This window comes from Acinetobacter corruptisaponis, assembly GCF_030053775.1.
GTDB lineage: Bacteria > Pseudomonadota > Gammaproteobacteria > Pseudomonadales > Moraxellaceae > Acinetobacter > Acinetobacter corruptisaponis.
In genome coordinates this window covers 57,672-980,417 of sequence record NZ_CP125669.1, presented here as the reverse complement: position 1 = coordinate 980,417, position 922,746 = coordinate 57,672, and the positions used below count along the sequence as shown (strand labels likewise).

Here is a 922,746-nt window from a genome sequence, read left to right as displayed (position 1 = left end):
GGTTTTGCGGCATTGTTAATGGCTGGTCTTGATGGTATCCAGAACAAGATTCACCCAGGTGAAGCTGCTGACAAGAACTTGTATGATCTTCCTCCTGAAGAAGAAGCAAAAATCCCAACAGTTGCTCACAACTTGGAAATGGCGATTGCTGCGCTTGAAGCGGATCATGAGTTCCTATTGAAAGGTGGCGTGTTCACTAAAGAAATGCTTGATGCATATATCGAACTTAAAACTGAAGATGTACGTCGTTTGAACACAACGACTCACCCAGTTGAATTTGATATGTACTACAGCCTGTAATACACCCCAAATTAGAAAAGTCCGCTTCGGCGGACTTTTTTTATGTTTCTGTTTCAATTTGAATTTCATACATTTTTAATAAAAAATTCAGGTAAACTAATCCCGATGTTTTTAGTGAGCCAAGCATGCGAAATTTACGACCAAACAGAATAAGGGAACAACAGCTTCCTGCTGAATTAAAAAAATGGTTGTATGCCTCAGGTTCACTCACTCAACAACTGACAGATTTGGCAGATGGCGAGTTTCATGTTGAACGCATTAATGAACAGTACCAACGTTTAACGTTTGCAGATAGTCGATGGATGAAGATGCCATACCATCACCTTGCATGGGTACGAGAAACCAATTTATATGGTTGTGAAGAACAACCATGGGTAAAAGCTAAAAGTATATTTCCAATTCTAAGTCTGCAAAAAAAAGCCCGTTTGTTTCAACATATTGGTAATAAGCCGATTGGCTGGTTTTTATTTCAGCGAACTAATCCAGCTTGCGAACGACGTGTGATTCGCTTGGAAGAGGGCTGGACACGACAAAGTTGCTATACTTGGCATGGCTGCAAATTTATTGTGCAAGAAACATTTCTGCCAGCATTTGAACAGTTTATTCGTCAGCATTGACTCTAAGGAATCAGCATGGAAACAGTGCAACACACCACATGGCGACAACGTCTGCAAGCCTATTATTATCTCTGTCGTTTTGATAAGCCGATTGGTACGGAATTGGTGTTCTGGCCCACCATGTGGGCGTTGTGGATTGCATCTAAAGGTATTCCTGATTTAAAAATCCTGCTGGTAATGACGCTGGGCGTGATTTTTATGCGTGCGGCAGGCTGTGCCATCAATGACTTTGCCGACCGTAAAGTGGATGCGCATGTAGAACGAACGAAAACCCGTCCTTTAGCAACAGGGATTATTCGTGCCCGTGAGGCAGTTTTTGTATTTTTGGGTTTGGTTGTGGCCAGTGCCTGTCTGTTGTTGTTCTTGCCTTTAGAGACTTTTTACTGGTCATTTGGCGCATTGTTTTTGGCGTTTATCTATCCTTTTATGAAGCGCTATACCCATTTACCTCAGGTATTTCTGGGTGCTGCATTCTCATGGTCAATTCCCATGGCCTATACCGCAGTGGGGCAAACACCTGATTTAACCTGCTGGTTGTTATATTTTGGCAATTTGGCGTGGACAGTAGCCTATGATACTCAATATGCGATTACTGATCGTGAATATGACTTGAAAATTGGGGTGAAATCGACTGCCATCCTGTTTGGCCGTTACGATATCCAGATTATTGCTTTGTTACAGGCAATCAGTCTTGGATTAATTGGGACGGCATTCTATCTGGAAAATATTCTGATTCCTTTTGGGCTGATTGCATTGCTTGTGGTTGCGGCAGATTTTATTTATCAGGCGTTCAAAACAAAAGGTCGGAACCCTCAAATCTGTTTTTGGGCATTCCGTCACAATCGTTGGGTTGGAATGATTATTTTTATCGGAATTTTTTTAGAATTCATAAGCTGAAATAATGAATTAATAGAAAAGTGTCCTATGCAGGGCACTTTTTTTATGTATTAATAGAATGGCATGTAGCGTCATGTATAAAAAAGACAAGGACTAAAAGGATATTTTATGAAACGGTCTAATATTACTTTAGCAATTTCTACGTTAACAGCTTCATTATTTTTAACTGCATGTAATAATGGCGGTGGTAGTGGCAGCGATAATAATTCACAACCCTCTACACCATCCTCTTATGTTTCAGAAACAGCGTATGTGAATGAAGCAGACACTTTGAAAGAAGTACCTCAAGCTGATTCAGTTAAAGTCATTAAATATAAAATGCCAAATGTCTTGGGTAAGACTGTTGAAACCTCAGCACTTGTCTATTTCCCAACGATTGCTCCACCTAAAGATGGTTATCGGGTGATTGTGTGGACGCATGGCACATTAGGCGGAGCTGACAAATGTGCACCAACTAATGCAGGATTGGGTGATCGATTCAATGACTATATTGCCAAGGATCTATTGGGGCAGGGTTATGTAATCGTGGCGCCTGACTATGAGGGATTGGGAGGAGAAGGTGAACATCCTTACCTGAACCTGCCGAGCGAGGCTAAATCTGCAATCTATGCAGTAAAAGCAGCTAAAGAGCATTATGGCACCAAGCTGAATGGTGCATGGATGTCTGTAGGTCAGTCACAAGGTGGACAGGCTTCACTGGGCGTTGCTGAATATGCCAATGCAGATGCAAGCTATAAAGGTGCGGTTGCTGGTGCGCCAGCATCAAGCTTAGGGAAAATTATTCTTGAGGTTGCACCTGATGCGATTAAAGGTTTACCAAAATCTGTTCAGATTGAAACCTATGCAACTTTATTAGCCTATACTGCTTTGGCTGGTGTGGGAATTACAGCCTATGAACCAAATTTCGATTACAAGAAGATGTTTGGTACTACCAAAGCTGGGGAGATTGCTGACTTAGCAAAAACTGAATGTCTGGATGAAATTCAGGATGAATACAGCAAGGAGATTCAGGCTTTTGTGGCCGCGAACCCAGACAAAAATGATCTGATGAAAGATTATCCAGGAATTAATCGGGAAGAATTCGAAACAGATGAGGTTGTGAAGAAGTTCCTCAGCGACTATAGCCAGCCAACAACGAAAAAATTGAATAAACCAATTCTAATCGTTCAAGGGGTTTATGACACCAATGTACCTTATACTGTGACTTATGATCTGTACGATAAAATGTCAAAAGCAGGTACAAATGTCAGTATGATTCCAGTGCCAATTGCACCAAGTGCGAGTGCTCCTGTGGTGAATGGTTCTCATACAGGTGCAATTCTTTATGCGACACAAACTGGTCAGTTAAGGGACTTTGTTAAACTTTATATGCCCGCTCAATGATCCAATAAACTATAGACAAAGAGTCTCTTTATAGAGGCTCTTTTTTGTTATATTGTTGCACTCCTTGAATCCTGCAACTTAAGTTGGAATAATCCATGAGTGAAAAAACTGTTGAAAAAAAGCCGATACCTTGGTTGTTGATGGGGTTGGGTTTGGCAATTCCAATTTTTATTGTAGGTATGGCATTTCTTGCTGCAAAGAGTGATGCGGAAACCAAGAAAAAATATGACCAGCAACATGCTGAAATCGCCAAGAAATTCGAAGAGCAGAAAAAGGCTGAGCAAGCTGCAAAAACTGAGCAGTAATTTTACGCATCATTAAATCAGCGAATATCCATCTGTAACTGTTTAATGGATGGAATTTGCGTATAGCGTTGTACCCGATAACCTGCCTCTTTCAGCATACGGTCACGTTTCTGGTCTTCAAGTTCCTTTCCAATATGGCTTGGATCATCAAGCTCAACCACCGCAATAACCCGCATTTCCTGATCTAAAATAACAAAGTCTGTGACCTTGCGATTGAATTTACTACGGATATTGTAATGCTCACTTGTGATCAGTGCACTAAAGGCAACCTGGGCCAATATATGGTAATGGGGAAATGCCTGTTTTAATCGCAGGAACATTTGTGATTCAAATGCGGTAATGACAGGGCGGGGAAAGAATTTTTGTTTGGGAAAGAAAGAGCGCAGGCAACTGAGTAAAAGTAAAACTGTGCTGATACAGCCAATCAGTACAAAAATGAATTGATTCGATGCAAACATATTCTGATTAAATTACCCGCAAGAAAAAACCCACTCAAAAAGAGTGGGTTTTTAGAATCTTGGCTCTCCCACCTGGGCTCGAACCAGGGACCTGCGGATTAACAGTCCGTCGCTCTACCGACTGAGCTATGGGAGAATCTGAGTGCCATTATAGGCGGCTTTTGAAATCGGTCAAGTTAAAAATGTCATGTTTCTTTCATTTTGATGTCGTATGCTTTTTATTTGCACAATTAAGGTGAAATAGCATAAATGTCTTGAACTTTAATCAGGTGATTGCTAGAGTCAAGACAGAAAGAACGTTTGGATATTGATCTAAACAGTGTGGATTTAACCCAACTTGCCAGCACTAAAATGGCTAAATCGGAGGTCAAAATGACGACTCTTTGTATTCAATCTATTTTCTCAAATCTTTTCTTTTATCAACAAAATTATCTCCAGATTATTCAGAATCCTGAACAATATTACACAGCAGTTGAAAATGCATTTGTTAACACTTTTCCTTTTAGGCAACAGCCTTTGTTTTTAGGAGACTTGTTGCAGCTATGGTTTGGACATAAATGGAAAATTCAGAACCCAAACAATTTGCTTGTTCAAAAAAATACATTGAACGTAAATGAGAGCTCTCCTCTATATGTATTTCAACTAGGTGGAGAGTTATTCTTGGGTGCAAACACCGCATTGGCCTGGTCCGTTGCAGAGAACAAAATCGTGTCCATACAGGTAAAAAGTATTTGGCAATATGCAGTATTTAGCCATTTATGCCATCGGCCAAAAGTGTTTAAACAGAATCAGGCAATTGCTTAATTGCCTGTTTTCACACATTTACCTAACACGGTCTAATCCTATAATATGACCAGGATTAAATGATGTTTGTTCAGTATTTTATGATTTTATAAGATGATGAACTTGCTAAATACACAGTTTGTTCTATTCTATCTAAAAATTCATTTATAACTATTTTGAACAAAAGGTAAATCTATAATGAAAGGGCAATGTGTTTGTGGTGAGACCACCTTTGAGGTTGAATTAAAGAATCATGATGTACATGCATGCCATTGTTCAATCTGTCGTAGACAGACCAGTGGGGTGATTATGACCATTGATGTGGAGCAGGGCAGTTTAAAATTTTTAAAGCAGGAACATCTTTCAATTTATAATTCATCTGCTTGGGGCGAGCGTGGTTTCTGTAATGCTTGCGGCACAACTTTGTTTTGGCGAACCAAAGACCAAAGCTATTGCAATATCAACGCATTTTCATTGAATGAGCCGCCAAAGGATTTGCATTTTGATATGGAAATCTATATCGACTCCAAACCTGAATTCTATGCGTTCCAGAACTCAACCAAGAAATTAACTGAAGCAGATGTGGTTGCCTTATTTAATGGTGAATCTTCAAGCCAGAACTAAGATTTGGTTATTAAAAGCAGGATAGATATAAAAAAGAAGCTTCATTAAGAAGCTTCTTTTTAATTTACAGTATGATTATTTCGCTGCTTTTTCAGCTTCAATTGATGCGATCGCTGCATCTACACCATCAATTGAGTCAGCTGCTTTCTTGATACGTGCTAAAGCATCGACTAATACTTCATCAGCAGTTGCGTAAGAAATACGCATAAAACCACCTAAACCAAATGCATCGCCAGGAACAACCGCAACGCCAGTTTCTTCAAGTAACCACTCAGAGAATTCTGTACAAGACTTCATGCCTTTGGCACGAATCAATGGGCGGATGTTAGCGTAGGCATAGAATGCGCCATCAGCAGGTAGGCAAGAGATACCGTTGATTTCATTTAAGCCATTTACCACCAAGTCATGACGGCGTTTAAACGCTTCAATCATTGGTTGAAGAACATCCTGTGGACCATTCAATGCCGCTTCTGCCGCAACCTGTGAAATTGAAGTTGGGTTGGAAGTAGACTGAGACTGGATGTTCTTCATTGCGCCAATCAATTTTGCAGGACCTGCCGCATAACCAATACGCCAGCCTGTCATTGCATACGCTTTTGACACACCGTTAAGCACGATGGTACGGTCATATAAGTCTGGAGCAATTGTTGCGATGTTGTAGAACTCATCTTCCCAACGGATTGGTTCGTACATGTCGTCAGAAGCAATCAATACTTGCGGATGGCGACGAAGCACATCGGCCAAAGCTTCTAGCTCAGCCTTGGTGTAGATCATGCCTGTTGGATTCGATGGGCTGTTGAGTACCAACAAACGTGTATTTGGTGTGATTGCAGCTTCCAATTGTTCAGGGGTGATTTTGAAGCGTTGTTCTTCACCACATTTCACGATTACTGGTGTACCCTCAGCAATGATCACCATGTCTGGATAGCTTACCCAGAATGGTGCAGGGATGATGACTTCATCACCTTTGTTTAACAAGGCCAGTGCCAGGTTAAAGAAGCTTTGCTTGCCGCCACAAGACACCAAAATCTGGTTTGCTTGATAATCTAAATTATTGTCACGTTTTAATTTTGCAATAATTGCTTTCTTTAAGCTTGGAGTACCGTCTACCGCTGTATATTTTGTAAAGCCTTTCTTAATCGCTTCAATTGCAGCATCTTTGATGTGTTGAGGGGTATCAAAGTCTGGTTCGCCTGCACCTAAACCAATCACGTTTTTACCAGCAGCTTTAAGCTCGGCGGCCTTGTTTGTTACTGCAAGTGTAGGGGACGGTTTGATGGCATTGACACGATCAGAGAGACGTACGTCCACGGCATTATTCCTTCTTATGGGATTGAAAAATAAAAAGCAGGTTATCTTAGCTTAAATCAAGGTTATTGTGGTCAAAACTTGCCTTAATCGAATAAAAAGTTACCAAAATATAAGTTGTATGAATGCTTTGGTTTTTTACATATTTTATTTTTATAAAATTGACAAAAATCCATTACAATAGCGACTAGAAATTTAGATTTCGAGAGAATTTCAATGAGTACGCAACAACCAAAAGCCAAAAAAGCTTTGGTGAAATTACCATTCCCGATGCCATCTGCTCAAGATGATTCTGAGGACGTGGCGCATAATCAGGTTCGCCCAAAACCTGAGCAGTATGCAGACCGAACCTGGATGCCACCACGTGGAACTCGTCGTTCGATGGGGAAACGTTAGAAAAAAGCCAATCAGTGAATGATTGGCTTTTTTATTTTAATGGCGGTTTCGGTTGAGTGGATGTTGTATTTCCAGTTCGCCACGCCAAAGTTTAATAAAATCATATTCGTCAATATCGTAGAGTTCCATTAAGGCAATAATCACGCTGACAAAAATCATTGCACCTTCGGAATTACTTTGGAAATTGAAAATCTTTCCATTCAGTTTGCCTAAAATATCAGTGATTTCATGTTCACGGCCACGCCCATAGCGATCACGTGGATAAAGCTCTTCATTAAGAACAACAAGGGCAATTGCTTTTTCCGCAGCAGATAAATGGGTCTTACTTAAAGCTTCTTCAAAAGATTCATAGCCATGATTGAAGTAAAAAATCACTTCGTCATTAATAAAGGCATGTACTGTTTCAGCAGTTAAATTGGGAAATTGGGAAACCGCATCTTCTTCAATATATGGACGAAATGATTCAGGAAAAATAACATTGGAATGAATCCCCTTAAATAAGGGGGCAATTTCAGAGACTTTATAACCTGCAATACCACAACCGAGTGCCGTTAAAAAGTATTTCATCTTTGGATGGTTTTTGGCATAGATTTTAAAATCATCTACATAATGCTCAATTTGTGACAGCGGCATTTGTTGCAAATGCTCATTTAGCGTTGGAATGGCGAAAGTCTGTCCAGCCCAGCCACGTCCCACACCTTTGACTGCGGCAAAGTGTTGGGCTGCGACCCGTGCAGCACCACTGTCGTGTATGCCAGCTAAGTTACTGCCAAATACAAAAACAGTATCTTCGGGCAGTTCGGTGACAATGCTTTCATCATGGTATTGGTAAGACATATTGTTATCATTGAAATAGAGTATACATTCATGTTGCAGTTGATTAGGCTGATGGTCAAGTAAAATATATGAAATTCAATAACACAAAAGATTTTAAGAAATTGTTGATCAGATACTTTAAATTGAATGTATCTCACCCCATAAATAAAGATTAAATTTAGTGTAGGAATGAGCCTGTGAGCGAAAACCAACCTTTTGAGTTAGTCACCAACTACCAGCCAGCAGGTGATCAACCTCAGGCGATTGAGAAGCTTGTAAGTGGGATTGAACAGGGTTTTCGTAATCAGTTGCTGCTTGGGGTAACGGGTTCAGGTAAAACCTACACCATGGCCAATGTGATTGCCCAAACCCAGCGTCCCACCATTGTGATGGCGCATAACAAAACGCTTGCGGCACAGCTTTATGGTGAGTTTAAGGCTTTCTTCCCAAACAATGCGGTGGAGTATTTCGTTAGTTACTACGATTACTATCAGCCAGAAGCCTATGTACCCTCATCCGATACGTTTATTGAAAAAGATTCCGCCATCAATGACCACATTGACCAGATGCGGCTCTCTGCAACTCGGGCATTATTAGAACGTCGAGATGCCATCATTGTGGCTTCGGTTTCTGCCATTTATGGTTTGGGTGATCCAAATGCCTACATGCAGATGCTGTTGCATATTGTGCAGGGTGATCGGGTCAGCCGTGATGACATCATTCGCCGTCTGGTGGAAATGCAATATACCCGTAACGAGCTTGAGTTCCTGCGTGGTACATATCGTATCCGTGGTGAAATCATTGATATTTTCCCTGCTGAATCAGATCAGGATGCGATTCGGGTGGAATTGTTCGACGATGAGGTGGATTCAATCCGCTGGTTTGATCCGCTGACTGGAAAATTGGTACGTAAAGTGCCGCGTGTGACCATTTATCCAAAGAGCCACTATGTTACACCGAAAGACCATTTAACCCGTGCCATTGATACCATCAAGGATGAGTTAAAAGACCAACTAAAATTCTTCAAGGATCATGACAAGTTACTGGAAGCACAACGTATTGAACAGCGTACCCGTTATGATCTGGAAATGATGCAGCAGTTGGGTTATACCAATGGGATTGAAAACTACTCACGTCATTTGTCAGGTCGTACGGCAGGCGAAGCGCCACCCACCTTGTTTGATTATATTCCCGAAGATGCGTTGCTGATCATTGATGAATCGCATGTCACTGTTCCTCAGATTGGTGCGATGTATAAGGGAGACCGTTCCCGTAAAGAAAATCTGGTGAATTATGGTTTCCGTTTGCCAAGTGCCTTGGATAACCGTCCAATGCGCTTTGAGGAATGGGAACGGATTGTGCCGACCACAGTTTTTGTCAGTGCAACGCCAGCACGTTATGAATTGGAAAAATCGGAACAGATCGTCGAGCAGGTGGTACGTCCAACGGGGTTGATTGATCCTGAGATCGAGGTTCGTCCTGTGTTGACGCAGGTAGATGATGTCTTGTCTGAAATCAACATTCGTAAACAGTTGAATGAGCGTGTGCTTGTTACCACATTAACCAAACGTATGGCAGAGGATTTAACCTCATATCTGAAAGAGTATGGCATCAAGGTGGCATATTTACATTCAGATATTGATACCGTTGAACGGGTTAAGATTATCCATGAATTGCGTACAGGTGTGCATGATGTACTGGTCGGCATTAACCTGTTGCGTGAAGGTCTGGATATGCCAGAAGTGTCTTTGGTGGCAATTCTGGATGCGGACAAAGAGGGCTTTCTACGTTCTGAGCGTTCCCTGATCCAGACCATTGGACGTGCTGCCCGTAATGTGAAAGGTAAAGCAATTTTATATGCGGACCGCATCACTGACTCCATGCGTAAGGCAATGGATGAAACAGAACGCCGTCGTAATAAACAGATCGAGTTTAATGAATTACATGGGATTACCCCACGTAGTGCTGTTCGTCAGGTGATCAAGGAAATTGATACAGGTGAAGTGTTAAGTGATGATCAGGTTGATGAAAAAATTGTTGATCAACACAAGGCAATCAGTGCTGATGAACAGCATCTTTTATCTGATCCAAAACTGTTTGCGAAACACATTGGCAAGCTGGAAAAGGAAATGTTGAAAGCATCCAAGGAGCTACAGTTCGAGCAGGCTGCAAGACTCCGTGATGAGATTGTTCGTTTAAAGGCACACATGCTGCAATCTTGATTTTTAAGAGAAATCCTCAAAGGCGATACATATCGCAACAGAATTTGTTTATAAATTGGGCTATGTTACAGGACGAATGACCATTTATAACAAATTTCTGTTTTGAGGATTTCTCATGCCATTTATTAAAAGTTTCCCAAAGGCAAGTTGGCGTTTAGCAAAGATAGCAGTGGGCGGTGTAGTTTTAACGGGGTTGGCTGTAGGAACAATTGCCTATGCCCAGGCAAAACCTTTACCCACTGTTGAAAAAGTAGAACTCGATAAGTATTTGGGTGTTTGGTATGAGGTGGCCCGAAAACCAATGTTTTTTGAGCGTAAATGCGCATTTAACGTCACAGCAACCTATACGCTGAATGAAAATGGCAACATCGTGATTGACAATAAATGCGCTGATCAGGATGGTAATTTACAACAGTCCCTAGGTGAAGCCTTTGTGGTGAATGCGCCATTTAACAGTAAATTAAAAGTCAGTTTTTTACCTGAGGGTGTACGCTGGATTCCTGTCGGTCGTGGAGATTACTGGATTTTAAAACTGGATGAGGATTATCAGACGGTATTGGTGGGTGAACCACACCGTAAGTATTTATGGGTGCTTTCCCGTATTCCAAATCCGAAAAAAGAAATTATCCATGAATATTTAAATTATGCGAAATCATTGGGCTATGATATTCATGATGTGATTTACCCTGAACATCGTTAAATTAAGATATACTGATTTTGTTTAAACCATGCTTGCATGGTTTTTTTATTTTTATATAGTGGATAAATCACGTATTTTTACAGATTTTTCCAGTCGTAGAGGTTCAAAATGCTTAAAGGAATTGCTTATTCAGTTTTGGCCTCGGTAACGTTTGGTGTCTTGTATTTTTATACGCAGTTATTGGGTGCATTTGACAGTGAGCAGACCTTTGGCTGGCGAATAATCTCCACTTTGCCATTTCTGACTTTATTTATGTGGCTGAGTGGTGACTTAAGTCATATTCAGGCAATTTTTAAAAGAATTATCGCAAAGCCTGCTTTATTGCTAGTGTTAATGACTACCTCAGTACTGACCTCTGCACAGTTGTGGCTGTTTTTATGGGGACCGATGCATGGCCGTGGTTTACAGGTTTCACTTGGCTATTTCCTTTTGCCATTGGTGCTGGTGCTTGCAGGACGTTTTTTATATGGCGAGAAACTGTCTCGGTTTCAGTTTGTCGCTGTATTGTTGGCGGTCTTTGGGGTAGGGCATGAGATATGGCGTTTAGGACATATTGCTTGGGAAACAGCTCTGGTTGCGATTGGTTATACCGCTTATTTCGTGATTCGTAGAAAAATAAAAACAGATAATTTGGGCGGTTTCTGGTGGGATTTATTATTAATACTCCCTATTGCGATTTTCTTTACCCAAACTGGCAATACACCTTATTTAAAATTTCTGGAGCAGCCAAGTCTGGTTCTGGTTGTCATGGGCTTGGGTGTTTTAAGTGCGATAGGCTTGGGAAGTTATATCTTGGCCAGTCGCTATTTACCTCTTATCATTTTTGGCCTGTTGGGCTATTTGGAACCTGTGCTTTTAGCGCTGGCATCATTGATGATGGGTGAGGAAATTGGTACAGAAGAGTGGCTGACCTATATTCCAATCTGGTTGGCAGTCTTGGTTTTGGTGCTTGAAGGTGTGGTGCATGTGTATCAGCAAAGACAGCGAAAAGAGCAACTGCAACTGAACTTAAAGCATTATCCAAAACGCCTGAATGTGGATGAAAAAGAATAAAATCGTGGTTTTATCTGCCTTATAAACCAAAACGATCAGGAAAACTGTTATGAGGCTGGATTAAATCATCGCTATTATGATGATTGAAAAAGAATTTTACCTAAAATCACAAAAATAATTATAGGTATTTTATGAATTTATAGTCAATTGGGACAAAATCTTAGCTCAAATAGCAGCTTTTGATTCAATATTGATGATAATTCTATTACAATTATGGCGTTTTAAAATTCACGCCCAGTATATATAAATTAGAGGACGTCACTGTGAGCAAAGACACTATCGTTGCCCTACACGCAGAACACCAAGGTCGTTGGAAAAACCGTGAAGAAATCGCGGAACGTATGATTACTTTAATTGGTCAATTATACCGTGAGAAAAATATTGTTGTTTCTGTTTACGGCCGTTCTTTAATTAACCGTTCAGTGATTCAGATTTTAAAAACACACCGCCGTACACGTATGGTTGATGTTGAGCTTTCAGTTGTAAACACGTTCCCAATTCTCGAAGCGTTGATGAAAGTTGAAAACATCGGTTCTGCTGAAGTTGATATCGGTAAACTTGCTGTTGAATACAAAAACCAGGGTGGTGATGTAGACGCTTTTGTTGCAAATGCTGTTGCACCAATCCAGGGTAATGCGACTTCTGAACAGCCTAAAGATGTTGTTCTTTACGGTTTTGGCCGTATTGGGCGTATTCTGGCACGTTTGATCATCAGTCAATCAGGCTTGGGTCGTGGTTTAAGCCTTAAGGCAATCGTTGTGCGTAAATCATCTGATGGTGACTTGGCGAAACGTGCTTCTTTGTTGCGTCGTGACTCTATTCACGGTACTTTTGATGGTACGATCTCTGTTGATGAAGAAAATGAAGCAATCATTGCAAATGGTAACTTCATTAAAGTTATTTATGCTTCAAGCCCAAGCGAAGTGGATTACACCGCTTATGGTATTGAAAATGCGCTTCTTATCGATAACACGGGTAAATGGCGCGATGCAGAAGGTCTGAGCCAACACTTGAAATGTGCAGGTATTGCGCGTGTAGTCTTGACTGCACCAAGTAAAGGTGAGATGAAGAACGTTGTATATGGCGTAAACAACACTGATATCCTGGATGAAGACAAAATCATCTCTGCTGCAAGCTGTACAACCAACGCAATTACACCTGTACTAAAAGTGTTGGATGACAAATACAAAGTATTAAATGGTCATGTTGAAACAGTTCACTCGTTCACAAACGACCAGAACCTGATTGATAACTACCACAAGGCTGACCGTCGTGGTCGTGCTGCAACATTGAACATGGTAATCACTGAAACTGGTGCTGCAAAAGCGGTTGCCAAGGCATTACCAGGCCTTAAAGGCAAGTTGACGGGTAACTCAGTACGTGTTCCTACACCAAACGTTTCACTTGCAATCTTGAACTTAAACCTAGAGAAAGAAGTTGATCGTGAAGAAGTGAACGAATACATTCGTCAAATCTCAATCAACTCTAGTCTACAAGGTCAAATCGGTTATACCAACTCAACTGAGGTTGTATCAAGCGACTTTATCGGTTCGCGTACTGCTGGTGTGTTTGACGCACAGGCAACAATCACTTCAGGTACACGTTTAACTGCTTATGTTTGGTACGATAACGAAGTGGGTTATAGCTGTCAGGTATTGCGTATTGCTGAACAAATGTGCGGCGTAAGCTATGCAAAAATTCCTGCTCAAACAAATGCATAATTTGTTTTAGCTTTAAAAATGGAAGCCATCGGGCTTCCATTTTTTTATGGATGCTCTAAAGTATAATGAATCATTCAAACCTAGAATAAATACAAAGATGTACATCATTCCACAGCTTTATCGTACCCATAACTTATGGGGAATTTTTTTTATCAGTTTTGTATTTATCTCTTTTGTTTGGTATATCTTTCAATATATTTATTTCCAGCATACAGGAGATTTTTATTGGATCACAAGAAATAATAGTGTGACTCGTTTAGTTAAAAGTGAGTATTTTATCTTTTTATTTGCATTGGATAGTCTTGTATTTATGATGCTATTTTTATGCAAAGCTCAATATTTTGTGAAAATAGGAAGATGGTTAGGAATTATGACATTTCCTATATTTCTGTATTATTTATGGCATATAGGTGGAATGCCGCTATATTTACTTAACATTATAATTGTGAGTTTTTGTATGGCTCGTGATTGAAATTTTTATGAAATTATCTTTCTACTTCTAATAGATTTAAATAATAGAAGATCTGAGCACATTGAAATCCTGACTGTACAGAACCTATGCTGATAAAAACATTAAAATAAAAGAAAATAGTAACAAGGGAAGATGGTTGGTTAGGAATACTTCATTGTTGCAGTTCAGACGTTTATTCACGGTATTTGCCTTAATTGTGGTGGCCAACTTGTGTGGCGTATATATTGCGATGTGGGTGTTTAAGCATTTTAATATTTATATTCCATTGAAGAATCAGGATGTTGCGATTGATTTACAAGAGCCTCTACAGGTAAGGGTAAAAGTTCAGGATGCCTTAAATGTAGATGTGAATGGGCGTGTGGATGCACAAATCCCCATCAATGAGCAACTCAATGTTCCCTTAACCCAGACACTGACTCCACGTGTTTATTTTGATAATTTAGTCCCGATTAGCACGACCATTCCTGTTAAGGAAACCATTAAGGTCAACCAGAACTTGCCGATTGATACCAAGGTTCAGGTGAAGATTTTGGGTAAGGATGTCACTTTGCCCTTAAAAGGTTCGATTCCTTTACAGCTTGATGTACCGATTGATATTCAGGTTCCTCTACAGCAAAAGGTACATTTAAAGTTTGATGCGCCTGTTCGTACCGTCCTGAAAGAAAATCTAAATATTCCATTAAAAGCCCAGCTCAATGCCAATATTCCCATTCAGGGAAAGTTGAATGTACCCATTACCTCTGAACTAAACGCTTCTGTTGATGTAAAAAATACCTTACCAGTCAAGATTGCTCAGGGTGAGTTGAAGATTCCTCTGTCAACGATGTATTTAAATCGTGTAAAAACTGAACCTGTAGATGAGCCAGCAACTCCACAAGACTTGAAAATAGGTGAGTAATGGACATCACCAAATCATTTAAAAGTTTGCTGATCAGTTTTGTTATTTTAACCACATTGGTTGCGATTCTATCCTGGTTCTACATCAATATTCAGGCATCGTTGATTGTTTCTGCACAGCAGGCGGATATTCGTTTGCCACAATCACTTTCGACCAAAATTCAGGTGGGTGACCATTTGCAGGTCAAGTCAGAGGGAAAACTCAATACAACCCTCGATATTAACCGTACTCTGCAACTGCCTTTAACGGGAAAATATCTGGCAGACCTGAGTTTTGAGGTTGAAACACCCATTACCGTGGATATTAATTATGAAACCTTGTTAAAAGTGGATGAGGTGATGCCGATTGAAACCAGCACTGACCTGATTTATCAAAATAAACTATTGCCCAAGTTTCCCCTAAAACTCAATGTTCCAGTCAAGCTGGATATTCCATTTCAGTTGAAGCGGAGCTATACCGTTCCTGTAAAAATTGTATTTGATGGTCCCGTTTATTTTGCTTTTGATGAGTCGGTCAATCTACCTGTAAAGCATCAGTTTAAACCCAGTTTTTATATGAATGATGCCATCAATATGAACAATATCTCCTCGTTTAATGCCACCATGTTTAACTCGATTCAGCAAACCAAAGCCAATCTGGATATGCAAATGGATTTGCCATTAAGGAATGTGCATCCATAACGCAATGAAATAACGCTTTTTTAAAGCCAGAAACGTATTTGCTGATTTTTATATTCGAGAAATTTATTAAAATGTGGCAAAATAGTCCGCTTTTAAGATTTTAGAGGATTGGCACATGCGCTTTGTTGATGAAGCAGTCATAACCGTAGAGGCTGGCGACGGTGGCAATGGCGTAGCCAGTTTTCGCCGTGAAAAATTTGTCCCTTTTGGTGGTCCCGATGGCGGTGATGGGGGACGTGGTGGAAGTATCTATATTCAGGCCGATGATGATACTGGTACGCTGGTTGATTACCGTTATACCCGTCGATTCCGTGCGGAACGTGGTAAGAATGGCGCTGGTGCGAACTGTTCAGGTCGTGGTGGTGAGGACGTTATCCTAAAAGTACCTGTGGGTACAACCATCGTGGATACTGAATCTGGCGACATTATTGGCGACTTGGTCAAGGATGGTCAGCGTGTAAAAGTGGCACATGGCGGTGATGGCGGTTTAGGTAACACACACTTTAAATCATCGACCAACCGTTCACCACGTAAATGCACGCATGGTATCAAGGGCGAATATCGTGAAGTACGTTTAGAGTTAAAAGTGCTTGCAGATGTTGGTCTACTGGGCATGCCAAATGCAGGTAAATCCACGTTTATTCGTGCAGTCAGTGCGGCCAAGCCAAAAGTGGCAGACTATCCATTTACCACCATGGTACCTAATCTGGGTGTGGTGGATGCGGATCGTCACCGTTCATTCGTGATGGCGGATATTCCAGGGTTGATCGAAGGAGCGGCAGAGGGCGCAGGTCTAGGGATTCGCTTCCTTAAACACTTGGCGCGTACCCGTATCCTGTTGCATATTGTGGATGTCCAGCCGATTGATGGTTCTGACCCTGCACACAATGCCAGAGCAATTCTAGGCGAGTTGAAAAAATTCTCTCCAACCTTGGCAAAACTTCCACTGGTTCTAGTGTTGAACAAGCTTGACCAGATTGCTGAAGAGTCAAGGGATGAATGGTGCCAGCACATTCTGGATGAATTGCAGTGGACAGGTCCAGTATTCAAGACATCTGGCCTTATGTCAGAAGGCACCAAAGAAGTTGTGTATTACCTTATGGATCAAATTGAGCAACAGCGTGAACGTGAAGTTGAAGATCCTGAGTATGCAGCAGAAGTTAAAGCATTCCGTGAGCAGCTTGAGGCTGAAACACGTGAACAAACCATCGCGGCAAAAGAAGCTTATCGTGCCATGCGTAAGGCCCAGCGTGAAGCGGGTCTGGAAGACGATGAAGATGATTTTGAGGATGATGAGGATGAAGGCGGCGTAGAAAGCATTTACGTACGCGACTAGTGAACCGAGGAAAAAATGATAGAAGTGGTCGATGGGCAACGTCAGCTCAATGCGTGTAAACGAATCGTTGTTAAAATCGGATCATCTTTACTCACTGCAAATGGGCAAGGTCTAGATTTAAATGCAATTTCGCACTGGGCGAAACAGATTGCAGATCTACACAATGCTGGACATGAAATCATACTCGTGTCCTCAGGTGCAGTGGCTGAAGGGATGGTGCGCATGAAGCTTGCGACTCGACCCACCGATCTACCCAGTTTGCAGGCCTGTGCCGCCATTGGTCAAATGGGCTTGATTCATACATGGTCAAGCGTACTGGATCAGCATGGTATTCAAACCGCACAGGTTCTACTCACGCATGATGATCTCGCTGATCGCCGCCGTTACCTCAATTCCTGTGATGCCTTGCAAAACCTGATTGACTGGCGCGTGATTCCTGTCATCAATGAAAATGACACGGTTTCAACTGATGAAATCCGTTTTGGTGACAATGATACCCTGGCTGCAATGGTGGCGGGACAGGTTCAGGCGGAACTATTGATTATCCTAACGGATCAGCAGGGCATGTTCGACTCTGACCCTCGCAGCAACCCAAATGCCAAACTGTTCTCTGCGGTTCGGGCACTGGATGATAGTCTGTTTGAAATGGCAGGCGGTGGCGGTGTGCTGGGTCGTGGTGGTATGGTGACCAAGGTGCGTGCCGCACGTCTTGCTGCAAGATCAGGTTGTCCAACCCTGATTGCCAGTGGTGAAAGTGAAAATGTGCTTGCTCGCCTGATGGCGGGCGAGATGCTGGGAACATTGTTTACCACAGACAATGACCGTGTTACGGCGCATCAGCAATGGTTGGCGGCGCATTTACAAACAGCAGGTCGTTTAGTGATTGATGATGGTGCGGTTGAAGCGATTAAACTTAAGCATCGTAGTTTGTTGCCAGTGGGCGTGAAAGCGATTGAAGGTCATTTTGATCGTGGTGACGTGGTTGAGTGTGTTGATAAACATGGTGGTCGTATTGCAGTGGGACGTGTGAATTTTAGCTCCCGTTCAGCCGAAATGATCAAGGGTTTATCTTCCGAAAAAGTCTATCAGGTTCTGGGTGAGGCGCGTTCTTTGGAAATGATTCACCGTGACCATATGGCGATTTACTAATTTAATGTATATAAAACAGCTCGCTTAAGGCGAGCTTTTTTATATCTGTTTTACATTTTGCCAAAGCATCACTTCTTTTTGCTTTAATTCAGGCAAGGGATTTTCTGTCCCCATCATATAGGCAAAATCGGCGAGTGAGAGCATATCCAAATCTTCCTCACTGTTTCCGTAAGCATAGACAAACCCATAATCAGCCAGATTATATTTTTGCAAAATACGGAGTTTCTTTTGCTCACAGCTACAGTCTTCGGAACTGTAATGACCTGTAAGCAGGCCATTCTTAATTTCTGTTGCTGTACAGATTAATTCAATATTCAGAAATTTACAGATTGGCACAAGATAAAGATCAACCGAAGCCGAAACCAGCACAATGTGATCACCCTGTTGTTGGTGCAGGCGAAGTTGTTGCAATAGGTTCTGATCTAAATTTTGAATAAGTTGTTGTGCATATTCCTGTGCCAGATTTTGTACAAAATCTGCTGCAATGCCCTTAAACATGCTTTGAAACAAGCGAGGTCGCATCGCATGGGCAGGGTATAGCTTTAAATAATAGGCTTGAATCCACGGTAGGATTTTCAAACCTTTTTTTACGATATGTCGTTTTGAAAGCGTATAAAAAATAAATCCAGTAAAACTGTCCTTGGGATAAAGTGTCCCATCAAAATCAAATAAGGCAAGATTTAAAGTTTTATGTGTTTCGCTCTTTGCATGCATGTTTCATATCGTCCATTTACACGGCTTGCGAACCAATTGGTGTTGTAGTCACGACTGAGTTTGGGACCTGAAATCACCACCTGCGGCATGACTGCATAAACTGGTTCTTTATGAGTTTTGTTCTGGTAAAGCTTTTGTACCGCTAAATAGGTTTGGGTATCCTCAAATTTTTTCTCTTTTTCTTTTTTTAAGTCAGTACGAATCTGGCGTGGTGTCACCAGAATGTTATTTTGTGCAAAAATTGCAATAAGCTCTTTCTCTGTCTGGCTTTGGGTTGCCCTGATATCACCATTCTTGGTATAGAGCAGCAAGTCGCCATCCAGACTGATTTCAGTTTTGGTCATTGCATTCAGCATACTCTGAAAAGCCGCATTTCGACTGGAATACATGCCTGAGTTATAGTCTGCGAAACGATAGATAGCCTTGTCATAATCGGCAGGGTATTCCATTAAACGGTGAATACCATAATATAGACCGCCGTATTGGGTATAAAGATCATTGCGTAGTTCAGCGATATTGCCGCTTTGGCGTTTATGTTCTTTGGCATAGTTGATATGAACCTGCATGGAACCCAATGTGGTAATTGGATTCATCTTTTCACCAATATCCTGACCCACCAGTTTTGCAGCACCTGTTAATGCACTGACATGGTAATGTTTGGACATATAGTCAAAAATTTCACGATAGAGTAAATCCAGCTCGCGTTCGGTTTTGACCTTACGCATTTGGCTCATGTAATTGTTTTCTGGTGAGGGCTGGTTTTTCAGCACATCTTCAAAATACTCCGCCACTGTTCCACCAATGGTTTCACCCAGTTTGGCCTCAAACTTTTCCTTTAAACGGCTGTTAATTTCCTGTACCGCTTTTTCACCCAGTCCAGGCACGGCAGGGTCGGCAACAAAGTTCGATTCCTGATCAACCACAGCGACCACACTACACACATTCTGCTTGGTTTTCGGAATACTGAGTTCCTGCATAATGTCGAAAATATCTTGTGCCCAGGACTGTCGGTCATTCACACGCGCTGGAATGACTTTCTTAATCTGCTCTGCTTCCATTTCAGGTTCTTTGCCATTCGACCACCATGCATTGTCACCGCAGGCACTGAGACTGATGCAGGCTGCAATGATGCTAAAGGTTTTAAATAAAGGACGAGCTGGGAACGATTTGTTCATAATCAGGACAACACCGCATAAAAAGATGAGTCAAATGGGCGAATGAAGTATACTATGTTGATCAGAATTTGTAAGAAAATATATGTATATTGGCTCATACCAGCTGTCAAATAATTTGATTGTTGCCCCTATGGCAGGTGGGATAGATATTTTAATAATAATTATATATAACAACTATTTAATGTTTATCGTGTGGTGCATGGTGCAAATATGGTGCAGCCACACGATATTTAATTCAATAACTTACAAATTTAGCCATGCATTGCCGCCCAATCCTTTTTAGCCTTTTCCTGTTCTGATTGCAACCATAAAACCACATCAGATAAGTTGACATAAAAAGGGGATTTTGACCCGTCGCTTTTAAATGCAGGGAAAGGTAAGTTGCATTTATTTGCCCGTTTATTTGCCTGCTCTAAAGTTAAGTGAGGCAAGTAGTCTGGTAGCAACTCTTCCAGTGAAACCACTGGCTTTTTGTACTTGAGCATCAATAAGAAACCAATATCGACTGGCTCATCAATTTTTTTTGCTGCACCCATCTTTTCACCCCTCCGCATCCGATTTTGCTTCATCAATAAACTGGATTGCTTCTTGTATGCTTATAAAGCTATCTAGCTTTTCACCACAGTTTTCATCGTTATAAACTGTATAAGCGAAAGTACTGCTTTCATCCATTTCGATATATAAGCCTTTGTACAAAACGCCAGTTGTATACTGTGAAACAAAGAGCTTTACATCAAAATATGCCATATCATAATCACTCATGATTTTCGCCCCTTGCTGCTTCAAAAACTTGCTCATTCTCTAAAATTATTGCCTCACACTCGCCTCTAGTTCCTACAAAAAAACGTGATCTAGACCTATCGATTGGGTTGCCATAATCCGCAGCCCAAGTACCATAAAGTTTCTCTGTTTTAATATTGGCTTGAATATGTTTGTTTATCTCCATGATATCGCCAAGATCAATACAATCACCCAAATTATCAAGATTATCGAGAGAATTGCAGAAATTCTCAGGTTCATTTGAGTCTTGCCAAAAGCAAGAAATTTGATCTTTCGGCACCACCATACACCCATTGAGCTTTGCTTCTGCGCATAGGGCAGAGGCTTGCCATACCTGCCATGCAACATTCATATCCCAAGACATATAACCACCACGATTGTTAAGGCACTGGCGTCTATCTATAAGGTTTTTGTATTTTTCAGCCATGCATGCTTCAAACGCTTCTCTTTCTTTTTGCAAATCCATCACGCCACCCCACTTACACGTTTAGGGCGTGCAAAAATTGCATATGCATCATCTTCGCTAAAGCCAATATCAATCAAGAAAAATCCATGAGGGGCAATTGGATCCCATTTAGAGATATCACAATCATCCATCATTGATTCCCAATCATCACTTGATACGCTAGATTCCATCCATAAAGTGACCGTTTCTACGTTGAAATGGTTTTTTAATTCGCACCATTCCTTATCTGAAATAAATTCTGCATCACCATCCAAACTGTTTAAATAATTTAAAAATTCAGGGTGAATCCAAGAGCCTGTCTCATCTCTTTTAATTTCCACAGGTGTTAATTGTTTAATATCCATCACGCCACCTCAATCTTTGCCAAGAAGCTATCAACCGTTTCATTCTCAAAAGATATAAAGCTATCTTCCAGAGTTGTTCCAAAAAATACATTCACGCCTTTGGATACACTCACATAATCATCAAAAGGCAGATCGTCACCTTGAGTTGGGATTCGCTCCCTTACAAAACGCTCAGTCACAGCGCAAATCAAATCAACATTCACAACTATGTTTTCAACTTTTATAAATCTAGCCATCACGCCACCTTCAAACTTTCTAAAAATTCTTTGCCACCGTTTAGATACTGCTTTAAGAAAATCTCGTATCGTTGCTTCATCGGCTTGTTCATTCGACCTGTGTAGTCCATTTCCAAGCGTTGTTTTGCATTGAAATACTGCACTGATATTTGTGTTCGCTTACCTTTAAATCCACCTTTAATCAGCCAATTTCAAAGCATGCGAGGATGTTTTTGCTCATGCTGCGACCCTCGCTTTGATACGCTCTTGATAAAGCTTTTCGTAATAAGCTTGAGCATGAGGAATCTTGTCTTTGATCTTCTGAATCATTGATTCATCACGCTCGATAACTACAGTCGTTTTGCGCTCTCGAATATCAATTGCTTCGACAAGATGAACCAACTGATCTATGTCATCCCAATCTTTTAAAAGCTCTGGTGGGCAAGGGAATAGCCAAAAATCAATGTTCGCCATCTCACAGTCATACAGCCACATATACGCTTGCATCTGCACGTCATAGCCTGCCTTTTTGACTTTCTCCATCGCTTCATCTTGGAAAAATGGATGTGTGCCAATATCCCAAGTGACCTTTGTGTCGATAATGAGTTTTCGCTCAAGATCAAGCACATCACACTCACCAGTGATTAACTCATTTTCAACACGTCCTACGTGTTTTTGGTAGTTGCGAAAGCGCATCTTGCCTGACATTTCAATCGCCAAATCTTCAAGCAAGTTACCTTTTTGCGTGTACTGGTTGCCAGTGAATGAGCGAAAGCCGTATAAGTCCTCTTTCACGATGTCACGGATAGCTGATTTTGCTGTGTCGCTGATGACAGCCGCTTTAGAGCGACCATCACCAATAAGTTTGTGTAGGGATGAACAGCGAAATAGTTTCATGACTCACCCCTTGTAAACACTAAAACGTAAAGATTCTTTGCAGTTTTCCGCTTGATCTTTTAAAGCATCAAAAATCTTTTGAGCCGTTTCAACATCACCACACACAATATTGAACGGAATATCAAAACAGTGCCATTTTCCTTTCTGAATATTGCTTGCTGTGGCTTGATGATTCTCCTGCATGAAGCTCACAATATCTTCTGGAAACTCAATACCAAGTCTTGCTTGAATCTCTGAAACACTTAAATTTCCAAGACTAATTTCCATCACTGAGCCTCCACCGCAACACGCTGAGCATCTGTCAAAGCGTACCCATCTAAGATATAAGCCTTATCAATTGCATTAGCGTTTAACTGCTCTAGTGCTGCATTAAACTCATCGTCATTCAGTGTTGGTTTTGGTGCTTCCAAGTCTGCAATTGATTCTTGATGGTCGATGTATTCAAACTCGTCTTTATCCACATCACGAATGATTGCCTGGTCTGCCATTTGTGCTTTTTGCATATCAATCGAAAGTGGCGCTTGTTTTGATAAAAGAAGTTTTAAAACAGTCTTTATTGCCATCAAATCAAAGTTTTCATGCCAAACACTTGATCCTTTCTTACCTTCATTAATTTGTCCTTGAGCGTATTTGAATGACTGGCTGTACTTGCCTGCATGTTTCAACACATCTGCTTTACTCATATAAAGTTCAGCTGTAAAACCATTTAGCAGTTTAAAGAATGCAACGTAGCCAATTGCTTCACCTTTGTTTTCAACTGTCCAGTCAAACTCATAGCCAAGTAGAGGATTAGCTGAAACTAATTGACCCTCATAAACAGGAGTAGCAGCAATACGTGAAAACTGTCCTGAACGCTGAGCTAATTGAATAAAGCCCTTGTAGCCCATTTGAAATTGAGCTTCATTACTTTCCTTCCACTGGTTTCCTTCTTTCCATTTGCGCTTGTAAGGCACAATGTATGCAAAACCTAAATTGCTATTGATTGGTAAATCCAAAGTCGCAGCCATCATTGCAGCATTTACAACAGTTGCAGGTACGGCATTTTTCAAGTGAGGTTGATTAGCAACTTGCATCACTGATGCCAAAAAGCCTTGCGCTTTCTTCCCTAAGATTTCTTCAAACTTTTGACGAATCTTTGAATCACTAACATATGCCTTGATTGACTTAAGATTATGTTCAGCAATTTGATTTTCTGATTTTACTGGTGCATTCATCTCTATTCTCCGAGCAAATATCTGCACAATTTTCTTACTTTTTGAATAAATTGCGCAGATTTGTTCTCATTAGTCTGCTATATTTAAAAGCTGTTCTGTTTTTTGTGCTTCAATCGCATTCACTTTTTCCATCCAGTAGCGATATTCTTCACGATTGATTTGATCGAATTGGTATGCGTACTCAACCGCACCCTCCAAAAGATCAGGGTGTTTGATTGAGATATGGGTAAAGAAGTCTTTAGGAGTCATCCCTTAATCCCCCTAAATGCTGCTACAACTTGTTTGACCTTTTCTTCTGAATCCCATGCTCCGAATTGATGTTCATTTTCATCTTCATCGAAATAAAATTCTGTATAGCCGCACGGGATAATAGGAGCCAATCTATACGCCTTTTCACCCTCTTTCGGCTCAAAAGGCGCTGGAATCTCTAGCTCAAGCTTTATGGTGCGGGGTTTTATGCGGAACTTCCAAGTTGTATCTTTATTCAAAAACACACCAAGGTTGTACTGATCCCAAAAATGGTCAGTGATCGTTGTCCATCGGTCTTTAACTGGGTCTTTAGCACATGAGTATTGAACTGTGCATGTGTGAACCATGGCTAACGCATCAGCCCCACTGATTAAGCCTTGTTCTTCCGATTTATTGATTGGTTTTAGGTTATTTACATCTACCTGTTTTTCAATCCACTCTGACCCATCAAAGAAGAAAACAGCATCATTTTCAGCTACGAAATATTCACTTCCGCTTCTTCCAACATGCGTCGCATCACTCACATCATTACGATGCAAAATGACTAGGTCTTGCAATTCAGCAATACATAGTTCTTTGTGATGATGAGTTACATCATAACGATCTAGGCATAGGTCGCCATCTTCAAAACATGAATACCAGCAGCTACATGTCCATTCCATTTGAGTTTGACACTTTGTGTCAGCCCAGACATAACCGAGGGCAAAAAAGTATTCCTGAGCTTCTTTGCTTTCCGATTCGTTGTTCACTTTGATTTTGTAGTTATTCATCTCAAACTCCCATCACAGCAGGGCAGATAAATCTATATAAAACAATCAGAAATGCCACAAATAAAACCATTACAAAAAACATAAAAACAGTGAAGTCGTTATGTGGGTTCATAGGGTTTCTCCCTTTGGTGGAGCAGGGAGTGGCATCCAGTGGGTGACTTCTTCATCAATAAAATAAGATAGGTATTCATCGGTTACTGGAGAGACATTTGCATACCACCCCTCAGGAAGAAACCAATCGTCCTTTTCTTCGCAGTAATCACCAAACTCACCATCAGCGCCATCTGTTTCAGTAAACTTTGGCACATATCGCGCAACAATTTGATTTGCATAATTCGAAGTCGTCTTTACCAAAACAAATTTATATGAATGTTTAGGCAGTTGGTCTTCAACACTAATCCAGTTCATTCTTCTTCTCCGAAGCGCTTAAATGCGCTCTCTTAGTTCTTGTTCAATTAAGTCCTTGATCTCTACGACATCAGGATGACCAATGTAGGCTTGGATTTCTCCATCCTCATCAAAGACGTGAATGTCTTTGATTTCTTTTACTTCAACATCACGCCAGTTGTGGCCTACACCGTTGCCGTCATTGAAGTAATCAGCATCGAATTGAACTTCAATTGCATATTCTTCGTTTGCAGTTAAAAGGATTGCTTGTTCTTTTTTAATGTTGATTTCATCAACAACAAAAGGAGCCATTACATAGACTGGTTCAGTCGGTTGCTTTGGCAATGATGCATAAACCGTTAATGCTGCACTTACCACACCCGCACCGATTGCCGATTTGACCAAATTGGTTTTTATGTTCATACTATTTTCCTCTTTGAGAGAAACCGCCTAGACTTCCAAACCTTGGGCGGTTTTTGTTTAAAGTTTGTGTAAAACATATTAAACAAAATGTTGAATATTGGTCAACTATTTTTTACACATTTTGTGTAAAATATTTTCAGTAGATGTAAAAAAACCGCCACTTAGGCGGTTTTGTTTAACTTCTATTTTAGTCGTATTTGGCTTCTTTAACTTCTAAGTGCGGGTAGTCATGTACATGTCTACTTGGTGGAACAATATCTGTAATAGCCACAATTGAGTCGACTTCATCCATTTCAAAAGTAGTTCTTTTTTCGCCATTGACCGCCAATAGATGAAGTATATCTCCAACAACACCAATAAACTCCTTGATCGTGCGTCTACCATCTTTTAATTGAACTTCCACAAATTCTGTGGGTGTTGGTATTGCATCAGGGTCACAGACTACATACCAGCCAGACCTAATGGCAGGGTACATTGAATCTCCTGTTCCTTTTACTGCATAAGCATTTGGCCCAGCAGTTAGAGATGGAACATAGCCATCACCACCATTTCCTCCATAACCCATTTCTGTGTAATAACCGTCATAGCCCATTTTTGAATAAGATTTTACTGGCACCCATCCGCCTATTTTTAGAACATTTTTTATTTTAGGTTCAAATATTTTGTCACTTGTTGGGTTTCCCTCTCCCTTTAGTACCCACTTCATTTCAAGACCAAGCTTCTCAAAGACAGTTAAAGCCCCTTGTTTTGATATTCCTCTATTTTCCCAATTATTGATTACCTGAGGAGATTCATTAATTGCATTTGCAAGGTCACCCTGTTTGAAATCCAAAAGATCATAGATTCTCTGAATTGTAGGGTGAATTTCTTTCTCTTTGGACTCAACTTTAGTCATTTCAAACAACACCAAATACTTATGAGTTAATTTTCTCAAAAATTACACAAAATGTGTTAAACAGAATGTTTGACATGTTTAAACAAAACGTTTAAATTTAATTAAACAAATCAACTAGAGTGTTTAGCATGAACCAATCAGACGATCGAAAAATCATTGAGCGTCTTGGTGGTGCCACAAAAGTAGCTGAACTATTGGGCTTTAAGGTTCAACGCGTTCAAAACTGGATGGATAGGGGAATACCACCAAAGATGAAACTCGAATACCCACACTTATTTTTAAACCCAAACATTCAAAGCAGAAAAACAACTGCTGCTTAGGAACAACCATGAGCAAAGTATTAAACGATTTACCTGCAAGCGCGAGAAATAGCATCTCAAGGGTTTTGAAAGTCCTTGCTGCTCGCAATAACTCCCAGATTGCAGATCAGTTGGGACTTGATCCTAGCTCATTCTCAAGAATGAAAAACGACAAGAAATCCAATGGCTTGAGTGATATTGAAAACGTTTGCGCCATGTTGGACTCGCTTGGACTAAAAATTGTACCGAAGCATTACCGCTTAATTCATGAAGAAAAATTATCAGCTTTGCTGGTGATGTCTAAAGCATGGATGCGTCGCTTGGGTTCAGTAGATGACTTGTTCCAGGACGATATTGATGATCATCGCATTGATATTGAACTTGGATATTCAGAAAAAGAAAAAGCCTGATCTCTTACATCAGGCTTCGGTATTCAATGAGGTGAATATGAACCATCAAATATTAGCAGAACAACCAGATATTAGGCAAGTTGAGTTGCTGCAAACAGAAGTCGCTCGTTTGAATCACAAGTGTGAGCGACAAGCTGCTGAGATTGTAGCGATGCAGGTAGAGATTGATTTGCTCAAGTCTGCAAAGGAAACGGAGCGGGCGATTGAGGAGGAGATTGATGCAGTGGTTTGTTTGCGTGAGGGGGTGGAGTATGAAAAATAAAATCACCGCCTTTCACCCAAATATGGCTAGAGATAACACCATGCTTCAGGAGTTCGTGGGAAAACGCCTGTTTGATCGCCACAAAAACAAGTTTAAACCTGAATTTAAGTACGCATTATGGCTGGCTAGTAATAAACAGTGTGCGTATTGCGGGAAGAAACTTCAAAACTCGGTGGAGTCAAGGGTTGATCATTTTGAGCCAAAAAGCCGTTTTGATAACGAGCATATAAACAATTATGTCTGCGCTTGTGTCTTATGCAACACAATTAAAGGGAATGCCGATATTGAGGAATTTAGATTTAGATTCGCATTTTACAACTCTGACTTTAGGGGAGTTGTTAGCCCATCACAGGCAATCAGTCTAATAAATATGGGTATTGAGTTTCCTGTTGAAACAGAACTTTTCCATTTTGAAAAGTTCATTATTACAGGAGCAAATCATGAATAAATTTAACTTTGTTAAAGCCATTCGTATGATGCGTATGCCTGCCACAACTAAACTGGTTGCTATGACTCTAGCCACCTATGCGGACTATAAAACTGGCGAGTGTTATCCCACTGTAGAGACGCTTATGGAAGACACAGGACTTTCCAATCGTGCAGTCTGCCAGCATATTCGACATATCGAAAGTTTGGGCATTTTAGCAGTTGATCGCTCAAATGGTCGTCGCTCTTACTATAAATTCATTGCTGAAAATTTAACCAAAGCAGTGACGGAGAGTCACCAGTTACTTAGCATCACCAGTGACTTTGACGACATACAACCAGTGACTTTCACGACAGAACCAGTGACTTTCGTGCAAAAAGCAGTGACGGAGAGTCACACTAACTACCATAAACAACCAATAGAACTACCAAAGGAACAACCAGATATATCTGCGCAGGAAAAAACAGAACCAAAACCTAAAAAACCAAAAAGCACAATGACGACTTTACCAGCTGATTTCAAAGTCAGTGATCAAGTCAAAGCATGGGCAAGTGAGAAAGGTTTTGATCGTCTTGATGAACATCTTGAAAACTTTGTTGGGTACGCAACGGCCAATGCAAAAAAATATGCTGATTGGGATCAGGCGTTCATGAATGCGATTCGTGGCAACTGGGCAAAGTTAAGACCTGTTCAGCAGTCACATGGATACCAAACATCTCAACAACAAACCGCCTCTGAACAAGCGAAGTGGAATGATTTCTTGAATGGTGGCAACCAGTTCAGGGATGTTACTCCAAAAAAGACAAATTGGATTGAGGGGGTGGGTCATGCGTGAGTTCACCCAGGATGATGCTATTCGTTTGATTGCAAAAATGCGCTCGTTCTACGGTAAGAAATTTGCAGACCAATGGTCAGGTGTTGACCCAAAAGACATTGCTGAATCAATGGTCGAGTGCTTTCAGGGCTTAACAGCAGATGATTTTAAACGCGGTGTAACCAAGATGATGAAATCTAGCTTTTGTCCGACAATTCCTGAATTTAGGGCTTGGTGTGAACCTAAAGCTGATGCTTGGCTTGATGCTCATGAAGCATGGGCTATTGCAAGAGATTCAATTGAGTTCGGTACAGGACGTGAATTGACTGTGGTCTGGACTGAGCAATCGGCTAAAGCGTTTGAACGTTGTGCTGATCTAGTTGCCACTGGCGATAAATACCAATTAGCCGAGGCTAAGAAAATCTTTGTTTCGATCTATGAGCGTCTTGTAACAGAAGCAAAAGACCAGGGCTTAAAGCCAGTCTACAACGTCAGTTTGGGTGTTGATCCAGACCAACGTATCAGCGCAATCAAACAAGCGGAGGTGGCAGGGTTCTTAACTGGCCCAGAAACTCAGCTACAGCTTGAGCATAAGCAAACTAAAGCGGAAATCAAAGCTGAAACCGAGCGTTATCAAACCACAGCGCAAAAGGCTATTGCAGAGTTACGCGAAAAACTAAAGCTCAAAGCACCAGTGAACAAAATGTCAGATGAAATCAAAGAGGTTCAGGCATGGGAATTAAAGCCCGATTCTGAATATTGGCCTGATCCTTTTGACCAACGTCAAGAATATATCGAAATGCACAAGGCAGATAATAAAAAAGTGCCGATGGCAGTGGGAGGTGGGGTGTGAACGAATCAATGACTCCAAGTATGTACATCAAGCAAGACTACAGTGCTGATATTGAAGCTTGGTTGGCACAGGGTAATCAGATCAATGTAATCAACAACGGTGCTAGCACTTACAACAAAACGTTCAATAACAAGCCTAAAAATGCTCAGTCAGCGATGAGTGAAGTGATGGCTAAGTCTGTAGCAGTGCAGCGAGAAAAGATTAGAGCGCGTCAAGAAGAAGATAAGGCGCACAAAGAGGATGTTTTGGCAATGGGCAAATGGCTTGATCAGAAGAAAGGTCGAGCAAAGCAACTTTCGAAACTAATGGGGCATGCACATGGCTATATCTCTCAGGTAAAGATGTTCACGCGCTCGTGTTCTAAAGAAAAGATGGAAGTGATTAAACAGAAAATGAAAGAGATAGAGCGTTTAGAGAACGTTACTAAGCATGACATGGAGCAAAGCCAATGAATGCGATCCAATTCATAAAAGACCACGGTGTTGAAAAGGCGAGGGAAGTTGTTGAGGGTGCGCCTGAGAATTCAGTTTATTACCGAGATATGGATAGTGTTTGTTCACCAAACGAAGTTCTGTATTACGCATGGTTTGGCGGTGCGCTTTTAGTCAAAGATGAAGAGAAAGGCTGGACTAAATCTATTTATCACACTGGTGAAGAATACATATTGGATCAGTTGGAGAAGATTGATGACCTCAAGCGCCTTGTTGAGAGCGTGGAACTAATCAAAAAGCATGGAGGGTTGTTTTCAGTTAAATTCGGTTGGTACGGTGAAAATGGCGAATATGGATTAACTGATTTGGAAGATTTGGAGCAAGCCATCACTGACTACGAATCCATTTATTCTGGAGCAGATCAATGAACATAGATAATTTGTTAGATGCCATGTCTGCTTTGTGTCCAGAAAATATTCCAGAGATTGAATCTTTGCCTGTGGTAGACCTAAAAGTTGGCGATGAGTGTGTGCTTGTATGGTCTAAAGACAAAGAAGTATGGAAAGTAAAAGCGTTTTGTTCAGATGGTGATGTAGACATTGTTGACGAGAAATACAAAGCACATATGAGTGTGCCATCACATGAGTTGAGATTGGCTAAGTTTGTTGGAGGTGAGCATGTTTAAGGTCGGGGATAAGGTTGTTGTAAATCAAGAATGGCGACCAGAAATGAAAGGGTTATACGAAATTGAAAGCATTGTTGGCACTTCAATTGAGGTCAGTCCATTTTTACCACAGTTGCCAAAATCTCATCAAAGAATGTTGGGTTTTTGCATTAGCTCTACACATATTCGCTCTGCAACAGAAGAAGAGTTCGCAGCAGGTCACCGCATAGACAACGACATGGGTGACGACTCACACATTGAGAATCATATTAGTCCGAATTGCAAAAAATACGATGAGAGGGTGAAGTGATGAGAGTTCAACTAAGTGAAAAGTCGAAAGCTGAATTTATTGAGCTTATTACTAAGGATTCAATTACTTGTTGGTTTGAAGGTGATGAATTTGTTATGCCAAGTGGGCAGGGTAAAACTGCAAAAGGAATTGTTTTAGCTAAGTTGTTAGTTTGGCAGCACCGTCAGAACGAGGTGGATGAATTAAAGCTTCAAGTCGCTGAAATGAAGTCGAGACTGAATGATGCGTACACAGATGGGCAAAGCGCAATGTATGCAGCTAGACAAACAAAAGTGGATGAGCTGCAAAAGCGGGTGGATGCGGTCAAGGGACTAATTGAAGATTTAAATAAGTGCTATCAACAAGATCATCAGAATAAATTTGAATATTGGCGTGGGTTTGCAGACAGCGCAGGAATTTTGGGAAAAAGATTAGAGCAAGCGCTCAAGGGTGGTTCAAATGATTAATTTAAATGGTGGTGAATTAGATACGTTGTACCAGTTGGCTCTCAATGGACCACTTGAGAGTGGTGATATGCCTAGTAAGTCAGGGTTCATTGAGTTGTGCAACAAAGGATTCGCGACACGTGATTTAAATACATGGCTTGGACATATCACACCTGAAGGCATGGCTTACTTCAAAGAATATGAATGGGCAAAAGGAAAAGGTGAACAAATCCTCTTGCTCAAACAATTCCATTCTATTGGAGGTGTTCAATGACCACATTCAAAGAAGCCCAAAGAATCAGATCAAAACCTTGTGAGCGCGTTTAGAACGCGCTCACAAGGTGCTTACAGAAGATCAAGAGCAAATCACCCTTATGTCATGGGCGCATCATGTGAAGTTTGGAAATGGTCGCCTTTCTGATTATCTGTTTCACATCCCTAATGGCGGTTCACGAAACATCATTGAAGCGTCAAAACTCAAAAAGATGGGAGTTAAGGCGGGAGTTCCAGATTTACAGTTGATCGTTCCTAATGGTTTGATTCATGGCTTATGGATTGAGCTCAAATCAAAGGCAGGCAAGTTACAGCCAAGCCAAAGATTGATGATTCAGCGTTTAGAAGAACAAGGATATATGTGCAAAGTCTGTTTTGGTGCAGATGAAGCGATAAATGAAATTAAAAAGTATTTGTGTTTGAACGGTTGAGAGGTGGGTGATGTTGGTAAAGGTTTGGGATAAAGAGATCAAAGGCAATCTTTACACAGTTGGAGATATTCACGGCTGTTACAACTTGCTCATGACTCGACTTAACGAAATTGGATTTGATTTTGATAATGACTTGTTGGTTGCTGTTGGTGACTTGGTAGATCGTGGAACTCAAAACCAAGAGTGCGTAAATCTAATTGATCAACCTTGGTTTACTTCTGTTAAGGGCAATCATGAAGATCTAACAATTATGGGGCTTGTCAATCCGTCTTATTACCAGTGCCACATTCAAAATGGTGGTGAATGGTTTTATGAGCTTGAATACACAACTCAACAGGACATTGTTAAAAAGCTTAAATCTCTCCCAATTGCATTAGAGGTTAGTCACAACGGTAAAAAGTTTGGTTTTGTTCATGGGCACATTGAGCAAAATGATTGGAATGATTTTAAGGCTGAGCTTAATAACTTTGACCAAGCTCAATACATCATTAATCGCAAACGCTTCCCCACTGAAATAGCAATGTGGGGACGTGAACGCCTTGATTTAGATAATAAGCAATACACTCATGTCACTGGTGTTGATGCCGTGATTATGGGCCATACAGTGACACAAAAGCCATGTAAGCGAGACAACTGTTACTACATCGACACAGGTGCTGTTCACTGGGGAACTTTAACAATACTAAATTTAGAAAACATTTAAGGTGACGGTATGAATGCAGCGGTAAACCACATTATGCAGAATGTAGACTGGACTCGTTTTAGTCTTGAAGAGTGGCTTTATCAGTTTGGTGCTTGGATGCATTCAAGCTCTGGGCCTTGTGGTAAGAGCATAAACCCGATTGCGGTTGCTATGGATCAGGCGGTAAAGAAGCGTAAGCAACAAGTTAAGGGTAAAGAACAGATTATTGCTGATTGGATGGTAAGTGATGAAGTCACAACGGTTAAGCGCAAATGTATTACTTGCGAAATCACAGACAATGAAGCAAGAGCAGTGCAGCGATTGATTTTAGATATGCAAGGGAAGTCGCATGTGCTTGATGAGTGGCTCGATGCGGTTATTGATCGTTATTTTTATGGCAGTCCAATCTCTGCATTGGTTAATGAATCAAGAACTCTGATGGATGCTAAGTTTGATATTAAGTGTGGCTTAGCCGCAATTCATTCAAAATATCCGTTTATTGATTTTAAATCAAAATCTTCACAGTGATTATTGACATGACGTCATCAATGTTGTAGATTCATGTTAGAGTGGCGTAAGTTGTATGTTGGTCACTTAAATTGTTTAGCATTTCCAAAAGTTCCTAAAATTCTGTGCCCTGTCAGGCGGATTTAAATTAAAGAGCTTCAACATTTGCATAGCAGTTTTAAGACATCGGTGTAAGTAACTGGTAATTACTCACACCACAAAAAGGGTTAAGAATTGGCGTTCTTAGCTCTTTTTTTATTGCCTGTAAAAAGACAATCTATCCTACTGGAGTGCCGACCAGTGGAACATGCCTTCGAGTAAAACTGCTTTGTGCAGCCTAAACTAGGGAGTGGCGTCCCGACCTAAAGAGGATTGAAAGCAAGTAAAGCAGACCGTGCATGTTAGGTATGTGTGATTGTGAGTAACGGTAGATCAGTTGCCGAGCTGATCAATATCGTAATCTAAGGCAAGGGTGTGGCAGTTTGCCATGCCCTTTTTAATTTAGAGAAGTGTGCAACAGTGATTTGACCTCTTGGCACAGGAGTGCACTCAAAGTTGATGAGATGCTCACTTCATCTAAGTTAATAACAAGAAAGGGCCGCTATGGACGAAGAAGAACTCAAGCAAATTGAAGAAGAATGCGAAAGATTTAAGAATATCGTCAAAACAGTATTTTACCTGGTTCCAATTTTAATTATGGCTTATCTGGTTTGGTGTAATTGGTGAAGTATGGACACAATCGAAGCGAAGAAGAATCTTGAAATCTACAAGAGGAATGTAGAACTGCTAGAGAATTACAATCACTTATTTAGCAGTTATTCATTCAAAACTGAGTGTGAACGACAATTAAAGTCGCTTAAAGAAAGAATCCAGGTGATTGAAGATGCGTTCGCAAAAGAGGCTAAACGAAATAAGAAAGCTGCCGTGTGTGGTATGTGGTAGATCGCCAGTAGATGCTGCCCATAGTAATCAATCAAAAGATGGCAAGGGTATGGGGTTAAAAGCCTGTGACTCTAAAACAATTCCACTTTGTAGAAATCATCATGTTGAATACGACCAATTTCAAAAGATGAATAGATCAGAATCGGTTGAATGGTTCGCAAAGATGCTAGAAAAGACTGAAAGGATGTTGAAAATAGATACAAATTCTGATAGTGTTTTTTAATTAAATCATGTGGTTATGGTATAATTTAACATTATAAATCATTGGTAAATTCTAATGAAAATTAGCCTAGAAATTGATGTTCCAGAATATAACTGGGTTGATGCGCCGACACTATATCGAACTCCAATTGGTGAATTCTCAGATTTATTGGAAGTGAACCAGATTAAGAATTTAATTGAATACTTACAACGCTTAGATGAGATTGAGTGGATTATCAACTCAGATCACCAGCATGTACGTCATCCATTTTGTCGTGAGTTAGTCCGTGATCAATTACGTTTCATCCCTGAGAATCTGATTTGGCATGTTGGCGAGAAGCTAAGCTACTTCTTGATGGATTTTACAAAGATGTCTGGGCAAAATTTCAAGGACTATAAGTTTAGTCATGATGTGCTTTCAAACGGAAAGAAGATTCAGTTCAAAACATTCTCAATGATGTTTGACACAGAAGAAGAAGCATTAAGGCATATTGCCAAAATATACACTTCCAAGAAAGATTTTAAGTTTGAAAGAGCTTAAGCCACCCTCGGGTGGTTTTTTATTGCTTGAAACTTGATCAATACTCATGTAAATTATAGTTTCTGATGTATATTAAGTTACTTTAAGAAACTATCAATAAACTTTGAGGATACGGCCATGAATACTCTAGCTAAATTTTAATTAAGACTTGCAGGTCAAATATAGAATTCAAAAAGGCGCTTAATAGCGTCTTTTTTATTGAGGTGGGTATGAATATTCCTGAACTTGTTGGAATGGGCTTAATTAGACAGCCACAGACACTCCAAGAATACGTGCGAAGAAAACAAATCAAAGAAGAAGCTGAAAGAGCAGCAAGTGAATCAGTAGAAAAGATAATGAGGGATTGTCAAAATGACAACAGCAGTGTTCACAATCCCAAATCACGCTGAAATAGCCAAAGTCATCAATTACCTAAACACCCATCATGCTAAAGCTGCGGTTGAGGGTAAGCCGCTTGTAGTTGAGATTAGGCCAGAAACTAAAGATAGATCAAAAGCTCAAAACCGTTTGTACTGGAAATGGCTTCATGAGATCCACAGAAAGACAGGTAATGACGAAGATCAATTACACTTTGAGTTTAAGAAGAAGTTTCTAATCAGCATATTGAAGCGTGACGACAAAGATTACGCTAACATGTGTTTGGCTATATCCGCATTAAAACAAAGCGAATCTGAGCAATTTGAAGCGATTGCAAACGGTGTTATTCGAGAGACCTCTACAACTCGAATGGATACAAAGCAATTCACTGAATATCTGAATTTAATTGAAGCGTATGCGCTAAAAGAATTTGGCTTGGTTTTGCCTGTGCCTGATGATTTGAAGTATGTGATGGAGTAAAGATATGGCGAGACTACAGCCTAAACAGGAGAAGTTTTGCCAACTTTACATTGAATTAGGCAATGCTTCGGAAGCGTACAGACAGGCGTATTCGTGCGGCAAGATGAAAGATGAAACAATCAACAATAAAGCCTATATTTTAAGAAAAAAGGGCGAGATTAGGGCGAGGATTTCAGAATTACAGGCAGAGCATAAAGAGCGTCATAATCTAACCGTGGATGACCTGATTGATGAACTGGAAGAAGCACGGCAGCTAGCTAAAGAATCTGAGAATGCGTCAGCTATGGTTTCAGCAACAATGGGTAAAGCAAAGATACTTGGTTTTGATAAACAGGTTGTAGAACTATCTGGTAAAGATGGCAAACCAATAGAGACTATAAATAAAAACATATCAACCGAGAATTATCTGGAGGCGCGGGAGAAAATCCTAAATGATTACTGATCCAGCGCGTGAACTTGCAATTCAGATCGAAGCGCAAGAAGATTTATATTTCTTCTCGCGCTATATGTTTAAAGAGCGTCGGAAATATAAATGGCTTCATAACTGGCATCATAGAGTTGTATGCGATGCTTTGATGAAAGTATTTCGTGGTGAGACTAAGCGTTTAATTATCAATATCCCGCCGCGCTACTCTAAAACTGAATTGGCTGTAATTAATTTCATGGCATGGTGTTTTGGCAAAGCGCCTGACAGTGAGTTTATTCATGTCAGCTACTCAGCCACACTTGCAGCAAACAATGCATTTCAGACACGTAACTTGGTGCAAGAAGAAGCATACAAGCGCGTATTCCCTGATTTTGAACTGCGGGATGACAGCAAGGCAAAGGATGATTGGCGTACCGCAAAGGGTGGAGTCTGCTACTCACAAGGTACGGGTGGTACCATCACAGGTTTTGGTGCAGGCAAATTCCGAGATTCATTTGGTGGAGCGATCATTATTGACGATCCACACAAGGCAAGTGAAGCAACATCAAGCACTATTCGTAAAAATGTAATCGACTGGTTTCAAGACACGCTTGAATCTCGAACCAATTCACCAAATACGCCAATTATTGTCATTATGCAGCGATTGCACGAAGAAGATTTGGCGGGGTGGTTGCTAGATGGTGGAAATGGTGAAGATTGGGAGAATTTATGTTTATCTGCTATTCAGCCTGATGGATCGGCATTGTGGCCAGAAAAGCACGACATTGAACGCTTAAGAGTTATGGAGGAAACATCCCCATATGTTTTCTCTGGACAGTATCTACAACGACCATCACCGCCAGCAGGCGGTTTTTTTAAACCTGACAGAATTGAAATTGTTGATGCTTTGCCAACAAATCTGATCAAGGAGTGTCGTGCATGGGATTTGGCTGCTACCGAGAATGAGGGTGATTACACAGCAGGACCTAAGCTTGCGAAAGCTCAAGATAATACGATCTATATCACTGATATGGTGCGTGGACGTTGGGGACCTGATGGTGTTGAGAATACGATTACTCAAACAGCGCAAATAGACGGCAAGGATGTATTCATTCGTTTACCGCAAGACCCTGGTCAAGCTGGTAAATCACAAGCGAAAAACTTTGTTGGGAAATTATCAGGATTCAAAGTTAAAGCTGAGCCAGTGTCAGGAGATAAGATCACTAGAGCACAACCATTTGCAGCTCAGGTCAATGTAGGCAATGTGAAAATGCTTCGGGGTGACTGGAACAAAGCACTGATTGAAGAATTACGAAATTTCCCTAATGCAAAACATGATGATCAGGTGGATGGGTGCAGTGATGCATTCAATGATCTCAATGAATCAAGACAATCTAAAAAACCTGCAACAGCAGGAAGTCGTACATTCTAAAACAAGTACGGATAGAGCCTAAAAAATAGGTTTTGTCGTATTTTTTCAAATCAAACATAGCTCGCAGAAATGCGGGCTTTTTTATGCTCGGAATAAACACATGGCAAAGTCTAAAAAAGAAGACAAAGCTTCTAAAAAGGCTTTGTCTAATGGGTCTTTATATTCTCAAGAAGCGGTCAGCCAATTTTATAAGTTAAGCAAACAACTTGATTTGGATGAGACTTTACGAAAAGCAGGGATTCAACGTCATCGCTTAGCCATTCTTCTTGATGATGATGAAATTGGACAAGCGGTTGAAACACGTATTGATGCATTGCTTGCAACTCCATTTCGCATTGAGCCAAGTGATACACCAGAAGCCATTTTATTAATGCAAGAGATTAAGAAATGGTTTGCTGAGATTGCAACGGGATCAGTTAATGCTTTGCTATTTGGCTATTCCGTTTTGGAAGCGGTCTATGATCAGACTGATGATGGACAAATAGGTTTGAACTGGATCGGTGAAAAGCCGATGGAGTGGTTCGAGCCTAAAAACGATGGTCGTTTAATCTATCGTCAAGATGAATCAGGTAGAGAGTCGGAAGTCGATCAGATATTTAAATTCTTTTTGACGCAGCGAAAAGCAACCTATAAGCAGCCTTATGGTAAAGCATTACTCACTGTAGTTTATTGGTTAGATTTCTTTCGTAAGAACGGCTTTAAGTTCTGGGCGAAGTTCTTAGAGCGTTTTGGCACGCCAATTTTAAAAGGTAAGTGCAAAAACTCTGAACCAGATGACATGAATCAAGCGTTACTCAATGCACATGCTCAGAGTGTTATTTCGATTGATGCAGAAGATGAAGTTGAGATTTTGGCAGTCACTTCAAGCGGCAGTGCAGGCGCATCATTCGAGACCTTTAACAATACGATTATTCGTCAGATTCAAAAGGTAATCTTAGGGCAAACCCTTACAAGTGGAACGGATGGTACAGGTAGCCGTGCATTGGGTGAAGTGCATGAGAATGTGCGTAAAGATAAACTGAATGCGGATATTCGATTAGTTACACCTACGTTTCAAGCCATTGTTAATGCGCTTTGCACCTTAAATGGTTGGGGCGAGCATGAAATTATCTTGGGCGAGAAGTCTAAACAGCTTAATAAAGATCAGGCTGAGCGTGACGTAAAGCTTAAAGATGCAGGTGCGGTATTTACCAATCAATATTTTATCCGTGAGTATGGATTGCAAGAGGGCGATTTGGCAGAGCCTTTACCAGGTCAAACAGCACAACCGCAATTTAAAGCAATTCCAAGCAAACCTTTCAGTTTTGCTGCAAGTGTTAATGGTCTTACACAAGAACAGCAAGAGCTTGATGAACTGGCGGATCAAAACTTCAAGTTGTTATCAGATAACGACCTGAAAGATTTGATTCTGAGTAGTGAAAGCATTGAAGAACTGCAAACGAGTCTATTTGCTATCGCTAAGACTGCTGACAAATCACAGTTTAATGAAGTGTTAGATCGGGCTTTGTTCGCTGCTGATATTTTGGGATATATGCATTCAAAAGAGGGTCGTTAAATGGACAATATGACGCTCTTACAAGCTATTGCATTTGCTCGATCAAGAGGTGTTTTACTGCCTGCCGACTACTATGCACTTGATTTAAATTCACGCCAATATGCTTCTACTGTGAGCTATTTGGCGGGTCTTGATCAGATTCAATCTGTACTGGATTCAGCTTATAAGGTTTTGGAGAGTGGCGGTACTTTTAGAGACTTTCAAAAACTGGTTGAGGAAAATGGCATTGAGTTGTCAGAGGCGCATTTAGATAATGTGTTTAGAACCAATATTCAGAATGCTTATGCTCATGGCAGGTGGTTACATCAGCAACAGAATAAAGATAAACGCCCTTATCTTGAATATTTTGCAATCAATGATAAAAGAACCCGTCCAAGCCATTTAGCACTAGATGGTGTTATTCGCCACATTGACGACCCATTTTGGCAGAAATGGTATGCACCAAATGGGTATCGGTGTCGCTGCACGATTAATGCAATCACTGAAAAGCAAGCCATCCGAAAAGGAATAACATCCAATGAGGATTTGCCAAACGTTGAGCCTGACGCTGGTTGGTCTTTTCAGCCATCTAACTATGATAAGCAGCCAGACGAGATACTTAAATCGAAAGAAGCAAGTAAAACGATTACGCCCGAAGCCAAAACAGAAGTTATTGATCTCCGTAAAAAAACAGTGGTTGATACTGAAACTAACCAGATTATCAAGACAAGTTTTTCAGATTTAACAGATGAGAAGCAAGTAATTATTGATGGAATGGTCGATAAAGCAGTTCGATTAGACCCAAATATCAGACCGAGTGACTTGCGTATCACTTTAGATTTAGCTGATGAAAAAGAAAATGCTTTGACGACAATTCTAAAGCAGGCTGAACTTCAAAAGGATCAGGATGGAACAGCGGGCAAAAGCATTTGGGACAAAGTTGTAGGTGCTTTTAATCGGCTGTTCACATTAGCAAAGAATACAGCAAACAAGCTCACTGGTAATTCAATTCGCGGCATTGATGACTTGAACATAACCGTGGGGAGTGTAATTGGTATTCAAACGCCAACATTGTTCAAACAAGCGCAAAAGGTTGGCAAACAGATCACCATTCTTGATGCAAAAGGCGTAGCACTAGATTTGAGCAAGATTAGTGGCATGAATGGCGCACTATTAGCTCCTGATTTGAATTTAGAGGTCGTTAGCAACACAGATGAGCAACTCGTACTGAAACGAACTAAAGAGCAAGCTACGCGCTATTTCGTGGCGAATCAGACCGCATTTAGTCTTTACTAAACCTTTCAACAAATACAGCGACCTTTAAGGTCGTTTTTTTTATGGGTGAAATATGCCAAAAACCGAAGAAAAGCAAAATCAATATTGCTTTCAACTTGGGCAGCTAAATGTAGACGCTCAGGAAGATGGCAAGAAAAAACGGACGTTCTCAGGTGTTGCATACAGTGGCGAAGTGATTACCGATCATTGGTACTGGAAGCAAGTCATCTTTGATCTTGATTCGATGCAGATCAAGGGTCGTATTCCTGCACTACTTGAACATTCGTCTTATCAGCGTGCAGGCGCAATCGAAAGTCATTCAATCAGCCATGAAACAGGTCTAACTGTCAACGGAATCCTACTTAGTAATGAGTTTGGTACCCAGGTGGCCACAGATTCAGATGATGGCTTTCCATGGCAAATGTCAGTGCGTATTGAACCATCAAGCATTGACGAGATTCAGGCAGGCAACACAGTCACAGTAAACGGCAAGTTATTACATGGACCAATCACCGTGTTTCGTGGTGGTCGTATCAGAGAAGTTTCGTTTTGTGCCTTGGGTGCAGATGAAAACACAATGGCAGTGGCAGCAAGTCACAATCCAAACAATCCACAAGAGGACACAGACGTGACCGAACTAGAACAAGCAAAAGCCGCTTTGCAACAGGCGGAAACCGAGCGTGACAATGCTTTAAATGAACTAAAGCAGTTCAAAGCCGAGAAGCGCAATGATGATATTTCAACACTAGAAAAAGAATTGAAAACACAATTCAGTGCTGAAGATAAAGCGGCATATACAGCAATGGATGATGCAAGTTTTTCATTCACAGCTAAACAATTGCGCCAGTTTTCAGGAAAAAGCAGTCCTGCAAATAATGGCCCAAGCAATCTATTCACTCATCAAGCGAAATCTGATGGAAATGAAAAACAAACCTTTGGCGCTGGTTCTCTCGTAGACCAAGCAAAACAACGCAAATAAGGGGAAGTAAAAATGGTTCAAACAGTAACAGATAGTCATTCGGCAGTAAGTGATGTGATTGCTTGGGAAGTGGAAGGTAATCATCGTCCAAGTCGTAAAAACGTGACAATTGCAGCTAGTCAAAGCCTAGTAAATGGTCAAGTGATTGCATTTGATGGAAGTGGGAACGTAATCAAGTTTAGCGTTCAGGCGACCAACGCTGCGGCAGGTATTTATATCGGTGATTCGGTAGTCACTGGTTCGGGACAAACAGCGCCAGGCGTTATTATTGCGCGTGATGCACGTTTTGCAGAGGGTAAGTTGGCTTATGCGTCTGGCGTAAGCGCTGGTGAGAAAACTAATGCTGTGACAGCGTTGGCAGCTCTAAATATTTTGCCAGTTCGTTCAGCTTAATAGGGGATTAAAATGAATTTAGACCAATCAGTTTTTAGCGTTGAAGAATTATCTTTAGCGATTACAAATTTACCGACTCGAATTGGTAATCCGTCGGACATCGAATTGTTCCGCCCGATTGCTGGCACGACAAACAGCTTTGCTGCTGAGTTCATGACAGAAAGCAATATTCTTGTACCAACAACCGCTTGGGGTGGTGTTGCACCTAAAAACAGCTCAGGCACTCGTATTGCAAAGTCTTGGACAATTCCACACATGCCACTCGAAGATGTTGTTTTAGCATCAGATGTGATGGGTGTGCGTGCGTTTGGTAGCACTGCTGCTGAAACCGTAAGCGGAAAAGTTCTTGACCGTTTACAAGCAATGAAAAACAAGATTGATACAACACTTGCTTTTCGCCGCTTAAAAGCCAAGCAAGGGATTATTGTTGATGCTGATGGCTCAACGATTATTAATTATTTCACCGACTTTGGCGTTACACAAACCGAGGTTGATTTTGATCTTGGTACAGCAACAACAAACGTTGCGGCAAAATGCCAAGACGTTATTGACAATATCGAAGATGCATTAGGTCAAGAGATTTACACATCAATCGAAGTTGAAGTGGATCGTGCTTTTTATGATGCTTTGGTAGCTCATAAAAACGTTCGTGAAGTGTTCTTGGGTTGGTCTGCTGCTGAACAAAAGCTAGGTCGTTCTAATACGTCTGGTTTTGAATTTGGCGGATTGAAGTTCATTGTGAATCGTCAATCGGTTGGTGGTACGCCGATTTATGCAACCAAAACAGGTTCAGCATATCCACGTGGTACTCAGGACGTGTTTATCACTGCATTAGCGCCTGCTGACTTCAACGAAACGGTGAATACTTTAGCATTGCCGTACTACGCTAAACAGCGCACTAAAGACTTTGACCGTGGTTTTGATTTGCATGTTCAAGCAAACCAATTGCCAACCGTGTTGAAGCCGAAAGCATTGGTAAAAGTTAAATCAACAACATAACGGTGGCTGCCATGTACGCAACACGTGATGACATGGTGAAGCGTTACAGCCTGACAGAAGTATCACAGTTAGAGCGTTATTTGACAGGGGGCGAGTCTGTTGACGCTGCAATAGCAGATGCAGGCTCAATTATTGATGGTTGGATTGGCGCTAAGTATGCCGTTCCTCTTGAATACCCACCTGACAATATAAAAATCTTTGTCTGTGATATTGCTCGTTATTTACTTTGGAAAAGCAAAGCATCTGAAGAAGTCCGTAGACGTTATGACGATGCGATGAGCTATCTAAAGGGCGTTTCAAAAGGCACAAACGTTTTACTTGTTAAAAATCCAACAACTCAAGAAGTCAAACCCGCCGCTAAATCACCTACCGCCATGCCAATGGGTACTACATATCGTGGCGGTGTTTTTAGCGATGATGTTTTAAACAAGATGCCAAGCGTCAAGTGAGGTGGTCATGTCAGATAGACAGGGGTTTTACTTTCAAGGTGAGGAAAAGCTTCGGGATTGGCTGCGTAAAGTAGAAGCGAAAGCAGGAGACCATAAAGCGCTTTATGACGAGTTGGGCGATATTCTACTTGAGGGTGTTCACGACCGCTTTAAGCGTGGTGTTGCACCTGACGGCAGACCGTGGCAAAAGTCATGGCGAGCAATCGCCCAAAATGGCCAAACATTAAGAGACACGGGGCGATTGTTGAACTCGATCCGTACTCGACTTAATAAAAATGGCGTTTCAATTCTCACTGACGTTCTATATGCAAAGCTGATGCACTATGGCGGAACCATTAGAGCGAAGAATAAGCCTTATCTTGTTTTTAAAACTCCCACGGGTGGCTGGGTAAAACGCAAATCAATCACGGTTCCTGCGCGTCCAATTTTCGGTGTATCGGAAGATGATGCACAAAACATGCTATTAGCAATCGAAGAATATCTGGAGGATTTACTGAGAGATGCCAAGTAATTATTTTGCGCTTGAGTCAATCATCAAAGCACATCTGCAAGACATTGATTCGATTCAAGCGGTCTACACGCCTTTTTCTGTTGATGACATGCTGCAAGCAACAGCAGTAGCGCCATCTATCAGCATTATTTACGTGGATGATCGAGTGGGTGATTCGGCAGGGAATGGGGCAGCAAGTGTTGTTTATCAGCAATGGCTTATTGTTTTGTGTGTTGAGGAAGCAGGCTCACAGCTTGAAGATACAACACTGGTTCGTAATGCAGCGAGTCCTTTTATCATCGAAATTTTAAAGCGGATGCAAGGGTTTAATCCTCAAGTTTCAGGGTTTAAACAATTCAAGCGAGCAAATGCAGGGGTTCAGCATATGTCAGCAGCAGGCAAGTTGTGGCTGCCGTATTTGTTTGAATGCCAAATGATTAACAGTTTTTGAGGTGCATATGACCAAGCGATATAAAGCATTAAAGCCAGTTGGCCCGTGGTCAAAGGGCGACACAATCGGGGATTTGCCGAAAGTGCAGATCGAAAAACTATTAAGCGATGGTTTGATTATTGAAGTCAAAACAGAACCAAAATTAACAAAAGAGGTAAAAGCCAATGGCTAAACAGTATATTTCGTTGCAAGGTAAATTGTATTTATCGCCGATTGTTGCAGGTGTTGCTGGGGCAGCTCGTCATGTGGGAAATGCGCCAGATTTCGAGATTGAGTTAGATGGTGATGTGATCGAACATCAAGAGTCCACAACGGGTCAACGCACTACTGATTTTATGATGACAAGAACTCGTAGTGTAAACTTTAAAGGCACTTTGGAAGAAGCAAGCAAAGAAAATATTGCTTATATTCTTAATGGTCAAGCAACATCGATTGCAGGCGGAACGGTAACAGCTAAGAATCTCGGTACGGTTGCTGTAGGTCAAGAAGTTGCTTTGGGCGGCTACAATGTGTCGAATGTAGTTATCAAAGATTCAACTGCAACGCCAGTTGTTGTTGATGCATCAAAATATAAAGTTGATGCAGCTTTCGGCACAGTAACTATAAGTGATGTAACTGGTTTAACCATGCCATTAACTGCTGACTTTACCGCAGGCACAGCTTCAGTTACTACAATCAATGACCAAGATAGCAAAGAGTACGAACTCACTTTCCGCGGCATTAACACAGTAGACAATAGCAAAGTCGAAGTGAAGTTGTGGCGTACTAAAAAAGATGCTTCTGCTACATTCCCATTGATTCATGAAGAACTTGGTTCTTATGAAATCAGCGGCATGGCGTTATCTGATGCAGAGAAAGGCAGCGATTCAAGTCTTGGCTTGTTTGGTCGTGTCGTGCAGATTGCAGCACCAGTTTAAGCAATACTTACAGGCACAGGGGCGCATCAGCGTCTTTTTTCGTGCCTGTATTTTTGGATTTTTTCTATGAATGACTTTTTTCTTTTAAACAATGAATCATTGCCACATGTATTTATTGGTCAGAATATTGAGATTAAGCAGATACAGATTAAGAATCTAAACCAGTTTGCTTACTTTGCTGATCCAATAAAGCAATTGGAAAGTTATTCAATAGAAACAATCAAGCCAATTATTCTTACAAGCATTATTCAGATCATGGGCCTTTGTTCTTTGGTCACTTCACTTGATCCAGAGACTTTCTCAAAACATATTGGGAACCAGGATGCTATTGCTGATCTGATTTTAAAAATCGTTCAGGTGAATGAAGCATATTTTAAGGAAGAAAAACCGAAAAAACAGCAAAGAGAAAATCAAAAAAAATATTCTTGGTTTGATTCGTTTCAGCGTCTTATTTCAAACGGACATAGGCAAGATGATATTTTAAATATGTCGTATGGTGCCTTTACTGAGTATTTAAAGGCGGCTCAAAGATGTGAGTTGCAAAGATTAAAAACGATTGCTATAGCAACACGTGCTGCCAATGCCAAAAATAATGATTTTGATAGGTTTGTAAGTGGTTTGGATGGGTGATATAAATACACCACTAAAAACAACAAGATGCTGATATGGCTGAATATTGCGCTCAATGCGCCAAAACTTACAACATGAAAAACGGCTTCATTAACGAATGTAAGCCGAATTTTCTTGCGTTAGTGATTTGTGAGGGATGTGGTCCAATCCAAGTTAATCATAAGGGTGAATGTGTGAGCCATGATTGCGACAATGGAAATCATGCTGTGGACTGGGAAGTGAAAAAGAAGTTGAGAATTTTTTAATGACTTAATTTCGGCCATTTGTTAAATTGCCTATAAATAATAAATGTTGAGCACAACATGATGGGGAAAATTATATTAATAGGCGGAGCATTGGTAATTATAAGCACATTTAGTTTTGCTGATGTGGGGCAAGCTAATGCTCTAGAGCAAATAACTCCATTAAATAAATGTAAAATTAATGGAGAGTGGGTTCTACAGAAAGAGCCTTGTAATGATCCGCAAACAAATTTTGAAGTTTATAAAAGAGAAAGTGGGACATTGGGTGTTGATCATTCCAAGCCTGATTTGAGTGGTCAAAATGATAAAGTTATACCATTAAATTCCAGCGTGATTGATAGGTCAATTTCTCAAGAAAAATGTGTTGGTTTTGGGCAGCGCACAGGATTTGCTAATAAGTGTAAAGAAGTAAATAAAATCTACGGCAAAAGCGATGGTTATGATGATGCTGGTCGTGACTTAGATTATTCATCTGGATATTATCAATTTGGACAGCCTAGTACTCAACGAGTTTCAGGCTATACGCGTTCAGATGGAACTTATGTTAAACCTTATCTTAGACGTAGATAATTATTTTGCTTAGTCTTATTAATGTTAGTAATTTATTTTTAAGGGGAAGATTATGAGCAATTGTCCAAGTTGTCAGTCAAAAAATACAAAAACCTTAGCTATGATTTGGGCAGGCGGAAGTAGAACTGGTCAAAGTGGCTTTGGCGGTGTAAGCGTATCCACAAGTGGCAGAATATCTGTCGGGGGCGGGCGTGGACGATCTTCATCGCAATCACACTTGGCTGCTGGGTGTGCGCCACCAAAAAATAGCTCAATGCCAAAGATTGTTGTTGCGGTATTATTTTTAATGTTCGCTATGCCATTACTAAAAGGGGTTTTAAGTGTTTTTTCAGAGCCTAAATTAATGGATGGTATTTTAAATTTTATTATCTGTGCTCCGCTGCTGGGTTTATTAATCTGGGGATTAGTTAAGCTTTATGCAAAAATGGAATCTCAAAACAAAACAGCACTGTCCAACTATTCAAAAACTTGGATGTGTTTGCGCTGTGGAACTCAATTCATACCAAATGACTAGACTAAGTTGATCTAAAAACCTGCATCAGCAGGTTTTTTATTGCCTAAATTACCCAAGCCGACCTAACAAGTCGGCTTTTTTAATGCCTGAAATTCAGGCGCACCACTGGCTAGGCTGATCCCCGAATCGAAGATGGTCGTTTTCGACTGTTCATACATCTTCTTGCCAGTGTTTTTTCTTAAATGAGTAGTCGGAGCATAGTAATGAATGCGATTGTAGACTTTGAATCAAACCCTTTTATTGAGATTGATCTCAATGGTGAGACACAACTGGGTGTAAATGCTCGTGATTTACACACCATGCTTGAAGTTAAGGCTGATTTTTCCCATTGGATCAAACGAAGAATCAATCAATGCAAGTTTGAAGAAAATTATGACTTTATTAAGGTCGTCAAAAAAGACGAGCTTTCAAAAACAGGTCAATGGATAACTGAATATATTATTTCCGTAGATATGACTAAGCATCTAGGAATGATGGAGCGCAATGGGAGAGGTCATGAAATACGCAAGTACTATATTGAGCAAGAAAAAATTGCTCGTGATGCCTTAAATGGAATCCAACTTGAGATAGGAAAACTATCAATACTTGCAGAACAATGGACAGAAACGCTATCAAATGCTGGTCGGATTTTAAGTGTTGGCGGAAAACAGGTTAAGCCTAAAATATTGAAAAAATTAGATGAACTCATCAAGAAAACTCAACACAAATTAGACTTTGATGACAACCAAGACTAAGCAAATCCACGCCACCTACGGGTGGCTTTTTCATATCTGTAGGAAAATAAGATGGCTTCAAACAGTTTAGATTTTTTACTTAATTTGCGAGCTAATACCACAGGTTTTGATCAAGGAATCAACGGTGCAAAGTTTGCAGTAAATGCGCTTGTAGGTGCTATGGCTGCGCTTGGTGTTGGTTTAGGCGTAAAGGAACTTGCAGAAGCAGCAGACAGCTATGCAACTCTATCAGCACGAATCCAACAGGCTACAAAAGATGGAGGTAACTTTGAGCAAGCGATGTCGGGTGTGCATCAAATCGCACTGCAAACAAACTCAACACTAGATAACACTGGGGCACTGTTCACTCGATTAAATACTGTTGCAAAGGATATGGGGAAATCCCAACAATTTGCACTTGATATGACCAGTACCGTCACTAAAGCGATCCAGTTGGGCGGTAGTAGCACGCAAGAAGCAGAAGCAGCAGTCACTCAGTTTATTCAAGCAATGCAAGGTGGTGTGCTTCGCGGTGAAGAATTTAACAGCATCATGGAGGGTGGTTACGGTTTAGCAGAAGCTTTAGCAAAGGGCTTGGGTAAAACCACTGGTGAACTTCGAAAAATGGCTGAAAATGGCGAGCTTTCAGCAGAACGTGTACTTGCAGCACTGGAAAAACAGAAAGCAGGTGTTGATGCTCAATATGCTGAAATGCCAACTACTATTAGCAATGCACTCCAAAAAATCTCAACGTCTTGGCAGATTCTCATTGGTGAGATGGATCAGGCCAATGGTGCAAGTGCAACAGTAGCTCAATGGTTGTCGGTACTTGCTGATAATATGGGACTTCTAAAACTAATTATTGATGATATAGGTAATGGTTTTACAAAGTTTGGCGCATATTTATCTGATATTTATGATCAGGGTGCAATTGATTCACTCAAAACTGCATTAGGTTCGATTTATGACACAATAAAAACTCTATTCAATACGGTTTTAGATGTAGGTCGAGCATTTAATGATGTGTTTGATGACGCTCTTTCAGGAGTATTTAGTTTCACCGATGGCTTACGTCCAGCAGGCGTAGAGGTAAGCGGACTCCAAAAAGCTTTTGATTCTTTAAATATTGCGATTAATTTGATTGGAGATGGATTTAAGGCGGTTGGCGTAGTAACTAATCTTTTTGCAGGTACTTTGTATAGACTTGCTGCGGTTTGGTACGAAGTTAAAGCGACATTTACATGGGGTGATGTTAAAGAACAAGCTATTGCTAATATTACAGCAATGCAAAATAAATCTGATGAATACTTCACTAAAGGTTTTGATGGTATCAAAAACTATGAATCTCAAACGATCAAATCAATTGAGAACATGGGTAAAACCGAAGATCAGAAAAACGCCGAACGTATTGCCAACAACCAAAAAGCACTCGCTGATTTAAAAGCGCAAGAAGCTCAACATGTAGCTGATTACAAAGCTATCAGCGATGAGCGTATCAAGCTACAACAGCAATTAGTTGATGCTCGAAAATCAGGTGATCAATCAGCGATTGATGCGGCAGTTGCAGGACTTGCTGAACTTGATAAGAAAGAAAAAGCTTATCAGGCTGAAAGTAAGAAAATCAGTGATGAAAAAATCAAGGCGGCACAAGATTGGGCTTCGGCACAAATCGAAGCAGCAACCAAAGGTGGTGTAGCTCTATCAAGTCAAACCAAAAAAACCATTGAAGCGCAAATTGCAGCTCAAGGTCTAGCAGTTGAGTTTGATAAAACTGGCAAAGCGATTGTCAAAGCGATTGAGCAAGAGGCAGGCGCTGCGGTTGTTAGTTTAGAGACACGACTAGGGCAAGGTCGTAAAGCTGCTGAGGCTTTAGGTCTTGATCTTGATGTCGCTCTTAATAAAGTATCTGACGAATTTAAAGTTAAAGCCACAGCTTTAGATACGTTCACCAAAAATTTAGAGTTGATGGGAGTAAAAGGCTCACAAGCTGCGGATGTGACTTATGAGGCATGGTCAAGGCTACTAGAAAAAGCTAAAAGCCAAGCCGAAATTGATGCAGCACAAGCCAAGTTTAAACAGTTTGAAGAACAGGGTGTATTCTCAACAAAACAAGTTGAGATGGGTATGCTTGCGATTCGACAGCAGACCCAAAAATTGCCCGATGATTTGGATGAAACTGGCAAGGCGTTTGAACGGCTTGGCATCAAAACCAAAGAGCAATTAAAGCTTGCTGCTGACGTGGCTATTGCTGACTTCAATCGTATTCAAGCAAGTGGTCAAGCGACAACAGAGGGATTAAAACAGGCTTATGAGCGTGTATTGCAAGCGGCTGTAGCATCAGGCGATCAATCTGCAATTGCAGCAACGAAAGCAAAAGCAGCGTCACTTGGATTGCAAGTTCAAATTGATGAATCAGGCAAAGCGTCTGTGAAGTCGATGAATGAGTTATCTAGTTCACTTGAAAATGTAGGCCGCACTGCAAGCGGATCAGCAGCACAAGGATTCCGCCAACTTGGACGTGTTGCCAAGCAAGAGGCAGAAGAAGTTGCCGAGACTTGGGAACAGGCGATGTCTCGGATTGATAAGCAACGAAAGGCACAGGCAGCAGAAACAGCCAAAGGTCTAGGTCAGATGGCTGATGGTCAAGCTCAAATGGCGCAAGACTTCTATAATCAGTTAATCGCTGGTGGTATGGAGCAAGGGCGAGCCGAGGCATTGAAAAAAGAAGCAATGACGCGGATGAACAATCAGTTACGGGATGCCATTAATGGCGGAACAGCTCAGGGTCGGATTGATGCCATGACGGGGCGTAATGCTTCTGTTGACTGGATGGACAATATCTTAAAAGGATTGGGGAAATCGGGTTCTGTGTCCACGGGTGTGCCTAAAACACCATCTACACCAAACATTCAGCCACCTGAGATTCCACAGATCAAGGTTCCAAATATTGATACAGGATCATCTAACACTGTCACCTACAAGTTCGAATTTGGTGGTAAACAGTTCGAATTACAAGGTGCTCAATCACAACAAAGCATGATCAATGAGTTCTTCAATGAATTGGAGCAGGCGAAGAAGAGGTATTAATGAGACTAGTACGCAAAGCAACAACCGAAGCCGTCCTAATAGAGGACGGTTTTTTATGGTCGGATGAATTTGACTGGAAGCCTGTCGAGCAGAATATTGAACGTGCGATCGATGGCACCTTGATTGTTCAAGAGGGCAAGAAGAAGTCAGGGCGGCCAATAACATTATCACCTAGTGACGGACAGGGTTGGATAAAACGTTCTGATCTATCAACCATTCAAGGCTGGTCGGCACTGCAAGATGAGCAATTCACACTCATTTTTGAGTATCCGCATGACAACCGCCAATTCAATGTGATTTTCAATCATGCTGATGGTGCGATTAATGCCAAGCCAGTGATGGGTTTTCCAACAGTATCAGACGGTGACTATTACGAAGTCACATTGAAATTTTTAGAGGTGCCAGGATGAAACACGAGTCGTTTGAACCGAAAGGCTCTTTTTTTATGCTTAATGAAAATGTGCAGTTGGGATTGGGTGATTGTTTGGAGTTGCTTAAATCTATTCCCGATAATTCTATTGATAGTATCGTCACAGACCCACCCTACGGCCTTAAATTTATGGGGAAAAAGTGGGATTACGATGTTCCAAGTGTTGAAATTTGGGTTGAGTGTTTACGTGTTCTTAAACCAGGTGGGCATCTACTTGCATTCGCTGGAACTCGTACACATCACAGAATGGCTTGCAATATTGAGGATGCTGGATTCGAAATTCGGGACATGATCGCATGGGCTTATGGTTCTGGTTTTCCAAAATCTCATAATTTGAAAAATGATTGGCAAGGCTGGGGTACAGCACTCAAGCCCGCGCTTGAGCCAATCACCGTTGCACGTAAACCATTTAAAGGCACAGTTACTCAAAATGTCTTATTGCACGGTACAGGTGCAATCAATATTGATGAGTGTCGTGTCAAACATGGCGATGATGTTGATATTACAGCAATACAAAGACAGCAAGATGGCACTGACAATGGGTTTCGTTTTGCAAAATCTAAAATAGGAAAAGATGTGTTGATGTATAAGCCGCAGGGCCGCTGGCCTGCAAACCTGATTCACGATGGTAGTGATGAGGTTTTAGCATGTTTTCCTGAAACTAAAAGTGGTGGCGGAAATAAGCACCCAAAAGCCAAATCAACATTTATGGCTTCCACAGAGCGGGATAATTACGCTGGAACAAGCGTAGGTGGTGATGCAGGCAGCGCAGCACGCTTCTTCTACTGTGCCAAGGCATCTAAAAAAGACCGTGGCGAAAACAATAAACATCCGACTGTGAAGCCGCACGAACTTATGAAATACCTTTGCCGACTCATCACCCCACCGAACGGAACTGTTTTAGACCCATTCATGGGGAGTGGTTCGACTGGTAAAGCCGCGATTGCTCATGGATTTAAATTCATCGGAATTGAGCGGGAACAAGAGTATTTCAATATTGCGAAAGGACGAATAACAAATGCCAATTCAAACGAATAACCTTGTTTTATACAAGTCTGAAAGACAGACTGACACGCCAGACGGTGGAGGTAAGTACTCTGGCCAGATCGTGGTGGACGGGGAGAGTAACAACCTTTTCCCTGATGTGTCTGAGCTGGATAGAACAATGGGCCGTGTGTCACTGCGTAAAATCTTTGCCGCCGTGAACAACAATGACACTGAGGCGCTGATGGGTTCAACTGTATTCATTTCAAAAAATCCAGATGATCCTAACGTTTCAGCATTGCTGTTCAGTACCCGTTCCCATACCGATACCCGAGATTCAGCACAGAACCGCCTGGAAAACTATCTGGCAAAAGGTGCCCAGGCAGTAGGTTCATTGCTTGATACCGCATATACGGGAATGAAGTCATTTCAGGTGGCGATGGGCAAGAGTGAGGCCGAGAACAGTATTGGCGACACTATTGTCCTGGTTGTAAGTGAGGGGGCAGTCAACGAGTTTGCACAGTACGTGCGTATCACCAGCGTTGAAACCCGTATAGCAACCATACGCGTGAACAACAATGATGTTGAGTACAAGATTGCCACCTATGGTTTTCAGGACCCGTTATCCCGCGACTTTGTAGGAGTGTCTGCGTTGCAGTGGTACAACAATGCCAAGCCAGCCACCACGTTACGCGATTCAATTGTTGCCGATGCGGGTGTCTACAACGCAAGTGTTGCGCTGGCGGATGATGTTGCGGTGGGGAGTTTCACGGTTCAGGCTGAGTCTATTTTTTCCCAATTGATTCCCTCGTCACAGACCGAAACGCCGTTGCTGGACCTGAATGCAGTCAGCGAAAACCCTGCACTGGTGGCGGGTAATTCTGGAACCATCACTGTGCAGTACACAACAAACGTGAATACATCACAGAGCCTCTATCTTGGTTCAAGTGTATTACCTGGCTCTTTGTCATTTACCCTGTTTGGGCAAGCAATCACTGATAACGGTGGAACTTTAAGAACAACAACAGGCACTCAGGTCGGCACCATTGACTACCAGACAGGCCGCATTGTGTGGACCAATGCCATTGGATCAGGCAACGCAATCCTGAGCATTACATTTACACCTGCATCAGCACCCGTACAGCCTTTTGAATCCTATGCCTTGCCTGTAACCCAGAACAATCAGGGCACAAACTGGACGGGCGTTTTAGTTCCGATTCCTGCACCTGGTGCATTGAGTGTGTCATTCATGGCACAGGGTAAATTCTATGTACTTAAAGATAACGGAACTGGTCGATTGGTTGGTGCAAATGAATCTATTGGTAGTGGTTCAATCAATTACAGCACAGGTACATGGCTGCTAACAACGGGCGCTTTACCTGATGTCGGAACGCCGATCTTGTTGCAATGGGGCAGTCCGATTACAACTTTTGCCCGTGCTGATTTGTCCGTGTCGCCTGCTGGGGTGGATTTCCAGCTATTTCATAACGGAATTGTCAGCTTAACTGCGACTTGGTTATTAGACGGTGAAACCAAAACCGCAACAGTGAATAGCGCGGGTCAGTTCACGGGTGATGCAACAGGCTTTATGACTTTTAACACGGGTAAAGGTCGATTGATACCGAACAAGCTGCCACAGAAAAATACTGTTTTCACACTTACTTATAATTATGGTGAAGGTAAATCGCAAACTAAGACTGCAACGCCTGATGAGAATCAAAAGCTAATTTTCACAATTGGCACAGGTTCAGCAATTCAGCCAAGTTCAGTGGGTCTTGAGATACCGCTATCAATGGAGGTTGGGGGTAACTCAGTCAGCACAGTAACATTGCATGATGTGCCAATAGATGGGACAACTGGCAATCTTGTAAATGATTTTGGGGTTGTGATGGGCACAATCATTTATGCCACAGGGCTTTGCGAAGTCACGCCAACAGCAATAAAAGTGGTATATCAAACAGTTTATACACCAGTCACTAGCTATATTTCGGGGTAATTATGGGTAATGTTATTCCAGCTCCAATTGAGTTTAAATTTCCACAGTCGTCAGAGGTGGTGCGTGCTGAGCACACACTAAAAGCCTTTAATGCCACAACCATACAAGTCAAATATCGCGATGAATCAGGATCAGGCAGCAGCTCAACAACAGTTACAGCCGATAAGCTTAAATTTGATTTAACACAGGGCTTTGATGAGCAAATCTTATCGAGTTCTGTACGTTTTAAATTGGGTGCAGATACCTTTGTTGACCGAGCTGGGCTTTTATATCGCAATGTGGATACCGCAACAGGATCAGGCACACAATCAGGCGTTATCCAATATGGCACAGGTGTTATTGAGTTGGAGAGTTGGACACCAGATGTTGATAATCAACTGACATTGCAGTCTTTGACCACAACGACAGATATGTTGCCGATTAATCACGTCAGCTTTAGAACGCCAACAATTCCAATTCGACCAGGCTCTTTAACGGTTGTTGTAGCATCATTAGAATTTGGTCAATTAACACTGACAGCAAATCAAGCTGGTGTGATTGAAACAGATGAAGCGCACGGTTCAATTAATTATGAGACGGGTTTTGTAGACATCTATTTCTACAAGAAAACCAAAAAATCCGATCATCCTGAGATTGTTGATGAGGATTGGTACGATCCATTGCTTGATTACACTGACACAGGAAATACGGTTTGGGTGAATGCGCCCGTGTGGATTGATGCAACATCGGTTCGTTATAACGCTGTGGCCTATACCTATATTCCGCTTGATTCTGAAATACTAGGGCTGTCTGCAACTCGTTTACCGCCTGATGGTCGAGTACCAATCTTTCGTGTTGGTGACATTGGTGTGATTGCTTCATCTAAGCTGCAACAGTTGCCAAGTCATGTGGCGGGTCAGACCTATGACTTAGCAGATCAGCGTATTTCGTGGTGTGAGCTTGAAGATAGTAATGGCGTAAAAGTTCCGTATGACATGTACACCGTGAACTATGATTACGGAAAAGTGACTTTAAGCGGTGACTTTGCTCTGAATAGTCTTGTTGCACCAATTTCGGCAGCATATCGTTATCAAGACATGGGATTGATTAACGATGTGCAGATCAGTGGTCAGATCACATTAACAAAGCCTGTTTCCCACAACTACGATGCTGACAACTCAATTGTCGGTTCTGCATTGGTCATTGGTGATATGTTCAGTCGCTACACATCCAGGTTTGTGCAGGGGACATGGAGTAATGTATGGGCGGATACACCAAGCGGGGCAACTATTTCGGCGAACTACAATGATGCCCTATACCCAATTGAAGTGACCAACAAGGGGGCAATACAGGAAAGATGGGCACTGGTATTCACAGACAATGACAATTTTAGGATCATCGGTGAAGTGTCTGGACAGATCGGAACTGGAAATAAAAGTGATGACTGTGCGCCAATCAACCCTATAACCAGTGCCCCATATTTTAAGGTTAAAAAAGAGGGTTGGGGTACAGGCTGGGTATCGGGCAATGTTCTACGCTTCAATACCATTGCCGCAATGTATCCAATCTGGTGTATTCGCACAGTGAAACAATCCGAACCAACAACCTTGAGTGACAATTTCCAGATTATGTATCGCGGTGACATTGACCGAGACGTTTAAACCCAAATAAGGGCTGCGATTGCAGCCTTTTTTATGCGAGAAATTTATGATTAAGCAAACACAGACAAAGATGTTTGATTTTTCCGACGTTGATCTTGATTTCTGTGCTGGATCAAAGAACAGGTTTCCAGCGGTATTTAAGAAAATGCTCTCAGCGGGCTACAACCCTCAAACAGCCAATGCTGTCACCATATTAGGAAGCCAGATCACCTTAACCTATGGTGTAAATCACGGCTATGTTGCTGATCGTGTACTACAGGTCATGGCAACAGGTGGTTTTAACAAAGAGGTTTATATAGACAGTGTCACTTCAAGTACAGTGACATGTACGGTGCCAGATGGAATCACAGCAGGTTTAACAGGGGTCATCAATACTAAAATTGCGTCGCTTGGTTGGGATATTGTTTATGAGGTTGGTAATATTCATGTTTATAAAATGAAGCATATTGATGACACAGATATGTATGTGCGTATGTGTTTTCAGGATGCAATAGATGCGGCACGAAATTGTATTGCTATAGGAATTGGCAGAACTGTAGATTTAACAACGGGGTTTATCACAGATAGCAATTGCATTGATGATCTTAAAAATTGTATGAATGTAGCATCTGCTACATCAAATATACGATGGGACTTTACACAAAGTACATCACGTTTATTCGACAACTTTACCTATTCTCAGGGTTACGCAACATTTGGAAAGGGTGTGATTGTTGGTAGTCCATATCATTTAATTCTTGGTTATCACAATAGTTCAGATAGTAAAAATTCAGTGGTTTCTGGAATATTTCCATTTCAATCGGTTTATGCAGTTTTAGACTATCCAATCTTATTTGCTCAAAATAATGGAGTTCCAGATGTTAGTGGTGATACTGGCCAACTTGGGCGAGCAATAGCATATATCGGTAAAACCGCAGTTGTTTTTCATAATTCTGATATACATCTATTGCAACGAAATTTCTCAAACAACAGTTTTTTGCCAGCAAGCATAGATGGTTTCAATACAACGACCTGCCTATCGCTGCCAGTGTATACATCAGTTGAAAAGCAATATGTCGGCCATTGTCAGGGTGGTGTATACCAGGCCTGTTATGACGCTACAAATTGTCCAGCACTGGGGTATCAGGCTTCACCTGCAATGACTACTGACGTGGATTTTACAGCAAATGTATTTACACACTATTTGCGTGATGGCGGTAATAACACAAGTACGGCTTGGTTGGTATTTGCAGTAGAGGAGATCAAGCATGGCCCTTAAAATTATTCGGTCAATACCAAAACACGGTATGCGAATTATAACTCCAATGAACACAAATCAAGGATTTGGCAAGATTTCTGGCACCATAAAGAAACTTGGGTCCAATTATTCACCAGTGCCTGTGTGCCTGTTTCGTCGTGATAACCGTCAATTGTTATGGGAAACCACATCAAAAGCTGATGGATCATATTTATTTAGAAACATTGCCGTGGGGCTTGAATGCTTTATCGTGGCATTCGATCCGAACAATCAATACAACGCAGTAATTCAAGACAGGGTGATTGTGAAATGATTACTTTTAGTAATGCGGTTATTAATGACAGATTACTAGCTTTGACACGTGCTTTAGATGCAAACTCGAATCCAGGCAAGTTGTTAATTTATGGTGGCACAGCACCAGTGGCAGGACAATCAACCTCAGAAACGCTGTTATGTGAACTTACATTTCCAAAACCCAGTGCTGGTAACTATAGCAATAAAACTTTGGCTATTAATAATCCTAATCCTGCTCTAGCTTTGGCAAGCGGTACTGTCACTTGGGCAAGGCTTGTTGATGGGTCTAATGCCTGGGTTGCAGATTGCAATGCTGGTGGGCAAGGCTCAAATGCCGTAGTACAAGTACAAAACGAAAATGGTGAGTTGTACGCAGGTGGCAATGTCACTGTGACTTTGGCACAAATAGCGGAGGTATAGGCATGGCGGGTATTCGGCTTGAGTTCGCGCAGTTTGGTGACTTTGATTCTTTTGATGTAATTCGCTCTCTGTCAAGTATGGTTGGAGTTGCTAATATTGACTTGCCAAGCCCCATCGTTACTGGCTTAACTACAATGTACTATGTAGACACTACTGTTTCAGAAGATACCACTTATTATTATAAAATAAGAGTTTGGCGTGGTGCTAATAGTGTTGTAAGCAATGAGATCAAGTGTTTTGCAGGTGCATATATTGCAAAAATACTTGCTGACCATCCGATTGCGTATTACCCAATGAATGAAGAATCTGGAGGGTTTGCTTTCGATATAACATCAAACCCAGTAAATGGAACAATATTCGATTGTGCTATGGGACAGGCTGCATTATCAAGAAGGCTTGGTAAATGTTATTACTTCGATGGATCAAGCAGAATAGAACTAGGTTCGCCATCTAAATTTAGCATTGCAAGCTCTGTGAGTCTTGAATGTTGGATGAAACCTACAGTGCTTGGTGGAAATACTGTGCAGATCGGCTTTAACTCTGGTTTGCGCATGCAAATCGGATCCGCTGCAAATATGATTTTCTCTGGTGCAAATAAATTATCATCTTCACCAATTCTCACGATAAACACGCTCTATCATATAGTTTTTACTTGTACAGCTTCTGAGTTGAAGATTTACATCAATGGTGTTCTTGCAGGATCAATTGCAGGTGGTGGTTGGTCGGGAATTGGTTCAGTGGCTAATAGTGCGATTGGTTATGCAGGTGCAGGCCATGGTGAATATTTTACAGGCTATATGTCTAATATCGCATTATATAATTATGCGTTAACAGCAGAGCAAGTGTCTGAGCATTACAATGTAGGAATTGCGGCATAAAATGAGCGATGAATATGAGCATAGTAAGCCTTATTTGCTTACAGCAGAATACTTTGATAACCCACAGCCAAGTGTATTAACAGCTCCATATGATTTACATGCAGTGTATGATGAGGCCGCAACCTCAAGCCAATCACTTGTATTTATTGTTAGTGTTTCTGCGCCACAACTAAGCATTACTACTAATTCTGAATATGTTCCTCAAATCAATGCAAAGATTAATGCTGTAGTAACTGCACCAATCTTAACAGTTGCATTAAATTCAACTGAGCCAGTAGAGCAGACAGATGTAATATTTAGTATTGCAGTCTCAGCCCCCGTCTTAAGTATTGGCACTATATTTGACTTTAATAATCAGCGTGGGCTTAGCTACTATGGTTGTCTTAACTATCAATCAGCACATCCTATTTTATTTAATTACTTAAGCAGATGGGCAAAACCATTTTTAAAGGCGCATAACAGCGCCTTTATTTTTGAGCGCGGGTTGACCATTTCAAATACTGTCACTGTTGGTTTTGACAAAGCCACATTTCTTCAGCATGCAGTTAAAACGGTATTTGAAGAGGCAACAGGGCTTTCCAGTGATTTACAAATCGTATGGCAGGAGAATGACAAACGTTTTATTGCCAGGACACTGGTATTTGAGGAATCTGAAAAGCTGCTGATCAATCGTCAGACTGACTGGCAGGAAATGATCAGGAAGCGCAGGAAATTTACCTTTAGTCATGAAGTCGCAGATGTGTTTGAAAAGCGGTTTACGTTCAAACATGACAAAGGCTTGGAGTTGATTACAACAGACTCAATCTCGTGGGATGTGGCAAAAGCAGTCTATTACCGCAAGTCATCTGTCGATCCAATTGAACCACAGCCAAAGCCTGAGTATGTCGGGTCCACTGACCTGAATTTTATCTGTCTGTGCAGTGGGCCTGATCCACATAACCTTGTTTTAAATTTCGGTGCCGATGACTGTATTCCTGGTCTGGCACCTGTTGACTGGTGGTATATCGTGAATGATTTAAAAGTAACCCGCCTGGATAACGGGCAGGAAATTCAGGTTAAAAGTGGTAATTATAGATGTGATCGGAATGGCTGGTGCTGGTCGTACAATCTTGTTATTCCATCCTATGAATTGCCAAAAACATTATCAATTAATGGGCAGCCAGTAATACTGAAGATTATGATCAATGGCAATGAACATAGAATGCTTGTTGAAAGCCGTCCACGGTCGCAGAGCTTTGCGAATGACACTAGAACACTGGTTGGGCGTAGCCCAAGCGCTTTACTTGATGCGCCATATTCGCCGACACGTTCTTTCACACAGGAGAATGAGCGAACATCAGTACAACTGGCACAGGCTGAGCTTGACCGTGTAAACAGTGACATTGTTCTAAACTGGCAATTGATTGATGCGCTTGGCTGGATCTTGCCAGCAAACAGTATGAGTTACTCAAACCTTACCCCAATTGCTGCAATAAAGTTGCTGGCTGATGCTGGTGGTGGATTTATCTATAGTGAACCTGCAAGCAATACACTGACGATCAAGTCAATGTATAAAAAGGTGTACTGGGATTCCGTGACCATTGATGATTATGACCGTTTAATCCCTGAAAGCATTGTGACCAATCTTGATATTTCCGATACACCTTATCCAGACTACAACGGTATCTTTTTAACCAATGACCGTTCTGGTGATACTGGACAGGTGAAGCGTATTGGAACGGCAGGTGATGTTCTTCAGGAGCCAGTAAATAGTCCACTTTTTACATCAGCACTAGTAATGCACAGCAAGGGGCGTTCAATACTGGCCAAGTCTGGCATGGTTGAAAACCACAGTTGGGAATTGCCAATTGCCAGTGAAATCGGGCTATGCACACCAGGTGAATTGATTGCCTATAACGGTGAATGGTTTGGGGTGGTTGATAGCGTAAGTGGGTCATTTACCAACAGCGTTGTTAAGCAGACCATTGAAGTGGAGAGGGTGAACCGTGAGTAACATATTCAACCGCTTTTTGGAGTTAATACCCAGGAATCCCGAATTTATAGCGACAGTGCAAAGTGCGGACCATCCTAACTACAAGGTTTTGGTTGTGGATGGCACGGGGCTTGTGCTGTGCACCAGTTCAACAGTTTTTAACGTGGGAGACCGAGTTTATATCAGTGGAAATGAAATAAAGAGAAGTGCGCCCACGGGCGTTGTGTACCAAATCGAAGTTTAATCTCAGATTGAATCGTAAATTAAACTAAACATGGGCGCTTAAAGCGTCTTTTTTATTATCTGGAGAAAAGTGGATGCATGAGCATTTATCGATTAAAGCGCTACCGTGGTTTTTAAAAATCATTGCGGCAGTTATTGGGGCGATATTCGCACTTACTTTAAGTGGAGATATTGATACTCAGGGGCGGATCAAGATCAACATCAGCGTGATCATGAAGTTTGTTTTTAGTGTGGCCATAAGTCTTTATGGTGGATCAGCATTCATTGAATACTATGATCTGGCAGGACATTACTCGCACATGGCACAGGGCTTTGTCATGCTGATGTTTGCTGTGTTTGGGATGCTGTGCATTGGTATCCTGTATCAGGCTGTACAGTTGATGAAAGGGAAATCACTTGCGGAAATCATTGTTGAGGTGAAAGAAACATTCGGTTCAATTTTTAAATAACACTAATTTATCAAATGCCGCCTTGTGCGGTTTTTTTACGTCTAAAGGAAAGTGAAATGAGTAAATTAACTTTTGATCAAGCTTTCGAGCGCTTGATTGGACATGAGGGAAACTTCACAAACGATAAGAATGATCGTGGTAACTGGACCACAGGCATTATCGGGAAAGGTCAGTTAAAAGGCACCAAGTACGGTATTTCAGCAATGACTTACCCACAGCTTGATATTAAAAACCTGACTTTGGCACAGGCCAAAAATATCTACAAACGGGATTGGTGGGATGCGCTTAACGCAAACAGCATTAATCCAGCAATTGTATTTCAAGTGTGGGACTTTGCTATTAACGCTGGCATGGCTACAGCTAAGCGTAAATTACAAAGCGCTGTAGGTGTTGCTGATGACGGAATTATTGGGCCAATCACGCTGCAAGTAATTAATAGCACTGATTTAAATGACGTGTTGATGAGGTTTAATGCGGAGCGCCTAACGTACTACACAAAATTATCGACATGGCCCAGTTATGGAAAAGGCTGGACAAATCGTGTTGCAGGGCAACTTAGATACGCAGCAGTCGATAATTAAAGTGCAATGCAAACGCTCACTACCAAGTATGATTGTGAGCGCTTTTGTTTTTCTACTATACAAATGATTTTGTCAAAACACATATAAATACTTTCGTATCATGTATAAAAATCATGTTTATTCTAAACTTTCACCATTGATGAAAGTTTAGAATAATTTTGGAATAAAAAACTATCAAAAAGTTTAAAGTTAAAGTGACATTACTCACTTTAACTTAGTCGGAATTTTCATACAAAAATTTTAACAGTGTACTTTCCTTTCATTTTTGTCGATTCACCAGATATCATTAGATAATTATCCTCCTCATTGTAAGCATACTTTTGATATTCTTCGGAAAAATCTAAATGATATAGATCGGATGTAAGAGTATCATCCTCTTCTAAGTGAATACTTCCACCATTGTAACCGATCATGCGGACTTGAATTTTTGCTGGATACTCCAAAGTCCCCAATTTGTAGCTATATTCAATTTTTGCATGAAAATCATAAATACCACTAGAGTCCTTTCTAAGATTATTTTTAATTAGAAAGTCTTGTAAATTCATAATATTTTGCATTTTATTTCCTTTTTTAAAATATGAGCACCCCTAATGCTAAAGGGGTCTTTCAACATGATAGTGGTCTTCAAAATAGTAGTCATTAGAAATATCCAACCACGCATTAAGCTCAGTATCAAATTCTAAAACCCTGTTCTTGAATAGTCTAATCACACGATTATTTTTAAACCCAAAATGCGAAGCTTCAGCTGGTAATTCAGACCAAACTACACGTCCATTTTCAGCAAACCAATCCTCCCAAGCTATCTGGATCTCTTTAATGTAAAACTCTTGCTTTTCTTTATTCCAAGCAAATGGATGCTCTGTATTTAGTTTGGTGACATGCTTGCGGATGAAATATTTATTTTTCTTATGCTCATCAATGAAAAGATTGAGCTGATTTTCCAAAAACATATAAGGCACAATGATTGTGTCATTTAACGCAATATCAAAGGCTTCAAACGTATCTATTTCTGAAATAACGCGCTGAGTTTTGTTCCATTCTTTAAAGTGATCATTATGAGTTGACTCCGCTACGCTCATAGCTTCAGCAAAATCTAAACGATGCTCACCACGCTTCTTTAAATTCACATATCGTTTCAATGTGTTCCATGATTCATGCAATGTAATTGTCTGCAACTGCGGAATAGTAAAACCCTCCTCGGCATATCGTGTGGCCGCCTCATGTCTCAAATCATGGAATCTGAGATCTTCAATATTGAGCTGATTACAAGCTCTTGTGAAGTAAGCTGAAACTGTTTTAGTGTTTACTGGCACCAATAAATTATCGCTGTATCCCATCTCCAAAACGCGTGTCCGAGTTTCCTTTTCCATGAACTTTCCAATCAGCATGGTAGTTTTTGGTTCAAGATGAAAATACTTATGATTTCCCTCAGATCCGTCAGGATGCTTTGCATCACGTACTAGCCACTGTGTATTGTGCCGATCGTAATCAGTTAGACGTAATGAACAAATCTCATCCTCACGCCGCCCAGAATAGATGGCGAACCACATTATTAAATGCATTGGCACTGAGCGCTTCTTTCGCATCCATTTTCTATAAAAATGAGTTGTGAGTGCTTGAAGCTCGTCAGATGTTGGTAACCGATCCCGAAGTTTGCTTTTAGTCACGATCCTAGCTTTACGGAGTCCGATAACCGATTTATCAAACTCATCAATGACTTTCTCAATATCTTTACCCCATACGAATTGAGCATGTACTAAGACAGCTTTAATATGACTCAATTCTTTTAATACTGTAGAGGGGGCAACGCCCTCTATCCCCAGTGCAGGGTCACCTTTACGCCGACCAATAGCAAAATCAGAAAAATCCTGACGAGCTAAGGAATAGATATTTTTCTCAGATAGATCTACACTAGCGATCCGTTTTAAAGCGCCAGTTTTTGTTCTGGCGAAGCTATCAGCTTCATCTAAGTATGCAGTGATAAATTCAGCCAATGTTGCTTGCTTTAATTCTTCAGCAGGATTCAACATTTTATCTGGATTTATTTCAATCTCGGCCTCAGTTCTTCTAATCCATTCTTCAGCTAATGATTTTTTACTGAAAGTCTTTGATGCATTGAAAACAGGATAGCCCTCGCGCTTCACACGGACCTGAGCACGGTAACGTGTTGTACCATCAGTTTGAGTACGTTTTGTGACTGTTCCCATTAATTTGCACCACAAATATTTTAAGGTGCAAATAGGGTGCAACTAAAGTACATGCAAAGTCAAGAATACGCGACTAAACGAGAGTAAAAGAGGTTTAAGAAATTGAGTCAAAACAACACTATTAAAGAATTGTTTGATAAATCAATAGATAAGAAACTTTGGGTCGCGCCTATGGCAGGTGTCACTGACAGGCCATTCCGTTCATTATGCAAGTACTTCGGGGCAGGGCATGCGGTCAGTGAAATGATGACGGCGGATAAAACCTTGCGCATGAGCAAAAAGAGTTTATATCGGGCCAATTTTGATGGTGAACTTGCACCCATCTCCGCACAAATTGCAGGTTCTGATCCGCTTGAATTAGCTGAGGCAGCACGCTATCAGGTTGCCAATGGTGCACAAATTGTTGATATCAATATGGGCTGCCCAGCCAAAAAAGTCTGTAACAAGCTCGCTGGTTCAGCCTTGCTTCAGGATGAAGATCTGGTCGCCCGTATTTTGGATGCTGTGGTTGCTGCGGTAGATGTTCCTGTCACCTTAAAAACACGTCTGGGTTTTCTGAATGGTCAGGAAAATATCTTGCGTGTGGCAAAACAAGCTGAACAGGCAGGCATTGCAGCCTTGGCCCTGCATGGGCGCACCCGTGAGGATATGTATTTAAATACAGCCCGTTATGAGTTGATTAAGCAAGTTAAGCAAATGATCAATATTCCCTTAATTGCCAATGGTGATATTGATAGTCCTGAAAAAGCCAAATATGTGCTGGACTATACAGGTGCGGATGCGATTATGATTGGACGGGCCGCACAGGGAAGACCGTGGATTTTTCGGGAAATCGCGCATTATCTAAAAACTGGCGAACATCTGGCTGCACCTGATATTGCCGAAGTAAAAGCGGTCCTACTTGGTCATCTGGCTGAACTTTATCAGTTCTATGGTGAGTATTCTGGTTGCCGTATTGCCCGTAAGCATATCGCCTGGTACACCAAGGGCTTACGTTCAAGTAATGAATTTCGTCAGAATATGTATAAGGTTGAAAATACCGCTGATCAGGCGAAAGTGGTGGAAGCCTATTTTGATCAGTTGCTTGATCAAGGACAGCGTATGAGTGATGTTCAGGTTGAGCAGGTAAATTTATTAGAGATCAAGTAGGGGCGAAGTGAATTCGCCCAAAGTATTGATTATTCCAAATGTGCAGTGATTTTCTGTAGGATTTGCAGAATCACATCAAACTCACTTTGCAGTGGTGTGCTCTTACGCGTCACCAAGGCAAGGATGCGGCTTGGAGCATCTTCAATTGATTTCACTTCAATATCTTCATTGAAATGAATCATGCTGTTCTTCAATGCAATTTCAGGCAATAAAGTAAAGCCTAGGTCTGAAGAGACCATTTCCACCAAGGTTGGTAGTGAACTTGCCTTTAAACGGTGGTCATTCTTGCGTTCACCCACAGGGCAGGCACTGAGGGCATGGTCACGCAAACAATGACCTTCTTCCAGCAGCATAAGGCGGGACAAATCCAGATCATCCAGGGAATTTGCATTGGCCGCATTTTTATCTTTCTTGTTGTAGACAAGGAATAAATGCTCTTTGGCAATTTCGACAACCTTTAAGCTACGCGTATCAAAAGGCAGCGCAAGTACAATCATGTCCAGATTGCCATGTTCCAGTTTCTCTACAATCTTCTCGCTTTGAGCCTCATGCAGGTGGAGTTGAATTTTTGGCAACTGCTGGTGCACTTCATCCAGAAGCTGGGTTAGGATAAAGGGGGCAATGGTTGGGATGATGCCAAGATGTAGGTCACCCGTTAAAGGTTCGCTCATTTCACGGCTTAAACGCATCAGGTCCTGCGCATCGGCCAATAATACACGGGCCCTTGCGACAACCTGCTCACCTAGAGGGGTCAAACGGACGTTTTGACGATCACGCTCAACTAAGACGCCACCTAATAAGCGCTCCAGTTCCATGATGCCACCCGACAGTGTTGACTGGGTAACAAATGAACGGCGTGCTGCTTCGGTAAAATGTAAAGTTTCTGACAACGTAACTAAATATGATAGCTGTCTTAATGAGGGTAATGCAGCCATAGTGTCCTAGTGTGATGATCTAAAATGATGAGCAAACAAACCGCTAAGTTGTGGAATGAAATGTGCTGGAATATCATGCCCCATTCCTTGAATTAATTCAAACTTAGCACCAGAAATCGCTTTTGCTACAGCTTTTCCGTGACTTGGGGGCAGCAAACGGTCTCTTGAGCCATGAACCACCAAGGTCGGTTGGGTAATGTTCCTGTTTAATGGCAACAGGGAACCCGTACATAATATTGCTAAAAACTGTTGAAGTACACCCGCTGGGTAAAAACTACGACGATATAGCTTGCGAATGGTTTGAATTGCCTCAACCTGGTTCACATAACCTGGCGAACCAATGATGTGAAATACTTTCAGGCTGTGATTGACGATGGTTTCCTCGTCATGTGCTGGTGGTTTGCCCAGTAGGCTTAAAATCTGTTTTGGATAAGGTGGCGGCAGAAAAGGCTGGTTGTTACTGGTAAACAGTAAACCCACTTTTTCAACTTTTTCTGGATATTTTGCCGCAACAATCTGTGAAATCATGCCACCCATGGATGCACCAAGAATATAGGTTTTCTCTATACCCAACTGGTCAATCAGCATGGCAACATCATCTGCCATGTCATAAAGGGTATAGGGCGCTCCCTCATTGCCAAGACCGACCATAAAACGACTCATCAGCTTCATGGTGTTGAGGCGTTGGCGTTCCTTGTTGCGGACCTTGGAAGATAGGCCAATATCACGGTTGTCAAAACGGATGACACGGAAGCCCTGATCAATCAGTGATTTACAAAAGAAGTCAGGCCAGAACAGCATTTGTGCACCCAAACCCATGATCAGTAGAATGGTTGGGTGTTCAGGATTGCCGCCCATCTCTACATGCAATTCAATGCCATTGCCCAAAGTAACTTTGGTTTCCTGCATAAAAGGTGCATAAGGCGACATATTAAATTGTAGAGCACTGTTCATGGCATTCGTTCCGTGTTGAATTTTTTTTATAAATACAGGGTCAGAGTTTGCTGGACATTCATTTCACAACAAACTCTGGTATTTAAACCCTAAACCTGTGCAGGAATCAAGTCTGGAACGAGTTTGGTTAGGGTTAAACGCTGTTTGCCTGCGGTTGCCCCCAACAGCACAAAACCTCTTAAGGTGCCTTGACTGTCCGCTGCTTTGGCAAGCATACCGTCATCAAACTCTTCAGTTTCCCAGTTCACCTCAACATCCAGTGGTGCAGGTAAAACAGTTAGCGGTGCGGCAGGTGTTTTTACCGCAACTGGCATTGCAGGATAATGGACATTGGTATTTTGTCCACTCAGTGTTTTTGCCAAGGCACGGGCCTGTTGCATGATTGGCATGACGAATGGCAGCAATGTTCCATTCACCTCAGCACAGTCACCCACCGCATAGATGTCAGGCTGGCTGGTTTCCAATAGGGTATTGGTAATGATGCCACGACTGGTCTGGATATTTGCTTCTTTTGCCAGTGCAATATTGGGCTGTAAACCAATTGCTGAAAGAACGATGTCAGCGACCAAGGTCTGACCATTGGCCAATGTGACCGCATAGTCTTCGCCATCATTGATCTTGGTCACTTTTTCAACAGTGGTTGAAAGGGCGAATTTAATGCCCGCCTGCTCTAAATTGGTTTTAAACGCTTCAGCAACATGGTTTGGTAATAAACGACCCAGTGGTTGTGGGGCAAGGTCAATCACGGTAACATCGTAGTCACTGTGAAGTAAGTCATTGGCAAATTCACAGCCAATCAAGCCCGCACCTAAAATAACCACACGCTTGTCTTTACGTTTTGACAGGTTTTCACGGAATGTACGGTAATCAGTCAGTGAGTTCACCACATGAATATCATCGCTACCATCACCTGCAATCGCTAAACGGATTGGATTGGCACCCACAGCCAAAACGAGTTTTGAATAGGGTTGAGTAATGGTTTCACCATTTTTTTCCAATGTGATTTCATGGCTTTCAGCATTGATTTCCTTGACCCAAGTTGCTGCCTCAATACGCATGTTCAACTGGGTTGCCATTTTTGCGGCATCGCCCAAAGCAATTTGTTCAGGTGCCTTATTGCCCGCAAAGGCATTGGATAATGTTGGTTTTGCATAATTCACCGCATCATCCGCACAGATCATAACCAGTTCCTGTTCAGGACTGAGTTTACGAAATTCTCGCGCAACGGTGTAACCCGCCATACCTGATCCAATGATGATGATAGGATGCATTATATTCTCCAATATTTTTTTCACTTAAAACACATTACAGGAAAAAAAAGACCATGCTCATGTCATGGTCTTTTTTAATTTATTTAGATTTCAACCATTTCAAAATCAGCTTTTGAAACGCCGCAATCTGGGCAAGTCCAGTCATCTGGGATGTCTTCCCATTTGGTACCTGCCGCAATGCCGTCTTGTGGCCAGCCTTCAGCTTCGTCGTAAATCCATCCACAGACGATACATTGATATTTTTTCATGTGACTCTCCAAACTGATAGGTATGCTCAAGTTGCCTTTCAGTAAAACTATTCCATAATGTCGCTACGATCGCTGCAATGAACTAACTTGTGTTGATCGGGAGTTAGATTTTTACGCAGAACGACATTTAAGTAAAGTAAATGCAAGAGTTTAATGATTTATACAAAAAGTGGAATGGCAAATTCATCTGAAAGTCTTGTTATTTGAGCAATTACTCTAATTTTTAGAAAAATATAATGACTTGCGTAATAAAAAAAGACCGAATTACATAAAAATAGTAGTATAAAAAATAAACATTCAGAATAAAGATATGATCATTGGCACAATGAGAATGGAGAATAACGCATGGAAACCCTATCCTATAACATCAGAATTTACGCCTCTCCCGAGGAGGTTTGGAAAACACTCTGGACACCTGAAAGTTACCAGACCTGGACAAAATTCTTTTCCTGTGACTCAACCATGCAAACCGACTGGAAAGTGGGTGGTAAAACTTATTTTGGTGATGGCAAGGGCAATGGTATGGTCTCCACCATTGAAAGTCTGGATGAGCCTAAAGAGGTGGTGTTTAGGCATCTTGGCATGATTCAGGATGGAAAAGAGGATTTGGAAAGTGAGGAGGTGAAAGCTTGGGCAGGCGCATTGGAAAAATATATGCTCTTTGACTTTGATGGTGAAACCCAACTGCATGTAGAAGTTGATGTACAGCCTGAACATATCGAGTTTATGAATAAAGGCTTTAATCAGGGACTTGCGATGGTTAAACACTTGGCGGAAAAATAACGAGAAAGCCACGCAATAGATAGGGGGTAATTGAAAGGCGATTTTATTTTAAATTGATAAATATTCATTTTTTTGAATTGTTCAGTTGAAATAATACGAAAACGTCTCATGATCTGCTATTCTATGCCACTTCATTTTTACTTAACCCGAGGCAGAGATGACGCAACAAAACGCTCAATCGACTTCTGAACAAACACTTTCTGAAAACGATTTAATCGCACAGCGTCATGCCAAATTAAAACAAATTCAGGATACTGCAAAGGAAACTGGCAAGAGTCCTTGGCCGAATACATTTAAGCGTGAGCATTATACTGCTGACCTGCAAGAACAGTTTAAGGAACAGGACAAGGCACAGATTGAAGGTGCTGAAAAAGTCTATGTAAAGGTTGCGGGTCGTGTCATGCTGAACCGTGGATCATTCATTGTGATTCAGGACATGACAGGTCGTATCCAGCTTTATGTTGACCGTAAAGGTTTGCCAGCTGAAACTTTGGAAACAATCAAAAGTCTGGATCTCGGCGATATTATTGCGGCTGAAGGTTATATAGGGCGTTCTGGTAAAGGTGATTTATATGTACACCTTGAACAGTTTGAATTGTTGACCAAGTCACTTCGTCCACTACCAGATAAATTTCACGGTTTAACCGATACCGAAGCGAAATATCGTAAACGTTATTTAGACCTGATCGTCAACGAAGAAACTCGTAAGACATTTGAAATCCGTGCCAAGGTTGTGGCGGGGATTCGTGCGTTCTTAAGCAATGAACGTTTCATGGAAGTTGAAACCCCAATGATGCATGTGATTCCTGGTGGTGCGTCAGCTCGCCCATTTGAAACGCATCATAATGCTTTGGATATGCCGTTGTTCCTACGTATCGCACCAGAGCTGTACTTAAAGCGTTTGGTGGTGGGTGGTTTCGAGCGTGTATTTGAAATTAACCGTAACTTCCGTAATGAGGGAGTTTCAACACGCCATAACCCTGAATTCACCATGATTGAGTTTTATCAGGCTTATGCTGACTATAAAGACCTGATGGCATTGACCGAAAATATGCTTGAAAAGCTTGCCCTTGATATTCTGGGTACGACTGATGTGCCATATCAAGGCGAAGTATTTAGCTTTAAAGGTCCATTCAAGAAAATCTCAATGTTTGATGCGATTCTTGAACATAATCCTGATTTCACACGAGAAAATGTCAATGACCGTGAGTTTTTGGCGAAGTTCACTCAGGAAGTGCTTAAAGAGCAAGTGAAACCTGGCTTTGGTTTAGGTAAATTACAGACCATCGTGTTTGAAGAGACTGTGGAAACCAAACTACGTCAGCCAACATTCATTACTGAATATCCAGCGGAAACGTCACCGCTTGCACGCCGTAATGATGATAATCCACACATTACTGATCGTTTTGAGTTCTTTATTGGTGGTCGTGAGTTGGCAAATGGTTTCTCAGAGCTAAACGACCCGATTGATCAGGCTGAACGTTTTCAGGCACAGGTGGCTGAAAAAGACGCGGGTGATGATGAAGCCATGCATTATGATGCCGAGTTTGTGGAAGCACTTGAATATGGTCTGCCTCCTACAGCAGGTGAGGGAATTGGTATTGACCGTTTGGTTATGCTTTTTGCTGATGCGCCGAGTATCCGTGATGTGATTTTATTCCCACATATGCGCCGTAAAGATTAATTTTTTAATCCTATAAATACTTGAAAAGGCCGCTTTTAAAAGTGGCCTTTTTGTTTGGATGTTAAAAAAATGTAATTGTTTCGTTTAATGATTGAAAAGTGCGGATAAAAAAACGATGATGTCCTGCATAAATATATCTGAGAATATTTCTGGCATGTTTTTGAAAAAATCACTGTCTATGGCGGTATTTTCCTGCTTTTCTTCTATTACCCTTGCTCAGGGTTTAGTGCTGAATGATGAAAATTTACGTACCGATTTAAACTGGTTAAACCAGCAGGGTGTCATTCAGATCAGTACCTCGACCTGGCCATTAAGTGGTGATGAAATTCAACGTGCCTTGGCACAGGCGAAAGTCAATAATAACACCCAGCAAAAAGTGGTTAATTCAGTCATTAATTCGCTAAAGGCAGATAATGCGCCAGCCAAGGTTGGTTTACATGCTGGTACTGACTTAAAAACAATTCCTCAAACATTTGCTGATAATCAAAAATCACAATATCAGGTTGCGGCTGAGTTTAATGTTGGCAGTGAGAACTGGGATGCAAAGCTTCGTATCAATGGCGAAAAAGATCCCTTGATTGATAATGGACATGATGCCAATGTCGAGGGTTCCTATCTTGCGGGCAAACTCTGGAATCAATGGATCATTGCTGGGCAAATCCCAACTTACTGGGGGCCAGGACATGATGGAAGCCTGATTCGTGGTGATGCCAGCCGTCCTGTTTACGGGTTAACCGCTCAGCGTGCGGTACAGAATGCCTTTGAAACGAAGTGGCTGTCATGGATTGGCCCTTGGCAATATCAGGCATTTGCAGGGCAACTGGACGATTACAAAGCTGTACCAAATACAAAACTGATCGGTTTACGTTTAACTGCTCAACCTTTACCCTATCTGGAGCTTGGTGCTTCACGTGCAATCCAGATTGCTGGGAAAGGTCAGCCTAATAGTTTTAAGGCATATTGGAATGCTGTTATTGGTAAAGATAACGGATGTGATGACAGTGGATGTGTAGGTGACGACAATGCATCAAACCAAATTGCTGGTTTCGATGGTCGTTTATTGCTACAGCCATTATTTAATCTCCCTATCAGTTTATATACTCAATTTGTTGGTGAAGATGAGGCTGGTGGTTTACCTGCAAAATATTTATATTTGGCAGGTGCCGATTTTTCTTCAAGCTATAAAAATCTACCTTACCAGCTTTATGTGGAATGGGCGGATACACGTACCAATGGTGAGGTGAGCGGTATTTCTTATAGTCATCACCAATATAAAGATGGCTATTATCAGCATGGTTTCCCATTAGGACATGCAATCGGTGGTGATGGGCAGATGTATTCTGTTGGTGGTGACATTCGCTTTGATGTGATGAACCGCCTAAGTGGGCGTGCCTTATATGCCAAAGTAAACCAGTCCAATTTAGCCATTAATGCGGCATTTCCAAAAGAAGATACCATTAAGGGGCTGGACCTCACCTGGACACACTATATAAAACCTACACTTCCACTGAAAGTGAATGGCTGGGTCAGCGACTCTGATTTAAATGGCCGTGATGGTGGTGTTTCAGTGGGAGTTGAAATTCCACTGGAACGCAATATGTTCGGTTTCTAAATCAATCAATTCAGAAAGAAGCCTGTATAGGCTTCTTTCTGTCATATAAATTCATGTGAAATTTATTGTATCTATATTCCTGAATATAATTTTCATATCATAATTTTGCATATTGATATGAAAAAACAAGCTAAAGAACTCGATCTAAATTATTATAATGGATAACCTTTGCTAGCAGGATCATTTATCCGCTAGGCAGAATATTGATATCACGAAAAATTGGAGTTGTTATGGCACTCGTTCCTCCACACGGTCTTCCAAGTGGTGGTTTAATACCACTTATAGATTTTATGGGTAACATGGATAAGGAGGGATGTGTTCATGACTGATAATAGACTTACTCACCTTAAGCAGCTTGAGGCTGAAAGTATTCACATTATTCGTGAAGTGGCTGCTGAATTTGAAAATCCAGTCATGCTGTATTCGATTGGTAAAGACTCGGCAGTGATGCTGCACTTGGCATTAAAGGCATTCTATCCAGCCAAGCTTCCATTTCCACTACTGCATGTAGATACGGGCTGGAAATTTAAGGACATGATTGCATTTCGTGACAACATGGCAAAAACACATGGTTTTGATCTGATTGTGCATCAAAATGCTGAAGGGCGTGATGCAGGGATCAACCCATTTGATCATGGTAGTTCGAAATATACCGACATCATGAAAACTCAGGGCCTAAAGCAAGCGCTGGATAAATACCAGTTTGATGCCGCTTTTGGTGGTGCACGTCGTGATGAGGAAAAATCACGTGCCAAAGAGCGTGTCTATTCATTCCGTGACACCAAGCACCGTTGGGACCCGAAAAACCAGCGTCCAGAACTTTGGAACCTTTACAACGGTAAAGTGAACAAAGGCGAAAGTATTCGTGTATTCCCGTTGTCCAACTGGACTGAGTTGGATATCTGGCAATATATCTATCTGGAAAATATTCAAATCGTTCCTCTTTATTTCTCTGCGGTTCGCCCAGTGGTTGAGCGCAGTGGCACGTTGATCATGGTGGATGATGAACGTATGCGTTTAAAAGAGGGTGAAGTTCCACAAATGAAATCGGTACGTTTCCGTACATTAGGCTGCTATCCATTAACGGGTGCGGTTGAGTCTGAAGCGGACACCTTGCCAGAAATTATCCAGGAAATGCTTTTAGCCACCAGTTCAGAGCGTCAGGGTCGTATGATTGACCATGATGAGGCTGGCTCGATGGAAAAGAAAAAGCAGGAAGGTTATTTCTAATTTCCTTAAACAAGTCCCTCTTTTTTAAAGAGGGACTTAGGGAGATTAAAACCGATTTCTAAAGAATATGTGGAGTTTGAGCGATGTCTCACCAATCAGATTTGATTAGCCAGGATATCTTGGCATATTTAAAACAGCACGAACAAAAAGACCTGTTGCGTTTCCTGACCTGCGGTAATGTGGATGATGGTAAAAGTACCTTAATTGGCCGTTTGCTTTACGATTCAAAATTGATTTATGAAGATCAATTGCAGGCAGTGACCCGTGACAGTAAAAAAGTGGGTACCACAGGCGATGCGCCTGACCTTGCCTTGCTTGTCGATGGCTTGCAGGCAGAACGTGAGCAGGGCATTACCATTGATGTCGCTTACCGTTATTTCTCTACAGAGAAACGTAAGTTTATTATCGCGGATACCCCAGGACATGAACAATATACCCGTAACATGGCAACAGGTGCTTCAACGGCTGATCTTGCCATCATTTTGATTGATGCGCGTTATGGTGTACAAACCCAAACTCGTCGTCATACCTTTATTGCAAGCTTGCTCGGTATTCGAAATATCGTGGTCGCGATCAACAAGATGGACTTGGTTGAGTTCTCTGAAGCACGTTTCAACGAAATTCAGGTTGAATATGATGCCTTTGTCAGCCAATTGGGCAACCGCCGTCCAGAGAATATCCTGTTTGTGCCAATCTCGGCATTGAATGGCGATAATGTGGTAAATCCATCAGCAAGCACACCGTGGTACAAGGGCCAAACCTTGATGAGCATCCTTGAGTCAGTGGAAATTAAACGTGATTCAAATAAAAAAGAATTCCGTTTCCCTGTTCAGTATGTAAACCGTCCAAACCTTGATTTCCGTGGCTTCGCAGGAACGATTGCGCTGGGTGAAATCAATGTGGGTGATGAAATTGTTGCCTTGCCATCAGGTAAAAAATCAACGGTCAAAGAGATTGTGACCTTTGATGGCAATATTGAGCAAGCCATCGCAGGTCAGGCGGTGACTTTAACGCTGAATGATGAAATTGATATTTCTCGTGGTAACGTTTTAGTTCGTGCTGGCGAGCAACCCTTGATTTCACGTTCTGTACGCGCATCAGTGGTATGGATGACTGAGCATCCTTTGGTCAAAGGCAAACTGTACAATGTGAAGATTGGTACACAGACTGTTCCTGCCAAAGTGACTGAAATTAATTTCCGTGTGAATGTTAATACACTTGAGCATACTCAGGTTGAAGAGCTTGAGCTGAATGCGATTGCTGATGTGGTAATTGAATTTGATGCGCCAGTGGTGTTTGACCAATATCAGGACAGTCGTTATACAGGTTCATTTATCTTTATTGACCGTTTAAGCAACGTCACTGTTGGCGCTGGTATGGTTGAAGCGGCAGTTGAATGGACAGCGCATAGCAATCCTGTGACTGCGGAAGATCGTGCGGCACGTTTGGGTCAAAAACCTGCGGTGATTGGTGTTTCAGCACAATTGATTGAACAGGCTCTGGCTTTGGAAAGTTTGTTGATTCAACAGGGTGTAGTTGCGATTGCCAAAGCGAATTTGACTGCTGAACAAATTAATTTGTTACGCGAAACGGGTGTGGTGGTGATCACGACAGCTGTAGAGGGTACAGATACCGATGTGACAGCGGATAGTGTTGAAGAGGCTGCTGAAAAAGTAGTGGAATTGGTTCGTCTTTAATGGACTGAATTGATTTAAAAATTAAACCCGCTTTATGGCGGGTTTTTTTATGGATTGAAAATGGAAGCTTTAGAATGCATAAGCTGATAATTTCAAGATATGTTGATAAATGTCTTTTGGATAATCCCGAATTAAATCTAAAAATACCTCTTTATTGCCTTGATATAAGGCACGGGTTGCTTCCTCATAATTCGGCATATTGCCTAACATGGCTGACATAAAACGATCTGTAGCCTGCTTTGCCAGCATCTTGTTGCTTTCTGAGTTCGGATCATTCAGTTCCTTGTCGATCAGCTTACGGATCACAGCCGATGCGCTTGAGCTTTGCTGATCAAGCCAATCCCAATGCCTCTGTTGCAAGGTAATTTCGCGTGAGATCACGCCCAGTTTAGGTCGTCCAACTTTCTTGACCGTTTCGGGATGCTCGGCATAACGTTGTTGAATATCCTGCTTCGAACCTGAAATATCAAGGTCAATTTGTTTACCCGTTTGATCATTAAAAATCAACACGGTGGCATTGGACTGGTTTGCATGTTGTTGGATGGCTGTTGCAACGTCTACTAGGGGGCCGCTTGCCAAACATTGCTCATCCAGAAAAGCGGTATAGGTCATTTGAGTGTTCATTTCTTTTACATAATTTTATACGGGTAAAATAATATTATCAGGGTAAAAATAATTTTGCAAATTGCTCATTTAATATTTTAGTGGATGCTCAATTCTGTTAAGGGAAGTACCAAAATTTTCCCAGCAGATGAATACTGAGGATGAATATCCATTTTTGATTTTTATTCTGTTTTGCTATGGCTTTTATGAGACAATACTTCTTTAAGTTTGTATATAAGGACTCCCATGATTGAGCAATCTCCTGAATCTTTAAGCGATATCGAAATTTTAGACATTTTACAGTCGATGAAAAAAGATGAGCTTGATGTAGAAGCAAAAGAGATGATCCGTAATGGGGGGAAAGCTGGACGTCAGGAAGCGCACAAACAGGCGTTGGTTGCACTAAACACCAGTTTTGAAGAAAAGTTTGTGGAAGCGGTGACATTGGCGTTGGGTTTGAATTCAGGTCAGGCCAAAAAAATCCGTTATAAAAAAGACCGTATCCGTATTTTAAAGGCGCGTGGGATTGATTATCTGGCGATTGATGGTGCAGAAACGGCTCAGGTTCTGGCTCAGGTCGCACAGGCAATTGGCCGTGAAGACGCGATTGTCACGCATGATTTGCACAATATTTTTCCATTCTGGAAAGAGGGCTGGCCGATGGTTCAGTTTGACAATGTCTACAAGATTCTGGCGGAAGATATTGCCATTCATTATCAGGCAATGCTCGATGAATTAATTTCACTGTATGGTGGAAACTAAAAAATATGGTTATATATTGCTTTACAGTAATTTAACCAGTCGATAAACAATAACAAGGATTGTTAATTTTATGAGTTTACCACCTATTATTCCACAAGAGGCTTTACAGGCACTTCGTGAGGGTAAATTGATTGATGCGATTAAGATTACTCGCGAAAGAACAGGCTTGGGGCTAAAAGAGTCCAAAGATTTAATTGATCAGTATCTAAAAGATCATCCACATGAGCAGGCACAGATTCAGCAACAGCTTGCCCAGCATAGCCGTGGTGGTATCAAATTCTTTGTACTGCTCTTTGCTATTATTGCTTTGCTATTTTGGTTTGTTGCAAAGTAAAAAAAGCCCATTTAGATGGGCTTTCTACTTTTTAGGATTAGCTTTCCTGTGTAGGTAATTCCGATTCTTGATTTGGCATGATCTGGGTCACAAGTAGCTGGTCAATTTTATAATGATCAATATCGACCACTTCAAACTTAAAACCCGCATATTCTACAGCATCGGCTGGACGCGGAATCTTCCGCAAGCGATACATGATAAAACCCGCAATGGTTTCGTAGTTTTCATTTTCTGGAAACTCTTCAATGGCCAGCGCATGTTTCACATCTTCTATTGGCGTGCTGCCGTCAATAAACCATGAATGGTTGTCCCGTTTGATGATCTGCTGTTCCTCTTCCATTGGCGTCACCCAGTCACCCATCACGGTAATCATGATGTCACTGAGGGTAATTACACCCACCACCAAAGCATATTCATTGATCACGACTGCAAATTTTTCTTTGGTTGAACGAAAACGGTCCAGTAGTTCAGACAGGGTGAGGGTGTCAGGAATAATCAGGACGGTACGGATGGTTGATTCATTTAGTTGTAGTAATGACTGGTTGTTTAGAATCCGAACCAGAATATCTTTGGCATCCACATAGCCAATCACCTGATCAATATGTTCATTACAGACAAGGAATTTTGAATAAGGATATTCCGCCAGTTTTTGCCGAATACTATTTTCATTTTCTTTCAGGGTAAAATACACCACATTTTCACGTGTGGTCATACTGGATGGAACCGTACGTTCCTCAAGCTCAAACACATTCTCAATAAAATGGTGTTCCTGTTTTTGTAGAACGCCTGCCTGTGCACCTGCATCCATAACTGCTGAAATATCATCAAAGGTGATATTGTCGTCACGAATGGTGTTTACCTTAAACAGGCGGAACAACAGGTTGGCACTTGCATTAATTCCCCAAGCCAGGGGTTTACAGATTTTGATGAAAATCTGAATTGGCTCAATCACACTAATCGAAATCTTTTCGGGTGCAATCATCGCCAGACGTTTTGGCATGAGGTCGGCAAACAGGATAAACAGCGAAGTGACCAAGGTAAAGGAGAGGGCGAAACCAATCGTTTCCAGCCAGGGTCCTGTATAGAACCGTGCAACAAACTCCACAAAATAGGGGCGAAACGCCCCTTCACCTAAAATACCGCCTAAAATGGCAATCGCATTTAAACCAATTTGTGAGGCGGCAAAGAAGTCGGCAGACTGTTCCTGCAAGTCCAGAACTTTCTGTGCACGGATTTCGCCTGATTCCGCTAATATCTTCAGTTTAACCTTTCGCGCGCCTGCAAGGGCAATTTCAGTAAGTGATAGAAAACCCGCCGCAGAAATAAGCAGAATAATGACAATAATATTTTGGAAGAGACTCACACATCACCTGTGGTGCATATTATTATGAATATGTTGTAACACAAAAAAGTAGTGAGGTAATCAGAACATTACCTCAGTGTAACAATAGCGTTCGGCAAGCATACTCGTAGAAAGCCAAGTATTATTGTAAAACAATATGTTAATATTGTGAAAACTGCGAATTATTTAAAAGAAATTCACGATTTTCTTCTTCAATCATTTGCCGTGCCACAAACAGAATCAACTGTCTTAACCAGCGATGCGCTGGATGATGATGCAATAAAGGACACCAGGCCATCTTTAATTCAAATTCAGGAATATAAAATGGAGGATCCTTTATAATCAGTTTTGGATTCTGTGCCTGTAGACGTGCCATACGTGTTGGGAGTGTGGCAATCAAATCAACATTCTGTGCCAGAAGAGCAGGCATTTGATAATGACGGGTAAATACCGAAATTTTACGGCGTTGACCAATCCGTTCCAAGGCCTGATCAATCCAGCCTAAACCAGCCTGTTTGTCTGGGTTGACGCCAAAGCCGACACCCATACCTGTCTTGGATACCCAGATATGCTGGGCGTCTAAATAACTTTTTAAATTAAGATGGGTTACGGCAGGGTGCTTGTCATTTAAAATACAGCTAAAGCTGTCGCGCCAAACCAACACTTGATGGAAGCTTTGTGGAATTTCATTAAAACGGTTAATTGCCAGATCAACCTTACCTTGTTCCATATCACGGTAGGACACGTCACTTGGAGTCAGGAAGTCCAAAACAACATTCGGCGCTTCAGAACGCAAGGCTTTTACAAGGCGGGGAACCAAAGTGGCTTCAGCATAATCGGAGGTCATAATGCGGAACACACGATTGCTGGTATAGGGTCTGAACTCGGTACGGGGTTCCAGAATCATGGAAAGGTCTGACAGTGCGTCACGAATACGGGGTTGCAGTTCCAGTGCCCGTTCAGTTGGTGTCATCCCTTCGGAAGATCGGATCAGGAGAGGGTCATTAAATAAGTTACGCAAACGGCGTAAAATATTACTCATTGCGGGTTGGGTAACACCTAATTGTTCCGCTGCGCGTGTGACATTTTTTTCACGAAGAAGTACATCAAGATAAATTAATAAATTGAGATCAACCCGCTCCAGATTCATAAAAAAAATACCGAAAATAAAATCCTTAAATTATGTTGAATTATGCCATATTTAAAGCTGTTTGTGTAACTTAATCCTACAAAAAGCCTTGGCTATCAGTCCAATCACGGAATCATTTCCCCATGAGAAAATTTCACTTTCATAAAGGGATAAAATTTATCTATAGACTGGGCTATAAATGGCAAAAAATGTCAGTTTTGGAGGAAGTGGCAAGTCTTAATATTGTATTTAAATAAGTCAAATGTAAGAAATAAGAGAATTTCATAAAAGTTTTTAATCATTAAAAGATTATGAATAACAATGGTTTGATCTGGTTTTTAATCCAAATAAAATGACCTTTATTCCTATATTTCATAAGAAAATACCGAAAATTACCCAATAATATTGGATAAATTGATTGCCACAGACTAAGCTGTGCAAAATATTGAAGAAGTGCTTGAAATCTCGCCTATAAAAAAGCATGATTTTCAGCGTCCATTCGATGCCAATCCCTCTAAAGGAATATATCATGTCTACATATTTAACAGCGATTGATGCAATCCGCGAATTAAAAGCAAAATTCGGCGACACTTGGCGCGATATTAGCCCAGAAGATGCTGCACGTATGCAAATGCAAAACCAATTCAAAACTGGTTTAGATATCGCTAAATACACAGCTGCTATCATGCGTAAAGATATGGCTGAATACGACGCTGACTCTAGCAAATACACTCAATCATTAGGTTGCTGGCACGGTTTTATCGCGCAACAAAAAATGATTGCGAACAAAAAATACTTCGGTACAACTTCTAAGCGTTACATCTACCTTTCTGGTTGGATGGTTGCTGCTCTTCGTTCAGAATTTGGTCCACTTCCTGACCAATCTATGCACGAAAAAACTTCAGTACCTGCTTTGATCGAAGAAATCTATACTTTCTTACGTCAAGCTGATGCGAAAGAATTAAACGATTTGTTCCGTGCATTGAAAAAAGCGCAAGAAGCTGGTGACACTGCTAAAGCTGCTGAAATCACTGCTCAAATCGATGGTTTCCAAACTCACGTTGTGCCAATTATTGCTGACATCGACGCTGGTTTTGGTAACGAAGAAGCGACTTACCTACTTGCTCGTAAAATGATCGAAGCTGGTGCTTGTGCGCTTCAAATTGAAAACCAGGTTTCTGATGCGAAACAATGTGGTCACCAAGCTGGTAAAGTAACTGTTCCACATGAAGACTTCATCGCTAAAATCCATGCATTGCGTTATGCATTCTTAGAAATGGGTCTTGATGACGGTATCATCGTTGCGCGTACTGACTCTGAAGGCGCTGACTTGACTCAAAAAATCCCAGTGGTTAAAGAGCCAGGCGACATCGCTTCTCAATACATCAGCTACTTAGACACAACTGAAATTGATATCTCTGAAGCTCAGGAAGATGAAATCCTGATCAAACGTAACGGTAAATTACACCGTCCTAAGCGTTTAGCTTCTGGTTTATATCAATTCCGTGAAGGCACTCAAATTGACCGCGTAGTACTTGACTGTGTGTCTAGCCTTCAAAACGGTGCTGATCTTCTTTGGATCGAAACTGCGACTCCAAACGTAGAAGAAATCGCGCACATGGTTAACCGTGTTAAAGAAACGATTCCAAATGCTAAGCTTGTTTATAACAACAGCCCATCATTTAACTGGACCTTAAACTTCCGTCAACAAGCTTACGACCGTTGGGTTGCTGAAGGTAAAGACGTTTCTGCTTACGACCGTGCTAAATTAATGAGCGCTGAGTACGATGAGACTGAATTAGCTGCTGATGCTGATGCTAAGATCCGTACATTCCAGGCAGATGCTTCTCGTGAAGCAGGTGTGTTCCATCACTTGATCACACTTCCGACTTACCACACTGCTGCTCTTTCTACACATGAGCTTGCACAAGGTTACTTCGGTACTGAAGGTATGTTGGCTTATGTTGCTGGCGTACAACGTAAAGAAATCCGTGGTGGTATCGCTTGTGTTAAACACCAAGCAATGGCGGGTTCTGACATCGGTGATGATCACAAAGAAATCTTCTCTGGTGACAACGCTCTTAAAGCGCACGATGATGCTAAAAACACAATGAACCAATTCGCTGCTCACTAAGCTTTGAATTGATTTAAAAAAACCCTGCGTAAGCAGGGTTTTTTATTGGTGAGATAATTGTTTTTAGAAGCTCACTGGATATTATTCAGCTTCTTTTTTTAGTTGATATTTGTCTGCCAAGGCACCTGTAATTTCATTGCCCTCAAGGTCCAGAGCTTTAAGATAGCCCTCGGCAACAAAGTATTTTCGGCTATCACCAGCCTTGTCTAACTCAATAACAGAGCCGTTCTTGCTGTCAAACTGGAAGCTACCTTTCGTTTCAAATGCTTTGCCATCACCTTTGCCAAGGTAGGTTTCTTTAAGTTCGTAAGTTTTATCCTGATTTAGCTCAAGCTTGGTTTCAATGCCCTCACAGTCAGCACAAGGAAGCACACCTTTATATGTGCCATCCCAGTCCAGTGAGTTTTCTGCTGTATGTTCACTATCCACTACAGGTTCAGTAATAGCTTCTGTTGTTGCAGGAGGGGTATGTTCTTCAGTTTTTGGTTTTTCTGCTTTGTTACACGCTACTAGAAAAATAGATGCAAGAGAAATGGCAATAATAGATTTCTTCATACCTGATACAACCTTATGAAAATGTTGTTATCCAAGTTATGAAATTTTATAAAGAAAGTGTAGTAGGGGAATGTAAGTGTTATTTAACCTTTGGTAAAGCAAGCAAGGATTAACCTTGTCTTGCCTTAAAGCGAGGATTTGATTTGCAGATCACGTACAGCTTGCCACGACGTTTAACAATTTGGCAATCGCTACTACGTTGTTTCGCACTTTTGAGGGATGAACAAACTTTCATTTTAAAACCTATTTATTTAATGTAATGTTATAATATTACATTTAAGTGGCCTTGTAAAGAAAGCATAAGAATATAGTTGAAGTGTGATGATAGAAGAAAACCTTTTAGATGTATTAAAATACTCATCGTAAATTGTAGTCTATAAAGTTAAATATCTGATTCAATTATTATTTTTTAGGTGGCATATTTTGAGGGAATACTGACACCCTAAATCTTGCAAATTATCCTTTTTCGTTCCATCACCATATTAAACAGTCATTGCAAAGATTTTAAATCATTCCCAATAATGCTTTAACACTGTTTGATCACTTATTCCTACAGAATATTGACACTTCAAACCTTGCGCACTATCCTTTCCCTGCTGGCCTACATTGCCAGGCGGTTTTGACAGACCGCTTACAAAGGAGCATTTAAAGAACACGTTTCTTTAAGTGTTTATATCCTCGCGCCCCCTCTGCGGTGGAACGGGAGGGGGACACCTTCGGGTGTGCTGGGTCCTTTGTACCAGTCTGTCAACCCTCTTTCGTTTCGCCACCATTATTTGACAGTAATGTGGTGAAACTTCTTTATGCACAAAGGAGTTCGTTATGCCTACTATTTCTGTTTTTTCATCGGCAATCATTTCCAAAGCCTGTATTCCCATACATTCCAACAAGCCCTTAATGCTGTTTGATCGCCTATAGGTTTTACAAACTTTAGATCAAACCGACTAAAAAATCATATCGACAATAAAGCATCTGAGATGAGCCAAGGCACAGTCGTGTGTGGCCGTGTCATGCCTATTTTTTGCTATTCCTAAAGAGGCAGTGGCATTCTGATCTCATGCATATACAACAAAAAAACTTATGTTCAGTGGTGTGTTTATGCCAAATTTACAAATTTCCTCGCGAGCCTTGTCCGTGCTTGATTACTCAAGAAATCTTTTTAACTTATATGGATTTCAGCAGGTAGGTGTGGATCGGATTATTCGTGAAACAAATGTAGCGAAAGCAACATTTTATCGTTATTTTCAGTCTAAAGAAAAACTTATAGAGCTGTGCCTTGTTTTTCAAAAAGATACGCTAAAAGAAAAAATCAGGAGAATCAGGGCATGTTGCCGTCATTCAAATGTGGTTGATAAGTTGAGGAAAATTTATCTGCTCCATGTCGATTTAAATGGCCCGTATCATTTGCTGTTTAAGGCTATTTTTGAGCTTGAAAAGTTATATCCCAAGGCCGAGTGTTGGATTAACTGACAGTGCTAAATTTTTCAAGCAACGTGTTCACCGCATGTATGCACCAATTCTTAAAGCCTTGGGTTGGAAGCCTACAAATAAGTCTTGTGAAGTACGTTTAATTGTCCAGCCGCCAAAGAAGATCCAGAGTTACAGCGCATCTAAATATCCACGCTACGACATCGACAATTATTCAAAAATTCTAATTGATTCATTGAAAGGCATAGACCTGCTTTTCAAAGACGACAATGTATTTATTCAGGAAAAAGTACAGCTAGCTGAGCCAATAACAGGAGGTTGTGTCTGGTTATCTTGCGTATTTATAGCTGAAACGAATTGGCTTGATAGGAAAGTCGATTTTGAATGGTTGGCAGGGAGACAGGCATGAAAATTAAAATCGGTATCGACTGCGGTGTGAATACAGGTTTTGCGGTTGCAATAGATGGGATTTTAACCCGTGTTGAGTCAATGACAATTACACAAGCTATGGAGGCAGTTAAGGAGCTGCACAAACAACATCCTAATTTGATTGTCCGTATAGAGGACGCACGGAAGCGTACTTGGTTCGGCAATGCTGATGCACGTCAAGCCAAATCGGGAGCTGGTGTACGTGAGGGTGTTGGTTCAGTTAAGCGTGACTGTTCGATATGGGAGCAATTCTGTGTCGAACAAGGTATTCAGTTTGATCTGGTACATCCAGCAGCCAACATAACTAAAACTAAAGATGCCTACTTTAAAAAAATAACAGGTTGGTCAGGTAGAACAAATGAGCATGGTCGGGATGCAGCCATGCTCGTACATCAATTTAAAGCATCTAGTGGACTGCTCCCAGTATCCTAGACATCGAAGTAGTCTCATTTTGAAACTGCCTCAAATGCTTCTGGGCTCATTCCGTCGAGATGCGAATGGCGCCTAATCCGATTGTAAAACATCTCGATGTAATCAAACACATCTGCACGCGCCATTTCTCGAGTTTTATAGATTCTCTTTTTAATTCTTTCTTTCTTTAAGCTGCTAAAAAAGGATTCTGCAACAGCATTGTCCCAACAGTTTCCTCTGCGACTCATACTGGGAATCAAGTTATGCTTTTGACAGAATTTATGCCAGTCTCCGCTGCTGTATTGTGAGCCTTGGTCTGAATGTATGATCACAGGTTCATTGGGTCTGCGTCGCCATACTGCCATAAGAAGTGCATCCAAAACGATATCCTTAGCAAGCGTAGGTTTCATTGACCAACCGATGACTTTCCTTGAATATAAATCGAGAACCACAGCCAGATATAACCAGCCTTGCCATGTGCGGATGTAAGTAATATCAGTCACCCAAGAGGTGTCTGGAGTATTTACGACAAACTGTCGATTTAAATGGTTGGGTGGCACAATCTGAGGACGGCCTCGACCATAGCTTTTATGTTTCTTATACCCTCGTACAGCTGTAATACCATTGTTTTTCATGATCTTCAGTACACGATTAGGACCACAGCCTTCACCTAATTCTTTAAGGTCTAAAGTAATTCGTCGGTAACCATAGATACCATAGCTAGCATCATAAGAAGAACGTATGAGCTGTAATAAACGCTTGTCTTCAAGGGTTCTACTTGATTCAGGTTCATGTAGCCAAGCGTAATAGCCAGCGCGAGCGATCTTTAATACCCGACACATCGTTTTAATCTTAAATTGATGGCTGTATTCAAGGATGAATTGATACTTCACTCGGGCAGGCTTGCAAAGTACCTTGCGGCCTTTTTTAAGATATCTCGTTCCTCTTCAGTCTGTTTAAGCTGACTTTTAAGGCGTAGGATTTCTTTCTTTGCTTCAAGCAGTTCATGTTCATCATGATTGTTGTGTAATGGATGTACAGCTTTAAGCCATTTATAAATACTGTGTTGTGATACACCTAAACGTTCTGCCACATCACTGACAGAATATCCACGTTCAGTAATCAATTTAACAGCTTCATCTTTAAATTCTGGGGTATAGCGTTGTCCACTCATAATGTTCTCTCCTATGCAAAAAGAATAGACGATATTTGTCTAGGAGAGTGGTGGCAGTCCAAGAATAGACGATATTTGTCTAGGAGAGTGGTGGCAGTCCACATTGATTGAAAATTTAAAACGTTGCTAAACTAAGAATTTTAAAATATATATAATTTTTTCTAGGAATTATATAAAAATGGACCAGCCTCATTTTTTACCGTCAATATCAGTTGGTTTATTTAATAGAGCTAAAGAAGCTGCAAGGATGGGCCAAAGTTGCATTGTTATTCAATTATGTTCAGCAAGCATGGAAGCTTTTGTAAATGAATATATAGAGATTGGAACAAAATTAATTCAGGCAAAAGAGAAACATGATAAAAGACAAGAGGAAAATCAAAAATCAATTTTGACTAGAGGGAGTGTTTCATACTTTGTAGGTTTACCTAAAGTAGAAAAAGATTTGATTAATACATTGCGTACTCAGGAATCTGAGAGAAAACAAATTTTTATAAAAATAAATACTATTATTGAAGTATGTACAGGTAAACAATGGAATAAAGGCGATAAAGTATATCAAGATTATTGTACTTTGATTAATTTAAGAAATGCTCTAACACATCCAAGATCTCAATTAGTGACCTTGGGTAGTTATAATTATCCAGATTGTCTGAAACCATTTTATAGACAGAAATCAAAGGATTATTTCAAACACGTTAATCAATATCAGTCATGGATTGATGCAATTGATACCTCTGTTTTCGCAAATTGGTGTTTGAATGCGTTTATCAATATTATGCGTACAATGCTAAACGCTATGAGTGCCTTACCTAAGAATTTAGAAATTACGCGCTCCGTTGGAGTAACTTATCTAAATGACTTCAATTTTCAATAAACATTTATATATTACCCCTATAAGGTTCGACTTCACTGATCTAACTCACTGATCATTATGCTATTGAAAGAGCATAGTGATCATGTCTGATAAAGTAACTCCCGACTGGAAAAAGATAGAGCTAGATTATCGTGCTGGTATTAAGAGTTTGCGCCAGATCGCGAGTGAACATGGCATTAAAAGCGATAACACGATTCGCAAGCGTGCAGCCAAGTATGGCTGGCAACGTGACCTCAACCAGACGATCAATGATGTAGCCGATGAAATCGTAAGAAAGGACACGGTGCGCAATCAGGTGCGCAGCAAATCAGTGCATTCGGAAGAATTGCGCACTATCTACGATGAACGCCAAGACTTTGATATATCAGAAGAAGAAACGATAGAGGAAAATGCGAGGGCAATTGCGCAGGTGCGCATTGCGCACCGTAGAGACATTTCTCGGTCACGGAATCTTTTCGCTAAATTAATTGAGGAAGTAGAAGAACTCACCAATAAAGATTTGCAGCAAAATTTACAACAGATGCTCAATCAGTTCCTTGATGAAGGATGTATTGAATTCTTTGATGCTGTAGCTATTCAGAAACCAAAATATCGTTTAGACGCATCAGCAATCATTATCTCTGCTGCTGACCATGAATATTTTGATGAGTTAGAGCAAAAAGTAAAAGATTCAATGGGTGTCTCTTGTCACATTGATCCTGATCAGCGTGCCTGGTATGTCGTAACCCGTGATAATGATCTTAAAGGAGATCAGGCAAAGACTTGGCAGGAATATCCATCATTCCCTGAAGAAGCGTTTCAGGTTGCCAAGGATGGTAACTATTATGCAAAGGATATGGTAGTTGTGTATTACTTCTATCCTGAAGTATCTTGACTCGACCTCATAAACAAGCAGATCAGAGTGCCTAATATCCTATCGGGCAAAAGGATTCTAACTAATTAATTTTAAAAAACAAGTTTGATGTGATTTTAATTACCCCCTGTAGGGCAAGGTTAATTCTCACAATTACCCAATACTAAGGCAGTCAAAACGACTGTCTTTTTTATTGAGGTTTTATCTAATGTCTAGCACTGAACAACAAATCGAGCAGGAAATTCAGGGCAAAGGTTTAAATGCACCGCGTTTAATGCCTGAACATATTGATGGTGTGATTCTTAGCGAGCATTATTTTACTGCTGCTGATGGTTATCGAGCGAATCCCTGTTATGACCCACATAGCACACCCGATACTGTCTTACCTGTACCACATCAACTTGAACTATTAACTTTCTGTGTTCTTGTCCTTAAAAACGGCTTTACCGTCACAGGCGAATCAGCATGTATAAGCCCCGAAAACTTTGATGCTGAGATTGGCCGCAAGGTTGCGTATGAAAATGCCCGTATCCCCCTGTAAGGTTCGCTAATTATTCACTATTCAATAAAACTCTACGTCAAGGCGTAGAGTTTTTTATTGGGTGCAATGTGGACAAAATTACAATTAAAGAAATCTTGGCAGGATTAATAACATACGGTTGGATCATTGCGTTATCTATGTTTGGCGGTCTGGTCGCATTTATTAGACGGCTTAATCAAGCAAAAGAGCCACAGCCGCTGAGCGTTGTTTTCTGGCGTTTGACAGGTGAATTAATTGTCAGTGCATTTGCTGGAATCATTACGGTTTTGCTTTGTATTTACTGGGAAATGCCACTGGTACTGATTGGAGTTCTGGCAGGCATAGCGGGGCATTTGGGCGGTAAGGCAATTGATACTTTCGTGTTGATCTGGAAGTCAGTTATTAGTGGAGGGAAGATTCAATGAGCAAATTAACTTTTGATCAGGCTTTTGAGCGCTTGATTGGGCATGAGGGAAACTTCACAAACGATAAAAATGATCGTGGTAACTGGACCACTGGCATTATCGGGAAAGGTCAATTAAAAGGCACGAAATACGGCATTTCAGCAATGACCTATCCGCAACTTGATATTAAAAACCTGACTTTGGCACAGGCCAAAAATATCTACAAACGGGATTGGTGGGATGCGCTTAACGCAAACAGCATTAATCCAGCAATTGTATTTCAAGTGTGGGACTTTGCTATTAACGCTGGCATGGCTACAGCTAAGCGTAAATTACAAAGTGCTGTAGGTGTTGCTGATGACGGAATTATTGGGCCAGTCACGCTGCAAGTAATTAACAGTACTGATTTAAATGACGTGTTGATGAGGTTTAATGCAGAGCGCCTAACGTACTACACAAAACTATCGACATGGCCCAGTTATGGCAAAGGCTGGACAAATCGTGTCGCAGGGCAACTTAGATACGCAGCAGTCGATAATTGAAGTGAATTGTCAGCGCTCACTCTCATCATTGATTGTGAGCACTTTTTATTTTAATTATATTCTGTTAGTTTACTTCATCATGCATACATACTTGTGAAAAATCAAATTGCGGAACAAGATGTATGTATTCATTTAAAAGTTTGTATGCTTTCTCGCCAATAACAATTTTTTTTCTATTTACATCCGTTTTATTCCATGCCTGTTTTGATATATCTAAATTTTGAGCTTTAGCATTATGTTTAAATAGCGGCTGTGTTAATGCTGTATGCGCTCTTTCCCAAACTACATCATGTTTAACAACTTTAGCAATCATTCCGACAATTAATGTATTGTTCGGGTAGTTACCTTTTGCTAGTGCTCTTGTTCCAATTATGGACCCCTCACCAATGGATGTGTTTGGTAAAATGCCCACTTCGTCAGCCAGCCACACATGCTCACCAATAATGATGTTTTTAGATGGATTAACTCTATCGCCAGATTCAACATCATAAATTGCATGCGAGTCTTCGCATCTGAAATACACTTTTGTTGCAATCATTACATCATCACCGATGATAGCGAAAGTTCTTTCAGCAGTGTAGATAACTGATGGATTTGTGCATGTGACACGGCTCCCTAAAAGGACAAAACAGTCGATACCCACCCGCACAGCCCCAACCCATTTGCAGTTATCACCAACAACACATACACCGTTATCAGCAACAAAAATTATTCTACTATTACTTATCTTGCTATTTTCTTTAATAATAACCCCAGTTACGGATAAGCCAAAGAATTAACCACATGAATTTGAGGCTTATTCTTCTGACAAAGCTGATAAGCACATAAAGAGGAAAATACACCTGATAAGAAACCCGCAATTGAACGATGTTTTCCTGTGACCAAATGGTATTTTTCTTTCAGTAAACCTATTAACGTTTCAATTCTTTTTCGTTGACGTAAGTGAAATTCATCAGAAAATGGTAATAGCATAACTTTCATATTCTTTCTAGGATAGGTAATTAAATCAATGCCTTGCTCTTTAAGAGTTTCTTTTAGTGCTTGGCTGATATATCCCCGATCACCATAGACTCTTGCTGATAATCCATCAACTAGTTTTTCTACCTTTCTAATATCAGCAATATGTCCATTCGAGATATCTGAATTTACAATCTCCCCTTGATGATTCATCAACAGGTGTAATTTACAACCATAAAACCACCCCATAGAACTTTTACCACGAGAAGCAATATCATCTAAAGCATGATGTTCTTTAGGAATTCTTTTATTTTTACATACAGGCAAAGGTGTCGAATCAATCCATAGATATGAATCTTCCTTATGCTGATTTAACGCATAATGCAAAGCATGAATCGCAAGCTGATGTTGATTGATAAGAGTAAGTATATTTTTATAACAAGGTAACTCTTTAAACAACCTGCTTTCATATTGACATAGAAGTTGGAAAAAAGCTTTAAAGTTATGCATTTGAGAAGCTTTATAGCAAATGGAGATCGTCACAATTTCAGACAAGGAGAGTGTGGCTTGTCGGATACGTTGACGTTTCTTCTCCTGTTTGAGGAATTGCCAATAGATAGGTTCAAACTTTTTGAAAAAATCATCAACACTACAAAAAATTTCTGTAAAATCGTACATGGTAGTTAGAGCTTTTAGGTTGTGTCGTAACTTTCTAAATTGTTCTAACTACTTTTTTTTCAAGTCAATTTCTTATCCGTAATTCAGGTTAATAATAAGCTTATTGTTTTTTCCCTTAAATTCTACGCGCACATTTTTTAAGTTTGTTGGTGCGTGTATTAAATTCCCATTTTCATCAGAATAATTACCCTCAACGTTGTGTAACATTTTTACTTTGCACTCTAACAAATATTGATTAATTGTACTCAATAGTAAAGTTAAGTGGAATGTTTTTATAGCCCCAACTAAGAGGGGCTTTTTATTTCAGGCTGCATCAAGCATTCGGGCTATTTCGGTTGCGGTCGGGTTGTAGTATGTGTTCACCAGAATGGAAATGGTTTCATGCCCAGTAATTTTCGACAATATTTCCAGTGGTAATTTATAATTATGCACGAATCTGGTAATCGCTTCGTGCCGTGTGTCATGGAAACGGATTTTTCCAACCAAACCCGTTTGGGTTAGATTGCGTTGCCAAATCAGCCTAAATGAATTCGTATTATGGGGAATCAATCTAGGGTCGTGCTCAGGAGTATCAAGCAAGGCTAATAATTCTTTGGCACGTTTGGTTAAAGGTACGTCACGTCTTTTACCGTTTTTAGTATCTGTCAAACGAATGAAATCATCATAAACATTCTTTTTTTCAATACCTATAATTTCACCGCGTCGCATTGCGGTCTCAAGTGCAAATAGAAAAGCCCAGGCAACGTAGTGCATTTGTTTTGTTGGGACTTGGCCGCGCTGATATTTCAAGCCAGCTATAATGGTTTCTTCATCCTCTCTGCTAACACGCTGGTTTCTAGGCTGTGCCTCAGGAGGCCTGTTGACTTCTTTAAAAGGATTTTCCTTGGTTAGGAACAGTTCTTTACGAGCATAGTTAAACGCAGCACTGTAGACTGCGAATTGTCTACTGACGGTTGCAGGTTTTACTGCTTTTAAACGTTTGTCGCGCCAGTCCTTAACGATTTGTGGGCTTAAATCATGGATAGACAGGTCAGCAGAAGTACCCCATTGCTTTCTCAACAATTTCAATTGCTGATCAATAAACTTTTGGCTTTTCTTATTTTTGCCAGATTCGTTGTAATAAAGTTCGAATAGGGCGTAGAAAGATATGTGAACCTTATCAGGTTTAGTCGTTTGATCAGGACTAGCTTGAAGTTCTAATAGTTTTTTGCAGCCCACTGTTCACATTCATGAGCAGTGTCTCTGGTGGCTGAATAACGTAATCCGTTGTGACGTACAACAATACGCCAAGCGTTGCCGCGTTTGACAGGTTTTTGCATTTTAACACTCCAAATTTCATGGTGTCGCAGCAGCACCAAAATTCAGAAAAAGGCAAAATACCCTAACTTTTTTGGTGTCGCTGCGGAAATATAAAGCGTTTTTTAATGCGAAATATAGTAAATATGATCCACTATAGCTGACCCATCGACAATAAAAAACAAGCCACAAGGCTTATTAATTCCTTGTAGCTTACTGATTTTATTAAATAAAATCTTGGAGCGGGAAACGAGACTCGAACTCGCGACCCCAACCTTGGCAAGGTTATGCTCTACCAACTGAGCTATTCCCGCAATAGGTCGCATTATAGAGAGTTTCATCAAACTGTCAACTCTCTATGTTGCTAAGTGTTGATTTAATCAGCACGTCGCCAAATCGTTCCCTGACGGGTATCCTCAAGCACAACACCCTGATCCAATAAAGACTGGCGAATGGCATCCGCCTGAGCAAAGTCTTTGGCTTTTTTAGCATCAACACGTTGTTGGATAAAGTTTTCAATTTCTGTGTCAGAAAGGGAAAGTGCTTCCTGACCAATATCCGATTTTAAAAACTCATCCACATCATGCTGAACCAAGCCAAGAATATTGGTTAAATAGCGTAAGGTTGAGTAGAGAATGGTGGCATGTTCAGCAATTTCTTCCTTAACAGCACGGTTTAACTCTTTATTTAGCTCAAATAAAACTGCCATTGTTTCCGCAGTATTAAAATCATCCCGCATTGCGGTATTAAAACGTTCAACAAAACGTTGCTCTAAAGTCTTAACTGTTTTTTGCCCATACATTTGCTGGTAGGCTTTAAATGAATGATAAAAACGGCTGAGTGCGGTTTTCGCCTCTTTCAAGGCAAAGTCAGAGAAGTTGACTGGACTACGGTAGTGTGATGACACAATAAAGTAACGGATCACTTCTGGATGGAATTTTTCCATTACATCACGAATGGTAAAGAAGTTGCCTAAGGACTTAGACATTTTCTCACCATCGACATTAATGAAACCCACATGCATCCAGTAATTCACATACTGTTCGCCTGTTGAGGCCTCACTTTGGGCAATTTCATTTTCATGGTGCGGGAACATCAAGTCTGAACCACCACCGTGAATGTCAAAATGATTGCCCAGGCAGCAGGTCGACATCGCAGAACATTCAATATGCCAGCCTGGACGACCATTGCCCCAAGGTGAAGCCCATGCAGGTTCATTTTCCTTGGCGTGTTTCCAAAGCACAAAGTCAAAAGGATGTTTCTTTTCAACTTCGACATCGACACGTTCAGAGGCGCCCGCCTGCATATCCTCAAGCTTACGGCCTGACAAGCGACCGTATTTGTCAAACTTGGTCACTTCAAAATAAACATCACCGTTAGCAGCAGGGTAGGCTGTACCGTTATCCACCAGCGTACCAATCATGCTTTGCATCTGGTCAATATATTCAGTTGCTTTTGGTGCTTCATCGGGTGGTACACAGCCGAGGTTGGCTGCATCCTCATTCATTGCATCAATAAAGCGTGCAGTGAGTTGCTGGATGGTTTCACCATTTTCATTGGCACGGGCAATGATCTTGTCATCAATATCAGTAATGTTGCGGATATAGCGAACTTTCCAGCCCTGACTACGCAAAAAGCGGATGATGTAGTCAAATGCAACCATAACCCGAGCGTGTCCAATATGACAGTAATCGTAAACCGTCATACCACAGACATACATATCGATTTGTCCCTCTTTGCGTGGCACAAATTCAACTTTTTTACGTTGCTCAGAATTATATAGAACAAAAGGTTGCATAAGGGTTTTCAAACACTCTACAAAAATCGTTATTCATCATAACGTATGCATTGTATTTCATAAAGTTATCGGGCAAAAAATAATGGGCCAGATCAATTTTAATGATTATGTTGTTTGGGATGGGATGTTATCCTTGTTCTTGAAACATGGGTTTTAGTGTAGAGCTATCAGCGTCTGGATTTTGCGGTTCATTGATCTTTATTTTTCTCCATTTTCCCAAGAATCTTACACATTTTAGAAACGTGCATAACTTATAGTTATGCTAGAATCTCGATCATTCTTTTGATTACAATCATCTATCTCCAATAGATCGCATATTATTTTGAGCTAAACCTGCATGTCACAAACGATAAATTTCCAAAAAAGTGCGCTAGAAACTTTGCGCATTGAACAACAAGCGATAGAAGTGCTTGCAACACAAATTGATGAACGCTTTGACCGTGCATGTGAAGTCATTTTGCAATGCAAGGGGCGTGTGGTTGTTACAGGAATGGGTAAATCTGGTCATATTGGCCGCAAAATGGCAGCAACCTTTGCCTCCACAGGTACACCCTCATTCTTTATGCATCCTGGCGAGGCGGGACATGGCGATCTGGGCATGCTGGTACGTGGTGATGTACTCATTGCAATTTCAAACTCAGGCAAGAGTGATGAAATTATGATGCTGATGCCATTGATTAAACACTTGGAAGTGCCTTTAATCACCATTAGCCGTGATGACAAGGGGCCGATGCCACAGAATGCCGATATTGCCCTGACGCTGGGCGCGGCAGATGAAGCATGCCCACTGGGTTTGGCGCCTACATCAAGTACCACCGCAACACTGGTTCTAGGGGATGCTTTAGCGGTTGCGTTGCTGGAAGCACGAGGCTTTACCGCAGACGATTTTGCCCGTTCCCATCCTGCTGGTGCTCTGGGTAAGCGTTTGCTTCTGCATGTGAAACATTTAATGCACACAGGTGCAGAGTTGCCAAAGGTAACTCCTGATACGCCGATGAATAAAACCCTGTTTGAGATTACCGAAAAGCGTCTGGGTTTAACTACGGTGGTGGATGAAAATGACATTCTGTTAGGTATTTTCACCGATGGTGACTTACGTCGTATGATTGACCATCAACAGGGTTTTGACATTAACCTGCCTGTTTCTGCGGTGATGACCAAAAACCCGATGACAATTTCGCAGGAAGTTCGTGCTGTCAAAGTGTTGGAAAAAATGCATGAGAAAAAGATTAACCAATTTGTTGTTGTTGATGATGCCCATAAAGTGATTGGGGTGATTAGCATGCATGATCTGATTGAAGCAGGAGTGAATTAAGCCATGGCATCGTATGCACTTTTAGAGCAAGCGCGTCATTTACAGGCATTGGTGCTGGATGTGGATGGCATTCTAAGTGATGGTTTTGTGACTTTGACCAACTCTGGTGATGAAATCAAGTCATTTGATATCCGTGATGGCTTGGGAATGAAGCTGGTGCAGCAGGCGGGCATGAAAGTGATTATTATCACTGGACGTAAAAGCCAGATTGTTGAAAAGCGAATGTCTGACTTGGGCGTGGATCTGGTGTTTCAGGGACGTGAGGATAAGGGTGTGGCATTGCGTGAGGCCTGTGCACAGCTCAATATCCTGCCTGAGGACTGTGTCTATATGGGTGATGACTGGCCTGACCTGTCTGCGTTTGCAATTGCAGGCATGAGCATTACCGTGCCCAATGGGCATGAGGAAGTGCGCCGCCGTGCAAATCTGGTCACCCAGGCGATGGGTGGACGTGGGGCGGTACGTGAGGCCTGTGATATGTTGCTGATGGCAAAAGGTGTTTACCAAGAGCTACTTGCAAAATACCTGGCTGTACCACATTAATATCAGTATTGAACTCCCCCAAGGTTAGGTAACCCTGTTTATGGATACCAAGGTTTTATATGTTGTTGCTGTAATTGTTGCTGCGATCAGTGGCGGCTATTACTATTACAGCGGCAAGGCAAAAAAGCTGGAAGTTGATTCAGCTAAAAATATCACATATTCAGCACAGGGCGTTCATCTTACACAAACAGATGAGCAGGGGAATTTATATATTCGTGCGGAAATAAAGCAATTACAGCAGGATATGCAACAGAAAACATCGCAGCTTGATCAGCTCAATGCGGTGATGTACAAACAGGGCAAGCCTGATGCGACCTTTTTTGCCAAACAGGCAAATGGTTACGATGACAATAGCAAAGTGGTCCTGACTGGAGATGTGGTTGCGACACAATTATCTGAACAGGGTAAAATGGAGTTTCATACTGATGAACTTACAGGCTATCCGAAAACCAGACAACTGGAAACGCAGCATCAGGTCATTGTGCAGTCACCAACGGCTGAGTTTGTGAGTCAGGGACTAAAAGCAGACCTAAATCAGGGTCAATATGAATTTTTCAAAGTTCGAGGAAAGTATGCGCCAAAACCTTAATCCCCAGTATCGTTCATCTTTCCTGAAACAGGTGGCTTGTGTTGCGGTGGTTGCACTCTCTTCTGCCTCAAGTTTTGCTTTACCGTCAGACCGTAACCAACAGCTTTCTCTGGCGGCTGAAAACGCGACTTATAATAGTAAAACGGGTATTACCACCTATACGGGCAATGTGGTGATCGAACAGGGCACCATGAAGCTTCAGGCGGACTCGCTGGTTGCCACACTGAGCAGTAAAAACGAGATTCAGACCATTACCGCTAAAGGTAAACCCGCCAAGTTTCAGCAGCAAATGGAAGCCAACAAGGGGTTGGCACGTGGTGAGGCGCAGAATATTGTCTACAACGCAGACACAGGGATTATCACCCTGACTGGCAATGCCTATCTCTATCAGGATGGCTCCAGTATTCGTGGTAACAGTTTGAAATATAGTATGAACAAGGGCGATGTTGAGGCGCAGGGCTCATCATCCAATCGTGTTCAGATTATCATTCCACCATCAAGTTCAAAAAGCTTTCCAGGGGCACGTGATTAATGGAACAGTCAGGTCAGCAACCACAGACATTGTGCATTAAGCATTTGGCGAAGAACTATAGCAAGCGCTGGGTTGTGAAAGATGTTTCTTTTACCATGCAAAGTGGTCAGATTGTCGGACTGCTTGGGCCGAATGGTGCGGGGAAAACCACCAGTTTCTATATGGTCGTTGGTCTGGTGCGTATGGACAAGGGCGAGATTCACCTCGATGATCTTGACCTGTCCGATCTGGCAATGCATGAGCGGGCACGTAAGGGAATTGGCTATTTACCTCAGGAAGCGTCTATCTTTAGAAAGTTGACCATTGCTGAAAACATTATGGCGATTCTGGAGACACGTAAAGACCTGAATAAGCAGCAGCGCCAGCAACGCCTGACTGAGCTTTTAAATGATTTCAAGATCAATCATATTAAGGATTCACTGGGTATGAGTGTGTCTGGTGGTGAACGCCGTCGGGCTGAAATTGCGCGTGCATTGGCTGCTGATCCGAAGTTTATGCTGCTGGATGAACCATTTGCAGGGGTTGACCCGATTTCCGTGGGTGATATTAAGGATATTATCCAAACCCTAAAAGAACGTGGTATTGGGGTGTTGATTACCGATCATAACGTGCGTGAGACTTTGGCCATTTGTGAAAAGGCTTATATCGTGAGTGAAGGATCGGTGATTGCTGAAGGCACTCCACTGGAAATTCTGGATAATGAACAGGTGCGTAAAGTGTATTTGGGCGACGATTTTGTGGTTTAAATTTGAACAGTTGTTTATATCCTAAAGAACCTGCGGGTTCTTTTTTTATAAGAAAAAATAAATAACAGATCAGGTGCCTGTTATTTTAATTAAACATAATTTATTGTATTATATGGATAATTATTATTAACTTTACTTTAAATATGCTGTATTCATTTAAATACTATTCTGAGAAAAGTGTGAACTACTTTACAAAAATAAACAGTTATCCAAGGGGGATTTATGACTTAAAACATGGTGCTTTCTGCAAGAAAATGATTAAAATGAATGTGCTTAAATGATAACAATACGAAAAGAATATGAAATTAAAGAACGATATAAAACTAAATCATGGAACGTGTAAAACAAGTATGGATTATAAGTGGTTACTTTGTGTAGCAACCCTAATCGTACCCGTCACACATGCAGCAACCCCCAGCGAACAATATCATTCCTTAAAAAATAATTTATCAAAGCTTTTTGTACCTCAAAGCAATGATGAATATAAAGTTGCCCAGATGCAAAAGCTGAGCAACTTTTCAGTCGATTCTTCATTGGGAGGTGATCTTCCTACGGTTGGATCAGGTCGCCCACAAGTTCCCAACCCATCAGCCTTTTGGCAGAATCAGCGAAAAGGCATTAAAGAGGCAGTGCAAATTGCGGTAGAGAGAAATCCAGATATTTCCCAGACACTTGCTACGTTAGCGGCGCAGAACGCCAATATTGATGTCGCCAAGGCAGGTTATTATCCACAACTTTCTGGGGGTGTCAGTACAGGCAACCTAGGCAAGAAAGGCAGCCGTGGTGAGCAGTTGCTGACACTTAGTGCGGCACAAATGTTGTATGACTTTGGCAAGGTCAGGTCAGGTGTGGATACCGAGAAAGCCAAGGTGTTTGTGGAGCAGGCCAATGTGTTGGTCAAGATTGACGACATTTCACTGGATGTGGCACAAACCATTATTAATATTCAACGCTATCAGAAGCTTATACAGATTGCCAATCAGCAGATCGCAGGTATTAAGCGTATTCAGGAAATGGCGAATCTCAGGGCAAGGGCTGGCATCAGCAGTCAGGCCGATCCTGTACAGGCCCAGTCCTATTTGCAGTCGGCCCAGTCGGCCTTGATTGCCCAGCAATCCCTACTGAGTCAATACCAGCAGCATTTATATACCCTGTTGGGTTTTGATACGAGAAACACACAGTGGGCCATTCCAGAGGATTTGGTGAGACAGTCTGACTTATATGCTGAACCCCAATTCAACACCATTCCTCAAATGATTGCGGCTCAGGCTGGCATTGAGGTTGCGCGTAATCAAAAATTACAGACAAAGGTCAGTAATTATCCGACACTGTCTGTAAAGGGCGAACTTAGTCAGGCATTGCATGGCCGCAATCCAAATAATGATAAAGATGGTGGCTTTGATAGTGCTATTATGTTGGAAGCGAGCAGCCAATTTTATCAGGGCGGGGCGACTGCCTCAAAAGTCAGGGCAGCGAGTTTTGCGGAAGAGGCCGCCAGAGCTCAGGTAAATGCGGTTTATTTAAAAGTGCTGGATCAGATCAGAACCAGTCGAGAACAAATTGAAAATAAGCAACGTCAGATGCAGGTGTTGGCTGGACAACAGGCAATTACGATCCGCACACGTGAGCTTTATCAGGAACAATATAAACTGGGAACACGTACACTGGTCGATTTGCTGAATGCTGAACAAGCCATCCATAGCGCAAATTCAGAAGCGGAAACGGCACGTTACGATATCTATAGTAGTATAGCCCAATATATTGCAGCCACAGGGCGTTCTCGCCAAGCCTATGACCTGAATAATATTAAAATTCAAGGGTTCGAGGTACGACAATGATTACAACAATAAATTATCAGCCGTGGTTGCAAGCGATCCTGGCCATTGCCAAACATTATCGGATAGAACCATCGGAAGAGCGGATTCGTCTACAACTGGACTGGAACCAAAACCAGAACCTTGATGAGGTGCTGGTTTTAATCAGCCGTCAGGTGGGGTTGACCTTAAGACGGGTCAAGTTTAGCGATGATGTGGTGAACCCCTGGCGTTTACCTGTCTTGGTGGAACTTGCAGATGGGCAGGTCGGTGTTATTGATAAGGCCGATGCTTCTGGGCATGTCAGTATCCAGTTAAGTGGAGATCACGGTTTATCACAAAAGTTTGCGGTGGGCGCGCTCAAGCATATTGTTAAAAATGTGTATGTATTGCGCCCTGAAAAATCTGTTCCTGATGCCCGTGTTGATGAATATATCAAGCCTTATAAGGCGAGCTGGTTCTGGTCAATTGTGCTTCAGGACTGGAAGCGCTACATTGACATTATGTTTGCTTCAATGATTGCAAATATTTTGGCATTGGCAACCATTATTTTCTCCATGCAGGTGTATGACCGAGTCGTTCCATCGCAATCCATTCCAACGCTCTGGGTACTTGCAGGCGGTGTGCTGATTGCCGCAATTTTTGAGTTTGTACTGCGTATTTCACGGGTTTACTTATCTGACATTATTGGTAAGCGTGCTGACTTGCGTATTTCAGATCAGGTCTTTGGCCATGCGCTCAGAATCAAGAACAGTGAACGTTCCAAGTCTACAGGTACTTTCATTTCCCAGATTCGTGAGTTGGAGGGTGTTCGTGAGCTGGTCACCTCAACCACCATGGGCGCTATCGCAGACCTGCCATTCTTCTTCCTGTTTCTGGTTATTTTTGCGCTGATTGGTGGCAACCTGTTCTGGGTGATGTTGCTGGTTGTACCTTTAATGATTGTACCTGGTTTATTGGTGCAGAAGAAACTGGCTAAACTTGCGCAGGAGGGAATGCGGGAATCTTCAATCCGTAATGCCATTCTGGTTGAGGCTGTACAGGGTATTGAGGATATTAAGTTACTACGTGCAGAATCCCGTTTTCAGAACCAGTGGAACCACATGAATGAGGTGTCTGCTGACATCAGTATGCAGCAACGCAAAATTGTGGGCGTATTGACGGCTTGGACACAGAAAATTCAGGGGCTGACCTATGCAATTGTGGTACTGGTCGGTTGTTTTGCCGTCATGGCTGGGGAAATGACAACGGGTGCCTTGGTGGCCTGTTCTATTCTCTCCTCACGTATGCTGGCTCCGATTTCACAGGTGACAGGCATATTGGGTCGTTTCCAGCAGGCAAAAGTGGCCAAGAAAAGCCTTGATGAGCTAATGAAGAAACCTGTTGATCAGGCTGATCATGCCCATTTGGTTCATAAGGAAGCCTTACATGGCGATTATGAACTCAAGAATGTAATGTTTCAGTATTCTGAAGATGACCCAAGACCAAGTCTGGCCATTCAGCAACTTAAAATACGGGCAGGTGAACGCATTGCAATTTTAGGCCGCAACGGTGCGGGTAAATCCACACTATTGCAGATTCTTTCCGCAATGCAGTTCCCTAATTCTGGTTCGGTTCATCTGGATGATCTGGATATTAGCCTGATTGATCCCGCCGATGTTCGCCGTGACATGGGGCTGTTAAATCAGAATGCACATCTGTTTTATGGAACAATCCGTGAAAACCTGACTTTGGGTGCGCCACTGGCTCGTGACGAAGATATCTTAAAGGCATTGAAAGTTACGGGAGCACTGGGGTTTGTACATGAAAAGAAAGAGGGGCTGGACCATCTGGTACTAGAGGGTGGTGTTGGTTTTTCTGGTGGTCAACGGCAGGCACTGTTATTGGCGCGTTTATTGATTCGCCAGCCGAATATCCTGTTACTGGATGAACCAACTGCCGCGATTGATGATGTGGCTGAAAAACAACTGATTGATCATTTAAGAAGTTGGTTGGGCTATCGTACCCTAATTGTGGCAACACACCGCCGCGCCGTACTGGAACTGGTTGACCGTATTATTGTTATGAATGATGGCAAGATTGTCATGGATGGACCTGTTGATCAAGTCTTGAAGCAAACAGCAATAAAACAAAAAATAATTTAATAAATAATAAAGAGGAAAATTCATGAGTGAGCAACAACAAACGAATAGTCGTCCCATGAATGTGACTTATAAGGAACCTAAGTTACCACGTTCAACTTTGGTGGTTTGGCTGGTTGGAATTGGTTTGGTGGCACTGTTCGTTTGGGCATGGTTATTTAATTTGGAAGAGGTTTCAACGGGTACGGGGAAAGTGATTCCATCTTCCAAGGAACAGATCATTCAATCTCTTGAGGGCGGTATTTTAACCAAGCTTGAGGTTAAGGAAGGAGATGTGGTTGAAAAGGGACAGGTACTTGCCCAGCTAGACCCAACACGTCTTGCCTCAAATGTGGGAGAGTCCCAATCCTTGCTGACCTCTGCACAAGCCACTGCTGCACGCCTACGTGCGGAAGTAAATGGAACCCCACTGGCTTTTCCTGAAGAAGTGTTAAAAGAACCCAAACTGGTACAGGAAGAAACAGCACTTTATCGTTCACGCCGTGCCAATCTTGAAGAGTCGATTGCAGGCAATCAACAGGCACTGAAACTGGTACAGCAGGAGCTGGCAATGACAGCGCCTCTAGTTGCCAAAGGTGCGGCGAGTGAAGTTGAAGTTTTGCGTTTAAAACGTGAGGCAAATGATTTACAAAATAAAATCAATGACACCCGCAATGAATATTATGTAAAGGCACGTGAGGAGCTTTCCAAGGCAAATACCGATATTCAAACCCAGCAACAGGTGGTGAAAGGCCGAAATGACAGTTTACAGCGGGCTGTTTTTAAAGCACCTGTAAGAGGTGTGGTAAAAGAGATTGATGTAACGACATTAGGTGGTGTCATTCCTCAAAATGGTAAGTTAATGACCATCGTGCCATTAGAGGACAAGCTGCTGATTGAGGCACGTATTTCACCAAGGGATATTGCCTTTATCCGTCCTGGACAGGAAGCACTGGTAAAGATCACCGCCTATGACTATGCAATTTATGGTGGTTTACATGGCAAGGTCACCGTGATTTCACCAGATACCATCCGTGATGAAGTGAAACAGGACCAGTTCTATTATCGGGTTTACATTCGTACGGAATCTGACCGCTTATATAACAAGGCTGGCACAGCCTTTAGCATCACCCCAGGTATGGTGGCAACCGTGGATATTCGCACTGGACAGAAAACAGTTCTGGATTACCTGCTTAAACCATTTAACAAGGCCAAGGAAGCATTGCGTGAGCGATAAGCGCTTCTAGTTTAAATCCTCGCACACCTGAACTGCACCCCGAAAGTTGGACACTCTTAGTCTAATTTGAAGGGTGCTTTTTAATGGCTAAATACAGCAAAGCGTTAAAACTGAAAGTTGTTCAGCATTACTTATCAGGTTATGGTTATCCAACAACCTCTAAGTTTTTTAATATTGACCAAAGTCTCGTTCGCCAATGGGTAGCTCAATATAATAAAAACGGTGAAGCAGCTTTTTCTGAAAAACAAAGACATCGGGTACTTTCTCTTGAAATTAAACTGGCAGTGATGGAATCGGTTCAAACAGATGGTTTATCCGCTCGGGAAGCAATGATTAAATTCGACCTTAAAAGCCCCTCACAGATATTTAATTGGTTGCGCCAATATCGAGAGCAAGGTATAGATGGCTTAAAACCGAAGCCTAAAGGGCGAACCAAACTTATGCCTAAACCGATCAAACTCTCTAAGGCAGACCAAGATAAAACCCAAAAAGAGTTACTCGAAGAATTAGCATATTTACGTGCAGAGAATGCCTTTTTAAAAAAGCTGAAAGCCTTAAGGCTGGAACAGGAAGCAAAAGAAGCTGCGGAGCAGCAGCGATTGCAGGACTTATATCAGGATTAAGGCAAACCTATCCATTAAAGCATTTATTACATGCAGCCAAGATGCCACGCAGTACTTACTATTACCATGTGCAAATATATAAACACGAAGATCAAGATTATGATTTGAAAAAGAAAATCAGGATAATCTATCATCAACATAAAGGAAGATATGGTTACCGCAGGATTACCCTTGCCTTGAGGAATTTAGGTTTGGTGATCAACCATAAGTGTGTTCAACGGCTGATGCAGTCTATGCAACTTAAATCACGTATCAGAGCCACGAAATATCGCTCTTACAAAGGACAAGTGGGCAAGATTGCAGACAATGTATTACAACGTCAATTTAAGGCAGAACAGCCCAACCAGAAATGGGTAACTGATGTGACTGGGTTCAACGTTCGGGGAGAGAAGCTTTATCTATCACCAGTCATGGATTTATTTAATGGCGAAATCATAGCCTTCCATATTCAACGCAGACCAGTATTTGGATTGGTGAAAGATATGCTCAAGAAAGCTATAAATAAACTAAAACCTGATGACAAACCGATAATCCATTCAGATCAGGGATGGCAATACCAAATGCATTATTATCAACAACAATTGAAACAGAATGGCTTAACACAAAGTATGTCACGTAAAGGAAATTGTTTAGATAATGCCTCTATGGAAAGCTTCTTTGGAATACTGAAATCAGAGTGTTTTTATGGAGAAGAATTTAAATCCATTGATGAACTGGAACAAGTCGTGAAAAAATACATCCACTATTACAACCATGATCGAATCAAGGTGAAACTAAAAGGACTGAGTCCTGTACAGTACAGAACTCAGTCCTTAAAAACCACTTAATCAAACTGTCCAACTTATTGGGGTCAGATCACACCGCGAGGATTTTTTATTTGGGCTGTAAAAAGCTATAATTTCTTTTTTGCTTTTATTTAGATTTTTATGCCATTCACCATTGCCCATACGGTTACTTTCGAGGAAGAAATTAAAAAAAGTCGTTTTCAGGCGATTGCTGCGGTTGTTGAAAATGAACAACAGGTCAAGGTCTTTTTAGAGCAGACCAAGGATAGCTCAACCACTCATCAATGCTGGGCGTGGAAGATTGGACACCATGTACGCTTTAATGATGATGGTGAACCCTCTGGAACAGCGGGGCGACCAATTCTAGCGACGATTGAGGGCAATGATTTAACCAATGTGATTGTCATGGTCAACCGATGGTATGGCGGAATTAAGCTTGGCACAGGTGGACTGGTACGGGCTTATGGTGGCTGTGCTGGACAATGCTTGCTGTTGGCTGAGAAAATTGAGCTAATTGAGAAAAAAACAATACAGTTTGCCTGCCTGTTTAATGAATGGGCCATTATCCAGTATGAGTTGATGCAGCAACAGATTGAATATCAGGAAAGTTATACTGAAAATGGTGTCATGATTGAGGCACGTCTACAAATTCATCAAATTGAACCACTCAGGCATAAACTTCAGGACGTGACTAGAGGGCGTGAGCAATTACGTGTATTGGATGAATAGTGTTTGCACGCCCTCTCTTGCGAGTCTGCGGAACAGTGTTCCTTATTCTCAGGACGTGAGCAGGTCAAGATTGTTGAGGAATCTGTAGATGACTGATCCATTATTGAAGTATCGGGAACAGCATAAACATCGTTTAAATTATATGCCCTGGCTATATTGGTCATTGAAACCCAAACATCGGGAATGGGCGGAACAATGGCAGGCGGAATATCAAGCCTACCTGATGGAAATGGAAACGGTGGAGATTGGAAAGAACTGTTTTATTTCTCCTTTAGCGCATATTTTTGCAGAGCGTGGGCGAAAGATTAGCATTGGTGACAACACCTTTATTGCGGCGGATTGCACTTTGCATGGGCCGTTGCAGATTGGCAGTGAAGTGGCAATCAATCACCACTGTATTTTAGAGGGTGGACGTGCTGGCATTAAATTGCATGATCAGGTGCGTATCGCGGCCTATAGCCATTTATATGCCTTTGATCATGGTATGGATTTAGAGCGTCCGATTTACCAACAGGCAGTGACTTCAAAAGGCATTGAGATTGGACAGGATGTTTGGCTGGGGGCAAATGTGGGGATTAAGGATGGTGTGACAATCGGCGATCATGCCGTCATTGGAATGAACAGTATGGTGACTAAAGACATTAAAAAGCATGCCATTGTTGCAGGTAATCCAGCTCGCTTTATTCGATATCGAAAATAAGAAATAGCATGAAAAAGTTCAGAAGATTCGATACATAAATTTAACCTATCCTGGTTTTATCTGTGTTAAGTTAAAAACAAGTACAAGACCTAAGGTGTTAAACCTAAAGAGAGGCGAACATGAACCGTGTCATTGCATGTATTGATTCTTCACCCTGTATTGAGGCTGTCGCTGAAGCAGCCGCATGGGTGGCGAAGCAAACGCAAAGAGAATTAGTACTGTTGCAAATCCTGGACTATTATCCAGCAAGCTATCATTTAGGTGAAATCAGCGGTGTCATTGGTTTTGAAAGTAATGCCATGCTGCTCAAGGAGCTGGCCGAACTTGAGCAAAAGCAAAGCGAACTCGCACTCGACTACAGTAATAACTTACTGAAACATATTTCTGAGCTGATCGAAAAACAATATGGTTTAACCAGTACCAAGATTCAGGAAAAAGGAGATTTTCTTGAACAGAGCTTTAATATTTTAAAAGAGAATGATGTTGTCATTATTGGGCGTGTGGGTGAACGGGCGGCCGAGAAGAATAAGCCGATTGGCAGTAACGTGGAAAACTTTATTCGTGGTGCAAACTGTACAGTAATTACGGTAGGCGAGCATTTTGAAGCACCAAGACGTTTTATCTTTGCCTATGAATATTCACCGACCTGTCAAAAAATGCTGCAACGCATTGCCCAAAGTGATTTATTGAAAACACTGCAATGTCACTTACTTTATGTTGGTGACCATCCTGAAATGCTGACCGAACCTGAAAAGTATTTAAAGGATGCTGGTATAGAGGTTGTATCTGTCTACCGTTATGGCGATGTGGCACAAAATATTCTGGAATATCAGGCAGAGCATAAGATTCAGTTGATTGTGCTGGGGGCTTTCAGCCACAGTAAAATCCATCAATTCTTTCTGGGTAGCATCACCACCACAATTTTCCGTAATGCCAATGTGCCTTTGCTCGTGGCTAAGTAATTCATTTTTCTCCATATAGTTATCCGCAAATACTGTGGATAACTATATGGAAAAGCATTGTGTATAAATATAAATTGTTGATATTAAATAATTAAATTTTTTAGGTTGTTTTTTAATCTCTATTTCACAATCGCAATTGCAAAACCATCATGGCCTTTTGAACCAACAGTTTGTAGTGCTGTACAGGATAAAAGCTTTGGGTGATCTTTTAATGCCGTAAAGGCATCACGGATACCTTCAATGCTTGGTTTCTTATTGTTTTCATCCAGAATTGCACCTGCACGAATGACATTATCCAGTACGATAATGGTACCTGAATGAGATAATTGTAAACTTAACTCCAGATATTCAGGATAACTTTGTTTGTCTGCATCAATAAAAATAAAATCAAAAGCTTCGCTGCCATCAGCAATCAGTTGTTTCATCACATCTGCACCACGACCTTTTTTCAGTTCGATCGTGGTGGGCATATTGGCATAATCAATGTTTTCCTGCGCCAGAATTACGTGGGTATCACGTCCCTCAACGGTCAGTAGATAACCATCTTCAGGTAAGGCCTTTGCCAGCCAAATGGTGCTATAAGCCGCAAAAGTTCCCAGTTCCAACACGCGCTTGCACTGATTCATCTGAATCAGCATTTGTAAAAACATACCTTGATTAGGTGCAACAGCCAAATGATTAGAAAAACCCTGCTGATCGGTATTGTCTAATGCATGTTGAAGTTTTGGATCAGTGGGAATTAAATGTGAATTGATATATTCATCAATGTCTGTCCACATCTGTTGCATAATCAGGTTTACCTATGAATCTGTTAGCTGCATTTTAAACATTTATATCCAGAGTGCAATTTGATTCGTTGTAAATGAAAAAAGTAAATTATTGGCTATCAATGATTGAACACATCAGTTGCCTTAAATGGCTTTGAATTTCTGGCGGGAGTTGAATAAATAACAAATCTATCGGCATATGTTGCCAGTTTGGTTGAACCTGCCCCTCATTTAAATATTCAGCCAGTAGGAAAATCTGTGATACGGAACAGTTAAATGCCTGTGCCAAATATTGGAGCAAGGCAGGACTATATCCTTGATTGCCATTCTCAAGATTGCAAATATTACTTTTTGAAGTGTTAGAGAAATCCGCAAGTTGTTGTTGTGACCAGCCCTTTTGTTTTCTCATATATCGTATTGCGTGACTTATATCCATAGGTTGATGTTATAAAAACCTATGGAATAGTAGGTGTTGTAATACAATACAAATTAAGGTTTTTGTATTGTTATACAATACTTTTGGCGTTTGAGATTTACTAAAATAATGAAATTACTATAACCCCAGTTACGGATAAGCCAAAGAATTAACCACATGAATTTGAGGCTTATTCTTCTGACAAAGCTGATAAGCACATAAAGAGGAAAATACACCTGATAAGAAACCCGCAATTGAACGATGTTTTCCTGTGACCAAATGGTATTTTTCTTTCAGTAAACCTATTAACGTTTCAATTCTTTTTCGTTGACGTAAGTGAAATTCATCAGAAAATGGTAATAGCATAACTTTCATATTCTTTCTAGGATAGGTAATTAAATCAATGCCTTGCTCTTTAAGAGTTTCTTTTAGTGCTTGGCTGATATATCCCCGATCACCATAGACTCTTGCTGATAATCCATCAACTAGTTTTTCTACCTTTCTAATATCAGCAATATGTCCATTCGAGATATCTGAATTTACAATCTCCCCTTGATGATTCATCAACAGGTGTAATTTACAACCATAAAACCACCCCATAGAACTTTTACCACGAGAAGCAATATCATCTAAAGCATGATGTTCTTTAGGAATTCTTTTATTTTTACATACAGGCAAAGGTGTCGAATCAATCCATAGATATGAATCTTCCTTATGCTGATTTAACGCATAATGCAAAGCATGAATCGCAAGCTGATGTTGATTGATAAGAGTAAGTATATTTTTATAACAAGGTAACTCTTTAAACAACCTGCTTTCATATTGACATAGAAGTTGGAAAAAAGCTTTAAAGTTATGCATTTGAGAAGCTTTATAGCAAATGGAGATCGTCACAATTTCAGACAAGGAGAGTGTGGCTTGTCGGATACGTTGACGTTTCTTCTCCTGTTTGAGGAATTGCCAATAGATAGGTTCAAACTTTTTGAAAAAATCATCAACACTATAAAAAATTTCTGTAAAATCGTACATGGTAGTTAGAGCTTTTAGGTTGTGTCGTAACTTTCTAAATTGTTCTAACTACTTTTTTTTCAAGTCAATTTCTTATCCGTAATTCAGGTTACTATAAATAGCTTACTTTAAGTAATACCGAATAAAGCCTATGCATTAAGGATAATAAAGGGGAATAGGATGGTTAACCAAAAAATGGATAAAGAAGAATCAAGAGTATTGTTTGATGCTTTAGAAAAAACTTATCTGCAAGATTTATACGATTTAAAGGTAGAGCAAGTCAAAACAGATGAGCTGGATTGTTTCTGCTATTCTGTGGTGGTGGCCTGTATTTTTAAATATCAGTCTGCTGAACAGGCAAAAAAGATAGTGGGGTATTTTACTGAAATTATGTGGGAAAAATATCATCCCAGTTTTACCCTTAAGTTAAAGCAGCGATATGCCGCTTATCAAGAATATTTAAGCCTGTATTTTTCCCATCAGAAAACAGCGGCAGGTTTGGACCCAGCCATGACCATGGGATTTATCCTGATGAGTTTTGCTGTCGAAAAGATGCAGCAGAATCATATCTATGTGGTGGAACTCACCACAATGATCCATAAAATGATCTTTGCATGTATCAATAAAATTAAAAGAAATAAAATGCTTGACCGAGGTAAGTTACAACTACAAACCGTCAATTAAATAAAAATGCTTCTTTAAAGGAAACATTTTTCTGGCTCTAAAAATTACACATTGAACTGTTGCGGGTTAGGTCAGGCCCCCAGGTACGATAACCCTGGGTATCAATATGGATTTGTCCAGAGCTGTATAATCCTACACCCAGATTTAAACTTTGACCATGCTGGGTCCAGAACTGGCATAGTTTAAATTTGGTTTGTTCAATAAATGCATAGTCTTGAGGTTGGGGAAATTCAGGGCCAATGCGGAAATCAATTGCCGAGTTGAATAAATGCTTGGAAGAGCTTGCTCCGCCAGCGCATTGATTCAGGGGAAGATCACGGTAAACCGAAGTCACTTCAAAATCTGTCAAAATTTTGGCTGCAATTAGGTACTTAAACACACGCAAGGTTGAAAGTGAGTTGTTCCATAACTCACGGTTAGGCACCATATATTCAGAGCGTCCACATTTTTGCCAGTCCCGTGCTGTACGCAGTAATTCAAAACTTGGAATAATATGCGCCACATTGTTGCGTGTTAAAAACTGTTCATATTCACGAACGCGTGCATAGTTCTCGCCCTGATTGAGCCAGATGCGGTAAGAGGCAGGTTCAACCTTATTGGGAATAGGGCGGGTAATGGTGACCTGTTCCTGGGGAATATAAATTCTTTTTCCGATGTTGTTATTCTGGGTCACTTTGGTGGTCGAGCTGACACAACCCACCATCATCACAGGGATGATAAAAAATGAAAAAAGGCCCTGTAATTTATTTTGCATCATAAAAAAGAAATTTCACAAACGATAGGTGTATCATTTTAATGCAAAATAGCGCATGAATAATGATGCAATTGCAAAGAAATGTGTGATTCAGGTATAAAAAAGACCAGTAGAAACTGGTCTTTTTGATTATTTTTCTAAATACTGAAGCTTGTCTGGCTTACCGTTCCATTCTTCACGGTCAGCAGGTTGTTCACCAATTTGAGTGATGTTGTTGCCTGCCCATTTTTCTGATAATTCAGCATTCAATTCAATAAATACTTCCTGACCTTCTGGCAGTTCATCTTCCGAGAAAATCGCATTTGCTGGACATTCAGGTTCACACAATGCACAGTCAATACATTCATCTGGATTGATTACAAGGAAGTTTGGGCCTTCATAGAAGCAGTCTACAGGACAAACTTCAACACAATCTTGATACTTACATTTAATACAATTTTCGGTGACAACAAATGTCATGGCGGCAGCTACCTAAAAAATATGGTTTTCATTTTGAATAGCGTATTTTAGGCAAAAAAGACCGATAGAAACAATTCCTTTTATTGATATTTATTATTCGTATCAATGAAATGGACTTATTTATATGACTTTTGTTGATAATAAGTCTCAACAACAGGGTCAATCGACTTATTTATGCTTTTTCTTTAGCCCACCGCCATCTTGTTTATTGACCGTTGCCCAGGCAATACGTTCAGCATCTTCCTGAGAGCGTCCTTGATCCAGTTCGCTTTCCTCAATATGCTTCGCCTGTCTTTTCTGTTTTGCTGTATAGGCAGATTTATCTCCACGTGACATAACGATTTCCTCTTTAACGGATAGTAACTAAAAGAAATAGCACTGTTCTAGGAAATGGTGGGTGAGCAATTGTTAGGTTTTAGCAGGGCTGTGTAAATAAGCTCCATCATTACAGATAGAGCTTATTTTTGATGGATTAGCTCTCAACAGTTTGAGCTGTCTTGGATAATGCCTTTAATTGATAAAGCTGTTCAAGTGCCTGACGTGGTGTTAATTCATCAACATCAATGTTTTGTAACAACTCCAGTGCAGGTGAATGGGCTTGCACTTCAATGATGTGCTCAACAACGTGGGTTTCGATTTCATTGTCAATTGCGCTGAATAAATCAGTCTGTATAGTATTTTGCAAATGTTGGTGCTGTTGCTTTTCCAGAATCTTTAAACGTTTTTGTGCCTCTTTAATCACATTGGCTGGAATACCCGCCAGTTTTGCCACCTGCAAACCGTGACTCTGACTTGCTGGGCCATGTTGAACCTTATGCAGCAAGATTAAATTGCCGTTTAATTCCTGCGCCGTAACATGATAGTTATCAATACCTGCTTCACTACCGAGTTCAGTCAATTCAAAATAATGGGTTGCAAACAGGCACAGGCATTTCACACGTTTGGTCAAGTCAAGCACACATGCCCAAGCCAGAGATAAACCATCGTAGGTACTGGTGCCACGACCAACCTCATCCATTAATACCAGAGATTGGCTGGTGGCATGGTGCAGAATTTGCGAGGTTTCCGTCATTTCCACCATAAAGGTGGATTTACCTGTAGAAAGGTCATCGGCTGAACCAATACGGGTAAAGATACGGTCAATCGAACCCAGCTTCGCAGATTTTGCAGGTACGAAACTGCCACAGTAGGCAAGTAGGCTAATCAGTGCTGTTTGACGCATGAACGTTGATTTACCGCCCATGTTTGGCCCTGTGATAATGGCCATACGATGCTGGGGATCAAGAAATGTATCATTTGGTGTAAAGGGTGCCTTATTTAAGGCTTCAACCACAGGATGGCGACCACCCTGAATCCTGATACTGGTTTCTGGGGTAAATTCAGGTCGAGCCCAGTTATTGAGACGTGCCTGATGGGCAAAATTGGCGAGAACATCAATATGGGCAATTGCCGCACTCATCATTTGTAGATGGGCAATGTTTTGGCGCAACTCATCCAGCAATGATTCAAATAGGAGTTTTTCACGCGCCAATGCACGAGATTCGCTCGAAAGTACCTTATCCTCAAAGCTCTTGAGCTCTGGTGTGATATAACGCTCGGCATTTTTTAAGGTTTGACGGCGAATATAGTCGGCAGGTGCCTGCTCAGCCTGGGCGCGTGTCAATTCAATATAATAACCACTGACACGGTTATAGCCAATTTTTAGGGTATTGATGCCTGTCCGTTGACGTTCCTTAATTTCCAGGTCAATCAGGAACTGCCCAGCATGATCACGAATTTTGCGTAACTCATCCAGCTCATCATCATAACCCTCAGCAATGACATTGCCATCACGCAACAGCACAGGTGGATTCTCAACAATCGCCGCCATTAAATGCTGGTGTAGGCTTTTAAAATCGCCAAGTTCCTGATCAAGTTGAGTCAATAATCTGGATTGCTGTGTTTTTAAAACAGGTGTTAAAGCGTGACGTAAAAAAGGAATTTGTGCACATGCCTGACGAAGCTGGACTAAATCACGCGGACGCGCACTGCCAAGCGCAACACGGCTTAACACACGCTCAATATCTCCAATTTCTTTCAATACTAACCGCACAGGTGATTCATGATAGCCTTTTAATAGTTGTTCAGTGGCATCAAGAAGGGCATCTAAAGCCGCTGTGTCACGAATTGGTTGCATCAGCGTTCGGCTCAGTAATCGTCCGCCCATTGCTGTTTGACAGTCATTAATCAGTTGAAACAGTGATGTTCCATGATCAAACAGGGGTTCAATGATTTCCAGATTTCGGCGTGTAATTGGGTCAAGCGCAATAAAGTCGGTACTTTGCTCAATCTGAATGGAGCGGATATGTGGCAAGGCTGTTTTTTGGGTTTCTTTGGCATAGTGAATCAATGCCGCCGCCGCTGCTTTTGCCAGTGGAATTGGGTCCAATCCAAAACCTGACAAGGTCGAAACCGCAAATTGGTCACATAGGGTCTTTTGTGCGTTATTTAAGTTAAAATCAACGTTTGGACGTTTGGTAATTGGACATTCCAGATTTTTCTTAATCTGTTCAATGATGTTTTGGTCAATCAGGTCTTCATCAATCAAGATTTCACTTGGCATCAAACGGGCAAGTTCAATAGGAAGCTGTTCAGGCTTGTAGTCTTGTTGTTGAACCTTAAAAATACCCGCACTTAAATCAAGTAGGGCAAAACCAATCTTATTTTGCTGAATACACAGCGCCACAAGGTTTGACGACTGGTAACTGGTGAGTAGGGCATCGTCAGTCAATGTGCCTGGAGTGAGAATACGAACAACCTTACGTTCCATTGGTGCTTTACCGCGAGAGCCTGCACTCTCGCCCTCGCCAACCTGCTCGCAAATGGCAACAGTACGACCAGCTTTAACCAAACGGGCAAGATATCCCTCTGCAGCATGATAAGGTACGCCCGCCATTGGGATTGGTTCGCCATTGGTTTTACCACGATGGGTCAGTGTAATGCCTAATAGTTTGGCAGCAAGATGGGCATCTTCAAAGAATAATTCGTAAAAGTCGCCCATACGGTAGAACAATAGCGCATGTGGATAATCCATTTTGACTGTGGTGTATTGTTGCATCATTGGAGTCAACGAAGATAGATCAACCATTTTTTCTGTGCTATTCACGTATATAAAATCCTTAAATTTAAACAATAAATAGGGGGAAAGATTTCAAAATCTGGCGACTTCGCCAAGACCCATAGTCTATATCTAAACGGGTTCTATTCCTGAAAAAAGTGTATCTTTTTTTGTACTAAAACTGAATAAGCCATATCACAGACAGAGCGCATTGATTTGGGCATAAAAATGTATTTTCTATATGCATAAAAAAGGGCATCTACTCATGATCTGCCCTTTACATTTTCGTATTGCTTAAACTGATAAATAGCTCAGATAAATCAAATTGGGTTGCTCTGCTTCGGATGTAGTATTGCAACTATAGAAGATTTCCCCATCAAACTTTTCACCCAAGTATTCAATAATGATTTCAGTTAAATCCTGAATTTTATCAAGTGAGAACGAAGCTTGATGCAGATTGAAATTGAGTATCACTGTATTATCTTTCTCAATAGGGCTAAATAACGGTCTTACATTTTCATTCATTAACTGTTGTTCTTGTAACGAATGAATATTGATACGATGTTGACCTTTTTCAAAAGCATCTGACTGGTAAAGATCGGCTGGTTCGAGAAACAACTCTGGTGAGAAATAGGTTTTGATTAACGCATGAAAAACCTTTTCCAATGCCTGTTGATGGTTTTCACTGGATGTTTGCTGATAAATTATGGCATCAGATAAATGTTCAGGTAAAGAGCTGAGATTATTTTTGGCTGTAATCACGATGCTGTGTTCACAGCCAATAGGAATTGTAGTTAATTCTGCCAAGTCATCTACAATGATAATGACAATCTTATCAGTCTGAGAGTAGGCTAAAGCAGATAGTGGCTTTTGCACCATGTTTAAAGGGCACAGATGCTCTACTGTTGGATTAAAGAAATTAAGATTAATCGTAGTATGGGTATAAATGATAAGGTTTTCATTTAAGCTTATTTCATTGTTTTGCATGGGATATGTATCCAATTTGAATGTAGGATTAATTAGAATTATTTTTGCTGTTTGATTGCCTGAGCCAGTTCAGGCAATTCGTGTGTTTCTAAAACGACAGCAAGTTGTGCTAATAAGTTTTTAGCTTCTTTCTCATCCAGGTTTAAAGCATCTCGATATATTTCATTCACTTTACCACTAAGATGATGGATAAGTTGTCCAAAAACAGAAGGCTGAATAACACCAAAATTTCCAGAAGGGGGATTTAAAATATCAATAATACTTTGCTCTTTGTTTTGCATGACTGTATCAGAAGTAATCAATCTGGCTTTTTCAAATAAAGGGCTGAGTTCTGTTAGCATATGTGTAGGCAAAACGTCCCGAAGCTCTTTATGAACTAGAAGCAGAATGACAGCTTGGGAGAGTGTTAAACCTTTAACTACTGTTTCGATTTTCTTCCATCGCCAGTTATGCGGCATACAGTTACGACGACATTCCAGAGGAAATATCTTTTCCAGTAAATTTAAATCACGCTGAATAGTACGCTGTGCTGTTTCTATCCCTTGTTGATATAAGTGGTTCTCAATATCAGCAGTGGTGACATAAGTCTCTTCTAATAGAAATTGAATAATTTTCCATTGACGAGTGAGTACTTTGGATGATGGCTGACTCATAACTAACTCAAATAACTTTTTACTGAGTGTAATTATTTTTTTAAATAAAATTAAGAGGATAAAATATTGAGTAGGTCGTAGTTTGACGTACTTGAGTGATGATTTTCTTTTATAATATCAAAGCATAAAAAATGAATCCTTTTTTAAAAAAGGGACACAACCTGTCCCAATGGTAGGATAGGATGATTAATCTTGAGTGGCTGAACCAGTAGATGAGGGTAGGTTTTTTAGTACAGCATCAAGGCCAGCATGAGGATCAACACCGAGGGCAGTACAGTACCAGATATATTCAATGACATCTAAACGGCGTTCACCTTGTTCAACTTTATATATAAATGAATGGGGTCGTGCCATACGTGTAGCAAGATTGTGCATGGTGAGATTTTGTGACTTACGCTGGCTTTTAAGCCAGTCCTGTAAGGCAAGCATTTCGTCTGTATAGATACTTCTTGTCATCACGCATATTTATGATATATTTCATTTTTGACCAAAATAGGAAAATGTATTTTGTTCAAATAAATATCGTTAAATGGACACAACCTGTCTCTTGAGAAATGAATAATTGATGTAACTTTAGAAATAAAAATCGCAGGTTGTTATGCAAAAGGATACCCAAAATAAGAATGAGACTTTAGCCAATCGTTTGATTGATATTCTTACAAGGCTAAACTCAGGGGAAAAATTAACCATCAATATGCTTTCAGAAAGCTATGATACCCACCCAAAAACTATTCGACGTGATTTAGTTCGACTGGAAAACTGCAATTTACCTATTCAAAAAGAGGGGAAATATTTTTATTTAGACCCAACCTATTTGGGTAAGTTGAAATTAAAAGATATTCAGTCTTTTGCCCGTATTTCTGGGATTCGGCATTTATATCCAAATCTTGATGTTTCCTTTATTCGAGAGCTTCTGGATAGTCGTGTTTATGATGCTAAGGGTTATTTCGTTGAAGATGCTTCACAGTTTAAAACCTTATTTGAAGTATGTGGTGAAGCGATTCGTAAGCATCAACAAATCGGTTTTCTTTATAAAGGTGAACCTCGTGTGGTTGAGCCTTATAAATTAGTTCATCATCATGGCTGTTGGTATTTGGCAGCAGCACGGAAAAATATACTTCGTGCCTATCGTTTAAGTCGGATTGAATTATCGCCACACCCTCATGAACTTTTAGGCTTTAAACCTGATGCGGCAATTTTGACTCAACTAGAGGATGAAGAAAGTATCTGGTTTGGTCAGGAGAAGCAGGAAATTATTTTAACTGTGCATGCTGATGTCGCTTTGCATTTTCAGCAAAGACCACTTTTGCCTGAGCAACAAGTCATTAAAAAACTGGATGATGGTGGCTTATTACTGTCTAGTCGAATTACGCATCATACCCAGATTTTACCGTTGATACGTTACTGGATTCCTCATCTAAAAATTGTCAGTCTGAATAGCCACCAAAATTCTAGACACATATAACCATCTTTTGATGGGTCTTTTCATAATCTAATGGAGAACGTTGACCATTAGAACCATGTCTTCGTTTTGAATTATAGAACATCTCAATATATTCAAAGATATCGGATCGTGCTTCAGCTCTAGATGAATAAATTTTCTTCTTGATCTTCTCTCGCTTTAGTAGTTGAAAGAAGCTCTCGGCAACAGCATTATCATGACAATTTCCTCGTCTGCTCATACTGCTTTCAAGATTATGATGTTCGAGAAATGTCCGCCATTCATAGCTAGTGTATTGGCTACCTTGATCAGAATGAATCAGCACTTTGTTCTCTGGTTTTCTTCGCCACAAAGCCATCAATAATGCATCTAAAACTAGTTCTGTAGTCATTCTTGATTTCATAGACCAGCCAACCACAAGGCGTGAGAATAAATCAATCACTACCGCAAGATATAACCATCCCTCATGAGTACGAATATAAGTAATATCAGTAACCCATAAACGGTTGGGATGAGCTGGGTTAAACTGCCGATCTAACGTATTTGCAGCAACGACAGATGGAATACCTGCATGAACTCTAGGTTTACGATAACCACGCTGTGATTTTAGGCCATTCGCTTTCATGAGTCGGTGTACTCGATTAATTCCGCAACTTTCACCAACATCTTTCAAATCACAGTAAATCTTACGATAACCATAAACTCCACCAGATTCCAACCAAAACTGTTTAATGAGACCTACAAGCTGTTCCTGTCTCTTAGAAGTCTTACTATAGGGACGCTTCAACCAAGCGTAATAGCCGCTGTGATGGACATCTAAAGTTGAACATAAGCGACGGATCGACCAGATACGCTGGTTGTCCTGAATAAAGGCGTACCTCATTTGGACTGGCTTGCGAAGTACACCGCGGCCTTTTTTAGAATGTCCCTTTCTTCGGTAACTCGTTGCAGTTCTTTTTTTAGCTTTGCTAGTTCTACACTTGGATCATTAGATTCTGTGATATTAGGCTGCTGCGGATCATAACGCTTAATCCAAGCATATAGGCTATGCGTGGTTGTACCTAAACGTGAGGCAACTTCAGCCACACTATGACCTTTCTCAGTCACTTGTTTTACTGCTTCAATTTTGAATTCTTCAGGGTATCGTTTGCTACTGCTCATAAGCACCTCGTTTATTAGCCATTTTATCTAACTAAAAGGTGTCTACAAAATTAGTGGCTATTCATAAAAATTATATTTTTGGCTTAGATCTAAAAGACTACTCAGTAGAAAGAACTAAAATTTTATTAAATCTTCTTGCTATAACTTATGGAGAAGATAGGCTTAATTTTGAATTTAATATTTTTGCTGGCAATGCACTAAACTTTAATTGGAATGAAGCATTGTATAATTTTAATGGTTTTGATGTGGTTGTGGGTAATCCTCCTTATGTTACATCACGAAATATAGAAAATGAATCATTAAAGTTATTAAAAAATTGGACAGTTTGTAACACTGGTCATCCTGATTTATATATTCCTTTTTTTGAAATAGGTCTTACTATTTTAAAGGATGAAGGAATACTTGGTTTTATTACGATGAATACTTTTTTTAAGTCCATAAATGGTAGAGCTTTAAGAAAATATTTGGGAGAGAAACAGTATAAATTATCTATAACTGATTTTGGTTCAATTCAAGTTTTTTTATCAAGAAATACATATACATGTATTTGCTTTATTGAGAAAGTGCATTCGGATAGTTTTTTTTATAGAAAACTTGATGATATTGTTGGGCTTAAAAATGCTAAATATTCTAAAAAATTATATAACTCAATGAATCATCTGGGTGGATGGAATTTGAACCATGATAATATAGTTAACAAAGTTGAGAAAGTAGGTACTCCACTTGAAAAAATATATAAGATAAATAATGGTATTGCTACTTTGAAAAATAATATTTATATTATAGATTATATTTCGGAGGATAAAGATAATTATATTCTCAGTTGTGGTTCACGAGTGGAAAAAGCTATATGTGTTGATATAATTAACCCTAATAAACTCATTGAAGTTACGGATCTTGGTGAATTGAAAAAAAAGATTATTTTCCCATATTATTACAGGAATAATAGTCCACAGATAATTTTAAATAAGGAGTTTAAAGAATATTATCCAAATGCATATCTATACTTATTGAAATATAAAGAAGAACTAGCAAATCGTGATAAAGGCAAAAGGGAGTATGAAGAATGGTATGCTTATGGTCGAAAGCAGGGAATGGTTAGATATAATTATAAGTTTTTTTTTCCTCATATAACTCCCAAAATTCCTAATTATATTATTTCTGATCAGGAAGATTTACTCTTTCATAATGGGTTGGCAATTCTTTCTGATGATAGAGAAACTTTAGAAATAATAAAAGTACTAATGTCTACAAGACTGTTTTGGTTTTATGTGGTTAATACTAGTAAACCATATGGTTCTGGTTACTTCTCCTTAAGTAAAAACTATATTAAATCATTTGGTATATATCATTTTAATGAAGAGCAAAAAGAGTTTTTATTGAGTGGAGCTGAACAAGAAAAGTTAAATGAATTTATAGAGAGCTTATATGGTATAAATCTAGATTTTTGGAGCTATAATAGATAAGATTGAATACCTACTAAATTGGTTACTGTCTTGGCAGTGGTCACTGTGAAAAAACTCAAGAAGCTTTCTTTGATTTTTTTATTTAACTTACATTTATTTATCTTCATAGAAGTAAATTAAAATTTTTTATATTCTAACAGATTTCTTGATATCGAGTATTTTTATAACAGTTTAACTTGATACCTCGTATTCCTCCCACCACCCTCAAGCTTCACAATGCAGCCTTTTTCTAATAGATCGGTAAGATGACGAGTGGCAGTTGCCCGACTTACTTTAGCCACTTTCTGATATTGTGAAGCACTAATTCCATGCTCAAAGCCATTCTCTCCACCATCAAGCAGTCGATTTAAAACCTTGCGCTGTCCCTCATGTAAATCCACTTCTGAAAAAATTTGCCAAAATGTACTTTTTAAAAGTGTCCTTTCAATGCGCTTTAATGTCTGCTCAAGACTTTCATTAAGTGCCTGTAAAAACCAAAGCAACCAATCCGTAATATCAGAACCACCTTTTTGGGTAGCTTCAAGAATTTCATAATAGCTCTTACGCTTATTCAGGATGACAGGTGACATTGCATATAGGCGGATACTCTGCTGATCCATCTGGGCTAAAGCCAAGTCAGTCAATGTACGGGTAATACGTCCATTACCGTCATCAAAAGGATGCAGTGTCACAAACCATAAATGAGTAATTCCAGCCCGAATCAGTGGGTCAAGCAGGGTATTGGTTCTGCTGGTATTAAACCACTGAATAAACTCATCCACGCGTTGCTCTAAACCATCTCGCGGTGGAGCCTCAAAATGCACAGTAGGGTAATCCATGCGCCCAGAGACAACCTGCATGGGTTCATGTCCACGTAATTGCCCAATTCGAATACGCTGCATCGTCCAGTCAGTTTCATTAAATAGCCATTGGTGCCACTGGAATAATCTTTCGACGGATAGGTCTTGTTCAAAGTTATTTAAAGCATCCAGCATGATATTGGCTAAACCATCTGAACGTTCAGAACTTGGATAGGGTTGCTCCAGCGAGACACCTAGACGTTTTGCCAGAGATGAACGCAGCGAATAAACATTTAGAGTTTCATTTTCAATCGCTGAGGATGAGACAAGATTGGCAATCAGGTTGTCTAATGTAAGGTATTCTTTTTCGGGGGTATGCTGGCTTTGTCCAAGCAGGATTCCAATTTTTTGATGAATGTGTCTGGTGAGTGGAAGAATATTTTCATCTTTCCATGTAAAGGTTGTCCAGTTAGGCTGTTTCCAAATCCAGTCATCATACATATTTGGTCATTTCCTGAAATAGTGAAGAATAGGAGTGAGCAGATTGTAGTGTATATTCGACTCATTAAATGAGTCAAATAAAATTGTGATTCAGCTCATCTAATTATTCAATCTGCTTGCTTATTTGGTTGGCATAAAAAACGATGGTATAGGTTGTTTTAATGATTTTGAAAAAGTGTAGGTTGTTGTGTAGGTTTTAAGGTTTTATTGAAAAATTATTTTATAAATCAATGTAAAGGTATTTCTGCATCATCGGCGTATGGGATGAAAGATCAGCCATAACTGTGTCACTATTCATGCGTGTTAAATCCTTGAACTTAAAATAAATATAGATAGTTAAAAGTTTTGAATTTTTGGCTAAACTAAAAAGTCGTGTAAACCTGATTCAATCTCTGAATAAGTATACCTTTCTTTAATAGTGAAATTGAACCAACAATGTATGAGAGGGTATAATGTTTTTAGGGTTGGTTTCTTCATAAATTGGTATCCATTTAGAAATAATAAAAAAAGAACCTGCATTATTTCCAAAATTAAATTTTGCATGCAGGTTCTGGGAGAATAAAGTCATGCCACTTATTTATATCATTAGGTAATGGGGTTGAGACCTTTGACAATATCGTTAAATTCAGAGCCATTCAGCCAAAAGGATTTTTTTAGAAATAGGGTGGTCATAATACTTTCTGCTGCCTCACTATTTGGGCTTTCACAAAACAGTCCATAACTATTGCCCAGCACTATATTGTTTTCAATCAGGCGAATAAAGTAAGCATGTTTTTCATCAGCATAGCCAAGAATAGCATCACGTTGATTGTTCATTTTTCATGTCTCCACATCAAAAATATTTGAATAAAACCCAACTGCTGAAGATCAGGTGTGATATTGAATTAGATCAATAACTTAATATTATTTAACAGGTTGGTTGATAATATAAGTTATTCATTTAAAACATAAATTCTAGTTTGTTGTACATCCTTGTCTAAGTGAAACAAGCTAAAATCTGATCTATGAAATTTATTGTTATGCAAAATTTTATGTACGTCAACTTGAATTTGTAACTTTTTCAAGTTAAATTAAATTATCGTTTAATTATCTGGGTTTGGGGGAGCTATGTCTAAAAAAACTGAATTTGAGCATGGTGGTGCGCGAACCAATGCTGGGCGTAAGGCACAGTTTAATGAACCCACCAAGGTGATCCGTGTTCCTGAGTCTCAGGTTGATTTTATCAAAAACTGGTTACTGAATAATGTCAAAACAGGTACACGTACAGATTTGACATCCTCATTAAAAATTCAGAATGTACAAGCCCAGAATGATCGAATCTATCACATTCCACTGGCAACAGAACGTGTCGCAGCAGGTTTTCCATCACCTGTGCAGGACCATGTGGAGCAATCTCTGGATTTAAATCAGTTTTTAGTTCGCAATGAAAATTCCACGTTTATCGTGAAAGCAAATTCCCTGTCTATGCTGGATGCTGGGATTGATATTGATGATCCCTTGGTGGTTGACCGAAGTATTCCAGCAAAGTCAGGCGATATTGTGATTGCATTGATTGATAATGATTTTACCGTTAAGCGCTTAATGATTGACCATCATTTTAGTCCACCCAAAGTATGGTTAAAGGCTGAGAATCCAGACTATCAAAATATCTATATTCACGAGGGGCAGGAACTGGTGATTTGGGGCGTGGTGACCTATAACCTGAAACCTATGCGATGAGGTTAAATCCAGCTTTATGCATCTTTATTTTGATTGATTTGGGCGAACACAGTTCGCCACTACCTGATTTATTATGATGTTTGATCATCTTTCAGCTCAATCAAATGGGTGAACTGGCCAAGAAATCAGTGTTATATCTAAAAATAAGAAATAAAAACAAAAAAATATGATGTTTTTGTATAAGCAGGGTGCTGATTTTTCAACACCCCATCAACACATAAATACACCGTTATATATTTTAAATATCATATAAAACAATGAACTAAAATTTGGCATAGCCCTTGCAAAGAACTCAGCATAGTATTTACACATACATTTTTTACAGGCTGAGGAGTCCATGATGTTTATTTTACGTTGTTGTATGCAAACTTAATTCTTTCTCTCTTTCTTCATTTGAAATTTTTAGCCGTGATTGTTTTTTCAATCATGTCAGGAACTTTTGTACTCAATTTTTAGCATTTAGTTTTAGGGGTTTATAGGTGAAAAAACATCATCTCTCTTTATCCGTTACGTTGGGTTTGGCAACACTGCTGGGAAGTGGGGTTGTTCAGGCCGCCGAAGATGTGGACACCACATTGGCACAGTTGCAGGCGCAACTCACTGCCTTGCAGCAACAGGTCAATGTGTTGAAGCAAAAGAAACAGGCTTCAGTGGGTGAAACTACCGAGCAGACTGCTGTTCAGCAGGAAAGTGGAGCTCAGCAAGAAGATACCGAAAATAGCTTTGCCACACAGAGCGAATTGGCAGGTTTCCGTACTGATCTGGAAAATTACAAATATGACCAGTCACGTCAATATGAGCGAACCACGGTAAAGTCTGCCCGCGATACCACATTATACGGTACGGTTCAGGTACGGGCCCAAGGCCAAAGTGTTGATACCGCATCGGGAAATCCCGCACCTGTTACACCACGTCGCAACACCTTTGATATTCCGACCGCATTGTTTGGGGTGCGCGGTAATCTGTACAGAGACTATAAGGAAGGCAAGAACCTGGATTATCAGCTTTCCTTTAGTTATGGCAAACGTACAGGCACAGCGGGCAGTGCCAGTGACCTGAACCTGGCCGATGCCTTTGTCCGTTACAACTTTACCTCAACCAATGGTGGCCCTGAAATCCCACGCTTAAATGCAACTTTGGGTCAACAGTTAATTCCATTTGGTCTCGATCCACAATCACCAGAGGACTTACGTCCAACTATTAATGTTGCGACAGGTCTGGCGCAGTTGGGGCTATTTAACCGTCAAACAGGCCTGATCGTTCGCGGCGATATCAAGCCTTTTGTGGATTATTCATCGAATTACCGTGCGCCGTTATTTGAATATGCCCTGGGTGTGGTCAATGGTAATGGCACCAACAAGGTCGATGACAATGACAAGAAAGATTATATCGGACGTGTCGCTTTTACCTTGCCTGTGGACTATGCCAGCTGGTTGCGTGAGTTGAAGTTTGGTGCCTCCTACCTAAAAGGCAGTAAAAACGTCATTTCTGGAGCAACCGTTGTTGATGGCAATGGCCGCAATGACCGTCTGGGCTTCGATATTTACTATAACCATGCGCCTTTTGGGATTACCTATGAATATGTCAAGGGCCTGAGTGACTTTGCAACTGCAACAGGCTCAAGTTCTGAGGTGAAAGCGGAAGGACATACTGCAACCCTGTTTTATACCATTGGCGACCAATTTTATAACAGTGTGAAATCCGCTGCGAAATTCGATGACTTCTGGCCAAAGTCGATTCAAACCTTTTATCGCTATGACACTTATAACCCGAACAAGGGGGCTGATGTAGTGGGTATTGCAGGGCATGGCCTGGGCAAGGTTGACATTCACACACTCGGATTAAATTTCTTTTTTGCACAAACCACAAAGTTCCAGCTTGGGCTAAATCGTTGGAGTTATGACCACGAAACGGCGACCCAAAAAGACTTTTCTGAAGTGCAGGCACAATTCCAATACACCTTTTAATTTTTCAATATGAGTAATAAGACCATGACATTTAAGAAACATTTATTGATCAGTGCAGCGGCGGGTTTACTGGTTGCAACCAGCTTCTCGGTTTTTGCTGAAACCAACCCGACTGAGATCCGACTGGGCGTTCCAGGTGCGGGTGTGGGGGGTAAGCCTAAAGTGGGTGCGAGTGCTTATGCAAGTGCACACTTACGGGGTGTACTGGAAAAAGAGTTTTCCAAGGATGGTATTAAAGTCAAATGGATTTTCTTCCCAGGCGCAGGGCCCGCATTGAATGAGGCACTTGCCAATGGCAAGGTGGATTTTGGTATTGGACATGGTGATCTACCCTCAATTGTGGGGCGTTCCACAGGTTTAAAATCAAAATTATTATTCGTGACTGGACGTTTTGGACCTGTTTATTTTGCCGTTCCTTCTGATTCAGGGGCAAAAAGTTTAGCTGATTTAAAGGGCAAAACCATTTCGGTATTTAAGGGCACTAACCAGCAACTGATCCTGGGGCGTCTGTTGCGTAAATACGGTTTTACCGAAAAAGATTTCCGCATTATTAGTCAGGATACATATTCAGCCCAAACCTCCTTATCAACGGGTGATATTGATGGAATGATCACCAGTCCCTGGACATTGGAATCGCGTGGGGTCGCAAAGCGGATTTTAGAGGTGCGTAAAGATTCAAATCTAAATGGACCACTTGTTGCGTGGGTAAGTGAGGATTTTGAGAAGAAGTATCCACAGACGGTGCAACGTGTTGTCACGACATTTATTAAAGATAACGTATGGAGTTCTGACGAAAAGAACCGTGATACGCAATATAAATTGTGGGCACAGAGTGGCACACCATATTTAGATTATAAAAAAGACTGGGATGACTATGCGCTGAAAGACCGTAACTCTCCATATTTTGATGAGTATGCGGTGACATCCTTAAAGAAATCTGTGCAGCAATCCATTGACTACAAGCTGATTCGCCGTCCTGTCGATATTGATTCATGGATTGAGCGGAAATATCTCAACAATGCGCTGCAAGAGCTGAAACTTGAAAACTTCTGGCCGCAATTTGATGCCAATGGTAATCGTAAAAAATAATCCAGAGCAGGGGTTGGCTAAAGCTAAAGTCTTTAGCTAGCCGATTGATGTGTGGCTTTCATTCATTTTTAAGGACGTGTACATGGCTGAGCAGTCAGTTGCCCAAGCAGGGCTAGGCCAGTTTCGCTTTGTGTTTGGCTTTATTGCCTTGGCGCTATGTGCAGGATTGGGAATCGGCATCGCTAAAATTGTCACCTCTTTATATGCGGTGCAGTTACAGGCAACCGAGTTTGAAATGGGGCTGGTGGCAGCGGTGCAGAGTCTGGGTATTTTATTTCTTGGACTGCCCATCGGGATTTTAGTACAGAAATATGGCCCGAAGAAAATGTTTGTGATTGGAAGCTTCCTGGCTGCATTGGTCTATCTCACCGTGCCATTTTATCCAACGGTCTGGTACCTGATTTTATGCACGTTTTTGGTTGGTCTGTGCATGCCGATGCGTTTTGTTTCCCTGAACACGGTCTATATGCAGCATTTAAAAAGTATTGGTGCGGCAAAGGCGGGTTGGTTTCGGGGAACGCACATGATGGGTTTCTTTCTGGTTGGTCCATTATTGGCGGTGAGTCTGGTTAATGGTTCAGGTTTTTCTGGTGCGTACTGGTGGATTGCGGGACTGTTTTTGCTTCCAGCCTTGTTTGCTCCCTTGGCATTTGCCTTGGGTGGATCAGCACAGGTGCAACCCCAGCAGCATGAAGTGTTTAGCCTAAGCGTAATTGCTAGGCAGTTGACCCTGCTAAAGCATGACCAGACCTTACGCCGTACTAGCTTAATTGAATTGGCCAGCAATGCGGTCATGGCGTACTACGGTTTCTTCATCATTGTGATTGCGATTAAGGATTTTGGTTTTAGTGAAACCATTGCGGCAAGCTTGGTGACATTACAGGGTGCGGTTTTTGTTGTTGCATTGTTCAGTACAGGAGTTTTGTTGGCACGCTGGGGGATCAAGCGTTTTTATCAGGTTGGTTTTGCCCTGATAGCAATTGCCTCGGTTGCCTTGGGAACGCCAAAAGTACCCGCTTTGCTCTGGGTCGGGTCGGTGGTTTTGGGTTTGGGTCTTGCCATGCTGCATATCGTAAATTTCACCATGTTTGCCAATGTCGGTGAGCGTCTGGGCATGGCGAAAGTGTCAGGCCTGAGCGCAATGGCGGGTCCAGCAGGTGGCTTGCTCGGCAGTATCGTTGGGGGCTGGTTGGGTCATTATTGGGGCCTACAGTCCATGTTCCTGATCTCGGCGGTCTTGTTTGCTGGATTGATTGGCTTTGCCCAGCAGCTTACCCAGATTTTTACCGCATCTGCATCAGAGATTGAAATGTATTCAGAAATAGAGGGTCAATAAAATGAGCACCATAGAAACTCAACTAGAAAATGAACCGACGTGGCAATGGACAAGTTTAAGCCCTTATCTCAGGCAAACGGGAGCCTGGATTGCACGTCTTGTGTTGGCGCTGGTTTTACCTGCGGTTGTCCTGGCTGTTTGGCAGCATGCGTTCCAGAAACAGTGGTTGCCTGAGCAGATTCTGCCTAGCCCAGCACTGGTTTGGCAAACCACACGGGAACTGATTGATACCCATGAGTTGCAGGATAACTTATTGATCAGTTTAAAGCGTGTCGGATGGAGTGTGTTGGTAGGTGGCAGCATTGGCCTGCTACTGGGTTTTGTCATTGGTCTGTCCCGTGTGGCGCATAAATTTATTTATCCCACCTTTAACCTCATTGCCCAGTTCCCTGTGATTGGCTGGATTCCATTGCTCATGATCTTTTTGGGCATTGATGAGGGTTTAAAGATTGCCGCAATCTCACTTGCCGTTTTTGTTCCTGTGTTGGTGGCAACCTACCGAAGCGTGCTGAGTGTGCCAGCACATTTACTTGAAGTCTCCCGTGTCTATGCCTTTAGTCCTTGGCAGACTTTTAGACGGGTGATTTTACCCTCAGCCTTGCCGAATATTGTCAGTGGGCTGCGTCAGGGCATTATGCAGGCGTGGCTATCACTGGTTTTTGCCGAACTTCTGGCAAGTAGCGAGGGCATTGGCTACCTGATTGTTTGGGGCCGTCAGTTGATTCAACCCGATATTATTTTCATGGCGGTGATTGTGATTGGCATCGTGGGTTTTGTGCTGGACCACATTCTAGGCTGGGTTGAGCGTTTCTTTAGCCAATGGCAACGCAGTGCATTCTAGGGGAGCAGAATATGTCTATTACTACAGATTTTAACAACCAAATTAAAAAATTTGAGCTGAGTCATGTGCAGTTTTATGGCTTGGTATTGCCGATTGGCTTCATTGTTTTATGGACGCTGGCCTCGAAATTTAACTGGGTCAATCCAAAGTTGATTCCAGCGCCGATTGAAGTGGTCAAAATAGCAATTCAACAATTTAAACAGCAAGAGTTCTGGCAAGGTCTAGGTGCAAGCCTATTCCGTGACCTGACTGGATTTGTGATTGGCAGTGTTCTTGCCATTATTTTCGGGATTGTGGTGGGCGTGTCACGCTGGGCGAATTATTTATTTTTGCCAAGCTTTAATGTGCTGCGTCAAATCTCCTTATTTGCATGGTTGCCGTTGATTACCACCTTTTTAGACTATGGCAACAGCGCAAAAATCCTGTTTATCGTGCTCTCGGTGTTTTACCCAGTGGCACTGCATACCATTGATGGGGTACGCCGTATTCCATTGAATCAATATGAAGTCGCAAAAGTCTATCAATTTAATGCCTGGCAAACCTTGAGCAAGTTGATTCTGCCTGCAGCAGCACCGCAAATCTTCTTAGGTTTACAACTTGGGCTGATTTTTGCCTGGGTTGCCACCATTGGTGCAGAGTTCCTATTAGCTAACTATGGCGTTGGATTAGGCAATATCGTGATTCGTGGCAGAGCAGCTTTAGATGTCGGGTTAATTGTATTTGGCTTAATCGTGATTGGTTTTATTGGTGTGACTTGGAATTATGTCGCTAACTTGGCTGAACGTCGCATTTTAGTTTGGCGACGTTGAGGATGATATAAAGATGAAAAAATTACAAAATTTCTGGCAGCCTTTTCGCCGTCATTTTAAACAGACAGCTCAGTTGGGTTTATTCGGTCTGATCACGGTTACCTTATTGGCATGTAGTAAAAACCCAGAAACTCAATCCAATGCAGTGCATGAATTACGTTATCAGTCATTAACAGGTGTGGTGTCTTTACCCGAACTTGCCGAGGATTTGGGTTATTTAGGCGACTTGAAACTTAAATATGTCGGTAGCGTTCAGGGTGGTCCACAGGATTTACAGGCGTTGAGCACAGGCGATGTCGATGTTGCCACCGCTTTTGATGGTGCCATCATTAAGCTGGCTGCCGCAGGTATTAAGATCAAGGCTGTTGTGGCCTCGTATGGCAGTGATGATAAAAGCTGGGTCGGATATTACGTTCAGGACAATAGCCCAATTCGTTCAGCGCGTGATCTGATTGGTAAAAAGGTTGCGGTGAATACCTTGGGCGCACATTACGAGTTTGTGCTCAAAGATTATCTGGCACGTCAGGGCCTGAGCGATGATGAAATCAAGCAGGTTGAGTTTGTTGTGTTGCCACCCGCCAATACCGAACAGGCGTTGCGTGCAGGCCAGATTGATGCCGCCGCTCTGGTGTCTATCTTTCAGGATAAGGCTTTGGAACGTGGCGGTTTAAGAAAATTGGTTTCAGATACAGATTTATATGGCAGCTTCACTGCTGGAAGCTATGTCTTTACTGAAAAATTTATTCAGCAGCATCCCGAAGTGGTGAAGCAGTATGTGACTGGTGTTGCCAAAGCCATCGAGTGGACCAAACAAACCCCACGTGACGAAATCGTGGCACGTTTTAAAAGCATTATTGAAAAAAGAAAACGTAATGAAAGTGATGCACTCATGCAGTACTGGCATAGCTATGGCGTCGTCAGTCAGGGTGGTTTATTAAGTGCAGCACAATATCAACGCTGGATCGATTTGTTTGTAAAGCAAGGTCAGTTCAAGCCAAACCAGATCAATGCTGACAGCTTATTTACCAATCAATTCAATCCTTATGCAAATGAAAATCATGCAGCAACAAATCAGCAAAACTGAAAGGAAGATTCGAATGACGACTAAATTAAAAATTGAAAATGTATATAAATCCTTTGCAGCAAAAAAAATCAAGGGTGCAAAAATTCAGGCTGAAGATTTCGTTGCAGTTGAAAATTTATCTCTGGATGTCAAAGCGGGTGAGTTTGTGGCAATCGTTGGGCCAAGTGGTTGCGGTAAATCGACCTTGCTGGATTTACTGGCAGGCTTGACCACACCGACTTCAGGACAAATTACCATTGATGGGCAGCCAATTAAAAAGCCAGGTTTGGATCGCGGTATTGTCTTTCAACAATACGCCTTATTTCCTTGGCTCACTGCACTGGAAAATATTGAGTTTGGTCTGGATGCCAAAGGTGTAGGCAAAGATGAACGCTATCAAACAGCTCGATATTTTCTAAATTTGGTCGGGTTGTCTGAATTTGAACATCATTATCCGAATGAACTTTCAGGTGGGATGAAGCAACGTGTGGCGATTGCCAGAAGTCTGGCTTATGACCCCGATATTCTACTGATGGATGAACCTTTTGCCGCTTTGGACGCACAGACCCGTGAAACGCTACAGGCTGAACTGGTCAAGATTTGGCAGCAGACACAGAAGACCATCATCTTTATTACCCACAGTATTGATGAGGCGATTTATCTGGGACAGCGCATTGCCATTATGACCTCACGCCCAGGCCGAATTAAGCAGGTGATTGAAGTTCCTGCCGAGTTAAGAAGCGACCAGGAGGATGTGCGTTCCAGCCCTGAGTTTAGCCAGCTACGCCACCAGATCTGGAGCCTGTTGCGTGAAGAAGTGCTGAAAGCGCAGGAGCAGGAAAAACAAAAGCAGTTGGTTGCTTAAACACACAATCATCAATATTAGAAAGAATCAGAGGTCATTATGTCGAGTTCAAAAGATACCCTAACATTTCCAAAAACAATCCAGCCCAGTGCTGTTCATTCCACGCAAAAGGTGAGTTCTTTTTGGACTGATCTCAATTTAAACTGGCTTTCCAGCAGCTTTAAACATTCGGCTGCCATTTTATTGTTTATCGCCATTTGGGAAATTGCGCCGCGTATTGGTTTGGTCGATCCAGCATTTTTGCCACCATTTTCCACGGTATTGGTGAGTGGCTGGAACCTGATTCAAAATGGTCAGTTGCTGACGCACCTACAAGCCAGTCTGGTTCGTTCTTTTAGTGGTTTTATTCTATCAATACTCATTGCAATTCCTCTGGGCTTGGCCATTGGCTGGTATAGCCGTTTTTCAGAATTTTTAAGTCCTTTATTGGAAGTGTTCCGCAACACTGCTGCCTTGGCTTTATTACCTGTATTTATTCTATTTTTGGGAATTGGTGAAAGTTCCAAAATTGCGTTGGTAACCTATGCCTGCACATGGCCAATCTTGCTGAATACCATCAGTGGTGTACGCAATGTCGATCCATTATTGATTAAATCGGCACGGACCATGGGACTCAGCCCAATTCAGTTATTCCGTAAAGTCATTTTACCCGCAGCGATTCCTACGATTTTTGTTGGGGTGCGTTTGGCTGGTTCATTTTCAGTGTTGATGCTGATTGCGGCTGAAATGGTCGGTGCAAAAGCAGGGCTGGGTTATCTGATCAACTATGCGCAGTATAACTTCCAGATTCCAGAAATGTTCTTTGGCATCATCAGCATTACGACAGTTGGTTTGCTGTTTAACTACAGTCTTTTGTTTATCGAAAAACGTTTAACTGCCTGGAAAACTGAACGATAGTCAGGAGTATATCTCGATGCAAAAGCCTTACTGGAACAAACATTTATTTCACTGGAGCAGCATCATTGCCATGTCGGTTGTTTTGCTGGGATGTACCAAGCCAGAGTCAAAACAGTTGACATCAGATGGACTGGAATCTTTGGAGTTTAAATATCTGGGTTCACCAGGGATCGTCACGCCGTTGGAGCTGGCGGAGGATTTGGGTTATCTCGCCCCAATCAAGCTGAATTATCAGGGCGTATCTACAGGTGGTCCGCAAGGTATCCAGTCCGCCCTGTCAGGTGATAGTGATATTAGCAGTCCAAGTTTTGCAGGATCAGCCGTCAAGATGGTGGCGAGTGGTGTGCCAGGAACAGTGGTCATCGCGGCCTATGGCACATTTGATGATCCATTTGCGGGTTACTATGTATTGGAAAATAGCCCGATTCATTCCGCCCGCGACTTAATTGGCAAGAAAGTGGGTACCAATATTTTAGGGGCACAGGTTGAATATATGCTGAAAACCTACCTGAAAAAAGGAGGACTGACACCCGAAGAAATCAATCAGGTCACACTGGTGGTATTGCCACCTGGTTCTTCAGAGCAGGCATTGCGCAATAAGCATGTTGATCTGGCTCCCTTGACAGGCCCGTCAATAGAACGTGGTGGGGTTCGTCGTCTTTATCGGGACTATGACTTGGTTGGAGACCTGACCACAGGAACTTATGTCATGGCCGATCGCTATATTGCAGAACATCCAAACACCACCCGCAAAGTAGTGACAGGCATTGCCAAAGCCATTGAATGGTCTAGACAAAGCAGTCGGGATGAAGTGATCGCACGCTTTGAACATATTTTGGAAAAACGTAAACGTCCAGAAAATAATGCCATGTTAAAATACTGGACCAATTGGGGAATACCAAGTGAAGGTGGGAAATTTGAACAGCATGACTTTAAAATATGGGTGGATAATCTGATTGCTGAGGGGCAGTTAAAACCAAACCAGATTGATTATAAAAAGATATATAGCAATCAACATAATGAATATAGCCTGAATTAAAACTGATTTTTAGTTTAATTAACTGCTGTTTGTTTCTATTTTAATAAATGGAAATAACAAAGGTGAATTATTGATTTCTATTTAAACCCATAGTCATGCAAGATAACTCCTCATTCAGCAAAATAGGGGAGTAAATGCATGTCATTCATTACTTATCCACAAAGTCATACCTTGACTCGTACTGAACGTGCCACAGCAATGGTTTTTGAAGATCAAAAATCAAGGGAATTGCTAGACCGCATTGGACAAATTGCGCCAAGTGAGGCGAGTGTCCTGATTATTGGAAACACGGGAACAGGCAAAGAACTGGTCGCGCGTCAGGTGCATATGATGAGTCAGCGTGCTCAAGGTCCTTTTGTGGCGGTAAATTGTGGCGCATTTACAGAATCACTGGCTGAAAGCGAACTGTTTGGACATGAAAAAGGGGCATTTACAGGTGCAATCAACAGTAAGGCGGGCTGGTTTGAAGCTGCCAATCATGGCACCTTGTTTCTGGATGAGGTTGGCGACCTGTCTCCAGCCATGCAGGTCAAGCTGTTACGGGTGTTACAGGAACGTGAAATTGTACGGGTCGGTTCGTTAAAACCCATTAAACTCAATGTCCGCGTGATCGCGGCGACCAATGTTCATCTGGATGAGGCGGTACAGGCAGGCAAGTTTAGGGAAGACCTATTTTACCGCTTAAATGTGGCATTGCTCAAGGTGGCACCTTTGGCGGAACGTCCAGGGGACATTTTACCTCTCGCCAATTTCTTCATTGCCCAATACTGCAAACGTCTGGGTTATCCATTGGCAAGCCTAAGCCCAAGTGCGGTACAGAAACTATTGACCTATGGCTATCCAGGCAATATCCGTGAGCTGGAAAATGCGATTCACCATGCCTTGCTGGTGTGCAAGAACCACCAGATTCAGCCCACCGACTTTTGTTTTGCTTCTCTATCCAGTAGCCTGAATTTACGGCAAATTTCAGATTTGGAGAAAAGCACCCAGACCATTCCACGGACAGATTTACTGCCCAAACAAATGTTGCAGCATGCTTTACTCAATCTCTTTGAATCGTCACATGCCTTGAAAAATGAAAATCTGGATCGCCTGATTGAGGAAGCCACCATTCGGATTGCCTATGAATACTGCCATCGTAATCAGGTGCAAACCGCAAAACTTTTGGGGATTAGCCGTAATATTGTACGGGCGAGACTGGTGAAATATGGATTGGTGGGAAATGATAAAGTCGTGAATATCATGCTGGAAGAGTTATTGAATTAATGCTTATAAATAGTGAGGTGACATACAGTCACCTTTTTATTTACCCCAATTTTTTTTGCTTAAAAATATATAATCATTGATAGAAAATAAATATAGTTTTTTAATCAAAAAATATCGAAAAATAATAGTTCAAAATATTTTCTCATTGCCTAATATGACAAGACTAGATTGAATAAACAAATGCTAAGTGGTGAAATATGAGTATTCCTCAAATTAATGTACGTAATCAGTTTCGTGGTGTGGTCAAGGAAATTATCGAGGGTAGTGTGGTTTCTGAAGTGGATGTGGAAACACCCGCAGGTGTTTTTACTTCGGTGATTACCACACGCTCAGTAAAAAACCTGAATCTTGAATTGGGTAGTGAAGTGATTGTATTAATCAAGTCAACAGAAGTTGCTTTGGCAAAACTATAGAAAATATAGGTACTAAATATAATAGGGAGATTCCTTGTTATATTTAGGCTTTCTGTATCTGGGGGCTAAAAATGACATCAATAAATGTCGGATCAGTAAAAATTAATCACCTCAATAAATCTTATGGTCATCATCAGGGACATGAGTTAAAGGTTCTGGATGATATCTCTTTGGATATCAAGGTGGGTGAATTTGTCAGTATTGTTGGGAGCAGTGGCTGTGGAAAATCCACCTTACTGCGCCTGCTGGTTGGATTGGACAGCCAGTTTGAAGGCAAGATTCTGGTGGATGGACAGCCGATTGAGGGGACCAGTCTGGAACGTGGTATTGTGTTTCAGGACCACCGATTATTTCCTTGGTTAAATGTTCAGGACAATATTCGCGTTGCTTTATTGAATAGTAAATTGTCTATAGAAGAACAGAATCAACTCATTGATGAACACATTGAGCTGGTGGGATTAAGCAAGTTCAAGGAGGCTTATCCAGAACAGCTTTCAGGGGGGATGAGCCAACGTGTCGCCATTGCCAGAAGCCTGATCAACCGACCGAAAATCCTGCTGCTGGATGAACCGTTTGGCGCGCTGGATGCACTAACGCGTGCCAACCTGCAAAAGGAGCTACAACGGATTTGGCAAACTGAAAAAATCACCATGATTATCGTGACCCATGATGTTGAGGAAGCAGTTTTCTTGGGTGATCGTGTGGTGGTGATGCAACCGAATCCAGGACGTATCAAGCGAATCGTGCCTGTCAGTTTGGCTCATCCGCGTGTACGTGAAGATGTTCGTCTTGCGGCCATTCGCAATGATATTCTGACTGATTTTAGTCATAATGTTGAAGATCATTTACTGGTTGCACCGACCAAAGATTTTAATCAATTTCAGTTTGCCTGGTAATACTAGGCAAACTTTTTATAATCATAAAAAAGACTAAATTAACCCGAATCTTGTTTAAGCCGATATTTCCATAATACGAATCATCGGCTTGTTTTGATGACATATTTGATAAGCACATAAAGATGCATAAATACCAGCTAAATAGCCTGCAACACTTCTCGCTCTAGTCGTCACTAGATTGTACGCCCCCTTCAGCAAACTGAATAAAGTTTCTATTTTATTGCGTTGTTTCAGATGGTATTCATCTGCTTTTGATAACTGTATAGATTTCATGTTCTTTCGGTGATAGGTAATTAAATCAATATCTTGTACTCTTAATTTACTCTTTAATTCATGACTAATATAGCCACGATCAGCATACAATTTAGCAGTCATTCCTTTGACTAACTGTTCAACCATTTTTATATCTGCTGTATGCCCATTTGATAAAGCTGTGCTGAGTATTTCACCTGACTGATTCATAAGTACATGCAACTTACAACCAAAGAACCAACCCATAGAACTTTTACCACGAGTTGCAATTGCTGCTAGCGATTTATGTCTTTTTATTCGCTGATTTTTACAGACAGCCAATGTCGTTGAATCGATCCATAAATAAGAACTTTGCTGATCTTTCATCAGGGCGAAATGTAAGGCATGTAAAGCCAGTTGATGAGTATTGATCAGGTAAATCATACGTTGGTAACAAGGCAGGCTTTTGAATAAATGAAGATAGTTATGTCTCAGTGCCGTAAAGAATGCTTTAAAGTTATTGAAATGTGAATGTTTATACCAAATTGCAATAAAGACAATTTCAGAAATACTGAGCTGTGCAGGGCGAATTCTTAGGCATTTAAGATTTTGCTTTAAGAATTTCCAGTAAACTGATTCAAATTTTAGAAAGAAATCATCAATTATACAGAATAATTGGGTACTATCGAACATAAGGACTAGAGTCGTAAGTTTTGTGTGGTAACTAACTGATGGCTCTAGTCCTTCTCTTTTTCAAGTCTATGGCTTATCCGTGATTCAGGTTAAATTAATAAAAAAATATTGGTTCTTAAATTGCATAAATTAAATATATTTTAAAGTATCACTTAAATGGTGGCCTAACCTTAATTAATTAAAATTAAGTTTTTTAATAAAATGAGTTGACTGGAAAATAAAATGACTGCACTTACACAACTTTCAGCGGCAATTGAAAATGCACCACGCTGGCATGAATATCACAAGCATACTTTAGATACTGTACAGATTACTCCCATCAATGGTGCCTTGGGTGCGATTGTGACAGGACTGGACGCAGGCAAGCCGCAGAGTGCCGAAGTCATTCTTAAGCTAAAAAAGGCGTTGCATGAGCATTTGATTTTGGTGTTTAAGGCACAGCAACTGGAGGACAATGACCTGCTTGCATTTGCCAGTTATTTTGGTGGGATTTTCCGTCCACCGATTGATGTACCTGTTTTGGCGACACGCAATGATACCAACGCACCGCCTGACATTGTGCCTGTCTCCAATGCGGTGGGTGAGGGCGATTATACAGGGCATGGCGAACTAACCCCGCATAGCGACCATCACTGGACCCCACAGCCATCCAGTGGCTCTTTGCTGTATGCTATTGAGTTACCCAAAGATGGTGGTGCAACCAGTTGGTACAACACGGTACAGGCCTATGAAGATCTGGATCAGGCAGCCAAGGATGAAATCGAGGGTCTGCAACTGATTACCTATAACCCATTCTTGCGTTTAAAGGACAAAAGTCCAATTCCGAAATACCGTTTTTCAGATCAACCGATTTTAGGTGCGGCGTTTCCACACCCATTGGTGCGTACCCATTCTGAAAGTGGTAGACGCGGTATTTATCTGGATGCGCAGACTGAAGTGGAGGTGGTTGGCTATGACGACCAGAAAGGTTCAGCCCTGATTGAACGTTTAAGGGCGCATATCGTGCAGCCAAAATATCGTTATGAACATCAGTGGGAAATTGGCGATATTGTCTATTGGGACAACCAGTTGACGTTACACTCCCGTACCGCCTTTCCTGCCGAACAACGCCGTTTGCTGAAACGTGTCAGTCTGGCAGGGTCAAGACCATTTTAAATGTGTTGAAGCCAGTGAAAGCTGGCTTCTAGCTTTCTGCCTTAGCCAATTCTGCATCAATGTAGCTGATAATCATGGTACTTAGCCCCCTGACCATCTCATCAAAGCTGATCTGTGGATTGGGTAGGATTAGGTGACGTGCCACATTAAAGATACTGCTGTTAATACTGATATAGGCGGTAACGCTGAGGTTGTTGACCTTTAAGTATTTTGGATGGCGCATCATATATTTCATCAGCACTTCCATCAGCGCCATTTCAATCTGTCCAATGTAGCGCTCGTACTTGAGCTCAGTGGCATATTGGAGACAGATCAGGTAACGGTCATTGTCACGGGTCAGCAAGTCACGGAACGTATAGAAAATCATTTCAAACAGAGGTTCCAACTCCATTTCCACAATGATCGGGGTCAGCTCTTTCACCATATCCAATACTTCCTTGACAAAGGACTTGGCCATGGCATCGTAGATTTCTTCTTTATTTTTAAAATATTCGTATAAGGAACCCACGCTCACACCTGCAATATCAGCAATATGGCGGGTGGTGGTGCCACTGGTGCCATTGCTGGCGACAGCAATAAAACCAGCTTCAATAATGGTGTCTACAGTAACTTTGGATCGGGTTTGACGGGGTTTACGGGTAGCCATGACAGGTTATTTAAAAAATCCGAACATAATGTCAGATTAACATGGGGCAGCATCCTATAAAAGTCTTATGCCTGTAATCCGAACAAATAAAATTACACTGTTTTTAATATCCAGTTTTAAACTGTAATAAATGTAACCAAAAAATCGTCTATCAGAATTACTCTATTTTAATTAATATTGTTTAAATTAAATTATATAATTGATTTTAATTATTTAATTTTATATTTATGAATAAGTGAAATTATTGTAAAGTAGAGTAAATACACTAATTTTTGGACTCAATATTTTCTTTAAATTGGCTGAATTTACCCGAATTGAATCCGAACATAAGATCGGTTTACATTGGTTGCAGTGGTAAATTAGGTTCAAAAATATCTCCCGAATATTTTTTCGTAACTTCAAAGATAGTTTTAGAGATACGAAAAGTGATGAACCTGATTCAGAGAAAGAATGTAAAAGGGCAAATGACGCTCAAGTGAAGTAGGTAGGTGTAGCCATGATTAGCAGCACATTAAAAAAAGGTTTAAGTCTGTTTAAATCTAACCCAATAACTGAGCAAATTGATTTTGCAAGTAAAAAAAGTATTCCAATCCGCCACTTGGCAATCGGGTTTGAAGGCAAGCAAGTTGATCTTTCATTTTATATGAACAATCAGTTCGCCACCATTTTCTTCGCCACACTTTCAGTATTCTTGACCTATGGTGAAGATCTGGTGATTGAAACTGCACGTCATCACCGTGACCTGCTCAAAGACCCAATCCTGAAACAGCGCGTGACTTCATTGATCGGTCAGGAAGCGATTCATTCAAAACTGCACAATGAATTTAACGATGCAATTATTGAACTTGGTTATCCTGTGAAATTGTACCGTTTTCTGGGTGAAACATTCTTTGAATTAATTTTCCTCAAGTTTCCACAACCATTAAAACTCTCATTAATGGCAGGGATCGAGCATTTTACCGCTGTGCTGGCGGAATACATGATGGAACATGAACAGAACTTCTATTTTTCTGAGGATGCCAAGACACGTGCGTTGTGGATGTGGCATATGCTGGAAGAATCTGAGCATAAAGATGTGGCTTATGACGTTTACCAAACATTGAATGGTAACTATGCATTGCGTATTGCTGGTTTCTTCCTTGCGTATTTTACCATTCTAGGTCTTATTCCAATGACCACAACATGGGTGCCTTTACTGCGTAAACCACAGGAAATGTTGACTCCTAAATTCTGGAAAGATGCGGCACGTGGCGTGAAACTGGTATTCAGTCCAAAAGATGGTGTGTTTGGTAGTACACAGGGACGAATCTTTGATTATCTACGTCCTGACTTCCACCCGAATGACCACGATGCTTCTTCTTATTTTGAATATTATGAGAAGAAACTCCTGTCAGAGGGCGGTGCGTTACATCCATTCTTTGTAAAAGAATTTACACCTAAGGTTCAGAAAGTTGCCTAGATTTTTAAGGCTTCTCTTCCTACCTGATTTTTATAGGATTTAAAGAATGGTCGCTCAAGTGATACGTAAGGTTTCAGATAAGCTGAGTACGAAATATAGAGGGCTTATTCAGGAGTTGGCAAATAAGCCATCTATACCGATTCGCCACTTCGATTTTAAGTTTAATCCGACAGAATTAGATGAAAGGTTCTTTTTGAATAAAGAGCTAGCAACGTCTTATTTTCATGCATTATCTATTTTCTTAACCTTTGGTGAGGATGTGGTGATTGAAACTGCACGTCATCACCGTGATTTTATTGATGATCCTATTTTAAAACAAAGACTGACTTCTTTGATTGGGCAGGAAGCGATTCACTCAAAAATTCACAACCAGTTTAATGATGAAGTTTTGAAGGAAAATGGCTACCCAGTGGAGTTGCTTCGTGCGATTGCAGATAAAGTCTTTGAATACGGTATTTATAAACTGCCGCAGTCATTGCAGTTGTCCCTAATGGCAGGAATTGAACACTACACTGCTGTGCTGGCTGAATTTATGATGCAGCATGAAGACTATCTGCTTGGTTCACAAGACGAAAGACAGCGGGCAATGTGGATGTGGCATATGCTGGAAGAGTCAGAGCATAAAGATATTGCTTATGACGTATTCCTGGAATTGTCAGGTAATTACTGGCTCAGAATTACAGGTTTCCTATTGGCAAGCCTGACCATTTTAGGTGGGGTATCACTCGGTGGTTATCTGATGCCATTTATTCGTAAACCAAGCAATCTGGTGAATCCCCGCTATATGAAAGATATTGTGGAAAGCACAGGGCTGCTATTCGGTAGTGAGCGTGGCGTGTTTGGTAGCAGTTTTATACATATTTTGGAATATCTGCGTCCAAGTTTCCATCCAAATGATCATGATACGACAGCATACATGCAATATTACAAAGAGCGGTTGCTTAATCCTGAAACGGGATTATTGACACCGTATTTCCTTAAAGAATTTATACCACCAGTACGTGCAGCATCTGCATAACTTGGTCAATCTAAACAATAGATTACTGGAAAACCAATATGAAATTATTTGGTAAAAAAACCAAACCAAGCCAAAAAGCATTTGCTGTGGTCACTGGTGCAGGAAGTGGCATTGGTCGTAGTTTTGCCCTTGAATTGGCAAAACGTGGTGGCACAGTGGTGTGTTCAGACATCAATCTGGATGCGGCAAAAGAAACAGTAGGTCTGGTTGAAGCACTGGGTGCCAAAGCCTTTGCAGTGCAATGCGATGTTGCCAAAGAGGAACAGGTCAATCAATTGGCTGAACAGGCTGAGCAATTGATGCAGAATCCTGTCACCTTGGTGATTAACAATGCAGGTATTGGTCTGGGCGGTAAGTTTGATGAAATGTCATCAGAAGACTGGAAATGGTGCATGGATATCAACCTATGGGGTGTGATCTATGGTTGCCGTGCCTTTGTACCAAAGTTTAAACAACTGGGTCATGGTGCAATCATCAATGTTGCTTCAGCAGCATCGTATACCGCAGCGCCAGAGATGACCGTTTATAACGTCTCTAAAGCGGGTGTACGTGCCTTGTCTGAGACTCTTTCGGCTGAATTGAGAAAATCGAACATCAAGGTCAATGTGCTTTGTCCGACATTGGTTCCAACCAACATCATTAAAAATGGCAAGGTACCCCACAAGGGTCTTTTGGACTATGCCTTGACTAATCTGGCATTTACCACCAGTGACAAGGTTGCGAAGCTGACATTGGACCGTTTGGATAAGGGTGAGCTTTATACCATTCCACAAATTGATGCCAAGTTGTTCTGGTTTATGAAACGTACTGCACCGAATTTATATGCAAAATTCCTGGGCACATCGTACCGATTAATGAAGTAAGCCCAGTCGGGTAAAAGATTTTGATGACTGAAATAAGGTGAACGATAGGCTTATTTCAGTGCAATAAATGAAAGGAAATTTTAATGACAGCTCAAGCAAAAAAATTAAATTCTGCTGACAAAAAAGCATTACCTCAACACATTTACGATACCTTTATCGTAGGTGCAGGCATTTCAGGGATTGCAACCGTAATTCGTCTTGATCAGGTGGGTTATAGCAACTACAAGATCATTGAAAAGGCAACCCGTGTGGGTGGCACATGGCGTGAAAACACCTATCCAGGTTGTGGCTGTGACGTACCATCAGCATTGTATTCATATTCATTTGCACCAAGTGCGAAATGGAGTCACCTGTTTGCTCGTCAGCCTGAAATTTTAAGCTATTTAGAAGAAGTCAGCGAAGATTTTGGTGTGAGTTCAAAAATCGAGTTTGGTACAGAACTGTTGGGTGCTAAATGGGACAATGAACGTAATTTATGGGTGATGGACACCAATAAAGGGCAGTTCCTGTCGCGTACTGCGATTTTTGCAACAGGTCCAATCACTGAAGCTCAGATTCCAAAACTGGATGGTTTAGACACCTTTAAGGGCGAAATGTTCCATTCAGCAAAATGGAATCATGACTATGATCTAACGGGTAAACGTATTGCGGTGATTGGTACAGGCGCATCAGCTATTCAGTTTGTCCCACAAATCCAGCCAAAAGCTAAAGAACTCTATGTATTCCAGCGTACTGCACCGTGGGTCGTACCAAAGCCTGATACTGATTTAGGTGATATCAGCAAAAAATTAATTGAAAAATACCCATTGATTCAAAAAACTTGGCGTCAAGCAGTTGCTCAATCATTGAATGCAATCAACTTTGGTTTACGTAACCCAGCCGTGTTAAAGCCAGTCGGTGAGTTGGCTAAACTGATTTTACGTTTCCAAATCGAAGATCCTGAATTGCGTAAAAATGTAACGCCAAACTTTACCATTGGTTGTAAGCGTTTATTGTTCGCTAACAATTATTATCCAGCCTTACAACAACCAAATACTAAACTCATTCCACATGGATTGGTCAAGGTTGAAGGCAATACTGTTGTTTCTGCCAATGGTGAACGTCATGAAGTGGATGTGATCATTTGGGGTACAGGGTTTGAGGTTTCTCATCCACCAATTGGTAAGCGTGTTGCCAATGAAAAAGGTGAGATTTTAAATGACCTGTGGAAAAGCAGCTCACCAGAAGCGTATTTGGGTACCAGCATTGAAAATGTACCAAACGCATTCCTGGTATTAGGTCCAAACGTACTGGTCTATGACTCATTCATTGGCTTGGCAGAAGCGCAACTGGATTATATTGTTGATGGTTTATTGAAAATCAGAGACCAAGACATTGCCAAGTTGAACATTAAGCCTGAAGTGATCAAGCATCATAATGAGCTGGTGCAAAAACATCTTAAAACCACAGTATTTAATGCGGGCGGATGTAAGAGTTACTATCTGGATGCCAATGGCCGTAACTTTGCTGCATGGCCGTGGTCATTGAAGAAGTTGAAGCAACGTTTAAAACGTATGGATTTGAATGATTATCAGGTGACATACCAGACTGAAAAAACCAACTAATTTTTAAATAAATCGTGAAAGGGCAGTAAATTTTATCTTAGGATGGAATTTGCTGCTTATTTTTTGCAAGATAGAAAATAAATTAGGAAAGAAAGATGAAAGAAGGACAATCGAGTCGAACGGCTGAAGCTGCCGCAGCATTACGTGCCAATCATTTTCAGAATGCTGAAAATCCAGTATTTTCTGATCCTTTTGCATTTGAGTTGACCAGTACAGGTTGGAAAAAATTACTAACGACACCACTGACAGTTAAAGTGATGAACTCATCCATATTTAACCGAACGTTGGGATTGTTGACAGGGCAGGTGGTTGGGCGTTCACGCTATGCTGAAGATTCCTTACAACAGGCGATTCAACAAGGCATTCAGCAATATGTATTGGTCGGTGCTGGGCTGGATTCATTTACCTTACGCCAGGCACAACAATATCCCAATCTCAAAATCTTTGAAGTGGATCATCCTGATACTCAGTCAGCAAAACAAAAAAAGCTAAAAGACTTTGGAGAAGTTCCAAAAAATGTTGAGTTTGTTGCGATAGATTTTGAAAAAGAGTCGATTGCTGATGCCTTGGCTCGAAGTGGCTTTCAACAAGATCAAGCTGCATTTTTTTCATGGTTGGGTACAACCCATTATTTAGAACCACAAACCACGCTATATACCTTGCAGAGTATTGCCAACATTGCGGCAGCCAATAGTGAGGTGGTTTTAGATTACTCCATCGATTATAGAGAATTGGAGGGTGTAGAGCGCTTTGGTAGCTTGTTTGTTTCGCAGTTTACCCGTTTCTTGAAAGAGCCATTAAAAGGGCAGTTTAGACCAAAGGTATTACACCAAGAGGTTGAAAAAATGGGCTATGTTGTTGCAGAAGATTTATCGGGTGATGGGTTGAGCGAGCGTTATTTTCATAATCGCCCTGATCATATCCGTCATACCATTGCGACACGGATGCTGCATTTGCGTTTGATGAAATAGGTTTCCTATGATCCTCTAGCTTCTATCTTTTGTGGCTAGAGGTATTCAAAGTCAAAGTAATGATTAAGATTTACCTTTTCCAATTTTAATTACCTCTTCAAGCTATAAAACTGATAAAAATCAGAGTTGTTAAACTGCCTGTTTCGCGTATATTGCTAAAGCGAGGACTTGTAAAAAAGAAAAGATGTGAGTGGAATGCAGTATGCAAATTGATTTAAACAGCGACTTGGGTGAAAGCTATGGCTCATGGAAAATGGGCAATGATGCACAAATTCTTCCTATTGTCAGTAGCGCCAATATTGCCTGTGGCTTTCATGCGGGTGATCCACTCAGTATTCTCAATACACTAAAACAGGCGGCTGAACTTAATGTAAGTGTCGGTGCGCACGTGTCCTACCCAGATTTGGTCGGTTTTGGTCGTCGCAATATGGATTTATCTTATGATGAGTTGTTTGCCGATGTACTCTATCAAATTTCCGCATTACAGGGCTTGGCACAAGTCGCAGGAACTCAGGTTGGCTATGTCAAACCCCATGGTGCGTTGTACAACACCATTGCCACAAATTTAAATCAAGCCAAGGCGGTGATTGATGCAATCAAACAATATGATGCCAATTTAGTTCTGGTGGCATTGGCAGGTTCACCGTTAATTGAGTTTGCACGTGAGCAAGGTTTAAGAGTTGTTTCAGAAGCGTTTGCTGATCGAGCCTATCACAGCAATGGGGCGCTGGTTTCGCGTCGTCAAGCCAATCCGGTGATTCATGACGCCGAGCTTGTTGCGCAACGTGTTTTAGACATGGTGTTAAAAGGTGGAGTTGAATCAATCGAGGGTGAATTTACAGCAATTCAGGCAGATAGCATTTGTGTGCATGGGGATACTTTGGGCGCAGTGCAGATGGCGCAGGTGATTCGTCAGGCACTTACAGCCCATCAAATTGAAGTACGCCCTTTTGTAAACTAAATACTGTAATGAATATGGAAAGAATGATGACATGCGGTTTTTATCGGTCAATCTAAATTGTTTTTTAGTTGAGTTTTCCAGTTTAGAGGAAACCGTCGCAGCACATCATTTTTTACAGCATGCCCAGCATCCCCATATTCAGGAAATGATTCCAGCCGCGAGAACCATACTGGTTTATTTTGATCATTTATTCACGGATGCAAAAGCACTGATTCAATGGATTTCAGCCCAGAAAATCGATCAGGATTTTTTTAACTCAGGTAAAGAGGTGGTGATCAATGTTCGTTATGACGGTATTGATTTAGCTCATGTTGCTGAATATCTGGGTATTGGTATAGATGAAGTCATTCAAAAACATACTGATAGTCGTTGGCAAGTTGCCTTTATCGGTTTCGCACCTGGTTTTGCCTATTTAATCAGTCCAGACCATCCTTTTGGCAGTATTCCACGTTTGGCTTCACCACGGAAAAAGATTTGTGCAGGCTCAGTTGGGCTGGCTGGTGAATATAGTGGTATTTATCCCAAAGATAGTCCAGGTGGGTGGCAGTTGATTGGTCAAACCCATGAGAAAATGTGGGATCTGCATCGACAACAGCCTGCTTTATTACTTCCGAGTGATCAGGTTGTTTTTAACAATATAACTCAGAATCCAGTGCAAATTACTGTTCCATCTACGCCATTCATTGCTAATCAATTAATAGAAAAAACAGCCATTTTAAAGGTTAAAAGTGTTGGCTTGCAGGTTTTGATACAAGATCAGGGGCGGCGAAATATGGCATCTCTTGGTGTGGGGCAGGCGGGTGCGATGGATATTACTGCCTATGCAAGCGCCAATCAAATTGTGGGAAATCCTCACCATGCCGCAGTTTTGGAAATCCTTAATGGCGGATTGCGGTTACAGGTTTTACAATCGACTGTGATTGCAGTGACAGGTGCGCAAGCAGAACTGTGGATTCACTATGCCAGTGCGCATCAAGTAAAGGAAAACTTATACCAACCCATTGCATTGGATCAGGGTGATGAAGTCTATATTTCATCGCCGCAGGCTGGCATTCGGAATTATTTGGCCATCCGTGGCGGTATTATGGTTGAACAGGTGCTAGGCAGTGCAAGTTATGATTCTTTGGCTGAGTTGGGTACACCGCCAATCAAGGTTGGGGATCAAATTTACTCAGCCCAGTTAAAAACACTGCCTGTCGATTTAAATCAATTGCCAGTATCGTTACCGAAAGTGGGTGCTCAAGTCATGGTTGATATTGTCTTGGGGCCACGAACCGATTGGTTTACTCAGGACAGTCTAGCGTTACTGTTGGAACAATGCTGGTTGGTAACGGCAGAAAGCAATCGTATTGGATTAAGGCTATTTGGTGATCAACCTCTACAACGGCAACTGCATCAGGAATTACCCAGTGAGGGCTGTTGCACAGGTGCATTACAAGTGCCTGCAAATGGTCAGCCTGTACTGTTTATGAATGATCATCCTTTGACTGGCGGTTACCCCGTCATTGCTACGGTCGCACTTTACCATCTTGATTTAATTGCACAGCTTCCAGCAGGTTGCTCGATCCAGTTCCGCCCAATTTCAGATTTTATGGACATCAATCACAATGAATCAGCCACATAAGCTTTTGATTGCCAATCGCGGAGAGATTGCAGTTCGTATTATTCAGGCATGTAAGGACTTGGACATTCACTCAGTCGCCATTTATGCAGATGATGATGTAGGCAGTATACATGTCAAATTCGCCGATGAAGCATGGGCATTGTCTGGCGTGACAGCGAAAGAAACCTATCTGGATATTGATAAGATTCTAAATATTGCCAGACAGTCACAAGCAACCATGATTCATCCAGGTTATGGCTTTTTATCTGAACGTGCTGACTTTGCCCAAGCAGTTATTGATGCGGGTTTGATCTGGATTGGACCATCACCTGAAAGCATTGAAAAACTGGGTGATAAAATACAGGCGCGTAAAATTGCCCAGTCTGTTGGTGCACCGTTGGTACAGGGTACGGAACAGCCACTTAACTCAGCCAGTCAAGCGGTCGCTTTTGCACAACAATATGGTTTGCCGATTGCAATTAAGGCAGCTTATGGCGGGGGTGGACGTGGCTTAAAAGTAGCTTGGCAACTGGATGAAGTTGCAGGCTTATATGAATCTGCGGTAAGGGAAGCACAGGCTGCCTTTGGGCGTGGTGAATGTTTTGTAGAGCAATATCTGGATAAGCCCAGACATCTGGAAGCACAAATCATTGCAGACCAACATGGTCATGTGCTTGTGGTGGGAACCCGTGATTGTTCACTACAACGCCGTAATCAAAAACTGGTTGAAGAAGCGCCAGCACCATTTATTAATGAACAGATTTATCAGCAATTAATACAGTCCTCTGTCGATATTTGTCGGGCAGCCAATTATGAGGGGGCTGGAACAGTTGAATACTTATTGAGTCAGGATGGCAAGCTTTCCTTTCTGGAAGTGAATACCCGATTACAGGTTGAACATCCAGTAACCGAGCAAACAACGGGTATTGATTTGGTCGTTGAGCAGATTCAGATTGCATTGGGGCAGCCACTTTCTATTCAGGAAACGCCAGAACCACAAGGGCATGCGATTGAATTTCGCATTAATGCGGAAGATCCTGCACGTGGATTTATTCCTGCATTTGGGCAGATTACTCAGTTTAATCCGCCAGCAGGAATTGGTATCCGTTTAGATACAGGTGTGATGCAGTCCAGTCTGGTATCGAGTCATTTTGATTCTTTAATGGCCAAATTGATTGTGACGGGTGCTACACGTGAAATCGCCATTCAGCGTGCTAAAAGGGCATTGGCACAATTTGAATTGGAGGGTGTGGCATCGGTATTGCCATTTCATCAGACCATCTTGTCTGAACCTGATTTTGTCGATGAGTTTAAGGTGCATACCCGCTGGATTGAGCAGGATTACCAGAATGAATCTGAAGCTTATCCCCGTAGCCAGAAACCTAATCACAGTAAATTGCAACGTTACCCGATAGAGATTGATGGAAAACTTCATCAAATTGGCTTACCAATCGGGCTGTTTAGTCTTATCGGGTCACCGAAAGAAAACACATCTACTGATCAAGGCATGCATATTTCACAGCATGAAAATGATGTGTTGGCCCCAATCAATGGTGTGATTACTGAGTGGAAAATTCAGGAAAATGATCATGTCGAGCAGGGAAATGTAATTGCAATTATGGAAGCAATGAAAATGGAAGTGCAGGTAGTTGCACATCGTACGGGACAAATAAAATCGTTGGCAGCTTTAAACCAAACGCTAAATGCAGATACTAAAATTGCGGAGATTGTTTAGTATTTACCTACGTTAAATTTTAATAAATGATATTTCTTTAAGGATTAAAAATAATGTGTCTAGAAGAAAATTTATATATTTTTATTGTGGAATATAATGGGGGAACCTATATACGTTAGATACAGGAAGATAATTTAAAACATGCTTGTGATGGCTGGTTAAAATCATTAAAAATTTCTAGAAAATAGAACAATTATAGTATCTTGAAATAGGCCTTTCTTGTAAGAAAGGCCATAATACTTATTAACGGCGTTTGTTATACACAGCCATCGCAGCTGGCAGGTTTTTACGCATATCGCCAATACGCTGTGTATTCGATGGGTGAGTTGACAGGAATGAAGCGCCACCCGCACCATCTAAACGATTCATTTTTTCCCAAAGGCTAATGGCCGCATTTGGGTTGTAGCCCGCTTTTGCCATCAGCATTAAACCGCCGTAATCGGCGCGGCTTTCCAGATTACGTGAATAAGGCAGACCAATACCAATTTGACTGCCTAAATTAATTGCGGCATTGCCTAGATCACCGATATTGGCGCCCGCATACGATGTGCCAATACCAATCGCCAGGTTGGTCAGTGCCTGTGCACCAATCTTACTCTTTGCATGTTCTTCAAGTGCATGGGTCATTTCATGGCCCATGACTGCCGCAATTTCATCATTGGTCAAATTCAGCTTGTTGACAATGCCTGTATAGAATACCACTTTACCGCCTGGTGCCACATAGGCATTGACGGTATCAGATTTTAATACCGCTAGTTGCCAGTCAAAACGTTGACCTGTTTGATTGAGTTGATCAGCATAAGGTTTCAGGCGCAGGAACACACTATTAATACGTTGATAGGTACTTGAACTTGTATCCAGCTGGTTCTTGGCACGTGCTTCCTGAGTCATCTGTGCAAAGCTTTGTGCTGATTGCGCATTCAGGGTTGCGCTGTCCGCACCCGCCATATCTGCAAATGAGGCACAGCCTGAAATGGTCATTACAGTGATCGCACAAAGGCTTAAAGCCAATTTTTTCATACTTATTCGCTCCAAATCAGTATCTTATGAATATCGTCATGATTAAGGAGGATTATAAAAAATGTTTATAACGCTTTACATTCCGAATGGCTCTATAATCATAGTAATTATGTAATCACTATTTTGTCATATTACATGGATTTTCACGTAAATTGATAAAATTAAAGCCAGTGTTTTGCACTGGCTTTGATAGTGAGACAGAAGCCTGATGAAATCAATCTTCGTCGTCAAACTCCTCTTCAGAAAAAGCATTTTCTTCTAAAGACGTATCAAAAATTAAAATGGCCTTACCATCAGTCTGGATCATGCCCTGGTCTTCAAGTGTTTTAAGCACACGGCCAACCATTTCACGGGAACAGCCCACAATACGGCCAATTTCCTGACGGGTAATACGAATCTGACGACCATTCGGTAAAATCATTGCCTCAGGTTGTGCAGATAAGTCGATTAGACAACGTGCAATACGACCAGACACATCAATAAACGCAAGGTCAGTCACTTTACGGGTGGTGTTCTTAAGACGACGCACCAACTGGGCAAATACCGCATAGCTTAGGTCAGGGTATTGCTTGCTTAACTCATGGAAATTGTCGTAGGAAATTTCAGCAATCTCACATACATCTCGGGTACGTACTTCTGCGGTACGTTGAGGATTCTTTTCAAAAAGACCCATTTCACCAAAGAAGTCGCCTGGGTTGAGGTAGGCCACAACAATTTCACGCTCATCATCTTCACGTAATATAATTGACACTGAACCTTTTAATATTAAATACAGTGATTTTGATTCAGTTCCAGCATCAATAATCGTGGTGCGTTTAGGGTATCTGTTAATATGAGCACGTTTTAGCAAAGCCTTTACTGACTCAGGCAGTTGGCCTGGAGATAAAGCATCAGTGCTAAGTTGTGAAAAATTTGAAGTCATGCTTAAAATTTCCGAATTTGGATAAAACCGATCGCACAGGCCTTGTTAGAGCCTTTTCTACACAGAAGAGATGAAATTCCTTATCAACTCATTTTATGTTAGTGTACAAGAACTAGGTAAATTTATAACGTTTTTTGGGTAGTTGCAATGCAAACAAGTGTACATTGGTTAGAGAATGTTGCTTTTGAAGCGAAATCGGAAAGTGGCCACAGTGTGGTGATGGATGGTTCCGCTGAATATGGGGGTGAAAACCGTGGTCCACGTCCTATGGAGTTGATTTTAATGGGACTTGGTGGTTGTGCTTCGTTTGATATTGTGACCATTTTAAAGAAATCCCGCCAAGATGTGACAGATGTTGTATGTCAGTTAAAAGCTGAAAGGGCAGATGCAATCCCAGCCGTGTTTACAAAAATCCATCTACACTTCATTGTGACAGGTAAAGCTGTAAAAGCCAAGCAGGTCGAAAAGGCGGTTGAGCTTTCAGCAGAAAAATACTGCTCAGCAAGTAAAATGCTTTCGGATGGTGGGGTAGAAATTAGCCATGACTTCGAAATTATTGAAGCGGAATAAAGTCTAATTGTTAAGTTTTACTAAAAAGTGACCTGTTGCGATAGATCACTTTTTATAAATTTATCTTTTTATTTTATGAACAATTGTGGATCTACCCGAGCATTATTCAGGCTCATTCCCCAATGTAGATGCGCACCAGTCACACGTCCAGTATTACCCACCAGTCCAAGTTGTTCGCCCTGACGAATATGCTGTCCTTTTTCGACATTAATTTTGCTGAGATGGCAGAACATACTGATCAGGCCCTGACCATGATCAACCAGCACAGTATTGCCATTAAAAAAGTAATTACCTGTTTGCACCACAATGCCATCCGCAGGGGCAATTACCTTTTGCCCAACGGGTGCTGGAATGTCCAGACCAGAGTGGGGTGCACGTTCTTCTCCATTAAAAAACCGCTTTCTTCCAAAGGAATTACTGAATTTGCCTGCTGTTGGGCGAATGAAATTTGGAAATGTTGTCCATGTGCTTGGGTTAAATGAACTGTAGATGTCATTTTGCTCCTTTGCCTCACGTGCATAACGATCCAACTGCTCCTGATTTGGGTTGACATAATCCTGATTTTTAACCGTTAGGCGTTGTTCAGCGTAGGCATAGGGTTTTATATCAATCTGTATGGGATTGGCATTGGTGGTTAAGGTGACTGTCCCTAATGGTGTAGAAAGGGGAATGCCAAACACGGCATAACGTTGTCCCTGTTCCTGCGTAATCAGTACGGGATTTTGTTCATAAAAAACCTGGGTTGTATTTGCTGTTAATGGAATGACGGCAATTCCACCTGCGCGTCGTGAATCTTGGGGGAGTTGGGCAAAGCTAGGAAAAGAGTAAAAAGTGCAAATAATAATAGGGACAAGTTTTTTTAGGAACATAGTTGCCGAATTTTATAAAACAATATAGCCAATATTATCTCAACTTATTGGGATTAAATGTTCTTTTTTATTGATCAAGCCATTTTAAGTGTTTGGAGCCTTATTCCTTGTATGGGAAAAATGACGAATTATGACTCTGTTTTAAGATAATGCTTTTATAAATTACTCAATGTAAAATTTGTTTAGAATGTATTTTTATTGTAATTAATTCAAAGTTGGAGGGGATAGGCATGATCAGTTTTAACATATTAGGAAAGACATGCTGCATTACGTTGATAGTTGCCACGTTTGCTCTGGTGGGCTGTGAAACTGAACAAACCAATTCAAAAAATAATGATGCGATGGTGGGGTATGCGCAGGAGCATGCCAAGGCACAGGCAGAATTTGCCAATCAGGAGCAGTTAAAGAAATCTTCTTTGGCTGAAGTTCAGGTTGTCACGGATGGAACACCACAACCATTGAATGCTCAACCTTAATTCCATTTCTTTATTCTTTCATATAATCAAACTTTTCTAAGCAGGAATTTTTTGTTCAAAAATAGACATAACTTTCTGTTTTTATTTCGATATTATGGATTCAAATCATGCGAAATTTAACTAAAACATATTGGCATGGCTTATTGCTGTGCCTATGGGGGCTGCTGAGTCTATTCAGTCAGCTTGTTTATGCTGCGCCAGATATTGTGGCGCAAAACTATGCCTCAGCCCGTTCACCTGGAATTCAGTCCTGTACCGTTGGCTATGATTTAATGTCTGGAGATGTGGGTTATGGACAGTCACTGATTAATGGTGCATTGCCTTATAGTCTTAACTATCGTGCACCATTACGCCAAAACCTTTCAGCGGCACAGGTGTTTGCGCAGCCAGAGGAAAGTTCTTTAGGCTGGACTGATAACTATCAGGCACATGTATTCGTGCAGAATATTACGTCAACGACAACTGAATATACACAGTCTACGATTCGGCAAGTTACTACAAATCCAGTTAAATATGAATTAACCACGAAAACACCTGTGACTCGGATAAATGTATCGGCTAAAGAAATTTGGATCAGATTGCCAGGTGAAAGCACGGATACAGTTTTTAAGGAAGAAAATGGAAATTTCACCCGACTTTATTCAGCTGATGCAGTTCGAGAACTAAATAATAATAGTATACAAAGTTTGCCATGGAATTCAGATCTAGGTGAATATCAATTAAGCCGTTCGGGAAATAATATTATTATTGTCAAAAATGGAGTGAAATATACGGTTTCGGATAGCTCATCTTTGATGTCTCCCGAACAAACCTATACTGATAAAATAAATGTTTATTTGGATAAAAATAAAAACTTGATAACAACAAGAGACTCATGGCATTTTTTTTCTTTTGGCATACCTGCTGATGCTATTTCCAACACGGCCCTATTGCTAAAGACAGATACTACTGTTTCATTACGGCTTTATCGTATTGCTAAGATAGAGAATCAGGGAAGTGTGCTAAATTTACAGTATGACAATAACATGAATTTAGCTCAGGTCAGTGACCGATATAATAATAAACTGGTTTTTGAACATAATTTCCATGACTCAAATACAGGTTCCAGCCAAACCATTGATGAATCACGTTTAGTCACTAAAGTGACCTATATAGCTGCCCAAGGTGGAAGTCAGGTTGCAACATTCAACTATCAGGCTTATGTAAATAAAGTAGCGGGTACAGGCACAAACACCACCGTTTTTGCGTTGATCAGCTCAGATTCCACCGTAGCAGGAACTAATAATTACGTTAATGAGATGACCGAGATTGGGGCAGTAAAAGCCTTTGTCGCCAGCAAAGGGCGTACTGCTGACAGTAGCTATTACTATCCAGTGTTACGACAGGTGAAAAATAGTTTAGGTCAGATCGTACGCCAGTGGGACATTACCCAAAACTATAGTGTTACGGGAAGTGGGGACAACGTAAGCTATAGTGCTGCACAAACCACATTGCGTGCCTATGTGCCTTTGGCATCTGGAACAGCCCAGGATTTCACCACAGTTTATGATGATATTGCCAAGAGCATTGTGCTGACGTTCCAGATTAACAGTAATATGACAACATCAACGGTAAAGACCACGGTCAACGCTGATAACAACATTACAGTTCAGTCAACAGGCCATCCATGTTTAAAGGTCAATGGTCGACCAGTGAACTCAGTGGAGTTTGAGACTGCCCGCAGTCGCCTAATCAAGGTCACTAATGGCAATAACGTTGTAAGCAGCTATGAATATGATAACCGAAACCGACTGACAGGCTTTACTGAGGCTGTCGGGACGGCACTTAGCCGTAAAACCAGTTATACTTATGGTGCATTAAACGACAACAGTGCAAACATTTACCCCACCCCAACCAGTGTCAGCATGGCCAATCTAAGCATTAGCAATGTGCTGAATCCACGGGGGCAAATCGTTACCCAGACACAGACATCAAGTCAGTCGGGAAGTATTGGCAAAACCACCAGCTATGGCTATGAGGAAAATGTAAACAGCCCTCACTTTGCCCGTATGCTGAGTGTAGATGGGCCACGTTCTGGCACAGCCGACAGGATAGATTATAGCTATGACAACTACGGCTATTTATCCAGTCAGTCCCAATACATCAATGGAGCAATTCGAACTACACAGTATCTGGGCTACGACGTTTTTGGACAGCCTGAACGAATTGTTTCCCCGAATGGCATGGTGGAGCAGTTTATTTACAATGCCGATGGAACCTTAGCCAGCCAGACCACAGGGGTGGGAGGAACATCTGGTGGGGTTGCAGGGCAAACCACAGGCTATACCTACAACACACTCAAACAAAGAACCAGTGAAACCAACCCTGATGGGGAAATGACACAGTTTGAATATGATTTGGCTGGACGTTTAAGTAAAAAAATCCTGCCAACCAATGCCTGGGTTGAATATATCTATTATCCAATTGGTGTACTTAAGAGAGAGGATCATGTTTCCTCAGCAGGTAAGGTTGTTGTTCGAAACTATCAGTTCCTGATGAACAAGGGATGGATTGGCACCCTGCAACGAGGTTCAGATGGTACCCAGCAAAGTGTTGTCTTTAGCTTTGATAACAATGGAAACATCAAGCAGAGTACGACCTCAGGCGGTATTGTTGAAAAATGGACCTATGATGCGCTGGATCGGGTAAAGACCCATACTGATGGAGAAGGCAATGTTGATACTAAAGACTATGATCTCAATGACAACCTTGTTCTTGAAAAAGATGCCTTAAATGCAGGCACCAATCCCTATAGTTACCGCAATGGCAACACCCTGACTCAGGAAGTAAACAGTGACTACGGAACAAAGACCTATAACTATAATGAGGCTGACCAGCTTACACAACGGAAACATGGCTTACGTCAATGTAACTACTTAAATATTGATGAGTCAGGACGGGTACAAAGACAGCAATGCCATCCAGAAGCCCCACGAGCCAGCCTGGCCTATGACGATACATTTGGTTATGACCAGACCCGATTTGGACGACTGGACCAGGTTGTTTCCAACACTAACTATGGAACCAATACGCTTTATAGTTTTGATGCCTATGACCGTGTTACCCAAAAAAGTCAGACCAATAAAGCCTTAAGTGCATGGGGAGGCACAGCCAGTCCACTCACGGTGAAGTACACCTATAGCAATGGCGGTAAGCTGACCCGAATGACCTTGCCATCAGGTCGCAAGATTATCTATAACTACAATGCGGCTGGGCAGCTTGTAAGTATTTATAAGGACAGTACAGTTGTACTGAATAAGATCAGTTATAACACGGCTGGCTTGATGACGGGCTGGAACTGGGGAAGCAGTCAGGCGACCTATAGCTGGACTTACAATGCATCGCATACGGGGACCATTAAAAAGATCACCAATACCAGGGCAAAGGCAAATACCAGTTACAGTCTGGACTACAGCTTTGACCTAGATGGTCAGATTACCCAGTTGACGCGAAACGAGGGAGAGAGTGTAGACAGCTTTGCTTATGACAGGGTTGGCAGGTTAACCAGTGAAAACCGCAGTGGTGCAGGTGCCTATACAATAGGCTACAGCTATGACAGCAATGGCAACCGAAGTACACTAAGGGCCTCGGGTTCACACCAGCAAATTGCAGCGAATGTGGACTATACCTATACAGGCAACACCCTGACAGCATGGTATAAAAATGGAGCGGCTCAACCATTGGGCTATACAGCGCAAAGTGACCTGATCCAGCCAGTCCTCGCCGATGCCACCTATGACGGATCTGGACGGAGAATCTGGCAACAGAGTTACAACAACGTAGGCTATGACACCCGCTATAACCATAAGAATGAGCGTACCATTACCTCAAACAACCTGAATGGTGGCTGGAAAGCAAGTAATGCCATACAGTATGTCTATGATGAAGAAAGCCATCTGATTGGGGAATATGACGATCAGGGTAATCAGATTGTTGAGTATGTCTGGCTGGGAGACAAGCCAGTAGCGGCCATACATGGCTATGGTTCCACAATCAAGATCTACTATATCGTGACTGATGCGCAGAACACACCAAGACGACTGGTTGACAGCAGCAATCAGGAGATCGTGTGGGCATGGGACAGTACAGCATTTGGCGTGGGACAGCCACAGGGTAACATTACCTTTAACCTACGCTTCCCAGGGCAGTATTACGATGCCAGCAGTAACCTGTTCTACAACCACAACCGCTACTACAACCCAGAGCTGGGGCGTTATATGGAGCCTGACCCGATAGGTTTGGAGGGTGGAAGTAATCCGTATGCGTATGCAGGAAGTAATCCTGTGATGAATACGGATGCTAGTGGATTGTGTCCAATGTGCTTAGTCGCCGCTCCAACAGTGTTAGAAACAATAGCTGCCTCTACTTTAAATATGTTTTTGAATACCGCAGGAATGGCGGGCGTTGGATATATGTTTAATGAAACATTTAATAAACCAGCAGCCACTCCTTTCCCTGATATATTGACTCAGCAGTACCAAAGAAATCAAAATTATGAGATGGTTTATCGGACGATGGAAAGGTTCGATGCACAATTTTTGCAGAGAACAAATACATTAAAAGCCTCTCATGAAACTTTTATATCTCCATCATTAGCATATGTAAGTCAGTATCAAGGTGTAACAATGGAGATAAAACTTCGAACAGGCACATTGGCAGGCTTATATGCGATGGGGGTGGCGGATCAAAGCTCAACTAAATATTTTCCAGGTCTACAATCTTCATCGTCAGTATCTGATTGGAAACAAACAAATGCTTTATTTAAGTTGGAGGGTGTAGGTAATCCATACTTTTTTAATAAAACTGGAGTTATTAATATTGGGTTAGGAAGCCAAAATGGAGCTGCTATGACATTTATTAATAGTGGTCGAATTATAGGTGCAAGACCTGTACCAAGAATACCAGAAATAAGGATGAATTCAAAATGATTAAAGAATCTAACTTGGTCAAAAATGACTATAAATTAGTTTATGATTTGAAATCATGGTTAAAAAATAATCCTACTGATGTAGAGCTTACTCATAAATTAACGTTGGATAGTAGTAGCACCAGTGGATTAAAAGGAAATTATGGATTGTATGCAACTAATGAGTGGTGGGAGAATATTGAGAATGGTAATATTGAAACATATGCCATTAGTGGAACTATAATTGGGTTGAATGAAGAAAATCCATTTATGGAAGCTAATAAAGTAACAACTATTAAGATCGATAATGAGGAAAGAGAAATATATGGTGGAGTTGACTTCACAAATGAAGAAACAGAGAGTAGATATAGAAATCTATATAAGGTGGGGAATAAGATAGTTACCTTTTATGTTTTGGATGAATTGAAAGAAGATGACACATGGAATGATATTGTTGAAAGTAAGTTAGGTATATTGCCTTTAATTAATAAGATATATATTAAAGAAAATTAATACTTAATTTATCTAAAAAAACCAATTATTCATTCGTGAGTAATTGGTTTTTTATCTTTACAACCCAGAGTTGGGGCGTTACATGGAGCCTGACCCTGAGCAAGTTTAAAGCACTGCTTTAAACGAAGCGCAAGACGAAGTGGGGCTGGAGGGTGGAAGTAATCCGTATGCGTATGCAGAAAGTAATCCTGTGATGAATGTGGACCCGAGTGGGTTGTCTTTTTCACCTATGGGAATGATGAATGATTTTGCTTTGTCAAATTCGTATGGTTCACCAAGTCTGAGTTTTGGCTCAAACTTAACCCCAGAACAATACGTTAGATTAACCCGAATCTTGTTTAAGCCGATATTTCCATAATACGAATCATCGGCTTGTTTTGATGACATATTTGATAAGCACATAAAGATGCATAAATACCAGCTAAATAGCCTGCAACACTTCTCGCTCTAGTCGTCACTAGATTGTACGCCCCCTTCAGCAAACTGAATAAAGTTTCTATTTTATTGCGTTGTTTCAGATGGTATTCATCTGCTTTTGATAACTGTATAGATTTCATGTTCTTTCGGTGATAGGTAATTAAATCAATATCTTGTACTCTTAATTTACTCTTTAATTCATGACTAATATAGCCACGATCAGCATACAATTTAGCAGTCATTCCTTTGACTAACTGTTCAACCATTTTTATATCTGCTGTATGCCCATTTGATAAAGCTGTGCTGAGTATTTCACCTGACTGATTCATAAGTACATGCAACTTACAACCAAAGAACCAACCCATAGAACTTTTACCACGAGTTGCAATTGCTGCTAGCGATTTATGTCTTTTTATTCGCTGATTTTTACAGACAGCCAATGTCGTTGAATCGATCCATAAATAAGAACTTTGCTGATCTTTCATCAGGGCGAAATGTAAGGCATGTAAAGCCAGTTGATGAGTATTGATCAGGTAAATCATACGTTGGTAACAAGGCAGGCTTTTGAATAAATGAAGATAGTTATGTCTCAGTGCCGTAAAGAATGCTTTAAAGTTATTGAAATGTGAATGTTTATACCAAATTGCAATAAAGACAATTTCAGAAATACTGAGCTGTGCAGGGCGAATTCTTAGGCATTTAAGATTTTGCTTTAAGAATTTCCAGTAAACTGATTCAAATTTTAGAAAGAAATCATCAATTATACAGAATAATTGGGTACTATCGAACATAAGGACTAGAGTCGTAAGTTTTGTGTGGTAACTAACTGATGGCTCTAGTCCTTCTCTTTTTCAAGTCTATGGCTTATCCGTGATTCAGGTTAGATTATGTTCTGGAATAAAGTGTTTAGATTAAGAGGTTTCTATGAGAAATTATAGTATTAAATTTCCAGATGATTTTAACGAGTATGAGTGGGAGATTGAATCAAAAGGGTGTTTGGAAATAGATATTGAAATCTATGGGAATATTTATAATTTTAACTTTTATGATCCTATTAGGTTAAATCAAACAATACAAGATGATTTATATTCTAATCCATATTCCTTTTATGAGAATTTAGTTGTTATATCTAGTGTTAATGTAGAAAATATTGAATACTTTATAGAAGATATAATTGATACGCCTTATTTAAGTTCTTTTAATATAAAAGGAAAATCAAGTAATTATTTATATTTTAAATAATCTTATGAAAGAAGTGTTTAATAGATAAAATTAGCTAATGAAAAACTAACCAATTATTCTTTCATGAGTAGTTGGTTTTTTATCTTTACAACCCTGAGTTGGGGCGTTACATGGAGCCTGACCCTGAGCAAGTTTAAAGCACTGCTTTAAACGACGTGCAAGATAAAGTGGATTTGGAGAGGGAAAATACCTCTAATAATCAATGCACTTTCAGGGTCTTTCTAAGAATTTCTTTATAAAATTTTATTAAAAATCAAAATTTTGTATAAGAAAACTAGTTTTCAAAGCATGAATTGATTTTTTATATTAAAAACAATACAAAACATACTTGAAATATATTATTTATAGACCCATATTATTACTGAGTTTTATCTATGTTTTATTTTATAAGATTTTGAAAAATATATAAATTTTATTTGAAATTCTAAAAAGTGTTCCCATCTTAGTGATAAGTTAAAAAATTGTTGTGAGGAATAACAAGAATGCGCTTTGAAAAATTTACAAACCGCTTACAGCAAGCACTCTCAGATGCACAGTCATTGGCAATGGGTAAGGACCATACTGCAATTGCAGGAATTCATATTCTGTCAACCTTACTTGAAGAACCAGCCAATTTGAGTTTGCTGCAACAGGCGGGTGCCCGTTTACCAGAGTTAAAACAGAAACTTGAGCAGGCATTGCAGAATGCCCCAACGCTGGCAAACCCGACAGGTGATATCAACCTCAATCCTGAAGCGGTAAAGGCCCTGAATTTGGCTGACCGCTATGCACAAAAAGCAGGGGATGAATTTTTATCCACCGATTGGGTACTTTTAGGTTTGGCAGAAACAGGTGAAACCAAGACCATTTTAAGCAGTGTTGGTGTAACGGCGGAAAGTTTACGTAAAGTCATTGAAAATATTAGAGGAAATGACAAAGTCATGAGTAATAATCACGAAGATCAACGTGACTCACTAAATAAATATACCATCGATTTAACCGAGCGTGCCCTGGTTGGCAAACTTGACCCTGTGATTGGGCGTGATGATGAAATCCGCCGTACCATTCAGGTGTTGTCACGCCGTACCAAAAACAACCCTGTACTGATTGGTGAACCTGGGGTCGGTAAAACCGCGATTGTAGAGGGCTTGGCTCAGCGTATCGTCAATGGTGAGGTGCCTGAAAGCTTAAAGAATAAACGTGTGCTTTCACTGGACTTGGGTTCGTTGCTGGCGGGTGCAAAATATCGTGGTGAGTTTGAGGAACGCTTAAAAGCAGTGCTGAAAGACCTTGCCAAACATGAAGGCGAGATCATCCTGTTTATTGATGAGTTGCATACGCTGGTAGGTGCAGGTAAGGGCGATGGTGCAATGGATGCAGGCAATATGTTGAAACCTGCCTTGGCACGTGGTGAACTGCGCTGTGTCGGTGCCACCACTTTGGATGAATATCGCCAGTATATTGAGAAAGATGCTGCGCTTGAGCGTCGTTTCCAGAAAGTGTTGGTGGATGAGCCAAGTGTGGAAGATACCATTGCAATTTTGCGTGGTCTCAAAGAGAAATATGCAACGCACCACGGCGTACAGATTTTAGATTCTGCGATTATTGCAGCGGCGAAGATGTCGCATCGTTACATCACTGACCGTCAGTTGCCAGATAAAGCGATTGACCTGATTGATGAGGCGGCTTCACGCATTAAAATGGAGATCGACTCTAAGCCAGAAGCACTGGATAAGCTTGACCGCCGTCTCATCCAGTTAAAAATGCAGTTGGAAGCGGTGAGAAAAGATGAAGATGCAGGCAGCAAGGCTGAAGTCAATCATCTTGAGCAGCAAATTGCTGAAAAGCAGAAAGAGTATAATGATCTGGAAGAAATCTGGAAAGCTGAAAAAACACTGGTTGAGGGTGATAAAAAAGCCCAGATCGAACTGGATCAGGCACGGGTTGCTTTGGAAAAAGCCAAACGTGAGGGAGATTTGGCGGAAGCGGCACGCTTGCAATATGGTGTAATTCCAGAGTTACAGAAACGTCTGGAACAGGCGGAAATTGCTGAGGAAAATGAGGAGCCTAAACTCATTCGTACCAAAGTGACCGAGAATGAGATTGCTGAGGTGGTCAGTGCGGCAACAGGTATTCCTGTAACGAAAATGTTGCAAGGCGAACGTGAAAAACTGCTCCAGATGGAAGAGTTCTTGCATAACCGTGTGGTTGGTCAGGATGAAGCGGTGGTGGCGGTTTCCAATGCGGTGCGTCGTTCACGTGCAGGCTTGTCCGATCCAAACCGTCCAAGCGGATCATTCCTGTTCCTTGGCCCAACAGGTGTGGGTAAAACCGAGCTGACCAAGGCATTGGCCAACTTCCTGTTTGATAGTGATGATGCCATGATTCGGATTGATATGTCTGAGTTTATGGAAAAACATTCTGTTAGCCGTTTGGTGGGCGCACCTCCAGGCTATGTGGGCTATGAAGAGGGTGGTGTTTTAACCGAAGCGGTACGTCGTAAACCATACAGTGTGGTGTTGTTTGACGAGGTGGAGAAAGCGCATCCAGATGTGTTCAATATCTTGCTACAGGTGTTGGATGATGGTCGCTTAACTGATTCACAAGGTCGCGTGGTGGACTTTAAAAATACGGTCATCGTGATGACATCCAACCTCGGTTCACAGGATGTACGTGAACTTGGTGAGGGTGCAACCGATGATGAGATTCGGACTGTGGTGATGAGTGCGGTTAGCCAGCATTTCCGTCCAGAGTTTATTAACCGTATTGATGAGTTGGTGATTTTCCATTCACTGCAAAAAGCCCAGATTCGTGGTATTGCGGATATTCAGCTAGATCGTTTACGGTCTCGCCTGAATGAGCGTGATATGGGCTTAACTGTGGATGATACGGCGTTTGATCTGTTGATTGATGCTGGTTTTGATCCTGTGTATGGTGCACGTCCATTAAAACGCGCAATTCAGCAACAGGTGGAGAACAGTCTGGCGCAGAAGATTTTATCTGGTGAGTTTCAGCCAGGAGATAATATCCTGATTCAAGGTGAGGATGGTCATCTGGTGTTTGATAAACTTAAATTGAGTTAGGCAAAGACTTTAGTAGCTGGATAAAAAGATGGTGATGAGAATCACCATCTTTTTTTATATGGGTGCAACTGGTCAGATTTTTTAGGGAAAATTACCAATAACATTGCGACTTGATGAAAAACTTGATAGTTTCAGAGCAAATAAGAAAAAAATTCAGGATGAATTGCAATGGAAAATAAGCAACATCATTACACGGACCTCTGTGTAATTTTGTTTATGATCGCTTTATCTTCAATGGGGCATGCTGCACAACCATTGAGTGAGGTAAATTTGGCACTACAAACAGGCGTGCTGAATAATGCATTGCCGAGCATCATTGTAAAAGCCCAGCAGGATGCATTAAAGCCAGAGGAAGAACGCTGGCGTGCTCAACGAATCCTGAGTGATTATTATCTGCGTGAAATCCGTATTAGCACGATCCTTGATGGCGTACTTTCTCCGCATGAGGAGCAGAAGAAAGTCATGGATGTAGATGCCAAGGAAAAGAAAGAGGCAACGATAAAGCCTCATGTACAGCCGCCAGATCGTTTAATGATTTATGATTTTGACTCGGATAATGTTCATGTGACTTATACGAGTGACGTAAAGGCAGAGCTCACTATTAAATAGCGAGATGCCTTATTTTCCAGGCACGATGAATTTTTTGATTACGTTTGAAATCCAGCCCAATGGTTTCAGAGGTAATTTCTTCAACATCATATAGGGCTTCAAGTTCCTCATCCAATTCGAAGCCTCTATAGTTATTCGAGAAATATAGCGTCCCTTCACTGTTTAGGCGGTTCATTGCCCGTTTGAGCAGTGAAACATGGTCACGCTGTACATCAAATGTTCCATAGAATTTCTTTGAGTTTGAGAATGTTGGTGGATCAATAAAGATCAGGTCATATTGCTCATGACCCTCTTTTAACCATTCAAAACAGTCACTGGCAAAGAACATATGCTGTTCATCTGCATGGTCTACCGTTAAACCATTCAGTACAAAGTTTTCTTTAGACCAACTCAGATAGGTGTTGGATAAGTCAACACTGGTGGTACTGGCTGCGCCACCCAATGCGGCATGTAAACTTGCTGTTGAGGTATAGCTATACAGGTTCAGGAAATGCTTGCCACGCGCTTCCTTGGCGATTCGAAGACGAATCTGGCGATGGTCTAAAAATAGACCTGTATCTAAATAATCTGTTAAGTTGACTAAAATTTTGGCATCACCTTCCTGAACGATAAAGCGTTTAGAGGCGGTGCTTTGTTTGGTGTATTGATTTGTACCTGTCTGTTTTGCACGGGTTTTAATAAATATGGCATCACGTTGTAAGCCAGTCACAGCACGGATTGCGGCAAGTGCAAGGTTAAAACGTTTTTTGGCTTTTTCAGGATCAATGGTTTTAGGTGGTGCATATTCCTGAACATGCAGTCTATCCCCATATAAATCAACGGCAACGTTAAAGTCAGGCAAGTCGGCATCATACAGACGCAGACAGTAGATATTTTCCTTAACCGCCCATTTCTTCAAGGCCTGCATGTTCTTTTGCAAACGGTTGGTAAAGTCCTCAGCACCCTCGATTTTTTCAAACTGTTGTGGTTGCCAGCTCGCCAGAAAGGGCTGGGTGACGGTTGCTGGCTTGATGGTGCCAAAACGCACGTATATTGGTAATTTACCATTCATTAAACGTAAGGTTTGTGGATCATTAAATGCCAGTACATCTGCCTGTTCAACCTGTGCGGCAATAATTGCGGCACGTTGGTTTGGAAAATTCTTTTGCAATAAAGCCGATAAACCCAGATATAAAGAACGGTTTGATGCTTTATCTCCCAAACGTTCCCCATAAGGAGGATTGGTCACAATAAAGGCTTTCTTGCCCTCGGCATGAAAGTCATCCCAGTCCGCTAAGGTACGTTCTTCAATTTGGATCTGGTCAAGCAGTTTTTCAAAACCTGCGGCAATGATATTTTGGCGGGTGGCCTTGACCGCTTCCCAATCCGCATCGTAAGCATAAAATTTAGGTAAAGCCTGTTCCAAAGCTTTTTCATGGCGTTCTGCTGCTTCAGCCTTAAGTGATAACCAAAGATCACGGTCATGCCCATGCCAGCCATTAAAACCAAAACGTCTGATTAAACCTGGCGCACGATCCGTTAAAATCATGAGGGCTTCAATAATGAAAGTTCCTGAACCACACATTGGGTCAAGAATAATATCGGGTTGATATTGTGCTAATTGGGCTTTTTGTAGAATTGCCGCTGCCAGATTTTCTTTAATTGGCGCATCGGTCATAAAACGGCGATAGCCACGCTTATGCAGAGAATCACCAGATAAATCCAGACAGTAGGTGTGTTCAGTTTTACCTGCCAACACATAAAGTGTAATTTCAGGCTGCTTGATATCAATACTTGGACGTTTGCCTACCGCCTCCATAAAGGAATCCACCACACCATCTTTAACTCGTAGGGTGGCAAATTGGCTATTGACCTTAATTTCACGTTCAACGTGCAGGCGAACTGCAAAGGTGCTTTGTGGTGCAAAAATTAAAGACCAGTCGAAACTGATCGCACCCTCATAGAGTTCTTCCGCCACATCACGGGCATCATGTGAATGTTCCAATTCATGTCTATGAATGGGCAAAACGACCCGTGAGGCAAGGCGTGACCACATACAGACCCGATATGCCTGTTCCAGTGTACCCTTAAAAATTAAACGTCCCGCAAAACGTTGAATGTCCTGAATACCAAAGCTTTCCAGTTCTTGTTGTAATAAGGTTTCCAGTCCATCCGCACAGGTCACCCAATATTCTGTTAGACGTGGTTTAGCGTTCATTCAATGTTCCAAAGCGGTTTTAGCAATCGGCTATTTTAACTGATTTTTAGCTGTTCTGTCGGCGCATATTTGTGTGATCGTCAGCTTTAATCATCTATTAAGAGGTTTTTTTAAAGTGATCTGATGTTTGTTTATAATTTCTGCACGTTGGGCAGGGCATTTTTTACTTTATTTTAATAATTGGTACAGCTTTTGCATTTCTTCAGATGAATTATCAGTAAATACTTCTCCCAACGATGTGAGGACGTTATGAAAGAAAGCATGAATAATGAAGTGATAGTCAATGCCGAGGCTTTTGCAATCGCAACCCAAATGTATGTACGTTTAAGACGCGTATCCAGTCGCGTGATTGACGTGATGTACCTGGTGCATAACAAGGAATATGCACAACATATTGTGGATATTGCCTTGGCAACACAGGATGCCGAGCTGGCCTATTATGTTGAGCGCTTGCGTCTGTTAATTGACCTATATCCTGAGCCCGCTCTCGCTTTGGTTGAAACTAAGGTGGAGGCTGAGAAAGAAAAGCCTGTTGAGGAAAATGACTACTATTCAATAGAGGTGACTGACGAGGAGATTTATCAGGCACAGGTTCACCATCACTATATTGGTGCGCTCCGCTAGCCGAATCTGTTGCAACTCTCTCATTTAATGCAACATAACGGTGAAAAGTTGTTCTGCGAAAATACAAGAATTGGGCTACACTATGCAGGTTTTGGTGATTCGACCCATAGGAATCCATTATGCATATTGCAGCCCTGCATCAACCGAGTCAGGTTCAACTGAATCAGCAAGGAAATTTAAAACACTTTTTAACCATTGAGGGCCTTTCAAGGGAAAGCCTGACCAAGATTTTAGATACAGCACAAAGCTTTTTAGATGACAATAATAACCTGATCAACCGTCCCTTATTAGAGGGTTTGACGGTGATGAACCTTTTCTTTGAAAACTCGACCCGTACCCGAACCACCTTTGAGGCTGCGGCGAAACGTTTATCTGCCAATGTCCTGAATATTGATATTGCACGCTCAAGTACTTCAAAAGGTGAAACGCTGCGGGATACGCTCTGGAATCTGGAGGCGATGGCGGCCGATATTTTTGTGGTACGTCATTCATCTTCAGGTGCCGCACATTTTATTGCCAAAGATATCTGCCCTAAGGTTGCCATTATTAATGCGGGTGATGGTCGCCATGCACATCCGACCCAAGCAATGCTGGATATGCTAACCATTCGCCGTGAAACCAAGAAACCATTTGAACAACTCAGTGTGGCCATTATCGGTGATATTAAACATTCACGGGTGGCACGTTCAGACGTTGCGGCATTACAAACGCTGGGCTGTAAGGATATTCGTGTGATTGCGCCCAATACCTTGCTGCCTGTGGGTTTTGATGAGTATGGTGATCATGTGCGTTTATTTAACCAGATGGATGCAGGCGTGACAGACTGTGATGTGATTATTGCCTTGCGTATCCAGAACGAGCGGATTGATTCACCTGCGTTAGCGTCACAGTCTGAATTTTATAAAATGTACGGACTTAACAAAGAGCGTCTGGCATTGGCAAAACCTGATTGTATCGTGATGCACCCAGGGCCGATGAACCGTGGTGTTGAAATTGATTCCAGCATTGCCGATGGTGACCAGTCCGTGATTCTCAAGCAGGTCACCAACGGGATCGCGGTTCGTATGGCTGTATTGGCACTTGCAATGCAAGGGCAATTACAGGAACAGGGTTTAATTGATGCGATTGCACTGTAAGGGATAGCTCACATGAGTATTGTAAAAATTGAAAATGTCCGTGTGCTCGATCCAATTCAAAAAACTGATCTGGTTAAAACAGTTTTTATTGAAAACGGAAAATTGGTTGAAGCCGTTGATCAGGTGGATGAAAGCATTGATGGGCAGGGTAAATGGTTGATGCCAACCATGGTGGACTTGTGTGCGCGTTTGCGTGAACCAGGTCAGCAGCAGCATGGCACCTTGAAGTCGGAAGGCAAGGCAGCCCGTGCCAATGGGATTCTGCATGTGATTACCCCACCAGATTCAAAGCCAATTGTGCAGGATAATGGTGCCTTGATTCATGGTCTTATTGAAAAGGCACAACTCGATGGCGGTATCTATTTGCAGATCATTGGCGCACAGACCCAAGGGCTAAATGGAAAACAACCAGCCAATATGGCGGGTTTAAAAAAAGGTGGTTGTACAGCCGTTTCCAATGCCAATGCTGCCTTTGAAAATGATGACGTGGTGATTCGTACCCTTGAGTATGCTGCTGGTTTGGGGCTGACGGTGGTGTTCTATGCGGAAGAACCGCAAATTGCCAAAGATGGTTGTGCGCATGAGGGCTTTATTGCCTCACGTCAGGGCCTGCCAATGATTCCTGCGATTGCAGAAACAGTGGCGATTGCCAAGTACCTACTGATGATTGAAGCGACAGGTGTTAAAGCCCATTTTGGCCTGTTGTCCTGCGGTGCGTCTGTGGAGTTGATCCGAGCTGCCAAGGCCAAAGGATTGCCTGTGACTGCCGATGTCGCCATGCATCAGTTACATTTAACTGAACAACTAACAGATGGTTTTAATGCATTGGCGCATGTGCGTCCACCACTGCGTTCCGAACAGGACAAGGCATTATTGCGTCAGGGTGTGAAAGAGGGCGTGATTGATGCGATCTGTACCCATCATGAACCATTAAGCAGTTCTGCGAAAATGGCACCTTTTGCCGAAACACAGTCTGGAATCACCGCTTTTGATACTTACGTTGCGCTGGGTGTGCAACTGGTAAACGAGGGTGTATTTGAGCCACTGGAATGGGTGGAAAAAGTCACTTCAATTCCTGCACAGGTGGCGAATATGTCACAGCGCTGGCAACAGGAGGCAGGCTGGGTGCTGGTTGATCCATCATTGCAATGGATAGTTTCCAAAGCGTCAATTCTTTCCCAAGGGAAAAACACCCCATTGATTGGACAGCAACTGACAGGTAAGGTGATTGGCATATTTGCCTGATAATTATCATAAAAGGCAGAATAAGTTGACTGCACCTTATTCTGCTTTGTAAAATGTGATGTAAGTATTGTATTGAAAGTTTATAGAACAGATTAAAACTAAGAAAAATTCATTAAAGTAATAACAAATAGCTAAGGCTCGGCTAATACGATAAAGCGGTTGAATGGAAATTGGAGTAAAGAATATGTCTATAAATCCAATGGAGTTACTTAAACAGAAAGTTTCATCGGTCATCGTCAATGACCAAACTTGTCTGGTCAATGAAAAAAATGCCATCTTATCAAGATTCTACCCAATTCTCTTAAGTCGTTTTTTAGCAAATCCAGAACTGATTGATCAACTTAAGGAAAAGCTAAGGCCTTGTCTGTCTGATTTACTGGAAAATAATAATCAGGTGATCAATTCATTGCTTATACATCTTGGCGCTGGAAAACTTTCAGTTACAGAAGTAGAGACTACCTTAAATCGGGCAATTCCTAAAAGCCTGGCTGTGCTTTCAGCTGAGGTTGGCAATGAGGCCATCTATATTATTCATTATCTTAGGGAGCATAATGTGTCGATTCAGGCACTGTTGCCTGTTTGGAGTGCTGAGGTACTTTTACCTTTGGATCAGCTTGAATTAAACGAGCCTGCACAGTCAGAAGAACCCTTGCCAGAAATGCCAGCTGAGCCTCATAGACATCATCGAATTTTCCCATTTTTTACCCTGTTTTTTGCCAGTTTTTCACTCATCTGGTTATACCAGTTAGGTAAATAAGTTATTGAATGGTGTTTGATTAAGTATATGTTTTATAATTAAAATTTCATAATAAGAAAATGGTTGATAAGATGCGTTATGTGTATTTTTTAACATTTTATTTGTAAATTGTGATGTAAGTCTTGTATTTAAATTATGTAAAAATGATCAAAAAAAATATAAATGCTTAGAATGAAAAGCATCAGTTTGTATGTAATAGAACAATTTCCCTAAGCAATCTGAACATTATAAATTTAATTTGTTGGAGTAAATAACAATGTCAATAAATCCAATCGAACTGTTAAAGCAAAAAGTCACCCCTGTATTCCTGAATGACCAAGACGGTTTGACCAGCCAGAAAAATGCACTTTTATCCAGGTTCTATCCAATTTTTCTTTCCATTTTGATGGCAAAACCTGAACTGATCCAGAAATTAAAAGACTCCATCTCACCCTCATTAGCCGTTTTATTTGGTCAGGATGAGCAGCTTAAAGATACATTTTTGTCCAAGCTTACGGATGGACAGCTTTCCAATATAGAGGCTGAGCAGACATTGACACAGGCGATTCCTAAAAGCATGGCTGCTTTGACCAGCGAGGCTGGCAATGATACACAGAGTATCCTGCATTATTTACAGCACCATGCTGATTCAATCCGTTCACTGTTGCCAGTCTGGGCCGTGGGGTTGCTTGCACCTTTAGGACTTATCTCCAGTAGTTCTGCCACAACATCGAATTTGGCAAATTCCCCTGTGAATGGTGCAGGCAAATCACGGGTTTGGTTGCCGATTGTGGCACTGATTATTCTGGCTTTATTGGTTGCGTGGCTATGGAAATCCTGCCAACAGCAACAGGTGGCTGTGCCTATAGACAATCGTTCTGATTCTTCAGCATCTGAAGTGGCTGCAAATGTAACTCCTGCAACATTCTCATTGCGTACTGATGATAAGGGTGATGTTTCTCAATGCCATACAGGAATTGGAGATCAAGGATTGTTTGCAGCCATGCAGGCAAAAGTGAAAGAGGTTTTCTCTTCGGCTCAAGATTGTACACTTGATACTGCTACAAACTATGCAGCGTCATTTACCGATCAGGCTGGGCTTGCTGGTGTGCTGGGTTTATTGAAAGGTGTACCCAATGTATCTCTGGATTGGGTTGGGAATAAACTGACATTAAAGGGTGGCGATTTCGCTAAACTCAATGAATTGGCTGGGAAGATAAAAGCTCTTGTACCCAATACCGAAGTTGTGGTGGAAACTGAGGATAATACCGCTCAAACCGTAACGAATAGCCTGAACGCGGCTCAGGACGCTTTGGCAAATATTGATAGCAATCAGGTTGATATCAACGCAGTCATTAAGGCCCTAAATCTACAGATTATTAACTTCGCAACAGCTTCCCATCAAATTCTAGAGGAAAATAAAGCCATTCTGGATAAGGCTGCCATATTAATGAAAAATGTCAAAGATAACAAACTTACAGTGGCTGGTTATACTGATTCAACTGGTAATGCTACTAGCAACAAGGCTTTATCGCTGAAACGTGCTCAGGCTGTGGTGGATTATCTGGTCAGTCAGGGTGTGGATGCTGCGCAACTTAGCGCCGTAGGTCATGGTGCTGATCATCCAGTGGCAGATAATGCAACAGAAGAGGGGCGTTTTAAAAACCGCCGTATTGAATTTTCAGTAACCCCCTAAGCTGTTATTTAAGCAATGCTTGAAAGGAGTTATGGCGACATAACTCCTTTTATTTTGACCATTTGCTTTAGCTATTTAATTATAAATAGGACTGTTTAAAGTAAAATAAAGAAAAAACTCGAAAATAGGCTTTTAAATTGAGTAGAATACGCCCGAAAAAAACAAGACAAGAGGGTGATTCAAAATGAACAGGTTTTTTATATTTACAACTTTGACAACGACAATGTTATTGGTGGGTTGTAATAAATTAAAGCCAACTGAGAAAGCCGAAGATGCCGCAACGGCTGCTTCCGAGTGGAGTTGTACCAATCAGGAAAATCTCAACCATATTCAGGCGGCGTTGAAAAAGGAATATTTAAAACAGATTGACCGTAGTTTAAGACAAAGTGACTACCAGTCTGACTATGACATTCTTGATAAAATCAACAAGGGACTCAAGTTTGAAATTACCAATGTGCGTACTTTAGAGGCTGAGAGTGGGGAAGCATCAAAAACCAAATTAAACTGCGAAAGCCAGTTGGTGATTTCTTTCCCGAAAGGCTTACAGAAACGTGCAGAAAATGCCTATCTTGAAGAACAAAAATATCAGGGTGATGGGGAGTGTGAAGAGAGTTGTAAGCCATATACCCTGAATGATCATTTTTCTGATAGCGAATATCCACTAAGTCTTGAAGATGACCAATTAAAAGGCGAGTTCTTGTATGACCTTACCAAAACAGATAAAGATGGGTTGGTCTTTAATATCCCAAGCCAGAACTCTGTGATTGAGGGTGTGGTCTTTATGGCAACAAGGGCGGTGCAGTATGTTGCTTATTTAAAGGAAAATCAGCGGATTGAAAAAGAAGGGGCAGCATATCAACAAGAGTATGATGCCAATGAGTCTGCTCAAACTGACTTGGCACAAAAAGCCATGAATGTGCGTCAAAAAGAGTTGGATGCTGAAAAAGCCAAACAGGTTGAGCGTTTAAATCAAGCCTGGGATCAATTTACGCCTGAGCAAAAAGCACAGTTGCAGCAGGACCAGTCCGACTGGTTTGAAAAACGTGATGTGGACTGTAAGGTGCTGTCACAAAAGAGTGTCTATGATATTGCTGAAAAAGACATGGAAACCTATCAAAAACAGTCACGATACTGGAATGATGCAATGCGCCAGCAGAATCAGGATATGCAATACACCCAATGTTTCACCAAGCGTACGGTTGAGCGTGTGGTTTACTTGAATAATGTGTTTAATTAACAGGTCGTTTTTAACTTTTAAACAGGTTGATTGAGATTTCTGCATAAAATCGAGCTATCCATAGCTCGATTTTATTTTTTGTATTTCATTTTGCTATGCTTGAGCAAATTTCCTGATAGAGAACTGCTATGAAAATCACCCTCATTGGTTCTGGGCGTGTGGCAACCCATTTGGCTTTGGCATTACAGAACCAACATCAGATTGTGCAGGTCTTTAGCCCTAAGCTGGTCCATGCGCAAAAGTTGGCGCAGCAGGTTGATGCACAGGCAATCGACAGTCCATGCCAGCTTGATCCACAGGTTGATCTAGTAATTGTTGCAGTGAGTGATCAGGCTATTTCCCAAGTCATTCATTCAATTACTGGATATTTACCACAAAATCTGATTGTTCATACCTCTGGCAGTACCAGTCTAGCAGTCATTGAGCACACACATCCGCGGGCAGGTGTATTTTATCCACTGCAAACCTTTAGCTTTGAGCGTGAAGTGAACTGGCTGGAAACGCCATTGTTTGTGGAAACAACTCAGCAGCAAGATTTGGAATTTTTAACACAATTGGCAAATAGCCTAAGTAACCGAGTTTATCAATACAGTTCCAAGCAGCGTCAGACCCTGCATCTGGCGGCAGTGTTTGCATGTAATTTCAGTAACTATTGTTATGACATGGCCCAGCAGATTGTTGAGGATGAACAGGTTGATTTTAGCCTGCTTTATCCCCTGATTCTGGAAACTGCGGACAAGGCCACAAGACATAACCCAAAAACCATGCAAACTGGGCCTGCCATGCGGGGTGACCAGAATATTCTACAGATGCATGGTCAGTTGCTGGCTGGAGCAGATCGTAAAGATTTGCAGGACATTTATGTATTGCTGAGTGAGGGGATTTTTAAACGTCACCAAATCAATGGATGAGTTGAGCTTTATGAATACGCCTGTCATCTAGGTTGAAGTGTTTGGATGTTCCAGAATGAATTAATGCAATCGAACATATTCAGCATAGTAAATGTTGCCTTTTCATGTTAAATCTAAACCGAACTTTAGATAAAAATAGCTCAGATGAGGACGGTCGCATGGACAATTCAGAGCAAACAAAGCATAAACAAGAGAATAATGGCTATGCCAGAATTGAACCTTATACCCAGCCTGCTGGGGGATGGGGGGCACTGTTAAGTGTTGCACGCAATCTTAAACGACAGGATATTCTCAAGAAAGGTTCAATCACCTTACTCAATATTAACCAGCCTACAGGTTTTGACTGTCCAGGTTGTGCATGGCCCGAAAAGAAAGACGCGCATGCCTTTAACTTTTGTGAGAATGGTGCAAAAGCAGTGGCTTTTGAGGCAACCAGCAAAACTGTTACACCTGAGTTTTTTGCACAGCATACGGTCAGTTGGTTATCTGAACAGAGCGACTTCTATCTTGAAGATTTGGGGCGTTTAACCGATCCGATGCGCTATGATCCCGTCTCGGATAAATATGTCCCGATTTCATGGGATGACGCATTTCAACTGATTGCCAAACATTTACAGGCTTTGGATCATCCAGATAAAGCCGCATTTTATACCTCTGGTCGTGCCAGTAATGAAGCGGCATTTTTATACCAGCTCTTTGTCCGTAGTTTTGGCACCAATAATTTTCCAGACTGTTCCAATATGTGCCACGAAACCACCAGCGTTGGGCTAACCGATTCGATTGGCTTGGGTAAAGGTACAGTCACGCTGGATGACTTTGATCTGGCGGATGCGATTTTTAGTTTTGGACATAATCCAGGCACCAACCATCCGCGTATGTTGGCAACTTTACGGGAAGTGTCAAAACGTGGTGGCAATATTATTGCCATTAATCCGATTAAGGAACGTGGACTGGAACGTTTTCAGGACCCACAAGCCCCTCTGGAAATGATGACCAACGGCAGTACCCCAATCAGCCGTTATTATTTCCAGCCTAAAATTGGCGGTGATTACGCCTTATTGTTTGGTGTGCTGAAACACTTGTCTGAATGGGATAAAAAGGCACTTGCCAAAGGCAAACCAAGCGTTTTTGACCGTAATTTTATTGCCATGAACACCATTGGCTTTGATGAAATGCTGGCTGAGGTGGATTGTACAACATGGTCTGAGATTCATAAACATACAGGACTTTCACCTGAACATTTAGAGTCCATTGCCAAAATGTTCCTTGATTCGAATAAAGCCATTTTCTGTTGGGGCATGGGGATTACCCAGCACCGTCATGGAACAGCCAATATTCATATGCTCGCCAACTTGATGTTGGCAAGAGGGCATATTGGTCGTCCAGGCGCAGGATTATGTCCAGTGCGTGGGCACAGTAATGTGCAGGGTGACCGTACTATGGGCATCAACGAAAATCCAAGTAAAAAACTGCTGGATAACATTGATCGGGTGTTTGGCATTCAATCACCCCGTAAACATGGTTATGGGGTGGTGGATACCATCAAGGCAATGTACGAGGGTGATGTCAAAGTCTTTATTGGCCTGGGGGGTAATTTTGCGGTTGCCACGCCTGACACATTATATACACAGGAGGCGTTACGCCGTTGTGACCTGACGGTGCATATCACCACCAAGCTGAATCGAAGTCATTTGGTCTGCGGACAGGATGCCCTGATGCTGCCTTGTTTGGGGCGTACCGAAGTGGATATGCAACTGCATGGTGCGCAGGCCATTTCAGTTGAAGACTCAGTGAGTAATGTGCATCTCTCCGCAGGACGCAATCCACCCATTTCAGACAATATTCTTTCTGAACCTGATATTGTCGCCCGAATGGCAGAAGCGACCTTGCCTGACAGTCAAATTAAATGGCGCTGGTACATTGAAAGCTATGACCGTATCCGTGATTCGATCGCAGAAGTGTTTGATGAATTTCATGATTTTAATCAACGGGTTTATCAGCCAGGTGGTTTTCATCTGGAGCATCCTGCCAATCAGCATGTCTGGAATACACCAAGTGGCAAAGCTCAATTTTTGATTACGCCATTGGCGGAGGTTTATGAGGACAAGGAAAATCAATACGCGGCGGCTTATAGTGAACAGCAAGTCTACACCTTGATGACCACACGCTCACATGATCAGTACAACACCACGCTGTATGGTTTGGATGACCGTTATCGGGGCGTATTTGGACAGCGTCGAGTCTTGTTTATGAATCAGGCTGATATTGATGAAGCGGGTTTTGAGGCGGATCAATGGGTTGATATTGAGAGTGTCTTTTCTGATGGTGTGAAACGGATTGTACATAGTTTCCGCATTGTGCCTTATAACATTCCACGCGGTAGTCTGGCGGCATATTATCCTGAAACCAATCCACTGGTGGCATTAAGCAGTCATGATAAATATGCCAAAATTCCAGCATCCAAGAGTGTTCCTGTCATCTTGCATGCGGGACAGGCACCTGAGCATTTTAATCTAGCCATTGCGGTTGATCCAGAACATGCCAATGACATTGTTCATCATACAAACTGATATTCAGGTAGAGGGCATACATGGCAGCAGTGCAGGGTGTGGGTTATGAAACGATGCAGGTGCATCGTTTTCATCGCAATGTGTCAGAAAATGAGCTGGATTATATCGTTCAGGAATATCCAGTTGCATTGATCTATAACGGAATTTCCCATGCAGTGATGATGGCAACTCCCGCAGATATTGAAGTGTTTGCCAAGGGCTTTAGCCTTTCTGAGGGTATTCTGCACAGTTTAACTGAGCTTTATTCACTGGAAGTTCATCAGGATGAGTTGGGTGTTCAGGTTGAGATGACCATTTCATCACGGGCATTTATGGCGTTAAAAGAACATCGTCGGATGATGGTGGGGCGAACGGGCTGTGGTCTATGTGGTATCGAAAGTCTTAAACAGCTTTATACGAACTTGCCTACCGTCAGTAGTGTTGTTTCCTCAACATGGCTGAACCAGATTCCCCATGCCATTGCCCAGTTAAAAGTCAGGCAAAAAATTACCGAATTGACGGGTGGCGCGCATGCCGCAGCCTGGGTGGTGAAAGGGCAGATCATTGCCCTGTTTGAAGATGTGGGACGGCATAATGCCCTGGATAAATTGCTGGGTTATCTGGCTGAGCAGAAACTCAATGTCGCGGACGGATTTGTGGTGATGACCAGCCGCGCCAGTTATGAACTGATCCGAAAATGTGCGCAATGCAATATTGCATTATTGGCAACGATTTCTGCACCAACCAGTATGGCAATTGAGATGGCAAAAAAGGTCAATCTCACTTTGGCAAGTTTCTGCCGTGGCGATGGTTTTGTTTTATATACTGAATAAATCTTAAACATTTGTTGTTGAGCTGATACCTAAAACAACATGATATGTGTAGGATAAGGTAACTGAACTCATCCATTCCGAAAAATTATGAATACATCTTTAAGACCACAACCTGTGATCAATAATCTTTCAGGTGAGAATGCCCTGTTTATTGTGCTGGGCATCAATACCAATCCTGATCACTCAGAAATTATTGACTTTCTGGCCAATTTCTCCGCTTTGGTACGTAGCCTGACCAACCGTTTTCCGCAGGGGAACTTCAGTGCTTCTGTGGGGATTGGTTCGCACGCCTGGGACCTTTTATTTCCAGAAATGAATAAGCCTAAGGAGCTTGTGCCGTTTCAGGAACTCAAGGGACCTCGACATACAGCGGTTGCAACCGCAGGGGACCTGTTTTTTCATATCCGCGCCAACCAAATGGCGATTTGCTATGAACTGGCTTCCATTCTGCATGAGCAGTTAAAGGAACATACCTATCCAATCAGCGAGACCAAGGGCTTTAGATACTTTGATGGCCGTGCGATTATTGGTTTTGTGGATGGTACGGAAAACCCTGAACATGAAATTGCCAAGGACATTGCCTATGTCGGGCAGGAAGATGCCGAGTTCCTTGGTGGTAGTTATGTCTTTATCCAGAAATATCTGCATAACATGGAGATGTGGAAAAGCCTGACCACTGAAGAGCAGGAAAAAGTGATTGGTCGAAAGAAATATGATGATGTTGAACTGGGTGATGATGTGAAGCCCCAAAATGCGCATAATGTAGTGAGTAAGGCGCATGATGCAGAGGGCAATGAGTTAAAAATTCTAAGGGCCAATATGCCATTCTCCAATCCAACCGAGGGGGAATATGGCACGTTCTTTATTGGTTATTCACGTTCATTTAACATTACCAAGACCATGCTGGAAAATATGTTTCTCGGCAAGGAAAATGGTCACATTGATCGTTTACTCGATTTTAGTACGGCCGTTTCAGGTAGCCTGTTCTTTGTACCTACCTTTGATTTTCTGGACGATTTGGCTGATTGAGTTCAGCCATTTTTACAATGCCAAGAGAATAAAAATATATCAATCATTTCATCCTATTATGGTGAAAAGATTTTTGTTAACGAAGCGTGTTCACTTCTTAATTCGCTTCAGTTTTATCTGGTTAAATCAAAATACACAGGTGCTTAATTCTATTAAGCACTCCTATTGTTTTCTAAAATTCAAAAAATTCATTTTTAACCCAATTTATTAGATTGGCATATTCATTGCTTTATTTATGTTATCTGGTCAGACCAGTCAGACAATGCAATAAATTGGAGCATGCATGGATATAAAGCAATTTAATCAATTGAACCTAGGTGAGGCAAATCTGGTTTTGCAGCCCTGTGTCCATATTCCCAGTTGGATTGCAAAACTTGTACAACAACGGCCTTATGCTGCAATCGATGAACTCTATCAAGCAGCTAACGCGCAGGCACAAACGTGGCAGTGGCATGAAATTGCAGAGGCTTTGGCGCAGCATCCCCGTATTGGTGAGAAAAAGGCGGCAGCGAATTTATCTCAAAAGGAACAGCAGTTTTCACAACAGGAACAAGGACAAGTTGAGCCAGACACAGTGCTGCAACAGGCGCTATATCAGGGCAATCTGGAGTATGAGCACAAATTTGGACATATTTTCCTGATTCGTGCAGCAGGGCGCACAGGTATGGAAATTCTGGCTGAATTGCAACGCCGTTTAAAAAATACCATCGAACAAGAGCAACAGGAAGTGAAACAGCAACTGGCTGAAATTGCCCTGATTCGCTTAAAACAGGAGATTCAATAATGGCGGGTATCAGCACTCATATTTTAAATGCCTCACTGGGTCAACCAGCCCCAAATGTACTGGTGAAGTTATTTCAAAATACAGCTCACGAATCTGTTTTGCTGGATCAGCAATTGACTGATGTTGATGGACGTATTCAGGCATTTAAAATTGAATCATTTATAGAGGGTAAATATCAGTTGGTTTTTGAGGTCTCTGATTATTTTGAGGCTTTAAATATCGAAAGCTTTTATTCAAGCGTGTGCATTGATTTTAAGGTGGCGGATGTTCAACAACATTATCACGTCCCTTTATTAATCAGTCCTTTTTCCTACTCAACTTATCGTGGCAGTTAAACAGAAATTAACCGATGTGGAAATGATGAATTTAATTTGAGGAATACACCGATGCATCAAGACAACATACACAGTGAAAGCGATACAAGTGTATCAGCAGAACATCAATATTTAGGTATGCGTAAAAATGCGGTTTATGGTTTACAGCATGTATTGACCATGTATGGTGGAATTATCGCACCGCCCTTGATCATTGGGGCTGCGGCAGGTCTGGAAGCATCAGAAATTGGTTTGCTGGTTGCTGCGGCATTATTTATAGGGGGAATTGCAACGGTATTGCAAACTATAGGCTTTAAGCATTTTGGTGCAAAACTACCTATTGTTCAGGGCGTATCATTTGCTGGTGTTGCAACGATTTTGGCGATTGTCAGCACGGGTGGTGGGCTTGCCTCTGCATTTGGTGCAGTGATGGTGGCCTCTTTCATTGGTTTATTGCTTACCCCTTTCTTTGCCAAGATTATCCGATTTTTCCCGCCAGTGGTAACAGGCTGTGTGATTACCATGATTGGCATTTCACTGACACCTGTGGCCATTCGCTGGATTATGGGGGGTAATCCCAAAGCTGAAAACTGGGGTGATCCCGCCAATGTTGGATTGGCTGTGATGACTTTGGCAATTGTCATCATCTTTAGCATGTTGCGTAGTCAGGTGTTACGCCGTCTTGCGATTCTGATTGCGATTGTACTGGGAACCATACTTGCTTATTTTGCAGGTTTTGCAGATTTTTCCAAAGTTGCCACAGGGCCTGTTTTTGCCATGCCAAGCTTTTTTCACTTTGGTGCTCCTGTATTTGAGTTTTCTGCCATTCTTTCAATGGTCATTGTAACTTTGGTGATCATGACTGAAACCACAGCCGATATTATTGCGATTGGTGAAATTGTGGGAACGAAAGTGGATTCAAAACGGATTGGCGATGGTCTGCGTGCTGACATGTTATCCAGTGCTGTTGCACCAGTTTTTGGATCATTTATGCAAACCGCTTTTGCCCAAAATGTTGGGTTGGTGGCGATTACAGGTATTAAAAGCCGCTTTGTAGTAGCAACCGCAGGGGGAATTCTGGTTGTTTTAGGTTTATTGCCAGTTGTTGGGCGTTTGGTGGCTTCCATTCCAATGCCAGTTCTGGGTGGGGCAGGCATCGTCCTGTTTGGCACAGTCGCGGCGAGTGGGATTCGTACCTTGGCCAAAGTGGATTATAACGACCATAAAAATCTGATTATTGTGGCGACTTCACTTGCAATTGGCATGATTCCAATCGTCAATCAGGAGTTTTATGCACAGTTTCCGACCTGGGTAAAAACCTTATTGCATTCAGGGATCAGCTCTGCCTGTATCACAGCAATTTTACTGAATATCATCTTTAACCATTTACCGTTTAGTAAAAGTTCAGCAGAGGTTGGCCCGCTTCCGTTAAATTCAGGGCATTAATCTCACAGATCAATGATTTGATCTTCTAACCGATTTACATTTTTTAAACATCACATTTGAAAGTCGCTTATTCATTTTTTGCATAGGCCTAGGAGAGTTTTTTGCCCTAAAAAAGCGAAAACAGAATTTCAAGGTCGTCAGCATTTGTTTGGCAATTGCCTAAGCTGATTTTTAAATGTCATCCAAGGGGAAATTTATGAAAAACTTTACACTGAAATCTGCAACTTTAATCATGGCGATGACCGCTGCAATGCAGGGGCAGGCAGCAGATACCAGTTTAAATGGACTATTTAATTTAGATCAGGATTGCCAAATTAAGGATAATTCTGTGCAGTCATTGGGGCAGGCCTTGAGCTGTGGCAGTGTGCATGGGGCGGTAAAGGCAACCTATTATTCCTTAAATAATGGTTATTTTGTTAATAACCTAAATCAGGATACGGTCACAGCAGGAGGTTATGTTAAATATGAGACAGCGCCTTTTTATGGGGTACAGGCTGGAGTAGGGTATGACTTACAGCGTCGTCTGGATGATAAAGACCAAAAACCAGAAGTCCCTGAATTACAGAATGATCGTGATGGTTTAGCGGAAGCTTATGTGACATGGAAAAATGATCTGGCAAGAATAACGATTGGTAATCAACGCCTGAATTTACCGTTTATGGGGGATTATGCTGATCGCCGTGTACTGATGTATTTGTACCAGGCAGCAGATGTTCAGATTGGAAATAATACCGATTTTCTGCGTCTGACCAAAGTGAATAAATATAAAAGCTATGGTGAAGATGAATTTACTAAAACCTCGCGTCAGAATGAGAAACTTGAAACAGATGGCGTGTGGTCTTTTGGAGCTGGGAAGAGTATAGCGCTGGCAGGTGACAGAAAATTAAAGGCGCAGCTTTGGTATCAGAATTATGATGACTATACGCGTCTCATTTACACTCAGGCTGATTTGGCATTTGCAAAACTCAATTATGGGCCTGAGCTTTCACTGCAATATATTTCGGGTAAAGATCAGGGCAAGGCATTGGCAGGTGAGGTCAATAGCCAGATTTTTGGGGCTCAGGCTGCATTGAAAGTGTTACCAACTGCAACGTTTAAAGTGGCATATAACTATATTAAACCTGATCATGGCAGTTATTTAAATGGTGCACTTTTAACGCCTTATGCCACTAAAACCTCATCAGGTGAAATCTTTGCTCAGCCATTTTTTACCAGTACGCAGGACTTGGGAGCTGGCAATGCCTTTATGGCTTCGTTAGAGGGCAAAGTATCTGATCAGGTGATTGCAGGCGCTCGATATTCATTTATGGATTTAAAGGAAGCGGAACATTTGGATAGTCGTAATCAGTCAGAATACATGATCTTTGGTATTTATAATTTTACAGGTGCATTCAAGGGGTTTAGCGTTAGTAATTTCTTTGGTATTCAAACATCTCCACGTTATGAAAAGGACTTCTTGCAGAACCGTCTTACATTAAGCTATAAGTTTTAATTCGCTTTTTAATGATGCATATTTTCAGGTGGAAATATGCATTTTTTAATTAATTTTAAAGATAAAATAATCAATATATTAACTTGCTTATTTAAAAAATCTACTTGAATAAATAGAGATAAAAAATCCCTCAAAATAAGAGGGAAAATGTTAAAAATCCAGAAAATTAATCCAGTGGATTGCCGACAATATTGCTGATGATACCTTGCATAATATGGTTGCCCTGTTCCTGATAGAGGGATTGATACCATTCTTCAGTGATTTTAGGGTCTTTCATATGGGTAATATCACAGCGTTTACGAGCACGTAAAACCATTTCTTTGGTGCGGTCATTGCGTTTATTTTGATAACGTTCCAGTGCATCTTCCAAACCAAAAGTATTGATTTGCAAGGCACGGGCAAGGTAAATCGCATCTTCCATTGCCTGACAACCACCTTGCCCAATATCAGGCGTGGTGCTATGCGCTGCATCGCCCAATAACACCACTCGACCTTTATAGAAATTCATAAACGGTTCAATGTCATGGATTTCAACACGATTGGTTTTTTGTTCATCCAGTGCATCAATCAGTTTTTGTACAGGCTCACACCAACCCTGAAAATATTGTTTTAATTTCGCTTTGTAATCATCACGTTGATTGGCTAGTCCTGCTTCTAATGGCACATCAAAGAAGAAATAAAAGCGGTTTTGTGCGACAGGCATCAGGGAAACCCGTTTTCCCTCACCGATATAGGTTGTCCATTGCTGTGCAGGGGCAATGTCTTCATCAATTTCAACCAGACCATTCCAGTTGACATAGCCTGCATAGCGACGCTCCACCTGATAACCGAGTACAAATTTACGGGTAATGGAGTGTGTACCATCAGCACCAATCAGCACATCGGCTGTGACCTGAGTACCATCTTCAAAATATAGGGTAACTTCCTCTTCTGTAGATTCGATTTCAACCATTTTCATGCCGAGTTTGATATTTTCCAAACCAAATTGCTGCATGAGTAGTTGTTGTAGATCAGCTCTGGCGACAGGGTAGGCACGTTGTCCCACTTCTTTATATAAAGGTGTCAGACTAAATTGGGTCATGGTTTGCTGACTGAGTCCATCAACATAGGCAAGGGATTCCATCTGTCCACCCAATGCCTGAATTTGATCAGTTAAGCCCAAATAGTTTAGGCATTTGACCCCATTTGACCACAGTGAAATGGCAGCGCCCACAGGCAGGATTTCAGCCGCCTGTTCATAGATCGTAACTTGATGACCAAATTTTTTTAAAGCGATACCAGCAGTTAACCCGCCCATACCTGCACCTACAATCGCAATATTCATCATTTAGACCCTAAATATTTTTCAACAAATAAAAATTTCTATAGAGTGTTAAGCGAGAATTGTGCCAATTTTTAGAAACTGGTTTTACTGGTCATACCAGTTATTTTGCTTTATTAAAAAGCAGAATGGGAAAAGGTGCTTTGATGTGGTTCATAGCGTGAGGTAAATTGGTGCGTGATTTATTTTTGCTCATGCCGAGAAAAATATACCCCTGCACGTTGCGCAGCCCCAATGATATGTGCCTGCATGGCTTTTTCCGCAGCGATACCATCTTGTTTAAATAAGGCATTTAAAATGGATTCATGTTCCTGAATGGTTTTAAAGGCAAGATTAGGTTGCATAAAAGGAAGTATCTGACTTTTTTTAATCCATTCAGTATGCATTTTAAGTGTTTGAATAATTGATTGATTATGGCTAAGATCAATGATGTGTTGATGAAAGGCATAATCAGCTTCAGAGGCTGTTTGCCAATTTTGTTCTTTAATCGCTGTGGAAAGGGCATCATAATATTGCTGTAAAGCCATTTTATCATTTTCAGTCAAATACTCACAGGCTAATAGCGCACAGAAACTTTCCAGTACATAACGCAGTTGATAAAAATCCTTTAAAGAAACCCGATGTTCTCCCTCCCATTGTTCGGCTGCCTGACTGTGCTGTGAAATCACATAGACACCTTTACCCGCCTTAATTTCCAGTAATCCTAAAGCTGCAAGGCGAGTCAGTGCTTCACGTAAAGACGCTCGACTGATGCCAAGCTGAATCGCCAGATCACGTTGTGAGGGCAAGGCTGAACCCACTGCATAACTGCCTTGTTGAATACGTTGATGAATCACTTCCACAGCTTGCTCAGTCACCTGAGATGATTTTCCATTGAGCATTGCCTGTGGGTTCATGAGCCACATATCCTGAATTAAATGAAGCTTGATTTTACACAAAATTGCTCTTTTGGGAGTGATTGAAATTAAAAATGAGCAGATTTTTTATAACAGGTCAGACCAGTTGGACTGGATTTTGCATAAACTATAGAAATGAAATATTCAGGATTGACCAATGACAGTGCATATTGCCAAAACCATCCCTTTACCGAATCATTTACAGGCATTGACCAATCTGGCAGATGCCCGAATTGGTGCAGCGATTGTGTCATGTTCAGATGAGTTTTTTGCCAAAGCGGAAAGAATGCTGCAAAGCGAGCCAGCAAAATTTATCGAGGGCAAATATGATGATCATGGCAAATGGATGGATGGCTGGGAAAGTCGCCGCAAACGTGAAGCTGGCTATGACTGGTGTATTGTACGTTTAGGTGTGACAGGCAATGTGACTAGTTTTGATATTGATACCTCATTTTTTACAGGCAATTATCCTGCTTCGGCATCCATTGAGGGCTGCTATGCACCTGATGAAAATTTGGAAAATGCAGAATGGATTCAATTATTAGAAAATTCAGTGCTTTCTCCAGACAATCATCATCTTTTTGATTGTACACCTCAGAAAATTACCCATATTCGCCTGAATATTTTTCCTGATGGCGGTATTGCACGGTTACGGGTCTATGGCAATGTCGTGTTGGAGCATGTCGATACCACACAGCAGCTTGACCTGATTGGTCTAAAAAATGGTGGTCGTATTGTGGCATTTAGTGATGCACATTTTGGACATCCCAATAACTTGCTCAATCCTGATCGTGGTTTAAATATGGGCGATGGCTGGGAAACCAAACGTCGTCGGGCACCTGGTTTTGACTGGTGTATTATTGCTTTGGGGCAAACAGGTCAGGTGGAAAAAATAGAAGTGGATACTGCTTATTTTAAGGGCAATTATCCTGCGTTTTGTTCGATTCAGGCGGCTTATGTGGAAAATGCTACCGATGCACAATTGATTCCGCAAAGTATGTTTTGGTCGTTTTTACTGGAACAGCAACCTTTGAGTATGGATAACGTGCATGAATATATCGCTGAAATTCTTGAGCATCAAAAAGTCAATTATATTCGGGTCAATATGATTCCTGATGGAGGAATTAGTCGGATTCGGTTATGGGGAAAAATTGCTGAATAGTCATTTTATAATTAAGCACAGCCTCAAAAGCTATCGAGATAAATATATGATTTGTGTATAGGCTTTTGCCTTACTTTTCATGGGTGAGGAGTGTACTCCGCAAGGTAACAAAAATCCTTTGTTTGGCTGATGGTACATCCTTGATACCACAGCCAAACGGGCGGCATCCATGCCGCCTTTCACGATAGTAAAAGGTTGTTTAGATTTAGATAGGTGAATGTTCGAAATCATTATTTATAATTTAAAATGTGAAAATAGATTATGTATGAAAAAAATATCCAGATTCAGCCATTAACGCAGGAAAGTTTTGCGCCTTTTGGTGATATCATCGAAAAAGAAAATCGGGATTTTTTTCCGATTAATAATGGATTGACTGAGCGTTATCATGCGCTGTCTTTGGCACAGGTGTCAGGGGAAGATGTGGCAGTGGGGATGAGTATTTTTCATAATCTTGCTGCAACTGAGCTGCCATTTCACATTGAAATGCTGGAGCGGCATCCATACGGTTCACAGTCATTTATTCCTTTGCAACAACAGAAATTTGTGATTGTGGTGGCATTGCCATTGGATCATACACAGCCTGATGAACAACAGATTTTTGCTTTTTTATCCAATGGTCAGCAAGGCGTCAATTATCATCAAGGGGTATGGCATCATTCATTAATTACTTTAGAACACAATAGTGATTTTTTGGTGGTTGATCGGATTGGTGGTGGACAGAATTGTGATATGTACCAATTGTCCAATCATTTTATGATTGTGAATGATAGATAGAAGTAGGTGAGAGTAATCGCACCGTTATGAGATTATCTGATCATGTTTTAATTTAATAAAAAGATTGTCTTTTAATGGGGTGGGACGATTGCCATCGTCCCCTACAAGCAAATTAATATTTCCCCTCAAAATTTGCACTAATCCGTTGTTTTAAATATTCCTTTGCGGTAATCGCAGGATATTTTTTATTCGGGCTTTCAATCAGCACATCTTCATTGGCTTGACAGAAAAATGCCAGACTATAACGTGCGCCTTGATATTCATGTGCTTCAGGATTTTTTACCCGATGGAAATTGGATGGCAATTGATCATCACTCCAGCGCATCAGCATATCACCAATATTGCAGGTAATGACATCATCACGAGGTTCAATACTGGTCCATTGCTGCTGTTCCATATCCTTGCCTGGGCATACCTGTAAACCGCCTTGACCTTTACGCTGAAACAGCAAAGTTAAACAGTCAAAATCAGTATGTGCGCCTGCACGCCATAAACCGAGTTGATCTTTGAGTGCAGGATCAACCGCATAGTAATGCAACATGCGCAAGGTACTTTGATAAGTTTCCTGATCTGGATCATGTGCCAGTGTGAAGAAATCATCAGTAAAACCCAGTTTATAGGCAAAACAGGAAAGAATTTTCATGCCGACTTGCCAGCAGGCACGTTCAAAATTCAGCATGGTATTTTTAAAATCAGGAAGTTCCTGTTCAGTTGGATACAGTTCAGCCATACGAGGGCGAGTAATTTGATAGGATTCTTTCTGGTCGGGCGTACTGGTTGATGGGCGAATCTGTGCCTTGCTTTCCCAGCCTGCATTGCGATTTAAAGGATATTGTGCTTTAACCTGTTCAGGTAGCTTAAAAAATTGTTGCGTCATATCAAAGGCATTTTGGATTTGACCTAAATCAATGCCATGATTTGAAACCTGAAAAAAACCAATATCGGTTGCAGCAGACCAGAGTTGATCGGCAATTTCATATTTACGTTGTTCAAAATCAGACAGGTCAATCACCCGAACTTCACGTTCAAAAGTTTCCTGACCGAAAGCACCCATACGGGATTCTTTTTGCAGTTCTTCCAAGCTGTAGTTATTTTCAGCGAGTTTGGTCATGTTTGCGCTATTCATATTTCAACCTCTATTTCTGGATAAACCATGACCCAATCAAATAGATTGAAAGAGACTGGGTCATTTTTTCAAAAAAGAGCCATACTCTCTAAATAAATAAAAAGTAAGCTGATTCCTGAGCAATGACCCACATCAAATAATAACGATTTAAACTCGGTATGATTACCATCATACCCTACAAAATTATCATAAAAATTTGCAAATTTATGGCTTGTAGGGGCAGCTGGCAATCTGCCCGATATTAATCTAAATTGTTTTGATGCTGAACGCTTCTACTCTGACAAAATAATATTAAGCATTTTTGATGCCAATTCCTGCAATATAAAGAATTGCTATTTAAATCATAGGGTTTTGGTCAATTAACCTATTATTCTCTCAACATAAAAGTCATTTGCAATCAGAATGAATCGTTTTAGTTCCATGGCTGATTTAAAATGGTGCAATATTAAGGTGAGTAAATTTTTATCATGTTCAAAATAAGAAAAATACTGTTTTTTATTGGCCTAATTATTTTTTAAGATAAATCTATATTTTTTAACTTAATGAAAAATATAATTAAATAAATGTTGGCACGTTGTTTGCTGAATTATTCCTGAGTATAAGCGGTTAGTGTGTATATCACATGGGACATTGCTCTACAGCGTTCGCTGTTCCTCTTTTGGGGACAAGGTCAATTTATTTGGTCTTGAGAGAAAATGTGTATGTGAAAACCTGTAGATATACATTTGCTTTATTGCCCCTAAAAGAATAGCGATATGAGTTCACACATATTTAGGGGTCTTATTTATGAAAATTCAATACTATGTAGGCAAAGCACGATTAACCGCCATTGCAGGCGCACTATTATTCAGTTCCTTTACCCATGCTGCCGATAAATTGGTATTACAAACCACATGGTATGCACAAGCCGAGCAGGGTGGATATTATCAGGCTTTGGCGCAGGGTATCTATAAAAAATATGGTCTGGATATCGATATTAAAATCGGTGGACCACAAGTCAATAATATGACGCTGTTACTTTCTAAACGTGCTGACATTATTATCAATTATGATTTACAGGTATTAAAGGGCATTGAAAGTAATTTCCCAATCAAAGCTGTGGCAGCACCGTTTCAGTTCGACCCACAAGGGATTTTAACGCATAGTGATGTTAAATCACTGGCTGATTTAAAAGGTAAAACCATTCTAGTGTCTACCAGTGGGCAGGCAAGTTGGTGGCCGTGGTTAAAAGGCAAATATAAGCTAGATGTAGCGCAAGCCCGTCCTTATACCTTTAATATGCAGCCGTTTTTAGCAGGCAAAAATGTTGCACAACAAGCTTATGCCACTTCAGAAGTATTTCAGGCTAAAAAAGCTGAACCATCGAGTAAATTCTTCCTCTTTGCCGATGCAGGCTATCCTGCCTACGGCGGCATTTTAGTGACACGTAATGATGTACTGCAAAGCAAGCCTGATGTGGTCAAGCGTTTTGTTCAAGCCTCAATGGAGGGCTGGAAAAATTATCTGGCTGATCCACGTTTAGGTAATGAAGTCATTAAAAAAGAAAATCCAAATATGAATGATGAGCTACTGGCTTTTGCGGTGGGTCAAATGAAAAAATTACAATTGATTGATGGTGGCGATGCCAAAACCAAAGGTATTGGCGTGATGACCGATGCACGTTGGAAAGCCACACGAGACTTTATGGTGAACTCAGGTTTGCTGGATGCCAAAACCAACTGGAAATCGGCTTATACCACACAGTTTAATCCTGTGAAGAAATAAGTCATTGCATCTTCTGGTTAGAAAATAAGGCATCTGTCTAAAGGGGAAACCGCATGAATTCAGCTTTATCAATCGAGACTCCAATTAAGGAATCCTCAAACTTTATTACACCGATGCTGATGGTCAGAGGTGTAGAAAAAACCTATCCCAATGGCACCAATGCCTTACAACGACTGGATTTAAATATTGCTCGTGGTGAGATTGTGTCATTACTTGGACCATCAGGTTGTGGCAAAAGTACCTTATTGAAAATGTTTGCTGATCTGGAACAGCCATCTGCGGGTCAGGTGCGTTGGAATGGAAAAGCTGACATTCAGTCGCAATGCAAAATGGCAATGGTGTTTCAAGAAGCAACCTTAATGCCGTGGGCAAATATTGAAGACAATGTGCGCCTGCCTTTGGATTTACAGGGGATTGCCAAATCGGTGAGTACCTCAAAAGTATTGGATGCTTTAAAAGCCGTCGGTCTGGATAAATTTAATAAAGCTTATCCACGTGAGCTATCTGGCGGAATGCAAATGCGAGCTTCACTGGCAAGGGCTTTGGTGACAGAACCTGATCTATTACTGATGGATGAACCGTTTGGCGCACTAGATGAATTTACGCGCCATAAACTGGATAGTGATATTCGCAAGCTTTGGTCTGAACGTGACTTAACAGTGGTGTTTGTCACGCACAGCATTTATGAAGCAGTGTATTTATCTTCTCGTGTGATTGTGATGGGCGCACGTCCAGGTCGTGTGGTGGCTGATATGGAAATTGATGGGCCTTATCAACGGGATGAAGCATTCCGCACCTCAGAAGTTTTTATTAAACAATGTTCACATCTTTCTCATGTATTGGCTGAAGCAAGCGGAGGGCATGCTCATGATTAAACCTTTAATTCAAAATCCTGCTGTACAACGCATTGCTGCACCTGTCACGCTTGGTCTGATCTTTTTATTGATCTGGCAATTGAGTTTTCAACAACTGCAAGTGCCTGTTTATGTGATTCCAAAGCCTAGTGATATTGTCATGGCATTAGTTAATCAATCTGGCATGTTGTTTGGTAGCTTGATGGTCACTTTGAAAATTACCTTATTGGCATTTGCTTGTGCAGTGGTCATTGGAACGCTAATCGCATTTTTATTTGTGCAAAGTCGTGTGGTGGAAGCCTGTTTTATGCCCTATGCGATTTTATTTCAGGTCACGCCCATTGTTGCAATTGCGCCGTTGGTGATTATCTGGATTCAAAACACAACTTTGGCCTTAGTCGTGTGTGCGATGTTGGTGGCGGTATTTCCGATTTTGACTAATACCACATTAGGACTGCGTAGTGTCAATAAAGGTTTGCTCAATCTATTTCAGATCAATAAGGCAAGTCGCTGGCAAATCCTGATGCGTTTACGTGTGCCTAATGCATTGCCGTATTTCTTTGGTGGTTTACGGATTTCCTGTGGTTTGGCATTGATTGGTGCAGTGGTGTCAGAATTTGTGGCTGGTGCAGGCGGAACAAGTGCAGGTTTGGCATATCAAATCTTGCAGGCAGGTTTCCAACTGGATTTACCGTTGATGTTTGCGGCATTGTTTCTAATTACCTGTACAGGCTTGGCATTGTTTGTATTGATGTCATTGTTAAGTCAGGTATTTTTAAGAAAATGGCACGAGAGTGAACAAGTATGATCAATCACCATTCTTATTTAATTAAAAATGCCGATGCTGTTTTGACAGGTTTATCAGGTGATGCGGCACGTAGTTCAGCAACCGATATTCGTATTCACGATGGCAAAATTAGCGAGTTAGGTCAGCTTACCGCACAAGCCAATGAACAAATTGTAGATGCTAAAGACTGTGTGATTTATCCAGCTTGGGTCAATACCCATCATCATTTGTTCCAGTCGTTGCTAAAAGGTGAGCCACAAGGCTTAAACCAGAGTTTGACTGCATGGCTGGCCAGTACACCTTATCGTTTTCGTGGTGCATTTGATGAGCGGACTTTTCGGATTGCAGTACGGATTGGTCTAATTGAATTGTTGCGTTCAGGCTGTGCCACTGTCGCAGATCACCACTATCTATATTGGCCACAGATGCTCTTTGATGGTTCGGCAATATTATTTGATGAAGCTGAAAAACTTGGTATGCGTTTTGTGCTGTGTCGGGGTGGCGCAACTTTGACTCGTGGATTGGAAAATGAATTGCCACAAGCCTTGCGTCCTGAAAAGTTTGAAGACTACATGACAGATGTTGAGCGTCTGGTGAGCAAATACCATCAGGCAGACTCGGCTGCATTCCGTAAAATTGTGATGGCTCCAACCTCAAGCCTGCATTCAACCACCGCACAACAGTTCCGTGAAAGTGCCAAAATTGCCCGACAACTCGGCATTGGCATGCATAGCCATTTATCTGAAACGGTGGATTATCTGGATGCTGCCAAAGCCAAATTTAATATGACGCCTGTGCAGTTTTGTGCTGAACATGACTGGGTCGGAAGTGATGTCTGGTTTGCGCATCTGGTAAAATTATTGCCAGAAGAAATCCAGCTTTTAGGACAAACCCGAACAGGTATTGCGCATTGCCCACAAAGCAATGCGCGTCTGGGTAGTGGTATTGCTGATCTGGTGACGCTGGAGCAGGCTGGCATGACCATTTCCATTGGTGTAGATGGTGCAGGCTCGAATGAGGCGGCAGATATGCTGTCAGAAACCCATGCAGCGTGGTTGTTGCAACGTGCCAGAAAAGGCATGTTGGCAACGCCGCAATATGAGGGTGGATTGTTTGAGGGTGGTGGAGATGCAGCCACAATTGAAGATGTGATTCGCTGGGGAACGGCTGGCGGTGCAAAGATTCTGGGGCTGGATCAGTTGGGTACGATTGAAGTAGGACAGCAGGCCGATTTAGTAATATACAAGCTAGACGACCCACGCTATTTTGGCTTGCATGATCTGGCGATTGGGCCGATTGCCAGTGCTGGACGAGCAAAAATCAAGGCAATGTTTATTGCAGGGAAAATGGTGATGGAAAATGACCAAATCCCTGATCTGGATATGCAGGAGTTGGCATGGCAAGCCAAACAATCAGTAAAGCTGTTACAACAGCGAAGTATGCAAATGAGTAAAATAGCCTAAGATTACTGAAAAATTAATTTTTATCAATTTCTATAGCTTTATTTATAAATTTTATAAGTTGGTATTACCTCTTAATTTATTTATAGACAAATTATTTTTGTAGAGGTTCTAGCCTTACTTTTGACTGGGCAAAAGTAACAAAACCCCTTTGTTGAGCTGATGGCACATCCTTGATGCCACAGCTCAACGGCGGCATCCATGCCGCCAACCAAGATAGTAAATAATGGTTAAAAATTTTATGTAAGTATACAAAATGGTTAGAAAAATTTATGTGAGTTATATAATTATATACCTTGATCAGGATGATATTTCATCCAATGCTCTGCAATTTGCTGACGAGTACAAATCCAGACCCGATCATGATTTTGCACATAATCCAGAAATTTTTGTAAGGCTTTAAAACGAGCAGGGCGACCCAAAATTCGACAGTGCATGCCAATCGACAACATTTTGGGTGAAGTTGCACCTTCGGCATACAGCACATCAAAAGCATCTTTGAGATACTCAAAAAAATCCTCACTCCGATTAAAGCCTGTCGGTGAAGCAAACTTCATATCATTGGTATCTAAAGTATAGGGAATAATCAGATGCGGGCGAGTTTCACCATTTTCCTTAATTAAAGTTGTCCAGAACGGCAAATCGTCACCATAATAATCACTGTCATATTGTACATGATCATAGTCAGCCAATAATTGACGAGTGTTGGGGCTATCACGCCCTGTATACCAACCTGTAGGATATTGTCCAAACAAATCCTTTAAAATCTGCATGGCTTCTGCCATATGTGCTTTTTCAGTTTCAATATCGACATTTTGATAATGAATCCAACGTAAACCATGTGACACCACATCATAATTGTGTTGCTTAATGGCTTCGACCACCAAAGGATTGCGCTGTAACGCCATCGCTACTGCAAAAATTGTTATCGGTAAATTACGTTTAGCAAACTCTTGTTGAATGCGCCAAAAGCCTACTCGTGAACCATATTCATACAACGAATCCATAGATAAATGGCGCGCTGCATAACTTTCTGCACCACTAATTTCCGATAAAAACTGTTCTGAACCTGCATCCCCATGCAGGATATGCTTTTCACCACCTTCCTCATAATTTAGCACGAATTGCACCGCAATTTTGGCTTGATTGGGCCATTGTGCATGTGGTGGATGATTGGCATAACCGACCATATCTCGAGGATAATTTGTGGTTAAATCGATCTCTTTATCTGAGCAACTCATAGCAGTATCTGAATCATTAAAATGTGAAACTTCACATCAAAATACTTGATTGCACTATTGGGTGTCAATTTATAAATATAATAAAATCAAATATTTAATTGTTTTGTTTTGGTGCGTTTATTCAATTCTTTAATAAATATTTTTAATCATGCACAATTTTAGTGCTTCCATTTCTTCAACGATTTGATTCATCATGATTTGAGAAATTCGGGAAAGTTGCCGTTTTGGTGCAACACATAACGCCAGCGTAATTGGATGCAGCCCTTGTTCATTGATTGCTCGAAACTCAAATTCACCACTTTCAATAAGAGGATAGACATCCAAATAACTCATAATACCAATTCCAAGATTCTGTCTCAGCAATGAAATCATCATCCGAATATCATTACATTTGATTTTATGCAGTGGATTAAAGTCATGCTTCTTATATAAAGCAGTGACATGATCATGAATAATTAAGGGGGCGGCTGGAATAATATGATTAAATTCAATTGTATCGGAAAAATAAATTTTATCTTTGTGAGCCAAAGGATTTTGTTTTGGAATCACGAAACCAAGCGGCATTTCCACAAAGGCATTGATATGCAGTTGATGCTGATGTTTCGGGTTTAAAATTAAGCCAAAGTCCAGTTCCGCATTGATGACCAGATCAGCAACGCTTTCACTGTCCAATACTCGAATATTAAAATTAATCCATGAATATTGTTGATGAATCGACTGAATTACAGCACTGACAAAACTTTCGCTCAGTGCTGAAATCATGCCGAAATCAATTGAACCACGTTGCAAGCCCTGAATTTCATTTAAACGTTTTTGTGTAAGTTGAAAATCTTTCTGCCAACCCAACAAATCTGCATACAGTAATTCACCTGCCAATGTGAGTTTTAAACCACTCGGCAAACGTTCAAACAAGGCTACGCCGAGTTGTTCTTCTGCCAGCACAATCTGACGATGCACTGCCGAAACAGAAATAAAAAGCTGATCGGCTGCTCTTCTCAGGCTGCCTGTTTTAGCTACCACTACAAAATATTCAGTAAAACGAGAAAAAGGCAGATTCATAATAAAGTTCTCAAACACAAAATTGTGTTGGTAGGAGCGTATTGTATGCGCCCATATCTAAAAGATTCTAACAAAAAATATTGATGCGTTCTAATTTTTAGAATGTTTCATATAAATCATTCTAATAGACGAAAGTAAAGATGTGCTCCACACTGCATATAGAAAAAGATCAATGATCTAGCATCGAAAATGTGAGTCTAATATGAATGCAATCCCATTAATTAATGTTCCAAATAAGCCATGTCATAGCCAATTTGATGATCAGGATTGGGAAATATTGGCACAACATTGGTATCCAGTGGCACGAATTGAAGATGTCAGCAGCAAGCCACACCAAGTCACTTTACTTGATCTCAATATGGCGATTTATCAAACCGAAAGCGGTGACATTCATTTAGTTCGTGATATTTGTCCGCATCGTGGTGTACCACTGAGTAAAGGTTGGGTTGAGGGTGAAACCATTATTTGTCCCTATCACGGTTTACATTTCAATGCAGAGGGGAAATGCACCAAAATTCCTGCACAACCTGAACTGACCAAAATTTCAGATCGTTTTTCGCTGACCAAATTTCCTGTGATTTTAAAATATGGTTTGGTCTGGACAAGTATTTTGGGACGAGATGAAAGTCTTGCCAATCTTCCTGGGTTGGACACATGGGAAAGTAATGAGCATCAGGCGATTTTACCGCCGTATGTAGATATTGCAGGGTCGAGTGGTCGTCAACTTGAGGGTTTTATTGATGTGGCGCATTTTGCCTGGGTACATCATCAGGCTTTTGCAGATCGTGACAATCCTATAGTTCCCAAATATAAAACTGAAAGAACAACTTATGGTTTAAATACTGAATATGTTAGCAATGTAAGTAACTATCCGCATGGGATGCAGCATTTAGCACCAGAGGGTTTTTTATGGAAACGGGTATTTGATATTTATCCACCATTTTCAGCCATTCTTACTGTGTATTTCCCCAATGAGGATATATTGAAAATCCTAAATGCCTGTTGTCCTGTATCGCATAACAAAACCCGTTTGTTCGTGCCGTTGACCCGTAATTTTGATACCACAGGAGACTTACAGGCGGTCTATGACTTTAATGCGCAAATTTTTGCCGAAGATCAGGAGATGGTGGAAGCGCAGAAACCAGAAGAATTGCCACTCGATATCAGTTTTGAAGCCCATTTTGAGGCAGATCGTTCCTCAACCCTGTATCGTCGTATTCTAGCAGAATGGGGATTAAGCAAACGTTATACTGTGTGATAGGATCTTTACAATCAACCCATACAAATCAATTTGATAGATGGGTAGGGGATTGTACATGCCCAATCATTTATGAGAACAGATATAAGATTTTAAGGGCGTTATTTAATGAATTTTCTTAAACAGGAAATCATTAATTTTATGACCCGACTCGATGCCACGGCGCTCGAACTTGGTGACTGGTCGCCAGTCAGGGCGAGGGTAGCTTTGACCTTTACCTGCCAAATTTTCCAGATTCGGGCGATTATCCAGCACATCCAGCATCCATTCCGCATAGGGTTCCCAATCGGTTGCCGCGTGGAAAGTACCACCCATCTCCAGCTTTTGTTCAACCAACTGCATGCGCTCATGAATCACAAAACGACGCTTGAAGTGACGTTTTTTCTGCCATGGGTCAGGGAAATAAAGTTGTACGCAGTTAATGCTATTGTCAGGCATTTCAAGAAGTACCTGAATTGCATCTGCATCCAGTACCCGTAAATTCTTTAATCCCGCCATACCTGCTTCATAAACACATTGTGCGATACCAGGAACGTGCACCTCAATACCGACAAAATTACGTTCAGGATTGGCCTTTGCCATAAGCACCAGTGAGCGACCCATTCCAAAACCAATTTCCACAGTGAGCGGACGCTCTGGCTGTTCAAAGTGATGACGGAGGTCGCCAACAGGATATTCCAGAATTAAGTCACGATAATCTTCGAGCGCAGTGCGTTGTGAGGTATTGAGTGGGGCTGAACGACGCATAAACGTCACAATCTCACGGTGCTCAGGTAAATTGTCGAGTTCCGTAATTTGCGTTTCTAACTGATCGTTTGACATGATTCTGGAGATATAAATATAGAAATGCCGTATTGTAAGTGTTCAGTTGATCAAGTCAAATTTTTAGTGAGATTTTGACATGGTATCGTCATCTTTAGCGCTTAACATCGAGATAGAATTTTTATAAACAGGACATCAATGGCAACTTAAAATGCTTGAAAAGTGCAAAAACATACTTTTTTGCAAATCAGTAACAAACAAAGCTTGAAAGTTTGGATGAAGCATTTTAAAACATTAATGTTAGATAACAAGGATCAAACATGAAGTTGTATTATTCACCAGGTGCCTGCTCATTGGCAGCCCATATTATTTTAAATGAAATAAATGTAGATTTTGATTTAGAACGGGTAGATTTAAAAACACATAAAACTTCAAAAGGTGCAGACTATTACGAAATCAATCCAAAAGGTTATGTTCCTGCATTGGAAATCAACCCAGGTTTGATCTTAACTGAAAATGTGGCCATTTTACCGTTTCTGGCACAGCACGATCCAAAACAGGACTTGATCCCTCCATCAGGCATGGGGCGTGCAAAGGTACTTGAATGGCTGGGTTACCTTAACTCAGAACTCCATGATGCCTATGCGGTGTTTTTCACTGGCAAATTGACCGATGATGAAAAAAACAAAGCCTATGCTGAAGTTGATCGTTTATTGAAATACATTGACAACTATTTGGCTGAATCAGAGTGTGATTATCTGGTGGATGATAATTTTGGCCCAGCAGATGCCTATTTGTTTGTAATTACAAACTGGTCAAATCATATCGAACATGACTTAACCCCATATCCAAATATTGTTGCCTTGCGCAACAAGGTCGCTGAGCGTCAGTCTGTACAAATTGCCATGCGTGATGAAGGCTTATTGGCTTAATTCCACTATACGCATAAAAAAAGCCTCTGTGACCAGAGGCTTTTTTACATCAACAAATCTTATTGTTGAGCTTTTTCTTTCACATCAGCAGCGCCTGACTCTACCGCACCAGCAACTTTTGCGGTTGCATCACGGGCAGCAGCCTCAGTTTTTGCAGCAGCTTCAGCAGTCGCACTCGCAGTATGATCAGCAGCAGCATCAATTTGATCACCCGCATTATCAACCGCAGTTGCAACATTGTCAGTCGCTGTTGCTGTTGCGTCTTTGATGTCAGCACCAGCCTGTTCAGCTGCATGCTCTAAATGTTCACCCGTAGTTGCACCTGTTTCAGGCGCTTTATCTTTATTACAGCCTACAAGTGCAACAGTAGCAGCGAGACCTAATGCAACAAGTAATTTATTCATTTTTCGTTCCTTTTCGTTGTGGCATCCAATACGATATGGATAGCAAAAATATAAACATAAAAACGTTGACGAATAAAGTTGAAAATTTGTTGATAACTTGTAAAAACACGCACTTACATATGAAAAATGTAAATGCGTGCACAAGTTTTTCAGAGGGGGTTACACACCAGAGCGAATCATGTAGTCAAAGGCGGACAGTGACGCCTTGGCTCCCTCACCCGTGGCAATGATGATTTGCTTGTACGGTACGGTGGTACAGTCACCCGCAGCAAATACACCCTTGACACTGGTTTCATTACGATCATTGATCACAACCTCACCACGGTTGCTCAACTCAACCGCACTGTTCTTCAGGAAATCGGTGTTTGGCAACAAACCAATCTGCACAAAGATCCCTGCAAGTTCCACCGTATGTTCAACCTCAGTGGCACGGTCCCTGTATTTCAATGCCGTTACCTGTGAACCATCACCAACCACTTCTGTGCTGAGTGCATTCAGGATCACGGTGGTGTTTGGCAGACTGTTTAGCTTGTCCTGCAATACCTGGTCGGCACGAAGCTTGGTGTCAAACTCGACCAAAGTTACGTGCTCCACAATCCCCGCAAGGTCAATTGCAGCCTCAACACCTGAGTTACCCCCACCAATCACCGCAACACGCTTGCCCTTGAACAGTGGGCCATCACAGTGCGGACAGTACGCAACACCACGGGTTCGGTATTCAGCCTCACCTGGCACATTCATTTCTCTCCAGCGCGCACCTGTTGAAAGGATGATGGTTTTCGATTCAAGCTTGGCACCATTTTCCAGCTCAACCTCAACCAGACCATTGGCGGTTTGATCCGCACCTGTGATCTTGCTGACCCGTTGCAGGTTCATGATGTCCACACCATATTCACGCACATGCGCTTCCATGTCCTGGGCAAACTTTGGACCTACAGTTTTTTGTACCGTGGTAAAGTTCTCAATATCCATGGTATCCATGACCTGACCACCAAAGCGTTCAGCCACGATGCCTGTTTTGATACCTTTACGTGCTGCATAGATTGCGGCTGTACCACCTGCAGGGCCACCACCAATCACCAGAACGTCAAACGCGTCTTTGGCATTGAGTTTGGCTGCATCTTTTTCGGCTGAGTTGGTGTCCAGTTTCGCTACGATTTCTTCCAAAGTCATACGGCCCTGACCGATATGTTCATTGTCCTGAAACACCATTGGTACCGCCAGGATTTTGCGTTCCTCCACTTCATGTTGAAAGAATGAACCATCAATCATGGTCGCGGTGGTGTTTGGATTGTTGATTGCAATCAGGTTCAATGCCTGCACCACATCTGGACAGTTATGGCAGCTTAAAGACACAAACACATCAAAGTTGGCGGTCAGGTTTAAACCCTTGATCTGGTTTAGCACTTCATCTGACACTTTCGGCGCATAGCCAGACACCTGCAACAATGCCAAGATCAGGGAAGTAAACTCATGTCCCATCGGCAGGCCAGCAAAGAACACACGCGGCTGTTCACCTGCCTTGGCAATACCGAAACTAGGACGGCGAGCGTTTGAACCGTCAAAACGCGCCGTAACCTGGTCAGAAAGTTCCGCAATTTCAGTCACAAGCTCTTTGATTTTTGCGGCTTTGTCAGAATCATCCAAGGCGGCAACCAACTCGATTGGACTTTCTAAACGTTCTAGGTAGGCTTTTAACTGGGTTTTAATATTTTGGTCTAACATGCAAATCTCCAAATTCTCAGCAGTTCAAGTCAGCTAAATTCATTTCATGGGGCTATAGTACGCAAAACCATTGAATAGGTAAAACAGTATGTTTTTATGAGTTCGATCGGATTTTTGAATTTAAGATGAAGTATAAACATTTTGAAGATTTTTCTATCTAAAAATTTGAATATATTAAAAATTGTTATATAACTGCAATCATTTCATAGCATAACCTAAAGGAAAATAGCGTGACATTACAGCGTGGTATCTATCAACACTACAAAGGACAGCTTTATCAGGTATTTCATGTAGCCTGCCATAGTGAAACTGAAGAAGAACTGGTGGTGTATCAATGCTTATATGGAGATTATTCCATGTGGGTACGTCCACTCGGCATGTTTAGCGAAACAGTTGAGCTTGAGGATGGACAGATCGTTCCACGTTTTAAATTAATCCAAGAGACTTAATCCGCCTATTGGGTTTTAGATCGGGACAGGCGATAGTGCTGTGGACTACATCCCATCACCTTATTAAATGCACGGGTGAAGTTAGCAGGATTGGAATAACCCAAGTCATATGCGATATGGGTGATGGTAAAACTTGAATTTTCTAACAGGTCGATAGCGCGTTCAATGCTAATCTGTTGTTTTAATGCCTGAAATTCGACACCCTGTTGCTGTAAATAGCGTTGCAGGGTTTTGGTTGAGATATTTAGAACTTTGGCGCATTCGGTTAAGGTTGGTACTTGATTGGCCTGTCGCAGCATCATGCTGACCCATTCAACAATTTCGCCCTGATGGTAAATTTTCTGGATTTGTTCCTGACAGCGTTGCTCAACCACCTTTAAGCTGTGTGCATCTGCCAAGGGCAAGGGCAGTGCCAATTGCTGCTGATCAATCACGACACGGATACCAGACATCCACGTATAGTTAAAATGAAAGTTGGCTTTGACTAAATGTAGATAACGTTCCTGATACACAGGTTCAGGAATGCTTAAATAAACCTGATAGCGTTGCAGTTGCTGTTCAGCCAGTTCCAGTAGGCTGTAGTAAAAGGCCACTGCGATGGCTTCAACATGAAAGGCAAGGCACTGTTTATTCATCTGCAAGATCGGTTCAAATAACAGTTCAACCTTTTGTGAATTGGCTGGAAACTGAATGGTGAGCTTAAAGCTGGGCATGATCAGCCTAAAATACTGTGCAATCAGTCTTAAGGCATGTTCCAGATTTGGGCTGGTCATTAAGGCATATCCCACCAGACTGTGTGAGCTGAGCTTTAAATTTTTACCCAGTTCAAAGGCAAGGTCCTGCGTATTGGGAAGACTTAAACCAACCGTGATGAATTGTTCAATTTGCTGGATGGATAAAAGTTCCGTTTTTGCGAGCTCATCCCTTAAGCTTGTCAGCAAATGAGGGTCGTATTGATGTGTACCGATTAAAATTTCAATCAGCCGTAAATAATAACGTGATGGAATGACAGGAATTTGCTGCTTCTGCACAATAAAAACCCAGTAAAGTCTTAAAATGATAATAGCAAGTCTTAAAATGATAATATAGACCCGCATCAAAAGAACACAATCAGTTCAAGCAAGAGATTTTGTGTTTGATTGAGGAACTTCTAATGAATATGCATACTCAACTCGATGTAGAACAGGCAGCAACATTCACGGATAAAAAACGTCATTTGTGGTTACTGGGCTTGGCTGTACCCGCAATTGCAATGAGTGGGCTGGCGGGTTATCAATTTGGCCCGAAGAAAACCAGGAAATTTTTTGCTGGACTGGGTCCATTATTTTTACATGGTGTGATTCCGACACTGGACAAATTCATTGGTGAAGATACTGAAAATCCACCGATTGATGCAATTGCCGATTTAGAAGCTGATCCATACTATGCACGTATTGTGAAACTGTATATCCCATTACAGTATGCAGCAAATATTTATGGAACCTATTTGGCAAGCCGTAAAAATACCTCTGTTGCCGATCAGGTTCTACTTGGAACGACTGTGGGGATGGTGAATGGTATTGGCATTAATACTGCACATGAGCTGAGCCATAAAACAGGAAAGCTTGAACAGTATCTGTCACATTTGGCATTGGCACCTTCAGGTTATAATCATTTCCGTATTGAACATCCCTATGGTCATCACCGTCGTGTGGCAACGCCAGAAGATCCAGCATCATCCCGATTAGGTGAAACATTCTGGAAATTCCTGCCACGTACAGTCATTGGCAGCTTTAAATCCGCTATTGAAATTGAAAAGAATCGTTTAGAGCGTAAAAAGCGACCATTCTTCTGTAAGGAAAATGAGCTGATTCATGGCTGGGCAATGTCAGCAATTTATCATGCCGCAATGTTTACGAAATTTGGCATGCGTTCAGTACCATTTCAAGTGACTCAAGCTGCTTATGCGATTACATTGTTTGAATCAGTGAACTATATTGAACACTATGGATTGAAACGTGAAAAGAAAGCCAATGGTCAATATGAGCGTACCTTGCCAGAACATAGCTGGAACAATAACAATGTGGTGACCAACTTGTTCCTGTATCAGTTACAACGCCATTCTGATCATCATGCCAACCCAACGCGTAGCTTCCAGACACTGCGCCATTTTGAAAATGCACCACAGTTGCCCGCAGGTTATGGTGCCTTGATTTTGCCAGCATTTATTCCATCTTGGTGGTCAAAAATCATGGATGATCGGGTGGTGGAACACTATAAAGGTGATTTAAATAAGATGAATATTCATCCAGAGGCGAAAGAAAAAATGTTTGAGAAATATGCTGGGCAGATTGAAGCCGCTTAAAATGACAAAAAATCAGCCCAATCGGGCTGATTTTTATTGGGAGGCTGTAATACAGAGTCGTTTAAAATGGAGATCAAACTCAAGATATTTATGTACAAAGGCGGTTTTATCGGTACACCGAAGCAAATTATCGTAGATAAATTCGGGAACGGGATGATAAAGCTCGCCTGAGCCGTTATTGTAAAATATTTTTAAATAACGTGAAGAAACATCGTATTTCCAAGAGGTTACAACAACAGTTTTTTCCATAGATTTGCCCTCATTGCTGGTTTGATCTTTGGGGCTGTTGACATTTCATCCATGTTTGCGACAGAGGAAATTTTTTAGACGATACAAGGCATGTTTTGCGAAACTTAGTCACTCTAAATAAGCAAGACATAACGCAGTAACGGCAAAAAATGTCCCTGTCCCGCAGGGTTATGGCTAAAACCGCCCCAAACTTCGTTATGAAACTTGACAAGGGGATTACCATTCCCTGCGTTTCATGCCTCGTTTGCGTTGTTTTAGCCTATAACGCAATGCATAGATGGAACGTCAACAGCCCCATGCCCATATAAGAAACTCTTTTGCCTCATGATTTGACAGTACTCCAACTTGGGCATGCTGACAATTCATAAATGATTTTGGCTATAAATTTATAAGTATAAGAATTGTAAAAATTTTGCTATCAAGCTGGGGAGAGGAGTGAGAAATTTATATAAAGGCAGATAAAAAGAAACCACCCTAAAAAGAGTGGCTTCTGACGAGGTTATTCAATCTAAAGAATTAGATTTTACCCACTAGGTCGATAGATGGAGCAAGTGTCGCTTCACCTTCTTTCCATTTCGCTGGGCAAACTTCGCCTGGGTGGCTTGCTACGAATTGAGCAGCCTTAAGCTTACGTAAAGTTTCTGATACATCACGAGCAATGGCATTGTCATGAATTTCAGCAGTTTTGATTACGCCTTCTGGGTTAATGATGAACGTACCACGTAAAGCTAAACCAGCTTCTTCAATATGCACATCAAAAGCACGTGTTAATTGGTGAGTAGGATCGCCAATTAATGGGAATTGAGCTTTGCCTACAGCAGGAGAAGTCTCGTGCCATACTTTATGAGAGAAGTGGGTGTCAGTTGTTACGATATAAACTTCTGCACCAGCTTTTTGGAATTCTGCATAGTTTTCAGCAGCATCTTCAACTTCTGTTGGACAGTTGAATGTAAATGCGGCAGGCATGAAAATAAGAACAGACCATTTTCCTTTAAGATCAGCGTCAGTGACTTGAATGAATTCACCGTTACGGAATGCATCAGCTTTAAATGGTTTAACTTCAGTATTAATTAAGCTCATCATTGTCTCCATGATTGAGGTTTTATTGAGAGGCTAATGCCTTACTTGTTTACGAGGTCTAGAATAAATAATTTTTAGTTATTGGGGAAATAGTATTTTTACATGACTAAAATCGGAAAATTGAATAACTCAATAAAGTTCGACTTTCACCCAAAGATATTTCTCCATTTGACAGCATGGATATGAAGCCAACATGACAAAATATCTAAAAAACTAATGTGCCTAACAACATGCAGTCTATGCTGTTAAAATTCAAGGGTAAAATTGAAAAAATCTAAAAATATATAAAAAACCAAGATATACACTTAGATTTTTACCTATGTTTTGCTTGGTTTAAAAATAAGAAAATGCAAAAGTACCCCTGTGTATCAATTGAATAGTGCATGTTTTTGAAAAGAACCAAATGTGGTTGCTTTGCATAGCAAGGCTTTAAGGCGTAAAATAACCAACTATTTTATTTTCAGGAAAGCTGTTCAGTGCAGAGTCATTTAAATGTAGATCAATGGGTTATGGCACGTGACCGCCACCGTTTAAATCGACTGCGCAAAGATAAAAAAACACAACCAGCAGAAATCGAAAAACTGTTTGAACAGTCTAACCACAAAGTCAAGCAACGTCTTGCACGTCTCCCCAAGATCAAGCTCAATCAGGATTTACCTGTTACCCAGTATGCAGATCGCTTGATCGAAGCGATTCAAAAGCATCAGGTTATTATTGTGGCAGGTGAAACAGGGTCGGGTAAAACGACTCAGCTACCGCAGATTGCCATGCTGGCAGGTCGTGGTCTTACGGGCATGATTGGGCATACTCAGCCACGTCGTCTGGCTGCGCGTAGTGTTTCGCAGCGTATTGCCGAAGAGGTCGGCGAGAAATTGGGTGAATCCATCGGCTTTAAAATCCGTTTTAATGAACAGGGTTCGCAGGATTCGATTGTTCGTTTAATGACTGATGGTATCTTGTTGGCTGAGCTGACCAATGACCGATTTCTTTCAAAATACGACACCATTATTATTGATGAGGCGCATGAGCGTTCACTCAATATTGACTTCATCATGGGCTATCTCAAGCAACTTTTACCCAAGCGCCCAGATTTAAAAGTCATCGTGACTTCCGCGACCTTGGATGTAAATCGTTTTAGTCAATACTTTAATGATGCTCCCATTTTCGAGGTCGAAGGACGAAGCTTTCCCGTTGAAGTGCGTTATCGTCCAATTTCCGAAATGAGCATTGTCGGTAGTGATGATGACGAGTTTGATGACTTTGAAGAAAACTTACCGCGTGCAGTTGTTCAGGCTGTAGAAGAGTGCTTTGCTGATGCCGAAGAAAAGGGTCATCCTGAACATGCGGATATTTTGATTTTTGCCAGTACCGAGCAGGAAATTCGCGAGTTACAGGAAACCTTACAAAAACACGGTCCACGTCATACCGAAGTATTGCCTTTATATGCACGTTTGGCACTGGCTGAACAGCAAAAGATTTTTAGTCCGAGTGGCAAAGGACGACGCATTATTATTGCGACCAATGTGGCGGAAACAGCACTGACAGTTCCGAATATTCGCTATGTCATTGATAGCGGTTTTTCCCGTATCTCCCGTTATAACTATCGTTCACGGGTACAACGTTTACCGATTGAAGCCATTTCACAGGCAGCAGCCAATCAACGTAAAGGGCGTTGTGGTCGTATTGCGGCAGGTGTATGTATTCGTTTATACAGTGAAGAGGACTTTTTAAGCCGTCCTGAGTTTACCGAACCAGAAATTAAACGAACCAACTTGGCATCAGTTATTTTGCAAATGCAAAGTCTTGGCCTGGGCAATCTGGAAGATTTTGATTTTATCGAGCCACCAGATTTTCGTTTGGTTAATGATGGTCGTAAACTCTTGGTTGAGTTGGGTGCACTCAGCGAGCGCAAGAATGAACTGACCAAAGTCGGTCAGATGATGGCACGTATGCCAATTGACCCACGCTTGGCACGTATGATTATTGGAGGGGCACATTTTGGCGTGCTCAAAGAAACCCTGATTATTGTCAGTGCCTTGGCGATTCAAGACCCACGTGAACGTCCTGCCGATAAACAAATGCAGGCCGATCAAAAGCATGCTTTATTCAAAGAAGCGGACTCAGACTTTTTATTCTATTTAAAGCTTTGGAATACACTGCAAACCAGTCCAGATACGCAGTCGGAGAACAAGCGCCGTCAATTTGCCCGTCAGCATTTCTTAAGCTGGTTGCGTTTGCGTGAGTGGAAGCAGACCCATCAGCAATTGGTGGAGTTGGCAGAAAATTTAAAACTTAGTTTTAATGAGAAAGGTGCCAATTATGAAAACTTGCATCGTGCATTATTAACAGGTTTACTTTCATTCATTGCCAATAAAACTGATGAACGTAACACCTTTATGGCAGTACGCCAGCAGAAAGCCAAAGTGTTCCCAGCCAGTACCTTACATAAGACCAATACTGCCTGGGTGATGGCTTTTGAGATGGTGGAAACCTCTCAAGTGTATTTGAGAACCTTAGCCAAAATTGATCCAGAATGGATTTTGCTGGCGGCACGTGATTTATTGAAATATCACTATTTTGAACCGCACTGGTCGAAAAAAGCGGGTATTGTGAATGCCTATGCCCAAATCTCACTATTTGGTTTGATCATTGAACCAAAACGTTTAGTGAACTTTGAAAAGGTGGATCAACCCGCGGCACATGAAATCTTTTTACGTGATGCACTGACTACAGGCAATTTAGGTGTTACGCCACCATTTTTAAAGCATAACTTACTGAAACTTGAAGAAGTCGAGCGCGTTGAGGATAAGTTGCGTCGCCGTGACTTGGTGGTCGATGAAGAAACCATTTACCAGTTTTATGCAGAGAAAGTGCCTGAGGAAATTGCCAGCCGCCGTAGTTTTGAGGATTGGCGAGCAACGGTAGAAACAGAAAATCCGCGTTATCTGTTTGTTGAAGATGATGCGTTGTGGATGAATGATCGTCCCACCACACAACAATTTCCCGATTATTTGCATAATGGGCAATTGCGTTTGGCTGCAAGTTATCGTTTTGATCCAAGCCATGATGAAGATGGAGCAACAGTTAAAATCCCAGTGCAGGCTTTACCACAGGTCGATGAGAAGCAATGGTCATGGGGTATTCCAGGTTGGCGTCAGGACTTGATTGAAGCTTTACTCAAGGCGTTGCCTAAAGATAAACGCCGTAATCTGGTGCCGATTCCTGATACTGCGAGAAAGCTGATGCAAGGCGTGGATGCAACGCATTTACGTGAACATTTGTTTAGTTATCTGGCTTTTGCTTTACGTGGTGAGCAGATCACGGAAAAAGATTTTTCTTTTGAACGTATTGACCAGTATCTGGTGCCTTTTATTAAAGTGCTGGATGAAAAAGGCAAGTCGATTGCGCAGGGGCGTGATCTGGATGAGTTAAAAGCACGTTGTCGGGTTGAAACCCATCGCCCTGTGAAACAGCAAAAGGGTGAATTCCAGACTTTTCCAGAAAGTTTTGTATTTGAGGCATCGCAGAAAGTCACGGGTGTTATTGTCAAGCAATATCAGGCGCTCGTTCCCACAAAAGTCTTTGCTGAGTTGGATGCCAAAGATGAGTCGGGTGTGGTGATTCAAACCTTTAATGATCAGGATGAGGCCATCAAGCAACATCGTGAAGGAATTATTCGCCTTGTGCATATGCAATTGGGCGATTTAATCCGCCAGTTGAAAAAACAGATTTCCAAACCACTGGCTTTGGCCTATTCACCTTTAGGCGAACGGGCGAGACTGGAGCAAATGCTGGTTTATGCAACTTTGCAGGTTTCGATTCAAGAATTGCCTAAAAATGCGGATGAATTCCAAAAATTATTAATGGACACCAAAAAGCATTTCTTGGGTAATGGCCAGCAGGTCTTAACTGATATCACGGAAATCTTTACCCAATGGCAGAAAATTCGCCGTGAGTTACTGGTATTGGACCAGAATATCTTTGGTCGAAGTGTGGATGACATTGAAGACCAACTTGATTTAATGTCATTGGCAGACTTTGTTTATAGCCGACCTGCCGAGATTTGGCAGGAATACCCGCGTTATTTGAAAGCGTTGCTATTGCGTTTAGACCGATTGCCCAATAATCTACAACGTGACCTTGCTGCAATTGATGATGTCGATCCATGGATGGACAAAGTATTTAAATTTAAAAATGATCCTAGAATCAAAGAATTGTATTTGATGTTGGAAGAACTCAGAATTTCCTTGTTTTCTCAGCCGATGAAAACAAAGCTGCCTATTTCACCAACTAGATTACAAAAACTATGGGATCGTTTAGCAATCGGTTAAACTGAGCGATGATGAAAGCTAGAACCATTCTTTACAGGAGTTTTACATGGGCATCCGTATAACAGGTACAGGTTTATTCCACCCGACCGAATCTATTTCCAATGAAGAGTTGGTTGAAAGTTTAAATGCTTATGTAGAACAATATAATCAAGATCATGCTGTTCAGATTGAAGCAGGCGAAATTGAAGCCTTACGTGGCTCAAGCCCTGAATTTATTGAAAAAGCATCGGGTATTCAACGCCGTTATGTGGTCGAAAAATCAGGGATACTTGATCCAGCACGTTTACGTCCACGCTTGCAAGAACGCAGCAATGATGAACTTTCGCTTCAAGCGGAGTGGGGCGTAATTGCTGCAAAACAGGCAATGGAAAATGCAGGCGTGACCGCAGAAGATATTGATGTGGTAATTTTAGCCTGTTCAAACATGCAACGCGCTTATCCAGCGGTTGCGATTGAAATCCAGTCAGCTTTGGGTATTAACGGTTATGCTTATGACATGAATGTGGCATGTTCCGCTGCAACTTTTGGTTTAAAGCAAGCCTATGACGCAGTGAAATGTGGTGCACGTCGTGTACTATTACTGAATGTGGAAATCACGTCAGGTCATTTAGACTATCGTACCCGTGATGCACACTTTATTTTTGGTGATGTGGCAACAGCTTCGATCATTGAAGAAACTGAAACCAAATCTGGTTATGAAATTCTGGATATTCATTTGTTTACCCAATTTTCAAATAATATCCGTAACAACTTTGGCTTCCTGAACCGCAGTGAAGATGCTGTTGTGGATGACAAATTGTTCCGCCAAGATGGGCGTAAGGTATTTAAAGAAGTTTGCCCATTGGTTGCGAAAATGATTACAGCGCAATTAGAAAAACTTCAGTTAACGCCAGAACAAATTAAGCGTTTCTGGTTGCACCAAGCTAATGCCAACATGAATGAACTGATTTTAAAACTGGTTGTAGGCAAAGATGCTGACTTGGAACGCGCACCAATCATTCTGGACGAGTTTGCCAATACCTCTTCCGCAGGAGTGATCATTGCAATGCATCGTACAGGCGATCAGGTTAATGATGGCGAATATGCCGTGATCTCTTCATTTGGCGCTGGCTATTCAGTCGGGTCAATTGTGGTGCAAAAGCATATTGTTTAAGCCTCTGGCTTAATCATAAAAAACACCACAGATTGTGGTGTTTTTTATTGCCTACTGCAATTTAAGCCTCAATTGCCTGAATCGCAATTTTCTTGGCAGGGTCAACTTTACGGCGTACTGCTGGAACAGGTTCACCATAATACTGGCGATCGGCGAAGTAACTTGACCGAACCATTGGTGCAGACCAGATATTTCTAAAACCAAGTTTGCGGCCATGCTCAGCATAACGCTCAAATTCTTCGGGTGTTACAAATCGGTCAATCGGCGCATGTTGTTTGGATGGCTGTAGATATTGACCAATAGTCACATAATCTACATCGTGTGCTCGTAAATCATCCAGTAGCGCAATCACTTCCTCTTCAGTCTCACCAATACCAACCATCAAGCCACATTTGGTTGGGATATCAGGGCAGTATTCCTTAAACATTTTCAATAGATTAAGAGAGTGCTGATAGTCAGAACCTGGGCGCATGGCTTTATATAAGCGTGGCACAGTTTCAATATTATGGTTGAACACATCAGGTGGACATTCGGTCATGATACGCAAGGCGATATCCATGCGTCCACGGAAGTCAGGAACCAGAATTTCCAATAAGGTTTTTGGACTCAAAGCGCGTGCTTCCTTAATGCAGTCAACAAAGTGTTGAGCGCCGCCATCCAACAAATCATCACGGTCAACTGAAGTGATCACGGCATATTTCAAGCCGAGATTGGAAATCGTCTCTGCCATGTGGCGTGGTTCATCAGGGTCAAGTGCGTTTGGACGACCATGTGCAACGTCACAGAATGGGCAGCGACGTGTACAGATGTCCCCCATTATCATAAAGGTTGCTGTACCACCACCAAAACATTCAGGCAGGTTAGGGCAGGCCGCCTCTTCACAAACAGTGTGCAGTTTTTGTGCGCGCAAGGTGGTTTTAATACGCTGAACCTCTTCTGGTGCGGCCATTTTGACACGAATCCAGTCTGGCTTACGAGGTACTTCAACCGTAGGAATCACTTTTACAGGAATTCTTGCGACTTTTTCTGCGCCACGAAGTTTTATACCCTGTTCAGGTTTACGGTGTTCAGACATATTTCACTTTTCCCTTAATTATTGAACCGATCAAGACTGCATTATTATAGTCAAGTTTGTAGTGGAAACAGGTATTCATTTTGAAAATGTCAATATTTAAAATATATGGTTGAGAAATACATTAATTCGCCGCATATTAGTTATCATATATTTAGAAGTAACAGCAAGAATGAAAGGAGCTTTGAATGCCACGTAAGAAAGAGGTCATTGGTGGGAATATTGTGAAGTTTGATGCAGTTGTTCTCGGTTCTGGCCCTGCGGGTGAAGGCGCGGCAATGAAGCTTGCAAAAGCAGGTAAACGTGTTGCAATTGTTGATGTTCGTGATCAACTCGGTGGTAACTGTGCACACGTGGGAACAATTCCAAGTAAAGCATTACGTCAAACAGTTTCCAGTATTATCCGTTATCAACGTGATCCAATGTTTCAGAAAGTAGGTGAATGGAAACAATTCACCATGAAACAGGTGCTGCGTAATGCGCATAAAGTGATTCAGCAGCAAGTCGATACACATACCCGTTTTTATGACCGCAACAAAATTGAGGTTTTTCATGGTCGTGCCTATATTCAGGATAAAAACACCGTCCTGATTTTTGGTCAGGATGGTATTAAAGATAGTATTATCTGTAAACAGATCGTGATCGCAACAGGCAGCCGTCCATATCAACCGAAAGAGTTAGACTTTAACCATCCCCGTGTGTTTGATTCAGATAAGATCCTTGATCTGGATTATGCGATCCATAAAATCATTATCTATGGTGCAGGGGTGATTGGCTGTGAATATGCCTCCATTTTCATTGGGCTGGACCATAAGGTTGACTTGATTAATACCCAGCATAAACTTTTAAGCTATCTGGATGATGAAATCGCCGATGCATTGTCTTACCACTTGCGTGAGCAAGGTGTCCTAATTCGCCATAATGAGCAAATTGATCGTTTAGAAACCTTTGATGACCATGTGGTAATGCATTTGCTCAGTGGCAAAAAAATTAAGGCGGATGCAATCCTGTGGTGTAACGGCCGTTCAGGTAATACCGATGGCCTTGGCTTGGAAAATGTAGGTCTTGTTCCAAATAGTCGCGGTCAACTGATGGTCAATGACCAGTACCAAACTGAAGTTGATAACATCTATGCTGCGGGTGATGTAATTGGCTGGCCATCGCTGGCATCGGCTGCATACGACCAGGGACGCTGTGCAGGTGCAAATATGGTCGGTGAGAAGAATGTCAAGCCGATCAAGGATGTTCCGACAGGAATTTATACCATTCCAGAAATTTCATCGATTGGTAAGACTGAACAACAGCTTACCGATGAGAAAGTCCCTTATGAAGTGGGGCAGGCATCTTTCCGTCACTTGGCCCGTGCACAGATTACGGGTGATACGGTAGGTGAGTTAAAAATTCTGTTCCACCGCGATACTTTGGAAGTCTTGGGTATTCACTGCTTTGGTAACAATGCAGCAGAGATTATTCATATTGGGCAGGTAGTCATGCACAGTCCAGACAATACCCTGAAGTATTTTGTTGAAACGACATTTAACTATCCAACCATGGCGGAAGCCTATCGTGTGGCTGCGTTAAATGGTATGAATCGTCTATTCTAAGCGACATAGACATTGTATGATCAAAATGCCAATCAATATGATTGGCATTTTGCTATGGTGTGTTTGATAAAAAGGTGGATATGAAAACTCAGAAGAATAATTTAATTATCATCGTGATCATTTTTCTTATTGCTGCTTATTTGGGATTGGATTTCAAGCAAAAACAAAATACAACCAATGGCTCAGCTCTGCCACGTTCCACCAATTTAGTCATAGATGATCAACAGAAGATCATGCAGGCGTATCAACAGCAACGAAGTAATATTCAGGTTCAAGCCCAGGGAACAATAAAAGCAATTTTGCCTGATGACAATCAGGGTTCAAGACATCAAAAAATGATTTTACAACTTGAGAACGGATTGACTGTGTTGATTGCCCACAACATTGATTTGGCGCCAAAAATTGAGGGGCTTAAAAAAGGCGATAAGGTTGAGTTTTATGGTGAATATGAGTACAACCAAAAAGGTGGGGTGATTCACTGGACCCACCATGATCCACAAGGAAAACATATTGATGGATGGCTAAAATATCAAGGAAGAATGTATCAATGACATCTTCCTTGAATCCTGATGAACCTAATATACCCTAAATCAGCTTGTAAGCGCCAATTTTTGACGAGATTTCCATTTAGGTAGGACTTTAGCCAGATAAGCATCCATGCACCATACTGGGCCAATCAGGAGGAATTGCAGGTCCTTGAAGAATGATGGCTTTTTGCCCTCAACTTTATGCCCATAAAACTGTCCAATCCAGGCAACCACAAAAACGCCAATATAAAAACCTACCCCTACAGGCAGAATCACAATCAGCCATGCCATGACTGCCAATAACGCGGCCATTGCCACTGCCAGCACAATATCCAGACGTGCATAAAAGACCAGAGTCAGTACAAGCAGCAGGGCGGTGAGTAGCGTGCTAAAGTGAGCAAGAATCCCAATGATTGAAAAAAGAATGGCTGGAACGCAGACCCAGTGAATTTTTTTATTGGTTTGGTCTTGATGGCTGTCACTATATTCATCAAACCATTCAGTAATTGATTTCACAGCGCTCTCCTTGCTATGGGACTATGTTTTTTTGAATATACCGAAGAAAAGCGAGAGGGTCAAAATGATTCTTGGGAATGGTAAGGAAATGATATCTCTAATTAAAGAAAATAAAAGTTTAGGAAGCCCTAAAACATAAAAAGCCACACAAGGTGGCTTTTTAACGAATTGATGAACCTGAATTAAGAATTAGGCCCATCAACACGTTCAATATTGACATTGGCAGTACCCGCATTGGCAAGACCAATCTGTTTCGCTGCACCGTAAGATAAATCGAGTACACGGTTACCATGGAAAGGACCGCGGTCATTTACCTTCACAACCACGCTCTTGCCATTGTCCTTATTCGTTACACGGATATAACAGTTCAAAGGGAGGCTACGGTGCGCAGCAGTCAAACCATTCATATCAAATGTTTCACCGCTTGCAGTCTTGCGACCATGAAATTGACGACCATACCATGATGCCACACCTGACTGGCTGAATTTACGCACAGTGTTTGAAGCAACAGTATTCAGTTTCTCAATCACTGAAGGCTCTTCTTCAGGGATATCAATTTTTGCAGCAATTGTTTGGCGACGGATCTGGTCACCTGAACGCTCAGTGATTGAAAGACTATTAACGTTGGAAAAACGAGAATTAAAATTTTGAGAATCTTTGCTGAGTACGCGGGCAGCCAAATTAGAACCCTCAACATCATTGGTTAATGATGAAGACTGTACCATTTCAGCATGTAACGGGCTTAAACTTAAGCCTGCCGTCAGCGCTAGAATATATTTTAGCGAAAACTGCATTGTATAAACTCCTAGAGAACATGCTTTTTTATTTCGTCAAAAACCCAAAATATAGTGCACATGTCTAATTATTCACTTTCTTGCATTGGGTGGATAATATTCATCCATTACAAAGAGTGTCTAGTCTTTAACGATAAATAGTTACAAAAAGGGCAAAAACTTACAGTTTTAGATTAAAAAATAATCAATATTGTAACAATATATTTATTTTGTCTGTTCTATGTACTTTTTTAATAATTTTTTTATTGACTTTTCATAATGTTGTAAAAAAGCTAGCCTATCGGCTAGCCACTTCAGTGCCTAATAACCATACCGCCGTCGCATACATTCGGCTTTTATTGTAGGTGGTGATGACCTGAAAATTAGGGTAGGTAATATAGTAAATTGGTCCAAACTGGTCTTGTAATTGAATGATATTCACAAGGTCAAGATCATCAATTTTTACCAAAGGGTCAATAGGCGCAATACCCAGTCTTTTCAGCTCTCCGTAAGGAGTTGGCTGGGTTAAGTCCTTGGCAATAATGCTGTCTGGATTGTTGCCAAGATAGCGGGCGGGGAAGCCGATTGGACGATCCCGTTGCCAGCCATGTTGTGCCAAATAGTTTGCAATTGAACCGATTGCATCAACGGCTGAATTCCTTAGATCAATATGGCCATTTCCATCATAGTCAACGCCTAACTTTTGAATGTTGCTTGGCATGAATTGTGGATAGCCGATTGCACCCGCATATGAACCGACAATGCTATTGGTTGGGTAGCTTTCCTTATATGTCCATGCAATCAGTGCCGCCAGTTCATCACCAAAATAGTCTGCCCGACGTGGGTAGCCAAAGGCCAGTGTTGCAAGCGCATCCCGTGTGATGAAAGAGCCTTTATTGGCACCATAACCCGTTTCTACGCCTAAGATTCCCAGAATGACCGACTTAGGCACACCAAACTGCTGTTCTGCGCGATTCAGGGCATCTTCATACTGGCTTTTAAAGCGAGCGCCACGTTGAATGGTGCCCTCGACCAGAAACATGGCGCGATATTCATACCAGGGCTTGCTTTCACCTGGACGGGTCATGATATTCAGGATGTTGGGCAGGTTGCGTGCCCCACTCATGGCAGCATCAACTTGCTCACTGCTTAAGCCATAAGTGGTCATGGTCTTTTGTTTAAACGCAAAATAATTGGGATGAGTGTAAAATTCATTTGCCTGCGCCCAGTTACTACTCAAAAACAGGCTGGCACTCAAGGTAACAAGTTTAAAAGTTTTATTTAAAGTTTGATGAAACATAATGTTTATATCGTTCCTCATTATCGATGTGTATGAATAGACATCACCAGTCCAAATGTTGACATAAGGGTAATAATTGCAGTGCCACCATAGCTCATAAACGGCAAAGGCACACCCACTACAGGTAAAATACCACTGACCATGCCAGCGTTTACAAATACATAAACAAAAAAGGACAAACCAAATGCGCCCGCGACCAGACGACCATAGTTATGGAAGCTTTGCAGACCAATCTGGAACGTCCTGAAAATAATGGCGCAATAGAGCAGAATCAGTAGGCTGACCCCAATCAGGCCAAACTCTTCGGAATAGGCCGCAATAATAAAGTCAGTATGTCCTTCTGGCAGAAAGTGCAGATGGGATTGTGTTCCCTCCAGAAATCCCTTGCCTGAGAAACCGCCTGATCCAATCGCTGTCTTGGATTGGATGATGTTCCAGCCTGTTCCCAAGGCGTCCGCTTCAGGGTCCAGCAGGGTAAGTACCCGCTGACGCTGATAGTCATGCAGTAAAAACTCCCATGCGATTGGGATAATTACGGCCACAGCACCCGCTGCTGCCGCAATCAGCCGCCATGACAGGCCACTTAGAAACAGGACGAAAATCCCGCTGGCAAGAACCAGTAATGAAGTCCCCAGGTCGGGCTGCTCAGCAATCAGCAAAAATGGAATGACAATCAAGACCAGGGAAAGAATCACTTGGGAAAAGCTGGGTGGCAATGCCTTGCGCGACAGAAACCATGCAATCATCATCGGCATGCCAATTTTCATAAATTCGCTGGGCTGGACGCTACCGAAACCAGGAATATCAATCCAGCGCTGTGCTCCCATACGTACCTCACCAAAAATCACCACTGCAAGCAGCGATAGCACACCAAAGACATAGAAGTAGGGTGAGAATGCCTGATAAACCTTGGGTGGAATCTGTGCCAGGCTGAACATGACCACAAAACCAATGCCAAAGCTCATGGCCTGCTTGCTGACCAAGCCGACATCCTGAGCAGAAGCACTATATAAAACGGTCAATCCAAGCAGGGCATTTAGCACAAGAAACAGGCAAAGCCAGGGATCGATATGCAGTTGTTGCCAACGGGATAACTGGGTTGCTGTGCTCAAGCCGTCACGAGGCGCTTGACGTAGAAATTTGTACTGGGAACTAGGTGCCATGCGAGTGTAGATCGGGAAATCAATGCTTGGCGAATGCTAACATAAATGCGGATTTAGAGCGTGCAAATTTAGAAAATGTGACATTTATAAGCATTCAATCTATAGAATGAAATGGCAATATATTTGTTCATAGGGTTTATACCATAAAATGCTATAAATCAATCTAATAGATGGGTAGGGATGTATTGCATACGCCCAATAAAAAGCGACGGTTTTTTGACCGTCGCTTTTTTATCATTTGATGAATTATTTTTGAACCAATAACTGATCAAAATGTTTTGCAAATACTTCCAGTTCTGCCTGGCTTAAGCTAGGGATGAGTTTCTTAATCACAATATGAACGGCTGTTTCCACACCACTGGTTGCAACGCTGGCAACACCACGTTTCACCATGCCTAGACCCAGGGTTTTGTTAAACTCAGTCATGAAGTGGTGAATTAATGCATCAGCAAAGGTTTTAAACTGCTGGGTTAAGGCATCACGTTGTGCCTGTCCATTTCCAGCAGCCACTTCTGCAAAGCTTTTCTTCATGTCGGTGACCAGCGTATCAGGTAGAACCGTACCAATACGTTGTTGACCGTCATTATCAGTAAACAGGCTTTTTTCCATAAATACCAATGATTCAAGGACCTGCTCGTTTGATGCTTTACCTAACAATTGCTTGAGTAAAGTTTCAACAATGCCACGAATCTTGATCGCAAGGTTTTCAGTGGTATCACGCTTATCACTTGGTGGAAATTTTTGAACCAACTTAATCAGCATGTTGTCTAATAATTCATCAGTCAACTGTAAAGAAATTTTGTCACGCAACGGATATTGTGGTTCTTTACTGTCACGATTGGCTTGTGCAAGTTTAATATCCTGACTCAAACCTGCTGATGGAAGAATACCGAAATAACTGGTCATTGAAGAACGTCCTCTATATCAAATTTATTCGTTTTATTGTCGTGCCAGACGAATTGGCTCGGGCATCCATGACAAATCCGATACACGGCATGGGTTAATATCCAGCCCCCCGCGGCGTGTATAGGTTGCATAAACCATCAGCTTTTCTGGTTGAAGCAGTTGCCAAATATCCGCAAATATTTGCTCAACACATTGCTCATGGAAACCATTATGCTGACGGTACGAGATAATATAGGCTAACATACTGCGATAACAAGGTCTTTTGCCTTGCAGACGAATAAAAACCGTACCCCAGTCAGGTTGGCCTGTCACAGGGCAGTTACTTCTTAAAAGATGTGAATACAGTTCAATTTCAACATTATCCTGAATGGTTGAGTCGAATTGCAGCAAGCTTGAGTCTGGATGTTCAGACAACCGTTCAGGAATCAGCTCATCAATACAAATCCCTGTCGGTTTGGAAATGGCTAAATCATCGACCTGAAACAGTTGTAGCTCAATCTTTGCACCAGCAGCCTGGGACAAGTCACGCTCCACTGTTTCAATAAATGTTTCTCTTGACTGAAACTGGGTAAAGTTCAGGCTGTTGAAATATAGCTTGAGCGATTTCGATTCAATCAGGTTGGGTGAGCTGGCAGGCAGGGTGATGCGGCCAATCGCCACCTGTGGCAAACCGAGCTGGTTTAACCATGAGATTTCAAAGACATGCCACCAGTCCTTACCTTGGGTAATGCCGTCAATATGTGCATATTGTTGACGGGAATCAGCACGGGCAATTGGAAATAAAACTTCTGGCTGATATTGAGTTGGGTATTGGGTATCTTTGCCCAACAAAGAAAGTTCAACACTCATTCACGCATTCCTGAACCACGAGCTAATAAATGATAGGCAATTGCATAGAGGGCAACGCAGCACAGCGTCACAATGCTCAATGAAAAGGATACATTGACATCACTGTGTCCTAAAATGCCGTAACGGAATGCATTGACCATATATACAATTGGATTGATTAAAGACAGGTTTTGCCAAAATGGGCTTAACGCGCTAATCGCATAGAACACACCACCCAGATAGGTGAGTGGGGTCAATACGAAAGTCGGGATAATCGAAATATCATCAAATGACTTGGCATAAACGGCATTGATAAAGCCACCAAGCGAAAACAACAACGAAGTAATGATGACGGTATAGACCGTCACAAATAAATTGTAAATTTCCAGATGGGTAAAGAACAGGCTCATTAAGGTCACAATCAAGCCAACCAGCACACCACGGCTGACACCCCCAATCACATAACCCCAAAGAATCAGGTGTAAGGGCACAGGGCTCATGATCAGTTCTTCAATACTCTTTTGAAATTTGGCACTAAAGAAACTTGATGAAACGTTGGCATAGCTATTGGTAATCACCGCCATCATGATCAGGCCAGGCACAATAAACTGCATGTAGCTAAAGCCACCCATTTCACCAATACGTGAGCCGACCAGGTTACCGAAAATCACAAAGTATAAACTCATGGTAATCGCGGGTGGCAGCAAGGTTTGTGGCCAAATCCGCATAAAACGACGAATTTCTTTAACAACTAAAGTCCAGAGTGCGGTTTTAAGCTGATTGAAGTTCATTGATTCGCTCCCGCAAGATTCTTCTCGACCATTTTCACGAACAATTCTTCCAGACGATTGGATTTATTCCGCATACTGTTGACCTGAATATTCTGTGATTGCAGGATTAGGAACAGGTCATTCATGTTATGCGCCTTGTCCATGGTCACTTCCAAAGTCACAGGATCAACCAGGTTAAACTTGAACCCGATAATATCGAGTTGTAAATGCTCAATCGGTTGCGCCAAGTCAAAAATAAAGGACTCTTCATTCAACTGATTGAGGAAACCTTTCATGCTGGTATCTTCCTTAATCACACCACGATCAATGATGGCAATGCGGCGGCACAGCATCTCGGCTTCTTCCAGATAATGTGTGGTCAGGATGATTGACGTGCCTTTCTCATTCATTTCAATGAGGAAATCCCACATGGAACGGCGCAGCTCAATGTCCACGCCCGCAGTCGGTTCGTCCAGAATCAAGAGTTTTGGTTCGTGCATCATGGCACGGGCGATCATCAGGCGGCGTTTCATCCCACCAGACAACATGCGTGACTGGATATTGCGTTTTTCCCATAGCCCCAGTTTTTCTAAATAATGTTCGGCTCGTTGTTCAGCCAGTTTTTTCGGAATACCGTAATAACCTGCCTGAGTCACCAGAATATCAAAGGTTTTTTCAAACTGACCAAAGTTAAACTCTTGTGGGACGACACCAAGACATTGTTTGGCATGTGAGGGGTGGGTATCAAGGTTATGCCCAAAGATTTCAACTGAACCCGATGTTTTTTTGGTTAAGGAACTGATGATACTGATTGTGGTCGATTTACCTGCACCATTCGGCCCCAGTAGTGCATAAAATTCACCCTCAGGCACAGTTAAATCAATGCCTTTTAACGCCTGAAAACCATTACGATAAGTTTTGGACAAATCGCTCAATACCAAAGCATCAGTCATGAACGTCTCACGTTATTTAATAGAATGCGTATTTTGAGCGATATAAAAGAATAAACCAAGTGGAAAAATAGGTTTATGGCGTGTTAAAAACAGAACGATTACAGAAAGGGAAGTATCTTAAGAAAATGGTACGCTCGGCGGGACTCGAACCCACGCCACAGGCTTCGGAGACCTGTACTCTATCCAGTTGAGCTACGAGCGTATATTGGAGCCACATCATAGGCAAAAAAAGCATATAGGTAAAGTATATAACTTTGCTTAACGTAGTTTATTGTTTATTAAAACAACGATTTCTGCTTTTATTCAGCCATTTTTACAAAATCAGCACGATAAATGCTGAACTGAATAATTAATCAGTTTTAGCGTTTGATTCAGTTGGGTTGGGGGAATACGGGATTCCTGTAATGAGGTAATCCATTGCATTTGACATGCTTTGAGTTGTTGTAGCGTTTTAATAGACTGAATTTTTTGTACCAGTGGACGTGCCATTAAGCCACAATAGGTGGTTAAGGTCTGAATCATCACTTGCTGAATTTCAACAAATGCGAGTTTTTCCAGTGAAATACTTTCTGGTTGAATCTGTTGGACAGGAGCAGTACTGGTTTCAGATACTTCTTTTATAGCGGATGTTTCTGACCTGCTCACTTCGTTGGTTTGAACACTTAAATCTTCTTTTATTTCATTTTTTACTGGGGGCTGTGTGGCTTGCTGTGCCAATAAACCCATATCAATCAGTTGTTGCACCAACTCTGTCGGTGCGATTCTTTGTTTATAGTCATGATTCAGGTCCTGAAAATCTTCGTGGTCAATCAGTAGCAACAAACGGCGTTGACGTGCGGTCAACTCAATATTGCGTAGTTGTAATGCACTCTGCCCAAGTTCTGTTTTAAAAAAGTATGACATTTCTGAATCTCCCCCAGCCAAGACCTAGATGGAGATTAAGATAAGGTTAATAAATGACAATAATGTTAACAATTTATTAAATATCATTGTCTTGTTTGGAGTAAGTGGAAAATAATCTAACAGTGCGACGCGTTATGAATTATTTAACTAACTGAGTTTCCAGTGCCTTGCGTAAATAAAGGTCAAGATCATCCTGACGCAGCAACCATTGAATATAGTCGGTAGGCAGGTCCTGAATGGCAGTACCCTTGTGTTTGCCGAAAGTGATGCTCTTTGGAATACGGGCTTCTTCTGAAGCAATATAAAGTTGTTCAATATCCTGAATATTGAGGCGGTGAATGATGTGCATCAGGATATTGGCGGTCAGGATAATATCGGCATCGGCTCGGTGGGCGCCCTTGAGCATTTCCCGCGCCTTGTCACTGCCTTTTGAAATTAAATAAATCAGGGCTGAAATATTATGTGCTTCCGCATCTTCCCAAACATGGCGGGCAAGGGCAAGGGTGCAGATTGGTTTCAGTTTGGATGTATCAACCCCACAGCGTGCGATTGCGGCAACATCATAATCCACATTATGCCCAATAATATAGCGTGTCTGTTCTGGTAGCTGGAATTCACGGTAATTGGGCTGATCAACCAAATCTGATTCCAGAATATGGTGTACCGCCATTGCCGCATAGGAAATGGGTTGATTGACCTGATAAAGCTGATCAAAGATTTGGCTCTTATCCAGACTTAATTTTCCACTTTCAATTTTAATCGGCGCATAGGCGATTTCGATTGGCAAACCATTCAGTGTATGGGTCTCAGTATCCAGAATAATGGCTTGCATGAAGTGGTCCTATATGAAGTCTAGAATTTTATTATCTTAACCTGAATCACGGATAAGCCATAGACTTGAAAAAGAGAAGGACTAGAGCCATCAGTTAGTTACCACACAAAACTTACGACTCTAGTCCTTATGTTCGATAGTACCCAATTATTCTGTATAATTGATGATTTCTTTCTAAAATTTGAATCAGTTTACTGGAACTTCTTAAAGCAAAATCTTAAATGCCTAAGAATTCGCCCTGCACAGCTCAGTATTTCTGAAATTGTCTTTATTGCAATTTGGTATAAACATTCACATTTCAATAACTTTAAAGCATTCTTTACGGCACTGAGACATAACTATTTTCATTTATTCAAAAGCCTGCCTTGTTACCAACGTATGATTTACCTGATCAACACTCATCAACTGGCTTTACATGCCTTACATTTCGCCCTGATGAAAGATCAGCAAAGTCCTTATTTATGGATCGATTCAACGACATTGGCTGTCTGTAAAAATCAGCGAATAAAAAGACATAAATCGCTAGCAGCAATTGCAACTCGTGGTAAAAGTTCTATGGGTTGGTTTTTTGGTTGTAAGTTGCATGTACTTATGAATCAGTCAGGTGAAATACTCAGCACAGCTTTATCAAATGGGCATACAGCAGATATAAAAATGGTTGAACAGTTAGTCAAGGGAATGACTGCTAAATTGTATGCTGATCGTGGCTATATTAGTCATGAATTAAAGAGTAAATTAAGAGTACAAGATATTGATTTAATTACCTATCATCGAAAGAACATGAAATCTATACAGTTATCAAAAGCAGATGAATACCATCTGAAACAACGCAATAAGATTGAAACTTTATTCAGTTTGCTGAAGGGGGCGTACAATCTAGTGACGACTAGAGCGAGAAGTGTTGCAGGCTATTTAGCTGGTATTTACGCATCTTTATGTGCTTATCAAATATGTCATCAAAACAAGCCGATGATTCGTATTATGGAAATATCGGCTTAAACAAGATTCGGGTTATCTTACAAGAAATTTATTTATTGTGCCGTCAAATAATCATTGTTTCTGTCCAGCTTAAAATGCTGGTTCAGTATTCATAAATGTTTGAATAGTCGTTTGAGATTTACCCAAAGACTTTGACTGATACATGAGCTGATCTGCAATCTTGGTTGCATCCTCAAGATTCTCAGGTAGTTCAGCCAGGATGGCCAAACCCATACTAAAGTCCACGCCGTATTTTTGTTTTAAACCACTTTCCTGAAATAATGCTCTAATACGCTGGTCACAGTGATGTGCCTGTGTTTCATCAATATCCAGTAAAATAATCGCAAACTCATCACCACCCAAACGGGCAATAATGTCAGAGGAGCGGCAGGCTTTTTTGAGAACCTGTGAAAACTGGAGCAGAACCTCATCACCACGATGATGTCCATAAGTGTCATTGACTGCCTTGAAGCCATCAAGGTCGATAATGCCAACTGCAAAACACGTTTGTTTGCGGAAATTCAACTTTCGCAGAATACGATATTCAATATCAAAGGCGCGACTATTGTCCAGAGAGGTGAGCTGATCTTTCATTGCCAGATTTTTCATTTCCTGCCAGTTTTTACGCACATTGATCAGCAAGAAAGCGACAATTGAAAAGAAGCCCAAACGGACTAGGGCATTCCAGAAAGGAATAATGCTATTTGAATAGGGATGGCCTGCATTGCTGTCTGCAATTAACCAGGTGATTGCTGAAAGTAGAATGGTGATGACAGTGGTTTTATATTGGTCATACCATGCGGCAATAGAAATCGGCAGTAGATAAAACACAGAGAACGAGTATTCATAACCTGTTGCAAGGTCAATGATGCCCAATACGACGAGTATGAGTAAAATCAATAAACGTCGTAGCTTGGTATTTCGTGCGAATAATCGTTCTAAGGTCTTTTCCATTACATCGTTATAAATGATTACACATTAAAACGGAAGTGCAATACGTCGCCATCCTGAACAATATAGGTTTTCCCTTCCAAACGCCATTTACCCGCTTCTTTCGCACCGTTCTCACCGTTGTATTGAATGAAGTCATCATAGGCAATACATTCAGCACGGATAAAGCCTTTTTCAAAGTCAGTGTGAATTACACCTGCCGCCTGTGGCGCTGTGGCACCCACTTTAACGGTCCAGGCACGAACTTCCTGTACACCCGCAGTGAAGTAGGTTTGTAGGCCAAGTAATTTATAACCCGCACGGATCACCACATTTAGGCCTGGCTCTTCCATTCCCATCGCTTCCAGAAATTCAGCGCGGTCTTCATCTTCCAGTAATGAAATTTCAGCTTCGATCTGGTTGCAAAGTGGAACAACAATCGCATTTTCCTCAGCAGCCAATTTTTGTACTGCTTCAAGATGTGGATTGTTTTCAAAACCATCTTCTGCCACATTGGCAATGTACATGGTTGGTTTGAGTGTCATTAAACCAAAGCCACGAACTGCCTTACGCTCATCATCAGAAAGGTCTGCCGCACGTGCTGGCTTACCTTCATCCAGTAAAGGCTGGATTTTTTCCAAAGCTGCCTTGGTTGCAAGTGCTTCCTTGTCACCACCTTTGGCTGCTTTGGTTAAGCGTAACAATGCTTTTGCAACGGTATCAAGGTCAGCCAGTGCAAGTTCAGTGTTGATGGTGGCAATGTCATCCAACGGGTCAATTTTACCATTCACATGAATCACGTTTTCATCTTCAAAGCAACGTACCACATGCGCAATTGCATCAGTTTCACGGATGTTGGCAAGGAACTGGTTACCCAGACCTTCACCCTTGGATGCGCCCGCAACCAGACCCGCAATATCAACAAATTCCATCGTGGTTGGCAGAATACGCTGTGGTTTTACAATCGCCGCAAGTTTGTCCAGACGCGCATCTGGTACAGGAACAATCCCTGTATTGGGTTCAATGGTACAGAACGGAAAGTTTTCAGCAGCAATGGCCGCCTTTGTTAATGCATTAAATAATGTAGATTTACCTACGTTTGGCAGACCAACAATACCGCAATTAAAACCCATGAAACCACTCACAAATGTGTTATTTAAAAAATTGCTGCTGATTTTACATGAAAGCCATGACAAAGTCAGGTCATGGCTGGAATGAAAAGTCGATCTCGCCCAAATTACAGGAGATAGGGAAAAAAGGACATTGTATTGATTCGCTTTTACTTCTAAAGTATGGCAAACCTTATGTTTGAACGAATAGAAAAATAAAGTTGGAGAGTCTATGCGGGTTTTATACCAATTTCCTTTATCTCACTATTGTGAAAAAGCTCGCTGGTTGTTGGATCATAAGGAATTGGACTATGTGGCACATAATTTAATTCCTGGTTTTCATCGTGCGTTTACCTACTTAAAATCTGGGCAATATCTATTGCCAATGCTGAAAGATGATAAACGCTGGATTGCCGATTCGACCCAAATTGCCTTATATCTGGATACAACCTATCCAGAACATGCACTGTTAAGACGTGATGAGCAATTGCGTGATCAGGCGCTGCAAATTGATAAGCTGGCAAATGAGCTGGGTATCCATGTGCGCCGCTGGTCACTGGCACAGGCACTTTTAGTCGGGGATCATCCACTTGAAATCATGATGGGCGAGCAAGGCTATTTACGCCAGTTTGAGAAGATTTCCAAACCGATACTCAAGAGCATGGTTTCCACCAACTATAAGCTCAATCCTGAAAAAGTCGCCCAATCCAAGATTCGTATGACAGAGTTGATTGCCGATTTAAATCAGTGTCTGGTTGATAATCAGGGGCGTTATTTGGTGGGGGATCGTCTTGGTCTGGCCGATATTTCGGTTTGTTCAATCCTTGCACCCTTGCTGGTGATCAAGGGAACACCGTGGGAACTGGAAAACGATGATATTGAGCAGTTCTCAGGTGAATTAAAGCAGTATCACGACTATTTACTGGATTTACCACTTGGACAATATGTGCAGCGTATTTATGCCACTGAACGTAATGCCCGTGTTGATTGGCGTGGTTTATAAGTATAATTTGGAAATGATCTTAAAAACCAATAAGATCATTTCCATTCAATCGTGCCTAACGAATGTCTAGATACTCAATATAGCCTGTTCCCGTAATGGCTTTGCCCTGAAAAGTCCCTGTATATTGATAGCTTCCCGCATAACCACCTGCCATACCATATTGAAAATCATGATTTGATGTACCATTAATGGTAATGAGTGGCTGACCTGAATGATTGTTCACCTGCCATGAAAACTGATGCGGTAAACGCATACTCAAGCCATTGGGTGTAATGGAACGTTCTGGATAAAACTCATGCACATTCAGTTCAAAACCATCTGAATAAATATCACCATAATCATCCAGCGAGCGAACATATACCCGTTGCTGCATCACTAGATTGAATGACCCAATAATCTCAACCAATAAAACCTGGGTACGTTCATCAATATTTATAATATGATAGGTAAAATAACGCATCGGGAGATTGATATTTACACCCCGTGCATATTCATAAGTACATAAACCCTGAATATCCGTTTTTTTACCTTGATATTCGAGATAGCCCTGATATTGGCAAAGTAATGACCAATGATCATATACCCCACCAAACAGTTCAGCAAAATTTGCAACTTTATCCGTTGCCTTGATATTTAGCTCAAAGTTAAAGTCATGGCCCTCACGTTTGGCATGAAAATTGGGATATTTCCCATCAAGCAATAGATCATTGCCAAAACGTAGTGATGAACCATCTGCGCTCAATTCACAGTCATTCTGGACACTATATCCATTAAAATGATCTGCCGTACCTACGGCTGTGCCAATGAGAACGTTGGCGGTATCAATATCTGTGGTTTTGATGAGATGATGGTTTCTAAAAAGTTTAATTTTTGGCTGACCAATGACGGTGAGTAAATTTAAAAAATTGAAAGGTGCAGGCAGGTTCGGAAACATCGAACCATAATGTACACAGGTATATTTTCCTTTTGGAATATGGACCTTTGTCTCTGGATTAAATGGATAGCTATGGTGTAGTCCTGAACGGTCAATTAAGTTATTGATGGCTGCTGGGGCATGGATTTTTTCTGGGAAAGGAAATTTCATTAAGTATAATCCTAAGTTTAGGCCTAAGCTTTACGACGGTGATTAAAAATATATTGAGGTATCTATTTATATTGAATGTCATTTTAGGAAAATGTCGTGTCATTTATAATGCTGGTTGAGAATATTTAAAATTTAACTTTCTAAATGGGGTTAAATTTCTATAATGGGTATAGTTTCGAATTGAAAGAGTTGAAGATGGAATTAGATCGTTTTGATAAACAGATTCTTGAAATTTTGACCCATGAGGATGTCAACCTGAATGAACTGTCAGAGCGTATCAACCTATCTGTTAGTTCAGTTCATCGTCGGATCAAGAACCTGATTGAGTCTCAGGTGATGGGACAGCTTAAAAGGGAAATCAATTTTAATAAACTCGGCTTTAGCCTGCATATCCTGTTACAGGTTTCATTGAGCAAGCATGACAGTGAAACGTTTGACAAGTTTTTACAGGAAATTGAAGATATTCCAGAAGTGACCAATGCCTTTTTGGTAACGGGGCAAAGCGCAGATTTTATTCTGGAACTGGTGGCTCGCAATATGGATGACTACAGTGAAATCCTGTTACGCCGTATTGGCAAGATCGACAGCGTGGTTGCGCTGCATTCAAGCTTTGTGATTAAGGAATATAACGTATTTAACTGCTATAAACTTTTAAACAAGCTATAAAAAATGCATCTAAAAAGATGCATTTTTTATTCATCTGAGTGGTTTACGCATCCAGTTGAGCTAGAACATCTTCAGAGAACTCAACGTTGGTATAGACGTTTTGAACATCATCCAGATCTTCAAACATATCAATCATTTTCATGATTTGCTTGGCTTGATCAATATCTGTGATTTCAGCTTTGGTGGATGGGCTCATGACCACTTCTGCATTGTCGGACTTTAAACCCGCGGCATTCAAGGCATCTTGTACATCACCGAAACTTTCTGGTGTGGTAATAACCAGAATTCCATCTTCAGAAACTTCAATGTCTTCTGCACCAGCTTCCAGTGCAACATCCATGATTTTGTCTTCTAAAGACACATCTTCAAAGCTAATTTCTCCGCGTTTGGTAAACAAATAAGCCACTGAACCCGATGTACCCAGGTTACCATTATTTTTTGAGAAGCAATGACGGACGTCTGGCACAGTACGGTTTAAGTTGTCTGTCATGGTTTCAACCAGAACGGCAACACCACCAACACCATAACCTTCATAAGTGACTTCGTTTAAATCTTCATTATCCTCACCACCTGCACCACGCTGAACAGCTCGGTTGATTGCATCACGCGTCATATTCACTGAAAGTGCTTTTTCAATCACCGCACGCAGACGGGGATTACTGGCTGGATCGCCGCCGCCTAGTTTCGCTGCTGTAACGATTTCACGAATATATTTAGTAAAGACTTTAGCACGGCTGGCATCTTGTTTTGCTTTACGATGCTTTGTGTTGGCCCATTTAGAATGACCTGCCATGGAAATAACTCCAAAAAATTAAAACTTAAAAAAGTGCAGGAATATTAGCATAGCGATGGTTTTGTTGAAAACAACCGTATTTGATATTCCAAATTTAAAATTTGCCTGATGATCTTAACGTGAACAGAACAAACGCTATCGAATTTTCACATCGATGCCATATTCGGCGTACAAGGTTTTGATTTTTTCTAAATCCTGCTGCAAGTTGGTTGGATAAATTTTACCCAAAATACCGCCTTGCCTGGTTTTGGCATTGGCGTACATCAGGATGATGGGTACATTTGCCGCCTTGGCAATATGCCAGAAACCAGTCCGAATTGGCTTGCGTTCTTCACCATCTTTGGCGCGTGTTGCCTCAGGTGCAATCACAAGGTTGAAACGATCATTTTGATTAAACAGCTCAACCATTTGCGTGACAATATCTTTGCTGGCCTTGCGGTCAACAGGGATGCCACCAAGCTTTTCCAGAATCGGTTTAAGAGGGCCTTTAAACAGTTCTTTTTTGATGAGGGTATGGATTTTAAGCTCTAAAATTTCAAATAGTGCAAGTGACAGGATGGTGTCCAGATTTGAGGTGTGCTCAAAGCCAATAATAACTTGTTTGTTTTCTAAAATGGCTGGATCGACGTTATATGTCCAACCTGTTGCTTTAAAAATGGATTTTCCTAAGAATTTTTTCATGGCAGAAATACATGACAAATGAATGGCAGCAGTGTAATACGAGTTTTTTAGAAAATACATATCCTAAAATTCCACACTAAAAAGAAATTTGGATGTTTCTTAATTGATCAAAATATGCAGATATTATCTTTACTCAAGACGCAGAGATCAGATAGAATCAGCAAAGTTTTAATTTAATCACCGTTTTAGTGATTTGATAAAATCATCTGCTTGTAATTTAAGTTAAATTTAGCTAACATCAAGCGGCTTTAATCATAAGAAATATGATTAAAACTTTATAAGGGCCTATAGCTCAGTTGGTTAGAGCAGTGGACTCATAATCCATTGGTCCCGTGTTCAAGTCACGGTGGGCCCACCATATAAAACAACCACTTAGGTGTACTAATCCTAAGTGGTTTTTTAATGCATATTTTTCATATAGATACTCGGTGTAAACAATTTAAAAAGCTTCATTCTCTATAATTTTTACGCGACAAATTATGTCTTTTATCTTACAAATGTAGCTGAAAAATAATTAATTTTCGGTAAACTATTCACGTTTCATTCTTTTTTTCGGACTTCAATAACAATGACCCAAGTACAACTGCAACAGCTACAAAAACAACTTTGGAATATTGCTAATACCTTACGTGGCAAAATGGGTGCAGATGAGTTTCGTGACTATATTCTAGGGTTTATCTTCTTTAAATATTTATCTGAAAAAGCGGTGAACTTTGCCAATGAGTTGCTCGATAGCGAAGATATTGGCTTTTTAGAGCTTGATGAGAATAACGCTGAGCATGTGCCATATATCGAAGAAATTAAAAAGAATGCCATTGAAGAAGTGGGCTATGCACTGACACCAAAACAACTATTTCATACGCTTGCAGAACGCGGTCGTAAAGGCGATTTCATTTTAGATGATTTGGCGGCAACGCTAAAAGCGATTGAACAAAGTACACTGGGTTCTGACTCTGCCGATGACTTTGCCAATCTATTTGAAGACCTCGACTTAAATTCGACCAAGCTGGGCAATACAGCAAGTGATCGTAATGAGCTAGTGGCAAAGGTTCTCAGTCATTTAGACGATATTGATTTTGATTTGTCCAATAGCGAAAGTGATGTATTGGGTGATGCTTATGAGTACCTGATTGGTGAGTTTGCATCAGGTGCTGGTAAAAAAGCAGGGGAATTCTATACGCCGCAAACGGTATCGACTTTACTTGCGAAGATCGTAACGCAAGGGAAAACCCGTTTGCGTTCTGTCTATGATCCGACCTGTGGTTCAGGCTCGTTGTTGCTGCGTGTTAAACGAGAAGTACAAGATGTGGATATGATTTACGGTCAGGAGATGAACCGTACCACCTACAACTTGGCACGTATGAACATGATTTTGCATGATGTGCATTTTGCCAAATTCGATATTAAGCAAGAAGATACCTTGATTCGTCCACAGCATTTGGACAAGCGTTTTGATGCGGTGGTTGCCAATCCACCATTTTCGGCAAAATGGTCTGCTGATCCGTTATTTTTACAAGATGAGCGTTTTGCAGCTTATGGCAAACTTGCGCCAAGTTCTAAAGCGGATATGGCATTTGTTCAGCACATGCTGCATCAACTGGATGAGCATGGCACGATGGCCGTTGTGCTGCCACACGGTGTTTTATTCCGTGGTTCGAGTGAGGGTGTGATTCGTCAATACCTCATTGAACAGCTCAATGTGATTGATACCATTATTGGTTTACCTGCCAATATTTTCTATGGCACAAGTATTCCAACCTGTATTTTGGTGCTGAAGAAAAACCGTGAGCATAAAGACAATATTTTGTTTATTGATGCCAGCAACGAGTTCGAGAAGCAGAAGAATCAAAACAAGTTATTGCCTGAGCATTTGGATAATATTATTGGGGCATTTGAAAACCGTCAGAATATTGATAAATACGCGCATGTGGCGACTTTAAAAGAAGTGAAAGAAAACGACTTTAACCTGAATATTCCACGTTATGTCGATACTTTTGAAGCTGAGGACGAGATTGACCTGGATGCCATTGCTCAAGCCTTGCAGGCTTTAGAAGTTGAGAGTCAAAAGACCGATGCCGTGATTAGTGAATTTTGCAAAGAGCTTGGGATTGCTTCGCCGTTTGCGGAGGTGAAGTGATGGATAATCAAGAAAATTTAATTATTTATAATACAGATGATGGCAAAGCAAAAGTTGCTTTATATGCTCGTGATGGCAATATTTTTATGAGTCAGGCACAGCTTGCGGAACTTTTTGATACCTCTGTTCAAAATATAAGCAATCATATCCTAAAAATATTGAATGAAAAGGAATTATTAGAAAATTCAGTTATCAAGGATTACTTGATAACTGCATATATTGGAGGAATTTACAATGAATACACAACATCAAACTTTTGAAGATATAAAGCAAATCAATGAAAATGGTCAGGAGTTTTGGTCAGCACGGGCTTTGGCAAAAGTGCTTGATTATGCTGAATATCGTAATTTTTTACCTGTCATAGAAAAGGCAAAAATTGCTTGTGATAGAAGTAATCAGTCAATAAATGATCATTTCGTGGAAATGCACGAGATGATCGAGTTGGGAAAAGGTGGTTTAAGAAGTTTTCCTTCATTTGCTTTATCTAGGTATGCTTGTTACTTGATTGTACAAAATGGTGATCCTTCTAAGCCTGTTATTGCAAATGGGCAGACTTATTTTGCAATTCAAGCACGTCGTCAAGAGCTTGCAGATGATGTAACCTTTAAGTCATTAAGGGAAGATGAAAAAAGGCTGTTATTGCGTAATGAGTTAAAAGAACATAATAAACAGTTGGTTGATGCTGCTTATGATGCTGGTGTTATTACTAATTTAGATTTTGCAATTTTTCAAAATCATGGCTATAAAGGTCTATATGGTGGATTAGATGCTAAAGCAATTCATGGAAAAAAGGGGTTAAAAAAATCTCAAAAGATTTTAGATCATATGGGGAGTACTGAATTAGCTGCAAATTTATTCCGTGCAACACAAACAGAAGAAAAATTAAAGCGAGATGGGGTAAGTAATAAACGTGAAGCTAACCAAACCCATTATGAGGTAGGTCATAAAGTCAGACAAACTATAGCTGATTTAGGTGGAACGATGCCTGAGGAATTACCTACACCAGAAAAAAGTATTTTGATCTTAGAAAAAGAGCAGAAGAAATTTTTAGATAAAAATAAGGATAATCAATAATGTCTGTACCTAAGTTGAGGTTTAGAGAATTTGATGGGGATTGGGAGAAGTCAAAATTAGGCAATCAAGCTCAATTTCTTCAGGGTGAACAGGTTTCATTAGATGATCAATATAATGAGTATGCTCATGGTTTAACTAAATTTTTAAGAATTGAGAATTTCACACAGAATTCGAAAGATTTTAGATATATCAAATATATTGGTTCAAAAGAAAAACTTCTTAATGAGCAAGATATTGCAATCGTTCGGTATGGTGCAACGGCTGGATTTATTTGTTCAGGCGAAACAGGTGTAATAGCTAATAATCTTTTTAAAGTTATTGTAGATAATAAAATAATTAATCAAAAATATTTAGAGTTGGTCTTGAAGTCAGAAAAAACTTTTAATTATTTCCAGTCAGAAATGTCTGGGGGAGCTATGCCAGCTCTAAATTTTAAAATTGTAAGTAATTTGGATATAACTTATTCTTCCTTAGAAGAACAAACCAAAATCGCCTCTTTTCTTTCCGCAGTTGATGAAAAAATTAGCCAACTGACTCAAAAACATAAGCTACTTAGCCAATATAAACAAGGCATGATGCAGAAGCTATTTAGTCAGCAGATTCGTTTTAAAGCGGATGATGGGAGTGAGTTTGGGGAGTGGGAGGAGGTTGCTTTAAGTAAGGTTTCTGATGTTCGGGATGGAACACATGATTCTCCGTCGTATGTTAAAGACGGTTATCCACTCATTACTTCAAAAAATCTTAAGAATGGGAAGCTTGATTTAACTGATATCAATTTAATTTCTGAAGATGATTATTTAAATATTAATAAACGTTCAGCAGTAAATATTGGTGATATTATTTTTGGGATGATTGGAACAATAGGTAATCCAGTACTTTTAAACTCAGATGGTTTTGCTATAAAAAATGTAGCACTCATAAAAGAGAAAGATGAACTTTTAAATATTTATCTAATCCATTATCTAAATAGTAGTTTTTTTGCTAAACAAGTAGCTTTGCTTAATGCAGGAAACACGCAAAAGTTTTTGGCTTTGGGACAAATTCGTTCATTATCAATTCATAAGCCACAATTAGCTGAACAAACCAAAATCGCTAATTTCTTATCCGCTATCGACCAAAAAATTGAGGTTGTGGCACAGCAAATTGAACAAGCCAAACAGTGGAAAAAAGGCTTGTTACAGCAGATGTTTGTTTGATTTACCCCCTCTAGCTCCCCCTAAAATAGGGGGAGAACCTCACGGAATTGATGACAGGATTAAATTTGTGGAAAAGTCTCCCCTTGATAAGGGGAGATTTAGAGGGGTTACAATAAAGTCCATTCTGATAATTGGAAATTTAGAGGGTTTTTATTGATGACACAAAAAATATTTAACAAAACAGAATATAAACAACGCCGCCAAACATTACGCAACAACATGACCGAACCTGAAAAACGCTTATGGGGAATTTTAAGAAATAATCAGCTTGGGGTGAAGTTTCGTAGACAGCATGGAGTTGGGCATTATATTGCCGATTTTTATTGTCCCCAATTAAAATTGATTATCGAGGTCGATGGTGAAAGCCATTTTTCCGAAGATGCCCAAGCTTATGATAAAATTAGAGATAAATTTATGCTAGAGTTGGGTTTAACGACCATTCGAATAACCAATACTGAAATCATGCAAAATATTGATGGTGTATGTGAGTATTTACAGCAGCATGTGCAGCAGTTTCATGCTAAGACTTTGCTTGTTTAGATTTACCCCCTCTTGCGAAGCTTTAGTCGCTTCTCAGGGCAGGACATCACGAATCCAATATTTAGTTATTTCTTAGCTAACTTTAGTTATTTTACAATATAAGTTATTGTTAATTAAATATTTAATTATGAGAGAAATATGACAGTACAAAGCGAATATCAACTTGAAAATGAACTGATTGCACAACTGCAAGGACTGGGCTATGCAACCGTTACCATCAAGGATGAACGCCAACTACTGTCAAATCTCAAAACACAAATTGAACATGCCAACGGACTTGCACCATTATCAGAAACTGAGTGGAAGCAGGTCATTAGCTTTCTAAATACAGGCACTGTATTTGAAAGAGCTAAAAATCTACGTGACCAGTTTCCTGTCAAATTTGATGATGGTTCAAGCAAGCACATCTTCTTTTTATCGGATGACCCAAGCAAAAACGTATACCAAGTCACCAATCAAATCACGGTAGATCATCGTGATTTTAATGGTCGAACCAGCCGTTTTGATGTCACGCTCTTGGTCAATGGTTTGCCTTTAGTTCAAATTGAATTGAAAAAACGAGGCATGGAAATTGCCGAAGCTTTCAATCAAACTCAACGCTATATTCGTGAAGCGTATTGGGCAGGGCAAGGGTTGTTTGGTTTTATCCAGCTTTTTATCATCAGTAATGGCGCAAATACTCGCTACTATTCAAATGGTACGACAGGGATAGAGTTTGCCTTTCCGTGGGCAGATGTTACCAATAAACATATCAATGAAATTGTCGATTTTGCGGATGCATTTTTAAATCATCAGCATCTTACAGACATGCTGACTCAATACATGGTGATGTTGGAAACCAGTAAAAGTTTGATGGTATTACGCCCATATCAAATTTACGCCGTGCAAAAGATTATTGTCCATGTACAGAATTCAGAGCAAAACGGCTATATTTGGCATACCACAGGATCAGGTAAAACACTGACATCATTTAAAGCCAGTCAGCTCATCATGAAGATGCCTGATGTGGAAAAGGTATTGTTTGTGGTGGATCGTAATGACCTTGATACGCAGACTTCACGAGAATTTAATGCTTTTAAAGCGGATAGTGTAGATAGCACAGACAGCACGCATACTTTAGTGAAGCAGCTCGATCAACGTCATGACAAATTGATCGTGACCACCATCCAAAAGCTAAATCGTGCGATTAGCACTGACCGATATTTAGAACATATCAATTACTTAAAAGACAAAAAAGTGGTGTTCATTTTTGATGAATGTCATCGTAGCCAATTTGGTGATACTCATCAAAATATTAAAAAGTTCTTTAGCAATGCACAGATGTTCGGATTTACGGGAACGCCGATCTTTGAGGAAAATAGTCAGTCCAAAGCAGGCTTAAAACTCACCACAGATTATTTATTCAATCAGTGTTTACATCAATATGTCATTGTGGATGCGATTCGAGACCGTAATGTATTGCAGTTCCAAATTGATTATCGAGGAAAATATACTGCTAAAGGTATGCAGAATAACCTTGATTATGACGAGGATGTTGAGGGAATAGATACCAAAGAGCTTTATGACAATCCACAACGCTTGGAAATGATTGCTCGTTATATTGTTGATACGCATGATACTAAAACTAAAAACCGTGAATTTACTGCAATGTTTTGTGTCAGTTCAGTGGATACCTTAACGCAGTATTATGAGCTATTTGAAAAAGTGCAAGCTGAGAAGCAACAACAAGATGAAGCACAAGGTCGATTATTTAAACCACTCACCATTGCAACGATATTTTCCTATGCTGCAAATGAAGCGGTTGAAAACAATGATCAAAATGGTTTGATTCAAGAAGAATCAATCGATGCACCCACTCAAATTAACTAATCGAATCGTGACAAACTGGATCGCTATATTGCCAATTATAATGTCCAGTTTGGAACCAATTACAATTCTGGCGATGGTTTCTATGCCTATTACCGTGATATTGCAGATCGGGTAAAGAAAAAGCAGATTGATATCTTACTGGTCGTGAATATGTTTCTTACGGGCTTTGACTCAAAGCCTTTAAATACCTTATATGTCGATAAAAATCTGAAATATCATGGTTTGATTCAGGCTTTTTCACGGACTAACCGTGTTTATAATGATAAAAAACCATTTGGGAATATTATTTGCTTCCGTAACCTAAAACGGGCTACAGATGAAGCACTGGCATTATTTTCCAATAAAGAAGCAAGAAAGACGGTTCTTGTGCCAAGCTTTGAGGAAATCAAACAAGACTATGAGCAAGCGGTCGAAAAGTTATTGAGGATCACACCTGATTATCAGGCTGTAGATGCTTTAATCACCGAAGATGAGCAACTGGAGTTTATTAAAGCTTTCCGAGAAGTGATGCGCTATAACGCCCAACTACAAACTTTTGTGGAATATGACCAAGATCAAACCGTGTTGGATAAACAGCACTTTGCGAATTTTGCATCTAAGTATGCTGATCTCTGTCGAGCGATTCGAAAAACCACCAAGAAAGAAAAAGTCTCGGTGCTGGATGATGTCGATTTCCAACTGGATTTGCTGCACAGTGATCGTATCAATGTAGGTTATATCCTGACACTGTTACAGATGGCAGTGAATGCTGAAACAGATGAGCAGCGTAAGAAATACGAAGCCCAAGTACATGATCTGATTGGCAGTGATATTAGCTTGCATGACAAGCAAGACTTGATACAAAAATTTATTGAAGAAAACATGCCAAAAATGATTAATGGGCAAAGTGTACAAGTGGCTTTTGCTCAGTTTTGGGATGCGGAAAAAGAGCAAGCCTATCAGCACTTTTGTGAACAAGAAAATCTCAAGCCTGAAGCAATGAAACAGGTTTTGGACAATTACGAGTTCAATAAACGTTTACCAAGAAAAGAAGAAATGAAAGAATTGCCAAACTACAAGGTTAAGCTTTTTGAGCGGGACACTGTATTAACTAATTTGTTAGTAAAAACACGACAGTTGATTGAGAAATTTTATGTGGGATTATAAAAATATAATTTGCAATGGTTTAGGAATAGAGTGGCACTACAGGCACTAGTTTAAGGGAAGTAGGCATAAATACGCTATATAAGCGTTGAAGAGTTACAAGTAAGAAACCCAAGCGCTTAACAAAAAGACCAAACTTCTTTTAAGAAATTTTTAAGATTGAATCCTTAGTTTTTAATCATGAGTTGATGAAAAAAACACCGAGAGGAGCTTTCAATGAATATGCTTTATACCCATAAACCGAATTACTATTTCTTTGCACATAAGCTGGTATTATTCTTGGAGAGTTACCTTAAAGATCATCCTACAGAACAGCAGACCAGTTTCAATCTGCAAACCATTTATGACCTGTTTAGCCATGACCGCGCCTCAAGCACCACCAACCTAGAGGGTATTTTAAATATCGCTGATGAATACGTGCTGGACACAGATGAGGGGCAGCAAGCCTTGATTCGCGCTTATCATGTCCACTTGGATAATCATGTACTGGCGCTTGAATTTAACCCTAAAGCGATTGCCAGCCTGAAAGCAGGTCAGAGTATTGTAAGCCCACAGGCGGCTTAAGGAAAATCCATCTCTCATATACACTTGGCTACGGCCAAGTGCCTTTTTATCAAGCTGATTTTGTATGATCTATCCGCTATGATGTTGGTTTCAGTTGAAATCATCAGAATGGCATTATGGATAAGGATTTTAAGTCGGAAACATATACTGTCGATGAAAGTGTCACGGATACCCTGATATGGTTGATGCATCATCAAGAAATTTTTGATTCGTTTCATTTTGATACCCATACTCAGGAGTTGTCTGTCACCCACGCAGCAGGTGTAGATATTATTCGGGTTGGGATGTTCCTTAATGCCAAATATGGGATTCTGGTGACATCTTAGTTCAGTTTTAAGTAGTCCTAAACATATCTGATCTTTAGGATGTATGATTTAGCTAAACTTAATAATAAGCCCAAACAGGATTTGGGCTTATTGGATTGGGTTAAGGTTTATATAAACCATGATCAACAAGGTGCTGGCGCAGGATTCGTCGTAATTCCAGAATTGCTTCTGGCGTTTCCTGAATCGAGTGACCGCCATGAATGATTTTTTCAGAAACAGCACCATCTAAATGGGCGCTTTTATAAGGCACAATCCCGTCAGTAATTACATTAGGGTCGTCACTCTTGGTGATGTTGCCCATAATTGAATGGAACACCAAACCTTTTTCTGGTGGAATATTGGCAGTCAATTCCATGAACTTGGACTTTTTACTCAAGTCACTTGGACCATTCTGAATCACGTCATTGGTCAGGGTTTTTACGAAATCTTTCAGGTCAACATCATCGCTGGTCAAGGTATCTGCCAGTGTGGTGAGAAATGTTGCAGGCAAACGAATAATCTTACGCGCAGCCAGGGTAAACCAGCGATCTGCATAGTCTGTTCCGCGATGTGGCGCAGCGAGGAAAATGGCACGGTCAAAGTTGGTGATTGGTTCCATTTTCAGCCGCTCACCAATTACGGGGTGCTTTCTTAAACGGGTCTGTTGGCGATTGTTCATCATTGCCAGGGCTTGTTTGGAAATGTCGGCATCACTGACCAGTAGACGGCTAATAATTCCGCCCATACTATGTCCAACCAAAACAGCATCTTTCGCAGCTGCATCTTTAGGATTGACGGTGGAAAAGGCTTGCTTGAGCAGGGCATAGATCTGGAAACGGCTTTCCAGAATCGGCATATTGGTTGAATAAAACACCTGCCACACCTGATAATGTTCACGTAGTACCGCATCCCCCATAATGTCGTTGGTCACGGCAATCCATGCTTCAGGGCTACTGGCCAGACCATGCACCAGTACAATGATCTTCTTGTTGGGATTGTAGGGTTCCAGCATGTAGAGATGCGGCATGGTTAAATGCTGGTCACGGTCAATTAGCGTTAGGTATGCCGCCGCACCCAGATTATTTTCGGCCAGCCATAAACCATAGGGTGCGGAAAAATTGGCAGCCAATGAATAAGGCTGGCCTGCGATATTGACTTTGTCAATGCTATACGGGTCATAGACCTTAATTTCAAATTCAGGGCTGGTTAAAACATCATTCACTGAAGCGGTTGGTTTTTTCGGCTGGGCAATAATGGTTGCCGCCAGATAACGTGCCTTGTGAATGTTTGGATTAGTGCCTTTCGGATAATGATAGGTTAAAGGGTCAAGAATATATTTATTGTCATGCTGTGACACATCACCAGAAGGAAATACCGCAACAAAGTCAGAACCGAAACCGTCACGTCGGTTAATGGCCTTTAAACCTGAGAAATTCATGTTATAGCTTGAAATGAACTTCTCAAGCTTCATGTCCTGTAACCGTTGATAGGACTGAATATCAAGGGTATAGGTGCTGTTACCAATCTTAATGGTTGGGGTGATATTGGTGGTGGGATTTCTTAGACTATGCACATTCACCAATTGGGTCAGCGCCTGATTGTAGAAATCCCGAATCTGAACCTGTCGGTTATCAAAAATCCGTTCCTGTGGCTTTCGGGAGGTTTTAAATAAATAGGCATAACTATAGCGGATACTTTTATCCAGATTTTCCAGTTGTTGGTCTAGGCAGTTCTCATAATTTTTCTGGATAATTTTTTGGTCATCTTCAGACTTATGTTTGGTCAGCTTACTTATTTTACATTCAGATGAATCTGAAAGTGCCATGGATTTGGCCAGATAAAGTTCACTTGCTGTTGAGAGCAATTGTTCATCCAGTATTTGCGGAATTTTATGCAGGTCGGCAATACATTCATTCGGTGTCTGTGAACAGACTTTAGCTTCCTTGCCCGACATGGACAGGACATTGAGGCTGGCTTCACTTAATTTTTTCTGGGTTAAAATGCTGTTACGTTCATTGGCAATGGTGACATCAATCGCCTGCTGTTTAAGGCTGACCACCTGACAACCGCTCATGACCATTGTGCTCAGCAGGGTAGTAACAAATAGGCGACAATTTGGAGTAAATGCTAGCATCGGAATTCAGCAAATTAAGTGCGAAGATTAGAGCTATAATACGAAAAACGGCTGCTTTTTCAATCGGTATAAAAAAATAGACTGCTTAGGGCAGTCTATTTTTACAAAAAATCTGGATCAGTTCAGCACTTGCCACACATTCCAGCGTTTACCAGATTCCACTTCGCTAATAAGGCGGTCAGCCACTTCCGCTTCATCTGGATATTTCACTTTATAGTTCTTTAGGGTCTGGATGGCATTTTTCTTTTGTTCTAGCCAAAGAAAGTTGTTTGCGGCAGAAAGATAGGCTTCCTGTACACCACCTTTAATGGCCTTGTCTAAATATGGAATTGCCTCACGTTGACCGCCACCCTCAGACAAGCCAAACCCAAACCAGAAATTGGTTTCAGGGTCATTTGGGCTGATTGCCAGGATACGCTGTGCGTAATTGAGTGATTTAGTCGTATACGCTGTTCCGAGATCCATATTACGTGCCATCACACTGGCTTTAAAGGCACGGGTTAATACATCCAGTGAAGCATTCGGTTGTTCAGCCAAGGCATCAAGTTTCTGTGTGATTTCCTTAAGTTTGGTTTCATAACCTTTACGTTCCTGACGCTCAGGGAAACGTGGTGGATAGTGACGTGCCTTACCTTCAACCAGTTGTAGGAAATCATCAATCTCAGTCACATCCACTTCATTATCGCCTGCAAGCACGGCATATTTCATGCTGCGCTGTTTGCTGTCGATGGTTGGAACGATCAGTTTATTCACTTCAAGTGTGGTTGATTTTGATGGGTCATTTTGCAGGCTTACCACCATTTTGGTCACAGGCTGTGTTGTTGCATCTTTAATTGCAAGCTCAAAGCTTGGTGGCGCATCATAATTAACTGGATTTAAAGCATAAAAAGGCGGTGTTGGATCTGGCTCTTTAAAAACAAAAGGCTGGGGTGCCGCTACTTCTTTTTTTACAAGGGGTGGGGTACCACATGCAGTTAAAACAGAAGTTGAAAGTACAAGTAATGCCAAAGGCTTAAAATTCATGCTTTACATCCATTAATTTTAGTGAATTAACTAGGTGGGTCGTTGGTTTTACCAGTCTAGGAAAAGCAAAACCAACTTGCAACGAGAAGCTTGTTACATTTCTTTATAGATAAGGTCTATTGATACCCATCTCTTGATTATGTGGCAGATGTTTTGGTTTGGGCTTCACATTCACGCCTAACTTCTTCAATGATTTTCAGTTCCTCTTTGCTAAATGGCTGTGTCTTCTGGTTTTGTCCCTTAAATGTTGGGTCCAGTAGAGAGAGGCGCTGGCAAAGGGTGTTCATGCGCTTTTCATTTTGCTGCATACGATCCAGTAAAACACGAATACCCTCTAAAATTGGGTCTGACTGATCCTGCGTGGTCGCATAAGGCTGGAAGCCGATGCTTTCCGCATAATCACGGCGGCGTGCCTCGTCCTGCTCAATCTGGGTTTTATCCTTGAAGATGTATCGTGCAGGGTTGCCAACGGCGGTTACGCCCTCAGGAACTTCCTTGGTCACAACCGCATTTGAACCGACTTTTGCCCCTTTATGAACGGTAAAGGGTCCAAGAATTTTGGCACCTGCACCAACCACCACGCCATCTTCAAGCGTAGGATGGCGCTTGCCTTTATTCCAAGTGGTGCCGCCAAGCGTAACACCATGATAAAGGGTGACATCATCACCAATTTCGGCGGTTTCACCAATCACCACACACATGCCATGATCGATAAAAAAACGTTTGCCAATTTTTGCACCAGGGTGAATTTCAATGCCTGTGGCAAACCGACTAAAGGAGGAAAGTAGACGGGCAGTACCCTTGTATTCTTTCTTCCAGAGTTCATGTGCCATACGATGCATGATCAGTGCATGAATCCCTGGATAGGTGGTGAGAACTTCCAGCGTATTGCGTGCAGCAGGATCACGTGCAAATACAGCCTGAATGTCTTCTTTAAGCTGTTTAATCATTGGAATGATCCTCCGTTGTTTTTTTCCATGAACCATTGGCTAAAGCCTGTACGCGGCTAAAGATTCCGCGTAACAAATGATATTCCATACGATCTAATTGTATCCTTCCGAATAAACGGCGCAAGCGTAACGGCAGTAAACGGGGATTACTTGGGTCTAAAAACTCGATTTCAGTCAGCATTTTTTCCAAGTGGGGGTAGAATTCTTCCATTTGCCGCTGTGTGACCAAAGGCTCATCCCACTGCATGCTTTGCTGTTGCTTGAGCTGCATATGATCATCAGGTGTTGCCGTAACTGGCGCATTTTGCTCAAGGGCAGCCATACGCAATTCATAGCACACCACCTGAATGGCCTGAGCCACATTTAACACACCATACTCAGGATTGACTGGAATAGTCAGGTGATAATTGGCAAGGGCCAACTCTTCATTGGTGAGTCCGCGATCTTCACGGCCAAACACAATCGCGATATTTTGTTGTTGGCTGGCTGCCTGCAAGGCCTCTTTTGCCGCAGGGCGAACATCAAGCAGCGGCCAGGGAATGGTTCTGCTACGGGCACTGGTTCCAAAAACCAGATGACAGTCCTGAATGGCCTGCTCCAGTGTTTCCACAATTTCAATCTGCTTAATTAAATCCTGTGCGCCAGCAGCAAGGGCATCAATGTCAGGATGCGGATATGTCTTTGGTGCAACAAGCACAAGCTTTGAAAGTCCCATGGTTTTCATGGCACGTAAGGCACTGCCGATATTGGCGGGTAGCGTGGTGTTCACCATCACAATACGCACATGATCCAAATGCTTGGACACATGATTTTGGTCAAACAGGTTCATAGATTATCCAAAATTAAGAATATTGGGAGACTTCGGCTTGATAGAGGTCTAGAGCCTCATCCATTGACATATTGTCAGGAGGCGGTGGGACAGCCGCAACTTTTGGTGTCTCAACCGCTTTGGCAGCTTTAGACTTGACCTGATATTCGATGTAAATCGCATCCTTGCCGAAATAGTCACGTAGTTTGGCGAGTAGCTCGTCAAGTGGGGCAACTTTCCATTGTGCGCCCAGCAGCAGTTCAGCGCTTGCAAAACTTTGCTCAAGCTGGATTTGCACCCCAATATGCTGACACATATCGATGTTGCGGTAAGGTAAAAGCATGCCTTGCAGGTCTTTTGCCAAAGATTTACCCATCAGGTCATGTGCTAGGCGAATCTGAATGTTCTGTGCCCGTTTTTGCCGTATTTCATTTAAATTAAATGCCTTGCTTAAACGTGCCATCGGGCGGTCGAAGCCCTCACGTTCATAAATTTCCCCTTCAATCACCACCACCTGTTCCAGTTTGATGATGTCTTTATAGCGCTGGAAACGTTCGTGGTTGCAACTGACTTCAACACGCGATGTCCCATCATCCAGGGTAATCATGATACGGTTCGGGAAGTTGGCAATATCCAGCACCAAACCTGCAAAAACAGTAGTTACACCACGACGTGTTGGCGTGAGTTCATTCAGTTTGACTGAAACGAACTGCTTTAATTCCTGACGATAAGTATCAATTGGATGACCTGTTAAATACAGGCCGAGCGTATCTTTTTCACCTTTTAAACGGACTTCATCTGACCACGGTTTGACAGGTTTGGCTGGCTTGCGCTGAACTTCCTCAACTTCACCAAACAGGTCCATAATTCCCGTTTCGCGGTTGCTGCGCGCCTGTTCAGCCGCCTGAACCGCTTCTGGAAGTTGTGCCATCAGGCTGGAACGTTCAATGCCCAGACAATCCAGCGCACCTGCACGGATCAGGGCTTCAAGTGTGCGTTTATTGATTTTTTTCAGGTCAATACGATGGCAGAAATCAAACAGGTCCTTATACTGACCTTCCTTGATCCGTGAATCAATCACAGACTGCATTGCCTGTTCGCCCACACCCTTGATCGCCCCCAAGCCATAGACAATGGTGCGTTCATCACTGGCATGGAAATGGTATAGTGATATATTGACGGAGGGCGGCAATACGTCGAGTTTATTGTTACGGCAGTCATCAATCAGGAATACAATGCTGTCGGTGTTCTGCATTTCCGATGACAATACCGCCGCCATAAATTCGGCAGGGTAATGTGCCTTTAACCATGCGGTATGATAGGCAACCAGTGCATAGGCTGCGGCGTGTGATTTGTTAAAACCATAGCCAGCAAACTTTTCCATATAGTCAAAGATATGGTTCGCGGTTGCCTCATCAATATTTTTTTCGGCAGCGCCTGTAATAAAGATTTGACGCTGCTTGACCATCTCCTCAGGTTTTTTCTTACCCATGGCTCGACGCAGCAGGTCCGCACCACCCAGCGTATAGCCTGCACAGAACTGTGCCGCCTGCATTACCTGTTCCTGATACACCATGATGCCATAGGTGGGTTCCAACACACCCTCAAGTAAAGGATGCAGATATTCAAACTCACCGCCATGCATACGGTGGATAAAGTCTGGAATCAGGTCCATTGGGCCAGGACGGTACAGGGAAACGAACGCGATAATCTCTTCAAACTTGCTCGGTCTGGCTTCCTTGAGCATCTTTTTCATGCCAACGGATTCAAACTGGAAAACCGCAGTGGTGTTTGCCTCGGCAAAGACCAGATAGGCATCTTTGTCATCCAGTTTAACATTGGCAATGTCGAGCGGTATGTCTGACTTGATTCGTTTATTAATATTCTGAACTGCATCTTCAATAACGGTCAGGTTACGCAAGCCCAGGAAGTCAAATTTGACCAGACCTGCTGCCTCAACGTCATCTTTATCGTATTGTGCAACACGGTTGGTGCCATCAGCATCACACAGTACCGCGGAATAATCAGTAATTTTACCTGGTGCAATGACCACACCACCCGCATGCTTGCCTGTGTTACGGGTAATGCCCTCAAGCTTGAGTGCCATTTCCCAGATTTCGGCGGCATCATCATGATCGGGATTGGATGGATTGGTGACGATATCCTTGAGCTGCGGCTCCATTTCAATCGCCTGCTTTAAATCCACACCCAGCGGTTTGGTGGGCACCATTTTGGAAATACGGTCCGCCAGACCATAAGACTTGCCCAGTACACGTGCAACATCACGAATCGCACCTTTGGCTGCCATAGTACCGAATGTTGCAATCTGTGAAACCGCTTCACGACCATAATTTTGTGCAACATACTCAATCACACGGTCACGGCCTGCAATGCAAAAATCCACATCAAAGTCAGGCATGGAGACACGTTCAGGATTCAGGAAACGTTCAAACAGCAGGTCATAACGCAGGGGGTCAAGATCAGTAATCTTTAAGCTATAAGCAACCAGTGAGCCTGCACCTGAACCACGGCCAGGCCCAACAGGCACACCATTATTTTTTGCCCACTGGATAAAGTCCATGACGATCAGGAAGTAACCTGGGAATCCCATTTTCAGGATAATGTCGACTTCATACTTGATTCGTTCATCATAGGGCTGGCGAACCTCTGCCCAGTCTTCACCACGTTTTTCAACTGGGTAAAGATGATTTAGGCGTTCTTCCAGACCTGTACGCGACAAATGCTCAAAATAGGTGTCGATGGTATAACCATCTGGAATCGGGAAGTCGGGTAGGAAATAAGTGCCCAACTGTAAGCTGACATTGCAGCGTTTTGCAATCTCATAGGTGTTTTCAATGGCACTTGGAATGTCTGAAAACAGTTCAGACATTTGCTCGGCCGTTTTAAAATATTGTTCAGGGCTGTAGGGCTTGGGCCGTTTGTCGTCACCTAGGACATAACCATCGGCAATGCATACACGGGCTTCATGCGCCTCAAAATCGTCCTGCTCAATAAAATGCACATCGTTGTGTGCCACCACACCAATTTGATATTTTGCAGCAAGTTTTGCAGCCTGTAGGATAAAATCCTCTTCGCCAACACGTTCGGTACGGGTTAGGGCTAAATAGACACGGTCGCCAAATTTCTCAATCCACGCTTCCAGTAACGGTTCAGCTTTCTGTGGGTTGGATGAGCAGAGCATTTTGCCAACATCGCTATGTTGACCCAGAAGAATGATCAGGTCTTCCGCCTGTTCCAGTATCCATTCTTTCTGTATGCAGGGCGTGCTGAGTTGTTGTCCCTCAATAAAACCACGCGACACAATCTCAGTTAAATTCCGCCATCCCTTGTTACTCATGGCAAGCAAGGTTGCGCGATGTTCGGCATCATTCAGGCGAATGACACTGCCCATAATGGGCTTGATGCCTTTACCCAGACATGCGCCGTAAAATTTTACCGCTGCGTGCAGGTTGGACAAATCGGTGATGGCAAGCGCAGGCATTTCTTCTGCAACAGCAACTTTGACCAAATCGGGTATGCGAACAATCGATTCGGTAATCGAGAATTCTGTATGTATACCGAGATGAACAAACTGCATAGTAAAGACGATCCTTTTTCAAACCAAGGCATAGTTTAGCATGCAAACTTATAATGACATGCTTAATATTTTGGCAAACCGTATGGCTACCTGATTATTTGGGTTAAATTGGAAAAATAATTTTTTATTTTTATATGCTTATAAATCAAAAGCTAAGATGAATATATTTGTGGTTGGAATGTGATTGCTCAAATTTTATCTGTTTATGAATGGTGCTGGTTCCTAACCTTGCTGGTGGATATGTACAGTTAAAAAAATTGGAGACTTATATGAAATTTACCGTTTTCAAGATTGAAAGACAGCTTTTCTGCTGCTTTCAACCTTGATAAATAGTGGGAAACTAAGTGATTCAGTTCCAGCATTTGAGTAAGTCGTTAAAAATGATGTTGAACTCAAATCAATCCAGAAAAAAGTCTTTTTGTAGTTGGGTATTGCCACTGACACAGGCATACTGAGTGAAATCAGTGATACCAATACGCGCCAACGCTTGTTCATCGGTTAGGCTTTGTCCTGTCAGTTCACCTTTCGCCGTACTATAAATCGTAAAAGCTGCATCTGCCATGATCTCTGGTTTTCGGCTCAGTTGTTGCGTATTTTCCTCACCTAGGTTTTTCGAAACTGCTGCTGTTGCGATATAGGTCTCAGGCCATAGCGTATTACAGGAAATGCCATAGTGACGGAACTCTTCTGCCATACCGAGCGTCAGGATCGTCATACCATACTTAGACAGCGCATAAGGCGAGAGCATCCCCAACCATTTCTGTGACATATTCACAGGTGGCGATAGACTCAGAATATGCGGGTGTTGTGCTTGTTTGAGATAGGGTAAAGCGGCTTGCGCACAAATAAAGGTTGCACGGTGGTTAATGGTTTGGATCAGGTCATATTGTTTTAATGAAGTGGCTTCGACACCTGTGAGCGCAATCGCACCCGCATTATTAATCAGTACATCAATACCACCAAAGTTCTTGGCTGCTTGTTGCATGGCAGCATGGATCTGCTGTTCATCTCGCACATCTAAAAGTAAGGGCAGTACTTTGCCACCAGCAGCTTCAATCTCTTCAGCGACGCTATAAATTGTGCCTGTTAATTTGGCTGTTTCCACTTCAGTTTTTGCCGCTATGACAACATTTGCCCCAGCTTGTGCTGCTTTTAACGCAATGGCTCGGCCAATTCCGCGGCTGCCACCAGTAATAAAAATGGTTTTTCCTTGCATATTACTCATGTCGATGTCCTATATTTAATTTTTATCAATATGTCGTTAAATCATAAAAGGATGTGCAAATTTTTCTGGATTGTAGAGCTGTCGTTGTTTGGCAATTTCAACAATGCGATGGCGTAACTGACGTTTGATCACGGCATAGGTTAGGCGATGCTTTTGTGACATCTCTTCGGCAAACTTAAATACTTCAGTATTTAATGATTCGGCAGGATGAATCTGATGAACCACATGTGCGTCTAAACATTCGAGTCCAGTCATAGATTTACCCGTTAATGACATCTCCCAAATCGCATGTTGATTGGGAATGAGCTGCACAATCTCTGCAATACAGTCAGTGAAAGGAATAGTGAGTTTGACTTCGGGAAAGCAAAAGCGTCCTTTGTCTGCCCGCATCAAGCGGAAGTCGCATGCCGATGCCAAGATTGCACCGCCTGCATAAGCATTGCCATTAATTTCCGCAATGACAGGGAGGTTAAGCAAGGCCAAGCGCAGCAGCATATTTTCCAGTTGCGTGGTAAAAGCTTTTTTATCTTGCATGGATTGCTGCATTAACCATGCGAGGTCTAAGCCATTGCAAAAAGTCTTGGGGTAGTCGCTTCGAATGACTAGGCAAGCATTATGCGAATGGCGCTCGATCTCATCAAAGATCTCGATATATTCATTCAGCACATCTTGATTTAAGACATTTTCCTGATCGCCATTGGTTAAGGTGAGAACATAAATAGACTGCTGTTGATCAAGCGTCATGGTGGTCATTGAAGCGCTTCCTCATTCTGCGATGGTTGATTGATTGCAGTCATTATTTCGAATAAAACACTCGCACAATAGGTGTGACTATGCCATATTGATGATCATTTTAGGACAGTGGATGTGCGATGCGAGATCCTTTTGGATTGTTTCAAGAAACCATCTCGGTTTCTTATGCACATTTATTATTAGAAATTGTGCATGATTATGCCATTGATATTGAAATAGTTTTATCTGGTACAGGATTGGTGCTGGCAGAAATGAAACAAGCCGATGCCAAAATGAGTGCGCATCAATGGTCAAAGCTAGTGGTGAATGCTTTAAGGCTGACGGATAATCCAAGGCTTGGGATTGAATATGGTTTTAAATTACGTCCCACTTCGCATGGAGCCTTAGGTTTTGCATTTCTGAGCTGTACGGATGTTGAAACTGCATTAACGCTGTGCCAACAGTATTTCTGTACACGAATCCAGAACTTTACCCCTGAATGGTACATGGATGAAGACTTTGTCTATGTCTATTTGGATGGTGTACATCCTGTTAAATTTGGCAATGAACAGCAATCTGATCAATTACGACACTTTCTGATTGAAAGTTTGCTATTTGGGGCGATTCATTTTTTAGCTTTGTTTTCTGAAAAAATTGTTGAACGTTGTGAGGTCTTTGTTGATTGGGCCGATGCACAAAATTATAAACGTATCGATTTATCTCAGATCAAGATTCATTTTAATCAGCAACGCAATGGCCTGCGCTTCCCCAAGCAATATCTGCATTGTAAAAATCCTAATGCTGATCAAGTCGCATTCCAGCAGGCATTATTGTATTGCGAAAATGACAAATTGAAATTACTCAAAGAATCGGTGCGAGACCTGCAGAAAAGTATTCGTTCTGAGTTGTTGTATAAAGCTGGCAATACTTATCCGACATTAGCGTTGATTGCACAGCGGTTGAATATGTCTGAACGAACCATCAAGCGACATTTACAAGCACAAGGAACGACGTTCTTGCAGATTTTGGCTGAGGTACGTTTTAGTCAAGCCAAAAAGTTACTGCAACAGCCACAATATACTATTCAGGATGTTGCAGCTCTGGTGGGGTATGAAGAACCCACAAATTTTATTCGCGCCTTTAAAAAAATGTTTGGGGAAACACCGAGTCAGTATCGGAAAAGCTATTTGTCCAAGGCTGATTCATCCGACATCGCCAACTGAACCGTTTCAATAAAGCGTTCTAACGAATGCTGAATCTGTTCTGTCCATTCAAAGGAACAATTCATACGAATAAAATGTTGATGTGAGGGCAACACATTAAATAAAGGGCTTGGCGCAACGCCGACCTGTTGTTGAATCAGCTGTTCATAGATTTGCATACTGCTTACTTTGTCTGGCAACTGAATCCAGAGAAAATAGCCACTTGGATAGTTATATACCTTACAGTCTTTCGGTAGATGTTGTTTGAGATATTGAAAGAATTGTTTTTTATTCTTTTCCAAAGCCCGTCTAAGCGTTCTTAAATGCTTTTCATAATGATGATGGGAGAGAAACTCCACCAGTGCATTCTGGATCAGCGCATTGGCTGAAATGGTGCTCATTAATTGCAAATGCTGAATATGTTCGGAAAATTTGCCAGCATAGACCCATCCCATACGGAACCCCGAACCCAAGGTTTTAGAAAAAGAAGAGCAGTGCAACACCAGATTTTGCTGATCGAAATACTTCATGGGTAGCGGCTTTTGATTGCCATAAAACAGTTCTTCATAGACATCATCTTCGATCAAATGAATTTGATGTTCATGCAATAGCTTGGCAATTTTATATTTGATCTCATCGCTGACGGTAAAGCCAATCGGGTTATGTGCGTTCAACATAAACCAGCACACTTTGATCGGATAGTTTTTAATGACTTGTTCAAAAGCTTCAATATCAAAGCCATGTTGTGGATGTTCTGGGAGGGTAATCACCTTGAGTCCCAAACGTTCAGCTGCCTGCCATGCGCCATAGAAGATGGTTTGCTGCAATAAAATATAGTCACCTGGTTGAGTAATTGCTTGCAGGGATAGATTCAATGCTTCTAAACCACCCGATGTAATGACAATGTCATCTGCATCGGTTGGAATCCCTTGCATACAATAGCGTTGAGCAATGAGTTTTCTGAGTGCTAAATTCCCAGGTGGTAGGTTGGTGGTTTGATCATAACTATGGCGATTGCGGGAAAGTTGTCCCATGATCTGAATCAGTTTGGGGGGATAGAGTAATTGACTATCTGGAAATGCAGAACCTAGTGGGCTGACCTGTTTGGATTGAATCGACTTCAGGTATTTAAACACCAAGGAGTTAATTTCAATTTTGGGATTTAAAGAGACCACCGAATAGGCCTGTGGAATCTGAATATGATTTTGCTCAGCGACAAAATAACCTGACTTTTCTTTTGAATAAATCAATCCTTGCGCTTCCAGTTCTTGGTAAGCGTTCATCACGGTAATTAAGCTAAACCCTGATCGTTGCACTTGCTCACGTAAAGAAGGAAGTTTGCTGTGCGGCTGCCATGATCCATTTTCAATGAGAAGTTTCAGGTTGTGCGCTAATTGTTCTGATTTATACATAAAGTAAAGTGAATCCATCTTGATGGAACAGCTTTTATGCAAGCTGCTCCATCTCTTTTTTAATAAGCAAACATCAATAGCAGTCTAAAGAGACCTGCAATGATGGCGAGTGCAAAAAAACCAACTAACCATAAGATTATAAACCATTGCGTTTGGCTTAAATGCAGAGATTTAATTTTCATGCAAAGCAGCTCCTTAGTGATAACCCGTATCTCCGACCCGTACTTTATCTCTAAACACCCAGTACGACAGGATGGTATAGGCGATAATGATTGGGATGAGAATTACTGCACCAACCAATGCAAATTTCTGACTAGAATGCGGTGCTGCGGCTTCCCAAATCGTGACCGATGGCGGAATGATATTCGGCCAGAGGCTGATCACAAATCCAGTAAAGGCCAAGAACACTAAGGCTAAGGTAAAGATAAAGGGTTTAAAATCTTGACGCTCTTTACATGCTTTTAAAATTAAGAATGTAAACAGTAGTACTAAGATGGGTACAGGGCTAAAATACAGGAGATTCGGTAAGGCAAACCAACGCGCTGCAATTTCAGGATGGGTCAGTGGGGTATAGAGACTGACACCTGCAAAGACTACAAATAGCAAAATGATCAGCTTAGGCATCAGCCCATACATTTGATCTCGTAGTTCATGGTCGGTTTTCATAATCAGCCAGCCACAACCGAGAGCCGCATACATGGCAACCACACCCAACCCCGTAAATAAGGCGAAAGGAGTGAACCAATCTAAACCTGAACCTGAGAAAATCCCATTGGTGGTTTGGATGCCTTGAATATAAGCGCCTAAAATCACGCCTTGCAGGAAGCTGGACAGAATTGAACCCCAGATAAAAGCCTGATCCCACAAATGCTTGGTGCGATTCGCCTTAAAACGAAACTCAAAGGCAACACCACGAAAAATCAGGGCAATCACCATCAGGGTAATCGGCATATACAACGCAGACAGTACAGTTGAATAGACCAATGGGAAGGCTGCAAACAAGCCTGCGCCACCAAGTACCATCCATGTTTCATTGCCATCCCAGACAGGCGCGACGGTGTTCATCATCACATCACGTTCTTCGCGGCTTTTGATGAAAGGGAATAGAATCCCGATCCCGAGATCAAAACCATCCAAAATGACATAGATCAGGACACCGAGACCGATAATGCCGACCCAAATCAGAGATAAATCAATCATGGTGTTTCTCCTTATTCGGGTCTTGCTGATCAATACTTTCATCAACCGCACTTAAAGGACGCATTGGGGTTTTAAAATGGCCATGACCTGCTGGCTCAAGATCAATCGCCTCAATAAATTCAGGACCTTTTTTCAGTAGTTTCAGCATGTAGTAAATACCGCTACCAAACACCATGGCATAGACCACCACGAAAATGATCAAGCTGATCCCGACCTGATCAGCAGTTACCGTATGTGACAAACCATCTTTGGTGCGCATCACCCCATAAATTACCCAAGGTTGACGGCCAACTTCGGTAGTGACCCATCCCGCCAATAAGGCAATATAGCCTGTAGGTCCCATGACAAAAGCGAATTTATGAAACCAAGATGAACCATAAAGCTTGCCTTTTTTACGTAGCCATAAGGCAATAAACGAGAGCAGCACCATCAACATGCCAAGTCCAACCATGACACGGAAACTCCAGAATACAATGGTGGCATTCGGACGATCTTCAGGTGCGAAATCTTTTAGGCCTGTCACTTTGCCATCTATGGAGTGGGTCAGGATCAGACTGCCAAGATGAGGAATGCCGATTTCATAGCGGTTTTCTTCACTGTTCATATCAGGAATGGCAAATAAAAGGAGTGGCATAGACTCATTGTGATTGGTTTCCCAATGCCCTTCGATAGCGGCCAATTTGGCGGGCTGATGTTTCAGAGTGTTTAAACCATGATTATCACCAATCACCACTTGCAAGCACGAGGTAACAAGCACCATCCATAGACCCATTGAAAAGGATTTTTTGACCAGTTCATCACGACGGCCTTTGATCAGATGCCATGCAGCAGTACCCACCACCAGTAAGGAGGACACTAAAAATGCAGCGGCTGCCATATGGGCAAAGCGATAAGGGAAAGAGGGATTAAATACAATCGCCCACCAATCGGTTGGAATAATGATGCCATTCTCAATGGTAAAACCTTGCGGGGTTTGCATCCAACTGTTGGAGGAGAGAATCCAGAACATGGAGATACAAGTACCAATGGCGACCATCAAGGTGGCAAAGAAGTGGGCTTTGGGGCTGACTCGTCCCCAACCAAACAGCATGATGCCCAAGAAGCCCGCTTCCAAGAAGAATGCACTGAGCACTTCATAAGTTAGTAAGGGGCCAGTCACACTTCCCGCAATACGGGAAAATTCACTCCAGTTGGTACCAAACTGGTAGCTCATCACCACCCCAGATACGACCCCCATTCCAAAGGCAACGGCAAAGATTTTGATCCAGAATTTAAACAGATCTTTGTAAATCGGGTTTTGAGTACGAAGCCATTTCCATTCCAGCATGGCAAGGAAACAGGCGAGACCTATCGAGGTGGCGGGAAAGATAATGTGAAATGAAACAGTAAATGCAAACTGTATTCGGGCTAATTCTAAAGCAGTGAGACCGAGATCCATATATCCTCTCCTATAACAGACCAGCAAAAGCAGTCGCTAGGAAAATGTGAAAGAGCAGTTCTTAAATGGTTAAAAAATAAGATTAGAGTCGGTGTGCTCAATTCTCATGCAGAACCATTTTCAGTTCTATTCATCATCTGCTGTTATGGTGTGTAGGAGTAGATACACATTCTTATGATTTTTTTATAACAGACAAAGCAAAAATAAAACATCTGTTATATTTTTTTAGACAGCCTCTGTAGCTATTCAGCGATTGATATCTTCTACAAAATAACACTAAGAACGGTACGGCTTGTTAAATAGTGTACAAAACGTACAGATCAATCAAAAGACAATGGTTTGGCTGAAAGGTGGGTAGGGCGATGTTTGTAACTAAAGAACTTAATGCGATAACCCAGCTTTTTCAGGATGGCGAGGTTTCGCAAGCAGTACAAGAACAGCTACATCTTGACTATGTAAATCTTGAAGCAACCTTGTTACGAGGCAAGGTATTAAGAGACTTTTCTAAAGAGAAAGTCGCTTATATTGTGCAAGCAAAAATAGAGGAAAATGACAATAATCTTGGGTATTTGTTTGCCCCATTTATTATTGCCAATTTAAATCAGCCCGTGATTTATACAACACCGATTTCAACCGCTGTTCTGGCGATCCTGAATCAATATTATCAGGCTGAGAAAAGTGTCAATTTAAAAATTGAAGAAGTGCTCCAAAGCCTAAAACTTTATGTGGATTTGGTTGAACAGCCTAAAAAGGAAGCTAATTTTCTGTTTCGAACTTTAGTCAAAGCCCTTTGTCGAACAGATATTTCCCATCTTTTCTTGATTACACATTTACCTGTAGACCAGCATCAAATTCAAATCTTGCAGGAGTATTTGCAGATAAAAATTGACGTGATTTGCTGTGATACAGCAGAGCGTAGTATTAATGATAAATTAATTAATACTCGAAAATTATTGTTTAAAAACAAAGATGAGTTTCATAAAGTTATTTGTACTTTGTTTTCGAACCTGAATGCGCAACTGGTGGCACAGATTGGCCAGTTTAGCCAAAAACAGGCCGCTCATTTAATTGAGGATATGTTTTATTCAGAACACATTTTTGAAAAGTTGTCGGTCTATGCTGAATATATGCAAACCCGTATTCAAAATGGTGCCAGTTACAGGGCTTTATCCATGATGTAGATAATGCAGCATTGAATTTTAGTATTTAAATAGGAGCAGACGATATGTCTCAAGAGCAAGCAAAATTCCCATACCTTACTGTTGGGATTAGTATTTTACTTGGCTGTTTATTCCTGGTTTTCTTCTTTCTTGCGGTCAGTAATGAACCAGATTATATGCCATCACAGCAAAAGCAGAATACGGCACAGATGCAACAGTCAACGCAGGCTAATAAATAAGTTTGGGTATGGCGCACAATATAAGGTTTATCTTTCTTACTGGCGATTCGAGCATTCACCAGTAAGCTTTTTTGACGCTTATGACTTTTTATTTATTCAGGGCTAGCTATTAAACTCAATAACGTCTTGGCGACTTTCCTGTCCAGCGTTTAAATGCACGTGAGAAGTTTTTGGTATTGGTATAACCAAGATGGTTTGCGATATGTTCAAGTGATAAATTTGGATTTTTGAGTAATTGCGTTGCTTTTTCACACCTTACTTTGTCTACTAATTCTCTAAAACTGGTATTTTCACTTTCTAATTTTCGTTGTAAAGCACGCTCAGAGATTTGTATTTTTTCTAAGATATCTGATAAAGGACTGATTCCCATCGCCTCATCATAAATTAGATCTTGTATTGTACTGATAAAGCTGTTTTGTTTTAAAAGCTTACGTAATTGGTATTTACATTCTTCTCTTGCGAAACGTCCTGCAATTGCATCTGAATGAAGTAGGGGAATATCTAAAATTTCTTTTTTAAATTCTAGGCAGGTAACAGGGCGATTAAATCTTACTTTGCCAGGAATTAAGGGAAGTAATTTATCAAAATAGTCAGGTTTATTAAATTGGACATCAGCAAAGCCTGTTAGGGTATGTCCAGAAATACTTTTCCCCATTTGTGCAAACCCAAGCAATAAAGCAATTTGGATGACTTCATCCAGATAATAAGCTTCAGTTTGTTCAAATGTGATAAGCGCATGATCATCCACAATTTCCAGTTTAATGGTATGTATACTGGATTGGAGTGAAATGAATTCCTGGGCAACATTGAGTGCCTGTTTGACATTTTCAGCCAGCATGGCAGCCATTCCCATTAACCCATGACAGGTAATGGTCATTTGCATGCCTAAATAAAAACCAAACTCTAAAGTTGGAACCTGTGTAAGTTCAAGTGCCCGCTTTAGGATGCCCATGACAATCTTGGCATCTGCACGCCATAAGGGTTGTACCAGCTGCTCTGCGTGGAAACCTGAGTCTTTTAATAATTCATCTGCAGAAATATCCCAACGGGATACAACATCCAAGATCAGGGCGATATAGGTGCCAGGAACAGTTTTTTCTAATTCTTTATTGAATGTCATAAAAATGCGATGTCGGAAAATGATACTAAAATGGCTTGATAAGAACTATTACAACATTTTTTTATATTTAAAAATAGCTTCACCAATCCCCTAAGTAAATAGACCACGTTTTAAAACAGTTTATGTTTTTCTATGGGATTGAATAGATTAAGAATAACACTAGGATTCGTAATGAAAAACGGAATTTTGATTGCAGCCTTAATGACAGTTTTCTCAACGACAACATATGCGAAAGTCGATATTTGTGTATTCGATTTACTGGGTAAGGCTGGTGAGTCGTATAAGATGGTCGAAGAGTGGGCATTGGCCGCAAAGTCCTGGAATGCTGATCTAAACCTGATTCCATATCAGGATGAAGCCAAGGCACAAAATGATTTTGAAGACGGAAAATGCGATGGTGTTTCCATGACATCAATGCGTGCCCGTAAATACAATAAGTTTGCGGGATCAATTGATGCCTTGGGTGCAATCACCAGCAATTCGATTGCGCAAAAAGCCATTACCTATGTACTAGACCCCCGCAATAAGCATCGTATGGTGACAAAGGTAGAGGGGGATGAATTTGAGGTTGCTGTTATCGCTCAAATTGGTTTGGCCTATGTGTTTGTACACGATAAAAATATCAATACCATTGAAAAAGGCAAAGGTAAACGGTTTGCCTATTTACACTATGACCAGGCCCAGAAAATGATTGTGGAACGTCTGGAACTGGTCGGTGTCCCTTCTGAAATTTCAGATTTTGCCAAGAAATTTAATAATAACCAGGTGGACGTGATTGCTGCACCAGCCTATGCCTATAAACCATTGGAAATTGCAAAAGGTCTAGGGGCAAATGGTGCCATGTTTAATTTTCCTGTTATCAATTTAACGGGCGACATCATTATTCGCCCAGACAAATTCCCTGCTAATTTTGGATTGAAGTCACGTGACTGGGCGATTAAGCAACTTCCCAAAAACTTTGCCACCGTTGCGCGTCTGGAAGCAGAAATTCCTGCCAAATATAAGCAGGGGCTTTCTGCTGAAGATAAACGTCGTTATCAACAAATGTTGAGAGATGGGCGAATCGAACTGACTAAATTGGGAGTTTATGACCCAGTGATGATGGGAGTTCTGAAACGTGCCCGTTGTACAGTGGAACGAACAAATTTTGAGTGTTCTTTAAGTGGAGAATAGCCAACCTGTTGTTCAGGCACTTAAATAATTGACTGATCCTACTGTAATTATAAAATGCGGCAAAAAATAAATAACGATGATTTGGATAATCGTTATGAGTAGAAAGGCACATTCAGTGCCCAATGAAGAAAACAAACATAAGGTTTGTGAAAGGAAGAAAATATGAAAAAAGTTGCACTAGCCATCGTAACGACTTTTCTTATGGGAATGTCGATTTCTGCTCAGGCAAAAGTGGATGTCTGTGTTTTTGACATCTTGGGAAAGTCTGGTGAGGCTTATAAAATGATGCAGGACTGGGCATTGGCAGCAAAAGGCTGGGGTGCTGATGTCAATTTAATGGCAATTACAGATGAAGCTGTTGCTGATAATGACTTTAAGGCAGCCAAGTGCGATGCGGTTGCAATGACATCCATGCGTGCACGTCCATATAATAAATATGTGGGTTCTATTGACTCATTAGGTGGTGTTCCAAGTGATGAGATTGCAAAGCGCGCAATCACTTTCGTTTCAGATGCACGTAACGCCGCCAAAATGACCACCAATCTTGGTGGTAACAAATATGAAGTAGCGGGCATTTCACCACTAGGCTCAGCTTATATTTTCGTTCGTGATAAAAGCATCAACTCAATTGAAAAAGCAGCAGGTAAAAAGTTTGCTGTCTTGGGCTATGACGATGCACAGAAACTGATTGTACAACGTGTTGGTGCTCAAGCGGTACTTTCTGACATTTCAAACTTTGCCGCCAAGTTTAATAATGGTCAGGTTGATATGATTGGTGCGCCAGCCTATGCCTACAAACCATTAGAGTTAAGTAAGGGGCTGGGTACAAACGGTGTGATGTATAATTTCCCTGTGCTGCAAGTGACAGCAAACCTTGTATTACGCCCTGAGAAATTTCCAGCAGGCTTTGGTCAAAAATCTCGTGAATGGTTTGTAAAACAGCTTCCAAAAACATTCGCAACCATTAAGCGTCTGGAATCTGAAATCCCTGCAAAATATAAAATGGACTTAACGCCTGAAGATAAACTGAAATACCAAAAAATGATGCGTGATGGTCGTATTGAACTAACACAACGTGGGATCTACGATGCGGGCATGATGTCTGTTTTGAAGAAAGCACGTTGTTCAGTGGATAAGGCGAACTTTGAATGTTCTTTGGCAGGTGAATAGTCCAGGACATATCATTCAAAAATCAAAAAGCCTAGATCATCTAGGCTTTTTGATTTCCACTATTTTATTTTAATGGCTAAGATTTTCTAAAAAACGCTGGATAATTTTTTGTGCCTGATTTTCCAATTGGGCTGCATAAAGCAGATTATCCTGTCTTAACTGGGGAATAGACAAATTGGCATGACGTATTTCGCAGGTATGACCAATCAACCATTTTTCAAAACTGTGTTGACTGACTTCCAGATGAAACTGCAAGGCTAAAATCTGCTTTCCAACAGCAAAGGCTTGATGAGGATAAACATCTGAACTTGCTAATAAGGTCGCATGATCTGGTAAGTCGAATGTGTCGCCATGCCAGTGCAATACATGGGTATCTTCAAGCGCTGCCAGAATATTTTCAGCAACAGGCTGAATGTCCAGTTTGCCCCAGCCAATCTCTTTTTGGTGTCCAGCATAGACTTTGGCTCCCAGTGCATGTGCAATTAACTGCGCCCCCAGACAAATACCAATCGTGGGTTTATTGGCTGCCAAACGCTGTTTAAGCAACTCAATCTCATCAATCAGGAAAGGGTAGTCCTCAGTTTCATAAACACCAATCGGACCACCGAGGATGATGGTTAAACCCTCATAATTGAGGGCTGGGCTAAGATCGTCAACACCCGCCTCGAAATAACGGACGCGGAAACCAAGTTGATAAAAAGCATCTTCCAGAGAACCTAAATCCTCAAAGGCAAGATGTTGAATTGCATAAACTGTTTTAGGTAATGAAGCTGCTATTGTATTCATGGTTTATAAGGTCACTATATTGGAAGTGAGTTAAGGCATCTTTTGCTCAAGCCAGGCAAATAAGTCTTGGTAGACTTTTTCCCGTACTGGTGGGGCTGAAAGTACCAGATCATGCAAGCCGTTGTGTACTGATAAGGTTTGTATATCACCTTTCATTTTTTTGGCATTATTGGTCATGTCCTTAACATCAAGAATGACATCACTTTGCTGGGCATCAATTCCCCATTTTTTAGGGTATTTGGATTGATGTGAATGCATGATCAGGGTTGGAATATTCAGTGTAATCCCTTTATGGATCTCTTTTTGCGCTTCATGGATGGCATGAACAAAGCACAGTTGTACAAATGGCATGGATTCAGGTTTCCATTCCAGATTAAACTCCCATTCACCATGAAATTTTTTATGCAAACTTGGTACATACCACGGGTTTAGGCCACTTGGAAACTTGGCATTTGGGAAACGCTTGCCAAATTCGCTCAGCAGTGGAATCCCCACTTTTTTCTCAATGATACTCTTAAAGAAATCATAAAATGGACTATTTGCCCATAACGCCTTAACCAGACGATGGTCAGGATAATGTGCTGCATATAGGGTTGTGATCAACCCACCTGTTGAATGTCCAGCAAGCAAAACCTGATTATGGTTTTCCTGACCGATAATCTCCAGTGACTTGCTGATTTCAGCATCATATTCACGTAAATCCCGCACGTAATACAGGGTTTGATGGGGGAGTTTGGAACGCCCATATTTTCTAAGGTCAAGTGCGTAGAAGTCATAGCCATGCTGGTTGAACTGTTCAGCCATTTCTTTTTGAAAGAAATAATCCGTGAAGCCATGAACGTACAACACAGCCTTTTTGGTTGCTTGAGCAGCTTTTTTTCGAACCAATGTCGCAACAACTTTCCCATCATAATCATCAGCAAAGTTCAGGGTCAGTTGCTGATAACCATCCCCTAGGATATCTGGTTGATAAGTATAAAAATTTGAAGTATTCATTTTTGATATAAAGTCTAAATTCATTCATCAATACATTAAATGAAAACATCTGGATGTCAATGGCAATCTGAGATATGAGTGGTTTTCCAGATCGGTTTAGGTTTTTATTTTTGAGAAAAAATCGGTAAGCTATGGGCTGCTACTTTTACCTGATGAAATTATGAAACAAGAGACTGCACTGAAACTATTGAAAGCTGGAGAAAATGTTTTTTTAACGGGTTCAGCAGGTGCAGGAAAAACCTATACGCTTAATCAATACATCAATTATCTAAAGGCACGCAAGGTGCCTGTTGCCATTACTGCATCTACAGGGATTGCCGCAACGCACATGAATGGCATGACCATTCATACCTGGGCGGGTATTGGGATTAAAGACAGTTTGAGTGATGATGATCTCAAGCGTATGAAAGAGCGTAAATATTTAAAAGAGCATCTGGAAAATGCGCAGGTTCTCATCATTGATGAAATCTCAATGCTGCATGCCAAGCAGCTGAATCTGGTCAATCAGGTATTAAAATACTTTAAAGAAAGTGATGAGGCGTTTGGCGGTATTCAGGTCATTGTCGCTGGCGATTTTTTCCAGTTGCCACCAGTCGGGCGTAATGGTGAAGCCAATCGGGATAAATTCTGCTTTATGTCTGAGGCCTGGGTGGAGGCGAAATTTCGGGTGTGTTATCTCACCGAACAACACCGTCAGGATGATGAAATCCTCAACCAGATTTTAAATGCGATTCGGGCGCAAAGTATTCAAACCGACCATATCCGAGCGCTACAGCAATCACGCCAGCAGGATATTGGTGAAACCTTTACCCGTTTATATACCCATAATATGGATGTCGATAATATCAATTATCAACATTTGAATGAGATTGACAATGAAAGCCATCAGTTTAATGCGGTGCTGGATGGTAATGAAAAGCTGATCGAAACATTGAAATCGTCTGTACGTGCGCCTGAAGAACTGACCCTAAAAAAGCATGCCAAAGTAATGTTTGTGAAAAACAACTTTGATTTGGGCTATATCAATGGCAGCTTGGGAGAAGTGATTGGTTTTGAGGAAGATGATCAGAATGGTATTTTGCCTAAAGTAAAATTGACCGATGGTACAACTTTATTGGTTGAGCCAGAAACATGGTCGATTGAAAACGAGGCAGGCAAGGTGATTGCCAGTTTTCAGCAGATTCCCTTACGTTTGGCCTGGGCAATCACCATCCATAAAAGTCAGGGCATGACACTGGAAGCCGCAGAAATCAACCTGACCCATACCTTTGAAAAAGGTCAGGGCTATGTGGCTTTATCGCGGTTAAAGTCCCTGAATGGCTTAAAACTACTGGGTTTTAATGATCAGGCCTTGGAGCTGGATAGTCTGGCCATTAAGGCGGATCGCCGTTTTCAGGAACTCTCTGCTGAAGCCGAAGTCAATTTTGAAAATGTTGATTTAACCCCACAGCAAAATGCCTTTATCCGTCATTGTGGTGGTACGTTAAATCCGACTGAAATTAGCCGTAATGAGAAAAAACTTAGCAAGGGTGGAAAGCAAAGTTATGCCACCGCAACTCTGGATGAAACCAAGGCGCTGTTTGAAGAGGGTTATGATATTGAAGATATTGCCAGTGAAAGAGGACTGACCCCTGCAACCATCATCAATCATTTGGCACGTTTGCACAAAGAACAGAATCTGGATATTTCAGTCGCCCATCCTGGCGATGAAGTAGTGGAAGAGGTGCGCAAAATCTATAAGAAATTGCAAAAGCGCCAAAATCCTGAACATTTCACTGAAGATGGCTCAATCAAGCTGCGTCCAATTGTAGAGGCAACCAGTCCACGTATGGCTTATGATCAAGTGCGTTTAGCCTTATTGTTTATTGAATAGAGGCAGGAAAATGCTACATCTGATCTGTATAGAAATACTGGATGTGCCAAAAGAATATTATTTTAAGGCAGAAATTTAGGTGAGGAGTTAAAAGCGCAATCCTGATCAAGTTTGAAAAATCTGAATCTGGCAAATTAGCCTCTATCAAATGAACGCTTATAAGTTAAATGTATGACGCTATATGACCAGAAATTGCAAAGGGTATGTGAATATATCCAGCAGCATTTGGACGATGAACTTGATGTGGAAACTTTAAGTCGGGTTGCCGCATTGTCCAAGTTTCATTTTCACCGCATTTTTCTGGCAAATACGGGTGTGAATGTGATGAGGTTTATTCAGATGTCACGTCTTAAACGGGCATCCTACCAACTCGCCTTCTCAACTGATACCAAGATTATTGATATTGCCCTGGAGGCAGGTTTTGATAGTCCTGAAGCATTTAGCCGAGCATTCAAACGTTCATTTGATCAAACTCCAAGTGCGTTTAGGGAACAGCCAGCCTGGCAATCCTGGCACCAAAGGTTTGTTTTTTCCCTACCTCAGAGAGAACTCAATATGAACGTGAACATTGTTGAAAGACCAGAAGAGCAAATCGCATTTATCTCACACTTAGGCGCGCCAGAACGTGTTTTTGAAACCGCTGCCCAATTTATTGCGTGGCGTAAGGAAACACGCTTATCTCCAATCTTGAAAAGTAAAACCTACGGTATTCCATTCTCGGACCCTGAACAAACGCCAAGCGCAGAATTCCGTTTTGATATCGCAGGTACAATCAATACAGATGTGCCTGAAAATCAATACGGGGTTAAGTCAGGTATCATCCCTAAAGGAAAATATGCGGTGATACGCCATCTAGGCAGTCATGACAATATAAAAGACAGTGTCTATTATTTATATCGTGACTGGTTACCGCAATCGGAACTGGAAGCTGGCGATTTTCCCGTATTTTTCCATTATCACAACTTTATCCATGATGTGGATGAATGTGACCTGATCACGGATATTTACCTGCTGTTGAAATAAGCTTAAGGCGCTGTTTGTATGGCAGGGCTTTATTCCAGTATTTCAATATCCACATATTGCTGAATCAGGTTTTCATCAAGCATGTGCACATAATCCATAAACATGACATTAAAGCTGCCAACGGTTTGTGCCTGATCATAGGCAAGTTTTCCCGCAATTGCAAAATGGGTATGTGAGGCAAGTGCGGCAATGAGTGGGCAACTGACCGCACTATATGCCGCCGTTAATGCTCCCAGGGCACAGCCTGTTGCGGTGATTTTAGGCTGCAAATCACTCCCGCCATTCACTTTAATCACGGCATCAAGCTGTCTGGAAATGAGGTAGTCCGATTCACCTGAGATTGCAATACATTCAGCATGCTGTAATAGGCTTTTTGCCTGAGCATAGACATCCTGACTATCGAGGGTGCTGTCAACACCTTTTGATTGTACCTGGCTGCCTGCAAGTGTGCTGATTTCAGAGGCATTGCCCCGAATAATGGTCGGTTTAAAGTGCAGAAGCTGGTCAACCGTTTCACTCCGCCATTTTAAAACCGCACCATAACCCACTGGATCAAGCACCCACGGCACTTGATGTTGTTGCGCTGTTTGTGCCGAAATCAGCATGGCCTGCGTTTGTTCAGTCGTCGGTGTTCCGACATTGATACTTAGGGCTGAACTGATTTGCGTAAAACTTTCCGCCTCAAATGGGTTGTCAATCATGGCAGGGGACGCGCCAGCCGCCAGCAGGATATTGGCCACATAATTATTGGCAACACTATTGGTCATGCACTGAACCAAAGGCGTTTGTCGCTGTAGTTCATGCCACGCCTGAATAATCTGTTCGATCAGTTGTTGTTTTGATGACATCGCAAATCCTTAAAAGCTTTAACGTGTGAAATAGTGGTCTTGATGCTTGCAATGGCGGCAGATCAGCGAGACATAATCCTTGGCATCATAATCCACCACCAGATCATTTGAACCACAATACATACAACGTTTTACAGAATAAAAACTGAGGCGTGGTTCGATTTTACGCCATGATTTCCACACAGGTTGTATGAAAATACGCTCATCATAACCAAGAAACTTAAACAGCAGAATCTCACTCATTTTACTAAATGGAATATTATGTGGTCTTGGTAAGGTGGAGGTTTCCCAGCGTTCAGTCAAGGCACGTTCCCGATACTGTTCCAGCGTCTTTTTGAGCAGGTTGGTGTTGATAAACTTGTCATTTCGGGGCTGTAATGCCTTTTGTTTGTACAGATATTCCAGTGCAGTCTGGATTAAATAGTAAATCTGTCCTACCGCAAGGTTTTCCATCAAGCGATAACAGAAGCCCTGAAAATGTCGATTCCCTGCAATCTGGATGCCCCAGGTACGGCAGTAAAACTGCATAAACTGAACAATTTCCTGATATAGAACAAGGTAAAGACTATCTTTCACTTCATCCGTGGTCTGGAATGGAATACCCAAACTCAGGTTTTCATAAAACCAGTGACGCAGTTGCTGTGTGATGCTAAAAAGACTTGGGTCAGCATAACCATCAAGACGAACATTCAAGTAATAATGCTCAGTCTCAATGCCTGAATCCTGTGGTTTTAAAATGCCTGCTTTCAGCAGTTCCTGAACAAGATGGTTCTGAAATAGATAATTCGGCGTAATTTCGTGATATTTGCAATTTTTCCAATGAATGAGTTCATCATGCTGGACATCTTCACGCGCATACTGATCCAGTAGGCTGAGCAGGAATAACTTGTTGAGAAAACTCAGCTGATCAAGGCTGTAAATGACCTCATCCTTTACCTTGTTTTTACGCTGTTCCTGCAATCGCGTTTGTTGGGTCTGTTTCTTGCGCTGTGCTGTACAGGAGGCACAATGACAATTTAGGTTGCTGTCCTGTTTAAAAACGCGATGCTGGCAGTGGCTACATTCATGAAATTGCAGTTCATGTGTGTATTGTTCTGCCTCAATCCAGTACATGGAAGCATGGCACAGTGGACAATGGCTACTTTCATCTAACTGTTTTTGTAGAATCTGTAACTCCATTGATGCCTAACCCATATTTATAAAAAAAAGATTATACATGCTGGACCAAGACAATGATGCAAAGTTTGTATTGTTAAAAAGTAGTTCCAAAATGAGACCTGATAGACTGAAGTGTAGCTAAAAGTTAACTTTATAACGTTGATATTTTTTTAAATATGGTAAATTCCCGCGCCGATTAGAGTAATCACTCAATGCTATTTTAAAAGAGCAGAAAGGGGAAAAGATGAGTCACCAATTATTGAAGAAATGTGTTTTGGGGTTAATAGGTTGTTTTATTAGCATTGTTTCTTATGCCGCTTCGATTGAGGGATATTGGCGCAGTATTGATGATCGAACGGGTGAGCAACTGACAATTATTGAAATTAGAAAGGCTTCTGACAATACCTATCGTGGCAAGATTGTTCATATTTTTCCAAGTGCCCAGGGCGTTGTGGTGACACACTGTATGAATTGTCCAGCACCTTATACCAATAAGCCACGTATGGGACTTGAAGTATTGACTGGGTTGGTGGAAGACCCGAAACGTCCCAACAACTATATAGAGGGACATATCCTTGAAAGCAAAACAGGTAAAACTTACAAGGGTAAAGCACGCCTAAGCCCAGATGGCAAGCGTCTCTTTATGCGTGGCTATGTTGGGATTTCAGCTTTAGGCCGTACAGTGGTTTGGATTAGAACAGACAGCGCGACACCTTGATTATTTATTTTAAAATATGGGATTTGGTATAAATTTCATTTCATTTTTAGACAGCTAAACATCCCTTAGTTGGTTGATTGTCTATAGATATTGGAATAAATATATACGGTAGATCTATTCTGTATTATGGAGTTTCATATGCAAAAAAACTATTCATGAATGGAATCGTGGGAATTTCTTTATCTCTGCTATCAACTACTATCTTTTCAGCTTCAATAGAGGGTTACTGGAAGAGTATTGATGATCGTACGAGTGAGCAACTTGCAATTATAGAAATTAAAAAAGCTGCGGATGGAACCTTTCGGGGCAAAACAGTTTATGTATATCCAAATGTTAGAGGGGGTTCAGGCAATGAATTGTGCGTAAAATGTCCACCTCCTTATACCAATAAACCCCGTTTAGGCTTGGAGATTATGACAGGCATTACGCAGGATTCTAAAGATCCTAGTAATTATATAAATGGGAAGTTGCTTGATCCAGGTACTGGCAAAATTTATAAAGGGAAAGCACATCTGAGTGCAGATGGGAAACGTTTAAAATTAAGAGGTTATATCGGAGTTTCTTTACTTGGCCGTTCAGTGGTTTGGATTAGAACTGATAGTGCGTCACCTTAATCGTTTATTTTTAAATATGTGATTTAGTTAAAATTTATGCTCGTTTTAGACAGTCAAATATCCATTGATCGTGTTGACTGTCTATACACATTAGAATAAATATATATAAGACAGAACTATTTTGCATTATGGAGCGTTTTATGCAAAAAAACTCACTCATGAATGGAATCATGGGAATTTCTTTGGCGGTGCTCTCAACAGGTGGTTTTGCTGCAACACCCGAAGGGTATTGGAAAAGCATTGATGACCGTACAGGCGAGCAGCTTTCAATTGTCGAAGTTAAAAAGAAACCTGATGGTACTTATACAGGAACCATTGTCTATCGTTATCCCATCCTAAATGGGGGAGCCACACTGACCAACTGTGTCAAGTGCCCTGAACCTTTTAAAAATAAACCCATCCTAGGTCTCCAGATCGCCTGGGGATTAAAAGAAGATCCAAAAAATCCAGACCATTATATTGATGGTCGTGTTCTAGAACCTAAAACAGGCAATATCTATAAAGGTAAGGCACAACTCAGTGCTGATGGCAAACGTATGCGTATGCGTGGCTACATGGGGATTTCCGCCTTGGGACGTACCCAGGTCTGGATTAGAACGGACAGCCCAAATCCTTAAAAATATGGTTAAAGTTTAATGGAATAAATTTAAAAGCATACTGTGCATTTGCTATTTAAAGTTTTGGGAAAATAGGTGAATAATGAGATCAACTATTTTAAGTCAACTGGAGCGTCAAAGTTTCATGGGCTGAAAATGTGATAAGTTATATAAAATCGGTTCTATAAAGATAAATGTGTTTCTTTTTAAATGACGGGGTTACTATGCTAAATCGTGTGCTCATAAAAGGCATCGTGGGATTCTCTATTGCTTGCGCAAGCCTAACAACTTTTGCAGCCTCTATCGAAGGTTACTGGAAAAGTATTGAAGAACGTACAGGTGAACAACTGTCAATTGTTGAAATCCGTAAAGGAAATGATGGTCGTTATCATGGAAAAATTGTTTATCGCTATCCAAACTCACATGGCATTGCACTTACAAACTGTACCAAATGTCCAGCGCCTAATACAAATAAACCTATTCTGGGTTTGGAGATTTTGTCTGGATTCAGGGAAGATCCAGATAAGGCAGATGCTTATATTGATGGTCGAGTGTTGGAACCTACATCTGGGCGAATTTATAAAGGTAAGGCTGTGGTGAGTGGTGAGGGTAAACGCCTGCGCATGCGTGGTTATATGGGAGTGTCTGCACTGGGCCGCACCGTGGTCTGGATTCGTACAGATAGTGCAAACCCTTAAACATGAGTCTAAATATTAAGTTGTATTTAAGCTGATTTAACTATAAAAAACCTGCTGGTATAGGGTAAGATAGACTGGATTTAATAAATAATATTTTAAATCAAGTCTAATAAGTATGAAGTGTTATTTTAAGTTTTAATGGAGATAATATGTTAAATCGTGTACTCATGAAAGGAATCGTGGGTTTGGCTATTGCTTTTGCAAGCGTGACTGGTTTTGCTGCATCAATTGAAGGTTTCTGGAAAAGTATTGATGACCGAACTGGTGAGCAACTATCAATTGTAGAAATCAAGAAAGGTGCTGATGGTCGTTACCACGGTAAAATTGCTTATCGTTATCCTGTTCCTGGTGGAGCTGCGTTAACCCATTGTACAAAGTGTCCTCCGCCATATACCAATCAGCCAATTCTGGGTTTGGAAATTTTGTCTGGATTTAGGGAAGATCCCGATAAGCCAAATGCTTATGTTGACGGAAAGGTGTTAGAGGCAAAAAGCGGCAAAATCTATAAAGGCAAGGCGAACTTAAGTGCTGACGGTAAACGTTTACGTATGCGTGGATATGTAGGTATTTCCGCATTGGGCCGTACTCAGGTTTGGATTCGTACAGACAGTGCAAACCCTTAATTTTATTTAAAAACAAAACCTCGAATCCAAATGGGTTCGAGGTTTTTTATTGGGTAAACTAAACAGGGCACGGTAGATTTTCGTCCTCCTGACCGATTTTTTTCGCGGCAATCAGTGCCTGCACTTTTTTGCTTGGTACTTTTTCTTTTCCAAGCGCATCATAGGTATTCACGATATTGGTAACTTCCAGGGCGCTAAGATCAATACCCTCCGCTGATAAGAATACTGAAATCACATGATGATCAATGCCCGCAGCAGCAAGATCATGGATTGCCTTAATATTTTCTAGACGATACAGATGTGCTTTTAATTCCATAACAGTAACCCTCGCTTGTTATTTTATATACCTACATTGGCATATATCATTAAGCAATAACCGTGCACAAAATGTAAAAGTCTGGAAAAAAATGTAAGTTGAGCGATGAAATGCAATTGCTTCTGTAGTTTTTATTTAAGAATAGAAAACTATGTTGTAATTCTGTCTAAATGATCAGCATATTGACTCAATTTGATTTGAAAATGACGGAGTTCAGCCCAATAAAATTGTTAAAACTCATACTGGGTCTTAAAGACAGGTTGTATCAGTTGGCGTATGATCAAGTCATTACGAGTCTTGCCAACAAGACCATCTAAAAGACATGACTAAAGATAAGGAATACTGATGAATATTGCGGCACAACCTCCTGTACAGGCAGATCAAACCATTTATTTAAAAGACTATCAAAAGCCCGCTTTTCTGGTTGAGTCGATTCATTTGGACATTCAGGTCTATGATGATCACACCATTGTTGATTCAACACTGGTTATGAAACGTCAGGCAGCGGGTGAGCTGGTATTGTTGGGTCGTGATCTGGAGCTACAATCCATTCAAATGAATGGACAGTTGTTGAATGTTGATCAATATCAACTGGACAGTGAACAATTGGTGATCACCGATGCACCAGATCAGGTCATTGTGCAAACCAAAGTGATTATTCATCCTGAATCAAATACCCAGCTTGAGGGTTTGTATAAGGCAGGTGACTTATTTGTCACCCAGAATGAGCCTGAGGGCTTCCGTAAAATTACATTCTATCCAGACCGTCCAGATGTGTTGGCGGAATTTACCACCCGTGTCGAGGCTGATAAAAAATATCCAGTCTTGTTAGCCAATGGGAACTTGCTGGAAACAGGTGAAGTAGGAGAGGACCGCCATTTTGCCATCTGGCAAGACCCGACCAAAAAGCCAAGCTATTTATTTGCCTGTGTGATTGGTGATTTAGCGGTACTGAAAGATCGCTATACTACGTCTGAGGGGCGTGATGTTGCTCTGGAAATTTATGCGATTGAAAAAGATATTCCAAAATGCCATATCGCGATGGAAGCACTAAAACATTCAATGCGCTGGGATGAGGAACACTATGGTCGCCCTTATGACCTCGACAACTATATGATTGTGGCGGTGAGCCAGTTCAATATGGGCGCAATGGAGAATAAAGGTTTAAATATCTTCAATACCTCATGTGTGCTTGCCGATGAGGAATACACTACTGATGCAGCCATTATGCGGGTGCAGTCGGTGATTGCGCATGAATATTTCCATAACTGGACAGGCAACCGTATTACTTGTCGGGATTGGTTTCAGCTCTGTTTAAAAGAGGGTTTAACCGTTTTTCGTGATCAGTCATTTTCGGAAGATTTACAGTCGGCAGCAGTCCAGCGTATTGATGATGTGGCGGTGTTGAAGTCGCATCAATTTCCTGAAGATGCTGGCCCATTGTCGCATCCACCACGCCCAGACCATTTTGTGGAAATTAATAATTTCTATACCGCAACGGTTTATGAGAAAGGGGCGGAAATTAACCGCATGATGGCGACTTTACTGGGTAAGGAAAAATACCGTAAAGGAACGGATGAATATTTCCGTCGTCATGATGGTCAGGCGGTGACGGTGGAAGACTGGGTTGCTGCATTAAGCGCAGGTTCAGGTGTTGATTTATCTAATTTCCTGATCTGGTATAACCAGCCTGGTACACCAAAGCTGGAAGCCAAAGGTGAATATGATGCGGCTGCACAGACCTATCGTCTTAGCTTCAAACAAAGCCTAAAAGCACATCCTAAATATCCAAATTTAAAAGCCGTTCCAATTCCTGTGGCTCTAGCATTATTCAATGCCAATACTGGCGAGCAATACACCTTGCACAGCCCTGATCTGTTTGTGGATGATGTTAAAGATGGGGTGTATTTATTTGATCAGGATGAGGAGAGTATTGAATTTACAGGTGTGACTACACAACCTGTTGCATCGTTATTGCGTAATTTCTCTGCGCCCGTCAATCTTGTGTTTGACTATTCAGATGAAGATCTTGCTTTCCTGATTCAGCATGAAACCAACGGTTTTAACCAGTGGCAAGCCACACAAACCTTGCTGGAACGCATCTTACTGCAAGACCATAAGGTCGATGCCTATATTCAGGCGATTAAAGATACCTTGCCTGAATTGGTCAATAAAGATCCTTTGCTTGCCTCACGCCTGTTTGATGTACCAAGCGAAAACTACTTGGGTAGCCGTATTGATCAGGATTATGAACCTGAGCTTATTCGTGAGAAACGTGAAGCAGTGCTGGATCGGTTGGCTCGTGAGTTGGGTTCATTCTGGAAAGACACCTATCTATCTTTAGATCCAGAGATGCAAAAAGAGTTCTCTTTGGCGATGGGTGTGCGGGCGCTTAAAAATATCATGCTAAATATGCTGGCACGTCAGGGTGATGAATCGGTATTTGATTTGGCTTATGCGCAGTATCAAAACACGGGCAATATGTCTGAGCGTTTGGGAGCATTGCGTGTGCTGGTCTGGAATGATGCACCACAGGCTCAAGATGCTTTGGATGACTTTTATAATCGTTTTAAAGATGAAGCCTTGTCGCTGGATCAATGGTTTAGCATTCAATCCTCCAATCCAAATGCTACTGAGGAAACCATAAAATATCTGACCCAGCATGTAGATTATGATTTGGGCACGCCAAACCGTATTCGTTCAGTCAGTGGCGGTTTGTCAAATAACCCAGTCAATACATGGGGTTTTGGCGTGGGGCATTTTATTGAGCTGGCAGGCTATCTGGATGAGAAAAACCCGATTTTAGGTTCACGTTTATTGCAAGTGCTGTCACGTTGGTACACTTTGGCTGAACCACAACGCAGTCAGGTACAGCAGGCATTGAAAGCGTTGCAACCGAAAGTGAAATCTAAGAATGTATCTGAAACTTTGAGCAGTATGCTAAACATTGAATAACACATTGTTTTCGTCAGAAAGGATGCTGTCACAGCATCCTTTTTTATATGTTCTGGATTATCATTAGTTCACAGAAAGGATACTCATATTGTGGTGATACATGGCTTTGCGTCGCAAAACACCAGCGGATCGGTTGTTTTATGCCATTTTAGGATTGTCGTTGGCCCTTATTGCGGTTATCTATTGTGCGGTAAATCAGCCCAGTAGTCATTTACGCTTTGAAGTCAAAGAACGCCAGAAAATTTCGGTATTTGACGGGCAGCGATTGATATTACAGGATGTAAATTCAGTTGCGATTTCATCAGCAGGTGGGCAGAACCGAATACTGCTAAACGCAAATGACTTTACTGAAGACCCCCATTTTGTTGCAACCTATCCTGAGATGCAGCAATTTTTTATCAAACAGAGCCAAGTTCATCAACTGATAAGCCAGCATCAGCAAATATTTTTGCAGTCAGGCGATCATTCAAGCTCAACGCCATATCCTGTCAATATTCAGCCTAAACGAACGCTTCGGGGTTTACCTTTTGAGTTCTGGTTTCAGCTTGCTGTCAGTTCGGTTGGATTTTTACTGGGCTGCTGGATTTGGGCATTGCGTCCCAATGAAATCGCCCCCCGTGTTTTTGCCTTACTCAATGCGGCCTATCCCGTATTTGCCTTTTCTGCAGCCATCTATAGCACCCGTGATCTGGCTTTAAATGCCGAATTATTTCGGGTACTTGTCGCAATCAATACGGGTGGCGCATTGCTATATGGCTGTGCATTAATCAGTCTATTCCTGGTGTACCCAAAGCAGTTGATTAGAACCCAATGGTTGTGGGCAATACCGATATTTTTCTCTGGTTGGTGGTTGCTCGATACCTTATTTCTTTTGCCTGAACCAAGCATGGGGGGCGATTTACCCGTTACCCTGCAAATGCTGAGCGCAATTTTATGTATGGTTTGGCAATGGCGGGCAAACAGACATGATCCACGGGCAAAAGTGGCATTGCGCTGGTTTGCTTTATGGATTCTGGTCAGTAGCGGCGCATTTGTATTTTTGGTTCAGAGTACCCAGCTACTTGATATTCAGCTGAATATGTCACAAGGCTATTCGTTCGGTTTCTTCCTGTTTGTGACGATTGGTATTGCGATTGGCTTAAAACGCTATCAGTTATTTAGTCTGGACCGTTGGGCGTTCGGAATTCTGTACTGGCTGGCAGGAGCGATTTTACTGGTGTTGCTGGATGCCTTTCTGGTGATGATGTTAAGCCCACTTATGTCACTCAGTCTGGCCATCCTGATTTGTGGTCTGGTCTGGCTGCCTGTCCGTGGCTGGCTACAGGCGCACCTGTTACAACGCAAAAAGTTATCCGACAGTGAACTGTTTGAACGAATCTTGCAGGTCAGTTTTGCGGTGAATGAGCAGGAACGCCAGTTACAGTGGAAAGCCTTGTTGAATGACCTGTTTCAGCCATTAAACCTTGAAATAAGTGAACAGGCGAATCACAGCCAGATTGAAGACAATGGACTGGTGCTGTATATCCCACAGGTTGCGGGACTGGCAGCAATGCGTCTCAGCTATCCGCAGCAAGGCCGCCGTTTGTTTAGTGAATATGACCAACAGTTGATTCAGAATTTATTGCCATTTTTAGCTCAGGCAGTAGAGAGTCGGGTTGCCTATGACAATGGTGTGCGTGAGGAAAGACACCGTATCGCCCGTGATTTACATGATGACCTAGGGGCAAAATTATTATCGGGTCTCTACCAGAAAGATGTGGATCAAACCAAACAGGCCATTCGTCAGGCGATTGCTGAAATGCGTACCATCGTCAATGGTCTGTTGGGTACAGGGGTTGAGTTAAATGTGATCTTACAGGAGTTTGAGCATGAGGTTGCGACCCGCCTGCAAAGTTGTGGGATAGAACTCAACTGGCAACAAAAGCTTGGAGATGTACCCATCACCTTGAGTTATGCACAATACAGGCATTATATTTCTATGCTTCGCGAAATCATCAGTAATATAATGAAGTATGCCAATGCCCAGAGTGTAATCATTGACATTAGCCTGGTTGATTCACAACTGGTTTCAGTCATTTGTGATGATGGCACTGGTTTTGATGGTGAAACTAATCAGTCTGGGGGGAATGGGCTTAAAAACCTGAGGGAACGTGCAACTGAACTTTCGGCAACGCTGCATTTCCACAGCCTGCCAGAGGCAAAAGGTTTAAGGGTAGAGTTGACCTTTTCATTATGAATCAATAGATATAAATGGATTTTGTACACAACGGACGTGGATGAGATTACATTGCTTCATATAGTTCAGCATAATCAAAATAAAGCATTTTAGGGGTGTCTAAGGTGTGGTATCACTTGTTGAAATCAGTCAGGTCAATGAATTCAAGCTAAAATTAATACATTGTTTTAAACAATATAAATACTTGCCATGTGTGTGCATGGGACAGGTGGGGCATATGGCAAGATGATAAAAACACCTTTTGTTGCGATGTGGGGCATTCTACTCACTGGAATAATGCTGACACTGCTTGCAGTGATGACTGCACTCTATCAACCCTGGTTTGGTTTGACACTGGCACTGGATAAACAACATATAGTGGTGGATACCATCAACATGCCGCTTAGAGGTGTTCAACAGGGACAGATCGTCCAGTCAATTGCCAGTGCGGATGGCCGAAACAGAATAGAACTGGTTGAGCAGGATGTCATGGAGGATCCTGATCAACTGGAAACCTATCCGCAAAGCAAGCAGTTTTTTTCTCGTCAGGATTATTTGGCAGGTGTGCTGCGCCAACGACAAATCAGTATGCAGTTTGCCAATGGAAATAGTATCGTGCTGGATGTAAAACCCAGACGACCTGTGAATAGTTTGCCTATGGTGTTCTGGGTACAAATTTTGGTGGGGCTGAGCAGTTTTTTAATTGGGGGCTGGGTATGGGGCATGAGCCGCAAACGCTATACCACCTTGATCCTGTTTATTGCTGGTTGCTGCATTATGGCAGCGGCATTCTCGGCTGCCATTTATAGTACTCGGATACTTGCCTTGCCAGCACCCTTATTTGAGCTGCTGTCCAACCTTAACCATACAGGTGCTGCATTGTTTGGCATTGTATTGGTATTACTGTTTTCTAATTATCCTACCGCCCGTTTGCTTCCACCCAGATTACAACTGCTGTTTGTTGTCGGTACATTCTGTTGGTGGCTGTGCGATATGTTCAAGGTATTCTTTTCTGGCCCTCCGATTGGTGCCTTTGTTCCACTGTTGATTGCGCTAAGCATTATTTTATTGCTGAGCTGGTGGCAATATCGTAAGACAAAATATGATCCCGTTGCACAGGCTGCTTTACGCTGGTTTGGCTTGTCTCTTATGCTGGGTGCAGGTATCCCTGTTCTGCTGGTGAGTATGCCAAACCTTTTGGATATAGATGCCGCCATGTCGCAGGGTTATGCTTTCCTGTTTTTCCTGCTGATTTATGTGGGAGTGGTACAGGGGGTGGCACGTTATAGGTTATTTGAGCTGGAAAGCTGGATATTTCGTATCTTGTTTTATCTGTTGGGGGCTTTTTTACTGGTGCTACTGGATGCGCTTTTGGTCATGGTGCTCAGTCCACTTATGTCACTCAGTCTGGCCATCCTGATTTGTGGTCTGGTCTGGCTGCCTGTCCGTGGCTGGCTACAGGCGCGCCTGTTACAACGTAAAAAATTATCTGACAGCGAACTGTTTGAGCGAATCTTGCAGGTCAGCTTTGCGGTGAATGAACAGGAAAGACAGCTACAGTGGAAAGCCTTATTAAACGACCTGTTTCAGCCATTAAACCTTGAGATAGGCGAACAAGAAACTCACAGCCAAATTGAAGACAATGGACTGGTGCTGTATATCCCACAGGTGGCAGGGCTGGCAGCAATGCGTCTCAGCTATCCGCAGCAAGGTCGCCGTTTGTTTAGTGAATATGACCAGCAACTGATTCAGAATCTATTGCCGTTTTTAGCTCAGGCTGTGGAAAGCCGTGTTGCCTATGACAATGGTGTGCGTGAGGAAAGACATCGTATCGCCCGTGATCTACATGATGATCTGGGGGCAAAATTATTATCAGGCCTCTACCAGAAAGATGTGGATCAAGCCAAGCAGGCCATTCGTCAGGCGATTGCCGAAATGCGTACCATCGTCAATGGTCTGTTGGGTACGGGTGTTGAGTTAAATGTGATTTTGCAGGAGTTTGAGCAGGAGGTTGCGACTCGCCTGCAAAGTTGTGGGATAGAACTGAACTGGCAACAAAAGCTTGGAAATGCGCACATTACCTTGAGTTATGCACAATACAGGCATTATATTTCTATGCTTCGGGAAATCATCAGTAATATAATGAAGTATGCCAATGCCCAGAGAGTAATCATTGACATTAGCCTGGTTGATTCACAACTGGTTTCAGTCATTTGTGATGATGGTAATGGTTTTGATGGACAAACTGGGCAGTCTGAGGGGAATGGGCTTAAAAACCTGAGGGAACGTGCAACTGAACTTTCGGCAACGCTGCATTTCCAAAGTCTGCCAGAGGCAAAAGGTTCAAGGATAGAGTTGATTTTTCCATTATAGTGACTGTGGCAAAAAAGTAATGGATGTAAATATATAAATGGGTATAAAGATGATTCGAACGGCATTGATTTTAGAAGATATACTGGAAGTCAATGCATGGATCAAACAGATGTTGCTTGAGACCTTTGCAGGCATTCGTATCCAGCAGGTTTATAGTGTCAAGGAGGCAAAGCAGTCACTATTGTCACAACATTATGATCTGGCCTTGATTGACCTTTCCTTGCCTGATGGAAAGGGAACAGAGGTGATTGACTGGCTGGCACAACATTCTACCAATACCCTGAGTGTGGTGGTGACGATTTTTGAAGATGATCAGTATCTGTTTGAGGCCATTTGTCATGGTGCAAAAGGGTACTTGCTGAAAGACCTTGAACCAACTGTATTTCAGCAGCATTTGAAAAACCTGATTGCTGGAATCCATGCCTTTTCCCCAAGCATGACGCAGAAACTACTCAATTATGTCAAAACACATGAACAGCTCAATCAACAAAAGCAACAGGCCATACAGTCACTGACTTTAACAAATCGGGAAAAACAGGTGCTTGTCTATATTGCAAAAGGACATCAGGTCGCTGAAATCGCCTACGAATTAAAATTATCTGGCCATACCATAAATGGCTATATCAAGACAATTTATCAAAAACTGCATATTTCATCCCGTGCTGAAGCGGCACTGCTAGCACAGCAATATGGTTTAATTTGAGAGGTTTTGTTCTGCTAAGGCTTTCTTCTCTAACCATGTCACGACATCTTCATTTTTGACACGGTCATAAATATCTTCAACTGAAATGCTTAAACCAATTGAGTTCAGTGTAATGTGATCTCCCAAATAGTAGAAATGAGATTGCCAGTTTTGACTACGACATACCACTTAAATCTCGGCAATACCCTGTTCAATCAGGATATATTCCTGTAGGGTCGGAATCTGTAGATACTTTTCACGTTTGATCACACGGTCAATCTGGCGCGTGGATTTAGACAATACCTCAACAATAATGGTCGGAGTTTCTGTAAAAACACTGTCATCTGCTAAATCTGAACAATCAACCAGTACATCAGGATAGAAATAACAGTCGTCAATTTTGACTTTCATATCTGACATCATAAAACTGCAAGATTTTCCTTTGAAATGCATATGAAAGGCTGAATACATTACTGACAATATGATTATGTGCCGCTTTTGCCCCAGCTATTGCATAGACTTCGCCATCAAGATAATCCTGTTCACTGACCGAAAGTGGGTAGGCATGATGAGGTGACATGGCAATAACTCATGATGATATAAATTACAGCCTATACCTTAGCGTGTATGAAGAAGTATCACAACTGATTGAATATTCACATTGTAAGCAAGTTTTTGAAGTCAAAATAGATTTTAGGCTATCCCCCCCTGAACTGGGGATACACAGAAAACCCTAAAAACGTTACTGTCATCACGAAAGGGATGAAATAACGAATGGGGTTCGTATGTTAAAAAAAAGTTTATTGAGTGCTTGTATTGCTGCCAGTGTGTTACTGACAGCATGTCATGATGACGATGATCAGCACAGTAATACATCACCAACACCGACCACAACCTACAGTAATTTAGCTGGAACAGCAGCTGTTGGGGCAGCGATTAAAAATGCCAGTGTCACAGCGAGTTGTAAAGATGGCACTGGGTTTAAAAATGAGGTTAAAACCAATGAACAGGGGGAATGGTCAGGCCAGGTGGATAGCACTAAACTACCTTGTGCATTGGAAGTGAAAGCATCAGATACCCAAACCTTGCATGGTTATGCTACAAAAGCGGGTAATGTCAATATTACACCATTCACTGATCTTGCTCTGGCTTTGGCAAGCTCACAAACGCCAAGTGACTGGTTTAAAACCTATCAACCGATTTTAGAAACCACACTTAAAACTGCGGTAGATAATTTAACCAAGCAACTTAAAGCAGATGGTTATGTATTACCAGAAAACTTTGACCTATTAACAACTAAATTTGCAATTGATGATGCATTTGATAAGGCTCTGGATGCCTTTGCAGCGTCATTGGCTGCCAATCAAGCAACAATTAAAGACTACGCTGCCCTGATTGAGAAAGTAAAAGCAGGAGATGTGGCAGCAGTTCCTGATCTCGTTCCTGTAACTCCTGCTCCAGTAACAGAAACCTGTGCCAGCAAGAAACTACCTGTAGGCAAACTCAGTGATTTGACGAGCTATAGCGGTGATTACAGTGATAAAGGTACAGTGGTCTTGAATCTGAATGCAGCGACAGGAAAAGTTATTGCAAAAGGCACAACTGCAACCATTGCAGAAGTTTGCGGTGCAAACGTTCAGCAAAATGGTACAAATTATTATGTAATTACTGACAAGGGATATGTGACACTATTTAAAGACAATGCAGGTAAATATTCTGCGGAAAGTGCAGATTTTACAGGTTTTTATGGTGAAAAAACCACAGCCTCTCCACAACTTTGCGAGTCAAATGGTGCGGATGATAAGCTTGGCTTTAAGAATGCCCCGAATGATTTCTGTAGCTTTAGTAAGGCAAGTTCAGTTGCAATTACATCACCTGATATTTATACATTTTTTAATGCTGATAAAAAAGAAAATGTAAAAATCACGGTTGAAAATTCAGTTGTGAAAAGTGTTGCTGTTGAAAATAATAGTTATGCTTGGGCATGTGGTGTGGGAACAAATCCTGCATGTAATGGTGTAACCGTAAAAGATGGACAGATCAATTCAAAACCTGCAAAAAGCTTCTATTTTAATAATACTGTATTAAAAGCAGTCAGTGGGACAACGCAAGATCTAACAGTTAAAAATAATAGTTTGTTGATGTATTTAGATAACAGTCAGCAGACTACACCGACACCTGCTACAAGCTGTGCAAATAGTACCAATCAATGGGGTTGTATCACCATTACTGGATTAGCTTCGCCATTGATATTCGAACATAACTCAACTGTATGGGCGACACCAAGAGTTGGGCAGTTTAACGCATCTAATCAAACTGTAAATGTACAGTTCGCCCATAAAGCAAATCCACCACTAGAGGATGGTATAACGATTACCAAAGCTAATGCGACTGCTACTTATATCTCATTTGTACTAGGTTCAATGACTTGGTATCAATGTGGAACATATGCTTCGGAAACTTCGGTATGCCCTGGATTAAGTTTGGACACAGCAAACCGTACATTAACATTTAAAGATGTAAAACTTTCTCAACAAGCTGATCCAACGAAAATATTAACTGCCAATGGTATACTGAAATTTTAAAAATTTACTCTAATCTTAGCTGGGGCATCTATTGATGCCCTTTTTTATTTGACAATTAATATTGTCAAAAATAATATAAAAGCGATTTAAAAAAATGGATAGCTGAAATGGAAATAAAAACAATTACATTACCGACACGTAAAATCGAAGTTGAAGTGTATGCACCTGCACAGACGTCAGAAAAAGTCCCTGCAATCCTATTGCTGCATGAGTTGTTTGGCATACTGGATGTGTATCGGGAAGATGCGCAGGACTTGGCAAATCGTGGCTATCTGGTTTATGTACCCAATTTATTTAGTGGTGGTGCAGTCAAGTATTGTATTCGGGCAATGGTCAGTAAGGCTGGGCGAATCAATGCTGCCGATAGCGATATGAATAAAGAAATGCATGTGTTACTTGATGCGTTAAAAGCTGATCCACGTTCAAATGGTCGCTTGGGTATGTCAGGTCAATGTTTAACAGGGGGTTACGTCATTCAAATGGCAAAGCGCGAAGATATGTTAGCACCTGTGGTTTATCATCATTCACTGGGAATTCAAGGTGCAGGTGTACCGAAAAAAGAATCTCTGGATGACATTCGCATTTTGCAGGGGCATTGGTCAAATGTTGATCCATTCTGTCCAACAACCAAGCGCAACAAACTGATTCAGCAACTGGGTGATCGGGTTGAAGCCTATACCTATAACATGCCACACGGATTCCGCAGTGTCAGTCGTGGTTTACCTGAAGCAAAGGTGGTTTGGCAACGTACAGTTGAATTTTTTGATCGTGAATTAAAACAAAATACGGTATAAATAATATGCTTAGGTAAATATCACGTATAAATATTGATTCTTATAGAAATAAAATGAGAGGGGAAAATGTCACATAAATACGAATATGCAGGTTTTTGGATACGCTTTCTTGCGTCTATTATTGATTCGATTATTCTGATTGTCGCTTTGATTCCGATCATGATGATTATCGCACCAAATGCTGCAAGTGGTTTTACAGGCTGGACATGGTCAGATTGGCTTGGCCAGATTATTGGTGCAGTTTTTTATATTGTATGCTGGGTAAAATTTGCAGGAACACCTGGAAAACGTTTATTACGTTTAAAGGTACTGGATGAAAAAACAGGCGAAAACTTGACGGTTGGGCAAGCCGTTCTTCGTTATATTGGTTATTTCCCATCTACGCTTGTTTTCTTTCTTGGTTTTATCTGGATTGCATTCGATAGCAAAAAACAAGGCTGGCATGACAAAATCGCAAAAAGTGTAGTTGTCCGTGAGCTATAACTTTAGATTTTCAAGATGAACACAAAAAAGTCGTCATGGTTGACGGCTTTTTTGTCTCTATCCGCATGAAAATAAATGAATTGAGAAGCTATGTCTCATAAATGATATATAAGTCTTTTAAGCTTTCACATAGAATAAAATCGCATTGATAAAAATGAGAACGACATGAGTTCAGAGGCACATTCAATCAGCTTAATTGCACCCGTGGTTTTATTGGCCGCGGCTGTGATTGCAGTCCCTATTTTTAAACGAATAGGTTTGGGTTCGGTACTGGGTTACTTAATTGCAGGCTTGATCATTGGGCCATTTGGCTTTGCTTTTTTCCACGATTCTGCATCAATTTTACATATCGCAGAATTAGGAATTGTCATGTACCTGTTTGTGATTGGTCTGGAAATGCAGCCTTCACATTTATGGGGACTCAGACGCGAAATCTTTGGCCTAGGGACATTGCAGATTGTAGCCTGTGCGACAGCACTGACAGGCGTGGGGCTATTATTTGGCTTCACATGGCAGGTGGCTTTTATTGGGGCGGCTGGTTTTGTACTCACTTCAACGGCAATTGTGATGCAGCTACTAGGAGATCGGGGAGATATTGCCCAGCCACAAGGCCAGAAAATTGTTGCTATTTTATTGTTTGAAGATTTATTGATTGTACCTTTATTGGCTATCGTGGCATTTATGGCACCCAACCATGTGGTGGAAACCACCTCCGCACGTTTGCAAAATATCGGCATTGGCCTGATTGCAATTGCAGGATTGATTGCAGCAGGTTACTGGTTGCTGAATCCTCTGTTTAGATTGCTGGCGGCTGCAAAGGCGCGGGAAGTCATGACCGCAGCAGCATTACTGGTTGTGCTGGGTGCTGCATTGCTGATGCAGGTCAGTGGTTTGTCTATGGCGATGGGCGCTTTCCTTGCAGGTGTGTTGTTGTCTGAATCAACATTCAGGCATCAAATCGAGGCAGATATTGAACCGTTTCGTGGGCTGTTACTGGGCCTATTTTTCCTCGGTGTCGGGATGTCACTCGACTTGTCTGTGGTTGCGCAAAACTGGCAGCTTATTCTAAGTGGTGTGTTGGCGATGATGTTTGCCAAGGCACTCATGATTTATATCGTTGCCCGTGTCAGTAAAAGTTCGCATACCGAAGCGCTGGATCGTGCATTGCTGATGGCTCAGGGTGGTGAATTTGCCTTTGTATTGTTTGCTGCGGCTGTCAGTGCTCAGGTGATTGATAATACAATCAAGTCGAACTTAACCGCAATCATCGTGCTTTCGATGGTGTTGACGCCTATTCTGGGGATTATATTTAAGCGATTTACTCAAACCAAGGATGAAATCAATTTAGACAATGTAAATGTTGCCGATGGACTCAGTGGCAGTATTCTGATGATCGGCTTTGGCCGTTTTGGACAGGTGACCAGTCAATTGCTGCTGGCAAGAGGTGTCGATGTCACCATTATTGATAATGACATTGACATGATTCAGAACGCGGAAAAATTCGGTTTTAAAATCTATTATGGTGATGGCAGTCGTCTGGATATTCTGCATGCTTCAGGGGCAGCCACGGCTCAGGCAATTGTGGTGTGTGTTGATAGTAAGGAAACCACCAATCGAATTGTGGAACTGGTGACGCATGAGTTCCCACTGGCCAAGCTGCTGGTACGTTCTTATGACCGTGAACACTCGCTTTATTTAGTCAAACAAAAAGTCGATTATATGATTCGTGAAACCTTTGAATCCGCAATCAAGTTTGGCGGCGTGATTTTGCAAGAACTGGGTGTCGATGAAGATGAGGTTCAGCGCATTGCCGATGAAATTCGTGAGCGTGATGATGAGCGTTTTGAAACAGAAATCGCTGCGGATGACGTTTATGCAGGTGTGGGTCTGCAATATACCCATGCACATCCACGTCCAACTGCACCATTAATTCGACCTAAACAGGCTGGACGCATTTTAAATGATGAAGAGGCGCAGAAAGAGTTAGAGGAAAAATAACTGTTAGCCAATTATATTCTTAAATAAGCCTTGGTCATGCGCTAAGGCTTATTTTTTAGTTTCAACCTGAATAAGATTAAAACAAAAATACCTAAAAGTAGTCCCCAAAAAGCGGAACCGATTCCCCAAAACTGTACACCAGAAGCACTACATAAAAAAGTCAGTAGCGCAGCTTCACGTTCCTCTACATTGGCAAAGGCAATCGCAACATTGTGGCTAATGGTTGCGAACAGGGCAATTCCCGCCAAAGCCACAATAAAGATTTGTGGAAATGACATGAGTAGACTGACCAGCGTTGCTGCAAACAGTCCCATCAAAATATAGAACACACCGCAACTGATTCCCGCAATATAACGTTTGGCTGGGTCAGGGTGAACCTGATCATCCAGACTGACAGCCGCACTAATCGCAGCCAGATTTATTGAAAAACAGCCAAACGGTGCAAAGATGGTATGGGCAACTCCAGTCCAGCCGACCAGTTGATTGACATGGGGTTGATAGCCATAACTTTTGATCATGGCAATGCCTGGCAAATTCTGTGAGGTCATATTAATCACAAACAGCGGTAAAGCCAGACCGAGTAAGGCAGACCATGAAAATGCAGGTTGCATCCAGACAGGTTGTGCCAAAGACCATGTGATGGAGTGAAATTGAAAATCGACAAATAATGGGCAAATGATTACCCCTAAAATTACGGTGAGTACGATGCTATAACGGGGAAATAGCTTTTTCGAAACTAGATAAATCAGCAGCATACTCAGGATAAAACCCAGATGAGTTTGCATACTGCTAAAAATCTGGATGCCAAACTTTAGCAAGATACCTGCCAGCATGGCACAGGTCAGGCTTTGCGGAATATGCGCCAATAATTTTTGAAAAATGCCTGAAAATCCGACTACTGCAATCGCAATCCCACAAATCAGAAAAGCACCAATGGCTTCATATAGATCATAATGGCCTGTAGATGCGATAATCAACGCAATCCCAGGGGTCGACCATGCAGTTGCCACAGGATATTTATATTTCCACGACAGAATTAAGCCTGATAGACCAATCGCCAGACCCAATGCCCAAAACCATGAACTGATTTGTGCGCTATTTGCACCTAGAGATTGAGCACCCTGTATCACCAAGACAGCAGAAACGCTAATCCCGATCAGAAAGGTGATAAAACCAGCAAATACCGCAGGAATGGAAAAATCTTGAATAAGGCGTTGCATCTATGCATCTATACTTGATTAAAATTTGTTGAAAAGTATATCGTTAATATCAGCTAAATCGTAGTTCTAAAATGATTGAATAAATTGATCATTCGATCAAAAGTGGCATTAAGCCAGCGTTGAGGTTGCGAGTTTAAGACCAAAACCAAAAAACAGGATGCCAACCAGACAAATACCACTTGCTGCCAGTTTAAGGTTATGTTTAAAGAAAGCTGCCAATTTAATACCAGAAAAGATCAAGGCGGTTAAATAACTAAAGCTAATCAATTGCAGAATAATCGCCAGAATTAAAAAACTTAATGCAGGATAGACATAGTCTGGCTCAACAAACTGCACAAAGAAAGACAGAAAAAACAGGATGGCTTTGGGATTAAGCAAGCTGATACTCAGTGCTGTGCGGTAAGGGTGAACTTGATCTAATTGAGGTAAATCAGCCATTTCTGCATACTGTTGTGGTTTGTTCCATGTTTGATAGGCACCCTGTAACAGCTTAAACCCTAAATAAGCCAAGTAGGCACCACCAATTATTTTTAGAATGACAAATAAGATAGGAAAGGTTTTTAAGAGCGAAGCTGCTCCAAAAATAGTGAGCAGGATTAAAATAGAATCGCCTGTTAATACGCCCAATGCTCCCCAAAAGCCTGTTTGGATACCATAACGTGAGGCAATCGACATCACATATAATGAGTTTGGTCCAGGTAATAAGATGATCAACACTGTACCAATGATGTAAGTGGTTAAATCTATTATACCAAACACAATAAACTCATTAAAAACCGATTTTTGCTATAGTAACAAAAATCGGTTTTTTATAGGTGAAAAATCGACTAATTATGGCTTGATTTCAGCATCAATTCCAAATGATTGACGTAGTAACAAACTGAGTTGATCACGCGCCTTGATAAAGCCATCAATACCGCTTTGCAGTAACTGGAAAGCCATCAAGTCCTGTTCAAGTTCTGCCTTGAAGCTTTCCTTGGTCTGGGTAGGGCGTTCAATTTTTTCCGCCTGTTGTGCGGCTTCGCTGCTCAGTTGGGCAGCAACTGTTTGCTGATCCTGATCCAGTTGTGCCAATAAATTTGGCGCAATGGTCAATAAGTCACAACCTGCCAAACCTAAAACTTGTGCAGTACTGCGGAAGCTTGCCCCCATCACCTGGGTTGGAATACCGTGTTGTTTATAGTAGTTATAGATTTTCTTAACTGACAGCACTCCAGGGTCTTTTTCAATTGGATATTGATCAACGCCCTCAGCTTTTTTATACCAATCCAGAATACGACCAACAAATGGTGAAATCAGTGTCACTTTTGCATCAGCACAGGCTTGGGCTTGGTGTAGGCCAAACAACAAAGTCAGGTTACATGAAATTCCTTCAGCTTCTAAAACCTTAGCCGCCTGAATACCTTCCCATGTTGATGCAATTTTAATGAGGATACGAGACTGCTCAATACCATAGCCCTGATAAAGTCTGGACAGTTCACGGGCTTTGGCAATGGTGGCTTGGGTATCATAAGACAGAGAGGCATCTACCTCAGTTGATACACGGCCATCAATCAGCTTTAAAATTTCAACACCAAATTTCACAGTTAAAATATCAATGGTGCGTTCAATCAGTTCATCACCCTGATAATTTTCCTGTTTTGCCTGTGCATAGGCATCTTCAATCAGTTCTTTACTTTCTGGTTGTTCAGCAGCAGCCGTGATCAGTGATGGATTGGTGGTGGCATCCAAAGGGCGAAATTTTTCAATTGCTTCCAGATCACTACTATCAGCAACCACAGTGGTTAAATTCTTTAATTGATGTAATGCAGATTCAGTCATTGCTATAGATTTCTTGCTAAACAATATTATTGGTAACTTCTGTTATAGCACAATCTTCGTGAAAACAAAGCATCGCTTTAATCTCAGATTAAGATTCATACATTCATTATTTATTTTCGAGTTGGCGTTGTGTCCGAATATGCTCAATTAAGAAGCGTGCTGCTGCACCCAAGTCACTTTCACGACTCCAGACCAAATCCACATAATATTCAAATTTTGGGGTGAAATCATAAAGTTCCATGATTTTTAACTTTTTCTTTAATTCAGGATTTTCATTAAACATTTCCAGTGGTAAAACCCCCCAACCCAAGTTCCGCACAATCATCATACAGGCAGAGTGATGGTTATCAGTACGCCAGTAATTTTTGGAAAATAACAGCTCAGGTTTAATGGTATGGTCTCGGCTGGCCACCACAATCTGTCGGGTTTGCACCATTTGCTCAAATGACACTTGTTTGAGTTGAGCAAGAGGATGATGTTTTGCAATAACAGGGACCAAAGCTTCTCTTTTGAGTTCAACAAACTGCTCACGACTATCTAAATGCTCCCGTTCAAACATCAGTGCCAACTGGGCAGTTTGATCAAGCAGCATTTGTAGGGCATCTTCCTGTGGTGCAGAGACAATATTGAGGACGAGACTAGGAAAGTGTTGCTCAAGTAGGGTGATGTAATCCGTCCAGTTGGTATGGAGCAGCTCGGAAACCACCACAATATTTAATGTGGATTCCAGTCCAGTACTGAGTGCATGGGCATGTTGTTTCCATTGATTCATTTCAATCAACAGTTGCTGGGTTTTTTCATACAGCACCATTGCCTCGGCCGTAGGGACTGGCTCACGTCCAACCCGTTCAAATAAATTCAGGTTCAGGTCGATTTCCAGATTGGCAATCGACATACTCACCGCAGAGGGAACCTTACCGAGTTTACGGGCAGCGGCAGAAAATGAACCCGTTTCAATGACGGTTTGAAACATGAGAAGTTGTTCTTGATTAATATTCATCTGTCAAAACTAATCTATCAAAGAAAGTGAAAGAACCTGATTGGATTAATCAAAATTATAAAAATAAAATGCACATTATCCAAACAACAGAGTGTTATAGAAATGTTGATCTCCAAGAGAAGACTCGTTCATGCGATGAGCTATGAAGTGATTTTATTGGTCATCATCGCAATTGCGTTAAGTTTTATTTTTAATATGCCTTTAGAAGTGACTGGTATTCTAGGTGTGATCATGGCGGCCATTTCCGTGGTCTGGAACATGATTTTTAACCATTATTTCGAGAAAATAGAATATAAATATCAGAGGCAAAGAACTATTCCAGTTCGTATTTTACATGCGGTTGGCTTTGAGGGTGGTTTGATGCTTGTGACCATTCCGATCATTGCCTATATGATGCAGATGAGCTTTCTTGATGCGCTGATTCTGGATTTTGGTTTGACCATGTGTATTCTGGTTTATACGTTTATCTTCCAGTGGTGTTATGACCTGATTGAAGAAAGATTTTTTCCGAATGCTAAATTCGCATCTTAACCATTAATGAAAGCATTCTTTGAATTTTCAAAGAATGCTTCTCTATATTTATAAATAGCCTAAGCATTAAGTAATAATCTAAGTGAAGTTTGAACTCTCTTTAATTAAAATCGCAATAGATCAGACGGAAAAACTTGATCGTCTCATTAAAAATAATCTATAGAATTTTCTATTTAATTAAAATTGATCAAAGTGGCAAATAGAAAAATAATTTTAGGTCAAACCAATGAGACCAAGATAGGTTATATATGGACAGTATGTAGCATAGGAAAAAGTATGAAAAATTTACAAGGAAAAACCATTGTATTGACAGGTGCATCGGGTGGGATTGGTGAACAGGCTGCCATCCAACTGGCTGCATTGGGTGCCAAAATGTGTTTAATCGCCCGTCGTAAAGATGAATTGGAACGAGTGCAGCAGGTAATTCAGCAGCAAGGTGGTCAGGTATGGATTTATCCTGTTGACATTACGCAGGATGTTGAGGCGAAACAGTGTATCGAACAAATACTCAGTGAACATAAGAAAATTGATGTCCTAATTAATAATGCAGCCCGCTCGATACGCCGTCCGATTATTCAGGCACTGGATCGGCTACACGATTTTGAGCGTACCATGCAAATCAACTATTTTGCTGCCGTCCGTATGACATTGGGTTTATTGCCACATTTTCTGGAAAATGGTGGAGGGCATGTGATTAATATCTCCACCATGTCCACCCAAGTTCCCATTCCGTTATTTTCAGCGTATTTAGCCAGTAAATCGGCACTAGAATCATTTTCACGCTCTCTTAGAATGGAACTGGCTGATCAGGGAGTGGATGTGAGTATTGTTTATTTCCCAATGGTACGCACGCCGATGTCATCTAAAACAACGATTTATAAACATATGCGAATGCTGGATACGCCTACTGCGGCAGGATGGATCGTCAAGGCAGTACAGCAAAAGTCCTATCGTATTACCAGTACTAGTGGTGCAATTGCCAATGTCTTGCTGAATACTGCACCTGCTACGGTTATGAATTTAACCCGCCCCTTATTTCGTTTGATGGATCAACAGTTAGAGAAAAAATTAAAGGATAAATCCAGTTAGTCTTCTTTCTGGATTCATATCCACACAAAAAGCATCATGCTAAACTAGGCCAATTGTCCTTTAAATTGCACGATTTTCTCTATGTTTCAACAAGAAATCTCTCAATTAAACCTACAACAATTCAAAGCAGGCGAAAAACGCTGGATCGGTTCATTGCTGGGGTCATCTGCTGCATTATTATTTAAAGAAATTGCCACACAAAGCTCAAATCTATATATGGTTGTGGCAAGGAATAACCAGCATCTGGTTCAACTGGAAAGTGAACTGGAATTCTATGGCATTAAGCCCACCATTTTTCCTGACTGGGAAATTTTGCCCTATGATCGTTTGTCACCGCATCAGGATATTGTGTCAGAACGTTTGGCTATTCTGTCCAATATGCCACAAAAGGGCATTTTACTGATTTCGGCAAGTACACTTGCTCAAAGGGTTGCACCATATTCATGGGTTGTGGGCGAGCACTTTGATATTAAGGTGGGTCAGAAACTTGATCTGGAAGTACAGAAAAAGCAATTGGTACAAGCAGGCTATCGGTTGGTTGATACGGTGTATGATCATGGTGAATTTGCGGTTCGTGGCAGCATCATGGATATTTTTGCTTCTGGGCAAGAACAACCAATCCGTATTGACTTATTTGATGATGAAATTGACAGTCTAAAATTCTTCGATCCAGAAACGCAGCGCACCACTGAATCCTTAAAAAACTTTACTGTTTTACCCGCCAAAGAATTTCCACTTAAAGAGGGGCGGTCTACCTTTAGAGACCGTTATGCAGAAAGTTTTCCCACTGCCAATCCTAAGAAAAATCCAATTTATCAGGATGTCCTAGAGGGCATTGCGACCCCAGGTCTGGAATTTTACCTACCATTATTCTTTGATAAAAAGCTAATGGAGGCGCAAAGTATCCTCACAACCTACTTACCAAAGAATTGCGTTGTCATTACAAATAATGAAGTTGAAGATGAACTCATCAACTTCTGGAAAGAAGTGGTTCGTCGTTATGAGGATCGTCGTCATAACATTGATCAACCGATTCTTCCTCCTGAGGAATTATTTTTAATGCCAAATCATGTGTTGCAGGCATTAAATCAATTTCCACGAATCTTAGCCTCAGCAGAAGCATTTGAAGCCAAAGCAGGTGTGCTCAATCTAGCTGCTGAACAACCACCCAAACTTGCAGTTGATCCTAAAAAGCAACAGCCTTTTGAGGCAGTGAAACATTATGTTGATCAAGCTAGACATCCAGTTTTATTGGTTGCGGAAAGTGCAGGCCGCCGTGAAACTTTAAAAGATGCTTTGCGGGCGGTATTAGGTGAAATTCAAACCGTAGACAGTTTTGCCCAGTTCCAGAAAAACCAGTTACAGGTTGCCATTACCAGTGCGCCTTTGGATCGTGGTTTATTGCTGACTGATCAGCTTTCAGTGATTTCTGAAAATCAGCTCTATGAACATCGTGTGGTACAACGTCGCCGTAAACGCCAGCAGGAAGTGTCTGAAGAGTTTCTGGTTCGTAGCCTGACTGAGCTGAGCATTGGTGCGCCTGTGGTACATATTGATCATGGTGTTGGACGTTATGCAGGCTTGATGACGCTGGAAATTGATCAGCAGGATCATGAGTTTTTACAGCTTGATTATGCTGATGGCGCAAAAGTTTATGTCCCTGTGACCAATTTACACCTGATCAGTCGTTATAGTGGTGGCGACCCTGATCTTGCACCGCTACATAAATTAGGCACAGATACTTGGAATAAGGCGAAGCGTAAAGCTTTAGAGCAAATCCATGATGTTGCGGCTGAGTTGTTGCATATTCAGGCACGCCGTCAGTCCAAGCCAGGCTTTGCCTTTGAAATGGATCATACAGGCTATATGCAATTTGCCAGTGGCTTTGCTTATGAGGAAACACTTGATCAAGCCAATGCCATTGAAGCGACCCTACATGATATGCAACTTGCTAAACCGATGGATCGTCTGGTTTGTGGTGATGTGGGCTTTGGTAAAACAGAAGTTGCCATGCGAGCTGCATTTGTGGCAGTACAAAATAATAAACAGGTTGCTGTACTGGTTCCAACCACGCTATTGGCGCAGCAGCATTATGAATCCTTTAAAGACCGCTTTGCTGATACCGCTGTTCGGATTGAAGTATTATCCCGTTTTGGTAGCAATAAAACTCATCTCAAAACTATTGAGGATTTAGCTGAGGGCAAAGTGGATATCGTGGTGGGAACACACAAGATTCTGCAAGAAAATATTCAGTTTAAAAACCTTGGACTGATGATTGTCGATGAAGAACATCGTTTTGGGGTGCGGGATAAGGAACGGATCAAGGCTTTACGTGCTGATGTCGATATGTTGACTTTAACTGCGACACCGATTCCACGTACCCTGAATATGGCATTTTCTGGGATGCGTGATCTCTCCATTATTGCGACACCGCCCGCACGACGTTTAGCGGTGAAAACCTTTGTACAGGAACACACGGATGACTCGATCAAGGAAGCGATTCTGCGTGAACTGTTGCGTGGTGGTCAGGTCTATTTGCTGCATAATGAAGTGGAAACCATTGAACGAGCAGCTGAAACGATCCGTCATCTAGTGCCAGAAGCACGAGTGGCAGTGGCGCATGGGCAAATGCGTGAACGTGAACTGGAACAAGTGATGCAGCAGTTCTACCATAAAGATTATAACGTTCTGGTTTGTTCAACCATTATTGAAACAGGGATTGATGTTCCAAATGCCAATACCATTATTATTGAACGAGCCGATAAATTGGGTTTAGCGCAGTTGCATCAATTGCGTGGTCGTGTAGGACGTTCACATCATCAGGCCTATGCTTATTTGTTAGTGCCTTCCATTAAACATCTTAAAGGTGATGCGGAAAAACGTCTGGATGCCATTCAACGTGCTTCAACCTTAGGCGCTGGATTTATGCTGGCAACCGAAGATCTGGAAATCCGTGGTGCAGGTGAATTACTGGGTGAACAGCAAAGCGGCTCGATGCAGGCGATTGGCTATAGCCTGTATATGGAAATGCTGGAAAAAGCCACTAAAGCCATTCAAAAAGGCAAGACTCCGAACTTCGATGCGCCATTGTCATTGACGGCTGAAATCAACCTGCACATGCCAGCCTTGATTCCTGATGATTATCTGGGTGATGTACATCAACGCTTATTGTTCTATAAACGCATCAGTAACACCGATACGCAGGAAAAACTCGATAATATCCGTATGGAGTTGATTGACCGTTTTGGTATTCCACCACAACCCGTTAAGCAACTATTCAGCGTTCATCAAATACGTTTAAGGGCAGAGCAACTGGGCATTACCAAAGTGGATATCAATAGCAATGGCGGTTATATCGAATTTTCGCCCGATACACCCGTGCAGGCGATCAGCATTATTCAGCTTATGCAGAAAAATCCGACCTACTACCGTATGGAAGGTGGTCAGCGCCTGAAAGTGATGGTACAACTGGCTGAATATGACAAACGTATTCAGTTTATCGTTGAACTACTGAATAAATTGCTGGGTGAGTTGCATAGTTAGTTGAAAAATAGATTGATGTTTAATTAAGCGAATATAGGTTTGTCGGTGAAAAATAACCATTTTTTGATCGGATGTTGTGCCAATAAATGAGGAAAATCATTGTTATTTGTAATCAAACAGGTTACTAATAATATTCACATCAAAACTGATGTGATAGTATTGATCATCATTATTCTGCATCATTTATAAAGATATGTTTAGTTTGCATCCACAACTTGCTCAAGATACATTTTTTGTAGGCGACTTCCCGCTTTCAACATGTCGTTTAATGAATGATATGCAATTTCCCTGGTTGATCCTTGTACCACGTGTACCAGGTATTACAGAACTATATGAACTCAGCCAGGCAGATCAGGAACAGTTTCTACGTGAGTCAAGCTGGTTATCCAGCCAGCTCGCCCGTGTATTCCGTGCGGATAAGATGAATGTTGCCGCTCTGGGGAATGTGGTTCCACAACTGCATTTTCACCATGTCGTGCGCTATCAGAATGATGTGGCATGGCCTAAACCTGTTTGGGGTACACCAGCTGTGCCTTATAGCAATGATGTATTGGCACATATGCGCCAGACCCTAATGCTTGCATTACGCGGTCAGGGTGATATGCCATTTGACTGGCGCATGGACTGAGCCAGAAAGAAAATAGAATAAAAGCCGTATTCTATAATAAGAAAAGGAGGACGGAGTGCCACTAGATAGGTTAATTGATAAAGAGCCTAGACAGTTCGCTTACTTTCATCGATTGATGGGATATTCGATCTTGTCGCTGATTTTGGTCATCTATACTTTTACCTCTACCAGTGCTAGCTATCAACTCTATATCCTCCCTTTGTTATTGGTCTATTTCCTGTTCTGTCCTAAACTGGAAAAGTGGCTGCAATATAAATATGATAAAGTCACTGAAAAGAATGTTCTCTTTGCCTGTGAAGCCATTATTGTTGCCATTGTTCTTGCGGGTCTACATTTAAGTCTTGTCCCTACGTTTACCATTTTATTTGCCTTATTGTATGTTGGTCTGAATAACAAGATTTCCCTGCCAATTGGTTGCCTGATTGGGCTGATTGGTGTGCTGGTCTTTTATTTCTGTACTTTTTTTATCTTTGATGCGGAAGAATACTTTGAGCCAACCAATCCTGAACTGACCGTTGTGAGCTTGCTTGGCCTGATGATGTTCATTGTGATTGGTAACTACTATCAGCATCGTCGTCTCAATATTCTGGGACAGCAACGCCAGCATTACCATAATCAAATGACACGCTATATTGCATTTGCCAACCAGCTCAGTCGTTATGCGCCACTTCAGTTGTGGCAATCGATTATGCGGGGTGAGGCTGAGGCAAAAATTGAATATAAACGTAAAAAATTAACGGTTTTCTTCTCAGACATTCAAGGTTTCACTGAACTCTCAGAAACACTTATTCCAGATGATTTGGCTTTCCTGCTCAATGATTATCTCAGCCATATGACTGAAATTGCCAAGCAATATGAGGCAACCGTGGATAAGTTTATGGGAGATGCGATCCTCATTTTCTTTGGTGATCCAAACTCACAGGGTGTGGAGCAGGATGCGAAATCCTGTCTGGAAATGGCAATTTCCATGCGCCAGCAAATGAAACTGTTGCGTGAACGCTGGAAGAAAATGGGCTATCCAGCCTTGCATATCCGCATGGGGATTAGTACAGGTTACTGCCACGTTGGGAACTATGGGGCTTCACACCGTATGGCCTATACCATTGTGGGACGTGATGTAAACTTGGCGGCACGTTTACAGTCCGCTGCGGAAGTGGATGAAATCCTGATTGCGGATGACACACATCAGTTGATTAAAAATGAGTTTCTATGCGTACCTAAAGTTCCTATTTATTTAAAAGGGATTCAGGGGCCAGTAAAAACCTGGCAAGTGATGGAAAAATTCACTGGTAAGAAATCAGACACACAAAAATGGTTTGATTTTGAATATAAGGGTTTTCATTTAGTGCTTAATTTAGAAGAAGTACAAAATTATGAATATCCTGAATTGGTTGAAATTCTTGAAAAAATGATAGACCGAATTAAAAAGCAGCAGAAGATTACCAATGCACAGGGAATTCCAAAACTGACTCTGGATGATGAAGTAAGATAATAAATTCCAAGAAAACTACTGCTCATTAATCTAGTGTGAATGCATTTCACATAAATGATCAAATTGTACAGCCAGAGACGCGAGGGTTGTTGCTTTCAATTGTCGAATCAGGATGTTCTGAGCATCCTGAATTGCATGATCCAGTGCCGCATTAACCACTTGTTCAACCAGACATTCTGGATTCTCTCTTTCATTTCCAATGGCGAAAATCGTAGGTTCACCCACAGCCTGATAAATGTCCCATAAGGTAATTTTCTCCAGATCAGCTGTCAATTGCCAACCTCCACCTGCACCTTTTTCTGAGTGTACAAAACCTGCCTTTTTTAAACCTGACATGGTACGTCTAACCACCACTGGATTAGTTGAAAGCATCTGTGCAATTTCATCGGAGGTAAAGGTTTTTTTCTGTCTGGCCATGTGTAACAGCACATGAAGCATTCGGGAAAGTTTACTGTCGGTGCGCATGAAATCAATAAGTGAAATGGTAAAAAGTAACCCTTAATGTAACATCAAAAGTTGCAAATTAAAATGAAAAGTATTAATGTAACTTTAAAAGTTACATATAGGTGATTCTCATGCAGCACGATGTTGCAATTATTGGTGGTAGTTATGCAGGGCTGGCTGCGGCAATGCCATTGGCAAGGGCTCGTAGAAATGTGGTTATTATTGATGCAGGACAAAGACGAAATCGTTTTGCTGAATATTCACATGGTTTCTTAACACGGGATGGTACAAAAGCCAGTGAAATTGCTCAAATCGCAAAAGAGCAGGTATTGGCTTATAAAACAGTTCAGTGGGAAGATGGAAGTGTAAAACGTATAGAAAAGGTCAATGATGGTTTTGCTGTGTGTATTGATGCCACTCGTTCAGTCACGGCAAGGCGATTGATCATTGCGGCTGGAATTACTGATCAACTGCCTGAGATTTCGGGTTTGGCTGAACGCTGGGGAAAAACCATTTTCCATTGTCCTTACTGTCATGGTTATGAACTTAATCAGGGTAAAATCGGGATTATCGCAAGTTCAGAACATTCAGCCCATATGGCAATGATGCTTCCAGATTGGGGTAAGACGACCATCTTTATCAATGATTATCCCGTACCAGATGAGTTGCTTGTTCAACTCAAGGCAAGAGGGGTTCATATTGAAAACAGAGCAATTCAAGAAATTACAGGGCAGAGTGATGTTGTGTTGGCAGATGGCTCAGTTATTCAATTGGACGGTATATTTGCAACAACAAAATGCACGATTGCTCAAGACTGGATATTCAAGCTCGGCTGTGAAATTGAGCAGAATGCAATAGGTGAGGCGATTAAAACCAATAGCATGAAAGAAACATCAGTGGCAGGTATTTTTGCCTGTGGTGATGTTGCACGTTTAGGCAGTTCAGTGCCTTTGGCGGTTGGTGATGGCACCATGGCGGGCGCAGCTGCGCACCGATCCCTAATTTTCGGTTAAATAAAAAAGCTAGAGATCAACTCTAGCTTTTCATATTTCGGGAAACTATTTAGGTTTAATGATTTTCTGAAGCATGGTTGATGGTGTATTTAGGGATTTCGATCTCTAAATCTTCATCAACAATCTCAACCTGACAAGACAGGCGGGAATCAGGTTCCAGACCCCATGCGCGGTCAAGCAAGTCTGCTTCAACGTCATTCATTTCCTCAAGGCTGTCAAAACCTTTACGAACAATCACATGGCATGTGGTACAGGCACATGACATATCACAGGCATGCTCAATCTTAATGCCTTGCTTGAGTAGGCTTTGGCATAAATTGGCATTCTGTTCAACTTCAAATTCAGCACCTTCAGGGCAAATTTGAGGATGCGGAAGAACTTTAATACGTGGCATATTGATCACCTATACCTTTAATTTGAGTTTGACCAATCTTCAAGTTTTGTACCTTTTAAGGCATGGTCAATATGTCGGTTCATACGAAGTGCGGCAAAGGCATCACTGTGAATTTTAAGCTGTTGAACAGCCTGTTCAATTGCTGCAAGATCATTGGTCTTGAGACGTGCCTTTAGGGCTTCTGCTGCAAGAATGAGATCACAAGCCTGCTGTTGGGTGAGTAGATCGGTATCCGCTTTTAACGCCTGTTCTAAAGCTTCCAGCTCACGTTGTGCCTCAACTTTGGTTTCCTGTAGGTGGCGAAGATTCTTATCTTCCTCTGCATGTTGGAAACCCTCTACCAGTAAACGTTCTGTATCCGCTGCGGATAAGCCATAGGATGGTTTGATATCAATCTGGGCTTGAACACCAGAAGTGGTTTCTTTTGCCGATACAGTGAGTAAACCATCTGCATCGACCTGGAATGTCACTTCAATGCGTGCCTGACCCGCGGTCATTGGCGGAATGCCGTGTAACACAAAACGGCCCAATGAACGGCAATGCTCAACCAGATCACGTTCACCCTGTACCACATGAATCAACATGGCGGTTTGTCCATCTTGATAGGTGGTAAATTCTTGACGGCGCGCGACAGGAATCGCTGTGTTACGTGAAATCAGACGTTCAACCAAACCACCCATCGTCTCCAAGCCGAGGGAGAGTGGAGTGACATCAAGCAGTAATGAACCATCTTGGCTATTCCCAATGAGTTGATTGGCGGTAATCGATGCACCAATGGCAACCACTTCATCTGGGTTAATGGTACAGAGCGGCTCACGTTCAAATAATTCACGTACCGCTTTCTGTACTGCGTATGAGCGAGTAGAACCACCCACCAAGACCACATGCTCAATCTCATCCAGTTGAAGCTTGGCATCACGTAATACACGCTTGCAGACACTCATGGTTTTATCGAGTGCAACCTGAATGATTGATTCAAATGTTGGGCGATCTAAAATCAGACGATCATCCAATAATTTTAATTCAGCAGTTTCGTGATCTGTTAAATGTTCTTTAGCCTGACGTGCCGCAATTACAAAAACAGCATATTCTTCATCGCTTAAGCTATCGATATTAAGCTGTTTTTTGGCCCATTTTACAATTAAGCGGTCAAGATCATCACCACCCAATGCTGTGTGTCCACCTGTTGCCAGAACTTCAAACACACCTTGTGAAAAACGCAGGATGGAGACGTCAAAAGTACCGCCACCTAAATCGTAAATCACATAATTACGGTCTGTACTGAGATTGGTGTCCTGATCCAAACCATAGGCAACCGCGGCAGCCGTTGGTTCATTCAGTAAGCGCAAAACATTTAAACCCGCAAGCTGGGCTGCATCACGAGTTGCCTGACGCTGTGCTTCATCAAAATAAGCAGGAACGGTAATCACTGCACCATTCACAGGATTGTTCAGGCTTGCTTCTGCACGGTCCTTTAACTGTTTTAGTATTTCAGCAGAAATTTCAACAGGTGTTTTACGGCCAGCAACCGTTTCAAATGCTGGCATTTCATTTTCTGCACCAACAAGTGTGTATGGATGCTGGAATTTGACATCAGCCTGTGAGCGACCCATAAAACGTTTTACTGAAACGATGGTGTTTTTCGGGTCAGTCAACATAAATGGTTTGGCTTCATAGCCAAATGTGGTTGTATCCTTTGCATAATGAACAATAGAGGGGAGCAGAACCCGACCTTTGTCATCCTGTAGAACTTTCGGTTTTCCCGATAGCACTGTCGCCACTAAAGAGTGGGTTGTCCCCAGGTCAATGCCAATCGCAATACGATGTTGATGCGGGGCAGTCGATTGACCAGGTTCAGCAATTTGCAAAAGTGCCATGCGTGCGGTATCCCTTAAATAATCGGTAATAACGTCCTTGAGGAACGATTGAAGTTCCGCAAAGGAGGTCTAAAAATCATCGTCCAGATCGAAGCTATCTTCTTCGTCCAGCATACGATCTTCAGCTTTATCAATATCATTCATCACACGTTGGAAAAAACGCAGCTTACGAACGGTATCACGTGCCTCAGCCCAGTCTTCATCCGCATAATCAATCTTGAACTCTCGGACTAGGCTATCAATCCATTGTTGCACATCAACTTTTAATGTGCGTAGCTGATCTGCTGATGTGGCTTCGTCAAGCTGTTCACGCATTTCAAGTGCGGATTGCAGAAACTCAAAATCATTAATGGATTGGTCAAGATGATGGTCTTGTTTTTTTAAGGCAAGTAAATACGCAGCACGGCTATCCACTTGTGAGAGCACTTTATAGGCTTGGTTGATTTCACTTGACTTGATCAATGCCTGATCTTTGTCAGTGGCTTTGTCTGGATGATATTGCTGTTGCAAACTTAAAAACTGTTTTTTTAAAGCTGCTAAATCTATATCGAGTGCTTCTGGTAATTGGAACAACTCAAAATGATTCATGGGAGATGAATTCCGCTATTGATAAATACGTTAAAACAGTGCGGAACACACTGTTTTGACGAAAAATAAAGAGGGTGTATGAAGTTAAACAGTAAATGATTCACCGCAACCACATTCACCTTTTTGATTTGGGTTGTTAAACTCAAAGCCTTCGTTTAGACCATTTTTGACATAATCCATCTCTAAACCATTGAGATAAACCAGACTTTTAGGGTCAACAAAAACTTTAACACCGAGTTGTTCAAAGACTTGATCATGTGTATCGACATCATCGACAAACTCAAGCACATAAGCCAACCCAGAACAACCCGAAGTTTTCACACCAATACGAATGCCTTCACCCTTACCGCGGTTTTGCAGGTAATTGCTGATGTGAGTCGCAGCATTTTCAGTTAAATGGATCATGAAAACTCCAATGTTTGATCAATGGTCAATTTAAGCTTTGGCTTTCTTACCGCGATAGTCTTCAATCGCAGCTTTAATCGCATCTTCCGCCAATACAGAGCAGTGTACCTTGACTGGTGGAAGTGCAAGTTCAGTTGCGATATCGATATTCTTGATTGCCTGAGCTTCATCAAGTGTTTTGCCCTTTAACCATTCGGTTACAAGTGAGCTTGATGCGATTGCAGAACCACAGCCATAAGTTTTGAAGCGAGCTTCTTCAATTACGCCATTGTCATCGACTTGAATTTGTAAACGCATCACGTCACCACAGGCAGGCGCACCGACCATACCTGTACCTACGTTTTCTGCATTTTTGTCTAAAACACCAACATTACGAGGGTTTTCGTAATGATCAATTACTTTTTCACTATAAGCCATGTCGCTTCTCCAAACCTCGGGGTCAGCCTAATATTAATATGAGGGTTAAAACACTGTTTTCAATGAAGAGTTCAATTAAAAGCTCAATGAATTAGTGTTCAGCCCATTCAACTGTTGAAAGGTCAATACCTTCTTTGTACATATCCCAAAGCGGAGAAAGTTCACGCAATTTCTCTACAGCAGCCTTGGTAAGGGTCAATACGTGGTCAATATCTGCTTCAGTGGTATATTTACCAAAACTGAAACGGATTGAGCTGTGCGCCAACTCATCAGACAAACCTAAAGCACGCAATACGTATGATGGTTCTAAGGTTGCAGAGGTACATGCAGAACCACTTGAAACAGCGAGGTCTTTCAGTGCCATCATCAACGATTCACCTTCAACGAAGTTAAAGCTGACATTGAGGTAATTTGCAACGTTTTGTGTTGGATGACCATTTAAGAACACTTGTTCAAGGTCTTGAAAGCCATTCCAGAGTTTGTCACGTAATTTGCGAATGCGTTCCTGTTCTGCCTGCATGGTCTTGCCTGCAATTTCAAACGCTTCACCCATGCCTACAATCTGGTGGGTCGCTAAAGTACCAGAACGCATGCCACGTTCATGACCACCACCGTGCATTTGCGCTTTTAGGCGAACACGTGGGCTACGGCGAACAAAAAGGGCACCGATGCCTTTAGGACCATAAGCTTTATGACCAGAGAAACTCATCAGGTCCACTTTCATGGTGGAAAGGTCAATTTCAACTTTACCAGCAGCCTGTGCCGCATCAACGTGCAAGAATGTCTTGTTGGCACGGGTGAGTTCACCAATTGCAGCAACATCAGTCACAGTACCAATTTCGTTGTTGACCATCATCAGTGACACAAGAATTGTATCTGGGCGTAATGCTGCTTTCACCATCTCAGGTGTAATTAAACCTGTACGTGGTTCTGGCTCTAAATAGGTAATTTCGAAACCTTGTTCTTCAAGCTCGCGGCAAGTATCCAACACTGCTTTGTGTTCGATTTTACTGGTAATAATGTGTTTGCCCTTTGAACCATAGAACTGGGCAATTCCTTTAAGTGCCAAGTTGTCAGACTCAGTTGCACCAGAAGTCCAGACAATTTCACGGGGATCAGCTTTAACTAGGTTTGCAACCTGCTCACGAGCATACTCAACCTTTTCTTCAGCCTGCCAACCATAAGCATGCGAACGTGATGCTGGATTACCGAATGTCCCTTCGAACGTTAAACATTCCATCATACGTTCTGCAACTTCAGGGAGCACAGGTGTGGTTGCTGCGTAATCAAGATAAATTGGACGTTTCATGTCAAATACCTGTAACCGATAGAAGGGCTGAATCTAAACTTGCTGAATTTTGACGCAGGGCAACGGTTTGAACATTGTCACGTGAAATAAGGTCGGCAAGGGTGATTTTCGCAAGATAATCGGCAATATGGTGGGAGAGTTCTTGCCATAAGTCGTGTGTCAAACACATTGCACCATTTTGGCAGTTGCCTTTATGGTCACAACGGGTCGCATCGACAGTTTCATTTACAGCTTCAATAATTTCTAGCACCGTGATTTCACTTGCATGTCGAGCAAGGTGATATCCACCATTTGCACCACGAACGCTTGAAACTAACCCATGACGCTTAAGTTTTGCGAATAACTGTTCTAGATAAGCGACTGAGATAGATTGGCGAGCTGCTATTTCCGCAAGCGTGATCGTTTGTTCAGTTGGCTGCAAAGCTAAATCAAGTAGAGCAGTCACTGCGTAACGACCGCGAGTTGTAAGACGCATGATTCGGTACACATGGTTAGACTAGATGACTAAATTTTATGAATTCCGACTAAAATAGTCAAGTTTTAAATTGTCATTATCAGCGTGAAAAGTAAAATATTATGAAATTATTGTATCCACATATTATAAACAAAAAAGGCAATAAAAATAAAGCTCAATACAGCAAAGCCAATATTGATCAGGCGCTGGCGTTTTTGCATGCGGTGAATACGGTTTTGGTATTGTTTTGCCTCAACCAGTAAAGTGTTGATTTCAGAACGTTGCTGGTCAATTTTATCAAGTAGTGGGGCAATGCGCTGTTGGGAAGCAACGGCTTCGGCATCATTCTCAAAGTGGTTGAACCATTCACGCCAGTTGACTAAAATTCTGGACAGGGTGAGGTGCTGTAATACATCGGTCAGGTCTGCGGTAAGTTCGGACTTACCCATAATCCGCATATTGTATAGACTTTGCTGATTGCTAAAGATGAAGATTTTAATTAAGTCAATCAGCGTGGTGTTGATCTCGATATCAATTGTACGATCATTGGCGGCAAGGTCGAATAAAATGCCTTTTTCAGTGAACTGAATGTAAAAATCAAAGAAAGGGATGTAGCTGTTTATCCTGATCGTGGTTTTTTTCTGGATCAGTTTCTGTGCCTGTAAGCGCAGGGTGGCATCGTGGGTTAAAATAAAGGAAAAAAAAGTCTCTAAAGCAATCAATGTCACATTTAGCCATAAATGTTTGGATTTTGAGCTTTCATTCATTGATTGATTTTTCCTTACCAATATCGCTATAAAACAACAAGACTTGTAAGCCTGAGCATCCTTACTCAATTATTGAAAATAATTTACAGGTCTTTGTTGCTTTGTAGAACAGTTTTATAAAACGATCAAGTCTTAATTTTGATATTATAAAAACATTTTTATGGTTAAATACGACATACTGTTTGTAAAGTGCTTGGGAGCAATGGTCAATGGATAACTCGAACATAGAAAATCCGAATGAAGAAGCTGAGGTAAAAACTAAGCCAAAATCAAAGAGTTCGAAGAAATCTGCACTCGATTTCAAAAAGTATACACAACAAATCTGGCTGGCGGGTTTAGGTGCTTTTTCACGTGCTGAAGAAGAGGGAAATAAATTATTTGACTCCCTAGTCAAAGTCGGTGAGGAGCTGGAATCCAAGACGGTGGACTTTGCAGACAATACCGTAGGCAAGGTCACAGAGAAAGCCAAAGAGTCAGTGACCGACACCAAGGACAAGGTGGAAAAAATCCTGGACACTGGCGTCAACCATTCCTTAAATCGGATTGGTTTGGTGACTCCAAAAGACCTCCAACATATTGAACAGCTTCTGGTTCAGCTTCATATCAAGGTGGATGCCTTAATCGAAGAAAATAATCAACTTAAGGCCAAATTGAATAAAAAGTAAAAAAAAGCGCAGATACTCATCTGTTTATGTCGTATTTCAGTATTTATTTTGGCTAAAAGGTCTTTCTAGTATTGCGTTCTCCCCTAAAGCATTGCTATAAAGGCGGCATGGCCTTTTAAACTATAGCCTTGGATCTTAACAAACGATATTAAGAGGATATTTTTTATCATGAATAAATCAGAATTAATTGATGCGATTGCTGAAAAAGGGGGAGTATCTAAGTCGGATGCTGGTAAGGCACTCGATGCAACAATTGCGTCAATCACTGAAGCACTTAAAAACGGTGACACGGTTACTTTAGTTGGTTTTGGTACTTTTAGCGTTAAAGAACGTGCTGCACGTACTGGCCGCAATCCTAAAACGGGTGAAGAGCTTCAAATTAAAGCAAGCAAAGTGCCTAGCTTTAAACCAGGTAAGGGTTTAAAAGATTCAGTTGCGTAATCTTTTTAAATCAATAAACGCACCGTTTCGGGTGCGTTTTTTATTTATTGAATGAAAAATTTGCTTTGAGCCTTATTCTGCATTCATTCGCTTTGTTTTTTCAGTTAAAATTGCCCCGAAATAAAATATTGGAATTCTTATGGAATCGTTTCGTACAGTCATTAAGGGTTGGCTTGGCAAAGTCCTGTTAGTTTTGTTTTTGACCCCTTTGGCACTTGTAGGTATTGAAGGATATTTTAGTGGTAGCAATAAGGCAGACGTTGCGAAATCGGTTAACGGTCAGGATATTTCTAATAAAGAATTAGAAAGTGCAACCAAAAATTATAAAGATCAATATTTATCATTGGTTAAGGGTGATGAATCACTGCTCAACCTGCCTGTGATTCAGCAAAAGGCACTGGATGCGCTGGTTGCGCGTAGCTTGCTTTTGCAGCAGGCTGAAAAACTCGGCATTTCTTTAAGCGATGTACAGCTTGAGCAAATGTTGGCTCAACAGCCGAGTTTTCAGGAAAATGGCAAGTTTTCCCAGCAGCTCTATGAAAATTACCTGCGTTCAGTGGGCATGACCAATCAGGGGCTGATTGCCAGCCTGCGTCAGGACCATGCCTTGAAAATGATTTCAACCACCTTGATGGATTATGCATTGGTGAGTCAGTTAGACCTACAGCAATTGGCTAACTTGCAGACAGAACAGCGTACCCTGCATTTGGCAAGCATCAAGCTGGATGATTATAAAAAGGGTGTAACTGCTTCCAGTCAGGAAATCACGGATTACTACAACAAGCATAAAAATGAATTCAAGCAGGTTGCAAGTGTTGATGTGGATTATGTGGTTTTAAGCCCAGCATTACTTCCTGCGACCAATCTTGCAGTAACAGATGCCGATTTACAGCAAGCTTATAAGGCATTTGTTGAAAAACAGCAAAAAGATGTAAAACGTGAAGTTAAACATATTTTGATCACCACGGATGCCCGTGATGATGCTGCGGCTCAAAAGCTTGCCAATGAAGTCTATGCAAAAATTCAGGCGGGCATGACATTTGCTGATGCCGCTGCTCAGTTTTCTGATGATCCAGGCTCTAAAACTCAGGGCGGTTTGGTGGCGACCTATGCGCCAGGTGTTTTCTCAACTGATTTTGACAATGCAGTCAATGCATTAAAGAATGGTGAAATTTCAAAACCTGTTAAAACCCAATATGGTTATCACATTATTGAAGCAAATTCTCCAATGGTGAAATTGCCGTCGTTTGAATCAGAAAAGGTACGTTTAACTGCTGAAGTTGAGAAAGCCAAACTGGCGAATCTATTCAGTGATACGGTCAATAGCCTGAATGAAATGGTGGTTGGTAGTGATTCTCTGGATGCGGTTGCACAGGAAGTAAAAGGTGCCCGTGTTGAATCTGTTAAAGGTGTAACCTTAACCACTGAGAACCCATATTTGAGCGATTTGAATGTTAAGGCTAAATTGTTTAATGATGATGTGAAGAATGGTGATCGTAACGCATCTTCAAATATTCAGTTGGCAAATGGCGATACCATCTGGATTAAAGTCCGTGACTATCATCCAGCAGGGATCAAGCCATTGGCACAGGCCACAGCAGAAGTAAAGGCGAAAGTGGTTGAAGAGAAAGCCTATAAGGCTGCTCAGGCAAAAATTGCCAGCATCCTTGCTGATTTTAAAACGCAACCTGCTGCACAGGTGGTTGCGAAATCACAGGTAACCTTTGAAGATGCAGGTACATATGCACGTTCACAAGGCTTAAAGCGTGCGATTGAGCGCGCGGCATTTAGTATCCCAGCACCAGGCAAAGAGGGTATGTGGTCTGCTACAACAGCTAAACTGCCAAATGAACTGGTGATCGTTGCTGTTTCCAATGTGAACACCAGTATTGCGAGTGAGTTACCACCAGAACAAATGCATGAGTTGAGCAAACTCTATCAACAGTTCCGTGGTCAACAAATTCTGGAAGACTATACTGAATATTTAAAATCCAAGGCAAAGATCAAATAAGTTTGTTCTAAGCATAAAAAAGCCAGTTTTCATAAACTGGCTTTTTTATTGGAGGAAGTTGGTTATTTTTTCTGAATAAATTTCGCTTCCTCAGATTGAGGATACTGGCTAAGCAACTTGGACTTATACTGGTTTGCCAAGGCTGTATTTTTATCTACATCTTTTGCAATGCTATACAGTTGATAAACTGCACGTGAAGCTTTTGCTGAGTTTGGATAACGTGTGGCAACAATATTGTAATTCTGCTTGGCTGCCTTATAGTCCACAGGGTCAACAGCTAAATAGAACTCAGCCAGCCAAAAATAGGCATTGCCCACATAAATACCATTCGGGTGGTTTTTAATAAAGTTTTGCATTGGCTGAATTGCCTTTTTAGCGCCACCTTGTTTATATGCATCTAATGCAACCGTATAAGCTGCCTTTTCGAGTTCAATCTGGTTATTGGTGGTGTTTGTTGTTGCCGTATTTGTCTGTGGCTGCACAGCAGCAGGGGCCTCTGTCTGGGCTTGAGGTTTAGGTGTCACAGCCGCTACTGGAGGCGGGGTGGGTGTTATTGCGGTTGCTGTCCCCTCTGTTCCAGCCTGAGCGGTATCTGTAGCACCATTCTCTTCGGTATTTTCTTCTGGTGGGTCAATTTTCTGTGAAAGCAGCTCCAGACGCTGGTCTAAATCTGTATAGCGATTGGCAAGCTCTTTCTTGAGTTGTTCAATTGCATTGTCATGTTCTTCTAACTGGCCGCGTAATTTACGAATTTCTTCTTCAAGTTTTTGATTCTTTTGCATGATTTCCCAGTTTAAACTTGGAGAACCTGCAACGACGTTATTGGCTTGCTGTTGGCTTAGGGCACGAGATTCAATCGGGACATTGGCATATAAATGCGTACTGCTGAGTAGCGCAATAAAAAGTATAGAATGCTTTTTTAGCATGAAAATTCATCCATAAAGTTGAAAAACAAAGCTGTGGGCGAACAAGTCTTCATTTTTTACTTGCAACACACCGAATACACGTTTTTGATTTAGCCATTAAAACAGCAACTCGTTTAAATGCAATAAGCATTTACAATCTTCAAGCACTTTTGAAGAGAATTAGAGGGCTGTTGTTTAATGTTTATACAGCTTTTAAGTCGATTATAAAGATATAGTGGCAGTATTGATGATGAATTAGGCAGTTGAATTAAAAACTTACTGAAAAACAGAGACAAGTCTTGCAACTCAGGTAAAAATCTCTATACTTTGTCAGGCAATGGTAGCCCTGCTGGTAGCTTCGCAATTGTACTCTACGAACCCCGCCAGGACTGGAAGGTAGCAACGGTAGTAGAACTATAATGTGCCGAAGTCATGCTGGTAGGGTTGCCACCAATCACTCTTCTTCGCTCGTTCGGGCAACCGCTTTCATAATTACATCCATATCAAAACCACGGTATTGTAAAAACCGAATTTGTTTTGCCTTTATTTTTGGATCCTTGGTTACAGCCTCTCCAAATTTTTTAACCTTGAGTTGATATGCCTGTTCATACCAATCAATATCCTGAAGTTCTTCGGTAATCAATTCAGTATCGAGCTGCTTGGCCTTTAATGTCTGTTTGATGCGTTGTAAGCCTTTTCCCTTGCGAATTTGGCTGGCCAAAGTCTGTTCGGCAACGCGTTGGTCACTCTGATAGTTTTGCTCAGCTAATTCCTCCACCAGATTTGCCACCTCATCAGGATGAGCTGCATATTGATTGAGTTTTGTGATTAACTCCGCTTGTGAGTAGTCACGGCGGGTCAGTAGGGTAAAGGCATAGGAGCGTAGTCTCTGACCTGTTAATGTTTTGGGCTTTTCAGTTTTTTCCGAATTCAACATATTTTCCTCATGAAAGAAAAACGCCCCGTAGGGCGTTCTAGCTTAGCTTTCTAACAAGTCTGGTTCTTCTGCATCTTCAGTTTGTGCGGCTTCAGTATTGTTTTTGGTGAGAAGTTGCTCACGAATAAGCTTTTCAATTTCCTGAGCCATTTGTGGGTTTTCTTCAAAATGGCGAATCACGTTATTTTTACCCTGACCAATTTTATTGCCTTGATAAGAGTACCATGCACCCGCTTTTTGTACGATTTCCTGCTGTACCGCAAGGTCTACAAGTTCACCGAGTTGATTGGTGCCTTTGCCATACATAATCTGGAACACTGCTTCACGGAAAGGAGGCGCCATTTTGTTCTTCACGACCTTAACCCTGGTTTCAGAACCCACAATTTCATCACCTTCCTTAACCTGGCCAATACGGCGAATGTCCAGACGTACAGATGCATAGAATTTTAGTGCGTTACCACCAGTTGTGGTTTCAGGGCTACCGAACATTACACCAATCTTCATACGAATCTGGTTAATGAAGATCACCATACAGTTGGAACGTTTTGCATTACCCGTGATTTTACGTAATGCCTGACTCATCAAGCGTGCCTGCAAGCCCATATGTGAGTCACCCATCTCGCCTTCAATTTCAGCTTTAGGGGTTAACGCAGCAACAGAGTCGACAACGATTAAGTCAATTGCGCCTGAACGAACCAGCATGTCGGCAATTTCCAGCGCCTGTTCACCATGATCTGGCTGTGATACCAGCAGGTTGTCAATATCAACACCTAATTTACGCGCATACTGTGGGTCTAGGGCATGCTCCGCATCAATAAAGGCACAGGTGCCACCATTTTTTTGACACTGTGCAATCGCCTGTAGTGTCATGGTGGTTTTACCTGAAGATTCAGGACCATAAATCTCAATGATACGGCCTTTTGGTAATCCGCCAATGCCGAGTGCGATATCCAGTGTTAAAGAACCTGTGGAAACAGCCTCAACTGCCTGTACGGTATTGTCACCGAGGCGCATCACCGTATTTTTACCAAACTGTTTTTCAATCTGGCTTAATGCAGCTTGTAACGCCTTACTTTTATTATCATCCATCTCAAAACCTCAAAACTTTATCTTCTTAACGACTAACCCAAGTGGATGTATTGAATCTCAACTTGTTGGGACTTGGGTATAGTGGCAGATTCTCATTGTTTATTCTACATCTGACCTGTGTCTGTACGACACAAGATGACGCGTCCATTATTGTAAAAATTACTCGTCATGGTAAGACCATGATTGAGCATTTTCATGTTTAAAACGATTGATATCACGACGGTCTTTTTTACTTGGTCGGTGATCTGGTCGGGCTAGATTATGCATTTTTCGCTGTGAGGCATGCAACTCCCGACGTTCAATACTTTCTGTCGTTTCTTCATAAAGCTGCTGGGCAATTGGTGCGCCACCACGTACCGAAGAAAGAGCCTTGATGATCACGGTTTTTTTCTCAAAACCCTGCTGGATGGTGAGCTCCATGCCAATGCGTACGTCTTTGGACACCTTGACGCGTTCATTCTGGTGATGGACTTTACCACCCTCTATGGCAGCCTTGGCAATGGAGCGTGTCTTAAAAAAACGCGCTGCCCAAAGCCACTTATCAATGCGCATGGCATCCATGCTTGCTGGTTCATGCTGTTTTGGCATCTGTATCCTGTAGTTTAATGTCAAGATAATCGACAAGTTCAGTTAGATGGTCGAGTGCAGGGTAAGGGAGTTCTGTTGCCACTCTTGCGGGCTTTGCGCTTGAGGGTTGTAGAATACTGAATAGTTGCGAGATGCCAAAGTCTTCTGCGCCTTTGAGTACCGCAACGGTGTCATCCACAAAAACAGCCTGGGCTGGATTAAAGGGATGCAGTTGTTGCAGCTTTTGCCAAAATGCAACTTCCTCCTTGGCATGTCCCAGTTCCTCACTGCTGACCATTACTTCAAAATAGGGACTTAACTCGATATTTTCAAGTTTAAGCTGTAGCCCCACGCGGTCAGCATTGGTCAGTAACCAGCAGCGATAGTCACGATTTTTGAGTTGTTGCAAAAGTTGATGACAGCCTATACGGGCACGAATTTTTTCCCGATGTTCGTATTGGAGTTGTAATACATCAACACCAACTTTCGCCGTCCAGTACGCCGAAGAATACCAAGATAGTGTATGCTTATGCTGTTGGTAGAACTGAAACAGGGTTTGTTGACTCTGTTGCAGACTGCACTGATGGACCTGGGTATGTCGCTCTGGCAAACAATGATTCCAGATGAAATCGTCAAAGGCTAAATCAAGTAAAGTGCCATCCATATCAAAGAATATGATGGGTTGCTGCTGTAAATCTGAATATGACATAAGGTTGATCTATGTTTATTAAAACGCTTGCCCCACAGGATCAGTTGATTTCGCAACTTGTGCCAATTATGGCGCAGGCAAGTCAAATATTGTTGGAAGAATACCAAAGTTATTGTGCGGGTTGCGAGTTTAATATTCAGGAAAAAAGTGATGATTCACCTGTGACACAGGCTGACCTTAAGATAAACCGTTTTTTATTAAACCACTTGGCGGAAATAACCCCCGATTTACCTGTGTTGTCAGAAGAAAGTGATTATTCTGCCCGAGCTGCATGGCAACGTTGCTGGATGCTTGATCCTCTTGATGGAACTAAGGAGTTTATCCATGAACGTGATGAATTTACCATCAACCTGAGCCTGATTGAAAACAGTCACACCACTTTCGCGATTATTGCGGTGCCATGTGAGCAGGTGATGTATATAGGTTATACCTCACAGCAGCCTTATAAATATAGTTTTAGCCGCCAGCAATGGTCGCAGTACCAGATTGAAGAACATGTGGCTGAAGCAGCGATTCAAATTGGCCTGAGCCATAATAGTAAGAATCCAAAGTACAAAAACTTTATTGAACCGATTTTGCAGTATCGTGAGGTTATTCGCCGTGAGGCGGGCAGTGCCTATAAATTCTGTATGATGCTGGAGGGAGAGATTGATATCTATCCACGCTTTCATCCAACCTCTGAATGGGACACCAGTTCAGGACAGGCTTTTCTGGAAAGTATTGGTGGTGGTTTGATGACGCTGGATGGCAAGCCGTTCCAGTACAACCAGCGGGAGACTGTGCTGAACAAGGGTTTTATCGCCTTTAGAGATCAGGATTGCAAAAAAATTGCTTATGATGCCTTGAGTCATTCAGGCATTTTAGATTGAGAGTTGAGCAGCTCATGGTATAGTGGGCTAAATTCTCATCTTTTATAAATTTTAATATGGCCCTGCATTTATTGCCAAAAAGCATGTTTGAAGCAATTGATTTACTTCCCGATGCTTCAACCCCTGTAACTCTATTTACCCGCCACTCGCTACGTGAATTGGTAAATGGTCAGGGCTTGGCGGGCTATGATCTCCAGTTGACTGAACAGGGTCGGGAGCTTGCCTATGCATGGGGGCAATATTTAATTCAGAATACCGATCGGGCCATTCAGCACTGTATTTCAAGCCCAATCCAGCGTTGCGTGGATACCGCCGCATTGATGATCGAGGGTGCCGATCGCACCCATAAAGCGGTCAATACCCATACCATTGAAATTGTTGAACAGCGCTTGCTGGTTGAACCAGGCAGCTTTGTGCTGGACATTCAGCAGGCTGCGCCCTATTTCCGTAAACAGGGTGCCTTGGGTTTTATTAATAGTTTTGTCAATAATGCCTTGCCAGGGATGAAACATCCCATTACAGGCGTATTTGATGTCCTTGAACTGCTTTATCACACCCATCCCACTCGACAGAATGGATTAAGTCTGGCTGTGAGTCACGACACCATTCTCGCTGCAATTGTTGCGGTCATTTCAGGTAACAAACAAATTGAACAGTCCGATTGGCCTGACATGATGGAGGGGCTGTTTGTCTGGTTTGAGGGAGAGGACTTTGTCAACAGCAAGTTGAAATGGATTTGGCGTGGTGAAAGGCAGGAACTCACCATTAAGGGTTTTCAGAATCAATAAGCCTAATAAGTATGAAAGAGAATAAGCAATATAAATTCATTATTATTAGGAGGATTAATAATTTCTAAAGCATAATAAATTACTTACAACACTCAAAAAATAATAAAAAGTTTACTTTTAAAAAGTTGTTTCTTTCGTCATTATAGGCAGATAAAAAGATAAGATTGACGCATAATTGGATAAAAATATGTCATTAAACACAATTTATTTATGGGAGCCAGAAATCTTTACAGGCAAGGTTCCCAGCGAAGATGACTCATATCAGGTGGCATTTGAATTACATCAACAATATAGCCATATACCAAGTCATGGCAGAACTCTAAAGGCTTGGCTAACTTCATTTGCAAATAAAGTTTGTGATCCCTTGTATCAAGCCTATTTTTCAGAACATACTCAGAAATGGGTGCAGCAGATCAGGCATAAATTTGATCAGGAAACGTGTGCTGTCGTCCAGCTCGATGCTTTGGAGCAGGTTGAGCAGAATGATGCCATGTATCGTGTCTTTTATGAGGCGGTGCATGAAACAGGCGTGGGCTTTTATGAACCGAATTATAATGTCTGGGCAATTGGTGAGCTACAGTCGCCAGAAAATGCGGTTGTGATGATGCTACAGCCTTATTTGCTAAAACCTTTGGAGATCAAACAGGAACCTGCATCTGTATCATCTGAGCCTCAACCTCAAGTTGAGGCGGTTGTTGAATCAAGCCAATTTCCCATTCCACAAAATATGCCAGAGGCTGAACAGCTTATCAGCCAGTGGTTTGAACAGCAAAGTTACACCAAAAACCTTGAATTGAGTGTTTTTAATGTCGCACATGACTTTATTTCCAATTGGGGAAATCTGGGAAAACCACAATTAGCTAAAGACACAGGGTATCGCTGCTTTTTACTTACTCAAGAACAGGCGGGAATTTTCTATCAATTAAAAATGGTGCTTAGAAAACTGACCATTAGCCCGATGTTGTCATTTGCAATGGATTTTACCAACCATTTTATTCCCCAACATTTACAGGAACAGTTGCCTGAGCGTTTGATTTTCCGCTTGCGTTCTATGGATGTGCATAAAAACACAGGATTAAAAAATAGTACTGAACCGTGTTTTGCATTAACGGGACGCTGGGATACACAGGTCGATATTCAAGAATTTTTCCAAAACCTTGATGGCTATATTAATTTTATCTTCTCAAATTTGGGGCAGGGCAGGCTGGAAACTTTACAAGCCTGGGCCTATGGCGATATGCCAGCAGATATTAAGATTGACCTGGACTTTCGCTTTGAGTTGATGATGATCGCCTTGAGTCAGGACGAAGATTATCTGGGTGAACGTTACCAGCATCATAAAACATTGTTAACCCTGAATAAGGCTCGGGTTCATGATCTGGGGCTACTGGAAGACAGCTATAAGTTTTGCCAAAAGCTGATCAAGATCGTTAAGGATGGGGGAACAGCTTTGCAGCCCTATGCAGCTAAAAGTTAGGACAATAAAAAAGCCCGAAAAACGGGCTTTTTTACATGCAACAAATTAGTTAGCTAGCGCTTTAACTTGAGCATTTAAGCGGCTCTTATGACGAGCAGCTTTATTTTTGTGGATGATGCCTTTATCAGCCATGCGGTCGATTACAGGAACAGCTTTTTTGTAAGCTTCTGTAGCAACAGCATAATCACCAGCAGCGATTGCATTTACTGTACGTTTGATGTAAGTACGAACCATAGAACGCAAGCTTGCGTTGTGTTTGCGTGCTTTAACGTTTTGACGAGCACGTTTTTTAGCTTGAGCAGAGTTTGCCACTCGTGCACTCCTTGAAAATAAGTTGGTCTGGGCGGGCTGAAGTTTAAACCAAAAAATATTGGAAACATTCACCAGCCCGTAAACAAGTGCCATATTTTGAGGAAACTAGGCCATGAAGTCAAGCTTTGTAACGTCTTTAACTACATTTAACAGGTGATAATCTTGCAAGAAAACGTTACATTAGGCTTGGTTATGGCTGGGAATAATTAAAAATGAATAGAGGTGATAAAAAAGCAATCGTGATTGGTGCAACGGGTCTGGTTGGCCAGGCCTTGGTGGAGCGGTTGCAACAATCAGATGATTTTAGTTCAATCACTGTTGTGGTGAGAAAAAATTCAGATATATTAAAATCTTATAGTAAAGTAACACAGCTTATTCTGGAAGATTTTCTTTTGTTGAATGATGAGGATGTCAGTTCACATACCCATGCGTTTAGCTGCTTGGGAAGCACCATTAAACAGGCGGGTTCAAAAGAAAAATTTTATGCAATTGATTATGAAATCAATGCACACTTTGCTGATCTGGTTCAGGATAAAAATATTCATTTATTGGTTGTCAGCGCCTTGGGAGCGAATGCTAAATCGCCAATTTTCTACAATAAGGTAAAGGGCGAACTGGAAGAATATCTCAAAAGCCTCTCAATTTATAAACTTTCAATTTTCCAGCCTTCATTGTTGATTGGTAAGCGCAGTGAAGTAAGGGTGTTGGAAGATATGGCTCAGACCGTATATAAACTGGTCGAAAAAGCCTGGACCAAGCCGTTTAAAGTTAAGCCTGTATCCGCCGAACAATTGGCGGATACTATGCTGGTCGCAGCCCAGACCCAAACAGCTGCATTTAAGCTGTATGATAATTTGAGTATACAACAAACCTAATAATGGAGAACTTCAGTGGCAACAATCCCTTTTGTAACCTGTGATTTGTTAGATGATAATCCTGAGAAAGACCTGCAAGTCGTCACGCCAAGCTTGGATGGAAAATTCTTTAAAAGTTATGGTGCGCGTAAAACTTTTGGTGGGCAGGTTGTAACAGTCAAGTGTTTTGAAGATAACTCACGTGTAAAAGAGCTATTGGCAACTGACGGTGCAGGTAAGGTGCTGGTTGTGGATGGCGGTGCTTCTATGCGTTGCGCCCTGATGGGTGACCTGATTGCAGAATCGGCGGTGAAGAACCAATGGAATGGTGTGGTGATTTATGGCTGTGTGCGTGATGTGGATGCAATTGCTGAACTTGATTTAGGTGTGCATGCATTGGCTACAATTCCACAAAAAAGTAACCGTAAAGGCATAGGTGAAGTCGATATCACATTGTATTTTGGTGGTGTAACAATCAGTTCTGGTGATTATATCTATGCAGATAATAACGGAATTGTGATTGCTAAAGAAAAGTTAGTCGACTGTTAAAAGGATCGCGATATGCTGAAAATGGTGAATCATCAAATTAAGGTTTTACAATCTGTTGCCGCAAGCCTGATTGAGGGGGGGCGGGGTGTGATGGGAACATCACAACCTAAGCAGCCAGCAAAACCTTTAAAGTTATATGAATTTGAGGGTTCACCATTTTGCCGCCGTGTTCGTGAGGTCATTACTTTGCTGAATCTGGATGTGGAAATTTATCCATGTCCTAAAGGTGGGAAGAAGTATCGCCAAATCGTGAAAGAAAAAGGTGGAAAAAAACAGTTTCCATTTTTAATTGATGAAAATACAGGGACTCAACTTTATGAGTCACAAGAGATTATTCATTACCTATTCAAGCATTATGGTAAAACAGGGCAAACTCCAAGGAAATTCAGCCACTATCCAAAGCTTCCGTATATTTCGGCTTTGGCTTCAGTTGCCAATGTGGGTCGTGGTATATGGATTAACCAACAGATTATAGATCGCCCTGCACCAGAAAAGTTATTAGAGTTGTGGAGCTTTGAGGCAAGTCCTTATACACGTTTGGTTCGTGAAGTATTAACGGAATTAGAACTCCCTTATGTACTACATAATGTACCAAAAGAACGCTGGCAAGATATGGGGCCTGCGGTTTTACGTTTAAAGCCAGGCCACTATATTCCACTGCCTAATGGTAAGCGTGAAAAAGTGGTTGAAGTCATGGGGCGTGATATTCAGGTGCCATATCTGGTTGATCCAAATACAGGCGTGAAGATGTTTGAGTCAGCCAAGATTGTTGAGTACCTGAAAAAGCAGTACGGAAAATAAATGATAAGAAAGCATCTGTTCAGGATGCTTTTTTTATATGGAAATGATGATGTCAGTTGCTTATGATAAGTGTTTAACGGTTTAATAATGCCCTAAAGGTAATGGAATTAATAGATGTTAAGCCAGTTTACAAGCTTATTTAAAAGCAATAAGGAATCACCTGAACAGTTGTTCTTAAAAGAGCATGATTTAGAATTTAACCCAGAGAAAGGGCCTATTCTAAATGGTCGGGTACTCAATGAATTGGATTCTCGTTTAGTTTACTTTTCAAACCGCAAGCTAGATAATTTTAATAACTTGGCGAAACTTTTTGAAATTTCACCACAGATTAATGAAAAAATTGATCTAGAAATTCATTCACAGCGTTTTGTCGAGCGATTAGGAAATACAGAAGAAAATTTGAGAGAGTTGAAGCAAGTAATTAAAATCTTGAATGATTATTATGTGAAGTTTCAACGAGCAAAATAGTCTAAGCAGGAACATGATCTTTAAAATGTAACATCCAAACAATAAAGCTCATGAACCAAAGACAAATAGCGAAAAATATAATAATTGGTAAATGTTCTTCTTCACCTGCGAAGAAATGCAGTAGAACAAAACATAGCCCTAAAAATAGGAAAATATTTATAATAAATAACCACATGTTTAGTACCCGTTGGTAATTTGATAATTTATTTTTCGAGTTATCATATAAGGTAAACAAATACAGGAAGAAAGAAAATAGATAAAATTAAAGTTAAATACATAGCTCATCGTAAAAAATGAAATACTACAAAGGACACTATTCAATACTCTTCTATAGCCATGTAGGCTTTCAACGGGATATTTGGTTAAAGCCTTTTTAAAAGATAATTCCGCAAGATAAAATCCAAACAAAAATAATAGAACCAATAAAATTGGATGCCAGGCACCTATATAAAAAAGTTGATCAAATAAGAAAGACTGCATAGGATAAATGTTTTTATTGGTATTTGTTTACTTAACCATCATTATAATAAAAAAGGGACTAAATCCAAAGACCCAGCCCCTTGTTGATCAGGTTAGCGATTATTTTTCAATAATTGCAACAACACCTTGACCACCAGCAGCACAGATCGAAACTAAAACACGACCTGAACCTTTTTGGTTAAGTAACTTCGCAGCAGTCGCGATAATACGACCACCTGTTGCAGCAAATGGGTGACCCGCAGCTAAAGAAGAACCATTCACGTTAAGTTTGCTACGATCAATAGAACCTAAAGGTGCATCCAGGCCTAAACGCTCTTTACAGAATTTCTCATCTTCCCAAGCTTTTAGGGTAGAAAGAACTTGTGATGCAAATGCTTCATGGATTTCATAGTAGTCGAAATCTTGAAGTTTAAGACCAGCACGCTCAAGCATACGTGGAACTGCATAAGCAGGAGCCATCAATAAACCTTCTTTTTTGCCAACGAAGTCAACCGCAGCAGTTTCAGAGAAAGTTAGGTAGGCAAGAACTTCGTGGCCATTTGCCTTAGCCCATTCTTCAGAAGCCAACAGTACACAAGAAGCACCATCAGTTAACGGAGTAGAGTTACCAGCTGTCATTGTTGCAGCTTCACCCTTACCAAAAACTGGTTTTAATTTTGCCAATTTCTCAACACTAGAGTCAGCACGTAAGTTGTTGTCACGGCTTAAACCCAGGAACGGTGTGATGAGGTCATCAAAGAAACCTTCTTCGTATGCTTTTGCCATTTTCTGGTGAGAAGAAGCGGCTAAGGCATCTTGATCTTCACGGGTAATGCCCCATTCTAACGCTGTAATGGCAGCGTGGTCACCCATTGCAAAACCTGTACGTGGTTCACCATTCTTAGGCGCATCCATCAAGTCTTTAAGGTTGATTTTTTTCAATGCCTTTAAGCGGTCTTTACCTGTTTTAGCAATGTTTAACTCAAGCAAAGCTTTACGTAAACCGTCACCAAAAGCGATCGGTGCATCAGAAGTTGTATCTACACCACCTGCGATACCCACTTCGATTTGACCCAAAGCGATTTTGTTTGCAACAAGGAAAGCTGCCTGTAAACCAGTACCACATGCTTGCTGAATGTCATAAGCTGGAGTTTCTGGTGCAAGCTGAGTGTTTAAAACACACTCACGAGTCATGTTGAAGTCACGGCTGTGTTTTAATACCGCACCTGCAACCACTTCACCTAAACGTTGGCCTTGTAGGTTAAAACGCTCAACTAAGCCGTTTAATGCCGCGGTGAACATATCCATGTTTGAAGCAGTGAAATATGCGCCGTTTGAACGAGCGAATGGAATACGGTTACCGCCAATAATGGCAACACGGCGAACAGTGTTTTGGCTCATGCTTTTATCCTGTTGAACAGAAGGTTTGGTTGTTTTAGCTGTTGCTGCTTTTGTAGAAGTAGAAGAAGCAGTGCTTTTGGTACTACGACTTGTAGAACGAGTACGCGTCGTTTTTGGTGTCGTACTTGCTGCTTTAGAAGTTGTGCCAGCACTTTTACCTGTGGTAGAAGTAGCTTTTGATGTATTTGACACAGTTTCCTGAGCAGAATTCTCGACTGCTGGATTTTCTTGAGTTGTTTTGCTCATAAGGCTTTTCCAAGCATAATTGCGATATTCTTATTATAACCATAGCATATTTACAATGCAGCTGTATTGACTAGAATGACGTTGGAGACCGCATTCAGGTCAAGACATCCAGACATGAACTCAAGTATGATTTGCTGTGAGTCAATCAGACCCTGATTCCATGTTATTTTACCAACATGATTCATGTATCTGTAAAAAATTCATTTGTATGAGAGATAATAACCATGACCGATCAATACCAGGCATTTACACAATCACCTTTGGGTAAATTTGTTGTAAAAAATTTAGGTTTACCATCACCAGTTACGCTAGATCGTTTCGAGAGTGCTCAACCTGTTGTGAATGGTGCAGTATTGCTTGGCGCAGCGCCATCAAGCACAATTTCTGCTGCGATTGCTCAAGTTCTTAGCAACATCCACGCAGATAGCTACGTGGGCAACAACGTTGAATTACAACAAACTGCTGCAAAAGTAGGTTTAAATCTTCGTCCTTTGAATGCAGATGACAAAGAATCTAAGTTCAAGGCAGTGGTATTTGATGCTTCTGGTATCAAGGATTCTGAACAGTTAAAAGAGTTGTACAACTTCTTCAACCCAATCGCACGTCAGATTTCAAGTTCAGGTCGTGTGATTGTGATCGGTACGACTCCTGAAACAGCGAAAACTGTAAAACAGGCAATTGCTCAGCGCGCGCTTGAAGGTTTTGTTAAATCTGCTGGTAAAGAGTTCAAGAAAGGTATCACTGCTCAAGTGGTTTATGTAGATCAAGGTGCAGAAGCAAACCTTGAGTCAACTTTACGTTTCTTGATTTCTCCACGTTCAGCTTACGTTTCTGGTCAAGTGATCCGTGTTTCTAAAGCAGAAACAGTGAAATTAGACTGGGCAAAACCACTTGCTGGTAAAACAGCGTTGGTGACTGGTGCAAGCCGTGGTATTGGTGAAGCGATTGCACACGTTCTTGCTCGTGATGGCGCACACGTGATTTGTCTGGATGTTCCACAACAACAAGCTGATCTTGAGCGCGTTGCGGGTGAAATTGGTGGTTCAGTATTGGCAATCGACATTACTGCTGCCGATGCTGGTGAGAAAATCAAAACTGCCGCTGCTAAACAAGGCGGTTTGGATGTGATTGTTCACAATGCTGGTATTACCCGTGACAAAACTTTGGCAAACATGAAGCCAGAGCTTTGGGATTTGGTAATCAACATCAACTTGTCTGCAATTGAGCGTGTTAACGATTACTTACTTTCAAATGATGGTTTAAATGCAAATGGTCGTATCGTTTGTGTATCATCAATCAGTGGTATTGCAGGTAACCTGGGTCAAACAAACTACGCTGTTTCTAAAGCAGGTGTAATTGGTCTAGTTAAGTTTACTGCCCCTACATTAAAGAACGGTATTACGATCAATGCAGTTGCGCCTGGTTTCATTGAAACTCAAATGACTGCTGCGATTCCATTCGCGATTCGTGAGGCTGGTCGCCGTATGAACTCGATGAACCAGGGTGGTCAACCTGTCGATGTGGCAGAGGCGATTGCATGGTTTGCATCTACAGGTTCAACAGGTGTGACTGGTAACGTTGTTCGCGTATGTGGTCAAAGCTTGTTGGGTGCGTAAGCATTAACGTTTTGAAAGGGGGTGCTTTTGCATCCCTTTTTTATAAAAATTATTGAAAGGTCCATTATGAATGCACGTCATTTTAGTCAATTGCCAAAACCTTATTTAGCTTATCCAAAAGTCATTCAGGGTTTAATTTTTAAAAAGCCAAAAGGTGAGAAAGTATTGCCGCAGGTAGAATATGTGGTGGATACCCTAAAGATTGATACAAAGCATTTAGAAAGCTATAACGAGATTTGCGGTTTTAAAAATGATGGTTTTGTGCCAGCAATTTATTTAGCTGTATTGTCTCAAAGTCTGCAAATGCACATGATGACCAGTGAGGCATTTCCATTTGCGATTTTAGGTTTGGTGCATATTCGTAACCAGATCAAGCAAACACGTAAAATTGCTGTAAATGAGCAAATCACCCTGTCTTGTAAATTTGGTGAGCTAAAGCCACATGACAAAGGCTTGCAATTTGACTTCATTACCACTGCCAAAGTGGGCAATGAAGTAGTGGCAGAAAGTTTAACCACGTATTTGTCACGTCAAAAAACTGAGAAAAAAGCAGGCGAGAAAGCCAAAGATACCAAAGAACCAGCTTATCAGCCAAAAGCAGAGTGGAATGTTGCTGAAAATACGGGTCGCCGTTATGCAGCGATTTCAGGCGACTTTAACCTGATCCATATTCATGCAGTCACTGCAAAAGCGTTTGGCTTTAAACAGGCGATTGCACATGGTATGTGGAGTAAGGCAAAAGCATTGGCAAGCCTTGATCTGGCAGATGCCTATGAAGCAGATGTATGGTTTAAATTACCCATGTATCTTCCATCAAAAGTTGAGTTTCTAACTGCAACTCAGGGCAAGGAAACTGACTTCTTGATTCGTAATGTGAAATCTCAAAAACCTCACGTTGCAGGTACAGTAAAAGCACTTTAATACCGATCATATTTAAAATTATCCCTTTTGTTCGCAAGAGGGGTATTCTAAAAACATAACGATCATAAGGATGTGGGCTGTGATTAAAGAGATTTTATTTGCCGATACGCATAATTATCATGGCAAGGTTGATGAGCGTTTCACTGATCTGGCTACACAGTTTAGCCGTTTTCAGGATGCACGCAGCCATCAGGGTGGCGCGGCATTGGTGGTCTATTTTCAAGGCCAGAAAGTTGTCGATATTTTCACGGGTAAGAAATCTCAAGATCAAGATTGGCAAGCAGATACTTTGTCGATGTGCTATTCCACAGGTAAGGGCATATTGGCAACACTTGCACATATCTTGGTGAGTGAACGTTTACTTGATTACGATACGCCAATTGCACAGTACTGGCCTGAGTTTGCTCAAAATGGCAAAGCCAACATTACCTTGCGTCATGTCTTATCCCATCAAAGTGGTTTGTTTGATATTCGCAATGTAATTGATGCAGCAACGGAAATGCTGGATTGGCCGCATATGCTGGATGTCATTGCCAAAGCCACACCTCGTTTTGCAGCAGGGCAGAGTTTTGCATATCAGCCGCTTACTTATGGATGGATTGTCGGTGGTGTGATTGAAAAAGCTGCCAAGCAACCGCTGAGCTGGTTAATGCAACGTTATTTGGTTCAACCACTTGAATTGAATGGTGCTTATTTTGGCGTACCTGCTTCTGAGCTGGATCGGGTTGCTCGTTTGCTGGAAAAACCAAAATCAGTAGTTACACCTAAACCACAAACCAAGAAAAGCAATCAACCACGTAAGGTTTCATTGTCAGAAAAACTATTGGAAATTTCTGGGCAAAGCCCGCAAGATTTTCAGGATGCTATGATCCCGAAAGGCATGCGTAACTTTAGCTTTTATAGTGATGCAGGCCTGCAAGCAGTGATTCCTGCCGCCAATGGGGTGTTTACTGCGGATAGTCTTGCCAGAGTTTATGCAATGCTTGCCAATCAAGGGCAGTGGAATGGACAGCAATTGATTCGTCCAGAAGTGTTTAAGCAGTTAAGTACAGTACAATCGAAAGCCCGTGACCGTGTGATGCCGATTCCGATGCACTGGCGTTTGGGTTATCACCGTATTTTAACGATGGGTAAACGCGCACCGCATGGTTTTGGACACATGGGTTTTAATGGTTCAGGTGCGTGGTGTGATCCTGACCGTGCACTCAGTTTCGCTTATACGCATAATTTTAGTACCACTTCCGCAACAGGTGATTATCGTTTATGGGGCTTGAGTCAGGAAGCCTTGCGTTGTGCTGATGCGGTGTTAGAGGGAAGAAAAGGCTGGTTTTAACAAAATTCCCCCATTCAATAAAATGGTGAATGGGGGAAATTTTTTAACTAAGATTGAATTCATCTAATAAATTTTTCTGATTTAGTGCTTGGTAAATAAGTTCTGCATATTGCGTGATACGTTGACATAATTCGCCTGATTCAATCATTGACCAAACATGGGTATGTGTCTGCCAATCCCATATATCTTTTTGATCAATATATGTCGCCCACCATTCACTTTGTTTAACTTTTTCATGAGGGAATAGTTCTGATATGGTTGAATGAATTTGATGGAATAGTTCAGGGGCAGCTAGATTTTCCTCTCGTTTAGCAATTCCTATAAAAAATCCCCGATAGTTATAATGATTAAATTCTATTCTAAAGCATAGCTTATGTTTTTGTGTGTAAAAAATATTTAATCCAGTCCAGTGATCACGAGAAATATGGTCAGTAATATACCAACCTTTCTGGTGGACAGCACTCTGTAGTTGTTGTTCAAGTTTATGAATCAAAGAGTCTTGTAATTGATCTTTGACTCCTAATAACTGAAATGTAGCTTGAATATGCTGAGGATCTTGTAAGATTATGTTTAAAAGATGATTTTGTTCTGAAATATCATTCATTGATAAAAATTCCTTTTCAATATAATGTTTAAACTCTTTTATGAAATAAATCACTTTGTCATTTTGACATTCCGTTAAAGACTGCTTTAACCAATGTATTAAGTCAGGAAAAGTAATATGGCTGAAATTTTTCTGGTCTAACCATGATTTTAAGATTTCAGGTTTGACACTATGTTTTGCTGGTTCATTACCATACCCAGATAAATAGACAAGATGCCAATTTTGAGGAAAAAGAAAGCTCATTTCATTAGCATAATCTTGTAATTGTTGATCACCATCCGCAGCAAATGGTTTATTTTCAATACAGATACCATAGCTTTGCTGAGCGATTTTAATGTGGATATAAATATCCATTCTTCGACCATTTCTGATCGTCTTTTCTGTTTGTACAGTGATGTCTGCATGATCTAAATTAATATTTCTCCAATCATCAGGTAAATCCAATTGATGAAGAAATAGGGATAGAAATAGATGCTCCTGTGCATGATCGCCACTTGGGTTTAATAAATCAGCAATGATTCTACTTAGCATCATTTCATCTGTATAAATATAATTAAATACTGAAAAATTTGGGGCAAGCTGTTTTTTATATTTTTGTCGTGCTAGTTCAAGTGCTTTTAATTCATAGGAAACTTGATTAAGTAGTTTAGATATATTGAGATTCATTTAATTTCCTTTACTTATTAATCATCATTTAAGTTCTGGGCATGATTTTCTAAAGCCTCACTCAATGGGCAGTAATACCAAGTAACGCCTTGTATTTTCATACTGCCATCAAAATTTTCTAGGTGGTTATATAACAGTTGATATTTGGGGTTAGCTTCATCAAAGGGTACATCAAGGTAAATCTCACCCAGATAAGGCATTGACATAATTCCACTTCGAGATGACCAGCCAAAACATTCGGAAAAATCAATTTCATGTTTTTCTAACCATTCAATCAATTGCTGACGAGCAATACAGGTTTCATAGTGAAACTTAAGTGTGAGATCTTCATTGTTGAAAATATCATTATAACTACTATGAAAAAGTACATATAACACATCACGTTGTTTCTCAAGCGCAATTTGATCTATATTTTTAAGTATTCTTGGCATCAGAAACTCCTTACTTGTAAACTAAATGACCATAATGAGGTGTAAAATCTACTGCACAAATTTTAGTTTCAATCAAACACTCGAGTAACTTATTCGCCTGTTGATATCCAATTAAAAATTTACGTTGTAAACCCGAAACTGAAATGTAGTCGAGTTCTTTGGCAAAAAGAATTGCTTGCTGTAATAATTCCTCATTATTCTTCATATGGATTTTCCTGTGTTAAACGAATCAAAATCATACTGACATTATCAAAAGGATGGTTTTGATGGAGGGTAGTTTTCATATTTAACCCGAATCTTGTTTAAGCCGATATTTCCATAATACGAATCATCGGCTTGTTTTGATGACATATTTGATAAGCACATAAAGATGCATAAATACCAGCTAAATAGCCTGCAACACTTCTCGCTCTAGTCGTCACTAGATTGTACGCCCCCTTCAGCAAACTGAATAAAGTTTCTATTTTATTGCGTTGTTTCAGATGGTATTCATCTGCTTTTGATAACTGTATAGATTTCATGTTCTTTCGGTGATAGGTAATTAAATCAATATCTTGTACTCTTAATTTACTCTTTAATTCATGACTAATATAGCCACGATCAGCATACAATTTAGCAGTCATTCCTTTGACTAACTGTTCAACCATTTTTATATCTGCTGTATGCCCATTTGATAAAGCTGTGCTGAGTATTTCACCTGACTGATTCATAAGTACATGCAACTTACAACCAAAGAACCAACCCATAGAACTTTTACCACGAGTTGCAATTGCTGCTAGCGATTTATGTCTTTTTATTCGCTGATTTTTACAGACAGCCAATGTCGTTGAATCGATCCATAAATAAGAACTTTGCTGATCTTTCATCAGGGCGAAATGTAAGGCATGTAAAGCCAGTTGATGAGTATTGATCAGGTAAATCATACGTTGGTAACAAGGCAGGCTTTTGAATAAATGAAGATAGTTATGTCTCAGTGCCGTAAAGAATGCTTTAAAGTTATTGAAATGTGAATGTTTATACCAAATTGCAATAAAGACAATTTCAGAAATACTGAGCTGTGCAGGGCGAATTCTTAGGCATTTAAGATTTTGCTTTAAGAATTTCCAGTAAACTGATTCAAATTTTAGAAAGAAATCATCAATTATACAGAATAATTGGGTACTATCGAACATAAGGACTAGAGTCGTAAGTTTTGTGTGGTAACTAACTGATGGCTCTAGTCCTTCTCTTTTTCAAGTCTATGGCTTATCCGTGATTCAGGTTATTTAATAACCATGTTTTTAATCGAGTTTCAGGCATTAAAGACCGCCAGTGATTGCATTCCAAAACATCATGCACACCATCGCTACAGATCAAGAGGGCATCTCCCTCCCTCACCCAAATATTCCTCTTTGGGTGAAAATTCAGGAACATCATGTAAAGAGTCAGCACAAAAGCAATGGTTCAGCATGTAATAGAAACTGGCATATTGTTCAGTTTCTTTAATTTCTACTTCACCATTTTGCTGCATTTCTGTAAGGAAATTATGGTCTTGGGTCAGGGCATACCAGTGTTGATTATGGCTGCTAAATAAATAAACTCGACTATCTCCCAAATGTTGAATATTGACAAAACTAAATGGATTAGATGGTGTGATGACTGCCAAGGTGGCACTAGCACCATAAGTGTTTAGATTGCTAGCTAAATCAGTACTTAAATCATCCTGTACTGTTTGCAAACGAATTTGATTTTGTATTTGCGTTTGCGTCAAAACACTTCTTAGAACCGTTTGAGCAGCAAGTTCAGCTTTAGGGCTACTACTGACCCCGTCAGAAATCGCAGCACACCAATAGTCATCTTTTTGATAAAGATAGCGTTTACTGATAAAGCCATCATGCTGAATTACTTTATTTCCAATTAAGATTGCATCTTGTTGAATCGGTGGTTTTGCTCGCCATGTTAATGCCTGCATTTCATAATAGAGATCAGTCATGACAACCTCTTATAAAGAAGAAAGTCAGCAAGTTATAGCAATCTGAATATAAGGTGGTCAATCATATTTTTGGTTTTAAGTGATTGATTTATAAAATAAATATTTTTTTACTGTACTGTGCTTAAATAAGTAAAAATTGCGACGTGAACAATCTTTTAAAAGCGTAAAGCCTGTTTTTCTTTCTTTAGGAATATGAAAATCTTAAAATTTGGCAATTATAGAAATAATGGTAGAGATCAAGGCGCATTCATTCCAAACTGACGTAAAATTCTGCACAGTTGAATCATGGGTAATCCCATTAAGGTTGTTTGATCATCACCAACCATTTTTTCAAATAAACTAATGCCTAAACGTTCACACTTAAAACTACCAGCACAATGCAAAGGCTGATCAACTGCAATATAACGTTCAATTTCAGCTTGGCTAAGCTGACGGAATTTAACCTGATAATGTTCGACCAATGTGGTTTTAAAACCAGATTCAAGATGTTGAACACTGAGGGCCGTGCTAAAAAATACGGTATTGCCTGAGTTTGCCTGTAACTGTTGAATTGCATTTTCAACCGTTAACGGTTTACCAATAAAATCATCAGGTGCATGTTCTCGCCAAGCCACTTGATCAGAGCCAATCACAATCGCATTTGGATATTGTTCTGCAATAATATGGGCTTTTTCGTAAGCGAGACGTTTAGCTAAATCATCGGCATGGGTTTCACCTTGAACGGATTCATCAATATCAGGTGAAATACAACGATAATCCAGGCCCAAACGATCCATTAAGTCTTTACGGGTTTGGCTGCTAGAAGCCAGAATCAGTTGGAATTGGTTCATTAAACAGCATATTCCACTAAGATATTCAATGGAACATAGTGCAGCACTGCATTGTGGCAGGCATTCAGTTTAATCGGTGGGGCATGTCCAGCCTGATAGGCCTCAACCCAGCGAGTTACACAGATACACCAGAAGTCACCGGGTTTAAGACCAGGAAAGCCGACTTCGGGTAATGGTGTAATTAAATCATTCCCGACTTTCTGTGAAAAATTCAGAAAATCAGAAGTCATCTGCGCACACATGGTGTGTTGACCTAAGTCTGTAACTGAAGTGTGGCAAAAACCGTTACGAAAATAGCCTGTAATCGGGTCATAGCAACAACTGGCTAAAGGTTCGCCAAGCACATTTAAGCGATTAATTTTAGGATCTGGGTGAATAGACATAAAACATTTTGCAGTTAAATAATACCAAGTATTATCACCAAAATAGCAGTTTTCAACAGCTTTTCTGCAAAAAAACTCACCTTTATTTTTGAGAATCATTTAAAATTATGCCGTTTTTAAAATCAACTAGAGAGCCATCCATGAATTTTCAGCGCATGACTGATCTTGATTTAGCAGGTAAACGAGTTCTTATTCGTGAAGACTTAAACGTTCCTGTAAAAAATGGGGAAATTACCAGCGATGCACGTTTACGTGCTGCACTACCAACAATTAAGGCGGCTTTGGATAAAGGCGCAGCAGTGATGGTGTTTTCTCATCTTGGTCGTCCTGTAGAGGGTGAGCCAAAACCAGAACAATCACTTGCACCTGTTGCAGCTTATTTAAGCAAGGCATTGGGTCAGGAAGTAAAGTTATTTACTGATTATTTAGATGGTGTTGAGGTTGAAGCAGGTCAGGTGGTATTGCTTGAAAACGTGCGTTTCAACCACGGTGAAAAGAAAAATAACGAAGAGCTTGCAAAGAAATATGCGGCACTTTGTGATGTGTTTGTGATGGATGCATTTGGTACAGCACACCGTGCAGAAGCTTCAACTGAGGGTGCAGCGCGTTTTGCACCAATCGCTGCGGCAGGTCCATTACTGGCGGCTGAGTTGGATGCGCTTGGTCGTGCAATGCAAACTCCTGAAAAACCAATGGTGGCAATTGTTGCAGGTTCCAAGGTATCAACCAAGCTTGATGTATTAAATTCACTTTCTACCATTTGTGACCAGTTGATTGTGGGTGGTGGTATTGCCAATACGTTCCTGGCTGCTGCTGGGTTCAATGTGGGTAAATCGCTTTACGAAGCTGATTTGGTTGAAACGGCGAAACAAATTGCGGCAAAAGTCAGTGTTCCACTTCCAACTGATGTTGTGGTTGCTGATGCCAGCCAAATCAACTTTGAAGACTTTTTGGGTTCATTGGCAAATGCACAGGCTGTTGTGAAAAACGTTGCAGATGTGACTGACACTGACATGATTTTGGATGTAGGTCCAGAAACAGCAAAAGCATTTGCAGGGATTTTAAAATCTTCGAAAACCATTCTTTGGAATGGCCCAGTGGGTGTGTTTGAAGTTGATCAATTTGGTGAAGGAACCAAGGCACTTTCTTTGGCGATTGCTGAATCTGCTGGCTTCTCGATTGCGGGTGGTGGTGATACGCTTGCTGCAATTGATAAATATGCCGTGGCTGATCAAATTGGTTATATCTCAACAGGTGGTGGTGCTTTCCTTGAGTTTGTTGAGGGTAAAACGCTTCCAGCAGTTGCAGTTTTGCTTGAGCGTGCGTAATCAGGATTTAACTCTTGATTTATAAGCATGTTTTAAAAAGAAGAGTCGATGAAGATCGGCTCTTTTGTTTTTGGCGGGTATTGTGGTCATAAAAATGTCATATATCTGAAATATGCTTGTCACAACTTAAGCAAGTAACTGTGGAAAGCCGTGATGAAATTTAAATTAACCCTTGCCGCTTTAATTATTGCTCCAATCATGCTGACTGCATGTGCAAAGAAAGAAGAAGCGAAAAATACTGAACAGCAAGAGCAGACAACTTCAGTCACACAAACGAGTCCAGAACAACAGGCTGCGATTGATGCCATTGATAAACCGAATTTAGATGAAAACCATACTGATGTTACGGAACAGGGTGCAGCTTCAGAAGTGGCTGTGAGCGAAGTTCAATAAGTGACGCAAATAAAAAAGCCGATGTTTAAACATCGGCTTTTTTATATTTATCCATTGGTTTTGCAGTAGAATGTCAAGGTTGTTTGATAGTCATCATCTTTTGCCAGAGAAGCGTTTTTACCAGTCAGTGTACCAATGACCCCTGCGGCAGCCTCAACCATTTTTCCTGTTTGCTCATCCACCACGCCTTTTAAAACTCCTTGGTATGCGGTTTTTTCATCAACCACGACAGGTGAGGTATTGCGGGTACAGGTTTTTTGTGCGGCACTGACCGCATTGTTTTTGGCAATCAGGCTGGTTTTACCAATGCCTGTGACTTCATATTGATTGTTTTCTTTTTGAATCGCCAAGGTATTGGTTGGGGTGGATGCACATGCAGTTAATCCAAGTGCCAAACCGCCAAGTAAAGACATAATAAAAGTTTTTTTCATTGCTTGTTCTCAAGTTACGACAGAATTGTATTATTTGAACATAGAATTTTTGAATGCTTTTGCAGGTTATGTACAGTTTGTGCTGATGCTCTGTTAAATTTCTCAAATTAATGATTAAGCAGGGATTGGACGTGGTGGAAATCATTCAGATTATGCTAATCTAGCGCAATCCTTGTGTTAGTTAGATTTATTTCAATGACGGACTCAAAAATAGAAATCATTCATCATAATATTCATCAACGTCAATCAATTGGACAACTTATTGAACCAGCGCCGAATACACAACAACTTGAAAAGGCGGTACAGGCCGCACTCACGGCGCCCGATCATCATCGTTTAAAACCAACACGTTTTGTGGTTGTGACGCCTGAACAGCGTGCCGCTTTTGGTGAGTACTTGGCAAAGGCTTTGGCCGATTTAGGTGAGACCGAGCCAGCACAGTTGGATCGCGTCAAGCAACATCCATTTCGTGCGCCTTTGCTGGTTCTGGCCTTAACCACCATTCAGGACCACCCAAAAGTCCCACATTTTGAACAGATTTTAAGTACAGGCGCTGCCATTCAAAATTTCCTGCTTTCTTTGCAGGCACAAGGTTTTGCCAGTATTTGGCGTTCAGGTGCTGTGGTTGAGTCGAACTGGCTAAAACAGCAATTGGGCCTAAAGGAGCAGGACTTGATCTCAGGTATTATCTATGTGGGAACTGCGGCCAAAGCGATTGCACCACGTGCCGAAATAGAGAGTCAGGACTTTTTAAAAGTATGGCAGGCCATCTAAATCTTATTTGTGAATGATTAGAAATTTGTTTCAGGATAAAAAATGACAGAGTTGAAGTTTAGTGATTTGGTTGAACCCGTAGCTGTAGACCAGAAAACAGCATTAAGAATTACAGTGCTGGGTGGGGGGAGTTTTGGTACGGCGATGGCGAATCTGGCTGTGCGTAATGGCTGCGACACCATGATCTGGATTCGTGATGAGGCTGTTGCTGAGGAAATCAATCAAACGCATATCAACAAGCGCTATTTGCCTGATTACACACTGGAAACAGGTTTGCGTGCGGTTTCTGATCTGGAATTGGCTGTACGTGATCGTGACATTATTTTGGTGGCGATTCCAAGTCATTCATTCCGTGATGTATTGAAGAAAATTGCACCGTTTATTAGTGCGCAGGCAGTGGTTTCACTGACCAAAGGGATTGAAGCTAAAACCTTTAGTTTCATGAGTGATATTATCCGCGCAGAATTACCTGAAGTGCCTTATGGGGTTCTATCAGGGCCAAACTTGGCAAAAGAAATTATGGCGGGTATGCCATCGGGTACAGTGATTGCCAGTGAATCTGAACTGGTTCGCTATGCAGTGCAACACGCCTTGCATAGTGCATTGTTCCGTGTTTTTGGCAGTGATGATGTGCATGGTGTGGAACTGGGCGGTGCGCTAAAAAATATCTATGCGGTGGCAATGGGGATGGGCGCTGCCTATAACATTGGTGAAAATACCAAAAGTATGATCTTAACCCGTGCCTTGGCTGAAATGAGCCGATTTGCGGTGAAGCAGGGCGCCAATCCATTGACATTTCTAGGGTTGTCAGGTGTGGGTGATTTATTTGCGACCTGTAACAGTCCATTAAGCCGTAACTATCAGATCGGTTTTGCCCTGGGTTCAGGTAAAACACTGGATCAGGCGACTAAAGAACTGGGACAAACCGCCGAGGGCATCAACACCATTGTACAGGTGCGTACCAAGGCACAGGAGCTGGATGTGTATATGCCAATCACCAATGCCTTGTATGAGGTGATTTTTGAAAATGCACCGCCAATGACCATTGCCTTGTCCTTAATGAAAAATGGCCATCGTAGCGATGTTGAATTTGTTTTACCTCATCATGAGGTTTAATCAAAAAATTGTCATCCAAAGTTGTTATGCTTTGAATCAAGAAAAAAATTAGAGAATGATTATGCAACTCACTTTAGTTCGTCACGGTGAAGCGTCTCCAGCAGTGAATGGAAATGATATGCAGCGCCCACTCACAGCGCGTGGGCATCAACAGGCTGAGCAAACAGGGCACTTTCTCAAAGATGTGATTCAGCCTGAGGTTTTTATTGTCAGTCCATTACTGCGCGCGCAGGAAACGCTGGAACATATCAAGGCACATTTTCAAGGAATTCCTGTGTTAATCTGCGATAAAATTAAACCCGATGATAATGCCAAAGATGCCATAGAATGGCTATCCAAGCTTCCATATGAGTCGATTGCGGTGGTGTGTCACATGAATGTGGTGGCACATATTGCAGAACAATTGACCCATGAAAGCTTTAATCCATTTGCATTGGCTGAAGCACGTATTTATGATCAGGCTGTGATTGCGAATGGTTTATCAACGCAGAACAATCGTTTTACACCAACAATATAAATTTTATTTATCCTCAACAGGATAAGGATACTGAACACCGATGCTGTATTTATGGATGCCCGAAACCAATGGAACATGGTATTGGTCGGCTGGGGAAAACTGGTTGCAGGCAAACAGTCTTGAACAACTCATTCAGGACCTGCAAGCGCATAGTGGAAAAGAGGCGGTGGTCTATTTTCCTAGCCGCAATGCCCAAATGTTGCAGCAACCCATGACAAAGGCGCATTACAAGCAATTGGGGCAGGAGGGCATTAAATATCTGTTAGAAGAGTTTGTGACCTTGCCGATTGATCAGATGAAAGTGGTACATCATTTTCAGCATGATCAGCTCAATATTTTAGGTGTTGCGCAATTTACCATTGAAACTTGGCAGCATGCACTAAGCCTTTTACCGATCCAGATTGTCGCTTTCTTGCCTGATTTTCTGATTCTGCCTGAGCCAGAACAAAATGAAGTGGTGCTGGTGAATCTGTATGACCATTTACTGATGAGGGAAAATGTCTGGTCAGGTAACTCGGTTGATGATTTAGGGTTATTTCTGGAATTTCAGTCACCAGAAACGCAATATAAATTTGCCAATCTCAGTGCAGGCCAACTGGATATTTTGGCAGTAGCATCAAGCAAGGATCAACGTACCGAGTTTAGCTACCAATTTGAGCAGCTCCAAAGACCAAAGCAATATCCATTTAATGTGCTGCCAAAGGCAAAAAATGCCGATGTACAATGGTCAGGCTACTGGAAAGCCTCGGCAGCCGTTTTATTGGCGGTGATTCTGGTGCAGTTGGGTTATGATGCCTTGCGCTGGTCAAAGCTGAGAAAGGTGGCGGATCAAACTGCTGTACAGGCGATCGATCAGTATAAACATTGGTTTGGTGAAAATACCCGTGTGACTGAGCAGAACATTAAAAGCCAGTTTGAAAGCCAGTTGCGCATGAGTCAGCTTGGAGATACTCAGGCATTGTCCTTGCTCAGTCGGGTAGGACCAATCCTGATGCAGAAACAGATTGTCGCCCAGCAGGTTAGTTATGATGCTTCAACATTGGCAATGTCGTTAAAGGCAAAATCGGCAAATGACTTGCAGGCATTGGCACAGCAGTTGAATCAGCAGGGTTTTCAGGCGGAACTCGGAAATGTACAGGCGGATAGTGTCGGTGCGATTGGGATGGTCAAAGTAAAATAATGAAAGCGTTCACACAATTACAAAATAGTCTTGATCAGAAAGCTGAGGCGCTGAATCAATATTTACAGAGCCTATCAGTGCGTGAGCGCGTGATGGTGGTTTTTACAACTGTTTTTTTAATCGTTGTGATTGTTGGTTCCGCCTTGTGGAAAATGCATGCTTTGGCAAACCAGCAACAAAAGCGTTTAAATGAGCTCAAGGATTTAACGGTCTGGATGCAGAGTAATGCCGCCACCATGAAGCCTGCCAATGATCTTGGGCTTTCCGCGGCGGATAAAATCCAGCGTACAGCACAGCAGCAAGGTTTGGCGGTTTCTTCGCAGCAAAATGGGGAGCAGATTCAAATTGTTGCGGAACATCAGAACTATGCAGTACTTGCCAACTTTTTAATGCAACTGTCGCAGATGGGGCTGAGTATTGAAAAAATGGACATGGTTTCCAATACGGGCCAGATTAAATTAACGGCAACAGTTCAGTAGACGCTAAAAATAACTCTCTGCCAAGCATGGCGTTTTGTGGAGCCTATGCCTATAATACGCTTACTTGAAAAATCAGTAGACTGTGATTGGTATGTTATATTCATTGGCCCGCCCTTTGTTGTTTACTTTGGCACCAGAGCGTGCACATGAACTCACACTCTCCATGCTTGATAAAGCGCATAAACTTGGCTTTATGCACCAGAAAGTTGCCGCTAAACCTGTAAAATGTATGGGCATTGAATTTCCAAACCCCGTTGGTCTTGCCGCTGGTCTGGATAAAAACGGTGCCCACATTGATGCATTGGCTGCATTGGGTTTTGGCTTTATTGAGATTGGCACCATTACCCCACGCCCACAGGCAGGCAATCCCCAGCCCCGTTTATTCCGTATTCCTGAAGCAAAGGCAATTATTAACCGCATGGGCTTTAACAATGACGGGGTGGAGCAACTGATTGAAAATGTAAAAGGCTCAAAATTCAAGGGTGTGCTAGGCATCAACATTGGTAAAAATGCCGATACACCTGTTGAGGATGCTGTTTCCGACTATTTGATCTGTCTGGAAAAGGTCTATAACTACGCATCCTATATCACTGTCAATATTTCATCTCCAAACACCAAGAACTTGCGCAGTTTACAAAGTGGTGATGCACTTACAGAGTTGCTACAAACCTTGAAAGGTCGCCAACTGGAACTTGCGCAACAATATCAGCATTATGTTCCTTTGGTACTTAAGGTTGCGCCAGATTTAACACCTGAAGACATTAATTTTATTGCAGTGCAATTACTCAAGTTCAAGATTGATGGCCTGATTGTCACCAACACCACACTTGGTCGTGATGGTGTGGAAAACCTGCCGAATGGCAATGAGGCGGGCGGTTTGTCGGGTGCGCCAGTATTTGAGAAAAGTACCGAATGTTTAAGCCAGTTTGCCGAAGTGCTGGATGGCCAGATTCCACTGATTGGGGTGGGTGGCATTCTATCGGGTGAGCAGGCTGTGGCGAAGCAACAGGCAGGCGCGAGCCTTGTTCAGGTTTATAGTGGGCTGATTTATGCTGGCCCAACATTGGTTAAAGACTGTGTTAATGCGATGACAGTGTGAAATGAACACGCTTGATATCATTATTGTGATCATCTTGCTCATTGGAGGGCTGAACGGTTTGCGTCAAGGATTTATCAAAGCCTTTGCGAACTTGGTCGGATGGATATTCGCATTGATCGTGGGGGCCAAATACGCTGTTATATTGGCGCCTGCAATGAGCAGCCTAAGCCAAGACCCTGTCGTGCAAAAAATTGCAGCTTTCGCTTTTATCGTACTGATCATTGTGGTGTGTACCTGGATTGTTTCGGCACTGCTGAATGGCCTCTTGAAAAGTTTGAAACTGGGCCCATTAAATCGTTTAGCAGGTGGTGCATTTGGTTCCCTAAAAGGCCTACTGATTGTTTTGGTCACCATGCAGGGCGTTGGTCCGTGGGTGGAAAGCTCGCCACACTGGAAACAGTCCAAGTTTGTACAAATCCTATTACCCTATGCACCTTTAGCAACAGAAATCTCTAAAGATGCTGCAAATCAAGCTTTACATCAAATGACATCTGAAGGTGCCTTGTTACATCGCCCTTCAACCGAAATGGACGAGTCAGAACGTGCTGCGGTCGATCAGCGTTCTGATCATTCGACGAAAAATCCTTTTTATTAATTGGGGTTAAACCCCGTTCCTAGCTTGTCGCGAGGTTGCTATGTGTGGAGTTGTTGGGATAGCCGGTAAATCGCCAGTGAACCAAATGTTATTTGATGCTTTGACGATGTTGCAACATCGGGGACAGGATGCAGCGGGAATCGTCACTTGTCATCAAGGGCGTTTATTTCTCCGCAAGGATAATGGCATGGTGCGTGATGTGTTCCATACCCGCCATATGCGTGCATTGTTGGGTAACTACGGGATTGGGCACGTTCGTTACCCAACCGCGGGTTCATCCAGCAGTGCGGAGGCGCAGCCGTTTTATGTGAATTCTCCATACGGTATTACCCTTGCACACAATGGTAACCTGACCAACGCCGAAGAAATTCATGAAGATCTGTTTAAGACAGATTTGCGTCACATGAATACCGACTCCGATTCGGAAGTTCTGTTGAATGTGTTTGCACATGAATTACAGAAAATTGGCACATTAAACCCGACACCAGCAGATATTTTCCATACTGTTTCCCGTGTACATGAGCGCTGTAAGGGTGCCTATGGCGTAGTTGCAATGATTACAGGTCATGGTCTGGTCGGTTTCCGCGATCCAAATGGGATTCGCCCACTGATTTATGGTTCACGCGAAACTGAGCAGGGCACTGAATATATTATTGCCTCTGAATCAGTAGCGATTACCGCGCTTGGCTTTAAGATTGAGCGTGATATTGCGCCAGGTGAAGCGATTTTCATTGACAGCAAAGGCCAGTTATTCTCAAAACAATGCGCAGTTGACCCTGAATACCGCCCTTGTATTTTTGAATATGTTTATTTTGCCCGTCCAGATGCCACGATTGATGGAATCTCGGTATATAAAGCGCGTTTGAAAATGGGGGAGAAACTTGCCCATAAAATTCTGCAAGAATGGGGTGAGCAACATGATATTGATGTGGTGATTCCAATTCCTGATACCAGCCGTACCTCTGCTTTGGAGTTGGCGAATATTCTGGGTGTGAAGTTCCGTGAAGGGTTTATGAAAAACCGTTATATCGGACGTACCTTTATTATGCCTGGTCAACAGCAGCGTAAAAAATCAGTTCGTCAGAAACTAAACCCTGTGGAACTTGAGTTCAAGGACAAAAATGTTCTATTGGTGGATGATTCGATTGTACGTGGTACCACCTGTAATGAAATCATTCAGATGGCGCGTGATTCAGGTGCAAAGAAAGTATTTTTTGCCTCCGCCGCACCGATGGTGAAGTATCCAAACGTGTATGGTATTGATATGCCAGCAAAGTCTGAACTGATTGCGTCTGATCGTACTGTTGAGGAAATCCGTGAAATTATTGGTGCAGACCGTTTGATTTTTCAGGATCTTGAAGATTTGAAAAATGCGGTTCGTACCAGTAAAGTGCCTGATCTGAGAGAGTTTGATTGCTCTGTTTTTGATGGAGTCTATGTGGCGGGTGGTATCGACAAGGAATATCTTGCTGAGCTTGAGCAAAAACGTAATGACACAGCAAAAAAGAAAGCCGATGGCTACATTGATGTAAATATTGATGCCGCTTCAGTGGACTTAACAGGGGTTAAGGAAGAGTAAGCATTTTAATCTCTAGAAAAGCGGGAATTTCCCGCTTTTTTATTTTATGATACTGAGGGGCACTTGAGCCCCTGACAGAAACAATGTAATAAGGAAAATTTACATTGAAAGAAATGAGCCATTATTTAATTGAAAATAAGAATATTGCATGGTCAGTCAGCTTTTGCCTGCTTGCTATGGCATTAACTGTTTTTATTCTCAATTTGATTTTGGGTTTGGTGGTTCATTTTTTTGACTATACCCAGCCAATCTGGTGGCATGTATTAAGTCCTTATTTCGTCTGCCTATTATTGTGTGTAATGGTTTGGTCTGTTAGTGCTGAACTGTATGTGCTGCGTAAAGGGGGGCATTCCCTTGCAAAGCAGTTAAAAGCACGCCGTCTGGTGTTCGATGAAAGTACCCCTGAAGAAAGTACCGCTTTAAAAGTGGTGGAACAGGTTGCACGCAGCTTTGCGATTGATACCCCTGCAGTGTATGTATTGCCTGATGAGGTCGGGGTAAATGCCTTAACTGCTGGTTTCAGGTCGCAGGATATCGTGATTATCCTGACCTGGGGGGCATTGCAAAATTTGGATGAACTTGAGCTGTATGGTCTGTTGAGTTATGAGTTTAACCAGATTCTATCAGGTGAAGCAGTTGAAAATACCAAACTTAAAATTCTATATAGTGGTTTGACTACGTTTAGCCAATGGGGCAGCAAGCTTGCACAGGCAGGTTACAATCCCTATGCAACTTCTTACCGTAATAAATTTGAGACCATTTTTGTGGCAATCGGTGGAGTGATTTGGTTGATTGGCAGTCTGGGTATCCTGATCACCCGTTTAATCAAGTATCTCACCTTAAGTGGACGAACCTTTCGCAATGACCTGAAAACCATGCGTTTGATGAACAACAACGCCAATATTCAAACCTTGCTACGAATTTATGTGCATCATTCAGGTTCCCAAATCCACAGCGCATACTCTGAGTCAATTTCGCATATGTGCTTTGCCAACTCACTGAGTCCGCAAAGCTGGCTGAATATTCATCCAAGTATTAAAGATCGAATTTATGAGTTAAATCCAAGTTTATTACAGGATTTGCAATTAGAAAATTTAAGAAAAATACGCAATCGACCTCTATTTAGCTTATTTCGTTCTTTAGAAGAGGAAGCTACTGATATCACTATGGCATGGAGTTCCCCACAACCATTGCCTTTGCTACGCTTATCACCGATAAGCTTTGCCTTGAATGATGCGATCAAGCCACTCAATCCTGAGATGCGGAAAAATAAAAAGCGTCCTGAACTGATTCAGCGTGCCATGCAGACCGCGACGGGTTCAAGAGAAGTGATGGTGGCGATCCTGATGATCCGTCAGTACCGTGAATTTATTCCGCAGGATGCGGCGGTGAGTCATGCGATTGTGGATGCATTGTTAAATCTGGATGGGCGGATTCATGTGCAGATTTTCCATGATGCCTGCAAGAACATTGGTCATATGCCTACTAGTATTGCACGTCAGTTTCTAACCAAACTGGCCTGTATTATTCAGGAGGATGGTGAGGTTGGCTTACTGGATGCACTATTGCTGGAACGGGTAAAATATGAGTTGAACTTGATGCCAGCACATTTGCCGACAGCCTTTGAGGATGTAAAATCCCAGATTGTGCATTTGATTGATGCATTGCTGCATGTACAGCAAATTAACAGTCCGAATCAGCTTGAGGTCCGTGAACGGATTTTGCAGGAACTTCTAACCCAGGAAGAAATGCAGACTTATGCTGATATCTCGGATGAGCCACTAGATCTGGCTGAAATCCTGAATGATGTTTCAGGTTTGTTATTGCGTGATCGCCTCAATATTTTAGCAATTGCAGAACGATGCCTATGGAGTGACCGAATCATTACTCAAGATGAACTAGATGTTTTAGAGCTATTGTACTGGCGTTTGGGCTTTGATACCCGTGAAGTTGTTGAGCAAATGCAGAAAAAAAATAGCTTGATGATTATTTAAGATAAATTTCCAAATTTTTATATCTAACAGCATGTTAGGCTAGAATTTCAAAAGTCCCCATATTTTTAAAAACGTTACGTGACAATCACATAAAAAATGCCTATTTCAAGGTAAGCTTGCCGTTAATTTTTTTATTGAATTTTATATGGGTGCTTTCGAGTAAGTTATGGAACACATTGAAATTTTAAAGGCGTTGTTTTTAGGGTTTATTGAGGGGCTGACAGAGTTCTTACCCATTTCAAGTACAGGGCACCTGATTTTATTTGGTCATATGATTGACTTCCATTCAGACGATGGCCGTGTCTTTGAAGTCGTGATCCAACTTGGGGCAATTCTGGCAGTTTGCTGGTTATATCGCCAAAAAATTGTTGATCTATTAAAAGGTTTTTTTAGTGGTGATTCAGAGGCACGACACTTTGCTTTTAGTGTTCTGATTGCATTTTTCCCAGCTGTGATGATTGGGGTGTTTGCTGTTGATTTCATTAAGAGTGTTTTGTTTAGCCCACTTGTGGTGGCGGTTGCCTTGATTGTCGGTGGCCTCATCATTTTCTGGGTGGAGTCAATCAAGTTTGAGCATAAGACCACAGAGGCAACCAGGATCACCTATAAACAGGCTTTTCTTGTGGGGTGCGCGCAGTGTGTGGCGATGATTCCAGGAACATCACGTTCAGGTGCCACTATTGTGGGAGGAATGTTTTCAGGCCTATCACGTAAAGCTGCGACGGAGTTTTCTTTCTTTCTGGCCATGCCAACCATGCTGGGTGCGGCAACCTTTGACCTTATTCGTAATGCCGATGTACTGACACAGGACAATATGCTGAATATCGCGGTGGGATTTGTTGCTGCCTTTATTGCCGCATTACTGGTGGTGAGTGCCTTGGTGAAATTTGTTGAGCGTCATACCTTACGTGTATTTGCCTGGTACCGTATCGTGCTTGGCGTGATTTTATTATTCATTTTCCTTTAAAATTGAAACCCGTCTCTTTTGCAGAGATGTTAAAAGAGGCGGATTCGGTTAAAATTCCCATTCTTTATTTTTTCCAATATTTCATATTTTAAAACTGGTTCTAGAATAAGATGACAATAGCTAAAATGAATGCCCGAGACTTGATTATTGATCTACTTTTAGGGCTACAAGGTCGAGAGATCTCAATTAAACAAATTATTATTGCTGCCAAGCTTTTTGAGATTAGTGAAAACAGTATCCGTGTTGCCGTAACCCGTCTATCTGGTGATGGCGTGATCGAGGCAATTGAGCGCGGTGTCTATCAATTCACGGTCCAGTCGCATGAATGGGCCAATGTGATGCTGAACCGTAAGAACGGGATTAAGCAGACCAAGAAATGGACACATCAATATCTTGCTGTTTTTACAGGTGAGCTGGGACGAGTTGACCGTACTGCGTTGAACCGTCGTGAACGGGCATTAAAACGTTTTGGCTTTAAGGAGTTGGAACAGGGGATTTATATTCGTCCCGATAATTTGGCGATTACATTTGATCATCTTTTTTCCGAATTAAAGGCTTCAGGTTTGGAAATGAGTGCCAAGATTTGCCAGATTAGTCATTTTGATGAGAAGACTTTGGCAACGATTCCCACTTTATGGTCAACACAAACACTCAACCAGAACTATGAGAAATATAGCCAAATGATTCAGAAATGGTTGGCTACGGTTGACCGAATCTCATTGGAGGATGCCGCGCGGGAATCACTATTATTAGGTCGCCAGACAATTTCTCTGCTCATGAACGATCCTTTATTACCTGAGGATTTTGTTGATGTACAGCTTAGGGAACAATTTGCCCTGAGTGTGCAACAACTGGATCAAACAGGTTTGGAACTGTGGCGCAAGTTTTATGAACTTAGTGTCGTGTAAATACCAATTAAAAATATTACTAAAAATTTAATTTTAATTTATTGACAGAAATATTACTTAATTTAGAATAAAGTGAATAGTTATGTAGTTTTATAAAAATACAAAAATTGCAGGATAGGATATGAACACACGTACGGCTATTAGTGATTTGTTCACACGGGAAGAAATCACGGAATTGACTGCCAAATCGGATCTGCATGGTAGCTGGGCTGTTTTGTCAACCTGGGCGGTGATTGGTGGAACCTTTGCCACTGTTGCTGGCTTTTGGGAATATTTGCCAAACTGGGGCAAGTTGCTAATATGTATTGTAGCTTTGGTTATTCTGGCTGGCCGTCAATTGGCATTGGCTATCCTTACGCATGATGCTTCACATCAAAGCCTGTTTAAAACCAAATGGCTCAACGATACCTTAACCGACTGGTTGTGTGCCCGCCCAGTCTGGAATGACCTACATAAATACCGTAAGCATCATCTCCGCCATCACAGTAAAACATCAACAGTGGATGATCCAGATTTATCACTTGTCGCAGGGTTTCCAACCTCTAAAAAATCCCTCATGCGTAAATTCATGCGTGATTTATCGGGTGTGACTGGTTTTAAATTTGCGCTTGGGCGTGTGTTGATGGACGTTGAGAAAATGGAATGGACGGTTTCCAATGACCGTCGCTGGATTGCTCAAGAGGGACGGCAATGGTCTGATTATCCAAAGGCATTTATAAAAAATAGCGGTGGGGCCATTGTCACCAATACCGCTTTATTTTCGGCACTTTGGGCAGCAGGACATCCCAAACTCTATGCGCTTTGGGTATTGGCCTATGTAACGCCGTTCCCACTGTTGCTACGTGTTCGTTCCATGGCTGAACATGCAGGAATGGAAACCAGTAACAGTGCTTTAACCAATACTCGCACGACTAAAGCAGGTTATATCGCAAGGGCTTTAGTTGCGCCGATTCATGTCAACTATCATAAAGAGCACCATTTGATGGCGGCAGTGCCTTATTTTAAGTTGCCAAGAATGCACCAGATGTTACGTGAGCGTGGTCATGTTTCTGAACCACCAACTTATTGGCAAGTGTTGAATGAGCTTTCAGCAAAAGCAGATTAAAAATTGATGATCCTTGTTTTTGTTCAAGAGAAGTAGGTTGCTTCCTGTTTCTTGAGTATAAATGCTGAAATGGATGATAGGTTGTAGCATTATAGGTTTTGAGAGATATGGCAGCGAATAAACAGGAAATCATTGAGTTTCTGGCTCAGGAATTTTCACAGGCACTTAGAAAGAACACGATTGAAGAGATTACCCCTAAAGGTGCACAATTGTTGTATCGGGTGGATCAGGATGACCTGCGTCCTGGTCAGACTGTGTCTGGGCCAACCCTGATGCTGGTGGCAGACTTTGTGCTGTATGTGGCAATTATTGGACATTTGGGATTGGTTAAAATGGCGGTCACCACCAACATGAATATCAATTTCTTTCGCAGGCCAGATGGGACACGGGATATCAGGGCAGTCTGCAAGTTGATTAAAGTTGGCAGAACCTTGGTGACAGGGGAAGTATGGTTATATTCTGTAGGTGATGAGGAACCAGTGGCGCATGTGATTGGGACCTATGCGCTTCCGCAAAAATCATAAGTTTTTAAAAATGATAAAGTGAAATGCTTAAAAATCATAACAACATTTAAGTATGCGAAATAGTAAGAACATGCTACAACTAATAGCGATCAAATTTATTTGTTCTTACTATTTTTTACTTCTATGACTATACCGCTCGACTTAACCCCTTTATGGCAACTTGAACTGAATCAAGAACATATTCTGGCGATTAAGCGCAATGATCTATTGCCTTTACTCAGTGATCCCCATCGTTTAAATCATTATGCAGATCATTTGGTGCAGGCGCAAAGTGTCTTGTTGAATGGTGTTGATCCAAAGCTAAACCAGCAGCTCAGTGAAGTGATTACCCAGATTGTTCAGCAACTATCACGCTCAAAAAATTATGTGGGCGGGCGAAAATTTAATGCACTGCAAAAATGGCTGGGGATTGATGTTGAATATGATGCTGGACAGGTCAAATATGTCAAAGACCTGGATCGTTTAATCAGTGAGGCAAACCACTTAAGCCAAAAGCTACAGGTTGAGATTCAGAAATCGCAGTCACGTTTGCAGCAGGCTCTGGGTTTAAGGGAACAGATGGCGGCGTATATACAGGCTGCTGATGAGTTTTTAAAAGAATATCCCCAGTTTAGTAAACAGCAGGTACTTGATCATTTCGTTGAGCGTCTATCTAAAAAGATCAATACATTACAAACTTTACAGACCAGCAATGACATTGCAATGAAACAGATGCAATTGTCACAGCATTTATCTTTTAGCCTTTTAGACCGTTTTAAAGAGGCGCAGCAGGTGTTGATTCCAGCGTGGCGTTATCATCTAGAGCAAAGTCGTGAGTCCAACTCATCAAAGACCATTGAGCAGTTGGACAAAAGCCGAGAAGATTTAATCCAAAATCTGAAAAAATCATTACAGAAATAAGAGGGGAATATCATGTCAGATTCAGAACTTATAAAATCATCCAGCGAACTTAAAATTAGGCAGGAGCAGCGTTTTGAACAACTTAACCTAAAAGAGTTGGGCTTGCAGCCACAGGACTTTGCCGAGGTTATGGATGCGCATAAAGAACTTGCAGACATCAGTACCACTGTGGTGGCCGAATACGGTAAAAACATTGCCAATAAAACATCAACCTATACAGATGAGTTGTTGGGTTTGGTTCAAAACAAAGACCTTGATACAACAGGCCAAAAGCTCAATGAAGTGGTTCAGGTCGCGCAGCAACTCAATACTTCCAGTATTTTGAACAAATCAAAAAGCTCAGGCTTTTTGGGTGGTTTGTTGAGTAGGTTTAAGAATGCCAAGCAAAGTTTTGACCAGCATTTTAATACCACCAAAGAGCAGATTGATGTTTTGGTGAAAGAGATTGAAAGCTCGCAATCGGGTCTTAAGGCACGAGTAGGGACACTCGACAAGATGTTTGATGCAGTTCAGGATGAATATAAACAACTTGGTGTTTATATTGCTGCGGGGCAGTTGAAACAGCAGGACATCCAGCTGCAAATTTCAAGCTTAACCACGCAAGAACAGGATCAGCAAACCACACAGCAGATTTATGACCTGAATCACTTGGCCAATAACCTTGAGAAAAGAGTCAGTGATTTACAGGTTCTACAGCAATCTGCGATGCAAACCTTGCCCATGATTCGCATTATCCAGTCAAATAACCTAATGTTGGTGGATAAGTTCTATGCGATCAAAAACATTACCTTGCCTGCATGGAAAAACCAGATTAGTTTGGCGATTTCATTGCAGGAGCAGAAGAATAGTGTACAACTTGCCAAGGCCATTGATGATACCACCAATGAATTACTGCGCCGTAATGCTGAACTATTGCATCAGAACTCAGTCGATACGGCCAAAGCGAATCAACGTTCAGTCATTGATGTGGAAACCCTTGAACATGTACAAAATACCCTCATTAAAACAGTAAACGACGTGATTCAAATCCAGAAAGAAGGGATGCAGAAACGTGCTGAAGCAACCACACGTTTACGTGCATTACAGGATAGTTTGAATCATTTGGTTCTTGAAAATAGCGGTCAGAATCCCCCGAAAAACCTGAATTAGTAATATTGAGAGGAAAGATCATTGTCGCCGATAGACGATTTGAGTGTACAGCCGATTGATCAGCGTTTAGATATTTTAAAGAAACGCCAACGTAACCTGATGATCTGGTTTTTCCTGACCAGCACATTGGCGGTTGTCATCATTGCATCCCTGTTTTTGCAAAAAGAGTTTATCTATCGTTTCTTTGATCTTTCCGTGCATGTTCAGGCGCTGGATTTGCCCTATCATGTGCAGGAACTCGTTCCTTTTAAACAGCCTGTTGATTATTTCTTTAATTTGCTGTCTTGGTTTGGCTGGCTGTTCCTTAAAATATTTGTCTCATTTATTGGCGCATTTTTACTAGTCAGTTGGGCGAAAAAGCTTAGATTCTTTCAGCGTCGCTTTCAGGCATGGACCCAGCGAATTTTAGCATGGGTCATTGCCTTTATTCTGCTGTGGTCAGGTTTGAGTTATTTGCAATATGACTGGAAAGATGAAACCAAGCAGGCTTATCAGCAATGGATGAGCTATGAGAACAATATCGTTGAAAGCCAGATTGCGCAGGACCTACAGCAAGCTAATATTTCATCAACAGAAAAAGCTTATGTGTTGGCCCAAGTCGCTTTACTACATCAGCCCGTTGATCGAAAGACAGCAAATATTTATGTTAATCAATTAATTGATGCTGAAAAGAATAACACAGTTCAGTTTAAAGAATATGGCTTTAAACCTGAGCAGTTATGGGGCATGCAGCAGCAACTTTATGGCAAAAGCATCACCGCTTTGACACAACCACTGGATTTACGTGCGCAACAGGCAGAGCGTGTTTCGCAAATTGTAAATGTGGTTCTGTGGGGTATGGTCCTTTTGGTTGCAGCTTTGAGTGCAATTCTATATATCCTCGCCAAGCATCTAAAAAATCGCCGTGCACGCATTAGTCAAAAGCTTGATGTTTATTAAGTCTTAATTCGGTTTATCCGATCGAACTCATAAAAACATACTGTTTTACCTATTCAATGGTTTTGCGTACTATAGCCCCATGAAATGAATTTAGCTGACTTGAACTGCTGAGAATTTGGAGATTTGCATGTTAGACCAAAATATTAAAACCCAGTTAAAAGCCTACCTAGAACGTTTAGAAAGTCCAATCGAGTTGGTTGCCGCCTTGGATGATTCTGACAAAGCCGCAAAAATCAAAGAGCTTGTGACTGAAATTGCGGAACTTTCTGACCAGGTTACGGCGCGTTTTGACGGTTCAAACGCTCGCCGTCCTAGTTTCGGTATTGCCAAGGCAGGTGAACAGCCGCGTGTGTTCTTTGCTGGCCTGCCGATGGGACATGAGTTTACTTCCCTGATCTTGGCATTGTTGCAGGTGTCTGGCTATGCGCCGAAAGTGTCAGATGAAGTGCTAAACCAGATCAAGGGTTTAAACCTGACCGCCAACTTTGATGTGTTTGTGTCTTTAAGCTGCCATAACTGTCCAGATGTGGTGCAGGCATTGAACCTGATTGCAATCAACAATCCAAACACCACCGCGACCATGATTGATGGTTCATTCTTTCAACATGAAGTGGAGGAACGCAAAATCCTGGCGGTACCAATGGTGTTTCAGGACAATGAACATATCGGTCAGGGCCGTATGACTTTGGAAGAAATCGTAGCGAAACTGGACACCAACTCAGCCGAAAAAGATGCAGCCAAACTCAATGCCAAAGACGCGTTTGACGTTCTGGTGATTGGTGGTGGCCCTGCAGGTGGTACAGCCGCAATCTATGCAGCACGTAAAGGTATCAAAACAGGCATCGTGGCTGAACGCTTTGGTGGTCAGGTCATGGATACCATGGATATTGAGAACTTTACCACGGTACAAAAAACTGTAGGTCCAAAGTTTGCCCAGGACATGGAAGCGCATGTGCGTGAATATGGTGTGGACATCATGAACCTGCAACGGGTCAGCAAGATCACAGGTGCGGATCAAACCGCCAATGGTCTGGTTGAGGTTGAGCTGGAAAATGGTGCCAAGCTTGAATCGAAAACCATCATCCTTTCAACAGGTGCGCGCTGGAGAGAAATGAATGTGCCAGGTGAGGCTGAATACCGAACCCGTGGTGTTGCGTACTGTCCGCACTGTGATGGCCCACTGTTCAAGGGCAAGCGTGTTGCGGTGATTGGTGGGGGTAACTCAGGTGTTGAGGCTGCAATTGACCTTGCGGGGATTGTGGAGCACGTAACTTTGGTCGAGTTTGACACCAAGCTTCGTGCCGACCAGGTATTGCAGGACAAGCTAAACAGTCTGCCAAACACCACCGTGATCCTGAATGCACTCAGCACAGAAGTGGTTGGTGATGGTTCACAGGTAACGGCATTGAAATACAGGGACCGTGCCACTGAGGTTGAACATACGGTGGAACTTGCAGGGATCTTTGTGCAGATTGGTTTGTTGCCAAACACCGATTTCCTGAAGAACAGTGCGGTTGAGTTGAGCAACCGTGGTGAGGTTGTGATCAATGATCGTAATGAAACCAGTGTCAAGGGTGTATTTGCTGCGGGTGACTGTACCACCGTACCGTACAAGCAAATCATCATTGCCACGGGTGAGGGAGCCAAGGCGTCACTGTCCGCCTTTGACTACATGATTCGTTCTGGTGTGTAAGTTTAATTGTAAATTACTGATAATTTGCCGATAGAAAAAAGCCTTGTCTAAAATGACAAGGCTTTTTCATTTATGCACTCATGCTCATGGCATCAATGGAAAGTTCTGCAAGAGTTGGTTTTGGCTTTTCTGCGGTTAAACCCAGTTTGGCAAACAAGACCTGATCTTTGCCTTCACCAGCATTTGGTGTGGTCAGAAGCTTATCGCCAGAGAACAGTGAATTTGCCCCAGCCATAAATGCCAATGCCTGATCAGAATCGCTGAGTGACTCACGACCCGCAGATAAACGAATGTAACTGTGCGGCATAATGATACGTGCAACCGCAATGGTACGAATCCACTCAGTGACATCCAGCTTTTCAACATCGGCAAGTGGTGTACCTTCAATTGGAACCAGCATGTTGATTGGCACAGATTCAGGGTGAACAGGCATGGTTGCAAGCTCATGCAGTAAACCAATACGGTCATTACGGCTTTCGCCTAAACCGACAATCCCACCACTACAGACTTTCATACCTGCCTGACGCACATGGTCAAGCGTATTCAAACGGTCATCAAAGGTACGGGTGCTGATAATATGTGAATAATATTCGCGGGAAGTATCGAGATTGTGATTGTAATAATCCAGGCCTGCATTTTTTAAACGTTCTGCCTGAGACTGGTTTAGCATCCCCAAAGTCATACAGGTTTCCATGCCTAACGCTTTCACTTCACGAACCATTTCCAGTACATAAGGCATGTCACGCTCATGTGGGTTGCGCCATGCCGCACCCATACAGAAACGGGAAGAACCAGACTCTTTTGCTGCCTGTGCTTCACGAATGACTTTATCCACCGCAATCCGCTTTTCCGCTTCCAGTTTTGAATCATAATGAGCCGATTGCGAGCAATACTTACAGTCTTCTGGACATTTACCTGTCTTGATTGAAAGCAGGGTGCTGACCTGAATGGTGTTTGCCTGAAAATGCTGACGATGAACGCCTTGCGCCTCAAATACTAAGTCTAGAAAGGGTTGATTATATAAAGCTTGGATTTCATCACGAGTCCAGTCATTACGTAAGGTCATTGTTATATCCATGATGATTGATTACAAACACTGAGATTCATCATACAGAAATCGTGCCAAAGCCAAAGGGCAAAAAGCATCATTTTTCCATGCCATGTATTGTCGCCTGCTGCAATTGCTGTTGGATTGCCCAGTCAATATGTACATTGACGATCTCATCGTGCCACATTTTTGCATCTTGCAATTGGCTTATGATTTCAGCCGAGTATGGCGCATTTCCTAAACCGATTGCAATATTACGCTTAAAGGATTGGTAACCTGTACGGCGTATTGGACTGCCCTCAGTATTGGTAAGAAAAGTCGCTTCATCCCATTGCCAGATATCCAGTAAACTGATGTTGTCTAAACCATGTCTTGGGTCGAAATCTGGAATGGATGCAGTTTTGGCAAAGCTATTCCAAGGACAAATCAACTGACAGTCATCACAGCCAAAAATACGGTTACCTATGCCTGAACGTAATTCTTCTGGAATGATGCCTTTATATTCAATGGTTAAGTAGGCAATACATTTTCTGGCATCCAGCATATAGGGTTCAACAATCGCTTGGGTTGGGCAAATGTCGATACAGGCGGTACATGAACCGCAATGTGCAGTCGCAGGCTGATCAAAAGGCAGTTCAAGTGAAGTAAATAATTCACCTAACACAAAAAAAGAGCCTGATTTTTTATGGATGAGTAGGGTATGTTTGCCTGTCCAGCCCATACCTGCACTTTCAGCCAGAGATTTCTCAAAAATAGGAGCTGAGTCGGCAAAAGGACGTGATTCAAAATCGCCCACTTTTTCCCTGATTTTGGTGGCCAGAGTTTTAAGCCGTCCACGCATGATTTTATGATAATCACGTCCACGTGCATAACGCGCAATAATGGCTGAATTTGGTTCGAATGGTACATAACGGGGCTTGGGTGATGCCACAAGATAGTTCATTCGCACACAAATAATACTTTTTGTGCCAGGAACGAGCAATTTTGGATCAGCACGTTTTTCCAGATTTTCTTCCAAATAGTGCATATCTGCATGATAACCACGCTTTAAATATTCATTAAAACGTGGCATTTGATCTTGAGCATCTGGTTTGGCAATGACACAATCAGAAAAACCCAATGCCAAAGCCTGTGCTTTTATCCACGCTTTAAGCTCTTGAGGATCAAGCTGTTGTAGCCTGATTTTTTGAGACAGTTTCTCGGATGATGTGGTAGAAGCCATAAACCAATAATAGGGGAAAACATGCAAGGTTCAGTTTACCATAGCCCTGTTTATCATAGCCAAAGTATTCAAGTATGGGAGCAACGCTGGTTTGCACAGCAAAACTCATCACTTGGCTTGATGCAGCAAGCGGCGTGGACAATATCCCGACAATTGATTGAACAGTTTCAACAAAAACATATTAAAACGATTGCGGTATGGTGCGGACAGGGTAATAACGCGGGTGATGGCTATTATATTGCGGCTTTTCTTAAACAACATGGATTTAATGTGACTGTTTATGCAACAGAACTTGGTCAATCACCTGATTTAAAACAAGCTTATGAATATGCACAAGCGCATCAAGTCAATATTCAACGATTTCCATACCCCCCTCTAAATCTCTCCCCTGATAGGGTGGAGACTTCCTCGTATTCAATACCTTATATAATCCCTGAAGTTCCTCTCCTTTTTAAGGAGAGGTTAGGAGAGGTTGATTGTCATATTGATGCCTTGTTTGGCATTGGTTTAAACCGAGTACTTGATCAACATTGGCAAACTGTTATTGCATGTTTTAATGCACAAACTGGTTTAAAAGTTTCAATCGATATCCCTAGTGGATTGCATGCCAATACAGGTCAGGCTTTACCCTGTGCAATTCAAGCAAATCAAACCTTTACCATTTTAGGATATAAGGCAGGGCTGTTTACTGGACAAGGCAAGGAATATGTCGGGCAGCTACATTTAGTCAGCCTGATTCCAACTGATGTGGAATTAAAACCAATCGCCTATCTTTCCCCTGAAAAAATCGCTTTGCCTAAACGTCAGGCCTTTGGTCATAAAGGCAGTTATGGGCATGTACTGGTGGTGGGTGGTCATGCGGATATGGGTGGAGCTGTGATCATGTCAGCCGAAGCCGCTTTTCATGCAGGTGCTGGAAAAGTCAGCGTGGTCTGTCATGCCAAACACCATCAGGCGATTTTGTCGCGTTCACCAAACATTATGGTGCGGGATATTAATGTATTGGATCAAGGTGGAATCCAAACTTTATTAAACCATGTGGATACTGTCTGTTTTGGTATGGGGTTGGGGCGAGATGAATGGGCTGAACAGATTTATCAACAATGGTTTGATTCACTCAATCAAAGTTCGCATTTAGAGGTCGTGCTTGATGCGGATGGACTTTGGTTTCTGGCAAAGCATCCACAAAAATTGAATCAGCATGTCTATGCAACACCACATTCAGGTGAAGCTGCGACTTTGTTAGGTTGCAAGCCTGCTGATATTGAACAAGATCGAATCACTGCAATTCAACAACTGCAACAAAAATATGCAGGACAATGGGTATTGAAAGGTGCAGGTAGCCTGATTTTAGAAGATGAACTATTTATCTGTACACAGGGTAATCCTGGGATGGGAACAGGGGGTATGGGTGATGTGTTGGCAGGGATGATTGCCAGTTTAAAGGCCCAGTTTCATCAACAGATCGCATTGCATGAAATTGTGAGTCTACATGCACAGGCAGGAGACTTACTCGCTGAGAATGGCATGAGAGGTTTACAGGCACATGAAATGGGGAAAATGATTTATAAGGTGGTGAATGCTGATTAACTCACTTATTTTTAAAAATAAATCATGGATTTTATCTGATTAGATCTAAACCTTAATCAAGCAGGTTTGAATTAAGCTATAAAAATGCTGACCATGACAATGATTAACAATGTGATATATCCCCATTCATGTATTTGATCCGACAGTATTCCAGACCAGAGAACAGCAATCTTCATACCTAAAACACCGCCAATGATTAAGCAGATCAAAGCAGGGTAATAAAAATATCCAATAAAATACTCGCCTAAATTTTGTGTTTGAATGATTTGACTCATCACAAAAGTGAAACAACCCGCAAGTGCAACAGGCATACTTAAAGGGTTTGCTAAAGCAACTGATGTGGACATCTGCAAACCACAGCGACGAAATAAGGGTACTGTCATTACACTTCCGCCAACGCCTAGCGCGGAAGCAACACTGCCAATCAAGAAACCGCCTAGGCTTTGTTCTTTTGTATTAAGCAGTCGTGTAGAAGAATGATGAGGTTTTGGCTTTCTAAGTTGACGTACTAAACAATCAAGAATAGTCATGCAAAGATATGAGATGAAAGCCCATTTTAAGAGAACTGGTGGAGTATGTAGAGATATAAATGTTCCCAAAATAGCACCTGCACCAATCCAGTAAGCAATAGGGAAAAGATATTGTTTTTGGATTAATCCACGTCGGTACTGTTGATACGTTGCTAGCCCAGAATTAAGGATCATTAATAATAGCGAGGTTGCAACGGCACTTTTGAATGCCATACTATATGCTAAGGAGTCAGCCGTAGCATGCAGGCGAATTGTAGCGTAAACCAAAGGGACAACAATAAAGCCCCCTCCAAAACCAAATAATATAGTTAATATGCCACTGATAAGCCCAGAGAAAAGTAAAATGAGATAAAGTTCCATAAGGATTAATCTAGAAAAAGAAAGATGAGTTTAGAACTTTCTCAAACATGAAAATTTGTTATATTCCGCTTTTAATTACTCAAATCAGACACGTACATGAAACAGATTTCCATTCATAGTGTTGAGCATTTAAAACATAAAATTATTGCGATAGAAACACAATATGATGAATATTATGTCCTTGCCATGCATACGCATAAGCGTGCTCAATTACTATATGGAGCGCAAGGCGTAATTCATGTAGAAACACCACAAGGAAGCTGGATAATTCCACCTGAGAGAGCAGTCTGGATTCCACCAGAAGTTGCCCATCAACTTACATTGTTTAATGTCAAAACCTGTAGCCTGTATATTCTTCCTGAGTATGTGCCCAGACATACAATATATTGTGAAGTCTTGTCTATATCGCCTTTACTCAGGCAATTGCTTTTGAAAGCGCCAGAGTTGAATGAGCCTTTTTCTCGGCACGATGAATTGATTTTTGAATTGATTCTAAGTGAGCTGGAAATTTGTGAGACGGTAGACCTGCATTTACCTTTGCCTGAAAATAAAGCGATGCTCGAGATTTGTAAAAAGTTTATAGAAAATCCAAATATTCACTTTTCGCCAGAACAATTCGCTACCCAGCTATGTACAAGTGAACGGCATTTTAGTCGTCTTTTTAAAAGTGAGGTAGGCCTATCTTTTTCAAAATGGCGGTAACAAGCTTGTATCTTGTTAAGTCTCGAAAAACTCATCCAGAAGCAATCTATACAGCGAATAGCTTATGATTTGGGTTTCAAAAATCCAGCAGCATTTAGCACGATGTTTCATCGGGTTTTGGGAGTAAGTCCAAGCCGATATATGGAAAATAGTGATATTTCTAAACCATAGTTTAAACAGGATTTATTGCTGCACGATAGCTAAGGCGAAGATCTTAACGCCGTCTACTACTGGAACGGCTTCTTCCTCGTGCCATTCCTCCCAACGCATTCAGCACTGCCATTTTGCTCATACTTCCTGAAGCATGTGCATGACAAATGGCAGCAGCAAGTGCATCAGCAGCATCAGCTTGTGGTTGAATGCTAAGATTGAGTAATTTCATTACCATCATTTGTACCTGTTCTTTTTCAGCGGCTCCATAGCCCACCACAGACTGTTTAATTTGACGGGCAGTATATTCCGCTACATTTAAATCCAAATTCACCAGTGCTGCAATCGCAGCGCCACGTGCTTGACCAAGTTTTAAGGCAGAGTCAGGGTTTTGTGCCATAAACACTTGTTCGACCGCAGCTTCAGTTGGACCATGAAATTTAACAATCCGCTCAACACCCGCAAAAATGCGTTTTAAACGCTCAGGCATTGCTTGTGTTTCGGTACGAATGGTTCCTGCATCAACAAAACGCAATTTATTACCATCTTTTTCGATAATTCCATACCCTGTTAAACGTGAACCAGGATCAATACCAATAATCAGCGACATGAGGCACTAAAGAAATCAAAAAACTTTCGATATTGTTACATAACGGGCTTTCCACTGCATAATATTTTTTAGTATTTTGAATTATAAGAAAATAGTTGTTTTATTGAGCATACAATCATTTATGTAAATTCTGGCTGCAGTACATTGAACTAGCTATTAAGCTGATTTATTGTTGAATTTGTACTTAAAATAAGCATTATTTTAATAATTAAGTGAAATTTCTAAAAATGGTTTGCATTATCCAGCCTATGGGCGTATAACGCTAACTCCCTAATGCGGGGTGGAGCAGTCTGGTAGCTCGTCGGGCTCATAACCCGAAGGTCGTTGGTTCAAATCCAGCCCCCGCATCCAAATTTTGTATATCGATATGAACAGATATTGATTGCGTGTTAAGAGAAAGCGTGTATAGTAAATAATAACTAGAAGAATAATACTGTTGATTCAGCAAATCTTAGATTTCGTAGTTTAGCCAAACCTTTCGTTTTATCAGATTTAGTTTCAGAGTTTATTATTTCCAGTTAATTGCTGCTAAGCATCCAAAGTATTTTTGTATATAGGTTAATTTATGTCTAATTCTGTGACTGGTACAGTTAAATGGTTCAATGAAACTAAAGGTTTTGGTTTTATTCATGCCGATTCTGGGCAAGATGTATTTGCTCATTTCAGTGAAATCCAAAGCAATGGTTTCAAGGTTCTTCATGAAGGACAACGCGTATCATTTACTGTTGCTCAAGGTAAAAAAGGTCCTCAGGCAACGGGTATCACCGTAGTTGCCCAGAACTAATAAAATCTTTTGAAAAAAAGCTCACTTTGGTGAGCTTTTTTTATCTGAAAATTAAATGGATAGAATAAAAATATTCAGGTTCAGGATTATTTTTTAGAAAGTGCTGAATTTTGTCACATTTAGACCATATGGTTAAACTATTGTCCTAGTATGATCTACGACTTTTTGCTAATTTCATTTAATAGATTGTTTAGGCAAATTAGTAGTTGCAGTACATTAAATGAGCATTAGGTTATGGAAAACTTAGAGCAGTATACGCAAAAGGTTGAACAAGAAGTTCATGTACATTGTAAAAGATCTTTCGGCTCGTTGTTATTTAGTTTTGTTGTATTAATAGCAACTGGTCTATAAGAAAAAGAAAAGCGCTCTCGGGCGCTTTTCCTCAATGGAGCAGGTCATAAAGTTAAGCAAGTTTCTTAAACGTTTCGTATTGATAGGTTGCAATTTGTTCATCCCAGAACTGCTGCCAGAGATCACAATATTCCAGACAAATTTGGCGAATCGAGTCATAGTCTGATTCTTCACAGGCCTGAGCCAATACAAACCATAAATCATCTTCATGGTCATCATCAGCCGCTTCTGCTGTTGCATCGTGGGATACACCATGCACATAGTAGTAACCACTATCCACATCGAAACCAACTGCATGGGTTGCCTGACGCAGTGCTGGGCTAAATAAAATTACCTCTTCTTCAGCAACCGCCAGCAGGGCAGAAACGGCTTCATAACGATCAAAGGAATCTTCTAAATAGCTGCGTACTCGTTGCGCGATAATGGATGGCTGATAATCATTGCGTTCTGATTGGCTAAGTTCAAAGTCATTGAGAACATCTTCAAATAATGGATAGTGTGCATATTGTGGATTGCCTGAATAATAACCCTCTTGATCCAGGCCTGGGCGGAAGCCAAATTCATCAAGAATGTTCAGGTTGAGTAGGAAACGAGGGAACATTTTGGAACCAGACAAAAGGCGAGGTTCCAGTTGTTTGGTCTGGAACTGTGCCATGAGCAGGGCATCGGTAAATACCTGAACAATCGCATGACGGTATTCCAGATGGATATGCTTGAGCGTTTCCTTGTCAATTAAGCCATCATTTAAAAGCTGGATAGCAGGGTGTTTGGAAACAGGATGATTTGAAATTTCTGCTCTCAGGGTATTCAGAAAGTTCAAGTTCTTATTCCATAGTTCAGCAGAAATACTATTTTTCATTCCGTCTATAGCATTCTGTCTAGGGCTGTCAAAATTTTCAAATTTTTTTGGCATAGTCTTGTACTCATGTATTAATAAATATTATTGCTTTTCCAATTATTTAGTTCGATTTCTTTGGTTGTTTATGAATATAACGAATTAGATCAACCAAACATCTTTTTATTGGATAATTTAAATATAAAATGATTTTTTTGTGAAATCAATTTATTAAATAGGCTAAAAAATGATAATATACGTTATTAATTAACTTAACTTTAAATAAAAGGTGAACTATTTCACGATATATTTAAAAAATTTTTAATTAGAAAAGTTTTTTTACAAATCATCTTGTTTATATGTTCATTTTTGCTTAACTTAATAACAGAGACAGTGAAGAAATGTTTTATATTTTCTTAAATGCTCTTAAAATAAGATAAACAATACATAGTTGCCAGATTTATCCAGCATTTAAACTATGTCTAAATAATATATTAAGCTTTTTGATAGAATTTAAAAAGGATAATAAAATGTCTAAAAAAGAAGATATTATTGCAACAGCTCTTCGTCTCTTCAATTGCTATAGCTATAGTTCTGTCGGGGTAGATCGAATTATCAGTGAGTCTGGTGTTGCCAAGATGACGTTCTACAAGTACTTTCCCTCCAAAGAGAGCTTAATTGAGGAGTGTTTGTCCCGACGAAATAAGAGTATTCAGGAAGCGATTGAGCAGGAAATTAGCCTGAAAGCAGGAGATGATTATTTGGGTAAAATCAAGGCTGTCTATTTTTGGCATTTAGCCTGGTTTAATTCAGATGATTTTCATGGATGCATGTTTCAAAAGGCTTCATTGGAGATATTGCAGCAATATCCATCGATTATTCGCCCGATTGTAGAATATAGGGAATGGTTGATGGGATTACTAGAGAATCTGTTTGAGAAAGCCAAAGTGTTTCAACCGTATGTATTGACAGCAATGTATATTAATATTCTGGATGGTATGACGGCATATGCGAAAGTAAATAAAGACCATGCGAAAATTGAGGAGTGTTGGTATTATATTGAAAGATTGATTGCTTTGGATGCGGCTTGATTTTTAAATAAATACAGTATTTCTAAATAAACTATTTTGTATAAATTAATATAAATAAATCCTTAATAATATTTTAAATAAAAATTAAAAACCGAGGTATTCACCTCGGTTCGTTCTTTTGTACATCATGAAAAAGTTATTTTTCTACAAAAGCACGTTCAATAACATAATCACCCATAACACCCATACGTGGTGATTCAACCAGGCCATGTTGGTCTAGCAGGGCAGCCACATCTTTCAGGAAAGCTGGGCTACCGCAGAGCATGGCACGGTCTGTCTCACGGTTAAAACGTGGTAAACCGATTTTTTCAAACAGTTCGCCAGTTTCAATGGCAGTGGTGACACGACCTTGTGTATGGAATGGCTCGCGGGTTACGGTTGGGTAATAAACCAATTTATCCTTGATGCCCAGTTCTTCAAAAAATTCATTGTTTGGCAGTTCATTCAGGATTAAATCCTGATAGGCAAGCTCTGAAACATAGCGTGTACCATGAACCATGATCACTTTCTCAAACTTTTCGTAAGTTTCAGGATCACGAAGCAGGGAAAGGAAAGGAGCAAGACCTGTACCAGAAGATAAAAGGTATAAATTTTTACCTGGTAATAAATCGTCGTGTACGAGCGTCCCTGTTGGTTTTTTAGAAATCAGGATTTCATCGCCAACCTGTACTTTTTGTAAAATGGAAGTCAATGGACCGTCTTGTACCTTAATTGAGAAGAACTCCAGTTCTTCTTCATAATTCGCGCTTGCAATCGAATAAGCACGCATTAACGGCTTGCCATTCACTTCAAGACCGATCATGACGAATTGACCATTTTTGAAACGTAGACTGGTGTCACGTGTTGTTTTAAAACTAAAAAGTGTGTCATTCCAGTGGTGAACATGAGTAATGCGTTCAACGTTAAAAGCAGCCATTCAAGGTCTCGATCACAGTTAAAAGAAACAGGTTGCTATTCTAATCTAAAATCATTCTCGATAAACTGAATATATTTAATTGTGTTTATAAGAAAAAGTGATGAGTAATTTAGTTGAGATGCCGATTATCGGCTACATGCATTCTCCCTACCATGAAAAGTTTGGTATTCCGCGTCAGCCAAATCTGGTACAGGTCGAGTCTTATATAGAGATGGTGGTACCTTATAACGATATTCTGGCATTTGAGGGGATCGAGGCGTTTAGCCATTTATGGTTGCTGTGGCAGTTTCATGAGAATAAACAAAATGATAATGCTTCAAACCAAGTGGTTAAATTTCGTGCGCAGGTGAGGCCACCACGCTTAGGTGGGAACCAGAAAATGGGAGTGTTTGCTACCCGAAGCATGTATCGTCCATCGCCAATCGGTCTATCCGTGGTGCAGTTTTTACGAGTGGAAAAGCAAGGGAAAAGCGTACGGCTTTATGTGATGGGTAGTGATTTACTACATGGCACACCGATTCTGGATATTAAACCTTATATCCAGTATTCGGATGCAGTGCCAGATGCAAGTAGTGGTTATGCTCAGGATGAACCTGTACGTAAATCAGTGATCTGGACAGAAACTGCACAAACACAACAGCAGCAATTATTAAAGCAGGCTATTTTAAATAAAAAGGTATTCGATGAACTGGAACAGGTGTTATCTTTAGACCCTCGTCCTGCCTATCAGGAAGATGCTGAACGAGTCTATGGCATGTGTTTTGCCGACTTGAATGTACGTTTTAAGGTCGATGCAAGCAATGTCACAGTGACGGCTGTGGAACAGGTAAGTTAAAAATATAAATCATAAATTTAGGGATTTGACGGTTATGCAAGCGCAGACAAAATTTGCAGGTTTTTCTTTTTCGATTGATGTAACGTGGTGTCTGGAACAATTACAAAAAGATGGGCGAATTACGGAACGGGATAAACTGTTTATTCAAACCACTCATCGTCAAAAAGATCAGTTGAAATGGCATCCCTTACAGTGGATTGCCAGTTTTAATTTAAAGGATCAACTCAATCCTGCTACAACCTTAACCTTGAATCGTTTATGTCAGTGGTTAGCAGAAAAAGCCGAAGTTCCCTTATTTGTGATTGATCCGCTAAAAGCTGATGTCAGTGCTTTAACCAGTGTTATGTCACAGGAATTCGCAGTTCGTAATCATATTCTGGCTGTTGAAGTACATGCGGATCGGATTCTGATCGGGACAGATCAGCCTTTTTTAACGGAATGGCAGAACAATCTGGAGCGCAGTTTAGCGCCAAGAAAGATTGAACGGGTGTTACTGAATCCTGAGCAATTACAACGCTATCTGGTGGAATATTATCAGGTTAGCCGTGCGGTCAGTTCCTCACAAAACACCAGTGCCTTTGATCGTGACAATAAAGGCGTTGAGGCCTTGTTACAGTTGGGCGATACCCAGAATCCCGATGCCAATGACCAGCATATTGTCAAATTGGTGGACTGGGTGCTGCAATTTGCCTTTGAACAAGGGGCCAGTGATATTCACCTTGAACCCCGAAAAGACAAAGGTAAGGTGCGTTTCCGTATCGATGGGGTGTTGCATACCATCTACAACATGCCTGCCAATACGCTGACTGCGGTGATTTCCCGTATTAAAATTCTGGGACGGATGAATGTGGCGGAAAAGCGTAAGCCACAGGATGGGCGTCTAAAAACCCGTACCCCAAAAGGTCAGGAAACCGAATTGCGTCTCTCCACTTTGCCAACTGCCTTTGGTGAAAAGCTGGTGATGCGTATTTTTGATCCAGAAGTGCTGGTACGCAGTTTTCAGCAGTTGGGTTTTGAGGGGCATTTATTACAAAGCTGGCAGCAACTGACGCAGCATAGTCATGGGATTATTCTGGTGACAGGGCCAACAGGTTCGGGTAAAACCACCACGCTATATTCATCACTCAAGCAACTGGCGACTGAACAGGTCAATGTCTGTACCATTGAAGACCCGATTGAAATGCTGGAACCCAGCTTTAACCAGATGCAGGTCAATCCCAATATTGAACTGGGTTTTGCCGATGGTGTGCGTGCCCTCATGCGTCAAGATCCTGACATTATTATGGTCGGGGAGATTCGTGACCACGATACCGCCAATATGGCGATTCAGGCGGCACTGACAGGACATTTGGTACTTTCGACCCTGCATACCAATGATGCGCCATCCAGTTTGACCCGTTTGCATGATCTGGGGGTGCAGCCATTCCTGACCGCAGCTACAATTTTGGGTGTATTGGCACAACGTCTGGTGCGTCGCCTTTGTCCGCATTGCAAACAGCAAACTTCCATGAATGAGCAGGAATGGGAACACCTGACTTTTGACTACATGATGGATACGCCAACCACGATGTATAAGGCTGTCGGATGTGAAGTGTGTCGCCAAACGGGTTATAAGGGACGTGTCGGTATTTATGAGTTTATGCCAGTCAGTCTGGAGTTGAAATCCATCATTAGTGCTAATGGCACACTGGATCATTTACGTGCACAGGCTAAGAAAGAGGGCATTGAACCTTTGCGTATCGCAGGGGCGCGTAAGGTGATTGAGGGAATGACCACATTGGAAGAAGTGCTTCGGGTGGTGCCATTAAGCTAAGTTTTTTCATCACCTAAGATTCACCTCATCTTGTTTTGTTTTAATGACTACATCGAGATGATCAACAAAGATGAGGAAATTAAAATGAACGTATTTTCTAAAGTTGCTGTAATTGCAGGTTTGGTCGGTGCAACAACATTTGCGGTTGCGAATACGACGGCAGTCAATCAGCAGGCATTGGCGCCTACACAAATCACTACGGTGAAACAGGCATTGACCTTAAAAGATGATACGCCTGTTCAGCTTAAAGGTTATGTGGTCAAGGCAACAGGTGATGAGAAATACCAGTTTAGTGACCAGACAGGCAGCATCACGGTCGATATTGATGATGATTTATGGCAAGGACAGCCTGTTTCTGCCAAAACACCTGTAACCGTTATCGGTGAAATCGACATCGACTATAAACCGACCAAGCGTGTAGAAGTGGATGTAGATCAAGTGAAGTTCTAATCACTGCAATATTGTCAAAAAAACCACATGATGATCATGTGGTTTTTTTGCATGTGATTTATTTTAAAGGCATGATGGATGTGGATGGATCAGATGCGAGTATGGCTTTATGCGAATTTTATTGGCTGAGGATGATGCCTCTCAGGCAGAAAGTATCAAGGACTGGCTGGAACTGGATGGCTATAGCGTCGACTGGGTAGAACGGGGTGATCATGCGATACTGGCAGTTGAGCAGCATCAATATGATTGTATCTTGCTAGATCGTGGTTTACCCAAGGCTTCGGGGGATGACATTCTAAAAAGCATTCGCCATCAAAACTCCAATACGCCCGTCATTTTTATTACCGCCAAAGATGCCATTCATGATCGGGTGGAGGGGCTGGATTTAGGTGCCAATGATTATCTGGTCAAACCGTTTAATCTGGAAGAATTGTCAGCACGGGTGCGCTCACAACTGCGGCAACATCAGACTCAGGCAGGCCAATATTTGACTTTTGCCAATCTACAGCTTGATCCGCAAGCCAAGACCCTGACACAAGCGGGACAAGTCATCAACCTGACTGCAAAAGAATTTCAGATTTTACATAAATTAATGCAAAAACCAGAACATATCCTGACTCGTGAGCAACTGGAAGAATCACTGTATGCGTGGGGCGAGGAAATTGAGAGTAATGCCATCGAAGTGTATATCTACCAGATTCGCAAAAAAATTGGCGGGCAATATATCAAAACCATTCGTGGTTTAGGCTATCGGATGCACCAGGATTAAGCTTATGAAAGTGGTGTCGCTACAAAGCAGGCTGATTAAAACCTCATTGATTAGTTCAGTGATTGCAGGTTGTGTGGCATTGCTTTTATTTGTGGTGATTTCAATCTATCAGACCATGCAGGTTCAGGATGAAATCATGGATGAGATTTCAGATATGCTGCTGATTGCTGATCTGACCTCAACATCAGGGCAGCAGATTGATGAATTAAGTGACCAGTTTGATATCCAGTATCGCCTGAGCTACCAGCAACAGATTCTGACCCAGTCCGAGGATTTTCAGCTTGAGCAACAGTATTACACCTTGAATACAGGTGATGATCAGTATGGCTTTATCTGGCAGGAGCGACAGCTCTGGCGTAGTTATCGGGCAGAAGATCACCAATCCCACATGCAGGTATTGCTATTACAACCTTTAGGTGATCGCTTTAAAGAATTGATGCATAGCTTTGCTGGTTATTCTCTCATTCTGATCATGCTGTGGCTGATGCAGTGGATCATGCAGCATTTTCTGGTCAAACGGCAGTTTAGGGCGATTCATCAATTATCCGATCAAATCTCGGAGAAAAATGCGGATTATCTAACGCCAATCCAGTCCTCCAGCATTGAATTTAAAGAATTGCAGCCTATGCTGGGGCAGTTAAATCACTTGTTGCAACGTCTGGAACAATCGCTAAAAGCCGAACAGCGTTTTACTGCGGATGCCTCGCATGAACTGCGTTCGCCCTTATCTGCGATTCAGATGCGTTTACAGCTTTTACAACGTAAATATCCAGAACGCGCCAGTGATTTTGCTGCAATGCAACAGGATATTAGTCGAGGGACCCAAACGCTGGAAAATTTGCTGTTGCTGGCACGTTTAGACCCTGAATATGCTGAGAACTTGCCCAAGACATATTTTGCTTTGCACACTGTGATTGATGAGGCGATTCAGGCTCTGACGCCATTTATCAAGCAAAGGGTAATCCAGATTCAGCAACAGTTTTTAGTGGCAGAACAAGACGATATGGTTTTTGCCAATCAGCAGTTAATTTTTACCTGTATTCGTAATGTGCTGGACAATGCCATACGCTATACACCAGAAAAAGGTTGTGTCTATATCACTTTAGATAAGTGGGATTCATATTTGCAGCTTATTATTGAAAATGAGGGAGATGGTATTCATCCTGAAATCTTGCAGCATCTTGGAGAACGTTTCTATCGTGCTTTGGGAACCAGGACACAGGGATCGGGTTTAGGCTTATCCATTTGTAGGAAAATTATCGAACTACATCATGGGCAAATGGAATTGCTGCCATCCTCGTATGGCGGATTAAAAGTCGTGGTCAGATTGCTTGTCTAAAGCTTTATTCTATTTTTTAGATGAATTAAAAAGCAGTACGCGCTGACATACTGCTATTTCCACGTTTATTATTATCCGATTATTATTATTTTACTTGGTTAAAATCAGACGGTTGTTACGGGTGAGGCGTAGGCGATACTCTTCACCAGCGTGCATAATGCGAATTTCGCGGCCTAGGGCAAATAGGTTGTTTGAATGCAACATTGGTAAGGATTGAGTTGCATCAGTGCTACGAGTGAATAGGTTAAATGGTGCGTTCATTTGTTATGCTCCGTGGTGTATTATCTAACGTTTTAAATGATAATCATTATCGAATAGACCTGTCAACGTAAATTTGAATAATTTACAAAATCATTTATAAGTTTTTTTCAGAACGATGTGCAAATTGATGAATGACAGGGATTTACTCTGTAAAGATGAGGGATGTGGACTGTGATAGTAAAGAATGTCATTGATGTTGCGATTGCAATTTTATTGCATAAATCCAAGGTATTGGTGGGGTGGCGTCAGGCCAATCAACATCAGGGCAATAAGCATGAATTTCCTGGAGGGAAAGTTGAGCAGGGAGAAACACCTGAGCAGACCTGCCGCAGGGAAATTTATGAAGAGGTGGGCATTGGCTTAAAGGACTGGCATGGTTTTGATGTGATTCGCCATGAATATGATGATGTGATTGTGAACTTGCATATCTTTCATGCCTATGTACCAGATGCGTTACTGGAACTGATTCACCAGCCTTGGGCTTGGTACAATCGTGACCAACTGAAAGAATTAAATTTTCCTAAAGCCAATGATGTGATTCTGCAACGTTTGGTGTGGCCACATCTGATTAAGGTGAATGAACAGTTGACCAAACTCCCGCAGCAGGAAAGTCTATTTTATTGGCGGATACAGAATGAAAGTATTGATATGATTGAGCAGCAGTTAGAAACACTCACTGATGAGCAGTATCAAAAACTCATTGTGAATTTTGAAATCTGGAATCAGCTGGATTCAGCATTTCAGGAAAAAATTAACACGGTTCATCTAAAACAATCACAGCTGATGGGATTAAAGAAAGGTGAATTAATTGTAGGGAAACGTTTTATTGCAGCGTGTCATGATGCAGTCTCATTGCAACATGCACATCATATTGGCTGTGATGCGGTGCTTTTAAGTCCTGTGAATATAACTGAGACGCATTCTGAAGCGAAAGTGTTGGGATGGGAGGGTTTCGCTGAACTCGCTGAAAAAAGTGATATTCCTGTTTTTGCTTTAGGTGGTGTTGCGCCTACTGATCTGGAACAAGCCCAGAAACATCATGCTTATGGGCTTGCGGGGATTCGCCAGTTTGAATCAATCCAGTAACAAGGCTAAAGTGACTGAATTGCTTTTTTCGCTTCCTGTGCCTTGACTGGATGATTACGTGCTTCGCTGGCACGAAGCACAATTGTCCAAAGCTGCTTTTTCATGGCATTGCTCTGTGCATAGCTTAAACCGCGGCGTGCCAAGGCCTCGGCATTGGCATACTCTTTTCGCTGGTTGGCGATTAGACCCAGATATAAATAGGTTTCAGAAGCCTGCGGTGCAATCCGTTGGGCTTGAAGCGCATAACGTTCTGCTTCTGCAAGTTGCTGACTTTTATAAGCGGTCTGGGTTTTTTGCATCAGGGTCCTAAAGGCGGGAAGTTGGGCACCATCATTGCTAAACTTCTGCTGCACCTTTTGTTCAGGTACCACAACCTGCGGTGTCACGGTTTGCCGCTTAATCTCTTTTTGATCATACGGAATGACTTTTACACCAGAAGCAGGCGGAGTCACTTTTTTCTTCTGCGTATTTGTGCCTGCTGGTGGATTGACAGGTTTAGTGGTCGTGACTTTTTCTGGGGTGGCGGTACAGCCAGCCAGTACAAGTACACCAATTGCGAAAGTTATTTTCTTGATCATGTCCAAATCCCTGTAGAAATTAATTTTCACCGCTGTAGCTACCACTCGAAATGATGCGTGTTGGCGTATGATTTGATAAATCATTGTCCATCTGGTTTTCGCTTTCTCGAATATAGTTGTTTATGCCATCATCATGATCATTTTCTGATGTACCATCCTGAGGCATATAGGTTGGTTCAACTTCATAATGAGACTGACCGCAAACTGTTGCACGGCGAGGTACAGTTTGACGAAGCAATGGAATATACAATGCGCCATCACAGCCCTCGGCAGAAAGATCACCGCTAGCGCTATCAATCCACTGCCACTGAACGTTGTCGGTTTGACGAAGATTTACAGGTTCCTGACGAAGCTGTTTCATGACATTGGTCCAGACTGGCAATGCACCAGAGGAACCTGTCAGACCAGTAACCTTGTTATCATCCAGCCCTAACCAGACCACAGCGACATGATTACCAGAATAACCCGCAAACCATGAATCGCGTGTATCGTTGGTTGTCCCTGATTTTCCTGCAAGATTCAGTGATTCAGGCAAGCTGCCATAGGCAGAGCGGCCCGTACCTGAACGCATAACTTGCTGTAAACCATAATTCAGGATGTAGGCGGCGGCAGGGTCAATGGTTTGCTGTACATTCAAACCATAACGCTCTAATAAATGTCCTTTTGCATCCACAACAGTACGGATAGAACGGGTAGGGTATTTAAAGCCGCCTGTCGCGAAGTTTCCATAAACACTCAGCACTTCCATTGGTGACATATTCACCGCACCCAGATAAATGGATGGGTAGGCTGGAATATCTGAACTTACCCCAAACTGTCTGAGCTTATTGGTAAATGTAGATAGGCCAAACTCGTTCGCCAAACGTACAGTAGAAAGGTTGTATGAATTTGCCAAAGCCTGCTGCATTGGAACCACACCGTGTTCACCACCGCTATAATTTTTGGGTGTCCAGTTTTTATCACCATCAATTGGAATACTGACGGCTGTATCTTCAATTGGGCTTGCCCATGTATAACGGCCTGACTCAAGTGCATTTAAATAAATGATCGGCTTTAATAAAGAACCTACCTGACGTTTAGCATCCACTGTACGGTTAAAACCTGTAAAGTCCTGAGTCGATCCCACAGCGGCAACCAATTCACCATTGTCAGGATGAGCGACAAGAATGGCACCCTGTAAGTTCTTTAAACGGGCAGGATTGGCATTCGCCAGACGATCAACTGAATTTTTAAACGCATTTTGCACCTGAATCTGTGTGATTGGATCCAGTGTGGTAAAAATTCTTAAACCCTGATTGGTAATGTCACTTTCCTGATATTCGGTGCGTAGCTGACGACGGACGATGTCAAGGAAATCAGGGAATTTCGCAGGTCCTAAAGTCGGTTTGCTCACCACATTCAAAGGACGTGCAATTTCATCCTGATATTCAGCTTCACTGAGGTAACCCATGACTTTCATATTGTTCAGTACAACATCACGGCGTTTTTTTGCCGCTTCAGGATTACGCCAAGGATTATATAAAGAAGGGCCCTGTACTAAACCAACCAAATAGGCTTGTTGGGAAATATTGAGTTCACGTAAAGGTAAACCAAAATAAAACTGTGAAGCCAGACCATAACCATTGATGGAATAACTGCCATTTTGACCTAAATTGACTTCATTCAGATAGGTTTCAAGAATTTCATCCTTGCTGTAATGCAGTTCAATCAATAACGCCATCAGCGCTTCATTGACTTTACGTTTCAGAGTTTTTTCAGGAGAAAGATAAAAGTTTTTCACCAACTGTTGTGTGAGTGTTGATCCACCTTGACGTTTACCACCCGTAACATTGCTGACCAAGGCACGTGCAGTGCCACGAACTGAAATACCGTGATGGTGATAGAAGTTGCGATCCTCAGTTGAGATCAAGGCCTCAATCAGCGTTTTCGGTACTTTATCCAGTTTAATGAGTACGCGGTCTTCATTATGCTGTGGGTAAATACCACCAATCAATAAAGGTTCCAGCCGTGCAATGCCTGTGTTTGATGGTTTGGTTGAGCGGATTTCACCGACCTGCCCATTCAGGAAACCAATTTCAAGCACTTGTTCAGGTTCATTGCTGTCACCATAGTCAAAACCACGTGTATGTACATACATCTGGCTGCCTTGGGTGACATAGCTACCTGATTTTTCATAGTTTGCGGTATTTTTATAACCCAGTAATTTCAGTTCCTGAATGAAGTTTTCCTGAGTAATTGGCGCATTTGCATAGATTTCTAGAGGACGAGCAAATACCTTGGCTGGAATATCCCAGCGCTGACCTTCAAACTTATTGCGAATAATATTATCCAGACGGATCAGATAGATACTAAAGGCAATAAAAACACCAATCACTAAAATGGAAAAAATTAGCGCAAGAAAACCGATACCACGTTCACACTTCATAGATTTGCGTTAAAATCAAAACAATGGGGCTAATGATGCGATAGCTTATGCGCAATTTGCAATCGTAAAACTGTGAATAAATAGCAACATGCAATAAAAACTTTAAGAATGTGTTGACATTAAGTGGGTAAAAAAACAACGAATAGACATTTTTATACTTTTTAATCAATCGTCAACGAAATTCTGATAGTTAATGATATGATAGTCAGGAAGCGCAGCGGAGCTGAATTATTCGTGCAAATTTCACATAAATCCTTTCGAAATATTGGTTTGATTGGGCGACCAGATAAAGATTCTGTAGTAGAAACCTTATGTTTGATTCATGATCACTTGATCACCTTAGGTTTAAATCCTGTCTTTGATCAGGAAACAGCGAAACTCGTACCTTATAGCCATGGACAGACTGTCAGCCGTAATTTATTGGGCGAAGTCGTGGATTTAGTGATTGTAGTGGGCGGTGATGGTTCACTACTGCATGCTGCACGCGCCTTGGTTCGCTATAATACCCCTGTGATTGGGATTAACCGTGGGCGACTGGGCTTTTTAACCGACATTAAACCTGCCGAAGCAATCTTTAAACTAGATCAGGTGTTGCAGGGACATTTTCAGCTGGATCGCCGTTTCCTGCTGGAAATGGAAATTCGATCCAATGGTGAAACCATTTATGATGCAATTGCATTAAATGATGTGGTTCTACATTCTGGACGATCAGTCCATATGATTGATTTCGAACTCAGTATTGATGGGCAATATGTCTATCGTCAGCACAGTGACGGTTTAATTGTGTCTACTCCAACGGGTTCGACAGCATATGCATTGTCTGGTGGTGGACCTATTTTGCATCCAAGTATGGATGCGATTGCATTGGTGCCCATGCATCCGCATACTTTGTCCTCTCGTCCGATTGTGGTTGGTGGACAAAGTGAGATTAAAATTACCATTCGTGAAAATCGGGTTTTACCTATGGTCAGCGCCGATGGACAACATAGTGTTGCATTAAATGTGGGTGACACTGTGCATATTCGCAAACATCCGTTTAAACTAAGCTTATTGCATCCGCCTGGTTATGATTTTTATATGGCTTGCCGTACCAAACTGGGCTGGAATCAAGATTTTGAATCTTTTCAACAGGATGACTCATGAATATTGAACAAATGCTCGCTGTTTTAAATCCTGAAATTGTTGAGCGCTTAAAGACAGCCGTTGAAATTGGCAAATGGCCAAATGGTATTACATTGACCAAAGAACAACGTGAAACCTGTATGCAGGCTGTTTATGCATGGGAAATGAAACATTTACCAGAAGAACAGCGTAGTGGCTATATTGATCGTGGCACAAAAGAAGAGGGTGAGGAGTGTGATGATGATCATCACAAGCATGAACCTGAGTTTAAGCCGATTCGGTTTGTTTGATTTTTAGTCATGTTAAATGATCTGATCTTTGCGTTCAGATCATTATTCTTTTCAATAACAATATTTTTACAAATAAAAAGAAGTTTTTTTCATGTTTATGAATGGGATAAGCCTTGTTCTACTGAATGCCGCTGTATTAATTATAGCTATTTTTCTATTATTCAGATTTAGACGGAATCAAAAAATATTTTTATTTTCACAATATATAGTTTGGTTGATTGTTGTTTTAGATGCTACAGCAATACTTTATTTTAGAATCAATAAAATCCAAGACTGGGATTTCTATTGTACTTTTTTATGGTTTATTGCGATCACAATTAACTTTCTTGCGACTCAATTCAAGCCGAAGACCTAGCAATATTTGAATTGCCAGATCAATTGGAAAAAGATAATGCCAGCTAAATCCTAGCGACTATTCCAAAGCTCTTTTGCTTTAATCATGGCTTCATCATAATCCTTGACCACACCCATGGTATATAAGGCAATCCCCATGGTTTCAATAACAGCCATTTCCCCATATTCATGTTGCTGCTGACCTAACCAAACTGCTTTAAACACCTCAAGATCGAGTTCTTCCTCTATAGGGCTACGCTCAGGTGTCAGTTTTGGCAATTCATGTTCATATAGCTCACCGTCTTTAATCCCACAAATCAGGGTTTTTGCATCAGGATTCCGTTCAAATTCACCTCCTTCACCTTTAATCACCGCACTATTTTGATAACCTAAACGAAACGCGGTGTGTTGATGTGAGGTTCGATAAGCAGGGTGAAAAATGGCCTGTAAAGTGGCTTTGGCATTAAAGGGATTAATTAGGCGGGCAAGGGTATGAATGGGTGAACGTAAGCCCATAACATTTCGGAGTGAAATGAGTTCGCTCAGAATCGGTGAGATCACTTCCAGTGGCAGGAAAGCAAAGTTATGTTTTTCTAGTTGTTCTTTGACATCTACTTCATTTTGACAAATCGAATAGCCTAAGTATTGTAAAACCTGTTCCGTATACACACGGTTAATGGTATGACCCGATGCGCCATGCATCACTATTTTATAGCCATGATGGGTCAGTGTTAATGCTGCCAATAAAAACCACGGATAATGTTTACGTTTACCAGCATAGGATGACCAATCCAGATCAACATCTAGCGGTTGAAAATTAAGTTGATCACGCGTTGCCTGAACAAAACCAGCCAGTTCATCAACAGATTCTTCCTTAACCCGTAACAACATTAAAAAAGCACCTAGCTGAACATCCAGCACTTCATCTTTTAAGATCATGCTAAAAGCCCGATAGGCCTCATCATAAGTCAGTGAACGTGCACCCGTCTTACCTTTACCAATGATTCGTATGTATTGGGCGAAAGGATGTTCAGCATCTTTATAAATATTGCGTTTGGTATTCATGATCGTATTTGCAGTCATGGTGAAGAATTAAAATTAATATGACATAAAAGTGATGCATTTAGCGTAAAAAATCAGAGGTTCTGTTTATTCAATAAGCAATTGGGTCTCGAAAATAATGGCTGCAAACAAAATTATTGACCGAATCAGTCGGGTGATTTGATGCAAAAGGGACATGACATCCTACCTAAAAATCATTAGCATGGCTGCGAAGCAAATTTTCAAGAAAAATGAAAGCGAAAGGAAATAAAGATGTTAGCTTACGATGCAGATTTGGAACTCTTCCGTGACAACTTTAAACGTTTTATGAGTGAACACATTGCACCTCATTATGAAAAATGGGAACGCGAGGGCATTATGCCGCGTTCTGTTTGGACATTGTTGGGTGAAAATGGCTTCCTGTGCGTAGACGTGCCAGAAGAATATGGTGGTTATGGCGTACCAACCCATTATTCATTGATGTTGGTTGAAGAATCTGCGCGTGCTGGTTATTGTGCCTTATCAACTGGTATTTCGTGTCACTCTGAAATTGCTGCACCTTATATCCAACATATTGGGTCAGAAGAGCAGAAACAGTACTGGTTGCCAAAAATGGTGTCTGGTGAAGTGGTTGGAGCAATTGGTATGACTGAGCCTGGTGCTGGTTCAGACTTGCAGGCCATGCGTACCAGTGCAATTTTGCAGGGTGATCACTATGTGTTAAATGGTTCTAAAACCTTTATCTCAAATGGTCAGCATGCTGATGTTGTGGTTCTGGCAGTGAAGACTGATCCACAGGCCCGTGCCAAAGGTGTATCACTGATGTTGGTTGATACCCATCTGGATGGCTTTAAAAAAGGGACTAATCTGGACAAGATTGGTTTGCATTCACAAGATACCTCAGAGCTTTTCTTTGATAATGTCAAAGTACCTAAAGACCAGTTATTGGGCAATGCAGGTTCAGGTTTTGCTTATTTAATGCAGGAATTACCACGTGAGCGTACTGCTATCGCATCGACAGCTCTTGGTGCCATTCGTGGTGCAATTGATATGGCAACCGCTTATGTAAAAGAGCGTCAGGCGTTTGGTCAGGCAATCGCCCAGTTCCAGAACACACGTTTCGTATTGGCTCAGGCGAAGATTGATGAATTGGCAACTGCTGCTTTCTATAATCAAAACGTGGCTTTATATAATGAGGGCAAACTGGATGTTGAAACTGCGGCTGCACTCAAGAGCTTCAGTACTGACATGCAAATGAAAGTTGCTGACAACTTGCTTCAGTTATTTGGTGGCTATGGTTATATGACTGAATATCCAATTTCACGCTTCTTTGTTGATGCACGTATCCAGCGTATTTACGGTGGTACCAATGAAATCATGAAAGAAATCGTGGCACGTGGATTGATTGGTAAAGCTTAATTAATCTTGATAAATCAGCCTGCTTTCGAGCAGGCTGATTTATGATAGATACTATTTTTCTATTGGGGTATGCACCACAGGATAGCTTTGTTGTTTTGGCAATTTCTTTAATGCCTGATTGATTTTAATTAGAAATACATCTGCCTGATCCTGATTAGGCCAATTTTTATTATATTCACTTCTTTTTTGAATATTTACACCGCAACCTCGGACTTCCATATTGTCAGGATTAAACGACCAGTCATGTGGATTTTTTAAGGTGATATCTAGATCACTTGCACAACTTTGCCATAATCTAATAAATTCATTTGTTGATTGGGGAGAGAACCCATCAGCAGGATAAACAGAAAAACCTTTCATTTGTGAATTAAAGAATTGAATAAACATATAAGATGGCATTCCACCCCAAATGATTGCCGTATCAGGCGGTAACTTGATATCGGTCAAATCCTTTTCATTTAATGGCTGTGTTTGCTGTTCTTTCTGAAAAGAATGCTGAGCTTTATATTTTAGCTTGCTTTGTGGTGGCACCGTAATTCCACGTACTTGAGTCGTTGTTGTGGTGATGTAGTAAGGTGAGGTGTCACGGCTGCAACCTGTAGGGTTATAGCATCCAATACAGCCCGTTAATTGAATGCTGGCAAGACTAAGTATAGAAAGTAGAATGATTTTATTCATTATTTTATTTCATTTAAGAGAATATTGAATAAATTATATCCCAAGCTTTCCTAAAGAAATGTTGAGATTTGAGAGGAAAATAATCTTTCTCCCAAGATCAATTCCATATTTAAGGTTTTATTGCCTCATCAAATAAGGCCGAGCAGCTTTTACCATCTTTACAACCAGCCAACATGATGGCTTTAGGTAAACTGGCATAGAGATTGGTTAAATGCTGTTCTGCTGGATGCTTAAAATTCCAGAATAAAAATTGCTCGGAACGCTGTGCCTGAAAATTTTGATAAAAACTATCCTGTTGGGAACGATCACTATTCACTGGACCTTTATCTTCATGCGTGCCAACTGTGGTCATCAGCATGGCATGGGTATTTTCAGGTTTTTGCTTAAGCCAGTTTGCCTGTTGCTTAAATAGTACTTGATTATCAAACCATAAAGATGGGCTTGCTGCGATATAGCGTTGAAAACTCTGTGGTTGGGTAAAGAAAGCATGTAATACAAACAATCCACCAAATGAATGTCCAAACAGGCTTTGTTGTTGTGGATTGACCTTAATCCGTGAATTGATTGCTGGTTTCAGCTCTTTTTCAATAAACTGAATGAACTGGTCTGCACCACCATATTGATATTTAGCCTGTTTTTGCACATCTTCCGATGCTTTGGGTGTGTAGTCTAAAGCACGTTTTTCGACAGCAAAGGTTTTCTCGTCAGGATAGCCAATAGCGACAACCGCAACAGGGCTTAAACCAAGACGATTTGCGCCAGCACCTACAGATTTGGCAATGTTGGCAGCACTGTCAAAGCTTGCGTTGCCATCGAGTACATAAAGCACAGGGAAACCTTGCGTTGGAGTCTCAGTATTGGGAACTGAAACCTGAATTAGGTAATCATGTGACGTGTATTTAGATTTCAGGATAAAGCTTTGTTGGGTCAGGGCATTGACTTGTAAAGCTGAATTGCCAGAAGTCGTTGAAGCTGGTTGGGCAAAGCTCAGTTGAGTACTGATCATTAAGGAGAAAGTCAAAATACTGAGACGTTTTAACATGGCTTATTCACGAGAACTAAAATTTAGCATGAAATATATAATGAAAATCATTATCAATAAAGTTGAATCATGAAAAGAGTTAAAACTCAGCGTGTTTAATAGCTTAAAGTCTTGTTATACTAGCCCAGATAACCAATTCACAGATGAATTGTAATCCATTCTTATAGATGATTTTGCTGAGGCTGCATTCAATGGTAAACGATGGACAAAACACATCGACTTCACTTAATTTAGAACAAATTCGTAACGATATTGATAGTGTTGATCAACAAATCCAGGAATTACTCAATCGCCGTGCCACTTTGGCGGAAGCCGTAGCCAAGGCGAAGTTTGCAGCCGAAGACAATCCACTGTTTTATCGCCCTGAACGTGAAGCTCAGGTTTTGCGCAAGGTGATGGAGCGCAATCAGGGGCCATTGTCCGATGCGACCATGGCACGCTTGTTCCGTGAAATCATGTCGGCATGTCTGGCACTTGAGGCACCGCAAAGTATCGCATTTTTAGGACCAGAAGGAACCTATACCCACTCCGCCGTGCTGAAACATTTTGGCAAGGATGCGGTGGTGCGTCCATTGCCAACCATTGACGAAGTATTCCGTGAAGTGGAAGCGGGCAGTGCCCATTATGGTGTAGTTCCAGTCGAGAACTCATCAGAAGGAATTGTCAACCATACGCTGGACTGTTTTAAGGCATCGACTTTAAACGTGATTGGTGAGGTTGAATTGCGGATTCATCATCAATTCCTTGTGTCTGAAAATACCCGTAAAGACAGCATTAAGCAGATTTATGCGCATCAGCAAACCTTGGCGCAATGCCGCAAGTGGTTAGATGCACATTATCCAGGGGTGGAGCGTGTAGCCTTAAATTCAAATGCGGAAGCGGCTCGCCGTATTCGTAATGAATGGCATTCGGCTGCAATCGCCTCTGATATTGCGGCCAGTATGTACAATCTTGAGATTTTATATAGCAATATCGAAGATAATCCTGAAAATACCACACGCTTCCTTGTGATTGGTCGTGAGAAAATTCCACAAAGTGGCAATGATAAAACTTCATTGTTGATTTCAGCACATGATCGTGCAGGGGCTTTACTGGAAATCCTTGCACCATTTGCCAAGCATCAAATCAGCCTGACCAGTATTGAAACCCGTCCAGCCTTACCTGAAAAATGGGCCTATGTATTCTTTATTGATCTGGAAGGGCATATTGATCAGGACAATGTGGCGGCTGCACTGGATGAAATCCGTCCAATGGTCAAAGAATTGCGGGTACTAGGTTCTTATCCAATCGCTGTTTTATAAAACTGTTTTATCGTATGGATAGGTGGATGAATCATCTATCCATATCAAAGTCGTCTCATTAGGCAAACATCTTTTATGTCTCAAGCATCTGTTTCTAAAGTATTGTTTAAAAAAGTTGCATTTATTGGACTTGGGTTGATTGGTTCAAGCCTTGCGCGTGTGATTGTGGTAGAACAACTTGCAGCTGAAATTGTCGCTTCAACACGCTCAAAAAAAACATTGGAAGATGCCAAAGCATTGGGATTGATTCAGCAGGGTTACGCAAATCCTGAGGAAGCGGTTCAGGGTGCGGATTTAATTGTTTTGGCATTGCCTGTTCGTGCTACGCAAAAAGTGTTGGAACAGATCAAACCTTATCTTGCAGAGAATGTTATCATTACCGATGTGGGTAGTACCAAAGGCAATGTGGTGGATGCAGCCAAAGCAGTGTTTGGTGAACATCTGCCGATTGGTTTTGTACCTGGGCACCCAATTGCAGGTGCGGAACATACTGGTGTTCATGCAGGTAAAGTCGATTTATTTGCCAATCATAAAGTGATTCTAACGCCATTGCCAAGTAGTGCTGATTGGGCGGTGCAGAAACTGATTCAGCTTTGGTCAGCCGCCAAAGCCGAAGTGATTTGTATGGATGTGTCGAAACATGATGAAGTGTTGGCACATACCAGTCATTTACCACATTTGATGGCATTCAACTTGGTCGAGCAACTGGCCAACCGTGAAGATAATCTAGATATTTTCCGCTATGCGGCGGGTGGTTTTCGGGATTTTTCTCGGATTGCCGCCAGTGATCCGCAGATGTGGCATGACATTTTCTTTGCCAATAAAACCGCAATTCTAAATGCGGTTGCTGGCTTTGAGCAGCAACTTTCTGTTTTAAAGCAACTGATTGAAAATGAAGATTCTCAGGCGTTGATGGGGCTGCTTGGACATGCGCAAGCGGCACGCCAACACTTTAACCATATGTTAGCCAAAAAACCTTTGATGGAGAAAAACAAGGTGACACAGCAATTTACCATTTTACCAGGCAAGAAAACATTTACAGGTAAATTCACCGTGCCAGGTGACAAGTCAGTGTCACATCGCTCCATCATGTTTGGGGCGATTGCGGAAGGCACAACCCATGTGACTGGCTTCCTTGAGGGTGAGGATGCGTTGGCAACCTTACAGGCATTCCGTGATATGGGGGTCAGCATCGAAGGCCCAAAAAATGGTGAGGTGACCATTCATGGTGTAGGCATGCAAGGTCTAAAAGCGCCTGCCAGTGCCTTATATATGGGTAACTCAGGCACCAGTATGCGTCTGCTATCTGGTATGTTGTCAGCACAAAAGTTTGATTCAGTGATGACAGGCGATGCGTCATTGTCTAAACGTCCAATGGAACGTATTGCAAAACCATTACGTTTAATGGGCGCACAGATTCAGACCACAGGTGAGAAAGGCACACCGCCAGTGAGCATTACAGGCAGCCAGAATTTAAAAGGGATTCAATACGATTTACCTATGGCGTCTGCTCAGGTGAAATCAGGGATTTTACTGGCAGGTTTATGGGCCGAGGGTGAAACTTCGGTAACTGAACCTGAACCGACTCGTGACCATACTGAGCGCATGCTACGTGCCTTTGGTTATGAGGTAAAAACCGAAGGCAATAAAATCTCGCTTGTTGGTGGTGGCAAGCTAATTGGAACAAATATTCAAGTTCCATCAGATATTTCATCCGCTGCATTCTTTATGGTCGGTGCTGCGATTACCGAGGGTGCTGATGTGATCCTTGAAGCAGTGGGCATCAACCCAACTCGTACAGGTGTGATTGAAATCCTCAAGCAAATGGGGGCTGACATCAGCGTTGAAAATGAACGTATTGCGGGCGGTGAGCCGATTGCCGATATTCATATCAAGGGTTCCCGTACACTCAAAGGCATTCACATGCCTGAAGATCAGGTGCCTTTGGCGATTGATGAATTCCCTGCATTATTTATTGCAGCAGCTTGTGCCGAAGGTCAAACCATATTAACAGGTGCGGCTGAGCTTCGCGTGAAAGAATCTGACCGTATTCAGGTGATGGCGGATGGTTTGAAAGTCATGGGTATTGACTGCACCCCAACTGATGACGGTATCATCATTGAAGGTAAGGGTAAGTCTGGTGACTGGTCAGCAATCTTCGCAGGCGGAGAAATTGAATCGCACCACGATCACCGTATTGCCATGAGTTTTAGTATTGCAGGTTTGCGTACTTCTGGCGAAATCATCATTCACGGTACGGAAACAGTGGCAACCAGTTTCCCAACTTTTACTGAACTTGCCAATGCGGCAGGTCTAGATTTACAGGTTGTAGATCAATAAGCCAATTGGAAAATGCAGTGTTTGGCTTGCTCAAATGCTGCATTTCTTATTTACTTATCAATAAAAACAAGTTGTTTGTCACTGCAATAAAACGTTTAAATAATAAAAATGTTAGGTTTGGATATGTACATATCTAATCAGGTCTAAATTTATCAATTTAGCAAAAGAAGTAAGACAATCGGCTAATCAATTAAAGACAATTGTATATATAATAATTCTTACCGAACTAGTAGGCTTTATTCTGTGATCCAGAGTAAAAACATAAAAATAGAGGGAATACCATGAAAACATTGCAATTTATAGCAGATTGCCCTAAACATGGGGTGATTGATCATCCACCCAATGAATGCTATATCACGCAAGAATACGTGGCTGCACTACTGTATAAGCAACTGGAACAATATGGTTTTGATGCTCAGCATATCCGTCATGAGCATGAGAAAATCGAGGTTCGTATCGATAACCATCAGCTTCCACTCTCTATCTTATGTTCGCAGCAAGATACTGAGGGACATATCTTGTGTCAGATTTCCGCAAATCCTCAGCAGGAACAGGCTTGGTTTGAAAAGATTGAGACACAAAGCATTATTCGCCAATTGGCTCAGGCTGTTGAAAATAGCTTAAAGGCTGAACATAGCTTTTCACAGTTTATTTGGAAAAGTTAAGCCCATTTTGTCAATAAAATCTTAAATGAAGTGACTTAACAGCATCGTTGTTTAGGCGTATGGTGTATATTTGTTTGAACACTTTATTTAAGGGTATGGGTGCATGACACGGGTTGATTTTTCTAAATTATCACCACAAATGGTTTGGCAGCATTTTGAAACCCTGTGTACGATTCCCCGACCATCCAAGCACGAACAACAACTACGCCAACATTTAAAGGATTGGGCGGAACAGCACAACCTAGAAACTTATATTGATGATATTGGTAATTTAATTATTCGCAAAGCCACAACGGTTGGTAAAGAACAGGTTGCAGGTGTGATTTTGCAGGGTCATCTGGATATGGTGACGCAGGCAAATCGCGGTACGCAACATGATTTTTTTAAAGATCCCATTCAACCTATACTCAAAGACGGCTGGCTGATTGCCGAAAATACCACTTTAGGTGCGGACAATGGGATTGGCGTAGCACTTGCATTGGCTGTATTGGAATCAAACGATATTGCACATGGACCAATTGAAGTCCTTTTAACAGTTGATGAGGAAGCGGGCATGAGTGGCGCTCGTTTACTTGAAGCAGACATATTAAAAGGGCAGTGGCTGTTTAATATTGATACTGAAGAATGGGGCGAACTCTATCTCGGTTGTGCTGGCAGTATTGATATTGAGGTACAACAAACTCTTGAATATGTAACTGCACCTGCAAATCCCATTTGTGTTGATCTCATGGTTTCAGGCTTAAAGGGTGGGCATTCAGGTGTTGATATTCATTTGAGTCGTGGCAATGCCAATGTGATTTTAGCCAATTTTCTGAATGACTATTTAGCACAATCAAATGGGCGACTGGTTGAATTTGTTGGTGGATCGGCACGAAATGCCATTCCACGAGAAGCGGTGGCAACCATCGCAATTGAAGCAGAAAAATTAGCAGAATTGGAAAAAATCATTGCCCAAACACAAGCTGAATGGCAACAAAAGCTACAAGGGATTGATGATCAGGTTCAGATCACAGTTCAACAAAATCTAAATCAAATCAGTGAAGTCATTTCTTTGCATCAGCAACAGGCTTGGTTGCAGGCATTGGCAACTTGTCCTTATGGCGTTAAGGAAATGAGTCAGGCTTTACCCGATGTGGTTGAGACATCTAATAATATTGGCGTGGTCAGACTCACTAAAGACGAAGCAAAGACTTTAATTATGGTTCGTTCGATGGTGAATCAAGAGGCTGTAAACTTTGCCCAGAATATTCAGCAGCACTTTGTAAATTTTAATATTCAATCTGAATTAACGCCGTTGGTGTCAGGTTGGACACCCAATCCAGATTCGGCTGCATTGAAGTGTCTACAACAGGCCTATCAATCCGCATTTGAAATTGAACCAAACTTGAAAGTGATTCATGCAGGTTTGGAATGTGGCATTATTGCTGAGCATTATCCAGATTTACAGATGGTTTCATTTGGCCCAGACATTCAAGGGGCACATGCACCAGGTGAGCGGGTGAAAGTGGATACGGTCGAAAAATGCTGGAAGTTATTGGTGACAGCTTTGGAAGCTGTTAAATAAAACTCTAATAAAAGAAGCCCATTGATGGGCTTCTAAACTTTGACATTGACCTGAAATCGACTTTTATCCAGCTCGATAAACTCAATTTCACAATCAATAAATTTTTCAATCATGGTAGCTTGGGTACGGGTATGTTCACTGATGCATTGTGCTGTAAATTCGCCACCTTGACCAAGTGCTAAAGGTAGCAGTAACTGATCTGCCAAATACTCATCTACAACTGCTTTGGAAGACTGATAAGACTTAACTTGTTCAGCTAAATGATTGGCAATTTGTTCAGCACTTTTACGCATTTCGCCTAAAGCTGTAAACAATTGGGTATGGTACTCATGCTCAACCCTGACATAAACGGTATTGCCCTGACTGATACCATTTAGGAAAAATTGCTGTTGATGATCAAGTTTTAACTTTTTATCTAAGGTTGCCAATTCCCTTTGGGCAATATCATGCGCTAAATTCAAAACCGCAGCATGGGCTTCGATGTGTGGGGATTGACCACATTGGCGTAAATCTAAAGCATGTCGTTGTTGCCACGGGTGAATGGTGATATGAATCTGTCCAGCACCGATTGGAAAGAAACCCGCTTTTTCCAGTTTAAAGTCCACATCAATCCCGATCTTTTTTAAACAAGGTAAAAAGCAATGCTCAATAAAATCAGCAGTAGGGGCAAGTGGATTATGTGTGCCACCTGAAACGATTAATTCACTGGGTTGATCTTGCAGCAGTAATGCAGGTAATAAAGTTTGTAACACCAGTGTGGTACTGCCAGCCGAACCAATCTGGAATTGATATTTTCCGCTTTGCACATGCTGTGGCGCAAAGTACAAACGCTGGCTATGCAGTTCTGCACCCTCAATATAGGCCTGACTGATTTGCTGTGAAGCTTGTACACAAACCAGATGCTGACGCATCAAGCCAGGTTTTTTACGCCCAGCCCGAATGTTGATCAGTTCAAATGCCTGACCTGTAATCATTGAAAGGGCAAGGGCAGTTCGTAAAATCTGACCACCACCTTCGCCTTGTGAACCATCAATTTGGATGGTTGCTGGCATATTTGCCAAAGCTTTATTCACTTCTATTTTCCTTGTTTTCTATTTAAATGAACATACTGTCAGTACATGGTAATGCGAAGTAACGTGTCACTTTGCTTTTGGCAAAGGATTGCAAGGTGCATGGTGCTGAGCCTGATGAGTGAATCAATGCACGGCTCACATGCTGCCGTAGCCGCCTGAATTATTTTCAATCCCTCAGATCGGAGTAAAGCAGGATCTTGTACTCGCCCAGTATGTCCAAACTGGTATTGTGAAATGACTTCACAAAATCTGTTGTCTATTCGACTAAATCAATCTGCCAATTTGCAGCCTGAATCTTAATATTGAGGTCACGTATTTTGGCACTAATATCATCCGCCTGTTTTTGCAAACTTGAAACAGGAATGACTTTTTGCCATTTAATTTCCCGTGCACTATAACGATCAGGTTCGCGATGAGTATTGGCAATCGCATCAATGAGAATCTTATGCTGTTCGGCATAATTATCCCGTAAGCTCAGTAGCGATAGCAATGTCTTCCCATCATCTAGTTTCGCCTGTGCGTTGGTTAAATGGATACGACAAATCAATTGGTTGCTTTCCTGAATTAAAGCAAATACTTGTTTGATCAATTCATTGGGATCTTCGCTTGGTTCATCACCATCCTGTACCAATACATTGGCGTTGATCCGTTGTTTTAATGAAGCGAGCTTTTTTTGTTGATCGCTTCGCAGTAAGAGTGCTTCTGCGATTTTCATGGTTTATCCTTGAATTTGGAAAATATGTGTTTTAAGAACTTTCTCAACAATTTCTAAAAGATCACTTCTAGGTTCAGATAAATATTTTTCGACATAGAAATCGTAATTTTCACTATCATATAGATGAGGTGCTTTCCCATGCACAATATTGCCTCGAATTTTTAATAGATCAGTTAATTGGGTTTCAGAGAATTTAGGTATGTAGGACTTGGATAAATCTCTAAATTTCTGAGAGCTTTTAGATCGGGTATCTTCAATTAATGCCTCTATACAAGAACAAAAGGTGCGATATTGTTCAGCATCTTTTTCAAACCAACTTTTATAAAAACTCGTTAAAGCTGAAATACTTCTTTGTGATGTCTTATCATTTGATTTCAAAAGACTAGATAGATGTTCCAATTGGATTACTAATTCATTTTTAACTTTTAATTTGAAATAGAGACTTGGGGTTAAGTCCTGAGTTTGTCTGTAAGTATAAGAGCTCTGATGAGAAAAATATGAACAACCTGAATCTTCACATAAACTATTGAAACAGTATCTTTTATTAGATTCTTCAAATAAAGAAATAGCACCAAGTATAGAGTATAAAGTTCTTCTTGAAATTTCTTCCGTGGGAGCTTTAATTCCAATCCAAGTTGATACTCGTTTTCTATTTTGATTTTCGTTTCTAATACTAGGGTAGTATAGAAAATCAAATTCATTTGAATAACGGACATCAATATTCATATGTTGGAAGCTAAGATTTTGACTATTAATGATAAAAAAATTATCAAATATCAAGTCATTTTCTAGTTGGATTGAGTTAAATGGATACAAAAACGTATTAAGATCTTCTTTGAAAAGTGAAGAATTTAGTAGAGCATTTGCTAAATTTAACTTGGCTTCAACAGGAATTTGTATTTTGTAAGAAATATTTGGATTACGAGAAAACTCTCCCTCTCGAATAAACCAAAAGTTTTTGGTTAGAAACTTAGTAACCTTATTTCTTATTTCAGAAATGGGGAGTTTTCTTAAATATGAAGCACCATTCTGTTTAATAAAAACTAATGCCTTTAAGTAGTCTTGCTGATTTCGAATATAAATTTCTGTACCTATTCCATGACTCCAAATAGAACTATTTGGTTCACGAATAGTAAATTGAGATAACAGTTCATTTCTCTCACCAATTGAATAAATGGCATCTAATATTAAATCCACAGCTTCAATACATATATTCATCATTTTATTTTTCCTGAGATTTATTTTATGTACTATACAACTTAGAAGTTAACCCTTAACACACACCACTTGTCGTAAGGTATACACTACTTCAACCAAATCCTGCTGTGCTTTCATCACATCTTCAATCGGTTTATAAGCCGATGGAATTTCATCAATCACAGCAGCATCTTTACGGCATTCCACACCTTCAGTCTGCGCAATCTGATCTTCTACAGTAAAGCGACGTTTGGCTTCGGCACGGCTCATCACCCGTCCAGCGCCATGCGAACATGAACAGAATGATTCCTGATTTCCAAGGCCACGCACGATAAAAGACTTCGCACCCATTGATCCAGGAATAATCCCATATTGTCCAAGCTTGGCACTCACAGCGCCTTTGCGTGTCACCATCACTTCTTCACCATAATGCTGTTCTTTTTGCACATAATTATGGTGGCAGTTTACGGCTTCAAGCTTGGCATTCAATGGTTTTGGGATAATCGTCGCCAAAGCCTTGATGGCAGCTTGCATCATGATTTCACGGTTCATCATAGCAAAACGTTGGGCCCAACCCACCGCAAACCAGTAATCATCAAAATGTTCTGTACCCTCAACCAGATAAGCTAAATCTTTATTTGGCAAATTAATAAAGTGCTTTTGCATATCTTTACGGGCAAGTTCAATAAAGTGATTCCCAATAGCATTACCCACACCACGAGAACCTGAGTGCAACATAATCCAGACGTGATCATGCTCATCCAGACAAATTTCAACAAAGTGGTTGCCTGTTCCTAAAGTTCCCAATTGTTTGCGGTTATTGGTATTTTTAAGGCGAGGGTGCTTGGCACAAATCAATTCAAAATCCGCAACTAAACCTGCCCAAGCCTGATCGACCATTTCAGGTGGTGTTTCCCATGAACCTTTATCTCGACCACGTTTAGTCATTCCATGTGGAATCAAGCGTTCCAGTTCAGTACGCAAAGCATGTAAATTATCAGGCAAATCAGAAGCAGTCAGGTTGGTACGAGTCGCCATCATTCCACAACCAATATCGACACCCACAGCGGCAGGAATAATCGCACCTTTGGTTGGAATCACACTTCCAATGGTTGCACCTAAACCAAAATGCACATCGGGCATCACTGCCATCCATTTATAAATAAATGGCATTTGGGCAGTTTGTAGCAATTGTTTTTTAGAATTATCATCAACGACAACACCATTGGTCCACATTTTTACAGGCATACTTTTTTCATTTTGCAGCACTTGGTAGGCGCGTTGTTGTTTTGCTTGCTCAACTTGAGCTTGTTGCTTAATTTCTTCAATGACAGACATTTTCATTTTCCTTTCAAAGCCTGCCTGCCAAGCGTTTGCAGGCAGGTGATATCCACAATATCCCAGTGATGTTGTGTAATTATACTATTGCAGGCATCGTGCCAGTTTTTTATATGGCATGTTTTTATTTTTCAAGATATTGATTTTAAATAATTAAAAGAATTTTAAATGTCTATTTTTTATGTTGTTTTGATTGGTGTGATTTTTTAAATATAAAAATAAATATATTTATATCTTTAATTATATTTTTTGTAATGAGTTGGATTGCGTATTATAGCTGTGAAAATAGCGTTATTCCGCAATAAAACATGGTATAAATTATGTTAAGACAATAGGATACGTCTCTACGATGATTTTTCTTCGTTATCTTTTTTCAATTCTATTATTTGTGGCAGGTGTGGTGTTTTTTGTCCAATGCTTGCTTGCTAGTTTTGATTGGATACTGTTTGCATTCAGTCTGGCGTGTTTTTTATTGGCGTATTGGATTAAGCCTAAACGAAAAAATCATCATCGAGATAATGGTTGGGATTGGCTGGATATAATTGATTTTCCTGTAGAGATCATTTACTGGATCATCACTTTACCATTTCGCTTGTTGCGAGGAATATTTGACTTTTTATCCCCAGATATTCCTTAATTAAAACGTTATATCTCATTTATTTCAAATTTACTTTACTCAGTTGTCCTGTTGTATCCAGTGTGAATTGGTCAAAATCATTGGCTAAATAGAAATTGCCTTTATAAAATTCACTCACTTCATCAGCAATTGCCTGTTGTCCAGCATGATCCTGATGTCGAGGACTAAAATGGGTCAGGATTAAGCTGCTTAAATGTTGCTGTTGAGCAAATTCAGCCACCATTTTGGCAGAGCTGTGCATTGGACTTTTGCCGACTCTATCCAAGGTTGTTTGTGTATAGGTCGATTCATGGATCAAGAGCTGTGCAGTCTGGCAGGCTTGGGTCAATAACTCTGGTTGGTCATTATCACCACCGACAATGGCATGAACCTGTTGAGTATGCGTCTGCAAATAATCTGCTGACTTTAGAATATTCCCATTAAATTCAATGTTTTTACCTTGCTTTAAATCTCCCCAAGCTTGGCCTTTGGGAACGCCAAGCTGTGTGAGCGCCTGAATGTCTAATTTTTGATGGGTGTATTGCGCAATAATACTAAAGGCAAAACTTGGCACACGATGGCTCAGTGAGTGGGCTTGAATGGAAAGCTCATCCGTAATGTGTTGGGGGTGAATTGCATTATGGACATCAATAAATTTTAATGGATAGGGTAAATATAAATCAGTTAGTCGAGCAGTGGTTTCAACCCACTGCTGAATTTCTTTGGGTGCGATAATGGTTAATGGCTCAGCACGTCTATTCATACCCGCACTTGCCAATAAGCCAATCAAGCCATAACAATGATCTCCATGTACATGGGTAATGCAGATGGCAACCAGATTTTGTAAAGAAAGTTTGGTTCGCTGAATACGATGCTGTGTGGCTTCGCCTGCGTCAACGAGAATCCAGTCTTTATTCTTGCTGTTTCGTATGGCTAGGGCAGAAACATTGCGTGTCAGTGTTGGGACACCTGATGATGTGCCTAAAAAAGTAAAATGCAGCATATTATTGGAATTTTTCGGTTAAATACGTATTGTATATGATAGACAGTTATAAAATTTTATAGAAATGATGGCGAATGTAAAAAAAACCGTTGTGATTGGCTTTGTTGGTTCAACTTTAGATCAAGGAAAACGTCCAGATCGCTGGCAACGTTGGCGTCCAACAATGAGCTTATTGATGCATGAAGATTTAATTGTAGATGAACTGATCTTATTACACGATCGCCAACATCATAATCTGGTTAAATTTATAGCTGAGGATGCTCAGGAGCTTTCTCCACAAACCATCGTTTCAGGACACAAAATCAGTATCCGTGATCCGTGGGATTTTGCCGAGGTCTATGGTGCACTCTATGATTTTGTAAAATCCTATGTCTTTGACACTGAAAAAAATAATTATCTTTTACATATCACGACTGGAACACACGTCGCCCAAATTTGTTGGTATCTATTGGTGGATGCCAATTATTTACCTGCCAAACTGATTCAGAGTTCGCCTAATCAAAATAAAACACCAGAGGGTGAGTACCGCATTATTGATCTGGATTTATCTCGTTATGATGTATTAAAACAACGTTTTGCTGATGAACAACAACAAAACTGGCAACAACTCAAGGCCAATATTTCTACCTATAATCCTGCATTTAATCAACTGATTACCGAAGTTGAACTGGTTGCCACTCGTTCCAGTGCACCCATTTTAATTATGGGGGCAACAGGTGTGGGGAAATCACATTTAGCCAAACAGATTTTTCAGCTCAAGAAAGAAAAGTTTCATTTGAGTGGACGTTTTATTGATGTGAACTGTGCAACTTTACGGGGTGACAGTGCCATGTCGAGCCTGTTTGGTCATATCAAGGGGGCATTTACAGGTGCAGCCGCTTCCCGTTCAGGTTTACTGAAAAGTGCAGATCAAGGCATTTTATTTTTGGATGAAATTGGTGAATTGGGGCTGGATGAACAGGCGATGTTGTTGAAAGCTCTGGAAGATAAATCCTTTTTTCCAGTGGGGAGTGATAAAGAGGTTCAGGCTGATTTTCAGTTGATTGCAGGAACAAATCGGGACTTGCGTCAGGAGGTACAGGCAGGACGTTTCCGAGAAGATTTATGGGCACGGCTGAATACATGGACATTTTTCTTGCCCAATTTAAAAGATCGTATTGAGGATATTGCTCCAAATATCGAGTTTGAATTGCAACGTTTTGCCGCAAATCATCAGCGTCAATTGCGTTTCCAGCGTGATGCCTTGGATGTGTACTTAAAATTTGTCAAGTCTAAAGAGGCATCGTGGCAAGGGAATTTTCGTGATTTAACGGCCAGTGTCACACGTTTGGCGACCTTGTCTCAAGGGGAGTTAATCCGAACAGAAACAGTGGAAAAGGAGATCCAGCGTTTAAAACAGCTTTGGTCGATTCAGGGGGAATCTCACTCACGACAAGAAAATGATATTTTAGATAAATATTTTGATCAGTCCCAGATTGCCGATATGGATGAGTTTGACCAGATTCAACTGCGTGGTGTACTGAAAGTTTGTGAACATGCCAAATCCATGGCAGATGCAGGGCGACAGCTTTTTGCTGCTTCTCGCCAGCAGCGCAATACCACCAATGACAGTGACCGAGTGAAAAAGTATTTGGCAAAGTTTGGGTTAAGTTGGGCAGATTTAAATTAAACACTATTCGAGTTAAGCCGAAAACCAATTAATAGCTCATATAAGAACTATTAATTGATTTAAAGTGTCACATATAAACCATGAAACTTGAAAATATAGAAAATTTAATAGATAAATGTATATATAATCAATATCTTATTTAATTTTAGCTCTCTATTTCTTGGTTTCATGTGTTAAAAATTCCAGATTCCACAGTTTTTCTGCATGTTGTCCAATCCACCAGAAAGACACGGCCAGCAAGATAAAGAAAATGGCTTTATGCATACCATTCCAGAAGAATTCAAAATACTTGGTATAGAGATTAAGAAATAGAAAGGTGATACCAAAACCCCGTGAGGTTGCATCATCGTGTTTTAAACCATAGACAATTGCAATGATGGCCACAAACGCAAATAAAATTCCCCAATGCAGTAGCTCATATTGTTTGACGTTGTACCAGCTATTCAGGTCGCCATAATTGCCAAAGATCGACAGAATCCATAAGGCAATAAACAGGTATAACAAGCCCATCACATAGGTAGAATGCGCAAAATCTAAAAACCGTACATGACGTTTAAATAGCCAGCTTAAACCAATCAGTACGCCACCAAATAAGACAAAGCGTAATGGATAATTCATGCCTAAATAATAAGCTCCCCAACCTGACATATAGCCTGTCTCTGCACCAAACCATGAGCCGAGCGAAAGCAGGGAAAATACCCAGATCAATTTGGATGGAAACCAAAAGGCGAGTGCAGCATAAATGAGGGTTGAAAGCAGAAATAACAATGAAAAATGCCCACTCCCTGTATCAATTGCTTGCCCAAAATAAGCCACTGCAACAGCCGTAGAAAGCACACCGCCAAAAATAATCGCTTCATTACTAAATTGATGTAAAGGTTTTGTTTTACGTCGACGATATGCAATTAGATAAAAAGCAGCCGCTACGACAGCAAAAATAAGACAAGGAATGAGCTTTGAATCTACAAAGATTTTCTCGATCAGATTCATCAAAAACTCATCAAGGGTAATCGCTGCAATGGCAATCACCGCACAGATCATCGAAATCCAGAATGAATACTTTGCTAGCCGTTCCCAGTCAAAGGAACGAATCGAAAAACTGTCTTTGAGATTATTGGCAACCTCAGGCGTAATAGTGCCTTGCTGCTGCCAGTACTCAATGGTATGTTTTAAAAAAAGCCCCTGTTTTTTATTTAATTTCATCAAAGAACCCTAATGCCTATTTATCGCTAGTGATATAACAGACATCAGGCCTAAAAGACGTAATTTTTGTTAGATTTGTTGTTAAATCGACACATTGAGGAAGCGGGCAATCACTTGTTTGAGCTGTTTTAAATAACCTGTAAAAAAGTGGTTGGCACCTGGCAAAATAGTAATCGGATGCTTTTGTGGCTTTGCCCATGCGATCATGTCAGAGAGCAGGGTAATATCATCCTGTTCTCCATGGACAAATAAAATATCACCCTCAATCGCTGGAGTGGTGTAATGACGCAATTCGACCACTGAACCTGTAGGCAATCCACATAAAACCAGTTGTTTTGGACGATGCTCTTCGCTGAGTTGTGCCTGACATTTTGCCAGTACATGTGAACCAAAACTAAAGCCACCTGCATAAAAAGTTAAACCCACATGTTTTTCACGGGCATATTCAATCACTGCCAGAATATCATCCGTTTCACCATGACCCTGATCATGCACACCCTCACTGCCACCCAAACCACGAAAACTTGGGCGATAGACCACACAGCCCATTTCATTGAAAATCTGTGCCAGCAACACAGGAACCTTGTGATGTGGTGTGCCACCTTGTAAGGGATGAGGATGGCACACCACCGCAAAACCTGTAATTTCACCTTTGGGTTGATCAACAAACATTTCGATTTGACCAACAGGACCCTGAATGAATATTTGCTCAGACATAAGAAATGTAATGGATAATGGAAGAATCCACTATTTTACCGATAAAACTTAGCGAGAACACGAATTGGCATTAAAAATTATCAACTGTTATAGTTTAGGGAATGTAGATTTACTTTGATTGATTATGCTTGCCTTAATTTCTCCAGCAAAAACCTTGGATTACGAAACAGCTTTACCGACAGATACTTATACGCAACCCCGTTTGCTGCAACAATCTCAACAATTGATTGACGTGTGCCGTAAACTTTCAGCCACTGAGATTGCATCATTGATGAGTGTCAGTGAGAAAATCGCCAACCTAAATGTTGGGCGTTTCCGTGACTGGAATGCGGACTTTGATTTCTCCAATGCCCGTCAGGCGATGTTTGCATTTAAGGGCGATGTCTATACAGGGCTGGATGCCTATCATTTGGATGATCAGGAAATCAACTTCGCCCAACAGCATGTGCGGATGTTGTCGGGGCTTTATGGTTTATTGCGTCCTTTGGATCTGATGATGCCATACCGTCTGGAAATGGGTACTAAACTACACAATACCCGTGGCCATAACCTGTATGAGTTTTGGGGCAATATTATTACGGATCAGATCAATCAGGACTTGGCAAATATTGATGCAAAAGTATTGGTAAATTTAGCCTCTGACGAATATTATAAATCTGTGAATGAAAAGAACATTCAGGCAGAGATTATCAAGCCTGTGTTTCTGGATCAAAAAAATGGAAAATATAAAGTCATTAGTTTTTATGCTAAAAAAGCACGGGGACTTATGGCACGTTACATGATTCAGCATCAATTGAACCAACCTGAACAGCTCAAAGCATTTAACACGGATGGCTATTATTTTGATGCAGAGAGTTCATCAGCAAAAGAACTGGTCTTTAAGCGGGATGAACAACACGCAACCTAAATCTGTGGAGAGAGGGGATGCTCAGTAAAGAATATTTCTTAAAACATGCGATCTCATTCGATCAGGTCTGTTTAAAAGGTAAACTGACTGAACCTCGCAGTTACGGTGTTTATGCGCTGCCTTTGGATACAGATGGTACCAGACGTTTTCGTTTTGGTAACCATCCTGTCCGTCAGCAGGAACTGACCCATGAATTTGGTGAATGTACACTGTTTAAGCTATTTCTTGAGCGTAAAGATGCTGAGTCTTTGGCAAAGTGGCTGAATCAGGAAATACAGCGTTAATTTATGCAGCAATATCTATCAACCTTGGAAAAATCATGGTTTGAACTACATCAGTATTACCATTTTTCTGAACCACAGAAAATGTTGAATAAGCTGATCTCTGCCTATAGCGAAAAACAACGGGCGTATCATACAGTTCAACATCTTTATGAATGTCTGACCTTACTTGAATCGATTAAACCATATTTAAATGATGCACATGCAGTTGCCTTGGCACTCTGGTTTCATGATGCAGTTTATGATCCAAAAGCCAAAGATAATGAACTCAAAAGCGCAGAGTTGTTTGAACAGTATTTGGCTGCTGATTTATCTCATCAAACGGTTATTAAAATTAAGCAATGGATTTTAGCCACACAAAAACATGCACCAACAGATGAATTGGATTTACAATTTTTATTGGATATTGATTTAGCCATTTTAGCTAGCTCGCCAGCACGTTTTGTAGAATATGAACAACAGATTCAACAGGAATATGCTTGGGTTGATCCTGAAATTTACTCAGTCAAAAGAAAAGAAGTCCTGAGACATTTCTATCAAACAGAACCACTGTATCAAACGGAATATTTTCAACAGAGTTTTGAGCAAAGGGCAAAAAGTAACTTAAAGAATATAATACAATAATTGGTTTGATTAACTCATTGGGTAAAAGTGAAAGACTTAACATTGGAAGTGGCTGAGGGCAAGCTCAACATTCGTGTGGCAGCATGGATAGAGCATGAAAATCAAATTTTAGTATCCACCTTTCCTGATGGAAGTATTTCTTTAGTTGGCGGACGTTTAAAATTTTCTGAAACAACGCTTGAAGGGATTCAACGGGAAGTCTTTGAGGAAACAGGAGAGCATTTTAATTCACCTGTACTTTTTGCGATTGTTGAAAATTTCTTTTATGACATTGCATCAGAACAACAATTTCATGAATTTCTTTATATTTACAAAGGGGAAATTCAACAGCAATCAGCTTATCTTGAAGCTAATTCAGCTGCTGCCGAAGTCATTTCATGGATGCCTAAAAGTAAAATCAAAATGCTAAAACCAGATGTTTTGCAAGAACTTGTTTTATTGCCAAATGAAAGTATTGTTCACCTTGTCAATCTGGAATCACGCTAAAATTTGAAAATAATAAAAGGGCATGTTTGCCCTTTTATTTTAGATTTAATTTTTATTTAAAGAAATAACCTGTTTCAGGCGAGCTTGCATTTGCCATACGTTTACGAGGCATACGGCCTGCCAGATAAGCTTCACGACCTGCTTCAACCGCTTTCTTCATGGCAGAAGCCATTAAGATCGGATTTTGAGCAGCCGCAATCGCTGTATTCATCAAGACACCGTCACAACCAAGTTCCATTGCAATGGCCGCATCACTGGCTGTACCCACACCTGCATCGACCAGCACAGGCACTTTGGCATTTTCCTTAATAATAGAAATAGTGTGCGGATTAAGAATGCCTAAACCAGAACCGATCAGGCTACCTAAAGGCATGATTGCGACACAACCCATGCTCTCAAGTTCCTGAGCGACAATTGGATCATCCGAGGTATAGACCATGATTTCAAAACCATCATCAATCAAGGTTTGAGCCGCTTTCAGTGTTGCAGTGATGTTTGGATATAAGGTTTTCTCATCACCCAAAACTTCCAGCTTGACCAGATTGTGTCCATCCAAAAGTTCACGCGCCAGCATACAGGTACGGATTGCGCTATCCGCATCAAAGCAACCTGCGGTATTTGGCAGGATGGTATATTTTTCAGGTGGAATCACTGAAAGCAGATTAGGTTGATCTGCATGTTGTCCGATATTTACACGACGAATTGCCACCGTCACAATCTCAGCACCACTGGCCTGAATGGCTAAACCAGTTTCATCTAAATCTTTATATTTACCTGTTCCGACCAATAAACGAGATTGGAAAGTACGTGAGCCAATAATTAAAGGGGAATCTTGCATGGGCTACTCCATTTTTAGCTGATTAGCCGCCACCAACAGCTTGAATGATTTCAATACGATCTTCGGGAGCAATTGTGGTTTGCTCAAGTTTACTTTTCGGAATGATCTGTTGATTTTTCTCCACAGCGAAGCGTTTGCCCTCTAAAGCCAACACCTGAATCAATTGCTGTAGGTTTTCACAAGGCGTGTCAGTCAACTCGCCATTTAAATAGATGTGCATGATAAATCCTTATTTCGCATGCTTAAGCGCTTGCCATGCGAGCAAAAGCCAACCCACAATCATGAATGCACCGCCAATCGGGGTGATAGCACCAAGAATTCTAGGTAAGCCGAGCGCCATAATGTACAACGAACCGCAGAAAAAAATGATGCCAATTTGCATCAAAATAAAAGGCGTCTTTATTGGGAAAGTTGGTGTGGTTTTATGGAGTACACCCAGAATCAGTAAGCCAAGCGCATGATAGAAAAAGTATTGGGTGGCTGTACCCCACCAAGTAAGTTGCTCAGGTGTGGCAAAAGATTTGAGTCCATGCGCACCAAAAGCGCCCAACATAACTGCAAGCGCAAGGTTAAGCGCCGAGATAGCTATCCACATAATGATAATGGAACTAGAAATTTGATGAACAAACTTAACATATTCGGGTGTTTAAACAAAGCCAGATAAAACAAAAGGGCATGAAAGCCCTTGTGTTTGATGTAATCTTAACTCGCAGACATGGCGGTTTTGATTTTTTCCATTGCATTCTTTTCAAGCTGGCGAATACGTTCCGCAGAAACGTTATATTCAGCAGCAAGTTCATGCAAGGTCGATTTATCATCATCCAGCCAGCGGCGTTGTAGAATGTTACGTGAACGGTCATCAAGCTGATCCATGGCCTCATGTAAGGCAGTGGTGCTTTGTTCCTCGTAATCTTCCTCTTCAATCAAGCGCGCAGGATCGTAACGATTGTCTTCCAAATACAGTGCAGGGGCGGTATGTGGAGTATCGTCATCATCATCGCCCTGTGCTTCAAACGCAGCATCATAAGCGGTTAAACGACCTTCCATTTCAAGCACTTGCTCAGGTGTTACGTTTAAATCATTGGCAATTGAGCGTGCTTCTTCTAAGGTCAGTTTCTTGCTTGATTTTTTTAGGCTGCGTAAGTTAAAGAATAATTTACGCTGTGCCTTGGTGGTGGCAATTTTAACAATACGCCAGTTACGAATCACATATTCATGGATTTCAGCTTTAATCCAGTGCACAGCAAAAGAAACCAGACGAACACCCATGTTTGGATCGAAGCGTTTAACCGCTTTCATTAGTCCAAGGTTGCCTTCCTGAATCAGGTCACCTTGCGGAAGACCATAACCTGCATAGCTACGTGCAATATGTACCACAAAGCGTAGGTGCGACATCACCAATAATTTGGCTGCGTCGAGGTCTTGGTCATAATAGTAACGTTCGGCAAGTTCTTTCTCTTGCTCAGCCGTTAAAATTGGAATTTGATTGACAGTGCTGATATATGCACCAAGGTTTACACCTGGCGCAGACAATGACAGGGGCATCAATTGATTGCTGCTGTCAGTAGTCATGGAGTCTCCTTATAGGATTATATTTAAGTCAACAATTTCATCTTAATGCGAATACGCTTCATCACTAAGGAAATTTGAGTATAGAAATGTAAATTTAATGCATTTATCTTTAGTCAGAGTTTAGCAAAGAATTACATAGATTCAATTAAATAGTGAACCTCATTATCTGAAATTTTTTGAGGCTGGCATTGAAGTTGCTGGATTTGGCAATATCGTGTTACATCAATTTCACTATGTGGATCGGATGACTTGAGTAAAAATTGCTGTTTTGCGGGTGCCTTTTTTAAGGCACGTTTCAGCATCAACAGTGGCATTGGGCAGGGCTGCCCTAGGGCATCAATAATCTCAGGTGAACTGGAAATAAGAGTCATAATCGTTTAAACCGCTGAATACGTCATTATCTTAGCAAATTTTCGTGTGGTTTTAGAGGGGGAAATCTCATTAAAAAAACAGCTAAATGATTGAAGAAAACAGATAGAAACATTAGAAATAACTTAAAATAAATCTATTAATTATCATAAACCCATGTTAAGCTCGATGCGTTTTAGAAAGTGTTTAATTAAATTTTATTATATTAAACTCTATAACAAATGGATGTAACCGGAAATTGTTGATAGTTTTACAGAATGATTACAAGCTTTAAAATTATAAAAAATTTTAAAACCTTGTTGGCTCTGCTGTTTGCAACACCGGAAGGTCCTTATCTTTCAATATCTGAGGATTGACTTATGACAGCTCGTGAACAAGGCGTAGTAAAGTGGTTTAACGACACTAAAGGCTTTGGTTTTATTCAGCGTAATGGTGGTGATGACGTATTTGTTCATTTCCGCGCAATTATGGGAGATGGCCACCGTTCTTTACGTGACGGCCAACGCGTAGAATTCAGCGTAGTTCAAGGACAAAAAGGTTTCCAAGCTGAAAACGTTCAGCCTTTAGACTAATTTGTTGCTCTAACGCAATAAAAAACGCTCCAATCTTATTGGGGCGTTTTTATTTTTTATGGTTTATAATAGCGACTTTCTTTTGCTCATTGATGGTTCGAGTGCATATATGACATCTGGTTTTGAAACCTTAAATTTACATCCGCAGTTAAAAAAAGCGATTGATGCTTTGGGTTTTACACAAATGACCCCAATTCAGCAAAAGGTTTTAAAATATACGTTGGCAGGGCATGATGCCATTGGTCGAGCGCAAACGGGTACAGGCAAAACAGCGGCCTTTTTGATTAGCGTGATCAATGATCTACTCAATAATCCCATTCAGGACCAGCGTTTTCGTGGCGAACCCCGTGCCTTAATTCTGGCACCGACACGTGAGTTGGCTTTACAGATTGAAAGTGATGCTCAGGCTTTAACAAAATTCTCAAATTTACATCTGGTCACTTTGTTGGGTGGTGTTGATTTTGATAAGCAAAAGAAAATGCTGGACAAGAATTTTGTTGATATTATTGTTGCGACACCAGGGCGCTTGATTGACTTTGTTGAGCAAAAAGAAGTCTGGCTGGACCGAATCGAATTTTTAGTGATTGACGAAGCAGACCGCCTGCTGGATATGGGCTTTATTCCTTCAGTAAAACGTATTGTGCGTTATTCGCCATTTAAGGAGCAGCGTCAAACATTGATGTTCTCGGCAACGTTTAGCTACGATGTTCTCAATCTTGCACGCCAATGGTTGTATGAACCTGTTACGGTTGAGATTGAGCCTGAGCAGAAAACCAATGTCGATGTTGAGCAACGTGTTTATGTGGTTGAGAAAAAAGACAAGTATAAGCTTCTGCAAGACATTTTGCGTGATGAGCCTATTGATAAGGTCATGATCTTTGCGAACCGTCGGGATCAGGTCCGCCGTTTATATGACCATCTCAAGCGTGATGGTTATAAGGTTGGGATGTTGTCGGGTGAAATTGCCCAGGACAAGCGTTTAAAGATGCTGGACCAATTCAAGCAGGGCAAGCATAACATTATGATTGCCACCGATGTGGCAGGTCGTGGTATTCATGTCGATGGTGTATCGCATGTGATTAATTTTACCTTGCCAGAGCAATCTGATGATTATGTACACCGTATTGGGCGTACAGGACGTGCAGGAGCGCAGGGCGTAAGTATTAGCTTCCTGTCTGAAGACGATGCTTTTTATTTACCAGAGATTGAAAAGGCAATTGGTAAAAAATTGCCTTTAACTCGTCTGGATGGATATTGTTAATTTTAATAAACCCAGCATAAATACGGAAAAGACCAAATTATTCATAAATTTGGTCTTTTTTTATGGGAAAATACAATTCGTTCACCAGATTACACAAAAGAGCAGGGATTTTTTTTGATTTCCTGTGATTAGTTGCTGAATTGAAATAAATCAGCATGTAGAATATGGCGCATTACCTGGGAGGATATTATGGCACTCATCTCAATGCGCCAGCTCTTGGATCACGCTGCGGAACATAACTACGGCGTACCAGCATTTAACGTAAACAACTTAGAACAAATGCGTGCAATCATGCTCGCTGCGGATGCAACAAACTCACCTGTAATCGTGCAGGCTTCGGCTGGTGCGCGTAAATACGCAGGTGCACCGTTCCTCCGCCACCTTATTTTGGCAGCGATTGAAGAATGGCCGCATATTCCTGTGGTAATGCATCAGGATCATGGTACAAGCCCTGATGTTTGTCAGCGTTCTATCCAGTTGGGTTTCAGCTCAGTCATGATGGATGGTTCATTGGGTGCGGATGGTAAGACACCAACCTCATACGATTACAACGTTGATGTAACGCGTCGCGTGGTTGCGATGGCGCATGCATGTGGTGTTTCAGTTGAAGGTGAGATTGGCTGTCTGGGTAGTCTTGAAACAGGTATGGCTGGTGAAGAAGATGGTGTTGGTGCGGAAGGTGTACTTGACCATTCTCAATTGCTGACTTCTGTTGAAGAGGCAACCTCGTTTGTGGCAGATACCAATGTTGATGCCTTGGCAATTGCTGTTGGCACTTCACATGGTGCATACAAGTTTACGCGCCCACCTACAGGCGATATTCTGGCAATTGACCGTATTAAAGAAATTCATGCTGCACTGCCAAACACGCATCTTGTGATGCATGGTTCAAGCTCTGTACCACAGGAATGGTTGGCTGTGATTAACCAATACGGTGGTGATATTAAGGAAACTTACGGTGTGCCTGTAGAGCAGCTTGTGGAAGCAATCAAGCACGGTGTTCGTAAAATCAATATTGATACTGACTTGCGCTTGGCTTCAACGGGGGCAATGCGTCGTATGATGGCTGAAAAACCAAGCGAATTTGATCCACGTAAATTCTTTGGCGAGACAGTTGAAGCAATGAAGCAAATCTGTATCGATCGTTATGAAGCGTTTGGTACTGCAGGCAATGCTGACAAGATTCGTCCAATTTCTTTAGAGAAAATGGTTGATCGTTACAAATAATAATTTGTAGCTAAAAAACAGCGGCGTTTGCTGCTGTTTTTTCTTTATTGAGTAAATAAAGTGCCAGCTCTTATACAGGCTGGCATTTGCATTAAAGTAGCTGGATTATTTTTGTGGAGCTTTGGTGTCTAAGTTGGCATCTTTAATTTCAACATAGGCATTGGCACGAAGTTCACGTGTCCAGCTATCCACTTCGGTATCAAACTGACGTTCACCTAAAATCTGGCGAGCCATACGTTCCTGAACTTCCTTGGTCATGTCCTGCTGGCGAGTATCTGTAACCTGTAGGATATGCCAGCCAAACTGGGTCTGGAATGGTTTGCTGACTTGACCAACTGGTGTGTCTTTCATAACCTGTTCAAACTCTGGAACCATCATACCAGGGCTCACCCAACCGAGACTACCACCATCACGGGCAGAACCTGTATCATTTGAATAGGTTGCGGCCAATGTTGCAAAATCTTCTCCTGCTTTTACACGCTTGTAAAGACTGTCAATCATTTGCTTGGCACGGTCTAACGTTACAACTTCTGATGGTTGAATCAGAATGTGGCGGGTCTGGTATTGAGAAACCAAGGCTTTTTGATCATTCTGTTTGCGTTCAAGTAATTTAAGTACGTGGACACCATCACGAACATTGATCAGTTCAGTGGTTTGACCTACTTTTAATGGAGTGATACGCGCTGAAAGTTCGGTTGGAATATCAGACAGTGGGCGGAAACCCATATCTGCACCATCAACCTTAACGGTTGAAGTGGACAGTTTTGAGCTAATCGCTTTAGGATCATCGCTTGTAGCCAAGGCTTGTTTAACTTCTTGAGCTATTTTTTGGACTTCATCGGTATTTTCACCCGAAATACGCATATGAATGACGTGTGCCTGAATCCCTAAGGCAGCCTGACCTTCAGGTGAGTTTAGGAAATTCTCAACATCATGGTCGCTGATTTTAATACGCGACATCACCTGTTGTTGACGCAGGCGACCAATTGCCAAATCTTCAGCAATTCGGTTGCGTAGATTTTCATAAGTACCAGGCGCAATGGCATCCAGTTTCTGTTGGAAAGCCTCTAATGTGCTGGCACCTGATTGATTCGCAACTTTTAACACTGCTGCATTCAGGCTTTTCTCGTCTGGTTTAATGCCATAGCGTTTGACTTGCTCTAACTGGGCTTGACGAACGATCAATTGGTCAAGTACCTGCATTTGTAAATACTGTTGAGGTGGAACCGTTTTATTTTGTGCTTTTAACTGGTGTTCCGTTTCCGCAATTCCTTGCTCTAAGTCACTTTTAAGAATAACACTATCGTCCACAATTGCGACAACCTCATCCGTAGGTTGGGCAAAGCTTTGCATTGATGAAGAAACTAGGGCAGCGAGAACAGTGGCTCTAAAGATATGTTGAAAGTGTTGTATCTTCATTAACGTTGTGTCCAAGATTGATTAATTTTGTTGAAACCTAAAACTCTATTTTCCAGAAGAGAGGCAAGCTTGTTGTTTAAGGCACCTAGACCTTTCAGGGTAAACTCAGCCATAACCGCACGTTTTTTGCGAACATCTGGAGAGTTTGGATCATCCAGATCGTTATAGTAGGAACGACCATAGACTGAAACAGCCCAACAGCAAGACTCATAATTGATGCCAAGCAGGTACTCACGCATTAAGTTATTGTCCAGGTCATATTGAGCATGGCCCATAATACGCCAATTATCCTTTACAGGTTGTATAAAGGATGCAACAACCTGATCGTAATAATTCTGACGGTCAGGAATATTTTTACGGTAGAAATAGCCTAAGTTATATAGGTTGCCCTGATCGCCTGTATAGTAGGCTTGCACATCTCGCTGGACATTGTCACCATTCGACATCCATGCTGAATTGGCATTAATGGTGAAATTCTGGTTGAGCTGACTGGATACACTGACAATTGGACCTGTCTGACGCTGGGTATCAAACTCGTCAGGCTGTTGGTTTAGGCTGACACGTCGATCACTAAAATAATAGCTTTGACCAACACTGGCGCGGATACGCTCCAGACCTTCTGTATCCAATAGGCTATAGGTTACACCCAGTGACAAAAAGTTGTTGTCATCCAGACGGTCATGGCCATAGAAACGGTAGGGGTTAAAAAGCTGGTCGTAGTTGATCGAGGCTGTGGTTGAGTCAAAGTTTGGATAATCATCCTGCTTTTTATAAGGTGAGTAGGCATAAAAAGCACGTGGTGAAATACTTTGCAGGTATTTACCCTCTTTTTCGAAAGTGACACCTGTTGCCAACGTAAACTGCGGTACAACAACGGATTTTTCCAGATCATCAGATTTGGAAAGACCAAGGCTTTCTTTTGAGTCCTGATCATAGAATGTATTGATGCTGCGCACAGAAACTTCTGGGATCGCATAGAACCAAGATGGCGTGATGTAATTGTAGCGAACGGCAAACTGGTTGTAGATACGCGTACCGCTTGACTCTAATGCTGAATCATCATCAATCGACTTTTTGAAATATGCAGTGTCATTATTAAATTCATACTGTAATCCCTGTGGATCGCCTGTAACGTAATTTAATAAAAATTGTGGCAGTCGGGCATAAGGCTTGTCTGCATCTTTGATGGTTTTATCCAGTGTCTGGAAATCTTCGACTTTCAACTGAGCTTTAAGACCAGGAATACCATTTTGATAATTCAGTTCCCAGGCACGACGTAGATTCACATCGGTTTTGCTATTTGGATTATTTTCAAAGTCTGCGAAATAATCCTTATCTGATGCATAGTTATATTCTAAATTGGTCGACCATTGATTATTCATTTTCCAGTAATGGATGAAATGCAGGTCATCACGGTCTTTATTGTCATATTGATTGTCGTTTGGTAAATATCCGCCCCAGATTCGACCTGAACCAAAATTCTCGGTCATATAGCGGAATGCGCCATCCAGTTTGCCACCGCGTCTACTCATAAAGCTTGGAGTAAGCGTTAAGTCGTAGTTTGGTGCCAGGTTAAGATAAACAGGCACGCCAAGCTGTGCACCACCATCATTGGTATAACCGAAAGTAGGGGTTAAAATACCTGTAGTACGGCGGTCATCAATCGGGAAATTGAAATAGGGTATGGCAAGTACAGGGACATCTTTGACATAAAGCTTGGTGCCACGTGTTACACCACGACCTGTATCCTGATTCAGTTCAATTTGCTTTGCCTGAATTTTCCAGGCTGGTTTTTGTCCAGGTGGGCAGGCGGTATAGCTTGCATCTTTCAAGACAACCAGGTTTTCATTTTCGCGTTGGATTTGACTTGCATAACCATGCGCATGCTGCTGTTCAGAGATGTAGAAACTATTGTTTAAATCACCTGTCTGTGTTTTTAGGTTGTAGTCAATCTCATCACTTTGCGTGAGCAGACCTGATTGTGCAAGCTGTACTTGTCCTTGCGCTTTTGCATGGGTTTGGGTTGAATCAATGGTCACCTGATCTGCGCGAATACTGCGCCCTTCCTGATCAATGACAACATTGCCTTGCAGGAAAGAATCTCCCTCAGGGTTGTAATGACCATAGTCTGCGGTGATTACTGAAGTGGTGTTATTGGCATCGGATGGCTTGGTTTGTGGATTAATTGGGGTAATCCATGTGCCCTGACAAAAAGAAGAGCTTAAATAGCGATTGTCGCGTAACTGGGCTTCTGCTGCTGATTTGTCCACATAATATTGTTGGAAAAACTTTTCACCCTTATAGCTTTCTTGCTCTGGCTGAGCCTGATTTTGTTGGGCGAGGGCTTTAAGCTGTTTATTGTCAAGCGTAGAGACGGCATCAGCTGAAGCTGCGAAACCTGACTGAATCGAGCCGCCACACAAAAGTGTCAAAATAGCTGTTGCTAAAGGATTAAATTTAAACTGATGTTTCATTGTCTCATTAACCAGTACGCTAATTCACAATTAATTATTGTCGCATCATAGAGAAAAAGTTGATAAGTGGCTACACTTAAGCTTTCAAAATCTCAGCTAGTTTTAGATTTTATTGCAAATGAATACACAACGTGAACAATTGATACAAACTTGGCTTCAAGCCGTTCTTCAGTCCGATCAATTTGAGATCAGTTTTTTGGCAGGAGATGCAAGCTTTCGCCGTTATGCGCGAATCAAGTTACAAAACAAAACCTATATGCTCATGGATGCGCCACCTGAAAAAGAAGACTGTGTTCCATTTGTGAATATTGATGAGTTCTTTGATGGGCATGGGATTCGTGTTCCTCATATCATTGCCAAAAATTTGACACAGGGCTTGTTGCTGCTTGAGGATTTTGGTGATGTGGTGTTATCCACTTTGTTGAATGACCAGACAGTCGACCAGTACTATGCACAAAGCTTTAAACAGTTAATCGAGTTACAGCAGGTTGATGGAAAAGATCATTTACCTGCCTATTCCTATGACAAGCTGATGGCCGAAATGCATCTATTGACTGAATGGATGTTGCCATCCTTGAACATTCAGCCGACAGAGCAGCAGTTGGAAACAATCGAACAGGCATTCGACTTTCTTGCGATTGAAGCAACTCAGCAGCCACAAGTGATTGTACATCGTGATTTTCATAGCCGTAACCTCATGAAAATTGACAATGAGCAAGAGCTTGGCGTGATTGATTTTCAGGATGCAGTGATTGGTGCAGATACCTACGACCTGATCTCGATTACCCGTGATGCCTATGTGCAATGGAACGCTGACCGTGTCTATGGTTGGTTTAAAGTGTTCTATGACCTGTTGCCTCAAACTGCAAAAGAAAACCGTAATTTTGAACAGTTCAAGCGTGATGCTGATTTAATGGCGATTCAACGTCACCTTAAGATTTTGGGTATCTTCGTGCGATTGTTTGAGCGTGATGGTAAATCGGGTTATTTAAAAGATTTACCGCGTGTAATGTGGTATTTGCTTGAAGAAAGTCAGGGCTATGATGAATTGAATGACTTTATGCAGTTTATTCGTGATGTAGTGATGCCAAAATTTATTGCCAAATATGGCGATTATGAGGTTGCAGCATAATGAAAGCCATGATTCTTGCTGCGGGTCTGGGCAATCGTATGCGTCCATTGACTTTACATACCCCAAAACCTTTACTGGAAGTTGGTGGCAAACCATTGATTGTCTGGCACATTGAAAAGCTCCAGAAAGTTGGTGTGACTGAAATCGTCATCAATACTGCATGGCTAGGCGAAAAACTGGCGAATGCCCTGGGTGATGGTTCTCAATTCGGTGTCAAAATCCTATGGTCACATGAGGGTGAAGGTCTTGAAACCGCAGGTGGAATCATCAATGCCTTGCCATTGTTGGGTGATGAGCCATTTATTCTGGTGAATGGGGATGTCTGGACCACCATGGATTTTGCTTCATTATTAGATGTTCAGTTAGGTGAGCAGCAGGCACATTTGGTCTTGGTAGAAAATCCCCCACAACATTTAAAGGGTGATTTTATCCTTTCTAATGGACTGGCTTATACCTTTGAGCAGGAACAGTTGGGTGAGGCATTAACTTATAGCGGTATTGCCGTGCTTCATCCGCGGATGTTTGCCGGTCTGGAAAATGGTAAGCGACCTTTGGCACCCTTGTTAAAACAGGCAATGCAGCAACAGCAGGTTTCGGCTGAAAAGATGCAGGCAGTTTGGGTGGATGTGGGTACGCCTGAGCGCTTGCAGCAGTTGGATCAACACATCAAACAGGGTGTTTTTTCTTAAAAGGTAGTAAAGCACTGTCTTTATTTGATTTGTATGGAAAAAGACAAAAACCTATAGGATTGTGCAGTTTATCATGTTTGCCGCTGTTTAACTGCATAATCGTTCAACAAGTCCTACTGTGTCTTGTATCAGAAATCGGTATACTGCACAGCATATTTATCGAGATGTTACACCGCTATGCATCCTTTTTTTCAAGAATTAAAGCAAGGTAGCCAAGCTTTAGGTTTAAACCTGAGTGATGAGGCCTTAACACTCTTATTGAAATATCAAGATGCTTTGGTGCTATGGAATAAGGCCTATAATCTGACCGCCATTCGTGATCCTAAAGAAATGCTGGTGAAACATTTACTGGATAGCCTGAGTATCCTGAATGATTTGCCTCAGGGACGTTTGCTGGATGTGGGAACGGGTGGTGGTATGCCAGGCATGATCATTGCATTATGCCAACCAGAGCGTTCTTGCGTGCTTCTGGATTCCAATGGGAAAAAGATTCGCTTTTTAAAGCAGTTTATTGCCGATCTAAAGCTTAAAAATGTAATTGCAGTGCAAACACGTGTAGAAAATGAAGACAGCATTAATGAGCTTGGTCATTTCGATGTCATTACAAGTCGGGCCTTTGCTTCCCTGACTGACTTTGTCGATGCTGCACAGCCTTATATGCATGAGCAAAGTATTATTGCCGCAATGAAAGGCTTAATTCCAACCGACGAAGTTGAGCAAATCAAAGATCAATATTCATGCAGGGTGATTGAACTTCGTGTACCACGATTAGATGAACAACGTCATTTACTGTTACTTCAACGTATTCAATAAAAAATATTAAGGGTAGTCATGGCTCAAATTATTGCAATTGCAAACCAGAAAGGTGGTGTCGGGAAAACCACGACCGCAGTGAATCTTGCCGCATCTTTGGCAATTTTGAAGAAACGTGTCCTGCTGGTCGATATGGATTCACAGGGTAATGCCACTATGGGCTCAGGTGTTCAAAAGAATGATTTGCTTTATTCAGTGACCGATGTGCTGTTGGGCGAAGTGCCAATTGAAACAGCCATTCAAAAGGCTGAGGTGGGTTATAAGGTCTTGGGTGCAAACCGTGAGCTTGCAGGGGTGGAGCTTGCCATTGCGGAGCAGGATGGGCGTGAATTTATTCTGAAAAATGCCTTGCAGGAAGTCGCTTCCTCATTTGACTATATCATTGTGGATTGTGCCCCAAGTTTGAGCCTCATCACTGTGAATGCCTTGGCAGCGGTTGATGGTGTGATTATCCCAATGCAGTGTGAATATTATGCTTTGGAAGGTCTGGCTGACTTGACCCAGACCATTGACCGTATACAAAAAGCCCTCAATCCAAACTTGGAAATCATTGGGGTGTTGCGTACCATGTATGATGCCCGTAATGCCCTGACCCGTGATGTGTCGGCAGAGTTGGAGCAGTATTTTGGTAAAAAATTGTATGATACGGTGATTCCTCGAAATATTCGTTTGGCAGAAGCACCAGCACATGGTTTACCAGTGATCTATTTTGAGAAAAGTTCTAAAGGTGCGGTGGCCTATTTAAACCTTGCCGCAGAAATGTTGAAGAAAAGTAAAGTGAAAAAAGGAAGTGCTGTATGAGCATCAAAAAACGCGGATTGGCTAAAGGTCGTGGTTTAGATGCGCTATTGGGTTCAATTCAAAAAGAAAAACTGCAACTCGAAGCACAAGCCCTGGATCATGGTCAACTCAAGCAGATTGATGTCAACTTGTTAAAACGTGGTGAATACCAGCCACGCCGTTTTATTCAGGAACAGGATTTACAGGAACTCGCGTCATCCATCGAAAAACATGGGGTGATGCAGCCAATCGTGATTCGTCCTGTTGACGATGAACAGCACCCCTACGAAATTATTGCGGGAGAACGTCGCTGGCGCGCAGCGCAGTTAGCGGGTTTAACTGAAATTCCTGCCATTGTGCGCGAACTGAATGATCAGGTCGCGATTGCATTGGCACTGATTGAAAATATTCAGCGTCAGGATCTGAATCCGATTGATCAGGCATTGGCCTTACAACGTTTCCATGATGAGTTTGGTCTGAGCCATCAGGAAATTGCGGATACTGTGGGTAAAGCCCGTACCACAGTCAGTAATTTATTACGCTTACTCAGTCTGGCTGATCCAATTAAGGACCTGATGCAACAGGGGCAGATTGATATGGGACATGCCCGTGCCATTCTCACCCTGAAAGCCAAAGACCAGATTGATGTGGCGCAAATCGTGATTGAAAAAGCCCTGTCAGTGCGTCAGACTGAACAACTGGTACGTGAGTGGAATGAACCAAAAGCTGAAAAGGAAAAGGCTCAGGTTTCTCCAGATATTGAGCAGTTGACCCAGAAACTCTCAGAACGTTTTGGAGCGAATGTAAAAATTGACCATAACCAACAGGGTAAAGGAAAAATGGTCATTCACTATCACTCATTGGATGAGCTGGATGGCATTCTAAATATCTGTTTACCGAACTAAAATTTAGAATACCTCCTGTTATATTTTAAATATTATTGGGGAATAATATGTGGGAACTTGTCAAGGCAGGTGGCTGGTTAATGCTGCCGCTGATTCTCTCATCAATTTTTACGGTTGCAATTTCAATTGAGCGTTATATTCGGTTAAAACGGTCACAGGTATTACCACAGGCCTTGCTGGTCAATGGTTCAGATGCTGAATCTGTCATTTCACATTTGGAGCAGGATGCTGCCGCAAAAAGCCCTTTGGGACGTATTCTCAAGGCGGGATATGAACATCGCGAGCAGGGCGAGCAGTTTGCGCGTGCGCAGATGGAGGCAACCGCTTCACGGGAAATCAGCCATCTGGAAAAAAATATCAATTTTCTGGGTACCTTAAGTGCCATTGCGCCATTGCTGGGTTTGCTTGGAACGGTCATTGGGATCATTGAATCATTCTTGGTGATTGATATTGGTGCGTCGGGCAATGCCAGCATGATGATGCCAGGGATTTCCAAAGCTCTGATTACCACCGCAGTGGGGATGTTGATTGCGATTCCTGCCATGATCGCCTACCGTTATTTTCAGCGTGTCGTGCATGAATATATCGCTGAGCTGGAGCAACAATCGACACTGTTTCATGCGGCACTTTTCTATAAAAAAGTCCCGCATGTACAAGAACATCGCCGTGCAAGTTAGGCTCAACAAAGCGTAGGTGATTATCATGAAGTTTAAACGCTCTCAAGTTGAAGATATTCATATCAACCTGACACCCATGATTGACTGTATGTTGTTCATTTTGGTGTTCTTGCTATTGTCCACAACATTCAGCCAGCAAAGCCGTATCAATCTGACCTTGCCAGACGCGCAGGGTGTGCCACCAAAACAGTTCGATCAGAAAATTGAAATCATGGTAGACTCGACTGGACATTATTCTGTGAATGGTCAGGCATTATCAACCAAGGATATTGCTGATTTAAGTACCGCAATCAAGCAGGCTGCACAGGATCGGCGTGATCTCATGTTTATTATTGCGGCTGATGCCAAGGCAACCCATCAGGACGTGATTCGTGTGATGGATGTGGCAGGTCAGCTTGGCTTTGTCAATGTCAATATCAGCACTAAAGTTCCGACTAGAGGTTTTACTGAGTGAATCAGGATTTTAAGGTTTATTTGCGCCTCATCTCATATTTAAAATCTTATTGGGGCATTGCCTTATTTATATTGATCGGTTTTGCGATTAATGCCACAACAGAAGTCTCTGTCGCAAAGCTGATGAAATATATTATTGATGCCATTCAAAATGGTGATCGAGAGAATCTGAACTGGTTTCCTGTTTTAATTGTGCTATTGATGTTTTTTCGTGGCGTTGGATTATTTTTAGGTGGATATTTTACCGCCGTTATTTCACGCCAGCTAGTCTTTGGTATTCGTCAGGAAGTTTACGCCAAATTATTAAGGCTCCCTGCACAATATTATCTTGATCATAGCTCTGGCCATATTACTGCCAAGTTAATGTATAACGTTGAACAGCTTTCAGCCGCGTCATCAGAGTCTTTACAAACCCTGATCAAAGACGGCTTGATTGTTATTGGATTGTTGAGCTATTTACTGTATACCAATTGGCGTTTAACACTATGTTTTATCGTCTTTATGCCAGTGATTGGCATCCTGGTGCGTATTGCCTCGAAAAAAATGCGTAAGCTGTCGATTCAGGTACAAAATACCATGGGTGATGTCAACCATGTGGTACAGGAAACCATCAATGGCAATAGTGTTGTTAAAAGCTTTACAGGTGAAGCATTTGAACAACAGCGTTTTTATAAATCATCAGAAGAAAACCTTCGCCGTGGCTTAAAAATGGTGGTGGTGCAAAATATTAACAGCCCGATTATCCAGTTGATTTTATCTTGTGCGATGGCGGTGATTTTATGGATTGCACTACGTCCACAAGTTTTGGGTGACACTTCCGCAGGTGAGTTTGTTGCCTATATTGCGGCGGCAGGTTTAATCTCAAAACCTGTGAAGAACCTGACGGATATTAATGAAAAATTACAGCGTGGTTTGGCAGCAGCACACTCTGTATTTGAACTGCTGGATTTGCCTGAAGAACAGAATAAGGGGCAACTCACACCTGTGCTTAAAGGTAATATCCAGTTTGAACATGCAGATTTACGTTATGAAGACGGTACACATGCGATTAAAGATTTTTCTTTAAAGATACATTCTGGACAGACAGTTGCATTGGTGGGACGTTCAGGTGCGGGTAAAACCTCATTGGTGAATATGCTGCCACGCTTTCAGGAGTTAAGCGGTGGGCAACTGAATTTTGATGGTGTGCCTGTTCAGGACATTGAATTGTCTTGCCTGAGATCACAGATTGCAATGGTCAATCAACAGGTGATTCTGTTTAACCGTTCAGTCCGTGACAATATCGCCTATGGTCAATTGCAGGATGCAAGTGACGAGCAGGTGATTGCGGCGGCAAAAGCGGCTTATGCGCATGACTTTATCATGAACTTGCCACAGGGCTATGACACGGTTTTGGGTGCACAGGGCTTGAGTCTTTCTGGTGGTCAACGTCAGCGTATTGCCATTGCAAGAGCGATTTTAAAAGACTCTCCAATCCTGATTCTGGATGAGGCCACCAGTGCGCTGGATAATGAATCTGAGTATTTTATTCAACAGGCCTTTGATGAGGCGATGCAAGGTCGTACTACCATTGTGATTGCGCATCGTTTATCGACCATTGAAAATGCTGATGTGATTGTGGTGATGGACAAAGGGCAGATTATAGAACAAGGCACACATACCGAATTGCTGGCAAAACATGGCATGTACTACCAATTGCATCAACGCAATTTTGAGGAAAACTAAATATGTTTCTGGGCATGTCTTTGGCGCAAACCATTCAGGATGCCTGGAATAAACAGGCAACATGGTTAGTGTTGTTGCGTCCATTGTCATGGTTATACCGTTTTGGTTTTTGCCTGAATCAGGGCTTGTATAAAACTGGAATTAAAAAAGTATATACCGCACCTGTGCCTGTGATGGTGATTGGTAATATCACGGTTGGAGGAAGTGGCAAAACCCCTTTATTGATTCAACTGGTCAAGTATCTCCAGCAACACAATATTCGTGTTGGGGTGATCAGTCGTGGCTATGGTGGTAAAGGAAATTTTCCAGCTCTGGTGACTGCAATGTCTGAACCTGATCAGGTGGGTGATGAACCCTGTCTGATTGTACAGGCGACCCATGCTCCGATGGCGGTTGGCCCAAACCGTCAGGCAGCGATTGAGCTGTTATTGAAATCTACCGCAATTGACCTGATTATTAGTGATGATGGTTTGCAGCATTGGGCTTTGGCACGTCAGCTTGAATGGATTGTGCTGGATCAAAACCGTGGTTTGGGCAATGAAAAGTTATTACCTGAAGGTTATCTGCGTGAACCTAAATCGCGATTAAAACAGGGTACCGTGATTGAGCATAGCAAAACTGCACAAGCTCAGCGAAATATGCATTTAGAGATCGGGCAACCCTATCTTCTCAATCCCAATTCAAGCACAAACACTTTTGATGCCAAGCAGTATTTTAATGCTGTGGTGGGCATCGGTTTTCCGCAGCGTTTTTATCAAACACTGAATAAGCTGGGTGTTAACCAATATCAGGCACATGAGTTTCCAGATCATCATGATTATGAAATTGCTGATTTAACATTTGATAATCATGATTTAATTATCACTACTGAAAAAGATGCGGTTAAGTTTAAGACATTATTAAAGCAACATCCTGAATTTAATATTCCTATTTGGGTGGTGCCTGTTGAGGCAGTTTTATCATCAGATTGTTATGACTTGCTGCGACAACAGTTACAGCAAGTCGGGATTCAATTTTCTTAGAGGGCAACTATGAAACACATCGTTATTCCTGCGCGTTTTGCCAGTTCTCGTTTACCAGGCAAGCCTTTATTGCTTATTCATGGTCGCCCAATGATTTTGCGTGTAGTTGATCAAGCCAAAAAAGTACAGGGCTTTGATGATTTGTGTGTCGCAACGGATGACGAACGTATTGCCGAAGTGTGTCGAGCTGAGGGGGTTGATGTGGTGTTGACCCGTGCTGATCATCCATCGGGTACAGATCGTTTAAGTGAGGTTGCCCGTCTAAAAGGCTGGTCTGCCGATGATATTATTGTCAATGTTCAGGGTGATGAGCCTTTGCTTCCAGCACAGTTGGTACAGCAGGTAACACAACTTCTGGTTGAGCAACCACAATGCTCAATGTCTACTTTATGTGAGCCTATTCATCAGTTAGATGAGTTTCAACGTGACAGCATTGTCAAGGCGGTGATGAGCAATCGCAATGAAGCATTGTATTTTAGTCGTGCCACCATTCCGTATGATCGTGATGGGGCAAAACAGTCACAGCCTATCTTGCATGATCAGGCATTTCGTCATTTAGGTCTATATGCCTATCGTGTGAAACTGTTACAGGAATATGTTACATGGCAACAGGGAAATCTGGAAAAACTGGAAAGCCTAGAGCAATTGCGTGTATTGGAAAACGGCCACCGTATTGCCATTGCTGTTGCAGAAGCGAATTTACCTCCTGGGGTAGATACACAAACGGATTTAGACCGTTTAAATGCGATGCCTGTTAGTTTATTTGAATAGTCTTGAGTGATATGCAACAAACCATGATTTATCCCTGGCATGAGCAAACATGGTCTTTGCTCACCACGCGCTTTCCTGAGCTTGGTCATGGTTTGCTGTTTTATGGTAAACAAGGCTGTGCCAAGCAGGAGTTTGCCGAACGGTTTGTTGCATGGGTACTTTGTCTGAATAAACAGGCTGAGGCGGCATGTGGTGAGTGTTCAAGCTGTCAATGGCTGAAATCTGACACCCATCCCAATTATGTGCATATCACCACAGACGAAGACAATAAAAAGCAAAATGCAAAAATAAAGATTGAAAAAATCCGTGACTTATTGCCTTTCGTGCAGCAGACAGGCGAAGGCTGGCGTGTGGTGATGATTGAGCCAGCAGAAGCACTCAATATTGCCTCTTCCAATGCATTGCTCAAGACTTTGGAGGAACCAGGTGAGCGTGTAGTGCTGATTTTAGTTGCTGATCATTACTTAAAATTACCCGCAACCATCCGCAGTCGGCTACAGCATTTCGCCTTGGATCGTCTAACCCCTCAAGAATCACAGACTTTTGTGCAACAGCAAATTCCAGATTTAACATCTGAGCAAACTTCACTGTTGTTGAATCTTGGCAATGATATGCCGCTAAAGGCAATCGAGATTCAACAGAGTCAGTGGCTAGAGAAACGGGCTACATTTTTAAACGATTGGCTGAAGCTGGTATCTGAAAAGAACATGCCTTTGCACTATGCAAACAAGTGGTCTAAAGAGTTAAGTTTTTCAGAATTTCTGATGATGTTTGAATATCTTTTAGCTGATGTCATTGCTTTAAAATTAAATCAGTCAATCAAGAATGACGATCTGAATTTTCAAGAAATTATTCAATGCTATGACTTGGAATGCCTGTTTTCAATTTATTCAGATCTACAGCAGAAGAAATTGATGGTGGAGCAGAATGTTCAGACGCAATTGGTGCTTGATGAACTGTTTATACAATTAATGAATGCTTAAGTTTTGTTGCTATTGTCATATCTTGTACCGTCAAAAAATCTTGTATCAAAATGACGTTTATCACAGGCATTTGTGAAAAGCTAAGGCATAGGCTTAATTAAATGACTTTAAGGTGTTTCTGTAACATTTGTATCTAAATTGTTTTGTAGTCTTTCATCTGTATAAAAAAAATATAAAATGTGAGGTACTTCACAATAATATTAAAAAATAAGGAATATAGTGATGAAAATAAAATCTATAGCACTCGGGTTATCACTGGTCATCATGCCAACTCTTGCAATGGCAGAGCCAAAGTTTGTATCAGATATTAATGGTTCTTCTTTTGTAATCAATGCCTCTAATGCTGGTTCGCAGGCTTATGAGTGTATATACACTTATTCATTTAATCACCCTCAAAATTCTATACCAAATCAGGTGAGTGGAAAATTTTATATTGAAGCTGGAGTAAACAATATTGCAGTTATTTCTCGCAATACTGATCAAATGATTAGCAAATTAAACTTTGATTATAAATGTACGGAAAAATAAAAATCTTATCTCAACAGCAAGCCGCCTTTATGGCGGTTTTTTTACGTTTTGAAAGTCACAGTGAAAGATTAATCAATGAGTGTTAAAATTTCACATTTATAACATAATATGTTATTTTTTCACATACAGATAATTATCTAGTTCGACAGAGGAACTTCGAAATGTATGTAAAAACAAGCATGGTTTGCTTAGGAATTGTATTGTTAACTGGTTGTCAGGTTGTGGACTCTGCTATGTCTGCAACAGATGGCATATTGAATAAAACAGGGGATATTCTTAATGGGGACTTTCGTGGCCTTGCTCCTGCAAAGAAAGCAACATTGTCTGAAATCTGGAAAGACTAGCAACAGAATGAAATCACTGCAAAACGCAAGTGGGATTCTCAACGTTTAGAGGTGCCAGGAATTGTGACCCGTATTACCAAAACGGGTGATGTGGTGTTTCAAAACCAGATTGCCGTGATCTTTAAAGATCCTGTCAATAGTCAATGTAAAGGCCAGGGACTGACGCGAGATGACCTTAAGGTCAATACCGATAAAATCAGTAGCCTGAAAGTGGGTGATCGGATTACAGTGACAGGCGTATTGGGAACTACGGAATCAAAATGGTCTGAACAGGGTGAATGTTGGTTCTCATTTGATAAAGTGGAGATTGTCAAAAATCCTAAGTGATAGATTTTTATAAAAATTTATAATTTAAAAAAGTAGGCAGGACTATTAAAGTCCTGTTTTATTTATTGGAGTATTTGCTCATATTATTTATGTAGATAAAAAATATAAAGAAAATTTCTTCTGTTTAAAGAATAAGCAAATTCCTTTGGTTTGAACGTTTTTATTAAACATTATTTGTTGTTTCCAGCAATGTTTCCTATAATCAAAAAGTAATGATGTAAATGCTTTAACTCATTACTTATCTTTTATCTGCTAAGTATGAGTTAGATTGATTTTTATAGACGGTTCAATTTGTTAGATTAATCAGCGTGATATAAAAGTGTTCGGTTTTTGTGTTAACAGGGGAATGTTATGCAACCACAAATGATGGGTGGAATTATACAGGTCAATATTCCTGATAAAGCAACGTTGCAATCAAGTTATATGCCTTTTGTGCAAGGCGGCGGTTTATTTGTTCCAACCAAGCAGGCGGTCAAGATGGGACAGGAGGTATTTGTTCTGGCAACCTTACCAGATCAGGCACAGAAGATTCCATTGACGGGTAAAGTGATCTGGATTTCTTATAAACAAACACATTTTAAACCACAGGGTTTTGCAATCCAACTGATGGGTGAAAAAGGTGTGTATTATAAAAATGAGGCTGAAAAGTTGCTGGCAGGTTCAAAAGGCCTTGATCGCCCAAGTTACACCATGTAAGCGTCATAAATAGGAAAAAAAGAGTGTTTGTTGATACGCATTGCCATTTAACCATGCTGGATTTAACGCCTTATCAAGGAGATCTGGATCAGGCACTTGCACAGGCCAGACTCGCGGGTGTGTCAAAATTTATGGGAATTTCAGTTGATCTGGATGACCATATTCAATTGTCACAGATCGCGTCCAGACATGCTGATGTTGGCTATACGGTTGGTGTTCATCCATGTGAGGATGAAAAGACCATGGCACGTGCGACAACAGATTATTTGGTGGAGCTTGCCCAATCTGAAAAAGTCTGGGCTTTGGGTGAAACTGGTCTGGATTACTATCACAGCACTGATTTTATTGCAGCGCAAAAGCAGTGTTTTGCACGGCATATTCAGGCCTCAAAGATTTTAAAGAAACCTGTGGTGGTGCATACACGTTCGGCTAAGCATGACACGGTTGATATTATAAAGGCAGAGCAGTCAACACATGGAATTTTGCATTGTTTTACCGAAGACTGGGAAACTGCGAAAGCTGTTCTGGACTGTGGCTACTACATTTCATTCTCTGGCATCATCTCATTTAAAAATGCACAGGATTTGCGAGATGTCGCCAAACAGGTTCCACTTGACCGTGTACTGATTGAAACAGATAGTCCTTATTTGGCACCTGTACCTTATCGTGGTAAAACCAACGAACCGAAATATGTGCCGTATGTAGCAAAAGCACTCAGTGATGTATATGATAAATCGGTTGAAGAGATTGGCATGATCACTGCCCAGAATTTTGAAAATCTTTTAAATTTGAAATAAACGGTTTTGTTGCACTAGGAAGAGTTATCACGTGAAAATGGATCGCCAAGCTCAGTTTAGAGCACGAGAAGTCTTGATTTTTCAGATTGCTGAACAACTCTTATTGGAAAATGGTGAGGCTGGCATGACGCTTGATGCGTTGGCTGCTGAGCTGGATCTTGCGAAAGGAACTTTATACAAGCATTTTCAGAGTAAAGATGAATTGTATATGTTGCTGATTATTCGTAACGAGAAAATGTTGCTGGAAATGATTCAGGATACTGAAAAGGCTTTTCCTGAACATTTGGCATTCTTTATGCTGCATCATCTTCATCATCCTGAACGTACCGCTTTATTTCACCAGATTGAGGAACGTCTTTCCACGACTGGGCAAGGGATTCAATTGCTATTCAGTGAATTGTATAAAATTCGCCGTCAACGCCTGCGGATCATCATCCGTATGACAGAAAGCTATCTGGTGGATATCCATAGCAGCATGACCACACGCGATTATTTGGCTTCCATCTGGTCTTTGACTTATGGCGCTGCGGTGATTCTCAACTCAAGTTTTTATCAGCGTTATCTAGGCTCTCGAGATACCTTGCGCGTTGCCTATATTGAGCAAGCTTTGGCTATGCCAAAACAACTTGAACAAGTGGCTGCTTCATAATTGGTCAAGCAAATGAGATCACCTCGTCGATTACAACAGGCATTCACCCTCATTGAGATTATGGTGGTGATTGTGATTATGACCATCATGGCATCCTTGGTGGTGTTAAATATTGGTGGTGTTGATCAGCGCCGTGCCATGCAAGCCAGAGAAATGTTTATTCTCGATTTAAAAAAAATCAATAAGGAAGCAACCGATCAAGCCAAGGTGCTGGCATTAAATACGCAAAATGCAACCGATGTTGCACCTTTTAGCTATAATTTATTTGAATATCATGATCAAAGCCTTGAGCAAATACAACAGGCTAATCGCACTTGGCAACCTTATCAGGAATTTAAACCACGCCAGTTACCTGATCAGGTTTCGTTTAGTATTCAAAGTTTAGATGGCGAGAATTATTCGCAAGCCAAGAATGAAGATTTATTAGGTGGTAAATCACCACAGTTGATCTGGTTTGGCAATGGCGAAGCCAAACCTGTTCGTATTCAGTTTTATTATGAACAGCAACCCATTGGCCATGAGCTGGAACTCGATCATCTGGGTAAAATAAATGAACAAGATTAAAGCCTTTACCTTACTTGAAGTGATGGTGGCACTTGCTATCTTTGCTGTGGCAGCGATTGCATTAACTAAAATTGCCATGCAATACACACAGTCAACCTCCAATGCGATTTTGCGGACCAAGGCACAATTTGTGGCCATGAATGAAGTGGCCATGATGGAAATGAATCAGGAATGGCTGGAGGGAACGCAGTCCAAACAAGTCACCTCACAGGGGGAAACTTGGCAGATTGACAAAAAGGCACAGGCAACCATTAGTCCCAATATTCAGCGGATAGAATTGCAGGTGAGCCTGTTTAATACGGAACAAGGTAAAGTTGAAGCAGGGGTCACCAACATGGTGTTTTTTAACTACCCAGCAAAAGCCAAAACATCATGAAATATAAACAAGCATTTACCTTGGTTGAATTGTTGGTTGCGATTGCAATTTTTGCGGTACTTTCAATGCTGGGCTGGAAAGTCTTTGATTATTTGTTAAAGGTCAAGGACCGTAATGCGGAGCATGAAACCTATCTGTTTGAACTACAGGACGCTTATCAGCAAATTTTGAGGGATAGCCTACAAATCATTCCTTTAACTGCCAATGATGGTAGACAATTACAAGCGGCTTTGTTGTTAAATGATCGAAGTTTTATGTTTAGTAAGGCTGGTGTCTCAGATCCATTAAAGCAGGGTGTGTCGCCTTATGAACGTATCGAATATCGCTATGATTCTGCACAGAAGAAAGTCTATCGTTTAAAATATGCAAATCTCAATATCCCTAATCGGGTGCAACCGATTTCCAGTACGCTGTTAGAACGGGTGGACCAGTTTAAAATTACCGTTCTCAACCCACAAGAACTGACCCAATGGCCTGAAAATATCAATGATCCAAACGATGTGACTGAATTAAAAAAACTACCTTTAGGGTTTAAGGTACAGTTGACTGTTGCAGGCACAGATTATGAGTGGATTTATAGTCTACTGAATACTAATAAGCTGTCAGCAAGCCAAAATAATCAGGCGACGCCACCATGAAAATTTACTCATCTCAACGTGGTATTGCATTACTCACTATTTTAGTGATGGTGGCCTTAGCCACAATTCTGGCTGCAACCATTGCCAAAAGACAGATCAATACCTCTGAAAATACAGGCTATTTGATGCGTCAGGATCAATCCCTGCTTTATGCTAAAAGTGCAGAGGCATTTTTCTCTGAATTGCTGATTCAGGACAGTGACAATGGCGGTAATATTGATCATCTACAGGAAAACTGGGCAAAACCAATGCCAGCCTTTCCTGTAGAGGATGGTTTTGTTTCAGGCCGTTTGCTGGATGAGTCTGGAAAATTCAATTTAAATAACTTGTTAAAAGCTGATGGCAGTGTGGATGACTCTGCAAGACGCTGGTTTGAAAAATTATTGCAACGCGTTGGGTTGCCTGCTGAATTGAGTCAGGCCGTAATTGACTGGCAAGATGCCGATGATGAAACTACGGGTGCGATGGGCGCGGAAAGTAATTATTATCAGGGTTTGGATCCATCCTATTTGGCTTCTAATACCAAGTTTCATCAGGTAGAGGAGTTAAAGCTGGTCAGAGGATTCGAGGGAAAAAATTATGACCTCATTGCACCGTATGTCACCGCATTGCCAGAAGCCACAAAAATCAACATGAACACGGCGGCTCCCTTATTATTGGCAAGTATTGATCCCAAAATAGATGTGAAAATGCTAGAACAGGAACTAAAAACCAAACAGGCAGAATTGACCTATTTCAATAGTGTTGAAGATTTATGGAAACTGAATGCTTTTTCTGGAATAGAACCACAAAACAAGACCGATGCTGCGGCATGGCTAGACAGTAAATCAAATTATTTTACTGCACAGATTGAAGTAGTTTTAAGTGAACGCAAACGACAGTTTACCAGTGCCATGATGCGCAAAGACAAACAGGTGACAGTCTATTCCAGAAGCCTTGCGCCATTTAATGCAGTGGTGCCAGCACCATAGAAATCGAGTGGATAAACCTAAAATGTATAAATTGGATTATTGAATGGTCACAGGGTTTAAAATCAATCACAATGCTTGGTTTTTTTGCTTTATAATAAAATCCGTTTTGCAAATAAAGATCAGCTTGGTGCATGTTAATTCGTAAATTATTTAAGTTTGAAAATGCTCATATTGTGCGTAACTGTACATCGGACCGTTGTAAGCGTTCGATTCATGGGCACAGCTATAAAGTTGAATTACTGTTAAAAGCCTCAAAGCTGGATCATGGACAAATGGTGTATGATTTTGGGTTGTTAAAAGGTGTAATTAAGGAACTTTTTGACAGTTTTGATCATGCTATTTGTTATTGGCAGAAAGATGACCCTGAATATATCGCCGCATGTCAAACATTTAGTGCACGCTGGATTGCCTTACCTGTTTCGCCATCTGCCGAGCAATTCTCACGGATTTTCTTTTATCTGGCGCAGCAGGTGCTTCACTCAACCACTACCCAAAATGGTGAGGGTGATGTAGAAGTCTATTCGGTGATTGTGCATGAAACGGATACAGGTTATGCACAAAGTTTCATAGAAGATATTGAAAACGAACAAATGGGTATTTTAAGTTTAGATCAGATTGTTTTTTCAGAACAGGTACAGACAGAATGGAGTGATCCTCAAATGTATGAGAATCTGAAAAAAGGAATAAGATTCCAGAATCCAAACGTAGAACTACAAGTAAATATTTGAGTGGTCTGTTACTTTACAACAAATGAATTTATTGCAGGGAATGTTGATGCAATTTACTGAACAACAGCAGGACAAGTTAAATAAAGTTCAGTTGGATGAGTCCTGGAAAACCTCATTATCCGAATTTCTACTGGGTCATAAAATGGACCATTTGCGTGAGTTTTTGCAGCAGGAAAAACTCGCCCAAAAAACCATTTATCCGCCCAGTAAAGAGATTTTTAGTGCACTGAATACCACACCTCTAAATGATGTAAAAGTCGTGATTTTGGGACAAGATCCTTACCATGGCCCAAATCAGGCAAATGGATTAAGTTTTTCTGTGCATAGAGGGGTTGCATTACCCCCATCTTTGCGTAATATTTTCCATGAGTTATATACTGATTTGGGTGTACCAGTTTCCCGTCATGGTGACCTGAGTAAATGGGCGGCACAAGGCGTACTGCTACTCAACAGCGTACTCACCGTCGCGGCAGGACAACCGACATCGCATCAGAAACAGGGATGGGAAGAGTTTACCGATGCTGTTATTGATGTGTTGAATGAACAGCGGGAGCATGTGGTCTTTATTTTGTGGGGTGCGTATGCCCAGCGAAAAGGACAACGTATTAATCGAAACAAGCACCTTGTATTAACTGCGGCACATCCATCCCCTTTGTCTGCAAACAGAGGTGGTTTTTTTGGCTGTAAAGTATTTTCAAAAACCAATCAATATTTGAAACAACATGGCATTGAGCCCATAGACTGGCAACTGGACGCATAATGACTTCTCCTGACCTAAATAGCTATCATCCTGACTTGGTTATTGAACAAGCAAAAAATGGCTGGCGTATTGTTCGCCTGAACCGTCCGAAATCCTTACATGCCCTGGATGAGTCTATTGTCAGTGCATTGTTGAAAGTTTTTGAATATTTTCACAGTGATGACAGTGTTAAGGCGATTTGGTTTGATTCAACCACACCTAAAGCCTTTTGCGCGGGTGGAGATGTTCGTAAACTACGCCAGCTTGTGATCAATCAGGAAGTTGACACAGCCAACCTGTTCTTTACACAGGAATATGCGCTTGATTTGCTGTTGCATAATTATGCGAAACCAATTGTAGTCTGGGGTGAGGGTTACGTCATGGGCGGAGGTCTAGGCCTATTTATGGCTGCACCATTCCGCTTGGTAACGCCTTACTCACGTTTAGCCATGCCTGAGATCAATATCGGTTTATACCCAGATGTGGGTGGAAGCCGTTTCCTTGCAGACCGAGGGCCAATCGGTCTCTTTACGGGTTTAACGGGTTCAATCATGACAGCGGCTGGCGCGTATAGTGTGGGTTGGGCCACCCATATTTGTGAGGCACAGCGTGATAACGTATTGCAAAAGGTATTAAGTATAGACTGGAATGATTACCCAGCAGGTGCGTTCCGTGCCATTGATGATACTTTAAATAGTCTACATCGCCCTGTATCGGCAGGTCCTCTGCAAAACTCAATTGATGTGATCCATAGCGTTTGCCGTGGCCAGAAATTTGAAGATGACTATCAGGCAATCATTGGTCTGAGTGAGGCAAGCAGTGACTGGTTGCGTCAGGCAAGTGAAAACCTGCAAAAAGGTTCACCAAGTACAGCCGCAATTACTTGGTTGCTGTGGCAATGGGGCAAGCAGGGCCATGCTTGGGATGAGGTTTTTGCGCTTGAATCACAAATTTCTGACTGGAAAATTCGTCATCCCGATTTTGTCGAGGGGGTGCGTGCCCGTTTGGTCGATAAAGATTTGTCACCAGAATGGAAAGCAGCCGAAAAAATTACGTTAAAAGATATTTTATCTGACTGCCCTCCAGTGACCACGATTGATAGCTGGAACGCATTGTTAAGACAATATGGTGTGATTGTTTAACCCTATATGAGTTCAACTGAAACGAATGATGAATACTGGATGCAGTTTGCCTATGAGCAAGCTGCCCTAGCTGCCTCACAGGATGAAATTCCAGTTGGGGCGGTAATTGTAAGCCAGGGTAAGGTGATTGGTTCGGGTTATAATGCGCCCATCACGCTTTCCGATCCAACTGCACATGCTGAAATCCAGGCACTTCGTTCTGCCTGCCAGGCCATAGATAATTACCGTTTGCCAGATGATGCCATACTTTATGTGACGCTTGAACCCTGTACCATGTGTGTGGGGGCTTTAATCCATGCGAGGATTCAACGCGTGGTGTTTGCAACCACTGAGCCTAAAGCGGGTTCTTTGGTCAGCGCAAGACAGTTACTTGAAAGTGGCTATTACAATCATAAATTCACATTCGAACAGGGCTGTATGCAGGCCCAATGCTCAACCCAGTTAAGTGCGTTTTTTAAGCGTAGACGTGAGGAAAAGAGAAAAATCCGTTCGTCAAAAACGTCCTTAAATGATTCATAATGCCCTTGTAGTTGTGGCAAACTAGGCCCTCCCATGATTTTGGTTAGATCAAAAAGGCGAAGCTATGCGTAATGCAATCACCATACAAAAAGAATTCAATGCACCGATCTCTGATGTTTTTGATTTATTGTCAAAACATGCAACCTACAACAAGGCGTTTGCACCTTTACAGGTGGTGCGTGTAAAGGATTCTGCTGACCCTCAACGTCCTGATGGCATCGGTTCAATTCGTCGCATGGGTTTTGGCCCGATTAAGCCATTACAGGAAGAGATTACCCTGCTGGAAGAAAACAAGCGGATTGAATATAAGCTGATTAACAACCCATTGGTAAAACATCATTTGGGACAAATTGATTTTAGGGAAATCACACCCTACATCACTTTGGTGACCTATAAGATTGAATTTACCGCAAAAGCACCATTTGTAAGTAAATTAGTTCTTGCACAACTCAAGGCAGCGATTACACTAGGTTTTTCAAAATTAGCAAAATCAGTTGCTTCATAAGAGACAGGAATGACAGTTCAAATTATTACGATTGATGGTCCGAGTGGATCTGGTAAGGGAACATTGGCGGCGAAAATAGCTGCACATTATCATTTTAATTTATTGGATTCTGGTGCGCTTTATCGTTTACTTGGGCTGTTATTGTTTCAAAAGGGCTTGTTGAACCAAATTGAAGCAAAGCTAGATCAATGCATTGATTATGCAACTCATTTGGATATTGAATTTAAATCAAATGAGACCGCTACGCAGGTTTTGCTTGAGGGTGCAGATGTCACCAATACGATCCGTACTGAACAAGTGGGTGAGTATGCCTCTAAAGTTGCAACCGTTCCTGAACTGCGCAAGGCACTGTTCCAACGTCAACGTGCATTTATCCAGCATCCAGGACTGGTTGCCGATGGTCGTGACATGGCAACCTCCATTTTCCCAGAGGCACAAGCTAAACTATACCTTACAGCATCAGCTGAGTCGCGTGCTGAGCGGCGTGTAAAACAGTTGCAGGGTATGGGGCTTGATGCTAAAATAAGCGACATTTTATCTAACATACAGGCTAGAGATAAAAGAGATATGGAGCGTGAAGTCGCTCCACTCAAGCCAGCGGAAGACGCCTACATCATTGATAGCTCTACAATAGGCATTGATGAGGTCTTTAAGCTCATGGTTGATTATATCGATAGTCGTATATAAATAGATATTCAATGAATTTTCAGTTGAAGCATGGTCTGGTCAGATTTTTATGGCTATGTAACAACTTAACTAAACCGATCTTGTCTGATCCAAGACCGTTGAATTTTTTAGGTATATCATGACCGAATCTTTTGCAGCCCTCTTTGAAGAAAGCGAATCAACCCTTAATATTGACAAAGGTGCCGTAATTAAAGGTATCGTTGTTAGCATCGACTCTGACTGGGTAACTGTTGACACTGGCCTTAAATCTGAAGGCGTTGTTGACCGTGCTGAGTTTTTAAATGAACAACGTGAACTTGAAGTTCAGGTTGGTGACGAAGTTGATGTTGTTGTTGAGGCACTTGACAACGGTATGGGTCAAACAGTTTTATCACGTGAAAAAGCAAAACGTGCTGAAACCTGGACTAAACTTGAGAAAATCTTTGAAGATGGCGAAATCGTTACTGGTGTTATCTCTGGTAAGGTTAAAGGTGGTTTCACTGTTGACATCGGTCCTGTACGTGCATTCCTGCCAGGTTCTTTGGTTGACACTCGTCCGATTCGTGACACAACTCACCTTGAAGGTAAAGAGTTGGAGTTCAAGGTTATCAAGCTTGATGCTAAACGCAACAATGTTGTGGTTTCCCGTCGTGCCGTAATGGAAGCTGAATCTTCAGCTGACCGTGAAGCATTGCTTGCCCAGCTTGAAGAAGGTCAAACTGTTACTGGTACAATCAAGAACCTTACAGATTACGGTGCATTCGTTGATCTTGGTGGTATTGATGGTCTTCTCCATATCACAGATATGGCTTGGAAACGTATCAAGCATCCATCAGAAGTTGTTGAAGTTGGTCAGGAAGTTACTGTTAAAGTACTTAAATTTGACCGTGACCGTAACCGCGTATCGTTAGGCCTTAAACAATTAGGCGAAGATCCATGGTTGGCGATCATGAGCCGTTATCCTAAAGGTTCTATCGTTAAGGCGCGTGTTACTAACCTAACTGACTACGGTTGCTTTGCTGAAATCGCTGAAGGCGTTGAAGGTTTGGTACACGTTTCAGAAATGGACCACACCAACAAAAACATCCACCCATCTAAAGTTGTTCAGATTGGTGATGAAGTTGATGTTATGGTTCTTGAAGTTGACGAAGAACGTCGTCGTATTTCATTGGGTATCAAACAAACTCGTGCTAACCCGTGGGAAGAGTTTGCCAAGTCTCATGAGAAAGGCGAGAAAGTTTCTGGTACGATCAAGTCAATCACTGACTTCGGTATCTTCATCGGTTTATCTGGTGGTATCGACGGTCTAGTACACTTGTCTGATATTTCTTGGAACGAGCAGGGCGAAGAAGCAATTCGTCGTTACAAGAAAGGTGACACAGTTGAAGCGGTTATCTTGTCTGTTGACGCTGAAGGCAACCGTATCAGCCTTGGTATCAAGCAATTAAACAGCGACCCATTCAATGACTTCTTGGCTGCGAATGAGCGCGGTGCCTTGGTTAAAGGTACTGTAACTGCTGTTGATGCGAAAGGTGCTACAGTTAAATTGGCTGATGACATCGAAGCAACACTTAAAGCTTCTGAAATCAACCGTGACCGTGTTGAAGATGCGACTAAATTCCTAGAAGTTGGTCAGGAAGTTGAAGCGAAGATCATCAACGTTGATCGCAAGTCTCGTTCAATCAACTTGTCTATCAAGGCGAAAGACGAAGCTGAAGAGAAAGAAGCTGTAAACAATGCTCGTCAAGCTGCTGCTGCACAAGTTGCTGACAGCAATGGTCCTAAGACTATTGGTGACTTAATTAAAGCTCAAATGAAGTAATTTGTTAAAAAGTACGTTTCTTGTAACAGAGAAGTACTTTTTTATACAAAAATACTGTAAACGGTAGCGTAGTATTGATGTACTGCGCTACCGTTTTGTATTTAAACAGGTTATTATTAAAAACATTGAAAAGTAGCAATAATTAAAGAGGTCATCGATGACTACTGAAGCACTTAATAAATCTGATTTGATTGAACGGATTGCACTTAAAAACCCACACTTGGCTGAGCCTTTAGTTGAAGATGCAGTTAAGATCATGATTGACCAAATGATTGAAGCGCTTTCAAATGGTGATCGTATCGAAATTCGTGGTTTTGGCAGCTTTGCATTACATCATCGTGAACCACGTTTAGGGCGTAATCCTAAAACTGGTAAAGCTGTCGATGTTGCAGCAAAAGCTGTTCCTCACTTTAAACCAGGTAAAGCACTTCGTGATGCGGTAAACGAATCTGCTGAATAATATTCGAGGTGTTTATGCGTTATATTTTAATCGCATTACTTATTGCTATATTTGGTTATTCGCTTGCCCTGGTTTTGCAGAATCCAGCAGAGCTGGAGGTAAACTTATTGTTTACCCAAGTACCTGCGATGCGTTTAGGTCTATTGCTTCTATTAACATTGGCGTTAGGCATTATTGTTGGTCTACTTCTTGGTGTTCAGGTATTTAGGGTTTTCCAAACCAATTGGGAAATTAAACGTTTACGTAAAGACATTGATCACCTGCGGAAAGAACAAATTCAGGTGGCTCAACAGGCCGCCGCTCAGGCTGCCGCAATTACAAGACATGAAAAAACTGTGCTGGATATTCACACAGAAAATAAAAGCCCATTATAATATGGGCTTTATTTTTATTGGGAAGAAAAGCTCTTGAGTATCATTGTTGCCCTGGATGCAAAAAGCGAATACGACGCTCTGACAATTGTGGAACAACTTGATCCTACTCTATGTCGTGTCAAAGTAGGCAAGGAGCTTTTTACTCATGAGGGACCATCTGTTGTTAAAAACTTACAGAACAAGGGTTTTGAGGTTTTTCTAGATTTAAAATTCCATGATATTCCGAATACCACCGCTCAGGCGGTTTGTGCGGCGGCTGATCTAGGTGTTTGGATGGTCAATGTGCATGCATCTGGTGGCCGCAAGATGATGGAAACCTGTGTAGAGCGTTTGCAAGCAGGAAATTATCAAACACAATTGATTGCGGTCACAGTATTAACTTCGATGGGACGTGAAGACCTGCGTGATATTGGTCTGGATATTGAACCTGTAGAGCAAGTAAAACGCTTGGCTAAACTAACCCAAGAAAGTGGTCTGGATGGTGTGGTTTGTTCGGCACAGGAAGCAAAAATACTCAGTGAAATGTTAGGGGTGGATTTTGCATTGGTCACACCAGGTATTCGTCCTGAAGGTTCTAATGCGGATGATCAAAAACGTATCGTGACACCTAAACAGGCAATGCTGGATGGCTCAACCCATTTGGTGATTGGTCGTCCAATTACACAAGCCGCCAATCCAAATCAGACCTTAAAAGATATTCTAGCGACGTTGTAATTGTTGTATTTTTACTCTGTCATATGAGTACGAAAAGCCTTTTTTAAGAAAGGCTTTTCATTTATAGTGATTGTAATTAAAAGCATTTTATTCATTTTGAATATGGTGTGATTTTTTAATTGAGGATTCTCTCATGTCCCCTGAATTAAATACGACAGATTTACAACAACAAGCCGATGAAATTGCACAACAGTTAGAAGAAACCGAACAACAGCAGGCACAACAAAGTCAGAGTACAGATTGGACATCGGGCGTGGATGTAATTGAAATTGGTGCAGATATTTTGGATTTTTTGGGTGATGTTTTTAGCAATATTGATATTAATTTCTAAGATGAAGATGCCATAAAATTTGAGGCAACTTATGGTTACCTCTCATTTGCGTTGCAACACCATTTAAAACTTCAAATTTAAAAATAAACTGATTAAGAGTGGTGCCAAGAGCGTCAAGATGAGTCCACTCATCATGGCATGTGGCACATAATGCGTGCCACATGACTGTTTCACCATGGCGAGGGTAACATCCATTGAGGTTGCGCCCGCACTGGAAATAGCGGAGCGCGGAAAACGCCAGCCCAGACAATACATCAATAAAATCGCAAAAATTTCCCTAAACAAATCGGTAAGTAAGCCAATGCCCCCCAATTGGGCAGAGTGCAGTTCTGTAAATAAAATTCCTGACATGGAATACCAGCCGTAACCCTGTGCCAAGGCCATGACTTCATTCAACTTATAGTGATCTAATAAGAGGAAATAGTTTAAAACCGAAGCCAGACACGAGCCAATAAATGCCGCAATCGGAACAAGTAAAATTTTCCAGCTCAGCCAACTCCGATCAAATTGAGTAAATGCAAGCTCAATACCTATCAAAAAGATAAAGACCAGCAATAGATACCAACTGTTAAAAGCAATCTCTACATTTGATAAATTTACGATTGCTCCAAGCAGGATACCTACACCTAGAGCCAAAAAAGCTTTGGCTATATTTGTTAAGGCATTTATAAAGAGATGAAAGGAAATTTTGCCCTGAACACTTTGGCGATCAACCAGTTTAAAGGTTATCAAACAAATAAAAAATGATCCAATAGATGTGGTAAATGCAATCAATAGGGCTGGTGGCAAAATAGTTGCTGGGTTCTGGATATGGTTTAAAGCCTGAGTGAGTTCAAATGCGACTGCGATCAATAAAATATAGGAAAAATAGGGAAGAATTTTAAATACAAATTTCTTAGTGGCTTGTGAAAGATGAGGAGCGATAAAATAGCCTAAGCTAATTGCAATAAAAATTTGGAAGATCAGTGTAAAAGATTGCATAAAAAAAGCAGGTTAAGAATAACCTGCTTATTATGGAGAATTATAGATTAGGCTGCATTGCTTTTCGCATTTGTATTGGTGCTAATAAAGTTGTAATCAGCCACATTCACTTTACGAGTCTCTAACCAATATTTCCAGGTATAAGTTGGCCATAGGGAGAAGTTTTTGCCATCAGCCGCCTGATACCAACTACTACAGCCACCTGCTTGCCATACCGTACCTTTGAGCTGTTCCTGTACACGATCATTGAACTGATCTTGTATATTATGCTTGATTTCAACCGCCTGAGTACCTGTTTTATCCACGGTCTGGATCAACTGTAGAATATAGTTCACTTGTGATTCAATCATGAAAATCACAGAGTTATGACCTAGGATCGTATTCGGGCCGAGTAACTGGAACAGGTTAGGGAAGTTCTTGGTGGCAATGCCATAATAACTTTCAGCGCCATCTTTCCACGCCTGTTTAAGTTCAATGCCATTACGACCGACACAATCAAAATGCTTTAAGTAGATACGTGGATCGGTAATAAAACCTGTACCATAAATCAGGCAGTCAATCTGACGTTCTTGACCATCTTTGGTGATGATGCTATTTGCCGTAATTTCCTGAATACCGTCCGTAACCAATTCAACGTTTTTACGGTTAAATGTTGGGAAGTATTTGTTGGAAATCAAAATACGCTTACAGCCCATAACAAAGTCAGGCGTCAGTTTCTTGGCAAGTTCTTTATCTTTTACCTGAAAACGAATAAAGGCTTCTGCCAGTTTTTGACCATATTTCATGATCTGTGGCTGTACAATCGGTACCACACGGGATTCATTGGTCCAGTACAGGCGAGTACGGTGAATTTGACGATAAATGTTAGATGCCTTAAATAAGGACTTGCTCAGTTGTGAATACTTACGTTCGTCACGTGGAATGACCCAAGCTGCGGTACGCTGGAACACATAAAGCTGTTTTACTTCTGGTGCAATTTCAGGAATATATTGAATGGCACTGCCACCTGTACCAATAGAGGCAACAGATTTACCATTTAAATCATAATCGTGTTCCCATTTTGAAGAGTGGAACACTTTGCCTTTGAATTTCTCAATCCCTTTAATGTGTGGAATTTGGGGAACATGCAGCGGACCAGAAGCAAAAATAACAAATTGTGCTTCAAGTGTTGGCTGGTCTTTAAATTCTACAGTCCAGACATTACGGTTTTCATCAAATTCAGCATGAGTTACTTCATGGTCAAACTTGCAGTAATCCTTAAGTTTGTATTGCTCAGTAATATCCTGAATATAAGTAAAGATTTCATCTGCTTCTGCGTAACGCTTGGACCAGTCAGTTTTAGGTGCAAATGAAAGGGAATACATATGTGATTGAACGTCACATGCTGCGCCTGGATATTGGTTTTCTCGCCATGTACCACCAACATCATTGGTCTTTTCCAAAATCACAAAATCATTGATTTGGCTTTGTAATAGTCGGATTGCCATTGCCAAACCACCAAAACCTGCACCAATAATGGCAACTTTAGTTTTTTGAATCGCATTTTTGGTTACGTCACGCATAGTCCACGCCCTGCACAGCTAAATTTCGTGCAAGTTTAAAGGTTTTATCGAGATTAAATATGATTGTATAGACGCAGAACTTGATCATTTCGGCAATTCATTTACATGCTTTTTTATAGTACAACATTAAAGTTTTGAGAATTGCATTTGGAATTATGAAGAGATCTATCCTCGGATTAATGTATTTAATTCAAGGCATGCGTCATGTCGGTATTGATGTGGATACACGTCTGGCAAATATGGGCATACAGGCCGATGCATTAGATCCGAGCTCAATTATACCAGATGAAATTGAATGGGATATTTTGCAGCATATTAGCCAGGATATTTCTCCTGAACAAGGCTTATTTATTGGACAGCATTATGCGCTTGCAGGGTATGGTCCATTTTTAATGTTGCTGGTGACCAGTGACACACTCCATTCCGCTTTAAAAAACGGGGTGCGATTTCAACGCTTAACCCATTTATTTGGTTCATTACAATTAACAATAGACGCCTCTTTGATTCGCTTAACTTATCAGCCGATGGACTTGATGAGTCCCTTGGGGCAGCTCAGGGCTGAATGCGAAATCTCAGGTACTTATAAGTTTTTACAAGATATTTTTAAGATGATGGGGCTGGAAACGCCAGATATCCACATTGAATTGCCATTTAAAAGACCGAAAGACTTGGCATTGGTCGCAGCCTATCAGGATTACTATGGACAAGATGTCAAATTTGGCTGTGAACATGCTGCATTTATTTTAGATGATATTGATATTTTACAAATTAAAGTTCCCTCTGCGGATGCATTGACCTATCGGGTATATGAGGAAAAATGCCTACAGGATCTGGCCAAGCTAGAGAAGAATGAGAGTCTTAAACTGACTGTTGTCGAATATGTTGAAAATTATCTGGAAATGCAGAATGGCGTGATTCCAACCATGGCGGAAACGGCCTGTGCACTGAACATGCCTGAGCGAACCTTAAGGCATCAATTACAGCAAATGCAGACCAGTTATAAGGAAATTCGTGAAAGGCTGATCAAACAAAAGGCATTAAAATTCATTGAAAATAGTTCGTATTCGATTGAACAGGTGGCCGAAATGTTGGGATATTCTGAACCTGCGGCGTTTAATCATGCCTTTAAAAGATGGTTTGGACAAAGCCCTAGACAATATCATCGAAATAGCTAAATAATTAAAAATGGTAGATTATGATGTTTAAACAGCATGATAATTAAGCCTAAAATCTAATGCCTTTGAACAGAATGTTCGATATAATTTTCACCAATTAAAATTGCAATAAGTCCTTATGTCAAATTCTAAACCAGACTCACATAGCACTGCATTTATTCCTACATCACCTGCCGAGCGTTATACTCAAGCACTTGAGTCAGGTCAGTTTATGCCTGATGAAGCTCAGGCTCAGGCAGTGCAAGAGTTGGATCGAGTATGGAAAGAATTACTCACGCGTTATAAAGCATCCAAGAAAGCGTTTCGACGTTTCCGTCGCCAAACCTATCCGAGAGGGGTTTATATGTGGGGCGGCGTAGGACGTGGCAAGACATGGTTAATGGACCAGTTCTATGATGCTGTTCCATTCCGTCGCAAAACCCGTATGCATTTTCATCACTTTATGCAACACGTTCATAAAGAATTAAACAAGCTGTCAGGCCAGCGTAATCCGTTGGATTTGGTCGCTGATCAAATTTATAAAGATGCAGTTGTGATTTGTTTTGATGAATTCTTTGTATCGAACGTGACAGATGCAATGATTCTCAGTGATTTATTCCAGAAACTATTTGAGCGCGGCATTACCTTGGTTGCAACCTCTAATATTGCACCAGACGGTTTATACAAAAATGGGATTCACCGTGACCGTTTTATGCCAACCATTGAACTGGTACAAAAAAACTGTGTGGTTTTTAACGTTGATGCAGGTGTGGATTATCGCTTACGTGTATTGAAACAGGCACAATTGTTTAAACATCCATTAAGCAATGATACACAATCATGGATGTTTGAACGTTTTCAATCGCTTACACATACTCAAACGTTGTCTAATACACCCATCATGATTAATAATCGTGTGGTTGAGACTCTAGGGCATACAGAAGATGTATTGTGGTGTGAGTTCTCTGAATTATGCTTTAAGCCACGTAGTCCAGCAGACTTTATTGAAATTGCCAATATTTACAATACTGTATTGGTCAGCAATATTCCGCATTTGACCGATTTCCTGTCAGAAGGAACACGACGCTTTATTTATCTGGTCGATGAGTTCTATGACCGTGGCGTGAAGCTGTTGCTGACTTCTGAAGACTCGATTATTGAACTGTATGAAGGCCAGAAACTGGCATTTGAAATTGAACGGACACGTTCACGCTTGCTGGAAATGCAGTCGGATGACTACCTACATTCTGAACATCGACAGATACAGGTTGCAAAAACCTCATAAAATTAAAAAGACATTCTTCGGAATGTCTTTTTTTATAAATTTAGAGGGAGAAAGCTTTATTCTTGTTTGAATTTTGCTATAAATAAAGTCGTTTAAAAATGTGAGGACATTGCAGGCCTAAACTGTAAGTACCCAAGAATTTGATTTTTTGATAAAGAGATAAAGTTGCGCTTGTCAATACGTCTTATAGAGAAAATGCTTACTATTTAGGAATGTGATATTACTATTCAGGCTAGTATAAATCGGTATACTAGGAATCTTGTTATAAAAAGTTAGCACCATCAGGAAAGACAATGACTGTACGTATTCAACAAGGCAAGCTAGCGATTGCTAAAGAACTTTACGATTTCATCGAAAATGAAGCTTTACCAGGATCTGGTTTAGATAGTGAAACTTACTGGAAAAACTTCGAGCAAGTCGTTGTCGATCTTAGCCCAAAAAACAAGGCATTATTGGCTAAGCGTGATGAATTACAAGCCAAGATTGATGAATGGCACCGCAATAATAAATTTGAACTGAATGCCTATAAAGCATTCTTGACTGAAATTGGTTATCTGGAACCAGAAGTTGCGGATTTCCAGGTGACGACTGAAAATGTAGATGAAGAAATCGCATTGTTGGCTGGTCCACAGCTAGTTGTACCCGTGCGTAATGCGCGTTATTGCTTAAATGCAGCCAATGCACGTTGGGGCTCTTTATACGATGCGCTTTATGGTACAGATGTAATTTCTGAAGAAAATGGTGCGGAAAAAGGTAAAGGCTATAACCCAGTTCGTGGTGACAAGGTTATTGCATTTGCTAAAGATTTCTTAAACCAAACTTTCCCGTTGGCACAAGGTTCACATGCTGATGCAACTCAATATGCGGTTGATCACAATCGTCTGGTTGTGACTTTAAAAGATGGTTCGACCACTTCTTTGGCGCATGAAGCTCAATTTGTTGGTTTCAATGGCGAAGCTGCAAACCCAACTGAAATCGTTTTATTAAATAACGGCCTGCACGTTATCATTGATATTGATGCAAACAGCCCAGTGGGTAAAACTGATGCTGCTGGTGTAAAAGATTTAACCCTTGAAGCGGCAATCACAACCATTCAGGATTTGGAAGATTCTGTTGCGGCTGTTGACGCAGAAGAGAAAGTTGAAGGCTACCGTAACTGGTTGGGCTTGATGAAAGGTGACTTACAAGAGTCTATCGAGAAAAATGGTAAAACCATTACGCGTGCCTTGAACAAAGACCGTACTGTTCAAAACTTGATTGGTGGCACTACAACTTTACATGGTCGTTCATTGATGCTTCTTCGTAACGTTGGTCATTTAATGACTAACCCAGCGATCCTTGTAGAAGGTGAGGAAGTATTCGAGGGGATCATGGATGCGTTGGTAACGCCGTTACTGACAATTGCTGATATCCGTGGTCAAAACGAGAACCACAACTCTCGTAAAGGTTCTATGTATATTGTTAAGCCAAAAATGCACGGCCCAGAAGAAGTTGCATTTGCAGTTGAATTGTTTGAGCGTGCAGAACAGGCACTTGGCTTGTCAGCGAAGACGCTTAAAATCGGGATTATGGACGAAGAACGTCGTACCTCTGTCAACTTGAAAAACTGTATCGCTGCTGCAAAAGATCGTACGATTTTCATTAACACAGGCTTCATGGACCGTACAGGTGATGAAATCCATACTTCTATGGAAGCTGCCCCAGTGGTTCGTAAAGAAGCAGTTAAGACCCAAAAATGGATTGCATCTTACGAAAACCGTAACGTTGCGATTGGTTTGGCATGCGGCCTACAAGGTAAGGCGCAAATTGGTAAAGGCATGTGGCCAAAACCAGACAGCATGAAAGATATGTTGGCGACCAAAACTGCACATCCAAATGCGGGTGCTTCTTGTGCATGGGTTCCATCTCCAACAGGTGCGGTACTTCATGCATTGCATTACCATCAAATCAACGTGAAAGCACGTCAGGATGAGTTGGCAAATGAAAACATGTTGTCTCTGGATGATTTGTTAACACCACCATTTGCTCCAGAAACTAACTGGACTGCTGAAGAGTTGAATAATGAACTTGAAAATAACTGTCAAGGTATCTTGGGTTATGTCGTTCGTTGGGTTGACTTGGGCGTAGGTTGTTCTAAGGTTCCAGACATCAACAACGTTGGTTTGATGGAAGACCGTGCAACATTGCGTATTTCCTCTCAACACGTTGCGAACTGGTTGCGTCACGGGATTGTAACGCGTGAACAGGTTGAAGAAGTGTTGAAGCGCATGGCAGTGATTGTCGATCAGCAAAATGCCAATGATCCACTTTATACACCAATGGCACCAAATTTTGATGGTATCGCGTTCCAAGCAGCTTCTGACTTGATTTTCAAAGGTGCAGAGCAACCATCTGGTTATACAGAGCCATTGTTACACGCTGCACGTTTAAAATTAAAAAATTATACAGGTGATTAATTTCAATTAGTCATTTGAATCTAACAAAGACCTTTCAATTTGAAAGGTTTTTGTTTTTCGTGATCACGAAAAAATTATGTTATGCTCAATGAAAGTATTTGATCTCTTTAGGGAGAATATTTGATGCATGCAATTGAGTTACCTGTAGAAATTGATTCTAATCATCAAATACATGTACAACTGCCTGAAAATATTAAAGCAAAAAAAGCACGTATTATTGTCATGTATGAAACAGAAAAAGTAGAAACCCGTCCTGTCTATGGTTCGGGTAAAGGGCTAATGCGTATTGCAGATGATTTTGATGAACCGCTTGATGAATTAAAGGATTATATGGAATGAAGCAATTGCTTGATACTCATATTGTACTTTGGTTTCTGAATGGCGAAAAATTATCCCCTAATTTACGTGACAGAATTATTTTTGGACAAAACTTAGTCAGTATTGCTTCTTTGTGGGAAGTTGCAATTAAAATGAATATTGGTAAATATGAATTTGTTGGTGGCTTTTCTGCTTTTTGCCAACTTGTACGACAAAATGGTTTTGAAATATTGCCAATTAAAGATGAATATATGTTAGGTGTGTTTGATTTACCATTTATTCATCGAGACCCTTTTGATCGACTGATTATTGCAACAGCAAAATATGAGAACATACCATTAATTACAGCAGATGAAAGTATCCATCAATATGATATAGAATGGATTTGGTAATTTATGTGTGCCAACTTTAAACCTCTAACTCGTCCACAAGCGCAACAATTAGGTTTACCACAAATTCCGTTTGAATATCTGGATGAAGTTTATCCAGGTTATAAAGCTCCTTTATTGTTTAAATCTGAGCATGGACTGGAGTGGCGAGAAGTTTTATTTGGTTTAGTACCAAAGTGGGCAGAAGATATCAATATCTCAAAACATACTTATAATGCCCGACACGAAACCATTTTTCAGAAGCCCAGCTTTCAGGAAGCCGCCTATAAATGTAAGTTTGGCGTAATTCCTGTTACTGAGTTTTATGAAAGTAAATATATTGAGAATAAACCCCAACGATGGGGAGTGCGCCGTAGAGATGGCAAGGTTTTCTTTATCGCTGCACTTTATGAAATCTGCAAAATAAATAGTGAAGTGATTCGTTCAGCAACAATGCTGACAATGGATGCAATAGATCATCCCATGATGAAAGAATTTCATGAACCAGGTGATGTAAAAAGGTCAGTTGTGGTGATTCCACATGAGGGTCTGGATGATTGGCTAAGCTTGAAGCAGCCGAATCAAATGTTCCAGTTTATGCAGCGATTTCCAGTGGAAGAGTTTGAATGCTCCCATGTACCTAAAGCCAAGATAGAAAAAATTACATCCCAACTGAATATGTTTGATTAATATAAATTTTCTATCTTGAATCGAACAAAGGCTTCATTATAGAAGCCTTTTTTATAGGAAATTAGCGCGCCAAGTTCTTAAACATATGTTTGAGAATTTCCATGGTTTTCTCAATCTGTAATGGTGTTAAGCCATCAAAGGACTGCTCTAAAATAACAGAAGTGAGGTCATTGATCTTGGTGATCATTTCCTGACCTTTTTCGGTTAAATAAACGCGGGTAATTCGACCATCTTCTTTACAGGAATAAGTCTCAATAAATCCCTCATCCTTTAAGCGGTAGACAATCTTTGTTGTCGTCGACATTTTAGAAATGACCATGTCTGAAAGCTCAGACACACTGGCATGAGGTTTTACATGTAATGCAATGAGAATGCGGCGGCGAGAATTATCTAAACCATACTTTTTAAGTACATTGTCAATGTTTTGGACATATTGGGCATTTACTTGAGAAATCCAGTAAAAAGGGAAGTCTTCCAAGTTAAATGAGTCGGCTGTAGGTAAAAAACGCGCATATTTTTTAGGCATTACTTATTTCCTATGCTTGTTGCATTGAGTTATATTGAATAACTCCAAGATTCCATGAAATGTCTACAATTTACCTGTTAGAAAAACCATGAAATCTGATCTTTCTATCATTCCATTTATAACAAATCTTCCTAAAGAAAGTTTTGAGCTCTCTTTATCATGAATAAGTAAAACATCATATAAATCGTATTAAACTGTTATGAATGATGACCTTAGTTACTCATTAGCTCCAATTGTGTTTTACAACTTTGCTATTTAGCTGATTTGTAGAACAGTTGTATTGTAGAAAATAAATACAAATTATAACGTGACTTTTTTGCAAAAATTTCTGTCTAAAATGTCATAAATATACGAAATCAATATATTTATAAAATAAATAATAATTGGAAAATGTGTTTATTCAATCATTTGAATTGAACATTTGGTTAAAATATAGCATTTAAAAGACTCTATGAAAGTTGAATAAATACATTCTTTATCACATTCTTCGGGTAATTTTTAAGCTTTCATTTTTGAGAAAATAATAAAACTGTAGTTAAATTAAAATATTAAATGTAATTTTTAATAAAACTAATAAATAGTTTTGAAATTGGTTTATGAATGTGCAAGAAATTTTATGTGAAAGAGAAAAAGACGCATCTAAACAGGATTACAGGTTTAGATGCGTAAAAGCGTATATATTGCTTAGATAAAGAGTGTTGTTAATTCAAGTTTTTTAACTCATTTGCCAAAACTGGCCATAGTTTCTGATGGGATTTTTTAAACATCAGCATATGCCCAATCTGTTTATAGCCATGTTGTTGAGGGTCAAGTTCGATGAGCCTAGTTTTTGCGTTGGGGTAAAGACGCAGTAAATCCTCAACATTTGCCTGTGTCGCAATTTCATCATCTGAGGCCCAAAAAGAAGTAATAGGGCATTGAATTTCCTGATGATAGTCATCAAAAATGCTTTTCCCAATCGCATTCATCACATAGCCAGGTTTGCTACAGAATTCTGCCCATTGCCTTGCCACATTTTTTGGCAAGTTTTCTCCCATACCGATAAACTGGGTTGCACCATAGCCTTTGAAAAAGCTGGAAATAGGAAAAATAACATTAAACATGACAGGGGCGAGCAGCTTGGTTTTGCCTTTTAAGCCTTTTACATGGCCTGTTGAGCCAGCAATTGCCAGAACCTTGGCAACTTTACTATAGTTGGGATTAATGCCAAGAAGCTGACCACCAGCACTATGCCCAATAATAATGACTTTTTCTGCCTGGGTTCGGTTCAGCAAAGCATCAATTGCTGCTGGAATATCAAGTAGTCCCCAATCATTGATACTGGCTGTCGAATCTTTAAGCGGCCCATGCAGGGATTGACCAATACCGCGAAAGTCAAAACTTAGAACATCATAGCCTTGCTGGCTCAACCACTCTGCAAAAGCGTGGTAAAAGGTTTTGGTAATACCTGTCGCAGGACAAATGAGAATAGGGTATTGTTGTTTATTATTGTTTGCAGGATAAAATTGAGCTGCAAGTTGATAACCATCTTTACAACTGATCCAAAATGATTCAGGGCTATTCATGAGCGGAATACTCTTTTATTGGTACATTTCTACTTTACACAAGTTCCAAAAAGAAACTCGTGTAAAAAATGACTTAAAAGTCAATTATTATGTAATATAGAAGCCTAATAGGAAGCTAGTTTGCAGGATAACGGATGTTTGCTTTAACTCAAGCGACTGAATTGTCGATTATATTTAGTGGAATTTTTCTTTGGGTCGGAATGCTGACAGGGGTATGGAAATATTACCAAATTAGAAAAACGGAACTTGCACGGGCACATTACTATGTAGATATTGCTCATCGAAGCAGCCTGCTTTATGCCGCAGCCAGTTTAATCTTGGCTGCATTGAGCTATTTTACAGTTTTGTCTGATATGTGGACTTTAGCTTGTGTGATTGCAAACCTGTTCTTTTTTGCGATGTCCATCTTGACCTATATCATTCATGGATTGTTAAAAGACACCACCAATCAGTTTAAACAGCCTCATCGATTAGGGCAGTGGGCTATTCCAGCCTGGTGCATGACGTTAATGATGATAAGTTTAATTATTGTTGAACTGGGTGCTACTGCGATTTTATTATTTGGAACAATTGCAAAATTTTTAAACTGATATAAAAAATGGATGATTACTCATCCATTTTCTCTAAAGAATTCTTTTGATGATTAGTGCTTAATCGACACTTGTGATCAATAATTCCCCACATGCAGAAAGCCATAGAGACGACCATTGCATAGGCAAAATATTCAGGTTTTAAATTACCCATAATTGTGCCTTGAAACAACAACGTCACCATAAGGGCGAGTGTTGTAATTGCATAGATACTCGAATCTCTGGTCTTCAGAGTGTTAATGAAGACTTGCTTGTTGAAATGTAATGATAACATCTCCATCCCTCCTTGTGGTGATGACAAAACTTAAGTGTTTTAGTCAGAATTATTCTTTAAGTTGTACTGCGATTTTTTTAGTATTTCAATAGCTAAACTTACTATTTTTAAATAAATTTATTAAATGCATTGATTTTTATAACTTTTAAGTATTTTAAATGTGAATTTGCAGTATTTTTTGGTGAAATGATGAGGTGTTTTTTTACATTTTGAAAGATTTAGAATTTTAACATGATGAATAATATTGCTATTTTACTTTTTTACAGACTTAACATATCTTAAAAAATAAAGATTTGTCGTAAACAGAAAATGCACATTGGATAAAGGAACATTCTTTGTATAGCTAAAATGATGTTTGGATAAAACATTGTTTTAACGACAAATCTTTTTAATTCTTGCTACCTGATAATAGGTCAATTGCAATTGCAACCATAAGAACGGCACATGATGGAAGTAACCAGGCAAGGTTTTGTTCACTTAATGGTAAGTGATCAATAAATTGTGGTAACTTTTTTGTAAAACCAGCCGCTTTAATTGCCTCTACAATGCCGAAAAGGAAAGCGATGGCGGTCACTGAACCTACAACTAGCGATGGCTTGTTCCAGTGTTTCCAGAAAAAGCTAAGCATAATCACCACGATTGCTGGCGGATAAATTGCACTTAATACAGGAACAGAGAACGCAATCAGTTTGGTTAAACCCAGATTGGAAATTAACAGTGAAAATCCGATCAGGATAAAAACCAGTAACTTATAGGGTAAACTAGTTAATTCATTAAAATACTCTGCACATGCGCAGGTTAAGCCAATCGCAGTAACCATACATGCCAGAAAAATTAATCCAGTCAGGAACAATGAACCCAGATCACCAAAGGCATGCTGTACATACGCATGTAGGATGACTGCGCCATTATCCGCATTTGCCGCGACTTCATGGCTACCTAAACCGAGTTTAAACAGACTGATATAAACAAGGGTTAAACCTACACCTGCAATCAAGCTGGCGATAATTGCATATTTGGTTATCAACTTGGAATCAGTTACTCCACGGGACTGAATGGCCTGAATAATCACAATACCAAATACCAGCGCTCCTAAGGTGTCCATGGTCAAATAACCGCTGACAAAGCCCTCGGAAACTGGACTGTTGACATAATGGTTAATCGGTGGAGAGATATAACCTGTCGGAATGGCAAAGGCTGCGATGCCCAGTACTGCAAGTGCAACAATTTTTAATGGTGCCAGTACGTGTCCGACGGTATCAAGCAGTTTATTGGGATAAAGAGAAACTGCGGCGACAAAGGCAAAATAAATCACACTGTAGATCAGGAGGCTACTGCTGGATGTACCAAAATATGGCGCGAAACCAATTTCATAAGAAACGGTGGCAGTACGTGGCGTCGCAAATAATGGACCTACGGATAGGTAACAGACTATGGTCAATAATAAGCTGGCAAAACGACCTAGAGGGGAACTGATGACCTCAATTGAGCCCTGCATACGTGACAAGGCCATGATGGTCATTACAGGTAGACCAACTGCGGTGATTAAGAAACCAAATGCAGCGAGCCATACGTGTTCACCAGCCTGCTGGGCAACAATAGGGGGGAAAATAATATTGCCTGCACCAATAAACAGTGCAAAGGTCATAAACCCTAAGGCGATAATATCTCCTGTACGAAGTTGGTTCATAAAGGGGAGGTACAAAATAAAAGTGCGGATTTTAGAATAAAAATGCTGTCATTTGAAACCAATTTTATGTGAAAAACAGTTTATTTTTGTCTAAAAAGAAATGATTAAAATCATGGGATTAGCTTTGGTAAACTTAATTATTTGAAAAGGTTTTTAAAAGTAAAGAATATTGCTTCTTATACCTTTTTCCTATGATGCTGGTCGAAATTAAATGTAAAATAAAAAGTGTCTTTCAGTCGTAAAAAGATTGAAGATTTGAGGGCTGAGGCGTAAAACTATTGAAATATTGAATGCAGCATAAAAAACGGCTCTGCATTGCGAAATTAATTTGATTTTTACATAAGGAATATCTCGAATGAGAGCTTCTACTGTGACCATTAAAACGGAACAAGATATTGAAAAATTGCGTATCTCGGGTCGTTTGGCGGCACAAGTTCTGGAAATGATTGGTCCTTATATAAAGGCTGGTGTTTCAACTGAATATTTAGATGATATATGTAATGATTATATCATCAATACTTTACAGGTTATTCCTGCCAATGTGGGTTATCACGGTTTTACCAAAACAACCTGTATTTCTGTCAATGAAGAAGTATGCCATGCCATTCCTTCTCCCAAAAAGATTTTGCGGGAGGGCGACATTCTAAACATTGATGTGGCAGTGATTAAAGATGGTTATTTTGGCGATACCAGTCGGATGTACTTTGTGGGTGAACCAAGCCCTGAAGCCAAAAAATTAGTTGAAACGACTTATGATGCAATGCTGGCAGGTATTCTTACGGTTAAGCCTGGAGCAACATTAGGCGATATTGGCTATGCGATTCAATCTGTTGCCCAAGCTCAGGGGTATAGTATTGTCCGTGAATATTGTGGGCATGGCATTGGACGTGTTTACCACGAACAACCGAATATCCTGCATTATGGCCAGAAAGGCCAGGGCATGGTATTGAGAAAAGGCATGGTCTTTACCATTGAACCGATGGTGAATGCAGGTAGGGCACAGGTGAAAGAGTTAAGTGATGGTTGGACGGTGGTTACACAGGATAAATCTCTTTCTGCCCAATGGGAACATATGGTTGCTGTGACAGAGGATGGTTTTGAATTACTTACCCCTTGGCCAGAGGGAACTGGGCATTATCCTGCTATTTCATAAATACAGCAAAGGCCCGATATTAATCGGGTCTTTTTATCGTAGAACATAAGGTAAGTTGTTCAACCAGATAGTCAATAAATACACGAACCGCTGGCAGTAAACCGCGACGTGATGGATAAACTGCATGGAAAATTCCATGTGGAGCAGTCCATTCAGGTAAGACTTTTACTAATTGCCCCGTTTTAATAAAACCCTGAGCAATGCTGTCGGGCAATAAAGCAATCCCACAATTCTGACTGGCTAATTCTGCCAACATCAACAAATTCGAACCCATAATCACAGGGTTGACCTTGATTTTTTTTTGCTGATGATCTGGGCCTGACAGTAAAAAATGCTGGTCAAGATGCTCTTCAGCCATGCTGATAATACGATGTTCAGTGAGTTGTTCAGGTGTAGTTAAATGACCAAACTCATTTAAATAGGCCTGACTGGCAAAAAGTCGTTGTTCAATGGCTTCAAATTGTCTTAAGACCAGATTCGGGTCATCGTCCAGTTTGGAACGCACACGTAACGCCAAATCAATGCCCTCATTAATGACATCCACACGGCGGTTACTCACCATCATCTGCACACGGACTTCTGGATATTTTTTTAGGAAAGCGGGCAATATTTTTGCCATTTGATTCTGCGCAATATCCACAGGAACACTGACCTTGATGACACCACGTGGCTGGCTGCTTAAATGGTTCACCACATCATGGGCGGCTTGTGCTGCATTCATCATCACCTGTGCATGACGATAGACATCCATGCCAATGTCTGTCACAGCAAAATGGCGTGAACTACGTTGAATGAGACGGACACCCAATTGTTCTTCAAGGTTGTAGACCCGACGGCTGAGTTTTGATTTAGGAATGTCTGTTGCACGTTCAGCAGCACTAAAGCCGCCATGCTCAACCACAAGCGCAAAGCAATAAAAATCATCTAAATCAGTCAGCATTACGCTATGAACTCCAGCTTCTTGTCATTAAGTTTGGTAGAAAAGTGATTATTAAACATTTTGGCCTAATAAAATATCCCGAACCTGTTTATACTCATTTAGTCGCTCAAAGTCTTTGCTTGTTGGCGATGAAATCCGAGACAAGTCCATATTGTCATTGATATCTGCCAATTTCACAACACGTGCTAAAGGGTTTTGTACAGTTCGTTGCGCGGCTTGTATCCGTGACTCACCTTTTTGTTTGGTCAGTGCAACGATTGCTTCGATAATGTGTGGTTGGAATCCCAGCGCTTGTAAATCTTCGATGCTTGTCTCAGTATCTTCTAAGACATCATGTAGAACAGCAATAATCTTATGTTCAATGCTAGGTACATTTAGCATGACTCTCAATGGATGTAAAATATAGGGTACATTGGCTTTATCAACTTGGCCTGTGTGTTGTTTTGCTGCAAATGCAATGGCTTGTTCAAGGGTTGCCATCAGCTAAATCCTCCTATTCAAGATAGATTAGCGTGTCATATTCTTTTAAACTGATTGAAATCCTTTATGCTTTATTATTATGTCATATCAACTCATCAATATTGTCGATGCTACCCAGAATATTTTATGTCCATATTGCCAGCATGCTGTTTTGGACTGGGAGCAGGAACAATATATTCAGCCTTGTGAACATACTTTATTTATGGCAATGGATTTGGGTTTTGAATTTATTGCAGACCGTTTTGAGGATGTTTTAACACAGTCCGTTGATGAAATTCATGAAGATCCAAACATGAATGTTTTTATGACTGTGACGCAGGCAAACTATCCTGAAATGAAAATCTACAAGGCAGATTTGGGCGTGGAGGGAATGTTCCGCTATGTTGGTTTTAGTAAACAGTAAGTTTAAGCAATTAAAAAAGCCAATCATTTGATTGGCTTTCTGCTTTTACAGCTTAGGCTTCAGGCGCTGGACTGTACTGCTCAACCAATGGCTTTAACTCACCATTCTGGAACATTTCAAGCATGATGTCGCTACCGCCAATGAGCTCGCCATTGATCCATAACTGTGGGAAGGTAGGCCAGTTGGCAATTTGAGGTAAAGTTGCACGAATATCTTGATTTTCCAAGATATTTACATAGGCAAATGGACGACCAATTTGGCTAAGTGCTTCTACTGCACGCGCAGAAAAACCACATTGCGGGAATTGGGGAGTGCCTTTCATGTAAAGTAAAACAGGGTGTTTCGCAATTTGATCACGAATTAAAGCTACTGTATCACGCGCTTGTTCCGTCATAGATAGATCCTCAACTAATCTTGCCAAATTATATACTGAAAAACAGTTTACGAGCTATTGTTAAAGATTTTTCTTATATAAATGTGAGTTTATGCTTTCAATCTACGCAAGTTTTTGCTTATATAACTTTTTTCCACTACAACTAATGATAGATTGAGTTTGTTATGACTAATATCACTCTTGCTCCTGTACAACCTGATCAACCAACACACCTTATGGCAACTTATGGCCGCCAGGCGATCAGCTTTGTACGAGGACGAGGGGCGTATCTATATACGGCGGATGGGACAGAATATTTAGATGCCTTGACGGGGATTGCTGTATGTGGATTGGGTCATGCTCATCCTGTGATAGCGGAGGCGATTGCTGAACAAGCCGCAACCTTGATTCATACCAGTAACTTATTTGAAATTCCTTGGCAAACCGCCGCTGCACAGAAATTGGCTGAAGTTTCTGGGATGGAAGAGATTTTTTTCTCCAATAGCGGTGCCGAGTCAAATGAAGGTGCAATTAAAATTGCCCGTAAGTTTGGTGCACAACAAGGGATTGTCAATCCAAAGATTTTGGTTGCTGAACAGTCTTTTCATGGTCGTACCTTGGCAACCTTGTCTGCGACAGGCAATAAAAAGGTTCAGGAGGGTTTTGCGCCGTTAGTTCAGGGTTTTATCCGTGTACCATTTGGTGATGTTGAAGCGATTCAGGAAGCGGCAATCCATCATCCTGATATTGTTGCAATCCTGATTGAACCGATTCAGGGTGAAGGTGGCGTTAACACTGCGCCACAAGGCTTTAGCTATCTGGAAGAAGTCCGTGCTTTATGTAACCAGCATAACTGGTTGATGATGCTGGATGAAATCCAGACTGGAAATGGGCGTACAGGTAAATATTTTGCCTATCAACACACCAATATTGTTCCTGATGTAATGACCACAGCCAAAGGTTTAGGCAATGGTTTCCCAATTGGGGCAGTGATGACTCAGGGTAAAGCGGTAGGTTTACTGGGTGCAGGCAGTCACGGTTCAACCTATGGTGGCACAGTGTTGGGGTCGCGTGTGGTATATACAGTACTGGATACACTTGAAAAAGAAAATGCGGTTGCAAATGCTGCCACTGTCGGTGCCTATATCGTGGATCAACTCAGAGAGCAATTGGCTGGCTGCAATGTACAGGTGCGTGGTTTTGGTATGATGATTGGTATTCAACTACCAAAAGACTGTGCTGAAGTGGTTGCGATTGCCCGTGATCAATATAAATTGATTATCAATGTCACGGCTGGTTCCGTGGTTCGTTTGTTACCGCCACTCAACATGACTCAAGCTCAGGCAGATGAGTTGTTGCAACGTCTTGTTCCTGCAATCCAGAACTTTCTAACAGCATAGTTCTGGGTTGTTAAGAATAAAAAAACAGGACAGTGAATTGCCCTGTTTTTTTATGGTTAAACAATTAACCAGAGATATATTGTTGAAGTTGTTCAATCAGGATACGTTGATCTTCCATTGCCGCTTTAACCAAGTCACCAATTGAGATAAAACCCACCAGCTTTTCTTGATCCAGCACAGGTAAATGACGTAAGTGGCGATCAGTCATGAGCTGTAGACATTCCTCTACCGTATGGTTGAGGCCTACTGAAATGACCTTGGATGTCATAATGTCCGAGACAAGGGTGCTTTCCGATGTACGTTCCATCAAGGCGATCTTACGGGTATAGTCACGTTCAGAGAAAATTCCAACCACTTTTTCATCTTCTGCAACCACCAGTGCACCCACACCTTTGTCCGCCATAATTTTAATTGCTTCAAGTACAGTCGCATTTGGTGAGATTGTAAAAATTGATTGTACTGCTTTATTCTTGATGACTTGAGCAACGATTGTCATTGTTTATCCACCTGTGTTGTATTGTCATTTTCATTTAACTTAACGGTATTTGTTTTAATTGCAAAGTCCTAATTGAGCCACAATGATAACTTTTTCTCATGAATGTTTAAAAAGTCATCACTGTAACAATGGAAACTTTAGGCAGTCGCTACAGGTTGATGCTGCATAAAAAAGAAATGCTGCATTTGCTGTGTTGAAAGCTTGAATTTGCGATGTGACGAGTTAAATAAAGCAGGCTCAACTTGTAGGCGGGTTAGGGTTGGCAATAAAGATTCATGAAAATCTTTTGGTGTGATTTTTCGTGGTGTGTAATTTTTCCAATGCGCCTTGGCATAACGATGCGCTTGAACACCATTCAGCCAGAAAGGAAAGACATGACCGTCCTGATCAGATTTGATTGCCCAGCCTTGATGATATAAACCCCAAAGAACACCGCAATACATCATTGTTTTTAGAATTGAAATCTTAATCATCAACTCACGTGATACTGGTTGAAAGTGGTTAAACCGATACATATTATTAAACTGATCTTATTTAAACTTATGTTTTATTATAAGAAATTTAGATGTCATTTATGTTTAAACAATTCATCTAAATCGTAAGCAAATATTGTATGTATTAAGAAAATGCAAAATAAGCAAGATAAAGTGATTGATACTTTGATGCGATTAACACTTTGAAGTGTGTAAGATAAATGGAATGTGGAGTGGCGAACGATGACATAGGATAAAAAGATAGGAACGGATTTTGCGCAGGCATTAAAAAACGCCACCTAAGTGACGTTTCTTTATGCTTGTAGGGTTGCCATCTTCTGCCAATACTGTGCTTTCAGGGAATCACGTTCGACTCGGAAGCCTTGATAATACAACTCTGCCAAAAATAATGCCGCTTTGCCGTGACCTGCTTTCGCTACTTCTTCAAGCTCTTTCACTGCATCCTGAAAGTTTTTTTGTGATTGAATTGTATTTACCGCATTGGCATATACATGCTCTAGTTCATGGTGTGTAAAATGTTGAATCATATAATAACTCCTTATTTTAATTATGATTACCGCAAATTCTATTCAAAGAAACTCTACTTTGAATTTAAGCTACTTTAACTTTGAATTGTTAAAGTATTATGACAAAATTGATTGAATTGTCAAATATATTGCGTGTCATTTCGTAAATAAAAGCTTACACGATTAAACATTTGTCGCAAATAATTTTAAGTAAAATCAAAGTCAGAATAAGAGAAAAGGAGAACAATATGTCAAATGTAATTGATGGTGTAAGTATTGATGTGCCACCATTAGAGAGCCAGATTATCACTTTGGCTCATCATCACCGTAAATTACTGGATGAAGCCATTTTCCATCAGGAAATTCATCTCGGTGATTATTGTCTGGCTCAGCGCAAGCGTGTATATGATTTTGCCAGCCATTTAAGTCCTGAACAAAAGGACCGCTTTTACAAGATTTATGATGGCGAGCTAAGAAATATTGCCGATGATGATGAATTGCACCCAGCCGATGCAGAGAGCGGTGTAGGGATATTTGCAATTTTTATTACCTTAGTGATCATTGCTTTTATTCTATATTTCGCTTTTGTCCGTACCTTGGTTAATTATTGATAAAGTTTCTGGACGTTCAATAAGTTGTTTCATTGTGACTTATTGAACGTTAGGCTTGTCCTTAATGAACCAGACACATACACTACTTCATAGCTTTGAGGTAAGTTATGTTGTCTTTATTTTCTAAACATCAGGTTTTAAAGTCTCGGTTTGGGACAAAAGTCGATCAATTTTGTAATATTCTGGTCGCGATAATAATTTTTTCAATTTTTATCGTTGCCTATAATGCCTTGCAACGCCCTGTCAATACAATGCAATATCAACAGGTTATTCAGTTTTCACAACAAGCCAGCCATCCCAGAACACAGCACATGGCGATAGTTATTTTAAGACATTCCAGTATTCGTCGCGTAGACTACCTAAAGCTTTTGAATGCCTATCAATTTGAATCAAACCGTATTAAACAATATCCAGCAATGAAACAAGAGGATGAGTAAGTTTTAATCGACTCATTTTTATTTATAAATGAATGATTTGGCCCAGTCGGGAAAAAGAAAACAATTTGTGCTAGACTGTCAATCTTTTTAAAAAGCTGCTTTATTCTCAAGGAATCGACATGCAACAGCAATCGAATATGCAAAATAAATTCTTGATAGATGCTGACATCGGTGATGATGATGTCACATTGCCGAGTTTACCTGCTGTCGATGTTCCCATTATTGAGCCAGTTGTAAAAACCACAGTTGAAACACCTGCACCTACTCCTGTAGAACAACCATCAATATCAGTCGTTGAGGAAGATGACACAAAATCCACGGGTTTCTTTGGCCGCATGAAAGATGGTCTGACCAAAACCCGTCGTAGCTTTACCGATGGTATGGTCAATATTCTGATCGGCGGTAAAGAAATTGATGATGAACTGCTGGAAGAGGTCGAAGAGCAGTTACTGGTTGCAGACATTGGTGTAGATGCGACCAAAACCATTATCGCCAATTTGACGGAAAGAACTGCACGTGGAGACCTGATTTATTCACATGCTCTGTATAAAGCTCTACAGGAAGAACTGGTTGCCTTACTTGCGCCGCGTGTAAAGCCCCTACATATTGACCCGAATAAATCGCCTTATGTGATTTTGATGGTCGGTGTCAACGGTGTGGGTAAAACCACGACCATTGGTAAGCTTGCCAAGCGTTTACAGGGTGAGGGCAAGAAAGTCATGCTTGCTGCGGGCGATACGTTCCGTGCAGCAGCGACTGAGCAATTACAGATATGGGGTGAGCGTAATGACATTCCTGTAGTGGCTCAAGGACATGGTGCGGACAGTGCTTCAGTAATTTTTGATGCATTTGAAAGTGCGCGTGCCAAAGGCATTGATGTACTGATTGCCGATACTGCAGGGCGTTTACAAAATAAGGCCAACCTAATGGAAGAGCTGAAAAAAGTTAAACGTGTTATGCAGAAGATTGACGCAACTGCACCACATGAGATCATGCTGATTGTAGATGCGGGTACAGGTCAAAATGCCATTAATCAGGTTCAACTCTTTGATGAAGCAGTGGGTTTAACTGGTATTACCATTACCAAGCTGGATGGTACAGCCAAAGGTGGTGTGTTATTCAATATCGCAAGCCGTACTCATGTGCCAATTCGTTATATTGGTGTGGGCGAGAAGATTGATGACTTACGTCCTTTCTCCGCTAAATCTTTCGTTGCTGCGTTGTTTGAGACGGATAAGTAATTAAATTGTGTTAAAAAAGACTCCATGAAAATTGATCTGACCCCAATAAGTTGGACAGTTTGATTAAGTGGTTTCTAAGGACTGAGTTCTGTACTGTACAGGACTCAGTCCTTTTAGTTTCACCTTGATTCGATCATGGTTGTAATAGTGGATGTATTTTTTCACGACTTGTTCCAGTTCATCAATGGATTTAAATTCTTCTCCATAAAAACACTCTGATTTCAGTATTCCAAAGAAGCTTTCCATAGAGGCATTATCTAAACAATTTCCTTTACGTGACATACTTTGTGTTAAGCCATTCTGTTTCAATTGTTGTTGATAATAATGCATTTGGTATTGCCATCCCTGATCTGAATGGATCATCGGTTTGTCATCAGGTTTTAGTTTATCTATAGCCTTCTTGAGCATATCTTTCACCAATCCAAATACTGGTCTGCGTTGAATGTGAAAGGCTATGATTTCGCCATTAAATAAATCCATGACTGGTGATGGATAAAGCTTCTCACCTCGAACATTGAACTCAGTCACATCAGTTACCCATTTCTGGTTGGGCTGTTCTGCCTTAAATTGACGTTGTAATACATTGTCTGCAATCTTGCCCACTTGTCCTTTGTAAGGGCGATATTTCGTGGCTCTGACACGTGATTTAAGTTGCATAGACTGCATCAGCCGTTGAACACACTTATGGTTGATCACCAAACCTAAATTCCTCAAGGCAAGGGTAATCCTACGATAACCATATCTTCCTTTATGCTGATGATAGATTACCCTGATTTTCTTTTTCAAATCATAATCTTGATCTTCATGTTTATATATTTGCACATGGTAATAGTAAGTACTGCGTGACATCTTGGCTGCATGTAATAAATGCTTTAATGAGTAGGTCTGCCTTAATCCTGATATAAGTCTTGCAAGCGCTGCTGTTCGGCAGCTTCTTTTGCTTCCTGTTCCAGCCTTAAGGCTTTCAGCTTTTTTAAAAAGGCATTCTCTGCACGTAAATATGCTAATTCTTCCAGTAACTCTTTTTGGGTTTTATCTTGGTCTGCCTTAGAGAGTTTGATCGGTTTAGGCATAAGTCTGGTTCGTCCTTTAGGCTTCGGTTTTAATCCATCTATACCGTGCTCTCGATATTGACGCAACCAATTAAATACCTGTGATGGGCTTTTAAGGTCGAATTTAATCATTGCTTCCCGAGCGGATAAACCATCTGTTTGAACCGACTCTATCACTGCCAGTTTAATTTCAAGAGAAAGTACCCGATGTCTTTGTTTTTCAGAAAAAGCTGCTTCACCGTTTTTATTATATTGAGCTACCCATTGGCGAACGAGACTTTGGTCAATATTAAAAAACTTAGAGGTTGTTGGATAACCATAACCTGATAAGTAATGCTGAACAACTTTCAGTTTTAATGCTTTGCTGTATTTAGCCATTAAAAAGCACCCTTCAAATTAGACTAAGAGTGTCCAACTTTCGGGGTGCAGTTCAAATGTGGAGTTTTTTTATTTTGAATAAAAAATAAGATTGTTTCGAAAATAAAACGATCTGTCATGTTTTTTAGTCTATTCCAAAAAAATATGTCGTTATACACTACATTCAATCCAAGATAACGCCAAAAGGGCACAAGTAGGAATAACAACATGAGTAACTTCTTAAATAGCATTAAAGCACGCCGTACCATTTATGCAATTGGTAAAAACCTTTCAGTTGACCAGGCAACAATTGAAGAAACCATTCGTGAAGCTGTAAAACATAGCCCATCATCATTTAACTCACAAACATCACGTGTTGTGACTTTATATGGTGAGTCTCATACAAAGTTCTGGGAAATTGTGCGCGAGACTTTGCGTAAAATGGTGCCAGCAGAAGCATTTGCTAGTACAAGTGCAAAAATTGATAGCTTTGCAGCAGGTTTTGGTACTGCATTATTCTATGAAGATCAAGATGTTGTAAAAGGTTTACAGGAACAATTTGCATTGTATGCTGATAATTTCCCAGTATGGTCAGAGCATTCAAGTGCAATTGCCCAGTTTGCAACCTGGACTGCATTGTCCGAAATTGGTGTAGGCGCATCATTACAACACTACAACCCAATTATTGATACAGAAGTGGCTGAAACTTTTGATATTCCAGCAAACTGGAAATTACGTGCCCAGCTTGTATTTGGTTCTATTGAAGCGCCAGCAGGTGAAAAAACCTATATGGATGATGCTGCACGTTTTAAAGTTTTTAATTGATTTGAGACTAGTAGTGAAAAAGAGCACTTTAGTGCTCTTTTTTCTATATTATGTCCCGTCCTGAAATAGATTGACAGTATTTCATTGAAAACCGAGTTAAGCAATTAGCTCGGTTTTCGCTTTCTGATACATCTGATCGGGGGTAAGCATCTCTAAACTTAAATGTGGTCTATAACAGTTGTAAACCACTATGGATTCCGCAATTAAATGATCTAACTCCCTCATCGTTTTACATCGTGTAGTTAAGAATTCCTGTTTCAATATCCCATTGATTCGCTCTGCTAAGGCATTTTGGTAACAGTCTCCTCCATCTGTCATTGAGGGACTTATATCGTAATGCTGTAATGCCGATTGATATAATTCAGAGCAGTATTGAGAACCCCTGTCTGAATGATGAATCAGGGTTGTTGCTCTATCTTTAATATGCTTCATTGCCATATGTAATGCTTGTACAACATTCTCGGCCCGCATATCACTTGATAACCTATAACCTTTAATTTGTCGGGTATAAGCATCTGTGACAAGAGATAGATAATGCACGCCCTCAGCACTCTCAACATAGGTAATGTCACTAACAAAGACCTCATTTGCCTGTATTGGAGAGCAATCCTTTAATAAATTGGGATGTTTCTTCATCCAGTGTTTACTATCGGTAGTTTTGGTATAACGACGCTTGGGTTGAATTAGTAAGTTACGTTCTTTCAATATCTTAAATAACTGATCTCGACCAAACTTCAAACCCTGTTCGAGCAATTTCGGTTTGATCAGCCAATATAATTTACGTGTACCAATACTTGGCATTAAATACCGATACTCCATGACGAGTTCAAGTACTTGCTGGATTTTCTGAGCTATAATTTGAGCACGCTTCTCCGATTGATAGTAAGCCTGTCGGGTGATTCCAACCCACTCACAATAACGTGAGACGTTTAGTCTTCTTTGGCTTTGCCAATCTTTGAAACGTGCTCGGTATACTTTTTTCCAAGATCACTCCCACACTCTTTGTCTATGTGATAAATCACATCCTGGATAAATTCAGTTTTGAGCTTTTCCGCTAATAGCTGTTTTTCCAGTTGGCGAATTCGTTGTTGTGGGGGCAGTTGGCGTTTTGATGAGGTCGGCATAGCTTTAGAAGTCCAATCTTGTTGTCCGTGCTTGCGTAGCCATGTCAGCACTGTTGATCGTCATTGAATACCATATTTTGCCTGAGCTTGCCTATAAGTGATTTGTCCTTTTTCTACTTCGTGGACAACCATCATTTTAAAGGCAAAGCTGTAATCTCGTTGAGTTCGTTTAACTCGTTGTTCTCTTTCATGTTCCATAAAATAAGTCTCTTAGTGTGTAAACTTATTTTAGGACGGGACATTATTAAGTATTAAAAAGGGACTGTACTAGATGTGCTTTCATTTGGCTTTGCGCCAAATAAATATAAAGGCTATACGGATCAACAAAGAGGGAAGTTTCTTGTTCTTAGCAAATATTCTGATAACCAATCGTTTTACAACTTGAATCTCGTGGACTTCACCTCCTGTGATTTTAAAATCAATCAGTAATCCATTCGCGTCAGTTGCAAGATGTATTTTTGTTGTTCGTCTACCGCATGATCGCCCAATTGCCTGTTCGAAACCATGCCGAGCTCCACTCGCATGCTGATGCAGGCGTATCAAGGATTGAGGAATATCATGCCATGTGGTACCTGTATGTAGTTTACCCAAGATGGCTTCCATAATATTTCTATTGTTCTTTAGGCAGTACAACCATGCAACCGCATTGTATCTTGAATTTGCTACCAGATATCATCGGTGAGAAAAGTGTTCGTGCCATTGAAAAATATAGAAATAAAAATAACTTTGAGAGATATCGTAAGTCTCTAAAAATAATTCCTCTAATCTGTAATGAGGATATGTCCTACGACAACCCCAAAAATTATTAAAACAGTTTGAACAATATCTTATTGTTTCAAATAATAGACATAATAATTTGATTTATTTGTTATCTTTACATTTTTGCAAGAATATAAACTTATGAAAAAATTTTTATTTTTAGGTTTAATCCTGACTTCACTTACAGCGTGTTCATCTACTCCAGATAAAGAGTTCACTCCACCAAAAATTGGTATGGCAAATCCAGCAAGCAAGTTTTGTGTAGAGCAGGGTGGCCAGTTAGAGATCAGAAATGAAGCCAATGGTCAGGTTGGCTATTGTAAGTTGGCCAATGGTCAGGTTGTTGAAGAATGGGAATTCTTCCGTGCTAATCAACCCAAATGCTTGGCGGATGAAGCACGAAAATTGATTGGTCAGTCAGGTTTAAGTGAAGAACAAATCAAGCAAAAAACCAAATCTGAAATTGTTCGTAGTGTTGGGCCAAACCAACCAGTCACAATGGATTATCGGGAAAATCGTGTGACGGTGACCATTGATCCACAAACTAAAAAGATCAGCAATGCAAGCTGTGGTTGATCTTTAAAGAAAGCCTAAGCTCTCAATTAGCGATGATTTAATTGGGAGCTTTTTTATGCAGCTCACACTAACAGCACTTGATAAATTGAAAAAAGTACCCATCAACTTATTTATTGAATTCATTTTATGTATTGTGTCAGCCTAATTGACCAGTATTTTGCACAAGTTTTTAATTTTGAGATTTGACATGAATCTACTTCTTATCGTGGTATTTGGCACAATTGCTGAAGTTTTAGTATGGATTGGCGTGGGCGACCTCGTTGGAAGTATGTGGTATGTCTTTTTCTGGTTCATCATTGCATTTTTCATTGGTCTGAACCTTGTTCGCTCAAGCACCTCCAACATTATGCCGCAATTACAGCAAATGCAGATGACTGGACAGCTTGGGGGTGATCCAGCAGTAACCAAGAAGCTGGCAATTGCAATGTCTGGTTTTCTGCTAATGTTACCAGGTTTGATTTCCGATGTACTGGCTGTACTGGTGCTTATTCCAGCCGTTCAAACTGCTTTCCGCAATGCACTCATGAAAACGATGGCGAAGCGTCAGCAAGCCATGATGGATCAAATGATGGGTGGAATGGGCGGCGGTGCGGCTGGTGGACAGAATCCATTTGCTGATCTTATGCGTCAAATGCAGGATATGCAAAACCAGCAAGGTGGCGGGCAATATCGTGATTCAACTGTGATCGACGGGGAAGCACGTGAAGTGAAACCTGAGCAGAAGAAAATTGAATTTAAAGATGTGAATTAATTAGCGTTGATTTTAATAAAGGCACACTTTCAAACAGTGTGCTTTTTTATGCCCCATTTTTAGATGGACTGTCCTTTTTTTGCTCTGGCTGGGTATGTTGGTCTGTTTCTTTTAAACCAGCACGATATTGGTTTGGAACCAGTGTCGTTAATTCATTTTCAGATTGTTTGTATTTACGAGTGCGGTTTGCACGTTCGCGAAATCCACCCTTGTTGATCAATTGAGTCATAACCATGTATCCGAAATGATTAAAAATGTATTCTAGCAAATGCTGTGCAAGATCAAAATAATATCGTTTCTAATACGTTTTTTAGAACAATGCACTCACAAAACTGACATAAAATTTTGTTAATTTGAAAGAACTGATTCAGAAACTAGATTGTATTCTCATTTTTTTTCTCATAGGATAAAACTGTGATGGTAAAAGTTGCTGTGAAAAGAAAATAAAAAATAATAAAGGAGGAATGAATGATGTTATACCAATATCATTGTGCATGTTGTGACAAGGTTGTCGCCTCAACAGATAAGGAGTGTCCTTACTGTGGTTCTCAGCATATCCGAAGCCCTTATGGTTTATGGATGTTCTGTTTGGCTGCCTGTTTTGCGGTTGTGGTCATTGTAAAACTTGCACATTTATATTCACAGCATCATCAAGAGGAACAGCCTGTACAAAAGACATCATTGTTTGAAATCTTTAAACAGGACAATACTGACTCAAGCAGATAGTTGAGGAGCATAAAAAAGCTCGCGATGAGCGAGCTTTTAAAATTAGGTAAGGTGTTACAGCCCAGCCGCATCTTTTAACACATCAACCTTATCGGTTTTTTCCCATGTAAATGCAGTGTCTGAACCCTCACGACCAAAGTGACCATAAGCAGCAGTTTGCTTATACATTGGCTGAATCAGGTTTAACATACGGGTAATACCGTATGGACGTAGGTCGAAGTGTTCACGAACAAGCTGGATAATCAACTCATCTGACACTTTGCCTGTATTAAATGTATTGATTGAAATGGAGGTTGGTTCTGCAACACCAATTGCATAACTCACCTGAATTTCACATTTATCCGCTAATCCAGCAGCAACAATATTTTTAGCAACATAACGGCCTGCATACGCGGCAGAACGGTCAACTTTCGATGGGTCTTTACCAGAGAAAGCACCACCACCGTGACGGGCCATACCGCCATAGGTATCTACAATAATCTTACGGCCTGTTAAACCACAGTCACCTACAGGTCCACCAATCACAAACATACCTGTTGGGTTGATGTGAAACTTTGTACCCGCATGGAACATTTCAGCAGGAATGATCGGCTTAACAATTTCCTCAATGACTGCTTCTTTTAAATTAGCCTGGCTAATTTCAGGATCATGCTGAGTTGAAAGCACAACCGCATCCAACCGAACAGGCATGCCATTTTCATAGGCAAAGGTCACCTGGCTTTTCGCATCTGGACGTAACCAAGGTAAAACACCTGAACGACGTAACTCAGCCTGACGTTCCATTAAGCGGTGGGCATAAGAAATAGGTGCAGGCATTAGAAATTCAGTTTCATGGCTTGCATAACCGAACATTAAGCCCTGATCACCCGCACCTTGATCTTCAGGTTTTTGGCGGTCAACACCCTGCGCAATCTCAGGAGACTGTTTGCCGATCATATTAATCACGGCACAGGTTGAACCATCGAAACCTAAATCAGAATGGTGATAGCCAATTCCATTGACGGTTTGACGTACAATCGCTTCAAAGTCGACATTTGCTGTGGTTGTGATTTCACCAGCAAGAACAACCGCACCTGTTTTTACTAATGTTTCACAAGCGACACGCGCATACGGGTCTTCTTTTAGGATTGCATCTAAAATGGCATCACTAATTTGGTCAGCCATTTTGTCTGGATGACCCTCGCTTACAGATTCTGAAGTAAAAACAGCGTACTCGCGCATGAACGTCCTATCATGGTTATTTTCAAAAAGACAGAGTATGTTACATCGACTTGGCGTATAGGACTAGCGCAAGCTGACTAAAAAGCATGAATTTATTTCATTTTCATTGTGTTTTTATTGATATAAGCATCAGTAAAACTGATATTTGCAGTTGATCCTTGATATAGATGTTTAAGAATAGGGATATTTTTACACTTTTTACTTCTTGGATTCTTAAATGAAGCGTCACCTAAGTTTATAGATAAGTAAAAAAACAGAAATATCGTGTATTAAGCTTTACCCCATGCCATTTTTTTAAGACAATAGGCTAAATTTTTGATAGATGATTTCTTGTCATCTTTTTACCATATTGATTTGATTGGATCTGACTTATGACAACCCCTTTAAATGAACGTCGTATTGCAAATGCAATTCGTGTCTTGGCTATGGATGCTGTGCAACAGGCAAACTCAGGGCATCCTGGTGCGCCAATGGGGATGGCAGATATCGCTGACGTGGTTTGGCGTGAGTTTTTAAATCATAATCCAGACAATCCACAATGGGCCAACCGCGATCGTTTTGTATTATCGAATGGTCATGGTTCTATGTTGCAATATGCATTACTGCATTTAACTGGTTATGATCTATCTATTGAGGATTTAAAGCAGTTCCGTCAATTACATTCTAGAACACCAGGCCACCCTGAATATGGTTATGCACCTGGTATTGAAACCACAACTGGTCCATTAGGTCAGGGGATTGCCAATGCTGTTGGTTTCGCTTTGGCTGAAAAAACGTTGGCTGCCCAGTTCAACAAAGATAGTTTAAATGTTGTTGATCATTTCACTTATTGTTTCCTGGGTGATGGTTGCCTGATGGAAGGTATTTCTCATGAAGTGTGCTCACTTGCAGGTACTTTAGGCCTTGGTAAGCTTGTTGTTTACTATGATGACAATGGTATCTCAATTGATGGTGAAGTTGAAGGCTGGTTCAGCGATGATACTGAACAACGTTTCCAAGCCTACGGCTGGCAAGTGCTTCGTGTAGATGGCCATGATGCTGCTGCAATTCGTCAGGCAACTGTTGAAGCAAAAGCTGAAACTAACAAGCCAACAATTATTATCTGTAAAACGATTATTGGTCTGGGTTCACCAAACAAACAAGGTAAAGAAGATTGCCACGGTGCGCCACTCGGTAAAGACGAAATCGTATTAACCCGTCAGGCGCTTGGCTGGACAACCGAAGAAGCGTTTGCAATTCCTGAAGATGTGTATGCGGCTTGGGATGCAAAAGCAAAAGGTCAAACTTCTGAAGCTGCTTGGAATGAATTGTTTGCTCAATATCAGGCAAAATATCCAACTGAAGCGGCTGAATTATTACGTCGCATCAATGGTGACTTACCTGCTGAATTTGCTGCACAAGCAGACGCATTTATTGCTGAAACAAATGCAAAAGCGGAAACGATTGCAACACGTAAAGCCAGCCAAAATACCTTACAGGCATTTGGTCCATTACTTCCTGAATTATTAGGTGGTTCTGCTGACTTGGCGGGTTCAAACCTGACGCTTTGGAAAGGTTGTGAAGGCGTACAGGAAAATCCAGCAGGTAATTATATTTACTATGGCGTTCGTGAATTTGGTATGACTGCAATTGCGAATGGTATTGCTTTACACGGTGGTTTTGTTCCTTATGTTGCAACATTCCTGATGTTTATGGAATATGCACGTAATGCGGTACGTATGTCTGCATTGATGAAGCAACGTGTGATTCATGTCTATACGCATGACTCTATTGGTTTAGGTGAAGATGGTCCAACACACCAACCAATTGAACAAATTGCATCGTTACGCGGTACACCAAACCTGAATACATGGCGTCCATGTGATACCGTTGAAGCTGCAATTTCCTGGAAATCTGCGCTTGAGCGTAAAGATGGTCCATCTGCACTCATTTTCTCTCGTCAAAACTTGCCATTCCAGGCACGTAATGAAGCACAAATTCAAAACGTTGCAAAAGGTGGTTATATCCTTGCTGAAGAAAAAGGTGAGTTGAAAGCAATCATCATCGCGACAGGTTCAGAAGTTTCATTGGCAATGGAAGCATATGCTCAACTTGATGGTGTGCGTGTTGTGTCTATGCCATGTGCAGAAGAGTTTATGAAGCAAGATGCTGCTTATCGTGAAGCGGTATTACCAGCACATATTCGTGCGCGTGTTGCAGTTGAAGCGGCTCATGTAGACTACTGGTGGAAATTTGTTGGTTTAGATGGCAAAGTGATCGGTATGACCACCTATGGCGAGTCTGCGCCTGCAAAAGACTTATTCCAGTTCTTTGGTATCACCACTGAAGCAGTTGTTGCTGCGGTTAACGAACTGACTGCTTAATGATTTAAGTACTACAAGAAGCGTTCCACTAGGAGCGCTTTTTTTGTATTGATCAAATGGAATATAAAAATGAGACGGTTAGCATTATCAGATAAAAAAGAACGCGGAATCCCGCGTAAATTAAGAAATCTTAGACACTGGAGTGAGCGATTTAAAAATAACTTTCCTGATTTAACTGAATATCATGATCGGTACTATAACTGGAAAATACCTGTTCCAATGAATCTGGTTGAGGGTAAACATGCACAGCAAGAAATTAAGGCAGAATGTGCGCAATACCTGATCAATGCTTGCCAATATTTAATTGAAGCAAAACCTCAAGGGTTAAAATTATGTAAAGTGGTCTGTATGGTTGAACAGCCAAATATGTTTTCTAGTGAGATTTGCTTATATTTAGATGAAGATTATTTTAATGCACATACATTATCAGCAGATAGATATGATTCTCAATATGTGTTGGCAGATGATTTAAGTCTAGCTAAAAGTTGGAACCTGCAAATTCCTGAGAATATGTATGAACGAGGGATAAAAATCCGTTATATCGATCCAGAAGATGAAGCGGATAATTATACTGCTGATCAGTGGTTCTTTATTGAGAATTAATAGAGTCTCTCAATACATGGGAGACTCATTGAAATCGACCTTACATATCACATATCTAAGGTAGTTTGAATCGAAATATTAGATGTTAATAATTTATGAACAGGACAACTTTCCGCAACTTTTAATAAGCGTTTATGCTGTTCTTCAGTAAATTCACCTTTTAGCGTAATTTTACGCTCAATATTGTTTTGGCCTGATTCTGGTTCACCATTTGGGTTTAAGGCCAAATCAACCTGCACATGATCAAGTTTAATTCCTTTGTGGTTTGCATACATTTCCAGTGTAATGGTTGTGCACGCACCTAAAGCTGAAAGTAGCAGTTGGATTGGGTTAGGGGCTGAGTCTTGACCCCCTTTGTCTGTTGGTTCATCTCCATACCAGGTATGACCAGAAGAATCTGTAAGCGTTACACGATAAGGAGTTGGGGTATTTTGGGCCTGAACAGTATGTGTCATATTCTACCTTGTTGTTTATCTTTAAAAATCTGAATAAAAGTATGTCAATTGATGATGTCGTTTTAGCGACAATATGTATAGTACCGAATAGTCTTATGATATTCGTTTTACATAACAACTGTAACGCTTTTATTGTTGCACTGGTGAAACATATCGTTTTATAAAGAATGGTGAATAAAATTATGTGATCTATAAACTAAACAACATATCAAACAAGGATACGAAAAATGCAGTTTAAAACATTAAGCCTCGGTTTAGCTGTTGCTATCGCAAGTTCAGTCGCTTTGGCTGCACCAGTTGACTATAAAATTGATCCAACCCATACTGCCACCGTGTTTAGCTGGAACCATTTTGGTTTCTCTACACCAAGCGCGAACTTTACTGATATTCAGGGTGTAATTAAGGTTGATAATGCCAAGCCAGCAAACTCATCTGTTGAGGTCACTATCCCGATCAGTAGTGTAAATACCAATGTGCCTGCCTTGGATAAAGAATTCCAGGAAGAAGCATGGTTTAATGCTGCGAAATATCCAAACATTACTTTTAAAAGTACCAAAGTCGAAACTAAGGACAAAAAGCACTTTAAAATTACAGGTGATTTGACTGTAAAAGGTGTGACCAAACCTGTAGTCTTGGATGCTGTGCTCAATAAACAAGGTGAGCACCCAATGGCGAAAGTGCCAGCGATTGGTTTTAATGCGACAACATCATTTAACCGTTCTGCATTTGGCATCGGAAACTATGTGCCTAATGTAGGTGACAAGATCACTGTCAATATTACCACTGAAGCAACTGCTGCAAAGTAATATCAAACAAATCATTAGATTGATAAAAAAGCTCATGGAACTAATCCCTGAGCTTCTTTTAATTTTGCGTGTGAATTTGGTGTATTGATTCAATATTATGCTGTTGCGTTAAAAGCTTCGGCATAAACAACGCTACCTGTCGGGATAGTTTCAGAGAAAGCAAGTACTTGAAAATATTAAGCAGGTACATTTTCTAAAACCAGTCTTGAGTCTGCTTTAAAGCCAAACCTGCCATAATATTCAGGTTCACCAAGCAATACACATCCTGCTGCTCCCAAATTCTTCAATGCAGCTAAACCATCATTGATTAACTTCGAGCCAACACCTTGTCCTTGATACTTAGGTAGAACTGAAACTGGCCCGAGACCATACCAACCTGTTGATCCATCTGAAATGGAAACAGGAGAAAATGCAATGTGTCCAATCACTTCATGGTTATATTCAGCAACCAGTGAAAGGGTTAATTGACCTGAATTACGCAGTGCATTCACTATAAATTGTTCAGCATGGCTGGAATATTGCTGATCTTTAAAAGCGATTTCAGTTAAATTAAAAATAGCCTGAATATCGGATGTTTGTTCATTTCGAATATGAAAGTTCATGTTTTGTTTGGTCCTAATAAAATTTCCCAATGTATGTATGGAATGAATATAAACGATAAATCATTGTTTCATGGTATCCATCCATCATGGCTTTGTGGAGTAGCATAGCTTAGGTTTTCGTATTTAATTTGATAGGATGAATAATTGTGTGAATTTGATTTTATAATCAGGATTAAACGATCCATTATTCTTTAGCTTAGGACATACACATGGTTGATCAGGATTTTATACAACAGGCAGTTGATTTGGCTTTGGAAAATGCACGGTCAGGTGGACGGCCTTTTGCCGCATTGGTTGTAAAAGATGGCAATGTGATTGCAACTGGCGTAAATCAGATTAAATTAACCAATGATCCTACGGCCCATGCAGAATTATCGGCATTGCGTGAAGCAGGCAAAGCCTTGGCGAGTCCTAATCTGGAAAATTGCGTGGTATATGCTAGTGGGCAGCCTTGTCCCATGTGTTTGGCTGCCATGCGTATGTCTGGGATTCACCGTGTTGTTTATGCATTTTCCAATATTGAGGCTGAACCATTTGGTTTATCCACTGCAAAAATTGCCCAGATATTAAGAATGCCACCTGAAAGCCAAGAGGGCCTTTCTTTTGTACAAGTCAAGCCGAAACAGGATCATGATTTATATAGCCTATGGCAAAATTTACAGACCGAATAAATCAATAACCTGAATTTACGCCTACACATTTTAGTCCTTAGCTTGTTTGTCCTTTGGCAATAAATATGCGGGAACAGACTTTCTCGTCTGTGTGCGCAGCATCATCTTGATATATAGGACGATTGCAAAACACGCCGTTGCAATCGTCAGCATAATACTGTTCATATAGCTCATGACTGAGCTGATATAACCAATGGTCGCAAGACGGCGTTGCATACGCTCAACCTGCGTGCTGGACTCAATACCTGTAACTGCCCATGTGCATAAATGTTCACAGTTGTTGATAATCAAATGATACTGGTTTTCATGCATACGTGAACGCATACGCTTCACTACAGCCTTGGCCTTGTAGCGAGGGGCTGGATAATTCTTGATATGGATTGTTTTTCCATGTGCAAAACGTTGCAGTGAGGTTGTTTCAATAGGCCGCTTCTTAAAAATATGGGCAAAGCCTGAATAGTGAATCACCCGCCCACGGCCTACATAAATACCATGATGGCTATAACCAAAATGTTTAACAATGAGATGGGCACCAAGTGGATAGTGTTGTTTCTGTTGCATGTGGATACAAAGTTGATTGTATTTACATTTGTATTTTAATAAAAAAATAAGAACCAATCGAGCAGATTTATAAGATCAATCATGTGAATATGTGGAGAGTTTGTATCTACTATTTTGTGCTTTGCCTGACTGTGTGAGAATAAGCCATATTCAAAAGAAAGTTTAATAGCCTAATGAAAAAATATCTTTTAATTGTATTGGGATTGGCAATTGTTCCAGCAACTTACGCAATGCGGCAACAAACATTTAACGTACAACATGTTCAATATGAGGTCATCAAAATAGAGGATCTGAGACAGCTTAAATTGTTCCTAAAAAGTCCTAAGACAGATCGTTATTACCAGAAGTTTTCTAATATTCAACGGGAGTTGCCAAAATGTACACAGCTAAATTTTGCCATGAATGCAGGGATGTATCATGCAGACTTTCAACCTGTTGGGCTATATGTTGAAAATGGAAAGGAAATAAATCAGTTAAATGAAGAAACAGGTTTTGGTAACTTCTTTATGCAACCGAATGGAGTGGTTGCCTGGAATGATAAACAAGCGGTGATTAAAACAACCACGGACTATAAACATGATGGGTTTAAGCCTCAGTTTGCCACTCAGTCAGGGCCTATGCTGGTAAATAATGGCAAAATGAATCGCCAGTTCTTGCCTGACTCAAATTCCTTAAAAATCAGGAATGGTGTGGGGATCAAGGATAATCAATTGTATTTCGTGATTTCGCAACAACGGGTCAGTTTCTATCAGTTTGCACAATTTTTTAAGCAACAGTTAAACATAGATGATGCTTTATATCTGGATGGTTCAATTTCAAGCCTGTACTCAGCACAAACTCACCGCCATGATAAAACCTTTAATTTAGGGCCAATTGTTGGGCAAGTGAGTCGGAAAGATTGTCCCTAATCCCACTCAAAAGATTAGGGAGAATTTTATTTTTATTGGATTGGTGGCTTGATGAGTGCAAGTAATTCCTTGCGACTGTAGCCTCGGGAAATCAATACTTTTTTGATGCCTTTAATCACATCTTCATCTGTTGCTTTAACCAAAGCATCCAGTAGTTGTTCATTGGTTTTGCAAGAATAATCATTTTCAACGCAAGAAGTCTGGTTCTTGTGTTCGTTATATTGATGATCCGCATTGAACAATTTTTGCCAAAAACTCATAGAGCCTTCATAACTAACCTAACATAGCTCGAAATATAATCAATTTAAAATAAAATACAAGTCAACTAAAGTGATAAAAGCAGCAGTCAAACGTCAATTTTTTCGATGAATTTTCCCTGAATTAACGAAATTATGACAGCCTAATGACTTGACCTTTGAAAAATATACCTTTTTTATAAATATACCTTGAGTAAAAATAAAGGGTTACTGGAACCCTTTATAAATTATTGTTACGTTGCAATAATTTGTTTAAATCTTCTCAAGTAAAATGCCTGACTCAACATGATGGGTAAAAGGAAACTGATCGAATAGGGCAAACTTCACAATTCGATGGGTTTGAGCCAGTGTTTTTAGATTGTCATATAGGGTATCTGGATTACACGAAATATAAATAATACGCTCGAATCCTTGTAATAGCCTGAGCGTTTCATCATCAATTCCTGCACGAGGAGGATCGACAAAAACCGAGTCAAAATCGTAGCTTTGAATGTCGATATTGGCTTCTTGTAAACGTCTAAATTCACGTTCACCTTGATAAGCCTGAGTAAATTCTTCCGCAGATAAACGAGCCACCTGAATGTTATCAATCTGGTTTTGCTCAATATTCCATTGTGCTGCATACACCGATGATTTTGCCAGTTCGGTTGCCAGTACACGTTTAAACTTTAAAGACAGTGGCAAAGTAAAGTTACCATTGCCGCAATACAGTTCTAATAGGTCTTTCTGCGCACCATTCGCAGCATCACAAGCCCATTCCAGCATGTGTTGGCATACTTGTGCGTTTGGCTGAGTAAAGCTGCTTTCAATTTGTTTATATTTAAAAGTACGACCGTGAACATTAAGTTGTTCAACCACATAGTCATCGCCAATAATCACTTTCTGGCCACGGCTACGGCCCATGATTTTAATATTCAGTTTTTCAGTTAGTGCTTTAGCCGCGGTTTCCCATTCAGCATCTAATTTACGATGGTAAATCAGGGTGACCAACATCTCTCCACTTAAGGTTGAGAGAAAGTCTGCTTCAAAAACACGTTGCGATAAAATAGGAACTGCTTTTAATTCATCTAATAAACGTGGCATCAAATCATTGATGCTTTGATCTGCAATCGGAAACTCATCCACGCGGATAACTTCTTTTTGTTTTCCATCTTCAGCACGTTCAAACATGGCATAGAACAAATCATCTTCGGTATGCCAAATACGAAATTCTGCACGCATACGGAAATGTTGTTCAGGCGATTGAAACACTTCTAAAGCTGGTGGGTTGAACGATGCAAACTGTGTAGTAATACGTTCAACTTTCTCTTGAAGTTGCTGTTGGTAAGATATGGTCATAAAAAAGAAAACTACAGGTGAAATCTAAACGGGAATGGTATCAAAAAAGCGTAGTAAGGTGCAGGAAATTATGACATTCACTTATTGATCGGCTTATCTTGGTGGATAGATTGAATTAAAGCTATTTGATTTTTCGAATTAATAAAAAACCCGAACCATGTAAACATGATTCGGGCTGGGATGAGGAACGACTGAAGTTCCGCAAGAGAATTAAATTAGTCTTCAGATAAAGTCATTAAACTCGCATTACCACCGGCAGCAGCAGTATTTACGCTAATAGCGCGTTCAATGACTAGACGTTCTAAAGGAACCTGCTCATCTTTCTTAAGATGAGTAATGCCCACGATTGCTCCAGAACGGTTCGCAATTTTAGTTTGTAGTTCAGTTAATTGATCAACTGAACCATGATGTAAAACAGCATCAAAAGCATCTTTTTCAATGCTAGAAATGACTGTGATTGCATCTAAGACATCTTTTGGTAAAGACGCTTTGTGTTTTACTAAGAATGCATTGTCTTTCAACACAGCCGCAGTACTGCTGACGGAGAAAATCGCAAGTAATTGTTGAAGCTGGCTTGCTTCATCATTCGCAATCGAAAGCACACGATGACGAGGCAAGATAATGTATTGGTTGCTTTCACCAGTAGGGCCTTGCAACTCGTAGAACTTACCTACACCAAATGCTGGAATCGTTGGAATTGCTTGAGGCATATTTTGGTTTGCCCAAGCCAATAAGCTTTGATAAGCAACATTCGATACAGCATCAAAGTTAGAGATTTCAGCTTTCACCGCAAATGGGGTTGCCAATACTTTCTCTGAACAATGCTCCATCAAACGGTACATATAAAGCGGACCACCAGCTTTAGGACCAGTACCCGATAAGCCTTCACCACCAAATGGTTGCACGCCTACAACTGCACCAACGATGTTGCGGTTGATATATAAGTTACCTACCTCAGCACGTTGGATCACTGTATTAATGGTTTCATCAATACGTGTGTGTAGACCCATGGTTAAGCCATAGCCTTTGGCATTGATACGGTCGATCAATTGCTCAAGCTCACCATATTTATAAGTGATGATGTGCAATACAGGACCAAAGACTTCACGTTCTAGATCGTCAAGGTTTGGCAATTCAATCGCTGTTGGTGGAACAAATGTACCTTGTGCAAGCGCTTGTTGGCTTACTGCATCGTTAAACATCAATTGATGAACAGGGTAGCCCTTAGATTTCATCTTTTGAATATGCGTATCGATGGTTTGTTTTGCTTCAGTATCAATCACTGGGCCAATGTCAGTTTTTAAGATTGCAGGGTTGCCTACGATCAACTGTTGCATTGCACCTTTCAACATTTTGATGACTGTTGCAGCGCTGTCTTCTTGCACACATAAGATACGAAGTGCAGAACAACGTTGACCCGCACTGTCAAATGCAGAACTGACAACATCGAGAACGACTTGTTCAGTAAGTGCAGAAGAATCTACGATCATTGCATTTTGACCACCCGTTTCCGCGATTAACGGAATTGGCTGACCATTTGGAGACAAGCGTTTTGCGACAGTCTTTTGCAAAATTTTTGCAACTTCAGTCGAACCAGTGAACATGATGCCTTGAACACGATCATCTTGGCTCAATTGAGCACCAACGGTTTCACCGCGACCTGGAAGAAGCTGAACAACGCCGTGTGGCACGCCAGCTTCCCAAAGCATTTGAACTGCTTGAGCTGCAATTAAAGGTGTTTGTTCAGCAGGTTTGGCAATCACACAGTTACCACTCACCAATGCTGCTGCAATCTGACCAGAGAAAATCGCAAGAGGGAAGTTCCATGGGCTAATACACAATACAGTACCCAGTGGTTTTACTTCTGCATTTGCAGGCAAGTTTTCGATTTGTGTCGCGTAATAACGCAAGAAATCGACTGCTTCACGAACTTCTGCAATGGCATTGGCATAGGTTTTAACACTTTCACGGCAAAGCAATACCATCAACTCTTGAATGCGAGCTTCCATCAAATCTGCAGCGCGTTTTAAGCAAGCTGCACGTTCAACTTTACCTGTTGCAGCCCAGCTTTGTTCAGCTTGTACCGCAGCTTCTAGCGCCAGTTGTACATCCGCACTGGTTGCTTCGTTTACATAACCGACAATTTCACTGTTTTGTGCTGGGTTTGTAATTGCAAGTGCATTGCTTTCGTCGTGAACTGTTGATTCAAATCCAAGTAATGGCGCACTTTTCCAAATCTGGCTACGTAATTTCTGTGCCGTCGCATCCAAGTCTGCTAATGGTTGATCGTTATTCAAATCAAAGCCATTTGAGTTTGGACGTAATGGATAAAGATCATGTGGAAGTGGAATTGCAGGGTGTTTTAAGCCAAGCTGACCTTCATCTTTCGCAGAAGTTTGAATATCTTTGATTGGAGACTGAATCAAGTCTTCAACTTTTAAAGTCTTATCAGCTATACGGTTTACGAATGAGGTGTTTGCACCATTTTCAAGTAAACGACGGACTAAATAAGCCAATAAAGTTTCATGGTTACCAACAGGTGCATAAACACGACATGGAACACCTAACTTGCCATCTTCTTTAGAACCAACCACTTGTTCATACAATGGTTCGCCCATACCGTGCAAGCATTGGAATTCGTATTGACCAGGGTAGTATTTGCTTGGATCAGCCAAGGTATAGATCGTTGCAAGTGATTGCGCATTGTGTGTCGCAAATTGCGGATAGACTTGATCTGGTGCAGCAAGTAATTTTTTCGCACACGCAATGTATGACAAATCAGTGTGAACTTTACGGGTAAACACAGGGTAATCCGTCATGCCATCAATTTGCGCTTTCTTGATTTCGCTGTCCCAATACGCACCTTTCACTAAACGGATCATCAGGCGTTTGTTACTGCGTTTTGCAAGGTCGACGATGTAATCAACAACGTAGAAACAACGCTTTTGATAAGCCTGAATAACGAAGCCAATACCTTTCCAATCCGCAAGTTTTGGCTCGAAGCATAAACGCTCAAGTAACTCGAGCGAAATTTCTAAACGTTCAGATTCTTCAGCATCGATGTTTAAACCGATGTTGTATTGTTTTGCCAAGCACGCAAGTTCGAAGACTTTGTTGTAAAGTTCGTGATGAACGCGCGCAATTTGTGCACGTTGGTAGCGTGGGTGTAAAGCAGAGAGCTTGATTGAGATACCAGGGCCATCATAAACGCCACGGCCATTTGATGCTTTACCAATGGCATGGATCGCTTGAGTGTAGTCGTTATAGTAACGTTCAGCATCATGTTCAGTCAGTGCAGCTTCACCCAACATATCGTATGAGTAACGGAAACCTTTGTGTTCAAATGGTTTTGCATGTTCAAGTGCTTCTTCGATGGTTTCGCCAGTAACGAATTGCTCACCCATCATACGCATTGCAACGTCAACTGCTTTACGGATGATCCCGCGACCACTACGCGCCAAAAGACCCGTCAAAACACTGGATAAGCTGGTTTGCTTAGGTGTTTCCATCAGCTTACCAGTCAACATTAAGCCCCATGCAGCAGCATTGACGAACATCAGGCTACTTTGACCAACATGTTCTTTCCAGTTACCTTGGTTGATTTTGTCACGGATCAATAAATCACGGGTTGCTGTATCTGGAATACGAAGCAGGGCTTCTGCCAAACACATCAGAGCGACACCTTCCTGAGAGGAAAGAGAAAACTCTTGTAGTAGACCTTGAACGATACCTGCCTTACCTGCTGAGCTTTTACGTTCACGTAAGTTGTGCGCCAGGCTAAAAGCCAACTCATAAATTTTTTGATCAAGATCGGGCGAAATATTTGCTGCTTCAGCAAGCTCTGCGACTGCTTCAGGTTCTGCACGTCGCCAAGCGGTGTTAATGCGTTGCTCAAACTCACTTTTTTCTTTAAATTCGGTGATATAACCACCGTTGTTGTGAGTTGTGTCCATCTCTGCGGGGATATCCAAAGTATTCATGCTAAATTCCGATAACAATCTATCTCTATTGAGTAGAGAGGTTTAGATAATTTATGATTACAGAATAAAACCCGAGTAACTCACTATAATTTACCCATTTTTTAGAGGAAAATTCAGTTGAATGGCCCTATTTATAGCTTAGACCGTACTGATCTAAAAATTATGGATATTCTTCAAACAGATGGGAGAATTTCCAACAGTAAATTGGCGGAATTAGTGAACCTTTCTCCCACTGCGGTGATGGCGCGTGTCCAGAAGCTTACCAAAGATGAATTTATTCTGGGATATGAGGCAAAACTCAATCCAGGCAAGCTCAATGCAAATTTCCTGGTATTCGTTGAAGTGCTGTTGGATAAAACCACACCAAACGTTCTGGATGATTTTATTGATGCGGTGACGCAATATCCTGAAATTGTGGAATGTCATATGGTGAGTGGTGGCTTTGATTTCCTGATCAAGCTACGTTGTAGCAATATGGAGGAATTTCGCCGTATTTCAGGACAAATTTTGTGGCAACTGCCTGGAGTGAAAGAAACTCGCAGCTACCCAGTGATGCAGGTGGTTAAGGACAGTTCGAAAATAAAAATTAAGTCAAAAACAAAATTTTAGACCAAAGAAAAGGGGCTGGTAAGCCCCTTAAATTTTCCCGTAATTAATTCATTTCACGGGTATAAATCTCATCCGCTTGTTCAAAACGGCTGGTCACTGTAGCGTTTGGCGCCTTACCGAGTAAGCTCACCACCACAATACTGATCAATGCAAAGAAAAAGCCAGGAATGATTTCATAAATCCCTGTATCAGCAAATAAGTTTTTCCATACAATCACGGTGAGAGCACCAACCACCATACCCACCAGGGCACCGTTTAGGGTCATACGTTTCCAGAACAGGGACATGATAATCAATGGACCAAATGCGGCACCAAAACCTGCCCATGCATAAGACACCAAGCCAAGCACCTTACTGTCAGGATTCTGGGCGAGGGCAAGAGCCAGCATTGCAACAGCCAATACCATCGCACGTCCAATCCAGACCAGCTCTTTTTGAGAGGCATTTTTACGGATCAAGCCCTTGTATAAATCCTCTGTCAAAGCACTTGAGCAGACCAATAGCTGACAACTCAAGGTACTCATTACTGCAGACAGAATTGCGGCAAGAATCACACCCACAACCCAGGGATTAAATAAGATCTTGGTGAGTTCCATAAACACGGTTTCTGGATTGGCACTTACCGCTGCCGCAAGTTCAGGATGCTGCTGGAAATAGGCAATACCGATAAAACCAGAACCGACAGCCCCACCCAGACACAAAATCATCCAGGCCATGCCGATACGACGGGCATTAGGAATAGATTTAACTGAATCGGCTGCCATAAAACGTACAAGGATATGTGGTTGACCAAAATAGCCTAAGCCCCAGGCTGCTGCTGAGAGTATCGCAACAAAACTTAAATTTGAAGCAAAATCATAAGCATGAGGACGTGCTGTTTCAATGAGAGCGGTAAATTCTTCTGCGCCTATACCCAAAGACATATAGGTCACAATTGGAAGCAACAACAGGGCAAAAATCATGAGACCTGCCTGAAAGGTGTCCGTCCAGCTGATTGCCAGAAAACCACCAATACACACATAGCCAATGGTTGCAAATGCACCCAGCCACAAGGCTGTACCATAAGGCAGGTGGAATAGGGTTTCAAACAGGCGCGCGCCAGCCACCATGCCAGAAGCACAATAAATTGCAAAGAAAATCAGGATGATCAATGCAGAGGTGACGCGCAGGATTTTTTTCTGGTCATCAAAACGACCCGTAAAATAATCAGGCAGGGTAAGGGCGTTGTTCTGCACTTCGGTATGTACACGTAGGCGACCTGCAACCAGATACCAGTTCAGCCATGCACCAATGATCAGGCCAATGGCAATCCATGACTCTGATAATCCTGACAGGTAAATTGCACCAGGCAAACCCATGAGTAACCAGCCACTCATGTCGGATGCACCCGCCGACAATGCGGTGACAAAACTACCTAGACTTCGTCCTCCAAGAATATAGTCATCAAGGTTTTTGGTGGAAAAATAGGCGTAGAAACCAATGCCAAGCATGGCGATGATATACACCACGAATACAACCACAGTGGGATTCGAAAAATTCATAATGGATGCCTGTCCTTACATATCCATAATTGTGCAATCCAATCTGAATAGCCAAAAAATTGATTTACTATTCTAATAAGACTGATAAGGCCAGAGATTCAAGCACGAATGTTTTTTGAAATACTGTTATTTTTATGTAATTTATTTGTATATTTTGTGTAATTTAAATTAAGTGCATGAATATTAATTTCTAAATGGAAAAATCATCACTTTTTTTCTTATAAAAACTTATTTTATCCCATCAAAAAATAAACGATATATTTGGAAAAATTACAAAGAGCAAAGTTTTCTCTTAAATTATACTTTTTATACCTCAAAATAAGCTTAAAAATATGACACATGATGTTACAAAAGCAACAGTTTAGAGAAATTCTATTATAAAAAGAGTGTAAGGCTAAGCAATTTTGCTAATGAAAATTTACTTGAAATATTTCATATTATTTCTTTGCACCAACAGAGTGCATGTTCTGAGAGAAATGAAAAGTGAACACGGTTCAAACGGCGACCATAAGAATAGAGCATGATTTGCTCGGCGCAAAAGAAGTTCCAGCAGCATGTTATTATGGAATTCATACTTTACGCGCAATTGAGAATTTTAAGATTTCTTCGCAAAAAGTTGGCCAGAATAGCCACTTCATTCGTGCATTGGCACAGGTAAAAAAGGCATCAGCTCAGGCGAATCTAAGTTTTGGTAAATTGACTGAAACACAAAGTTTAGCAATTCAGCATGCCTGTGATGCATTAATCACGGAAACCGAAAAGTGGCAAGACTCATTCCCGATTGATATTTATCAGGGTGGAGCGGGTACTTCCATTAATATGAATACCAATGAAGTGATCGCCAATATTGCCCTTGAGTCGCTGGGACATCAAAAAGGCCAGTATGATGTGATCCATCCAAATGATCATGTCAATAAATCACAATCGACCAATGATGTATATCCAACAGCAATTCGTCTATCAACCTATTGTTCATTGGATGCCTTGTTTACACAAATGGATAAGTTGATCACTTCATTTGAAAACAAGGCCATTGAGTTCCGCTATGTGTTAAAGATGGGGCGTACCCAGCTTCAGGATGCGGTTCCGATGACATTGGGACAGGAGTTCCATGCATTTGCAACCTTGCTAAAAGAAGATGTTCGGCTAATCAAGCGCACCCGTGAGTTGTTGCTTGAGGTAAACCTGGGTGCAACCGCAATTGGTACAGGGGTCAATACACCAAAAGGTTATGCGCTAAAAGTAATTTCTTGCCTGAAAGAGATTACAGGTTTAAAGCTTGTCGGTGCGGAAGATTATGTTGAGGCAACCAGTGACTGTGGTGTATTCATCATTTTATCCAGTGCACTAAAGCGTCTGGCCTGTAAACTGTCAAAAATCAGCAATGACCTGCGTTTGCTTAGTTCTGGGCCACGTACAGGTTTGGGTGAAATCCAGCTTCCTGAATTACAGGCAGGTTCTTCAATCATGCCTGCAAAAGTCAACCCAGTCATTCCAGAAGTGGTGAACCAAATTGCATTTAAGGTGATTGGCAATGATTTGACCATTACCTTTGCCGCTGAAGCAGGTCAGTTACAACTCAATGTGATGGAGCCTGTAATTGCAATTTCATTGAATGAGTCCATTGAATTACTGACACATGCCATTCAAAGTCTGGATGAAAAATGTGTACGCGGAATCAGGGCACACGAACAGGCTTGTCATGATGCTGTGATGCGTAGTGTCGGGATTATTACCTTGCTTGATCCATTATTGGGTCATGCGCTCTGTGATGAAATCGGTAAGCAATGTATTGCGGAGAACAAAACCATACAGGCCATCGTTTTGGAGCGTGGTTTATTGACTCAGCAACAACTTGATGAGATTTTCTCTTTTGAGAACCTAGTCTCTGAGGTTGATGGTATTCCAGTGGACTATGTCGCCTAGATTGCCCGATTCATATCTTTAAAAAAGCCCAGTTCAATATGACTGGGCTTTTTATCTTCAAGTTTATAGAGGATTATAAACCTGATTCGTATTCTTCATTGGAAAGCAGTTTTTCAACATCAGCGATATTGTCTGGCTTGATCTTGTAAATCCAGCCTTTGCCATACGGTTCTTCATTGACGAAATCAGGATCATCTTCAAGCGCAGTGTTTACTTCAACCACTGTACCTGAAACAGGGGCATGAATGTCAGAAGCAGTTTTGACTGATTCAACAATACCCGCCTGTTCAGTTGCAGTCACATGGCTACCTACTTCTGGTGTTTCCACATAGACTAAATCGCCCAACTCATCCTGTGCATGGTCACTAATCCCCGTAACAAGCAGGTCACCCTCAATTCTTACCCATTCATGCGTACGCGCATATTTCAAATCTGCTGGATGGTTCATGACAACTCCTTAACAATCTGTCTCATCATTTTTGTCTGGCTTTATACAGGTTTTTTGGTCAAAACAAAAGTATTTAAAATGAAGCACTTTGCAATATTACAAATAAGGGTCTTTACGCCAGTTACTTGGGCTACGACCACTCCAGCGCTTAAAGGCACGGCTAAAGTTTGCCACATCAGAATAACCCAATTCGTCTGCAATTTGTTCCAGACTATAATCTGTACGTGACAGCAGAGAAGTGGCATGACGATAACGCACTTCATCCACCAGTGTTGAAAAAGATGTACCCTCGGCTGCAAGCTGACGCTTTAAGGTGCGGTCAGACATGTGCAGACGTTCAGCAACACTTTCAATGCTTAAATAATGCTGTTCAGAATTGGTCAAAATATCACGGACACGCATGGCCAGACGGCGACGTTCACCTAAAGCAGACAGTTCAGTTTCACACTGGTTAATGGCAATCTGGCTGGCAATTGGGTCAGCATTGACCATCTTTAAGCCAAGATATTTTTTATCAAAACTTGAAATGAGATGCGGTTGGTTAAAGCGAATGGTGCTGCTTAATTTATCTCTATATTTGTCAAAACCTGCAGGTTCAGGAAAATCTAGGTCAACTTCACCTTTTAAATCCTCAATTCCAGTCAGGGCCTTTGCCATGGTCATAATACCGATGGTGAGGCCGAGAATAATTTCAGTGCGTAAAGGTTCAACTTCGATGTCACACTGCAACTGCAAGGTGGCTTTAGGTCCAAACGTAGAAAAATAGAGCTGTAAAAAAGGCAAGCGTAACTGAATAAAGCGGCTGGCGAGCGCAATCGCATCGGTAATGTCATGCGCGGTCATAATGGCATAGCCAATGAAGCCATGGATTGAAATTCGCATTTGCGTACCTAAATGAAAGCCAAGCGTGCTTTCACCCGTTAGGCGCAAAGAATGCTTCACCAGTTCATTCGCAATCGGTGTTGGAATTCGATAATTTGGATCGGCCAGTTGCTCACTGGTTAAACGAAATGGAGCAAATAAGGTTTCATCGTTATATCCCCAACGAGAAACAACATCCAATAGCAATAAGCCATAGACGCCTGGTATGCCTTGATCTTGACGAGTTGAGGTTGTTTTCATGTGCTTTCCGTGGCGCTCATCAATTTTGCCAATATCTTTTAAACATATAAGTCTTAAACATCTTTACATGAAATAAAATTATCAATCATAAAAATTGTTGGACAAAAGAGTCACCTAATCGTTCAAAAATCAGGTTGGTTTTCTGAAAACCATAATTTTGGTTGTAGATATTAATAGCACATCCCCATGTTGGTTCAAAGCCTGAGTGACATAGCTGACGATACCACGATCAATTTTGGTTTTAGATGGCACAATTGCCGTAATTTCAATTTCAACATGAATTTTATCGCCAACACGTGTTGGACGGGGCCAGCGTAAACTGGACTCTGTCCCCAACAAACCACCTGCGATAGGAAAACATTCAGTCCATAAACGCATGGTGACTGCTGAGGTATGCCATCCACTCGCCGCCAAACCCTGAAAGATAGGATGCTGTGCGGCAGCTTCCTCATCCAGATGAAAGGGTTGTGGGTCATATTGTCCAGCAAACTGTTTCACCTCATCAAGTGTCATTTCATATTCACGGCTGATGAAATGATCTCCAACCTTTAAGTCTTCTAAATACAACATTATTCTGTATCCTGAGTCACTTGCTGTTCAACCAGGAAACCACCCGTTTGACGTTTCCATAGCTGAGCATACAAGCCATCATGAGTAATGAGCTGTTCATGTGTACCTTGCTCGGCGATTCTGCCCTGATCAAGCACAATGAGACGATCCATCTGGGCAATAGTAGATAAACGGTGTGCAATTGCAATAACCGTTTTGCCAACCATCAAGTCATTTAAACTGCTTTGAATGGCTGCCTCGACTTCTGAGTCAAGTGCACTGGTGGCTTCATCCAGTATTAGAATAGGTGCATCTTTTAGGAAAACCCTTGAAATTGCAATACGTTGGCGTTGTCCACCAGAAAGTTTGACACCACGCTCACCAACATAGGCATCAAAGCCAACACGACCTTTCTGGTCAGTCAGTTGGGGGATGAATTCTTCTGCCTTGGCCTTTTTAACGGCCAGCTGAATTTCAGCCTCAGTCGCATTGGGGCGACCATACTTAATATTTTCAGCAACCGTACGATGCAGTAGAGAGGTGTCTTGAGTCACGAGGGCAATGTTGGCACGTAAACTATCCTGTGTGACTTCCTGAATATCTTGGCCATCAATCAGGATACGGCCTTGCTTGATATTATAGAAATGCAACAGCAGTTGAATCAGGGTGGATTTTCCCGCACCAGAGCGACCAACAATCCCAATTTTCTCACCTGGTTTGATGGTCAGGTTGAAATGATCAATGACATTCTTTTGGTTGTAGGCAAAACTGACATCTTCAAAACGAATTTCACCGCGCTGAACGGTTAACTGTTTTGCATGTGGTTTATCTTGAATCTGAATCGGTTTACCTAAGGTTTTCATGCCATCCTGAATGGTACCGACATTTTCAAACAGCATGGTGACATGCCACATAATGAATTCTGCAAGACTATCCAGTTTAAGCACCATTGCTGTGGTTGCCGCAATCACACCAATCGCAGCCTGACCCTGCGTCCACAGCCAGACCGATGTGCCAATTACACCAATAAACAGAAAGGCACTTAATAGGCGAATACTGATTTGGTATTTCACACCAAGACGCATTTGCTTATAAACCGTGACCATAAATTCCTGCATGGATTCTTTGGCATACTGGCTTTCACGACCCGCGTGTGCAAACAGTTTCACCGTTTGAATATTGGTATAGGCATCGGTGACACGACCTGTCATCACTGCGCGCGCATCAGCCTGTTCCTGCGAGACTTTGCCCAGACGTGGAATGAAATAACTTGCAATCGCAATAAATAGGGCCAGCCATAAAATCAAAGGAATAATAAGTACAGGGGAGATTGAACCAAGTACCAGACTAATTGTAATAAAGTAGATCAGCACATAAACCAGCATATCACCGAGGATCATCCAGAATTCACGGACGGCCAACGCGGTTTGCATCACCTTGGCTGAAAGCCGTCCAGCAAAATCAGTATGGAAGAAATCCAGACTTTGTTGCAACAGTAAGTTGTGAAAAAGCCAACGCATACGCATTGGAAAATTACTGAACAAAACCTGATGTTTGATGACAGACTGTAGGCTGACAAAGAAAATATTGGCAAACAGGATGCTAATCAGAATGGTGAGGTTTTGTTGGTTGCTCTCTAAAAAGGTGTTGGGTTGGCTTTTAGTGAGCCAGTCAACCAGCTTTCCAATATAGGAAAAGAACAATGCCTCGAAACAGGCTGCAGCTGCGGTACAGGCGATCAATAAAAATAGGAAAGGGCGAATGCCTTTGGTGGCCTGCCAAACGAAAGCAAAAAATGTGGTAGGTAATGGTTTGTTTAAGTCTTTCGTTGGATATGGATCAACTAGTTTTTCAAACCATTGCAGCATTGTTTCTTTCCTTTTTGCTTAAGGTGTTGATTATCAAAAAATAAGTGACTAATGTTTTAGAAACATATACTTAAGCTATGGTACGTTTCCTGTTTAAACATGCGTAAACCTGTTTGAAAACGCGCTAATCACTTTAAAATTACGCCAAAGTTTACGCCATAATAAAAAAAACCAAAAAGGCGTAAATCATGGGGTCAATCAGGCAAAGAAGCCTTACAGATGGTACGTTGCGGTTCAGGGCGGAGATTAGAATCAATCGTAAGGACTATCCTGAGTACAACGAAAGTAAAACCTTTAACTCCCGTAGAATAGCAGAAAACTGGCTATATAAACGTGAGAAAGAGCTTAATGATAACCCAGAATTATTATCGGGGAAAAATAATACTCAAAATCTAACACTGGGTCAGGCTATTGCAAAATACCTTGATGAGGTGGATGGGGTTTATAGCAAATCAAAAATAAATACACTTAAGTTGTTGCAGCGACTACCCATATCAAAAAGGCCATTAAAACAAATAAAGCCTGTCGATATTTCAGATCATGTGAACCTGAGAAAAGCTGGATATCCAAAGCTAAAGTTAAGCAGTGTTATTCCCAGCACCATACAAAATGAGTTAGTGCAAGTTCGGGTTGTTTTGGTACATGCATCAATTATGTGGGAAATGGATATTGATATTAACAGTTTTGACAAAACCACAGCGCAACTTAGAAAAACGCGACAGATATCAGCCAGCAATAAAAGAGATCGGCTACCAGACAGTGATGAGCTAAAAAAACTATTGCAGTTCTTTGCACGCAAATGGAATGAGCAGAAGCATAGTAGATACCCAATGCATTACATCATTCTTCTGGCTATTTTTTCATGCCGACGGGAATCTGAGCTGACACGTATGCACCTCAGTAATTTTGATGGTTATAACCAAACATGGTTGGTGAAGAATTTAAAAAATCCTAAAGGCTCACTTGGGAATAACAGGGAATTTACAGTTCTGGAGCCTTGCCAAAAGGTGATTGATTTATTTATGGAACCAGAATTAAGAAAAAGAATGTATAAAACTAGGCTGGATAAAGACCTTTTATTGCCATTAAACCCGAAAACAATCGCTTCTGAATTTACCCGTGCCTGTATGATTTTGGGGATTGAGGATCTTCGCTTTCATGATTTTAGGCATGAGGGGTGTACACGCTTGGCTGAGCAGGGCTTTACGATTCCACAGATTCAACAGGTCAGCCTGCATGAGTCATGGAACACCTTACAAAGATATGTCTCTGTTAAAAAGAGAAGATATGTTCCTACTCTGGAAGATTTACTAAGCTTCATTGATGAAGCTTAGTATGGTCGCTGGCTGATTTTTCATACTCATCTTCTATCGCTTTTGCCAGGTCGTTGATATGGACCAGATAGGGCGCACGTTTACTCTTATCTAGCTTGAATACTGAAAAAGGGAAAGCCTGATCACCCGCTTTTCTCAATGCTTCCGCCTTGCTTAAGTGGGGGTAATAGTCTTTCACAATCTCCATAAGATTGGGTGTCATTGATCTGTACTTGACGAATAGTATCTCAGCAATACTTAGTTGAACTGCTGTCATCTTTTTCTCCAGATCCCAATAGCCATAAGGTTTTCAATGTCACTTAGACCTACATTCTGAAAATGTAGGTCATGTGGTTTCCCCAAACCGTTAAGGTTCGAGTGATAGAGGACTGGGCATAGCTCATAGCATTTTCTGGGCATAGGTTGAGCCAATGATATCGGGTAAGGTTTCATGTGCCTCATGGAATGCCAGTGCCTTGTTTTCCGCTGCCATATCGGTTTTGTCAGAGTCACGATACTTTTGTAGTTCTTCACGGCAGCGACGATCCAGAAATGCGCCCAGTAAGTGGAATATGCTTTTAAATGTATTGCACTCTTGCAGGTAACGCATTCTTTCACGATGTGCCAGGACAATGGAGCAACGGGCATGATCCCGTAATTCATCAATACTCATGGTGTTGATGTCGTACGATACCAGTTGATCTGCCTTTGCCATGTCTGCCCGAATACTTGGATCATTCGGGTTGTACTGGAACGTGATTCTACGCTCAGGTGCCACAGGTTTTGGCTTAACAAATTCAACGATGTTGTTCATATTGCCCCCTATGGTGTCTGCTTCTGAGCGTTGGCTTTTAAGGCTTCCCATTCTTTTCCATAACGTTCAGCTTCATCTGACTGTATAGCATGACGTTCATCAATCAAATATTCATACATTCCAAAGAACGTTTTTAATTCTTCAAAATATAGGTCATGAATCTTATGCTCCTTTTGCAAATTACTTTGTAGGTTATCGAGTTTACATCTCAGATCAGCTAAAGCGTAAGATGCCCAATTTAGGTCAGAAGCTGCTAATGCATACGCATCATGTAAATGACCAGCATCATATTCTTTTGGAAATGCACTACGTGGTTGGGCAGGAGTTAAGTTTTCTAAGTTAATTTTTGCGTTCATGGTAGTATCCTATAATTTTTTAAGATTTAAAGGGTTATTGTCCCGATTTCTTCATTCAAAAGTTCAGTTATCGTAAATAGTCCGTGCAGAAGTGTGCATGTATATGTCTTTGCTAAATCCAAATTACTTGCCTCAACAAGTGCAGTTAATATTCCAAGGGCTTTCTGATAAGTTCTCTGTAAGTGAGGGGATGAGGAAAGTCCCATTGCACTCTCAATATCTTCTACAGCGTATTCAGCAAGACAGGTATTAAGAGTAAATAAAACTTTAGTTCCCATCTCTGACAGATTGCGCTGTTCATAACTAACAACAGTGCGTAGTAACATTCCCCCTAGGGCTTCCAAACGGCATTGGGCATCCCATAAGTAATCATCTGCTGTTTTGTCTTTTTGCTTTGGAGTTAAGGCATCAAAATCTACTTTTGCATTCATATCTATATTCCTTATTTTTGTTTTGAGTTAAGTATTTGGAGTATTGAGTGGAGAAAGTTCATCAAGACGCTCTTTAAGATGTTCAGCATCTTCAAACAATTTTCCACATACAAGACTGCCAATAAGAGCTAAATCACCAACTACAAAGTCCTTGAAAGGTTCTTCATTCTCGTCTGCTTTAGATGCTTCAGAGATTGTTCTAAATAATGTCCCTAATTGACCAATCGTCCACATGGTACGTTCAGCACTTGAGGTAAGATATTTTCTATTCTGCTCAAATTGCTTAAGCTGTTCAGGCGTAATGGTCAGTAATTGTACTTGTGCGTTCATAATGAAATTCCTTTAAAAATCTGTTTAGAATGAGTTGCTTCTATGCAATCAAGGGCAAATTTAGTGAAATATCTTGTTGAAACTTTGGATGTTTCTCTTGTTTGATGTTCTGGTTTATTGAATCGATTGTTACACCAGTAGATTTCCATTCGGTTGTTTTTGGTGGCAGCATCCAGAAAGCTACGGCCATGATGACCACCCAAAGGATGAAAGACAAAATTAAGAATTTGGAAAATTCGATAGCATTGACCTTGGCCATAGTCATGAGGCTAGGGCGTTGTTGGTCAATAGTAGGGTGCTGGTGTAAACGTTGGGACGTTTGACTAGGAATAGGCTTTTGTTTCATACTTATCTCGCTTTAATGCAAAGCCCCGTCGCCGTCCAAAGTTTCGGGGCTTTTTGTTGTCTGTGGGATATGTATTAGGTATTCCTAATTTTATTATCAATAGGTTTGCCTAATATTTTAATAAAAGAAGTTTTAATTCATTTACACTTAAAAAATATCTAAAAAGTTATTTACATTTAAAAAAAATACCTAAAAGGTTACTTACATTTAAAAAAAATCACCTAAAAGGTTACTTATATTAAGTAAAATAAGTATTATTCAACACTGTCATAGTCATATAGTGGAGAAAGATTATGTCTTCTGAATCTAAAATAGAATGGACAGAGCGTACTTGGAATCCAGTCAAGGGGTGTACAAAGATTTCACCAGGCTGTAAACATTGCTATGCTGAGACTATGTCAGTAAGGTTAAAAGCTATGGGGACACCAGGATATGAAGATGGGTTTAAATTAAGAACTTTAGCACATCGCTTAGGAGAGCCTTTAAAAAGAAAAACACCAACAGTTTATTTTGTAAATTCTATGTCTGACTTGTTTCATGAGAATGTACCTAAAGATTTTATACATCAAGTTTTTGATACAATTGAACAAGCATCTTGGCATACATTTCAAATTTTAACGAAACGAGCAGATAGGATGGAATCTTTTTTTATTGAAAGAAAACCACCTATAAATGTCTGGTTGGGAGTTTCTGTAGAGGATCAAGAATATGGTGTTCCACGAATAGATAATCTTAGAAGAATAAAGGATGTAACGATTAGATTTTTATCTGTTGAACCTTTATTAGAAGATATAGGTAAGGTTAATTTAACTGATATTGATTGGGTCATTGTTGGTGGGGAATCTGGTAAAAAAGCGCGTCCAATGAAATTAGAATGGGTTGAATCTATTCGTCAACAATGTGAAAGAGAACAAGTAGCATTTTTCTTTAAACAGTGGGGAGGATGGGGTGTTGATGGAGTTAAACGTGCAAAAAAAGTCAATGGTCGGGAGTTACATGGACGAACATGGGATGAAATGCCAGAAATTCTTTAAAATAATCTGAATTGTCTCGATGGAACAATTATATCTGTTTTATGGTAGATCTTAGATGGTTTCCTAGGTTTCCCATCAGCATTTAAAATTTCTACTGATTTTTCTTCATGAAGTTGTTTAAGAGAGCTCTGTAATATTTCCTCGGAAGCAGGTGTATTTGTTACAAACGAATGGAATAGGTGCCCTACAGCTACTTTATCATCTTGATTAAATAATATTTTTCCAAAATCCATATGCAAAGCATCTATACATTTTTGTTTAGATAATTCATCAAAGTCAAATAGGGATCCTGAATTCCCTATAAGTTCTAAATCTCTATTTGCTTCATAACCAAATTCAAATATACCAGGTTCTAATGTATGACCAAAATATGTTGCATTATTCCAATGTAATGATTTCATAACCTCATGTGCTTTATAGGCATTACATAGATGAACAAGCCAATAACCCCACTCTTTTGAAGCTTGAGGTTTAATAAAGAAAAGTGTCATAAATTTTGCATTTGATAATTCCTGTAATGCTTTGGCAACTTGTCTTTGAATATATACTCTATATGAATGCCCATCTTTTGGTAATTGTGCTACAACATTCCAATCAATGTAATTGTCAATTTCTAAATTAATTAATGCTTTTCTAAAATGGTTATCCTTAGAAAAATATGGGAACATGGAGTCAATATTAAATGTTAAGATAATTTCAGAATTTTTCAATTCTTTTAAGATGCGATTAATTTCATTAATTTTTACATCAGAATATCCATACTGATCTAAGAAAAAAATAGACCTTTCACCGCCTTTATTTTCTTTGATTTTATTAATAATACTTGGTAGTACATTTGAAAAACTATTGTTATAGAAATTTATTTTTTATAATCTTCTATATAATGAAAATTATCTTTATATTTTAAAGTTGTAATGTTTTTTAGATTGTTAATAGCATTTATATTTTTGTCGGAAAAAAAGTAATGAGCATTAATTTCTCGTATTTTTTCTCTATTAATATTAATTTTTATTCTTGCTTCATTGATAGTCTCTATAAGGTGAATTGGAGAACCATCAACAATTTTGTCATTAGCATCTAAATAAGTGCCACCACCACAGAATCCATCAACTAGATTAATAGTAAGTTTTGGTATATTTGCATTTGATAATAATATAGGTATATAAGCATCAATATATTCTTTAAGTATTTTATGTTTGATTAAGCTGTGGGGGTCAATTTTAGGGGTGTTATTATTTTCCCAATCATATTTATCAGATTTTTTCACCATTTACAACAAACCCTCATACATAAAATCTATTATCTTAATTACCATCATGCTTTATAGGATTAATTATAATATCTATTATAGCTTGAATAGCATTAATTATTTCTTTAGAAAGTTGACCTTTTGATTCTAGAAATAACAATGAATCTACTAACTGGCGAATTTCCTTATTTTTTATCTCAACAGTATTAAGTTGTTGATCTAACAAAATCAGATCAGCACTTTCTTTATTTGATTGAGGTTTTCCTGCACCAGTAGCAAGCCAAACAGGATTGACCCCTAGAAACTTCGCTGCCTTTAATAAGTTCTCACCCTCCATAGATCTAGACTTTCCTGAAAGCCAATCACTAACAGATGGGGGCTTTACACCAACAACACGAGCAAGTTCTACCCCTTTAATTTTTTTAGGGGGTAAAACTTCCATTGCATATTTAAGACGTTCAGCTAATGTTTTCATGATCTTACCCAATCAATTAGGAAATCCTAACATAAATAAAATAAGGTATTCCTATTGATTAAAATTAAGGAATACCTAATAATTGAGTTCGTAAATTAGGAGGCCAACATGAATGATGACCAATTTATTGAACTTCTTGGCGGTGTAACTGCTGTTGCAAGGCTTTTGGGGATTACTGCTGCATCTGTAAGTGGATGGAAAGCAATTCCTATGGATAGAAAAATTCGCTTAGCCGTGATTGCTGAAGATAAAGGGCTCTGTACACGTAAGGACCTATTTCCAAATACATATCAGGATATTTGGATTGAATTGCGTTCTAACCATAAATCTAATCTTACCCATGTAGCCATCTAATAAACACGTTCAAAAGGACAGCCAATGAACATATTAGATGCGGTTTATCACACGGTTCACGACTTTAAAGGCGGGGCAAATGCGCTTGCATTACGCATGGGTATCAGAAGCCCTGCGGTACTCAACAGCAAGGTCAACCCAAACACGGAAACACATCACCTGACTTTGCTTGAAGCCACAAAACTAATGGGCATAACGGGGGATTTCCGAATACTCCAGGCGATCTGTGCAGCACATGGCAAGGCAGCAATCGACTTACCCGATATACCAGAAAGCCATAGAGATAGTTGCCTGATGGATACCTTTTTAAATCTGGGTATCAAGAAAGGTGACGTAACGGAACTATTTAGGGAAATGCTGGCAGATGGGCGAATTACCAGAGGTGAGGCAATTGATATGGCAAAGGTCATACACGACATGCACGTACTACTTGCCACGCTGGAACAACAAATCAACACCTGTATTGAGGGCAAATAAAAACCGCCTCCAGTTTTAGCAGCGGGAAGCGGTTTATGGCCTTTTATTCATACTTGCTAAGCGAGAATAAATATGAACGAGCACAATCTAACAAAATTCCCTCCACGGGGCAAATACTTAAATGACCCGCAAGGTCGTTCACAAGAGCAAATAGACCACGACAACTATGCCGATGCACTGGAACACTACCGAGATACCCGTAATGCATTAGAGCAGGCTCTGGGCGTAGACCGTGACTTTGAGAAAACCAGTTGGCTAGCAGCCGAGGCAGTCGAGGATTCACGTCGTAACGGAGATAAATATGCCCTGATCAATCGTTTTGAAACGGCAGTGATCGACAGGTTAAAGGCAAAGGAGAAACTCTGATGGCTAGATCAAGAAAGGCAAACAGCCTAAAGCTTCGGATATCAAGGAATCAGGGCAAATTGAGCAGGATGCTGACCAGATCATTTTAGTAAATCCATTGGTTGATAAAGACAACCTAACGCCTTTAGGGATGACCCAGTTATGTGTTGTCAAAAACCGCCATGGCAAGAAAGGAAATGTCTGTGTTCGAGATTATTTAGATACATGCCGATTTAAGTGTGTTGAGGAGCAAACAGATCAATAACAACAAACCTCATAAATTTTAATTTGAATTGTTTTAGGTGATGAGATGAATACAGCAGTACACATTATGCAGACGGTGGATTGGCGCAAATATGACTTACCTGATTGGCTACGTCAGTGTGGTGCCTGGCAACGTTCTTGTAGTGGTGGGAAACAGGCTGCCAACCCAATTGCTATGGCGATGCAAAAGGCAAAAGTCAGGTTGAAGAAGAAAGATCGGGCCAAACTGATTGCCTACTATCTTTGTGACACTCAGGAGCTACAACAAACTGTACGCCACAAAGTGTCGTGTCAGATCACAGATGATGAGGCGAGAGCTGTACAACGCTTAGTGCTTGATATTATCAATGGCACTGATAGTGAAGCGACTCTGGAAACGGAGGCTTTTGACTACTGGATGAATCAAATTATCAAGGCTAAGGTTACATCGAAAGGCGCGATTACTGAAGAGCAGTTTAAGACTGAGCAAGAAAAGGAAATCGAGGAAGAATTTAGTCAGGGTTGGGGTAAAAAGCAGTATGTACGTGATACCAAGACCGTTACAGTTGCTGTCATGGCACGAGGCAGAGAAGTTAAAGGCTTATTTTGAGCGTATGCATCGGGAAATAAGAAATCCTGCTGGTATGCCAAATGATTTGTTCAAGAAGTTAATAAAAGACCTGAGAGGTTACGAACATAACCTAGATGAGTTAAAACGGTTTTGCACACGTGGTAATCGGTTATTTACACAAGAAAATCTGATGAAGTTCTCGTTGCTATTTAACAAATCGGATGATTTGAGCAAGGTGAGGGTGTTTGCTGAGCGATATGCTTAGTGTTGACAATTGACAACAAGAGATTATAATTTGAACCATAGTAAAAGGATTATGAATGAATAGGCATCCTAATAAACATATTCGAGAGGCGATTGAATATGCAATTGAAAACGGTTGGGATGTTGTTGAAACAGGAAAATCAGGTCACGCATTTTGCCGTTTGAAATGTGTACTTGGTCATTCTGAGCATCAAATGAGTGTCTGGAGTACACCAAGAGACCCAGAAACCCATGCAAAGCAAATCCTTCGTAAAGTTAAGCAATGTAATGGAGATGAACTATGAATACTTATCACTTTACTATTGTGGTACGTGATGCTCGTTCTGACCTAGCCAATCTTGAAGATAAATTTTTTGAAGCAGGTTGTGATGATGCATTAATCTGTAGTTATAACGACACTGTGTATCTAGAGTTTGATCGAGAAGCTGAAAATGCAACACAAGCGATTAGATCAGCTTTGGATAACATTCGCTTATTAGGATTTTCAGATTTGATTGTAGAGGAACAAGGTTTCTCCGTACTTTCTGAAATGGCTGATCGAGCAGGGATGAGCCGTCAGGCACTTTCATTATATGCACAGAATAAACGTGGTGATGGTAATTTCCCTCGCCCTATGTATGGTTTATCTTCGAAATCTGCAATGTATTCTTGGCCAGAAGTAGCAACCTGGTTATTTAAACAGGGAAAATTAGAGAAAACCCATTATGAAGTTGCAAAGGCAGTGATTTAGGGTCTTGACCTTGATCAAGGCAAGTGCTATTTTTGCTTTATAGTGGTCGAAGTGTAAGTAAACCACAGATATTAAAGCTCATCGAAAGGTGGGCTTTTTTGTTGCTCGCACTATTTGATTTTAAATGTTACTTACGTGTAGTGTGGGTATATTCTATATTCGTAAGGTTTTAGTATGAAAAGAGCAGAGTTATTTCAAGCGAGTAAAGATAAATATGATAATTTTGAGTTCAAAAAATTAATACAAGGAATGTCTGCACCAGAAAAGATATATTGTTCTAGTGAAACTTTATATCGTCACACCATTGACAACTATGCAGATACCACATTCCATATTTATTATACCAAACGATTGAATGGACCAGATTTGCAGAGATTAAAGAATGATTGGATGCAGTTTTGTCCACGTTAAATTAATTACGGTATGTAATAGAACCCCACTTAATATTAAGTATAGTGGGGTTTTCATATTTTAATCGTGAACAAATCCAATTGGTTTACGTGGTTCTTCTGTAGTTTTTTTCACCGCATTAAGCAATAAGTTAAGTTGTGTTGCGTGCTGGATTAGTTGAAGTTTATTATCTTGATCATCTCTACCATGAAAAATAATGAGATTTGGTTCTGAAAATTGAATTTTCTCTACGATGATTAGGATCTGATTACCAAAGGATGCTAACCAAGCACCCACCTCATAGTCATCTGATAATGATTCTTCAAATTCTTTTACCTGATCTTCAAAAGTTTTTCTAATCGCTGCAACTGGATTCTCGTGATAAAAACGCTGTAATTCTTGCTTGGCGTTATGCTGTTGCACAGCATTTAGAGCTTTCTGCAATCCGTTATCTGGGATTCGACGTAAGTTATGCGTCATTTATTATCTCATTTAATATTAAATAATTGATTTTATGAATTAAATAATAATATGGCAAGTCGATTTACACGGAAGCCGATAAATATTTTCAAATCCCCCAAAACGTCAGCACAAAATAAAGCCTAGAAATACGTCGTTGCCTAAGGCTAAACAAAAGAATGTGGAAGCTGAGGAAACACTAAAAGAATATGATATGGAGTGGTAGATTTTTTGCTAAAGTTATATAAAATTTGTGCATTTCAATGATTTGTAATGAGCGCATGCATTTGATGGTTAGAATATTATTATTTTTAATTAGTTTAGGGGTTATTAGCTCTGTATACAGTGCCGATGATTTTTTCGAAAAAAAACCATCTATCTTAATTGCTAAAGAAGAAGAGATTCATAATAAGAGTAACAGCAGTGAGAATGTGGATTTTTTTGAGTTATCAAAGCAACAAAAAATAAAATGGGCAAATCAAAAGTATAACCAAGCTACACGAAGTTCTGAAGATCTATTTCAAACATCGGGTATGAGCGCTTATGACAAAGCTCAATATTCTGGCCAAAATAGGTCTTTAGATAATAAGAGTTATTCAAAGCTCATTGAGTCTACACCTAATAAACGAGTAATTTCAGAAGAAGAATATCAACAGCATATGGAGCAAAATAGAAAAAGGGAAATAGATGATAGAGATTTACTATACTTATTGGACAAGTAATTTCGAAGAAAAATATCAACAGCAAATGAAACAACAATCAAATAGTCTAGTGAAATTGATTGTTAAAGAATATGCCCACTTCAGTGGGTTTTTTAATGGGTGAAATTTATGAACGAAGTCGGTTTTGTAATTCAGCAGCGTCCATATCCACCAGAATGGATTTTTGCACTCGACACGCCAAATTTTGCACCCGCACCTGAACTGTGGCGATGGATTAAAACAATATTTCTAAATCCAGAGCACAAACTATTTAATCCAGATCATGCGCATTTACTGGCACCGATGAATGAAAGGAGCCGTGACCTATTTGACACGATTGCCAACACTGTTATTCCACTTGACCCAACAATTAGGCCCAGCGCAATTAAAACATTCCTTGATTATGTGATGGGCAATGATGCAGCACTTACAGCATATCTGGGCAATCAACCAATCAGTTTGGCTGAGGAAGTGTTACGCCGTTGGATCAAGGCAGACATGGCGCAGATTCAGGCGGTGGCATCCAATACGGCCAAGGTTGTTTCAGGTGCATCATCTTTAAATTACGTGGCTTCATTGCAGGTTGGCCAGACAATCACTTTGGATTCCCCATTGATGTTGGCTGCATCCAATACCGATGTGGTCATTAAGATGGAGAATGCCAAAGGGTTAGGTATTGATCTGGAAAAGCTTAACGCTGGACAGGGGGTGTTGTTTGAAATTGGCATTTCATTTGAGGTTGTCTCAATCACAACTGAAAAAGGGCAATTGGTTTATACATTAAAAGCATTGGTGAATTAACTGCGTAAATATAAAAGCACCCTAGGGTGCTTTTGTTTATTCAGCTAACACTTCTTCAATAGCTAATCTAATATGCTCATCCTGATGGCGAATATGGCTTTGGAAAATCATTGCCTCAAGTGTATTGCTTTCTGAATTGATATTTCCTAAAAGGCTTAAAAGTTTATCAATAGCATAATAGGAAGTTTTGAACTCATACTCCAAATTAGTATGATCAATTATTTGGCTTGATATAACTTTTTCCTCTAGAGTCTGAAGTTGTTCTTTGTAGGTTTGAAGAAGTCCCTTTGCGAAATTAGTATCTATGCCACTTTCTTTATGAATTGCAGTACCTGACTTTTCCAAAACGTAAAAAGATTCTTTACCAATTGTTTTTACTACTATTTCTGCTGTTGAGATCATTATTAATCCTTATCATTTAATGGGTGATTTATGAAATTAGACAATATCGTTTTAATTGAAAACCGACTCAAGATAAATTCGACTCAAATCTATCTTGAAAATATTGATATAGATTGTGAGGAATTTTACGTGCCTGTGGGTGATTATACTCAAACAATCGGATTTTTAAAGTTCAAGCAAATAGCTAAAAAAGGTTGTTTTGAATTAAGCTCATTAGAGAGTCCAGATTGTCATAACCCGTATGAATGATAAACCAAAACGCTATCGTGTCCTGGGATATATTTTAGCTGGATATGATGGTGACACTATTACGAGACAATGGGTAAGTAAGGGTAAAACCATTTTCCAATGCGACACTTTAGATGAAGCATTAAATCAAGTTAAGGTCATTTCAGAAAAACATCCTGAATGTACCCGATTTGAAATTGAACGTGGTGAATGGCTTTAAGGAAACAACAATGTTTAATTCAGGCAATAAAAAAGCCCTCAAGAAACTTGCAGGAATCAAAGGGCTTTTGGATTGCTAATATTAGGAATATTAACGATGAATAGTATGGTACAAACAGAAAATAATATCAACTTTGATGCTGCACTGACCTTTGAGCAAGTAAAACAGCATGACCACAATAATATTGGTGTGATGCGCCGTATCGCTCTCATCACTTTAACCAAATCCTATGATGAATTGATGCAGATCATTCAAGGTGGCGATGATGGTGAAGAAGCTTTTATGACCGTATTTGAACAATCAAATCATTATGTTGATTATCTAACAGAGTTATTACAACTGGCGGAAGCTGCACAAGCCCGTTTGATTGTAGTCGCTGAGGATTTCCTCAAACAGGGGGATGCAGCATGAACACAGCCGTCCATGATCATATCCTCGTTTCCCAAAGCCATCTAAAACAGATGATTGACCTGATTCGTATGGCAAGTGACGTTACTGAGCAGCTTGATGTGATGTGTAAAATCATTGAGGAAAAAGCTGACCCATGCAGTGATATTAAATGTCTGGCACACGTAGCCCGATGCCATGCTGAAAACTGGGCAAACCTGTTTGATGTCGATCGGGAGTCGTTTGAGGATCAGTATTTTCCGAAAAATTAATGTTAAGGAGCCTTGCGAAAGCAGGGCTTTTAAATAACTTTCAAAGAAGAAAATGTCTTTCTTTTATGGTTTGAAAAATTTTACAATTTAATTTTACGCTAAATTCTACGTCATAAAAATATTTATACTATGTATCTTTTTGATTTTTAAATAATTTGAATAATATTCAAACCATTGCAGCATTATACTTTTCTTCTAATTCTAAAGTTACTGATTTAACTCTCAGGGTAGGATGGCAGAAAATTGATCTTGATAAATGAGAAAAGCGTATCTCTAAAAATGAAACATTTGTCCAGCCTAAAGGTTAGGTGATTGATCAGTGGTGATGAATCATATTTATTGCTCTAAAGCTATAACGTCGGGAAGATAGGTCAATTATTGTCTGAGCGAGATAAAATATATAGAACCTTGTTCAATTTATTAATAATACTAAAGTAATACAACCGCACTTTATAGATTGTATTTAAAATCCGTCAAAGAAAAAATTTTATTTTTAACTTAAAATAAATTATGCTTAAAGCTCCTAAATTTAAATAAAAATGGGCATTTAATGAGAAAAATATTTGCAGGGATTATTGGGGGTGCAATCAGTTTGGTCGCTGTAAATGGATGGAGTGACACACCATTGCAAATCAACTATGGCACACCATATGCGTTAGGGGAGCAAACAACTCAACCACAAACTCCAGAATATCGGAATGAAACAAGTAGTGGCATTCAGTCATCGGTGTTTGCGGAATATTATGGTTCCAAGGTGGGAGGCGATGATTTTGACCACGATGAAAAGCTTAATGGAATTGGGACAGGTATAACCTTTACCGCGCTGGATACTTTTAACACTACGCTAGGGATTAATTTCCAGAAAAATTCAGAGTGGAAAAGTACAGAAATAAATGTGAAAGGCGGTTATATATTCTATAATCAGAACAATACCTATGCAAATGCCACATTGGGTGTCGGTTACGCATGGTTCAAGGCAGATGATTATAATGTCAAGCTACGTTACCTGACTCTACCTGTAGAATTTGAATTAGGGCATTATTTCCAGAAAGACATAGCAGGTTATATCGGGCTTGGTTATAAATGGTTATATATTGAAAATATGAAAGATGTATGCACAGGCTACTTCTGTTCCACAGAGGCTTCCGATGCCCTGGATATGGATGGCATCACTTATAAAGCTGGTGTTAGATATAATTTCTAGAAGTATTGTGAATTTTAATTTTAAAAGCTCATCTTATAGATGGGCTTTTTTCTTAACCTTAATATAGATGCTAGGAACATGGTTGGGCTTAACAATCTAGCTAGCTGGTCTTATTATTTTTTAACTGATTGAATACCAGTAGTTCCTCATTTACCTCTAATAACGGTTCACCACTGTGAAGCCATTTACTGATCGTATCCAGAATATTTTCAGGATCTTTTCTGTATTTTCGAATGACGCATTCCCAAATGTTACATACTCTCCAACCTTGATCCAGTAGAAGCTGTAAAGCCCTAGTATCATTTAGTTGATTCTTGCATATTTTGTTTTCCCAAAATTCAGTACGGGTAGTTGGTATCCTGAATAACTTGCAACCTGTGTGACCATGCCAGAAACAGCCATGAATAAAAATGACTGCCTTATATTTGGGTAATACGATATCTGGTTTTCCTGGCAGGTCTTTGCGGTGGATTCTGAAACGAAAACCTGCCGCATGCAGCAGACGACGAACCATGAGTTCAGGTTGAGTATCACGGCTTTTAATTTTTGACATTATTCTGCTGCGGGTGGCGCTATCCACATTATCGACCATTTAACAGCTCTTTTTAAAACCATTTAATGATCAAATTAACATCATATATTGTGTAAAGCAGTTAATGGATATTATCTCTTATGTCATCACTGTGATGTTGTTTTAATAAACCTGATAATCTGGTAATGATGAGAAATCCTGACTGATGTAGAAAGCTAAGAATTATTGGCCTATATATTTTTATAACCTTAAACTTTACATAAAATATGTTTAACTCATTTGCTGTTAAATAAAAATTACTGAATCAAACAGTTAAAAAAAGAATAGCTTTTAATATTAGACATGAATGTTGATATTAGAGAATCACGAAATGACAAATAATCTTGAATATGAACACAACAACTTTACACAGATTCCTAACCTGACTGTGGAAACCCTCATCATTGAGCGCTTTAGTCCTCAGTATTGGAGGATTGATGGTCCACAAACGATGTCTTTTGCCATTACAACCTATGGGAATGGCTTTGAGGCATGTTTTCGGTCACGTACCACAACAGACCTTGCGGGTATTAGCTGGGATTCCTATGATTCCAAAGACCACAAGTATTTGGCCTATGAGACCAAGTATGACTACACAGGTGTGATCTGGGATTTTGACATTGAATTGTCAGCTTCCATGCCAGTCCTAAATAATGAGACCCTGACACCCACCTTAACAGTTCAATATCATGACAATGGCGAAGACAAGGTTGCCTATATTGTATTGTTCAACTATACCGACCAACCAGCCTCAAGATCAGCACATATCCATATTGATTGGGATAGCGTGAAAGCAGGATTTTCTGCAACAGAGCATTTTCCTGTAACCAATATTCATCGAATTTTCTTTTCAGGATTTACCACCAGCTACGCGGATTCTGCAACAGTTCCATTGGCACAAGCTGAGGATGGCTATATTCGTGTCACCAATTCCACTACCACAGGGCCAAACGCAATACTCACCTTAAATCGGGTGGCTGTATCGCAGCATCCCTATGGTATCTGTACGAGCTATGACGACCATTATGACCTGAATCCCCAACGTCTGGTGGATAATATGCAGGCCTTGGGCTATCATGGATTGATCAATCACTACTGTGGTATGTCTAAATATCCTGAAATGTCATGGCGAAATGATCTGCATAAATGGCAGATTCCAGATACCCTTGCGACAGGTGAAGAGGTGGTGAATCCCTGTACCCGCAAATGGCATGAGCATTTTGCACAGGCACTACATCATGCAGATATGCAGCCCGTGTTTGGCGTTAGCTTTGAAATGTATTCTCTGGGTGCAAACGAGTTTTGGGCGCAAAGGGACTGGAACAGCAATCTTGGTCGTACAGGCTATGAACCCCCAAGCTATTTCTTTAGTCTGTGTGACCAGAACGCGCTGGCATACCTGCATAAAGCATTTGTTGAGTTTGCCGATACCATGGCAGTTGGTGGCTGTGAGGTGAATATGCAGATTGGTGAACCGTGGTGGTGGTATAATCAGGGTACAAACCTGCCTTGTGTTTATGATTTTCCCACCAAGCTGGCATTTAATGCGGATACAGGTTTATATGCACCAGATTTAGGAACCATCTATGATGCTGTGAATAAGGTGGGAACCCCTTATGATGAGTTTAAAATCTGGCTAAGAAACAGGCTGGGACAAACCTGTCGGGAGATCAGGACGGTGCTTAAGGCAAAATATCCTGATGCAAAGGTCTGCCCATTGATCTTTTTCCCAACCATCCGTACACAGATCGAGACACTTGCCAGCTATATCAATTATCCAAGTGAACATTATTCATATCCAAATTTTGACTATATGATGACTGAAGCCTATGACTGGCTTTTAGAGGCGAGGCTAGATTTGGTCCATCAGGCTGTTGCAGAAATCCCCACTCAGGGCCTGAACTATCCCGCAGACAAGGTGGCGTATTTATCTGGATTTGTACCAGACTCATCCATTGCGCATCTTTATGGTTTTGACCCTAACAAACCTTATCGCACACCTATTTGGCAGCGTATTTTTGGTGACATGAAAAATAATGATTCGCTGGGGCTGATGAAACAGTTTATCTGGGCATATCCGCAGGTGATGCAGGACTCAGTCACGATAGATATGGCACAGGCTCCAGATGGATTCTTTATGGAAAATACATTACATTTCCCAATTACTGACAATACGCCGTATCCACCAGAGATTTATCTATAGGGGAAAAGAGGCTGAAAGAATTCGCTTTCACTGATTTTTCAGTATAGATTGCTTATCTGGGTTATATTGGATACAACGCTTTAAAGTACATTGTTATGAAAAACAAAATTTTATTCCTTAGCTTTCTTTTGGTCTTGCTGACTGGTTGTAACAAACAGCCAGAAGTGAAAAATGAGAAAGCCCAAGACAGTTTTGAAGCCGCGGATAACAAGATTTCCGAGTATCTGGATATTCTGGACAATCCTGACTCTCCAAAAGAGCAGCAGACACAGGTGTTGTGTAAGGACTATCCAAAACTGTATGAATCTAAATATGTACCCACCTTGTTAAAGCTTGCACCGAAAGACTATACCAAGGAAAAACTAATGGCTGATCTAAAGGTCTCAACTGACTATTATGCGGATAAGCTGGGTATTAGCTGTAAGTAAGCCAGATAAAAATTGAAAAAAATAAAGCCCCAAATGGGGCTTTTCTTTGCGATAAATTTAGTATATTTAGTTAATAATGAGAAATTATGTACATATTTAAGGATAAATATGAGTGAAAAACATGAATTAAAAGAAAGCACAACCAATACCTTTATAGGATGGGCGGTCATCATCTTAAGCTTTATTGCAGGAAGTGTGTTTATTTTAATTTTTGGTCAGGTAGAAAGCCAAAATGACAGTTATGACACTGTGTATGTGTGGTCTGGTGTTATGGTCGCGATTGGATTGGGAATAATATTGAACGGCTTGCTATTTGGTTATTTGATCTTAAAAGTCAGTAGCATTTTGCAATACCATGAACAAAGAAGCATAACAAATATTGCAGAATAGGTGCCATAGCCATACAAACAACAGGATATTCAGGTAATTCCAGCATGCTTAAATATTCCTAAACAGAGGGATGTTTTTATGTGGATTTTCATCATTACGATCATTGTTGGTATTGTCATCACCCTGTTGGCCAAAAAAAATCAACATAATCAAACCTTGTCCACCTCTGCATCCGAGAATGAATCCTTTGCTGATAATGTGCTGTATACATTTGAAATTGTGGGTGAACAGGCCTATCAGGAAAACCTAAGAAAGATTGCTGGAGTAAAAAATAAACAATCTAAATTTATCGAGGTGATGGCAAGGGTATTTTCTGAACCATTGAACCAGTTTGACAAACATGCGATCAAGGTTGAAATTAATGGCTTAACTGTGGGGTATCTGAGCAAGGAGGATGCAAGGCAACTTGCTGGCAAGATAATTGATACAAATGTTGCTGCGGTTATCAATGGTGGCTGGCTTGATGAAGAAGATGAGGGGAGTTACGGTGTAAAGCTTGCGATCCAGAGTCTGAATGATTTGCAGGGCAACTCATCGTAATTTTTTGCATTTTTAAACTTTAATAGCCATATTTTATATTTAACGAAATAAAACACTTTTTACTTTTCATAACTCAATGTTGCTGTTTCATATCAGCTTAACTAAATAGATTATTTATTAATCATTTTTTGTTATTTAGTTGGAGCATAACATGGATTCAATCAGCTTTTCCGAATGTGCCAAAGCCTGTATTTCCTGTTCGTTGACCTGTACAGCATGTGCAGACTTATGTCTCAGGGAAAATGATATCGACATGATGCGTGAATGTATCAAGAGATGTATTGAGTGTTCAGAGATTTGTGTCTTATGTGCCAGGGCTGACCAGAGAAAATCATCTTTCAGTATGGAACTCTGTACGTTATGTGCAAAAATATGTGATGCCTGTGGTAAGGAGTGTGCCCGACATAAAGCTGAGCATTGCCAGCAGTGTGCGGAGGCATGTCGTCAATGTGCAATTGAATGTCGAAAAATGGCCGCCTAAATATTTTAACCAGAGATATTAAAAACCGAATACATCGGTTAAAACAGGCGTATACTGAAAGACAACACCAGAACCAAACAGGACTAAAAGATGCTTGTTAAATTTGCAATTCGATTCATGGCTGTTTTGTTTTCAGTATTGGCTTTAGCCGCAATTGTTATTCACTTTTTCTTTTCGAGTGCCTTAACGACTGACTTATGGATTATTGTTGTTCCTGTTATTCTTGGTATCCCGATTCTGACCGCGGTGGTCGTTGCAAAAGATGAGGAACTTAGTGTTCATTGAATTGAAGATAAATCTTAATTTTACTTATTCATACTCAGTTCTATAATCTCATCATCGAAAGTAGATTCAATGTTTTGAGCTATAAATAAAGCCTCCCATAGGGGAGGCTTATTCATTTGGAAATGGGGTGAACGTTATCTCAGCCCTCATTCAGACCTGAAAGAGAAGTGGGGTTTGTAACCACAGTGTTCAGGTTTTGAAAGTCATGACCTGATGGTGCCTGATAAATTCTCAATCCAAACTCAGGAATAATCGCAATCAAGTGATCAAAAATATCAGACTGAATTGCTTCATAAGATGCCCATGCTGTTGTATTTGCAAATGCATAGATTTCCAAAGGCAAGCCTTCACTGATCGGCTGCAACTGACGGACCAATAATGTCTGGTTTTGGGCAATGCCCTGATGCTGTCTCAGATAAAATTCAACATATGCCCTGAATGTGCCAAGATTGGTTAAACGCCGTTGGTTGTAGCGAGACTGGTTACTTAGGTGTTTGTTGAAATCCTCAATTTCAGATTGTTTGGTATCCAGATACTGATCCAATAACAAGAACTCTTTTAACTTTTGCTGCTCTTCATCACTCATAAAATGTACGCTGCTTTGATCAAGAAAAAGTGACCGCTTGATGCGACGGCAACCTGCATTACTCATACCACGCCAGTTTCTAAAGGTATCCGTCACCAGTTTATTGGTTGGAATGGTGGTAAATGTCTTATCAAAGTTCTGTACGGTCACGGTATGTAATGACATATCAATGACATCACCATCCGCATTTAAAGAGGGCATTTCAATCCAGTCACCAATCCGCACCATGTCATAAGAGGCGATCTGTACACTCGCCACCAAGGATAAAATGGTGTTCTGGAACACCAGCATCAGGACTGCCGCCATGGCCCCAAAGCCAGCGAGCAAGGTGAATACATCTTTTTTCAGGAAAGTACCCAGAATCATCAGACCACACACAACGAACAAAATAAGCTTGATCAACTGTAGATAACCCTTGATCGGCTTGTTCCGTGATTTTGGATTACGTTGATAAATCAGGTTAAAGATATTCAGGGCTTCACTGATGGTCAGTGCAATGGTGAGGAAAATGAATGCCTGGGCACCCATCTGAATAAACATGATCACTTTGGGTGAAAGATGAGGAATGGTGGTAATTCCATTCATAACCACAATGGCAGGAACAACATTGGCGAATCTGCGAATGATACTGTGCTGCGCAAAGATGGACTGATTGGTTGATTTTAGTTTGGTGACTAAATAGCGGATACCTCGAACAATCACTCTTTTGGCAATAAAGTTCGCTAATGCAGCAAAGAGGATGAGAACAATCAAGGCAAGCAGGGTTTCTAGCCACGGATAGTGGCTTAGTTCACTTCGAATATCAGCTATAAAATTTAAATAATCCAAACCTAAACACCTTAAAATTCTTGAAGTGGAATTTTAAGGTGTTAAACGCTGCTATGATAATTTGGTCACAGTTTATATACGATTCTTAAGAAATTTTAACATTTGTTAAAAATGGATTACCACATCAGGTCATCTGGAATCACATAGGCTGCGTATGGGTCTTCCTCATCCGTTGTTTGATCATTGGTCTGTGCATTATTATTCACAATGATAAAGCCCTGCATTTTCTGGTCAATTTTCTCAGCCAATGCTTTAGGAAGATAGGCATAACTCTCCTGATCCTTTGCAATCACAAGCGAACCTGAAACCAGCGCATTATAAACCTGCTGTGAGATATAGACTTTCTTGATCTTACTGTCATCAATAAACTGGTAGACCGCATCACCGTCAGTTTGATTAACCTTATGTTGTTTAATCATCTGGATAATAGATGCCTTAAGGGCTTTTTCTTCCAATACACGCTGTTTTTCCAGATTGAGTGCCTGGTCTTTTGCCAGTTTCTCCTGATTGACACGGTCAATTTCCGCTTTTAATGCCGCATCATCATTCTGTCCAGTGCGCTGTTCATGCTGGGCTTGCTTGGTCAGTTTCTTTGCTTTTTTATTGTCAACTAAACCTGCTTTTAATAATTGCGCTTGCAGTGCATTTTTAACCATAATTCAATCCAGATTCGGGTGAGATGAAGAACGAAAATAAACGATCCAATACGTCATACTCATGACAAGGCTTAAACCTGCGGGTATGAGAAAGGTTTGTAATTTTAAATAAGGATAAAGCAAACTGGCAATCAGTCCACCCATTAAAAAACCAATAAAGATCAATAAATGTAAGGAAATACGGCGATTTTCAACTTTTAACCCACGGGCCTTATATCCCAGTGTCAGGCCAATATCGGTTAAGACACCAGATAAATGCGTGGTACGGATAATTGCACCCTTATAATGGCTGACCATCGCATTCTGCATGCCCATTGCGACACATGCCCACAGCAGTCCATAACGTGGGAAAAATGGCAGCAGTAGCCAGGTAAGAAACAGGAAAATGGCAACCAGACTAAGCGGCACGCCATAATGCCTGCCAAAGGTCACGTGACCATTGCCAAGAATCAGGCCGCTGTAAAAAGAGCCAATGACAAAACAAAGGATGACAAGGCTCAAATAGATAAAATGCTCAGGCTGCCAGTCAAGTAGACTCATTGCGAGCATGCTGACATTGCCTGTCATATGTGAAACGGACTGGTGTAGAACCGTGAATAAACCCAGAACGTTCACCATCCCTGCATTTAATGCTAATAGGAAAGCACCAAATTGAATCCAGTTGGGTAAACGTTGTAAGGGCATAGCAAACTCAAGCTACTAATTTTGGCGGTTTCGGAAATCTACAGCAGCAGTAAACAAAACATCGGTTGATGAGTTCAGCGCGGTTTCAGTCGAGTCCTGCAACACACTAATAATCATACCAATTGCAACGACTTGCATTGCAATCTCTGATGATATACCAAATAAGCTACATGCAACAGGGATCAGTAACAAAGAACCCCCCGCAACACCTGAAGCGCCACAGGCAGAGACTGTTGCAACAATAGATAAAATCAGCATCATGCTTAAATCAACATGGATACCCAGTGTATTTACGGCGGCGAGTGTGAGTACGGTAATGGTGACGGCTGCACCCGCCATATTGATGGTTGCGCCAAGTGGAATGGATACGCTGGCAGTGGCTTCATTGATGCCCAAACGTTCAGCAAGATCCAGATTGACAGGAATATTGGCTGCTGAGCTACGAGTAAAGAATGCAGTAATCCCACTTTCTTTTAGGCATTTAAACACCAGTGGATAGGGATTTGCTTTCATGGTAATCGCAACAAGGATTGGATTGATGACCAATGCCACAAAGGCCATAGTCCCTATCAGAACCATCAACAAATGTGCATAGCTGGACAGGGTTGCCAAACCTGCATCGGCAAAGGTGACTGCCACTAAGCCAAAAATACCCACAGGAGCAAAACCAATGACGGTATGGATAATTTTATTGACTGCATCAGCAACATCGGTCAAGACTTGCTTGGTTGAATCTGAACTATGGCGGAGGGCCAGTCCCAGACCAATTGCCCATGCCAGAATACCAATAAAGTTCGCTTCGCTAATGGCCTGAACTGGATTTGCAATAAAGCTTAAAAGCAGGTTTTTTAAAATATCGGTAAGGCTTCCAGGTGCCTGCAAGGTTGTCTCGGTTGCCAAATGCAGGAATAACTGGCTTGGAAATACGATGCTCGCAATTACGGCACTGAATGCGGCAAGCAACATCCCAACCACATATAATACCAGGACAGGTTTTAAATTTGCGTTTTGTCCCACTTGGAAATTTGCGATTGAGGCAAGAACCAGAACAAACACTAAAATCGGTGCAACTGACTTTAATGCTTTAATAAACAATTCACCTAATAAACTTAGGTAGGGTGTAAAGCCAGGGAACAGCAATGCCACGCCAACCCCTAGAAAAATAGCGATAATAATTTTGCTGACTAAACTTAAGCGAGACAATACATTCAACATATAAAGGCCTTATAAACCAGTACACGGTTTAAGGTTAAACAAGCGCGGTATTCTATACCCAAGAACCGTGAATAATAAATTTTTTTTTGCAACCTAATTACGCTAAAAATATTGTAAAAAATAACGCAATGTTTTTAAAAGTCTTTTATAGAAACCTAGCATATCTTTTTGTATGAAAAAAGACCTGAAATATAGACTATTTGTTCAGGATTTCAGGTGAAAGCGTTTGTACTGCCTGATAGTGGGATAAAAATATTTTTCCACTTAACATATTGATTAACCTAGATGAATTCAGCCGATCCATGACTGGGCTCTTTACTTCAGATAAATGTAGCTGAATTCCCAGTTGCAATAATTCCCCATTAAGGTCTTCCAGCATTTCCACGGCACTCAGGTCAATATTGCTGATGCTGGAACAGTTAATCACCACATGCTGTATCTGTGGATTATGGCTGAGTTCCGTGATGATATAGCCCTTTAGCACATGCGCATTGAGGAAGTTAAGGTTCTCATCAATACGGAAAGATGCAATGGCTTCCGTGGTAAGCACATCATAGCGGGATACATTCCTAAAATGCTGTGTTCCTTCAACCAGACCAATCACGACAATATGTGGACGGCTAATCCGCCATAATAAAAGAATAAATGTAAGGATGATTCCGATCACAAGGCCTGTCGAAATATCAATACAGGTGACACCAAAGAATGTGGCCCACATGGCTAGCCCATCGGCCTTGGAATATTTCCAGGTTTCAAAAAAGGGCAGGAATGTGACCAGTTTCCAGATGGAAACAAAAATGGTGGCAGCCAAAATGGTCAAAGGCAGGTTTTGAAAAAAACTGGTGAAATAAAGGCTGACCGCAATCATTAATAATGAAGACATGACCCCAGACATAGGCGTTTTTGCACCTGCATCACTATTGACAACCGTACGGGACAAACTTCCTGAAACTGCAAATCCTGTATTTATCCCTGCCGTAATATTGGCCAAGCCTAGAGCAATAAGCTCCTGATTGCTATTGAGGTCATCACGCTTTTGCAATGCGGTGGCCTGCGCAATCGCCAGTGACTCAACAAAACTAATCATGGCAATCATAAATGCGCTGGGAAGCAGTTTCTGAACCAGATCAAGATCCCATGTCGGAAAATGGAAACTAGGTAGACCTGTTGGAATGATCCCAACAGTTTTCAGCCCATGTTGATCCAGACTTAATAGATACACAACAATAATTGAGCTTAAAACCAATAACAGGGGAATGGTCTTATTTAAGAAATCTGATCGCACCCATTTAGGTAGAAAAACCAGTATGGCGATTGCAGCCAAACTCACGCCCACACTTAGAAAACTGATTTGATGGAAGTTGTTGACCAAACTTCCAACAAATTCTGGAATATTGTTGGTCTGTAATGGAATGTCGAGCAGAAACTTAAACTGTCCCAAAGCGATTAACAATGCAGATGCAATAATAAAGCTTTTGATAACGGGATGGCTAATGAGCTGGATCAGGAAGCCAAAACGGAACAGGCCTAAAATCAGTGAAATAATTCCGACCAGAATCGCCAGTAGACAGGCAGCCTCAATATAGGCGGTAGAGCCAATGGCAAAAAGAGGTTGAAGCGCTGAACAAACCATCATTGAGATGATGGCAACAGGACCAATCGACAGGGTGGTGCTACTGCCTGTAAAGGCATAGATGATCATGGGTAGAATACTGGCATAGATACCCATCACTGGTGGAAGCCCTGCAAGCATGGCATAGGCCATTCCTTGGGGAACCAACATTGCAAGTACAATTAACGCAGCAACTACATCAGCCTTAAAGTGTGTAGGGTGATAAGTCTTTAGCCATTTTAGTGCAGGAAAGATGGACATATTCAGGTCGAACCGTTTTATGTATAAATAACTTATATTATATATAAATATATATTATTCATAAAAAAAGCTAAAGCGATTCAGTACCAATTGCTTATTTAAGCGAAAGGTTTATATATTTGGACAGTAGTTTTCGTATAGGGTCTTTAGAACAACTTGAAGCTTGGGATCGCTAATGGAGTAAAAAATCTGTTTGCCTTCACGACGTGTCGTAACAACCTTACTTTTTCTGAGCATCATTAACTGTTGGGAAAGCGTTGGTTGGAAGATCTGGGTAAGCACCTCAATCTGGGAAACATTCAGTTCCTGCTTGGCCAAGTGGCACAAGATGATTAAACGATCCGTATTTGCCAGAGACTTCAGCACATTTACAATTGAGTCGGCAGACTCTCTCATTGCCTCGATCTCAAGATCCTTTTGCATATTACTCTCACGACATTACAACCGAACTTAGTATAAGGTGAGTAAATCAAAAAATTGAAGTAAAACTGAATAATTGCAATGGTTTTTAATGAAAATATATATAAGTAAAATTGATATATTGTCTTGTTTTTGCAGATTGCACTATTTTTTATTAAAAAAACGAGGAATATATCACTTTCCCTTTTATTTCATCTATTTTTAAAACATTGGGATAACTTTACAGAATGTGAGTAAACTCTATTATTTAATTTTACTAAACAATAGAATATGAATTTGTGGAATGATAAAGGTTAAAACACCAAAATATTTTCTAAAATCATGATTATATTTTGCCGTTTATCCTTGGTACAACAGAAAGGAAAAAAGTAGGGGAGAATGCTTCAATTTTGGCAAAAAGAATAAATATAAAAAAAATTCAAAAAGTGATTGCGCTTTAGAGAAAAGCATATATAATTAGAGTTAAGACAGAACGATCTGTCTGCATAAAAAGGAACTGGAAAGTACGTTATGTACAACAGCCAGAGGGTAATAATTTTATTATTCTTTATAACTCAGACGCAAGCGTGAGCCAGAAAAATAATTATAAATCACGCTTTATTTTTTCTTATCCATTCTCAGTTTGTTACTTCAAATTAGTTTATCTTCCCCATTTCTGCTTTCAGAAATGAAGAAGATTCGTTTACTCAGGCAAGTTCTTTTTCAAAATTGATTAAATGCTCAACACGTGACCAGTATTCATCTATTTGCACTGAGTCCTTATTGACGTGTGCCTGAATGGTCATGCCATCCAGAATACTGACAATCAGCGTGGCAAGGTGGGTAGGGTTGGGAATGTCGAGATTAGACAACAGGTTCTGGACCAATGCTGTCAACCAGACTTTATATTGTGTCGCTGGCTTTAATGTAGACGGATAGATCTTAATTACTTCTTCCACTGCTTTTTGGAACATGCAACCATTAAAGTCATCAGTATGAAACCATGAATCGTACCATTTAAAAATCGCCCTGATTTGCGCTAAATGATCGGCTGGATCACATTTGGCCAAGGCTGTATTTAATGATGTCTGGAGGTCTGTATTACGCTGAAGTAGACATTCTTCAATAAGCTTTTCCTTGGATGGAAAATATTTATAAAAAGTCATCTTGGCTACGCCAGACTCACTGATGATTCGATCAACCCCGACCGAGTTATAACTATGCGAGTTAAAAAGTCTTAGTGCAGTGGTAATAATATCTTCTTTTTTTGACATACAAAGCCTCAAATTTGCTCATTGTCATTAGAGCATTGTTTGCATCCCGTTATGCAATTTTGGCAGCGATTTTACATGGTATTTAAAAAATATCATAGGGAAAAATAGCATTATTTATTTAACGGTTTTCTGGTTTTAATTTACTAAATATATGTTAAAAATAAAAACATGAATCTATAGGGTTAATTAAAATAATAAATTTATATGCTGTTGTAAATAAATGAAATGGGTGCTTGAGATGGCTTTGATTTCTGAACACTTCTGACATAAAAATGAAATATTGAAGAAAAATAATAATATAATTTTATTTATTGATAATTATTTTCATTTATGTGTTCGATATTGATAAATACTAAAAAGTCAGTTTTTAGAACTACCTAAGTAACTGACTTTTAAAGTCTTATAAAATATTTTAACCTATTTGTCAGGCAGCCCTGCGATCAGGCTGGAAAAGTTTTGATAAAGTGTTGATTTTTGAGTAGGGGTATAGACGGAACGTTTAATTACACCTTTATCTGTTTCAATGGATAAGTCAACATTGTTTGCATTTTTAAATTCATAAAGAAATAAACTTGGAATTACAAAAACATTTGATGAACGTTTTGGAATTAAACGATTAATATATTTTTGTTCAGTTTTTTCACTCGTACCATAGTTAAAAGATTTGCCATCAATCCAGAACGTTATCCCCTTCATGTCGTAATATTCATAGGTGCTATTTAATACAACATCCAGCTTTAATTTATCTTTTTGCTGTTTGTCCCACTCCACAACCACATTGGGGCACAGTTCATTTGACTTACAGTTTAAAGAACCTGCGGTGGCAAGGTGATCTATAACGCCTGAGGTTGTAGCGTTGTTTTGCATACTGCTACAACCATTCATCATTACACAGAGACTAAGCAAACAGAGTGTTTTTTTCATATTTAATTCCCAGTTTTATAAAAAATTTTAATGATTAATGATGCTGTGCTGGACCAAGAAATTCAAATGGCTTTGCTATTTTAAATTGATCTGTCGCATCACCTGCAAAACTATTTTGCTGGTCTTTTCCAAGATCAAGTTTACGTGTCACACCATTTTTAAAATTGATTTTCTTTAGGTCAACCCAGAAAACATTGGGTGAAACCGCAGATTCAAAAAAATACAGCTGCTGTTTATGGTCAGCTACGGTTCTCCAGCGTGTAGAGGAAATATTGGGTTCCTCCGCAGTATTTAATCCATATGGCACAGATGCATTTCGAATCACACTAAAAACGGAAGCAATCGCTTCCTTGGCGTTGTCATTTTTTGGTATTGCATTGATATAAAAAGAGGCACGTGCAAAACGGTCAGCGGCTCTATTGGTTCCAGGCAACATAACGGTTCCGCCAATCTGTTGCCAATAGCTGTTAAGGGCAAGCTGTTGGTCAAAAGTTGGGGAATTGGTCATGACCTGATATTTTTTATCATGGTGGATGACTTGTTTGCCATTAATATATTCAATGATTGCGCTATCGCCTGTTTTATCTGAGAGTGATAAATGTAAGGTTGCTAGGCGCTGTTCACCTGGAACGCTATCTGTAATCAGATCAAAAGGTTCTTTTTCCAGTGCACTGACCGCTTCTGAAACAGTAGAGAAATTATCGAGAGCGTATTGTGCCCAAGCGGAAATACTGAGCTGTGGTTTATTGGATTGTTTGGTATCAGGATATTGGGATTCCACCAGCCATAGCACGTTTGCGACCAGACCTGCCTCATTCATTCCGTCAGTGGTAGAGATGTCATAGCCAGTGGCGATGACGCTACCATATTTGGCTTTCCATTTCAGCGATTTCGGTCCAGCATTGCTATCTCGGTTGACGCCACTTGGCATGATCCAGAGATTGGTTCCAACATCCACTTTCCAGTCCATGGAGCGGGCAGTAATAGTATGATCATTGTTGCCTAGATATACTGCGCGTGTACATGCCTGAACCGTTTGAAAAAATATTGTAGATGCAATGAATGAACAAAATAATGTTTTTTTGAACATTAAAATTCTCCGTTGTCATAAAAAATAGTTATAAAAGTGTTCATGTTTTAATTTGTATATAAATGAGTTTATAAAATTTATTTTTTAATTCAAGGATTAAAATGTAGTCCTTATAGAAAAACAGGTTTTTGGGTTGATGTTGGATTAATGAGGGCCTTTGATATTTTCCAAGCCCTCATTTTTAGTGATTCATTGAATAGCTGTGATTTTCCAGTTTAATTGGGAGGTAATAGCATTAAAATGGCATCATTCAGCAACTGGGCAATATCTTCCAATATTTCAGTATGATTCAACTGTTCATCAAATATCAGGCTTTCACCATTGGCCAGTTGCTGTAGTTGTTTTTCAAACGCTTTAGAAACACAAACAGGCTCGCCATTTGCCCAAAATTCTAATGATCCATTTTGCTCTCTGTAAAGTAGTCTCATCGCTGGTTCAAGCATCAGTACATAGCCTGTAGCCACGATTTCAATCAGGTCATTTGCCTCAATTTCTTCTGGTTCAGGAATATTGTCTGGATATTTGACTTCGCTCATATATGCCATAATCGCCGCATCAAATTCGGGTGCTTGATGAAGATAGTCTAATAACTGGCTTTTTAAATAGGCAAATTCTGTCTCATTTATCTCACCAATCGGTGTTGTGTGTTGGCGGGGAATATCCAGCAATGGATTTTTCAGTAAGGTGTTTTCCGCAAACTGATCACTGATTCGATCCATCATTTCTGCGAGGTTTGGCATACGGAAACCAAATGAAAACGTCAGGCATTCATCTTCCGCAACACCGTAATGGGAAAGTCCAGGTGGCACATAGAGTAAATCACCTGGTGCAAGAACTTCATCAAAATGAACATCCATTTCAGGCAATAATTTTAAGGGTTGATCTGCCACAAACTCAGTTGATTCATCACACATCTGACCCAACTGCCAGCGGCGATGACCATGTCCTTGTACCAGAAAAACATCATAAAAGTCAAAATGTTTGCCAACTGATCCGCCTTTGGGTGCGTAGGACACCATAATGTCATCACGTCGCCATTGTGGAATAAAAGGAAACTTTTTCCATAGCTCTGAAATATCAAAAGAATAATGATCTATCGCCTGAACTAGCAGTGTCCATAAGTTTGGCAGTTTTTGAAAATCACTTTTGCTTAAGGGGGAGGATTTAACATGCCATTCATTTGGATTCTTGTTTTTTTGACGAATTAAACGTGCGCTGACATGCTCTTCTAGCGCCAGTTCCTTAACATCATCAGGTTCAATCAACCCAACAATTTCGGGCATTGCATTACGTACCAGCAGTGGTTTTTTTTGCCAGTATTCAGTTAAAAATTGTTCTGCGGTAATACCGCCCAATACCGTTAAAAGTTGTGACATGATGAAGAAGCCGAAAATAAATCAATAACGTGTATTGTCCCTTGAGTTGAAAGGCGGTGCAAGCCTTGTATCACAGCCAATAAACCCTAATTTTGATCAAACAGTTCGGGATTCATTCACAGCTTCTTAAAAACACAGTATGCTAAAGCGGCTATAAGGAGTGTCCATGTATCAAGTATTGGCAAGAAAATACCGTCCACGTAATTTCAATGAGTTAGTAGGGCAGAATCATGTTTCCCGTGCGTTGACCAGCGCATTGGAGCGTGGACGATTGCATCATGCTTATTTATTTACAGGGACACGTGGTGTGGGCAAAACCACAATTGCCCGTATTTTAGCCAAGTGCCTGAACTGTGAAACGGGTGTGACCTCAACGCCGTGTGAAGTTTGTGCGACTTGTAAGGCAGTGAATGAAGGGCGTTTCATTGATTTAATCGAGATTGATGCTGCGTCACGTACCAAAGTTGAGGATACCCGTGAGTTACTGGACAATGTCCCTTATGCACCAACCCAGGGTCGCTTCAAAGTCTACCTGATTGACGAAGTGCACATGCTTTCAACGCATTCTTTTAATGCTTTATTAAAAACGCTGGAAGAACCGCCAGAGCATGTGAAGTTTTTATTTGCAACCACCGATCCACAGAAGTTGCCGATTACCGTGATTTCCCGTTGTTTGCAGTTTACCTTGCGTCCTTTGGCTGTTGATGAGATTACCACGCATCTAACTGCAATTTTAAATAAAGAACATATCGAAGCTGATCAGGATGCGATTTGGCAAATTGCTGAATCGGCACAGGGTTCATTACGTGATGCACTGTCTTTAACGGATCAGGCCATTGCCTATGGTCAGGGAGCTGTACATCATCAAGATGTCAAAGACATGCTTGGCTTGATTGACCGAAGCATTATTTATGACCTGATTTTAGCAATTCATCATAACCAGCAAGCGCATGTCAGCCAGTTGTTGTTGCAATTTAGACAGCAGGCACTAGATGTTTCTCTGGTTCTGGATCAGTTGGTTTCAACCTTGCATGAGTTGGCATTGTTGCAGTATCTGCCTGATCTTGCCTTGAAATACAGTGAAGAAATCAATCGAAAAATTCTGCAATTGTCTAAACTGATTTCTGCTCAGGATTTGCAGCTTTACTATCAGATTGCATGTAAGGGACGATCTGATCTGCAACTTGCAGTCACGCAAGAGCAAGGTTTTGAAATGTGCGTATTGCGTTTGCTCGCATTTAGGCCGTTATCGACTGGTGAAGTTACTATTGTCGCTACAAGTCCACAAAATATTACTGTTTCTCATGCACAAGTCGTTTCAACTGAGCCAAGTCCAGCAGAAACTCAGCAATTGCAGCAAGTTTCTATTGTTGAAGAACAGCTTGTGGTTCAGCAAGAAATTGTTAGTGTTGAACCTGAACCTGAACCTGAACCTGAACCTGAACCTGAACCTGAACCTGAACCTGAACCTGAACCTGAACCTGAACCTGAACCTGAATCTGAATCTGAATCTGAACGTATAATTCAGGATGAAAATGTCATGGTTTTTGATGCAGCGGATGGGCAACTGATTGGGTTGGATGTTTCAACTACCCAGCAAAATGCTCATTTCACAGAATCAGATGAGGTATTGATATTTCCAGTAGAAGAACAAACTGAAGTTACACAAATCATCAATCAAGCACCTGAGCTAAACGTTAAGGCTGAACCTGAATTGTTTGAAGAAACATTTATTGCTACGGAACAGCAAATTGAAAACCAATTTGCCATGCCTGTGGTTGATGTAGTTCAACAGGTTGAAACGATGCATTTGGTAGACCAAGCCAATCTCATGCCTCAAGATATTCTTAAACTTCGTGAACAGGTTTTGGAAGGCGAGTGGAATCTGGATAAATGGGAATATTGGTTTAGAAATAGTGAACTTTCGCCAGCCGTTCAGGAATTGGCACAGCATGGCATTATGCATGGGCATATTAATGGTTCATCTGTGTTTCATATTCCGCAGAAATACGAAGGCATGTTGTCACAACTAAGGCAGGCATTGGAAGATGCTCTTAAATTACAGTGGCCGAATACACAGTTTAATGTGCAATATCAAGATATTGATTCGATAACACCTTTTACCATGCAGGTCATGCGTAAGGAAAAGGCGTTTCATCGGGCTGTTGAGTTATTACAGCAGGAACCCACCATTAAAAGTTTAATTGAAACCTTTGATGCCGAGTTACAGAATATTCAACTGAAACTCTAATCGGTTGGAATAAAAGAGCTGATTTTTTTTATTCCACTAATAAGTATTCAGTCAGTACGTCGCGCATATTTTGTGGAATCGCAGTACTTTTCCGAGTTTCCCGATCCACAAACACATGCACAAAATGCCCTTGAGCCGCTGCTTGCGCTTGGTCTTGCTTAAAAATTGCCAGCTCATAACGCAGTGAAGAGTTGCCAATCTTTCCAATGGCTACACCAACTTCAACTATTTCAGGAAAGGAGAGTTCCTGTAAGAAACTACAGGCTGAATCCACCACCAAACCAATTATCTCACTGTTGTGAATGTTAAATCCCGTTTTTTGGATCAGTAACGAATTGGCTGCGGTATCAAAATAGCTGTAGTAAGTGACATTGTTGACATGACCGTAAATGTCATTATCCGCCCATCGGGTCTGAATTGGAAAAAAGAATTTAAACTGTCCGCGTGTTTTTAAAGTGGGTTTACTCATGCATAAATCGCCTGATAAATCTGTAAAGCATCTTGTTCGGTCATTTCTCTTGGATTGTTCTGCAACAGTCGGGTTTGCAGCATGGCATCCTTAGCCAACTGCGGTAATTTTGCCTCGGCAATATCCAGATCCTTTAGTTTTAGCGTTAGACCACTTTGATCCAGATGGTTTTGCATATGGTCAATGAATAAATCACATAGGCCATCGGTACAGCCTGTGCTGCGAGGGTCTAATAACTGCATTAACTCTGCATAGTGTTGTTTAGCTTTCGGCGCATTGAATTTTAGCACTTCAACCAGCACCAGTGCATTGGTATGCCCATGTGACAGATGGAAATGTCCACCGAGTGGATAGGCCAAGGCATGAACCGCACCCACAGGTGCATTGGCAAAAGCCTGACCGGCCAACATTGAACCGACCAGCATATTTTGGCGAGCTTCTAAGTCCGCACCATTTTTTAATACCTTGGCAAGGTTATGGTTGAGCAGTTGCAAGGCATTTTTTGCCAGCATATCGGCATAAAAATTCTTTTTGATATTGGAGGTGTAGGCTTCAATTGCATGGACCATTGCATCAATACCCGTTGCCGCAGTGATATGCGCAGGTAAGCCTTGCGTAAATGTCGCGTCCAGAATGGCAACATCGGCATAAAGGATAGGAGAAACGACGCCCATTTTGGTGGTTGCACCAGTGGTGACAATCGAAATTGGAGTGACTTCTGAACCCGTTCCAGCCGTTGTTGGAATCAGAATAAGAGGTAAGCGAGGAGCCTTGGCCTGATTAACCCCATAAATCTCACTGAGATTTTGTTTTTGTTCAGGATGAGCAAGCAGGGCAATGATTTTGGCGACATCCATGGAACTACCGCCGCCAAAACCGATGATGACATCAATTTTTTCCTGTTTGGCGAAATCAACCGCTTCTAAAACAATATGTTCAGGTGGGTCGGCCTGAATATCAGAATAAATGATAGGCTTGAGACCCACCTGATCCAGAATTTCCAGAATGGGTAAATGAAGCTGGTGCTGAATCATGCCTGCATCAGTGACCAGAAGCGCTTTTTTATAATCATGTTGTGACAAGATGGTTTTAAGTTCTTGTATTGAGCCTAAACCCGCAATAATGTTGGGAACGGTCTGGAACTGAAACTGGTTCATGCATACATCCTTATTTCTATCTTTTGATAAATCATTGTCCATACCTGACCTATGTCGCAATCCTAGACAAAATGCCAACAAATTCTAATAAATACAACATTTTTATATAAGGCAACTATAGGTTTCACTGCATAAATAAATTACCATAACATGCTCTAAAAAGTGTAGTTTTGAGGTGATTATGCCATCCCCAACGCCCTATAAGGTGTTATGTGTCTGTTTAGGAAATATATGCCGTTCACCCACAGCGGAAGCAATTCTCAGACATTATTGTGATGCGCATGGTTTAAATGTATGGGTCGATTCGGCAGGGACCAGCAATTATCACCCAAACAAGGCACCCGATGCCCGAAGCCAAAAACATGCGCTACAGCGTGGTTATGATTTATCGGGCTTACGTGCCAGACAAATTCGTCTTGAGGATTTTATTGAGTTTGACCTGATTCTTGCAATGGACCATGAGAATTTTGATGATATTCAGTCACTCCTGTCGAAAGCGGTACGCCAGTTTGGTGCTGAACAGATTCGTGCCAAAATTGCATTGATGAGCGAGCATGATCCTTATTTTAACCAGCAGGCAGTTCCTGATCCTTACTATGGTGGGGCGGATGGCTTTGATCGTGTCCTGAATCAATGTGAATCAAGCAGTCAGGCATGGGTCGATATTCTTAAAAAGCAAATGCAGGCAGGGCAATAGGATTTCATTCAACATGCATGTACAACAACAGGTTCAACTCAAAAGTTTAAACACGCTCAATTTAAATGCCACTGTTTCGCATTATGTCCAGATCAATCAGCCTAATGATGTGGTTGAGGCATTGGCATTTGCTGAACAGCAGCAGCTCAATGTCATGATTTTATCGGGTGGAAGCAACCTGTTGTTGCCACAGCGCATTCAGGCACTGGCAATTCATTTAAATATTCAGGGCATTGAAGTCGTTGCTGAGGATGACCAAACCATCACAGTTAAAGTAGGTGCGGGACAGGTCTGGCATGATTTTGTTTTATACAGTACCCAGCAGAACTGGTTCGGTCTGCAAAATCTGGCCCTAATCCCAGGGTTGGTTGGGGCATCACCTGTACAGAATATTGGTGCCTATGGTGTTGAGGTGGGTGAGTTTATTGAGTCGGTACAGGTGTATGACCGTAAACTGAAATGCTTTGACTTCATTTTAGCTCAGGATTGTCATTTTGCTTACCGTCATAGTATTTTTAAAGACTTTCCTGATCGTTACATCATCATTAGTGTAACCTTTAAGCTGTTAAAACATGCCAGTTTAAAACTGAGTTATGGGGATTTAAAGCAGGCGGTTGGGGATGAACAAACGGCTGAGAACCTGCAAAATCAGGTGATACAGATTCGCCAAAGTAAATTGCCTGATCCCAAAGCATTTCCGAATGTGGGCAGTTTCTTTAAAAATCCCGTTCTGACTCAGGCTGAATTTGAAAAAATTTCTCAACACTTTCCCAACATTCCGCATTATCCCCAAGCCAACGACAATGTTAAGGTGGCTGCTGGATGGTTGATTGATCAGGCGGGCTGGAAAGGCAGGCAACTGGGTTGTGTTGGCATGTTCCATAAACAGGCACTGGTTTTGGTTAATTATGCCGATGCAACGCTGGAAGATGTGAAAAGTACCTATAGCGCTGTACAAAATGATGTAAAACAAAAGTTTAGTATTCAGCTTGAACCTGAACCTGTGTTATATAGTGAGCAAGGTTTGATTCAGCCCCATACTGCATAAGGAGTGATATGGCGCAAGTACATTGGATGGTCAGTTTAGTGCGGATAGCCACCATACTATTTGTGCTATTGGGCTGCTTTGTGCTTTTTTTATATTCTCCGTTTTATTCACAGCTTGTGGTGAAAGGGTTAAATTATTTTGTACCAGTTGATGTCAATGAGGTGGCCGCTGAAAGCCAGAAAGCAGCGGCTTTAAGTGAACATGAGAATCTGGAACCTGGTTCCAACTTATGGATTGCGCGTCAGGCCTATTTAAAGCTGATGGAAAAAACTTTTCAGTCTGAAAAACCTGAAGATTTAAGGTTGATACAGGCACGCTATAAATTGCTGCAACAAACCATTATTGATGAACAGGAAAAAGAAGAGCAAAAAGAGAAGAAAAACAACATTCCATTGCTAAACCAAAAAGCAGAGCAGGATCAGGACAGTTCAGCCGTTGTGATCAGTTCTCCAACGGATTTCTTACAAGGCAATACACCTGATAATCAGGCGCTCATGGGTAAGTATCTGGCATTTTTAGAAACCTATCCTGTTGCATTGCCTGTGAATGAGGATGAAAAGGACGAGACCAATAAAGACTTGGTTGAACTTAAAAAGAATAAAGATGATGGTTTTGAGCCTAAAAATACCTCACAGCCTTATGCAATTGTGGTGCTCGGTGGAGGATTGACCCTTGCTGAAAATGGTAAAGATATTGTGGTGAACAACTACACACGCTTACGTCTGGAAAAGACCTTGAGTGTGGAAAAAAAGTATAACTTGCCGATTGTGTTAAGTGGTGTGGAAGCCCCCTATATGCAGGCATGGTTAAAACAACGTGGTATTGAGGCCAAGCTGCTTGAAAATAGAAGCATGAATACCTGTGAGAATTCCAGATTCAGCTCTTTGCTCCTGCAAAAGAAAGGCGGTGCGCCCACCGTGATCCTGATTACCGATGAGTATCATATGCCACGGACACGCCGTTTATTTGCCTTGAATGGCATTGAAACCGTTCCTGTGTTTGCACCCATGCCAACCAGCTTGACCCGTTGGCGCCCTAGCCAACAAAATTATGACCATAGTCGCCGTGCCAATTATGAAATGCTGGCTACGGTTCGTGATATGTTATTTGGCTCTAGTGATTGTCGGGAGATACCATAATGTCGAATATTCCTTTTTTAAATCCGACAATACTCAAACAACTGGATTTACCTGTTCCGAATCGTGAAACCACACCACAGGTTTTGGAGCCACTGGATTTATCAACCACAACTGAACCCTCTAAACCTTTACAGGCCTATCGTAAGCTTTATGGCTTACACTTGCTGGACTGTGAGCATTGGCAGGGTTATGTGGAAATGCCGTTGTTCCGTTTGCATGTGCAGGTATTTCAGCCAAGACAACAAAAGATTCAGGGGACAGTCTGCCTGCTGCATGGCTATTTGGAACACAGTGGAATCTATCAGCCGATTATCCAGGAAATCCTGGATCAGGGATTTAGTGTGATTACCTATGATCTTCCTGGGCACGGACTAAGTAATGGTTCACCTGCCAGTATCCAGAATTTTGACCATTACCAACAGGTTTTACATGCAGTATATGAAGCGGTTCGTGGGGCCAAACAGTTGCCTAGACCGTGGTTAGGCATTGGTCAAAGTACAGGTGGTGCAATCTGGATGCATCATTTACTGGAGTTTGCAGAACGTCGTGAAGATCCAATTGTTGATCGGGTTCTGTTATTGTCACCGTTGATTCGTCCCGCTAAAACCGCCTGGTGGCACAACTCAGTTGGCCTAGGTATTATTCGTCGCATTAAAACCCAAGTGCCACGACATTTTCGCCGTAATAACCATAACCCTGAATTTTTGCGTTTTGTGCGTTTAAAAGATCCATTACAACCCCGTATGATGGGCATGGACTGGATTTTGGCCATGTCAAAATGGATGCTGGAAATGGAACAGCGTCCAGCCTGTCGTATTCCAGTTTGGTTGGCGCAAGGTGCACTCGATCAAACAGTCGATTGGCGCTATAACATTGAATATATTCGCCGTAAGTTTAGGTTGCAGACTTTGTTGATGCTGGAAGAGGGTTCACATCAATTGATCAATGAACGTGCTGATATACGTGCTGCACTGACAGGTTTGATTCCTGCTTTTTTACATGCGAAGCCAAATCACCACTATTACTAGTGGTGATTTCTTATTTAAATTTTGTATTAAAACTGATCCGCATCCGCCAGTTTCCACATTCGATAATAAAAGTTTTCATCATCATCTAAATTATTTTGCAGTAATTCATTTTCCTTGAGGAAAAAATGAATCTGGGCATAATTTTTAATTTCACGATCATTCAAACGCTGGGCCAAATGATGTGCCTTAATATCTGAGGGATGACGTAAACCTGCGGCGGCGATCATTTCAGAAAGCGCATGCAGTGTATTTTTATGAAAATTAAAAACACGTTCCGCCTTGCTGGGTACATCAATGGCTTTTTGTCGGTCTTTATCCTGTGTGGCAACTCCAACAGGGCATTGATTGGTATGACAACTTTGTGCCTGAATACAACCTACAGCGAACATAAACCCCCGTGCGGAATTGACCCAGTCTGCACCAAGTGCAAATGTACTGGCAATGTCAAACGCGCTGATAATCTTTCCACTGGCGCCGATCTTGACCTGACCGCGTAATCCTGCACCCACTAAAGTGTTATGGACAAAACGTAAACCCTCTCGTAAGGGAGTACCAATGTAGTCGCTAAATTCAATTGGTGCAGCGCCCGTTCCACCCTCGGAACCATCGACCACCACAAAATCAGGCATGATTCTAGTTGCGAGCATTGCCTTGACGATACTCATAAATTGCCAGGGCTGCCCAATACAAAGTTTAAAGCCAACAGGTTTGCCACCAGACAAGTCCCTCAGTTTTTGAATGAAATGCATCATTTCAATGGGGGTGTTAAAGCTTGGATGACGAGATGGGGAAATACAGTCGTGGTCTCTGGAAACACCGCGAATTCGGGCAATCTCCTCAGAGATTTTATGTTTGGGTAAAATGCCACCATGACCTGGTTTGGCGCCCTGTGAAAGCTTAAGCTCGATCATTTTAATTTTTGGGTTTTGGGCCTGTAGGGTAAATTTCTCAGGATCAAATAATCCTTCAGGTGTACGACAACCAAAATAACCACTGGCAATTTGCCAAACAATGTCGCCGCCATTTTCCAGATGGTAAGGGCTTAAACTACCTTCACCCGTATCGTGGTAAAAGTTGCCCAGTTGGGCACCCTTGTTTAATGCCCGAATTGCATTGGCACTTAGGCTGCCAAAGCTCATGGCCGAGATATTCATGATTGAGGCGCTATAAGGCTGGCTGCATTGCGCATTGCCAATCAGAACACGAAAAGTGGATGGATCGGCAGGTGGGCAGGGTGCCATCGAATGCACAATAAAACGGTAGTTGGGTTGATAGACATCAATGATGGAACCAAAGGGCTTGTCTGCATTTTCATTTTTTGCACGTTGATAAACCAGGCTGCGTTGCATTCTGGAAAAGGGCAATGCATCCTGATCGGCTTCAATAAAATACTGGCGGATTTCGGGGCGCACATCTTCAAAAATAAAACGGAAATGACCCAGAATTGGATAGTTTCTTAAAATCGCATGCTTTTTCTGGAGCAGGTCATATAAGCCAACCACACTGAGCAGGCTTGTCACGAGCCAAAGCCCATTCAATAAAGTGTCGGAAATAAAATAATAAATGCTATGCGGGGTATAAATGACCTTGAACCAGCTAATGGTCAGCGTGATCAGGATACAAAGGAACCAAACCGAATGTCTTGAAAAGAAAGTATTAAGTAATTTATGTCTTATAGCTTGTGCAGGGCTAGCCATAGGCAGGAGATTCCTATAATTAAGCAATCCACAAACCATGCCAAGAACCGTCTTTAACCACAAGTAATGAATTGTTAGACTTGAGAATTATTCTCTTAAATCAGCTAAAATTCAGTTCAACCTATCTGGATAAATTTTCCGATTTTTTTCAGTCTACATTTGTTGATAAGGCCCTTAAATTGTTGCATTCCCTGAATATCCAGACCCGCTTGGGTGGTTTCTACCTGTTCTATTATTCCATAGTGGGAACATTCATGCCTTATTGGAACCTCTATCTGCAAGATCAGGGATTTAATTATCAGCAAATTGGAATTCTATCTTCGATTGCAATTATTACCCGTTTTTTTGCCCCCTTGATTTGGGGCTGGATTGCAGATAAATCAGGCAAGCGGATGCTACTGGTACGAATTGCGACCTGGATGGAAGCCTGTATCTGGTTTGCAATTTTTGTGATTCCGAATAGCTTTCAATCGATTGCTTTATTGATGCTGGTTTTTAGCTTTTTCCAGAATGCGATTCTGGCACAGTTTGAGGGGGTGACTTTATTCTGGCTGGGTGAAAAGCGGGCTGAGTTATATGGCAAGGTTCGGAAATGGGGTTCAGTCGGCTTTATTGTTGGGGTATTTGCCATAGGCGCATTATTGGAAATTATTCCAATTTCAATGTTACCTATTCTATTGTTATCAGTTTCATTTTTGGCCTTTTTATGGTCATTTAGCATTAAGGAGCCTGAACATGCGCCAAGCTCGCAAAAGAAGCTGGAACCTTTATTGCCAATTTTAAAAAAGCCAATGGTGGCCGCCTTTTTTTGTATTGAGTTTATTTTACTGTTTTCACAGGCGCCTTTTTATAGTTTCTATAGCAATTTCCTGAAAGAAATCGGTTTTACTACCATGCAGATTGGAACTTTATGGGCGACAGGTGTGATTGCTGAGATTGTGATGTTTGCAGTGGCGCAAAGAGTCTTTTTTATCCGATTTTCCTGGAGAACATTGGTTGCTGCCTGTTTGATCTTGACCAGTTTACGCTGGTTGTTGGTGGGTATATTAAATACAAATTTTATTGGACAGCTTTTAGCACAATGCCTGCATGCATTTAGTTTTGGGCTTTTTCATCTGATTGCAATGAAAGTCATCTTCCAGAATTTCTCTGCTGAACAGCAAGGTCGCGGGCAGGCACTTTATAGCACCATGTGGGGACTAGGTGTGGCATTGGGAAGTTTATTGGCAGGGCATTACTGGCAAATTTTATCAGGTGCCACCATTTTCTTATGTGCCAGTGTGGTTGTTCTTTTAGGCTTGATTTTGGTGATCTGGCTGCCGAATCAAATTGAAACGACAGCGTCTAAGTTAAATCAAAGCTGAATATTTTTATATTGCGGCATCCACGGTTGTGCCTGTTCAAGCTGTGCAGCGAGTTGAAGTAAACGGTCTTCACGCCCAAATGGTGCAATAAACTGACTGCCCAAAGGCAAGCCATTTTTATTCCAGTATAAAGGCACAGACATGGCAGGTAAGCCTGTGACATTTGCCAATTGGGTAAAAGGCACCCAGCTCAAGTTCTCTTGTACCATTTTCTCGACCAGTTTACCTTGTGCAAGATAATGGGCTTTTCCAACTTTTAATAAGCCTTTTAGGATAGGTTTTAGCCAGCTAGGCATTGCAACTTCACCATTTTTGGGTGCAACTGACGCGGTGGTTGGGGTTAGGTAAAGATCATATTTTTCAAAGAAGATATTCATTTGCGTGCTATGCATTCCCCAATGATTTAGGGTATGAATATAATCTGTTGCTGTCGTTTTCGCCCCAAAGGCTGCCAGGGCATTGGAGTCAAGCTCAAAATCCTCATCGGTCGCACCTGACATGTGTTTAATTTGCGCCTGCATGTAGGAGAACTGACTAAACCATGTGGTGATAAAGTCTTTAGCGAGTTCCAGACCATTTATTTGCGGACGGTCTTCAACCACGATATGTCCAAGTGACTCTAGAAGCTTGGCTGTTTGCTGAACCGCTTGAATCGCATCTTTGGAAACTTTGGTGCCAATCGGTGACTGGGTATTAAATGCGATTGTTAATTTTTTTGGAGTCTGCTGGATAATATCCAGATATTTCTGGGTTGGAGATTGAATGATAAAAAGTGAGGTCTGTTCTGGACCTTGAACCGCATCCAGCATGGCGGCACTATCCCGAACGGTTTTACAGAGTACATGCTGCATGGCTGCGCCGTGCATGGCTTCACTAAACTGCGGCCCCCACGGTGTACGTCCACGGCTCGGTTTAAGTCCAAACAACCCACAATAGGAGGCAGGGATACGGATTGAACCACCGCCATCGCCAGCTCCCGCAACAGGAACCAGACCACCAGCCACTGCTGAGGCAGACCCGCCCGAAGAACCGCCACTATTATGCTTTAAGTTCCAAGGATTATGACATGAACCCCATGCATCTGGTTCCGTAATGCCCTTGATGCCAAACTCAGGTGTATTGGTACGGCCAAAAGTCACAATTCCTGCTTTTTCCCAACGATTGACAATTTCTGCATTAAAGTCAGGTGTGTAATTGATTCTTTTAAGGGCATTGCTGCCATAGGATGTGGGTACACCTTGATATTCCTGAAACAGGTCCTTGACCAAAAAGGGAACACCCGCAAATGCGCCCGTAAGGGGTTGCTGGACACGTTGTTTAGCCTGTTCATACATAGGGATAATGATTGCATTCAGTTTTGGATTGGCTTTGTGGGTATGTTCCAATGCCACCTGTAATAGTTCAGATGGGTGAATTTCCTTGTCCTTGACCAATTTGGCCAAACCGAGTCCGTCATATTGAATGTATTCAGAAAATTTCATGGCTTTTATCCCTAAAGCTAAACCGTTAATAAATGGAAAATTTTAAGCGTTATTGGGGATAAGAATACCTGAAAAAAATGCAGAACAATCAAATAAATTGCAGAATAAAAATATTGTGTTTATATGGTTATGATTGCGGGATTTTCTTTAAAAATATGCTAAGTTAAGCCAATGCAACGTTTAGATTACGACTTAATTAAATCTATGAAAAATATTTATATTATTGGATTGTTATGGGCTTGCTCAACATGGACTATGGCAGATACGGTTGTGAATGCGAAAACAGTGACACCGCAGCAAATTGCAAAAGCAAATGCAATTCGTGTCACCAGCCGCCCAGAAATTATGGGTTTGTGGGGAATGGAAATTACCAATAACAAGAAATGTGTCGAATATTATAACTTCCGTGGCATGAGTGATGTGGTGATAAAAAGTGGTCAGGAATGGTCTTATGGCCTGTATGATTACCAGCCCTCTGAAGATCACAAGGAACGTTTGCCTGCACTGATTTTACAGATTAAGTATGACAATAATGAGATGGACTGTTCTGGTCAACAACAGGATCAAACGGGTGAGGTTTCACAATACTTTGTGAAATGGGCGAATGATAATACCATTGATTTTTGTGCCAATGAAAAAGGCGAAAAGTGCTTTGCAACCTTACGCCGTGTTTTACCATAAAGAATTAAGGCCAATAAAAAACCTCTTATAATTTTATAAGAGGTTTTTTTGTTTAAGCAGTTTCAGCCTGTTGTGCCAACTGTTTTAATAAATGCTTCTCAAGATAATGGATATCCATTGCCTGTTCACAGAAATTGGCATCCTGCAAAATCAGGTCTTTATGCAGTGGAATATTGGTCTTGATTCCTGTCAAAATCATTTCATCCAGCGCCTGACGCATACGGGCTAACGATGTTTCACGATCTTTGCCATGTGCAATCAGTTTGGCAATCATGGAATCATAGTAAGGCGGAATGCTGTAACCCTGATAAATATGAGAGTCTAGACGGATACCTGCGCCACCTGGTGCATAGAAAGTTTCAATTTTTCCAGGGGATGGCAAGAACGTGGTCGGGTCTTCTGCATTGATACGACATTCAATGGCATGGCCTTTAACCTCAATCTCATCCTGTTCAAGGTTTAAACCTAAACCCGCAGCAATACGAAGCTGCTGTTCAATAATGTCCACACCCGTGACCATTTCAGTGACAGGATGTTCAACCTGTACCCGTGTATTCATTTCAATGAAGAAAAATTCACCTTCTTCAAATAAAAACTCGAACGTACCAGCACCACGATACTGCATCAATTTACAGGCATTGACACAGGCTTCCAGAATATCTGCACGCGCCTGTTCTGGCAGGTTTGGTGCAGGTGCCTCTTCCAGTACCTTTTGATGGCGGCGTTGTAGGGAACAGTCACGGTCATACAAATGGATTGCATGGCCATTGCCATCGCCAAGTATCTGAACCTCCACATGACGGGGTTTTTGCAGGAAACGTTCCATATAGACGGTATCATCGCCAAACCACATTTCTGCATCACGCTGGGCAGCCTGTACCGATTCAAGCAGGGTATCGACACGCTCGACAATACGCATACCACGACCACCACCACCAGCCGCAGCCTTGACAATCAATGGAAAGCCAATTTCTTTGGCTTCCGCAAGCGCGTTGTTTGGTGTCACTGCATGGGCGGAACCTGGTACAGTTGGAACACCAGATTTCTTCATTGCCATAATCGCTGAAACCTTATTCCCCATCAGGCGGATATGTTCAGGACGTGGACCAATGAAAATAAAGCCAGAGTTTTCAACAATTTCAGCAAACTCGGCATTTTCTGACAGGAAACCATAACCAGGATGGATGGCATCCGCACCTGTAATTTCTGCGGCGGTAATAATGGCAGGAATATTCAGGTAGCTTTCACTGCTTGCACCTGGGCCAATGCAGACCGCTTCATCAACAAAGCGTAGATGCATTAAATCCTTGTCGGCATCGGAATAAATTCCAACGGTTTTTATGCCAAGAGTTTTACAAGCCCGCGTAATTCGTAAAGCGATTTCACCACGGTTGGCAATGAGTACTTTTTGCAACATAGGAATCCCCAGACTCATTAGGCACGGTAGCGGAAAAGCGGTTGACCGAACTGAATCACTTCACCATTCTTGACCAGAATTTCTTCAATCACACCACTTTGAGTTGCCTCAATTGGATTCATGATTTTCATGGCTTCAATAATACCCAGGGTTTCACCCGCAGAAACTGTTTGACCCACATTGACAAATGGTGGTTCACCTGGACTTGGTGCTGAATAGAAAACGCCAACCATTGGAGAGCTCTCAACCGCACCACGTGGTGTTTTTGCAGCGGGAGCTGTTGGTGCTGAGGTGATTGGTGCTGCAACAGGAGCCGCTGCATATACAGGTGTTGGACGAGTCAGTGAAATGGATTGGTCGCCTTCCTTAACTTCTATCGCTTGTAAGTCAGATTCAATCATCAGGTCGATGAGTTTCTTGATTTTACGGATATCCATGAGTGAGCATTCCTAAATGTGTAAATTAGTTAGAAGATTGAATTTTTTCGATGGCATAATCGAGTGCAAAGGAATAACCCCTGGCACCTAGTCCACAGATTACGCCAATGGCTTTATCTGACAGGTATGAGTGATGACGAAATGTTTCACGGGCGTGAACATTTGACAAATGCACCTCAATAAATGGGATGGCAACACCAAGTAGGGCATCACGTAAGGCCACAGAGGTGTGGGTAAGGGCGGCAGGGTTGATAATGATAAATTTTATATTTTCATTTTGTGCCTGATGGATGCGATCCACAATTGCGCCTTCCCAGTTGCTTTGAAAGGTATCCAGTGTCAATGACGAATTTTTAGCCTGAGCAGTGAGTTGCTGGTTAATATCCTCTAGGGTGAGATAACCATAGACTTCTGGTTCGCGCTTTCCTAGCAAGTTTAAATTCGGTCCATGAATCACCAAAATGGTTGAGCTCATTCAGCCTGCTCCAATTCTAAAACTGCAAATATGTTTTGCAAGATGTCTGCAAAGTTTGCTTATTATGGCACAAAATTCTGCAATTTTTTTATAATTTATTTTAATCGATGAAGAAAGTTGCATACCAAGCATGCTGCATATAATGAAAACTTTGCAAGGAATTGGCAATGTTAAAATATGACAAATTTTAGGGTGTTTTACTTTTTCATTATTCTAAACTGAATTGCCACTTTTCGTTCATGGGATTTGTGTAACTCAATAGTCAAGCTAGCCAAATGATGATTTTTTAACTACATGCAAACTCATCATAAATTTCAACTAGCATATACGATTTTGATTCAATAAGGATTAAATTTTGTTTTAATTTATTGTTTTTATTTGTTTTAGTTGAAATATATTGTTTTAGATTAATTTATATAGATAGCATCTGTATTAGGTTTGGAACAGGCACAAAAGGTTTTTAAAAAGTGATTGTTCGTTGTACAGCTTTAAAAAATTTAGAGTTGGCAAAAATGATGATTTTTTCATTTCGGGATGGCTGCTAATGACATAAAAATGTCCGAAAAAGATAACCCTTGTTGATTAAGATGGTGAGTACTTAAGAGACTACTTTTGATTGGCGTAATCTCTTATGGGTCTTTCAATGCTGTCTTTAAAATTAAAGGCAGCTTTTTTTCCTATTGTTTGATGGTCTGTAATGCGGTGTGATGTATGTCAGGCAACAAACAGTTTTGAGCCTGATGAGTAACAAATTTCACGTCCTGATCAGAACCATTCCATTTCTGCATTTGTTGAAACAGCCATTCAAAGTCACTGAGCTTGGGTTCAGCATTCTCTTGGACAAAATTCCGAACAATATTTTGAATAGTGTAGTATTTTTCGACATGCACTTCTGTAGAGCAGTTGAACTGGATCACATCAAACTCAATCAGCAATTGCCATATGGGCGCAAAATCATCTAGTTCCCGAAGTTCCTGCTGTGCCTTTAGAATGGCCCCTGTTAATGCTACGAGGGTATTTGGATGCTGTTGCGCCCATTCCTGGGTTACAGCTAAAACCTTATCTGCCACATTTGGAATAATATCCTGGCTTGAACAGACAATATGGCTTAGTCCTTGTAGCTCAGCTTGTGTATTCCACGGTTCTCCCACACAAAAACCATCAACCAGATGATTGCTCAAGGCTTCAACCATATACGGTGGGGGCAGTGTTTTCATTTGAATGGATTGTGCAAGTTCAGGATCGGCCAGTGTCAGCCATTCCCTTAAACAGTAATGATGAATGGAATGTTTAAACACATGGGCTAAGGAAACAGTATGATTTTGTTTGATATGGCTGAGCAGTTTTTTTGCAGATGTCTCGGCGGAATCATGTTTTTGAATATCAAGCTCATAACAGAGCTTTTGGCTTAAACTAATGAAAGCGCGATTTTCACTCAATACCAAAGGAGTTTGTAAGGGAATACCAATTTGGTCTGCACCAACCGCAGCAGCAGGTAACATTGCCGATAAACAATGCGCTGCATCCAAAAGTCCAAAGGCAAGGCGATCACGTAGACTTGCCCAGGATGCTTCCCTGACCAATGTGACATCTAGCCCAGCGTCATCAAAGAAACCACGATGTTTTGCCCAAAGCAGTGCAACACAATCCAGCAAGGGAATATAGCCAAGCTGTAATTCGGTTTTTTCTACTTTTTCTAATTCGACTAAATGACTCATCTATTCATCCTTTAGCTGGCTATTTAATTGATTGCTTAAAAGTTGTTGTGCATCGAGTAAACGGCGTGCCATTTCCCCAATAGTCATGCGATGGCTCATGGCGTTTTTGCGCAGTAATTGAAAGGCGGTATCTTCTGTTAAGCCATGCAACTGCATCAGCAATACTTTGGCCTTTTCGATATCCTTGCGGTCAGCAAGTTTGGTTTTGGCATCCTTAAGGTCACATTCCAGTTTTTTATGTTTTTTATATTGCTCAATTGAAATATCCAGAATGGTATGCAGGCGGCTAGGATCAATACCATCAACAATATAGGCAGTAATGCCTGCATCAATGGCCTGTTTAATAGTGTCTTTATCGGTGTTCTTGGTAAACAGCACAGTAGGCAGGTCAAAATTGCTGACACAACTCTCAATCACATCGCGATGGGGATGGTCCATATCCAGCAGAATCACATCTGCCTGTAGATGTTCGAGTTTAAAAATATTCAAGTGATCAAGTGTAAAGCAGGCAACCACATCGAAGTCGTGTTCAATCAAACACGTTTTGATGTACTCAGCCCGAGACTGATCATCGTCAATGAGTGCAATTTTAAGTTTCGGCATAAGTGTACAGGGTCAACAGTAGATAATTGCACATTTTAGGTCGTGCTATGAGTGGGTCTTATGGGCATTTCAACTACGAAATATGAAAGATCCTATAATTTTTTGAAGCAAAATTAATGCCATAAAGTATGTTTTTAATTGTCTTATTCGGTGCAATTGCCCTCTAACTTATATGGTTTATGCGCTTTATTGTATCGCTACCTCTCTATTCAAGAAATGAAAATCTGCATTTAGCTATGGAAAATAAGTTTGTGTTCGTTTTTAGTGCATAAAAAGAGTTATTTTAAAGCAGGGCGAATTGTGCTTTAAAACAGCTCAGTGCCTGCTAAGACAGTATTATAATCCATTGGTCTATATCCCGATATTTATTTTACACCTATAAAATTTATAAAAAACAAAGGGTAATGGTAATTATATAGATATGTTGTAAAAGTTGGCACAGCATTTGCTAATTATTCTGTGAGTCAAAGATGACTTTTTAAAATTGTAAGACGGCCAACGATGTCCGATCTGATCGGTTTGTTTACACAAGTGAATTGTGTCAGCAAAGCAATATACGTTCAGTATGGGAGATGGCAATGTCTTTTTTATCTACAAATAAAGTAATCGTAAGCCTACTTAAAATTTCAGTTCCAGCGTCGCGAGCTCGCTCAACAGGGCGGCTCGCTTTTTTATCTGTTCTGATGCCAGCTGCACATTATTCAATTTCCCAAAACATTTCCAAGCCCTTATCTGAATTACACGCCATACAAATGCAAGCAATGGCGTGTAGATAAATTCTGCCTTGGTTTTGCAAATCCTTATACCAGATATATCAGCAACAACAGCAACGCAAGCAACCGCTAGCTGAACAAATAGAGAAGAATTGAGGAGAGACACAATGAAATTAGTGATGATTGGTCACGGTATGGTGGGGCACAAATTCATCGAAGCCATCCTGGAGAAAGCTGATGATGAACTGGAAATTACGATTCTTGCCGAAGAGCCGCGTATTGCATATGACCGTGTACATTTGACTGAATACTTTTCAGGTAAATCTGCAAAAGACCTATCGCTTGCACGTTTTGACTTTGCTGATGCCTACGGAATTGATTTAAGACTCAATACCAAAGCCATTGCGATTGATACCGCAGCACAAACGGTAACCACAAGCCTTGGCGATGTGATTCGCTATGACAAACTGGTCTTGGCGACAGGTTCCTACGCTTTTGTTCCGCCAATTTCGGGCAATGACCGTGAAAACTGTTTTGTCTATCGTACCATTGAAGATCTGGATGCGATTCGTGCGGCAAGCTTAAATGCCAAGTCAGGTGTGGTAATTGGTGGCGGCTTGCTTGGTCTGGAAGCAGCCAAAGCATTGCGTGACTTGGATTTGGAAACGCATGTGGTTGAGTTTGCACCACGCTTAATGGCGGTGCAAATTGATGATTTGGGTGGTAAGGTTCTCCGCCGTAAAATTGAAAACTTAGGGGTGAAAGTCCACACTCAAAAAGCAACGTCATCTATTGAAGCAGGCAATCAATCGACCCATGTAATGAAGTTTGCTGATGGTAGCGAGCTTGAAACAGATGTGATCTTATTCTCAGCAGGGATTCGCCCGCGTGATGAGTTGGCACGTTCAAGTGGTTTAGCCATTGGTGAGCGTGGTGGGATCAAGATCAATGACTACTGCCAAACTTCAGATACAAATGTATATGCGATTGGTGAATGTGCACTTTGGGACAATAAAATCTATGGTCTGGTTGCCCCTGGCTATGACATGGCACGTATTGCAGCGAAGCATATTTTAGAAGAAGAAACACATTGCTTTGCGGGTGCGGACATGAGCACCAAGTTGAAATTGATGGGTGTGGATGTGGCATCTGTCGGTGATGCACATGGTATGACTCCAAATTCACTCAGCTATTTCTATGCTGATGAAGATGCCTTGATTTATAAGAAAATCGTGGTGGATGCTGATAAAACCAAACTACTTGGTGCAGTATTGGTCGGCGATGCAAAAGAATATAACGATCTTTTGCAAATGATGCTCAATGGTTTGGCTGTGCCTGAGCTTCCTGAAAGTTTAATCATGCCAGGCTTTGCCGATTCAGGTGCCAAAGCGGGCGGTAGTGGTGTAGATTTACTACCAGATAGCGCCACCATCTGTTCATGTAACAACGTATCCAAAGCCGATATTTGCCAAGCGATTTGTGAGGGTTCAACCTCACTGGGTGCTTTGAAAAAATGTACCAAAGCGGCAACGGCATGTGGTGGTTGTGCGCCACTTGTCACTCAAGTATTGAAATCTGAGTTACAACGTCAAGGTGTAACGGTCAACAACCACGTTTGTGAACATTTCCCATACTCACGCCAAGAGATTTATCATTTGGTCCGTGTCAATGAAATTAAAACCTTTGATGACCTCATTCATCAACATGGTCATGGTTTAGGCTGTGATATTTGTAAGCCGATGGCTGCCAATATTCTGGCATCTTGCTGGAACGATTTTGTGCTTGAGCCAAGCCATGCAGGTTTGCAAGACAGTAATGACTATTACTTGGGTAATATCCAAAAAGATGGTTCTTACTCAGTTGTGCCACGTATGGCAGGTGGTGAAGTCACCCCAGATGGCTTGATTGCAGTGGGACAAATTGCCAAGAAATATAATCTGTATACCAAAATCACAGGTGGTCAACGTGTTGACTTATTTGGTGCGCAAATTCATCAATTACCGTTCATTTGGGAAGAGCTGAATGCCGCAGGTTTTGAATCTGGTCATGCCTACGGAAAATCGTTGCGTACCGTGAAATCCTGTGTCGGTAGCACATGGTGTCGTTATGGAGTGGATGATTCTGTTGGTTTGGCGATTGAACTGGAAAATCGTTATAAAGGTTTACGTTCACCGCATAAATTAAAAATGGCTGTTTCTGGTTGTACCCGTGAATGTGCCGAAGCACAAGGTAAAGATGTTGGTGTAATTGCCACAGAAAAAGGCTGGAATCTCTATGTTTGCGGTAACGGTGGGATGAAACCACGTCATGCCGAGTTACTTGCTTCTGACCTTGATACCGAAACCTTGATTCGTTACATCGACCGTTTCTTTATGTTTTATATCCAAACAGCAGATCGTTTACAACGGACCAGCGTATGGCGTGACAATATGGAAGGCGGTCTGGATTATCTAAAAGCAGTGATTGTTGAGGATTCTCTTGGACTTGCCGAAGAACTTGAAAATCGTATGGGCTATGTGATTGGCACTTATCAGGATGAATGGCGTACTGCGGTAGAAAATCCTGAAATCCGTAAACGTTTCCAAACCTATATCAATGCCAGTGCTGATGAACAAGCTGATCCGCACATTCAATTTACCCAGGTTCGTGACCAAATCCGTCCTTTAAATGATGCAGAACGTTCTGTAGATCGTATCCCAATGGTTGAAGCATAAGGAGAATCAACATGACCAATTTAAAAATGAATATGCTTCCTGAACAAGAATGGGTTGAAGTCTGTAGTCTGAATGACATTACCCCAAACACAGGTGTTGGTGCATTGGTGGGTGATCAAGCCGTGGCATTATTTCGTGTAGGACATGAAAAGCGTGTCTATGCACTGAGCAATAAAGACCCATTTAGCCAAGCCAACGTCATGAGCCGTGGCATCATTGGGGATCTGCAAGGTGAGCGTGTCATTGCATCACCAATTTATAAACAGCACTTTAGCTTGTCAACAGGTCGTTGTCTGGAAGACAAAGATCAAAAGCTGTTGGTATTTCCAAGCAAAATTGTTGATGGTCGAGTCTGGGTCAGCCCAGTGCCACAAAAAACTTACATCACTAACAATGGCGCTTCACCAGAAAAATTAAAGTTGGTTCTGATTGGCAATGGTTTGGCTGGTATGCGTTGTCTTGAAGATTTGCTGGATATGGCGCCAGATCGTTACGAAGTAACTGTGATTGGTGAAGAGCCTTGGGGCAACTACAACCGTATTATGTTGTCACCTGTGCTTTCAGGTGAAAAAACCATTGATGACATCATGTTGCACCCACATGCATGGTATAGCGATAAAGGCATTAAATTTATTGCGGATGATTTAGCCGTTAAAATTGATCGTCCACGTAAAGTGGTTTATACCGAAAAAGGTGAAAAAGTTGATTATGACCGTCTGATTATTGCGACAGGTTCCAGCCCATTTATTCCACCTGTTCAGGGTGCGGATTTAAAAGGCGTGATTAGTTTCCGTGACATTTATGATGTCAATACCATGATCAAGTACTGTGAAACCAAGAAAAATGCTGTGGTGATTGGTGGTGGTTTGCTCGGTTTAGAGGCTGCCTATGGCCTAAAACAACGTGGTATGAATGTGACGGTACTGCATTTGATGGACCGTATCATGGAACGTCAGTTGGATAGTCGTGCCAGTAAGATGTTGCGTCATAGCATTGAGCAAAAAGGCATCAAAATTATCACTGAAGCGAATACCGAAGCCTTGATTGGTAAAAAAGGTCATGTATCTCAAGTCCGCTTAAAAGATGGTACGGTGCTGGATGCAGATCTGGTTGTGTTTGCAGTCGGTATCCGTCCAAATATTGCCTTGGCACAAAGTGCGGGCTTACGTTGTAACCGCGGCATTATGGTCAATGACACCATGCAAACTTTTGATCCAAGTATTTACGCAGTGGGTGAATGTATTGAGCATCGTGGGCAAACCTTTGGTCTAGTTGAGCCACTTTGGGGACAAGCCTTTATTTGTGCCACCCATTTGGCTGAGCATGGCAGCCTAACCTTTAAATCGCCAACCGTGCCAACGCAGTTAAAAGTCAGTGGTGTGGATGTGTTTTCGGCAGGTAACTTTGAGCCGAAAGAGGATTATGAAGACATCATCCTGAACGATGAAAAACGCCAAATCTACAAGCGTATTATTATCCAGAAAGATAAAGTGATTGGCGCGGTGTTGTTTGGTGATACCGAAGATGGCATGTGGTATGCCGAGCTGATTGCAGATCAGACCCCAATTGTCAGCTTTAGAAATAAATTGTTGTTTGGTAAAGACTTTGCAATGAAAAAAGCAGGCTAAGCAAGACAAGGAAAAAGATTCAGCATGATGCTGAATCTTTTTTAGGGGTGAAGTAAATGCAGCTTAAATAGATTTCTTCTCACTAGATAATTTGCTAGACTAAATCAAAAGATTGGGAGAAAAAGTAGATGAATCATGCAATTCTTGAACAACGCCTGATTGAGCTTGCCCATGAACTGGATGAGCAGGATTTACTGCGTATTTTGTCTTTAATGCAAGAAATAAAACATCATAAAGAATTTGAGCTTTCACAACCAAGTGAAACCTTAGACCTGTCTAAAATTTCAATTGCTGCATTTGCCGATATTCAAGATCCTGTTGGATGGCAACGTGAAATTCGGGATGTATGGTAAATCATGACACAAAGTTATGTATTTGACACCAATGCGATTTTATATGCATTGATGAAAGGTGTGCATATTGAAAAGAATCTACATTCTATTTCTGTGATTACTGAAATGGAATTATTGTCATATTCTAAATTAACTTTACAGGATGAAGTAACATTAAGAGGTATATTATCATTTTTTCACTGTGTTGAATTAACACAAGAAATAAAACAACATGCAATCTGGTTCAGGAAGAATACAGGTCTAAAACTTCCTGATAGTATTGTGGCTGCAACCTCGTTGTTTTGTAATTGTACATTGATTACATCAGATAAAAAGTTACTCAATACACCGCATATTCAAACAATTTCATTTGAAAAACTTTATGGCATTTAACATATTTTTAGTCGTAAAACCTTTATCACAAAGATTTTACGACTTAGCTAGTATATTAATTTAAACGAATATATTTAATTTTATATACAAACTCTGGTTTTTCTCCACTGTTGCGATTTTTATCATAGCGAACACCAGCAACTTCAAAATTTATGGGTTTTATGCTTTGCATTTTCTGCTGCTCTATATCCAGATGGGCTGTTTCCCATGTAATGGCACGCACAATCTGATCATATCTTTCTTCATCAAATTTACCATTAACAGTAAACTCAGATTTTGGTGGATATTTAGGTTTTAGCTTACGTTTATAAAGTCCACCTTGAACTAGTTTAAAATGGAATTTATTTTTTGACAATTCATAAGATTCGCAATAATCAATGTCAATCCAATGACCTGCTGCTTTCCTAAGATGTTCTTTGATAAAGATAACAGCACGAGATTCTTCTGTATTCGCATACTCTTTGTATTTTTCAAGTAATCGTAAATGTTGGTTCTTTGACATATTTGACCTCAATCATATATTAAATCTAGTTATAAAATAATTTTTAGGCAATATTTCACCGTGCAATAAGCATTTTGCTTATTACATCAGATAAATATTAGACAAAAATATTTTAGAGATAAGTAACCTTATTATTCTCCACACGAAGAAATTTTGCTTTTTTTAGGTTAGCAATAATCTGGTTACGTTTAGATTCAGAGACACTTCCCTTAAATTGAAACATGGCATCAATAAAGTTTTCTAAGGACTTTAGTTTGCTAGGTTTACTTTTTAAAAGACGCTCTTTGATATAATTGAGGTCAAGCGACTCTTCTTTTACAGAAGATGGTTTCACTTGTTTAGGTGTAGATTTGACAGATTGTTCTTCCTCTTCTTTTCGTGCTAATTGGATAAGTAACTGGGCTAAACGCAATTTATCACGATAAGATAAAGAAACAACAGCTTCTAAAGCTGTATTATAATCCATGATGAAATTCCTCATATAAGAGTTAATGACAAAATGTTAATATTGTTATGTTCCATCATAGATTTAAGAATACGAATTAAAATTTAATGAAATAGAATGAGTGGATTGCACTAAATATAAGATTAAATCATTTTTGAATGAATCTAATTTATAAATAGATGTATTCCATAATTGAATTTCTATTGTAATAAGCACATTAAAAATAGATGAGAACATGCAGAAAATAGGAAATTAATTACCTTAAGTCAAGTATTATTTTATCTATATTGTTTTTCATAATGGCACAAAATTTGCTTTCACTATTGTATGTATGGCAACGATGCCAGATCACAAACTAATTTACCGTAAATAAGCGCAAGGCAACGCCGCCTAAGACTGAAAGATGTCTTAGGCGGTTTTTGTTTTTAGCATATGTAGGCCTGAATTTTGTTATTTGCACTGAAATGATCTTTATCAAATAACTGAAAAGCCTAAAATTATTGACTTAGTTATGCTAAAAAGCACTATTTTGGAGCAATGATGAAGAATATGGACAACCTCATGCACATTACAAAAACAACTTGCCCCTATTGTGGAGTTGGATGCGGTGTGGATGTCACTGTCCAACATAAAGCACAAGGTACAACGATCAAGGTCTCTGGAGATGCGGTACATCCATCAAATTTTGGTCGTCTGTGTATTAAGGGTAGCAATCTGGCGGATACCTTGGGGCTGGAAACCCGTGTGTTGAATCCGATGTTTGGGCGAAAAAATCATCGTAAAGTCACCACTTGGGATGTGGCAATTGAAAAAATTGCAGATCAGTTTCAAGCCTGTATTGACCAATATGGACGGGACAGTGTGGCTTTTTATGTTTCTGGTCAATTGCTGACCGAAGATTATTATGTGGTCAATAAATTTGTTAAAGGCTATTTAGGTACTGCAAATATTGATACCAATTCACGTCTATGTATGTCCTCTGCGGTTGCTGCACATAAACGCGCCTTTGGTGAGGATATTGTTCCTGCAAGCTATGAGGACTTTGAATATACGGATATGGTGGTTTTGGTTGGCTCAAATACTGCATGGTGCCATCCAGTGTTGTATCAACGGATTATGCAAGCCAAAAGTAAAAATCCAGACTTGTTTGTTGTCGTTGTCGATCCACGTTTCACCAGTACCTGTGAACAGGCTGATTTACATTTACCTATTTTACCAGGGCAAGATGTCGCTTTGTTTAACGGCTTATTTCAGCATTTATATAAAAATAATTGTGTAGATCATCACTTTGTTGAAAGCTATACCGAGGGTTTAGCAGCACTTTTAGATGCGAGTGAAACAGAAGCAGATTTTAATGCATTGGTGAAGCGCACAGGAATTTCAGCAGAAAAATTACAACTTTTTTTTGATAAATTTGCCAGTACTGAAAAAGTGATGACCTTATTCTCAATGGGGGTGAATCAATCCTCTCAAGGAGTGAATAAAGCCAATAGTATTATCAACTGCCATTTACTGACTGGAAAAATTGGAAAATTGGGTGCTGCGCCGTTCTCAATGACAGGGCAACCCAATGCGATGGGTGGGCGTGAAGTAGGTGGGCTTGCCAATATGTTGGCAGCACATCTGGACTTGGATAATCCCTCACATCAGGATTTAGTTCAGGGTTTTTGGAACAGTCCTGTGATTGCCAATCAAGTGGGGCTAAAGGCAGTTGATTTATTTCAGGCAGTTGAAAGTGGCAAAATTAAAGCCATCTGGATCATGGCGACCAATCCGGTGGTGAGTTTACCCGATGCTGATCAAGTCAAACGGGCACTGGAAAAATGTGAGTTTGTGGTGGTATCAGACATTTGCGCAGATACCGATACCACCGCTTATGCTGATGTGTTGTTACCCGCTTTGGGCTGGGGTGAAAAAGATGGTACCGTCACCAATTCAGAACGCCGTATTTCCCGCCAGCGGGCTTTCCTGTCTGCACCAAAACAGGCGAAAGCAGACTGGTGGGCAGTGTGTCAGGTGGCAAAGAAACTGGGGTTTAATGGTTTTGATTTTAACAATGCCTGTCACATTTTTAACGAACATGCTGCTTTATCTGCTTATCAAAATGCCAGTGTCGATCAGCGTGAAGAGGTTGAAAACTTCCGTTATTTCAACTTAAAAGGCTTAATGAATCTCAGTGTAGATGAATATAATCATTTACGTCCAATCCAGTGGCCAGTGTGGGAGAAAGGTCAAAGTATTGCGGTTGAGCAATTATTTGATCGAGGTGGTTTTAGCCATAAAAACAAAAAGGCCAAACTGATTCCAACTGTGGCTATTGATCCTGTACATTCAGTTTCAGAAGATTATCCATTGGTGTTGAATACAGGGCGTATTCGTGATCAATGGCATACCATGACCCGTACAGGTTTATCTGCAAACTTAACCACACATCGTGCTGAACCGTTTTGCGAAATTCATCCCAATGATGCCTTGAGGTTTGGTATCCGTGATAAAGCACTGGTCGAGGTTCGTTCGGTTTGGGGCAGTTGTGTATTGCGGGTCACGCTGGCACAGGGTGTTCGTCGTGGACAAATTTTTGCCCCAATCCACTGGACCGAGCAAGTGGCTTCGGATGCCCGAATTGGCAAAGTCGTGAATCCAATTGTTGATGCGATTTCAGGTGAACCAGAGTTTAAGCATACCCCTGTTTTGATTCAGCCGTTCCATACCACTTGGCAAGGGGTGTTGTATGTTCGAGAGGGTTTTGAGCAGCAGATCAAGGCATCGTTGCAAAGCTGTGCGTGGTGGACCAAGATCAAAACTGCCAAAGCTGTGCGTTATGAACTTGCTGACCGCCAAAGTATTGACCAAACTCAAAAGAACCTCAAAAACTTTTTGCCTTTTGTGGATGAAACCTATGAATGGCTGAGTCTGGAAGATATTTCATCGCAACTGAGCCATAGTATTATTTTAAAAGACGGCATCTTGATCGCCAGTTTATACATTGCACCGCCTGATTTATTGCCTGATCGGGACTGGGTGGCAAGTTTGTTTAAACGTGAGCGTTTAAGCGCCTTGCACCGTAAAGCCTTGCTTGCGGGGATGCCAATGTCGGCTGTCAGTAATGATGGACCTTTGGTGTGTAGTTGCTTTAAAGTAGGTAAGAACAAGATTGTTGAAGTGATTAAAACGCAAAAAATGACCCATGAGAAACAGGTCACAGCATGTTTAAAAGCAGGTGGAAACTGTGGTTCATGTTTGCCAGAAATTCGTGGTCTGATCAAAACCTGTCAATTGGAGGCAGAAGTATGAATACAGAATTTCCCGCTACAGATTTGGTGATCTTGGCGGGAGGACAAGCACGCCGTATGAATGGTGTGAATAAATTATTACAACAGTTTGATGACCAGATTCAACTCTCCAAAATCTGTCAACGCTTCAAACCAGAAGTACAACAGCTTTGGGTAAATAGTCATCGTGATAATTCCATCTACAAACGTATTGAACCGAATATCCAGTGTTATGCAGATGATCAAACTGGTTTTTTAGGACCATTAATGGGCATGAAAAGCGCATGGTCTCATGTGCAATCAGATTATGTTTTATTTGTGCCATGTGATGTCACCTATATTCCTGCTCAGGTACTTTCGAGGCTACATCGTACAATACAAAAAAATTCCCAGGCATCTGCCGTCTATGTCACTATCAATGGAGATGCCTTATATCCATTTTGTCTGTTAAAAAGAGCAAGCTTGGCAGTACTGGAGCAACAGATCGCAGCCAATCGATTAAGTTTGCGTGACTGCTTTAAGCAACTGCATGCGCAAACAGTTGCGTTCCAGAAACAAAGCTTATTTTGTCATAGTATCAATTCGATGGATGAATTACAGCAATACCAGCAAATGAAAGCATTTAGACAAATATTTATTTCGAATTAACGCCTTTTCTCTTTAAAGATTCTGATGAGCATTCTTGACCTTTGTTTAATTAAGTTCTATTTTGGAACTTATTAAATGTGCAATCTAGCAATCGTGTTATGAGAAGATGTTCAAACAACATCAATGTAATGAAAACAAGGTTAGAAAAATAAAGGGAACAGGAGCTATATATGTTGGCATTGCGTTATCAGCAAATTCCATTGCAATTTTTATTTGAGCATCAGGCAACTTTGGCGGGACTTGGGAAAATAGCAATACGAAGCTTAAAAAACACAAAAGGAAATCAAGCCGATTGGTGGGCGCTTGCGGCGATTAATGAAGTGATTGAAGCACCGAGTCATGAGTTGGTGGAACATTATGTACAGTGGAGTGGTGCGCAACCACATAAATATCAGGATTCTATTCCCCCACACATGGTCTCTCAATGGGGACTTTCATTTGCAACACGTTTGCTCTTACAAACCAGCTATCCACTCAGCCAAGTCATCAATCAAGGGGTTAGCCTAAAGATTCATGGCAAGATTCCTCGTAATGAAAAGTTATTGATTCAAGCCAAGATTGCCCACGTTGATGAACGCAATGGTTTAGCACGTGTTTCAGTTCAAATCATCACAGGTACAATTGCTCAACCTAATCTAGTCGAAGCGGTGTTGCATATGGCATTTATTTTGCCGCATTTTGAAAAAACCAAACGTGCTGAAACTACCGATGATAAAAACTGGCAAAGCTTGGGAGAATGGTCAACAACATCAGATGATGGCTTTAAATTTGCCTTACTGACAGGTGATTTTAATCCAATTCATTGGGTTGGTTTCTTGGCAAAACTCTCTAGTTTTGGTCAAAAAGTACTCCATGGCTTTGGGGTGTTTGCACGTAGTTTTGAGTTTTTACCTGAGCCTATCGAACAAATAGATGTCCGATTTTTAAAGCCTGTAAAATTACCATCGCAAGCCAATAAAGTTGAGCTGGCAATTGAACACGATCAAAAGTTTATTCGTGTTGTTGGTTCAGCAGGGCAAATTTGTTTAATGGGTCATTATTCATAAAAATATAAGGTGAAAACAAATGACAACGACTAGTTCAGCTTTAAGACAGGATGTGACAGCTTGTATTTTATGTTCACGAAATTGTGGTCTAAGTGTAGAAATTGAAAATAACCAGTTCAAGAAAATTAAAGGTGATGATCAGCATCCCTTTTCTCAGGGTTACATTTGTCAAAAGGCTGCTCGTTTGCAGCATTACCAGCAACATGCTGATCGCTTGACTTCACCATTAAAACGTCAAGCCGATGGTTCATTCACGGAAGTAAGTTGGGAACAGGCCATTCAAGAGATTGCTGATCAGCTTGTGTATATTCGCAATAATTATGGTGGAACTGCATTTGCTTCGGTTGGTGGTGGTGGACAGGGTAATCACCTTGGTGCAGCTTATGGTCGTCAGTTACTTTATGCCATGAAAAGTTTCTATGCTTATAATTCGTTGGCTCAGGAAAAAACAGGCGATTTTTGGGTCAATGGTCGTTTGTTTGGCAGTCAGGCCTGCCATACCACAGAAGATGTGGAGCATGCTGATTATGTGTTGTTTATTGGAACCAATCCTTTTCAGGCGCATGGTATTCCCAATGCACGGGACACCTTAAAACATATCAAAAAAGATCCCAATCGAACCATGGTAGTGTTTGATCCGCGTGTCACCGAAACTGCCAAGCAAGCTGATATTCATGTGCAACTCAAACCAGGTACAGATGCTTATCTGATGTCAGCCATGATCGCGATCATGCTGCGTGAAAATCTCTATGATCAACAGTTTATTCAACAGCATACACATGGTTTTGATGAGGTCAAACAGGCTTTTCTTGCTGTTCCAATCGAGGAGTATATTCAGAAAGCTGATGTTTCGGTTGAATTGATCTACCAAATTGTACGTGATTTTGCTCAGGCAAAACGAGGTTGTGTGCGGATAGATTTAGGTATACAGCACACCTTAAATACTACGCTAAACGGTTATTTGGAAAAGCTGCTCTATTTATTGGCTGGGCATTTTGGTAAACAGGGAAGCAATAATCTGCATACCATGTTTATTCCAATCTTAACCAATACCGATGAGCGCAATCCTAAATACCGCCGTACTGTACATCATAAAATGTTCCCAATTTCAGGATTCTTTCCACCGAATATTCTGCCAGATGAAATTTTAAAGGCGGGTGAAAAACGGGTGCGTGCAGTCTTTGTAGATAGCTGTAATCCACTACTGACCTATCCAGATACGGTTGCTTATGAACAGGCTTTTCAATCGCTTGATCTATTGGTAGTGGTTGATGTTGCCATGACTGAAACAGCACGTTTGGCACATTATATCTTGCCAGCACATAGCCAGTTTGAAAAATGGGAGTTTACGGGTTTTAATCTGGAATTTCCTAAAAATGGCTTTCATTTACGCCATCCCTTGTTTCAACCACAAGGTAATACCTTACCTGAAGCAGAAATTTATACTCGTTTGCTTGAGGCGATGAAAGCCATTCCTCAAAAATTTCCAATCCTGAGTAAAATTGCGGAAAAAGATTCAGCAAATACCGCTTATCTTGGGTATTTTGCTGCTCTAGGTGCTAGTTTTGCGAAAAATAAGAAGCTTATTCCATTTGCTGCTTCAATTGTCTATCGCACTTTAGGCAAGACTTTGCCAAATGATGCGGCTGCCACGGCTTTACTATTGCCATTATGCATGCAATATGCTACCCAGCATTATCAGGCAGTTAAACAGGCAGGCTACGAGGGCAATCGTCTCAATCTTGGTGTGAAGCTGTTCCTAGCGATTCTAAAACAGCGTTCAGGTGTCATATTGTCACAGCATGACTATGCTGATGTATGGAACTTGATCGCATACAAAGACAAAAAAATCCGTTTGGCCATTCCTGAAATGTTTATTGAACTTGCTCAACTAAAACAACAGCCATTGACTGTAAAGGAGGATTATCCTTTTATCTTATTGGCAGGTGAGCGCCGTAGTTACAATGCCAATCAAATTTATCGTGATCCTGCATGGCGTAAAGTCGATGCAGATGGACGTTTAAGGATTAATCCAGAGGATGCCTTACAGCTCGGTGTGGAAACAGGTCAGCTCTTGCAATGTATTTCTGAACATGGCGCAATTCAGGTCACGGTTGAACTTGATGATGGCATGCGTCAAGGTGTAGTGTCATTACCACATGGTTATGGACTGCGTTATGGCAATAGTGAACCGATTGGTCCGCAAATTAATCGTTTAACCTCCACGCGGCATTGTGATCCATTGTCCAAGACACCATATCATAAGTATGTCCCAGTACGTTTGGAACGTTTAAGTACTTAAATGATAGGCCGTATTGAATGAATGGCTGACTTGCACCAAATTCTTTCATTGCAAACAATAGGTGATTGCAAATGGTGCAAGATGATTTCAACAAAAATATGCAAGACAGGTGCTATTTTTATTTGTAGATTTAAAGGGTTGCCTGCTTAAATATATGAATATCCTTAAGCCAAGATATTTGTTTATAGTTGGAATAATTATTGCTGTAAAAACAATTCTCTGTGATGAGTAAAGCAAGGATGCACAGAACCTGTGCCAAACCCAGTCAAAAGATTCACAAAATGAGTGCGTATGATGAAGCATGAAATACAAGAAACGGCGATACCGATCCTACAGGATCAGTATGGTCGGATTAAGCGTAAGTTACGGATTTCTGTAACCGATCGCTGTAATTTCAAATGTATTTATTGTATGCCAGAGCATCCTGAATGGATGAAAAAACAAGACCTGCTTAGCTTTGAAGCCTTGCTGGTTTTTTGTCGATATATGGTTGGGCAGGGGATTGAGAATATCCGTATTACGGGTGGTGAACCACTCATGCGTCAGGGTGTGGTGCATTTTATTGGTGATTTACAGCGTTTAAGAGCTTTGGGATTGAAGCGGATTTCGATCACCACCAATGCACACTATTTAGCCAAGTATGCGGAGCAATTAAAACAAGCAGGTCTGGATGATTTAAACATTAGTCTGGACAGTCTTGATTCCATGCAATTTAAACAATTGACCAAGAAAGAACTTGCCCCTGTACTGGATGGAATTGAAGCAGCAAAAAAAGTAGGTCTTCCGTTTAAAATTAATTGTGTGCTGATCAAGGGTCAAAACGATGACCAGATTATCCCGATGGTGAAATGGGCAAAACAGCACAACATTCCATTACGTTTTATCGAGTTTATGCCTTTGGATGGCGATCAGCATTGGACTGATCAGGCAGTGGTCAGTGAAGCGGAAATCTTGGAACAACTGCAACCTCTTTATGATATTCAACTGCTACAACAGCAGCATGAGCCTGCACGTCTATATCAGCTTGATGGGCACTATCATCTTGGTATTATTTCAACGATAACCCATTCATTTTGTGGAGACTGTGACCGAATTCGGCTGACGGCTCAAGGTGAATTGTATAATTGCCTGTTCGCGCAACAGGGTTTAAATATAAAACCTTATTTACTACAAGTGATTAAACAAAATACTGAATTAAAACAGCAAGCATTGTTGCAGCTTGACCAACAGATTAAGCCTTATATTTGGCATAAAGCCAAAGGCTATCATGCGATACAACATCAGCAAGCACGTAAGATTAGTATGCACATGCTTGGTGGTTAGAGTGAAAAGTGGTCTGGAGAAAATATGCAAACCATTGAGATAAAAATAGAAGCTTTTGGTGCGATAGAACGGCTATTACCCAAAGCACTTGCATTTGAGTTTGTAGAGGATCGAATGGTTAACGATGTATTGACGCATATTGTGACACTTTATCCAGATGCAAGTCATGCAATGGAAAAGTGTGTCTGTGCCATTGGTGAAGATATCGTGACACGTCAAACACCGTTGAATCAGTCATGTACTTTAGTGCTGTTGTCACCTGTGGCAGGAGGATAGAGATGCGTGAATTTGCCAGAGTCCAAGATCAGGCGCTCAGTTTAGAAAGCTTTGACCCGATTCAGGATTTTCCTGAATGTGGTGGAATTGATATTTTTATTGGTACGGTACGAAATCACCACGAGAGTAAAGCAGTCAAGGCACTGAAATATACATCGTATACACCTGTTGCTGAAAAGATGATTCGTGCAATCGAACAGGAAATTAAAGAGAAATATCAGGTCTCTTATGTTCGTGTTATCCATCGCATTGGTTATTTAGATGTTAGTGAAACTGCCATTATTGCAATTGCCTATGCTGCACATCGCCGTGAAGCTTTTCAAGCCTGTGAAGAAGCAGTTGAGCGGGTAAAACATGAAGTGCCAATTTGGAAAGAGGAGTTCTTTATGGATGGAACGAGTCAATACGTTGAGGGCTGTTGTATCCGTAAAGATACTGCTGAGCCTCAAGCAAAGGCACAGCAACATACGCACCATCAGCATGAACACTGCACACATGAGCATACACACGAATAAGGTTTTAGGAAGTTAAGATGAAAAATGTTGGGATGAAACCTGAGAGTTACCGTGTTGCAGAAGCGCAAGCGATCTTACATGCACCAACACATTGTATCCAGTTACTTCGTGATGGAAATACTGAAAAAGGTGATGCCTTAAAAACAGCACGTATCGCAGGCATTCTGGCAGCAAAACGAACCGATGAACTGATTCCACTTTGTCATCCATTACCGATTTATCGGGCTGATGTAAACTATGATTTGCATGATGACCATGTGGTGATTCTTACAACGGTTGAAACGATTGGGCCAACAGGCGTGGAAATGGAAGCATTGACAGCGGCAAGTCTGGCGGGTTTAACCCTTTACGATATGTTGAAACCACATTGTGAACCTGAAGAGCTGTGTTTAGACCAATGTAAATTGCTCAAGAAAAAAGGGGGCAAGTCGCACTTTAAGCGCACTTTACGTCAACCTGTTTCAGCAGCCGTGATTGTGTTATCTGATACTGTAGCAGCAGGTCGTAAGCCTGATACCGCAGGTAAATCTGTGGTAGACACATTAACTGAAGCAGGTTTTGACCCGATTCATTATCAGATTATGGCGGATGAGGCTGATCAACTGAAAGATTTGGTTTTAGAGCTAACCAAATCCTATGCATGTATCATGACGGTCGGTGGTACAGGCATTGGTAAGCGAGATATTACCGTGGATACATTGGAACCGTTATTGGAAAGAAAGCTGGACGGTTTGATGGAGGCGGCACGTTCCTTTGGGCAAAAACGTACCCCTTATGCAGCCATGTCTCGTGGCGTGGCAGGCTTTATTGATCGTTCTTTGGTGGTGACTTTGCCAGGCAGTCGTGGTGGTGCCAGCGAATCCATGGCAGCAATTTTACCTGCTTTGGTGCATATTTTTGATGTCTGTCGTGACTTACCACATCCAGGAGGCTATGAATAATGTCAGGATGTGGCGCTGAAAAAGGTCTGATCAGTATTGATGAAGCGCTAGCACTGATCCAAACCAAAGTGAAAGCATTAGCGGTTGAGATGTTGCCTTTAGCAAAGGGGCTACATCGTTATTTAGCCAAGGCAGTTTATTCAGATGTAAATTTGCCTAGCTTTTCACAAAGTGCGGTGGATGGTTATGCCATTAATAGCTCACTGGAAAATCTGCAAGATACTGTTTTTGATGTGGTGGGTGAGATTAAGGCGGGCAGTGGTTTAAATCATCAACTTGCAGATGGACAAGCCATGCGTATTTTTACAGGTGGAAAAATACCTGAAAGAACAACGCATGTGGCCCGACAGGAAATTGTCGTAGTTGAGTCTGATAGCCAGATTCGACTGGTTGAACAGCTTAAACCGCAGGCTGATATTCGTTTTACTGGTGAAGAGGTACAAGCAGGACAACAGCTTGCAGAAATTGGACAAAAAGTGAATATCGGTGCACTTGCAGCATTGAGTATGGCTGGTGTACAAGCCCTTGAGGTATTTCGAGAGCCTAAAGTTGCAGTTGTTATTACAGGTGATGAAGTTGCGGAAACAGCAGAAGATCTACATGCGGGTAAGGTATTTGATGCCAATGGTCCATTGTTAAAAGCATGGTTGCAAGACTATGGGATTGATGTGGATATTTTGCATATTGCAGATGAAGCAGAACAAGTCACACAATGCTTTGAACGTCTAAAACAGCACTATGATGTGATCATTACCACAGGTGGTGTTTCTGTGGGAGATTATGATTTTGTACGTCCCTGTGCTTTTGAAACAGGTTTTGAACAAATCTTCTGGAAAGTGAAACAGAAACCAGGTAAGCCATTATTTTTTGCTGAGTATACAGCACAACATCATCATTGCTATTTACTGGGTTTGCCAGGTAATCCTGCGGCGGTCTATGTCTGTATGCAGATTTATGGCAAGGCATTATTGGATGCACTACAAAACCAGCGTCAATCCTTAGCGTGGTTTAGTGGACTGCTCACCCATGATTTAAAATCAGATGCGCGTGAGCGTTTTCTAAGAATGCATGCCTATTTTGAACAGGGTCAACTCAAGCTACAAAGTCTGGCAAAACAGCAATCACATATGCTGAGCAATTTGATGCAGGCAAACTGTCTAGTGCGTATTCCAGCCAATATCAAACTGGAAGTTGGACAAGAAGTTTCAGGTGTGTTTATTCACAATTAAATTGTTGATGGATTGATGCAAAATTGACTATTTTATCGTGTTTAGCTTGAAGCCAACTTGTATCTGGTGACCAAGATAAATTAGTGTATATTTTATATTGATTCGCTTTTTAGTGTTACGGTTCAAGGTGTGGATTGCATACCTTATAAGTTTGAAAAATGATGGGTGATAATAATGAAATGGGATGAGATTGGCGATCAACCATGTTCAGTGGCGCGGACGCTTTCAGTATTGGGTGACCGCTGGACCATGCTGATCTTGCGCAATGCATTTATGGGTATACGCCGTTTTGATGACTTCCAGCGTAGTTTGGGACTCACACGTCATGTCCTTTCAGAACGGTTAAAGCGTCTGGTTGAGCATGGAATTTTAACCAAAGTTCCTTATGTGGAGCGTCAGGAACGTTTTGAATATCAGCTTACCGATAAAGGTTTGGACTTGTACCCGATTATTCTGGCAATGGTGCAATGGGCCGATAAATGGATGGATATGGGCTTGGGTAAACCGATTGAATTTACCCATAAAACCTGTGGTCATAAATTTAACTCAAAGGTTGTTTGTTCAGAATGTAATGAACCTATTGATGTGAAAGAGGTAAAGGTGGCTGCTGGCCCAGGTTATTTTGCATTTGTTGAACAAAAGCAAAAAAGCGCCTGATTCATCATTCTGACTGTTCTATCTCCTGTTGAATGGCATGGGATAGAACTTCAAAAATTCTTGAATCCTGGCATTGTGCAACGTTAAAACGAATAAAGTTTTTAAAATTCTGGCTTTGGCTAAAGGCATTGCCAGGCGCCAAGATCACACCTTGCTCCAGGCAGGTCTGGGCAATCCTCGCTGTATCTGAATGTTCAGGCAATTTACACCATAAAAACAATCCTGCTTGTGGTTTAATCCAGAGGTTGATGCCAAGTTTTTCTAGCTGCTTGATGGTCGAGTCCATGGCTTTCGCCAAGCGTATTTTCAACTCTTCCAAATACTTACGGTAATGACTGTCGGTTAATGCAGCAAACAAGATTTCAGCAGATAAATTATTGCCCCCAAAACTGGTTGCAATTTTGATATCGGTTAGGTCCTCAATCCATTCGGGTTTTGTCGCAATATAACCTGTACGGACTGAGCCTGATAAGGTTTTGGAAAAACTGCCAATATGAATAACCCGAGATAAACCATCCAGTGCAGCGAGTCGTGGAGCGGTATGTCGTTCCAGATCTGCAAAAATATCATCTTCAATCACAATTAAATTAGACTGCTCCACAAGCTTTAAAACCTGATAAGCCGTTGAAGCAGTCAGCACCGCACCCGTTGGATTATGAATGCCTGAATTTGTGATATATAAACGCGGATTATAATTTTTAATCGCATCTGCAAATACCGTCAAATCTGGCCCTGTTTGCGTGTAGGGAATACCAATGATTTGAACCTGATGAACCTTAAGTAAGGCATGGAAATTAAAATAACAAGGGTCATCAACCAGAACCACATCATTTGGTTTTAAGAAATAGCGACAAATGAGATCAATGGCCTGTGTACCTGAATCCGTAAGTAGGATTTGATTGGGAACAACCTCAATGCCTTTAGCCAGAATTCTACGGGACAGTAACTCACGCAAAGCTGGAAGTCCAAGCGGGGTTGAGTAATCAGTCAAGATACTATTATTGGCCTTGGATATTTTTCGAATCGCCTTACGAATGTTTTCATGCGGCATCCAGTCATCAGGTAACCAGCCACATCCAGGTTTTAAAATATCTTGTTTTGCTTCCAAAGCCTGTCTTGAAATCCATAACGGGTCAATACTTCGGTCAATCTTGGGATGGATTTCAGAAATTGATAAAGGCGCAATTGGCCCAGCGACAAAGAAACCTGAACCTGTTTTTGCCTCAATCAAGCCTTGCGCTGCAAGCCGTTCGTAGGCTTCAACAATGGTGGAGATAGACAGGTTTAACAAGCCAGCCAAAGCGCGTACCGAGGGAAGACGAGAACCTGGCATCAATGAGCGATTCTTGATTTGTTCATTGATATGCTGGATAACGAAATCAATTTTTGTGGTTTTCATCTTGGCCTATTCTAGCTGTGTGGGTATATATACCAATACAGTTATTTAAAATTGTACTGTATTGTGTATGGTGAACTCACCATATCACAGTTTAAATTCTCCATACAAATTTGGAGAATGAAAATGAAGAATACGAGTCAGGGCTGGTTAAATGGTTTGATCGGGATCATTATCTTCTCTGGAACATTGCCTGCTACACGTGTGGCTGTGATGGATTTCAGCCCCACATTTTTAACAGCTGCCAGAGCTGCAATTGCAGGGATGCTGGGTTTAGTGCTGATTTTATTATCGCGACAGAAATTGCCTGAGAAAAAAGACTGGCTTGCTTTATTTTATGTTGCAATTGGGGTGGTGGTTGGCTTTCCACTATTTACCTCTTTGGCACTTCAATATATGAGTGCTGCACACTCCATTGTTTTTATTGGTTTATTACCCTTGGCAACGGCGATTTTTGGTGTCTTGCGTAGTGGTGAGAAACCAAGTTTAGTATTTTGGCTATTTGCTATTTTAGGTAGTTCACTGGTTTTTGGATATATGTTGATTCAAGCAGGAAACTGGTCATTCAACTATGGTGATATTTTCATGCTAATTGCGATACTGCTTTGTGGCTTTGGCTATGCAGAGGGGGGAAAATTATCAAGGCATCTGGGCGGTTGGCAAGTCATTTGCTGGGCATTGATTATGACTTTCCCATTGATGCTGTTGATTTCATGTCTATATATGCCAGTTAATTTTGATCAAATTTCATTTTCATCAAAACTTGGGCTGGCTTATGTTTCGCTGTTTAGTATGCTGATTGGTTTTTTCTTTTGGTATAAAGGCTTGGCCCAAGGCGGTATTGCGACAGTTGGGCAGTTGCAACTATTGCAGCCTATATTGGGTTTGATGATTGCCGCCATTTTATTGCATGAGCAAGTCAGTCCAGCCATGTTCGCGGTCACCATAACCGTAATTGCCTGCGTTGCCTGTGCCAAAAAATTCGCTTAATTCGTAGATTCAAAAATTATAAACAATTGGCAGGTTTGGGAACGCCAGCCAAGCGACTTAAATGTCGGGCGACTAGACCTGTATTAAACTTTTGCTGTAGCTCAGCATTATTGATTTCAGGATCTACCGTCTTCATCAAAAATTTGATCAGGGGGCGTGTTGCAGGTGAGTGCCCAAACTGCTGATAAAACTGCCGTACAGCATTGAGAATATCAAAATGCCATTCTGTCAGCTCTAAATCCAAAGATTTAGCAAGTTCCTGAGCAACTTGCTGATTCCAGATGGTGTAATCAACCAAATGACCATCTTGGTCTAACTCTAAATGCATAAAATAGCCTAAGTAGGGGCGTATTGTATACGCCAATAATTTATGGGTATCACTAAATTAACGATATATTCATTTCAACGTAATACAACGCTGAAACTGTAATACTAAATTTGCAAATTGAGCATATTCCAGAATGTTTACACGCTCTTTCAGGTTATCCTGCAATAAACTTTGTTCATTGCTTAGACAATAGATATTCGGGTAAGTATCCACAACTGCATCTGTGACTTGTAACACTGAATCACCCATCATCACAATATGGTCATCCACTTTTGCCATGTGTGCTAACTCATCTAAAATTTTATTGACATTGTTATAAGGAGATTGGACGAGAAACAAGGTTGGATTTTTCATGAGCGAATCCCTTACCAATACAGTATATGATCAAATGACTGAATAAATTCAGGATGAATATCAATAAATTCAATGTCCTGATCTGTATTTTTGACGATAGTCAATTGTTGATTTTTGCTTTCAACCAAAATTGGGGTTAAATCGTAAAACTCAAAACTTTCCACCATATTGGCGGCAATTTTAAAGGCCTGCGTGAACTGGTCGAATGCTAATTGATTGTTCAATAAACTCAGTGCGGCATCCTTTAATAATACTTTGACAGAAATACCAAAGGTTGCTAAAACCATAGTTGCAGACAAGCTTTCATTGACCTGCAAACTGGTTAAATTGGGCTGCGTTAGGATGACGAGTACAGTTTTCACACAATTTACCTTTTAAAAGCAACACGCTATATAAAGAACTTGATCTAGAATTGAATTAGACGAGAACAGCTTTGTACAGCATCGGCAAGTTCTCCAAGCCCAACCAGCTCAAAACCCTGGGCCAGGTTGTGCTGTTGAAGTGAATGACGTTGTGCATTGCTGGCGTCAGTGATTCCCCGAGCAAGGGCAGCACTGACACAGACAGGGAGTCGAATGCCAAGCTTTTGCCATTCCAGTTTTAGGTTGCGCTGATCATCAGGAAACCACTGTAAATCGTTCGCAACCTGAACACCGTCCTGGTAAAAGAAGACACGAAATTCCTCGTGCTTATTTTGTAATGCCTGTGCTAAACCAAATGCATGCCAGGCCATCATTGAAGTAGGTGCTGAGGTAATTAACAGTAGTGTACTCATGGAACATTCACTATGGTCATAGGCAAAAATAAAGATGGACATATTAAAAAGAAGGTAATTATACAATGATTTTGGTGACAGGTGGTTTAGGCTTTATCGGTTCACATATTGCTTTGAGTTTACTGGCTCGTGGGCACGAAATTGTCATTGTTGATAATCTGGCCAATTCAACATTACAGACTCTGGAACGTCTGGAGTATATCTCAGGCATGTATATTCCTTTTGCAAAGCTGGATGTACGCAACACGCCTGCCTTAAATAAGGTGTTTGAACAATATTCCATAGATGCGGTGGTTCATACTGCAAGCTTTAAATCGCTGGAGGAATCGGTTTTAAAACCTCTTGAATATTATAATGATAATGTCAGTTGTATCATGAGCTTATTGCGTGCCATGCAACGAATGGGGGTGAGACAGCTCATCAACCTATCCAGCGTGGCGGTCTATGGAAAGTCTGATTCGGAACTTTCCGAGGAGACTGAATTTAATTATCACTATGCCAATCCCTATATTCGTACCCAGCAAATGGTGGAGGATATTATTGCGGATACCTACAGGGTTGACCATGAATGGAAGATCATTAACCTGCGGTTGTCCAATATTGTCGGTGCCTTTGAACATGGGGTATTGGGTGAATATGTCGTTCAATTACCGAAGAATATTGTGCCTCTAGCTTTGCAGGTGGCTGCAATGCAACGTGATTGCATTGAGTTGCAAAATCAGGCACAGACTAAAGATGGTACGGTTGAACGAAGCTTCTTGCATGTACTGGATGTCTGCGATGCTGTATTGGCAGGCTTAAAGTGGCTGGAAACACAAGTTGGTTGTTTAGAGGCCTTTAATATCGCCCACTCAAAAACTACCTCTATTCAAGGTTTATTAGATGAAGTTACCAAAGTAACCCAGTCCGAAATTCGGGTTCAGCCCGCAGTTTATCAACATGAGGAATTGGCTCAACTAGGGGCAAACATTGATAAAGCAGAAAAGGTGCTTGCATGGACACCGAAACGATCCTTAACACAAATGATTGAAGATGAATGGCGTTTTTACCTAAATACACTAAAAGGTAACTAAGTCTGCTGTCGCTTTATGATTACGAATACAGTCCATTAAAGCTGGTAATAGATTTTGGATAATGATTATTATTTACATTTTTAAGCCATTTGGGGATAATAAGGCGGTTTGTTGAATATCCTTGATGAACATCAATATTAGCTAGCCAAGGCATCTATTTGCTTCAGCCCGTGAAAATTCTTACCAAGATAGAGCAGAGGTTGTTATGCACATGCGAATTGAACACGATACCATGGGTGAAATTGAGGTTCCAAATGAAGCCTTGTGGGGTGCGCAAACGCAAAGAAGTTTACAAAACTTTAAAATAGGTCAGGAACGCTTACCCCGTGCGATGATTCGTGCAATGGGTCTTGTAAAAAAAGCTGCTGCCATCACCAATGCAGAACTTAAACAACTGCCTGAAGAATTAAGTCAATATATTGTGGGTGCTGCTGAAGAAGTGATTGCTGGGCAATGGGATGCTCAGTTTCCATTGGTGGTATGGCAGACAGGTTCTGGTACGCAAAGCAACATGAACTGTAATGAGGTTATTGCCAATATTGCCAACCAGAAACTAGGGCAAGCTTTGGGCGCGCAAAAACCTGTTCATCCAAATGATCATGTCAACCGTGCACAATCCACCAATGATTCTTTCCCAACCGCAATCCATGTTGCCGCAAGTCTGCAAATCAATGAATTACTGATCCCTGCGGTTGAGAAACTCAAACAAACTTTACAACGTAAATCTGAAGAGTTTGATGATATTGTCAAAATTGGACGTACCCACTTACAGGATGCGACTCCATTAACGCTAGGGCAGGAATTTAGCGGTTATGTGTCACAACTGGATCATGGCTTAAAGCGTCTACATCAGGCGCTTGCAGGTTTATATGAATTGCCTTTAGGCGGAACGGCGGTGGGTACAGGACTTAATGCTCATCCTGATTATGCCGTAAAAGCCGCAGAACAGTTAGCTGGGCTGACAGGCTTACCATTCGTAACGGCACCCAATAAATTTGAGGCTTTAGCAGGACGTGATGCCGCAGTTTTTGCATCTGGTGCATTAAAAACTTTGGCAGCAAGCTTAAATAAAATTGCCAATGACATTCGCTGGTTAGCAAGTGGTCCTCGTTGTGGTTTTGGGGAAATCCGTATTCCTGAAAATGAACCAGGCTCAAGTATCATGCCTGGTAAGGTGAATCCGACACAAAGTGAAGCCATGACCATGGTGGTGGCTCAGGTTTTGGGCAATGACACCACCATTAATGTTGCTGGTGCATCTGGTAACTTCGAGCTCAACGTGTTTATGCCAGTGATTGCCTACAACTTATTGCAATCAATCCAGTTGCTCGGTGATGCATGTAATAGTTTCAACGATCACTGTGCGGTAGGAATTGAACCAAATCGTGAGAAAATTGATTATTTCCTGCATAATTCACTGATGTTGGTGACTGCATTAAACCCTGTCATTGGTTATGAAAACTCTGCCAAAGTCGCTAAAACAGCGTATAAGGAAAACAAGACCTTAAAACAGGTTGCGGTTGAACTGGGCTTGGTAACTGCTGAACAATTTGATGAAGTGGTTCGTCCTGAGCAGATGATTGCACCGAGTAGTAAATAAGTATGGATAGTAGGGGCGTATTGTATACGCCCCTACTGTTTTGAGAAGCATGGGATGGTTGCCCTTGCGAAGTGTACTTCTCGCCTACAAGTGCGTACAATATCCGTTTGATTGACTAGACCATTGCTTTATTATGCTTAATATTTATTTGACAGATACTCAAACTCATATTCAATATTCTGGTCTGTCTCATGAAAATCCTGTCAAGTTTTTGTTGAATCTAAAGAAAATTTTTCCAAGTACGGCGGACCTGTTGTTACCTGTGTTGCCAGAAGACAATAATCTGGAAAATGTGACATGGGAAGCAACTACCAAAGATTTTGAGGTTTTTAAAAAATTATTAGAGGGCTGGGGTATTATTGAACTTCGTTTAAGTGCAATAACCACCTATAAAGACAAAAACTTTGCCAATGAATTGGTAAAAAAAGCTCAAGTTAGACGTAAGCAAATTTCCCAGAAACATCCTGAACTCTCACTTATTGTTTTGGATTATATACTCATGCATGAAATTCATGCCTTGATTGATGCGGAACTGGTCATGATTGGTGAGAAGTTCTATTTGCCGACTTTGCGTGAACAATGGAAAAGTCTGTTCTCAGAGCAAATTCTGCAATGTAAGTTTTAAGATGGGTAAGCAGACTTAGGTCTGCTTTTTTATTGACTCATCTTTATAGAACCACGCGGCATATATATTGCTTATTATGAAATGCCTTGCATTTCAAGGAGTTTGCTATGCCTCATATTGTTGTGATCGGTGCGGGAATTACAGGCGTTACCTCTGCCTATGAATTAATAAAACTGGGTTATCAGGTCACGGTGATTGACAGACATCTCTTTCCTGCAATGGAGACTTCTTTTGCCAATGGTGGGCAGTTGTCCGCCTGCAATGCTGAAGTCTGGAATCAGAAAGCAACGGTACTCAAGGGTATCAAGTGGATGAGTAAAAAAGATGCACCATTATTGCTCAACCCATCTTTTAGTCTGCATAAGTACCGTTGGCTGGTTGAGTTTTTAACCCATATCAAAAATTATAAAGCTAACACCATTGAAACTGTTCGGTTGGCATTATTGGCAAGACAACGCTTATTTGAAATTGCCGAAAAGGAAAATATTTCTTTTGATCTGGAAAAACGTGGCATTTTGCATATGTACCACACTGAGGCAGACTATCAAATTGCCAAGCAGGTCAATGATGTTCTGGTTGAGGGAAAGCTGGAACGTTATGCAATTACACCTGAAGAAATGAAAGCAATCGAGCCGACCTTGACAGGTCAGTATTTTGGCGGTTATTACACTTCAAGTGATGCAACAGGTGACATTCATAAATACTCAGTTGGGCTTGCAGAAAAAACGCAGCAATATGGTGTGATCTATCGTTTTGGTCTGGATGTGGTCAATGTGAAATATATGCAGGATAAGGTGATCATCCACTGTAAAAATAGCTCAGAAAACATGCATACAGATGCTAAGGAATATGTGGAAATCGAAGCAGATGCAGTGCTGGTGTGTGGTGGCGTTGGGAGTTATCAACTGGCGGATATGCTGGGAGATCGGGTGAATGTTTATCCAGTAAAAGGTTATTCGATTACAGTGCAACTTAAAGATGAGCGTAGTATCAATAATGCGCCGTGGGTGAGTTTGCTGGATGAAAGTGCAAAAATCGTTACTTCACGTTTAGGGGTAGATCGTTTGCGTGTTGCAGGAACGGCTGAGTTTAATGGCTATAACCGTGATATTCGGGCTGACCGAATCCAGCCTTTGATCAACTGGGTAAATCAAAACTTTGACATTTCAACTGAGCATGTTATTCCTTGGGCAGGCCTACGTCCCATGATGCCAAATATGATGCCAGTCGTGAAACAGGGAAATCATTCGCGAGTATTCTATAACACAGGCCATGGCCACTTAGGCTGGACTTTGTCTGCCGCAACAGCAGTCATCATCAGCCAGGAAATTGCACAAAAATTTCCATGTTAAAGAATAAAAGCCGATGTATAAAAACATCGGCTTTTGAAATTCAATCATTCAAGTTTAGTCATATAAACGGTAGATGCCTGTAAAACGTTCGCAGCCTTTTTGATCTGTTTTGACAATCAGTAAGGCCTTTTGAAAATCAAACTGGTATTGGCATTTCTTTTCATTATCAGTGATCTGGTTTTTTTGTTCAGGTGTACTGTAGGCAAGCAATGACAGTATTTGGGTTTCCAGTCGATTGTTTGGGTTGCGATAGGCAATACCCTCAATTTTAAGCTTGTCTTTATCCAGTTGATGAATCTGTAAATGAATGGGTTGAGCGGCTAATTTTCCCTGTTCATATTTCAGATAATGCTGGGTCAGCGTCTGGTTCATGGAGGTATAAAAATTCAGGTCATCCAAACGCATTTCAAACTGTTGTTGATAGCAGGTTTTAGATTTGCATTGCTGTAACTGTTTTAACCATAATTTCTGGGTATCATGTAATAGCTGTAAGGGGGCATCGGTCACCAAATAAGCAGTTAAAAACTTATTGTTAAGCTTAACTCGCTGTTCATCATATTGCTTGGAACATATCTTTTTAAGGTCAAGTGTAGGATCTGAGCAATCGATTGATTTCGCAAATGTAAATGTTGAGCAAAAACAACTCAATGTGATGATATAACCGACGTTCTTTAATTGATTTCTTACCGTATTCAACAGCATAATGACGCATACTTTCAGTCTAATTTGCTCAATGTACTATAGCGAAATAGAAAGCCAGAATACAAGATTTGTTCAGTATATTGTAAAAGGAAAATCATATGGTTGCTCACATTCGTATTGGACAGGGAATGGATGTACATGCTTTTGAAGAAGGCAGCTTTGTTACCTTGGCGGGTATTCAGATTCCCCACACACATGGTTTAAAAGCCCATTCTGATGGAGATGTGGTGCTGCATGCACTGTGTGATGCATTGCTGGGCGCATTGGCTTTAGGGGATATTGGGCAGCATTTCCCTGACACTGACCCAGAATATAAGGGTGCAGATAGTCGGGTATTGCTTAAGCATGTATATCAGCTGATTTTAGATCGTGGTTATCATCTCAACAATGCTGACATTACTGTGGCTTGCGAACGGCCAAAACTTGCCAAGCATAATCTGGAGATGCGTCAAAGCATCGCGGATGTGATGGATGTGGATGTCACACAAATAAGTATTAAGGCGACCACAACTGAAAAACTAGGTTTTACTGGCCGTCAGGAAGGCATTCTGGCAACGGCGACAGTGCTTGTTTCCCATCATGCAAAATGATCGGCATTGATCAATGACTGCTGTAATTCCTGTGTTGCTTTACGACCTTGCAGTTGTAAAGTAATGCTGTGAATTAATCCTGTCCATGTTTCATTTGGTTCCCAGATTTGATGAAGCAACTCTTGGGCAATCGGCAATTCAATATTCATATAAAACTGACGATATAAATACATCAAGCAACTGACACGCATATTCTGGGCACAATGTAGCCAGACAATTTCATTTTGAACCAGATGGTCAATTAAATCCAAAATAAAAAGACACTGTTCTGAGCAGGGAATATCCCAGTCAATGGGGATATGAATATAGTTTAGCCCCAAACCCAGACAAATTTGATCCTGTTGGGATAAGTGATTTTCAGACTTACTCGTCGCAAGGTTAATGACTGTACTACAACCATATTCTTTAATCTGCTGCAACTGCTCAACCGAGGGCTGGGCAGAGCTAAACAGGTGCTCATGCACCAAAGAAAAACCTGGTATCTGAGATAAAGCTTGTTCGAGTGAAGTCATAAGGTTCGCTATACAATGATTGAAGTTCTCATGATATGAGAAACTTATTTTTAAAATGATGGCTTTACTATAAGTGTTTTTATTTCAGTGTTCAATTTATTAAAAATACCTAATTTCAGATTTTTTAGTATAATGGAGGTAGTAACATTGCAACCTTGGATCATATTGAGGGTGAGTATATGAAAATAATGAATAGTAAAGAGTTTAATCAACATACCAATGAGGCAAAAAAAGAAGCAGAAAAGTCTCCTGTATTCATCACAAATAGAGGAGAATATACCCATATTTTGATGAGCTATATGGAATACCAGAAACTTATTCAAAATCAACCGCAAAACTTGGCCGATTGGTTTATTCAGGCGGACTCAGAAGTTGCTGATATTGAGCTGGAAATACCAGAACGCAATCCAGCACAACGTCGTCCTGTAGAGTTTTGAAATGTATTTATTGGATACCAACATCATTAGTGAAATGCGCCGTTTACCTAAGGGCAAGGCTGATGCAGGTTTAACCACATGGGCAAAAAGTGTAAATACACACGTATTCTATACATGTACTGTGGTAATGATGGAGTTGGAACGTGGAGTACTGGGATTAGAGCGAAAAGACCCAATACAGGGGCAGATATTACGAATCTGGTTTGAAAATACAGTAAAATCAGCATTTCAACAGCGTATATTGACTATTGATAACGAAACTGCAAGGTTGTGTGCAAATTTACATGTGCCTGACAAAGCAGCTGAAAATGATGCTTGGATCGCCGCAATTGCAATACAGCATAACCTTATATTGGTGACACGTAATACTGCTGATTTTCAGGATATGGGTATCAGGTTACTCAATCCATTTACTCAAAACCATTAAAAAAAACAGCATCACTTGGATGCTGTTTTTTGTATTTAGTCTTTGTTTAAATTCTCATTGAGCAGGAATTCCATTAATGCCTTTTGAGCATGCAAACGGTTTTCCGCTTCATCCCAGACCACTGCATTTTTATGATCCAGCATGTGTTCAGAAATTTCTTCACCACGGTGTGCTGGTAAGCAATGCATAAATAAACAGTCAGGATGAGCTAAATCCATGAGCTTTTCATTGACCTGAAAATCGGCAAACGCTTTTTCACGCAATTTTTGTTCTTCTTCCTGTCCCATGCTTGCCCAAACATCTGTTACGATCAGGTCTGCATTAACCGCTGCATCTTCAGCCTTGTTGAACACTTCCACACAGTCCGCAAACTCGGCGAGAAACTCAGGTTTTGGCTCATAACCCTCAGGAGAGGCGATCTTGAGTTTAAAACCCATCAGATGTGCCGCTTCAACATAAGAGTTACACATATTGTTGCCGTCACCAATCCAGGCTACTGTCTTGCCTGCAATGCTGCCACGATGTTCCTGATAGGTTTGTAAATCAGCAAGTAACTGGCAAGGGTGATGGTCATCCGTAAGGCCATTAATGACAGGTACTTTAGAATAAGAAGCAAAACGTTCTACGATGTCATGCCCAAAAGTACGGATCATCACAATATCAAGCATGCTCGAAATAACGCGGGCAGAATCTTCAATTGGCTCACCGCGACCTAGCTGGGTGTCACGTGGTGAAAGAAAAATCGCATTACCCCCAAACTGGCAGATACCTGCTTCAAAAGAAATACGGGTACGTGTACTCGATTTTTCAAAAATCATTCCTAAAACTTTACCAACAAAAGGTTGATATACCGTATTGCTGTGCTGCATACGCTTGAGTTCTTGCGCACGATCTAAAATGCGTTGCAGTTCTAATGAGGATAGGTCACGTAAAGTTAGGAAATGCCGAAGCGCCATAGCTACTCCCACAATAATTATTGAATAAAAACAATAATTAATTGTTGTTTGACGAGTGGTGAATAAAAAGGAATTGACTACTATACTATACGCTCAGGAAAATGCAAAAGAATTAAGGGCCTGTTGCCATTTTATCTATGGTTGCGACAGCGGACATTTTTTAGACGATACAAGGCATGTTTTGCGAAATTTAGTGATCTAAATGAGAGAAACATAACGCAGTAGCGGCAAAAAATGTCCCTGTCCCAAAGGGTTGTGGCTAAAAATCCCTCATACTTCGTTATGAAACTTGGCAAGGGAATAGCGATTACCTGCATTTCATGCCTTGTCTGGTGAATTTTTAGCCTACAACGCAACTCATTTATAAAGTGGCAACAGGCCCTAGATTTTGGTGAGCTTTTAGGAATAAATCTACAGAATAATAAATATAATCAAATATCTCAGTGTCATTGGCTGGCATATTCAAGCCCATTAAAATACGCCATTCAACATCACGTAAAATGCCAAAGTACATTGTGGCGGAAAATTGGGGATTGCTACAAAAGATACTCTGGTTTTGATGTGCATGTTCAAGCGCAAAAGCAATGGTATTTTGAATGTTTAAAGCACATTGATCATAGAAGTAGTGCGCCAGTTGCATATCTTTCTGTGACTGCTCTGTGAACATGCGCATGAAAGCAATGTTCTCAGGTTGGATGATATGTTGATAGAAACGAATCAAGGTCTGGTTTAAATAGTTCTTGAGATCAATCTTTTCTGGAATATAGGGTACACAGACCCCCTTGAAGAAAACTTCTCGACGATAATCACAAATTGCGGTAAACAAGCCTTCTTTATTGCCGAAATATTTATAGATAGACGACGTTTTTGATCCACCCGCATGATTGACAATATCATCCAGCGAAACAGCATCATAACCGCGTTCCAGAAATAGATCGGTTGCACAAATGAGCAAGGCAAGACGACGTTCCTGTCCACGGCGAGTTTGAGGCTGTTCACAACTTGGGTAACAAATATCAGTCATTGTATTCAAGAGAAGTGGGTTGGGTGATCTGTATTATAGCAAAAACCATATACATTGTATGGCTATGAAGTTGATGAGTATTGCAAATCCTCTTGATAATAAAAAAGCGAGACATGATTTGCTCGCTTTTTTAATGACTTAGGGTTGTTAGGCTGAACGAACTTCCTCGTCATCATCATCTTCAGATGAATCCATGCCAAGCTCCTTGAGTTTACGTGTCAGGGTATTGCGTCCCCAACCCAAAAGCTCAGCGGCATGGCGTTTACGTCCACGTGTTTGCTGGAGTGCGGCATTAATCAATGTGCGTTCAAACATCGGTGTGGCAATATCCAGAATTTTCATTTCACCATTTTTGAGCTTTTGAATGGCCCATTGCCCCAACAACTCATCCCAATGATGCACTGCAATACGTTCAGACAGTGCTGGGCTGGCCGCTGTTGGCAGCACAGCATCACTTGTTGCTTTCTGGATCGAGACCTGTTTAAGCTCGGCAGGTAAATCCTCAGGATAAACCTCACGACCCGTGATCATCACTGTCAACCAGCGGCAGGTATTTTCTAGCTGACGAACGTTGCCTGGCCACGGTAGCTGTTGCATATAATCCGTTGTTTCAGTGCGTAGGATTTTTGGACTTACGCCGAGTTCCTTGCCTGCACGCGCCAGAAAGTGCTGTGCCAGCATCGGAATGTCTTCACTACGATGGGCAAGTTTAGGAATGTGAATACGGATTACGTTGAGGCGATGATACAAGTCTTCACGGAAACGGCCTTCGTTGACCAGCTTTTCCAGGTCCTGATGGGTTGCTGCGACAATACGCACATCGACTTTTACTGGAATGTGACCACCAACACGATAGAACTCGCCATCTGCAAGCACACGGAGTAGGCGTGTCTGGGTTTCAAATGGCATATCACCAATTTCATCCAGGAATAATGTGCCACCATTGGCTTGCTCAAAACGCCCTTGATGCTGGGTGTTTGCACCTGTAAATGCACCTTTTTCGTGACCAAACAACTCGGTTTCAATCAAGTCTTTTGGAATTGCCGCCATATTCAGCGCAATAAAAGGTTTGGCACGGCGTGGTGAATGCTTATGCAATGCATGGGCAACCAGCTCTTTACCTGTACCTGACTCACCATTAATCAATACAGTGATATGCGATTGTGATAAACGACCAATGGCACGGAACACTTCCTGCATTGCAGGTGACTCACCGATAATCTCAGTGGATTGTAATGGTGCAGCCGCTGCCGCTTTGGTGGCTTCCTGCTGTTGAAGCTTGGTGATATGCAAAATGGCACGATTGACCAGTGCCAGTGCCTCATCAATATCAAAAGGCTTTGGCAGGTACTCAAAAGCACCAGTCTGGTAACTTGATACCGCTGACTCCAAGTCAGAGTGGGCAGTCATAATAATCACAGGCAGGTCTGGATGGGTATTCTTCACTTTGGATAGAAAAGTTAAACCATCAATTCCAGGCATACGAATATCGGTCAAAATGACATCAGGAGCATCATCATGTAAACGTTCCAGCGCTGTTTGTGCTTCTTCAAAATTGGTAACGTCAAAACCTTCTTCTTTAAAAGTCTTTTCGAGTACCCAGCGCATGGCACGATCGTCATCGATTACCCAAATTTTATTTCGTGACACGGTCTGACTCCCAAGGTAGATATAAGCTAAATACGGTTTTTCCTGGAACGGACTGACATTCGATCATTCCGTTATGTTGATGCATGATGTTTTGCGCGATACTGAGGCCAAGTCCCGTGCCCTTTGCCCGTCCAGTCACAAGTGGGTAAAATACCGACTCCAGGATACTTTCTGGCACACCAGGCCCATTGTCTTCAATATCAACACGAACTGTAGAGCGATTGAGTACGCCATTAATAGTGACTAAACGTTGAATACGTGTTCTTAGGATCAATTCAGGTTCTGAATCTACAAAAAAACTTTTATTTTCGGTCATGGCCTGTACCGCATTGACACTGATATTCAGCATGACCTGAATCAGTTGATCACGATCTGCCATGACATCAGGCAGGGAAAGGTCATAATCGCGGGTAATCTTAATTTTTTTCTTGGTCTGGTTGACGATAAGTGAACGAACACGTTCCAGTGGCTCATGCACATTGACCAGCTCATAGCTTGGTAACTGACGTGAACCAAGCATGGTGTCTGCCAGATTGGTTAAGCGATCCACTTCACTAATAATAATGTCGGTGAATTCCCGATAGCTTTCATCACTTAAACTACGTGCCAGTAACTGTGTTGCACCACGTATCCCTGCCAAAGGGTTCTTGATTTCATGTGCCACACCACGGACAAGTTGGCGGGCAACCTGATGCTGCTGAACCAGATTTTCTTCCTTGGAAATTTTTAGCATCCGATCAATTGGGTTCAGCTCAATCAATAACAGGGGATGGTAGCTCTTTCCTGTATTAAGCTGTGAAACTGTATAGTCCACATGAATCGGTTTGAAATTTACATTGATTACCGCTTCGCGACGTGTGTAATGTTGTCCACTTTTTAAGGTGTTGAGTAAAGCTTCGTGGGTATTAAAGGTATCATCGTGGGCATGCAGTAAATTTAAGACAGGTTGACCTGATGCACGTAGTAAGCTGACATCAAATAATGCTTCACAAGCGGAGTTTAAATAAAAAATATTAAGCTTACTATCGACCAGTAAAATGGCAGTCGTTAAATTATCTACTAGGAGTCGATAGTCGATAGTGTGGTGTTGATCCATTTGTGAATCGTCCTGTATTAAAATGGCGCAATAAATATATGTATAAATGAATAGCCATTCATGTCTAAGGTTTATGTAATGCAAAATATAAGCCAACTTTTGATAGGCTAAATTTCAATAACTTAGTTAAAAGATATGCCGTTTATGCTGTATTTTTCACATAGATGCGGTTTTATCTGGATTTTATAATGTTCTAAATTGGTGCAATGTAGGATTTTATTTAAAATATTGGTTGTATTTTGGTGCATTGATTAAACTGTGCAGTCCCCACCTGTTTTTATCACTCGAAAAGTCATACAATACGCCGATTCAAGTGGAGCGCAGATTCATGAAGACCCCCAAAGTCGGTTTTGTATCTTTAGGTTGTCCTAAGGCATTGGTAGATTCTGAACGAATTTTAACCCAGTTAAAAACTGAAGGTTATCAAGTGGCATCAGATTATGACGGTGCGGACCTGGTTGTTGTTAATACCTGTGGTTTTATTGAGTCTGCGGTACAAGAGTCGCTGGATGCGATTGGTGAGGCCATGAGTGAAAATGGCCGTGTGATTGTCACAGGCTGTTTGGGCAAAGATGAAGATAAAATCCGCCAAATGCACCCAAATGTACTGAAAGTGACAGGTGCGGCGGCCTATCAGGACGTGATGGAGGCAGTGCATGAATATGTGCCTGCACCACCAAAGCACAACCCGTTTATTGACCTGGTTCCAGAGCAGGGTGTGCGTTTAACACCGAAGCACTATGCCTATCTTAAAATATCAGAAGGCTGCAATCACCGCTGTACATTCTGCATCATCCCAAGCATGCGTGGAGACCTTGTTTCGCGCCCAGTTGGAAAGGTGCTGGATGAAGCGGCAGCATTAAAACGTGCGGGTGTAAAAGAAGTTCTGGTGATTTCCCAGGATACCTCGGCTTATGGTGTCGACACCAAGTACAAGCTGGATTTCTGGAACGGCCAGCCTGTTAAAACCAAGTTCTATGATATGTGTGAAGCATTGGGTCAGCTCGGAATTTGGGTGCGCTTACACTATGTCTATCCCTATCCGCATGTCGATGCAGCCATTGACCTGATGGCGCAAGGTAAAATTCTGCCTTATTTGGATATCCCTTTTCAACATGCCAGTCCGCGCATCTTAAAATTGATGAAGCGACCAGCCCATAGTGAAAACACCTTGGAACGCCTTAAATTGTGGCGTGAAAAATGCCCTGAATTGGTGATTCGTTCAACATTCGTGGTTGGCTTCCCAGGTGAAACTGAAGAGGACTTCCAAATATTGTTGGAGTGGTTGAAAGAAGCACAGCTTGACCGTGTTGGTTGCTTTACCTATTCACCTGTAGAGGGTGCGACAGCCAATGATCTTCCAGACCATGTGCCTGAAGAAATCAAGCAAGAACGCTATGAGCGTTTCATGGAAGTTCAGCAGGAAATTTCAGCGGCAAAACTGCAAAAGCGTATTGGCCAAACCATGACTGTCTTGGTGGATAGCCTGGAAGAAGAATTCCCAGTTGCGGTTGCCCGTTCTTATGCGGACGCACCAGAAATTGATGGCAATGTGTTCGTTGAAGATATTGATAAAAGCGTGATTAAGGCAGGTGACCTACTTGAAGTCGAAATTACTGATGCAGATGAATACGATTTATTTGCAAGGTTAATTCAGGTTAAATCTGCTTAACACAAGATATAAAGAAAATTTTGAGATTGATCGGTTTGGAGTAAAGGTATGTCAGCTTCTAAGAATCCACGTTATGCACGCATTTTGCTCAAGCTTTCTGGTGAGGCTTTAGCTGGAAATAAAGATATGGGTATTGATGCCCAGGTACTGGACCAAATGTCACTTTCTATTGCCCATCTGGTTGGCTTGGGTGTGCAGGTGGGTATCGTTGTCGGTGGTGGTAACTTATACCGTGGTAGCCAGTTGCAGAAAGATGGTCTGGTTGGTCGTGTAACAGGCGATCAAATGGGCATGTTGGCGACGGTGATGAATGGTTTAGCGATGCGTGATGCCTTGGTACGCCGTAATATCAAAACCCGTTTAATGTCAGCATTGTCAATTGGTACGGTGGTCGAATCCTATTCTAGCCGTGACGCGATTCGCCATTTAAGCCAGGGTGAGGTATGTGTGTTTGTTGCGGGTACAGGTAATCCATTCTTTACGACGGATACAGCAGCTTGTTTACGTGGTATCGAAATTGAAGCAAACTTGATTCTGAAAGCAACCAAGGTTGATGGTGTTTATAACAAAGACCCGAGTAAATATGAAGATGCGGTTAAATATGACAATTTAACTTTCGATCAGGTCTTGGATGAAAAGCTAGGTGTGATGGATTTAACTGCAATTTGCCTATGCCGTGACCATAATGTGCCGTTGCAGGTGTTTGATATGAACAAGTCTGGTGCATTGCTTTCTGTTGTGATGGGTGAAAAAGAAGGGACTCACGTTACGAATTAATATACGTGAGCCAGAAAGCTCTTTATACTACGTTAAATATTTTGTAATACCTCAGGAATAAGTAAGGAAGATCATATGATTAACGATCTCAAAAAAGACGGCGAACAGCGCATGCAGAAAACCCTTGAGTCTTTGGAACAGGGTTTTGCAAAAGTTCGTACTGGACGTGCTCACCCATCTATCTTAAATGGCGTGATGGTTCCTTACTATGGTTCGGATGTTCCACTGAATCAGGTGGCGAACGTGGGTGTTGAAGATTCACGTACCTTAATTGTTCAGCCATTTGAACGTAATATGGTGTCTGCGATTGACAAGGCAATCCGCGAAAGTGACTTGGGCTTAAACCCGATTACCACCGACTCTATTCGTGTGCCGTTGGCTGCTTTAACAGAAGAAACCCGCCGTGACATGCAGAAAGTTGCCCGTTCAGAAGCGGAGAATGCCAAGGTTGCCATCCGTAACATCCGTCGTGATGTGCTGGGTGACATCAAGGCCCTACTGAAAGAAAAAGAAATTTCTGAAGATGACGAACGCCGTGCAGGTGAGGATATCCAGAAAATCACTGACAAGTTTGTTGCGGAAGTGGACAAACGTCTTGCAGCCAAAGAAGCAGAATTGATGAAGGTCTGATTATATGACCTCACAAGAAGAACAACTTCTTCCCCAGCATGTTGCCATCATTATGGATGGCAACAACCGTTTTGCCAAAAAAAATCAGATGCAAAAAGGCGATGGGCACCGTGAAGGAAAAAATATCCTTGACCCCATTGTTGAGCACTGTAAACACGTCGGTGTAAAAGCCTTAACTGTGTTTGCATTCTCAAGTGAAAACTGGAAGCGTCCGCAGTACGAAGTCGATTTACTCATGAAATTGTTGGAAGAAACCATTCACGAGCAATTGCCACGTATGGAGAAATTCAACATTTCACTTCGCTTCATTGGAGACCGTTCCAAACTCTCCAGTGAATTACGTGATTTAATGCAGTATGCAGAACAGAAAACAGCAACTTTTGATTCCATGACGTTAACGATTGCGATCAGTTATGGTGGCATGTGGGATATGGCCCATGCCGCAAAAACGATTGCTCAGGATGCGCTTGCTGGAAAACTCCAAATAGATCAGATAAATGTTGATTTATTTGATAAATATGTCAGTCTAAATGATCTACCTGCTGTTGATTTGTTGATCCGTACAGGGGGAGATTATCGTTTGTCTAATTTCCTGCTTTGGCAGGCGGCCTATGCTGAATTGTATTTTACCGATACATTGTGGCCAGAATTTACCATTCAAGAGTTGGATCATGCATTTCGTATTTTCTCAGGGCGTGAGCGACGTTTTGGCAAGACATCCGAACAGATTCAACAAGCGAAAATAGAGAATTAATAATGTTAGAGCGGATAATTACCGCATTGGTATTAGTTGCAGTTGTTCTAAGTTGCATGTTCGCAACGCAATCACATTATCCAATGTTTATGCTTATGATTTTAGCGGCAGGGGTTGCAGGCTACGAGTGGTTTAAATTGATGCCACAGGCGTCAGCGACTGTCTCAAAACCTAAGGCCTGGATATATGGTGGTTGTGTTGCACTGGTATCAACACTGGCATTGTTTTTTAATGATGTTGCCTTACTGCTTTGGGCTGCATCCATTCTTACCTGGCTGGTGAGCATTTACTGGGTTAAAAACTTCCCTGACTCAGATAACTGGTACAACATTTCACTTCACTTGATTGGATTTATTTTAATTTCAGCCGCTGTTACCGCAATTTATGCTGTATGGCATAGTTCACCGTGGTGGCTGATGTATTTATTCCTATTGGTTTGGGGCGCTGACAGCGGTGCCTACTTTGTTGGCCGTAAGTTTGGTAAAAAGAAACTTGCCCCGAAAGTCAGTCCAAATAAATCTGTTGAGGGTTTATACGGTGGTATCGCCACAACAGTGATTATTATGCTGGTTGTACAATATTCCTATTTAAATTTAACTGCATTGCAGCTTATTTTATTCCTGATTCTTTCAGTTATTACCGTGTTTGCATCAGTGCTGGGTGACCTGTTTGAATCCATGATCAAGCGTCGTGCAGGGATTAAGGATTCTGGCCGTGTGTTGCCAGGTCATGGTGGCGTGCTGGATCGTATTGATTCACTGCTTGCGGCAGCACCTATTTTTGCTACGGGCATGTATATTCTAAAACTCATTGGTGTAGATCTTTAAATGACTCAAGCTGTTTGCATATTGGGTGTGACGGGTTCAATTGGAAAAAGTACTTTAAAAGTATTGGAACAGCATCCAGACGATTACACTGTATTTGCAGTTTCTGCATATAGTCGTTTGGATGAGCTTTTGGAAATTTGTAAAAAATATCATCCAAAAATTGTTGTGGTGCCGAATGAAAAAGCATTTGAGTTACAACAACGTCTAAATGAAGAAAATTTAAAACATATTGAAATTCTGACTGATGAAGCAGGCTTAATCACCATCGCTGAGCATGCCGATGTTGATATCGTCATGGCTGCGATTGTTGGTGCAGCAGGTTTGTTACCAACACTTGCGGCAGTAAAAGCAGGTAAGCGTGTTTTATTAGCCAACAAAGAATCATTAGTGATGTCGGGTGACATCATGATGCAGGCAGCGCGTGAACATAATGCACTGTTACTGCCTGTTGATTCTGAGCATAATGCAATTTTCCAGTCCTTGCCGCATGATTACCTCAATGCAGAAAGAACGGGACAGCCCCAGTTGGGTGTTTCCCGTATTTTACTGACTGCATCGGGTGGGCCTTTTCTCAATCATTCATTAGAACAATTGCATGATGTAACGCCACAACAGGCATGTAAACATCCTAACTGGTCTATGGGACAAAAAATCTCGGTCGATTCTGCAACTTTAATGAATAAAGGGCTGGAGTTGATTGAAGCGTGTCATTTGTTTTCAATATCAGAACATTTTGTTACAGTCGTGGTTCATCCACAAAGTATTATTCATTCCATGGTGCAATATGTGGATGGATCAACTTTGGCACAAATGGGTAACCCTGATATGTGCACACCAATTGCACATGCATTGGCCTGGCCAAAACGCTTGGCAACAGATGTTCCTGCGTTAAACTTGTTTGAGACTGCTCAATTGAATTTTCAGCAACCTGATATTGTTAAGTTTCCAGCTTTGGAGCTGGCTCGTCAGGCGATGCGGGCAGGTGGTTTGGCGCCTACAGTATTAAATGCAGCAAATGAAATTGCGGTAGCTGCATTTTTGCAGCAAAAAATTCGCTTTACTGAGATTGCTCAAATTGTCGAGAACACCTTGCAAGCTGTACAAAATGCCAAAGCAGAAGACATAGACATCATTTTACAGACTGATATGATCGCTAGACAGGTTGCAGAGAAGTATATTGTGGATATGGGAGGCTAAATCGTATGAATGCACTATTTATGATTGTTGCAGCGATTTTATTACTTGGTCCACTGATTGCAATTCATGAGTTTGGCCATTATTGGGTGGCGCGTAAACTTGGTGTCAAGGTTCTGGTGTATTCGATTGGCTTTGGCCCAACCTTGCTGAAATGGCAGTCTAAAAAATCTGGAATCCAGTATCAGCTTTCGGCATTGCCTTTAGGGGGCTATGTCAAAATGCTGGATGAGCGTGAGGGCAATGTCGCTGAAAAGGACTTGCCTTATGCCTTTAATCGTCAGTCTCCGTGGAAACGAATTGCGATTGTTGCGGCGGGTCCATTGATCAATCTGATTTTTGCAGTGTTGTTGTTCTGGGTTCTATTCCTGCCTGCTCAGGAACAGTTGAATACCCGTATTGGCAAGATTATGCCCAATACTCCCGCAGCGCAGGTTGATTTGCAAGTGGGTGACAAAATTCTGGCAGTTGATGGTCAAACAACGCCAACATGGGAAAAACTGAATTATACCTTGGTCAATCGTGTGGGAGAGACAGGGCAAGTTTCCATTAATGTTGAGCGTGCAGGTACTGAAAAGCAGTTTAGTTTACCAATCAAGGATTTCCTTAAGGATCAAAACCAATCACCTTTGGATGTATTGGGCTTCTTGCCTTATCGTCCAGTCATTCCTGCAACCGTGAAAGAGTTGAGTGCAGATGGTGCCGCTTCACGTCAGGGAATGAAAGTCGGTGATCGTATTGTGGCAATTGACAATGTTGCCATGAAAGACTGGTTTGATGTGGTTGATGTGGTTCAGAATTCACCTGAAAAACTTTTAAACATTGATGTGATGCGTCAGGGACAACTGGTGCATTTGCAGGTAATGCCACAAGGTCAGCGTGACAATATGGGCAATATCACAGGCGTGCTGGGGGTGAAAAGTGACGCGGGCAAGATCACCATTCCTGCTGAATACAAGCAAACCATTCAGTATTCACCAATCGAAGCATTGGGTGTTGCAGTAGATAAAACCACACAGCTTTCGGGCATGATCTTTAACTCAATCACCAAGATGGTGCGTGGCTTAATTGGACTGGATAATTTGTCAGGACCAATCACCATTGCCAAAGTGGCTGGACAAAGCGCTGAAATGGGGTGGCAAACCTTTATCTCATTTATGGCCTTGATGAGTGTCAGCCTGGGCATCCTCAACTTGCTTCCAATCCCAATGCTGGATGGTGGTCATTTGGTGTATTACTTTATTGAAGCCATTCGTGGCAAACCTGTTTCTGAACAAATACAGATATTTGGTCTAAAAGTTGGTATGGTACTGCTCGGTAGCATGATGCTTTTGGCTTTATTTAACGACTTCATGCGTTTATAAAAACGCAAATGGAATTTAACTTACTGGAAAATATATGGGCATGCGTCACACACATTTATTAATGCCTTTGGCACTGGTTAGTGCGATGGCAGTGGTACAACAAGCATACGCAGCAGATGAGTTTCTTGCACGAGATATACGAATTGATGGCCTAGTGCGTTTAACACCTGCAAGTATTTATTCGATGTTACCAATAAATAGTGGCGATAGAGTAAGTGATCCAATGATCGCTGAGGCAATCCGTACCCTATATGCGTCAGGCTTGTTTGATGATATCAAGGCTTATAAAGAAAAAGACGTTCTGGTTTTTAAGGTTGTTGAACGTCCAGTCATTTCCAAGCTTGAATTCAAGGGCAATAAACTCATTCCGAAAGAAGCCTTGGAGCAAGGCTTAAAGAAGATGGGTATTGCTGAGGGTGAGGTCTTTAAAAAGTCAGCCCTGCAAACCATCGAAACGGAGCTGGAACAGCAATATACCCAGCAAGGTCGTTATGATGCCGATGTGACTGTGGAAACGGTTGCTCGTCCAAACAACCGCGTTGAGTTGAAGCTAAACTTTAATGAAGGTACGGCTGCAAAAGTTTTTGACATTAATATTATTGGTAATACTGTTTTTAGTGACAGTGATATCAAACAGGTATTTGCCGTTAAGGAAAGTGGCTGGGCCTCTGTTGTAACCCGTAATGACCGCTATGCGCGTGAGAAAATGGCGGCAAGTCTTGAGGCTTTACGTGCCCTCTACCTAAACAAGGGTTATATCAACTTTAATATTATTAACTCTCAACTTAATATCAGTGAGGATAAAAAGCATATCTTCATTGAGGTTTCGGTTGACGAAGGTGGCCAGTTTAAGTTTGGTGAAACCAAGTTTCTGGGCGATGCACTATATAAGCCAGAAGAATTGCAGATGCTTAAGCTGTATAAAGATGGTGAAACCTATTCACAGGAAAAAGTAAACGCGGTTAAGCAACTGTTGCTCCGTAAGTATGGTAATGCAGGCTATTACTACGCTGAGGTAAATATCGTACCTGAGATCAATAACCAGACAGGTATTGTCAACCTCAATTACTATATCAACCCAGGTCAGCAAGTCACTGTACGTCGTATCAACTTTACAGGCAACAGTAAAACGGCCGATGAAGTGTTGCGTCGTGAAATGCGTCAAATGGAAGGCGCATTGGCAAGTAATGAAAAAATTGACTTGTCCAAAGTGCGTTTGGAACGTACAGGCTTCTTTAAAACGGTTGATGTCAAACCTGTTCGCGTGCCAAACTCACCTGACCAAGTTGACTTGAATGTCAATGTTGAGGAGCAACATTCTGGTACAACCACACTTGCGGTTGGTTATTCTCAAAATGGCGGTGTCACATTCCAGGCTGGGCTCAGTCAAACCAACTTTATGGGAACTGGTAATCGTGTTGCGATTGACCTGTCCCGTTCAGAAACACAGGATTACTATAACCTCAGTGTGACTGATCCATACTTCACCATCGACGGTGTGAGCCGCGGCTACAACGTTTATTATCGTAAAACCAAGTTAAACAAGGACTATAACGTCAATAACTATGTCACTGACAGTGTTGGTGGAAGTTTGAGTTTCGGTTACCCGATTGATGAAAACCAAAGTTTAAGTGCGTCTATTGGTATTGACCAGACCAAGGTAAGAACGGGTCCAAGCGTTTCAACCTATATTCGTGATTATCTTTTAGCAAATGGCGGTAAGGCGACAGGTAGTGCGACGTATTGCCCTGAAGACCAATGGGCGAAAGATGCTGATGGAAAATATACAGGTGAGTGTAATCCAGGCGGGGAAATTACCTACGATAATGCCTTTGAAGGTGAGTTCCTGACCTATACCTTAAACTTGGGCTGGTCATACAATACTTTGAACAGACCAATTTTCCCAACCTCAGGTATGTCACATCGTGTAGGTCTTGAAGTTGGTATTCCAGGCAGTGATGTTGATTACCAAAAACTTACTTATGATGCTCAGGCATTCATGCCATTATGGGGCGGATTTGTACTGCGCGGTTATGGCAAGCTGGGCTATGGTAATGACTTGCCATTCTATAAGAACTTCTATGCTGGTGGTTATGGATCGGTTCGTGGTTATGATAACAGCTCACTGGGACCTAAATATCCAAGTGTAATTTTCCAGGAAACTGGCCAAAGCGATCCAGATCCTGAAGAAGTGGGTGGTAACGCACTGGTTCAGTTTGGTACAGAGTTGGCGTTGCCATTACCATTTAAAGGTGACTGGGCACGTCAGGTTCGGCCAGTATTGTTTGCCGAGGGTGCGCAGGTATTTGACACCAAGTGTGATGTGCCAAGTGGTAACATTTTGGTGAACAGTAGCAATGTTGATATCAAGCAGTACTGTAAGGACAACTACAATTTTAATTTTGACAACATGCGCTACAGTGTGGGTGTTGGCTTTACATGGATTACCATGATTGGTCCATTATCGTTGAGTTATGCATTCCCACTGAATGACAAGAAAGGCGATGATACCAAATCAATCCAATTTGAAATCGGTCGTACATTCTAAGTACGACCTCAGTTTGAACTCTGCAAAACAGATAAGGGATGTAATAATGAAAACATTAACAATGCTTATGTTAGGTTTAGGATTAACGGTTTCAGCAGTCGCAAACGCGGGTGGTATAGGTGTTGTGGACCTGGCTAAGGTCGTTGAGAGCAGTACCTATTTAAAACAGCAAAATGACAGCTTGGGTCAATCAGTTAAACCGACTTCAGCTAAACTGGAACAGTTAGGTAAAGAGATTGAAAGTTTGCAGCAAAAAGCCCAGTCCGCTAATCAGGCTGATTTACAGAAATTAAGTGGCCAGTATCAGGCCAAGGTCAATGAGTTTAATACGACTCAACAAGGTCTACAGACCAAAGTACAGACGACTTTGCAAACGATGAATACAAATTTTGAGAATCGTGTGAAGCAGGCCGCTGAACAATTAAGAAAAGAAAATAACCTGGATTTTATTTTAAATAAAAATTCTACGATTGCCTCTGACGCTCAGTATGATTTAACTGATAAAATGATTCAAAAGGTTAATGCAATGAAATAATCAATGAATAGACGTAGTTATCGTTTAGAAGAAATTGCTCACCTTGTCAAAGGTGAGTGTTTCGGTGAAAAAGATTTTCAGGTTTTTAATTTAGCAAGTTTAGAACAGGCACAAAATCAGCATATCTGTTTTGTGAATGGGGATAAATACCTATCGCAAGCAGAAGCAAGCCAGGCAGGTGCCTACATTGTCACCGCAGCGCTCAAGCAACAGCTTTCCTCAAAAAATAACTTTATTGTCGTTGATAATCCTTATCTCGCGTTTGCGACTTTGACCCATATATTTGAAAAGAAAATTACCCAAAGGGGAATTTCAAGTACTGCTAAAATCCATCCCTCAGCCATCATTGCTGATGATGCCTATATTGGTCATTATGTGGTGATTGGTGAAAACTGTGTGGTGGGCAGCAATACCATTATTCAGGCCCATGCCTTTATTGATGATCAGGTTGAAATTGGCAAGGACTGTTTTATTGATGCACATGTCACCATTACAGGGGCTGCCAAGCTTAAGGATCGTATCCGTATCCATGCCAATACAGCGATAGGTGCAGAAGGGTTTGGCTTTGCGCCTTATCAGGGAAAATGGCATCGCATTGCACAACTGGGTTCGGTTCAGATTGGTAATGATGTCCGTGTTGGTTCAAATTGCAGCATTGACCGTGGTGCCTTGGATGACACTATTCTGGAAGATGGTGTCATTATTGATAACCTTGTGCAAATCGCACATAACGTTCAAATTGGTCAACATACAGCCATCGCTGCAAACACGGCAATTGCTGGAAGTGTCCGAATTGGCAAAAACTGTATTATCGGTGGTGGTAGTGCCGTTGCAGGGCATTTAAATATTGCGGATAATGTGACACTTACTGGAATGTCAATGGTCACAAAAAGTATTTCTGAGGCGGGAACCTTTTCTTCGGGAATTGGACTGTTTGAAAATAGTCACTGGAAAAGAACTGTGGTACGCCTTAGACAATTAGCAGATGTGCCATTGACCCAGATCACCAAAAGGCTTGATCATATGCAAGCTCAATTAGAGTCCCTTGAATCAACCCTTAAGTTACGTAAATAATTTATTATGACCGAGTCAACATTTCCAGCATTCACAATGCCTGAATTACCGATGGATATTCTTACCATTCGTGAATATTTACCGCATCGTTATCCTTTCCTGTTAGTCGATCGAGTTACGGGAGTCACTGAGAACAGTATTGTCGGTTATAAAAACGTATCTATCAATGAAGAGTTCTTGCAGGGACATTTCCCAACCTACCCAATTATGCCAGGTGTACTCATCATTGAAGCACTTGCCCAGGTTTCAGGTATATTGGGTTTTGTTTTGACCAATCAGAAGCCGAGTGAGGGTTCCTTGTTTCTTTTTGCTGGTGCGGAAAAAATAAGATTTAAGAAACAGGTTGTTGCAGGTGACCAGCTTATCTTAAAATCTGAACTTGTGATGCAAAAACGTGGTATTTACAAGTACAATTGTACTGCCAGTGTTGACGGTATTGTTGCTGCAACAGCCGAGATCATGATTTCCCACCAAAAAATTGAGCAGACATGACTAGTCAAAATTTAATACATCCTACAGCAATCATTGACCCGTCTGCAAAAATTGCCTCTGACGTACAGATTGGCCCATATTGTGTGGTTGGGCCAAATGTCAGTATTGATACTGGTACAAAGTTACATTCGCATGTGGTCATTGGTGGTTTTACACGAATTGGTAAAAACAACGATATTTTCCAGTTTTCCAGCATTGGGGAAATTTGTCAGGACTTAAAATACAAGGGTGAGGAAACCTGGTTGGAAATTGGCGATCACAATTCCATTCGTGAACATTGTACCTTGCATCGGGGTACGGTACAGGATCAGAGCCTGACCAAGATTGGTAGTCACAACCTGTTGATGGTGAATACCCACATCGCCCATGACTGTATGATTGGGGACCATAATATTTTTGCCAATAATGTCGGTATTGCAGGGCATGTGAATGTCGGTAACCATGTCATTGTTGGTGGGAATGCAGGCGTTCATCAATTCTGCCGTATTGATTCATATAGTATGATTGGTGGGGCTGCACTCATTCTTAAAGATGTGCCAGCTTATGTACTGGCTTCTGGTAATCCAGCACATGCACATGGTCTGAACATTGAAGGGATGCGACGTAAGGGCTGGTCACGGGATACGATTCAGGGTTTAAGAACAGCCTATAAACTGATTTATAAATCAGGTTTGACCACTGAACAGGCAATTGAACAGATTCGTAATGAAATTTTAGATAATGTGCCAGAAGCCCAACTGTTGATTGATTCCTTAGAAAAATCAACACGTGGGATTGTACGTTAGGCTTAATTTCAATATAAAAAAAGACACTTTGGTGTCTTTTTTTATTGACTTAATTTTCTTCCTCAACAAACTGATGTCGGTATTGTTTGGGAGACAATTCAAAGGTGCGTTTAAATGCCTGACTAAACGCGGTTTCTGAAGAATATCCTACTTTATTGGCAATTTGCTGAATGGAATAATTACTTTTACGCAAGTATTGACTTGCCAGACGCATACGATGTTGCTGTAAATAGGCAAGTGGTGATTCACCAATAACTTCATGAAACAAGCTGGCAAACTTTGAGCGCGACATGCAGCATTGTTCAGCAAGTGTTTCAACCGTCCATCCATCTTCTGGATGGTTGTGAATTGCAGCCAAGCTATTGCTCAGTTCGGGGTGGTTTAAGGCACTCAGCCAGCCATGTTGAGTTGAGATTTGCTGGATATGATCCCGAATACACTTGATGAGTAAGATATTCACCAGATGGTCAATGATAATGTCCCGTCCAGCCTGAATGTTCTGCGTTTCCAGTGCAAGAAAGTGCAGGCCGATCTGTAGCCATTCAGGTGCAGTGGTATCTCCGTGCTGGATATGAATCAGCGATGGCAATGCCTGAATAAATGGACGTGCCATGATGGTATCAATTTGGCAGCGTACCGCTAAAATCAGGTTTTTTTCTGCCGATTCAGTGCCAAATTCAACAGCATCATCCTTATGTCCATTAAAGAATTTTGAAATATCTACCGCATTTACCAGCTTGGTCACGGTATTATCTGCACCTGTATGGGCTTTTCCAGAGGGAATCACCACAATTTCACCTGCCTGGGCCGTTAAGCTGTTGTGTGTGTCAATCTGGATATAAACGGAACCCACCAGAACAATATAAACAATCAGGGCCGTTTGATCCTGACAGATAAAACTCCATTCTCCCTGAGTTTTCAAATAGATATATTCAGTGTGATTTAAATGTATATCAGCAAATATTTTACTTAAAGCATCCATATGATTTTAAAACTATGTATTCATTTTAAATTATAGAGAGCTACTGCAAGAACACAATATGTGTTTATAGGACAAAAACAGGGGTGATGATGCCAAAGACTTTGACATAGGTTTTTTGGACGCTTGCAACTGTCATGAAAGCCATAATTCCTCAAAATATGCATATATATACAAAGACATGGATATGATGATGAATGCGCCAGTAAATGTGAAGCAAGAACTTACGCCAGTAAGCATTCCAAAATCAAAAACTGAATTGGATCGTAAACGTTATTTATGGGCAATTAGCCCAGCCTTACCTGCAATTGGCATTGGTATTTTAGCAGGTTATCAATTTGCTCCTCGTCCATTCAAAAAGATTTTTGCTTTGGGTGGTCCAATCGTTCTACATATTGTGATCCCAACCATTGATACTCTTATTGGTAAAGATGCAAACAATCCAACAGATGAAGACATTAAACTGCTAGAGAAAGATCCATATTATTCTCGCCTAGTTAAAAGCTTTATCCCGTTGCAATATGCGGCGAATGTGTATGCATGCTACCTATCAAGCCGTAAAGAAACATCTTTCATTGATAAAGTTTTGCTTGGCATTTCAATGGGAGCAGTGAATGGTATTGCGATTAATACCGCCCATGAACTCAGCCATAAGCATGACCGTATCGACCATATTCTGTCTCATTTGGCACTTGTGCCTACTGGATATAACCATTTCCGTGTAGAGCATCCATATGGTCACCATAAACGTGCTGCGACACCAGAAGATCCAGCATCTTCTCAGATGGGTGAAACATTCTATGAGTTCTGGCCACGTACAGTCATTGGTTCTTTCAAATCTGCTGTTGAGATTGAAACCAATCGTTTAAAACGTAAAGGTAAGGAATTCTGGTCTACTGAAAATGAATTGTTGCAAGGCTGGGGAATGAGTGCCGCATTTCATGGCTCAATGATTGGTCTGTTCGGTAAAGGTGTCATTCCTTATTTAGCCACTCAGGCATTCTATGGTATTAGTCTGTTCGAGATTATTAACTATATTGAACACTATGGTTTGAAACGCCAGAAAGATAAGAATGGTAAATATGAGCGTACTATGCCAGAGCATAGCTGGAACAATAACAATATCGTGACCAACTTGTTCCTGTATCAGTTACAGCGCCACTCTGACCATCATGCTTATCCAACACGTCCATTCCAGGCATTGCGTCACTTTGACGAGGCACCCGAACTGCCAAGTGGTTATGCAAGTATGCTGTTGCCTGCGTTAATTCCACCACTATGGTCAAAAATGATGGATAAGCGTGTATTTGATCATTACAAGGGTGACCTGAATAAGGCCAATATCTATCCAAAACGCCGAGCAAAAATCTTTAAGAAATTTGGTGTGGTGGATCAGTCTTTAGAGCAAACTTCGGTTAACGCTGTAACAACTGAATAATCCAAAAGCTTTCCCAAAGCAGGGCACTGATGAGTAATCGTCAGTGCCTTTTTAGTTTCTTGTATAAAAAGCTTAACCAAATACAGATTTTAAATATTATTGCTGTATATCTATGTATAACTTAAAAATAATCTTGTAATTGATTTATGAGGCAATAATGACAAAACATTATGACTATATTGCGATTGGTGGTGGAAGTGGTGGGATTGCATCTGTAAATCGCGCTGCGATGTATGGAAAGAAATGCGCCTTGATTGAAAAGGCTGAGATTGGCGGAACCTGTGTCAACGTGGGCTGTGTGCCTAAAAAGGTGATGTGGTATGCAGCACAAGTTGCTGAAATCATTCAAAAATATGGTCCTGATTATGGGTTCAATAGCAAGCTGGAATCTTTCGATTGGCAGACCTTAATTAAAAATAGGCAGGCTTATATTGAGCGTATTCACCAATCCTATCTAAATAGCCTAAGTAAGAATCAAGTTGATCTTATATATGGCACAGCAACTTTTATCGATAAAAATACCATTGAAGTCAATGGGAAAAAATTAACAGCTGATCATATCTTAATTGCCACGGGGACTCAGCCATCATTACCTGAAATTGAGGGAGTTGAGCATGGAATTGATTCTAATGGTTTCTTTGAACTACCTGTTTTACCTAAAACAGTTGCAGTGATTGGGTCTGGTTATATTGCCGTTGAGTTGGCTGGCGTATTGAATGCTTTAGGTTCTCAGGTTGGGCTGTTTATCCGTAAGGACTTGCCTGTACGTCGTTTTGAGCAGTTCATCAGTGAAACGTTGGTTGAGGTGATGCAAACGGATGGTATCAAGGTACATACACAAGCCACGCCTAAAAAGGTGACAAAGAATGCTGATGGGTCGGTGGTGCTGCATTTAGAAAATGGTGAAAATCATACTGTTGATTGCTTAATCTGGGCAACAGGTCGAGAGCCGAATACCGCAAGTTTGAATTTGGAGAAAGCCAATATTCAGCTTGATGAACGAGGTTATATTCAAGTGGATAAATTCCAGAATACATCACAGGCAGGAATCTATGCAGTAGGTGATATTACGGGCAAAATGGAATTAACACCTGTGGCTGTGGCGGCAGGCCGAAAACTGTCTGAGCGATTGTTTAATCATAAACTTGATGAATATTTGGATTATGACAATATCCCAACAGTAGTATTCAGTCATCCGCCAATAGGAACGGTAGGTATTACAGAAGAACAAGCAGTTTATAAATATGGAAAGCAATCTGTAAAAGTATATCACTCATCTTTTACATCTATGTTTAGTGCGGTGACGCAACATAAGCAACCGACTAAAATGAAACTGGTTTGTGTGGGTGATGATGAAAAAATTGTAGGCATTCATGGGATTGGTTTTGGGATGGATGAGATTTTACAAGGTTTTGCAGTTGCTTTAAAAATGGGTGCAACCAAAAAAGATTTTGATAATACCGTTGCCATTCATCCAACTTCTGCGGAAGAGTTTGTGACGATGAGATAATGATAGCTGCCTAATCTCAGTTTAATTTACGATTGGATCGTAAATTAAACTGGATTTAAATAAAGTTAAAAGGTAACGCGAGTAAGTTTTCGGCAAGCCATAGCTTTTGTGGATATTGATTAATGATTGTGCCATGGGCAATGGTGAGTTCATTGTGAGGTAAATGATTACGCAAAATATCAAATGCCTGTGCCATACGTTTATTGGGATTGGCAGTCATCTTGATTTCTATGGGATATAAGGTTTGGTCATATTCAATCAGTAAATCAATTTCCTTTTGATTGGTATCTCGATAAAAGTAAATTGGTGGTTCTTTACCTTGATTATAGAAAGATTTAATAATTTCACTCACCACAAAGCTTTCAAAGAATTGCCCATTTTTTGCCCCTTGTTGAATGGTTTCAGGGGTTAACCATTTGGTTAGCCATGCCATCAACCCAGTATCTAACATATAGATTTTTGGAGTCTTAATGGCACGTTTAAGATGATTATTGCTATAGGGCTGTAGTAAATAAACAATCCCTGAGGTTTGTAAAATCGTCACCCAACGTTTTACCGTATCGACTGAAATCCCGACATCTTGAGCCACACTGCTATAGTTAAGCAACTCACCACTTCGTGCAGCAATTGCAACCATGAACCGCGTGAAATCAGTAATATTACTGATATGGGTCAGTTGACGTACATCTCGTTCAATGTAGGTGGAAACGTAAGAAGCATAATAAATGTCCCAATCTGTTTCCTGTTCATACAGCCGTGGCAAGTAACCTTGATGAATGGTTTTCCATACATCAACTTCCTGTAAATGAGATTCACGTTGTTGGATGTAGTCTAGACTTGGGACAAAAGCTTGATCAAATGTAATCTTTTGGATTTCTCGTAATGATAAACCTGATAATTTTAAAATTGCAATCCGTCCTGCCAAGGACTCACTGACATTGTGCATCAACTCAAAGGCTTGCGAACCTGAAAGTAGAAACATGCCATTTTGTTTTTGTTTATCGATTGCGAGTTTTAATAGAGAGAATAATTCAGGGGCATATTGCACTTCATCCAAAATCACATTATTTGGATAATTGAGTAAAAATAGATTAGGTTCTTGCTTGGCTTGGTCGAGTAATAAGGGATCATCGAAACTGACATAACGATACTCACGTGCTGTATGCTGCAAAAGAGTAGATTTCCCCACTTGCCTTGGACCAGTAATCAATACAGCAGGGAATTGCCGCATGAGTTTGGTAAGCGTATTTTGTAAATGACGGGGGATATACATTGGAAATCTAGTTTAATTTACGATTAAACCTAATATTAAACTAGATTTTAACGTGTGTCTTCGCTTTTTGTGAATATGAATAATTAGAAAAGACTCGAAAGCCTTTTCTAACTGAATACCTTTATAGATTTAGACTACTTCAATTCGCTTGAAGATTTGCCTAATTCACGGCGGGCAATAATGAGTTGCTGAATTTGCTGTGTACCCTCGAAAATATCCAGAATTTTTGAATCACGCGACCATTTTTCCAGTAGTTCATCCTCACCATAGCCAACACTTGCCGCAAGCTCGACGCATTTCAGTGTAATTTCATTACCAACACGTCCAGCCTTGGCTTTGGCAATTGAAGCTTCTTTGGAGTTTGGCTTTTTATTATCAGCCATCCATGTTGCTTTGAGAACCAATAAACGGGCAGCTTCCCATTCAGCTTCCATACGGTAAATCTGTGCGGCTAAATTGGAGGTTTGTAAATATGGTGTTTTGTATTCAGCATCTAACTGGTCTTTAAAGATTTCCTTAATACGCTCCAATGAAGCTTTGGCACAACCAACCGCCATAGCCGCAACCAATGGGCGGGTATTGTCAAAAGTTTCCATTACACCAGCAAAGCCTTTGGCAACATCAATTTCAGGATTACCCAATAGATTGGCAGCAGGGACACGGCAATCCGTAAAGCTAATCACCGCTGTATCTGAGGCTTTAATCCCGAGCTTATGTTCCAGACGTTCAACTTTCATACCTGCTGTACCTTTAGGTACAACGAAAGATTTAATTGCAGCACGTCCTAGTTTTTTATCTAAAGTTGCCCAAACCACCACTGAATCAGCACGTTCACCAGAAGTGACAAAGATTTTCTCACCATTCAGGATATAGTCATCACCATCTTTGGTGGCAGTAGTACGGATTGCAGCTGAGTCTGAACCACATCCTGGTTCAGTAATGGCCATAGCAGCCCAGGTGCCCTTAAAGCGTTCCAATTGTTCATCATTGGCAACCGCAGCGATGGCTGAGTTACCTAACCCCTGACGTGGCATACTAAGCAATAGGCCTGTATCACCGTAGCACATTTCAATAATGCCGAGTGCAGCCGACATATTACCACCGTTTACGATGGCATCTGGATTGGCTGTACCACGTTTACTGGCATTGGCAGCGCCCACACCTTCACCACTTTCATTCATACCATCCAATAGGGCAGCCAGCATGTCCAATTCTTTTGGATAGGCATGTTCAGCTTTATCATATTTACGGGAAATCGGGCGTAATACATTGATTGCAGTTTCATGAGCCTGATCAACCAGCATTTTAAATTTTTTCGGATTTTGTAAGTTCATTATTATTCTCCAAAATTAAGCATGTAGGCCAGAATGTAAAATTGCGGTTGCACGTAGGTCACGATACCAGCGTTCAACAGGGTGTTCTTTGGTAAAGCCATGCCCACCTAGAATCTGAACGCCGTCTGTACCCATCTTCATGGATTTTTCAGCGCAGAGTAAACGTGCCAGATAGGCTTCACGATGGAACGGTTTGCCTGCTTCTGCCAGACTTGCGGCATTGAGTACCAGCATACGCATGGCATCAATCTCAATTGCCATGTCTGAAATCATGAATGCCACGCTTTGACGATGTGAGATTGGCTCACCAAAGGCGGTACGCTCATTGGCATATTTGATACAGTAGGCTTTAATCGCTTCACAAGTTCCAATTGCCATTGCACACCACATCAGATTGCCAAGATCAACAAAAGCCGTATAGTCAAAATCTGCATCGCCTAGGCGTAAGGCAGGGGTATGGTTGAATTGTAACGTTGCTGTTTCTGCCGCTTTTAAACCCATTGCAGGATTGGTTTTGATGGAAATGCTTTCATCACACTGCACCACGAAAATATCAGGCTGTCCATTTAATTCGGCACTGACGAGGAATACATCAGCTGTATCACCCAAAATCACCAAAGTCTTTTCACCTGTAATGGTGATTTGTCCATTTTGTTCAGTGGCTTTGGTTTTTAACTGGAATGGGTTAAATGCAGGGGTCGCTTCCTGAAAAGCAAATGTCGCGGTAACATCAGTATCTTCTGCAAATACAGGCAAATACATGGATTGTACTTGGGTAGAGCCCCAACGGGTAATCGCATTAATCACGCTAAATGTGCTGAGTAAGCCAGCCGTTAAACTGAAATCGCCTTTTGCCAAACTTTCAGCGATCAGGATATTACTGACAATATTTTGTTCTGCTGCAACACCGCCCAATGCTTCAGGAAGTGCGTAGTAGTTTAAGCCTAGATCAACCAAATGCTGCCAAAGTTCTTCTGGGAACTGTGCATTATGGTCAGCATCATGGGCCAAGGTATATAAAACTTCCTGAGCAAACTGTGACATTGCATCAACAGTCATTTGCTGTTCTTCAGTTAAGCTTAGATCAAATAGATTTTTGTTGGCTTGACTTGGGAGACGTTGCTTATCAAGCGGTTGCGGCTTAAACGCTTTCTGTGTTTTGGTCAGAACTTTAAAGCCTGTTTTTGAACCTTGATACAGTGATTTCTCTACAAACTTTCTTAATTTGAGTTGGTCAAGTACTTCGCTTCCTGCAATTTTTGTGATTAAAGATAGCCCGAAACCTTGAGCCGTATTCATCATATTCGACATGACTTTATCCTAGGGGATGATTGTAAAATTATGCTGACATGCTCTGGTTAAAAAAACTATGTCTTGTTTGACATGCTCATTTGAGAATGATAAAGGGTAATATAGAGGGATTAAACGAATTATCTTTTTGTTTTTTATTTGTTTTTAAAAATATTAAAAAAATAGTCGTTAAAAAAATTGACCAAACTGACAAAGTCAATTGGCTGAATATAAATATTATTCAAAAAATAGTAATTCGTTGGATGGCGTGACAATATCTAAATACTGGTCTATACGTGTATCTTTAAACTCATATTTACTCCATATCAGTCCTGCATAAAAATCTATGAATTGCAGTTCTTTGGTTGCTCGGCTGTCAAAAGGCTTTATATTTAAGCTTTCATTTTCAATATCATTCAACTGAGCACATTCAGCGAGCATTTGTTTTAGATATATTTCCAGATTCCAACCAACATTCACTTTCTCACAACGGGAATCAGGCATAAAATCAATGTGTTTATACCTGCATAAATGATCTAACAGCATGGTTTTAACCATGTAGTTGTATAGCGCGTTTGGATCATTTCTGAGTTTACTTTTCACTCTTTTCTTGTTAACAGTGATTGAAATTAACTTAATATCAGGATGATCAATATGTAACTTGAGGAGTTGCTTGATGAACTGTTCCTTTTCTTTTGAGCTTAAATCGTAGGATTTTAACTCGTTGCTAAAAGGACGTTTTCTGGCTTTATAAAAACCTGTCACAATACGATTGAGATGTTTTGTCTTTTCCTTAGGGCAGAGTACACAGGCAATTGTCAATATTCGACTAGAACCAACCACCTTTGCCATAAGGTGCAGTGAATGTCCATCCTAAATCACCACTTCATCTAAATAGATTGCAACCATCCAAACCCCAAAAAGACAAAAAGCCCAATAAATGGGCTTTAAGATAAGTGTGTAACCTAGTATTGGCGAACTTACAGAACGCTTACGATCATAACGGCATTTATCGCAATGGCTCTAGGCTGATTATTTATAACATCTCCGTTATTACAGTTCTATTATTATTCATATATGAATAATTTGCAATACAAAGGTGTAGCTTACGCAAACTCACGAATCATTTTACGCACATTGGTCTTTGCTTCAATCACTGTCATAAATGTATAGGCACCAATAAACTTACGACTAATGAACATAAATTCCTTGGGTGGAACAGAGAAATAGCGAGAGGCCATAGACTGTGCAGCCTGCTGCATGACACGGCTATGCAGTTGGCTTTTCTTCCAGTCATAACGATCCTGCTCATCCATAACGCCTGCTGGCATATCTGGATTATTGGCTGGACAGCTAAAAGCTTCTGTTGCGATCAGGAAGACATCCGCCATACCTGGTTTGATACTTTCAGGCATTGCATCAAAAAACTCGTACCCTGTCATCGCTTTAACCATTTCATCTTTGTTATGGTTATAACCAGCATGGATCAGGTTACGTGCGACGGTCAATAAATTGTCATCAAACTGGCGAATTGCACCAAAGTCGAGGAGAACGATTTTGTCCTTTACATCATCGCCATTACCCAAACGAACGAGGTAATTACCGAAGTTTGGGTCGGTTTGCATTTCACCCCATTCAAACAGCTCTCGTACTGCAATTTCCAAAGAAGCTTCACCAAGCTGGTTACGACGTTCCTGTGGAAGAGAAAGCATCACAGGGCTGTTTACAGGCACACCACGTTCAAATGTCATGCAGAGCACTTTTTCAGCGCAGAATTCATCGACAATTTCAGGAACGATATAGCGAGGGTCATCTTTCAGGCGTTCAGCAAAGCGGCGAGTTGTTGCTGCCTCAATCCCGTAATCCACTTCACGATGCATCATTTCACGGACTTCATCAAACCACTGATCAAATTCACGCGTTTGTGGCACCATACGGGTGAGTTTTAGCATGTTTTTGAAAAGATTCATGTCTGAGTCAATTGCTTCAGCGACACCTGGGTATTGAATCTTTAAGACAAGTTCCAAACCATCTGATTTACGTGTGGCGCGGTGTACCTGAGCCAGTGAGGCCGTTCCGATAGGTTCATGGTCAATGGTCAGTTCATCTAGTTTTGAACCCAACTGTTCCTGCAAATGTGCCTTAATTGCTGGCCAAGCGAGGGCAACAGTCTGGTTATTTAGCGTGTTTAGCGCCTGTGTGATTTCTTCTGGAAGAAAATGTTCGCCGTATAAAGCCATCATTTGCCCAATCTTTACGATTGAACCTTTTAATTTCCCAATCTCAGAAACTAAATAGTGTGCCTGTTCAGCCATGGCTTTTTTACGTTTCTTCTCTTTTTCTTCTTCACTGGAGAAAATGGAAGTCGCACTTGCAGTTGCCCAACGTGTTCCAGCAAGTAAAGAGGCTTTTGCAATAGATAAGCGGCGATCCACCGATGAGGTTTTTAGGTTCTTAAGCTTATCGTTCTGATCTGACATGAAAGAAAAATCCTATGCTGAAATCGGAGGGGAGGAAAGCCGAGAGTTAAATTGTAGTGGATATTACAACTTTTGAACGTATTAAAATAGTTCAATCGCTTGAATTATCAGTCTAAATTTGTGAAATAGATCAATATTATCAAAATAGCCTAAGTAAGATTTTTATATTTAAATCGGTTTTGATATACATTTGTCCTAAATCTTAAACTGAATTTTTAATGATGACTTTCGCATTAAAGCTACTCTGTTTGTGTGAATATGCTTGATGAGCATACGTTTCACATGGTTATGATGAAAGCCTAATGCATGGGCTTTGACAATAATAATACTGGGGAGGGTGAAGAAAAAATACTTGGTATCGTCTAAAGTCGCATCCTTAAAAATACCTTCTTCAATAAGTATATCTCTCAGAAATTGCTTTTCAGCCTGTATTGTAGAAGATTCATCATCCCAATAATTCTGGCGCATTGCCATTAAATTATTATGTTTGTAACTCATAAATGATTTGAGCCTTGTGCATTTCACCTTGAATGAATATATGAGGCTCATTGCCCAATTATCAAGATATGGATTTATATCAAAATAGCCTAAGTAAAATTTAATTATCTATTCAAATTTGCTACACTTACACCCATTTTAAACACAGATTTAATTGACCTGAAAAATATGACACCAGCTTGCAAGTTATTAGAAAAGAATAAAATCCCATTTTCAATTCATGAGTATGAACATGATAGCAATGCTAAAAGCTTTGGTCTTGAAGCGGCAGAAAAATTGAATCTTCAGGTAGAGGAAGTGTTTAAAACCTTACTGGTAACTGACGAAAAAAACTTTTTCGTTGCCATTTTACCTGTCAATCATCAACTTAATTTAAAGAAAGTTGCCACAGCAGTTGGATGCAAGAAACTACAGATGGCCAATCCAAAAGATGCGGAGCGTTTGACAGGTTATCTGGTGGGAGGAATCAGCCCATTGGGACAGAAGAAACGTTTAAAAACGGTGATTGATGAAACGGCGAAAGTGTTGACCAAAATTTATGTGAGTGGCGGAAAAAGGGGATTGGATATAGGTCTGGACCCGCAAGATTTGGCAAAACTGCTTGGCGCAACTTTTTCAGATATTTTGGATCAGTAGATATATGGAATGGTAGAATTTTAGGGCTGTTTATGCTTGGGTATTACTGAAAATGTTGATATAAGATGATCAATAAAATCCATCATAGAAGAGTTTTCTCCTATAAATTAACGCTAGAATGATTAAAAAAGAATCATATTTTTTTGAATGATGCAACTGTTCTGATCAATAAATAGATATTTATGTATAAATTAAAACACATTTGATTGTTTTTTGTTCAAATTTATTTCATTTATTTACTATTTGAATTTTAAGCCTATTTTTTGGTTACCCTATAAAACGTATAACAAAACAAAGGAGTAACAATGCTGATTTTTCATGATTATCCTGTCCAGGGGGCAATTTTTGATATGGATGGAACAATGTTTGATACAGAGCGATTACGCTTTCAGACATTAAAACAGGCCTCTCAGGAACTCATTGGACAGGAATTTTCAGATGATTATTTGATGCAGTGTCTGGGCTTAAGCGCCAAAACTGCTGAACAACTTGCAAAAAAATATTATGGAGACAACATCTCCTATCAAGAGATTCGTCAACGTGCCGATACCTTGGAACTTGAGTTGATTCGTCAAAATGGTGTTCCAGTCAAGAAAGGGTTGATGCAGGTTCTGGAACGCTTAAGAAAATCTGGTTTAAGAATGGCTGTGGCGACTTCAAGCCGTCGGGCAATTGCGGAAGAATATTTAATTAACGCCAATGTCTATAAATTTTTTGATCTATTGGTCTGTGGTGATGAAGTTGAACGGGGCAAGCCACATCCAGAAATTTTTATACAGGCAGCACAAAAACTAAATTTACAGCCTGAACAATGCCTTATGTTTGAAGACTCTGAAAATGGAATTTGTTCAGCCTGTGACGCAGGTGGTATTACGCTGTTATTTAAAGATATTAAAGAACCCAATGATCAGATGCTCTCTAAGGCAAAGTTTTATTATCAGGATATGTACGAGTGTCTGAATGCTTTGGATCAATATATTCCTGAAATGGGCATGCCACAGCTACAGGAACCGTTTCCACAAAGCCTGAACCAGTTGATTGTGGGGATTCATGGTTTTGGCGCGATTGGTGGTGGATATATTGCCCAGATTTTATCTCACTGGGATGGTTTTACCCGACCACAGCGAATTTTGGCATCGACCCGAAACCGTTTATATCTTGAGTCAGTCAATAGTTTTGCCAGCTACAGCATCCGCTATGGCCAGTGTTCTTACGATGAGCGGATTGAGAATCTAACAGTGATCAATGCTGACAATGAACAGCAGATGTTGGATATGTATATGCAATCCAGTTTGATTGCACTGTGTCTACCTGAACAGGCGATTGCATCTGAAGCAAAAATCATTGCCAAAGGTTTACTCACACGTTTTATGTCACAGGACACACAGAACGATGAACCAATTACATTCCTGATCGTGTTGAACAAGGTTGGAGCCAAGTTCCTGATTCTGAAATGTCTTCGTGAAGCACTGCTTGAAATCACGGATGAGGATATCGCTGAGCATATTTTAAGTGAACATTATTTCTGTGACACCGTGGTTAATCGGATGGTGTCCAAGCTCAGCGATCAGGCACTGTATCGCCAGTTGAACATTAAGCACCATTTATTTAAGCAGTATCAGAATGATTTAAATCAGGACACCATAGAATTGTCAGATGAAACAGTGTTGTCTGAAAAACAGGAACAGCAACTCACGGTGTGTCTGGAGGATATGCGCGGACAATTTCAGGCAGGGCAATTTTTACAGAATATGGACTTGATTTTGTTCAATAGCGAAGTGGATATGCCAATTTATGTAGAAAATCGCAGTCCGTTGCTGAGCAAAATGCGCCAAATGATTTTGGTTGATCATATTTCTGATATTCAGATCATCAAGAACCGTTTGTGGAATGGTTGTCATGCCATGCTGGCTTGGCAGGCGAGTCTAGCTGGACATGAAACCATCGGTATTGCCTTAGCCGATTCAGAACTTAAAAACTTTATGACTCAATTGGTTGATGAGGTTAAGCTAGGTTTGGGAGGTATTGTGCCAAACCAGTCGAAAGAGTTGGATCGTATGGCGGAAAGTTTTTTAAATTCTTGTCGATCAGCTTATAAAGACCCTTGTGAACGTGTTGCAAGAAATCCCTTATGCAAGCTGAATGTGAATGAGCGGGTTTTGGGCAGTATTGAGAATCATATTCAGCAACAGCTTCCTTATCGGAACCTATTAACAGGTGCAATTGGGGGTTATGTATATGCCTTGACTATACTGGCATTGGATGAAATTGAAATCGTGCAGCATCTACAGGAAAATGTTGTAAAACTGGACATTTTAGATGCCCAGAAACAGGCCTTGCTTAACTTGTTATATGAGGGAATTCAGCAACAACTTCAAAAAACTCCACTTTATTCCAATGTTCAAAAAGCCTGGATGACTTCGGCTGAATATGTCTAAATTCAATATTCAGCCTTAAGTTTTTTGGCAAATTATGTTTGAATAGCACAACTTTAAAGTCATTCTAAATGTTGTGTTATTACAATCATCCAGTCAACTGATCGCCACTGAAATCCGAGACTATCCTGAATGGCATCGTGGACGCTCTGACTATGGTGTGTGGTATATTGAGATTTGCCAACCTGAACTCATCAGCTATTTAGATGGTATCAGGGCACAATTTTCAGATTTACTGATCGAGTCCAACCAGCGCCAATATCACATCACACTATTGGTTTGTGGTTTTCTAACTTCTCATCATCTTAACTTTGACGATGATTTTGAAATTAAGACCTTAAACCATCAGATTGAATTACTTCAACAACTACAGCTAAAGCCCTTTGAGCTGGAAATTACCCAGATTGATAGCTTTAGCAGTGCATTGTTCCTGCATATCCATGATCAGAACAACATCCTAGGCAAAATCCCTAAGCAACTTGTACAGAGTTCAACGGAGATTGCAGCAGTTGATTATTGTCCGCATATCACATTGGGGCTTTATAGTGATACTTGGGCCAGTGATTTAGTTCTGCAACGTATTCAAAAACTGCCACTAAAAAACATGAAATTTCAGGTGAACCAACTCACTTTCGGCTATTATAAAGCCCAGATTTTACAAGGATTACTTTATCCTTATCATCAAATTCAATTAGGTTAAATATGTTGCAACTGATTTTAGGTGGCGCACGTTCAGGTAAAAGCCGTCTGGCCGAACAGATTGCTAAAGACTGTGGTTTAGCGGTTGTCTATATCGCAACGGCGCAGGCATTGGATGAGGAAATGCAGCAACGTATTCAACATCATCAGCAACAGCGTCCAATGGGATGGCAACTCTGTGAAGAAACAATTTTTCTGGCAGATCAATTGCTGCAACTTGATCAGGAAAATCAACTCATTTTGGTAGACTGCCTGACCTTATGGCTGACCAATTTATTATTGGCTGAAGATGCGGCATTACAGCAGCAACAAACCGAAAAATTACTGAAAGTATTGCCTCAATTGAAATCAGACATTGTTTTAGTGAGTAATGAAACAGGACTTGGTGTTGTGCCAATGGGTGAAATCAGCCGATGTTTTGTAGATGAGGCAGGGCGTTTACATCAGGCATTAGGTCAATTGGCGGATAAAGTGGTGTTTTGTGTGGCAGGATTTCCAATGATTTTAAAAGGTGAAAAATAATATGGCTGAGCAGGCTTATTGGTGGATGAAAGCTGTAAAGCAACCTGATCTGGATGCAAAATTGCAGGCTGAGCAACGTCAATTACAACTGACCAAACCGACAGGTGCACTGGGTGATTTAGAACAGATTGCAATTACCTTGGCAAGTTTACAGGGTACGGTTTTTCCAAAAATCAATAAACCGTGGATTAGCATTTTTGCAGGTGATCATGGCGTGGTGGAAGAAAATATTTCGGCGTATCCGCAAGCTGTAACCCGCCAAATGCTGCAAAATTTTGCATCAGGTGGTGCAGCGATCAGTGTGATTGCCAAGCATCATCAGGCCCATTTACAGGTGATTGATTGTGGAACGGTGGGTGATGCTTACAATTATACAGGCGTTGAACGCCACTGTATTCGTGCAGGTACGGCAAACTTTGCCAAACAGGCTGCAATGACTGAACAAGAGTGTCAGGCCGCATTACAATTGGGTAAAAACAGCGTAGACCTAGCAAAATCGAAAGGGGCTGATATTTTTATTGCGGGTGAGATGGGCATAGGCAATACCTGTTCAGCTTCGGCACTTGCCTGTTTACTGCTAGATGAATCAGCGCAACAGCTTACAGGTGTGGGCACGGGGATTAATACTGAGCAATTACAACACAAGATTAACGTGATTGATCAGGCAGTGAAATTACATAAAAATGATGTGACCAATAATCCGTTGAAAATTTTGGCAGCGGTCGGTGGGCTGGAAATTGCCGCCATGACAGGAGCATATCTGCGTTGCGCACAAATGGGGTTGCCAATCGTTGTTGATGGTTTTATCAGCTCGGTTGCTGCCTTATGTGCGGTTCGTATTCAACCCCAAGTTAGGGAATGGATGTTGTTTGGTCATCAATCAGCCGAGTATGGTCATCAACGTATTTTAAAAGACTTAAATGCCCAACCGATTTTAAACATGAATCTGCGTTTAGGTGAAGGCAGTGGTGCAGGCGCAGCACTATCCATGCTTCAGCTTGCCTGTGCGTTGCATAATCAAATGGCAACCTTTGCAGAAGCGGCGGTTTCAGGTGATAAAGTTGGTTAGGTTACGGCTGGACTTGTTGCGTCACGGCGAGACAACTTTAGGTCATACCTTGCGTGGCTGGTTAGATGACGAACTGACAGAACAGGGCTGGTTGCAGATGCAGGCGACCGTTCAGGAAAATTTAAATCATCCTGAAAAAAACTGGGATTTGATTATTAGCTCATCCTTACAACGTTGCCGATTATTTGCAGAACAATTAGCACATGATTTACAACGACCATTACTAATTAATGAACAGATTCAGGAAATGAATTTTGGGGATTGGGAGGGCATTTCAACTCAAACCATCTATGAAACATCACCTGAGTTATTGGCAAATTTCTGGCAATTTCCAACCCAATATCATGCGCCAAACGGGGAATCTTTAGCCGAGTTTCATCAACGTGTCTTAAATGGTTTTCAGCAGATTGCTGAATATATGCAGCAACATCAATATCAGTCTGCATTGGTAGTGACACATGGCGGTGTGATTAAATTATTAAGTTGTTTGGCACAACAACAGCGTTTGGATGACCTGCTCAAAATGTCTGCTGAACTTGGGCAATTACATTCCTTTAGGTTGTCTCATCAACCAGCACAATTAGCTTTTGAAAGGGTTGAGTAATGTTGCCATTTTGGATTGCCCTGCAATTTCTCACCATTGTTCCCGTGCAATTAAAGCAAATCCCTACAGCAAGTCAAAATGCACAATCCTTATTATTTTATCCCGTGATTGGTTTATTGATTGGGTTGGTTTTATTTGGATTATCTGTTGCTCTGATCAAGTTACCCGCCATTCTGTTAGCCAGTATTGTCTTGGTCATCTGGATTTGGCTGACTGGTGGCCTACATTTAGATGGTCTTGCCGATACCGCAGATGCATGGGTAGGCGGTTTTGGAGATCGAGAACGTACCTTAAAGATTATGAAAGACCCAGCATGTGGTCCAATTGGTGTGCTCAGCCTCATCATGGTATGTTTGTTAAAATTTGCAGCACTTTACGTTTTAATTGAACAGCATTTGAATGCATTTTTGATTCTGGTTCCTATGCTTGGGCGTAGTGTTCCCTTATTTTTGTTTTTGACCACAGCCTATGTTCGAGACAAAGGCTTGGGACGTTCAATGACAGATTTTCTTCCAAAAACTATTGCATGGATGGTATTTGTCATTACATTATCATTGCTTTATCTATTCAAATGGTATGGCTTAGCTGTACTTATTAGCTTTTTACTGTTACTTTTTTATTTGCGTTCACTATTTATCAAAAGAATTGGCGGAGTTACGGGCGATACCATTGGCGCAAGTATTGAATTAATCGAAATGAATGTACTGATTACATTTGTGGTTGCCTATTTCTATATTTCTTAACGTGTAAAAACAGCTTGAGATAATGATTAAAAAATCTTGAATATGTCCTAGAAATGCTTGTTCAACTTAACAAAATTGTGAATACTCAAGCCCGAAAATTTCAGGTTTTAAAATTATCTTTTGGGGTTGTGCAATTACTGTGAAAACGTATCCATTTTCTCGTTTACAAAAGGCATTACTGGCGGTTGGTTCATTTTCATGTTTAGGCCTGAACTCAGGAGTGGTACATGCCGAAAACAAGAATGAAATATCACGGCTTGCAACCATCACAGTAACGGCGCAAACACCACAAACTATCTATGATCAACCCAAGGTGAATTTATCGGGTTTCGCCCAACAAAATCTTGCTGAAATTCCTGCATCCATCAGCACAGTCACAGCACAACGCATAGCGGATCAACATGCAAAAACGTTAACCGATGTTGTTAAAAATGATGCTGCTGTAGGTGATGGTTATGCACCAATTGGTTATTACCCAAACTTTATGATGCGTGGCTTTGCCTTGAATCTAGGTTCAAGTTATTTGCTCAATGGCAACCTGTTGCGAGGTGAGCAAAATGCGGCACTGGAAAACAAGGAACAGGTCGAGATTTTAAAAGGGATAAGTGCAATCCAGAGTGGGATGTCAACACCTGCTGGTGTGGTCAATTATGTCACCAAACGTCCGAAAGATGTTCGGTCCATTACAGTTGAAACAGATAGTCATGGTGGCAATCGTGTGGCAACCGACCTCGGTGGATTGCTCGGTGAAAATCATCAGCTTGGTTATAGGGTAAATCTCGCTACAGAACAAATTCATCCCTATGTTGACCATGCTGATGGTAAGCGCCTGTTTGGTTCTTTAGCTCTGGACTGGAGAATTTCAGATCGTTCAAAACTAGAGTTTGATATTGAGTCGCAGCGCCAACGTCAGCGTTGAGTTCCAGGTTATCAGTTGTTGGATGGTAAAGCCGTACCAACGAATGTCGAATGGGATCGATTATTGGGTTATCAAAGCTGGGGCAAACCTGTCACCAATGAAAGCCTGAATGCCAGCTTAAAATATAATTACCAGATCAATGACGATTGGACAGTAAATTTGGGTGCTTCACAAAGCCGTGTCGTGGTTGATGATTATTCAGCATTTGCTTGGGGTTGCTACAGTGATGAATGCCAGATCACAGGTTTGGGCAATAGCTTTGATCAAAATGGTCACTATGATATTTATGATTTCCGCAGCCCAGATGACAGCTATCTGACCAATCAATTTAAAACAGGGTTAAACGGTAAATTCAACACAGGGACCTGGCAACATCACCTTAATTTAGAGTTATCGTACACCTATAAACGTCATGCACAGTACGACGCAATCAATGAGCTAGTGGGTACAGGAAATATTTATACGGATAGCGTGGACTATGCACCATCCAATACGGCTTTGGGTCATCACTACAAATCACTGGATAGTCAGCAAACAGCATTAAATCTACTCGACCAGATTGATTTTAATACTGATTGGTCAGTCTTAGTGGGTGGGAAACTGCTGCATTTAAATGAAAATGCCTATGATGCGGATCGCAATAATATCCGAGATACCAGCTTTAATCGCTTTCTGCCCCAGTTTGCCCTGATGTATCAACCTTGGACAAATACCCATTTATATGCCTCTTATGCCAAAGGCCTGAGTGATGGTGGGCAGGCACCCTGGTATGCCAACAATGCATTTGCAACCTTGGCACCAAGGCATTCATCCCAGTATGAATTGGGAATGAAGCAGCAGTGGCAAACATTACTGTTTACGGCGGCACTGTTTGACCTAAAACAGGACAATCAGTATACCAATTCTGCCAGCGACTATGTGAATGATGGTGAACAGCATAATCTTGGTTTGGAACTTGGTTTGCAAGGGCGCTTAGGTCAACATCTGGATATAAGCTCTACCTTAGCACTGATCCGTTCGCGATTAAGTGATATACAGGTGCCTGAGTATCAGGGCCATCAAACTCAGAATGTACCAACGGTACGTTTTGCCAGTCATCTGTCTTATCAAGTACCACAAATGGATGGATTACGTTTATTGGCAGGCATGCAGTATAGCGGTGCTAAATATGCTGACAGAACGGGTACGGTAAAAGTACCAGCCTATACTGTCTTTGATGCAGGCGCAGCCTATAATTTCCGTGCCTATGGTTATGAAAACACGCTTCGATTCAACGTTGACAACGTGTTCAATAAAAAATACTGGCGTGATGCAGGTAGCTTCTTTGGGGATGATTACTTATTTCTTGGTACACCACGTACAGCGCAGTTGTCTTGGACAATGAACTTTTAAATAATCAATATCCTTTTTGAATGTGGTTTTGAACGAATATTAAACAGGCAAATATAAAACCAGAATACCTTGGGTAATAGAAAATATTGCCCAAGTGTCCTAAAAACATATATTTCAAATTTTTTGCTTTTTCTCACGAAATTGAATTGGAGTCATTCCACTCCATTTTTTAAAGGCACGTGCAAAATTAGCAGGCTGGATATAGCCAAGGTAAAGCGCAATCTCTTGTATTTCCATATCACTATTGAATAACAGTTTTTTCGCTTCTTGATATTTTATTTCATCCAATAGGGCCAAATAAGAAACACCAGTTAGGTTGAGATGTCTTCTAAGCGTACGACTTGACATATGCAGCCGTTGGGCAACGGTTTCCAAAGATGGATAACCCTTTTGTGGTACAAGTAACAATTCCGTTTTCACTCTTAAAATAATGTCTTGAATTTGTTCTGAGAAACGAATTTGTTCAGCTTCACATTGGGCTAGAGCTTGCTGAAAAGCAGTCTGATCTGCCATTTTAGTGGGTAAATCAATAATTGAAGAGGGATAGCACACCTGGTTCTTGGCCTGATTAAAAAGAATCCTAGGCAATTGATGCCTAAATTTTTCATGATAGGGTGGCTCAGGCCAGTCAACTTGCAGCTCGACATTGGAAAAATCATGCTCAGCCAAGGATTGGGCAGTTTGAACAACACCTATCATCAAACATTCATAGAAAAAGCGCCTTAGAGTTTCTGCCTGTTCATGATGTTGGCTTATCACAGGATGAGTTTGTTTTATTTCAATAATAGATCGCTGTGTTTCTTCATAAAAGTCGATTTTATAATCTTTTAACCGCATATTAAAAAATTGGGTTGCCAGCTCAATCGCATAACGCAATGAGGGACTACTCATTAAGGCATATCCCATTGGACCATGGGCAGTCAGCCGAAGTTTTAAACCATATTGATATCCCAACCCCAAATCCTGTGCCAAAGTCAGACTTACCCAAGCCAGTCTTGACCATTGTATGGGGGTGATGCGGGCATCCAACTGGTTGAATAGTGTTAAAGGTATTTTGCTTTGATGCAATATCTCGGATGCCGAAAAACCCTTTTCAACCATAATCTCCAATAATAAATGGGCATAGGAAATAGGAATACTGGCTTTGGATAACCCATACGGATCTTTCATTTTTGTATGATATTGGCCGAAAATGATTAGTAGTATGTCTGAACTCCACCTCACGCTCAAGTTTTACATCCTGAATACTGAGATCATTCTGTTGATATGAGTATTGATGATGGGTTTACCACCTCCGTTAAAAGAATCTCCTGTTGTAATTACTGGCGCATCTTCTGGTATTGGTGAAGCACTTGCCAAAGAATTTGCGGCACGCGGCTATTCACTCATTTTGGTTGCGCGGCGTGTCGATAAACTGGAGCTTCTCGCTGCAACCTTAAGTGAAAAGTATCAAGTTGAAGTCAGCCTACGTCCATGTGATCTTGCAGATCGTGAAGAAAGAACCAGGTTCCGTAAGGAATTGGAAAAAATCAGTATTTCTATTTTATGTAATAACGCTGGCTTTGCCACCTTTGGTCGGCTGCACCAACTAAATGCGGATCGGGAGCGTGAAGAAACGGAGGTGAATGTCGTTGCGGTACAGGATCTGACTTTAGCGGTATTGCCTAACATGATTCAGCGTAAAAGTGGAGCAATCTTAATTGTAGGTTCCACATCAGGTCATCAACCAACTCCAGCCAATGCGACATACGCAGCTACAAAGGCTTTTGCAAACTCATTTGCTGAATCACTACACAGTGAACTGAATGGGACAGGCGTAACCTGTACCTTGTTGGCCCCAGGTCCAACCATAACAGGTTTCAATGAAGTTGCAGGTATCTCAAAAATTGATGGTATGGGGGGCAACTTTGTGTGGGTAACGGCAGAGCGTGTTGCCAAAGAAGCGATTCAGGGGATGGAATGTAATCGTCGTATTGTAATTCCAGGATTGGTCGCACAGGCACAAACCTTGGGAGGACGATATACACCGAGAGTCATTTTACTACCCATATTAAAACAAGTGTTTTCAAGGTTAAAAGCATGAGACAACTTATTTATGATTTGCGCACCCCAATTGGTTTGGCGAACCTTGGCAATAAGCTTTATCACAATGCGCACTATCTAACGGCTGTACTTGAGGTGGATGAAAAGAAGATGGTGCGCTGGTTGCCAGCAGGCATGAAATTGGCAAAACCAGCCAGGGCTGATCTGTTTTGTGCCTATTTCCCTGAGAATGTATATACAGGGACCTACCATGAGGCTGGCCTATTTGTACATATTCAGGTGGGCAATAAAACAGGCATTTTTTGTCCGTGGATGATTCTGGATGATGATCGCGCCATGATTATTGGGCGTGAATTGCTCGGCTATCCTAAAAAAACTGGCGAAATCAGTTGGAACAATGATGGCACACGCATTACCAGTAAAGCCTCTCGTCGAGGAACGGTATTGATTGAAATGAATGCAACACTGGGCGATGTTATTGAGGATGCACCGCCTATTTTGGGATTGCCACACCGTAACATTACAGGTGGTTTGGGCTTGACCTTACCAAGAGAGGTCCGTTTTACCCCTAAAGAACATCCTATTGAAGTACGTCATGTGGAGATGGATTTACGCTTTACAGGCACAGAGAATGATCCACTGCATGAAATGGGATTGGGTAAGGTTGTAGAGGCACGTTTACACCGCTGTGATTTGTCTGGCGGCTTGATTCCACCCATTCAAATTCCACGTTTGAGAACACCACTTTTTCTGATGCGCCAGTTTAATCCACGTGTTTTATAAAGGGTCTTGTGCATCAAGTCAGCCAGGATTATTTAGATTTTTTTGCACCCAACTTTCATCTCTGGCAGCACGACAATCGAGTGATGATGAAACAATTAAAGCTGAAATTTCAAATTATTTAAATTTAAACCATTATGCAAATAGGTATCTTCTAATGAAAAAATTACAAACCAGTTTAGCAAGTCCTTTGCAACAACCGCTGAAATTGCCTTGCGGTATCACCATTCCCAATCGTATTGCGAAATCAGCAATGAGTGAGCAATTGGCTGATCGTCATGGATCTCCAACAATTGCTTTACAGAAACTTTATGCTGCATGGGCGCGGGGCGGGGCAGGGCTTTTAATTACGGGGAATGTGATGGTTGACCATCGTGCATTTGTAGAACCGAGAAATGTCGTGTTGGAAGATGAACAATTTTTGCAGGCAAATGCAGAATGGGCACAAGCCGCTCGGTTAAATGGTGGTAAGATTATTATGCAGATTAATCATCCAGGTCGAGTTGCTGTACTGCCGCTGCTAAAAAAACCAATCGCACCCTCAGCAGTTGGGCTGGATTTGCCACTGATGAGTGTAATTCGTATGCCACGTGCCATGAGTGAGTCCGAAATTCTGGAACAAGTTCAACGTTTTGCAAATACTGCTGGATTGGCTGTAAAGGCTGGTTTTGACGGCGTTCAAATTCATGCTGCACATGGATACCTGTTATCACAGTTTTTATCTCCCTTATCAAATATTCGTACCGATCAGTGGGGTGGAAATCCAGAAAATCGCCGACGCTTTTTAATTGAAACTGTCCGTGCGGTACGTCAAGCGATCGGAAAAAACAAAATATTGAGTGTAAAACTAAACTCGGCTGATTTCCAAAAAGGTGGCTTGAGTCAGGAAGAGTCATTGCAGGTTGCACTGGCATTAGAGGCGGAAAGTATCGATTTACTTGAAATATCTGGTGGTAATTATGAATCTCCTGCACAGTTGGGCTATGCACCAGAGCGGCAGACGCAACGAGATGCTTATTTTGTTGATTATGCAACCGCATTGCGTAAGATGAGTAAATTACCACTGATGCTCACAGGTGGATTACGCCATGTTGATTTTATGAACCGTATTGTTGCGGATGGAACGGTTGACTTGATTGGTTTGGCACGCCCATTTGCTTTGCAAACAGATTTGGCAAAACAGTTATTTGCAGGAAAATCGGTACAGGAACCAGTCAACATTCCTACGGTTGGATACAAGCCAATAGATGCTTATCTACAATTGGCTTGGCATGCAGCTCAATTTCGTCGTATTGGTCACGGTCAACAGCCTAAACCGATCAAAGGATTGATACCAACATTGGCTACATTTGGACCACGTATGGGATTTAATATTTTGACTCAGAATAAGTGCTAAAAGTTTGGACGATTATTCGAATGTAATGACGAAGCTTGAACCTTGAGAAGTTAGAATTAAACTTCTTAACTTCTCATATCATAAATAGCTGTCATTTCTTAACAATCAGGACCAGTTTACCCACATGCTCGCCTTTCTGTAGAAATTCATGTGCCTGACGGGCTTCCTCAAGCTCAAATGATTTATATAGCAAAGGCTTTAGCTTCCCTTTGGAAATCAGGGGCCATACTTTTTCCTGACCAGCACCGTTAAAAGTAATACATTTCATAAATTATTTTCCTTGTGATATGCGTTGAGGCATAGTTTGAAAACTTATGGATTTTTTCTTAAGGGTTTTGGTAAATTCAGTACCACCTGAGCATCCTGAATCACATCTAGACGAAGAATGGTAGAGGCACCAAGCTCATCCAGCAACTGACTTAAAGGCCCACCATGACGAACCAGTTTAACTTTTCTTGGCAACAGCTTCTGGGCAAATGACAGCACATTGGACTGCACCAGCGTTTGGTGCCACACACCATCCACCTGATGCAACATGGTGGCCTCAGTCATACGCGATTCAGATTTCACATGCTGTAGGGCTGGGGTGGTGCAGGCAGTTTTTTCCTGAGCTGTTCAATTGGAGTCAGCATCAGGACTTGAACATTGGCTGTACGGTAATAAAAATTGGGTGCCCATACCTTACCCACTCTCGACTCAACCAGTTTTTTAGGAATCTTACGGAAAAAATCAATATTGCCAGCAGCAGGGTCTTTTGCCACTTCATCCAGGTCAGGATTCATTCTAAAGCGATCATAATACCCACTTTCTGTTCACAAATATCCTGAGAGAAAAGTTCATAGATCAAGACAAAAAGATCATCATTGACTGGTTTGAATACTAAATAATTAAAAAATGCCTGAAAACCAGATTGATTTTTAAGGAGTAAATAAAAGATATTTTGTAAAGCTATATCTAGCTCTGAGAAAACCTGTATTTCACTGTAAAATAAATCTCGTGTAATGATGGCATCATTTAAAGGTGAATTAGAAGATTCAAACTGAGTTTTGTAATCCTTATTTAATGCATGGTATGGTCGAGCAGGAAATAACAATGCTGATAATAATAAGGTGTCAATAACTTGCTGCTGATTGATCGACACCTTAGCAAGTGTTGCTTGTAAATATTTAAAATCATGTGCTATAAAATTATGCCCACACACATAATTTGCATCTTTTATGAAATTTTCTAATTCATGGCTAGAATTCTTATGAAATTTATTTTGATTACTGGTGATACAACCGATATCCAAAATACTTTGAGTCTCTGGATCAACTTCTAAATCAAGAAATGCAATCAAGGTCATAGCAGAATCTATAAGGGAAATGTGAATATTAGAATAGCTTAGCTTAGTCGTCATGCGGCATATAAGTTGCCATTTCTGCAGTCTAATAATCAATAGCTTAAGGCTTTAAATGACAAAGAATGTCAGCAATCAACGACACATAAGTTGTCATTTTTATACTCAATGTATTCAATTACTTGAAGTAAATATTTCAAAAAATCAATTAAGCACTCATATATATTCTTCAAAACTACTTTTATCCAAAAAGATTTTTATTTAATTCACTATTTTTATAAGACATTAGGCTAAAATAGCTATTATGTTATTCGCCAGCCTAACCAAATTTAATCAAAATAAGGTTTTAGATATGAAAATTAACAGCTTAGAGGATGAAAGTGATATAGCTACCGCAGCAGTTAGGGAACTTTGTAAAAGTTTTATTGAGAATGCACGTATCAACACAGTACTTTATGTGGAGAATGATGCAATATGGAGCAAGGCTCCTAATAGTCCTCCCGTCTTAATTAAAAAATATTTGGAGTCAACCCTAAGCTAACCAAAAAAAATGCTAGATCAGGTACTTATAAAATTAAAAAACGGAATATTAGTACATAAAACAAATAGTTCATACTAAGCAGAGCTCTACAAAAATAACGTAATTCATAATTATATAAATTTAGAAAATGGTAAAACAACATGCTTTATGAAGAACTAGCAAAAATAGAATTTTCAAAACAACAATACATTTTTAAATTATTAACTGGAAAATTACTCCTAACAGCTATGGCAGTCCAAAAGGATAGTTAGAAACACTACACATTTGGACAAATATTTAGGTTTATCTAGTAGCCCCTAAATTTATAAATTCTATCTGTACGTCATAGCATCATTTTCATTAGGGTAAACCATGATTGAAGGGCTAAGTGCAAAATTCCCATAACTAGGGATTACCATTTGATTGTTAGTAAAATTATTTAATTTATAACCAATATAAGTTGCTGTACTATCTTCTCTCATTAGGGCCATTACTTTACAACCAAATTTTGTACATCTAACTAACTGAAGATAGCCACCTATTGTAAGAAAATATGTTCATGAATTACTTGAGCTAAAGTATATAAGGGTGCTCGTCTCTTTAATAAATCACTGTCTATATTTTCTTTAAAGTTTTCAATTTGGGTTTCGATTTCGTCTTTTCTGTCGCCTATTATTAAATACTCTTTATTACTAAAATCATGAAGTGTGCAAGTGATTTTCGTATCATTTGGTGTGGTAATCCCCCCTAAAAATAATAGGATCTAAAAGTAGAATTTTCTCTTAAGATACGAGCAGGAGATTCTGCATGAAAACATCTAAATTTACTGACAGTCAGATCATGTCCATCTTGAAACAGGCAGAATCTGGCACACCTGTAGCGACCCTTTGCCGTAAACACGGCATGAGTAATGCTACCTTTTATAAATGGCGTGCCAAATATGGTGGTATGGATACATCATTAATGGCTCGACTGAAAGAGCTAGAAGCCGAAAATACCAGACTTAAAAAGATGTATGCGGAAGAGCGATTAAAGGCCGAAATCATCCAGGAAGCGATGGCAAAAAAGTGGTAAAGCCATCTTGCCGGCGTAAGATGGCACAACAGGCAGTTGCCTAGCATGCCATTAGTATTCGTTTGGCTTGTAAAGCATTTGGCATTAGTGAAACCTGCTACCGCTATCAAGCCAAACTCAGCGATGACAAGCCATTGAAGCAGGGTTCTCATTGCCCACAATCAGGGTTATTCGTACGTTGAATCAATTGCTGGAGTGGAGAGAAAAACCGTTAGTGATCCGATGCGATAATGGTCCCGAATTTATCAGTCACGAATTTGTGCGCTGGGCTACTGAGCACGGTATTCGTATTGAATATATTCAACCGGGTAAGCCACAGCAGAATGCGTATATTGAACGCTATAATCGGACTGATCCTAGCCAAGATACTGGACAATCGGTCCCTCTAAAGATAGTTTAATTTTAATCTTTGGAGATGTAAAAATGGCTAAACGCTTTAGTCCGGAATTTAAACAACAAGCGATTGATTACGCCTTAGCGAACTCAAGTGAATCGATAGCCGCACTAGCCAATAAACTTGGTATCGGTTACTCAACACTAGATAAATGGATTCGTCAATCTAGCGAAGCAGGCTCCAGTAAACGTCAATTAACACCTGAGCAGCAGCGCATTCTAGACCTTGAAAAAGAGAATAAGCGACTCCGTGAGGCGAATGAGATACTAAAAAAAGCGCATGTGTACTTTCTCACCGAGGATGCCAAGAGAAGTACACGTTAATCAAAGGAATAGCGCCTGAAATGGTTACTGTTGCTTCAGCTTGTGATTGCATTGGTGTGAGTCGATCGGGCTATTATGCGTGGTTGAAACGAACACCTAGATGCGAGAAGCAACTCAATGATTTACAGTTACTTTATTGGCAGCATCACGCACGTCTAGGTGCCCCATCATTGGTCCATGATATGCGTGATAAGGGCTATTGTTTGAGTGAAAGAACGGTAGGTAGAATGTTACGTACTCTGGGGTTGCGCAGTAAAATATCCCGTAAATTCAAGTATAAAATTGACCCAGCAGATCGCTTATCAGCAGCACCAAATTTATTGGACCGTCAGTTTAAAGTATCGAGACCAAATAAGGTATGGACTACCGATATCACCTATATTTGGACTCAGCATGGCTGGCTATATTTATGCGTCATGTTGGATCTATTTAGTCGCCGCATCGTTGGTTGGCAGACTAGCAAACATATTGATCGTCACTTAGTCTGTGATGCGTTTAATTATGCGATGGCGCGTCAAGGTTATCCTCGTGGAGTAATGGTTCATTCTGATCAAGGCAGCCAGTACGGCAGTCATGACTACAGAGACTTGTTAGCTGCCAATAGAGCCATTCAAAGTATGTCACGACGAGGCAACTGTTGGGATAATACCGTCACTGAAAGCTTCTTTCACACATTAAAAGTACATATCGTGCATGGCAGTGTATTTAAAACGCGAAAAGAGGCAAATAAGGACTTGTTCGAATATATTGAGGTTTATTACAATCGAATCAGACGACATTCTGCAAATGGCTGGGTTAGTCCCGAAGCTTTTGAAAAAGAATATTTGAAAAATTTAGAGGGAACCGCTGTCTAATTATTTGGCTAGGATCATTGGATATCACTAGAAGCTGTATTGAATGTGTTTATAAAATAAGAAATCCATTCTGAATCATAGTTCACATGATTATGTCAATTTGATTAGACCGAATATTTAAAGGTGTGGTTGGGAAATTTATTGATTTATTTTATTGTTTTTTTACTAAAGAAGAAAAATTCATTTTAGACCCATCCATAAAATCAAAATAAGCCAATCGATTGGATTAATTGGGTCTAATGGGAAAAATCAACCACTTAGAATAAATTCGTTTATTCCAAACTGATCGTCCAGATTTTAGTGTTGCTAAAATTGACTAAATCGCTGGATAAAATTAATATGGGCTCGCTGGTCTACATTGCCAGTCGGTTTTAGCAGACCGTATTCATCTAGAACATGACATTTATATTTTTGAATATAAATTGAGTGTGGGAATCCTCTCATATCCCTTTTTTTCTATGGTAGGATGATCTCCCCCCATAAAGTTATACAGTGAATTAAGTGATTTTTAGAAACTGATTTCTATACTGTACAGGAGACAATCCCTGTAACTTAACCTTGATTCTCTCATTATTATAATAGTGAATATACTCTTGTACACTTTTCTCAAACTCATCAACTAACTGAAACTTTTCACCGTGAAAGCCTCCGATTTCAATATTTCAAAGAAGCTTTCAATTGTTAATTTAAAGTTAAGAGTATTTGCCATAGTTATGTTATTTGGTTTTTTAGTTATTTAGAGAAATGACATAGTTTTTTAACGCTACAGAATTTTTCAAATGTGAGTTGAAAATTTTCACTGACATTTGAAAGCCTAGGGCATGTTTTTCATTTCACAGAACGCAGCAAATCAGTCTGCATTTTGTCCAATAAAACAGTAAATCGGTCATTAAATATTCCATATGAAGAATTTAAATAGTTATTTTTTGAGTTTTTCTACTTAATTTACATCTAGCTATCTTCATAAAAGTAGACTATCACACTTCTAATCTACTACAGCCCCAAAATAAATTCTTCTTCCTTATGACACATTAGTATAACTAAATGAATAGCCACTAATTTTGTAGACACCTTTTAGTTAGATAAAATGGCTAATAAACGAGGTGCTTATGAGCAGTAGCAAACGATACCCTGAAGAATTCAAAATTGAAGCAGTAAAACAAGTGACTGAGAAAGGTCATAGTGTGGCTGAAGTTGCCTCACGTTTAGGTACAACCACGCATAGCCTATATGCTTGGATTAAGCGTTATGATCCGCAGCAGCCTAATATCACAGAATCTAATGATCCAAGTGTAGAACTAGCAAAGCTAAAAAAAGAACTGCAACGAGTTACCGAAGAAAGGGACATTCTAAAAAAGGCCGCGGTGTACTTCGCAAGCCAGTCCAAATGAGGTACGCCTTTATTCAGGACAACCAGCGTATCTGGTCGATCCGTCGCTTATGTTCAACTTTAGATGTCCATCACAGCGGCTATTACGCTTGGTTGAAGCGTCCCTATAGTAAGACTTCTAAGAGACAGGAACAGCTTGTAGGTCTCATTAAACAGTTTTGGTTGGAATCTGGTGGAGTTTATGGTTATCGTAAGATTTACTGTGATTTGAAAGATGTTGGTGAAAGTTGCGGAATTAATCGAGTACACCGACTCATGAAAGCGAATGGCCTAAAATCACAGCGTGGTTATCGTAAACCTAGAGTTCATGCAGGTATTCCATCTGTCGTTGCTGCAAATACGTTAGATCGGCAGTTTAACCCAGCTCATCCCAACCGTTTATGGGTTACTGATATTACTTATATTCGTACTCATGAGGGATGGTTATATCTTGCGGTAGTGATTGATTTATTCTCACGCCTTGTGGTTGGCTGGTCTATGAAATCAAGAATGACTACAGAACTAGTTTTAGATGCATTATTGATGGCTTTGTGGCGAAGAAAACCAGAGAACAAAGTGCTGATTCATTCTGATCAAGGTAGCCAATACACTAGCTATGAATGGCGGACATTTCTCGAACAACATAATCTTGAAAGCAGTATGAGCAGACGAGGAAATTGTCATGATAATGCTGTTGCCGAGAGCTTCTTTCAACTACTAAAGCGAGAGAAGATCAAGAAGAAAATTTATTCATCTAGAGCTGAAGCACGATCCGATATCTTTGAATATATTGAGATGTTCTATAATTCAAAACGAAGACATGGTTCTAATGGTCAACGTTCTCCATTAGATTATGAAAAGACCCATCAAAAGATGGTTATATGTGTCTAGAATTTTGGTGGCTATTCAATAAGCGTAAAGAATATCATGCGCAAGTAGATAATTTAATATCAGAATTACGTAAACATATTACCGAAAATTCTGACTTAAAAATAGCAAAAGTTGTTAAGGCTGGTTCCTTTGCTAAGTATACAATTTTAAAGAAAACAGTGGATGACCCAATAGATGTCGATGTTGTTTTCTATATAAGTGATAAAAATGTTGATGACACCACATTAGATAATCTTAATGATTTAATTTTCAAATTGCTCACAAAAATTTATCCAACTAAAGCAGTTGAAGATTTCGAGATTCAACGTAGAGCAGCCACTGTAACTTTTGCTAAAAGTGGTTTAAGCGTTGATGTCGTCCCTGTAATTCAAGATGCTCAAGAACCAAATCATGGTTGGCAATATGATCTAAAAACTAAAGAGAAAAATCTAACATGTGCTCCTTGTCATATTCAATTTATACGTGAAAGAAAAAATTCAGATAAGCATTACCGTACTTTAGTTCGTATGGCAAAACGATGGAAAAATTTTGCCTGCCCTCCAGGTCTCAAATCTTTTCATCTAGAGTTGATAATAGCTTATTTACAAGATCGTGATGGGCCAACACAGAATATTGAACAACGTTTTAGAGAGTTCTTAGGGTTCATAGCACAAAGCGAATTAAATGAGCGAATTGATTTCCCTGAGAACTCAGCTAAGGGACAGAAATATTTTTCTGATCCTGTGGTTATTATTGATCCTGCGAATCATGAAAATAATGTAGCCTCCCGAATAACATCGGAAGAGAAAAAACAAATCGTCAGAATAGCCTTACAAGCATGGGAAACTGCTAACTATGCATCAGTAGAGGATGATAATGACATTTGGAAAGAAATTTTTGGTAATAAATTTAAAATTAAGGATTAAAGCATGAGTTCATCATACTCTAGTACTTATTCGAGTACTTATACCGTAGCTGATGTTGAAAAAGTCGTACGAAGTATTAAAGCAGATTTAATTATGATCGCTAGTAGTACAAGGGCGATGACTGAAGATAAAGCTAAACAATATGCTCATGATATTGAGTTATTAGCAAAAAATAACTACTTATCTCAAGTTGATGTAACCTTAATGTCTTCTAATGGTTCAGAAAAAAAAGCTGTTCAATACGTATTTCAAACTGAAGATGCATCTGGAACAGAAAGACCCGGTGGAGTGATGTGGCCTCACACACCAGACGGATGGGTACGAATAATATTGTCATATACTGATTCTTACTTTAAAGAATCAGCTAATGTTTCTAAATTATCATTTGAAATAAATTGGGTATCAACTACAGCAAGTACCACTCATAGTAACCTAACAGGATCTGGAAATCGGGGTTATAGCAGCAATGGTTTTGGGGCAAATAGGAGCGATTACTCATGAGTAATTCAACAGTTTTTGAAGTTAAAGCAGATTTACCAATTAAGCAACTTGATGATTTAGGCAATAGTTTATTAGGTTTTGAGGCGAGATATTTACGTATCAAGAAACAAGTTCAACTTTTGCTCCAAGCTGATGAGTTAGAACATTGGAGTAAAGAAAAACATGGAAAAAAACTAGCGGTTATTGATTTACTTGCTGATCAGTATCCTTTAGCCATTTTTTATGGTGATGTTGGTACAGGTAAAACTGCAAATGCCGAAGCTATTGCTAACAGATTAGCTCGTGATGCAAAAATTGAAGATGCTTTGCTATTTAAGCTAAGTAATAAAGTTAGAGGAACTGGGAAGGTTGGTGAAATGGGTACCCTTATTTCACAAGCATTTGATGAAATAACTAGGTCAATTGGAAGTGGAAATGGTCGAGCTTTTCTTATTATTGATGAGGGGGATTCTCTTGGGGCATCACGGAGTCAAGAGCACAGTCATCATGAAGATAAGGTAGGTGTTAATACCTTAATTCAAGCAATTGATGATTTAAGAAAACATGGAGGACGTATTTTTGCGATTTTATGTACAAATAGATTAGCTGCTTTAGATGCTGCTGTTTTACGTAGAGCTGCTATTGTTGAAGAGTTTACTCGTCCATCAAATCAAGAGCGCCATGAACTTTTTAGTAAAGATCTATTTGATGTAGAGTTTTCAGGAGATGATATTGCTGAATTAGTAAATGCTACTGCTCCTCAGGGAGAAGAACCAGGTTGGACTTATTCAGACATTCGGACTCGTTTGTATCCAACAGCAGTTTCCTTAGCCTTTCCTGATTCAAAATTAACAATTGCACATTTTCATCAAGCGCTGAGCAAACTTAAGCCTTCACCAATAATGGTGGGATAAAGAATTATAATTGGAAGGAGCATAAAATGAGCAAGAAAGAAATTTATATTTCTGTTGATATTGAAACAGCAGGTCCAATTGTTGGTGAACATAGTATGCTCACTATAGGAGCATGTTTGGTATATCAACCTGAGGTTGAGTTTACAATAATGCTCCAACCAATTAGTGATAAAGCAATTGAAGAAGCCTTAAAAGTTTCGGGTATAACTTTAGAGCAAGCATGTAAAGATGGACTTCCTCCAACTGAGGCAATGTCTAATTTTGAAAATTGGATTATTAAAAATATCCCTGAAGATTCTACACCAGTATTTGTAGGGCTTAATGCACCATTTGATTGGTCTTTTATTAATTATTATTTCTTAAAATATCTTAATAGGAATCCATTTGGTATTACAGCCATAGATATAAAAGCTCTTTTCATGGGCGCTACCAAATGTTGTTGGTATGACACAAAGTCAAGTTCAATAGATAGATATGTACAGCCTAGTTTGAAAGGTGACCATGATGCTTTACATGATGCTCAATACCAAGCTGAATTGTTCAGATTAGTTTATTCAATAAAATTAGACTCTTAGTTAATTAATCTGTTTATAATATGCTTCTTTTCTGGTACAAATAATATGACCAACAAAATCAACTCTGAACAAGCTGTTGAACATGCATGGAAATACTTTGAATTGCACTCAAATCAAAGAATTACAATGTTTAATTATTACCTTTTTATTATGGCTGGATTAGGTACAGCTATAGGTGTAATTTTACAGACATCTAAAAATTTTGCTTATGTCGGAATTTTTCTAAGTATATTGTCGATTGTTGTTTCAATTATATTTTGGAAGCTAGACCAACGTACATCATTCCTAATAAAACAGTCTGAGTCTGTTTTTAAAAAGTTAGAAAGAAACTCTGCGATTGATATTGGAATTTTTTGTAATGAAGAAGCTAATCTTGAAAGAGATAATAAAGATAAGCTTTTCTTCAATAAAATTATTACTTATGGCTTTATTTTTAGAACAATTTTCTTCATTACGGGCATGATAGGATGCCTTGGTGTGATCATTTTTCTATCAATAATTACTGGTCATATGAGTTTAAAGTAACTTACAAGCTTTAGCTAATCTAAAGAAAATTCCATATAAATAGGATCAGTGGCTATTCATGTCATGGTGCTCGATACAATAATGACACTCTGAAAATTCGCTGGAATGGACGTAATATTGCTGAAGTATTAGGAATGACTGTCAATGAAGCACGTGATTTTTTTGATGGAGAGATCTCGATTGCTCGTTCACTACAATTGTTAAAGGAAATTGGATTTGGTTATTTACGTTTAGGGCAACCAGCGACTGAACTATCTGGTGGTGAAACGCAACGTATTAAATTAGAAACTGAACTGCACCCCAATCAACGTGGAAGCACACTGTATATAGATTAGAGTTAGATAATATATATTCATGAATTCTAATAGTTTTTTTCAACTAAATTTAAATCTTTTTTTTTGATTTTAACTCCCATCAAAACTTCTTTATAATTAAAATTATATAAAAAAGTAGGTCCATAAAATATTTTATCAAGCAACTCCAATTGCTTGCTTGGTGGAAAATTATGAAGAAAAATAAATTCATCCTTAACATCTTCAAAGCTTAAATTTTTAGATAAACTTTTACAAAAATGAATAAAATCCTCTAATTTAATATTATTATCTTTATCATATTTTTCAAAATACTTATTAATTACCAAATCTGAAACATCATCAGTTGTGTTCAATATTTTTTTAATATTTAAATCAACTTCTCTTTGACCATAACTTCCATTGTAATAATTTAAAAATTTATATAACTCTTTATCGTAATTATTGGTAATATTGTCAACCAATTCAAATCCCACAATATTAGAAAGACTTTCTCTAATTTTCACACCAACTAAAGAAATACTATTTATCAATCCAACTATTCTAAACACTAATAAGAAAAATTCATATCTAACTGTTTTATAATTAGGGAATCTAATATCGGTTGTTATAAATAACTCTCTAAATTCTTTGATCACAAATGGATCTGGTTGTATTAAAAAATCAATAGACCTTTTTAATCCTTTATGTAAATTATTTAAACTATACTGCTCACTTCTGCTAGGTGATAAACCTTTTAAATTTAAAAAATCATTATAAATTACAAATATATCACTATGGCTTATTTTTTCACCATATTCAATAATATAATCACTAATATTTGAATAAACATAAGTCTTGCAGAATTTGCATATTTCAATTTTTTCGGCATCCCAATCTAACAATTTATTACAGTGGGGACACCTACTTATATATGGAATGGAATGAGTAGGACATATAACATTTTTTCTGTATCCATTAAGTGAAACATAATTTTGCTGCTTAATACAATATGGACAAATTAAGAGACAACTAACTATATAGAAATTATTTTGGTCAGTTAGACACAATTTATTTATATCATCTTCTACTAAATCTGTAAATTTGTAAAAAACTGACTTATCAAAATTCCCTTTGACTATATTGATAATATTTATCTTTTTTTCAAAAATTGTTTTTATGACAGAATTTAGTGAAGGATAAGCATTAGCCATTTTTATACGGTTTAAAAAACTCAGAATAAATTCGTCTGCTTCTGGTATAGGGATGACAAGAAATTTTCGATTAAAATTTGGCTTATACAATACTTCTACTCCACATAATGAAAGTATGTTTTACGTATATAATCAGAACTAAATGTTTCTTATTTTTGAGGAAATACTAGTCATATCTAGACGAAATGGATTTGATTTAGTTTTACTTACATAGGAAGTAATACCGTCATCCCATGCTTTAATAAACTCTTCAATCGTTATTGTATAGTTATCTTTTTTCATCACTTGAAAAAGACAATTTTCTAAAAGAAGCATTAGGTAGGCATGGTGACCATTTGTAGCTATATAAATCTGTAAAGCTAATAGTTGACTTGTTAAAGAAGGTTCAAATTTAATATGTAAATATTTTTCGATATTTAATGAAATCTGATGAAGGAAAGAATGTAATGTCCCTGGTTCATCTATTTTTGTAACTCTAAGCTGATTCAGCTTAAAGGTTTGTGAGAATCTTCGGGCAAGCTGACTGTCAATCTTCAATAACGACTCAAACTCAGGTAGACCCACTAGGCAAAAGCAAATACCAGTTTCATTCACCAAGGTTTTTATCCAATTACATACCACTGTATTCATTCGTTTGGTCGAAGTTTGAAGATCAAACAAATGATGAAATTCATCCATAAATATCAGCCTTGTTTCACATACTTTTAACAGTGCTACAAGTTTGTGATTCATCTGCGCTGTGCTCCCTGAAAAAGGAGCAGGATCATGCAAAGCATTTAACATACAACTTGCAACAGATTTCACAGTAGCTGGTGAGGGTACTTCTATATAAAACACAGGGACTATGGACTTCTTAAATCCCTCCTCAATCCGATAAGTAGGGGGATGCTTTTTCACAATAGTTTGGCAGAGAGTTGTTTTTCCTAAGCCACCTTTTGCTAATAATAAGCAACCAAATGGCTGAGCGTATGTTTTATTTTTTTCTGCACAAAGCAAAATCCCTTTATAAGCTGTATTAAATTCAGATGAAACTATAACTAGTTGCATGATTTTATTAATTTTATCTAAAATAACTTGATCACTATTCATTATCAAACTCCCAAGTTGAAAAATCTGAATAGTTATCTATTTCATCGAATAGATTATCTGAAACTAAGTCTGCTGTGTGTGCTGTCATAAGCGGTAAGTTACTGAAACTAAATACTTCTTCTTTAACTAGATTAAATTCTATTGGGTCATCCAAAAGATTTTTTAAATGATTTGGCAATTCAATCTTAAGTTGTTTCGCTTTTTTATTTAATTTAACATCCGATTGAATACGCTGATGTAAAGCCCATCGTGCAAAATCGGTTACATGTTCACCTAATTTTTCTTTATCTGCTTTTGATATTTTCTTTTTTTCTTCGAGAACTAACTCATGTTCATACAATGTCAACTCTCTTGTATAGCTTGGATCAGTTGAATCAGCTCGAATATAATTACTACTATCTAATGGATCTTGAAAATAAATATATTCTAGATTTGATTCATCCACCATAAGGATAACTTCATGTATCCCTTGAGCTGACAATGTTGCGAGTACGTGAGATTTATAAGTTAAATACAGAAATTTAACCTGACCATGATTTATATTTCTTTTAAAAGTTTTCCTTGTAAGGACATCAATCTGAGATTTTGAGAGCAGAATAGGGGGGCTTATTTTAACTGCATCTTTCCATGCAAGTATGGGGGCTCGACTTATACTTGAGTGTATACTTTTATGATAAATTTCGTCGATCCATTCTGTTAGATAGGATCTTAAATTGGCTAAAGTAATGCTAGCATTTTTTTTTGGATCATAATCAGCTTTTTCTCGAGGATTTGAGAATGTAGTACCCTTTATTTTTTGAATCAGATTATGAGTTATTGTCCCAAAAAAACGTTCAATTTTAGCTTTATCATCCGGGGTTCTATTTTGAGCTGGTTGGATAGTAATACCTAATTCACAGCATATTTTGCTCATTGTATTGTTTTTAAATTCCACCCCATTATCAGGGATAATCAAACTGGGAATTCCACCAGGAAGACCCTGATGCGGTCTGTCTAACATATCTTTAATGGTTGCAAGAGTACTTGAAGCATTAACTGGTAACATACTTAGATACCATCCAACAATACAACGAGTAAAGATATCAATAGCGCAAGTTAGAAAAGGACGCCCCATAACTTCTTTTGATTCTTCATCGATAATAAATATATCTAAATAATGAGTATCAATTTCGACTATTGCCATTACAAATTGGCTTTCTTTTTTTATTCCAGCAGCTTTAAATGTTGTATTTGCAATTCTTGTCCCTTTTTTTGCACGTAGTACGAGATAAGGATCCAACTGCTTAATTCTTCGTTGGATAGTACGTAATGATGGACATTGATTAACGTTTATATCTTGCTCAAGCATTTTTGCTTTGATAAATGCAACAACATCAATGCTGCTTCGACGTTCTTTCGGCTCTAAATAGCACTCTTTAATTGCAAGAGTTATAATTTGTTCAATGTCAATATTGAAGCGAAGAAATTTATTTCCTACCTTGAATTTATTTAAAGCATAGAGATCTTTATCATTATCTAAATAAAGTTTTATCCATCTCATGACGGAACGGGATGAAGGGGGAGAATGGTCCTTTATTCGTTTTGAAACATCCATAATTGTCTTATAAACATTAGAATGTGAATAGGGATGACTAACTGAATTTAACACAGTTTTAATATATTCTTGTTTTCTCAATAGATCCCTAGTTTTTTCCATACTTAATAATGAGACAGATAAATCTCCATTTAATGTGATTTCACCTGAGTGATATTTTTCAGTAAATTTTTCGACACTAATTGAGTAGTTTTTTCCTCCAGCGATTGCTGAGTAACGTACTATTCCTTGACTTGTCCAACTGACTTCATAAGGTGTTCCAGTTAGTAAAAATCTTAATCCTATCTTTGGAATTAACAACTGTGAGTTCATAGTAGCCCCCGAGATCTGACTACTTCTACTAGAGCTGCAATGTATACTGGCATAGGAATATATTTATAAAATATTAAGTAATATGCTATATCAACAGGCAAGCTATTGTTTTCAAGTATTTTTTGAATTTCAGTGAATAATAAGCGACCATGAGTAGGAATGACTTTTATTGCTTTATCTATCTGCTGATCTGTCCACGATTGTATTCCTAAGCGTTGATAAAAATATAATAATGCATTTTGGTTAAATCCCAGCACAACATCATTTTTATCGACTATCTTATATTGTATGTCATGGTAATTTATTATTTTTTTAATTCGATGGTGTTTCTTAGCTTTTTTTTCTGTCAAATTAATTTTATCTACTTTTACTTCATGGACTTCAACACGGCCATCAGAGTATTTAACTAAAAAGTCAGGATAATTTGATTCACATTGACTTAATTGGATTTTTAATGCTTGTGTCCGATAAGAAACAACAGAAAGATCTCTCTCTAATTCAATTGCATATGCTAATTCCAAATTACTTTCAACAGGTATCATTCCAGCATTTTTCTTACTAGGAAATAACGAGGTACGTTTACCAACGCTACCTTGATGAATTTTCCTGATGCCGCGCAAGACACCAGCAATATCAGAGCCACGATTAAAAGCTAGTTCGATCTGCTCATGAAGATTTGAGTTTGGATCATCTTTATATTTTTTCATGTTTAGTACCTTCCTTAACTCGTTTGAAAAAAACAGCAGGGCTGCTATTCAGAAACGAGTCTATTTATTCACTTTGTAAAAAACAAAATGTAGGGCTTGACGAATTGCCCAATACAGAAGATACTTTGGTTAAGAGGTTTCAATATTTCTGTATTGGAATCAAACGACTTATGTTTGCAGACATAAGTCGTTTTCTTTTATATAAACCTATAAGAATAAATTTCTATTGCTTTATACCTAACTTCACTGCGATTAGATGGCTTTTTCCTCTTTGTGGAATGCGTGTGTGATTCAATATTTGGTAGACCAATTGAGCAGGGAAATTATTTTCCCTTGACCATTCCGCAATTGATATACCAGAACTATTAAATTCTTCTTTTACTTGCTGGATACTTTTACTCATCTCGAAAGCTCCTAAATTTTTTATAAAAATATAGTAATTTTATAAAAACTACAATTTTCTATATTTCTTGTTTAAGACCAAAATTTTCTATAAAAAATCAAAAAATAGAGTCAGAATTATACATAAGATTTTGTTTTTATTAACTAAATATGTAAGTTTGAAAGTCATATTCTTTAATATCTAGTCTAAAAATGTATGTAAGAGTTTAAGAGCTAAGTTTAATTTTTTAAAATACTTATTATCAATTTATAGCTAGGGTTTTAACTAAGATTAATTTACTAAGACTTTTATATACTTAATAAAGGTGGAGTAGTTTAAATAGATTTTTAATTAAAACCTAACGATACTTTTAAAGCTTCATGAATATATTTTAATAAGCATAGGAAAAAGGGATAAATGTATTTTAAGGAATTGAAATATTTTATTACATTTTCGTGAAAATTCTTTTTAAAAACATCAAATATTCAGAAGCTTTATTAAGAAAACAGTAGCCAAGTAGTATTTCATCAGAGTAATTGAAATTCTTTATTCTACTAAACGAGCTGCGTAAACTTCACAATGGTATAGATGCTGACGATAGATCATTGAAGCTTGATAAGCGTAAATATATTCGAAAGACAAAAAGGGTCATTCTAGAGCTAAAGAATTGCTAGGGACTTCAGGTAGGACAGTATGAAAAATAGGAAAAAGTTGGGCCTAAAAAGTTTCAAGAGTCAGGTCAATGAAGTACATGCATGTGTAACGATATTAAATAAGCTCATCAAATTAGGTAAACCTTGTAATACCCAAGTTGTAATTTAAATTTGAATGCTTGCAAAACATAGACATATGAATGACGTAACATCTGTCGCAAATGACAACTTATATGTCGCGTGACGTTAGTCTAAAAAACACGTCAATAATTCAAATTATTTATTTAACATAATATACATTATGCGAAATAAATTAATTTTAATAAACTGATATCTAAATAATTTTTAAAACATAAAATTTTAAATCCTTATATAAATAACTTTCTATTTCACATGAATTTATTTGATTTCTACCCCAAGCTATTTCAAAGATGCTTCTCTATAAAATTTTGGCGTAACACTTGTCCATTTTTTAAAAGCACGTGAAAAATGAGAAATGTCTGCATAACCTAAACGTTCGGAAATTTCTTTAATTGATAACTGATTTTCTCTTAAAAGGTTTTCTGCTTGCTGTCTGCGAATTTCGCCAATGATGTTTTGAAAAGATGTTTGTTCATTAGTAAGTTGGCGCTGCAATGTCCTTTCTGATGTATGTAGTTTTTGTGCTATCTGTTTTAGTGTTAAAGAACCAATATTCTCTTCATTACATGCCAATTGTTTAACCTGTGAATAAATAGAATTTATTTTTCCCTGTTTTAAAGAAAGTTTTTCAATGTCTCGTTTACACTGCTCCTGAATGAGCCGTAGAACCATTGAATCTGCTGTTTCCAAAGGAAAATCTAGTAGCTTTCTATCAAAAATCAGGCAATCATAGCTTTTATTAAAACTACAGTTTAGTAAATGATTATTTTCATAAAAAGTCGGTGCTGGCTGTTTAAACTCTATATGAATATTAAGATCAGTTTTGGCCAAATCTTTTAAGATATTGGAAAAACCTAACACTAGAAACATAACCCCATGATTATTAAATTTAAATTTCTGTAAAGGCTGATAAAAATATAAATATGCCTTATCGCCAATTATGTTTAATTTAGGTTTAAAAACCAGACAATGTAGACCAATATATTGTTCTAATATTTTTATTGCCTGCCCTAAATTCTCCGCAGCTTTCGCGGCAACACCAATATGTCCATAACATGAGACTTTCATCTCTTGGGATAAATATAAGCTAATCGCTGGCTCATGCGTCAGCAAAATCGCCCTTTCCAATAAGTAATTAAAAATGTTGAAATCTATGTACCAAAATGGCGCTTCTAAATGATGAGTGGAAATACCTGTTCCAGCCAATAATTGTTCTGCCGAAACATTCCATTGCTGCAACGTTTGCACCAAAAGATTGACATAGGTACCTGGTAGTTCAGGACTCATCGTAGTTTCTTGAAAATCCATCATATTGGCGTAAAATGGTAAAGACTGGCGGTTCATGAACTATGCCATGTTTGCCATTTCCTGCATAGTAAGTTATCTGAGAAATTTATTATGCTACAGGTGATTAATTTATGAATATTCTGATCGTTCATGCACATCCAGAAGCACAATCTTTTACTACAGCATTAAAAAGCACAGCACAACAGAGCTTTGAGCAGCAAGGACATCAGGTTGAGATTTCTGATCTTTATATGATGAAATTTAATCCTGTAGCCTCACAGGATGATTTTACTGAATTGAATCAACCTGAATATTTTAATTACGCACTTGAGCAGCGTAACGCCTTAAAACAGAATCATTTAGCTGCGGACATTGAAATCGAAATTGAAAAAGTGAAACGAGCTGATCTGGTGATCTTCACCTTTCCATTATACTGGACTTCTGTTCCTGCAATATTGAAAGGCTGGATTGACCGTGTGTTTGTCTCTGGACTTTTCTATGGTGGAAAGCGTTTTTATAATCATGGCGGCATGGCTGGTAAAAAGGCAATGCTGTGTTTTACATTGGGCGGTCGTGATTATATGTTTGGTGAAAATTCCATTCATGGACCGATTGAACAGTATTTATCTCCAATTCAACGCGGAACGCTGGCCTATGCAGGTTTTGAGGTATTGCCACCTTTTATTGCCTACCATGTGCCCTATATCAGCCAGAAAGATCGACAAGATATTCTTGTGGATTTTGAAAAATATCTGAAGCATCTTGATGAATTGCAACCTTTAAAATTTCCTGTTCTAGAAAATTTTGATGAAAAAATGCAACCATTAAATTGATCAAAATATAAAAACCAGGCAGCTATTTAGTATTAACTAAATAACCTGAATCACGGATAAGCCATAGACTTGAAAAAGAGAAGGACTAGAGCCATCAGTTAGTTACCACACAAAACTTACGACTCTAGTCCTTATGTTCGATAGTACCCAATTATTCTGTATAATTGATGATTTCTTTCTAAAATTTGAATCAGTTTACTGGAAATTCTTAAAGCAAAATCTTAAATGCCTAAGAATTCGCCCTGCACAGCTCAGTATTTCTGAAATTGTCTTTATTGCAATTTGGTATAAACATTCACATTTCAATAACTTTAAAGCATTCTTTACGGCACTGAGACATAACTATCTTCATTTATTCAAAAGCCTGCCTTGTTACCAACGTATGATTTACCTGATCAATACTCATCAACTGGCTTTACATGCCTTACATTTCGCCCTGATGAAAGATCAGCAAAGTTCTTATTTATGGATCGATTCAACGACATTGGCTGTCTGTAAAAATCAGCGAATAAAAAGACATAAATCGCTAGCAGCAATTGCAACTCGTGGTAAAAGTTCTATGGGTTGGTTCTTTGGTTGTAAGTTGCATGTACTTATGAATCAGTCAGGTGAAATACTCAGCACAGCTTTATCAAATGGGCATACAGCAGATATAAAAATGGTTGAACAGTTAGTCAAAGGAATGACTGCTAAATTGTATGCTGATCGTGGCTATATTAGTCATGAATTAAAGAGTAAATTAAGAGTACAAGATATTGATTTAATTACCTATCACCGAAAGAACATGAAATCTATACAGTTATCAAAAGCAGATGAATACCATCTGAAACAACGCAATAAAATAGAAACTTTATTCAGTTTGCTGAAGGGGGCGTACAATCTAGTGACGACTAGAGCGAGAAGTGTTGCAGGCTATTTAGCTGGTATTTATGCATCTTTATGTGCTTATCAAATATGTCATCAAAACAAGCCGATGATTCGTATTATGGAAATATCGGCTTAAACAAGATTCGGGTTAAATAGCTATTTTATGGATTTTAATTTTTATGCTGCAACTTATAACACTCATCAAGGGCAAGCTCATAATAGGCCAATCCTTCTTTGGCAGCTAAAAAAGCCTTTTTCTGCAAAACTGGGTCTTTGTCACAGAGTCGCTTGATCAGTTCCATAGCTTCATAAGGATGTAGGTCATCATAATGTGCATGTGCTCTTAACCAGGCAAGTGATCGTTTATTAATATTGACTTCTGGATGTTGGGTGTAGGTTTGAATTCCCTTATAAACCTGTATAGTCCAGTCCCCTGTTGCCCACTCAATTGCCAGATTTGTTGCGGCAATGCTTTCGGCCAGAGTTCCTCGATAATTGGTTGTCCAGAGAAAATGATTGACTGCATTCATGGCGGCAGGTGGTCTTACTTCATTCAGCATTTCCAGTGTGAGGCCAAACCCCATTGCCCAATCCTGATACCAGTTTAAATGGCGTTCTTCAACCTTAATATTTTGAATAAGCCAATCCCTGGTTTCAGTTACACCATCCAATGAGAAAGAAGTTGCCTTGGCCAATGCTCCTGCCATATAGGAAGGAAAATGAGCCACTAAAGGGTAAAAGTTAAGTAATGCCGAACGAAAACATTCAAGGCTTAATGAACCACTCGCCATGTCTAAAAATAAAGGATGTTTACTCACTCTTTCTTTTGCAGGTAAAAGTTCATCCCAGAACCGTTGAGCCCATTCATTATGAGGGGTAATTTCTAGTTTTGTTGCATATTGATTCATAGCAGTCATTGCGATGCATCCTATTTCGTATGACTTGATTCAATCACATTCCATGATTGTTGCTTTTGTCTAAATTGTATCCTAATACAGTAAATATACAATCATTACTGTTTAATTTGTAACATTTTTTATTTCTTTAAGATTTTATTAAATTGAAACATTATATTAGTTCATTATGAGAACTTCTGATGAAAGCTGGAAATATGATAAACTCTGAATAATAAAACATGACTGAGTTAAAAAATTAATAATTTTTTATAATATGATACACATTTTGTTTAAATCAGTGTAACGTAGTAAAAAAATAATCCCTATTTGACATTTATAACAATATTTGGGAGTGGTGAGAGATAAGATGAAGTTGAAAGCTTCCAATCTATTGGGACAAGAACAAATCGACTTACTAATTTCTCGCGGGCTAAATTTAGTTTGGTTTCCTAAAGAATTAGAAGTGATCTATCGAGATCAGTACAGAAATGAGGCTGCCCATGAGTTTCGTTATCGTGCGCCCATCATTCTAGGTTTATATTTATTTCTTAGTTTCGGTATCTATCAGGTATTACCCCCTGTTTTGCGTCTTGAATGGGTCGCATATTACGGTTGGGTTGGTATTATCATTTTACTCGCCTGGCTACTAGCCTTTGTTCCCATCATGAATAAATGGTTTGACCATTATGTTTGTCTGGGATCAATGGGCGCTGTTGCAATTACATTCACCTTGATCAACGTATTGGAACAAGGCCAGCATAATGTGCTATTTCATGCTGCCATGATGTATGCAGTCGTGATTATCTATGGCTTTGTAGGAATGCGTTTCTACACAGCCATTCTTGCTGGATGGTGTGGTGGGCTTGTAGGTGTGATCGCCAGTACATGGCTAAGTGGTGATATTGATTGGACTTTTTTAAACCGAACCTATACTTTTAGTAGCTTTTTGGGTATGGCATTGGCATATGCCACAGACAGGCAACATCGGGAAAACTATTTACAGAATTGCATGATCGAACTTAATCGGCTGGAGCTCATGCGTCAGGCGCAGCAGCTTTCGATTCTGTCCCAGCAGGATGCCTTAACTGGTTTGGCCAACCGCCGTTATCTGGATGAGGTTCTTGAAAATGAATGGAAACGAGCCATTCGCCATGAAATGCCTATTACGATCATGATGATTGATATTGATTTCTTTAAACTATACAACGATACCTTGGGGCATATTCAGGGAGATCAGTGTTTAAGGCGGATTGCCATTTTATTGGGTTCAATTGCCTCTCGTAGTGGCGATCTCGCTGCCCGTTATGGTGGTGAGGAGTTTCTATTGTTATTTTCCATGACAGATAAGGATCAGGCTGTGATACAGGTACAACGGTTAATGGAGCTGGTTCGCAATATAGGGATTATTCATCCAAGAAGTCATGTTTCCAAGCATGTTACGATTAGTGTGGGTGTTGCAACTGTCATTCCTCATTTAAATGACAGCCTTTCAGAATTTATTTCTCAGGCTGACCACGCATTATATGTGGCCAAAAGTAATGGTAGAAATCAATATCATATTTCTACTTCAGATAATGTTATTTCTGAAGCACTATAATTTTGTTGTTGGATTTAATAATACTTAAAAAGGTTTTAAATATATATTTAAAATACTATTAAAGCCACACATATAATTCATTCTATGTGTGGCTTAATTATAAGCTTATATTAAATTAAGGTTCGATTGGCTGAAATGGTGAAATCACATCTGCGTTCTGTGCGCGATGGCGTAGGAAATGATCCATTAACACAATTGCCAGCATGGCTTCGGCAATTGGCGTGGCACGCACACCCACACATGGGTCATGACGACCTTTGGTTAACACATCCGTATTTTCCCGTTCAATGGTAATGGTTTTTCCTGGCGTGGTAATACTTGCAGTTGGTTTTAGTGCAATTGCAACACGAATGGTTTGACCACTTGAAATCCCACCTAAAATGCCGCCAGCATGATTGGCGAGGAAACCATCTGTGGTCAGTTCATCACGGGTTTCGTGACCAAACTGCCCTGCAACAGCAAAGCCATCACCGATTTCCACACCTTTAACTGCATTAATGCTCATCATGGCATGGGCAATATCAGCATCCAGACGATCAAAAACAGGCTCACCCCAACCCACTGGAACCTTTTCAGCAAGAATTTCCAGTTTTGCACCACAACTGGTTCCCTGTTCACGCAATGAGGATACAAGCTTCTCAAAGCGTGGCACGGCATCAACATCACCACAGAAAAATGGGTTGTTCGGTACTTCTGACCAATCCAGTTTCTCAGCAACTTCATTGCCAATTTGGGTGACATGGCCACGAATATCAATACCAAATTTTTCAGCAAGATATTTCTTGGCAATTGCACCAGCGGCAACTCGCATTGCCGTTTCACGCGCACTTGAGCGACCACCACCACGATAGTCACGGAAGCCATATTTTTGTGTATAGGTGTAATCAGCATGTCCAGGGCGGAATGTCTGCGCGATATTACCGTAGTCTTTAGATTTCTGATCTGTATTGCGAATTAACAAGCCAATTGGTGTACCTGTGGTTTTACCCTCAAAAACACCTGAAATAATTTCAACCTGATCAGGTTCTTTACGCTGGGTCGCAAATTTAGAGGTTCCTGGTTTACGGCGGTCTAAGTCCTTTTGCAAATCCTCTTCACACAGTTCCAAACCTGGTGGTACACCATCAACAATCGCCATTAACCCGACACCGTGCGATTCGCCACAGGTGGTTACCCGAAAAAGTTGACCAATACTATTACCTGCCATTTTTAGCCTATCCTATTCTTCATCAAAGCTGCTACGCATTTCATCTAACATCAATTCATAGGTATAACTTAATGTAGAGTCATCACCAAATTGTCGATATGCAATTACAATATATTCCATCAAACCTTTATAACCTGACATTAAATAAAGCTGATGAATTAAACGCTCCGCATCATCAGGGTCATAAGCCCCATAACCTAATTGAACCAGTAAATGATCAAATTGATCATTTATCTTTTTTTGGAAATCTTCACTATTAATTGTGTTAATATCTGCCTGATTCCATTTATTTTTGAGTGAAATCATGTCTTGTTCAAACTGTTCAACTTGTGTTGAAGTCAAATCTGGTTTGATGTGTACTAAAGCCTCTTTTATTGACATGGTATTGTCTCTTTTATTATATAACTGACTGTTCGAATATATCTTTATAGCGGCGGCATTGTTCAGCAGTGAGTGCAAAAATACCTGTACCACCTTTCTGGAATGTCAACCAATGGAAGTCAACTGTATTAAAGTTCTGACGCATTGCCCATTCAGAGTTACCCACTTCAATCACAATCAGGCCATCCTCAGTAAGATAGTCAGCCGCCTGCGCCAACATCTTGCGAACCAAGTCCAAACCATCCTGACCCGCAGCCAAAGCTAACTCAGGCTCATGCAGGAATTCATCAGGTAAATCTGCCATATCTTCGGCATCGACATAGGGTGGATTGCTGACGATGAGGTCATATTGGTTTTCAGCAGGAATTTTTGCGAACAGATCAGATTCAAGCAACGCAATTTGATATTGCTTGTTATGATGCTCTACATTGATTGACGCAACCTCAAGGGCTTCCTTGGAAATATCGGTTGCATCCACTTCTGAGTCAGGAAAAGCATAAGCCAGAGCCACTGCAATACATCCCGAACCTGTACACATATCCAGAATACGTTGTGGGGTTTTTGGTGCTGGATTTGCAGGTAAATTGTTCAAGGCTTCACGCATCTGTCCATTTTCATCCAGACAATATGGCGCAAAACGCTGCTCTATCGCTTCTGCAATCGGTGAACGTGGAATCAATACGCGTTCATCCACGTAAAATGGCTTGTTAAAGAAATAGGAAAGATTGAGTAAGTAGGATGTTGGGATACGTTCATTAATACGACGTTCCAATAAACTCAGAAATTCAGCTTTTTCACTTGGCAAAAGCTTCGCATCCAGAATTTCTGCATCAGCAGACCATTCCAGAGAGAGAGTTTGTAAAACCAGCGCTGAGCTTTCTGCAAAATAATCTTCTGTACCTTGCCCCAAATGCGCATCGTATTGGCGTAATGCGCTTACCCCAAAACGGATAAAATCCCGAATTGTTGACAAATGCTCAGACGCTTCTTGTAAATGTTCAGGGGAAATGGTTGGTCGATCCACGTAGGTCTCCACAGGCAAGGATTGCAAAACAGCTTATTCTATCGTGTTTTTCAACTATTTTTTTCATGTTTAATCATTAATCCACTGAAAACAGAAAATAGACCAATTAGATTGGTTAAATACTAGTCAGTATTCTAATTTCATGTTTTAATGTACACACTATATGTACATACATTGGGGGTTATGATGAGCACATCAATTACATCTCGCGTATTTATGAATGGCAATAGTCAGGCCGTTCGTATTCCACAAGAATTTCGTTTAAATACTAAGCGAGTAGAAATTTATTTAAATCAAGATGGCGATCTAGTTATTCATCCCCTGTCTGATTTAACCGAAAATCGAGGTGAAGCATTATGGCAAGCCTTAAATGAATTTGATCATGACTTTATTGACACTCTAGAAAAAAATCGCCTGGAGGACAACCACATACAAGAGCGTGATGTTTTATGAAATATATGCTGGATACCAATATTCTGATCTATTTTATAAAGAATAAACCAATGAGTGTAATTGAACGAGTCAATCAACTCTCACAGGATGATGAATTGTGTATGTCATTTATCAGTTATGCGGAATTATTAAAAGGAGCGTATGGTAGCCAAAGAAAGACTGTTGTTTTAAAACAGCTTGAAAACTTAATTCTGCGAATCCCTGTCCTTTATAGCACTCAACAACAACTCTGTGAGCATTACGCTCATCATGCGCTATTACTCAAACAAGCTGGAACACCGATTGGAAATAATGATTTATGGATTGCAAGTCATGCACTTGCCGAAAAATGTATTTTGGTGACCAACAATTGTAAGGAATTTAATCGTATTACAGATTTAACAATAGAAAACTGGGCTGATCCAGCATGAATCAGCCTTTTTTTGCTAGCGAGATAAATACTTGGTCATATCCTCAATACCTTTTAAAGTCATTGGATACATATGATGTTCAAATATTTCCTTAATCCATTGAATGGTTTGGGTGTAATGCCAATAGCCCTCTAGTTCAGGGTTGAGCCAAGCGGTTTTATCATAATGCTGACGCAAGCGTCTTAACCACACTTCCCCAGCCTCATCATTCATATATTCAACTGAGCCACCCGCAGACTTTAACTCATACGGTGCCATGCTGGCATCACCCACCACAATCACACGGTAATCACGCCCATAAGTGTGAAATAAATCCCATGTATTCATGCGTGTTGAGCTACGGCGATGGTTGTCTTTCCACACATAGTCATAAAGACAGTTATGGAAGTAGAAATATTCCAGCGTTTTAAACTCTGACTTGGCTGCGCTAAACAGCTTCTCACATTCAGCGATGTAGGCATCCATCGAACCGCCCACATCAAACAGCATCAACACCTTGATACGGTTACGGCGCTCAGGCACCAATTGCACATCCAGAATGCCCTGCTTGGCTGTTTCACGAATCGTACCATCGACATCCAGTTCTTCGGCTGCCCCCTGACGGGCAAACTTACGCAAACGGCGCAATGCGATTTGCATCTGGCGTGTTCCCAATACCTGATCATCATCAAGGTTCTGGTATTTACGCTGCTCCCATACTTTAACAGCTGAACGTTTACGCCCTGGCCCACCAATACGAACTCCCTCTGGATGATCACCAAAGGCTCCAAATGGTGAGGTTCCACCTGTGCCAATCATACGATTGCCACCCTGATGCTTTTTATGCTGTTCACGCAAGCGTTCTTCCAGCATTTTCATCAGTTCTTCGAGCGAACCCGCCTTTTGCAGTTCTGCACGTTGCTCAGGTGTGAGATGCTTTTCCAGAAGCTCAAGATCAAACCAGTCTTTGGGTAACTTGTGTACCTGTTTAAGCAGTTCATCCAGATCAAAGGTTTCGATGCCATCAAAGTAATCTTTCATGGCACGGTCAAACTTATCAAAGAAGCGTTCATCCTTGACTAGAATGGTTTTAGCCAATTGATAGAATTGTTCCTGATCCGCAAAAACCAGACCTGAAGCGACAGCCTGATTGAGATCAATCAACTCACGAGTTGTTACAGGTACGCCATATTTGCGTAAGGTGTAAAACAATCGTACAAACATTGGTAAACACTCTTAGCGGCGTGACATAAATGCTAAACGTTCAAGCAGTTGCACATCTTGTTCATTCTTGATTAAGGCACCATACAGTGGCGGAATCGCCTTTGACTTATCATGGTTACGCAAGACATCCTCAGGCATATCATCTGCCATAAGCAGGCTTAACCAGTCAATCAGTTCAGAAGTTGATGGGGGTTTCTTCAAGTTTGGAATTTCACGTAACTTAAAGAACACCTGCAAGGCTTCACTCACCAAAGTGTTGGAGATATTTGGGAAATGAACCGCAATGATTTCACGCATGGTAGCTTCATCAGGGAACTCAATATAATGGAAGAAACAACGGCGTAAAAATGCATCAGGCAGTTCTTTTTCATTATTTGAGGTAATGATCACAATCGGACGCTGGGTCGCAGTGATGGTCTCACCTGTCTCATAGACATAGAACGACATTTTATCCAGTTCATGCAACAAATCGTTTGGAAACTCAATATCGGCCTTGTCAATTTCATCAATCAACAGTACACAGCGTTCTTCACTGGTAAATGCTTCCCATAATTTACCAGGTTTAATATAGTTCTTAATGTCGTAGACACGGTCATCACCCAACTGACTGTCACGTAAACGTGAAACAGCATCATATTCATACAGGCCTTGCTGGGCTTTGGTGGTTGACTTGATATGCCAGGTAATCAACTTTAAACCCAGACTTTCAGCCACCTGTTCTGCAAGCAAGGTTTTACCTGTGCCAGGCTCACCTTTGACCAAAAGTGGTTTTTGTAAAGCACGTGCAGCTTTCACTGCAAGTTTCAGGCTTTCAGTTGCAATATATTGGTCTGTACCAGTAAAGTGTTGTGTATCAGCAGACATTTAAAGAACCTTATTTTTCTATCTTTAACTTTGTGTGAATATTAAACGGAATGTGCAGTTTTATTTGCAGTGTATTTTGACCAGCAGAATCCAACCAGTAAACCTACACCAATGACAAACAGGATCAATGACAGGTTTGACCAGATTAAAATATGCTCTTTGGTCAATACACCAAAAATCAAGCCAAAGACTGCTGGGGCCAAAGCTGAGTTTGGACCTTCTGAAATTGTTGGCGTTGCCAGAATGGCAAACACAATAATCCATAGGATGCCACCGATTGGATTGGGTAAACGCGACATCAGGCGATACCAGCACCACAATGCAATCAGTGTCCCTGTTACATAAACAATGATTGCAACATTTTCTTCAGGGAACTGATCCAGTACTGAAAGAATGTTGGACCAGATTGCTGTTAAAGTCTCAAGCACCGCGCAAACCCTCTGGTTCTACCGCATTTGGATTAATTAATCCCTCAGGTGGCATCTGGATAAAAAAGCCCTTAGTGTGTAGTGAGTCCAAAACATGAAGAACATTTACACGGGCAAGCTTGCGCTCATTGTGAAGTTTCAGATGCATAACAAAAGTTGCCTTGCCAAATGCTTGCAACACGGCTTCAGGAATACCATCAAATGGATTTTCTGGTTCCTTGTCATCAGGATAGTTTGGACGAGCAATATACATATACATTTCGTCTTTTTTGCTCGATCTATAAATATCGCAGTGCATATTTACTCACAACTCTTATCAATCAAAAACAGCATACATGAAAAAAAATAACAGGTACATTAAGGAAAGTAACGCAACAGTCGTGTTTTTTTTACTGGGAAATCTTCATCTGTGTAGCGAGATATTCAATGTCCTGTCGCAGCAGTTCAATCAGTGGTCTGGTTAAGATTTCATAACGCCAGCCCAATAAATAGCTGGGCAGTTCCTGCTCATCCAGATGAAACACCACATGTTCATAAATTGCGTTCAGCCATTTTTTCCGCAGCAATACCTCTTTGGGAATTCCTGTTTCAAGAACCATACGCTCTATTAAAATATCAATTTGTGGCGCCACTTCTTTGGAATTACTTTTTATAGGTCGAGCCATTCTTAATGGCCATTCATCTTCAGGCGGTAGAAACTTCAATAAGTCCAAAATGGTTTTACCATGCTCACGCACAATATTTGGGCGTATGTCCTTAACTTGAGCGAGCTGGAAATTATTACGTGGATTTTTCTCCACCAAATCAATCATGGTGGCATTTTTAAGGATAAAACTGCGTGGCTGATTCAGCGCCTTGGTGATTTGTTCTCGCCAGATACTGAGTTGCTGTAACTGCATTAACTCCCTACGTGAGTGGCGGTAATTACCAATATCCGTATAAAGCGCTGCGAGTGGGGTTTCCATCGCAATTTCTTTGGTGAGATTTTGACAATCCTCCAATACATATTGATAAAGCCCTTTCACTTTCAGGTCATTTTTCAATGCATCAGCAAGCTTGGTTAAATGCAACACGTCATTGGCGGCATAACTGATCTGCTCCTGAGTGAGCGGTCTAGCCAGCCAGTCTGAACGTGTCTGGTCTTTCTCTATATCAATATTCAAACGAGTTTTTAAGGCATTCTGGTAGCTGACTTGTAGGCCATGTCCCAAAAACGCCATTGCCACTTGGGTATCAAAGACATTGCCAAGTGGTTTCTGGTCTGCATAATGATAAATCAGGTCAATATCTTCCCCACAGGCATGAAAGATATTCTGTTGTGCGTCAAATATTTTTTGCCAGAATTTTTCCAAATCCAGTGCAGTTCCATCCAATAAGGAAACCTGGCCATTTAAATTGATTTGGCACACCCCAAGTTTTGGATATAAGGTGTCAACCTTAATAAACTCAGTATCAAGTGCATAGGTGGAACATTGTTCCATTTGAGTAAGGAGAACAGCTAAATCTTGTTGCTGCTGGATAAACTGAAACATATTTGCTCAAGTAAAATAATAAAGAACCATTAGCAATAGAACTGCCAAATTGCAGTCATTGCTCAAGCGAAATCAAATGCAAAAATAAATTTAATCAGTATTCCACATGCAATACATGAAATTACTCCTTTTTCCATATCATCAAAAAACGAAAATCCTTTTCGCCTGCCCATAGTGCCACAAATTACAGCAAATATATCAACGATAATGTTAGACAAAATGTAAAACTTAATTATTTGTTTAAATTAACAGCATGAATTTAAAATAGATAAAATAATAATGGATAAACATCCTATTTCATCTTCATGCGGTTATGTACAGCCTGGCTGAGTGTATGGCTATCCACATACTCAAGTTCACCACCCTGTGGTACACCTTGAGCAATTCGGGTCATGTGAATTGGCAAATGTTTAGTTGCCTCAACCAGATAATGCGCCGTTGCCTGCCCCTCAACTGTCGCATTGGTGGCCAGAATAACCTCTTCAATTTTCCCCTCACTTAGGCGTTGAACCAGATAGGGAATTCCAATTTCCTCAGGGCCTATTCCATCCAACGGTGACAAATGTCCACCGAGCACATGGTATTTACCACGAAAACTGCCGCTTTGTTCAATTGCCATCACATCCGCAGGCGATTCAACCACACAGAGAAGTTGTTCATCACGCTCCACAGAGGCACAAATGTCACAAATTTCGTTTTCAGTTAAAGAGTGACAAATGCGGCACTCATGGATATGGCTTGATGCCTCATGTAAGGCGTGCGATAAAGCGAATGCACCTTCACGGTTTTTCATCAACAAATGCAATGCCATACGTTGTGCTGATTTTGGGCCAACACTGGGTAAGATACGTAATGCCTGAACCAATTGTTCAAATCGTTCACTAAACACAAATAGACTCGATTGTTTTAGAAAAGCTTCTCCAGTCTTTATATAAAAAGACTGGAGAGTTTCTTGAATTAGAATAAACCAGATAAACCTGGTGGCAAGCCCATACCTGAGTTGGCACCTTGCAGTTTTTCTTCAGAAATTGCTTCAGCCTGACGTACTGCGTCATTGATTGCCGCAGCAATCAAGTCCTCGATCATGTCGGCTTCGTCCTGTAACAGCTCTGGACTAATTTCGATACGCTTTACAACATTGCGGCAGGTCATGGTCACTTTAACCAAACCACCGCCCGCCTCAGCGTGAACTTCGGTTTTTGCAAGCTCTTCTTTGGCTTTTTTAATATTGGATTCCATATCCTTTTGCATGCGCTGGGCTTGCTGCATAAGCATATTAATATTCATAGGTCTCTCTCTTAAATTAAATCTAAACCGCGTGATAAGTCGCGAATAATATCATTAATATCTTCCAAGCCAACAGAGACACGGATCAATCCTTCTTCAATCCCTGCGGCTTGTTTGGCTTCGGCAGACATTCTACCATGCGAGGTGGTTGCTGGATGGGTAATTGTTGATTTTACATCGCCCAGATTACTGGTAATCGACAGGAAACGCGTACTGTCAATCACCGTCCATGCGCCTTGACGCTCACCTCTTACAACAAATGAAACCACACCACCAAAACCCTTTTGCTGTTTTTTAGCAAGCTCATGCCCAGGATGGTCAGGCAAACCTGCATAATACACTTTTTCAACCTTGTCATGTTGATGCAGCCATTCAGCCAGTTTTTGTGCATTTTCACAGTGCGCTTTCATACGGATACTGAGCGTTTCCAAGCCCTTTAGGAAAATCCATGCATTGAATGGACTCATTGAATTGCCAAGGGTACGCACAACACCGTTAATTTCTTCAACCAAATCATTCTTGCCAACGACCGCACCACCCAAAGCACGTCCCTGGCCATCAATATATTTGGTTGCTGAATAAAGAACCAAATCGGCACCAAACTTAATCGGCTGCTGTAACACAGGCGTACAGAAACAGTTATCCACTGCAAATAAAGCGCCATGCGCGTGGGCAATATCTGCAATTGCCTGCATATCGCCCACCTGAGCCAGTGGATTGGAAGGTGTTTCAATAAACAATAGTCGTGTATTTGGACGAATTGCCTGTTTCCATCCCTCAAGATCACCCAAATCAACAAAAGTAACTTCAACAGCAAATTTGGCAACGTACTTTTCAAATAAGGAAATAATGGAGCCAAATACAGCACGGGAACAAATCACATGATCGCCTGCTTTTAAATATGCTAGACAGATTGCATGTACAGCCGCCATTCCTGAACTGGTCGCCACCGCACGCTCTGCACCATCCAGCACAGCCAAACGTTTTTCAAAAGCCTGAACGGTTGGATTGGTATAACGTGAATAAGTATTGCCCGCAATTTGTCCAGAGAATTTTGCAGCAGCATCAGCTGCACTTTCACAAACAAACGATGAAGTTAAAAAGATAGGTTCACTATGTTCGCCCTCAAAGGTACGATCATGCCCTGTGCGAATAGCCAAAGTGTCAAGTTGATATTCTAAATCATCGCCTGGATTCATCGTTTTGTATGCCTTATGATCATCATGCTTCAATATGCCAACATTTTGAGCGCCTAAGGTATTTAAGGTCAAGGCATAAGATGAAATTATCGCTTAGACTTCATGCAATCTTGACTCATGATGAGACTTTCAAAGATGAAATCGCTTGTGGAACAACAAAAAATAAACTTTAAACATCTCGCTATGCGTATATTTGATGCAGATAAACTGGTGCTGTCTCAATCAACCCCCTATCAAGTGATTGCCCAGTTTAAACAAACACGTGTTCGTTTTTACGCTTCAGAACACAAACGTTTTAAAGAGCCACTGGTCTTTGTTGCGCCGCTTGCAATCAATATGGATATTTATGACCTATATCCATATCGTTCTCTGGTCAAGCATTTTCAGGACAGTGGTTTTGATGTTTACCTGATTGACTGGGGTAAACTGACCTATAAAAACTATCAGGTTAACTTCCTGTCATTTATTGATAAGTTTATTCCGCGTTGTATTAAAGCCATCCAGGAACATTCTCAGTCTGAAAAAATTTCACTGCATGGCTGGAGTATGGCAGGTATTTTCGTAACGCTTTACACTGCACGCCATCAGCCTAATGCTGTCAAAAATCTTGTGGTTCTAGGTAGCCCAATTGACAGTTATGCATCGGGATATATTGGCAAACTATATAAAACACTGGCTTATGTCACTACACGGAATGCAAAAGTTAAAGATTACATCTATAACCGCTTGCCAAAACTCATGATCCATTCCCCAGGCTTTTTAAATTCTCTTGGATTTAAATTACTAGATCCTAAAGGCTGGATTGATGGCAATATCCAGTTATTAAAAAACCTCGATAATCTTAAACTTGTGCAGGAAGATGCCACACTCAGCCACTTCCTGAACAACATGATTGACTATCCAGGCGGTATCAATCAGGACATGCTGTTTAATGTATGGCTACAAAATCCATTGAAGCATGGGGCAATCAAACTCAAAAATAAGACCATTGAACTTAAGAATATCAATTGTTCTTTATTGGTAGGTGCTGGTAAAGGTGACCAACTGGTTACATCTGATGCTGCTTTTCCACTGACCCAGTTGACAAGCAGTCAGGATGTCACGTTTACTTTAATCCCTGGCGGGCACTTAGGTTTAATGTCCAGTCAAAACAGTTCTATTGAGTTCTGGCCAACGCTGACAAACTGGTTAGCTGAACGATCAACTTCTATCAAAAGGTAAACTATGAGTCAATCTGTTGCATTTATTGGTTTAGGCGCTATGGGCTATCGTATGGCAGCCCATCTACCAAAGCATTTCGAGAAAGTTTATGTCTGGAATCGAAACTTTAGTAAGGCTGAACAGCATGCAACAGAATATGGAACTATAGCGGTTGAACTGGCTCAGGCAGTACAGGCAGATGTTATCTTTTCATGTCTGCCAACCAGTGCAGATGTTGAGGCCTTGATTGATAGTGCTGAGATTAAATCGGGTGCAATCTGGGTTGACTGTACCAGTGGCGTGCCAGAGACGGCTCGCCGTCTGGCCGAAAAGCTAAAAGCACAGAACGTGGATTTTCTCGATGCACCTGTTAGTGGACAAACCATTGGTGCAGAAAATGCGACTTTAACCGTGATGGTAGGTGGCGATGTTCATGCGTTTGAACGTGCATATCCTGCAATGGCAGCCGTTGGAAAATTGATTCAGCATGTCGGTGATTCAGGTGCAGGCTTTGCAGTAAAAGCCATCAACAATATGTTGCTTGCCGTCAATTTATGGTCAGTTGCCGAAGGATTTACCACATTAAAGGCGCATGGTGTCAATCTAGATGCAGCACTCAATTGTATTAATGCTTCCAGTGGCAAAAGCCTTGTGACGGAAAATATCTTCCCTCAACGTGTATTGAGTCGTGAATTTCCATGCACCTTTGCCTTGCCCTTATTGGCAAAAGATACAGGTATTGCCTTAGATCTAATACATGATGCAAAGCTTCCAGCGCCTATACTTGCCTTGACCCAAAGCTTGATTCAGGCTGCAAGTTTAACTGCCGAAGCGAATAGTGATTTCTCCGCAGCAGTTAAAATGTATGAATCATGGAGTAAAATTACGTTGGAATAGGATTATTATTTAAAGATAAGAAGATGATTCTTTTCAATTGAAGAATGTTATAAAGACTAATAGAGACTTCTTATAGCCTAGTCTTATCTTTAAAACCATTTTATAGAGAATTTTGTCCTATAAGCACATGGTGATCTATTTTACTCAATGCTAAAAATTGTCTATTCAATTTAATTAGCAATTTCGCATTGGGTGGCATATATGATCACAGAACATCATCAAATCAAAGCAAGAAAAGTATATTTCGATTTTTCTGAGTCTTCGGTATGTTGGATGCCGAATGATCCTCTGTGTTCACATATCGCCAATGGCATCAATATGCTTTTGCCAGCAGGTGAATTCTGGTTCTGCCGAGTATTCAATAAAGCCGTTCCTTATATTACAGATGAGAAATTAAAAGAAGAGGTTATTGGTTTTGTCCGTCAAGAAGCTGCCCATGCCCGTGCACATGAGAAAGCACAAGATTTTCTAAGGGAAAATGGCTACGATATACAAGACCCATTAAACCGTGCGCATCTTATTTTTAATGTCCTGTTGGGTGATAAACCTTTGGGTATTCCTTTTCTCAAGGGTGAAAAACTTGAGGAATATTGGCTGTTGTTCCGAGTAGGTGTAATTGCTGCCATTGAGCACTTTACAGGTACGATTGGACAATGGACACTCGATAGCAAGTCCTGGGATACAGCAGATCCTGCAATGACTGATTTATTTCGTTGGCATCTTGCTGAAGAAGTTGAACATCGTTGTGTGGCGTATGACCTATTTGAACATCTGTTAACAAACAAACTTGGTTTTTATATTTCTCGCCAAGTCATTATGATGGCCATTTTCCCACTGTTTATTTATTTCCTTGCAGATTTCGCGCGTAGTCTGGGTAAACAGGACTTACAACATCAGGACATTCAGAAATTGATGCATCGTGGATTTTTCACTTTTATTCGTGAATTTGAAAAAACTGCAACAAAAACAGATAACTTGCCAACCATTAAATACTTATGGAAAGCCACTTTACGTTGGGTGTCTCCAAAGTTTAATCCGATTCATGAGGGTGATACGGAACAGGCTTTGGCCTATATGGCCCGCTCACCCGCAGTACAGTACTTTGAACAAATAGCACAAGATAAGCCAAAGGCTGCTGTATTAAGTTAATGCCGCAAAAAATCATGCGAATTTTTTTAAACCTGTTGTAGTTAATTAACTCTTTAGACTCGTTAAAAAAAGCCCGCTTAATAAAGCGGGTCTTGTTTATTCCTCAATTTCTATTGGATCACCATCTTCTGGGCGAATGTGTCGTTCACCATCATCCGCTGGGTCAACACTAGAACCGTCTTTGGTAATGCTATTATATAACTCATCCTCTTTCTTATCATCGATGAATTCCTCATCTTCAAAGTCTAGCGGTTCATCATCATCTTCAAAATTTAAAGGCTTATTCTCATCAATCATGTCGTTCTATCCCTTATTTAAGTTATGTCATTTCATGCTTAAATAATTGGCAGATACATTCAACAGTGAACATTCATCATTTATGTAATTATTTGAATGATTCTATTAATAAATTGACCAGTCTGGACGCTTCTTCCTCATTACCCTTGTTTACCACGTATGAACCATGACCGCTTGCTGCGGTAACCGTATCAATCGTTATCTTTACATTGCCATCTGGTGAAGTAAAAGTAGAAACCGCCACAATGTGATGCGTATTCAAATAATTTTCAGAATCAATTTTGACTAACATACTTATCTCCTTAATTATTGGAGAAATATATATCACAAGGATGTGTAACGCTTCGTGAGAGGGCTGTCATTCATTTGTTTCTCATTTGCCTTTCACGCCTATAAAGTCCCAATACCGATTTTCGCACATTGATTTCTTCTTCAGAGAAAGGCAGATGCAAAATCAACTCCGCAATAGTCAGGGAACTATTTTCAATCAGAAAACAGTCTTGGTCTGTAGTCCAGTTTGAAATGGGAAATTCAGGTTTTAAGCGGGTTCTTTTCATTCCCGCATTCTAATATATTTTGGACAATTAAGAAGTCCACCTTTCAAGAAACTTTAGGTTGAATCACTTACTCATTCTATTGGTACAGTAATTATATTTTTCTTCTTTATTTTCGATTCCCACCGTATGAATACACGAACAAAATAGAAGTACTTTGCCATGTTCAATGGTGCTTGGTACATTTACCCCATAACACTTGCTATCAATCTCCCCTAGCCTGTGCGCCATAATCCATTTACCTGAGTAAAAGGAATACCCCAACCCACCAACGACAATGGCGATAAGGGTAAAAATAGGGAAGTTGTTTTTAATATATTTCAGCATCTTTAGATTCTTGGCAAAAAAAGCCTACCATCATGATAAGCCTTGAATATTAATTGATTAGCTTACACTTTGATTACAATTAAGGTATAAATAGTACCTGTCTTGCATAAGATCAAGTTTAAAAAAGCTTATTAGATATTCCAATACACTATTGAATTTTCATTAATACGCCTTATATTAGTACTAACGTTGCGACCAAAAGCATGCAGAATCTTTTATTCCACAAGACTTTTGGTTTATACCCTTTAAATTAGAGGATCACCTCATGAAGAAGTTTACAGTTGCGGTTTTTGCTGGATTAATAACCCTTACAGGGTTTAGTGTTCAAGCCGCAGCACCAGAACAAGAATGTAAAAAGTTGCAGGATGACTATAACCTCATTTATGCGTCTAAGGGTTTCTGTTTCAAGGATGCAGATGCTAAAGCCAAGTACGGCAATGAAAACTGCCATACCACCAAGCCAAAGTTTTCTGACAAAGAGCAACAACGTCTGGATGAGATTAAAGCTCGCCAAAAAGAGCTGGACTGTAAATAGAAACTGATTACTAGATTTTGTCCTCTCCTTTTTAGTTTTTAGGAGAGGAAACTTGAATTAATTCATATCCATATTAAGAGACTCATCATGGCTTACGATGACCAAAATATTTTTGCCCGAATTCTTCGTGGCGAATTGCCTGCGATTAAAATTTATGAAGATGATCAGGTTCTTGCCTTTATGGATATTATGCCCCAGGCAGATGGTCACGCTTTAGTGATTCCAAAGACCCCAGCAGTGACATTGTTAGACCTACCTGCCGATGCAGCCGCCTACACCATTCAGATTGTTCAAAAGATTGCCCGTGCGATTGAGTCTGCACTGGATGTTAAGGGTATTGTACTCATGCAACTTTCTGGCGAAACTGCTGGTCAAACTGTGCCGCATGTGCACTTTCATTTGATTCCAAGCTCAATTCATCATCTAGGTCGTCATGCGGCTCAAATGGGTGATCAGGAGAAGATTAAGGCGCTTGCTGAAAAGATTAAGGCCGCCCTGTAACTGATAATTTTTTCGTAAACGGAGTTGTTACTCCGTTTTTTATTTTATAACCCCATAATAATAAAAGATAAATATAATTATTACCAAATATAAATCGTCATTAAACTGTCATTTTTCTTTCACTTCTCTGTCACAAAGTTTACCGATACTGCATACATGTCAGTGAGCTGTGTAACTTTTTGTACATAAGCAAGCTTATAACAGTAACTAAGGCAACTGCCATTTACAAAAAAGTGTTTTGGAGAAATCTCAATGAAAAAATTGCTTCTTGCTGCTACTGTAGCAACTTTAGCCATGAATGCAGCGCAAGCAGCACCAACATTGTATGGTAAGCTCAATGTGACTTTGGATCAAATTGACAAAAATGGCTTTAAAGACGAAAGCGTAACTAAAGTAAACTCAAATGCTTCTCGTATTGGCGTAAAGGGTGAAGAAAAATTAACTGATAGCCTTTCAGCAGTTTATTTAGCGGAATGGGGTGTTTCAACTGATGGTGCTGGTTCTGATGCTGACTGGGGTATGCGTAACCGTTTTGTTGGTATTAAATCTGATGGGATTGCCACTTTAAAGATCGGTCAGTTTGATTCTTACTTAAAAACTGCTGCGGGCAACAACCAAGATATTTTTAACGATCACACTGAACTGGATATGACTAAGGTTCTTGCTGGTGAAGATCGTTTAAGCAACGTCATTGGTTTTGAAACTGATAAAAAATTACTGGGTGGATTAGCATTTAACATTATGTTCCAGCAAGGCGAACAAAATGAAAATGCAACAACCAAAGATCCTGTGACTGGTAAAGATGTCACTATCCCTTTAACCAATGCTGCAGTTGGTCAAAAAGGTAGCCGTAATGGTTTTGGTGATGGTATCTCGACCTCGATCACTTATGAAAATAAAGATTTTGGTTTAGCAGCAGCAGTTGCGGGTAACTTTGCGGTTGCATCAAAGTATAATGCTTATAGCCTATCTGGTGTTTATACTGACGCAATTCGTGTAACTGGTTCACTAGACTTAAAACCAGCAGGCCTTGATGGTTTGGTACTTGGTGGGTTATGGCAAACTGCTCAACCAACAGATGATACTGTGACTGGTTTTAAAGGCCTAAAAGAAAATGCTTTTGGTGTAACGGGCGCTTATGCAATTCCATCAACACCAATTAAGTTAAAAGCGGAATATATCTCTGCTAAAACTGAAGTTGATGGTAAAGAAGACCGTAAAAACGATTTGTATGGTGTAGGTGCGGATTACCAAATCAATAAGCAAGCGCGTTTTTATGGTGTAGTAGGACAGCAAAAAATCGATTGGCAGAAAGATAACGACAAAAAAACCACAATCGGTTTAGGCATGGAATATAACTTCTAATTTGAAGTTCAGTTCTAAATAAAAAACAAAAGGGCGATATGCCCTTTTGTTTTATCCATTTTATTTCTTTAAGAAACCACTCACCAAGTTTAAAACCTGTTGAATATCATTGTTGGCTTCCTGTGGATTAGTGTTTCCACCTTGTGGAGTTAAGGAATCAATCACTTGGGGTAAGACTGAAGCAATTGCGCCATAAATGGCTGACTTTGGTGTTTGAGTTTGTTGGGCAACCTGTTCCACATCCTGGTCATCAAATAGATTTTGAATATTTTGTGCTGGAACATCTTGTTCATTTTGCTGTTGTGGGTCGACCCAGCTTTGTACCTGATTTGCCAAGCCTGCATTTTTCAGTTTATCCAATGCACCTTGCAAACCGCCCTGTTTTTGAATCCATGCAAGAATTAAAGGCAAAACGGCGATTAACAATGTTTGTGCTGTATTGCCACCTGCTGCATTACTTTGTGTTGAAGTATTGCCACCACCACCTAATTGACCCAGTACAGAACCCAGAATTCCGCCTAGACCACCTTGTTGCTGGTTTTGGGTATTTTGTTGCTGTTGTCCACCAAGCTGTCCCAATACCGAACCTAAAATTCCGCCTAAACCACCACCCTGACCTAATTTCTGCTGACCGCCTAAAGCCTGTTTTGCTAAAATTTCAACAATGTTGGTTAAATCTGTCATGACTTATATGTTCCTTTTGGAATTATTTATCCAAAAAGAATACGCTGCTTTGAATACACAAAACAAAATTGAATTGTTAAATTTTGCAAGAGCTTGCGATAAATCTCTATTCAATCTTGCCTGTTGAATGGTTGAAGTTCCACAGAAATTAAATCATTGCTGAGATTTACCAGCGGAATTTATTCCAGTTTTCAGGATTGGCCCAGAACTTGGAGTTAAACCAGTCTGGTACATGCTTATAGGTCAAAATATTAAACTGCCACAAAGCAAAATTACTATCATGTGTGGTCTTATCAATGAGCTGGGTAAAACCCAGCGAACGCAATAACTTTTCATCATCCAGTTTACTGACCACAACAATTCGTTTTGCCATGAGGTCACGCAACTTCACCAATAACTGTGCCTTTTGCGTTTCATTGATGTCCTGCATTTCTTCAGTATCAAATAATACAAAACCTAAATCATAACGCTGTGTAAATGGCAGACTTAAAAAGTCAGTTACGTTAAAATAATGCCATTGAATCGAATCATTATGGTCAATGTTTTGGCCAATACACAGTGCGGTCGCAATGGGCTGTTCCTTAGATAAATCGTCTAGCATCGAAGTGATGACATTTTGTCCAGCCATAAGCCACCTAAGTTGAAAAGAGAGAGGATGATGGAACTACAAGGCATTTGCCATAAAATGCACGCAGCGCTCAAGACGCATAGTGTACCCGATCAGGCAATCCACAAGGCAAATGTTGAATATAAATTTATATTGGATCGTTCAGAAATCGACCTACCCTTTGTTTTAGGGCAAGAGTTGGAGATTGAATGGACAGGTAATATTTTCTGTACCTCATGCGGTGCCAAAACCCCAAAGTCATATTCACAGGGTCATTGTTTTAAATGTTTTAAAACCAAGGCGGAATGTGATTTGTGCATTATGAAACCTGAAACCTGCCATTACCATCTGGGTACATGCCGTGAGGATGAGTTCGCGCATAGCGTTTGCTTTCAGCCTCATATTGTTTATTTGGCCAATTCCAGTGCCTTAAAAATCGGGATTACCCGAATTGTGAATATGCCAACCCGTTGGCTGGACCAAGGCGCGACGCAGGCACTTCCAATCCTGAAAGTGGGTTCACGCCGTTTGTCTGGACATTTGGAAACCTTGTTTGGTACACAGATTGCCGATAAGACTGACTGGCGTAAATTGCTTAAAGGTGAAGCTGAACCTTTAAACCTGATTGAACAGCGCGACCAGATTCTTGAGGAGTTTGCCCCTAAAATTCAAACTATTCGTGATGAATTTAGCCAAAACCTTGAGTTTAATGAAAATCTGGAGTTTCTGGAAAATGAATTGCCTAGGGAATTTATTTATCCAGTTGAGCAATATCCAGAAAAGATTAAATCGTTGAATCTGGACAAAACACCCACAATTCGTGGTGTCTTGCAGGGAATTAAAGGTCAGTATTTATTACTTGATATTGGGGTGATCAATATTCGTAAATATACGGGTTATGAATTAATCCTACGTGCGTAAATAAAAAGGTGGCATTTTAAGCCACCTTTTTTATACTTCCTCTGTTTTTAAGCAACTCAAAATTGCCTGTACTGGGTCTTCCGTATTTCCTGAGATTAACTGTTTATGCATACTCAGGTGTTGCATCATTTGAATATGTGCAGTTTCGTGATCCATCAATCGTTCAATTTCTGCTGCCAAATGCTGTGGTGTGGCATCTGCCTGAATCAGTTCCTCAATCACTTTTTTACCTGCGATAATATTCGGCAATGAGTAATAAGGAATTTTAACCAGAAACTTGGCAATAATATAAGTCAGCCAGTTCAGTTTATAGAACGTCACCATTGGACGATGCAACAACATGGCCTCAAGTGTCGCCGTACCAGAGGCAAGTGCCACAATATCGCTGGCATTCATCACCATACGACCAATTTTGGATTCTGCATCAGTATTTTCCAGAATATGGATTTTTACCCTTAGGTCGGTATCCAGATTCTGAATCCCTTGCTCAATCTGCTGCTTACGTGCGTCATTAATTGCAGGGATTAAAAACTCAAGATCAGGATATTTCTTATGCAAAATTTCGGCTGTACTGATTAATAAAGGCAGTAAACGCTCGATTTCACCCCGACGGCTACCTGGGAGCAAGGCAATATGGGTTTTATGGGCAGACAGTCCAAGCTGATGCTTTGCTTCGGTAATTGGGTTTTTTAAGGGCAATTGCTTTGCCAATGGATGCCCGACAAATGCCGCAGGAACATCATAGTTTTGATAAAAGGTTTTTTCAAAAGGAAATAAACACAATACCAAGTCAATACTGCGTTTAATACCATGTACCCTCCCTTGCCGCCATGCCCAGACAGATGGGCTGACATACTGAACGGTTTTAATGGGTAGATTGTTTTCCTTGATGGTTTTGGATAAACGTAAATTAAAATCAGGTGCATCAATGCCAATAAAAATATCGACTGGATGTTCAGTCCAGCGCTCAACCAGACCATCGCGGACTGCAAATAATTTTTTCAGGTCCTTTAATACTTCAACAATCCCCATGACGGATAGAATTTCCATTGGGTAATAACTATGGAAACCCTCGGCAATCATTTGTGGACCACCAATCCCCTCAAATTCAGCGTCAATTCCTTGTTCGCGAAAACTACGCATAAGCTTTACCCCTAGAGTATCTCCAGAGACTTCACCCACAACAATGCCAATTTTTAGTTTTTGCTTTAACAAGACCTACGCCCCTTGCCAGTATTTAAAAGTATTCTAACAAAATGATTTTACACCGAATCATAAAAAATCATGTAATTTGTTGATGTGCAGTAAAAATTGCTTCTCATCTAAGATAGCATTAAATAATCCTAATACCATCTGGATTTGCGATAAAGGAACAATTGCTTGAACTTTAGTTAAATAATATTATTAACAATAATCATTTTCATCTTTTGTTTCTTCTCTCCTTAGTGTTTTTATGACTATTTATGGCTAAATCCACCACCCCAACTTTTGTCTATCGACTCAGTATTTTTTATCGTTTTGTTTTCACATTCATACTGGGTTATGTATGTATGGTGTATTTAAGCCTATGTCTCGGTGCTTTATTTATCCACTTTATGGATAAAGCGGAAAGCATTTATCTTGCGGCATTTATTTCCATCCTGTTTTATCTGACCTTTATCATTATCAGTTTTTGTTCACATTCATTGTTGAAACTCACGTTGGTCAGCCTGATTTTGGCAGGTACATTATTTGGCTTATCTGTAGGTTTAAATTAAAAATGCAACATAAAGGCATTCGTCAATCAATGGCATGGTTACATGCATGGACAGGCTTAATTTTTGGATGGCTGTTGTTTTCCATTTTTCTGACAGGAAGCAGTGCCTACTATCGACACCATATTAATCTCTGGATGCAACCACAGCTTGCTCAGTACCAAGTCAATCAGGAAACCGCGATTCGTACAGCAACTGAATATTTAGAAAAAAATGCGCCCAATGCAAAATCGTGGTATCTGAACATTGCCAACCATGAACAGCCTGTTAATCAAATGTATTGGAAAAAAGCGGATGGTGGTTATGAAAGCCGTACGCTGGATGCAAATACAGGACAGGAACTCAAGTTATCAGCCACTCAGGGCGGAGATTTTTTCTACAGCTTTCATTATCAGCTTTATGGTATTCCCTATCTCATCGGGCGACTGATTGTCTGCTTTGCTGCCTTTATTATGCTGATTGCATTGGTTTCAGGCATTATCACCCATAAACAAATGATTACTGACTTCTTTACCCTCAGAACCTTTAAATCACAGCGCTCCTGGCTGGATTTTCATAATGTTTCCTCTGTGCTGGCACTACCATTTTTCCTGACCATTACCTTTACGGGTCTGGCGATTTTCTTTTACCTATATCTACCATGGGGAATGAAGAAATTATATCCAGACAATTCTTTTCAGTTTTTCACTGAAATCAGGACGGTGAGTCAAACACCGAATAATACTACACCGCCAAGTAAAGCGAATATGCTGCCTATCGGCACATTGTTGGAGCAAGTGAAAAAACAATGGGGAGATCAGGCTTTAGCTTCAATTGAGGTAAAAAACCCAAATACTGACCAGGCCATCATTACATTTAAGCAGCTAGAAGACCGTTCCATTACCTTAAATCAGGCAGAGATTAGCTTTGATGGAACAGGTAAAATTCTAGGCAATACCAGAAACAATAGCGCTGTCGCCACACTACACTCAGGTGTGTATGGCTTGCATATGGCAACCTTTGCACAGCCTGCACTTCGTTTTGCATTCTTCTGTTCGGGTATTTTGGGCTGTTTAATGATTGCCTCAGGTTTGCTGCTATGGAGCTTAAAACGTCAAATCCAGAATAAATCGGATCAGTTCCATGTCGGATATTATCTGGTTGACCGTTTAAATGTTGCCGCATTGATTGGATTGCCAATCGCAATGTTAAGTTATCTGTTGGCAAACCGATTGGTGCATATTACCGAAGCTACGCCAAACTATGAAATTTATACATTTTTCACGGTTTGGGGCTCAAGCTTTATCATTGCACTATTCACTAAAAAACAATATTTATGGAAATCCCAAATTGTTGTGTTTGGATTACTTGCACTCCTCATACCTTTATATGACCTGATTTACCTGCTCAATCATCAACTGATCTCAGATATGAAAAGTTATTGGGTATTCTTGAGAGTCGATTTATTCCTGATTGTTTGCGCGATATTTGCAGTGTTTATCTTTAGAAATATCCAGCCGATTCAGGCAAAGTCCGTGCAAAAAATTAAAGCCAAGTTGGCAAAAAATGAGGTGAAAGCATGATCATTTTTAGCCTTTTACTGATACTTATAGGTATGTTCATTTTATATAAATGCAGCGCCAAACAAATCACCAAAGCTAAGCCAACACAACAACAGTTTTTAAATCGTTTTAGAATACAGCTCAGACTTGCTGCATTTTTATGTTTCCTGTTTGCTGGCAGTTTGCTGTGCTTCAAATATGGCAGCTCAATTGGATTTATAAGCTGGTGGATTTTCGCCACCCCTATCACTTTTTTACTGGTTTTATGGGTGAATGATGTCACCAAACAACCGCAGAAAAAATCATAGCGGGGTCATTTGAAAACATCATCAATAGCCATCTATTCTAAGCAAGAAACCCAACAAAAATATTGGAATGATCAAATAAAGCTAAAGCATTTTTAAAATTCTTTAGCTTTTTTTTGCATAAGTAAATCACTATTCATCACAACGAGTTATCTAAAAAAAGCATAAGATATGCGAGTTTTAGCATAATTAGGCATATTGTTGATGTTTGGTCCTATTGAGTTCATTTTAGCTGGTGTTTTAGTTGGCTTCTGTGTGGGAATTACAGGTGTTGGTGGAGGTTCATTGATGACCCCTATCCTTATCAGTTTATTTAAAATTGAACCCCATATCGCAATTGGTACAGATTTACTTTATGCCTCAATCTCAAAATTCTGTGGTTCAGTTGTTCACGCCAAAAAGCTGAATATTGTATGGCCAATCGTGCTGTGGCTTGCATTGGGAAGTATTCCCGCTTCTTTTGCAACCTCCTGGATACTGGAGCATTACTTAAGCCAGTCAACACACTATAAAGCTGTATTAACCATGGTTTTGGGTTTTATGTTGACCTTAACAGGGATTTCAATTGTCTTCCGTGCCCAAATTGAGAAACTGTTTGATCGTTTCCGTAACCGTGAACAGGCCAATATGGAAAGCGAGCAGCACGCGCTACAACATAAACGTCATTACATCCTGATTATGGGCGTGGTGTTAGGTATTTTTGTGACCCTATCCTCTGTAGGCGCGGGTGCTTTCGGTATCATGGCCTTGGTGATTATGTTCCCGAACTTACCCATGATTCGTATTATTGGTTCAGACGTGGTTCATGCCGTATTGCTGACCGCAGTTGCTGGTTTAAGCCATATGTCTTCTGGAAATGTCGATTTCACCCTGTTGATGTGGTTACTTGTCGGTTCTATTCCAGCCATTATTATCGGTACTTTAATCAGCTCGCATATGCCTGAAAGACTAATTCGTAGAATTCTGGGTATTACCTTGTTTGCCCTGGGGGTGAACTTTATTATCAACCCTGTGAAAGCCAAGCCAAAACCAGTTGAAACCCATCAGGCGGTGGTGATCCAGCAGTCTATTTCAAAAACAAGCCCCGTTTAAAACCCAATTGCCGATTGATTCTGCACAAATCATGCGATTCGCTAGTTAATCAATCGGCTTTTCATGCTATATTCGTAGACAAAATAACCTCTTCTTTCGATTGAATTTGTGACAGCAATGAATACTCTACAGCCAAATCCAGTTTCCCAGCCAGATATCAATGACGTTAATATTAAAAGCATTCAAACCTTAATTACTCCAGCGGAACTCAAAACCGACCTGCCTTTGTCTGACATCGCCTCTCAAACGGTACTGCAAGGTCGTGAAACTGTACGTAATATTTTAGATGGTAAAGACAAACGTCTGTTTGTGGTAATTGGCCCTTGTTCCATCCACGACCCAAAAGCGGCACATGAATATGCCGACCGTTTAAAAGAATTGAGTGAAAAAGTCAAAGATACTTTATATCTGGTGATGCGTGTTTATTTTGAGAAACCACGTACCACTGTTGGCTGGAAAGGTCTGATCAATGACCCTGACATGAATGATTCATTCAATATTGAAAAGGGTTTGCATATTGGCCGTCAGCTGTTGCTTGATATTAATGAAAAAGGTCTGCCATGTGCCACTGAGGCACTTGACCCGAACTCACCACAATATTATCAAGACCTGATTTCATGGTCTGCGATTGGGGCACGTACCACTGAAAGCCAGACGCATCGTGAAATGTCTTCAGGCCTGTCTTCCCCAGTTGGCTTTAAGAACGGTACAGACGGCGGCTTAACTGTTGCAACCAACGCAATGCAGTCGGTTAAGCATGGCCACAGCTTTCTGGGCCTAAATGAAAATGGCCAGGTTGCGATTATCAATACCAAAGGCAACCCTTATGCCCATGTGGTATTACGTGGCGGTAATGGCAAACCGAACTATGATGCAACTTCCGTTGCCGAAGCTGAGGCTGCTTTGGCAAAAGCAAAAGTCAGCAACAAGATTATGATTGACACCAGTCATGCCAACTCAAACAAAGACCCGTACCTGCAACCTTTGGTTTTAAAGAACATCACCGAACAGATTCTGGATGGCAATAAGTCAATCGTGGGAATCATGGTGGAAAGCCATTTAAAAGGTGGCCGTCAGGATATTCCTGAAAACCTGTGTGACCTTGTATATGGTCAATCTGTGACAGATGGCTGTATCGACTGGGATACCACCGAAAAAGCCCTGCTGGAAATGGATGCGGCATTAAAAGAGGCTTTGGCAAATCGCTAAGACTGCTTAAGTCAAAAGAAAAGCCCATAATTTTTATGGGCCTTTCTTTATCCATTATTCTTCATGTGCTGGATAAGCCTGTACCGATTTTATAATCTCATCCCTTGCTTTCTGGGCATTCTCCCAGCCTATAAACTTAACCCATTTACCCTCTTCCAAATCCTTATAATGTTCAAAAAAGTGCTGGATTCGGGCTAGAATCAGCGGATGAATATCATCAATATCCTTGATATGGTCATATAAAGGTGAGATTTTACTGTGTGGAACGGCAATAATTTTTGCGTCCATACCATGCTCATCTTCCATATACATTACACCGACTGGTCGGCTACGAATCACTGAACCTGCCACCACAGGATAAGGCGCAAGTACCAATACATCCAGCGGATCACCATCTTCACTCAAGGTTTGTGGAATATAGCCATAGTTCGCAGGATACGACATTGCCGTACTTAGAAAACGGTCAACGAATAAAGCATTGTATTCTTTATTCATTTCATATTTTACAGGTGCGTTGTTTTCTAGGATTTCAATCAGGCTATAAAAATCATCAGGAATATTCAATCCAGCAACCATGTTAGTCATTGTTGTTCTCCTTGTTGCCTACACTGCCAAATTCAACAACAATGACTAACATGGTTGATGTTTTGCTATAAAAGATTGAAATGTTTTCCTGGGAAAGTGTGGCGAACAAAGACTGTTCCTGCTCAATATCCACGATAAATTCAATTTGTACTGGACGGTCGGCAAGTTCAAAAAAATGGGCTGAGTGGGGTTTGCCTTGACGGTCAAAACTCTGGATGCCGTTGTTTACGGTTGCGCCCTTTAATCCTATTGTTTTGGCTACTTCAAGCAACCAGTCATAAAATGAAATGTATCAGCAGCATTTACACGTGGCTGAACATCATCCGCTCAGCAAATATGCTCAGGAGGTTTTTGCCCTTGCCAGTCAAATGATCTCAGGGTTTTGTTCCGCCCGAAGTCAGTCGTTTATATGGCGCAAATTTGGTTACACCTAATCTAAAGGAAGCAACATTTAACAATGTCGATGCTGGTTTACGTTTCAAGCTATTAGATGATCAGCTTGATGGTGAAATTACCTTGTATCGTCTACAAGGCAAAGATGAGTTGATCAGTTATACCAAAGCCGACAATACCCGCGAGCCACGTAACGCAGGAAAAACACGACACCAAGGCATTGAAGTTGGTGGGACATGGAAAATCAATCAGGTTTATGACCAGCGTTTAAAACTGTCTGGAAGTTTGGCGAAACATGAATATAGAGAATTTGAGCCATCCACTATTCTCGACTATAGTGGCAATACCATGCCAAGTGCCCCAAAAACATTTGGTACAGTTGAATACCAGATCAAGCCCATTCCTGAACTGTTACTTTCAGTTGAGGGTGTGTATGTAGGTGCTTACTGGATCAATGATGCCAATACTGAAAAGTATAATGGACATACTGTTCTCAACTTGCGTGCCAATTATCGTCGTAAAGCCTATGAAGTGTATGGGCAAATTCTAAATGCAGCCGATGTACATTATGCTGAAAGTACCTCTTTTAGCAACAATCAGGTAGGTTATACCCCTGCTGCACCGCGTACCTATTTAATGGGTTTGCGTTATCATTTTGGTAAATAAATGAGGAAAATCAATTCATCCATTGATTCTTAATGAGTTAATACTGGCGTGTTGTACTTCATTATGAGTATGACACGCTTGACCAAAGTTGCTTAAAGCAATTTTTAATTTAGTAAAACTGACTGGAATCCAGCATTTGCAGGGTGATCTTTTTGACTTCATCACGGCTTTGCATGATATGGCTTTCTATCGCAATTAAAGCCTGATCAACCTGACGCTCAAAGATAAAATCCAATATTTTTTGATGTTCCTGATAGGTTGCCTCCACTCGATATTGCTTGGAAAAATCCAGACGACGAATAATACGGATTCTTTCACTTAAATCGCGGTGAATTCGTGCCATTTCATTATTGCCCGCAGCTCGAACCAATGCACAATGAAAATCTTCATCCTGCTGTGACAATTGTTTAATATCTTTTAAATATTGATTCGGCTCAATCATCCATAAATCTTTTAAAACGGATAGTTCAACTGAGTTTTGATGATCAATTTGGCAAAGTTTTCGGATTGAATCTTTTTCTAACACAATGCGGATATCGTACAGTTCTTCATAATAACGAAAATTGAGCGGTCGAATCTGCCAACCGCTGCGAAAACTGACATCCACATAGCCCTCTTGTTGCAAACGATAGAGTGCCTGTCGGATTGGGGTACGACTGACATCATAAGCCTTTGCCACTTCTGACTCAGTAAAACGTTCACCTGGCATCAACTTGAAATCAAAAATATCATTCTTGATGCGCTGGTAAACCAGCTCAGACAAATTGTCTGAGCCTTTTGTTGTTATTTTTGTTTCTTTCATGCCACCCTATTCCATATATACCAGTGGTTCACCGCTATGTACGGTTTGTCCTGCCCGACAGATAATGGCTTTGACAATGCCATCTTCCTCTGCATACACAGGCAATTCCATTTTCATTGCTTCAATAATAGCAACAGTTTCACCTTTTTTAACCTCCTGACCATGCTCCACAAAAATTTTCCAGATATTGCCTGTCATCGAGGCATTCAATGAAGACAGATGGCTGTAATCTGTCGTGTTGTTTTGTTCGACTTGCTCTTCTGGCTGAGTGGCAAACTCTTCTTTCCAGCGACCAACTTCTGAGCTAAATGCCTGTTGCTGTTTGGCTTTAAATTCAGCAATATCGTCTGCTTCATCTGCCAGAAATTTCACATAGTCGGCATAATCAAATTCAGTTTCTTCAATCTCGATTTGCGCACATCCATTTTCAAAATCAGCTCGCCACTGATTCAGTTCTTGTTCAGACACTTCAAAGTATTTGATTTGATCGAAGAATTGTAAGAACCATTGCTTATCACCAAACTGTTTATTTTTCTTGAATTTATTCCAGATCGGCAAGGTACGCCCAATCAACTGATAACCACCTGGTGAATCCATGCCATAAATACACATATACATGCCGCCAATGCCAACCGTTCCCTCTGCGGTAAAGGTACGTGCAGGATTGTATTTGGAACTGAGTAAACGATGGCGTGGATCAATTGGCACGGCACATGGCGCAGTGAGATAAACATCACCTAGTCCCAAAATTAAATAATTGGCATCAAAGATAATATCTTTCACTTCATCACGATGCGCCAATCCATTAATCCGTTGGATAAAATCAACGTTATTTGGCAACCATGGTGCTTTGGCACAAACACTTTCCTGATAGCGTTCCACTGCGCCCAACGTGGCACTATCTTCAAATGCCATTGGTAAATGCACGATACGGGATGGAATTTTAAGTTGGCTTAAATCGCCCATTTCTTCTTCAAGTTTAAGCAATTCAGCAATCAGTTGTGACTGTGGAATCAGCAAACCATCATATTTTATTTGTAATGAACGTACACCTGGAGACAACTCCAAGACGCCTGCAATTTTTGCATCACGAATCATTTGAATGAGTTGATGCACACGCAAACGTAAGGCCAAATCTAAAACGTTTTCTCCATATTCTAATAAAATATAGCTATCACCTGCCTGACGATACACGGTTTTTGGTGATAATTCGGTTGGTTCACATTGTGCCAAAATCGTCGTTACAACCGCTTGAATCGGTTCAATTGTTTCAATGATTTGAGCTGCTTCAGCAAAGTTTTGAATATTGTCAATTTGCTGACGTTCCAATTCATTAGCTTGTTCAACACTGATTGGATAAAAACGGATTTTATCGTCGGCTTTCAACTGACCAACTTTCCAGAGTTCTGCTTTGGCAATGGTCACAGGACAAACGAAACCACCCAGACTTGGACCATCTTTTGCCAGAATCACAGGGAAATCACCTGTAAAATTGATTGCGCCAATCGCATATTCACAGTCATGCACATTGGATGGATGTAAACCTGCTTCACCGCCATTTTCCCGTGCCCAGCTTGGGGTTGGCCCTGACAGACGCACGCCTAAACGGTTGGAGTTAAAGTGTACCGTCCATTCTGATGCAAAAAATTCTTCTACATATTCAGGTTTAAAAAAATCAGGTGCGCCATGTGGACCATATAACACCGCAATGTCCCATGTATTGCCATATTCAGGAATCAAGTCGGCAGACAAAGCCTGAGGTGCATCACTTGCAAGTGGCAACTCCTCACTGGCCAATGCAGGATCAACCATTTTAATCATGTCACCCACACGCAAGGTACGCCCTGCATGACCACCAAAATTCCCTAGTGCAAAAGTAGCACGGCTGCCCAAATATACAGGCACATCCAGACCATTGCGTACTGCTAAATAAGTTCGACAGCCTGACTCAACCTGACCGATTTTAAGAATTTGTCCTGCTTTTACTGCAACAGGTTGCCAGAAATCAATTTCCTGATCATCCAGCAAAGCAGTACAGCTTGCGCCAGCTAAGGCAATCGTTGCATCTGCATGAAATTTCAACGTTGGCCCAACCAAAGTAAATTCAAAACCTGCGGCTTTACTATCATTGCCGACAATGCGATTTGCCAATTGAAAAGCATAATCATCCATTGGCCCTGATGGTGGCACACCAATATCCCAATAGCCTGTACGGCCTGGATAATCCTGAATCGAGCTGAGAGTGCCAGCCTGAATCACTTCAATCACGTTTGGCGTGTAGTTGAAATCATCCAGCATCCGTGTCCAGATTTGCATATCATCAAAACGCTGATCGGAAATAATCGCACGGGCATAATCCAGATTGGTGCTAATACCATTCAAGCGAGTTTCCGCCAATACCGTTTTGAGTTTTTCAATCGCAGCCGCACGATCATCAGCATGAACAATGATCTTGGCAATCATCGGATCAAAGTATTGTGAAATTTCGGTGCCTGTGTTGACCCAAGTATCGACACGAGTTCCCTCTGGAAAACTAACTTCAGTTAATACACCTGGACTCGGTTGGAAATTCTTCACAGGATCTTCGGCATAGACTCGTACTTCAATCGCTGCACCCTTCGGCTGAATATTACTTAAATAGTCCCAGTCCAGTTCGTCACCTGCTGCCACTTTGAGCATACATTCAATGACATCTAAGCCAGTGACCATTTCCGTGACAGGATGTTCAACCTGTAAACGAGTATTCACTTCAAGAAAGTAAAATTCATCCCGATTGGCATCGTAAATAAATTCAACTGTTCCAGCACTGCGATAATTGACCGATTTTCCGAGTTCCACCGCAGCCTGATGTAGTTTTTTACGAGTGGCTTCTGGCAGATTTGCCGCTGGGGTTTCCTCTACGACTTTTTGGTTACGACGTTGCAGTGAACAATCACGCTCACCAAATGCAACCACTTGTCCTTTACCATCACCAAAAATTTGTACTTCGACATGGCGAGCCTTATCAATAAAGCATTCAATAAATACGCCTGCATCCTTAAAGAACTGTTCACCCAAGCGTTTGACACTTTCATAGGCATCGGTCAAGGCTTGTGGTGTATCGCAACGCGTCAGACCAATACCACCACCGCCTGCGGTACTTTTCAGCATGATTGGATAGCCAATCCGATCCGCAGCGGTCAGTGCTTCGTCCAGACTATCCAGCAAGCCTGTTCCTGGGGTCATCGGTACATTGGCCGCAGCAGCCAATTCACGGGCACGATGTTTTAAACCAAATTCCAAAATTTGCTCTGCGGTTGGACCCATAAAAGCAATGTTATTTTCTTCACAGGCACGGGAAAAATCCGCACTTTCAGACAGGAAACCATAACCTGGAAAAATCGCTTCTGCGCCCGTTTGTTTGGCTGCCTGAATCAATTTTTCAATACTTAAATAAGTATCGGCAGGTTTTAAGCCATCCAAAGCAATCGCAATATCTGCATCGGCAACATGCTGTGCATAGCGGTCACTATCGGAATAAACAGCAACACTGGTAATGCCTAATTTTTTTAAGGTGCGGATCGCTCGAACAGCAATTTCACCACGGTTTGCAATAAGTACAGTTTTAAACATGATGATTTCCCCAAATTAATTCGTTGTGTTGGCTGCTTGACTGTTGCGATGCTGAATGTAGGCTCTCCAGCCACCAAAATGACTAATATTCTCTGCATCATCTATGCCATAAGGCTCGCAAATAAAGCCTTTGACCCAACGACCATCTTCCAGCTCTACATTGCCCATACCTAAAGGCGTTGGAATTTCTGCCACAAACTCACCGAAGCGTGCTGTCGGTACATCCCAAAGTTCGACAATGATGCTGTCCCCATTTTGCTGACGAGCCAGTCCAGGTTTTGGAGGAATCGTGCCGTTTAAGGCATAGAGCGCATAATTTTTTGAGGTTTTTGTAGTTTCGATATGTACCGCATCACGGGTGGTAAGCTGGAAATTCAGTGGCATACCTGTCAAATGTGCGCCTACAACCGCAACACGAATATGATGTGGTGAAACAGGCGTTGCAGAACTTAAAGGTAAATTCTTGTCTAATGCACCGAGTTTAAGTGCCAGATAGTTTTGCCATGCCTTACCAAAATGCACCAATGCAGCATCGTGCCAAGCAGGCGCAATTAAGGTAATGCCAAACGGTAAATGATCGGCTCTAAAGCCTGCTGGCAATGCTAATGCGCTGAGATCAGCCAAATTGGTGAAATTGGTATACGTTCCAAAATGAGCGTTATATTCAAACGGATGTTGCTGAACTTGCTCAATGGTGTAAATGGTTGGCGTGGTTGGCACAATTAAGGCATCAAATTCAGCCAGTTTTTGTTGAATTTTTCGGGCTAAATCCTGCTTGAGATATTCCGCATTGTAGGCATCTACAGCAGAATATTGTTCACCCTGTTTAATGATTTCTAAAACGGTTGGATCAAAATCTGCAGTATTGGTTTTGAGTAAATCTTCAACCGTTGCGGTGCGCTCTGCCACCCATGAACCTTGATACAGTTGCGCTGCCAGTTGCTCAAAGTCTGAAAAATCAATCTTGGTGATTTCAGCATTTAAACTTTCTAGTAACTGAACTGTTTGCTGAAAAGCTTTTTCGGCTTGTTCATCGCCAAAGAAATTGGGCTGTTCTGGAATAGCAAATTTGAGTTTGCCTGAGAAACGTGCAGGAACATTTTTAGGATGCTTGCGTGAATAGCTGTCTAAAGCATCATAAGCCTCCAACAGATTTGCCACCAAATCCGCATCGGCAACGGTCAATGCAAAAATGGAAATACAATCCAGACTTTTACAGGCAGGCACTAAACCACGATTGGAAAAACGACCTTTGGTCGGTTTCAATCCAACAATATTATTAAAGGCAGCAGGAACACGACCTGATCCCGCAGTATCTGTACCGAGTGCAAATGGAACGAAGCCTCTAGCGACGACACTGGCAGAACCCGAGCTTGACCCCCCACTGACATATTCAGGTTTAAATGTATTGGATACTGCCCCAAATGGTGAACGCGTCCCCACCAAACCTGTCGCAAATTGATCAAGGTTGGTCTTACCAATCACAATTGCACCCGCTTGTTTTAATAAGCGAACAGTCTCCGCATCTTTTTCTACAATGGTAGTTAAAGCCTTACAGGCCACCGTTGTTGCAAATCCTGCGACATCAATATTGTCTTTGACTGCAAACGGAATGCCATACAATGGAAATTGCTTGTGTAAATTTTCAGCGTCTTTCGCCAATTCATTTAGGGAATGAATTTGTTGCTCAACTTGATCTAAGGTTGCAATCGAAATCCATGCATTATCTTGAGGATGAATTGCTGCAACCAAATCCTTTAAAATATCGAGCTGAATCTCTTTATTTAGATAAGCGGTTTGCCATTCTGAAATCGTCCAGCCTAAAGTTTTTATCTCATGCATGTTATGAATCCCATCTTGTATACAAGTTTGGATAAATAAATGCAGAAAGTGTGCCAGATATATTTTTATATTATAAATTAATATCTTATAATTTTATTTAATTGATTTTTGATGAGTGGATTTAGCTTTGGTGCCAAAACGGCTTCATTTTAATGCCCATGCCCCATAAATCAGCATAAGATTATTGAGGTGATTTTAGATAGCTGGATAATTCTTGAAAATCATGCTCAAGTGCTTTGGCTGCCTGCTGTTCCATTGCCCTAAATTTTTTGAGAATCACTTGCCCAAATTCAGTTACCACTGCTCCACCACCATGTGTTCCGCCTGTTTGTGTTTCCACCAAAGCAGACTGAAAACATTGATTCATAGTATCCACCAGTTGCCATGCACGTCGGTAACTCATATTCATGGATTTAGCCGCTTGAGAAATCGAACCTGTACGTTGAATGGCTTCCAGTAGTCCAGCCTTACCAGGACCAAAAGCAATCTGTTCCTCAGACAAGATACGGACGTGTAGTTTTAAACGTGGTTTTGACATCAACTTATACTCAAAGATTTGATGATGCAGAACACATCATCAAATCCAGATTTTAACAATTAAAAATGAATCACGGTACGAATCGACTTGCCCTCATGCATTAAATCAAAAGCCTCATTAATGTCTTCAAGCGGCATGGTATGCGTCACAAATGGTTCAAGCTGGATTTCACCTTTCATGGCATCCTCCACCATTTTTGGCAATTGCGAACGACCTTTCACACCACCAAAAGCCGTCCCCATCCATTTACGCCCTGTCACCAACTGGAATGGACGGGTTGAGATTTCCTGACCAGCACCAGCAACACCAATAATCACTGATTGTCCCCAACCACGATGTGCACATTCCAAGGCTGAACGCATAACATTGACATTACCAATACATTCAAAAGAATGATCAACGCCCCAGCCTGTCATTTCCACAATCACTTGCTGAATTGGTTGATCATAATCTTTTGGATTTAAGAAATCCGTTGCACCGAATTGTTTTGCCAGTTCAAACTTATCAGGATTGGTATCAATCACAATAATCCGTCCAGCTTTGGCTTGGCGCGCACCTTGCACCACAGCCAGACCAATTCCACCTAAGCCAAACACCGCAACACTATCACCCTCTTGTACTTTCGCCGTGTTATGTACCGCACCGATTCCTGTGGTTACACCGCAACCCAACAAACAAACTTGCTCATGGTTGGCTTCTGGATTAATTTTCGCCAAAGACACTTCGGCAACAACCGTATATTCACTAAAGGTTGAGCAGCCCATATAGTGATAAATTGGCTGACCATTATAAGAAAAACGCGTTGTACCATCAGGCATCACACCCTTGCCCTGAGTCGCGCGAACCGCAACACAAAGATTGGTTTTACCCGATTTACAGAACAAACATTCCTTACATTCTGCGGTATAAAGAGGAATCACATGGTCACCGACTGCAACACTAGTCACACCCTTTCCGACTTGAACCACCACACCAGCGCCCTCATGTCCCAATACTGCTGGGAACACACCCTCAGGATCATCACCAGACAAGGTAAAGGCATCGGTATGGCACACACCTGTATGGGTAATTTTAATCAGGACTTCACCCGCTTTTGGTGGTTCAACATCCAGTTCCACAATTTGCAATGGCTCACCTGCGGCAAAGGCTACGGCTGCACGAGATTTAATCACAATGACACTCCTTAATTTTTACTTTAAATAAGATTTAAGAATTTTACTGACTTGAGTTAGCTCCTGACTGCGTTGCAGCTCTGAAGATTCACCTACCACTAAGGTATCCTTTAAATGAATTTCGAGAAGTTCAGTCATTAAACCATTTAATGCACCACGAACTGCACAGATTTGCTGCAAAATATCAGCACATTCCGTGTCATTTTCCAAAGCACGTTCAACGCTCTGTACTTGCCCCTGGATTCGTCTTACACGTGTGAGAATCTTTTTTTTATCCTCTAATTGTTTAGGCATAATGTCGACCACATTAAATCTAAAAATATACTATACACCAGTATAGTACCAAAGCTCAATAATTGATTAACCCATATATGATTTTGCTGTTCTCGGTGAATTCTTTTAACAACTAAAAATGTATAAGCCTCCACCACATCCATAATAAATTATTGTTTTTCTTAGAAATTACATTATCACCTTGGAAATAAAAAGTTTTTAGATAATAAAATCAATATTGTATAAATTAAAGTTGGATTCACGTGCTTGAACAATAAAATGATAAAAAACTCATACCATCTTCAGATAACGACACTTGTTATCATGTTAGGAATAAGTGGCTGTTCTTTACCACCCAACCAGAATCATGATCGGAGTAATTCTGTGCAAATAAAAACAAAGTGGATGAATGATCCACAAGCCGATCTCAATATTGAACATGGTTTAACGGCATATTTAGCTTTGGATGATGCTTTTTTAAGCATTGCTTCACGGATTCACTTAATTCGAAATGCCAAACATCAGCTTGATTTACAATATTATATTTGGAATGACGATGCCATTGGCAACATGATGCTGCATGAATTACTGAATGCAGCAGACCGAGGCGTAAAAATCCGTTTACTGATTGACGATCAGAATGGAATAAAACTCGATAAAACCTTAAAGGTCCTTGCCCACCACCAAAATTTTGAAATCCGTATTTTCAATCCATATAAATTTAGACATTTACGATTTATTGACTATATATTTCGGCTCAAACAAGTGAACCATCGTATGCACAATAAGCTGACGATTGCTGATCAGTCAATTGCAGTCACAGGTGGCCGTAATATCAGCAGCGAGTATTTTGAAGCAAGCGATCAGTTCCAGTTTAGCGATATGGATATTTTGTTCTATGGCAAGGCGGTTGATCGGGCTGAACAAGTTTTTGATGAGTTCTGGAATAATGATCTCAGTTACTCAACTGAGCAGTTGATTGGGACGGGAACACCACAGCAACTTGAAAGTTTAAGAGATACTTATAAAGCTTTAGATCAGGTTAATACCCCAACGGAAGATAAACTGGAAGCAGCACAGGATTATTTAAAATTAAGATTACAAAATTATCCCATCCAATGGGCAAAGGCTCATTTTGTTGCTGATCATCCCAATAAGGCATTGGGACAGGCAAAGGGTGACAATCTGCTATATTCTCAAGTGCTAAAGATTATGGGCAAACCTGAACAACATATGGAACTGGTTTCGGCCTATTTTGTACCCACCAAGCAAGGTACCGCTTATTTAAATCAATTATCCAGAAACGGGATTAAAGTTCGGGTACTTACCAATAGTCTGGTGGCCAATGATGTTGCCGTGGTTCATTCCTTTTATAGTCAATACCGTAAGCCTCTCTTGCAAAACGGCGTACAACTTTATGAGTTCAAACCCAATATTGAAAGAACAAAAAGAACTTGGTATGAAATCGCTACAGGTAGTGTGATTCCTAAAAAGGGCAAAAATCGCTCAAGCCTGCATGCCAAATTTTTTGATGTGGATGGGAAAGTGTTTATTGGTTCTTTTAACTTCGACCCTCGTTCTGCCCATTTAAATACCGAGGTCGGTTTAGTGGTTGAATCCGACCATTTACAGGATCAGATTACCGCGATGCTTGACCAGCATTTGCTACAAGTCGCCTACCAACTCAAACTGGATGAGAATGGCAATATCGTTTGGTACGAGCATCAACCAAATGGTGAAGTTGTTGAACATCATCATGACCCTGAAAACACTAAATTCCAGCGATTTACCATGCATTTTGTGTCTTATTTTCCAGTGGAATGGATGATGTAAATCAGCTATTCAATTGCGGCTGTGGGATAGTGATAGTGAAAACACTATAGTTTCCTGGATTTTCATAACGGATTGTACCGTGATGGGCTATCACAATTGCATGGACAACAGCCAATCCCAGCCCTGTTCCACCAAACTCCTTGTTTCTGGACTGCTCCAGGCGAAAAAATGGATTGAATAAATCTGTTTGATATTCTTCAGCAATACCAGGCCCTTGATCTTCAATTTGTAGAATCCAATCTTTTAATATTATTTTTGAAGAAATTCTGATTGTTCCTGGGTGGGCGTAGCGAATGGTATTGTCAATTAATGCAATCAAAACCTGTTGCATACGTCTATGATCACAGCATACTTTTTCAGTTGTTAAATCAAGCTGAATATTCAACTGAGCCTGTACCAGCCTTTCTTTAAACATCAGCAATATCTTTTCAATATGTTCGTTAAAATCGACCCACTCAAGATTTAAACGTAACTGCTGATTTTCAACTAAGCTTAATGTGCGTAAATCTTCGACTAGATGGGACAATCCCTCAACCTGATTTAACAGGCTGCTAAACAAAACCTCATCTGGTTTAAAAACACCATCAAGTATACCCTGTAAACGCCCCTGTAAAATGGTGATCGGCGTTCTCAATTCATGGGCGATTGCCGCATTCCACACCTGTGCATTTTTAACCGAACTTTCCAGTTTCTTTGCCATATCATTAAAATTATGCATAAGTTCAGCAATTTCGGTAGAGTGAATCTGGTTATCATTCGCTCGTGCAGAAAGGTCGCCCTGACTGATTTTATTAGCAGCTTCCGCCAAAGAGTTAATCGGCACAATAAAACGTTTTGCGAGTTGCATCCCAATCACAAGGGAAACAACTGAACCACATAGAATCACGGTAAATAGCCAAATCCAGTCAATCAGATGAAAATCTGTCCAGTCTTCCTGTAATGAACTCAGTGAAATCCAGCCATTTTCTATGGCATAGTTGTAAAAGAAATAACCAACAAAAACCGCAAATAGCGTGATACTCAGATTTACCATGCTAAATGCAATAAAAAGCTGCTTGTTAATACCCAATTTATTTTTCATAAGTTTGTCTCAAAACAGCTTATTTCATGAAAATTATTGCTCTTGAATCTGATCAAGCCGATAACCAACGCCACGCACATTGATCAACATATTTTGAAGTCCCTGTTCTTCCAGTTTTTTTCTAAGTTTACTGACATGGCTGTCCACGGTTCGCTCAAGCGCATCCCGATCAGGCAGGCAATGACTCATTAATTCACTGCGGGTAAACACTTTATGTGGATGCTCAATCATTAACAGTAGAATCTTATATTCAGTCAGGGTTAGGTTGAGCAAAACTTTCTTATCATGTTGATTAATATAAACACTATGAATATCGGTGTTGATCTCAATATTTTTATAAACCAGATTTTTCTTTTGAAGCTGTGTATTTTGCTGTGCTCGTCTTAACACCGCCTGTACACGGGCCACCACTTCATTTGGATTAAAGGGTTTCACCACAAAATCATCTGCACCAATCCTTAAAGCCATGACTTTATCAATATCCTGATCCAATGCGGTCAACATAATCACAGGCGTTTGTGCTTTTTGACGGATTTTACCCAATACTTCCCAGCCATTTAATTCAGGCAGTTTTATATCAAGCAGGATTAAATCTACCGCTTGGGAAGCGTGTATTTCAATTGCCTGTTTGCCATTCATGGCACGAATGACATGCATTCCCTCACGTTTTAAATAATGTTCAATAATATCACCAATATCATATTCATCCTCAACCACGAGAATCTGTTTATCACGACAATCAAAAGAAAATGAGGCTTCAAACATAAATAAAAATTGAGTTATTACAGTCTAAATCCATCATACGCTGAAATATCTGTTTATCTCCACACTTTTTCCACATTTCAGGGATCATCATTCCACACTCCTGAAAAATAATGACAGCATCAAAAACTGCATAGGTTTGGACAGTATGCAAAAGCATCTTTTACTTCCATTATTTTTGTCGATTGGACTGGTGCTGCAAGGCTGTGGTTCTGAACAGGTTACTCAGGCTGAGGCGGCACCTGCAAAAGTCACTGTATTTAATATTCAGCCACAATCCATTAGTTTTAGCGAAAATTTACCAGCGCGCGTACAGGCATTCCGTACTGCTGAAATTCGCCCACAAGTTGGCGGTATTATTGAAAAGGTATTGTTTACACAAGGTAGTGAGGTTAAAGCAGGACAAGCACTCTATAAAATCAATTCTGAGACTTTTCAGGCAGATGTAAATAGTAATAAAGCCTCCCTGACTAAAGCCGAAGCAGAAGTTGCCCGTTTAAAGGTTCAGTTAGAACGTTATGAGCAATTGCTGCCAAGCAATGCGATCAGCAAACAGGAGGTCAGTAATGCTCAGGCTGCATATCGTCAGGCTTTGGCTGATGTTGCACAAATGAAAGCCTTACTGACACGACAAAATTTAAACCTGCAATATGCCACTGTACGCGCACCGATTTCAGGGCGTATTGGACAATCTTTTGTCACTGAGGGTGCTCTGGTCAACCAAGGCGATACCGCCACAATGGCAACCGTACAGCAAATCGACAAGGTTTATGTCGATGTCAAACAATCCATTGCTGAATATGAGCGTTTACAAGCCGCATTACAAAGTGGTGAATTATCTGCCAATAATGAAAAAACCGTTCGTATTTTAAATAGTCATGGACAGCCGTATAAGGTCACTGCAAAGATATTGTTTGAAGGCATCAATGTTGATCCAGAAACAGGTGATGTCACGGTTCGTATTGAAGTGCAGAACCCTGAACGAAAACTTCTGCCAGGCATGTATGTACGTGTCAGTATTGACCGAGCATCCATTCCACAAGCCTTGCTGATTCCTGCTCAGGCTGTGCAACGCAATAGCAATGGTGATCCACAAGCCTATGTCATCAATGCAAAAGGCGCAGCCGAAATACGTCCAATTGAGTTGGGACAGCAATATGAGCAGTCGTACCTTGTCAATAAAGGACTGCAAACAGGTGACAAGATCGTGGTTGAGGGTGTTGAACGTATTCAACCCAATCAAAAACTTGAAATAAGTATGTGGAAAGCACCGATCACACAGGGAGCACAATGATGATGTCACAATTTTTCATTCGCCGTCCCGTGTTTGCATGGGTAATTGCGATTTTCATTATTTTGTTTGGATTGCTGAGTATTCCAAAACTGCCGATCGCCCGTTTTCCAAGTGTTGCGCCGCCTCAGGTTAGTATTACAGCAACCTACCCAGGAGCAACACCCCAAACATTGAATGATAGTGTTATTTCATTGATTGAAAAGGAATTATCTGGCGTTAAAAATCTATTGTATTACAATTCCAGTGCTGATACTTCAGGTTTTGCGACAATTACCGCAACTTTTAAACCTGGTACGGATGTCGAAATGGCACAGGTTGACGTGCAAAATAAAATCAAGGCTGTGGAAGCACGTTTACCACAGGCAGTACGTCAACAAGGCTTGATGGTCGAAGCTGCATCATCAGGATTTTTGATGATGGTTGGTTTAAGCTCACCAAATCACGAATATAGTGAGGTAGATCTCAGCGACTATATGGTACGCAATGTGGTCGAGGAACTAAAACGTGTTGAGGGTGTCGGTAAAGTTCAGAATTTCGGTGCAGAAAAAGCGATGCGGATTTGGATTAATCCTACCCAGTTAGTCGCATATAACCTATCAATTAACGATATCACTCTCGCGATTCAACGACAAAACTTAGCAATTTCTCCAGGTCGGGTTGGTGATGTGCCTGCAGTTCAAGGACAAATGCTGACTGTACCGCTCACCGCCAAAGGTCAGTTGGAAACAGTTGAACAATTTAAAAATATCATTTTAAAAAGTAACAATTCTGGAGCAAGCGTACATCTCTCCGATGTGGCACGTGTCGAGTTGGGTTCACAAACTTATAATTTTGCAATTTTGGAAAATGGCAAGCCTGCTACAGCAATCGCCATTCAACTTAGTCCAGGTGCAAATGCAGTAAAAACAGCCGATGGTGTACATCAAAAAGTGACGGAGCTGGAACAAAGCCTGCCATCGGGTATGCAATATTCTTTCCCTTACGACTCTGCACCATTCGTGAAAATCTCGATTGAAAAAGTCATTCATACCTTAATCGAGGCGATGATTCTGGTATTTATCGTCATGTATGTGTTCCTACACAATGTGCGCTACACTTTAATTCCTGCGATTGTTGCACCGATTGCCCTGCTCGGTACTTTTGCAATTATGCTGATTGCTGGTTTCTCCATCAATGTGTTGACCATGTTTGGTATGGTGCTGGCAATCGGAATTATTGTTGATGATGCCATTGTCGTCATCGAAAATGTGGAACGGATTATGGCAAGCGAAGGGTTATCACCGAAAGAAGCGACCGCCAAGGCCATGACTGAAATTTCCAGCCCAATTATTGGTATTACCTTGGTACTGGCAGCAGTGTTTTTACCAATGGCATTTGCCAGTGGTTCGGTTGGAATTATTTATCGACAGTTTACCATCACCATGTCGGTGTCGATTTTATTTTCAGCATTTTTAGCCCTAACCCTGACTCCCGCCTTATGCGCCACCTTACTCAAACCAATCGATGCTCACCATCAAAAACGTGGATTTTTTGCGTGGTTTGACCGTGCCTTTGAACGGCTGGGACAAGGCTATGAACGTATTTTATTGAAACTACTCAAATTCACCATGCCCGCAATGTTGGTATTTGTTGTGTTGGTTGGTGGGCTTGTTTGGGCATTTAAAGCCGTACCAACGGCGTTTTTACCCGATGAAGATCAAGGTTGGTTTATGACCTCATTTCAGTTACCGTCCGAAGCAACGCAAGAACGGACTTTACAGGTGGTTAATGAGTTTGAGCAACATCTAAAAACACGTCCTGATATTAAAGACAATATTTCTATTTTGGGCTTTAGTTTTGCTGGTTCTGGACAAAATATGGCATTGGCATTTACCAACCTAAAAGATTTTAATGAACGTCAATCATCCACCACACAAATGGAGTCTGATAACGTCAATACTGCAATGCAAAGCAGCCGTGAAGGTACGATCATGTCTGTGTTACCCCCTGCAATTGATGAGCTGGGCACATCATCAGGTTTTAGTTTACGCCTACAGGACCGTGCCAATTTGGGTATGGCAAAGTTGATTGATGCTCAAAATCAATTGCTTGGACTGGCAGCACAAAGCCCAAAACTGGATAGCGTTTATCCTGAGGGTTTGCCTGCTGGCAGCAGTGTCAGCCTTGAGATTGACCGCAATAAAGCCAACACCTTAGGTGTCAACTTTAGTGATATTAATGATGTAATTTCCACCTCAATGGGTTCAGCCTATGTCAATGATTTTCCAAATCAAGGACGTATGCAGCAAGTGATTGTACAGGTTGATGCCACATCACGTATGAATATTCAAGATATTTTGGCACTGAAAGTCAAAAGTGCAAATAATCAATTGGTCAGTTTAAGCGAAGTGGTATCTGCACATTGGACACAATCACCACAGCAATATAACCGTTATAACGGTCGCCCATCACTCAGTATTTCTGGCGGAGCTGCCCAAGGTGTGTCTTCGGGCGAAGCGATGGCAGAAATGGAACATTTAATGGCGCAATTACCGAAAGGTATTGGATTTGAATGGACTGGACAATCTTTGGAAGAAAAAGCATCTGAATCTCAAACAGTATTCTTATTGGCACTGTCCATGTTGGTTGTATTCCTTGTCCTTGCAGCGCTATATGAAAGCTGGTCAATTCCACTTTCGGTCATGCTGGTGGTACCATTGGGTTTAATAGGTGCAGTACTGGCAGTGTTATTACGTGGCATTCCGAATGATATTTTCTTTAAGGTCGGTTTAATTACCATCATTGGTCTATCTGCCAAAAACGCAATTTTAATTGTGGAATTTGCCAAGATGCTTAAAGAAGATGGCATGAGTTTAATTGAGGCAACTGTTGCGGCAGCCAAACTTCGTTTGCGTCCGATCCTCATGACTTCCCTTGCCTTTACCTGTGGTGTGATTCCATTGGTGATTGCATCAGGTGCAAGTTCTGAGACCCAACACGCTTTGGGAACGGGCGTGTTTGGTGGCATGATTTCAGCAACCATCCTGGCAATTTTCTTTGTACCCGTATTTTTCATCTTTGTATTGGGTACAGTCGAAAAACTGTTTTCTCCAAAACTAAAAATCAAATCCTAAACCAGATCAATCAGGGGAAATGTCAAAAATTTCCCTTGAAATTTCCATACCTAAATATTTGCTATTGTTTGGAGAAGAGCATGTCTAAATTGGCTGTCTTATCTCGTGGTTTTATTGTCTCCACATTGTCGTTTTGCCTTACTGCCTGTATGAATCTACAAGCACCTCAACCTGTCATTAAATCTGATATCCCACAACAGTTTGCCCAAACCCATACAGGCACTTCAATTGCAGAGCAAGGATATAAAACTTTCTTTTCGGATCCCCGCTTATTACAAGTGATTGAAATCAGCTTAAATCACAACCGTGATTTACACACTGCCACCTTGAATATTTAGCGTGCCCAGCAGCAATACCAAATTACCGAATATGACCAATTACCAACGATTGGCGTAACAGGAAATGCGCTACGACAGGTCAACCCATCCACTCATCCCAATAACCCCTATTCAACTTTTCAAGTCGGATTGGGACTCACTGCCTATGAGCTGGATTTTTGGGGACGTGTTCGGAGCCTTAAAGATGCCACATTGAATCATTACCTTGCAACACAGAGTGCCAGACAGGCAACACAGATCAGTCTAGTGAGCCAAGTTGCCCAAGCCTGGTTAAACTACGCTTTTGCAACAGCCAACTTAAACCTTGCAGAACAAACACTAAAGGCACAACTTGACTCCTACAATCTGAACAAGAAACGTTTTGATGCTGGGATAGATAGCGAAGTTCCGCTACGTCAATCACAAATTTCGGTCGAAACTGCACGAAACGATGTTGCCAATTATAAAACCCAAGTCTTACAGGCAAAAAACTTACTTGATTTATTGGCTGGGCAAGCTGTTCCACAAAGCCTGCTTCCTGATCAAATAGTTAAAAATATAAGCAATGAGACGACTTTTGCAACAGGTCTCAGTAGTGACTTACTCAGTAACCGTCCAGATTTAAAAGCTGCTGAATATCAACTGCGTGCAGCAGGTGCAAATATTGGTGCAGCAAAAGCACGAATGTTCCCTAGCATTAGTTTGATAGGTTCAACAGGATATGCTTCAACTGAACTGAAAGATTTATTTAAATCTGGTGGATTTTCCTGGTCGATTGGTCCGAGCCTCGATCTGCCCATTTTTGATTGGGGAACTCGCAAAGCCAATATCAAGATTTCAGAGATAGATCAGAAAATTGCTCTTTCCGAATATGAAAATGCCATTCAATCCGCTTTTCGTGAAGTGAATGATGCCTTGGCTGCTTATGCACATATTGAAGATCGTTTAGCTGCACAACGACGCTTGGTGTCAGCGACAGATACCACCTATACATTATCAACTGCACGTTTTAGGGCTGGCATTGACAGTTACCTGACTGTTTTGGATGCTCAACGTTCTGCCTATGCTGCGCAACAAGGCCTACTGATACTTGAGCAGACTAAATTGAATAACCAGATTGAACTGTATAAAACGCTTGGCGGTGGTTTATAGAATCATCATTTAGATCAATAAGGTTCTCATAAACCAGAACCTTATTTGCCGAATTGACAATTTATTGAAAATTAAATAGCAATATTATCTTACTTTTTATGTGCTAAATTACCTTTAGAAACAATAACAAGGATAAATATATGATTTTAGAAAAAGACTGGAAAAATATTCAACGGATTTTTAAACTTGCACAAAAAGCATCAATACATGCTTCAATTGCAACAGTCGATCAATATGGTCAACCCAATATTACCCCTATCGGCACTGTCTTTTTAAATGACAATCAAACCGCTTATTTCTTTGATACATTTACAGAAAGATTGGGTGAAAATCTTAGCCAAAATTCCAAAGCCTGTATTCAAGCTGTTAATAGCGGAAAGCTGTTTTGGCTAAGTTCACTGATTCAGGGAAATTTTAGTGATTATCCTGGCGTTCGTTTATATGTGGAAATTGGAGATTTACGTCCAGCAACTGAACAAGAGAAACTTGCAGTGGAACAACGGGTGAAACCACTGCAATGGACAAAAGGCAGTCAACTGATCTGGTCTGAATTTACCCATGTGCGTGACATCAAGATCAATGATTTTAGATGGATCAAATATCCAAGAATGATGGAAAATCTAATCTAAACGCATTTCAAACAGGCACAGCCCCTCAATTTCTAAAGGCATCTTAATATTTTCAAAAGCTGCCGCTTTTAAAGCGTCGATATGCTCCTGTTTGTTCATATAAAGCTGGTCATTTTGCATGGCATGAGGTGCACATAGATGATCGCAAACCAAGTAACAACCTTGAGGTTCTAGTAAGGTTTTTACTTTTTTATGAAAATCGGCAGCATATTTTTTATGCCGAAGCTCATGCAATGCCTGATGAATGATAATAAAGTCATATTTTTGATTTAGAGCATTTTGCCAATCGGGCTCCTTAAAGTTTCCAATGAGATAGTTGGCTCTTGCTCGTTCAGAGGAGGTTAACTTCTGTTGAGCAAGCTGATGCATAGCCCCAGAAAAATCGAAAGCGGTATATTGAATATTGGGCAATTGTGACAATAAATGTTGCGCTAAAAATCCTGGCCCTGCTCCCAACTCCAGAATATGACATTGATCAGAAGCATGCGTCTTAATCAGATTGGCATAATAATCAAAGAAATCCTTTCTCCACGGGCGTTTCACATTCGCCGTGTCTTGCCATTCCACAGCATCCTCATAATTGCGTAAGTCGATTGGACTGGTGACATCGTTCATTCATTTCCCCTCCTTTTATAATTAAACCACACCAATTTGTTCAAAGAACTGTTTGTAAACATCCGCTTTTTTTTCCAGTGCTAATGGATAGGCCCGTGATGATGAGGGCAAGCGGTATAAACTTAGCTCACGATTCTCATAATTCACCTGTACCGATTGACCGATCATGGGCTTAATAGGTTGATCTGGAAAATGCTGCATCAGCGTATCTGTAGCCTTGTCTCCCGTTGTCATAATGGTATGACACATTGGTATTTGCTCAAGCAAAGCTGACAAATCGGTTGGAGTCACAATTTCCAGGAACTTGTCTGAGGCATTGCCCTGCAAGCGTTTAATTTGATAGGCCGTATCAAATATCCCAATTCCAATTTGGGACAAAAACTCACGGATTTGACTTTCCTTAAAATTTTTATTGGGTAAATCTAAAAAGTGGTTTTTATCACTGAAAAAAATCAGGCCAAAGATTCTCCACATATCATTTTGATAGTTTGGATAATAAAAGTTCATCTTCCACCGATTCTGAGGCGGTGGAAAGCTTCCCAGCATCAGCAGTTTTGCATTGCCAGGCAAAAAAGGAGTGAGTGGATGTGTCTCTATTTCTATATCCATCATCGTACCGCTTAGAATTAATTTTTTAAATAAATTGAACTTGAGTGTGATTTTGTTTTTTAATCAATTCAAGACTTTGTTAAAATAATATAAGCAATTTAATCATTTTAAGCACGTTTTAAATTATTGGAAATTAATGACAGGTTTAACTCATTTAAAAATAATAAAGGTATTATTTTTTTTTGGTTGGCATCATACAGATTTCTGAATGAAGTTATTTATATAGAATCAAGTCAATGGTAGAGAAGTCGTCCTCTAGTTTAAGCAGAACCTGTTCCAGTAATTGATTGATCTCTTCATTATGATAAGGCTGCATTTTGCCATTCTGCATATCCATGACATTACAATTTATTTTTTGTTCCAGTAACTTATAGATACTTTTATTTCGTCCAAACAGTATTCTCTTGATCAACTGATGTTTTTCAAGATCAGCCAAAACCCTATAAATTGTGCCAATTTTTACTTCCCTGTTTTTATTGACCATCATATAGATATCATCGGCTGTTAGTCCCCCATGATTTGCAATAACTTCCAAAACAGCCAGTCTGGCAGTTGTTGCCCCTAATCCTGTGTTAAGCAATCGTTCTGAAAACATAAACACTCCTTAACCTATAGAAATCGCTATATTTTTTCTAAAATAAAAAAACCTACCATTTTTTGAAATGGCAGGTTGTAAACTTAAGCTTAGAAGCTAAAGGTAGCTTTCACAAAATAATTGCGTCCATAAAGTTTGGTATTGAAGCCCTCATCCTTATCTTTCAAGTCAACATCAGTCAGGTTTTTAACACCGTAGTCTAGGGTTAAGTTTTGAGTCAGATTTGAAGTTAGGGTTACATCATAGGTCGTATATGATGGCAACTCTTCTGTAGCCGACAACATTTGTTGCCCAATATAGCTCGCACCAAAATTCATTTTATAATTTTCAACAGGTGTCCAGGTAATAAAGGCATTTGCCATCCATTCTGGACGCTCAGTCAAATCTTTATCAGTGATTTTATTTTTTGCATCTAGATAGGTCGCATTACCCTTAACACCAAAAGCATCACTGAAGTCATAACCTGCCGCTACTTCAACCCCTTTAAGCTCGGCTTTGGCAACGTTATCCCATTTGTTTGGGAACTTCGGATCTGTTGGTGCTGGATCTTTGATACGTTCAATCAGGTTTTTAACATCATTTTGGAAAGCCGTGATGTTAAAGTTCCAGTTTGGTTGTGTCACAATCAAGGATGCTTCGTAGTTATTACTTTCTTCTGGTTTTAAGTTCGCGTTACCACGAATGAAACAGCTTCCGCCACAAGAAACCAGACGGTAATTTTCATCTAACTGGTATGGACCAGGTACTTTGTAAGCCTGTCCAAAGCCCCCTTTTAGCACAATCCCATCTGCAAGCTCATAGGCTAAATAAGCCTTACCAGTCGCCTTACCGTCAAAGTTATCGAAATGGTCATAACGCCCCCCAACCGTAGCCGTGAAAGCATCTGTGATGTGGGTATCATTCTGTACAAATACACCATAACTCTTTTGCTTCGAGCTGCCTGTTGTATATGAAATAGGGTCAGTGATTTTTTGGTCTTTATAATCTGCACCTAAAGTCGTGTTGTTCATCAACCAATCAAAATTGGTAAACCCTCTAGCAATTAAATTATCCTGTTTATAATGTCTTTTTTGTGGTGCATCATAGTCAGTGTCATAATCATCGATTTTTGCGGTTTCTTTACCGATATAGGCTTCTGTTTTTCCCCATCCCCAATTACCACGGTGAGTTAAACCGATATTGGTACGGTCCATCTCCATTTCTTGAGAACCCCAATTTGTATCCTGGGTTAAAGGTCTTTTATCTTTATTATAATTCACATCTAAATCGAGTGCTTGCTGGTCATTAATGTCCCAGTTCAAAGTTCCGTTTAAATTGGTTGTTTCTTTCTCAACAAAGTAAGCTGAAGCATCGGTTTGTTGCTTATACCATGCATCTCGGTTATAGGCATCGCCTGAAAGATTAAAACGGACACCATCAGTTAGTCCACCATTTAAATTAAAACCATAACGTGACTGGTTTTTACCTTTGCCACTGTCCACTCTATTAAACTGAGTGAAAACAGAACCATGAATTTCACCTGGTTTTGCTTTTTTAGTAATAATATTGATTACACCACCCATGGCATCTGAACCATAAAGTGATGACATTGGACCACGAATGACTTCAATACGTTCAATACTATTGAGTGGAATTGAACTCCAGTCAAAGTCATTGCCGCGCCACATTGCACCTGAAGAAGAAGTGCGTTTACCATTCAGCAGGATTAATGTATAGCTGCCAGAAGTATCCTGCATACCACGGATCACAATTTTATCTTGTCCGCTGTTATAGTTATAAACACCCGCTTCTTTTTGCAAAACGTCTGCCACGCTTAAGGCAGCACTTCTTTCAATCTGTTCACTGGTAATTACGCTGATAGATGCAGGTGCCTTGTCTATGTTTTGCTCTGTTAATGCGGCTGAAACCACAATGGTCTGAAGGCGTTGAGGTTCTTGTTGATTTGAGCTGCCCTGTTCATTTGCCATCACTGTGAATGGTGCGAATGCGGCAACCGCAATAACTAACTTTTTCTTAGTTAAAACCATCTTTTCATTTCCTCTGTATTGATAACAATTTTCAAGTCATAATTGTTAGCATTTGTAAATTTTGCGCATCATAACCAGTTATTGATAATCATTCAATAGTTATAACTATTTTTATTTTGAAATTGATAATCATTCTTATTTATGTAAAATTGAATTATAATCGTCCTTTTGAATATCGCCATACTCCAACTTCCATTACCAATTTATGCATAAGTAGATAAAATAATGTTGCCTCGCTTCTTTATTTACCACCCCATATTTGCATCAGTCATTGCTATTATCATCCTGATTTTAGGCTTTTTTTCGATTTTAGCACTGCCTGTTGAACGTTATCCCAACCTTGCCCCGCCAAGTGTCAGTGTCTCTGCGGTTTATCGTGGAGCATCCGCCGAAACCGTTGAAGAAAGTGTGACCCAGATTCTAGAGCAACAAATCAAGGGCATCGACAATCTGCTCTATTACACCTCTAACAGTGAATCCTCTGGTCGCAGCAGCATTGATATTCATTTTAAAATTGGAACGGATATTGATAAGGCACAGGTTCAAGTACAGAACCAAATGAACAGTGCGCTAAGTCGATTGCCTGAACAAGTGCAACGTCAAGGAGTCAATATCTGGAAAACCACAGGTGATTTATCACTGATCGTGGGCATTTATGACGAAACAGGCAAAACCAGTAATATTGATTTATCTGATTATTTGATTACTCATTTTGAGCAGCCATTGACCCAGATTCAGGGTGTCGGTGAAGTGGATATTTTTGGTTCAGCCTATGCCATGCGGATCTGGCTGAATCCAAATCAACTTCGAAATTATAAGTTGATGCCAAGTGATATTGAAAAGGCTTTGAGTGATTATAATACCCAAATTGCTGCGGGTTCGATTGGTGCAATGCCCTCCGCAGATCATCAAAATATTTATGCCAAAGTCACCGCAGGTTCACGTCTGAAAACCATTGAAGATTTTAAGTCGGTGGTGGTGAAAGCCAATATTGATGGCAGTTTGGTCTATTTAAAAGATGTGGCACGGGTTGAACTGGGCGCAGAAAATTATGAAAGTGTAAATAGGCTGAATGGCTTTCCATCCGCAGGTTTGGGCATTTATCTGAGTCCAGATGCCAATGCCATTCAAAGCTCTAAATTAATTAAAGAAAAAGTCGCCCAACTGAGTCAGCATTTGCCTGCGGGTTATAAAGTGGTTTATCCACGAGACAATACGCCATTTATTCAGGAATCCATCAAACAGGTGATTTTTACCTTGCTGGAAGCGGTAGTTTTAGTGGTTCTGGTGATGTATTTATTTTTACAAAACTGGCGGGCGACCCTGATTCCAACCATTACTGTACCAATTGTGATTTGCGGAACATTTATTATTCTGTACTTGGCTGGGATGAGTATTAATACGCTGACCTTGTTTGCTCTGGTTTTGGCAATTGGTCTGCTGGTGGATGATACCATCGTGGTGGTGGAAAATGTCGAGCGTCTGATTCATGAAAAACAGCTTGAAGTCCGTGAAGCCTGTCTTGAATCCATGCAGGAAATTAGTGGCGCATTGATTGGGATTACATTGGTACTGACTGCGGTATTTATTCCAATGGCATTTTTTAGTGGTTCGACAGGCATGATTTACCGTCAGTTTTCCATTACACTGGTCGCTGCCATGCTGCTTTCGCTGATTGCAGCGATGATGATCACCCCTGCCTTATGCGCTGTATTACTCAAAAAAGAACATAAAAAACCTGTTTGGGGACAATATCTGGAAAATGGCGTTAATCGAATCAAGTTGCTATTTATCCGATCTACCCAGTCTTTACTACGCTTTAAGGCTTTGGCTGGACTGGGTGTCTTGGCGATCATTTTTGCTTTGATTCTGTTTTATCGTGCCTTACCGACCAGTTTTATTCCCAATGAAGATCAGGGTTTATTGGCGGTACAATTTGCCTTACAGGACAGTGCTTCACTGAGCCAAACGCAGGCTGTGGGTAAACAGGTTAATGATTATTTACTTCATCAAGAAGCCAAAAATATTAATACCGTACTGATCGTGAATGGACAGAACTTTTCTGGTCAAGGTCCAAATCTGGGTATGGCATTCGTGTCACTCAAGCATTGGGATGAGCGTCAGGGTGCAGAAAATACTGCACCTGCGATTCGTGCCCGTTTACAACAAGGGCTTTCTGATCTACTGCCTGCCCGTGTCATGGTCGGTATGCCCGCCAGTGTCTCTGGTCTAGGGCAGTCTGATGCGATTGAGTTATGGTTGCGTGATGTCGCAGGTAAAGGTCGGGAAAATCTACAACAACAGTTTGCTGATATTGAAGCACAAGCGAAAAACTACCCTGCTTTTACTGAATTAAGTCCATTGGTGAGTGATAACAAAGCCGCTTTATTTGTACAACTGGATCAAAATAAAGCCAAAATGCTCGGTATTGAACAGCAGGAAATTCGTTCAACCTTGTCAACTGCTTGGGGCGGCAGTTATGTCAACGATTTCGTAGAACGTGGACGTATCAAACGAATCATTATGCAGGGCGATACTGAATTCCGTTCTAAACCCGAAGATTTACGTTATTGGCATGTACGGAATCAGTCTGGTGAAATGCTGCCCCTTTCCCATTTTGCCCAAACCGAATGGACAGGCGGTCCAGAAGTGTTAAACCGTTTTATGGGCTTGGCTGCCATTCAACTTGAAGCCAGTGTCAGTGAGGGTTTTAGTTCTGGTCAGGCAATGGGACAACTTTCCGATTTAATTGATCAACAGGCAGATGTTGATCTGGCATGGAGTGGTTTGTCTTTACAGGAACAACAATCCAGCAATCAGGCAATTTATCTGTATGTGATTTCGATCCTGTTTATTTTCCTGTGTTTAGCTGCTTTATATGAAAGCTGGAAAATTCCGTTCATTATTTTATTGGGCTTGCCTCTAGGGATTACAGGTACGATCTTGTGTGCATGGTTCTTTGATTTACCAAATGATGTGTATTTCCAGATTGCCCTATTAACTGCGATCGGGCTGTCGTGTAAAAATGCCATTTTAATTGTGGAATTTGCCTCAACTGCATTGACACAAGGTTTAGATAAATACGCAGCAGCCTATGAAGCCTTATCCTTGCGTTTACGTCCGATTATTATGACCTCACTTGCCTTTGGCGCAGGAATTATTCCATTGGTGTTTGCCACAGGTGCAGGTGCGGCAAGCCGTTATGAAATCGGGATTAGTGTATTGGGCAGTGTGATTTTTGGGACGATCTTGATTCCGCTATTTACCGCTTTCCTGTTTGTGCTGGTGCATAGCTGGGTCGGTGTACCAAAAATGCAATGGCGTAATTTTGATATATTTGTCCGTGTTAGAAATTGGCGTGTTAAAGAGGATTAACTTTAAACAGAGTAAAAAATGGCAGATTAACTCTGCCATTTTTTTGTTAAATAAATTATGAAAAATTAAGCCACCAATTTTTCAATCCAGATTTCCAAAGTCGGTTGTTCAGCTAAATCTTCAAAACTGACTTTTGCTCCATGTGCTTGCCATTTCCCAACCAGTGTCATCAAACGTACCGAGTCCAGCCCCAGCATTAACAAGTCATCATGCAGTTCAATTTCAGTCACAGGAATCTGTAACTGCTCGCTGACTGCTGCAATAATTCCCTCTTTTGATAATGCAGTTGCCATATCCTTTAACTCCCATAAACGTAAAACCTGATCCGTACTCATCACCTGACCACAGCGTGTACTGATATATTTCAATGCCATATCGTGTTCTTCACGGCTAAAATCTGCCATTGCATCGCCACAAACAAAAGGCTTGATATTCAGCATAAAGGCTTCGGCTGCACTCATTAAGCAACCGATATGGGCATAGACCCCACAAATGACCAACTGATCACGCCCCCATTGCTGCATGCGTTGCTCAAAGTCAGAAAATTTAAATGCGCTATAACGCCATTTAGTCATCACAATATCAGGCTCAATTGCAGCCACATCAGGATGAATACGGGTGATTTGTGGATCTGCTTTTAAGCCTGTACCCCAAAAATCGGTGAGTAACTGGCGATGCTCAGGCGTTTGATCTCCTGGTTGGGCGGTATACACCACAGGGATATTGAGTTGGCGTGCCTGTGCAATCAAGGCTTGGGTATTTCTCAGCAATTCAGGAATCGGCTGCTGGGTCTGGTCATAAAAGTCTAAGAAATATTGCTGCATATCATGTACAAGTAGAACCGACTTTTTAGCATCAAGCTGCCAATGGGTTTTGTTTGCGCTAAATTCATCTGCCTGTGGCATGGCATAACTGGCAATTTTAGGGATAGTCATATAAGTCTCTCGTATATTATTTCTGTGATTTAAAATATTTTCATAAACAAAATCCATTCCAATTTCCTTTTTACTACAAGGCAGAGAGCTGTTAAGTTTCTATAAAACCTCCCTCTAAATCTCCCTCCTAAAAGGAGGGAGACTTCCACGAATCTAATAACCCATATAATAAATTCGTGATATTCCCTCTCTTTCTAGGAGAGGGCTAGGGAGAGGTCAAAATCAAGTGAAAACTGAGAACTCGGTGCCCCTACGCTTAAAAGGGGGGTTAGGAAAATTCAAACTGCTTCAGCTTCAACTTGTTTACGCAACACTTTTTTGTCAATTTTTCCAAAGGCGGTATAAGGAAACTGTTCGATAAACTCAATTCGATCAGGAATCTTATAAGTGGCTAAACCATAGTCTTTGAGGTATTGGCGTAATTGCATACCACGACGAATCGCACTTGGCTCATTGTCCTGTGTTTGCCATGCAATAAAGGCACAACTTTTTTCACCCAGCATTTCATCGGGCATCGCCACCAATGCAGCCAAACGCACCTGCGGATGAGTCACTAAAGCTTGTTCTACTTCTTCAGTGGCAATTTTTTCGCCACCCCGATTAATCTGTTCTTTGGAGCGTCCCTCGACCACAATACAGCCATCTTCACGGATACGAACTAGATCGCCTGTACGGTAAAAACCATCGGGCGTAAATGATCGGGCATTATGTTCTGCGGCTTGATAATAGCCACGAATCGTATAAGGTCCTCTTGTCAGTAAATGCCCAATCTGCCCAATTGCTACAGGTTGATCATTGTCATCCAGTACCAGAATTTCATCATCTTCGGAAATTTTAATGCCTTGTGTATGAATGATTTGCTCGGCTGACATATCAAAGCGAGTGTAATTAACCAAGCCCTCAGCCATGCCAAATACTTGTTGCAACTTCACATTAAATTCTTGGATTAATGCGGTTGCTACCGTATCAGGCAAACGTGCACCACCGACCTGTAAGCAGCGTAAAGTCGATAAAATATCATCCTGATCTTTACGAGCCTTATCCATCCACGGGCGAACCAAAGCAGGCACTAAACAGGCATCCGTGACCTGATGTTTGCGGATGAGGTGAAATGCTGTTTCAGGACTCGGGTCTGTACCCAATACCACTGCACCACCGACATAAAAAATGCCTAATGCACCTGCTGAACTCATGGAAAAGTTATGTGCAGCAGGCAGCACCATCAATAGACGTGAATTTTGCTCAAGCTGGCAGATGTTGGCACTTTCCCGCACGCTATATAAATAGTCATCATGGGTACGGGGAATGAGTTTAGGAATCCCTGTACTGCCACCTGAAAGCTGTAAAAAAGCCACTTGATCGGCAGAACTTGGATTGATCGCTTGTTCTAAAATAGCGGTTTGTTGTAATAAATCAGCCAAACTAGAAAATTCAGCTTGATCACCCAACACAAAAATATGCTGTAGCTCAGGATTGACAGCCTGACATTTACGTGCCAATTCCCGATAATCAAATTTCTGTGCGCCAAAGTCAGCACAAAAATAGGCTTTCGCCCCTGTTTGTTGAAAGAAGCTATTCAACTCTGCATGCCGATGGGCTGGCAAAGACATAATTGGCAACACACCCAAACGAATCAGCGCAAAAAACACCACATAAAATTGATAGCAATTCGGCATTTGCACCACTGCTTTATCACCTGCACGTAAACCATGCTGATATAAATGTGTGGCGCAATAGCTGACCCATTGATTGAATTGCTGATAGTTAATTTCTATTTCAGCATCGAAAATGGCAATATTTTCTGCATACTGACTTGCTGATTGCTGCAAAAAATCACTCAGATTCTGTCCAATCCAGTAGCCTTTTTGGCGGTATAAATTGGCAAATTGTTCTGGATAAGGCACTGCACCTGCTAAATAATTCTGCATATTATTTCACCTTGTCCATAATTTGTGCGGAACTAAAACCAAACCCATCCAGTACCGTTCTAAACTTGGCAGCGGTTTCGGCATGTTCAGCATGTGGATCGGAAGCCGCAACGATGCCAGCCCCCGCAAAGAGTCGAGCAATATTATGTTGGATACGGGCGCAGCGTACCGTCACTGACCATTCACCATTGCCTTGTTCATCTGCCCAACCCATTGTTCCTGCAAACAATTCACGATTAAACGGTTCAAGCTGTTCAATCAAATCTTTTGCAACCGCTGTTGGTTGACCACAAATCGCAGGGGTTGGATGGAGTTTCTCCACCAGATCAAACACATGAGTATCTTGATCTTTAAGCTCGCCCTCAATCCGTGTTGCCAAATGCCATAAGCGTTTTGTGCGGATGAGGGATGGTTGTTTTGGAATATGTAATTTTTTACAGAATGGACTAAGCTTATCAGCAATCATTTCAATCACCACCGCATGTTCATGCTGATCTTTTGCAGAATTTAACAAGTATTTGGCATTTTCCTGATCCTGAATCGGGTCGGTATCTCGTGCCAAAGTACCAGCGACTGGTTTACTCCAGACTTGCGCAGCTTGTTTGGCAACCAGCAATTCAGGACTTGCACCAACAAACCAACCCTCCTGATGTGCATGTCTTGCCACCGCATAGTTATAACCCTCTGGATTATCTTTGGATAACTGATAAAACAGTTGTGCTACATCAATTTCATCTGTCAGTTCTAATTGCAAGATGCGAGCAAGTACCGCTTTATTGAGTTTGCCTTGTTGCATTTTCTGAATGAGATTAGCGACCTGATGTTGGTATTGTTGTCCTGATGGAATAAAACAGGCTTCTCGAATACTTTCTTCAGGCAAGGCTTGATAGTTCTGGGTATAAATCGCCTTTTGATAAAACTTGACCTCATCCATAATCATCAGATTAAGGTCTTGTGAGGTACAAAATGGAATACCACCCAGAATTTTGGCTTGGTAATGACCATCGGCAATCACCTGTTTCAGTTGCAAACGTGCCTGTTGCAACCAGTCTGACAATTGGCTCTGCTCACTCACCTGTATGTCTTGCAGTTTTCGCTGACTCTGTAGAATATAATCTGGAGTGGTAAAATAGAAAGCTGCTGCTTGGTCACATTGAAAAATCTCATGTGCTAATGCTACTCGGCTCTCAGTATAGTTTTCTCTCTGGATAAAATAGGGATGTTGAATTGACATCGCACTACTCCTTAGTGATTGATCTTTTTATAAAGTTTTAAGTTTGGAATAAGGGCTTTAAACCCCTAAGGTCGCACCACCATCGACCACGATTTCCTGCATGGTAATTTGTGAAGCTTGCTCAGACAGTAAAAAAATCACGCTATTGGCAATATCTTCGGGTTCAGCCAGTTTGCGCAATGGAATACCTGTTCGGTATTGAGCAAGGTCACCATCGACTACGGCGGCTGGTGGCTGATCATCAGTCCAGAGCTGTTTTTGCATACTGGTTAGGGTTGAGCCAGGCGAGACAATATTGACACGCACCTGATGCGATGCAACTTCCAGTGCCAAATTGCGACAATAGTGACTGAGTGCGGCTTTGGTGGTGGCATACATACCCAACTGCATACGTGGCATACGTGCGCTATTTGAACTGACTGTGACGATACTGCCATGTTTTTTCATACAAAAATGTTGGGCAACCTGCTGACTAATCGCAATCGGTGCCAACAAATTCACCGCCAGAATGCGCTGCCAGTCGGTCAATGTGGCATCCAGTAATGAGGTCATAATCAGAATACCTGCGGCATTAACCAATCCAACCACTTGATGATTTTCTAAAATATCTGCAATTGTGGCATGGGTCTGGTCTTCAATCGTGATGTCCTGACAAATGCCTTGCCAACCTGAATGGCAATCTGGTGTCAGGTTTTGGGTTATTTCCCATTGTTCAGGTTGTGCCTGCTGGTCTAAACCAACCACACAAAAACCTTGCTGCAATAATTTCAATGAAATCGCTGCACCAATTCCTCTGGCAGCTCCCGTGACAATGACGGTTGAGCGCATATCAATACTCCAATAGAGATGAAATGTGAGGAACGATTAAAGTTCCATAACAAACATCGCAAACTGATCGTGGAATCATTAAGTTGAATATTTTTCCTGCCACAAACCTTGACAGGGCACCAATAAATTCCTGCGCATAATTGCAAATAATTATCGTTATAATCAAGTATCGTATTACTATTATTTTTATCAAATAAGAAAATTATGGATATTTAATATACTTTTTCATGGTTTAAATCTTTGTTTTATCTATAAATGATAAATTCATGCTTTTTTTAATTGATTATAATGATAATTATTTTCATTTACTAATAAGAATCATTTTAGTATTGTGAGTCCGCTTTCTGGTCACTCTAGGGACTCAAGATGAAGCCAACCACCCTCCCTTGCGCTACGACATCCTCAGCTCATCCCCTATTTCAGCAAAATGATCTGGGTTCTAAAAACTGGTGGAATCAAGTCCAGCATATTGGCAATCCACTGATATTAAAAAAGAATCATCGTACGCATTGCACCTTTCTATGGCGTTGTCAATCACAGGCTGAACAGATTTTTATTGATATTTATTCACAAACACCCTCGATTTATCAGCAATGGAATCAGTTTCAGCAGATTGAAAATACCGATATTGCCTTTTTTGAAATTGAGTTACCGCATGACTGGTCAGGCAGTTATGTGCTGGTCACAACAACTGATCTTGCCCCTCACACTACCGATGCCGCAGTGCGTCGACAATGGTGGCAAAAGCAGTTACAGCAACATGCCCAAATTGATCCCTTAAATCCTTATCCTGCCTATCCTGCACAGGTGGCTCGCTGGGTCAATCAAGTGCATTTAACTGAAAAAGAAGAAAATTATACTCAGGATTTACTGATTCAATATCGTTCATTGCAATGGCAAAGTACCCTACTAGAAACCACCTATCCTGTTGATCTTTACCAGACAAGCGATGAACTTTCGGCAAATCGACCGTTGATTCTTTTTCTGGATGGGCAAGTCTGGAGTCAACATTTACCGATTCTACAACAACTTCAAACCCTGACCGATCAGAACAAAATTATTCCAGCCTGCTATGCCTTTATCCACAGTATCAATAGTGAACAACGCTGCTTCGACTATGGTTGCCGTGACCTTTTTTCCCAAGCGTTGGTTGAGGAACTCATTCCCTATCTTAAACAGCAGTTTGGATTGGATAACTCCAAAATCAGCTTATGCGGTCAAAGTTTAGGGGGCTTATGCGCGCTGCATACCTTACTGCTTTATCCCAATGCGCTGCATCAACTGATTTTGCAATCAGGTTCTTATTGGTGGTCGGATTATTCACAAAGTCATTTTTTAAAAGATCAGCAGCAGCGTTTTTTAGAGCTTATTCCACAACATCTACAGCGTATTCCAACAGATCGAAACATCCTGATCCGTACTGGACAGTGTGAAACCGATATGTGTGAAGACAGTGAACAACTGTATGTTCATTTAAATCCATTTGTAGACACCCAGATTCACACCTTTGCAGGTGGACATGATGCGGTCAATTGGCGACATGACCTGATCGCTAGCCTGCAAATCCTGCTTTCCTCATAAAACCGTTTAGATTCAAAGGAAAAATATGATGAGTACTTTACAAGAAAACTATCTCAACCCATTCGACAATGAAAATTTATCATTTTTCGTCCTTAAAAATCATCAAGGTGAATTCAGTTTATGGCCTGAATTTCATCCTGTACCCGCAGGTTGGGATATTCAACACGGTGCAGATAGCCGTGCATCGTGTATCCAATATGTAGAAAAACATTGGAAGTCGATTAATCCATTTCAATCGGCTTAATGGAGCAATTGCCATGAATCAAGCCCTACAGCATGAATTTACCCAAGAACCAATTCGCCTAAACCTGCTTTCGACCCAACAAGGGATTTTCCTTGCTGATCATCTCAGTTCGATTGAAGATTTATATACCATTGCGCATTGTCTGGAATTGCCAAAAAGTGTTGATCTGACAACTTTTAAACAAGCGATTGAAATGGGCTTGAGTGAAGCAGATACCGTCACAGCACGCTATTCTTGTGATCCCGCTCATCCATTTTTCCAGCTCAATCACAATCCGCAAATTCAGATCGAAGAATTTGATTTTTGTCATCTCAGTCCTGCGCAAGCACAAAAACGCTTATGGGACTGGATGCCCACCGATCGGGAATATGCCAAGTCATTAAAAAATAATGATAGCCATCTTTATCGTCAGGTGTTGTTTATCTGCCATGACAAGGTGTATTGGTATCAACGTTACCATCACATCATGTTAGATGGTTTTAGTATCATTAACCTGACCAAACGTATTGTGGGGCTTTATCAACAATTGCAACAGCAGACTGAGCTGAAAGCATCACCGTTTATTACTGTGACAGAGGTGATTGCGGAACGTCAGGCTTATGAAAATAGCTCACAGTTTCAGGTTGATCAGGACTTTTGGACATCCTATTGTCAGGATTTACCAACGCCTGTGACCTTAAGCACACATCATTTAGCGGCTAAAACTACCGCTAAATTTATCAAACATCAATTGCATTTTTCACAAGGCATTTTGGCACAAATTCAGCTTTTGGCTGCCCATGCCAAGCTGGCTTTGCCTGACATAATGATGGCATTGTCATTACATTACCTCCACAGAATGACTGATAAGTCTGAATTGGTAATGGGTATTCCCTTTATGCGTCGTTTGGGGTCTAAAGCCATTCGTTCACTCTTACCTACCGTCAATGTCTTACCTGTCAAGTTTAGTGTCACTCAACAGCAAAGCTGGCTGGACTTGGCGCAGCATGTACAAGCGCAACTGAACCAGATTCGCCCACATCAAAAATATGATGCCGAACAGATTTTACGTGACCTAAACTCGATTGATGTGCATGAACGAATTTATGGGACAATCCTGAATTATAAAGCCTTTGATCAGGATTTAGTGATTGATGATCAAGTGGTGAAAACGCATCATATTTCCACAGGCCCGATTGATGATTTTGAGTTTTCATTTATTGTACAGAATCAGGAACTGATTATTGAACTACGAGCGGATGCCTTACGTTATAGTCAGGATGAATTGTTGATGCACAGTCAACGTTTAACGCTGCTACTGGAACAATGTCTGGCACAACCAGAACATGCCTGCGCTACCTTTAGCATTACCACCAAACAGGAACAGCAGTTACTGACTCAGGCAGGAACAGGAATTAAAGTTACTCATCCTGAATGCTATAACAATGTGCTAGATATCTTCTATGAACAGGCACAAAAATATCCTGAACGGATTGCGATTTTAAGCGGTGAACGTGATTCGCTGTATCAACTGACTTTTGCTGAATTAAAAACCCAGATCAACCAACTGACCCGATTCCTGCAAGCCAATGGTGCAAAAAAGCATACCGTAATTGCAGGGGCAATTCCCCGTTCGGCTGAATCAGTGGTGATGATGCTGTCGGTACTGAATTCAGGTGCAAGCTTCTTGCCGCTTGATCTGGACTATCCGACTGATCGGATGCAAATGATGTGTGAGGATGCCAATCCGCTATTTGTATTGACCACACAAGCTTTGACACAGCAGCTTCCACAGGGCTTAACACAGATTTATCTAGATGATGCGTCAGTACGTGAACAAATCCAGCAACAAGACCCAAGCGATATTACTGCCGAGCAACGACGTTTTGATTTTCAGGATGTTGCCTATGTGATCTTTACATCAGGCAGTACAGGACGACCAAAAGGCGTGATGAATACGCACGGTTCATTACTCAATCTGATCCTGTCGCATCAACATACGATTTATTTCCCTGTACTTGAGGCAGTGCAACAACGTTTCCCTGAACGTCCACTTCGTGCTGCGCATACCCACTCATTCTCCTTTGACTCGTCATGGTTACAGGTATTCTGGCTGTTATGGGGTCAGGAACTGCATATCTTTGATGAAAATATGCGCCGTGATGCCTATGGCTTGGTACAGGAAATTCAGCAACGCAAAATTGATACGCTGGACTTGCCACCCTCGTTCTGTGCGCAAATGATCAGTAATGGTTTATTTACGGAACATCAACATCATCCAAGCCTGATTTTAATTGGCGGTGAAGCTGCGCCATTGGCATTGTGGCAACAACTCAATGCTCAACCAAACCTGTTTGCGCATAACCTATATGGTCCAACTGAATATACAGTGGATACCTTTCGAGCCGAATTAAAACTAACCGAACGTCCTGTGATTGCCAATCCGATTGGTAACACCCAAGCCTATGTACTGGATCAAAATCTACAACGCTGCCCAATTGGGGTGATTGGCGAGTTATATATTTCAGGTTTTGGCATTGCCAATGGCTATTTAGGTCGTGCCGATCTCAGCTCGACTCGTTTTGTTGCCAACCCATTTGAACAGGGTCAACGCATGTACCGCACAGGTGATTTGGTGCGCTGGAATATGGCAGGCAAACTGGAATTTATGGGACGCTGTGATGACCAGATCAAGATTCGGGGTTATCGGGTCGAAATTGGTGAGGTTGAAAATGCGCTATCCATCCTGCCAGATATTGAAAGTGTGGTGGTGATTGCTGAACCGATTAACAACAGTCATCGCCTGCTAGGCTACTGTGTGGTCAAAGACATTCAACTGGATGAAGCCAAAAGTGAGCAACTGAGCCAGCATTATCTGAGTTTGTTACGCCAAAACCTGCCTGATTATATGGTGCCATCGGCACTCACTGTCATGCAGGAATTTCCTCGTAATGTCAGTGGTAAAGTCGATAAAAAAGCATTACCAAAACCGCAAATTCGTAGCCAAAGCCGCGTTGCACAAACGCCTGAGCAAAAACTGCTGTGTCAGATTGCCGCCTCTGTGTTGAAACTGGAGCAGATCGGGATTGATGACGATTTCTTTATGACAGGCGGTGACAGTATTTCAGCAATTATGCTGTGTACCCAGTTACGCCAACACGGTTACGGACTTAAACCCAGTGATGTGTTTCAGCTTAAAACCGTTGCGGCAATGTTGACTCAACTTGAAGCGCTGGAAATAAAATCAAACGATAACAACATTCAACAGGTGTTTGATGATGCGCTGATTGAAAAGGTACAACAGCACTATGCGCAGGACAGTATCGTTTTACCCTTATTGCCGCTACATAAAGGTATGTTGTTCCATTCGCAAATTGAGCAACAACATGCCAGTTATAATGCCTTTACCCGTTTGAGTTTAAATGGCGAAATTGATCTGATTCAATTGCAACAGGCACTGACCAATGTGCTGAGAAAACATCCGCAACTGGGTGGCTGTTTTGATAGCAATCTGCATGATGAACCGATTTTTGTGTATTCGCCAAACCCAACGCAAATGTGGCTGGTTGAACAATACGATTGCCAAGCAGGTCAATTAGAACACACCATTGAACAAGTTTTACAGCAACCGATGCAACTTGATCAGCCTTATGGATTGATTCGTGCCGTACTAATTCAACACAATTCACAGCAATCTGAACTGATCTTGATGGTGCATCATCTGCTAACCGATGGCTGGTCTACTCCACTATTTATGCAGGATTTTATTCAAGCTTATCAAAAACCTGAACAAAGCCTGACTGTTCCAGCACATAGCTATGCCGATGTCATTCTGCAACTGGTACAACAGGACCACAGCCTTTCCAAGCAAATTTGGCAGCAAGACCTTGCCCATGTGCAGCCTTTGGTGTTATTTGAACACGCCAAACAACACAGCATACAGGAAACTGCACATCATTTAAGTCTAGCACTGAGCGCAACACTGCAACAAAAGTTGCGCCAGACAGGCATTACCTTAAATGTGTTTATGCAAATGATCTGGGCAATGTGCCTACAGATTTATGCGCATCGTGAAGACCTCATTTTTGGGACACCTGTGGCTGGGCGTTCTGCCCCGATCAATGGGCTAGATCAACAAATTGGCTTGTTCCTGAACACCATTCCTGTACGGGTGCAATTGAATATGCAGCAAAATCTGTGGCAGCAGCTACAGCACTTGCAACAACTGCATATTCGCCATCTGGAGCATGATGGTCTGGGATTAAATGAAATTCAGCAACAACTGGGCTTAGGCAGTTTATTTGATAGCTTATTGGTGGTGGAAAATTATCCTGATCATCAATATCTACAACAAACTTTAGGTTCAGCCAAAATTGAAAAGCTGACCAATCGGGGCTATAGCCATTATCCACTGGCATTATTGGTGATTCCTGATCAGCAAATTGAACTGTTACTGGAACAACGTGGCGTGATTGCCCAACCTGAACAATTCCTGCAACGCATTGAACAATTGATTGAAATTGCCCTGAATCAGCCTGAAACCGCACTGCATCACTATCTGTTACAAGTGAATGCTGAAGAGCAATTTATTCAACAGATCAACCAAACTAACCATGATGTGCCACAGACTACATTACAGCAATTATTAAGAACGCAGGCATTGCGCAATCTTGATCTGATTGCCCTATGTGATGAACAGCAACAACTGACTTTTGCTCAGGTGCGTCAGCAAGTCTGTGCGCTTGCCAAAGTGTTGCAGCGTTCTGGGGTACAGGCGGGCGATATTGTGGCGATTGCCCTGCCTCGTTCCGTTAAACTCAGTCTGGCGATTTTAGCGGTGATTGAAGCAGGCGCAGCTTATCTACCAATTGATATTCAGCATCCCGTTGAACGTATCAAATATATGTTGGAGGATGCCAAACCTCGTCTGACCATTAGCGAACAGGATGTATTGCCCGAAATTGAAACGCCACGATTTGATTTTGATGCGTTGTTTGATGCGGAAGATATTAGCCTAACCCACTATAAAATTAGCTTGGTTAGCCCACAACATCCTGCCTATGTCATTTATACCTCTGGCACAACAGGGCAACCGAAAGGCGTGATGGTCTCGCATCAGGCGATTGTCAATCGTATTTTATGGATGCAAGATCAATATCCACTGGATCATAAAGATACAATCCTGCAAAAAACCCCTTGTAGTTTTGATGTGTCGGTGTGGGAGTTTTTCTGGTCATATCTGGTCGGTGCTCGTTTGGTGATGGCAGCTGTGGATGCGCATCGTGACCCAATGGCATTGCTCAATGTGATTCAACAAAATGATATTACTACCTTGCACTTTGTACCGTCGATGCTGGCGGTATTTGAGAATGCAGCAATAGAATTTTTGACTGATGAGCAACGTCAAGCCTTGCCGCTGAAACGAGTATTCTGTAGTGGTGAAGCCTTGCCAACCGCATTGGCACAATCATTTAACCAACATTTTAGTTGTGAATTGCATAACCTCTATGGTCCAACCGAAGCTGCGGTGGATGTTAGCTATATGGATGCCCGACAGCCGCAAGCAATGCCCGAAAGCAGTATTGCGATTGGTTATCCTGTCTGGAATACGCAGCTTTATATTCTTGATCAATACTTGCGTCCGCAACCGATTGGCGCTGAGGGTGAGCTATATTTGGCAGGTGATCAATTGGCGATTGGCTATTTACAGCGTAGTGATCTCACCGCCACCCGTTTTGTTGCCAATCCATTCCTGTCAGGGCAACGGATGTATCGCACAGGTGATATTGCTCGTTGGAATGCCGATGGCAGTATCCAATATGTCGGACGTGCCGATGATCAATTGAAAATTCGTGGGCAACGCATTGAATTGGGTGAAATTGAACAGCAACTACGTCTAATCACCCAAATTGATGAAGTGGTGGTTCATCCTGTAGCGAATGATCAAAATGCTGCGGATATTCAATTGGTGGCTTATCTTAAAACTACACAGCCTTTGGATGCCAATAGCCTGAAAAAACGTCTGGCAAAAAATTTACCTGCCTATATGATTCCAAACCACTTGATGACATTGGAAACATTCCCTCTTAGTCATAATGGCAAACTGGATCGTAAGGCATTACCGCAACCGCAAACATCGCATACTTTAAATAGTCGTTTGCCATCCAGTGAAGCTGAATTAAAACTGGAACAGATTTTCCAGAATATTTTAGCGCTACAGCGTCGTATTAAAGTCGAGGAAGATTTCTTTGCTTTAGGTGGTCACTCAATCTTAGCAATGAAATTGACAATTGAAATTAAAAAAGCCTTTGATCGAAGTCTCGCTGTGAATCAAATCATGACTGGCGCAAATATTGAGAAACTGGCGGAACAGTTACAACTGCAAAGCCTGATCAACCAAGCCAGTGATGATGCAGGTTTTGACACCACCTTTATTATTCGACAGGCAAAAACCAAACCTGTGTTCTGTATCTATCCAGGTTCAGGCTTGGCTTGGCAATATAGCGTTTTGAATCGTTATCTACATCCTGATATTAGCCTGATCGGGTTGCAATCGCCTCGTCCAAATGGTGCATTGGTGTATAGCCAAACGATGGATGAATTAATTGATCATCAACTAAAACAAGTCCTTGAAATTCAGTCTGACGGACCATTTACATTCTTGGGTTATTCATTGGGTGGTACGATTGCCTACGGGTTGGCTGATCGCTTACAACGTTTGGGACATGAAGTTGCCTTTGTCGGCTTACTCGATACCTATCCAGCCGAAATCCATGACTGGGATATGCAAAATGCCGATGCAGTAACCGAAGAAGCAGAACAGGAACAAATCCAGTTCTTTAATCAGGTTCTGGATGGTGCGGATGAAGTTCTGAATGAAGAAAAAGACAGTTTGCAGGACTATATTTTTGCCAATTATCGGGATGCGGTGCGCCTACTCAGTCAGCATCAAACCTCAAGCTATGCAGGCAAAATCCATGTCTTTGTCGCTGATCAATCCTTACCTGACTATATCCAACCGCTTGAAAACTGGCAGCCTTTTGTCAATGAACTGGAAGTGATTCGTTTGCCTGAAGCCAGTCATGAAAATTTATTGTCGCCTGAACAGCTCACCACTTTAGGACCATTACTGAATGACTATCTCAGCCAAGTCTACCAATTAAAGGATGCCAAGCATGAAGTTTAAACATATCTTGACTGATTTTAGTCTGCTCAAAACGAATCGACATTTCCGCAATGTGTTTATTGCCCGCACTGTTTCACTACTTACCATCGGCATGTTGATTGTGGCGATTCCACAACAAGTCTATCAAATGACTGGCGATGTGTTGCAAGTCGCAATTGTCATGGCATTTGAGGGGGTTGCCATGTTTATTGGCTTGCTGCTTGGTGGTGTGCTTTCAGATCGTTATGACCGCAAAAAGCTGATTTTATTGGCTCGTTTTGTCTGTGGTCTGGGTTTTATGGGCTTGGCGATCAATGCCATGCTGGATACACCCTCCCTCTATGTGATTTATTTCCTCAGCGCATGGGATGGCTTTTTCGGGGCGTTAGGCGTGACTGCCATGATGGCGATTATGCCAATCATTGTGGGGCGGGAAAATATTGTACAGGCTCGTGCCATCAGTATGGTGTCAGTACGTCTTGCCACTGTGCTATCACCTGCGATTGGCGGAATTGTGATTGCACTCAGTAATATCGCTTGGGCATACTGGATTTCGACCATTGGTACATTGGTCACAGTGCTGTTATTGATTGGCTTGCCTCAACTCAAACCACAAGGCAATGACGAGGATGAACATCCAATTCAGCAATTATTACAGGGCTTTAAATTCATCTTTCAAAACAAGATTGTCGGTAGCACCATTCTAATCGGAACGATTCTTGGTTTTAGTAGTGCAATTCGAATTTTATTTCCGCAAATTGTCGATCAACAATTTGGAGGCGGTGCATTTGAATTGGGCTTAATGTATTCAGCCGTGCCACTGGGGGCAACACTGGGGGCTTTACTCAGTGGTTGGACATCACAACTCACTCGCCCAGGAACGGTGATGCTGTATATCAGTCTTGCGGTTTTTGCCTGTATGTTCCTCGTAGGCTTATCTCATTGGTTTATCCTTACACTGATGATTCTAAGCGTATTTGGCTATCTCTCTGCCATCGCCAATCTATTGCAATATAGCATTGTACAAGGTCATACCCCTGATGAATATTTAGGGCGAATCAATGCGATCTGGTTGGCTCAGGATGCAGCATCGGATTCAATTGCAACAACAATTATGGGTGCACTTACCCGCTTCTTACCGATCTCAAGCAGTATCTTTATCTTTAGTGGTCTGAGTTTTGCACTGGGTTTGGTCTTTTTAATGAGTGCTGAAAAAATCAGGGAAGCCAATTTTAATGATCCTGATTTGCAGGAGAGTTAGCAAGTAATGCGAAGAATCAATCTCACATAGGATTAAGACACTAAATCATAGGGGTTGAACACAGTTCGACCCTACATTACATCTAATTTGTAGAGGCGAAGTGTGTTCGCCTGTTTGAAAACCTAATTTATTTATGAGAATTTACATAAATATAGAAGAATTAATATCCTCTATTTCTATTTTAAAAACTCATTTATTTAAACACCCACGTCAACACAGTATTATCCTGTATTTGCCAATACCCTTGATGTTGTTCCAACAAACCATATTTTTCTCTGACTTTCGGGCAAAATGAAAACTGCACAGACTGATTTTCCATATCTATTTGTTCTACAAACGCTTCCAGAAAATCAATATAACTTTGGGCAACTGGATATACCGCCTTATATAAACTTTCTTTCAGGGAAAAAATCAACGTCAAATATTCACAAAAACTTAAACCCTGAATCTGTCCTGTTTGCCATAATGCTTGTTCAGATTGTGTGAGAATCAAAGCAGCACTGTCTTTTGCGAAATTTTCATCGACAATATGTTCAATATCAATGCCCAAATAATCTGCCTGTGCTGAAACAGCAACCACCAACTTATTGTTGGAATGACTGATACTCCCCTTAAACCCTTTTGGCCATATCGGGAGTCTTTCTGACATAGACGTGATTGAATCCAGACAACTAAAATGCTGTTGTAATATGGCTTGAGCAAGAATACGTCCTGCGTAAAACTCGTTTAAACGTTTAGGAACAGCGTTAAGCAGATAGTCAGGACGAGCCAAATCATACTGTTGCCAAATCTGAGGGATATCCATCAACTCCAATGTATAATTTACAACTTGCTCTGCAAGAGCAATAGGTTGGGCAGCTTCCAATAGCTGCATACATAAATGATTTGGAATTGTTAGGGATTCGCACATAGATTAAATTTATTAAACAACTTTAGAGGAAAAACAAAAAATTAATTGAGCAAATTATACGCTTACGATCAAGCATATGAACAAATAAAACCTAAAAACACAAGAAATTTATCATTATTCGGAAAATAGAAAGCACTTGTTTTTAAAAAAGATTCTCACTATTCTTACGGCGATTAATAAAATTGCCAAACATACTTATAAACACAATTTTTTGGGGCTTGTCATGAAAAAAACAGATTTTATTGCTGCAAATAAACTGAGCACACTGGGAACATTATCACGAACATATTTATACCGATTTTTCCAACAGCAATCATGGGAAAATGGTCTGGCTTATGAAGAAAAATTACGCCAAATTCATCTTGATTTTAGTATTGAAAGCTTACGTCGAATAGATACATTTTTAGACCAGCTCCGTCAGGACAATTATTTAAGCCAATCTGAATTTATTGATGATACCGCAAAACAGTCACTGTTATTACTTCTTGGTTTTTATTGTGGAGAAATCATTGCGCGGGCATGGCAAATATGTCCATCATGGTCTGAATATGAACAATATTTCAATGCAGAAAATAGTGAATTTGGGGGTTTGGGCAATATTATTGGACCCTGTTTTGAGAATTTTCTAGTTTTAGAATATGAAAGCAACCAACAAAAAAATGTTTATTTTCCTTTGGTGGCAATTTGTGAACGTTTATTTAATCAACTCCCTGAAAAAAGTGTTCACTTTAGTGTAACAGGCTTTTTGCCTGCGAGTTTAGACCCACATGCGCCTTTAGCAGAAACACCAAACCCATATTTACTGGATCATTTACCTGAAATTATTGCCAAGGCCCCATTTGACCTGAGTAGTTATTTACAAATGATTCCCCCTTTTTGGATGCTGGGTGATGAATTAATCGGGCAAATGGATGCATTAAAAACCCTTTATAATGAGGGGCACGTCGTTTGGGGCGTGATTGTACAGGCCAACAACCTATTGTTTAAAGATGAAGAATATGCCTCTTGTCCTGCTGAAATTGTCTATGACCCAACAGGCAAAACTGATCATTTATCTTTACGCAACATTGCCCATCGACTTTATGAATTAAAACAACAAGAATTTGATGATAGTGATGACCAGGATATTGCCCAGTATGCCAGACATTTAAAAGCCGAACATACCCGCTTTATTGGTGATGCTCCACAATCAATAACCACCATTCCACTCAAATCAGCCACCAGCTTTATTTGGCGTTTACACTTACCCAATGGCAAACTAACTTATCCATTTTTCCCTATTTTAATCAGCGACAAAACACCATTTATCACTGTTCTGCCTGCTTATTTTTGGCAAGATACAGCCTTGTATCAATCATGGTTGGCAGAAAACAATTCAACAGAAGAACAAGATTCAGAAAATTCTGTTGAAATATTGGCTGCATTTGCGCAAGGCCAACAGCAACATTTATGGCAATTATTTTCAGAAATGTGCTATCCACAAAAGCACGATATACCTGCACTGATGCAAATCAAGTCCTCTACATCAAATCATTACAGTGGGACAAATGAAAAGAGCCTGAATTTTGTTCATATGTGTCAGGCAAAAATTTGTAGCGACTATCAACGTTATGAACCAGAAATATATGAAAAAGTGGCAAAAGAACGACCTGATGGACAAGCCAAACGTGTCAAAGAGCAAATGCAGGCACAACTGATCCACCAACATGATTTTAGTTATTTACTGGCTGAGCTTGAGAATCAGGATTTTAATGATCAATTAAAACAAAAAGGACTACCTAAAGCCGCAGAAATGCTGAAAAAACATAAACTCAGTCAGGTTGAGTTGAATTATTTAATCGCGTTTCTGCATCAGTCTGTTTCCCAACCCCAACATGAAACCACTGCCCTGTTATACCTTGCTTATCTTTATTTACAGGGTCAGTATTTAGCTCAGGACCTCAAAATAGCCCAACGCTTTATTGGCCTGGCTGCAATAAATGATTGGCGAGCAATATATCTTCAGGCGGAGATTGGCTTGGTGGCCCCCGATCTAGTCAGGTCTCGCATGTATCAGGAAGTGACATCACAGACAGCTCAAGTGGTGTTATCCAATATTGAGCACCATGCCTATTTACACAAACTGATTGATGATTTTTTAGATCATGCCATGGTTAAAAAAGAATATGTCCGTTCATTGCTACAAACCGCCAAAGAAAAAGGTCATCCTTTGGCTCAACAACGTCTGACCACTTTAATTGCACAAGGTAAATTGCCACCGTATGCCACGCCTCGCTACCAAAATGTCATCACATGGCTGGAATACCACATCGCTCAGGATCAGCAAGAACAAAGTGCTCCACAACCAGAAACTCAAGTACAGGCATCTTCTTTTATCTTTGAAAGACCTGCACTCAGTGCCTTTATCATTTTCGTAATCATCATCTTGATTAAACTGTTATAAACAATTCATGGCCGATACCGAATGGAATGTAGAATAAGTTTTTCCATTCGGCTTATGGTTTACATTCGCCAATCAAATCCGCCCTACTTCAAGATAAGGAATTAAATTCTTGTCAAAATTTGGACGAGGATCAACCTCAAAACTGATAAATCCGTGCATACCTGTCAAGCGTTCCCCTTTGTAAAATTGATTCAATTGATAACGCGGATCTTTATGGGAAAGGGTGAAACTCACCACACCAACGTCACGTTTTTTGGACATCGTATAAGCATCCTCAAGCATAAGATGGTGTAAAGCCAACGACTCTGGATGACATAATAAGCTATGCAGCACATGATATTTCATTGAATCCCCAAGTTTGGGCAATGGCATACTCTTCGTGATCAAGGTAGAGAGATTATAAAATGGCCGTAATACACCTATCACAGGGCTGTAATGTAAAATCTTGGTCTGTTTAATTTGATGCTGGTCCCATAAACCAAACATTCCCACCAACTTCTGATTTTGAAAATACAGTATAAAATCCGATAACTTTAAGCCTGAAAAATAATGATGCTCCTGCAATAGCTCCTCAAATTGATAGGCGGGAATAAAATTATAATGCTGCGCCATTTCCGCAATAAAATTGTTCATTGCTGGAATGTGTTCTGGCTGTGCAATACAAGGCTGAATATCCTTGATACTGTTATTCTGAACCGTTCGATTCAAAAAATTAACGACCTTTCTTTTTGAACCTAGATCAGTCAGGGTTAAGGTTTCAATCAGCCCCTCATCATAATAATCAGGCATACCTGTCTTGCCTGTCTGCATTGCAGCGCGGGCAGCATAATTATCATTAAAGATAATGATCTGGCTAAAATTGGGTGCATACATGGTCTGTTTGACATGGGCACCCAAAGCTTTAACCAGCGATTTGCCACGATAAGTGTGATCAACACGTAAATCACTGGCATATCTAAAATTTTGGATTTTCTGATTGACATAACATGGTCGATACCCATTGCTATAACATGCCACTTTTTTCTGCTTTTCCTGATCCTCAATCAATACATGCAATTTTTGTCGATACAGAATATCCGAGGCTTTAAAGTAACTCGGTTCACGTTGAAAACTGATTTTCACACCCTTGGTTGTCATTGGCACAGCGATTAACTCTCGTAATGCCTGATCATCCTGCAAGGTTGCTTCACGGGTGATTAGAGGGTTTTCTATTTGTGGTAATGCTGGATTAGTTGTCATTGCCCCCCCCCTGTTGTTGATATTGAGTCGACACCAGATCATTCAAATCACCCATCTGATCTAATAGCTGATAAACAAACACCACTTCATCCTGTTCATTTACCGTTTGCTGTGTCTGTACATCCAATAATTTTTGTTCAGTATTGAGTAAGTCAAAAGTGGTTTTGGTGCCCAGCTCAAATTCTTTACGGGTATAAACCAGTGCAATTGATGCCGCATCAATTGCATTTTTCAGCGCATCCTTATTTTTTTGAATACTACGAAGTTGTGCGTAAGTGGTTTGGGCACGCTGATTTAAATCCAGTTCCAGGCTTTTAATTTTCTGCTTGGCCAAATCCACGTCAGCCTGGGCTTTTTTAATGTTGGCACGGTTCAGCCCATCGTCATACAGTGGCACATTCAACTGCACGCCAACCATATAATTATTGCTTTCAGAACCAATATAGCTCGCTTCATGCTGCGAGCCTGCGCGGCTGGTCAACATCACTGTTGGCCACAGCTCCCGTTTTACCAAGGCATATTGCTTTTCGGCAGCCTGTTTTTCATATTTGGCCTGCATCAAGGCTGGATGATTTTTGGTTTTTGTCAAAATGATATCTAAATGACTGGAAATTTTAGGTAAGTTGGTCATTGCCACAAGACGGTCTGGCTGTTCACCTGTAATTTGATAAAACTGCGCCTCACTCACACTAAGATTCGATTGTGCCTGTGTCACATCTGCCTGCCCCTGAGCCACCTGAGCCAAAACCTGCGCCAAATCTGCACGGGTAATCATGCCCACATCAAAACGCCGTTGTGATTCATATAAAGAACGTTGTAAATTCGCCAGTGTTTTCTTTCTCAGCTCCAGAATCGCCTGTTTTTTCAGTACATCCGTATACACCATCACCGTGTTTAAAATGGTTTCTGATCTTCGGTCTGAAAGACCCTGAGACTGTGCAGAAAGCTGATTCTTGGCAACCTCAATCCCCAATTGATGCCGACCTGAGGTATATACAGGATAATCCAGTTGTAATTGCAGGCTTCGACCTTTTCGGTTGCCCTCAGTCGGGAACATCACACCTGTGGGTGTTTCAACCCGTTCATAATCCAGTTGCCCAACCAGGTTCAGCTTAAGCCCATCTCTCTGTCGCGCCTGCTCAAGCATGGCGGTTGACTGGTTGACACTTAAACGGCTCATTTCCAACTGACTTTCATGTTTTAAACTTGCAGATAATGCCTCATCCAGAGTCATGGCATTGACTGAACTTGAAAGCAGCAAAATACTGAAGTAGATGGCGAATTGGTATATTGAAACCTGCTTTTGCAAATAGTTATCCCTGATCTTCATAGCTGTTCCAGACTATTCAGGGTAATTTTCTTTAAGGGTTCAGGTTTGATATTCCCCTCAATAATGCCATCAAACATCACCAGTTTTTTATAGGCATCCCAACCATTATCTGCCTGTCGAATCTGGGGTTGGTCAAGCTGTCCCAAATTACGCGCCAACTCATAGTGGAAATTTTCACGCAATAAGTTGTCGATATAGCTATGATCAATGCTATGGTGAATCTCGCCCTCAAACAGCACACAATAAAAAGGCTTGGCCTGTTGCTGTGTATCCACTGCCAACAAGGAAACTGCCTTGCTATCTGCCTGATTTAAATGTGAAAGCAACTGCTGCGCTGTTTCAGGTGCCAGCTTTTCTCCCACCAGATCAACCCCAAAACGCCGTCCCTGAAACTCAAAACACGGGATTTGTCCCATAAAGCCTGTTACCCGTAGACAATCATCTAGACAATAACGCAGTAAACCATTACCAGAACTGATGATCGGACTGACCACATCGCCCTGCTTGAGTTGCCATGATGGAATGATTTGTCCCTGCTGATCTCCCTGTAAATATTCAAACTCATAAAAATGGCTTTGATAGGCTAGAGGATAATGACCATCGTAAGGAATTGTGACTACCCCCTCTGTTGCCCATAGCCCCTTACCCTCAAACTGCACCCAAGGAAGTCTTTCTTTTAATTTTCCAGCCCAATCTTTTGAACCTGCAGTATCCCAACTGGAGACCAAACTCAGCTTTGGCCATAAGATTTTAAAATCAATACTGTTACCCGCATAACTTGCAGTCAAACGCTCAGCACTTTGTGGGCTATAAGGTGTTTTGACCTCTTTTAGAGAGGTTTGACGATTTCCCCATGAACCACTTGCCAATACCTCAACCACTTCATTACGCATAGATTCCAGCCGTTCCAGCAATTGCAAGGCAAAGGTTGGGCTCCACACAGAAATCATGGCTAAGTTATGGTTCGCAACCAGATAACAAATGGTGGCGAACAAGGCATCATCGGCATTGGCGGCAAACGCCACATTACTTGGCACCGCCTGGGTAAACTTGGATAGAATACGTTTACCAATCCCCAATAAAGCACTGTCATCATTCAGGTTTTTATCTTTCAGCACCTCACGTTGGCTTTCAGGCAACCATGATACCGACCAGTAATGTGTGCCCTGCTGCAATTGAGGGCATTTTCGATACAGGCTTGCCAACCACGGTGCAATGGCATGATCCAACTCATCCAGAAACAGTTGGGTATAAGGAATAAATTTAATTTGTTCACTAGAACCACTGGTTGGCTGAAAACGGACCAGCCTGCTGCTTGAAAGAGCAAGCTTTTGTTGCCGATATTTCTGTATCTGCTCTCGCCATGTGCCATAACGGGATGGTGAAAAAGCTGTGATAAACTGCTCATAGTTCTTCACCTTTTTGTCATTGGCTAAGGTCGATGACTGTAAAATTGAATCCAGTACTTGACGCTGAACCTGTTCCAACTGGTGGTTGAAACCATTTCTAAATTTTTGGTCAGCATTCTCACACCAATGCTTTAAGATGAGATGCGAACCTGAAGTCAGCCATGATTTATATTTCATTGCATCACTCCATGACGATTTTCCTGCTTAACCACAAGTGCTTCGTATTTTCCCTTACTCACAGGTTTGGTCATTAACTTTACAGGAAAACGTGCAAGATCTTTCCACCCTAAACGGCCAAGACATGGCAGTTCTGTCCCTGTTGTCCAGGTGGGATTTTTCTGCTCAAAGAAATGGATTTTAGGATTCTTTTCCCTCATTTCCTCGGTGATGGGTGCCACCTCACCTTTTAACGGTTGATAGTCATCACCAAAATTTAACAATCCAACTTCCCTGTCGTAATACTCGCTAAAAAAGTTTTCGCAATAATGTTCGACCACAGTCGCTAAATGCTGGTTTTCATCTTGTATATTTGGGTAGTAAACATAGTAATTATTCGCAAGCAACAAATAGGTTTTATAACCTTTTGAGATCAGTAGCCAATACAACTCATTAAAAGGATATCTGATCCTTAGCTTGACCATTAATTTAAACATGGTGCTTTGCAGTGTTCGGGTTCCCCAAAATGCTTTCAAAATCACAGTATCCCCACTAAAAAGTACCGTATAATCCTTACCATTTAAATAAAAATGCTGAACAGCAACGGTGGAGAATCCAACAACCTCATGGGTTTCTGAATGAAAAATTAATATGGCGCCACTTTTCTTTTTAAAATCCTCAACGAAAATTGAGAACTTGGTATTTTCATAATACTGTTCATAAATCGAATACATGGCTTTTAATCGGTCAATATCAATTTTCTCTTTTTCAATATACTGACCATAGGTGGTTTCTTTACCGTTCAACTTTGAAATGAGTTTATAAGTCTTAATAATCATAACTTCATCCTTTAAAATTTGGACATGAGTTCACTTATTTCCCTAAAATGGAAATAAAAACCCATATCAGTATTTTTGTTTTATTTAGGCATATATAAATATGCGCTATTCTAATTTTCCATGATCTGAAAAATTACCCTCTGGGATTACACATCTAAATATCCATTTTTTTTGCCCTATCCATAAAAATTGTAAGAAATGCGGTAATAAACATAATGATCGAGAGCATACGCAATAAATCATTAAAACTTGAGGTTAAAGCCTGATAATGAATATCACGATAAATAACACTGAGCGCGATTTGCTGTGCGTTTGCCCCAAGCTCCTGGTACTGCGCCGTAAGCTGATCAAGCCGTTCTATAAACACCCAGTTTTGCGGTGTCATGTATTGGTTCAATTGGGTGACGTGTAACGCGGTCAGCCAGTCGAGTGAGGAATTGATGAGCGCCAACCCCACGGCCCCCCCAATATTTCGCATCAGGTTATAAATGCCACTTGCATCCGCCACCTTGCTGATGGGTAAAGTGCTCATGGCTAAATGCGACACCACAATCAGGCAAATCATCAAACCAATACCACGATAAATTTGTGGCCAGAACATAAAGTCGTAGTCACTATGGATACTTAAATGTGAGTTTAGCCAGACGCCAAATCCAGCCAGGATCATGCCGACAAAAACTGTTTTTCTGGTATCAAAATTGGGAATTAACCATGCCAGCAGCGGTGCGAAACAGAACATGACAATGCCTGTCACCATCATGACATGACCGATTTGGCTACTGTTCATTTCCCGAACCTGACCTAGAAAGACGGGAATCATATAGCCCAAACCATAAAGTGCCATTCCAATTACAAAGGTGGTGATTGAGCTTAGGGTGAAGTTTTTATTTTTAAAAACACTCAAATCCAGCAATGGTTTTGGTTGGGTAAAACTGCGGGAAAAGAAAATCAGGCCGCCAATAACACAGATGATAAATGCGATACGGACACCCGTATCCATAAACCAGTCATGGCGGGCGCCCTCATCCAGAAAGTACTCCAATCCACCCAGAAACATCGCCATACCAATCAGGCTGAACCAGTCCATTGTTTTGATTAAGGCGTAATTGGCACGATCAATATTTGGCCCTGAGAAAATAATCGTGGCAATAATAATTCCCGGAATAATATTGATCAGGAACATCCAGTGCCATGAAAAGTTATTGGTTAGCCATCCCCCAATCGTTGGACCAATGGCAGGCCCCAAAGTGCTGACCATCCCAAAAAGCACCAATGGTAAGGAACGCTTGGCTTCAGGAAAAAGTAGATACAATGCTGTCATGGAGGTTGGGATCATTCCACCACCCATAAAACCCTGTATACCCCGAAAAACCAGTAAGCTTTCCAGATTCCAGGCCAAGGCACACAGCAATGAACTGATCGTGAATCCAACCGCACAAATTGTGTAATAAATACGGGTCGATAAAACCCTGGACACAATGCTGGACATCGGGATGGCAATGATTTCTGCAATTAAATAAACCGTCTGCACCCAAGTCACTTCATATCGGCTTGCACTCATGCCCGCCTGAACTTCATTTAATGAACTCGCAACAATTTGAATATCAAGAATTGCCATAAAGTTGCCAAAAATCATGGCAATGAACATCACCCATGCAATTTTGGGTGCAAAAATCCACTCATTATTCAAATGCTGATTCATATTGTTATTCCTAAAATATTTTTATTATTAGGTTCTTAGGTCAACTGTGGCATTGACGGACATTCCAGGTTTAATCAGGTCGATATGTGGACTTGAATCAAGGGCAATCCGAACAGGTATACGCTGCACCACTTTATTAAAGTTGCCAGTGGCGTTATCTGGTGGCATCAATGAGAACGTTGCACCAGATGCTGGAGAAAAACTCTCAATTTTCCCTGTATAGCTTAGACTTGGATAAGCATCCATTTTTAGGACAACTTTCTGACCAATATGCATTTTTTCAATTTGTGTTTCTTTAAAGTTTGCCTGAACATACAAACTATTCTCAGGAATAATCGCCATCAAACGAGTTTGTGGAGAAACACGTGATCCTTTTTGTATTGCAAGGCTTCCCACCTTACCATCCACTGGACTGATAATTTTTGAGGAATTCAGGTCAATACGATAAAGGTCCAAAGTTGCATTGGCATTTTGAACATCTGCCAGAAGTTGTGCCCGACTTGCCTGTAAACTGCCTAATTGGGCTTCGGCAGAATTGACTGTCGCCTGTGCCTTATTTAACTGGGCTTGAGCCGCCAGATATTGAGACTGGACGTTATCAAAATTTTGTCGGGTAATCACACCATCTTTTAATAAATCCTGATAGCGGGAATAATCCTTTTTTAAACGGTTTAAATCAGCCTGTGCAGCCAATACGCCACTATTTGCCTCACTAATACTCGATTTTGCTGATTTTTCATTTTGCTGTTGTACTGCCAACGCTGCCTGTTTTAATGTAACCATCGAGCGTGCCTGATCATAACGGGCCTGATAATCCCGATGGTCCAATACCGCCAGAGTTTCCCCTTTTTTGACCACTTGATTATCATTAATGATCAACTCCATAACCTCACCTGAGATTTTAGGCATTACCCAGATCACATCAGCCTGCACATAGGCATTATCTGTAGACTGATAAAATCGAAATACAAAAATATAATATATAATACCGAGAATCAGGCATAACATAAGCACTGTAAAAACAGTGCAGGTTATTTTCTTACGACTGTGGAAATTAATATCCGTTTCCGTCTGAACCAAGGCTTCCATATTTTTCCATTCTTTCTAATATAAAATTTTTTATTTTGACCCCAATTAATTTGGGTAAACATATAACTTTTATTTAGCTGTCTAAATAAATAGTTACATATTCCAAAGTGACACAAATTATCATTCTCACTGTCACAAAGTGTCATTGACTATTTTTACATCTTATTTTCCAATTCATGCCAATGCTTTATATAAAATGGAAATTTCTTCTCATTTTAAATAACCATAAATACTATTGTAATTTTCCAGTAAGGACACAGCATCTATTTATAGCTATATTACTGTTAATATTAAAATTATTAAATTTAAATAATGACTAAAAAAGTCTTGTTTGAGCATTTAAAATAGTAGATAAATGATTATTTATTACATTTATTAAAATCTTAATTCATTATAAGAAATGTTTATAGAAATGTAACTATTCACATAATTCGGCCTTTATCTTCTAAATTAACACTTTTAAATAATCCAATTTGTCTTCTAGCAGACAAATTGAACTTGGAAAAATAAATAAGATCATTAAATCTACAAGAGACGTGGCTATTAGCATACCTTTCCACTATTGTCTAAACATTAAAGCTTGTTTTTTAAGTCATTGTTTAAGTAGTGCTATTTTTACTAGAGAAAATTATGATAACTTTTCTGGGATGAATTGTTACAGTAGAACGCTTTCTAAAAAATTTGACAAAAACATATCAAAGGAAAAAACGGTTATGGATTCTGGATTGATCACACTTTTTTTACCGATTGCCCTAGCAATTGTTATGGCTGGAATGGGACTGGAGTTAACTTTAAAGGATTTTGCACGGGTAAGTAAGCATCCTAAAGCGGTGTTAATCGCTCTATTTTGCCAATTGATTCTATTGGTAGGAATCGCATTTTTAATTTGTAAAATATTAGCCTTACCTCCTCTTTTAGCGGTTGGTCTGATGCTGTTGGCAGCCTCACCAGGAGGAACCACAGCAAACCTATTTAGCTATTTATACAAAGGTGATATTGCCCTTAATATTACATTGACAGCCATTAATGCCATTATCGCAGCCGTGTTCCTACCGTTTATTGTAAATTTTGCAATTCTGCATTTTATGAATGAGGGCCAGCATGTCGGACTACAATTCTCGAAAGTTTTACAGGTCTTTTTGATTATCTTGGTGCCTGTCGCGATCGGTATGCTGATTCGACACTATGCGCCCCATCTTGCAGAAAAGCTGAATCGTCCTGTACGAATTTTTGCAGTGGTTTTCTTACTCATTATTATCCTTGGTGCCATCTTTAAGGAAAGAAGTAATCTGGTTGAATATATTGGGCAAATTGGCTTGGCGACAGCATTATTCTGTGCAATCAGCCTGTTAATTGGCTATTTTGTACCACGAATCATGGGGATTAACTCCTATCAGGCACGTGCATGTGCTTTTGAAATTGGAATTCATAACAGTACATTGGCCATGACGATTGCACTTACCATTATGGCAAGTACAACCATCGCGATTCCTGCTGCTGTGTACTCTATTTTTATGTATATCTTTGCGACCATTTTTGGAATCATGATCACTAGATTTGGTTCTAAAGATAGTTTAGCTAACTAATTTTAATTTCGCTTTTAAAAACGGCATATAGATTTATATGCCATTTTTTATTTCCTTATTTCCATTAATAATCAATTGAATTTTATAAATTAAATTAATTTATATGATGTTATTTTTTCTTCAATTTCTTATATATACTTAGGCTATTTATAATCGAACTAAAAGAAATCTTATTGTGAAAATAAGGTTTCTTTTTAATCTGATTCGGTTCAGGACTTGAAATAATTTAACGGTAATTTCAGGTAACGAACTCCATTGGATTCTGGTTCAGGAAAACGTCCTGCATCCATATTGATTTGAATAGAGGGCAGAATCAATTTGGGCATTGTTAATGTTGCATCACGCGCCTGACGCATATGCACAAAGTCCTGTCTGGCTGTTTTGGCATTTAAATGAATATTGCTCTGCTTTTGTGCTTGAATACTGGTTTCATACACAAACTCAGTTCTCCCATCAGGCTTATAATCATGGCAAAGAAAAACGCGGGTTTGTTCAGGCAAATCATAAAGTTTTTGCACAGAATCATATAAGATTTCTGCACTCCCCTTTGGAAAGTCACAGCGCGCTGTCCCATAATCAGGCATAAACAACGTATCACCGACAAAAACTGCATCACCAATCACATAGCTTAGACAGGCTGGCGTATGACCTGGTGTTGGAATATTGTAGGCATCCAACTCACCAATCTTAAAATGCTCATGATCTTTGAACAGGTAATCAAAGGTTTGATGGGTATTAAAACATTTAAGATCAATATGATAGATTGCACTAAAAGTTTCCTGCACAATTACGATCTTTTCACTCATGGCAATTTTACCACCCAACCTGCTTTTTAAATATTGCGAAGCGGTTAAATGATCCGCATGAACATGAGTTTCTAAAATCCACTCCACCTTAAGCTGATTTTCTTCAATGTATTGAATAATTTCATCTGCACCCTGAGTCAATGTTGAGGCTGATGCCGCATCATAATTCAACACACTGTCAATGATTGCGCAAACCTGTGTACTTGAATCAGCGACCACATAGCTGAACGTATTAGTCTCCTGATCAAAAAAAGCCTTGACTTGAGGATGTTGCATAAGTATATCTCCTATCGTTCAGCCCATAAGCGATGTATAAACATTCCAAACATCATTGCAGCAATAAAATACCAGGCTTGTGAATAACCCAGTCCAATTAAAGTAATTGCAGGTGCTGGACAAATACCTGCAATTCCCCAGCCGATACCGAACAGTACAGCCCCAATCATCAGTTTTTGGTCAATTTGATTATTGTTGGGTAATAGCATCGTTTCACCCAATAAAGTTTTAGGATGTCGAATGGCTTTTTGAAATGGAATGATTGCCACCGCAATTGCACCAATCATTACGAACATCAGACTAATATCCCAATCGCCAAGCACATCCAGAAAACCCAATACTTTTGCAGGGTTTGACATGCCTGAGATCATTAAACCTAAAGCAAATAAACCACCAAACAGGAAAGCAAACAGGTTTTTCATGAATGGACTCCTATGACATGACGCATAATATAGACGGTGATCATTCCTGCAAGCATGAATGTCACCGTTGCAATAATTGAGCGTAGAGACAATCGGCTGATACCACAAATACCATGCCCACTGGTACAGCCTGAACCTAAACGTGTTCCAAAGCCAACCAAAAGCCCTGCTTCAATTAAAGTGAATGGTGAGGATTCAATGATAATTTCAGGCTTTACAAATAATTGGTAAATAAACGGTGTGAGAAATAACCCCAGTAAAAACCAAAGTGCTGGATTCCCACTTAGAGACTTTGGTTGTAATAACTGAGCAAGCAAACCACTCATACCTGCAATACGACCATTGATGTATAAATAGCCCACGACGGCAATGCCCAAAACTCCACCACCGATCAATGCTAAGAGAATACTAGACATCATCCCACCAAATAATATTATATATTTTTATAATATATTAAAATAAATAATAATTAAAGCCCTTTTTATTCACCTTGATATAAATCACTCAGATTCTGCAGGCACTTTATCTACAAACCAAATCAGAAATTCTGTAACAACTTGATTAAGTTTCAATATCTCTGTCTATTCAATTTCAGCCAAGAAAGCCACTTTCTGCCCATCATAAGCAACGCACGGTTTTCTTGATTTATCTTCTTTTTTTTATGCTTTAAAAACTCAATGAGTTTTAATGAATCAAGTTGAGGATGATAGCTATCCAAATCTAGAATTTGTGTTTGATTTAAAACTTTTTCAAGCTCATCTGCATTTAAATATGCCCCGATATGTCGGGGCAATAAATAGTCCTTGATGGTACTTTTTCCAGAACCATTTGGTCCTGCAAATATACGAATACAGGGCTGTCGCATATCTCTAAACAGTCACAGACTTTTTCTTACGTTTGAAGATACGTTGAGAAGTTGCAAGTGATTGATACGATGTTGAAAGATCTTGCAGTACTTTGATCTCACCATTAGGAAACCGCTTTAACAATTGACGATCTTTTACATAAACAACTTCAGAACATTCACTTGCTTGCTTAAAGGCATTGCGGAACGCTTGTATAGCAAGGTCAGGCAGATGATCTTCTTCTTGCATACTCATTTGCATGATTGTAAAAGCTGTCATTGATGACTCCTCCGCATGATTGCTGCTTATAGCTATACTAACATAAATGCGGATTTTGTCTAACTTCGCAGCACCAGTTAACCAACCAAATCCTCAATACCAATTAATTTAGGTAATTTTTCAATTAGCTTATTTAACTCCGTATTTGCTGGTGAAATACAGCCTGTATAGTGACTTAAACGTGTTACCGTACCATCAGAACGTTTCCACCAGAAATATGCACTTGGCTGATCTGTTGCGGTTTCCTGGCATCCTGTGGTCTTTACATTCGCTCCTGTTTCAGGACGATAAGTTTGTAATTCTTGTTGAAGCTTCTTATAAACAGATGGGCTTACTGTTAAATCTTGGGTACCCGTTACTTTTGTATATTGTTTCCCATCAAAATGCACCGCTCCAGATGGAGAAATTTCCACTGAGTAAATTGGACAGGCACCAAAACATGGGCTAGATGAATAACGAATGGTTTCCTGCGCCGTATCTTGAGTTTGCTGTGGTGTAGATGCACAACCCACTAATGTAAACGTAAAAAGACCCGCGATTAATAATTTTTTCATTTGTTGATCCGTTATAAAGTATGTGGTTCAAATTTAACAAATAGTGAAATTGTTGTCATTTATATTGATGTTAAAATATTAATATTCCACTAATTTTACTTAGGCTATTTAACTATAATTGATGTAAAGCAAAACGGATTAAAACTAGTGAGAATTTTGTGATTGCAGAATTAATCGGGCAAGTTCCAGATCATCGGCATAGGTAATTTTGATGTTGTCTGAACGACCTTGCACCACTTGTACAGGCTGATTGATATATTCCAAAGCACTTGCCTCATCAGTAATTAAGATGTCATTAGCTAATGCTGTTTTAAGCGCATTTTTTAATATCTTTAATTTTGCTATCTGCGGAGTTTGTGCCTGCCACAACAATTCACGGCTAACTGTTTTCTCAATCTGATTTCCAGTGTGTACCTGTTTTAAGGTATCACGAACTGGGATTGCTAAAATTGCACTTTGGTTATGCACTATTGCAGTATTAACCAATAGCTGTAAATTTTCCTGCGTCACACATGGACGTGCTGCATCATGCACCAATACCCAATCATCTTCATGGGCAATTTCAGATAAATAAATGAGTGCATTCAGCACAGAATGAACACGCTCTGCACCACCCGAGCAAAAATGCAATTTATCTTTATGCTGAAAAGAAAGTGTTTTAGCAAAATGATCCTGCTCGCCAATTGCAAGGATACATCCAGCTAAATTCAGGGTATTGAGCCGATTTACGGTGTGCTCAAGTACAGTATGATTTTGAATATATTGATATTGTTTTAATTCAGTTTTAGAAAAACGACTGCCCGAACCTGCTGCTGGCACAACCGCCCATAGCCTAGTCTGGGTTTTCATTAGTTGCGACATCTACTTTTGCATTTGGATCGATATAAATTGGTTTGTAATGGGTACTGATGGTACTCATTTGCACAAAAGTTTCATGTGGTTTAATTAAACCCAAGTCAAGACGTGCATGTTCTTCAATGGCTTCAGAACCATTTTTTAGGTCAAAAACCTCTGCCGCTAAAATACGGTTACGTTCCTTTAGCTCAGTATTGATTTCTGCTTGCTGCTTAATTTGCTGGGTTAAAGCCTGATGAGGGAAATAGCCTCCCTCACCCAGCCAAAATTGATACTGTAAACTTGCAACCAAAGCAATCACAAGCAACAGAATCAATTTACTCGAAGTCGATCGAAACACATCTAGCATGAAAAACTCCCCACATCCCTCTTGAAAGGAAAACCTGTCACAAATTCTATAGGATTCTGAATTCGTGAAGTTTTTCTCTTTTGTAAAGAAAGGCTCTCAAGAAGTTTTAACATGACTAAAGCTTGACCTTATTTTAGACCTTTGAACTCAGCCTTACCACGATAAGCGGCATGGGTTAATTCTTCAATACGAAGCAATTGGTTGTATTTCGCAACACGGTCAGAACGGCAAAGTGAACCTGTCTTGATTTGACCCGCTGCTGTACCGACTGCCAAGTCAGCAATGGTTGAATCTTCTGTTTCACCTGAACGGTGCGAGATTACAGTGCTGTAACCATTTGCTTTCGCAAGGTAGATTGCATCCAGAGTTTCACTGAGTGTACCGATCTGGTTGTACTTGATCAGAATAGAGTTACCGACTTTCTCATCAATACCACGTTGTAAAATCTTAGGATTGGTTACAAATAAATCATCACCCACCAACTGGATTTTATCGCCAAGAATTGAAGTCAGGTAGCTCCAGCCTTCCCAGTCAGACTCATCCAGACCATCTTCAATCGAGATGATTGGATATTGATTCGCAAGACCAGCAAGGTAATCAGCGAACTGGTGGCTGGTAAATGCACGGTTACCTTCACCCTCTAAAACGTACTGACCATTTTTGTAGAATTCTGAAGACGCGCAGTCCAGTGCAAGCATCATGTCTGAACCTGCTTTATAGCCAGTCAGTTCAATCGCCTGTAAGATCACTTGAATAGCTTCTTCGTTAGAGCGTAAGTTTGGTGCAAAACCACCCTCATCACCTACAGCAGTATTTAAACCCTGCTTTTTCAAGACAGATTTCAACGCATGGAATACTTCCGCGCCTGAACGCAATGCTTCAGCAAATGAAGTAAAGCCAACTGGCTCAATCATGAATTCCTGAATATCAACGGTGTTGTCAGCATGCTCACCACCGTTCAGGATGTTCATCATTGGTACAGGCATAGTCAACGTTGTTTGACCACGTAAGTTAGCAATGTACTGGAACAATGGAAGTTTTTGTTCAGTTGCCGCAGCACGTGCCGCAGCCAAAGATACCGCTAAAGTTGCATTCGCACCTAATTTTTCTTTGTTTTCAGTACCGTCCAATGCGATCATCTTGTCATCAAGCAATTTTTGCTCAAATACATTTTGACCTACAAGTAACTCATGAATTGAGCTATTTACATTTTGAACAGCTGTACGAACGCCTTTACCCAAGTAACGTGACTTGTCACCATCACGAAGTTCCAAAGCTTCACGAGAACCAGTTGAAGCACCAGATGGTGCACATGCACGACCAACAACCCCAGATTCCAAAATTACGTCTGCTTCGATGGTTGGGTTACCACGAGAGTCCAAAATTTCACGTGCACGGATGTCAACGATTTGGCTCATGAACAATTCCTCTGTTGAATGAATAAAAAGATGCAAATGAATGCATCAATGGGTATCTAACTTTTTGAATCCTTTAACTAAAGTATCCAATTCTTTTAATTGCGCCAAGAATGGCTCAAGCTGTGATAAACGCAAGGCACATGGTCCATCGCATTTTGCATGTTCAGGGTCTGGATGTGCTTCAAGAAATAATCCTGCCAAGCCCGTTGCCATACCTGAACGCGCTAAAGTCGTGATTTGGGCACGGCGACCACCAGCGGAATCAGCACGTCCACCTGGTGTTTGTAAAGCGTGGGTCACATCAAAGAATACGGGTACATTCATTTCTTTCATGATGTCAAAGCCTAGCATATCAACCACAAGGTTGTTATAGCCAAATGCTGAACCACGTTCACAAAGAATAAGTTTGTCATTTCCCGCTTCCAGACACTTATGCAGGATATGGCGCATTTCATGCGGTGCGAGGAACTGTGCTTTTTTGATATTGATAATGGCTTGGGTTTTTGCCATTGCCTCAACTAGATCAGTCTGGCGACTGAGGAATGCGGGAAGCTGAATAATGTCGGCAACTTCGGCAACAGGTGCTGCCTGATAGGGTTCATGTACATCGGTAATGATTGGGACATTAAACTGTTTTTTAATCTCCCCCAGCCATTCGATGCCTTTTTCCAGACCAGGTCCACGAAACGAGTTCAGGCTGGAACGGTTGGCTTTGTCAAAACTCGCTTTAAACACATAAGGAATGTTTAATCGTTTACAGATATCAATATAAGTTTCAGCAATCTCAAAAGCTAAATCTTTTGATTCAAGTACATTCATTCCGCCAAATAATACAAATGGCAAATGATTTGCCATTTGTATATCGCCTAAACGTACAACTTCTTGTGGTTTTAATTGTGACATTTAAACTTTCCCAGTTTATCTAAGTCTATATTATTTACTCTTTTGATGCTGTTTTTTTGCAGCATCAATAAAACTGGCAAATAATGGATGACCATCACGTGGTGAGCTTGTAAATTCTGGATGGAATTGTACCGCAATAAACCAAGGATGTTCAGGAATTTCTACAGTTTCAACCAAATGTTGTACTGAAGAATAGCCTGAAATCTTCATACCTGCCTGTTCTATGGTCTCAATAAAGCGATCATTCATTTCATAACGATGACGATGACGTTCAATAATTTCTGATTGACCATAAATTGTACGAATTTTTGCACCATCAACCAATTCAGACTTTTGTGCACCCAAACGCATGGTACCACCTAAGTCTGACTCAAGACTACGGTGTTGTAATTCGCCACGCTCATCCAACCATTCAGTAATTAAGCCAATGAGTGGATATTTGGTGGAACGGTTAAATTCAGTTGAAGTTGCTTCAGGCAACCCTGCAACATGGCGTGCATATTCAATCACCGCCAATTGCATCCCTAAACAAATACCCAAGAAAGGAACCTTGTTTTCACGTGCATATTGAATCGCACGCATTTTGCCCTCAGTACCACGCTCGCCAAAACCGCCTGGAACAAGGATTGCGTCAGCCGTTTCAAGTACCGAAATATCCTGACCCTCTAAAGATTCAGCATCAACATAGTCAATCTGTACTTTAACGCGGTTTTTAATACCTGCATGTAAAAGTGCTTCATTTACAGATTTATAGGCATCGGGTAACTCAACATATTTACCGACCATTGCCACGCGAACGGTGTATTCTGGATTGAGTAATGCTTCAACCACATTGTCCCAGTCTTCAAGATTGGCTTCTGGCAGATCGTTAAAGCCAAAACGTTCACAGATTAAATCATCGACATTTTGTTCATAGAAATTGCGTGGAATTTGATAAATGGTTTTTGCATCTGGACATGCAATAACTGCACGTGCTTCTACATTGGTAAATAGTGCAATTTTACGAATCGTATCTGCATCAACTTCATGTTCAGTACGGCAGATCAGGATATCTGGCTGGATACCAATCGAAAGCAGTTCCTTAACAGAGTGCTGGGTTGGCTTGGTTTTGAGTTCAGCCGCAGACTTAATATATGGCAATAAGGTTAAGTGCATCAGCATGGTACGTTTATGACCCAGCTCAACCATAAGCTGACGTACCGATTCCATAAATGGAAGTGATTCAATATCACCCACTGTACCGCCAATCTCAACGATTGCAACGTCATAACCCTCGCCTGCACGAAGTACACGTTCCTTAATATTGTCAGTAATGTGTGGAATCACCTGAACTGTACCGCCCAAGTAGTCACCACGACGTTCTTTATTAAGTACGTCCTGATAAACACGACCACTGGTGAAGTTGTTCAGCTTGGTCATTTTGGCACGACGCAGGAAACGTTCGTAATAGCCCAAATCTAAGTCAGTTTCAGCACCATCCTCTGTGACGAAAACTTCACCGTGCTGGAATGGGCTCATGGTACCTGGATCGACATTAATATATGGATCCATCTTTACCATCGTGACTTTTAAGCCACGAGCTTCCAAAAGTGCGGCAACAGAAGCAGCAGAAATACCTTTACCTAGTGATGAAACCACACCACCAGTGACAAAAATAAAATGGGTCATTGAGTTTCTCGTACAATCGAGCCGAAATCGGCCTACAATGTTGGGCAATTTTACTGTACTCTGCCCCTAGAAAGCAAAGTCAAACCGCACCAATTCAAAGAACTATAAACAACTGACTATTCTATCAGCATTTTCGATAAAAATTTATGGGGTTTGTGGATTTTTCATCCATAGATGATTTTTGGCTGATCAATAGCATGAACCAATATCACAATTTTTCCCCCAGATTTACTGTCATTTTATTTTAAAATGGCTCTTTGCCAGCAAGCATTTATAAAATATCAACAAAGCTGATAAACTGTAGGCATTTCTTCACTCCATTTTATTGCTATAATCCGTGCTGTCCTTATTCAATATGTTGTTTTAGCAATGGCAAATAAAAAACTTTTAATTTGTGCAGCACTTGCGACTGGTCTTTTATTAACTGCTTGTGTGAAAAAAGAAGAACCGAAAGAAGAGCAGCAAGAACAGGCAACTGAGACCCAAACAACTCAGCCACAACCTGAACCTGAAAAAATTCAGGAATTTGAGTCTCTAGAAAGTACAGAACCAGCACCTCAGCCAGTGATTGAAACAAGCCGTGAGGAAACACCGAATACGACCACTGAAATTCGCCGTGAAATACGACCTACTCAAGCACAGACTTCTACAGATACAAGCACTCAACCTGAAACGCCACGTACTGAACAGCCTAAACCAGCGGTTCAGGCTGAGCAAAAGCCTGCTAAAACAGAACAACCAAAAACTGAACCTGTAAAAGCACCAAAGCCATCAACACCAGCCCAAAGTGAAGATGATGCTGTTGCTGCTGCAATTGCCGCCGCGACTCCTGCCCTCAACAATTAATTCATTGTTTGCAATCAACAGCCAGTTGAACTCAACTGGCTTTTTTTATCACCTGAATTTTATGAATAATGCCTAAAAAAGTCTGCCATCAACCGTGATGCCCATGATTTCACCGCCAGACTTTCGTAAAAACCACAATGACTGCCTTTTTTAGTGGTGACCACCACAATATTTTCCATTTGCTGGATTATCGCTTTATAAGGTTCCAGATTTTTAATGGAACAGACAGGATCATCTTCCGCATTTAAAATCATCAGTGGAATCTTGACATTATCAAACACATAAATCGGGTTAATGGCTTGGCAATAACTTTGATAATCCTGAAAGCCTGCCATTTCAAAATATTCTTTTTCAAATTCTTCCAAACTGGTCGTGGTGAGCACTTTTTTAAGAGAAGAAACATTGCTCCATGTATTTTGATAAGGATGAATAAAATACTTAAATAATTTTTTGGTCATCATTTTGCTATAAAAAGGATGCACATTTTTAAAGCCAATTTCAGTGTTATAGCCAGGACACATGGCAAAAGCAGCTTTAAACGGCGTACTTTCCCCTTGTTCGCCTAGATAACGTACCAATAATCCAGTCCCAGCCGATGAACCCACCGCATATAAATCTGAGTTTGGGAATAATTTTTGAATATGACCAAGCTGTTCTTTTAAGTCACTGGTTGAACCAAACAGGGAAATTTGTGGTACAGGCATCGGCAGTCCTGCGTGTCCACGACGCAGACACAGGGCAATGCGCCATCCAGTATATTCATGTAAATCTTTAACCAATTCCCGCATACTTTCAGGTGTGCCTGTAATGGTGTGCATGATCACAACAGTTGGCGTATCTGCGGGTAAATCATAGCCATACCATGCAATTGCAGTAATCCCACCATCCTGCATGGTCAACTGATCAATACGATCATACTCAAGCTTGATGGTTTTCTTCTTGATTAAATCAAAATATAAAAGATGAACATGGCTATTGCTGAGCCAAAAAGTTGGGCGATATTTCTGTTTTAACTGCGGCAATCTTTCCAAAACATCTTTAATTTTCCCTTGTGGGTCATAATACATTTTGGGTTGTTCAGCACCTGATACTGAATCCAGTACGTCCAAAGCTAAAACTTTAAGCTTGTTTAAAGCAGATCTGCCCATCTTCAATTACCGTCTCTGACTATGCGTTAAATGTTTGTCGCACCAATGCTGCGACCTGTTGCCCCCAAATTGCATAAATTTCTTTACTCGGATGAAAACCATCACTTGCCATCGGCAAATTCATTGCCTGAAAGCTTTCAATATCATATTGGATAAATCTAAATTGAGTTTGTGCTGCAACCCATTGTTGTAATGTGTCATTCATTTGTTCAGCATATTTTCCAAACAGCCAAGCCAATGGCTGAGGTAGTGCTGGAAAATGTTGCATCGGTGGCACACCTGACACAATAATCAGTTTTGGCTGGAAACGGGTTTGTATTTGAGTAAATAATTGTTTTTGTTGTTTTATCCATGTTTTGGCAGAAGTGAGTTTGGTGACATCATTCACACCTATGGAAGTCACCACCACGTCATAGCTTTGCGGTTCTAGATCATGGATCGCCTGCAAAACCTGTTTTGTGGTATCGCCTGTTTTGGCATGTAGCTTCCACTGCAACATGAATTCACTTTGTAACTCAGCAGTAATGGCACCAGATAAGGCATCCTGTTGTGTTTCCACACCCACACCTGCTGCTGCCGAATCACCGAGAACCAAAAGTGACAGGGGTTTTCCCTGTCCAATCCTGCCCTCACGATCTCCAGTTGCTTCTGGCAGACGTGGTGTATTCCTACGAACTTTTGTGCCTTGTATCAGCAATACAGGTAATAATCCGAAAGTTGCAAGTTTTAACCACATTTTTATGAACTCTGCATATTAGTTATACCAATTTTCAAAACCAAGTTAAGAGCAATTTGTAAAGTAATAAAAATCAGCACAACCTCATAATTTTGGGGATTATCAAATGTCTGTTGTATAGGTGCTTTCTTACTTTTCACGGATGAAAAGTAAGCAAAAATCTTTCGCAGCTTTAGTCGCTGCTCATAAACTGATGGCACATCCTGAGCAATTTCAAAGCAATGCTTTGAAAGCAGCGCAAGGCAGTCCAACAGGCGGCATCCATGCCGCCCTCATGATAGTAAATACCAACTTGAATTTAATAAACTTTATAAAGTAAAATTTAGTTTTACTTAGGCTATTTTACATTAATTAATTTGGTTGATATTTGGCAAATCTTGCGCCCATCTGTTCAGCCAATGCCGCCAAGCCACTCATTGGACGAATCATGACTTCAAAATCAATGATTTTGCCTTGTTCATTAAAGCGAATCATATCAATACCTTTTAATGATTTTCCGCTCACATTGGCACTAAATTCCAGTACCACATTTTCACCATCTTCAGTATAGAATTCACGGTGATAGGTAAAATCCTGAAAAACCTGAATTACATTAGTCAGGATAAAAAATACCACGTGCTTGCCCTCATAAGGTTTATATGCCACAGGCGAACGGAAGACCACATCATCTGCCAATAATTCATTTAAAGAGGACATATCACCTGTTTGAATCATGTGATGCCATTTTTCTAGCGATTGTTTTGTTGTTTCGAGTGTCATTTTATTTTCCTTCACCCTTGAATGTTGAAATGAGGGACATTTCCTCCTAGAGAAAATGTCCGATTCATTTATTTATACAACGGCTGCCAGTTCAGCACCCTGACGAATGGCACGTTTTGCATCCAGCTCACCTGCTTCTTTCGCACCACCAATGAGATGAACATTTTTGCCATCAGCCTTAAGTTGATCGTACATAGCGGTGTAGGATTCCTGGCCCGCACAGATCACCACATGATCCACTTCAAGCACAGTGCTTTGTCCATCAACGGTGATATGTAAACCTTGATCATCCACCTTGTCATAGCTTGCGCCTGCAATCATCTTTACATTACGATGTTTTAGGCCTGTACGGTGAATCCAGCCAGTCGTCTTACCTAAACCTGCCCCCACCGCAGCCGTTTTACGTTGTAACAGGTAAATTTCACGTTCAGAATGTTCCAGTTCTGGCTGTTTTAAGCCACCCACATGCGCATAAGTGGTATCAATGCCCCACTCATCATAGAATTTTTGTGGATTTAAACTGCCACTTTCGCCCTCATGGCTTAAATATTCGGCCGTATCAAAACCGATACCGCCTGCACCAATAATCGCGACACGTTGCCCCACAGGCACACGCTCTTTGAGTACCTGGATATAACTCAATACTTTTGGATGATTAAAACCCTCAAACTGCAATTGGCGTGGTGTTACCCCTGTCGCAACCACAATGTCATCATAGTCCGCTTGGCTCAGTTCTTCATAAGTCACGGTATGATTAAGAACCAATTCAATATTGGGTTGCAACTCAATCTGACGCTTAAAGTAACGCAAGGTTTCGTAGAATTCTTCTTTACCTGGAATGGTTTTGGCAATATTAAACTGACCGCCAATCTGATTGCCTGCATCAAAAATCTTAACTTTATGACCACGATTTGCAGCATAAGTGGCAAAGCTTAAACCTGCTGGGCCTGCACCAATCACCGCAATATTTTTAACGGCATTAGTTTCTTTAAAGATCAGCTCAGTTTCATAACAGGCACGTGGATTGACCAGACAAGTTGCGATTTTCATTGAGAAAATATGATCCAGACAGGCTTGATTACAACCAATACAAGTATTGATTTCATCACTACGTCCCTCGCTTGCCTTGAGGACAAACTCTGAATCCGCCAACATTGGACGAGCCATCGAGATCATATCGGCATGACCAGATGCCAATACATGCTCTGCCATTTCAGGCGTATTAATACGGTTTGAGGTAATTAATGGAACTGAAACACTGCCTTTTAGCTTCTCTGTGACCCAAGTAAAGGCTGCACGAGGCACTTTTGTAGCAATAGTCGGGATACGGGCTTCATGCCAGCCAATGCCTGTATTGATAATGGTTGCGCCTGCTTTTTCGATTTCTTTGGCAAGCTGAATCACTTCTTCAAGGCTTGAACCGCCCTCAACCAAATCCAGCATGGAGAGACGGTAAATGATAATAAAATTTTCACCCACACTTGCACGGGTACGTTTTACGATCTCAATCGGAAAACGAATACGGTTTTCATAGCTACCGCCCCATTCATCATCACGGTGATTGGTACGTGCTGCAATAAATTCATTGATTAGATAGCCCTCTGACCCCATGATTTCAACGCCATCATAGCCTGCATATTGGGCAAGCTTGGCACAGTTGGCAAAATCATCAATGGTCTGCTGCACTTCTGCTGAACTTAATGCTTTAGGCTTAATTGGGTTAATCGGTGCCTGAATTGCTGACGGCGCAACATTATTTGCCTGATAGGAATAGCGACCTGTATGTAAAATCTGCATGGCGATCTTACCACCCGCATCATGTACCGCTTGGGTAATCACTTTATGTTTTTCAGCTTCTTCAACGGTATCCAGTTTGGTGCCATGCGAAAAAACCACACCATCATCATTTGGAGAAACACCACCTGTTACGATTAGGCCAACCCCACCTTGAGCACGTTCCGCATAAAACGCCGCCATACGCTCATAGCCTTGTGGGGCTTCTTCCAGACCAATGTGCATTGATCCCATCAGTACACGGTTTTTTAATGTGGTAAAGCCCAAATCAAGTGGGGCTAATAAATGTGGATAAGCTGACATTGTTTCTCCTTTGGCTAGCAATCTGCTTGCTAATGCAACTTGTTGCATAAAGTTATAAACAAGATTTGATTTTTATGCAACATATTGCATAATCTTCTCAGTCATTTTTTATTTCTGGATGGTTATGTCACTTGCCCATGTTTTATTAACCAGCTTACTGGAAAAGCCAAGTACGGGCTTTGAACTGGCTCGGCGCTTTGACCGTTCAATGGGTTTCTTCTGGAATGCAACACATCAGCAAATCTATCGTGAACTCAATGGGATGCTTAAAAAAGGCTGGATTTCCACATTAGAAGAACAGGCTGCAAATAGCCGAAAAAAAACCTATCAGGTGGAGCAACTTGGCAGAATACAGCTTGCCACATGGATTGAACAACAAAGTGAACCTGCCCAGTTGCGTGATGACCTGATGGTCAGATTAAGGGCCGAAGCACAACTTGGCGGTAACAATATCTTGCCTGAACTGGAACGCCACTTGGTCTTACACAAGGAAAAATTAGGTCTTTATCAAGCCATTCATGATAAGGATTTTAAAAATAATGAACCAACCAACCGTGTTTTGTTTATCCATAAAATGATTCTTGAACTTGGTATCATTAAGGAAAATGAATGGATAAAATGGTTGGAACAAATGATTCCACAACTTAAAAAGTTTGAAGAAGCCAACGGAACTGGAGAATAATCATGCCGTTTTATACCATGCCTGATCAGGAAAAATTGTTTGTCAGACGTGTTGGTGAGGGCAAACCTGTACTTGTCCTTTCAGGATTGGGCATGCAAAGCTGGCAATGGCTTCCCTTTTTATTTGCAAGCCGTAAAAAATATGAATTTATCATTCCTGACTGGCGTGGTTTTGGCGGTTCAAAAGATTGTGCCATTCCTGAAACCGATGCGATTTCAAGTCACTGGAATGATGTCGATACACTGATTAAGCAACTCAAATTAGACCAATTTATCCTGATTGGCTATTCAATGGGCGCAACCACAGCTATGCATGGCTTTAAACATGGCGGTCTGGCACAAAAACTAAAAGCCTATCTGCATATTGACCAAACACCAAAAATTCCTGTGGATGATTCCTGGCAATATGGTTTATTTGGGCAAAAGCATTCCCAATTTAAATCGCTGCTACTGGATATTCAAAATGTCCTTTCAGAAAACAGACAGGCGATTAAACTTGAAGATTTAGCTGCATCCGCCCGTGATCAATTGGTCAAGGCTTGGGGAAATTTTCTTGAGCTACAAAGTAGTAATTCTTATAGCCCAAAAATATTTAAAGCGGCACTCAACCGCCCTTTTCTACAAAAATATTTAATGCCCATCCAACGTTTAGATTACCTGCTTTGGTATGTGGAAAATTATCTAAATCATGATGAAGACTATAGAGAAGCGATTAGCCAAGTAAATTGCCCGACGACTTTCTTTATTGGGCGTAGCTCAACACTTTATCCTGAAACTGGACAAACCATCATTGCTCAAAGTCTGGCGAATGCCAAAGCCGTTTATTTTGAACGTTCTGGACATACGCCATTGATTACGGAGCCTAGAAAATTTAGTCAGGAAATTGGCAAGTTTTTAGAAAATCAAAGATTGTAAATTGTCCTATTGATTTTAGATAGCCTAATTACTTAGGCTATTTTTAATTCTATAAGCCACACTTCTCTATCAAAACCCAAGAATATTTTTATGAATAACAATCACAAAATAAAAGGCATCATTTTTGATATTGATGGCACATTAATCTTAAATGGTCAGCCACTTTCTGGAGCAATTGAAACTATTACTCTGCTCCGTAAAGCAGGTATATTGTTGCGCTTTATCACCAATACCACAGTCAAAACTACTGAGCAATTGGGTTTATCCTTAAGAACATTGGGTTTTGATATTCAAGATAATGAAATCATGACTTCAGTCACCGCATGTCTCCAGTTTATTGATAAAAACTACCCTGATCAGGCAGGATTTTTAGCCATTCCAGCAACACTTGCCCCTCAATTTACCAAGATAAAGCAAACAAAAGACAATCCAGCCTTTGTTGTGTTAGGTGATTTAGATGAAGCTTTTGACTATGCCATTTTAAATCAGGTTTTTAACTATATGAGAGCTGGTACTCAACTGATTACATTTCATCGTAATCTCTATTTTTTTCGTGAAAATAATACTTGGCTAGACAGTGGCGCATTTACTTTGGCACTGGAAAAAGCCACTAGTCAAAAAGCATTGGTTACGGGTAAACCTGCTCCAGAAATGTTTGATATTGCAGTTGCCTCAATGGGACTAAACAAAAATGAAGTAATCGTAGTGGGTGATGATGTATTAACGGATATACAAGGCGCAGAAAATGCAGGCTTAACTGGATATTTGGTTGGCACTGGAAAATTCAAGCCAGAACAGTTAAATGAATATCATATCAGCCCTGAGCATCATCTTCACAACATCGAGGATATTTGGAATATTCTAGGAATAGATGGATGAAAAAACCAATTTTACCAAATCACATCCACATCATAGTCCTTAAACACATGATCCTTGCTTAACAAAATCATCTTTTCAGTTTTTGCCTGTGCAATCAGTAAACGATCAAAGGGGTCTTTATGTGCTTGTGCTAATGTTACCACTGCAAAAATATGATGAGGTAAAACATTCAGTGGCATGATTCTATTTTGTAAATATTGTTCCTGAAATAATTGTTGTAAGGGTAACCTTAATTCTAATTTATTGAGTTGGGATTTAATTTGCATTTCCCATAGGCTTACAACACTAAGAAATAAACTATTTTTTGGATTCTGACACAATTCCAAAATAGTTGTAGACAATTGCTCAGGCTGACTATCCCACCAAAGAAAAGTATGTGTATCCAAAAGTAGTTTCATAAATTATTGACCTAACCAAAAATCCTCATCTAATGGTTCATCAAAATCCTCCGCAATTTTCACCATCCCCACATGAAGCCCTGCCTTACGTGGCAATTGTACAGTTTCAGATAATTGCTGTTGATGTTTTTCTAATAAAAATTCAGCAAAATCAATGAGTTCATTTTGAGCGTATTCAGGTAATTGTGAAAAATATTTTTCAAATACAACAGAAGTATTCATTAACATCTCCCTCAATATATTAATTTATAGCTGAGTATAAATGATTCAATCAAAATCAGCCAACTTGCTTCACAAATTGAATGATTAAAGTCAAGATCTTATCCCATGTGCTTAGTCATATTGAGCAACAATTATTTAGTCCAATTTATTTTTATGCAACCATTGCGAAAGTAGTTCTGCAATCTGCTGATTGTTTAAATCAGAAAAAGGAAAATGGATATTACCGTAAATTCCAATATCAGGCAAATGCACCAACTGGGCTTGACCACCATGCTGATTAATTTTATCCACCCAAAGTTGTGTCATTTTCAGACGTACACGCCAGTTGTCCTGTCCCGCATTTTGCTGTCCTGCATAAGCATTTTTTTCAGTAGGAATATTATCGCCATAATAAACAATAATAGGGATTTTGGTCAGCTTCTGAAAATCTGCCATTTTGACTGGTGTTGCTGACAATGTCCCTGTTGCACTTGGCATAGGCTCAGGCAGTTCATTTTCAGGAAAGACAAAACCACTGCCAGGTTCATAAGCAACGATACCTTTGACCTGATTGGATTTTATTGCGGTCCACCAGCCTGGCCCTCCGCCCTGAGAATGGGTAATCAGTACCGCATCGCCTGATTTTTTCAGGATCTCAACCATTGCATCACTAATCACCTGCTCATCATAGACCCCTGTATTCGGTGTCATTTGACGGAAATACTGGTTTAAAGCAGTTGAATCTTGTGAGAACTGTACGCCCTTAAAAAAGTTGGGATATTGCCCCAGACGGAACATATTGAACCATGCCTGATCATTGGTGGTGGCTGGTACTTCTATGGCTAGAGTCGATTGTCCCGCCTGTCCCCGACGTGGTTGATCGACCACATACACAGGGAAATGCTGGCGCAGGAAAAGTGTCTGGAATCCCTCACAACCATCAGGTGTGGTTCCCCATGTTTTCGCAGATTGTCCCGCACCATACAGGGATACCAATGGATAAGGACGGGCATGTTCAGGAATTTGATAAAATACCGAAGCATGGTCACCATGTAGGGTTTGACCTTGCGGCTTAAATAATTGTTTATCGTCAAACTGTCCCGCACTTTGAATGACTTTACCACCTGCGGCAAAGTTGCCTTGCTGTACTATACTGATAGCCGATGATTGATGTGGATTGACTGAACAGGCTGACATTGACCCAGTAATACCAATTGTCAGTAGTAGTTTGCCAAATAGCGAGTTTATATTGATCATTTTTATTAAGTTCCCATTATTGTAGTTGCTTTAAAACACTTTGCGCATTGTCAGCCAGATCATGTCCAACAGCCTGTTGTAAAACGGTCATAATTTTTTGCATCTGGGCAGCATCCACACCAAGATTTTGGGTAATTCTTAAATGCGAACGCAGTTGCGCATTGACATCCCCTAATGCTGAAAGCGTACTCACCACAATAATTTCACGCTCTAAAGGTGCTAAGTTATCTCGGCTAAAGAGATAACCAAACAAATGTGCCTTTAAGGCATAGTCCATCGTGGGTGAGAAATTTTCAAACAGGGGTTTGCTATTGTCTTGGATAGAGGTTTTATTGAGATAAGCAAGTCGTTCTATACCCATTTGATAGTAGTCAGTATCACTTGGTAACGTGCTTGGTAGTGCGCCCTGTATATCCTTAATACCTTGTTTTTGGCGTTCTTCGAGCAGACTTTTAAACGTCAACATGCCATTTAAGGCACGAGGAAAACCTGCATAGGCATATTGATGAGCAAACACTTCCTTGATTTCATTCACCGTTAAACCATTTTCTAATCCCTTGATTAAAGCAGGTTTTAGTTTTTCCAAATCACCTGTTGCAGTAAATGCAGCAATTGGGATGAGGCTTAATTGTTTGCTGCTAAGCTGTACTATTTCAGTCTTTGCAGGTGTTTTTAAAGGTTTTACTTGTGTAGGTAAATCGACTTTTTCCAGCCATGTCACGCTCTTGCCATCGGTTGCCACAGGGGTAATGGCGATATGCGACATCGCACTATACTCACTTGCACCATGCCAGTGTTTGACATTCGGTGGACACCAGATGGTATCGCCCTTATGAATGGTCTGGATGGGCTTGCCCCATTCCTGAGTACGTCCCTCACCCTCTGTCACAATCAAGTATTGACCGTGTGGATGGGTATGCCAGTTGGTAATCGTCCCTGCGTCAAAATTGACAATGGCAGGTGCAACATCTCCCTGTGAGGGCATGACAGGATAACGGGCAAAGTTTGCCTTGCCAGAGAAATTACTGGATGGGGCAGATTGGGTGTCTAGCTGTTCTGCCCGAGTAATCTGCTGTTGCATCTTATCTTCTGCCAAAACTGCGCCAGAAATAGCACTCATCATTAGAACTGCATTAATTTGATTTCTCGTCATATTCTTATCATCCCTCTTTAAAATAAGACAATGATTCAAGAAAAGTCATTCAATCATTGCCCATCATTCAGACTAGCAATTCGTTATTTGAGATATTTGCCATAAAATGCAGTCAGTTGCTCCATCGCCTGTTTGACATATTCAGGTTTCCAATAGGTTTCAATATGGGTTGCATTTGGAATCTTAAATAAGGTTTTGTCTTTTGTACCTGTGGCTTTGGCAAAGGCATCTTCGGTCATGTAAAGACTGTCAGCTTTTTCACCTGCAATCATCAATAATGGTTGTTGAATCAATTCAATTTGATTGGTTGCATCCCAACGCATCAGGTCAAGCAAGCTGCTCATGGTATATTTAAAGGTTGAATTTGGATGGGCATGGGTACGCCAATAGTATTCATACCCCTGTCGGTACATCTCAAATGGCAATGCAGCAATTTGCTCATCGGTCATATCAGCATCACCTGCATAAAGAATTTTATCGCCTGCCGCTTCCTGCGCACGGGCATCAGAGGCTTGTTTTAAACGCTGCTGAATGGTATCCAGTTGTGAATCTTCAAAACCATTACGACGTACCCGTCCAGAATTAAACATACTTAGCGTGGCTACCACTTTAAAACGTTTATCGGTTTCTGCCGCAGCCAGTGAATAACCACCACCGCCACAAATTCCAAGTAAGCCTAAACGGTTGTTGTCTACCCCTGCATATTGGGTAATAAAATCCGCCATTCCATGCACATCTTCAATGCAGGTTTATCAACACTGCGTGGCTGTCCACCACTGCCACCCTGATAGGCAGCATCGGCAGTAATGGTGATATATCCCTGTTCAGCCAGATGCTGAGCATATAAGCCTGCCACCTGTTCCTTGACACCGCCATTCGGATGCGCCACCACCGCAGGATATTTTTTATTCGGGTCATAATTGGCAGGTGTATAGACATTGGCCACAATATCCAGCCCATTCAGTTTATAGCTAACAGGGTGAATATTGACCTGACCTTTGACATTTTCAGTCATCGCACCGCCATAGACCAAACCAAAAGGATTGTCTTTTTTATCTGCGGCAAAGCCCGCACCTGAAGTGGTAATGGCTGCTGACATTAAAACGGTTTGTAAAATTTTCATCTTCAAAATCCTATATCAGTGTTCAATCTTATAATTAAAAAATCACTATACCCCGACCATACACCCTATATTAGTCAGGCAATTTCGATTACATTTATATAGATTTTTGATTAATTAAATTTGATTAACAAAAATAATCGCATTTTGAGGTGAATGATGTCTGAGAACTTAAATGACTTAAAAGCATTTATTGTGGTTGCCCAAACTGGCAGTTTTACCAAAGCCGCAGGACAGTTAGGCGTTTCACAATCTGCCCTGAGCTATACCCTCAAAATGCTAGAACAACGTCTTGGGGTTAAATTACTTAGTCGAACCACTCGAAGCGTTTCTACCACTCAAGAGGGCGAACAGCTTCTGAATGATATTGCACCACTGATTACGGGCATTGAACAGAAACTTTACAACCTCAACGAATTTAGAGATTCACCTCGTGGGCGATTAAGAATTAATGGCACTGAAATCAGCCTTAACTTTTTATTGTGGGATAAATTATCCAAATTTTCTCATGATCATCCCAATATCCAGCTTGAATTGACTATGGATTATGCTTTTGCAGATATTGTTAAAGACCGCTATGACATTGGTATTCGATTGGGAGAAAATGTCCATAAAGACATGATTTCAGTTAAAGTCAGCAATGAATTAGAAATGATGACTGTTGCCTCACCTCATTATTTACAAGCTTATGGCACACCCCAAACGCCTGATAATCTCTATCAACATCGCTGTATTGGACTGCGTTTACCGAGTCATGAACGGATTCAATCATGGGAATTTAAGCAAATCAATAATACAGACATTCAAACGATTCACCCTGAGTTTTCAATGGTGGTGAGTCATGCAAGACTCCAGTTAAAAGCAGGCATAGATGGATTAGGCATTGTATGGTTGCCCAAAGTCATGGTTAAAGCTGAAATACAAAAAGGTCATCTGATCAGGATATTACAAAATTGGGATATGAAATATTCTGGTTACTATATGTATTATCCAAGTCGTCGGGAATCTTCACCCTTGTTTCGGTTGTTGGTTAATACTCTAAAAATTTAGCTCGTATATCAAAAAAGTGTATCTCGAAACACAAAATTCTTTTGCTTTTTTGCCTACTTTTTTCTTCTCTTGACTTTTACTTCATGCTTATTTTATAGTTTAGGAACTTGGAGGCGGTCAGGTGATTGCCGTCACCCGACCTAGTTCACTTAGATCAGTATAGCTTTTGGCTTAACAGAACTAAGAGAATGAAAACGATGGTTAATGTGAAAAGTCGCATCGTATATCTCCAAGCGTTATATCAACAACGGAAGCTGTTGACTTGCTTTACCAAGCTGAAATACTTGGCAAATAAATTGTATGTTTATATAGAGCAAAGTCAAACGATTTAAATAAAAAACCCATGTAAATCATGGGTTTTTTATTATGCCTTAGAGATAATTAAATTCTCATCTGCTCAGCAACATTCAGCAATAACTGTTCAGTTTTATCCCAACCTAAACAACCATCTGTCACCGATTGACCATAAGTCATTTCACAGGAAATCTTTTGATTGCCATCCATCAAATGACTTTCAAGCATAACCCCACGAACTTTAGATTCAGCACGCTCTGCAATAATCTGCTTTAAAACATGAGGTTGCTGTAATGGGTCTTTAGCACTATTGCCATGACTACAATCAATCACTAACGCAGGTAAATGCTTATGCTTGAAATGCATCGCCTGAATTGAGGCTAAATCATAGTTTGTACCCTGATTTGAACCACGCAAAATTAAGTGTGGCAAAGGATTACCTGTACTATGCAAAACGGCAGGCAAACCCTGTTGCGTCATTCCCAAGAATTGATGAGGATTCAATGCCGATTGAATTGCATCCAGCGCAATTTGAATTGAACCATCCGTACCATTTTTAAAGCCAATGCTATACGGCATATGGCTGGAAATTTCACGATGAATCTGTGATTCGCTGGTACGTGCGCCAATCGCACCCCAAGCCAATAAATCATCGAAATAGCCCGTTGCCATTGGACTTAAAATTTCACTGGCAATTGGCAAACCTTTTTCAATCAGTTGTAAATAAAGCGCACGGGATTTTTCTAAACCTAACTGCAAATCTGAAGAATCATCCAGATTTGGATCATATAAAAAACCTTTCCACCCCACCGTTGTACGAGGTTTTTCGATGTAGGCACGCATCACAAGGAATATTTGATCTTTAACTTGTTCTTGTAATTTTTGTAAGCGATCAGCATATTCCAGCACTGCGACAGGATCATGAATCGAGCAAGGTCCTGTAATCACCATTAAACGGTGATCTTGACCTGATAAGATATTTTGAATGGTTTGACGATGTTTTGAAATTTGCTGCGCTAAAGTTACAGACAAGGGATACTGCGCTTTGAGTTGTGATGGTAAGCTAAGTAAGGATTCTCTGATTTCTGTTTGTGGTTTTGTCAAAGCAGTATTTAAAGCATTCATTTTTATTTCCTTTGGACTATTGTTCAGTCCCATCATTTATTTAAGCAAGTGCGAACGAAGCGATGGTGATTTCTTTGCAAAGTAGAACCAAGAAGTCTTGCTAAAATATGAAACGTTGAATGTATACATGGCATTACTCCAAAAATAATCAATGTTAAAGCATAAAAAAACCTGATCGGGGTTGCCGATCAGGTATTAACTGGTTGGGCAACCTTTTTGCTGCCCGAAACACATCAGGCAACCATTAATAGTGCCAGAAATAAAAATATGCGTTGGTGTTTACAGTATGCTTTAACATGTTTCTTTAAAATATCTAAAAACTATTCCTAAGTTCTAAATTACGCACTATTTCAGCGTTTGACAAGTATTTTTTATGTTTTTTTAATGAAAACTTCAAAAGCTTAAAATTTGACCTTTATGTTTTTCTTGCATAGAATTATGAAAAAATATACCAATCTAAGATCACGCCAATGAAGTAAGTTCTATTTTCGTCATCAAATTCCATTTTTCTTTTTGATGTGCAAAATAGACTTGTCTATCATTTAGCAATTTATATTCTAAAACTTAATTTATCTCTATTTTGCATATCCTGTTTATGAGGTTTCTATGACTCAACAGGCATGTATCATTTCAAACTTATCTCTTGAATTACCACAGCACAAGCTGTTTGACAGCCTATCCTTTCAACTTCCTTTGCGGCAGTTTTCAGGATTGATTGGGCGAAATGGTCAAGGTAAATCCGTATTAATGTCCATTTTGCATCATCAACAAAATAGTCAACTACCCTATTCAGGTCAAATTTTATGGCAATGCCCACATCAACATTTAGCCCAACTCCAGCATGTTGAGACAGATACTATTGCTCAGGCCCTAGAAATTGAAGATTTATATTTATGTTTTGAGCGTATTCAACAAAGCATCGCATCATTTAAAGATTATGATCAAGTCGATAATTTTTGGCATTTACCAACCGAATGGCAACAGCTACTGGAAAGTGCCAAGTTACCTAGTGATTTAAGTACACCAATTCAATATTTAAGTGAGGGACAAAAAACTAAGCTTGCCCTGTGTCGTTTGTTTTTACTTAAAGATCATTATTTTCTGCTAGATGAACCGAGCAATCATTTAGATGCCCAAGGACGAAAATGGCTAATTCAACAGATGGCTCAACATCCAACGGGCGGACTAATCATTAGCCATGATCGAGAATTGTTGGCGCATGTACAGGGTATTTTTGCATTAAATCAGTTTGGTTTGCATTATTACGGTGGAAATTATGCACTCTACTATCAACAACATCAATCACAGGTTGAAGCTTTATCACAAGCCGTTCAACAAGAAAAACGTGAGTTAAAACAGCTTAAAGAGCAGCAACATCTTAGCCAGATGAAAGCGCAAAAACGCAAGAAAACAGGTGAAAAATTAAAGGCTTCAGGTTCACAAGCCCCGATCTTACTGGATGCCCAAAAAGAGCAATCCGAACAATCACTTTCTCATCTACGCAAACAGCAAATCAAACAACTTGCTGATACCAAAAATGAGTTACAGCAAAAGCAAGTGCAACTTGAGCATTTCAAACCACAATCTTTTGAATTTACCCAACTCACAGGTAAATCGGGAGAAATTTTACGTTGCCACCAGATCAAACTTGCTTTTGCAAATACAGTATCCATTAATCTTGCAATCTCTGCTGGAGAAAAACTGCATTTAAAAGGTGAAAATGGTGTTGGTAAATCAACTTTGCTTAAAACCATTCAAGGTTTCATCAAACCACTTTCTGGAGAAATTCATTGCAAAGTAAATACTGCCTACCTTGATCAAAACCTGTCATTACTGGAAGAAAATCTTTCTGCTGTTGATTATTTATTGAGTATTGATCCAGAACTCTCTGAGCAACAATGCCGAACCTTATTAGGCAATTTGCAAATCCGTCGGGACAAGACACTTATGTCTTTATCCGCCTTAAGTGGTGGCGAACGCCTAAAGGCGGCATTGCTTGCAGTAAAGTTGCAATCGTTAGAACTATTACTTTTGGATGAACCTGAAAATCATCTTGATATTGAGTCTCGTGAACTTTTGGCACATGCCATTCATTCTTTTAATGGTGCTGTGATTCTTGTTTCGCACGATGATCAATTTGTTGAAGAATGTGGAATCAAAGAGTTTTATCTTTTAGCGTAGTTTTTAATTGAAGCATGAAAATTAGAGTCTGTTGACATTTCATCCATATATTGCGTTATTGGCTGAATGAGGGGTGATTAAATCTTCGTAAGATAAACAAGGCATAAGCAGACAATGGCGACTAATACTAATCCCCAAAAATAAGTTAAACTAACCTGAATTACGGATAAGAAATTGACTTGAAAAAAAAGTAGTTAGAACAATTTAGAAAGTTACGACACAACCTAAAAGCTCTAACTACCATGTACGATTTTACAGAAATTTTTTGTAGTGTTGATGATTTTTTCAAAAAGTTTGAACCTATCTATTGGCAATTCCCCAAACAGGAGAAGAAACGTCAACGTATCCGACAAGCCACACTCTCCTTGTCTGAAATTGTGACGATCTCCATTTGCTATAAAGCTTCTCAAATGCATAACTTTAAAGCTTTTTTCCAACTTCTATGTCAATATGAAAGCAGGTTGTTTAAAGAGTTACCTTGTTATAAAAATATACTTACTCTTATCAATCAACATCAGCTTGCGATTCATGCTTTGCATTATGCGTTAAATCAGCATAAGGAAGATTCATATCTATGGATTGATTCGACACCTTTGCCTGTATGTAAAAATAAAAGAATTCCTAAAGAACATCATGCTTTAGATGATATTGCTTCTCGTGGTAAAAGTTCTATGGGGTGGTTTTATGGTTGTAAATTACACCTGTTGATGAATCATCAAGGGGAGATTGTAAATTCAGATATCTCGAATGGACATATTGCTGATATTAGAAAGGTAGAAAAACTAGTTGATGGATTATCAGCAAGAGTCTATGGTGATCGGGGATATATCAGCCAAGCACTAAAAGAAACTCTTAAAGAGCAAGGCATTGATTTAATTACCTATCCTAGAAAGAATATGAAAGTTATGCTATTACCATTTTCTGATGAATTTCACTTACGTCAACGAAAAAGAATTGAAACGTTAATAGGTTTACTGAAAGAAAAATACCATTTGGTCACAGGAAAACATCGTTCAATTGCGGGTTTCTTATCAGGTGTATTTTCCTCTTTATGTGCTTATCAGCTTTGTCAGAAGAATAAGCCTCAAATTCATGTGGTTAATTCTTTGGCTTATCCGTAACTGGGGTTAAACTAATAAGATGAAAAATCAACAGATTCAGCATGACCTAAGTGCATACAATTTTGGGGAATTATCCACACGAGAAAAAGACCCTCGGGCAAGAACACGTCTATTGATTTTACATCAATATTCAATCGGTAAAAGCACGCCTGAAATATCAGAATCCATGTATATTTCAGAACATACTGTCATGAAAACAAGGCGAAAATATTGGAAATATGGATTATCCAGTATCTACGACCAACCACGCTCAGGACGCAAACCCAAGTTAGCCAAGCAAGATATAGATACCTTTAAAACATTGATTGTAAAAGAACAGGAAGACAAAGAAAGAGGAAGTTTGGTCTGTGATGATATTGTGGAATTGGCAAAAGAACACTTCAAAGTAGATTATAGTCGTAATGGTATGTACCATGTATTAAAACGTATAGGAATGAGCTGGATTTCTGCACGCAGCCAACACCCACAAGCAGATATAGCAAAACAAGAAGATTTTTAAAAAACTTCAGTGCATTAGTTGAGTCAATATTACCTGAACATGTTGCACTTCAAGATGTTGAAATTTGGTTTCAGGATGAAACACGTATAGGACAACAGGGTTCATTAAGTCGAATATGGCATTATTGTGGGCAACGCCCACGGTTGATCAGACAACAACAATTTCTGTGTCGTTATATATTTGGAGCAATTTGCCCTGAGCATGGTACAAGTGCAGGGCTGATTTTACCTCAAGTAAATAAAGTGACAATGCAACTACATATGGCTGAAATAAGTAAATATGTTTCTCAAGGAAAACATGCTGTTGTAGTTATGGATGGCGCATTGTGGCATCAGGAGAGTTTAAATTTACCAAATGTAAGCATATTGAAGCTCCCTCCATATTCACCTGAGCTTAACCCTATGGAGCAAGTTTGGTTGATGATGAAGAAGCGGTATTTATCTAATCGCTGCTATTCAAATATCGAAGCAATATTAGATGGGTGTTGCCAAGCGTGGCAAGGCATTTGTGAGGCTGTCGATACTATAAAATCCCTAACCCAACGGCAGTGGGCTAAAATTTAATTTAATTCTGAAAATTGGTATAACTTATCGAGTTTCATAGGGAAGTTTAGTCATATAGTCAAACAAGTATGAAACTCATACGTTTTTATATACACAGGCGAACATAGTTCGCCCCTACCTTTCTCGTATATTATTGATTTGTAGGGTCGAACTGTGTTCGACCATTATAATAATATGTCGTAATTTTATGTCGGTTTCACTGTAACTAACGAACCAAACCTTGCGGCTGCAAAACAATCAATGCCGCACCACATAAAACGACCATGCCACCAAATAAATCCCAGCGAGTTAATGCCACTTGATCTACATAACGCAACCACATCAACGCCGTGAAAATATAAATCCCGCCATACGCTGCATAAATACGCCCTGATGCCGCTGGATGCAATGTCAGCAGCCATACAAAGACTGCTAGGCTGAATGCTGTCGGAATCCACAACCAATGGGATTTTCCCTGATTTAAAATCAGGTAAGGAAAATAACATCCCAAGATTTCAGCAATTGCCGTGATAAAGAATAAGCCAAAGACTTTAAAAATTTGCCCAATTGAAAAAGACAATTCAAACATAGATTAGAAAACCTGAAATTTTATCAGTATTATAAATAAAAATAACCCAAACACTTCAAGCATTTGGGTTATTCAGTACATCATTTAAAACTTAAGCAGGTTCAGCACTTGGATTGATATGATCTTCAAATACTTCCAGTTTTAAACCTACCTCTTTGCCATCTTCGGTTTTCACTGAAACAGCAACGTTACCGCCATGCTCTGCCAACTCACCAAATAAAATCATCTCAGCAAGCGGCTTTTTCAAATGCTCCTGAATCAGGCGTTGCATTGGACGAGCACCCATGAGGCGGTCATAACCATTGGTTGATAACCAGTCACGTGCGCTTTGATCAACCTCAAGCACCACCTGTTTGTCATCCAGTTGCGCCTGTAATTCTGTTAAGAACTTATCTACCACTGAATCAATGACTGTGGTTGGAAGCGCCTTAAATTGAATCACGCCATCCAGACGGTTACGGAATTCAGGTGAGAATGCACGTTTCATGGCATCCTGATTATCCGTACTATGGTCTTGCTCAGTGAAACCGATACTTGAACGTACAATACTTTCTGCACCAATATTGGTGGTCAAAACAATAATCACATTTCTAAAATCAGACTTACGACCATTGTTGTCAGTTAAGGCACCATGATCCATCACTTGCAAGAGCAAATTAAATACATCTGGATGTGCTTTTTCAATTTCATCCAGCAATAATACACAGTGCGGATTTTTATGGATGGCATCAGTCAATAAACCACCTTGATCATATCCAACATAACCTGGAGGCGCACCGATCAGACGAGAAACCGCATGACGTTCCATATATTCAGACATATCAAAACGAACCAGTTCCACACCGAGCAATTTTGCAAGCTGCTTGGTGACTTCTGTTTTACCCACGCCTGTTGGACCAGCAAACACAAAACTTCCCACTGGTTTATCTGGTGCCTTTAAGCCTGCACGAGACAATTTAATCGCTGATGCAAGCGCTGTAATCGCCTCATCCTGACCAAATACGACACGTTTTAGGTCACGCTCTAAATTCTCAAGTACAGTCTTGTCATCTTTCGACACAGTTTTCGGTGGAATACGGGCAATCTTGGAAACGATATCTTCAATGTTTTCTACAGAAATCATTGATCCATCAACCTCAGCTTTTAAACGACGTTGTGCGCCTGCTTCATCAATCACATCAATTGCTTTGTCTGGCAAGAAACGGTCATGAATAAATTTAGAAGAGAGCTCAACCGCAGCCACTAAAGCTTTATCGTCATATTCAACATGGTGGAAATCTTCAAATTTAGATTTTAATCCACGCAAAATATCAATGGTTTCATTCACACTTGGTTCATTGACATCAATCTTTTGGAAACGACGGGATAAGGCATGGTCTTTCTCAAAAACCTGACGATATTCCTGAAATGTAGTTGATCCAATGCAACGTAAAGTTCCATTTGCCAATGCAGGTTTAATCAGGTTTGATGCATCCATAGTACTGCCCATACTAGAACCAGCACCAATGATCATATGAATCTCGTCAATGAATAGAATCGCATTTGGATTCTTTTTTAATGCATTGAGCAACTGTTTTAAACGCTTTTCAAAGTCACCACGATATTTTGTACCTGCAACCAAAGCGCCAATATCCAGACTATAGACTTCAGCATTAGCAAGTGGTTTTGGTGCCTTACCATTGACAATTAACCAAGCCAAACCTTCTGCAATTGAGGTTTTACCCACACCAGGATCACCCACCAACAGTGGGTTATTTTTACGACGGCGACATAAGATTTGTGCTGCACGCTCAATTTCTTTTTCACGTCCAATCAGAGGATCAGTTTTACCCTTTTGCGCTTCGATATTTAAATTAAGCGTATATTGCTCTAATGGGCCTGCATTGGCAGAAGCTGCATTTTCACCCTCAATATCCTCAACTTCTTCTTCAACCTGAATCTCATCTTTACGCGTACCATGAGAAAGATACTGAGTTAAGGTCAAACGATTGATTTGATGGCGTTTAAGCAAATAAACTGCAAAAGAGTCTCGCTCTGAGTACATCGCAACCAAAACATCTGCGCCCTCTACAGTACGGTCTCCACCACTGGATTGAACATGGAAAATAGCCCGTTGCAGAATTCGATCAAAACTCTCTGTCGGATGAGGCGCCTGTTCACTGTTGTCACCAAGTTTCGGGGTATGTTGCTCTACATATTCCTCTAACTCCTTACGCAAGGTAACGATATCAGCACCACATGCCTTTAACGCATTTACGGCCGAGTCATTATCAAGTAAGGCAAGCAACAAATGTTCAACTGTCAGAAACTCATGTCTCTTTTGACGAGCCATGCTAACAGCCAAACGTAACGATACTTCCAATTGACGACTGAGCATGTAACCCCCTTATATCTTGGGCTCCATCAAAAAAAGACCTCTCTTTTAATGAAAAAGCGAATTATTAACTGATCCGCCAGAGCTTCTGTAATTGCCATTTCATCTATGCCTACAAAGCTCTTGACTTCATAATCTACTGTTAGCATTAGTTGAGTATCTTGGTCAAGATTCAAAACATCGTATTGTTGTAAAAATTCAATTACAAAGAGAATAAGACTTATCTAATCGTTCAAAAAGACAGCAGATTTATTATTTATTTAAAGAATCACTGATTAATGTTAACTTTTGATAAACTTACTCTAAGAGGAATATATTCCGCAAGTACTTCACTTTCCTTAACTCGCCACTCGAGCACAGACCCCGCCTTAGCTCACTTTCCCAACGCTGCCACTCGATCATATGAGCCATAACATGGCGCAAGGTCTTGCGCAGCTAAAAAGCGTTGCTTTTTTAACGCCTTCACTCACAGCATAGCTGTTCGTCTTGTGCTCGGAACAAAGCTTCGCTTTGTTTTATCCTCGCTCAGGTTCAATCTGGCACAACAAAGGATGTCCTTGGGAACGTGCATAATTATTCACCTGATTGGCTTTGGTCTCGGCAATATCCCTTGGGTAAACACCAGCAGTACCCTTACCTTCGTAATGAACAGTTAACATCACCTGATTTGCCTGTTCGAAGCTCATTGCAAAATAGCTTTGCAACACCTCAATCACGAAGTCCATTGGTGTGTAATCATCATTCATTAAAACAACGGCATAGAGAGGTGGTCGCTTCAATTCTGGTGGGGCTGTTTGCACAACCACCTCACCCTCATGATCCTCTTGCGAATCACTTAAACGCGGATTTAAGTGCCAGTCAACATAACCCGATTGATGAAAGGAATTTTTCACTTCACTTAAATTCATTTGACGTTTGTATCTTCGCATATTAAGTTCTTAATCTAAAAATTTACTGGGCATTTGCCTCAGCTTGAGGGATTTCCGACACGAAAGCAGAACTTACATCAACAGGTTTACCACGTTGCCAGCTAAAACGTTTAATTACAGGTGTACCTGAACCTGATAAACGCACTTCGATAAATTGAGGTGTAAAGCCCTTTGGCATAGTCCATCGACCAGTCAAGCGCTCAAAGTCATCAAAATTAAAGTTTTTATCCTCTAACGGTATATCCAGTATTTCAGTGTCCTTAATCAAACGTAATTCAACTGTACCCATTGCACGGCGTTTATTTGGGCTAACCTGAACCAAATCCAGCTGATATTCAAAAGCATTTTCAGGAAGTGATTTAATCGCAAAATCCTGAACCGTTAAGCTTACACCACCACGCTGCCTAAGAATGTCACGATAAATGGTATTCATGCTTGCAAATTGCGCTTTATCTGCATTGGCCTGATTAATTCCCTTGAATAACTCATCTGCATTGCCAACAGCCATATCTCGTTCTTGCACAGCTGCATTCAGACTTTTGCTTACAGAATCTAGAGCGACTTTTTGCTTCTGTACAACATCAACAAGTTGTTCCGCGTCCGCATCATAACCAACAACGGTTAATCCCTGACGATGACCGACAGTGTAACCAAGCATAAAACTGCTGCCAATAAGTAAAGTTGCAGCAATGACTAAAGGTAAATTCGTTTTGAGGAATTTATTTTTGTTAACGGAACTCTCTGGTAAAGTGGTCGGTTCAGCGTTTTCCATCATCATCTCTATCGTTATGGACTACATCAAAGCACACATTTAAATCCATATTTAAATGTGTGTGAAGTAAAAAAGCGTTTTTTATGGTAATAAACCGATACCATTCAAACCAGCAGCCTCATCAAAACCAAACATGAGGTTCATATTTTGAACTGCCTGGCCAGCGGCACCTTTCACCAAATTGTCCTGTGCAACCAAGATAATCAACTTATTTGGCTGAGGACGATATAAAGCGATTCGTAATTCATTAGCACCACGAACACTGCGGGTCTCAGGCGAACTATTGGCTGGCATCACATCCACAAAGCGTTCATTTTGATAAAAATTTTGGTAAAGTTCCTGCAAATCGGTTTGCTGGCCTTGCTCTGTCAAGTCTACATAAATGGTACTGAGCATACCACGAATCATGGGCACTAAATGAGGTACAAAAATAAGCTGGTCAAACTGGCCTTGTTGACCTGAAATATTCTCTAGGGCCTCAACAATCTCAGGGTGATGACGATGGCCCGCAACACCATAAGCCTTGAAATTATCCGCATTTTCACTATAGATCATGCCCAGGCTGGCTTTGCGACCTGCACCAGATACGCCTGATTTTGCATCAACAATAATGCTTTGTGTATTTATGAGTTGATTTTGCGCTTTTAACAAAGGCGCCAAACCCAATTGTACTGTGGTTGGATAACAACCTGGATTACCAATCACCTTGGCGTTTTTAATTTTTTCACGATTAAGTTCACTCAAGCCATATACTGAATCTTTCAATACCGTTGGGCAGCTATGTTGCATGCCATACCATTTCTCGAATTGAGCTAAATCCTGTAAACGGAAATCAGCGGCAAGATCAATCACTTTTGTACCAGCAGCAATGAGTTCCTCAGCATGTTGCATTGCAACCCCATGAGGTGTTGCAAAAAACACAACATCACATTGCTTGAGCAGCTCCAGACTAAGATCGGAGAACTCAAGATCAGTATGTCCACGTAAACTTGGGAACATATCCGCTACACGCTTTCCTGCCTCAGTTCGGGAAGTTAGAACACACACTTGAGCTTGTGGATGTCTTAATAATAGACGCAATAATTCAACGCCTGTATATCCAGTTCCCCCAACAATTCCAACAGAAATCACGTGCTCTACCTCAAATGATATATGTATCGCTAGTATGGCAGTTTGATGGGATTTTCACAATCCACAACCCTATAACTTATATAGTGTTTCTTATGTTTATGGCTTTATATGCAACGAATCCAGAAATTCATGGAATCACCATATACAGGATTTAATCATTGTAAAAGATTCGCTATTCAGCAAAAAACAGTGTAAAAGATATTTTTAAATCGTTTTACTGATACCAATTTTACCACTGGTCAAGAAATACTATTGAATCATTGAAGTATTCGCATAGAATAAAAACCATGCGGTAATAATAAATTTCATGGATGCAAATTTTGGAGAGCGGGAATGCCTTCTTTGAGTGTAAAACAAAGAACATATCGTCATATTGGTCTAGGCTTAGGCACAGTTTTATTAAGTTCAGTACTCATTAGTTGTGGTAGTGGTGAAAGTAAGGCGCGTATTGACAACACTCCTGTAGTTTCAGTGCCTAAACCAAAGAATTTTGACATTAAAGTTCCTGTAGAAATGCGTAATGTCGTTGTTAAAGTTCTCGACAATACCGATAACTCCATCGTTCTTGAACAGACATTAAGTACAACAACAAACTTGAGCCTTACATTACCAATAGTGCTTAACCGCAGCCATTTATATAGAGTTGAACTATCTACTCTTCCGAATTCGCTGATTTATGATTTTATCAGTGGCCAATATCAAGATTTTTCCATGACATTACATACACTTGTCAACGTTGATACCAGTAACCTAACCCAAAATATTTTTATCAATCCAAGTTCAGAAGCAATTTACCAACGTTCACTCATCCGCTCAGGACAATTACCCAATGAACCAGAAGACCCAACAGGAATTAGTTCATTACATCTAAAAATGGCCACTGCCGATATAAATTCTGCCTTATTAAATGCATTTGGTATGAATATCCATAATCTTGATCCATCCTATTTATTAAATGCTTTCACACCTCAAACAATGGATATGCCTCAACAAGCCAATTTATACACAACCACATATTTAAGTTTTGGCTATTTAAAACAATGGGCAAATCAGTTTCCAAATAATACTTTTACCGAATTTACCAAAAATCTGGCTATAGATTTACGGGATGGCTATCTTGATGCAAAAAAAATACGTGGAGATCATGCAAGCTTAACATCGCTTATTACTGCTGCTCCTGAAAATATTGATCCAGCTAAAAATACATTGCTTAATATTACGATTAATCAAAAAAGTACTCGAGACCAATATGCTGCTTCTTTAAAAGAATCGGTATTAGAGCTAGCCAACATGTATCAACAACAAAACCTAAACCCAACTGGCTATGCATTATTACAGCAAAAAGATTATTCAGATAGAGAACCAACGATTGATTCCACCTCCTCTTTCCGTATTGCTGGTGCTGGTGACTATCGTCGTGCCGTTGGTTTCATAGATGTAACTGGAAGTTGTAATGGTTCAAAATATTCATGTAAACAAGGTGTGACTGGAATTAACTTGGTTAATGCCAATCTACCCTCTATTGAATATCTCATTGGTCATTACGAAGACAAAACTAATGGTTGCCAATTAAATATTCGTGCCAATGGCGCACTGGAACTGATTAAGGATTCAAAAATGTACCGCTCAGTTTTAGATGCGGATAGTACCGATAATTTATTACAAGTCGATAAAGCAAGTTCTGAATATTTACTGAACAGCAGCTCCCCAGAACCAAGCAATGAGTCCTTAAAATACACATTTGTACAGGTTCACATTAAGGCCAATCAGGTATTGAGTGCACAGGCAGGTTTGGACAGCCGTAAAGCACCTGATGAACAGTTACAAGAAACTCAGGCACAATGTAGTTTTAGCTAGACATACCACCATGCAGGCAACTGGATACTTTTCAATTGCCTGCGATGCTGTAAATAATCTGGATCATGCTGACTGACTCGATGCCAAAATGCAGGGCTATGATCAAAATGCTGTGTATGAACCAGTTCATGTACACATACTGCGCGAACATTCTGCTCAGGCATAAGCACCAATGCCGCATGAAGCATAATATCCTGCCTTGAACTACAACTTCCCCACCGTGTTTTTGGTCTTCGAATCGTACAACTTTGATAGGGCAAACCTATTTCCTGGCTAATTTGGGTTAAATATTTAGGTAAAAATTGTTTTGCATAGGCAAGTGTTACAGCCTGTAAAGCCTTTTCAGGTTGTTCATTTCGAATGAACAAAACATGTTGTGCCCAGTCGAACTTAAAAATATTGCGTTGTTGCTGATGAATAATTTGGAATGGCTGTAAATGATAAAATAATTTAATCTGTTCTGGAAAAGCAGCTGTTAAATTTAATTGTTTTTGCTGTTTATCCCAAGTTTCAATCAGCCATTGCTCTGATTGATTTAAAAACTGCTGAATCTGTTTCTTAGTACAAAATAAAGGAACTGTTAAACGAATACCTGTCGGTTCAACACGCAGGCGCAAATTTCGCGCGCTGGCATGTCGAACCATTTTAATTTCAGGTAATTGAGCTTTTAATGAAATCAGGGCCATTATTGGGCAGTGCGTTCTTCAATACCATGATCAGTCGCCACAATGGCGATACTTGCTGCATTTAAGGCAAAAATACCATTGGTCACCACACCTGGAATATTGTTGAGCGTTTTTTCCAATTCAATGGCATTTAAGATATTGAGGTTAAAAACATCCAGAATCACGTTACCATTGTCAGTCACCACGCCTTCACGATAAGCTGGATCCCCCCCCAGCGCCACGATCTTGCGTGCAACCGCAGAGCGTGCCATGGGAATCACTTCCACAGGCAATGGAAAATTACGCCCCAATTGCCCCACCCATTTTGAGTCATCCACAATACATACAAATTTCTTGGCAATTGAAGCCACAATTTTTTCACGGGTCAAGGCTGCGCCACCACCCTTGATCATGTGCATATGACGGTCAATTTCGTCTGCGCCATCTACATAGGCATCTAGCCCACCCACCGAGTTCATGTCAACCACTTCAATCCCAAGTTTTTTCAGGCGCTCAGCCGTTGCATTGGAACTTGCCACTGCCGCCTCTAACTGCAATTCAGGCAACAAATCAATTAAAAAATTGACGGTACTTCCTGTTCCTACGCCCAAGATGCCGCCTTTGGGCAAATGTTTCAATGCCGCTTTTGCCGCAGCCTGTTTCTTTTCATCTTGGGTTGCATATAGACTCATGACTTCACTCAACTATTTTGACATTTGCTGCAAGAAAACAGCGCAAATGCACAGGGGTTTGCTACAATGTTCACCTATTTTAAACTGTTATAGGGAAGATGAACATGCTGTCTCGTGTGGTACGACAAATTTTACAAGCAACGGTTTATGATGTTGCGATTGAAACACCGCTTGAAGCAGCTCCACGAATTAGTCAAAAAATTAACAATAACATTCGATTTAAACGTGAAGATTTACAGCCTGTATTTTCGTTCAAACTACGCGGTGCGTATAACCGTATCAGCCAACTTCCCAAAGATCAATTAGCGCGTGGTGTCATTTGTGCCTCTGCGGGTAACCATGCGCAAGGTGTGGCCTTATCTGGAAAAAAACTCGGCATCCCTGCCATTATTGTTATGCCAAGCACCACGCCAGACATTAAGGTACAAGCGGTAAAAAATCTGGGTGGTCAGGTTGTCCTGCATGGTGACAGCTTTGATATTGCCAATAAATATGCCAAACAACGTGCTGAAACTGAGGGCCTGGTCTTTATCCCTCCTTATGATGATGAACTGGTGATTGCTGGTCAGGGCACCATTGCCAATGAATTACTCCGTCAATGGCGTGATGTGGAATATGTCTTTGTTGCTGTAGGTGGTGGTGGACTGATTGCAGGTGTGGCTGCCTATTTAGGTGAGGTTGCCCCTCATGTCAAGGTGGTGGGGGTTGAATATGAGGAATCTGCCTGCCTAAAGGCCGCACTTGAAAGCAATGAACGTGTGATTTTACCGCATGTGGGTTTATTTGCAGATGGTACGGCGGTGGCCCAGATTGGTGAATTACCATTTGAAATGATTCGCTTAATGAAATCAGACAGTTCAGGCCCAATTGTTGAACCTGTTATTGTCACGGTTGATACGGATGAAATTTGTGCGGCGATTAAAGACACCTATGATGAAAACCGCTGTATTGTTGAGCCATCAGGCGCAATGGCACTCGCTGGAATCAAGAAATATGTGGCAGAACATCAATTAACAGACAAAAACATGGTGTCAATTGTTTGTGGTGCCAACATGAATTTTGATCGTCTGCGTTATATTGCAGAACGAACTGAATTGGGCGAGCGTAAAGAAGCGATTTATGCGGTTACCATTCCAGAGCAGAAAGGGGCTTTCCTGCAATTCTGCCGCGCCCTGCAAGGACGCAATATCACCGAGTTTAACTATCGGGCCAGTGACAGCAATCAGGCACAGGTTTTTGTCGGCATTAGCCTAAAAGGTGGTGAAACTGAACGTCACGAAATCCATGAATTACTCAAGCAACAATATGATGTGGATGACTTATCGGATGATGAAGTTGCGAAGCTGCATATTCGTTACTTGATTGGTGGTCATGCCAACCTTGAAAATGAACGCTTATTCCGTGTTGAGTTTCCAGAGCGTCCTGGTGCCTTGCTGACTTTCCTTGAACGTTTAGGTCCAACACATAACATCACCCTGTTCCACTATCGTAACCACGGTGCCGCTGAAGGTCGTGTATTGGTGGGACTACAGGCGACTGATGCCAAACAGAATCCTGATGGCCTGATTGAAACACTAGAAAAAATTACCTATCCATATGCAGAAATCAGCAACAATATTGGTTATCAGCGTTTCTTAAAATAAATACGTAGAGGCGAACTGTGTTCGCCTTATGTAAAATATAAATCAATTTTACACTTGTTATCCTTTTGGGCGAACGCAGTTCGCCCCTACAACGATCAATCTGAATAATACAAATTTATTTCATAATCTCATCCACTCATCTTAACTCACAAAATCTTACATATCATTCAATTTAGAACACTTAGAATAAATAAAAAGATATTTTTATCATTTAGTTAAGGACAGATATGGCACAGTTTGCAGTGATTGGTTTAGGAAGTTTCGGTGCAACTGTGGCACTGGAACTTACCCGACTAAAACATGATGTCATTGGCATTGATACCATTAAGCGCAATGTTGAAAATATATCGGATCAGATCACCCATGCCGTTATTGCGGATGCAACCGATGAACATGTCTTGGATGAGCTGAATATTCAAAATTGCGATGCTGTGGTGGTCGCGATTGGTGAAGATATTGAAGCCAGTATTTTATGCGTTTTAAACTTAAAAAATTTGGGTGTGGAAAAAATTCTGGTCAAGGCCAAGACCAAGGCACATCACACCATTTTGTCGCATTTGCATGTCAGTAAAATTATTCATCCTGAAGAAGATATGGGGGTTCGGGTTGCACAGGCATTAAATTACCCTATGGTCAGCCGTTATATGGATTTAGGCGACGAACATTATATTGTCAAGGTGCCTGTACAGGATAAACTCAACAATGTAAACCTGTCAGGCATTCTGCAACAGGAACCACATATTAAATTATTGTTATTGAAACGGAACCAACAGGTGATTTATGAAACTGATAGCAATTTCACTTTACAGGCAGGTGACATCCTGATTTTAGAGGGTTCACTGCATCATCTTAAAAAACTCTCAGGATGTTTCCTATAAATGACAATAAAAATAAATTCACAAAAGATATTCAACCTGAGCCCACCCTCATTGTTGGCAATTGGTTTTCTTAGTTTTATTCTGATCGGGACAATATTACTAAAACTACCTTTTGCCAATAATGGTAATGTCAGTTGGATGGATGCCTTGTTTACCGCAACTTCTGCGGTAACGATTACAGGTTTATCTGTGGTGAACTTGAGTGAATCGTTCAACCATTTTGGGCAGTTTATTATCTTGTTACTGATCCAGTCTGGTGGTTTGGGTTTTATGACCTTTGCAATTTTGGCGGCATTAAGCCTTGCCCCAAAACTTGGTCTGAAACAGCAAATGATGGCACAGGACAGTTTAGGACAAACCAGCCTCTCCAAAGTGACTTTTGTCGCCAAAGGTGTGGTGATTTATACCCTATTTTTTGAACTGATCGGTGTCATTATATTAACTGCCTCATTCACGCCCATCTACGGCTTTGCACGTGGACTATATTATGCAGTTTTTTACAGTGTTTCTGCGTTTAACAACGCGGGGTTCTCATTATTTGACAATAATTTAATGAGCTTCCAGAGCCATTACCTCATTTGTCTCACCATCAGTTTACTATATACCTTGGGTGGGATTGGCTTTCTGGTTTTAATTGACATCAAGCAGAATAAACGCTGGAGCAAACTCACACCGAACAGCAAACTGATTCTCAGTACAATCGCCATCCTGAATCTGGTGGCTTTTGTTTTAATATGGCTATTAGAATCCAATAACCCACTGACTTTAGGTTCTATGAGTCTGGGTGAACAAGCCATGAATGCCTGGTTTCAGGCCACAGTTCCCCGCTCTTCTGGTTTCAATACCATTGATACAGGTGCGATGGAACATAGTACCGCCTTACTGACCATGTTGCTCATGTTTATTGGTGGTGGTTCCCTGAGTACGGCAGGCGGCATTAAAGTAGGCACTTTCGTTATTCTGGTGTTATGTGTGATTTCATTTTTAAGACGCAATGAAGAAATCCGTATTTTCAACCATTCCGTGTCACAGGAAACCACCTATAAAGCTCTCGCGGTCACCGCGATTACAGGGATGCTAGTATTTACAGGTTGCTTCATCCTGTTGCTTCTAGAACCTAAACTGGATGCGCTTGACCTGATGTTTGAGGTGGTTTCCGCCGCCTGTACGGTAGGCCTATCGCGTGGCGCAACAGGTGAACTGCATGATGGCAGTTTATTTGTTCTCAGTTTACTGATGTATACAGGCCGTTTGGGTCCACTCACCCTTGCCTACTTAATTGCAACGCCAAAGAAAAGTCGTTTAAAACATGCCATTGCCAACATTCAGATTGGGTAAATCGTCCAAAAATTGAGGCTAGCTAGAAAGCTGATATATTTCCCTGCTCAACCACAATGACTTGCCGACAAATTCCATCAGCTTGACGCTGTCGTTCAAATTCAGTTTTAGACATGACTTCAAAATGATCACAAAAACTGATTTCCTGTTCATAAACTGAATAGATCAAGGACTGATTCCCAACACCCTGCAAGCTATCATAAAATACAATCACAAATTTACCCGCTTCAAATGCCTGTTGAATCTCTGCATAAGTCAAGGCAGCCCGAATAGGAATCTTTAGGCGTTGTGCATCAACATAACTTTGCTGTTCTTTCTCATCAATATTTGGGTCAGGATCAGTATACAGCGACACTTCAAATCCCAATTTTTTCAAGGCCACAGCCAAGGCAATGGTAAATGTTCCCTCTTCCTGATCATGGCGGCATAATTGAATAAGGTCAGCAATATCAATATGGGTTTGATATTGCTTTATAATCAGCCAGACCGCAAACACCCCACAATTTGCCTCAAGCTGCAATAATGTTTCTGGAATATTTAAAGTCATTTAATACCAGTTCATTAACGACACACCCAAACCTGCATAGGTTGCACGGTGGTTATAGTCAATCAGGCTTTCACCATATCCATCAAAGAGTTGTAAATGACCACGCAGTTTGCCCTTGATTGGAAATGCCCAGTCAAACTGCACCGCGCCATGTGATTTATCACCACCTTTAAGGGAATGACGCAGCATAAGAGAAAAGTCATTTTCTCCCTTGCGATAAAATGCGGTTAAATCACCACGACCAATATAATCCTTAATATCAGGGTTATTATCATCCTTTGCTTCTTCCTCAATGCGATACCAAGGGCGAAGCATCAAAGCAAAGTTGTCTTTTTCAAAACCCAGATTAAAAATCATCCGATTCCAACTACGCGACAATGGATCAGAACGTCCATTGGATTGATGGTTTAAAGTGACACCTAGCAAACGTGCGTTTAGCCCTAAAATTTCATAATTGGTTCTAAACATTAAACTTGCTTCAGGTTCATAATTTGTCTCACGAAATGGACGTGATTCCTCAGAGTTGTAAACCTGCCAACGCGAAGACTGAGTATAACCTACCCATAAATCGCCATTATTACCCAGAATGTTTTCCCACGCCTTGGTCTTAAAGGAAATCTGGAACTTTGCCTCACTAGAGGTTAATTCCTGTTTCTCATTGACGGTATTTTGTGGGTTTGGACTGCTTGGAAATTCATTCTTGTCACTGGTCCAGAACACTGGCAGTAAATAAACAGGTTGATAGGCACGAATATTCCATACGCCTAACTTACTTTCTTCTGACAGCTCCCAACGGCGATCCAACAAGGAAACATTCGGATCAAACTTAGGCGCAGCACCCAACAAATGTAGGTCACTGACTTTTTGAACCACCTTATCCTTTAAAGATTCAGGCTTGGCTTTTTCATTGGTTTCAGAAACCGATACAGATGTGGCAGCAATCACAGGTTCAGCCACCTGAGCCTGCGGCTGAATAATGGTCGGTGCCTTAAAAAGCCCATCATAACAAGCCAGACGTTCAGCATTTGAAGCCAATGCCACACAGGCTTCAACTGTTGCGGGACTGGCTGGCGCCGTTGTCTGCGCATGGGTAAATGATGTGGTTAGAGAGCCTAGTATAGCCACCACACTAAACTCCAAATGACCCCGATCAAAAGATTTGAACGCCATAATTTTCTCCGATTCTTATTTTAATTGACCTGTTGGATACTAAATCCGAGTTGCTGTAGTTCTTCACGTTTTGCAAATGGCGCAACCACTGCTTTCACAGGTTTCTGTTGCAACAAATACTGTTTTGCCACACGGTTTAAATCATCCAGAGTCACCTTTAACAGGCGTTCACGTAGCATTTTACGGAATTTCGGTGTACGGGCATAACACGCTGTAATTGCCTCACCAGCAGGTGAACCAGGCTTATCCATACCTGCAACCAGACCTAAAATCGCCTCTTCAAGTTGATGCGACTGCTGTTCGGTATTCAGCAACCATTGCACACTGGCTTCAAAATCATTAAATGTTTCCGCCAATCGTGGATCACGGTAGCTATAAAAACGGAATGAGCAGGCATTGCCATCATAACTGGCTCCCCCACCATACGCTCCACCTTTTTCACGGATGGCACTATGCAAAAAGCCATTACGCAGGTAGGCAGCCAATACCATTAACGGTGCAGCATCAGCATGGGCAACATCAACCGCCTGATAGGCAGAAGCACAGAACTGCACATTGGCCTGGATCAGCCATGCTTCATCATTTTTTGTATTGACTTGTTCAACTTGAGTTAAAGTGACAGGTTCTCTATTGACTTGCAACTTGTCCCAGACATTTTGTACTTCTTCCACTAAACGGTCAGATTGATGCTCTTCACACACCAATAGGAACTGTTTAGGAGCCTGCAATAGCTTACGATGAATTGCCTGTAATTCAGCAATTAATACATTATAGGTATCTTCGTCCTGATCAATCTTAGTGACTAAATCACTCAGCCAGTTAAGCGCACCCAAACCTGTATTGTGATAGTCACGGCGAGCAAGTGCACTCATTTGACGTGAGGCAGTCTGCATCGCATAGCTATGCCCTGAACCAGACAAACGTGATTGCCAACGGGTTTTCCGTTGCTGCAATAGTTCGATGATACGGTCTTTCTCATCAAAGCGAAGCTGTTCAAATGCCAATTTTAATAACTGAATGGCATCAAGCTTCTGCGTTAATGACTTGGTGGTGAGGGTCAGCCATGCACTGATCCGATCCCTATTATCCACCTTGCTGCGTAGAGATGCACCCATACCTAGTCCACCACTGACTGCGGTCTGGAGTTGCTGCAATTCAAGGTAGTCGTATTCACCCGCACCGACTTCTCCCATTAAAATCGAAAGTAAGTTGAAATACGGTGACTGCACAATTTCGTCAGGAATCTGAATCAACACTTGTTGGTAATAAATACCGTTGGTGCCTGCATGATAAAGATTTAATGGTGTATCCAGACCATTACAGATAATCTCACGCAACTGACCTTGCACAATATGTAAATCAGCAGGAACATCTTCCAGTCCCACTTTTGGCAATAGCTCAAGATCATCAGGTGTATCCTGACGTTTTTTTAGTGCCTCAGTTTTTTCCTGAATCGCGATTTTCTGGGCTTCAGTCAGGTTTGCCGTAATCTCAGCCAAACGAGCCTGTTCAGCCTGTTGCTCTTTCACCGATTTAGTTGCATCAGGAACCAAAGTCATTTGTACACGGTGTGGATTATCCAGCAGATGCGTTTGAATCAGTTTGGATAACCACATTGGGTCTTTTAATTCTTCCTTAACCTGTTCAATCGCAGAATCCACATCCCAGACATGAATCGGGTCATTATGGTGAATCGCACTGCCTAAACCATTCAGGATCAGGCTTAAGCCATACGGTGTGCCATCACCATTGATTTCACGTTGATGCAATTCAATCTGATGCAGAATTGCATCGACCAAATCAGTATCAACAGGCTTGGATGCAACTTCCTGTAGAATGTTTAATACGCCACTCTTAAAGTTTTCAGCATATTCTGCATTTGAACCTTGTATGCCACAATAAAATGTCATTTCAAAATTGCTGTCATCCACCCCCATTAATGGCCCTGTGGACTGTGCATAGCCACAGGTTTCCAGATAATGACGCAATGGTGAAGCTGAATTTTCCAGTAAAATCCCCTCAACCAGACGCATACCTAAACGCAGCTTAATATCGCTGGTTTCAGGCAATAACCATGACATCACATGATAGGTCTTATCTTTCAGGTCTTCACTATCCACTGCGTAGGATTCAGTCACCTCAATGGGTGCGGTTAAACGCTTCTCAGGTGTAGAATATAAAGTTGTTCCTTTGGAGAATTTATGCAAGGCCAGTTTTTCAAACTGTTCTTGCAGATCATATGCACTTTGATTACCAAAGGTCATAAATACCGCATTACTTGGATGGTAATGGGTTTTGTAGAACTCAACTAACTGTTCATAACTCAAATCTGGAATGTCTTTTGGATCACCGCCAGAGTTGTAGTGATAGGTGGTTTCAGGGAATAGATGATAGGCCAATTGATGATAAAGCTGGTCTGTAGGAGAACTCATTGCCCCTTTCATTTCATTAAACACCACACCTTTATAAACCGCCTGATCATTCTCTAGCTCAATACGGATTCCCTCCTGGGCAAAGTCCAGAGGATTCAGGTTTGCGGCAAAGGCAGCATCTAAATAAACCGACAACAGGTTTTGAAAATCTTTCTTATTCTGCGTTGCAAATGGATATGCGGTCCAGTCTGCCGCGGTAAAGGCATTCATAAAGGTATTCAATGAGCGGCGGATCATTAAAAAGAATGGATCGCGGACTGGAAACTTCTCAGAACCACATAAAGCGGTATGCTCTAAAATATGTGCGGTTCCCTTTGAATCCATCGGTTGCGTTCTAAACGCCACCAGAAACACATTTTCATCATTGTTGGTCGCGAGATGATAGTGAACCGCACCCGTCACTTTATGTTTATATTCTGAAACGTGAATATCAAGTGCTTCTACATGGTGTTGACGTAATAGCTGAAACGCAGGGTGAATTGTTTGAGTAATGCTTTCAGAAACATCGACAGTCATGTGATCTCCAATTTATCTATTTAATTAACGCTATTGATTATAGAGAGTCTACCGAAGAATATGCACGGATATCCATGTAAATTGGTATGTTTTTGTAGAAAAATTCAGCGAGTGGTGATCCATACCCGTTCAAAAAATCTTCCTAAAATTAGTGTTTGGTAAATCTACGGGTTCATAGCCCATTTTCTGATAAAAACTGGCTGCATTTGCAGTGTCAGTAAATAAATGCAGTTCATGGAAATAAGTCTGTGCATACTGTTCAATATATTGGAGCAAGTAAGCTCCAACACCTTGTCGACGATAATCAGGATGAATATAAAAACGCCGTAAACGCCCGACTTGCCCTGAATGGTGAAAAGGATCTTGGTTTAGTCCAGCTACAGCAATCAATTGATCTTTCGGGGTATAGACAGCAAATAAAGCCTCTCCATGCTGATCAAAGCAATTTTCACCTGCTTGAAAATCCTGCTTTAGTTTATTTAGGAAGCGGAAATTCTCACTTTGTGAATATTTAATCAGTACATCAAGTTGTGGGGGTAATTCCAAAACTCGTTCAATTTTAAAGCTGTCCAACATCATCATTCACCCCTTTAATCTTTGAATTAACCCTACATCACTTGAATTTTTTTCAACAAACTACTGTAATCCTGAGCATTGGTGTAAACTTTAGCTTTTGATTTTTACTGTGATGACAAACATGGCAACTGTTGATCTTTTTGCAATTGGAAATGCACTCATTGACCAGGAATTTAAAGTTTCTTATGAGTTTTTAACACAGCAGGCTTTGCAAAAAGGCACAATGCAGTTGACTGATGGCGACACCCAGGCCGCTTTATACCAGCAACTACAGGATACACAAACTTATAAAGGTCAAGCCAGTGGTGGTTCAGCAGCAAATACCACCGTTGCATTCAGCGCATTGGGTGGAACCGCTTTTTATGGATGCCGTGTCGGTAACGACGAACTTGGTTCAATTTATCTGAATGGTTTAAATGATGCGGGTATCCACACCACAACCCGATCAATCAGCGAAGGCGTAACAGGAACCTGTATGGTACTGATCAGCCCTGATTCAGAACGTACCATGCATACCTATCTAGGGATTACCGCTGAATTGTCTGCTGAGCAAATCGACTTTGAACCATTAAAAACAGCAAAATGGCTATATATCGAGGGTTACTTATCAACCAGTGATACGGCGCGTATTGCAGTCAAACAGACCCGTGAACTTGCAAAAGCGCATGGGGTGAAAATCGCCCTATCTCTTTCCGATCCAGCAATGGTGCAATATGCCCGTCAAGGTTTGGAAGAATTACTGGATGATGGCGTTGACTTACTGTTCTGTAATGAACAGGAAGCATTGATGTTTACCAATACAGAGAATCTTGATGATGCCATTGCAGCATTAAAATTAAACAATCAGCATATCGTAATCACACAGGGCGCCAATGGTGCGGTGATTATTGATCCAGCCCAACAGTTCCATGTGGCTGGACGGCATGTTGATGCTGTGGATACCAATGGTGCGGGTGATGCCTTTGCGGGTGCATTTTTATATGCCATCAATGCAGGCCTCGGTCTGGAATCGGCTGCCCAGCTTGCCATTTTAATTTCCAGTGAGGTTGTTGCTCAATTCGGCCCACGTTTAGCTGTCGAAAACTACGCCAAGCTATTTGAACAATTCAAATCCACACAACAGGAATGTGCATAACATGGAAAAGATTTGCATGACTGAGGAAGTCCCTGAACGTGAAGCACGTGCATATGACACCATGAAAGGAAAGACTATCTTCATCACCCAGCGTGACGGACAATTTTATGCCTACAATAATCTTTGTCCGCATTTGCAAACTGAGCTTGAATATCTGGAGAATCAATTTCTGGACCAGGACGGTGAATATATTCAATGTTCTACACATGGTGCCTTGTTCTCTGTAGAAACAGGCGAATGTATTTCAGGTCCATGCTTAGGTGACTTCCTTGAAAAAGTAAATTTGGAAGTCCACTCCGATGGTGGTATTTATATTGATTAGTGCCTAAATCATGAATTCTGCAATGACTGAGTTTTTTCTCAATTATTACCTGATGCCATTTCACATGAGTGTGGTGGCACTGGTCTTGCTCAGCATTGCAGAAACCATCGGTATCTTTATTGGGTTGCGCCCAAGTCATCTGGTTAAAAAGCTAACACCCGAATGGTTACTTCATTCACCGCTACTTGATGTTAAATTTTCCAAGTATCTCATCTTTGTTTTTTTACTCATCAATTTCAGTTTTGCTGGCTATTTTCTGGAATTGTCATTCTTTGCCTTGCAGCATTACTTTATTTCACCCTATTACCTTTTTATCCCAGCATTGATCATCGATATTTTCTTTACCGTGTTTATGATTCACTGTCTGGATCAGGTGATTAAACCTAAAGTCACGCATACTCATACCAATTTGGTTGGGCGTCTGGCAACCATTTCCACAGGTAACGCACGACCAGGATTCTCTGCCCAGGCACGTGTACGTGATGAGTTTGGTCAACTGTACTATGTTCAGGTTGAGCCTGAATATGGTGAACTGGAATTGCAATCCCAGGTGTTGCTCATTAGCCAAAAATCCAACTCATACTATCTGGCAAAAAAAATATCAATTTCCAACAAGTTATTCACACCAGACTGAGCTTAGACTTGTCTTAAATCATATAAAAAGTTGATTTCCTCACAGTCTCAATGAGATCAAAAGGATTTAATCGCCAATATTACAAATTGTTACAAAAAAAATAGCTGAAATTTTAAAACTTTAGTCTTTCATTTTTCTCATATTCCTGATCCAAGTTTACACCAAAACATAAAAGAGAAATGCATTACATTTTCAACAAAAACTCTACTAATACACTAGGTTTTATGGATATTTCATTGTAGTTAATATTTCTTTATGTAAATAAAATCACAAGCATTTGTTAATATTATGGTTTTTATATTCATACCATTTTACTTGGTTTTATTTTTATTTAATTCATTATTAACCCTATCTTTTTAATCGGATTTAAATTCACAAACATGACTATTTTAATCGGATTAATTCATAAAATAAAAATTTCAGAAAACAATTTATTAAAAACCAAAATTAAATTTTAAGTTATTGTTTTATATAACATAACAATATACATTTATTTAAAGTATACAAAAGGTTTATTTTTAATGAATTTTAATTAATAATGTGTAACATCTTTAAAAATATGAGGCTGGCTCAATGAAGACAAGTTCTCAAGACCCAAACCGAAGATTAATCTGGGAAATAGCAATTATTCTAATTATTAAAGTTGCAATTCTTATGCTGATTAAACATATCTGGTTCGATGCCCCAACCATTCCAAAAGATTTTAACAATCAAGTTGCCGAGCGTATTGCTGGTGACCTGCCCAACAATCAGGAGACACGTTGATGATTTCTGAAAGCGTGGTCGATCTTTCGCGGTTCCAATTCGCAATGACCGCAATGTATCACTTTCTTTTCGTTCCTCTCACTCTAGGTCTGGCGTTTATTCTTGCCATTATGGAAACCACGTATGTGATTTCAGGTAAAGAAATTTATAAAGACATGACCAAGTTCTGGGGAAAACTCTTCGGAATTAACTTTGCCCTTGGTGTGACCACTGGCTTAACCATGGAATTCCAGTTTGGTACCAACTGGGCGTATTACTCGCATTATGTTGGTGACATCTTCGGTGCGCCACTCGCAATTGAAGGCCTGATGGCTTTCTTCCTTGAATCCACCTTTATTGGCCTGTTCTTCTTTGGTTGGGATCGCCTCTCAAAAGTGCAGCATTTAGGGGTAACGTGGCTGGTTGCAATTGGCTCCAATATGTCTGCCCTGTGGATTTTGATTGCCAACGGCTGGATGCAGAACCCCGTTGGTGCTGCATTTAACTATGAAACCATGCGTATGGAACTGGTGGACTTCGGCGCGTTGATCTTCAACCCTGTTGCCCAGGTTAAATTCGTACACACAGTTTCTGCGGGTTATGTCACAGGTTCAATCTTTGTACTTGCGATCTCAAGTTATTACCTGTTAAAGAAACGTGATTTACCATTTGCACGCCGCTCTTTCGCAATCGCCGCAATTTTCGGTTTAGCCTCAACCCTATGCGTCATCTTACTGGGTGATGAATCGGGCTATGAGCTAGGTGATGTTCAAAAAACCAAACTTGCTGCAATTGAAGCTGAATGGCATACAGAACCTGCGCCAGCTGCATTTACCCTGTTTGGTATTCCCAACCAGAAAGAAATGCGTACCGACTATGCAATCAAGATTCCTTTTGTAATGGGACTGATTGCCACACGTTCTACCGATAAACAGGTCACTGGTATCCATGACTTGATGAAGGAACACGAAATCCGTATCCGTAATGGTATGGTTGCATACAGTGAGCTGGAAAAACTTCGTGCTGGAGACCGATCTCCTGACTTGCTTGCTTCATTTGAGAAAAACCAGAAAGACTTGGGTTATGGCCTTTTATTGAAAAAATATTCTCCAAATGTGGTCGATGCAACTGAAGAACACATTCAGGCAGCAACAAAGGACACCATTCCTAATGTAGCGGCATTGTTCTTCTCTTTCCGTGCCATGGTTGCCTCTGGCTTCCTCATGCTATTGCTGTTCCTTTTGGCAACTTGGGCTGTGGCAAAACGCAACGCAGAAAACAAGCCCTGGTTACTTAAATATGCCTTGTTTGCTCTCCCACTCCCATGGATTGCGGCCCAAACAGGTTGGTATGTGGCTGAGGGTGGTCGTCAACCTTGGTCAATCGGTGAAATCCTGCCAACACATTTATCTGCTTCAAGCGTAAGCACGGGTGATGTGTGGGGTTCAATCATCGCACTTGCAGCGTTCTATACCGTACTTCTTATCATTGAGATGTACTTAATGATCAAATTTGCTCGTTTAGGTCCAAGTTCTTTACATACTGGTAAATATCACTTTGAGAAACTGGCTGCAAAAACTGGGGAGGCTCAATCATGATCGAATATGAACTTCTCAAAATTATCTGGTGGGTACTGGTTGGTGTTTTACTGATTGGCTTTGCCCTCACAGATGGTTTCGACATGGGCTCAATGGCACTGATGCCATTCGTAGGCAAGACCGACTCGGAACGCCGTGCCGCCATCAACACCATTGCGCCGCACTGGGATGGCAATCAGGTATGGTTCATTACTGCGGGCGGTGCCCTGTTCGCCGCCTGGCCAATGGTTTATGCCGTCGCATTCTCAGGCATGTACTGGGCATTACTATTGGTCCTATTTGCCCTGTTCCTGCGACCTGTCGGATTTGACTATCGTTCCAAGCTGGAAAATACCCAATGGCGTAACTCTTGGGACTGGGGTCTATGTATTGGTGGTGCAGTTCCAGCATTGGTGTTTGGTGTCGCGTTTGGTAACTTATTCCTAGGTGTTCCATTCAGTCTGGATGATACGTTGCGTTCACAATATACAGGTAGCTTCTTTGCCTTATTGAATCCATTTGCGCTTGTCTGTGGTATCGTAAGTTTATCAATGTTATGCGCTCACGGCGGTGCATGGTTAATGTTACGCACGGATGGTGCCTTACATAACCGTTCCGCCAAGGCAACGCAGATCATGGCAATCGTGTTTCTGGTCTGCTTCCTTGCAGCGGGTGCATGGTTATACTTTGGAAGTATCGAGGGTTATGCCTACGCTACTGCGGTTAATACCAATGCCGCACTAAATCCACTGGCAAAAGATGTAGTGACCAATACCAATCATGGCTGGATGAATAACTATGGTACTTATCCAATCACGATGGCCGCACCGATTGCAGCGATTCTTGGTGCATTGCTGGTGATTATCAGCGCGGGCAAGCAAAAAGCTGCCGCAAGCTTTACAGGTACAAGCCTGATGATTGTGGGCGCAATCCTAACCGCTGGTTTTGCATTGTTCCCATTCTTATTGCCATCAAGCATCAATCCAGCTTCAAGCCTGACCATGTGGGATGCGGTATCCAGCCATAAAACACTAGGGGTTATGACCGTTGCCGCATGTATTTTTGTTCCTCTCATTTTGATCTATACCTCTTGGTCTTACTACAAAATGTGGGGTGTCATCACCAACAAACAAATTGAAGAAAACTCACATAGTTTGTACTAATGAGGAGATGTGAAATGTGGTATTTTGCATGGATTCTAGGCATTTTGATGGCATGTTTTGCGGGTGTGCTGAGTGCACTCTACATTGAACACCATCAAGATTTAGATGAGGAATAAGTAATGGCTCAAGCAATGACAACACCGAAGAATAGTAAGGCACAAGTGCTTGCAATGACCGTTTCGTTTTTGTTGGCATTGCCCCTTGCTGCCATTTTACTGGTACATCCTGCATTGATGCTGGATGCCAACGGACATTATAACCATAGCCAACTGATGTTGGTTATGATTGGAATTTCTGGTGGCTTTATTCATGGCGTGGGATTTATACCAAGATTCTGGTTATGGAAATGGTTATTTAGCCCTTTTATTGCCTGGCCTTTGATGATTTTAGGTTACTTTATTTGGATTGGTAATTGATTTCCAAACTATCAAATAAAAAAGAGGAAGCAGATTTGCTTCCTCTTTTTTCATTACTTAGACTACCAAAGAATTAGAACTTGAATGAAACAGAACCTGTCACACTACGTGGTGCGCCGAAAGTTTGATTTGAGGTATTTAGACGATATGTCTTATCCGTAATATTGCTTAGGTTTAGGCCAATCGTTATGTCAGGGTTCAATTCATACTTGGCCATTGCATCGACCAATGTAAAAGCCTTCTGACCATTGGTGTCACGAGCAAAGCCATCCATATCATAGCTGCTATAAATCTTGTTCTGCCATGTCAGGCCAGTGCCAACGGTTAACTTTTCCAGTGCACCTGTAAGTTTATAAGTGGCAAATAATTTGAACTGATCTTTTGGAATATCAGTATTAATGCGCTCACCTTTCTCTTTCGTCTCTGAATAAGTATATCCACCATTAAGATTTAAATTAGGCAAGATTTCTCCAGAAACTGCGATATCAAAACCTTTGGTCTTTGCCCCTTGAGCAGAGCGATAGTAGCTATTCCCTGCAATAGCACCTGGCACCTCTTCATTCGTTACATATTTTCCAGCTTCAACTGCAATATTATCTAAAGCAGACTGGAATAGTGCCAAACTGGTATTTACACGACCATCAAATAGTTCACCCTTTACCCCAACTTCATAGCTATCACCTTCTTTTGGATCAAGCAATTTCATTTGATAGTCTTTGTTTGCTTGTGGTGAAAAAATACTGGTATAGCTACCATAGACAGCCCATTTAGGACTTAAATCAAAAACCAGCCCAGCATAAGGTGCGAACTGATGATCAACCTTAATTGTAGTCCCATTTTTCTGATTACCTGATTCTGAATAATAGTCAAAGTTCGAAACACGACCACCAACAATCATTTTCAAGTTATCTAAAAGATTTAAGCGAGTTGCCAAATATCCACCATACTGTCTAAATTGTAGAATTGAGTTTCCAGTTTTTACAGGTGTATATAATCCATTTGGTTGAGCAACATTTCCATTCCATGTTTTTATATTAATTACTCCAGGTGCGCCCATCACACGGTTGTAATATGGGTCATTTTGATCCACATCCTGAAAATTGGCACCTACCATGAGTTCATGTTCTCGGCCCAATAATTGATATGGGCCTGTTAATCCCAACTCAACAGAATGTTCTACAGGTTTGGTGTGTTGATAACCTGCTGTAACGGTTGAAGTGTTATTTTCATAGTTTGTGTAATATAAAGGCTTACCATCTGGCCCAATCACCTGAACCCGCTTACCCTCTTTAACTTCATATACGCCAGATGTATTTGACCCAATTACTCCATAAATACTTTCTGTATCTGTGGTGGAAAAATTATAGTTCGCATTAAATAGCCAATGATTTTCAAACTCATGCTTGAGTTGGGCAAAGGCACTGATATTGTCTGTATGGGTATATGCCCAACGAGGTGAAGCATTATCCTTACGCCCCATTGAAGACAGAATGTTCTTGGCATCAAAATTTGCATAAGCATGAATGCTTTGCCCATCACTTTCATTACGGCTAACAGAAGTACCAACACTTACGGTTGTTTTATCTGTCAGATCAGCATCTACCACACCATATAAAATAGTTGATTGAGAATCTCCCCATTTCTGCCAGCTGTCACCTTGTTGATGGGCTGCAACAACACGTCCACGAATAGAGCCTGTGTTATTTAAAGACTGAGAGGCATCAATCTCACTACGCCACGTATTCCACGAACCAAAACTTACTTTGGCAGACGACCGTGCATTTGCTGTGGCATGTTTACGATTAAAATTCACACTGGCACTTGGTAAACCACTTCCATTTAATAGTCCAGTGGCCCCTTTGACCACAGTCACATTCTCAAAAACGGCGGTATCAATATTACTAAGAGCATTGTTGTTACGCCCTTCTATAGCAGGACTCGACAATAAACCATCTATTTGAAAGTTTAAGATTTTTGAGCCGCGAGAATAATAAGACGTGTATTCACCGCCTGTTCCCCATGCTGATGTGGCACCATAACTTTGACGATAAACCCCAGGAATCTGATCAAGAACTCCAGATACACTTGTTAGATTTTGATCTTTTATTTGCTGTTCAGTAATTACACTAACAGTCTGAGGCGTTTCTTTAAGAAATAAATCCAGTTTTGTAGCTGATTTTGATTTTTGAATGGTATAACCAGTCGCTTCTTGCTCGGCTTTAAGATGGATGGTCGGTAATGTTGTGTTTTCTGCTGATTCCGCTGCGTGAATTGTTCCAGATGTTCCCCCAACCATAACAAGCATCATGGCTGTATATAAATTATGGTGTTTCATCTTTACCCCTCAGTAAGTTAACAATTACTTACATTTTACACAAATGAGAATATTTATCAATATTATTATCATTATCGAACAAATTCTCCATTAAATATCCTTATTTGATTGATAGTCCAAATAAATACAATCTTGCCTAGATATTTAATGCTTTTATTTTTTACTAATATAAACAATAATTATTATCATTAATGCTATTTGGGGCAATTATGCTTTTTAAACTATTGGGGATCCTACTTACCCTACTGGGCTGTATTAGCCTTTATCTCTGCCATCCCAATCAAATTTTACTCAAATCCAGCCTTTCTAAAACGTTCACTTATTTGGGTGCAACTGGGTTGGTTGCAGGTCTGCTGATTTTATTCTTTTCCATTCCAAAATTAGTCGCTGTCCTGATCTGGCTTGCTGTGATGACACTGGTCTGGTCATTTATTCCTTTCCTGAATTTATTCAAAAGGAGCAACACCCAATGAATATCTCAAAACAAAAAATTCAACCAGACTGGTGGACAAAAACACTGGTGGGTTTATTTCTAGGATTAAGTTTTGCCGTTGCAATTGGCGCACTGGTATTTTTACTGACACTGCCTCATGTGGAACGTTCCCTGCCAGGCCAGCTTGCCATGTGGAGCATTCCATGGGTTTGGTTATTCGTATTCTTTATTGCCTATTTTATTCCCAAAGGTTGGCAAAGTCTGGTGATCTTTAGCATTGCCAATATCATTGCTTATGCACTGCTGTTCTGCTTAAGAGGTTAAAATGAAAGTTCGCGCAGATATCATCAAACATGGCAAAAACCTACATACATGGGTTGGAATCAGTGCAGGCATCTTGTTGTTCATCTGCTTTTTTGCAGGTGGCCTCAGCATGTTTCAGCATCATTTAAGTCAATGGGCATCACCACCCCTACAAAAACTGGCGCCAATTCAACTCAATCAATATAACCAGTTGGTCACACAGGCACAGGCAAAATATCCTGAAACGCAAAAAGCCTTTACGCTTAGCTTTAACTCACCAGAAGCACATAATTCGCCGATCTACTGGGAAGCTGCACATGAGGGAGAGGAAGATGACCATCATCTCGATATTGCCCAGACCAGTATGATGGCAACGCTGGATCAGAATGGTCAACTCATTGCGAAAGAACAGAATGTCTCCAAACTTGGTTGGCTAATTGAGCAACTGCATGAAACAGCAGGCATCCCTGGCATGATTGGTCATCATACTGCGGGTGTAATGGTAATGGGTGTCGTTGCAGTCCTGTATTTTCTTGCAATCATGTCAGGCCTGGTTGTGTTGCTGCCAACACTAGTAAGTGATTATTTTGCTGTCCGCAAAGGGAAAAATAAAAAGCGTTTCTGGCTGGATACGCATAATGTGATTGGAATTACCAGCTTGCCATTTCATATCATTATCAGTGTGACTGTGGTGGTATTTGCATTCCACGATATTTTATACGGTACACTGGCTAAAGTGATTCAAAAACCGATTTTTGAACGTCCTGCACCTACACAAATTGCTGAACCTCGGCCCGAGCTGAATGTAGAACAGATTTTTGCCAAGGTTCAAAAGGCAGCACCTGAATATCGTATTGATGCCATTCGTTTCGGTAATCTGGACAATCCTGAACGAGCCTCGGCTTTTGTGGCGTTGTATCATCCTGACCGTATGATGCGGGGCGATAATTTTGATTACATGAGCTTTAACCCCTACCAAGCCAAACCTTATTCAACAGAGACATTGTCGACAGAAGAAAGTAATGTATCTTCATTGATCCGTTCCATGTTTGCCTTGCATTTTGGTAATTATGGGGGTGACTCTATTCGCTGGATTTATGTATTTTTTGGATTGGGTGGTGCTTATTTGTTCTATTCAGGTAACATTCTTTGGATCGAGACGCGTTTGCGTAAACAGAAGAATCCAAATTTACCACCACCGCAACAACGTAAAGATGTGATGTTTATTGCAAACTTAACCATTGGTGCATGTTTAGGCTGTATGTTGGCCGTGTTTAGCAGTATGCTGGTAGGACGCTGGGGATATGTCATTACACCACAATTACAAAGTCATAACCATGTATTCATGTATAGTTATTATCTGGTGTTTATCTCAAGTTTAACTTATAGCTTTGTCATTGGTGCAGCCCGTGCATTACCACAGTTCTTCCTTGCGATTGCGATTGTACTGTTATTAATTCCATTCACATCAATTGTCGCTTATATCTTTCCGATTCAAGGACTTTGGTATTCAACAGGTCACCTGATCTGGATTGATATTATTGCGATTGGTCTTGCTCTAGTATTTCTGCGTTTCTATCAACAAGCCAATGATCGTGCTCAAACCGCACCGATTGGTTCAATCTGGTCAATACAAAAATCTGTTGAAACAGTCTCAATGACTGAAAATCAGGCTTAATTTAGTTTGAACGAAAATGCCATGACTGATTTAAGTTGTGGCAATTTTTATTGCTGTCTTAAAATGTCTTTCCTCATTTCAACCAGTTGAATAGGCACTAAAGGCTGCCCTACATTGGCCGCAACAGGATAAGCCTCTGTTTTTCCTGTAAGCTGGTAGCCCCGACGTTGATAATAAGCCATCAGTTCAGTTCTCACATCCAGTACATACATGAGGAAATGCGTAATTGATGGATGGTTTTGCATAACAAACTGTTCAGCATAGGCAAGTATCTCTTTGCCAAAACCTGAATTTTGGATAGAGGGATCAATGGCAAACGTACCGATTTCAACACTATCTTGTTGATAACTCAGTCCGATACAGGCAACCAGTTGCTTTGATTGCGCTTCACCAATAAATAATTCAAAATTGATTTGACCAAGTTGGTTGATTAACTGGGTTTTATTGATTCGATCACCTGCCACAAATGCCTGTTCAGTTGTCCAGCTTCGTCCCGACTGTGTTCGGTAAGCAGCATTGATTAATTCAACAAGCTGTTCCAGATCATCATTTTCTACTTTTCTAATATTTAAAGACATTCTATTTCATAAAGTGAATAAAAAACCGATGATAACATCGGTCTTTATCAAATCAATGACTGAATCAGTTAGTTTGACCTGCTAACCATGCCATAAACTTTTGACGTTCAGCTTTGGACGCTTTCTGCCATAACTCAGCCAACTGCTGGTCTGTGGTTTTGGCTGTTCCAGTTGTTGTCGTTATGGCTATGGGTGCTGCTACAGTTGCAGAGGTTGTGGTTGCAGCATATACAGGCGCGGGTTGATTCACCACATTGTTCTTATTCTTCTGTGTCAAATCCAGAGTACGCCCTAATAAGCTATTACCTGAAAACCAAGGCTGCGCTTCATTGTTTGCGCCTGTTTGTTGAACGATTAACTTCTTATTTTGATCATAGATGGCTACAGTAGGCTGTTCAGCATATTTTTTTGCGGCATCAAAGTTTTTAGGCGCATTTACCAGCCCCAAAGTATAAGACTGGTTGTCCTGTAAATCAGATGCCTGAATGGTGACAACACCTGATTTAACAATGTCATGTTCGCCATTTAAATGTTCAAAATACTCACGGTAACGTACATTCAGTGTCAAATTACCTGGATCAATCTGATAGTTATTTTTGCTGGACGGAATCAAGCCATTATTGACTTCCTGACCATTCACCGCAAGAATCACAATTTCCTCAGGTGCAGTGATGGTAACTGCCGAAAAAACTGAAGTACTTAACAATAACCCAAAAGCAGCAACACCAACTCTTAAAGACATTAGACTCTTCTCGATATAAATAACTTATGAAACCGTATGCACTATGCTATGCGATTGTGACCATTTTATGACATAAAACCAAACTGTCTATTCCATCAATTTGGCTTTTTTAAGATATATACATCATATATATGGCAAAAGAAAATGGCTTAATCTAACATTCTGTTTTGTTTAAAGAATGGGGATTAACAGACAGGTTATAGGTAAGTCCAGAGCCAGGATGACCACCAAAATACTGGCTTTGGTCGATAGTCTTGTTAATTTGATTAAGTTTCGCCTGATGCCTGAACAATATCATGATATTGCAGGGCTTATGCCACTAATTAAAGATATAGGCTGCAAGGCTTTATTGGGGGAGATAGCGTATATTTTACCAGTGTATGTACAAGTAACGACATTTGATTGAGAATTACTTTGCACTCAGTATAGCTCCATTTTCTTACTGGATGATAATGTACTCGACACGAATTGCCTCATCCACCAAATAATGGTCTTTAACCAGATAAAAATAAGGTTTATCTCTGATCCATTCATCCATTTCTAAAATGGCTTGGGTGTATCCTGTGATCGCTAAAAAATCTTTTGTGACGATTGCATCCATAGGCTTATCCTTTTTTCTTAAGCCTACCATAAATGCAAATCCTACAGATAGTTTAAATATCGACCCTAATAGTCATTTCCCCTATCATTTTGTATGGGAGAGTCAATCCAGCTTGGATCAACTCTCAGCATTATTAGTTTACAAATAAACTAATAATGCTATAGAACTGATTTTCTGGCTTCTGTTTGCCATCCACAATTTCACTCACCTCAACAAGATATTCACCTGATGCTGGGAAAACGAGTTCCGCATTTCCATTTGCATCCGTTTTTAAGCTTTTGGCCTGCTCATCCGTTGCACCCTTGGCACGAATGACCACACTGGCATTTGCCAAAGTCTGGTTGGCCTTAGATATCTTAACTTTCACAGCCTGATTGGCTTTTAACTCGTTTGGATGAATCGAAAACTGAACCTGAATCGGCGCAGAATTTACCTGAACGGGTGAACTCTTATCTTTTGTCACATAGGTCAATAAGGTCCATTCACGGGTAATTTCAACAGGAGTGAACTTTTTACCTTTTAAATCGGCTGGAATGACGTAGTCACGTTCACTTTTTGCTGGGGCCTTATCTGCTGCCATATCAAAGAACAACTTCCATTCCTTTTGATCTTGTACATATTTCAATGGGTAAGATGCTTTGGTTTGAATATTATAAGTGCCCGCTTCTGGTAGTTTTAAGTCAAATACTGTGGCGGAGCTTAATGTGGATGCTGCTTCAATTGTTGTTTTTTTCTGGTCTGGCGCAGTAATTTCAAACTTGGCATTTTTTAATGCATATTCACTGTTCAATGCCTCTTCCGCATAGCCAGAGACCACAGTCACCTGAGTTTGCTCAGTTTTATAGGCAATAGGAGCAACATAAGGTTCATGTGCTAAACTATAGCCTGAAACCAATACAAATGATGCTATCAATAATCTTTTCACGAGTTTCCCCCACCTTTGATTTTGCTCAATACAGGCATTAACCAATCTGAATTGTTTAGCCTCAAGTTTTATAAGCCTGATTATACACAAATGAAAATAATTATCATTATAATATAGAATTTTTCTGTATAAGATCACCATTTACAGATATCTATAGATATAAAAATTACGTTATCTTTCATTTTTATAAAAGCGACTCGAATATAATAGACTGGTATCTTTATTCCAGAGTTGTTATGTCTGTGCCAAGCCCCATCACACCATCCCCTCAACCACAGAAATATTCCTTATTCTTTGTCATTTTTTCATTGGCAATTGGCAGCTTCTGTATTGGTACAACTGAATTTGTTGCAATGGGGTTGATTCAGGAAATTGCGACAGATTTAAATGTAAGTGTTCCACATGCAGGATATTTTATTAGTGCCTATGCGTTAGGCGTGATGGTGGGTGCACCAATTATTGCCATTTTAGGGGCAAAGATTCCACGTAAAACCCTGTTGTTGGGGTTAATGCTTTTTTATGGTCTGGCAAATGCGGCGACCGCCTTTGCCACTACGCCAGAAGCCATGCTGATTTCCCGCTTTATTGCAGGTTTTCCACATGGTGCTTACTTTGGCGTTGCTGCATTGGTTGCAGCCGAACTAGCAGGCAAACAACGCCGCGCAACCGCAATTGCACAAGTGATGATGGGCTTAACCATTGCCAATGTTATTGGAGTCCCAATCGCTACATGGTTAGGCCAGCAGTTCGGCTGGAAAGCAGGTTTTGAATTTTCTGCGGCGATTGCATTCATTACTCTGATTGGGGTAAGCCTGTTTGTACCGAATATGCCTCTACAAAAATCTGCCAGTATCAAGGCTGAATTAGCAGGCTTAAAAAATATCAATATGTGGTTAACACTGGCTGTTGGTGCAATTGGTTTTGGCGGGATGTTCTCGGTATATAGTTATGTGTCGCCAATTTTGACTGAATATACCCATGCAGATATTCGTGTGGTTCCAATTGCCCTGGCAATCTGGGGAACAGGTATGGTGATCGGTGGTTTAGTTGCGGGCTGGTTGGCAGACAAGAACTTATTTAAAACCATTATTGGTATTTTGATCAGTTCTGCACTCGCTTTTGTTGCAGCCAGTTTTATGATGACAAACCTCTATACAGCGATTGCCGCTTTATTCCTGATTGGCTTTACCGTAATTGGACTAGGTGGCGCATTACAAACCCATCTAATGGATATTGCAGGTGATGCACAAACTTTGGCAGCCTCGCTCAACCATTCCGCATTTAACCTTGCCAATGCGCTTGGGGCATTTTTGGGTGGATGGGTACTCAGTCACAATATGGGCTGGTTGGCACCGATTTGGGTAGGCTTTGTTTTAAGCCTAGGTGGATTGGCAATTCTGCTCATTGCACTGGCGTATGCAAAATACTCACAGCAAAAAGAATCTGTCGTTTCTTAATGGCAGATTCATGAGTTGATTTAGATTAATTTATCAGCTTTGCAATTTGTCGGTCATGCCATTTGGACAACAATAACAAGGCAGCCATTGCTCCAATTAAGGCAAAGAACATATCGGACTGGGTATCCCATTCATATCCCTGAGTTCCTAAAAACTCTTCAGCACCTTGTCCCATTACTAAAGCAGCAGCCCATTCAATCAGCTCATAGCTTGCACTAATCGCCAACACAATACAGATCACAATAAAAGTGAGCATTTTTCCTTGGGTCAAAATCTGGTTTCTAAGCAGGATTTCACGGGCGGCAATTGCGGGAACAAAGCCCTGCATAAAATGTCCAATTTTGTCATAAGGATTGCGATCCATTCCCAACCATTCACCTATTTCAAAACCAAAAGGCACACGTGCATAGGTATAGGCACCGCCTACAATTAAAACAATGGCATGCAAAAAAATTAAGCTATACAAGAGATTGGTGAGCGGAAATGTTTTATAGGTGTAAATCAATAACGGAACGACAATTAAGACAGGTAAAACCTCCATCACCCATGTACCACGGTCAAATGGATGAATACCTGAAATGATTAAAATCACCATAAGAATAAATGCTGCACAACACAACATCAGTTTTTGACTCATATCCACTCCTCTAATTTTTATTATTTTGTCTTAACATGACTCGATTCTTAAAATTGATCTTCAACTCTGTTTTTCATTGAATCTGACAATAAACTTGAGGTTTATTCGGATAATTTTTCACCACAATGTGGACAGTAATGATACTTCTTTTTTTCCTGTTCCTGATCTTCAAGTAACTTCTCCTTGACCAGTTGGATGATAATTTCATGGGTCTGCTCTTTTGGTAAACCCACTTTTTTCCGAATTCGTTCAATTTCAATTTGGTCATGCAACAAGTCCAGCCCTTTGGCTTGCAAGGCTTCACGAAACTCCTGTTCCAGTCTTTGATTGCGCTGGTTTAATTCATTGGCAAGGCCTGAAGCTAAAATACCTGCGGGCAAAGCTGCAATACCGACACCCAGAATTGTAATGAATGCACCCAGGATACGACCCAAATTGGTTACAGGTGTTACATCACCATAGCCTACTGTTGTCAATGTAACAACCGCCCACCACATCGCTTTTGGAATTGAGCTAAATGCTTCAGGCTGGGCTTTATTTTCCACCACGTAAATTGCGGATGCCGTCATCACAATCATAATGACCAAAATGAAAATAACCGCCTGAAATGAACCTTTTTCTCGCTGGATAACACGTAAAAGTATCTGCAATGACACAAAATAACGGGTTAGTTTGAGTAATCGGAATAGTCGTAATACCCGTAGGAAACGTAAATCAAGATGGACAAAGAAATTGAGATAGGCAGGTAAAATCGCCATTAGGTCAATAATCGCCCCGCCACTTTTCATCCAGCGAAACCGCTGCTTCCATGCTGGTTCCTGTGGATTTTTCTCAACGATGCTCCATAGCCTTAATAAATATTCACCACTAAAAATAAGGATTGAGAGATTTTCAAAAATATCGAAATAAGGCTGATATAGCTTATACAAGTCATTCACTGACTCCAGTAGCACCGCTGCAACATTGGCAATGATTAGGGAAATCAGTACATAGTTTACACAGGTACTCACCTTGCTTTTATAGTCATCATCATGCAGATTGTTATAAACAAACCGTCTTAGCAGTTGCCATGAAAATTGAGCCATACCATATTTATCGTTATATAAATCAAGCTAAAATGTATCATGTTGCTCAGGCATTTGATAAGTGATTTGTATCCTACTAAACCATTCTTAGTGCATGGTGGAAAGAGAACTTTGTCATGAGTGTCGTCAATATCATCATCTTTGTGGTGATTGGCGGACTTTGGTGGAAAATGCTGGGTTATTGGTAGGATTGGTAAGTTGAAAAAAGCCCTTTTCAAAGGGCTTTTTTCGTATACGTATTTGAAAAGCCCGCACACCAAACAAAATCATATTAGCTTAACTAATCTGTCCTGATATCATAAACCCAGTTTCGTGCTTGTTGCTCTGTTGTCGTTTCGCATACATAGTAATCTTGATGCCACGAGTCTTGATGGAAAATTTCCTTTTTGTGGTAGCTTACTTGTTTGCCATTTTCAACACAGATAAAACTGTCACCTTGATCTTTCACAGCTGAACCGTTAAGAAATCCACCAATACATAAGAAGCGGGATTGTTTCGCCATTTACTTGAATCAACTTTTAAATCATTAACAGTGTTTTATAAAGCTTTAATTTCTGGTTTTCCATCTAAATATGACAAATAATATTTATTAGTTGTAACTAACTTTAATAAAAACTTATTAATCAACTCTCTTAATATTAGTGTATTTTTCCAAGCTTGATTAACATCAGTTATATCATTTCCGTGAGCAGCATCATTTCGTTGTTGCCAAGCTTTTTTTCAATATCAGATAAAGACAATGAGATGTCATTACAAAAAAAATCCATCTTATTTTTTTGAGAATAAGTATTCAAATTCCCTATTTTATCTAAAAAAATTTTCTTTTGCTCAGGGGTTATCTCAAACTCTTCCAGTTGTTGTTGTAATCGCTCCAGCATTTTTTTAAAAATTGCTTTATCTAAAATTTTACTATAACTAACTTCATGAATTTTCATATATGTAGCTTGTAGCTTTTCAATAAGTGCTCCATAGTGAACAGCGGCAGTAATTGAATTAGAATTTACTGCTACCCAATATGTAAAAAATATATTACCTAGATCATATTCTTCATATTTAACATAGAGTTCTTGCATCAAATTTTCAAAAATATCAACTTCTATAATATTTAAAGCACTTAAACTAAGGGGTGTAGGTACTTGAACATTGATAGCCAATTGTCCTCTCTCATTATCATGAATATTTCTTAAATAACTATAAGACGGTGTCATATATTTATTTACAAAAGTATACCCATAAAAAACTAACGGACAACCCAATATATAAGAAATAATTCCCCTTATTTTCTCCCTTTTATCTAACTCCAAATCCTTTTTGTATAGTATTATTCCTTTATCTCCATCTTTAATCTTAATTATATAAACTTCACTTCCTTCAAATCTAAATCCAATACTATTCCTATTAGAGTTCTCTAAATTTACTATTTTTTGTATTAGCTGACAATCCGTCCCATATATTTCAAAAATTCTTTCATGATTTTCACTCCACTTCATTAGATGAGGAAATATATGATTAATTTTAAAATTATCAACAAATTCAATTAAATATTCAGCACCTATTTGCTCATGACTATCTTCAAAAACAATTTCATCAACAATAAATATATCAGTATATTTAGGGTTATCACCCACTAAAGAGTGAGTTTGTTGTATTGGTAAAGCATACATTAATATTTTTTGTTTTAAAAAGTTATGTTCAAATATGATAAGAGACTCATTTTTATCAATATAACCAGATTTTCTGTTCAATTCTAAATCATCGGAAATAACACCTTCAACTTTTAATTTTAGTCTTCCCTCTTCATCTCTAAATAATAGAAAGTCTCCTTCATCTGCTCTTAAAAATCCTTTAAAAATGCATTTAAAATTATTTAAATTAAAATTTATGTTTTCCCAAATACCTAACGACATTTATAATTTTCCAAAAAATAAGGGCTGATTACTCAGCCCTTATTTTTAGCAAAAACAATCGATTAGGTCAACTGAGCCGCTTGGATTTTCTTGGTATCAACTTGATCAGCTTCTTTTGTATATTCGCTCATCTTGTCGAAGTTCAAGTATTTGTAAATGTCAGCAGAAGCGCTGTCAATTTGCGACGCGTACTGTTGATATTCTTCTGGGCTTGGTAATTTACCAAGTACCGCAGCTACAGATGCAAGCTCAGCAGACGCCAGATAAACATTTGCACCTTGACCTAAACGGTTCGGGAAGTTACGTGTAGAAGTCGATACACAAGTCGTGTTCGGTGCTACACGTGCCTGGTTACCCATACACAATGAACAGCCTGGCATCTCAGTACGCGCACCAGCACGGCCATAGATGTTGTACAAGCCTTCTTCCATCAACTGGTGCTCATCCATACGTGTTGGTGGAGCCAACCATAAACGAGTAGACAATGAACCACCAGGAACTTTGTCAAGCAACTGACCAGCAGCACGGAAGTGACCAATGTTGGTCATACAAGAACCGATGAACACTTCATCAATTTTGTCGCCTTGAACGTCAGAAAGAAGTTTCGCGTCATCTGGATCGTTCGGGCAGCAAAGAATTGGTTCTTTGATGTCGGCAAGATCGATTTCGTATACTTTGGTATATTCAGCATCTGGGTCAGCTTTTAACAGGCTTGGGTTATCCAACCACTTCTGCATGTTTTCAGCACGGCGCGCCATTGTACGCGCATCGCCATAACCTTCAGCAATCATCCACTTCAACATAGTGATGTTAGAACGTAGGTATTCAGCTACTTTCTCTTCAGAAAGCGTGATTGAACAGCCCGCAGCAGAACGTTCAGCAGATGCGTCAGAAAGTTCGAATGCTTGCTCAACCGTCAAGTCATTTTCCATTTCTGATAAATCAATCTCAAGGATACGACCAGAGAAGATGTTTTTCTTACCTTTCTTCTCTACAGTCAAGTCACCCTCTTTAATCGCATAGTAAGGAATCGCATGTACAAGGTCACGTAAAGTGATACCAGGCTGCATTTTACCCTTGAACTTAACAAGTACAGATTCAGGCATATCCAGTGGCATAACACCAGTCGCTGCTGCGAATGCAACAAGACCAGAACCTGCTGGGAATGAAATACCGATTGGGAAACGAGTATGTGAGTCACCACCAGTACCAACAGTATCTGGAAGTAACATACGGTTTAACCAAGAGTGGATAATACCGTCACCTGGACGTAAAGATACACCACCACGGTTCATGATGAAGTCAGGTAATGTATGGTGAGTTGTTACGTCAACTGGTTTTGGATACGCAGCAGTGTGGCAGAAAGACTGCATCACAAGGTCAGCAGAGAAGCCTAAGCATGCCAAGTCTTTTAACTCATCACGAGTCATAGGACCAGTAGTATCCTGAGAACCAACAGTGGTCATCTTAGGTTCACAGTAAGTACCTGGACGGATACCTTGACCTTCAGCAAGGCCACATGCACGACCGACCATCTTCTGAGCTTGAGTAAAGCCTTTACCAGTGTCAGCAGGTTGTTTTGGTTGACGGAACAAGTCAGAAGCAGGAAGACCTAATTCTTCACGTGCTTTAGCAGTCAAGCCACGACCAATGATCAGGTTGATACGACCACCAGCACGTACTTCGTCTAAAAGTACAGGCGTTTTAAGTTCTGATTCAGCGATTTGAGCGCCATTTTTGAACGCCGTTACTTTTGCAGCAGCATGGTCGATTTTAAGAACAACTTCATCGCCCATGTTCATTTCAGCAACATCGATTTCAACTGGTAATGCGCCTGCATCTTCCATTGTGTTAAAGAAGATTGGAGCGATTTTAGAACCTAAGCACACACCGCCATCTTTTTTGTTTGGAATGTGTGGAATTTCGTCACCGAAGAACCAAAGCACTGAGTTAGTCGCTGATTTACGGCTTGAACCTGTACCAACAACATCACCCACATAAGCAACCTGATTGCCTTTTGCGATCAATTCGTTGATTTGAGTGGTAGGACCAACTTCACCTGGTTTTTCAGGGTTGATACCATCACGCTCGTTTTTCAACATTGCAGTTGCGTGCAATGGAATATCTGGGCGGCTCCAAGCGTCTTGTGCAGGTGACAAGTCATCCGTGTTGGTTTCGCCAGTTACTTTAAATACAGTGATCTTGATTTCTTCTGGAACGTCTGGACGGCTTGTGAACCATTCAGCATCAGCCCAAGATTGTAAAACTGCTTTTGCATTGGGATTGCCCGCTTTTGCCTTGTCAGCAACATCATGGAATGCATCGAATACAAGAAGTGTCTTTTTCAATGCTTCAGCAGCTAGGCTAGCTAATTCAGCATTGTCAAGAAGTTCAACAAGTGGTGCTACGTTATAACCACCAAGCATTGTACCAAGTAGGTAAACAGCACGCTCTTTGGTTACAAGTGGAGAAGTTGCTTCGCCTTTTGCGACTGCAGCGAGGAAAGCCGCTTTTACATAAGCAGCTTGGTCAACACCTGCTGGAACACGGTTTTCAAGCAAATCAACCAAATATGCTTCTTCACCTGCTGGTGGATTTTTTAATAATGCGACAAGTTCAGCAGTTTGAGCATCATCAAGTGGCTTCGGTGGGACTCCGAGTGCGGCACGTTCTGCAACGTGTTGGCGGTAAGCTTCTAGCACGGTGTTATTCCTCTTTTTTAAAAAATTACCTGTAAGTTCCAGCTTTCTGTAAGCTTTACAAGCAATATGGACAGCAAAATTTTACTAGACTTCGAGTTAAAAGTTAATGCAACAACCGTATTTCTACGTGATGACCATTATTTTATAGCGAAATGCCCATCAGTTTGAAATACCGCTTTGGTATAAAGCCAAAATCCAGTAAAACAATCATTTAGTTCCACAAAAAAAGACAACAGTGTTGTCTTTTCGGTTAATAGATTAAAATAGTTTATAGTTCGGCAGCTTTTCATGTGGTGTTGCCAAACATTGTTCAGTAAATTGTTGCTTCAGTTTTTCACGTAATGCATCTGGATCAGCCTTAAGTTCTTCGGCTGGGATTGCGTAGACTTTTTCAATAATACCGAAAATAAACTTACGCGTGGTTTCATCCTCAATTTTACCCGCATGTTCTATTGCCTGTTTTTGCTCAATTCCATTTTGACGATCCAGTGTAATCGAACGCGCGGCATTCCCGACACTTACACAATAGCCATGCCATTGTTGTTCAGGCGTAAGTGGCTCTTTTTTACTACAACCGACCAAAACCAAACCTATTGCAATCAACAAAACTTTATTCATCATCATACTGCGACTAATTTGATGCACACATCATACTGAAACTGGTTTATTTTGCAAAAGGAAGTATTTAAAACCGCCCTGTCCGCAATAAAAACATACAAATCATTTGCTGCACTGCATATTATTGCCATTCTTTTGGCATTTACTACCTGTTGCAGAAAGATAGGTATTACCTGCCACCAGATTATAATGCCTGCCTTTTGAATCCCAGCATCTGACACCATTACAGTTTTTTACAGGGATCAGGGCTTCTACAGCCGCCGCTGTAGATGGACTGGAAGTGGCCGCACCAGCAGCTGGCTTAGCTGAATTTGTTGTAGAAGCGGTGGTGGTCTTAACCGCATTTGCACTAGTCACCGCTACAGTTGTTTTTGCTTCTTTGTTTACTACTGGCGGAGGTGTTGTTGGATGAGTTGCTGTCTGGGTTGTAGCGGTATTGGGATTTCTCTTTGCAGGGTCGAGTTGAGGCTCCTGTTTCTGAGTTGGAGGTGGTGTTGCTGAATATGTTGTTACACCACGTGCGTCCACCCACTTATAGTATTCTTTAGCATTTGCTTGAAATGTACAGCCCAGCACCCCAAGGCTGATGATTGCCAAAAGCTGACTAAAAGTGACAGATTTCATCCTTTTCCTCCCAAAAATATCATAAATATTTTATTTTCAATAACTTATTTTAATTTTAGCATATTTCCTTATTTAAAATAAATGTCATTAAAAAAACCTGTTTTATCATTGTAAAACAGGTTTTTATTTTTACATACTAAAAACGCCAGTTATAGAAAATATCTATCGCGCGTTCCAAAGACTGGCTCGCTTCCAGATATAAACGGCGGTTCATTTGATAACGTAAGGTGAGTTTATTCACAGGAGTAAACACACCTATACCGTAGCGGATAAATAAATCTGGTGTGATATATCCTGTCAGGCTAACCTGGGTGTCATCTCCCGTACCCTGTGCATCCAATGCCAGACCACTCAGACCAAAGGTTCGACCAATCTGGTTGGTTAAAGCCCGTGTCCCCCCCAAGCCCATACTGATACCAGCGGCTGCAATGGTATTGTTTACGTCTGACTTAAAGCCCTCAGTATTGCTTAAACCACTGCTACCTTCATTGATACGTCCCGTAAGCAAAGCATTGAGTGCCTCTTGCTCTGACAAGCCAGCATCATTATAGACCTGAACATTCGGCACAGTTGCCGTACCCGTTACCCGAACCCCAACCATACTGCCTTGCACAGGTTTATTGGCATCAATATCCAGTGTTGGGTTGGCCAATGGTCCATTAAAACGGGCAATGGCTCGGTTCAAGTCCAGACTTTGACCATAGGCCTCAATTTTCACTTTCTGGCTCACCCCAATCGCACCATTGGCACGCATTGCGGTTTCGAGACCACGCTGGGATAGATGCAAACGTCCAACGAGTGGAATATTACTTTCAAAACCCTGGAAAATAACCTGGTTGCCTAATGTCAAAGTCATATCAGCACGAATGTCCCACGGTTTTGCTGACTTTAAGGTCGCCAACAAATCCTGTCCTTGCTGCACAACACGCACATCAGGCGAAACGTTAATCACGGTTGCCGTGGTTTCTGGCATTGAAATACGCGCGCGAGGAACATCAATTGACCCTTTCAAGCTTAAGCGCTGATCAAATGGATAAACATCAAGGCTTAAATCAGGCTGGACAATTGCCGTAATCATCGGTGCCTGACGAATCAACAGGTTATCACCTTTTAAGGTCAATGCCAGATGAGGTTCTTCTTTCCAGTCAAAGCTACCCTTTAAGCGGCCCACACCTTGCCCACTGTTAAATGCACCATCAATACTGGCTGAATCCTGACGGATTGAGGAATACAACTGGATATTGGTGAGATTGACAGGCAATGAAATCATGCTGATGGCACCATTTTTCAGACGCATTTCACCTGTGAATTGAGGTTGAGTTAAAGTCCCATTCACTTTGCCAGCAAGTGCAAGCGTGCCCGCCATTGAACGGACATCCTTGATAAATGGTTTAAAGACTTTTAATTGAACATCATCAAACGCCACTTCGCCACGCATTGGCATATTGTCCTGAAATGGATTGACAATCACATTCGCATAACCCGTTCCAATATCTGGGGTTTTCATGTCTACACGGAACAACAACCCGTCGCTGACACTTTTGGCAATCAGGCTTAATTCATCATAAGTCATGGTGGTGGCTGGGTCCTGCGGATCATCCGCGGCCAAGCCAATCTCACCCTTGCGTGTCACCAGGCTGGCATCAATTTTTGGACGGCTACCCTGAACCCATGACGCCTTGGCATAACCATTCAACTGACCCGTAACCGCCAATCCTTCTGGCATAAAAGCGGTAAAGTCATTTAAGTCGATATTTTTGGTGATGACAGACACATTACCCTTGGCCTGACTAATACGTGCAGGCTGATCCAGACATAACTGGCTGTGTGCACTCTGCCAGCAATGCTGCCCAACATATAGTTCAGATAATCGGGTTGAATACACAATCGCCGCATTTTGATTTTGCACAAGATTAATACGTTGCGAAGCAAAGTTTCCTTTTTGCAGTTGCCCTAGCCAATCGTTGTTTGAGTTAAAGCCACCTGCAAGCTGCACATAGAAATTCGATTGTCGATTTTTGCTTTCAACCTTTAAGACATGCGCCTTACGTGTTCCAGCCAGATTGACCGTTGCATTCTCGATTTCACGATTGCCACTGCGTAAATGATCAATTTTTGCGGCCAATAACGTTGGGGTCGTTTCTGAAGTTGGTAATTCACCCTGAATACGCAGTGATTTAACGCTTGCCACATCCTTGAATGCGAAATTATCCACGACAATATTTGCGGTTGCCTTTAAACGTGGCTGGGACTGCACATTCAAGCTGCCATAGGCACGACCTTGCAGGCCTGGATATAATTCATATAGTGCAGGCGCATTGAGCTTGATTTTCAGGCTTTGTGCATTACCCGTTGCCTGTAACTGATTTTGTGCATAGGAAAAATATAAATCATTCGCTTCAAACTGCTGCGGTAAAAAGCCTTTCTGGTTGGAATCCAGCAATAGCGTGAGGTTACCGCGTCCCCTGATTGGCTTGTTATTAATAAAACCAGCGGCATTCAGTTGACGGATATCAATACGTTTTAGCTGCTCAGACCAGACACCCTGTGTTTTTACATGACCAGACACTTCACCCTTAACACTGGAAACGAAATATTGGGGTTTAAAACGTACCAGTGAGGCATCCAGATCCCAGCCCAATTTATCCTTAAGATTGACTGCACCAGTAGCATAGACTTTACCCGCCACACCATCATGTTTTAGCTCATTGATCTTGATGTATTCAGGTGTACCCGCAATATTGATTTTTAATAAGCCATTTCCCTGATTTAAGGCATTGAGTGAACCATCATAATTCACGGCAAAACTTTTAAAGCCGCCACCCGCTTTTTGATCATGGAAGATAAGTGCCGCTGTACTTTTCCCTTTTAAGGCAACCGTTTCAGTTTTACCTGCCTGAGCCAGTTGTCCCTTGAGATCAATCTGGTCAAGTTGAATGACCTGCTGGTTGGGTTTGGCAAAACCAGTCGCTTTAATCTGACCATTAAGTAGATTAACGGGTGCTGTTGCAACCACAGTCTGCGGATTAAAGTTTTCTGCCTGTAGCTGTGCCTGCCATGCAAGCTGCTGCTTTTCATTTGGCAATTTCACCTTGGCCTGACCCGTTAGGCTACCTTTCTCAGCCTGATAATGGAAACGTTCCACATCTAAAAGGTCACCTTTTACGTCAAAGCGTGCATCATACTGTCCTGTTGGTAACAGTGTTTTCTCATGCGGACGTACCTTGGTTGACACATAGATATCCTGTTGTCCCTCTTTCAGCGTAACATCGGTATGCCCTTCGGCACTACTCAACCAGCCAATATAGGGTACAGCCCGATCAATTCCTTGCCATGCAACATTTAACAACATTGGTTGAGCTTTGTGATCTTTTGCCTCAGCCTGATTTAGCTTGATAGCCCAGCTTTCATATCTATCGAAGTCAAGGTTGGCTTTTAAGGACAGCCCTTTTTCCATTGAACCTGATGAACTTAGGTTTGCGTCCAGATTGGGCGGCAAGAAATCCTGAGCCACTTGCGGAACAGTTTTATCTTTCGGGTTTAATTTTTCCAAACGCCCCTTAATATCCCATGACACATGATTATGCCAATTCACCATACCTTTAAGACCAACCGTACCACCCATCAACTGACCATTAAAATCATTGATATTGAGCTGGTTTTTCAGGTCAGTATCCATCAGGGCATTATATTTTCCCTCAGGAATCTGCTCACCTTTCAGGTCGGTATCCAGTGTCAGAAGTAACTTTTGAATGTCACCGTTAAACCGCGCCACGCCATCTTTTGCAAATAATTTCTGTTCTTTTAACAAGGGTAAATGATAATTTTTAAAGAACAATTCACCGTTCATTGGTACATGGTCACGTACAGGATGAACCACAACCCAACCTGTGAGTAGATCAGGGGTACGGGTTGCAATTCCTGCCTTTAGGGTATCAAGCGTTCCTTTGGCAGCAACCTTGATAATCTGGATATCCAGACTTTTTAATGAGGGAATAATCAGGTCAGTTTTGAGATTCAATGGGTATTTACCGATAAAATCCATTTCACCTGTTGCATGCTGGAGCGCCAGATAGCCCATATCCATGCGGGAGTCTTCAAACTTAAGCTTTGTTCCCGACCATAAGGCATCCTTTAAATAAATATCATTAAAATCAACCTGGGAAGTGGCAGTCTTGATCTGGAGATGGTCTACAGTCGCCTCATCCACCCTTAATACAAATGGCAGTTTAATCGCATCAAAGGAAAATGGTTTACCTGATGGTGGTTTTTTATTCACAATCCTTAAGTTACGCACATCGGCGTGGCTTAAATGCAGTTCCTTGTTTAACAGGGCACGCCAGCCTAAAGACACATCGGCCCGATCCAGCGACACATCCACAGCCTTAACTTGCAGCAACACATTTTTCAGGATAATCCCTGAAAGCAGGTTTCCACTTTCATATTCATATTTAATGACTTTCTGGCTTTGCAGCACACGATCCAGTAAGAAACGGCTTCCCTTGTCCGTGGACATCATCACCAGTAACGAGCTGACCAGCAATAAAAGAATGATCAGCACAATCAGCGCAATGCTTCGAAGAATGCGCCGTTGCTGTCTTGGTCTTGTTGGAGGTAACTGCTGTTGTGCTTCCGTCATAATCAACCTGAATTGTTTGACCTTTTAAAGGTTTTTTTAAAAGTTATTAAAGCTGTGGACCAATAAAGAAATGGAGTCGGATTGGGTTGTTGTCATTCGAGATACCTGAAGCAACATCTAGGCGAATCGGCCCAATCGGTGATCTCCAGCGTATGCCCACGCCAATACTGTACTCGGTTGGATTGCTAAACTGTTTATCATAGGCATTACCAAAATCAGAAAATATCGCTGCACGCCAGCCATCTTTAAATTGATAGTTATACTCAAGCGATCCCACCGCCAGAGCCTGTCCACCAATTTTATAACCACCCTCTTCTGGTGATAGACTCTTGTAGTCAAAACCGCGTAAGGACTGATCCCCACCCGTGAAGAAACGTAAATTATAGGGAACCTTGTTAAAGTTATCGGTAAAGATATAACTGGTGTCGCCACGCCCCACAAACTGGTGGTTGTCATTTTCACCCATTGAATAGATAAAACGCCAGCCTCCCGTCAGGATGGCCATGTTGGCATCTGACAATAATGATTCTGTACCCAGCTCAACCTTGTAAATCTGTTTAAAGCCTTTGGTTGGGTTTAAACGTGAATTGGCATTGGTTTTTGACGCTTCATAACCGAGCAGCAAGGATTCCTGTTCGGAATCGATTCCTGAAACCTTAAACGCGTCAGGAAGTTCATCAACATCAATATCGCCTTTTTTGGTTAAGCGATCCAGACGATAACGTAAGCCAAAGGTATGTTGCCAATCACCCAACGGATTTTTAATCACCCGTTCGCCCCCCATGACCGCTGACTCCACCAGCAGGTTCACACCTGGACCAATATCATCACGCTCTTCACGTTCATAACCACCCACAAGGTTAAAATAGTCATTGAGTGGATGTTTGTAGGGAATACTGTAGCGTCCATCAATAGACTGACGAATCTGCGACAACTCAATGTTGGCATCAAAAGAATGTCCGTATTTATTGACAATGGCACGACGATACTGGCTACGAATACGTGCACCTGTATCAGTACCATAACCAACACCCGTTTCCAGACTATTGAGTTTATCGGCATTCAGTGTCACCACGATTGGAATTTTTTTCTCGATTCGGGTTTGCTCTTCAAGCTTCTGGCGTTCTTCATCTTCATCGTCATGGTCATGTGAAAGCGGTGCTGCGCGGGCAAGTGAATAAGCCTGTGCAGACTCTCCACCAGAGAATACGGTCTCATCGACCACATTTTGTGTGACTTCCTGTGCAGAGGTAATTTTCTGGCGTGCCAGATCAGCCTTTTGCTGGCTATTCATCAATTGCGACTGCTGAATTTTCTGCTGGTCCACCAATGCCTGTAAGTCAGGAGCCAATTCCAAAGGAGGTTGAATTGGGTCTGGCTTGATGGTGTCAACAAGGGTGTAATTGAAATAACGGGTATTGGTCAGGTTATTTGCCAAGGCATTGACACGCCAGAATGCATAGTCATCACCCTCTTTCCACGGAGCCAAACTATCAAGCACTTTTTGGGTCAGCGGCAGTGGCTTGCTTGGGTCACTCATACGGTATTCGACTTTTTTCAGCTTATAACGCTCACCCGTCTCATACTTCAGGTTGATCTCTGCTGTTTTATCAGGCTGCGTAATCTTGACATCATGCAAACGCCAGTAGGCATCAAAGAAACCGTTATCATTGGCTGCACTGACAATTTTTGTTTTGGTTTCTTCGTACTTGCCATGATTAAAGATATCGCCCTCATCCTGTTCTGGAATCAAACGAATCACTTGCAGTTGAGGTAATCTTTCACCCGCTCCCGAAAATTCAATATTTTGCTCTTTAATCAGGATAGGCTCATTTGGTGTGACAATCACCCTGACCCTGCTGTCACTCAGCCGTTCAAACTTATATACCGCATTATAATAACCAACCGCCTGTGCAGCCTGATTGGTCAGGGCCCTTAACTGGGGTAAAGCCACATTGAAGTCTTCAAAGGCCTCTTGAGTAAAGCTGGATAGTTTGGCCTTGATATTGGTGGCAAGTACAGGAGGTGCACCCGTCACATCAGCAGTGATACGTGGGGTTTTTTCGGCATTAAGCAGGTTTTCAGGATGGAAGCGATTCCATATCTTTCTAAAAAATCCGACTTTTTCCTGTGATGGGTCAGGCTGAGTCTGGAACTCAGGCAGGGTTCGTCCTGCTTCATTGGCCTCAACCACAATTTTACTGTCGGTCTGGATGTCCTGCATCAGTTTGTCAATGTTGACAGGCGCCTTGGTGACTTCCGTGAGTTCAGTTTGTGAAACATCATTGACCAGCACATCAGGCGTTTTTGCCGCATTGTCACGGGAATTCTGGGCTTCGTTTTTTGCCTCTTCAGCTACACGGAAAATTTCATCTGCCATGCCCTGATCAACCGTCATGTTGGGCAAATCTTCCAGATTGTCTTCCAGTTGGATCGGTTTTAATTCTTCAATCTGGTTTGCGGCCTGTTCCTGCTGTTTTAACGCAGCCAAACTGTCTTGTTCTGGTGCCGAAACGGTCTGAAGTTCACTGTCCAGTTGTGGCTGAGGTGGTGTGTTTTCAGCAACTGTTTTTGCCTCAAGCTGAGTTGCTTGAAGCTCTATTGTTTCATTTTTAGCCAGCTCCGTGATTTGTTCCTGAGCATAAGCAACTGATATACAAGAACTAATCAGAAAACCACCACAAATAAGTTTAGGAAAGCCCTGCATTTTAAAAATTAAATGCATAGAATGACTCAGTGCAGACGGTTTAAACTTTGCTTGAGATGGCATGTAGAACTCTAAACTTATTTTTTAATGTGTCGTTTTTTGTGGATAAAAATTTATTCAAATCTTTGATTTTCATCCAATCAAACATTGAAAAATATCATACATGCATTTCAGCGCATTTTTACAGTTCCTCACATTTTTTTTATAAAACACAATGAAGTGAACACATGATGAAACAAGATGACCGCTTAATGACATCTCGTCGGTTTGCACCGATGTTTTTCACTCAATTTTTTGGTGCGCTCAACGACAATGTTTATAAGCAGGCGCTCCTCTTGGTGATTACCTATGGCTGGATTCAACAACAGTCTGCACCCATCAGCACACTCAACAATTTAGCCGCTTTACTGTTTATATTGCCCTACTTTTTTTTCTCCGCCACCGCAGGACAGATTGCCGATAAATACGAGCGTTCCCAACTGATCCGCTTTATCAAGATTCTTGAGATTGTGATTATGCTGATTGGGAGCGCAGGTTTCTTACTGGGTAATTTATGGCTACTGTTATTCGCCTTATTCCTGATGGGAACACATTCCACCTGTTTTGGGCCAATCAAGTATGCCATTCTGCCTGAAATCCTTAAACCACAGGAATTGATGTCGGGAAATGCGTTGTTCCAGTCGGGTACATCAATCGCCATTTTGGTGGGTATGATTTTGGGCGGTGCGGTGATTGCCTCATCTGAAGGTAATTTGCTGTGGATTAGCATCACAGTGGTAACCATTGCCTGCTTAGGCTATTTATCCAGCCGTTTCATTCTACCGCAAAAAGTGGCCGAGCCTAACCTTAAAATTGACTGGAACTTTTTTCGTACCAGCTTCCAAACCTTGAAATATGTCAAAGGCATCCCTGTGATTTTTATGATTCTGCTTGGCAATTCATGGTACTGGTTTTATGGGGCGACTTATCTCACCCAGATTCCCCAACTCACCCAACAAAACCTACACGCGTCTGAAAATGTGGTTAGCTTATTACTTACCTTTTTCTCCGTCGGCATCGGTGTAGGTTCCTTGCTATGCCGAAAGATTGGTGGGCGTGAAATTAATATTAAAATGGTGCCTTATGGTGCGATTGGCCTAACCCTATTTGCGCTTTATCTGGCTGCAAGCCTTGCTTTTGTGCCTGAACGCACAGGCGAACTGCTTTCATTAAAAGATATGTTTACAGGTGGTATGGTGTATTACCATGTCATGCTTGCCGTAACCTTACTGGGAATTAGTGGGGGTTTTTATATCGTCCCACTTTATGCCATGATGCAAGCCTATTCACCACGTTCACACCGTGCCCGTGTGGTGGCAGCGAATAATATTTTAAATGCGGTATTCATGGTGTCCTCTGCAATTTTCTCAATTTTAATCTTAAGCATTTTAAAAATTGATATTAAAATCTTGTTTATCATCACCGCCATTTTAAGTGCGATTTTCTCATTCTGGTTATTAAAACGACTTAAACTCTTACTGGCAGATACGTCGAATACTTTAGAGGATTAATCTATGCGTCATTACACGGGTCTCGATAAACTGATCAACTCATTTGACCAGGCACTGCGTAGTTTGGTTCCAGGTGCGACAAGTTCCCAACGTACAAACCCTGCTGCCGATGAACCATCACAGTTATGTGTCAGTGATGCCCGTCATGTGGCTGGTTTGATGCGTGTCAATCATAGTGGTGAGGTTTGTGCTCAGGCGCTTTATCATGGTCAGGCACTGACAGCAAAGCTTCCTCATGTTCGCGAAGAAATGCAGCAAGCGGCAATTGAAGAGCAGGATCATTTGGCATGGTGTGAAGATCGTTTGAAAGAACTAGACAGCCACACCAGCGTACTCAATCCAATCTGGTATGGTCTCTCCTATGGTATGGGTGCCATTGCAGGTATTGCTGGAGACAAATATAGTCTCGGCTTTGTCGCTGAAACGGAACGTCAAGTCAGCCAGCATTTACAGGAACATTTGCAACAACTGCCTGAACATGATGAACGTTCACGCAAAATATTAGAGCAAATGAATGAAGATGAGCTGCATCATCGTGATACCGCCTTACAGGCTGGCGGTGTGGACTTACCCGCACCAGTCAAAATCACCATGACCGCAATTTCAAAATTGATGACAAAAACCAGTTATTATCTTTAAATCAAAATAACGTGCTGACTGACTATCGGTTAGTTAAAGGTCAGCACCTCTCTATGCTTTAATCAACAAACTTTCTAATTCAGGATAAAACTTAAAATTACTATCCACACTCAATAAAGTCATTTGCGAAGCAATTGCTGTCGCAATGATAATACGATCAAACGGATCTTGATGAATATTCGTTAATTGTACTGATTGATCAGCAATTTTAGCAGTCAATGGCGCAAGTTTAATCCCAGCAGGCTCCAAAGCAGATTCAATCCATTCCATTGATAAAATGGGAATTTGAATACGTCCTTTCTTTACTGCCATTGCAATCTCTACACATGATACAGGAGAAACATAAATTTCATCTGCCTGAGCAATCCATTCATTCCACTGCATAGGATACCGTGCTGTGTCCTGCTGAATCCACCAATACCATATATGTGTATCTAATAAGATTATTTTAGGCATGTCCAAGCCTGCTCATCGACCAAAGGCTGGGTAAGATCACCCATCGTTTCACCCAACCCGATGAGATGTTTCGGTGGACTACGTTTAACCACTACTTTTTGATTTTCATCTAAGATTTCTACCTCATCCAGCACCATAAAAATCACTTCAATACGTTGATGACGCATGGATTTAGGGACAGGAATAGATTCTTGTGCATGTTCATAAGTTTGGCGAACAGCATACATACACGCTCTCCTCTAAATAGATTTAGCTGAATTACATTTCAAACATAACATAAAAGTCTTTTTTCTACATATTTTCAAACAATGATTTACTTATTTCAATCCATGCTCTGCCTTAAACCGTTCCAGATTCCTAACCGCATCCTGATAACGGGATTGCACACCACTACTGTTTAAGCGTAAATCATAGAGACGTTTTTTGTAGTCATCCCGATCTTTAACAGATAAGTCTTTACGCTCTAACTCTTTGAGATAGTAATTTAAATCACTTTGCGAACGGTTAAATTCTGAATTCGCCTGATAATAATCATTGGCAACCTGATAATAACTTCGCAAGGACTCACGCTTTTCCAAAGGACAAACCCGAAAATCACCACGTCCCTCCAATGCCTCATTGAAAATAGTTTCAGGTCGGCAATAATAGCTTAAACCTTTCTGATAGCCTTTTTCATACAGGCTTTGATTTGGAATAATATTGGCTTTTTGGCAAGAGGAATAATACTGGTCCAAACGTGATTCCCGCCCAGCCGCACCATCTTTTTCGCCGACATTTAACCAGTTTGCAGTTTTACATTGTTCAACGCTCATGGCGGCACAGCCAGAAAGCAAAACCGTCAAAATAGAAAGTGGTAAAATAATTTTCATACAACTATTCCTATTATTATCAGTTTATTTACAGCAAAACATTACATTGTAATGACAGGATAATGAATCTGCTGATCATAAATTAAATCAGCTTGCTGCCATAAATCATAGAGTGGAATTTTGACATCCAGAGCCAATGGTAACTTTTTTGGATTGAATTGCATATCCGTTAAGTTTGTGCCCCATGCAATCACATCAATATCCAGACTAATATAATGCGATGGACGAACACGTCCCGACTGTGTCTCTAATAATTTTAAAGTCTCGATAATGTCATCAACCGATAAAGTGCTTCGTAATAGGCAGGCTGAATTCCAGTAATCTGCTCCAATTCCGTCCCGACATGGAATCTGGTAAATCGGGGAAAACTCCACATGCCCCAGTTCTGCAAGTTGAGCATAGGCAAAGGTGAAATTTTGCTGCTGCTGAACATTACTCGCCAGTGCGAGCGCAAAAATCGTTTCTGTTGCGTTCAAGGCGAATTCCTACTGCATTGGCTTGGGCAATAATGGCGGGTTTACGAATGGTAATGCTAATCGATTCAATTGATGGAAATGTAGAAAATAGACAGTTCAATACTAATTGGGCAGCGTGCTCAATCAGTTTGGGTTTGGCTTGCTGAATCACTTGTGCCGCAAGCTCACAGATTTGGGCGTAGTTGAGTGTATCGTCCAACTCATCTGAACATGCAGCCTGAGTCAGGTCATTATGAATGGTTAAATCCAGCATTAAAGGTTGGATGATCTGACGTTCCCAGTTGAAACAACCGATTACGGTATCGACCTTTAGTCCCTCAATAATAATGGCATCCATAATGACCTTAATAAACCGATAAATAAGATTAATGCTTTAACAATGAAGCGGGTTCAATATTGTGAACCATTTTCAAACGCTGGTCAGCATAAATATCGGTATATGGTGCGAGAACACGCATGAAACGATCAAAATATAACATTTGCTTGAATAACAAGGCAAAGTCACGCGGGAACTTGATACCGTGACGCTCACCCACGCCAATCATATCCATCATGATGTCATTCAGGTCTGCTGGATTAGAGCTTAGAATTTCCTGCGGGTCTGCCAAGAGCACACCACTAAACAGGCGTTCAAGGTCATCGGCAAGCACCTGCGTGTCAATTTTCTGGTGAGTCATGCCCATTTTCAGCATGTTTTCAGCCATTGCCGTATAGTTGGTATGTTGTAGCGCATCCATAAATGCCATACATGCACCCCACACTTCTGGCTTTAGCTGACCCACAATACCGAAGTCAATAAAACCAATGCGGCCATCTTCAAGCAACATCAGATTTCCAGCATGTAAATCGGCATGGAAGCTCTTGCACAACATTAGACTTCCAAACCATGTATTCATTGCGGTAATCAGCACTTGGGTCGGGTCTTTAGCATATTTTTTTACCACATCAAAGTCGGTTAATGACACACCATAAAGACGTTGCATGGTTAACACACGGCGGGTCGAAAACTGATGATAAACCTTTGGCGCTGTGGCAGCCTGATTACCCGAAACATTCAGATATTGAATGAAGTCATCCAGATTTTGTGCTTCTTCAATAAAGTCCACTTCCCGTACCATACGGGTTTTAATCTCATCAACGATCTCAGAAAGTGACGCAAACTTGATTTTAGGTACAGCACGCTCAAGCAATTTGGTTGCCCAATGCACCACATTTAAGTCGGTATATAGAATGGTTTCCACACCAGGCTTTTGCACTTTGAGCACCACATCTTCGCCTGTAACCAGTTTTGCGGCATGCACCTGCGCGATTGATGCTGAAGCAAGCGGCTTTTCATCAATAAAACTAAAAATTTCATTGAGGTTCCTGCCCTCAAACTCCTCATTCAATACGCCCTGAATATAGCTGAAAGGCAAGGTTGGAGTCTGGTCTAGGCAGCCTTGAAATTCCTCAACGTATTCACGAGGAAATAAAGATGGGGTACTGGCAATAAATTGTCCCAGCTTAATGTAAGTTGAACCCAATGATTCAAAGGTTTCACGCATCAATTTAGCATTGCTTGGTTTTTCTGTTGCATATTTGACACCTGCCTGTGCCGCAACAATCACGGTTTCACCTATACGCCCAATGGAACGCAGTCCATCAAATAAAATATTTCTTTTCATAATCTTTCATTGCCTCATAGATGGCGTTAGTTTAGCAAATTTTGCTTAATTTACTGATCAAGTTGCCTGACAAATCGGACAATTTACATCTTTTTCAAACTGTAGAATACGTTGTGAAAGGTTTAAACCATTCCAAAGTAACAATTTTTGCCTGAGTGGCGTTAAACCAAGCCCTAAAAACAGTAATGCGTGATGGGCCTGTAATGCTGCAATTGTCGCAGGTGTGGTTGCCAAAACACCAGAGTCTGCACAGCGTAGATTTTCATTGGCATGTTGCTCTTTTGGGAACAGGCACTCATAACATGCCGAATCTGACTCAACCATAAATAGTTGCCCCTCAAAGCCAATAGCCGAAGCACTAATCAAGGGAACTTGATGTTTTTTGCACACAGCATTGACCAAATAACGCGTTGTAAAATTATCACAACCATCTAAAACCACATCTTGATGCTGTACCAATTCATCAGCATTCGTTTCATCAAAACGACTATTTTGATAGTTCACCTGTATATGAGGATTTATATTTTGAAGATGTTTGGCTAAGACCTCTGCCTTATAGTGACCTAAATCATTTGAAGTAAATGCAATTTGCCTTTGTAGGTTACTGATTTCTATGGCATCTGCATCAACAATGGTAATTTTACCCACACCTGCCCGTGCCAGCAATTCTGCACTGGTACAGCCGATTCCACCAGCTCCAATAATCAGTACATTTGCTAATTTTAATTTTTCTTGAGCTTCAATATCCCAACCATCAAGTAAGATTTGACGACTATAAAGATGCATTTCATCATTAGTTAATTCAAATTCGTTTTCTGGATGAATTGACACACTGATTCTCTTGCTAGCTCTAAAGACTTTAGATTTTAAGTATATGAATGTACTAATGGAAGATAATTTTTTTCATGCATGCATTTTAGCTTTGACTATCTCTAGGTTTTAACCCAATAATGTAGGCACTCTTTAACAGCTTAATAAAATCAATTGCTTATCAATTGAGAGTAAAACTTTGGTTATTCTAATTTTTTAGAAATAATTCTATGTTTTATTTTAAAGTTTTGGCTATATTTTATTGTTTACTACCGCATAGGTAGCTTAGAAATCAATGAGCATCGATCAGTACCACCGTGAAATGTTCACTAACGCATAGATAGCTTATGACACTTTGAATAAAGATGCCGCCCATTAATTTGGTTAGTCTAAGCACTTATATTCTTAAGAATCAAATCAGCTACGCCTTGTGGATCTTTCCACATTGGGACATGTCCCCAATCTCTAGGTTCTAGCCAATTCACATGGTCTGGCAGCTCAGATTTATTTTGACAGTCCTTCTTTCTCAAAAGCCAATCTTTTGTACCAAAGGCAATAGTTAAAGGAACTTGAATATCTTTGCCCCCGATAAAACGTCCGACATTTGCGAATATTCTATCGAAATCTGTGGCTTTGGAAAAATCATCAATCGAGTTCAAAGCATCTTTTCTAGAAATGTTTCGACCTCCAGTTCCTATCGGGATAGCTAAAAGCAACTCTCGAAACAGTGCAAATCCCATCATCTGTCTTGATATATTAGGCATGAATTTAATCGCATTTCTTAAACTAAAAAACACCATCTTTACATGTGCTGGGGATTCATCCCACAAACCTGCGGGTGAAATTGCGACAACGGAACTTGCCAATCCAACACGTGCAGCTTCTAGTGCCATCCATCCCCCCATTGAATTTCCAACAATATCTACAGGTTCATGTATACCTATAGTTTTCAACTCACGTTCTAAAGCACTAACTAAATTATGAATTGTAGGTTGAACCGATGCACCAAGACTTGGACTATCGCCAAAACCAGCTACATCAAATGCAATGACTCGTCTAGATTTACTTAATTGCTGAATTAGGGGACTCCATGCTTTATGAGACATACCAATCCCATGTAACAAAACCAATGGTTTGCCTGTTCCTGCTTCTGCTCTATTCCACATTCGGAGATCCTTCTCTATCAACTTATGTAATTGCTGTACGAAAACCTAGTCTTTTCATTTACCCGACTCATCCTATCTTTTCTGATCATGCATAATTTCATAGGATTGAGCACGAAGTAATTCTTCTTTATTTTGAAACGAACTTGTACGTAACTGATTAATCGCTTGTTGTTTATTTAAGTCTGTCATTTCGCTTTTTAGAATCTGATCACGTTTTATTAAATAATTATTTACCTGACTTTGCCAAACAGCTTCCTCCTGATCAACTTTTTCCAAACGATCTGCAGCTTCTGGCCCCAATAAGCTTTCTCTCATACTACGTAATTCTTGCGGAGAACCACCCTTGTCTTTGATTTCTTGAGTGAGTTGTTGCAATTCTGAAAACTGCATAGACACTCTAACTCCGTCAGCTAAAGTTGGTGGAAGTTGGCCGATTAACTTAGCAAGCTCCATTGCCTTTTGTTGAGTAGATAAGTTTTTATTTGCATGAATTCGTAATTGCTCGATATTAAATTTATTTAAATTACGTTCATGACCAAACAAAGCTTCTATCTCTTTAGCATTAAAAAATTGCTGTTGAATTTTATGCATTTGGTTAATGATCTTTTCTAATTCTTCAACATCAGTCGTTTTGAAATTTCCGCTAGGTTTTGCATTTTGTAAAGTATGCATGTATCCAACATATTGCTCTAATAAATATGCTGCATATTTCGCTGCTGGAGCTGGTAACGTCGCAGACAAATATTGTCGTATATCTGCAATCAGTTCTGTTTCTGTTTTCTCCCCTAAACTTGAAAAAAAATAGTCAAAACAACTACGGATACCTACTGTTAATACCAAGTTTCCATTAGCATCTACTTGTATAGGACAGTCTATCTCCGTTCCTTTTAAGGAAGGTGCTAATGTAGGAAGTGTCGTATTCTTTGAGTCACTCATTGCTAATGCATAATTTTGTGTGACGTTTTGTGATTGACTGTCACTATTTCTATATTGTGCTAATCCTGCTTCGGGTTTAAAAAACCAATAAATCAAACCTAGAACGATCAACAAAATGCTAATTAAAGAAAAGATTAATAGTTTTGAATTTATACGTTTACCAATCATCATCCATGCTCTTGCTAAACATTATTAAAAATGTGGAGGAATGAATGATCATTCCCCCCTTAAATTTAAAGACCTTTATTTTTTAAACGATTTGCTTGAACTCGATACGGTGTTACTGGGTTCTGTAAAAATCCAACTAAACCTAAAACTTGATTAATTTCATCTAGATGATTAAACCCATAGTTATCACGAATTACTGTACCCAAATGACTAGAGCAACGAGGAATTAAACCATCACTTTCACCATCAATTATTTTAGAAGTAGCAACTAATGCATAATCAAATGGATCAAGCACGTTTGTTAAAACGCTAGTTCCACTCCATGAAAAATACCTGATACCATTAACTAACTCTGCACCATTACCACATGCTGTTGTTGGTACACCTGCAGGAAATTTTTTATTAAATTTAGCAGCACCCTCGGATGTAATAGATTTAAAACCTTCCAGAAAGTCTTGTTCATAATAATTACCTGATGTTATCCCAACAATACTAAATAATGAATTAAATGCAGTTGCCATAACAGGAGATAGGACAGTACCTGTCGGAGATTCTGTAAAATCGATTACAGCATCGGCAATATCTGTCCCCATTGTTGGACCACCAACTGCAGTAACTGACGCAATTCGATTAGGTATAATACCAGCTACATATCTTATTGACTGAGATCCATGGCTATGACCAATAAGGTTAATTTTTTGTGCACCTGTTATAGCTAATACAAGTTTAGCTTGTACTAACAGTTGCTCACCTCTAATTTCTGATGTATTTAATGAAGCCTGTTGCGCTACAAAAACATTAGCTCCATTTGCGACTAAATCTTCAGTAATTCCATTCCAATACTGAAGCGGACCAATAGCTGAGAATCCTCCCATACCATGTGCTAATAAAATCGGATACTTCGTTTTTGCGTAATTGGAAGTGACATTTGTACTTCCTCCAAACTCACATGAATTTACATCACAATTTTTCCATGAAGCGATATTTGTTGGATAATTTATTAAACTTGCTTGTAAAGTACAAAAACTACTTGATACCAAGCCTGCTATTAATATCAGCAAACTAAAATACTGTTTCCCCATGGTTTAGCTCCTTGCTTTTTCGTATTAGAATAAGATTATTTAACTCTCTACATATAGAGTGAGTGCGTTATGTATTATAAAATCAAAATTAAAATATAGCATTTCACTAGCTGAACAATGGATGCCAAACAAACAACTTCAGACGACATTTTTTTATACTGGTTAGGGAAAAATGATAAGCGTTAATTTTAAAAAAGGTATAATATAAAATCGTGTATGTAGTAGATTTAAGTAAGGTTATGAAAAGAGATTATGCAAATAATCAGCACCTTATAAGTGGTTTGTATGCACACCTATTAGCTGAAGTCGCTGCGGATTGGAATTTTACGCCCACAGAAATTTTTTGGGGGACCGGTATAGACAAAGATCAGCTTAGTAGTTTGGATTATCAAATAACATTAAGGTCATTTAAAAAACTAATTTCACGATTAATAGAACTTACTAAAGAAGAAGGTATTGGTTTCTATGCTGGTTCGCATCTTAAAATTAGCTCACATGGATTGTTAGGATTTACATTTATAATTTCTAAAAACTTACATGATGCTATTCAGACCATCAACAAATATATAAATATGATTTGTACTTTTGTTATTCCTGATTTAATTATAGATGACAATTCAGCCACATATTATATAACTTATGAAAAATCAGTATTAGATTTGAAAAATAATAGTGACTTAGTATATTACGAATTTTGCATCTCATTTTTTGTGCAAGGTTTTGTAAATGTATTTAAATCATATATTCCTGATTTTGCACCTACGCTTTATTTACAATGTAAAAAGCCAGGTTATTTTTCAAAATATGAAAATTTATTGTCTTCATTATTTAGTGAAGTTTTATATGAACAAAAAATGACAGCAATAGTTATACCTAATGAGCAACTATACACACCGTTAAGTCTTTCGGACCCTTTAACTTCAGAAAAGTTTAAACAACTTTGTCAAAAAGAACTCGATGAATTAGTTGCCACACAGGATATTTTATATCGGGTTAAACAGCTAATCGATGATCCAATCGAGGGCTTACTTGGAATTGATCAAGTTGCTCAAAAATTAAACCTTACCAAAAGAACTTTACAACGAATGCTTCAAGAAAAATCTGTAAGTTTTCAGAGCTTATACGATGATGTACGCAAAACAAAGGCACAAAAATTGATGTTAAGTCCCTTCGCCTCAAAAGATCAAATCGCAAAACAGTTAGGTTATGCTTCAACTTCAAGTTTTAATCGCGCAGTTAAACGCTGGGCGCTTGAATAAGCCTTCACTTAAAATCAAATATAGATACATTTGAATTGCTGTTTTAGGACATGAAGTAATGAATCAACACATTGCACCCGTCGAGTTATCTAAATCTTATCGCTTACTTAATCATGGTCCAACTGTACTTGTTTCTGCTCAGCATAATGATGAAGTCAATGTTATGGCAGCAGCATGGGCATGTGCTTTAGAATTTTCTCCAGCAAAAGTTACTGTGGTTTTAGACAAAACTACGAAGACGAGAGAACTCGTGGAGAAAAGTGGCTATTTTGCATTACAGGTTCCGTGTTATGAACAACTCAACATGGTTCATCAGCTTGGAAACATCAGTCAATTTGATGATCCTGAGAAATTACAAACCTGTAAAACTGAAGTCTTTTATCAAGAAAACTATTCTGTACCATTAGTCAGTGGAAGTATTGGTTGGTTAATATGCAAGCTGATACCAGAAGCACACAATCAGCAAACCCATGATTTATTTATCGGCTCTGTTATTGCTGCTTGGGCTGATACGCGTGTTTTCCGCGATGGTCACTGGCATTTTTCGGAAGAGCATAAAAACCTGAAAAGCCTACACTATATTGCTGGTGGTACGTTTTATTTAATTGGCGAAGAAGTGAAAGCAGAGTAAATCAAACACAGAAGCGATGCACTTAGCAGCGCTTCTCACATGAATAATTTAAAGACTATTTAATTGCAGCATCATAACGCTGATTTACAGTATTCCAGTTTACAAGAGACCAAAAAGCTTTGGTGTAGTCTGCTCTGCGATTTTGATATTTAAGATAATAAGCATGTTCCCAAACATCCAAACCTAAAAGTGGCTGTCCTTTCTTCTCCGCAATATCCATTAAAGGATTATCTTGATTTGGCGTTGAAACAATCTCTAATTGACCTGCATCATTCAAGATTAACCATGCCCAACCCGAGCCAAAACGACCTGTTGCAGCCTGATTGAATTTATCTTGGAAGGCTTCAAATGAGCCGAAATCTTGATTGATTTGTTTTAGTAGCTTTGCACTAACCTTACCAGTTTTATTGGTCGGTGCTAAACTTTCCCAAAAGAAAGCATGGTTAAAATGCCCACCACCATTGTTTCGTACTGCTGAATTATATTTAGAAATTTGTGCTTGGACTTGTTCAATACTTAATTTATCAAGCTCTGGATAGGATTTAATCTGAGCATTTAAATTATCAACATAAGCTTTGTGATGCTTTGCGTAATGTATTTCCATCGTTTTTTGATCAATCGCAGGTTCTAGTGCATCACTTTTATAAGGTAATGGTGCTTGCTTAAACTCCGCATAGGCAGGCACACTTAATCCTGCACATAACATCAATGAAAATAGGCTTTTATTTAACATCCGCATCATTAGATCCCATAAATTGATAATCATTTTCATTATCAAAAATATAAGCAAATCCAAAGCAGGTCAAATAACTATATACCAAAGATACATTTTACTACTTATTAAAAACATAAAAGCGATGAACCAATCATCGCTTTTATTTATATAAAGATATTTTTATTTTGCAGCCATACGAATCGAGCCGTCTAAGCGAATTACTTCACCATTTAAATATGAGTTTTCAGCAATATGTGCAACCAAGCGCGCAAATTCTTCAGGACGACCTAAACGCGATGGATACGGAACCATTTGACCTAATGCATCTTGTACATTTTGTGGTAGACCTTTAAGCATCGGTGTTTCCATGATACCTGGTGCGATGACCATAATACGGATTGCATGGCGTGCCAATTCACGGGCAATCGGTAAAGTCATGGCAACCACCGCACCTTTTGAAGCTGAATAGGCAGCCTGACCAATCTGACCATCAAAAGCCGCAACCGAGGCCGTATTGACAATCACACCACGGTCTTCATCGCCTGCCTCAACGGTATTTTTACTCATGGCATCGGCAGCAAAACGTAGCATGTTAAATGTACCAGTTACATTGATCTGCAAGGTTTTAGAGAACATTCCCAAATCATGCACACTTTCTTTACCAAGGACTTTTGCAGATGGGCCGATGCCTGCACAGTTGACCAAACCATGTAAACTGCCATGCTTGGCAACGACATCTTTAAAGAATTGTTCCGCTGCCTGTTCATCAGTCACATCCAGCTTTACAAACTCAGCTTTTTCACCCAATGCCTGTGCCTGTTGTTCACCTGCCTCAACATTCATATCAACCAGCGTAACGGATGCTCCTTTTTCAACTAAATATTCTGCGGTTGCTGCTCCCAAACCAGAGCCACCACCCGTAATAACAAAATGTTTTCCTTGAATTTTCATGTAAATTTCCTGTTAAATGAACGATAAATTTTTATAAGTGAGAGTAAAGGCAAGCTTTTTCCGATACAATTCCAAAAAGTAGCAAATTTGATGCGACTTTTGAGCATTCATCCTATTTATTCTTCCCTACTTCATTTGCGTATGATCCAGAATCAAAATCCAGACCATAACTCTACCAAAGACACGATCTCAAATGCCTTGATTCGTGAAGCGTTGAGTGTTGCCGCAAGTCGGGGTTTAAATATTGTCCATATTGCAAATAAGGCTGGAATTTCAGCAGAACTGTTGACCTCAACCAAAGCACGCGTTCCTGTGGCCCAGTGCGCACAATTATGGGTTGAGCTTGCAGAAAGCATGAATGATGAGTTTCTGGGAATGGATACTCATCCCATGCGCCGCGGCAGTTATAAGCTCTTGGCAAAACTGGCGTTCAACGCTGAAACCTTACAACAGGCGATTGAGGAAATCCTCAAATTTTTAGCTTTGGTTTTAGATGATATTCAGGGTGAACTGGTTCAACAAGGTTCAAAGGCTTTTTTAATCCTGCATGATCGTGAACAACCAAAGCGTATGTTTAGTTATGCCACGTTCTTAATGCTGGTCCATAGCCTGATGTGCTGGCTGAGTGACCAGCGTATCCATTTTCAGAAAATGACGTTTAAATGCCATCAACCTGTAGAAATACAGGATTATCGGGTACGTTTTTGTGAAAATATCCAGTTTAATGCTGAACTCAACACAATTGAGTTTGATGCGCATTATCTCAAGCATAAAATTAAGAAAGATAAACAGGCATTGAATGATTTTCTCAAGCATACGCCTTATAACCTGATCGTCCGTTTTAAGAATGAAAATTCCTTAAGCCTGCAAATTCGTCGTCAGCTTTTATTACAACCACCGTCTGACTGGGCTGAGCTAAAAGATATTGCCCAGCAGTTGAATATGTCAACCGCAACCATTCAGCGCCGCCTAAAACAGGAGGGTGTCAGTTACCAGCAACTTAAAAATGATATTCGCTGTGATATTGCCATTGAGCGTTTAAGCAAAACCAATGATTCCATTCAAAATATCAGTGATGATCTCAGCTTTCATGACCCAAGTGCCTTTCACCGCGCCTTTAAAAAATGGACAGGTGTCAGTCCAGGGGCTTATCGTGCCAAGACACTCAAGAAAACTGTGATGGGTTCCCTATAATCCTGTTGAAAATCCTTAAATAGATTTTTAATCTATTAAGAATAATAACTGTGCAAGCGTAACCCGATCATTACTACCATAATCCTTGATGGTCTGTATTTGGTTAAAACCGTACTGCTCAAAGATGTCACGCACCGCCTGACCTTGATCATAACCATGTTCAAGCACAATCCAGCCATGTAGCTTTAACCAGTCTTTGCCTTGACTAATAATCGTTTCAATATCCGCCAGACCATGATTGGCTGCAATCAACGCCCGTTCAGGTTCAGATTTCAGCTTTTGCATGTGGATATCATCAGGATCAATATAAGGTGGATTGGAGACAATCAGGTCAAACTTTTTTTGATCTAAAGCTTCAAACCAAGCCCCACAGGCAAACTTGACCTGAGATAATCCATGCTTTAAAGCATTTTCTTTGGCGACATCCAGCGTTGGTTCATAGATATCAGTTGCCGTGACTTGCCATTTAGGACGTTCACTGGCAAGTGCCAATGCAATTGCGCCTGTGCCCGTGCCTAGATCAACAATAGTGGCATCTTGAGCAAGCGGAAGATTTAAAACCGTTTCCACCAGAATTTCAGTATCAGGACGTGGCACCAAAGTGTCATGGGTGACTTTTAAATCCAGCGTCCAGAATGGTTGTGAGCCTGTGACATAGGCCAAAGGCTCACCCTGTTCAATTCGGGCCAGCCCATCCAAATAAGTTTGCTGCTGAATTTCTGTCAATTCCTGCTCAGGCCTAAATTTAAGCTCTAAAACACTGACACCTATAATATGCTCAAGTAGCCAAGCAGCTTCCTGACGTTCATAGCTATCAATTTCGCCTTTCATCTCTAAAGCCTGAGCAATATTCATTAGCCGCCATTTTCCTGTGCCAGCATTGCCAACTGATCTGCCTGATATTCACGATGCAGGCTGTCGAGCAATTCAGTTAAATCACCTTCCATAATCGCATCCAATTTATACAAGGTTAAATTGATGCGGTGATCGGTCATCCGCCCTTGCGGATAGTTATAAGTACGAATACGCTCAGAACGATCACCCGAACCTACCAGATCACGACGCATTTCAGAGGTTGCTGCATCAGCCGCCGCACGTTTTGCATTTTCTAAACGTGATACTAACAACGCCATCGCTTTGGCTTTGTTCTTATGCTGGGAACGTTCTTCCTGACACTCCACCACCACACCTGATGGAATGTGGGTAATACGCACCGCAGAATCAGTTTTGTTAATGTGCTGACCACCCGCACCCGATGCACGGTAGGTATCAATACGTAAATCAGCAGGATTGATTTCTACTGTGGTATCGACATCAACTTCTGGCAGAATGGCAACTGTACATGCCGAAGTATGCACACGACCTTGTGATTCGGTTGCAGGCACACGCTGTACACGGTGTGCACCACTTTCAAATTTCAGGCGACCATAGACACCCTCACCATCGACACGGCAGATCACTTCCTTATAACCACCATGCTCACCTTCATTTTCTGAAAGCACTTCGATACGCCAGCCTTGATTCTCGGCATATTTGCTATACATACGGAACAAATCACCTGAGAAAATCGCAGCTTCGTCACCGCCTGTTCCCGCACGAATTTCCAGGTACGCCGCATTGGCATCATTTGGATCTTTTGGAATCATCAACACATTCAGTTGATCTTCCAGTTCCACCAGAAGCTCTTTATTGGCCTTGATTTCTTCTTCTGCCATATCCTTGAAATCTGGATCAGATTTCATCATCTCGGCTGTTTCAATATCTTCCTCAGCCTGACGATATTTACCCCAAACCTCAGTGATTTCAGTTAAGTCATTATGTTCACGGGACAGTTTACGAAAACGTTTATTGTCCGAAATCACTTCTACATCAGCGAGTAATGCAGTCAGCTCTTCATGACGATCACAAAGTTGATCCAGTCTTAAGCGGAGTGATGCTTTCATGGGCGAAATATCTCAAAATTCAGGTTTGTGCGAATGCAACATATACCGCACAATTAACATTAAAAAATTGCGCATAGTGTACAGATTCTGGTGCTTAAAAGACATAGAGAAACGGGCTAACTTACCCATTCGCCATCATTTCATCATAAATTGTTCAGTTTTGGTTGTGGACACTTGTTCTCGGATTTATGCTCCGATATAAATAATTAGGGACAAATAAAAAGATAAAACAACAGGATAATGTTTATGAATAATTTTATTAACCGTCCAACCTCCGCATTTATTGCGGCAAGTTGGGTTGCTTTACTTGCTGGAGCAGTCGGATTCATGATCGGGCTATGGAATGCCAATATACCATTACACGAAAAAGGCTATTATTTTGTTATCTTGCTATATGGACTATTTTCGGCAGCATCTTTGCAGAAAACAGTACGTGATAAACTGGAGGATATTCCTGTGACTGCCATTTATTATGGACTGTGCTGGGCCTCTATGGCGGTGTGTATCGTATTATTATTGATCAGCCTATGGAATGCTGACATGCTGATGAGCGAAAAAGGCTTTTATATCATGTCTTTTATGATGAGTTTATTCGGTGTAGTTGCCACGCAAAAGAATATCCGTGACTTAAATTATCTGCGCCTGCAAACTGAATTGAACCCTCGCCAGTTAAAAATAGAGGACTCATCAAGAGATGAACAGCAAGATTAAATTTAGCTTAAGGAAGTTCAATCAGGGAGCGTCCTTTATGCGGTGACGATATTTACTATCACTATGTTTTATCATCAGTATTTCTCATTTAAATTTATTCACCGATACAAAACGCTACAATCCAGACACCAAATCGTAATAATTTCAGAAGCCATCTCCACAATTTTCTTCTCAAACTTTGTTACATTTGCCTCAATTACAAAAGATGTCCTATCACTAGGAACATGGAGTCAAAATGAAAGCGAATATTTTGTTATTGGGTGCGATTTTAGCAAGCTCAACTTTAGTGACCACAGCCCATGCTGATAATGCTACACGTGTTGCTGCAACGTCTGCACTAGGGAGTGTAGTGGGTACTGCAATTGGTAAAGAGATCGGTGGCAACAATGGTGCCATGATTGGTTCCGCACTTGGCGGTGCTGGTGGGGCGGCTGCGGCAAGTAGCAAACATACCCGTACGGAAGCCGCGATTGGTGGCGGTTTAGGTGGCGTAGGCGGCTATACTGTTGGTAAAAATGTAGGTGGTACAACGGGCGGTTATATTGGTGCTGCTGCAGGTGCCGCAGGTGGTTCAGCTTTGGGTCGTAAAGTTGGTCAGGACCGCGACTATGACAATTACCAGTCTAAAAAATACAAGAAAAAAAGAAAGCATCGTCATCACTGATATTTTAGAAAAGCGCCTTTGGGCGCTTTTTTACGATTAAAATTTCTAATAGCATTTGATTTTAATGCATTCAATCAACTCCATAGTGTTTCTTTTTATACAGATACAATAAGCACCGAGTGCATCATCCAAGTTTGCAGGTGGAGCATACGTGCTTTTTTTCTGTGCATGTATGGGTTGTTGATAAAGAATTGAGCTACCCTGCTCCATAACTTGTCATATAAATATCTTTATGATCAGGTTGATGTTTCCACTATGAAAATTTTCCACTTATCGGATTAAATTTTAAATTAATTAAAAATCAAATAGATAAATAATTAAATCTCAATAAATTGATGAAGCTTTCTTATCAGCCATCCTTTAAATCATCCACTTCGTCCTAGTCTCAGGAATGGCATCAAAATTGCTTAAAGTATTACGTTTTTAAGAAATCGTATTACTCGATAGGTACAAACCTATGCATGATTCAGTATTGTCAAAAAAGAAAAAACTTTTGTTAAGTTTGGGGTCTTTCCTGATTCCCATCCTGATTTGGAGTTGCGTCAGTTACCTGCCCTTTATCTGGCATCCACAGGTACAAATTACCGATTCTGGCAGTGTGTCTTATTTACAGGTCGGCACACGCATTGAAAAAAATGCCTTTTATCGTGAAGCGCAGCAGGCAGTCGATGCAGGCAAAACACCACCTAATGGGATTTTGGTCAATCCGATTTATCTGCCTGCGCCCCATGAGGTAGCCAAAGCGCTGGTTACTTCCTTTACCACACCACCACAACAGCCTGATGCACCGTGGCTACATCAAAGCCTGTGGCATAGTATCAAGATTGTCTTTATCGCTTTCTTTATTTCCTCATTGATTGGTATTCCACTAGGTATTTTGTCTGGGTTTTCTGCCACGATTTCCCGATTGAATGAACCCTTTGTCGAGTTTTTCCGTTATCTACCTGCGCCTGCATTTGGCGCATTGGCAGTTGCCATTTTGGGCATTAATGATGCACCTAAAATTGCCATTATCGTGATCGGCACTTTATTTCAGCAAATCCTGATTATTGCCAATACCACCCGCATGGTGGATCGAGGTTTGATTGAAGCGGGTTATACGCTGGGAACCAATAAAGCCAAAAGTCTGTTCCATGTGGTGATTCCTGCGGCACTGCCTGATATTTACCGTGATTTACGCGTGTTATTGGGCTGGGCGTGGACTTATTTAATCGTATCAGAATTGATCGGGGCCACTTCGGGGATTACATGGTTTATCACTCAACAAGCCCGTTACCAGAATTTTGAGAATGTCTATGCCGCTATCTTAATTATTGGTGTGATTGGTTTGGTCACCGATGTGATGTTGATGAAATTAGGCGAACGTCTATTTAAATGGAAAGCAGGAGCAAAATAATGGAAACTCAATTTGATGCGAATGTTTATTTTGAACAAATTTATGCTCGTCCTGTGATTCTGGAAGCAAAAAAACTGACACAGGTCTTTTATCATGGCAAAGAGCAACGCACCATTCTCAATCAACTGGATTTAAAAATTCATAAACGTGAGTTTGTCTGTGTGATTGGCCCGTCAGGTTGTGGTAAATCCACCTTGAGCCGTGTGGTGGCTGGTTTAGACCCTTATCATAGTGGTGAGATTCTCGTGGATGGTCAAGCCATCACAGGCACCAGCCCAGAACGTGGCATGGTGTTTCAGGGCTATACCCTGTTTCCGTGGAAAACGGTCAAGCAAAATGTCATGTTTGGGCCATTGATGAAAGGCATCAGTACCACTCGTGCCGAAGAAATGGCTCGGGAATGGATCAATATCATTGGGCTGGAAAAATACGAAAACCAGTATCCGCACCAACTGTCAGGCGGGATGAAACAACGGGTTGCAATTGCCCGTGCCTTGGTTAATGAACCCAAGATTTTATTGATGGATGAACCGTTTGGTGCGCTTGACCCGCATACCCGCCAGAAGATGCAGCGACATTTGATGGATTTATGGCAAAACATTGATATCACCATTATTTTTGTCACCCATGACATGGATGAAGCGATTCTATTGGCTGATCGTATTGTGGCGCTCAAGGCCAATCCTGGCGAAATCAAGGAAATTATTGAAGTGGATTTGCCCCGTCCGCGCGGCACGGAACTGATGAATACGCCTGAGTTTCAACGCCTGAGAAACAAGGTGGATCAACTGGTGCATGCTCAGGAAGATGAGCTTGATCCTGCCTTGACCCATTTGCCAAAAATTCCCCGTATGACGCAGGTCGATGCTGAATAAAGATTTTGTATAACCTTTGGGACGACCCAAAGCGTTTTATTTATGTGCTGGACGACCAGCTAAATGGTGTGACGCATGAAACAGGATTATGTTTTACCCTTGGTCGATATTTCAAAATTGACCAGTCCACAGCTTGAGGAACGATTACAGGTCGCACAGGAACTGGATCAGGCCTGCCGTGAAGTCGGTTTTTTATATATTCGCGGTGATCAGTTACAACCTGCGCTCTTTCAGCAACTGGTGCAAACTGCACAACGCTATTTCGCTCAGGATGAAGCAAAAAAAATGCAAAACTATATTGGCCTGTCTGAGAATCATAGTGGCTATGTGCCGATTGGTGAGGAACGTTTTAAAAGCAATACTTACGATTTAAAAGAAACCTACGATGTCAATTATGATTATCTGGCAAGCGAAAATCGTCGCCCCTTGGTCGGCCCAACGCAGTGGCCCGATGATGCAGAATTTAAACAAAATGTCCTGAGCTATTATCAGCATATCAAGGATGTCGGACATCAACTTTTTCATGCCTTTGCGTTGGCTCTGGGGCTGGAAGAACAATTTTTTGATGCACATTTGCAACATGCGCCCAGTCAGCTCAGGCTGATTCATTATCCTTATAATCCTGATGCTGAAGATGCCATGGGCATTGGCGCACATACCGATTATGAATGTTTTACCCTGTTATTTCCGACTGCACCTGGCTTGCAGGTACTCAACAAACAAGGTGAATGGACGGATATTCCTCTGGTTGAAAATACCATGATCCTGAATATCGGTGACATGATGGAAATTTTATCCAATGGGCATTATATCGCCACCAAACATCGGGTCAAACGGGTCAAGGAAGAACGTTATTCATTCCCCTTATTTTTCTCCTGTGACTATGATTATCTGATCCAGCCTGTCATGCCTAATGAAGTGCCAAAATATCAACCGCTAAAAGGCGGTGAACATTTATTTAATCAGACTGCACAGACTTTTAGCTATTTAAAACAACGTATCGCACGTAACGAAATTCAACTGAATAATGCCATGCCACTCTCTTCTTTTGGTTTGACTGAAACTGGAGAAAAATAATGGATTTAAATGAATTATTGCAGCAGTTAAGTCCCACTGATCTACAGCAAGTCAGTTTACCCCATTATTTACTCGGTAGTTTTAGGCGTAAAAGTATCAGTTTTTATAATGGACTGACCGACGAACACACCATTGTTTACTGGTTTCAGTCCCGAACATTTACGCTTGATCTACGCTTGTCAGATGCACGCTTTACTCCCATCACTGAAAGACAAGGCTGGATTGGCGATACGGTTTGGGATCATGCACAGCAATTGCTGTCATGGGAGGTTCAGCAAAGCTACCAACCACGGATCCAGTGGCCAGAACCTGCCACATTACATGCGGTAGGTAATTGCCTATTGGAGTTTTCACCCTCCAATGCCTATGTAGAAGACTGGCGACAATTGTCGCATACAGGGCCATTGCTCGGTTTACGCTTGTATCAGGTACAACATCTGGGTAATGGTGAAGTGTGTGCAATGGATGGTGGATTGATTATGGCAGGAGAACATATTGCCTATGCACAATCCCGACTGCCACAGATTCAAGACATACTTTCAAACTTTTTCAGACTTGATCAGGCACTGGCACAAAATGTCATAAATGAAGCAGAAATTGAAAGCTATGAAGTTTCTGTGGCATTAAATAGTCAGAAAATTCAATATAGTACGCAAAGCCAGCATGTCGGTGAATCTATAAAATTGAATGATTTTGAATTGAATGATCAGGGCATTATTACACAAATTCGCCAGATTCATGGGGAAGATTACCGCTGTTATTTTCAGCTTGACCTGTACCAGCCTGAGTTCCAGTTTGTACGTGAATCCAACACCTCTGATGCAAGCCATCACTGGTTACAGCAGGAACAGGATCATTTGCTTAAAAATGCTCAAGTGGTTGAATAAAGGAGCCTGATTTGCCCTATTTATATTTGATGATTGCAATTATTGCGGAAGTGATCGCCACTTCTGCACTCAAAGCCTCAAATGGATTTAGCGTTCCTCTGCCCTCACTCATCACAGCGGTGGGCTATGCGATTTCCTTGTATTTCTTATCCTTAACCCTAAAATTTATTCCAGTCGGTATTGCCTATGCAATCTGGTCGGGTGCTGGGATTATTCTTATTTCCAGTATTGGCTGGTTTTTCTTCAAGCAGTCTCTGGATCTGGCGGCATTTATTGGTTTAAGTATGATGATTGCAGGCATTATCGTGATCAATGTCTTTTCAAAAAGTACTCATCTTTAAATTTTTATATAAATTTTTGCATAAAAAATGCTTCATCCTTGAAGCATTTTTTATATCAGTCCTTTGATTATTTCAATTCATTCACCAAATCAGGATAAATCAGACCATCCACATCAACGGCGGTTTTATAGATGCCATTGTTTACATTAAACTGATTTACATGATAAGAAGACCCATAGACCGAATCAAAACTATCATTTTTTACAAAGGCTTTTTTATTGCCCGCCAGATCAAGTAAATGAGTGCCACCCACAAATTGTTCATACTGGGCAGGATCGACCCCAACCCGATTGGACATGATCTTGACCGCATCGGCATGTGTGGCAGGATCATTAATATATTTGACCGTTTTATCCCAGACCTGAATCAGCTTTTTCCATTCCTCTTTATGCGCGGATAAGTGGCTCATATTCACAGATACACCATCATAGATCAGACCTGGCTTATCTTTGGAACTATAGATAATTTTTGAGCCTGCAACTGCTTTTAAGGCTTGATTTGCCACAGGTTGCCACACAGCGATTGCAGATACTTCTGGGCTGGCAAACACCTGTGGTAATTCATTGGTGACAGAATTGACCAGTTTAATGTCTGTTAATGGAATGTTGGCATCGGTCAAAGCAGTCGAAAGAAGCAAATGATCCACCAGACCTTTTTCGGTTGCCACCGATTTACCTTTTAAATCCGTCACTGAGTTGATGCCTGGCTTGGCAATAATCACGTCATTACCTGCGGAATAATCGGTGACCATAATCATCATACCCTTGGTGCCACCTGATGCTGTGACAAGGTTGTCGCCATTGGTGGTCAGTACCGCATCGAGCTGATTGGCAGCAAAGGCATTCAGTGAAGCCGAATAGTCAAACCATTTAAATTCAACATTAAGCCCTGCCTCTTTGAGCCAACCTTTTTCAATCGCCACTTGCCAAGCGACAAAACCAGGCCAGTCACTATAACCGATCGTGATGGGTGTGGTTGTCGCAGTATTTTTTGATTCTTCTTTCTGGCTGGCCGTCGGTACTTTGGCTGAATTATCGCAACCCGCTACAGCAAAACTCAATAGAACAGAAAGAGATAAGGATGTCATTGCATGTTTCATTACAGAACCCCCGAATAGAATGCAATCCAGATATGGATGATGATTTAGAACCTGAACGTTAAAATTGCGTATTTCATCTTGCTGTGTGTATTTCTCCCTAATCATTCTGCTGGAGCGGTGGCATCACAGCATCCATCAGTTCCAGATGCCCCTTGATGACACCTTTCAGTGCAATAAATTGCTGGCTGATCTGTTTTAGATCATTGCTTTTGCCTTGCAATAACATCACTTCCAGAATCTTTTCCGCATCAAGCTGTACACTCAGCGAGCTAATCACCTGTTCCAGATATTGATGTTGCAGATCACCAATCTGTAGACGGATATTTGCCGTGCGACGCTGGTATAACAATGTCAGTGTCCCGACCATCACTGAATTATCTGAGCTATGCTGATCAATTAAGTGATGATTGATCATGTCTACAATCGCCTGTGAACGGCTTTCATAGTGTTCTTCTACGATCTTCTGGTCTAAAGCTTCTACTGTATTTTCAGGAACAGTGATGCTGATACGTGAAAGCTTGGGTTTACTGTTCATGCTCAACCTACTATTTCTTAAGATTGCTGGGTGTTTGCTTGATATATAAGCCTGCTCTTACGGTAAGCAGATTGACTAAAAATAACTGGAGCGTTTTTAAGTACTGGTTCATGACTGGATGTTTTTTCATGGCAACCTCAGTATTACTCATTCTTTAATTCGTAATATTTAATGCAGTATCTATGCCAATTTTTTATTAAATTATCTAAACGGAGTCTTGCCGAGTTCTCACCAAATTTCTGAATCAGCCACTACGTCTTGCGCTGCGCCAAAGCTTTAATCGCTTTGGTTTGCTCAGGCTCGCCTTACTTTTCTTTCGGGATGAGGAGCGAAGCTGCGCAAGGGCAACCATCTTGCGCAGCTATCGCTGCTCACCTCAAAACTCGTTGCCTACCATCAGCTAGTTTAATAAATCGCAGAAACAGCACTTTATTAATGAAATCCTGTCTCGAACAGTTGCGGATGACGTTTCCGAGTATCATATTTCTTACTCAACTCACGCTAATTAAATCGATAAAGGACTTTTAACTTTATCTACTATCGTGGAGGCGGCATGGATGCCGCCCGTTTGGCTGTGGTATCAGGGAAGTACCATCAGCCAAACAAAGGGGTTTTGTTACTTTTGCCCAGTCAAAAGTAAGGCATTGCCTATACAAAAAGCTTTCGATTATTCAAAGTTTATGGGGCAATGTTAACTTCTTATACAATCGGAGCTAAAGTAAATAATACCTGTCCTGTTTTAACCGTTTGCGCTTTATCAATCAGAATCTGATCGACCTGCATTTTTGCTGGTGCGACAATTGGGATTTCAATTTTCATGGCTTCAATCACCGCCAAAGTTTGTCCCTCTTCAATGACATCACCCACAGCACACTCAATTTTCCAGACCGAACCTGGCATGTGCGACTCCACCACCATGCCCCCATTCGGTATGTTAATTTCTGAATCATCAACAATCACATCCAGATCTTCAGAAACGTACTCCGCCAAGCCTGCTTCATGCCATCTTTGCCGTTCTGCTTCAAAATTGCTTTGCTGTACCTGTTTAAATGCCTGAATGCTGTCCTGATTCTCCTGAAGAAAAGCATTGTATTCCTTGAGATTGAGCACACCCTCTTCAATTCTAAGTTGTAAGCGTCCTGCCTTGAAATCCTCACGCATTACCATCAATTCCGATTCAGACACTTCATAAAACTTGATCTGGTCAAAGAATCGAAGTAACCACGGCTTATGCTGCTCAAAATTCGGGTTTTGGCGATAACGACTCCATACTTGGGTCGTCCGCCCGACAAACTGATACCCCCCTGGTCCCTCCATACCATAAACACACATATAGGCACCACCGATACCAACAGCATTTTCAGGTGTCCATGTCCGTGCAGGGTTATATTTGGTCGTGACTAAACGATGTCGTGGGTCTAACGGTGTGGCAACAGGTGCTCCAAGATAGACATCACCCAAACCCATCACTAGATAAGAAGTACTATAAACAATATCCTTAACCGCCTGCTTGGATGACAAGCCATTGATACGACGAATAAATTCAATATTGTCTGGACACCACGGCGCATCAGGTCGTACCAGTTGGGTGTATTTTTCGGTTGCCAATTGGGTTTGCGAATCTTCCCAAGCGAGGGGTAAATACACAGTTCGGGATGGCACCTGCATATTTTCAATATCAGGCAGTTCGGTTTCTGCCACCTGCAACAAACGCAATAAATCCAGTTGATCTAAAACAGTCGAATCAAAATGAATCTGGAGCGAACGGATACCTGGTGTCAGGTCAATAATACCCTGAATATTTTGCGATTTGACCCATTGCATCAAGGCATGAATACGGAAACGCAGGTTTAAATCCAGTACCAGATCACCATATTCCACCAACAGATATTGGTTACCTGCTGGACGATAAGTCACTCTTGGTTTATCTGCACCTTGTTGCAAGATTGCCAATACGGCATTTTTCAGGGTGATGGGTTCAGCTTGAATGTTGACCGAGAAATCAACCTGAATAGTGTTTTCACTCTGCAATGCAGCCTGATAACGTTGTTCCAGTAGCTGTGCCTGCTGATAACTAACAGGAATAAACTGAACCTTGTCACCTGCCTTGAGTTGTCCGAGTTTCCATAATTCAGAATGAATCACCACCGCAGGACAGACAAAACCGCCTAAACTTGGGCCATCTGGCCCCAGAATAATCGGCATATCGCCTGTAAAATCAATCGCACCAATCGCATAAGCATTGTCATGGATATTGGATGGATGTAGTCCTGCTTCGCCACCGTCAATTCGTGCCCATTCAGGTTTTGGCCCGACCAAGCGAATCCCTGTACGGCTGGAGTTAAAATGAATTTCCCATTCTTGCGCAAAGAACATAGAAATGTCCTGAGCGGTAAAGAAATCAGGCGCACCATGTGGGCCATACATCACCGCAATTTGCCATGTCTGACTAAAATCAGGAATTTGAGTAGGTTCTAATGTGGTAGTTTCGGTAGAGTGGTAAGCAGAAATCGGCAACATATCACCAATCAACAGATTACGTCCTGCATGTCCACCAAACTGTCCCAAAGTAAAGGTGGCTTGGCTACCCAGATAGTCAGGTAATTTTAGGCCATTTTTAATGCCAATATAGCTGCGACATCCTGTGATAATGCGCCCGCATTTCAGCACTTGCCCTTTGCAGATATTAATCGTTGTCCACATTGGAACATCAACACCATCCAGCGTTGCCTGCATGTCACCGCCTGTTAAGGCAATTTGACTGTCACAGTGAAATTTCAGGGTTGGCCCTTGCAGGGTACATTCCAGACCTGCGGTATTAAATGGGTTGCCAAGCAGTTGATTGGCAACATTGAGGCTGAGCGCATCCATTGCCCCTGATGGCGGTACACCGACATCCCAATAGCCCAAACGCCCTGTGACATCCTGTACAGCCGTTTGAATCCCAGCCTGCAATACTTCAATTTTTTCAGTTTTCCATTCAAATGTATTCAGGAAACGAGTGGTTTGTGTGCCTGCATGAAAAACGTCACAGTTCACAATATTCTGTAAATATTCCAGATTGGTTTCGATGCCTGCAATTTCCGTATTGCTTAGGCTATTTTGCATGGCCGTAATTGCTGATTCACGGTCATCTGCGGTAACGATAATCTTGGCAATCATCGGATCATAAAATGAAGAAACATTTGAACCTGTTTCGACCCACGTTTCTACGCGTGAATGTGCATCAAACTGGACATTGGTCAACAAGCCTGCGCTTGGCTGGAAATTCTTGATCGGGTCTTCGGCATATAGACGTACCTGAATCGAATGTCCTTTAGGCTCGAAAAGCTCAGTTGGTGCAACCCAGTCACCACTGGCCAGCGTGACCATCCATTCCACCAAGTCCACGCCAAAGACTTGTTCCGTCACACCATGCTCGACTTGCAGCCGAGTATTGACCTCAAGGAAATAAAATTGCTGAGTATCAGTATCCATCACAAATTCAACTGTTCCAGCAGAACGGTAGTGCACCGATTGCATCAGTTGAATAGCAACTTGTTGAATATAGCTACGTTGTTCAGCATTGAGATGTGGCGCAGGCGTTTCCTCAATCACTTTCTGATTACGGCGTTGCACTGAACAATCACGTTCACCTAACGCAAGAACCTTGCCCTGCCCATCGCCAAAAATCTGTACTTCAATATGGCGAGCATTTTGTACAAATTTTTCTAAATATAAGCCTGCATCTTTAAAGTTGGCTTGTGCCAGATAGGAAACGGTTTGATAGGCTTCCTGCAATTCTGTTTCATTCCAGACCAGACGCATCCCGATCCCACCACCACCTGCGGTACTTTTCAGCATCACAGGATAGCCAATACGACAGGCTTCTGCGATAGCTTCCGCTTGATCTTTCAGCAGTTGGCTACCTGGCAATAATGGCACATGGTTTTGAATTGCTAATTCACGGGCGGTATGTTTTAAACCAAAATCCCGCATTTGTTGCGATGTTGGGCCAATAAACACAATGCCCTGTTGCTCGCATAAATCACAAAAAGCGGCATTTTCCGAAAGGAAACCATAACCTGGATGAATCGCCTGCGCACCTGTTTGTTCGGCAACCTCAAGAATTTTATCAATATTTAAATAGCTTTGCTGTGCCGCAGAATCGCCAATAAATACCGCTTCATCAGCTAAAGTAACATGTAAGGAATCCCGATCCGCTTCGGAATAGACAGCTACCGATTGAATACCTAATTTTTTCAGGGTACGAATGATACGACAGGCAATTGCACCACGATTGGCAATCAGAACTTTATTAAACATGGCTCAACTCCTCCGCTTCACGAACAATCAGTTGAATAGGCGTTGGGTTATAGGCATTACATGGATTATTCAGTTGCGGACAATTGGAAATTAATACAATTAAATCCATTTCCGCCCGAATCTCGACATATTTTCCTGCTGCGGAAACCCCATCATCAAACATTAAATGCCCTGCTGGCGTCACAGGCACATTCATAAAGAAATTAATATTGGGTCCTAAATGGCGCACATTCAGTTGGTGTTTATGCGCAATCGGATGTCTGGCAATTGCATACATAAAATTGTTACGGCAACTGTGCATTGGATATTTATCGTGGGCATAGCGCACGGTATTGCTTTCACAGGAACACGCACCGCCTAAAGTATCGTGTCGCCCACAATTATCCTCAACAATGGTGGCAATCGGACGGGCAAAATTACTATATAAAGTCGTACCTTGCTCCAGATAAATTTGCTGGTTTTGGGTCAGGGTATCGGTTGCGCTATAACGTTCATCAGGATTTTCTGCGCTGATAAATAAGGTATCCACCGCCTGATTGCCCTCTAAATCAACAATACGAAACAGTTGTCCTTTTTTGACTTCGCACATCCATGCTTCGCCTGCTGGACACACTTCATCTAAAACCGTGTTTTGAAATTGTAATGTGGTCATGATTTCTTCCTCAAAAATTAAACAGATAAAGCGTAGTAGCGGGCATTGTTGGCAAAACCACGCTGATTTTGAGGACATGAATCACGGCATACATCGGATTCAGTTAAGGCATTGGCCTTGAATAAACGAAGTTGAACATCGGCAGGTTGATAACTTTCAGATGTATCCAGCGCATGTGGTGCAGCCGATAAAAATAGCAAACAATCCATTTCGAAACGTAACTCTATGCTTTGCTGGGTTTTATCTTCCTGAACATAGGACAGTTTGCCATTCTCATCAGGAACAACTTTGGAAAATAAATTGATGCAGGCGGTTAAATCAGCCTGTCTTAAACCAAACTTGGCAAACTCAACCAACAAGCCATCCAGACCACTTTGATACATGTCATTGCGGGCATCCTGAAAAGTTTGAATGCCAAATTGCTGTTGAATCTGTGCAGGCGTACTCGGACTGCAAAATACATCATTCCAGCCATGATCATCCTGAACAATGGATGCCATTACTCGCCCTAAATCGGAATACAGCACATGTCCAGTAGATAAAAATGCTGTATGTTGTGCCTTTAAACTATCAGGCATATTGAAGCGTTCCAGCTTATCTTCGGCATTGACACAATAGAGTGAGACATTGGCATTTGCACCCAGTGCCTCAAGTTGCAACACTGCCCCACGCTGAATCCGACCTGACCAATGATGACCACCGAGTAGTTTTTCTTGCCAAAGTAATTGATTATTATGATAAATAGATGGATGCATAACAAAACCCCTTAAGGATGATTTGACCTCGTTATGGCAAAATGCCGATCCTCCCGGGCTTTTATCCCTCCGTGTAGTTCTGTCGAACCGTTCTCTCTCGGTCCAGTCATGTGCGCTTAAACACATCGGAACCCTAGACAACTTTTAATCTATTTAAATAAAAGCAAAAGACATGCCATTTTAGTAATACGATTTTTTAGAAAAGTATTACTAAAATGGCAACAAAATAAGGCAAGGAAATAGAACAATAGTTTAAGTGGCACTTTTTTAAAGCAAACTGCCATAAAATGCTTCATTGGATTTGATGAGTTCATCAATTGTCAGGCATAAAAAAACACCCCAAACCGAAGTTTGAGGTGCTTTTAGAATTTTACTTAGTAAAACAAATTATGCAGCATATACTGGAAATTTAGCGCACACTGCTTCAACTTTCGCTTTTACATCAGCAATCACTTGTTCATTACCTTTGCTATCGATAATGTCAGCGATCCAACCTGCAAGATCACGAACTTCTGCTTCACCAAAACCACGAGTGGTCACAGCTGGTGTACCAATACGGATACCAGAAGTCACAAATGGAGAACGTGGATCATTTGGTACGGCATTTTTGTTAACCGTGATATGCGCAGCACCTAACCATGCATCAGCATCTTTACCTGTCACATCTTCTTGCTTGATCAAAGACAACAAGAATAGATGGTTGTCTGTACCACCAGATACAACATCATAACCACGTGAAATAAAGACTTCCGCCATTGCCTGAGCATTCTTCACCACTTGTTGTTGATAAGTCTTAAACTCATCAGACATGGCTTCTTTAAAGCAAATTGCTTTCGCCGCAATCGCATGCATTAAAGGCCCCCCCTGATTACCAGGGAAAACAGCTGATTGAAGTTTTTTCTCGATTTCTTCGTTTGCTTTAGCAAGGATTAAACCAGAACGTGGACCACGAAGTGTTTTGTGTGTCGTCGTGGTCGTAACGTCTGCAATTTGAACTGGGTTAGGGTAAACACCAGCAGCAACCAGACCAGCAACGTGCGCCATATCAACAAACAGGTAAGCACCTACTTTGTCTGCGATATCACGGAAACGCTGCCAATCAACAACACGGCTATAAGCAGAGAAACCTGCAACAATCATGCGTGGTTTGTGCTCTAAAGCCAAACGTTCAACTTCTTCATAATCAATTTCACCCGTTTCTGGGTTTAAACCATACTGGACTGCATTATAGGTTTTACCAGAAAAGCTGACTTTCGCACCGTGAGTCAAGTGACCACCGTGTGCCAAGCTCATACCCAAAACGGTATCGCCTGGGTTAAGCAGCGCTAGATAAACAGCAGAGTTTGCCTGAGAACCCGCATGTGGCTGAACGTTTGCATAATCTGCACCAAACAATGCTTTGGCACGATCAATAGCAAGCTGTTCTACGACATCAACATATTCACAACCGCCATAGTAGCGTTTGCCAGGATAGCCTTCTGCATATTTGTTGGTCAGTTTTGATCCTTGTGCTTCCATCACTGCTGGAGAGCAATAGTTTTCAGATGCAATAAGTTCGATATGAGCTTCTTGACGCTCACCTTCCGAAGCAATTGCCTGAGCGATTTCTGGATCAAATTCAGCAATAGAGATATTGGCAAACATTAGCGGGGGTCCTATAAATTAGGGCTTTTAAGCCGTGCTAAAGATTGGTGCGTATTGTAGCACGAAGTTTGCCATTGCACAGATTGATATTTATTTAATTCTTCGTGAATTTTATTCACGTTGAGTATGCGACAAACAAGCCAACCCTCTATAAATGTTCAAAATCTGGATGGAATGGAAAAAGTGATTTTAGATCATTCAGGAGTAAGCAATTTCAACAATTGTTTAGTTACATGAGCCCTTGCCTTTTTCTGTTTAAAAATAGTGGGAATATGCAACAGAAAAAAGGAGTAACGATATTTTTTATGATCACGTAGGTTTTCATTTAAATAATGATAAAGATCAGACGCAGCTTCCCGATGAAATGCCCATAAAGGTTGTTGTCTATACATCACTATATAATAGGCATCATTCGGCCAATTCAGTTCATGCTTCTGCCTATAACCACAACTTTCACAAATAATACCTCCTTTGGTTATAGAGGAGTATCGGGTTCTCCAGACGCTCTCACCATAATTTTCAGGTAAATCCTGAGTTTGCTCTAGATTCCGTGATAAATTTGGATAATAAAGTGCAGCATTCCAGTATCCTCCACAACTATCCTGAAAACGCTGATACTCAAAAGCTGGATGCTGTTGAAAATAACTCACATCTTTTTTAAGTTGAATGTGTACCAATTTGGCAAACTCAAAACTTGCTTTGTGCTGGCAATCTGGGCATTTAGCATCTAACTGTTGAGGCAATGACCAATATTCATAAATTCCTGTCATTTATTTTAAATTCTAAGTGATCTATTTTCAGAGCAACAATCCTACTCAATTTTTCAATAAAAAAGCCGAAACTAGATTGATTTCGACTTTTTATTTTCATGCCATTCCGATCCTTAAGAAACGGTATGGGCTTTCATATCCATTTCCGCACGTTTCATTTGTGCTTCCTTTAAAATACGCTCATGTAATGGTTTACGCAAACCTAGTAAGAATACAAACTCAGCCAAGACAAACAACGGGCCAATCGCCAGACCAATCAGGTCATCCACAAAAGCTGGTTTTTTCTTTTCGAAGAAATGACCAACGAATTGAAATACCCAACCCACCACAAAAATACCGATACTTGCCCCCAACCAGCTCCACATTGGTAAGGCGGCAATATTCACTGCAAGTGGATAGACCAGTGCAAATAAAATCAGCATGAGTACACCAAACAGCTTATCAAGCGAAATATAGTAAATGCTACTCAAGACAATCAAAACCATTGCCAGTGTCACTGAAAAGCCTGATATTTCCACCCCAGCACGGGCGGTTAAACATAAAATTGAAAAAACAATTAAGGGAATCCCCACAAAATGGGTCACAATATTGTTTCGATCTAAATGATAGGCAGCATATTGGCTGAGTAGACGTTCCAGATTTGTCATTTCTCATTCCTCATATAATTCGTTTATGCTGTTAATCTATAAGAAATATCACAATGAAGTTGTCATATAGCTGACAAATGGATTTATTTTTAGCAAAGGAAATTGAGTGTTAGACGCAGCCTATATTATACAGTTACAGCAAAATTCCTGGTTTCATCATTTAGCTGAACCTTTCCAGCAATTTATTATCCAGCATGGAAAAAAGCATACTATTGAAAAGAATACAGCTATCTTTAACGCCCAAGACCCTTTTGATGGTGTATATGGTGTACTTGAGGGCTCAATTAGTCTGGGCTATATTGATGTCAATGGTAACGAAGCGATTGCGGCGATTGCAGAACCCATCATGTGGTTTGGTGAAATTTCTCTGATTGACAAGCAACCCCGTTCTCATGATGCGATTGCTCTAAAGAAAAGTGTGGTCTTACAGATTCCTGCCCAGCAACTCACTGAACTATTAGAGCACTCCCCTTATTATTGGTATTATTTTGCATTGCTCACCAGCCAAAAACTACGCTATGTGTTTTTAGAGCAAATTGCCATTCAAACCCAAAGTATTACCCAGCGTTTAGCTCAACGCCTGTTATTTATTTTGGAGGGATACGGCAACCGTTCCTTTATACAGGATTTAAATATTCAAATCTCGCAAGATCAGCTTGCCAATATGCTGACAGTGTCCAGACAGACCGTAAATCAGGAGTTGAACCTATTTGAAAAACAGGGTGTCATTCAGCTTGGCTTTAAAAAGATTGAGGTGGTTGATTTAGAAAAATTACGTAAGTTGGCATCAATGGGTTATTTAAAAGAATGACAAAAATCAATCGTGATTTATTCCAATTATCATTTTAAGAGATTTAAAAATGTACTATATCTGCATTATCGTTCTAAACTTAAGCGCAAATTAAAATATAAACTCCCACTATAAAACAACACCTAGCACTCAAAATATTTCACAAAATCATTCTGCTTTTTTTAATGGCAGCGTTCTACATTAAAGCTAAGCACTATTGCTTATCTCGATGCAGATTATCATTATGAAAAAAGTCGCAACTCTTCTCACAGCAGGCTTATTTAGCGTGTTAAGTGCCAGCGCATTTGCCTGCCCAAAAGGAACTCAGTTACAAGGTGGCACAGGCCCCAACCACAAAGGTGGAAAATGTATTGCCGCTCATGTTGTAAAGGCTAAAAAAGAAACCGCCCAGACTAAGCAAACACTAAAACATGAAACCATGCAGGCCTCATCAAATACAAATAAAGCGGTCAATGCTGCGACACATTCAATCAAGTCGGAAGCCAATAAAGCAGCCAAACCCTCCTAGATCTAATTGATTGATGACTTTAACCACCAAAGCGGGATTTTTCTTCCCGCTTATTTTATTTTGGAGAGGTATTTCCCAGTGCAGGATTATCAATTGCATCCTTACATTGGGCTTTATCACGTTCATAGTCTGCCTGCTTCTGCGCAGGGCTAGATGAACGATCTTTTACATCTCGCGCCCATGTGTCCAGACTGGTCAGTGCCTTACGGCAAAGTGCATATTTGCCTTCTGTCACAGAGTCGGTCATTTTGACATTGATCCGCCAATCCGTGCTGAGCTGGCGTAAAGGCTTTCTGACTTTTTCTTCAATTTCAGAGACTTGTTTATTATAAACAATTGGGTCAATTTCATTAATCAATGTCCACGCCGCATTTGCATAAGTGGTTGCATCATTGTTTAATTTTGGCGCAGGTTTGATTTCAACCTTTTTTTCAGGTTGATTGTCTCCCTGCCCACATGCAGTCAATAAAAAGGTGCTACACAATACGATTATTGCCACACGAGTTTTTGGATTAGACATATCAAGTCGCCAATGAAATATTTCGGCATTATGCTAGTCAATCTGGGAATAATTCTCAATCATTGTTACTTATTTATCATGGATAAAACCACTCATGTCACAAATAAAAATCTATGCGCATCGCAAAACAATAGATCAGTTTAGAGATCAGCTTTCCCAGGCCATCCATCAGGCTTTGGTTGAAAGTCTGAGCTATCCTGTGGAAAAGAAGTTTCAGCGTTTTATTGCCCTGGAACAAGATGATTTTATCTATCCAGATGACCGTAGTGACAACTACATCATTATTGAAATTTCCATGTTTGAGGGTCGAAGCATAGAAACCAAAAAGCGTTTTGTGCAGGCAATCTTTGCCAATATTCAACAACAATGTGGCATTTCGGCTCAGGATATTGAAATCACGATTTTTGAAACACCGAAATGCAACTGGGGAATACGAGGTAAAAATGCGGATGAATTGGGACTGAACTATCAGGTCAATGTCTAAATAAGCGAGAACGATACAAGGCAGGATTTTTGTCTAACAAAAACCATGTTTTTTGTGTCAATTTAAGCTTAATTCAGCAGAAAGTTCTGCTATGCTTAAACACAAATTTATCAGGATAGGATTATTCGCATGAGCGTTACTCTTGGAACTCCACTTCAATCTTCTGCATTTAAGGTTTTACTGTTAGGTTCTGGAGAGCTGGGTAAAGAAGTGGTGATTTCTTTACAACGCCTGGGTGTGGAAGTTCATGCAGCTGATCGTTATGACCATGCACCTGCCATGCAAGTTGCCCATTATTCCTATACCCTGAATATGGCAAATCCAACTGAATTAAAACAACTGATTGAAAAAATTAAACCGAATTTAATTGTTCCTGAAATTGAGGCAATTGCGACTGAGGTTTTGCTTGAAATCGAGCAAAGCCAAACTGCAACTGTGATTCCATCGGCAAAAGCCGTCAACCTCACCATGAACCGTGAGGGCATTCGCCGTTTGGCTGCGGAAGAACTGGGCTTGCCAACTTCAGCCTATCGTTTTGCCAGCACATTGGAAAGCTTCCGTGCGGCCTGTGACGACATTGGTTATCCAAACTTTGTTAAACCCGTCATGTCCTCTTCTGGCAAGGGTCAGTCCCGTGTTAAGAAGTTTGATGAGGTTGATGCGGCCTGGGAATATGCCATGCAAGGCGGTCGTGTCAATCAGGGTACAGTGATCATTGAATCACAAATTGATTTTGACTTTGAAATTACCCTGCTTACCGTTCGTGCCAAGAATCCAGAAACAGGGGAAATCGAAACCCATTACTGTGATCCAATTGGACACCGTCAGGATGCAGGCGACTATGTTGAAAGCTGGCAGCCACAACCCATGACGGCAGCGGCCTTGCAGGAAGCAAAACGTATTGCAAATAAAGTCACAACCGCTTTGGGTGGCTGTGGTATTTTTGGGGTAGAGCTATTTATCAAAGGCGATAAGGTCTGGTTCAGTGAGGTCTCACCTCGCCCGCATGACACAGGTCTAGTGACCTTGGCATCACAGTTCCAGAGTGAATTTGAGCTGCATGCCCGTGCGATTTTAGGTTTGCCTGTGAATACCGCACGTCATAGTGTGGCAGCCAGTGCCGTAATCTATGCAGGTGTTGATGCGAACAACCTGAGCTTCTCTGGCTTAAATCTTGCTTTGGCAAACCCGAACACTGACTTGCGCTTGTTTGGTAAACCAGAGGGCTTCAAACGCCGTCGTATGGGTGTTGCAACTGCACGTGCTGAAACTACAGACCTTGCGCGTGAACTGGCACAACAGGCAGCAGACCAAGTGAGTGTAGAAACCAACGCTTAAAATCTCCCTTAATCCCTCTTTTATAAAGAGGGAATTTGATAGAAGAACCATTTTCATGATCAATACCTCTCCATTGTTAAACTACGTCACCAGTCTTCATGATATTCAGGCCATTAACCAATGGCGTACAGATGTAGAAAAACAATTACAGGAGAGTTATGAAAATGGGCAACCGATTCGTGATGTGATTAGTGCCCGATCTGACTCCATTGATGAAGCACTCATTTTTCTTTGGAATCATGCGGGTTTAGACCAGACCGAGTTGGGTTTATTTGCGGTTGGTGGTTATGGCCGCCATGAGATGCTACCCTATTCTGATACCGACATCATGATTTTGTCAGAGGATGAAATCAGCGAAGAACAAGGTAAGCTGATTTCCGCTTTCATTTCCTCACTTTGGGATGTCGGTAATTTCAAGCCTGGCACCAGTGTCCGAACTATTCAAAACTGCGTCGAACAAGCCAGCAATGACCTGACGGTTGCCACCACCCTGATTGAAGCGCGTTTGATCACAGGCAATGAACAGCTTGCCAAGTGGCCACGCCGTATTGTGGCGCAAACCTGGACTGATAAAACGTTCTATGACGCGAAAATGGCTGAGCAAGCCAAGCGCTATGCCCAGCACAACAACACTGAAAGCAATCTGGAACCCGACATTAAAAATGCGCCAGGCGGTATTCGTGATATCAACCAGATTGGCTGGATTGCTAAACGCCACTTCCGCGTCAACCGTATCTATGACCTTGTACATTTAGGTTTTATCACTGAATTTGAGCTTGCTGTACTTGAAGAAGCGGAAAGTTTCCTATGGGAAATCCGTACCCATTTACATCGCTTGGCAAAACGTGATGAAAACCGTTTATTGTTTGAATATCAACGCGATATTGCAGCAAAGTTTGGCTATGTTCGTGAAGAGGGTCAACACGTCAATTTTGCCGTTGAACAGTTCATGAAACGGTATTACCGCACTGCCCAACAGGTTTCCACCCTCAATGAAATGCTACTTGCCTATTTCAATGAGTCGGTGATTACCCCACGTTTGCCTGACTATGAACGCCAGATCGTAGAGATCAATGACCGTTTTAAAATTGTGGATGGCAAGCTTGCAGTACAGCACCATAAGGTTTTCTCTGAAGAACCCAGTGCGATTCTAGAATTATTCTATTTATTGGCAAACCGTCCTGAGATTACAGGCATCCGTGCCCGCACCTTGCGTTTGTTGGTCCTTGCAGCCAAGCGGATTGACCAGCGTTTCCGTGACAACCCAGAACATCAAGCGCTGTTTATGTCGATCATTCGCTCACCACATCTCTACAATACGATGGTGGCAATGAAACGGTACGGCGTTTTGGGCAACTACATTCCTGCTTTCGGGCAGATTATGGGATTGATGCAATACGACCTGTTCCATATTTATACGGTTGATGCACATACCCTGTTATTGCTGCGTAATCTCAGCCGTTTTAAAGAGCCTGAATTTGCCAAGGATTTCCCTGTGGTCAGCTCAGTGTTCCAGCGTATTGCACGCCATGACATTGTGTATATGGCGGCAATTTTCCATGACATCGCCAAAGGTCGTGGCGGTGACCATAGCGAACTTGGGGCAATTGATGCGATTGAGTTCTGCCGCACACATGGTTTTACCGAACGCGAATGCAAACTGGTGGCATGGTTGATTAACAACCACCTCCTGATGTCACTGACTGCACAGAAAAAAGATATTTCCGATCCTGACGAAGTAAAAGAGTTTGCTGAAAAAGTCGGCGACATGGAGCATCTGGATTATCTCTATACATTGACTGTCGCAGATATTAATGCAACCAATCCAAAGCTCTGGAATACATGGCGTGCCTCCCTGATGCGCCAGCTCTATACCTACGCCCGTGACGTGATTCGCTCAGGCTTAGGTCGTCCAGTTGATTATCAGATGCTGATTGAGGACACCAAGTTTGCAGCCAGTGAATTACTGGTCAATGACTTCTCTCTCGCAGAAGTAGAAAAAGTCTGGCAAGAGCTGGGGGATGAATATTTTGTCAAGGAGTCTGCCAATGAGATTGCATGGCACACTCAGGCGATTCTACAGCACGGCGATAATCCAGAGCCTTTGGTTTTATTACGCGCACATCGTAATGCCGCAGATGATGCGGTTCAAATCTTCATTTATACCCGTGACCAGCCTAACCTGTTTGCAACCACTGTGGCTGTGCTGGACCGTATGAACCTTGATGTTCAGGATGCACGAATTATCACCGCAAGCACTGCATTTAGCCTGGATACTTACTTGGTGCTGGACCGTTTTGGGACATTGCTCACCGATCCTGATCGGGAACGTAAGGTTAAAGCGGCGCTGGTTGATGCTCTCAGCCATTCAGACCAATATCCAGGTATTATGCAGCGCCGTATTCCGCGTCATTTACGTCACTTTGATGTGCAGAATACGGTCGATATTGTCCTGAACCCAGCCTTACAGCAACATATGGTTGAAATCTCGACACTGGATCAACCAGGCTTACTGGCACGGATTGGTGCCTTGTTTATGCTGCAAGGTCTGGACATTCACTCTGCAAAAATTGCAACATTGGGTGAACGTGCCGAGGATATTTTCTTTGTCACCAAGAAAAATGGTGTATTGCTTACAGATGAAGAAGTCAAGGCTTTTGCGGAAACGCTAAAAGCGGCTTTGGATGAAGTGTCAAATCAGGTTTTTAACCCATCGTAATTCCAATTTTCATCAATGCATTGGGCGTAGGCAATACGCCCCTACAGTTTGGTAATTGTTTCAATGAACTCAAGTTTATCTTTATTGCATCCTTATCCTTTTGAAAAGTTAAACCAGCTTTTTAAAGGGCTACAACCTGCCGATTTACCGTTGATTCCACTTTCAATTGGTGAACCTAAACATCCAGCACCTGAGTTCGTTAAACAAGCGATTATTGATAATTTTGGGCATTTATCAACCTATCCAAATAGTAAAGGCTTGCCTGAGCTGCGCCAGAGTATTGCACAATGGCTGAGCAATCGTTTCAAGCTGAACCAAATCAGTGCGGAAGATCATATTTTGCCTGTTTCTGGAACACGGGAAGGAATCTTCTCTTTTGTTCAGGCATTGATTAAACGTGAAGATGCACCTTATATCGTGATGCCGAACCCGTTTTACCAGATTTATGAAGGTGCTGCGCTGTTGGCAGGTGCAAAGCCTTATTTTATCAACTGCACTGAAGAAAATGGCTATCTCGGCGATTTTGATGCCGTGCCTGCCGAAGTTTGGGAAAAAACCGCATTATTATTCGTGTGTACCCCAGGTAATCCAACAGGTACAGTACTGTCAAAAGAACAGTTTAAAAAGCTGATTGCGCTTTCTGACCAATATGGTTTTGTGATTGCATCTGATGAATGTTATTCAGAACTGTGGTTTGATCAGGCACCAATTGGGCTATTGGAAGTTTGTGCTGAATTGGGACGTGACGACTATAAAAACTGTATCGTGTTCCACTCATTGTCTAAGCGTTCAAACTTGCCAGGAATGCGCTCAGGTTTTGTGGCTGGTGATGCTGCACTGTTAAAACCTTATTTGCAATATCGTACCTATCACGGTGCAGCAATGCCTGTACAACACCAATTGGCTTCGATTGCAGCGTGGAATGATGAAACGCATGTAGAAGAAAACCGTCAGCAATATCGTGCCAAGTTTGATTTATTCCAGTCCGAACTGGGTCATTTACTGCCCTTACAAAAACCAGATGCAGGTTTCTATTATTGGCTTAAAGTTGATAATGATGAAGCTTTTGCCAAAATGTTGATGGAAAAAGCGCATATCAAGGTATTGCCAGGCCGTTACCTCTCCCGTGATACCGAACAGGGTAATCCAGGCGAAAATCATGTACGGATGGCACTTGTCGCTGATTTAGCACAATGCGAAGAAGTCGTGAAGCGGTTGAAAGCGATTTTATAAATAAAATTCCCAAAATTCATTTGATATTTTGGGGATTTTTATCATCCGACCCAGTTTTCTAACTGTAATGCAGGCACACGTTCAAACTCTTTCGTATTGTTGGTCACCAATATCAAACCTTTACTTCGCGCGTGGGCAGCAATATGTAAATCATTATCACTGATGAGCTGCCCAGTTTTTCTAAGAATAGCCTTGATATTTCCATACTGAATCGCAGCTTCCAGACCATAATCCAATATCTGCAACCGTGAAAGAAAATTCTCAACGATGTATAGATTCTTTTCAGGGTATTGGCTGTTTTCAGCACCATAAATCAATTCGGCAACAGTCACACTACTTACACAAAGCTGTGTGGCAACGCTATTAAATTTGGTTCGTACCTGCGGCGGTTTTTGTTTTATGACATAAATAACGATATTGGTATCAAGCATATATTTCAGCATTTAAAAAGACTCACGCTCGCTATTGAGCTGTTCTCCACGCTCAAAATCGTCAGACACAGTTAAGTCTGGATTATCAAAAAAACTATCCCAAACCTGATCTACTTGGCTAATTACACGCTCAACTCCCATTTGACGAACAAACACTTTTTGTGTCTGTTCCGAAAAACGGTAGACACTTGGTAATCGAACCGCCTGTGTACGATTATTCATGAATATAGATGTAATCATTCCACTTCTCCAATCTGCTATATACATTTAGTATATACTCTATAGTTTATAAATCAAACGCTTTGGGCAAGCATTAGATTTTGTATTTTTTACATAAAAGATAAAATACAGATTCAAAACTAATATTCATCTTTCTGTTTTAACCATCGGTTGAAATCTTCGTCTATACTTAGCCATCAATTTAAATTGACTATAGAAAGATGACTTCTCAAACTCCCCTGAAAACAAAGAAAAAAGTTTGGTTCATTTTGGCAATCGTGATCATATTGCTATTTGTTGCACTTCTGCTATGGAAAGCAAGCTCAAGCAAAACCATTGCAACAACACAACCAAAAAATACCGCAACAACCGCACCCAAAGCTGCTTTGACCGTAACTGTTGTTCAACCTGAACAGCAAAACTGGAAGCAAACATTCACCGCAAATGGCAATATTGCAGCTTGGCAAGAAGTCGTCATTGGCAGCGAATTGTCTGGTCAGCGCCTCACGCGTGTCAATGTCAATGTCGGTGATGAGGTTAAACGCGGACAGGTTTTGGCAGAGATTAACAGCGATACCATCCGTGCCGATTTGGCGGCGGCCAAAGCCAGCTATGCCGAAGCACAGGCTGTACTGGCTGATGCCGTGACCAACAATAAACGGATTCAGCAGCTCAGGAATACAGGTGCAATCTCGGCTCAGGAATCGACTCAATATCAAACCTCGCAAGCCACTGCCCAAGCTAGACTTGATGCAGCCAAAGCACAGATTGAAAGCAATCAACTACGTTTGGCACAAACTCAGGTGATCTCACCTGACAATGGCGTGATTTCAGCCCGTACCGCAACTGTTGGTTCTTTGGCTCAAACTGGACAGGAACTGTTCCGCCTGATTCGGGATCATCGTCTGGAATGGCGTGCGGAAGTCACCACTTCGGATTTGTATAAACTCAAGCAAGGGATGAATGCACGTATTTTCTCGCCTGACCCTGCCCAGCCTGCCATTACTGGTAAGGTTCGGATGATTGCCCCTGTGATCGATCCTCAAACCCGCTATGGATTAGTCTATGTCGACTTGCCAGCCACTCAGGCGGTCCGTATGGGCATGTTTGTAAAAGGTGAATTTGATTTAGGGGAGAAACAAGCACTGACCATTCCACAAACTGCCTTGTTGTTACGTGATGGTTTTGCCTATGTGTTTATCGTGGGTAACAACAATCGTGTGGCACAGCAAAAAGTGACTGTTGGGCGACGTTTGGCTGATCGTGTTGAGATTCTGGACTTGCCTGCAAATGTAAAACTGGTTGCGTCTGGTACAGGTTTCCTCACCGATGGTGATTTAGTGACTGTCGCAAAAGACATTCCTGATACGCCATTGACCAAACAACTTGTGACCACACAGGGGAATTAAAATGAATTTCTCTGCCTGGTCAATCCGTAATCCTATTCCAGCCATTTTATTGTTTATTATGCTGGGATTGACGGGTTTAATGTGTTTTAAATGGATGAAGATCCAGCAATTTCCAGATATTGAGTTGCCAATGGTGACTGTGACCGCAGCCCTGCCAGGTGCTGCGCCACCACAACTGGAAACTGAAGTTGCTCGTAAAATTGAAAACTCGATTGCCACCCTGCAAGGTTTAAGGAATCAGTACACCAATATTCAGGATGGTGTTGTCACGGTTACAGCCGAGTTCCAACTGGAAAAACCGCTGCAAGAAGCGGTTGATGACGTTCGTAACGCAGTTTCTCAAGTGCGTTCAGACTTGCCTGCCGATTTACGTGACCCCATTGTCAGTAAAATCAATTTATCAGGTTCACCTATTCTAACCTATACCATCCAGTCGCCAAAAATGGATGAGGAGGCTCTGTCATGGTTTGTGGACTATGATATTGCCCGCGCCATGCTACAGGTTAAGGGTGTGGGTGCAGTCGCTCGTGTGGGCGGTGTTACCCGTCAAGTTGAGGTTGAACTTGACCCTGAAAAATTATTGGCACTGAATGCAACAGCAACTGACATTACCCGACAACTGCGCTTAATCCAGCAAGATGCATCTGGCGGTCAAACCAAGATTGGCGGCAGTGAACAGTCCATTCGCACCATTGCAACGGTAAAAACAGCCGAAGAAATTGGGGCAATGGATATTGCACTCAGTGATGGCCGTCATATCCGTCTTGATCAGGTCGCAACCATTCATGATGGTATTGCCGAACGCCGTTCTGCTGCATTGCTGAATGGACAGCCTGTGATTGGCTTTGAAATTACCCGTAGTAAGGGTGCCAGTGAGGTTGATGTTGAAAAGGGCGTGGTCGAGGCACTGGATAAACTCAAGGCTGCACATCCAGACATTAAGATTACAGAAGCATTTAACTTTGTTAAACCTGTTGCTGACAACTATGAAGGTTCGATGTCCCTGCTTTATGAGGGTGCCATTTTAGCCATCTTGGTGGTGTGGCTGTTCCTACGTGATTGGCGTGCAACCATTATTGCCGCAACTGCCCTACCATTGTCGATTTTACCAGCCTTGATTGGGATGTACTTTTTTGGTTTCACCCTCAATACCGTTACCTTGCTGGCAATGTCGCTGGTGGTCGGGATTCTGGTCGATGATGCGATTGTTGAGATTGAGAATATCATTCGACATCTCAGGATGGGTAAAACACCGTATGAAGCGGCAATGGAAGCTGCCGATGAAATTGGGCTTGCCGTGATTGCCACCACATTCACCCTGATTGCCGTATTCTTACCGACCGCGTTTATGAGTGGTATTGCAGGTAAATTCTTTGTGCAGTTTGGCTGGACAGCAGCATTGGCAATTTTTGCCTCCTTGCTCGTGGCACGTCTGCTTACGCCAATGATGTCTGCCTATATCCTTAAACCTTGGATAGGCAAAGTTGAACCCCATGAAGATACTGACCAACCTGCCAATGATCAAGGTACAGCGACTTTAGCGAAAGACCGTGCCAAAGATGGCAAAGTTATGCGTGGCTATATGCGTCTGGTGACGTGGTGTTTAAACCATCGCTGGATCACGCTGTTTGGTGCAATCGCCTTTTTTATTGGTTCAGTTATGCTGATTCCGTTATTGCCAACTGGATTTGTACCACCACCAGACACTGGACAAACGCAGGTACGTCTGGAATTGACTCCAGGTTCACAATTTGCCGATACCTTAAAAACGGCAGAATATGCACGAAGCTTAATTAAGGATCATCCTGAAATTAAAAGCATCTATACCACCATTGGTGGTGGAGCGGCAGGAAGTGACCCCTTTGCTGGTGGTGCATCCAGTGAACCTCGTAAAGCGACTCTGACCATTCAAACCACTGAACGTGCTGACCGCAGTGCCAGCCTACAAGACATTGAAGACCAGATTCGTCAACGTTTGGCACCATTGCCAGGCGCTAGGATTCAGGTCGGTCTGGCGGGCAATAATAGCCAATATCAACTGGCACTTTCAGGTGATGACCCTGAAGCCTTGATGTCAACAGCCCGCGCACTGGAACGTGAATTACGCACCATTCCAAACATTGGTAGTATTACTTCAAGTGCGGCCCTGATTCGTCCTGAACTGGTGATTCGCCCTGACTTTGCCAAAGCCGCAGATTTAGGAGTGACCACTTACGATATTGCCGAGACTTTACGTATCGCAACTGCGGGTGACTTTGACCAAAATCTGGCAAAACTCAATCTTTCACAGCGTCAGGTGCCTGTGGTGATTAAATTACCTCTTGCCGCCCGTCAGGATCAGGAACTGATTAAACGCCTCATGATCAAGGGCAGTCATGGTCCTGTCATGCTGGGAACGATTGCCGATGTAAATATTGAAAGTGGACCATCACAGATTGACCGCTTCAACCGTCTGCGTAATATCAACTTTAATATTGAGCTCAACAACCAGCCTTTGGGTGATGTTGCAGCGAAAGTTGATCAATTACCAACCATGAAAAATCTACCACCGACAGTAAAACGTACCAATATTGGTGATGCTGAAGTGATGCAGGAATTATTCTCAAGCTTTGGCTTGGCAATGCTGACGGGTGTACTGTGTATTTATGTGGTGCTGGTGCTTTTATTTAAGGACTTTTTACAACCGATCACCATCTTGGTTGCATTACCGCTGTCTTTGGGTGGCGCTTTCGTGCTGTTACTTTTGGCAAAAAGTAGCTTTTCAATGCCAAGCTTAATCGGTTTAATCATGCTAATGGGAATCGCAAGTAAAAACTCAATTCTCTTGGTGGATTACGCCATTATTGCCAGAAAAGAACGAGACTATTCACGTTTCAATGCCTTGCTTGATGCCTGCCATAAACGTGCCCGCCCGATTATCATGACTACGCTGGCAATGGGTGCTGGGATGTTACCGATTGCATTAGGTATTGGAACTGATCCAAGCTTCCGTGCACCAATGGCAATTTCAGTGATTGGTGGACTGATTACCAGTACATTCCTGTCTTTACTGGTGATTCCTGTGGTCTATACTTTTATTGATGATATTAACCGTAAGCTTCATGGGTTTAGAAAACCTAAAACCATTGAATAAAAACATCCATAAAAAATGGGCGGTTAATAAACCGCCCATTTTTTATTGTCTCTTATTTGCTTGCCAATGCTTTCTCAATATCCGCTTCCAAAGCCTCGGGTTTGGTCGTCGGTGCGTAACGTCCTAAAACCTCACCATTACGCCCCACCAGAAATTTGGTGAAATTCCATTTAATGTTCTGGCTTCCCAAAATACCTTTCGCCTCTCGGGTTAAAAAACGAAAAATGGCATGTGCTTCAGGCCCTTTTACATCAACCTTGGCAAACATTGGAAAATTGACCCCATAGTTACGTTGGCAGAACGCCCCTATTTCTTTATTTGTTCCTGGATCCTGCCCACCAAACTGGTTACATGGAAACCCCAAAATTTCCAGACCCTGTGGTTTATATTTTTCATAGAGTTTTTCAAGTCCTGCAAACTGCGGGGTAAAACCACACTTGCTTGCAGTGTTTACAATCAGCATGACCTTGCCTTTATAGTCGGCGAGCGCCTTTATATCTCCCTCTAACAATTCAGCTTCAAACTGATAAATGTTACTCATGGATATGTTTCCTCGTCGTTCTTTTCTTGTGTTTTAAGTTGTAGTGATGCCGAATTAACGCAATAGCGCAATCCTGTCGGCTGCGGGCCATCCTCAAATACATGCCCCAAATGCGCGTCACAATCATGGCAGACAATTTCCGTTCTGACCATACCATGCGACAAATCTTCGTGTTCTTCTATTGCAGTGCTGTCAAGTGGTCGAAAAAAGCTCGGCCAGCCACACCCACTGTCATATTTGGTGTCCGAGGAAAATAGTTCCGCACCACAGCAACGGCACACATAGGTTCCATGCTGCTTAGTGTTCCAGTATTGTCCAGTGAAAGCAGGCTCTGTGCCTTTTTGACGGGTAATCCGATATTCTTCTGGTGACAGTTCTCTTTGCCATTCTCGGTCAGTTTTATTGACTTTTCCCATGACCTGCTCCTTTTATTCTGTATTTTAAAAGTATTTGGTGATCAGTTTTTATATTTACGCGATTCCCAATAAAAACTCTAGTCTATCGCTGCAAAATTTATAACAAATTAAACATTTACCGCACAAATAGCAAATAGTAAGCAAAATAGGTTTTATGGTGAGCATTTTATTTATAGGTTTATCTTTCAAGTAAGCAAAGATGATGCTATGCTGATACCACACCGCTGTCTGTTGTACAGGACAAAAAATGTCGCAAAAGAAAAGTGTGGTTTTTCAAAACCTATTGCCAACCATCAGACAATATCAACAATCGGGTTTTACCCATGAAAAAATTGTTGAATTACTGAGAGATCAGCATGATCTTGATCTGGTTACCGTTGAAACCTTTAAAAGTTATTTATACCGATATGCAAAAGTGAATCCAGCTATGTCTAAAAATACTGCTATTCCCAACTCAACTCAAACCACTAGAGAAATCAGGAAATCCTCTAAGCTTGAGCATGTTTGTTACGACATTCGTGGACCAGTATTACGCGCCGCCAATGAAATGGAAGAGCAAGGACATAAGATCATCAAGCTGAATATCGGCAATCCTGCGCCTTTTGGTTTTGAAGCGCCACAAGAGATTATCAACGACGTTGCCTTAAACCTGCCAAATGCGATTGGCTACACTGATTCCAAAGGTATTTTCCCTGCGCGTAAGGCAATCTGCCAGTATTACCAGCAGAAAGGCATTTTTGATATGCATGTCAATGATGTGTATGTTGGCAATGGTGTGTCTGAACTGATCGTGATGGCGATGCAGGGGTTGCTGGATGACGGCGATGAAATGCTGGTGCCAATGCCTGACTATCCATTGTGGACAGCGGCAGTCAACCTTTCAGGGGGTACGGCAGTTCACTATAAATGTGATGAAGAGAACTACTGGTATCCCGACATTGCGGATATGGAAAGCAAGATCACGCCAAATACGCGTGGGATTGTGGTGATTAATCCAAACAACCCGACAGGCTCAGTCTACCCTCGCCATGTATTGGAACAGATTGTTGCCCTGGCAAAAAAACATGACCTGATTCTGTTTGCCGATGAAATTTACGACAAAATCATTTATGACGGAATCGAGCATGTCGCATTGGCGGCACTGGCAGGCGACCAGTTATGTATTTCGTTTAATGGTTTATCCAAAGCATATCGTATTGCGGGTTATCGTGCTGGATGGATGGCGATTACAGGTGACAAAGCGCGTGCGGCAGACTATATTGAGGGTCTGGACATGCTGGCTTCCATGCGTCTGTGTGCCAACCATCAGGCGCAATATGCCATTCAGACTGCGTTGGGTGGTTATCAGTCCATTAATGACCTAATCCGTCCAGGTGGGCGTTTATATGAGCAACGCAATATTGCATGGGAAATGTTGAATGAAATTCCTGGTGTGAGTTGTGTTAAACCTGATGGTGCCATGTACTGTTTCCCTAAACTTGACCCAGAAATTTATCCAGTTGAAGATGACGAAAAATTCATGCTGGATTTATTAAAGGCTGAAAAAGTTTTACTGGTTCAGGGCACGGGCTTTAACTGGCCAACGCCTGACCATTTCCGTGTGGTATTTTTACCTGCGGAAAATGAGTTACGTGAGGCAATTAACCGTTTAGGCCGTTTCCTCGCTAAAATACGTTAGGATCATATTCAATCCCCCTTTGATACATAAGGGGGATTTTTTATATTTAAAATAAAAATTTTACACTACTTATTATCTTAAAACATAAGAACAATAATCAGCTTAAAACACATATTAATTAACCCGAATCTTGTTTAAGCCGATATTTCCATAATACGAATCATCGGCTTGTTTTGATGACATATTTGATAAGCACATAAAGATGCATAAATACCAGCTAAATAGCCTGCAACACTTCTCGCTCTAGTCGTCACTAGATTGTACGCCCCCTTCAGCAAACTGAATAAAGTTTCTATTTTATTGCGTTGTTTCAGATGGTATTCATCTGCTTTTGATAACTGTATAGATTTCATGTTCTTTCGGTGATAGGTAATTAAATCAATATCTTGTACTCTTAATTTACTCTTTAATTCATGACTAATATAGCCACGATCAGCATACAATTTAGCAGTCATTCCTTTGACTAACTGTTCAACCATTTTTATATCTGCTGTATGCCCATTTGATAAAGCTGTGCTGAGTATTTCACCTGACTGATTCATAAGTACATGCAACTTACAACCAAAGAACCAACCCATAGAACTTTTACCACGAGTTGCAATTGCTGCTAGCGATTTATGTCTTTTTATTCGCTGATTTTTACAGACAGCCAATGTCGTTGAATCGATCCATAAATAAGAACTTTGCTGATCTTTCATCAGGGCGAAATGTAAGGCATGTAAAGCCAGTTGATGAGTATTGATCAGGTAAATCATACGTTGGTAACAAGGCAGGCTTTTGAATAAATGAAGATAGTTATGTCTCAGTGCCGTAAAGAATGCTTTAAAGTTATTGAAATGTGAATGTTTATACCAAATTGCAATAAAGACAATTTCAGAAATACTGAGCTGTGCAGGGCGAATTCTTAGGCATTTAAGATTTTGCTTTAAGAATTTCCAGTAAACTGATTCAAATTTTAGAAAGAAATCATCAATTATACAGAATAATTGGGTACTATCGAACATAAGGACTAGAGTCGTAAGTTTTGTGTGGTAACTAACTGATGGCTCTAGTCCTTCTCTTTTTCAAGTCTATGGCTTATCCGTGATTCAGGTTAATTAAAATAATAAAAAAATTATTTTAAATAAAATCTAAAATGATTTATTAAAAATCAATGAATTGACTTTAAAAATATCATCTGTTAGTTTTCAGACTCAACTAATCTTATTAGTTTTTAGAAAATCTATATAATAAGATTAGATAATAAAGCCAACAAATAACAATGGCTCATTCCAATAATCAAAAGAGAAAATAATATGTGTACCGAGTTTATCCTACCCCAAACCACAGGTTACCGCATTTCTGGACGCACCATGGATTTTGCCGCCACCTTTACATGGCAATTGGCAGCTATTCCACTGACAACTTCCTTAAAGGCGATTGATACCCTCAGCCCATCTGCCCCTGCCTATCAATGGCAGGCGAAATATGGATTTATGGGGATTGGTATAAAACTGCCACTGAATATACTGGATACCAAATTATGCGATGCCATGAATACCGAGGGGTTTTCTGCTGCCGCACTATGGTTACCACCCTCCCGTTATCCCAAAAAGGCTGATGCTCCGCAAAATGCCAAGCTGATTTCCGCACTGGATATTTGTGGCTGGGCAGCCTCCAACTATTCCTCGGTTGAAACTTTAAAAAATGATTTATATGCAATTCAGCAAGGTAAACCCACTTCATTAGGTGAGGTATTATATTTCTGGGATCCACTACAATTTTCTGAACAAAGTGAATTAAATAAAACTGATGAGCTTAAAAACCTCATTCCCATCCATTTCCAGTTCCATGATAAAACTGGAGCAAGTCTGGTACTTGAATTTAGGGATGGGCAATTATCCATTACCGATAACACCGATATTGGTGTCATGACCAATACCCCATTTATTGAATGGCATCGTACCAATCTGGAAAACTATCTCGGCGTAACCAATGTCGAAACAGCCAGTAAAACCATCATAGGCATGAATGTTAACCGAGCAGGCAATGGCGGTGGTTCAATTGGGCTGTCCTCATCAGCGTTACCCTCTGACCGTTTTCTACGCACAACCATGACCTTGAACTATTCAATTCCGTGGTTGAATCAGGCTAAACGTCCAAGTAATACCGCTGCAATTGCACATGCGATGAATGTGATTAAGGGCATTTATGTCACCCGTGAACAATGTATAGAGCAAGCTGACAATATCAAGGGTGACTATACCCAATGGGAAATTGTCCGTGATCATGATAATCAGGTGTTCTATATTGCCACAACTGCAAGTCTGGGTTTCTGGCAGGTGAATTTTTCAGATTATCAACTGGGGCAAAATGCCCAACCACAGTTTGCAGTGATCTCTGACGCAACACAGATGCCTGTTCTGACTGCTACCACTTAATTTCCTGAAATAAAAAACGGCAATCACTCATGATTGCCGTTTTATGTTGCTTAATAATTCAAGGTTTAGTTCAGGCTATAAGCAATCACATAATCGCCATGATCAGGGGATTGACGAGCGCCGCCTGCAGTGATCATCACATACTGTTTTCCATTTTTAGGTGAAACATAGCTGATCGGTGTACCTTGGCTACCCACAGGTAAGCGTGCTTTCCAAAGCTCCTTGCCTGAAGATGAATCCAAGGCGCGTAGGTAATAGTCTTGAGTTGCGGCAAAGAATACCAGCCCCCCCTGTGTTGCCATTGGACCACCAATGGTTGGCATGCCAATCGGCACAGGCAAGCCCATCTTAATTCCCATTGGACCCGTATCCTGCACTGTTCCCATTGGTACTTGCCATGCAACCTGACGGGTTTTCATATCAATTGCAGTCATGGTGCCATACGGCGGTTTTTGACATGGAATCATCAGCTTCGACCAGAAACGGTCTTTATTCACCTTGTATGGTGTGCCTTTCATTGGCACGGCACCCATACCTGTGTTGACTTTTTCACCACCATTGGCCTGAACAGCCAAGTCTTCTGGGGTTTGTTCAATCAACTGAATCCATAACCCTAAACGCATGTCATTGACAAACATATATTGATGGCTTGGATCAAAGGCGATACTGCCCCAGTTCATGCCACCCAAAGAACCTGGGAAGCTGAGCGAAACATCTGTGCCTGGTGCGGTAAACAAGCCCTCATAGCGCATAGATTTAAAGTTGATACGGCACATCAGTTGATCAAATGGCGTTGCACCCCACATATCCGACTCAGTCAAGGTTTGGTTGCCAATTTGCGGCATTTCAACTGAACGAGGTTGTGTTGGGCTGTATTGTTCACCTTTGATATCGGCAGGTTTTACAGGCTGCTCAACCACTTTGGTTAATGGCTGGCCTGTGACTCGATCCAGTACAAAGAACTGGCCTGATTTGGTTCCAATCACCACAGCAGGTTTGTTGCTACCATCTTTCATTGGAAAATCGACCAGACTTGGCTGCATTGGCAAGTCAAAGTCCCAAAGATCATTATGAACAGTTTGATAAACCCACTTTTCCTTTCCTGTAGTCGCATCTAAAGCAAGAACGGATGAGTTGTATTTATGGTCCAATGGTTGACGGTTACCGCCCCATACATCCACAGATGAGCTACCCATTGGCAGGAATACGGTGTTCATTTGCGGATCATAAGACATTGCTGCCCATGAGTTTGCCGAACTACGCTTATAGGTTTCACCCTCTTTTAACACGTAGTTTGGATCAGGATTGCGTGGATCAAACGCCCAACGTAATTCACCTGTAATGACATCGTAGGCACGAATGACACCGCCTGGCATGTCTGCGGCAAAGTTATCGGCAATACGGCTACCCACCACAATCACACTACCTGCAATGGTTGGCGCAGAAGTGACTTCAAAACGTGGTGCAGTTGTTCCCTCACCCAAGCCCTTGAGCAAGTCCACTGTTCCATCGACACCAAAGTCTTTACAGCGTTCACCTGTATCAGCATTCACCGCAATTAAGCGACCATCTGGCGTATTGGTATATACACGACGTAAACATGAAGTATTGTTTGCCACTGCTTTTACAGGGGTTGCGCCTGCCAATGTTGGCTGTAGCAACGGCTGAGTTGAGTCAAAATAGGCAACACCACGACAACGCTCCCATGCATCCGACTTGGAGTTGACCTCAGCTTTCCAAAGCTGCTTACCTGAATCGGCTTCCAGAGCAAAAATATTGTTATGTGGCGTACACAAAAACAGCTTGTTGCCGACCTGTAACGGGGTCATCTGGTCTTCCGCCCCATTACCTGTACCCGTAGTGAAATCACCCGTACGGAAACGCCAGGCTTCTTTTAACTGATGTACATTGTCACGGGTAATTTGGTCCAATGCGGCAAAGCGGCTACCACCTGAATCCTGCCCATAATGTTCCCAGTTGGTTTGCTTCATGTCTGTCTTGACAGGAACCAAGGGTAATTTCTCACCCGATGCCGCAACAGTTGGATGTGGCTGGAACATTTGATAAAGTCCAATCACCATTCCCAAAACAGTCAACACACCTAAGCCATAGGCGGGTAAATCCGCACTCGGTTGAAACTGATAACGGCGAATGGCAGGCAAGGTAAACATCAGTGCAGCAAAAACACCTGCGGGGAACATCAATCTTGAGAATAAAGGCCAGAACTCCCAGCCTGCATCAAACAAGGACCAAACAATTGTTCCAACAAAAACCAGACTGAATAACCATACCCCAAGTGCATTTTTCTTAAAAATGAAAAATGCCGAGGCAAGGGTTAATAAACCAGAGATCACGAAATACCATGATCCTCCGAGTGTCACCAGCTTAAAGCCACCGACTGTAAAAAACAGTCCAGTCAGCAACAAAGCCAGTCCCAGAATAAAACACCATATTTTCAGTATGGTATGTGAGCCTGTAGATTCAGACATACTTCATACTCCTTTTTAGAAATTCACACGCATACTTAAACCTGCAACCCACGCATCATCCACCTCTTTAACACCAGCAGGTTGATGAATGTATTGCAGGTTTGGTCTGAGCATCACCGCAGGTGACCATTGATAGGTATAGTTCAACTCAACATTGAGTTCATCACGCTGAACAGGTACATAGTCGGCTGCAAGCGCATCATATTGGTCATAACCACGACTGGTATTGGTTGCAATTTGACGGTCTTTGTAACGATCATTGACCAGATAATTGGCAACACCCAAACCGATGGAATCATTGGGACGGCTATCAAATGCACCTCTGTACCAGAACGCAAGCTGTTGGGTGCTTTGCACAGCCGTGGTGGCCTTATCATTGATCACAGCATTAAAACTGGCGAATAAGCCACGTTTTGGATCGCCATCTTTTTGTGTAAGCTGTTGCTGGGTATTCAACCAAAAGCTGTGTTTGCCATCATGGATTTTGCCTGCTGTGGCAATGTCATTGGCTTCAGCAGTGGAATATAGCGCACCAACCTTATATTCACCTGCCAACCCATTAAAGGCTGCCAACTTTGGTCGCCATGCCAGTTCTACTGGAATGGTTGCGCCTTTGACATGATCCATATCCAAGTTAAAACCATCACTGTCTTTGTCAGTTTTGGTATTGTCAGGATTGATCTCATAAACACCAACACCGAGTGTCCATTCAGGTGCAAATTGATATTTGATATTGGTTCCCCATAGTCCTACAGGGAGGTTGTACCAAATCGAACCAATGGATTTTCCAAGTTGCCCACCACATAACAGTAGGTTCTGGAATTCACACTGCGAACCATTAAAGTCATCAGACATGCCCATGCGTCCAATCTTGAATTGAACAGTATTGTCAGCGAATCCTGTTTTCACCCATGCCTGAGTTAAACGCCAGATTTTGCCGCGCCCATAAATTTCCTGTGAATTGCCTAATGCACTGGAACGCGGATCTTTAATTCGATCAAGGGTCAGAGCATTGCCATCACGCTTGGTAATTAAAATATTGGCTGTGGTATTTTTCCAGCCCGCAATTTTCTCCAGATCAAAATTCGCGCCCAAAGCCAGTTGAGCCGCATTTTTAAAGGCATTGTCATCGTTATAGCCACCATCCAGATTGGTTGCTGATTGACTCATCATCGCTGCGGTAAATTTATAACCATCTTTTTCGAGTTGTTGGCGTTGTCCATTCCAGTCACCCAATAACCATTGACGGTCTTGAGACCACGGCTGATCGGCAAAACTGCTTTGCGCCGTACAGATGGCAATCGCTAGACAGCTCATTTTCAGGAGTAAAGAATGTGTATTCATGTCAAAATCTCCCTAGCCTTATTTCAATTTTACTGCTGAACTCAGTTCAGAAGTTGCACCGAATTGATCTGTAACATTTGCAGTCAGAGAGGAGGCTTTCGTGGTTGGTTTCCATGTAACTGTAGCAACACCTTGCGCATTGGTCACCGCAACGGTTGAACCTAGATAAAACTCAGCCTCGCCTGAATTGGCTGATGAATTACCAAAGAACTCAACCTGATAACGCTGGTTTGGTTGTCCTTTCACTTCAACCGCAACCTGACCTTTAGATAGGCTGAGTTTAGGCGCCTGAATACCCTGATTCGGTTGTTGGTTACAGCCCTGTTCATTTGGCTGCTGACAGGTTTTTTGTAGGTTTGCAGGGTCAATCTTGACACCATGACCACGAGAACCGACAAAGTGAGCATGTTCCAAGCCTGGAATGTCAAAAATAATTGCACCTAAACGCTGGTTCGGTACACAACTTCCGCCTGCCTCACAGCGCTTGATGTCTTTGCCGTTATTCCAGATTTGGTTTTTGGTCAGCGTAATTCGTGCATTGGCATCTTTTTCAGAACGAATCGCAATCCCCACTCGGTTGCCATGTACCTTATTGCTGTCAAAGATATTGCCATCACCCGTCAGGTTAAAGCCATTGGAGTTATTGGTCAGCTCGTTATAAGCGATATAGTTACGTTTGCCCCAGTTGATCTGCAAACCATCTGAGTAGTTTTCAAACTTGTTGCCAACAACAGCGTTGTCATTACCCCAAAGAATTTCGATCCCTTGTGATGGCTCAGGATTGGCAGAGGTTGAAATAAACTGGTTATTGGCAACCAAGTTAAATGCTGCACCACGGGTCAGCTCCAACCCATCGCCATTGTCCTGAAAATAGTTGTCGATCACCTTGTTGTTATTGGTGGTGGTTGCAGTTGGGTTACCCTTGCCATCATCACCTGTCAACATCACACCTGCACCACCATAGTTGTGCATAATACGGTTATGCTGAATCAGGTTATTGCTGGCACGATTCATCAGGATACCAATACAGAAATGGCGAATTTCCAGACCTTGAATGGTCACACCATTAATGTCACGCAATACAATGCCAGGTAAAGTGGTCGTACGCACATTGGTTCCAAACTGCCCCTCAACCGCACCTGGACAGGCTTCCACACCTGTGCCCTTGATATAGCTTGATCCATCAATGGCAATAAATTCACCTGTTTTTGCCCACTGTGTCCCAATAATTTTGACAGGTGCCTTAATTTCAGGAAGTGGACTTTTGACTTGAATGACATAAGGTGCCTTACCCACCGCCTGAACCTGAATTTCACTGGCTTCTGTTGGTTTGCTGTTGGCCTGTTCAATCGCCCAACGGAATGAACCTTTTTCAGAATCATCCTGATAACGGTCAACAATATAGGTTTCCGCTGCTGCCATGCCTGAAATTGCCAAACCGACTGCCAATGTGCTGAGACGTAATGAGATTAGTTTCATTTTGATATTCCTTTCAATTATTGTGTCGGTTGAACCATTTTTAAGAACTGCTTGAGTTGGGTCACATCAATCTGACCTGGCGCAGATGCCTCGCCAATCATGCCGAAGCTAAAGCTACCGCCCATATTGGCAGTGGCAATCCGTGAAATGGTGCCAAGTTTGCCCATCGACATGGTGAGTAATGGTTTTTTAGATTGCTGGCTGACTTTTAAAGTCGCATTCATTAAGGTGAAAACATCCTGTTTGCTTTGTGGCATCACCGCAATTTTTAAAATATCCGCACCCAGTTCATCCTGCTTGAGTAGGCGTTTAACAATTTCGTCTTCGCTCGGTGTCTTTTGGAAATCATGGTTTGACATCACGATCAGCACTTTTTTGTCATGCGCCAGTTTGACCGTATTTTTCACCACCTGCTGATCACGGAACATTTCCACATCCAGCATATCCATGAATGGTTGTGGTTGACTTAAGTAGGCTTGATAGGTCTTGCCATAGTCAGCATCACTAATGGTCAACTTTCCACCCTCGTTATGGGTACGAATGGTTGCAATGATTGGCTTTGTAGCTAAAATCTGGCGAAGCTCCTGACCAAGTGCAATCACCTGTTTCGTGTCATTGGCAAAATCCAGTAAATCAATGCGAAATTCAGCAAGATCAGCATCGGGATTGGCAGCGATTACTTTTGCCTGTTCAAGTGCCTGTTCCCTGGTTTTAGCAGTAATCGGCACAATGGTTTTTACAGGAAGTTTGGCAAGTTCAGCCAACTCCACCTGTTTTTGTGCATTGTCTTGTGCCTGTGCCATTTGAACCGCAAGCAATGAACTCATTGCCAGTAATATTGCTGCTAATTTTTGTAATTTCATTGTCATCATCCTGATTTCGTAGTTGTTAAATGTTTTGGCTCACTATCTCTTAACCTCTCCCTAACCCTCTCCTAAAAGGAGAGGGAATATCCCTAGCGTTTGACTTGTGGAAGTCTCCCTCCTTGTAGGAGGGATGAGGAACGATTGTAGTTCCGCAAGAGGGAGGTCTTTAAAACTTAAATATCAAAAAATACTGTTTCATCTTCGCCCTGAATACGAATATCAAAGCGATAGACAATTTCCCCATCGACTTCACTACGTTTAGCGATGAGTGTCTGACGACGGGTTGCCCATTCAATGCTGTTTAAAACAGGATCATTGGCATTGGCTTCGGTTTCATCCTCAAAATAGATGCGGGTGTGCAAACCAATATTGATGCCACGAGCAAAGACAGCGACAGCAATATGTGGTGCCTGCGTTGACCCTTTGCGCCCTGCCACAGCAGCAGGCTTAATGGTGTTAAAGTGCCAAAAACCTGTTTCAAAGTCCGCACCTGTACGCCCCCAACCTAAAAAGTTTGGATCGGCAGTTTTGCCCTGAGTATCGGCCTGACTTAGATAGGCGCCATTGGCATCGGCCTGCCAGATTTCCAGTAATACATCTCTTAATGGCAAACCCAGTCCATCAAAGACTTGCCCCTCGATTCGGATACGTTCGCCCTGAGTTTTGTCATTCACTAACTGGTTATCAAAATTATGTGCAAACACCTCAATATTGGCCTGTTGCGGTAATAAGCCAATATGTACATACGGCCCACCTGTCTGTGATGGGGTTTCTTTCAATTCCTGAAAATTCCATGTGTTCATTGTCTTACTCCCAATCAGGTCAAATCATTTTCAAAGTAGGTTGCACGGCGACCACGCAGGGTGATGTCAAAGCGGTAGCAACGGCTATCTGACTCGATAAAGTTGTTTTTATCTTCCAGGGCAATTAAGGCACGGCGTTGCTGTTCCGACGGAATGGTTTTAATGATCGGGCATGAATCAATCAGCGTATCACCCTCAAAATAAAACTGTGAAATCAGGCGTTGCGCCCAACCATCAGCGATTAGGGAGAAATGGATATGGGCAGGTCGCCATTCATTGATACGGTTACGCCACGGATAAGGACCTGGTTTAATGGTACGGAAAATATAGAAGCCATTTTCATCGGTCAGGGTACGGCCACAACCGCCAAAGTTAGGGTCCATTGCACCAATAAACTTGTCATTTGGATGACGGTAACGACCTGAAGCATTGGCTTGCCACACTTCTAGCAAGGCATTTTTAACAGGACGGCCAAACTGGTCACGCACATAACCATGCACAATGATACGTTCGCCCACAGGTAAACCCTCTGTGGCGTAGTTCAGGATGAGGTCATTGTCTTTTTCACCAAAAATACTCGGTGCAAAATGCGGTGCAGTCACTTCTGTCAGTGTTTCAGCAATTGAAATCAGTGCATTTTTTGGTGAACGCAACACACTGGTTTTATAACCTAGTGCATACGCAGGTGGATGATCGTCTGTATTCCGTTGTGCATAGGCACCTAAAGTATGTTTTAACATGGTTATCTCCTTAATCCTGTTCTTTCGCTGCAACAGGCTGTACCTCAATTCCGAGTTCCTTAAACACATCTTCCGCCATGTGCATGGCAGCATTGGCAGCAGGTAAACCTGCATAGAGTGAGCTATGTAAAATCAGCTCTTTTAATTCATCTTTGGTCACGCCGTTGTTAAAACAGGCTTTTAAATGCATCCGCAGCTCGTCCTCACGTCCCAATGCCAATAGAATCGCAATGGTGACCAGACTACGGGTGTGGCGTGGCAGCCCCTCACGGGACCACACCTCACCCCACGCATAACGGCTAATAAAATTCTGAAAATCCTGATTAAAATCATTGAGGTTTTGCAGTGAACGTCCCACATGCGCTTCGCCTAATACTGCGGTACGAACCTCAAGTCCTTGCTGATAACGTTGTTCATCATTCATTGACTTTTTCCTCAATTAAGTTGCATCGGTATGTGCAACAATAGATTTCACAAAGATGGCAACGGCGGCGGCTGTTGCGGGAATAAACAACATGCTGAGAATCATGGTGAATGACCAGTTATTCCCCAGTAACACCGCACCGATCCATGCACCAAACACCGCACCGAAACGACCAATCCCTGTCATCCATGCAATGCCTGTGGCACGGCATTGGGTTGGGTAGAAACGGGCACTTAAAGCTGGCATGGAAGACTGTGCACCGTTGATGGCAATCCCTGCACACAACACTAAAACAGCAAGTAAGGTTGAATTTCCGAGACTCTGCCCCACTGCGATTGCAAACAATCCAGCGGCAAAGTAGAACCCTGCAATAATGCGGTTCGGATTGAAACGGTCCATTGCCCAGCCAATGAATAAGGCACTCAGCACACCGCCGAACTGGAACAATCCACCGATAAATGCGGCACGTTCCAGGGTTGCGCCTGTTTCACGCATCAGGGTTGGTAACCAACTGGTCAACAGGTAGATCACCACCAACCCCATAAAATAGGTTGACCAGAGTAAAACCGTACCTTTGGCATATTGTTTTGAGAACAAGATACTGAATACGTTTTTCTTTTCTGCCGCTTTGGATTGTTCTTCGGGAATATGAAATGCTGTTGCGCCCTGAATTTGAGTCGGTGCAATATGCGTTAAAATTTTGCGAACTTTCTCAGGATTTCTGCCTTTGACGATCAGGAAGCGATAAGATTCAGGTAAGCAGAAAATCACTAGAAGCATCAAGATCAACGGTGACCAGCCACCCAATAAGAACAGGCTATGCCAACCAAAGGCAGGAATCAGCCAGCTACTGATAAAGCCACCTGTTGCCATGCCCAGGTTGTAACCACAGAACATACAGGTCACCATCAACGAGCGTACCCGTGTTGGGCAATATTCAGAGAACAAGGTGGTTGCGTTTGGCATGGCTGCGCCTAAACCAATACCTGTCAGGAAGCGCAACACCACCAATTGATCTAAATTCTGTGCATAGGCAGACGCAAGGGTAAAGCCACCAAAGATCAGCATGGAAAACGCAAGTACAATCTTACGTCCGAAGCGGTCTGCGGTTGGGCCTGACACCAATGCCCCAATAATCATGCCACCCAGTGCAGCACTCATTACAGGGCCAAGCTGGGAACGGTCAATGCCCCAGTCTTGTGTCAGGGCTGGTGCGATAAAACCCATTGCCGCGGTATCAATACCGTCAACAAAAACAATGAGAAAACAAACAATTGCGATCATCCATTGATATTTACTGACTGGTGCATTGTCAATCAGTGCCTGTGCATCCATGCTGTTATTTTTTGCAGCACTATTGTTTTGAGCGGCATAGTCCTGAGACGCCATATCTGCCTCCTTAAGGCGAAATCCTTTTTTAAACGAACCGTTTATATTTTTTTGATAAACTTTGTCAGTTCCTGAGTAAATGCCTGCGCTTGCTCAATATTGGATAAATGTGAAGCGGGCAAAACCTCAAGCTGGCTATGTGGAATAGACTGATGCATCAACTCTGCATCCTGAACCGTCGTTACAGGGTCATATTGACCTGCAATAATTAAAGTCGGGATTTGAATCTGCTTAAGTTGATCCCGCAGATCGGCATCTGCCAAAGCCCGACAACTGTTGGCATAACCTTGAGCTGAGCTAATTGCCAGACTTTGAATGGTTTTCTGTGCCAACACATCGTGGGCATAGTCAAAATGTTCGCTAAACCAGCGTGTATGGGTGGTTTTCACAAGTTCAGCCAAACCATGTTGTTCCACACTTTCAGCCCTGCTATTCCAACCCTCTGTTGTCCAGATTTTTGCAGCAGAGTTTGCAACCGTAATACTGTGAAAACGGTCTGCATGATGAATTGCTAAATACAATGCGGTGATGCCACCCATGGAAATCCCACAAAAATGTGCTTTCTCAATCGCCAGAGCATCGAGAATATCCACTACATCCTCTGCAAGATTCTGCAAAGTGGTATGGGCAATCACTGCACTGTCACCATGACCACGCGTGTCATAAGTAACCACCTGATAATTTTCTGCCAATGCGGCAACCTGTGCCTGCCACATGCCATGATCTGTTCCAAGTGAATTGGAAAACATCATCACAGGCGCATCTTTTAAACCGTGTACCTGCACTGCAAGTTGATGCCCCTGACGATTATTTACCTTGATCATCATTTCGACGCTCCTTGTGCTGCCTGCAATACCGCATCAATTTGTTGCTGAATATTGCCCAAATAAGATGCTGGCTGAAAAATCTCATCCAACTGCTGGACAGAAAACTGGGCTGTTATCTCATCCATTTGCGCCAGAATATCTTTTAAATGTCTCTGCTGTGCCACGGCTTGCTGACAGGCCTGCTCCACCAAATGATGGGCATTTAAACGCCCAATTTTTGGCGCGAGCGCCATCATCACCGCTTCCGCCATGATCAGGCCATGCGTACAGTCAAGATTTCGTTGCATGGCATCAGCATTGACCTCAATGCCCTGCAATACTTCATTGCTGCGCTCCAGTACACCTGCACATAACTGAAAAATTTCAGGAATTGCCAGCCATTCGGCATGCCATGCACCTAGGGCACGCTCATGATCCTGTACCATGCTTTGATAGATACTTGACATCAATGCAGGAACACGATTGGCTGCTGCAAGAATTGAGGCTGCCGCAACGGGATTACGTTTATGTGGCATGGTGGATGAACCACCACGACCTTTGGCAGTGGGTTCAAAAACCTCAGCAATTTCGGTTTGCATGAGCAGCGACCAGTCTTTTGCCATCTTGCCAGCATTGCCGACAATGATCGCAAGTACACTGGCAATCTCAACCATACGGTCACGTTCCCCATGCCAGGTACATTCAGGTGCTGTGAGTTTCAATTCCGCCGCAAAGGCCTCAACCACAGCAGAACCTTGATCTTTTAAAGATGCCAATGAGCCCACTGCCCCGCCAAGTTGAGCTGTCAATACACGGTCTTTCATCGCTTGCAGACGCTCAAGATCACGCTGTAATGCGGCTGCATAACGTGCAAACTTATGTCCCAACGTAATCGGCAAAGCCTGCTGCAACCATGTGCGCCCGATCATGACCTGGTCACGGTAACGCTCAGCTTGTTGTAGTGAAATGTCATAGGCAGATTGCAATTGCTTTTCAATTAAAGCCAGCGCATCACGACATTGCAGAATCGTTGCTGTATCAATAATGTCCTGACTGGTTGCACCCCAGTGAACATAACGGGATGCATCTTCATCCTGTTGCTTCACGATGGCTGTAAATTGCTTTACAAATGGAATCGCAATATTTCCAGCCAATCCTGTCGCAATTGCTAAAGCATCCACATCAATTTTTGCTAAAGCAGATTGCCCAATCTGTTCGATGAGCGTTGCCGCAGATGCAGGAATGACACTGACCTGAGCCTGTGCTTTAGCCAAAGCCACTTCGGCTTGAATCATATAACTTAATAAAGCTTGATCACTAAATATGGCAGTGACATCAGGCTGATAAAATAGGCTGGCGTATAGCTGGCTCATGGTACACCTCACTCAACTCGCTGGATAATCAGGGCAATGCCCTGACCTACACCAATACACATTGAACACAAGGCATACGTTCCGCCTGCTTGCTCAAGCTGGTTTAATGCTGTTGTCACCAAACGCGCACCTGATGCACCCAATGGATGACCTAGGGCAATCGCACCGCCATTCGGATTGATACGAGCATCATCATCGGCTAAGCCTAAATCACGCGTCACTGCTAAAGCCTGAGCAGCGAAAGCCTCATTCAACTCAATCACATCCATCTGATCCAAAGTCATGTTGGCTTGTTTGAGCAGTTTCTTGATTGCAGGCGCAGGTGCAAAACCCATAATTCGTGGTTCAACACCCACTGTGGTAGCGGCAATGATCTTGGCACGTGGTTTTAGCTTGTATTGTTCAATGGCATCATCGGATGCAATTAGCAGTGCTGCCGCACCATCATTAATGCCCGATGCATTACCTGCGGTGACTGTACCCTCTGCTTTCACAACGCCCTTGAGTTTAGATAGTGCTCCAATATTTGTGGATGCACGTGGATGTTCATCGGTATCAATGACAATGGCATCACCCTTACGCTGTGGAATGGTTACTGATACAATTTCATGGGTAAAAAAGCCGTTGGCTTGCGCTGCTGCTGTACGTTGTTGGCTCACCAAGGCAAACTGGTCCTGATCGGCACGGTTGATATTGAACTGCTCCGCCACGTTTTCTGCGGTTTGTGGCATGGTATCCACACCATACATTTGTTTCAGTTTTGGATTGATAAAACGCCAGCCCATAGTGGTGTCTTCAATCTTATGGCTGCGGCCAAATGCACTGTCAGACTTGCCCATCACATACGGCGCACGGCTCATGCTTTCCACACCACCAGCAATAATTAAATTGGCTTCGCCTGCCTTAATGGCACGGGCTGCCATCGCAATGGCATCCAATGATGAACCACATAAACGATTGACCGTGGTGGCAGGTACTTCGACGGGCAGGCCTGCCAATAATGCTGACATACGTCCTACATTACGGTTGTCCTCACCTGCCTGATTGGCACAGCCATAGATCACATCGTCCACCTGCTCCCAGTCAACATTTGAATTACGTTGCATCAAGGCTTGAATTGGAACTGCTCCCAAGTCATCAGCACGTACTGGCGCTAGACCACCTGCATAACGTCCAAATGGGGTACGGATTGCATCAATAATGTAGGCATTTTTTAAAGTCATATTCATGTTACTCATCCTTAAGCCTGTGTTGCATCAGTTAGTTTTGCACCTGTTAAGGACTGCAATTCCTCAAAGCTCAGGCCATCCACTTTTTCAATGACTTTTAAACCATCCTTGGTCACATCAATCACACACAGGTCGGTATAGATACGATCCACACACTTCAAACCTGTTGCTGGATAAGTCAGTTCTTCTACAATCTTGGGTTCACCCTGCTTGGTGGTATGGTCGGTGGTGATAAAGACTTTCTTGGCACCCACCGCTAGGTCCATCGCACCACCCACCGCAGGAATCGCATCTTGAGCACCTGTATGCCAGTTGGCGAGATCACCATTGGCTGCAACCTGAAATGCACCAAGTACCGCAATATCCAGATGCCCGCCACGCATCATGGCAAAGGAATCACCGTGATGGAAAAAACAGCCGCCTGTAAGCATGGTCACGTATTCCTTGCCCGCATTAATCAGCTCAGGGTCTTCTTCACCCTTGGCTGGCGGCGGGCCAAAAGCCAACAAGCCATTTTCAGAATGTAGAAACACATCTTTATCGGCAGGGAGATATTTTGAAATTTTGGTTGGTAAACCTATGCCCAGATTGACATAGGCACCATCTGGAATGTCCTGTGCAACGCGTTCAGCAATCTGGTCACGACTTAATTTTTGATAGCTCATGATTATTCTCCTGCACCATTTTTCGCATCAACAGCAACCACATGCTGAACAAAAATTCCTGGGGTAATGATGTGTTCAGGATCAAGCTCACCCAGTTCCACTACTTCAGCAACCTGCGCAATGGTGACATCCGCAGCCATCGCCATGATTGGTCCAAAGTTACGGGCAGATTTATTAAAAACCAGATTGCCCCAACGATCGCCCTTATAGGCCTTGATCAGTGCAAAGTCGGCCTTGATGGGATATTCAAGGACGTAGTCCTTACCCTCAATATGACGGGTTTCTTTACCCTCAGCCAATAATGTTCCAAAACCAGTTGGGGTAAATACTGCGCCCAAGCCCATTCCTGCCGCCTGAATACGGCAGGCGAGATTACCCTGCGGAACGAGTTCAAGTTCAATCTTGCCTGCATGATAAAGTTCATCAAATACCCATGAGTCGGACTGGCGTGGAAAAGAACAGATGATTTTACGAACCGCACCTGTTTTTAATAATTTGGCAAGGCCATAATCACCGTTACCTGCGTTATTATTGACAATCACCAAGTCCTTCATGCCAAGTTCAATCAGTCCATCAATGAGTTCTGCGGGTTGTCCTGCGGTACCGAAACCACCAATCATGATGGTCGAACCATCCCTGATCTGGGATAGCGCTTCGGTTAATGAGGTGGCACTCTTATCAATCATCTGACTACTTCCTGTACGATTTATCACTCATTGTTTCATCCTATAAAACCGATAAAACGAAGTTGAGTGTTTTGTTCGGATTTCTTCTATTCATTCTTGATAAATTTTTTGCTGACTTCTAGGCTTGAATATGTATTTTGTTCGATGATTATTTTTTATGTTCGATCATCGAACATTATCCAAGTAAAATAGTCATGTTTCCATTAGAATAATAAATAGGCATTGATTTGGGATAGAGCATTAAAATGATGGAACAAGATCAGGACAAGAATCCACGGTTGATTCACCATATTGAAAATAAAAAAACCATTCGACATGAGGACTTTATTGCAGGAATCGCCAAAGGTCTGGCCATTCTGGAATGTTTTGGACCTGAACGGCATCGCCTGAATATGAGTACGGCTGCGGAAAAAACAGGCATGACCCGTGCCGCTGCCCGACGCCATTTACTGACTTTGGAATACTTAGGCTATTTAGAGTTTGATGGACACTATTATTATCTGACCCCAAAAATTCTTAAGTTCTCAGGTGCCTATCTGGATGGCTCTCCGCTCCCTAAAATTTGCCAGCCATTGCTAAACCTGCTCACCAACCAAACTTCACTGATTTATTCCGTGATGGTTTTAGATGGCTATGAAGCGATTACCATTGCCCGTAGTGCCGCACATCAGCAAACTGACCGTGTGAATCCATATGGTTTGCATTTGGGGAATCGTCTCCCCGCCCATGCCACTTCTGCTGGAAAAATTCTACTTGCACACTTGAGTAAAGAAGAACAAAAGCAATGGTTGGAGAAATATCCCTTAAAACGCTTGACCAAATATACGCATACAGACAGTAATGAATTTTTAACATTGCTACATGACATTAAGGAACAGGACTGGTGTTATTCAAGTGAGGAACATGAGCTGGGAGTCCATGCCGTAGCTGTTCCAATCTATGATTCCAATGCCAGTGTGGTTGCCGCATTGAATATTGTGTCCCCCGCCATGCGCACCACAAAGGATTATTTAATCGCCCATATTTTACCGTTGTTACAGGAAACTGCCCGTGATTTACGTCACGTGATTTAATTCAAGGCAATTGCTTAAAACACTTTAAGCTGGTCCAAAATTGTTGAGGCATAAAAAAAGCCACATCTGGAGAATGTGGCGAAAGGTGTACTGCATATACGGTGATGCCGTATCCTTAAGTTAATCAAGCTAGCTTAAATGAACATTAAACTTTTAAAGCCAAGTAAAATAATTCTAAAGCCTGTGGATTAGACTTCTAATCCAGACGATAGAAATTGGCTGCATTTTGTCTAAACACTGAATACAGTGCCTGCTCACCATAAGGTGCAATGATTTGAAGATAGGCCTGAATCATGTCACTCAAGGCAGCATTGGCTTTGTCCATGGGAAAATTAGAAGCATACATAACTCGATCCACCCCAAACACAGCAATCGCATGCTGTATCAGTGGCGTTAATAAATTCACCATTTCATCGACTGTTGCTGTTCTATGCTGCCTATAGAAATGATGCCCCAGTACAGGCATCATCAGGCCAGAAATCTTGGCATAGACATTTTTCTGCTCTGCCAAAAGGCCCAAATCATGTTGCCATTGCTTAAAGATGTCTGCCCGTTGTGAGGCAGTCTTTCCTGTTCTTTTACCTACCGCGCCAAACAGGCCAGCAGGTGTTGCAAGATGATCCACAACAATACGCGTATTTGGAAAAGCCTTTGCCAGAGCAGTTATTTCATTTAGCTGGGTTGAATAGCCCCAGGCATCAAAAGTCAAATCCATTTTTGCCAGTTGCTCAAAACCTTTTAAGAATTTTTTAGAGCCATATAAATGTGGCTTGTCACACCAGCGATAAATGCCCTCATCCTCATGCCAGGCAGCCATTTTACGAATACCGCAAAACAAGGGACTGGCCTGTTGATGTGCCTTAAGTATCTTTTTAAACTTTCGGTCTCGTGGGTCAGCAGTTCCCACAATCGCCCCCAGTTTGATTCCCTGTTCGCTAAATTTTAACTGGCTGATCCACTGGGTTTCCTCAACCACGCCAAGACCTTTATGGTGATGCCAATTGGCTTCAACATGCACCACACTTTCCACAGAAAAATGGCCTACATCAGCCTTGTAATGTTCTGGCAAATAGGGACTGAGTGCATACTGTGTGACTCCCAAGCTATCTAACAGCGCCCTTGGTTTGACTAAACGTATGACTTTATCCATCACTGTGGGATATTGCCCTAAAGCCTTGACCAGTAATGCCGCTGAGTGTGGTGTATGGTATGGGTCCCATTGGTGAAGATGGGGATCAATAATCGCAAAATCGAGTTGTTTCATTACTTGGCTCTATCATTCTGGAAAATCAGGTGTTGAATTTTTATATTCATCCATAACATTGATTTTCAATTATTAGATTTTTTTTTGAAGTATTTGAGCGTAACGCATAATAGGTCATGTATAAAATGATTTATTCTAATCAGGCAACATGAAGATCATTCATTTAAATATTTCCTATTCACCATAAAAAATCCCATAACTGAGAGTTATGGGATGTTGTGAAGTAATGAAAGATTAAAGAAAAAGTCTAGTTCACTACTTCTATAAATCGGTAGATGCGGCCATCTTTGGGATTCTCGTAGAGCAACTCCATATTCGGTAAAATAATGTCCCCCGCGATTTCGATATGCTCTATGCGCTTGAATAATGGGATATTCTGATCATTGGCCTTGCGAATCAGGGCAACAGCTATATTCTCGTCCTCAAACTGATCTTTCACTTTGATTTTTATATTGTTCATTGAATAACTCCCTTTTAAATAAAAAACACAACTGCGATAAAATTGGAATGATGTGGTTGCCGATAAAGCAAGCGGCATAGCAAAAAAGTTAAAATAAAAGCAGTTGTAGGTTATAAATTACCAATCCAGCAATACCTTTGCTGAATTACGCAAACGGACTATGGCAAATAAAAACAAGACTTGTCGACTAAAGGGTTGTAACGAAAAATGTAGCACTTATAATTTTTATATAAAAAACAGTAAATTAAATAATCAAAACCCTTGGTCTAAAAATTAGGTAAATCATCGTAAAAATGTGATAAAAATCACATTTAAGTTGTTTTGTTAAATTTCCATATTGTCTGAGACAGTGCAATATTCTGATTATTTTAGGAATTTTAAAAACCCATAGTTGAATTTTTTTGGAAGTAAAAACTACCCTCCGTTGCTGTTCAAAGGATGACCCTCTCCCTTTAACTGCTGATATAAAAAAGATACTGAATAGAATTCCATTCAGTATCTTCCAGTTTTAAATGAGACAAATCATTTAAAGCGGCATATATTTAAGCATGCGAGATCTTAAATGAAGTTTCATTAAGATGTAAAACGTCCATATTCATCACGTTTTTGATTGCCATTACCACGGCCTCGACCACCCGAACGATTGTCATAATCATCGTCATCATTACGGCTACGGCCTCGGCCGCCAGAGCGATTGCCACCCCGATCATCGTAGTCATCATCGTCATTACGGCTGCGACCTCGGCCACCTGAACGGTTGCCGCCACGATCATCGTAGTCATCATCGTCATTACGGCTACGACTACGTCCACCTGAACGGTTGCCACCACGATCATCGTAATCGTCGTCATTACGGCTACGGCCTCGGCCACCTGAGCGGTTGCTGCCACGATCATCGTAGTCATCATCGTCATTACGGCTGCGACCTCTGCCACCTGAGCGGTTGCCGCCACGATTATCATAATCATCGTCGTCATCATTACGGCTACGACCTCGGCCACCTGAACGGTTGTCATAATCATCATCGTCATTGCGGCTGCGACCTCGGCCACCTGAGCGATTGCCACCGCGGTTGTCATAATCATCGTCATCATCATTGCGGCTACGACCGCGACCACCTGAGCGGTTGCCACTACGGTTGTCGTAATCGTCATCATCATTACGGCTACGACCGCGACCACCTGAACGGTTGCCACCGCGGTTGTCATAGTCATCGTCGTCATCATTACGGCTACGGCCATGACCACCTGAACGGTTGCCGCCACGATCATCATAGTCATCATCGTCATTACGGCTACGACCGCGGCCGCCTGAACGATTACCACCGCGGTTGTCATAGTCATCGTCGTCATCATTACGGCTACGGCCACGACCACCTGAACGGTTGCCACCGCGGTTGTCATAGTCATCGTCGTCATCATTGCGACTGCGGCCACGACCACCTGAGCGGTTGCCACTACGGTTGTCGTAATCGTCATCATCGTCATTACGGCTGCGACCTCGGCCACCTGAACGGTTGCCACCGCGGTTGTCATAGTCATCGTCGTCATCATTGCGACTGCGGCCATGACCACCTGAACGGTTGCCGCCACGATCATCATAGTCATCATCGTCATTACGGCTACGACCTCGGCCACCTGAGCGGTTGCCACCACGGTTGTCATAATCATCGTTATCATCACGACCGCGACCACTGGAACGACTTTCGCCACGGTTATCATTTCTGTGGCTTAATGAACCTGCCTCACGGGCTTCCTCCGAGGTAAATTCATGTGCGTTGCCCCGTTCATGGGCAATTCTTCCAGCTTCACGTGCTTCTTCTGAAGTAAATTCATGTGCATTTCCACTTGCATGGGCAGCACGTCCACCCTTGCTTGCAATTTCCCGTAATCTGTCTGGATCCATACTTGCAAATCCACGGTTTGAGGTACCTGAGTTATTATCCTGATCGTCGCGTCTTGAATCTTGATTAGCCATGATTATCTCTTCCTCTATTAAAATTATATGAATTGCCATTTATTGATTGGCACCATTCACCATAAGAGATAAAAACTTATTCGACTAACCTGGCAATGTTTCAATCTTTTTAAATGTAGTAAAATAGCGAGGAAAATAATTTTACACCTACTTGTTATAAATAAATTTTTTAATAAGAGGTTTAAAAAATAATTCTTTAATATTTACTTTAAAAATAATCTAAAAAATAAAGCACCATTAAAAATAACAAATAAATATTACCTTACAATGAGAATATAAAAACAATCTTATTAATTAAAAGTAAACAAAAATCACGTTCAAGTAAACACTTCAATATTGGACAATCATTTTCTTATTGCATATTGCTTTAATTAAAGATGGGATTTTTAAAATGAATATTAAAAAGATGCCAGCAACAACCGAGGTCAACGTGAACTATATGATAGTGCCTGTACCAGAAATCCTGTTTTTCCAGTATTGACCTCAACCCTAATGACTGGATGCGACATGATGCTGAATGGCAATGCAGGGTTGTAGAAAACCATCTCAAGATTCTGTTGATTATATAGGTTTATATTTATTTACCACCTTATACCTAAAAAGTACAAATCAAACCAATATAAACATAGACCCCACCAAAAAGAACATCTTTTTAAAAGATCATAAAAAAATAAACTAACTGTTAAGGACGCTGAAGATGAACCAGACCACAGAACATTATCCAACTTCTGCCCCCGCTCAGGAGCAGCAACACCAGCCTGGGGAACAGGAGATTATGCATCCTGAACCAGAGATTATTAAATCAACCCATCAGGGAAGTTCCAAGCTTAAAAACAAGGTTGCGCTGATTACTGGTGGAGATAGTGGTATTGGGCGCTCGATTGCGGTTTTATTTGCCCGTGAGGGTGCGGATGTCGCAATTATTTATTTGGAAGAACAGGAAGATGCTGAAAAAACCAAACAGCTTGTGGAAGCTGAGGGACAACATTGCCTTTTATTCAGAGAAGATATTACCGACCCAAGTGTTGCCGATCAATGTGTGGCAGAGGTTTTAAAAGTCTTTGGCAAGATCAATATCTTAATCAACAATGCGGGTGTACAGTTCCAGCAGCATGACATTGTGAACATCAGCAATGAACAACTGGAAAAAACCTTTAAAACCAATATTTTTTCCATGTTTTATTTGACCAAGGCTGTGCTTCCCCACTTACAGGAGGGAGACAGCATTATCAATACCACCAGCATTACCAGCTATCATGGTCATGACGCCTTAATTGACTATGCCAGTACCAAGGGTGCCATCACCACCTTTACCCGAAGCCTATCCAATAACCTGATGAAACAAAAAAAGGGCATTCGGGTCAATGGCGTGGCACCTGGACCAATCTGGACACCGCTGATTCCAAGTAGTTTTGATGCAGAAACAGTCGCCAAGTTCGGCAAGGATACCCCAATGGGAAGAATGGGACAGCCCAGTGAGGTCGCCCCCGCCTACCTGTTTTTGGCCTCGGATGATGCCAGCTATATTACAGGACAGGTCATCCATGTAAATGGCGGGGAAATCGTCAACGGTTAAGCTGAAAAAGCCTCCCTCAAAGGAGGTTTTTTAACATTTAAAGGGGCCATCCATGAACCAATATTTTGACATGCAACTGTTACAGCAACATGCCTTGCTATTTTTATTAAATTTTCTAAAAGAAAGACATTACCGCTTTACCGTGATTACACCTCTTAGCCATGAACGCATCATTATGCGCAAGAAAAATCAATCAACCAATTTAAGAAGTCTCAAGGATATTTTTGGATGGAATCTACCATTCCACCCAGAGGATTTGGATACACAGCTGTTTAATCCCCTAAAAAAAGCCCACCTGATCCGTATTGAAAATAACCAGTGGATCAGCAATATACGGGTAGCCTCACTGGAAGATGAACTCTTTATTCACTCGGCCTTTCCAACCCTGGAAAATGATGCGGTCTTTTTTGGGCCAGATACCTACCGTTTTTATTATCACCTGAAGCAGCATTTATTGACCCATCCCCAACCGTTGCAGCGTAGCGTGGAATTATGCTGTGGGGCTTCCCCTGTCGCGCTGGCCATTGCCAAGTCTTTTCCCGCCGTATCCGAAGTGTTTAGTGTCGATATTAATCCTAAAGCACTGTTTTATAGTCAGGTGAATAAAAAGTTTGTGGGGCTAAACAATGTCTACCCAATCGAAAGTGACCTATTTTCAAATCTGGAGGGCAATTTTGACCTAATCTTTGCCAATCCGCCTTACTTAATGGATATCCATGAACGCCAGTACCGTCATGGGGGCAATAAACTGGATGGAACTGACCTGTCCTTTAATATTTTAAAGGAGGGTATCAAAAGACTTACACCAAGCGGAAGCCTATTTTTATATACAGGCATTGCCATAAGTCATCAGGGCAATAAATTTTTGGAGGCAGTGCAAAGCTGGATAAAAAATTACCCAACATTTAAATGTAACTATGAGGAAATTGATCCCGATGTGTTTGGTGAGGAACTGGATCAGCCCGCCTATCAGCATATCGAAAGGATTGCCGTGGTTCTGGTCAAGCTCAGCGCCATTTAAAACCTGCTGATATAAGAAAAGCCCTTGTTTAAGGGCTTTTGCTGTTTTGGCTTAGGCTGGAATGGATTCAATCACTGCTTCCCTTGACCAGATCCGATGATGGCGCAACAGTTGCTTAAACTTCTCCGCCACATATTTAAAGTCATCTCCAATCAGGGTGCCCTCATCAGCAGACAGTCCCAATTGCTCCAGTAGCTCAGATTTATTACCTAAAAACACAATCGGCTTTAAATGTTTATAGGCCTCAAGCAGATAATGCTTTGCAACACCATCCTGCAATACCTCCTCAAGGTTATCGCCATCGGCAATAATCACCGCATCATAGGCAATGGATGGCTCAGCCTTTTGCATGCCATCAGAGGTTGCCTGTTCCCCCCTGATTCCTTTTACGGGCGCTGGTGTTGGTGTAAGCAAATGAACGATGGCATTTTCCTTAATCACCCAGTTCTGGATGGTATATAAACTTTCAGCATTAACATTGTTATGAATCAGCACGGCTATTTTCTTTCCCTGAATATCTTCAGGAATAAAGACCTGCATGGAAAGTTTTCCTGACTTTTCAATCATGGCATGTTTGAAGTTTTCTTCCAGATCAGGCACGGTTATACCTAGATTGTCACCCACTTGACGGGCCAGATCTGTATCAATATTGGCAAGGATTTCCTGAACTTCCCGCTCACGAATATGCTGACGCTGCACCTTGCTTAATTCAAAGGTATAGGCATCCACCACATGTTTCTGTTCATGTGGTGCCAAACTTCTATAGTACAGGCGGGCCTGTGAAAAATGGTCAGAGAAAGATTCACTGCGCTCACGAATCTTGTGCCCATCAATCCGTTCCTTATAACTTTCAAAGCCCCCATTCTGGGCGGCTGGCGGTATTTCAATCGGCCAGTTGTTGTCGATGGAGTTAGGCTGATAGGATGCCTGCCCTTTGTGGATTTCATGCTGGTGCAAACCGTCACGCTGGTGGTTATGATAAGGACAGACTGGCTTGTTGATTGGAATCTGGTGGAAATTTGGTCCCCCCAGACGGCTTAGCTGGGTATCGGTATAGGAGAATAAACGTGCCTGTAACAATGGGTCATTGCTAAAATCGATACCTGGCACAATATGTCCAGGACAGAATGCAATCTGCTCGGTTTCAGCAAAAAAATTGTCCACATTGCGGTTCAGTACAAATTTGCCTATCGGTGTGACGGGAACCAGTTCTTCAGGAATAATCTTGGTGGGATCAAGCAGGTCAAAATCAAAACTCATCTCATCCTCTTCCTCCACGATCTGCACACCCAACTCCCACTCTGGATAAATGCCCTGCTCAATCGCCTCATACAAATCCCTACGATGGAAATCTGGGTCTTTACCTGCCAGCTTTTGTGCCTCATCCCAGACCAGTGCCTGCAATCCCTGTTTGGGTGTCCAATGGAACTTGATAAAACAGGCTTTTTCATGGGCATTAATAAAACGGAAAGTATGTACCCCAAAGCCCTGTATGGAACGGAGGCTACGTGGAATTGCCCGATCAGACATCGCCCACATCACGGTATGGGCGGACTCAGGAACCAGTGACACAAAATCCCAAAAGGTATCATGTGCTGTGGCACCTGTTGGCATTTCATTATGCGGTTCAGGTTTTACGGCATGAACAAAATCAGGGAACTTGATTCCATCCTGAACGAAGAAAACTGGTGCATTATTACCCACCAAGTCAAAATTGCCTTCCTGCGTATAGAACTTGATGGCAAAGCCACGAATGTCCCGTACAGTATCGGCGGAACCACGCGGCCCCTGCACTGTAGAAAACCTAACAAAAATCGGGGTTTGAATGGTTGGGTCCGTTAAAAAGCCCGCTTTGGTAAACTGTTCATTGCCCTCATAGGCCTGAAAATAACCATGCGCCCCCACACCGCGCGCATGAACAATTCGTTCAGGAATCCGTTCATGGTCAAAATGGGTAATTTTTTCCCGTAGAATAAAATCTTCAAGTAAGGTGGAACCCCGAACCCCTGCCTTTAAACTGTTCTGGTTATCTGCAATCTTGACGCCCTGATTGGTGGTTAGGGCTTCATTGGTGGCATCACGTCGAACCTGATCCAACTGGGCTGTTTTTGCCGTAACATTCTGCTTGTCTGGAGTGTCGCCAGCTAATGCACTTTTTATTTTGTTCTGGTCATTGGTATTGTCGTTCATTTGGCTACCTACTGATGGATGGCTAGAAAAATAATGGTTTTATTTAAATTTTATCGGCTTTGCGAGCTGCTTAAATAGGGAAACAACAGCTCCACATATTTTTGTGTACTCCATAGACCTATACTTTTATGATGTGAGTCTGGAGCCAAAAATGGGATAAGTTTGCAAAGTTTCAGTGCAAGGTTCTGGGTCTGGTTTACCCGTGTCTGTAAGCTTTCCAGTTCACCATCAGAAATATAGCTAAATAAATACTGGTGAATATGCTGCTCATTATCTATGTTGGGTTTATAAGGCAGATAACTTGATGAATATTGCTCACCTGCAATCCAGTCGTGAATAATCTGTTTTTCTGTGGAATTAAATACGCCATACATTTTCCCATCTTCATGGCTGATCAAGCGCCAGAACAGACTTTCCTCAGGATCAGTATTCAGCTTAATCCATTTATTTTCCGTTAGCTGGCGTATGAAGCTGCCAATTTCATGGGGATTTGCAAGCCATTGGTTAACTGTTTTACATTCAATCTGATGTTTCTCATTGTGAACCAACTGCCCAACCAAGGCCTTGCGTTTTAGAATTTTATGGACAAACTTTTCCAGATCAAGGTTATCAATAATTTGACGTGAGCCAATACCATGCTGATTTAAAGCGTAGCCACGCTTCAACTTATCAAGAAACAGTTCTTTGTCCTTATATTTTTTATAAATATTTTCCAGGGCTTTTATTGATTTATGTGCATGGCCATTGTCCAGATTATCAATGGTAATATGCAGGTTAAAATATTTTGAATCTATTCCCAACTCGGCCAGTTCATAGTTGGTAATGAGTAAATGTAATGGTAATTGCTCATAACCCAGATTAAATCCAATAATCTCTGGAATAAACTCAGGCGGTGCATAACCCAAGGCCAGCTGAATTGCGGCATGATGATAATATTCATCATCAAGGAACAGCTCAAAATCATCCAAACCTAAAGCACATAATAAGTCATCATAAATACATACATGGTTTGATTTCGCCTGCCCCAAACCCAACTCTTCCAGGTAAATCAAAATCAGGTCATGAAAAGTAGGATCATTCCAATAATTGACAATACTGTATAACCACGAACCATCCACTTTTTTTATTGGAGCGACCTTGATTAGAAACTCAAAAGCCTGTCCCAGATTTTTAAAATATTCCCGTTCTCCACCTGACTGGCGGCGTTTGATATAATCCTGATAGATTTGACCCACTTTCTGGTTTTCAGTGAAATACCAATCTTTCATGTCGCTGATTTTCTTTGGTAGATCAACCTTGTTTAAACAGACCTTTTCAAATTCCTTATTCAATAGGCTGACCGCTTTTTTTTCTTTTTCAAAGTTGGAAATATCTCCATCCATAAAGAAAGCAACAAGCTCATAATAATTTTTTTGATCATCCTGTAATAAGTCAAGCAATCTTTTTTTTACTAAAACTGGCATTTTCATTCTCCGAATTGAAAATATAAAAATACATTACGTGGCTGGCGCTTTATTCCCATCAACTTTTTGTTAAAAGAAGTTATAAAAAAAACATATGAAAATAAAATTTCTTTTTATTCAATGAGTTGTTTTTGCATATTTTTACAGTTTAACATTTTGAATTATTTATCTTTCACGTTATCCATATGAATAAACAATAATTTATTTTGATTGTACTTATACAATGGAGTTCCTATGTTCAAAAAATCCTGTGAGCGATTGGCTGAGAAAAAACTCACGATTTCTTTTCTTGAAAGTGCTTCCGCAGGCTATCTTTCCTATCAATTCTCATTAAGTCCCTTTTCTGGCAATATTCTAATTGGTAGCCTGGTCTGTTACGACTTAAAAGTAAAAGAAAAAGTTTTGAAGATTTCTCCATCATTTATCAAGAAGCATACTGCTGAATCTATGCAAGTAACCAGGGAAATGATTAAGAAAGGAAAGAAACTGTTTCAATCAGATATTTACGTGTCATGTACTGGATTATTAAAGCGAGGTGGTTCTGAAACCAAGGAAAAGCCTGTGGGAACATTCTTTTACTGCATATATTATAAAGGCAGTATTTATGAGTTTCGAACTGTATATTCAGGTCAACCCAAGAAAAAACTGGAAAGCCTACTCAATGATATATGTAATAAGCTTATGAAAATTATAGAAGAAGAAAAGTGCTAGAAAACTTTTGTTTTTGTTTCATCATGTAAGTTAAATATAAAGAACTATTAAAAGTGTTTTTATTTAAAACCACTGTTATTCTTTAACTCTTTATAAATACATAAAATTTACTTTATTTAGACGTTACATTTAAATATTGGGAAACATGCAAAGTCTTATCACAATCAAAATTTATGTTTTAATCAAACCATCTGATTTACTCAGATAATATCCATAGCTAATAAAATGAGGAATACCATCATGAGTAATGCAAATAACCAACGTAATAATCAGCAACAACAGAATGATGACAACCGTCAACAGCAGCACCAGCAGCAAAATGACAACCGTCAGCAACAAGGATCTAATCAAAAAGATTCTAACAACCAAGGATCAAACCAAAATAACCAACAGAAGTAATTTCTGGTTATTTTAAGGTCCAAGCATATTTAGGAGAATAATGAAAATATTCTCCTAAATTTTATATAAGAATTATTTTTGGCTGGAGAATTCCAATGACTGATACCAATAATGCCAATTCAGGTAATCAAGGGTCCAATGTCAATGTTAACCCTGATGATTACTGGCGCGAAAGCTACCTTACCCGTCCCTATTATCAGGAAGCTCAACTTGACACGCCTGACCTGGATTATGATCGTGATTTTTCCAAAGCCTATGAGCTAGGCAGTCGTGCACGAACTGAACATGATCGCAACACTCAATTTGAGGATGTTGAGAGAGGCTTGAAAGAATCTTGGGAAGAACTCAAAGCCGAATCAAGATTAAAATGGGAACAGGCCAAAGAGGCAATTAAAGATGCCTGGGACAGATTATAAAATGCCTTTCCCCATAAATAAAATGAGCTTATTGAATAAATAAGCTCATTTTATTTATAAAGTATAATTTTATCCATTATAAAAAGAGTAATTTATCCATGAATATAATTGATATTTTTCTCTATGACACAACCTGGGGTTTTATATTTGAAATCATGATCCGTTGCTTTGTCATGTTTTTCCTTATTCTTATCTTTCTAAGACTTTCAGGCAAACGGGGTATTCGACAGCTTTCCATATTCGAAGTGGCCATTATTCTGAGCCTGGGAACTGCGGCTGGCGATCCCATGATTATTGATGATGTACCGATTGTCCAGGCATTCGTGGTCATGAGTACCATCATCATTCTCTATCGGCTAGTCACCTGGGCCATGATGAAAAGTGAAAAAATTGAATTATGGGTGGAAGGTAAACCCCTTTATATTGTTGAAGATGGCATGATGGTGATTCAGGATATGAAGAAAGAAAAATATTCCCACGATGAGTTTTTTGCTGAAATGCGTCAGCAAAGTGTGGAACATCTAGGACAAGTCAGGGTGGCTTTGCTTGAAACGGATGGCTGTTTAAGTATCCTGTTTTACACTGAGCAGGAAACCAAATGGGGGCTCCCACTATTTCCCAAAGCCTACCAAAAGTCAGTTCACTTAAATACTGAGAATTACTATTCCTGCATGTACTGTGGAATGACCCAGCATTTACTTCATCTGGAACAGGAGTGTCCTCGTTGCCATAATAAGGACTGGACTGAATCCTTGTCTGTTCCCTATATTCATTAACATTAAACGTGGAAGATCTTGTTGGTCACCTGATAACAGTTGCATCGTAAAGTTATGTGTCAGACAAAGGTTTATAGATTGGATATCCTGAAAAGCTTTTTTTTAAACTATAGTAATGCCCTGCCTGATTCAGATACCCCTAGATAACCACCTCAACAATATTGTTATTGTTGAGGTACCCCCTGTCTGTTTAGCTCATCAGCTTGAACAACTTGCCTGTTCTTGGGTGTACAAAGGTAAAATCATCATTCAAGGGAATCACCTTGTCCGTGATCACCACCTTGAATAAAGGCGCCCATAACATTCCAGTATTGATTAAATTTGGATTCAATGTCTTTTCAAAAATCTGTTCGACAATGATCCTGTCTCCTGTTTCACTACTCGCATCAACTTCTTTCAACATATATCGTTTAGACATATAAAACTCCTTTTAAGAAATCGTCATTTGAGAATGATTATTTGCTCAGCTTATTTAGGGAATGGCTTCTTGACTTTTAAAATACTCAACAATCTCCTCTCCCTTATTATCAGATTTATTCACAATATTACCTGAATCATCATAATAATAGGTTGGTAAAACCACCTTGCTTTTCTGACAAGTCATGTCTTTTTTATCGTAATAAGTAATTTTCTGAATAAACCCAGCAAGCCAGAGTATATATTCATCGGAGTTTTTACTTTTCGGCAGAATACTTAAATCAAAGTTTATTGATAACCGACCTGAATTCATCAATAACTCTTCAAAGTTAATATAGTTGTATAAAAGCTTAAAATCCGTTTTCTTAATTTCCTTTCTCAACTCTATCATTAAGTTATTAAGATCCTCTACAGGCTCATCAGTGAAACCTTTCGATGTCTTTACCTTAAAGTATATTTTTTCTGCAAGTTTCAAAAATTGTGGCATGACTTTATTCCTGTAATTTTTCTTACTGGAATTTTATCTAATTTAATGTAATTAATTGTTAATCTTATTTTGAATTGTGAAATAATTATGATTTTTAACAACATAAAAATTACACAATACTTGAATCAAACAACAAAACAAAAATTCCATGTGATACAAGTCACAATAATTATATAAATTTACCATTTCTTCTTTAAGTCATATTTAAGAAGAAATTATATTGAAACAATAGAATCTATTTTTAATAGTGGCTAACTATTATTCCTAAAGAGTTAACCACTATATTTGGTCATTTAAATAATCTTGATTTAATCAGGGCGAGTTCTACTGGATAAACTCGAACCTGAATTTTCAGGTACAACTCCTGATGCATCATTTTCGATGAATGCTGGGGTTGAAGCACCATTATTATAATCATCATGTAATTGATCATTATTTAACTGATCACTATTTAGCTCGTCTGTATTCGTAGGGCGACTTTCCATGGAATGAGGAGAGGTATTTGCCTCATCCTGTTTCATCATATCTGCATCCCTGTTTCTATCGCATCCAGCTAAACCAAGTATAAAAGTTAGAGCTAGGCTTGTTAACATTAGTTTTTTCAACATGGTGTACCTCACTGTTTCATAAAATTAATCCATAAAAATTCAAGTAAATTTTAGATATACTCATCTGCAAATCGAGCATTTCTTTTTTTTCTTTCACTGGCCAATTTATTTTTACGTCGTCCAATAAATTCTTTATCATTTCCTTGATCGTATTCTTTAGTATATTTGGAATTAGATTTATGATTTTCATCAAGCATCATTTCCAATTCCTCCAAGTGAATACTTCTATCCAAGCTTGTTACTGAACCGTAAATATCTTTTGCAATCTGCTGTGAATTACATTTAATCTTCATTTGTATTTCCCTTTATTCATGAGGCATAACCTTTAAATATTAGATAACCTGTATAAAATATATTTCATAGATCCATAAAAAAACCTTTATCATGTATCTTTCTTTATCAACGTACACAATCACACAATAAATTATTGTTTTCAATTAAATTTATATTTATAAAAAATAATATTTTTACTTTTTATTTATAAGAAAACAAAAAATTTACAAAAACAAACACAACAATATATTCTTACATTAAATTATAGAATCTGGTCCAAAATAGCTTACCAATAAAAAAGAAGCTTAAATTTAAGCTTCTTTTTTACTTTAATAGATTAATTCAGGTATTTACTTAATATCCTTTTTCTCTTTGGTATCATGGGATAAATGATCATTACCATGATGCTTATCATCAGAGAGTCTAGTTTTATCCTTATGAGATTTATAATAACAGCCTAAAGCCACACCTGTTCCTAAAGTAATAATGGTTTTTAACATGGTACACCTCTTCAAAAATGAGAACATTTCTATAGATAGCATTTTTTTTGTTAATTTAATGAGTCATTTTTCTATTTTCATTTTAAAAAAGAAAATTCATGTAAAGACACAAATCACAAAAAACCCTATAATTCAATAGATTATCAGATCAGCATAAAAAATAGAATATTTTGAAACAAACCAATGGGATAAAGATATAAGAATTAAAAATTTTAAATTATCTTGACAAAACCTATAAAAAATCTGGAGTATAATTATCCTACTGATTAAATCAGGAAAATAATATGGCTAAGATCAAGTCCTTTGAATCCAATTCCACTGAAGAAATGGAAAATAAAATCAATGAATAGTTAAGAGAAGAGCTTTCTCATCACCACAATAAAATCAATATAAAGCAAATTAGCCATTGCTATATCAATAATGAAAACTCATATAGGATTAGTGCCCCGATTGTATATGACTATATATAAAGTAAATTTAAGTTTTTATCTTAAAAGCCAGATATTTTGAATATTTTTATTTCTCCCAGTTCCTATTTAGTATTTATTAAGTTTTATTTTATCTATTTGGAATTTATAACAAATTTAAAAATAATAATATAAGAAATCAAAATTCATTAGTATTCCTAAACAATACTTGTTTCATAAAAGTCTTATTACTCACATGAATGTTCACAATGAATACATTTAGAAACATAAAATCCTGCATAATTTCTAAAAGATAAGGATTCCATAGGAGGAAAAAATGCCACAGATATTACGCATAGCTGAAAAAATATATAAAAAACTCAATGAGAATAAAGAATTTAGCAATGATCCTATAGAGAATCTCAATAAACTGATTGTTGAGATACGTCAAGAAATCAAGGGTACAAAACTAAAGGTACTCTACAATTTTATTGATTTTGAAGAATGTTTAAACAAACCAAACCATGATTGTAAGGTAAAACTCGATATTAGTCTCATTCCGAGCATCAAGAATGAGGGCGAATTTATACTTTGGCTTGCGGGCTTTATAGAGAAAATTACAACAGACGGTAAAAGAAAACTTCCTCCCTTAAGAAAAGATATTCCACCTGATTTCACATTTAGCACCCAAAAAGAATTAAAAAAACCAGTCACTAGTCGAAATGAATATTCACAGACAGGAGAACAGATTAACTCCTATTTCAAGTCTGAAGAATTTATAACTGCCTTTAATAAGGGGCATTAGTTTGTAATGATAGAAGTGTGCTCCTGACCGTTCGCACTTCTATTATTTTGCTGAATTAGTTCAGCAACCGCCTGTACGGGGCGGTTTTCTTTTAACAATTAATATAGATTTAATGAAATAACTTGAAATTAAAACTGATTACAGATTAAATCTTTTATCATTAACAGGTGAAACCAATTTATAGACCTTACCATCGGCTTCATCCTCAAATAATAGGTCTATATTTGGAAAAATAGTTTTTCCCTCCACCTCAATATATTCAACTCTCTTAAAAAAAGGAATATCGTTGTCTTCCAAGTCATTTAACTTTGCAACAACTATAGATTCATTTTCTTCCTGATCCTTGACGATCACAGTAATCTTATCCATATCATGTATCCTAAAAATTTATTTAAAATAAATATGTTATTTTTCCATAGATTTGTCGACCTATTGTTTGTAACAAGGCTTATAATTATTATACTGTCTCAATATTTTGTAAAAAAATATAAAAAAGAAAAGCCTTAATAAAAGGCTTTTCTTTTTTCAAACTAAGTTAATCTGATTATTTACGATTACGATTCCAGGCATCACGGGAAGCAAGTTTTGCCTCATCCCAAGACAAGCGCGATTCAGCTCTTGATTTTTCCCAATTGACTTTTAGCTCTGGCTCAATCTCTTCAAATGCCACATCAGGATCATAAATTGCGTCATTGTCATAACCTAAACGATACGCCTGCTGGTAATCCCGTTCATAATTCAGGTCTGGATAATTCGCCTTGCTTGTACCATAATAAGGCTGATTGATGTAGTTTTCACGCCAATAGGCATCTTCAACCGTTGGATCAATTGCTTCACCAACCGCACTACCTGCCAAACCACCCACGACAGCCCCAACTGCTCCACCAACCAATGTACCCAATGGCCCACCAACACTACCTACAGCAGCTCCTGCCGCCGCTCCACCTACAGCACCCACGCCTGTTCCTACGGGATGCGAACCAGGCTCTCCAGTAATTGGATCGGCATTTAACTCTTTTTTAACCTCATCTGGAGCATTCTTAATTTGCTCACGATCAAAATCATCTGCATGTGTCATTTCTATTCTCCTTAAAATGGATAAATCACCGTAAGAGTTACATTCTTAATAAAATCTTCAGTGATGTTTAAATTGTCTATTCCACACTAAAATAGGATTTTGTTAAAAAACAGGCCTAATATTTTCTTAAAAGTTAAAATTTATAGTGTTTAGTAACAGAAGAAACATATTGAAATACTAATTTCTTTGTTTAATTTCCCATAACAACATATTAAAAACAGATATTCTGCAACAACATTTTTTAGTTACAAAAATATACTTTTAGATTATATACAAAATCATTCACTAAATTATTTATAAATAGTATGGTCTTATTTTTATTTAGTTTTCAAATAAAATACATTCACTAAAAATAAATCAATTCTTATATTCCAACAAAGTAATAGATAACATTTAAGTATGTATATTTTAGCTAAAAATAAAATTTTAATATAATTAAATCCTTAAAAAATTATTTCCTATTTAACCGAGCGGCATGAGGTGTTTTCCCATACCAGCGCTTATAGGCATGAATAAAACTTGAGGGTTCTGCATATCCAAGCCATTCGGCAATTTGCTCAACTGAGGCCTGTGAAACAGACAAATAATAGTCTGCAAGAATCTGTCGCACCTCTTCCCTGATTTTAAGAAAGGTCGTATCTTCCTGAGCCAGATGACGGCGCAAGGTTCGGGAATTAAGATGGAGATGATCAGCCACATTTTCCATTGAGGGAATTTCTCCTTTGGCATTCATTAATGCCTGTCGTACCTGATGGGCATATTTTTTTTGAGACTGCCGTTTATCCAATATTTGACGGCATTGTTCTTCAGCGGAATGTAAAACCAGCTCATTTGCCATTCTTAGTTTTTGGTCGATTTTCTCCCCATTCAATACCACATAATTTTTTGGGGCGCCAAATTCTGGAACCACTCCAAATAAATCGATATACGGTTGTATATCGCCTTGAGGCTGAAATGAAAACGCCAATTCCTGGCAAAAGTTATCCTGGATTAAATCTCTTTGAACTGTCAGCAAGGCGGCGGCATCCCGTTCAATAATAAACTGCCAAAGCGTATGGGGAATTGCCTCATCGACCTCAAGATCAATTTGAATTGCATTTTCCTGTTCTGAAACAATAAACTGGGTAAAGGCAAACGTTAATGGAAAGTAGGTCAGTGCAAAATTCAGTGCTTCACGGATGTTGGCACTACTGATCAGGGCCAGACCAAGTGAACCAAAAGTGGTGAAATGATAACGTGTCCCCACTTCCAACCCCAGAAAAGGCCGATCTACACATTGTTCAACGAGGTTACGAACCAGTTGTAATTCCTGCTGGGCAGAAACTGTCATGTTGGGGTCGAGCAGTTGCTGTTGTTGCAGACCAGTTCCTTTTAGGATCAATTCATGGCAGACCCCGTGTTCCGCCGCAAAATCTACCATCAGCCGAACACTATGGATGCTGCGCTCATACGTCCATAAGTACTTCAATGTGCATGTCCCTTTGTCCTCTAATCACAATATTTTGTCCGCATCCATCCTCTAAATCAACAGGTGAAACGACTATTCTGCACTCAGGAATCTATATTTTATCCAGAGCAGGTTATGTTTAAACAGGGATCACATTCAAATAAAAATATTCGTATCGCAATTATAGGAACTGGATTTGGTGGATTGGGACTTGCAATTCGTCTCAAACAGGCTGGATTTCAGCAATTTACCTTATTTGAAAAGGCCAATGATGTTGGCGGGGTCTGGCGTGACAATACTTATCCTGGCGCTGCCTGTGATGTGCCCTCTCATCTCTATTCTTTCTCCTTTGAGCAGGATCTTGGCTGGAAAAACCGTTATGGCTCATCACAGGAAATTCATCAATATCTACGCCACTGCACTGAGAAATATCAGCTTTATCCACATATTCAGTTTAATACAGAAATTGCCAGCGCCAATTTTGATGCAACTCAAGGCATTTGGCATATTCAAAGTACAACAGGCGAAAAGTTTGAGGCTGAATTTTTAATTGCGGCAGTAGGTCAACTGAATCGTCCTGCCTATCCAAAAATTAAAGGTCTGGAAAATTTCAAGGGTAAAACATTTCATTCAGCCCGTTGGGATCATGACTACGACTTAAACAATAAGCGTGTAGCCGTTATTGGCACTGGTGCAAGCGCCATCCAGTTTGTTCCTGAAATTGCCAAGCAGGTGGCGCATCTGGATATTTATCAACGCTCTGCGCCCTATGTCATTCCAAAACCTGATCGTCTCTATTCACCCATTGAGCGCAAGGCATTCCAAAAACTTCCTGTGCTGCAAAGCCTCGATCGTATCTTTCAATACAGTTATAACGAGATTCGCCTAAAAAGCTTTACCACAACTCTAAATGAAATGCCGTTGGCAGAATATATTTTCCAGCGTCATATCCGAGAGGAAATCAAGGACCCTCATTTCCGTCACCGTTTAATGCCTGACTATCCAATTGGCTGTAAACGTATCCTGATTTCCAATCACTGGTATCGCAGTCTGGTTCGCACGAATGTTGAGGTCATCAATACTGCCATTCAGGAAGTCACTGAAAATGGCATTGTAGATCAGGATGGGAACTTACGTGAAGTTGACACCATCATTTATGGCACAGGCTTTACCGCAACCGACTTCATGGCACCGATGCAGATTAAAGGTCTGAATGGCATAAGCTTAAAAGAGGTATGGCAAGATGGCGCGGAAGCTTATTTAGGTTTAACCGTCAGTGGCTTTCCTAATTTCTTTATGCTGTATGGACCAAACACCAATCTTGGACATAATTCAATTGTGTATATGATTGAGAGTCAGGTGAACTATATTCTTGATGCAATTCAGGTTTATCTAAAGAAAAATTTACGCTTTGCCAATCTAAAACCTGAAAGCCAGCAAAAATTTAATCAGGAAATTCAGGAAAGAATGAAAAGCACCATGTGGTCACAAGGCTGTAACAGTTGGTATCAAACCGCCACAGGAAAAAATACCAATAACTGGCCTGGTTTTACCTTTGAATATCGTCAACGCACCCGCCGTTTTGATATTGAAAATTATGCGCTAACACCAAGGCAATCTTAATCATTAATGATATTTGTTTGATTCAATAATATAGGGAAACTTAGATGAAAAGCTTTAACAATAAAGTTGCCGCTATCACAGGCGCAGGCTCGGGCATCGGTCAGGCACTTGCCATCGCATTGGCCAAACAGGGATGCAACCTTGCCTTGTCCGATGTTAATGAAAATGGCTTGGCCAATACCGTTACCTTATTACAGGCTTATCCAGTTAAGGTCACCAGACAGGTGGTGGATGTGGCAAAACGTGAGGAAATGGCAAGCTGGGCAAAATCTGTGGTTGATCAACATCAACAGGTCAATCTTATTTTTAACAACGCGGGTGTTGCGATTGGTAGTACTGCCAAGGGTGTGAGTTACGAAGACCTTGAATGGCTGATTGGCATTAATTTTTGGGGTGTGGTTTATGGCACCAAAGAGTTTCTACCCTACCTAAAACAGAGTGGCGACGGACATATCATCAATATTTCAAGTATGTTTGGCTTGACTGCCCAACCGACCCAAAGTGCCTATAATGCCAGTAAGTTTGCAGTGCGCGGTTTTACCGAAGCATTGGGTCAGGAACTGGATATAGAAAAGTTGGGCGTTAGTGCAACTTGTGTTCATCCTGGCGGTATCCGTACCAATATTGCCAAGGCAGCACGGATTAATAACAGTGTAACAAGTTTAGGCATGGACCCTGCAAAAAGTCAGGATGCGTTTGACAAAATATTGCGCACTCCTGCTGAAGAAGCCGCAGCGCTTATTTTAAAAGCTGTACAAAAAAATAGCCGCCGTTTACTGATTGGTGCCAATGCCAAAGCCGTGGATATTCTTCAACGCCTTATGCCACAGGGATATCAGAAAATATTTGCAACAGCGACCGCTTTGCAGGCACGTTTTCTTAAATAATTTTAAGATCACTTTTTTTATTGACCATCCATAGATGGTCAATCTTTTTTTAATAGCAGATATGAGTCATTATTTATGAAGCAAGTTCTCGCCTGGACCATCAGCCATACCTTGCGCCCTGCCTTATCGCCTAAAGTTCCACTGAAGATTCAACGTTTATGCAGTGATCTGGCAAGCACCATCTTAATGGGTCCGTCTGGCTATAAAACGCAAAAACAAATGATTGGTCAGATTCCCACCCTCGAAATTCGGCCTAAAACCACATTAGAGGGTTATGGTGTTTTATATTTGCATGGTGGTGGCTATGTGGTTGGCAGTGCCAAAAGTCATATCAAACTGGCAGCACATCTTGGTCATGCCATTCAAGCTAAGGTCTGGCTTCCTGAATACCGTTTGGCTCCAGAACATCCAAGCCCTGCCGCAATGGAAGATGCCTTGTTTGTGTATAAAACCCTGTTAGCCAGTGGGCAAGACCCAAATAAATTAATCATTGCTGGGGACTCTGCTGGCGGTGGTTTAAACCTATTAATGGCAATAGCGATTCGTGAAGCTGGACTGCCACAGCCTGCTGCACTGGTGCTGCTTTCGCCATGGGTCGATTTAAGCTTATCAGGGGAAAGTTTAAAGACTCATATTGCCCGTGACGCAATGCTGAGTCCAGAATGGTTGCAATGGTGTGCAAAAAATTATTCTGGCAAACAACAAGTAACCTCTCCATCCTGCTCTCCACTTTATGCCGATTTAAACGGTTTAGCACCCACCTTAATTCATGTGGGTACCGAAGAACTGCTTTTGGACGATGCCAAACGCATCGCACAAAAACTAGAGAAAGATGGCGTAACTGTTCAATCTAAGGTCTACAATGGCGTGGGTCATGTTTTCCAGTTTCATGCAGGAATTTTAAAAGAAGCCAACCAATCTATACGGGAAATTGCTGACTTTGCGCATCAGTATCTTAGCTAACTGTTTTGAGCTAAAACACCACCCGACGATAATTTCGATACTCAGGTGTCCAGAAATTGTTTTCTATTGCCAGTGCCAGCGCATCATTGCTCATGGGTACGGCCAAACCATCCGCCATTGCAGCTTTTGCCACCTTAAATGCAATGAACCTGGAAACTTGCTGAATATCATTGATATTTGGCAATAAATCAGCTGCCGCATTCTTCAAGCGTGGTGAACAGTCCGCCAAGGCGGTACTTGCAGCCATCAACATTGCATCGCTGATATGGCTTGCTCCACATGCAATGACACCCAGCCCTATGCCAGGAAAAATATAGGAGTTGTTGCACTGGGCAATTGAATAATATTTTTCCTGAAAATAGACAGGTGCAAATGGGCTGCCTGTCGCCACAATTGCTGCACCTTGTGTCCACTCAATAATATCTTTAGGCTGTGCTTCCACTTGGGAGGTTGGGTTGGATAGTGGCAGTATAATTGGGTGCTTATAATATTTAGCCAAGGTCTTGATCACCTCTTCGCTAAATAATCCAGCCTGTCCAGAGACACCAATCAGGATACTTGGTTTGGCGTTTTTCACCACATCCAGAAGCGAAACCAGTTCCCCTGAATGTTCCCATCCTGTAATTGCATGAACTGGTGTGGCAAGTTTTTGCTGGAAATCCAACAGGTTTGGCTGCTGATCTGTCATCAAGCCAAAACGGTCCACCATAAAGATGCGTGAACGGGCCTCATGGTCGCTTAGACCCTCATCAATCATTTGCCTTACAATATGTTCAGCAATTCCACAACCTGCCGAGCCTGCACCCACAAAGGTAATGGTTTGGTCCTTGAGTTGTTTGCCCTGTGCCCGTGATGCTGCAATGAGTGTCGCAACCGTCACCGCAGCCGTACCCTGTATATCATCATTAAAACAGCAAATTTTATCCCGATACTGGGTGAGTAACGGCATGGCATTTTGTTGGGCAAAATCTTCAAACTGGATCAGAACATTTGGCCAGCGTGCACGCACCGCAGCAATAATTTCTTCAACAAACTGGTAATATTGCTCACCCCGAATACGCGGTTGCTTCCAGCCCATATAAATTGGATCGTTGAGTAATTCCTGATTATTGGTGCCCACATCAATAGTGATTGGCAAGGTATAGGCTGGGCTGATGCCACCACATGCTGTATAGAGCGATAACTTTCCAATTGGGATTCCCATCCCGCCAATGCCCTGATCACCTAGGCCAAGAATACGTTCGCCATCCGTGATCACGATGACCTTTACATTTTTCTTATTCACATTATGAATAATCTGGTCAATGTATTGGCGTTCAGGATATGAAATGAAAATGCCACGATGACGGCGATAAATATCTGAGAATCGCTGGCAGGCCTCACCCACTGTTGGGGTATAGATGATCGGCAGCATTTCATCCAGATGCTGGCCGAGCAGGCGATAGAAAAGGGTTTCGTTGGTGTCCTGTATATTTCTTAGATAAATATGCCTGTTTAGGTCGTTGTCGAATGAAAGGTACTGCTGATAGGAACGTTGTGTTTGTTCCTCAATGCTTTCAATGTTGTAGGGAACCAAGCCATGTAAATTGAAATTTTCCCGTTCCTCTTCAGAAAAGGCAGACCCCTTATTTAATAAAGGAAGTTCTAAAAGAGCATTTCCAGCATAAGGAATATACAAAGGTTTTTTAGTTTTACCAGAATTCACAAACATACCGTACTCTTTAAATGTTCCGTCACATATCAAATTTTATTTACTTAAGTTCCGCAGGCTTTTAATATTCAAACAGACCCGCTACAAAGAACTTTGGCTGGGCAATAATTTACACCATTACTGCCCAAGACTGCATATACATGCCTATATACCAAGCCATTCACTATTTAGAAAATAAATGATCTATCAGCATAATCATGATTTCAGTTTAAATCATAGTGAATGATGTAAATTCTTTTTGCATTTGTAGATTTCTAAACCATGTCCTTGGGCAAATCTCACATTTATTCAAGTATGATCTCTGCCCAATAATTTAATCAGCTATTTTCCTGCTCATATTCCTTGATCGCTTCCTTGGCGATACGGAAGCTATCCACTGCCGCAGGCACACCACAATAGATGGCGACTTGTAACAGTACTTCACGGATTTTTTCTTTCGGCACGCCATTGCGCAATGCGCCCTTGACATGTAGTTTCAGTTCATGCGGGCGATTCAGTGCAGAAATCATCGCCAGATTAATCAGGCTGCGTTCAGGCTTACTCAGTTCCTCACGTCCCCAGACCGCACCCCAGCAATATTCCGTCACCAACTCCTGCAAGGGCAAATTAAAATCATCGGCATTATTGATGGAATTATTGACATATTCCTCACCCAAAACCTGTTTACGAATTGCCAGACCTTTTTCAAACTTTTCATTACTCATTTAAATACCTCCAAACAAGGTATATTTAATTTCCAGATAGTCATCCATACCATATTTTGAGCCTTCACGCCCCAAGCCTGAGGACTTAACCCCACCAAACGGCGCAACTTCATTGGAGATCAGGCCCTTGTTAATCCCGACCATTCCATATTCAAGCTGCTCACTCATACGCCAGGCTCGTCCCAAATCCTGCGTATAGCAATAGGCGGCCAAACCAAACTCAGTGGCATTCGCCATTTCAAGCGCCTGCTGTTCAGTCTCAAATTTAAAGATGGCGGCCAAAGGACCAAAGGTTTCCTGCGTCGCAACATCCATTTCACTTGTAACATCAGCAATAATGGTGGGTTGATAGAACAGTTCACCTGCACCATGACGTTGACCGCCTGCAATTAAACGGGCTGATTTTGCCAACGCATCCGCCACATGCGCCTCGACTTTTTTCACCGCATTTTCATTGATTAGTGGGCCAATCTCATTGCCCTGCTGCAAGCCATTACCGATTGCAAAGGCTGCCACTTTTTCTTTCAATGCGGCAATAAATTTCTCGTAAATACCTGCCTGAACCAGAAAACGGTTGACGCAGACACAGGTCTGTCCTGCATTGCGGTATTTGGCAATGAGTGCCCCTTCAATTGCAGCATCCAGATCAGCATCATCAAACACGATAAATGGCGCATTACCACCCAATTCCAGGGACACCTTTTTCAGGGTTTGTGCTGAACGTTGATACAGCAATTTACCCACTGGTGTTGAACCCGTAAAAGTAAATTTACGCACATCGTCACTTTCAAAAATCGCATCGCCAATAGTGACCGCATCTCCCGTGATGACCGTAAAAATCTCCGCAGGAACACCTGCCTGCAGCGCCAGATCAACCAAGGCCAATGCGGTAAACGGCGTTTCAGGTGCAGGTTTGACAATACACGGACAACCCGCCGCCAATGCAGGTCCCACCTTACGGGTAATCATGGCCGCAGGAAAATTCCACGGTGTAATGGCGGCAACCAGACCAATCGGCTGTTTACTGACAACGATACGGGCATCTGAATAAGGACTCGGAATCACATCGCCATAAACACGTTTGGCTTCTTCAGCAAACCATTCAATAAAACTGGCGGCGTAGAGGATTTCCCCCCTTGCCTCGGCAAGCGGTTTACCCTGTTCACTGGTGAGGATAAATGCCAACTCATCCGCGTGCTGCACCATCAAGTCAAACCATTTTTTTAAAATGATGGAACGGTCTTTGGCAGTTTTATTTTTCCATGCTGTCCAGCCATTCATCGCAGCCTGAATTGCCCGTTCCGCCTCGGCCTTACCCATATTCGGCACAGTCCCAATAATTTCCTGTGTCGCAGGATTATAGATGTCTGTGGTCTGCTGGCTGTCAGCATCACACCATTGCCCAGCAACAAAGGCTTGCTGGTGAAACAGGGGCATTTGATCGAGTTGCATAAATCACCTTTCCATACAGTGTCCATCAATCAGTTTAAGAACAGCATCAATAATAATTAAGCCTGCTGATTCTTTCTAATTTCAGGACTAATTTCTTATCCCATTTAAGCATTTTCGTTAAATGGGAAAATGGTTAAAAGTTTTTGTATTATGGCATACCATAAAAATCTTGAAAAATTTTTTCGGTTGCCCGACGTATTGCATTGCCTTAGAAATAATAGAATAAAGTCAAATTCAGCAACTTATTCCATTTATTGTCATCGCCCTGCGCCAATGAGCTTGCGGTTCCACCAATAAACGGGTCATTCTTGCCCATAATATATTCTGCCACCAATGACAGTTGTTTATGATCGATAGTCACGCCAATAATATTACGGATGGAATCCTTGGCTGCATCCATATCCTTGTCATATCGGCTATGCATGACATATGGGGTAATATGACCAATCTTGCCTACATTCTTAAAACTATAACCTGCATCTACGGTGTAATAGCTGGCTTTATTGGCAACCTGATATTCACTGTCATAAGAACCCATCAATGATGCATCTGGTTGGACAAGGTCCTTATTGCTCACATCATTTTTGCCCCCTGTCAGGGTCACACCCAAATTGCCATAATTGACCTTGCCAAAGACTGCCCAAGCCTCACGGCGACCTGTCTGATCCGTGCTGTTATTGTTAATGTCGGATCTCCAGTAGGACGCTCCCACCTGTGTACCCAAGCCATCAATCCCCAATGCAATATCCTGGTTGATGCGTGCAATCCACATATTTTTTTCCTGTAGATCGGTTTGGGTCGGATCATCAGAATGGACATAATTTGAGGTATAGCGTCCCGAATCAGGGGTGTACTGGCCTGAGTAATGACCACCATCAATGGCAAAATACCCCACATCAAACTTGGTTGCTGTTGGCAACTCAGCATGATAGTTCACACCGACATTGTGTACATCTTCCAGCCCTGCGGTGGTGTTGATGCTGCCATATAAACTGTTGCCCCAAAAGCGCCCCGCACCAAATGGAATCGGCTGCATTCCCACCACAAGCTGGTCGGTTTGATTAAGGTGGTAGCCCACATAGGCATCAATCATGGTGGAAAAATCACAGAGGCGTTCATATTGATAACAACGGTATTCCGCATGGCCAAACAGGTCACCACGTTCATAATCCAGTTTCAGTTGCGCTGCGTCAAAACGAAGTTTCTGGTCATCAGCATCTTCACCATAGTGCTTGAGCTGGTAATTGCCACGTATATAACCAGCAACGGTGAGTTTACCTGTTTCACTATTAGCATCACCAAAGCTGATGCCTGCATAACCTGGTGTAATCATTGCGGTTAGCGCAGAGGCCAATGCAAGCTGTAAATAAGTTCTTTTCATGTTTTAGATTCCTTTCATTTCATGTTCAGTGTTGTGCCTTGGCGTTGAATGCTGGACTTGCGCATTTAATCTTTCCCAGATTAAACAGGTAATACACAACAAAAGTGACCACCAAACCAATCACCCACGACACATCCACATCGGGAATCAGGTTGGCAAATGGTCCTGTGAAAAACGCATTGGTCAGGAAAGGAATTTGAACCACGATACCAATAAAATAGGCAGTGAGGGCTTTGGCATTAAACTTGCCGTAAACGCCACCGTCCTGTGCAAAGATAGATTGAATATCATAGGATTTCCTGTTGATGACATAGAAATCCAGCAGGTTAATCGCCACCCAAGGCACCAGAATAAATAGCAAGGCAAAAATCACATTCAGGAAGAAACTGATGAAGTTGCTTGAAGCCCACAATGCGGTGAATGTGGCAAGAATAAGTACAACAATGGACAGCGCGATACGGACATTTTTACTGGGTATCCATTGCCCTGCAAAGGTCTGGATTGAAGTGATACAGGACAGAACCGCGCCATACAGGTTCATGGCGTTATGGCCGATGATGTTGCAGAGGAACAAAATCATCAGTACATAACCGAATATGCCTGTGCCTGACTTGACCGCCTCCATCGCATCCGTACCTGAACCGATGCTGACCGCAACCGTACCAAAGCCCATCGCAAAAATTGTTCCCAGTGACGCACCGAGATAGGTATAGATAAAAGGTTTATAAATCCCGATACTTTTAGGTAAATATCTTGAATAGTCTGAAGTGTATGGTGAGAAACTGATTTGCCAAACCGCACACAGGCCAAACATGGCAAACCAGCCTTTCATGTTGAAAGCGCCTTTTGCCAATACATCGGCATTGATATGCGGAATCATGATCATCAAGCCAATCAGTAATGATCCACCCATAAACCAGGTGCCAATCTTGTTAAATTTATGAATGAGGTGATAGCCCACAATGCCAATGGTGGTGGCGGCAATTGCCCCAATCACGGTGGCAGTTGGAACAGGAATGGCTGGAACAACGGTATGCAGGGTTTTTCCAGACAGGATAATGTTGGAAATGAAGAAACCAAGATAAATCAGGGTGGTGAACAGCACCACCAGCAAAGCACCATAACGCCCAAACTGCGCACGGCTTTGAATCATTTGTGGAATACCGACCTGTGGTCCCTGTGCAGAGGTCAGTGCCAGAATCGCGGCGCCAAAAAAGTGCCCACAGCAAATCGCCACCAAGGCACTGATCAGGCTTAAATTAAAGGTTAACATTGACATCGCACCCGTAATAACCGCCAAAGGTGCAATGTTGGTACAGAACCATAGGGTGAACAGATCGCGAACCTTGCCGTTGCGTTCTGATGGATCGACGTAATCAATTGAATGGCTTTCTATCGCGAAAGCATTTTTTTCATTTTGGCTCATATCCTTAATCTCTCTTTGAGGAACTCATTTTCCTCAATATCAATCTATTTGTGAGAGTAAACTTAGGTTTCACAACCTGCCTGGTCAGTGCCATATCCAGATGACCTGACCTCTATTTCTGTCGTTGTTACACACTGGTTTTCAGCAGTTTTGAGGAATAAATGGCAAAAAAAGATCAAGTGAACACGGTTGATGCGTTTTAAGGCCCAACAACAACAATCTTTTTAAACCACGATTCGGTTTATAGGATTCTGAAATTCAATATCTGCATAGATTCATCCCTGAAACTCAACATCCTTTCCTCTCTCTTTACAGTGCTATCGCATCACAAAGGGATCATCAATCGGCTGGTCTGAAGTACGCAGCCACACGGTTTTAGTGGTGGTGTAATCCAGCACCGCATCGGAACCACCTTCACGCCCGTGACCAGACAGGCCATGACCACCAAAAGGTGCAAGCGGTGATACAGCACGGTAGGTATTCAACCAGACAATGCCTGACTGAAGTGCCTTGGTCATACGGTGGGCACGGCTTAAATGATTGGTAAATACACCTGCGGCAAGCCCATAAGGCGTGTTGTTGGCTTTATGGATAGCTTCTGCTTCAGTGCTAAAACTGACCACAGACAATACAGGGCCAAACAGTTCAGTCATGACACAGTCCGCCTGTGGCACATCACTACAATCTAAAATTGTTGGCGGATAATAATAGCCCTCACGATCCAGTGATTTACCACCTGTCAACAGTTTCGCACCTTGCTGAATGGAACTTGCCACCACCTGCTCAATCTTATGGCGCTGGCGTAAGGTACATAAAGGGCCATATTCAGTTGCCATATCATCAGGCAAACCAATTTTGATACTTTGCACACGTTCAACCAAACGCTGCACAAACTCATCCTTGATGCTTTCCTCAACCAGTAAACGGGAACCTGCGACACAGCTTTGTCCAGTAGCGGCAAAGATTGCGGCCACCTGTGCATTGACTGCGCTTTGTAGGTCTGCATCTGCGAACACGATAAATGGAGACTTTCCACCCAGCTCAAGGGACACTTTGGCAAGGTTTTCAGCCGAATTACGCACAATATGGCGTGCGGTTTCGGGGCCGCCCGTAAATGCCACATGCGCCACATCTGGATGGCTACTCAGTACCGCACCACATTCAGGACCAAAGCCCGTAATGACATTGACCACACCTGCTGGAAATCCTGCTTCATGAACCAGACGGGCAAAGGCAAGTAACGGTGCGGGTCCCTCCTCCGAGGCTTTCAGTACAACTGTACATCCCGCAGCCAGGGCTGGGCCAACTTTAACCGCTGACAGAAATAGCTGGCTGTTCCAGGGAACAATCGCAGCCACCACCCCGACAGGCTCGCGGATGGTCCAGGCCTGCATATCCTGCTTGTCGATGGGTAGATAACTGCCCTCAAGCTTGTCCGCAATCCCTGCATAGTAGCGGTAGTATTCCGCCACATAGGCAATCTGGCTGGAAGTTTCACGAATGATCTTGCCTGTGTCACTGGTTTCATACTGCGCCAGTTGTGGTGCAGACTTTTCAATCAGGTCGGCAAGTTTATACAGCAACTTGCCACGCTGTGATGCGGTCAGGCCCGCCCACGCACTATCCTGCAAGGCCTGTGATGCCGCAGCAACCGCACGGTTGACTTCATCACTACGTGCCTCAGGCATTTTTGCCCAGACCTGACCTGTCGCTGGATTGATGCTGTCAAACTGCGCAGCACCATCCTCAAACTGACCATTAATGTACAACTGGAATTGAGAAGTCATGTCTTCTCTCCTATGCAAATGCAGGCATCACTTCATTGATCATACGTTCCAGTGAGGCTTTCTTACGTTCAAAGCTCATGCCCGTATCAATCCAGAATGAATATTCGTTATAACCCATTGCCTCATACGCTTTTAAGCGGTCAATCACTTCCTGTGCCTGACCAATCACGTTATTTTTACGCATGGCTTCTGGTGTATAGAATGGATGTTGTGCCATTTCTTCCTTACTAATCGGCGCGATCAAGCCTTGGGTAATTTCACGCTCATTTTTAAACCATGCACCAAAATAATTATAGAAGCTGTTGATTTCATCCGCCGCCAACTGCGCGTCCTGTTCACTGTCCGCCACATAGGTATGACGCAGCAGCATGATTTCAGGGCGTGGCACATCGGCAAACTTCTCACAGGCCGCATTGAAATGACCCATCAATTTCTCAACTTCATCATCACCGAAATGCAACGGTGTCACCTGCACATTACAGCCGTTCTGTACCGCAAATTCATGGCTGTTGGGATCACGCGCCGCCACCCAGATGGGTGGATGTGGCTGCTGCAATGGTTGTGGTGCAGATGTAGTTTTAGGGAACTGCCAAAACTCGCCATTATGTTCGTAGTCGCCTTTCCACAAGTTTTTAATTGCTGGGATCATTTCACGTAAACGCTGACCCGCGCTCCATGCATCCATGCCTGGCACCATGCGTTCATATTCAAATGAGTAGGCTCCACGCGCAATCCCGATATCCAGACGGCCATTGGTGATAATGTCGGTCATGGCAGCCTCACCCGCCAGCTTAATCGGATGCCAGAATGGCGCAACCACCGTTCCCGTACCCAAACGCACATGCTGGGTTTTGTTGGCAAGGTCAGCCAGGTTGATAAACGGGTTTGGCGCAATGGTAAAGTTCATGGCATGGTGTTCACCTGTCCAGATGGCATGCATGCCACCACGGTCGGCAATCTGGCACAGCTCGATCATTTCATCATAAAGCTGCTTTTGCGTTTGTTGGTCAGAAACACGTTCCATGTGTACAAATAATGAAAAGCGCATGGTTAAACTTCCTCTTTAACAATTTGACGAACCGTTCCACTGGTTTGATTACCGTAATAAACGCCATAGGTTTTCAGATGATTTTCCTTGCGATAGCGCATCAACATGCTCTGCAACGCGCTGTCCACAAAAGTTAGCTGTTCAAGCTCATTCAGGTCCACAAATTGACCTTTATGCGCCGTCGGTACAGGGGTATTACAAAGGAAAGCGATATATTGCTGCTGCGTGGTCACATCATCATAGACAGAGTAGATAAAACTCGGTGATGCCTCTGGCTGGTAGGCTGCAAAGATTTTTTCCAGTGCTTTTTCCGCCCCATCCTTATCCACCAGCAAATGCGGCAATGTCCATTTATTGTCAGCCGTTTGTTCAAGCAGAATCTGGTTTTCATGCCCAATTAACGCCATCATCATCACTTTCATGCCTGAAATCACATCGGTAGATGATTTGGCTGGGGTGAAATATGCACCACGGTAATAACCAAGGCCCGCAAAGCCTGCTGAGGCGAAATTCTCAACCTGACCAATCAGGATGGCATGATCGCCAGCATCAACAATTTGATACGTGGTGCAGTCAAACCATGCACTCACACCATCAATCAATGGATTCTGATTTTCACTTGTTGACCATGCAAAATTGGCAAAACGGTCATCACTTGGGCGAGCAAAGGTATTGGACACATCCTTTTGCTCTTCCGACAGGATATTGATAGCAAAGTGTGATGCGCTGGCAAAGTTATGGTAGTTGCTGGATGTCTTGGCAATGCTCACCAAAAGCAGCGCTGGGTCCAGAGACACCGAAGCAAAGGAGTTTGCGGTAAAGCCTAATGGTGTTCCATCCTCTTTACAGGTGGTCACCACTGTCACGCCCGTCATAAATGATCCAAAGGCATCACGAAGCTCACGTATTTTATTGACAGTTTCCATTTCACTCATTGTCATATTCCTTCATTGATGTGTGGCAATCTAGACGCTGGTTTCCAACCATGCCTGCATTGCATTGTTCACTTTGTCTGGTGCGGTCAGGTTCACCATATGGCGTTCATTCTCAATCACAACCGCCTTGCCATTTTTTGCCTGACTGGCCATCTGGATTGCCATTTCCGCAGTTGAGTTGGGATCACCCGTGCCTGTTAAAATCAGGGCTGGACAGTGAATGTTTGACCATTGATCCGCATATACCGCATCACCTCGTGCAAAGGCTGAATAGGCCGTTGCATAGCCAGACATATCAACATCCTCCAACCATGATTTCACCTTGCGTGCAGCCTGCTGCTCAATTTCACTATCGCCAAACCAGCGCTGCAATGGTGTCTCAATGTCAATATGGCCTGTCTTTAATTCTTCCGCCCGCTGGATCACTGCATCCTTTGCCTCTGGGGTACGTTTATACACCCCGTTCAGCACCGCCATCCGTTTTACCAAATCTGGACGGGTGGCACTTACACCTGTGGTAATCAGCGAACCCATTGAATGGCCCGCCAGATTCACCGCACCTAAACCTAATGCGGTAATAAACTCGATGGTCCAGTTTACAAAGTCCTGCAACGACGCATCATCCGCCAACTTGGTGCTTTGTCCATGACCTGGCATATCCACAGAAATCACTCGGTAATATTTTGAGAAATACTCAATTTGTGGAGTCCATGCTGCCGCCTGCATTCCCACGCCATGAATCAGAACCAGTGGTTCTCCCTCACCCTGCTCAAAATAATGAGCAACACGGTTATTTGACAGCTGCTGGATTTTCGAGATCATGACCTAATTCCTTTAAATCCTGATAACGGTCGCCAATACGATGATGTGGACGACCCCCTGTAGCCGCACCAATCACAACCACCAACTCACCAGCCGCGGGTGCATCTGGAATGGCAAACTGTAGGGTCAAATAGTGTGAACGGCGACCCTCATCATTTTTATCCATCATGGGAATCAGGATTGGTGCATTGGCTGGACCGCGTGTGTTGTTAAAGGCTAGATAAGATTTTGCGCCAACCGCACCACGGTAAGTGTTACCAAAATGTAAGGTATGGATAAGCGCGGATGCATGTTCAAGCTCGCCATCCAGCCCCACTACCGCACTTTTACCAAATGCCTCCACAGCTTCACCTGAACCAACCTCATCAATAATCAGCTTGGTGAGGTGCTCACTTAAAATAGGTGCAATACGACGAATTTCAGGTGTCAGGTTTTCAACATAGCCTTGCCCTGCCCACGGATTTTTAATCACAGCCGCAGCCGCCACCATCTTTAATGGTGTTGCTGCCTCTTTACCGCCATCGACATAGGTCGTTTCAACGTGAAGTACTGTTTTACGGATTAGATTCATGGCATTTCCTTGCGAGTGAATTTATCTTTTAACTTGTATTATGGTATACCATAATACATAATGAAAAAAAAGCAAGAGTTTGCTATGCTGTTTTTAGACAAGACAGATGTAACAAAATTTGCATAATGAAATTGGGAACGATTGGTCATCTATGAATCTTAAAATTGAAAATCCACCTGTAACCCTGCGAGAGCTATGTTTAGGAAAAGTCCGCAACGCCATTATTACGGGCTACTTTCCTTCAGGTAAAAGGCTGGTTGAAAGAACCCTGTGTGAAGAGCTGGGGGTTAGCCGTTCTGTGGTACGCGAAGTGATTCGCTATTTAGAGGCAGAGGGCCTGGTGGAAATCCTGCCAAATAAAGGCCCTATTGTTTCCCTGCTAAATTGGGAGATTGCATCGCAAATCTACGAGATTCGTCTTTTATTGGAGCAAAGTGCAGTTGCGGACTGTACAAAAAACCTCACGGAACAAACCAGTGACACCCTTAAGGAATTATTGTCAGAACTTGAACAGGCCTTTGCTCATGATGATATTAATTTAATTATTTCAACATCAGCTAAACTGTACGAAACCATTTTTACCACAGCCAAGCACCAGATTGCCTGGGAAGTGGTACAACGTTTAAATGGACGGATCAGCCGCCTGCGTGCCATGACCATGAAATCCACCAAACGTGAAATTTCAGGCTATCAACGCATTAAGAATATGTGTGAAGCGATCTATTTATATAAAGACCCTGAAAAAGCCAAACAGGCTGTGGCTGAACATATCGCGGAAGCGGCAACCGTTGCTAAAAACATCTTAAATAATGGCTAATTTTTTGTATGAGATACAGAAGATTATCAAAACTTTAAAATCAAGGAAGAAAATCAATGTCTGCCTACTGGATTGCCCACGTAACCATTCACGATCTGGAACAATATAAACAATATATGGCTCTGGCACCCTTGGCCTTTGAAAAATATGGGGCTAAATTCCTTGCCCGCGGTGGTGAGTCCGTCTGTATGGAGGGGCCAGAATATCAACGCCATGTCATTATCGAGTTTTTTGACCTAGCAACAGCGCAGGCTTGTTATCATTCAGAAGAATACAGCAAGGCCAGAGCTGCCCGCCAAGGTTGCGCTGAGGTGATGATCAGTATTGTGGAAAGTCTGGGTTGATCCCAAAAATATTTATAGAAAGAAAGACTCCAGATTCTCTCTTTTTATAAATATGATTTTCTGCTTCAAACCATAAAAAATCTCTATCTCCTTGGAAATTAAATATTCTTAATTTCCTCAGCAAAATCATCACTTCTAAAATAGGAAATAATGCGTTCACCACTGTGTTCATTTCGTATATCTAAAATCACATTTGGATCACTTTGAAAGGTAAATTCTGGTGGTATGTCCTGATGTAGCGGCGGCAACCGCTTGACCCCGCCCTCAGTAATTTTTTCAATAAACCCTGCAAGCCATAGAACAAACTCATCCTTATGCTTATAGCTTGGGATTAGACTAATATCCAGACTGATTTTCCCATCTGTTACAGGCCTGTTAAATCCATCAGCGAAATCAATATAGTTATAGAGCAGCTTCAAATCCGTATCGACCAACTCCCTACGAATCTGTTTGATAATTAGGTTTAAACATTCCTGTTTATCAGCCACAAACTTATCATTTTCCTGAAAGTTCCTGTACACATTTTCAGCTATTCTTAAATATTGAGGCATTATTATTTCCCGCAGTTGTTTTCTTAAATTATGACAGCAGGATTATTTCAAATTGTAATGATTCTTATTCATTATGTCTTTTATATAGCTTTAATGATAAAAATTAATCTTTTGTTACGTCATTGATAACAAAGAGTTCTGGAACGCTTACCCCTACTATATAAAAAATCTAGAGTTTCATATGAGTGCCATGTTTATCAATCATGATCGAACACGCTTGCTACTGACTGCAACGAAGACTACCATTGGAACCACTTTCAAGTTTATGCTATCAGCAAAGTTCTCATTAGGAGTATATCCTTTTAGCCCTATCCATCTTTCAAAACATCAATTGTTATCTTTAAGAAGTTATGGCTTTATTCACAATCAAATGATGACACTCAATTTCAAGCTTACCTTGGTAATACTGCATGGTGAAATCAAGCTCATTCAATAAATTTTCTTTGTTATATTTGTCTGGAACAACTTTTAATAAGGCAGGTATATATTCATATCTATATAGGTGAGGATAACTTGTACATAGTATTTTTACTTTTTCTTCTTTAGAAAAATATATGCTATCTAAAACATTTAAATAATATAATATTTTCTTATTAACATGATTAAACTCAAGTGTACTGTAAATATTATCTGTTTCTTTTTGACACCCCTAGATTGATAAAATCATGACAACTGGAATAAAAATATTTATTTTCATTGCATTCTAATCATGTATTTACCAGAATTTAAAATAATGATGAGTAAAAAACCCACTCTAGTAAAAAGTGGGTTTTTGATCGGCATGATGCGATCTCATGCTTTGCGTTATAATTTGAACCTATCAGTTATAGTCTGACATAGACCAATTCAAGGAATACGCTTATTCTCTTTACTGCTCAAATATACCGTATCGCCTACGGATTCGATCAAAACCATGTCTGCAATTAAGAGCTTAAAGGCATCACCGTAATATTGCTTGCCTGAAGCCCTTTCTTGCCTTGCATTACGTCAAACTTAACACGTTGCCCCTCAAACAGGGTCTTAAAGCCATTATTTGCAATTTCACTATAATGGGCGAAAACATCCTGACCATTATCCGACTGGATAAAACCAAAACCTTTGGTTTCATTAAACCACTTTACTGTACCATTCATATAACTAGACATAACTATATCCTTTCTCTTTTAGAGAATATATTAATAAGATTTTTAACTTTAAAATAATAGACTTTGAAACTAAAATATCAAATAAGCAAAGATAAAAATTAAAACTGCATAATAAGAATTTTAATGAGACAAAAATATTTTCCTATCGTCTTAATTCACTATACGCCCTTATCTACCATTTGCAATCTTTATTTAAAATTAAGTCAAATGATACAGATTATTTACAGAGGTATAAAAACTTCGACCATCCAGATTAAGCTCAACCTCCTGTCCAGAGGATAAAAGCACTTTCTTTCCAACTTCCACCCATTTAAAGCCATTGATGGTGCTCTGCTGGCGTTTTAGGGGGATAATTTGCACACTAATTTCATTGCCATTACAGGCTTTTGCAACATACCATTCATTAATAATTTTCAAAACAAAATCACTCATTACTGAGCTCAAGCGATTTATTTGGATTTACTACAACACTAGATAGATGAGGAAATAGAACGACATTTCTAGAATTTAATAATTTTTAGCTTTATTTAGGGTTATTTAAGCTAATCTGGTCAATTATCCATTGAATAATAATGACCTTACAAACATCACAGAGCAAAAAATATTGGATGCGGGGGTTGGATTTGAACCAACGACCTTCGGGTTATGAGCCCGACGAGCTACCAGACTGCTCCACCCCGCATTAGGGAGTTAGCGTTATACTCCTTATTAAGGATGAGGTCAAACATTCATTTTGTTGTTTATTTTAAACATTTAATTTTCCAGGAATAAATAAACATTTAAATCAATATCATAGACTAAAAACAAAAGGCTTTTAAATATTCTCAGTACTATATTTTAAAATACTAATTGAACATTTTTTACTCTCTACCTTTGAATCTTTTGTATTTTTATCAAATCAATTAAATAAGTGCCTGTTTCAGACTCCTTATGGGTATATACAATTTCCAATACCCTTTTTGTTTCAAGATTTCTAAGATAGTGAAGTATGCTTTGCATTTCATTAATATTAAAATCACGGCCGACAAACAAGAACTCACCTATCCCGAGTTGAGTAATTTTCTCTTCAAGCTTCATAATTTTTAACATTTTTAATCCCCCTGTAAGTCAGCTCTACTCCTTTTATAATACAAAAAATTATTCTTTAAAGTTAAGTCATACAAATCTAAACATCTTTTTATACAACACAATGATAATTATTAAAAAAATTACAAAGCACACCCAGTTCGATAACCGTTAAAAAACTAAATTTAGTAAGTAACCCGAATCTTGTTTAAGCCGATATTTCCATAATACGAATCATCGGCTTGTTTTGATGACATATTTGATAAGCACATAAAGATGCATAAATACCAGCTAAATAGCCTGCAACACTTCTCGCTCTAGTCGTCACTAGATTGTACGCCCCCTTCAGCAAACTGAATAAAGTTTCTATTTTATTGCGTTGTTTCAGATGGTATTCATCTGCTTTTGATAACTGTATAGATTTCATGTTCTTTCGGTGATAGGTAATTAAATCAATATCTTGTACTCTTAATTTACTCTTTAATTCATGACTAATATAGCCACGATCAGCATACAATTTAGCAGTCATTCCTTTGACTAACTGTTCAACCATTTTTATATCTGCTGTATGCCCATTTGATAAAGCTGTGCTGAGTATTTCACCTGACTGATTCATAAGTACATGCAACTTACAACCAAAGAACCAACCCATAGAACTTTTACCACGAGTTGCAATTGCTGCTAGCGATTTATGTCTTTTTATTCGCTGATTTTTACAGACAGCCAATGTCGTTGAATCGATCCATAAATAAGAACTTTGCTGATCTTTCATCAGGGCGAAATGTAAGGCATGTAAAGCCAGTTGATGAGTATTGATCAGGTAAATCATACGTTGGTAACAAGGCAGGCTTTTGAATAAATGAAGATAGTTATGTCTCAGTGCCGTAAAGAATGCTTTAAAGTTATTGAAATGTGAATGTTTATACCAAATTGCAATAAAGACAATTTCAGAAATACTGAGCTGTGCAGGGCGAATTCTTAGGCATTTAAGATTTTGCTTTAAGAATTTCCAGTAAACTGATTCAAATTTTAGAAAGAAATCATCAATTATACAGAATAATTGGGTACTATCGAACATAAGGACTAGAGTCGTAAGTTTTGTGTGGTAACTAACTGATGGCTCTAGTCCTTCTCTTTTTCAAGTCTATGGCTTATCCGTGATTCAGGTTAAGTAATAAAAAACTACAACTCATTATATTATTAACAATTTAACTGTTAAAATTAATTCAATTTCACAATTAATCAGTTTTAATAATAACTAAGGCAAATGACTTAAAGAAAGAAAATTATATGGCTTATCAAAATGAGGTCGAAAAACTGACCAGTATTGCGAATGAGTTTCGTGATGCTTTAGATCATGTTACGAATGGCTTTATCACTGGAATATTTAGTAAGTTCCCCAAGGAATGTGGTGCAGATGCCTGTGAACTATTGCAATACTACTTATTAACTGTTCATCAAATTAAACCTGACTATCGGGAAGGCAAGGTTCAGGTAACGTCTAGAATGCCAGAAATATCGCACTGTTACCTGATTGTGAATGGCATCATCATTGATATTACCGCAGACCAGTTTGATAAGGATAAATTCCAGAAAGTAATTGTCTGTGAGAGTAATCTCTATCCTCTCACACCTTATTTTAAGTATGTGCGAAGTAAATCTGGTCAGGTTTTGACACCATTAAATGATTATCTGGATTCGATCTATAAACTGGTGCTCAAACGCCTGGAGAGCCGTCAAAGATGATTTTTAATCTGTATCATCTTTTAGGATTATTCTCTAAATCCTGAAAAAATATATTTGTATTCAAATTTCAACCATCTAAATTTATTCTGGAATTTTTATCAGATGAATTTACTCTAGCTCTCCCAGAGCCTACATGCATAAGGTTTAGGCAAGTTAAGTATTAACTTTTGTTGAATCTATCTAATTCTATTTGGAAATGTATTTCGCGATCATATATTATCGCCAGACTAAATTTACAGTCATCCCCACACCGTTGAAAAAGAATGTGGGGACATTTACTAACAATAGTAGCAAATAAATCACTTTAAATCAGAAATACAATCAACAAAATAACGAACAGACCTGCAACCACCCCATTTAACTGAAATAGTTTTTTAGGGAAATAGGTCAGCGTTAAACCTACTGCCAAGGCAGCAAAAGTCAAACAACCCAGCCATTCGGTCATACCAATAGAAGCACCTTTCCAAAACAGTACAAGCACTGCTGAAACAGCAAGGACAACCCAGCCAACAATTTGAAATAAACGGGTTTTCTGTTCAGTCACCTTAGCTGTAAAAATATCTCGCTGATGCTTGTTCATACCACATGCCAGACTACTGAAAGCAAAAACTGAGATACACCATAAAATCCATGCAGACATTAGGCTTGCTCCTCTTTCTTTGCCACTTTCTTCGCTTTGACAGGCAGGCCTTGATAACGTTTTAACTTATAATAGCTATAGGCAAACAGCATACCTAGAATCAGGCATATAAGGTCAAAACTTGCCACCATCCATTGCCCATGATAAATGCTGCTCCATAGAGCGCGACCACCTGTAGCAATATTCAGGATTGGGGTAATGAGATACATTGCTGCCGCCAAAGCCAATAACTCAAGCCATGCCTGACGATGCTGACGGACAATCGCATAAATTAAAGTGGCTAACCATGTATAGAAAAATACCTTGATCTCAATAGGTGAACGCTCAGCAATTTGTACTGAAATGAAACGGTTTGACCAGAAATATGCTGCGCAGGCAATAGGCAATCCAATAATCGCCGCGACGTTCATCACCTCAACGAAGCGATGTCCAAATGGTTTATAACCGAGTTTCTGTACATCAGGTGCCCGTTTAACTGTCCATAGTATTAGCCCTGTTGCCACCATCATTGTGCCAAGCACACCTGACAAAAACAGTAGCCAGCGTAATACTGCATCCACGCCATGCGCCATATGCAGCCATGTCACCAAGGTATAAATTGCTTTTGGTGTCGAGTTTACAGGTTGGGCTTCATCAATCACCCGCCCTGTTACTCCATTAAACTTAAGCGTTGGGATACTTTCACGGTCAAGTAATGTGGTCGTGCGTGTCGCATTGAATTCAATGTCTGATTCTACCGTATTCGGTTTATTCACTCGAATATAGGCGATTGGATTATCTTTCCATTGCTGCTGAACTGAATGATTCAATGCAAGAATATCAACCATGGGGGCTGGGCTAAGCTCAGGCTTTTTGGCTTGATCATCACCTCTGCCCCCTCGCTCACCTCGACCACCGCGTTCCTGGGCCTCTTTACGTTTCTGCTCAGCCAATAAACGTGCCTGCTCAGGTGTTTTGGCCACTGGTTCATTGATGACCTGGTAAAATGCCTGTCCATCGCCATAGTTACTCTTCATTGACCACGGCATGAATAAATACATCAATAATAAAAGGCCACTAAAGGTAATCATGATATGAAAAGGCAATGCAAACACGGCAGTTGCATTATGGGCATCTAGCCAGGAACGCTGTCCCTTTGCGGGACGAAAAGTAAAGAAATCCTTAAAAATCTTTTTATGGGTAATAATGCCACTGATAATGGCAACAAACATAAACATTGTGGCGATCCCCACAATCCAGCGTCCCCAAATGCGGTCCATGCCATACAATTCAAAATGGAAACGATAGAGAAAACCTCCACCCCGTGTTTCCCTTGCCTTGATTTCCTGTCCTGTTGCGGCATCCAGATAAATTTCCCCATTACGGCGGCGGCTTTCCCCTGCCTTGCGAATATTTAAAGTAATGGCGGGTTGGCGTTCATTGGCAAATCGGATATTCCAGCTTTCAGCTTTTTGTCCCCTTTCATTCAGGTATTGCAAAGCATAACTGAGTTGCTGTTGCTGTGAGGTATTATTGATTGATTGATGCAGTTCAGGTTTCATCCAGACCGTGATTTCATTCTGGAAAAAACTCAGGGTTCCTGTTAAAAATACGGCATAAAGCAGCCAGCCAAGCAACAGGCTGATCCATGTATGCAGCCATGACATCGACTGGCGTGCGCCCTCGTTCTTACCATCAGTACGCATAATACACTTATCCCTTGATCAGCCAGTAAACCACGGTCATCAATACACTGGGCAAAATAACACCCAACCATGCCTTTAAAGTCGAGCTGACCATAAACACCCAAATGAACACACCACAATGCAGGATAAAAGCCAGCATGGTGGCACTCATCACTGCATTGGCTTTTAAAGGTTCGGTATGAAAAAACTGGCCCATCAACATGGCTGCAATTGCTGCAAAATAATAACCACCAAAGAGAGCCAAAATAAATCGGAAGAAAATCATGACGCGATAGCGAATGATTGACTTCTTATTCGTTTTTACTTTTTTGGAAGATATTTTGGTTGGAACAGGCTGTTCCACGGGAGCGATCAGATCAGTAGTCATAAAAAAGATTCCAAAAATAAAAAATGACTACTATTCGAACGATAATAGTCATTTCATTTATTCACTGATTAGAAAGAGAATTTAAGATTCAGATAGTATTGACGACCACGTGGATCGCTATATTTGCTGATATATCCAGATGAACTGGACATATCCACGGTGTAGTCATTAAACAAGTTTTGGATACCAAAACCTACTTCTGCCGCTTTAACCATGTTTCGTTTTGATAAAGGTAATTTTGCTTTTGCAAACACATCATGGTAAATCTGATCCTTGATCTTTAATTCAGTTGCATTCTGGCCTGTCTGATTCAGAATCGCTGAGGCATTCTCAATGGTGTAAGCACCATAATACTGAGCAGCCCAACCAAAGCCCCATGTATCATTTGGCTGTAAATAGATTGAAGCATTGGCACGATGTTTTAACGGATAGTCTGCACTATTGCTGCCAATAGACACAAAATCAGTTATAGGGGAGGTGACTGAATCCTGTTGTAGATATTCTTTTACATAGGTATACCCAAGATTCAACGAGGTATTCCCAATTAGACTATCAAAAGCATAATTGAGATTGGTATCAATCCCCTTGGTCTTTAAACCTAAAGCATTAAATGAAGTAGTATCAATCGATTCAACATTACCATTGGCATCACGCTTTACCCGATCAGCGTACTTCCCCTGATTATCCAAAATGTATTGGGCTGCAACCGAAGTAATATTGTTGGTTTTTTTAATTTGATAGTAGTCTACAGATAAACGCAGGTTCTCAATCATTTCAGGGGTTAAGACCATACCAAAATTATAACTTTTTGATTTTTCTGGCGTGATATTCGGATTCCCACCAGAAATAATATCGGTGTCTGTACCCAGCATCTTACCTGTAACAGGGTCTTTTAAAGAGGTACTGGTATTTTCAGCAATTGTTGGCAAGGCTAATTGACCAACCGTGGGTGTTACAAAACCCTCACTATATGATGCACGGAACATGACTTGATCATTTGGTACAAACTTAAAACCAAGGGTTGGTGTAATCGCATCAAACTTAGCTGTGCCAGAGTCGCTATAACCCAATAAGTTAGACTTATAACCTGTGGTGGAGTCAGCTTTAGAATCGTATTGAGGTACTTTTGCCGAAACTTTGAAATCTTCATAGCGTGTTGCCAATTGCATCTCAAGCGACTTGGCAAAAGGAATATTTTGTTCAGGTGAAATCAATGGCACATTAAATTCTGCATAAACACTTGATGTCTGGGTTTTTCGCTCTGTTGGTTTAACCCATGGATTGTCTACATATTGATGGTCAGCAAAACCCTCGCTTTCATAACGACGGTGTTCAATCCCTGTTGCCAGTTGAATATCCCCCGCGTACCAAGTGGCAATTGGGCCTGTTGCACGAATTGACATATCATTGAGGGTTTGCTGGGTATTGTTTTTGGTGTAATGCCAATATTTCTGGATCAGGTCTGTTGACTTGTTTGTATAGTCTTCAATAAAGTCAATTGAATTACTTGCGGTATCCTTGTTCCACTGCACCGCTTTTGGATTTGTTGTTCCTTTGCGGATATAACGTTGGCGAATATCAGATTTACTCCACGCATAATCCGCAGACAGTAGCCATTCAGGCGTTAAATCAAAAGTAAAACCCGTGGCAGCTTTCTTCTGTGTTGTCTGGAAAGTATCTTTAGACCATGCGCCAAAACTATCTGCACCAAGAACATAGTTCACCAGAATATCCTTGCCAAAGGGATTGTGTGGACTATTTTTACTGACCGTGACCACACCATAGCCATGTGGTGCATCATTATAGCCCCAACCCTTTTCTCGCTCATAACCTGCTTCAAGAAAGACATTTAAGCGATCAGTAAAATCACGATTGATGGAAAGCCCCACAGATTCTGTATCAGTATCATATAGGATTGGTGAATTTCCAGACCACGCTGTTACTCCCGACCCTAATCCCAATGCATAACCCTGACCCAAGTGATTTACATTTCCATCCCAACCCGCTGGAATATGGGCAATGGAAGATCCCCATCCAGACATCAACTCTGACCCATCCTTTGTACGAATGTTGGTTAGATTTCCAGGAGGAGGATTATTGGCCACAGTATTGCCTTTATTGTCTTTTGTTGTCCCATAAATCACATCTGGATTATTTTTTAAAATATTCTGACGCTCTTTATTTTTATAAGGACGCTCCCTAACCAATAACCCATCCTGATCTTTTTTAGAGGCTGTCAACATGACATGGGTACGACCATCTTCCAGGGAAAAACCTGAAACCACATTCAATGACTTAACAGGTTGCTTGTTATCCGTCGTATCCGCATAGCGCAAATCAATATCAGTACCCACATAATCCTTGCGCAGAATGACATTAATCACCCCACCTACAGCTCCACTTCCATAAATCGCTGCTGCTGAGGTAGGTAATACTTCAATACGCTCAATCGCTGCCAAAGGAATATTATTTAAGTTGGGTTGCTGGGTTGACTCTGCTGTACCACGGTTACCTGTACCTGCGCTACGGCGGCCATTAATCAAGACCAAAGTCTGGCTTGCCCCCAAGCCCCGTAAGTTAATTTGGCTGGAGGTTGCGGTGAAATAACTTGAATTGTTGGTTGAAGTTGCCATGGGTAGTAACTTGGCAATCGCTTCGGTGACAGTGGTTGCACCTGATCGTTCCAGTTCTTCCTGGGTAATCATGGTATATGCCTGCACATCATTTTCTGTACGGGGAATATCCATATTGCCAGACTTATAGGCAACTTCTTCCTTGCCTGCGGTCACAGCAATTGTTGGTAATGTTGCCGTGCCTTGCTGGGCATCCTGGGCACATGCCATGGATGAAAAAATAACCCCTACAACAGAAATATAAAGTTTCGTTCTTAAGAAAGTAGGAGGAATGAGAGAGAGGTTTTTATTGATCATTACATCGACCTTAAAAATTGCTTAAAAATTTTCATAAATCATACATTAAATAAATAAAATAACAATATAAATGATAATCATTATTATTAATTTTACATAAAAATTCTACCATTTAGTCATAATTGTTCCACATAGATTTAGAACTTCTGGTAAAAAACATTGTTCTGTCTATCAGTTCAAATGTTTAATCATGATTAATGTTATTCAGGAATAAATATTCCTCCCCCCAATGCAGCCACCAACTGAGCAGAGTTTTTTATATGAGATTGTTGTAGTTCCAATAGACGCTCTTCTGCACCTAATCGCAAATTCTGTGCAGTTGCCACTTCCAGATAGCTGACTAAACCCGCTTTATAACGTTGGGCTGCAACCCGTTCATTTTCAACTGAAAGCTTTAAAAGCTGCTGTTGTTCCTCAAGCTGTAATTGAAAGTTCGTTGCCTGAATCAATCCATCTTCAACTTCTTTCCAGCCAGTCAAAACAGCATGTTTATAGGCTGCAAGTTTTTCCTCATAATTGGCTTGTGCCTGTTTAAGCGCTGCGTTACGTTTGCCACCATCATATATCGTACCCATGGCTTTTATACCAATCGACCAGACCGACTGAGGCGACTGAAATAGCGTACTAAATACCTGACTATTCAGTGCAGTATCCAGACCAATGCTAATATCAGGCAACCATGCAGTTTGGGCTAATCCTAGTTGAGCATGGGTCAAAGCGAGTTCCCGTTCACTACGAATCACATCAGGGCGTTGGCTCAAGAGACGACTTGGAATCTGCATTGGGATTTTCGGCGTATTAAATTGATAAGCAGCTTTATGCAAATTAAAGTCAGCCACACTTTGCCCAAGTAAAACAGCCAAGATATTTTCTTGTAAGTAGCGGTTACGCTGTGCTTCCAATTGCTGAGTCAGAACTTGCTTCAATTGAGTTTCTGCCTGAATCACATCGGCACGTGCAATCAGTCCAGCTTGATATTGTTGCTGTAAAATACGTACCGAACGTTCATAACTCTGTTGCGTCTGTTTAAGTACATCAAGTTTTGCATCGTACAGGCGAATGTTCCAATAACTATCCGCTGCTAGTAACTGTTGGCTCAGTTTTATTGCAGCCACATCCGCAGCCGAAGCCTGCATATTGGCCTGTTGCCCCTCGACGGCTTTGGCAACACGTCCCCACAGATCAGGTATCCAACTGGCGGTTAAATTGCTACTAAACTGGCGATTTTTCCCTAGATTTTTAGTTTCACCACGATTTGCACCAGCCGCCAAATTCAACGTTGGCGAATAAGCTGCACCTTGTTCATCCACCAACGCGATGGCATGTCGATATCGTGCTTCAGCTTGTTGTACAGTTAGATTCTGATGATTGAGTTGCTGTATCAATCCTGACAGGATCGGGTCATGGTAAATTTCCCACCAAGCCTGTTTTTCGGTTGAGAGTGTTGATACTTCAACCCATTTCAAACCTGCATATTTATATTGCTCCGCACTCTGAATCATTGGCTTTTCATAGGTCGCAGGCCTGAGTGTTGAATGACAAGCCGTCAAGAACATGACACAACTCAAGCTCATAGAAAGTGTGAATACTGTTTTTTTCATAAAAGACTTCCTATTTGCTGCAATGAAAAACATTAAATTTCATCATCAAGTTCTTAAACAACTGAGCAATATTTTCCAAAATTAAATACATCACAGGTGTGGTATACAAAGTTAAAAGTTGTCCCAAAGCCAGTCCACCGACAATGGCAACACCTAAAGGCTGACGCATTTCAGCACCCTCGCCCCAACCCAATGCCAGTGGAATTGCCCCCAATAAAGCAGCCGTGTTGGTCATTAGAATAGGGCGAAAACGTAACGTCGCTGCCGCAATGACAGCATCCATCGCTGTATGACCTTGACGGCGTTGTTGAATAGTAAAATCAATCAACAATATGGCATTCTTCACCACAATCCCGATCAGTAAAAACAGGCCTAATAAGGCAATCAGACTAAACGGAATGTTAAACAGCCATAAGCTGAATAAAGCCCCCAAAGCAGCCGTTGGAATGGTCGATAGAATCGTAAATGGATGCACAATACTTTCATAAGTCACACCAAGAACAATAAAAATCAGCATGATCACCGCAACAATCAAAGCAGGTGTACTCAGCCCTGCCTGTAGGCTTTCACTTTCCACATCTCGATCTGTGGTTATAAAAATTTCTTTAGGCAACATGATTGTGGGTAACACACTTCGAATCGCAGCATCAGCCTGTTCATAGCTATAGCCATTCTTCACCACATAGCCAACACCCATTGCTGCATATTGATTACGACGATAAATACGGTCATTACTAATCCCATAAGACCATGTGGCGAAATTGCTTAAAGGCACAGACTCACCTTGCTGATTGGGTACTTTGACATCTGCCAAAGCTTCAGGATGTTCGGTAAAACGACGATCTACCTCCATCACCACATGGAACTGATCATTCTGATCATAAATGGTGGAAATCTGGCGCTGTGAAAAGGAGTTATTCAGCACACTGGCAATACCGTCAATATCAACACCCAAGCGCTTTGCTGCTTCACGATCAATATCCAGCGTAACATGCTGTGCCCCCTCATCACCTTGTGTCTCGACTTCGTCTAACTCAGGCAGTTTTTTCATGGCTTCGGCAACTTTAGGCGCCCATTCACGCAGCAAGCTCACATTATCCGATTGCAGCAAGAGTAAATATTCCTGAGCATTGCTACTGGCAAAAGGATCATCCAACTGTAAATCCTGCTCTACACTGGCAGAAAAAACGGCACCTGCCTGCCAAGGCGCATTGCGCTTTAACCGTTCAACCACCTCTTTGGAGCTTAATCCATCTCGTTCGGCTTTCGGTTTAAGACTCACCATCAGAAATGAATTGGTCATCCCACCACCGCCACCCGAAGTACCCACCACATCCTGAACCGCAGGGTCAGCAATCAGGGCTTGGGTAAAAGCAGCGATTTTGGGCTGCATAATTTGAAAAGAGAAACCATCATCGCCCCGAATGAATGCCCCAACACGCCCTGTATCTTGTTCTGGCAACACACGTTTAGGCAGTAAATCATATAAATAGACCGAGGCAATGATTGCACCTAGCCACAGCACCACGATGAGATAGCCATGCTTTAACACCCACCTTAAAGAACCAATATAAGATTGGGTTAACGTTTGAATAAAATCATGACTATAACGATAAAGTTTCTGCGGCTTATGCTTGCTCAAAGGCTTTAAACAACGTGCCGATAAGCTTGGGGTTAAAACAAGAGAAACAAATACAGAGAGCACAATCACAAAGACCAAGGTCAGCGAAAACTCTCTAAACAGACGTTCAATCACGCCCCCCATAAACAAAACAGAAAGGAAAATCACCATCAATGCCAAGTTCATGGCGATCAAGGTAAAGCCAACTTCCTGAATACCTTTTACAGCCGCTTGGAGTGGAGCACATCCCTGTTCGATATATCGCTCAATATTTTCTAACACCACAATGGCATCATCCACGACCAAGCTAATCGCGACAATCATCGCCATAATCGAAAGATTATTGAGAGAAAAACCAGCCAGATAAATCAGACTACAAACACCAACCAATGTGACCAGCAATGCCATGGCTGGAATCACGGCACTTTGCAATCGGCCTAGCATCAATACCACCACGATCACAACCAACAACATGGAGAAAATCAAGGTATCCCGTGCTTCACTTAAACTGGCGCGAACAATATTCGAGCCATCCATTACCACGGTTAATTTCGCATCACTTGGGATTAATCGACTTAAAGCAGGCAATCTGGCCTGAATCTGGTCAATCGTGGCAATGGTATTGGCATTCGGTTGACGACTGATTTTTAAAATAACCGCAGGTTGACCATTATGAAAACCACTGACATAACGGTTTTCAACTGAGTCCATCACTTCCGCAATATCTTTTAAACGTACCATGCCAGCATCAGTTTGCTTAATCACCAGATTGGCAAAATCCTGCGCTGTTTTTAACTGGGTTGAGAGCGCCACTTGCCAACGCAATTGTTGTTGCTCAACCACACCCAATGCTTGCACCACATTACTGTTCGCAACTGCCTGTCGCACCTGTTCTAATGAAACGCCCATAGAAATCAGTGCATTTGGATTAATGGTTATGCGCACGGCGGGCATGGATGCACCATCAATCTCCACTTCACCAACACCACTGATTTGTGCCAGATTGGGCTGTAATTGATTGGATGCAATCTCATACAGCTTGCCTGCTGAAAGCTGTGGTGAACTCAGCGCCAAATAGAAAATGGGGCTTTGGCTGGGATTAATCTTGAAATATTCGGGTGGGCTTGGCATACCTGAGGGTAACTGTGACATTGCCACATTAATCGCGGCCTGAACCTCACGTGCCGCCTCATTGATATCGGTATTTAAATCAAAATGTAAAACCACCTGTGTCGAGCTTTGATTACTGGATGAGTTAATTGCCTTTACCCCAGACACGCCCATCATGGCGCGTTCCAAAGGGGTCGCCACCGTTGCGGACATACTTTCGGGGCTTGCGCCTGGCAAATTAGCACGTACCACAATGGTTGGAATATCTGCCTGTGGTAATGCCGCCACAGGCAAGCGCCAATAAGCCAATATCCCAAGCAGGACAATTGCAGTTGCAAGCAAAATACTGGCTACAGGACGATGAATAAAAGTAGACAGCAGGTTCATTCGCATGTTCCTGCCTGATCTGATACGACAGGTTCATCTTGATTCTGCTTTAGTCCATCAAAGAACAGGTACACCACAGGTGTGGTAAATAAGGTTAAAACCTGACTAAGCAATAAGCCGCCCACCATCACAATCCCTAAAGGCTGACGTAACTCTGCGCCTGAACCTGAAGCGAGCATCAGCGGAATTGCACCAACCAATGCGGCCAGTGTGGTCATCAAGATGGGACGAAAGCGTAATAACGCAGCCTGATAAATCGCCTGTTCAGCAGATAAGCCCTGATTGCGTTGTGCAGCTAAAGCAAAATCAACCATCATGATGCCATTCTTCTTGACCAGACCAATCAATAAAATAATCCCAATCAGGGCAATCATATCCAGCGGTTGATTGACCATAAACAGTGCCAACAAGGCACCAATCGCCGCTGAGGGCAAAGTAGAAAGAATGGTAATCGGGTGAATAAAACTCTCGTAAAGCATTCCCAAAACAATGTACATGGTCACAATGGCGGCAATCACTAACCACAAGGTATGTTGCTGAGAGTTTTTAAACGCTGCTGCCGCGCCTTGTAATTGCAAATCTAGCTCAGGAGGCAAATCAAGACTTTGCTGAACCTGCTCAATCGCTTCAATTGCTTCACCTAAGGAGACATCCTTTGCCAAATTAAACGAAATTCCAACCGCAGGAAATTGAGACTGGTGCTGTAAAATAATCGGTGCATGTTTTTGCACAATCGTTGCAACAGAGCTTAATAAAATCGCTTGCCCAATGCTGTTATGAATATAAGTTTGATTAAGCGCTTCAATGCCTTGGGTTAATTTCGGGTCGAGTTCCAATACAATTCGATATTGATTTGACTGAGTATATAAAGTCGCTATTTGGCGTTGCGCAAATAAATTTTGCAAAGCCAAACTAATATCTTCAACGCTTAGCCCTAAACGTGCTGCTGCATCACGATTGACCTCAATATAGGCTTGTAAACCCTGCCCCGAATCTTCACTGGTGACCTCTACAAAGGCAGCATGTTGTGCCAATGCCTGTACCAGTTTAGGTGTCCACTGCTCTAATAGCTGGGCTTTCGGTGCAGTCAAACTCAGTTGATATTGGGTACGGCTAATTTTGTCTTCAATACTCAACTCTTGTACAGGTTGCATCCAACCTTTGATTCCCTGAACTTGAATAAAGTCTTCACGTAACCGAGCAATCACTTCAGCGGCTTGATCACGTTCAGCATGCGGTTTTAAATTGATCAGAATACCTCCATTACTTAACTTGGGATTATTGGCATCTACACCAATAAATGATGACAAACTGGCCACCGCAGGATCTTTTAGAATGACGTTTGCCAACGCATGTTGACGTTCACTCATCGCCTGAAAAGAAATCTGATCTGGTGCTTCAGTCACCACTTGAATCACACCATTGTCCTGAACAGGGAAAAAGCCTTTGGGGATAAACCAATATAGAAGTCCTGCCAAAACCACCGTTGCAAACATCACCATTAGGGTCAAGGTTTGATGTCGCAGCACACATTGCAGTAATTTTGCATAATGCCCAATCACACTATCAAGATTCCATCGACTCGTTTTCTCTGTATGCTGTGCTGAGTCTTTGAGTAGATAGGCACACATCATTGGGGTAAGTGTCAGTGAAACCACCAGAGAAATTGCAATCGCAGCAGCCAATGTCACCGCAAATTCATGGAATAAACGTCCAACCACATCCCCCATAAACAGCAAAGGAATCAAAACTGCGATCAGCGAAACCGTGAGTGAAATCAGGGTAAAACCAATTTCCTTGGAGCCTTTTAAAGCCGCCTGTAACATACTTTCCCCAGACTCCCGATGCCGTGCAATGTTCTCTAGCATCACAATCGCATCATCCACAACAAAGCCTGTGGCAATGGTCAGCGCCATTAAAGTCAAATTATTGACCGAGAAACCAAGAAAATACATCAGCACAAATGTGCCGATAATCGACAGTGGCACGGCAACACTTGGAATCAGGGTCGCGGCAAAATTGCGCAAGAATAAGAATGTAACCAGCACCACCAAACAAACGGCGAAAACCAATTCTTTTTGTACATCTTTAATTGAGCTACGAATGCTTTCAGTGCGATCTGTCAGCACACGGATATGCACATTATCTGGGAGGTTTTGTTGCAACTCTGGTAATATTTTTTTGATTTGATCAGCCACTTCGATCACATTGGCATTCGGCTGGCGCTGTATATTGACTAAAATCGCAGATTGGCTATCTGCCCATGCCGCCATATAACGATCTTCACTGCCCTCGATGACTTGTGCAACATCTTTTAAGCGAATTGGCGCGCCATTATTCCAACGTAAAATTAAATTCTCATAGTCTGCAACGGAACGCATTTGATCATTGGCATCGAGCATGGTAGAACGATACGGCCCATCAAAACTACCTTTGGGTTGATTGGCATTGGCTGCCGAAATCGCAGCGCGGACATCTTCTGCACTCAGTTTAAATGCGGCCAATGCACTCGGATTCATCTGTACCCGAATCGCTGGACGCTGCCCACCAGCCAAACTGACCATGCCCACACCTGAAAGCTGTGACAACTTTTGTGCGACGCGGGTATCAACCATGTCGTAGACCGTGGTTAATGGCAAGGTATCTGAACTAATCGCCAGTGTAATGACAGGCACATCGGCAGGATTGACCTTTCGATAAATCGGCGGTGTCGGTAAATCATTTGGCAATTTGCTGCTGGCGGTACTTAAAGCCGATTGCACTTCTTGCTCAACGATTCCCAATTCAGCACTCAGTTCAAATTGCAGGGTGATCACCGATGCACCGACTGAACTACTGGATGACATTTGTTTTAAGCCAGCAATCTTGCCCATTTCCCGTTCTAAAGGCGAAGTGATGGTGCGCTGGACAGTGTCTGGATTTGCCCCAGGTTGAAAGGTATAAATCTGAATAATGGGATAATCGACCTGCGGCAAGGCAGACACAGGTAATAAACGCCAGACCAGTAAGCCACTGAAAAACAGTGCCAACATCAATAATGTAGTTGCTACGGGTCGCAGGATAAAGAATCTTGAGATATTCATTTCATTATCCAGCCACAGTTTTTGCTTGCGCTGGATGTGCATGATCATCCTGAACCACCTGAACGTCTTGCCCTTCTGAAAGTCGGTCAATCCCTTCTAAGACAACACGCTCATTGCCTTGTAAGCCCTCGACAATTTCCGTTTGTCCTTGAGAAACCATGCCAAGCTTGAGCATCCGAACTTCGGCTTTATTTTCTTTATTGATAATATAGACATAGGTTCCTTTTGCCCCATGCTGAATAGCATCACTTGGCAAATGCACAACATTATGCAGTGTCTTGGCATTTAAGCGGACATTGACGAATTGATTAGGAAATAAAGCATCATCAGTATTGGCAAAGACGGCTTTAACTTTAAGGGTGCCTGTATTGAGATCAATTTGATTATCCAATGCTTGTACCGAACCTGTAGCCAACTGTTTTTGTTCTGCACGATCCCAAGCACTTACGCGAATACTTTGTTTATTTTTGGAAGCCTCACGAACAATATCTAGATAGTTTTCAGCCACGGCGAACTGGACATAGATGGGATGAACCTGAGTAATGCTCAATAGGCCTGTTGCTTCATTGGCCTGTATCAAATTGCCAGCATCTTTCAGGCGAAACCCGACCCGACCATCAATCGGCGCATAAATTTTGGTATAAGACAGTTGCAGTTTGGCTGCATCGACCTGTGCCTGATTGGCCTGTATTTGCCCCTTAAGCTGATTCACCAAGGCTTGTTGTTGATCAACCTGTTGCCTGGCAATCGAGTCCTGTTTATATAGCAATTGATAACGTGCCAATTCGCTCTGTGCATTGTGTAACTGAGCCAAGTTTTGTTGCTGTGTACCTTGAGCCTGAGCCAATGCGACCTGAAATGGCGTAGGGTCAATCTGTGCCAGTAACTGCCCTTTCTGAATGTATTGTCCCTCTTGAAAATAGATTTTTTGCAATACACCTGAAACCTGACTTTGTACATTGACCGTACTGGCAGGCACAACTGTACCAATCGCTTTAATCTCAAGTTGCAGGTCACCCCGCTGCACCCCCACCACACGTACAGGGACAGGTTTACTCCATTGGCTAAACGAGTCCTGTTTTTCAGCTTGAGATTTTTTCCAGAAATTCCAGCCCCACAATATCAGGAACATTAAAAGGATAAGTCCTATCAGCCATTTGATTTTATTCTGCTGAGAATGTGGTTGTGTTGTTAAATCAAGAGGTTGCTTACTCATTACATTCTCTACTTGGTCAAACTAAAAAGCATTCATCAGGTGGAAGATCAGGGAAACAAAAAGTCCCTCTATTGGATTAGTCGAATAACACACCAAACCAGATCATTTCTTTATGTAAAAGTTTGTATACAATTCTATTGATATTAAGAACAATTATCATTATTATTTAAAAACATTTTTAAATTCTCCTTTAATTGCACATCTTCCAGCCAATTTGTGGACTTCCTGCTATGAACCTGAATGTAGAAAAACAGTTATGGTTTAGTGAAATTTATCGGTCTCAACAAACCACCTTGCTGGCATGGTTTAAACATAAGCTCCAGCATCACCATCAATCAGAAGACCTGAGTCAGGAAGTTTTTTATCGTGCCTTAAAAAGTGAATATTGCTTTGAAAAAATTAAGGAACCTCAGGCATGGCTGATGGGAATCGCCAAGCATGTGATTATTGACCATTGGCGACGCCAGCATGTGGAACATCTTTATCTGGATGCCCTGGCACAACTGCCCGAAGAATATTCTCCAACGGCTGAACATGAGGTGTGTATCAGGGAAACCTTGTATCAGGTTCATTTAATGCTGGAAAAACTTCCAACCCGTACAGCCCAGGTTTTTTTAATGTCGCAACTGGATGGAATGACCTATCAAGCCATTAGCGAAAAAATGAATATTTCCGAAGCAACTGTAAAAAGAGATATGAAACAGGCTTTTCTGGCCTGCATAAGCCTTTATAATCAGACAAGTTAAACGCATCAATTATTGCCGCTATGTCTCATTTCTCTAAAATTCCACCTCATGTCTTGGACGCAGCCGCAGACTGGCTAGTTCTATTACATTCAGGAGAAATGACAGAAATCCAGCAGCAACAATTTGAACAATGGAAAGCAGAAAAAAAACAACATGCTTTAGCGATTCAACAGATTGAAAAATTCACCCAAGGCTTAACAGGACTTGCAAATAACTTTCCCTCTGAATCTTTAGTTCAGTCCAATCAAAAATTTAACCAGACGACAAAACGGAATATGCTGTTCAGCCTTTCAGGACTATTTGCACTGGGTTTAGCGATGTATTTGATGCCTTGGGCAAAATGGCAATCTGACTATCATACTGAAATTGGTGAAATTAAAACCATTCCTTTAAAAGATGGTTCACAGTTAATTTTGGCAAGTGATAGTTATATTCAGGTGAATTTTTCCCAGCAGATTCGGCAGATTAAACTGATTGAAGGTGAAATTTATATTCAGACTGCGAAAGACCCTCAAAATCGCCCATTTATGGTTGAAACCCAGAATGGCTCTGTCGAAGCATTGGGTACCCAGTTTACAGTTCGTCAGGAACATCGCGAACAAACAAAAGTGAAAGTGTATCAACATGCTGTTGCCATCCAGCCGCAGGTCTCTTCCCAACGTCAGATTCTGCAACAGGGTCAACGTACTTTTTTCGATAGCAGTCATATTTCAAAACCAATTGCCCTTGAAAATGACAAACCCTATTGGACACAGCAGCTTTTAGTGGTAGAACAATGGCCATTGCAAAAAGTTCTTGATGAACTTTATCGTTATAAGAAAGGTACTTACTTCATTGATCCTGAGCTAAAAGATATCCATATTTCTGGAGTATTTTCACTGCAAAACACCCAGCAAAGCCTGGAAACACTGGCATATACCCATCAGCTTGAGCTGAGCTACTACAGTCCTTATCTATTAAAAATAAAAAAAAGATAAAAACTTGATCCTTTTTCTGGGCTGATCCGACTTATAGAGAAATATACTCCCAGTCGAGAAAACCACATGAAAGATGATCAGGCAAAAAGTAGATTGGCTTTGGCAATACGTGCAGTATTATGGGGTATACCCGTTATTGTCACCAGTATCAGCACCAGTTCTGTGTATGCCGCAAATGTTTATAGTATTTCCATTGCGCAAACCACACTTGATCAGGCACTCAAGCAGTTGGCCATTCAAACAGCTACGACGATTAGTTACGACACCACTGCCCTTGCAAAGATCAAGAGTGTTTCACTGAAAGGAAATTACGCTGTAGATGAAGCTTTAGAACAATTACTCAAAGCACATCCATTTGAGGCTATTAAAGTGACGAATGCGGGATATAGCATTCAGGCAAAATCAGCTACGGCAGTTGCCGAACCTAAAGTGGTTCAACTGGCGCCTATTCATACAAAAGCAAATGGAACAGAAGCGAATTCCACCAATAACAAAACAGGCGCTGTGCAATTAGCAACCATTCATTTGAGTGCGGATAAAGCCAATAACCTAACCACAGAGGGTTCTGGATCATATACAGCGAAAGCGTCAACAGCTTCAACTGGCTTAGCCTTAACCCTTAAGGAAACACCACAGTTGGTGAGTATTATTACCAACCAACAAATGAAAGACCAGAACTTAACCCAATTAACCGATGTGGTAAGTCAAGCGGCTGGGCTGTCAATTAAACAAGGGGGAAATATCGGTAGTGACAACTCCCCTATTTACGCGCGAGGTCAGCAGGTCGATAACTATCTACTGGATGGTGTCAAACTAATGAGTTCATATTCAAGTATTTTCCAAAGCCAAGATATGGCCTTATTTGACCGTGTTGAGGTTGTTCGTGGCGCCAATGGTTTAATGACAGGTTCGGGTACAGCAAGTGCCAGTATCAATATGGTTCGTAAAAAACCCCTACAAGATTTTAAGGCCTCAGTCAGTGCTGATTTGGGTTCCTGGAATTATTATCGTACCGACATTGATATTTCCAGTCCATTAAATGCATCAGGTACTGTCCGCGGACGTACTCTATTTGCCTATCAAAATTCAGATTCCTATATTGATCGCTACAATGAAGAGCGCAAAATTGCTTATGCTGTGGTAGAAGCAGACCTTAGTGAAAAAACCAAAGGGAGTCTGGGTGTCAGTTATCAACAGATGGACCTGTCTGGTGTTGCACGAGGTGGTTTACCAAGCTTTTATACTGATGGTTCCTTGATTGATTGGTCACGTTCAGATTCAGCGGCTGCGAGCTGGACAGGCTCAGACCGTACAACAACTGCTTTCTTTGCAGATCTTGAGCATCAACTCAATGATCGATGGAAGTTAAAAGGCATTGTGTCACGAACCATTACAGATTCCGATGAGGTTGTTGGCTATACCTTTTCAAGCAAAGGGATTGATAAAGCCACAGGCAGCGGTGCAATGCTTTATGCAACCCGCTGGGATTATCGCCCAACTCAGGATTTATTTAACTTAACCTTGAACGGTTCATTTGATTTATTGAATCAAACCCATGATGTGGTTTTGGGCACTACTTATACTCAAAGTAAAAACAAACGCCCAACCTATTCTGGATGGAACAACGATATGTCATGGGATGGCAATCTGGATAATATTTTTACATGGAATGGCGATACTCCAAGCAGACCTGCAACTCAAATCGATGGTTGGTATAGTGGTGATGATCGTAGCAAATCTATTTTTGGTGCTATTCGTTTAAAGGCAACGGATGATCTGGCTGTTATTCTGGGAACTCGTGTTGAAGATTGGCAAAGAATCACAGGTGACCATTCAAATGCTGACAACAGCACAAGCTATCTTAAGCGGGAAGAAAATGGTGAGGTCATTCCTTATATTGGGGTAACTTATGATTTCACTGAACATTGGACAGGCTATGCCAGCTATACCAATATTTTTTCACCACAAGATAGAAAAACCGTTACAGGAAGTTATATAGAACCATTGGTAGGCAAAAGTACCGAATTGGGAATTAAGGGTGAATTCTTTGATAATCAATTAAATATCGGTGCCGCAATTTATCAGACTAAAGAAGACAACAAAGCCGTGGCAATTACTGGAGTATTAGCTCCAGATGGTTCTCAAGCATATCGGGCTGAGTCTGGAACAGAAAGTCGCGGTTTTGAAATTGAGGCAACAGGTAAAATTACGGATGTATGGCAAATTTCAACCAGCTTTACACGTAATCTGTCTACAGATAATCAGGATAAAAGATTAAACACCAACGTACCAGACAACACAGCTAAACTGTTTACCACCTATACCTTACCTTATCTTGATGAAGCGATCACTGTAGGTGGCGGTGTTCGTTGGCAAAGTGAAATTTATGAAAAAAATACCGTGTCTAATACAGGTCGATTTACTCAGGGTAGCTATGCTTTGGTCGATTTAATGGCACGTTATAAAATCAATGATCAGTTGATATTGAATTTCAATCTTAATAACCTATTCAATGAAAAATATCATTTAGCTACCACCAATAGTTATTATGGTGCACCAACCAACTTTAGAGTGGGTTTAAAATATGATTGGTAATTATGGTTGATGAATGAGAGGATTTACGTCATTGTCTAATCCTAAGGTAAGGGGTATATCTCCCCTTGCTTTTCTCATTGTTTGTTTAAAACTCTCGTAAGTTGTTCCTGTTGCGGTGTTTTACCTGACCATTCCTTATAGGCTCGGGTAAAGGCGCTATGTTCTGAATACCCTAGTAACAATGCAATTTCCACAATCTGTAACCTGTGGTCTTTCAAGTAAGATTTTGCCATTTCATAACGCACAAAATTCAGTTCCTTACGAAAGCTGGTGCCCGCTTCTGTCAAGCGTCGCTGCAAGGTACGGCGGGAATAATGCAGATGATCCAAAAGTTGATCGATATCTGGTTCACCCTGATGCAGCAAATGGGCAATATGTTTGCGCACCTGCTCAATCATCTCATCCACATAAGGCAGGCTTGCAATCAACTGGTCAGCATGTTTATCCAATATGGCCATCAGTGTTGCATCAGGTGTTTTTAATGGAAGACTTAGCATTTCCAGACCAAAACGAATCAGTGGAACGGGCTGCTCAAAAAGCACGGGACAACCAAAATAATCTTCATAAGGTTTAATATCTTCTGGCTGCTGGTGGATAAAGTGTACCGCCCGTAAGCTATCTTTACCCCGAATCAGACTACGACCGAACTGGACCATCACAGTGCGGCCCGTTTCATCAACCAAACCACCCGCCTGATACTCTTCAATATCCCAAGTGAGTTCCACATAGTCATCAAGAATCTTGATATTGGCTGGCACCACATCAAAGATCAGCCGCTGATAACGTTCAAAACGCTGCATTGCTGTGAAAAAATTATCACATGCTGAAAGTACTGCTCCCAAAACCCCGAGATGACGGGCCGTAATGGTTTGGCCCACATGCAGACCAATCAGGGGATCATTTAAATAGCTTCTGGCTGTTTCCAAAAGACTTTGCCAATGCCCAACCCCCACTCCACCAAGGCCATTCGGATTTGGGATGGGCCAAACTTCACCCAGTACGCTTTCGGGGTCATGCCCCTGTTTTTCCAGATATTCAAACAGAAGCTGTACGTAGGTTTCTGGAATTATTCTCTGATGTAGAGGCTTGACCAATCCATTTGTCTCTTTTGATTTTCTAATGGCGGAAAGTATCAAATAGAAAATTTAAAACTGTCAAGTGAATAAAAGGTATCAACTAAAAGTTTAGTGCCTTTAAATTAATAAAGTTTCCACTGCCAGATTAAGATTATATCTATTGATTCCATTCATGACAAAAAATCATTAGAGATTGAGAATAAATCGATTGAGCCACCTTGCACTCTTTCTTATCTTTTAGCCCTATCTATAAAATAATGAATGGAATTTAAAAATGATCAGTTGGAATTATTCTAATGCCAGAGCTCAGCTTTCCATGCTGATGGATCAAGCATCAGCAGGTCATCCTGTGGAAATCACACGTAAAGGTAAAGAACCTGCAGTGATTATCAGTAAAGCATCTTATGAAGCCTACAAAAAAGCTGAATATGATGCCTCATATTTAAAAAAATATTTACATCCAGACAATTATTAAATTTTTTAATATAGCCATCAATTTTTGCATGATAAAAAATCATGAACCCATGCTAATTCATCGTATGAACCTCTCTTCTAAATAAGTCTATTAAAAATTAATATCATGTTATTAGACAGGGAAGTCACCATGAATAGTAATATTTCCACATTGATTGGTATTTTAGCTTTAGTTCTTTGGGCAAATTTGGTTGGATTATTACGTCTTTCAAAAGAGAATTTTGGACCAATCTATACTGTTACTTATGTTTATACGTTGAGTGCCATCATTCTATTTTCACTTTATGGCCTGCCTGACTTTAAAAAAGTCTCCAGAAAATTCCTGATTATTTCCAGCCTACTTTTTGTAATTTTTGAACTATGTTTTGCTTTTTCCATTACATTTGCAAGTTCCTCAGAAAAATCGATTGAAATGTATATCCTATTCAATACTTGGCCAACATTATCAATCATAATGCTTGCTTTTTTAAAAGAGGAAAAAGTTAATTTTTTTAGTATTATTGGAATTTTGATTAGTTTCTTCGGGGTTATACTTATTAACTATCACCCAGAAATTAATTTCATTGATAGCCTTACCAAAGATCCATTAAGTTATTCTCTTATCTTTCTATCTGCCATGCTTTGGGCTGGATATTCCATCTATGTAAAAAAACAGAGTAATGGGGTCAATGCTGTTTCTCTGTACTTTATTCTTACAGCGATTGCCTTGTGGATACTCACCTTTTTAACCCAAGGTTTTGTATTACCCAATGTCAGTAGCTTCAGTGCGTATCTTATTATTGCAATTAATGCATTTTTCTTTTCAATGGGTTATTTGGCCTGGAATGTGGGCATTATTAAGGGTAATTTATCTATTCTAATTATGCTGGCCTATTTCACCCCCATTCTTTCCTCTATATTTTCAGCTCTAATGCTCAGCTCGCATCTTTCCATAAACTTTTGGTATGGCACAGTTACTGTCACGCTGGGTTCATTATTATGCTGGCTATCCATCCGCAAGAAATCTATAAAAGAGTAGATAATGAAAAAAACAGGGTTATCTCTTCAACTCGGTGCATTGTTTGCTCTCATCTCTGCACTACTCTTCAGTAGTAAAGCCATTTTTATTAAACAAGCCTATGCGATCACTCCCAATCTTGAAGCCATTACCTTAATGGCCATTCGGATGCTGAGTGCCTTACCATTTTTCTTATTGATCTGCTGGTTCTTTCGTAAAAAAACTCCAAAAGTAGGTTTAAGAACATGGTTATATTTAATCTTTGTCGCTATGCTCGGTTATTATATCTCCAGTTGGTTTGATTTTTTTGGTCTAATGTTTATTAGTGCCACTTTAGAACGAATTATTTTATTTCTTTATCCTACTTTAACCGTGGTTTTATCCAGATTTATATTTAAACAAAAACTACATCCGAAAGTCATTTTTGCCTTGATACTCAGCTATGGTGGAACCTTATTGGTGATGTTGCAGGAACAACAAGCCATGCCAGAACAGGGGAATTTTTGGTTGGGGGCAAGTCTGGTTTTTACCAGTGCCATCACCTTTGCCTGTTATCTATTACTCACTCCACCCTTAATCCAGAAGTTTGGTTCATGGAATTTGACTGGATTATCCCTCTCTGCCGCATGTATCGGTACTTTAATCCATTTTTTTATGACCACACCTCAACCATTTATCCTATTGAGTGAGTTACCCCTCAGTATTTATGGTTATGGCATTATACTTGGCTTATTTGTGACTGTTCTACCAACCATCTTACTGGTTCTGAGTATCGAATACTTAGGATCATCACAGTCAGCCATGATTTCTGCAATCAGTCCGATTCTGACTATTTTATTAGCTGTGCTATTTTTAAATGAGCACTTAAATATGGTTCAATGGCTAGGCTGCATATTTAATATTATTGGGGTGATGATAATCACTTTATCTAAAAAACGTTTAATGGATTAAATAAAATCAAAAAAATATGGGCGCTAGGAGCGCCCATATTTTTCAACCTATCTTTAAAAACTATACATAAACATGAGATTCACCAACTTTTTCCATTTACCATCATCGCCTGCTGCAAATGAATCAGTATTTCCACCAATGAATACATCATTTTTACTCATAACATATTCTGTATAAAGGGAAATATTTTTATGGTTCCAGGCTGCACCAATGATATTGCGTTGTGAATCTTGAAAGCCATTTTCCTCCTTATTGAATCCACTCAGGACGATATAAGGCGTAACATTCAGATTATCCTTTACATTCTTAAATGTATAATTCATGTCAACTGAATAAAAAGTTCCCTTATTTGCAATATTGTATTCGGCGTCAAATGAACCAAAAGTTGAATAACTGGAAATTGGATCCTTGTTATCTATTTCAATCTGTCCACCCGTAAGCGTTAAGCCGAAATTCTGGTAATGAATGGTATTAAATAAAGACCATGCCTTACGATTACCCTCTTCACCATTACGCTTGTTATCAAGCTGCGAATACCAATAGCTTCCACCAACTGCCATTTTTAAGTCATCATGATTTAAAAAGCTGAGGTCCTGGCTCACACGTGCCACCACCATATTCTTTTCTTTGAGGCTGGTCATGGTTGGGTTGTCTGTTTTGACTATATTGGCCGAGTAACGGGCAGTATCATTATCCGCTGTTCCTGTATAGTTGCCTCCATCTCTCACAAAATAAGCCAAATCAACCTTGGTCGCTGATGGCAACTCCGCATGATAATTCAAGCCTAGATTGAGCACATCCTGAAGCCCCATTGTATAGTTGAGACCCGCATAAAAGCTGCTGTCCCAATAACGACCTGGACCAAAAGGAACGGGCTGTAAACCAAGGGTAACGTTATCCGTCTCATTTAGGCGATAGCCAGCGTATGCAGAAACCAAGGTTGAGAAATCACATAGATCATTCCACTGATAACAACGCCATTGCGCATTGGCAAATACATTTGGTGACTCATACCCTAAGTTGATAATTGCAGCATCAAACTGAACACTATTATCTAGGTCAACATCATGACCATAGTCTTTGTAGTTGTATTTGGCACGTAGAGTACCTGAAACCGTAAAGGCACCCGTATCAGCTTTTGGATCACCTATTGTAATGCCAGCAAAGGTCGACAATGCCATCCCAAATACAAATAAGCCCATTCCAAAATTACGATAAATTATTGTATTCATTTAAAAATCCTTGTTTAGATGTGTGTACCAAGAAACTTGATCCTGTTTCCTATTTCACTTTTTTGACAATAAAAACCCCTTTCAGGTAAACCATTCCCTAAAATTGAGCTTTAAAAGTTTTTAAATTCAGGTGGAATCTATAAGAGCAACCTGTTTTCAAGTCACTTTAAAAAGAATGTCAAAAATAGATTTAAAGCTTTAGGTTAAGCCATGTAGCTCTTTCCAGTTACCTGGATGTACCACATAGCCAAAGGTCGCATGACCGCCATAAACCAGGTCAGTACCCTCTGGTATCCAGAGCATTTGTCCAGGGCGAACCTCATATTTCTGACCATTGGCAGTCAGTTCAAAGCAGCCTTCAATTACAAAAATCACTTCGTCATAGAGTAGTTTCCAGGAGACTTCCGCCCCCTCCCAACAGGCAAAACCAATGCCTATATTAGGAGATACATCTGCGCCCAATGCACGTGCCACATAGGCTGTGCCTGTTGGCGTCTCCCCACGCAGATTAAAATCAAGCTCTTTACTATCGACTAAACGAACTTCTTTCATGCTGATATCCTTTTATAGCTCACTCTTGCTTTGCCACTTCGCCAAGGCGATACGGAATTTCACTCCCATGCCCAAAAATGGTTCTGGTGGATTTAAACTTGGCATTCCTGTGACATAGCGAATATCTCTCAAGGCTTGGGAATCGGCCCCAACCACTAGATCGGCAAGTAATGTGCCTGAGATTGTTCCCCATGCTGCACCAACACCATTGTCACAGGCACTGGCATAAACCCCCTCATCCAGCTCACCAAAGAAATTGGTAAAGTTACGTGAAATGGCATAAACGCCACCCCATGTATGGGTAAACGGTACATCTGCCAAATCAGGATATCGGTTTAAGAATGCCTTACGATGTTCGTTATGAATTTGTTGTCGGGCATAATCACTGACGTTCGCACCATACTTCGGTACATGCTTATAGGTATTGCGGATCAGGATACGGCGGTCTGCCGTCATGCGTAAGGTTGTACCTGCGTGATGGGCAGGAGTCAGCCCCCAATCCTGTTCACCGTTATAGACTTTCATTTCCTGATCAGTCAGTGGACGTGTCCAGCTGGCGAAAGTCATCACAGGCAATAAACGATTTTTCAGATAACCAAACTCTTTGGTGAAGATACTGGTTCCCAGCAATAGTTTAGGGCTAATGATTGAGCCATTGTCGCCTTGTAATAGCCATTGCCCATTTTGCTTTTGTAGGCTGCGAATTGGAGACTGTTCCAGCAATTCGACATTTTCTGGCAGATTTTCACCCATGCCACGAACCAAGGCTGCTGGTTGCATCAAATATGAATTTGGTGTAAAAATCGCTCGACTATAGTAGTCTGTCCCTATTACCTTTTTCAGTTCAGCCTTTTCCACCCAACGATATTCTTCACCCAAGTCTTTCATCAAGTGTTCAAAATGGGCGAGATGCGTTTCTCCAAGCTCTCCAACAGCTCCCTGATATTTGCCTGCCGCCGACCACTGACAGTCTATATGGAACTTATCCACCAAACCCTGTAGCTGAGCAATCGCTGAACGATTCAGGCTCAATAACTTTTGCTTTAATGCTGGGTCGGGATGTTCTAAAGAAAATTTATGCGGTAAATCAATCACAAAACCCGAATTACGGCCAGATGCCCCCTCGGCAACACATTGTGCGTCAACCAAAATAATACGGGCATTGGGTTTTAGTTCAGAGAGCCTGCGGGCTGCCGCCAAGCCCGCAAAACCTGCACCAATAATGGCATAGTCCGCTTGTTGTGTACCTGTAAGCTTTTGAACAGGCTTAGTCCTCATTGGCAAAACATCATACCAACCACAACTTTTATCATCATTTGGTAAAGCGATCATTTCGTTCGTCCTTAAACTGTAGCTGGATGGGTATTGAGTTTGGCAAGCCATTGGCTACGGTGTTGCTGCAATTGGCGGCCAAGTAACGCAAAGCCTGTCAACTTGCCCGTTGCATCATAAAAACCTGCTGCCCATTCATCATTCTGTTGTTCAATACGCCACTCCCCCTCACTCATCGCAGGGAGAAGCGATAGCGGTAAAACTGGGGTTTTGACAATGACAGGGCTGTCCTGTAATTGCGTGGTTTGGTTCTTGCCAAGCAAATTATCAGTCAGGGCTGGAATCGCCTGGTTAATTGGCGCGATATAGGGTGTCCACTGCCCATTCACCTCGGCACAGTCACCCAGCGCAAAAATAGATGCATCACTGGTACGGTGATCCAAGCCTGTCAAAATACCCCGTGCGGTATCCAGACCCGCTGTCTGGGCTAAAGCAATATTTGGACGTAAGCCCACAGCACTGACAATAAGGTCGGTTTCAAACTGTTGTCCACCCTGCAATGTCACCTGATAACGATTATTGACCGCCAGAATTGAATGGATACTATTTTGCAGTTTCCACTCCACCCCCAGCTGGCTCAGTGCCTGTTGCAAGGCATTGCCTAAAGGTTGTGGAATCAAACGCTGCATTGCCCACTGACCCAATCCAACCACGGAAACCTGAATACCATGAACGGCCAGATCATTGGCAAATTCACATCCAATCAGGCCATCACCCAAAACGGTGACATGCTGTTTACCTGTCAGTTGCTGACGGAAATGACGATAATCAGCCAAATCATTGACACTCAGAACGGCTGAGGTATCGCCCTGAATTGGCACCACAATTGGGGTGGCACCCGTTGCCAATACCAGACGACCATATGGATATTCACCAATTGAGGTCTGGATTTTTTTATTGGCACGGTCAATCTGGGTAACTTTGGTATGGGGATAGACACGTACATTGAGATGTTTTTCCCAGCTCAAAGCTGTTTCACGAACCAGACTGTCCCCATCCTTACCCAAAGCCAAGGCATTGGATAAGGCAGGCTTGCTATAAATCGCCCCATCATCTGCGGTAAATACGGTAATAGACACATCCTGAGATTGCTTGCGTAATGCCAAAGCCAGTTGATAACCTGCATGTCCACTGCCAATGATCACGATAGGCTCAACCACACTGATCACCTGTGGTTCTTCTATCTCAATATCAGTATCAGTAATATCCAGCATTTCAAAATCAGCTTTGCCGACCTGACAATCAGGACACAGCCAGTCTTCTGGGACATCTTCCCATTTTGTGCCTGGAGCAATCCCATCTTCTGGCCAGCCTTTTACTTCGTCATAGATCCAGCCACAGACAATACATAACCACTTTCTCATCGTGTCTATTCCCTTATATCCCAATTTATGCGTTATGTTTCAGACGAATCCCAATATTGCGGGTCTGCACATAACTGTAGATGGCTTCCTGCCCTTTCTCACGACCAAAACCCGATAGGCCAACACCCCCAAATGGGGTTTCAATCCCACCTGCAAACCATTCATTGATAAATACCTGACCTGCAATCAAACGGTTTGCAACACGTAATGTCTGGTTAAGATTTTCACCAAAAACGCCTGCCACCAAACCAAAGTCCGTGCCATTGGCTATCGCAACGGCTTCATCTTCATCATCAAATGGCATGATCACCATGACAGGCCCAAACACTTCCTGCTGTGCAATTGATAGATTTGGTGTTGCCTCAACAATTGTTGGTAAAACAAAATAGCCTGCCAACTCAGGAGCTGTACCACCTGTTAAAATATTGGCTCCCTCTAGGCGTGCTTTCTCGATCATTGCCAGTATTTGCTGCTGCTGATCTTTAGACACCACTGGAGTCAGTTCAGCATTGTCTTCACCAATCCCAATACTCAGGCTTTCCGCCAGTGCCACCACAGCATTTTTCACCTCGTCATAACGGCTGCGATGTACCAACAAACGCGACATGGCTGAACAGACCTGTCCAGAGTTATAGAAAATACCCACTTTGACACTGCGTAATAACTGCTCTAAATCAACATCAGCAAAGGCGATTGCGGCTGATTTTCCACCCAGTTCCATCACGGATGGCGTAGCACGTTCTGCTGCATCTTTTAAAATACGCTGGCCTGTGGGGACTGAACCTGTAAATACAATTTGATTGGTATACTGATGTTTAACCAGATGGGTACCGACTTCTGAACCTTTACCGCACAACAGGTTAATCGCACCTTGTGGAAAGCCAGCTTTTTCAAGTGCCCTAAACAACAGCACCATACCCAACGGTGAGACTTCTGGCGATTTCACCACAACGGCGTTTCCTGCCGCCAAAGCGGGCGCAAGTGAACGGGCACAAATTGAAACGGGGAAATTCCACGGTACGATCTGAACCGAAACACCCATTGGAATATAGGAGGTAAAATCAACGTAATCCTTACCCAAAGGAACAGAAATACCTTCGACCTTATCTGCCATACCTGCGTAATATTCAAAATAACGTGCCGCCTCATCAAACTCTTCACGGGCAGTATCCAGATTTTTGCCATTCTCACGACAAAGGATTAAAGCGCCCTCTTCGGTAAATTCACGGATTGCGGCGGCAGCTTTAAGCATCCAGGCAGTGCGTTGTGCAGGACGGACATCGGTTAATGCACCACTATTGGTACAACGGCATGCGGCTGCCATAGCGGCATCGGCATCGTCAATACCTGCCTGGGCAACTGTTGCAAACACTTCTGCTGTCGCAGGGTTGATGACTTGCAATTGGCGGGAACTATCCAGCCATTGGCCACCAACATAATTGAGGTAATGCTGCATATTATGCCTCCAATGCCTTTTTAGCTTGGGTTGCCAACCACTGTTGGAAGAAATGTGTGGGCAAGTCCATTTCAGGTGAGAACACACCACCACCAAAACCAGGAGAATGACGGCCTTTTTGCATGGTCTCAACTGCAAAAACATCTTCAGCAAATACCACTTTCCATGATTCCAGCGTTGCTGCACGGCATGCATCATATTTAGGGTCTAGTGATTCATCGCCAACATAGTACAAACGCAGTTTTTCAATGGTTTTTTCGGGTGCAATCGGGTCAATCATCATGGCAAAGGCATGATCTGCCTGAATACCTAACAGTACATTTGGAAATACCGCCACATATTCAGCATGGCGTAACTGGTCTTCTGGCCAGCTTGGGAATTTTGGCAAATGCGTTCCTGCGGTTGCAGACAGGTTGTATTTATAACTGCCCTGTCCTGCAAAACGATCTTCGAACATGATGTTGTAGTGGTCTTCAAGTTTTGAATAGCTGTTTAATGCAGGATGTACCCACGGCAAGTGATAGGCCTCACAATAGTTTTCGACCGTGAGTTTCCAGTTACTTTTTACTGGAAGTTCAAAATGTGAACCAATTTTACTGCTATGAATCAGGTCTAAACCATTTTCTCCGAGGAAAGGTTTCCAGCGCTGCACCAATGGCGCAATATGTTCTTCAAATGATGCTGCATCACCTGAAATATTGACAAAAACCATGTCCATCCAGATTGCCGAACGGAGTGCCTTTAGGCCATGTTTTTCACATTTAAAGCGTTCATCTTTATGCTGACCAATTCCGCCAACATGCGGTGTGCCTTTCAGGTTACCATTTAGGTCATAACTCCAAGAGTGATATGGACAACGAATCACCCCCTCAATGGCTCCCTCATCATGCACAAGCTGCATGCCACGATGGCTACAGACATTGTGGAAAACCTGAACCAAACCATCACGGTTGCGCATCATCACCAATGGCATGCCCATGAAATCCACAGGTTTCACATAATTATTTTTAGGTAAATCAGAAGCAAAACCGACACATACCCAGGTTTTGCTTAAGATATTGTCACGCTCAAAATTAAAGTATGCATCGCTGGTATACGCCATATTTGGCATACCATTGGATTCAGTAATAGGGTTTAATACATTGTCGATTTGCTGAACCGTAATCAGTTGCTGGCTAACTTGACTATTCATCTGATAATCTCCATTTATTTTGAATAACGCAGAACTCCCTGCGTTGCTATTAACTATGCGTTGGCATCATGTGCTGCTTGATAAAGATTGTGTTAAACACGATTCAAAGTGACAAACGACTTTTTGGCTAGGTATCTATGAGTTTTTATCATGTAGCCTGAAAATGCTTTATTGGATGAGTTAAATGCCTAAAAACAATATGTGCATGATTAAAACTCACTGGTGAATGAGAATAAATCAGTTGAGGGATCTTCGTACTCATTACTACTCTGTATTATCGCATCCAACAGCTAAAGGTTTTAGCTGTTTGTAACGCATCCAAGGAGGAGTTATGCGTACAACAACAAAAGTTCTATCTGGACTAAATCCAACGGTTACGATTGTTTCAAAGGTATTACTTTTTCTATTCATTGCATTTTGTATTTTTTATGAAAAACAGGCAGGTGAATATTTTGGAATGATTTCCAATGCCTTATTAACCAATGCAAAATGGTATTTACTTTTTTTGGCAACATTTCTAGTCGGTTTCCTTATTTATTTATGTATGAGTCGTTTTGGGCATATTCGTTTAGGTAAGGATAATGAAAAGCCTGAATATAGTAATATCGCCTGGATCTGTATGTTATTTTCATGTGGTATGGGGATTGGACTAATGTTCTGGTCAGTGGCTGAACCCATTAGCCATTATGCCAACAACCCATTTACCAAGGACTTCTCTGATGAGTCCGCCCGAATGGCAATGCAACTGACCTTTTTCCACTGGGGTTTGCATCCCTGGGCACTATTCTCATTGTCTGCCGTGGCTTTAGGTTATTTTGCCTATCGTAAAGATTTACCTTTGGCTTGCCGTTCAGTTTTACATCCTTTTATTGGTGATAAAATTTATGGAACAATTGGTAATATTGTTGATATTACGACAATTGTCTTAACTGCTTTTGGAGTCTCCCAAGCCATTAGTATGGGTATTTTGGAACTCAATGTGGGTTTGAACCATAGTTTTGGCATTAATATTGACGTTAAAATCCAATTGGTCCTTGTGCTTATTTTAGGTGTTTTTGCAACCTTATCTTTACTCTCCGCAATTAGTAAGGGTTTTAAAATGATCGCTGAAGGAAATATGGTTCTCTCTTATTTTCTGGTGATTGCCGTCATTTTAATTGGCTCAACCCGTTATATTTTTAATGCTTTCTTTGAGGGTTTAGGCGACTATCTACAAAACATTGTGGGTATGAGTTTATGGAGTGACGCTCAAAAAGACACAGCATGGCAAAGTTGGTGGACAGCATATTATTGGCCATGGTGGATGACATGGGCACCTTTTGTTGGATTATTCATTGCGCGCATTTCAAGGGGGCGTACCATTCGTGAGGTTATTCTCGGTTCACTTGCCGCCCCAACCTTACTGACCTTTATCTGGATTGCCGCATTTGGTGGCGCTGCCCTTAAAATTGAAAAAGCCAACCATCAGCAACCTATTGCTCAAGAGGTGGTTGTTAAAACAACTCAATCCTCCACTCCATCAGCAGGGAAAACCACACATGAAGTTACCATTGCTGAAGCAACGAAAGAAGACCCTGCCCGTGCCGTATTTGTGTTCTTCGACCATCTTTCATCGAACCACACCACAACACTTTTTTTAAGTGCCTTACTATGCTTGTTACTGTCGATCCACATTATTACCATCGCCAACTCAGGGGCACTAGTATTGTGTTTTCTAGATACCAATGGTTCAACCAATCCATCTGTAGGCATACGTTTGACTTGGGCTGTCATTATTCCACTCATTAGCGGTGGCTTATTATTGGCAGGCGGACTGTCTGCCATTAAAACCGCATGCGTGATTGCAGGCTTCCCCATCTCAATTTTGTTGATGGTGATGTGCGCCTCACTTATTAAAAGTTTACGCCAAGATCCTCAAGCATGGGTAATGATGCCTGAACATTTACGCCCTGATGAGTTCAAGACCGTAAAGGAATCAGTGGATAGCACCAAAAACTGAATAAAAAATAACTGTTAACCAAAAACAGGAATCTTAAAGATTCCTGTTTTTTATTTCCTTTGATGGATGAATGTTTTAAATTATCCCAAACCTTTTTGCCCCACCTGTCCTGGTAACTGATCCATTAACCAGCTACGGAATTGTTTTACGCTTGAAGGAATCACCCCTCTGTCAGATGGTTCCAACATACAAAAGTTTGCCTGACTACATAATATCGTTTCTACAGGGCGGACTAATGCTCCACTCTGTAAATAATCATCAACCAAAGAACTCCATGCCAAAGCCACGCCCTGACCGTTAATGGCAGCCTGTATTAACAAAGGGTAATTATTAATATTGACCCTGTTCCTCGGTTTAAAGATTGGATAATCCACCAGTGCAAACCACTCTGCCCAGTTAATCCAATCCTTTTGAGACTCATCCAGAGACAGCAGACTTTTTCCAAAAATATTATCAATCGTTTTTTCCTGAAATTGGGCAAGATAAGCTGGACTGCATACTGGAAAAACTTCTTCAGGAAATAAAGGAGTAACTTTCATACCGACAGGAGGAACCTTGCAGTAAAATAAGGCCAAATCACAGTCCATTTTTTGCAAATCAAGAATATTCTCTGTCGTTAATATTCTTAAATCAATTCCTTCATTTTGCTGAAAGGTAGCCACCTTAGGTAACAGCCAAAGTGCAGCCATGGCATTGGTTGTCACAATAGTAACCTGATGTTCACCTTGCCATTTCTTTATTTCAGCAGTCGCTTGAGCCACGTCCAGCAAGGCACTATAGATCGTGTGATAATACTGCAAGCCAGCAGGCGTTAAAGAAATGTTGCGATTTGCCCTAACAAACAGCTCTTTGCCCAAATATTCTTCCAACTGTCGAATCTGGCGACTAATCGCGCCTTGGGTAACATTGAGTTCATTTGCAGCCTGGGTAAAGCTGAGGTGGCGTGCGGCTGCCTCAAATACAATCAGGCTATTCATGGGTGGCAGTGGTTTGATTCTCATGGACACTCCTAATTTGTCCCATACTTCCATATCTAAGAATTACTCAAAATCTCATAAAAAATAATGATGAAATAAGATCATATATTGAGTTTCACTATGCTCCTCAGCAGTGTTCATGTTATCCAAGTAAACTGGTTGGTATTCCTAGTCTGAATAAAATGTCATAAACAGGAAATAATAAAAAGTGAGAAAAAGTATATCACCCATGAGTTTTTTTCATGTGAATTTTATAGAAACCTCCACTTCGACCTGTCCTTAAAATTTATCGGGCAGTTGCTGTACCCAAAAAATCCAGTAATAGTCTTATTTTAGGCACCAATAATTTACTATGGCTAATATGGTCTTTTGAACAAAAGTGGCACTGCGGGATAAATATTAAATGTTGCATGAACCTGAAAACTGGTAATCGGTGCTATCTTGGTTGCCCTGTTGTTATTTTAGGCTGAACGAATTCTGTTTTAGTGAAGCCTTTGCTGTATGGTTATTGCAGCTTTCCTGAGTGTGGAGATATCCACGTTCATGTAAGTGGATTGCCCAATAATTTGATAGCCCAAGCATTCATAAAAATGTTTAGGCATTCTCCTCATTTAATGACTTGTTGAAAATTTATTATTTATATAGGTTATTGATCTGTTCAAGACACCTGCGATTGTCATGATCCCAAGGATGAAAATTAGGGCGAAAATAATCAGTATAATTTATGAACTGAATCCGCAACGCACCAATATCACCAAAGGTATAGCGGTAAAATTTACGCCAGCCTTTTAAATCAGTGAGTTTTCTTTCATCCTTGAGCATGATCAAAAAAGTGGGAATCACCAATCCCCAAAATAACACTGTTGCAATCACCAAGCCTAGACTACGCTCACCATACGCCACTAAACCCCGTCCTTTCACTGTATCCCAGACATCAAACGCAACTGCCTTATGTTCGGTTTCCTCCAGGGCATGCCAACGCCAAATTGCCTCAAAATCAGGATCAGCCCCCTCAAAAAGGCGTGGTTCTGTTAATAAACTATCCGCCAGTAAAGCGGTAAAATGCTCAAGTGCTATCGTGCCACTCAGCCACATATGGGGTGGCAGGTATTTTTTTAGCAGCACAAAAATATCACTGACCAGTTGTTCAAACTTAGGCGCAATCGGACTACGGGCAAACAATGCCGCATTGTAGGCTTCATGTTCCCGTCCATGCATCGCCTCCTGACCAATAAATGCGGTCACGGCCTTTTTTAGGTCAGGGTCGGTAATCATTTCTCGATGGGCCCGAACTGCATCAATAAAGAAACGTTCGCCAACGGGCAGCACAATCGAAAAGGTATTGAGCAAGGCCGTAAAGATATCTCCAGCATCCGTATGCCAATTCATGATTTTATCGGCTGGCAAGTTAAATTGAATGTCCCGCCGTGTCGGCAATAACACGGGATAGGCGTTTTTTTTCAACCATTTTTTATGCAATATTCCCATGACAATATCCTTATCTACAATGCGCAGCGTTTTATATCCCTTTCGATCCGAGATATAAAACGCCCTTGCAACCTGTTAATCCCGACGATACATCGTCACCACGCATGCTCCGCCCAAGCCCAGATTGTGCTGCAAGGCAATTCGGGCATTCTCAACCTGACGTTTTTCGGCTGTACCGCGTAGTTGCCACACCAGTTCGGTACACTGTGCCAAGCCTGTTGCACCAAGCGGATGTCCCTTGGACAGCAAACCACCTGATGGGTTGGTGACATATTTGCCACCATAGGTATTGTCACCATCCCAGATAAACTGTTCTGCCGTACCCTCGGCACATAGTCCCAAGCCCTCATAAGTCAGCAATTCATTGGCAGTGAAACAGTCATGCAACTCAATCACATCGACATCTTCTGCCCCAATCCCTGCCATTTCATAGACCTGCTGAGCAGCTTTTTTGGTCATGTCATAACCGACCATTTTAATCATGCTCTTTTCATCAAAACTGCTGGCATAATCGGTAGTCATGGCTTGGGCAGCAATATATACAGGATTACTAATCCCATGTTTTCTGGCAAATTCATCTGAACAGAGAATCGCAGCCCCTGCGCCACAGGTCGGTGGACAGCACTGGAAACGGGTCAATGGATCAAACACCTCATCGGAGGCCATGATTTGTTCCAGTGACAATACCTGACCAAATAAGGCATACGGATTGTTGCTGGCATGTTTACGGGCTTTTTCAGCGATTTTGCCGAAAGTTTCCTTTTTGGTGCCATGCAACCAGCGATATTCACGCCCAGCACCACCAAACATTTGTGCGGCTGGCGGAGCAGAATTAAAACCCTGCACATCGAGCATTACCTGAGCATGTTGCCCCATCGGAGTTTCACGGTCATTGAATTTTGCACCCAATGCCCCTTTTTCCATTTTTTCAAAGCCAATGGCAATCACGCACTCTGCCAAACCACCCTCAATCGCCTGACGTGCCAAGAACAAAGCACTTGAACCAGTTGAACAGTTGTTATTGACATTAACCACAGGAATCCCTGTCAGTCCCAACTCATACACAGCACGTTGCCCACAGGTTGAGTCGCCATAGACATAGCCTGCAAAGGCCTGTTCGACTTCGTTATAGCTGATGCCTGCATCTTTTAGGGCAAGCTGTCCCGCTTCACGCGCCATTTCATAATATTCTGGGCTTGAACCTGGCTTGGCGAATTTGGTCATCCCGACCCCAATGACATTTACACTACGTTTCATGTTGTTATCCTTTTAAATTAAGCCAATCAGGTTTTGTAGTTGCTGGGTCAGCTTAATGTCACCATCGACACGTAACTCACCATGCTGATACAGGTCACGGCTATCTCGTTTACCTTGTACAATCTCAAGTAAATGGCTATCACTTAGACTAAAAGTTACATCGGCTTGGTCAGCCTCACCTTGCATGACAGTGGCCTGTGCAAAATCAACCGTCCATTGTGCTGTGGGTTCAGTGATATTAAATTGAATGCGTCCTGTCTTGACTGGAATCTGTTCAATTTGCTTTTGTAATGCTGCAAAAATCAGTACAGCATTTGCATCCATCGGTTTTTTAGGTTCTGGGCTATTCGCTGTTATTGCCTGAGAAACTGTGCCTGAAGCAATACGCTTATCCCGTGCTGCCTCAACACGCTGCTGTCCCATGTCCTGTAGCATGGTCAATTTATTTGATGCCATGACATTGCCCGCAATCTTGAGCTGACCGCCAAAGAACAGTTTTTGCACATCAGCCAGTGAACCACCAAACACGGTTGGAATATGTTGCTCATCCATATCCAAAGTCACGTCAGGTTTATCAATATCGCCTGCCCCTGCACCACCTTTGCCATTTTTCAGGTCAATAAACCAGTTTGAATCTGGGTTATGGATATGGAACTGGAAAGTGGTTTTGGTTTTTTCTGCCAAATCACCTTTTTCATTGAGATAGTCATTCACAGCGTTAAAGACATCAGCCAATGTAATTTCAGTATTTTGGGCAGTTTCAGCTTGTTCATTCGATGTTGTAGTAGCACCTGCACTGGCAAGACGTTGCTGTTTCACTTCCTGATAACGTGCTGCATTGATGTCCTGTAGCACAGTCAGTTTATTGGAAGCCATGACATTACCGCCAATTTTTAACTGACCACCAAAAAACAGTTTTTGCACATCAGCCAATGAACTGGTGACCACGGTTTCCAGATGCTCCTCGTTCATTTCCAGTGTCACGTCAGCTTTTTCAGTTTCACCTTTTTGGCATCCACCCTTTCCATTTTTCAGGTCCAGCGTCCACACGGATTCAGGATTTTTCAGCTTAAACAGAAATACTGTTTTGGTTTTATCCACCAGTTCAGGATGTTGCGCCACATAATCTGCAACCACTTTAAACACATCACTGGCAATTAAACGGTCTGGTTCAGTGCTTTGGCTAACCACTTCGGTCTGTTGATTCACCACTTTTGGCTTCGCTGCCGCTTTTGGAATCTCGGAATACAGTTCAACCACAGCATTCTTAATCACAACCTCATTGCGTTCTTTGACACTGGTTTCAAAGATAATGCGGTTATCCGACTCTTTCCACATTTTAGTGACCAGCGTATCACCAGGAAATACACTCTTGGCAAAACGTACCTTGATGCTCTTGAAATAACGCTCATCATTATTACAAAACGCCTTGATCACATGACGGCCACAATAGCCGAAAGTACACATGCCATGCAGGATCGGTTTTTCAAAACCGAAAGCTTTTGCAAAGTCAGGATCGGCATGCAGCGGATTCCAGTCCCCTGACAGGCGATACAACAAGGTCTGGTTGGCATCAGTTTTTTCTTCAATAATCACATCTGGTTCACGGTCTGGTGGTGTATTCACCTCCCCTGATGGACCACGGTCACCGCCCCACCCACCTGCACCTCGTACAAATGAAGTCATTTCGTTGTAGGCAATTTCCTCACCCGACTCATCCTGAGTGGAAATCGCAAAAGTGACTACAGCATTTGGTGCTTTATCAAATGCTTCCTTAAACCTGAATACGTGGCGCAATTTGGCATGTGGAGGTAATGGACGCTTGATCTCCATATACTGCTCACCATGCAGCAGGCGATCAAAACCAAAGTTCATGCCAGGTAAACTAAAGATTCCTGTTTTGGCAGCAGCCAGCATGGCATTCAGTTGTGGCATCGCACCATAGGTTGGAATGGCCGCAAACTCACCCAGTTCATACACATATTTCAACTCGGACTTGTCCAGTGGATCACGTGCTGCACCAATTCCCAGTGCATACAGGGACAGGTCCCTTTCATCGTAAGATGACTCCAGCACCAGTTCCGCCTTAGCTGCCTCATCCAAATCAATAAATTCATTACCGCCCAAACTTGGGTGGTTGATCCCATCTAAAATTGGGGTAAAGGATTCGGTGGTGCTGTCTGGATGGGTTGATTCATTAAAGTCAGTGATTTTATTCCAGCGTGCCACCACGTCATCTATATTAAATTCACGATTATTGGGAAACGAATGACCCAGCGTACGTTCCCAGCGTAATTTGGCGATAAAGCCTGCACCGACTTCAAACAATCCTTTAGTCTCTTTACAGTTTTCATGGCATAACCATGCCACCAGAGGACTGACCGCTTCGGGTTTCAGCAATGCCAGTAACTCAGGAGGCATCACCGTTTCAGTCAAACGTGATGCTGCCAAAGGTGCAATGGTATTGACGAAAATATTTTTACTGCGGCCCTCTTCTGCCAGACAGTTGGCTAGACCTAAAATTCCCAGTTTAGCCGCACAATAATTGGCCTGACCAAAATTGCCGTAGATACCTGCCGCAGACGTGGTCATGATAATTCGACCATAGCCTTTTTCACGCATGATGGGCCAAGCAGCATGGGAAACACTTTTACTGCCGTTGAGATGTACCCGCATGACTAAATCCCAGTCCTGCTCAGTCATTTTGGCAAAACTGACATCACGCAGAATCCCCGCATTATTGATGACAATATCCACGGTGCCAAAATGGTCGAGGGCAGTTTGTACGATTGCCTCGCCATTTTCCACGGAATCGTAATTGGCAACCGCTTCACCGCCCATCGCACGGATTTCCTCCACCACCTGATCCGCAGCCAATGAGGAATGACCAGCTCCATGAGCGCTACCGCCCAAATCATTGACCACCACCTTACAGCCTCGTGCTGCCAGTGTCAGCGCATGTTGTCGCCCTAAACCACCACCCGCACCTGTGACAATTGCCACTCGTCCATCAAAACGTAATTCCGACATTGTTATTTTTCTTCCTATATTTTTAAATCAATTCATGTTTTAAATGGTGCGTGAAATCAACTCTTTCATGATTTCATTGGTGCCACCATAAATTCGGTTCGGACGGATATCCAGATAGGCACGGGCAATTGGATATTCCAGCATATAGCCATAACCACCATGCAACTGCACGCACTCATCCACAACCTTGCTGGCTAAATCGGATACCCAATATTTGGCGGCACAGGCAGCTTCTACCGATAATTCATTTTTTAAAATCTGTTCCATACAGCGATCTACAAATACACGGGCAATCTGTGTTTCTGAACGGAGTTCCGCTAGTTTGAAACGGGTGTTTTGGAAAGTCGCAACAGATTTACCAAAGGCTTTACGGGATTTCACATATTCAACCGTGCTTGCCAATGCCCCCTCTGCACTTGCCGCACAGATAATGCCAATCATCATGCGTTCCCATGCCAACTCTTTCATCAGCATAAAGAAGCCCATGCCCTCCACACCTAGCAAATTGGACTTTGGTACACGCATATCATTAAAGAACAGTTCACAGGTATCCTGACCGTGCATACCCACCTTTTTAAGTGGCTTACCTTTACTAAATCCCTCACGGTCTGCCTCAATAATCATGAGAGAGACATTTTGCGCACCACTCTCGCTGGTTCCTGTTTTAACCGCGACTACAGCCATATCACACAGATAGCCATTGGTAATAAAGATTTTGGAACCATTGACAATATAATCATCGCCATCTTCAATTGCAGTCGTACGAATGGCCTGTAAATCTGATCCAGTTCCTGGTTCAGTCATGGCAATTGCTGTAACCACTTCACCAGTTGCCATCTTCGGCAACCAAGCCTGTTTTTGTTCTTCATTGCCAAAATTATTGATGTAGTTCGCCACAATGTCAGAATGTAGTGCAAAACCAGATGCAGAATCACCCACCCGTGCCTGTTCCTCAATCAAGATCATCGAATAAAGACGGTCAACCCCTGAACCACCATATTGTTCTGGCATGGTGCAGCACAATAAACCCAGTTCACCTGCCCGATTCCAGAGTTGTCGATCAATATGTTGCTGCTCTGCCCATTTTTCATGGAATGGCGCAATTTCGGTTTCAAAGAAACGACGGGCTGTAGTGCGGAAAGCCTCATGCTCCGCACTAAATAAGGTACGGGGAATCATTGGGCTAAGCGGTTCAGGTACATGCACGGCATTCAACATGGTATTCATTTTTGTTCAGTTCCATAGATCATTTAAAAGAATAATGGTACGCCTTTCTTTTTATTTACAATACGTACGTACGGTATGTTTTTAACATGCTATATTAAAGTCGTCAAGCCAATATTGTCAGGCTATTTATTCATTTGCTATAGTCGAAAAAACCAATTGAAAATGTGTAACCCAGTGAAATCAACCGCTCCCAGACTTACCCAGCATGAACGTAGTGAAGCCATGCGAGAACGCTTAATTGAGGCAACGCTAGAATGTTTGGTCAATGATGGCTATACGGGCACCACGATTAGTAAAATCATTAGTACCGCTAAAGTTTCAAGAGGCGCACCCATTCATCATTTTCCCTCCAAAGCGGCATTGATGGAGGCAACTGCGGAACAGTTGATCAAAAAAATCTATATTTCTTTGGGTAAAATCATCAAAAAAATGGAGAACTCGGAAGATCGCCTTGAAAGTCTGATTATGGCGGGGGCAAGTTTGTTAAAAACTCCTGAAGCTTCTGCATTACTGGAATTATTGGTTGCCAGCAGACATGAACCTGAACTTGCTGCAAAGTTACAGCATTTATGGATTATTTCCTACAAAACCACCAGAGATGCGGCAGAACATTATCTGGCCTCAAAATCTGACATAGATAATGTCGGAGACCTGATTATTTTAACACAATGGGTTTTACGCGGCATGGTTGAAGATATGCACATTACTTCCCATACAGCCAAAACAACTGAGTTCTTTAACCGCTATATTAAGTTATGGAGCTCATTGTTATCCCATCATCTTTATACCAAATCGGACGTGACCACACCTCCGCCAAAACCTAAATACTGGGATTGAATAGGAAATATAAATATTATATTACCCCCTCAACCCAAATATCCTTACAAAATATTCTTGATCTTTATCTAATTTCAGCTATGATTGATCAATCACTCATTTATGTTTTTAAATTATGGCTCGCCCTCGCAGTAATGATAAACGTGATGCTATCTTAAATGCGGCTGTTGAAGTGCTCGCTGAGATGGGCGAACGTGCCCCAACATCAAAGATCGCCAAGCTTGCAGGTGTTGCAGAGGGCACCTTGTTTACCTATTTTAACAGTAAGGAAGAACTGCTGAATCAGCTTTATCTTTCTTTAAAAGCTGAGCTACGCCACGTCATGATGTTGGGTTACCCTACAGATACCGATCTTAAAGCACAAATGCACCATGTCTGGCAAAGCTATTTGAACTGGGGAATCAGTGCTCCCCAGAAACGTAAGGTTATGGCACAACTGTCAACATCTGAACAAATTACTGAACAAAGCAAACAAATTGGGATGCAATCGTTTTGCGACTTAACCCAATCCATCCAGAATCAAGTTGATAAGGGATGTTTACGTGACTATCCCCCGCTTTTTATCGGTTCAATATTTGGCGCAATGGCTGAAGTGAGTATAAATTTTATGGTGCAAGACCCAATGTCTGCTGAAAGCTATCGTGAGTCAGGTTTTGAAGCATTTTGGCATGCCGTAGCAATAATGTAGTTATCTCTTTAAATAAAGACATATGTCTTTATTTTTAAAACCCAATTAATGAGTGATTAATTACTCATTTAATTAATCACTGATTTATCTCATCCTGTTTACTCTTTTGCCTACTGTGATGAGTTTTATAAATCAACCACCCCAATCCCGTTAAAGGTAAAATATGATGAATATGATCTATAAAAACATAGAGGGTATTAATAAACCTCCACTATCCTCTCAAAAACGTAATGGACGCTTCTGGAATCTAAGCCCCAACCTACATAAAACGACTTTGTGGAAAACCCTGCAACTTATGTGGCGCTTTGCATTTAATAAACCTGCTGGCACTGTACCCAATAAGCCCATTCCTGTAATAACCCTCACACAGCAGCAATTACTTGCCGCACCTGATCGCTCCCTGTTTCGGCTTGGACATTCAACTATGTTATTAAAGTTGCGTGGTGAATTTTGGCTGACAGATCCCGTATTTTCCAAACGTGCCTCACCCTTTCAATGGATCGGGCCAAAACGCTTTCACCTACCACCAATCAACATTGCCGAGCTACCACCCATCAAAGGGGTAATCTTGTCGCATAACCATTATGATCATCTTGACCATGATGCAATCATGCAACTGATGGATAAGGTGGAACACTTCATCACCCCGCTTGGTGTTGGAGATACCTTGATCAAATGGGGCGTACCTGCGGACAAAGTCCAGCAACTGGACTGGTGGCAAGACACCCACATTCACGGCCTACATTTAGTTGCGACACCCGCACATCATTTCTCAGGTCGTGGCATATCTGATAGCAATGCCACCTTATGGGCATCATGGGTCATTATTGATAATGACCTGCGTATATTCTTTAGTGGAGACACAGGCTACTTTAATGGCTTTAAAGAAATTGGGGAACACTATGGTCCTTTTGATATGACGTTGATTGAAACAGGGGCTTATGGTCAGGATTGGCCTGATGTCCACATGCACCCTGAACAAACTCTACAAGCCCATCTGGACTTAAAAGGCAAAAATCTTTTGCCTATACATAATGGAACTTTTGATCTGGCACTGCATGTCTGGGATGATCCATTTGAACGCATTGTGGCATTGGCTGAGCATCAAGATGTGGTCGTGTGTACACCACAAATGGGCGAAATGCTGAATCTTGAAGCCCCACAGGCAAACACACGCTGGTGGCGGGAATAAATACGACGGTGAGTTTATTCATCGAATGTATCAAAAATTATGGGAATATTTAGCCATAGCAAATCACCCTTTAAATTAGATTTAAAGGGTGCAGATTACTGAGTGGACTTTTCATCAGAGGAAATCAACCTCCCTCTATCTCAATGTAATCCCTTAAAAATGAAGAAACACCCCACGATACACAACATGACAGCAAAACATTTTTTCAACACGGCTGGTGATAAGGCATGTGCCGCTTTTGCACCCAGCTTTGCGGTAAAGAAACTCATGATACTAATGCCCAAGAACGCATAAATATGCACATAGCCAATACTATTCGGCACATTGATATGCTCTTTCATTCCAAAAAACATGAATCCCAAAGCGCCAGCGATAGCAATCGGTAAACCACATGCGGCTGATGTCCCCACCGCTTTCTGCATCACTACGCCATAATGATTGAGATAAGGTACAGTTAAACTGCCTCCTCCAATCCCAAAAATTGCAGAAGCCACACCAATTCCTGTCCCTGCAACAACTTGTTTAGGAGTGGATGGAAGCTGTTTCGTCTGATCAATGACCTTTTTTGCCCCCATAAACATGGTATAGGCAACCCAGATCACAAAAATGCCAATGATCAGTTGCAAATGTGCGCCAGACAATAATCCTGCAATCCCCGCTCCAAAAAAAGATCCAACCGCCATGCCAGGCGTTAGATTTTTAAAGACTGACCAGATGACCGCACCATTTTTATTGTGTGCCATCAATGAACTGATCGAGGTGACGATAATGGTTGCCAACGATGTCCCTAAAGCCAAGTGCATGATCACTTCAGGGTCATAACCCATTTGGGTAAACACGATATATAGAATCGGAACAATAATTGTTCCACCACCCACACCAAACAGCCCAGCGGCAAATCCAGCCAATGCGCCGATTGCAAAAAAAATGATTAATTCCACGATAGAGATACTTGCTTAAAAATTGGAGGTTAAATACAGCGTTAGATTGAACGAGTTTTGCCTGACACATGATGCCCGACATGATAATAAGCACGATTAAAATGAACCAAGCCTTGTTCTTGCTGACTTTGTTGAATTGCAACAATACGGCAGATAAAAATACTATGTGTGCCCACTTCCTGAATTTGCTCAATCTCACAATCAAAGCTAACTAAAGCATCTGTTAAAATCGGTGAACCTGTTTCCAGTTCTGTCCAAATGGCTTGTTTAAAGCGCTCTTCTGGACTGATTTTAGAGGAAAATGCATTAGAAAGATGTTGCTGATGTTCAGCCAACACATTGACACTTAGGATTTTATTTTCGATAAAATGAATATGCGAACTCGCAGCTCTATTCATACACACCAATAAAGTCGCAGGACTATCCGACACACCACACACTGCAGATGCTGTAAAGCCATAACGACCTGATGCCCCTGCTGTGGTCACCACATTGACCGCACTGCTTAACAACGACATTGCATTTCTAAAGTCTATTGCTTCAATCATCATTTTATTCCCAATAAAAATAACCTGTTTAATCCTAAACACCCATTAAACAGGTCACTTTTACATTATGCTTTCAATGCTCAATTATTTGCCCAAGATTTCTTTACGGACGATTTCCGCACCTGCGCTTAACGCATGTAACTTGCCTCTAGCAACATCACGAGATAATGGAGTCATACCACAGTTAGTAGATGGATAAAGTTTATCCGCATCCACAAATTGCAGTGCCTTACGCAAGGTATCTGCAACTTCTTCAGGTGTTTCAATGGTGTTGATTGCCACGTCAATCGCACCAACCATGACTTTTTTACCACGAATCAGTTCAATCAAATCCATTGGTACACGTGAGTTATGACATTCCAGTGAAACAATATCAATTTTAGACTGTTGCAGCTTTGGAAAAGCTTCTTCATATTGTCGCCATTCTGAACCGAGCGTCTTTTTCCAGTCAGTATTGGCCTTGATGCCGTAGCCGTAGCAAATATGCACAGCCGTTTCACATTTCAGTCCTTCAATGGCCCGTTCTAAAGTGGTAACACCCCAGTCATTCACTTCATCAAAGAACACATTAAATGCAGGCTCATCAAACTGGATAATATCCACACCTGCCGCTTCTAACTCTTTGGCTTCTTCATTGAGGATTTTGGCAAATTCCCAAGCTAGTTTTTCACGGCTTTTATAATGCGCATCATACAGCGTATCAATCATGGTCATTGGACCTGGCAATGCCCATTTAATTGGTTGTGTGGTGTGCTGACGTAAAAACTTGGCATCTTCCACGAAAACTGGCTTTTGACGAGAAACCGCATCAAATACAGTCGGGACACTGGCATCATAACGATTGCGGATTCTGACCGTTTCACGTTTTTCAAAATCAACGCCATGCAGATGTTCAATAAAGGTGGTGACAAAATGCTGGCGGGTCTGCTCACCATCACTGACAATATCAATGCCTGCATGGAGTTGTTCCTGCAAGGATACCAGCAACGCATCACGTTTGCCTTGAATCAGGTCATCGCCCTCTAATTTCCAAGGCGACCAAAGTTTCTCAGGTTCTGCAATCCAAGATGGCTTCGGCAAGCTACCCGCAGTTGAAGTCGGTAATAATATTTTCGTCATGATCAATCATCTTTTCTATAAATTGGTGAATTTAAGCGGCTTCAGTTTTATCGGTGTAGCTCGCAGCCCATTGCTCAAGAATATTTTGGTATGGCTTGATAAAATGTTCTTCAGTCCATTTGCCTTGCTCAATCGCCAGTCGGCTACGTTCTTCACGATCATAGACAATTTGAGTCAGTGAAAAATCCTGATAGTTCAAACTTGGTTGATAGCATTGCGCTGCCACCGAATTGGCATTGTAAATTTCAGGGCGATAAATCTTCTGGAAAGTTTCCATGGTGCTAATCGTGCCAATCAATTCAAGGTAAGTGTAGTCACTCAACAAATCACCATGATGATAAAATGCCAAAGGTGCAACACTGTTTGGTGGCATGAAATAGCGAACCTTTAAGCCCATTTTTGCAAAATACTCATCGGTTAAGGAATAATCATCCTGCTGATATTCCACACCAAGTACAGGATGTTGATTGGCAGTGCGATGATAAGTCTTGGTGGTTGAAACACTCAGACAGATCACAGGTGATTTACTGAAATTATCTTTATAAGATTTTGAATTTAAAAAAGACTTAAAGATTTTCCCATGAAGCTCGCCATAGTTTTCTGGCAGGCTAAACTTGGCTTGATCCTTGTTATGTTCTGGCAGTAAGACACTAAAGTCATAATCGCGTACATAAGAAGAAAAATTGTTGCCAACAATGCCTTCAATACGTTTATTGGTTTTATGATCGACAATATTGGTTTTCAATATTTCAATGGTCGGGAAAGTCTCACCATTGCCTTCCACATCAATATCAACCGAGATGATGTCAAGCTCAACGGAATAACGGTCTGCTTTAGAATTATCCCAATGTGCCAAGGCATTGAAACGATTGTCAATCATTTTCAGCGTGTTGCGCAAGTTCTCCTCACGACGCTCGCCTCTGGCTAAATTCGCAAAGTTGGTTGTGATACGTGTATTGTCTGAGGGACGATAGTTTTCATCGAAACGAATACGCTTAATCGTAAATGTAAACGCTTTGCTCATTGTGATTCACCACTCTAAATTCTACGATAAAACTTGAATGATGTGATTTATACCGAAAGCATCACATGAATAAAAACGAGTTAATTTCACAAAAAAGTGAATAAAATTCATGATGACGTATTCTGTGGTGTTCAGCATCGGAAAATGAAAAGACTTCATCTTAGGCTGAGAAAATATCAGCTTATTCATCTTTTGGACTGATCCAAATTACTAAGATATTCACTCAGCGATACCAATCGATGGCGCATGAACAATGGTCGTGACCGCATTAAGATTAGTGTGAAGTTTTATAGCAATGCAATGGATGATGAATAAACCTAATTGAGAAAAACTCCGACAGACTACAATTCCCTAAAAAATTAAAGGGTGCTAACATCATCAATCTGACAATTATCCATGTCAAGTTTATTCAGAGGGAATGCTCAATGTTAAAAACACAACAAGTCAAAATCATACAAGAATTTAATGCACCTGTAGAAAAGGTCTTTGCCATCTTGAGTGAACACGAAAACCTAAGCAAAATCTTTACGCCAGCTAAAGTTACCCGTATAGCGAATGGCGAGGATACACGTAATGGTGTCGGCTCTGCCCGTAAAATGTCAATTCCACTGTCACCATCATTTGTTGAGACCAATCTGGTCTATCAAGAAAATGAACTGATTGAGTACGCCATTACCAGCGGTATTACACCGATAAAAAACCACCGAGGTGTGATGAAGTTTACTGATTTGGGAAATAACCGTACCCGTTTAGACTACACTATTACGTTCAAGGGTAGACTTCCTTTTATTGGGCCAATCGTTAAAGCAGCTCTGCAAAATGGTGTAAGTCGTGGGTTAAAAAAACTCAAGATTTAAATGATTTTAATTAAACAGGGGTTAATAAGCTTAGTCCCTGTTTCTTTTAAAGAATATTTTTTAATTCAATGCCTAGGCTGACTATTGCAACATTTACTGAATAGCTAAACCCCTTTCCTATCACACCTTAAAACTGGTACTGCATTGCTGCGCGGACTAATAATCCAAAGCCTCCTGAAAGCCCTATTGCCTTGTTCTTTGATTGATTTACTTGGCTAAAGCAATCAGATCTTATAATTTGAACTGTCATAATTAAAACCATTTTAGATCGAAACACAATATTTCTATAAAGCCAGGTATATAATGAGGTGCGATCTATAGTTTGACCCTGATATGAAGAGTAAATTTTCTAATAGTAATCAAATTGGTGTGGTTTCTACTTTTTCTGAACTTATAAACAGAAATTTTCAAGGAGATATGAATGCCATTTGCTGGTATAGAAATTTGGTTGGCGACTTTACGGAGATTGTGGCCAAACTTGAGTTAAAAGAAAGCATCACAGAAGTCTCCGTTAAAGATCTTTTAGCACTGCAACTTTCAGAAAAAGGCGATTTGGCAAGAAAAATTATCTTGGAGGATATACAGCTATTAGCTGATTTTGGAGCATCCCCATCTCTTAACTTAATTAAAAATTATGAACGCGACGAAGAGCTCGATTTCATTTCAACAGATGTCTATTCCTACCATGTTGATCGCTCACCTATCGAAACGGATACTTTTCTATGTACCTATCATGGTTCTGCAAGTGAAATCCTGCCCAATGATCAGGTTGAACAGAAAATTTTGATTCCAGAAATCAGGGGAAAACTCAAAAAATTACATGATGGTCCAGAGGCTGAATTTGAAAATTTTCTGGAAGACTATTTTTTTGATTTGCATTATCAACCTAAAGCCAATGCACACTCCATAAATTTAGGCTCAGGGCATCTTTGGCGTCTGGCAGTAGATCATCCAACGCAAAAAGTCTTGCCCTGTGTTCATAGAGCTCCTACTGAAAAGGAGGATGAACTAAGGCTATTATTAATTTGCTAAATATTTGTTCGATATATAGAAGTTAAACTGCTTGACTCAATGATTACAATCTTATTGCCTATCCTATAAACTAAAATGGCAATATGAGTGGTCAGTATTTAATAGTTTAAACCACTAAAAATAATTAATTTTCATATACATTATCCCTATTGAATTTTAAAATAGATACCATTATTTACATATAGCATCCTACCACCATCATTAAACCACTCCTAGAATAAAACCAACATCCTACTCTAACTCGCTTCAGGTAAAACATTATTAGATTGATCCATTATTACTAGTCTTTCTATATAACTCCATGACTGTTCTATTTGTAGATAGTCCTGACTCATTTTAGCATAAACCGTCATTCCATCTAAAATATTAATAAACATTGAAGCTAAAACATGGGGTTCAGCTACCTTAACCTTAGTAAATAAATCTTCTGAAAGCTGGCTCAGCCATTGGCGATATTCCTCTATAGGACGGGCCACAGAGGGATATTGCTTTAAGATTTCAACCGTTGCTTTTTGGAACATGCAGCCATTAAAGTCATCCGACTTAAACCAGTCTAGATACCATAAATAAATGGCCTTGATTCTACCTAAGTAGTCATCCTCTCTTTTTTTGTCTAAAGTCGCTAGGATCTCAGCTTGGATATTCTCATTTCTTCTTTCTAAACAAACCTCTATCAGTTTTTCCTTGGACGGAAAATATTTATAGAAAGTCATTTTTGCCACACCAGACTCAAGAATGATTCGATCCACCCCAACGGAACCATAACTATGAAGATTGAATAGATTTAAAGCCGTTTTAATAATATCTTCTTTTTTTGACATCTTTATTTTCCTTTAAAATTTCTAATATATTTTTATGGCAGAGCTGGAACGAGTCTGGCAGCCATATTTTTTTATGTTTCCATATTCACTCCATGCTAATTCAACTCATGCAACAAAACAACTACTATAAAATATCTTGATACTTAAGTAGAAAACATAACTGTTAAAATTAATTTAACAAAAATTTAAATTAAATTAATTATTAAATCAAACTACACATAAATATTAACCACGTTTAAATTAAAATTAAATTTATTTAGTACTATTAAAAAATTGATTTAAGCAAAAAAAGATTTTATATTCTATCAATCCAAAAAAATTAGCTTCTGGTTATAGCAAGATGCAAATAAAAGCCAATCTAGAAGCAATCAGGATATAGCAATAATATAAATTAAAAGGATATATATCATGGCAATAAAATTCGAAAACTTTAATGACCCAAGAAAAAATGCTTTAGACGGAATGAAAAGCAGTATTTCGACTGAAGTCTGGGAAAAAAACATCGCCTTTTTAAATAAGCTAAGAGCTGATATTTCCAGTCATCCCGTGTCTAGGCATCCTGCAATTCAAATGCTCAATGATGGCGTGATTGATAAGGAATCATTACAGAAGATTCATTTGGAATATCGCCATGCCATTGTGCAGGTGTTTACTGATGCCCT

904 protein-coding genes, 6 tRNA genes, 1 other RNA gene, 27 pseudogenes and 1 riboswitch (2 of these 939 running past the window's edge) are annotated in these 922,746 nt (G+C 41.0%); of the genes and pseudogenes, 504 read left to right on the top strand and 434 right to left on the bottom strand.

Features of this window, described 5'->3' with window-relative positions:
- From glnA to QLH32_RS04940, 5 genes are all read left to right on the top strand, one after another.
- Positions 1 to 300: the 3' portion of a type I glutamate--ammonia ligase gene (glnA, locus tag QLH32_RS04960; protein WP_171062418.1), read on the top strand. 1,116 nt of this gene lie to the left of the window's left edge; 300 of the gene's 1,416 nt are visible here — the last part of the coding sequence; the start codon falls outside the window, past its left edge; its stop codon occupies positions 298 to 300.
- 125 nt (positions 301 to 425) lie between these two features.
- Complete coding sequence (locus QLH32_RS04955) at positions 426 to 917, top strand: chorismate--pyruvate lyase family protein (protein ID WP_279959209.1); 492 nt, start codon at positions 426 to 428, stop codon at positions 915 to 917.
- A gap of 15 nt (positions 918 to 932) precedes the next feature.
- On the top strand, positions 933 to 1,814 hold the full coding sequence (gene ubiA / locus QLH32_RS04950; protein ID WP_283268436.1) for a 4-hydroxybenzoate octaprenyltransferase: 882 nt from the start codon (positions 933 to 935) through the stop codon (positions 1,812 to 1,814).
- Between the two features lie 108 nt (positions 1,815 to 1,922).
- Positions 1,923 to 3,197, top strand: coding sequence for an alpha/beta hydrolase family protein (locus QLH32_RS04945; protein WP_283268434.1), 1,275 nt, complete (start codon positions 1,923 to 1,925; stop codon positions 3,195 to 3,197).
- 95 nt (positions 3,198 to 3,292) lie between these two features.
- A complete protein-coding gene (locus tag QLH32_RS04940) occupies positions 3,293 to 3,502 on the top strand; it encodes a hypothetical protein (RefSeq protein WP_283268433.1) in 210 nt (69 codons plus the stop codon).
- A gap of 17 nt (positions 3,503 to 3,519) precedes the next feature.
- Here the strand turns inward: QLH32_RS04940 and QLH32_RS04935 are convergent, their stop codons facing one another.
- Both QLH32_RS04935 and QLH32_RS04930 read right to left on the bottom strand, forming a co-directional pair.
- On the bottom strand, positions 3,520 to 3,960 hold the full coding sequence (locus tag QLH32_RS04935) for a DUF2726 domain-containing protein (RefSeq protein ID WP_283268431.1): 441 nt from the start codon (positions 3,958 to 3,960) through the stop codon (positions 3,520 to 3,522).
- Between the two features lie 60 nt (positions 3,961 to 4,020).
- Positions 4,021 to 4,096: transfer RNA gene (locus QLH32_RS04930), tRNA-Asn, on the bottom strand.
- A gap of 236 nt (positions 4,097 to 4,332) precedes the next feature.
- Here QLH32_RS04930 and QLH32_RS04925 point away from each other — a divergent pair.
- Positions 4,333 to 4,764, top strand: a complete 432-nt coding sequence (locus QLH32_RS04925) for a hypothetical protein (protein ID WP_279959310.1) — start codon at positions 4,333 to 4,335, stop codon at positions 4,762 to 4,764.
- A gap of 177 nt (positions 4,765 to 4,941) precedes the next feature.
- The gene (locus tag QLH32_RS04920) at positions 4,942 to 5,367 is read left to right on the top strand and encodes a GFA family protein (RefSeq protein ID WP_283268429.1); all 426 of its coding nucleotides are present in this window, start codon (positions 4,942 to 4,944) and stop codon (positions 5,365 to 5,367) included.
- A gap of 75 nt (positions 5,368 to 5,442) precedes the next feature.
- On the opposite strand, the gene QLH32_RS04915 is transcribed toward QLH32_RS04920, so the two are convergent.
- The gene (locus tag QLH32_RS04915) at positions 5,443 to 6,678 is read right to left on the bottom strand and encodes a pyridoxal phosphate-dependent aminotransferase (RefSeq protein WP_283268428.1); all 1,236 of its coding nucleotides are present in this window, start codon (positions 6,676 to 6,678) and stop codon (positions 5,443 to 5,445) included.
- Between the two features lie 213 nt (positions 6,679 to 6,891).
- Here QLH32_RS04915 and QLH32_RS04910 point away from each other — a divergent pair, with 213 nt between their 5' ends.
- Positions 6,892 to 7,071 (top strand): hypothetical protein, encoded by a 180-nt coding sequence (locus QLH32_RS04910; RefSeq protein ID WP_004678032.1) that lies wholly within the window; start codon positions 6,892 to 6,894, stop codon positions 7,069 to 7,071.
- 36 nt (positions 7,072 to 7,107) lie between these two features.
- On the opposite strand, the gene QLH32_RS04905 is transcribed toward QLH32_RS04910, so the two are convergent.
- The gene (locus QLH32_RS04905; RefSeq protein ID WP_283268426.1) at positions 7,108 to 7,908 is read right to left on the bottom strand and encodes an A1S_2505 family phage non-structural protein; all 801 of its coding nucleotides are present in this window, start codon (positions 7,906 to 7,908) and stop codon (positions 7,108 to 7,110) included.
- Between the two features lie 176 nt (positions 7,909 to 8,084).
- Here QLH32_RS04905 and uvrB point away from each other — a divergent pair, with 176 nt between their 5' ends.
- From uvrB to proB, 8 genes are all read left to right on the top strand, one after another.
- Positions 8,085 to 10,109 carry an excinuclease ABC subunit UvrB gene (gene uvrB, locus QLH32_RS04900; protein ID WP_283268425.1) on the top strand — a complete coding sequence of 675 codons (2,025 nt, stop codon included), beginning with the start codon at positions 8,085 to 8,087 and terminating at the stop codon, positions 10,107 to 10,109.
- A 115-nt stretch (positions 10,110 to 10,224) separates the two neighbouring features.
- Positions 10,225 to 10,809, top strand: a complete 585-nt coding sequence (locus QLH32_RS04895; RefSeq protein ID WP_283268424.1) for a lipocalin family protein — start codon at positions 10,225 to 10,227, stop codon at positions 10,807 to 10,809.
- 108 nt (positions 10,810 to 10,917) lie between these two features.
- Positions 10,918 to 11,862, top strand: a complete 945-nt coding sequence (rarD, locus tag QLH32_RS04890; protein WP_283268422.1) for an EamA family transporter RarD — start codon at positions 10,918 to 10,920, stop codon at positions 11,860 to 11,862.
- A gap of 263 nt (positions 11,863 to 12,125) precedes the next feature.
- Complete coding sequence (locus tag QLH32_RS04885; protein WP_279959200.1) at positions 12,126 to 13,583, top strand: glyceraldehyde-3-phosphate dehydrogenase; 1,458 nt, start codon at positions 12,126 to 12,128, stop codon at positions 13,581 to 13,583.
- Positions 13,584 to 14,209: 626 nt separating this feature from the next.
- On the top strand, positions 14,210 to 14,953 hold the full coding sequence (locus QLH32_RS04880; protein WP_283268421.1) for an MFS transporter: 744 nt from the start codon (positions 14,210 to 14,212) through the stop codon (positions 14,951 to 14,953).
- The gene (locus QLH32_RS04875) at positions 14,953 to 15,633 is read left to right on the top strand and encodes a hypothetical protein (RefSeq protein ID WP_283268419.1); all 681 of its coding nucleotides are present in this window, start codon (positions 14,953 to 14,955) and stop codon (positions 15,631 to 15,633) included. The genes QLH32_RS04880 and QLH32_RS04875 overlap by 1 nt, the downstream gene beginning before the upstream one ends.
- Before the next feature lie 115 nt (positions 15,634 to 15,748).
- Entirely contained in the window at positions 15,749 to 16,969 is a 1,221-nt protein-coding gene (cgtA, locus tag QLH32_RS04870) for an Obg family GTPase CgtA (RefSeq protein ID WP_283268417.1), read from the top strand.
- Positions 16,970 to 16,984: 15 nt separating this feature from the next.
- Positions 16,985 to 18,118, top strand: coding sequence for a glutamate 5-kinase (proB, locus tag QLH32_RS04865; protein ID WP_283268416.1), 1,134 nt, complete (start codon positions 16,985 to 16,987; stop codon positions 18,116 to 18,118).
- Between the two features lie 39 nt (positions 18,119 to 18,157).
- On the opposite strand, the gene QLH32_RS04860 is transcribed toward proB, so the two are convergent.
- The 15 genes from QLH32_RS04860 to QLH32_RS04790 all read right to left on the bottom strand — a co-directional run bounded on the left by QLH32_RS04860 (position 18,158) and on the right by QLH32_RS04790 (position 26,647).
- Positions 18,158 to 18,832, bottom strand: a complete 675-nt coding sequence (locus QLH32_RS04860) for an HAD-IB family hydrolase (protein WP_283268414.1) — start codon at positions 18,830 to 18,832, stop codon at positions 18,158 to 18,160.
- Positions 18,799 to 20,007 (bottom strand): DUF1615 domain-containing protein, encoded by a 1,209-nt coding sequence (locus QLH32_RS04855; RefSeq protein WP_283268412.1) that lies wholly within the window; start codon positions 20,005 to 20,007, stop codon positions 18,799 to 18,801. The genes QLH32_RS04860 and QLH32_RS04855 overlap by 34 nt, the downstream gene beginning before the upstream one ends.
- 251 nt (positions 20,008 to 20,258) lie before the next feature.
- A complete protein-coding gene (locus QLH32_RS04850) occupies positions 20,259 to 20,543 on the bottom strand; it encodes a pyocin activator PrtN family protein (protein WP_283268411.1) in 285 nt (94 codons plus the stop codon).
- Between the two features lie 4 nt (positions 20,544 to 20,547).
- Positions 20,548 to 20,769 carry a hypothetical protein gene (locus QLH32_RS04845; RefSeq protein ID WP_283268409.1) on the bottom strand — a complete coding sequence of 74 codons (222 nt, stop codon included), beginning with the start codon at positions 20,767 to 20,769 and terminating at the stop codon, positions 20,548 to 20,550.
- A complete protein-coding gene (locus QLH32_RS04840; protein WP_283268408.1) occupies positions 20,762 to 21,253 on the bottom strand; it encodes a hypothetical protein in 492 nt (163 codons plus the stop codon). The genes QLH32_RS04845 and QLH32_RS04840 overlap by 8 nt, the downstream gene beginning before the upstream one ends.
- Positions 21,253 to 21,597, bottom strand: coding sequence for a hypothetical protein (locus QLH32_RS04835; RefSeq protein WP_283268406.1), 345 nt, complete (start codon positions 21,595 to 21,597; stop codon positions 21,253 to 21,255). The genes QLH32_RS04840 and QLH32_RS04835 overlap by 1 nt, the downstream gene beginning before the upstream one ends.
- The gene (locus tag QLH32_RS04830) at positions 21,597 to 21,833 is read right to left on the bottom strand and encodes a hypothetical protein (protein ID WP_283268405.1); all 237 of its coding nucleotides are present in this window, start codon (positions 21,831 to 21,833) and stop codon (positions 21,597 to 21,599) included. Before QLH32_RS04830 ends, QLH32_RS04835 begins: the two co-directional genes overlap by 1 nt.
- Positions 21,834 to 22,049: 216 nt before the next feature.
- On the bottom strand, positions 22,050 to 22,709 hold the full coding sequence (locus tag QLH32_RS04825) for a hypothetical protein (RefSeq protein ID WP_283268404.1): 660 nt from the start codon (positions 22,707 to 22,709) through the stop codon (positions 22,050 to 22,052).
- A 3-nt stretch (positions 22,710 to 22,712) separates the two neighbouring features.
- A complete protein-coding gene (locus QLH32_RS04820) occupies positions 22,713 to 22,976 on the bottom strand; it encodes a hypothetical protein (RefSeq protein ID WP_283268403.1) in 264 nt (87 codons plus the stop codon).
- Complete coding sequence (locus QLH32_RS04815) at positions 22,976 to 23,923, bottom strand: recombinase RecT (protein WP_283268401.1); 948 nt, start codon at positions 23,921 to 23,923, stop codon at positions 22,976 to 22,978. Before QLH32_RS04815 ends, QLH32_RS04820 begins: the two co-directional genes overlap by 1 nt.
- Before the next feature lie 69 nt (positions 23,924 to 23,992).
- The gene (locus tag QLH32_RS04810; RefSeq protein WP_283268400.1) at positions 23,993 to 24,172 is read right to left on the bottom strand and encodes a hypothetical protein; all 180 of its coding nucleotides are present in this window, start codon (positions 24,170 to 24,172) and stop codon (positions 23,993 to 23,995) included.
- Positions 24,169 to 24,942 carry a hypothetical protein gene (locus tag QLH32_RS04805; RefSeq protein WP_283268399.1) on the bottom strand — a complete coding sequence of 258 codons (774 nt, stop codon included), beginning with the start codon at positions 24,940 to 24,942 and terminating at the stop codon, positions 24,169 to 24,171. Before QLH32_RS04805 ends, QLH32_RS04810 begins: the two co-directional genes overlap by 4 nt.
- Before the next feature lie 108 nt (positions 24,943 to 25,050).
- Positions 25,051 to 25,350 (bottom strand): DUF551 domain-containing protein, encoded by a 300-nt coding sequence (locus tag QLH32_RS04800; RefSeq protein ID WP_283268397.1) that lies wholly within the window; start codon positions 25,348 to 25,350, stop codon positions 25,051 to 25,053.
- A gap of 18 nt (positions 25,351 to 25,368) precedes the next feature.
- A complete protein-coding gene (locus tag QLH32_RS04795; protein ID WP_283268396.1) occupies positions 25,369 to 25,752 on the bottom strand; it encodes a hypothetical protein in 384 nt (127 codons plus the stop codon).
- A gap of 187 nt (positions 25,753 to 25,939) precedes the next feature.
- On the bottom strand, positions 25,940 to 26,647 hold the full coding sequence (locus QLH32_RS04790; RefSeq protein WP_283268394.1) for a S24 family peptidase: 708 nt from the start codon (positions 26,645 to 26,647) through the stop codon (positions 25,940 to 25,942).
- 128 nt (positions 26,648 to 26,775) lie between these two features.
- Between QLH32_RS04790 and QLH32_RS04785 the strand changes: the two genes are divergently transcribed.
- From QLH32_RS04785 to QLH32_RS04550, 49 genes and pseudogenes are all read left to right on the top strand, one after another.
- Entirely contained in the window at positions 26,776 to 26,967 is a 192-nt protein-coding gene (locus tag QLH32_RS04785; protein WP_283268392.1) for a YdaS family helix-turn-helix protein, read from the top strand.
- 8 nt (positions 26,968 to 26,975) lie between these two features.
- Complete coding sequence (locus QLH32_RS04780) at positions 26,976 to 27,356, top strand: transcriptional regulator (protein ID WP_283268390.1); 381 nt, start codon at positions 26,976 to 26,978, stop codon at positions 27,354 to 27,356.
- Positions 27,357 to 27,393: 37 nt separating this feature from the next.
- On the top strand, positions 27,394 to 27,618 hold the full coding sequence (locus tag QLH32_RS04775) for a hypothetical protein (protein ID WP_283268389.1): 225 nt from the start codon (positions 27,394 to 27,396) through the stop codon (positions 27,616 to 27,618).
- Positions 27,608 to 28,066: an HNH endonuclease gene (locus QLH32_RS04770; protein WP_283268387.1), complete on the top strand. Its 459-nt coding sequence runs from the start codon at positions 27,608 to 27,610 to the stop codon at positions 28,064 to 28,066. The genes QLH32_RS04775 and QLH32_RS04770 overlap by 11 nt, the downstream gene beginning before the upstream one ends.
- Positions 28,059 to 28,880: a helix-turn-helix domain-containing protein gene (locus QLH32_RS04765; RefSeq protein ID WP_283268386.1), complete on the top strand. Its 822-nt coding sequence runs from the start codon at positions 28,059 to 28,061 to the stop codon at positions 28,878 to 28,880. Before QLH32_RS04770 ends, QLH32_RS04765 begins: the two co-directional genes overlap by 8 nt.
- Positions 28,873 to 29,712, top strand: a complete 840-nt coding sequence (locus tag QLH32_RS04760) for a hypothetical protein (protein WP_283268385.1) — start codon at positions 28,873 to 28,875, stop codon at positions 29,710 to 29,712. The genes QLH32_RS04765 and QLH32_RS04760 overlap by 8 nt, the downstream gene beginning before the upstream one ends.
- Positions 29,709 to 30,164 (top strand): hypothetical protein, encoded by a 456-nt coding sequence (locus QLH32_RS04755; RefSeq protein WP_283268384.1) that lies wholly within the window; start codon positions 29,709 to 29,711, stop codon positions 30,162 to 30,164. The genes QLH32_RS04760 and QLH32_RS04755 overlap by 4 nt, the downstream gene beginning before the upstream one ends.
- Positions 30,161 to 30,571, top strand: a complete 411-nt coding sequence (locus tag QLH32_RS04750) for a hypothetical protein (RefSeq protein ID WP_283268383.1) — start codon at positions 30,161 to 30,163, stop codon at positions 30,569 to 30,571. Before QLH32_RS04755 ends, QLH32_RS04750 begins: the two co-directional genes overlap by 4 nt.
- The gene (locus QLH32_RS04745; protein ID WP_283268382.1) at positions 30,568 to 30,828 is read left to right on the top strand and encodes a hypothetical protein; all 261 of its coding nucleotides are present in this window, start codon (positions 30,568 to 30,570) and stop codon (positions 30,826 to 30,828) included. Before QLH32_RS04750 ends, QLH32_RS04745 begins: the two co-directional genes overlap by 4 nt.
- The gene (locus QLH32_RS04740) at positions 30,821 to 31,117 is read left to right on the top strand and encodes a hypothetical protein (RefSeq protein WP_283268381.1); all 297 of its coding nucleotides are present in this window, start codon (positions 30,821 to 30,823) and stop codon (positions 31,115 to 31,117) included. Before QLH32_RS04745 ends, QLH32_RS04740 begins: the two co-directional genes overlap by 8 nt.
- The gene (locus QLH32_RS04735) at positions 31,117 to 31,563 is read left to right on the top strand and encodes a hypothetical protein (protein ID WP_283268379.1); all 447 of its coding nucleotides are present in this window, start codon (positions 31,117 to 31,119) and stop codon (positions 31,561 to 31,563) included. The genes QLH32_RS04740 and QLH32_RS04735 overlap by 1 nt, the downstream gene beginning before the upstream one ends.
- Positions 31,556 to 31,816, top strand: a complete 261-nt coding sequence (locus QLH32_RS04730; RefSeq protein ID WP_283268378.1) for a hypothetical protein — start codon at positions 31,556 to 31,558, stop codon at positions 31,814 to 31,816. The genes QLH32_RS04735 and QLH32_RS04730 overlap by 8 nt, the downstream gene beginning before the upstream one ends.
- Positions 31,813 to 32,246: pseudogene (locus tag QLH32_RS04725) on the top strand (VRR-NUC domain-containing protein). Before QLH32_RS04730 ends, QLH32_RS04725 begins: the two are co-directional and overlap by 4 nt.
- Before the next feature lie 7 nt (positions 32,247 to 32,253).
- Complete coding sequence (locus QLH32_RS04720; RefSeq protein WP_283268377.1) at positions 32,254 to 32,949, top strand: metallophosphoesterase; 696 nt, start codon at positions 32,254 to 32,256, stop codon at positions 32,947 to 32,949.
- 9 nt (positions 32,950 to 32,958) lie between these two features.
- Complete coding sequence (locus QLH32_RS04715; protein ID WP_283268375.1) at positions 32,959 to 33,456, top strand: hypothetical protein; 498 nt, start codon at positions 32,959 to 32,961, stop codon at positions 33,454 to 33,456.
- Positions 33,457 to 34,318: 862 nt separating this feature from the next.
- A complete protein-coding gene (locus tag QLH32_RS04710) occupies positions 34,319 to 34,600 on the top strand; it encodes a DUF968 domain-containing protein (protein WP_283268374.1) in 282 nt (93 codons plus the stop codon).
- Between the two features lie 54 nt (positions 34,601 to 34,654).
- Positions 34,655 to 35,119 carry a hypothetical protein gene (locus QLH32_RS04705; RefSeq protein ID WP_283268373.1) on the top strand — a complete coding sequence of 155 codons (465 nt, stop codon included), beginning with the start codon at positions 34,655 to 34,657 and terminating at the stop codon, positions 35,117 to 35,119.
- A gap of 209 nt (positions 35,120 to 35,328) precedes the next feature.
- Positions 35,329 to 35,508 (top strand): hypothetical protein, encoded by a 180-nt coding sequence (locus QLH32_RS04700; RefSeq protein WP_283268372.1) that lies wholly within the window; start codon positions 35,329 to 35,331, stop codon positions 35,506 to 35,508.
- Positions 35,471 to 35,956 carry a recombination protein NinB gene (locus QLH32_RS04695; RefSeq protein WP_283268370.1) on the top strand — a complete coding sequence of 162 codons (486 nt, stop codon included), beginning with the start codon at positions 35,471 to 35,473 and terminating at the stop codon, positions 35,954 to 35,956. Before QLH32_RS04700 ends, QLH32_RS04695 begins: the two co-directional genes overlap by 38 nt.
- A gap of 4 nt (positions 35,957 to 35,960) precedes the next feature.
- A complete protein-coding gene (locus QLH32_RS04690; protein ID WP_283268368.1) occupies positions 35,961 to 36,398 on the top strand; it encodes a terminase small subunit in 438 nt (145 codons plus the stop codon).
- Positions 36,388 to 37,794 carry a phage terminase large subunit gene (gene terL, locus QLH32_RS04685; protein ID WP_283268366.1) on the top strand — a complete coding sequence of 469 codons (1,407 nt, stop codon included), beginning with the start codon at positions 36,388 to 36,390 and terminating at the stop codon, positions 37,792 to 37,794. The genes QLH32_RS04690 and terL overlap by 11 nt, the downstream gene beginning before the upstream one ends.
- 100 nt (positions 37,795 to 37,894) lie before the next feature.
- Positions 37,895 to 39,349, top strand: a complete 1,455-nt coding sequence (locus tag QLH32_RS04680) for a phage portal protein family protein (protein WP_283268365.1) — start codon at positions 37,895 to 37,897, stop codon at positions 39,347 to 39,349.
- Positions 39,350 to 40,624 carry a phage head morphogenesis protein gene (locus QLH32_RS04675; protein WP_283268363.1) on the top strand — a complete coding sequence of 425 codons (1,275 nt, stop codon included), beginning with the start codon at positions 39,350 to 39,352 and terminating at the stop codon, positions 40,622 to 40,624.
- A gap of 52 nt (positions 40,625 to 40,676) precedes the next feature.
- Positions 40,677 to 41,582, top strand: coding sequence for a hypothetical protein (locus tag QLH32_RS04670; RefSeq protein ID WP_283268361.1), 906 nt, complete (start codon positions 40,677 to 40,679; stop codon positions 41,580 to 41,582).
- A 12-nt stretch (positions 41,583 to 41,594) separates the two neighbouring features.
- Positions 41,595 to 41,975, top strand: coding sequence for a head decoration protein (locus QLH32_RS04665; RefSeq protein WP_283268360.1), 381 nt, complete (start codon positions 41,595 to 41,597; stop codon positions 41,973 to 41,975).
- Positions 41,976 to 41,987: 12 nt separating this feature from the next.
- Entirely contained in the window at positions 41,988 to 42,974 is a 987-nt protein-coding gene (locus QLH32_RS04660; RefSeq protein WP_283268359.1) for a major capsid protein, read from the top strand.
- Positions 42,975 to 42,985: 11 nt separating this feature from the next.
- Positions 42,986 to 43,423 (top strand): gp436 family protein, encoded by a 438-nt coding sequence (locus tag QLH32_RS04655; protein ID WP_283268357.1) that lies wholly within the window; start codon positions 42,986 to 42,988, stop codon positions 43,421 to 43,423.
- Between the two features lie 7 nt (positions 43,424 to 43,430).
- The gene (locus tag QLH32_RS04650) at positions 43,431 to 43,934 is read left to right on the top strand and encodes a phage virion morphogenesis protein (RefSeq protein WP_283268355.1); all 504 of its coding nucleotides are present in this window, start codon (positions 43,431 to 43,433) and stop codon (positions 43,932 to 43,934) included.
- Positions 43,924 to 44,364 (top strand): phage tail terminator protein, encoded by a 441-nt coding sequence (locus QLH32_RS04645; protein ID WP_283268354.1) that lies wholly within the window; start codon positions 43,924 to 43,926, stop codon positions 44,362 to 44,364. Before QLH32_RS04650 ends, QLH32_RS04645 begins: the two co-directional genes overlap by 11 nt.
- A 7-nt stretch (positions 44,365 to 44,371) precedes the next feature.
- A complete protein-coding gene (locus QLH32_RS04640; protein ID WP_164467931.1) occupies positions 44,372 to 44,536 on the top strand; it encodes a hypothetical protein in 165 nt (54 codons plus the stop codon).
- Entirely contained in the window at positions 44,529 to 45,281 is a 753-nt protein-coding gene (locus tag QLH32_RS04635) for a phage tail tube protein (RefSeq protein WP_283268353.1), read from the top strand. Before QLH32_RS04640 ends, QLH32_RS04635 begins: the two co-directional genes overlap by 8 nt.
- 66 nt (positions 45,282 to 45,347) lie before the next feature.
- Positions 45,348 to 45,911, top strand: coding sequence for a hypothetical protein (locus QLH32_RS04630; RefSeq protein ID WP_283268352.1), 564 nt, complete (start codon positions 45,348 to 45,350; stop codon positions 45,909 to 45,911).
- 35 nt (positions 45,912 to 45,946) lie between these two features.
- Positions 45,947 to 46,156: a hypothetical protein gene (locus tag QLH32_RS19885; RefSeq protein ID WP_490046012.1), complete on the top strand. Its 210-nt coding sequence runs from the start codon at positions 45,947 to 45,949 to the stop codon at positions 46,154 to 46,156.
- Between the two features lie 57 nt (positions 46,157 to 46,213).
- Positions 46,214 to 46,723: a hypothetical protein gene (locus tag QLH32_RS04625; RefSeq protein WP_283268351.1), complete on the top strand. Its 510-nt coding sequence runs from the start codon at positions 46,214 to 46,216 to the stop codon at positions 46,721 to 46,723.
- A 52-nt stretch (positions 46,724 to 46,775) separates the two neighbouring features.
- Entirely contained in the window at positions 46,776 to 47,237 is a 462-nt protein-coding gene (locus QLH32_RS04620) for a hypothetical protein (RefSeq protein ID WP_283268350.1), read from the top strand.
- 203 nt (positions 47,238 to 47,440) lie between these two features.
- Positions 47,441 to 47,971, top strand: coding sequence for an antA/AntB antirepressor family protein (locus tag QLH32_RS04615; protein WP_283268349.1), 531 nt, complete (start codon positions 47,441 to 47,443; stop codon positions 47,969 to 47,971).
- A 51-nt stretch (positions 47,972 to 48,022) separates the two neighbouring features.
- Positions 48,023 to 51,037, top strand: a complete 3,015-nt coding sequence (locus QLH32_RS04610; protein ID WP_283268348.1) for a tape measure protein — start codon at positions 48,023 to 48,025, stop codon at positions 51,035 to 51,037.
- Positions 51,037 to 51,447, top strand: coding sequence for a hypothetical protein (locus QLH32_RS04605; protein ID WP_283268347.1), 411 nt, complete (start codon positions 51,037 to 51,039; stop codon positions 51,445 to 51,447). Before QLH32_RS04610 ends, QLH32_RS04605 begins: the two co-directional genes overlap by 1 nt.
- Positions 51,444 to 52,505, top strand: a complete 1,062-nt coding sequence (locus QLH32_RS04600; RefSeq protein ID WP_283268346.1) for a DNA-methyltransferase — start codon at positions 51,444 to 51,446, stop codon at positions 52,503 to 52,505. The genes QLH32_RS04605 and QLH32_RS04600 overlap by 4 nt, the downstream gene beginning before the upstream one ends.
- Positions 52,486 to 54,447, top strand: a complete 1,962-nt coding sequence (locus QLH32_RS04595) for a hypothetical protein (RefSeq protein WP_283268345.1) — start codon at positions 52,486 to 52,488, stop codon at positions 54,445 to 54,447. Before QLH32_RS04600 ends, QLH32_RS04595 begins: the two co-directional genes overlap by 20 nt.
- Before the next feature lie 2 nt (positions 54,448 to 54,449).
- Positions 54,450 to 56,087: a hypothetical protein gene (locus QLH32_RS04590; protein ID WP_432442301.1), complete on the top strand. Its 1,638-nt coding sequence runs from the start codon at positions 54,450 to 54,452 to the stop codon at positions 56,085 to 56,087.
- 46 nt (positions 56,088 to 56,133) lie between these two features.
- Entirely contained in the window at positions 56,134 to 57,345 is a 1,212-nt protein-coding gene (locus tag QLH32_RS04585; RefSeq protein ID WP_283268344.1) for a hypothetical protein, read from the top strand.
- The gene (locus QLH32_RS04580; RefSeq protein WP_283268343.1) at positions 57,335 to 57,637 is read left to right on the top strand and encodes a carboxypeptidase regulatory-like domain-containing protein; all 303 of its coding nucleotides are present in this window, start codon (positions 57,335 to 57,337) and stop codon (positions 57,635 to 57,637) included. The genes QLH32_RS04585 and QLH32_RS04580 overlap by 11 nt, the downstream gene beginning before the upstream one ends.
- Positions 57,634 to 58,038 (top strand): hypothetical protein, encoded by a 405-nt coding sequence (locus QLH32_RS04575; protein WP_283268342.1) that lies wholly within the window; start codon positions 57,634 to 57,636, stop codon positions 58,036 to 58,038. The genes QLH32_RS04580 and QLH32_RS04575 overlap by 4 nt, the downstream gene beginning before the upstream one ends.
- A gap of 2 nt (positions 58,039 to 58,040) precedes the next feature.
- Positions 58,041 to 58,916 carry a LamG domain-containing protein gene (locus tag QLH32_RS04570; protein WP_283268341.1) on the top strand — a complete coding sequence of 292 codons (876 nt, stop codon included), beginning with the start codon at positions 58,041 to 58,043 and terminating at the stop codon, positions 58,914 to 58,916.
- A 1-nt stretch (position 58,917) separates the two neighbouring features.
- Positions 58,918 to 60,909 carry a hypothetical protein gene (locus QLH32_RS04565; protein WP_283268340.1) on the top strand — a complete coding sequence of 664 codons (1,992 nt, stop codon included), beginning with the start codon at positions 58,918 to 58,920 and terminating at the stop codon, positions 60,907 to 60,909.
- Positions 60,902 to 61,132 (top strand): hypothetical protein, encoded by a 231-nt coding sequence (locus QLH32_RS04560; RefSeq protein ID WP_283268338.1) that lies wholly within the window; start codon positions 60,902 to 60,904, stop codon positions 61,130 to 61,132. Before QLH32_RS04565 ends, QLH32_RS04560 begins: the two co-directional genes overlap by 8 nt.
- Before the next feature lie 73 nt (positions 61,133 to 61,205).
- On the top strand, positions 61,206 to 61,580 hold the full coding sequence (locus QLH32_RS04555) for a hypothetical protein (protein ID WP_283268337.1): 375 nt from the start codon (positions 61,206 to 61,208) through the stop codon (positions 61,578 to 61,580).
- Positions 61,581 to 61,636: 56 nt separating this feature from the next.
- Positions 61,637 to 62,161, top strand: a complete 525-nt coding sequence (locus tag QLH32_RS04550) for a glycoside hydrolase family 108 protein (RefSeq protein ID WP_283268336.1) — start codon at positions 61,637 to 61,639, stop codon at positions 62,159 to 62,161.
- A 227-nt stretch (positions 62,162 to 62,388) separates the two neighbouring features.
- Here the strand turns inward: QLH32_RS04550 and QLH32_RS04545 are convergent, their stop codons facing one another.
- Both QLH32_RS04545 and QLH32_RS04540 read right to left on the bottom strand, forming a co-directional pair.
- Positions 62,389 to 62,718 carry a hypothetical protein gene (locus tag QLH32_RS04545; RefSeq protein WP_283268335.1) on the bottom strand — a complete coding sequence of 110 codons (330 nt, stop codon included), beginning with the start codon at positions 62,716 to 62,718 and terminating at the stop codon, positions 62,389 to 62,391.
- 36 nt (positions 62,719 to 62,754) lie between these two features.
- Complete coding sequence (locus QLH32_RS04540) at positions 62,755 to 64,368, bottom strand: tyrosine-type recombinase/integrase (RefSeq protein ID WP_283268333.1); 1,614 nt, start codon at positions 64,366 to 64,368, stop codon at positions 62,755 to 62,757.
- Positions 64,369 to 64,497: 129 nt separating this feature from the next.
- On the opposite strand from QLH32_RS04540, the gene dusB reads away from it, so the two are divergent.
- Positions 64,498 to 65,517, top strand: coding sequence for a tRNA dihydrouridine synthase DusB (gene dusB, locus QLH32_RS04535; protein ID WP_283269281.1), 1,020 nt, complete (start codon positions 64,498 to 64,500; stop codon positions 65,515 to 65,517).
- A 29-nt stretch (positions 65,518 to 65,546) separates the two neighbouring features.
- Here the strand turns inward: dusB and oxyR are convergent, their stop codons facing one another.
- From oxyR to rubA, 4 genes are all read right to left on the bottom strand, one after another.
- The gene (gene oxyR / locus QLH32_RS04530; protein ID WP_267980888.1) at positions 65,547 to 66,452 is read right to left on the bottom strand and encodes a LysR family transcriptional regulator OxyR; all 906 of its coding nucleotides are present in this window, start codon (positions 66,450 to 66,452) and stop codon (positions 65,547 to 65,549) included.
- A 6-nt stretch (positions 66,453 to 66,458) separates the two neighbouring features.
- On the bottom strand, positions 66,459 to 67,406 hold the full coding sequence (locus tag QLH32_RS04525) for an alpha/beta fold hydrolase (protein ID WP_283268332.1): 948 nt from the start codon (positions 67,404 to 67,406) through the stop codon (positions 66,459 to 66,461).
- An 89-nt stretch (positions 67,407 to 67,495) separates the two neighbouring features.
- Positions 67,496 to 68,677 (bottom strand): rubredoxin reductase RubB, encoded by a 1,182-nt coding sequence (gene rubB, locus QLH32_RS04520; RefSeq protein WP_283268331.1) that lies wholly within the window; start codon positions 68,675 to 68,677, stop codon positions 67,496 to 67,498.
- 83 nt (positions 68,678 to 68,760) lie between these two features.
- A complete protein-coding gene (gene rubA / locus QLH32_RS04515) occupies positions 68,761 to 68,925 on the bottom strand; it encodes a rubredoxin RubA (protein ID WP_004678010.1) in 165 nt (54 codons plus the stop codon).
- 345 nt (positions 68,926 to 69,270) lie between these two features.
- Between rubA and QLH32_RS04510 the strand changes: the two genes are divergently transcribed.
- The 6 genes from QLH32_RS04510 to cysN all read left to right on the top strand — a co-directional run bounded on the left by QLH32_RS04510 (position 69,271) and on the right by cysN (position 75,931).
- Positions 69,271 to 69,708, top strand: a complete 438-nt coding sequence (locus QLH32_RS04510; RefSeq protein ID WP_283268330.1) for an SRPBCC family protein — start codon at positions 69,271 to 69,273, stop codon at positions 69,706 to 69,708.
- A 157-nt stretch (positions 69,709 to 69,865) separates the two neighbouring features.
- Positions 69,866 to 71,392 carry a lysine--tRNA ligase gene (gene lysS / locus QLH32_RS04505; RefSeq protein ID WP_283268328.1) on the top strand — a complete coding sequence of 509 codons (1,527 nt, stop codon included), beginning with the start codon at positions 69,866 to 69,868 and terminating at the stop codon, positions 71,390 to 71,392.
- A 154-nt stretch (positions 71,393 to 71,546) separates the two neighbouring features.
- The gene (locus QLH32_RS04500) at positions 71,547 to 73,004 is read left to right on the top strand and encodes a capsule assembly Wzi family protein (RefSeq protein WP_283268327.1); all 1,458 of its coding nucleotides are present in this window, start codon (positions 71,547 to 71,549) and stop codon (positions 73,002 to 73,004) included.
- Positions 73,005 to 73,234: 230 nt separating this feature from the next.
- Positions 73,235 to 73,333, top strand: a complete 99-nt coding sequence (locus tag QLH32_RS04495) for a hypothetical protein (protein WP_004677999.1) — start codon at positions 73,235 to 73,237, stop codon at positions 73,331 to 73,333.
- The gene (cysD, locus tag QLH32_RS04490) at positions 73,326 to 74,234 is read left to right on the top strand and encodes a sulfate adenylyltransferase subunit CysD (protein ID WP_004755735.1); all 909 of its coding nucleotides are present in this window, start codon (positions 73,326 to 73,328) and stop codon (positions 74,232 to 74,234) included. The genes QLH32_RS04495 and cysD overlap by 8 nt, the downstream gene beginning before the upstream one ends.
- An 83-nt stretch (positions 74,235 to 74,317) precedes the next feature.
- Positions 74,318 to 75,931, top strand: coding sequence for a sulfate adenylyltransferase subunit CysN (cysN, locus tag QLH32_RS04485; RefSeq protein WP_283268323.1), 1,614 nt, complete (start codon positions 74,318 to 74,320; stop codon positions 75,929 to 75,931).
- Between the two features lie 69 nt (positions 75,932 to 76,000).
- Here the strand turns inward: cysN and QLH32_RS04480 are convergent, their stop codons facing one another.
- Positions 76,001 to 76,555: a DUF2239 family protein gene (locus QLH32_RS04480; RefSeq protein ID WP_283268322.1), complete on the bottom strand. Its 555-nt coding sequence runs from the start codon at positions 76,553 to 76,555 to the stop codon at positions 76,001 to 76,003.
- Positions 76,556 to 76,780: 225 nt separating this feature from the next.
- Here QLH32_RS04480 and QLH32_RS04475 point away from each other — a divergent pair, with 225 nt between their 5' ends.
- Both QLH32_RS04475 and QLH32_RS04470 read left to right on the top strand, forming a co-directional pair.
- A complete protein-coding gene (locus tag QLH32_RS04475) occupies positions 76,781 to 77,296 on the top strand; it encodes a hypothetical protein (RefSeq protein WP_283268321.1) in 516 nt (171 codons plus the stop codon).
- 70 nt (positions 77,297 to 77,366) lie between these two features.
- Positions 77,367 to 77,630, top strand: a complete 264-nt coding sequence (locus tag QLH32_RS04470) for a ribosomal protein L7/L12 (protein WP_283268319.1) — start codon at positions 77,367 to 77,369, stop codon at positions 77,628 to 77,630.
- Positions 77,631 to 77,667: 37 nt separating this feature from the next.
- Here the strand turns inward: QLH32_RS04470 and paeA are convergent, their stop codons facing one another.
- Positions 77,668 to 78,993, bottom strand: coding sequence for a polyamine export protein PaeA (gene paeA / locus QLH32_RS04465; protein ID WP_283268317.1), 1,326 nt, complete (start codon positions 78,991 to 78,993; stop codon positions 77,668 to 77,670).
- 139 nt (positions 78,994 to 79,132) lie between these two features.
- Positions 79,133 to 80,122 carry a LysR family transcriptional regulator gene (locus tag QLH32_RS04460; RefSeq protein WP_267979997.1) on the bottom strand — a complete coding sequence of 330 codons (990 nt, stop codon included), beginning with the start codon at positions 80,120 to 80,122 and terminating at the stop codon, positions 79,133 to 79,135.
- A gap of 508 nt (positions 80,123 to 80,630) precedes the next feature.
- On the opposite strand from QLH32_RS04460, the gene QLH32_RS04455 reads away from it, so the two are divergent.
- Entirely contained in the window at positions 80,631 to 82,235 is a 1,605-nt protein-coding gene (locus QLH32_RS04455) for an isocitrate lyase (RefSeq protein ID WP_283268315.1), read from the top strand.
- 81 nt (positions 82,236 to 82,316) lie between these two features.
- Here QLH32_RS04455 and QLH32_RS04450 read toward each other — a convergent pair whose 3' ends face one another.
- The gene (locus tag QLH32_RS04450) at positions 82,317 to 82,790 is read right to left on the bottom strand and encodes a copper resistance protein NlpE (protein WP_283268314.1); all 474 of its coding nucleotides are present in this window, start codon (positions 82,788 to 82,790) and stop codon (positions 82,317 to 82,319) included.
- A 109-nt stretch (positions 82,791 to 82,899) separates the two neighbouring features.
- Positions 82,900 to 83,025, bottom strand: coding sequence for a type B 50S ribosomal protein L36 (gene ykgO, locus QLH32_RS04445; RefSeq protein WP_267979994.1), 126 nt, complete (start codon positions 83,023 to 83,025; stop codon positions 82,900 to 82,902).
- A gap of 845 nt (positions 83,026 to 83,870) precedes the next feature.
- Here ykgO and QLH32_RS04440 point away from each other — a divergent pair.
- From QLH32_RS04440 to QLH32_RS04430, 3 genes and pseudogenes are all read left to right on the top strand, one after another.
- On the top strand, positions 83,871 to 84,260 hold the full coding sequence (locus QLH32_RS04440; protein WP_349307082.1) for a TetR/AcrR family transcriptional regulator: 390 nt from the start codon (positions 83,871 to 83,873) through the stop codon (positions 84,258 to 84,260).
- A pseudogene (locus QLH32_RS04435) lies at positions 84,253 to 84,627 on the top strand (RusA family crossover junction endodeoxyribonuclease); the annotation flags it as partial. The gene QLH32_RS04440 and the pseudogene QLH32_RS04435, both read left to right, overlap by 8 nt.
- Positions 84,624 to 85,079 carry a hypothetical protein gene (locus tag QLH32_RS04430; protein WP_283268311.1) on the top strand — a complete coding sequence of 152 codons (456 nt, stop codon included), beginning with the start codon at positions 84,624 to 84,626 and terminating at the stop codon, positions 85,077 to 85,079. The pseudogene QLH32_RS04435 and the gene QLH32_RS04430, both read left to right, overlap by 4 nt.
- Positions 85,080 to 85,093: 14 nt before the next feature.
- On the opposite strand, the gene QLH32_RS04425 is transcribed toward QLH32_RS04430, so the two are convergent.
- Positions 85,094 to 86,232 (bottom strand): IS3 family transposase gene (locus tag QLH32_RS04425; RefSeq protein WP_279960563.1). Its coding sequence is split into 2 segments (ribosomal slippage): positions 85,094 to 85,974 and positions 85,974 to 86,232, totalling 1,140 coding nucleotides; the frame shifts between segments, so codons are not numbered across the junction.
- A gap of 178 nt (positions 86,233 to 86,410) precedes the next feature.
- Here QLH32_RS04425 and QLH32_RS04420 point away from each other — a divergent pair.
- From QLH32_RS04420 to QLH32_RS04400, 5 genes and pseudogenes are all read left to right on the top strand, one after another.
- Positions 86,411 to 87,106, top strand: a complete 696-nt coding sequence (locus QLH32_RS04420) for a hypothetical protein (protein WP_283268310.1) — start codon at positions 86,411 to 86,413, stop codon at positions 87,104 to 87,106.
- Between the two features lie 577 nt (positions 87,107 to 87,683).
- Positions 87,684 to 87,953, top strand: a pseudogene (locus QLH32_RS04415) (terminase); the annotation flags it as partial.
- Positions 87,954 to 88,167: 214 nt separating this feature from the next.
- Entirely contained in the window at positions 88,168 to 88,500 is a 333-nt protein-coding gene (locus tag QLH32_RS04410; protein WP_283268308.1) for a Gp49 family protein, read from the top strand.
- Positions 88,501 to 88,568: 68 nt separating this feature from the next.
- Complete coding sequence (locus QLH32_RS04405; RefSeq protein ID WP_283268307.1) at positions 88,569 to 88,904, top strand: phage holin family protein; 336 nt, start codon at positions 88,569 to 88,571, stop codon at positions 88,902 to 88,904.
- Positions 88,901 to 89,425: a glycoside hydrolase family 108 protein gene (locus QLH32_RS04400; protein ID WP_283268306.1), complete on the top strand. Its 525-nt coding sequence runs from the start codon at positions 88,901 to 88,903 to the stop codon at positions 89,423 to 89,425. Before QLH32_RS04405 ends, QLH32_RS04400 begins: the two co-directional genes overlap by 4 nt.
- A gap of 64 nt (positions 89,426 to 89,489) precedes the next feature.
- Here the strand turns inward: QLH32_RS04400 and QLH32_RS04395 are convergent, their stop codons facing one another.
- The 5 genes and pseudogenes from QLH32_RS04395 to cysS form a co-directional block, all read right to left on the bottom strand.
- Positions 89,490 to 90,068 (bottom strand): acyltransferase, encoded by a 579-nt coding sequence (locus tag QLH32_RS04395; RefSeq protein ID WP_283268305.1) that lies wholly within the window; start codon positions 90,066 to 90,068, stop codon positions 89,490 to 89,492.
- Between the two features lie 113 nt (positions 90,069 to 90,181).
- A complete protein-coding gene (locus QLH32_RS04390) occupies positions 90,182 to 91,060 on the bottom strand; it encodes an IS982 family transposase (protein WP_283268303.1) in 879 nt (292 codons plus the stop codon).
- Positions 91,061 to 91,363: 303 nt separating this feature from the next.
- Positions 91,364 to 92,379, bottom strand: a pseudogene (locus tag QLH32_RS04385) (tyrosine-type recombinase/integrase).
- 215 nt (positions 92,380 to 92,594) lie between these two features.
- Positions 92,595 to 92,670 (bottom strand) — tRNA-Gly (locus QLH32_RS04375).
- Positions 92,671 to 92,732: 62 nt separating this feature from the next.
- Entirely contained in the window at positions 92,733 to 94,154 is a 1,422-nt protein-coding gene (gene cysS / locus QLH32_RS04370; RefSeq protein WP_283268298.1) for a cysteine--tRNA ligase, read from the bottom strand.
- A gap of 337 nt (positions 94,155 to 94,491) precedes the next feature.
- On the opposite strand from cysS, the gene QLH32_RS04365 reads away from it, so the two are divergent.
- From QLH32_RS04365 to QLH32_RS04310, 12 genes are all read left to right on the top strand, one after another.
- Positions 94,492 to 95,469 (top strand): KpsF/GutQ family sugar-phosphate isomerase, encoded by a 978-nt coding sequence (locus QLH32_RS04365; protein WP_267979989.1) that lies wholly within the window; start codon positions 94,492 to 94,494, stop codon positions 95,467 to 95,469.
- A 3-nt stretch (positions 95,470 to 95,472) separates the two neighbouring features.
- Positions 95,473 to 96,012 (top strand): KdsC family phosphatase, encoded by a 540-nt coding sequence (locus QLH32_RS04360; protein WP_004759691.1) that lies wholly within the window; start codon positions 95,473 to 95,475, stop codon positions 96,010 to 96,012.
- A gap of 40 nt (positions 96,013 to 96,052) precedes the next feature.
- Positions 96,053 to 96,601: an LPS export ABC transporter periplasmic protein LptC gene (gene lptC, locus QLH32_RS04355; RefSeq protein WP_283268296.1), complete on the top strand. Its 549-nt coding sequence runs from the start codon at positions 96,053 to 96,055 to the stop codon at positions 96,599 to 96,601.
- Positions 96,585 to 97,133, top strand: coding sequence for a lipopolysaccharide transport periplasmic protein LptA (lptA, locus tag QLH32_RS04350; protein WP_283268295.1), 549 nt, complete (start codon positions 96,585 to 96,587; stop codon positions 97,131 to 97,133). The genes lptC and lptA overlap by 17 nt, the downstream gene beginning before the upstream one ends.
- Positions 97,133 to 97,879: an LPS export ABC transporter ATP-binding protein gene (gene lptB / locus QLH32_RS04345; RefSeq protein ID WP_283268294.1), complete on the top strand. Its 747-nt coding sequence runs from the start codon at positions 97,133 to 97,135 to the stop codon at positions 97,877 to 97,879. Before lptA ends, lptB begins: the two co-directional genes overlap by 1 nt.
- A gap of 350 nt (positions 97,880 to 98,229) precedes the next feature.
- Complete coding sequence (locus QLH32_RS04340) at positions 98,230 to 99,717, top strand: TolC family protein (protein WP_432442307.1); 1,488 nt, start codon at positions 98,230 to 98,232, stop codon at positions 99,715 to 99,717.
- Complete coding sequence (locus QLH32_RS04335; protein WP_283268292.1) at positions 99,714 to 101,837, top strand: type I secretion system permease/ATPase; 2,124 nt, start codon at positions 99,714 to 99,716, stop codon at positions 101,835 to 101,837. The genes QLH32_RS04340 and QLH32_RS04335 overlap by 4 nt, the downstream gene beginning before the upstream one ends.
- A gap of 22 nt (positions 101,838 to 101,859) precedes the next feature.
- Entirely contained in the window at positions 101,860 to 103,050 is a 1,191-nt protein-coding gene (locus QLH32_RS04330) for an HlyD family type I secretion periplasmic adaptor subunit (protein WP_279961370.1), read from the top strand.
- An 83-nt stretch (positions 103,051 to 103,133) separates the two neighbouring features.
- Positions 103,134 to 104,500 (top strand): IS3 family transposase gene (locus QLH32_RS04325; protein WP_432442300.1). Its coding sequence is split into 2 segments (ribosomal slippage): positions 103,134 to 103,655 and positions 103,658 to 104,500, totalling 1,365 coding nucleotides; the frame shifts between segments, so codons are not numbered across the junction.
- Between the two features lie 99 nt (positions 104,501 to 104,599).
- The gene (locus QLH32_RS04320) at positions 104,600 to 105,187 is read left to right on the top strand and encodes an IMPACT family protein (RefSeq protein WP_283268290.1); all 588 of its coding nucleotides are present in this window, start codon (positions 104,600 to 104,602) and stop codon (positions 105,185 to 105,187) included.
- 88 nt (positions 105,188 to 105,275) lie between these two features.
- Positions 105,276 to 105,887, top strand: coding sequence for an acyltransferase (locus tag QLH32_RS04315; protein ID WP_283268288.1), 612 nt, complete (start codon positions 105,276 to 105,278; stop codon positions 105,885 to 105,887).
- Between the two features lie 119 nt (positions 105,888 to 106,006).
- Entirely contained in the window at positions 106,007 to 106,849 is an 843-nt protein-coding gene (locus QLH32_RS04310; RefSeq protein ID WP_283268286.1) for a universal stress protein, read from the top strand.
- A 119-nt stretch (positions 106,850 to 106,968) separates the two neighbouring features.
- On the opposite strand, the gene QLH32_RS04305 is transcribed toward QLH32_RS04310, so the two are convergent.
- The 3 genes from QLH32_RS04305 to QLH32_RS04295 form a co-directional block, all read right to left on the bottom strand.
- Positions 106,969 to 107,637 (bottom strand): O-methyltransferase, encoded by a 669-nt coding sequence (locus QLH32_RS04305; protein WP_279961303.1) that lies wholly within the window; start codon positions 107,635 to 107,637, stop codon positions 106,969 to 106,971.
- 88 nt (positions 107,638 to 107,725) lie between these two features.
- Positions 107,726 to 108,052, bottom strand: a complete 327-nt coding sequence (locus tag QLH32_RS04300; RefSeq protein ID WP_267979981.1) for a helix-turn-helix domain-containing protein — start codon at positions 108,050 to 108,052, stop codon at positions 107,726 to 107,728.
- 129 nt (positions 108,053 to 108,181) lie between these two features.
- Positions 108,182 to 109,060: an IS982 family transposase gene (locus QLH32_RS04295; protein WP_283268283.1), complete on the bottom strand. Its 879-nt coding sequence runs from the start codon at positions 109,058 to 109,060 to the stop codon at positions 108,182 to 108,184.
- 159 nt (positions 109,061 to 109,219) lie between these two features.
- Between QLH32_RS04295 and QLH32_RS04290 the strand changes: the two genes are divergently transcribed.
- Complete coding sequence (locus QLH32_RS04290; protein ID WP_283268282.1) at positions 109,220 to 109,723, top strand: hypothetical protein; 504 nt, start codon at positions 109,220 to 109,222, stop codon at positions 109,721 to 109,723.
- A gap of 37 nt (positions 109,724 to 109,760) precedes the next feature.
- Here the strand turns inward: QLH32_RS04290 and QLH32_RS04285 are convergent, their stop codons facing one another.
- The 7 genes from QLH32_RS04285 to QLH32_RS04255 form a co-directional block, all read right to left on the bottom strand.
- Entirely contained in the window at positions 109,761 to 110,480 is a 720-nt protein-coding gene (locus QLH32_RS04285; RefSeq protein ID WP_279961305.1) for a D-Ala-D-Ala carboxypeptidase family metallohydrolase, read from the bottom strand.
- A 126-nt stretch (positions 110,481 to 110,606) separates the two neighbouring features.
- Complete coding sequence (gene fdxA / locus QLH32_RS04280) at positions 110,607 to 110,936, bottom strand: ferredoxin FdxA (protein ID WP_004652744.1); 330 nt, start codon at positions 110,934 to 110,936, stop codon at positions 110,607 to 110,609.
- Between the two features lie 168 nt (positions 110,937 to 111,104).
- A complete protein-coding gene (locus QLH32_RS04275; protein ID WP_267979978.1) occupies positions 111,105 to 111,272 on the bottom strand; it encodes a hypothetical protein in 168 nt (55 codons plus the stop codon).
- 136 nt (positions 111,273 to 111,408) lie between these two features.
- Positions 111,409 to 114,081 (bottom strand): DNA mismatch repair protein MutS, encoded by a 2,673-nt coding sequence (gene mutS, locus QLH32_RS04270; RefSeq protein WP_283268279.1) that lies wholly within the window; start codon positions 114,079 to 114,081, stop codon positions 111,409 to 111,411.
- A 246-nt stretch (positions 114,082 to 114,327) separates the two neighbouring features.
- Positions 114,328 to 115,020 (bottom strand): hypothetical protein, encoded by a 693-nt coding sequence (locus QLH32_RS04265; protein WP_283268278.1) that lies wholly within the window; start codon positions 115,018 to 115,020, stop codon positions 114,328 to 114,330.
- Positions 115,021 to 115,058: 38 nt separating this feature from the next.
- On the bottom strand, positions 115,059 to 115,673 hold the full coding sequence (locus QLH32_RS04260) for an arginine repressor (RefSeq protein WP_283268277.1): 615 nt from the start codon (positions 115,671 to 115,673) through the stop codon (positions 115,059 to 115,061).
- Between the two features lie 186 nt (positions 115,674 to 115,859).
- Positions 115,860 to 116,129, bottom strand: coding sequence for a helix-turn-helix domain-containing protein (locus QLH32_RS04255; protein WP_283268276.1), 270 nt, complete (start codon positions 116,127 to 116,129; stop codon positions 115,860 to 115,862).
- 142 nt (positions 116,130 to 116,271) lie between these two features.
- On the opposite strand from QLH32_RS04255, the gene QLH32_RS04250 reads away from it, so the two are divergent.
- Positions 116,272 to 117,138 carry a helix-turn-helix transcriptional regulator gene (locus QLH32_RS04250; RefSeq protein ID WP_283268275.1) on the top strand — a complete coding sequence of 289 codons (867 nt, stop codon included), beginning with the start codon at positions 116,272 to 116,274 and terminating at the stop codon, positions 117,136 to 117,138.
- Here the strand turns inward: QLH32_RS04250 and QLH32_RS04245 are convergent.
- Positions 117,125 to 118,275, bottom strand: a protein-coding gene (locus tag QLH32_RS04245) for an IS3 family transposase (RefSeq protein ID WP_432442299.1) whose coding sequence is annotated in 2 segments (ribosomal slippage) — positions 117,125 to 118,035 and positions 118,035 to 118,275 — 1,152 coding nt in all. Because the reading frame shifts where the segments join, the coding sequence is not laid out codon by codon here. The two genes, QLH32_RS04250 and QLH32_RS04245, sit on opposite strands and share 14 nt — an antisense overlap.
- Before the next feature lie 53 nt (positions 118,276 to 118,328).
- Here QLH32_RS04245 and QLH32_RS04240 point away from each other — a divergent pair.
- The gene (locus tag QLH32_RS04240; RefSeq protein WP_283268273.1) at positions 118,329 to 119,741 is read left to right on the top strand and encodes an Eco57I restriction-modification methylase domain-containing protein; all 1,413 of its coding nucleotides are present in this window, start codon (positions 118,329 to 118,331) and stop codon (positions 119,739 to 119,741) included.
- A gap of 161 nt (positions 119,742 to 119,902) precedes the next feature.
- Here QLH32_RS04240 and QLH32_RS04235 read toward each other — a convergent pair whose 3' ends face one another.
- Both QLH32_RS04235 and QLH32_RS04230 read right to left on the bottom strand, forming a co-directional pair.
- The gene (locus QLH32_RS04235) at positions 119,903 to 121,021 is read right to left on the bottom strand and encodes a Fic family protein (RefSeq protein ID WP_283268272.1); all 1,119 of its coding nucleotides are present in this window, start codon (positions 121,019 to 121,021) and stop codon (positions 119,903 to 119,905) included.
- 585 nt (positions 121,022 to 121,606) lie between these two features.
- Positions 121,607 to 121,837: a hypothetical protein gene (locus QLH32_RS04230; protein ID WP_279958957.1), complete on the bottom strand. Its 231-nt coding sequence runs from the start codon at positions 121,835 to 121,837 to the stop codon at positions 121,607 to 121,609.
- A gap of 291 nt (positions 121,838 to 122,128) precedes the next feature.
- Between QLH32_RS04230 and QLH32_RS04225 the strand changes: the two genes are divergently transcribed.
- The 13 genes from QLH32_RS04225 (at position 122,129) to QLH32_RS04165 (ending at position 135,221) form a co-directional block, all read left to right on the top strand.
- Positions 122,129 to 122,740, top strand: a complete 612-nt coding sequence (locus QLH32_RS04225) for a LexA family protein (RefSeq protein ID WP_283268270.1) — start codon at positions 122,129 to 122,131, stop codon at positions 122,738 to 122,740.
- Between the two features lie 479 nt (positions 122,741 to 123,219).
- Positions 123,220 to 124,707 carry a porin family protein gene (locus QLH32_RS04220; RefSeq protein WP_283268269.1) on the top strand — a complete coding sequence of 496 codons (1,488 nt, stop codon included), beginning with the start codon at positions 123,220 to 123,222 and terminating at the stop codon, positions 124,705 to 124,707.
- A 24-nt stretch (positions 124,708 to 124,731) separates the two neighbouring features.
- On the top strand, positions 124,732 to 125,796 hold the full coding sequence (locus QLH32_RS04215; RefSeq protein ID WP_279958953.1) for an ABC transporter substrate-binding protein: 1,065 nt from the start codon (positions 124,732 to 124,734) through the stop codon (positions 125,794 to 125,796).
- Between the two features lie 82 nt (positions 125,797 to 125,878).
- Positions 125,879 to 127,132, top strand: coding sequence for an MFS transporter (locus QLH32_RS04210; protein WP_283268267.1), 1,254 nt, complete (start codon positions 125,879 to 125,881; stop codon positions 127,130 to 127,132).
- 1 nt (position 127,133) lies between these two features.
- Entirely contained in the window at positions 127,134 to 127,973 is an 840-nt protein-coding gene (locus QLH32_RS04205) for an ABC transporter permease (protein WP_283268266.1), read from the top strand.
- An 11-nt stretch (positions 127,974 to 127,984) separates the two neighbouring features.
- Positions 127,985 to 128,782 (top strand): ABC transporter permease, encoded by a 798-nt coding sequence (locus QLH32_RS04200; RefSeq protein ID WP_283268264.1) that lies wholly within the window; start codon positions 127,985 to 127,987, stop codon positions 128,780 to 128,782.
- A 13-nt stretch (positions 128,783 to 128,795) separates the two neighbouring features.
- Positions 128,796 to 129,866 (top strand): ABC transporter substrate-binding protein, encoded by a 1,071-nt coding sequence (locus tag QLH32_RS04195; protein ID WP_283268262.1) that lies wholly within the window; start codon positions 128,796 to 128,798, stop codon positions 129,864 to 129,866.
- Positions 129,867 to 129,879: 13 nt separating this feature from the next.
- Positions 129,880 to 130,710: an ABC transporter ATP-binding protein gene (locus QLH32_RS04190; protein ID WP_283268260.1), complete on the top strand. Its 831-nt coding sequence runs from the start codon at positions 129,880 to 129,882 to the stop codon at positions 130,708 to 130,710.
- A 39-nt stretch (positions 130,711 to 130,749) separates the two neighbouring features.
- On the top strand, positions 130,750 to 131,607 hold the full coding sequence (locus QLH32_RS04185) for an ABC transporter permease (protein ID WP_267979873.1): 858 nt from the start codon (positions 130,750 to 130,752) through the stop codon (positions 131,605 to 131,607).
- Positions 131,608 to 131,623: 16 nt separating this feature from the next.
- Positions 131,624 to 132,646 carry an ABC transporter substrate-binding protein gene (locus QLH32_RS04180; RefSeq protein WP_283268259.1) on the top strand — a complete coding sequence of 341 codons (1,023 nt, stop codon included), beginning with the start codon at positions 131,624 to 131,626 and terminating at the stop codon, positions 132,644 to 132,646.
- 138 nt (positions 132,647 to 132,784) lie between these two features.
- On the top strand, positions 132,785 to 133,912 hold the full coding sequence (locus QLH32_RS04175; RefSeq protein WP_267979871.1) for a sigma-54 interaction domain-containing protein: 1,128 nt from the start codon (positions 132,785 to 132,787) through the stop codon (positions 133,910 to 133,912).
- A 197-nt stretch (positions 133,913 to 134,109) separates the two neighbouring features.
- Positions 134,110 to 134,325 carry a TOBE domain-containing protein gene (locus tag QLH32_RS04170; protein ID WP_004654121.1) on the top strand — a complete coding sequence of 72 codons (216 nt, stop codon included), beginning with the start codon at positions 134,110 to 134,112 and terminating at the stop codon, positions 134,323 to 134,325.
- 71 nt (positions 134,326 to 134,396) lie between these two features.
- Positions 134,397 to 135,221, top strand: a complete 825-nt coding sequence (locus QLH32_RS04165; protein ID WP_283268257.1) for an ABC transporter ATP-binding protein — start codon at positions 134,397 to 134,399, stop codon at positions 135,219 to 135,221.
- Positions 135,222 to 135,275: 54 nt separating this feature from the next.
- On the opposite strand, the gene QLH32_RS04160 is transcribed toward QLH32_RS04165, so the two are convergent.
- Entirely contained in the window at positions 135,276 to 136,145 is an 870-nt protein-coding gene (locus QLH32_RS04160) for an IS982 family transposase (protein ID WP_283266581.1), read from the bottom strand.
- 222 nt (positions 136,146 to 136,367) lie between these two features.
- On the opposite strand from QLH32_RS04160, the gene QLH32_RS04155 reads away from it, so the two are divergent.
- The gene (locus QLH32_RS04155; protein WP_283268255.1) at positions 136,368 to 137,300 is read left to right on the top strand and encodes a TauD/TfdA dioxygenase family protein; all 933 of its coding nucleotides are present in this window, start codon (positions 136,368 to 136,370) and stop codon (positions 137,298 to 137,300) included.
- A 28-nt stretch (positions 137,301 to 137,328) separates the two neighbouring features.
- Here QLH32_RS04155 and QLH32_RS04150 read toward each other — a convergent pair whose 3' ends face one another.
- Positions 137,329 to 137,946, bottom strand: a complete 618-nt coding sequence (locus QLH32_RS04150; RefSeq protein WP_283268253.1) for a TetR/AcrR family transcriptional regulator — start codon at positions 137,944 to 137,946, stop codon at positions 137,329 to 137,331.
- A 496-nt stretch (positions 137,947 to 138,442) separates the two neighbouring features.
- On the opposite strand from QLH32_RS04150, the gene QLH32_RS04145 reads away from it, so the two are divergent.
- From QLH32_RS04145 to QLH32_RS04110, 8 genes are all read left to right on the top strand, one after another.
- On the top strand, positions 138,443 to 139,405 hold the full coding sequence (locus QLH32_RS04145; protein WP_283268252.1) for a metal-dependent hydrolase: 963 nt from the start codon (positions 138,443 to 138,445) through the stop codon (positions 139,403 to 139,405).
- Positions 139,406 to 139,451: 46 nt separating this feature from the next.
- Positions 139,452 to 140,423: a metal-dependent hydrolase gene (locus QLH32_RS04140; protein ID WP_283268251.1), complete on the top strand. Its 972-nt coding sequence runs from the start codon at positions 139,452 to 139,454 to the stop codon at positions 140,421 to 140,423.
- Between the two features lie 38 nt (positions 140,424 to 140,461).
- On the top strand, positions 140,462 to 141,286 hold the full coding sequence (locus QLH32_RS04135; RefSeq protein ID WP_267979863.1) for an SDR family NAD(P)-dependent oxidoreductase: 825 nt from the start codon (positions 140,462 to 140,464) through the stop codon (positions 141,284 to 141,286).
- Between the two features lie 83 nt (positions 141,287 to 141,369).
- The gene (locus tag QLH32_RS04130; protein ID WP_283268250.1) at positions 141,370 to 142,890 is read left to right on the top strand and encodes a flavin-containing monooxygenase; all 1,521 of its coding nucleotides are present in this window, start codon (positions 141,370 to 141,372) and stop codon (positions 142,888 to 142,890) included.
- Between the two features lie 95 nt (positions 142,891 to 142,985).
- Entirely contained in the window at positions 142,986 to 143,861 is an 876-nt protein-coding gene (locus tag QLH32_RS04125; protein WP_283268248.1) for a class I SAM-dependent methyltransferase, read from the top strand.
- Between the two features lie 202 nt (positions 143,862 to 144,063).
- Positions 144,064 to 144,822: a LamB/YcsF family protein gene (locus tag QLH32_RS04120; RefSeq protein ID WP_283268246.1), complete on the top strand. Its 759-nt coding sequence runs from the start codon at positions 144,064 to 144,066 to the stop codon at positions 144,820 to 144,822.
- A 31-nt stretch (positions 144,823 to 144,853) separates the two neighbouring features.
- Positions 144,854 to 146,446, top strand: coding sequence for a 5-oxoprolinase subunit B/C family protein (locus tag QLH32_RS04115; RefSeq protein WP_283268245.1), 1,593 nt, complete (start codon positions 144,854 to 144,856; stop codon positions 146,444 to 146,446).
- On the top strand, positions 146,430 to 148,160 hold the full coding sequence (locus QLH32_RS04110; RefSeq protein WP_283268244.1) for an acetyl/propionyl/methylcrotonyl-CoA carboxylase subunit alpha: 1,731 nt from the start codon (positions 146,430 to 146,432) through the stop codon (positions 148,158 to 148,160). Before QLH32_RS04115 ends, QLH32_RS04110 begins: the two co-directional genes overlap by 17 nt.
- Before the next feature lie 243 nt (positions 148,161 to 148,403).
- Here QLH32_RS04110 and QLH32_RS04105 read toward each other — a convergent pair whose 3' ends face one another.
- The gene (locus tag QLH32_RS04105) at positions 148,404 to 149,180 is read right to left on the bottom strand and encodes a M48 family metallopeptidase (RefSeq protein ID WP_283268242.1); all 777 of its coding nucleotides are present in this window, start codon (positions 149,178 to 149,180) and stop codon (positions 148,404 to 148,406) included.
- 214 nt (positions 149,181 to 149,394) lie between these two features.
- Positions 149,395 to 150,102: a cAMP-activated global transcriptional regulator CRP gene (crp, locus tag QLH32_RS04100; RefSeq protein WP_267979856.1), complete on the bottom strand. Its 708-nt coding sequence runs from the start codon at positions 150,100 to 150,102 to the stop codon at positions 149,395 to 149,397.
- Positions 150,103 to 150,249: 147 nt separating this feature from the next.
- On the opposite strand from crp, the gene QLH32_RS04095 reads away from it, so the two are divergent.
- A complete protein-coding gene (locus tag QLH32_RS04095) occupies positions 150,250 to 150,672 on the top strand; it encodes an OsmC family protein (RefSeq protein ID WP_283268235.1) in 423 nt (140 codons plus the stop codon).
- Positions 150,673 to 150,740: 68 nt separating this feature from the next.
- On the opposite strand, the gene QLH32_RS04090 is transcribed toward QLH32_RS04095, so the two are convergent.
- Positions 150,741 to 151,541 (bottom strand): peptidoglycan DD-metalloendopeptidase family protein, encoded by an 801-nt coding sequence (locus tag QLH32_RS04090; protein WP_283268233.1) that lies wholly within the window; start codon positions 151,539 to 151,541, stop codon positions 150,741 to 150,743.
- A gap of 230 nt (positions 151,542 to 151,771) precedes the next feature.
- Between QLH32_RS04090 and QLH32_RS04085 the strand changes: the two genes are divergently transcribed.
- From QLH32_RS04085 to QLH32_RS04075, 3 genes are all read left to right on the top strand, one after another.
- Entirely contained in the window at positions 151,772 to 152,017 is a 246-nt protein-coding gene (locus QLH32_RS04085; protein WP_283268232.1) for a hypothetical protein, read from the top strand.
- Between the two features lie 107 nt (positions 152,018 to 152,124).
- Positions 152,125 to 156,984 carry an RHS repeat domain-containing protein gene (locus QLH32_RS04080; RefSeq protein WP_283268231.1) on the top strand — a complete coding sequence of 1,620 codons (4,860 nt, stop codon included), beginning with the start codon at positions 152,125 to 152,127 and terminating at the stop codon, positions 156,982 to 156,984.
- On the top strand, positions 156,981 to 157,475 hold the full coding sequence (locus tag QLH32_RS04075; RefSeq protein ID WP_283268230.1) for a hypothetical protein: 495 nt from the start codon (positions 156,981 to 156,983) through the stop codon (positions 157,473 to 157,475). Before QLH32_RS04080 ends, QLH32_RS04075 begins: the two co-directional genes overlap by 4 nt.
- A gap of 338 nt (positions 157,476 to 157,813) precedes the next feature.
- Here QLH32_RS04075 and QLH32_RS04070 read toward each other — a convergent pair whose 3' ends face one another.
- Positions 157,814 to 158,683 carry an IS982 family transposase gene (locus QLH32_RS04070; RefSeq protein WP_283266581.1) on the bottom strand — a complete coding sequence of 290 codons (870 nt, stop codon included), beginning with the start codon at positions 158,681 to 158,683 and terminating at the stop codon, positions 157,814 to 157,816.
- Positions 158,684 to 158,816: 133 nt separating this feature from the next.
- On the opposite strand from QLH32_RS04070, the gene QLH32_RS04065 reads away from it, so the two are divergent.
- From QLH32_RS04065 to QLH32_RS04055, 3 genes are all read left to right on the top strand, one after another.
- Positions 158,817 to 159,134 carry a hypothetical protein gene (locus QLH32_RS04065; protein WP_283268229.1) on the top strand — a complete coding sequence of 106 codons (318 nt, stop codon included), beginning with the start codon at positions 158,817 to 158,819 and terminating at the stop codon, positions 159,132 to 159,134.
- Positions 159,135 to 159,616: 482 nt separating this feature from the next.
- Positions 159,617 to 162,196, top strand: a complete 2,580-nt coding sequence (gene clpB, locus QLH32_RS04060; protein WP_283268228.1) for an ATP-dependent chaperone ClpB — start codon at positions 159,617 to 159,619, stop codon at positions 162,194 to 162,196.
- A 168-nt stretch (positions 162,197 to 162,364) separates the two neighbouring features.
- Positions 162,365 to 162,805, top strand: a complete 441-nt coding sequence (locus QLH32_RS04055; RefSeq protein WP_283268227.1) for a hypothetical protein — start codon at positions 162,365 to 162,367, stop codon at positions 162,803 to 162,805.
- On the opposite strand, the gene rlmKL is transcribed toward QLH32_RS04055, so the two are convergent.
- Positions 162,798 to 165,002: a bifunctional 23S rRNA (guanine(2069)-N(7))-methyltransferase RlmK/23S rRNA (guanine(2445)-N(2))-methyltransferase RlmL gene (gene rlmKL / locus QLH32_RS04050; protein ID WP_283268225.1), complete on the bottom strand. Its 2,205-nt coding sequence runs from the start codon at positions 165,000 to 165,002 to the stop codon at positions 162,798 to 162,800. The genes QLH32_RS04055 and rlmKL overlap by 8 nt on opposite strands.
- Before the next feature lie 249 nt (positions 165,003 to 165,251).
- Here rlmKL and QLH32_RS04045 point away from each other — a divergent pair, with 249 nt between their 5' ends.
- The 14 genes from QLH32_RS04045 (at position 165,252) to QLH32_RS03980 (ending at position 181,034) form a co-directional block, all read left to right on the top strand.
- Positions 165,252 to 165,626 (top strand): hypothetical protein, encoded by a 375-nt coding sequence (locus QLH32_RS04045; RefSeq protein ID WP_283268223.1) that lies wholly within the window; start codon positions 165,252 to 165,254, stop codon positions 165,624 to 165,626.
- A gap of 119 nt (positions 165,627 to 165,745) precedes the next feature.
- The gene (locus QLH32_RS04040; protein WP_004759718.1) at positions 165,746 to 166,762 is read left to right on the top strand and encodes an aspartate carbamoyltransferase catalytic subunit; all 1,017 of its coding nucleotides are present in this window, start codon (positions 165,746 to 165,748) and stop codon (positions 166,760 to 166,762) included.
- A 12-nt stretch (positions 166,763 to 166,774) separates the two neighbouring features.
- Positions 166,775 to 168,007, top strand: coding sequence for a dihydroorotase (locus QLH32_RS04035; RefSeq protein ID WP_283268221.1), 1,233 nt, complete (start codon positions 166,775 to 166,777; stop codon positions 168,005 to 168,007).
- Between the two features lie 184 nt (positions 168,008 to 168,191).
- Positions 168,192 to 168,764 carry a hypothetical protein gene (locus tag QLH32_RS04030; RefSeq protein WP_283268219.1) on the top strand — a complete coding sequence of 191 codons (573 nt, stop codon included), beginning with the start codon at positions 168,192 to 168,194 and terminating at the stop codon, positions 168,762 to 168,764.
- A gap of 256 nt (positions 168,765 to 169,020) precedes the next feature.
- Positions 169,021 to 170,439 (top strand): OmpA family protein, encoded by a 1,419-nt coding sequence (locus tag QLH32_RS04025; RefSeq protein WP_283268217.1) that lies wholly within the window; start codon positions 169,021 to 169,023, stop codon positions 170,437 to 170,439.
- A 184-nt stretch (positions 170,440 to 170,623) separates the two neighbouring features.
- Entirely contained in the window at positions 170,624 to 171,676 is a 1,053-nt protein-coding gene (locus tag QLH32_RS04020) for a DUF1311 domain-containing protein (RefSeq protein WP_267979844.1), read from the top strand.
- Between the two features lie 128 nt (positions 171,677 to 171,804).
- On the top strand, positions 171,805 to 172,587 hold the full coding sequence (locus tag QLH32_RS04015; protein ID WP_283268215.1) for a Rossmann-like and DUF2520 domain-containing protein: 783 nt from the start codon (positions 171,805 to 171,807) through the stop codon (positions 172,585 to 172,587).
- A 158-nt stretch (positions 172,588 to 172,745) separates the two neighbouring features.
- Complete coding sequence (locus QLH32_RS04010) at positions 172,746 to 175,157, top strand: FdhF/YdeP family oxidoreductase (RefSeq protein WP_283268213.1); 2,412 nt, start codon at positions 172,746 to 172,748, stop codon at positions 175,155 to 175,157.
- A 20-nt stretch (positions 175,158 to 175,177) separates the two neighbouring features.
- Positions 175,178 to 175,969: a formate dehydrogenase accessory sulfurtransferase FdhD gene (gene fdhD, locus QLH32_RS04005; protein WP_283268211.1), complete on the top strand. Its 792-nt coding sequence runs from the start codon at positions 175,178 to 175,180 to the stop codon at positions 175,967 to 175,969.
- Between the two features lie 87 nt (positions 175,970 to 176,056).
- Positions 176,057 to 176,998 carry a Dyp-type peroxidase gene (locus QLH32_RS04000; RefSeq protein ID WP_283268210.1) on the top strand — a complete coding sequence of 314 codons (942 nt, stop codon included), beginning with the start codon at positions 176,057 to 176,059 and terminating at the stop codon, positions 176,996 to 176,998.
- Positions 176,999 to 177,281: 283 nt separating this feature from the next.
- Positions 177,282 to 177,782, top strand: coding sequence for a 2-oxo-4-hydroxy-4-carboxy-5-ureidoimidazoline decarboxylase (uraD, locus tag QLH32_RS03995; RefSeq protein ID WP_283268209.1), 501 nt, complete (start codon positions 177,282 to 177,284; stop codon positions 177,780 to 177,782).
- Complete coding sequence (gene uraH / locus QLH32_RS03990; protein ID WP_283268207.1) at positions 177,782 to 178,117, top strand: hydroxyisourate hydrolase; 336 nt, start codon at positions 177,782 to 177,784, stop codon at positions 178,115 to 178,117. Before uraD ends, uraH begins: the two co-directional genes overlap by 1 nt.
- Before the next feature lie 51 nt (positions 178,118 to 178,168).
- Positions 178,169 to 179,542: a nucleobase:cation symporter-2 family protein gene (locus QLH32_RS03985; RefSeq protein WP_283268206.1), complete on the top strand. Its 1,374-nt coding sequence runs from the start codon at positions 178,169 to 178,171 to the stop codon at positions 179,540 to 179,542.
- A 196-nt stretch (positions 179,543 to 179,738) separates the two neighbouring features.
- Positions 179,739 to 181,034, top strand: coding sequence for an OprD family outer membrane porin (locus QLH32_RS03980; RefSeq protein WP_283268205.1), 1,296 nt, complete (start codon positions 179,739 to 179,741; stop codon positions 181,032 to 181,034).
- 166 nt (positions 181,035 to 181,200) lie between these two features.
- Here QLH32_RS03980 and hpxO read toward each other — a convergent pair whose 3' ends face one another.
- Together hpxO and QLH32_RS03970 are read right to left on the bottom strand one after the other, a co-directional pair.
- A complete protein-coding gene (gene hpxO, locus QLH32_RS03975) occupies positions 181,201 to 182,358 on the bottom strand; it encodes an FAD-dependent urate hydroxylase HpxO (RefSeq protein WP_283268203.1) in 1,158 nt (385 codons plus the stop codon).
- A 179-nt stretch (positions 182,359 to 182,537) separates the two neighbouring features.
- Positions 182,538 to 183,251, bottom strand: a complete 714-nt coding sequence (locus tag QLH32_RS03970) for a FadR/GntR family transcriptional regulator (protein WP_283268201.1) — start codon at positions 183,249 to 183,251, stop codon at positions 182,538 to 182,540.
- A 157-nt stretch (positions 183,252 to 183,408) separates the two neighbouring features.
- On the opposite strand from QLH32_RS03970, the gene alc reads away from it, so the two are divergent.
- Positions 183,409 to 184,413, top strand: a complete 1,005-nt coding sequence (gene alc, locus QLH32_RS03965; RefSeq protein WP_283268200.1) for an allantoicase — start codon at positions 183,409 to 183,411, stop codon at positions 184,411 to 184,413.
- 261 nt (positions 184,414 to 184,674) lie between these two features.
- Positions 184,675 to 185,187 carry an ureidoglycolate lyase gene (locus tag QLH32_RS03960; protein WP_283268199.1) on the top strand — a complete coding sequence of 171 codons (513 nt, stop codon included), beginning with the start codon at positions 184,675 to 184,677 and terminating at the stop codon, positions 185,185 to 185,187.
- A gap of 112 nt (positions 185,188 to 185,299) precedes the next feature.
- Here the strand turns inward: QLH32_RS03960 and QLH32_RS03955 are convergent, their stop codons facing one another.
- The gene (locus tag QLH32_RS03955) at positions 185,300 to 186,313 is read right to left on the bottom strand and encodes an isopenicillin N synthase family dioxygenase (RefSeq protein WP_283268198.1); all 1,014 of its coding nucleotides are present in this window, start codon (positions 186,311 to 186,313) and stop codon (positions 185,300 to 185,302) included.
- Between the two features lie 786 nt (positions 186,314 to 187,099).
- Here QLH32_RS03955 and QLH32_RS03950 point away from each other — a divergent pair.
- The 4 genes from QLH32_RS03950 to QLH32_RS03935 are packed head-to-tail and all read left to right on the top strand — an operon-like array spanning position 187,100 to position 191,181.
- Positions 187,100 to 188,077 (top strand): ABC transporter substrate-binding protein, encoded by a 978-nt coding sequence (locus QLH32_RS03950; RefSeq protein WP_283268197.1) that lies wholly within the window; start codon positions 187,100 to 187,102, stop codon positions 188,075 to 188,077.
- Between the two features lie 53 nt (positions 188,078 to 188,130).
- The gene (locus tag QLH32_RS03945) at positions 188,131 to 188,952 is read left to right on the top strand and encodes an ABC transporter ATP-binding protein (protein WP_283268195.1); all 822 of its coding nucleotides are present in this window, start codon (positions 188,131 to 188,133) and stop codon (positions 188,950 to 188,952) included.
- The gene (locus QLH32_RS03940; protein ID WP_283268194.1) at positions 188,945 to 189,739 is read left to right on the top strand and encodes an ABC transporter permease; all 795 of its coding nucleotides are present in this window, start codon (positions 188,945 to 188,947) and stop codon (positions 189,737 to 189,739) included. The genes QLH32_RS03945 and QLH32_RS03940 overlap by 8 nt, the downstream gene beginning before the upstream one ends.
- Positions 189,736 to 191,181, top strand: a complete 1,446-nt coding sequence (locus tag QLH32_RS03935) for an amidohydrolase family protein (RefSeq protein ID WP_283268193.1) — start codon at positions 189,736 to 189,738, stop codon at positions 191,179 to 191,181. Before QLH32_RS03940 ends, QLH32_RS03935 begins: the two co-directional genes overlap by 4 nt.
- Before the next feature lie 284 nt (positions 191,182 to 191,465).
- On the opposite strand, the gene puuE is transcribed toward QLH32_RS03935, so the two are convergent.
- Both puuE and QLH32_RS03925 read right to left on the bottom strand, forming a co-directional pair.
- On the bottom strand, positions 191,466 to 192,419 hold the full coding sequence (gene puuE / locus QLH32_RS03930; protein ID WP_283268192.1) for an allantoinase PuuE: 954 nt from the start codon (positions 192,417 to 192,419) through the stop codon (positions 191,466 to 191,468).
- Between the two features lie 129 nt (positions 192,420 to 192,548).
- Entirely contained in the window at positions 192,549 to 193,478 is a 930-nt protein-coding gene (locus QLH32_RS03925) for a LysR family transcriptional regulator (protein WP_283268191.1), read from the bottom strand.
- Between the two features lie 202 nt (positions 193,479 to 193,680).
- Between QLH32_RS03925 and QLH32_RS03920 the strand changes: the two genes are divergently transcribed.
- Positions 193,681 to 194,736: an aromatic ring-hydroxylating oxygenase subunit alpha gene (locus QLH32_RS03920; protein ID WP_283268190.1), complete on the top strand. Its 1,056-nt coding sequence runs from the start codon at positions 193,681 to 193,683 to the stop codon at positions 194,734 to 194,736.
- A 105-nt stretch (positions 194,737 to 194,841) separates the two neighbouring features.
- Here QLH32_RS03920 and trmB read toward each other — a convergent pair whose 3' ends face one another.
- Positions 194,842 to 195,558, bottom strand: a complete 717-nt coding sequence (gene trmB / locus QLH32_RS03915; protein WP_283268189.1) for a tRNA (guanosine(46)-N7)-methyltransferase TrmB — start codon at positions 195,556 to 195,558, stop codon at positions 194,842 to 194,844.
- A gap of 260 nt (positions 195,559 to 195,818) precedes the next feature.
- Between trmB and QLH32_RS03910 the strand changes: the two genes are divergently transcribed.
- Positions 195,819 to 196,430, top strand: coding sequence for a glutathione binding-like protein (locus QLH32_RS03910; protein WP_267979820.1), 612 nt, complete (start codon positions 195,819 to 195,821; stop codon positions 196,428 to 196,430).
- A 59-nt stretch (positions 196,431 to 196,489) separates the two neighbouring features.
- On the opposite strand, the gene QLH32_RS03905 is transcribed toward QLH32_RS03910, so the two are convergent.
- Positions 196,490 to 196,834: a hypothetical protein gene (locus tag QLH32_RS03905; RefSeq protein WP_267979819.1), complete on the bottom strand. Its 345-nt coding sequence runs from the start codon at positions 196,832 to 196,834 to the stop codon at positions 196,490 to 196,492.
- 159 nt (positions 196,835 to 196,993) lie between these two features.
- On the bottom strand, positions 196,994 to 198,559 hold the full coding sequence (gene ahpF, locus QLH32_RS03900) for an alkyl hydroperoxide reductase subunit F (protein WP_283268042.1): 1,566 nt from the start codon (positions 198,557 to 198,559) through the stop codon (positions 196,994 to 196,996).
- Between the two features lie 230 nt (positions 198,560 to 198,789).
- Here ahpF (QLH32_RS03900) and QLH32_RS03895 point away from each other — a divergent pair, with 230 nt between their 5' ends.
- Positions 198,790 to 199,008: a DUF1653 domain-containing protein gene (locus QLH32_RS03895; RefSeq protein WP_283268187.1), complete on the top strand. Its 219-nt coding sequence runs from the start codon at positions 198,790 to 198,792 to the stop codon at positions 199,006 to 199,008.
- 5 nt (positions 199,009 to 199,013) lie between these two features.
- Here the strand turns inward: QLH32_RS03895 and QLH32_RS03890 are convergent, their stop codons facing one another.
- Entirely contained in the window at positions 199,014 to 200,039 is a 1,026-nt protein-coding gene (locus tag QLH32_RS03890) for an AraC family transcriptional regulator (protein ID WP_283268186.1), read from the bottom strand.
- A 122-nt stretch (positions 200,040 to 200,161) separates the two neighbouring features.
- On the opposite strand from QLH32_RS03890, the gene QLH32_RS03885 reads away from it, so the two are divergent.
- Positions 200,162 to 201,352 carry an alkane 1-monooxygenase gene (locus QLH32_RS03885; RefSeq protein ID WP_283268185.1) on the top strand — a complete coding sequence of 397 codons (1,191 nt, stop codon included), beginning with the start codon at positions 200,162 to 200,164 and terminating at the stop codon, positions 201,350 to 201,352.
- Between the two features lie 33 nt (positions 201,353 to 201,385).
- Here QLH32_RS03885 and QLH32_RS03880 read toward each other — a convergent pair whose 3' ends face one another.
- Positions 201,386 to 201,601 (bottom strand): KTSC domain-containing protein, encoded by a 216-nt coding sequence (locus tag QLH32_RS03880; RefSeq protein ID WP_267979814.1) that lies wholly within the window; start codon positions 201,599 to 201,601, stop codon positions 201,386 to 201,388.
- 516 nt (positions 201,602 to 202,117) lie between these two features.
- A complete protein-coding gene (gene ahpC / locus QLH32_RS03875; RefSeq protein ID WP_267979812.1) occupies positions 202,118 to 202,681 on the bottom strand; it encodes an alkyl hydroperoxide reductase subunit C in 564 nt (187 codons plus the stop codon).
- Positions 202,682 to 203,157: 476 nt separating this feature from the next.
- On the opposite strand from ahpC, the gene hrpA reads away from it, so the two are divergent.
- Positions 203,158 to 207,012 (top strand): ATP-dependent RNA helicase HrpA, encoded by a 3,855-nt coding sequence (gene hrpA / locus QLH32_RS03870; RefSeq protein ID WP_283268182.1) that lies wholly within the window; start codon positions 203,158 to 203,160, stop codon positions 207,010 to 207,012.
- Between the two features lie 46 nt (positions 207,013 to 207,058).
- On the top strand, positions 207,059 to 208,165 hold the full coding sequence (locus QLH32_RS03865; protein WP_283268180.1) for a beta-ketoacyl-ACP synthase III: 1,107 nt from the start codon (positions 207,059 to 207,061) through the stop codon (positions 208,163 to 208,165).
- A 61-nt stretch (positions 208,166 to 208,226) separates the two neighbouring features.
- On the opposite strand, the gene lipA is transcribed toward QLH32_RS03865, so the two are convergent.
- A complete protein-coding gene (gene lipA / locus QLH32_RS03860) occupies positions 208,227 to 209,240 on the bottom strand; it encodes a lipoyl synthase (RefSeq protein WP_267979809.1) in 1,014 nt (337 codons plus the stop codon).
- A gap of 185 nt (positions 209,241 to 209,425) precedes the next feature.
- Between lipA and sthA the strand changes: the two genes are divergently transcribed.
- Together sthA and QLH32_RS03850 are read left to right on the top strand one after the other, a co-directional pair.
- Positions 209,426 to 210,841 carry a Si-specific NAD(P)(+) transhydrogenase gene (gene sthA, locus QLH32_RS03855; RefSeq protein ID WP_004679686.1) on the top strand — a complete coding sequence of 472 codons (1,416 nt, stop codon included), beginning with the start codon at positions 209,426 to 209,428 and terminating at the stop codon, positions 210,839 to 210,841.
- Positions 210,842 to 210,921: 80 nt separating this feature from the next.
- Positions 210,922 to 211,392, top strand: coding sequence for a DUF3465 domain-containing protein (locus QLH32_RS03850; RefSeq protein ID WP_283268177.1), 471 nt, complete (start codon positions 210,922 to 210,924; stop codon positions 211,390 to 211,392).
- Positions 211,393 to 211,431: 39 nt separating this feature from the next.
- On the opposite strand, the gene QLH32_RS03845 is transcribed toward QLH32_RS03850, so the two are convergent.
- The 11 genes from QLH32_RS03845 to QLH32_RS03795 form a co-directional block, all read right to left on the bottom strand.
- The gene (locus QLH32_RS03845; RefSeq protein WP_004682320.1) at positions 211,432 to 211,884 is read right to left on the bottom strand and encodes an Mpo1 family 2-hydroxy fatty acid dioxygenase; all 453 of its coding nucleotides are present in this window, start codon (positions 211,882 to 211,884) and stop codon (positions 211,432 to 211,434) included.
- A 182-nt stretch (positions 211,885 to 212,066) separates the two neighbouring features.
- A complete protein-coding gene (locus tag QLH32_RS03840) occupies positions 212,067 to 212,678 on the bottom strand; it encodes a septal ring lytic transglycosylase RlpA family protein (RefSeq protein WP_267979807.1) in 612 nt (203 codons plus the stop codon).
- Between the two features lie 277 nt (positions 212,679 to 212,955).
- Positions 212,956 to 213,957 (bottom strand): lytic murein transglycosylase B, encoded by a 1,002-nt coding sequence (gene mltB, locus QLH32_RS03835; RefSeq protein ID WP_283268175.1) that lies wholly within the window; start codon positions 213,955 to 213,957, stop codon positions 212,956 to 212,958.
- Positions 213,958 to 213,977: 20 nt separating this feature from the next.
- Positions 213,978 to 215,120, bottom strand: coding sequence for a rod shape-determining protein RodA (rodA, locus tag QLH32_RS03830; protein WP_267979805.1), 1,143 nt, complete (start codon positions 215,118 to 215,120; stop codon positions 213,978 to 213,980).
- 246 nt (positions 215,121 to 215,366) lie between these two features.
- A complete protein-coding gene (locus QLH32_RS03825; protein ID WP_283268172.1) occupies positions 215,367 to 216,026 on the bottom strand; it encodes a hypothetical protein in 660 nt (219 codons plus the stop codon).
- Between the two features lie 33 nt (positions 216,027 to 216,059).
- Positions 216,060 to 216,875, bottom strand: a complete 816-nt coding sequence (gene queF, locus QLH32_RS03820; RefSeq protein ID WP_283268171.1) for an NADPH-dependent 7-cyano-7-deazaguanine reductase QueF — start codon at positions 216,873 to 216,875, stop codon at positions 216,060 to 216,062.
- On the bottom strand, positions 216,872 to 217,645 hold the full coding sequence (locus QLH32_RS03815) for an ABC transporter permease (RefSeq protein WP_004679673.1): 774 nt from the start codon (positions 217,643 to 217,645) through the stop codon (positions 216,872 to 216,874). The genes queF and QLH32_RS03815 overlap by 4 nt, the downstream gene beginning before the upstream one ends.
- Positions 217,642 to 218,577, bottom strand: a complete 936-nt coding sequence (locus QLH32_RS03810) for an ABC transporter ATP-binding protein (protein WP_267979802.1) — start codon at positions 218,575 to 218,577, stop codon at positions 217,642 to 217,644. Before QLH32_RS03810 ends, QLH32_RS03815 begins: the two co-directional genes overlap by 4 nt.
- A 126-nt stretch (positions 218,578 to 218,703) precedes the next feature.
- Positions 218,704 to 218,779 (bottom strand) — tRNA-Arg (locus QLH32_RS03805).
- Positions 218,780 to 218,898: 119 nt separating this feature from the next.
- Positions 218,899 to 219,480, bottom strand: a complete 582-nt coding sequence (locus QLH32_RS03800; protein ID WP_283268169.1) for a hypothetical protein — start codon at positions 219,478 to 219,480, stop codon at positions 218,899 to 218,901.
- 139 nt (positions 219,481 to 219,619) lie between these two features.
- Complete coding sequence (locus QLH32_RS03795) at positions 219,620 to 220,312, bottom strand: 3'-5' exonuclease (RefSeq protein ID WP_267979800.1); 693 nt, start codon at positions 220,310 to 220,312, stop codon at positions 219,620 to 219,622.
- Positions 220,313 to 220,441: 129 nt separating this feature from the next.
- On the opposite strand from QLH32_RS03795, the gene QLH32_RS03790 reads away from it, so the two are divergent.
- Positions 220,442 to 221,311, top strand: coding sequence for an IS982 family transposase (locus QLH32_RS03790; protein WP_283268168.1), 870 nt, complete (start codon positions 220,442 to 220,444; stop codon positions 221,309 to 221,311).
- Positions 221,312 to 221,380: 69 nt separating this feature from the next.
- Here the strand turns inward: QLH32_RS03790 and QLH32_RS03785 are convergent, their stop codons facing one another.
- Positions 221,381 to 222,244, bottom strand: a complete 864-nt coding sequence (locus QLH32_RS03785) for a GGDEF domain-containing protein (RefSeq protein ID WP_283268167.1) — start codon at positions 222,242 to 222,244, stop codon at positions 221,381 to 221,383.
- 17 nt (positions 222,245 to 222,261) lie between these two features.
- Positions 222,262 to 223,353, bottom strand: a complete 1,092-nt coding sequence (ychF, locus tag QLH32_RS03780) for a redox-regulated ATPase YchF (protein ID WP_267979796.1) — start codon at positions 223,351 to 223,353, stop codon at positions 222,262 to 222,264.
- A 208-nt stretch (positions 223,354 to 223,561) separates the two neighbouring features.
- Between ychF and QLH32_RS03775 the strand changes: the two genes are divergently transcribed.
- A complete protein-coding gene (locus QLH32_RS03775) occupies positions 223,562 to 224,332 on the top strand; it encodes a glutathione S-transferase family protein (RefSeq protein WP_283268165.1) in 771 nt (256 codons plus the stop codon).
- A 55-nt stretch (positions 224,333 to 224,387) separates the two neighbouring features.
- Here QLH32_RS03775 and QLH32_RS03770 read toward each other — a convergent pair whose 3' ends face one another.
- Positions 224,388 to 225,416 (bottom strand): DUF6670 family protein, encoded by a 1,029-nt coding sequence (locus QLH32_RS03770; RefSeq protein WP_283268164.1) that lies wholly within the window; start codon positions 225,414 to 225,416, stop codon positions 224,388 to 224,390.
- Between the two features lie 195 nt (positions 225,417 to 225,611).
- Here QLH32_RS03770 and QLH32_RS03765 point away from each other — a divergent pair, with 195 nt between their 5' ends.
- Positions 225,612 to 226,082 (top strand): Lrp/AsnC family transcriptional regulator, encoded by a 471-nt coding sequence (locus tag QLH32_RS03765; protein ID WP_004661600.1) that lies wholly within the window; start codon positions 225,612 to 225,614, stop codon positions 226,080 to 226,082.
- 43 nt (positions 226,083 to 226,125) lie between these two features.
- On the opposite strand, the gene QLH32_RS03760 is transcribed toward QLH32_RS03765, so the two are convergent.
- On the bottom strand, positions 226,126 to 226,875 hold the full coding sequence (locus QLH32_RS03760) for a YebC/PmpR family DNA-binding transcriptional regulator (RefSeq protein WP_004679662.1): 750 nt from the start codon (positions 226,873 to 226,875) through the stop codon (positions 226,126 to 226,128).
- A gap of 135 nt (positions 226,876 to 227,010) precedes the next feature.
- Positions 227,011 to 227,556, bottom strand: a complete 546-nt coding sequence (locus tag QLH32_RS03755; protein ID WP_283268161.1) for a 1-acyl-sn-glycerol-3-phosphate acyltransferase — start codon at positions 227,554 to 227,556, stop codon at positions 227,011 to 227,013.
- A 281-nt stretch (positions 227,557 to 227,837) separates the two neighbouring features.
- Here QLH32_RS03755 and QLH32_RS03750 point away from each other — a divergent pair.
- From QLH32_RS03750 to QLH32_RS03710, 10 genes and pseudogenes are all read left to right on the top strand, one after another.
- Positions 227,838 to 227,914, top strand: a tRNA-Ile gene (locus QLH32_RS03750).
- A 210-nt stretch (positions 227,915 to 228,124) separates the two neighbouring features.
- A complete protein-coding gene (locus tag QLH32_RS03745; protein WP_283268160.1) occupies positions 228,125 to 229,693 on the top strand; it encodes a type I restriction-modification system subunit M in 1,569 nt (522 codons plus the stop codon).
- Complete coding sequence (locus QLH32_RS03740; protein ID WP_283268159.1) at positions 229,693 to 229,953, top strand: virulence RhuM family protein; 261 nt, start codon at positions 229,693 to 229,695, stop codon at positions 229,951 to 229,953. Before QLH32_RS03745 ends, QLH32_RS03740 begins: the two co-directional genes overlap by 1 nt.
- Positions 229,928 to 230,767 (top strand): DNA damage-inducible protein D, encoded by an 840-nt coding sequence (gene dinD / locus QLH32_RS03735; RefSeq protein WP_283268158.1) that lies wholly within the window; start codon positions 229,928 to 229,930, stop codon positions 230,765 to 230,767. Before QLH32_RS03740 ends, dinD begins: the two co-directional genes overlap by 26 nt.
- Positions 230,767 to 231,249 (top strand): annotated as a pseudogene (locus QLH32_RS19850) (restriction endonuclease subunit S); the annotation flags it as partial. The gene dinD and the pseudogene QLH32_RS19850, both read left to right, overlap by 1 nt.
- A pseudogene (locus QLH32_RS19845) lies at positions 231,238 to 231,963 on the top strand (restriction endonuclease subunit S); the annotation flags it as partial. The pseudogenes QLH32_RS19850 and QLH32_RS19845, both read left to right, overlap by 12 nt.
- 156 nt (positions 231,964 to 232,119) lie before the next feature.
- Entirely contained in the window at positions 232,120 to 232,503 is a 384-nt protein-coding gene (locus QLH32_RS03725) for an endonuclease domain-containing protein (protein WP_283268155.1), read from the top strand.
- Positions 232,504 to 232,641: 138 nt separating this feature from the next.
- A pseudogene (locus QLH32_RS03720) lies at positions 232,642 to 235,518 on the top strand (type I restriction endonuclease subunit R).
- 213 nt (positions 235,519 to 235,731) lie between these two features.
- Positions 235,732 to 236,079: a hypothetical protein gene (locus QLH32_RS03715; RefSeq protein WP_267979792.1), complete on the top strand. Its 348-nt coding sequence runs from the start codon at positions 235,732 to 235,734 to the stop codon at positions 236,077 to 236,079.
- 116 nt (positions 236,080 to 236,195) lie between these two features.
- Positions 236,196 to 236,405, top strand: a complete 210-nt coding sequence (locus QLH32_RS03710) for a hypothetical protein (RefSeq protein WP_283268153.1) — start codon at positions 236,196 to 236,198, stop codon at positions 236,403 to 236,405.
- 100 nt (positions 236,406 to 236,505) lie between these two features.
- Here the strand turns inward: QLH32_RS03710 and QLH32_RS03705 are convergent, their stop codons facing one another.
- From QLH32_RS03705 to QLH32_RS03675, 7 genes are all read right to left on the bottom strand, one after another.
- The gene (locus QLH32_RS03705; RefSeq protein WP_283268152.1) at positions 236,506 to 238,518 is read right to left on the bottom strand and encodes an esterase/lipase family protein; all 2,013 of its coding nucleotides are present in this window, start codon (positions 238,516 to 238,518) and stop codon (positions 236,506 to 236,508) included.
- A 117-nt stretch (positions 238,519 to 238,635) separates the two neighbouring features.
- Positions 238,636 to 239,541, bottom strand: coding sequence for an ABUW_2363 family tetratricopeptide repeat lipoprotein (locus QLH32_RS03700; RefSeq protein WP_279958883.1), 906 nt, complete (start codon positions 239,539 to 239,541; stop codon positions 238,636 to 238,638).
- Positions 239,542 to 239,678: 137 nt separating this feature from the next.
- On the bottom strand, positions 239,679 to 240,491 hold the full coding sequence (gene cysE, locus QLH32_RS03695; protein ID WP_283268151.1) for a serine O-acetyltransferase: 813 nt from the start codon (positions 240,489 to 240,491) through the stop codon (positions 239,679 to 239,681).
- Positions 240,484 to 241,320, bottom strand: a complete 837-nt coding sequence (locus QLH32_RS03690) for an RNA methyltransferase (RefSeq protein WP_283268150.1) — start codon at positions 241,318 to 241,320, stop codon at positions 240,484 to 240,486. Before QLH32_RS03690 ends, cysE begins: the two co-directional genes overlap by 8 nt.
- Before the next feature lie 13 nt (positions 241,321 to 241,333).
- Positions 241,334 to 244,897, bottom strand: a complete 3,564-nt coding sequence (gene dnaE, locus QLH32_RS03685; protein WP_283268148.1) for a DNA polymerase III subunit alpha — start codon at positions 244,895 to 244,897, stop codon at positions 241,334 to 241,336.
- 397 nt (positions 244,898 to 245,294) lie between these two features.
- Positions 245,295 to 246,122 (bottom strand): SDR family oxidoreductase, encoded by an 828-nt coding sequence (locus QLH32_RS03680; RefSeq protein ID WP_283268146.1) that lies wholly within the window; start codon positions 246,120 to 246,122, stop codon positions 245,295 to 245,297.
- A gap of 36 nt (positions 246,123 to 246,158) precedes the next feature.
- Complete coding sequence (locus QLH32_RS03675) at positions 246,159 to 246,875, bottom strand: enoyl-CoA hydratase/isomerase family protein (RefSeq protein ID WP_283268144.1); 717 nt, start codon at positions 246,873 to 246,875, stop codon at positions 246,159 to 246,161.
- 119 nt (positions 246,876 to 246,994) lie between these two features.
- Between QLH32_RS03675 and QLH32_RS03670 the strand changes: the two genes are divergently transcribed.
- Complete coding sequence (locus tag QLH32_RS03670) at positions 246,995 to 248,077, top strand: helix-turn-helix transcriptional regulator (protein WP_283268143.1); 1,083 nt, start codon at positions 246,995 to 246,997, stop codon at positions 248,075 to 248,077.
- Here the strand turns inward: QLH32_RS03670 and QLH32_RS03665 are convergent.
- The 3 genes from QLH32_RS03665 to QLH32_RS03655 form a co-directional block, all read right to left on the bottom strand.
- Positions 248,038 to 249,468 (bottom strand): aminotransferase-like domain-containing protein, encoded by a 1,431-nt coding sequence (locus QLH32_RS03665; RefSeq protein WP_283268141.1) that lies wholly within the window; start codon positions 249,466 to 249,468, stop codon positions 248,038 to 248,040. The two genes, QLH32_RS03670 and QLH32_RS03665, sit on opposite strands and share 40 nt — an antisense overlap.
- Before the next feature lie 195 nt (positions 249,469 to 249,663).
- A complete protein-coding gene (gene cydB, locus QLH32_RS03660) occupies positions 249,664 to 250,668 on the bottom strand; it encodes a cytochrome d ubiquinol oxidase subunit II (protein WP_283268138.1) in 1,005 nt (334 codons plus the stop codon).
- Positions 250,661 to 252,106 (bottom strand): cytochrome ubiquinol oxidase subunit I, encoded by a 1,446-nt coding sequence (locus QLH32_RS03655; RefSeq protein ID WP_283268137.1) that lies wholly within the window; start codon positions 252,104 to 252,106, stop codon positions 250,661 to 250,663. The genes cydB (QLH32_RS03660) and QLH32_RS03655 overlap by 8 nt, the downstream gene beginning before the upstream one ends.
- Before the next feature lie 362 nt (positions 252,107 to 252,468).
- On the opposite strand from QLH32_RS03655, the gene QLH32_RS03650 reads away from it, so the two are divergent.
- A complete protein-coding gene (locus QLH32_RS03650) occupies positions 252,469 to 253,287 on the top strand; it encodes a hypothetical protein (protein WP_283268135.1) in 819 nt (272 codons plus the stop codon).
- A 44-nt stretch (positions 253,288 to 253,331) separates the two neighbouring features.
- On the top strand, positions 253,332 to 253,505 hold the full coding sequence (locus QLH32_RS03645) for a hypothetical protein (protein WP_267979778.1): 174 nt from the start codon (positions 253,332 to 253,334) through the stop codon (positions 253,503 to 253,505).
- Between the two features lie 115 nt (positions 253,506 to 253,620).
- On the opposite strand, the gene QLH32_RS03640 is transcribed toward QLH32_RS03645, so the two are convergent.
- The gene (locus QLH32_RS03640) at positions 253,621 to 254,625 is read right to left on the bottom strand and encodes a helix-turn-helix transcriptional regulator (RefSeq protein WP_283268134.1); all 1,005 of its coding nucleotides are present in this window, start codon (positions 254,623 to 254,625) and stop codon (positions 253,621 to 253,623) included.
- 171 nt (positions 254,626 to 254,796) lie between these two features.
- Between QLH32_RS03640 and QLH32_RS03635 the strand changes: the two genes are divergently transcribed.
- A complete protein-coding gene (locus tag QLH32_RS03635; RefSeq protein WP_283268132.1) occupies positions 254,797 to 255,798 on the top strand; it encodes a putative solute-binding protein in 1,002 nt (333 codons plus the stop codon).
- Positions 255,799 to 255,960: 162 nt separating this feature from the next.
- A complete protein-coding gene (locus QLH32_RS03630) occupies positions 255,961 to 256,968 on the top strand; it encodes a putative solute-binding protein (protein ID WP_283268130.1) in 1,008 nt (335 codons plus the stop codon).
- A 69-nt stretch (positions 256,969 to 257,037) separates the two neighbouring features.
- On the opposite strand, the gene QLH32_RS03625 is transcribed toward QLH32_RS03630, so the two are convergent.
- Positions 257,038 to 257,754, bottom strand: a complete 717-nt coding sequence (locus tag QLH32_RS03625) for a glutamine amidotransferase (RefSeq protein ID WP_283268129.1) — start codon at positions 257,752 to 257,754, stop codon at positions 257,038 to 257,040.
- 30 nt (positions 257,755 to 257,784) lie between these two features.
- A complete protein-coding gene (locus tag QLH32_RS03620) occupies positions 257,785 to 258,750 on the bottom strand; it encodes an alpha/beta hydrolase (protein ID WP_283268128.1) in 966 nt (321 codons plus the stop codon).
- 160 nt (positions 258,751 to 258,910) lie between these two features.
- Here QLH32_RS03620 and QLH32_RS03615 point away from each other — a divergent pair, with 160 nt between their 5' ends.
- Both QLH32_RS03615 and QLH32_RS03610 read left to right on the top strand, forming a co-directional pair.
- On the top strand, positions 258,911 to 260,623 hold the full coding sequence (locus tag QLH32_RS03615; RefSeq protein WP_283268127.1) for an AAA family ATPase: 1,713 nt from the start codon (positions 258,911 to 258,913) through the stop codon (positions 260,621 to 260,623).
- Between the two features lie 171 nt (positions 260,624 to 260,794).
- The gene (locus QLH32_RS03610) at positions 260,795 to 261,646 is read left to right on the top strand and encodes an AraC family transcriptional regulator (RefSeq protein ID WP_283268126.1); all 852 of its coding nucleotides are present in this window, start codon (positions 260,795 to 260,797) and stop codon (positions 261,644 to 261,646) included.
- Between the two features lie 29 nt (positions 261,647 to 261,675).
- Here QLH32_RS03610 and thiM read toward each other — a convergent pair whose 3' ends face one another.
- Positions 261,676 to 262,494: a hydroxyethylthiazole kinase gene (thiM, locus tag QLH32_RS03605; RefSeq protein ID WP_283268125.1), complete on the bottom strand. Its 819-nt coding sequence runs from the start codon at positions 262,492 to 262,494 to the stop codon at positions 261,676 to 261,678.
- Positions 262,495 to 262,512: 18 nt separating this feature from the next.
- The gene (locus tag QLH32_RS03600; RefSeq protein WP_283268124.1) at positions 262,513 to 263,673 is read right to left on the bottom strand and encodes a hypothetical protein; all 1,161 of its coding nucleotides are present in this window, start codon (positions 263,671 to 263,673) and stop codon (positions 262,513 to 262,515) included.
- 223 nt (positions 263,674 to 263,896) lie between these two features.
- Between QLH32_RS03600 and QLH32_RS03595 the strand changes: the two genes are divergently transcribed.
- The 5 genes from QLH32_RS03595 (at position 263,897) to QLH32_RS03575 (ending at position 266,901) form a co-directional block, all read left to right on the top strand.
- The gene (locus QLH32_RS03595) at positions 263,897 to 264,370 is read left to right on the top strand and encodes a DUF2147 domain-containing protein (RefSeq protein ID WP_283268123.1); all 474 of its coding nucleotides are present in this window, start codon (positions 263,897 to 263,899) and stop codon (positions 264,368 to 264,370) included.
- 155 nt (positions 264,371 to 264,525) lie between these two features.
- Positions 264,526 to 264,984: a DUF2147 domain-containing protein gene (locus tag QLH32_RS03590; protein WP_283268122.1), complete on the top strand. Its 459-nt coding sequence runs from the start codon at positions 264,526 to 264,528 to the stop codon at positions 264,982 to 264,984.
- Positions 264,985 to 265,124: 140 nt separating this feature from the next.
- Entirely contained in the window at positions 265,125 to 265,601 is a 477-nt protein-coding gene (locus QLH32_RS03585; RefSeq protein ID WP_283268121.1) for a DUF2147 domain-containing protein, read from the top strand.
- 203 nt (positions 265,602 to 265,804) lie between these two features.
- On the top strand, positions 265,805 to 266,278 hold the full coding sequence (locus tag QLH32_RS03580; protein WP_283268120.1) for a DUF2147 domain-containing protein: 474 nt from the start codon (positions 265,805 to 265,807) through the stop codon (positions 266,276 to 266,278).
- Positions 266,279 to 266,427: 149 nt separating this feature from the next.
- Positions 266,428 to 266,901 carry a DUF2147 domain-containing protein gene (locus QLH32_RS03575; protein WP_283268119.1) on the top strand — a complete coding sequence of 158 codons (474 nt, stop codon included), beginning with the start codon at positions 266,428 to 266,430 and terminating at the stop codon, positions 266,899 to 266,901.
- A 58-nt stretch (positions 266,902 to 266,959) separates the two neighbouring features.
- Here the strand turns inward: QLH32_RS03575 and QLH32_RS03570 are convergent, their stop codons facing one another.
- Positions 266,960 to 267,217 (bottom strand): hypothetical protein, encoded by a 258-nt coding sequence (locus tag QLH32_RS03570; RefSeq protein ID WP_267979763.1) that lies wholly within the window; start codon positions 267,215 to 267,217, stop codon positions 266,960 to 266,962.
- 345 nt (positions 267,218 to 267,562) lie between these two features.
- Between QLH32_RS03570 and pepN the strand changes: the two genes are divergently transcribed.
- The 4 genes from pepN to QLH32_RS03550 all read left to right on the top strand — a co-directional run bounded on the left by pepN (position 267,563) and on the right by QLH32_RS03550 (position 275,463).
- Positions 267,563 to 270,172 carry an aminopeptidase N gene (gene pepN / locus QLH32_RS03565; RefSeq protein WP_283268118.1) on the top strand — a complete coding sequence of 870 codons (2,610 nt, stop codon included), beginning with the start codon at positions 267,563 to 267,565 and terminating at the stop codon, positions 270,170 to 270,172.
- 100 nt (positions 270,173 to 270,272) lie between these two features.
- Positions 270,273 to 272,408 carry a sensor histidine kinase gene (locus QLH32_RS03560; RefSeq protein WP_283268117.1) on the top strand — a complete coding sequence of 712 codons (2,136 nt, stop codon included), beginning with the start codon at positions 270,273 to 270,275 and terminating at the stop codon, positions 272,406 to 272,408.
- 225 nt (positions 272,409 to 272,633) lie between these two features.
- Positions 272,634 to 274,760: a sensor histidine kinase gene (locus QLH32_RS03555; protein WP_283268116.1), complete on the top strand. Its 2,127-nt coding sequence runs from the start codon at positions 272,634 to 272,636 to the stop codon at positions 274,758 to 274,760.
- 49 nt (positions 274,761 to 274,809) lie between these two features.
- Positions 274,810 to 275,463, top strand: coding sequence for a response regulator transcription factor (locus QLH32_RS03550; protein WP_283268115.1), 654 nt, complete (start codon positions 274,810 to 274,812; stop codon positions 275,461 to 275,463).
- Here QLH32_RS03550 and QLH32_RS03545 read toward each other — a convergent pair.
- Genes QLH32_RS03545 through QLH32_RS03535 form a run of 3 tightly spaced genes read right to left on the bottom strand, consistent with a single transcriptional unit; the run spans position 275,455 to position 276,022 of the window.
- Positions 275,455 to 275,631 (bottom strand): hypothetical protein, encoded by a 177-nt coding sequence (locus QLH32_RS03545; RefSeq protein WP_283268114.1) that lies wholly within the window; start codon positions 275,629 to 275,631, stop codon positions 275,455 to 275,457. The two genes, QLH32_RS03550 and QLH32_RS03545, sit on opposite strands and share 9 nt — an antisense overlap.
- Positions 275,632 to 275,865 carry a Uma2 family endonuclease gene (locus QLH32_RS03540; RefSeq protein ID WP_349307081.1) on the bottom strand — a complete coding sequence of 78 codons (234 nt, stop codon included), beginning with the start codon at positions 275,863 to 275,865 and terminating at the stop codon, positions 275,632 to 275,634. It abuts the gene before it with no gap.
- Positions 275,837 to 276,022 (bottom strand): hypothetical protein, encoded by a 186-nt coding sequence (locus QLH32_RS03535; RefSeq protein ID WP_283269387.1) that lies wholly within the window; start codon positions 276,020 to 276,022, stop codon positions 275,837 to 275,839. The genes QLH32_RS03540 and QLH32_RS03535 overlap by 29 nt, the downstream gene beginning before the upstream one ends.
- Before the next feature lie 205 nt (positions 276,023 to 276,227).
- On the opposite strand from QLH32_RS03535, the gene QLH32_RS03530 reads away from it, so the two are divergent.
- The 4 genes from QLH32_RS03530 (at position 276,228) to QLH32_RS03515 (ending at position 281,302) form a co-directional block, all read left to right on the top strand.
- Positions 276,228 to 278,027: a hypothetical protein gene (locus tag QLH32_RS03530; RefSeq protein WP_283268111.1), complete on the top strand. Its 1,800-nt coding sequence runs from the start codon at positions 276,228 to 276,230 to the stop codon at positions 278,025 to 278,027.
- Positions 278,028 to 278,134: 107 nt separating this feature from the next.
- Positions 278,135 to 278,821 carry a dienelactone hydrolase family protein gene (locus QLH32_RS03525; RefSeq protein ID WP_283268110.1) on the top strand — a complete coding sequence of 229 codons (687 nt, stop codon included), beginning with the start codon at positions 278,135 to 278,137 and terminating at the stop codon, positions 278,819 to 278,821.
- A gap of 66 nt (positions 278,822 to 278,887) precedes the next feature.
- Entirely contained in the window at positions 278,888 to 279,304 is a 417-nt protein-coding gene (locus QLH32_RS03520) for an RDD family protein (protein ID WP_283268109.1), read from the top strand.
- Positions 279,305 to 279,469: 165 nt separating this feature from the next.
- Positions 279,470 to 281,302 (top strand): monovalent cation:proton antiporter-2 (CPA2) family protein, encoded by a 1,833-nt coding sequence (locus tag QLH32_RS03515; protein WP_283268107.1) that lies wholly within the window; start codon positions 279,470 to 279,472, stop codon positions 281,300 to 281,302.
- A gap of 41 nt (positions 281,303 to 281,343) precedes the next feature.
- On the opposite strand, the gene QLH32_RS03510 is transcribed toward QLH32_RS03515, so the two are convergent.
- The 4 genes from QLH32_RS03510 to aceR all read right to left on the bottom strand — a co-directional run bounded on the left by QLH32_RS03510 (position 281,344) and on the right by aceR (position 285,343).
- On the bottom strand, positions 281,344 to 282,522 hold the full coding sequence (locus tag QLH32_RS03510) for a benzoate/H(+) symporter BenE family transporter (protein ID WP_283268106.1): 1,179 nt from the start codon (positions 282,520 to 282,522) through the stop codon (positions 281,344 to 281,346).
- Positions 282,523 to 282,630: 108 nt separating this feature from the next.
- Positions 282,631 to 283,281 carry a leucine efflux protein LeuE gene (gene leuE, locus QLH32_RS03505; protein ID WP_283268104.1) on the bottom strand — a complete coding sequence of 217 codons (651 nt, stop codon included), beginning with the start codon at positions 283,279 to 283,281 and terminating at the stop codon, positions 282,631 to 282,633.
- Positions 283,282 to 283,353: 72 nt separating this feature from the next.
- The gene (tal, locus tag QLH32_RS03500) at positions 283,354 to 284,343 is read right to left on the bottom strand and encodes a transaldolase (RefSeq protein WP_283268103.1); all 990 of its coding nucleotides are present in this window, start codon (positions 284,341 to 284,343) and stop codon (positions 283,354 to 283,356) included.
- Positions 284,344 to 284,449: 106 nt separating this feature from the next.
- Complete coding sequence (aceR, locus tag QLH32_RS03495; protein WP_283268102.1) at positions 284,450 to 285,343, bottom strand: HTH-type transcriptional regulator AceR; 894 nt, start codon at positions 285,341 to 285,343, stop codon at positions 284,450 to 284,452.
- A gap of 102 nt (positions 285,344 to 285,445) precedes the next feature.
- Between aceR and aceI the strand changes: the two genes are divergently transcribed.
- The 5 genes from aceI (at position 285,446) to QLH32_RS03470 (ending at position 292,626) form a co-directional block, all read left to right on the top strand.
- A complete protein-coding gene (gene aceI, locus QLH32_RS03490) occupies positions 285,446 to 285,874 on the top strand; it encodes a chlorhexidine efflux PACE transporter AceI (protein ID WP_283268101.1) in 429 nt (142 codons plus the stop codon).
- 276 nt (positions 285,875 to 286,150) lie between these two features.
- Entirely contained in the window at positions 286,151 to 286,963 is an 813-nt protein-coding gene (locus tag QLH32_RS03485; protein ID WP_283268099.1) for an SDR family NAD(P)-dependent oxidoreductase, read from the top strand.
- An 81-nt stretch (positions 286,964 to 287,044) separates the two neighbouring features.
- Positions 287,045 to 290,506: a transcription-repair coupling factor gene (mfd, locus tag QLH32_RS03480; RefSeq protein WP_283268098.1), complete on the top strand. Its 3,462-nt coding sequence runs from the start codon at positions 287,045 to 287,047 to the stop codon at positions 290,504 to 290,506.
- A gap of 193 nt (positions 290,507 to 290,699) precedes the next feature.
- A complete protein-coding gene (locus QLH32_RS03475; protein ID WP_004759860.1) occupies positions 290,700 to 291,134 on the top strand; it encodes an HIT domain-containing protein in 435 nt (144 codons plus the stop codon).
- A 55-nt stretch (positions 291,135 to 291,189) separates the two neighbouring features.
- Positions 291,190 to 292,626, top strand: coding sequence for an adenylate/guanylate cyclase domain-containing protein (locus QLH32_RS03470; RefSeq protein WP_267979746.1), 1,437 nt, complete (start codon positions 291,190 to 291,192; stop codon positions 292,624 to 292,626).
- A gap of 30 nt (positions 292,627 to 292,656) precedes the next feature.
- Here QLH32_RS03470 and QLH32_RS03465 read toward each other — a convergent pair whose 3' ends face one another.
- A complete protein-coding gene (locus tag QLH32_RS03465) occupies positions 292,657 to 293,091 on the bottom strand; it encodes an Rrf2 family transcriptional regulator (RefSeq protein WP_283268097.1) in 435 nt (144 codons plus the stop codon).
- Between the two features lie 110 nt (positions 293,092 to 293,201).
- Between QLH32_RS03465 and QLH32_RS03460 the strand changes: the two genes are divergently transcribed.
- Positions 293,202 to 294,083, top strand: a complete 882-nt coding sequence (locus QLH32_RS03460) for an NAD(P)/FAD-dependent oxidoreductase (protein WP_283268095.1) — start codon at positions 293,202 to 293,204, stop codon at positions 294,081 to 294,083.
- Between the two features lie 55 nt (positions 294,084 to 294,138).
- On the opposite strand, the gene fdx is transcribed toward QLH32_RS03460, so the two are convergent.
- From fdx to QLH32_RS03420, 8 genes are all read right to left on the bottom strand, one after another.
- Complete coding sequence (fdx, locus tag QLH32_RS03455) at positions 294,139 to 294,477, bottom strand: ISC system 2Fe-2S type ferredoxin (RefSeq protein ID WP_267979743.1); 339 nt, start codon at positions 294,475 to 294,477, stop codon at positions 294,139 to 294,141.
- Positions 294,478 to 294,494: 17 nt separating this feature from the next.
- The gene (gene hscA / locus QLH32_RS03450; protein WP_283268094.1) at positions 294,495 to 296,354 is read right to left on the bottom strand and encodes a Fe-S protein assembly chaperone HscA; all 1,860 of its coding nucleotides are present in this window, start codon (positions 296,352 to 296,354) and stop codon (positions 294,495 to 294,497) included.
- 69 nt (positions 296,355 to 296,423) lie between these two features.
- Complete coding sequence (gene hscB, locus QLH32_RS03445; protein WP_283268093.1) at positions 296,424 to 296,942, bottom strand: Fe-S protein assembly co-chaperone HscB; 519 nt, start codon at positions 296,940 to 296,942, stop codon at positions 296,424 to 296,426.
- Positions 296,943 to 297,026: 84 nt separating this feature from the next.
- Entirely contained in the window at positions 297,027 to 297,347 is a 321-nt protein-coding gene (gene iscA / locus QLH32_RS03440) for an iron-sulfur cluster assembly protein IscA (protein WP_267979740.1), read from the bottom strand.
- Positions 297,348 to 297,377: 30 nt separating this feature from the next.
- A complete protein-coding gene (gene iscU / locus QLH32_RS03435; RefSeq protein WP_004639432.1) occupies positions 297,378 to 297,764 on the bottom strand; it encodes a Fe-S cluster assembly scaffold IscU in 387 nt (128 codons plus the stop codon).
- 91 nt (positions 297,765 to 297,855) lie between these two features.
- Positions 297,856 to 299,073 (bottom strand): IscS subfamily cysteine desulfurase, encoded by a 1,218-nt coding sequence (locus QLH32_RS03430; protein WP_267979739.1) that lies wholly within the window; start codon positions 299,071 to 299,073, stop codon positions 297,856 to 297,858.
- 1 nt (position 299,074) lies between these two features.
- Positions 299,075 to 299,548 carry an Rrf2 family transcriptional regulator gene (locus QLH32_RS03425; protein ID WP_267979738.1) on the bottom strand — a complete coding sequence of 158 codons (474 nt, stop codon included), beginning with the start codon at positions 299,546 to 299,548 and terminating at the stop codon, positions 299,075 to 299,077.
- Between the two features lie 107 nt (positions 299,549 to 299,655).
- On the bottom strand, positions 299,656 to 300,294 hold the full coding sequence (locus QLH32_RS03420; protein WP_283268090.1) for a hypothetical protein: 639 nt from the start codon (positions 300,292 to 300,294) through the stop codon (positions 299,656 to 299,658).
- Between the two features lie 209 nt (positions 300,295 to 300,503).
- Here QLH32_RS03420 and QLH32_RS03415 point away from each other — a divergent pair, with 209 nt between their 5' ends.
- The 3 genes from QLH32_RS03415 (at position 300,504) to QLH32_RS03405 (ending at position 303,411) form a co-directional block, all read left to right on the top strand.
- Positions 300,504 to 300,959 carry a phasin family protein gene (locus QLH32_RS03415; RefSeq protein WP_004807968.1) on the top strand — a complete coding sequence of 152 codons (456 nt, stop codon included), beginning with the start codon at positions 300,504 to 300,506 and terminating at the stop codon, positions 300,957 to 300,959.
- Between the two features lie 168 nt (positions 300,960 to 301,127).
- Positions 301,128 to 301,400, top strand: a complete 273-nt coding sequence (locus tag QLH32_RS03410) for an HU family DNA-binding protein (protein ID WP_004759870.1) — start codon at positions 301,128 to 301,130, stop codon at positions 301,398 to 301,400.
- Positions 301,401 to 301,539: 139 nt separating this feature from the next.
- On the top strand, positions 301,540 to 303,411 hold the full coding sequence (locus QLH32_RS03405) for a SurA N-terminal domain-containing protein (protein WP_283268087.1): 1,872 nt from the start codon (positions 301,540 to 301,542) through the stop codon (positions 303,409 to 303,411).
- A 62-nt stretch (positions 303,412 to 303,473) separates the two neighbouring features.
- Here QLH32_RS03405 and QLH32_RS03400 read toward each other — a convergent pair whose 3' ends face one another.
- A complete protein-coding gene (locus tag QLH32_RS03400; protein ID WP_283268086.1) occupies positions 303,474 to 304,337 on the bottom strand; it encodes a YbgF trimerization domain-containing protein in 864 nt (287 codons plus the stop codon).
- Between the two features lie 326 nt (positions 304,338 to 304,663).
- Between QLH32_RS03400 and ffs the strand changes: the two genes are divergently transcribed.
- An RNA gene (ffs, locus tag QLH32_RS03395) (signal recognition particle sRNA small type) lies at positions 304,664 to 304,760 on the top strand.
- A 10-nt stretch (positions 304,761 to 304,770) separates the two neighbouring features.
- On the opposite strand, the gene QLH32_RS03390 is transcribed toward ffs, so the two are convergent.
- From QLH32_RS03390 to QLH32_RS03375, 4 genes are all read right to left on the bottom strand, one after another.
- Positions 304,771 to 305,253, bottom strand: coding sequence for a regulatory protein RecX (locus QLH32_RS03390; protein ID WP_283268085.1), 483 nt, complete (start codon positions 305,251 to 305,253; stop codon positions 304,771 to 304,773).
- A 42-nt stretch (positions 305,254 to 305,295) separates the two neighbouring features.
- Entirely contained in the window at positions 305,296 to 306,342 is a 1,047-nt protein-coding gene (gene recA, locus QLH32_RS03385; protein WP_267979733.1) for a recombinase RecA, read from the bottom strand.
- A 159-nt stretch (positions 306,343 to 306,501) separates the two neighbouring features.
- Entirely contained in the window at positions 306,502 to 306,930 is a 429-nt protein-coding gene (locus QLH32_RS03380; protein ID WP_283268083.1) for an RNA-binding S4 domain-containing protein, read from the bottom strand.
- Positions 306,914 to 307,618 (bottom strand): HAD-IA family hydrolase, encoded by a 705-nt coding sequence (locus QLH32_RS03375; RefSeq protein ID WP_283268082.1) that lies wholly within the window; start codon positions 307,616 to 307,618, stop codon positions 306,914 to 306,916. Before QLH32_RS03375 ends, QLH32_RS03380 begins: the two co-directional genes overlap by 17 nt.
- Before the next feature lie 11 nt (positions 307,619 to 307,629).
- Between QLH32_RS03375 and QLH32_RS03370 the strand changes: the two genes are divergently transcribed.
- From QLH32_RS03370 to QLH32_RS03360, 3 genes are all read left to right on the top strand, one after another.
- Positions 307,630 to 308,487 (top strand): 3'(2'),5'-bisphosphate nucleotidase CysQ family protein, encoded by an 858-nt coding sequence (locus QLH32_RS03370; protein ID WP_283268080.1) that lies wholly within the window; start codon positions 307,630 to 307,632, stop codon positions 308,485 to 308,487.
- Between the two features lie 56 nt (positions 308,488 to 308,543).
- Positions 308,544 to 309,275, top strand: a complete 732-nt coding sequence (locus QLH32_RS03365; RefSeq protein WP_283268079.1) for a histidine phosphatase family protein — start codon at positions 308,544 to 308,546, stop codon at positions 309,273 to 309,275.
- A 187-nt stretch (positions 309,276 to 309,462) separates the two neighbouring features.
- Entirely contained in the window at positions 309,463 to 310,752 is a 1,290-nt protein-coding gene (locus QLH32_RS03360; RefSeq protein ID WP_283268078.1) for a hypothetical protein, read from the top strand.
- 45 nt (positions 310,753 to 310,797) lie between these two features.
- Here QLH32_RS03360 and rpsT read toward each other — a convergent pair whose 3' ends face one another.
- On the bottom strand, positions 310,798 to 311,064 hold the full coding sequence (rpsT, locus tag QLH32_RS03355; protein WP_267979727.1) for a 30S ribosomal protein S20: 267 nt from the start codon (positions 311,062 to 311,064) through the stop codon (positions 310,798 to 310,800).
- Between the two features lie 212 nt (positions 311,065 to 311,276).
- Between rpsT and QLH32_RS03350 the strand changes: the two genes are divergently transcribed.
- The 4 genes from QLH32_RS03350 (at position 311,277) to QLH32_RS03335 (ending at position 313,736) form a co-directional block, all read left to right on the top strand.
- Complete coding sequence (locus QLH32_RS03350) at positions 311,277 to 311,939, top strand: NAD(P)H-binding protein (protein ID WP_283268077.1); 663 nt, start codon at positions 311,277 to 311,279, stop codon at positions 311,937 to 311,939.
- A 15-nt stretch (positions 311,940 to 311,954) separates the two neighbouring features.
- The gene (gene rraA / locus QLH32_RS03345; protein ID WP_283268076.1) at positions 311,955 to 312,467 is read left to right on the top strand and encodes a ribonuclease E activity regulator RraA; all 513 of its coding nucleotides are present in this window, start codon (positions 311,955 to 311,957) and stop codon (positions 312,465 to 312,467) included.
- 12 nt (positions 312,468 to 312,479) lie between these two features.
- Complete coding sequence (locus tag QLH32_RS03340; RefSeq protein WP_283268075.1) at positions 312,480 to 313,268, top strand: glutathione S-transferase N-terminal domain-containing protein; 789 nt, start codon at positions 312,480 to 312,482, stop codon at positions 313,266 to 313,268.
- 114 nt (positions 313,269 to 313,382) lie between these two features.
- The gene (locus QLH32_RS03335; RefSeq protein ID WP_283268074.1) at positions 313,383 to 313,736 is read left to right on the top strand and encodes a hypothetical protein; all 354 of its coding nucleotides are present in this window, start codon (positions 313,383 to 313,385) and stop codon (positions 313,734 to 313,736) included.
- Between the two features lie 579 nt (positions 313,737 to 314,315).
- Here the strand turns inward: QLH32_RS03335 and QLH32_RS03330 are convergent.
- On the bottom strand, positions 314,316 to 315,842 hold the full coding sequence (locus QLH32_RS03330; protein ID WP_283268073.1) for an acetyl-CoA C-acetyltransferase: 1,527 nt from the start codon (positions 315,840 to 315,842) through the stop codon (positions 314,316 to 314,318).
- Positions 315,843 to 316,066: 224 nt separating this feature from the next.
- Here QLH32_RS03330 and QLH32_RS03325 point away from each other — a divergent pair, with 224 nt between their 5' ends.
- From QLH32_RS03325 to QLH32_RS03315, 3 genes are all read left to right on the top strand, one after another.
- Positions 316,067 to 317,458 carry a 3-oxoacyl-ACP reductase gene (locus QLH32_RS03325; protein WP_279958820.1) on the top strand — a complete coding sequence of 464 codons (1,392 nt, stop codon included), beginning with the start codon at positions 316,067 to 316,069 and terminating at the stop codon, positions 317,456 to 317,458.
- A gap of 66 nt (positions 317,459 to 317,524) precedes the next feature.
- The gene (locus QLH32_RS03320; protein ID WP_283268072.1) at positions 317,525 to 318,379 is read left to right on the top strand and encodes a MaoC family dehydratase; all 855 of its coding nucleotides are present in this window, start codon (positions 317,525 to 317,527) and stop codon (positions 318,377 to 318,379) included.
- 79 nt (positions 318,380 to 318,458) lie between these two features.
- Positions 318,459 to 319,712: a serine hydrolase domain-containing protein gene (locus QLH32_RS03315; protein ID WP_283268071.1), complete on the top strand. Its 1,254-nt coding sequence runs from the start codon at positions 318,459 to 318,461 to the stop codon at positions 319,710 to 319,712.
- Positions 319,713 to 319,755: 43 nt separating this feature from the next.
- On the opposite strand, the gene QLH32_RS03310 is transcribed toward QLH32_RS03315, so the two are convergent.
- The 7 genes from QLH32_RS03310 to QLH32_RS03280 form a co-directional block, all read right to left on the bottom strand.
- Positions 319,756 to 320,982: a PDDEXK-like family protein gene (locus QLH32_RS03310; protein WP_283268070.1), complete on the bottom strand. Its 1,227-nt coding sequence runs from the start codon at positions 320,980 to 320,982 to the stop codon at positions 319,756 to 319,758.
- A gap of 17 nt (positions 320,983 to 320,999) precedes the next feature.
- Complete coding sequence (locus QLH32_RS03305; protein ID WP_283268069.1) at positions 321,000 to 321,413, bottom strand: formyl transferase; 414 nt, start codon at positions 321,411 to 321,413, stop codon at positions 321,000 to 321,002.
- Between the two features lie 10 nt (positions 321,414 to 321,423).
- On the bottom strand, positions 321,424 to 321,618 hold the full coding sequence (locus QLH32_RS03300) for a DNA translocase FtsK (protein WP_283268068.1): 195 nt from the start codon (positions 321,616 to 321,618) through the stop codon (positions 321,424 to 321,426).
- Positions 321,619 to 321,715: 97 nt separating this feature from the next.
- A complete protein-coding gene (locus QLH32_RS03295) occupies positions 321,716 to 322,585 on the bottom strand; it encodes an IS982 family transposase (RefSeq protein ID WP_283266581.1) in 870 nt (289 codons plus the stop codon).
- A gap of 173 nt (positions 322,586 to 322,758) precedes the next feature.
- A complete protein-coding gene (locus tag QLH32_RS03290) occupies positions 322,759 to 323,385 on the bottom strand; it encodes a serine/threonine protein phosphatase (protein WP_283268067.1) in 627 nt (208 codons plus the stop codon).
- A 236-nt stretch (positions 323,386 to 323,621) separates the two neighbouring features.
- Positions 323,622 to 324,215 (bottom strand): Maf family protein, encoded by a 594-nt coding sequence (locus tag QLH32_RS03285; RefSeq protein ID WP_283268066.1) that lies wholly within the window; start codon positions 324,213 to 324,215, stop codon positions 323,622 to 323,624.
- Entirely contained in the window at positions 324,215 to 324,598 is a 384-nt protein-coding gene (locus QLH32_RS03280; protein ID WP_283268065.1) for a DUF2237 family protein, read from the bottom strand. The genes QLH32_RS03285 and QLH32_RS03280 overlap by 1 nt, the downstream gene beginning before the upstream one ends.
- Before the next feature lie 140 nt (positions 324,599 to 324,738).
- Here QLH32_RS03280 and QLH32_RS03275 point away from each other — a divergent pair, with 140 nt between their 5' ends.
- On the top strand, positions 324,739 to 325,926 hold the full coding sequence (locus QLH32_RS03275) for a phosphoglycerate kinase (protein WP_283268064.1): 1,188 nt from the start codon (positions 324,739 to 324,741) through the stop codon (positions 325,924 to 325,926).
- Between the two features lie 153 nt (positions 325,927 to 326,079).
- The gene (locus QLH32_RS03270; RefSeq protein ID WP_283268062.1) at positions 326,080 to 326,319 is read left to right on the top strand and encodes a hypothetical protein; all 240 of its coding nucleotides are present in this window, start codon (positions 326,080 to 326,082) and stop codon (positions 326,317 to 326,319) included.
- A gap of 47 nt (positions 326,320 to 326,366) precedes the next feature.
- On the opposite strand, the gene QLH32_RS03265 is transcribed toward QLH32_RS03270, so the two are convergent.
- Complete coding sequence (locus QLH32_RS03265) at positions 326,367 to 326,750, bottom strand: hypothetical protein (RefSeq protein ID WP_267979709.1); 384 nt, start codon at positions 326,748 to 326,750, stop codon at positions 326,367 to 326,369.
- Between the two features lie 195 nt (positions 326,751 to 326,945).
- On the opposite strand from QLH32_RS03265, the gene QLH32_RS03260 reads away from it, so the two are divergent.
- The 17 genes from QLH32_RS03260 (at position 326,946) to ahpF (QLH32_RS03180) (ending at position 344,268) form a co-directional block, all read left to right on the top strand.
- A complete protein-coding gene (locus QLH32_RS03260; RefSeq protein ID WP_283268061.1) occupies positions 326,946 to 327,524 on the top strand; it encodes a nitroreductase family protein in 579 nt (192 codons plus the stop codon).
- Between the two features lie 42 nt (positions 327,525 to 327,566).
- The gene (locus QLH32_RS03255; RefSeq protein WP_279958808.1) at positions 327,567 to 328,640 is read left to right on the top strand and encodes an NAD(P)H-dependent glycerol-3-phosphate dehydrogenase; all 1,074 of its coding nucleotides are present in this window, start codon (positions 327,567 to 327,569) and stop codon (positions 328,638 to 328,640) included.
- A 61-nt stretch (positions 328,641 to 328,701) separates the two neighbouring features.
- Positions 328,702 to 329,157, top strand: a complete 456-nt coding sequence (sixA, locus tag QLH32_RS03250; RefSeq protein WP_283268059.1) for a phosphohistidine phosphatase SixA — start codon at positions 328,702 to 328,704, stop codon at positions 329,155 to 329,157.
- A 40-nt stretch (positions 329,158 to 329,197) separates the two neighbouring features.
- Positions 329,198 to 330,337 (top strand): type II secretion system protein GspL, encoded by a 1,140-nt coding sequence (gene gspL, locus QLH32_RS03245; protein ID WP_283268057.1) that lies wholly within the window; start codon positions 329,198 to 329,200, stop codon positions 330,335 to 330,337.
- A complete protein-coding gene (locus QLH32_RS03240) occupies positions 330,337 to 330,816 on the top strand; it encodes a type II secretion system protein M (RefSeq protein WP_283268056.1) in 480 nt (159 codons plus the stop codon). Before gspL ends, QLH32_RS03240 begins: the two co-directional genes overlap by 1 nt.
- A gap of 91 nt (positions 330,817 to 330,907) precedes the next feature.
- Positions 330,908 to 331,915: a quinone-dependent dihydroorotate dehydrogenase gene (locus tag QLH32_RS03235; RefSeq protein ID WP_283268055.1), complete on the top strand. Its 1,008-nt coding sequence runs from the start codon at positions 330,908 to 330,910 to the stop codon at positions 331,913 to 331,915.
- A 1-nt stretch (position 331,916) separates the two neighbouring features.
- Positions 331,917 to 332,510: a CvpA family protein gene (locus tag QLH32_RS03230; protein ID WP_283268053.1), complete on the top strand. Its 594-nt coding sequence runs from the start codon at positions 331,917 to 331,919 to the stop codon at positions 332,508 to 332,510.
- Between the two features lie 40 nt (positions 332,511 to 332,550).
- Positions 332,551 to 334,089, top strand: a complete 1,539-nt coding sequence (gene purF, locus QLH32_RS03225) for an amidophosphoribosyltransferase (protein ID WP_283268052.1) — start codon at positions 332,551 to 332,553, stop codon at positions 334,087 to 334,089.
- A 104-nt stretch (positions 334,090 to 334,193) separates the two neighbouring features.
- Entirely contained in the window at positions 334,194 to 336,083 is a 1,890-nt protein-coding gene (locus QLH32_RS03220) for a M48 family metalloprotease (RefSeq protein WP_283268050.1), read from the top strand.
- A 166-nt stretch (positions 336,084 to 336,249) separates the two neighbouring features.
- A complete protein-coding gene (locus tag QLH32_RS03215; protein WP_283268049.1) occupies positions 336,250 to 337,050 on the top strand; it encodes an undecaprenyl-diphosphate phosphatase in 801 nt (266 codons plus the stop codon).
- 110 nt (positions 337,051 to 337,160) lie between these two features.
- The gene (locus QLH32_RS03210) at positions 337,161 to 337,958 is read left to right on the top strand and encodes a PaaX family transcriptional regulator C-terminal domain-containing protein (protein ID WP_283268048.1); all 798 of its coding nucleotides are present in this window, start codon (positions 337,161 to 337,163) and stop codon (positions 337,956 to 337,958) included.
- A 121-nt stretch (positions 337,959 to 338,079) separates the two neighbouring features.
- Positions 338,080 to 339,063 carry a fatty acid desaturase family protein gene (locus QLH32_RS03205; RefSeq protein ID WP_283268047.1) on the top strand — a complete coding sequence of 328 codons (984 nt, stop codon included), beginning with the start codon at positions 338,080 to 338,082 and terminating at the stop codon, positions 339,061 to 339,063.
- Between the two features lie 107 nt (positions 339,064 to 339,170).
- The gene (locus tag QLH32_RS03200) at positions 339,171 to 339,587 is read left to right on the top strand and encodes a PaaI family thioesterase (protein ID WP_279958798.1); all 417 of its coding nucleotides are present in this window, start codon (positions 339,171 to 339,173) and stop codon (positions 339,585 to 339,587) included.
- A gap of 123 nt (positions 339,588 to 339,710) precedes the next feature.
- Entirely contained in the window at positions 339,711 to 340,487 is a 777-nt protein-coding gene (locus QLH32_RS03195) for a tellurium resistance protein (RefSeq protein WP_283268046.1), read from the top strand.
- A 12-nt stretch (positions 340,488 to 340,499) separates the two neighbouring features.
- Complete coding sequence (locus tag QLH32_RS03190) at positions 340,500 to 341,636, top strand: toxic anion resistance protein (protein WP_283268045.1); 1,137 nt, start codon at positions 340,500 to 340,502, stop codon at positions 341,634 to 341,636.
- Positions 341,637 to 341,657: 21 nt separating this feature from the next.
- A complete protein-coding gene (locus tag QLH32_RS03185) occupies positions 341,658 to 342,575 on the top strand; it encodes a hypothetical protein (protein ID WP_283268044.1) in 918 nt (305 codons plus the stop codon).
- Positions 342,576 to 342,702: 127 nt separating this feature from the next.
- A complete protein-coding gene (gene ahpF / locus QLH32_RS03180; RefSeq protein WP_283268042.1) occupies positions 342,703 to 344,268 on the top strand; it encodes an alkyl hydroperoxide reductase subunit F in 1,566 nt (521 codons plus the stop codon).
- A 70-nt stretch (positions 344,269 to 344,338) separates the two neighbouring features.
- On the opposite strand, the gene bioB is transcribed toward ahpF (QLH32_RS03180), so the two are convergent.
- Positions 344,339 to 345,334 (bottom strand): biotin synthase BioB, encoded by a 996-nt coding sequence (gene bioB / locus QLH32_RS03175; RefSeq protein WP_283268041.1) that lies wholly within the window; start codon positions 345,332 to 345,334, stop codon positions 344,339 to 344,341.
- A 79-nt stretch (positions 345,335 to 345,413) separates the two neighbouring features.
- Positions 345,414 to 346,538: a tRNA epoxyqueuosine(34) reductase QueG gene (gene queG / locus QLH32_RS03170; RefSeq protein WP_283268039.1), complete on the bottom strand. Its 1,125-nt coding sequence runs from the start codon at positions 346,536 to 346,538 to the stop codon at positions 345,414 to 345,416.
- Positions 346,539 to 346,559: 21 nt separating this feature from the next.
- Here queG and QLH32_RS03165 point away from each other — a divergent pair, with 21 nt between their 5' ends.
- Positions 346,560 to 348,128: an NAD(P)H-hydrate dehydratase gene (locus tag QLH32_RS03165; protein WP_283268038.1), complete on the top strand. Its 1,569-nt coding sequence runs from the start codon at positions 346,560 to 346,562 to the stop codon at positions 348,126 to 348,128.
- Between the two features lie 71 nt (positions 348,129 to 348,199).
- Here QLH32_RS03165 and QLH32_RS03160 read toward each other — a convergent pair whose 3' ends face one another.
- Entirely contained in the window at positions 348,200 to 349,018 is an 819-nt protein-coding gene (locus QLH32_RS03160; RefSeq protein ID WP_283268037.1) for a sulfite exporter TauE/SafE family protein, read from the bottom strand.
- Between the two features lie 96 nt (positions 349,019 to 349,114).
- On the opposite strand from QLH32_RS03160, the pseudogene QLH32_RS03155 reads away from it, so the two are divergent.
- A pseudogene (locus tag QLH32_RS03155) lies at positions 349,115 to 349,891 on the top strand (AraC family transcriptional regulator).
- Between the two features lie 43 nt (positions 349,892 to 349,934).
- Here QLH32_RS03155 and ruvC read toward each other — a convergent pair.
- Entirely contained in the window at positions 349,935 to 350,480 is a 546-nt protein-coding gene (ruvC, locus tag QLH32_RS03145) for a crossover junction endodeoxyribonuclease RuvC (protein WP_283268034.1), read from the bottom strand.
- Between the two features lie 274 nt (positions 350,481 to 350,754).
- Between ruvC and QLH32_RS03140 the strand changes: the two genes are divergently transcribed.
- Positions 350,755 to 350,831 (top strand) — tRNA-Met (locus QLH32_RS03140).
- A 214-nt stretch (positions 350,832 to 351,045) separates the two neighbouring features.
- Positions 351,046 to 351,264 (top strand): cold-shock protein, encoded by a 219-nt coding sequence (locus QLH32_RS03135; RefSeq protein ID WP_004679548.1) that lies wholly within the window; start codon positions 351,046 to 351,048, stop codon positions 351,262 to 351,264.
- 403 nt (positions 351,265 to 351,667) lie between these two features.
- On the opposite strand, the gene QLH32_RS03130 is transcribed toward QLH32_RS03135, so the two are convergent.
- Entirely contained in the window at positions 351,668 to 352,528 is an 861-nt protein-coding gene (locus tag QLH32_RS03130) for a hypothetical protein (protein WP_279960406.1), read from the bottom strand.
- A gap of 452 nt (positions 352,529 to 352,980) precedes the next feature.
- Here QLH32_RS03130 and QLH32_RS03125 point away from each other — a divergent pair, with 452 nt between their 5' ends.
- A complete protein-coding gene (locus QLH32_RS03125; protein WP_283268032.1) occupies positions 352,981 to 353,541 on the top strand; it encodes a TetR/AcrR family transcriptional regulator in 561 nt (186 codons plus the stop codon).
- Between the two features lie 136 nt (positions 353,542 to 353,677).
- Here the strand turns inward: QLH32_RS03125 and QLH32_RS03120 are convergent, their stop codons facing one another.
- Entirely contained in the window at positions 353,678 to 354,457 is a 780-nt protein-coding gene (locus QLH32_RS03120) for a ferredoxin--NADP reductase (RefSeq protein ID WP_004679719.1), read from the bottom strand.
- Positions 354,458 to 354,557: 100 nt separating this feature from the next.
- Here QLH32_RS03120 and tsaA point away from each other — a divergent pair, with 100 nt between their 5' ends.
- The 5 genes from tsaA to QLH32_RS03095 all read left to right on the top strand — a co-directional run bounded on the left by tsaA (position 354,558) and on the right by QLH32_RS03095 (position 359,663).
- Positions 354,558 to 355,292, top strand: coding sequence for a tRNA (N6-threonylcarbamoyladenosine(37)-N6)-methyltransferase TrmO (tsaA, locus tag QLH32_RS03115; protein WP_283268031.1), 735 nt, complete (start codon positions 354,558 to 354,560; stop codon positions 355,290 to 355,292).
- A gap of 34 nt (positions 355,293 to 355,326) precedes the next feature.
- Positions 355,327 to 357,105 carry a type IV pilus assembly ATPase TfpB gene (gene tfpB, locus QLH32_RS03110; protein WP_283268030.1) on the top strand — a complete coding sequence of 593 codons (1,779 nt, stop codon included), beginning with the start codon at positions 355,327 to 355,329 and terminating at the stop codon, positions 357,103 to 357,105.
- 84 nt (positions 357,106 to 357,189) lie between these two features.
- Positions 357,190 to 357,555 carry a NirD/YgiW/YdeI family stress tolerance protein gene (locus QLH32_RS03105; RefSeq protein ID WP_283268029.1) on the top strand — a complete coding sequence of 122 codons (366 nt, stop codon included), beginning with the start codon at positions 357,190 to 357,192 and terminating at the stop codon, positions 357,553 to 357,555.
- A 109-nt stretch (positions 357,556 to 357,664) separates the two neighbouring features.
- A complete protein-coding gene (locus QLH32_RS03100; RefSeq protein WP_279960411.1) occupies positions 357,665 to 358,324 on the top strand; it encodes a response regulator transcription factor in 660 nt (219 codons plus the stop codon).
- A gap of 4 nt (positions 358,325 to 358,328) precedes the next feature.
- Complete coding sequence (locus tag QLH32_RS03095; RefSeq protein WP_283268028.1) at positions 358,329 to 359,663, top strand: sensor histidine kinase; 1,335 nt, start codon at positions 358,329 to 358,331, stop codon at positions 359,661 to 359,663.
- 90 nt (positions 359,664 to 359,753) lie between these two features.
- On the opposite strand, the gene hemP is transcribed toward QLH32_RS03095, so the two are convergent.
- Positions 359,754 to 359,924 carry a hemin uptake protein HemP gene (gene hemP, locus QLH32_RS03090; protein ID WP_004679713.1) on the bottom strand — a complete coding sequence of 57 codons (171 nt, stop codon included), beginning with the start codon at positions 359,922 to 359,924 and terminating at the stop codon, positions 359,754 to 359,756.
- A gap of 162 nt (positions 359,925 to 360,086) precedes the next feature.
- On the opposite strand from hemP, the gene QLH32_RS03085 reads away from it, so the two are divergent.
- Complete coding sequence (locus QLH32_RS03085) at positions 360,087 to 361,010, top strand: thiamine phosphate synthase (RefSeq protein ID WP_283268026.1); 924 nt, start codon at positions 360,087 to 360,089, stop codon at positions 361,008 to 361,010.
- 5 nt (positions 361,011 to 361,015) lie between these two features.
- Here the strand turns inward: QLH32_RS03085 and QLH32_RS03080 are convergent, their stop codons facing one another.
- Together QLH32_RS03080 and mrcB are read right to left on the bottom strand one after the other, a co-directional pair.
- Positions 361,016 to 361,588: a tetratricopeptide repeat protein gene (locus QLH32_RS03080; protein ID WP_283268025.1), complete on the bottom strand. Its 573-nt coding sequence runs from the start codon at positions 361,586 to 361,588 to the stop codon at positions 361,016 to 361,018.
- 19 nt (positions 361,589 to 361,607) lie between these two features.
- Positions 361,608 to 364,013, bottom strand: coding sequence for a penicillin-binding protein 1B (mrcB, locus tag QLH32_RS03075; RefSeq protein ID WP_283268023.1), 2,406 nt, complete (start codon positions 364,011 to 364,013; stop codon positions 361,608 to 361,610).
- Positions 364,014 to 364,247: 234 nt separating this feature from the next.
- Here mrcB and QLH32_RS03070 point away from each other — a divergent pair, with 234 nt between their 5' ends.
- A complete protein-coding gene (locus QLH32_RS03070; protein WP_004679704.1) occupies positions 364,248 to 365,156 on the top strand; it encodes an NAD(+) kinase in 909 nt (302 codons plus the stop codon).
- A complete protein-coding gene (locus QLH32_RS03065) occupies positions 365,153 to 365,425 on the top strand; it encodes a YeaC family protein (protein WP_283268022.1) in 273 nt (90 codons plus the stop codon). Before QLH32_RS03070 ends, QLH32_RS03065 begins: the two co-directional genes overlap by 4 nt.
- Positions 365,426 to 365,830: 405 nt before the next feature.
- Here the strand turns inward: QLH32_RS03065 and QLH32_RS03060 are convergent, their stop codons facing one another.
- Complete coding sequence (locus QLH32_RS03060) at positions 365,831 to 366,823, bottom strand: glycosyl transferase family protein (RefSeq protein WP_283268021.1); 993 nt, start codon at positions 366,821 to 366,823, stop codon at positions 365,831 to 365,833.
- Between the two features lie 249 nt (positions 366,824 to 367,072).
- Here QLH32_RS03060 and QLH32_RS03055 point away from each other — a divergent pair, with 249 nt between their 5' ends.
- Positions 367,073 to 368,218 carry an acyl-CoA dehydrogenase family protein gene (locus tag QLH32_RS03055; protein WP_267979677.1) on the top strand — a complete coding sequence of 382 codons (1,146 nt, stop codon included), beginning with the start codon at positions 367,073 to 367,075 and terminating at the stop codon, positions 368,216 to 368,218.
- 51 nt (positions 368,219 to 368,269) lie between these two features.
- Here QLH32_RS03055 and QLH32_RS03050 read toward each other — a convergent pair whose 3' ends face one another.
- Positions 368,270 to 368,896 carry a hypothetical protein gene (locus QLH32_RS03050; RefSeq protein ID WP_283268020.1) on the bottom strand — a complete coding sequence of 209 codons (627 nt, stop codon included), beginning with the start codon at positions 368,894 to 368,896 and terminating at the stop codon, positions 368,270 to 368,272.
- Positions 368,897 to 369,005: 109 nt separating this feature from the next.
- Positions 369,006 to 369,938: an alpha/beta hydrolase gene (locus QLH32_RS03045; protein ID WP_283268019.1), complete on the bottom strand. Its 933-nt coding sequence runs from the start codon at positions 369,936 to 369,938 to the stop codon at positions 369,006 to 369,008.
- Positions 369,939 to 370,129: 191 nt separating this feature from the next.
- Here QLH32_RS03045 and pheA point away from each other — a divergent pair, with 191 nt between their 5' ends.
- The 4 genes from pheA to QLH32_RS03025 all read left to right on the top strand — a co-directional run bounded on the left by pheA (position 370,130) and on the right by QLH32_RS03025 (position 375,808).
- Positions 370,130 to 371,239, top strand: coding sequence for a prephenate dehydratase (gene pheA / locus QLH32_RS03040; protein ID WP_267979674.1), 1,110 nt, complete (start codon positions 370,130 to 370,132; stop codon positions 371,237 to 371,239).
- 75 nt (positions 371,240 to 371,314) lie between these two features.
- The gene (locus QLH32_RS03035) at positions 371,315 to 373,579 is read left to right on the top strand and encodes a bifunctional prephenate dehydrogenase/3-phosphoshikimate 1-carboxyvinyltransferase (protein WP_283268017.1); all 2,265 of its coding nucleotides are present in this window, start codon (positions 371,315 to 371,317) and stop codon (positions 373,577 to 373,579) included.
- Between the two features lie 281 nt (positions 373,580 to 373,860).
- Positions 373,861 to 374,244 carry a hypothetical protein gene (locus QLH32_RS03030; protein ID WP_267979672.1) on the top strand — a complete coding sequence of 128 codons (384 nt, stop codon included), beginning with the start codon at positions 373,861 to 373,863 and terminating at the stop codon, positions 374,242 to 374,244.
- Positions 374,245 to 374,347: 103 nt separating this feature from the next.
- Positions 374,348 to 375,808 carry an aminoacyl-histidine dipeptidase gene (locus tag QLH32_RS03025; RefSeq protein WP_283268016.1) on the top strand — a complete coding sequence of 487 codons (1,461 nt, stop codon included), beginning with the start codon at positions 374,348 to 374,350 and terminating at the stop codon, positions 375,806 to 375,808.
- A 32-nt stretch (positions 375,809 to 375,840) separates the two neighbouring features.
- Here the strand turns inward: QLH32_RS03025 and rtcA are convergent, their stop codons facing one another.
- The 4 genes from rtcA to QLH32_RS03005 all read right to left on the bottom strand — a co-directional run bounded on the left by rtcA (position 375,841) and on the right by QLH32_RS03005 (position 380,131).
- Positions 375,841 to 376,881 carry an RNA 3'-terminal phosphate cyclase gene (gene rtcA / locus QLH32_RS03020; protein WP_283268014.1) on the bottom strand — a complete coding sequence of 347 codons (1,041 nt, stop codon included), beginning with the start codon at positions 376,879 to 376,881 and terminating at the stop codon, positions 375,841 to 375,843.
- 256 nt (positions 376,882 to 377,137) lie between these two features.
- Entirely contained in the window at positions 377,138 to 377,596 is a 459-nt protein-coding gene (locus QLH32_RS03015) for a DIP1984 family protein (protein ID WP_283268013.1), read from the bottom strand.
- A 3-nt stretch (positions 377,597 to 377,599) separates the two neighbouring features.
- Positions 377,600 to 378,817 carry a hypothetical protein gene (locus QLH32_RS03010; protein WP_283268012.1) on the bottom strand — a complete coding sequence of 406 codons (1,218 nt, stop codon included), beginning with the start codon at positions 378,815 to 378,817 and terminating at the stop codon, positions 377,600 to 377,602.
- A 45-nt stretch (positions 378,818 to 378,862) separates the two neighbouring features.
- The gene (locus tag QLH32_RS03005; RefSeq protein ID WP_283268011.1) at positions 378,863 to 380,131 is read right to left on the bottom strand and encodes an RtcB family protein; all 1,269 of its coding nucleotides are present in this window, start codon (positions 380,129 to 380,131) and stop codon (positions 378,863 to 378,865) included.
- Positions 380,132 to 380,480: 349 nt separating this feature from the next.
- On the opposite strand from QLH32_RS03005, the gene QLH32_RS03000 reads away from it, so the two are divergent.
- On the top strand, positions 380,481 to 380,768 hold the full coding sequence (locus QLH32_RS03000; RefSeq protein ID WP_283268010.1) for a hypothetical protein: 288 nt from the start codon (positions 380,481 to 380,483) through the stop codon (positions 380,766 to 380,768).
- A gap of 19 nt (positions 380,769 to 380,787) precedes the next feature.
- Here QLH32_RS03000 and QLH32_RS02995 read toward each other — a convergent pair whose 3' ends face one another.
- Positions 380,788 to 381,750, bottom strand: coding sequence for a ribonuclease Z (locus tag QLH32_RS02995; protein ID WP_283268009.1), 963 nt, complete (start codon positions 381,748 to 381,750; stop codon positions 380,788 to 380,790).
- A 67-nt stretch (positions 381,751 to 381,817) separates the two neighbouring features.
- On the opposite strand from QLH32_RS02995, the gene rtcR reads away from it, so the two are divergent.
- The gene (rtcR, locus tag QLH32_RS02990) at positions 381,818 to 383,419 is read left to right on the top strand and encodes an RNA repair transcriptional activator RtcR (protein ID WP_283268008.1); all 1,602 of its coding nucleotides are present in this window, start codon (positions 381,818 to 381,820) and stop codon (positions 383,417 to 383,419) included.
- Between the two features lie 153 nt (positions 383,420 to 383,572).
- Here the strand turns inward: rtcR and QLH32_RS02985 are convergent, their stop codons facing one another.
- Entirely contained in the window at positions 383,573 to 384,622 is a 1,050-nt protein-coding gene (locus QLH32_RS02985; RefSeq protein ID WP_283268007.1) for a DUF2157 domain-containing protein, read from the bottom strand.
- A gap of 81 nt (positions 384,623 to 384,703) precedes the next feature.
- Positions 384,704 to 385,339, bottom strand: coding sequence for an alpha/beta hydrolase (locus QLH32_RS02980; RefSeq protein ID WP_283268006.1), 636 nt, complete (start codon positions 385,337 to 385,339; stop codon positions 384,704 to 384,706).
- A 124-nt stretch (positions 385,340 to 385,463) separates the two neighbouring features.
- On the opposite strand from QLH32_RS02980, the gene yaaA reads away from it, so the two are divergent.
- Genes yaaA through QLH32_RS02960 form a run of 4 tightly spaced genes read left to right on the top strand, consistent with a single transcriptional unit; the run spans position 385,464 to position 387,637 of the window.
- Positions 385,464 to 386,246, top strand: coding sequence for a peroxide stress protein YaaA (yaaA, locus tag QLH32_RS02975; protein ID WP_283268005.1), 783 nt, complete (start codon positions 385,464 to 385,466; stop codon positions 386,244 to 386,246).
- A gap of 17 nt (positions 386,247 to 386,263) precedes the next feature.
- Positions 386,264 to 386,530 carry a hypothetical protein gene (locus tag QLH32_RS02970; RefSeq protein ID WP_283268004.1) on the top strand — a complete coding sequence of 89 codons (267 nt, stop codon included), beginning with the start codon at positions 386,264 to 386,266 and terminating at the stop codon, positions 386,528 to 386,530.
- A gap of 3 nt (positions 386,531 to 386,533) precedes the next feature.
- Positions 386,534 to 387,151 carry an HD domain-containing protein gene (locus tag QLH32_RS02965; protein ID WP_283268003.1) on the top strand — a complete coding sequence of 206 codons (618 nt, stop codon included), beginning with the start codon at positions 386,534 to 386,536 and terminating at the stop codon, positions 387,149 to 387,151.
- A 27-nt stretch (positions 387,152 to 387,178) separates the two neighbouring features.
- Positions 387,179 to 387,637 carry an NUDIX domain-containing protein gene (locus QLH32_RS02960; protein WP_283268002.1) on the top strand — a complete coding sequence of 153 codons (459 nt, stop codon included), beginning with the start codon at positions 387,179 to 387,181 and terminating at the stop codon, positions 387,635 to 387,637.
- A gap of 52 nt (positions 387,638 to 387,689) precedes the next feature.
- On the opposite strand, the gene QLH32_RS02955 is transcribed toward QLH32_RS02960, so the two are convergent.
- From QLH32_RS02955 to QLH32_RS02935, 5 genes are all read right to left on the bottom strand, one after another.
- Entirely contained in the window at positions 387,690 to 388,475 is a 786-nt protein-coding gene (locus QLH32_RS02955; protein WP_267979658.1) for a thiazole synthase, read from the bottom strand.
- A 22-nt stretch (positions 388,476 to 388,497) separates the two neighbouring features.
- On the bottom strand, positions 388,498 to 388,695 hold the full coding sequence (gene thiS / locus QLH32_RS02950; protein WP_004682254.1) for a sulfur carrier protein ThiS: 198 nt from the start codon (positions 388,693 to 388,695) through the stop codon (positions 388,498 to 388,500).
- A 9-nt stretch (positions 388,696 to 388,704) separates the two neighbouring features.
- Positions 388,705 to 389,070 (bottom strand): DUF423 domain-containing protein, encoded by a 366-nt coding sequence (locus QLH32_RS02945; protein WP_283268000.1) that lies wholly within the window; start codon positions 389,068 to 389,070, stop codon positions 388,705 to 388,707.
- Between the two features lie 107 nt (positions 389,071 to 389,177).
- Positions 389,178 to 390,047: an RNA polymerase sigma factor RpoH gene (gene rpoH, locus QLH32_RS02940; protein ID WP_004679525.1), complete on the bottom strand. Its 870-nt coding sequence runs from the start codon at positions 390,045 to 390,047 to the stop codon at positions 389,178 to 389,180.
- Between the two features lie 131 nt (positions 390,048 to 390,178).
- Positions 390,179 to 390,418 carry a sulfurtransferase TusA family protein gene (locus QLH32_RS02935; protein ID WP_283267999.1) on the bottom strand — a complete coding sequence of 80 codons (240 nt, stop codon included), beginning with the start codon at positions 390,416 to 390,418 and terminating at the stop codon, positions 390,179 to 390,181.
- Between the two features lie 357 nt (positions 390,419 to 390,775).
- Here QLH32_RS02935 and QLH32_RS02930 point away from each other — a divergent pair, with 357 nt between their 5' ends.
- From QLH32_RS02930 to fba, 3 genes are all read left to right on the top strand, one after another.
- Positions 390,776 to 390,988: a cold-shock protein gene (locus QLH32_RS02930; protein WP_004653893.1), complete on the top strand. Its 213-nt coding sequence runs from the start codon at positions 390,776 to 390,778 to the stop codon at positions 390,986 to 390,988.
- Positions 390,989 to 391,097: 109 nt separating this feature from the next.
- Entirely contained in the window at positions 391,098 to 392,249 is a 1,152-nt protein-coding gene (gene rhlB / locus QLH32_RS02925) for an ATP-dependent RNA helicase RhlB (RefSeq protein WP_279960440.1), read from the top strand.
- 189 nt (positions 392,250 to 392,438) lie between these two features.
- The gene (gene fba / locus QLH32_RS02920) at positions 392,439 to 393,476 is read left to right on the top strand and encodes a class II fructose-bisphosphate aldolase (protein ID WP_267979653.1); all 1,038 of its coding nucleotides are present in this window, start codon (positions 392,439 to 392,441) and stop codon (positions 393,474 to 393,476) included.
- Between the two features lie 105 nt (positions 393,477 to 393,581).
- Here the strand turns inward: fba and QLH32_RS02915 are convergent, their stop codons facing one another.
- Together QLH32_RS02915 and QLH32_RS02910 are read right to left on the bottom strand one after the other, a co-directional pair.
- Positions 393,582 to 394,895, bottom strand: a complete 1,314-nt coding sequence (locus QLH32_RS02915; RefSeq protein ID WP_283267998.1) for a peptidylprolyl isomerase — start codon at positions 394,893 to 394,895, stop codon at positions 393,582 to 393,584.
- Positions 394,895 to 397,369, bottom strand: coding sequence for an LPS-assembly protein LptD (locus QLH32_RS02910; RefSeq protein ID WP_283267996.1), 2,475 nt, complete (start codon positions 397,367 to 397,369; stop codon positions 394,895 to 394,897). Before QLH32_RS02910 ends, QLH32_RS02915 begins: the two co-directional genes overlap by 1 nt.
- A 118-nt stretch (positions 397,370 to 397,487) precedes the next feature.
- Between QLH32_RS02910 and QLH32_RS02905 the strand changes: the two genes are divergently transcribed.
- The 31 genes and pseudogenes from QLH32_RS02905 (at position 397,488) to QLH32_RS02755 (ending at position 421,209) form a co-directional block, all read left to right on the top strand.
- Positions 397,488 to 398,501, top strand: a complete 1,014-nt coding sequence (locus tag QLH32_RS02905) for an aminoglycoside phosphotransferase family protein (protein ID WP_283267995.1) — start codon at positions 397,488 to 397,490, stop codon at positions 398,499 to 398,501.
- Positions 398,501 to 399,190, top strand: a complete 690-nt coding sequence (murU, locus tag QLH32_RS02900) for an N-acetylmuramate alpha-1-phosphate uridylyltransferase MurU (protein ID WP_279960444.1) — start codon at positions 398,501 to 398,503, stop codon at positions 399,188 to 399,190. Before QLH32_RS02905 ends, murU begins: the two co-directional genes overlap by 1 nt.
- A gap of 177 nt (positions 399,191 to 399,367) precedes the next feature.
- A complete protein-coding gene (rsmG, locus tag QLH32_RS02895) occupies positions 399,368 to 400,003 on the top strand; it encodes a 16S rRNA (guanine(527)-N(7))-methyltransferase RsmG (RefSeq protein WP_267979648.1) in 636 nt (211 codons plus the stop codon).
- A gap of 18 nt (positions 400,004 to 400,021) precedes the next feature.
- On the top strand, positions 400,022 to 400,804 hold the full coding sequence (locus tag QLH32_RS02890) for a ParA family protein (RefSeq protein ID WP_267979647.1): 783 nt from the start codon (positions 400,022 to 400,024) through the stop codon (positions 400,802 to 400,804).
- Positions 400,801 to 401,688, top strand: coding sequence for a ParB/RepB/Spo0J family partition protein (locus QLH32_RS02885; protein WP_279960445.1), 888 nt, complete (start codon positions 400,801 to 400,803; stop codon positions 401,686 to 401,688). The genes QLH32_RS02890 and QLH32_RS02885 overlap by 4 nt, the downstream gene beginning before the upstream one ends.
- A 47-nt stretch (positions 401,689 to 401,735) precedes the next feature.
- On the top strand, positions 401,736 to 402,365 hold the full coding sequence (locus tag QLH32_RS02880) for a MotA/TolQ/ExbB proton channel family protein (protein WP_283267994.1): 630 nt from the start codon (positions 401,736 to 401,738) through the stop codon (positions 402,363 to 402,365).
- Between the two features lie 25 nt (positions 402,366 to 402,390).
- Positions 402,391 to 402,819, top strand: a complete 429-nt coding sequence (locus tag QLH32_RS02875) for an ExbD/TolR family protein (RefSeq protein WP_004679501.1) — start codon at positions 402,391 to 402,393, stop codon at positions 402,817 to 402,819.
- Positions 402,816 to 404,543, top strand: a complete 1,728-nt coding sequence (gene msbA / locus QLH32_RS02870; protein ID WP_279960447.1) for a lipid A export permease/ATP-binding protein MsbA — start codon at positions 402,816 to 402,818, stop codon at positions 404,541 to 404,543. The genes QLH32_RS02875 and msbA overlap by 4 nt, the downstream gene beginning before the upstream one ends.
- A 14-nt stretch (positions 404,544 to 404,557) precedes the next feature.
- Positions 404,558 to 405,565 carry a tetraacyldisaccharide 4'-kinase gene (gene lpxK, locus QLH32_RS02865; protein WP_283269280.1) on the top strand — a complete coding sequence of 336 codons (1,008 nt, stop codon included), beginning with the start codon at positions 404,558 to 404,560 and terminating at the stop codon, positions 405,563 to 405,565.
- Positions 405,566 to 405,574: 9 nt separating this feature from the next.
- Positions 405,575 to 406,336 carry a 3-deoxy-manno-octulosonate cytidylyltransferase gene (gene kdsB / locus QLH32_RS02860; protein ID WP_283267993.1) on the top strand — a complete coding sequence of 254 codons (762 nt, stop codon included), beginning with the start codon at positions 405,575 to 405,577 and terminating at the stop codon, positions 406,334 to 406,336.
- Between the two features lie 11 nt (positions 406,337 to 406,347).
- Positions 406,348 to 407,319 carry a DNA polymerase III subunit delta' gene (locus QLH32_RS02855; protein WP_283269279.1) on the top strand — a complete coding sequence of 324 codons (972 nt, stop codon included), beginning with the start codon at positions 406,348 to 406,350 and terminating at the stop codon, positions 407,317 to 407,319.
- A gap of 222 nt (positions 407,320 to 407,541) precedes the next feature.
- A complete protein-coding gene (locus QLH32_RS02850; RefSeq protein ID WP_267979642.1) occupies positions 407,542 to 407,847 on the top strand; it encodes a hypothetical protein in 306 nt (101 codons plus the stop codon).
- A 161-nt stretch (positions 407,848 to 408,008) separates the two neighbouring features.
- Positions 408,009 to 408,518: pseudogene (locus QLH32_RS02845) on the top strand (hypothetical protein).
- Between the two features lie 351 nt (positions 408,519 to 408,869).
- Positions 408,870 to 409,214 carry a PilZ domain-containing protein gene (locus QLH32_RS02840; protein WP_004682232.1) on the top strand — a complete coding sequence of 115 codons (345 nt, stop codon included), beginning with the start codon at positions 408,870 to 408,872 and terminating at the stop codon, positions 409,212 to 409,214.
- Positions 409,215 to 409,237: 23 nt separating this feature from the next.
- Entirely contained in the window at positions 409,238 to 410,011 is a 774-nt protein-coding gene (locus QLH32_RS02835) for a TatD family hydrolase (RefSeq protein ID WP_283267992.1), read from the top strand.
- Between the two features lie 37 nt (positions 410,012 to 410,048).
- Positions 410,049 to 410,660, top strand: coding sequence for a TetR/AcrR family transcriptional regulator (locus tag QLH32_RS02830; RefSeq protein WP_267980035.1), 612 nt, complete (start codon positions 410,049 to 410,051; stop codon positions 410,658 to 410,660).
- Between the two features lie 12 nt (positions 410,661 to 410,672).
- On the top strand, positions 410,673 to 411,224 hold the full coding sequence (locus QLH32_RS02825) for a pilus assembly FimT family protein (protein WP_267979639.1): 552 nt from the start codon (positions 410,673 to 410,675) through the stop codon (positions 411,222 to 411,224).
- Positions 411,211 to 411,600, top strand: coding sequence for a type II secretion system minor pseudopilin GspI (gene gspI / locus QLH32_RS02820; RefSeq protein WP_267979638.1), 390 nt, complete (start codon positions 411,211 to 411,213; stop codon positions 411,598 to 411,600). The genes QLH32_RS02825 and gspI overlap by 14 nt, the downstream gene beginning before the upstream one ends.
- Complete coding sequence (gspJ, locus tag QLH32_RS02815) at positions 411,597 to 412,238, top strand: type II secretion system minor pseudopilin GspJ (RefSeq protein WP_283267991.1); 642 nt, start codon at positions 411,597 to 411,599, stop codon at positions 412,236 to 412,238. The genes gspI and gspJ overlap by 4 nt, the downstream gene beginning before the upstream one ends.
- A complete protein-coding gene (gspK, locus tag QLH32_RS02810; RefSeq protein ID WP_283267990.1) occupies positions 412,235 to 413,209 on the top strand; it encodes a type II secretion system minor pseudopilin GspK in 975 nt (324 codons plus the stop codon). Before gspJ ends, gspK begins: the two co-directional genes overlap by 4 nt.
- Positions 413,210 to 413,340: 131 nt before the next feature.
- The gene (locus QLH32_RS02805; RefSeq protein ID WP_267979635.1) at positions 413,341 to 413,937 is read left to right on the top strand and encodes a 6-pyruvoyl trahydropterin synthase family protein; all 597 of its coding nucleotides are present in this window, start codon (positions 413,341 to 413,343) and stop codon (positions 413,935 to 413,937) included.
- Between the two features lie 46 nt (positions 413,938 to 413,983).
- The gene (ung, locus tag QLH32_RS02800) at positions 413,984 to 414,697 is read left to right on the top strand and encodes a uracil-DNA glycosylase (protein WP_267979634.1); all 714 of its coding nucleotides are present in this window, start codon (positions 413,984 to 413,986) and stop codon (positions 414,695 to 414,697) included.
- The gene (locus QLH32_RS02795; RefSeq protein WP_283269278.1) at positions 414,694 to 415,818 is read left to right on the top strand and encodes an enoyl-CoA hydratase/isomerase family protein; all 1,125 of its coding nucleotides are present in this window, start codon (positions 414,694 to 414,696) and stop codon (positions 415,816 to 415,818) included. Before ung ends, QLH32_RS02795 begins: the two co-directional genes overlap by 4 nt.
- Before the next feature lie 6 nt (positions 415,819 to 415,824).
- Positions 415,825 to 416,337: a tRNA adenosine(34) deaminase TadA gene (tadA, locus tag QLH32_RS02790; RefSeq protein WP_267979633.1), complete on the top strand. Its 513-nt coding sequence runs from the start codon at positions 415,825 to 415,827 to the stop codon at positions 416,335 to 416,337.
- A gap of 64 nt (positions 416,338 to 416,401) precedes the next feature.
- A complete protein-coding gene (locus QLH32_RS02785; RefSeq protein WP_004679478.1) occupies positions 416,402 to 416,842 on the top strand; it encodes an SRPBCC family protein in 441 nt (146 codons plus the stop codon).
- A gap of 9 nt (positions 416,843 to 416,851) precedes the next feature.
- Positions 416,852 to 417,529: a (d)CMP kinase gene (gene cmk, locus QLH32_RS02780; protein WP_283267989.1), complete on the top strand. Its 678-nt coding sequence runs from the start codon at positions 416,852 to 416,854 to the stop codon at positions 417,527 to 417,529.
- Between the two features lie 118 nt (positions 417,530 to 417,647).
- Entirely contained in the window at positions 417,648 to 419,330 is a 1,683-nt protein-coding gene (rpsA, locus tag QLH32_RS02775) for a 30S ribosomal protein S1 (protein ID WP_267979631.1), read from the top strand.
- 157 nt (positions 419,331 to 419,487) lie between these two features.
- The gene (locus tag QLH32_RS02770) at positions 419,488 to 419,790 is read left to right on the top strand and encodes an integration host factor subunit beta (protein WP_004679473.1); all 303 of its coding nucleotides are present in this window, start codon (positions 419,488 to 419,490) and stop codon (positions 419,788 to 419,790) included.
- Between the two features lie 14 nt (positions 419,791 to 419,804).
- Positions 419,805 to 420,164: a lipopolysaccharide assembly protein LapA domain-containing protein gene (locus tag QLH32_RS02765; protein WP_283267988.1), complete on the top strand. Its 360-nt coding sequence runs from the start codon at positions 419,805 to 419,807 to the stop codon at positions 420,162 to 420,164.
- A 33-nt stretch (positions 420,165 to 420,197) separates the two neighbouring features.
- Complete coding sequence (pyrF, locus tag QLH32_RS02760) at positions 420,198 to 420,878, top strand: orotidine-5'-phosphate decarboxylase (RefSeq protein WP_283267987.1); 681 nt, start codon at positions 420,198 to 420,200, stop codon at positions 420,876 to 420,878.
- Between the two features lie 133 nt (positions 420,879 to 421,011).
- On the top strand, positions 421,012 to 421,209 hold the full coding sequence (locus tag QLH32_RS02755) for a hypothetical protein (RefSeq protein WP_279960459.1): 198 nt from the start codon (positions 421,012 to 421,014) through the stop codon (positions 421,207 to 421,209).
- A 63-nt stretch (positions 421,210 to 421,272) separates the two neighbouring features.
- On the opposite strand, the gene QLH32_RS02750 is transcribed toward QLH32_RS02755, so the two are convergent.
- Both QLH32_RS02750 and QLH32_RS02745 read right to left on the bottom strand, forming a co-directional pair.
- The gene (locus tag QLH32_RS02750) at positions 421,273 to 422,190 is read right to left on the bottom strand and encodes a LysO family transporter (RefSeq protein ID WP_283267986.1); all 918 of its coding nucleotides are present in this window, start codon (positions 422,188 to 422,190) and stop codon (positions 421,273 to 421,275) included.
- Between the two features lie 47 nt (positions 422,191 to 422,237).
- Complete coding sequence (locus QLH32_RS02745) at positions 422,238 to 423,752, bottom strand: flavin-containing monooxygenase (RefSeq protein ID WP_283267984.1); 1,515 nt, start codon at positions 423,750 to 423,752, stop codon at positions 422,238 to 422,240.
- A 155-nt stretch (positions 423,753 to 423,907) separates the two neighbouring features.
- Here QLH32_RS02745 and QLH32_RS02740 point away from each other — a divergent pair, with 155 nt between their 5' ends.
- From QLH32_RS02740 to QLH32_RS02715, 6 genes are all read left to right on the top strand, one after another.
- Entirely contained in the window at positions 423,908 to 424,927 is a 1,020-nt protein-coding gene (locus QLH32_RS02740) for an AraC family transcriptional regulator (protein ID WP_283267983.1), read from the top strand.
- Between the two features lie 118 nt (positions 424,928 to 425,045).
- Positions 425,046 to 426,191, top strand: a complete 1,146-nt coding sequence (gene zapE, locus QLH32_RS02735; protein ID WP_283267981.1) for a cell division protein ZapE — start codon at positions 425,046 to 425,048, stop codon at positions 426,189 to 426,191.
- Positions 426,192 to 426,484: 293 nt separating this feature from the next.
- Positions 426,485 to 428,647, top strand: a complete 2,163-nt coding sequence (locus QLH32_RS02730) for a malate synthase G (protein WP_283267979.1) — start codon at positions 426,485 to 426,487, stop codon at positions 428,645 to 428,647.
- Between the two features lie 123 nt (positions 428,648 to 428,770).
- Positions 428,771 to 428,986 (top strand): hypothetical protein, encoded by a 216-nt coding sequence (locus QLH32_RS02725; RefSeq protein WP_279960465.1) that lies wholly within the window; start codon positions 428,771 to 428,773, stop codon positions 428,984 to 428,986.
- Positions 428,983 to 429,357 (top strand): type II toxin-antitoxin system VapC family toxin, encoded by a 375-nt coding sequence (locus QLH32_RS02720; protein ID WP_283267977.1) that lies wholly within the window; start codon positions 428,983 to 428,985, stop codon positions 429,355 to 429,357. Before QLH32_RS02725 ends, QLH32_RS02720 begins: the two co-directional genes overlap by 4 nt.
- 3 nt (positions 429,358 to 429,360) lie before the next feature.
- Positions 429,361 to 430,023 carry an SOS response-associated peptidase gene (locus QLH32_RS02715; protein WP_283267976.1) on the top strand — a complete coding sequence of 221 codons (663 nt, stop codon included), beginning with the start codon at positions 429,361 to 429,363 and terminating at the stop codon, positions 430,021 to 430,023.
- Between the two features lie 61 nt (positions 430,024 to 430,084).
- On the opposite strand, the gene QLH32_RS02710 is transcribed toward QLH32_RS02715, so the two are convergent.
- Together QLH32_RS02710 and QLH32_RS02705 are read right to left on the bottom strand one after the other, a co-directional pair.
- Positions 430,085 to 430,549, bottom strand: a complete 465-nt coding sequence (locus QLH32_RS02710) for a MarR family winged helix-turn-helix transcriptional regulator (RefSeq protein ID WP_267979621.1) — start codon at positions 430,547 to 430,549, stop codon at positions 430,085 to 430,087.
- 701 nt (positions 430,550 to 431,250) lie between these two features.
- Positions 431,251 to 432,114 (bottom strand): alpha/beta hydrolase family protein, encoded by an 864-nt coding sequence (locus QLH32_RS02705; protein ID WP_283267974.1) that lies wholly within the window; start codon positions 432,112 to 432,114, stop codon positions 431,251 to 431,253.
- Positions 432,115 to 432,248: 134 nt separating this feature from the next.
- Here QLH32_RS02705 and QLH32_RS02700 point away from each other — a divergent pair, with 134 nt between their 5' ends.
- Positions 432,249 to 432,704 carry a hypothetical protein gene (locus QLH32_RS02700; protein ID WP_283267972.1) on the top strand — a complete coding sequence of 152 codons (456 nt, stop codon included), beginning with the start codon at positions 432,249 to 432,251 and terminating at the stop codon, positions 432,702 to 432,704.
- Between the two features lie 16 nt (positions 432,705 to 432,720).
- On the opposite strand, the gene QLH32_RS02695 is transcribed toward QLH32_RS02700, so the two are convergent.
- On the bottom strand, positions 432,721 to 432,978 hold the full coding sequence (locus QLH32_RS02695; protein WP_283267970.1) for a hypothetical protein: 258 nt from the start codon (positions 432,976 to 432,978) through the stop codon (positions 432,721 to 432,723).
- A 388-nt stretch (positions 432,979 to 433,366) separates the two neighbouring features.
- Positions 433,367 to 434,668, bottom strand: a complete 1,302-nt coding sequence (gene brnQ, locus QLH32_RS02690) for a branched-chain amino acid transport system II carrier protein (RefSeq protein ID WP_283267968.1) — start codon at positions 434,666 to 434,668, stop codon at positions 433,367 to 433,369.
- A 355-nt stretch (positions 434,669 to 435,023) separates the two neighbouring features.
- Here brnQ and map point away from each other — a divergent pair, with 355 nt between their 5' ends.
- Positions 435,024 to 435,821 carry a type I methionyl aminopeptidase gene (gene map / locus QLH32_RS02685; protein ID WP_283267967.1) on the top strand — a complete coding sequence of 266 codons (798 nt, stop codon included), beginning with the start codon at positions 435,024 to 435,026 and terminating at the stop codon, positions 435,819 to 435,821.
- A gap of 19 nt (positions 435,822 to 435,840) precedes the next feature.
- Here map and QLH32_RS02680 read toward each other — a convergent pair whose 3' ends face one another.
- Positions 435,841 to 436,761, bottom strand: a complete 921-nt coding sequence (locus tag QLH32_RS02680; protein ID WP_267979616.1) for a LysR family transcriptional regulator — start codon at positions 436,759 to 436,761, stop codon at positions 435,841 to 435,843.
- Positions 436,762 to 436,812: 51 nt separating this feature from the next.
- Positions 436,813 to 437,241 (bottom strand): guanosine-3',5'-bis(diphosphate) 3'-pyrophosphohydrolase, encoded by a 429-nt coding sequence (locus QLH32_RS02675; protein ID WP_283267965.1) that lies wholly within the window; start codon positions 437,239 to 437,241, stop codon positions 436,813 to 436,815.
- A gap of 79 nt (positions 437,242 to 437,320) precedes the next feature.
- Here QLH32_RS02675 and QLH32_RS02670 point away from each other — a divergent pair, with 79 nt between their 5' ends.
- Positions 437,321 to 437,644, top strand: a complete 324-nt coding sequence (locus tag QLH32_RS02670; protein ID WP_283267964.1) for a hypothetical protein — start codon at positions 437,321 to 437,323, stop codon at positions 437,642 to 437,644.
- A 52-nt stretch (positions 437,645 to 437,696) separates the two neighbouring features.
- Here the strand turns inward: QLH32_RS02670 and grxD are convergent, their stop codons facing one another.
- The gene (gene grxD / locus QLH32_RS02665; protein WP_004639270.1) at positions 437,697 to 438,038 is read right to left on the bottom strand and encodes a Grx4 family monothiol glutaredoxin; all 342 of its coding nucleotides are present in this window, start codon (positions 438,036 to 438,038) and stop codon (positions 437,697 to 437,699) included.
- A 164-nt stretch (positions 438,039 to 438,202) separates the two neighbouring features.
- Between grxD and QLH32_RS02660 the strand changes: the two genes are divergently transcribed.
- The gene (locus QLH32_RS02660; RefSeq protein ID WP_283267961.1) at positions 438,203 to 439,417 is read left to right on the top strand and encodes an aspartate aminotransferase family protein; all 1,215 of its coding nucleotides are present in this window, start codon (positions 438,203 to 438,205) and stop codon (positions 439,415 to 439,417) included.
- A gap of 64 nt (positions 439,418 to 439,481) precedes the next feature.
- Here the strand turns inward: QLH32_RS02660 and QLH32_RS02655 are convergent, their stop codons facing one another.
- From QLH32_RS02655 to QLH32_RS02645, 3 genes are all read right to left on the bottom strand, one after another.
- Positions 439,482 to 439,913, bottom strand: coding sequence for a CBS domain-containing protein (locus QLH32_RS02655; RefSeq protein ID WP_004758215.1), 432 nt, complete (start codon positions 439,911 to 439,913; stop codon positions 439,482 to 439,484).
- Between the two features lie 137 nt (positions 439,914 to 440,050).
- The gene (locus QLH32_RS02650; RefSeq protein WP_267979612.1) at positions 440,051 to 440,428 is read right to left on the bottom strand and encodes a DUF2750 domain-containing protein; all 378 of its coding nucleotides are present in this window, start codon (positions 440,426 to 440,428) and stop codon (positions 440,051 to 440,053) included.
- A gap of 272 nt (positions 440,429 to 440,700) precedes the next feature.
- Entirely contained in the window at positions 440,701 to 440,934 is a 234-nt protein-coding gene (locus QLH32_RS02645) for an SEL1-like repeat protein (protein WP_004680917.1), read from the bottom strand.
- A gap of 227 nt (positions 440,935 to 441,161) precedes the next feature.
- Here QLH32_RS02645 and QLH32_RS02640 point away from each other — a divergent pair, with 227 nt between their 5' ends.
- From QLH32_RS02640 to ftsY, 3 genes are all read left to right on the top strand, one after another.
- Entirely contained in the window at positions 441,162 to 441,524 is a 363-nt protein-coding gene (locus QLH32_RS02640) for a hypothetical protein (RefSeq protein WP_283267960.1), read from the top strand.
- 107 nt (positions 441,525 to 441,631) lie between these two features.
- Positions 441,632 to 441,961: a hypothetical protein gene (locus tag QLH32_RS02635; protein ID WP_283267959.1), complete on the top strand. Its 330-nt coding sequence runs from the start codon at positions 441,632 to 441,634 to the stop codon at positions 441,959 to 441,961.
- Positions 441,962 to 442,080: 119 nt separating this feature from the next.
- Positions 442,081 to 443,202: a signal recognition particle-docking protein FtsY gene (gene ftsY / locus QLH32_RS02630; protein ID WP_283267958.1), complete on the top strand. Its 1,122-nt coding sequence runs from the start codon at positions 442,081 to 442,083 to the stop codon at positions 443,200 to 443,202.
- A gap of 63 nt (positions 443,203 to 443,265) precedes the next feature.
- Here ftsY and QLH32_RS02625 read toward each other — a convergent pair.
- Positions 443,266 to 444,632, bottom strand: a protein-coding gene (locus tag QLH32_RS02625) for an IS3 family transposase (RefSeq protein WP_432442298.1) whose coding sequence is annotated in 2 segments (ribosomal slippage) — positions 443,266 to 444,096 and positions 444,099 to 444,632 — 1,365 coding nt in all. Because the reading frame shifts where the segments join, the coding sequence is not laid out codon by codon here.
- Between the two features lie 207 nt (positions 444,633 to 444,839).
- Between QLH32_RS02625 and QLH32_RS02620 the strand changes: the two genes are divergently transcribed.
- Positions 444,840 to 445,436: a nitroreductase family protein gene (locus tag QLH32_RS02620; protein ID WP_283267955.1), complete on the top strand. Its 597-nt coding sequence runs from the start codon at positions 444,840 to 444,842 to the stop codon at positions 445,434 to 445,436.
- A 96-nt stretch (positions 445,437 to 445,532) separates the two neighbouring features.
- Here the strand turns inward: QLH32_RS02620 and QLH32_RS02615 are convergent.
- Positions 445,533 to 446,758, bottom strand: a pseudogene (locus tag QLH32_RS02615) (IS3 family transposase).
- Positions 446,759 to 446,839: 81 nt separating this feature from the next.
- A complete protein-coding gene (locus QLH32_RS02610) occupies positions 446,840 to 447,163 on the bottom strand; it encodes a transposase (protein ID WP_432442297.1) in 324 nt (107 codons plus the stop codon).
- A gap of 297 nt (positions 447,164 to 447,460) precedes the next feature.
- Here QLH32_RS02610 and QLH32_RS02605 point away from each other — a divergent pair, with 297 nt between their 5' ends.
- Positions 447,461 to 447,895 (top strand): I78 family peptidase inhibitor, encoded by a 435-nt coding sequence (locus QLH32_RS02605; protein ID WP_283267954.1) that lies wholly within the window; start codon positions 447,461 to 447,463, stop codon positions 447,893 to 447,895.
- Between the two features lie 187 nt (positions 447,896 to 448,082).
- Positions 448,083 to 448,646 carry an FxsA family protein gene (locus QLH32_RS02600; protein ID WP_267979605.1) on the top strand — a complete coding sequence of 188 codons (564 nt, stop codon included), beginning with the start codon at positions 448,083 to 448,085 and terminating at the stop codon, positions 448,644 to 448,646.
- A gap of 46 nt (positions 448,647 to 448,692) precedes the next feature.
- Here the strand turns inward: QLH32_RS02600 and QLH32_RS02595 are convergent, their stop codons facing one another.
- A complete protein-coding gene (locus QLH32_RS02595; RefSeq protein ID WP_279959986.1) occupies positions 448,693 to 448,875 on the bottom strand; it encodes a hypothetical protein in 183 nt (60 codons plus the stop codon).
- A gap of 239 nt (positions 448,876 to 449,114) precedes the next feature.
- Between QLH32_RS02595 and QLH32_RS02590 the strand changes: the two genes are divergently transcribed.
- The gene (locus QLH32_RS02590) at positions 449,115 to 449,372 is read left to right on the top strand and encodes a hypothetical protein (RefSeq protein ID WP_267979603.1); all 258 of its coding nucleotides are present in this window, start codon (positions 449,115 to 449,117) and stop codon (positions 449,370 to 449,372) included.
- A gap of 54 nt (positions 449,373 to 449,426) precedes the next feature.
- Here QLH32_RS02590 and metK read toward each other — a convergent pair whose 3' ends face one another.
- Positions 449,427 to 450,593, bottom strand: coding sequence for a methionine adenosyltransferase (metK, locus tag QLH32_RS02585; RefSeq protein WP_283267952.1), 1,167 nt, complete (start codon positions 450,591 to 450,593; stop codon positions 449,427 to 449,429).
- Positions 450,594 to 450,964: 371 nt separating this feature from the next.
- Between metK and tkt the strand changes: the two genes are divergently transcribed.
- Positions 450,965 to 452,956 (top strand): transketolase, encoded by a 1,992-nt coding sequence (gene tkt, locus QLH32_RS02580; RefSeq protein WP_283267950.1) that lies wholly within the window; start codon positions 450,965 to 450,967, stop codon positions 452,954 to 452,956.
- Between the two features lie 69 nt (positions 452,957 to 453,025).
- Positions 453,026 to 453,559 (top strand): DUF3916 domain-containing protein, encoded by a 534-nt coding sequence (locus QLH32_RS02575; protein ID WP_283267949.1) that lies wholly within the window; start codon positions 453,026 to 453,028, stop codon positions 453,557 to 453,559.
- A gap of 47 nt (positions 453,560 to 453,606) precedes the next feature.
- Here QLH32_RS02575 and QLH32_RS02570 read toward each other — a convergent pair whose 3' ends face one another.
- Entirely contained in the window at positions 453,607 to 454,014 is a 408-nt protein-coding gene (locus tag QLH32_RS02570) for an OsmC family protein (RefSeq protein WP_267979599.1), read from the bottom strand.
- Positions 454,015 to 454,241: 227 nt separating this feature from the next.
- On the opposite strand from QLH32_RS02570, the gene QLH32_RS02565 reads away from it, so the two are divergent.
- Positions 454,242 to 454,820, top strand: a complete 579-nt coding sequence (locus tag QLH32_RS02565; RefSeq protein WP_004680843.1) for a YceI family protein — start codon at positions 454,242 to 454,244, stop codon at positions 454,818 to 454,820.
- A 95-nt stretch (positions 454,821 to 454,915) separates the two neighbouring features.
- Here the strand turns inward: QLH32_RS02565 and QLH32_RS02560 are convergent.
- Positions 454,916 to 455,422 (bottom strand): annotated as a pseudogene (locus QLH32_RS02560) (GNAT family N-acetyltransferase).
- Between the two features lie 209 nt (positions 455,423 to 455,631).
- Here QLH32_RS02560 and QLH32_RS02555 point away from each other — a divergent pair.
- Entirely contained in the window at positions 455,632 to 456,093 is a 462-nt protein-coding gene (locus tag QLH32_RS02555) for a nucleoside deaminase (RefSeq protein ID WP_279959978.1), read from the top strand.
- 30 nt (positions 456,094 to 456,123) lie between these two features.
- Here the strand turns inward: QLH32_RS02555 and QLH32_RS02550 are convergent, their stop codons facing one another.
- Entirely contained in the window at positions 456,124 to 456,654 is a 531-nt protein-coding gene (locus QLH32_RS02550; RefSeq protein WP_283267946.1) for a lecithin retinol acyltransferase family protein, read from the bottom strand.
- A gap of 173 nt (positions 456,655 to 456,827) precedes the next feature.
- Between QLH32_RS02550 and QLH32_RS02545 the strand changes: the two genes are divergently transcribed.
- Positions 456,828 to 457,562 (top strand): phosphodiester glycosidase family protein, encoded by a 735-nt coding sequence (locus tag QLH32_RS02545; protein WP_283267945.1) that lies wholly within the window; start codon positions 456,828 to 456,830, stop codon positions 457,560 to 457,562.
- A gap of 32 nt (positions 457,563 to 457,594) precedes the next feature.
- On the opposite strand, the gene QLH32_RS02540 is transcribed toward QLH32_RS02545, so the two are convergent.
- From QLH32_RS02540 to putA, 3 genes are all read right to left on the bottom strand, one after another.
- Complete coding sequence (locus tag QLH32_RS02540; RefSeq protein WP_283267943.1) at positions 457,595 to 457,822, bottom strand: hypothetical protein; 228 nt, start codon at positions 457,820 to 457,822, stop codon at positions 457,595 to 457,597.
- A 249-nt stretch (positions 457,823 to 458,071) separates the two neighbouring features.
- Positions 458,072 to 459,157, bottom strand: coding sequence for a tRNA (uridine(54)-C5)-methyltransferase TrmA (trmA, locus tag QLH32_RS02535; RefSeq protein WP_283267941.1), 1,086 nt, complete (start codon positions 459,155 to 459,157; stop codon positions 458,072 to 458,074).
- Between the two features lie 215 nt (positions 459,158 to 459,372).
- A complete protein-coding gene (putA, locus tag QLH32_RS02530) occupies positions 459,373 to 463,137 on the bottom strand; it encodes a trifunctional transcriptional regulator/proline dehydrogenase/L-glutamate gamma-semialdehyde dehydrogenase (RefSeq protein WP_283267940.1) in 3,765 nt (1,254 codons plus the stop codon).
- A 117-nt stretch (positions 463,138 to 463,254) separates the two neighbouring features.
- On the opposite strand from putA, the gene QLH32_RS02525 reads away from it, so the two are divergent.
- Positions 463,255 to 463,746, top strand: a complete 492-nt coding sequence (locus QLH32_RS02525; protein WP_283267938.1) for an Lrp/AsnC ligand binding domain-containing protein — start codon at positions 463,255 to 463,257, stop codon at positions 463,744 to 463,746.
- A gap of 43 nt (positions 463,747 to 463,789) precedes the next feature.
- On the opposite strand, the gene putP is transcribed toward QLH32_RS02525, so the two are convergent.
- Positions 463,790 to 465,286, bottom strand: coding sequence for a sodium/proline symporter PutP (gene putP, locus QLH32_RS02520; protein ID WP_283267937.1), 1,497 nt, complete (start codon positions 465,284 to 465,286; stop codon positions 463,790 to 463,792).
- 483 nt (positions 465,287 to 465,769) lie between these two features.
- Between putP and aspA the strand changes: the two genes are divergently transcribed.
- A complete protein-coding gene (gene aspA / locus QLH32_RS02515; RefSeq protein WP_283267936.1) occupies positions 465,770 to 467,212 on the top strand; it encodes an aspartate ammonia-lyase in 1,443 nt (480 codons plus the stop codon).
- A gap of 73 nt (positions 467,213 to 467,285) precedes the next feature.
- Here the strand turns inward: aspA and gcvH are convergent, their stop codons facing one another.
- From gcvH to QLH32_RS02495, 4 genes are all read right to left on the bottom strand, one after another.
- Positions 467,286 to 467,660: a glycine cleavage system protein GcvH gene (gene gcvH, locus QLH32_RS02510; protein ID WP_283267934.1), complete on the bottom strand. Its 375-nt coding sequence runs from the start codon at positions 467,658 to 467,660 to the stop codon at positions 467,286 to 467,288.
- A gap of 96 nt (positions 467,661 to 467,756) precedes the next feature.
- Entirely contained in the window at positions 467,757 to 468,782 is a 1,026-nt protein-coding gene (locus QLH32_RS02505) for an AraC family transcriptional regulator (RefSeq protein ID WP_283267932.1), read from the bottom strand.
- Positions 468,783 to 468,911: 129 nt separating this feature from the next.
- Positions 468,912 to 469,352 carry a MaoC family dehydratase gene (locus QLH32_RS02500; protein WP_283267930.1) on the bottom strand — a complete coding sequence of 147 codons (441 nt, stop codon included), beginning with the start codon at positions 469,350 to 469,352 and terminating at the stop codon, positions 468,912 to 468,914.
- Positions 469,352 to 471,199, bottom strand: a complete 1,848-nt coding sequence (locus QLH32_RS02495; protein ID WP_283267929.1) for an ABC transporter ATP-binding protein — start codon at positions 471,197 to 471,199, stop codon at positions 469,352 to 469,354. The genes QLH32_RS02500 and QLH32_RS02495 overlap by 1 nt, the downstream gene beginning before the upstream one ends.
- 188 nt (positions 471,200 to 471,387) lie before the next feature.
- On the opposite strand from QLH32_RS02495, the gene QLH32_RS02490 reads away from it, so the two are divergent.
- A complete protein-coding gene (locus QLH32_RS02490; protein ID WP_283267927.1) occupies positions 471,388 to 472,533 on the top strand; it encodes a site-specific integrase in 1,146 nt (381 codons plus the stop codon).
- Here the strand turns inward: QLH32_RS02490 and QLH32_RS02485 are convergent.
- The 6 genes from QLH32_RS02485 to QLH32_RS19800 form a co-directional block, all read right to left on the bottom strand.
- A complete protein-coding gene (locus QLH32_RS02485; RefSeq protein WP_283267926.1) occupies positions 472,517 to 472,789 on the bottom strand; it encodes a pyocin activator PrtN family protein in 273 nt (90 codons plus the stop codon). The genes QLH32_RS02490 and QLH32_RS02485 overlap by 17 nt on opposite strands.
- A 123-nt stretch (positions 472,790 to 472,912) precedes the next feature.
- Positions 472,913 to 473,326 carry a hypothetical protein gene (locus QLH32_RS02480; RefSeq protein WP_283267925.1) on the bottom strand — a complete coding sequence of 138 codons (414 nt, stop codon included), beginning with the start codon at positions 473,324 to 473,326 and terminating at the stop codon, positions 472,913 to 472,915.
- A gap of 8 nt (positions 473,327 to 473,334) precedes the next feature.
- On the bottom strand, positions 473,335 to 473,682 hold the full coding sequence (locus QLH32_RS02475) for a hypothetical protein (RefSeq protein ID WP_283267924.1): 348 nt from the start codon (positions 473,680 to 473,682) through the stop codon (positions 473,335 to 473,337).
- Between the two features lie 26 nt (positions 473,683 to 473,708).
- Positions 473,709 to 474,113, bottom strand: coding sequence for a hypothetical protein (locus tag QLH32_RS02470; RefSeq protein WP_283267922.1), 405 nt, complete (start codon positions 474,111 to 474,113; stop codon positions 473,709 to 473,711).
- A 27-nt stretch (positions 474,114 to 474,140) separates the two neighbouring features.
- The gene (locus QLH32_RS02465; protein WP_283267921.1) at positions 474,141 to 474,443 is read right to left on the bottom strand and encodes a hypothetical protein; all 303 of its coding nucleotides are present in this window, start codon (positions 474,441 to 474,443) and stop codon (positions 474,141 to 474,143) included.
- Between the two features lie 40 nt (positions 474,444 to 474,483).
- Entirely contained in the window at positions 474,484 to 474,789 is a 306-nt protein-coding gene (locus QLH32_RS19800) for a hypothetical protein (RefSeq protein ID WP_349307080.1), read from the bottom strand.
- A 293-nt stretch (positions 474,790 to 475,082) separates the two neighbouring features.
- Here QLH32_RS19800 and QLH32_RS02455 point away from each other — a divergent pair, with 293 nt between their 5' ends.
- Positions 475,083 to 475,823, top strand: a complete 741-nt coding sequence (locus QLH32_RS02455; RefSeq protein ID WP_283267920.1) for a DUF5131 family protein — start codon at positions 475,083 to 475,085, stop codon at positions 475,821 to 475,823.
- Here QLH32_RS02455 and tcmP (QLH32_RS02450) read toward each other — a convergent pair.
- The 3 genes and pseudogenes from tcmP (QLH32_RS02450) to QLH32_RS02440 form a co-directional block, all read right to left on the bottom strand.
- Positions 475,820 to 476,632 (bottom strand): three-Cys-motif partner protein TcmP, encoded by an 813-nt coding sequence (gene tcmP, locus QLH32_RS02450; RefSeq protein ID WP_283269277.1) that lies wholly within the window; start codon positions 476,630 to 476,632, stop codon positions 475,820 to 475,822. The two genes, QLH32_RS02455 and tcmP (QLH32_RS02450), sit on opposite strands and share 4 nt — an antisense overlap.
- A 50-nt stretch (positions 476,633 to 476,682) precedes the next feature.
- On the bottom strand, positions 476,683 to 477,093 hold the full coding sequence (tcmP, locus tag QLH32_RS02445; protein ID WP_283267919.1) for a three-Cys-motif partner protein TcmP: 411 nt from the start codon (positions 477,091 to 477,093) through the stop codon (positions 476,683 to 476,685).
- A gap of 220 nt (positions 477,094 to 477,313) precedes the next feature.
- Positions 477,314 to 477,547 (bottom strand): annotated as a pseudogene (locus QLH32_RS02440) (helix-turn-helix domain-containing protein); the annotation flags it as partial.
- Between the two features lie 108 nt (positions 477,548 to 477,655).
- Here QLH32_RS02440 and QLH32_RS02435 point away from each other — a divergent pair.
- The 8 genes and pseudogenes from QLH32_RS02435 (at position 477,656) to QLH32_RS02400 (ending at position 480,942) form a co-directional block, all read left to right on the top strand.
- A complete protein-coding gene (locus QLH32_RS02435) occupies positions 477,656 to 477,901 on the top strand; it encodes a Cro/CI family transcriptional regulator (RefSeq protein ID WP_283267917.1) in 246 nt (81 codons plus the stop codon).
- 24 nt (positions 477,902 to 477,925) lie between these two features.
- Positions 477,926 to 478,378 (top strand): phage regulatory CII family protein, encoded by a 453-nt coding sequence (locus QLH32_RS02430; protein WP_283267916.1) that lies wholly within the window; start codon positions 477,926 to 477,928, stop codon positions 478,376 to 478,378.
- Positions 478,379 to 478,450: 72 nt separating this feature from the next.
- Entirely contained in the window at positions 478,451 to 478,744 is a 294-nt protein-coding gene (locus QLH32_RS02425) for a hypothetical protein (protein ID WP_283267915.1), read from the top strand.
- Between the two features lie 10 nt (positions 478,745 to 478,754).
- Positions 478,755 to 478,988 (top strand): annotated as a pseudogene (locus QLH32_RS02420) (DnaB-like helicase C-terminal domain-containing protein); the annotation flags it as partial.
- Between the two features lie 45 nt (positions 478,989 to 479,033).
- On the top strand, positions 479,034 to 479,576 hold the full coding sequence (locus QLH32_RS02415) for a hypothetical protein (RefSeq protein ID WP_283267914.1): 543 nt from the start codon (positions 479,034 to 479,036) through the stop codon (positions 479,574 to 479,576).
- 281 nt (positions 479,577 to 479,857) lie between these two features.
- A complete protein-coding gene (locus QLH32_RS02410) occupies positions 479,858 to 480,085 on the top strand; it encodes a hypothetical protein (protein WP_267979567.1) in 228 nt (75 codons plus the stop codon).
- Positions 480,082 to 480,531: an XRE family transcriptional regulator gene (locus QLH32_RS02405; protein WP_267979566.1), complete on the top strand. Its 450-nt coding sequence runs from the start codon at positions 480,082 to 480,084 to the stop codon at positions 480,529 to 480,531. The genes QLH32_RS02410 and QLH32_RS02405 overlap by 4 nt, the downstream gene beginning before the upstream one ends.
- Before the next feature lie 174 nt (positions 480,532 to 480,705).
- A complete protein-coding gene (locus QLH32_RS02400) occupies positions 480,706 to 480,942 on the top strand; it encodes a hypothetical protein (RefSeq protein WP_283267913.1) in 237 nt (78 codons plus the stop codon).
- 60 nt (positions 480,943 to 481,002) lie between these two features.
- On the opposite strand, the gene QLH32_RS02395 is transcribed toward QLH32_RS02400, so the two are convergent.
- Positions 481,003 to 481,401 (bottom strand): DUF6173 family protein, encoded by a 399-nt coding sequence (locus tag QLH32_RS02395; RefSeq protein ID WP_283267911.1) that lies wholly within the window; start codon positions 481,399 to 481,401, stop codon positions 481,003 to 481,005.
- A gap of 269 nt (positions 481,402 to 481,670) precedes the next feature.
- On the opposite strand from QLH32_RS02395, the gene QLH32_RS02390 reads away from it, so the two are divergent.
- On the top strand, positions 481,671 to 482,102 hold the full coding sequence (locus tag QLH32_RS02390; RefSeq protein ID WP_283269276.1) for a hypothetical protein: 432 nt from the start codon (positions 481,671 to 481,673) through the stop codon (positions 482,100 to 482,102).
- A gap of 108 nt (positions 482,103 to 482,210) precedes the next feature.
- The gene (locus QLH32_RS02385) at positions 482,211 to 482,882 is read left to right on the top strand and encodes a hypothetical protein (RefSeq protein ID WP_283267910.1); all 672 of its coding nucleotides are present in this window, start codon (positions 482,211 to 482,213) and stop codon (positions 482,880 to 482,882) included.
- Between the two features lie 36 nt (positions 482,883 to 482,918).
- Here the strand turns inward: QLH32_RS02385 and QLH32_RS02380 are convergent, their stop codons facing one another.
- On the bottom strand, positions 482,919 to 483,284 hold the full coding sequence (locus QLH32_RS02380; protein ID WP_283267909.1) for a hypothetical protein: 366 nt from the start codon (positions 483,282 to 483,284) through the stop codon (positions 482,919 to 482,921).
- Positions 483,285 to 483,314: 30 nt separating this feature from the next.
- Here QLH32_RS02380 and QLH32_RS02375 point away from each other — a divergent pair, with 30 nt between their 5' ends.
- The 5 genes from QLH32_RS02375 to QLH32_RS02355 all read left to right on the top strand — a co-directional run bounded on the left by QLH32_RS02375 (position 483,315) and on the right by QLH32_RS02355 (position 485,595).
- Positions 483,315 to 483,533, top strand: coding sequence for a hypothetical protein (locus QLH32_RS02375; protein WP_283267908.1), 219 nt, complete (start codon positions 483,315 to 483,317; stop codon positions 483,531 to 483,533).
- Entirely contained in the window at positions 483,526 to 483,732 is a 207-nt protein-coding gene (locus tag QLH32_RS02370) for a hypothetical protein (protein ID WP_283267907.1), read from the top strand. The genes QLH32_RS02375 and QLH32_RS02370 overlap by 8 nt, the downstream gene beginning before the upstream one ends.
- Positions 483,733 to 483,828: 96 nt before the next feature.
- On the top strand, positions 483,829 to 484,143 hold the full coding sequence (locus QLH32_RS02365; RefSeq protein WP_283267905.1) for a hypothetical protein: 315 nt from the start codon (positions 483,829 to 483,831) through the stop codon (positions 484,141 to 484,143).
- On the top strand, positions 484,140 to 484,391 hold the full coding sequence (locus tag QLH32_RS02360; protein WP_283267904.1) for a hypothetical protein: 252 nt from the start codon (positions 484,140 to 484,142) through the stop codon (positions 484,389 to 484,391). Before QLH32_RS02365 ends, QLH32_RS02360 begins: the two co-directional genes overlap by 4 nt.
- Before the next feature lie 550 nt (positions 484,392 to 484,941).
- Positions 484,942 to 485,595 (top strand): hypothetical protein, encoded by a 654-nt coding sequence (locus tag QLH32_RS02355; protein WP_283267903.1) that lies wholly within the window; start codon positions 484,942 to 484,944, stop codon positions 485,593 to 485,595.
- Between the two features lie 100 nt (positions 485,596 to 485,695).
- On the opposite strand, the gene QLH32_RS02350 is transcribed toward QLH32_RS02355, so the two are convergent.
- Positions 485,696 to 486,187 carry a very short patch repair endonuclease gene (locus QLH32_RS02350; protein WP_283267902.1) on the bottom strand — a complete coding sequence of 164 codons (492 nt, stop codon included), beginning with the start codon at positions 486,185 to 486,187 and terminating at the stop codon, positions 485,696 to 485,698.
- A gap of 310 nt (positions 486,188 to 486,497) precedes the next feature.
- Between QLH32_RS02350 and QLH32_RS02345 the strand changes: the two genes are divergently transcribed.
- From QLH32_RS02345 to QLH32_RS02320, 6 genes are all read left to right on the top strand, one after another.
- Complete coding sequence (locus QLH32_RS02345; protein WP_283267901.1) at positions 486,498 to 488,369, top strand: non-contractile tail sheath protein; 1,872 nt, start codon at positions 486,498 to 486,500, stop codon at positions 488,367 to 488,369.
- A gap of 95 nt (positions 488,370 to 488,464) precedes the next feature.
- Positions 488,465 to 488,797, top strand: coding sequence for a hypothetical protein (locus QLH32_RS02340; RefSeq protein WP_283267900.1), 333 nt, complete (start codon positions 488,465 to 488,467; stop codon positions 488,795 to 488,797).
- Between the two features lie 108 nt (positions 488,798 to 488,905).
- Positions 488,906 to 489,187, top strand: coding sequence for a hypothetical protein (locus QLH32_RS02335; protein ID WP_267979516.1), 282 nt, complete (start codon positions 488,906 to 488,908; stop codon positions 489,185 to 489,187).
- Positions 489,188 to 489,265: 78 nt separating this feature from the next.
- Positions 489,266 to 489,727, top strand: a complete 462-nt coding sequence (locus QLH32_RS02330; RefSeq protein ID WP_283267899.1) for a hypothetical protein — start codon at positions 489,266 to 489,268, stop codon at positions 489,725 to 489,727.
- A gap of 151 nt (positions 489,728 to 489,878) precedes the next feature.
- Complete coding sequence (locus tag QLH32_RS02325; RefSeq protein ID WP_283267898.1) at positions 489,879 to 490,208, top strand: four-helix bundle copper-binding protein; 330 nt, start codon at positions 489,879 to 489,881, stop codon at positions 490,206 to 490,208.
- A gap of 90 nt (positions 490,209 to 490,298) precedes the next feature.
- Positions 490,299 to 490,493 carry a hypothetical protein gene (locus QLH32_RS02320; protein ID WP_267979513.1) on the top strand — a complete coding sequence of 65 codons (195 nt, stop codon included), beginning with the start codon at positions 490,299 to 490,301 and terminating at the stop codon, positions 490,491 to 490,493.
- 139 nt (positions 490,494 to 490,632) lie between these two features.
- Here the strand turns inward: QLH32_RS02320 and QLH32_RS02315 are convergent, their stop codons facing one another.
- From QLH32_RS02315 to QLH32_RS02270, 10 genes are all read right to left on the bottom strand, one after another.
- Entirely contained in the window at positions 490,633 to 491,907 is a 1,275-nt protein-coding gene (locus QLH32_RS02315; RefSeq protein WP_283267897.1) for a mechanosensitive ion channel family protein, read from the bottom strand.
- A gap of 116 nt (positions 491,908 to 492,023) precedes the next feature.
- Complete coding sequence (locus QLH32_RS02310; protein WP_267979511.1) at positions 492,024 to 492,563, bottom strand: DUF2058 domain-containing protein; 540 nt, start codon at positions 492,561 to 492,563, stop codon at positions 492,024 to 492,026.
- Between the two features lie 3 nt (positions 492,564 to 492,566).
- Positions 492,567 to 493,247: a YoaK family protein gene (locus QLH32_RS02305; RefSeq protein WP_283267896.1), complete on the bottom strand. Its 681-nt coding sequence runs from the start codon at positions 493,245 to 493,247 to the stop codon at positions 492,567 to 492,569.
- 15 nt (positions 493,248 to 493,262) lie between these two features.
- Positions 493,263 to 494,462: a serine/threonine transporter SstT gene (sstT, locus tag QLH32_RS02300; protein WP_283267894.1), complete on the bottom strand. Its 1,200-nt coding sequence runs from the start codon at positions 494,460 to 494,462 to the stop codon at positions 493,263 to 493,265.
- Positions 494,463 to 494,658: 196 nt separating this feature from the next.
- The gene (locus tag QLH32_RS02295; protein WP_283269275.1) at positions 494,659 to 496,356 is read right to left on the bottom strand and encodes a SulP family inorganic anion transporter; all 1,698 of its coding nucleotides are present in this window, start codon (positions 496,354 to 496,356) and stop codon (positions 494,659 to 494,661) included.
- 90 nt (positions 496,357 to 496,446) lie between these two features.
- The gene (locus QLH32_RS02290) at positions 496,447 to 496,758 is read right to left on the bottom strand and encodes an ArsR/SmtB family transcription factor (protein WP_267979508.1); all 312 of its coding nucleotides are present in this window, start codon (positions 496,756 to 496,758) and stop codon (positions 496,447 to 496,449) included.
- A gap of 683 nt (positions 496,759 to 497,441) precedes the next feature.
- Positions 497,442 to 498,008: a TetR/AcrR family transcriptional regulator gene (locus tag QLH32_RS02285; protein WP_283267892.1), complete on the bottom strand. Its 567-nt coding sequence runs from the start codon at positions 498,006 to 498,008 to the stop codon at positions 497,442 to 497,444.
- A gap of 417 nt (positions 498,009 to 498,425) precedes the next feature.
- The gene (locus QLH32_RS02280) at positions 498,426 to 498,932 is read right to left on the bottom strand and encodes a hypothetical protein (protein WP_279960542.1); all 507 of its coding nucleotides are present in this window, start codon (positions 498,930 to 498,932) and stop codon (positions 498,426 to 498,428) included.
- Between the two features lie 34 nt (positions 498,933 to 498,966).
- Positions 498,967 to 500,022, bottom strand: coding sequence for a linear amide C-N hydrolase (locus tag QLH32_RS02275; protein ID WP_283267891.1), 1,056 nt, complete (start codon positions 500,020 to 500,022; stop codon positions 498,967 to 498,969).
- 215 nt (positions 500,023 to 500,237) lie between these two features.
- Positions 500,238 to 501,398, bottom strand: a complete 1,161-nt coding sequence (locus tag QLH32_RS02270) for a ribosomal protein uL16 3-hydroxylase (RefSeq protein WP_283267890.1) — start codon at positions 501,396 to 501,398, stop codon at positions 500,238 to 500,240.
- Between the two features lie 166 nt (positions 501,399 to 501,564).
- Here QLH32_RS02270 and dnaX point away from each other — a divergent pair, with 166 nt between their 5' ends.
- Positions 501,565 to 503,649, top strand: a complete 2,085-nt coding sequence (gene dnaX, locus QLH32_RS02265; protein WP_283267889.1) for a DNA polymerase III subunit gamma/tau — start codon at positions 501,565 to 501,567, stop codon at positions 503,647 to 503,649.
- Between the two features lie 28 nt (positions 503,650 to 503,677).
- Here the strand turns inward: dnaX and QLH32_RS02260 are convergent, their stop codons facing one another.
- Positions 503,678 to 504,118: an acyl-CoA thioesterase gene (locus tag QLH32_RS02260; RefSeq protein WP_283267888.1), complete on the bottom strand. Its 441-nt coding sequence runs from the start codon at positions 504,116 to 504,118 to the stop codon at positions 503,678 to 503,680.
- Positions 504,115 to 505,275, bottom strand: coding sequence for an iron-containing alcohol dehydrogenase (locus QLH32_RS02255; RefSeq protein WP_283267887.1), 1,161 nt, complete (start codon positions 505,273 to 505,275; stop codon positions 504,115 to 504,117). Before QLH32_RS02255 ends, QLH32_RS02260 begins: the two co-directional genes overlap by 4 nt.
- Before the next feature lie 181 nt (positions 505,276 to 505,456).
- Between QLH32_RS02255 and QLH32_RS02250 the strand changes: the two genes are divergently transcribed.
- Genes QLH32_RS02250 through QLH32_RS02235 form a run of 4 tightly spaced genes read left to right on the top strand, consistent with a single transcriptional unit; the run spans position 505,457 to position 509,187 of the window.
- Entirely contained in the window at positions 505,457 to 505,972 is a 516-nt protein-coding gene (locus QLH32_RS02250) for a low molecular weight protein-tyrosine-phosphatase (protein ID WP_283267886.1), read from the top strand.
- Positions 505,973 to 505,985: 13 nt separating this feature from the next.
- Complete coding sequence (murB, locus tag QLH32_RS02245) at positions 505,986 to 507,020, top strand: UDP-N-acetylmuramate dehydrogenase (RefSeq protein WP_283267884.1); 1,035 nt, start codon at positions 505,986 to 505,988, stop codon at positions 507,018 to 507,020.
- Between the two features lie 8 nt (positions 507,021 to 507,028).
- Positions 507,029 to 508,159: a YdcF family protein gene (locus QLH32_RS02240; RefSeq protein ID WP_283267883.1), complete on the top strand. Its 1,131-nt coding sequence runs from the start codon at positions 507,029 to 507,031 to the stop codon at positions 508,157 to 508,159.
- Positions 508,159 to 509,187, top strand: a complete 1,029-nt coding sequence (locus QLH32_RS02235; protein WP_004799324.1) for an alpha/beta hydrolase — start codon at positions 508,159 to 508,161, stop codon at positions 509,185 to 509,187. Before QLH32_RS02240 ends, QLH32_RS02235 begins: the two co-directional genes overlap by 1 nt.
- 26 nt (positions 509,188 to 509,213) lie before the next feature.
- Here the strand turns inward: QLH32_RS02235 and QLH32_RS02230 are convergent, their stop codons facing one another.
- A complete protein-coding gene (locus tag QLH32_RS02230; protein ID WP_283267882.1) occupies positions 509,214 to 510,884 on the bottom strand; it encodes an FMN-binding glutamate synthase family protein in 1,671 nt (556 codons plus the stop codon).
- Between the two features lie 179 nt (positions 510,885 to 511,063).
- Between QLH32_RS02230 and QLH32_RS02225 the strand changes: the two genes are divergently transcribed.
- Positions 511,064 to 512,248 carry an MFS transporter gene (locus QLH32_RS02225; RefSeq protein WP_283269274.1) on the top strand — a complete coding sequence of 395 codons (1,185 nt, stop codon included), beginning with the start codon at positions 511,064 to 511,066 and terminating at the stop codon, positions 512,246 to 512,248.
- Here QLH32_RS02225 and QLH32_RS02220 read toward each other — a convergent pair.
- Positions 512,239 to 513,729, bottom strand: coding sequence for an amidase (locus QLH32_RS02220; RefSeq protein ID WP_283267880.1), 1,491 nt, complete (start codon positions 513,727 to 513,729; stop codon positions 512,239 to 512,241). The genes QLH32_RS02225 and QLH32_RS02220 overlap by 10 nt on opposite strands.
- Positions 513,730 to 513,933: 204 nt before the next feature.
- Between QLH32_RS02220 and QLH32_RS02215 the strand changes: the two genes are divergently transcribed.
- On the top strand, positions 513,934 to 514,410 hold the full coding sequence (locus QLH32_RS02215) for a hypothetical protein (protein ID WP_267980030.1): 477 nt from the start codon (positions 513,934 to 513,936) through the stop codon (positions 514,408 to 514,410).
- Between the two features lie 52 nt (positions 514,411 to 514,462).
- Here QLH32_RS02215 and accC read toward each other — a convergent pair whose 3' ends face one another.
- The 5 genes from accC to QLH32_RS02190 form a co-directional block, all read right to left on the bottom strand.
- Positions 514,463 to 515,827 carry an acetyl-CoA carboxylase biotin carboxylase subunit gene (gene accC, locus QLH32_RS02210; protein ID WP_267979494.1) on the bottom strand — a complete coding sequence of 455 codons (1,365 nt, stop codon included), beginning with the start codon at positions 515,825 to 515,827 and terminating at the stop codon, positions 514,463 to 514,465.
- 17 nt (positions 515,828 to 515,844) lie between these two features.
- Positions 515,845 to 516,264, bottom strand: a complete 420-nt coding sequence (gene accB, locus QLH32_RS02205; protein ID WP_283267878.1) for an acetyl-CoA carboxylase biotin carboxyl carrier protein — start codon at positions 516,262 to 516,264, stop codon at positions 515,845 to 515,847.
- A gap of 25 nt (positions 516,265 to 516,289) precedes the next feature.
- A complete protein-coding gene (gene aroQ, locus QLH32_RS02200; protein ID WP_283267877.1) occupies positions 516,290 to 516,739 on the bottom strand; it encodes a type II 3-dehydroquinate dehydratase in 450 nt (149 codons plus the stop codon).
- Between the two features lie 677 nt (positions 516,740 to 517,416).
- Positions 517,417 to 518,457, bottom strand: coding sequence for an ABC transporter substrate-binding protein (locus QLH32_RS02195; RefSeq protein ID WP_283267876.1), 1,041 nt, complete (start codon positions 518,455 to 518,457; stop codon positions 517,417 to 517,419).
- Positions 518,458 to 519,060, bottom strand: a complete 603-nt coding sequence (locus QLH32_RS02190) for an ANTAR domain-containing response regulator (RefSeq protein WP_267979490.1) — start codon at positions 519,058 to 519,060, stop codon at positions 518,458 to 518,460.
- Between the two features lie 880 nt (positions 519,061 to 519,940).
- On the opposite strand from QLH32_RS02190, the gene nirB reads away from it, so the two are divergent.
- From nirB to QLH32_RS02170, 4 genes are all read left to right on the top strand, one after another.
- Positions 519,941 to 522,487 (top strand): nitrite reductase large subunit NirB, encoded by a 2,547-nt coding sequence (gene nirB / locus QLH32_RS02185; RefSeq protein ID WP_283267875.1) that lies wholly within the window; start codon positions 519,941 to 519,943, stop codon positions 522,485 to 522,487.
- 11 nt (positions 522,488 to 522,498) lie between these two features.
- Positions 522,499 to 524,115 (top strand): nitrite reductase small subunit NirD, encoded by a 1,617-nt coding sequence (gene nirD, locus QLH32_RS02180; protein ID WP_432442296.1) that lies wholly within the window; start codon positions 522,499 to 522,501, stop codon positions 524,113 to 524,115.
- Positions 524,116 to 524,243: 128 nt separating this feature from the next.
- The gene (locus tag QLH32_RS02175; protein WP_267979487.1) at positions 524,244 to 524,468 is read left to right on the top strand and encodes a hypothetical protein; all 225 of its coding nucleotides are present in this window, start codon (positions 524,244 to 524,246) and stop codon (positions 524,466 to 524,468) included.
- Positions 524,469 to 524,471: 3 nt separating this feature from the next.
- A complete protein-coding gene (locus tag QLH32_RS02170) occupies positions 524,472 to 524,840 on the top strand; it encodes a type II toxin-antitoxin system VapC family toxin (protein WP_283267874.1) in 369 nt (122 codons plus the stop codon).
- Between the two features lie 55 nt (positions 524,841 to 524,895).
- On the opposite strand, the gene QLH32_RS02165 is transcribed toward QLH32_RS02170, so the two are convergent.
- A complete protein-coding gene (locus QLH32_RS02165) occupies positions 524,896 to 525,342 on the bottom strand; it encodes a hypothetical protein (protein ID WP_283267873.1) in 447 nt (148 codons plus the stop codon).
- 112 nt (positions 525,343 to 525,454) lie between these two features.
- A complete protein-coding gene (locus QLH32_RS02160; RefSeq protein ID WP_283267871.1) occupies positions 525,455 to 525,808 on the bottom strand; it encodes a hypothetical protein in 354 nt (117 codons plus the stop codon).
- 516 nt (positions 525,809 to 526,324) lie between these two features.
- Between QLH32_RS02160 and QLH32_RS02155 the strand changes: the two genes are divergently transcribed.
- The 10 genes from QLH32_RS02155 to QLH32_RS02110 all read left to right on the top strand — a co-directional run bounded on the left by QLH32_RS02155 (position 526,325) and on the right by QLH32_RS02110 (position 537,996).
- Positions 526,325 to 529,081 (top strand): nitrate reductase, encoded by a 2,757-nt coding sequence (locus QLH32_RS02155; protein WP_283267870.1) that lies wholly within the window; start codon positions 526,325 to 526,327, stop codon positions 529,079 to 529,081.
- Positions 529,078 to 529,707: a molybdenum cofactor guanylyltransferase gene (mobA, locus tag QLH32_RS02150; protein ID WP_283267868.1), complete on the top strand. Its 630-nt coding sequence runs from the start codon at positions 529,078 to 529,080 to the stop codon at positions 529,705 to 529,707. The genes QLH32_RS02155 and mobA overlap by 4 nt, the downstream gene beginning before the upstream one ends.
- Before the next feature lie 170 nt (positions 529,708 to 529,877).
- On the top strand, positions 529,878 to 530,753 hold the full coding sequence (locus tag QLH32_RS02145) for a MaoC/PaaZ C-terminal domain-containing protein (RefSeq protein ID WP_283267867.1): 876 nt from the start codon (positions 529,878 to 529,880) through the stop codon (positions 530,751 to 530,753).
- A 19-nt stretch (positions 530,754 to 530,772) separates the two neighbouring features.
- Positions 530,773 to 533,055 (top strand): molybdopterin-dependent oxidoreductase, encoded by a 2,283-nt coding sequence (locus QLH32_RS02140; protein WP_283267866.1) that lies wholly within the window; start codon positions 530,773 to 530,775, stop codon positions 533,053 to 533,055.
- Positions 533,056 to 533,346: 291 nt separating this feature from the next.
- Positions 533,347 to 534,378 (top strand): GTP 3',8-cyclase MoaA, encoded by a 1,032-nt coding sequence (gene moaA / locus QLH32_RS02135; RefSeq protein ID WP_283267865.1) that lies wholly within the window; start codon positions 533,347 to 533,349, stop codon positions 534,376 to 534,378.
- A gap of 24 nt (positions 534,379 to 534,402) precedes the next feature.
- A complete protein-coding gene (locus QLH32_RS02130) occupies positions 534,403 to 534,654 on the top strand; it encodes a MoaD/ThiS family protein (protein ID WP_283267864.1) in 252 nt (83 codons plus the stop codon).
- Positions 534,655 to 534,656: 2 nt separating this feature from the next.
- Complete coding sequence (locus QLH32_RS02125) at positions 534,657 to 535,169, top strand: molybdenum cofactor biosynthesis protein MoaE (RefSeq protein WP_283267863.1); 513 nt, start codon at positions 534,657 to 534,659, stop codon at positions 535,167 to 535,169.
- A gap of 17 nt (positions 535,170 to 535,186) precedes the next feature.
- Positions 535,187 to 536,110: a bifunctional molybdenum cofactor biosynthesis protein MoaC/MoaB gene (moaCB, locus tag QLH32_RS02120; RefSeq protein WP_283267862.1), complete on the top strand. Its 924-nt coding sequence runs from the start codon at positions 535,187 to 535,189 to the stop codon at positions 536,108 to 536,110.
- Positions 536,110 to 537,339, top strand: coding sequence for a molybdopterin molybdotransferase MoeA (locus QLH32_RS02115; RefSeq protein WP_283267861.1), 1,230 nt, complete (start codon positions 536,110 to 536,112; stop codon positions 537,337 to 537,339). The genes moaCB and QLH32_RS02115 overlap by 1 nt, the downstream gene beginning before the upstream one ends.
- Before the next feature lie 174 nt (positions 537,340 to 537,513).
- Complete coding sequence (locus QLH32_RS02110) at positions 537,514 to 537,996, top strand: winged helix-turn-helix transcriptional regulator (RefSeq protein WP_262574140.1); 483 nt, start codon at positions 537,514 to 537,516, stop codon at positions 537,994 to 537,996.
- Between the two features lie 4 nt (positions 537,997 to 538,000).
- On the opposite strand, the gene QLH32_RS02105 is transcribed toward QLH32_RS02110, so the two are convergent.
- Entirely contained in the window at positions 538,001 to 539,395 is a 1,395-nt protein-coding gene (locus QLH32_RS02105; RefSeq protein WP_283267859.1) for an aminotransferase-like domain-containing protein, read from the bottom strand.
- 123 nt (positions 539,396 to 539,518) lie between these two features.
- Here QLH32_RS02105 and QLH32_RS02100 point away from each other — a divergent pair, with 123 nt between their 5' ends.
- Complete coding sequence (locus QLH32_RS02100; RefSeq protein WP_283267857.1) at positions 539,519 to 540,382, top strand: DMT family transporter; 864 nt, start codon at positions 539,519 to 539,521, stop codon at positions 540,380 to 540,382.
- 16 nt (positions 540,383 to 540,398) lie between these two features.
- On the opposite strand, the gene QLH32_RS02095 is transcribed toward QLH32_RS02100, so the two are convergent.
- The 4 genes from QLH32_RS02095 to tusD form a co-directional block, all read right to left on the bottom strand.
- Positions 540,399 to 540,710: a TusE/DsrC/DsvC family sulfur relay protein gene (locus tag QLH32_RS02095; protein WP_283267856.1), complete on the bottom strand. Its 312-nt coding sequence runs from the start codon at positions 540,708 to 540,710 to the stop codon at positions 540,399 to 540,401.
- A 69-nt stretch (positions 540,711 to 540,779) separates the two neighbouring features.
- Positions 540,780 to 541,064 (bottom strand): hypothetical protein, encoded by a 285-nt coding sequence (locus tag QLH32_RS02090; protein WP_283267855.1) that lies wholly within the window; start codon positions 541,062 to 541,064, stop codon positions 540,780 to 540,782.
- Positions 541,065 to 541,075: 11 nt separating this feature from the next.
- Positions 541,076 to 541,426 (bottom strand): hypothetical protein, encoded by a 351-nt coding sequence (locus QLH32_RS02085; RefSeq protein WP_267979471.1) that lies wholly within the window; start codon positions 541,424 to 541,426, stop codon positions 541,076 to 541,078.
- Between the two features lie 44 nt (positions 541,427 to 541,470).
- The gene (tusD, locus tag QLH32_RS02080) at positions 541,471 to 541,839 is read right to left on the bottom strand and encodes a sulfurtransferase complex subunit TusD (protein WP_267979470.1); all 369 of its coding nucleotides are present in this window, start codon (positions 541,837 to 541,839) and stop codon (positions 541,471 to 541,473) included.
- 65 nt (positions 541,840 to 541,904) lie between these two features.
- On the opposite strand from tusD, the gene galE reads away from it, so the two are divergent.
- The 4 genes from galE to QLH32_RS02060 all read left to right on the top strand — a co-directional run bounded on the left by galE (position 541,905) and on the right by QLH32_RS02060 (position 546,489).
- Positions 541,905 to 542,912 carry a UDP-glucose 4-epimerase GalE gene (gene galE, locus QLH32_RS02075; RefSeq protein WP_283267854.1) on the top strand — a complete coding sequence of 336 codons (1,008 nt, stop codon included), beginning with the start codon at positions 541,905 to 541,907 and terminating at the stop codon, positions 542,910 to 542,912.
- A 205-nt stretch (positions 542,913 to 543,117) separates the two neighbouring features.
- Positions 543,118 to 544,512 (top strand): class II fumarate hydratase, encoded by a 1,395-nt coding sequence (gene fumC, locus QLH32_RS02070; RefSeq protein ID WP_283267853.1) that lies wholly within the window; start codon positions 543,118 to 543,120, stop codon positions 544,510 to 544,512.
- Between the two features lie 133 nt (positions 544,513 to 544,645).
- The gene (locus tag QLH32_RS02065) at positions 544,646 to 545,137 is read left to right on the top strand and encodes a hypothetical protein (protein ID WP_283267852.1); all 492 of its coding nucleotides are present in this window, start codon (positions 544,646 to 544,648) and stop codon (positions 545,135 to 545,137) included.
- 107 nt (positions 545,138 to 545,244) lie between these two features.
- Positions 545,245 to 546,489, top strand: a complete 1,245-nt coding sequence (locus QLH32_RS02060; protein WP_283267851.1) for a D-amino acid dehydrogenase — start codon at positions 545,245 to 545,247, stop codon at positions 546,487 to 546,489.
- Between the two features lie 54 nt (positions 546,490 to 546,543).
- Here QLH32_RS02060 and QLH32_RS02055 read toward each other — a convergent pair whose 3' ends face one another.
- Positions 546,544 to 547,191 (bottom strand): A1S_1983 family putative colistin resistance protein, encoded by a 648-nt coding sequence (locus QLH32_RS02055; protein WP_283267850.1) that lies wholly within the window; start codon positions 547,189 to 547,191, stop codon positions 546,544 to 546,546.
- A 98-nt stretch (positions 547,192 to 547,289) separates the two neighbouring features.
- On the opposite strand from QLH32_RS02055, the gene ispF reads away from it, so the two are divergent.
- Positions 547,290 to 547,781 (top strand): 2-C-methyl-D-erythritol 2,4-cyclodiphosphate synthase, encoded by a 492-nt coding sequence (gene ispF / locus QLH32_RS02050; protein WP_283267848.1) that lies wholly within the window; start codon positions 547,290 to 547,292, stop codon positions 547,779 to 547,781.
- On the opposite strand, the gene QLH32_RS02045 is transcribed toward ispF, so the two are convergent.
- On the bottom strand, positions 547,769 to 548,293 hold the full coding sequence (locus QLH32_RS02045; protein ID WP_267979463.1) for a protein tyrosine phosphatase family protein: 525 nt from the start codon (positions 548,291 to 548,293) through the stop codon (positions 547,769 to 547,771). The two genes, ispF and QLH32_RS02045, sit on opposite strands and share 13 nt — an antisense overlap.
- A gap of 179 nt (positions 548,294 to 548,472) precedes the next feature.
- On the opposite strand from QLH32_RS02045, the gene QLH32_RS02040 reads away from it, so the two are divergent.
- Both QLH32_RS02040 and QLH32_RS02035 read left to right on the top strand, forming a co-directional pair.
- Positions 548,473 to 548,730, top strand: coding sequence for a type II toxin-antitoxin system Phd/YefM family antitoxin (locus tag QLH32_RS02040; RefSeq protein WP_283267846.1), 258 nt, complete (start codon positions 548,473 to 548,475; stop codon positions 548,728 to 548,730).
- A 1-nt stretch (position 548,731) separates the two neighbouring features.
- Positions 548,732 to 549,157 carry a type II toxin-antitoxin system VapC family toxin gene (locus QLH32_RS02035; protein ID WP_283267845.1) on the top strand — a complete coding sequence of 142 codons (426 nt, stop codon included), beginning with the start codon at positions 548,732 to 548,734 and terminating at the stop codon, positions 549,155 to 549,157.
- A 35-nt stretch (positions 549,158 to 549,192) separates the two neighbouring features.
- Here the strand turns inward: QLH32_RS02035 and argF are convergent, their stop codons facing one another.
- From argF to glnL, 4 genes are all read right to left on the bottom strand, one after another.
- Complete coding sequence (gene argF, locus QLH32_RS02030) at positions 549,193 to 550,113, bottom strand: ornithine carbamoyltransferase (protein WP_004758140.1); 921 nt, start codon at positions 550,111 to 550,113, stop codon at positions 549,193 to 549,195.
- A gap of 361 nt (positions 550,114 to 550,474) precedes the next feature.
- Positions 550,475 to 551,137, bottom strand: a complete 663-nt coding sequence (locus QLH32_RS02025; protein ID WP_283267844.1) for a TetR/AcrR family transcriptional regulator — start codon at positions 551,135 to 551,137, stop codon at positions 550,475 to 550,477.
- A 147-nt stretch (positions 551,138 to 551,284) separates the two neighbouring features.
- Complete coding sequence (gene glnG, locus QLH32_RS02020; RefSeq protein WP_283267842.1) at positions 551,285 to 552,787, bottom strand: nitrogen regulation protein NR(I); 1,503 nt, start codon at positions 552,785 to 552,787, stop codon at positions 551,285 to 551,287.
- Positions 552,774 to 553,883: a nitrogen regulation protein NR(II) gene (glnL, locus tag QLH32_RS02015; protein ID WP_283267841.1), complete on the bottom strand. Its 1,110-nt coding sequence runs from the start codon at positions 553,881 to 553,883 to the stop codon at positions 552,774 to 552,776. Before glnL ends, glnG begins: the two co-directional genes overlap by 14 nt.
- Before the next feature lie 328 nt (positions 553,884 to 554,211).
- Between glnL and rimO the strand changes: the two genes are divergently transcribed.
- The 12 genes from rimO to lpxA all read left to right on the top strand — a co-directional run bounded on the left by rimO (position 554,212) and on the right by lpxA (position 566,535).
- The gene (rimO, locus tag QLH32_RS02010; RefSeq protein WP_267979458.1) at positions 554,212 to 555,555 is read left to right on the top strand and encodes a 30S ribosomal protein S12 methylthiotransferase RimO; all 1,344 of its coding nucleotides are present in this window, start codon (positions 554,212 to 554,214) and stop codon (positions 555,553 to 555,555) included.
- A gap of 48 nt (positions 555,556 to 555,603) precedes the next feature.
- Positions 555,604 to 556,332 carry a UMP kinase gene (gene pyrH, locus QLH32_RS02005; protein WP_004677620.1) on the top strand — a complete coding sequence of 243 codons (729 nt, stop codon included), beginning with the start codon at positions 555,604 to 555,606 and terminating at the stop codon, positions 556,330 to 556,332.
- A gap of 75 nt (positions 556,333 to 556,407) precedes the next feature.
- Positions 556,408 to 556,962, top strand: coding sequence for a ribosome recycling factor (gene frr / locus QLH32_RS02000; RefSeq protein WP_283267839.1), 555 nt, complete (start codon positions 556,408 to 556,410; stop codon positions 556,960 to 556,962).
- Positions 556,963 to 556,966: 4 nt separating this feature from the next.
- Entirely contained in the window at positions 556,967 to 557,716 is a 750-nt protein-coding gene (gene uppS / locus QLH32_RS01995; RefSeq protein WP_283267837.1) for a polyprenyl diphosphate synthase, read from the top strand.
- 2 nt (positions 557,717 to 557,718) lie between these two features.
- A complete protein-coding gene (locus QLH32_RS01990) occupies positions 557,719 to 558,543 on the top strand; it encodes a phosphatidate cytidylyltransferase (protein ID WP_283267835.1) in 825 nt (274 codons plus the stop codon).
- A complete protein-coding gene (ispC, locus tag QLH32_RS01985; protein ID WP_283267833.1) occupies positions 558,544 to 559,740 on the top strand; it encodes a 1-deoxy-D-xylulose-5-phosphate reductoisomerase in 1,197 nt (398 codons plus the stop codon).
- 5 nt (positions 559,741 to 559,745) lie between these two features.
- Positions 559,746 to 561,101 (top strand): RIP metalloprotease RseP, encoded by a 1,356-nt coding sequence (gene rseP, locus QLH32_RS01980; RefSeq protein WP_283267831.1) that lies wholly within the window; start codon positions 559,746 to 559,748, stop codon positions 561,099 to 561,101.
- Positions 561,102 to 561,135: 34 nt separating this feature from the next.
- Positions 561,136 to 563,649 (top strand): outer membrane protein assembly factor BamA, encoded by a 2,514-nt coding sequence (gene bamA, locus QLH32_RS01975; RefSeq protein WP_279959007.1) that lies wholly within the window; start codon positions 561,136 to 561,138, stop codon positions 563,647 to 563,649.
- 46 nt (positions 563,650 to 563,695) lie between these two features.
- Positions 563,696 to 564,184, top strand: coding sequence for an OmpH/Skp family outer membrane protein (locus QLH32_RS01970; protein ID WP_267979452.1), 489 nt, complete (start codon positions 563,696 to 563,698; stop codon positions 564,182 to 564,184).
- Between the two features lie 3 nt (positions 564,185 to 564,187).
- Complete coding sequence (gene lpxD / locus QLH32_RS01965) at positions 564,188 to 565,258, top strand: UDP-3-O-(3-hydroxymyristoyl)glucosamine N-acyltransferase (RefSeq protein ID WP_279959008.1); 1,071 nt, start codon at positions 564,188 to 564,190, stop codon at positions 565,256 to 565,258.
- Between the two features lie 6 nt (positions 565,259 to 565,264).
- Positions 565,265 to 565,750 (top strand): 3-hydroxyacyl-ACP dehydratase FabZ, encoded by a 486-nt coding sequence (fabZ, locus tag QLH32_RS01960; protein WP_010589348.1) that lies wholly within the window; start codon positions 565,265 to 565,267, stop codon positions 565,748 to 565,750.
- Positions 565,747 to 566,535, top strand: a complete 789-nt coding sequence (lpxA, locus tag QLH32_RS01955) for an acyl-ACP--UDP-N-acetylglucosamine O-acyltransferase (protein ID WP_283267830.1) — start codon at positions 565,747 to 565,749, stop codon at positions 566,533 to 566,535. The genes fabZ and lpxA overlap by 4 nt, the downstream gene beginning before the upstream one ends.
- A gap of 49 nt (positions 566,536 to 566,584) precedes the next feature.
- Here the strand turns inward: lpxA and QLH32_RS01950 are convergent, their stop codons facing one another.
- On the bottom strand, positions 566,585 to 567,517 hold the full coding sequence (locus QLH32_RS01950; RefSeq protein ID WP_283267829.1) for an AraC family transcriptional regulator: 933 nt from the start codon (positions 567,515 to 567,517) through the stop codon (positions 566,585 to 566,587).
- Positions 567,518 to 567,707: 190 nt separating this feature from the next.
- Here QLH32_RS01950 and QLH32_RS01945 point away from each other — a divergent pair, with 190 nt between their 5' ends.
- Both QLH32_RS01945 and gorA read left to right on the top strand, forming a co-directional pair.
- A complete protein-coding gene (locus QLH32_RS01945; RefSeq protein ID WP_283267828.1) occupies positions 567,708 to 568,952 on the top strand; it encodes an alkane 1-monooxygenase in 1,245 nt (414 codons plus the stop codon).
- Positions 568,953 to 569,109: 157 nt separating this feature from the next.
- On the top strand, positions 569,110 to 570,462 hold the full coding sequence (gene gorA / locus QLH32_RS01940) for a glutathione-disulfide reductase (RefSeq protein ID WP_283267827.1): 1,353 nt from the start codon (positions 569,110 to 569,112) through the stop codon (positions 570,460 to 570,462).
- Positions 570,463 to 570,517: 55 nt separating this feature from the next.
- Here gorA and QLH32_RS01935 read toward each other — a convergent pair whose 3' ends face one another.
- From QLH32_RS01935 to QLH32_RS01910, 6 genes are all read right to left on the bottom strand, one after another.
- A complete protein-coding gene (locus QLH32_RS01935) occupies positions 570,518 to 571,735 on the bottom strand; it encodes an ATP-binding protein (RefSeq protein ID WP_283267825.1) in 1,218 nt (405 codons plus the stop codon).
- A 134-nt stretch (positions 571,736 to 571,869) separates the two neighbouring features.
- A complete protein-coding gene (locus tag QLH32_RS01930; protein WP_283267824.1) occupies positions 571,870 to 573,069 on the bottom strand; it encodes an acyl-CoA dehydrogenase family protein in 1,200 nt (399 codons plus the stop codon).
- Positions 573,070 to 573,084: 15 nt separating this feature from the next.
- Complete coding sequence (locus QLH32_RS01925; protein ID WP_283269270.1) at positions 573,085 to 574,371, bottom strand: acyl-CoA dehydrogenase family protein; 1,287 nt, start codon at positions 574,369 to 574,371, stop codon at positions 573,085 to 573,087.
- Between the two features lie 225 nt (positions 574,372 to 574,596).
- The gene (locus tag QLH32_RS01920; protein WP_283267823.1) at positions 574,597 to 575,211 is read right to left on the bottom strand and encodes a hypothetical protein; all 615 of its coding nucleotides are present in this window, start codon (positions 575,209 to 575,211) and stop codon (positions 574,597 to 574,599) included.
- 254 nt (positions 575,212 to 575,465) lie between these two features.
- Positions 575,466 to 576,839, bottom strand: a complete 1,374-nt coding sequence (locus tag QLH32_RS01915) for an ABC1 kinase family protein (protein WP_283267822.1) — start codon at positions 576,837 to 576,839, stop codon at positions 575,466 to 575,468.
- A gap of 195 nt (positions 576,840 to 577,034) precedes the next feature.
- Entirely contained in the window at positions 577,035 to 577,337 is a 303-nt protein-coding gene (locus QLH32_RS01910) for a hypothetical protein (protein WP_279959016.1), read from the bottom strand.
- Between the two features lie 168 nt (positions 577,338 to 577,505).
- Between QLH32_RS01910 and ybaK the strand changes: the two genes are divergently transcribed.
- The 8 genes and pseudogenes from ybaK (at position 577,506) to QLH32_RS01870 (ending at position 586,356) form a co-directional block, all read left to right on the top strand.
- Positions 577,506 to 577,973 carry a Cys-tRNA(Pro) deacylase gene (ybaK, locus tag QLH32_RS01905; protein WP_267979443.1) on the top strand — a complete coding sequence of 156 codons (468 nt, stop codon included), beginning with the start codon at positions 577,506 to 577,508 and terminating at the stop codon, positions 577,971 to 577,973.
- Between the two features lie 305 nt (positions 577,974 to 578,278).
- Positions 578,279 to 580,411, top strand: coding sequence for a bifunctional mannitol-1-phosphate dehydrogenase/phosphatase (mtlD, locus tag QLH32_RS01900; RefSeq protein WP_283267821.1), 2,133 nt, complete (start codon positions 578,279 to 578,281; stop codon positions 580,409 to 580,411).
- 73 nt (positions 580,412 to 580,484) lie between these two features.
- A complete protein-coding gene (locus QLH32_RS01895; protein WP_283267820.1) occupies positions 580,485 to 581,108 on the top strand; it encodes a 2'-5' RNA ligase family protein in 624 nt (207 codons plus the stop codon).
- Positions 581,109 to 581,110: 2 nt separating this feature from the next.
- Positions 581,111 to 581,629 (top strand): bifunctional adenosylcobinamide kinase/adenosylcobinamide-phosphate guanylyltransferase, encoded by a 519-nt coding sequence (gene cobU / locus QLH32_RS01890; RefSeq protein ID WP_283267818.1) that lies wholly within the window; start codon positions 581,111 to 581,113, stop codon positions 581,627 to 581,629.
- A gap of 1 nt (position 581,630) precedes the next feature.
- Positions 581,631 to 582,698 carry a nicotinate-nucleotide--dimethylbenzimidazole phosphoribosyltransferase gene (gene cobT, locus QLH32_RS01885; RefSeq protein WP_283269269.1) on the top strand — a complete coding sequence of 356 codons (1,068 nt, stop codon included), beginning with the start codon at positions 581,631 to 581,633 and terminating at the stop codon, positions 582,696 to 582,698.
- Positions 582,691 to 583,302, top strand: coding sequence for a histidine phosphatase family protein (locus QLH32_RS01880; protein ID WP_283267816.1), 612 nt, complete (start codon positions 582,691 to 582,693; stop codon positions 583,300 to 583,302). Before cobT ends, QLH32_RS01880 begins: the two co-directional genes overlap by 8 nt.
- The gene (locus QLH32_RS01875; RefSeq protein ID WP_283267815.1) at positions 583,302 to 584,045 is read left to right on the top strand and encodes an adenosylcobinamide-GDP ribazoletransferase; all 744 of its coding nucleotides are present in this window, start codon (positions 583,302 to 583,304) and stop codon (positions 584,043 to 584,045) included. Before QLH32_RS01880 ends, QLH32_RS01875 begins: the two co-directional genes overlap by 1 nt.
- A 139-nt stretch (positions 584,046 to 584,184) precedes the next feature.
- A pseudogene (locus tag QLH32_RS01870) lies at positions 584,185 to 586,356 on the top strand (TonB-dependent siderophore receptor).
- Positions 586,357 to 586,470: 114 nt separating this feature from the next.
- On the opposite strand, the gene QLH32_RS01865 reads toward QLH32_RS01870, so the two are convergent.
- A complete protein-coding gene (locus QLH32_RS01865; protein ID WP_283267814.1) occupies positions 586,471 to 587,526 on the bottom strand; it encodes a helix-turn-helix domain-containing protein in 1,056 nt (351 codons plus the stop codon).
- Positions 587,527 to 587,635: 109 nt separating this feature from the next.
- On the opposite strand from QLH32_RS01865, the gene QLH32_RS01860 reads away from it, so the two are divergent.
- From QLH32_RS01860 to QLH32_RS01850, 3 genes are all read left to right on the top strand, one after another.
- Positions 587,636 to 588,439 (top strand): SDR family NAD(P)-dependent oxidoreductase, encoded by an 804-nt coding sequence (locus QLH32_RS01860; RefSeq protein WP_283269267.1) that lies wholly within the window; start codon positions 587,636 to 587,638, stop codon positions 588,437 to 588,439.
- Positions 588,436 to 589,182: an acetoacetate decarboxylase family protein gene (locus QLH32_RS01855; RefSeq protein WP_283267813.1), complete on the top strand. Its 747-nt coding sequence runs from the start codon at positions 588,436 to 588,438 to the stop codon at positions 589,180 to 589,182. The genes QLH32_RS01860 and QLH32_RS01855 overlap by 4 nt, the downstream gene beginning before the upstream one ends.
- A gap of 154 nt (positions 589,183 to 589,336) precedes the next feature.
- Positions 589,337 to 590,575, top strand: coding sequence for an NADH:flavin oxidoreductase/NADH oxidase family protein (locus tag QLH32_RS01850; RefSeq protein WP_283267811.1), 1,239 nt, complete (start codon positions 589,337 to 589,339; stop codon positions 590,573 to 590,575).
- Positions 590,576 to 590,666: 91 nt separating this feature from the next.
- Here QLH32_RS01850 and QLH32_RS01845 read toward each other — a convergent pair.
- The 3 genes and pseudogenes from QLH32_RS01845 to QLH32_RS01830 all read right to left on the bottom strand — a co-directional run.
- Positions 590,667 to 590,813: pseudogene (locus QLH32_RS01845) on the bottom strand (zinc-binding dehydrogenase); the annotation flags it as partial.
- A gap of 74 nt (positions 590,814 to 590,887) precedes the next feature.
- Positions 590,888 to 591,384: pseudogene (locus tag QLH32_RS19840) on the bottom strand (acetoacetate decarboxylase); the annotation flags it as partial.
- Positions 591,354 to 591,920 carry a PolC-type DNA polymerase III domain-containing protein gene (locus QLH32_RS01830; protein WP_283267807.1) on the bottom strand — a complete coding sequence of 189 codons (567 nt, stop codon included), beginning with the start codon at positions 591,918 to 591,920 and terminating at the stop codon, positions 591,354 to 591,356. The pseudogene QLH32_RS19840 and the gene QLH32_RS01830, both read right to left, overlap by 31 nt.
- A 346-nt stretch (positions 591,921 to 592,266) precedes the next feature.
- Between QLH32_RS01830 and QLH32_RS01825 the strand changes: the two are divergent.
- The 3 genes and pseudogenes from QLH32_RS01825 (at position 592,267) to QLH32_RS01815 (ending at position 595,079) form a co-directional block, all read left to right on the top strand.
- A pseudogene (locus tag QLH32_RS01825) lies at positions 592,267 to 592,514 on the top strand (hypothetical protein).
- A 727-nt stretch (positions 592,515 to 593,241) separates the two neighbouring features.
- Positions 593,242 to 593,860 (top strand): annotated as a pseudogene (locus QLH32_RS01820) (transposase); the annotation flags it as partial.
- 71 nt (positions 593,861 to 593,931) lie between these two features.
- Positions 593,932 to 595,079 (top strand): IS3 family transposase gene (locus QLH32_RS01815; RefSeq protein WP_283267805.1). Its coding sequence is split into 2 segments (ribosomal slippage): positions 593,932 to 594,169 and positions 594,169 to 595,079, totalling 1,149 coding nucleotides; the frame shifts between segments, so codons are not numbered across the junction.
- Positions 595,080 to 595,576: 497 nt separating this feature from the next.
- Here QLH32_RS01815 and QLH32_RS01810 read toward each other — a convergent pair.
- Positions 595,577 to 595,758, bottom strand: a pseudogene (locus QLH32_RS01810) (IS3 family transposase); the annotation flags it as partial.
- Positions 595,759 to 596,188: 430 nt separating this feature from the next.
- Between QLH32_RS01810 and QLH32_RS01805 the strand changes: the two are divergent.
- The 7 genes and pseudogenes from QLH32_RS01805 to QLH32_RS01775 form a co-directional block, all read left to right on the top strand.
- Positions 596,189 to 597,339 (top strand): IS3 family transposase gene (locus QLH32_RS01805; protein WP_432442295.1). Its coding sequence is split into 2 segments (ribosomal slippage): positions 596,189 to 596,429 and positions 596,429 to 597,339, totalling 1,152 coding nucleotides; the frame shifts between segments, so codons are not numbered across the junction.
- The gene (locus QLH32_RS01800) at positions 597,330 to 598,244 is read left to right on the top strand and encodes a CBASS oligonucleotide cyclase (RefSeq protein ID WP_283267802.1); all 915 of its coding nucleotides are present in this window, start codon (positions 597,330 to 597,332) and stop codon (positions 598,242 to 598,244) included. The genes QLH32_RS01805 and QLH32_RS01800 overlap by 10 nt, the downstream gene beginning before the upstream one ends.
- A 3-nt stretch (positions 598,245 to 598,247) precedes the next feature.
- Positions 598,248 to 598,745, top strand: a complete 498-nt coding sequence (locus QLH32_RS01795) for an HORMA-1 domain-containing protein (RefSeq protein ID WP_198080452.1) — start codon at positions 598,248 to 598,250, stop codon at positions 598,743 to 598,745.
- A complete protein-coding gene (locus QLH32_RS01790; protein WP_198080451.1) occupies positions 598,742 to 599,638 on the top strand; it encodes an AAA family ATPase in 897 nt (298 codons plus the stop codon). The genes QLH32_RS01795 and QLH32_RS01790 overlap by 4 nt, the downstream gene beginning before the upstream one ends.
- Before the next feature lie 26 nt (positions 599,639 to 599,664).
- A complete protein-coding gene (locus tag QLH32_RS01785; protein ID WP_198080450.1) occupies positions 599,665 to 600,213 on the top strand; it encodes a 3'-5' exonuclease in 549 nt (182 codons plus the stop codon).
- 45 nt (positions 600,214 to 600,258) lie between these two features.
- Positions 600,259 to 600,738: a RipA family octameric membrane protein gene (locus QLH32_RS01780; protein WP_283267800.1), complete on the top strand. Its 480-nt coding sequence runs from the start codon at positions 600,259 to 600,261 to the stop codon at positions 600,736 to 600,738.
- A gap of 56 nt (positions 600,739 to 600,794) precedes the next feature.
- A pseudogene (locus QLH32_RS01775) lies at positions 600,795 to 601,067 on the top strand (excinuclease ABC subunit A); the annotation flags it as partial.
- 32 nt (positions 601,068 to 601,099) lie between these two features.
- Here the strand turns inward: QLH32_RS01775 and QLH32_RS01770 are convergent.
- The 7 genes and pseudogenes from QLH32_RS01770 to QLH32_RS01745 all read right to left on the bottom strand — a co-directional run bounded on the left by QLH32_RS01770 (position 601,100) and on the right by QLH32_RS01745 (position 608,407).
- The gene (locus QLH32_RS01770; RefSeq protein WP_283267799.1) at positions 601,100 to 602,332 is read right to left on the bottom strand and encodes a hypothetical protein; all 1,233 of its coding nucleotides are present in this window, start codon (positions 602,330 to 602,332) and stop codon (positions 601,100 to 601,102) included.
- Positions 602,333 to 602,380: 48 nt separating this feature from the next.
- Positions 602,381 to 603,331 carry a TniB family NTP-binding protein gene (locus tag QLH32_RS01765; RefSeq protein ID WP_099948695.1) on the bottom strand — a complete coding sequence of 317 codons (951 nt, stop codon included), beginning with the start codon at positions 603,329 to 603,331 and terminating at the stop codon, positions 602,381 to 602,383.
- Positions 603,324 to 604,514 carry a TnsB C-terminal domain-containing protein gene (locus tag QLH32_RS19880; RefSeq protein ID WP_404490738.1) on the bottom strand — a complete coding sequence of 397 codons (1,191 nt, stop codon included), beginning with the start codon at positions 604,512 to 604,514 and terminating at the stop codon, positions 603,324 to 603,326. The genes QLH32_RS01765 and QLH32_RS19880 overlap by 8 nt, the downstream gene beginning before the upstream one ends.
- Positions 604,515 to 604,643: 129 nt before the next feature.
- Positions 604,644 to 605,237, bottom strand: a pseudogene (locus tag QLH32_RS01760) (transposase); the annotation flags it as partial.
- Positions 605,234 to 605,944: a hypothetical protein gene (locus QLH32_RS19795; RefSeq protein ID WP_336153404.1), complete on the bottom strand. Its 711-nt coding sequence runs from the start codon at positions 605,942 to 605,944 to the stop codon at positions 605,234 to 605,236. The pseudogene QLH32_RS01760 and the gene QLH32_RS19795, both read right to left, overlap by 4 nt.
- Before the next feature lie 223 nt (positions 605,945 to 606,167).
- Positions 606,168 to 606,347: a DNA-binding protein gene (locus tag QLH32_RS01750; protein ID WP_283267798.1), complete on the bottom strand. Its 180-nt coding sequence runs from the start codon at positions 606,345 to 606,347 to the stop codon at positions 606,168 to 606,170.
- 1,052 nt (positions 606,348 to 607,399) lie between these two features.
- The gene (locus QLH32_RS01745; protein WP_283269265.1) at positions 607,400 to 608,407 is read right to left on the bottom strand and encodes an AraC family transcriptional regulator; all 1,008 of its coding nucleotides are present in this window, start codon (positions 608,405 to 608,407) and stop codon (positions 607,400 to 607,402) included.
- Between the two features lie 131 nt (positions 608,408 to 608,538).
- Here QLH32_RS01745 and QLH32_RS01740 point away from each other — a divergent pair, with 131 nt between their 5' ends.
- Both QLH32_RS01740 and QLH32_RS01735 read left to right on the top strand, forming a co-directional pair.
- Positions 608,539 to 609,240, top strand: a complete 702-nt coding sequence (locus QLH32_RS01740) for an NAD(P)H-dependent oxidoreductase (RefSeq protein WP_283267796.1) — start codon at positions 608,539 to 608,541, stop codon at positions 609,238 to 609,240.
- A 133-nt stretch (positions 609,241 to 609,373) separates the two neighbouring features.
- Positions 609,374 to 610,243: an IS982 family transposase gene (locus QLH32_RS01735; RefSeq protein WP_283266581.1), complete on the top strand. Its 870-nt coding sequence runs from the start codon at positions 609,374 to 609,376 to the stop codon at positions 610,241 to 610,243.
- A gap of 34 nt (positions 610,244 to 610,277) precedes the next feature.
- Here QLH32_RS01735 and QLH32_RS01730 read toward each other — a convergent pair whose 3' ends face one another.
- Positions 610,278 to 611,024: an iron-containing redox enzyme family protein gene (locus QLH32_RS01730; protein WP_283267794.1), complete on the bottom strand. Its 747-nt coding sequence runs from the start codon at positions 611,022 to 611,024 to the stop codon at positions 610,278 to 610,280.
- Between the two features lie 346 nt (positions 611,025 to 611,370).
- Between QLH32_RS01730 and QLH32_RS01725 the strand changes: the two genes are divergently transcribed.
- Positions 611,371 to 612,600 carry a GGDEF domain-containing protein gene (locus QLH32_RS01725; protein ID WP_283267793.1) on the top strand — a complete coding sequence of 410 codons (1,230 nt, stop codon included), beginning with the start codon at positions 611,371 to 611,373 and terminating at the stop codon, positions 612,598 to 612,600.
- Positions 612,601 to 612,715: 115 nt separating this feature from the next.
- On the opposite strand, the gene aroC is transcribed toward QLH32_RS01725, so the two are convergent.
- The 3 genes from aroC to prmB are packed head-to-tail and all read right to left on the bottom strand — an operon-like array spanning position 612,716 to position 615,212.
- On the bottom strand, positions 612,716 to 613,807 hold the full coding sequence (aroC, locus tag QLH32_RS01720; RefSeq protein WP_283267792.1) for a chorismate synthase: 1,092 nt from the start codon (positions 613,805 to 613,807) through the stop codon (positions 612,716 to 612,718).
- A 12-nt stretch (positions 613,808 to 613,819) separates the two neighbouring features.
- A complete protein-coding gene (locus QLH32_RS01715; protein WP_283267791.1) occupies positions 613,820 to 614,188 on the bottom strand; it encodes a hypothetical protein in 369 nt (122 codons plus the stop codon).
- Positions 614,189 to 614,204: 16 nt separating this feature from the next.
- Positions 614,205 to 615,212 (bottom strand): 50S ribosomal protein L3 N(5)-glutamine methyltransferase, encoded by a 1,008-nt coding sequence (gene prmB, locus QLH32_RS01710; protein WP_283267790.1) that lies wholly within the window; start codon positions 615,210 to 615,212, stop codon positions 614,205 to 614,207.
- A gap of 186 nt (positions 615,213 to 615,398) precedes the next feature.
- Here prmB and QLH32_RS01705 point away from each other — a divergent pair, with 186 nt between their 5' ends.
- Both QLH32_RS01705 and QLH32_RS01700 read left to right on the top strand, forming a co-directional pair.
- On the top strand, positions 615,399 to 615,665 hold the full coding sequence (locus QLH32_RS01705) for an antitoxin (RefSeq protein ID WP_283267789.1): 267 nt from the start codon (positions 615,399 to 615,401) through the stop codon (positions 615,663 to 615,665).
- Positions 615,662 to 616,075 (top strand): type II toxin-antitoxin system VapC family toxin, encoded by a 414-nt coding sequence (locus tag QLH32_RS01700; RefSeq protein ID WP_283267788.1) that lies wholly within the window; start codon positions 615,662 to 615,664, stop codon positions 616,073 to 616,075. The genes QLH32_RS01705 and QLH32_RS01700 overlap by 4 nt, the downstream gene beginning before the upstream one ends.
- 15 nt (positions 616,076 to 616,090) lie before the next feature.
- Here the strand turns inward: QLH32_RS01700 and QLH32_RS01695 are convergent, their stop codons facing one another.
- The 8 genes from QLH32_RS01695 to QLH32_RS01660 form a co-directional block, all read right to left on the bottom strand.
- Positions 616,091 to 617,278, bottom strand: coding sequence for a vWA domain-containing protein (locus QLH32_RS01695; RefSeq protein ID WP_283267787.1), 1,188 nt, complete (start codon positions 617,276 to 617,278; stop codon positions 616,091 to 616,093).
- A 12-nt stretch (positions 617,279 to 617,290) separates the two neighbouring features.
- The gene (locus QLH32_RS01690) at positions 617,291 to 618,142 is read right to left on the bottom strand and encodes an AAA family ATPase (protein ID WP_283267786.1); all 852 of its coding nucleotides are present in this window, start codon (positions 618,140 to 618,142) and stop codon (positions 617,291 to 617,293) included.
- Between the two features lie 41 nt (positions 618,143 to 618,183).
- On the bottom strand, positions 618,184 to 618,570 hold the full coding sequence (locus QLH32_RS01685) for a hypothetical protein (protein WP_283267785.1): 387 nt from the start codon (positions 618,568 to 618,570) through the stop codon (positions 618,184 to 618,186).
- On the bottom strand, positions 618,563 to 618,868 hold the full coding sequence (locus QLH32_RS01680) for a YcgL domain-containing protein (protein WP_283267784.1): 306 nt from the start codon (positions 618,866 to 618,868) through the stop codon (positions 618,563 to 618,565). The genes QLH32_RS01685 and QLH32_RS01680 overlap by 8 nt, the downstream gene beginning before the upstream one ends.
- Positions 618,869 to 618,959: 91 nt before the next feature.
- Positions 618,960 to 620,102: a ribonuclease D gene (locus QLH32_RS01675; protein WP_283267783.1), complete on the bottom strand. Its 1,143-nt coding sequence runs from the start codon at positions 620,100 to 620,102 to the stop codon at positions 618,960 to 618,962.
- A 292-nt stretch (positions 620,103 to 620,394) separates the two neighbouring features.
- Positions 620,395 to 620,991: a recombination mediator RecR gene (gene recR / locus QLH32_RS01670; protein WP_004677443.1), complete on the bottom strand. Its 597-nt coding sequence runs from the start codon at positions 620,989 to 620,991 to the stop codon at positions 620,395 to 620,397.
- A 68-nt stretch (positions 620,992 to 621,059) separates the two neighbouring features.
- Positions 621,060 to 621,389, bottom strand: coding sequence for a YbaB/EbfC family nucleoid-associated protein (locus QLH32_RS01665; protein WP_283267780.1), 330 nt, complete (start codon positions 621,387 to 621,389; stop codon positions 621,060 to 621,062).
- A gap of 11 nt (positions 621,390 to 621,400) precedes the next feature.
- Complete coding sequence (locus QLH32_RS01660) at positions 621,401 to 622,588, bottom strand: O-succinylhomoserine sulfhydrylase (protein ID WP_283267778.1); 1,188 nt, start codon at positions 622,586 to 622,588, stop codon at positions 621,401 to 621,403.
- Between the two features lie 135 nt (positions 622,589 to 622,723).
- On the opposite strand from QLH32_RS01660, the gene QLH32_RS01655 reads away from it, so the two are divergent.
- The 3 genes from QLH32_RS01655 to QLH32_RS01645 all read left to right on the top strand — a co-directional run bounded on the left by QLH32_RS01655 (position 622,724) and on the right by QLH32_RS01645 (position 625,834).
- On the top strand, positions 622,724 to 623,809 hold the full coding sequence (locus QLH32_RS01655; RefSeq protein WP_283267777.1) for an alpha/beta fold hydrolase: 1,086 nt from the start codon (positions 622,724 to 622,726) through the stop codon (positions 623,807 to 623,809).
- A gap of 3 nt (positions 623,810 to 623,812) precedes the next feature.
- Entirely contained in the window at positions 623,813 to 624,685 is an 873-nt protein-coding gene (locus QLH32_RS01650; RefSeq protein ID WP_283267776.1) for an NAD(P)-dependent oxidoreductase, read from the top strand.
- A 201-nt stretch (positions 624,686 to 624,886) separates the two neighbouring features.
- Positions 624,887 to 625,834, top strand: a complete 948-nt coding sequence (locus QLH32_RS01645) for a metal-dependent hydrolase (RefSeq protein WP_283267775.1) — start codon at positions 624,887 to 624,889, stop codon at positions 625,832 to 625,834.
- A 96-nt stretch (positions 625,835 to 625,930) separates the two neighbouring features.
- On the opposite strand, the gene QLH32_RS01640 is transcribed toward QLH32_RS01645, so the two are convergent.
- From QLH32_RS01640 to QLH32_RS01625, 4 genes are all read right to left on the bottom strand, one after another.
- On the bottom strand, positions 625,931 to 626,131 hold the full coding sequence (locus tag QLH32_RS01640; RefSeq protein ID WP_279959042.1) for a hypothetical protein: 201 nt from the start codon (positions 626,129 to 626,131) through the stop codon (positions 625,931 to 625,933).
- 88 nt (positions 626,132 to 626,219) lie between these two features.
- Complete coding sequence (locus QLH32_RS01635) at positions 626,220 to 626,423, bottom strand: hypothetical protein (protein WP_279959043.1); 204 nt, start codon at positions 626,421 to 626,423, stop codon at positions 626,220 to 626,222.
- 70 nt (positions 626,424 to 626,493) lie between these two features.
- A complete protein-coding gene (locus QLH32_RS01630; protein WP_283267773.1) occupies positions 626,494 to 626,688 on the bottom strand; it encodes a hypothetical protein in 195 nt (64 codons plus the stop codon).
- Positions 626,689 to 626,751: 63 nt separating this feature from the next.
- Positions 626,752 to 627,012, bottom strand: coding sequence for a hypothetical protein (locus tag QLH32_RS01625; RefSeq protein ID WP_283267771.1), 261 nt, complete (start codon positions 627,010 to 627,012; stop codon positions 626,752 to 626,754).
- Positions 627,013 to 627,277: 265 nt separating this feature from the next.
- Here QLH32_RS01625 and QLH32_RS01620 point away from each other — a divergent pair, with 265 nt between their 5' ends.
- The 3 genes from QLH32_RS01620 (at position 627,278) to QLH32_RS01610 (ending at position 629,413) form a co-directional block, all read left to right on the top strand.
- Positions 627,278 to 627,547, top strand: a complete 270-nt coding sequence (locus QLH32_RS01620) for a YARHG domain-containing protein (protein WP_267979393.1) — start codon at positions 627,278 to 627,280, stop codon at positions 627,545 to 627,547.
- A gap of 87 nt (positions 627,548 to 627,634) precedes the next feature.
- Positions 627,635 to 628,048 (top strand): HIT family protein, encoded by a 414-nt coding sequence (locus tag QLH32_RS01615; protein WP_283267769.1) that lies wholly within the window; start codon positions 627,635 to 627,637, stop codon positions 628,046 to 628,048.
- Between the two features lie 252 nt (positions 628,049 to 628,300).
- A complete protein-coding gene (locus QLH32_RS01610; RefSeq protein ID WP_267979391.1) occupies positions 628,301 to 629,413 on the top strand; it encodes a porin in 1,113 nt (370 codons plus the stop codon).
- A 60-nt stretch (positions 629,414 to 629,473) separates the two neighbouring features.
- On the opposite strand, the gene QLH32_RS01605 is transcribed toward QLH32_RS01610, so the two are convergent.
- Positions 629,474 to 630,097, bottom strand: coding sequence for a YidB family protein (locus QLH32_RS01605; protein ID WP_283267768.1), 624 nt, complete (start codon positions 630,095 to 630,097; stop codon positions 629,474 to 629,476).
- A 166-nt stretch (positions 630,098 to 630,263) separates the two neighbouring features.
- Positions 630,264 to 630,725: a DUF6231 family protein gene (locus tag QLH32_RS01600; RefSeq protein ID WP_283267767.1), complete on the bottom strand. Its 462-nt coding sequence runs from the start codon at positions 630,723 to 630,725 to the stop codon at positions 630,264 to 630,266.
- 30 nt (positions 630,726 to 630,755) lie between these two features.
- On the opposite strand from QLH32_RS01600, the gene QLH32_RS01595 reads away from it, so the two are divergent.
- Entirely contained in the window at positions 630,756 to 631,625 is an 870-nt protein-coding gene (locus QLH32_RS01595) for a DUF2797 domain-containing protein (RefSeq protein ID WP_267980024.1), read from the top strand.
- A 30-nt stretch (positions 631,626 to 631,655) separates the two neighbouring features.
- On the opposite strand, the gene lpxB is transcribed toward QLH32_RS01595, so the two are convergent.
- Positions 631,656 to 632,840 carry a lipid-A-disaccharide synthase gene (gene lpxB / locus QLH32_RS01590; protein ID WP_283267766.1) on the bottom strand — a complete coding sequence of 395 codons (1,185 nt, stop codon included), beginning with the start codon at positions 632,838 to 632,840 and terminating at the stop codon, positions 631,656 to 631,658.
- Between the two features lie 248 nt (positions 632,841 to 633,088).
- On the opposite strand from lpxB, the gene QLH32_RS01585 reads away from it, so the two are divergent.
- The 5 genes from QLH32_RS01585 (at position 633,089) to QLH32_RS01565 (ending at position 637,526) form a co-directional block, all read left to right on the top strand.
- Positions 633,089 to 633,382 (top strand): hypothetical protein, encoded by a 294-nt coding sequence (locus QLH32_RS01585; RefSeq protein WP_283267765.1) that lies wholly within the window; start codon positions 633,089 to 633,091, stop codon positions 633,380 to 633,382.
- Positions 633,383 to 633,384: 2 nt separating this feature from the next.
- Positions 633,385 to 634,941 carry a PepSY-associated TM helix domain-containing protein gene (locus QLH32_RS01580; RefSeq protein ID WP_283267764.1) on the top strand — a complete coding sequence of 519 codons (1,557 nt, stop codon included), beginning with the start codon at positions 633,385 to 633,387 and terminating at the stop codon, positions 634,939 to 634,941.
- Entirely contained in the window at positions 634,938 to 635,228 is a 291-nt protein-coding gene (locus QLH32_RS01575; RefSeq protein ID WP_283267762.1) for a DUF1634 domain-containing protein, read from the top strand. The genes QLH32_RS01580 and QLH32_RS01575 overlap by 4 nt, the downstream gene beginning before the upstream one ends.
- 201 nt (positions 635,229 to 635,429) lie before the next feature.
- Positions 635,430 to 636,317 carry a sulfite exporter TauE/SafE family protein gene (locus tag QLH32_RS01570; protein WP_283267761.1) on the top strand — a complete coding sequence of 296 codons (888 nt, stop codon included), beginning with the start codon at positions 635,430 to 635,432 and terminating at the stop codon, positions 636,315 to 636,317.
- A gap of 117 nt (positions 636,318 to 636,434) precedes the next feature.
- On the top strand, positions 636,435 to 637,526 hold the full coding sequence (locus QLH32_RS01565; RefSeq protein ID WP_267979383.1) for a 3-deoxy-7-phosphoheptulonate synthase: 1,092 nt from the start codon (positions 636,435 to 636,437) through the stop codon (positions 637,524 to 637,526).
- A gap of 54 nt (positions 637,527 to 637,580) precedes the next feature.
- Here the strand turns inward: QLH32_RS01565 and ppa are convergent, their stop codons facing one another.
- Together ppa and QLH32_RS01555 are read right to left on the bottom strand one after the other, a co-directional pair.
- A complete protein-coding gene (gene ppa / locus QLH32_RS01560) occupies positions 637,581 to 638,111 on the bottom strand; it encodes an inorganic diphosphatase (RefSeq protein WP_283267759.1) in 531 nt (176 codons plus the stop codon).
- The gene (locus QLH32_RS01555; protein ID WP_283267758.1) at positions 638,104 to 638,382 is read right to left on the bottom strand and encodes a DUF190 domain-containing protein; all 279 of its coding nucleotides are present in this window, start codon (positions 638,380 to 638,382) and stop codon (positions 638,104 to 638,106) included. Before QLH32_RS01555 ends, ppa begins: the two co-directional genes overlap by 8 nt.
- Before the next feature lie 101 nt (positions 638,383 to 638,483).
- Here QLH32_RS01555 and QLH32_RS01550 point away from each other — a divergent pair.
- A pseudogene (locus tag QLH32_RS01550) lies at positions 638,484 to 639,170 on the top strand (TonB-dependent receptor domain-containing protein); the annotation flags it as partial.
- Positions 639,171 to 639,279: 109 nt separating this feature from the next.
- Here the strand turns inward: QLH32_RS01550 and QLH32_RS01545 are convergent.
- From QLH32_RS01545 to QLH32_RS01520, 6 genes are all read right to left on the bottom strand, one after another.
- Positions 639,280 to 639,972 carry a GntR family transcriptional regulator gene (locus QLH32_RS01545; protein ID WP_283267757.1) on the bottom strand — a complete coding sequence of 231 codons (693 nt, stop codon included), beginning with the start codon at positions 639,970 to 639,972 and terminating at the stop codon, positions 639,280 to 639,282.
- A gap of 6 nt (positions 639,973 to 639,978) precedes the next feature.
- Positions 639,979 to 643,584: an urea carboxylase gene (uca, locus tag QLH32_RS01540; protein ID WP_283267755.1), complete on the bottom strand. Its 3,606-nt coding sequence runs from the start codon at positions 643,582 to 643,584 to the stop codon at positions 639,979 to 639,981.
- 15 nt (positions 643,585 to 643,599) lie between these two features.
- Positions 643,600 to 645,426: an allophanate hydrolase gene (gene atzF, locus QLH32_RS01535; protein ID WP_283267753.1), complete on the bottom strand. Its 1,827-nt coding sequence runs from the start codon at positions 645,424 to 645,426 to the stop codon at positions 643,600 to 643,602.
- A gap of 181 nt (positions 645,427 to 645,607) precedes the next feature.
- Complete coding sequence (locus QLH32_RS01530; RefSeq protein ID WP_283267751.1) at positions 645,608 to 645,964, bottom strand: winged helix-turn-helix domain-containing protein; 357 nt, start codon at positions 645,962 to 645,964, stop codon at positions 645,608 to 645,610.
- A 59-nt stretch (positions 645,965 to 646,023) separates the two neighbouring features.
- Positions 646,024 to 647,133 carry an S-(hydroxymethyl)glutathione dehydrogenase/class III alcohol dehydrogenase gene (locus QLH32_RS01525; protein WP_283269264.1) on the bottom strand — a complete coding sequence of 370 codons (1,110 nt, stop codon included), beginning with the start codon at positions 647,131 to 647,133 and terminating at the stop codon, positions 646,024 to 646,026.
- Between the two features lie 21 nt (positions 647,134 to 647,154).
- A complete protein-coding gene (locus QLH32_RS01520; RefSeq protein ID WP_267979374.1) occupies positions 647,155 to 647,430 on the bottom strand; it encodes a metal/formaldehyde-sensitive transcriptional repressor in 276 nt (91 codons plus the stop codon).
- 303 nt (positions 647,431 to 647,733) lie between these two features.
- On the opposite strand from QLH32_RS01520, the gene QLH32_RS01515 reads away from it, so the two are divergent.
- On the top strand, positions 647,734 to 649,242 hold the full coding sequence (locus QLH32_RS01515; RefSeq protein WP_283267750.1) for a phospholipase D family protein: 1,509 nt from the start codon (positions 647,734 to 647,736) through the stop codon (positions 649,240 to 649,242).
- A gap of 1 nt (position 649,243) precedes the next feature.
- Here the strand turns inward: QLH32_RS01515 and adeS are convergent, their stop codons facing one another.
- Both adeS and adeR read right to left on the bottom strand, forming a co-directional pair.
- Positions 649,244 to 650,323, bottom strand: a complete 1,080-nt coding sequence (gene adeS, locus QLH32_RS01510) for a two-component sensor histidine kinase AdeS (RefSeq protein ID WP_283267748.1) — start codon at positions 650,321 to 650,323, stop codon at positions 649,244 to 649,246.
- A gap of 33 nt (positions 650,324 to 650,356) precedes the next feature.
- Positions 650,357 to 651,088 (bottom strand): efflux system response regulator transcription factor AdeR, encoded by a 732-nt coding sequence (gene adeR, locus QLH32_RS01505; RefSeq protein ID WP_283267747.1) that lies wholly within the window; start codon positions 651,086 to 651,088, stop codon positions 650,357 to 650,359.
- Between the two features lie 145 nt (positions 651,089 to 651,233).
- Here adeR and QLH32_RS01500 point away from each other — a divergent pair, with 145 nt between their 5' ends.
- From QLH32_RS01500 to QLH32_RS01485, 4 genes and pseudogenes are all read left to right on the top strand, one after another.
- A complete protein-coding gene (locus QLH32_RS01500) occupies positions 651,234 to 652,379 on the top strand; it encodes an efflux RND transporter periplasmic adaptor subunit (protein ID WP_283267746.1) in 1,146 nt (381 codons plus the stop codon).
- Positions 652,379 to 655,492 carry an efflux RND transporter permease subunit gene (locus QLH32_RS01495; protein WP_283267745.1) on the top strand — a complete coding sequence of 1,038 codons (3,114 nt, stop codon included), beginning with the start codon at positions 652,379 to 652,381 and terminating at the stop codon, positions 655,490 to 655,492. Before QLH32_RS01500 ends, QLH32_RS01495 begins: the two co-directional genes overlap by 1 nt.
- Before the next feature lie 80 nt (positions 655,493 to 655,572).
- Positions 655,573 to 656,961, top strand: a pseudogene (adeC, locus tag QLH32_RS01490) (AdeC/AdeK/OprM family multidrug efflux complex outer membrane factor).
- 140 nt (positions 656,962 to 657,101) lie between these two features.
- Positions 657,102 to 657,590: a pyridoxamine 5'-phosphate oxidase family protein gene (locus QLH32_RS01485; RefSeq protein WP_283267744.1), complete on the top strand. Its 489-nt coding sequence runs from the start codon at positions 657,102 to 657,104 to the stop codon at positions 657,588 to 657,590.
- On the opposite strand, the gene QLH32_RS01480 is transcribed toward QLH32_RS01485, so the two are convergent.
- The 4 genes from QLH32_RS01480 to QLH32_RS01465 form a co-directional block, all read right to left on the bottom strand.
- On the bottom strand, positions 657,582 to 658,205 hold the full coding sequence (locus QLH32_RS01480) for a class I SAM-dependent methyltransferase (protein WP_283267743.1): 624 nt from the start codon (positions 658,203 to 658,205) through the stop codon (positions 657,582 to 657,584). The two genes, QLH32_RS01485 and QLH32_RS01480, sit on opposite strands and share 9 nt — an antisense overlap.
- A 21-nt stretch (positions 658,206 to 658,226) precedes the next feature.
- On the bottom strand, positions 658,227 to 658,817 hold the full coding sequence (locus tag QLH32_RS01475; RefSeq protein WP_283267742.1) for a uracil-DNA glycosylase family protein: 591 nt from the start codon (positions 658,815 to 658,817) through the stop codon (positions 658,227 to 658,229).
- Positions 658,818 to 659,028: 211 nt separating this feature from the next.
- Positions 659,029 to 659,409 carry a Fur family transcriptional regulator gene (locus tag QLH32_RS01470; protein ID WP_283267741.1) on the bottom strand — a complete coding sequence of 127 codons (381 nt, stop codon included), beginning with the start codon at positions 659,407 to 659,409 and terminating at the stop codon, positions 659,029 to 659,031.
- An 89-nt stretch (positions 659,410 to 659,498) separates the two neighbouring features.
- The gene (locus QLH32_RS01465) at positions 659,499 to 661,436 is read right to left on the bottom strand and encodes a TonB-dependent receptor plug domain-containing protein (protein WP_283267740.1); all 1,938 of its coding nucleotides are present in this window, start codon (positions 661,434 to 661,436) and stop codon (positions 659,499 to 659,501) included.
- Between the two features lie 225 nt (positions 661,437 to 661,661).
- Here QLH32_RS01465 and QLH32_RS01460 point away from each other — a divergent pair, with 225 nt between their 5' ends.
- Complete coding sequence (locus tag QLH32_RS01460; protein ID WP_283267739.1) at positions 661,662 to 664,811, top strand: multidrug efflux RND transporter permease subunit; 3,150 nt, start codon at positions 661,662 to 661,664, stop codon at positions 664,809 to 664,811.
- 65 nt (positions 664,812 to 664,876) lie between these two features.
- On the opposite strand, the gene QLH32_RS01455 is transcribed toward QLH32_RS01460, so the two are convergent.
- The 4 genes from QLH32_RS01455 to QLH32_RS01440 all read right to left on the bottom strand — a co-directional run bounded on the left by QLH32_RS01455 (position 664,877) and on the right by QLH32_RS01440 (position 669,736).
- Positions 664,877 to 665,746 (bottom strand): isochorismatase, encoded by an 870-nt coding sequence (locus tag QLH32_RS01455; RefSeq protein WP_283267738.1) that lies wholly within the window; start codon positions 665,744 to 665,746, stop codon positions 664,877 to 664,879.
- A gap of 278 nt (positions 665,747 to 666,024) precedes the next feature.
- Positions 666,025 to 667,674 (bottom strand): (2,3-dihydroxybenzoyl)adenylate synthase, encoded by a 1,650-nt coding sequence (locus tag QLH32_RS01450; RefSeq protein WP_283267737.1) that lies wholly within the window; start codon positions 667,672 to 667,674, stop codon positions 666,025 to 666,027.
- Position 667,675: 1 nt separating this feature from the next.
- Positions 667,676 to 668,908: an isochorismate synthase gene (locus QLH32_RS01445; RefSeq protein WP_283267736.1), complete on the bottom strand. Its 1,233-nt coding sequence runs from the start codon at positions 668,906 to 668,908 to the stop codon at positions 667,676 to 667,678.
- A 57-nt stretch (positions 668,909 to 668,965) separates the two neighbouring features.
- Complete coding sequence (locus QLH32_RS01440) at positions 668,966 to 669,736, bottom strand: SDR family oxidoreductase (RefSeq protein WP_283267735.1); 771 nt, start codon at positions 669,734 to 669,736, stop codon at positions 668,966 to 668,968.
- 366 nt (positions 669,737 to 670,102) lie between these two features.
- Between QLH32_RS01440 and fes the strand changes: the two genes are divergently transcribed.
- From fes to entS, 4 genes are read left to right on the top strand one after another with little or no spacing between them, the layout of a single operon-like run.
- Positions 670,103 to 671,317 carry an enterochelin esterase gene (gene fes / locus QLH32_RS01435; protein WP_283267733.1) on the top strand — a complete coding sequence of 405 codons (1,215 nt, stop codon included), beginning with the start codon at positions 670,103 to 670,105 and terminating at the stop codon, positions 671,315 to 671,317.
- Between the two features lie 28 nt (positions 671,318 to 671,345).
- Complete coding sequence (locus tag QLH32_RS01430; protein WP_283267732.1) at positions 671,346 to 671,561, top strand: MbtH family protein; 216 nt, start codon at positions 671,346 to 671,348, stop codon at positions 671,559 to 671,561.
- A gap of 13 nt (positions 671,562 to 671,574) precedes the next feature.
- Entirely contained in the window at positions 671,575 to 678,726 is a 7,152-nt protein-coding gene (locus QLH32_RS01425) for a non-ribosomal peptide synthetase (RefSeq protein ID WP_283267730.1), read from the top strand.
- Positions 678,716 to 679,966 carry an enterobactin transporter EntS gene (gene entS / locus QLH32_RS01420; RefSeq protein ID WP_283267728.1) on the top strand — a complete coding sequence of 417 codons (1,251 nt, stop codon included), beginning with the start codon at positions 678,716 to 678,718 and terminating at the stop codon, positions 679,964 to 679,966. Before QLH32_RS01425 ends, entS begins: the two co-directional genes overlap by 11 nt.
- Positions 679,967 to 680,159: 193 nt before the next feature.
- Here entS and QLH32_RS01415 read toward each other — a convergent pair whose 3' ends face one another.
- On the bottom strand, positions 680,160 to 680,840 hold the full coding sequence (locus QLH32_RS01415; RefSeq protein ID WP_283267727.1) for a 4'-phosphopantetheinyl transferase family protein: 681 nt from the start codon (positions 680,838 to 680,840) through the stop codon (positions 680,160 to 680,162).
- A gap of 259 nt (positions 680,841 to 681,099) precedes the next feature.
- Here QLH32_RS01415 and QLH32_RS01410 point away from each other — a divergent pair, with 259 nt between their 5' ends.
- Positions 681,100 to 683,319, top strand: a complete 2,220-nt coding sequence (locus QLH32_RS01410; RefSeq protein ID WP_283267726.1) for a hypothetical protein — start codon at positions 681,100 to 681,102, stop codon at positions 683,317 to 683,319.
- Between the two features lie 72 nt (positions 683,320 to 683,391).
- On the opposite strand, the gene QLH32_RS01405 is transcribed toward QLH32_RS01410, so the two are convergent.
- The 6 genes from QLH32_RS01405 to QLH32_RS01380 form a co-directional block, all read right to left on the bottom strand.
- Positions 683,392 to 684,558, bottom strand: coding sequence for a hypothetical protein (locus QLH32_RS01405; RefSeq protein WP_283267725.1), 1,167 nt, complete (start codon positions 684,556 to 684,558; stop codon positions 683,392 to 683,394).
- Positions 684,548 to 685,849, bottom strand: coding sequence for a TolC family protein (locus tag QLH32_RS01400; protein ID WP_432442306.1), 1,302 nt, complete (start codon positions 685,847 to 685,849; stop codon positions 684,548 to 684,550). The genes QLH32_RS01405 and QLH32_RS01400 overlap by 11 nt, the downstream gene beginning before the upstream one ends.
- Before the next feature lie 35 nt (positions 685,850 to 685,884).
- Entirely contained in the window at positions 685,885 to 687,474 is a 1,590-nt protein-coding gene (locus QLH32_RS01395; protein ID WP_283267723.1) for a GH3 family acyl-acid amido synthetase, read from the bottom strand.
- Positions 687,471 to 688,259: a hypothetical protein gene (locus tag QLH32_RS01390; protein ID WP_279959173.1), complete on the bottom strand. Its 789-nt coding sequence runs from the start codon at positions 688,257 to 688,259 to the stop codon at positions 687,471 to 687,473. Before QLH32_RS01390 ends, QLH32_RS01395 begins: the two co-directional genes overlap by 4 nt.
- 187 nt (positions 688,260 to 688,446) lie before the next feature.
- Complete coding sequence (locus QLH32_RS01385; protein WP_283267722.1) at positions 688,447 to 689,994, bottom strand: DHA2 family efflux MFS transporter permease subunit; 1,548 nt, start codon at positions 689,992 to 689,994, stop codon at positions 688,447 to 688,449.
- A 27-nt stretch (positions 689,995 to 690,021) separates the two neighbouring features.
- On the bottom strand, positions 690,022 to 691,083 hold the full coding sequence (locus QLH32_RS01380; RefSeq protein ID WP_283267721.1) for an HlyD family secretion protein: 1,062 nt from the start codon (positions 691,081 to 691,083) through the stop codon (positions 690,022 to 690,024).
- A 713-nt stretch (positions 691,084 to 691,796) separates the two neighbouring features.
- Here QLH32_RS01380 and QLH32_RS01375 point away from each other — a divergent pair.
- Positions 691,797 to 692,669 (top strand): bile acid:sodium symporter family protein, encoded by an 873-nt coding sequence (locus QLH32_RS01375; RefSeq protein WP_283267719.1) that lies wholly within the window; start codon positions 691,797 to 691,799, stop codon positions 692,667 to 692,669.
- A 209-nt stretch (positions 692,670 to 692,878) separates the two neighbouring features.
- On the opposite strand, the gene QLH32_RS01370 is transcribed toward QLH32_RS01375, so the two are convergent.
- From QLH32_RS01370 to pyrG, 11 genes and pseudogenes are all read right to left on the bottom strand, one after another.
- Positions 692,879 to 693,751, bottom strand: a complete 873-nt coding sequence (locus tag QLH32_RS01370; protein ID WP_283267718.1) for an MBL fold metallo-hydrolase — start codon at positions 693,749 to 693,751, stop codon at positions 692,879 to 692,881.
- Positions 693,752 to 693,762: 11 nt separating this feature from the next.
- Positions 693,763 to 694,173 (bottom strand): YeeE/YedE family protein, encoded by a 411-nt coding sequence (locus tag QLH32_RS01365; RefSeq protein WP_267979346.1) that lies wholly within the window; start codon positions 694,171 to 694,173, stop codon positions 693,763 to 693,765.
- Positions 694,170 to 694,589: a YeeE/YedE family protein gene (locus QLH32_RS01360; RefSeq protein ID WP_283267717.1), complete on the bottom strand. Its 420-nt coding sequence runs from the start codon at positions 694,587 to 694,589 to the stop codon at positions 694,170 to 694,172. Before QLH32_RS01360 ends, QLH32_RS01365 begins: the two co-directional genes overlap by 4 nt.
- 221 nt (positions 694,590 to 694,810) lie before the next feature.
- Positions 694,811 to 695,038 (bottom strand): annotated as a pseudogene (locus QLH32_RS01355) (zeta toxin); the annotation flags it as partial.
- A 4-nt stretch (positions 695,039 to 695,042) separates the two neighbouring features.
- Positions 695,043 to 695,297 carry a hypothetical protein gene (locus QLH32_RS01350; protein WP_267979343.1) on the bottom strand — a complete coding sequence of 85 codons (255 nt, stop codon included), beginning with the start codon at positions 695,295 to 695,297 and terminating at the stop codon, positions 695,043 to 695,045.
- Positions 695,298 to 695,374: 77 nt separating this feature from the next.
- On the bottom strand, positions 695,375 to 695,851 hold the full coding sequence (locus tag QLH32_RS01345; protein ID WP_283267716.1) for a DUF6438 domain-containing protein: 477 nt from the start codon (positions 695,849 to 695,851) through the stop codon (positions 695,375 to 695,377).
- A 144-nt stretch (positions 695,852 to 695,995) separates the two neighbouring features.
- Complete coding sequence (ispD, locus tag QLH32_RS01340; RefSeq protein WP_283269263.1) at positions 695,996 to 696,700, bottom strand: 2-C-methyl-D-erythritol 4-phosphate cytidylyltransferase; 705 nt, start codon at positions 696,698 to 696,700, stop codon at positions 695,996 to 695,998.
- Positions 696,684 to 697,055 carry a cell division protein FtsB gene (ftsB, locus tag QLH32_RS01335; protein ID WP_267979341.1) on the bottom strand — a complete coding sequence of 124 codons (372 nt, stop codon included), beginning with the start codon at positions 697,053 to 697,055 and terminating at the stop codon, positions 696,684 to 696,686. The genes ispD and ftsB overlap by 17 nt, the downstream gene beginning before the upstream one ends.
- A 128-nt stretch (positions 697,056 to 697,183) precedes the next feature.
- Positions 697,184 to 698,473, bottom strand: coding sequence for a phosphopyruvate hydratase (gene eno / locus QLH32_RS01330; RefSeq protein WP_267979340.1), 1,290 nt, complete (start codon positions 698,471 to 698,473; stop codon positions 697,184 to 697,186).
- 45 nt (positions 698,474 to 698,518) lie between these two features.
- Positions 698,519 to 699,376, bottom strand: a complete 858-nt coding sequence (kdsA, locus tag QLH32_RS01325) for a 3-deoxy-8-phosphooctulonate synthase (protein ID WP_004677343.1) — start codon at positions 699,374 to 699,376, stop codon at positions 698,519 to 698,521.
- Between the two features lie 30 nt (positions 699,377 to 699,406).
- Entirely contained in the window at positions 699,407 to 701,044 is a 1,638-nt protein-coding gene (gene pyrG / locus QLH32_RS01320; protein WP_004677341.1) for a CTP synthase, read from the bottom strand.
- A gap of 369 nt (positions 701,045 to 701,413) precedes the next feature.
- Between pyrG and QLH32_RS01315 the strand changes: the two genes are divergently transcribed.
- Complete coding sequence (locus QLH32_RS01315) at positions 701,414 to 701,890, top strand: internalin (protein WP_283267714.1); 477 nt, start codon at positions 701,414 to 701,416, stop codon at positions 701,888 to 701,890.
- 59 nt (positions 701,891 to 701,949) lie between these two features.
- On the opposite strand, the gene QLH32_RS01310 is transcribed toward QLH32_RS01315, so the two are convergent.
- Together QLH32_RS01310 and QLH32_RS01305 are read right to left on the bottom strand one after the other, a co-directional pair.
- Positions 701,950 to 703,038 (bottom strand): YheT family hydrolase, encoded by a 1,089-nt coding sequence (locus QLH32_RS01310; RefSeq protein ID WP_283267712.1) that lies wholly within the window; start codon positions 703,036 to 703,038, stop codon positions 701,950 to 701,952.
- A 19-nt stretch (positions 703,039 to 703,057) separates the two neighbouring features.
- Positions 703,058 to 703,774, bottom strand: coding sequence for an SGNH/GDSL hydrolase family protein (locus QLH32_RS01305; protein ID WP_283267710.1), 717 nt, complete (start codon positions 703,772 to 703,774; stop codon positions 703,058 to 703,060).
- A gap of 142 nt (positions 703,775 to 703,916) precedes the next feature.
- Between QLH32_RS01305 and QLH32_RS01300 the strand changes: the two genes are divergently transcribed.
- Positions 703,917 to 704,093 (top strand): hypothetical protein, encoded by a 177-nt coding sequence (locus QLH32_RS01300; RefSeq protein WP_283267708.1) that lies wholly within the window; start codon positions 703,917 to 703,919, stop codon positions 704,091 to 704,093.
- A gap of 32 nt (positions 704,094 to 704,125) precedes the next feature.
- Here QLH32_RS01300 and QLH32_RS01295 read toward each other — a convergent pair whose 3' ends face one another.
- Entirely contained in the window at positions 704,126 to 704,533 is a 408-nt protein-coding gene (locus QLH32_RS01295) for a nuclear transport factor 2 family protein (protein ID WP_283267706.1), read from the bottom strand.
- 72 nt (positions 704,534 to 704,605) lie between these two features.
- Positions 704,606 to 706,630: an oxidoreductase gene (locus tag QLH32_RS01290; protein WP_283267704.1), complete on the bottom strand. Its 2,025-nt coding sequence runs from the start codon at positions 706,628 to 706,630 to the stop codon at positions 704,606 to 704,608.
- A gap of 124 nt (positions 706,631 to 706,754) precedes the next feature.
- On the opposite strand from QLH32_RS01290, the gene QLH32_RS01285 reads away from it, so the two are divergent.
- The 3 genes from QLH32_RS01285 to QLH32_RS01275 all read left to right on the top strand — a co-directional run bounded on the left by QLH32_RS01285 (position 706,755) and on the right by QLH32_RS01275 (position 709,105).
- Positions 706,755 to 707,312: a PadR family transcriptional regulator gene (locus QLH32_RS01285; protein WP_279959128.1), complete on the top strand. Its 558-nt coding sequence runs from the start codon at positions 706,755 to 706,757 to the stop codon at positions 707,310 to 707,312.
- A 2-nt stretch (positions 707,313 to 707,314) separates the two neighbouring features.
- The gene (locus tag QLH32_RS01280; protein WP_283267701.1) at positions 707,315 to 708,226 is read left to right on the top strand and encodes an alpha/beta fold hydrolase; all 912 of its coding nucleotides are present in this window, start codon (positions 707,315 to 707,317) and stop codon (positions 708,224 to 708,226) included.
- A gap of 90 nt (positions 708,227 to 708,316) precedes the next feature.
- Entirely contained in the window at positions 708,317 to 709,105 is a 789-nt protein-coding gene (locus QLH32_RS01275; RefSeq protein WP_283267699.1) for an HAD-IIA family hydrolase, read from the top strand.
- Between the two features lie 11 nt (positions 709,106 to 709,116).
- Here the strand turns inward: QLH32_RS01275 and QLH32_RS01270 are convergent, their stop codons facing one another.
- The 6 genes from QLH32_RS01270 to QLH32_RS01245 form a co-directional block, all read right to left on the bottom strand.
- Positions 709,117 to 709,503, bottom strand: coding sequence for a type II toxin-antitoxin system VapC family toxin (locus QLH32_RS01270; RefSeq protein WP_283267697.1), 387 nt, complete (start codon positions 709,501 to 709,503; stop codon positions 709,117 to 709,119).
- A gap of 3 nt (positions 709,504 to 709,506) precedes the next feature.
- A complete protein-coding gene (gene vapB / locus QLH32_RS01265) occupies positions 709,507 to 709,725 on the bottom strand; it encodes a type II toxin-antitoxin system VapB family antitoxin (protein WP_283267696.1) in 219 nt (72 codons plus the stop codon).
- Positions 709,726 to 709,860: 135 nt separating this feature from the next.
- Positions 709,861 to 710,961 carry an alpha/beta hydrolase gene (locus QLH32_RS01260; RefSeq protein WP_283267695.1) on the bottom strand — a complete coding sequence of 367 codons (1,101 nt, stop codon included), beginning with the start codon at positions 710,959 to 710,961 and terminating at the stop codon, positions 709,861 to 709,863.
- A gap of 16 nt (positions 710,962 to 710,977) precedes the next feature.
- The gene (locus tag QLH32_RS01255) at positions 710,978 to 712,114 is read right to left on the bottom strand and encodes a cupin domain-containing carboxymuconolactone decarboxylase family protein (protein ID WP_283267693.1); all 1,137 of its coding nucleotides are present in this window, start codon (positions 712,112 to 712,114) and stop codon (positions 710,978 to 710,980) included.
- A gap of 83 nt (positions 712,115 to 712,197) precedes the next feature.
- Entirely contained in the window at positions 712,198 to 712,839 is a 642-nt protein-coding gene (locus QLH32_RS01250) for an alpha/beta hydrolase (RefSeq protein WP_283267691.1), read from the bottom strand.
- Entirely contained in the window at positions 712,806 to 713,237 is a 432-nt protein-coding gene (locus tag QLH32_RS01245; RefSeq protein ID WP_283267688.1) for an alpha/beta hydrolase, read from the bottom strand. Before QLH32_RS01245 ends, QLH32_RS01250 begins: the two co-directional genes overlap by 34 nt.
- A 156-nt stretch (positions 713,238 to 713,393) precedes the next feature.
- Here QLH32_RS01245 and QLH32_RS01240 point away from each other — a divergent pair, with 156 nt between their 5' ends.
- Entirely contained in the window at positions 713,394 to 714,284 is an 891-nt protein-coding gene (locus QLH32_RS01240) for a LysR family transcriptional regulator (protein WP_283267686.1), read from the top strand.
- Positions 714,285 to 714,665: 381 nt separating this feature from the next.
- Here the strand turns inward: QLH32_RS01240 and QLH32_RS01235 are convergent, their stop codons facing one another.
- Complete coding sequence (locus tag QLH32_RS01235; RefSeq protein ID WP_283267685.1) at positions 714,666 to 715,703, bottom strand: 3-deoxy-7-phosphoheptulonate synthase; 1,038 nt, start codon at positions 715,701 to 715,703, stop codon at positions 714,666 to 714,668.
- Positions 715,704 to 716,309: 606 nt separating this feature from the next.
- Between QLH32_RS01235 and QLH32_RS01230 the strand changes: the two genes are divergently transcribed.
- The 4 genes from QLH32_RS01230 (at position 716,310) to QLH32_RS01215 (ending at position 720,067) form a co-directional block, all read left to right on the top strand.
- Positions 716,310 to 717,884 (top strand): ATP-binding cassette domain-containing protein, encoded by a 1,575-nt coding sequence (locus QLH32_RS01230; RefSeq protein WP_283267684.1) that lies wholly within the window; start codon positions 716,310 to 716,312, stop codon positions 717,882 to 717,884.
- A 242-nt stretch (positions 717,885 to 718,126) separates the two neighbouring features.
- Positions 718,127 to 719,005, top strand: coding sequence for an IS982 family transposase (locus QLH32_RS01225; protein ID WP_283267683.1), 879 nt, complete (start codon positions 718,127 to 718,129; stop codon positions 719,003 to 719,005).
- A gap of 19 nt (positions 719,006 to 719,024) precedes the next feature.
- Positions 719,025 to 719,504: a helix-turn-helix domain-containing protein gene (locus QLH32_RS01220; RefSeq protein ID WP_283266218.1), complete on the top strand. Its 480-nt coding sequence runs from the start codon at positions 719,025 to 719,027 to the stop codon at positions 719,502 to 719,504.
- Entirely contained in the window at positions 719,423 to 720,067 is a 645-nt protein-coding gene (locus QLH32_RS01215; RefSeq protein ID WP_349307087.1) for an IS630 family transposase, read from the top strand. The genes QLH32_RS01220 and QLH32_RS01215 overlap by 82 nt, the downstream gene beginning before the upstream one ends.
- A 205-nt stretch (positions 720,068 to 720,272) precedes the next feature.
- Here the strand turns inward: QLH32_RS01215 and QLH32_RS01210 are convergent, their stop codons facing one another.
- The 5 genes from QLH32_RS01210 to argC form a co-directional block, all read right to left on the bottom strand.
- Positions 720,273 to 720,635, bottom strand: coding sequence for a YnfA family protein (locus QLH32_RS01210; protein WP_283267681.1), 363 nt, complete (start codon positions 720,633 to 720,635; stop codon positions 720,273 to 720,275).
- A 91-nt stretch (positions 720,636 to 720,726) separates the two neighbouring features.
- On the bottom strand, positions 720,727 to 723,012 hold the full coding sequence (gene clpA / locus QLH32_RS01205) for an ATP-dependent Clp protease ATP-binding subunit ClpA (RefSeq protein ID WP_283267679.1): 2,286 nt from the start codon (positions 723,010 to 723,012) through the stop codon (positions 720,727 to 720,729).
- A gap of 512 nt (positions 723,013 to 723,524) precedes the next feature.
- Complete coding sequence (gene clpS, locus QLH32_RS01195) at positions 723,525 to 723,938, bottom strand: ATP-dependent Clp protease adapter ClpS (protein WP_267979315.1); 414 nt, start codon at positions 723,936 to 723,938, stop codon at positions 723,525 to 723,527.
- Between the two features lie 22 nt (positions 723,939 to 723,960).
- On the bottom strand, positions 723,961 to 724,710 hold the full coding sequence (locus QLH32_RS01190) for a DUF6776 family protein (protein ID WP_432442294.1): 750 nt from the start codon (positions 724,708 to 724,710) through the stop codon (positions 723,961 to 723,963).
- Between the two features lie 81 nt (positions 724,711 to 724,791).
- A complete protein-coding gene (gene argC / locus QLH32_RS01185) occupies positions 724,792 to 725,841 on the bottom strand; it encodes an N-acetyl-gamma-glutamyl-phosphate reductase (protein WP_283267676.1) in 1,050 nt (349 codons plus the stop codon).
- Positions 725,842 to 726,174: 333 nt separating this feature from the next.
- On the opposite strand from argC, the gene QLH32_RS01180 reads away from it, so the two are divergent.
- Positions 726,175 to 727,698 (top strand): hypothetical protein, encoded by a 1,524-nt coding sequence (locus QLH32_RS01180; protein ID WP_283267675.1) that lies wholly within the window; start codon positions 726,175 to 726,177, stop codon positions 727,696 to 727,698.
- On the opposite strand, the gene QLH32_RS01175 is transcribed toward QLH32_RS01180, so the two are convergent.
- On the bottom strand, positions 727,695 to 728,384 hold the full coding sequence (locus QLH32_RS01175; protein WP_283267674.1) for a M48 family metallopeptidase: 690 nt from the start codon (positions 728,382 to 728,384) through the stop codon (positions 727,695 to 727,697). The two genes, QLH32_RS01180 and QLH32_RS01175, sit on opposite strands and share 4 nt — an antisense overlap.
- Complete coding sequence (gene rpiA, locus QLH32_RS01170) at positions 728,384 to 729,055, bottom strand: ribose-5-phosphate isomerase RpiA (protein WP_283267672.1); 672 nt, start codon at positions 729,053 to 729,055, stop codon at positions 728,384 to 728,386. The genes QLH32_RS01175 and rpiA overlap by 1 nt, the downstream gene beginning before the upstream one ends.
- A gap of 98 nt (positions 729,056 to 729,153) precedes the next feature.
- Here rpiA and ilvA point away from each other — a divergent pair, with 98 nt between their 5' ends.
- The 3 genes from ilvA to QLH32_RS01155 all read left to right on the top strand — a co-directional run bounded on the left by ilvA (position 729,154) and on the right by QLH32_RS01155 (position 732,914).
- On the top strand, positions 729,154 to 730,698 hold the full coding sequence (ilvA, locus tag QLH32_RS01165; RefSeq protein WP_283267671.1) for a threonine ammonia-lyase, biosynthetic: 1,545 nt from the start codon (positions 729,154 to 729,156) through the stop codon (positions 730,696 to 730,698).
- Positions 730,699 to 730,925: 227 nt separating this feature from the next.
- A complete protein-coding gene (locus QLH32_RS01160) occupies positions 730,926 to 731,576 on the top strand; it encodes a potassium channel family protein (RefSeq protein ID WP_267979308.1) in 651 nt (216 codons plus the stop codon).
- Positions 731,577 to 732,914, top strand: a complete 1,338-nt coding sequence (locus QLH32_RS01155) for a TrkH family potassium uptake protein (RefSeq protein ID WP_267979307.1) — start codon at positions 731,577 to 731,579, stop codon at positions 732,912 to 732,914.
- 22 nt (positions 732,915 to 732,936) lie between these two features.
- Here the strand turns inward: QLH32_RS01155 and QLH32_RS01150 are convergent, their stop codons facing one another.
- From QLH32_RS01150 to QLH32_RS01135, 4 genes are all read right to left on the bottom strand, one after another.
- Complete coding sequence (locus tag QLH32_RS01150; protein WP_283267669.1) at positions 732,937 to 733,461, bottom strand: cysteine peptidase family C39 domain-containing protein; 525 nt, start codon at positions 733,459 to 733,461, stop codon at positions 732,937 to 732,939.
- On the bottom strand, positions 733,462 to 734,631 hold the full coding sequence (locus QLH32_RS01145) for a phospholipase A (RefSeq protein ID WP_283267668.1): 1,170 nt from the start codon (positions 734,629 to 734,631) through the stop codon (positions 733,462 to 733,464). It lies immediately after the preceding gene.
- Positions 734,632 to 734,651: 20 nt separating this feature from the next.
- A complete protein-coding gene (locus tag QLH32_RS01140) occupies positions 734,652 to 737,579 on the bottom strand; it encodes an insulinase family protein (protein ID WP_283267667.1) in 2,928 nt (975 codons plus the stop codon).
- A gap of 129 nt (positions 737,580 to 737,708) precedes the next feature.
- On the bottom strand, positions 737,709 to 738,158 hold the full coding sequence (locus tag QLH32_RS01135) for a GNAT family N-acetyltransferase (RefSeq protein WP_432442293.1): 450 nt from the start codon (positions 738,156 to 738,158) through the stop codon (positions 737,709 to 737,711).
- Between the two features lie 118 nt (positions 738,159 to 738,276).
- Between QLH32_RS01135 and QLH32_RS01130 the strand changes: the two genes are divergently transcribed.
- From QLH32_RS01130 to QLH32_RS01095, 8 genes are all read left to right on the top strand, one after another.
- Complete coding sequence (locus tag QLH32_RS01130; RefSeq protein ID WP_283267664.1) at positions 738,277 to 739,290, top strand: adenosine kinase; 1,014 nt, start codon at positions 738,277 to 738,279, stop codon at positions 739,288 to 739,290.
- Between the two features lie 16 nt (positions 739,291 to 739,306).
- Positions 739,307 to 739,612 (top strand): Rieske (2Fe-2S) protein, encoded by a 306-nt coding sequence (locus QLH32_RS01125; protein WP_262450799.1) that lies wholly within the window; start codon positions 739,307 to 739,309, stop codon positions 739,610 to 739,612.
- Positions 739,613 to 739,634: 22 nt separating this feature from the next.
- Positions 739,635 to 740,246 carry an OB-fold-containig protein gene (locus tag QLH32_RS01120; RefSeq protein WP_279959149.1) on the top strand — a complete coding sequence of 204 codons (612 nt, stop codon included), beginning with the start codon at positions 739,635 to 739,637 and terminating at the stop codon, positions 740,244 to 740,246.
- Between the two features lie 573 nt (positions 740,247 to 740,819).
- Positions 740,820 to 741,011: a cytochrome oxidase putative small subunit CydP gene (gene cydP, locus QLH32_RS01115; protein ID WP_004799125.1), complete on the top strand. Its 192-nt coding sequence runs from the start codon at positions 740,820 to 740,822 to the stop codon at positions 741,009 to 741,011.
- Positions 741,011 to 742,588: a cytochrome ubiquinol oxidase subunit I gene (locus QLH32_RS01110; RefSeq protein WP_267979298.1), complete on the top strand. Its 1,578-nt coding sequence runs from the start codon at positions 741,011 to 741,013 to the stop codon at positions 742,586 to 742,588. Before cydP ends, QLH32_RS01110 begins: the two co-directional genes overlap by 1 nt.
- Positions 742,585 to 743,730, top strand: coding sequence for a cytochrome d ubiquinol oxidase subunit II (gene cydB, locus QLH32_RS01105; RefSeq protein ID WP_283267662.1), 1,146 nt, complete (start codon positions 742,585 to 742,587; stop codon positions 743,728 to 743,730). Before QLH32_RS01110 ends, cydB (QLH32_RS01105) begins: the two co-directional genes overlap by 4 nt.
- 14 nt (positions 743,731 to 743,744) lie before the next feature.
- Positions 743,745 to 743,846 carry a cytochrome bd-I oxidase subunit CydX gene (gene cydX / locus QLH32_RS01100; protein WP_002120988.1) on the top strand — a complete coding sequence of 34 codons (102 nt, stop codon included), beginning with the start codon at positions 743,745 to 743,747 and terminating at the stop codon, positions 743,844 to 743,846.
- A gap of 3 nt (positions 743,847 to 743,849) precedes the next feature.
- Entirely contained in the window at positions 743,850 to 744,146 is a 297-nt protein-coding gene (locus QLH32_RS01095; protein ID WP_279959152.1) for a cyd operon YbgE family protein, read from the top strand.
- Positions 744,147 to 744,219: 73 nt separating this feature from the next.
- On the opposite strand, the gene QLH32_RS01090 is transcribed toward QLH32_RS01095, so the two are convergent.
- Complete coding sequence (locus QLH32_RS01090; RefSeq protein WP_283267656.1) at positions 744,220 to 746,481, bottom strand: TonB-dependent siderophore receptor; 2,262 nt, start codon at positions 746,479 to 746,481, stop codon at positions 744,220 to 744,222.
- 209 nt (positions 746,482 to 746,690) lie between these two features.
- On the opposite strand from QLH32_RS01090, the gene QLH32_RS01085 reads away from it, so the two are divergent.
- Genes QLH32_RS01085 through QLH32_RS01075 form a run of 3 tightly spaced genes read left to right on the top strand, consistent with a single transcriptional unit; the run spans position 746,691 to position 748,895 of the window.
- Entirely contained in the window at positions 746,691 to 746,954 is a 264-nt protein-coding gene (locus QLH32_RS01085; protein WP_267979292.1) for a hypothetical protein, read from the top strand.
- Positions 746,951 to 747,238: a hypothetical protein gene (locus QLH32_RS01080; RefSeq protein WP_267979291.1), complete on the top strand. Its 288-nt coding sequence runs from the start codon at positions 746,951 to 746,953 to the stop codon at positions 747,236 to 747,238. The genes QLH32_RS01085 and QLH32_RS01080 overlap by 4 nt, the downstream gene beginning before the upstream one ends.
- A gap of 1 nt (position 747,239) precedes the next feature.
- Positions 747,240 to 748,895 (top strand): PepSY-associated TM helix domain-containing protein, encoded by a 1,656-nt coding sequence (locus tag QLH32_RS01075; protein ID WP_283267655.1) that lies wholly within the window; start codon positions 747,240 to 747,242, stop codon positions 748,893 to 748,895.
- Between the two features lie 47 nt (positions 748,896 to 748,942).
- On the opposite strand, the gene QLH32_RS01070 is transcribed toward QLH32_RS01075, so the two are convergent.
- Together QLH32_RS01070 and QLH32_RS01065 are read right to left on the bottom strand one after the other, a co-directional pair.
- Complete coding sequence (locus QLH32_RS01070; protein ID WP_283267654.1) at positions 748,943 to 749,473, bottom strand: GNAT family N-acetyltransferase; 531 nt, start codon at positions 749,471 to 749,473, stop codon at positions 748,943 to 748,945.
- 64 nt (positions 749,474 to 749,537) lie between these two features.
- Entirely contained in the window at positions 749,538 to 750,215 is a 678-nt protein-coding gene (locus QLH32_RS01065) for a YccT family protein (RefSeq protein ID WP_283267653.1), read from the bottom strand.
- Between the two features lie 220 nt (positions 750,216 to 750,435).
- Here QLH32_RS01065 and QLH32_RS01060 point away from each other — a divergent pair, with 220 nt between their 5' ends.
- Positions 750,436 to 750,621, top strand: coding sequence for a hypothetical protein (locus QLH32_RS01060; protein WP_283267652.1), 186 nt, complete (start codon positions 750,436 to 750,438; stop codon positions 750,619 to 750,621).
- A gap of 33 nt (positions 750,622 to 750,654) precedes the next feature.
- On the opposite strand, the gene QLH32_RS01055 is transcribed toward QLH32_RS01060, so the two are convergent.
- Positions 750,655 to 750,816: a hypothetical protein gene (locus tag QLH32_RS01055; protein ID WP_267979287.1), complete on the bottom strand. Its 162-nt coding sequence runs from the start codon at positions 750,814 to 750,816 to the stop codon at positions 750,655 to 750,657.
- 133 nt (positions 750,817 to 750,949) lie between these two features.
- On the bottom strand, positions 750,950 to 751,741 hold the full coding sequence (locus QLH32_RS01050; RefSeq protein WP_283267651.1) for a DUF4198 domain-containing protein: 792 nt from the start codon (positions 751,739 to 751,741) through the stop codon (positions 750,950 to 750,952).
- 236 nt (positions 751,742 to 751,977) lie between these two features.
- Here QLH32_RS01050 and QLH32_RS01045 point away from each other — a divergent pair, with 236 nt between their 5' ends.
- Positions 751,978 to 753,198 carry an MFS transporter gene (locus QLH32_RS01045; protein WP_283267649.1) on the top strand — a complete coding sequence of 407 codons (1,221 nt, stop codon included), beginning with the start codon at positions 751,978 to 751,980 and terminating at the stop codon, positions 753,196 to 753,198.
- A 25-nt stretch (positions 753,199 to 753,223) separates the two neighbouring features.
- Here QLH32_RS01045 and QLH32_RS01040 read toward each other — a convergent pair whose 3' ends face one another.
- Both QLH32_RS01040 and QLH32_RS01035 read right to left on the bottom strand, forming a co-directional pair.
- The gene (locus QLH32_RS01040; RefSeq protein WP_283267648.1) at positions 753,224 to 753,835 is read right to left on the bottom strand and encodes a DUF2238 domain-containing protein; all 612 of its coding nucleotides are present in this window, start codon (positions 753,833 to 753,835) and stop codon (positions 753,224 to 753,226) included.
- A gap of 101 nt (positions 753,836 to 753,936) precedes the next feature.
- A complete protein-coding gene (locus tag QLH32_RS01035; protein ID WP_283267646.1) occupies positions 753,937 to 754,920 on the bottom strand; it encodes an ion transporter in 984 nt (327 codons plus the stop codon).
- A gap of 80 nt (positions 754,921 to 755,000) precedes the next feature.
- Between QLH32_RS01035 and QLH32_RS01030 the strand changes: the two are divergent.
- Positions 755,001 to 755,108: pseudogene (locus QLH32_RS01030) on the top strand (anion permease); the annotation flags it as partial.
- Between the two features lie 92 nt (positions 755,109 to 755,200).
- On the opposite strand, the gene QLH32_RS01025 reads toward QLH32_RS01030, so the two are convergent.
- From QLH32_RS01025 to QLH32_RS00995, 7 genes are all read right to left on the bottom strand, one after another.
- Positions 755,201 to 755,422: a hypothetical protein gene (locus QLH32_RS01025; RefSeq protein WP_279959992.1), complete on the bottom strand. Its 222-nt coding sequence runs from the start codon at positions 755,420 to 755,422 to the stop codon at positions 755,201 to 755,203.
- Positions 755,423 to 755,591: 169 nt separating this feature from the next.
- Complete coding sequence (locus QLH32_RS01020) at positions 755,592 to 756,827, bottom strand: hypothetical protein (RefSeq protein WP_283267644.1); 1,236 nt, start codon at positions 756,825 to 756,827, stop codon at positions 755,592 to 755,594.
- A gap of 62 nt (positions 756,828 to 756,889) precedes the next feature.
- Entirely contained in the window at positions 756,890 to 759,529 is a 2,640-nt protein-coding gene (locus QLH32_RS01015; protein WP_283267643.1) for a bifunctional aconitate hydratase 2/2-methylisocitrate dehydratase, read from the bottom strand.
- A 258-nt stretch (positions 759,530 to 759,787) separates the two neighbouring features.
- Positions 759,788 to 760,150, bottom strand: coding sequence for a hypothetical protein (locus tag QLH32_RS01010; RefSeq protein ID WP_432442292.1), 363 nt, complete (start codon positions 760,148 to 760,150; stop codon positions 759,788 to 759,790).
- Positions 760,151 to 760,249: 99 nt separating this feature from the next.
- The gene (locus tag QLH32_RS01005) at positions 760,250 to 760,771 is read right to left on the bottom strand and encodes a DUF4124 domain-containing protein (RefSeq protein WP_267979278.1); all 522 of its coding nucleotides are present in this window, start codon (positions 760,769 to 760,771) and stop codon (positions 760,250 to 760,252) included.
- A gap of 136 nt (positions 760,772 to 760,907) precedes the next feature.
- Entirely contained in the window at positions 760,908 to 765,410 is a 4,503-nt protein-coding gene (locus tag QLH32_RS01000; protein WP_283267641.1) for a translocation/assembly module TamB domain-containing protein, read from the bottom strand.
- 46 nt (positions 765,411 to 765,456) lie between these two features.
- Positions 765,457 to 768,180 (bottom strand): autotransporter assembly complex protein TamA, encoded by a 2,724-nt coding sequence (locus tag QLH32_RS00995; RefSeq protein ID WP_283267640.1) that lies wholly within the window; start codon positions 768,178 to 768,180, stop codon positions 765,457 to 765,459.
- Positions 768,181 to 768,344: 164 nt separating this feature from the next.
- On the opposite strand from QLH32_RS00995, the gene QLH32_RS00990 reads away from it, so the two are divergent.
- Positions 768,345 to 769,667 carry an MFS transporter gene (locus QLH32_RS00990; protein WP_283267639.1) on the top strand — a complete coding sequence of 441 codons (1,323 nt, stop codon included), beginning with the start codon at positions 768,345 to 768,347 and terminating at the stop codon, positions 769,665 to 769,667.
- Positions 769,668 to 769,670: 3 nt separating this feature from the next.
- Positions 769,671 to 770,306 carry a 2-polyprenyl-3-methyl-6-methoxy-1,4-benzoquinone monooxygenase gene (coq7, locus tag QLH32_RS00985; RefSeq protein ID WP_283267638.1) on the top strand — a complete coding sequence of 212 codons (636 nt, stop codon included), beginning with the start codon at positions 769,671 to 769,673 and terminating at the stop codon, positions 770,304 to 770,306.
- 51 nt (positions 770,307 to 770,357) lie between these two features.
- Here coq7 and QLH32_RS00980 read toward each other — a convergent pair whose 3' ends face one another.
- The 10 genes from QLH32_RS00980 to QLH32_RS00935 all read right to left on the bottom strand — a co-directional run bounded on the left by QLH32_RS00980 (position 770,358) and on the right by QLH32_RS00935 (position 777,933).
- Positions 770,358 to 770,762, bottom strand: a complete 405-nt coding sequence (locus QLH32_RS00980; protein ID WP_283267637.1) for a type II toxin-antitoxin system VapC family toxin — start codon at positions 770,760 to 770,762, stop codon at positions 770,358 to 770,360.
- Positions 770,750 to 770,989, bottom strand: a complete 240-nt coding sequence (locus tag QLH32_RS00975) for a hypothetical protein (RefSeq protein WP_283267636.1) — start codon at positions 770,987 to 770,989, stop codon at positions 770,750 to 770,752. The genes QLH32_RS00980 and QLH32_RS00975 overlap by 13 nt, the downstream gene beginning before the upstream one ends.
- A 90-nt stretch (positions 770,990 to 771,079) precedes the next feature.
- On the bottom strand, positions 771,080 to 771,631 hold the full coding sequence (locus QLH32_RS00970; protein WP_283267635.1) for a DUF2799 domain-containing protein: 552 nt from the start codon (positions 771,629 to 771,631) through the stop codon (positions 771,080 to 771,082).
- 41 nt (positions 771,632 to 771,672) lie between these two features.
- Complete coding sequence (locus tag QLH32_RS00965) at positions 771,673 to 772,107, bottom strand: 2-amino-4-hydroxy-6-hydroxymethyldihydropteridine diphosphokinase (protein ID WP_283267634.1); 435 nt, start codon at positions 772,105 to 772,107, stop codon at positions 771,673 to 771,675.
- Positions 772,064 to 772,444 carry a dihydroneopterin aldolase gene (gene folB / locus QLH32_RS00960; RefSeq protein ID WP_279960003.1) on the bottom strand — a complete coding sequence of 127 codons (381 nt, stop codon included), beginning with the start codon at positions 772,442 to 772,444 and terminating at the stop codon, positions 772,064 to 772,066. The genes QLH32_RS00965 and folB overlap by 44 nt, the downstream gene beginning before the upstream one ends.
- A 28-nt stretch (positions 772,445 to 772,472) precedes the next feature.
- Complete coding sequence (locus tag QLH32_RS00955; RefSeq protein ID WP_283267632.1) at positions 772,473 to 773,771, bottom strand: ABC1 kinase family protein; 1,299 nt, start codon at positions 773,769 to 773,771, stop codon at positions 772,473 to 772,475.
- Between the two features lie 57 nt (positions 773,772 to 773,828).
- The gene (locus QLH32_RS00950) at positions 773,829 to 774,557 is read right to left on the bottom strand and encodes a HesA/MoeB/ThiF family protein (protein WP_283269259.1); all 729 of its coding nucleotides are present in this window, start codon (positions 774,555 to 774,557) and stop codon (positions 773,829 to 773,831) included.
- Positions 774,558 to 774,970: 413 nt separating this feature from the next.
- On the bottom strand, positions 774,971 to 775,747 hold the full coding sequence (locus QLH32_RS00945) for an alpha/beta fold hydrolase (protein WP_283267631.1): 777 nt from the start codon (positions 775,745 to 775,747) through the stop codon (positions 774,971 to 774,973).
- Between the two features lie 72 nt (positions 775,748 to 775,819).
- Positions 775,820 to 776,851, bottom strand: a complete 1,032-nt coding sequence (locus tag QLH32_RS00940; RefSeq protein WP_283267630.1) for a lipase secretion chaperone — start codon at positions 776,849 to 776,851, stop codon at positions 775,820 to 775,822.
- 65 nt (positions 776,852 to 776,916) lie between these two features.
- Positions 776,917 to 777,933, bottom strand: a complete 1,017-nt coding sequence (locus QLH32_RS00935; RefSeq protein ID WP_283267629.1) for a lipase family alpha/beta hydrolase — start codon at positions 777,931 to 777,933, stop codon at positions 776,917 to 776,919.
- Between the two features lie 239 nt (positions 777,934 to 778,172).
- Here QLH32_RS00935 and QLH32_RS00930 point away from each other — a divergent pair, with 239 nt between their 5' ends.
- Positions 778,173 to 779,192, top strand: coding sequence for an AraC family transcriptional regulator (locus QLH32_RS00930; protein WP_283267628.1), 1,020 nt, complete (start codon positions 778,173 to 778,175; stop codon positions 779,190 to 779,192).
- A 58-nt stretch (positions 779,193 to 779,250) separates the two neighbouring features.
- Positions 779,251 to 779,823: a flavin reductase family protein gene (locus tag QLH32_RS00925; protein ID WP_042893821.1), complete on the top strand. Its 573-nt coding sequence runs from the start codon at positions 779,251 to 779,253 to the stop codon at positions 779,821 to 779,823.
- Between the two features lie 55 nt (positions 779,824 to 779,878).
- Here QLH32_RS00925 and QLH32_RS00920 read toward each other — a convergent pair whose 3' ends face one another.
- Both QLH32_RS00920 and QLH32_RS00915 read right to left on the bottom strand, forming a co-directional pair.
- Positions 779,879 to 780,562 carry a superoxide dismutase gene (locus tag QLH32_RS00920; protein WP_283269258.1) on the bottom strand — a complete coding sequence of 228 codons (684 nt, stop codon included), beginning with the start codon at positions 780,560 to 780,562 and terminating at the stop codon, positions 779,879 to 779,881.
- Between the two features lie 156 nt (positions 780,563 to 780,718).
- Positions 780,719 to 781,489, bottom strand: coding sequence for a 3-hydroxyacyl-CoA dehydrogenase (locus QLH32_RS00915; RefSeq protein ID WP_283267627.1), 771 nt, complete (start codon positions 781,487 to 781,489; stop codon positions 780,719 to 780,721).
- 90 nt (positions 781,490 to 781,579) lie between these two features.
- On the opposite strand from QLH32_RS00915, the gene QLH32_RS00910 reads away from it, so the two are divergent.
- A complete protein-coding gene (locus tag QLH32_RS00910) occupies positions 781,580 to 782,683 on the top strand; it encodes an AraC family transcriptional regulator (RefSeq protein WP_283267625.1) in 1,104 nt (367 codons plus the stop codon).
- A gap of 27 nt (positions 782,684 to 782,710) precedes the next feature.
- On the opposite strand, the gene prmC is transcribed toward QLH32_RS00910, so the two are convergent.
- Positions 782,711 to 783,538: a peptide chain release factor N(5)-glutamine methyltransferase gene (gene prmC / locus QLH32_RS00905; RefSeq protein ID WP_283267624.1), complete on the bottom strand. Its 828-nt coding sequence runs from the start codon at positions 783,536 to 783,538 to the stop codon at positions 782,711 to 782,713.
- Entirely contained in the window at positions 783,538 to 784,626 is a 1,089-nt protein-coding gene (prfA, locus tag QLH32_RS00900) for a peptide chain release factor 1 (protein WP_004677700.1), read from the bottom strand. Before prfA ends, prmC begins: the two co-directional genes overlap by 1 nt.
- 246 nt (positions 784,627 to 784,872) lie before the next feature.
- On the opposite strand from prfA, the gene yiaA reads away from it, so the two are divergent.
- From yiaA to QLH32_RS00865, 7 genes are all read left to right on the top strand, one after another.
- Complete coding sequence (yiaA, locus tag QLH32_RS00895; RefSeq protein ID WP_283267622.1) at positions 784,873 to 785,337, top strand: inner membrane protein YiaA; 465 nt, start codon at positions 784,873 to 784,875, stop codon at positions 785,335 to 785,337.
- 235 nt (positions 785,338 to 785,572) lie between these two features.
- Positions 785,573 to 786,001, top strand: a complete 429-nt coding sequence (locus QLH32_RS00890) for a hypothetical protein (RefSeq protein WP_283267621.1) — start codon at positions 785,573 to 785,575, stop codon at positions 785,999 to 786,001.
- Positions 786,002 to 786,458: 457 nt separating this feature from the next.
- A complete protein-coding gene (locus tag QLH32_RS00885; RefSeq protein ID WP_283267620.1) occupies positions 786,459 to 787,397 on the top strand; it encodes an ABC transporter permease in 939 nt (312 codons plus the stop codon).
- Positions 787,397 to 788,272 carry an ABC transporter ATP-binding protein gene (locus QLH32_RS00880; protein WP_432442291.1) on the top strand — a complete coding sequence of 292 codons (876 nt, stop codon included), beginning with the start codon at positions 787,397 to 787,399 and terminating at the stop codon, positions 788,270 to 788,272. Before QLH32_RS00885 ends, QLH32_RS00880 begins: the two co-directional genes overlap by 1 nt.
- Positions 788,273 to 788,347: 75 nt before the next feature.
- Positions 788,348 to 789,349 (top strand): isopenicillin N synthase family dioxygenase, encoded by a 1,002-nt coding sequence (locus QLH32_RS00875; protein WP_283267619.1) that lies wholly within the window; start codon positions 788,348 to 788,350, stop codon positions 789,347 to 789,349.
- Positions 789,349 to 790,236 carry a hypothetical protein gene (locus tag QLH32_RS00870; protein WP_283267618.1) on the top strand — a complete coding sequence of 296 codons (888 nt, stop codon included), beginning with the start codon at positions 789,349 to 789,351 and terminating at the stop codon, positions 790,234 to 790,236. The genes QLH32_RS00875 and QLH32_RS00870 overlap by 1 nt, the downstream gene beginning before the upstream one ends.
- Positions 790,237 to 790,247: 11 nt before the next feature.
- A complete protein-coding gene (locus QLH32_RS00865) occupies positions 790,248 to 790,577 on the top strand; it encodes a DMT family transporter (RefSeq protein ID WP_279960014.1) in 330 nt (109 codons plus the stop codon).
- Positions 790,578 to 790,644: 67 nt separating this feature from the next.
- Here QLH32_RS00865 and QLH32_RS00860 read toward each other — a convergent pair whose 3' ends face one another.
- The 8 genes from QLH32_RS00860 to QLH32_RS00825 all read right to left on the bottom strand — a co-directional run bounded on the left by QLH32_RS00860 (position 790,645) and on the right by QLH32_RS00825 (position 800,984).
- The gene (locus QLH32_RS00860; protein ID WP_283267617.1) at positions 790,645 to 791,676 is read right to left on the bottom strand and encodes an ABC transporter substrate-binding protein; all 1,032 of its coding nucleotides are present in this window, start codon (positions 791,674 to 791,676) and stop codon (positions 790,645 to 790,647) included.
- Between the two features lie 97 nt (positions 791,677 to 791,773).
- A complete protein-coding gene (locus QLH32_RS00855) occupies positions 791,774 to 792,211 on the bottom strand; it encodes a CopG family ribbon-helix-helix protein (protein ID WP_283267616.1) in 438 nt (145 codons plus the stop codon).
- A gap of 699 nt (positions 792,212 to 792,910) precedes the next feature.
- Entirely contained in the window at positions 792,911 to 796,516 is a 3,606-nt protein-coding gene (gene uca, locus QLH32_RS00850; RefSeq protein ID WP_283267614.1) for an urea carboxylase, read from the bottom strand.
- Positions 796,509 to 797,168, bottom strand: a complete 660-nt coding sequence (locus tag QLH32_RS00845; RefSeq protein ID WP_283267613.1) for an urea amidolyase associated protein UAAP2 — start codon at positions 797,166 to 797,168, stop codon at positions 796,509 to 796,511. The genes uca (QLH32_RS00850) and QLH32_RS00845 overlap by 8 nt, the downstream gene beginning before the upstream one ends.
- A gap of 17 nt (positions 797,169 to 797,185) precedes the next feature.
- Positions 797,186 to 797,923 carry an urea amidolyase associated protein UAAP1 gene (locus QLH32_RS00840; protein ID WP_283267612.1) on the bottom strand — a complete coding sequence of 246 codons (738 nt, stop codon included), beginning with the start codon at positions 797,921 to 797,923 and terminating at the stop codon, positions 797,186 to 797,188.
- A gap of 48 nt (positions 797,924 to 797,971) precedes the next feature.
- A riboswitch (guanidine-I (ykkC/yxkD leader) is annotated at positions 797,972 to 798,071 on the bottom strand.
- 239 nt (positions 798,072 to 798,310) lie between these two features.
- Positions 798,311 to 799,567 carry a serine hydroxymethyltransferase gene (gene glyA, locus QLH32_RS00835; protein ID WP_267979248.1) on the bottom strand — a complete coding sequence of 419 codons (1,257 nt, stop codon included), beginning with the start codon at positions 799,565 to 799,567 and terminating at the stop codon, positions 798,311 to 798,313.
- A 194-nt stretch (positions 799,568 to 799,761) separates the two neighbouring features.
- On the bottom strand, positions 799,762 to 800,337 hold the full coding sequence (locus QLH32_RS00830) for a hypothetical protein (protein ID WP_283267611.1): 576 nt from the start codon (positions 800,335 to 800,337) through the stop codon (positions 799,762 to 799,764).
- Between the two features lie 113 nt (positions 800,338 to 800,450).
- On the bottom strand, positions 800,451 to 800,984 hold the full coding sequence (locus tag QLH32_RS00825; RefSeq protein ID WP_283267610.1) for an Mpo1 family 2-hydroxy fatty acid dioxygenase: 534 nt from the start codon (positions 800,982 to 800,984) through the stop codon (positions 800,451 to 800,453).
- A 106-nt stretch (positions 800,985 to 801,090) separates the two neighbouring features.
- On the opposite strand from QLH32_RS00825, the gene QLH32_RS00820 reads away from it, so the two are divergent.
- Both QLH32_RS00820 and QLH32_RS00815 read left to right on the top strand, forming a co-directional pair.
- Positions 801,091 to 801,795, top strand: a complete 705-nt coding sequence (locus QLH32_RS00820) for a Crp/Fnr family transcriptional regulator (protein ID WP_283267608.1) — start codon at positions 801,091 to 801,093, stop codon at positions 801,793 to 801,795.
- 223 nt (positions 801,796 to 802,018) lie between these two features.
- The gene (locus tag QLH32_RS00815; protein ID WP_267979244.1) at positions 802,019 to 802,303 is read left to right on the top strand and encodes a hypothetical protein; all 285 of its coding nucleotides are present in this window, start codon (positions 802,019 to 802,021) and stop codon (positions 802,301 to 802,303) included.
- Between the two features lie 55 nt (positions 802,304 to 802,358).
- Here the strand turns inward: QLH32_RS00815 and QLH32_RS00810 are convergent, their stop codons facing one another.
- A complete protein-coding gene (locus QLH32_RS00810; protein WP_283267607.1) occupies positions 802,359 to 802,823 on the bottom strand; it encodes a hypothetical protein in 465 nt (154 codons plus the stop codon).
- 94 nt (positions 802,824 to 802,917) lie between these two features.
- Between QLH32_RS00810 and QLH32_RS00805 the strand changes: the two genes are divergently transcribed.
- The 4 genes from QLH32_RS00805 to dapC all read left to right on the top strand — a co-directional run bounded on the left by QLH32_RS00805 (position 802,918) and on the right by dapC (position 808,597).
- Positions 802,918 to 803,307, top strand: coding sequence for a tautomerase family protein (locus QLH32_RS00805; RefSeq protein ID WP_267979242.1), 390 nt, complete (start codon positions 802,918 to 802,920; stop codon positions 803,305 to 803,307).
- Between the two features lie 120 nt (positions 803,308 to 803,427).
- Positions 803,428 to 804,645, top strand: a complete 1,218-nt coding sequence (gene purT, locus QLH32_RS00800; protein WP_283269385.1) for a formate-dependent phosphoribosylglycinamide formyltransferase — start codon at positions 803,428 to 803,430, stop codon at positions 804,643 to 804,645.
- Between the two features lie 55 nt (positions 804,646 to 804,700).
- Positions 804,701 to 807,364, top strand: a complete 2,664-nt coding sequence (gene glnD, locus QLH32_RS00795) for a [protein-PII] uridylyltransferase (protein WP_283267606.1) — start codon at positions 804,701 to 804,703, stop codon at positions 807,362 to 807,364.
- Between the two features lie 63 nt (positions 807,365 to 807,427).
- A complete protein-coding gene (gene dapC, locus QLH32_RS00790; RefSeq protein ID WP_283267605.1) occupies positions 807,428 to 808,597 on the top strand; it encodes a succinyldiaminopimelate transaminase in 1,170 nt (389 codons plus the stop codon).
- 41 nt (positions 808,598 to 808,638) lie between these two features.
- Here the strand turns inward: dapC and vapC are convergent, their stop codons facing one another.
- Complete coding sequence (gene vapC, locus QLH32_RS00785; RefSeq protein ID WP_283267604.1) at positions 808,639 to 809,040, bottom strand: type II toxin-antitoxin system tRNA(fMet)-specific endonuclease VapC; 402 nt, start codon at positions 809,038 to 809,040, stop codon at positions 808,639 to 808,641.
- Complete coding sequence (gene vapB, locus QLH32_RS00780) at positions 809,041 to 809,268, bottom strand: type II toxin-antitoxin system VapB family antitoxin (RefSeq protein WP_283267603.1); 228 nt, start codon at positions 809,266 to 809,268, stop codon at positions 809,041 to 809,043.
- Positions 809,269 to 809,468: 200 nt separating this feature from the next.
- On the opposite strand from vapB (QLH32_RS00780), the gene QLH32_RS00775 reads away from it, so the two are divergent.
- Both QLH32_RS00775 and QLH32_RS00770 read left to right on the top strand, forming a co-directional pair.
- On the top strand, positions 809,469 to 810,656 hold the full coding sequence (locus QLH32_RS00775) for an efflux RND transporter periplasmic adaptor subunit (RefSeq protein ID WP_283267602.1): 1,188 nt from the start codon (positions 809,469 to 809,471) through the stop codon (positions 810,654 to 810,656).
- 1 nt (position 810,657) lies between these two features.
- Positions 810,658 to 813,789 (top strand): efflux RND transporter permease subunit, encoded by a 3,132-nt coding sequence (locus tag QLH32_RS00770; protein WP_283267601.1) that lies wholly within the window; start codon positions 810,658 to 810,660, stop codon positions 813,787 to 813,789.
- 52 nt (positions 813,790 to 813,841) lie between these two features.
- Here the strand turns inward: QLH32_RS00770 and QLH32_RS00765 are convergent, their stop codons facing one another.
- Together QLH32_RS00765 and msrB are read right to left on the bottom strand one after the other, a co-directional pair.
- Positions 813,842 to 814,330: a glutathione peroxidase gene (locus QLH32_RS00765; protein ID WP_004759941.1), complete on the bottom strand. Its 489-nt coding sequence runs from the start codon at positions 814,328 to 814,330 to the stop codon at positions 813,842 to 813,844.
- Positions 814,327 to 814,746 carry a peptide-methionine (R)-S-oxide reductase MsrB gene (gene msrB / locus QLH32_RS00760; protein ID WP_267979234.1) on the bottom strand — a complete coding sequence of 140 codons (420 nt, stop codon included), beginning with the start codon at positions 814,744 to 814,746 and terminating at the stop codon, positions 814,327 to 814,329. The genes QLH32_RS00765 and msrB overlap by 4 nt, the downstream gene beginning before the upstream one ends.
- A gap of 247 nt (positions 814,747 to 814,993) precedes the next feature.
- Here msrB and QLH32_RS00755 point away from each other — a divergent pair, with 247 nt between their 5' ends.
- Positions 814,994 to 816,424: a pyridoxal phosphate-dependent aminotransferase gene (locus QLH32_RS00755; RefSeq protein WP_283267600.1), complete on the top strand. Its 1,431-nt coding sequence runs from the start codon at positions 814,994 to 814,996 to the stop codon at positions 816,422 to 816,424.
- Between the two features lie 134 nt (positions 816,425 to 816,558).
- On the opposite strand, the gene QLH32_RS00750 is transcribed toward QLH32_RS00755, so the two are convergent.
- Complete coding sequence (locus QLH32_RS00750; RefSeq protein ID WP_283266581.1) at positions 816,559 to 817,428, bottom strand: IS982 family transposase; 870 nt, start codon at positions 817,426 to 817,428, stop codon at positions 816,559 to 816,561.
- Positions 817,429 to 817,719: 291 nt separating this feature from the next.
- On the opposite strand from QLH32_RS00750, the gene QLH32_RS00745 reads away from it, so the two are divergent.
- Entirely contained in the window at positions 817,720 to 818,844 is a 1,125-nt protein-coding gene (locus QLH32_RS00745; RefSeq protein ID WP_283267599.1) for a linear amide C-N hydrolase, read from the top strand.
- Between the two features lie 65 nt (positions 818,845 to 818,909).
- Here QLH32_RS00745 and QLH32_RS00740 read toward each other — a convergent pair whose 3' ends face one another.
- The 13 genes from QLH32_RS00740 to QLH32_RS00680 form a co-directional block, all read right to left on the bottom strand.
- Positions 818,910 to 821,333 (bottom strand): glucose/quinate/shikimate family membrane-bound PQQ-dependent dehydrogenase, encoded by a 2,424-nt coding sequence (locus QLH32_RS00740; protein WP_283267598.1) that lies wholly within the window; start codon positions 821,331 to 821,333, stop codon positions 818,910 to 818,912.
- A 15-nt stretch (positions 821,334 to 821,348) separates the two neighbouring features.
- Entirely contained in the window at positions 821,349 to 822,677 is a 1,329-nt protein-coding gene (locus QLH32_RS00735; protein WP_283267597.1) for a carbohydrate porin, read from the bottom strand.
- Between the two features lie 18 nt (positions 822,678 to 822,695).
- The gene (locus QLH32_RS00730; protein ID WP_283267596.1) at positions 822,696 to 824,156 is read right to left on the bottom strand and encodes a right-handed parallel beta-helix repeat-containing protein; all 1,461 of its coding nucleotides are present in this window, start codon (positions 824,154 to 824,156) and stop codon (positions 822,696 to 822,698) included.
- A gap of 17 nt (positions 824,157 to 824,173) precedes the next feature.
- Positions 824,174 to 825,019 (bottom strand): type I 3-dehydroquinate dehydratase, encoded by an 846-nt coding sequence (aroD, locus tag QLH32_RS00725; protein WP_283267595.1) that lies wholly within the window; start codon positions 825,017 to 825,019, stop codon positions 824,174 to 824,176.
- 176 nt (positions 825,020 to 825,195) lie between these two features.
- Positions 825,196 to 825,825: a protocatechuate 3,4-dioxygenase subunit alpha gene (gene pcaG, locus QLH32_RS00720; protein ID WP_283267594.1), complete on the bottom strand. Its 630-nt coding sequence runs from the start codon at positions 825,823 to 825,825 to the stop codon at positions 825,196 to 825,198.
- Between the two features lie 14 nt (positions 825,826 to 825,839).
- On the bottom strand, positions 825,840 to 826,565 hold the full coding sequence (gene pcaH / locus QLH32_RS00715; protein WP_283267593.1) for a protocatechuate 3,4-dioxygenase subunit beta: 726 nt from the start codon (positions 826,563 to 826,565) through the stop codon (positions 825,840 to 825,842).
- Positions 826,566 to 826,575: 10 nt separating this feature from the next.
- Positions 826,576 to 826,989, bottom strand: a complete 414-nt coding sequence (gene pcaC / locus QLH32_RS00710) for a 4-carboxymuconolactone decarboxylase (RefSeq protein ID WP_283267592.1) — start codon at positions 826,987 to 826,989, stop codon at positions 826,576 to 826,578.
- A gap of 15 nt (positions 826,990 to 827,004) precedes the next feature.
- Entirely contained in the window at positions 827,005 to 828,378 is a 1,374-nt protein-coding gene (pcaK, locus tag QLH32_RS00705; protein WP_283267591.1) for a 4-hydroxybenzoate transporter PcaK, read from the bottom strand.
- A 41-nt stretch (positions 828,379 to 828,419) separates the two neighbouring features.
- A complete protein-coding gene (gene pcaD / locus QLH32_RS00700) occupies positions 828,420 to 829,205 on the bottom strand; it encodes a 3-oxoadipate enol-lactonase (protein ID WP_283267590.1) in 786 nt (261 codons plus the stop codon).
- The gene (locus tag QLH32_RS00695) at positions 829,202 to 830,557 is read right to left on the bottom strand and encodes a 3-carboxy-cis,cis-muconate cycloisomerase (RefSeq protein ID WP_283267589.1); all 1,356 of its coding nucleotides are present in this window, start codon (positions 830,555 to 830,557) and stop codon (positions 829,202 to 829,204) included. The genes pcaD and QLH32_RS00695 overlap by 4 nt, the downstream gene beginning before the upstream one ends.
- 8 nt (positions 830,558 to 830,565) lie before the next feature.
- A complete protein-coding gene (pcaF, locus tag QLH32_RS00690; RefSeq protein WP_283269384.1) occupies positions 830,566 to 831,780 on the bottom strand; it encodes a 3-oxoadipyl-CoA thiolase in 1,215 nt (404 codons plus the stop codon).
- Between the two features lie 17 nt (positions 831,781 to 831,797).
- On the bottom strand, positions 831,798 to 832,451 hold the full coding sequence (locus tag QLH32_RS00685) for a 3-oxoacid CoA-transferase subunit B (protein WP_267979222.1): 654 nt from the start codon (positions 832,449 to 832,451) through the stop codon (positions 831,798 to 831,800).
- 2 nt (positions 832,452 to 832,453) lie between these two features.
- The gene (locus tag QLH32_RS00680; protein ID WP_283267588.1) at positions 832,454 to 833,137 is read right to left on the bottom strand and encodes a 3-oxoacid CoA-transferase subunit A; all 684 of its coding nucleotides are present in this window, start codon (positions 833,135 to 833,137) and stop codon (positions 832,454 to 832,456) included.
- Between the two features lie 248 nt (positions 833,138 to 833,385).
- On the opposite strand from QLH32_RS00680, the gene pcaU reads away from it, so the two are divergent.
- Positions 833,386 to 834,210, top strand: a complete 825-nt coding sequence (gene pcaU / locus QLH32_RS00675; protein ID WP_283269383.1) for an IclR family transcriptional regulator PcaU — start codon at positions 833,386 to 833,388, stop codon at positions 834,208 to 834,210.
- A gap of 196 nt (positions 834,211 to 834,406) precedes the next feature.
- On the opposite strand, the gene QLH32_RS00670 is transcribed toward pcaU, so the two are convergent.
- From QLH32_RS00670 to QLH32_RS00660, 3 genes are all read right to left on the bottom strand, one after another.
- A complete protein-coding gene (locus tag QLH32_RS00670) occupies positions 834,407 to 835,474 on the bottom strand; it encodes an amidohydrolase family protein (protein ID WP_283267587.1) in 1,068 nt (355 codons plus the stop codon).
- Positions 835,475 to 835,721: 247 nt separating this feature from the next.
- The gene (locus tag QLH32_RS00665) at positions 835,722 to 835,934 is read right to left on the bottom strand and encodes a hypothetical protein (RefSeq protein ID WP_283267585.1); all 213 of its coding nucleotides are present in this window, start codon (positions 835,932 to 835,934) and stop codon (positions 835,722 to 835,724) included.
- A 573-nt stretch (positions 835,935 to 836,507) separates the two neighbouring features.
- Entirely contained in the window at positions 836,508 to 837,911 is a 1,404-nt protein-coding gene (locus tag QLH32_RS00660) for a KGG domain-containing protein (protein WP_283267584.1), read from the bottom strand.
- 697 nt (positions 837,912 to 838,608) lie between these two features.
- On the opposite strand from QLH32_RS00660, the gene QLH32_RS00655 reads away from it, so the two are divergent.
- Entirely contained in the window at positions 838,609 to 839,487 is an 879-nt protein-coding gene (locus tag QLH32_RS00655; protein ID WP_283267583.1) for an SDR family oxidoreductase, read from the top strand.
- 52 nt (positions 839,488 to 839,539) lie between these two features.
- Complete coding sequence (locus QLH32_RS00650) at positions 839,540 to 840,508, top strand: N5-glutamine methyltransferase family protein (RefSeq protein ID WP_283267582.1); 969 nt, start codon at positions 839,540 to 839,542, stop codon at positions 840,506 to 840,508.
- Between the two features lie 51 nt (positions 840,509 to 840,559).
- Here QLH32_RS00650 and katE read toward each other — a convergent pair.
- Together katE and QLH32_RS00640 are read right to left on the bottom strand one after the other, a co-directional pair.
- Positions 840,560 to 842,704, bottom strand: a pseudogene (gene katE, locus QLH32_RS00645) (catalase HPII); the annotation flags it as partial.
- A 44-nt stretch (positions 842,705 to 842,748) separates the two neighbouring features.
- On the bottom strand, positions 842,749 to 844,161 hold the full coding sequence (locus tag QLH32_RS00640; RefSeq protein ID WP_283267581.1) for an iron-containing redox enzyme family protein: 1,413 nt from the start codon (positions 844,159 to 844,161) through the stop codon (positions 842,749 to 842,751).
- Between the two features lie 234 nt (positions 844,162 to 844,395).
- Between QLH32_RS00640 and QLH32_RS00635 the strand changes: the two genes are divergently transcribed.
- From QLH32_RS00635 to QLH32_RS00620, 4 genes are all read left to right on the top strand, one after another.
- Positions 844,396 to 844,872: a CinA family protein gene (locus tag QLH32_RS00635; RefSeq protein WP_267979214.1), complete on the top strand. Its 477-nt coding sequence runs from the start codon at positions 844,396 to 844,398 to the stop codon at positions 844,870 to 844,872.
- Between the two features lie 240 nt (positions 844,873 to 845,112).
- On the top strand, positions 845,113 to 845,271 hold the full coding sequence (locus tag QLH32_RS00630; RefSeq protein ID WP_279961293.1) for a hypothetical protein: 159 nt from the start codon (positions 845,113 to 845,115) through the stop codon (positions 845,269 to 845,271).
- Positions 845,272 to 845,366: 95 nt separating this feature from the next.
- Positions 845,367 to 845,687, top strand: a complete 321-nt coding sequence (locus QLH32_RS00625; RefSeq protein ID WP_283267579.1) for a hypothetical protein — start codon at positions 845,367 to 845,369, stop codon at positions 845,685 to 845,687.
- A 98-nt stretch (positions 845,688 to 845,785) separates the two neighbouring features.
- On the top strand, positions 845,786 to 846,463 hold the full coding sequence (locus QLH32_RS00620; protein WP_283267578.1) for a DUF421 domain-containing protein: 678 nt from the start codon (positions 845,786 to 845,788) through the stop codon (positions 846,461 to 846,463).
- Between the two features lie 190 nt (positions 846,464 to 846,653).
- Here the strand turns inward: QLH32_RS00620 and QLH32_RS00615 are convergent, their stop codons facing one another.
- From QLH32_RS00615 to QLH32_RS00595, 5 genes are all read right to left on the bottom strand, one after another.
- Positions 846,654 to 846,881 carry a hypothetical protein gene (locus QLH32_RS00615; RefSeq protein ID WP_283267576.1) on the bottom strand — a complete coding sequence of 76 codons (228 nt, stop codon included), beginning with the start codon at positions 846,879 to 846,881 and terminating at the stop codon, positions 846,654 to 846,656.
- A 54-nt stretch (positions 846,882 to 846,935) separates the two neighbouring features.
- The gene (locus QLH32_RS00610) at positions 846,936 to 847,367 is read right to left on the bottom strand and encodes a hypothetical protein (RefSeq protein ID WP_283267575.1); all 432 of its coding nucleotides are present in this window, start codon (positions 847,365 to 847,367) and stop codon (positions 846,936 to 846,938) included.
- Between the two features lie 308 nt (positions 847,368 to 847,675).
- Positions 847,676 to 847,891: a hypothetical protein gene (locus QLH32_RS00605; protein WP_283267574.1), complete on the bottom strand. Its 216-nt coding sequence runs from the start codon at positions 847,889 to 847,891 to the stop codon at positions 847,676 to 847,678.
- A 134-nt stretch (positions 847,892 to 848,025) separates the two neighbouring features.
- On the bottom strand, positions 848,026 to 848,268 hold the full coding sequence (locus QLH32_RS00600; protein ID WP_283267573.1) for a hypothetical protein: 243 nt from the start codon (positions 848,266 to 848,268) through the stop codon (positions 848,026 to 848,028).
- A 330-nt stretch (positions 848,269 to 848,598) separates the two neighbouring features.
- Positions 848,599 to 848,748 carry a hypothetical protein gene (locus QLH32_RS00595; RefSeq protein ID WP_283267572.1) on the bottom strand — a complete coding sequence of 50 codons (150 nt, stop codon included), beginning with the start codon at positions 848,746 to 848,748 and terminating at the stop codon, positions 848,599 to 848,601.
- Positions 848,749 to 849,492: 744 nt separating this feature from the next.
- On the opposite strand from QLH32_RS00595, the gene QLH32_RS00590 reads away from it, so the two are divergent.
- Positions 849,493 to 849,960 (top strand): hypothetical protein, encoded by a 468-nt coding sequence (locus tag QLH32_RS00590; RefSeq protein WP_283267570.1) that lies wholly within the window; start codon positions 849,493 to 849,495, stop codon positions 849,958 to 849,960.
- A 138-nt stretch (positions 849,961 to 850,098) separates the two neighbouring features.
- On the opposite strand, the gene QLH32_RS00585 is transcribed toward QLH32_RS00590, so the two are convergent.
- The 3 genes from QLH32_RS00585 to QLH32_RS00575 form a co-directional block, all read right to left on the bottom strand.
- The gene (locus tag QLH32_RS00585) at positions 850,099 to 850,329 is read right to left on the bottom strand and encodes a hypothetical protein (protein ID WP_267979203.1); all 231 of its coding nucleotides are present in this window, start codon (positions 850,327 to 850,329) and stop codon (positions 850,099 to 850,101) included.
- A 175-nt stretch (positions 850,330 to 850,504) separates the two neighbouring features.
- Positions 850,505 to 851,038, bottom strand: coding sequence for a glycine zipper domain-containing protein (locus tag QLH32_RS00580; protein WP_283267569.1), 534 nt, complete (start codon positions 851,036 to 851,038; stop codon positions 850,505 to 850,507).
- Positions 851,039 to 851,489: 451 nt separating this feature from the next.
- Positions 851,490 to 852,506, bottom strand: coding sequence for an AraC family transcriptional regulator (locus tag QLH32_RS00575; protein ID WP_283267568.1), 1,017 nt, complete (start codon positions 852,504 to 852,506; stop codon positions 851,490 to 851,492).
- 114 nt (positions 852,507 to 852,620) lie between these two features.
- Here QLH32_RS00575 and QLH32_RS00570 point away from each other — a divergent pair, with 114 nt between their 5' ends.
- From QLH32_RS00570 to QLH32_RS00560, 3 genes are all read left to right on the top strand, one after another.
- On the top strand, positions 852,621 to 854,108 hold the full coding sequence (locus QLH32_RS00570; RefSeq protein ID WP_283267567.1) for a flavin-containing monooxygenase: 1,488 nt from the start codon (positions 852,621 to 852,623) through the stop codon (positions 854,106 to 854,108).
- Positions 854,109 to 854,152: 44 nt separating this feature from the next.
- Positions 854,153 to 854,995 (top strand): SDR family NAD(P)-dependent oxidoreductase, encoded by an 843-nt coding sequence (locus QLH32_RS00565; protein WP_283267566.1) that lies wholly within the window; start codon positions 854,153 to 854,155, stop codon positions 854,993 to 854,995.
- Positions 854,996 to 855,070: 75 nt separating this feature from the next.
- Complete coding sequence (locus QLH32_RS00560; RefSeq protein ID WP_283267565.1) at positions 855,071 to 855,958, top strand: alpha/beta hydrolase; 888 nt, start codon at positions 855,071 to 855,073, stop codon at positions 855,956 to 855,958.
- Between the two features lie 10 nt (positions 855,959 to 855,968).
- On the opposite strand, the gene QLH32_RS00555 is transcribed toward QLH32_RS00560, so the two are convergent.
- The 10 genes from QLH32_RS00555 to QLH32_RS00510 form a co-directional block, all read right to left on the bottom strand.
- The gene (locus QLH32_RS00555) at positions 855,969 to 857,669 is read right to left on the bottom strand and encodes an NAD-dependent malic enzyme (RefSeq protein WP_283267564.1); all 1,701 of its coding nucleotides are present in this window, start codon (positions 857,667 to 857,669) and stop codon (positions 855,969 to 855,971) included.
- Positions 857,670 to 857,986: 317 nt separating this feature from the next.
- Entirely contained in the window at positions 857,987 to 858,373 is a 387-nt protein-coding gene (locus QLH32_RS00550; protein WP_267979195.1) for a carboxymuconolactone decarboxylase family protein, read from the bottom strand.
- A complete protein-coding gene (locus QLH32_RS00545) occupies positions 858,374 to 859,825 on the bottom strand; it encodes an NAD-dependent succinate-semialdehyde dehydrogenase (RefSeq protein ID WP_283267563.1) in 1,452 nt (483 codons plus the stop codon).
- A gap of 208 nt (positions 859,826 to 860,033) precedes the next feature.
- Positions 860,034 to 861,206, bottom strand: a complete 1,173-nt coding sequence (locus QLH32_RS00540; protein ID WP_283267562.1) for a hypothetical protein — start codon at positions 861,204 to 861,206, stop codon at positions 860,034 to 860,036.
- A 25-nt stretch (positions 861,207 to 861,231) separates the two neighbouring features.
- The gene (locus QLH32_RS00535) at positions 861,232 to 862,632 is read right to left on the bottom strand and encodes a purine-cytosine permease family protein (protein ID WP_283267561.1); all 1,401 of its coding nucleotides are present in this window, start codon (positions 862,630 to 862,632) and stop codon (positions 861,232 to 861,234) included.
- A gap of 317 nt (positions 862,633 to 862,949) precedes the next feature.
- A complete protein-coding gene (gene tgnC / locus QLH32_RS00530; protein WP_283267560.1) occupies positions 862,950 to 864,419 on the bottom strand; it encodes a (Z)-2-((N-methylformamido)methylene)-5-hydroxybutyrolactone dehydrogenase in 1,470 nt (489 codons plus the stop codon).
- 10 nt (positions 864,420 to 864,429) lie between these two features.
- The gene (tgnB, locus tag QLH32_RS00525) at positions 864,430 to 865,467 is read right to left on the bottom strand and encodes a flavin-dependent trigonelline monooxygenase oxygenase component (protein WP_283267559.1); all 1,038 of its coding nucleotides are present in this window, start codon (positions 865,465 to 865,467) and stop codon (positions 864,430 to 864,432) included.
- 2 nt (positions 865,468 to 865,469) lie between these two features.
- Positions 865,470 to 866,402: a flavin-dependent trigonelline monooxygenase reductase component gene (tgnA, locus tag QLH32_RS00520; RefSeq protein ID WP_267979189.1), complete on the bottom strand. Its 933-nt coding sequence runs from the start codon at positions 866,400 to 866,402 to the stop codon at positions 865,470 to 865,472.
- A 30-nt stretch (positions 866,403 to 866,432) separates the two neighbouring features.
- Positions 866,433 to 867,224 (bottom strand): alpha/beta fold hydrolase, encoded by a 792-nt coding sequence (locus QLH32_RS00515; protein ID WP_283267557.1) that lies wholly within the window; start codon positions 867,222 to 867,224, stop codon positions 866,433 to 866,435.
- Positions 867,193 to 867,795 carry an amino acid synthesis family protein gene (locus QLH32_RS00510; RefSeq protein WP_283267556.1) on the bottom strand — a complete coding sequence of 201 codons (603 nt, stop codon included), beginning with the start codon at positions 867,793 to 867,795 and terminating at the stop codon, positions 867,193 to 867,195. Before QLH32_RS00510 ends, QLH32_RS00515 begins: the two co-directional genes overlap by 32 nt.
- Positions 867,796 to 867,946: 151 nt before the next feature.
- Here QLH32_RS00510 and QLH32_RS00505 point away from each other — a divergent pair, with 151 nt between their 5' ends.
- Positions 867,947 to 868,612: a GntR family transcriptional regulator gene (locus QLH32_RS00505; RefSeq protein WP_283267555.1), complete on the top strand. Its 666-nt coding sequence runs from the start codon at positions 867,947 to 867,949 to the stop codon at positions 868,610 to 868,612.
- A 56-nt stretch (positions 868,613 to 868,668) separates the two neighbouring features.
- On the top strand, positions 868,669 to 868,956 hold the full coding sequence (locus QLH32_RS00500; protein ID WP_267979185.1) for a DUF1330 domain-containing protein: 288 nt from the start codon (positions 868,669 to 868,671) through the stop codon (positions 868,954 to 868,956).
- Between the two features lie 98 nt (positions 868,957 to 869,054).
- Here the strand turns inward: QLH32_RS00500 and QLH32_RS00495 are convergent, their stop codons facing one another.
- From QLH32_RS00495 to QLH32_RS00470, 6 genes are all read right to left on the bottom strand, one after another.
- The gene (locus QLH32_RS00495) at positions 869,055 to 869,507 is read right to left on the bottom strand and encodes a hypothetical protein (protein ID WP_283267554.1); all 453 of its coding nucleotides are present in this window, start codon (positions 869,505 to 869,507) and stop codon (positions 869,055 to 869,057) included.
- 923 nt (positions 869,508 to 870,430) lie between these two features.
- Positions 870,431 to 870,652, bottom strand: a complete 222-nt coding sequence (locus QLH32_RS00490; RefSeq protein ID WP_267979182.1) for a cold-shock protein — start codon at positions 870,650 to 870,652, stop codon at positions 870,431 to 870,433.
- Between the two features lie 198 nt (positions 870,653 to 870,850).
- The gene (locus tag QLH32_RS00485; protein WP_267979181.1) at positions 870,851 to 871,084 is read right to left on the bottom strand and encodes a transposase; all 234 of its coding nucleotides are present in this window, start codon (positions 871,082 to 871,084) and stop codon (positions 870,851 to 870,853) included.
- Between the two features lie 173 nt (positions 871,085 to 871,257).
- Positions 871,258 to 871,334 (bottom strand) — tRNA-Met (locus tag QLH32_RS00480).
- A gap of 185 nt (positions 871,335 to 871,519) precedes the next feature.
- A complete protein-coding gene (locus tag QLH32_RS00475; protein WP_267979180.1) occupies positions 871,520 to 871,741 on the bottom strand; it encodes a hypothetical protein in 222 nt (73 codons plus the stop codon).
- A gap of 184 nt (positions 871,742 to 871,925) precedes the next feature.
- On the bottom strand, positions 871,926 to 872,795 hold the full coding sequence (locus tag QLH32_RS00470; protein ID WP_283266581.1) for an IS982 family transposase: 870 nt from the start codon (positions 872,793 to 872,795) through the stop codon (positions 871,926 to 871,928).
- A 212-nt stretch (positions 872,796 to 873,007) separates the two neighbouring features.
- Between QLH32_RS00470 and QLH32_RS00465 the strand changes: the two genes are divergently transcribed.
- The gene (locus tag QLH32_RS00465; RefSeq protein WP_283267553.1) at positions 873,008 to 873,463 is read left to right on the top strand and encodes a hypothetical protein; all 456 of its coding nucleotides are present in this window, start codon (positions 873,008 to 873,010) and stop codon (positions 873,461 to 873,463) included.
- A 304-nt stretch (positions 873,464 to 873,767) separates the two neighbouring features.
- Here the strand turns inward: QLH32_RS00465 and QLH32_RS00460 are convergent, their stop codons facing one another.
- The 8 genes from QLH32_RS00460 to QLH32_RS00425 all read right to left on the bottom strand — a co-directional run bounded on the left by QLH32_RS00460 (position 873,768) and on the right by QLH32_RS00425 (position 888,103).
- On the bottom strand, positions 873,768 to 874,103 hold the full coding sequence (locus QLH32_RS00460) for a DUF3325 domain-containing protein (protein WP_283267552.1): 336 nt from the start codon (positions 874,101 to 874,103) through the stop codon (positions 873,768 to 873,770).
- A complete protein-coding gene (locus QLH32_RS00455) occupies positions 874,103 to 875,788 on the bottom strand; it encodes a PepSY-associated TM helix domain-containing protein (RefSeq protein WP_283267551.1) in 1,686 nt (561 codons plus the stop codon). Before QLH32_RS00455 ends, QLH32_RS00460 begins: the two co-directional genes overlap by 1 nt.
- 7 nt (positions 875,789 to 875,795) lie before the next feature.
- Positions 875,796 to 876,155, bottom strand: coding sequence for a DUF3649 domain-containing protein (locus QLH32_RS00450; RefSeq protein ID WP_283267550.1), 360 nt, complete (start codon positions 876,153 to 876,155; stop codon positions 875,796 to 875,798).
- Positions 876,156 to 876,223: 68 nt separating this feature from the next.
- A complete protein-coding gene (locus QLH32_RS00445) occupies positions 876,224 to 879,085 on the bottom strand; it encodes a TonB-dependent receptor domain-containing protein (protein ID WP_349307079.1) in 2,862 nt (953 codons plus the stop codon).
- A gap of 200 nt (positions 879,086 to 879,285) precedes the next feature.
- Entirely contained in the window at positions 879,286 to 880,686 is a 1,401-nt protein-coding gene (locus QLH32_RS00440; protein WP_283267548.1) for an efflux transporter outer membrane subunit, read from the bottom strand.
- 10 nt (positions 880,687 to 880,696) lie between these two features.
- Positions 880,697 to 883,804, bottom strand: a complete 3,108-nt coding sequence (locus QLH32_RS00435) for an efflux RND transporter permease subunit (protein WP_283267546.1) — start codon at positions 883,802 to 883,804, stop codon at positions 880,697 to 880,699.
- A complete protein-coding gene (locus tag QLH32_RS00430) occupies positions 883,801 to 886,887 on the bottom strand; it encodes a multidrug efflux RND transporter permease subunit (protein ID WP_283269382.1) in 3,087 nt (1,028 codons plus the stop codon). The genes QLH32_RS00435 and QLH32_RS00430 overlap by 4 nt, the downstream gene beginning before the upstream one ends.
- A gap of 4 nt (positions 886,888 to 886,891) precedes the next feature.
- Positions 886,892 to 888,103, bottom strand: coding sequence for an efflux RND transporter periplasmic adaptor subunit (locus QLH32_RS00425; RefSeq protein ID WP_283267545.1), 1,212 nt, complete (start codon positions 888,101 to 888,103; stop codon positions 886,892 to 886,894).
- A gap of 230 nt (positions 888,104 to 888,333) precedes the next feature.
- On the opposite strand from QLH32_RS00425, the gene QLH32_RS00420 reads away from it, so the two are divergent.
- The 3 genes from QLH32_RS00420 (at position 888,334) to QLH32_RS00410 (ending at position 892,421) form a co-directional block, all read left to right on the top strand.
- Entirely contained in the window at positions 888,334 to 888,849 is a 516-nt protein-coding gene (locus tag QLH32_RS00420) for a sigma-70 family RNA polymerase sigma factor (protein ID WP_283267543.1), read from the top strand.
- A 20-nt stretch (positions 888,850 to 888,869) separates the two neighbouring features.
- Positions 888,870 to 889,826 carry a FecR domain-containing protein gene (locus tag QLH32_RS00415; protein ID WP_283267541.1) on the top strand — a complete coding sequence of 319 codons (957 nt, stop codon included), beginning with the start codon at positions 888,870 to 888,872 and terminating at the stop codon, positions 889,824 to 889,826.
- Positions 889,827 to 889,892: 66 nt separating this feature from the next.
- The gene (locus QLH32_RS00410; protein ID WP_283267540.1) at positions 889,893 to 892,421 is read left to right on the top strand and encodes a TonB-dependent siderophore receptor; all 2,529 of its coding nucleotides are present in this window, start codon (positions 889,893 to 889,895) and stop codon (positions 892,419 to 892,421) included.
- 74 nt (positions 892,422 to 892,495) lie between these two features.
- Here QLH32_RS00410 and QLH32_RS00405 read toward each other — a convergent pair whose 3' ends face one another.
- Positions 892,496 to 893,515 carry an AraC family transcriptional regulator gene (locus tag QLH32_RS00405; protein ID WP_283267539.1) on the bottom strand — a complete coding sequence of 340 codons (1,020 nt, stop codon included), beginning with the start codon at positions 893,513 to 893,515 and terminating at the stop codon, positions 892,496 to 892,498.
- Positions 893,516 to 893,771: 256 nt separating this feature from the next.
- On the opposite strand from QLH32_RS00405, the gene QLH32_RS00400 reads away from it, so the two are divergent.
- The 3 genes from QLH32_RS00400 to QLH32_RS00390 all read left to right on the top strand — a co-directional run bounded on the left by QLH32_RS00400 (position 893,772) and on the right by QLH32_RS00390 (position 895,919).
- Positions 893,772 to 893,972, top strand: a complete 201-nt coding sequence (locus tag QLH32_RS00400; protein WP_279960706.1) for a type II toxin-antitoxin system Phd/YefM family antitoxin — start codon at positions 893,772 to 893,774, stop codon at positions 893,970 to 893,972.
- 129 nt (positions 893,973 to 894,101) lie between these two features.
- Positions 894,102 to 894,989, top strand: coding sequence for an aromatic amino acid DMT transporter YddG (gene yddG, locus QLH32_RS00395; RefSeq protein ID WP_283267538.1), 888 nt, complete (start codon positions 894,102 to 894,104; stop codon positions 894,987 to 894,989).
- A gap of 3 nt (positions 894,990 to 894,992) precedes the next feature.
- A complete protein-coding gene (locus tag QLH32_RS00390; RefSeq protein ID WP_283267537.1) occupies positions 894,993 to 895,919 on the top strand; it encodes a DMT family transporter in 927 nt (308 codons plus the stop codon).
- Between the two features lie 53 nt (positions 895,920 to 895,972).
- On the opposite strand, the gene QLH32_RS00385 is transcribed toward QLH32_RS00390, so the two are convergent.
- The 6 genes from QLH32_RS00385 to QLH32_RS00360 form a co-directional block, all read right to left on the bottom strand.
- Complete coding sequence (locus tag QLH32_RS00385; protein WP_283267536.1) at positions 895,973 to 897,151, bottom strand: hypothetical protein; 1,179 nt, start codon at positions 897,149 to 897,151, stop codon at positions 895,973 to 895,975.
- Between the two features lie 198 nt (positions 897,152 to 897,349).
- A complete protein-coding gene (locus tag QLH32_RS00380; RefSeq protein WP_283267535.1) occupies positions 897,350 to 897,703 on the bottom strand; it encodes a cupin domain-containing protein in 354 nt (117 codons plus the stop codon).
- Positions 897,704 to 897,715: 12 nt separating this feature from the next.
- On the bottom strand, positions 897,716 to 899,035 hold the full coding sequence (locus QLH32_RS00375) for an NAD(P)/FAD-dependent oxidoreductase (RefSeq protein ID WP_283267534.1): 1,320 nt from the start codon (positions 899,033 to 899,035) through the stop codon (positions 897,716 to 897,718).
- Between the two features lie 11 nt (positions 899,036 to 899,046).
- Entirely contained in the window at positions 899,047 to 900,399 is a 1,353-nt protein-coding gene (locus QLH32_RS00370) for an FAD-dependent oxidoreductase (RefSeq protein ID WP_283267533.1), read from the bottom strand.
- A gap of 25 nt (positions 900,400 to 900,424) precedes the next feature.
- Positions 900,425 to 901,855, bottom strand: a complete 1,431-nt coding sequence (locus QLH32_RS00365; protein WP_279960712.1) for an aldehyde dehydrogenase family protein — start codon at positions 901,853 to 901,855, stop codon at positions 900,425 to 900,427.
- 1 nt (position 901,856) lies between these two features.
- Positions 901,857 to 903,047 carry an aromatic ring-hydroxylating oxygenase subunit alpha gene (locus tag QLH32_RS00360; protein WP_279960713.1) on the bottom strand — a complete coding sequence of 397 codons (1,191 nt, stop codon included), beginning with the start codon at positions 903,045 to 903,047 and terminating at the stop codon, positions 901,857 to 901,859.
- A 331-nt stretch (positions 903,048 to 903,378) separates the two neighbouring features.
- On the opposite strand from QLH32_RS00360, the gene QLH32_RS00355 reads away from it, so the two are divergent.
- On the top strand, positions 903,379 to 905,046 hold the full coding sequence (locus tag QLH32_RS00355) for a BCCT family transporter (protein WP_283267532.1): 1,668 nt from the start codon (positions 903,379 to 903,381) through the stop codon (positions 905,044 to 905,046).
- Positions 905,047 to 905,126: 80 nt separating this feature from the next.
- Here QLH32_RS00355 and QLH32_RS00350 read toward each other — a convergent pair whose 3' ends face one another.
- From QLH32_RS00350 to QLH32_RS00330, 5 genes are all read right to left on the bottom strand, one after another.
- Positions 905,127 to 906,047 (bottom strand): LysR substrate-binding domain-containing protein, encoded by a 921-nt coding sequence (locus QLH32_RS00350; protein ID WP_283267531.1) that lies wholly within the window; start codon positions 906,045 to 906,047, stop codon positions 905,127 to 905,129.
- Between the two features lie 609 nt (positions 906,048 to 906,656).
- A complete protein-coding gene (locus QLH32_RS00345) occupies positions 906,657 to 907,511 on the bottom strand; it encodes a metal-dependent hydrolase (protein ID WP_283267530.1) in 855 nt (284 codons plus the stop codon).
- 75 nt (positions 907,512 to 907,586) lie between these two features.
- On the bottom strand, positions 907,587 to 908,768 hold the full coding sequence (locus tag QLH32_RS00340) for a lipid-transfer protein (protein ID WP_283267529.1): 1,182 nt from the start codon (positions 908,766 to 908,768) through the stop codon (positions 907,587 to 907,589).
- A gap of 12 nt (positions 908,769 to 908,780) precedes the next feature.
- The gene (locus QLH32_RS00335) at positions 908,781 to 911,798 is read right to left on the bottom strand and encodes a peroxisomal multifunctional enzyme type 2 (RefSeq protein WP_283267528.1); all 3,018 of its coding nucleotides are present in this window, start codon (positions 911,796 to 911,798) and stop codon (positions 908,781 to 908,783) included.
- 39 nt (positions 911,799 to 911,837) lie between these two features.
- Positions 911,838 to 913,016, bottom strand: a complete 1,179-nt coding sequence (locus QLH32_RS00330) for an acyl-CoA dehydrogenase family protein (protein WP_283269380.1) — start codon at positions 913,014 to 913,016, stop codon at positions 911,838 to 911,840.
- A gap of 183 nt (positions 913,017 to 913,199) precedes the next feature.
- Here QLH32_RS00330 and QLH32_RS00325 point away from each other — a divergent pair, with 183 nt between their 5' ends.
- The 3 genes from QLH32_RS00325 to QLH32_RS00315 all read left to right on the top strand — a co-directional run bounded on the left by QLH32_RS00325 (position 913,200) and on the right by QLH32_RS00315 (position 915,742).
- Positions 913,200 to 913,862, top strand: coding sequence for a TetR/AcrR family transcriptional regulator (locus QLH32_RS00325; protein WP_283267527.1), 663 nt, complete (start codon positions 913,200 to 913,202; stop codon positions 913,860 to 913,862).
- A gap of 115 nt (positions 913,863 to 913,977) precedes the next feature.
- Positions 913,978 to 914,550 carry a TetR/AcrR family transcriptional regulator gene (locus QLH32_RS00320; RefSeq protein WP_283267525.1) on the top strand — a complete coding sequence of 191 codons (573 nt, stop codon included), beginning with the start codon at positions 913,978 to 913,980 and terminating at the stop codon, positions 914,548 to 914,550.
- Between the two features lie 172 nt (positions 914,551 to 914,722).
- Entirely contained in the window at positions 914,723 to 915,742 is a 1,020-nt protein-coding gene (locus QLH32_RS00315) for an MBL fold metallo-hydrolase (protein WP_283269378.1), read from the top strand.
- Positions 915,743 to 915,882: 140 nt separating this feature from the next.
- Here the strand turns inward: QLH32_RS00315 and QLH32_RS00310 are convergent, their stop codons facing one another.
- The 4 genes from QLH32_RS00310 to QLH32_RS00295 form a co-directional block, all read right to left on the bottom strand.
- Positions 915,883 to 916,683: a sulfite exporter TauE/SafE family protein gene (locus QLH32_RS00310; RefSeq protein WP_283267524.1), complete on the bottom strand. Its 801-nt coding sequence runs from the start codon at positions 916,681 to 916,683 to the stop codon at positions 915,883 to 915,885.
- Between the two features lie 41 nt (positions 916,684 to 916,724).
- Complete coding sequence (locus tag QLH32_RS00305; RefSeq protein ID WP_279960721.1) at positions 916,725 to 917,231, bottom strand: flavin reductase family protein; 507 nt, start codon at positions 917,229 to 917,231, stop codon at positions 916,725 to 916,727.
- An 84-nt stretch (positions 917,232 to 917,315) separates the two neighbouring features.
- The gene (locus QLH32_RS00300) at positions 917,316 to 918,350 is read right to left on the bottom strand and encodes a methionine synthase (protein WP_283267521.1); all 1,035 of its coding nucleotides are present in this window, start codon (positions 918,348 to 918,350) and stop codon (positions 917,316 to 917,318) included.
- A gap of 31 nt (positions 918,351 to 918,381) precedes the next feature.
- Complete coding sequence (locus QLH32_RS00295) at positions 918,382 to 919,374, bottom strand: DUF1852 domain-containing protein (protein WP_283267520.1); 993 nt, start codon at positions 919,372 to 919,374, stop codon at positions 918,382 to 918,384.
- 216 nt (positions 919,375 to 919,590) lie between these two features.
- On the opposite strand from QLH32_RS00295, the pseudogene QLH32_RS00290 reads away from it, so the two are divergent.
- The 3 genes and pseudogenes from QLH32_RS00290 to QLH32_RS00280 form a co-directional block, all read left to right on the top strand.
- Positions 919,591 to 919,689 (top strand): annotated as a pseudogene (locus QLH32_RS00290) (epoxyqueuosine reductase QueH); the annotation flags it as partial.
- Positions 919,690 to 919,799: 110 nt separating this feature from the next.
- Positions 919,800 to 920,231 (top strand): SRPBCC family protein, encoded by a 432-nt coding sequence (locus QLH32_RS00285; RefSeq protein WP_283267519.1) that lies wholly within the window; start codon positions 919,800 to 919,802, stop codon positions 920,229 to 920,231.
- A gap of 333 nt (positions 920,232 to 920,564) precedes the next feature.
- A complete protein-coding gene (locus QLH32_RS00280) occupies positions 920,565 to 921,263 on the top strand; it encodes a DUF1826 domain-containing protein (RefSeq protein WP_283267517.1) in 699 nt (232 codons plus the stop codon).
- Positions 921,264 to 921,499: 236 nt separating this feature from the next.
- Here QLH32_RS00280 and QLH32_RS00275 read toward each other — a convergent pair whose 3' ends face one another.
- Positions 921,500 to 922,084, bottom strand: coding sequence for a TetR/AcrR family transcriptional regulator (locus QLH32_RS00275; RefSeq protein ID WP_283267516.1), 585 nt, complete (start codon positions 922,082 to 922,084; stop codon positions 921,500 to 921,502).
- Between the two features lie 408 nt (positions 922,085 to 922,492).
- Here QLH32_RS00275 and QLH32_RS00270 point away from each other — a divergent pair, with 408 nt between their 5' ends.
- Positions 922,493 to 922,746: the 5' portion of a hypothetical protein gene (locus QLH32_RS00270; RefSeq protein WP_283267514.1), read on the top strand. 607 nt of this gene lie beyond the right edge of the window; 254 of the gene's 861 nt are visible here — the first part of the coding sequence; it begins with the start codon at positions 922,493 to 922,495; the stop codon falls past the right edge of the window.

Excerpts from the sequence above, each read along its gene's own strand:
- QLH32_RS01155 (WP_267979307.1), top strand. The coding sequence starts at position 731,577 with ATGACAATAAAAATAAATTCACAAAAGATATTCAACCTGAGCCCACCC.
- QLH32_RS00370 (WP_283267533.1), bottom strand. The coding sequence starts at position 900,399 with ATGAGAAAGTGGTTATGTATTGTCTGTGGCTGGATCTATGACGAAGTA.
- QLH32_RS04645 (WP_283268354.1), top strand. The coding sequence starts at position 43,924 with ATGCCAAGTAATTATTTTGCGCTTGAGTCAATCATCAAAGCACATCTG.
- QLH32_RS04000 (WP_283268210.1), top strand. The coding sequence starts at position 176,057 with ATGAATACATCTTTAAGACCACAACCTGTGATCAATAATCTTTCAGGT.
- QLH32_RS00735 (WP_283267597.1), bottom strand. The coding sequence starts at position 822,677 with ATGAATACACATTCTTTACTCCTGAAAATGAGCTGTCTAGCGATTGCC.
- QLH32_RS02545 (WP_283267945.1), top strand. The coding sequence starts at position 456,828 with ATGAAAAAATATCTTTTAATTGTATTGGGATTGGCAATTGTTCCAGCA.
- QLH32_RS04660 (WP_283268359.1), top strand. The coding sequence starts at position 41,988 with ATGAATTTAGACCAATCAGTTTTTAGCGTTGAAGAATTATCTTTAGCG.
- QLH32_RS00640 (WP_283267581.1), bottom strand. The coding sequence starts at position 844,161 with ATGCCAGTTTTAGTAAAAAAAAGATTGCTTGACTTATTACAGGATGAT.
- QLH32_RS02905 (WP_283267995.1), top strand. The coding sequence starts at position 397,488 with ATGAATACACAACGTGAACAATTGATACAAACTTGGCTTCAAGCCGTT.
- QLH32_RS04410 (WP_283268308.1), top strand. The coding sequence starts at position 88,168 with ATGTCTAGCACTGAACAACAAATCGAGCAGGAAATTCAGGGCAAAGGT.
- QLH32_RS03645 (WP_267979778.1), top strand. The coding sequence starts at position 253,332 with ATGTCTCAAGAGCAAGCAAAATTCCCATACCTTACTGTTGGGATTAGT.
- ubiA (WP_283268436.1), top strand. The coding sequence starts at position 933 with ATGGAAACAGTGCAACACACCACATGGCGACAACGTCTGCAAGCCTAT.
- QLH32_RS04065 (WP_283268229.1), top strand. The coding sequence starts at position 158,817 with ATGAGAAATTATAGTATTAAATTTCCAGATGATTTTAACGAGTATGAG.
- QLH32_RS01695 (WP_283267787.1), bottom strand. The coding sequence starts at position 617,278 with ATGTTTGTACGATTGTTTTACACCTTACGCAAATATGGCGTACCTGTA.
- QLH32_RS00815 (WP_267979244.1), top strand. The coding sequence starts at position 802,019 with ATGAAAAAAGTCGCAACTCTTCTCACAGCAGGCTTATTTAGCGTGTTA.
- QLH32_RS03840 (WP_267979807.1), bottom strand. The coding sequence starts at position 212,678 with ATGCAGTTTTCGCTAAAATATATTCTAGCGCTGACGGCAGGCTTAAGT.
- QLH32_RS02165 (WP_283267873.1), bottom strand. The coding sequence starts at position 525,342 with ATGTCAAAGAACCAACATTTACGATTACTTGAAAAATACAAAGAGTAT.
- QLH32_RS02195 (WP_283267876.1), bottom strand. The coding sequence starts at position 518,457 with ATGAGTCATTTAGTCGAATTAGAAAAAGTAGAAAAAACCGAATTACAG.
- cobT (WP_283269269.1), top strand. The coding sequence starts at position 581,631 with ATGGCTGAGCAGGCTTATTGGTGGATGAAAGCTGTAAAGCAACCTGAT.
- QLH32_RS01650 (WP_283267776.1), top strand. The coding sequence starts at position 623,813 with ATGAGTCAATCTGTTGCATTTATTGGTTTAGGCGCTATGGGCTATCGT.
- QLH32_RS04875 (WP_283268419.1), top strand. The coding sequence starts at position 14,953 with ATGGACATCACCAAATCATTTAAAAGTTTGCTGATCAGTTTTGTTATT.
- QLH32_RS01575 (WP_283267762.1), top strand. The coding sequence starts at position 634,938 with ATGATCATTTTTAGCCTTTTACTGATACTTATAGGTATGTTCATTTTA.
- QLH32_RS19795 (WP_336153404.1), bottom strand. The coding sequence starts at position 605,944 with ATGAAAAAATATAAAGATGATCCAAACTCAAATCTTCATGAGCAGATC.
- QLH32_RS04545 (WP_283268335.1), bottom strand. The coding sequence starts at position 62,718 with ATGCAAAATATTATGAATTTACAAGACTTTCTAATTAAAAATAATCTT.
- bioB (WP_283268041.1), bottom strand. The coding sequence starts at position 345,334 with ATGACCTTACGTAATGACTGGACTCGTGATGAAATCCAAGCTTTATAT.
- QLH32_RS02565 (WP_004680843.1), top strand. The coding sequence starts at position 454,242 with ATGCAGTTTAAAACATTAAGCCTCGGTTTAGCTGTTGCTATCGCAAGT.
- QLH32_RS00560 (WP_283267565.1), top strand. The coding sequence starts at position 855,071 with ATGAAGCAAGTTCTCGCCTGGACCATCAGCCATACCTTGCGCCCTGCC.
- QLH32_RS01465 (WP_283267740.1), bottom strand. The coding sequence starts at position 661,436 with ATGGTTTTAACTAAGAAAAAGTTAGTTATTGCGGTTGCCGCATTCGCA.
- QLH32_RS04555 (WP_283268337.1), top strand. The coding sequence starts at position 61,206 with ATGCATGAGCATTTATCGATTAAAGCGCTACCGTGGTTTTTAAAAATC.
- QLH32_RS02755 (WP_279960459.1), top strand. The coding sequence starts at position 421,012 with ATGTCCCCTGAATTAAATACGACAGATTTACAACAACAAGCCGATGAA.
- QLH32_RS04265 (WP_283268278.1), bottom strand. The coding sequence starts at position 115,020 with ATGCAAAACAATGAAATAAGCTTAAATGAAAACCTTATCATTTATACC.
- QLH32_RS04025 (WP_283268217.1), top strand. The coding sequence starts at position 169,021 with ATGTCAATAAATCCAATCGAACTGTTAAAGCAAAAAGTCACCCCTGTA.
- QLH32_RS03530 (WP_283268111.1), top strand. The coding sequence starts at position 276,228 with ATGTTAAAAAAAAGTTTATTGAGTGCTTGTATTGCTGCCAGTGTGTTA.
- QLH32_RS02285 (WP_283267892.1), bottom strand. The coding sequence starts at position 498,008 with ATGTCAAAAAAAGAAGATATTATTACCACTGCACTAAGACTTTTTAAC.
- clpB (WP_283268228.1), top strand. The coding sequence starts at position 159,617 with ATGCGCTTTGAAAAATTTACAAACCGCTTACAGCAAGCACTCTCAGAT.
- ispC (WP_283267833.1), top strand. The coding sequence starts at position 558,544 with ATGACTCAAGCTGTTTGCATATTGGGTGTGACGGGTTCAATTGGAAAA.
- QLH32_RS03765 (WP_004661600.1), top strand. The coding sequence starts at position 225,612 with ATGGAATTAGATCGTTTTGATAAACAGATTCTTGAAATTTTGACCCAT.
- QLH32_RS00590 (WP_283267570.1), top strand. The coding sequence starts at position 849,493 with ATGCCACAGATATTACGCATAGCTGAAAAAATATATAAAAAACTCAAT.
- fdxA (WP_004652744.1), bottom strand. The coding sequence starts at position 110,936 with ATGACATTTGTTGTCACCGAAAATTGTATTAAATGTAAGTATCAAGAT.
- QLH32_RS00435 (WP_283267546.1), bottom strand. The coding sequence starts at position 883,804 with ATGAACCTGCTGTCTACTTTTATTCATCGTCCTGTAGCCAGTATTTTG.
- terL (WP_283268366.1), top strand. The coding sequence starts at position 36,388 with ATGATTACTGATCCAGCGCGTGAACTTGCAATTCAGATCGAAGCGCAA.
- QLH32_RS03235 (WP_283268055.1), top strand. The coding sequence starts at position 330,908 with ATGTTATATTCATTGGCCCGCCCTTTGTTGTTTACTTTGGCACCAGAG.
- QLH32_RS00890 (WP_283267621.1), top strand. The coding sequence starts at position 785,573 with ATGAAAGCGAATATTTTGTTATTGGGTGCGATTTTAGCAAGCTCAACT.
- QLH32_RS02730 (WP_283267979.1), top strand. The coding sequence starts at position 426,485 with ATGACTGTACGTATTCAACAAGGCAAGCTAGCGATTGCTAAAGAACTT.
- QLH32_RS02305 (WP_283267896.1), bottom strand. The coding sequence starts at position 493,247 with ATGCCCTTACAACGTTTACCCAACTGGATTCAATTTGGTGCTTTCCTA.
- QLH32_RS01190 (WP_432442294.1), bottom strand. The coding sequence starts at position 724,710 with ATGGAAAACGCTGAACCGACCACTTTACCAGAGAGTTCCGTTAACAAA.
- QLH32_RS01680 (WP_283267784.1), bottom strand. The coding sequence starts at position 618,868 with ATGCACTGCGATATTTATAGATCGAGCAAAAAAGACGAAATGTATATG.
- QLH32_RS02375 (WP_283267908.1), top strand. The coding sequence starts at position 483,315 with ATGAAATTAGACAATATCGTTTTAATTGAAAACCGACTCAAGATAAAT.
- QLH32_RS03710 (WP_283268153.1), top strand. The coding sequence starts at position 236,196 with ATGGATAAGGATTTTAAGTCGGAAACATATACTGTCGATGAAAGTGTC.
- QLH32_RS04205 (WP_283268266.1), top strand. The coding sequence starts at position 127,134 with ATGAGCACCATAGAAACTCAACTAGAAAATGAACCGACGTGGCAATGG.
- QLH32_RS01780 (WP_283267800.1), top strand. The coding sequence starts at position 600,259 with ATGACCAACAAAATCAACTCTGAACAAGCTGTTGAACATGCATGGAAA.
- QLH32_RS00775 (WP_283267602.1), top strand. The coding sequence starts at position 809,469 with ATGACTTCTCAAACTCCCCTGAAAACAAAGAAAAAAGTTTGGTTCATT.
- QLH32_RS04600 (WP_283268346.1), top strand. The coding sequence starts at position 51,444 with ATGAAACACGAGTCGTTTGAACCGAAAGGCTCTTTTTTTATGCTTAAT.
- QLH32_RS04665 (WP_283268360.1), top strand. The coding sequence starts at position 41,595 with ATGGTTCAAACAGTAACAGATAGTCATTCGGCAGTAAGTGATGTGATT.
- QLH32_RS04860 (WP_283268414.1), bottom strand. The coding sequence starts at position 18,832 with ATGCATGCAAAGAGCGAAACACATAAAACTTTAAATCTTGCCTTATTT.
- murU (WP_279960444.1), top strand. The coding sequence starts at position 398,501 with ATGAAAGCCATGATTCTTGCTGCGGGTCTGGGCAATCGTATGCGTCCA.
- QLH32_RS00740 (WP_283267598.1), bottom strand. The coding sequence starts at position 821,333 with ATGTCTGAATCTACAGGCTCACATACCATACTGAAAATATGGTGTTTT.
- QLH32_RS01405 (WP_283267725.1), bottom strand. The coding sequence starts at position 684,558 with ATGACAACTAATCCAGCATTACCACAAATAGAAAACCCTCTAATCACC.
- mrcB (WP_283268023.1), bottom strand. The coding sequence starts at position 364,013 with ATGAAGTGTGAACGTGGTATCGGTTTTCTTGCGCTAATTTTTTCCATT.
- QLH32_RS00495 (WP_283267554.1), bottom strand. The coding sequence starts at position 869,507 with ATGCCTCAATATTTAAGAATAGCTGAAAATGTGTACAGGAACTTTCAG.
- QLH32_RS01225 (WP_283267683.1), top strand. The coding sequence starts at position 718,127 with ATGTACGATTTTACAGAAATTTTTTGTAGTGTTGATGATTTTTTCAAA.
- QLH32_RS01640 (WP_279959042.1), bottom strand. The coding sequence starts at position 626,131 with ATGATTGATGAGAATAAGCCTTTAAATTTTGAAGATGATGATGAACCG.
- QLH32_RS19800 (WP_349307080.1), bottom strand. The coding sequence starts at position 474,789 with ATGAAACAAAAGCCTATTCCTAGTCAAACGTCCCAACGTTTACACCAG.
- QLH32_RS01795 (WP_198080452.1), top strand. The coding sequence starts at position 598,248 with ATGAGTTCATCATACTCTAGTACTTATTCGAGTACTTATACCGTAGCT.
- QLH32_RS04920 (WP_283268429.1), top strand. The coding sequence starts at position 4,942 with ATGAAAGGGCAATGTGTTTGTGGTGAGACCACCTTTGAGGTTGAATTA.
- QLH32_RS04170 (WP_004654121.1), top strand. The coding sequence starts at position 134,110 with ATGAGTATTCCTCAAATTAATGTACGTAATCAGTTTCGTGGTGTGGTC.
- clpA (WP_283267679.1), bottom strand. The coding sequence starts at position 723,012 with ATGCTCAGTCGTCAATTGGAAGTATCGTTACGTTTGGCTGTTAGCATG.
- QLH32_RS03850 (WP_283268177.1), top strand. The coding sequence starts at position 210,922 with ATGAAAACTCAGAAGAATAATTTAATTATCATCGTGATCATTTTTCTT.
- QLH32_RS01830 (WP_283267807.1), bottom strand. The coding sequence starts at position 591,920 with ATGACCTTGATTGCATTTCTTGATTTAGAAGTTGATCCAGAGACTCAA.
- QLH32_RS02695 (WP_283267970.1), bottom strand. The coding sequence starts at position 432,978 with ATGTTATCATTACATTTCAACAAGCAAGTCTTCATTAACACTCTGAAG.
- QLH32_RS03340 (WP_283268075.1), top strand. The coding sequence starts at position 312,480 with ATGCTGAAAATGGTGAATCATCAAATTAAGGTTTTACAATCTGTTGCC.
- QLH32_RS01595 (WP_267980024.1), top strand. The coding sequence starts at position 630,756 with ATGGAACTACAAGGCATTTGCCATAAAATGCACGCAGCGCTCAAGACG.
- QLH32_RS04120 (WP_283268246.1), top strand. The coding sequence starts at position 144,064 with ATGCAAATTGATTTAAACAGCGACTTGGGTGAAAGCTATGGCTCATGG.
- nirB (WP_283267875.1), top strand. The coding sequence starts at position 519,941 with ATGAAATTAGTGATGATTGGTCACGGTATGGTGGGGCACAAATTCATC.
- QLH32_RS01440 (WP_283267735.1), bottom strand. The coding sequence starts at position 669,736 with ATGCGCTCAACCGTCATTGTCACGGGAGCTGCCAGAGGAATTGGTGCA.
- QLH32_RS04360 (WP_004759691.1), top strand. The coding sequence starts at position 95,473 with ATGGCATCGTATGCACTTTTAGAGCAAGCGCGTCATTTACAGGCATTG.
- QLH32_RS04320 (WP_283268290.1), top strand. The coding sequence starts at position 104,600 with ATGCCATTCACCATTGCCCATACGGTTACTTTCGAGGAAGAAATTAAA.
- QLH32_RS04150 (WP_283268253.1), bottom strand. The coding sequence starts at position 137,946 with ATGGCTACCCGTAAACCCCGTCAAACCCGATCCAAAGTTACTGTAGAC.
- cydX (WP_002120988.1), top strand. The coding sequence starts at position 743,745 with ATGTGGTATTTTGCATGGATTCTAGGCATTTTGATGGCATGTTTTGCG.
- QLH32_RS00910 (WP_283267625.1), top strand. The coding sequence starts at position 781,580 with ATGCGACTTTTGAGCATTCATCCTATTTATTCTTCCCTACTTCATTTG.
- QLH32_RS03375 (WP_283268082.1), bottom strand. The coding sequence starts at position 307,618 with ATGTCATATTCAGATTTACAGCAGCAACCCATCATATTCTTTGATATG.
- QLH32_RS02930 (WP_004653893.1), top strand. The coding sequence starts at position 390,776 with ATGACAGCTCGTGAACAAGGCGTAGTAAAGTGGTTTAACGACACTAAA.
- QLH32_RS00685 (WP_267979222.1), bottom strand. The coding sequence starts at position 832,451 with ATGAGCTATCAAAAATTAAGTCGTGACCAGATTGCTGAACGCGTTGCA.
- QLH32_RS01565 (WP_267979383.1), top strand. The coding sequence starts at position 636,435 with ATGAATACTCTACAGCCAAATCCAGTTTCCCAGCCAGATATCAATGAC.
- QLH32_RS00660 (WP_283267584.1), bottom strand. The coding sequence starts at position 837,911 with ATGGCTAATCAAGATTCAAGACGCGACGATCAGGATAATAACTCAGGT.
- tsaA (WP_283268031.1), top strand. The coding sequence starts at position 354,558 with ATGAGTAATTTAGTTGAGATGCCGATTATCGGCTACATGCATTCTCCC.
- pcaF (WP_283269384.1), bottom strand. The coding sequence starts at position 831,780 with ATGACTTTAAAAAATGCCTACATTATTGATGCAATCCGTACCCCATTT.
- zapE (WP_283267981.1), top strand. The coding sequence starts at position 425,046 with ATGTCAAATTCTAAACCAGACTCACATAGCACTGCATTTATTCCTACA.
- QLH32_RS02825 (WP_267979639.1), top strand. The coding sequence starts at position 410,673 with ATGAGATCACCTCGTCGATTACAACAGGCATTCACCCTCATTGAGATT.
- QLH32_RS02385 (WP_283267910.1), top strand. The coding sequence starts at position 482,211 with ATGAACGAAGTCGGTTTTGTAATTCAGCAGCGTCCATATCCACCAGAA.
- QLH32_RS00295 (WP_283267520.1), bottom strand. The coding sequence starts at position 919,374 with ATGAGCAAAGCGTTTACATTTACGATTAAGCGTATTCGTTTCGATGAA.
- QLH32_RS03135 (WP_004679548.1), top strand. The coding sequence starts at position 351,046 with ATGTCTAATTCTGTGACTGGTACAGTTAAATGGTTCAATGAAACTAAA.
- QLH32_RS01585 (WP_283267765.1), top strand. The coding sequence starts at position 633,089 with ATGGCTAAATCCACCACCCCAACTTTTGTCTATCGACTCAGTATTTTT.
- QLH32_RS03465 (WP_283268097.1), bottom strand. The coding sequence starts at position 293,091 with ATGCGCACCGACAGTAAACTTTCCCGAATGCTTCATGTGCTGTTACAC.
- QLH32_RS02715 (WP_283267976.1), top strand. The coding sequence starts at position 429,361 with ATGTGTGCCAACTTTAAACCTCTAACTCGTCCACAAGCGCAACAATTA.
- QLH32_RS00670 (WP_283267587.1), bottom strand. The coding sequence starts at position 835,474 with ATGAAACAACTCGATTTTGCGATTATTGATCCCCATCTTCACCAATGG.
- QLH32_RS00555 (WP_283267564.1), bottom strand. The coding sequence starts at position 857,669 with ATGTTTGTGAATTCTGGTAAAACTAAAAAACCTTTGTATATTCCTTAT.
- queG (WP_283268039.1), bottom strand. The coding sequence starts at position 346,538 with ATGGCTTCTACCACATCATCCGAGAAACTGTCTCAAAAAATCAGGCTA.
- QLH32_RS03160 (WP_283268037.1), bottom strand. The coding sequence starts at position 349,018 with ATGGAACTTTATCTCATTTTACTTTTCTCTGGGCTTATCAGTGGCATA.
- QLH32_RS01210 (WP_283267681.1), bottom strand. The coding sequence starts at position 720,635 with ATGTTTGAATTGTCTTTTTCAATTGGGCAAATTTTTAAAGTCTTTGGC.
- QLH32_RS04055 (WP_283268227.1), top strand. The coding sequence starts at position 162,365 with ATGGAAAATAAGCAACATCATTACACGGACCTCTGTGTAATTTTGTTT.
- QLH32_RS01035 (WP_283267646.1), bottom strand. The coding sequence starts at position 754,920 with ATGGCTCAATTTTCATGGCAACTGCTAAGACGGTTTGTTTATAACAAT.
- QLH32_RS04075 (WP_283268230.1), top strand. The coding sequence starts at position 156,981 with ATGATTAAAGAATCTAACTTGGTCAAAAATGACTATAAATTAGTTTAT.
- QLH32_RS03390 (WP_283268085.1), bottom strand. The coding sequence starts at position 305,253 with ATGTTGAATTCGGAAAAAACTGAAAAGCCCAAAACATTAACAGGTCAG.
- QLH32_RS02095 (WP_283267856.1), bottom strand. The coding sequence starts at position 540,710 with ATGCATTTAGAGTTAGACCAAGATGGTCATTTGGTTGATTACACCATC.
- gspI (WP_267979638.1), top strand. The coding sequence starts at position 411,211 with ATGAACAAGATTAAAGCCTTTACCTTACTTGAAGTGATGGTGGCACTT.
- QLH32_RS02475 (WP_283267924.1), bottom strand. The coding sequence starts at position 473,682 with ATGAACGCAAAAATTAACTTAGAAAACTTAACTCCTGCCCAACCACGT.
- QLH32_RS03925 (WP_283268191.1), bottom strand. The coding sequence starts at position 193,478 with ATGAATCTGCCTTTTTCTCGTTTTACTGAATATTTTGTAGTGGTAGCT.
- QLH32_RS04470 (WP_283268319.1), top strand. The coding sequence starts at position 77,367 with ATGAGTTTACCACCTATTATTCCACAAGAGGCTTTACAGGCACTTCGT.
- aroD (WP_283267595.1), bottom strand. The coding sequence starts at position 825,019 with ATGAAATTACAAAAATTAGCAGCAATATTACTGGCAATGAGTTCATTG.
- lptA (WP_283268295.1), top strand. The coding sequence starts at position 96,585 with ATGCGCCAAAACCTTAATCCCCAGTATCGTTCATCTTTCCTGAAACAG.
- QLH32_RS02505 (WP_283267932.1), bottom strand. The coding sequence starts at position 468,782 with ATGAAAACAACCTCAACTCGTCAAGATCAAGGCATACCAGGCGTCTAT.
- QLH32_RS04905 (WP_283268426.1), bottom strand. The coding sequence starts at position 7,908 with ATGTCTTACCAATACCATGATGAAAGCATTGTCACCGAACTGCCCGAA.
- rtcR (WP_283268008.1), top strand. The coding sequence starts at position 381,818 with ATGGCGAATGTAAAAAAAACCGTTGTGATTGGCTTTGTTGGTTCAACT.
- QLH32_RS03580 (WP_283268120.1), top strand. The coding sequence starts at position 265,805 with ATGCTAAATCGTGTGCTCATAAAAGGCATCGTGGGATTCTCTATTGCT.
- QLH32_RS00730 (WP_283267596.1), bottom strand. The coding sequence starts at position 824,156 with ATGAAACTAATCTCATTACGTCTCAGCACATTGGCAGTCGGTTTGGCA.
- QLH32_RS03630 (WP_283268130.1), top strand. The coding sequence starts at position 255,961 with ATGAAAAAAGTTGCACTAGCCATCGTAACGACTTTTCTTATGGGAATG.
- gcvH (WP_283267934.1), bottom strand. The coding sequence starts at position 467,660 with ATGAACCATCCAGCAGATTTGAAATATGCGCGTACGCATGAATGGGTA.
- QLH32_RS00680 (WP_283267588.1), bottom strand. The coding sequence starts at position 833,137 with ATGATTGATAAGAGTGCCACCTCATTAACCGAAGCGCTATCCCAGATC.
- QLH32_RS01415 (WP_283267727.1), bottom strand. The coding sequence starts at position 680,840 with ATGCAGCTATTGGAAGCTGCCCAACCTATTGCTCTTGCAGAGCAAGTT.
- QLH32_RS03190 (WP_283268045.1), top strand. The coding sequence starts at position 340,500 with ATGTCAGATTCAGAACTTATAAAATCATCCAGCGAACTTAAAATTAGG.
- QLH32_RS04165 (WP_283268257.1), top strand. The coding sequence starts at position 134,397 with ATGACATCAATAAATGTCGGATCAGTAAAAATTAATCACCTCAATAAA.
- trmB (WP_283268189.1), bottom strand. The coding sequence starts at position 195,558 with ATGTCAAACGATCAGTTAGAAACGCAAATTACGGAACTCGACAATTTA.
- QLH32_RS01160 (WP_267979308.1), top strand. The coding sequence starts at position 730,926 with ATGGCACAGTTTGCAGTGATTGGTTTAGGAAGTTTCGGTGCAACTGTG.
- thiM (WP_283268125.1), bottom strand. The coding sequence starts at position 262,494 with ATGTCATCAAAACAACAACTGATCGAACAGATTATTCAGGCGTGGCAT.
- map (WP_283267967.1), top strand. The coding sequence starts at position 435,024 with ATGAGAGCTTCTACTGTGACCATTAAAACGGAACAAGATATTGAAAAA.
- QLH32_RS02425 (WP_283267915.1), top strand. The coding sequence starts at position 478,451 with ATGAACGAGCACAATCTAACAAAATTCCCTCCACGGGGCAAATACTTA.
- QLH32_RS01500 (WP_283267746.1), top strand. The coding sequence starts at position 651,234 with ATGCAAAAGCATCTTTTACTTCCATTATTTTTGTCGATTGGACTGGTG.
- QLH32_RS01075 (WP_283267655.1), top strand. The coding sequence starts at position 747,240 with ATGAAAGTTCGCGCAGATATCATCAAACATGGCAAAAACCTACATACA.
- QLH32_RS02235 (WP_004799324.1), top strand. The coding sequence starts at position 508,159 with ATGTCGAATATTCCTTTTTTAAATCCGACAATACTCAAACAACTGGAT.
- QLH32_RS01630 (WP_283267773.1), bottom strand. The coding sequence starts at position 626,688 with ATGAAAAGAACCCGCTTAAAACCTGAATTTCCCATTTCAAACTGGACT.
- fdhD (WP_283268211.1), top strand. The coding sequence starts at position 175,178 with ATGGCAGCAGTGCAGGGTGTGGGTTATGAAACGATGCAGGTGCATCGT.
- QLH32_RS03325 (WP_279958820.1), top strand. The coding sequence starts at position 316,067 with ATGACCGATCAATACCAGGCATTTACACAATCACCTTTGGGTAAATTT.
- QLH32_RS00665 (WP_283267585.1), bottom strand. The coding sequence starts at position 835,934 with ATGAACAATATAAAAATCAAAGTGAAAGATCAGTTTGAGGACGAGAAT.
- QLH32_RS02125 (WP_283267863.1), top strand. The coding sequence starts at position 534,657 with ATGCGTGAATTTGCCAGAGTCCAAGATCAGGCGCTCAGTTTAGAAAGC.
- QLH32_RS01235 (WP_283267685.1), bottom strand. The coding sequence starts at position 715,703 with ATGAATGCTTTAAATACTGCTTTGACAAAACCACAAACAGAAATCAGA.
- QLH32_RS01950 (WP_283267829.1), bottom strand. The coding sequence starts at position 567,517 with ATGGATGCTTTAAGTAAAATATTTGCTGATATACATTTAAATCACACT.
- vapB (WP_283267603.1), bottom strand. The coding sequence starts at position 809,268 with ATGATTACATCTATATTCATGAATAATCGTACACAGGCGGTTCGATTA.
- QLH32_RS03295 (WP_283266581.1), bottom strand. The coding sequence starts at position 322,585 with ATGTTCGATAGTACCCAATTATTCTGTATAATTGATGATTTCTTTCTA.
- oxyR (WP_267980888.1), bottom strand. The coding sequence starts at position 66,452 with ATGGCTGCATTACCCTCATTAAGACAGCTATCATATTTAGTTACGTTG.
- QLH32_RS04630 (WP_283268352.1), top strand. The coding sequence starts at position 45,348 with ATGAATGACTTTTTTCTTTTAAACAATGAATCATTGCCACATGTATTT.
- QLH32_RS00880 (WP_432442291.1), top strand. The coding sequence starts at position 787,397 with ATGGAAACTCAATTTGATGCGAATGTTTATTTTGAACAAATTTATGCT.
- QLH32_RS02970 (WP_283268004.1), top strand. The coding sequence starts at position 386,264 with ATGCTCAGTAAAGAATATTTCTTAAAACATGCGATCTCATTCGATCAG.
- QLH32_RS03005 (WP_283268011.1), bottom strand. The coding sequence starts at position 380,131 with ATGTCTGTCATTGAAGAAATTAAGCAACAAGCTCAAGTTGAGCAAGCA.
- QLH32_RS02660 (WP_283267961.1), top strand. The coding sequence starts at position 438,203 with ATGACTAATATCACTCTTGCTCCTGTACAACCTGATCAACCAACACAC.
- QLH32_RS04945 (WP_283268434.1), top strand. The coding sequence starts at position 1,923 with ATGAAACGGTCTAATATTACTTTAGCAATTTCTACGTTAACAGCTTCA.
- QLH32_RS02875 (WP_004679501.1), top strand. The coding sequence starts at position 402,391 with ATGAAGTTTAAACGCTCTCAAGTTGAAGATATTCATATCAACCTGACA.
- QLH32_RS01110 (WP_267979298.1), top strand. The coding sequence starts at position 741,011 with ATGATTTCTGAAAGCGTGGTCGATCTTTCGCGGTTCCAATTCGCAATG.
- QLH32_RS02115 (WP_283267861.1), top strand. The coding sequence starts at position 536,110 with ATGTCAGGATGTGGCGCTGAAAAAGGTCTGATCAGTATTGATGAAGCG.
- cysN (WP_283268323.1), top strand. The coding sequence starts at position 74,318 with ATGTCTCACCAATCAGATTTGATTAGCCAGGATATCTTGGCATATTTA.
- QLH32_RS03955 (WP_283268198.1), bottom strand. The coding sequence starts at position 186,313 with ATGAATAGCGCAAACATGACCAAACTCGCTGAAAATAACTACAGCTTG.
- tal (WP_283268103.1), bottom strand. The coding sequence starts at position 284,343 with ATGACTGAATCTGCATTACATCAATTAAAGAATTTAACCACTGTGGTT.
- QLH32_RS02055 (WP_283267850.1), bottom strand. The coding sequence starts at position 547,191 with ATGCTGTTGAATACGGTAAGAAATCAATTAAAGAACGTCGGTTATATC.
- QLH32_RS03575 (WP_283268119.1), top strand. The coding sequence starts at position 266,428 with ATGTTAAATCGTGTACTCATGAAAGGAATCGTGGGTTTGGCTATTGCT.
- QLH32_RS03655 (WP_283268137.1), bottom strand. The coding sequence starts at position 252,106 with ATGGATCTCGGTCTCACTGCTTTAGAATTAGCCCGAATACAGTTTGCA.
- ftsB (WP_267979341.1), bottom strand. The coding sequence starts at position 697,055 with ATGCTAGATGTGTTTCGATCGACTTCGAGTAAATTGATTCTGTTGCTT.
- mltB (WP_283268175.1), bottom strand. The coding sequence starts at position 213,957 with ATGTTTCATCAAACTTTAAATAAAACTTTTAAACTTGTTACCTTGAGT.
- QLH32_RS03065 (WP_283268022.1), top strand. The coding sequence starts at position 365,153 with ATGAATATTGAACAAATGCTCGCTGTTTTAAATCCTGAAATTGTTGAG.
- QLH32_RS03265 (WP_267979709.1), bottom strand. The coding sequence starts at position 326,750 with ATGAAAAAAACTTTTATTATGTCTTTACTTGGCGGTTTGGCACTTGGA.
- QLH32_RS03010 (WP_283268012.1), bottom strand. The coding sequence starts at position 378,817 with ATGATGAATATATGTATTGAAGCTGTGGATTTAATATTAGATGCCATT.
- QLH32_RS03700 (WP_279958883.1), bottom strand. The coding sequence starts at position 239,541 with ATGAATTTTAAGCCTTTGGCATTACTTGTACTTTCAACTTCTGTTTTA.
- QLH32_RS01470 (WP_283267741.1), bottom strand. The coding sequence starts at position 659,409 with ATGTTTTCAGAACGATTGCTTAACACAGGATTAGGGGCAACAACTGCC.
- fba (WP_267979653.1), top strand. The coding sequence starts at position 392,439 with ATGGCACTCATCTCAATGCGCCAGCTCTTGGATCACGCTGCGGAACAT.
- lpxD (WP_279959008.1), top strand. The coding sequence starts at position 564,188 with ATGAATAGACGTAGTTATCGTTTAGAAGAAATTGCTCACCTTGTCAAA.
- QLH32_RS00870 (WP_283267618.1), top strand. The coding sequence starts at position 789,349 with ATGGATTTAAATGAATTATTGCAGCAGTTAAGTCCCACTGATCTACAG.
- QLH32_RS04155 (WP_283268255.1), top strand. The coding sequence starts at position 136,368 with ATGACTGCACTTACACAACTTTCAGCGGCAATTGAAAATGCACCACGC.
- QLH32_RS02110 (WP_262574140.1), top strand. The coding sequence starts at position 537,514 with ATGAAATGGGATGAGATTGGCGATCAACCATGTTCAGTGGCGCGGACG.
- QLH32_RS01140 (WP_283267667.1), bottom strand. The coding sequence starts at position 737,579 with ATGACTGTCGATGTTTCTGAAAGCATTACTCAAACAATTCACCCTGCG.
- QLH32_RS04840 (WP_283268408.1), bottom strand. The coding sequence starts at position 21,253 with ATGGATTTGCAAAAAGAAAGAGAAGCGTTTGAAGCATGCATGGCTGAA.
- QLH32_RS00955 (WP_283267632.1), bottom strand. The coding sequence starts at position 773,771 with ATGAAAAGAAATATTTTATTTGATGGACTGCGTTCCATTGGGCGTATA.
- QLH32_RS01280 (WP_283267701.1), top strand. The coding sequence starts at position 707,315 with ATGCCGTTTTATACCATGCCTGATCAGGAAAAATTGTTTGTCAGACGT.
- QLH32_RS02405 (WP_267979566.1), top strand. The coding sequence starts at position 480,082 with ATGAATACTTATCACTTTACTATTGTGGTACGTGATGCTCGTTCTGAC.
- QLH32_RS03865 (WP_283268180.1), top strand. The coding sequence starts at position 207,059 with ATGGGCATCCGTATAACAGGTACAGGTTTATTCCACCCGACCGAATCT.
- QLH32_RS03740 (WP_283268159.1), top strand. The coding sequence starts at position 229,693 with ATGGATAATCAAGAAAATTTAATTATTTATAATACAGATGATGGCAAA.
- QLH32_RS03105 (WP_283268029.1), top strand. The coding sequence starts at position 357,190 with ATGAACGTATTTTCTAAAGTTGCTGTAATTGCAGGTTTGGTCGGTGCA.
- QLH32_RS04105 (WP_283268242.1), bottom strand. The coding sequence starts at position 149,180 with ATGAAAAAATTGGCTTTAAGCCTTTGTGCGATCACTGTAATGACCATT.
- QLH32_RS02965 (WP_283268003.1), top strand. The coding sequence starts at position 386,534 with ATGCAGCAATATCTATCAACCTTGGAAAAATCATGGTTTGAACTACAT.
- QLH32_RS04910 (WP_004678032.1), top strand. The coding sequence starts at position 6,892 with ATGAGTACGCAACAACCAAAAGCCAAAAAAGCTTTGGTGAAATTACCA.
- QLH32_RS01255 (WP_283267693.1), bottom strand. The coding sequence starts at position 712,114 with ATGACGAGAAATCAAATTAATGCAGTTCTAATGATGAGTGCTATTTCT.
- dapC (WP_283267605.1), top strand. The coding sequence starts at position 807,428 with ATGAACTCAAGTTTATCTTTATTGCATCCTTATCCTTTTGAAAAGTTA.
- rlmKL (WP_283268225.1), bottom strand. The coding sequence starts at position 165,002 with ATGAACGCTAAACCACGTCTAACAGAATATTGGGTGACCTGTGCGGAT.
- QLH32_RS00995 (WP_283267640.1), bottom strand. The coding sequence starts at position 768,180 with ATGCCATCTCAAGCAAAGTTTAAACCGTCTGCACTGAGTCATTCTATG.
- QLH32_RS04595 (WP_283268345.1), top strand. The coding sequence starts at position 52,486 with ATGCCAATTCAAACGAATAACCTTGTTTTATACAAGTCTGAAAGACAG.
- QLH32_RS02575 (WP_283267949.1), top strand. The coding sequence starts at position 453,026 with ATGAGACGGTTAGCATTATCAGATAAAAAAGAACGCGGAATCCCGCGT.
- QLH32_RS02495 (WP_283267929.1), bottom strand. The coding sequence starts at position 471,199 with ATGCTGCAATGGTTTGAAAAACTAGTTGATCCATATCCAACGAAAGAC.
- QLH32_RS01545 (WP_283267757.1), bottom strand. The coding sequence starts at position 639,972 with ATGAAAGAAACAAAAATAACAACAAAAGGCTCAGACAATTTGTCTGAG.
- QLH32_RS01045 (WP_283267649.1), top strand. The coding sequence starts at position 751,978 with ATGTCTGTGCCAAGCCCCATCACACCATCCCCTCAACCACAGAAATAT.
- QLH32_RS04070 (WP_283266581.1), bottom strand. The coding sequence starts at position 158,683 with ATGTTCGATAGTACCCAATTATTCTGTATAATTGATGATTTCTTTCTA.
- QLH32_RS03045 (WP_283268019.1), bottom strand. The coding sequence starts at position 369,938 with ATGTTAAAACGTCTCAGTATTTTGACTTTCTCCTTAATGATCAGTACT.
- QLH32_RS00375 (WP_283267534.1), bottom strand. The coding sequence starts at position 899,035 with ATGATCGCTTTACCAAATGATGATAAAAGTTGTGGTTGGTATGATGTT.
- QLH32_RS01750 (WP_283267798.1), bottom strand. The coding sequence starts at position 606,347 with ATGAGTAAAAGTATCCAGCAAGTAAAAGAAGAATTTAATAGTTCTGGT.
- moaA (WP_283267865.1), top strand. The coding sequence starts at position 533,347 with ATGATGAAGCATGAAATACAAGAAACGGCGATACCGATCCTACAGGAT.
- QLH32_RS03280 (WP_283268065.1), bottom strand. The coding sequence starts at position 324,598 with ATGTCTATTCACCCAGATCCTAAAATTAATCGCTTAAATGTGCTTGGC.
- gorA (WP_283267827.1), top strand. The coding sequence starts at position 569,110 with ATGACAAAACATTATGACTATATTGCGATTGGTGGTGGAAGTGGTGGG.
- brnQ (WP_283267968.1), bottom strand. The coding sequence starts at position 434,668 with ATGAACCAACTTCGTACAGGAGATATTATCGCCTTAGGGTTTATGACC.
- QLH32_RS00655 (WP_283267583.1), top strand. The coding sequence starts at position 838,609 with ATGAACCAGACCACAGAACATTATCCAACTTCTGCCCCCGCTCAGGAG.
- QLH32_RS03625 (WP_283268129.1), bottom strand. The coding sequence starts at position 257,754 with ATGAATACAATAGCAGCTTCATTACCTAAAACAGTTTATGCAATTCAA.
- cydP (WP_004799125.1), top strand. The coding sequence starts at position 740,820 with ATGAAGACAAGTTCTCAAGACCCAAACCGAAGATTAATCTGGGAAATA.
- QLH32_RS04140 (WP_283268251.1), top strand. The coding sequence starts at position 139,452 with ATGGTCGCTCAAGTGATACGTAAGGTTTCAGATAAGCTGAGTACGAAA.
- rubB (WP_283268331.1), bottom strand. The coding sequence starts at position 68,677 with ATGCATCCTATCATCATCATTGGATCAGGTATGGCGGGTTACACCGTT.
- prmC (WP_283267624.1), bottom strand. The coding sequence starts at position 783,538 with ATGAATATTGCTCAGGCTTTAGAGATGAAAGGCGAAATTGATAGCTAT.
- tadA (WP_267979633.1), top strand. The coding sequence starts at position 415,825 with ATGAGTTCAACTGAAACGAATGATGAATACTGGATGCAGTTTGCCTAT.
- QLH32_RS00950 (WP_283269259.1), bottom strand. The coding sequence starts at position 774,557 with ATGCATCTTTATAGTCGTCAAATCTTACTTGATGGTTGGGATATTGAA.
- QLH32_RS04450 (WP_283268314.1), bottom strand. The coding sequence starts at position 82,790 with ATGAAGAAATCTATTATTGCCATTTCTCTTGCATCTATTTTTCTAGTA.
- QLH32_RS02500 (WP_283267930.1), bottom strand. The coding sequence starts at position 469,352 with ATGTTGTATTTAGAAGACTTAAAGGTTGGAGATCATTTCATCAGCCGT.
- QLH32_RS03475 (WP_004759860.1), top strand. The coding sequence starts at position 290,700 with ATGTTTAGTTTGCATCCACAACTTGCTCAAGATACATTTTTTGTAGGC.
- QLH32_RS03195 (WP_283268046.1), top strand. The coding sequence starts at position 339,711 with ATGACTATACCGCTCGACTTAACCCCTTTATGGCAACTTGAACTGAAT.
- ung (WP_267979634.1), top strand. The coding sequence starts at position 413,984 with ATGCAATTTACTGAACAACAGCAGGACAAGTTAAATAAAGTTCAGTTG.
- QLH32_RS02040 (WP_283267846.1), top strand. The coding sequence starts at position 548,473 with ATGAAAATAATGAATAGTAAAGAGTTTAATCAACATACCAATGAGGCA.
- QLH32_RS03650 (WP_283268135.1), top strand. The coding sequence starts at position 252,469 with ATGTTTGTAACTAAAGAACTTAATGCGATAACCCAGCTTTTTCAGGAT.
- QLH32_RS02650 (WP_267979612.1), bottom strand. The coding sequence starts at position 440,428 with ATGTATCGGTTTAACCACTTTCAACCAGTATCACGTGAGTTGATGATT.
- QLH32_RS04670 (WP_283268361.1), top strand. The coding sequence starts at position 40,677 with ATGCCAAAAACCGAAGAAAAGCAAAATCAATATTGCTTTCAACTTGGG.
- QLH32_RS04525 (WP_283268332.1), bottom strand. The coding sequence starts at position 67,406 with ATGAACAGTGCTCTACAATTTAATATGTCGCCTTATGCACCTTTTATG.
- QLH32_RS02745 (WP_283267984.1), bottom strand. The coding sequence starts at position 423,752 with ATGCGTGACGTAACCAAAAATGCGATTCAAAAAACTAAAGTTGCCATT.
- pyrH (WP_004677620.1), top strand. The coding sequence starts at position 555,604 with ATGTCAGCTTCTAAGAATCCACGTTATGCACGCATTTTGCTCAAGCTT.
- QLH32_RS00320 (WP_283267525.1), top strand. The coding sequence starts at position 913,978 with ATGGCTCGCCCTCGCAGTAATGATAAACGTGATGCTATCTTAAATGCG.
- QLH32_RS04745 (WP_283268382.1), top strand. The coding sequence starts at position 30,568 with ATGAACATAGATAATTTGTTAGATGCCATGTCTGCTTTGTGTCCAGAA.
- lysS (WP_283268328.1), top strand. The coding sequence starts at position 69,866 with ATGACGCAACAAAACGCTCAATCGACTTCTGAACAAACACTTTCTGAA.
- QLH32_RS04200 (WP_283268264.1), top strand. The coding sequence starts at position 127,985 with ATGTCTATTACTACAGATTTTAACAACCAAATTAAAAAATTTGAGCTG.
- QLH32_RS02380 (WP_283267909.1), bottom strand. The coding sequence starts at position 483,284 with ATGATCTCAACAGCAGAAATAGTAGTAAAAACAATTGGTAAAGAATCT.
- QLH32_RS03085 (WP_283268026.1), top strand. The coding sequence starts at position 360,087 with ATGTGGACTGTGATAGTAAAGAATGTCATTGATGTTGCGATTGCAATT.
- pcaG (WP_283267594.1), bottom strand. The coding sequence starts at position 825,825 with ATGAACACATGGAATTTTCAGGAATTGAAAGAAACCCCATCACAGACA.
- QLH32_RS04160 (WP_283266581.1), bottom strand. The coding sequence starts at position 136,145 with ATGTTCGATAGTACCCAATTATTCTGTATAATTGATGATTTCTTTCTA.
- QLH32_RS01310 (WP_283267712.1), bottom strand. The coding sequence starts at position 703,038 with ATGGGCAGATCTGCTTTAAACAAGCTTAAAGTTTTAGCTTTGGACGTA.
- QLH32_RS01000 (WP_283267641.1), bottom strand. The coding sequence starts at position 765,410 with ATGACGGAAGCACAACAGCAGTTACCTCCAACAAGACCAAGACAGCAA.
- QLH32_RS01945 (WP_283267828.1), top strand. The coding sequence starts at position 567,708 with ATGAATGCGCCAGTAAATGTGAAGCAAGAACTTACGCCAGTAAGCATT.
- QLH32_RS02770 (WP_004679473.1), top strand. The coding sequence starts at position 419,488 with ATGACTACTGAAGCACTTAATAAATCTGATTTGATTGAACGGATTGCA.
- sstT (WP_283267894.1), bottom strand. The coding sequence starts at position 494,462 with ATGTTGAATGTATTGTCTCGCTTAAGTTTAGTCAGCAAAATTATTATC.
- QLH32_RS01690 (WP_283267786.1), bottom strand. The coding sequence starts at position 618,142 with ATGTCTGCTGATACACAACACTTTACTGGTACAGACCAATATATTGCA.
- QLH32_RS02470 (WP_283267922.1), bottom strand. The coding sequence starts at position 474,113 with ATGAATGCAAAAGTAGATTTTGATGCCTTAACTCCAAAGCAAAAAGAC.
- QLH32_RS02635 (WP_283267959.1), top strand. The coding sequence starts at position 441,632 with ATGTTGTCTTTATTTTCTAAACATCAGGTTTTAAAGTCTCGGTTTGGG.
- QLH32_RS03885 (WP_283268185.1), top strand. The coding sequence starts at position 200,162 with ATGAATATGCATACTCAACTCGATGTAGAACAGGCAGCAACATTCACG.
- QLH32_RS02710 (WP_267979621.1), bottom strand. The coding sequence starts at position 430,549 with ATGCCTAAAAAATATGCGCGTTTTTTACCTACAGCCGACTCATTTAAC.
- QLH32_RS03095 (WP_283268028.1), top strand. The coding sequence starts at position 358,329 with ATGAAAGTGGTGTCGCTACAAAGCAGGCTGATTAAAACCTCATTGATT.
- QLH32_RS03310 (WP_283268070.1), bottom strand. The coding sequence starts at position 320,982 with ATGAATCTCAATATATCTAAACTACTTAATCAAGTTTCCTATGAATTA.
- QLH32_RS04255 (WP_283268276.1), bottom strand. The coding sequence starts at position 116,129 with ATGACAAGAAGTATCTATACAGACGAAATGCTTGCCTTACAGGACTGG.
- dnaX (WP_283267889.1), top strand. The coding sequence starts at position 501,565 with ATGTATCAAGTATTGGCAAGAAAATACCGTCCACGTAATTTCAATGAG.
- ahpF (WP_283268042.1), bottom strand. The coding sequence starts at position 198,559 with ATGTTAGACCAAAATATTAAAACCCAGTTAAAAGCCTACCTAGAACGT.
- QLH32_RS01765 (WP_099948695.1), bottom strand. The coding sequence starts at position 603,331 with ATGAATAGTGATCAAGTTATTTTAGATAAAATTAATAAAATCATGCAA.
- QLH32_RS03600 (WP_283268124.1), bottom strand. The coding sequence starts at position 263,673 with ATGGAGTTACAGATTCTACAAAAACAGTTAGATGAAAGTAGCCATTGT.
- QLH32_RS02455 (WP_283267920.1), top strand. The coding sequence starts at position 475,083 with ATGTCTTCTGAATCTAAAATAGAATGGACAGAGCGTACTTGGAATCCA.
- QLH32_RS03540 (WP_349307081.1), bottom strand. The coding sequence starts at position 275,865 with ATGATGTCAGATATGAAAGTCAAAATTGACGACTGTTATTTCTATCCT.
- QLH32_RS04285 (WP_279961305.1), bottom strand. The coding sequence starts at position 110,480 with ATGATGCAAAATAAATTACAGGGCCTTTTTTCATTTTTTATCATCCCT.
- QLH32_RS02290 (WP_267979508.1), bottom strand. The coding sequence starts at position 496,758 with ATGCAAAAGGATCTTGAGATCGAGGCAATGAGAGAGTCTGCCGACTCA.
- QLH32_RS02035 (WP_283267845.1), top strand. The coding sequence starts at position 548,732 with ATGTATTTATTGGATACCAACATCATTAGTGAAATGCGCCGTTTACCT.
- recA (WP_267979733.1), bottom strand. The coding sequence starts at position 306,342 with ATGGATGATAATAAAAGTAAGGCGTTACAAGCTGCATTAAGCCAGATT.
- ispF (WP_283267848.1), top strand. The coding sequence starts at position 547,290 with ATGGTTGCTCACATTCGTATTGGACAGGGAATGGATGTACATGCTTTT.
- QLH32_RS00460 (WP_283267552.1), bottom strand. The coding sequence starts at position 874,103 with ATGTCTGCATGGATTTTATGGTGTATCTCAGTTTTTGCTTTCAGTAGT.
- yddG (WP_283267538.1), top strand. The coding sequence starts at position 894,102 with ATGAATAGTAATATTTCCACATTGATTGGTATTTTAGCTTTAGTTCTT.
- QLH32_RS00515 (WP_283267557.1), bottom strand. The coding sequence starts at position 867,224 with ATGATCTCGAAAATCCAGCAGCTGTCAAATAACCGTGTTGCTCATTAT.
- adeR (WP_283267747.1), bottom strand. The coding sequence starts at position 651,088 with ATGTTTGAAGCCTCATTTTCTTTTGATTGTCGTGATAAACAGATTCTC.
- QLH32_RS04610 (WP_283268348.1), top strand. The coding sequence starts at position 48,023 with ATGGCTTCAAACAGTTTAGATTTTTTACTTAATTTGCGAGCTAATACC.
- putA (WP_283267940.1), bottom strand. The coding sequence starts at position 463,137 with ATGAATACTTTGGATATCCCCGCAGAGATGGACACAACTCACAACAAC.
- QLH32_RS02570 (WP_267979599.1), bottom strand. The coding sequence starts at position 454,014 with ATGACACATACTGTTCAGGCCCAAAATACCCCAACTCCTTATCGTGTA.
- QLH32_RS00750 (WP_283266581.1), bottom strand. The coding sequence starts at position 817,428 with ATGTTCGATAGTACCCAATTATTCTGTATAATTGATGATTTCTTTCTA.
- hscA (WP_283268094.1), bottom strand. The coding sequence starts at position 296,354 with ATGGCACTTTTGCAAATTGCTGAACCTGGTCAATCGACTGCCCCGCAT.
- QLH32_RS03640 (WP_283268134.1), bottom strand. The coding sequence starts at position 254,625 with ATGACATTCAATAAAGAATTAGAAAAAACTGTTCCTGGCACCTATATC.
- QLH32_RS01080 (WP_267979291.1), top strand. The coding sequence starts at position 746,951 with ATGAATATCTCAAAACAAAAAATTCAACCAGACTGGTGGACAAAAACA.
- QLH32_RS01660 (WP_283267778.1), bottom strand. The coding sequence starts at position 622,588 with ATGAATCCAGGCGATGATTTAGAATATCAACTTGACACTTTGGCTATT.
- mtlD (WP_283267821.1), top strand. The coding sequence starts at position 578,279 with ATGCTGATTTTTCATGATTATCCTGTCCAGGGGGCAATTTTTGATATG.
- QLH32_RS02980 (WP_283268006.1), bottom strand. The coding sequence starts at position 385,339 with ATGTCTGAGCAAATATTCATTCAGGGTCCTGTTGGTCAAATCGAAATG.
- QLH32_RS01065 (WP_283267653.1), bottom strand. The coding sequence starts at position 750,215 with ATGTCTTTAAGAGTTGGTGTTGCTGCTTTTGGGTTATTGTTAAGTACT.
- QLH32_RS04815 (WP_283268401.1), bottom strand. The coding sequence starts at position 23,923 with ATGAATGCACCAGTAAAATCAGAAAATCAAATTGCTGAACATAATCTT.
- QLH32_RS02955 (WP_267979658.1), bottom strand. The coding sequence starts at position 388,475 with ATGCAAGATTCCCCTTTAATTATTGGCTCACGTACTTTCCAATCTCGT.
- QLH32_RS02345 (WP_283267901.1), top strand. The coding sequence starts at position 486,498 with ATGACAAATAATCTTGAATATGAACACAACAACTTTACACAGATTCCT.
- QLH32_RS01345 (WP_283267716.1), bottom strand. The coding sequence starts at position 695,851 with ATGAAAAAATTATTAATCGCGGGTCTTTTTACGTTTACATTAGTGGGT.
- QLH32_RS01095 (WP_279959152.1), top strand. The coding sequence starts at position 743,850 with ATGGCTCAAGCAATGACAACACCGAAGAATAGTAAGGCACAAGTGCTT.
- QLH32_RS04795 (WP_283268396.1), bottom strand. The coding sequence starts at position 25,752 with ATGAACATAAAAACCAATTTGGTCAAATCGGCAATCGGTGCGGGTGTG.
- QLH32_RS03800 (WP_283268169.1), bottom strand. The coding sequence starts at position 219,480 with ATGTCATACTTTTTTAAAACAGAACTTGGGCAGAGTGCATTACAACTA.
- QLH32_RS01360 (WP_283267717.1), bottom strand. The coding sequence starts at position 694,589 with ATGTCTAGTATTCTCTTAGCATTGATCGGTGGTGGAGTTTTGGGCATT.
- QLH32_RS02130 (WP_283267864.1), top strand. The coding sequence starts at position 534,403 with ATGCAAACCATTGAGATAAAAATAGAAGCTTTTGGTGCGATAGAACGG.
- QLH32_RS04690 (WP_283268368.1), top strand. The coding sequence starts at position 35,961 with ATGGCGAGACTACAGCCTAAACAGGAGAAGTTTTGCCAACTTTACATT.
- QLH32_RS01910 (WP_279959016.1), bottom strand. The coding sequence starts at position 577,337 with ATGAGTTACAAACATAATAATTTAATGGCAATGCGCCAGAATTATTGG.
- QLH32_RS03260 (WP_283268061.1), top strand. The coding sequence starts at position 326,946 with ATGACGGACTCAAAAATAGAAATCATTCATCATAATATTCATCAACGT.
- QLH32_RS01395 (WP_283267723.1), bottom strand. The coding sequence starts at position 687,474 with ATGAAATATAAATCATGGCTGACTTCAGGTTCGCATCTCATCTTAAAG.
- QLH32_RS04420 (WP_283268310.1), top strand. The coding sequence starts at position 86,411 with ATGGACCAGCCTCATTTTTTACCGTCAATATCAGTTGGTTTATTTAAT.
- QLH32_RS04715 (WP_283268375.1), top strand. The coding sequence starts at position 32,959 with ATGAATGCAGCGGTAAACCACATTATGCAGAATGTAGACTGGACTCGT.
- QLH32_RS02590 (WP_267979603.1), top strand. The coding sequence starts at position 449,115 with ATGATGTTATACCAATATCATTGTGCATGTTGTGACAAGGTTGTCGCC.
- QLH32_RS00610 (WP_283267575.1), bottom strand. The coding sequence starts at position 847,367 with ATGCCACAATTTTTGAAACTTGCAGAAAAAATATACTTTAAGGTAAAG.
- QLH32_RS02355 (WP_283267903.1), top strand. The coding sequence starts at position 484,942 with ATGAGAAAAATATTTGCAGGGATTATTGGGGGTGCAATCAGTTTGGTC.
- hscB (WP_283268093.1), bottom strand. The coding sequence starts at position 296,942 with ATGAATCATTTTGAGTTGTTCCAATTACCAGAAGCACTCGATATAGAT.
- QLH32_RS01735 (WP_283266581.1), top strand. The coding sequence starts at position 609,374 with ATGTTCGATAGTACCCAATTATTCTGTATAATTGATGATTTCTTTCTA.
- QLH32_RS04040 (WP_004759718.1), top strand. The coding sequence starts at position 165,746 with ATGCATATTGCAGCCCTGCATCAACCGAGTCAGGTTCAACTGAATCAG.
- ychF (WP_267979796.1), bottom strand. The coding sequence starts at position 223,353 with ATGGGTTTTAATTGCGGTATTGTTGGTCTGCCAAACGTAGGTAAATCT.
- clpS (WP_267979315.1), bottom strand. The coding sequence starts at position 723,938 with ATGCGAAGATACAAACGTCAAATGAATTTAAGTGAAGTGAAAAATTCC.
- QLH32_RS04565 (WP_283268340.1), top strand. The coding sequence starts at position 58,918 with ATGAGCGATGAATATGAGCATAGTAAGCCTTATTTGCTTACAGCAGAA.
- sixA (WP_283268059.1), top strand. The coding sequence starts at position 328,702 with ATGCAACTCACTTTAGTTCGTCACGGTGAAGCGTCTCCAGCAGTGAAT.
- eno (WP_267979340.1), bottom strand. The coding sequence starts at position 698,473 with ATGAGCCAAATCGTTGACATCCGTGCACGTGAAATTTTGGACTCTCGT.
- QLH32_RS02145 (WP_283267867.1), top strand. The coding sequence starts at position 529,878 with ATGTTGGCATTGCGTTATCAGCAAATTCCATTGCAATTTTTATTTGAG.
- QLH32_RS01020 (WP_283267644.1), bottom strand. The coding sequence starts at position 756,827 with ATGTCGTTAGGTATTTGGGAAAACATAAATTTTAATTTAAATAATTTT.
- iscU (WP_004639432.1), bottom strand. The coding sequence starts at position 297,764 with ATGGCTTATAGTGAAAAAGTAATTGATCATTACGAAAACCCTCGTAAT.
- QLH32_RS00980 (WP_283267637.1), bottom strand. The coding sequence starts at position 770,762 with ATGCCTAAAATAATCTTATTAGATACACATATATGGTATTGGTGGATT.
- QLH32_RS03460 (WP_283268095.1), top strand. The coding sequence starts at position 293,202 with ATGCAGCACGATGTTGCAATTATTGGTGGTAGTTATGCAGGGCTGGCT.
- QLH32_RS04390 (WP_283268303.1), bottom strand. The coding sequence starts at position 91,060 with ATGTACGATTTTACAGAAATTTTTTGTAGTGTTGATGATTTTTTCAAA.
- QLH32_RS04855 (WP_283268412.1), bottom strand. The coding sequence starts at position 20,007 with ATGAACAAATCGTTCCCAGCTCGTCCTTTATTTAAAACCTTTAGCATC.
- QLH32_RS04400 (WP_283268306.1), top strand. The coding sequence starts at position 88,901 with ATGAGCAAATTAACTTTTGATCAGGCTTTTGAGCGCTTGATTGGGCAT.
- QLH32_RS04460 (WP_267979997.1), bottom strand. The coding sequence starts at position 80,122 with ATGAATCTGGAGCGGGTTGATCTCAATTTATTAATTTATCTTGATGTA.
- QLH32_RS04925 (WP_279959310.1), top strand. The coding sequence starts at position 4,333 with ATGACGACTCTTTGTATTCAATCTATTTTCTCAAATCTTTTCTTTTAT.
- QLH32_RS04765 (WP_283268386.1), top strand. The coding sequence starts at position 28,059 with ATGAATAAATTTAACTTTGTTAAAGCCATTCGTATGATGCGTATGCCT.
- QLH32_RS02275 (WP_283267891.1), bottom strand. The coding sequence starts at position 500,022 with ATGTTCAAAAAAACATTATTTTGTTCATTCATTGCATCTACAATATTT.
- QLH32_RS03525 (WP_283268110.1), top strand. The coding sequence starts at position 278,135 with ATGGAAATAAAAACAATTACATTACCGACACGTAAAATCGAAGTTGAA.
- QLH32_RS00360 (WP_279960713.1), bottom strand. The coding sequence starts at position 903,047 with ATGAATAGTCAAGTTAGCCAGCAACTGATTACGGTTCAGCAAATCGAC.
- QLH32_RS03880 (WP_267979814.1), bottom strand. The coding sequence starts at position 201,601 with ATGGAAAAAACTGTTGTTGTAACCTCTTGGAAATACGATGTTTCTTCA.
- QLH32_RS03305 (WP_283268069.1), bottom strand. The coding sequence starts at position 321,413 with ATGCCAAGAATACTTAAAAATATAGATCAAATTGCGCTTGAGAAACAA.
- QLH32_RS02025 (WP_283267844.1), bottom strand. The coding sequence starts at position 551,137 with ATGACTGATATTTGTTACCCAAGTTGTGAACAGCCTCAAACTCGCCGT.
- QLH32_RS01130 (WP_283267664.1), top strand. The coding sequence starts at position 738,277 with ATGGCAACTGTTGATCTTTTTGCAATTGGAAATGCACTCATTGACCAG.
- QLH32_RS03705 (WP_283268152.1), bottom strand. The coding sequence starts at position 238,518 with ATGCTAGCATTTACTCCAAATTGTCGCCTATTTGTTACTACCCTGCTG.
- rubA (WP_004678010.1), bottom strand. The coding sequence starts at position 68,925 with ATGAAAAAATATCAATGTATCGTCTGTGGATGGATTTACGACGAAGCT.
- QLH32_RS00400 (WP_279960706.1), top strand. The coding sequence starts at position 893,772 with ATGATCAGTTGGAATTATTCTAATGCCAGAGCTCAGCTTTCCATGCTG.
- QLH32_RS04620 (WP_283268350.1), top strand. The coding sequence starts at position 46,776 with ATGAGCAATTGTCCAAGTTGTCAGTCAAAAAATACAAAAACCTTAGCT.
- QLH32_RS04820 (WP_283268403.1), bottom strand. The coding sequence starts at position 22,976 with ATGGAAATTAGTCTTGGAAATTTAAGTGTTTCAGAGATTCAAGCAAGA.
- QLH32_RS04010 (WP_283268213.1), top strand. The coding sequence starts at position 172,746 with ATGGACAATTCAGAGCAAACAAAGCATAAACAAGAGAATAATGGCTAT.
- QLH32_RS01455 (WP_283267738.1), bottom strand. The coding sequence starts at position 665,746 with ATGACTATCCCTAAAATTGCCAGTTATGCCATGCCACAGGCAGATGAA.
- QLH32_RS04825 (WP_283268404.1), bottom strand. The coding sequence starts at position 22,709 with ATGAAACTATTTCGCTGTTCATCCCTACACAAACTTATTGGTGATGGT.
- QLH32_RS00745 (WP_283267599.1), top strand. The coding sequence starts at position 817,720 with ATGTGTACCGAGTTTATCCTACCCCAAACCACAGGTTACCGCATTTCT.
- tgnB (WP_283267559.1), bottom strand. The coding sequence starts at position 865,467 with ATGCGCTTTTCATTATTTGTACACATGGAACGTGTTTCTGACCAACAA.
- QLH32_RS00450 (WP_283267550.1), bottom strand. The coding sequence starts at position 876,155 with ATGACTACTGATCTGATCGCTCCCGTGGAACAGCCTGTTCCAACCAAA.
- QLH32_RS02915 (WP_283267998.1), bottom strand. The coding sequence starts at position 394,895 with ATGAAGATACAACACTTTCAACATATCTTTAGAGCCACTGTTCTCGCT.
- pcaC (WP_283267592.1), bottom strand. The coding sequence starts at position 826,989 with ATGAATGATGAACAACGTTATCAGCAAGGACTTGAGGTTCGTACCGCA.
- QLH32_RS00810 (WP_283267607.1), bottom strand. The coding sequence starts at position 802,823 with ATGTCTAATCCAAAAACTCGTGTGGCAATAATCGTATTGTGTAGCACC.
- QLH32_RS02160 (WP_283267871.1), bottom strand. The coding sequence starts at position 525,808 with ATGGATTATAATACAGCTTTAGAAGCTGTTGTTTCTTTATCTTATCGT.
- uraH (WP_283268207.1), top strand. The coding sequence starts at position 177,782 with ATGGCGGGTATCAGCACTCATATTTTAAATGCCTCACTGGGTCAACCA.
- QLH32_RS04330 (WP_279961370.1), top strand. The coding sequence starts at position 101,860 with ATGAGTGAGCAACAACAAACGAATAGTCGTCCCATGAATGTGACTTAT.
- QLH32_RS01700 (WP_283267788.1), top strand. The coding sequence starts at position 615,662 with ATGAAATATATGCTGGATACCAATATTCTGATCTATTTTATAAAGAAT.
- QLH32_RS03420 (WP_283268090.1), bottom strand. The coding sequence starts at position 300,294 with ATGAATGAAAGCTCAAAATCCAAACATTTATGGCTAAATGTGACATTG.
- QLH32_RS04605 (WP_283268347.1), top strand. The coding sequence starts at position 51,037 with ATGAGACTAGTACGCAAAGCAACAACCGAAGCCGTCCTAATAGAGGAC.
- QLH32_RS03940 (WP_283268194.1), top strand. The coding sequence starts at position 188,945 with ATGATTAAACCTTTAATTCAAAATCCTGCTGTACAACGCATTGCTGCA.
- QLH32_RS01220 (WP_283266218.1), top strand. The coding sequence starts at position 719,025 with ATGAAAAATCAACAGATTCAGCATGACCTAAGTGCATACAATTTTGGG.
- QLH32_RS03330 (WP_283268073.1), bottom strand. The coding sequence starts at position 315,842 with ATGAGCAAAACAACTCAAGAAAATCCAGCAGTCGAGAATTCTGCTCAG.
- QLH32_RS03210 (WP_283268048.1), top strand. The coding sequence starts at position 337,161 with ATGACAATAGCTAAAATGAATGCCCGAGACTTGATTATTGATCTACTT.
- QLH32_RS03060 (WP_283268021.1), bottom strand. The coding sequence starts at position 366,823 with ATGAATACCAAACGCAATATTTATAAAGATGCTGAACATCCTTTCGCC.
- QLH32_RS00275 (WP_283267516.1), bottom strand. The coding sequence starts at position 922,084 with ATGTCAAAAAAAGAAGATATTATTAAAACGGCTTTAAATCTATTCAAT.
- QLH32_RS01725 (WP_283267793.1), top strand. The coding sequence starts at position 611,371 with ATGAAGTTGAAAGCTTCCAATCTATTGGGACAAGAACAAATCGACTTA.
- QLH32_RS04230 (WP_279958957.1), bottom strand. The coding sequence starts at position 121,837 with ATGAACAATCAACGTGATGCTATTCTTGGCTATGCTGATGAAAAACAT.
- rodA (WP_267979805.1), bottom strand. The coding sequence starts at position 215,120 with ATGGCACCTAGTTCCCAGTACAAATTTCTACGTCAAGCGCCTCGTGAC.
- proB (WP_283268416.1), top strand. The coding sequence starts at position 16,985 with ATGATAGAAGTGGTCGATGGGCAACGTCAGCTCAATGCGTGTAAACGA.
- QLH32_RS00380 (WP_283267535.1), bottom strand. The coding sequence starts at position 897,703 with ATGAAAGAAGTTCGTTTAGTCGATAGTAAAGAGCTTGATTTTAATCTG.
- QLH32_RS02330 (WP_283267899.1), top strand. The coding sequence starts at position 489,266 with ATGTGGATTTTCATCATTACGATCATTGTTGGTATTGTCATCACCCTG.
- QLH32_RS00390 (WP_283267537.1), top strand. The coding sequence starts at position 894,993 with ATGAAAAAAACAGGGTTATCTCTTCAACTCGGTGCATTGTTTGCTCTC.
- QLH32_RS01530 (WP_283267751.1), bottom strand. The coding sequence starts at position 645,964 with ATGTCAAAACCACGTTTAAAACTACACGTCCGTATCTTGTCTGAGGAA.
- QLH32_RS02700 (WP_283267972.1), top strand. The coding sequence starts at position 432,249 with ATGTTTGCTTTAACTCAAGCGACTGAATTGTCGATTATATTTAGTGGA.
- QLH32_RS03425 (WP_267979738.1), bottom strand. The coding sequence starts at position 299,548 with ATGCGTCTTACAACTCGCGGTCGTTACGCAGTGACTGCTCTACTTGAT.
- QLH32_RS02610 (WP_432442297.1), bottom strand. The coding sequence starts at position 447,163 with ATGGAAGCCATCTTGGGTAAACTACATACAGGTACCACATGGCATGAT.
- QLH32_RS04190 (WP_283268260.1), top strand. The coding sequence starts at position 129,880 with ATGACGACTAAATTAAAAATTGAAAATGTATATAAATCCTTTGCAGCA.
- QLH32_RS02785 (WP_004679478.1), top strand. The coding sequence starts at position 416,402 with ATGCGTAATGCAATCACCATACAAAAAGAATTCAATGCACCGATCTCT.
- QLH32_RS04845 (WP_283268409.1), bottom strand. The coding sequence starts at position 20,769 with ATGAGTGATTATGATATGGCATATTTTGATGTAAAGCTCTTTGTTTCA.
- QLH32_RS00845 (WP_283267613.1), bottom strand. The coding sequence starts at position 797,168 with ATGACCACATTACAATTTCAAAACACGGTTTTAGATGAAGTGTGTCCA.
- tkt (WP_283267950.1), top strand. The coding sequence starts at position 450,965 with ATGACAACCCCTTTAAATGAACGTCGTATTGCAAATGCAATTCGTGTC.
- rpsA (WP_267979631.1), top strand. The coding sequence starts at position 417,648 with ATGACCGAATCTTTTGCAGCCCTCTTTGAAGAAAGCGAATCAACCCTT.
- pepN (WP_283268118.1), top strand. The coding sequence starts at position 267,563 with ATGAATATTGCGGCACAACCTCCTGTACAGGCAGATCAAACCATTTAT.
- QLH32_RS02140 (WP_283267866.1), top strand. The coding sequence starts at position 530,773 with ATGACAACGACTAGTTCAGCTTTAAGACAGGATGTGACAGCTTGTATT.
- cysD (WP_004755735.1), top strand. The coding sequence starts at position 73,326 with ATGACTGATAATAGACTTACTCACCTTAAGCAGCTTGAGGCTGAAAGT.
- tgnA (WP_267979189.1), bottom strand. The coding sequence starts at position 866,402 with ATGAGTGAAATGGAAACTGTCAATAAAATACGTGAGCTTCGTGATGCC.
- QLH32_RS03515 (WP_283268107.1), top strand. The coding sequence starts at position 279,470 with ATGAGTTCAGAGGCACATTCAATCAGCTTAATTGCACCCGTGGTTTTA.
- QLH32_RS04300 (WP_267979981.1), bottom strand. The coding sequence starts at position 108,052 with ATGGATATAAGTCACGCAATACGATATATGAGAAAACAAAAGGGCTGG.
- QLH32_RS03270 (WP_283268062.1), top strand. The coding sequence starts at position 326,080 with ATGAAATTTAAATTAACCCTTGCCGCTTTAATTATTGCTCCAATCATG.
- QLH32_RS01990 (WP_283267835.1), top strand. The coding sequence starts at position 557,719 with ATGTTAGAGCGGATAATTACCGCATTGGTATTAGTTGCAGTTGTTCTA.
- QLH32_RS01120 (WP_279959149.1), top strand. The coding sequence starts at position 739,635 with ATGACTGAGTTTTTTCTCAATTATTACCTGATGCCATTTCACATGAGT.
- QLH32_RS04225 (WP_283268270.1), top strand. The coding sequence starts at position 122,129 with ATGTCTAAAAAAACTGAATTTGAGCATGGTGGTGCGCGAACCAATGCT.
- tcmP (WP_283267919.1), bottom strand. The coding sequence starts at position 477,093 with ATGGTGAAAAAATCTGATAAATATGATTGGGAAAATAATAACACCCCT.
- QLH32_RS00970 (WP_283267635.1), bottom strand. The coding sequence starts at position 771,631 with ATGAAAATTATTTTACCACTTTCTATTTTGACGGTTTTGCTTTCTGGC.
- QLH32_RS01380 (WP_283267721.1), bottom strand. The coding sequence starts at position 691,083 with ATGGAAGCCTTGGTTCAGACGGAAACGGATATTAATTTCCACAGTCGT.
- QLH32_RS00355 (WP_283267532.1), top strand. The coding sequence starts at position 903,379 with ATGCGTACAACAACAAAAGTTCTATCTGGACTAAATCCAACGGTTACG.
- QLH32_RS02310 (WP_267979511.1), bottom strand. The coding sequence starts at position 492,563 with ATGGTTAAAAATGCACTGCAAGCGCAATTATTAAAAGCAGGTTTAGTT.
- QLH32_RS04180 (WP_283268259.1), top strand. The coding sequence starts at position 131,624 with ATGCAAAAGCCTTACTGGAACAAACATTTATTTCACTGGAGCAGCATC.
- QLH32_RS04540 (WP_283268333.1), bottom strand. The coding sequence starts at position 64,368 with ATGGGAACAGTCACAAAACGTACTCAAACTGATGGTACAACACGTTAC.
- QLH32_RS01180 (WP_283267675.1), top strand. The coding sequence starts at position 726,175 with ATGCCTTCTTTGAGTGTAAAACAAAGAACATATCGTCATATTGGTCTA.
- QLH32_RS03815 (WP_004679673.1), bottom strand. The coding sequence starts at position 217,645 with ATGAACTTCAATCAGCTTAAAACCGCACTCTGGACTTTAGTTGTTAAA.
- QLH32_RS01365 (WP_267979346.1), bottom strand. The coding sequence starts at position 694,173 with ATGAAAAACCTGTTTGCTTTCCTGTTTGGTGGTTTATTTGCTTTAGGT.
- QLH32_RS03785 (WP_283268167.1), bottom strand. The coding sequence starts at position 222,244 with ATGGAAAAGACCTTAGAACGATTATTCGCACGAAATACCAAGCTACGA.
- QLH32_RS04295 (WP_283268283.1), bottom strand. The coding sequence starts at position 109,060 with ATGTACGATTTTACAGAAATTTTTTATAGTGTTGATGATTTTTTCAAA.
- QLH32_RS03795 (WP_267979800.1), bottom strand. The coding sequence starts at position 220,312 with ATGCAAGCCATTATTCTGGATACTGAGACCCATACACTGAATGGTTTG.
- QLH32_RS00470 (WP_283266581.1), bottom strand. The coding sequence starts at position 872,795 with ATGTTCGATAGTACCCAATTATTCTGTATAATTGATGATTTCTTTCTA.
- QLH32_RS01005 (WP_267979278.1), bottom strand. The coding sequence starts at position 760,771 with ATGAAATCTGTCACTTTTAGTCAGCTTTTGGCAATCATCAGCCTTGGG.
- QLH32_RS00565 (WP_283267566.1), top strand. The coding sequence starts at position 854,153 with ATGAAAAGCTTTAACAATAAAGTTGCCGCTATCACAGGCGCAGGCTCG.
- cydB (WP_283268138.1), bottom strand. The coding sequence starts at position 250,668 with ATGATTGATTTATCTCTGATTTGGGTCGGCATTATCGGTCTCGGTGTC.
- QLH32_RS02435 (WP_283267917.1), top strand. The coding sequence starts at position 477,656 with ATGAATGATGACCAATTTATTGAACTTCTTGGCGGTGTAACTGCTGTT.
- QLH32_RS00285 (WP_283267519.1), top strand. The coding sequence starts at position 919,800 with ATGTTAAAAACACAACAAGTCAAAATCATACAAGAATTTAATGCACCT.
- QLH32_RS02605 (WP_283267954.1), top strand. The coding sequence starts at position 447,461 with ATGAAAAAATTTTTATTTTTAGGTTTAATCCTGACTTCACTTACAGCG.
- QLH32_RS04955 (WP_279959209.1), top strand. The coding sequence starts at position 426 with ATGCGAAATTTACGACCAAACAGAATAAGGGAACAACAGCTTCCTGCT.
- QLH32_RS01615 (WP_283267769.1), top strand. The coding sequence starts at position 627,635 with ATGGCTTACGATGACCAAAATATTTTTGCCCGAATTCTTCGTGGCGAA.
- trmA (WP_283267941.1), bottom strand. The coding sequence starts at position 459,157 with ATGACCATATCTTACCAACAGCAACTTCAAGAGAAAGTTGAACGTATT.
- fes (WP_283267733.1), top strand. The coding sequence starts at position 670,103 with ATGAAGCCAACCACCCTCCCTTGCGCTACGACATCCTCAGCTCATCCC.
- QLH32_RS02890 (WP_267979647.1), top strand. The coding sequence starts at position 400,022 with ATGGCTCAAATTATTGCAATTGCAAACCAGAAAGGTGGTGTCGGGAAA.
- QLH32_RS00975 (WP_283267636.1), bottom strand. The coding sequence starts at position 770,989 with ATGTATGCTGTTCGCCAAACTTATGAACATGCACAAGAATCTATTCCT.
- QLH32_RS02105 (WP_283267859.1), bottom strand. The coding sequence starts at position 539,395 with ATGAAAACCACAAAAATTGATTTCGTTATCCAGCATATCAATGAACAA.
- QLH32_RS01600 (WP_283267767.1), bottom strand. The coding sequence starts at position 630,725 with ATGGCTGGACAAAATGTCATCACTTCGATGCTAGACGATTTATCTAAG.
- QLH32_RS01730 (WP_283267794.1), bottom strand. The coding sequence starts at position 611,024 with ATGACTGCTATGAATCAATATGCAACAAAACTAGAAATTACCCCTCAT.
- QLH32_RS00885 (WP_283267620.1), top strand. The coding sequence starts at position 786,459 with ATGCATGATTCAGTATTGTCAAAAAAGAAAAAACTTTTGTTAAGTTTG.
- QLH32_RS01275 (WP_283267699.1), top strand. The coding sequence starts at position 708,317 with ATGAATAACAATCACAAAATAAAAGGCATCATTTTTGATATTGATGGC.
- alc (WP_283268200.1), top strand. The coding sequence starts at position 183,409 with ATGACAGTGCATATTGCCAAAACCATCCCTTTACCGAATCATTTACAG.
- kdsA (WP_004677343.1), bottom strand. The coding sequence starts at position 699,376 with ATGTCACAATTAAAACCACAAGAAGTTGTACGTTTAGGCGATATACAA.
- QLH32_RS03935 (WP_283268193.1), top strand. The coding sequence starts at position 189,736 with ATGATCAATCACCATTCTTATTTAATTAAAAATGCCGATGCTGTTTTG.
- ppa (WP_283267759.1), bottom strand. The coding sequence starts at position 638,111 with ATGACTAACATGGTTGCTGGATTGAATATTCCTGATGATTTTTATAGC.
- QLH32_RS00500 (WP_267979185.1), top strand. The coding sequence starts at position 868,669 with ATGTCTGCCTACTGGATTGCCCACGTAACCATTCACGATCTGGAACAA.
- rpoH (WP_004679525.1), bottom strand. The coding sequence starts at position 390,047 with ATGACTACTGACAGCAGCAATCAATTGATGCCCCTGTCATTGTCTGCG.
- QLH32_RS04750 (WP_283268383.1), top strand. The coding sequence starts at position 30,161 with ATGAATGCGATCCAATTCATAAAAGACCACGGTGTTGAAAAGGCGAGG.
- vapC (WP_283267604.1), bottom strand. The coding sequence starts at position 809,040 with ATGCTGAAATATATGCTTGATACCAATATCGTTATTTATGTCATAAAA.
- QLH32_RS04835 (WP_283268406.1), bottom strand. The coding sequence starts at position 21,597 with ATGGATATTAAACAATTAACACCTGTGGAAATTAAAAGAGATGAGACA.
- QLH32_RS04700 (WP_283268372.1), top strand. The coding sequence starts at position 35,329 with ATGAATATTCCTGAACTTGTTGGAATGGGCTTAATTAGACAGCCACAG.
- QLH32_RS04585 (WP_283268344.1), top strand. The coding sequence starts at position 56,134 with ATGATTAAGCAAACACAGACAAAGATGTTTGATTTTTCCGACGTTGAT.
- QLH32_RS02230 (WP_283267882.1), bottom strand. The coding sequence starts at position 510,884 with ATGGCTAGCCCTGCACAAGCTATAAGACATAAATTACTTAATACTTTC.
- QLH32_RS04045 (WP_283268223.1), top strand. The coding sequence starts at position 165,252 with ATGAAAGAAAGCATGAATAATGAAGTGATAGTCAATGCCGAGGCTTTT.
- QLH32_RS04020 (WP_267979844.1), top strand. The coding sequence starts at position 170,624 with ATGAACAGGTTTTTTATATTTACAACTTTGACAACGACAATGTTATTG.
- QLH32_RS04235 (WP_283268272.1), bottom strand. The coding sequence starts at position 121,021 with ATGTATGATGACTGGATTTGGAAACAGCCTAACTGGACAACCTTTACA.
- QLH32_RS02100 (WP_283267857.1), top strand. The coding sequence starts at position 539,519 with ATGAAGAATACGAGTCAGGGCTGGTTAAATGGTTTGATCGGGATCATT.
- accC (WP_267979494.1), bottom strand. The coding sequence starts at position 515,827 with ATGTTGCAAAAAGTACTCATTGCCAACCGTGGTGAAATCGCTTTACGA.
- QLH32_RS00305 (WP_279960721.1), bottom strand. The coding sequence starts at position 917,231 with ATGATTGAAGCAATAGACTTTAGAAATGCAATGTCGTTGTTAAGCAGT.
- cgtA (WP_283268417.1), top strand. The coding sequence starts at position 15,749 with ATGCGCTTTGTTGATGAAGCAGTCATAACCGTAGAGGCTGGCGACGGT.
- QLH32_RS04615 (WP_283268349.1), top strand. The coding sequence starts at position 47,441 with ATGAATGCGATTGTAGACTTTGAATCAAACCCTTTTATTGAGATTGAT.
- QLH32_RS03535 (WP_283269387.1), bottom strand. The coding sequence starts at position 276,022 with ATGTCACCTCATCATGCCTACCCACTTTCGGTCAGTGAACAGGATTAT.
- QLH32_RS00365 (WP_279960712.1), bottom strand. The coding sequence starts at position 901,855 with ATGCAGCATTACCTCAATTATGTTGGTGGCCAATGGCTGGATAGTTCC.
- QLH32_RS01375 (WP_283267719.1), top strand. The coding sequence starts at position 691,797 with ATGGATTCTGGATTGATCACACTTTTTTTACCGATTGCCCTAGCAATT.
- QLH32_RS00415 (WP_283267541.1), top strand. The coding sequence starts at position 888,870 with ATGTCTCATTTCTCTAAAATTCCACCTCATGTCTTGGACGCAGCCGCA.
- QLH32_RS00915 (WP_283267627.1), bottom strand. The coding sequence starts at position 781,489 with ATGAAAATTCAAGGAAAACATTTTGTTATTACGGGTGGTGGCTCTGGT.
- QLH32_RS02260 (WP_283267888.1), bottom strand. The coding sequence starts at position 504,118 with ATGAGTAAACCCACTTTAAAAACACGCGGACAGTTTAAATTCTTTTTT.
- ruvC (WP_283268034.1), bottom strand. The coding sequence starts at position 350,480 with ATGTCGCTGATTATTGGTATTGATCCTGGTTCACGTTTAACAGGGTAT.
- QLH32_RS00605 (WP_283267574.1), bottom strand. The coding sequence starts at position 847,891 with ATGATGAAACAGGATGAGGCAAATACCTCTCCTCATTCCATGGAAAGT.
- QLH32_RS02540 (WP_283267943.1), bottom strand. The coding sequence starts at position 457,822 with ATGAGTTTTTGGCAAAAATTGTTCAATGCGGATCATCAATATAACGAA.
- QLH32_RS01425 (WP_283267730.1), top strand. The coding sequence starts at position 671,575 with ATGAATCAAGCCCTACAGCATGAATTTACCCAAGAACCAATTCGCCTA.
- QLH32_RS01665 (WP_283267780.1), bottom strand. The coding sequence starts at position 621,389 with ATGAATATTAATATGCTTATGCAGCAAGCCCAGCGCATGCAAAAGGAT.
- QLH32_RS03100 (WP_279960411.1), top strand. The coding sequence starts at position 357,665 with ATGCGAATTTTATTGGCTGAGGATGATGCCTCTCAGGCAGAAAGTATC.
- QLH32_RS03055 (WP_267979677.1), top strand. The coding sequence starts at position 367,073 with ATGTTAGCTTACGATGCAGATTTGGAACTCTTCCGTGACAACTTTAAA.
- QLH32_RS03585 (WP_283268121.1), top strand. The coding sequence starts at position 265,125 with ATGCAAAAAAACTCACTCATGAATGGAATCATGGGAATTTCTTTGGCG.
- QLH32_RS01060 (WP_283267652.1), top strand. The coding sequence starts at position 750,436 with ATGACCACCAAAATACTGGCTTTGGTCGATAGTCTTGTTAATTTGATT.
- QLH32_RS00330 (WP_283269380.1), bottom strand. The coding sequence starts at position 913,016 with ATGTTGAATGCCGTGCATGTACCTGAACCGCTTAGCCCAATGATTCCC.
- putP (WP_283267937.1), bottom strand. The coding sequence starts at position 465,286 with ATGAATTTTTCGAATCCCACTGTGGTTGTATTCGTGGTGTATATCATC.
- QLH32_RS04210 (WP_283268267.1), top strand. The coding sequence starts at position 125,879 with ATGGCTGAGCAGTCAGTTGCCCAAGCAGGGCTAGGCCAGTTTCGCTTT.
- QLH32_RS00945 (WP_283267631.1), bottom strand. The coding sequence starts at position 775,747 with ATGTGGAATAGAGCAGAAGCAGGAACAGGCAAACCATTGGTTTTGTTA.
- QLH32_RS01125 (WP_262450799.1), top strand. The coding sequence starts at position 739,307 with ATGACTGAGGAAGTCCCTGAACGTGAAGCACGTGCATATGACACCATG.
- dinD (WP_283268158.1), top strand. The coding sequence starts at position 229,928 with ATGAATACACAACATCAAACTTTTGAAGATATAAAGCAAATCAATGAA.
- QLH32_RS03130 (WP_279960406.1), bottom strand. The coding sequence starts at position 352,528 with ATGCCAAAAAAATTTGAAAATTTTGACAGCCCTAGACAGAATGCTATA.
- lipA (WP_267979809.1), bottom strand. The coding sequence starts at position 209,240 with ATGTCTGAACACCGTAAACCTGAACAGGGTATAAAACTTCGTGGCGCA.
- pcaU (WP_283269383.1), top strand. The coding sequence starts at position 833,386 with ATGGAACAAGATCAGGACAAGAATCCACGGTTGATTCACCATATTGAA.
- lptB (WP_283268294.1), top strand. The coding sequence starts at position 97,133 with ATGGAACAGTCAGGTCAGCAACCACAGACATTGTGCATTAAGCATTTG.
- QLH32_RS04710 (WP_283268374.1), top strand. The coding sequence starts at position 34,319 with ATGCGTTCGCAAAAGAGGCTAAACGAAATAAGAAAGCTGCCGTGTGTG.
- prfA (WP_004677700.1), bottom strand. The coding sequence starts at position 784,626 with ATGAAAGCATCACTCCGCTTAAGACTGGATCAACTTTGTGATCGTCAT.
- QLH32_RS02155 (WP_283267870.1), top strand. The coding sequence starts at position 526,325 with ATGATGAAGAATATGGACAACCTCATGCACATTACAAAAACAACTTGC.
- QLH32_RS00410 (WP_283267540.1), top strand. The coding sequence starts at position 889,893 with ATGAAAGATGATCAGGCAAAAAGTAGATTGGCTTTGGCAATACGTGCA.
- QLH32_RS01570 (WP_283267761.1), top strand. The coding sequence starts at position 635,430 with ATGTTTGGTCCTATTGAGTTCATTTTAGCTGGTGTTTTAGTTGGCTTC.
- QLH32_RS01515 (WP_283267750.1), top strand. The coding sequence starts at position 647,734 with ATGTTAGGAATAAGTGGCTGTTCTTTACCACCCAACCAGAATCATGAT.
- QLH32_RS02065 (WP_283267852.1), top strand. The coding sequence starts at position 544,646 with ATGCTTAATATTTATTTGACAGATACTCAAACTCATATTCAATATTCT.
- QLH32_RS04640 (WP_164467931.1), top strand. The coding sequence starts at position 44,372 with ATGACCAAGCGATATAAAGCATTAAAGCCAGTTGGCCCGTGGTCAAAG.
- QLH32_RS00315 (WP_283269378.1), top strand. The coding sequence starts at position 914,723 with ATGATCTATAAAAACATAGAGGGTATTAATAAACCTCCACTATCCTCT.
- gspJ (WP_283267991.1), top strand. The coding sequence starts at position 411,597 with ATGAAATATAAACAAGCATTTACCTTGGTTGAATTGTTGGTTGCGATT.
- puuE (WP_283268192.1), bottom strand. The coding sequence starts at position 192,419 with ATGAGTTGCTCAGATAAAGAGATCGATTTAACCACAAATTATCCTCGA.
- QLH32_RS04365 (WP_267979989.1), top strand. The coding sequence starts at position 94,492 with ATGTCACAAACGATAAATTTCCAAAAAAGTGCGCTAGAAACTTTGCGC.
- QLH32_RS04185 (WP_267979873.1), top strand. The coding sequence starts at position 130,750 with ATGTCGAGTTCAAAAGATACCCTAACATTTCCAAAAACAATCCAGCCC.
- QLH32_RS01790 (WP_198080451.1), top strand. The coding sequence starts at position 598,742 with ATGAGTAATTCAACAGTTTTTGAAGTTAAAGCAGATTTACCAATTAAG.
- QLH32_RS03670 (WP_283268143.1), top strand. The coding sequence starts at position 246,995 with ATGCGAGATCCTTTTGGATTGTTTCAAGAAACCATCTCGGTTTCTTAT.
- QLH32_RS03205 (WP_283268047.1), top strand. The coding sequence starts at position 338,080 with ATGAACACACGTACGGCTATTAGTGATTTGTTCACACGGGAAGAAATC.
- QLH32_RS04510 (WP_283268330.1), top strand. The coding sequence starts at position 69,271 with ATGGAAACCCTATCCTATAACATCAGAATTTACGCCTCTCCCGAGGAG.
- QLH32_RS04940 (WP_283268433.1), top strand. The coding sequence starts at position 3,293 with ATGAGTGAAAAAACTGTTGAAAAAAAGCCGATACCTTGGTTGTTGATG.
- QLH32_RS01300 (WP_283267708.1), top strand. The coding sequence starts at position 703,917 with ATGAAAAGTAAGCAAAAATCTTTCGCAGCTTTAGTCGCTGCTCATAAA.
- QLH32_RS00920 (WP_283269258.1), bottom strand. The coding sequence starts at position 780,562 with ATGCGGATGTTAAATAAAAGCCTATTTTCATTGATGTTATGTGCAGGA.
- rsmG (WP_267979648.1), top strand. The coding sequence starts at position 399,368 with ATGCATCCTTTTTTTCAAGAATTAAAGCAAGGTAGCCAAGCTTTAGGT.
- QLH32_RS00385 (WP_283267536.1), bottom strand. The coding sequence starts at position 897,151 with ATGAATACAATAATTTATCGTAATTTTGGAATGGGCTTATTTGTATTT.
- QLH32_RS04495 (WP_004677999.1), top strand. The coding sequence starts at position 73,235 with ATGGCACTCGTTCCTCCACACGGTCTTCCAAGTGGTGGTTTAATACCA.
- QLH32_RS03755 (WP_283268161.1), bottom strand. The coding sequence starts at position 227,556 with ATGAAAAAATTCTTAGGAAAATCCATTTTTAAAGCAACAGGTTGGACA.
- QLH32_RS02935 (WP_283267999.1), bottom strand. The coding sequence starts at position 390,418 with ATGACTCTTATTTCCAGTTCACCTGAGATTATTGATGCCCTAGGGCAG.
- QLH32_RS02170 (WP_283267874.1), top strand. The coding sequence starts at position 524,472 with ATGACACAAAGTTATGTATTTGACACCAATGCGATTTTATATGCATTG.
- QLH32_RS04635 (WP_283268353.1), top strand. The coding sequence starts at position 44,529 with ATGGCTAAACAGTATATTTCGTTGCAAGGTAAATTGTATTTATCGCCG.
- kdsB (WP_283267993.1), top strand. The coding sequence starts at position 405,575 with ATGAAACACATCGTTATTCCTGCGCGTTTTGCCAGTTCTCGTTTACCA.
- aroC (WP_283267792.1), bottom strand. The coding sequence starts at position 613,807 with ATGGCAGGTAATAGTATTGGTCAACTTTTTCGGGTAACCACCTGTGGC.
- QLH32_RS04015 (WP_283268215.1), top strand. The coding sequence starts at position 171,805 with ATGAAAATCACCCTCATTGGTTCTGGGCGTGTGGCAACCCATTTGGCT.
- QLH32_RS03165 (WP_283268038.1), top strand. The coding sequence starts at position 346,560 with ATGCAAGGTTCAGTTTACCATAGCCCTGTTTATCATAGCCAAAGTATT.
- QLH32_RS04175 (WP_267979871.1), top strand. The coding sequence starts at position 132,785 with ATGTCATTCATTACTTATCCACAAAGTCATACCTTGACTCGTACTGAA.
- QLH32_RS04125 (WP_283268248.1), top strand. The coding sequence starts at position 142,986 with ATGAAAGAAGGACAATCGAGTCGAACGGCTGAAGCTGCCGCAGCATTA.
- nirD (WP_432442296.1), top strand. The coding sequence starts at position 522,499 with ATGACCAATTTAAAAATGAATATGCTTCCTGAACAAGAATGGGTTGAA.
- QLH32_RS02410 (WP_267979567.1), top strand. The coding sequence starts at position 479,858 with ATGAATAGGCATCCTAATAAACATATTCGAGAGGCGATTGAATATGCA.
- QLH32_RS04215 (WP_279958953.1), top strand. The coding sequence starts at position 124,732 with ATGACATTTAAGAAACATTTATTGATCAGTGCAGCGGCGGGTTTACTG.
- glnD (WP_283267606.1), top strand. The coding sequence starts at position 804,701 with ATGATCAATACCTCTCCATTGTTAAACTACGTCACCAGTCTTCATGAT.
- QLH32_RS02840 (WP_004682232.1), top strand. The coding sequence starts at position 408,870 with ATGCAACCACAAATGATGGGTGGAATTATACAGGTCAATATTCCTGAT.
- QLH32_RS04790 (WP_283268394.1), bottom strand. The coding sequence starts at position 26,647 with ATGACTAAAGTTGAGTCCAAAGAGAAAGAAATTCACCCTACAATTCAG.
- QLH32_RS00765 (WP_004759941.1), bottom strand. The coding sequence starts at position 814,330 with ATGAGTAACATTTATCAGTTTGAAGCTGAATTGTTAGAGGGAGATATA.
- QLH32_RS04575 (WP_283268342.1), top strand. The coding sequence starts at position 57,634 with ATGATTACTTTTAGTAATGCGGTTATTAATGACAGATTACTAGCTTTG.
- QLH32_RS03610 (WP_283268126.1), top strand. The coding sequence starts at position 260,795 with ATGACGCTATATGACCAGAAATTGCAAAGGGTATGTGAATATATCCAG.
- QLH32_RS00570 (WP_283267567.1), top strand. The coding sequence starts at position 852,621 with ATGTTTAAACAGGGATCACATTCAAATAAAAATATTCGTATCGCAATT.
- tfpB (WP_283268030.1), top strand. The coding sequence starts at position 355,327 with ATGCAAGCGCAGACAAAATTTGCAGGTTTTTCTTTTTCGATTGATGTA.
- uca (WP_283267614.1), bottom strand. The coding sequence starts at position 796,516 with ATGTTTAATAAAGTTCTGATTGCCAATCGTGGTGCAATTGCCTGTCGT.
- QLH32_RS04030 (WP_283268219.1), top strand. The coding sequence starts at position 168,192 with ATGTCTATAAATCCAATGGAGTTACTTAAACAGAAAGTTTCATCGGTC.
- QLH32_RS00930 (WP_283267628.1), top strand. The coding sequence starts at position 778,173 with ATGAAAAGAGATTATGCAAATAATCAGCACCTTATAAGTGGTTTGTAT.
- rhlB (WP_279960440.1), top strand. The coding sequence starts at position 391,098 with ATGACATCTGGTTTTGAAACCTTAAATTTACATCCGCAGTTAAAAAAA.
- accB (WP_283267878.1), bottom strand. The coding sequence starts at position 516,264 with ATGGATATCCGTAAAATCAAGAAACTCATCGACCTGATGATTGAATCT.
- QLH32_RS01740 (WP_283267796.1), top strand. The coding sequence starts at position 608,539 with ATGAATATTCTGATCGTTCATGCACATCCAGAAGCACAATCTTTTACT.
- aceI (WP_283268101.1), top strand. The coding sequence starts at position 285,446 with ATGTTGATCTCCAAGAGAAGACTCGTTCATGCGATGAGCTATGAAGTG.
- QLH32_RS01445 (WP_283267736.1), bottom strand. The coding sequence starts at position 668,908 with ATGTCAATTCAACATCCCTATTTTATCCAGAGAGAAAACTATACTGAG.
- QLH32_RS02705 (WP_283267974.1), bottom strand. The coding sequence starts at position 432,114 with ATGAATAGCCCTGAATCATTTTGGATCAGTTGTAAAGATGGTTATCAA.
- fdx (WP_267979743.1), bottom strand. The coding sequence starts at position 294,477 with ATGCCACGTATTAAAGTTCTTCCGCATCCTCAAATTTGCCCTGAAGGT.
- QLH32_RS01145 (WP_283267668.1), bottom strand. The coding sequence starts at position 734,631 with ATGGCGTTCAAATCTTTTGATCGGGGTCATTTGGAGTTTAGTGTGGTG.
- QLH32_RS00350 (WP_283267531.1), bottom strand. The coding sequence starts at position 906,047 with ATGAGAATCAAACCACTGCCACCCATGAATAGCCTGATTGTATTTGAG.
- QLH32_RS04730 (WP_283268378.1), top strand. The coding sequence starts at position 31,556 with ATGATTAATTTAAATGGTGGTGAATTAGATACGTTGTACCAGTTGGCT.
- QLH32_RS02555 (WP_279959978.1), top strand. The coding sequence starts at position 455,632 with ATGGTTGATCAGGATTTTATACAACAGGCAGTTGATTTGGCTTTGGAA.
- vapB (WP_283267696.1), bottom strand. The coding sequence starts at position 709,725 with ATGAATACTTCTGTTGTATTTGAAAAATATTTTTCACAATTACCTGAA.
- QLH32_RS02370 (WP_283267907.1), top strand. The coding sequence starts at position 483,526 with ATGAATGATAAACCAAAACGCTATCGTGTCCTGGGATATATTTTAGCT.
- QLH32_RS04785 (WP_283268392.1), top strand. The coding sequence starts at position 26,776 with ATGAACCAATCAGACGATCGAAAAATCATTGAGCGTCTTGGTGGTGCC.
- entS (WP_283267728.1), top strand. The coding sequence starts at position 678,716 with ATGAAGTTTAAACATATCTTGACTGATTTTAGTCTGCTCAAAACGAAT.
- QLH32_RS00615 (WP_283267576.1), bottom strand. The coding sequence starts at position 846,881 with ATGTCTAAACGATATATGTTGAAAGAAGTTGATGCGAGTAGTGAAACA.
- QLH32_RS01460 (WP_283267739.1), top strand. The coding sequence starts at position 661,662 with ATGTTGCCTCGCTTCTTTATTTACCACCCCATATTTGCATCAGTCATT.
- ykgO (WP_267979994.1), bottom strand. The coding sequence starts at position 83,025 with ATGAAAGTTTGTTCATCCCTCAAAAGTGCGAAACAACGTAGTAGCGAT.
- QLH32_RS04455 (WP_283268315.1), top strand. The coding sequence starts at position 80,631 with ATGTCTACATATTTAACAGCGATTGATGCAATCCGCGAATTAAAAGCA.
- rpiA (WP_283267672.1), bottom strand. The coding sequence starts at position 729,055 with ATGAGTCTATATGCAACCCAAGATGAAAAGAAACAGGCTGCGGCAAAA.
- QLH32_RS03620 (WP_283268128.1), bottom strand. The coding sequence starts at position 258,750 with ATGAATACTTCAAATTTTTATACTTATCAACCAGATATCCTAGGGGAT.
- QLH32_RS02985 (WP_283268007.1), bottom strand. The coding sequence starts at position 384,622 with ATGAAATTAAATAAAAAACAGGGGCTTTTTTTAAAACATACCATTGAG.
- iscA (WP_267979740.1), bottom strand. The coding sequence starts at position 297,347 with ATGATCCATTTAACTGAAAATGCTGCGACTCACATCAGCAATTACCTG.
- QLH32_RS03080 (WP_283268025.1), bottom strand. The coding sequence starts at position 361,588 with ATGATCAAGAAAATAACTTTCGCAATTGGTGTACTTGTACTGGCTGGC.
- lpxK (WP_283269280.1), top strand. The coding sequence starts at position 404,558 with ATGTCTTTGGCGCAAACCATTCAGGATGCCTGGAATAAACAGGCAACA.
- QLH32_RS03950 (WP_283268197.1), top strand. The coding sequence starts at position 187,100 with ATGAAAATTCAATACTATGTAGGCAAAGCACGATTAACCGCCATTGCA.
- QLH32_RS03400 (WP_283268086.1), bottom strand. The coding sequence starts at position 304,337 with ATGCTAAAAAAGCATTCTATACTTTTTATTGCGCTACTCAGCAGTACG.
- moaCB (WP_283267862.1), top strand. The coding sequence starts at position 535,187 with ATGAAAAATGTTGGGATGAAACCTGAGAGTTACCGTGTTGCAGAAGCG.
- QLH32_RS03430 (WP_267979739.1), bottom strand. The coding sequence starts at position 299,073 with ATGAAACGTCCAATTTATCTTGATTACGCAGCAACCACACCTGTGCTC.
- QLH32_RS03405 (WP_283268087.1), top strand. The coding sequence starts at position 301,540 with ATGGAATCGTTTCGTACAGTCATTAAGGGTTGGCTTGGCAAAGTCCTG.
- QLH32_RS00340 (WP_283267529.1), bottom strand. The coding sequence starts at position 908,768 with ATGAAACGTAGTGTAAATGTCATTGGGGTCGGGATGACCAAATTCGCC.
- gspK (WP_283267990.1), top strand. The coding sequence starts at position 412,235 with ATGAAAATTTACTCATCTCAACGTGGTATTGCATTACTCACTATTTTA.
- ispD (WP_283269263.1), bottom strand. The coding sequence starts at position 696,700 with ATGAAAACCCAGACTAGGCTATGGGCGGTTGTGCCAGCAGCAGGTTCG.
- QLH32_RS01290 (WP_283267704.1), bottom strand. The coding sequence starts at position 706,630 with ATGTCAGCTTATCCACATTTATTAGCCCCACTTGATTTGGGCTTTACC.
- QLH32_RS02250 (WP_283267886.1), top strand. The coding sequence starts at position 505,457 with ATGCCATCCCCAACGCCCTATAAGGTGTTATGTGTCTGTTTAGGAAAT.
- uca (WP_283267755.1), bottom strand. The coding sequence starts at position 643,584 with ATGTTTAAAACTGTACTTATTGCAAACCGTGGTGAAATTGCTGTTCGA.
- QLH32_RS03550 (WP_283268115.1), top strand. The coding sequence starts at position 274,810 with ATGATTCGAACGGCATTGATTTTAGAAGATATACTGGAAGTCAATGCA.
- QLH32_RS00830 (WP_283267611.1), bottom strand. The coding sequence starts at position 800,337 with ATGACAGGAATTTATGAATATTGGTCATTGCCTCAACAGTTAGATGCT.
- QLH32_RS02595 (WP_279959986.1), bottom strand. The coding sequence starts at position 448,875 with ATGACTCAATTGATCAACAAGGGTGGATTTCGCGAACGTGCAAACCGC.
- QLH32_RS04800 (WP_283268397.1), bottom strand. The coding sequence starts at position 25,350 with ATGAACTGGATTAGTGTTGAAGACCAACTGCCTAAACATTCATATAAA.
- QLH32_RS04805 (WP_283268399.1), bottom strand. The coding sequence starts at position 24,942 with ATGAATAACTACAAAATCAAAGTGAACAACGAATCGGAAAGCAAAGAA.
- pcaD (WP_283267590.1), bottom strand. The coding sequence starts at position 829,205 with ATGATGATCAAGGTAAATAATCGTCAGGGGCATCAACTTGCAGTGCAG.
- QLH32_RS00535 (WP_283267561.1), bottom strand. The coding sequence starts at position 862,632 with ATGAGCCAAAATGAAAAAAATGCTTTCGCGATAGAAAGCCATTCAATT.
- thiS (WP_004682254.1), bottom strand. The coding sequence starts at position 388,695 with ATGCACATCTATTTAAATGGCGAGTTGACTGACACGCCTTGTGAAAAC.
- QLH32_RS03230 (WP_283268053.1), top strand. The coding sequence starts at position 331,917 with ATGAACACGCTTGATATCATTATTGTGATCATCTTGCTCATTGGAGGG.
- QLH32_RS02395 (WP_283267911.1), bottom strand. The coding sequence starts at position 481,401 with ATGACGCATAACTTACGTCGAATCCCAGATAACGGATTGCAGAAAGCT.
- QLH32_RS03380 (WP_283268083.1), bottom strand. The coding sequence starts at position 306,930 with ATGCCAAAACAGCATGAACCAGCAAGCATGGATGCCATGCGCATTGAT.
- QLH32_RS03615 (WP_283268127.1), top strand. The coding sequence starts at position 258,911 with ATGAAACAAGAGACTGCACTGAAACTATTGAAAGCTGGAGAAAATGTT.
- QLH32_RS01150 (WP_283267669.1), bottom strand. The coding sequence starts at position 733,461 with ATGACTTTAAATATTCCAGAAACATTATTGCAGCTTGAGGCAAATTGT.
- QLH32_RS02680 (WP_267979616.1), bottom strand. The coding sequence starts at position 436,761 with ATGCTGACTGATTTAGATGATTTTTATTGCTTTGCGCTTGTGGTTGAG.
- QLH32_RS02855 (WP_283269279.1), top strand. The coding sequence starts at position 406,348 with ATGCAACAAACCATGATTTATCCCTGGCATGAGCAAACATGGTCTTTG.
- QLH32_RS03290 (WP_283268067.1), bottom strand. The coding sequence starts at position 323,385 with ATGACTGATCTCTATTATGAAATGCAGGCATTAACATGGCGAGCAAAA.
- QLH32_RS03125 (WP_283268032.1), top strand. The coding sequence starts at position 352,981 with ATGTCTAAAAAAGAAGATATTATTGCAACAGCTCTTCGTCTCTTCAAT.
- QLH32_RS03775 (WP_283268165.1), top strand. The coding sequence starts at position 223,562 with ATGCGGGTTTTATACCAATTTCCTTTATCTCACTATTGTGAAAAAGCT.
- QLH32_RS02320 (WP_267979513.1), top strand. The coding sequence starts at position 490,299 with ATGCTTGTTAAATTTGCAATTCGATTCATGGCTGTTTTGTTTTCAGTA.
- QLH32_RS01350 (WP_267979343.1), bottom strand. The coding sequence starts at position 695,297 with ATGACAGCTTTTACAATCATGCAAATGAGTATGCAAGAAGAAGATCAT.
- QLH32_RS00595 (WP_283267572.1), bottom strand. The coding sequence starts at position 848,748 with ATGTTAAAAACCATTATTACTTTAGGAACAGGTGTGGCTTTAGGCTGT.
- coq7 (WP_283267638.1), top strand. The coding sequence starts at position 769,671 with ATGCGTCATTACACGGGTCTCGATAAACTGATCAACTCATTTGACCAG.
- QLH32_RS01175 (WP_283267674.1), bottom strand. The coding sequence starts at position 728,384 with ATGGCCCTGATTTCATTAAAAGCTCAATTACCTGAAATTAAAATGGTT.
- QLH32_RS03520 (WP_283268109.1), top strand. The coding sequence starts at position 278,888 with ATGTCACATAAATACGAATATGCAGGTTTTTGGATACGCTTTCTTGCG.
- cmk (WP_283267989.1), top strand. The coding sequence starts at position 416,852 with ATGACAGTTCAAATTATTACGATTGATGGTCCGAGTGGATCTGGTAAG.
- QLH32_RS00485 (WP_267979181.1), bottom strand. The coding sequence starts at position 871,084 with ATGAGTGATTTTGTTTTGAAAATTATTAATGAATGGTATGTTGCAAAA.
- fumC (WP_283267853.1), top strand. The coding sequence starts at position 543,118 with ATGCACATGCGAATTGAACACGATACCATGGGTGAAATTGAGGTTCCA.
- QLH32_RS01485 (WP_283267744.1), top strand. The coding sequence starts at position 657,102 with ATGATTTTAGAAAAAGACTGGAAAAATATTCAACGGATTTTTAAACTT.
- cysS (WP_283268298.1), bottom strand. The coding sequence starts at position 94,154 with ATGCAACCTTTTGTTCTATATAATTCTGAGCAACGTAAAAAAGTTGAA.
- pcaK (WP_283267591.1), bottom strand. The coding sequence starts at position 828,378 with ATGGCGTCTCAGGACTATGCCGCTCAAAACAATAGTGCTGCAAAAAAT.
- QLH32_RS00695 (WP_283267589.1), bottom strand. The coding sequence starts at position 830,557 with ATGAGCCAGCTATACGCCAGCCTATTTTATCAGCCTGATGTCACTGCC.
- msrB (WP_267979234.1), bottom strand. The coding sequence starts at position 814,746 with ATGGGAAAAGTCAATAAAACTGACCGAGAATGGCAAAGAGAACTGTCA.
- QLH32_RS03745 (WP_283268160.1), top strand. The coding sequence starts at position 228,125 with ATGACCCAAGTACAACTGCAACAGCTACAAAAACAACTTTGGAATATT.
- yaaA (WP_283268005.1), top strand. The coding sequence starts at position 385,464 with ATGCTTGCCTTAATTTCTCCAGCAAAAACCTTGGATTACGAAACAGCT.
- QLH32_RS03200 (WP_279958798.1), top strand. The coding sequence starts at position 339,171 with ATGGCAGCGAATAAACAGGAAATCATTGAGTTTCTGGCTCAGGAATTT.
- QLH32_RS02805 (WP_267979635.1), top strand. The coding sequence starts at position 413,341 with ATGTTAATTCGTAAATTATTTAAGTTTGAAAATGCTCATATTGTGCGT.
- QLH32_RS02485 (WP_283267926.1), bottom strand. The coding sequence starts at position 472,789 with ATGACAGCAGTTCAACTAAGTATTGCTGAGATACTATTCGTCAAGTAC.
- cysE (WP_283268151.1), bottom strand. The coding sequence starts at position 240,491 with ATGATTAAACAGCTTAAAGAAGACATTCAGGCTGTATTTGCACGTGAT.
- QLH32_RS02480 (WP_283267925.1), bottom strand. The coding sequence starts at position 473,326 with ATGAACAACATCGTTGAATTTGTTAAGCCAAAACCTGTGGCACCTGAG.
- uppS (WP_283267837.1), top strand. The coding sequence starts at position 556,967 with ATGACCTCACAAGAAGAACAACTTCTTCCCCAGCATGTTGCCATCATT.
- QLH32_RS03275 (WP_283268064.1), top strand. The coding sequence starts at position 324,739 with ATGAATTTTCAGCGCATGACTGATCTTGATTTAGCAGGTAAACGAGTT.
- QLH32_RS02750 (WP_283267986.1), bottom strand. The coding sequence starts at position 422,190 with ATGCAATCTTTTACACTGATCTTCCAAATTTTTATTGCAATTAGCTTA.
- galE (WP_283267854.1), top strand. The coding sequence starts at position 541,905 with ATGATTTTGGTGACAGGTGGTTTAGGCTTTATCGGTTCACATATTGCT.
- folB (WP_279960003.1), bottom strand. The coding sequence starts at position 772,444 with ATGGATGCCATTATTATTGAGGGACTAAAGGTCGATACCGTAATCGGT.
- QLH32_RS00855 (WP_283267616.1), bottom strand. The coding sequence starts at position 792,211 with ATGAACAGTAAACCCAAGCTTTCACGTATCAGCATCACTGTTCCTGAA.
- cydB (WP_283267662.1), top strand. The coding sequence starts at position 742,585 with ATGATCGAATATGAACTTCTCAAAATTATCTGGTGGGTACTGGTTGGT.
- QLH32_RS01370 (WP_283267718.1), bottom strand. The coding sequence starts at position 693,751 with ATGCAACATCCTCAAGTCAAGGCTTTTTTTGATCAGGAGACTAATACG.
- QLH32_RS03320 (WP_283268072.1), top strand. The coding sequence starts at position 317,525 with ATGAATGCACGTCATTTTAGTCAATTGCCAAAACCTTATTTAGCTTAT.
- QLH32_RS03945 (WP_283268195.1), top strand. The coding sequence starts at position 188,131 with ATGAATTCAGCTTTATCAATCGAGACTCCAATTAAGGAATCCTCAAAC.
- QLH32_RS01285 (WP_279959128.1), top strand. The coding sequence starts at position 706,755 with ATGTCACTTGCCCATGTTTTATTAACCAGCTTACTGGAAAAGCCAAGT.
- QLH32_RS00630 (WP_279961293.1), top strand. The coding sequence starts at position 845,113 with ATGAGTAATGCAAATAACCAACGTAATAATCAGCAACAACAGAATGAT.
- QLH32_RS02270 (WP_283267890.1), bottom strand. The coding sequence starts at position 501,398 with ATGTCACAACTTTTAACGGTATTGGGCGGTATTACCGCAGAACAATTT.
- aroQ (WP_283267877.1), bottom strand. The coding sequence starts at position 516,739 with ATGAGCTCAACCATTTTGGTGATTCATGGACCGAATTTAAACTTGCTA.
- sthA (WP_004679686.1), top strand. The coding sequence starts at position 209,426 with ATGCCACGTAAGAAAGAGGTCATTGGTGGGAATATTGTGAAGTTTGAT.
- QLH32_RS04475 (WP_283268321.1), top strand. The coding sequence starts at position 76,781 with ATGATTGAGCAATCTCCTGAATCTTTAAGCGATATCGAAATTTTAGAC.
- QLH32_RS04115 (WP_283268245.1), top strand. The coding sequence starts at position 144,854 with ATGCGGTTTTTATCGGTCAATCTAAATTGTTTTTTAGTTGAGTTTTCC.
- QLH32_RS00940 (WP_283267630.1), bottom strand. The coding sequence starts at position 776,851 with ATGATTGGTAAACGTATAAATTCAAAACTATTAATCTTTTCTTTAATT.
- QLH32_RS03255 (WP_279958808.1), top strand. The coding sequence starts at position 327,567 with ATGACAGAGTTGAAGTTTAGTGATTTGGTTGAACCCGTAGCTGTAGAC.
- QLH32_RS00300 (WP_283267521.1), bottom strand. The coding sequence starts at position 918,350 with ATGACGAAAATATTATTACCGACTTCAACTGCGGGTAGCTTGCCGAAG.
- QLH32_RS02415 (WP_283267914.1), top strand. The coding sequence starts at position 479,034 with ATGAATACAGCAGTACACATTATGCAGACGGTGGATTGGCGCAAATAT.
- pcaH (WP_283267593.1), bottom strand. The coding sequence starts at position 826,565 with ATGTTAAAACATACTTTAGGTGCCTATGCACAACGGAATACAGACGAT.
- QLH32_RS02390 (WP_283269276.1), top strand. The coding sequence starts at position 481,671 with ATGGTTAGAATATTATTATTTTTAATTAGTTTAGGGGTTATTAGCTCT.
- QLH32_RS02765 (WP_283267988.1), top strand. The coding sequence starts at position 419,805 with ATGCGTTATATTTTAATCGCATTACTTATTGCTATATTTGGTTATTCG.
- QLH32_RS01580 (WP_283267764.1), top strand. The coding sequence starts at position 633,385 with ATGCAACATAAAGGCATTCGTCAATCAATGGCATGGTTACATGCATGG.
- QLH32_RS01800 (WP_283267802.1), top strand. The coding sequence starts at position 597,330 with ATGTGTCTAGAATTTTGGTGGCTATTCAATAAGCGTAAAGAATATCAT.
- cobU (WP_283267818.1), top strand. The coding sequence starts at position 581,111 with ATGTTGCAACTGATTTTAGGTGGCGCACGTTCAGGTAAAAGCCGTCTG.
- QLH32_RS01055 (WP_267979287.1), bottom strand. The coding sequence starts at position 750,816 with ATGGATGCAATCGTCACAAAAGATTTTTTAGCGATCACAGGATACACC.
- QLH32_RS01070 (WP_283267654.1), bottom strand. The coding sequence starts at position 749,473 with ATGTCTTTAAATATTAGAAAAGTAGAAAATGATGATCTGGAACAGCTT.
- QLH32_RS01090 (WP_283267656.1), bottom strand. The coding sequence starts at position 746,481 with ATGAAACACCATAATTTATATACAGCCATGATGCTTGTTATGGTTGGG.
- QLH32_RS02060 (WP_283267851.1), top strand. The coding sequence starts at position 545,245 with ATGCCTCATATTGTTGTGATCGGTGCGGGAATTACAGGCGTTACCTCT.
- QLH32_RS01930 (WP_283267824.1), bottom strand. The coding sequence starts at position 573,069 with ATGAACTTACAAAATCCGAAAAAATTTAAAATGCTGGTTGATCAGGCT.
- QLH32_RS04195 (WP_283268262.1), top strand. The coding sequence starts at position 128,796 with ATGAAAAAATTACAAAATTTCTGGCAGCCTTTTCGCCGTCATTTTAAA.
- yiaA (WP_283267622.1), top strand. The coding sequence starts at position 784,873 with ATGAATAATTTTATTAACCGTCCAACCTCCGCATTTATTGCGGCAAGT.
- QLH32_RS04480 (WP_283268322.1), bottom strand. The coding sequence starts at position 76,555 with ATGAACACTCAAATGACCTATACCGCTTTTCTGGATGAGCAATGTTTG.
- QLH32_RS01785 (WP_198080450.1), top strand. The coding sequence starts at position 599,665 with ATGAGCAAGAAAGAAATTTATATTTCTGTTGATATTGAAACAGCAGGT.
- QLH32_RS00755 (WP_283267600.1), top strand. The coding sequence starts at position 814,994 with ATGTCGCAAAAGAAAAGTGTGGTTTTTCAAAACCTATTGCCAACCATC.
- QLH32_RS03680 (WP_283268146.1), bottom strand. The coding sequence starts at position 246,122 with ATGAGTAATATGCAAGGAAAAACCATTTTTATTACTGGTGGCAGCCGC.
- QLH32_RS03725 (WP_283268155.1), top strand. The coding sequence starts at position 232,120 with ATGACACAAAAAATATTTAACAAAACAGAATATAAACAACGCCGCCAA.
- QLH32_RS01935 (WP_283267825.1), bottom strand. The coding sequence starts at position 571,735 with ATGTATATCCCCCGTCATTTACAAAATACGCTTACCAAACTCATGCGG.
- QLH32_RS03350 (WP_283268077.1), top strand. The coding sequence starts at position 311,277 with ATGAATAGAGGTGATAAAAAAGCAATCGTGATTGGTGCAACGGGTCTG.
- QLH32_RS04735 (WP_283268379.1), top strand. The coding sequence starts at position 31,117 with ATGAGAGTTCAACTAAGTGAAAAGTCGAAAGCTGAATTTATTGAGCTT.
- QLH32_RS04780 (WP_283268390.1), top strand. The coding sequence starts at position 26,976 with ATGAGCAAAGTATTAAACGATTTACCTGCAAGCGCGAGAAATAGCATC.
- rseP (WP_283267831.1), top strand. The coding sequence starts at position 559,746 with ATGAATGCACTATTTATGATTGTTGCAGCGATTTTATTACTTGGTCCA.
- uraD (WP_283268209.1), top strand. The coding sequence starts at position 177,282 with ATGGATATAAAGCAATTTAATCAATTGAACCTAGGTGAGGCAAATCTG.
- murB (WP_283267884.1), top strand. The coding sequence starts at position 505,986 with ATGCATGTACAACAACAGGTTCAACTCAAAAGTTTAAACACGCTCAAT.
- QLH32_RS01410 (WP_283267726.1), top strand. The coding sequence starts at position 681,100 with ATGAAAAAAACAGATTTTATTGCTGCAAATAAACTGAGCACACTGGGA.
- QLH32_RS03770 (WP_283268164.1), bottom strand. The coding sequence starts at position 225,416 with ATGAAATTTCCTTTCCCAGAAAAAATCCATGCCCCAGCAGCCATCAAT.
- QLH32_RS01315 (WP_283267714.1), top strand. The coding sequence starts at position 701,414 with ATGGCAAATAAAAAACTTTTAATTTGTGCAGCACTTGCGACTGGTCTT.
- QLH32_RS04085 (WP_283268232.1), top strand. The coding sequence starts at position 151,772 with ATGATCAGTTTTAACATATTAGGAAAGACATGCTGCATTACGTTGATA.
- QLH32_RS00650 (WP_283267582.1), top strand. The coding sequence starts at position 839,540 with ATGAACCAATATTTTGACATGCAACTGTTACAGCAACATGCCTTGCTA.
- QLH32_RS04850 (WP_283268411.1), bottom strand. The coding sequence starts at position 20,543 with ATGGGTGCAGCAAAAAAAATTGATGAGCCAGTCGATATTGGTTTCTTA.
- QLH32_RS02175 (WP_267979487.1), top strand. The coding sequence starts at position 524,244 with ATGAATCATGCAATTCTTGAACAACGCCTGATTGAGCTTGCCCATGAA.
- QLH32_RS00860 (WP_283267617.1), bottom strand. The coding sequence starts at position 791,676 with ATGAAACATGCAATGACATCCTTATCTCTTTCTGTTCTATTGAGTTTT.
- QLH32_RS01250 (WP_283267691.1), bottom strand. The coding sequence starts at position 712,839 with ATGGCGGATTTTATTACCCAATATGCAGGGGTAGACAACAACCGTTTA.
- QLH32_RS03120 (WP_004679719.1), bottom strand. The coding sequence starts at position 354,457 with ATGGCTGCTTTTAACGTTGAACGCATTACTCATGTTCACCACTGGAAT.
- QLH32_RS02995 (WP_283268009.1), bottom strand. The coding sequence starts at position 381,750 with ATGCTGCATTTTACTTTTTTAGGCACATCATCAGGTGTCCCAACACTG.
- QLH32_RS04095 (WP_283268235.1), top strand. The coding sequence starts at position 150,250 with ATGCAAACAAGTGTACATTGGTTAGAGAATGTTGCTTTTGAAGCGAAA.
- QLH32_RS04740 (WP_283268381.1), top strand. The coding sequence starts at position 30,821 with ATGTTTAAGGTCGGGGATAAGGTTGTTGTAAATCAAGAATGGCGACCA.
- tusD (WP_267979470.1), bottom strand. The coding sequence starts at position 541,839 with ATGAGTACACTACTGTTAATTACCTCAGCACCTACTTCAATGATGGCC.
- QLH32_RS00840 (WP_283267612.1), bottom strand. The coding sequence starts at position 797,923 with ATGCATCCATCTATTTATCATAATAATCAATTACTTTGGCAAGAAAAA.
- QLH32_RS01605 (WP_283267768.1), bottom strand. The coding sequence starts at position 630,097 with ATGACAGATTTAACCAACATTGTTGAAATTTTAGCAAAACAGGCTTTA.
- QLH32_RS04290 (WP_283268282.1), top strand. The coding sequence starts at position 109,220 with ATGGTTAACCAAAAAATGGATAAAGAAGAATCAAGAGTATTGTTTGAT.
- QLH32_RS04080 (WP_283268231.1), top strand. The coding sequence starts at position 152,125 with ATGCGAAATTTAACTAAAACATATTGGCATGGCTTATTGCTGTGCCTA.
- QLH32_RS01610 (WP_267979391.1), top strand. The coding sequence starts at position 628,301 with ATGAAAAAATTGCTTCTTGCTGCTACTGTAGCAACTTTAGCCATGAAT.
- QLH32_RS01625 (WP_283267771.1), bottom strand. The coding sequence starts at position 627,012 with ATGCTGAAATATATTAAAAACAACTTCCCTATTTTTACCCTTATCGCC.
- QLH32_RS04275 (WP_267979978.1), bottom strand. The coding sequence starts at position 111,272 with ATGTCACGTGGAGATAAATCTGCCTATACAGCAAAACAGAAAAGACAG.
- QLH32_RS02670 (WP_283267964.1), top strand. The coding sequence starts at position 437,321 with ATGTCATATCAACTCATCAATATTGTCGATGCTACCCAGAATATTTTA.
- QLH32_RS01875 (WP_283267815.1), top strand. The coding sequence starts at position 583,302 with ATGTTGCCATTTTGGATTGCCCTGCAATTTCTCACCATTGTTCCCGTG.
- QLH32_RS03910 (WP_267979820.1), top strand. The coding sequence starts at position 195,819 with ATGAAGTTGTATTATTCACCAGGTGCCTGCTCATTGGCAGCCCATATT.
- pyrG (WP_004677341.1), bottom strand. The coding sequence starts at position 701,044 with ATGACCCATTTTATTTTTGTCACTGGTGGTGTGGTTTCATCACTAGGT.
- rarD (WP_283268422.1), top strand. The coding sequence starts at position 10,918 with ATGCTTAAAGGAATTGCTTATTCAGTTTTGGCCTCGGTAACGTTTGGT.
- QLH32_RS03025 (WP_283268016.1), top strand. The coding sequence starts at position 374,348 with ATGACACGGGTTGATTTTTCTAAATTATCACCACAAATGGTTTGGCAG.
- QLH32_RS01085 (WP_267979292.1), top strand. The coding sequence starts at position 746,691 with ATGCTTTTTAAACTATTGGGGATCCTACTTACCCTACTGGGCTGTATT.
- frr (WP_283267839.1), top strand. The coding sequence starts at position 556,408 with ATGATTAACGATCTCAAAAAAGACGGCGAACAGCGCATGCAGAAAACC.
- QLH32_RS01850 (WP_283267811.1), top strand. The coding sequence starts at position 589,337 with ATGAAAAAATTACAAACCAGTTTAGCAAGTCCTTTGCAACAACCGCTG.
- QLH32_RS00280 (WP_283267517.1), top strand. The coding sequence starts at position 920,565 with ATGAAGAGTAAATTTTCTAATAGTAATCAAATTGGTGTGGTTTCTACT.
- QLH32_RS01025 (WP_279959992.1), bottom strand. The coding sequence starts at position 755,422 with ATGGCGAAACAATCCCGCTTCTTATGTATTGGTGGATTTCTTAACGGT.
- QLH32_RS03760 (WP_004679662.1), bottom strand. The coding sequence starts at position 226,875 with ATGGCAGGTCATTCTAAATGGGCCAACACAAAGCATCGTAAAGCAAAA.
- QLH32_RS01675 (WP_283267783.1), bottom strand. The coding sequence starts at position 620,102 with ATGTTTCAGTTTATCCAGCAGCAACAAGATTTAGCTGTTCTCCTTACT.
- QLH32_RS01520 (WP_267979374.1), bottom strand. The coding sequence starts at position 647,430 with ATGCCTAAACAATTAGAGGATAAAAAAAAGATTCTCACACGTGTAAGA.
- QLH32_RS04250 (WP_283268275.1), top strand. The coding sequence starts at position 116,272 with ATGCAAAAGGATACCCAAAATAAGAATGAGACTTTAGCCAATCGTTTG.
- QLH32_RS03015 (WP_283268013.1), bottom strand. The coding sequence starts at position 377,596 with ATGAAAATCGCAGAAGCACTCTTACTGCGAAGCGATCAACAAAAAAAG.
- QLH32_RS00550 (WP_267979195.1), bottom strand. The coding sequence starts at position 858,373 with ATGAGTAATGAAAAGTTTGAAAAAGGTCTGGCAATTCGTAAACAGGTT.
- QLH32_RS03960 (WP_283268199.1), top strand. The coding sequence starts at position 184,675 with ATGTATGAAAAAAATATCCAGATTCAGCCATTAACGCAGGAAAGTTTT.
- bamA (WP_279959007.1), top strand. The coding sequence starts at position 561,136 with ATGGGCATGCGTCACACACATTTATTAATGCCTTTGGCACTGGTTAGT.
- QLH32_RS01245 (WP_283267688.1), bottom strand. The coding sequence starts at position 713,237 with ATGAAAATTTTACAAACCGTTTTAATGTCAGCAGCCATTACCACTTCA.
- QLH32_RS02740 (WP_283267983.1), top strand. The coding sequence starts at position 423,908 with ATGAAGAGATCTATCCTCGGATTAATGTATTTAATTCAAGGCATGCGT.
- QLH32_RS03035 (WP_283268017.1), top strand. The coding sequence starts at position 371,315 with ATGTCTCAAGCATCTGTTTCTAAAGTATTGTTTAAAAAAGTTGCATTT.
- QLH32_RS03715 (WP_267979792.1), top strand. The coding sequence starts at position 235,732 with ATGAATATGCTTTATACCCATAAACCGAATTACTATTTCTTTGCACAT.
- QLH32_RS01860 (WP_283269267.1), top strand. The coding sequence starts at position 587,636 with ATGGGTTTACCACCTCCGTTAAAAGAATCTCCTGTTGTAATTACTGGC.
- QLH32_RS00600 (WP_283267573.1), bottom strand. The coding sequence starts at position 848,268 with ATGAAGATTAAATGTAATTCACAGCAGATTGCAAAAGATATTTACGGT.
- QLH32_RS00625 (WP_283267579.1), top strand. The coding sequence starts at position 845,367 with ATGACTGATACCAATAATGCCAATTCAGGTAATCAAGGGTCCAATGTC.
- QLH32_RS02600 (WP_267979605.1), top strand. The coding sequence starts at position 448,083 with ATGAATCTACTTCTTATCGTGGTATTTGGCACAATTGCTGAAGTTTTA.
- QLH32_RS02720 (WP_283267977.1), top strand. The coding sequence starts at position 428,983 with ATGAAGCAATTGCTTGATACTCATATTGTACTTTGGTTTCTGAATGGC.
- QLH32_RS04830 (WP_283268405.1), bottom strand. The coding sequence starts at position 21,833 with ATGGCTAGATTTATAAAAGTTGAAAACATAGTTGTGAATGTTGATTTG.
- QLH32_RS02945 (WP_283268000.1), bottom strand. The coding sequence starts at position 389,070 with ATGTGGATAGCTATCTCGGCGCTTAACCTTGCGCTTGCAGTTATGTTG.
- QLH32_RS03555 (WP_283268116.1), top strand. The coding sequence starts at position 272,634 with ATGATAAAAACACCTTTTGTTGCGATGTGGGGCATTCTACTCACTGGA.
- QLH32_RS00925 (WP_042893821.1), top strand. The coding sequence starts at position 779,251 with ATGAATCAACACATTGCACCCGTCGAGTTATCTAAATCTTATCGCTTA.
- mobA (WP_283267868.1), top strand. The coding sequence starts at position 529,078 with ATGAATACAGAATTTCCCGCTACAGATTTGGTGATCTTGGCGGGAGGA.
- QLH32_RS03635 (WP_283268132.1), top strand. The coding sequence starts at position 254,797 with ATGAAAAACGGAATTTTGATTGCAGCCTTAATGACAGTTTTCTCAACG.
- QLH32_RS01635 (WP_279959043.1), bottom strand. The coding sequence starts at position 626,423 with ATGTTAGTCAAAATTGATTCTGAAAATTATTTGAATACGCATCACATT.
- QLH32_RS02430 (WP_283267916.1), top strand. The coding sequence starts at position 477,926 with ATGAACATATTAGATGCGGTTTATCACACGGTTCACGACTTTAAAGGC.
- QLH32_RS02645 (WP_004680917.1), bottom strand. The coding sequence starts at position 440,934 with ATGATTCAACATTTTACACACCATGAACTAGAGCATGTATATGCCAAT.
- QLH32_RS02850 (WP_267979642.1), top strand. The coding sequence starts at position 407,542 with ATGAAAATAAAATCTATAGCACTCGGGTTATCACTGGTCATCATGCCA.
- QLH32_RS03415 (WP_004807968.1), top strand. The coding sequence starts at position 300,504 with ATGGATAACTCGAACATAGAAAATCCGAATGAAGAAGCTGAGGTAAAA.
- QLH32_RS02350 (WP_283267902.1), bottom strand. The coding sequence starts at position 486,187 with ATGGTCGATAATGTGGATAGCGCCACCCGCAGCAGAATAATGTCAAAA.
- QLH32_RS04550 (WP_283268336.1), top strand. The coding sequence starts at position 61,637 with ATGAGTAAATTAACTTTTGATCAAGCTTTCGAGCGCTTGATTGGACAT.
- QLH32_RS04895 (WP_283268424.1), top strand. The coding sequence starts at position 10,225 with ATGCCATTTATTAAAAGTTTCCCAAAGGCAAGTTGGCGTTTAGCAAAG.
- QLH32_RS01430 (WP_283267732.1), top strand. The coding sequence starts at position 671,346 with ATGAGTACTTTACAAGAAAACTATCTCAACCCATTCGACAATGAAAAT.
- QLH32_RS01745 (WP_283269265.1), bottom strand. The coding sequence starts at position 608,407 with ATGAGTCCTGAACTACCAGGTACCTATGTCAATCTTTTGGTGCAAACG.
- QLH32_RS03595 (WP_283268123.1), top strand. The coding sequence starts at position 263,897 with ATGAGTCACCAATTATTGAAGAAATGTGTTTTGGGGTTAATAGGTTGT.
- lpxA (WP_283267830.1), top strand. The coding sequence starts at position 565,747 with ATGACTAGTCAAAATTTAATACATCCTACAGCAATCATTGACCCGTCT.
- QLH32_RS04260 (WP_283268277.1), bottom strand. The coding sequence starts at position 115,673 with ATGAGTCAGCCATCATCCAAAGTACTCACTCGTCAATGGAAAATTATT.
- QLH32_RS02340 (WP_283267900.1), top strand. The coding sequence starts at position 488,465 with ATGAAAAACAAAATTTTATTCCTTAGCTTTCTTTTGGTCTTGCTGACT.
- QLH32_RS00770 (WP_283267601.1), top strand. The coding sequence starts at position 810,658 with ATGAATTTCTCTGCCTGGTCAATCCGTAATCCTATTCCAGCCATTTTA.
- QLH32_RS03690 (WP_283268150.1), bottom strand. The coding sequence starts at position 241,320 with ATGAACCTGTTTGACCAAAATCATGTGTCCAAGCATTTGGATCATGTG.
- QLH32_RS03360 (WP_283268078.1), top strand. The coding sequence starts at position 309,463 with ATGTCATTAAACACAATTTATTTATGGGAGCCAGAAATCTTTACAGGC.
- adeS (WP_283267748.1), bottom strand. The coding sequence starts at position 650,323 with ATGAAAAATAAATTGGGTATTAACAAGCAGCTTTTTATTGCATTTAGC.
- dnaE (WP_283268148.1), bottom strand. The coding sequence starts at position 244,897 with ATGCAGTTTGTTCATCTCGGTATACATACAGAATTCTCGATTACCGAA.
- QLH32_RS02215 (WP_267980030.1), top strand. The coding sequence starts at position 513,934 with ATGAAAAATATTTATATTATTGGATTGTTATGGGCTTGCTCAACATGG.
- QLH32_RS01645 (WP_283267775.1), top strand. The coding sequence starts at position 624,887 with ATGATCACAGAACATCATCAAATCAAAGCAAGAAAAGTATATTTCGAT.
- QLH32_RS04935 (WP_283268431.1), bottom strand. The coding sequence starts at position 3,960 with ATGTTTGCATCGAATCAATTCATTTTTGTACTGATTGGCTGTATCAGC.
- QLH32_RS02190 (WP_267979490.1), bottom strand. The coding sequence starts at position 519,060 with ATGCCGAAACTTAAAATTGCACTCATTGACGATGATCAGTCTCGGGCT.
- QLH32_RS04810 (WP_283268400.1), bottom strand. The coding sequence starts at position 24,172 with ATGACTCCTAAAGACTTCTTTACCCATATCTCAATCAAACACCCTGAT.
- QLH32_RS01010 (WP_432442292.1), bottom strand. The coding sequence starts at position 760,150 with ATGATGAATAAAGTTTTGTTGATTGCAATAGGTTTGGTTTTGGTCGGT.
- QLH32_RS01865 (WP_283267814.1), bottom strand. The coding sequence starts at position 587,526 with ATGAAAGATCCGTATGGGTTATCCAAAGCCAGTATTCCTATTTCCTAT.
- metK (WP_283267952.1), bottom strand. The coding sequence starts at position 450,593 with ATGCGCGAGTACGCTGTTTTTACTTCAGAATCTGTAAGCGAGGGTCAT.
- QLH32_RS00990 (WP_283267639.1), top strand. The coding sequence starts at position 768,345 with ATGATGAAACAAGATGACCGCTTAATGACATCTCGTCGGTTTGCACCG.
- QLH32_RS01715 (WP_283267791.1), bottom strand. The coding sequence starts at position 614,188 with ATGTCAATAAAAGAGGCTTTAGTACACATCAAACCAGATTTGACTTCA.
- QLH32_RS00430 (WP_283269382.1), bottom strand. The coding sequence starts at position 886,887 with ATGAATATCTCAAGATTCTTTATCCTGCGACCCGTAGCAACTACATTA.
- QLH32_RS02045 (WP_267979463.1), bottom strand. The coding sequence starts at position 548,293 with ATGACTTCACTCGAACAAGCTTTATCTCAGATACCAGGTTTTTCTTTG.
- QLH32_RS02830 (WP_267980035.1), top strand. The coding sequence starts at position 410,049 with ATGGATCGCCAAGCTCAGTTTAGAGCACGAGAAGTCTTGATTTTTCAG.
- QLH32_RS01620 (WP_267979393.1), top strand. The coding sequence starts at position 627,278 with ATGAAGAAGTTTACAGTTGCGGTTTTTGCTGGATTAATAACCCTTACA.
- QLH32_RS00505 (WP_283267555.1), top strand. The coding sequence starts at position 867,947 with ATGAATCTTAAAATTGAAAATCCACCTGTAACCCTGCGAGAGCTATGT.
- QLH32_RS19880 (WP_404490738.1), bottom strand. The coding sequence starts at position 604,514 with ATGGCAATAGTCGAAATTGATACTCATTATTTAGATATATTTATTATC.
- QLH32_RS03050 (WP_283268020.1), bottom strand. The coding sequence starts at position 368,896 with ATGAATAAAATCATTCTACTTTCTATACTTAGTCTTGCCAGCATTCAA.
- QLH32_RS02280 (WP_279960542.1), bottom strand. The coding sequence starts at position 498,932 with ATGAAAAAAACACTCTGTTTGCTTAGTCTCTGTGTAATGATGAATGGT.
- QLH32_RS04655 (WP_283268357.1), top strand. The coding sequence starts at position 42,986 with ATGTACGCAACACGTGATGACATGGTGAAGCGTTACAGCCTGACAGAA.
- QLH32_RS01475 (WP_283267742.1), bottom strand. The coding sequence starts at position 658,817 with ATGATGGATATAGAAATAGAGACACATCCACTCACTCCTTTTTTGCCT.
- QLH32_RS01495 (WP_283267745.1), top strand. The coding sequence starts at position 652,379 with ATGATGTCACAATTTTTCATTCGCCGTCCCGTGTTTGCATGGGTAATT.
- grxD (WP_004639270.1), bottom strand. The coding sequence starts at position 438,038 with ATGACGGAACAAGCGCGTGATACAGTAGCTTTAATTCGTGATCAAATT.
- QLH32_RS03335 (WP_283268074.1), top strand. The coding sequence starts at position 313,383 with ATGTTAAGCCAGTTTACAAGCTTATTTAAAAGCAATAAGGAATCACCT.
- QLH32_RS00455 (WP_283267551.1), bottom strand. The coding sequence starts at position 875,788 with ATGCGTACTGATGGTAAGAACGAGGGCGCACGCCAGTCGATGTCATGG.
- QLH32_RS04500 (WP_283268327.1), top strand. The coding sequence starts at position 71,547 with ATGTTTTTGAAAAAATCACTGTCTATGGCGGTATTTTCCTGCTTTTCT.
- QLH32_RS02255 (WP_283267887.1), bottom strand. The coding sequence starts at position 505,275 with ATGAACCAGTTTCAGTTCCAGACCGTTCCCAACATTATTGCGGGTTTA.
- QLH32_RS00335 (WP_283267528.1), bottom strand. The coding sequence starts at position 911,798 with ATGTCGGAATTACGTTTTGATGGACGAGTGGCAATTGTCACAGGTGCG.
- QLH32_RS01655 (WP_283267777.1), top strand. The coding sequence starts at position 622,724 with ATGAAATCGCTTGTGGAACAACAAAAAATAAACTTTAAACATCTCGCT.
- QLH32_RS00620 (WP_283267578.1), top strand. The coding sequence starts at position 845,786 with ATGAATATAATTGATATTTTTCTCTATGACACAACCTGGGGTTTTATA.
- QLH32_RS02490 (WP_283267927.1), top strand. The coding sequence starts at position 471,388 with ATGGGGTCAATCAGGCAAAGAAGCCTTACAGATGGTACGTTGCGGTTC.
- rimO (WP_267979458.1), top strand. The coding sequence starts at position 554,212 with ATGAAGACCCCCAAAGTCGGTTTTGTATCTTTAGGTTGTCCTAAGGCA.
- ftsY (WP_283267958.1), top strand. The coding sequence starts at position 442,081 with ATGCAACAGCAATCGAATATGCAAAATAAATTCTTGATAGATGCTGAC.
- QLH32_RS01915 (WP_283267822.1), bottom strand. The coding sequence starts at position 576,839 with ATGTCAGATCAGAACGATAAGCTTAAGAACCTAAAAACCTCATCGGTG.
- QLH32_RS04110 (WP_283268244.1), top strand. The coding sequence starts at position 146,430 with ATGAATCAGCCACATAAGCTTTTGATTGCCAATCGCGGAGAGATTGCA.
- QLH32_RS01295 (WP_283267706.1), bottom strand. The coding sequence starts at position 704,533 with ATGACACTCGAAACAACAAAACAATCGCTAGAAAAATGGCATCACATG.
- purF (WP_283268052.1), top strand. The coding sequence starts at position 332,551 with ATGTGTGGAGTTGTTGGGATAGCCGGTAAATCGCCAGTGAACCAAATG.
- QLH32_RS02335 (WP_267979516.1), top strand. The coding sequence starts at position 488,906 with ATGAGTGAAAAACATGAATTAAAAGAAAGCACAACCAATACCTTTATA.
- QLH32_RS01040 (WP_283267648.1), bottom strand. The coding sequence starts at position 753,835 with ATGAGTCAAAAACTGATGTTGTGTTGTGCAGCATTTATTCTTATGGTG.
- hemP (WP_004679713.1), bottom strand. The coding sequence starts at position 359,924 with ATGAACGCACCATTTAACCTATTCACTCGTAGCACTGATGCAACTCAA.
- QLH32_RS03920 (WP_283268190.1), top strand. The coding sequence starts at position 193,681 with ATGAATGCAATCCCATTAATTAATGTTCCAAATAAGCCATGTCATAGC.
- QLH32_RS02550 (WP_283267946.1), bottom strand. The coding sequence starts at position 456,654 with ATGCAACAGAAACAACACTATCCACTTGGTGCCCATCTCATTGTTAAA.
- QLH32_RS01260 (WP_283267695.1), bottom strand. The coding sequence starts at position 710,961 with ATGATCAATATAAACTCGCTATTTGGCAAACTACTACTGACAATTGGT.
- QLH32_RS03485 (WP_283268099.1), top strand. The coding sequence starts at position 286,151 with ATGAAAAATTTACAAGGAAAAACCATTGTATTGACAGGTGCATCGGGT.
- QLH32_RS00490 (WP_267979182.1), bottom strand. The coding sequence starts at position 870,652 with ATGTCTAGTTATATGAATGGTACAGTAAAGTGGTTTAATGAAACCAAA.
- QLH32_RS02655 (WP_004758215.1), bottom strand. The coding sequence starts at position 439,913 with ATGACAATCGTTGCTCAAGTCATCAAGAATAAAGCAGTACAATCAATT.
- QLH32_RS02400 (WP_283267913.1), top strand. The coding sequence starts at position 480,706 with ATGAAAAGAGCAGAGTTATTTCAAGCGAGTAAAGATAAATATGATAAT.
- QLH32_RS03825 (WP_283268172.1), bottom strand. The coding sequence starts at position 216,026 with ATGACCAGTTATTTCGGTATTCTTCCATCAGCAGGTTTGAGTCAGGAT.
- atzF (WP_283267753.1), bottom strand. The coding sequence starts at position 645,426 with ATGCATGAGATAAAAACTTTAGGCTGGACGATTTCAGAATGGCAAACC.
- QLH32_RS02725 (WP_279960465.1), top strand. The coding sequence starts at position 428,771 with ATGCATGCAATTGAGTTACCTGTAGAAATTGATTCTAATCATCAAATA.
- QLH32_RS00825 (WP_283267610.1), bottom strand. The coding sequence starts at position 800,984 with ATGACAAATCTGGAACGTCTACTCAGCCAATATGCTGCCTATCATTTA.
- QLH32_RS02675 (WP_283267965.1), bottom strand. The coding sequence starts at position 437,241 with ATGGCAACCCTTGAACAAGCCATTGCATTTGCAGCAAAACAACACACA.
- QLH32_RS01920 (WP_283267823.1), bottom strand. The coding sequence starts at position 575,211 with ATGGCAAAGGTGGTTGGTTCTAGTCGAATATTGACAATTGCCTGTGTA.
- glyA (WP_267979248.1), bottom strand. The coding sequence starts at position 799,567 with ATGTTTGCCAATATCTCTATTGCTGAATTTGATCCAGAAATCGCTCAG.
- QLH32_RS00540 (WP_283267562.1), bottom strand. The coding sequence starts at position 861,206 with ATGAAAAGAACTTATTTACAGCTTGCATTGGCCTCTGCGCTAACCGCA.
- QLH32_RS03510 (WP_283268106.1), bottom strand. The coding sequence starts at position 282,522 with ATGCAACGCCTTATTCAAGATTTTTCCATTCCTGCGGTATTTGCTGGT.
- QLH32_RS04760 (WP_283268385.1), top strand. The coding sequence starts at position 28,873 with ATGCGTGAGTTCACCCAGGATGATGCTATTCGTTTGATTGCAAAAATG.
- QLH32_RS00580 (WP_283267569.1), bottom strand. The coding sequence starts at position 851,038 with ATGACACATGCAGATGATTTTGATCGTGAGCAAATTAAGAATGCTCCA.
- QLH32_RS01135 (WP_432442293.1), bottom strand. The coding sequence starts at position 738,158 with ATGATGTTGGACAGCTTTAAAATTGAACGAGTTTTGGAATTACCCCCA.
- QLH32_RS04430 (WP_283268311.1), top strand. The coding sequence starts at position 84,624 with ATGAAAATTAAAATCGGTATCGACTGCGGTGTGAATACAGGTTTTGCG.
- QLH32_RS01270 (WP_283267697.1), bottom strand. The coding sequence starts at position 709,503 with ATGAAACTACTTTTGGATACACATACTTTTCTTTGGTGGGATAGTCAG.
- QLH32_RS04770 (WP_283268387.1), top strand. The coding sequence starts at position 27,608 with ATGAAAAATAAAATCACCGCCTTTCACCCAAATATGGCTAGAGATAAC.
- QLH32_RS04145 (WP_283268252.1), top strand. The coding sequence starts at position 138,443 with ATGATTAGCAGCACATTAAAAAAAGGTTTAAGTCTGTTTAAATCTAAC.
- QLH32_RS03365 (WP_283268079.1), top strand. The coding sequence starts at position 308,544 with ATGGCCCTGCATTTATTGCCAAAAAGCATGTTTGAAGCAATTGATTTA.
- QLH32_RS02090 (WP_283267855.1), bottom strand. The coding sequence starts at position 541,064 with ATGAAAAATCCAACCTTGTTTCTCGTCCAATCTCCTTATAACAATGTC.
- QLH32_RS00875 (WP_283267619.1), top strand. The coding sequence starts at position 788,348 with ATGAAACAGGATTATGTTTTACCCTTGGTCGATATTTCAAAATTGACC.
- QLH32_RS04335 (WP_283268292.1), top strand. The coding sequence starts at position 99,714 with ATGATTACAACAATAAATTATCAGCCGTGGTTGCAAGCGATCCTGGCC.
- pheA (WP_267979674.1), top strand. The coding sequence starts at position 370,130 with ATGGTAAACGATGGACAAAACACATCGACTTCACTTAATTTAGAACAA.
- QLH32_RS00420 (WP_283267543.1), top strand. The coding sequence starts at position 888,334 with ATGAACCTGAATGTAGAAAAACAGTTATGGTTTAGTGAAATTTATCGG.
- QLH32_RS02910 (WP_283267996.1), bottom strand. The coding sequence starts at position 397,369 with ATGAAACATCAGTTTAAATTTAATCCTTTAGCAACAGCTATTTTGACA.
- gspL (WP_283268057.1), top strand. The coding sequence starts at position 329,198 with ATGCTGTATTTATGGATGCCCGAAACCAATGGAACATGGTATTGGTCG.
- QLH32_RS04680 (WP_283268365.1), top strand. The coding sequence starts at position 37,895 with ATGGCAAAGTCTAAAAAAGAAGACAAAGCTTCTAAAAAGGCTTTGTCT.
- QLH32_RS04675 (WP_283268363.1), top strand. The coding sequence starts at position 39,350 with ATGGACAATATGACGCTCTTACAAGCTATTGCATTTGCTCGATCAAGA.
- QLH32_RS01305 (WP_283267710.1), bottom strand. The coding sequence starts at position 703,774 with ATGTGGTTAAAACTTGCAACTTTCGGATTATTACCTGTATTGCTGATA.
- QLH32_RS02465 (WP_283267921.1), bottom strand. The coding sequence starts at position 474,443 with ATGAACGCACAAGTACAATTACTGACCATTACGCCTGAACAGCTTAAG.
- glnL (WP_283267841.1), bottom strand. The coding sequence starts at position 553,883 with ATGGATCAACACCACACTATCGACTATCGACTCCTAGTAGATAATTTA.
- QLH32_RS01705 (WP_283267789.1), top strand. The coding sequence starts at position 615,399 with ATGAGCACATCAATTACATCTCGCGTATTTATGAATGGCAATAGTCAG.
- QLH32_RS02365 (WP_283267905.1), top strand. The coding sequence starts at position 483,829 with ATGAATAGTATGGTACAAACAGAAAATAATATCAACTTTGATGCTGCA.
- QLH32_RS03215 (WP_283268049.1), top strand. The coding sequence starts at position 336,250 with ATGGAACACATTGAAATTTTAAAGGCGTTGTTTTTAGGGTTTATTGAG.
- QLH32_RS19885 (WP_490046012.1), top strand. The coding sequence starts at position 45,947 with ATGGCTGAATATTGCGCTCAATGCGCCAAAACTTACAACATGAAAAAC.
- QLH32_RS02885 (WP_279960445.1), top strand. The coding sequence starts at position 400,801 with ATGAGCATCAAAAAACGCGGATTGGCTAAAGGTCGTGGTTTAGATGCG.
- QLH32_RS04310 (WP_283268286.1), top strand. The coding sequence starts at position 106,007 with ATGAACCGTGTCATTGCATGTATTGATTCTTCACCCTGTATTGAGGCT.
- QLH32_RS00545 (WP_283267563.1), bottom strand. The coding sequence starts at position 859,825 with ATGCAACTCGATCAAATGCCCCTGTTTCACCAGCAAGCCTTTGTTGCT.
- QLH32_RS00635 (WP_267979214.1), top strand. The coding sequence starts at position 844,396 with ATGTTCAAAAAATCCTGTGAGCGATTGGCTGAGAAAAAACTCACGATT.
- QLH32_RS02360 (WP_283267904.1), top strand. The coding sequence starts at position 484,140 with ATGAACACAGCCGTCCATGATCATATCCTCGTTTCCCAAAGCCATCTA.
- QLH32_RS04315 (WP_283268288.1), top strand. The coding sequence starts at position 105,276 with ATGACTGATCCATTATTGAAGTATCGGGAACAGCATAAACATCGTTTA.
- QLH32_RS04650 (WP_283268355.1), top strand. The coding sequence starts at position 43,431 with ATGTCAGATAGACAGGGGTTTTACTTTCAAGGTGAGGAAAAGCTTCGG.
- QLH32_RS00425 (WP_283267545.1), bottom strand. The coding sequence starts at position 888,103 with ATGAGTAAGCAACCTCTTGATTTAACAACACAACCACATTCTCAGCAG.
- QLH32_RS02640 (WP_283267960.1), top strand. The coding sequence starts at position 441,162 with ATGTCAAATGTAATTGATGGTGTAAGTATTGATGTGCCACCATTAGAG.
- QLH32_RS04090 (WP_283268233.1), bottom strand. The coding sequence starts at position 151,541 with ATGTTCCTAAAAAAACTTGTCCCTATTATTATTTGCACTTTTTACTCT.
- QLH32_RS03370 (WP_283268080.1), top strand. The coding sequence starts at position 307,630 with ATGTTTATTAAAACGCTTGCCCCACAGGATCAGTTGATTTCGCAACTT.
- QLH32_RS04440 (WP_349307082.1), top strand. The coding sequence starts at position 83,871 with ATGTTCAGTGGTGTGTTTATGCCAAATTTACAAATTTCCTCGCGAGCC.
- QLH32_RS02880 (WP_283267994.1), top strand. The coding sequence starts at position 401,736 with ATGTGGGAACTTGTCAAGGCAGGTGGCTGGTTAATGCTGCCGCTGATT.
- crp (WP_267979856.1), bottom strand. The coding sequence starts at position 150,102 with ATGACTTCAAATTTTTCACAACTTAGCACTGATGCTTTATCTCCAGGC.
- QLH32_RS03970 (WP_283268201.1), bottom strand. The coding sequence starts at position 183,251 with ATGAACCCACAGGCAATGCTCAATGGAAAATCATCTCAGGTGACTGAG.
- lptC (WP_283268296.1), top strand. The coding sequence starts at position 96,053 with ATGGATACCAAGGTTTTATATGTTGTTGCTGTAATTGTTGCTGCGATC.
- QLH32_RS03285 (WP_283268066.1), bottom strand. The coding sequence starts at position 324,215 with ATGAACCAATTCCAACTGATTCTGGCTTCTAGCAGCCAAACCCGTAAA.
- ahpC (WP_267979812.1), bottom strand. The coding sequence starts at position 202,681 with ATGAGCTTAATTAATACTGAAGTTAAACCATTTAAAGCTGATGCATTC.
- QLH32_RS01925 (WP_283269270.1), bottom strand. The coding sequence starts at position 574,371 with ATGATGAATACGGCTCAAGGTTTCGGGCTATCTTTAATCACAAAAATT.
- QLH32_RS01230 (WP_283267684.1), top strand. The coding sequence starts at position 716,310 with ATGACTCAACAGGCATGTATCATTTCAAACTTATCTCTTGAATTACCA.
- aceR (WP_283268102.1), bottom strand. The coding sequence starts at position 285,343 with ATGAATATTAATCAAGAACAACTTCTCATGTTTCAAACCGTCATTGAA.
- QLH32_RS00935 (WP_283267629.1), bottom strand. The coding sequence starts at position 777,933 with ATGGGGAAACAGTATTTTAGTTTGCTGATATTAATAGCAGGCTTGGTA.
- QLH32_RS04340 (WP_432442307.1), top strand. The coding sequence starts at position 98,230 with ATGGATTATAAGTGGTTACTTTGTGTAGCAACCCTAATCGTACCCGTC.
- QLH32_RS01385 (WP_283267722.1), bottom strand. The coding sequence starts at position 689,994 with ATGAATCAGCATTTGAATAATGAGTGGATTTTTGCACCCAAAATTGCA.
- queF (WP_283268171.1), bottom strand. The coding sequence starts at position 216,875 with ATGAGTGTTGAACTTTCTTTGTTGGGCAAAGATACCCAATACCCAACT.
- ilvA (WP_283267671.1), top strand. The coding sequence starts at position 729,154 with ATGAACATGCTGTCTCGTGTGGTACGACAAATTTTACAAGCAACGGTT.
- QLH32_RS00475 (WP_267979180.1), bottom strand. The coding sequence starts at position 871,741 with ATGTTAAAAATTATGAAGCTTGAAGAGAAAATTACTCAACTCGGGATA.
- QLH32_RS02325 (WP_283267898.1), top strand. The coding sequence starts at position 489,879 with ATGGATTCAATCAGCTTTTCCGAATGTGCCAAAGCCTGTATTTCCTGT.
- QLH32_RS03410 (WP_004759870.1), top strand. The coding sequence starts at position 301,128 with ATGAATAAATCAGAATTAATTGATGCGATTGCTGAAAAAGGGGGAGTA.
- QLH32_RS04580 (WP_283268343.1), top strand. The coding sequence starts at position 57,335 with ATGGCCCTTAAAATTATTCGGTCAATACCAAAACACGGTATGCGAATT.
- QLH32_RS03000 (WP_283268010.1), top strand. The coding sequence starts at position 380,481 with ATGATTTTTCTTCGTTATCTTTTTTCAATTCTATTATTTGTGGCAGGT.
- QLH32_RS04570 (WP_283268341.1), top strand. The coding sequence starts at position 58,041 with ATGGCGGGTATTCGGCTTGAGTTCGCGCAGTTTGGTGACTTTGATTCT.
- QLH32_RS03590 (WP_283268122.1), top strand. The coding sequence starts at position 264,526 with ATGAATGGAATCGTGGGAATTTCTTTATCTCTGCTATCAACTACTATC.
- argF (WP_004758140.1), bottom strand. The coding sequence starts at position 550,113 with ATGGCGCTTCGGCATTTCCTAACTTTACGTGACCTATCCTCATTAGAA.
- QLH32_RS00805 (WP_267979242.1), top strand. The coding sequence starts at position 802,918 with ATGTCACAAATAAAAATCTATGCGCATCGCAAAACAATAGATCAGTTT.
- QLH32_RS00585 (WP_267979203.1), bottom strand. The coding sequence starts at position 850,329 with ATGGATAAGATTACTGTGATCGTCAAGGATCAGGAAGAAAATGAATCT.
- QLH32_RS03030 (WP_267979672.1), top strand. The coding sequence starts at position 373,861 with ATGAAAACATTGCAATTTATAGCAGATTGCCCTAAACATGGGGTGATT.
- QLH32_RS00345 (WP_283267530.1), bottom strand. The coding sequence starts at position 907,511 with ATGGGAATATTGCATAAAAAATGGTTGAAAAAAAACGCCTATCCCGTG.
- QLH32_RS01855 (WP_283267813.1), top strand. The coding sequence starts at position 588,436 with ATGAGACAACTTATTTATGATTTGCGCACCCCAATTGGTTTGGCGAAC.
- hpxO (WP_283268203.1), bottom strand. The coding sequence starts at position 182,358 with ATGAATATTGCGATTGTAGGTGCAGGTATGGGCGGGTTAACTGCTGGT.
- QLH32_RS02220 (WP_283267880.1), bottom strand. The coding sequence starts at position 513,729 with ATGAAATTTTCTGAATACATTCAATATGACGGACTCGGTTTGGCCAAA.
- QLH32_RS03810 (WP_267979802.1), bottom strand. The coding sequence starts at position 218,577 with ATGACTGATGCTTTGGTATTGAGCGATTTGTCCAAAACTTATCGTAAT.
- QLH32_RS00510 (WP_283267556.1), bottom strand. The coding sequence starts at position 867,795 with ATGAATCTAATCCGTAAAACAGTACTTCACGTTGAAACGACCTATGTC.
- QLH32_RS00440 (WP_283267548.1), bottom strand. The coding sequence starts at position 880,686 with ATGAAAAAAACAGTATTCACACTTTCTATGAGCTTGAGTTGTGTCATG.
- QLH32_RS04035 (WP_283268221.1), top strand. The coding sequence starts at position 166,775 with ATGAGTATTGTAAAAATTGAAAATGTCCGTGTGCTCGATCCAATTCAA.
- QLH32_RS03665 (WP_283268141.1), bottom strand. The coding sequence starts at position 249,468 with ATGTATAAATCAGAACAATTAGCGCACAACCTGAAACTTCTCATTGAA.
- QLH32_RS00465 (WP_283267553.1), top strand. The coding sequence starts at position 873,008 with ATGGCTTATCAAAATGAGGTCGAAAAACTGACCAGTATTGCGAATGAG.
- ahpF (WP_283268042.1), top strand. The coding sequence starts at position 342,703 with ATGTTAGACCAAAATATTAAAACCCAGTTAAAAGCCTACCTAGAACGT.
- QLH32_RS01480 (WP_283267743.1), bottom strand. The coding sequence starts at position 658,205 with ATGAACGATGTCACCAGTCCAATCGACTTACGCAATTATGAGGATGCT.
- QLH32_RS01970 (WP_267979452.1), top strand. The coding sequence starts at position 563,696 with ATGAAAACATTAACAATGCTTATGTTAGGTTTAGGATTAACGGTTTCA.
- QLH32_RS02240 (WP_283267883.1), top strand. The coding sequence starts at position 507,029 with ATGGCGCAAGTACATTGGATGGTCAGTTTAGTGCGGATAGCCACCATA.
- QLH32_RS04775 (WP_283268389.1), top strand. The coding sequence starts at position 27,394 with ATGAACCATCAAATATTAGCAGAACAACCAGATATTAGGCAAGTTGAG.
- QLH32_RS03790 (WP_283268168.1), top strand. The coding sequence starts at position 220,442 with ATGTTCGATAGTACCCAATTATTCTGTATAATTGATGATTTCTTTCTA.
- fabZ (WP_010589348.1), top strand. The coding sequence starts at position 565,265 with ATGACCGAGTCAACATTTCCAGCATTCACAATGCCTGAATTACCGATG.
- QLH32_RS03570 (WP_267979763.1), bottom strand. The coding sequence starts at position 267,217 with ATGGAATTAAAAGCACATCTGTATCGTCTAGAAAATATTAAGGCAATC.
- QLH32_RS03560 (WP_283268117.1), top strand. The coding sequence starts at position 270,273 with ATGGCTTTGCGTCGCAAAACACCAGCGGATCGGTTGTTTTATGCCATT.
- ybaK (WP_267979443.1), top strand. The coding sequence starts at position 577,506 with ATGACACCAGCTTGCAAGTTATTAGAAAAGAATAAAATCCCATTTTCA.
- mfd (WP_283268098.1), top strand. The coding sequence starts at position 287,045 with ATGTTTCAACAAGAAATCTCTCAATTAAACCTACAACAATTCAAAGCA.
- QLH32_RS03300 (WP_283268068.1), bottom strand. The coding sequence starts at position 321,618 with ATGAAGAATAATGAGGAATTATTACAGCAAGCAATTCTTTTTGCCAAA.
- QLH32_RS01240 (WP_283267686.1), top strand. The coding sequence starts at position 713,394 with ATGTCTGAGAACTTAAATGACTTAAAAGCATTTATTGTGGTTGCCCAA.
- QLH32_RS03980 (WP_283268205.1), top strand. The coding sequence starts at position 179,739 with ATGAAAAACTTTACACTGAAATCTGCAACTTTAATCATGGCGATGACC.
- QLH32_RS03240 (WP_283268056.1), top strand. The coding sequence starts at position 330,337 with ATGAAAGCGTTCACACAATTACAAAATAGTCTTGATCAGAAAGCTGAG.
- QLH32_RS03675 (WP_283268144.1), bottom strand. The coding sequence starts at position 246,875 with ATGACCACCATGACGCTTGATCAACAGCAGTCTATTTATGTTCTCACC.
- QLH32_RS04590 (WP_432442301.1), top strand. The coding sequence starts at position 54,450 with ATGGGTAATGTTATTCCAGCTCCAATTGAGTTTAAATTTCCACAGTCG.
- QLH32_RS04305 (WP_279961303.1), bottom strand. The coding sequence starts at position 107,637 with ATGCAACAGATGTGGACAGACATTGATGAATATATCAATTCACATTTA.
- QLH32_RS01450 (WP_283267737.1), bottom strand. The coding sequence starts at position 667,674 with ATGCAGAATTATTTAGCAGGTGCAGTGCCTTATCCAGAACAATTTGCC.
- QLH32_RS02620 (WP_283267955.1), top strand. The coding sequence starts at position 444,840 with ATGAGTAACTTCTTAAATAGCATTAAAGCACGCCGTACCATTTATGCA.
- QLH32_RS03905 (WP_267979819.1), bottom strand. The coding sequence starts at position 196,834 with ATGAATAAATTACTTGTTGCATTAGGTCTCGCTGCTACTGTTGCACTT.
- QLH32_RS04130 (WP_283268250.1), top strand. The coding sequence starts at position 141,370 with ATGACAGCTCAAGCAAAAAAATTAAATTCTGCTGACAAAAAAGCATTA.
- QLH32_RS04625 (WP_283268351.1), top strand. The coding sequence starts at position 46,214 with ATGATGGGGAAAATTATATTAATAGGCGGAGCATTGGTAATTATAAGC.
- QLH32_RS04705 (WP_283268373.1), top strand. The coding sequence starts at position 34,655 with ATGAAAATTAGCCTAGAAATTGATGTTCCAGAATATAACTGGGTTGAT.
- tgnC (WP_283267560.1), bottom strand. The coding sequence starts at position 864,419 with ATGACTTCTCAATTCCAGTTGTACATTAATGGTCAGTTTGAGGATGGT.
- QLH32_RS04135 (WP_267979863.1), top strand. The coding sequence starts at position 140,462 with ATGAAATTATTTGGTAAAAAAACCAAACCAAGCCAAAAAGCATTTGCT.
- QLH32_RS03985 (WP_283268206.1), top strand. The coding sequence starts at position 178,169 with ATGCATCAAGACAACATACACAGTGAAAGCGATACAAGTGTATCAGCA.
- QLH32_RS00445 (WP_349307079.1), bottom strand. The coding sequence starts at position 879,085 with ATGATCAATAAAAACCTCTCTCTCATTCCTCCTACTTTCTTAAGAACG.
- QLH32_RS04695 (WP_283268370.1), top strand. The coding sequence starts at position 35,471 with ATGACAACAGCAGTGTTCACAATCCCAAATCACGCTGAAATAGCCAAA.